Source organism: Pseudomonas sp. MS01C9, assembly GCF_058202755.1.
The window spans coordinates 57672-970567 of record NZ_CM177073.1 but is presented as its reverse complement, the minus strand read 5'-3'; the positions used below and the strand labels follow the sequence as shown (position 1 = coordinate 970567).

The window sequence follows — 912896 nt, the reverse complement described above, 5'->3', positions numbered from 1 at the left end:
CAACAGGTAGATCGCGCAGCTTGTCAGTGACCTTCTGCAACTGTTGAGCCTCATCGCTGAGGTGTACCGACTCCCCATTGCTGACAGTGGTGGCTTGCTCGACCGGCGAGGATTTTTCGGTTTCCTTGCTGGCGTTGGTGCGCGTGGTGCCTGTCAGGGGTGAAGAGCTGTTTAAACGATTGAAATCGATGACCATGGTAAAAAACCTCTGGGTATTTGGACGCTTGCCATGTTCTCGGCCATTCCCAAAAAAACTTTAGGCTCATTTATTCAATGAACGTGCGCACGTCTGCGCTTGCCTTGGCATAAGGCACAGTCTAGGGAACGGCGGGGGCAAGCGCCAGCTTTCTACCCGTCTCTACCGGATCGCTACATAGCCACTTCCACTTGGCCTGGGGCCATCACTTGCGCCTTGATGACGCGTTGGGAGTTGAGGTTTTTCACTCGGATCTGCTCACGCATGCCGCCGTTGGACAGCGCCTCGCCCGGCATTCTTACGGCCAGGGTGCCGCTACGGGCGGTGATGACGACCTGATCGCCCTTGCGAACCACTTCGGCCTGTTCCAGGTGCACGAGGGTTACCACCTGATCGGCTACCATTGGTCGGACAAGTTTCTGACCGATGGCTTCGTCGACGGAGGTCAGGAAGCCTTGGGTGATCTGGCTGACGTCGCGTTCACGCAGCGTCACGTCCTGTGGCTCGACGATGCCGGCCCGCTTGAGTGGGCGGGTCGTGGTGACGATCTCGCGGTACAGGCGCACCTGGGCTGGCACGAACACCGTCCACGGCGCGGCGCTGTCGCAACGAACCTTTACCGTGACCCGCCCCAGGGGCCTGGCCGGGCTCTCCAGCGAGGCAGTCAATTCCTTGTCGCACATTGGCATGCGCAGGCGGGGATCGAGCTGGTTGACTTCGATTTCATAACGACCTTCGGTTTGACTGGAGGCCAGGTAGTCTTCTACGGTGAATTCAAGAAAGCCCTGAGTGACGCCGATAAGGAGATCAGGCAAGGTAACCGGAGCATCGGCGAGGGCACGGCCGCCCGAGGCGAACAGGCAGACAGCCAGCAGCGCACCTAGCCAGTGGCGGCAATGAGTGGTCAAGCGTCGAGAAAATGTCGTTTGTGCGTTCATGCCGGTTGAATAGCAAGCCCCGTGCCGTTTAGTGATGAATGCGCGTCGGACACATTAGCGTTAGGTAGGAGTCAGGGCATGGCGGGAGTGATGGATTCGGTAAACCAGCGCACGCAGCTGGTCGGTCAGAATCGCCTGGAGCTGTTGTTGTTCCGTCTCGATGGCCAACAGTTGTATGGGATTAACGTGTTCAAGGTCCGTGAGGTGCTGCAATGCCCCAAGCTGACGTTGATGCCAAAATCCAGTCCCGTCGTGTGCGGTGTGGCGAATATCCGGGGAGCGACCATCCCGATTCTCGATCTGGCGATGGCCACTGGTGCCGGTGCGCTGCTGGATCAGAGCAATCCGTTTGTGATCATCACCGAGTACAACACCAAGACCCAGGGTTTCCTGGTGCGCTCGGTGGAACGCATCGTCAACATGAACTGGGAGGAGATCCATCCGCCGCCCAAGGGCACGGGCCGTGATCACTACCTGACGGCGGTGACCCGGGTCGACAACCAGTTGGTGGAAATCATCGACGTGGAGAAAATCCTCGCCGAAGTGGCCCCGACGCCGGAGACCATCTCCGTGGGCGTGGTGGATGCCGAAACCCAGCACAAGGCCATCTCGATGCGCGTGCTGACCGTCGATGACTCATCGGTGGCGCGCAAGCAGGTGACCCGTTGCCTGCAGACCGTCGGTGTCGAGGTCGTGGCATTGAACGACGGCCGGCAAGCGCTGGACTACCTGCGCAGCCTGGTCGACGATGGCAAGAAGCCGGAAGAAGAGTTCCTGATGATGATTTCCGACATCGAAATGCCAGAGATGGACGGCTACACGCTGACGTCGGAAATCCGCAGCGATCCGCGCATGCAGAAACTGCACATCATCCTGCATACGTCGTTGTCCGGGGTGTTCAACCAGGCGATGGTCAAGAAAGTCGGCGCCGACGATTTTCTCGCCAAGTTCCGGCCCGATGACCTGGCTTCCAGGGTGGTCGACCGGATCAAGGCCGCGGAATAAAGGTCGGGCGCGTCTTGCGCCCGGCAAATCAACACAATGAAAGAGGCGGTATCTTGTCTACGGGTAATTTGGATTTCGAACAGTTCCGGGTCTTCCTGGAAAAAGCCTGTGGCATCTTGCTTGGTGAAAACAAGCAATACCTGGTGTCGAGCCGTCTCAACAAATTGATGGAGCAACAGGGCCTCAAGTCGTTGGGTGAGCTGGTGCAACGTATCCAGACCCAACCGCGCAGCGGTTTGCGCGAAATGGTGGTGGACGCCATGACCACCAACGAAACCCTGTGGTTTCGCGATACCTATCCCTTCGAGGTGTTGAAGAGCAAGGTCTTGCCGGCGGCCATCAAGGCCAGCCCGGGCCAACGCCTGCGGATCTGGTCGGCGGCCTGTTCGTCGGGCCAGGAGCCGTATTCGATCTCGATGTCCATCGACGAATTCGAGCGGACCAACATCGGCCAGTTGAAGGGCGGCGTGCAAATCGTCGCCACCGATCTGTCCGGGACCATGCTCAACAACTGCAAGACCGGCGAATACGACAGCCTGGCCATCGGCCGCGGCCTGTCGCCGGATCGCCTGCAACGCTATTTCGACACGAAGGGGCCGGGCCGCTGGGTGGTCAAGGCGCCGATCAAGAATCGGGTGGAGTTCCGCTCGTTCAACCTGCTGGACAGCTATGCCAGCCTCGGCAAGTTCGACGTGGTCTTCTGCCGCAACGTGCTGATCTATTTCTCCGCCGAGGTGAAGAAAGACATCCTGCTGCGTATCCACGGTACCCTCAAGCCCGGCGGCTACCTGTTCCTCGGCGCTTCCGAAGCGTTGAATGGCTTGCCGGATCATTACCAGATGGTCCAGTGCAGCCCGGGTATCATCTACCAGGCGAAATGATTGGCTTGGGTTGTCAAAAAAACGGGAGTCCCTAGGGGCTCCCGTTTTTTTTGCCGGCCAGCCGGCGCCATCCCCCTATGGGAGCGAGCTCGCCCCCACATCTTGACTCGCGTCGCCTGATGAAAGCGGCAGAAAAGCGGCAGCCGATTGCCGCTTTTCTGGCATTGCCGCTTTGCCGCTGCCCGCAAAGCCCCGGTTTATGGGCTTTTGGAAAGTGGCACGACGCTTGCTATATCCATTCGTACGTACATTCTGGTCACCCAAAGGTTTCCGACATGAGCATCAGCTTCGATAAAGCGCTCGGTATCCATGAAAAGGCCCTGAGCTTCCGCGCCCAGCGTGCCGAAGTCCTGGCCAACAACATTGCCAACGCCGACACCCCGAACTACAAGGCGCGTGACCTGGACTTCTCCAAGGTGCTCGCCGAGCAGAACGAAAAGGCCAAGAACGGCCACTTCGCCTTGAACATGACCAACAGCCGTCATATCGAAGCCGAAGGCTTGAGCAGCGGCGACGAATCGCTGATGTATCGCACGCCGATGCAGCCTTCGATCGACCAGAACACCGTGGATGCTCAACTGGAACAGTCCAACTACGCGGAGAACTCCGTGAATTTCCAGGCCAGCTTCACCTTGCTCAACAGTAAGTTCAAAGGGCTGGTATCGGCCCTGCGCGGAGAGTAATCCATGTCGATCGCCAGCGTATTCAACATTGCCGGCAGTGCCATGAGTGCCCAGACCACTCGCCTGAACACCGTCGCCAGTAACATCGCCAACGCCGAGACCGTCTCGTCGAGCATCGACCAGACCTACCGTGCCCGTCACCCGGTGTTCGCCACCATGTTCCAGGGCGGCCAGTCCGGCGGCAGCGACTCGCTGTTCCAGGACCAGGACGCAGCGGGCCAGGGCGTACAGGTACTTGGCGTAGTCGAAGACCAGAGCAACCTCGAAGCACGTTATGAGCCAAACCATCCGGCCGCGGACGCCAAGGGTTATGTCTACTACCCGAACGTCAACGTCGTCGAAGAAATGGCCGACATGATTTCCGCCAGTCGTTCGTTCCAGACCAACGCCGAAATGATGAACACCGCCAAAACCATGATGCAGAAGGTCCTGACCCTCGGTCAGTGATAAGGGGCGAGTCACATGAGCGTCACCAACACTACCAGCGGTTTGAGCCTCAACGAGATTCTGGCCAACTCCTCGGTCAAGACCAACAACACCTCCGATGGTCTCGGCGGCGCGACCCAGGCAGCGACCGGCAACAAGGAGCTGGGCAAGGATGCGTTCCTGCAGTTGCTCGTTACCCAGCTGAAGAACCAGAACCCGCTGGAGCCCCAGGACAACGGTGAGTTCGTTGCCCAATTGGCGCAGTTCAGCAGCCTGGAAGGTATCACCACGCTCAACGAAACCGTGAGCGGTATCGCCGGCAACTACAACTCGTCCCAGGCGCTGCAGGCTTCGTCCCTGGTGGGGCGTTCGGTGATCGCGCCCGGTGACAAGGCTGTGGTCGACACCTCCAAGAGCCTCAACGGCACGGTGGTGGTACCGGCGGCAGTGTCCTCCCTCACCGTCAAGATCATGGACAAGGACGGCAAGACTGTCCGCACCATCGACCTGGGCAGCCAGAAGGCCGGCAACTCGGCGTTCATCTGGGATGGCAAGAACGACGCAGGCACGACGGTTGAGTCGGGCACGTACACCTTTGCGGCCTCGACCACCATCGACGGCAAGGCCACGTCGCTGATCACCAACCTGCCGGCCACGGTCAGCAGCGTGACCATCAGCCAGACGGGCGGTGAGCTGATGCTCAACCTGGCCGGGCTGGGCAGCATTGCCCTGTCCAAAGTACAAACTATTGGTATGTAGAGCCGACTAACCGGCAAAAGGAGTCAACATGTCTTTCAACATCGGCCTTAGCGGTCTCTATGCAGCCAACAAACAGCTGGACGTGACCGGCAACAACATCGCCAACGTCGCGACCACCGGTTTCAAATCGTCCCGCGCGGAATTCGAAGACGTCTACTCGGCCACCAAGCTGGGTTCGGGCACCAAGACCGTCGGCAACGGCGTGCGTCTGGCCAACGTCTCCCAGCAGTTCGGCCAGGGTGATGTGAACAACACCGGCAACGTGCTGGACATGGGTATCCAGGGCCAGGGCTTCTTTGTCCTGAGCAACGACGGTTCCCTGAGCTACACCCGTGCCGGTACCTTCAAGACCGACAAGGAAGGCTACATCACCAACAGCGATGGCACTGCACGCCTGCAAGGCTATGGCGTGGACGCCAACGGCAAGATCCTCAACGGTATCCTGACCGACCTGCGCATCGACACCTCGAACCTGCCGCCGCAGGCCACCAGCCTGGTTTCGTCGACGATCAACCTGAATTCGACGGCCACGCCGATTGACCAGACCAACCCGGCCTTGGAGTTCGATCCGACCGATACGGCCACGTTTACGAAACAGTTCACTACACCGGTCTACGACACTCAGGGTAACCAGCACTCCATGGATCAGTACATGGTCAAAACGGGTGCCAATACCTGGGACGTCTATACCCTGATCGATGGTCGTAACCTGAATGGCAGCGCGCCGGTCGCTCCCAACGCTCCGGTTCCTTCGACGATGACCTTCGATTCGAGTGGCAAGCTGGTCCAGGTCAGCACTCCGCCCGCGACCATCAACAGCGATCTGGTACTCACAGGCTGGGTGCCCGGTACCGTGACCAACGGTGTGTGGACCGCGAACGGCGCCGGTTCGTCGACTATTACGGTCTCCATGGCCAACACCACCCAGTTCAACGCCGACACCGCACGGTCGATCCCGACCCAGAACGGCTATGCCACCGGCCAGATCACCAACCTGACCATCGACGGCAGCGGTGTATTGCTGGCCAACTTCAGCAACAACCAGACCAAGCCCATCGGCCAGATCTCCCTTGCCAGCTTCACCAACGAGCAAGGCCTGCAGCCAGTAGGCGGTACCAGCTGGAAGGAAACCTTCGCTTCGGGCATCCCAGGCTACGATGCTCCGCAAACCGGCACCCTGGGTTCGATCGTCTCCAACTCCCTGGAAGAGTCCAACGTCAACCTGACCAACGAACTGGTCGAGCTGATCAAGGCGCAAAGCAACTACCAGGCGAACGCCAAGACCATCTCCACCCAGAGCACCATCATGCAGACCATCATTCAGATGACTTGATGACGCTGGTGGCTTGAAGGCTGCACAAGAAGCCCCTCGCAAGAGGGGCTTTTTCATACCCGCCAGAGCTTGTCCTCATGCCAGGTTCCCTTTGTGGCGAGGGGATAAATCCCCTCGCCACAATGAGTGTCATCCTGAACCTGGATGCAGGTTGGCCCGCAGCTGTCGCGAACGAGTACTGTCGTTTTCCAGGCAAAAGAAAACCCCCGATAAACCGGCGGTCTATCGGGGGCTTCTTTCAGCTGGCGCTTTTACGCGCCCGCTGGCTCAGCTTATTGGCAAGCTTCGCAATCCGGCTCGTCGATGGCGCAGGCCTTTGGCACTGGCGCAGGTCCTGCCGGAGCAGCCAGGACCGAATCGTCACCGTGGTTGCCGCCAGCGGAAACCGCGTTCAGCTTACCGGTGTTGATGGTGGACTTCTCGGTGCTGGTGGCGGCCAGGGCACGGAGGTAGTAGGTGGTCTTCAGACCACGGTACCAGGCCATGCGGTAGGTCACGTCCAGCTTCTTGCCCGAAGCGCCGGCGATGTACAGGTTCAGCGATTGAGCCTGGTCGATCCACTTCTGGCGACGGCTGGCGGCGTCGACGATCCAACGGGCCTCCACTTCGAACGCGGTGGCATAGAGCTCCTTGAGCTCCTGCGGGATGCGCTCGATCTGTTGTACCGAACCGTCGTAGTACTTCAGGTCGTTGATCATCACCGAATCCCACAGGCCGCGGGCCTTGAGGTCGCGGACCAGGTACGGGTTGATCACGGTGAACTCGCCCGACAGGTTCGATTTCACATAGAGGTTCTGGTAGGTCGGTTCGATCGACTGCGACACGCCGGTAATGTTGGCGATGGTGGCGGTCGGTGCGATGGCCATGATGTTGGAGTTGCGGATGCCTTTCTGTACGCGGGCACGAACCGGGGCCCAGTCCAGGCTTTCGGTCAGGTCGACGTCAATGTATTTCTCGCCACGGGACTCGATCAGGATCTGTTGCGAATCCAGCGGCAGGATGCCCTTGGACCACAGCGAGCCCTGGAACGTCTCGTAGGCACCGCGCTCGTCGGCCAGGTCGCAGGAAGCCTGGATCGCGTAGTAGCTGACCGCTTCCATGGACTTGTCGGCGAACTCGACGGCAGCGTCCGAACCATACGGGATGTGCTGCAGGTACAGCGCGTCCTGGAAGCCCATGATTCCCAGGCCCACTGGACGGTGTTTGAAGTTGGAGTTCTTCGCCTGTGGCACCGAGTAGTAGTTGATGTCGATCACGTTGTCGAGCATGCGCACGGCGGTGTTCACGGTGCGCTGCAGCTTGGCGGTGTCCAGCTTGCCGTCGACGATGTGGTTCGGCAGGTTGATCGAGCCCAGGTTGCAGACCGCGATCTCGTCCTTGTTGGTGTTCAGGGTGATCTCGGTGCACAGGTTCGAACTGTGGACCACGCCCACGTGCTGCTGCGGGCTGCGCAGGTTGCACGGGTCCTTGAAGGTCAGCCATGGGTGGCCGGTCTCGAACAGCATCGACAGCATCTTGCGCCACAGGTCCTTGGCCTGGACGACCTTGAACAACTTGATCTTGTTGTACTCGGTCAGGGCTTCGTAGTACTCGTAGCGCTCTTCGAAGGCCTTGCCGGTCAGGTCGTGCAGGTCCGGCACTTCGGATGGCGAGAACAGGGTCCACTTGCCGTCGTCGAAGACACGCTTCATGAACAGGTCGGGGATCCAGTTGGCGGTGTTCATGTCGTGGGTACGACGACGGTCGTCACCGGTGTTCTTGCGCAGCTCGATGAACTCTTCGATGTCCATGTGCCAGGTTTCCAGGTAGGCACAGACCGCGCCCTTGCGCTTGCCGCCCTGGTTGACCGCCACGGCGGTGTCGTTGACCACCTTGAGGAACGGCACGACGCCCTGGGACTTGCCGTTGGTGCCCTTGATGTACGAGCCCAATGCGCGAACCGGGGTCCAGTCGTTGCCCAGGCCGCCGGCGAATTTGGACAGCATGGCGTTGTCGTGGATCGCACCGTAGATGCCCGACAGGTCGTCCGGCACGGTGGTCAGGTAGCAGCTCGACAGCTGTGGCCGCAGGGTACCGGCGTTGAACAGGGTCGGGGTCGAGGCCATGTAGTCGAAGGACGACAGCAGGTTGTAGAACTCGATGGCACGGTCTTCGCGCTGCTTCTCTTCGATCGCCAGGCCCATGGCCACGCGCATGAAGAAGATCTGCGGCAGTTCGAAACGCACGCCGTCCTTGTGGATGAAGTAACGGTCGTACAGGGTCTGCAGGCCCAGGTAGGTGAACTGCTGGTCGCGCTCGTGATCGATCGCCTTGCCGAGTTTTTCCAGGTCGAAGGAAGCCAGGACCGGGTTCAGCAGTTCGTATTCGATACCCTTGGCGATGTAGGCCGGCAACGCCTTGGCGTACAGGTCGACCATTTCATGGTGGGTCGCGCTCTCGGCGACTTCCAGGAAGCTCAGGCCTTCGGCGCGCAGGGTGTCCATCAGCAGGCGGGCGGTGACGAAGGAGTAGTTCGGCTCGCGCTCCACCAGGGTCCGCGCGGTCATCACCAGGGCGGTGTTGACGTCCTTGAGGGCGACGCCGTCATAGAGGTTCTTCAGGGTTTCGCGCTGGATCAGTTCGCCGTCGACTTCTTCCAGGCCTTCGCAGGCTTCGGTGACGATGGTGTTCAGGCGACCCATGTCCAGAGGCGCCAGGGTGCCGTCGGCGCGGGCGATGCGGATCGATGGGTGGGCCTGGACCGGTGCGTCGGCTGGCGCGCGGGTGGCACGCTCCTTGGCACGGGAGTCACGGTAGATCACGTAGTCGCGGGCCACTTTCTGCTCGCCGGCACGCATCAGGGCCAGTTCGACCTGGTCCTGGATCTCTTCGATGTGGATGGTGCCGCCCGAGGGCATGCGACGCTTGAAGGTCGCGGTGACCTGTTCGGTCAGGCGGGCCACGGTGTCGTGGATTCGCGACGAGGCGGCAGCGGTACCGCCCTCAACTGCGAGAAACGCTTTGGTGATGGCGACGGTGATCTTGTCATCGGTGTAAGGAACGACAGTGCCGTTACGCTTGATCACACGCAGTTGGCCGGGCGCGGTGGCAGACAGATCCGGGCTCGAATCGGCGGCCAGCGGCGCGGTGCCCTGCGGGTTCTCGCGAGTTGTGTCGGTGTGCATGGGTGTCTCCACGTTCTCTATGTTTGTTTGGGCTCCCTCGCGGGGCCCACCGTTCCGTCCTGAAGCACTACAACCGACTGGCGTCGGGCATAACCACTTCGGGACAGTAGGAGGCTGGGCCGGGAGGCCGCCTCCATCCGAAGTTCCGGGTTGCGAGCCTGGGCTCGTGACCGAACTGAAGGGGCGCAGCCAAGTACTGCAACACCCGTACCGTTCCGGTCGTTTTCTCAACCTTTGAAGCCATTGCCCTTCGCGCGGCGCGGATGGGTCTTGGGGATGCGATGTTTCAGCTGGACAGAGGCACGAAAAGCGCTTGAATTCTCTGTCCGACTTGTGTTTGGTTTTTGGCCTGAACCCCTACATGTAGGGGTTTTTTCGTGGCGGGCTACAAGATAATGCGTTTTGGGGGATGAATCAACGTACTACCTGTGGATAAGCCTGTGCGTAATTTGTGTGCGAAACGTGGAGCTGCTCTGTAGGCCGCGAGCTTGCTGGAGCGAGCGCTTTTTCAACAATTTCGAGCACTGAAAAACTGTTCGAAAATTTTGCGGGCGCGGACCATACCACAGCCATTCCATCCGGCCGAACGCATTTGTCCGCTTGTTTTCTAGCGGGACGCCGTTTATACAATCGGGCCATGTATCGGTGCGATTGTCCTCGTCCAGGATGACAATAAAGAGAGGACGGCCCCGACGATCCATAAGTGGACATACATGCCCTGTGGCAAGCGTTGTCGCCACGCAAGCGTGCACATCCCTTCCTATTCGCTGCAAGACGAGGCCCCAGTGGAACAAGAAGCCTGGCAGGTATTGATTGTCGAGGATGACCAGCGTCTCGCCGAGCTGACCCGTGACTACCTGGAGAGCAATGGGCTGCGGGTCGCCATCGAGGGCGACGGCGCGGTGGCGGCTCGGCGGATCATCGCCGAGCAACCGGACCTTGTGATCCTCGACCTGATGCTGCCGGGCGAAGATGGCTTGAGCATCTGTCGCAAGGTGCGCGAACAGTACGACGGGCCGATCCTGATGCTCACCGCCCGTACCGACGACACTGATCAGATCCAGGGGCTGGACCTGGGGGCGGACGACTATGTCTGCAAGCCGGTGCGCCCGCGGGTGTTGCTGGCACGCATCCAGGCGCTGTTGCGGCGCAGCGAGCCCGTGGAGCCGAACCCGCAGAAATCGCGGCGCCTGCAGTTCGGTCCGCTGGTGGTGGACAGTGCCTTGCGCGAGGCCTGGTTGCAGGGCAGCGGCATCGAACTGACCAGCGCCGAATTCGATCTGCTGTGGCTGCTGGTGTCCAATGCCGGGCGCATCCTGTCCCGGGAAGAAATCTTCACCGCCTTGCGCGGTATCGGCTATGACGGCCAGGACCGCTCCATTGATGTGCGAATCTCGCGGATCCGCCCCAAGATCGGTGACGATCCGGAGCATCCCCGGCTGATCAAGACCATCCGCAGCAAAGGCTACCTGTTCGTTCCCGAAGCCTGCGTAGACCCGGCGCCGTGAACTCGATTTTCCTGCGCATCTATGGCGGCATGTGCGCGGCGCTGGTGCTGGTGGCGGTGCTCGGGGTGCTGGCCCTGCACCTGCTCAACCAGACCCGCGCCGAACAATATCGCGAGCGCCTGGCCCACGGCACGTTTTCCCTGATGGCCGACAATCTGCGGCCGATGAACGATACCGAACGCCATCGCGCCCTGATGCTGTGGGGGCGCCTGCTGGGTATTCCCCTGGCACTGCGGACCTTCGCCGAGACCGACCTCGACCTTGGCCAGCGCACCCGTGTGTTGCGTGGACAGGTACTGGTGGAACAGACCGGGCCCCATGCGGCTAAGGTCTATCGGCTGGTCAGTGATGGTGAGCAACTGATGCTGATGGGCGAGGTCCGCCAGATCAGCGAGCAACTGGCCCGGGCCACCATTTATCTGCTGGCCGACGAACTGGTGCGCTACCCCGTGGCCGAGCAGCCCGAACGGCTTGCCCAGCTCAAGCAGGACAAGGGGTTCGGTTTCGATCTTCGGCTGATGAGCGTCGACCAGGTGGACATGGACGAAGACCAGCGTCGTCGTGTCACCGAAGGCGATACGGTGATGGCCCTGGGCAAGGACGGCGATTCGATCCGGGTATTCGCCGGCATGGTCGGCACGCCCTGGGTGCTGGAGATCGGTCCGCTGTACCAGATGAACCCGTATCCACCGCAATGGCTGGTCTTGATCGCGGCGTTGGGGTTGAGCCTGATCGGGTTGATTGTCTATCTGCTGGTGCGCCAATTGGAGCGACGCCTGCGGGGCCTGGAGTCGGCCGCCACCCAGATCGCCCAAGGCAGCCTGGAAACCCGAGTGCCGGCCCGGGGCGCCGACTCGGTGGGGCGACTGGCCGCGGCGTTCAACGGCATGGCCGAGCACCTGCAACAGTTGTTGGCAATCCAGCGCGAGCTGGTGCGAGCGGTGTCCCATGAACTGCGTACCCCGGTGGCGCGCCTGCGCTTCGGCCTGGAAATGCTCGGCAGTGCCACCACCGCCCAGGCCCGGGAAAAATACCTGGCGGGCATGGACCACGACATCGAGGACCTGGACCGGTTGGTGGACGAGATGTTGACCTATGCGCGACTGGAGCAGGGTTCGCCGGCACTGAATTTCCAGCGCGTGGACCTCGATGCCCTGGTCAATCAGGTGATCGAGGAACTGGGCCCGCTCAGGCCGGGTGTCACGGTGGAGCGGGGACTCTGCCTCTCTGCCGCCGATTGCGATGGCGCCTGGGTCGAGGCCGAGCCGCGGTTCCTGCACCGCGCCTTGCAGAACCTGGTGAGCAATGCCATGCGCCATGCCCGGTCACGGGTGACGGTGAGTTACCAGGTGGGGCAGTTGCGCTGTCGGGTGGATGTCGAGGACGACGGTCCCGGCGTGCCTGAGGCGGCATGGGAGCGAGTGTTCAAGCCGTTCCTGCGTTTGGACGACAGTCGTGCCCGTGCTTCGGGTGGCCATGGGCTGGGGCTGTCGATCGTGCGGCGGATCATCCATTGGCATGACGGCCGGGCGCTGATCGGCAAGAGCAAGAGCCTGGGTGGCGCCTGTTTCAGCCTGAGCTGGCCGAGGCATCAGGACCGGTCTTGAAGGGTGTGGCTGAGGTGGGCCGCTGTTGTGGACACTGCGCAAGGCTCAGGCCCTGATGCCCACCAGGCTCAACAACTGCGAATCCTTCACCCCAAACTGTGCCTGCAGCTCGCTGCCATGACGCCACTGCTCCGAAAGGTCGGTCAGTAACCGTAGTCGCACCTGCCCATCCTGTGTCCACTCCAGTACCTCGGCATGCTCGAAATAAAAGCGCTTCCCGACGATCGGATACAGCGCCTTGAACAGGCTTTCCTTGACCGAAAAGGTCAGGGTCACCAGCAATGCGCGGTCATCCTGCGAGGTGTTGGCCAGGCGCAGCAGCTCGGGCGGCGTGAGGATTTCGCCGGCCAGGCGCTCGGCGCGCTCGGGGTCGAGGAGGTTTTCCAGGTCCATGCCCAGGCCCTGCCAGTGTTCCTTGCGAGCGACGATGGCCGCCGCCCGGCCGGTGCTGTGGGTGATCGAGCCGCTGACATGGGCCGGCCACACAGGGGCGCGGTCTTCGCCGATGGCCGGCACGCAAGGCTGGCCATCCAGGCGGTGCAGGGCGGCCCGGGCGCAGATTCGCCCGGCAAGGAATTCGGCCTGGCGCTTGGGCACGGAGCGCTGGATGCTCGCGGGTGGCTCGATGGCGCTGCTGCGGAAATCGTCACTAGCGAGCAGCAACGGGTCGAAGCAGGTGCTCAGCAAGAAGGTGTCGGGCAGGATGTCGGGCAGCAGCCACCGGTCATCCAGAGGCGAGCAGCAGGCGGGCAGGGCGGGGAGTCGGTTCATGCCGGGCATTTTGCCGGGTTGGCCGCACGCTGGGTAGTAGGAACAGGGCAGTGTCCTGAGCGGGCAGGGCTTTTGTGGCGAGGGGTAAATCCCCCTCGCCACAAAGTGTGTATGTCAGCCAAAGATTTTCTTGAAGAACGACTGCATGTCCGCCCAGGACTTTTCATCGGCCTCCTTGTTGTAGCCGATATCCGGACCGCCGTGCTCGCCGTGGCTCAGACGGTCGGCGTCCGGGTTGCTGAAGCCATGCTTGGCGCCTTTGAGGCTGACGAATTGGTAGTCGGCACCGGCCTTGTCCATTTCGGTCTTGAACGCGGCGACGTTGTCTTCGGTGACCATGCTGTCCAGGGCGCCGTGCTCCACCAGGACCTTGGCCTTGACGCTGTCGGGCGTGGCCGGGGTGTTGGTCACCAGCGCGCCGTGGAAACTCACCACACCGGCCAGTGGCACGCCTTGGCGCGCCGCATCCAGTACCACCTTGCCGCCGAAGCAGTAGCCGATGGCGGCGAGTTTATCCGGATCGGTCTGGGGTTGTTTCTTCAACAGGTCCAGACCGGCCTGGAAGCGCGCACTGGCCGCCTTGCCGTCCTTGAGCGCCGCCTGCATGAAGGCCATGGCATCCTTGGGATGCTCGGTATTCTTGCCGTCGCCATACATGTCGATGGCCAGGGCGCTGTAGCCCAGGCCCGCCAGGTCACGGGCACGGCGCTTGGCGTAATCGTTCAGCCCCCACCATTCGTGCACCACCACCACTCCCGGGCGCGGCCCCTTGATGGCGTCGTCGTAGGCGTAATAGCCGATCAGCTTCGTGCCGTCGGCACTGGTGTAGGGAATCTCCTGGGTCTGGATGGCGGCGTGGCTCGCCCCGCTGAAAGCCAGAAGTAAGACAGCAAGTAACCTGCGCATGACGGATCTCCATGAAAGGTGGGTTTGCACGACAGTGAGACTGGACACTCTAGCCGATTCGTTCAGCACTGGTTCAGAGAACGTTCAAGGGGTGTTCAGGGACCGTTGGTTAACGTGGCTTCGACTTCACCACACACCACGTTCCAGAGGAACCTGAACATGATCCGGATGAAAAAACTGCTGCTGGCTTTTACCGTCCTGGGCGCCAGCGCCATGGCCCATGCCGACGATAACTTCGCCAGCCTGACCCTCGGCCAGACCAGCGACAAGGTCAAGAAGTCCAGTGCCCTGGACCAGGCCCTGAACAATCCGAACGCCGACGGCGTGATCGGCAAGGACACCACCTATGGCCTGCGCCTGGGCAAGCAGAACGACCAGGGTCGCTACTACGCCACCTATGACAATGTCTCGGGCACCCACAACGGCATCAAATTGCGCCAGGAAAACCTGCTGGGCAGCTACGATGTGTTCTATCCGGTCACCGGCAGTACCAAACTGTTCGGTGGCGGCACGGCGGGCCTGACCAAGCTGACCCAGGATTCTCCCGGTTTCAGCCGCGACAGCGACATCGGCTACGCAGTAGGCTTGCAGGCGGGCGTCTTGCAGCAGGTTTCGAAGAACGCTTCGGTGGAACTGGGTTACCGTTACCTGCGCAGCAACGCCAGCACCGAGATGAGCCCGCACGGTGGCGACAAGGTGGGGTCGCTGGACCTGACCAGCAGCGCCCAGACCTACCTGTCGGCCAACTACACGTTCTAAGCGGGCGAGGATCGTGCGCCGCCGGATCGAGCGAAGACGATCCGGCGCCTCGTCGAGGTGTGTCGCGCTGGATTGTTTGATTCTGCCTGGGGAAAGGCTCCATGAAATTACTGGTCGTCGAAGACGAAGCGTTATTGCGTCACCACCTGCATACCCGCCTGACCGACAGCGGCCATGTGGTGCAGGCCGTGGTCAATGCCGAAGAGGCGCTGTACCAGGTCCGTGAATTCAATCATGACCTGGCGGTGATCGACCTGGGTCTGCCGGGCATCAGCGGCCTGGAGCTGATCCGCCGGTTGCGCGCCCAGGACAAGACATTCCCTGTCCTGATCCTCACGGCTCGCGGTAACTGGCAGGACAAGGTCGAAGGCCTGGCCGCCGGGGCGGATGACTACGTGGTCAAGCCGTTCCAGTTCGAGGAGCTGGAGGCTCGCTTGAACGCCCTGTTGCGTCGTTCCAGCGGCTTTACCCAGTCGACCATCACCGCCGGTCCGCTGTTGCTCGACCTCAATCGCAAGCAGGCGTCCCTGGGGGATGAGCCGCTGGCATTGACCGCCTATGAGTACCGCATCCTGGAATACCTGATGCGCCATCACCAGCAGGTGGTGGCCAAGGATCGCCTGATGGAGCAGCTTTATCCCGATGATGGCGAACGCGATCCCAATGTCATCGAGGTGCTGGTGGGGCGGCTGCGCCGCAAGCTGGAGGCGCCCGCCGGCTTCAAGCCAATCGACACGGTGCGTGGCCTGGGCTACCTGTTCAACGAGCGCTGCCAGTGATTCGTTCGCTTCGACTGCGCTTGATGCTGGCCGCCATGACCCTGGCGGTGCTGTTCATGCTGGCGCTGCTGCCGGCCATGCAAGGCGCGTTCAGCCTGGCCTTGCAGGAGTCCATCGAGCAACGCCTGGCCTCGGACGTGACCACGCTGATTTCCGCCGCCCGAGTGGAAAACAATCGATTGAAGATGCCGGAACAACTGCCGGACGAACGCTTCAACCTCGCCGACGCCCGCCTGCTGGGCTACATCTACGACCGCGACGGGCGGCTGGTCTGGCGGTCGAAGGCCACCCGCGAGGAAAACATCAACTACGCGCCACGCTACGACGGCCAGGGCAACCAGTTCGCGCGTATCCGCGAAAACGACGGCCAGGAGTTCTTCGTCTATGACGTCGAGATCAAGCTGCTCGGTGGCCAGAACGCGGCGTTCAGCATCGTTACCCTGCAACCGGTTCGTGATTACGAGGTGACCCTGCAGGGGCTGCGGGACAACCTTTACCTGGGCTTCGGTGCCGCGCTGCTGGTGCTGCTGGCACTGTTGTGGATCGGCCTGACCTGGGGCCTGCGGGCGCTGCGACGCCTGAGCCAGGAACTGGACGAAATCGAAAGCGGGGCGCGGGAAAGCCTCAGTACCGAACACCCTCGGGAACTGCTGCGCCTGACGGGCTCCCTCAACCGCCTGTTGCACAGCGAACGGGAGCAGCGCAGCCGTTACCGTGACTCCCTCGACGACCTGGCCCACAGCCTCAAGACCCCCCTGGCGGTGTTGCAGGGCGTCAGCGAAGACATGGCCCGGCGCCCGGAAGACCGTGGCCAGGCCTGGGTGCTGCAGACCCAGATCGAGCGCATGAGCCAGCAGATCGGTTACCAGTTGCAGCGCGCCAGCTTGCGCAAGAGCGGGCTGGTACGCCACCAGGTGCGCCTGCGCCCGGTGTTGCAAAGCCTGTGCGACACCCTGGACAAGGTCTACCGCGACAAGCGGGTCAATGTCGCGTTCGACCTGCCGGAACAGTGCCACGTGCCGATCGAGCAGGGAGCCTTGCTGGAGATGCTTGGCAACCTTCTGGAGAACGCTTATCGGCTATGCCTGGAGCAGGTGCGTGTCAGCGTGCACCAGGTCCTCGGCGGCATGGAGCTGTGTGTCGAGGACGACGGACCGGGTGTACCGCCGGATCAACGTGCACGGATTCTCCAGCGTGGCGAGCGGCTGGACCGCCAGCATCCGGGGCAGGGGATCGGTCTGGCGGTGGTCAAGGACATCATCGAAAGCTACAACGCGCGCCTGACCCTGGGGGATTCGGAACTGGGCGGGGCGGCGTTCCGGATTCATTTCCCGGTGGTTTGACTGGGGCTGGGCGTGGTTGCTGCCGCCGCCCATCTGTCCTGTTCAATTGTCCTGTTCCCGATAGGCCCCCGGCGTCACCCCCGTCCACTTCTTGAAAGCCCGGTGAAACGCCGACGGTTCGGAAAAACCCAACTGCTCGGCGATCTGCTGCAACGACAGGTCCGCGCGGCCCAGATGGTAGATGGCGATATCCCGCCGCAGGTGGTCCTTGAGCTCCTGGAAGCTGGTGCCTTCCTCGCGCAAGTGCCGACGCAGTGTCTGGGGGCTGATGTGCAGATGAGCGGCTACGGTGTCCAGGTCCGGCCAGCGAGCGGTGTCGCGGCTGAGCAGGCGACGCAGTTGGCTGCTCAGGCTGTGTCCGTCGTCCGGGCGCGACAGCAGGTCGGCAGGGGAACGTTCGAGAAAGCGTTTGAGAGTCCGTTCATCCTGGAGCAGCGGCATGTCCAGGTAGCGGCTGTGGAACGACAGGCTGCTATGAGGTGCGTCGAACACCACGGGACAAGGGAACAGCAAATCGTACTCGGCTCCATGGGCAGGCCTGGGGTAGCCGAAAGTGGCCTGTTCCAGGCCGATCCGCTGGCCGATCAGCCAACTGCCAAGGCGGTGCCAGACCACCAGCAGGCTCTCGGTGAGGAAGTGGTCCGGGTCCCAAAGGGTCGAGTCGTCCAGCACCAGGCGCACCCGTTCACCTTCCGCCAGCAAGGTCAGGCCCGGCGCATCCGGGAACAGGCTGTAGAACAGCAGGCCGCGCTGCAGGGCGCTGCCCAGGTTACGGCAGTGGATCAACGCATGACACATCATGGCGAAGGTCCCGGGCTTGCTGCGAGCCTTGCCGAAACCCAGGTATTCATCGCCCATCGCCAGCCACAGCGCCTGCAGCAGGCGAGCGAACTGCTCTGGCGCGAGGCGCGCCCGCGGCTCGTCCAGAAGCTCGGGACTGATACCCAGTTGTTGCAGCAGGGGGAAATAGTCGAACCCTTGTCGGCGCGCGCCCCCCAGGGCGGCGCGGGCGAAATGGCTGGCGATCGTGCGTTGGCGCATGGCATCCATCCGTTTGTCAGGCGCTCGATGGTAGCAGGGCGATCCGGCTCGACAAGGCGGATATCCGCCAAATCCCGGAACGTCAGCTGGCCCGTGGGCGGAAATCCGCCACCTTAAACGGCGTCGTTTAGTTTTCGAATATTCATGAAACCCGTCTGCCATGCTGGCTGTAGGGCATTTCGCAAAAATGGCACGCGCCTTGCGATGCATTGAGTAGGTCTGCAGCGTGCAGCCGACAAAACAAATCCCTCCAGTGCAGGAGGGTTCGCAAAGTTGAGGTTTCGTGGGCGACAGGTGGATGTTGTCACGCGGGACGCTTGAGGAAAGTTTGCCATGACGACTCGTCAGCCCTTGTACAAATCCCTGTATTTCCAGGTGATCGTAGCCATTGCCATCGGTATTTTGCTCGGCCACTTCTACCCGCAGACCGGTGTAGCCCTCAAGCCGTTCGGTGACGGGTTCATCAAACTGATCAAAATGGTCATCGCCCCGATCATCTTCTGTACCGTTGTCAGCGGCATCGGCGGCATGCAGAACATGAAGTCGGTCGGCAAGACCGGCGGTTATGCGCTGCTGTACTTTGAAATCGTCTCCACCATCGCCTTGCTGATCGGCCTGGTCGTGGTCAACGTCGTGCAACCGGGCAACGGCATGCACATCGACGTGTCGACCCTGGACACCAGCAAGATCGCCGGTTTCATCAGCGCTGGTAAAGACCAGAGCATCGTTGCCTTCATCCTCAACGTGATCCCGAACACCATCGTCGGTGCGTTCGCCAACGGCGACATCCTGCAAGTGCTGATGTTCTCGGTGCTCTTCGGTTTCGCCCTGCATCGCCTGGGTGCCTACGGCAAGCCGGTGCTGGACTTCATCGATCGTTTCGCCCACGTGATGTTCATCATCATCAACATGATCATGAAACTGGCTCCCATCGGTGCCTTCGGTGCCATGGCGTTCACCATCGGTGCCTACGGTGTCGGCTCGCTGGTGCAACTGGGCCAGCTGATGATCTGCTTCTACATCACTTGCGTCGTGTTCGTCCTGGTGGTGCTGGGCGCCATCTGCCGCGCCCACGGTTTCAGTGTCATCAAGCTGATTCGCTACATCCGTGAAGAGCTGTTGATCGTACTGGGTACTTCCTCCTCGGAATCGGCCCTGCCACGCATGCTGATCAAGATGGAACGCCTGGGCGCCAAGAAATCTGTCGTAGGCCTGGTGATCCCGACTGGCTACTCCTTCAACCTCGACGGTACCTCGATCTACCTGACCATGGCGGCAGTGTTCATCGCCCAGGCCACCGACACCCCGATGGACCTGACCCACCAGATCACCCTGCTGCTGGTATTGCTGTTGTCGTCCAAGGGGGCGGCTGGCGTGACCGGTAGCGGCTTCATCGTACTGGCGGCCACCCTGTCGGCCGTGGGTCACCTGCCGGTGGCCGGCCTGGCGCTGATCCTGGGTATCGACCGCTTCATGTCCGAAGCCCGCGCCCTGACCAACCTGGTGGGCAATGCCGTTGCCACCGTCGTGGTTGCCAAGTGGGTGAAGGAACTGGACGAAGACCAGCTGCAGACCGAACTGGCTTCCGGTGGTCGTGGCATCTCCGAAGTACGTGAAGATGACGAGCAGATCGCGGCGGCGCAGATTGCAGCGGCCGAGTCCTCTGCTCCAGGCGCTGTGAAGTAAGCTTCAACTGCAATAAAAAACCCGCTTCGGCGGGTTTAATGAGATGGTCAGCCTGACCGAGAAGCCCTGCAGGTTTACGCTTGCAGGGCTTTTCTCGTTTTCGGCGGAGGATCTCTCATGAACACGATGACGCTTCTCGGCATCGACATTGGTAAACACAGTTTCCATCTGCACGGCCAGGACGCCAAAGGTCATCAGGTTTTGCGCAAGAAAACCAGCCGCAGCCAATTGCTCGGCACATTGGCCCAACTGCCGGCCTGCACGGTGGTGATGGAGTCGTGTGGCGGTGCCCACTGGCTGGCTCGACAGGTTGAGGCATTGGGCCACGAGGTAAAACTGATTGCCCCGCAATACGTTAAGCCGTTCGTCAAAGGCAACAAAAACGACTTCATTGATGCCGAAGCGATTTGCGAGGCGGCGAGCCGCCCCGCGATGCGCTTCTGCTCGATTAAAACCGCAGAGCAACAAACGCTTTCAGCTTTGCATCGTGTCCGAGATTCCTTGATTGGCCATCGCACCGTCGCGACCAATCAGATTCATGGTTTTTTGCTGGAATTCGGGATCAGCCTGCCCATTGGCGCAACGGCGTTGAACCGCGTGCCAGCGCTGCTGGACGATCCACAACATCCGGTTCCATTGCGCCTAAAGAGCGTGGTGATGCGTCTTCATCGTCAAATCCAACAGCTGAATGATGAAATCAAGGACATCGAGTCCGACCTGAAACAGCAGTTGAAAGAAGACGATGCCGGAAATTGTTTGCAGAGTATTCCTGGCATCGGCCCAATCACCGCCAGTGCGGTATTGGCGGATGTGGGCGATGCGTCGAACTATCGAAGTGGACGCGATTTTGCCGCTTCGCTGGGGCTGGTGCCGAGGCAGTATTCGACGGGTGGGAAGACGGTGCTTCTGGGGATCAGCAAGCGTGGCGACAAGCACATCCGCCAATTGCTGGTACAGGGCGCGCGATCCGTTATTCAGCATATCGATAAGCGAGAGGACGCCTTGGGGCCTTGGGTTCGAGAGCTACTGACGCGTCGCCACTCCAATGTCGTCGCGTGTGCGCTAGCAAACAAACTGGCGCGAATCGTGTGGGCGGTACTGGCCAAAGGCGGCCAGTACGACCCACATCCGAACGCTTGAATGCACAGCGTTACCACCGGCTTTTGCGACGTCACTGACTGATGACAGTAAACGGCAAACGGCCCGACTGAGAACCTGGCAATAAAATCAGCTTTAGAAGCTGAGGGTTTTTTCAGGACAGTCGGGAGCGGCTACTCATCGAGGGCCGAGCGTTGTTGCAGCAACGCTCACAACGAGCCCGGATACATTAGCGCAAGCCAGCTTTACCGAAAACAGCCCATGAGGTTGCAGGAGAAGGGCTGACCATACATTTTATTGCGCTGGATTGTTCGGGCAAGAACTTGTTTTGTGGTGAGCGGATTGGTTCCCTTGCCACAAGAGATCCCTGTCGGCCGTGAGCACAATCGTCATTCAAAGTGACGAATCCAGTGATTGCCCCATCGCCAACCCCTGCCTAGTCTTTCAGCGTTCAGTCACTGGAGGTCACCCATGCAAGGCCCGTTGGCGTCGCTCAAGGTCCTGGATTTCTCGACTCTGTTGCCTGGTCCGTTCGCTTCACTGTTACTGGCGGACATGGGGGCAGAGGTGTTGCGTATCGAATCGCCGACCCGCCCGGATCTGGTGCGCAACCTGCCACCCAATGACCAGGGGGTGTCGGCCAGTCATGCCTACCTCAATCGCAACAAGCGCAGCCTGGCCCTGGACCTCAAGCAGCCCGCGGCACGAGAGATCATCGGGCAACTGCTTGGCGAGTACGACATCGTGCTGGAGCAGTTCCGGCCCGGGGTGATGGAGCGGCTGGGGTTGGGATATGACACCCTTAAAGCGATCAATCCACGGCTGATCTACGTGTCGATTACCGGCTATGGCCAGACCGGGCCCTACAGGGACCGCGCCGGCCATGACATCAACTACCTGGCCCTGACGGGGCTTGCCAGCCATACCGGCCGTGCCGATAGCGGCCCGCTGCCTTTGGGTATCCAGGCGGCGGACATTGCCGGCGGTTCGTTGCATGGGGTGATCGGGCTGCTGGCGGCGGTGATTGCCCGGCAACAGAGCGGACAGGGCCAGCATCTGGATGTAAGCATGAGCGATTGTGTCTTCAGCCTGAACGCGCTGGCAGGCGCCGGTTACCTGGCCTGTGGTGTCGAACCGGGCAGGGAGGACCAATTGCTCAACGGCGGCAGCTTCTACGATTATTACCGCACGCGGGATGGCCGCTGGATGTCGGTGGGCAGCCTGGAACCGGCCTTCATGCAGGCACTGTGCGAGGCCTTGGGGCGACCGGAACTGGCGGCCCAGGGACTGTCGCCCAAGCCTGAAGAGCAATACGCCCTTAAGCAGGCACTGCAGACCGAGTTCCAGAAGCATGATTTTGCCGAGCTGTGCGGCTTGTTTGCCGGGGTCGATGCTTGCGTCGAGCCGGTGCTGAGCCTGGCGGAAGCTGTCCGGCATCCGCAGTTACAGGCTCGGGAGCTGGTGAAACAGGTGCCCCGAGGGGATGGTTCGAGCCAGGCTCAGATGGCCTGTCCGTTGAGGTTTTCAGATGGCCTGCCCGAACCTCGACATGTTGGCGTGGGGCTGGGGGCGCATACGGATCAGGTGTTGGGGGCGTTGGGGTTCAGTGCTGGGCGGATTGCCGAATTGCGCAGGAGCGGGGTGGTTTTGTAGGGCGGCAAGGCCCACACCACAAGAGCATTACTCCACCCGCGTTTCCCCACTGAACACCAGGGTATTGCGGCAGCTGCGGCACAAGTATCGCCGCCCCTGGCGCACCAGGCGATGGCGCTGGGCCGAAAACGGGAAGTCGCTGCCGTCGCAGGGGCATTTGTAGATGTAGCGGGTCACGCTGCGACGCTTGATTTCGTAGGTGTGGCAACGATTGGGCGGCAGTTCGTAGACCCCGCGCATGATCAGTTGCCATTCCTCGCCGTGGGGCTGGATGCGTTCGCCGAACAATTGATGGGCGATCAGGTGCGCGACTTCGTGGGCGACAGTCTGCTTGAGGAAATCCTCGGCGTTTTCCCGGTACAACTGCGGGTTGAAGCGCAGCAGGTTCTCGTGCAGATGCGCGACACCGGCTTTCTGGCCACGCAATTTGAAGCTGACTACGGGGCGTTTGAAGGAACGTTTGAAAAAGGCTTCGGCTTGTTGGTAACACTCTTCGACGCGGGTATTGAGTTGCTCGAGCATGCTTTACGGGTCTCCAGAACCCCGAGTATGCCGCAAGCGCCGGCCATTGCGAATCGCCCGGGCGCCCAATGGTCGTCTTGGCTGTTCCAGGCACAGGAAGGCCGCCTTGCGGCGGCCTGTATTGGCAGATCCTGTTTTTATAGGTGAGCCTTGGAGTTCAGTTGGTGTAGACCGGGCCGACGCCCAGCCCCCAGACAATGACCGTGAATGCCATGATCGCGACCAGCACCACCAGGCCGACGGCGAGCACCGAGCTGGAAAACAGGAACCCTTCGTCCTGGGGAATGTTCATGAAGGTGGGCAGGCCCACGTACAACAGGTAGACCGTGTAGCAGATCGCTGCCGTGCCGACGATCATCCCCAGCCACATGTGCGGGTAGAGCGCCGCCAGCCCGCCGATGAACAACGGTGTCGCGGTATAGGTGGCGAACGCGACGCAACGGGCCAGGCTCGGATTGGCGTCATAGGTACGGGCCATCCAGTGGATGAAGGCACCCATCACAGCCACCCCACCCAACATGGCGAGGTACGACATGATGGTCATCCATAGCGCGCTTTCCTGGGTAAGCATCACCGGTGGGCGATTGCCGATGACCCATCCCACCTGCGTGGTGCCGATAAACGCCGATACTGCGGGGATGGCCGCGAGAATCAGCGTATGGGTGAGGTACATGTGGCTGATGCTTTCCTCCTGATCGCCACGGATTTCCTTCCATTCTTGATCAGGGTGGGTAAAGAGCCCCACGACATGATGGATCATAGTCAGTCACTCCTTTGTTATTGCCATCGCCCCCCAACGGAGCGCCTACGGGCCAAATGGCCAAGTAAGTAAAGGTCTGAATATGTGTGCGACCTTATGACGCAGTATAGAAAGGAGTTATCCCTAGTGGGACTAGGGGCTTAGAGCAAATCGCGCTGTAGAAAAGTCTATTAATCGCCGATGAGTCTTGCGCCGGTGCGGTAGGCGGGGCTTACCCGTGGCCAGGGGACTTATCCCGCTGGACCATGCAACAGCTCCCCTCATCTGCAGTGTCAGGCTGGGAAGCCAGTGGAGCGGGGCGCTTCGCACTCCAGCAGGGAAAATTCCCTCGCCACAATCAGCGTTCATCATGGGTCTTCGCTGAAAGTGGGTTTTTTGCGTAAAATGCCGGCCTTTCGTCACACCTCACGGATTTCGCGTCATGGGCACTCTTACGGTCAACCAGAACAAACTGCAAAAGCGCCTGCGCCGCCAGGCCGGTGAGGCGGTCGCCGATTTCAACATGATCGAGGATGGCGACAAGGTCATGGTCTGCCTGTCCGGCGGCAAGGACAGCTACACCCTGCTGGATGTCCTGATGCATTTGCAGAAGGTTGCGCCGATCAAATTCGACATCGTCGCGGTGAACATGGACCAGAAGCAGCCCGGTTTCCCCGAGCATGTGCTGCCGGCCTACCTGGAGTCCCTCGGCGTGGAATACCACATCGTCGAGAAGGACACCTACTCGGTGGTCAAGGAGCTGGTCCCCGAAGGCAAGACCACCTGCTCGCTGTGTTCACGCCTGCGTCGCGGTACGCTCTACACCTTCGCCGACCAGATCGGTGCAACCAAGATGGCCCTGGGTCATCACCGCGATGACATCGTCGAGACCTTCTTCCTGAACATGTTCTACAACGGAACGCTCAAGGCCATGCCGCCCAAGCTGCGGGCCGACGACGGGCGCAACGTGGTGATCCGTCCGCTGGCCTATTGCAGCGAAAAGGACATCCAGGCCTATTCGGATTTCAAGCAATTCCCCATCATCCCCTGCAACCTGTGCGGCTCCCAGGAGAACCTGCAGCGCCAGGTGGTCAAGGAGATGCTCCAGGAGTGGGAACGCAAGACCCCGGGCCGTACCGAGAGCATTTTCCGCGGCCTGCAGAACGTCGTTCCATCGCAATTGGCCGACCGCAACCTGTTCGATTTCACCAACCTGCGCATCGACGAAAACGCCACGCCGCGGTTCGTCAACGTGGTGAACCTCTGACGGTGCCAACCGCTCTATTCACGGCGCCAGTGGCTATGAAGGCCACTGGCGCCGTTTTCATTTCAGACCCCAGGAGAGGGCATGCGCGACTACAAGTGGCTGCACGAGTATTGTCTGAACCGCTTCGGTTCGACGACTGAACTGGAGGCTCACCTGCCGGTGCCCAAGACCCCGGCGCAACTGCGCAAGATCAGCGACGATCGCTACCTGTCGACCCTGGCGCTGCGGGTCTTTCGCGCCGGGCTCAAGCACAGCCTCGTGGATGCCAAGTGGCCGGCATTCGAAGAGGTGTTCTTCGGGTTCGACCCGGAAAAGGTCGTGCTGATGAGCGCTGAGCACCTGGAGCGGCTGATGCAGGACGCAAGGATCATCCGGCACCTGGGCAAGCTCAAGAGCGTGCCGCGCAATGCGCAGCTGATTCTGGACGTGGCCCATGAAAAGGGCAGCTTTGGCGCGCTGGTTGCCGACTGGCCGGTGACTGACATCGTCGGCCTGTGGACCTACCTGAAAAAACACGGCCATCAGTTGGGCGGCCTGTCGGCGCCGCGCTTCCTGCGGATGATGGGCAAGGACACTTTCGTGCCTAGCTACGACGTGGTGGCCGCCCTCAATGCCCAGGACATCATCGACAAGGTTCCCACCAGCCTGCGGGATCTGGCGACGGTGCAGAATGCCTTCAACCGGTGGCATGAGGAGAGTGGCGGCAGGCCCATGAGCCAGATCTCGATGATGCTGGCCTATACCGTGAATCATTGAGACCGCATGGCGGCCATCGCGAGCAGGCTCGCTCCCACAATGACTCAGTGACACCCTGTGGGAGCGAGCTTGCTCGCGATAGCGGTTCATCAGGCGACGGGGATATCTCCCTCACCAGCCAAGCGCCGGTTCAACTGGAACCGCCAGCGCACATACAGCAAGGCCGAGCAGAACACCGCCACGCTCGCGGCCATTTCCAGCACGCCGAACCACTGCCGGTTCGGGTCATAGGCCGCCAGCGCACCCTTGATGAAATACAGGTTCACCACAAAGCACATCCAGGAGTGGCCACGGGCGCTGCCCATGATCATGCCCGGCGCCAGGATCAGCAGCGGCACCAGCTCGATCAGCAGGATCACCCAGGGCCGGGCGCCGTGCAGGTCGGCGATGAGCAGGTAGTACACGCAGAGCAGCCCCACCAGGCCGAAAAAGCACAGCAGGCTCACGGCGCGGGCGACGCGCACGCGTGGTTCCAGCCACTGGATCGGCGGCAGGGTCTTGGGCTTCTTAGCCACGGCCGTTCTCCAACAGTTGCGCGGTTTTCGCCAGGCGCGAACCCAGGGCCCGGCACAGGGTCACTTCGTGTTCGTTCAAGCCGCTTTTACCGTCGGCGCCCGCATGATGGCTCGGCCCGTAGGGGGTACCGCCGCCCTGGGTGTCGATCAGTGCCGATTCGCTGTAGGGCAGGCCGGTGATCAGCATGCCGTGGTGCAGCAGCGGCAGCATCATCGACAACAGAGTGGTTTCCTGGCCGCCATGCAGACTGGCGGTGGAGGTGAACACCCCGGCCGGTTTGCCCACCAGTGCGCCGGTCAGCCACAGGTTGCTGGTGCCGTCGAGAAAATACTTGAGCGGTGCGGCCATGTTGCCGAAACGGGTCGGACTGCCGAGGGCCAGGCCGGCGCAGTGCTTCAGGTCATCGAGGGTGGCGTACAGTGGGCCCTGGCCGGGAATTTCCGGGGACACCGCTTCGCACTCGGTGGACACTGCCGGCACCGTACGCAGCCTGGCTTCCAGACCGGCCTGCTCGACGCCGCGGGCGATCTGCCGGGCCATTTCGTTGGTGGCGCCACCGCGGCTGTAATACAGCACCAGGATGTACGGCGTGCTCACGGCAGGATCTCCAGGATCTTTTCCGGTGGCCGGCCGATGACGGCCTTGTCACCGACTTCGAGAATCGGGCGCTCCATGAGTTTCGGGTGCGCGGCCATCGCGGCGATCAGCTGGGCTTCGCTCAGGCCTGGATCGGCCAGGTTCAGGGCCGCGTATTGCTCCTCGCCAGTGCGCAGCAGTTGTCGGGCGGTGATACCGAGCTTGCCCAGCAGGCGCTCCAGCTGCGTGGCGTCGAGCGGGGTTTCCAGATAATGAACCACGCTGGGCGCGAGGCCTCGGTCCTCCAGCAGTTGCAGTGCACCACGGGATTTCGAACAGCGCGGGTTGTGATAAAGCGTCAGGTCGGTCATGAGCGGGTCGCATCTTGCGTAAGGTGGCGGCTATTCTACTGTGCCACGAGGTGCCAGGCATCCTGCGCAGGTGCCAGGCATTCACATTCATACAAGGACAGCACATGACAAGGCGACTGACGGCGGCATTGGCATTGATGGGCTCTTTATTGCTCGCCGGTTGCGGCAATGACTATGGTGTGGACCAGAACGGCCAGGCCATTGCCTCGCAGCGGCTGGACAAGCAATGGCTGGTGGTCAACTACTGGGCCGAATGGTGCGCACCGTGCCGCACCGAAATTCCTGAGTTCAACGCCTTGTCCGAGCAGCTCAAGGGGCGCGGCATCGGCGTGTTCGGGGTCAATTTCGATCAGGTGCAGGGCGAGGAACTCAAGAGCGCCAGCGAGAAGATGGGCATCCGTTTCACCGTGCTGGCCCGAGATCCGGCCGAGATCTTCGACCTGCCCCGCAGCGAGGGGCTGCCGGTGACCTACATCATCGACAACCAGGGCAAGGTGCGCGAGCAGTTGCTGGGGGAACAGACGGCGGCGGGGGTGATGGCGAAGCTTGAGGCGTTGCAGGCGTTCAAATAACCCTTGTTTTGACAGGTGGGATCCCCTCGCCACAGGGGATCCATGCCGGATCCGGGAGCTTCGCCTGAAGGACTCAGCCTTCTTCGAGCCACCAGCGCAGCGGCTTGCCCTGGGCCGGCCAGAAACGGATCTGCTCGATGGGGGAAATGTCCCAGCGCTCGACCTTTTCCAATGCCTGCAAGAAGCGCGCTTCCTGCTCCATCAGCGCCGGGCCGCAGAGTTTGCGGGTGCTGCCGATCTTGCCGAAGCTCAGGCGTTCGCCTTCCAGCGTATAAGGCGCGAACCAGTGATTGCAGCCACCGTTGCCATAGGCCCGGCCGTCCTCGCCGAGGGTGATGGTCAGGTGGCTGTAGTCCATCAACGGGCGTTCGCCGATCCATTCCAGGATGTAGCTGCGGTTCTGTTGCAACCGAACCGGCTCGGCGGCACACCCCATCAGGCCGACGCCGATCAGCGCGAGGGCAAGCGGATGTTTCATCAGGCGGCGTCCTGGCATTCGGGGCACAGGTGTTTTTCGCCCAGGGTGGTCCAGCCCAGCTCGGCGATGCGTGCGGTGGCGGCTGGTTTCTGGGCCTTGCTGCCGAGCTTGGCATCCACGGCAAATTCGAAACTCAGTGCCTTGGCGCAGCGATCGCAGTTGACCTGCCAGGTATGGATCGCCAGTTCGCCAAAGACCGGACCGGTGGTCATGGCGGTCCACTGACCCATGGGCTTGAGCAAATGCCGGACGGTGTCCACGGTAAGGCGCATGGACAAGTCCTTGCTGCCCTTGAGCGTGACCAGCAGCACATCGTTGGCCTGGATCGAACCGCCATTGCCGGTCACCTGGTATCGGCCCGGCGCCAGGGCGCGGACTTCAGTCAGGGTGTGGTGCGGATTCATCAGGGTGTAGCGGAAATCGTGTTCGGCCATGGGTCCTCCAAATAGGCGCGACATGCTAGCACGGGGCATGGCCTGGGATGGTCAACCACGAATCCTGCCGACGAAACTCCCACTGGGGGAAGGCCGGTTCAGGTCTAGCGCTCAACCAGGTTTTTCGGCGTGCCGGCCGCCCACGCTGCGATGTTATCCAGGGTGGTCATGGCAATCGCCGCCAGGGCTTCATGGGTGAGAAAGGCCTGGTGAGCAGTGATCACCACGTTGGGGAAGGTCAGCAGGCGTGCCAGCACATCGTCCTGCAAGGGCTGGTCGGAGCGGTCCATGAAGAATAGATCGGCCTCTTCTTCATAGACATCCAACCCCAAATAGCCCAATTGGCCGTTCTTCAGTGCCTCGATCAAGGCCGGTGTGTCCACCAGGCCACCGCGTCCGGTGTTGATCAACATGGCGCCGCGTTGCATCGACGCCAGGGACTGGGCGTTGATCAGATGGCGGCTCTGTTCGTTCAGCGGGCAGTGCAGGCTGACGATCTGGGCTTGGGCCAGCAGCTCGTCCAGGGGCAGGTAGCGAGCCCCCAGGGCTTGCACCTGAGGGTTGGGGTAGGGGTCATGGGCCAGCAACTGGCAGCCGAAGCCGGCCATGATCCGGGCGAAGGTGGCGCCGATCTGCCCGGTGCCGATCACGCCGACGGTCTTGCCCACCAGGTCGAATCCGGTCAGGCCATGCAGGCTGAAGTTGCCGTCTCGGGTCCGGTTGTAGGCGCGGTGCAGGCAGCGATTGAGGGTCAGAATCAACGCCACCGCATGTTCGGCCACAGCATGGGGGGAGTAGGCCGGTACCCGGGCGATGCTCAAGCCCAGGCGTTTGGCGGCGGGCAGGTCGACATGGTTGTAGCCGGCCGAGCGCAGGGCGATCAGCCGGGTGCCGCCGGCCGCCAGTTGTTCCAGTACCGGGGCGCTCAGGTCATCGTTGATGAACGCACAGACCACCTCGTGGCGCTCGGCCAGGGCCACGGTGTCCAGGTTCAGGCGCGCCGGCTGGAACTGCAACTCGATACCCGCCGGCAGCGGGGCGTTGGTGAAACTGTCGCGGTCATAAGTCTGGCTGCTGAAAAAAATTACGCGCATGGCGGCCTCCTGGCACTGGAATGGCATCAGCTTAGCCGCAATCGTCCCGATGGCTATTGCCCTGGGTCAGGCGCTGACACGCGCCTCGCTGGCCAGACGGTCGATGGCATTGTCCAGATCCTGGAGGGCGGCGGCAGCTTTCGGGTCCTGTTGCTTGAGCAGGGTTTCGCTGCGCTGGCAGGCGGCACGCAACTGGGGGACGCCGCAGTAGCGTGTCGCGCCATGCAGGCGATGCACCCGTTCGATCAGGGCGTTGTGGTCGTTGGCTTCGTTGGCCTGGCGAATCGCTTCGCGGTCGGCCTCCAGGGAAGCCAGCAACATGGCCAGCATGTCCGCCGCCAGGTCCGCCTTGCCGGCGGCCAGGCGCAGGCCTTCCTCGTGGTCCAGCACCAGCAGCTCGCCGCTGCCCTGGGCTTCATGGCCCCGCTCCGGCGTCTGGTTGCGCAAGGCCAGGCCAGTCCATTTGAGCACTACCTGGGCCAGCTGGCGCTCGCTGATGGGCTTGGTCAGGTAGTCGTCCATTCCACTTTGCAGCAACGCGCGTTTCTCGTTGGCCATGGCATGGGCGGTGAGGGCGACGATGGGCAGTGGCGTGCAGTGCCGCTCGCTTTCCCACTGACGGATCGCCTCGGTGCTCTGGCGGCCGTCCATGCCGGGCATCTGGACATCCATCAGGACCAGATCGAAAGTCTCCTTCTGCACGGCCTTGACCGCGGCATAGCCACTTTCCACCGCCAGCACCTTGGCCCCCATGTCCTCGAGCAGGGTTTGCACCAGCAGCAGGTTGGCCGGGTTGTCGTCCACGCACAACACCTTGGGGGCGCGGCTGGCCACGGGTTCGCTGGGTTCGCTGCGGGGCGGGCGCGGGTTGATCAGGTCGGACAGAGAGCGACGCAACTTGCGGGTGCAGGCCGGCTTGGCCTGCAGCTGGCTGTGGGGGTTGGGCACCGAGAGGTGGTACAGCGTCTGTTCGGTGGTAGGGCACAGTACCAGGACCTTGCAGCCCAGGTGCTCAAGGTCCCAGACATGCTGGTTGAGGCGTTCCGGCGGCATGTCGTTGCTGGTGATGCCCAGCACGGCCAGGTCGATGGCCTGGTCGGTCTGGTGGGCGATGGTCACGCCGTTGGTCAGGCTCTCCAGGGTATTGAATGGCGTGACTTGCAAGCCACAGTCTTCCAACTGGTGCTGCAGGGCCTGGCGGGCCAGTTCGTGATTTTCCAGCAGGGCCACGCGACGGCTCAGCAACGGTGGGCCGGGCAGGTCCTCGGCGTCGTCACGGGTCTTGGGCAGGCGCAGGCTGATCCAGAACTCCGAGCCCTCGCCCGGTGTGCTGTCGACGCCGATTTCGCCGCCCATCTGTTCCACCAGGCGCTTGGAAATCACCAGGCCCAAGCCGGTACCGCCCGGTTGCCGGGACAATGAGTTATCGGCCTGGCTGAAGGCCTGGAACAGCGCCCGTACGTCCTGGCTCGACAGGCCGATACCGGTGTCCTGGATGCTGATGCGCAGTTGCACGCTGTCTTCATGCTCGTCTTCGAGCATGGCACGGGCGACGATGGTGCCTTCGCGGGTGAACTTGATGGCATTGCTTACCAGGTTCGTGAGGATCTGCTTGAGGCGAAGGGGGTCGCCCACCAGCGACAGCGGGGTGTCCCGGTAGACCAGGCTCACCAGCTCCAGCTGTTTGGCGTGGGCGGCGGGCGCGAGGATGGTCAGGGTGTCCTGCAACAGGTCGCGCAGGTTGAACGGAATGCTGTCGAGCACCAGCTTGCCGGCCTCGATCTTCGAGAAGTCGAGGATCTCGTTGATGATGCCCAGCAGGCTGTCGGCGGATTTCTCGATAGTGCCCAGGTAGTCGAGCTGGCGCGGGGTCAGCTCGCTTTTCTGCAGCAGGTGCGTGAAGCCCAGGATGCCGTTGAGCGGCGTACGGATCTCATGGCTCATGTTCGCCAGGAATTCGGACTTGATCCGGCTCGCCTCCAGGGCTTCCTTGCGGGCCAGGTCCAGCTCGATGTTCTGGATCTCGATGGTCTCCAGGTTCTGGCGCACGTCCTCGGTGGCCTGGTCGATGCTGTGCTGCAATTCCTCCTGGGCATTCTGCAGGGTGCCCGCCATGCGGTTGATGCCCGATGCCAGTTCATCCAGTTCCTGGCTGCCCAAGGGGGGCAGGCGGGTTTCCAGATGACCGTCCTTGAGTTGTGCCACGGCTTGCTTGATCTGGCTCAACGGCCGGTTGATGGTACGGCCCATGCGCAGGGCCAGCAGCGCGGTCAATCCCAGGCCGGCGGCGATCAGCAGCAGGCTGGCGAACAGGCTACGGTAGCCGCGCAACAACATGCCGCTGTGGGACAGCTCCAGTTCGACCCAGCCCAGCAGGCGGTCGGCCTCTTCGGGGATCAGTTCGCCGGCCAGGTTGCGATGCTTGCCGAATACCGGCAACAGATAGCGGGTGGCATCGTTGCCGGTGCGCTGCAGCAACTGGGTGCTGTTGCCTTCCGGCGCACGGTTGAGCATGGTCGGGCCGGCATGGGCCAGCGGTGTGCGGTCGGGCGCGAGGAAGGTCACCGCACGCACGTCCGCCTGTTCCAGGGACTGGGTGGCGATGCGTTCCAGCAGGTCGGTCTCCTGGCGACTCATGGCCGGGGCGACCAATGGTGCAAGCTGTTCTGCGATCATTTCGCCGCGTTGCAGCAACTGGGCGTGCAGGTCAGATTGCTGCATCCAGGTGAAATAGCCCCCCAGGACCAGCGCCATCAGGCTGGTCGGCAGCAGGGTCAGCAACAGTACGCGGCCTTTGATTCCCAGTTTCTTGAGCACACTTGTCTCCTGCATCCAGCGGTCAGATCGAACTTGCACGCATCCGGCATGCAATACCTGCGCAGTGTAGCGATTTGCGGGCGGTCAATCTCCGTAAAATTCATGCGCGTCTCGTATCCGTACTGCCGAGCAATTGTCCACGGCGATAAACGGCGCTGGCGTCTGGGGGCAGGGTCAAACTCGCGATGATCCGTGGGCGGCCAGACCATGTGTCACTTTCGGCTCGCTATTGACCATCGGTCGGGACTGTCGATCTTGACAGGTGTCGGCTTCTTTTCTGTTTTTTAAGCTCGGTGTCGTTGAGTTATTAACTACCTGAGGAGAAAGACATGAACACCCTGAGCGACAAAGAAAGGATGAAAGCTATAAAAGCTGCTCCCAGGCTTGATGCGAAAGGCTCAATAACCATCACGCTTAATGGGCAGGTCACCAAAACTGAGGACGTTTATATTCTGGATCAGCCCGATAACTCCATTGTCGGGGTTATAGGAGAGGATAAAGGTATAGTCATCGTGCAGTTCAGCTCTCTGACGGCGCCGGGTACCTATGAGATCAAAAAACATAATATCTGGATACAGATGTCGTTCCACGGTTTCTCAGGGGCGGCAAACACTGGAGATTTGACCCTTGAGACCATCGAGATAAAAAACAAATACAAAGGTCGTTTTGACGTGAAAACCGTGGATCACCAGAAAGCTGATGGGGTATTTGACGTACAGAAGGTATAGGTCTGGCAGTCGCGGACAGGTGGACTGGTTCCATGGGAGAGGTTCCCAGCCAGACTTGCTTCACCTCCCCGTGTTCGCGAGGTCGGCGATAGCTCGCAGCCCGGCGGGATCAAGCCCTGTCTCTCCATCTCATGACCCGCTTATTCCCATAAGCCATAACCACCACACTTTGCGTGATATGGCCTGGCAACGTTTGCCGGTATGATAGGCGCCCCCGCAGCCCGGATTGCGAATACGCCATGACATTGCAGTACCCCACCATCGCCGATTGCGTCGGCAACACCCCGCTGGTCCGTTTGCAGCGCCTGCCTGGCGCCACCAGCAACACGCTTTTACTCAAGCTTGAAGGGAACAACCCGGCGGGTTCGGTCAAGGATCGGCCGGCGCTGTCGATGATCACCCGGGGTGAACTGCGTGGACAGATCCGGCCCGGCGACACCCTGATCGAGGCGACGTCCGGCAACACCGGTATCGCCTTGGCCATGGCGGCGGCCATCAAGGGCTACAAGATGATCCTGATCATGCCCGACAATTCCAGCGCCGAACGCAAGGCGGCGATGACCGCCTACGGTGCCGAATTGATCCTGGTGTCCAAGGACGAAGGCATGGAAGGCGCCCGGGACCTGGCCGAGCGCATGCAGGCCGAAGGGCGTGGCAAGGTGCTGGATCAATTCGCCAACGGCGACAACCCCGAGGCCCACTACACCAGCACCGGCCCCGAGATCTGGCGCCAGACCGGCGGCACCATTACCCATTTCGTCAGTTCGATGGGCACCACCGGTACCATCATGGGCACTTCGCGCTACCTCAAGGAACAGAATCCGGACGTACAGATCATTGGTCTGCAGCCGATGGAGGGCTCGGCCATTCCGGGCATTCGTCGCTGGCCCGAGGAATATCTGCCGAAGATCTACCAGGCCGATCGCGTGGACCGCATCATCGACATGGCCCAGAGTGAGGCCGAGGACGTGACCCGTCGGCTGGCCCGGGAAGAGGGTATTTTCTGCGGCGTGTCTTCGGGCGGTGCCGTGGCGGGCATGCTGCGCTTGTCCAAGGAAGTTGAAAACGCGGTGATCGTGGCGATCATCTGCGACCGGGGCGACCGTTACCTGTCCACCGGCATTTTCGACGCGCCCAACTGATGGCCAGGCATGAAAGAGGCCTGCGCTTCCAGCCCAGCGGCGGAAGCCGGGCCCCCCAGGTGCCCACCGGCAAAAAGCAGCGCTTGAGCATCGAACGCCTGGCCAACGATGGCCGGGGTATCGGCTTTGTCGATGGCCGTACCTGGTTCGTCATCGGTGCCCTGGCCGGCGAGGAGGTCGAGGCTCGGGTGCTCGGTGCCCATGGCAAGGTGGTCGAGGCGCGCACCGAGCGTGTGTTCCAGACCAGTGAACTGCGCCGCCCGGCAGCCTGTGCCCACGCCGGTCAATGCGGAGGCTGCAGCGTCCAGCATTTGCCCCACGAAGAACAGCTTGCCCTGAAACAGCGCATGCTCGCCGAGCAGTTGTCGCGGGTGGCCGGCGTCGAACCCGAGGAGTGGGCCGCGCCGCTGAGCGGGCCGGAGTTCGCTTATCGACGTCGCGCCCGGGTGGCCGTGCGCTGGGATCAGAAAGCGAAGAAGCTCGAGGTGGGTTTGCGTGCGGCCGGCAGCCAGGACATCGTTGCCATTGGCGATTGCCCCGTGCTGGTACAGCCCTTGCAGCCGATCATGAGCCGCCTGCCGGATATGCTCAGGCGCCTGAGCAAGCCCCAGGCGCTTGGCCATGTGGAGTTGTTCGCCGGCTCGTCCCTGGCGGTGTTGCTAAGGCACATGGCACCACTATCGGAGGCCGACCTGACGATCCTCAAGGATTTCTGCGCGTTCCATGAGGCCCAGTTGTGGCTTCATGGAGAGGGCGAGCCGCAACCGGCGGAGCCCGGCCAGACCCTGGGTTATCGCCTGGATCCCTGGGGCCTGGAGCTGGCCTATCGACCGGGGGATTTCATCCAGGTGAACGCCGGCATCAACGAGGCGATGATTGCCCAGGCCTTGCAATGGCTGGCGCCTCGGCCCGAGGAGCGGGTGCTGGATCTGTTCTGTGGCCTGGGCAATTTCGCCTTGCCACTGGCCAGGCAGGTACGCGAAGTCGTCGCCGTCGAGGGCGTGCAGGTCATGGTGGATCGGGCTGCGGCCAACGCGCTCAGCAACAATTTGCATAACACTGCCTTTTTTCAGGCCGATTTATCCCAGCCGCTGGCGGGTGCCGAATGGATCGGCGAAGGCTTTTCTGCGGTACTCTTGGACCCACCCCGTGACGGAGCTTTCGAGGTGGTGCGCAAGCTGGCCTCCCTGGGCGCCGGACGGTTGGTATATGTATCGTGCAACCCGGCAACTTTGGCCCGGGACACGGTCGAATTGATCAAGCAGGGCTACCGGTTAAAACGTGCCGGGATTCTCGATATGTTTCCTCAGACGGCGCATGTCGAGGCCATGGCGTTATTTGAAGCGAGCCAGGATGGCTTGTCCGACTGACCCGTTCGTGCCAACCCGCTACAGTCCTGGGCGGAAGCACGGACAACGAAGGTCAGCGATGTTGACGCATTGAATCTGCGTCATAGGGAAGGTAAGTAAAGATGGTACAGGTGAGAGCACACCAGCCGATCAACACCGACGGCAGTATCAATCTCGAGGCTTGGCTCGATCACGCGGTCAGCATCGACATGGCGTTGGATCGCGAAGCCTTGAAGCAAGCCTGCGAGTTCGCTCGCGAGGCGGAACAGCAACACAATGCGGCGAAGAACCTCTGGTCCGAAGGCACCTCGAGTTTTCATACGGGCCTGGAGATTGCCGAGATCCTCGCCGACCTCAAGCTCGACCAGGATTCCCTCGTGGCCGCGGTGCTGTACCGCGGCGTTCGCGAAGGGCAGATCCCGCTCCCGGTGGTCAGCCAGCGCTTCGGTGCGGTGGTCGCCAAGCTGATCGACGGCGTGCTGCGCATGGCGGCCATCAGCGCCAGCCTCAGTCCGCGCCATTCCATGGTCCTGGGTACCCAGGGCCAGGTAGAGAACCTGCGCAAGATGCTCGTGGCCATGGTCGACGACGTGCGCGTCGCGTTGATCAAGCTGGCCGAGCGGACCTGTGCGATTCGTGCGGTGAAGTCCGCCGACGACGAGAAGCGCAATCGCGTCGCCCGGGAAGTGTTCGACATCTATGCCCCCCTGGCCCACCGTCTCGGCATCGGTCACATCAAGTGGGAGCTGGAGGATCTGTCCTTCCGCTACCTGGAGCCCGACCAGTACAAGCAGATCGCCAAGCTGCTGCATGAGCGACGCCTGGACCGTGAGCGTTTCATCACCGATGTGATGACCCAGCTGCGCGAAGAATTGCAGGCCACCGGCGTGGAAGCCGATATCAGCGGCCGGGCCAAGCACATCTATTCGATCTGGCGCAAAATGCAGCGCAAAGGGCTGGAATTCAGCCAGATCTACGACGTTCGCGCCGTTCGCGTGCTGGTTCCGGAAATGCGCGATTGCTACACCGCCCTGGGGATCGTCCATACCCTGTGGCGACACATTCCCAAGGAGTTCGACGACTACATCGCCAACCCCAAGGAAAACGGCTATCGCTCGCTGCACACTGCGGTGATCGGTCCCGAAGGCAAGGTACTGGAGGTGCAGATCCGCACCCACGCCATGCACGAGGAAGCCGAGCTGGGTGTCTGCGCGCACTGGAAATACAAGGGCACCGACGTCAAGTCCGGCTCCAACCACTACGAAGAAAAGATTTCCTGGCTGCGCCAGGTCCTGGAGTGGCACGAGGAACTGGGTGATATCGGCGGCCTGGCCGAGCAGTTGCGGGTGGATATCGAGCCGGACCGGGTTTACATCTTCACCCCCGACGGGCATGCCATCGACCTGCCCAAGGGTGCGACGCCCCTGGACTTCGCCTACCGGGTCCACACCGAGATCGGCCATAACTGCCGTGGCGCCAAGATCAACGGGCGGATCGTACCGCTCAACTACAGCCTGCAGACCGGTGAACAGGTCGAGATCATCACCAGCAAGCACGGCACGCCGAGCCGTGACTGGCTGAACCCGAACCTGGGCTATATCACCACGTCGCGGGCTCGGGCGAAAATCGTCCATTGGTTCAAGCTGCAGGCTCGCGACCAGAACGTCGCCGCCGGCAAGACCTTGATCGAGCGCGAGCTCAGTCGCCTTGGCCTGCCGCAGGTGGATTTCGACAAGCTGGCCGAAAAGGCCAACATGAAGACCGCCGACGACATGTTCGCCGCCCTCGGGGCCGGGGACCTGCGCCTGGCGCAACTGGTCAACCTGGCCCAGCAACTGGTGGAGCCGGAGCGTGGCAACGAACAACTGGAGCTGATCCCGCGCAAGGCCACTGGCTACAAGCCGGGCAAGCGCGGCGATATCCAGATCCAGGGGGTCGGCAACCTGATGACCCAGATGGCCGGCTGCTGCCAGCCGTTGCCGGGGGATGCGATCGTCGGCTACATCACCCAGGGGCGCGGCGTGAGCATTCACCGCCAGGACTGTGCCTCGGTGCTGCAACTGGCCGGCCGCGAGCCGGAACGGATCATCCAGGTCAGCTGGGGCCCGGTGCCCGTGCTCACCTATCCGGTGGACATCATCATTCGCGCCTACGATCGCTCCGGGTTGCTGCGTGACGTGTCTCAGGTGCTGCTCAATGAGCGGATCAACGTGTTGGCGGTCAACACCCGTTCGAACAAGGAAGACAACACCGCACTGATGTCCCTGACCATCGAGATTCCGGGGCTGGATGCGCTAGGCCGCCTGTTGGGGCGGATTTCCCAGTTGCCGAACATCATCGAGACCCGGCGTAACCGGACACCAGGTTAAGCGCAGTCCGAAAAAGTGGGAGCGAGCTTGCTCCCACAGGACTTTTTTGTGATGGGATGGATTGATGTACAGCCTCGAAGACCTGCTCCACTTGATGAACCGTCTGCGGGACCCCCAGTACGGTTGCCCGTGGGACATCAAGCAAACCTACGCGACCATCGTTCCCCATACCTTGGAAGAAGCCTACGAAGTCGCCGATGCCATCGAGCGCGGCGACTTCGATCACCTGCAAGGCGAATTGGGCGATCTGTTGTTCCAGGTGGTGTATTACAGCCAGCTGGCCCGGGAAGAAAACCGCTTTGAATTCGCCGGTGTGGTCGACAGCATCACCCGCAAGCTGATCCGGCGCCATCCTCACGTATTTCCCACCGGCGATCTCTACGCGCCGCTGGATGTACCGCGCCTGAGCGAGGAGCAGGTCAAGCATCGCTGGGAGCAGATCAAGGCTGAGGAGCGGGCTGAAAAGGCCTGCGCTCCGGAGCAGTTGTCACTGCTCGACGATGTGCCAGCGGCCCTGCCGGCGTTATCCCGGTCGGCGAAGCTGCAGAAACGGGCGGGCCAGGTCGGTTTCGACTGGCCGGGTCCACTGCCGGTGCTGGACAAGGTTCGCGAGGAGCTGGACGAAGTGCTGCAAGCCATGGCCGACAATGACCCACAAGCCATTGGCGAGGAGGTCGGCGACCTGCTGTTCAGCGTGGTGAACCTGGCCCGTCATCTCAAGGTCGATCCGGAAACCGCACTGCGCGGCGCCAATGGGAAATTCGAGCGGCGTTTTCGATTTATCGAACAGGCATTGCGCGACACCCACCGTCCCATGGAAGATTGCACCCTAGAAGAATTGGACGCCTTGTGGGGCGAAGCCAAACGTCAGGAAAAGAATTTGCCCAGCTGCGGCTGAGGCCGTTGCCTAAGTGAGTAAGCACCATGAGCCTTTCCCTTCGCGACCAGTTGCTCAAAGCAGGGCTGGTCAACCAAAAGCAGGTCAAGCAGGTCGGCAAAGAGAAGCAGAAGCAGCAGCGCCTGGCCCACAAGGGCCAGATCGAACTGGACGACTCCCAGCAGCGCGCGGCCCAGGAGGCCATGGCGGAGAAGGCGCGGCGTGACCAGGAGCTCAATCGCCAGCAACAGGAAAAGGCCGAGCAGAAGGCCCGTGCCGCCCAGATCAAGCAGTTGATCGAAGTCTCGCGCCTGCCGAAGCTGACCACCGATGATTACTACAACTTTGTCGACGACAAGAAGGTCAAGCGTATCTCGGTCAACACCCTGATGCGTAACAAGCTGAGCAGCGGCTCTCTGGCGATCGTCCATCATGCCGGCGGTTATGAAGTGATCCCCCGCGAAGCGGCGTTGAAAATCCAGGAGCGCGATCCCAAGCGTATTGTGCAGCTCAATACCCAGACCGAAGAAGTGGATGCCGACGATCCGTACGCGGCGTATCAGATTCCGGATGATTTGATGTGGTGAGCCGGACGCAATATCGTTGAACTGAAACACAAAACCTGTGGGAGCGAGCGTGCTCGCAATAGTGGTTATCAGTGCCCCATATGGCGACTGACACTCCGCTATCGCGAGCACGCTCGCTCCCACAGGTTTTTCGTTGTTCAGGATTCTGCCGTCTCCCGCGAGCGCAGCATTTCCTCGCGCTCCAGCTCCGCCTTGTAGCTATGGGCGTCTGTCTCCGAATGGAACATCCCCACCAGCAGATCCTGCTGATGCACATCCCAGATCCGGATGCCGGCGGCAATGGCTTCGTGGGACATGTGGGCATCATCGCGTTCAATTACTTTCACAGTCATCTTTGCAAACTCCAATCTCTGTCATCTGCAGCAAAACGTGTGCAGGACTTTGTTATAGGTTTGCGTAGCCTGCTAAGTAAATGCCCCGGTCCGTTAAGAAGTTTTCATGGAAAGCGCAGCGGTCGTACAGCCCAGGCCGGGCGCGGCATTCGGTCGCAGGGAGGCATCATGAAAAAGGTTTCATATTGGCGCGGCAACCATCCAGCGAAGCTGCCTCCCTGGGGAAAGAGGCTGCCCGCGATACCGAGTGCCAGCCCACTTCCATCGTGAGCAGGTGCACGCAAGGCATGTCATCCCGGACAAAAAGAAGCCCCGCATATGCGGGGCTTCCTGATTATCGAGCCGGATCAGCTGCCTTTGACTGGCTTGCCGTTGACCGTGCCGTCCTGGAGCATGATGTTGTACTCCTTGCCGTCGGTCTCGACCTGTTGCAGGCGTACCAGCAGGTAATCCCAGTCCTTGGCGAACCAGAGTACGGTGATGCGCTTGCTTTGTGTCGGGTCGCGCACACGCTCCACTTTGATCGCGTCGATCTGCCCGGCCTTGGTTTCGACTTTTTCGGCGCCCAGTACGCGGAAGTCATAGGTGTCGACTTCGCCGTCATCGACCACCTGATAGCTCATGCTCTTCTTGCCGGCGGCCACGTCGTGCTGCAAGGCCAGCTGGTAGGTGGATTTATCCACCATGCCTCGGTTGAGCGGCAGCTTCACCGCGTCGCCGCGATCGGTGCCGGTGACCATCTTCGTGTTCCAGTCGAAGTCCAGGTCGGCCTTCTTGGCCTTGCCCAGGCCGCTGCGCTCGAAGTGGTAGGACTGAGGCAGCAGGGTGTCCTTGTCCAGGGTCAGGGTGCTTTCTTCCGTCAGGCCGGCAATCATCATCGATGCCTTGAAGCTCAGCTTCCAGGTGCCGTTGGCTTCCTTGGTCAGGCTGCGCTCGGCAGTGCCGCTCATGGGCAATTGTTTCCAGTCGGCGGTGTAGCTGGCGGAGAAAGGTTGAAGCTCCGCGGCCTGTGCCAGAGGCAGGGCAAGCAGGGCGCAGGCGAAGAGCAGGGCGCGACGCATAAAATCTCCTAGTATCGAATCAAATGGCCGCTGGCGGCGAGCAACTGGCCGTCCAGCGAGGCACCACGATCGTCGAGGGTCAGCCGTCCTTCGGCAAACCAACGCACGGCCATCGGGTAGATCTGGTGTTCCCGGGCGTGGACCCGTTGTGCCAGGCTTTGCGGCGTGTCGTACAACTCTACCGGTATTACTGCCTGTACGACCAGTGGTCCGCCATCGAGTTCCTCGGTGACGAAGTGCACCGAGCAGCCATGCTCCGTGTCCCCGGCCTCCAGTGCGCGCTGGTGAGTGTGCAACCCTTTGTATTTGGGTAGCAACGAAGGATGGATATTGAACAGCCGGCCCTGGTAATGACGCACGAAGCCGGCGCTGAGGATGCGCATGAAGCCGGCCAGGACCACCAGTTGGGGACTGAAGGCGTCGATCTGTTCGATCAGTGCGGCGTCGAAGGCTTCGCGGCCATCGAATGCCTTGTGATCCAGGACGCGGGTCTCGATTCCCGCCTCCTTGGCGCGTTGCAGGCCGTAGGCATCGGCGCGGTTGGAAATCACCGCGCGGATGCGGACCGGGTTGTCTCCGGTCCGCGTGCTGTCGATCAGGGCCTGCAAGTTGCTGCCGGTGCCTGACAGCAGCACCACGACGTCACAGGTTGCAGACATCCGTTCGTGCATCAGTGTGCCTTAAGGTTTTTAAGCTCGACCTGGGCGGCGCCTTCGGCTGCCGCAGCGATGTGGCCGATGACCCAAGGCTGCTCGCCGGCTTCACGCAACACGTTCAGGGCGGTCTCGACGTGCTCCTGGGCCACGCAGATGACCATGCCCACGCCGCAGTTCAGCACGCGGTGCATTTCGGTTTCATTGACGTTGCCTTTTTCCTGCAGCCAGTCGAACACTGCGGGGCGGGTCCAGCTCGCCACGTCGACCACCGCCTGGGCGCCTTTTGGCAGGACGCGCGGGATGTTGTCCAGCAGGCCGCCACCGGTGATGTGGGCCATGGCCTTGACGGCGCCGGTGTCCTTGATCAGCTTGAGCAGCGGCTTGACGTAGATGCGGGTCGGGGCCATCAGCAGGTCGGTCAACGGCTTGCCGTCGAGCTGGGTGTTTTCGATGTCGGCGCCGGACACTTCGATGATCTTGCGGATCAGCGAGTAGCCGTTGGAGTGCGGACCGGAGGACGGCAGGGCAAGCAGGGCGTCGCCGGTGGCGACTTTCGAACCGTCGATGATCTCGGCTTTTTCCACGACGCCGACACAGAAGCCGGCCAGGTCGTAGTCCTCGCCTTCGTACATGCCTGGCATCTCGGCGGTTTCACCACCGACCAGGGAGCAGCCGGACAGCTCGCAGCCGGCGCCGATGCCGGTCACTACCTGGGCTGCGGTGTCGACGTTCAGTTTGCCGGTGGCGTAGTAGTCGAGGAAGAACAGTGGCTCGGCGCCGCAGACGACCAGGTCGTTCACGCACATCGCCACCAGGTCGATACCGATGCTGTCGTGCTTGTTCAGGTTCAGTGCCAGGCGCAGCTTGGTGCCCACGCCGTCGGTGCCCGAGACCAGCACCGGTTGCTTGTAGCCGGCCGGGATCTCGCAGAGGGCGCCGAAACCGCCCAGGCCGCCCATGACTTCCGGACGCGCAGTGCGCTTGGCGACGCTCTTGATGCGTTCGACCAATGCTTCACCGGCGTCGATGTCTACACCGGCGTCCTTGTAGCTCAGGGAGGGTTGCTTGCTCATGATCCAGGCCTTTAGGGGGGGGATTTCTGGGTAACGACCGACCGCCGGGGCCATTGAATACTCGTTGTGCGAGTGATTCCGGATGCCCAGCCGTTGCCGGTCTGCGAAGGCGCGCGATTTTATCAGGCTTGTGGGGCAGCGGCCATCCTCGCGCCGACGGGCAGGAACATATCCGCAGAAAAAAACCGATATTTCTTCTATTGGTGCTGCACGATGCGGCTGTATAAGGTGTAGCCGTAACCGGCTATGGTGACGACCGCGCAAAACTTCCATCGGTGTGTGAGTGTTTTGGCGCATGCCGTGGTCACAGCCATGCTTCGTTTTCTTCACACGGCCTGTTCCAGCCGTCATGTCCGGGAATCTTCCATGCGTCTGATCAAATTCTTGTCTGTGGGCTGCCTGGCGTTGATCAGCCTGGCGAGCCAGGCCGAACCCCTCAATGGTCTTTATCAAGTCTACGAGCCCGTCGCGAGCCAGTCGCCGGACGAGCGCAACCAGGCGACATTGCGCGCCCTGGACACGCTGGTGCTGCGTCTGACCGGCGATGCCGGGGCGGCACAGAACCCCGGGCTGGCGGCGCTCCGCAAGGACCCGCAGCAGATCATTCTCCAGTATGGCTACGACGCCGGCCCTCCCGAGAGCCTGAAGGTGGACTTCGATCCGGTGAGCACCGATCGCGCCCTGCGTTCGGCAGGGCTGTCACTGTGGGGCGCGAACCGGCCTTCGATCCTGGGCTGGTGGCTGAACGAGTCGACCGAGGGTTCGAGCCTGGTGGGTGACGGGCAGCCCAGCGCCGCGCCGTTGCGCCGCGCCGCCCAGCATCGGGGCTTGCCACTGCTATTGCCACTGGCTGACCTGAGCGAACAGATCGTCGCTACCGCGCCGAACCTGGAGGGCACTGACCCGGCTCCGTTGCGCGACGCATCGGAGCGCTACGGCGCCGATGCGCTGCTGGCGGTCCATGCCAAGGAAGAGGGCGGTCAGTGGAAGGGCACCTGGCGCCTGTGGCTGGGCAATCAACGGGAACAGGGCAGTGCCCAGGGCGCCGATGCCGCCGCGCTGGCCGATGCGGTGATGCTGGCGGTGAGTCAGCGTCTGGCCCCGCGCTTCGTCGCCAAGCCAGGGGTGGCAACCGAACAGTTGCTGGAAGTGCAGGGCATGAACTTCGAGCGTTATGCCGCCCTGGGGCGTTTGCTGGAGCCGTTCGGCGGGCAATTGCAGCGGGTCGAAGGGGACCGGATCGTCTATCGGGTCAATGGCAGTGCGGAGCAGCTCAAGGCGCAGTTGGCCCTGGCGAAACTGCAGGAAATTCCGGCCGGCGAGAGCATCGCGCCCGTTCCTGCGGCACAACCGCCAGCCGATGGTTCGGCCACGGCCCCCGCTGCGCCCCCCGCACCGACGGCCAACCTGCGGTTTCGCTGGTAGTTTTCCTTCTATATAGCCAGGAGTTGTTCATGGGTGATACGCGGCGTTGGTTCTGGTTGGGCGGGGTCGCCCTGCTGTGCGCGCTAATCTATCTGTTGCATCCGATTCTGACCCCGTTCCTGGTGGCGCTGCTCCTGGCCTATCTGTTCGATCCGGTGGTGGATCGCCTGGAGAAGCTCGGCCTGTCGCGGACCTGGGGCGTGGTGACGGTGTTTGCCCTGTTTACCCTGATCGTCATCGCGCTGTTGCTGGTGTTGATTCCCATGCTGGCCAAGCAACTGCTGCGCCTGTATGAACTGGCACCGCAGATGCTCGATTGGCTACAGCACACAGCAGTGCCCTGGGTACAGTCCAGGCTGGGTCTGGCGGATGGTTTCTGGAAGTTCGACAAGGTCAAGGCTGCCATCAGCGAACATATGGGCCAGACCACCGACATCGTTGGCGTGGTGCTGAGCCAGGCCACAGCCTCGAGCCTGGCCTTGATGGGGTGGCTGGCGAACCTGGTGCTGATTCCGGTGGTGAGTTTCTATCTGTTGCGGGACTGGGACCTGATGATGGCCAAGATCCGCGGCCTGCTGCCGCGTCACCGGGAGGAGCAGATCATGACCCTCACCGGCGAATGCCACGAGGTGCTGGGTGCGTTTGTGCGGGGGCAGTTGCTGGTGATGGTGGCGCTGGGCTTCATCTATGCGGCGGGACTGATGCTGGTTGGGCTGGAGTTGGGTCTGCTGATCGGCATGATCGCCGGCCTGGCGGCCATCGTACCGTACATGGGCTTCGTGATCGGTATCGGCGCGGCGTTGATCGCCGGGCTGTTCCAGTTTGGTGGCGACCTGTATCCCATGGTCGGCATCGTGGCGGTATTCATGGTGGGCCAGGCCCTGGAAGGCATGGTGCTGACTCCGTTGCTGGTGGGCGATCGCATCGGCCTGCACCCGGTGGCGGTGATCTTCGCGATCCTGGCAGGCGGTGAGTTGTTTGGTTTTACCGGGATCCTGCTGGCGCTGCCGGTGGCGGCGGTCATCATGGTGCTGGTGCGCCACGCGCGTGACCTGTACAAGGATTCGGACCTCTACAGTGGCGTCGAAGACCCCGATCTGTAGGGCGCGACCGGCCGGGGCGCCAGGGAAATGGTCGCCATGCCGTGTTGCTGCTGCAAACCTTTGATTTTGCTCGTGGAGCGGCGCATTGTGCGGTCTGCTTCACGAGTATAAACTTTGCGAACTTTACACAGAGGCCACTAACGGTTCCTTGGAACTGTCCAGCCAGCATGAAACCGATTCAGTTGCCCCTAGGTGTGCGTCTGCGTGATGACGCCACCTTCATCAACTACTACCCAGGCGCGAATGCCGCTGCACTCGGCTATGTCGAGCGGCTATGCGAAGCCGACGCCGGCTGGACCGAGAGTCTGATCTACCTGTGGGGCAAGGATGGGGTTGGGCGTACGCACCTGTTGCAGGCGGCCTGCCTGAGATTCGAGCAATTGGGCGAGCCGGCGGTGTACCTGCCATTGGCTGAATTGCTGGACCGTGGCGTTGAAATCCTCGACAACCTCGAACAATACGAACTGGTCTGCCTGGACGATCTCCAGGCCGTGGCCGGCAAGGCCGATTGGGAAGAGGCGCTGTTTCATCTTTTCAACCGGTTGCGGGACAGTGGTCGGCGCCTGCTGATCGCTGCCTCCACGTCTCCCCGGGAGTTGCCGGTAAAGCTGGCGGACCTCAAGTCTCGTCTCACCCTGGCGCTGATCTTCCAGATGCGTCCGCTTTCCGATGAAGACAAGCTGCGTGCCTTGCAGTTGCGCGCTTCCCGGCGCGGACTGCATCTGACCGATGAGGTGGGGCATTTCATTCTTACCCGTGGCACCCGCAGCATGAGTGCACTGTTCGAGTTGCTCGAGCGCCTCGACCAGGCCTCCCTTCAAGCCCAGCGCAAGCTGACCATTCCTTTCTTGAAAGAAACCTTGGGCTGGTAGAGCCTGTCCGACTAGTGGCTCTTGGCCTGCTTTGCGCACGAGCAAACCCGCGGCCCTGCTGGGTTGCAGGCCACGCGACATTCAAAATGGGCTTAAGCGCTTAGATGTGATGGCAAAACCGGGAAGTCACATTTTTATCGATTGAATTTGCAAATGAAGTCGATAGAAGGCATAGTCTCGCCATCTTTACAACTACAGCCACGGTCGTGCCCATGCTAAATCGCTTCGCACCCCTCGTGCCTCTCGCACTCGTTACCCTGTTGTTCGGTTGCGCTGCCCACTCCCCAGTGACCCAGCAAGAGCAGCAACCACAGGTCAAGAATTCCGTTACCGCCCAGTCTTCCTCCGTTGCGTTCCAGGAAGAAGTGGCCTCCGACAAAGAGCTGGCGGCCTTCGCCAGCAACAAGCCCTATCAGCTTCCCGTGCTGGCCGACAGCATCCTGGAGCGTGGCATGTCCCTGATCGGGACCCGCTACCGTTTTGGCGGCACCTCCGAGGCGGGCTTCGATTGCAGCGGTTTCATCGGTTATCTGTTTCGCGAAGAGGCCGGCATGAACCTGCCGCGTTCCACCCGCGAAATGATCAACGTGAATGCCCCGCTGGTGGCTCGCAATCAACTGGAGCCGGGTGACTTGCTGTTTTTCAGCACCAATGGGCGCCGTGGACGTGTCAGCCACGCCGGTATCTACCTGGGTGACAACCAGTTCATCCACTCCAGCAGCCGTCGCAGCGGTGGCGTACGCATCGACAGCCTCGGTGACAGCTACTGGAGCAAGACCTTCATCGAAGCCAAGCGCGCCCTGGCCATGGCGCCGACTGTGGTCACCGCTCGCAAGTAAGCGCACAGTTTGTAAGGCAAACTTAAAGTCTTACTTGAAGTTTGCCTCATAGCCGCTAGAATCCTTGATCATTGATTGATGGCAATCCGCCTGCGTTCCAGCAGGCGGATTTGTTTTCATGCCCCGGCAGGAAAAAGCCGCATCCAGATCAGGATCGTTCTGCATATGTCGACGTCGGCCCGCCTCGCTACCCTTCTCCTGGCCGCGCTGCTCAGCGCATGCGCCAGTCGAACCCCGCCCCCTGCGCCTGTGCGTGCTCCGGTGGTATTCGCTCCCTCGCAACCCGTGTCCCCGGCCGCCGAAGACGTACTCTTCCGGGCGCTTGGCCTGGTGGGCACGCCTTATCGCTGGGGTGGCAACACACCGGATTCGGGTTTCGATTGCAGCGGCCTGATCGGTTATGTCTATCGCGACGCGGCCGGTATTTCCCTGCCACGTTCGACCCGCGAAATGATCGGCATGCGAGCCCCGGAAGTCGGTAAGGATGCGTTGCAGAGCGGGGACCTGGTTTTCTTCGCCACCAATGGCGGTTCCCAGGTCAGCCACGCCGGAATCTACGTCGGAGAGGGCCGTTTCGTGCATGCGCCGGCCACCGGTGGGACGGTCAAGCTCGATAGCCTGTCCAAGGCCTATTGGCAGAAGGCTTACCTGGGCGCCAAGCGTGTATTGCAGCCTGAGCATCTGGCACGCAATCCCTGACGTAGATCTTCAGGCCAGCGAGGACCTGTGGCGAGGGGATTTATCCCCGCTGGGCTGCAAAGCAGCCCCAAAGACAGCGGCTTGGATGCGATCGGCCTGAAAACTCCGCATTTCAAGCTCTAGGGCTGCTGCGCAGCCCCGCGGGGATCAATCCCCTCGCCACAGAAGAGTGCGATCAGCGCTATTGGGCAGACACCCGCCAGATCTTGTTCCCCACATCATCGGCCACCAGCAATCCACCCTGTTTGTCGATCACGACACCTACCGGGCGGCCCTGGGCTTTTTCGTCGGCGTTCAGGAAGCCGCTCAGCACATCGACAGGTTGCCCGACCGGCTTGCCAGCACTGAAGGGGACGAAAATCACTTTGTAGCCACTGTGGGGCTTGCGATTCCATGAGCCGTGCTGCCCGATGAACGCTCCCTCGGTAAATGGCGCGGGCAGGTTGCTGCCCTCGGCGAAGGTCAGGCCCAGCGACGCGGTGTGAGGCCCGACGGCATAGTCCGGGGCGATGGCCTTGGCCACCAGGTCCGGTTTCTGGGGCTCGACCCGAGTATCGACATGCTGCCCGTAATAGCTGTAGGGCCAGCCATAGAAGCCGCCATCCTTGACCGAGGTGATGTAGTCCGGCACCAGGTCGCTGCCGATCTCGTCCCGTTCGTTCACCGCTGTCCACAGCGCTCCGCTGCGCGGCTCCCAGGCCAGGCCGTTGGGGTTGCGCAGGCCCGAGGCAAAGATGCGGTGGTTGCCGCTGGCGCGGTCCACTTCCCAGATGGCCGCACGACCTTCTTCAGCCTCCATGCCGTTCTCCGCGACGTTACTGTTCGAGCCGGTGGTGACGTACAGCTTGCTGCCGTCGCGGCTGGCGATGACGTTTTTGGTCCAGTGGTGGTTGAGCGTGCCGCCCGGCAAGTCGACGACCTTGGTGGGCTGCGCCTTGATTTGCGTGTCGCCGTCCTTGTAGGGAAAACGAATCAACCGGTCAGTGTCGGCCACGTACAGGTCATTGCCCACCAGGGTCATGCCGAACGGCGAGTTGAGGTTCTCCAGGAAAACCGTGCGGGTTTCGGCGATGCCGTCGTGATTGGCGTCACGCAGCAGTGTGATGCGATTGGGGCTTGGCACTCCGGCGCCGGCGCGACCCATGACCTTTTTCATTACCCAGCCGCGCACGCCCTTGGAATCGTCTGGCTTGGGTGGGGCATTGGTTTCGGCTACCAGCACATCGCCGTTGGGCAGCACATAGAGCCAGCGTGGATGATCCAGGCCTTCGGCGAAAGCCTTCACTTGCAGGCCCTGGGCCGGCGTCGGCTTGGCGCCGTCCGGCCAGCCGACAGCTTCGGCGATGTTCACGGTGGGGATCAGGGTCTTGTTCGGTTCCGGCAGCTTCGGCGATGGGCCGGTGCCATCGGACACTTGCAGCGTGGACGATTCGCCGCAAGCGACAAGCCCTGCGGCAAGGACAATGGTCAGGAGATGAGGCGGCTTGAGCATGCTGGCTTCCCTATGAATGCATGTGGTTATTCATAGAGAAGCGTAGACGCGCGATGGTTCCACCCGTCAGCCGTGGGCCTGCTTGAACAGTACGGCGATCCCCGGATGATAATGACCGGCCTCGTTGCGCAACTTGCGGTAGGCGTAAGGGAAATACCAGGCCACGGCGCAGGAGTTTTCCTTCTGCAGTTCATCGACCATGTCCTGCAGCTCTTCGGGCGTGGTGCTTTGCTGGGCTTTTTGCGGCGCGACGAACAGGCAGCCCAGCTTCAGGTCGCTGGCGTAGCTGATGCGCTTGGCGTCGCTGGTGGCTTCGAGCAAGGGCTGGGTCAGGTTGAGGCTCTTGACCTTTGGCCAGCGCTGGGTGGCCTGGATGAAGGCGCGCTCATCCGTACCGGCAATGAACAGGTGGGCCCTGGCGTTGCGTTCGCCTTCTTCATTCTGCTTGCGGGTCGGGGCGTCCTGCAGCGTGACCATCTCGGCCATCCAGGCCGCTGCCGAGAGCAATCCCAGGTTGGCTTTTTCGTCGAACCAGTACGGCGTGTCGTTATCCCCGCGCACGGTGTTGTAGCGATCGATGCAGTCGAACCAGCGTTCGAGCATCGGGCGCAGGAACTCCAGTTTTGGATTGCTGATGATCATGCCTTGCATGCGTTGCCCCCTGTTGTTCTTGTGATATCGGGTGGTAATGTCCATTTGATATCATTTGCCGCATCATGGCACAACATTGACGTCATTTTATTGATCCTGGCCAATAAGCGACGCCCGGCCCGCGGTGGCTTTAATTGACGCTCCTGCCCCAACCCTCTAACCTTCGCGGCTTGTTTCAGGTGCTTTGTGGCCGCAGGCCGACAAAGTGAAACAGGGAAGCCGGTGAGCCCATGCGAGCCCGGCGCTGCCCCCGCAACGGTAAATGAGTCAAGGCTGCCCATGAGCCACTGCGTCCAAGGACGTGGGAAGGCGGGTAGCCCGGCATCACGCCGCTCATGAGCCCGGAGACCGGCCTGATCCATTCAACGGCGTCACGGTGGGCGATGCCAGGCTTGTTGCCGTCTCTTTTTGTGCCCGCCCGCCGTTATCCAGTCCCAACGGAGGCCTCCCCATGACCGGTTCCCCCATTTCCGATGCGTCCGATCGCGACGAACGTCACCTGGCGCGCATGCTGCGCAAGAAAGCCGTGATCGACGAGCGTATTGCCAACGCGCCGAACGAGTGCGGCCTGCTGCTGGTGCTGAGCGGCAACGGCAAGGGCAAGAGCAGCTCTGCGTTCGGCATGCTCGCGCGGGCCATGGGGCATGGCATGCAATGCGGCGTGGTGCAGTTCATCAAGGGGCGCAACAGCACCGGGGAAGAACTGTTTTTCCGTCGCTTCCCGGAGCAGGTGCGTTTTCATGTGATGGGGGAAGGATTTACCTGGGAAACCCAGGACCGCCAGCGCGATATCGCTGCTGCCGAAGCCGCCTGGGCGGTGTCGCGCCAGTTGCTGGGCGATCCGTCCATCGGCCTGGTCGTGCTCGATGAACTCAATATCGCCCTCAAGCATGGATACCTGGACCTGGACCAGGTGCTGAGCGACCTGCAGGCCCGCCCGCCCATGCAGCATGTGGTGGTGACCGGGCGTGGCGCCAAGCCGGAAATGATCGAGTTGGCGGATACCGTCACCGAGATGGGCATGATCAAGCACGCCTTCCAGGCCGGCATCAAGGCGCAGAAGGGTGTCGAGCTGTGAGCGATGCCCGCATGCACAGCCGCCAGTGCCCGGCCGTCCTGATCGCAGCCCCTGCCTCGGGGCAGGGCAAGACCACCGTCACCGCCGCGCTGGCCCGGTTGCATCGCAACCAGGGGCGCAGGGTGCGGGTATTCAAGTGCGGTCCGGATTTTCTCGATCCGATGATCCTGGAGCGCGCCAGCGGCGCGCCGGTCTATCAGCTGGACATGTGGATGGTCGGCGAGCAGGAAAGTCGACGGCTGTTGTGGGAAGCCGCCGGGGAGGCGGACCTGATCCTGATCGAAGGCGTGATGGGGCTGTTCGACGGCACCCCGTCCAGTGCCGACCTGGCGCGGCATTTCGGTGTACCGGTGCTGGCGGTGATCGACGGAACGGCCATGGCCCAGACGTTCGGCGCCCTGGCCCTGGGCCTGGCGCGTTATCAAGCGGACCTGCCGTTTGCCGGGGTGCTGGCCAACCGGGTCGGCACCTTGCGGCATGCGCAACTGCTCGAAGGCAGCCTGACCGAAGGGCTGCGCTGGTACGGCGCGTTGTCCCGGGAAACCGGTATCGAATTGCCCAGCCGTCACCTCGGCCTGGTCCAGGCCAGTGAGCTGAATGACCTGGATCTGCGCCTTGATGCTGCCGCCGAGGCCCTGGCGAGCAGTTGCGAAGTGACGCTGCCGCCGGCCGTGACGTTTGCCGCACCCGAGGTGGTGGCCGTGCAACCCTGGCTCGACGGCGTCCGTATCGCCGTGGCGCGGGACGAAGCGTTTGCGTTCACCTACGGCGCAAGCCTCGACCTGCTGCGGGCCATGGGCGCGCAGTTGAGCTTTTTCTCTCCGATCCATGACACGACGCTGCCCGAAGCGGACAGCCTCTACCTGCCTGGCGGTTACCCGGAGCTGCACCATGTCGCCCTGGCCCGGAACGCGTCGATGCTGGCGGCGATCCGGGCTCACCATGAGGCTGGCAAGCCCTTGCTGGCCGAATGCGGCGGCATGTTGTACCTGCTGGATTCGCTGACCGATGTCGAAGGTACTCGCGCCGAGCTGCTGGGCCTGCTGGCCGGCGAGGCGCAGATGCAGAAACGCCTGGCGGCCCTGGCCCTGCAAGCGGTGGAGCTGCCGGAAGGCACCTTGCGGGGCCATACCTACCATCATTCGCTGACCAGCACCGATGTTGCGCCGATCGCTCGTGGCCAGAGTCCCAATGGCGGGCGTGGAGCCGAGGCGGTTTTCCGGCAGGGGCGGATGACGGCTTCCTATGTTCACTTCTATTTTCCATCAAACCCGAGGGCGATCGCCGCGCTGTTCGCGCCGGTCCCCGAGGCCGCCTTCGCGAACACGTTCGATCACCTGACTCCAGTGGAAGCGGGCTTGCTCGCGAAAAGGCCATGACCGACAACGCTTTCTCCCAGGCCGAACGCGACGCCATCTACCGCGCCATCGCCGAGCGCCGCGACATGCGCCACTTCGCAGGTGGCTCGGTTGAGCCGGCCTTGCTGCGGCGCCTGCTGGAAGCGGCGCATCAGGCTCCCAGCGTGGGCCTGATGCAGCCGTGGCGATTCATTCGCATCAGTGACCGCGCCCTGCGCGGCAATATCCGGCAGTTGGTGGAAGAGGAACGTGTTCGCACTGCCGAGGCCCTGGGCGAGCGTAGCGATGAGTTCATGAAGCTCAAGGTCGAAGGCATCGACGACTGCGCCGAAGTGTTGGTGGCCGCGTTGATGGATGATCGCGAGCGGCATATCTTCGGGCGTCGGACCTTGCCGGAAATGGATCTGGCCTCGCTGTCCTGCGCCATCCAGAACCTGTGGCTGGCCGCCCGTGCCGAAGGGTTGGGGATGGGCTGGGTGTCGTTGTTCGAGCCCCAGGCCCTGGCCGACCTGCTGGGGTTGCCCGTCGGCGCCAAGCCCCTGGCGATTCTGTGCCTGGGGCCGGTGCAGAGCTTTTACCCGGCTCCGATGCTCACCCTGGAGGGCTGGGCGCAATCGAGGCCGCTCAATGAACTGCTTTATGAAAACCGTTGGGGCGTGAGCTCATGAGCGTGGCACTGCTCAGCGCTGCTGCGGTGGCGTTGGATGCGTTGCTGGGCGAACCTCGACGCTGGCATCCGTTGGTGGCGTTCGGCGGATTTGCCGATCGCATCGAACAACGTTTCAACGGGGGCGGGCGCGGCTGGCGCAGCCACGGTGTCACGGCGTGGTTCATCGCCGTGGTGCCGTTGACCTTGCTGGCCACGGCCTTGTCCTGGGCCCCCCTGGTGGGTTGGCTGGTGGACATCCTGGCCTTGTACTGCGCCCTCGGGCTGCGCAGCCTGGGGGAACATGTCGAGCCGGTAGCCCGGGCGTTGCGCAGTGGGGACCTGGACGAAGCGCGTCGGCGGGTGGGCTATCTGGTCAGCCGTGAGACCCGTGAGCTGGACGAAACCGCTGTCGCGCGCGCTGCCACCGAATCGGTGCTGGAGAATGGCAGCGACGCGGTATTCGCCGCCTTGTTCTGGTTCGCCGTGGCCGGCGCGCCCGGCGTGGTGTTGTACCGCTTGAGCAATACCCTCGATGCGATGTGGGGCTACCGCAACGAACGCTTCGAGCGGTTCGGTTGGGCTGCGGCCAGAATCGATGATGGCCTCAATTACATTCCGGCGCGGCTGGTGGCGTTGACCTACGCGTTGCTGGGGAAAACCCGAGTGGCGCTGCGGTGCTGGCGTCGCCAGGGGCCGACCTGGGACAGCCCCAACGCCGGGCCCGTCATGGCGGCCGGTGCCGGGGCGCTTGGGGTCGAGCTGGGAGGCGCGGCGGTTTACCACGGCGAGCTGCACCAGCGTCCGCCTTTGGGCGAGGGCGTTCCGGCGAGCGCCGATTCCATCGATCGCGGCTGGCAACTGGTCCAGCGCGGCGTATGGTTGTGGTTGCTGATCCTCTGCCTGGGAGCCGAGTTTTATGCTTGAGCACGGTGGGCGCCTGCGCAACGCGGCCCGGCAATACGGTATTGCCGAGGCGCAATGGCTCGATCTGTCCAGCGGCCTGGCGCCCTGGCCGTTCGAGGTTCCGGCGATTCCACTGCGCGCCTGGGCCCGGCTGCCTGAGGCGGATGATGGGCTGGAACAGGCGGCCCGCGATTATTACGGCGCTGAGCATGTGCTGCCGGTGGCAGGTTCCCAGATGGCCATCCAGTTGTTGCCCCGCCTGCGCCGCACCGGCAAGGTCGGCGTGCTGTCGCCCTGTTACGCCGAGCACGCCGAGGCCTGGCGCCGAAGTGGCTACATCGTGCGGGAAGTGCTGGAAGCGGAAGTGGATTTCTTCCTCGACAGCCTCGATGTGCTGGTGGTGGTCAACCCGAACAACCCCACGGGCCTGAGCCTGAGCCCGGAGCGTCTGCTCGACTGGCATGCCCGGCTGGCCCAGCGCGGTGGCTGGCTGGTGGTCGATGAAGCGTTCATGGATGTCACGCCGCAACTGAGCCTGGCGGCCCATGCCCATCAGGTCGGTCTGATCGTGCTGCGTTCGTTCGGCAAGTTCTTTGGGCTGGCCGGAGTTCGCCTGGGCTTTGTATTGGCCGAGCGGCACTTGCTCAGGTTGTTGGCCGAACAGGTCGGGCCATGGGCCGTCAGCGGGCCGACGCGGGTGCTGGGGCAGGCCTGTTTGCTGGACCATGCCGCTCAGGTCCGCCAGCGACAGCGCTGTGAAGTCACCAGCCAGCGCCTGGCGCTGACCCTGGAGCGTCATGGCTTCAAGCCCCAGGGCGGCTGCGGGCTGTTCCAGTGGCTGGTGACCGAGCATGCCCAGATGCTTCACGATTTCATGGCCCGCCGCGGCATTCTCCTGCGCTTGTTTTCCCACAACAGCAGCCTGCGGTTCGGGCTTGCAGCCGACGATGCAGAATTCCTGCGCCTCGAACAGGCATTAGAGGCCTACACCAAGGATCTTCCATGACCACTTTGATGGTGCAGGGCACCACATCCGATGCCGGCAAAAGTACCCTGGTGACGGCGCTGTGCCGCTGGGTCCGCCGCCAGGGCGTCAGCGTGGTGCCGTTCAAGCCGCAGAACATGGCGCTCAACAGCGCGGTGACCGCCGATGGCGGCGAAATCGGGCGCGCCCAGGCGGTACAGGCCCAGGCCGCAGGCCTTGAGCCCCATACCGACATGAACCCGGTGCTGCTCAAGCCCAACAGCGACACCGGGGCCCAGGTCATCATCCATGGGCGTGCCGTGACCACCATGAACGCCGTTGCCTATCACGATTACAAAGCCATCGCGATGCAAGCGGTATTGGCCTCTCACCGGCGGTTGAGCGAGGCCTATCCGGTGGTGATGGTGGAAGGTGCGGGATCGCCGGCGGAAATCAATCTGCGGGCCGGCGACATCGCCAACATGGGCTTTGCCGAAGCGGTGGACTGCCCGGTCCTGCTGATCGCCGATATCAATCGCGGCGGGGTCTTCGCCCATCTGGTGGGCACCCTGGAATTGCTGTCGCCCAGCGAGCAGGCGCGGGTGAAAGGCTTCGTCATCAACCGATTTCGCGGCGACATCGCCTTGCTGCAGCCGGGCCTGGATTGGCTTGAGGCGCGTACCGGCAAACCGGTTATTGGCGTGTTGCCCTACGTGACGGATCTGCACCTGGAGGCCGAGGATGGCCTCGACCAGCGCCAGGCCGACAAGGTCGGGCAGGTGCTCAAGGTGGTGGTGCCGGTGTTGCCGCGCATCAGCAACCATACCGATTTCGATCCGTTGCGCCTGCACCCGCAGGTGGACCTGCAATTCATCGGCCCTGGCCAGGCCATTGCGCCGGCCGACCTGATCATCCTGCCCGGTTCGAAAAGCGTGCGCAGCGACCTGGTCTATTTGCGTGCCAACGGCTGGGAGGCGGCTATCCAACGCCACTTGCGCTATGGCGGCAAACTGCTGGGGGTCTGCGGTGGTTTGCAGATGCTCGGCCAGCAGGTCCACGACCCGCTGGGGCTGGAGGGCGCGGCGGGCTCCAGTGCGGGGCTGGGTTTGCTGGCCTTTGAAACGACGCTGGAGCACGAAAAACAACTGCGTAATGTCCGCGGGCGATTGGCCTTGGAAGAGGCTGAGGTCAGCGGCTATGAGATTCACGCGGGGGTGACCACTGGACCGGCCCTGGAAAACGCAGCGGTGTACTTGGAAGACGGCCGTTGCGACGGCGCGAAAAGTCTCGATGGGCAGATTGTCGGCACCTACCTGCATGGACTGTTCGAATCTCCCCAGGCCAGCAGTGCGTTGTTGCGCTGGGCTGGGCTACAGGATGTGCAGGCAGTGGATTACCACGGCTTGCGCGAGCGGGACATCGAGCGGTTGGCGGATCTGGTGGAGCGGCATCTGGACACTGGGTTGTTGCGTGAACTCTGCGGGATCTAGGGTGGCTGTGCCGGCCTCATCGCGGGCAAGCTCGCGCCCACATTGGATTTCTGATGACCACAGAATTCATGAACCCCCAGGATCAACTGTGGGAGCGCGCTTGCTCGCGATGGCGCCAGTCGCCACACCGCCAAATAAAGGTAATGACTCATGCTCCAACTGATCCTCGGCGGCGCCCGCTCCGGCAAGAGTCGCCTGGCGGAAAAACTCGCCACGGACACTCAATTACCCGTGACCTACATCGCCACCAGCCAACCCCTGGACGGCGAGATGAACGCACGGGTCGCCCAGCACCGCGCCCGTCGCCCGGCCGAATGGGCGCTGGTGGAAGAGCCATTGGCCCTGGCCCGGGTGCTACAGGAAAACGCCGCACCCGGGCAATGCCTGCTGGTGGATTGCTTGACCCTGTGGTTGACCAACCTGCTGATGCTCGACGACGCCGAGCGGTTGAATGCAGAACGCGATGCGCTGCTGGACTGCCTTGCTGCGCTGCCCGGCGACATCATTTTTGTCAGCAACGAGACCGGCATGGGTGTCGTGCCGCTGGGTGAGTTGACTCGCCGTTATGTCGATGAAGCCGGTTGGCTGCATCAAGCCTTGGCCGAACGGTGTCAGCGTGTCGTGCTGACCGTCGCCGGCCTGCCCCTGACTCTCAAAGGTACTGCGTCATGACTCACCGCTGGTGGCTGGACCCCTGCAAGCCCCTCGATACCCAGGTCCTGGAACAGGCCGCCGCTCGTCAGCAACAGCTGACCAAACCGGCCGGCTCACTCGGCCGGCTGGAGTCGGTGGCGGTGCAACTGGCGGGGTTGCAAGGGCAGGTCAAGCCGAATCTGGATCAAGTCTGGATCGCGATTTTTGCCGGCGATCATGGAGTCGTGGCCGAGGGCGTATCAGCCTTCCCTCAAGAAGTGACCGGGCAGATGCTGCTCAACTTCGTCAGCGGCGGCGCGGCCATCAGTGTCCTGGCGCGGCAACTGGAGGCCCGGCTGGAAGTGGTGGACCTGGGCACGGTGACGCCGTCGCTCGAATTGGCGGGTGTCAGGCATCTGCGGGTCGGGCCTGGTACCGCGAATTTTCTCCATGGCGCGGCGATGACCCCGAAGCAGGGCGTGCAGGCTTTGCAAGCGGGGCACGACAGCGTGGCGCGCGCGGTCGAGGTCGGCACGCAGTTGTTCATCGGTGGCGAAATGGGCATCGGCAACACCACCGCGGCCAGCGCCCTGGCTTGCGCCTTGCTGGATTGCCCGGTGGCTCACCTGGTGGGGCCGGGTACGGGACTGGACGCGGCGGGTATCAGCCGCAAGGCGCTGGTCATCGAACGCGCCCTGGCGTTGCATGGTGCCCAGGGCAACGACCCGCTGCAGACGCTGTTCAACCTGGGCGGTTTTGAAATCGCAGCGCTGGTCGGTGCCTACCTGGCCTGTGCCCAACAAGGTGTCGCGGTGCTGGTGGACGGTTTCATCTGCAGTGTCGCGGCATTGGTGGCGGTGCGGCTCAATCCGGGCTGCCGGCCATGGCTTCTGTTCGCCCATCGCGGTGCCGAGCCAGGGCATCTCCATGTGCTGGAAACCCTCGGAGCCGAACCGCTGCTCGATCTGGGCCTGCGCCTGGGCGAGGGCAGCGGCGCGGCGCTGGCGGTGCCGCTGTTGCGCCTGGCTTGTGGCCTGCACGGGCAGATGGCGACGTTTGCCGAGGCCGCCGTGGCGGATCGCCCGGCATGACCTTGCGCCTGGACCTGTTGCGTCACGGCGAAACCGAGCTGGGAGGCGGGCTGCGAGGCAGTCTCGACGATGCCCTGACGGCCAAGGGGTGGGAGCAGATGCACACGGCCGTCGCTCAAGGCGGGCCCTGGGATCGGCTGGTGAGTTCACCCTTGCAGCGCTGTGCCCGTTTCGCCGAACAACTCGGCGCCCGGCTCAACGTGCCGGTGCACTTGGAAAAAGACCTGCAAGAGCTGCATTTTGGCGCCTGGGAAGGTCGCAGCGCAGCGGCGTTGATGGACACTGATGCCGAGGCACTGGGCCAGTTCTGGGCCGATCCCTACCGGTTCACCCCGCCCGACGGCGAGCCGGTACTGGCGTTCTCGACACGGGTCCTGGCGGCGGTGGACCGTCTGCATGCGGCCTATGCGGGGCAGCGCGTCCTGCTGGTCAGTCATGGCGGTGTGATGCGCTTGCTGCTGGCTCGTGCCCGGGGGCTGCCACGGGAGCAGTTGCTCAACGTCGAAGTGGCCCATGGCGCGCTGTTTTCACTGCGCGTGTCCTCCGGTCCGGTTCTGGCGGAGATGACCTGACGATGTTGTCGTTCTGGATCGCCTTGCAGTTTCTCAGCAGCCTGCCGGTTCGTCTGCCCGGCATGCCCGAGCCGACGCAGCTCGGTCGGTCGCTGTTGTTCTATCCGTTGGTGGGGGCGTTGTTCGGCGCATTGCTGTGGATCCTCAGCGCTGCGCTGTCCGGAGCGCCGCCACTGCTTCACGGAGCCCTGCTGCTGACGGCGTGGGTGCTGCTCAGTGGCGGCCTTCACCTGGATGGTCTGGCCGACAGCGCCGATGCGTGGCTCGGTGGTTTTGGCGACCGGGAGCGTACGCTGTCGATCATGAAGGACCCCCGCAGCGGCCCCATTGCCGTGATCACGCTGGCACTGGTGTTGCTGCTCAAGTTCACTGCGCTGCTGGCGCTGATCGAGCAAGGCCAGGCCGTTGCCCTGATCATCGCGCCGGTTCTGGGACGTTGTGCGCTGCTGGGCCTGTTCCTGAGTACGCCTTACGTGCGAGCTGGCGGATTGGGCCAGGCACTCGCCGATCACTTGCCACGAGACGCGGGCTGCAAAGTGCTGTCGATCAGTGTGCTGGGCTGTGTTCTGCTGGCGGGGTGGACGGGGATCCTGGCATCGATCATCGCGACTGCTGTGTTTATCGGCCTGCGGCACATGATGCTGCGCAGGCTCGGGGGTTGCACTGGAGACACGGCCGGGGCGTTGCTGGAGCTGCTGGAAATGGCCGTGCTGGTGGGCTTGGCATTGGCCTGATCCGTACTTGGTCTTGATTGACAAGGGATTCATTTCGCTTCGCTGCGCAGGCATCCTCGCCAAATTAAAATTTGCATTCACTTAGTCGCGGGTATATACACGCATCATGCTTCCTTCCCAATGTCTATGCATCAACCTGCGTCGTGCCGCCCGGGGCGTCAGCAGGTACTACGACGGAGCCCTCGACGGTTTCGGCATCAACGTTGCCCAGTATTCGCTGTTGAACAACCTGGCACGCCTGGACCAGCCGAGCATTTCCTCCCTGGCCGAGGCCATGGGCCTGGATCGCAGTACCCTTGGGCGAAACCTGCGAGTACTGGAGGGCGAGGGGCTGGTCCGGCTCGCAGAGGGTGAAGACCTGCGCAACCGCATCGTGATGTTGACGGAGGCCGGGCATGCCCGGCTCGAGGCCGCGTTGCCGGCCTGGGAAGCGGCGCAACAGAAACTGATCGATAAGCTGGGTGCCGAGAAACGCGCCACCTTGCTGGCCTTGCTGGATGAACTGGCGTGAAGCCGGTTCGTTCGACGATAAGTGGGTATATACCCACAACCGGAGAATAAAATGACATCGATGTGGCGTACCTGTGGTTGGGTCCTGGTGGGCAGCGCGCTGATCCTGGCGTTGTCCCTGGGGGTGAGGCATGGCTTCGGGCTGTTCCTGGCGCCCATGAGTGCCGAATTCGGCTGGGGCCGCGAAGTGTTTGCCTTCGCCATTGCCTTGCAGAACCTGATCTGGGGCCTGGCACAACCCTTCACCGGAGCCTTGGCCGATCGCTTCGGTGCGGCCAGGGTCGTGCTGATCGGTGGCGTGCTTTATGCCCTCGGCCTGTTGTTCATGGGGCTCTCGGATTCTGCCTGGTCGCTGTCGTTGAGTGCGGGACTGCTGATCGGGATCGGCCTGTCCGGTACGTCGTTCTCGGTGATCCTGGGGGTGGTCGGTCGCGCGGTGCCGGCGGACAAACGCAGCATGGGCATGGGCATCGCCAGTGCTGCCGGCTCGTTTGGCCAGTTCGCCATGCTGCCGGGCACGCTGGGGTTGATCGGCTGGCTGGGATGGTCCGCCGCGCTGTTGGCGCTGGGCCTGCTGGTGGCGTTGATCGTGCCGTTGGTCAGCATGCTCAAGGACGTGCCGGCGCCGCTGTCCAGTCATGAACAAACCCTGTCTGAAGCCTTGCGCGAGGCGTGCAGTCATTCCGGGTTCTGGCTGCTGGCATTCGGTTTTTTTGTCTGTGGTTTTCAGGTCGTGTTCATCGGCGTGCACCTGCCCGCCTATCTGGTGGACCAGCACCTGCCCGCCAGCGTGGGAACGACCGTGCTGGCGCTGGTGGGGTTGTTCAATATCTTTGGCACTTACACGGCGGGCTGGCTCGGTGGCCGGATGTCCAAGCCGCGCCTGCTGACGGGCTTGTACCTGCTGCGCGCGGTGGTGATCGGCCTGTTCCTGTGGTTACCGGTGACCACCACCACTGCCTACCTGTTTGGCATGGCGATGGGCTTCTTGTGGCTGTCTACGGTGCCGTTGACCAATGGCACGGTGGCGACTCTCTTCGGTGTACGCAATCTTTCGATGCTGGGAGGGATCGTGTTCCTGTTCCACCAGTTGGGGTCATTCCTCGGTGGCTGGTTGGGTGGGGTGGTGTACGACCGCACCGGCAGCTACGACCTGATCTGGCAAGTGGCGGTCCTGCTCAGCCTGCTGGCGGCTGCGCTGAACTGGCCGGTGCGTGAGCGTCCGGTAGCGCGCCTGCAGGTGCAGGCGGGTGCCGCATGAGCCGCGTCGGTCCGTGGTTGCTTGTCCTGGGCGCTGGCGCGCTGCTGGCGTTGGCCTGGTGGGGCTGGCATCAGGGCGGGCTGGCATTGATGCAACTGGGCATGGGCAACTGCTGAACAATGGACGGCACCGTGCGTGCGGAGTAACGTCGTGGTCTGATCGGCTTTCAAGGACATTCGACATGCTGATGCGCTGGCTTGCTGTTTCCGCTCTGCTGCTGGCCGTGGCCGGACAAACCCAGGCCGCTGGCTGCCCGCCGTTGCTGGAGGGTTCGTTGCCCAAGCTGCGGGCCAAGGAAACCATCGATCTTTGCCAGCACTTCGCCGGTAAGCCGTTGGTGGTGGTCAATACCGCCAGTTTCTGTGGGTTCGCCCCGCAGTTCAAAGGCCTTGAGGCTCTCAACCAGCGCTACAAGGGCGAAGGGCTGCAAGTGTTGGGCGTGCCATCCAATGATTTCAAGCAGGAGTCCAAGGATGGCGCTGAAACGGCCAAGGTTTGCTACGTCAATTACGGCGTGACCTTCACCATGACCGAGCCTCAACCGGTACGCGGCGCTGACGCCATCCCATTATTCAAGCATCTGGCCGAGCAATCCAGCGCACCGAAATGGAATTTCTACAAATACGTCGTGGACCGCCAGGGCAAGGTGGTGGGCAGTTTCTCCAGTCGCATCAAGCCCGATGATCCCGAATTCATCAAGGCAGTGGAGGCGGCCATCGCATCCCGACCCTGATTGCTCTCATGAGAAAGCCCCGTCTCTTTGCAGAGGTCGGGGCTTTTTTTGGGCTTTGAAATCTGCCGTGATCCACTCGAGTCTCAGTCATATCCAATACGTTTTATTGCTTGGAATGTTGTGAATGTTGAGTTATCCAGTTTGCAAATAATTCCCTGGTTGTGTGTGGCGGGTTCAATGATTAGTGAGGAAGTTGGATAAGGCAAATAAAGTTGAAAGTTTTATTGTGATTCATGGGAGGAAGAGTCTGTAGCTAGTTGTTGGGAAGAGGGAAGGCCCGGACTGGAAAAAACATTTTTTATCCCACTCGATCGCTCGGGTATTGATCGGGTGCACCAGTGTCGGCTGGCTGTACGGCCATCTAGTGAAGTAGCGCGCAGTCCTGAGAAGTGCCTCAGAAGTCCCGCTCTAGAGGCATCAGAATTTCTCGGTCCTTCTGCTTGGCAACATTCGGTTGCATCGGATGATTTCATATAGCTACCATTTGGCCTGTGGCGCGTCCTATTGGTCGCTATCGGGCTCGGGAAAACGGTCCTGGTCTTGGCCCAAAGTTATCGTGATCGTCGTTGTATCGATGATTCAAGAAGTTCGGAGTTCATACGAATGATCACTGTTGATGCGGCTGTGGAAGAGTTTGTACGCTTACTTGATGTTGCGACTGTCATTGCGCAAGAAATGAAGAATAGTTCCAGGGATGCCTGTGTTATCCAGGCGGCTGAAGTCACGATCAAGAACCTCAAGGGTTTTCGCAGCCTGGCGCTGTCCGGCGGGCTGCCGAGGCCATCGAGAGGTGAGGTTGCCCTAGGGGCAGGTCTCGATTTGCGTCGTGGTGTTGGCGAATGGGCAGGAGCCGGTAAGTTGGTGGAGGCTATTGGTCAGGTCGAACATCACTACGAACATTCGCTGTAAGCTGACCGCCTGGCGGATAGAGCGTTGGATACAAAACGCCCGATGCTGGGCACCGGGCGTCAGGTTGAAGCAAAGCGGCGAGCGTACAGCCTCGCCGTGAGTTGTCAGAAGCGGTAGGTTGCGCCAACGCCGAAGCCGTTTGCGCTGTTTTCGTATTCAGCGTTATAGGACTGGCCCAGTGCGTTGGTTTGATTGACGTTGACTTTCTCTTCCTTCAGGTAGGAATAGGCCACGTCGATGGTCAGGTCTTCGGTTGGGCTCCAGCCGGCACCCAGGCTGAAGATGGTCCGATCGCCGGTTGGAATACGAGGCGAACGGTCCGTGTTGTTGGCCGGCGACTGGTCGAACGTCAAACCGGTGCGCAGCACCCACTGCTTGTTCAATCGATAGGACGTACCGATGGCATAGGCCCAGGTGTCATGCCAGTTCTGCTCTTCGGTGATGGTGCCGAGAACCGGGTTCAGCAGGCCGCCGCCCGTCTCGGTCCCTTTGTTTTCCACAGTGATATCTTTCAGGCGGCTCCAGCGAGTCCAGGTGCTGCCCGCATAGACGGTCCAGGCATCGTTGATTTCCTGGGTAACCGAAAAGTCCACCGACTCTGGCGTGGTAATGTCCAGCGAAGCATCGTAGCGTGCGCCGCTGAGGAAGCCGGCGGGGACGCCAGCGCCCGGGCTCACTTCGGTATGGCCGTCGAGCTTGTACTTGACCTTGGAGTGGTAGGTCAGGCCAACGCGCGTGGTGTCGGTCGCCTGGACCAGCAGGCCGATATTGTAGCCGTAGCCAATGTCGTCGCCCTTGATCTTGACGTTGCCATCAGTACCCGGCAAAGGCGCTGGCAAGGTCAGTGCCGATTCCAGGGAGCCCGAAATGCGGTTGATGGTGGGACCGAAACCGATCGACACCTTGTCATTGAAGGCATAGCTGACAGTTGGCTGGAAGGTGACGACCTTCACTTCGCTCTTGCTGCCGAAATTACGGCCCTGGAAACTGCTTTCATAGTCAGTGATCAGGCCGAACGGTGCGTACACGCCCAGGCCGAAAGCCCACTGGTCATCGATAGGCTTGACGTAATAACCCATCGGAACGCCGGTGAGCGGAACCATGTCGCCCTTGTTGGTGCCCGATTGGGAGCCACTGGCATCGTTGATATCGGTGGAGGCGTCGATGGCAGCAAAACCGCCAGTCACTTGCTGGCGCTTGAGGCGCGACATGCCGGCAGGGTTACCAAATACGGTGCTTGCGTCGTCTGCGGAAGAGGAACGACCAGCGAAACCAGTGCCCATGCCACTGATGCTTTGTTCGTTCAAGGCAAAGCCACTCGCGAAGAGTTGGCTGGATGCCAAGGTAACGGCAAGGCCGAGGGTGGTTTTGAGCATCATTTTTTTCATTGTTAGAACTCCTGGTGATCACCGGCGCAAAAACTACCAATATTTTCGTTCAAGCGCTATAGCCTGTTTCGCTTGATTTAGAGCGGTTTTGTAGGACAATCCGACCAGAATCGCGACCAATACCTGAACTTTTTAAAATCCCGTTCAGCAGGCGACCTGATTCAAGGGTGAAACACATTGTTGCCAGGCGCAGGTGAAATCTCTCAAGCGCCCTTGGGGATGAAAGGTCTGGCGCCAGATCCGGGCCATGCCCAGCAGATCGTCGGCCTCGGGAAGCGGTGTGTTCTGTTCTTCCACCAGTAGCCATGCGATGGCGGTGGCGTAGCGAAGATTGACGGTCAGCTCCAGGTGGGGGCCGCTGAGAAAGGCGTGCTGGCTGGCGAGGCCGCGCACCAGGCTGGCGCGTTCAGGGTCGCGGGCCAGATAGTCGTCCCAGAGCGCGCGATGACGAGGCTCGGGAATGCGATACAGGCCATGTCCGCGGCGGTCATGCAGGGCTGATCCCAGGGCCGACTGGCTGGCGGCGATCCCCAGCAACAGGCATTCCGCCGTGCTGCTGTGGCTCCCCAGGTAAAGGAGCGTAGGGCGGATCACATATCGACACAGTTCGCTGGCAGCGATACCCATAAGACCCTCGAAGCGTAGAAAGGGGCGAAGCCTGAAGATGTGGGCTTGGCAGCGGTGGATCGGTCCAGGCTCCGCCGGAAGCGGATCATGCCGCTTGACTTGAAGTGTAGTGTCATATTTGCGCTGTAAAGGACTGTTTTTAAAACATCTTCAGCGAACGGTTATAACCGTTATATCCCTTGGTACTTAAGCCGTTGCGCTTCTACGGGCTTTTCCAGGCAATAAAAAGCCCCGCTTTTTCAGGGCGGGGCCTTTGGTTTCAGCTTGCTGGCGTTCAGGCAACCAGGGCCTGGCGGGTACGCTCGATCACGGCCTGCAGCGGTTCTGCGCTGGAGTACTGATCGGGATACAGGCGTTCGCTGTGACGGGCGATGCCGTGTTCGTTGACCAGCGTGAAGCTGAAGCAGCCTTTGCGAGCGGCCAGGATCAGGCAGTTCATTGGAGCAAAGGCGTTGGTGAGGGTGCGGATGGCATCCTGTGTCTGGATTTGAGTCGACATGTTATGGGTGTTCCTACAAATGACACGGTTAAGAACCGTGCAACGTTAAAACGTTCCAGTAACGTCGACCACCATTGGTCGAACGAAGAACCCGACTGGAACAAAGCAGCCAGTTTGAGCGCTGTATAAGTGCGCGCTTGGGCCGGCAGGTAGGTACTTAGGAGGGCAGGCGACACATCAAGGCAGAGGTTCTGGGCCCAGGGTGAAGATCCTGATCAATTTGCAGGGTGGTTCGTTCAGAGTAAGGGACTTGGCGACGCCTTTGTATTCTTCCAAAGGCTGTGTTGTCGCGAGTGTTACCTGGAAACCATCGAGGGGTCCGGTCTCTTTCACCGGTGGGCTATCCTTCTGGATGGCTGACCGTAGCGTGAAGAGTTTGACCCGGAATTGATTTTCAGCTTGGTACTAACGGCGCGGATAGTAACGGATCGATCCGGCAAAGGAAAGGCCGTTGATCAAAAAATCTCCAATGCAGCGGTGCCGGTCACAGGCCCCGGATCTCCGGGACACGGGCGAACGGAGCGAGCGATGGATGTCGGGGGCTACCCGGCCGCGGCGGTTGTGCAAACGCACCAAAAAAAAGCAGAGATATAACCGTTTCGTTGTTACTTGTGCACACTTGTGGCGACGGCTGTCACTCAACTGTCATGTCGAAACAATCCCGGGTGGGTGCCTGTATCCAAAATTTAAGTCAATGAAAAACATCGCTTTTTTTTACTGGTGAAAAAATCGTCAGTTTAAGCGCAGGCCCCGTCCTACAGGGCTTGCGACCCATTCAAGGGGGGTTGTCCACTGAGTTATCCACAGCTTCTGTGGATTGTCCCAAGCACTTGCTCTAGGACGGGCGTGCCGGATTTTTTCGACTTTACCGGCACGAAAAAAGGAGTAGAGTGGCGCGCCTTCCGATCTGTCCCGCAGTGCTTTATGAAGTTTCGCTCAGTATCAACGGTTGTTACCTCCACACCCTCTGGTGTTACCTCTCCCAAGCGTATTTCGATGCGAGTTGCCGAGTGGCTGCTCGACAGTCCCCGACTCGCGGCAAGCCCCAGCGTAAAGCACCTGGCTGGCCGTTTGCTCAAGCAGCCGGCTCGCGACGGCGTGGTGGCCGCACAAAGTCGCCTGGGTCAGTTGATGTGCCGTGAATGCGGGAACGCCAGGGACCGGCGCATCGGCCAGGACCTGTTGCGCCAGGCCGCTCGGGCCGGGGACTCGCGGGCACAAAAGGCCCTGACTGAAATAGAAAGGTGAAATCGAAGACGCGACTGGGCAACCTGCAGCGGCTTGGTTAACCTTCGGGCTTTATTCGACCGGCAGGATTTGTCATGGCTATGGATTTGACCAGCCTGTTGTTTGGCCTGGCAGGCGCAGCAGTGCCGCTGCTCGCTTTGGCCTGGCATCTGCAACGCCAGGCCGCTGCCGCGCAGACGGAGTTGGCCTTGCTCGAAGAGCGCCTGGCAATGGCCCATATGGCCCATGATGGCTTGAACGCCCAGCTCGATGCCTGCCGTGACGAAATCAGCGACCTGAGCCAAGCCAATGCCGCCAGGCAAGCCGAGCTCGCTGCTGCCTGCCGTGAAGTCGAGTTGTTGCAGATCGAGCGCGACAACGCCCGGGATGCCGCCCACGCCTGGAGCCTGGAACGTGCCAGCAAGGAGGCGGAACTGCGACGGCTCGATGCCCAGGCCGCGTCCCTGAACGCCGAATTGCGCGAACAGCAGGAAAGCCACCAGCAACGCCTGAACGACCTGCAAGGCTCGCGAGACGAACTGCGCGCGCAATTTGCCGAGCTGGCGGGAAAGATCTTCGACGAACGCGAGCAGCGTTTCGCCGAAACCAGCCAGCAGCGCCTGGGACAATTGCTCGATCCGCTGAAAGAGCGCATCCAGTCCTTCGAGAAACGCGTCGAGGAAAGTTATCAGGCCGAGGCACGGGAACGTTTTTCCCTGGGCAAGGAGCTGGAGCGCCTGCAACAGCTGAACCTGCGCCTGAGCGACGAAGCCACCAACCTCACCCGGGCACTCAAGGGCCAGAAGACCCAGGGCAATTGGGGCGAGTTGATCCTGGAGCGGGTGCTCGAACACGCGGGGCTGGAAAAGGGGCGCGAATACCAGACCCAGGTCAGTCTCAAGGGGCCGGACGGCGAGCGATTCCAGCCCGATGTGTTGATTTACCTGCCCGGCGACAAGCAGGTGGTGGTGGATTCCAAGGTCAGCCTCACGGCTTATCAGCAGTACGTGGGCGCCGAGGACGATGCCGTTGGCCTGCATGCCCTCAAGCAACACGTCGCTTCATTGCGAGCCCACGTCAAAGGCTTGGCCGGCAAGGATTACAAGCGGCTGGAAGGTCTGCACAGCCTGGATTTCGTCCTGCTGTTCGTGCCGATCGAAGCCGCGTTTTCCGCAGCCTTGCAAGCCGAACCTAACCTGTTCCAGGAAGCCTTCGACCGCAACATCGTGATCGTCAGTCCTACCACGTTGTTGGCGACGTTGCGGGTCATCGACAGCCTGTGGAAGCAGGAGCGCCAGAGCCAGAATGCCCGTGAGATCGCCGAGCGGGCCGGATGGCTGTACGACAAGTTCGTCTTGTTCATCCAGGATCTGGACGAAATCGGCAGCCGTCTGCAGCAGTTGGACAAGGCTTACGGTGCGGCGCGTAACAAGCTGACGCAAGGGCGTGGCAACCTCATCAGCCGCAGCGAGCAACTGAAGCTGCTCGGTGCCCGGGCCAGCAAGAGCCTGCCCACTGAACTGCTCGAGCGGGCGATGAGCGATGGGGATGGGTTGCCTGAGTTGCCGGAAGAAACCGCGAAAATCCAGGATTGATGAAATCCTTGGGTCTGGTGCGAAACCTGTGGCGAGGGGATTCATTCCCGTTCGGCTGTGCAGCAGTCGTAAACCGGCTTGCATGGTTCGTCTGCTGCGCCGCAGTGCGCAGGGCAGGGGGCACAACCCAGCGGGGATGAATCCCCGCGCCCACAGCTCGGTGCCCGGCCGGAAAACCCTTGCGCCTACAACGGCAAATGCCGGCTCAATAATGCTCGCAACGCCGCCGGCTTCACCGGTTTGGCCAGGAAGTCCAAGCCCGCGGCGTGCACTTGGGCGACAGTTTCGGGCCGACCGTCTGCGCTGATCACCACTCCCGGCACGGGTTCGCCCATACGCTTGCGCAGCCAGGCCATCAGTTCCGTGCCGGTCTCGCCACCGTCCAGGTGGAAATCCACCAGGGCCAGTTGCGGGCGGCCACCCTGGGCCAGCCAGGACTCGCATTCCTCGCGGTTGCGCGCTGTCCGCACCTGACAGCCCCAGCGCGTCAGCAGACTGTTCATGCCGATCAGGATGCTGTCTTCGTTATCCACGCACAGCACCTGGGCACCGCTTGGCAGGACACCGTTGGGTTCGACGACGGCACTGGGCACGGCGTTCTGGGTGCGGGCCAACGGTACGCTGACGCTGAAAACACTGCCACGCCCAGGCCAGGAGCGTACGCGCAAGGTATGGCCGAGCACGCGGCACAGCCCGTCGGCAATCGCCAGACCCAGGCCGAGGCCTTTTTCGGCCCGGGTCTGATGGCTGTCCAGCCGTTTGAATTCTTCGAAAATCACCTGTTGCTTGTCTTCGGCGATGCCGGGCCCGCGATCCCAGACCTCCAGGCACAGCTCGCCGTTGCGCCGGCGTACGCCCAGCAGTACCGGGCCCTTGGCATAGCGGAAGGCATTGGTGAGGAAGTTCTGCAGGATGCGCCGCAGCAACTTGATATCGCTGTCGACCCGCAGCCGCGAGCCGCGCACCCGGAATTTCAAGCCTTGTTCCTGGGCCAATGCGGTGAATTCGGCGCCGAGGATATCGAACAGCTCGTTCAGGGCGAAGGGCTTGCGATCGGGGTTGATCTTGCCGTTTTCCAGGCGCGAGATGTCCAGCAGGTCGGTGATGAGGTCTTCGGCCGAGCGCAGCGAGCTGTCCAGGTGCTGCACCAGTTGCCGGGCCTCGCTCGGCAGGCTGTCATGCTGGTGGGACAGGGCGGCGGAGAACAGGCGGGCGGCATTGAGCGGCTGCATCAGGTCATGGCTGACCGCCGCCAGGAAACGGGTCTTGGACTGATAGGCCGCCTCGGCGGTACTTTTGGCTTCGGTCAGCGCCTGGTTCAACTGCGACAATTCCCGGGTGCGCTCAGCGACCCGTTGCTCCAGTCCTTCGTTGGCTTCGGTCAAGGCCTGTTCGGCTTCGCGGAACGCGGTAATGTCGGTAAAACTCATGACGAAACCGCCACCCGGCATCGGGTTGCCGATCAGCTCGATCACCCGGCCATTGGGAAACAGTCGTTCGGAGGTATGGGCGCGTCCCTGGCGCATCCAGTGCAGGCGCCGGGCAACGTGGACCTCCGCCTCGCCCGGCCCGCAGAGGCCGCGTTCGGCGTTATAGCGGATGATGTCGGCAATGGGCCGGCCAACGCTGATCAGGCCGTCCGGGTAATTGAACAGCTCCAGGTAACGACGGTTCCAGGCCACCAGCCTGAGGGACTGGTCCACCACGCTGATGCCCTGGGTGATGTTCTCGATGGCCCCCTGCAGCAGGGCCCGGTTGAACTGCAAGACTTCCGAGGCTTCGTCAGCGATCCGTACGACATCTTCCAGTTGCATCTCGCGACCTTCGATCGCCGCCTTGACCACCGCCCGTGTCGAAGAAGCCCCCAGCACACCGGCCAGCAGGCGTTCGGTGTGGGCAATCCATTCGCTGTCGGCATTCTGGTTCGGGTTGAATCCCTTGCCTTGACGGTAGGCGAAGCGGATGAAGCTCTGGCGTGCCCGTTCCTCGCCGACGAACCGGGCGGCCAGTTGCAGCAGATCTTCGATATGCACCGCCAGCATCGAACGGGCATTGGGGCGTGGGCTGATCTCCTGGCCGATGAAGCGTCCGGCCTGCCAGTGTTCCGAGACACGGGTGCGCGACAGCAGGGAGACCCAGGCAAACAGGCTGAAGTTACCGGCCAGGGACAGCACGACACCCTGGGTCAGCGGGGTGATAGGCAGGTCCAGGGGATTGCCATGCAGCCAGGCCAGCCCCGGGAAACTGTCCAGCGACCAGCCCAGGCTGTGGGCCGCGATGGGCAGCACCAGGGTGTAGAACCACAGGAAGATCCCGGCGGCGAGACCGGCGAATACGCCGCGGCGGTTGGCCTGTTTCCAGTACAGCGCGCCCAGCATGGCGGGAGCCAGCTGGGTCACGGCGGCGAAGGCGATCTGGCCGATGGTGGCCAGGCTTGCCGTCGAGCCCAGCAATCGGTAGCTGACGTAGGCCAGCAGCAGGATCACCACGATACTCACCCGACGAACCGAGAGCATCCACTGGCGGAACACTTCGAACGGCCGCTCGGCGTTGTTGCGACGCAGCAGCCAGGGCAACAGCATGTCGTTGGACACCATGGTAGAGAGCGCGACACTCGCCACGATCACCATGCCGGTAGCCGCCGAGGCGCCCCCGATGAACGCCAGGACCGCCAGCGACGGGTGGGCCTGGGCCAGTGGCAGGCTGATGACGAACGAGTCGGGCAGCACCGAGCTGGGCAGCATCATTTGTCCGGCGAGGGCAATGGGCACCACGAACAGCGCGGCCAGGGCCAGGTAGGCGGGGAATACCCATTTGGCCAGGCGCAGGTCCTGGGGATCGATGTTCTCCACCACGGTGACGTGGAACTGTCGCGGCAGGCAGATGATCGCCATCATCGCCACCCCGGTCTGCACCACCATGGAAGGCCAGTTGATGGTTTCCTTCCAGTACTGTTCCAGTCGCGGCGCGAGCATCGCCTGGTTGAACAGGTCATCGAAGCCGTCATAGAGACCGAATGTCACGAAAGCGCCGACCGCTAGGAAAGCGAACAGCTTGACCAGGGATTCGAAGGCGATGGCCAGCACCATGCCGCGGTGGTGCTCGGTGGCGTCCAGGTTGCGGGTGCCGAAGACGATGGTGAACAGGGCCAGGATCAGCGAGACGATCAGCGCGGTGTCCTGGGCGCGAGTGCCCATGGCGTCGGCGCCGGCGCCGATCAGCAGGTTCACGCCGAGCACGATGCCCTTGAGCTGCAAGGCAATGTAGGGCAGCACGCCGACCAGGCAGATCAGGGCGATCACGATGGCCAGGGATTGGGATTTGCCGTAGCGGGCGGCAATGAAGTCGGCAATGGAGGTGATGTTCTCCTGCTTGCTGATCAACACCATTTTCTGCAGGACCCATGGCGCCAGCACTAGCAGCAGGATCGGTCCGAGATAGATCGGCAGGAATGACCAGAGTTGTTCGGCGGCCTGGCCCACGGCGCCAAAGAACGTCCAGCTGGTGCAATACACCGCCAGCGAGAGGCTGTAGACCCAGGCCCGCACCCGCGGCGGCAGCGGTGTGCTGCGCCGGTCGCCATAGAAGGCGATGGCGAACATGATGGCCATATAGGCCAGGGCAACGACGGCGATCAGCCCGCTGGACAACGACATGAAAACTCCCGAACGAAGAACACCGGGACCTGGCCCGGCACGACAGTCTCGCACGCCCGCTCGGGTTCGTCAGTGTCGACCAAGGTCGAGGCGTGGCGAGGTGTCGCGGGCCATAGGGAGAGGGCTTTGCCGGAGCGATTCGCGAGCCGGTCCGTTGCCGTCGCAGGCTACCGAGCCAAGGCCAGATCGATCAATCGATACAACTCTTCGACCTCCAGCGGAGCGGTCGCAAAGAGAATGCGAAACACCGTCGGCGCCACCACCACATTGATCAGCCGCTCGATGCCCGGGTTTGGCGCCTCGGGATAGCGATCCAGGATGATCTGCAACTGAGCGCTGATAATCCCCACGCAATGCCCAGGCGTAGCGCAGGCCTGGATGTCGCGCATCATGTTGCGCCCGGGTTCGGAGCTCATTTCGTCCAGATACTGCTCGGCCCAGGCGCGCAGGTCGCCGCGCAGGCTACCGGTGTTGGCTGGTTCGCTGTCGGGGCGCATGCGGGCGATGGCGACGTCTGCCAGCAAGGCAGCCAGATCGCCCCAGCGCCGGTAAATGGTGGACGGCGTCACGCCGGCACGCGCGGCGATCTGCGGCACGGTGAGGGTGGCGCGGTCCTGCTCCTGGAGCAGGGTGCGGACCGCCGAATGAATCGACTCCTGGACCCGGGCGCTTCGACCGCCGGGGCGTAAACCTTCTTTAATAGCCATGCAGCGGACCTTAACACAAAGAATTTGCTTTAAGCACCCATCGGTAGCACACTGCGCAAAAGCAAAAAATTAGCTTTTGCGGATGATCCCTTGCGGAGTGTGCCCATGTCTCGTCCAGCTTCGACCCGTGCCAGCCTGATTTTCCTGGCCATCACCTTGCTCGGTTTTCTCGCCGCCTCCAGTGCGCCGACGCCGTTGTATCACCTTTATCAGGAACACATGCAATTCTCCCCGGCGATCCTGACGCTGATCTTTGGCGTATATGCGTTCAGTCTGCTCGCCGCCTTGCTGACGGTGGGGTCGCTGTCGGATTACCTGGGGCGCAGGCCGGTGATCTTTGTGGCGTTGTTGCTCAACATATTGGCCATGTCGCTGTTCATCAACGCCGACAGCATCGGCTGGCTGATCTGGGCCCGTCTGATCCAAGGTTTCGCCACCGGCATGGCCACCAGCGTGCTTGGCGCTGCGCTGTTGGATTTCGACCGCCGCCAAGGTCCCTTGATCACCAGTCTCGCACCCTTGCTCGGCATGGCCTTTGGGGCCTTGGGTTCTGGCCTGTTGGCGCAGTACGCCCCATTGCCGCTGGAACTGGCCTACTGGATCCTGCTGGGGTTGTTCCTGCTCCAGGCCGCTTACCTCTGGCGCCTGGCCGAAAGCGTCAGTCCGCAGCCCGGGGCTTGGCAATCCCTGCGTCCGACCTTGCATGTCCCTGTGCAGGCGCGGCGGGCGTTATGGCTGGTATTGCCACTGAACCTGGCGGCCTGGGCAGTGGGTGGTTTCTATCTGTCCTTGGCCCCGTCCCTGGTTCGCGCGGCAACCGGATCGACCTCCAACCTGATGGGGGGCGCGCTGGTGGCGGTGCTGACCCTGACGGGGGCATTGTCCATCTATACGCTGCGCAACCAGGGAGCGGACAAAATACTGCGTCTTGCCGCCGGCTTATTGATGAGCGGCCTGGCCCTGGTGTTGATCGCGGTGCATGGCGGCAGCCTGCCGCTGTTTTTCCTCGGTACGCTGGTGACCGGCAGTGGTTTCGGTGCCGGCTTCCTGGGCGCGTTGCGCAGCATCATGCCGCTGGCTTTGCCCCACGAGCGGGCTGGCTTGATGTCGGCGTTCTATGTCCTCAGTTATCTGGCTTTCAGTCTTCCATCATTGCTGGCCGGAAACCTGACCCGGGTGTTCGGATTGATCGCCACCACCGATGGCTACGGCGCCGTATTGATGTTGCTGGCCGCCGGAGCGTTATGGGGGCTGCTGCGTCAGGCGCAGGGTAGGGCGGTGGAGCAACGCAGTGTGTGACTTATCTATAAAATAGATTAGCTATAGAAAAATTACCCGTTATATAGATATTCAATTCGGATCTAGCATGGCTCCACCTCATTCGAGGACAGGAGTTCGCCATGACATGCTGCACCGAAAGAAATCGCTTGCGCCCATTGAGCCATTTGCCCAGGCCGTTGGAAGCCATTCGCCAGTTCACCCCGAACTGGTTCGCCGTGACCATGGGCACCGGGGTGCTGGCCCTGGCCTTGGCCCAGTGGCCGGGAGGAGGATCCGGGCTGCGCCTGCTGGGTGAAGGACTGTGGCTGTTCAATGCCGCGTTGTTCGTGCTGTTCGCCGGCCTGTACGCCGCCCGTTGGGTGTTGTTCTTCGATGAGGCGCGGCGGATCTTTGGGCATTCCACGGTTTCGATGTTCTTCGGCACCATTCCCATGGGGCTGGCAACCATCATCAACGGTTTGCTGGTGTTCGGCTTGCCTCGCTGGGGGGAGGCAACAGTGCCCATTGCCGAAGTCTTGTGGTGGATCGACGTGGCAATGTCGCTGGCCTGCGGCGTGCTGATTCCATTTCTGATGTTCACCCGTCAGGAGCACCGGATCGACCAGATGACCGCCGTTTGGCTGCTGCCCGTGGTGGCCGCCGAGGTGGCGGCTGCCAGCGGCGGGCTCCTGGCACCGCACCTGGCGGACGTGCATTCGCAATGGGTGATGCTGGTCACCAGCTATGTCCTCTGGGCGTTCTCCCTGCCCGTGGCCTTCAGCATCCTGACGATTCTGCTGTTGCGCATGGCCTTGCACAAACTGCCTCACGAAAACATGGCGGCCTCGAGCTGGCTGGCCCTCGGTCCGATCGGTACCGGTGCCTTGGGCATGTTGCTCCTGGGCAGCGAAGCGCCAGGGATATTTGCCGCCAACGGCTTGCCGGGCGTCGGCGAAATCGCTGCAGGGTTGGGCTTGGTGGCGGGGATTACCCTATGGGGCCTGGGCTTGTGGTGGATGTTGATGGCGGTGCTGATCACCGTCCGCTATCTGCGCGACGGTATCCCGTTCAACCTTGGTTGGTGGGGGTTCACCTTTCCCCTGGGGGTCTACGCCCTGACGACGCTGAAGCTGGCGAGCCTGTTGGGCCTGGCGTTCTTCACCGGGTTCGGTTGCCTGCTGGTGGTATCGCTGTTGCTGATGTGGCTGATCGTCGCCCGTCGTACCCTGCTGGGGGCATGGCACGGTGAGTTGTTCGTGTCGCCCTGCATCGCGGGGCTGGCGAAATAATTGCCCGGCCCCTCCAAAGCGGCGTGTCGTGGGGTAATGTGTGGCCTGGATCGAAAAACGTCATTCCAATAAGCGTCCAAGCCACTCAGGTACATGGAAGATGAGTCACTCGTCACAGTTCACCTTGCTCCGCAAGCGGCGGTTCCTGCCGTTCTTCATCACGCAGTCCCTTGGGGCGTTCAACGACAACGTGTTCAAGCAGTCGCTGATCCTCGCGATCCTCTACCGGCTGACCATCGAGGGTGACCGTTCGATCTGGGTCAACCTCTGCGCGCTACTGTTTATCCTGCCGTTCTTCCTGTTCTCGGCATTGGCGGGGCAGTTCGGGGAAAAATTCGCCAAGGACGCGTTGATTCGTCTGATCAAGCTTGGCGAAATCGTCATCATGGCAGTGGGCGCAGTGGGGTTTCTGTTCGACCACCTATGGCTGATGTTGCTGGCGTTGTTCGCCATGGGGACACATTCCGCGCTGTTCGGGCCGGTAAAGTATTCGATCCTGCCGCAAGCGTTGCACGAAGACGAGTTGGTCGGTGGCAATGGCCTGGTGGAGATGGGCACTTTCCTGGCGATTCTCGCCGGTACCATCGGCGCGGGGATCATGATGTCCTCGACTCATTATGCGTCGGTGGTGTCCTCGGCGATCGTCGGTATTGCCGTGCTTGGCTACCTGGCCAGTCGCAGCATTCCGAGGGCAGCGGCGGCTTCGCCGCAGATGCGCCTGAACTGGAACATCTTCAGCCAATCCTGGGCCACCCTGAAGCTGGGGTTGGGCCAGACCCCATCGGTATCCCGCTCCATCGTCGGTAACTCCTGGTTCTGGTTCGTCGGGGCGATTTACCTGACGCAGATTCCCGCCTATGCCAAGGAGTGGATGCACGGGGACGAGACCGTGGTGACCTTGATCCTGACGGTGTTTTCCGTGGGCATCGCTCTGGGCTCGATGCTCTGTGAGCGCTTGTCCGGGCGCAAGGTCGAGATCGGCCTGGTGCCGTTCGGTTCGTTCGGCCTGACAGTGTTCGGGCTATTGCTATGGTGGCATTCCGGTGCGATCCCCGACAGCGTCGACGGCCACGGTTGGCTCCAGGTACTGGGATTCGGACACGCCTGGCTGGTGCTGATGGACATCCTTGGCCTCGGCATCTTCGGCGGTTTCTACATTGTGCCGCTGTATGCCCTCATTCAATCGCGAACCGTTGAAAATGAACGGGCACGGGTCATCGCCGCCAACAACATCCTCAATGCCTTGTTCATGGTGGTTTCGGCGATTGTATCCATCGTCCTGTTGAGTCTGGCCAAGCTGTCGATACCGCAGCTGTTTCTCGTGGTTTCGCTGCTGAACGTCGGCGTCAACGCCTACATCTTCAAGATTGTCCCCGAGTTCAGCATGCGCTTCCTGATCTGGCTGCTGAGCCATTCCATGTACCGCGTGGAGCATCGCAACCTGGAGGCGATCCCCGATGAGGGGGCGGCGCTGTTGGTCTGCAACCACGTGTCTTTCGTCGATGCGCTGTTGATTGGCGGTGCAGTGCGTCGGCCGATTCGCTTCGTGATGTACTACAAGATCTACAACCTGCCGGTGCTGAACTTTATCTTCCGTACCGCCGGGACGATTCCGATTGCCGGGCGTCAGGAAGATATCCACATCTACGAAAAGGCCTTCACCCGAATCGCGCAGTACCTGAAGGACGGTGAGTTGGTGTGCATTTTCCCTGAAGGAAAACTGACGGCTGACGGTGAGATCAATGAGTTCAAGAGCGGGCTGACACGCATCCTCCAGGAAACCCCGGTGCCGGTGATTCCCTTGGCATTGCAGGGTCTGTGGGGCAGCTTCTTCAGTCGCGACCCGGCCAAAGGGCTGTTTCGTCGGTTCTGGTCGCGGGTGACGCTGGTGGCGGGTTCGGCGGTCGCGGTCGAGGCGGCAACACCTTCGAGTTTGCAGGCGTTGGTGGGCGATTTGCGCGGCACTGTCCGCTAGGGCAGAAAAACTGTGGGAGCGAGCTTGCCCGCGATTGCAATCTGTCTGGCGTTGATGTCACAGGCAAACCGCTATCGCGAGCAAGCTCGCCCCCACGGGTCGATCAGGCGCTGACCTTGAGCCCGATCAACCCCACAACGATCAATGCCACGCTGGCCAGGCGAACCAGCGCCATTGATTCGCCGAACAGAATGATCCCGGCGATCACCGTGCCCACGGCGCCTACGCCCGTCCAGATCGCATAGGCTGTGCCCAGAGGCAACTCCTTCATGGCAAGGCCGAGCAGGCCCAGGCTGATGGCCATGGCGGCAATTGTCAGTGCCGTGGGGAGAGGACGACTGAACCCGTCGGTGTACTTCAGGCCTACGGCCCAGCCAACTTCGAACAGGCCAGCAAAAAATAGAATGATCCAAGACATCAGACACCTCATCGATGGATGGGGTCGTCCCCGGATTCAAGACTCAATCGAGTAGCGGGGTCGTCCCCGCAGTGGAGGGATAGAGTGCCCATGATCGGGCACTCGATCAAGCCTGACTTAATCGGCTGTTTGCCGGGTGCCGAGGGTTTCGCCGTCGCGCTTTTCGCTCATGCGCCGGAAGTACGTCGAGAGCAGCGCTCCGGAAATATTGTGCCAGACGCTGAACAGCGCACTGGGGACCGCCGCCAGTGGCGAGAAATGCGCACTGGCCAGGGCCGCGCCGAGGCCGGAGTTCTGCATGCCCACTTCCAGCGCCAGGGTCTTGCGCTGGGCCAATGGCAGGCCGAACACGCGGGCGGTGAAATAGCCCAGCAGGTAACCGAAGCTGTTGTGCAAGATCACGATAGCCATGATCAGCAGGCCGGATTCGGCAATCTTCGCCTGGCTGGCTGCCACCACCGCCGCCACGATGATCACGATGCTTACCACGGATATCAGCGGCAGCACTTCTACGGCATGGCGAACCCGGGCGCCTAGCAGGCGTTGTGCAACGATGCCCAACGCGATCGGCAACAGCACGATTTGCAGGATCGACCAGAACAACGCCGAGAACGATACCGGCAGCCAGGCCGAGGCAAGCAACCAGATGAGCGCTGGGGTCAACACAGGTGCGAGCAGGGTTGTGATCGCGGAAATCGCCACGGCCAGGGCCAGGTCCCCTCGAGCCAACCAGGTCATGACATTGGACGACGTGCCGCTTGGGCAACATCCCACCAGAATCACGCCGACCGCGATCTCCGGTGGCAGGCTGAACACCTGGCACAGCAGCCAGGCGGTACCCGGCATGATCACGAACTGGGCAATCACCCCCAGGGCCACACGGCCTGGATGACGGGCCACTTCGGCGAAATCCTCCAGCTTCAGGGCCAGGCCCATGCCGAACATCACCAGGCCCAGCAAGGGGACGATGGCAACTTTAAGGTCGACGAACCATTGTGGTTGGAAGAATGCCAGCACCGCGAAAAATAGTACCCAGTAAGCGAAGGTATTGCCGACAAAGCGACTCAATGCAGCCAGTGCGCGCATGACCTGATCCTTATTATCAAGAGCATCGAATACTGATGTGGGAGCAAGCTTGCTCGCGATTGCGGAGTGTCAGTCAACATATCGGTGACTGCCATGTCGCTATCGCGAGCAGGCTCGCTCCCACAAGGGTAAGCCGTTGCGTTTTAGATCCCCTGCGCAATCTCTTCCCCGCCCAGGGCTTCGACCAGGGCCGGCAGGAATTCGCCGAACGTCAGCATCATCAGTGTGAAACTGGCATCCAACTGGCCCAGGGCTTCGTCGCCGCCGTCCTGTTCCGCCTGGTCTTGCAGCAGATCCTCGAACTTCAGGCGCTTGACCACCATCTTGTCGTCGAGCACGAAGGACAGCTTGTCCTGCCAGGCCAGCGACAATTGGGTCACCACCTTGCCAGTGTTCAGGTGCAGCTGGATTTCGTCGCTGGTCAGGTCCTGGCGCTTGCAGCGCACGATGCCACCGTCCTCGTGGGTGTCGCGCAATTCGCATTCGTCCAGCACGAAGAAATCGTCCGCGGCTTTCTGGGTCTTGACCCAGTCGGTCATGATGGCGGTGGGGGCTGTCTTGACCGTCAATGGACGCACTGGCAGCGAGCCGATGACTTCGCGCAGGGTGGAAAGCAGGTCTTCGGCGCGTTTCGGGCTGGCGGAGTTGACCAGGATCAGGCCCTGCTTCGGTGCGATGGCGGCGAAGGTGGACGAACGACGGATAAAGGCGCGAGGCAGGAACGCCTGGATGATCTCGTCCTTGAGCTGGTCCCGCTCTTTCTTGTAGACCTTGCGCATCTGTTCGGCTTCGATCTCCTCGACCTTTTCCTTCAGCGCATCGCGCACGACGCTACCGGGCAGGATGCGCTCTTCCTTGCGCGCGGCGATCAGCAGGAAGTCCTGGCTGACATGCACCAGCGGCGCGTCCTCGCCCTTGCCGAATGGCGCGACGAAACCGTAAGTGGTCAACTCCTGGCTTGCACATGGACGCGCCAGTTTGCTGGCTAGTGCAGTTTCCAACGCCTCGGCATCAAAAGGCAGATCTTGGGTCAGGCGATAGATAAGCAGGTTCTTGAACCACATGGGGTGAATCTCTCCTTTATACAAAGGGGGGCATTATTCTCTTCGCGGCGCCATAGGCCAACCCTTCGCTAAGCCTTTGGAAGGCCTGAGAAAATTAATTTAAAAAGTGCTTGCCAGTCGTGAGGGCGCTCCGTAGAATGCGCGCCACACCGAAAGCGAAGGGTGATTAGCTCAGCCGGGAGAGCGTCTGCCTTACAAGCAGAATGTCGGCGGTTCGATCCCGTCATCACCCACCATTTCGCTTCAAGTGTTACGCGCAGCGGTAGTTCAGTCGGTTAGAATACCGGCCTGTCACGCCGGGGGTCGCGGGTTCGAGTCCCGTCCGCTGCGCCATATTCGGTTACCTGGAACACTGAACGCCAGGTCACCACGAAAAGCCCGCTAACGCGGGCTTTTTGCTGTTTGCAGTTCCTGTGGTGCGCATCGATCGCGGTTTTTATTTTTTGCTAATTAAATCAGCACATTACGAAAAACTGTGAGAGAATGCGCCCCGCATCGAAAGTGCAGGGTGATTAGCTCAGCCGGGAGAGCGTCTGCCTTACAAGCAGAATGTCGGCGGTTCGATCCCGTCATCACCCACCAAGCTTTCAATGTTACGCGCAGCGGTAGTTCAGTCGGTTAGAATACCGGCCTGTCACGCCGGGGGTCGCGGGTTCGAGTCCCGTCCGCTGCGCCATATTCGATTACCTGGAACACTGAACGCCAGGTCATCTGCAAGAAGCCCGCTTAACAAGCGGGCTTTTTGTTGCCTGGCGTTTGGCGCGACCGGCCCTTATTGCTCGGCATTACGGGTGTGACGGTAATCGCTGACCGCCTCGTATACCGCCTTGCGCAGCCGATTGATCCCGCCGATGGGGCGATGGGCCTCGATGCCGAACCAGGGATTGAAGGACAGGTTGTCACAGGCCAGGTTCTGCTTGGGGGTGTCGAAGTCCTGGGCGGGCACCTTGATCCGTGCCACCGTCTCGAACGGGGCGTCGCTCTCCCGCCATTCGATACTGGTGTCTTCGATCGGCATGTATTTGCTTGGGTCCTGGCGCTGGATCTGCAGGACGAAGCACGCTGGCACACGGTCCGTGGACAGTTGCTGGTTCAATGCACTGCGTAGAAAGTTCGGCAGGTCCTGGTTTTGTGGCGGCAGGGTGTATTCCGGGCAGTTGCCTGGATCCGGCGCGACACGGAACTTCGCGTTGGCCTCGCCGAACTTGTAGGGCGATACCGAGAAATACGTTGTCTGGGTCGGGCTGGCGGGCGGTGGCGAGAGGGTTGCCAGGGCGATGAACAGATGGCGAATCTGCCACGTGCGTGGATCGATGCTTGGAAAAAACGCCATGGCCTTTTTGCCGTCGGCCTGGGCGGCTACGTTCTGACGGTATTCGGCGACATCGCTGACGAAGAAGTTCGGATGATTGAACATCACGAAATCCTGTTCAGCCTGGGATTGCCGTTCTGCCAGCAATTGCCTGCCCGGCACGTTCAGCAATTTGATGGCCATTCCGCGGGCATCGCGCAAGCTGTCGAACTGAGGGTAGGCGTTGCCGTTGGACAGCCGCATGGTTGCCTGCCAGACCTTCCCCGGTTCGGCGAATACGCCCTGGCGCAAGGGGGCGGCCAGGTCGGTCGGTACCTGGACTTCGGCCATCACGCAGCCGTGGGCCTTGGCATGGGCGTCCCGCAGATAACGAGTGCCTTCGCGATGCTGATCGACGATGCGAATGGCGGTCTGGATGATGTCCTGGGTCATGGCGGTTTCGCCCGGCGGCATCTGTTCCTTGTCCGGGACCGGTCCGCTGTGTTGCCAGGCGAACCAGGCCGTGGCCAGGGCCCAGCCGAGCAGTCCCATGCCCAGCAGCCACAGGAGCATCTTGCCCAGAAAGGCGCCGAGGCGCAGCCAGAGCGTGATCAGCATGGGTCAATCCTTTTGCCTGAAAAGTTCATCATCACAATTGCGACTCCAGTGGCCCGCCGAGCACCTTGAGGTATTCCAGCAGCGCCCAGCGCTCTTGCGGCTGCAGCAGGCGGCCAATCACACCGTTGCCGCGTTCGCCTGCGCGGAATTCGTGGCCGCTGTTGTGGTTGCCGGTGATCCGGGTATCAAAGACAAAACCGTTGGTGAAGGCCTCGGTGCGATAGCCCAGGTGCCGTGGATCGTATTCGAAGCTGCCTTTATAGAAGGTGGTCGCCCGCTCGGCCTGGGGCGAGAGCAACTGATAGATCGTCGGTACCGAGCCGTTGTGCAGGAAAGGCGGCGTGGCCCACACGCCGGCCAGCGGACGAGCCTTGTAGGCGCGCAGTTCGCGCACGCCAATGGGCAAGCCGAAGCCATCCAGTGCCGGACGCTCCTCTGGAGTCACGCCGGCGTCGCGGTAAGCCCGGTTTTCGACGAATGCCGTGACGTAGGCCAGGCCCTTGGCGACCGAGAGCTGGCTCATGTCCAGCGGTTGCGTCGGGGTAGGGTGCAGTTGCACTTCCAGTTTCGCCAGTTCGGCCGGGTCCCATTGCAGGCTGGTCAGGTCGAAGCGGTGATCGGCGATATTGTTGGCGGTGCCCGGGTCGGTGCCGATGACCTTCACGGGCAGCATGTGCAGTTGCTGGACCGGCCTGTCGGGACCCTGGACCACTTTGGGCACGTGGCAACCGGCGCAGTTTTCGGCGAACAGGGCCCGGCCTTTGGCGGCCAGGGGTTTATCGACCGGGCCCAGCAATGCTTCCGGCCAGACCGGCGGCTTGAGCAGTTGCAGCGTCTCTTCGATGGTATGCAGGTCGCGCACGCGCACGCTGGACGGGTAGCGCGCATCGCCCTGCAGCGGCTTGCCCTGGGCGTCGAAGAAATTCAGCGTGGCACCGACGCCCAGGGCTTCGCCGACGTTGCGGGCCATTGGCTGCTGGGCCGAGCCATTCCACTGCACCCAGTCGAATGTCCACATTTCCCACAGTTGCGGGTAATCCACCGGCGCGTCCGCGACGCGGTAGTTCTTCGCCGAAATGGCATCGCCGAAGCTGGCGTTGGCGATACGGCCAAAGGCGTCGGTACGGCCGGGCCCTTCCTCGGTGGGATAGAGGCCACGATGGGTGTCGTTCCATGCGGTGCGCACGAAAGTGTCCAGGGAGTCCTTGAAGGCCTCGCGTAGTTCGTCCTTGCGGGCATCATAGTCCTGGCCCAGCACCTTTCGGGCGAAGCGTTCGAATTTCCAGGGGTTGTAGTAGGTCGACGCCAGGCTGGCGACCAGGGCCTGTCCAAAACTGCCGCCGCGCAATGTCGGGACGCTGGAGGGCAATACGTGCTGGGCCGAGCCGCCATCGATCCTTATTGCCTGGCCCTTGAAATGCAGTTCACCGGTGTGACACGCGGCGCAGGTGATATCCAGGAACTGCTCGCTGCTGCCAGCGTTCTGGTGCCGGGTGAAGCCCACCGGCAGATTGCCTGGGTTTTGCGGCGAGGGCTTCTGCGCCGGGTCCACCAGAAAGCCGAAGCGCGCCAGGTATTGTGGCGAGGCGAAGCGCTCTTGCGAAAACGGCAGCTCCAGCGCGTTGAACCAGTCGTAGCGCAGGCCTTTGACCTGGGTTCCCTGCGGAGTGAAGTAATACGTCTGGCGCTCGGCGGCGCTCCACTGGTCCAGGTAATGCACCTGTTCGACCGGGGTATAGAAGGGGAGGCGAGGGTTGGCGACGTAATAAAGCACTACGGCCACTGCGACAAAAAGCAGCACGAGGATCAACAATAGGATGCGGGAGAGAAGGCGCACGGTAACGTCCTTGTTTTTTTGATAAGCCCTTATGCCTCAGAGGCGCGTGGCCGGCAAGTGGCCATTATCGTAGGGTTGCGAGTCGCGGTGATTTGTCGCTATGCGCCCTGGATAACGGAGCCTTAATCGGCCCAGGATCAAATTGCGTTTGCACGCCTGAACTTATCACTGGTTTGTGGCTCACATGCCGGTAGCCATTGGTCGTGGCCGCCTGATAAGCTCGCGGCTTTACTCGATTGCCCTTTAGGCGCATGAACAAGGAAATAGCATGAAACAGCATCGGTTGGCGGCGGCGGTTGCCCTGGTTGGCCTGGTCCTCGCAGGTTGCGACTCGCAGACCAGCGTAGAGCTGAAAACCCCGGCGCAGAAAGCTTCCTACGGTATTGGCCTGAACATGGGCAAGAGCCTGGCTCAGGAAGGCATGGATGACCTGGACTCCAAAGCGGTCGCCCAGGGCATCGAAGATGCCGTCGGCAAGAAAGAACAGAAGCTGAAAGACGAAGAACTGGTCGAAGCCTTTGCCGCGCTGCAAAAGCGTGCCGAAGAGCGCATGGCCAAGATGAGTGAAGAGTCGGCGGCCGCCGGCAAGAAATTCCTCGAAGAGAACGGCAAGAAGTCGGGTGTAACCACCACCGCTTCCGGCCTGCAGTACGAAGTGGTCAAGAAGGCCGACGGTCCACAGCCCAAGCCGACTGACGTGGTGACTGTCCACTACACCGGCAAGCTGATCGACGGCAAGGTGTTCGACAGCTCCGTTGAACGTGGCAGCCCGATCGACCTGCCGGTCAGCGGCGTGATCCCGGGTTGGGTCGAAGGCCTGCAACTGATGCATGTCGGCGAGAAGTACAAACTGTACATCCCGAGCGACCTGGCTTACGGTGCCCAGAGCCCGAGTCCGGCCATCCCTGCCAACTCCGTCCTGGTGTTCGACCTGGAACTGCTGGCAATCAAGGATCCGGCAAAAGAAGACGCAGCCAAGTAACCGCGTCTGATCTCAACGAAAACGCCTCGCTCATGCGGGGCGTTTTTGTATGCGGGCGCCGGCAACATCAAAAAAACGAACGCATGCCGCAGGCGGCAGTCATAGGCATTACAGGCGCCGCGCTAGCCCCAGTCGGCCGGTCAAGTCAATGAAATATTGGGTTTTTTTTAGTGAGTAAAAAACGCCCGATCTAAGCCGGGCCCTTGTGCAACGGGGGCTTCAGCGGTGAAATGCAGGTCTGTTCACAAGGTTATCCACAATTTGTGTGGATAACATTTCAGTGGGAAGAAGAAATGAAGGCACCGTGGAATTTTGCCCGATTCCTGCCTTTGGCGGGGCGCTTGCTGGCTCGCGGTCGATTGCCGACGCTGTTGTTTGCCGTGGCCAGCAAGAGTGCCCGGGAGGGCGGTCGCCTGGGTCGGCTCAAGGATGACCTGCGCCTGCTGCAGGCCTTGTGCCTGGCTTACTGGCGTGGTGAGTATCGGGCCGTGAGCGCCAAATCGCTGCTGTCCATCGTGGCAGGCCTGATGTATTTCCTCAGCCCCCTGGACGCCATACCGGACCTGCTGCCTATGTTCGGCATGTTCGATGATATCGCCGTGCTGGCATGGATCATGAAAAACCTCGATGCCGAACTCAGCGCCTTTCGTGCCTGGCGTGATCGACAACTGCCCGAGAAGCTCGTGCGGGTCGAAAGGCTTCCGGACACCCCGGAGCAGCTTCAACTCGAAGGTCAGAAAAAAAACTGATCCTGTTGCATTTTCCTCATGGATTCATCGCCCCGCGACCTTAGCCACTATTTAGGATTACACTTCCTAGGAAAAAAGCTGACTCGCTAAGTGTTGTTGTCCTACGGGGTAGTCATGGATATTCAGATAATCACGCGCGACGGAGAGCCCGAGTATGCGGTTTTACCGTGGGATCAGTACCAATCATTGTTGAAAGCCGCAGGCATCCATCAAGCACCGCCGCACGAAGCCACGGTCCATCCGGCGGCGACACCCGGTCAGGACCTTCCTGGTCTGGATCAATTACGCAGTTTGCGCGAAGGGAAGGGCATCGCCATCGAGGCGCTGGCCCGCACGGTAGGAATCAGCCCGTCTTATCTGGCCATGATCGAAAGCGGCGAGCGTCAGCCCGATGCCGCGATTCGGCGTAGTCTGGCCTGGGAGTTGACGGTGCCAGGTTGGAGGGATGAATCGTGAGTGTACGCATCAGTCGACAGCATTGGGATGGATTGCTGGGGGAACTGGACCAGGCGCGCCGCCAGCGCCATCTGTTGACGTATCGGGCGTTGCTGGAGCGCTTGCAATTGCCCAGTCCGGCCATGCAGACCCTGACCGCGGCCCTCGAGCATCTGGCAGCGCTGGATGCCCGGGCCGAGCAGCCTCTGCGCAGTTCGCTGGTCATCAGCCAGGGCGCCAGCCGGCTGCCACGCACGGGGTTCTTCGAGTGCGTCGAGCGCCTTGGGCGCTTCTCCGGTCCTTCCGATGGCGTGGCCGCTGCCTCATGGCATGCCTCCGAAGTGGTCCGGGTGTTCGAATACGAGTATCCCGAGTCGGCGGAGGCCTGATGTTCTGGCGTATCAAGGCACGGGCCGGTTACTGGCTGGCGCGCCGACTGTTCCACTGGCCATGGTTCGTCCGCCAGCCTCGCGGCTGGGCGTGGCTCGAGGGGCAGTTTTCCCGCATGGCGAACCTGGGCGATGTCGGTGCCCAGAGTTTCTATGGCCATATCCTCACCTTTCGCGGCCAAGGGCTGGGCGCCCGGGCCGAAGGTATTCGCCTGTTGCGGCTGGCGGCCTTGGCCGGGGATGGCAAGGCGGCCTATCAGGTCGGCGTGCTCAGCATGACCGGAACGGTCGGCAAGGCGCCGGACCCGGTCGAAGCGGCACGCTGGTGGGCGCTGGCGGCGAAGGCGGGACATCCATTGGCCGAGGACCGGCTCCAGAAGCTCGAAGGCCACGACCTGTAGACTTATCCACAAGGCAGGCGCAGCGTGCGAGCCTCGGTGGATGGGTTGTTGTGCGCTCTGGTGAATTTAAAGAATCGCCCTACATCCACCGCTTCTTTCGCTGACTTATTTCCCCTGTTATCCACTGCAAAGTCTCGCCCTTCCTGAGTGTTGCGAGACCTTTGCCCATGTTCGACCGGTTTTCCCTGCGGGCCCCTGTTCGAGCCGCGTCCTGATGGAACAGATGCGTCGTATCGAGGAAGCTGTCGACAGTTCCCAAGGCACCCTGACGGTTTGCCACGAGCAGCCCTCGCTGATGGGCATGGAGCGGCTGATCCGTTTCGCTGGACGTCCCCCGATAATCAGCACGGCGGCCTTGCCTTGCACCCGCGGCGGCCAGCTGTCCTTGGTCACGGGCGAAGGATTGCTGAGCCTTGACGACGGTCAGCTCGATGGCCGGCTGCCGTTTGTCTTCACTCGCATGTACCGCAGCGGTGCCGCCGATCAGGACCTGGGCCTGGGGCGTGGCTGGAGCCATGCCCTGGCGCATCGCTTGCGGCTTGAAGACGGGCAAGTCATCTGGATCGACCAGGAAAACCGTCGGACGACCTTTCCCCTGCCCAGCGTCCAGCGCCCGGCGATTCAACATGGCCTGGTCCACGCGGCGATTTACCTGGGGGGCGAACCGGATGAGATGATCATTGCCCAGCCGGGTGGGCAAGCACCTTTCCTGCATTTTCGCGACGGCCAACTGATCGCCCTCAGCGACCGCTACGGCAACCGCCTGACCCTGCAGCGCAACATCCATGGCGATATCAGTCGCCTCGACAACGGTGTCGGACGCTGCCTGCGCCTGCGTTACGAGCAGCGCCACCTGGTGGCCATCGACTACCAGAGCTTCCATCCGGCCCTGACCCTGGACGACGCCTGGCGTACCGAGCAGACCTTGATGTCCTACCGCTATGACGGGCGCCTGCGACTCATCGAAGCGACCAATGCCGCCGGTGAGAGCGAGCGCTACGACTACGACGACCAGCACGTCATCCTCCAGAGGCAACTGGCCGGTGGCGCGAGTTTTTTCTGGGAGTGGGAGGGGGCCGGGAAGTCGGCCCGCTGCGTGCGGTATTGGGCCTCGTTCCCGCAGTTGGACATCCGTTATCGCTGGGGCGAGGGCGGTTGCGTCACGGTCCGACACCTCGACGGCAGCGAAGAGGCGTACATCCACGACGAGCAGGCCCGTCTGGTGCGCAAGGTCGATCCCGATGGCGGCGAGCACCTCAAGGCCTACGACGAACAGGGGCGTTTGATCGCTGAGCAGGATCCCCTGGGCGGCGTCACCGAATACCGTTACGACGAGGACGGACGGCTGGCAGCGCTGATTCCACCGAACGAACTGCCTACGACCTACGAATACCGCAACGGTGTCCTGTACGCCAAGGCGCGCGGTGATGCGAGATGGACCTACCGGTGCAATGCCCAGGGTGACGTGATCGAGGTCATTGACCCGGGTCGACAAAGTACCGGTTATGCCTATGACGCTCACGGACAGTTGTCGGCGATCCGCTATCCGGACGGCGGCGAACACCGCTTCGCTCGCGATGCTCTGGGGCAGTTGGCTGAAGAAACCTTGCCAGATGGCAGTCGACGGGCGTTTACCTACGACCTCCTCGGGCGTTTGCTGACCTGCCAGGACGAACACGGTGGCTTGACCCATTATCAATGGGACGCCGTGGGGCGCCTGCTTCAGGCGACCTCGCCAACCGGTGCCAGCCGCGCCTGGCACTACAACGCCTACGGCAAGATCACCCGTGAACGCGACGAACAGGGCCGCATCACCCATTACGAATATGCCGATGATTGGCCCTTGGTCAGCCGACGCATCAACCCCGATGGCAGCGAGCTGCACTACCGATATGACTCGGCGCGGTTGCTACTGACCGAAATCGAAAATGAATCCGGGGAAAAATACCAGCTGGACTACACCCCCGGCGGCCTGATCCGACGGCAAGTCGGCTTCGACGGCCAGCGTACGGACTACGTCTATGACCTCAACGGAGGCCTGCTGGAAAAAACCGACTTCGGCGTCGATGGCAGCCAGTGGCTGACGACCTACCAGCGCGACGCGGCCGGGCGGCTTCGGGTCAAGACCTTGCCCGACGGACAGTCGATCCAGTACCGCTACGACAGGCTGGGACGGCTGGCGGAGGTCAGCGATGGCAGCGATCACCCGCTGGTCTTCGAGTACGACGCCCAGGACCGGCTGGTCGCCGAACATCAAGGCCAGGGCACCCTGCGTTATCGCTACGATACCTGCGGGCGGCTCGACCACATGGGCTTGCCGGACAACAGCCAGGTCGATTTCCATTACGCCGCAGGGGGGATGCTCACTGCCATCGACCTCAACGGTGAGCGCCTCACCGAACATCGTTACCGGGCCGGTCGCGAATGGCAGCGTCAACAGGGACTGCTGCTCAGCCACTATGACTACGATGACCAGGGCCGTCTCAGGGCTTGTACGGTGCAACAGAACCGGCAGTCCTTGTTCTGGCGCGCTTTTACCTACAGTGCCAAGGGAAACCTTGAGGTCATTTCCGACAGCCATGATGGACAGTGCACTTATCGGTACGATGGCTCGGATCGGCTGATCCGCATCGAGCGTGGCCAGGATGAGCCGCCGCAACCCTTCGGCCACGGCCCGGTTGGCAATCTGCCGCAGGGCCCTTACCCGCCCAGCCTCGAGGACAACCGCCTGCCCAGCGAAGGCGACCACCACGCCGACTACGACGCCTTTGGCAACCTGATCCGCGAGCGTCACGGTGAGGCTCACGTCCTCCTCACTGAATACCGGTATGACACTCAGCATCGCCTGATCGGCGTCACCACGCCGGAAGGTCGCGAAATGTCCTACCGCTACGACGCGTTTGGCCGACGCATCAGCAAGACCGTCGAAGGCCTGACCACTAGGTTTTTCTGGCAGGGGGATTTCCTCGTCGCTGAAAGCAGTCCGCGCCACTACCGCAGCTACCTCTACGAGCCCGGCACCTTCCGCCCACTGGCGATGCTCGACGGCAAAGGCCTGAACAGCTGCCCGTTCTACTACCACCTCGACCATCTGGGGCTGCCCCAGGAACTGACCAACTATGGCGGCCAGATCGTCTGGTCGGCGCGCTACACCGGCTACGGCAGGGCCTGTGCGATCGAGCACGGCGGCGGCGAAGAGCTGGAGCAGCCGCTGCGTTCGCACGGCCAGTACTTCGACCCCGAGACGGGTCTGCACTATGATCGGCACCGCTACTGCGATCCTGAAACCGGCCGCTACCTGACAGCCGATCCGAGCCAACTGGCGGCTGTGTTCGGTGGGGTGTCGCTATACGGTGGCCACGTCCACATCCTTCGCAGGCTCTGCCTCGACCAGGTACACGCTGCCTCCGGCCATGTCCTTGGCATGATGCTTGGCCTGTGAAGCCAGTTCCGCCAGCTGGCTGGCGTCCAGCTCCTCGCACGCCTCCGACCGCAGATACACCACCCCGATGGACAGTGACAACAACGCAAACTCCTGGCGGACCCCTTGCCGGTTCAGTGCGGTAAAGCATCCCGCTTCCAGGTGTTCGGGACGATAGAAGCGCCGGCAGTGGGTCTGGAAGTCGCTCAGAAGCTGGTCCAGGCGCTTGCGCCAGTCTTCCGGGCCGAGGACCAGCAGGAAGTCGTCGCCGCCGATGTGGCCGACGAAGTCGCGGCTGGGGTCGATGCGTTCGTTCAGGCATTGGGCCAGGCACAGCAGGACTTCATCGCCTCGGCCGTAGCCATAGATATCGTTGAAGGGTTTGAAACTGTCGATGTCCACGTAGCAGATCACCGATTCCTGCCGTTGCTGCAGCAGGCGGGTCAGGCATTGCTGGATGGGGACGTTGCCCGGCAGCAGGGTCAGGGGGTTGGCGTAGCGGGCCTGCTGGATTTTCAGCTCGGTGATGAGCTTGAGCACGTCGATCACCCGCCCCAGTCCCAGGTAACCGCCGTTGAGGGTGATGATGAAGTCTTCTTCGATGCGTTGCCGGGCGCGGCTGGTGATGAGGCGGCTGACCTGCTGCAGCGACTGGTTCAGCTCCACGGCCAGGAAGTCATCGCTCATCAGGCGGCTGATGGGTTTGCGGGCGAACAGGTCGGTGGCGAAGGGCTTGAGCAGGGCGTCCGAAAGCGAATGGCGATGGACGATGCCACAGGGGTGGTTCTGGTTGTCCAGTACCGCCAGGGAATTGAGGTTGGCCTGGCGCCGAAAGGCCTCCAGCACTGTGGCCGTGGGAGTGTCGTGAGCCACGGCCGGTTGTTCGTTGAGCAATGCCCCGAGGTCGTTGACCTCATCGTTCAGCGATACTGCGCCGCTGTCCTGCCTGGGCATGAGCGCCCTGGCGTCCCGGGACGGCTGCTCCTGGGGGCGGGCCAGCAGGTAACCCTGGACCAGGTCGACGCCCATCTCGATCAGTACCGCCAGTTCCTCGGGCAGTTCGATGCCTTCGGCGATGACCTGCGACCGTGAGGTGCGGGCGATCTTCAGGATCGAACCGACGAATTCGCGCTTGAGAGCGTCCTGGTGAATGCCATCGATGAAATGCCGATCGATCTTCACATAGTCGGGCCGCAATTCGGACCACAGTCGCAGGCTCGAATAACCAGCCCCCAAGTCGTCCAGGGCGATGGAAAAGCCCATGGCGCGATAATGATGCAAGGCGGTCTGCAGGAGCTGGAAGTCGTCGATGGGGGTTTGCTCGGTCAGTTCGATCACCACCTGGCTGGGTGGAATGCCGAAATCCTGCAACAGCTGCAATGTGCGGCCGGTCTGGTGCGCCGACTCCAGCAGCGATTCGGGCGAGACGTTCAGAAACAGTTTGCCCGGCAGTTTCTGCTCGTTGAAACGCTGGCAGGCGCTGCGCCGGCAGGCCAGTTCCAGTTCACTGAGCCGTCCGGCCTGGCGTGCCACGGAGAGCAGGGCGATGGGGGAGTGCAACGGGCTGTTGGACGGTCCGCGGGTCAGGGCCTCATAACCCACGATGCGTCGTTCGGAAAGGCAGATGATCGGTTGGAACAGGCTGTGCAAACCGCTTTGAGTCAGGATTGAACTCAAGGCACCCAGCTGTTCGGTCGTGGTCATGGCTATCTCTGGCGAAAAAAAAGGACTGGGCGCCTCCCGCTGGGGGCGCCCGGTCCTGTATTTCACGACAGAATGATGTCAGTTTGATGACGCTCCGAGGAGCGGTAGCATTAAATGGCTATCACGTTAATGTTTCGCGACCGCCGTGTTGAGTTTCAGGTAATCCAACAGGATTCGCCCGGTCTCGCTCAGGTAGGCATCGTCTTCCGGCTTGGTTTTTTCCGGCTCGGTGATGAGGTCTTCGTCCTCTTTCTTCAATTCCTTGAGCGGTTCTTCACCCTTGGCCTTGCGGCGCAGGTTTTCCATCGCCAGTTGCTTGGCCTCGATGTCGGTGTGTTGCGCGCGACGCTCGGTTTCGTTGAGGGTGACGGTCTTCTCGGTCATCAGTTTCTGCGCCAGGGCCAGCTTGTCGCGGATGAACACGAATTCCGCGTCCTGGGCCGTGCGGGCGTCATGCTCGGACTTGAGCTGGGCCAGGAACGGCTTGAACGGGTCCACCGCCGGTTTGATCGCCGGCCGGATGGTGTCCCACGGCATGGCTTCGGGCAGGGCGCTTTCGCCGATTTCCTTGGTGTCGATGATCGACGGGTAATCGATATCCGGCAGCACGCCCTGATGCTGGGTGCTCTGCCCGGAAACCCGGTAGAACTTGGCCAGGGTCAGTTTCAGCTCGCCATGGTTGAGCGGCTGGATGGTCTGCACGGTGCCTTTGCCGAAGGTCTGGCCACCGATGATGAGCGCCCGGTGGTAGTCCTGCATGGCGCCAGCGAAGATCTCCGAGGCCGAAGCCGACAGGCGATTGACCAGCAATGCCATTGGGCCCTTGTAGAACGCGCCCGGGTTTTCGTCTTCGAGCACATCCACCCGGCCATCGGCGTTGCGTACCAGCACGGTCGGGCCCTTGTCGATGAACAGGCTGGTCAGCTCGGTTGCTTCCTGCAGGGAACCACCGCCATTGTTGCGCAAGTCGATGACCACGCCGTCGACCTTTTCCTTCTGCAATTCGGTCAGCAGTTTCTTGACGTCGCGAGTGGTGCTCTTGTAGTCCGGGTCACCGGCGCGGAAGGCTTTGAAATCCAGGTAGAAGGCCGGGATCTCGATGATGCCGAGCTTGTAGTCCTTACCGTCCTGCTTGAGTTTGAGGACCGATTTCTTCGCGGCCTGTTCTTCCAGCTTCACCGCTTCACGGGTAATCGACACGACCTTGCTGGTCTGGTCGTTCGGGGCATTGCTGGCCGGGATGACTTCCAGGCGCACCACCGAGCCTTTCGGACCACGGATCAGCTTGACCACTTCGTCCAGGCGCCAGCCGACCACATCGACCATTTCCTTGTCACCCTGGGCGACGCCGATGATCTTGTCCGCCGGGCTTACCTGCTTGGTCTTGTCGGCGGGGCCTGCCGGCACCAGGCGCACGATTTTCACCTGGTCGTTGTCGCTCTGCAGCACCGCACCGATGCCTTCCAGGGACAGACTCATGTTGATGTCGAAGTTTTCCGCGTTATCCGGCGACAGATAATTGGTATGCGGGTCGTAGGACATGGCGAAGGTGTTGATATACGCCTGGAAGATGTCCTCGGCGCGGGTCTGGTCCAGGCGTGCCAGCTGATTCTTGTAGCGCTTGATCAGGGTTTCCTGGATCTGCTTGGGTTCCTTGCCGGCGATCTTCATGCGCAGGACTTCGTCCTTGACTCGTTTGCGCCACAGGTCGTCCAGTTCGGCGGTGTTTTTGAGCCAGGGGGCGTCCTTGCGATCCACCAGCAAGGTTTCCTTGGCATTGAAGTCGATTTTGTCGACGCCTTTGTTCAGTTCGGCAAGGGCGTAGTCCAGACGCGCTTTCACGCGATCCAGGTAGCGTTTGTAGATGATGAACCCTGCGTTCAGGTCGCCGCTCTTGAGGAAGTCGTCGAACTGGGTTTTCCACTTGTCGAATTCGGCGATGTCGCTGGCCAGGAAATAACTGCGCGACGGATCGAGCAGCTTCAGGTAGCTGTCATAGATGATGACGGAGCGTGCATCGTCGAGGGGAGGCTTGCTGTAGTGATGGCGCTTGAGCAACTCGACGACGTTAAGGCTGGCAATGACCTCGTCGCGATCGGGTTGAAGCTTGTCCCAGCTGTTGGCTGCGAACGTATCGCTCGACAGCGGCAACAGACCGAGGCCAATGACAAGCGCAAGGGCGGTGCTGGGGAACAGGTGCTTCATACTGATTCGACGCAGGGACAATTGATAACGCATATTAGGCCGTCTTTGAAGTCGCCGGTTCCATGTGGCCCGGGCGCATAATGCAAGAAAGCCCGGCGTTGCGGCAACGGGCCCAGTCGAGACTCACTATGGAGGCACCGTGAAAGCATTGCAAGGCGTTGAAGGCCAAGTGGTATGGGCTGATGAGCCAAGTCCGGCATGTGATGCCGGCCAAGTTCGCATCCGCGTGGCGGCTGCCGGCCTGAATCGGGCCGATTTGTTACAAAAGGCCGGGCATTACCCGCCGCCGCCCGGTGCCAGTCAGGTGTTGGGGCTGGAGTGTTCCGGAGTGATCAGCGAGGTAGGGCCGGGCTCGTCCTGGCAGGTTGGCGACCGTGTCTGTGCCTTGCTCGCCGGCGGCGGCATGGCGCAGGAAGTGGTGGTCGATGGCCGGCATGTCCTGCCCGTGCCCGAGGGCCTTTCCATGGCTGAAGCCGCCGCGCTGCCTGAGGTCTACAGCACCGCATGGCTGAATCTGTTTCAGCTGGCTGCGCTCAAGCCGGGCGAGAAAGTGCTCCTGCACGCCGGAGCCAGTGGCGTCGGATCGGCGGCTATCCAGCTGTGCAAGGCGTTCGGCAACCCGTGCTGGGTCAGTGTTGGCTCGGCGGATCGGTTGGCCTATTGCGAGGCGTTGGGCGCTCAGGGCGGCGTGGTTCGCACCGATGGCATGGACAGCCTGAACGACTTCGGTCCCTTCGACGTGATTCTCGATCCGGTGGGCGCCAGTTACGCCCCGCTCAACGTGAAACTTTTGTCAGTTGACGGGCGTTGGGTATTGATCGGCCTGATGGGCGGTCGGGAAACCCAGCTGGACCTGGCGCAGGTACTTGCCAAGCGCATCCAGTTGCTGGGCTCGACCCTGCGCAGTCGCGATGGGCAGTTCAAAGCCGATCTGCTGCGAGAGTTGGGCGAGCATGTCTGGCCGCTGTTCAGCGAGAAACGCCTGAGTCCGCAACTGGCCGGGACCTTTGCCATCGGGGATGCCGAAGCGGCGTTTGCAGAGCTGGCGAGCAACAAAGTGTCAGGCAAGTTGGTGCTGGTAATCGATGAAAGCCTGAGCTGATCCCTGGCCCATGGGAAGCAGATTGTCCGATAAGCGGGGTCTGTTTCCCCCCTGCACTGTTCTGACGACACTCCGGCGAGGAAGCGAACCTCCGTCGTGGATCGGTGAACACGCCAGGCTGTTCGCTCCGCTGGAAAGCCCATGCACCTGTCAGGTCTGACAGTAGACACCATGGAGAAAGCCGCCCTAGAGTGGGTTCGAGAGTAATAGTTGTCTCTCTGTTCAGTGTCACTAACAGAAGAGGTGATGTGATGGCTACAAAAGAACTCCGCATGAGCCAAGAGTACGTTGACGACAATAGATCGCCCGACGTTGTCCTGGAGATCTACAAAGGCAGGAAATTGCAGTTCGCGACCTTTGTCACGGCTTCGAAAAAGAACGGACCCTACGACACCGTCAACGTCAAAACCGACATTGATGGCGACGGTGATATGGACAGGCAAGACGAAAAAACAATTCTGGATCTGGCAAAAGCCTTTTCCAAGTTCAAGTAGGGCGCTGTCATGTCAGGCCATGTCGCCTTGCACGCGTCGGTTTGTGCACTCTTGCTGATAGTTGTCGAGGCTGTCTGGGGGCAAGTGCCTTCGGATACATCGGAACAAGGGCCGTGGGGAACTTGGGGAGCGGCTGCCTACTGCCCCCAGGGGCAGTATGTCTGGGGGTTCCGACTCAAGAGTGAGCCCTATCAGGGCAGTGGCGACGACAGTGCATTGAATGCGGTCCAGCTTATCTGCAAGAGCGGCGCCAATGGGGCGGCCACTTACATCCGAAGCCTTGAAGGAAAGTGGGGAAGCTGGGGCAGGGACTACGTTTGTCGCGAGCATCCCGTCATAGCGTTTGCCATTCAGGTGGAGCGGTTTCGGGGGCGAGACAAGGAGAAGGGTTCGAAGGACGATACGGCCGCCGGCAATATCAAAGTCAATTGTGGATCGGAAACCCTGGCAGGTGACCCGCCAGCCTCATGGGGAGAGTGGACCGGGTTCTACAGTTGCCTCGATGGTTTGGGAGCCAAAAAAGTAAGGGGATTCCGGACCAGGGTGGAACCCGATCAGGGCAGTGGGGATGACACGGCCCTGAATGCGATGCAGGTGTATTGCGGGCTGTAGGCTTTTCGTACAAATCCCAGGCTTTGTCTGAACCTTTCGCCACCCAAGCCTGGGAGCTGGCTTCATGTCCAGCTATGGATCGGCCAGCCGGCCGATTCGGCATAGGCCTTCAATTCCGGATCCGGGTTCACCACATGCGGGTGATCGATCTTGAGCAGCAGCGGCAGATCATTTCGCGAATCGGAATAGAAACTCGCGCCTTCGAGATTCTCTTCTTCGGCATCCAGCCAGTCCAGCAGCCGCGTGATCTTGCCTTCGCGGTAGGTCAGGACGCCTACGGTCTTGCCAGTGTATGCCCCATGGGCGACCTCGAGATCGATCGCCAGGATCTCATCGATGCCCAGGCGTTCGGCAATCGGCTTGACCAGGTGCGTGCCCGAGGCGGAGATCACCAGGATCCGGTCGCCGGCCTTGCGGTGTTCGGCGATGGCCTTGGTGGCGTCGCTGAAGATGATCGGTTCGATGAAATCTTCCACCCATGGTGCCACCAGATGCTCGATTTCTTCCGGCGTGCGGCCGATCATCGGCTCCAGGCTGAAGTCCATGTACTCTTCCATGCGTAGCTTGCCGTGACTGTAGGCGTCCATCAGCTCATTGTTGCGACGCATGAACGACTCGGGGTCGACCCACCCCAGTCGGCCCATCTGCTCGCTCCAGAGGGTGGCGCAGTCGCCGTGGATCAGGGTTTCGTCCAGATCAAAAATTGCCAGGGCCATCAGCGCGTTTCCCTTTTCAGTATCAGCTTCAGAATCGACAAAGCCATCAGGCTACCTCACACAGCGCCGACGGATCGATGGAAAGTGCCAATCGAGCGCCATCAGGGTGCAGGTCGGCGGCGGAGCGGTTGAGCACATCCACCACCAGTTCCACGCCACGGGCCTCGACCCGGTAGCGGATGACATTGCCCAACAGGCTGTGGCTGCGGATCAGCGCATCGGCCTCGCCGCTGCGGTTCAGCTCGATGGCTTCCGGACGAATCGCGATGCGGCTGTTCACCGGCCGTTGCAGCAGCCGGGTGGCGCTGTCGGCGTCCAGCAGGTTGTAGTTGCCGATGAAGCCGGCGGCAAAGACATCCACTGGCGCAGTGTAAAGGGTCTCGGCATCGCCGCTTTGTACGATCTTTCCTTGGTTCATCAGGAAAATCCGGTCAGACATGGTCAGGGCTTCTTCCTGATCGTGTGTGACGAAAATCGTGGTCAGGCCCAACTCGCGCTGGATCTGACGGATCTGTTCGCGCAGGTGTTTGCGAATCCGCGCATCCAGGGCCGATAACGGCTCGTCCAGCAGCAACAGGCGTGGCCGGGTCACCAGGGAGCGGGCGAGGGCGACGCGCTGGCACTGGCCGCCGGAGAGTTGATGGGGATAGCGGGCGGCAAAGTCGTGCAGCTCCACCAGGCGCAGGATCTCCGACACACGCTGGTGGCTGTCCGAGGCGTCGACCTTCTGCATGCGCAGCCCGAAGGCCACGTTCTGCTCCACGGTCATGTTGGGAAACAGGGCGTAGCTCTGGAAGACCATGCCGATCCCGCGCTTCTGTGGGCTCAGCGGGACGATGTCCTGGCCGTCCAGCAGGATCTGGCCGGCGTCCACTGCCGTCAGGCCGGCGATGCAACGCAGCAGCGTGGACTTGCCACAACCGGACGGGCCCAGCAGGGTGACGAATTCGCCCTTGTGGATCTCGCAATTGATGTCGCTGAATACAGGGGTGCCGGCGTAGCTTTTCTGCAGGTGTTGGACGCTGACGTAGCTCATTGGCTTTTGTCCTTGTTCAAGATATTGGCCGCCCAGGTCAGGACCAGTACGAAAAAGAAGTAGGAAATCACCAGCGCACTGGTGAAGTGGCCGCTGCTGTTGCGCATGTTGTTCAGGTAGACCTGCAGGGTTTCATAACGGGTGCCCACCAGGATATTGGCGAAGACGAACTCGCCGAACAGGAACGAGAACGACAGCAGCAGTGCCACCATCAGGCCCTTGCGCAGGTTCGGCAGCACTACCAGGAACGCCGCCTGGAAGGTGCTGGCACCGAGCAATTGGGCGGCATCCATCAGGTCGCGCAGGTTGATGGCCTGCAGGTTGTTGGTGATCGCCCGGTACATGAACGGCAGGGCGACCGTGAAATAGCAGCCGATCAGGATCCATGGCGTGCCCACCATCGCCAGTGGCCCGGAGCCGTAGAGCTGAAGCAGCCCCACCGAAGACACCACCGGCGGTACCGCGAAGGGTAGCAGGATGAGGATATTCATCAGCGCGTCGAGCTTCGGGAAGTGGTAATGCACCACGAACAACAGCGGCAGGATCAGCACCACCGAAAGCACCAGCGCTGCGACGCACACCACCAGCGATTGGCCGAACGCGCCGAGAAACCGCGGATCGCTCCACAGTTGCACATACCATTTGAACGTGAAGCCGCTGGGCAGCACGGTGGCCGACCAGCTGCTGGCGATGGAGTAGACCAGGGTGCCGACCAGGGGCAGCAGCAGGATGGCGAACAGCACGTATACCACCACCCGGTGATAGAGCCCGGCAGGGCCCGAGTCAGCGCGCGACATGGTAGCTCCTCTTGAGCAGCAACTGATGGACGATGGTCACCAGGGTCATCAACGCCACCAGGACCACGGCCAGGGCGCTGGCCATGTTCGGGTCGAGGGAGATATCCCCGGACACCATGGCGGCGATGCGGATGGGCAGGACGTTGAAGTTGCCGGTGGTCAGGGCGTAGACCGTTGCGTAGGCCCCCAGGGCGTTGGCCAGCAGGATCACGAACGTGCCCAGCAGCGCCGGGGTCAGCACCGGCAGGCCGATGTGCCGCCAGAACTGCCAGCCACTGGCCCCCAGCAGGGCGGCGGACTCGCGCCAGTCTTCGCGCAGGGCGTCGAAGGCCGGATAGAGCAGCAGCACCCCCAGGGGAATCTGGAAGTAGGTGTAGAGGATGATCAGCCCGGTTTTCGAATACAGGTTGAAATCCTCGATCACGCCGGCCTGTTTGAGCATCAGGGTGATGCTGCCGTTGAACCCCAGCAGGATGATGAACGCGAAGGCCAGGGGCACGCCGGCGAAGTTGCTGGTCATGTTGGCGAAAGCGTTGACGAAATTGCGCAGGCGCGAATCGACCCGGCGCAATGAATAGCTGCCCAATACAGCGATGACGATGCCGAACACGCTGGACCAGAAGCTGATTTCCAGGCTGTGCTGGATCGCCTGGCGATAGAACTTGGAGTTGAAGATCTTGCTGAAATTGGCCAGGCCCCAGCCGAATTCTTCCGATTCCAGGCTATTGACCAGTACCCAGAGCAGCGGGGCGACCTGGAACACGATGAAGAAAATCGCGAAAGGCACCAGGCACAAGGCTGCCAGCCATTTGCCGCGGGTCATGGCATTCACTTGAGCAACTCCTGGCAATAGGGTTTGTCGTGCTCGACACCCAGCAACTGGCAGACGGTGCCGCACAGTTCGACCTGGCGAGGCGTTGCCTCGGGGTCGAGGCTGAAGCTGTCGCCCAGGACAAACAGCGGCACCTCGCGTTCCTCGGCCAGCAGGCCGTTGTGGGAACGGTCGTTGTTCATGCCGTGGTCGGCGGTCACCAGCACCTGGTAACCGGCGTCGAGCCAGGCTTGCAGATAGACCGCCAGGTTGATGTCGGCCGAGCGGGCGCTGTTGCGATATTGCGGGGTGTCGAGGCCGTGCTGGTGACCGGCATCGTCGATGTTCATCGGATGAACCAGGAGGAAATTCGGCTGGTAGCGCTGACGAAGATGTTCGGCGTCGGCGAACAGGTGGGAATCGGGATAGTGGTCGTTCCAGTAGAAATGCCCGTACTGGATGGGCAGGTCGCGATTTTCGGTATGCCGGTCGCGGGCCGATATGAACGGTGAGGCGTTGTAGAGCTCGCTGATCCAGTGATACGCCGCCGCTGCCGTGCTCAACCCGCCGTCGGTGGCGTAGTGGAAGACGCTGCGCTGGTTCGACAGGCGCGAGACGTTGTTGTGCACGATGCCGCTGTCGATGGGCTCGACGCCGGTGAGGATGCATTCATAAAGAGGACGGGACAGGGCCGGCAGTTCACATTCCAGTTTGTAGAGCGCCGCGCGTCCTGCGCCGACATACGCCTGCAGATGTCCCATGGCATGGCGCGCGACTTCGTAGTTGAGGCCGTCGAGCACTACCAGGATGACATTGTGTTTCATAGGGACCGGGACTCCGGATGGAAACCAGAAAGCTCGGATTCAGCGCAGATCAGATGTGGGAGCGAGCTTGCTCGCGATGAGGGCGTGTCAGTCGACATCAATGTTGGCTGATACACCGCTATCGCAAGCGAGCTCGCTCCCACAAGGGGGTCTTCGTTGGATATCCGAGCGGGGCTGACTACCGCCTCACTTCATTTCGACGATGACTTCTTCATTCCACTTCTGCGGCAGTGCCTTGGAGGTTTTTTCCCACGCATCGGCGTCCTTGATTGGCGTCACGCCCTTGTACTGCTCGTTGGGCAGCAGCTTGGTCTTGACCTCTTCCGGCAGTTTCAGGTGCTCGGCGCGGATCGGACGGGCGTTGCCCTTGGCCAGGTTGATCTGGCCGGCGTCGCTGAAGATATATTCACGGGTCAGCTTGGCGGCGTTCGGGTGCTTGGCGTATTTGTTGATGATGGTGGTGTAGCCGGAAATGACCGAGCCATCGGAAGGAATCAGCACGACGTAGTCATCCGGGTTGGCCATCTTGGCCTTGTAGCTCAGGCCGTTGAAGTCCCAGACCACACCGACTTCCACTTCGCCTTTTTCCATGGTGGCGATGGTCGGGTTGGCCATGGACAGGCGCCCTTGCTTGGCGATGTCGGCGAACATCAACAGGGCCGGTTGCAGGTTCTTCTCGTCACCGCCGTTGGCCAGGGCCGCCGCCAGCACGCCATTGGCGGCCTGGGCCGCGGTGCTCACGTCGCCGATGGAGACTTTGTACTTGCCGGTTTTCAGGTCGGCCCATTTGGTCGGCACTTCGGAGCCGTGCAACAGCTTCTTGTTGACGATGAATGCGATGGTGCCGGTGTAGGCCAGTGCCCAGTTGCCGTCCTTGTCCTTGGCCCAGTCCGGAATCTGTTCCCAGGTGCTTGGCTTGTAAGGCTGGACCACGCCCTGCTTGACCGCGATCGGGCCGAAGGCCGCGCCGACGTCGCCGATGTCGGCGCTGGCGTTGTCTTTCTCGGCGGCGAACTTGGCGATTTCCTGTGCCGAGCTCATGTCAGTGTCGATGTGCTTCAAGCCGTAGAGCCTGGCCAGGTCGTCCCAGGTGCCTTTCCAGTTCGCCCAGTCATCAGGCATGCCGACGCTATTGACGGCGCCTTCCGCTTTCGCAGCGGCTTCCAGTGTTTTCAGATCGGTATCAGCGGCCATGGCGGCGGTGCACATGGCGATGGTCGAGCCTAACAGTGATGCCAGGAAAAGCTGTTTCATCCGAAGCTCCTATGGGCGTATTCAACGCTGCGATTGCGGTTGTGTTGGTCTAGGTCAGCAATACCTGAGCCAATTTAAGCGGGCCCTGTGACAATTTGATGTCGATGCGAAAGGGCGCCACGGCTGCGAGACTCGAGCAAAGCGCCTGGGATTTAAGCGTAGACCATGGTTAAACATCTGATCTGAAAGGACTTGGCTATGATTTTGCAGGGGGTGTGAAGTGACCGTTCGGCGGCTCTGTCATCTAGCAGTCATATGCCGTGCCTAGGCTTGCAGGCATGAGAACAGGATCGATGGTCCATCGATTTCTGCCCGGAAACAGTGCTGGTCTAGTCCAGATAGGTAACGTTTGATGCGCATCGATGCAACCAAGGCGGTGACAACCATCGGCCAGGTCCTGCAAGAGCAGCTCGACCACGGATTGCTGGCCCCCGGCAGCCAGCTGCCGGCCGAGCGCAAGCTCAGTGAGTTATTCGGGACAACGCGAATCACCGTGCGTGAGGCCTTGTTGCAGCTCGAGGCCCAGGGACAGATCTATCGCGAGGAGCGCCGGGGCTGGTTCGTCTCGCCGCCACGGCTGGCCTACAACCTGATGCAACGCAGCCATTTCCACGCCATGGTGACGGCCCAGGGGCGGGTGCCTTCCACCCAGGTGATTTCGGCGCGGATGCAGCCGGCTTCGGCGGCGGTGTGCGCATGGCTACAATTGCCGGCGCTGTCGAGGGTGATCCAGATCTGCCGCGTGCGGCGTATCGATGAGCGCCTGGTGCTGTATGTCGAGCATTACCTGAATCCGCAGTATTTTCCCGACATCCTCCAGCTCGACCTGAACCAGTCCATGACCGAGTTGTATGCCCGCCATTACGACTTGCATTACGGCCGGGTGAAATTCGAAATCGTTCCCACGTCCTTGCAGCCGGAGGCTGCGGCAGCGTTGAAGGTGTCAGTGGGCAGCCCCGGGCTGCGCATTGCCCGGGTCAATTACGACCAGCACCAGCGCCTGATCGACTGCGACCTGGAATTCTGGCGGCATGATGCGATCCATGTCGGTGTGGATGTGCCGGAACAGACAACCTGACCCGGCGCTACAGCGACTCGTTGAGCTTGGCGAGAATCCTGAACAGGACCGTGGCCAGGATCAGCAGCATGCCGATCCACATGGCGAAGACCCCGACATTCTTGTCGCGGAAATTGAAGCCGATGCCCAGCAGGACCATGCCGGCCAGAATGGGCACCAGCATGGCGTTCAACGAAGACATGGAAATCATGGCGACAGCCTTGTCCAGGGAGGGATAAGGTCAGTCTAGTTGGGGATTGGCCGGGGTGTGATGATGTACATCACATGAGCCGCGATCCGGAGGCGAACACATTTGTGGCGACGGGATCTATCCCCGCAGGACTGCGAAGCAGTCCCAGGATTCGTCGGTCGCCGCGATCATCCGGTAGGGCATAGGGTTGCTGTGCAACCCAGCGGGGATAAATCCCCTCGCCACAGGAGTCTGCTTGTCTCTGCTGCGGCTCTCCGGTCCGGACAGGTTCGGCGGTTCAGGGCAGCTCACGAGAGGCATAGAACGCGCTCAGCACCTTCACCAGGTGCGCCAGGTCATGGCTGCCGCACAGCTCGCGGATCGAGTGCATGGCGAAGGTCGGCAGGCCGATGTCCACGGTACGCACCCCCAGCTGGCTGGCGGTGATCGGGCCGATGGTCGAACCGCAGCCCATGTCGCTGCGCACCACGAAGCTTTGCACCGGTACTTCTTCGGCCATGCACAGGTGACGGAAGAACCCGGCGGTTTCGCTGTTGGTGGCGTAGCGTTGGTTGGAGTTGACCTTGATCACCGGCCCTGCATTGAGCTTGGGGCCATGGTTGGCGTCGTGCTTGTCGGCATAGTTGGGATGTACGCCGTGGGCGTTGTCGGCGGAGACCAGCAGCGATTTCTGAATGGTCCGTACGAACTCTTCGCCTTCAGGCAGCAGACGGCGCAGGGTCTGCTCCAGCATCGGGCCATCGGCCCCGCAGGCCGAGCAGGAGCCGACTTCCTCGTGATCGTTGCACACCAGTACGCAGGTTTCTTCGGTATCGGCGTTCAGCAAGGCCTGCAGCCCCGCATAGCAGGACAACAGGTTGTCCAGGCGCGCGCCGGCGATGAAATCGCCATGCAGGCCAACGATGGCGGCGCTCTGGGTGTCGTAGAAGCTCAGCTCGTAATCGAGCACCACATCGGCATTCAGGCCGTGTTCGCGGGCCAGTTGGTCGGTGAGCACGGCACGGAAGTCGACGCGTTCGTCACCGGCGAACTGGGCGAGGATCGGCGGCAATTCGTTCTGTGGGTTGATGGCCCAGCCCTGGTTGGCTTCACGATTGAGGTGGATGGCCAGGTTCGGAATGGTGGCGATCGGCGCCTTGAAATCGATCAACTGGCTCTCGACCTTGCCATCGCGGCGGAAGGTCACGCGCCCGGCCAGGGACAGGTCACGGTCGAACCACGGCGCCAGCAACGCGCCGCCGTAGACTTCCACGCCCAACTGCCAGAACCCGTGGCGCTGCAGTTCAGGTTGGGGCTTGACCCGCAGGCAAGGGCTGTCGGTATGGGCACCAACCAGGCGGATGCCGTCGTGCAGAGGGGCGTTGCGGCCCAGTTTGAAGGCGATGATCGAAGAGTCGTTGCGCGTGACGTAGTAGCGACCGTTGGCCTCGGTGGCCCAGGTTTCGCGTTCGTCAAGACGCTGATAACCCGCCGCCTCAAGGCGCTTGGCGAGGCTGGCGGTGGCATGGAACGGGGTAGGAGAGGCCTTGAGGAAATCGATCAGGCCCTGGTTCAACTCTGCGCGCATAAATAACTCCAGACAGCAATGGGCGCGAGTTTACCCCATCGACAGCCTGCATTGCAGATCCAATCCCGTTGCTCAGGGCCTCGCGTCCCCGGTATCGATCAGGCCGAAGGCGTGACCTGCCGGTTCAGTTGCGCCAGTATCAATGACTTGTCTTGAGCTCTGGAGGGCGCAGGCATTTGCTGCGGCCATTGTTCCAATTGGCCGAAGGACTTCTTTCGGCGTTCGGGTTCCAGGCGATTGATCTCTCGCGATGCCGAGTCCCACCAATGGTGTCGGCAAAGGTTGAAGTAGGGGTTCTGCGGCGCCTCGCTGCCATACAGCAGGTCACGACCGATTCTATAAAAGGCGCCGCGTTGATTGCGCAACTGCCATTTTATCTTCAGGCGTCTCCAGATAGGCGGGAGTGGTCGGCTTCGCGGTACGTCGCGGCTGCGTTCTATCAATTGCGCATCGAACGTTTCCCCATGCTGCGCGAAGAAGTGCGCATGCATGGTGTGGAAAAACTGCTTATGCCCAAAATAGTGATAGACGTGTCTGTCGGTTTTCCTGATGGTCTGGTTGCGCAGCGTGAATGAGATCGCGATCTGCTCTATGGTGTGGATGTCAAAGCCACCTTCGGTCCATTCATCGATCCGCTCGATGGCCTGCTCCAGCAACGACGCGTCGTTATCGCTAACGCCGCACAGCCCGCTGTTATAGAGCTTGAAGCCGTTCCCCCGACTGACGCCGTGGGCACGCAGGCAGTTACCCAGGCGGAGGTAGGTCTCGCGTTCGCACACCTGGTCCCAGTGATATTCAAAGCTGTCCATCAGGTTCTGTCCTGGCTGGATCTGTTGGAATAATGACCCCGGGTGGGCGAGGAACAGTGTGTCGGTGTCGACGAACAGGGTCTTGTGTGCCAGCTTCAACCCTGCGGCGATTGCACAGGCCTTGCGTCTGTGAATGTAGCCATTGTTGCCTTGCCATTCGCTCAGCAACTGTGGCGTCAGGGCAAGGGTCTCGACGGGCCAGCCAAGGTAGTCCTCGGGCCTGTCGGTCAGGATTCTGATATGCGGCATCGTCGATGACTGACCATGGCTCAGGGCTGTCAGGATGCTGAACTTGGCTTCGTGCCGGTACACCTGCTTGTCGCCATAAATCAGGTACAGCAGTTGGTGACGGACTTTCTTGACGGGTGTTCCTTGGAAATCAATGACCTGCATTCAGGGGCTTCTCGGTTGAAAACTCATGTCTCGGCCAGGGACGATCAGAAGGGCGCCGGGCACTCGAAACGCAGGCGTTCGCCACTTTGCGGATGAGTGAAACTCAGCATGCTGGCATGCAGGCAGAGGCGGGGCCAGGCAGCCAGGGCCTGAGGGTGGGCATAGAGCCCGTCGCCCAGCAGCGGATGGCCGATGCAGAGCATGTGTACGCGCAACTGGTGCGAGCGCCCGGTGATCGGCGTCAGTTCGACCCGGCACCAGTCACCGCAACGTTCCAGCACTCGCCAGAAGGTCAGGGCGTGCTTGCCGTGCTCATGGTCCACCACGTGACGTGGCTTGGTCGGTGGGTCATAGCGCAAGGGCAGGTCGATGCTGCCGCTGTCCAGTGCTGGCTGGCCCCAGCACAGCGCCGTGTAGGCCTTCTCGGTTTCACGGTCATGGAACTGCCGGGACAACTCGCGATGAGTGTCGGGATCGCGGGCCAGCAGAATGATGCCGGAGGTCTCCCAGTCCAGCCGGTGTACGATCCGGGCTTCCGGATAACCGTTTTCCTGCAGGCGGGTGATCAGGCAGTCCTTGTTGTCATCGGCCCGGCCGGGGACCGACAGCAACAGGGTCGGCTTGTCGACCACCAGGATAGCGGCGTCCTGATGAATGATACGGATGTTGGACAGGGGCATTGAAAACAGTCTCGGTACAAACGCCAACGGCGGCTCGGACCCGGCCCTTGAGGGAGCTGCTTGCTCGCGAAAGCGGTTTTGAAAGCACATCGATGCTGGATGTGCTGCCGTCTTCGCGAGCAAGCTCGCTCCCACAAAGGCAGTGGGGTCCGAGCCGCCGTGGCTCCCGCAGGATCGATCAGCGATCCGGCAGGGTGATATTGAGTTCCAGAATCGAGCAGCTGCCCTGGCTTTCCAGTGCGACATGCACGTCATCGTTGCCGATATTGACGTACTTGCGGATCACTTCGACCAGTTCCTTCTGCAGGGAAGGCAGGTAGTCCGGGGTGCTGCGTTGGCCGCGTTCGTGCGCCACGATGATCTGTAGACGCTCTTTCGCGACCGAGGCGGTACTGGGCTTTTTGTTGGCACGAAAGAAGTCAAAAAGGTTCATTACCTACCTCCAAACAGGCGCTCGAAGAATCCCTTCTTCTCGACGTTGAGGAACCGGTGTTCCAGGTCTTTGCCCAGCAGGCGGTCAACGGTATCGCTGTAGGCCTGGCCGGCGTCGCTCTGGTCGTCGAGGATCACCGGGACGCCCTGGTTGGATGCCTTGAGCACCGCCTGGGATTCAGGGATCACGCCGAGCAGCCGCACGGCGAGGATTTCCTTGACGTCTTCGACGCCGAGCATTTCGCCCTTCTCGACACGCTCCGGGTGGTAGCGGGTGATCAGCAGGTGTTCCTTGATAGGCTCCTCGCCTTTCTCGGCGCGACGGGACTTGCTCGCCAACAGGCCCAGCATGCGGTCGGAGTCACGCACCGAGGAGACTTCCGGGTTGGTCACGACGATCGCTTCGTCAGCGAAGTACATGGCCAGGTGGGCACCTTTTTCGATACCGGCCGGCGAGTCGCAGACGACGAATTCGAACTGCTCCTTGAGCTCCATCAGGACTTTTTCCACGCCTTCCTGGGTCAGCGCGTCCTTGTCACGGGTCTGGCTGGCGGCCAGCACGTAGAGGTTCTCAAGGCGCTTGTCCTTGATCAGGGCCTGTTGCAGGTTCGCTTCACCGTTGACCACGTTGACGAAGTCATAGACCACGCGGCGCTCGCAACCCATGATCAGGTCCAGGTTTCGCAGGCCGACGTCGAAGTCGACGATGACTGTCTTGTGGCCGCGCAGAGCGAGGCCGGTACCGATAGCGGCGCTGGTGGTGGTCTTACCCACACCACCCTTGCCGGATGTAACCACGAGAATCTTGGCCAAGGTGTTTCACCCCTAAGGAAAAAGGACTTTGTCAGCCCCTGAAAAACATCTCTAGAGAACGGCGGCAATTGGACAGGCTTTGCTGGAACAGGGTGCAGGGCCGAGTCTACCTCCGGTAAACACTGCCTGGTCCTGTTTCCTACGTCGTTTCAGCCGTTTTCGCTACGTTTCAGAGATGCTTGGAAAATGCGGCAGTATCCGTTAAAGCCGAATGATGTTCAACACGTCGCCCGACAGGCTGACCTGGACGCCGGCCCCCCATAGCGGATCGCGGCGCAGATCCTCGGAAACCTTGTACTGTCCGGCGATAGAGAGCAGTTCAGCGCTCAATTGCTGACAGAAGATCCTGGCTTTCGTATCGCCCTTGACGCCGGCCAGCGCTCGGCCGCGCATCGGGCCGTATACATGGATGTTGCCATCGGCCAGAAGTTCCGCTCCCGGGCTGACCGAGGACACCACCACCAGATCGCCACCCTGGGCATAGATCTGCTGGCCACCACGTACTGGTGAGGTGATCACGCGGGTCGGCTTGACGGTGGGCTCCGGCGGTTTTTCCGGCTTTTTCGTCGCTTCGGCCGGGCCTGGTTCCAGCAGCCGTTCCCGGGCACCGGATGGTGGCAGCACGGGAATGTCCACGGCGATTGCCGCGGCGATGTCCTCGATGCGGCTGGCACGGATAGCCAGGGTGCGCAGGCCGTGCTGGCGACAGACGCGCATCAGGCCGGGCAGGTCCACCGCACCTTCGCCAGGAGGCAACTTGTCCAGGGCCAGCACCAGTGGAGCGTTGCTGAAGAAGTTCGGGGCTTGCGCGACTTTCGCCGTGAGCTGTCGGTCGAGGCCCTCCAGGTCGTTGCGGGCCAGCTCCAGCACCGTAATGGCGAGCATGCTGCCCTTCAGCTGGAACACGGGATCTTGGTCTAGCGGTTCGGTTTGGCTCATGGTCGGCGTACAACGGCTTGTCACTAAAAGTGCCGAGACTTATAACGAGATCGTCCGCGAGCCGCAAGCCGGGTCGAACGATGTAGAATGCGCGGCCCATGTCTTTATGGAAGCTGTAATGGATCGCCCGCGTTTTCAAACCGCTTTTTTTCATCCGCGTTTCTGGTTGCTCTGGTGCGGCCTGGGGCTGTTGTGGCTGGTCGTCCAGCTGCCTTATCCGTGGCTGCTGCGGGTCGGACGCGCATTGGGGGCGCTGATGTACCGGGCGGCAGGCGACCGGCGGCGCATTGCCCGGCGCAACCTGGAGCTGTGCTTCCCGGAAAAGTCCGCGGCCGAGCGCAAGCGCCTGCTCAAGGAGAACTTCGCTTCCACCGGCATCGCTTTTTTCGAAATGGCCATGAGCTGGTGGTGGTCGCGCTCGCGCCTGGCGAAGCTGGCTCATATCGAAGGCCTGGAGCATCTCAAGCAGGCCCAGCGCGAAAACCAGGGCGTGATCCTGATGGCCTTGCATTTCACCACGCTGGAAATCGGTGCCGCATTGCTTGGCCAGCAGCACACCATCGACGGCATGTACCGCGAGCACAAGAATCCGCTGTTCGATTATATTCAGCGCCAGGGTCGTGAACGGCATAACCTCGACTCGCTGGCGGTGGAGCGCGACGATGTGCGTGGCATGCTCAAGCTGCTGCGCGCCGGTCGGGCGATCTGGTATGCGCCAGACCAGGACTACGGTGCCAAGCAGAGCATCTTCGTGCCGCTGTTCGGCATCCAGGCGGCGACAGTCACGGCCACCACCAAGTTCGCGCGCCTGGGCAAGGCGCGGGTCGTGCCGTTCATCCAGGAGCGCCTGGCCGATGGCAGCGGCTATCGCCTGGTGATCCAGGCGCCCCTGGAGGATTTTCCCGGCGAGACCGAGGAAGCCGATTGCATTCGTATCAACCAATGGGTGGAGCAATCGGTGCGCGCTTGCCCCGAGCAATACCTGTGGGCCCATCGCCGCTTCAAGAGCCGCCCGCCGGGTGAGCCGAAGCTGTACGACAAGCGCGGTTGAACCTGTAGTCCACATTCATGAGCACGGAGCGTTGCGATGACCCCAGCTGAACCGGTGACAGGTTTGATTCTTTCCGGCGGCGGGGCTCGGGCGGCGTATCAGGTAGGTGTATTGGCGGCAATTGCCGAGTTGTTGCCAGACGGCGCGCAGAACCCGTTTCCGGTGATCGTCGGCACCTCGGCCGGAGCGATCAACGCGGTCAGCCTGGCCAGCGGGGCGATGGACTTCAAGGCCGCCATCGAGCGCCTGACCGCGTTCTGGCAGGCGGTGCGCAGCCATCAGGTCATGCGCAGCGACTGGCGCGGAGTGATCGTCCAGGCGACGCGGTTCATCACTCACAGTCTGCTGGGCCTGGGTGTCCGGTTGCCGGTGGCGTTGATCGACAGCTCACCCTTGCGCGAGCTGCTCCAGGCACAATTCCATGCTTCGGGTATCGAGCAGGCCATTGCGCAGCAGCAGTTGCGTGCCGTGGCGGTGACCGCGTTCGGCTATGAATCCGGCCAGGCCGTGACCTTCTACCAGGGCCGCGGCACCATCGAAGCCTGGTTGCGACATCGTCGAGTTGGCGTGCCGGCCTTGTTGTCGGTCGAACACCTGCTGGCCAGTTCGTCGATCCCCTTGCTGTTCGCGCCCGTCAAGATCGGCCCGCAATATTTCGGCGATGGTGCGGTACGCCAGTCGGCGCCCATCAGCCCGGCATTGCACCTGGGGGCGAATCGGGTGCTGGTGATCGGTGTCAGCGGCAACCCCCGTGGCCCCAGCCCCCGGGAATCGGTGGAGCGCAGCTACACCGGGCAACAACCGACGCTGGCCCAGATCGGTGGGCACATGCTCAACAGTACCTTCATTGACAGCCTGGAAAGCGACATCGAGTTGCTCCAGCGTCTCAACGGGTTCAGCCATCTGCTGCCCGATAACGTATCGCCCCATGCGTTGGGCGCCGCGCCGGTAGAGGTGCTGGTGATTTCGCCCAGCCAGCCGATCGACGAAATCGCCGCCCGCCATCGCCAGGAGCTGCCGGCCGCGTTGCGAATGTTCCTGCGCGGGCCGGGCGCGACCAAGACCAGCGGTGCCGGTGTGCTGAGCTATCTGTTGTTCGAGGCGGGGTATTGCAACGAGCTGATCGAGCTGGGACGCCAGGATGCACTGGCGCAGCGCGAGGCGTTGACCCGGTTCCTGGGGCTGGCCCAGGGATGACTCCATGCCGAGCCCCTGTGTGAGCGGGCTCGCTCGCGAATGCGTTGGATCGGCTTGCACCGATGTTGAATGCTCAGCCGCCCTTGCGAGCAAGCCCGTTCCCACAGGGGGGCGTGGCGAGCTCCAGGGGCGGGATCGACCTGTACCGAGTCGGATCAGAAGTGGTACTTGAGCAGGAAGCTGGTGGTGCTCTGGTTGGTCTTGAATGCTTCGCTGTCTTCGATGGCGTACTTGTTCTTCCAGTAATCGTACTCCACGCCCACATACAACTGCTTGGCCCCCAGTTTCAGCGCTTTGCCCAGGTCGTACTTGATCTGCGGGACGATGTGCAGGTTGGCGTGGTAGGTGCCCTTGGCGTTGGTGTCGTTATCCACCACCCAGTCGATGAAACCGTCGATCAGGATATCGGATGAACCCACCGGGAGGGTGTAGGCCCAGACTGGCGTGATCTGCCAGACATCGTCGCCGGGGCGGGAGCCTTCGGTCTGGCGGTTATAGAAATTCAACTGGAAATAATCGAAGCCGGGGACCGCCAGGTCGAAGCCCGGGCCGATCAGGTAGGACTCGTTGTCGCCTTCACCGAACTCATAGGTCATGGCCAGCAGCACGTCCTTGATCGGCCCCAGTGGCAGCTTCTGGTCGAAGAGCTTGCCGAACGACAGGCGCGGACTGAACTCGCCGTAGTAGGTATTCGGGCCGGACTGGCTGTCGTCCTGGCCGTTGTAGAAGATCCGGTCGAGGAAGAAGAAGTTGTCCCCGTATTTCCAGGCATCGGCGTGTTCGAAGGTCACGGTCTGCTGGATACGCGGGTTGATCTGGAAATCCTTGCCGTAGAGGTAGGTCAGGCTGTTGTTCTGCCACTGGAACAGATCGTCGGCCATCGCCTGGCTGCCGGCCAGCAGGGATCCCGCGACAATCAGGCTGGTGCACGTACGTTTCATTCGGTTTGCTCCCAAGGTTGGTGATTTTTTTGAAGTCAGCGCTCTGGTGTGGCGCCTTTTGCCACGGATAAACATCCGTTCGGTCAGCTTTCTGTTCGTGGCAGGGGCTGACAGGATTGAGCCGAAGCCGGCAAGGGCCATCGGCAGGATCAGGCGTTGGAAATTATTGGAGTGGGCCGGATTCGAGCGGCCGCGCAGGATACGGACTTGCCCCGAGGGGCTCAAGTACCCTGCGACGGTGAGTCTGCCGCGCTTCCGAGGCGTAACGGCGAGTCGGGGTCATCTTGCGTTCCTCTAGTTCTTATTGTTTGAGGCGCAGCAGCCCCTGACGGGCCACCGGCGGTGTGTGCCGGTGCCTGTCAGTGGCATGACGGGGGCTGGGGGCTGCGGGGTTGATCGATGGACGAACGTTGGCGTCGGCCAATCAACCCACAGGCCTTAGTTGGTTCGCGCGCCCTGGCTGATCCACGCGCCGATCAGGTCGCGTTCCTGTTGGGTCATCTGGGTGATGTTGCCCAGGGGCATGATCTGGGTGGTCACGGCCTGGGCCTGGATACGCGCGGCCTGTTGCTGGATCTGTTGCGGCGTATCGAACATCACCCCGCCCGGTGCGGCGCTGAAGAGCGGGCTGGTGGGTTTGGCCGAGTGGCAGACCGAGCAGCGTTCCTGGATCACGCTGTGGACCTTCTCGAACGAGGGCCCCTGGGCGTTGCTTGCCTGGGCGGGTTGGGCGGCCGGTGCCGCTGGCGCCGCTTGCGGCTTGGCCCCACCTCCGGCTGCGGTTTCGGGCAAGGGTTGATATTCGATGGCCGCGGGTGCCTTGGTCACTTCCGGTGCGGTGGGAGGGGCCTTGGGACCTGTGACATAGGCCAGGCAAATCATGGCCAGGGCACCGACCGGCAGCGTCCAGGCGAACCGGTTGCTGTCGTGGCGGGTGTTGAAATAGTGACGCACCAGCACCGCGGCTACCGCGATCCCGGCCAGGATCAGCCAGTTGTATGGACTGCCGTAGGTGCTCGGGAAGTGGTTGCTGATCATGATGAACAGCACCGGCAGCGTGAAGTAGTTGTTATGGCGCGAGCGCAGCAAACCCTTGGCCGGCAGGGCCGGGTCGGGGGTGCGGTTCTCGGCGATGGCGGCCACCAGGGCGCGTTGCGCCGGCATGATGATACGGAAGACGTTGCCGACCATGATCGTGCCGATGACGGCCCCGACATGCAGGTAGGCGCCGCGTCCGCTGAACACCTTGCTGAAGCCGTAGGCCGCGGCGATCAGCAGCACGAACAGGATCAGGCCGAGCAGGGTGGGGTATTTGCCCAGGGCCGAGTCGCAGAGGAAGGAATAGACGAACCAGCCGACGAGCAACGAGCCGAGTCCCAGGGCGACGCCTTCGGGCCCGCTCAAGCCGCTGCCGGGAGCCAGCAGGTAGACGGTCGGGTTCCAGTAGAACACCAGGCATAGCAGCACGATGCCCGACATCCAGGTGAAGTAGGCTTCCCACTTGAACCAGTGCAGATTCTCCGGCATGGACGGTGGCGCGAGCTTGTATTTTTCCAGGTGGTAGATACCGCCACCGTGGATGGCCCACAGGTCGCCGGCCAGGCCGCTCCTGGGGTTGACGCGATTGAGGTTGTTTTCCAGCCAGACGAAGTAGAACGACGCGCCGATCCAGGCCACGCCAGTGATCATGTGAACCCAGCGCACGCTCAGGTTCAGCCATTCCAGCATATGTGCTTCCACAGTCGTTACCTCTCGCCCGTCACGCTTGTTCTCGCGTGATCGGACCTTCTCTTATTGGTGGGGGGCGAGGATCAGACAATCATCCTCTTTGAAGAAATGCTCATCGCAGTTATTGCCTGTGCCACTGCGATCAACCACCAGGAAGTCATCCCGCTTTTCGATCGTCAGCACCGGGTGGTGCCAGACGCCGCGATGGTAATTGATGCCCTGCCTGCCGTTGGTGACGAAGGCGCGGACCAAGCCTGATACAGGTACATCGCCAAGTGGCGCGACCACGATCAGAAAGGGGTTGCCGAGCAGCGGAATGAAGGCCTGGCTGCCCAGCGGATGGCGCTCCAGCATGCGTACGGTCAGCGGCATGTCCAGCGCGTCGGCGCGGAAGATGCTGATGATCGCCTGATCGTCCGGCGTGGCGGTTTGCACCGTCGCCAGGCGATGGAAGCGCATGGTCGAGCCGTTGTTGATCATGAAGTGATCGCTGCCGTCGGTTTCGATCACGTCACCGAACGGGGCGAAGGCTTCTTTGGTCAACGGTTCGATCTTGAGTGTGCGCATGCTGGTCTTCTTGTCTTGAATTCTGTGTTGTTTGTCGTGTCGCCATCGCGAGCAAGCTCGCTCCCACAGGGGAATGCATTGCAAATGTGGGAACGGGCTTGCCCGCGATTCGGGGTCACCCTTGTTTCGATACCTTGCCCAACACCCGCAGACGACTCACACCGCCATCCGGGAAGACGTTCAGGCGGATATGGGTGATTGGCCCAAGTGCCTTGATCTGTTCGGCGAAGGTGTGTTCGGCATGCATTTCCAGTTTCTGGCTCGGCAGCAGTTCGCGCCAGAACAGCGATTGGGTTTCGATCTGGCTGTCGGTGCCGCCCTTGACGAACGCGCCCTGGATCGAGCAGCTGTCCGGGTAGTTGCCCTTGAAGTGCAGGGTGTCGACGATGACTTTCTCGACGATGCCGGCATGGCCCAGGGCGACGATGACCCAGTCGTTACCGGGGGTACGGCGGCGGGCGGTTTCCCAGCCATCGCCCATGTTCACGCCACGGCCCGGGTTGAGGATGTTGCTCATGCGGCCGAAGTGCTCGTCGGAGCAGGCCAGGGCGCGCCCGCCATTGAGGGCCGCCGCCAGATCGACCTGCTCGTTGTCGCCCACGGCCGACCAGTCGCGGTAGGGAATGCCGTGGACACGCAGGCGGGCCACGCCACCATCGGGGTAGATGTTGAAACGCAGGTGGCTGAAGGCCTGGTCGTTGGCGATCTCATGGTAGTGGTGGCTGTCGCCCTTCAATTCCACGGCCGCCAGCACTTCGGTCCACTGGGTGTTTTCGTCCGGATCGCCTTCAGCCAGGAAACAGGCTTCCAGGGAGGCCGACGGTGGATAATTGCCGGTGAAGAATGAGGTGTCGATGTCCACGCCCTTGATCGAGCCTGGCACACCCAGGCGGATCACTGCGCTGTCGTAGCCTTCGAAGCGCTTGCGGCGCGACTCCCAGCCATCCATCCACTTGCCGTTGTCGTCGAACACGCCCTCTTTCCACACGGCCGGGGTCGGCTGGAACAGACGGTTGGCGTCGGCGAACCAGTCATCGGTGACCGAGATGATCCTGGTGCCCAGGCGGGCGTCGGCCAGGTTGACGAATTTCTCGAAGGGTACGGCGTAAGCTTTCATTCTTCTTGTCTGCCTTTTGATTGATTGGCTGGGGATGCTTGCTCGGCCCTGGGTCACCAGGGCTGCTCGCTAAAGGGTCAGTAGTCGGAACAACGCGATCTTGTTGATCTCTGCCAGCGCGCATTGGAACTCGGTGTCCACCGGGTTGTGGATGCGCGTTTCGAACGCCGCGAGGATCTGATGCCGGTTGCTGCCTTTTACCGCCATGATGAAGGGAAACCTGAACTTGGCCTTGTAGGCCTCGTTCAGCTCGGTGAAGCGTTGAAACTCTTCGGCCGTGCATTGGTGGATACCGGCGCCGGCCTGTTCGTTCGTGCTGGCTTCGGTCAGTTGGCCCTGGACGGCGGCTTTACCGGCCAGGTCCGGGTGAGCGTTGATCAGCGCCAGTTGGCTGGCGTGATCGGCGCTTAGAAGGATGTCGCTCATGCGCTGGTGCAGGGTCTCGATCTCGTCGATCGAGGGATCCTGGCCCAGGTCGAAGGCTTTTTCGGCCACCCACGGCGAATGTTCGTAGATGTCGGCAAAGGCCCTGACGAAGGCTTCACGGCCCATGGTGGAAGGCTTGAGGGTCTGGAAGACGGTCATTTCGACGCTCCTGGTTTCCAAGCCCCTTGATACGGGTGGGTCTGCTGCCAGTGACGGGCGATGTCGACACGACGGCTGAACCAGACGCGTTCATGGCCCTTGACGTATTCGAGGAAGCGCTTGAGGGAGGCCAGGCGAGCAGGGCGGCCGATCAGCCGGCAATGCAACCCGATGGAGAGCATTTTCGGCGCCTCGGCCCCTTCGGCGTACAACACGTCGAAAGCGTCCTTGAGGTACTGGAAGAAATCGTCACCCTTGTTGAAGCCCTGCACCTGGGTGAAACGCATGTCGTTGGTGTCCAGGGTGTACGGGATCACCAGGTGCGGCTTGCCAGTGGGCGTGTTGGGTTCCCAATAAGGCAGGTCGTCGTCGTAGGTATCGCTGTCATAGAGAAAGCCGCCTTCCTCCATCACCAGCCGACGGGTGTTCGGGCCGGTGCGGCCGGTGTACCAGCCCAGCGGGCGATCGCCGGTGATCTCGGTGAGGATGCGGATCGCTTCGAGCATGTGCTCGCGCTCCTGGGCCTCGTCCATGTACTGGTAGTCGATCCAGCGGTAGCCGTGGCTGCAGATTTCATGGCCGGCGGCGACCATGGCACGGATCACATCCGGATGCCGCTGGGCGGCCATGGCCACGGCGAAGATCGTCAGCGGGATGTCGAATTCCTTGAACAGCTTGAGAATCCGCCAGACCCCGGCGCGGCTGCCATACTCGTACAGCGACTCCATGCTCATGTTGCGTTCGCCCTGCAACGGTTGCGCCGCGACCATTTCCGAGAGGAACGCTTCGGACTCCTTGTCACCGTGCAGGATGTTGCGCTCGCCGCCTTCTTCATAATTGAGCACGAAGGACAGGGCGATACGGGCATCGCCCGGCCAGTGGGGATGGGGAGGGTTACTGCCGTAACCGATCAGGTCGCGTGGGTAGTCAGCGCTCACTGCAGTCTTCCTTCTTGTTCGAACCATGTAGGTGGCGCCCGGGCAATGCATCTCAGGCTGGCGTCACGACGATGAAGTGATTGTATACAACTTTATGCGCGCTTTGTAAGCCTGATTTTTCGCATTTTTCATCGTCGGCACAGCTTGGTCTACGCTGCAAGAAACCTGCCCAGTCGGTCAGTCAGGTGAGGCGAAGTCATTGTATCCATTGCATTGGCTGCAGATTGAGCCATAGCGTGGCTTGGAGGGCGGGTGAAGCAAGAGTGTGATTTTTATTGTGTACAATTTCCATTTAAAGTGTCTTAATTCGCACATTGTCGTAGCGTTTCGTGCTCCGAAACGGTGCGGTCAGTCCTTATCAACCTATCAGGAGGCGCGCGCAATCAATGGGACGCTTGACTACTCACGTTTTGGATGCGGCACATGGTTGCCCGGGCAGCTCGATCAGGATCGAGCTGTACCGAGTGGAAGGTTCGCAATTGCACCTGGTCGCCAGCGCGTTGACCAACAGCGATGGCCGTTGCGATGCGCCGTTGTTGCAGGGGGATGACTACCGTTCCGGGGTCTACCAGATCCAATTCCATGCCGGCGATTACTACCGCGCCCGTGGCGTCCAGCTGTCCGAGCCGGCGTTCCTGGATGTGGTGGTGCTGCGCTTCGGCATCTGCGCCGAGCAGGATCATTACCACGTCCCCCTGCTGATTTCGCCCTACGCCTATTCAACCTATCGAGGCAGCTGATCCCCCAAGCAGCTGCCTTACCCTGGAAGCGACTGCGCATAAAGCTTCTTTGGTTTTTCGCCCGCTCACACTGCGGGCTTTTTTTTGAGTGGCGCCTCTACAGCCGCGCATTGTCGTCCCGGATGATGAAGACCGTATCGGCAATGCCTGGGCGGATTTCGGACCCCCCCTTGAGCCAGATGATCTTGTTGGCACTTTGGGCGTCCCTGACGACTTTCGCGGCAGCCTCGCCCACCTGGTTTTCCAGGAGGACACCGGCTGTGTTCGGGTCCGTATACGATGGCAGGGAGATCTTCGGGATCCTGGTGCGATGCAGGCTCATGTAAAAGACGTGGTCATGACCTGTTCGTTGGAATACCAGTGCCGGGAAGCTACTGAAAGAGCTGGGCTCCATCACCGTATAGCCATTACGGGTCAGGAGGCCGGCCATGAAGCGCTTGAAATCCACTGGCGAGTAGGTGGTGAGGAAGTACAGCCATTGTTGCTGGAACCGCAGGGGATCGAAGTCCAGCCGTTCCAGCGTTCCGGTCGCGGAGGGGATGGGCAGCGCTATGGCGCGGGCAGTGCCCCTGGACGATGAGGAGGTCGGGAGAATCGGAAGCATCAGTAATGGATCGGTCCATTGCGGGTGCGGCGATGGCGTCGCGTTTTTCCAACTGTGGAAAATCTGTCGGAGCGCGGTCAAGCCCGCGCCGTCGGCGAACGATGAGTCATTGGCGAGCTCGAACTGCCTTCTCGCGATGTTTTCCAGGGTGACGGTGGTGACCTCTGGAAAGACTTCCCTTACATAGGCCGTCAGGGGCTTCTCGAAAGGGAGCCTGGGGTCGATTTCCCAGTGATTGCCCGGGGGGATGCGTACCGCGCTTCGGGGTTGTTCGTCAGGCGTATGTCGGAGAATGGCTTCGAGCAAGTCAAAATCGTAGGCGGGATGGGTAGGCGACTGGACATAGGTGATCGGATACTCACGGGCGGCGGTGCTTGACACTACCTTGTAGTGAACGTCGCCCAGGGTGATGAATTCCGACGTCGAGAACCGCGGGTCGAACCCCCAGTTCTTGGTGAATGCCGGCTCGCCCTGGGTCACCGCCTCGCTTTGAGACGCTGTCGTGCGTGGACGCTTGGGCGCGACCGCTTCCGGCGATTCCTCCACCGTTGGCCTGTCGAGTGCAGGAACAGGATCGGGATCACTGCCGTGCGTCACCTCGCCATGGGGGAGCCGACGCCATAGGTGGCTGCCTTCCACTTGTTCCAGGCGGGGGCCGGAGGCGATGAGTTCGGTGCTGGATCGAGCGCGGTAATTCTGCTGGGAATCGCGTCCGAGCAACACCGTTCCCCCTTCCGAAAGCTCCACGTAAGTGCGTGTCCTGAACGTGCGGATGCCAGAGGTTGCGTCTGGCTCCGATAGCATGGTGACCAGCTCGGGAGAGAGGTAATAATCGTCCAGTGACACCGGGACAGACGCGTCGCGGGTGACTGCCCGGGATGCGATTTCGGCTATCTGGACGGCCGGAGGCTGGGCTTCAGGGGCTTGGGTTTGTCGTCCGGGGGACGAGGGGGGCTGGTCGATTCCTTCTCCTGGCTGGGGATTCCTGGGCAGCGCCTGCGGTGTCGTATCGCGACCGGCATGGGGTGTATCAGGGGACGACTTGGGGCTATTGAGCCGGGTGTTTCGTCTTGGACTCATTGCATTCCGCTCTTGGGTTTGAAAGTACCGATATTCATGAAGCCAGGCCTGTCGTAGCTTGCAGACCGACAGGCCAGGTGCTTTCAAGATGCTCGCGGAAAACCGGCAGGCGGGTGCACTACATATGTATGGGACCGTTGAAAAAGGAACTTTCCAAGCCACGTCAAGGCAACGGACACCGGGACTTGGCTTCACCCAGAGAAAGAAGCCAATTGAGTTGGGAAAGCCTGATGCCGAAGACTGCACTCAGTACCAGCACTTGCGCGAACCTCACCGAATTTCCCAATGTGAAGCCCTCCATCATCTCCACGCATTTTTCCCGTAGCAGACGCAGTGCATCGTCTCCCACGGGGGGCGTCTGAGCGAGGCCCTCGCGAGCCAGGCTGCGATAGGTCTTGAGGGCGTGATCGCAGAGCTCCGTTCTTTTGAGTTGCGCCGCCCCGATGATCCGGGACCTGTCGCTGTCGAGCGTCCACCTGCGGGTCTTGAGGTTATAGCTCAGGTTCCCGGCAGCCCCGTCCCTGACGGCGACGTGCAGCACCTTCAGCGCTTCGTGCTTCAGGTTGGCCAGTTCCCCGGGCAATGCTCCGTCGGGGTCGCTGGGAGGTGTGAAATACCGGCCATCGAGTGCTTCCACGTACACCCGTTCAAACAGACTATCGACAGCATGGACGACACCCTGTGCCGTGATGACGCGTATCTGGTCGAGCAGGTCGTCAGCGTCATGGACGGGAAGGTGGATGGTGATTGTGCCGATACGCAGCAGATTGGAGGACAGCCTTATCTCGACTGCGCCCAGGTGCGTGGCGTCGAGTTCCCAGGTGGAGGCATGGGGCAGTCGAGGATTGGCACTGACCAATGCGCCCGGCGTGGACAGGCGTAGGGTCATGTTCGGGCTGAGGTGCACAAGGTAGGTGGCGCCTTCGCCAATCAGGACTTCGATGCCGGTCTGTTCAGTGGGGGCTGTCAACAGGGCGCAAGTTGCCCAACTGCGCATGTAATGAGGTGTGTTATCCAGTGGGCGGAGGTAGGTGTATTTCCTGTTTGTGAGCGGGGCCGGCATTGGGACTTGCGCAGTCCATGCCACCGGATCCTTGCCGACGAAGGTTTCGTCCAGCAACAGGCCATAGTCGGGTGAAGGTTGGACCAGGCGGTAGCATACGTCGTCATTCAGGATGAGGATGACCGTATGGTGGGACGCCAGGGCGGAAAATGCGCGGCGGCCCGTCACCGCGCTTTGCGCGCTGTAGCGTTCGTCGGAACTCGCCAGGTTTTTCAAGGCCACCTGGCGGGTGCCAAAGTGGAGCGTCAGGCCGCATTCGCCATACCGTGCCACCTCCAGTTCATCCTGCCCGGTGGCCTGGGCCTGGTAGTGAGCCTCGATGCGCGTCAGCTCGGGACTGCGATAGTCCAGGTGAAGGGTGGTGCAGAAGGCGCTTTTTTGTTTGAACCTCAGTGTCGTGAGCTCATTAAGCCGCGAAACATGATAGTTCGTGTCTTTGTCATGGGCGACCTGCTGTTCGCTTCGATCGTTCAGGATGGACGGATGTCGCGGTGTGCCTTGCTGCACCACGACGACTTCAATATCGAGAGGATGGTCGTGCTCGATCATATCGGGCAGGTCGGGTATCAGATGGTAGCCGTCCCGGGTGATGAACATCAGCCGATCATTTTGCAGGGCCTTCGGATAATGGCTGTCGGTATAGACATTCCTGACGATCACTTTGCGACGCTCCCGGTCATCTGCATCGAAGCCCGACGTGATGACCAGGTGGCCTTCTTCGACAGTCCAGCTTTCAATCAGGTCGGCACGCCAGTCCAGGGCGATGACACTGTTGTCCGCACCGTCTTCGGTGATGGTGACGCAGCCTGGCTTATGAGCGATGGCATAGACATCGCTGCCAGGCCCTCCGTCGGCGTTGCGGTTGTTTCCAGTGAGAATGAAGATCCGGTCATCTCCCGGGCCGGCCTCTAGGGTGTCATTGCCCCGGGATTTGATGATGTTCGCGCTGGACGTGCCCTTGATGATGTTGGCTCCGCCCTCGGGGATCTCCACGTTTTCGATGCCTTCAAGGGCCGCATGGCGATAATGTCTGCTCCCTGTGCCATGACCTTCCTGGACGATGGTGGATACTTGCCCGGCGTCCAGGTCGACCTGGTAACCCAGCCGCGGCGCTAGGCTATTGCCGGTACGGCCCGATAGGACGAGGGTGTCGTTACCCTGGCCGCCTTCGAGACGGTTCGTCGAAAGTGCCTGCTGCCCTCCGGGGGCCTGTGTCGAGCCTTCGAAAATGAAAACGTCATCCCTGGAACCACCGGTCAGTTTTTTTACGCCGCCTGCGTAGTGAAAGACATTCGGCTTGTCTGCGACGCCGACAACGGTGTCGTTGCCACCGCCGAGGTACCACTGGATGGCTTTATCTTCTCCGGACGTTTCGATGACTGCACCGGGCGTCTCGGCGGTGACGCCTTTGCTTGCGTCTATGCGATCGTCGTTGTCCATGATCCGGGGGCGTACTGTCGTCGCCTGGTACCTTTCACCGGTCCACCAATTCCAGGTGTTGTAAGTCACCGGTTCGAGTTCCACGGTGAACGTGCCGTTCACGATGGCCTCGGTGCTGTCTTTCAACGGGCCCTTGAGGAGGGCCAGGGCATCGGCTTGCAGGCGCTTGGTATGCTCGGCGGTCGCCTTGGCCACGAGATAGCGGTCCTGGATATCCTGATCGGCATCGATCGTCCAGAAGGCGAACCAACCTGTGCGCAGGCGCTCGTTGACGGTGAGGGTGATGTAGTCGTCGATCTCATCGACTTGCCGAATCGCCCCCCAGACCTGTGATCCAACCAGCAAAATCAGGCCCGCTGCCAGGCCCACGGGACCGGCTGAACCAAACCCCGCCAACGCCGCCATGCCGATGGTCAGGGTCATGGCGGCGCTGGTGACGCTCAGGGCGGCACTGACGTAATGGTCGGTGGCCTCTTTGCCAGTGGTGTTGCCCGCGGCCTTGAAGGCATCGATGGCGGCGACGATGTCGAAGGGCAGGGTCAGCACGCTGGCAATCAGGCTGCTTCCACGGGCCAGCCGCGTGGCGAATGTCGTTTTGGAGAAATCCCCGAGGGAGCGCTGGCCGGCCTTGATCATTTGCGTGGCTTGCCTGGTCACGGCCGCCTCGACGCCGATCGACGTGACCTCGGCGGCCACGCTGCTGCCATTGAACACGGCCTGGTAGGCGTCCTTGTTGCGGATGGCGTCCTGCAGGCCCCGCAGGCCGCTATAGATTCCGAAAGCCTGGAGCCCAAGCCCTGTAGGGATGAGGACATTGCTCTTGGTTGTGCTGGCCCAACTGAATGCTTTGTGAGCTGGCCTCTGGATATCGAGCTTTTGGGCACTTGCCAGGAGCCTTTCGAGGGGACCTCGATAACGGGCGGGTGTAGCGGTGGATTCAGGTTTTTCCCTCAGCATTGAAGGTGCGGAGGACGAGCGCTGGCTCGCCATTTCAAACAGCAACGTCGACAGCCGATAGTCATCCGCATCGGCGGACAGTTTCAGACGGGTTTCGATATCAGGCGCGCTGAATTGCAAAGAGTCCACGAAGAAACGATTGGCAATGCGGAAGAACGTATTGTCCCCGTTCAGAGGCTGCCCATCAGTCGTTGCTCCCAGTGCATCGAGGGCTGAGCGGGTCACCGTTACGGAACCGATGTGCAGCGGACCATAAAGCCTATCGACGACTTCAAGTTGAGCCCGCCTGTGCAGGTGGGCCGACAAGAGCGCTACGTTATCCACAGCGTTGAAGTGGAGTGTCTCGACGGTGTGTTCGTTAACGGGAAAGCCCAGGTCCGAAATGACGACGGTAGGCTTGTCGGGAGCGGAGCTGGGCTGGAGAGCCTTGGCCATGGTGAACGTCCTTGTTCAGTGATGATAGCTACCCACCTATGAAAGGCGTTCGCCAGAGAGGTGTACATCGACTGGTTGTTGCTAGGTTTTGCAAACGCTTCAGGTGGAAAAAGAGAGTCGCCAGAGGATTTGAATATTTTCGAATCGCCTCTCATGCCCCAGTTATGTTGGGAGCTGTATTTTTATGAATATTAATCGGCAAGTGCAGTAGCAAAATGTTATAGGTGACTGTAATACCTGACAGTGCCGAGTTCTGTTTGTGTGTATTAGATTTTAGGTGTGGGCTGAATAAGGGCTTTTATTGTGTAAGTTGCTGTCAGCTTAATTCTTGTCGATCAGTCTGGTTATAGTGCTGGATTGAAGGGAGTGTATGTCATGTCTAATGCGCGTGTTGCGGCGTTGAAGGTCGTGGGTCTACTGCTAACTGGTTTTGCGCTATCTGTCGGTGCTACAACTGAAACTTTTACTCAAAGTGGGAGTTTCAATGTTCCCTACGATGTGACGCGTATCAAGTTCACTGTTATAGGCGCAGGTGGTGGCGGTGGTGGCGGTGGAGGAGCTTATGATGGTTATGTGCTCAACGGACGTGGAGCAGGCGGCGGAGGCGGTGGAGGTGGCGCCAATTTGGAGTGTGATTCCTCCGTTCCGGCAGGTGGGCAATTGACAATCGAAATCGGTACCGGGGGGGCGGGAGGAAGCGCTGGCGCTCTGAGTCAGGGCGGCGGATCAGGAGGCAACGGAGAAACCACTAACGTCAATTTTCCGTACGGAGGTGGAGTATGGGCCGGAGGAGGGGCCGGTGGAGGTGGTGGCAGTGCCGGGGGCGTGCCCAGCAATACCCCTGGCAGCGCTGGGTATGGGGCGGATCAACCGAGGGTTACAGGCTGTGTTAATGGCAAGGTAGGATTTCAGGGGAAACCTGGAGGGTCCCAAGGGGGGAGCGAAACCGGTGGTGCAGGCGGGGCGGCCGGAGCGACGATTCCTTCTTCTTGCGGCAATGCTGGTATGGGCGGTTCGGGGGGAACTGGAGGTACTATCAATACGAGCAGCCAAACGGGGCATGGTGGACTTGCGGGCAATAAAGGCTCGGATGGTTGTGTGGTCCTCGAATATTGAATTTCTGGTGCTGTTGACTACCTGGTGTTGTGTGTTAACAAATACCATCCCGTTTTGACTATGGCTGTTGCCGTCATGCTGGGTCTAAGCCTCTCGTTATAATGAGTCACGACCCGTCGTGACACCTTGCCTGGCGGCAATCGCTATTTTTAGGAAAGACACTTTATTTACAGGAGTCGGGCGTTGGAATGAAACTTTAGTTAATGTGAAGAGGGTATTCATTAAGGCGTAAACCAAAGCGAGTACCCGTCGATTGTATGGTGATAAGACGCCCACCGCGTGAGGTTCTCAGAAATATCCTGTTAACGATGGAGGAACAGTGTGCGAGCCCGCTAGGATGCTTTTACTGTTTAACGGCTCAACAACGAAGCCGTCCCTGCACCACCAAACAACCCGGCACTGATGCGATTGAACCAGCTCTGGCCCTTGCCCGTTCGCAAGTACCTCGCCGCACCGTGGGCGCCGAGGCCGTAGGCCAGCTTGCAGAGCAGGTCCAGGAGGGTCCAGGTGACGATCATCACCAGCAGTTGCGGCAGGAACGGTTGTTCGGCGCTGAGGAATTGTGGCAGGAATGCGGCGAAGAACAGGATGTCCTTGGGGTTGCTGGCGCCCAGTACGAACGCTCGGCCGAACAGCGCGCGGAAACGCGGAACGGCAGCAGCCTGGGGAACCTCGGCCCCTTGGGACGGCTGGCGCGATTGCTGCCAGCTCTGCCAGGCCAGGTAGAACAGGTACAGTGCGCCGACGATTTTCAAGGCACTGAACAGTTGTTCCGAAGCCAGCAACAACGCACCGAGTCCCAGCGCCGATGCGCTCAACAGACAGATAGAGGCACTCACCCCGCCCAGGAAGGCGGGGTACGAGCGACGCAGGCCATAGTTCAGGCTGTTGCCGATCATCAACAGCGACAGCGGGCCCGGAATGAGGATCACCACCAGGGCGGCACCGCTGAACAACAGCCAGGTTTCCAGATTCATTGCTTTGCTCCTGATATACAAAAGCCCCACCCGAAGGGGTGAGGCGGGTGGATCGATGTATCGCCTACAGGAAAATGAACTTGGCGATGAAAATCGCGCAGAGCGCCCACAGGCTGACTGAAATGTCCTTGTGTTTACCGGTGCAGGCCTTGAGCACCACATAGGTGATGAAACCCAACGCGATGCCGTCGGCGACCGAAAAGGTCAGGGGCATCATGATGGCGGTCACGATGGCCGGGATGCTGTCGGTCGGTTCGTCCCATTCGATATGGGCCATACCGCCCATCATCAGCATGGCGACATAGATCAACGCTCCGGCGGTGGCGTAGGCAGGAATCATCCCGGCCAGCGGCGCGAAGAACATCGCGGCAATAAATAGCACGCCGACGGTCACCGCGGTAAGCCCCGTCCGGCCACCGGCCGCCACGCCGGCGGCGCTTTCCACGTAGCTGGTCACCGGCGGCACGCCGACCATGGCGCCAAATACACTGGAAGCGCTATCGGCCTTCAGGGCGCGGGACAGGTTCTCGATCCGGCCATCGGCCTTCACCAGGCCGGCGCGTTGGGCGACGCCCATCAAGGTGCCGGCAGTGTCGAACATGTGCACAAACAGGAAGGCCAGCACCACGCTGATCATACTGACGTTGAACACGCCGGCCACGTCCATTGCCATCCAGGTCGGCGCCAGGCTCGGCGGTGTCGACATGACCCCGTTGTACTGCACCAGCCCCAGGCCCCAGCCGGCCAGGGTCACGGCGATGATGCTGATCAGGATCGCGCCGAACACGCGGTGGTAGCTGAGCACGGCGATCATCAGGAAGCACACCGCGGCCAACAACGGACCGGGTTCACGCAACGAGCCGAGCTTGATCAGGGTGGCGGGGCTGTCCACCACGATCCCGGCGGTCTTCAGGCCGATCAGTCCCAGGAACAACCCCACCCCCGCACCCATGGCGAACCGCAGGCTCACTGGAATGCTGTTGAGCAGCCATTCCCGGATGCGTGACAACGTCAGCACCATGAACAGCACACCGGAAATGAACACCGCGCCCAAGGCGGTTTCCCAGTTGTAGCCCATGGTGCCGACCACGGTGTAGGTGAAGAACGCGTTCAAGCCCATGCCCGGGGCCAGGCCCACCGGCCAGTTGGCGTAGAGGCCCATCAGCAGGCATCCCAGGGCGGCGGCGATGCAGGTGGCGACGAAGGCCGCGCCATGGTCGATCCCGGCATCGGCCATGATGTTGGGATTGACGAAGATGATATAGGCCATGGTGATGAAGGTGGTCAGGCCGGCAATCAACTCGGTCTTGACCGTGGTGCCATGCAAGCTGAGTTTGAAGAGGCGATCCAGCCAGCCACTGCGTAGGGGCGGCGAAAGGTCTAGCGTCCGGGCGTCGGGTTTGCGGCTTTCCACAGCGAGTACTCCTCAAGAGTTTTATTTTTATTTCCAGCTCCGCAGGCCCTGGAGGGTGGTTGCGCAGCGTTGAGGCAGGTAAGGCTGGCGACGTTTGTTGACCTGTTGGTCAGGAACTCGCACGAGGCGAATTATGCTTTTGTATACAAATAAAGCAAATAATGTTTTCTATGTTGTCGACGAAAAATCGGACGATAGGGATATATCGCTGGAAAAACAGCAAGCCCGCCCCGCAACGAGAGATGGATATGACGAGAGGCTTGCATGCGCCGCCAAGCCTCTTGGTAGCGGTCTTCGTGCGAAGGCATTGACGCAGGCGATGGGAATTTGCCTCAGTCGCCAGACTTGCCCAACGCCATATTCACCGCCAACCACCCGTCCACCGCCGCCTCCCCAGCCTCGGCAAACACCCGCTCCAGCAGTTTCACCTGTTCACGCCGCAACGCCTGTTCGAACCGCTCACCTTCGGCGGTCAGCTCCAGCAGCCGCTTACGCTTGTCGGTCTGCGAGGCGACGCTGTTCACCAGGTGCATCTCCATCAACTGCCGCAATGGCATGTTCAGGGCCTGTTTGCTCACCCCAAGCAATCCCAGCAGTTCTTTCACGCTCAGTGTCGGGTAGCGGGCGATGAAAAAGACGATCCGCTGATGCACCCGGCTCAAGCCACGTCGTTCGAGCATCTCGTCAGCCTTGGCGGTGAACGCCTGGTAGCCGAAGAAGAACGCTTCCATGGCCATTTGCTGGGAAGTCGGGTTTTTAAGGTCAAGCATATTGACGTATCCAGAAAGGTCGGGGTAATTTCGGTCAAGCAGTTTGACTTATTTCCCTAACACCTCGCTACAGGGTGATCCCATGGCTTTTTCCGAACGTGTCTCGCGCCTCAAAAGTTCGTTGATCCGAGAAATCCTCGCCGCGGCCCAGCGCCCTGAAGTGATGTCGTTCGCCGGTGGCCTGCCGGCCGAAGCCATGTTGCCGAAGGTGGAGTGGGAGGCCATGCCGTCGGCCATGGGTCAATATGGCATGAGCGAAGGGGAGCCGGCCCTGCGTGAGGCCCTGGCGGCCCAGGCGCGGTCGTTGGGCCTGGCCTGTGAAGCGAGCCAGGTGCTGGTGGTCAGCGGTTCCCAGCAGACCCTCGACCTGGCGGCGAAACTGCACATCGATGTCGGTACCGAAGTCATGCTGGAGGCGCCGACCTACCTGGCGGCGTTGCAGATCTTCCAGTTGTTCGGCGCCGATTGCATCACCGTACCGTTGCAGGCCGATGGTCCGGACCTGCAGCAGTTGCGGGCACGGCTGGAGCGGCATCGACCGGCATTCATCTACCTGATTCCCACTTTCCAGAACCCTTCGGCGGTGCGCTACAGCGAGGCCAAGCGCGATGCGGTGGCGGCGCTCCTGGATGAATTCGGCGTGACCTTGATCGAAGACGAACCCTACCGCGAACTGACGTTCGACGGTGCTAGCGCCACGCCGATTGTCAGTCGCCTGAAAAAGGCCAGCTGGATCTACACCGGCACGGTGTCGAAGACCCTGCTTCCCGGGCTGCGGGTGGGCTACCTGATCGCCAGCCCGGACCTGTTCCCGCATCTGCTGCGGCTCAAGCAGTCGGCGGACCTGCACACCAATCGCATCGGACAATGGCAGGCCTTGCAGTGGATCGGCAGCGAGAAGTACCAGCGGCATCTTGGCGTGTTGAGGGATTTCTACCGGGATCGTCGCGACCGTTTCGAAGCGGGCCTGCAAAAACACTTTGGCGACATCGCGGATTGGAACGTGCCCCAGGGCGGGCTGTTTTTCTGGCTGACCCTGAGGCAGCCCCTCGACACCCGCACCTTGCTCGCCGCCGCGCTGGCGGCCGACGTCGCGTTCATGCCGGGGGAGCCGTTCTTTCCCGAGCCGGACAAGCACCCGGGACACTTGCGCTTGAACTTCAGCCACATCGACCCGACCCGCCTGGATGAAGGGCTCAAGCGGCTGGCGGGGGTGCTGCGGCAGGCTCTGGCGGCAAAGGCGGCCTGAGGTGGGAGCATTTGCGCTGATCTTGCTGGCCACTTCGCAGGCAAACCCCACATAGGTTGCATGGGACTCTGTGGGAGCGGGTTGCCCGTCCCCAGGCTAGCGAAAACTCAGACCACCGAGAAGCGCTTGTCCAGGTAATCGATGATCACCTTGGACTCATACATCCAGGTGGTCTCGCCATTTTCTTCAATACGCAGGCACGGCACCTTGATCCTGCCGCCTTGCTCCAGCAGCGTCTGGCGATCCTGGGCGTTGTTCTTCGCATCGCGCAGGGCCACCGGTACGTTGAGGCGGTGCAGGGTACGGCGGGTCTTCACGCAGAACGGGCAAGCATGGAACTGGTACAGCGTCAGGCTGCGTGCCGCCTGGTCCACTTGCGCCTGGGCCTCGGCCGAACGCCGCTTCTTGGCGGGACGGGTGATGAAATCGATGAAGATGATGAGCTGGCCCAGGCCAACCCGAAGCGCTTTGACGATCACGTGACAAGCCTCACGGCAGGGAAGAAGAGGGGGCGCAGCTTACCTGATTTTTCGCGGACGAAAAAAAACCGGCGATCACTGCCGGTTTTTTTCGTGAGACGGATTACTTGATGAGGCTGAGGAATTCGCTGCGGGTCGCGGCGTTTTCCCGGAACTCGCCCAGCATCACTGAGGTGATCATGGAAGAATTCTGCTTTTCCACACCACGCATCATCATGCACATGTGCTTGGCCTCGATCACCACGGCCACGCCCAGGGCACCGGTCACCTGCTGGACCGCGTCGGCGATCTGGCGGCTGAGGTTTTCCTGGATCTGCAGGCGACGCGCATACATGTCGACGATGCGCGCCACCTTCGACAGCCCCAGCACCTTGCCGCTGGGGATGTAGGCGACGTGGGCCTTGCCGATGAATGGCAGCAAGTGATGCTCGCACAGCGAGTACAGCTCGATGTCCTTGACCAGCACCATTTCGCTGTTGTCGGAGCTGAACAAGGCTCCATTGGTGACCTCTTCGAGGGTCTGTCCATAACCGCGGCAGAGGTACTGCATGGCCTTGGCAGCGCGCTTGGGCGTGTCGAGCAGGCCCTCGCGGGAGACGTCCTCGCCCAGTTGGCCGAGAATCGCGGTGTAATTCTGTTCCAGAGACATGAAACTACCTGTGGGATTTTACGCAAAGGGCAAGGGTACGGTGGCGGACACGGCGCTGCAAGCTCGGCAATCGAGGGCTACTCGTCGCGGCCTTCCATCATGGTGCGCTTGAGCATCACGTACACCGCCCCGGCGCCGCCGTGTTTCGCCTGGCAGGACGTGAAGCCCAGTACTTGCGGGTGCTGGCGCAGCCAGGTGTTGACGTGGCTCTTGATCATTGGCCGCTTGCCGTCCAGGCGCACGGCCTTGCCGTGGGTGACGCGTACGCAGCGGATTTCGAACCGGGTGGCCTCGGCCAGGAAGGCCCAGAGGGTTTCCCGAGCTTTTTCGACGCTCATGCCGTGCAGGTCGAGGCTGCCTTCGAAGGGGATCTGGCCGGCCTTCAGCTTGCGCATCTGGCTTTCCTGGACGCCATCGCGGGCCCACATCAATTCGTCTTCCGGCCCGACGTCGATCACGAACTGATCGGACAAACCGTCCACGGTGGTGGCGTCGGCGCGTACGGTGGCGGCCTGGCGCAGCTTGGCGATCTGGGCGCGATCGGTCTTGGGTTTGCCGGTTTCGGCGCGATCGTGCTTGATCGGTTTTACGCCCTGGATCGCACTCTTGAACAGGGAAAAGTCGTCGTCTTGCATGTCAGCCTCCGCGAAGGCCGGCCAGTTTACCCAAGTCCGGCGGGATCGGGCGCGAGAAAAACGTCGGGCGGTGGTTCAGTCGTGTTTTTTCATCAGGTGGGGAGCCATGGCCAGCTCCAGGGATTGGCGGGCGCGACGGCGGCAGCGGCGCCAGAGCCAGATGCCCAGCAGCAGCACCAGCAGGCCGACCGCCAGGATGATCGCCGAGCCCAGGGGGGTGGCGTTCAGCTCGCCCAGTGCGGGCGGGCGTCCCAGCAGGCTGGCGGCACCGGCCATGGCCAGCAGCACACCGAGTGTTGCCAGCAGCGCAGCGATCGCCGCGCCGAAACGAAATCGCCAGTTGCTCGGGCCCTTGGGCCGCAGGCGACGTGCGTCAAAACCATCGGATAACTTCATTCCGACCTTCCTCAATGGGTATCGGCCCTTCGACCGGAAGATGTTCGGGTTGTTCCTGAGGCCTGGCGAGTGAGTGGCTTTTGCGGATGAGCGGCGGAACAGGGCCGCTCATCGAGGCAGGGTCAGATAAGGTCCTGGGTCAGGGCCAGGGTGGCGAAGTTGTCCGCCATGATCGCCATTTCGGTCTGGTGCACGTGTTCGGCGCTGAGGACGGTGCCCTTGTGCGGCAGGTCGCGGGTGGCGCAGGCGTCTTCCACCAGCGTGCAGCGAAAGCCCAGGTTCTTGGCGGCGCGTACCGTGGTGCTGACGCTGGAGTGGCTCATGAATCCGCAGACGATCAGGTCGAGGGGGCCGAGCTCTTCCAGGCGTTTCTTCAGGTCCGTGCCGTGGAATGCGCTGGGCAGCAGCTTGCCGATGACGATCTCGTCACCCTCAGGTTCCAGGCCCGGAATGAACTCGCCGCGTTCGCCCTGGGGGTCGAACAGCCCGCCGTGGGTGCCCAGGTGGCGCACATGCACGATCGGTCGACCGGCGGCACGGGCCGCACCGAGCAATTGCTTGATGTTCGCGACCGCTGCATCCATGCCGCTCAGGGCCAGGGGGCCGGCGAGGTATTCCTTCTGGGCATCGATGATGATCAGGGTCGCTTGACTCAGGTTGGCCGCCGCGTAACCACGGCCACTGAGTTGAAACATCGTTTTTGGAACGGACATTCTGGGGCTCCTTCGAGTGGGGCTTTTGCGACATTCTCCTCTGGCTGAGCGGTTCTGTGAATCGCTTCCATCGCAAGGGCCGCCGTTGCTGGCCTACAGCCTTGTCAAGATGCCTGTATTGTTCAATGGGGGCACTCGAAAAACGGAAGGATCCTACAATCTCTTCGGGAATTTCAGTGGTCCCCGAGGCGGGTTTGGGCTGGGACGTGTTTGGCTGTTAGACTCGCCCGTCGTTTTTTCTGGAGTTTGCCGCCGTGATCACTTCCCGCCTTCGTACCCTGCGCGACCATATCCGTTGGGCCGTCAGCCGTTTCCACGGGGAGGATCTGTTTTTCGGCCATGGCACCGACAACGCCTGGGACGAAGCCCGGCAACTGGTGTTGGGGGCATTGCATCTGCCTTGGGAAATCTCCGACAGCTACCTGGACTGCCGCCTCGAAGACGAAGAGCTGGTCCATGTACAACGCCTGCTGCATCGGCGTATCGCCGAGCGCATCCCGGCGGCCTACCTGCTGGGCGAAGCCTGGTTCTGCGGGATGTCTTTCATTGTCGACGAGCGCGTGCTCATTCCGCGCTCCCCCATCGGCGAGCTGATCGAAAAACGCTTCGAGCCCTGGCTGGGCCAGGAACCGACACGGATTCTCGACCTTTGCACCGGTTCCGGCTGCATCGGCATCGCCTGTGCCCAGGAATTTCCCGAGGCCGAAGTGGTGCTGGCCGACCTGTCGTTCGAGGCGTTGGAAGTGGCCAACCAGAACATCGAGCGCCATGTCGTCGACGAGCGGGTCTTCACGGTCCAGGGCGATGGTTTCGATGGCCTGCCGGGGCAGCGCTTCGACCTGATCGTGTCGAACCCGCCCTATGTCGATGCGCAAGACTTCGCCGACATGCCCCAGGAATACCAGCATGAGCCGGAGCTGGGCCTGGCCTGCGGCGATGATGGCCTGAACCTGGTCCGCCGGATGCTGGCCGAGGCGGCCGATCATCTGACCGAAAAAGGGCTGTTGATCGTCGAGGTGGGCAACAGCCAGGTGCACGTCGAGGCACTCTACCCGGAAGTGGATTTCGCCTGGCTGGAGTTCGAGCGGGGCGGCCATGGCGTGTTCATGCTCAGCGCCGAACAGTGCCGCCAGCATCAGGCGTTGTTTGCTTCGCGGGTTTGACCCGAGTGAGCTGACGGAACTGTCCTTGTGGTGAGGGGATAAATCCCCTCGCCACGGGGTTATGTTTCAAGCGGCCCTCAATCAGTGCCGCGTCGCAATCCAGATCAGCAACCCCGCCTGGAACATGGCGAAAGCCACCAGGCAGGTGATGGTGAAGCGCAGGCCGGTGTCTTCGCGCTTGAACTTGCTGACCCTCTCTTCCTGCTGCTTGATCTTGACTTCCTGTTCCGCCAGGTTCTGCTCGGCTTGCTGCAGCATCTGCGCGGCTTCCAGGATGGTCACGAACTGCAGCTTCTCGGTGTTCCAGTCTCCCACCAGGTCGCCGACCTGGACGGCCTTGACGCTGCCCTTGAGGTGCTGGGCGTCGGCGTAGACCACCTCTAAACCCTGGGCCTTGAGGAAGTGATCGCGGCGCAGGCGGGTGTCTTCGTTCAGCGCGTCCTTGTTGTTCAGGTCGGTGCCTTCCACCCGATAGCTCGACCAGCGCTTCTTGGCCCAGGCAATACCCTGGGCCGCGAGGAAGCGGCCAATGCCACGATTCATCGGCTCGACCTGCAGGCTCTCCGGGGAAAAATGCAGGCGTTTTTCCACGTGGTCGGCCCAGACGTCCAGGTGGTTCTGTTCCTTGCGCACCCGCTGGCCCGGCAACTGGATGCTCATGCGCAGCAGGCTGCGCTCCTTGCTGTGCCGCTCGGCATAGCTGAATTCGACGAACCGCAATGGCCGCGCACCCGTGGCGCGATCGGTCTTGAGCGGTGCCAGCCGGAGCATCTTGTGGTGTTCGGCCTGCACGTCCGCCCAGGGCAGCTCCGCGCTTGGCGGGGCAGCGGTCTCGGCGGTGGTGTCGGGTGAAGTTTCAGTTTCAGTCATAGCGGCAAAATCCTGTCCAGGCCGGCTCCTCGGCAGCCAATGCGCTGTCCGACACCGGTTTATCGGCCGTTTTTGCCAGGACTGGAGCGTTAATCGCTTAACGGGAAGTGATCGAGTCGATAAAACCCACGATCCGGATGCCCAGTTCCGCTGCCAGGGGCAGGTTGGGGTCCTTGTAGGATTGCAGTTGGCGTCTCTCATCGTTGGGCACGATGCGCAGCACATGATTCATGCCATTGACCAGCGCCAGCTCGGCGTCGGGCTTGGCGGCCTTCAACTGCCTGGCGTCATCGACACCGACCTGAATGTCGTGAGTGCCCTGGACGATCAGCGCCGGCATCTTCAGTGCGGCGAAAGCCTGGGCCGGATCCTGGCGGAACAGCGAGATCAGGTACGGCTGGACGCTGGGGCGGAAGATGAACTGCAGTTGTGGCGGCACATTCAGGTCGACTCGACCGCCCTTGAGGCTGTCGAGCAGCTCGTTGCTGCGTAGCATCAGGGGAGGCGGCAGGCGGCTGCCCAGTTGTTGGCGAAGCACCTGGTCGATCGGCCGGGCACTGCCGCCCACTGAAACCACCGCCACCGCGCTGGCCTGGGGAGCGGCGAGACTGGCGATCAAGGCACCCTCGCTGTGCCCAAGCAGGACCAGCGGCCCCAAGCGCGGATCGGCGGCGAGCTTGCGACTCCAGGCCACGGCATCGGCCACGTAGGCTTCGACGCTCAGGTTGCGTTCATCCGCAGTGGCGGCCAGGCTGGCGGCCACCCCGCGCTTGTCGTAGCGCACACTGGCGATATTGTGCCTGGCCAGCACCCAGGCCAGGCGCTTGAGGCTGTCGTTGCGCCCGCCTTCGGGGTTGTTGCCGTCGCGATCCGTGGGGCCGGAGCCGGAGATGATCAGGACAACCGGCACGGGCGTATCGGCCTTGGGCAACAACAAGGTGCCGAACAGCTCACCGTTGCCCGTGTCGAGGCTGATGGGGCGTTGCAGGACCGTGGCCTGGGCCAAGCCGCAAAACAGGCAAGTGAACAGGGTGAGGCTCAGGGCAAGCAGGTTTAACATCATCACGCCATTAGTTGCGAAGGTGCCGGTTGGACTGACGGGCCTCGATAAGGTTCGAGGATGAACTACGCAGGGAGCCTGCGTATACTGGCGTCCATCACGAATCCAAGGTTGAGTCTCTCAGCGATTTCACGGAGCACCCTGCATGTCCGGCAATACCTACGGCAAGCTGTTCACTGTCACCACCGCGGGCGAAAGCCATGGCCCGGCGTTGGTCGCCATTGTCGACGGCTGCCCGCCGGGCCTGGAGATTTCCCTGGAAGACCTGCAGCGTGACCTGGACCGCCGCAAGCCGGGCACCAGCCGCCATACGACCCAACGCCAGGAAGCCGATGAAGTCGAAATCCTCTCCGGGGTGTTCGAAGGTCGCACCACCGGCTGCGCCATCGGCCTGCTGATCCGCAACACCGACCAGAAATCCAAGGACTACTCGGCCATCAAGGACCTGTTCCGGCCGGCCCACGCCGACTACACCTACCACCACAAGTACGGTGAGCGCGACTACCGTGGCGGCGGTCGCAGTTCGGCCCGGGAAACCGCCATGCGCGTGGCGGCCGGGGCGATTGCCAAGAAATACCTGGCCAGCCAGGGCATCGTGATCCGCGGCTACATGAGCCAGCTGGGGCCCATCGAGATTCCGTTCAAGACCTGGGACTCGGTGGAGCAGAACGCCTTCTTCAGCCCTGACCCGGACAAGGTGCCGGAGCTCGAGGCCTACATGGACCAGCTGCGTCGGGACCAGGACTCGGTCGGTGCGAAGATCACCGTGGTGGCCGAAGGCGTGATGCCCGGCCTCGGCGAGCCGATCTTCGACCGTCTCGACGCGGAACTGGCCCATGCGTTGATGAGCATCAACGCGGTGAAAGGGGTGGAGATCGGCGCCGGTTTCGCCTGCATCGCCCAACGTGGCACCGAGCACCGTGACGAGCTGACGCCGCAGGGTTTCCTGAGCAACAATGCGGGTGGCATCCTCGGCGGCATTTCCTCGGGCCAGCCGATCGTGGCGCACCTGGCGCTGAAGCCCACGTCCAGTATCACCACCCCGGGGCGCTCCATCGACATCCACGGCAATCCGGTGGACGTGATCACCAAGGGCCGTCACGACCCCTGTGTCGGCATTCGGGCTACGCCAATCGCCGAGGCGATGATGGCGATCGTGCTGATGGACCACCTGCTGCGTCATCGCGGCCAGAACGCCGGCGTGCGGGTCGCCACGCCGGCGCTGGGTCAGCTTTGATGGCTGGCCTGCCGACCGCCGTGGCCTGACGACCGTGGCGGCACTGCCGTACTGGCGGCTCTCCAGTTTCTATCTGTTCTATTTCGCGCTGCTCGGTTCGACGGCGCCGTTCCTGGCGCTGTATTTCGATCATCTGGGTTTCAATGCGGCGCGCATCGGCGAGCTGGTGGCGATTCCCATGCTGATGCGCTGCGTGGCGCCGAATATCTGGGGCTGGCTGGGGGACTACACCGGCCAGCGCCTGGCAATCGTGCGTTTCGGCGCGATCTGCACGCTGCTGACCTTTTCCCTGATCTTCATCGACAAGAGCTATGCCTGGCTGGCGATGGTGATGGCGCTGCATGCCTTCTTCTGGCATGCGGTGTTGCCCCAGTTCGAGGTCATTACCCTGGCTCATCTGGGGGGCCAGGCCTCGCGCTACAGCCAGGTTCGCCTGTGGGGCTCCATCGGCTTCATCATCGCGGTGGTGGCCCTGGGGCGGCTGCTCGAATGGCTGAGCCTGGACATCTATCCGGTGGCGCTGGTGCTGATCATGGGCGGCATCGTGTTCGCCAGTTTCTGGGTGCCCAACGCCCAGCCGGTGCAGGGGCCCCGGGTGGCGGGGGATGGTTTCCTGCGCCAACTGCGCAACCCGGGCGTCTTGGCGTTCTATGCCTGCGTCGGCCTGATGCAGGTGAGCCATGGGCCGTATTACACCTTCCTGACCCTGCACCTGGAACACCTGGGCTACAGTCGCGGCCTGATCGGCGTGCTCTGGGCCGTGGGCGTGGTAGCCGAAGTCTTGATGTTCCTGTTGATGAGCCGGATCCTCGCGCGCTTTTCCGTGCGTCGTGTGCTGCTGGCGAGTTTCCTGTTGGCGGCATTGCGCTGGGTGCTGCTGGGATCGCTGGCCGAGTTCCTCTGGGTGCTGCTGTTTGCCCAGGTGCTGCATGCCGCCACCTTTGGCAGCTTCCATGCCGCCGCCATCCATTTCGTGCAACGTAGCTTCGGCCCACGCCAGCAAGGCCAGGGTCAGGCGCTGTACGCAGCGCTGGCTGGCACGGGTGGGGCGCTGGGTGCGTTGTATTCCGGCTACAGCTGGAATGCCCTGGGCGCCAGTTGGACATTCAATATCGCCAGCCTCGCGGCCTTTGCGGCAGCAGTCCTCATTGCCATTCGCATGAAAGAGGACAGGCCATGAGCCTTCGAACCGTTAATTTGCTGGAGCCACAGTCATGAGCAGCCTGTCCGTTTATCACCTCTCAAGCCCCGACATCCCGAACAAGGTGCTGACCCACTTCGAAGATATCGCCGCGACCCTGGCCGAAAAGGGCGTTCGCTTCGAGCGTTGGCAAGCCGCCACGAAGATCCAGCCTGACGCGACCCACGACGAGATCATCGCGGCCTACCGGCCCCGGATCGAGCAGTGGATGGGTGAGGAGGGATTGTGTGAGGTCGAGGTCATCAGCTTGGATAACGACCATCCGCAAAAAGACGAAGTCCGCGCCCGGCTCCTCGAAGAGCACCACTACGAACAGGACGAAGTCCGTTTTTTCTTGGCCGGTCGTGGCCTGTTCAGCCTGCACATGGACGATTACATCTACGCCGTGCTGTGTGAAAAGAACGACCTGATCTCGGTGCCCGCCGGCACGTCTCACTGGTTCGACATGGGGGAGCAACCGTATTACGTGACTCTTCGCCTGTTCAAAGATCAGGAAAAGCGCGCCGCCCGGTTCACCGGCAATGACATTGCCAGCCGTTTCCCACGGCTCGAGGACTGACGCGGCGCCTTGAGCGTGCCAGGAAAAACGAAGCGGGCTTGTTGGCAAAAGCGCGGTGTCGGCCAGTATTCAACTGACTGGCACCGCGCTTTTGTCAGCAAGCCCGCTTTTTTTCGACAGGCTCAGGCGCTGTGATAGGTCGGCAGCGCGAAGCGATGTTGGCTCTGCAGCAGGGTAATCTGCGGCAATTCGCTGGCCTGCTCAGCCAGGTCACGACGGATGGCGCTGATGGCCCAGGACAGTTGATCCCCGGCGTGCAACTGGGCGTAGGAAATCGTGCGTTTGAACAGTTTGCCTTCGCTGTTGCGCAAGGTCAGCAGGATGCCGCCGTCCGGGCGTGCCTGAGTGGTGACTTCATAGTTGGAAAACAGGGATGCAAACTTTTCTTGAATCATGTTCATGTGACTGCTCCATGGTGAGGCAAACCGTGGAGGAGCTGTTGCAGTGTCTGTGCCAGCCTTTGAAGTTAAATAAATGCCTTTAAAAACAATAGGTTAAATTTTCAATGGGTTTTTGCGGTCGTGCATTTTGCATGAATGGCCATCGTGCATCCTGCATTTTGCGTGGTGGGTCGATGTTTTACGGAACCAAATCGCTTCGCGATGCTCCCGTTTCGCTCCCAGGGTGGTGGGATACAAAACATTGCAAAAACCGCATGTACAGCCCCGCGATCCCTGGCGTACTTTCGAGCCCATACCACCTTCCGCCCGATAACAAGACACTCGAAGGTCGAACGGGAAATCCATGAGTCCAACACCCAGCGATGCCATTACCTGGGGCATGATGCTGCGCAAGCTGCCCACCCTGGCCAGGGCCGTTCCCCGGATCGTCAAAGGCCTCAAGCTGGCCAACGTCCAGGACCCGACCCAGCCCTGCGGCCTGGGCTGGTGTTTCGAACAGGCCGTCCAGCGCAACCCCCAGGGGCCGGCGCTGCTGTGCGGCGACCTCTGCTTGAGTTATGCACAGGTCAACGAGCAAGCCAATCGCATCGCCCACTACCTTTTGGCGCAAGGGATCGGTAAGGGTGACTGCATCGCCATCTTCCTGGAGAACCGTCCGCAGTTGCTGGTCACGGTATTGGCCGTGGCGAAGGTCGGCGCGGTCAGCGCCATGGTCAACACCTCGCAGACGGGGGATGCACTTGTCCACAGCCTGGCGTTGGTCGCGCCGGTGGCCGTGGTGGTGGGCGACGAGCGGGTCCCGGCGTTCAATGAAGTACGCGGCCGAACCGGATTATCGGACACCCGCACCTGGTGGGTCGCGGATGAACAGAGCGCCGCCATGCCCGAGGGGTTCGTCGACCTGATGGGCAGTACCGCAGACTACCCGCACGATAACCCGGCCAGCAGCCGGCAGGTCTTTTCCAACGACCCCTGCTTTTACCTCTACACCTCGGGCACCACCGGGCTGCCCAAGGCCGGCGTGTTCCGCCATGGCCGCTGGATGCGCACTTCCACCAGCTTCGGGCTGATCGCCCTGGACATGAAGCCCGATGACATTCTCTATTGCACCTTGCCGCTGTACCACGCCACGGGCCTGTGCGTCTGCTGGGGCGCGGCAATCTGCGGAGCCTCGGGATTCGCGATCCGGCGCAAGTTCAGCGCCAGCCATTTCTGGAGCGATGTGCGTCGCTATAGGGCCACTACCCTGGGGTATGTCGGTGAGTTGTGCCGATACCTGATCGACCAGCCAGCCAGTACCGAAGACCGCCGGCACCGGGTGCGCAAGATGATCGGCAACGGCCTGCGACCGGGGGCCTGGTCGGCTTTCAAGACGCGCTTTGGCGTGGAACATATCTGCGAGCTGTACGCCGCCAGCGACGGCAACATCGGCTTTACCAACGTGTTGAATTTCGACAATACCGTCGGTTTCTCCCTGATGGGCTGGGAGCTGGTGCGCTACGACCATGACAGCGGGGCACCGCTGCGCAACCTGCAGGGGCGCATGCAGAAGGTTCCCAAGGGCCAGCCGGGCCTGCTGTTGGCGCGCATTGACGACAAAGCTCCCCTGGACGGCTACACCGATCCGGCCAAGACCGAAAAGACCATCTACCGGGACGTCTTCGTGCCGGGCGACCGCTACTTCAACACCGGCGATCTGCTGCGCAACATCGGCTTCGGTCATGGGCAATTCGTCGATCGCCTGGGTGACACCTATCGTTGGAAAGGTGAAAACGTCTCCACCACCGAGGTCGAGAATGTGTTGTTGCAGCATCCGCAAGTGGCCGAGGCGGTGGCTTACGGTGTGGAGATCAATGGCACCAACGGCCGGGCAGGCATGGCGGCGATCACCCCGTCCGAGTCCCTGGCGACCCTGGATTTCAGCGAGTTGCTCCTGTTCCTCCAGGGCAAGTTGCCGAGCTATGCGGTGCCGTTGTTCTTGCGCATCAAGGTGAAAATGGACACCACCGGCACCTTCAAGTACCAGAAGAACCGCCTCAGGGCCGAGGCCTTCGATCCCTGTGTCACCGGCGACGAACCGGTCTTTGCCTGGCTGCCCGGCACCGAAACCTATGTGCGCATCGACCGGCCATTGGCCGCACGGATTCAGGGCGGGCAATACCGTTATTGACTACGGCTATGGCCGGTACAGAAAAAAAGCGAGTGACAGGGCATGGGGCGCCCCGGAAACTAGCCGCTTCGTGAAGAGCCAAGTGGAGTTGCCCATGTCCGATACAAGCCGCCAGATGACCCCGCAAGAAGCCGCGGAATTTGCCGAGCAGGTATTCAACGTTGCACGCCAGGGCGATGCCGCCATGATGGCGGCCCTGCTCAATAAAGGCCTGCCACCCAACTTGCGCAACCACAAGGGCGATACCCTGCTGATGCTCGCTGCCTATCACGGCCATGTGGACACGGTGAAAGTCCTGCTGGAGCACAAGGCCGACCCGGAAATACGCAACGACAATGGCCAGAGTCCGATTGCCGGCGCGGCATTCAAGGGCGACCTGGCCGTGGTCACGGCGTTGGTGGAAGGGGGCGCACAGGTGGAAGGCGCCTCCTTCGACGGCCGCACGGCGTTAATGATGGCGGCCATGTTCAACCGGGTGCAGATCGTCGATTACCTGATCAGCCAAGGCGCCGACCCGAAAGCCCGGGACGCCAATGGCAGTTCGGCGCTGGACGCGGCCAGGACCATGGGCGCGGCCGACACCACGGCGCAGTTGGAGAAGTTGCTCGGCTGAGAGCCTTGGGTACAAGGCTCGAACCTGCTGCTGGTGGCGAGGCGCTTGCGTTCGCAGGGCTGCCTGGTCACCTGTCAGCCCCATCCTAATCGGTTCGCGGATGCGCTATTCTGCGCGCCCTTGAAATTCCCTCGCCACAGGATTTGCCATGAAACCCGCACTCGTCGAACTCATCAGCAAAATCAGCTCCGGTTGCCTGGGCGATGCCGAGATTGAGCGAATCGCAGATGAAGCGGCCCAGGCCTATGCCGATCCAGCGACATTTCTGGCGGCCAACCCGGACATCAATTACGACGACACTTTCCCGATCCCGCTGGGTGAGTGGGTCGTGGTCGGCAGCCTGCCGGATACCGTGCTGTTCCAGGCCGATACCTATGTGCAGTTGTTCGAGCAGATCCTCGCCTCGTTCGGCCCGGGCGTGGCGTTCAACCTCAAGCCCAAGCAGTTGGCGAAGACCGAGGCACTCACCGCGCTGAACCGTATCCAGGTCCAGATGAGCAGCCTGAACAAGGAAAACGGCGGCTACGTGCTGATGAACTTCAGCCAGTTGCTCGACGATGAATTGCAGATGGTGTTGGTATACGGCAATGACGTGCCGCGGGTGCTGGAACTGTGTGCCGAGGTCGGCATCGCCGCCGCGCCAGCCCTTGAGGCCCTCAGGATCGCCGTGCATATCTGAAGCGATAAACGGAACCCTTGCCGAGGCGCCGCTATCCTAAGAGTGCATGTCACCATTCTGGAGCGACACCATGGGTTCTACCTTCAACGGCCTGATAGGCCTGATCATCCTGGCGCTCGATATCTGGGCGATCATCAATGTGCTCAAGAGCGGCGCGGGAACCGGGGCGAAAGTGCTGTGGGTGCTGCTCATCCTGCTGCTGCCGGTGCTGGGGCTGATCATCTGGGCGATTGCCGGGCCGCGAGGCAACGTGCGGGTCTGACGGCTGCCTGCGATACCCGGCGGTCCCTGACCGCCGGGTTGTCGTTCGTGTCAGGCCGTCGCCACTGAGCGCTCCTGCGAAGCGCCCAGGAAGCGCAGCAAGGCCAGCAACGGGAATACGCTGCCGACGATGACCACCCACGACCAGCCGCCGTGTTCATAGATCGCGCTGGCAATCGACGAGCCGAATGCGCCGCCGATGAAGATGCTGGTCATGTACAGCGCATTGAGGCGACCGCGACTCTTGGCGTCGAGGGCGTAGATGGTGCGCTGGCCCAGGACCATATTCATCTGTACACAGAAATCCAGCAGCACCCCCGTGACGGCCAGGCCGATGACGCTGTAGAGCGGATGCACGAATGCCGGCAGGAAGCTCAGGCTCGCAAAGAGCATGGCCAGCAGCGAAGCGATGCGGGTATGACCGGCGTCCGCCAGGCGCCCGGCGATGGGCGCGGCGATGGCGCCGATGGCCCCGACCAGGGCGAACAAGGCAATTTCGCTCTGGCTCAGGCCATGGTTGCGTGCCAGTTCCAGGGGGACCGCCGTCCAGAACAGGCTGAAGGTGGCGAACAGGCAGGCCTGGTAAAAGGCCCGTTGCCGCAGCAGCGGTTGCTGGCGCAGCAGGGTGCCGAGGGAGGCCAGCAACTGGCCGTAGGAGGCACTGTGGTCAGGCTGGCGCTTGGGCACGGTGAAAGCCAGGATGATACTGATGGCTGCCATCAATCCGGCCGCGCCCATGAACATGGCACGCCAGCCGAAGTGGTCGGCGACGACGCTGGACACCGGCCGCGCCAGCAGGATCCCCAGCAACAGGCCCCCCATGATCCCGCCGACCACCCGTCCCCGGGAGGCTTCCGGCGTCAGGTGCGCGGCCAGGGGAATCAGGACTTGCACCGACACTGAACTGAAGCCCACCAGCAATGAAACCAGCAGGAACACATTGGGCTGATCGGTGAACGCCGCGCCCAGCAGGCTGGCGATCGCCACCAGGCTGGTGAGGATCATCAACCGGCGGTTTTCCAGCAGGTCGCCCAGCGGCACCAGGAAAAACAGGCCCAGGGCGTAGCCGATCTGGGTCAGCGAGACGATCAGGCTGGCCATTGTGCTGGTCAGGCCGATGTCTGGTGCGATCAGTTCGATGATGGGCTGGGCGTAGTAGATGTTGGCGACGATGGCGCCGCAGCAGAAGGCGAACAGCAGCACCATGCCGCGGGTCATGCTTGTACCGGCGGGTGCGGTGGATGGGGGGGCACTCATGGCAATCTCGTCAGTAGCTTGAAAGGATGGCGTGAGGCTAATGAGTTGCGCCGCTCAGGAACAGGCTTTGCGGCTGATATCAGACATGCTTGCCGTTGATGGTGCGGCGAATCCTTTATAGGGCGAGGGCGTTGCCTCTGTGGGAGGGGATTCATCCCCGCTGGGCTGCGCAGCAGCCCTAAAACAGGACACAACGGTATTCAGACAACCCGCGTCGGCTGGATTGGGGCCGCTACGCAGTCCAGCGGGAATAGATCCCCTCGCCACAGGACTGCGCATTACCCATTGGTTTTGTTACTGGCCGCTGTAGATCTGGTCGAAGACCCCACCGTCATTGAAGTGAGTCTTCTGCACCGTGCGCCAGTCACCGAAGGTTTTTTCCACCGACAGGAAATCCACTTTCGGGAAACGATCGGTGTATTTGGCCAGGACAGCCGGGTCTCGTGGACGCAGGTAGTTGGCGGCGGCGATTTCCTGGCCTTCCGGCGACCACAGGTACTTGAGGTATGCCTCGGCGGCCTGGCGGGAGCCTTTCTTCTCGACGACCTTGTCCACCACGCTCACGGGCGGCTCGGCTTCGGCGGACACGCTCGGGTAGACCACTTCGAACTGGTCGCGGCCGAACTCGCGGGCGATCATTTCGGCTTCGTTTTCAAAGGTCACCAGGACATCGCCGATCTGGTTGGTCATGAAGGTCGTGGTCGCCGCGCGGCCGCCGGTGTCCAGGACCGGGGCCTGCTTGAACAGCTTGCCGACGAAGTCCTTGGCCTTGCTTTCATCGCCGCCATTCTTGAGCACGTAGCCCCAGGCCGACAGGTAGGTGTAACGGCCGTTGCCGGAGGTCTTGGGGTTGGGCACGATCACCTGCACGCCGTCCTTGAGCAGGTCGGGCCAGTCTTTCAGGGCCTTGGGGTTGCCCTTGCGCACGATGAACACCGTGGCCGAAGTGAACGGGGCGCTGTTGTTCGGCAGACGGGTGACCCAGTTCTCGGGGACCAGCTTGCCGTTGTCCGCCAGGGCATTGATGTCGGTGGCCATGTTCATGGTGATGACATCCGCCGGTAGCCCGTCGATCACCGAACGCGCCTGCTTGCTGGAACCGCCGAAGGACATTTGCACCGTGATGCTTTCGTTGTGTTCGGCCTGCCAGTGCTTCTGGAAAGCAGCGTTGTAGTCCTTGTAGAAGTCGCGCATCACGTCGTAGGAAACGTTGAGCAGGGTCGGGGCGGCGTGGGCCAGGCTGCCGAAGGTCAGGCCGGCGGCAAGGAGTGAGGCGCCAAAGAGTTTCTTCACTGCGAATTCCTTTTTATTGAAAGGGGTTCCGGACACTAGCTGTAAGCCTAGGGCCCTTCAAGCATCAAAAAGTGCTTTGCTTATTCCAGTTTCTTGAACAGTGCATTACCGCAGCGGGAGCAGAACGCCGCCCCGTGCTCGTGGTTGTTTTTGCTGCACACCGGGCAGTCGTGCTTGAGCTGGTCACCGCGCATGGCCGAGGCCAGTTCAGCCGTGAAGATACCGGTCGGCACCGCGATGATCGAGTAACCGGTGATCATCACCAGGGATGAGACCACCTGGCCCAGCGGTGTCTTGGGCACGATGTCGCCGAAGCCCACGGTGGTCAATGTCACGATAGCCCAGTAGATGCCCTTGGGGATGCTGGTGAAGCCGTGCTCGGGACCTTCGATGACATACATCAGCGTGCCGAATACGGTCACCAGGGTCGAGACGCTGACCAGGAACACGATGATTTTCTGCTTGCTGCCCCGCAGTGCCGACATCAGGTAATTGGCCTGCTTGAGGTAGGGGCTGAGCTTGAGCACGCGGAAAATGCGCAGCATGCGGATGATCCGGACGATCAGCAGGTACTGGGCATCGCTGTAGTACAACGCCAGGATACCCGGCACGATCGCCAGCAGGTCCACCAGGCCGTAGAAGCTGAAGGCGTAGCGCAGGGGCTGGGGCGAGCAGTACAGGCGCAGGCCATATTCCACCAGGAAGATGAAGGTGAAGCCCCATTCGATGTAGGCCAGCAGGGCCGCGTAGTCCTTGTGCACGCTGTCGATGCTGTCGAGCATCACCGTCACGAGGCTGGCGAGGATGATCAATAGCAATGCGCTGTCGAAGCGTCGGCCGGCCACGGTGTCGGTCTGGAAAATCATGATGTAGAGGCGCTGACGCCAATCGTTGCTGTGGTCCATAACCTTCGCCTGAGTCGGAATCAGCGAAGCCTAGGTCGATTGCGTTGCAGAGCGCAAGGCGTGGCGTCGAGACTGGCCTGGCGCCATGTCCGAACCGTGGCGTGGACCAGCCAGCAGGCGAGGATGAACGGGGCCGTCAGCGGCACCAGGCCGAGGGCGGCGAACCCTGGTGCGAGGATCAACGCCAGCACGATGCCAGTCAGTGGCAGCCATGGCCGGTGATGCTGTTGGCTGAGGGCCAGGGCCACCAGCACCGGGTTGTAGCCGCCCAGCCCGGAAAGGGCGGTTGCGTTTTCATGCTGTAGCAACGTGAAGGCCAGGCCGACGGCGGAAGCGAACAATGCCCAAGCGCCAGCGCGCAGGTTGGCCAGCAGCAGACCGGTGGCAATCAGCGCTCCGGCCACCGGATGGCCGAGAAACATGGCCTGGCCCAGTCCGCTCAACTGAGCGGCCAGCAGGTTGGGTAAGGTTATTTCAATCGAGGTGGCCAGAGGCGGCGGCAGGGTGAACCCCATCAGCAGCCAGGCCAACGCGACAAAGGGCGCGGTGTAGGCGGGCAGGCAGCGAGGGTCTCGGGTGCGCTTGAGCCATTGCTGGGTGAGCATCGCGCTGAGGCCACCCGCGGCGATGATCAACGGTGGCAACAGGACGGACCAGGGCAACGTGAGGCTCAGCAGCAAGCCCAGCAGAATGCCGTTGTAGCTGAACAGTCCGGCTTGGCGGTCGGCCTTGGTGTAACCACGTCGCTGGGCCGTCAGCAACCCGGCCACCCCGCCGAGCAACGCGCCGCCGAACAGGGTGGGCGCAGTGAGCAGAATCGCCGACAGGCACAGCAGACCGCACAGCGGATGGCGCTGGAGAAAAACCTGGCTGAAGCCGTTGAGCAGGGCGGTGGCCCAGTCGGGGCAGTGGGTGTTGGGCATGATAGGTATATGTCAGAGGGACGAGTCGACTTCATCGCGAGCAAGCTCGCCCCCACAAGGGCACCGCAGCTCCCTGTGGAAGCGAGCTTGCTCGCGATCAGGCCAGTACCGACGTTCGTGGCCTGTGTGGCTGATTCGTGCGCTCAAATTCGAATCAGCCGTACAGGCCCCTAAATCAACGTCTCGATGCGCAGGGAATTGGTCGACCCCGGTTTCCCGAACGGAACGCCCGCGGTGATCAGCAGCGTATCGCCGCGTTGGGCCATGCCTTGCGCCTGGGCGATTTCCAGGGCGGTGGAGCACACCTCGTCCACCTGCCGCAGTCGATCGTTGACCACCGAGTGCACGCCCCAGGCCACCGTCAGGCGGCGGGCGGCCTGCAGGTTCGGCGTGAGATTGAGGATCGGTACTGTCGGCCGCTCCCGCGCCGCTCGCAGGCTGGAGCTGCCCGACTCGCTGTAGTTCACCAGCACCGCCACCGGCAGGACATTGCTGATCCGGCGGATCGCGCAACTGATGGCGTCCGACACCGTGGCCTCGGCTTTCGGCCGGCTGACATCCAGCTGGGCCTGGTAATCCGGACCGTTTTCCACCTGGCGAATGATCTTGCTCATCATCTGCACGGCTTCCAGGGGGTAATCGCCGGAGGCGGTCTCCGCCGACAGCATCACCGCGTCGGCGCCTTCGGCCACGGCGTTGGCCACATCGGTCACCTCAGCCCGGGTAGGCGCCGGGGAGAAACGCATCGACTCCAGCATCTGGGTCGCCACCACCACCGGTTTGCCGAGGGCGCGACAGGTGCCGATGATGGTCTTCTGGATCTGCGGCACACTCTCGGCAGGCACCTCCACGCCCAGGTCTCCACGAGCGACCATGATCGCGTCGCTCAGTTCGGCGATTTCCCGCAGCCGGGTCACCGCCGATGGCTTTTCGATCTTCGCCATCAGGAAGGCCTTGTCGCCGATCAGAGCGCGAGCTTCGCGGATATCTTCGGGGCGTTGCACGAAGGACAGGGCCACCCAGTCCACACCCAGTGCCAGGCCGAAGCTCAAGTCGCGGCGGTCCTTGGCCGTCAGCGGGCTCAGGTCGAGCAAGGCCTGGGGCACGTTCACGCCTTTGCGGTCCGACAGCTCGCCGCCATTGAGCACTTCGGTGTCGATGGCGTCATCATGCCGGGCCGTCACCCGCAGGCGCAGCTTGCCGTCATCCAGCAACAGGTCCATGCCGGGTTGCAGGGCCGCGATGATTTGCGGGTGGGGCAGGTTGACCCGACGGCGATCGCCCGGTGTCGGGTCCAGGTCCAGCCGCAGGGCCTGGCCTCGCTGCAGCGACACTTTTGCTTCGGCGAAGCGGCCGACCCGCAGTTTCGGGCCTTGCAAGTCCATCAGGATGCCCAATGGGTAGTTGAGCTGTTGTTCGACCTCACGAATCCACTGGTAACGCTGGGCGTGGTCGGCATGCTCGCCGTGGCTGAAGTTGAGGCGAAAGATATTCACGCCGGCCTCCACCAGTTCACGTACATCGTCGAGGCCACGGGTGGCGGGGCCGAGGGTCGCGAGGATCTTGACCTTTTTATCAGGCGTCATGAGTGGGGGTCTCGAGAATCAGGAGGGCGCGAAAGTCGTTGACGTTGGTGCGGGTCGGCTCGGTGACGATCAATGCGTCCAGCGCGGCGAAATAGCCATGGCCGTTGTTGTTATCCAGTTCATCGCTGGCATTGAGGCCCAGCTCGGCGGCGCGGCGGTAACTGTCCGGGGTCATGATGGCGCCGGCGTTGTCTTCGGAACCGTCGATGCCGTCCGTATCGCCGGCCAGTGCGTAGATGCCAGGGTGGCCCTTGAGGCTGTCGGTCAGGCTCAGCAGGAATTCGGCATTGCGCCCGCCACGGCCCTGGCCACGCACGGTCACGGTGGTTTCGCCGCCGGACAGGATCACGCAGGGTGCCGCCAGAGGCTGGCCATACCGGGCGACTTGCCGGGCAATGCCGGCATGGACCTTGGCCACTTCCCGGGACTCGCCTTCCAGGTCGCCCAGGATCAACGGGCTGAAGCCGGCCTGGCGGGCTTTCACCGCGGCCGCCTCCAGGGATTGCTGGGGCCGGGCGATCAACTGGAAGTGACTGCGGGACAGGCTCGGGTCGCCGGGCTTGACGGTTTCCGATTCCGGGCTCAGCAGCCAGTTGCGCACCGAGGCCGGGACCTCGATGTCGTAGCGCTTGAGGATCGCCAGGGCTTCGGCCGATGTACTGGGGTCGGCCACGGTGGGACCGGACGCGATGACCGTGGCCAGGTCGCCCGGTACATCGGAGATGGCATAGGTGTAGACCGTCGCCGGCCAGCAGGCCTTGCCCAGGCGTCCACCCTTGATGGCCGACAGGTGCTTGCGCACGCAGTTCATCTCGCCGATGGTGGCGCCGGACTTGAGCAGGGCTTTGTTGATCGCCTGTTTGTCCGCCAGGGTGATCCCGGCGGCTGGCAGCGCCAGCAACGCCGAGCCGCCGCCGGACAGCAGGAAGATGACCCGGTCGTCTTCGTTCAGGTGGCTGACCAGCTCCAGCACCCGCCCGGCCACCGCCAGGCCGGCCGCGTCGGGCACGGGATGAGCGGCTTCCACCACCTCGATTTTCTGGCACGGCGCGCCGTGGCCGTAGCGGGTCACCACCAGGCCGGTGACTTCGCCCTGCCAGCAAGCCTCGACCACCTGGGCCATTGCCGCGGCCGCCTTGCCGGCACCGATGACGATCACCCGGCCGCTGCGGTCGCTGGGCAGGTACTGTTCGAGGACATGCTGCGGATGGGCCGCTTCGATGGCTGTGGCAAACAGCTCGCGGAGCAATTGTTGCGGATCGACCGACATGGCGGGCTCCCGGTTTTTTATTATTGGTGTTGAAGCGAGCCTTGTGGGCGCGAGCTTGCTCCCACAAGGGGCAGGGTTTATTTGTCGCGAATCGAGAAATTGGCCATATGCTCCAGGCCCTTGATCAGCGCCGAGTGGTCCCAGTTGCTGCCGCCGATGGCCGCGCAGGTGCTGAACACTTGCTGGGCGTTGGCGGTATTGGGCAGGTTGATGTTCAGTTCCCTGGCGCCTTGCAGGGCCAGGTTCAGGTCCTTCTGGTGCAGGCTGATGCGGAAGCCTGGGTCGAAGGTGCCCTTGATCATGCGCTCGCCATGCACTTCGAGGATCTTCGACGAGGCGAAACCGCCCATCAGGGCTTCGCGGACCTTGGCCGGGTCGGCGCCGTTCTTCGAGGCGAACAGCAAGGCTTCGGCCACGGCCTGGATGTTCAGCGCCACGATGATCTGGTTCGCCACTTTCGCGGTCTGGCCGTCGCCGTTGCCGCCCACCAGGGTGATGTTCTTGCCCATGGCCTGGAACAGCGGCAGGGCGCGCTCGAAGGCCGCACTGTCACCGCCGACCATGATGCTCAAGGTCGCGGCCTTGGCGCCGACTTCGCCGCCGGAAACCGGCGCATCGAGGTACTGCGCGCCCTTTTCGTTGATCTTCGCCGCGAACGCCTTGGTGGCGGTGGGGGAGATCGAACTCATGTCGATGACCACCTTGCCCGCACCCACGCCAGCCGCCACGCCGTCGGTGCGTAACAGCACATCCTCGACCTGCGGAGTGTCCGGGACCATGACGATGATGAACTCGGCTTCCTGGGCGACTTCCTTCGGATTGGCCAGGGCCACCGCGCCGCCATCCAGGAGGTCGGCGGGTGCCGGGTCGTGATGCACGGACAGGAACAGGCTGTGCCCGGCCTTTTGCAGGTTCAGTGCCATGGGGTGGCCCATGATGCCGGTGCCGATGAATCCGATTTTAGCCATGGGAAAATCCTCTTGTGGTTATCGCTGCTTCAAGCAAACGAGGGAGTGCTTTCTGTGGGAGCGAGCTTGCTCGCGATGACGGTGTGTCAGCCAGAAAATGAGTGACCGGACTGACGCCATCGCGAGCAAGCTCGCTCCCACAGGGGGAATTGCGTCAGATCGCGTTATGGCTCTTCAGCCACCCCAGACCTGCTTCGGTGCTGGTCAACGGCTTGTATTCACAGCCGACCCAACCCTGGTAGCCGATGCGGTCCAGGTGTTCGAACAGGAAGCGGTAGTTGATTTCGCCGGTGCCCGGCTCGTTGCGTCCCGGGTTGTCCGCCAGCTGCACATGGTTGATCTCGCCCAGGTGCGCCGACAGGGTCCGGGCCAGGTCACCTTCCATGATTTGCATGTGATAGATGTCGTATTGCAGGAACAGGTTGGCGCTGCCCACCTGCTCGCGGATCGACAGGGCCTGGGCGGTGTTGTTCAAGTAGAAGCCTGGAATGTCGCGGGTGTTGATGGCTTCCATCACCAGCTTGATGCCTTTGGCCTGCAGTTTTTCGGCGGCGTACCTGAGGTTGGCGACGAAGGTTTTCTCCGCCAGGGCTTCGTCGCATTTGTGCGGGCGAATCCCGGCCAGGCAGTTGACCTGGGTATTGCCCAGGACCTGGGCGTAGGCGATTGCCAGGTCGACGCCGGCGCGAAACTCCTCGACCCGGTCCGGCAGGCAGGCGATACCACGTTCGCCTTTGGCCCAGTCGCCGGCCGGCAGGTTGAACAGCACCTGGGTCAGGCCGTTGGCGTCCAGCAGGGCCTTGAGTTCGGCGGAGCTGTAGTCGTAGGGGAACAGGTACTCGACACCGCTGAAGCCGGCCTTGGCGGCCGCCTCGAAACGGGCGAGGAAATCCTGCTCGGTAAACAGCATGGACAGGTTGGCTGCGAAACGCGGCATGGTGGTCTCCTGTGAATATTTATCAGGCCCCCTGTGGGAGCGAGCTTGCTCGCGATAGCGGTGTGTCTGCTTGCATCCAGGTTGAATGTTGCGCCGTCATCGCGAGCAAGCTCGCTCCCACTGGGACGCCGGTCGGTCAGTCCAGCAGCGAAATGGCGGTTGGTGCATCGTTGCCCACCAGCGCCAGGTCTTCGAACTCGTTGACCGCGTTGATCTCGGTACCCATGGAAATATTGGTCACCCGCTCCAGGATGATCTCGACGATCACCGGTACCCTGAATTCCTCGATCATGTCCTGGGCCTTGCGCAGCGCCGGCTGGATGCCGGATGGCTCGAATACCCGCAGCGCCTTGCACCCCAGGCCCTCGGCCACGGCGATGTGGTCCACGCCATAGCCGTTGAGCTCCGGCGCGTTGAGGTTGTCGAAGGACAGCTGCACGCAGTAGTCCATATCGAACCCGCGCTGGGCCTGGCGGATCAGTCCGAGGTAGGAGTTGTTCACCACGACATGGATGTAGGGCAGCTTGAACTGCGCCCCCACCGCCAGTTCTTCGATCATGAACTGGAAGTCGTAGTCCCCCGACAGCGCCACGACCTTGCGGCTCGGATCGGCCTTGACCACCCCCAGTGCCGCCGGAATGGTCCAGCCAAGTGGGCCTGCCTGGCCGCAGTTGATCCAGTGGCGCGGCTTGTAGACATGCAGGAACTGCGCACCGGCGATCTGGGAAAGGCCGATGGTGCTCACGTAGCAGGTGTCCTTGTCGAACACCTGGTTCATTTCCTCGTACACCCGTTGCGGCTTGACCGGCACGTTGTCGAAGTGAGTCTTGCGCTGCAGGCTGGCCTTGCGCTGGCGGCAGTCCTGCAACCAGGCGCTGCGGTCCTTCAGCTTGCCTGCGGCCTGCCATTCGCGGGCCACTTCGATGAACGCCGTCAGCGCCGAAGCGGCATCGGAGACGATACCCAGGTCGGGTGTGAAGACCCGGCCGATCTGGGTCGGCTCGATATCCACATGAATGAACGTTCGGCCTTCTGTGTAGACGTCCACCGAGCCGGTGTGACGGTTGGCCCAGCGGTTGCCGATACCCAGCACCAGGTCCGACTTGAGCAGGGTCGCGTTGCCGTAACGATGGGATGTCTGCAAGCCGACCATGCCGACCATCTGGGGATGATCGTCCGGGATGGTTCCCCAGCCCATCAGCGTAGGGATTACCGGAATGCCGGTCAGCTCGGCGAACTCCACCAGCAGGTCGCTGGCATCGGCGTTGATGATGCCGCCACCGGCCACCAGCAGGGGACGCTCGGCCTGATTGAGCATGGCCAGGGCTTTCTCGATCTGCACGCGGTTGGCGGCGGGTTTGGCCAGGGGCAGCGGCTGGTAGGCATCGATGTCGAATTCGATCTCGGCCATCTGCACATCGAAGGGCAAATCGATCAGCACCGGGCCCGGACGGCCGGAGCGCATCTCGAAGAATGCCTTCTGGAAGGCATACGGCACTTGTCCGGGTTCGAGCACGGTGGTCGCCCACTTGGTCACGGGCTTGACGATGCTGGTGATATCCACCGCCTGGAAGTCTTCCTTGTGCAGGCGAGCGCGGGGGGCTTGCCCGGTAATGCACAGGATGGGAATGGAATCGGCCGAGGCGCTGTAGAGCCCGGTCACCATGTCGGTACCGGCCGGACCCGAGGTACCGATGCATACGCCGATATTGCCGGCCTTGGTGCGGGTGTAACCCTCGGCCATGTGCGAGGCGCCTTCAACGTGGCGAGCGAGGACATGATCGATGCCGCCCACCTTTTGCAGGGCCGAGTACAGCGGGTTGATCGCAGCGCCCGGGATACCGAAGGCGGTGTCCACGCCTTCACGGCGCATCACCAGAACAGCGGCTTCGATTGCTCTCATTTTGCTCATCGTTTTGTGCCTCTTGCGTTTTGTAATTGTATACAAGTTGCTGTGTGGCGGAGTTTATTCACGGCAAGTGGCCCAGGTCAATGCCTTTTCTCAAGCGGCTGTTTCATTGTCTCGTCCCCAGGAATGCGCCGGCCTTTCGTCGATAACGAGACGGTGCAGAGCATTTTTGTATACAAAAAATATGTTTGTTGTGTTCTATTTGGTTGGTCCGGTTTTGCTGGAAATTTGATCCGGAAGGCTTCTCCATTACAAAAGAAGGACAGCACCCATGAGCGCTTTAACCTTGAAAACAGCCGTAGACCTGGCAAGACAGGCCCTTGCCGCGGGACGGGAAATCAACGCCGCCCCCTTGACCGTGGCGGTCCTGGACGGCGGCGGGCATCTCATCACCCTGCAGCGCGAGGACGGCGCCAGCCTGCTTCGCCCACAGATCGCCATCGGCAAGGCTTGGGGCGCTATCGCCCTGGGCAAAGGCTCCCGCCTGCTCGCCCAGGACGCCCAACAACGCCCGGCGTTCTTTGCGGCTTTGAATGGGTTGGGACAAGGCAACGTCGTACCGGCCCCGGGTGGGGTGTTGATCAGGGATCAGGATGGCAGGGTGCTGGGGGCGATGGGGGTCAGCGGCGATGTTTCGGATGTGGATGAGCAGGTGGCGATCAAGGCTGTGGAGGCGGTGGGGTTGTGGGCGGATGCGGGGATGGTTGCCTGATTTTGTGGTGAGTGGGCCGGCGCCATCGCGAGCGAGCTCGCTCCCACAGGGTTTGATGCTGGACACATAATGTCTAGACACCGCAAACCAGTGTGGGAGGGGGCTTGCTCGCGATGAAGCCTCGGGCTATCGGTCTGGCTCGCATCCCTTCAACACCAACCGGATAATCGTCTGCGCCGCGGCTTCGTAGTCGGTTTCATCCAGCTTCGCCTTGCCGGTCACGGCGGAGATCTGCCAGTCGAAATCGGCGTAGGTCTGGGTAGCGGCCCAGATGCTGAACATCAGGTGGTTGGGGTCGATGGGGGCGATCTGGCCGCGGTCGATCCAGGTCTGGATGCACTCGATGTTGTGCCGGGCCTGGGCGTTGAGCTGTTCCACCAGGTCGGGGCTCAGGTGCGGGGCGCCGTGCATGATTTCGCTGGCGAAGACTTTCGAGGCAAAGGGCAGGTCGCGGGAGATGCGGATCTTGGAGCGGATGTAGTGACTGAGCACCTCGCCCGGCACGCCATCGGCGTTGAACGGCGTCGAGGCCTGGAGGATGGGTTCGATGATGCTTTCCAGGACTTCCCGATACAGGTTTTCCTTGGATTTGAAGTAGTAGTAGACGTTGGGTTTGGGCAGGCCCGCCTTGGCCGCGATGTCGCTGGTCTTGGTCGCCGCGAAGCCCTTGTCGGCAAATTCCTCGCTGGCGGCACGCAGGATCAATTCTTTGTTGCGCTCGCGGATAGTGCTCATAAACCCAGGGGTTCCTTGCCTGTTCTGGCGGTTGCGCATGGTAGCACCGGCCTCGTGAGGCGCTCAAGAATGCCCCGGATTGACGCATGCGCTATGCTGCGCAGCATTTATGATCAAGGAGCCTTTCCATGGCTGGAAGCAGTTTGCTGGTGCTGATCGATGACATCGCCACCGTGCTCGACGATGTTGCATTGATGACCAAGATGGCCGCCAAGAAAACCGCCGGGGTGCTCGGCGATGACCTGGCACTCAATGCCCAGCAGGTCTCCGGCGTCCGTGCCGAGCGAGAGTTGCCCGTGGTCTGGGCGGTGGCGAAGGGGTCCTTCATCAACAAACTGATCCTGGTGCCTTCGGCCCTGGCCATCAGCGCTTTCGTACCCTGGCTGGTGACGCCGTTGTTGATGGTGGGGGGCGCCTACCTGTGCTTCGAAGGCTTCGAAAAGCTCGCCCACAAGTTTCTTCACAGCCCGGCCGAGGACCAGGCCGAGCATGAGCAGCTGGTGGAGGCGGTGGCTGATCCGGCGGTCGACCTGGTGGCCTTCGAAAAGGACAAGATCAAGGGCGCGGTGCGCACCGACTTCATCCTGTCGGCGGAAATCATCGCCATCACCCTGGGCACCGTGGCCGATGCACCATTGACCCAGCAGGTGATCGTGCTGTCGGGCATCGCTATCGTCATGACGGTGGGTGTCTACGGCCTGGTGGCCGGGATCGTCAAGCTCGATGACCTGGGCCTGTGGTTGACGCAGAAACCAGGCCAGGCCGCCAAAAGCATCGGCGGTGCGATCCTGAGTGCGGCCCCCTACATGATGAAAAGCCTGTCGGTGATCGGCACGGTGGCGATGTTCCTGGTGGGCGGTGGCATCCTGACCCATGGCGTGCCAGTGGTGCATCACTGGATCGAAGGCGTGGCGGCCAGTGCTGGCGGTGCCGGGTTTATCGTGCCGATGCTGCTCAATGCGGTGGCGGGGATCGTGGCAGGGGCGGCGGTGTTGGCGGGGGTGATGGTTGTCGGCAAGGTCTGGAAAGCGCTGAAAGGCTAAGACCTGGCAACCCATGATAACTGTGGGAGCGAGCTCGCTCGCGATAGCGGTCTGTCAGACAACATCAAGGTTGAATGTCAGGCCCTCATCGCGAGCAAGCTCGCTCCCACAGAGGGTTTGGGGCGGCGAAAATTACTCGGCAATCTGCAACTTGCGTGACTCGGTGTACACGTAGCGCACCTTCTCGTATTCGAACGGCGAGTTCAGCTGGCCGTAGCGGAAGCTGGTCTGGTAACGCCGGTCCACGCCACGCAGGAGCAGCAGTTCCGGGTGGTTGGAGCTGACCTCGGAGACGTTCAGGAAGTTGATCGCCGATTCGGCGGTGTAGTCCACCAGCAAGCCCGAAGTATCTCGCAGGTTCGAAGGGCCGAAGATCGGCAGTACGAAGTACGCCCCGGCTGGCACGCCATAGAAGCCCAGTGTCTGGCCGAAGTCCTCGCTCTGGCGCGGCAGGCCCATGGCGGTGGCCGGGTCCCACAGGCCGGCGATGCCGACGGTGGTGTTGAGCAGCAGCCGCGCCGTGGTTTCCATCGAACGCTTGCCCTTGAACTGCAGCAGGCTGTTCATCAGGTTCGGCACATCCCCCAGGTTGTTGAAGAAATTGCTGACCCCTGTGCGCACGAAACTCGGGGTGATGTAGCGATAGCCGTCCACCACCGGCAGGAACACCCATTGGTCGAAGCGGTAGTTGAAGTGATAGACGCGACGGTTCCAGGATTCCAGCGGGTCATAGACGTTCAAGGCGCTGAGGGTCGAGCGCTCGAATTCCCGCTGGTCCAGCCCTGGGTTGAACTTGAGCTTGGTCAAGGGCTCCTTGAAGCCGTCGGCGTCCTCTACCACGGGGTCGTTGGCCTTGCTGTTGTCGGCATGAACAAGGCCTGCGCTCATTAAAGCGGCGATAAGCAGGAGATATTTAGCCACGGAAGAACTCCAGCATGGCGTCGCTGTTGACGCGATAGTTAAGGTTGCCGCAGTGGCCGCCCAGTGGATAAACCGTCAGGCGGTCACCAAAGGTCTTGCGCAGGAAGCCCAGGTCGCCAGGGCCGAGAATGACGTCGTCGGCGTTGTGCATGACGGCGATCTTGGGGCTATCGTGCAGGTAGTCCTTCAGTGCATAGAGGCTGACCTGATCGATCAGCTGCAGCAGGCTGCCGCCATCGGTGCGCGCGCGCCACATTGGAATCACCTGTTCGGTGAGGTAGCAGTCGAAATCGCATTGCAGTGCACGCTTGAGGAACGGCGACAGGCTGGTGCTTTCTGAGATCGGGTATTTGGGTGGGGTGATAAGGCCGCGGCGGTTGATCAGGTCCGAAGTGAACGCGATATCGGCCGCCGAAAAGCGGAACGATGTGCCGATCAGCATTGCCATCTGCTCGTTGCTCAGGTGTTGCTTGGATTGCTGGAAGTCATAGAGCAAGGCGTCGTTGAGGTCGATGTAGCCTTTTTGCTGGAAGTAGCGGGTCAGCTTGTTCAGCACCAGTTCATAGAAGGTGGTGGTGCTGTTGATACCTTTCACCTCGGTCTGGACCAGTTTGTCCAGGTTGGTGATCGAGGTGTAGAGGTTCACCGGGGGATTGAGCAGCAACACTTTCTTGAAATTGAAGCTGCGCCGGGTTTCATCCAGATGGGCGACAAACGCCGCGTCCAGGGCGCCGAGGCTATAGCCGGTGAGGTAGTACTCGGTCACCGGTACGTTGGGGTTCTGCGCACGCACGGCTTGCATCACCCGGTACATGTCCTCGGCGTCTTCCTTGGTGATGCCCGGCGTGGCGAAGCGCGAGGCGGCGCTCATGAAGTCGAAGCTGGTGGGCGAAGACAGCTGCACCACGTGGTACCCGGCCTTGTAGTAGAGGCGCTTGAGGTATTCGTTGAGGGTGCTGTCGTAGCGAGCCCCGGTCCCGGCGATCAGGAAGATCAGCGGCGCCGGCTTGTCCTGGGTGGCCATGCGGTAGGTGAGACTTTTTACCGGCCAGAAATTGTCCGGCAGGATGAACTCGCGTTCCGGGCGCAGAGTGACGCTATGGTCCGCCTGGTTGATGTCTTCGACCAGAGGCAGCTCCGGGCGCAGGTCGGGCGGTGTGGTGGCGATGGTCGCCTCGAACGGGTTGGTCAAAGGGTAGCCATAGCTGGCGGCGTCGATATCCGCCGCCAGCGCGGACGCACTCAGAAGAAGGCCGCCGGCGAGGGCAGCGAAGCGCAAGGAACGGAGCATGACGGTATCCCTTAGAGGAAGGTGCCGAATGAAGGTCGCAGGCTATGACCACCGAAGTGAAGCCTAGTGCCATGACGGACATTAAACAGGTATGAACGTGGCGCAATGGCTACGGGACGATACACGTTGCGGCCGGTTGGTGGCTAGTTGCCTTCGACTTGTCGCTGATGGCGTTCTCATGTCGTTTCCCGCTGTTTCGAGGTCGCTGCCAGAGCAGGTCCCGGATCGGCGCAGGCCGATGATCGACAGGTCAGTACTCCACTGGCGTTCGAGGCAGTTAGGCAGGCGAGCGTGATGGGGGCGCTGGGCACCATAAAAAATACGTTGATGTCGCTCGACATCCGTCGGGCGCAGCACTTTCGGGGAAGTAAACGATGAAGATGCGACGACTCTTGGGCGCAGGTGCCGCACTGGTACTGGCGATCAGCTCCACCCTGGCCAGCGCCGAAACCAAAACCCTGAGCATCGGTTACGTTGACGGCTGGTCCGATAGCGTCGCGACCACTCACGTGGCGGCCGAAGTCATCCAGCAGAAGCTCGGTTATGACGTGAAACTGCAGGCGGTCGCGACCGGGATCATGTGGCAAGGTGTAGCCACCGGCAAGCTCGATGCAATGCTCTCGGCCTGGTTGCCGGTGACCCATGGCGATTACTGGACCAAGAACAAGGATCAGGTCGTCGACTACGGCCCCAACTTCAAGGACGCGAAAATCGGCCTGATCGTGCCTGAGTACGTCAAGGCCCAGACTGTGGCCGACCTCAAGACCGATGACAGCTTCAAGAAACGCATCGTCGGCATCGACGCCGGTTCGGGCGTGATGCTCAAGACGGAACAGGCCATCAAGGATTACGACCTGACCGGCTATCAACTCAAGGCCAGTTCCGGCGCCGGCATGATCGCCGAGCTGACCCGTGCCGAGAAGAAGAACGAATCCATCGCCGTCACCGGTTGGGTGCCGCACTGGATGTTCGCCAAATGGAAACTGCGCTTCCTGGAAGACCCGAAAGGCGTCTATGGCGCGGCTGAAACCGTGAACAGCATCGGCAGCAAGGGCCTGGAGGCCAAGGCACCGGAAGTGGTGGCGTTCCTGAAGAAATTCCAATGGGCTTCGAAGGACGAAATCGGCGAAGTCATGCTGGCGATCCAGGAAGGTGCCAAGCCGGACGCCGCTGCCAAGGATTGGGTTGCCAAGCACCCGGACCGCGTCAAAGAGTGGACCGGCAAATAATTCACCTGGTTCAGCTGTCCCGCAAAACCGCATGACGTTGGGTCATGCGGTTTTTTTGTGCCTGCAGTTTTTCGATTGGCGCCACTCCCCTGTGGGAGCGACTTTGCTCGCGATAGCGATGTGTCTGCTTGCATCCATGTTGAATGTGGCGCCGTCATCGCTAGCAGGCTCGCTCCCGCAGGGGGTAACTGCCGGAATTTGGCTGGAAAATGGCAAAACCGTCATGTCGTTCTAATACTAAGGTCGTCTGGAACCTGGCCTTGAGCCGCATAGAGTAGAGTCGTTCCAATTAAATCTGTGCTGCGAGGATAAAAACAATGAACGACAGCATTTACCTCTCGATTCAAAACAGCCCGCGCTTCAAGGAGCTGGTGAGAAAAAGGGAAAGGTTCGCCTGGATTCTTTCGGCGATCATGCTAGGGCTGTATTCCGGCTTCATTCTTCTGATTGCCTATGGGCCACATATTCTCGGGGCCAAAATCACGCCCGAGTCCACCATCACCTGGGGGATTCCCATCGGTGTCGGCCTGATTCTCTCGGCCTTCGTCCTGACCGGCATCTACGTGCGACGTGCCAACGGCGAGTTCGACGATCTGAACAATGCGATTCTCAAGGAGGCTCAGCAATGATCCGGCGTCTATTGGCTCTCTTGAGCATCGCAGCATTCGCACCGGGCGTCTGGGCGGCTGACGCCGTGGCGGGTGCTGTGCAGAAACAACCCCTCAACATCGCGGCTATCTTGATGTTCGTCGCCTTCGTCGGCGCAACGCTGTACATCACGTACTGGGCTTCCAAGAAAAACAACTCCGCGGCCGACTACTATGCGGCTGGCGGCAAGATCACTGGCTTCCAGAACGGCCTGGCAATCGCTGGCGACTACATGTCGGCGGCGTCTTTCCTGGGTATTTCCGCGCTGGTGTTCGCGTCCGGTTATGACGGCTTGATCTACTCCATCGGCTTCCTGGTGGGCTGGCCGATCATTCTGTTCCTGATCGCCGAGCGCCTGCGTAACCTGGGTAAATACACCTTTGCTGACGTGGCGTCTTATCGCCTCGGGCAGACCCAGATCCGCAGTCTGTCCGCCTGCGGCTCGCTGGTGGTGGTAGCGTTCTACCTGATCGCGCAAATGGTCGGTGCGGGTAAGCTGATCCAGCTGCTGTTCGGCCTGGACTACCACGTTGCGGTGATCCTGGTCGGTATCCTGATGTGCCTCTACGTGTTGTTCGGTGGCATGCTGGCCACCACCTGGGTGCAGATCATCAAGGCGGTGCTGTTGCTGTCGGGTGCTTCGTTCATGGCCCTGATGGTCATGAAACACGTCAACTTCGACTTCAACATGCTGTTTGCCGAAGCGGTCAAGGTTCACCCTAAAGGCGAGGCGATCATGAGTCCCGGTGGCTTGGTGAAGGATCCGGTCTCGGCCTTCTCCCTGGGTCTGGCGCTGATGTTCGGTACCGCTGGCCTGCCGCACATCCTGATGCGCTTCTTCACCGTGAGCGATGCCAAGGAAGCCCGCAAGAGCGTGCTGTATGCCACTGGTTTCATCGGCTACTTCTATATCCTGACCTTCATCATCGGCTTCGGCGCGATCCTGCTGGTCAGCACCAACCCGGCCTTCAAGGACGCGGCAGGTGCCTTGCTGGGCGGCAACAACATGGCGGCGGTGCACCTGTCCAACGCTGTGGGCGGTAGCATCTTCCTGGGCTTCATCTCGGCGGTGGCGTTCGCGACCATCCTGGCGGTGGTGGCGGGCCTGACCCTGGCCGGCGCCTCGGCGGTGTCCCATGACCTGTACGCCAGTGTCATCAAGAAGGGCAAGGCCAACGAGAAGGACGAGATTCGCGTCTCGAAGATCACCACCATCGCCCTGGCGGTTCTGGCGATTGCCTTGGGTATCCTGTTCGAGAAGCAGAACATCGCGTTCATGGTGGGCCTGGCGTTCTCCATCGCGGCGAGCTGCAACTTCCCGGTACTGCTGCTCTCGATGTACTGGAAGAAGCTGACCACCCGTGGCGCCATGATCGGCGGCTGGATGGGGCTGGTCAGTGCCGTGGGCCTGATGGTTCTCGGCCCGACCATCTGGGTACAGATCATGGGGCACGAGAAGCCGATCTACCCGTATGAATATCCGGCGCTGTTCTCGATGATCATCGCGTTCGTCGGCATCTGGTTCTTCTCCATCACTGACAAGTCGGCCGAAGGCGCCAACGAGCGGGCGCTGTTCTTCCCGCAGTTCGTGCGTTCGCAGACTGGCCTGGGGGCGAGCGGGGCGGTCAACCACTGATGCGCTAAGTTGTAAAGGGTGAAGAAGTACCCCGGTCGAGAGACCGGGGTATTTTTTTGTCCCCGTTTCGGGGTGGGCAGGTCTACCGTCATCGCGAGCAAGCTCGCTCCCACAAAGCAGGCGGGTACACGGATCCACTGTGGAGCGAGCTTGCTCGCGATGACACAGGGTCTGGCACTGAAATGCCGGGAGGTAAAGGAGGAGGGCGTAAACAAAACAGCCCCCGCTCTTATATAAGAAGCGGGGGCCGTTTCAGTGCAGCGTCGGACCTGGCATAGAGCAGGTCTTACTTGCGGTCTTCCAGCTTGGTGATGTCACGCGACTCGTAGCCGGTGTACAGCTGGCGTGGACGGCCGATCTTGTACGGGCTGGAGAGCATTTCCTTCCAGTGGGAGATCCAGCCCACGGTGCGCGCCAGGGCGAAGATCACGGTGAACATGCTGGTTGGAATGCCGATTGCCTTGAGGATGATCCCCGAGTAGAAGTCGACGTTCGGGTACAGCGAGCGCTCGATGAAGTACGGATCGGTCAGGGCGATCTCTTCCAGGCGCATGGCCAGTTCGAGTTGCGGGTCGTTCTTGATGCCCAGTTCCTTGAGGACTTCGTCGCAGGTCTGCTTCATGACGGTGGCGCGTGGGTCGCGGTTCTTGTAGACCCGGTGACCGAAGCCCATCAACTTGAACGGATCGTTCTTGTCCTTGGCCTTGGCGATGAACTTGTCGATGTTCGAGACATCGCCGATTTCATCGAGCATGGTCAGTACCGCTTCGTTGGCACCGCCGTGGGCTGGGCCCCAGAGTGCCGCGATGCCGGCGGCGATACAGGCGAACGGGTTGGCACCCGACGAGCCGGCCAGGCGCACGGTGGAGGTAGAGGCGTTCTGCTCGTGGTCGGCATGGAGGATGAAGATCCGGTCCATGGCCTTGGCGAGCACCGGGCTGATCGGTTTGATCTCGCACGGTGTGTTGAACATCATGTGCAGGAAGTTCTCTGCATAGTTCAGGTCGTTGCGTGGGTACATCATGGGCTGGCCCATGGAGTACTTGTAGACCATGGCTGCCAGGGTCGGCATCTTCGCCACCAGGCGGATCGCGGAGATTTCGCGGTGCTGGGGGTTATTGATGTCCAGGGAGTCGTGGTAGAAGGCCGAGAGGGCGCCGACAACGCCGCACATGACGGCCATCGGGTGGGCGTCGCGACGGAAGCCGTTGAAGAAGGACTTCAACTGCTCGTGAACCATGGTGTGGTTCTTCACGGTGCTGACGAACTGGGCCTTTTGCTCTGCGGTTGGCAGCTCGCCGTTGAGCAGCAGGTAGCAGGTTTCCAGGTAGTCCGATTTTTCAGCCAGTTGCTCGATCGGGTAGCCGCGGTGCAGCAGGATGCCGTTGTCGCCGTCGATGTAGGTGATCTTCGACTCGCACGAAGCGGTCGACATGAACCCCGGGTCGAAGGTGAAACGGCCCGTGGCGGTCAGGCCGCGGACGTCGATTACATCGGGACCAACGGTGCCGGTTAAAATGGGCAGCTCGACGGGGGCTGCGCCCTCGATGATCAACTGCGCTTTTTTGTCAGCCATGTGGCCTCCTATTAATGCTTGGAATCATCAGACAGACCCCCCACGCAGGGCCCGCACCACTATAGTGAGATAAATCCGAATGTCAATTTGCCTAAAGTCTTGCTCCAGAAGGCTTTAACCGGACTTTTTCCTCGAAATTACCTGCCGTTTACGCCTTTTGCCGTTGTTGTGCAATGCGCCATCAGTGGAAGGTGAACGCGTTGTCATTAGTAACCTAACTGTCTATACTCGGCAGCCGACCGCCAGGGGCTTTTGGGCCAGCTTTGCTGGGGGTCGTCACTCCCTGGGTGGTGAGTACCTGACCAGTGCGCGCCGCAACAACTTTGCCCTGATTCTTAGGGGCTCTTCAGTGTGAAAAAAGCCGTGAAAAGCCAACGACCTGTAAACCTAGACCTAAGGACCATCAAACTCCCAGTCACTGCTTACACGTCCATTCTTCACCGTATCTCCGGTGTCATCCTCTTCGTCAGCCTGGCCATCATGCTTTATGCATTGGACAAGTCGCTCGACTCGGAAGAAGGCTTCGGTCAGGTGAAAGCGTGTCTGACCAGTCCGCTAGCCAAGCTAGTGATTTGGGGCATCCTGTCCGCCTTGCTGTATCACCTGGTTGCCGGTGTGCGCCACTTGATCATGGACATGGGCATCGGTGAGACGCTGGAAGGCGGCAAGCTGGGCTCGAAAATCGTTATCGCCGTTTCCGTGGTGGTAATCGTTCTGGCAGGAGTCTGGATATGGTAACCAACGTTACGAACCTCTCTCGTTCGGGCCTCTATGACTGGATGGCGCAGCGTGTGTCTGCGGTCGTTCTCGCGGCTTATTTCATTTTCCTGATCGGATATGTGGTCGCCAACCCTGGCCTTGGCTATGCCCAATGGCATGAACTGTTCGCAAGCAACTGGATGCGTATCTTCAGTCTGCTGGCCCTTGTCGCACTGGGCGCTCATGCCTGGGTCGGCATGTGGACCATCGCGACCGACTACCTGACGCAGATGGCGTTCGGCAAGTCGGCGACTGCCGTACGTTTCCTCTTCCAGGCAGTATGCGGCGTTGCGATGTTCGCTTACTTCGTCTGGGGTGTGCAGATTCTCTGGGGTATCTGATCCATGGCTAACATTCCAACTATTTCCTTCGACGCCATCATCATTGGTGGCGGCGGTGCCGGCATGCGCGCAGCGCTGCAACTGGCACAGGGCGGTCACAAGACTGCCGTGATCACCAAGGTTTTCCCGACCCGTTCGCACACCGTTTCCGCCCAGGGTGGCATTACCTGCGCCATCGCTTCGGCCGACCCGAACGATGACTGGCGCTGGCACATGTACGATACCGTCAAGGGTTCCGACTATATCGGCGACCAGGATGCTATCGAATACATGTGTCAGGAAGGTCCGGCCGCGGTCTTCGAACTCGACCACATGGGCCTGCCGTTCTCGCGCACCGAAACCGGCCGTATCTACCAGCGTCCGTTCGGTGGCCAGTCCAAGGACTACGGCAAGGGCGGCCAGGCTGCGCGTACCTGCGCGGCGTCCGACCGTACCGGTCACGCACTGCTGCACACCCTGTACCAGGGCAACCTGAAGGCTGGTACCACGTTCCTGAACGAGTACTACGCCGTTGACCTGGTGAAGAACCAGGACGGCGCCTTTGTCGGTGTGATCGCCATCTGCATCGAAACCGGCGAAACCACCTACATCCGTTCCAAGGCCACCGTGCTGGCGACCGGCGGTGCCGGCCGTATCTATGCCTCCACCACCAACGCCCTGATCAACACCGGTGACGGCGTCGGCATGGCCCTGCGTGCCGGCGTGCCGGTGCAGGACATCGAAATGTGGCAGTTCCACCCGACCGGCATCGCCGGCGCCGGTGTACTGGTTACCGAAGGTTGCCGCGGTGAAGGCGGTTACCTGATCAACAAGCACGGCGAGCGTTTCATGGAGCGTTACGCTCCGAACGCCAAGGACCTTGCCGGTCGTGACGTCGTGGCTCGTTCGATGGTTAAAGAGATCATCGCCGGCAACGGCTGTGGCCCGAATGGCGACCACGTGATGCTCAAGCTCGACCACCTGGGCGAGGAAGTGCTGCACAGCCGCCTGCCAGGCATCTGCGAGCTGTCCAAGACCTTCGCTCACGTCGACCCGGTCGTCGCGCCAGTTCCGGTCGTTCCAACCTGCCACTACATGATGGGCGGCGTTGCCACCAACATCCATGGCCAGGCCATCACCCAGAACGCCGAAGGCGTGGACGAAATCATCCCTGGCCTGTTCGCAGTGGGTGAAGTGGCGTGCGTATCGGTTCACGGTGCCAACCGCCTGGGCGGCAACTCGCTGCTCGACCTGGTGGTCTTCGGCCGCGCGGCCGGCCTGCACCTGGAAAAGGCGCTGACCGACGGCATCGAATACCGCGACGCCAGCGACACCGACATCGACGTGGCCCTCAAGCGCCTGGCCGGTCTGAACGAGCGTACCGAAGGCGAAGACGTCGCCACCCTGCGTCGCGAGCTGCAAAGCTGCATGCAGAACTACTTCGGTGTGTTCCGTACCGGCGAGTACATGCAGAAGGGTATCGCCCAGCTGGCGCAGCTGCGTGAACGAATTGCCAATGTGAAGATCAACGATAAGTCACAGGCGTTCAACACTGCACGTATCGAAGCGCTGGAACTGCAGAACCTGCTGGAAGTGGCCGAAGCCACCGCCATCGCGGCAGAAACCCGTAAAGAGTCCCGTGGTGCCCATGCCCGCGAAGACTATGAAGACCGTGACGACGAAAACTGGCTGTGCCACACCTTGTACTTCCCGGGTGAGAAACGTGTCGCCAAGCGTGCCGTGAATTTCTCGCCGAAGACTGTTCCGACTTTCGAACCTAAAGTCCGGACTTATTAAGGGTGACCGCTATGTTGCAAGTCAGTGTTTATCGCTACAACCCTGATCAGGACGCTGCGCCGTTCATGCAGGATTTCCAGGTCGATACCGGTGGTAAGGACCTGATGGTGCTGGACGTGCTGGCCCTGATCAAGGAACAGGACGAAGGTTTCTCCTATCGTCGCTCCTGCCGCGAGGGCGTGTGCGGCTCCGACGGCATGAACATCAACGGCAAGAACGGCCTGGCCTGCATCACGCCGCTGTCGGCGGTGGTCAAGGGCAACAAGCTGATCGTGCGTCCGCTGCCAGGTTTGCCGGTGATCCGTGACCTGGTCGTCGATATGAGCATCTTCTACAAGCAATACGAGAAGGTGAAGCCATTCCTGCAGAACGACACGCCGGCTCCGGCCATCGAGCGTCTGCAGTCCCCGGAAGAGCGTGAAAAGCTCGACGGTCTGTACGAGTGCATCCTGTGCGCCTGCTGCTCGACCTCGTGCCCATCCTTCTGGTGGAACCCGGACAAGTTCCTGGGCCCGGCCGCCCTGCTGCAAGCGTACCGCTTCCTGGCAGACAGCCGCGACACCAAGACGTCCGAGCGTCTGGCCGCACTGGATGACCCGTTCAGCGTATTCCGCTGCCGCGGGATCATGAACTGCGTCAACGTCTGCCCGAAAGGCCTGAACCCGACTAAGGCCATCGGTCACGTACGTAACATGCTGCTGCAAAACGGCGTGTGATTCAGCTGCTGTACCCGTAGAACCGCTGTACCCGTAGAGGCTAGGGCGCGGGCTTCAACCCGCGTCGTAGCATAACCAGAACAGCCGCTCACAAAGCGGCGGTTCTTATTTTTGAAGAAATGAGACAAGCAGGGGCATCCGGGCTGGTACCCGGACTATCAGCGTGATCCTAAGTGGCTTGTTTTAGTCGCTGCACTCGGACTTCTGCAAGTTTGCTCGGTGTTTTCGCCGGTGGTGTTCCCCTAATCGAGGGTGACCAAGCATGCAAGAAAGCGTGATGCAGCGCATGTGGAACAGTGCCCACCTCTCCGGTGGTAACGCTGCCTATGTGGAAGAGCTCTACGAGCTCTACCTGCACGACCCTAACGCTGTGCCAGAAGAATGGCGCACCTATTTTCAGAAGTTGCCGGCCGACGGTAACTCTGCCACAGATGTTTCGCACTCTACGATTCGCGATCATTTCGTGCTGCTGGCGAAGAACCAGCGCCGCGCTCAACCGGTATCTGCCGGTAGCGTGAGCAGCGAGCACGAGAAGAAGCAAGTCGAAGTGCTGCGATTGATCCAGGCCTACAGGATGCGAGGCCACCAGGCAGCCCAGCTGGACCCGCTGGGGCTGTGGCAGCGTCCTGCACCTGCAGACCTGTCGATCACTCATTACGGCTTGACCAATGCCGATCTCGATACGACCTTCCGTGCCGGCGACCTGTTCATCGGCAAAGAGGAAGCGAGCCTACGCGAAATTCACGAAGCGTTGCAGCAGACATATTGCCGCACCATCGGCGCCGAGTTCACGCACATCACCGATTCCGAGCAGCGCCAGTGGTTCCAGCAGCGTCTGGAAAGCGTGCGCGGGCGTCCGACGTACTCCGCCGACATCAAGACCCATGTGCTGGAGCGCGTGACAGCCGGTGAGGGCCTGGAGAAATACCTGGGCACCAAGTACCCGGGCACCAAGCGTTTCGGCCTGGAAGGCGGCGAAAGCCTGATCCCGATGCTCGACGAGCTGATCCAGCGTTCCGGTTCCTACGGCACCAAGGAAGTCGTCATCGGCATGGCTCACCGTGGTCGTCTGAACGTGCTGGTCAACACCTTCGGCAAGAACCCGCGTGAGCTGTTCGACGAATTCGAAGGCAAGAAGAAGGTCGAACTGGGTTCCGGTGACGTGAAGTATCACCAGGGCTTCTCGTCCAACGTGATGACCACCGGCGGCGAAGTCCACCTGGCCATGGCGTTCAACCCATCCCACCTGGAAATCGTTTCCCCGGTGGTCGAGGGTTCGGTTCGCGCCCGCCAGGATCGTCGCAACGACCCGACCGGTGAGAAGGTCCTGCCGATTTCCATCCACGGTGATGCGGCATTCGCCGGCCAGGGCGTGGTCATGGAAACCTTCCAGATGTCGCAGACCCGCGGTTTCAAGACCGGCGGCACCGTGCACATCGTGATCAACAACCAGGTCGGCTTCACCATCAGCAACCCGCTGGACTCGCGCTCCACCGAATACGCCACCGACGTCGCGAAGATGATCCAGGCGCCGATCCTCCATGTGAATGGTGATGATCCGGAAGCCGTGCTGTTCGTGACCCAGCTGGCCATCGACTACCGCATGCAGTTCAAGCGCGACGTGGTGATCGACCTGGTTTGCTACCGTCGTCGTGGCCACAACGAGGCGGACGAGCCAAGCGGTACCCAGCCTCTGATGTACCAGCAGATCACCAAGCAGCGCACCACCCGCGAGCTGTATGCCGATCGCCTGATCCAGGACGGCGTACTGGATGCCGAGCGCGTCCAGGCCAAGGTCGACGAATACCGCAACGCGCTGGACAACGGTCTGCACGTGGTGAAAAGCCTGGTCAAGGAGCCGAACAAAGAGCTGTTCGTGGACTGGCGCCCATACCTGGGTCACGCCTGGACTGCACGTCACGACACGCGTTTCGACCTCAAGACCTTGCAGGAACTGTCCGCCAAGCTGCTGGAGATCCCGGAAGGCTTCGTGGTTCAGCGCCAGGTCGCGAAGATCTACGAAGACCGTCAGAAGATGCAAGCCGGCGGCCTGCCGATCAACTGGGGCTACGCCGAAACCATGGCGTACGCGACCCTGGCGTTCGAAGGTCACCCGATCCGCATGACCGGCCAGGACATCGGCCGCGGTACGTTCTCGCACCGTCATGCCGTCCTGCACAACCAGAAAGATGCCAGCACCTACATTCCGCTCAAGAACCTGTACAAAGGCCAGCCGCTGTTCGACCTGTACGACTCGTTCCTGTCGGAAGAAGCCGTACTGGCGTTCGAATACGGTTACTCGACCACCACGCCGAACGCGCTGGTGATCTGGGAAGCCCAGTTCGGCGACTTCGCCAACGGTGCGCAGGTCGTGATCGACCAGTTCATCACCAGTGGCGAGCACAAGTGGGGTCGTCTCTGCGGCCTGACCATGTTGCTGCCGCACGGCTACGAAGGGCAGGGTCCCGAGCACTCCTCGGCGCGCCTGGAGCGCTACCTGCAACTGTGTGCCGAGCACAACATCCAGGTGTGCATGCCGACTACCCCGGCACAGATCTACCACTTGCTGCGCCGCCAGGTGATTCGTCCGCTGCGCAAGCCCCTGGTGGTCCTGACGCCGAAGTCGCTGCTGCGCCACAAGCTGGCCGTTTCGACGCTCGAAGAACTGGCCGATGGCTCGTTCCAGACCGTTATCCCGGAAATCGATGCCCTGGACCCGAGCAAGGTCGAACGCGTCGTTCTGTGCAGCGGCAAGGTCTACTACGACCTGCTGGAAAAACGCCGTGCCGAAGGCCGCGAAGACATCGCCATCGTGCGTATCGAGCAGCTGTACCCATTCCCTGAGGACGACCTGAAGGAAGTCCTGGCGCCTTACACCAATGCCAAAGCGGCTGTCTGGTGTCAGGAAGAGCCGATGAACCAGGGCGCATGGTACTGCAGCCAACACCACCTGCGTCGCAGCATCAGCTACCTCAACAAGTCTCTCGTACTCGAGTACGCGGGCCGCGAGGCTTCTGCCGCACCTGCATGTGGTTACGCATCGATGCACGCCGAGCAGCAGGAACAACTGCTGCAAGACGCGTTTACCGTTTAACGCCTTCGAGCACCTGAAACCGAATTTAAGGAACCCAAGATAATGGCTATCGAGATCAAAGCCCCCACTTTCCCAGAATCGGTTGCCGATGGCACCGTTGCCACCTGGCACAAGAAACCGGGCGAGGCCGTCAAGCGTGACGAACTGATCGTCGACATCGAGACCGACAAGGTCGTACTGGAAGTCCTGGCCACCGCCGACGGCGTGCTGGGCGCGATCGTCAAGAACGAAGGCGACACCGTCCTGTCCGACGAAGTGCTGGGCTCGATCGTTGAAGGTGGTGCTGCCGCCGCCGCTCCGGCCGCTGCTGCTGCCGCTGCGCCGGCTGCCGCCCAGGCTGCTGCTCCAGCGGCCGATGGCGAAGACGACCCGGTCGCCGCGCCTGCTGCCCGCAAGATCGCTGAAGAAAACGGCATCAACATCGCTTCCATTGCCGGCACCGGCAAGGGTGGTCGTGTGACCAAGGAAGACGTGGTTGCCGCTGTTGCAGCCAAGAAAGCCGCTCCAGCCGCTGCCCCGGCCAAGCCTGCTGCGCCTGCCGCTGCCGCTCCGGTGTTCGCGGCCGGTGATCGCGTTGAAAAACGCGTTCCGATGACCCGCCTGCGGGCCAAGGTTGCCGAGCGCCTGGTCGAAGCCCAGTCGAACATGGCGATGCTGACCACTTTCAACGAAGTGGACATGACCGAAGTCATGGCGCTGCGTTCGAAGTACAAGGACCTGTTCGAGAAGTCCCACAATGGCGTGCGCCTGGGCTTCATGTCGTTCTTCGTCAAGGCTGCCACCGAAGCGCTGAAACGCTTCCCGGCCGTCAACGCGTCGATCGACGGTTCCGACATCGTCTACCACGGCTATGCCGACATCGGTGTTGCTGTTTCCAGCGACCGTGGCCTGGTGGTTCCGGTGCTGCGCAACGCCGAGCTGATGAGCCTGGCCGAAATCGAAAACGGCATCGCCACCTTCGGCAAGAAGGCCCGTGACGGCAAGCTGTCCATCGAAGAGATGACCGGTGGTACGTTCACCATCACCAACGGTGGTACATTCGGTTCGATGATGTCGACCCCGATCGTCAACCCGCCACAAGCAGCGATCCTGGGGATGCACAACATCATCCAGCGTCCGATGGCAATCAACGGTCAAGTCGTGATTCGTCCGATGATGTACTTGGCACTGTCCTACGATCACCGTCTGATCGATGGTAAAGAAGCCGTGACGTTCCTGGTGACCATCAAGAACCTGCTTGAAGATCCGGCTCGCCTGCTGCTGGATATCTGATTTCGCCGCGAGGGCCGGTCGGTTGACCGGCCTCTTGCTGAAACAACCGGTTTCGTCCCACGACGGTCACCACAAGTGGCCGTCCGGTTTGATTCGAAAAGGAATGACTCATGACTCAGAAATTCGACGTGGTAGTGATTGGTGCTGGCCCTGGTGGCTACGTAGCGGCCATCAAGGCTGCACAACTTGGCCTCACCACTGCCTGCATCGAGAAATACACCGACAGCGAGGGCAAGCAAGCCCTGGGCGGTACTTGCCTGAACGTCGGCTGCATTCCTTCCAAGGCGCTGCTGGACAGCTCCTGGAAATACAAGGAAGCGAAAGAAAGCTTCAACGTCCATGGCATCTCCACCGGCGAAGTCAAGATGGACGTCGCCGCGATGGTTGGCCGCAAGGCCGGCATCGTGAAGAACCTGACCAGCGGTGTCGCCACCCTGTTCAAGGCCAACGGCGTGACCTCGATCCAGGGCCACGGCAAGCTGCTGCTGGGCAAGAAGGTCGAAGTGACCAAGCCCGACGGCTCGGTCGAAGTGATCGAAGCCGAGAACGTCATCCTGGCGCCAGGCTCGCGTCCGATCGACATCCCACCGGCTCCAGTCGATCAGAAAGTGATCGTCGACTCCACCGGCGCCCTGGAATTCCAGAGCGTGCCTAAGCGCCTGGGCGTGATCGGCGCCGGCGTGATCGGCCTCGAGCTGGGTTCGGTCTGGTCGCGCCTGGGTGCGCAAGTGACCGTGCTGGAAGCCCTCGACACCTTCCTGATGGCTGCCGATACCGCGGTGTCCAAGGAAGCGTTCAAGACCCTGACCAAGCAGGGCCTGGACATCAAGCTGGGCGCTCGCGTGACCGGCTCGAAGGTCAACGGTGAAGAAGTCGTGGTGAACTACACCGACGCCAACGGCGAGCAGACCATCACCTTCGACAAGCTGATCGTCGCGGTGGGCCGTCGTCCGGTGACCACCGACCTGCTGGCTGCCGATAGCGGCGTGGAAATCGACGAGCGCGGTTTCATCCATGTTGACGACCACTGCGCTACCAACGTACCGGGCGTCTTCGCCATCGGTGACGTGGTCCGCGGCATGATGCTGGCCCACAAGGCGTCCGAGGAAGGCATCATGGTCGTCGAGCGCATCAAGGGCCACAAGGCCCAGATGAACTACGACCTGATCCCATCGGTTATCTACACCCACCCGGAAATCGCATGGGTCGGTAAAACCGAGCAGGCCTTGAAAGCCGAAGGCGTTGAAGTTAACGTCGGCACCTTCCCGTTCGCCGCCAGTGGCCGTGCCATGGCAGCCAACGATACCGGCGGTTTCGTGAAAGTCATCGCCGATGCCAAGACGGACCGCGTATTGGGCGTTCACGTCATTGGCCCAAGCGCTGCCGAGCTGGTACAGCAAGGCGCGATCGGTATGGAATTCGGCACCAGCGCTGAAGACCTGGGCATGATGGTCTTCTCCCATCCGACCCTGTCCGAAGCCTTGCACGAAGCGGCCCTGGCCGTAAATGGCGGCGCCATCCACGTGGCCAACCGCAAGAAGCGTTAATAGATAATAAGAAACCACGGCGGTTCGGCCCGTCGTGAGCCTTGCGCGCAAGACTCACCGCGGAATGTCCGCTGGACGCAGTCTTGCGTAGCTCTGCCGGTTCACCGGAAGGCTACGCAAGCAGCAGTCACAGGTGGTGCGGCACTAAACTGGTGCAGCACCGAATGCGCAGTACCTAACGAAGACGGTAATAAGCATGAATCTTCACGAGTATCAGGGTAAGCAGCTGTTCGCTGAATACGGCCTGCCAGTATCCACAGGCTACGCGGTAGACACCCCGGAAGCGGCAGCAGAAGCTTGCGACAAAATCGGCGGCAGCGAGTGGGTTGTCAAAGCCCAGGTTCACGCCGGTGGTCGCGGTAAAGCGGGCGGCGTAAAGCTGGTTCGCAGCAAAGAAGACGCCAAAGCCTTCGCACAGCAGTGGCTGGGCAAGCGTCTGGTGACCTACCAGACTGACGCCAACGGTCAGCCGGTCACCAAAATCCTGGTTGAATCGTGCACTGATATCGCTAAAGAGCTGTACCTGGGCGCTGTCGTCGACCGTTCGAGCCGCCGCATCGTGTTCATGGCTTCCACCGAAGGTGGCGTGGACATCGAGAAGATCGCTCACGATACCCCTGAGAAAATCCTCAAGGCCACCATCGATCCACTGGTTGGCGCCCAGCCATTCCAGGGTCGCGAGCTGGCATTCCAGCTGGGCCTGGAAGGCAAGCAGGTCACTCAGTTCGCCAAGATCTTCGTAGGTCTGGCCAAGCTGTTCCAGGATCATGACCTGGCGCTGCTGGAAGTGAACCCGCTGGTGATCAAGGCCGACGGCGACCTGCACTGCCTCGATGCCAAGATCAACATCGACGCCAACGCCATGTACCGTCAGCCGAAGCTGAAGACTTTCCACGATCCATCCCAGGACGATCCGCGCGAAGCGCACGCTGCCAAGTTCGAACTGAACTACGTGGCCCTGGAAGGTAACATCGGCTGCATGGTCAACGGTGCCGGCCTTGCCATGGGTACCATGGACATCGTCAACCTGCATGGCGGCAAGCCAGCCAACTTCCTCGACGTGGGCGGCGGCGCTACCAAGGAGCGCGTAACCGAAGCGTTCAAGATCATCCTGTCCGACACCAACGTCGCCGCAGTACTGGTCAACATCTTCGGCGGCATCGTTCGTTGCGACATGATTGCCGAAGGCATCATCGGCGCCGTGAAAGAAGTCGGCGTGAAAATCCCGGTTGTTGTTCGCCTCGAAGGCAACAACGCTGAGCTGGGCGCTAAAGTACTGGCAGAAAGCGGTTTGAACATCATCGCTGCTACCAGCCTGACCGACGCTGCTCAACAAGTCGTAAAAGCTGCGGAGGGCAAATAATGAGCGTCCTGATCAATAAAGACACCAAGGTTATCTGCCAGGGTATTACCGGTTCGCAAGGTAGTTTCCACACCCAGCAAGCCATCGAGTACGGCACCCAGATGGTTGGCGGCGTAACTCCGGGCAAGGGCGGCACCGAGCACCTGGGCCTGCCTGTCTTCAACACCGTCAAGGACGCTGTTGCTGCCACTGGCGCCACCGCCAGCGTGATCTACGTTCCGGCTCCTTTCTGCAAGGACTCCATCCTTGAGGCGGCGTTCGGCGGCATCAAGCTGATCGTGTGTATCACCGAAGGCATCCCGACCATCGACATGCTGGAAGCCAAGGTCAAGTGCGACGAGCTGGGTATCACCCTGATCGGCCCTAACTGCCCAGGCGTGATCACTCCAGGCGAATGCAAGATCGGCATCATGCCAGGTCACATTCACTTGCCAGGCAAGGTCGGTATCGTGTCCCGTTCCGGCACCCTGACCTATGAAGCCGTGAAGCAGACCACTGACGCCGGTTTCGGCCAGTCCACCTGCGTCGGCATCGGCGGTGATCCGATCCCAGGCTCCAACTTCATCGACATCCTGAAGCTGTTCCAGGAAGACCCGAAGACCGAAGCGATCGTCATGATCGGTGAGATCGGCGGTTCCGCTGAAGAAGAAGCCGCTGCCTTCATCAAGGCCAACGTGACCAAGCCGGTCGTGTCCTACATCGCTGGTGTGACTGCTCCTCCGGGCAAGCGCATGGGCCATGCTGGCGCAATCATCTCCGGCGGCAAGGGCACTGCGGACGAGAAGTTCGCTGCCCTGCAAGACGCCGGCGTGAAAACCGTGCGTTCGCTGGCAGACATCGGCAAGGCCCTGGCCGAGCTGACTGGCTGGGAAATGAAGAAGTAAGCTTCGGCTGACCTTTTCGTTCCAGCAACAAAGGCCACCTCCGGGTGGCCTTTGTCGTTTCTGGCCTTTTGGATCTACGCATTGTTTCTGCGCAGAGGGCCTTAGTCTGTGGTGGAGGATTTATCTGTGGTGGGAGGATTTATCTGTGGCGAGGGGATTTATCCCCGCTGGGCTGCAAAGCAGCCCCCAAGCAATCGAGCGCGGTTTATCTGGAAGAATGCGGCCACCTTGTTGGGGCCGCTTTGCAGCCCAGCGGGATGAATCCCCTCGCCACAGGTCATCCCCTGTCTATCAGGAGTGTGATGAGGGAAAAATAGATACGTAAACGCGACATTGAAATGTCGTGTATCGGATAGTGCGCCCCGTAACAGTGCGTTTTCTGCACGGATTCGTTAGGCTAGCAGCCATTTTTGCGACCGCTCCCCACAAGGAAGCGACGCGCTAAACGGGTCGGTCCCATACGGATCGACAACATTTCCCTCACCCATAAGGGAAATCCCTCTCTAAATTCCGATTCAGCAGTGTGGTTTCCTTAATGAAAGTGTTGAAAGGCCAGGACATCCTGGCACTTGGTTTCATGACATTTGCCCTGTTCGTCGGGGCCGGCAATATCATTTTCCCGCCAATCGTCGGCTTGCAGTCCGGGCCCCATGTCTGGATGGCGGCGCTGGGCTTCCTGATCACCGCGGTCGGCCTTCCGGTTGTCACCGTCGTTGCGCTGGCCAAGGTGGGCGGGGCGATGGATGCCTTGAGCAGCCCCATCGGCAAGGTCGCCAGCGGGTTGCTGGCCGCGGTCTGCTACCTGGCTGTCGGCCCGCTGTTCGCCACGCCGCGCACCGCCACGGTCTCGTTCGAGGTGGGCCTGGCGCCATTGACCGGCGAAAGCCCGCTGGCCCTGTTGATCTACAGTGCCGTGTACTTCCTCCTGGTGTTCTTCATTTCGCTCTACCCGGGCCGTCTGCTGGATACCGTCGGACGGTTCCTCGCACCGCTGAAGATCATTGCCCTGGCCGTGCTGGGGATCGCCGCGTTCGCCCTGCCTGCCGGCGGTATCGGCGTGGCGACACCGGAATACGTGGCGGCGCCGTTTTCCCAGGGCTTCATCAATGGTTACCTGACCATGGACACGTTGGGCGCATTGGTGTTCGGCATCGTCATCGTCAACGCGATCCGTTCCCGGGGTGTCGAATCGCCAGCCTTGATTACCCGCTACGCCATCATCGCCGGGCTGATTGCCGGGGTGGGCCTGGCGCTGGTCTACGTCAGCCTGTTCCGCCTCGGTTCCGGCAGCCATGAAGTGGCCGCAGGGGCGACTAACGGCGCCGCTGTGCTGCATGCCTACGTGCAATACACCTTCGGCAGCCTGGGCAGCGGCTTCCTCGCGGTGCTGATTTCCCTGGCCTGCCTGGTGACCGCCGTTGGCCTGACCTGCGCCTGTGCCGAATACTTCAGCCGTGTCCTGCCGCTGTCCTACAAGACCCTGGTGGTGATCCTGGCAGCGTTTTCACTACTGGTGTCCAACCTGGGCCTGACCAAGCTGATTGCGTTCTCCATCCCGGTCCTGACCGCGATCTACCCGCCATGCATCGCCCTGGTGGCCCTGAGTTTCTGCAAGGACTTCTGGCATGAGCAGAGTCGCATTGTCGGCCCGGTGATGCTGGTGTCGTTCCTGTTTGGCCTGGTCGATGCGCTCAAGGGCGCCGGTCTGGCGGACTGGATGCCGGCGCAACTGGCCCAATTGCCGTTGAGCGAACAAGGCCTGGCCTGGCTGGTGCCTTCGGTGATGACCCTGGTGGTTGCCGTGGTGTGCGATCGCCTGCTGGGCAAACGCAGCGAAGCACTGGCTTAAGCAGCTTCAGGCCGATTCACCGGCCACAACCGAAATGCCCCGTATCAATCGATACGGGGCATTTTTTTTGGGTGCAGTGTCTTTTTTCGTGCGCTAACGTCGAAGCAGTGTCTGAAAGGCGTACACAGCACCTGTGGAGCGAGCTTGCTCGCGATAGCGCCAGATCAGCAGCATCAACGTGTCTGATAGATCGCAATCGCGAGCAAGCTCGCTCCCACAGGTCGGCATTTCAAGGCGCGTCTGGCTTTAGACGTCATGTTTTTAGATATACAGGAAATCGAATGTCATTCATCCAAGCCAACCTGTCCCATCTGCTTGCCGCTGTCTGGTTCATCGTCTGCTGGGGCGGCTATACCCGCTATGCCACCTGGAAAGCCCGTGACACGGCTTGTCTGGCGAGCGTGATGCACTTGTATCGCGAGGACTGGATGCGTCGCATGCTGCTGCGCGAGAACCGCATCGCCGACGCCAGCGTGATCGGTAACCTGGAGCGCAACGCCTCGTTTTTCGCCTCCAGCACGCTGATTATCCTGGCGGGTATCCTGACCGTGCTCGGGGCGTCCGATCGGGCGGTGTCGCTGCTGGCCGACCTGCCGCTGGTGCAGCAGGCTTCCCAGGGGCTGGCGGAGGTCAAGCTGTTGTGCCTGGCATTGGTGTTCGTCTATGCATTCTTCACGTTCAGCTGGTGCATGCGCCAATACAATTTCGCGGCGGTGCTGGTGGGCTCTGCGCCGATGATCGGCGAGCGGCATGTGTCGGAGCAGGAGCGCAAGGCCTTTGCGCTCAGGGCGGCCCGGGTCATTTCGATGGCGGCCAACCAGTTCAACTTCGGCCTGCGCTCTTATTACTTCGGCATGACCATGCTGGCCTGGTTCGTCAGCCCCTGGTTGTTCATGTTGATGAGCGCCGGCGTGGTGTTTGTGCTGTACCGCCGGGAGTTTCATTCCGACGTGCTGGATGTCATGGTCTACACCCCGACCGAAGCGCCACCCAGCGAAGTGAGCCGGGAAGCGGCCTGATTCATTGGTCCCGCCAGAATGCAGACAAAAGAAAACCCGCACCAGGCGGGTTTTCTTTTGTCACTAAAACCGGATCAGTTGGTTTTAGGCGCGGTTGCAGGGGCTTGTTCCTGCGTTGCTGCTTCGTTCGATTCGGCCTGGGCTTTGGCGGCTTCGGCGTTTTCTTTCGCCGCGTCGTTCACTTTATCCTGTGCTTTGTTCATGTCCTGCTGAGCTTGCTCCGAATGTTGGGCGGCATCTTGAGCTTTGTCTTCGGATTTCTTGTCGCAGGCAGCGAGGCCGAGGGAGGCAGCCAACATCAAGGCAATAGTCAAAGTCTTACGCATGGGGTGTTTCTCCTTATGGAAATAACTACTGGCCTTTTGAGCTATACCCCTTGGCTTAAGTTCCTCTTTTGCTACAGATATATAACTTCGTGTCGGCATGGAACTTTATCGGGTTCGTCTATTATCGGACCTGGCCACTAACAAGAGTTTCTAACCAATGGCTGAAAACCCCGTTTTTGAGCGCGCGACCCGGTTTCTATCGGCACTGCGCCATTGCCAGGTGCTGGGCCTGACGCTGAAAAGCGCCAGCGAGGAAGGACTGACACTGGTGCTGCCTTTCAGTCCCCGGATCGTGGGCAACCCCCTCTCGGGCATCATCCATGGTGGCGCGCTGACGTCATTGATGGACACCGCTTGCGGCATGTCGACCCTCTGTGTACTGCCGCAATTCGAGGTCTGTCCGACCCTCGACCTGCGCATCGACTACATGCACGCCGCCCAACCCCACAAGGACGTCTACGGCTTCGCCCAATGCTACCGGGTCACGCCGGACGTGATCTTCACCCGGGGCTTCGCTTATCAGGACGACCCCGATCAACCCATCGCCCATGTGGTGGGCACTTTCATGCGCCTGGGGCAGCATGCCAGGGGTATGGGCAGGCAGGTACCCAAGGCCGGAGCGGACACGCCATGACGGCCATTACCCAGGAACAACTGCGTCAGGCCTGCGAGCAGGGCGACTATGGACTATTGATGGCGTCGATCCCTTACGCACAGTTGATCGGCGCCGAATGCACTCGTCAGGGCAATGACCTGCTGTTTCGCCTGCCGGCGAGCCCGGACAACATTGGCAACCCTTTATTGCCGGCGATCCATGGTGGGGTGATCGCCGGTTTCATGGAACTGTCGGCCGCCGTTCATCTGCTGATTGCCACCCGTACGCCAGGTGTGCCGAAGATCATCGACTTTTCCCTGGATTACCTGCGCGCCGGGCAGTTCCGTGACACGTACGCTCGTTGCCAGGTCTGGCGCCAGGGGCGGCGGGTGGCCAACGTGGCCATCACGGCCTGGCAGGACGACGAGGCCGAACCCATCGCCACCGCGCGGGCGCATTTCAAGATCCAGGAGCCGACGAAGCCGACCCACCCTTGAAATCATCGGCGCCGCCCCCACCTTGAGGTCATCCCGCCGCCGATCTCAGCGAGGCGGACACCACCATCCACTTGGAGTTTGATGACAATGAGCGTGGAAACTCAAAAGGAAACCCTGGGCTTCCAGACCGAGGTGAAGCAACTGCTGCACCTGATGATTCACTCGCTGTATTCGAACAAGGAAATCTTCCTTCGCGAGCTGATCTCGAACGCCTCCGACGCTGTCGACAAATTACGTTTCGAAGCCCTGTCCAAGCCAGAATTGCTGGAAGGCGGCGCTGAACTGAAGATTCGTGTGAGCTTCGACAAGGACGCGAAGACCATCACCCTGGAAGACAACGGCATCGGCATGAGCCGCGAAGAGGTGATCACTCACCTGGGCACCATCGCCAAGTCCGGCACCGCCGACTTCATGAAGAACCTTTCGGGTGACCAGAAGAAGGATTCCCACCTGATCGGTCAATTCGGCGTCGGTTTCTATTCCGCGTTCATCGTGGCCGATCATGTCGAAGTCTTCAGCCGCCGTGCCGGCCTCGCCGCGAGCGAAGGCGTGCACTGGTCGTCCAGGGGCGAAGGGGAATTCGAAGTCGCCACCCTCGACAAGGCCGATCGCGGTACCCGTATCGTGCTGCATCTCAAGTCCGGTGAAGACGAGTTCGCCGATGGCTGGCGCCTGCGCAACATCATCAAGAAATACTCCGACCATATCGCACTGCCGATCGAGCTGCCCAAGGAAGTCACCGCCGCCGAAGGCGAAGAGAAGCCTGAAGTGCAGTGGGAAACCGTCAACCGCGCCAGTGCCCTGTGGACTCGTCCGCGCACCGAGGTGAAAGACGAGGAATACCAGGAGTTCTACAAGCACATCGCCCACGACTACGAGAACCCGCTGAGCTGGAGCCACAACAAGGTCGAAGGCAAGCTGGAATACAACTCCCTGCTGTACGTGCCGGCCCGCGCGCCGTTCGACCTGTACCAGCGCGAAGCACCACGCGGCCTGAAGCTGTACGTGCAACGGGTATTCGTGATGGACCAGGCCGAATCGTTCCTGCCCCTGTACCTGCGCTTCATCAAGGGTGTAGTGGACTCCAACGACCTGTCCCTGAACGTCTCCCGGGAAATCCTGCAGAAAGACCCGATCATCGACTCCATGAAGTCGGCGCTGACCAAGCGCGTGCTGGACATGCTGGAGAAGCTGGCGAAGAACGAGCCCGAGCAGTACAAGAGCTTCTGGAAGAACTTCGGCCAGGTGATGAAAGAAGGCCCGGCCGAAGACTTCGCCAACAAGGAAAAGATCGCCGGCCTGCTGCGCTTTGCCTCCACCCAGGGTGACGATGGCGAGCAGGTGGTCGGCCTGGCCGATTACCTGGCCCGCGCCAAGGAAGGCCAGGACAAGATCTACTACCTCACTGGCGAAACCTATGCCCAGGTCAAGAACAGCCCGCACCTGGAGGTTTTCCGCAAGAAAGGCATCGAAGTGCTGCTGCTGACCGACCGCATCGACGAGTGGCTGATGAGCTACCTCAACGAGTTCGACGGCAAGAGCTTCGTCGACGTGGCGCGTGGCGACCTGGACCTCGGCAACCTGGATTCGGAAGAAGACAAGAAAGCCGCCGAAGAAATCGCCAAGAGCAAGGAAGGCCTGGTGGAGCGGATCAAGACGGCCCTGGGCGACGCGGTCAGCGAAGTGCGGGTGTCCCATCGCCTGACCGATTCTCCGGCGATCCTGGCCATCGGTGAGCAGGACCTCGGCCTGCAGATGCGCCAGATCCTCGAGGCCAGCGGCCAGAAGGTTCCGGATTCCAAGCCGATTTTCGAGTTCAACCCTTCTCACCCGCTGGTGGAGAAGCTGGACAACGAGCAGAGCGAAGAGCGCTTTGGCGATCTGTCGCACATCCTGTTCGACCAGGCGGCCCTGGCCGCTGGCGATAGCTTGAAGGACCCGGCGGCTTATGTTCGCCGCCTGAACAAGCTGTTGGTGGAACTGTCAGCTTAATCAAGTGCAGGAAAAACCCGCTTCGGCGGGTTTTTTCATTTCGGGATGTTCGATTGAAGAGGAGTCCGTCATGAGTCAGATCACGGTTCGTTCACTGGTCTATCAGATCGAAGGTCAAGCCTATGAAGGCCGCCTGGCCTTCGACATCAACCAGCAGGGCCCGCGCCCGGGCCTGTTGATGGCACCGAATTGGATGGGAGTGGGGGCGGGAGCCGAGGAGATCGCCAAGTCCGTGGCAGCCAATGGCTATGTGGTGTTGATCGCCGACCTGTACGGACAGACGGTGCGTCCGAGCAATGCCGATGAGGCGGGGGCGGCGATGATGCCGCTCAAGAATGATCGGGCCCTGTTGCGCAAGCGCATGCAGGCAGCGTTCGAGCAATTGCAGAGCCAGGGCGAGGCACCGGTCGATGTGTCGAAACTCGCCACATTCGGCTTCTGTTTCGGCGGTTGCTGTGCCTTGGAACTGGCTCGCACCGGCGCGCCGCTGAAGGCCGCCATCTCCTTCCACGGCACCCTGGACACGCCGGATCCGACGGATGCGCGAAATATCCAGGGCTCGGTGCTGGTGATGCACGGTGCGTCCGACCCGCTGGTGCCCAAGGAACAGCTACCGGCATTCGAGGAGGAAATGAATGCCGCCGGGGTGGATTGGCAATTGCTGAGCTACGGTGGAGCGGTGCATTCGTTCACCGATCCGCAGGCCAATGTCCCCGGCAAGATGATGTACAACGCCAAGGTCGCCAATCGCGCGTTCCGGTCGATGCATAACTTGCTGGACGAGGTGTTCAGGGGCTGAAGCCGGGTTCTGGATTTGAATCTCCTGTTGCCTGGTATAAAGCCGTCGCGAGCAAGCTCGCTCTCACAATGATCCGCTGTGAACGCACATTCCGTGATCACTCAAATCCGATGTGAGAGCGAGCTTGCTCGCGATGGTGGCCCGACAAGCAATCCTGGAATCAGGGCAACTCGATCCGCTCGCTTTCCCCTGGCACGCTCGGCCAGTCTCCGGCCGCCCAGCGCCGGCGGGCTTCGTCGATGCGGGCGGGGTCGCTGGAGACGAAATTCCAGTTCATCCGTCGCGGCCCGTCCAGCGGTGCTCCGCCGAACAGCACGGCATGGCAGTCGCTTTCGGCGCACAAAGTCATTTCTTCGCCCGTCGGCAGGATCACCAGGGTGTGCGGCTCTACCGGCTCGCCCTCCAGCATTGCCTCGCCGCTCAATACGTACAACGCCCGTTCTTCATGCTCCGTGGGAATCAGCAAGGTCGTCGCGGTTTGCAGGTTCAATTCTGCGTATAGCGTAGGAGACAGCACCGGCACCGGTGATTCCAGGCAAAAGCCTGACCCGGCAATCATGCGGATACTGACCCCCAGGTTTTCGCTGACCGGTAGGGTGCGGGCCGGATGATGGCTGTAGTGTCCCGGTCCTTGTTCGTGGGGCTGGGGCGAGGCCAGCCAGACTTGCAGCCCGTGCAGGGCGAAGGCTTCCCCCAGCAGCGCCTCTGGGGTGCGCTCCACATGGGCAATGGCGCTGCCGGCGGTCATCCAGCTCACATCGCCGGCCTCCACCACCTGATCGGAACCGAGGCTGTCCTTGTGCTGGAGCGTGCCCTCGAACAGGTAGGTGAGGGTGGACAGCCCGATGTGGGGGTGCTGACGGATATTCATCCCCTGGCCGGCCGGGTAGGTGGTTTGCAGCATATGGTCGAAAAACACGAAAGGGCCGACGCTGCGGCACTTGGCGCAGGGCAGTGGACGAAGGATCGGCTGGCCTTCGACATCTTCTGCGCGGGGGCGGACGGTCAGGGGCGTGGGCATGGTGTCTTCCTGGTCGGTAACGGATGTGGCGAGCATAACCCGGCACGGGTACTTGAACCCAGGTGGCAAGGCCAGGGTCTATGTTGCTCACGTTCCTGGGAAGTTATCCGTTGACCCGTCTGATCCTTACCTGGTTGCTGGTCGTTTCGAGCAGCGCGACCATGGCTCGCGAATACACCTACAGCGATGCGCACCTGCATTACGTCGACTTCTTCCAGGAAACCGCCGGGATGCCCAAGCTGCTCAAGGCCATGGACGACAATCGCATCGAGCACGTCATGATCTCCGGTATCCCGGTGGCCAAGAAATGGCATGAAGACGAGCCCAAGCGCCCACGTTACTACGCCGGTGACGATGCCGATGCCTATTGGTACAGCGCCACCGATGTGATCGTCGCGGCGGCGGTGAACAAGCTGACGACCGAGCAGCGCCAGCGTTTCCATCCGTTCCTGTCCGGCTTCAACCCCAATGACAAGAACTCCGCCGCCCACATCCAGCGCATGCTCGATCTGTATCCGGGGCTATGGCAGGGCATCGGCGAAGTCTTCACGCGCCACGATGACCTGACGGCGCTGACCTCGGGTGATACGCCGCGGGCCAACAACGAGGCCATGACGCGGATCTATCACCTGGCGGCGGAGAACGACCTGCCGGTGATGCTGCATTCCAACATCACCTCCAAGCGCGAAAGGAACCCGTTGTACCTGGCGGAAATCGAAGAGCCGCTGCGCAATCATCCCCACACCCGATTCATCTGGGCCCACGCCGGTACCAGCATGGAGATCCATCGGCACCAGACCCAGCTGGATTTCCTCTTGCCGACGCTGAGCCGGATGCTCGAAGCCTATCCCAATCTGTACATCGACCTGTCCTGGAGCCTGCTGACGCCCTACCTGCTGGACGAGGCAGGCAAGCCTCGACCGGAGTGGGTCGAGTTGGTGAAGCGCTTCCCCGACCGCTTCATGGTGGGCTCGGATGTGGTCGGACGGTTCAAGAAGCTCGGTCACGAGCTGCACGGCTTCGATCCGTTCCTGGATGCCTTGCCCGAGGAGGTGGCCAGGAAAGTGGCGCGGGATAATTTCCTGGCGGTGCTGCCTCGTTCGGTCCGACGATAAGGAAAGTGCTTTGTGACGAGGGGATTTATCCCCGCTGACTGTGCAACAGGCCCGAAGCTTCGATGGTGATCGGTCCGGCCACCGAGACATCGGGCTTGAGCCCGCTTGGCGAGCCAATGGGATAAATCCTTTCGCCACAGAGGCTGCTCGGTGATGCTGGTTTGTCATCAACCTGTCACTGCCGCGTCATACCCTCGCGCTCATCTCAATCCAAGGAGCGCACCATGCAATTCACCCGTTCAAGCGCACTGTTCGCGCTGCTGTTGACCTGTGGCCTGGCTCAGGCGCAGGTCCGTGTCGAAGGTCCGGTGGAGTACGGCGTCTTCGAAGGCCCGCAAGCCGAGCTGCAATCGGGGGAGCGGGTCCTGCGTCGCAGTAACGAGCAAATCCGCCAGACCCAGGAGGTTCCGGCGAAGCTGGGCACCAAGTTCGGCATGCGCTACCAGCTGGCGGGCAAGGTCGCCGATGACCAGCCGTTGACCCTGCTGTATTTCACGCCTGGCATCCAGACCCCCGATGGCCTGCGCCACGATAAACTCGAAGTCGTCCAGAAACTGGTACCCGGTGCGCCCCAGGACGTCATGGCCTACGAATTCACCGAGAGCCACGAAGTGGTACCGGGTGAGTGGCGGTTCATGGTGTTCCAGGGGGATCGGCTGCTGGCCCAGCAGCGGTTTGTAGTGCGCTGAGTTCCAATTCACCACAGACCCCATATGGCACCGAGCTTGCTCGCGATTGCGTCAGGCCAGTCAACTTATCGGGTGCATGACACGCTGCAGTCGCGAGCATGCTCGCTTCCACAAAGGGGACTACGGTGTGTTGAGCAGGCGCAAAAAAAACGCCCCGAACCAGTCGGGGCGTTTTCGCGTGCGGCGTGACGGCGAGGCTTACTTGCCTTGCCAGCGCTTCAGGACCAGGGTGGCGTTGGTGCCACCGAAGCCGAAGCTGTTGCTCATCACGGTGTCGATGGTGGCGTTTTCGCGAGTCTTGGTCAGGATCGGCAGGTCGGCCACTTCCGGATCCAGCTCGTCGATGTTGGCCGAACCGGCAATGAAGTTGCCTTCCATCATCAGCATGCAGTAGATCGCTTCGTGGACGCCGGCGGCACCCAGGGAGTGCCCCGACAGGCTCTTGGTGGAGCTGATGGCCGGGGCCTTGTCGCCGAACACTTCACGCACGCCCTTCATTTCCGCGACGTCGCCGACCGGAGTGGAAGTGCCGTGGGTGTTCAGGTAGTCGATCGGCGTGTCGACGGTGGACATTGCCATCTGCATGCAGCGGATAGCACCTTCACCACTCGGGGCCACCATGTCGTAGCCGTCGGAGGTGGCGCCGTAGCCAACGATTTCGGCATAGATCTTCGCGCCACGGGCCAGGGCGTGTTCCAGTTCCTCGACCACCACCATGCCACCGCCACCGGCAATGACGAAACCGTCACGGTCGGCATCGTAGGCGCGAGAGGCTTTTTCGGGGGTGTCGTTGCGCTTGCTGGACAGGGCGCCCATGGCGTCGAACAGGAACGACTGGCTCCAGTGTTCCTCTTCACCGCCGCCGGCGAACACGATGTCCTGCTTGCCCATCTGGATCTGTTCCATGGCGGTACCGATGCAGTGGGCACTGGTGGCGCAGGCGGAGGCGATGGAGTAGTTCAGGCCCTTGATCTTGAAAGGCGTGGCCAGGCAGGCGGAAACGGTGCTGCTCATGGTCCGGGTGACGCGATACGGGCCGACGCGCTTGACGCCTTTTTCCCGCAGGATGTCCAGCGCTTCCATCTGGTTCAGTGTGGAGGCACCACCGGAGCCGGCGATCAGGCCGGTGCGCGGGTTGGAAACCTGCTCTTCGGTGAGTCCGGAATCGGCGATGGCATCTTTCATGGCCAGGTAGGCGTAGGCCGCCGCGTGGCCGACGAAACGGTAGATCTTGCGGTCGATCAGCTCTTCGAGATTGAGGTCAATGGAGCCGGAAACCTGGCTACGCAGACCCATTTCGGCGTATTCCGGGTTGAACCGGATGCCAGGGCGGCTTGCACGCAGGTTAGCGGAGACGGTCTCTTTGTCATTGCCCAGGCAAGAAACGATGCCCAGACCAGTGATAACGACGCGGCGCATGCGGATAACCCTTAGAAGTTGTCAGTGGAGGTGAAAACGCCGACCCGGAGGCCTTCGGCGGTGTAGATCTCGCGTCCGTCGACAGCCACCGAACCATCGGCAATGGCCATGTTCAGCTTGCCCTTGAGGACACGTTTGATATGAATGTTATAGGTAATCTTGCTGGCGGTCGGCAGTACCTGACCGAAGAACTTCACCTCGCCCGAACCCAGGGCGCGACCACGGCCCGGCAGGCCTTGCCAGCCGAGGAAGAAACCGACCAGCTGCCACATGGCATCCAGGCCCAGGCAGCCCGGCATCACCGGATCGCCTTCGAAGTGGCAAGCGAAGAACCACAGGTCCGGCTTGATATCCAGCTCGGCGACCAATTCACCTTTGCCGTACTTGCCACCCTCGTCGCTGATATGGGTGATGCGGTCCACCATCAGCATGTTCGGGGCGGGCAGTTGCGCGTTACCTGGGCCGAACAGCTCACCGCGACTGCAGCGCAGCAGGTCTTCCCGGGTAAAGGCGTTTTGTTTGGTCATGCGAGCTCCTCAATAATCCCATGCGGCAGGGTGGGGCGAATCTTCCCGACCGATCGAAGCGTTCATGCCTCGCATCGGCAGCCTACCCATAGACTATTGCGTTGTAGTGAAAGTCACAGCGCACAGGAAAATGAATGAACAACTGTGCACTGAAATATTAATTCAAGCCCCCAGTCGAGGCTCGTCGGGTGCCTAAGACTGCCGCACTTTCGCTTTTCACGCCAGCCACACAGGCTACTAATGCACCCATCGCTGCAGAATCTGCTGCAGATCAACTCTTTTGAACGGTTTTGCCAGGTAATCGTTCATGCCCGCCGCCAGGCAGGCTTCGCGGTCGCCTTGCAGGGCGTTGGCCGTCAACGCGACGATCGGCAATTGGTCGCACCCCGGCAGCTGGCGAATCTGCCGAGTGGCCTCGTAACCGTCGACGATGGGCAGCCGGCAGTCCATGAGGATCAGGTCGAACTTCAGGCTTTCGGCGCTGCGTATGGCTTGTGCGCCGTCGGAGGCGATGCTGATGGCGAACCCCAGGCTGCGCAACATGGCTTCGATCACGGTCTGGTTCACCGGATTGTCCTCCACCAGCAGCACGTGCCGGCCCTCACCATGCCCGTTGCCGCCGGGCAGGCGAGGTGCCAGGGCAGCCGGGACCTGGGTGGACAGCGCCAGCGGGATTTCCAGGGTGAACACCGACCCCTGGCCTTCCTCGCTCTGGGCCCGCAACGTTCCGCCCATGCGTTCGGCCAGGGTCCTTGCGATCGGCAGGCCCAGGCCGGTGCCGCCGTAGCGTCGGGAGATGGAGCTGTCCGCTTGCTGGAAGGCGTCGAACATGCGCTCCAGGCTCTCGGCCGGGATGCCGATGCCGCTGTCGCGTACCGTGCAGGTGAACCACAGCAGTTCGTGGTCCAGGGCCTGCCACTGGCACTGCACGGTGACGCGGCCCTGCTCGGTGAATTTCAGCGCATTGCCGATCAGGTTCACCAGGATCTGCCGGATCCGTGTCGGATCGCCTTGTACCTGCAGGGCGTGCATGTCGTCCGGGATCTGCAGGTCCAGGCCGAGCCTGCGTTGCGCGGCGCTGTGCTGGAAGGATTGGGCGCAGCTGCCCACCAGTTCCGCCAGGTTGAACGGGATGTGCTCCAGCTCCAGGGCCGAGCGTTCGATGCGCGAGAAGTCGAGGATGTCGTTGATCACCTTCAGCAGGTGCTCGGTGGATTCCGAAGCCAGCGCCGTGTACTCGTGCTGCTCGTCGGTCATCCGGGTGGTTTCCAGCAACTGCAGCATGCCCAGCACACCGTTCATGGGGGTGCGCAGCTCGTGGCTCATCATTGCCAGGAACTCGGATTTGGCACTGTTGGCCTTTTCCGCCTCTTCCCGGGTCTTGATCAACTGGGTCATGGCCTGGTGCTGCTCGCGGCTGGCTTGTTCCAGGCCGTCGGCGAGGTTGTTGATGTGCCGCGACAAGGCCCCCAGCTCGGCATCGTCGACGATGGGCAGGGGCTTGCTGTAGTCACCCTGCTGGATGGCCTTGACCGCATCGCCGATGTCCCGGATCGGCCGGGACAGGTTGGCGGCCAGGCGGCGCGCCACCAGAAAGGTGAACAGCAAGGCGAACAGCGCCAGGATCGCGGCCTTGAACAGGATCTCCTGTTGCCGCTGGCTGAAGGCGTCGTTGGACATGCCGACAATCACCCGGCCCAGGTAGTCTTCGCCGGGCCTCTCGATGGTGGTGCTGTTGCCTTGCAGGAAGTCATTGTTCAGGGCAATGCGTTGCAGGCGCACCGGTGCCTGGAAAACCTCGATCTGTTGGGAGTGGCTGCGGGCCTGGGCGGGTTGTTCGACGTACACCAGGACGCGGTCCGCGCTGTCCTGGACTTCCAGGAAACGCACATGGGGCGTGGCCAGGGTGGCGGTGAGCAGACTTTCCAGCACTTCGTTGTTACCGGAAATCACCCCGTACTCGGTGGCCGGCGCCAGTTGGTTGGCGATCAGTTGCCCGGTGTGATTGAGTTCCTGGCGCAGGTCCTGGATCCGCACGAAGGTAAAGAAACTGATCAACAGCACGGTCAGCAGCAACGCCGGGCCGAGGGCGATGAGCTGGGTGCGGGTATTGATATCCCAACGGCGACGCAAGGTCATGGGCGTGATTCTCCTTCGGCCAACTGCGCGGCGACGGATTCGGTGTCGATCGGTTCGATCCCCAGGGAGCGTGCGACCTGTTGATTGCTCAAGACCTTGAAGCGGGCCGGATACAAGGTGCGCGGCCAGCTGGAAGCGGGGCGGTCGAGCAGCTCGTCGAGGATCGCCAGCCAGTCTTCCTGGTCACTGTAGGTACTGGCCAGGCTGCCGGCCTTGACGAAAGCCGCGCTGGGCCCGATCAGCGCACGTTGCCGGGCATAGCTGCTGAGCAGCAGGTTTTTCACGGTCTTGGGGTTGTACAGGTCGGGGTCATCGAGGCCCAGTAGCACATCGCTGCGACCCAGCAGATTCTGCAGGGGGCGACTGTCGCTGGTGTCGTCCCAGCGTTCGGTCACGATCTCGAGACCCAGCGGCGCGGCGGCCTGGCGGATTTCCCTGAGCAAGAACTCGCTGTGCCCATCGAACAGCACACCGATGCGTCGCACCTGCGGAAGGATCATGCGGATCAAGCGCAATTGCCGCGCCACTGGCGGATCGCTCCACAGCAGGCTCAGATGAGCGGGTGTCGTCTCGCCCAGGCGTTCCATGGCTTGCTGGCGGCTGATGCGCAACACCAGCGTGGCCGGGCCCTGGGAGGCTTGCAGGCGCCAGTCGAGGCTGGGCAGGTCGAGCAGGACCAACCGGGTCGTGGCCGGCAGCTTGTCCGGTGCCGGCAGGCTCGCCACGGGGATGAATCGCACGCTGTCTTCGGGGCGCAGGGCCTTCAGGGCCTGGGTGAAGGACTGCACGCCGGGGCTGTCCTGGGCGCCGGTCAGGAGAATATCGGCGGCCCTGGCCTCGATCACGGACAACCAACCGGCGACCACCAGGCACAGCGCCAGTGGCAGGCGCCAGGCAAAGGGCCTTTTGCGCGATCGGTCCCGGACCATCTAGAAGGACAGCTCCGCGCTGAAGTACAGGACATGACGGGAGTCGTAGCGGTTGTCGACGAAGGTGGTGGGCTGGTTGTCGAGACGTTCCTGCAGGACGCCCGCCAGTTCGAGGTTGGCCTTGCCCAGCGGGATGCGCCGGGCGAGGCGGGTATCGACCCGTTCGAAGCGGTAGCCATTGAGGGCGTCGGCGGCATAGTAGAACACCGAGCTGTTCCAGCCCTGGCCCCAGTCCCGCAGCCACCCGGCCGAACCGCTGTTGCGAGCGGTCAGCGCTTCGTCCAGGGCGTTGCTGGCCAGGGCGTCGACGTAGGCATAGGTCACCCGCAGGCGGTCGGCGCTGGTCATGCGCCAGTCCAGCTGGGTCTCGGCGCCGGAGAACTGCGATTCGTTGGAGTTGCTGGCGATGTACTGGTTGTTGCGCAGCGGTTCGCTGATCATGCCGGTGATTTCGTCATGGAACACCCGCACATCCACCGACAGGCCCAGGTCCATGAAATAACCGTTGTAGCCCAGTTCCCGGGAACGCATGTGTTCCTGGTCGAGGTTCCCCGGGCCACGGGTCTGGACAAAGTAGCGGGCGCTGCTGCGGCCGAAGGCGTTGGGTTGCAGGTTGGTGACCTGGTAGCTCCAGTTGACGTTGTTCTCGAACATGTCCGGTGAGCGCACTGCTTCGGAGTACACCGCCCGCAATCCATGGCGCGGCGTGATCAGGTAGTTCAGTGCCACCCGTGGCGTCAGCGAACTGCCGATCAGGCGGGTGTCCTCGAACATGGCGCCGCCCTGCAATAGCCAATGTTCGGTGGCTCGCCATTCGAACTGGCCGAACAGTCGCCAGGTGGTGTCGTCCAGGGTGCCGTTGAAGTACGTCTCGGAGTCGGCGCGGTCATAGCGATAGTTCGCCCCGGTCACCAGTCGCAGGCTGTCGGACAGGCTCAGGGTGTCCTGGATTTCCAGGTCATAACGCGATTCCCGGGCACTCTGGTCGATGTCGCCGCAGACGGTCCGCGAAGCGCCGTTGCGCCACTGGTCCAGCACCTGGTTGGCCAGCGCCTGCTCCTGGGCCGTTCCGGGGGGCGCGCCGGTGTTGGTGAAGGTGGGCATGTTGCGCGCCAGCTTCTCGGCGTAATTGGGGTTGAGCAGCCAAAGATCGGTCAACTGTGGGCTGAAGGACACCTCGGCATCGCAGGCCCGCCAGGTCTGCTGGCGGTCCCAATGCTGGACCGAGCCTTGTACGTAGAGGCTGTGGTCGGGGTCCAGGTCCAGGTTCCAGCGCAACGAACCGGCATAGTCCTTGGCAATGACGTCGGAGTTATCCCCTGCCGCGGTGATCCCGGCGAAGACTGGCTTGTAGGTGTAGGGCCGCTGGTTGGTGCCATCCTTGGCGTTCAACTGCCAGTCGATGCTCTGTCGTTCGTCCAGGGTCTGGCTGACCGACAGGTTGAAGCGGTTCAAGCGTCGGCCGTCGCGGTAGTCGGCGCCGTTGCGGTTGCTGTCGAAGCCGTCGTCTTCCTGGCCGGACAGGGAAAGCCGCATGTCGCCGCTGTCCCAGGCAGTGCCCTGGCTGGCGTACCAGTCGCTGATGCCGCGTTGGCCGCGGGTCATTTTCAGGCGGGTGCCGTGGCTGTCGGCCGGGGCGCGGGTAATGATGTTGACCACCGCCATCAGGGCGTTGGCGCCGTAGCTGACGGTGTTGGGGCCGCGGAAGACTTCGATCCGTTCGATGTCCTCCATGGCGACCGGAATGTCGCTCCAGTCCACCGTGGCCAGGCCGGCGCGGTACACCGAGCGGCCGTCGATCAGCACCTGCATGCGGCGTGCTTCGCTGGCGTTGGTGCCGTGGTAGTTCACGGTGGGTTGGTTGCCGGTGAGGTTGCCGACCATCATGCCGGGCACCAGGCGCAGCAATTCGCTGATGTCCCGGGCGCCACTGGCCTTGATCAGCTCGCTGTCCAGCACGGTCATGCTGCCGGGCACCGCTGCGGGCGACTGCTTCAATCGCGTGGCGGTCAGGACCTGCGGCAGGGGCTGGCTGTCCACGAACAAGTCGTCAGCCCACACTGGCGAACTGATGAACAGTGCCAATAGCAGCGACGAACCTGAGCGGGAAGAGCCTACGGACACGGCATAGCCTTTAGGTAGCAGAAGGATGGCAGGCATGTTAACTGAGCTGAGAGACTTTTCCAGTTGAGTTGACGGCATTTTCCTGGCAATTGATGGTCAGCTTCCTACGGTTGCGGGTAATTGATGCTGACACTAGTCGCGATCCGGCCGCTCCGTATAATGCCCGGCATCGCCACTTGGTATGGATGAACGGATTGCATATGACTGAACAGCGCCCGATTGCGGTCCTGGGGGGCGGAAGTTTCGGTACCGCCGTGGCTAACCTGCTGGCCGAGAATGGCCATGCGGTGCGTCAATGGATGCGTGACCCGGAGCAGGCGGAGGCCATTCGGGTCAACCGCGAGAATCCGCGCTACCTCAAGGGCATCAAGATCCGCCCGGAAGTGGAACCGGTGACCGACCTGCAGGCGACCCTCGAGGGCTGCGACCTGTTTTTCGTCGCCTTGCCCTCCAGCGCCTTGCGCTCGGTGCTGGCGCCTCACGCCGAACGCTTGAGCGGCAAGCTGCTGGTGAGCCTGACCAAGGGCATCGAGGCCCAGACCTTCAAGCTCATGAGCGAGATTCTCGAGGAGATCGCGCCCAAAGCGCGGATCGGTGTGATTTCCGGGCCGAACCTGGCGCGGGAAATCGCCGAGCACGCCCTCACCGCCACGGTGGTGGCCAGTGAAGACGAGGCGTTGTGCCAGCGGGTCCAGGCTGCACTTCACGGCCGGACTTTCCGGGTCTACGCCAGTGCCGACCGTTTCGGCGTGGAACTGGGCGGGGCGCTGAAGAATGTCTACGCGATCATCGCCGGCATGGCCGTGGCGCTGGGCATGGGCGAGAACACCAAGAGCATGCTGATCACCCGTGCGCTGGCGGAAATGACGCGCTTTGCCGTCAGCCAGGGCGCCAATCCGATGACCTTCCTCGGACTGGCTGGAGTGGGCGACCTGATCGTCACCTGTTCCTCGCCCAAGAGCCGAAACTACCAGGTCGGTTTCGCCCTCGGCCAGGGCCTGAGCCTGGACGAGGCCGTATCGCGCCTGGGAGAAGTGGCCGAAGGGGTGAACACCCTGAAGGTCCTCAAGGCCAAGTCCCAGGAGACCGGGGTCTACATGCCGCTGGTCGCCGGGCTGCACGCGATCCTGTTCGAAGGGCGCACCCTTGAACAGGTCATCGAACTGTTGATGCGTGGCGAACCCAAGACCGATGTCGATTTCATTTCCACCAGTGGCTTCAACTGAGCCTCTGGCGATAGAGAAACAGGAGCGAACCATGAACGATCCGAAAGGGCAGCCCCAATACGAGTCCATTCTGTTGCGTGTGTTGTGGATGGTGATCTACCTGCTGGTCTGGCAGGTGGCGCAATTCATTCTCGGCGCGGTGGTGCTGGTGCAACTGATCTATCGGCTGATCTATGGCGCCCCCAGTGCCAGCCTGATGAATTTCGGCGATAGCCTGAGCCAGTTCCTGGCCCAGATCGGCCGTTTCGGCACCTTCCACAGCGACCAGAAGCCCTGGCCGTTCGCGGACTGGCCAACGCCGCGTGCGCCGGAAGGCGAGGCGCCGCATGCCGTGGCACCCGCCCCACATCCTGTCCGTGATGAGGAGCCCAAACTATGAAAGTATGGGTATTGCGCCATGGCGAGGCCGAGCCTCACGGTGCTCGTCCCGATCCCGAGCGGGCCCTGACCGCTCACGGTCGCGAAGAAGTATTGCGCAGCGCCGCCGAGCTGATGGGGCGGCCGCTGACCGCCATCTATGCCAGCCCCTACGTGCGTGCCCAGCAAACCGCGCAGCTGGTGCGCGAAGCGCTGGGGTTCGAGCCGGAGCTGATCACCGTCGACTGGCTCAAGCCGGAAACCCGGCCGCAGAAAGTCCTGGAGCACCTGGACGACCGGGACCATGTCCTGCTGGTCAGCCATAACCCGCTGGTGGGCAGCCTGCTCGGTCTTGCACAGCACGGCCATCTGCAGCAACCCGAACAGGTGCAAACCGCCGGCCTGGCGGAGCTCGAAGGTGACCTGCCCCTGGCCGGGGCGATGAAGCTCAACGGCATCAAGCACCCATAAGCCGCAAACGGCGCGGCTTGGGCAGGATTGAATGCAACGACAAGCAGAAGGAAAGGGCAACGATGAGTCTGTGGCGCAATACACCCAATATCGAGCAACTGAACGCCGCTGGTAAAAATACCATCAGCGAAATGCTGGACATCCGTTTCGAGTCGTTCGACGACGAGTCCCTGACCGCCAGCATGGTCGTCGATCACCGCACTCACCAGCCGTTCGGCCTGCTGCATGGGGGCGCTTCGGTGGTGCTGGCCGAAACGGTCGGCTCCATGGCGGCCTACCTGTGCGTGGACACGAGCAAATTCTATTGCGTGGGCCTGGAGATCAACGCCAACCATTTGCGTGGCGTGCGCAGCGGGCGTGTGACGGCCACGGCCCGGATGATTCACCTGGGTCGTACCACCCAGGTCTGGGATATTCGCCTGACCGACGATAACGGCAAGCTCAACTGCGTGTCGCGCCTGACCATGGCGGTCGTTCCGTTGGGAGAGCAACCGCCATCGCGCTGATGGCGGCAGGCCGTTTCGTTCACATATGTCCGATGTTCAATTGGCTCCGTGAGTATTTGCGCCGGCCTTCGGGCAATTCGCTGACCATATAGAAATAGGGGTCGACCTGCGATGGGGGAACGGTGCCGATGCTCACTGGCACGTTTTCGCGGGTGATCGCGGTACCCACGGTGCCCTTTTCCACATCCCAGGTGGTCTGCCCCAGCTCCGCGCTCAACCCCGGAGTGGCGGTGGTCACGAACGTCGAGCGCAGGTCACCGATGGCGCTGCTGATCGCTCGGCTTACCAGGGCCCGGGTATTGGCGTCCAGGTCACCGTATCCGGGAATCTGCACGACCGCCAGATTGGCGGCCTGGCCCAGGGAGGCGAAGAAGTGCCGGCTGCTGGCACCCACCACAGCCTTGGCCTTGTCGAATGCAGGGCCTGTTCCTTTCGAGGGCTTGGTGGGGGTGCCCCTCAGTCCCCTGACCCCCGAGGCAGCGGCGGCGCCGAGACCTGTCGCCGCGGCACCGGCGACGATCGATTGCAGGGCACTCCCCGCCGGCCCGGAGCCGAACAGGGCCGCTCCACCATAGCCTGCCGCCGCGCCGGCAAGGCCCACGGCGCCCATGCTGGCCGAGCCTGTGATCAGGTCCGTGCGCCCGACGCTGGGATTGCTCGGGCCGACATCCGCCAAATATTGGGCGCTCATTTCGCGATATACCGTTGCGAAAACCCCGGCGATCTGCGCAACAGCCGCGGAATTGCCCCGGGGGTCGAGGGAACCCAGCAGGGACGGCGCAGCTCCCACCGCGGCTCCCAGGGCGGCGCCACCGATTTTGGCGATCAGGGGAGCCCAACTGGAAGGATCGTCGACCGAGAGCCTGGACTGGGCCCAATTGGCGCTTGCGTACCCGCTGATGCCGCCGGAAATGGCGCCTGCGGTGGCACCGGCAATGGTCACTCCCAGGCTCGCAGGTGCCATGAGCGCCGCGAGCGGGTATTGCATGAACGAGGCGAGCAGGGCGCTGGTGAATTCCCGGGCGCCCGTGGCGCCGACGGCCGAGAGTGTGTCGACGCCCACCAGGCCCTGGAAATCGACGAACCGGACCGGATTGCCATGGACCATGGCGAACAGGTTCAAGCCATCGCCGATCCCGGTCGGATCGGCACTCAGCCAGCGTCCGAGCCAGGGGGCGTAGTAGCGCTTGCCGAAATAATACAGGCCGGTGGCATCGCGCTCCTGGTTCGAATAACGCCGTGTCCTGTAGCTCGCCTGCGTCTTGTCCGGGCCGGCCCACCATGACGTACCGCCATAGGGGTAGTACATTTCCTCGCTGATCATATCGGCATGGGCGTCAAGCTCCAGCGTGCTGGAGCCCAGGTGGTTGGTCAGGGAGTAGCGGTACTGGTCGGCCCGGACACTGCCCGATTGCCAATGCAGCACCTGCACCGAGCAGCGCCCGGCCTGTATCGAGATGACCTGCAGGACTTCTTCGGCCCAGGTGCGGATTTCCAGGTCGGGCAGATACCTCACCTCTCGCGTTCGACTGTTGCGCGCGTCATGGGTCACGCGAACCTTGCGTTTGCGCTGGCCTGATTCGTCATAGACATAGATTTCGCTGTCGTTCGCCGCATCTTCGCGCACGACCTGATGAACCTGTCGCAGCAGGTTGCCCTGGCCCCAGGTCAGGTCCTGACCGGCCAATAATTGTTTCCTGTTGCCATTGGCATCGAACCCGGCAGCGATCTCCTCCTCGCCGGGCAAGCTGCCGTCGGGCTTTTGCGGCAGTCCCCGGTTGCTGTACCTGGAAATCGCCATCTGGTGTGTCCAGCTGCGGCTGGCGGCGCTGTGGATCAGTGTCGTGAGGTTGCCGCTGTGATCGTAATGGTAGGCCTGGCGGTAGTTTTCCAGTTGCCCGGGGTCGGGAGGGGAAACGAAAACCGGTTCCTGGGGGCCGTGCTGGCTGTCGAGCCGTTGCCAGCCGCTTGCCTCGATCAGTTGATAAAGGCTGTCGTAGCTAAAGGTGCGAGTCGGTTCGATTCTCTGGTTGCGGAAATAACGGGTCTGTGCGGTCCCATCCTGAAGGCTGAGAATATTGCCGGCCCGGTCATAGCCATAAATCAGGTGCTGCAGCGGTGGATGACCGGGAACGCCGGCCTTGATGCACAGCAACCGGCCATCCTGTGGGTCGTACCGGGTCTCGCTTACCACGCCGTTGCCGGCGGTCTGGCGCTCGACGTTGCCCGAGGCGTTGTAGTCCATGTCCTTGATCAGCGCCGTGGCCTGTGGCTGCCCGGCGAGCTGCAGGCGGACCTGGTGCAGTTGTCCGGCGACATCCAGCTCCATGAACTGGACGTTGCCCTGCGCATCCTGCTGGCGGACCGGCTCCCCCAGCGCGTCATGGACGGTGTGAGTGACGGCGCCATTCCCTGCTTCGTTCAACCGGTCCCTTTCTGCTTCATCGGCGGGCCAGTCAGGCTCTTGCAGGTCCTTGAGAAAATGCCGGGTCTGGGAGCTGACGCCGCCTGTCAGGGCAAACTCAGTGAAAAGCTGTGTGCCAGCGTTGTCGTCGTGGCGGATCAAGCGGCCGCATCGGTTATGCGAAGCCGATGCCGGGGTGCTGTCGCCGTAGGCATAGAAGGCACGGTTCCTGGCCGGAGCACCTGGCGCCTGCTCGACGATCCTGACGGTGCGCAACCGTGAGTCGTAGTCGTTTCGCACTTGCCCGTACAAGCTGTCCCAGCCGATGAGGTGTTGGCCGGCCACGCCGAACAAGGCCAGGCGGCTTCCCGCGTCGACGCTATCGCTGTAGAGGGGAAGTCCTGAGAGGCTGAAAAGCGTTTTCAGATTGGGACGGGCATCCGGCTCGGTCTCGAGCAGCTTGAACAGACGCGGATCGCGACTGGTCACGGGGCGGTCCGCGACATCGTAGGACTGGCGATGAACCCGCGGCTCAGCGGCCTGGCCGGGGGTATTGCGATAGTAGGACACCGAGGCGACCTCAAGTTTTCGCGGGTCCTTTATGGTGACCGTGGGGGTTCTGGCGTGCATGAAGGTCGACCTCACCAGGGAGCGACGAATCTGTTGCCAGTTATTCGTGGTTAACCGGTGGCGTCAACTGTCAGAAGTAACAGGTGGGCAACCCTGAAGGCTGTTGAAGAGGGCGGGTTTTCATTGGCGAAACGCCGCCGTCATCATTCCTGGCAGTTACGGTCATTGCTGCAAGAGCGCGTCTTGCGGACAATCAGGACCTGTTTCCCCGTCCATGGATCTGCCGCAATGCCGCAACCGATCTTTTTCGCCCACGCCAACGGATTCCCCTCGGGCACCTATGGCAAGTTATTCGCGGCGCTGGCTCCGCAATATCAGGTTGCGCATCTGGAGCAGCACGCCCACGACCCGAGTTTCCCGGCGGATGACAACTGGCACAACCTGGTGGACGAGCTTATCCATCACCTGGAACAACAACCGCAGCCTGTGTGGGGTGTCGGGCATTCCCTCGGCGGGGTGCTGCACCTGCATGCCGCGTTGCGCTGCCCCCGGCTGTATCGCGGGGTCGTCATGCTCGATTCGCCGGTGCTGACCCGCGCCGATCAATGGGTGATCCTGGCGGCCAAGCGCCTGGGCTTCATCGATCGCCTGACGCCGGCCGGCCGCACCCTGGGGCGGCGCGAGGAGTTCGAAGACCTGGAGTCGGCCCGGCAGTATTTTTCCGGCAAGACGCTGTTTCGCGGTTTCGACCCGGATTGCTTCGATGCCTACCTGCAACATGGCTTGCAACAGGTGGGTGATCGCTGGCGACTGCGCTTCGACCCGGCCACGGAAATCAGCATCTACCGCGGCGTGCCTCATACCAGCCCCGGTCGGCCCCGCAAGCTCCAGGTGCCGCTGGCCGTGGTACGCGGTCGCCAGAGTCGTGTGGTGATGCGTCATCACACCCGCACGGTGGGGCGCATGCCCCGGGGCGAGGCCTTGAGCATGCCCGGTGGGCATATGTTTCCACTGGAACGCCCCCTGGACACCGCCAACCTGCTCAAGGACCTGTTCCAGCGCTGGGAAGGACGCCGCGCATGAGCCAGGTCGAGGAAGTCCGCCTGAGCCTGCCCCATATCGAACTGGCGGCGCACCTGTTCGGGCCGGAGGACGGGCACCCGGTGATCGCCTTGCATGGCTGGCTGGACAACGCCAACAGCTTTGCCCGCCTGGCTCCCCGGCTCGAAGGGTTGCGCATCATCGCCCTGGACATGGCCGGCCACGGTCATTCCGGACATCGGCCGCCCGGCGCCGGCTACGCCCTGTGGGACTATGCCCATGATGTGCTGCAGGTCGCCGAGCAGCTGGGGTTGCAGCGTTTTGCGCTGTTGGGGCATTCCCTGGGCGCCATCGTGTCCCTGGTGCTGGCTGGCTCATTGCCGGAACGGGTGACGCACCTGGGGCTGATCGATGGTGTGATCCCGCCCACCGCCCAGGGCGACGACGCCGCCGAACGCATGGGCATGGCCCTGCAGGCGCAACTGGATCTGCGGAAAAAAAGCAAACCGGTCTACAAGACCCTCGACCGGGCTATCGAAGCCCGCATGAAAGGGGTGGTGGCGGTCAGCCGAGAGGCCGCCGGCCTGCTGGCCCAGCGCGGGCTGATGCCGGTGCCGGGCGGTTACACCTGGCGCACCGACAATCGCCTGACCCTGCCATCGCCGCTGCGCCTGACCGAGGAACAGGCCATGGCGTTCGTGGAACGGGTCGGTTGCCCCGCGCATCTGGTGGTGGCGGCCGATGGCATGCTTGCCCGCCACCCGCAGTTGCTGGAGCGTCTACCCTTCAGCCATGAGCTGTTGCCCGGCGGCCACCATCTGCACCTGAACGATGAGTCCGGGGCGACGCTTGTAGCAGACTGTTTCAATCGGTTCTTCAGCCTTTCTTGACTTGCGTCGGGCAACTGTCGAGGCTGGGCGGGTTGAAAGGGAGACAAGCATGACCGATATCCGTGTACCCGCCTTGCGGTCCATGATCGACGCCGATTTCGTCCAGGAACAGCAGGCCCGGTCGATCCGATGAAATTACCTATCCCATCATTCGCATTACTGGCGCTGGGCTGTTTCGCCACGGCGTCCTTCGCCGCCGACGTAGCCGGCAGTCGAGACCTGGAGCGCGTGCCGCGCATGCCCGATGCGCAGATTGTCGACTACCGGCAGGTCAGGGACGCGGAGCGGATCTACCCGTTGGGGTCGATCCGCAAGATCAGTGGCCAGTTGCGCTTCGACGGTCAGGTCGATGCCCGTGGCGACACCACCTCGGTGACCTATGAGCTGCCACCGGAGCATTCGGCGACCCAGGGTTTCACCGCCGCCCGCGAAGCGTTGCAGAAACAGGGCGCCGAACTGCTTTTCTGGTGCCAGGCCCGCGATTGCGGTGAAAGCAGCCTCTGGGCCAACGACGTCTTTGGCAATGCCAAGCTCTACGGCGCGGACAGCGGCCAGGCCTATCTGCTGCTGCGCCTGGCGCCGCCTGTGGATAACACCCTGATCGCGCTGTATGCCATCACTCGCGGCAATCGCAAGGCCTATCTGCACGTCGAGCAATTCGAGGCGAAAGCGCCCCTGGGCGATCTGCTGCCGACATCCGCCACGCTGCTGCGCCAGCTCAAGGACACCGGCGTGCTGGACTTGCCCCGCCTGAGCGGCGAGCCGGACGAAACCTGGTTGCGCCTGCTGGCCCGGGCGCTGAACCTGGATACCGGCCTGCGAGTCAGCCTCGCGGGGCCCCAGGCCGAGGCCTGGCGCCAGGCGCTGACGGGGCAGGGCGTGCGGGCGGCACGAATGGAGGCCGCCGATGGCGACACGACGGGCCTGCACCTTGAATTGTTGCGATAAGCTGTCCCGGGCGACGGGTTTCACGCCGTTGCCCAGGTCCTGTTCTTTTTTCGAGACCCTACATGCTCAATAACGATCGGCTGTTGGTGCAGATCCTGCTCCTGGTGTTGTTCGGCGCAAGCCTCTGGGTGATGGCGCCGTTCTGGTCGGCGCTGTTCTGGGGCGCGGTGCTGGCCTTTGCCAGTTGGCCGCTGATGCGCCTGTTGACTCGCTGGGTCAACGGGCGCGAATCCCTGGCGGCGGGCCTGCTGACGGTCGGCTGGATGTTGCTGGTGGCGGTGCCGCTGGTGTGGCTGGGTTCCAACCTGGCCGATCATGTGCGTGATGCCACGACATTCATCAGGGACGTGCAGGTCGACGGCTTGCCGGATGCCCCGCAATGGCTGGCCGGCTTGCCCCTGGTGGGCGGGCGGCTGGTGGCGATCTGGAACAGCATCGACCAGCAGGGCGCCGCGATGATGGGAGCCGTCAAGCCTTACCTGGGGCAGGTGGGCAACTGGCTGCTGGCACGCAGCAAGCAGATTGGCGGCGGCATCCTCGAACTGACCCTGAGCATCGTATTCGTCTTCTTTTTCTACCGCGACGGCCCGCGCCTGGCTGCGTTCGTCCATGGCTTGCTGGAACGCCTGATCGGCGACCGTGCCGGCTACTACATCGAACTGGTGGCCGGTACGGTGCAACGGGTGGTCAATGGGGTGATCGGTACCGCCGCGGCCCAGGCCGTGCTGGCACTGATCGGCTTCCTGATCGCCGGTGTGCCGGGTGCGCTGGTGCTGGGCATTGTCACCTTCCTGCTCAGCCTGATTCCCATGGGGCCGCCCCTGGTCTGGATCCCCGCCACGGCCTGGCTGGTGTGGCAGGGCGAATACGGCATGGCGGTGTTCCTCGGGATCTGGGGCACGTTCGTCATCAGCGGCGTGGACAACGTGCTCAAGCCATACCTGATCAGCCGGGGTGGCAACCTGCCGTTGGTCATCGTGTTGCTGGGGGTGTTCGGCGGATTGATCGCCTTCGGATTCATCGGCTTGTTCATCGGCCCGACCCTTTTGGCCGTGGCGTACAGCCTGTTGACGGACTGGAGCAAGAGCCAGGCGCGTTGACGGCGGCCCTGGGGCCGGCAAGGTTGGCTCGGTGGGCCGTGAACCTGCTGCAAGGCCAGGCTCACGGCAGGAGTCAGGCCGCCACGTTCAGGTGTTTACCCACGCTGGCGACGTTATCCAGCGAGTATTGACGGTTGAGGTTGGCGATCATCCTGTTCAACGCTTCGTTGGCGTTGGCGTTGGCGTTGGCGTTGGCCTGACCGGCGGGGCGGCCATTGTCGCGGCTGGCCTGCAGGGCGCTGTCGAGTTCGTCGCTGCTGACGCCACCGCTGCTGTCGCTGTCCAGTGCCGCCATCAGCGTAGCGCTGGTTTCGGCGCCGGACGTCGCGTCGCCGGCCTGCAAGGCGCTGGTCAGTTCGGCGGCAGTGACGGTGCCGTCGCCATCGCTGTCGAGCTGGCCGAACAATGTTTCACCGGACGCGTCCTGTGCCGGTGGAGGCGGTGGCGTGAGGGTGGCGGCGAGTTCGTCGCGGCTGACGGTGCCATCTTCATCCTTGTCCAGTGCCGAGAATACCTGCGTGCTGTCGGCGCTGCTGCCGGCGCTGGCCAGGCCGTTGCTCAACTCGTCGCTGCTGACCTTGCCGTCACCGTCTGCATCCAGGACGCTGAGCAGCGCGTCGGCCAGCTCGGTGCCTGGCGCCTGGTCCCGTGGCGGCGGGGGCGGTGGCGCCAAGGCGGCCATTTCCTCGCTGCTCAGGTCACCGCTGCCGTCGCTGTCCAGATCGCCGAACTGCTTGCTCAGGCTGACCAGCAGGCCATCGTCGCTGTGCTGGGACAGGGCCGTGCTCAATTCGTCCTGGTCCACCGTTGCGTTGCCGTCGCTGTCGAGCCGGGTGAGCAGCTCCTTTTGAAACTGCTGGCTGCGGGCACTGCTGGTGGCCGTGCTGCTGGTGTACGTCGAGTAACCGCTACTGCTGACGCTGCCGATCATGGGCATTCTCCTTGGGATGGAATTGCCGGCGGGTGCACCGGCTTATGCAGCCTCGGCGGGGCAGTTGTCGTGGGTATGTGGAATTTGTACCGGGGGACGTACAAATCGTCACGTGGGGGGCGCTCCGGGCGGCGGCCCGACGAAGACGGCAGGAATGACTCAGGTCCGGGGGAGGCGGATGACGGCAGTCAGGCCGCCCCCTGGGGTTTGCTCCAGGTCCAGATGGCCGCCCAGGCGTTCGGCGGCTTCCCTGGCGATGGTCATGCCCAGGCCGACGCCGCCGGAGTTGCGGTTGCGCGAGCCCTCCAGGCGATAAAAGGGTTCGAATACCGCTTCGCGCTTGTCTTGGGCGATACCGGGGCCATGGTCGATGACCCGTATCAGCAACTGGCAGTCCTGGTCTTCGAGGGCGATCAGGGCATGACCGGCATAGCGCAAGGCATTGTCCATGAGGTTGGCGATGCAGGAGCGCAATGCCATTGGCTGCACCTGCAGCGGCGCGCAGGAACCCTCGACCTGGACATCGGCGCCATGGTCCTGGGCGTTTTCGCTCAGGGACTCCGCCAGGGCTTGCACATCCATCCATTGCAGCGCCTCGCTGGTGCGCTGTTCGTGCAGGTAGGTCAGCGTGGCGTCGAGCATGCCGATCATGTCGTCCAGGTCCTGGCGCATCTGGCCTTGCAACCTGGCGTCATCGATCTGCTCCAGGCGCAACTTGAGGCGCGAGAGCGGGGTGCGCAGGTCGTGGGACACCGCCCCAAGCATGCGTGAGCGTTGCTGGACCTGTTCGCGGATTCGCTGCTGCATCAGGTTGAACGTGTGGGCCGCCTGCCGGGCTTCCCGGGGGCCGGTTTCGTCCAGCGGCGGGCTGTCGAGGTCCTCGCTCAGGCGTTCAGCCGCATCGCTCAAGCGCTGGATCGGTCGGGTCAGCAACTTGGCGCCATACCAGGCCGCGATGATCAGGCACACGAACTGGAACGTCAGCGGTACCACCGGGCCGCCGAACCACGGGCGCTGACGGCGTTGGGGCGGCGGGGCAAAAGGGGACGGGGTCAAAGGTGACAGACCCGCGGGCGGTGTTCCTTCGCTCTGCCGGGAAAATTCCGGCGGCGGCCCGGGCGGAGGCGGCTGGTCGTAATGGAAAAACCAGGCGAAGGCCAGCAGATGCGCCAGGACGATCGCCAGCAACAGCATGCCGAACAGGCGACCGAACAGGGAGTCGAGGCGCAATCGCATCAGCCGATGTCCCGGGCGTCGAACAGGTAGCCTTCACCGCGGACGGTCTTGATCAACTGCGGGGCCTTGGGGTCGTCGCCCAGCTTCTGGCGCAGTCGTGACACCAGCAGGTCGATGCTGCGGTCGAAGGCCTCGATGGAGCGTCCACGGGCGGCATCGAGCAGTTGCTCGCGACTGAGTACCCGGCGCGGTCGTTCGATGAAGACCCACAGCAGCCGGAATTCAGCATTGGACAGCGGCACCACCAGCCCATTGGCGGAGATAAGTTGGCGCAGCACGCTGTTGAGCCGCCAGTTGTCGAAACGGATATTGGCCCGTTGCTCGGTGCGGTCGTCACGCACCCGGCGCAGGATCGTCTGGATCCGTGCCACCAGTTCCCTGGGTTCGAACGGCTTGGCCATGTAGTCGTCGGCACCCAGTTCCAGGCCGATGATGCGATCGGTGGGTTCGCAACGGGCGGTGAGCATCAGGATCGGGATGTCCGATTCGGCGCGCAGCCAGCGGCACAGTTGCAGGCCGTCTTCGCCCGGCAGCATCAGGTCGAGCACGATTACATCGAAATGTTCGGATTGCATTGCCTGGCGCATGGCCGCGCCGTCGCTCACGCCACTGGCGCGGATGTTGAAACGGGCCAGGTAATCGATCAGCAGCTCGCGGATCGGCACATCGTCATCGACGATCAGTGCGCGGATGCTCCAGCGCTTGTCATCGCTGGAGGCTTTTTGATCGTCAGAATTGGCAACGGGGGTGTTCTGCATGGATGCTTCATCTGCCTGGTAGGCTGCCAGCCGCAAGGAGCGACGGCAAGGTGGTGGCTTCAGCATAAGCTCCGTGCCGCAAGGCGTGAAGCGCTGAAAGGGCGGGGTGCGGCGTCGAACGGTAGCCTGCGGGCGTGTTGTGCGCATGTCATGAATGTATCGGCTTGGACACAAAGCGTCCTGTCGGCCATGCTGGTTGGGGCACCATGAGGATTTACCGATCATCGGGTCCCGCAGCGCCGCTGGTTCCGCTACAATGCGCGCCGATTTCGACTTGCCTGAGAGCCCGCTCATGTCCGCCTGCCAGACGCCTATCATCGTCGCCCTGGATTTTCCTACCCGTGACGCCGCCCTGAAGCTGGCCGACCAGCTGGACCCCAGCCTTTGCCGGGTCAAGGTTGGCAAGGAGCTGTTCACCAGCTGCGCTTCGGAGATTGTCGGCACCCTGCGCGACAAGGGGTTCGAAGTATTCCTGGACCTGAAATTCCATGACATTCCCAATACCACCGCCATGGCCGTCAAGGCCGCCGCGGAGATGGGCGTGTGGATGGTCAACGTGCACTGCTCCGGCGGTCTGCGCATGATGGCGGCCTGCCGTGAGGTACTGGACCAGCGCAGCGGGCCGAAACCGCTGCTGATCGGCGTGACCGTGCTGACCAGCATGGAGCGTGAGGATCTGGCGGGGATCGGCCTGGACATCGAGCCTCAGGAGCAGGTGCTGCGCCTGGCGGCCCTGGCCCAGAAGGCGGGCATGGACGGCCTGGTATGTTCAGCGCTGGAAGCCAGTGCGTTGAAGTCGGCACACCCGTCGTTGCAACTGGTGACACCGGGGATTCGTCCGGCGGGCAGCGCCCAGGACGACCAGCGCCGCATCCTGACTCCGCGCCAGGCATTGGACGCCGGTTCCGATTACCTGGTGATCGGCCGCCCGATCAGCCAGGCGGCGGACCCGGCCAAGGCGCTGGCGGCGGTGGTGGCCGAGCTGGCCTGATTCGACACGCATGGGCCGTGGTGGGCGCGAGCAAGCTCGCGCCCACCATTATTTCGCTCAGACCTTGAGCACGAGCTTTCCGAAATTCTCCCCGCTGAACAGTTTGGTCAGCGTCTCGGGGAATGTCTCCAGCCCTTCGACGATGTCTTCCTTGCTCTTGAGCTGCCCCTTGGCCATCCAGCCGGCCATTTCCTGCCCGGCGGCGGCGAACTGCGCGGCGTAGTCCATCACCACGAAGCCTTCCATGCGTGCCCGGTTCACCAGCAGCGACAGGTAGTTGGCCGGTCCCTTCACGGCTTCCTTGTTGTTGTACTGGCTGATGGCGCCGCAGATCACGACGCGAGCCTTGAGATTCAGGCGGCTGAGCACCGCATCCAGGATGTCGCCCCCGACATTGTCGAAATACACATCCACTCCCTTGGGGCATTCACGCTTGAGACCGGCGTGGACGTCTTCATTCTTGTAGTCGATGGCGCCATCGAAGCCCAGTTCATCGATCAGGAACCTGCATTTGTCGGCTCCGCCGGCGATGCCCACCACGCGGCAGCCCTTGATCTTGGCGATTTGCCCGGCAATGCTGCCCACGGCGCCGGCTGCGCCCGACAGCACCACGGTTTCACCGGCCTTGGGGGCGCCGACGTCGAGCAAGGCAAAGTAGGCGGTCATGCCGGTCATGCCCAGCGCGGACAGATAACGGGGCAGTGGCGCCAGTTTCGGATCGACCTTGTAGAAACCTCTCGGCTCGCCCAGGAAATAATCCTGCACACCCAAGGCGCCATTGACGTAGTCCCCGACCGCGAATCCAGGATTGTTCGAGGCAATCACCTGGCCCACGCCCAAGGCTCGCATCACCTCACCGATACCCACCGGGGCGATGTAGGACTTGCCTTCGTTCATCCAGCCGCGCATGGCCGGGTCCAGGGACAGATATTCGTTCTTCACCAGAATCTGGCCAGGCCCCGGTTCGCCGACCGGTACTTGCTGATAAGTGAACGTCTCGCGGGTGGCGGCGCCCACCGGGCGTCTGGCGAGCAGGAACTGGCGATTGGTCTGGGCAGTCATGGCTGGCACTCAAGGTAAATGAAGCTTTGTTGATAGACCGTCGAGGCATTTGCCGCAAGGTTTTGCCGACACAGCGAATGCACCTTGATCCAACGCAGTGATAGTGGCTACCGCTGCGTCATCACTGGCACCCATGAATGCCCAACCGGCATCTGGATAGTGCTGCCGTGCCACGGGGGGCTGTGGCTACACTGGCACGACCCCGCATTCTTCGAGGAACAGGACAATGAGCATGACGTTTTCCGGGCAGGTGGCAGTGGTTACGGGCGGCGCCGCAGGCATCGGCCGCGCTACCGCCCAGGCGTTCGCGGCGCAAGGGCTGAAAGTGGTCGTGGCGGATCTGGACGCGGCCGGCGGCGAAGACACGGTGCGCTCGATCCTGGACGCCGGCGGCGAGGCGGTGTTCGTGCGCTGCGACGTGACGCTGGAACCTGACGTGCAGAGCCTGATGAACGCGGTGATCGATACGTATGGCCGCCTCGACTACGCCTTCAACAACGCCGGGATCGAAATCGAGAAGGGCAAGCTGGCCGACGGCACCCTCGATGAGTTCGACGCGATCATGGGCGTCAATGTGAAGGGCGTCTGGCTGTGCATGAAGTATCAGTTGCCGCTGCTGCTGGCCCAGGGCGGTGGCGCCATTGTCAATACTGCCTCGGTGGCCGGCCTTGGGGCGGCGCCGAAGATGAGCATTTATGCGGCCTCCAAGCATGCCGTGATCGGCCTGACCAAGTCCGCCGCCATCGAGTACGCCAAAAAGAAGATCCGCGTGAATGCGGTCTGCCCGGCGGTGATCGATACCGACATGTTCCGCCGTGCCTATGAAGCGGATCCGAAAAAGGGCGAGTTCGCCAACGCCATGCACCCGGTGGGGCGTATCGGCAAAGTGGAAGAGATCGCCAGCGCCGTGTTGTATCTGTGCAGTGACGGCGCGGCATTCACCACCGGCCATTCCCTGGCGGTTGACGGTGGCGTCACGGCTTTTTGAAGAAGCTTGTAGGAAGAAGCCCGCACTGGTTGCGGGCTTTTTCTTTGATGGTAGGAAATTTCTTGAATGAATCCGCCAATGTGTTTCAAAGGGTGAGAATCGGCGATTTTGGCGCCGTTGTCGTACCTCGTTCCTGGACACCCTGTGCTTAACTGTTTTCCTAAAAACAAACTGTTTCCAGAAATAAAACAAACGCTTAGGAGCTTGGTTACTCATGGAATTGAGAATCGACCGACAGGCCCTGGTGCCTGTCGTGCAGCAAATTGTCGACGCGCTGGCCGGCTGGATTCGACAGGATGCGGTGCAACCGGGAACTCGCCTGCCATCCATCCGGCAACTGGCGCGGGATAACCTGCTGAGCCAGTCCAGTGTCAGTGAAGCGTGCGAGCGCCTGGTCGCCCAAGGCATACTGGCGTCCCGTCACGGCTCGAGCTTCTTCGTGGCGCCACCAGCCTTGGCCAGGTGTACGCCCGGCGACTGGCCGGATGACGCGTCCCTCACCCAGGCCGGCCTGGTCGATGATGCCCGGTGGGAACTGCACCTGGGCTGCGGCGGGCTGCCTGAGCGCTGGCGCGAGAGCGATGACCTGGGTTATGCGATCCGCCAGGTGACCCGCACCGACATGGCGGGGTTGTTCAATTACAGCACGCTGTTGGGGCTGCCTGCGCTGCGGGAGCAATTGTCCAGGCGTCTGAAGCAGCTCAATATCAATGCCGGCGCGGACCGGATCCTGACCACGACGGGAGCCACCCATGGGCTGGACCTGATCGTGCGAACCCTGCTTCGGCCGGGGTGTTGCGTGGTGGTGGAGAGCCCCGGCTATCCAAGCCTTTTCGAATTGCTCAGGCTTCACCGGATCGACATGATCGAATTGCCCAGGACTCCACGGGGCCCGGACGTGGAGGCATTGCAGGCGCTATTGGCCAGTCACCGGCCCAGCGCCCTGTTCATCAACAGTGCCTGCCATAACCCGACCGGAAGCAGCCTGGCGCCCGCCGTGGCCCAGCAGTTGCTGCAACTGGCAAAAAAACACGCCCTGCTGGTGGTCGAGGACGATGTCTATGCTGACTTCCAGGGCGCCACACGGACCCGGCTGGCGGCGCTGGATGCCGATGTCCTCTATGTGGGCAGTTTCTCGAAAACCCTCAGCAGCTCGTTACGAGTCGGTTTCGTGGCGGCCGGACCTGGCGTCGTCGAGCGGTTGAGCGCGGTCAAGGGGATCACCAGCATGGGCGGTTCGCGGTTCTGTGAGTCAGTGGTGGCCAGCCTGTTGGCCAACGGCGCCTATCGCAAACTGGCCCAGCGTCAGCGACAGCGATTGGGTGTCGATATGGCGGCGGTGCTGCAGGTGCTGGAGGATGCCGACTGGACGGTCTTCGGCAAGCCGGCCGGCGGGCTGTTCATCTGGGCCCGCCCGCCCCGGTGCGATCACGCTGGGCTGCAGCGCCTGGCCAAGCGGTTCGGCGTGCTGCTGTCCTCACGCACGGCATTCAGTCCTTCAGGCACCGAAAGCGACTGGCTACGGATCAATGTGGCTTATGCACGGGACCCCAGGGCGCTGGCGTTTTTCCGGGCCAGCGCTTTGGATCGACCTCAAGTGTTCTGAAAACGACGGAGCTGTAGCTTTTTGCCATTATTCCGACGCCAGCATCTTGTGTTGGAGGGCATCTCGTTGCGAATCTGCGGATACACAAACTGGCAGAGGACTGAGCGCAATGATTTCGGCCGTGCAAGGACGTTTTGCCAACCTCGGTATGGCGAAGAAATTGGGGATCGGGTTTGTCCTGGTGCTGCTGCTCACCGCTGTGGTGGCAGCCATCGGTGTCTGGTCCCTGCAAACCATCAGCCAGCGCTTCGGTGATCTGAAGCAGATGTCGTCCCTTAACAGCGAGCTGCTCAAGGTCCGGCTGCTGGAGCAGGAATATGCCCTGCGCTCCGATCCCAAGACGGTCGACGCCCTGCGCCAGGGCGTCGACGGGCTGATTGTCCTGGCCAACGACCTCAAGGCGAAATCGACGGCCAACGTGCCGGTGATGAATGACGTCGAACAGGCCCTGTCGGCGTATCGCAAGGCGTTCGATGAATTTGTCGAGTTGAACCAGAGCAAGGAGCTGGCGCTGGAAATGGCCAGTTGGTCGGTCTCCAGCGTTGCCAATAACCTGGATGTGCTGCAGGCGGGGCTGGCGGATGACGGCGCCTATAACCTGAAAGACTCCGAAGGCAAGGAGGGCGCTGAATTCATCGAGCAGGCCAACCAGGTCAGCGAGGTGTCGCGCCTGATGCTGCAGGCCATGAACGAAGCGCGGGTCCGTCTCGACCAGAGCCGCAAGGGCAATGAAGAAGCGGCACAAGGCGACATCGAACAGGCCGAGCAGGCCATGAAACAGGCCGAGGCGCTCAAGACCGCCGTCAAGGACGCGGGTTACCAGACCGTGCTCAACGAAGTGGCCGGGCACATCGCCGGATTCAAGCAGCAGCTTGCCGACTACACCGGCCTGCTGGCCAAGGAAAAGATTGTCTACCGACAATTGCACGAACGCGCGGCCCAGGTCGTGGAACGGGTCAACCAGGCCTATAGCGCCGAAGACGGCGCCATGCAGGCGGAGTTGAAGAAGAACTCGCTGTTGATCATCGGTTCGTCGGCCCTGGCGTTGCTGGTGGGCCTGGTTGCGGCCTGGATCATTACCCGGTTGATCGTTGCACCGTTGCGCACGGTCATCCGCGTGGCCCAGCAGATAGCATCGGGCGATCTGAGGGCCACGGTGGAGGTCACGCGCCGGGATGAGATCGGCCAACTGATGCTTGCGATGCAGCAGATGGGGGCCGGCCTGAGCAGTATCGTCAGCGGTTTGCAGGCCGGTATCGAACAGTTGGCCAATTCTGCCCAGTCCCTGTCGGCCGTGACCGAACAGACCAACCTGGAAGTCAGCAGCCAGAAAGAGGAAACCGAGCAGGTCGCTACGGCCATGAACCAGATGACCGCCACCGTGCACGATGTGGCACGCAATGCCGAAGAAGCGGCCCAGGCGGCCCAGACCGCCGACGACAAGGTCGAAAGCGGCCAGCAGGTGGTGCGCCAGAGCATGGTGCGCATTGAACAGTTGGCCGATTCGGCTACATCGGCCAGCTCCAGCATCGAAAGCCTCAGCGCCGAAATCCAGAACATCGGCACCGTACTGAGTGTGATCAAGAGCGTCGCCGAGCAGACCAACCTGCTGGCGCTCAATGCCGCCATCGAGGCGGCACGGGCCGGCGAGCAGGGCAGGGGCTTCGCGGTGGTGGCCGATGAAGTGCGGGCCCTGGCCCGGCGCACGCAGCAGTCCACCGAGGAAATCGAGCGGCTGGTCAGCGCGTTGCGTTCAGCTGCCCAGACCTCCGTACAGCAGATCCAGAGCAGCGGCGAATTGGTGAAGATGGCGGTCAGCGATGCGCTACAGACCGAAAGCGCCCTGGGCAGCATTGCCGCGGCGGTGTCCCTGATACAGCAGATGAACCAGCAGATCGCCGCCGCGGCGGAGCAGCAGAGCTCCGTCGCCGAGGAGATCAATCGCAGCGTCACCAGCATCCGCGCCAGTGCCGATCAATCTTCCCTGGCGATGCAGGGCAACGCGACGTCCAGCGTCGAGCTGGCGCAGTTGGGCGTTGAGCTGAAGGGGATGGTGGGGCATTTCAGGTTGTGATGCGCTGAGGGGATACTGGCAAGAGGGATATTCCCGTCGGGCTGCCAGGTGCCCTGCATCGATACCGCATCGGGATCGCAAAAGGCTGGGGCTGCCATGCAGCCCCGCAGAGGGTGAGCCCCCCTTGTCCTCGATGATGGTGTCGGGACCTCAGTCGTAGACTTTCTTTTTCTTCCAGTCCGATTCCGCTTCGACTTCCTTGAGCCCTTCGGTCAACTGGTTGACCTCGCCCTCGACGGGCTGGGTGCTGGCCAGGACCATGGCGTTGGCGCGGGCCAAGAGTTTTTCCAGGTAATCCAGCTGTTCGGCGTAGACCTGGGGATCCTGCTGCTTGCGCAGGTACTGCACGCCGCGCTCGAAGGCCAGGCGTGCCTGCCCGGGTTGTTCCTGCTGCAAGGCCTGTTGACCGAGGTTGTTGAAGAATTCGATGTGCAGCAGGACCAGGATATGGCGCACCTCACGAATCCAGCGCTTGGCTTCGTTGGGCGGCAGGAAACCGTCCTGGGCGGCACGGGTGATCTGGCCATGCAAGGCCTCGAGCAGGAAGCGCACGTCCTTGGCCTTGGCTTCGGTCTGGATCGGTGCCGGAGGATTGTTCACCGGGATCGATTCGCCCTGGGCGGCCAATGCATTCAGTTCGTCCAGGCGAGCCTTGACCGCGGCGTTACCCTTGTCGAGATTCAGCAGGCGCTGGCAGACATTGATCTCGAGGCGAGTGATCAACAGCTTCAGGGCCGGTGTCATCAGCTGGCCGGGGAAGGTTTCGGTCAGCTCGCCGCAGCGACGCAGGCGGTCGTTGAGTTCAACCTTGGTACGGGCCTTTTCCAACTTGTTGTTTTCCGCCACATGGTTCATGTAGCCAATGGCGATCAACAGTGCGATCCCGGCTACGACGAGCAGGGTGATCATGAGTGGTGTCACCGGTAAGACCTCTTTTATGGGGTTCGCATACTTCAGTGTAGTGGCTTGGCTTTTAAGCGCATAGGCCCGTGCGGCGTCATTAGACGGGCGTCGTACTGTTCGTGGGGCTTGCAGCGGACTAGATGCACATTGCCACTATTTGCCGAGCGCGACTATAGCGTCTTGGCGGACGACAGAATATAGGCGCCAGAGACCGGACGGGAAAAATCTGCGGATCCGTTCCAAACCGGGGGAAGTCATTGATTTAAATAAATTTATACGTGGGGGTTGACGACCTACCAATCCATCCATAGAATGCGCGCCACTTACAGCGTAAAGCACTCAGCCAAGCGCCATAAGCAGTGAATGTTGTACGTGTGTCCCCTTCGTCTAGTGGCCTAGGACACCGCCCTTTCACGGCGGTAACAGGGGTTCGAGTCCCCTAGGGGACGCCAATGCGGGAATAGCTCAGTTGGTAGAGCACGACCTTGCCAAGGTCGGGGTCGCGAGTTCGAGTCTCGTTTCCCGCTCCAATTTTAAACAGTCTTGCTTCAAGGCAAGATTGAGTGAAACCAGAACCGATACCTTCGGGTCAGGATCTGGGCACTGGAACACACACCATGTGTTCCGGGCAGCGTGTCCCCTTCGTCTAGTGGCCTAGGACACCGCCCTTTCACGGCGGTAACAGGGGTTCGAGTCCCCTAGGGGACGCCATTTGCGGGAATAGCTCAGTTGGTAGAGCACGACCTTGCCAAGGTCGGGGTCGCGAGTTCGAGTCTCGTTTCCCGCTCCAAATTCAAGAAAACGCCGCTCATCGAGCGGCGTTTTTTTATGTCCGCAGAATACCTCAACCCTCCAGGCTATGGACCAGGTTCTCAAGCGCCTCCACGCTGGCGTCGTCCGGCGAAGGCTGGATGACGATCGTCGCGCGCATCTGGCGAGCCAGGCGATATTCGCTGGGTGTGCAGCTAGCGTACTGCTTGAAGGCACGGGCGAAGTAGGACGGGTCCTTGAAACCGGCTTCGTAGCCAATGCTGGTGATGGGCATCTCGCTGTTGTCCAGTAGTTCCTTGGCGAAGCTCATGCGTTTGTTCAGCACGTAGTCGGTGAAGCCCAACCCGTTGGCTTCCTTGAACAGGCGACTGAAGCGAAACGTCGTCATGCCGCAGCGTTTGGCCAGGTCCCGTTGGTCGATGCTGTCGCGAAAGTGCTGGTCGATGTACAGCATGATATGGCTCAAGGCCTGGTGCTTCTGATGCCCCGACGTCAGGCGGATGCTGTCCGGCAGGGTAGGGGCATGGTCGATCTGCGAGGCTTTGCTCCGGCCAAGGGCGTTGCGCCGCAGCTCGCATAATTGCACCAGGGCCGCCAGGTAGCGTTTCCTTTCGGTGGCCGACAGGGGCAGCACCATGTATTCCCAGACGCTGGAGCGCATCGCCCAGACCGCCAGCTCTTCGGAATGCTGCACCGTGAACATGGTAATGGGGATGGCGGGTACCGTGCGCTTGATCTCCAGCAGGCGCCTCAGGCCGGGGGTGTCCGGCCGGTCGAAATGGATGCAGATCATGTCCACCTGCTCTGCGCCGGGCAACATGGCATGTTTGCCCAGTGTGCAGATGCAGGATTCCTCGAACTGAGTGATGAGTTCATTCGTGGACCGATCATGGGTCAGATCGAACCACAACAACTTTGGCTTTCCGGTCAGATTCGACGTCATGTGCCTGTCCAGGTGGTTCTTCCTGCCCTTTAGCCGGAAGTATCGTCAATGTGCCATCATCTCGCCGAATAAATTCTTCTAAGAAATCGATCCCTTATCTCCATCCCCCCTCAGTGTCGGCTGCGGCGCGGGGTGATGTCCTCTGCGCGAACCTGCGCAAAAAAGTCCTAGGGATGTGCAAAATCCTCCTAACGGCTCTCCCGCCCCCCTGACTAGGGTTGCATCAGGCAGTTCGCAATGTACTGCCTTTAAAACAACCCCGATGAGGTGTGCGAAATGACTCTTCAAACAATCAAGGCTTCGGTAGTGAAGTTCGCCAAAGATGAAGACGGCCTGACCATTGTGGAATACGCAGTGGCCGGCGGGTTGATCACGGTACTGGTGGCCGCTGCCTTCGTTCTCCTGGGTGGTGCCGTGAATACCAAGATCCGTGCCCTGTGCCAGGCCGTCAACGGCAACGTTGCCTGCTGATCGTAACCATTACGGCAGGGGACGCGGCAACTTTCATGGAATAGCGCTTGCGACTCTTTAGCAGTGAGTACAACCAACTGATTCGAATGGATCTCGCGCTGTCCCCCGACCCCAGCTTCTTTCCGAAGACGAGGTAAATGAAATGACTCTGCACACAATCAGAACTTCGATCGGCAAGTTCGCCAGAGATGAAGACGGCTTGACCATCGTCGAGTACGCAGTGGCGGGAGGCTTGATCACGGTCGCGGTGGCCGCGGCGTTCGTCCTGTTGGGTGGCGCCGTGGATACCAAGATCCGTGCCCTGTGCCAGGCCGTCAATGGCAACGTTGCCTGCTAACGATCACTGCAACCGGGAGACGCGTCATGTCCATGGAATTGCTGGTATCGACAGTACTGCTGGTGGGACTGCTGGGTGTGGCGGTGGTGAGCGATCTGCTTCGCCACCGCATTCCCAACACGCTGGTCCTGCTGGGGCTCGCCCTGGGAGTGGCCGGTCAGGTCTATGCAGCTGGCATCGCCGGGCTGGGTGACAGCCTGTTGGGCATGCTGATTTGCTTCGGGCTGTTCCTGCCCATGTATGCGGTGGGCGGCATGGCGGCGGGAGACGTCAAGTTGATGGCCATGGTGGGCAGTTTCCTGCCGTTCCATTATGCGTTGTGGGCGGCGCTGTTCAGCCTGATCGCAGGCGGGGTGTGCGGTTTCCTGATTGTCCTGGCCCGCGGTCAACTGCTCCAGACCCTTGGCCGCTACTGGCTGATCCTCAGAGCCCAGGCTTACCTGGCGCCCACGACGGATGAAGTGGCCGGCAAACCTTTTCCTTATTCGATTGCCATCCTGATCGGCACCTTGAACAGCGTCTATTGGCAGCTGGTTGCCGACGGCTGGGGAGTCTAGTCATGCACGTCATCAACGATAGTGATGCCTACCCCAGCGAACGGGAGGCGGTACAGCGCCTGGCACCCCAGCCCTGCACCATTCGCGACACCGGCCTGTCCGACAGCTTCCTGGGCGAACTGGTGTGCAAGCATCTGCATGATGCCGGCGTTCTGGACATGCCGCGGCTGGTGGAGCGCCTGGCGCTGACCGGCGCGGTACTGGAGGAAGTCCTCGCGTTCCTGCGCAAGGACGGGCGTGTCGAAGTGCTTGGCCAGATCGGCCAGGCGAGTGTCCAGGGGCTGCGCTATGGCCTGACCGAGCGCGGTCGCAGCTCGGCCCGTGACGCCTTGTCCCGCAGTGGCTACATCGGTGCGGCCCCATTCCCGGTGAGCACTTACCGGTCGCTGATCAAGATCCAGACCATTCACCATGGCCGAATCACCGCCAACGACATGCAACGGGCCCTGTCCGGGATCGTGTTGACCCAAAGCATGCTCGACCAGTTGGGTGTAGCGCTGAACTCCGGTCGGGCCATCATGATCTACGGCCCTGCGGGCACCGGCAAGACGTATGTCAGTAGCCGCCTGATCCGTCTGTTCGCCGAGGCCATCTGGGTTCCCCACGCCATTGTCATCAACGAGTCGGTGATCGAAATCTACGACCCGCAGGTCCACCAGCGCCTGGACGACAACAGCCAATCGAACAACCTGATGCTCAACGAGGGCATCGACCGCCGTTTGCTGTGCTGCAAGCGCCCCATCGTGATCACTGGCGGCGAGTTGAGCATGGAGCAACTGGATGTGCGCTACGACCCGTTCACCCGCCAATACCAGGCCGCGTTGCAGCTCAAGGCCAGTAACGGCCTGTTCATCATCGACGACATGGGCCGCCAGCGCATGGCGCCGGCCGAGCTGCTCAACCGCTGGATCGTGCCCATGGAAGAGAAGCGCGACTTCATCAACCTGGGCGGCGGTCGTCACTGTGAGCTGCCGTTCGACCTGATCCTGGTGTTTTCCACCAACCTCAACCCCCTGGAACTGGCCGACGAGGCCTTCCTGCGGCGCATTGGCTACAAGGTGCAATTCGGCTACCTCAAGCCTGAGGAATACGAGCGCATCTGGCGCCAGGAATGCGAACGCCTGGGCATTCCCTACGACCCGTTGCTGGTGCGCTACGTGCTGCAGCGGCTCTATGCGGGCGAAGGCATGCCCCTGGTGCCTTGCCATCCACGTGATCTGTTGAACATGGCGCTGGACCGCCAGCGTTACCTGGGCGGCTCCGGGCCGCTGGCGCCCCAGGAGCTGGAATGGGCGTGGCACAACTATTTCGTTCAGCTCGACTTCCTTTGATTCGGAGATACCGACATGAGCTCTCGTACGCTTTCGCTGATAGGCGTTTCCCTGGTAATGGGCCTCGGTGCCGCATGGATGGCCGACTCCTGGCTGAGCGCACGACTCAATGCCACGCCTGACGATCACCTTCGAAGCGTGGTGGTCGCCACGGTGGAGATCCCGTTCGGGCAGATGGTCGAGGCCCAGCAGGTCACGACCGTGCGCATGCCCATGGACACGATTCCGGAAGACGCTTTCGATTCCAGCGAAAAGGCCGTGGGCAAGATCGCCACGTTCGACATCCTGCGCGGTGACATCGTGCGGGGGGCGCGCCTGAGCGAGCATCTGGGAGGCAGCACCCTGGCCTCGCTGATCGCCCCGGACAAGCGCGCCATTTCGGTACGGGTGGACGATGTGGTCGGCGTGGGCGGCTTCCTGTTGCCGGGTAACCGGGTCGATGTGCTGGCGACCAAGACCACCAGTGCCGGCAGCAACAACGCGGTGTCCCGGACCATCCTGGAAAACCTGCGGGTGCTGGCGGTCGACCAGACGGCGGGCACCGACAAGACCCAGCCAGTGGTAGTGCGGGCCGTGACGCTGGAGATGACCGCCGCGGAGGCGGAGGCCCTGGTTACCGCACAGACCGAAGGCAAGTTGCAACTGGCCCTGCGAAATCCGCTGAACCTGGAGAAAAAAGCCGCGGCCGTCGCGCCACCCGCTCCCGCGCCGGTCATGGCGGTGGCGGCTGCCCCGGTACCAAGGCCCGTGGTGCAACGCCGCGCCAAGGCGCCGGACGGCGGGGCGGTCACGGTGATCCGAGGGGTTGAAAGCAGCGTGATCAACGTCCGCTGATTCGCGCGGACGAAACGGCCTGGCTCCCAGGCGATGACGATCCTCAAGCAGTCAGCGAGGGCGTGATGATGAGTTCCAATATTCGGCAGCGCCAGGGAGGGGCAGTGAGTGTACTGATGGTGATCGCCTTGGTGGCGATCTCCATGATGGCGGCATTGGCCCTGGATGGCGGTCACATGCTGCTCAACAAGACCCGCCTGCAGAATGCCGTGGATGCCGCGGCGCTGAGCGGCGCCAAGACCCTCAGCCAGGTCGTGGGCGGCCTGAACATGGCCAGCACGACGCGTGCCGCAGCCCTCGATACCCTGACGAAAAATGCCGATGCCTTGGGTAACGCCGAACTGGCGAGCGCAGTGGCCGGTAACCCGGGGGCATTCGCCGTGGTGGAGTTGGCCAGCAGTGTCTATGGCCCTTTCTCTTACCCGGGGCCGACGGATGCCAAGTATGTACGGGTGTCGGTGTCCAGTTATCAATTGAACGGGTTCTTCTGGAGTTTCGTCCAGACCATGGGCAGCGCCGGTCTCGGCGGCAAGGCCGTGGCGGCGATCGCTACCGCGGGCCCCAGCCCGACTTCGCCCTGTGACCTGGCACCGCTGATGGTCTGCGGCGATCCCAACCAGTACGACCCCTCCGCCGGCAATTTCTGGGGTTACCACTTCGGTGACCTGGAGGTGCTGAAGACGGCGGCGGGCAATACGTCGCCCATCGGTCCCGGCAACTTCCAATTGCTGGATTTCGGCTCCGGCGGCAGTGCGGTCCGGGAAGACCTGGCCGGTGGAGGCTCGGTCTGCCGCAGCGTGGGCGACAACGTCCAGACCGCTCCCGGCAACAAGGCCGGTCCCACCTCCCAGGGCTTGAATACACGCTTCGGCATCTACAACGGCCCCGTCAGTTCGTCCGACTATCCGCCGGACCTGGTGACCTCGTCGAGCAATCCGGCGATGACCTATGACGATGCGCTTGCCCAGGCGAAATACAAGAACCAACCCGTGACCGCGAGCAACGGCGATCTCACGGCGGGTGGCGAGGCGATCCAGGACTATAACGACTGGCGAACCCAGGTCGCCGCCTGTGTGGCCGGCAGCGGCAGTGGCTGTGAAAGCAACGGGGTGTTCGAGCGCCGGATGCTGAAGATCGTGATCGGCAACTGCACCGGCAAGCAGGGCGGCTCCACCTCGATTCCGGTCCTGGGCTTTGGCTGCTACTTCGTCGTGCAACCGGTGGACGGCGGCGGCTCGGACTCCCTGGTCTTCGGCCAGTTCGTGCAGGAGTGCGAAGGGGACGGGGTACCGGGCCCTACGCCATCCACCGATGTCGGCCCGCAGATCATCCAGCTCTACAAGACCTATCTCAACGGCAGCGGCACTCCGAGCACCGACTCGTAGGAGGCTTCATGAGACTTGCCCCGTTCGATCCACCCCAGGCCCAGCGAGGCGTGGCGCTGGTGGAGTTCACCCTGGTGCTGCCGCTGTTGCTGCTGTTGCTGCTGGCCTTCGGCGAATTCGGCCGCATGCTCTTGCAGTACAACGTGCTGCTGCAGGCCAGCCGCGAAGCCGATCGTTTCGTCGCCAGCCAGGCCTGGAACTCCACCTTGGGAGGTGTCGCCCTGACCAGTACATTGCAGACCCAGACCAAGAACGTCGCGGTGTACGGCGTGCCTAACGCGGTCGGCAGCCCTGTGGTGTCGGGTTTGACGACGGCCCATGTGGAAGTCGCCGTCGTGGGCAGCGATCACGTGCGCGTCACCATTACCTACCCCTTCTGCCCGGTGATTGGCGCAGGCAACTGCAGCGGATCGATTCCGGCGTTCTTTGGCAACGCCATGCCGCTGGGCATACCGCTGGTCGCGACAACGGTCATGAGGGTGCTGTGATGAACAGGCAGATAAACATGAAGCACATGCGCGGCACGTACATCGTGGAGTTTTCCTTCGTTGGCCTGCTGGTGTTCATCCTGCTGTTCGGCGTGGTGGAAATGGGCCGGCTGTACTTCGTCGCCAATGCACTGGACGAAGCCGCACGCCGGGGCGCGCGCCTGGCGGCGGTGTGCAACATCAGCGATCCGGTGGTGCTGCGCCGGGCCATCTTCAATGCCGCGACCGATGCCGGGACCAGCCAGCTGATCAGCAGCCTGGCCACCTCGAACCTGGCGCTGACCTATCTGGACGCCAATGGCGCGGTGGTGGCGAACCCCGCCGACACGGTCAGTGCCAGTGGCTTCCGGGCCATCCGCTATGTCCGCCTGAGCGTGCAGAACTACGTTTTCAATCTGTTCATTCCCGGCTTGGGCGTGCCCATTACGTTGCCCCCGTTCCGGGCAACCTTGCCACGCGAAAGCCTTGGGCGTCATTCCGATTCCGGGGAGATCACACCATGCTGAATACCAGGGAAACTCCGCTCTCGTCCGCCACCGGCAAAGCCGGGCTGCGGCTGCTGATCAGCAGTCGCGACGCCACATCCTTGCGCGACCTGCAATGCGTCTGCCAGCGTATGCCGAGCCTGGAGGTGAGCACGCGCCTGGTGAGCAACGGCCATGTCGATCCCCTTTATGGGCTGGACCGCATGCCCGACCTGCTGCTGTTGCGGGTCAGCCATCTGTGGCGCGAGGAATTGGCCGCACTGTTGCAACGTCCGGCCCATGAGCGCCCGCCGATGCTGGTGTGTGGCTTGCTCGGCGACCAGGAAGGCATGCGCCTGGCGATGCAGGCCGGTGCACGGGATGTGTTGCCCGAGCCGTTCGCCGAGACGGAACTGGTGGCAGCCTTGAATCGGTTGGTGGCGGAGGTACGCCTGGGCAATGGCGCCGAGGGCAAGCTGGTGGCCGTTATCAGTGCCAAGGGCGGCTCCGGCGGGACCCTGGTGGCCTGCAATCTGGCCCAACAGCTCAGCATGCGGGCCGGCAACACACTGCTGCTGGACATGGACCTGCAATTCGGCAGCGTGACCCACTACCTCGATGTGGCCCAGTCCCACAGTCATCTGGAGGTGCTGCAGCAGGTCGATGACCTGGACGGTATGGCGTTGCGCGGCTTCTGCAGCCATTTCAGCCCGACCCTTCATGTCCTGGGTGGCCGGGCCGGCGAATTGTGCCTGCCCCAGGATGCCCAGCCCGAACAGCTCGATGCCTTGTTGCAACTGGCCCGTACCAGCTACGACTGGGTGGTGGTGGACCTGCCGCGGCAGATCGACCACCTCACCGGCGCGGTGCTGGAACAGGTGGACCGGGTCTACGTGGTGGTGCAGCAGAGCGTCAGTCACCTGCGCGACGCCTGCGCCCTGGTGCGGATCCTGCGCGAAGACCTGGGCATGCGCGGGGACCAGTTGCAGATCGTGGTCAACCGCTACGACAAAGCCGCCGCCATCAGCCTCAAGGATATCGGCGAGGCCTTGCGCTGCGCGAACCTGTCCAGATTACCCAATGACTTCAACCTGGTCAGCCAGAGTCAGAACACTGGCGTGCCGTTGGGGCTGCATGCGCCGAGGGCGGCTATCACCGTGGCCCTGCGCGATTTGACCGAAGACCTGGTCGGTCACCAGATGGCGGCAGACAAAGGCCTGCTCAAACGTGCCTTCAACCGTTTTTTCGGGGGATGACCCATGATCAGCGATTTCCGCAACCGCTTGCGCAAACAATCCGCCAAGCCCGGTGCCTCGATGGCGGCCCAGAACGGCGACAGCCTGCCGGACCCGACCGATGAACTGATGGCCTGGGAACAGGCTGTCCCGGATGTCATCTATGAAACCCGCAGCCAGGTCTCCCCGGTGGAAGCCGAATGGCGGGAACGGATCTACCAGCAGTTGCTCAAGGTCATGGACCTGTCCTTGCTCGACGCCCTGGAGCAGGCCGAGGCGACGCGGCAGATCCGTGATATCTGCCAGCGCCTGCTGGACGAGCATTCGGCGCCGGTGAGTTCCGCCGGTCGCCAGTTGATCATCAAGCAGATCACCGACGAGGTGCTTGGCCTGGGGCCGCTGGAACCCTTGCTGGCCGACCATAGCGTGTCCGACATCCTGGTCAATGGGCATGCCTCGGTCTATGTCGAGCGCTTCGGCAAGTTGCAACGCACTGACGTTCGCTTCCGTGACGACCAGCACCTGCTCAATATCATCGACCGCATCGTCTCCGGCCTGGGACGGCGTATCGACGAGTCGTCGCCCCTGGTGGACGCCCGGCTCAAGGACGGCTCGCGGGTCAACGCGATCATCCCGCCCCTGGCCATCGACGGTCCGAGCATGTCGATCCGGCGCTTTGCCGTGGACCTGCTCAACACCGACAGCCTGATCCAGGTGGGCAGCATGACCCCGGCCATTGCCCTGTTGCTCAAGGCCATCGTGCGCGGACGCCTGAATGTGCTGATTTCCGGCGGGACCGGCAGCGGCAAGACCACCATGCTCAACGTGCTGTCCAGCTTCATCCCGCATAACGAACGCATTGTCACCATCGAGGACTCGGCCGAACTGCAGCTGCAGCAGCCCCACGTGGTCCGTCTGGAAACCCGGCCTTCGAACATCGAGGGACGCGGCGAGGTGAGCCAGCGCGAACTGGTACGCAACAGCCTGCGGATGCGCCCGGACCGCATCGTCATCGGCGAAGTGCGCGGCGCCGAGGCGCTGGACATGCTGACGGCCATGAACACCGGCCACGATGGCTCCCTGACCACGATCCACGCCAACACCGCCCGCGATGCCCTGGGACGAATCGAGAACATGGTATCGATGACTGGCGCGACTTTTCCTATCAAGGCGATGCGTCAACAAATTGCCTCGGCCATCGATGTGGTGATCCAGCTGGAGCGTCAAGAAGACGGCAAGCGCCGCGTGGTGAGCATGCAGGAGATCAACGGCATGGAAGGAGAAATCATCACCATGACCGAAATCTTCTCTTTCGTGCGCCAGGGTATCGGCGAAAACGGCGAGGTGCTCGGGGAGTATCGACCCAGCGGCATGATCCCGGCCTTTCGCGACGTGCTGGCCAAGCGCGGCATCGAGTTGCCATTGACCATGTTCCGCCCTGAATGGATGGAGGCCCGTTCGTCATGAACAATATCCCTGCTGAGTTCATCCTGATTTTCCTGGGCATGGTGTTCATCGCGGTCTTCCTCTTGTCCCAGGGCGTGGTGGTGCCGGTGTTCGGCGAGGCCGGCAAGATGCGCAAGCGCATTCGCGGACGCTTGCACGTTTTGGAAAAAGCCAATCACCTGCCCAACATGCAGACGGTGTTGCGGCAGAAATACCTGACGCGCCTGTCCCCCCTGGAAGCCAGCCTGGAGCAGTTGCCATTGATGGCCAACCTGACCCAGTTGATCGAGCAGTCCGGTCACGAATATCGCGCCTACCGGGTGATGCTGCTGGGCCTGGCCCTGGGAATGGGAGGCGGGGCCGTGGTCCTGATGATTTCGCAGGTGTGGTGGATGGCCCTGCTGGCGTTGTCGGGATTGTTCTGGTTGCCGGTACTCAAGATCATGCGCGACCGCAGCAAGCGGTTCGCCACGTTCGAGGAAGGCCTGCCGGATGCACTGGACGCCATGTGCCGGGCGTTGCGCGCCGGTCATCCGTTCAACGAAACCCTGCGCCTGGTGGCCGATGAGCACAAGGGCCCGGTCGCCCAGGAGTTCGGCATGACCTTTTCCGACATCAACTACGGTAACGACGTGCGCCGGGCCATGCTGGGCCTGCTGGAGCGCATGCCCAGCATGACCGTGATGATGCTGGTGACCTCGATCCTGATCCACCGCGAGACCGGCGGCAACCTGACCGAAGTGCTGGAACGCCTCAGCCGGCTGATCCGTGGGCGATTCCGGTTTCACCGCAAGATCCGGACCCTCTCGGCGGAAGGACGGATGTCGGCCTGGGTGCTGGTGGCGATCCCCTTCGTGCTGGCGATCGCCATCGTGCTCACCAGCCCCAGCTATATGCCGGTGCTGATCAACGACCCCATCGGCCACAAGCTGATCATCGGTGCGTTCTGCGCCATGTTGATCGGGATTTTCTGGATTCGAAAAATCATTCGGATCCAGGTTTAAGCGCCGTCCTGCCGCGAGGTATCAGTCATGGATTTTTTGCTCGGGTTGTTCAGTCGGTTTACAGGAAGCGAGGAGGTGGCACGGCTGCTGTTCATTGCCGTGATCGGTGTCAGTACGGTACTGGCGGTGGTCGCTGTGCTCTTGCTGCTGCTGGGCCTGCAGGACCCGGTGCAGAGACGCCTGGCCTTGATCAAGCGCGGCTATGGCGGCACGTCGGCGGGACAGCAGGCCCCCGGTAACCTGCAACTGCTGCTGGAGCGGGTAGGCCAGCGCTTTGCCTCGACCGACCAGGCCCAGGCATCCGCCACCCAGACCTTGCTGACCCATGCCGGTTACCGGTCCGCATCGGCGGTGCAGATGTACTGGGCCGTGCGCTTGATGCTGCCGTTGCTGCTGCTCGGTATCGCGTTGGTGTTGCTGCCGCTGATCAAGGTGTCGTTGATTGTCGGGCTGCTGATCGTGACTGTGGTGGCGGGGGTCGGCTGGTTGCTGCCGGCGATCTATGTCGGCAAGCGCAAGCAGGCGCGACAAGGCCGGTTGCGTGCGGCATTTCCGGATGCGTTGGACTTGATGGTGGTGTGTGTCGAATCGGGCCTGGCCCTGCCTACCACCATCGAACGGGTGGCGGAAGAAATGTCGGTCAGCCAGGTCGAGCTGGCCGAAGAGCTGGCCCTGGTCAATGCGCAGATCCGTGCCGGCATCACCAGCACCGAGGCGCTCAGGCAACTGGCCGTGCGCACCGGGCTGGAGGACATCCAGGGCCTGGTCAGCCTGTTGGCGCAGAGCATCCGTTTCGGCACGAGCGTGGCCGATACCCTGCGTATCTATGCCGATGAATTTCGCGACCGGCGGACCCAGGCCGCCGAGGAGATGGGGGCGAAGATCGGCACCAAGCTGATCTTTCCTTTGATCTTCTGCCTCTGGCCAAGCTTCTTCCTGGTCGCCATCGGGCCCGCCATGATTGGCGTGTTCAGGGCCTTCGGCAATATGTAGCCGCGCCTGCGAACGTTGGCTCGCGCTGACGAGAAAGCTTGCTCCCCTCCGGGCCGCCTCGCGGCCCTTGTTGTTTGCGGCGGTTGGGCCCAGGGGCACAACCGCCCTCGCCAGGGTTGTTCCAGCCTATTCTTAAGTCTCGCCTCAGTACCCTGTGACGGGATGCGTGCGCTCTTCGGGTCGCATGGAGGCCTTGGAGTCCACCTTCGTGCTGCATCAGCCGGGGTGGAGTTGTGCCGCTGTCGGGGCGCAGCCCTGCGATGCGCCACAAGGGTGTGTGATTCTGAATGTGACGAGGGCGCGTGCCCCGTTGGGTCGTCTGGCGTCCTACGCGCTGGCCTCGTGATGCATCAGCCAGCTCCGGCAAAGGAATCGAGCCTTGCCAACGGTATAAAAAAGCCCCAGGGCGGTGGGGCCTCGGGGCGATCTGTATTGTTGCCGGATTTCATTTGCTGCTGGTGATCTCTCCACCCGAGTCCTGGTCGAAGTACTCCGGGATCGGATAGTTGAAACTATTGAGCCAGCGCTGCATGGCCAGTTCGCGTTCGGTGGCCGAGGCGGTTTGCAGGTGGGTGGAGGCAACCACTCCGCGAATCTGTAGCTGCATCCAGCTCTCGGTGTCTTGTTGGGCGGCGGAAGAAGGACCGGGCTCGATTGCCCAGGCGGTGGTGCAAAGGCAGGCCATGCACACGATCGACAGTTGTTTGGTTTTCATCTCTTGAACTCCTCGCAATGCTTACTTGACCGTGCCGGATGAGACATCGGCTACCTCGGTCAGACGGTCGGCCTGTGTGATCCCCACCTTGTTGGTCATGCCCCTGATTTTTTCCGCGCGGGCCTGGGCGTCTGCCACCTGGCTGGGACTCAGCCTGGCCATGCTTGCCAGTTCGGCGGCCTGTTTCCAGTTGTCCTGGTAGATCAGCAGCGTCACCATGTTGAGCGCCGCCAGGGAATCCGACTGGCGCAGTTCCATGGCGGTCATGAACTCGAAGCGTGCTTCAGGGATCCGGCGCTGGTTCAGATAGACAACGCCCAGGTCGTTGCGGATCTTTCCTTCGGTGGGAGCCATTTTCACCGCACGTTCGAGGTGTTCGATGGCGGTGGCATTGTCGTTCCTGGCGGCGGCCAGTTGGCCGAGGCCATGTTCGCCATCGGCGGCCAGGCAGGTCCCGAGCAGGCTCTGGTACAACGGCTCCGCTTCGTTACGCCCCATCAGGCGCAGGACCCGGGCCTTGCGCAAGCGGACCTGGACCAGGTCCTCGGGCAGCCCCTCGAGGTTGGCGAGGCTGGCGTACAAGCGACCGTCATTGGCCATGTCGTCGGCCAGGTTCAGGGCCAGCTCCTGGTCGGATCCGGGCTTGACGCAACTGGTCGGGCGAGACGCCACGCCGTTACTGGCACAGCCGGCGAGCACCAGGCTCGCCGTCAACGCGATGATTGCTTTCATTGAATGTCCCCTGGTTACAGGCTCGATCCCTGGACGCCGGCACAGCAGGCGCCGGCTCATTGGGAAAGACCCGTGCGGTTGTCGAACTCGCCGTTTTCGAGAAAGTACATCCGGTAGAAATTAGGGTCGTAGTTGCGCAGCTGTTCGCCCGGCAACGTCGGCAGTTGCGCGTTGGCAGCCAGGGGTTGGACCAGGTGCGGCGTGACGATCATCAACAGTTCCCGTTCTTCGCGGTTGATGGAGTTGTCGCGAAAGAACGCGCCGAGAATCGGAACATCGCCCAATCCCGGAAACTTGTTCACCTGGGAAGCGTTGCGGGTGCTGATCAGGCCGCTGATGACGAAACTTTCGCCGTCGGCCAGGGCAATGCTGGTATCGGTACGGCGCACGGTAAGCGCCGGAACCAGCGTGCCGGCGATGTTCACGGCGTTGGTGAAATCCAGCTCACTGACTTCCGGAGCCACCTTCAAGGCAATGCGGTTTTTCCCGATGACGGTTGGCGTCAGGGTCAGGCGGATACCGAACTCCTTGTATTCGATGGAGACGTTGTCGCTGCCGGCGCTGGGCACCGGGATTGGCACCTCGCCACCGGCCAGGAAGCTCGCGCTCTGGCCACTGAGGGCTACCAGGCTCGGCCGCGCCAGGGTGTAGGCAAAGCCGCTGCCTTCCAGTGCGTTGATCATCAGCAGGGTTTGCCCGGTGGCGAATGACAGGTTGAACATGTCGTTGTTGACCGGCAGCGACGGCCGGACCACGCCACCGATGGTGGGCAAGGTCCGAGGGGAGCCGAACAGGAAGTTGCCACGGCTGCCGAAGATCGAGGTCGAGGCTTCCTTGAGCTTGGTCCGGCTGACCTCGACGAAACGGATATCGGTCTGCACCTGGGCCAGCAGCATCGGATCCTCGGTAGGCACGCTGGCCGCGCTGGTCAACGCCGCGGTGGCCCGGCCTTCGACGAAAATCATGCTTTGGCGGGGCGTTTTCGAGCATTCCGTCCAGACCATCAGACTGGTGGCGCCCGGCGCGATGCCCGTAAGAATGAAAGCGTCGCTGCCACTGGGCTGGACGTCGGCAATTTTCGGGTCGCCCACTGCCAGCTTGGTCACGGGCGCCAGGATACGCAATTCGTCCTGGAGGCCCTGGCCAACCACGAAGGTGGCCGGCAACTTGTCCAGTTGCGCACAGCTGGCAGGTGCGGCCTGCGCCGCATCCAGGCCAAGGCCCATCCAGAACAAGCCATGGATAAGGTGTTTTATAGCGGGCACGGTACGGTAGCTCATAAGATGATCCTCGACAGACTGGCCGTCCATAGGCTTGAACGATGCCTCGGATCATTTATGGGGCCCGGGCAACCCCCTCACTCACCACGCGACTCAATGAGCCGGTACGGAATTCGCCGCTGAACGCCAGCGACGATCACCGGCCCGACTGAACGGCGGGCGGCTTTCGAAAACATCCTCAAGACCCGGAAAGCTCCGGTCGTCGAGCCAATGGCGGATATCCACAGCTCACCCGCAAGGGCGCTCTGCCTGCCATCGTTCTCGCTTCTGTTTGAAGGTAGTCGACCTATGGCAAAGCGCCACGCCTGAAATGAAAAAAACGCCTAAAAAGTGACGGTCGGCGAAATGATGGCAAAACACGTGTCAATAAAATGTCTTTTGCCCTGAGTAGCCCTTGGTCTGCATTCCTTCCAGGAATGCTCCAAGGCCTGGCGCCTGTTTCGGTTTCCCAATAAAAATGTATGGTCAGCCCTTCTCCTGCAACCTCATGGGCTGTTTTCGGTAAAGCTGGCTTGCGCTAATGTATCCGGGCTCGTTGTGAGCGTTGCTGCAACAACGCTCGGCCCTCGATGAGTAGCCGCTCCCGACTGTCCTGAAAAAACCCTCAGCTTCTAAAGCTGATTTTATTGCCAGGTTCTCAGTCGGGCCGTTTGCCGTTTACTGTCATCAGTCAGTGACGTCGCAAAAGCCGGTGGTAACGCTGTGCATTCAAGCGTTCGGATGTGGGTCGTACTGGCCGCCTTTGGCCAGTACCGCCCACACGATTCGCGCCAGTTTGTTTGCTAGCGCACACGCGACGACATTGGAGTGGCGACGCGTCAGTAGCTCTCGAACCCAAGGCCCCAAGGCGTCCTCTCGCTTATCGATATGCTGAATAACGGATCGCGCGCCCTGTACCAGCAATTGGCGGATGTGCTTGTCGCCACGCTTGCTGATCCCCAGAAGCACCGTCTTCCCACCCGTCGAATACTGCCTCGGCACCAGCCCCAGCGAAGCGGCAAAATCGCGTCCACTTCGATAGTTCGACGCATCGCCCACATCCGCCAATACCGCACTGGCGGTGATTGGGCCGATGCCAGGAATACTCTGCAAACGATTTCCGGCATCGTCTTCTTTCAACTGCTGTTTCAGGTCGGACTCGATGTCCTTGATTTCATCATTCAGCTGTTGGATTTGACGATGAAGACGCATCACCACGCTCTTTAGGCGCAATGGAACCGGATGTTGTGGATCGTCCAGCAGCGCTGGCACGCGGTTCAACGCCGTTGCGCCAATGGGCAGGCTGATCCCGAATTCCAGCAAAAAACCATGAATCTGATTGGTCGCGACGGTGCGATGGCCAATCAAGGAATCTCGGACACGATGCAAAGCTGAAAGCGTTTGTTGCTCTGCGGTTTTAATCGAGCAGAAGCGCATCGCGGGGCGGCTCGCCGCCTCGCAAATCGCTTCGGCATCAATGAAGTCGTTTTTGTTGCCTTTGACGAACGGCTTAACGTATTGCGGGGCAATCAGTTTTACCTCGTGGCCCAATGCCTCAACCTGTCGAGCCAGCCAGTGGGCACCGCCACACGACTCCATCACCACCGTGCAGGCCGGCAGTTGGGCCAATGTGCCGAGCAATTGGCTGCGGCTGGTTTTCTTGCGCAAAACCTGATGACCTTTGGCGTCCTGGCCGTGCAGATGGAAACTGTGTTTACCAATGTCGATGCCGAGAAGCGTCATCGTGTTCATGAGAGATCCTCCGCCGAAAACGAGAAAAGCCCTGCAAGCGTAAACCTGCAGGGCTTCTCGGTCAGGCTGACCATCTCATTAGGCCCGCAGGATCAACCGTGCGGGCCTTTGGCGTGACTGGATCGAGATCAGTGCTTGCTGTCCTGGTCCGACATAGCCAGCAATTGTTTTTCCTGGTTCCAGTCGAACGGCTCGTCGTTCTGTTCGGCTTCGAAACGGCGCTCCTCCAGCGCCTGGTACAGGCTGATTTCTTCATCGGGCATGTAGTGCAGGCAGTCACCGCCGAAGTACCACAACAGGTCGCGAGGTACGAGATGGGCGACCTGTGGGTAACGTACGATCACCTGGCACAGCAGATCCTGGCCCAGGTACTGGCTTTCGATCGGGTCGATGGGCAATTGCGCACGCAACTCGTCGAAGCGCTCCAGGAACAAGGCATGGCTTTCTTCGGGAACCTGTTCGGCCTCACCCACGGCGACCAGGATGCTGCGCAAGTGGTCAAGCAGGAGAAGGTGATCGGCAACGACGTTGGACACGAGATAAGTCCTCAAGAGCAAAACGGGCGCGGGAGTATAAAGCCACCGCGCCCGTTTTTACATGGTGGAACCGGTCGGCGGGATCAGCGGACCCTGCCTTCGGCGAGTGTCAGCGCCTCCTTGTCGAAATCATCCACGTCGATGACCTTGCGTCGCGCCGCTTCGGCCTCGCGCAGGGCCTGGGCTTCGCCGGCCTGCAGCACTCCCGCTTCGAGGGCGGCGTCGATGAGGTGTTCCCCCGGGGCCGGGTTGAGCTGGCCTTGCTTGAGTGCCGTATGCAACTTGCGTTGCGTGGGATGCGCAGCGGCCAGCAGGTCGGCGGCGTGCTGCAGGGCGCCCACGGGGTCGTCGACCGATTGTGGGCGATAGCAGCCCTGCAACAACTCCTCGAGGGTCGGATCGCCCTTGGCTCGGCCGATCACCGCGGCCACTTCGGCATCCAGGCGGTCGCTCGGCCCCTTGTGGCGGCGGCCGAAGGGGAATACCACGCAGCGCAGCAGGCCACCCAGCAACCGGTTGGGGAAATTTTCCAGCAGTTCGTCCAGCGCACGCTCCGACTGACCGAGGCTTTCTTCCATGGCCCAGGTGAACAGCGGCGCCATATGGTCCGGTGAATCCAGGTCGTGGTATCGCTTGAGGGCCGCACTGGCCAGGTACAGGTGGCTGAGCACATCGCCCAGGCGTGCCGACAGGCGTTCGCGACGTTTGAGCTCGCCGCCCAGCAACATCATGCTCAGGTCGGCCAGCAGGGCGAATGCCGCTGCCTGTCGGTTGAGCGCTCGGAAATAACCCTGGCTCAAGGTGTCGCCCGGAGCTCTTTCGAAATGCCCCAGCCCCAGGTTCAGCACCAGGGTGCTGGCGGCATTGCTGACGGCGAAGCCGATGTGCTTGAGCAGCAGCCGATCGAATTCCAGCAGCGCCTGGTCCTTGTCCTCGCGAGTGGCCAGGGCCATTTCCTTGAGTACGAAAGGATGGCAGCGGATCGCCCCCTGGCCGAAGATCATCAGGTTGCGCGACAGGATGTTCGCGCCTTCCACGGTGATGAAGATCGGCGCGCCTTGCCAGCTGCGCCCCAGGTAGTTGTTCGGGCCCATGATGATGCCCTTGCCCCCATGCACGTCCATGGCGTGGCTGATGCACTCGCGGCCGCGTTCGGTCAGGTGGTACTTGAGGATCGCCGACAGCACCGAGGGTTTTTCACCCAGGTCCACCGCGTTGGCGGTGAGCATGCGCGCGGCATCCATCAGCCAGGCATTGCCACCGATTCGAGCCATGGCCTCCTGGATGCCTTCGAAGGCCGACAACGGTACGTTGAACTGCTCCCGCACCTGGGCGTACTGGCCGGTTACCAGGCTGGTGAATTTCGCCGCCCCGGTTCCCACCGCCGGCAGGGAGATCGAGCGCCCCACCGACAGGCAGTTCATCAGCATCATCCAGCCCTTGCCGAGCATGGCCTGGCCGCCGATGAGGAAGTCCAGGGGGATGAACACGTCCTTGCCCCAGTTCGGTCCGTTCATGAACGCCGCGCCGAGGGGCAGGTGACGGCGACCGATATTGACCCCGGGTGTATCGGTGGGAATCAGCGCAAGGCTGATGCCCAGGTCTTCTTCGTCGCCCAGCAGGTGGTCGGGGTCGTACGCCTTGAACGCCAGGCCGAGGAGGGTCGCCACCGGGCCGAGGGTGATGTAGCGTTTTTCCCAGTTCAGGCGCAGGCCGAGGGTTTCCTGGCCCTGCCACTCTCCCTTGCAGACGATGCCGGTGTCGGGCATCGCTCCGGCGTCGGAGCCGGCCAGTGGCCCGGTCAGGGCGAAACAGGGGATATCGTCGCCACGTGCCAGCCGTGGCAGGTAATGGTCGCGTTGTTCCTCGGTGCCGTAGTGCAGCAGCAGTTCCGCCGGACCCAGGGAGTTGGGGACCATCACGGTCGACGCCAGGTCGCCGCTGCGGGTCGCCAGTTTCATGGCCACCTGGGAGTGGGCATAGGCGGAGAAACCCTTGCCGCCGTAGGCTTTGGGAATGATCAGCGCGAAGAACCCGTGCTCCTTGATGTGCGCCCAGGCTTCGGGCGGCAGGTCCATGGCCTGGCCGATCTGCCAGTCGCTGACCATGGCGCAGAGTGCTTCGGTGGGCCCGTCGAGGAAGGCCTGTTCTTCTTCGGTCAGTTGCACCTTGAGGTAGGCCAGCAGCGTGTCCCAGTCGGGCCGACCGCTGAACAGCTCGCCGTCCCACCACACCGTGCCGGCGTCGATGGCGTCACGCTCGGTCTCCGACATGGGCGGCAGGGTTTTCTGGAACCACTCGAACATCGGCGCGCTGAAGTATCTGCGGCGCAGGTCCGGCAGCAGCAGGGGGGCCGCGATGGCGGCCAGCACCACCCAGAGGATCGCCATCAGCCAGCCGGGGGCGGGGCTGAAGATGCCCATGGCCAGCAGGTAGACCGCGACGACACCCAGCACGGGTAGCGGGGCGATGCGCCGATGCGCCAGCCAGGCGATCCCGACGACCAGGACCAGTATCCACAACAACAGCATATGTAATCCTCCGTGAACCAAGGCAAGACCGACCCCCAGAGCTTAGACGGCATCGGTCAATCCGGCGGTCAGCGCGATGTGATGGGTTTCGTGGGAAATCTCGCATGCGTTACGCCAGTCTGGTTGGCAACAGCCGTGGGAAATCGTTCGCCGAAAAGGAGAGAAAACGCCATTGTTTGGCCGAAACGCCGTTATCGCTGCATCAGGGCTGTGGATAGACTCAGCGTTTCCCTGATGCCGTAGGCGTTGCGCCGGTGCAGGAGCAAGTTCTGACCCTGCCAGCGGCGTTGCAGTGCGAGAGGTTTCCCCATGCAGCAATACCTGAACCCCGGCCGCTTCATCGACAGCGATCATCCTGCGGTCATCGCGTTCGCCGAAACCCACCGCGGCACCGACCGCGATCCGACGGCGCAGGCGATCAGCCTGTATTACGCCGTGCGCGAAGCAGTGCGCTACAACCCTTATACCTTCAGCCGCGACCCGGCGACTCTGCGTGGCAGTCATGCATTGGCCCTGGGTGAAAGCTATTGCGTGCCCAAGTCAACGTTGCTGGCCGCCTGCGCCCGTCACTGTGCTGTCCCGGCCCGGATCGGCCTGGCGGATGTGCGCAATCACTTGTCCACGCCGCGCCTGCTGGAGCTGCTCAGGAGCGATGTGTTCGCCATGCACGGTTACACCGAGCTGTACCTGAACGACCGCTGGGTCAAGGCCACGCCGGCCTTCAACCAGGGTTTGTGTGAGTTGTTCGACGTCGCGCCCCTGGAGTTCGATGGTCGTCATGACAGCATCTTCCATCCGTTCAATCGCCAGGGTGCCCGGTCGATGGAATACGTCACTGACCACGGTCCTTTCCCCGACGTACCGGAAGGGTTCTTTTTCCAGCACCTGGAAAAATGCTATCCGCACCTGTTCGAGGATCGGCTGGCGCCGGTGCTGGGCGACATGCAGGGCGATTTGAGTCATGGCTGATCCGGCGTATGCTGCTGCGGCACTTATTCATCGAGGATGCCGTGATGCTGAAGATCTGGGGCCGGAAAAACTCATCGAATGTCCGTAAGGCGCTGTGGTGCGCCGAGGAGTTGGGATTGGCCTTCGAGGCCATCGACGCCGGTGGCGCATTCGGCGTGGTGGACACGCCCGAATACCGCGCGAAGAATCCCAATGGCCGGGTTCCGATGCTCGAGGACGATGGTTTCGTGCTCTGGGAGTCCAACACCATCGTGCGTTACCTGATGGCCCGTCACGCATCCGGTTCGGCCTGGTACCCCACCGACCTTCAGGCTCGGGCCCAGGCTGAAAAATGGATGGACTGGACCACTTCCACCTTCGCCGATCCGTTTCGCACCGTGTTCTGGGGCGTCCTGCGCACGCCCGCCGAACAGCAGGACTGGGCTGCCATCAAGTCGGCGATCCAGGTCTGCGACGCGGTGCTGGCAGTGGCGGACCAGGCGCTGGGCGAGCAACCTTTCCTGTCGGGCGATGAAATCGGCATGGGGGACATTCCCCTGGGCAGTTTCATTTATGCCTGGTTCGAGATGCCCATCGAGCGTGCCCCATTGCCTCACCTGCAGGCCTGGTATGCGCGATTGCAGCAGCGTCCGGCTTATCGCAAGGCGGTCATGACCGCGTTGACTTAATACTTACTATCGACACGCTTGACTGTACTTGTGTGGCGCCGCCAAGCACCATGGCACCTCCTGCGCCAGTGGTTGCATTGTTCGCCACTCGCCCTTATCTAGGGTTTGTGCGAAAGGTCGCGCAGGCACTTTTCGTACAAAACCTAATGTTTTCCTCTCCTCTTGGTGCGTAGATCCGTTATGAGTTCCGCTCTGTCCATCCGGCAGCTAACCAAAACCTACGGCAACGGTTTCCAGGCCTTGAGTGGTATCGATCTGGACGTCGCCGAAGGTGATTTCTTCGCCTTGCTCGGCCCCAACGGCGCGGGCAAATCCACCACCATCGGCATCCTGTCCACGCTGGTGAACAAGACCAGCGGCACCGTGAGTGTCTTCGGCCATGACCTGGACCGCGAACCCGCCGCGCTCAAGCGCTCCATCGGCGTGGTCCCCCAGGAATTCAATTTCAACCAGTTCGAAAAGACCTTCGACATCGTCGTGACCCAGGCGGGTTACTACGGCATCCCGCCGAAGATCGCCAACGAGCGCGCCGAGCGCTACCTGACCCAACTGGGGTTGTGGGACAAGCGCGACGTGCCGTCCCGTTCGTTGTCCGGTGGCATGAAGCGGCGATTGATGATTGCCCGGGCCCTGGTGCACGAGCCACGCCTGTTGATCCTCGACGAACCGACCGCGGGCGTGGACATCGAGCTGCGTCGTTCGATGTGGACCTTCCTGACCGAGCTGAACCAGAAAGGCATCACCATCATTCTTACCACCCATTACCTGGAAGAGGCCGAGCAGTTGTGCCGCAACATCGGCATCATTGACCACGGCACCATCGTCGAGAACACCAGCATGCGGCAACTGCTCAGCCAACTGCATGTGGAAACCTTCCTGCTGGACCTCAAGGGCGATCTCGATAGCGCGCCGCAGTTGGTCGGTTATCCGGCCCGGCTGCTGGATCATCGCACCCTGGAAGTGCAGGTGGACAAGTCCGTCGGCATTACCGGACTGTTCACCCAGCTGGCCCTGCAGAACATCGAAGTGCAGAGCCTGCGCAACAAGACCAATCGCCTCGAGGAGCTGTTCGTGTCCCTGGTGGAAAAAAACCTGGCGAAGGTGGCGGTATGAGTTCCGAGTTCCGTCCCAATCTCATTGCCCTCAACACCATCGTTTACCGTGAGGTCCGCCGCTTCATGCGGATCTGGCCACAGACCTTGCTGCCGCCGGCCATCACCATGGTTCTGTACTTCGTGATCTTCGGCAACCTGATCGGTCGGCAGATCGGTGACATGGGTGGCTTCACGTACATGGACTACATCGTGCCCGGGCTGATCATGATGTCGGTGATCACCAACTCCTACGGCAACGTGGTGTCGAGTTTCTTCGGCAGCAAGTTCCAGCGCTCCATCGAAGAACTGATGGTCTCGCCGGTTTCGCCCCATACGATCCTGATCGGCTTTACCCTGGGCGGTGTCTTGCGCGGCCTGGCGGTGGGCTTGATCGTGACCCTGCTGTCGTTGTTCTTCACCGATCTGCAGGTGCACCATCTGGGAGTGACGATACTGGTGGTGGTGCTCACCGCGACGATCTTTTCGCTGCTGGGCTTCATCAATGCCGTGTTCGCGCGCAACTTCGATGACATCTCCATCATTCCCACGTTCGTGCTCACGCCGCTGACTTACCTGGGCGGGGTGTTCTACTCCATCTCGCTGCTGCCACCGTTCTGGCAGACCGTGTCCCTGGCCAACCCGGTGCTGCACATGGTCAACGCCTTCCGCTACGGGATCCTCGGGGTTTCGGACATCAGGATCAGCATCGCGATCACCTTCATGCTGGTGGCGACGGTGGTGCTCTATATCGGTTGCGCCCGGTTGCTGGTGAGCGGACGCGGGATGCGGACATAACGGGCTGCGCATTTACCTTGCACCACTGAAAAGGCCTCCGATCAGGGAGGCCTTTTTGCATTTCACTGCCGTCTTTTCTTGCGCTTTTTCCATTGCCGCGCCACCCACCAGCGCCAGTAGCTCATGGTCACGAAATACGCCAGGACGCCGAGCACCAGGCCAGTCACCACCGAGCCCAGCAGGAACGGTCGCCACAAAGTGGACAGCTGGTCGGTGATCCATGCCCAGGTCAGTTCATCGGGCAGGGTCCGGGCAGGAACGTCCATCAGCCACGCCCCGGTCTGGTAGGTGCAGAAAAACACCGCCGGCATGGTGATGGGATTGGTCAGCCAGACCAGGCTCACCGCAATGGGGATGTTGCCGCGGACCGTGACGGCCAGCGCGGCGGCCAGCAGCATCTGCAGGGGGATGGGGAGAAAGGCGGCGAACAGGCCGACGGCCATTGCCCGGGCCACGGAGTGGCGATTGAGGTGCCAAAGGTTGGGATCGTGCAGCAGGGCGCCGAGAAAGCGTAAGGATTTGTGTTCCCGAATGATCGCTGGGTCTGGCATGTAACGTTTGAATAGGCGCCGGGGCATAAGGCTTCTCGGTCGGTTCAAAGCAATAAAGCCGCAAGTATGTCCGGATTCTAGGAGCGGCAGATTCAGACTTTGTGACAATTGATAACGGCCACGGTGCCGCAGACCGACTATGCCTGAGTGAGGAACTCTCAAGGATGGGGTTATGCGCAGGGGAATGGTCGCGCTTGCACTGGGTCTGTCGGCCCCGGTTTTCTTGTCGGCGCTGCCGTCGCCATGGCTGATGGCGGCCATGCCGGTACTGGCTTTGATGCTGCTACCGTTTCGAGCCTACCCGCTGGGTTTTTTCCTGCTGGGGTTGGCCTGGGCCTGCCTGGGGGCGCAGTGGGCACTGGACGACCGGTTGCCCTTGGCGCTGGACGGCGAGACCCGCTGGGTCGAAGGGCGGGTCGTGGGGTTGCCGCAACAAGGTGATGGCGTGGTGCGCTTCGAGCTGGCCGATGCCCGTTCGCGGCGCACCCGGTTGCCGTCATCGATGCGCCTGGCCTGGTTTGGCGGGCCGCCGGTCAGTAGCGGCGAACGTTGGCGGTTGGCGGTGAAACTCAAGCGGCCCACGGGTCTGCTGAACCCTCATGGTTTCGACTACGACGCCTGGCTGCTGAGCCGGGGGATTGGCGCGACCGGTACGGTCAAGGACGGTCATCGCCTGGCTTCGGCCCAGGGAGCGTGGCGCGATGGGGTCCGCCAGTCGCTGGCACGGGTCGACGTCCAAGGCCGCTCGGGCGCGCTGATCGCCTTGGTCCTGGGCGATGGGGCAGGGTTGAGCCGCGATGAATGGCAGGTGCTGCAAGACACCGGCACGGTTCACTTGCTGGTGATTTCCGGGCAGCACATTGGCCTGCTCGCCGGCCTGATGTACCTGTCAGTGGCCGGGGCGGCGCGTTACGGTTTATGGCCGGCGCACCTGCCATGGCTGCCCTGGGCCTGTTTCCTGGCTTTTGTCGCGGCGTTGGGCTACGGCTTGCTCGCCGGTTTCGAAGTGCCGGTGCGAAGGGCCTGCGCGATGATCGGGCTGGTGTTGCTGTGGCGCCTGCGCTTCCGTCATCCGGACCCGTGGCGGGCGTGGCTGCTGGCGCTGGTCGGGGTGCTGGTGTTCGACCCGCTGGCAAGCCTGAGGCCTGGGTTCTGGCTGTCGTTCGCCGCAGTCGCCATACTGATTTTCATCTTCGGCGGGCGCCTGGGTCCCTGGCGCTGGTGGCAAACCTGGACCCGCCCCCAGTGGCTGGTCGCGGTGGGGCTGTGTCCGCTGCTGCTGATACTGGGTTTGCCGGTCAGCCTCAGCGGGCCGTTGGTGAACCTGGTGGCGGTGCCCTGGATCAGCCTGTTGGTGTTGCCGTCGGCATTGCTCGGAACGGCCTTGCTGCCGGTGCCATACATCGGTGAAGGATTGCTGTGGATCGCCGGTGGGCTGCTCGACCTGCTGTTCCGGGGATTGGCCCTGGTCGGCGCAATATGGCCAGCCTGGGTTCCGGTTGCGCTACCGGTGTGGGCCTGGTGCATTGCAGCGCTTGGCGCTGTCATCATATTGCTGCCGCAAGGCGTGCCGCTGCGCGTGCTGGGCTGGCCGATGCTGTTGCTGTTGGTTTTTCCGCCGCGGGACGAGGTGCCGGCGGGGCACGCCGAGATCTGGCAGCTGGATGTGGGCCAGGGGCTGGCGGTGCTGGTGCGTACCCGACGGCATAACCTTCTATATGACGCTGGGCCGCGTTTCGGCGACGCCGATGCAGGCGAGCGTGTGGTGCTGCCCACCTTGCGCAAACTGGGTGTGGGCAGGTTGGACCTGATGCTGCTCAGCCATGCCGACGCCGATCACGCCGGTGGTGCCAGGGCGGTGCACAACGGCTTGCCCACCGCCCTGGTCATCAGCGGTGATCCGGCCGCCTTACCCGCTGCACTGAAGGCCGATCCTTGCCACAGCGGTACGCAGTGGGAGTGGGACGGCGTCAGGTTTGAGTTGTGGCGATGGGCAGCGGCTCTTGAAAGCAACCAGAAGTCCTGTGTCTTGCTGGTCGAGGCCGGCGGCGAGCGGCTGCTGCTGACCGGCGACATCGATAGCCACGCCGAGCGCGCCTTGCTCGACGGCCCCTTGGCGGTCCCCATCCAGTGGCTGGCGGCGCCTCATCACGGCAGCCGCAGCTCGTCGTCGATGGCACTGCTCTCGCGTCTCACTCCTCATTCGGTCCTGATCTCGAGAGGGCGAGGCAATGCGTTCGGCCACCCTCATCCTCGAGTGATGGCCCGCTATCGACGGTTGGGCATGGCGGTCTACGACAGTGCCGAACACGGTGCCATTCGTCTGCAACTTGGAGCCTTCGCTGCGCCGACGACCCAGGCCGGGCAGCGGCGTTATTGGCGCGACCCGCCGTCCTCCGGGCCATGAATCCGCTTGGCACAGGGGCTGACGCGGGGGGAGGCGGACCTGTCTCCCGAGGCCCGATGCACGGGCTTTTGGCGGGGCGGGCCTGCACGGCCGATTCTGTATGATAAAGTGGCGCACTTTTTCCGAGGGGGCTGTCACTGTGTGGGAATTGGTCAAATCCGGCGGCTGGATGATGTTGCCGATCATTCTGAGTTCCATCGCGGCACTGGGTATCGTTGCCGAACGCCTGTGGACCCTGCGGGCCAGCCGTGTGACCCCGGAGCATCTGCTCGGGCAGGTCTGGGTCTGGATCAAGGACAAGCAACTGAACAAGGACAAGCTCAAGGAGCTGCGGGCCAGTTCACCGTTGGGGGAAATCCTGGCGGCAGGCCTGGCGAACTCCAAGCACGGTCGCGAGATCATGAAGGAGTGCATCGAGGAAGCTGCCGCCCGGGTCATCCATGAGCTGGAGCGCTACATCAATGCCCTGGGCACCATCGCCGCCATGGCTCCTCTTCTGGGGCTGCTGGGTACCGTACTGGGCATGATCGATATTTTCAGCGCCTTTACCGGTTCGGGCATGAGCACCAATGCTTCGGTGCTGGCGGGCGGGATTTCCAAAGCCCTGATCACGACGGCCGCGGGCCTGATGGTGGGTATTCCGTCGGTATTCTTCCATCGATTCCTGCAACGCCGTGTCGATGAGCTGGTGGTGGGCATGGAGCAGGAAGCCATCAAGCTGGTCGAGGTGGTGCAGGGCGACCGAGACGTGGACCTGGCCGGGGGCAAGAAGTGAGATTTCGCCGTAAACCACGGGAGAACATCGAGATCAACCTCGCGTCGCTGATCGACGTGGTGTTCATCCTGCTGCTGTTCTTCGTCGTGACCACGACCTTTACCCGGGAAACCCAGCTCAAGGTCGAACTGCCGCAAGCCGTCAGCGGCTCGCCGGCCGAAGACCAGCAGGTCAAGAACCTGGAAGTCACCATCAACGCGGAGGGGGCCATTTCGGTGAACAACCAATTGCTGCCCAAGAGCGACCTGGCGACACTGATCGAGGTGTTGCAGAAGGAGTCCGGTGGTGACACCAGCCTGCCGTTGTCCATCAGCGCCGACGGCAAGACGCCTCATCAATCGGTCATCACCGCCATGGACGCTGCCGGCAAGCTCGGTTTCAGTCACCTGCGCATGACCACGGTCGAGGCGGCGCCGGCACCCTGATGGCCATGTCCGATCGATTGCTCGCCGCGTGGTACGAAGGTCACCCGGCCTTGTCGCTGTTGCGCCCGCTGGAGTGGCTCTACCGGCGCGTGGTGGTGGGCAAGCGCGAGCGCTTCCTGGCAGGCGAGGGCAACATCTACCAGCCTCCGGTACCGCTGATGGTGGTGGGTAATATCACAGTGGGTGGCACCGGCAAGACACCGATGATCCTGTGGATGATCCAGCATTGCCAGCGCAGCGGCCTGCGTGTTGGCGTGGTCAGCCGTGGCTACGGGGCCAAGCCCCCGCAACTGCCGTGGCGGGTACGGGCCGACCAGCAAGCCGGTGTTGCGGGTGACGAGCCGCTGCTGATCGTCCAGCGCACTGGCGTGCCGTTGATGATCGACCCGGATCGCAGCCGCGCGGTCCGGGCGCTGCTGGCCAGCGAACCGCTGGACCTGATCCTGTCCGACGATGGCCTGCAGCATTACCGGCTGGCCCGGGACCTTGAACTGGTATTGATCGACAACGCCCGTGGCCTGGGCAACCGGCGCTGCTTGCCTGCCGGGCCGCTGCGTGAGCCGGTCGAACGCCTGCAATCGGTCGACGCGGTGCTCTACAACGGCGCCAGCGCCGACCGCGAGGACGGTTTCGCCTTCGAACTGCAGCCCACCGCCCTGGTGAACGTGGCCAGCGGCGAACGACGCTCGCTCGACCATTTTCCGCACGGCCAGGCACTGCATGCCGTGGCCGGGATCGGCAATCCCCAGCGTTTCTTCAAGACCCTCGAAACGCTACACTGGCGTCCTATACCGCACGGGTTTGCCGACCATGCCGAATACAGTGCCCAGGCCTTGAGCTTCACACCGTCGTTGCCGGTGGTCATGACGGAAAAGGACGCGGTCAAGTGCCGTGCCTTTGCCGCTTCCGACTGGTGGTACCTGGCGGTGGACGCCGCGCCGTCACCGGCCTTCGCGGCCTGGTTCGATACGCAGTTGATGCGCCTGTTGCCGGATCGTCTGTTGCCTTAAAAACCTTTATCCAGGGGAATCTCATGGACACCAAACTGCTCGATATCCTGGCCTGCCCGGTCTGCAAGGGGCCGCTCAAGCTCAGCGCCGACAAGACCGAGCTGATCAGCAAGGGCGCCGGCCTTGCGTATCCGATCCGCGACGGTATTCCGGTGATGCTCGAAAGCGAAGCGCGTACCTTGAGCACCGACGAGCGCCTGGACAAATGACAGTTGCCTTTACCGTCGTCATCCCGTCGCGCTTCGCCTCGACGCGCCTGCCCGGCAAACCGTTGCTGACGATCGCCGGCAAGCCCATGATCCAGCACGTCTGGGAACAGGCCTGCAAGAGCAGCGCCCAGCGCGTGGTCGTGGCGACGGACGATGTGCGAATCGTCGAGGCCTGCAACGGTTTCGGCGCCGAAGTGGTCATGACCCGTGAAGACCACAATTCCGGCACCGATCGCCTGGCGGAGGTGGCGCAGAAACTGGGCCTGGAGCCCGACGCCATCGTCGTCAATGTGCAAGGCGACGAGCCGCTGATCCCCTCCAGCGTGATCGACCAGGTGGCGAACAACCTGGCGGCACACCCCCAGGCGCGCATGGCCACCCTGGCCGAGCCGATCGAGGACGTGAAGACGCTGTTCAACCCGAACGTGGTCAAGGTGGTCAGCGACCTTGATGGCCTGGCGCTGACCTTCAGCCGTGCCACGTTGCCCTGGGCCCGGGATGCGTTCGCTCAAGACCGCGACGTCATGCCCGCCGGCGTGCCGTATCGCCGCCATATCGGCATCTATGCCTACCGCGCCGGCTTCCTCCAGGATTTCGTGAGCTGGGGCCCATGCTGGCTGGAAAACACCGAAGCCCTGGAGCAATTGCGCGCCCTCTGGCATGGCGTGCGGATCCACGTCGCCGATGCGCTGATCGCACCGCCGACCGGCGTCGACACTGTCGAAGACCTCGAGCGCGTTCGTCGCCTGCTGGAGGCTTGATGCGGGTTCTGTTCGTTTGCCTCGGCAACATCTGCCGATCCCCCACCGCCGAGGGCATCCTACGGCATAAGCTGCGGGAGGCCGGGTTGGCCGGGCAGGTGGAAGTGACTTCCGCCGGTACCGGGGACTGGCACGTGGGCAAGGCCCCGGACAAGCGCAGCCAGGCTGCCGCCCTGCGACGCGGCTATGACCTGTCGGCCCAGCGTGCCCGGCAGGTCAGCCGGGCCGACTTTGCCGCCTACGATCTGATCCTGGCGATGGACAGCAGCAACCTGCGCAATCTCAAGGCCCTGCAACCGGCCAATGCCAGGGCCGAACTGGACCTGTTCCTGCGCCGCTACGAAGCCGGGCTCGACGATGTACCGGATCCCTACTATGACGGTGAACAAGGCTTCGAGCAGGTGCTTGACCTGATCGAGCACGCCACGGATCGCCTGGTGATCGAACTGAAGGGGCGCTTATGAGCCTGCAAGTACGCAGCGGCGTCAGCCTCAAGCCATTCAACAGCTTCGGGGTGGACGTCACGGCCCGACTGTTCGCCGAAGCCCATTGCGACGAGGATGTTCGCGAGGCGCTGGCGTATGTCGCCGGACATCAGGTGCCATTGTTGGTGATCGGTGGCGGCAGCAATCTGCTGCTGACCGGCGATATCGACGCGCTGGTGCTGCGCATGGCCAGCCAGGGAATCCGCTTGCTCGGTGATGACGGCGAGCGGGTCGTGGTCGAGGCCGAAGCGGGGGAGCCGTGGCACCCTTTCGTCCAGTACACGCTGGCGCAAGGCTGGTCAGGCTTGGAAAACCTCAGCCTGATTCCCGGTACGGTGGGGGCGGCGCCGATGCAGAACATCGGTGCCTATGGCGTCGAGATAAAGGATGTCTTCGCCGGTCTCACTGCCCTGGATCGCCAGACAGGCGAGCTGCGCGATTTCACCCTTGAGCAATGCCAGTTTGCCTACCGCGACAGCCTGTTCAAGCAGCAAGCGGGGCGCTGGTTGATTCTGCGGGTGCGTTTTGCCCTCAGTCGCGCCGCGCACTTGCATCTGGAATACGGCCCGGTTCGCCAGCGGCTGACCGAGCAAGGCGTCGACCGCCCGACGCCCCTCGATGTCAGCCGGGCCATTTGCAGTATCCGCAGTGAAAAGCTTCCAGACCCGGCGGTGCTGGGCAATGCCGGCAGCTTCTTCAAGAACCCGTTGGTACCGGCCGCTCACGTGGCGCGTCTCAAGGCACAATACCCCGACCTGGTGGCTTATCCACAGCCTGAGGGGTACATGAAACTGGCTGCAGGCTGGTTGATCGAGCGAGCCGGCTGGAAGGGCTTTCGCGAAGGCGACGCCGGGGTGCACAAGTTGCAGGCCCTGGTGCTGGTCAACTACGGCGAGGCCACGGGCTCGCAGCTACTGGAACTGGCGTTGCGCATCCAGAAAGACATTGCCGAACGTTTCCAGGTCGAACTGGAAATGGAGCCCAACCGCTACTGAACCCTGCCCGTTGCCGTCATCGCGGATTTTCCGGGGCTGGCGATCCCTGCCGGGCATAGCGCCCCGCGGCGCAATCGCCTGCTTATGGCGAGGGTAAACCAAACGCCCTGCATGATCCTCGCAAGCTTCATTTGTGCAGGATTGTGCAGGGCTTTTTTTCGGGTCCTGGGTTAATTTAGTCCGCTGACGATGCGCCATAGCATCTGTAAAGGCCCGGTGCAGACACCTGCGTGTGCGCATAAGAGAGCCCGATTAGCCTGAGCCAGTCTGCGATAACCAAACCGCTACCCAAGCGGCAGATTGCTCGACCCCATAACTCGATAACTATGCGGGCGTGCCCATGATTACCCTGAAACTCAATGGAAAAGATCATCAACTGGATGTGACCGAGGACATGCCGCTGCTGTGGGCGATCCGCGACGTTGCCGGTTATAACGGTACCAAGTTCGGCTGCGGCATGGGCTTGTGTGGCGCATGCACCATTCATATCGATGGCGCCCCGGCGCGCAGCTGTATCACGCCGATCGGTTCGGTGAAAGGGCAGGACGTCAGCACCATCGACGAGCTCCATGCCGATCCGATCGGGCAAGTCGTCCAGAAGGCCTGGCTCGATACCGCCGTGGCCCAGTGTGGTTACTGCCAGGGCGGGCAGATCATGTCCGCGACGGCCTTGCTCAAGACCAATCCCAACCCGAGCGATGAGCAGATCGAGGAAGCCATGATGGGCAACATCTGCCGCTGCGGTACCTATAACCGGATCAAGACCGCGATCCGGCAGGCTTCCACGCATCTGAAGGAGGCCAAGGCATGAGCCGTTTGCCCGATGATTTCGTACTGAGCAACCTCAGCCGTCGCGGCTTTCTCAAAGGCGCCAGCGCCACGGGTGTGCTGGTACTGGCCGCCAGCTGGGGGCTGCCGGACGCCTTCGCCGAAGAAAAGAAGTTTGGCGCCGAGGGCATGCCGCATGGCGCGGTCGATGACCCCAAGGTGTATGTGAGCATTGCCGCCGATGGCAGTGTGACGGTGATCTGCAACCGCTCGGAAATGGGCCAGGGCGTGCGCACGAGCCTGACCATGGTCGTGGCCGATGAGCTGGAGGCCGATTGGGCTCGGGTGAAGGTGCAGCAGGCTCCGGCCGATGAAGTGCGCTTTGGCAACCAGGATACGGACGGCTCGCGCAGCATGCGTCACTGGTATGAGCCGATGCGTCGTTGCGGTGCGGCCGCCAGGACCATGCTGGAGCAGGCTGCTGCGGCGCAGTGGAAGGTTCCGGTGGGCGAATGTCATGCCCGCCTGCACAGCGTGGTCCACCAGCCTTCCGGTCGAGAGCTGGGTTATGGCGCGTTGGCCGCCGCTGCCAGTGCCTTGCCGGTGCCGGCGCGCGATAGCCTGCGTCTCAAGCAGCCTTCGGAGTTTCGCTACATTGGCAAGGAGGGGAGCCGGGCCATCGACGGCGCGGACATCGTCAACGGTCGTGCCGTATTCGGCGCCGACGTGCATTTCGACGGCATGCTCTACGCCGTGGTAGCCCGCCCGCCGGTCTATGGCGGCAAGGTCAAGTCCGTGGACAGCAGCGCGGCGCTGAAGGTTCCCGGGGTGGTCAAGGTGCTGCAGATCGAGCCTCGTCCCCTGCCTTCGGAATTCCAGCCCCTGGGCGGCGTGGCGGTGGTGGCGAAAAATACCTGGGCGGCCATGAAGGGGCGCGAGGCGCTGAAAATCGAGTGGGACGATGGCCCGAACGCGGGCTATGAGTCCGTCGCCTACCGCAAGGAGCTCGAAGCCGCAGCCCTCAAGCCTGGAAAAGTCGTGCGCAATGCCGGTGACGTCGATGATGCGCTGGCCAAGGCCGACTCGACCCTGGAAGCGACCTATTACTTGCCACACCTGTCCCAGTCGCCCATGGAGCCCATGGTCGCCACCGCGCGCTTCAAGGATGGCCAGTGTGAAGCCTGGGCCCCGAGCCAGGCGCCGCAGGTCACGCGTGAACGCATCGCTGAACGGCTGGGCATTTCTTTCGAAAAGGTCACGGTGAATATCACCTTGCTGGGGGGCGGCTTCGGGCGAAAATCCAAGCCTGACTTCGTCCTTGAGGCGGCGCTGCTGGCCAAGGAGTTCCCAGGGCAGGCGATCCGGGTGCAATGGACCCGCGAGGATGACATCCATAACTCCTATTTCCATACCGTATCGGCCGAATACCTGAAGGCCGGCCTGAATCGGGACGGCCTGCCTTCCGGCTGGTTGCATCGCACCGTCGCGCCCAGTATCACCGCGCTGTTCGCCCCGGGAATGACTCACGAAGCCCCCTTCGAGCTGGGCATGGGCGTTACCAACATGGCCTATGCAATTGCCAACCTGCGCCTGGAGAACCCCGAGGCGACGGCTCATACCCGGGTGGGCTGGTACCGCTCGGTGTCGAATATTCCCCACGGTTTCGCGATCCAGAGTTTCATCGACGAACTGGCCCACAAGGCCGGTCAGGATCCGCTGGACTACCACCTCAAGTTGCTTGGCCCGGACCGCAAGATCGATCCGCGCACCTTGAACGAGGAGTGGAACTACGGCGAATCCCCCGACCGCTATCCCATCGATACGGCACGGATCCGCACCGTGCTGCAAACGGCTGCCAAGGCGGCGGGTTGGGGGCAGCAACTGCCCAAGGGGCGCGGCCTGGGGCTGGCGGTGCACTACAGCTTCGTCACCTACGTGGCGGCGGCGATCGAAGTGGAGGTCAAGGACGATGGCACGGTGATCGTGCACAAGGCTGATATCGCGGTGGACTGCGGCCCGCAGATCAACCCGGAGCGCATCCGTTCCCAATTCGAAGGTGCCTGCGTCATGGGCCTGGGCAACGCGATGGTGGGGGAGATCAGCTTCAAGGATGGCAAGGTGCAGCAGGACAACTTCCACATGTACGAAGTGGCGCGCATGTCCCTGGCGCCCAAGAAAGTGGCCGTACATCTGGTGACGCCGCCGGGCGAGGTTCCGTTGGGAGGGGTCGGGGAGCCGGGAGTGCCGCCGATTGCCCCGGCGCTGTGCAACGCGATTTTCGCCGCCACCGGCAAGCGCATCCGTGATCTGCCTGTGCGCTATCAGCTGCAAGGCTGGCAGCAGGCCAAGGCCTGATGGACAGTGTCGACCTGAACGTCCTGCGCAGCGTGCTTCAATGGCGCCGTGCGGGGCAGCGCGTGGTGCTGTTCACCGTGGTCCAGACCTGGGGCACCGCGCCAAGGCCACCCGGGGCGATGCTGGCCCTGCGCGAAGACGGCGTGGTGATCGGCTCGGTGTCGGGCGGCTGTGTGGAGGACGACCTGATCGCCCGGCTGCATGATGGTCGTATCCCGGCGCAAGGTCCGCCGGTGCAACTCATCACCTATGGCGTCACCCGCGAGGAGGCCGCGCGTTTCGGCCTGCCGTGCGGTGGCACCCTGCGCCTGACCGAAGAGCGGGTCGGCGATCCGCAATGGGTCGCTGAACTGCTGGAGCGTTGCGACGCCCACGAGATTGTCGCCCGGGAGCTGGTGATCGCCACTGGTGCCGTGACGCTGGTACCTGCCAGTAAACACGACGCGCTGGTTTTCGATGGCCAGACGCTGCGAGCCATTTATGGCCCACGCTGGCGGCTGCTGCTGATCGGTGCCGGACAACTGTCGCGTTATGTGGCACAGATGGCTCGGTTGCTGGACTTCGAAGTGCTGATCTGCGATCCGCGCAAGGAGTTTGTCTATGGTTGGGAAGAGCAGCAGGGGCGCTTCGTCTCCGGAATGCCCGACGAAGCGGTGTTGCGCATCCAGACCGATGAGCGCACGGCCATCGTCGCCCTGACCCACGACCCACGGCTGGATGACATGGCGCTGCTGACCGCCCTGGATTCCAAGGCATTCTATGTCGGGGCCCTGGGGTCGCGGGTCAACAGTCAGAAGCGCCGGGACAACCTGGCTCAGCTAGGCTTGTCGGCACAGGCCATCGAGCGGCTGCATGGGCCGATCGGGCTGCACATCGGCAGCCATACCCCGGCGGAGATCGCCTTGTCGCTGCTGGCTGAAATCGTGGCCATCAAGAATGGCGTCGAGCTTCGGCAGAAGAAGCCGTTGTAAGTCGCGGGTGGAGGGCGAGGAGGGCGTATGACTGAATCCATTGGGGCGATTATCGTCGCGGCCGGGGCGGGGAGCCGGTTCCGTCAGGTCGCGGGTCCCGACAAGGACAAATTGCTGGCCGATTGCGCCGGGCGTGACGGTGCTGTCCGTTCGGTGATCGAGCAGGTCCTGGTGAATCTGCCGGTTTCCCTGGCAAAGCGCGTCCTGGTGACTCGCGAAGATCGTCCCCAGGCCATTCGCATGGCCCAGGCCTATGGGTGCGATTTCATCGAGCTGCAGTCCCCGGGGCTGGGGGATAGCATCGCGGCCGGCGTGCAGGCCTCGCCCGATATGGATGGCTGGCTGATCGTGCTGGCAGACATGCCGTTCATCCTGCCATCAAGCATCGAGCGGGTGATGGCGAATATCCGCGAAGACGGCATCTGCGTTCCGGTCTTTGCGGGTGAGTATGGGCATCCGGTGGGATTCGGTCGTGGTCTGGGGGCGAAATTGATGGCCTTGACCGGCGATCGTGGTGCCAGGGTGTTGTTCGCCGAGGCGGAAGTGGTCGAGGTGGCGGTCGATGACCCCGGTGTGCTGTGGGACGTGGATGTGCCTGAGGCTCTGGTCTTCAAGCAATAGCCGCGGGGCGGAGCCCGCCCGAGTGGATGGACAGGAAATAAAAAGCCCCGCCTGGCATTACCAGGCGGGGCTTTTTATCGGGCTATGGAATCAGGCGTGAGGTTTTGGCTCGTGCTCTTTTTCCAGGGCCTGGGGGTGACGCGGGGCGACTTCCTCGGCTTCAGCGGTGTGCTGAGGCTGGGATTCATCGCTTGCCGGCACCGATTCAACCGGTTCAGCCGGAGCAGGTTCGGCAGCGGCCTCAGCGGTTGGGGCAGGGGCTGCCTCGACGGCTTCCACCACCGGAGCCGGTTCGGCGACAGGTGCCTGAGCGGCAGCCAGTTCAGCTTCCTTCTGCAGGCGTTCGGCTTCGCGCTTGCGACGACGCACTTCACGTGGGTCGTTCGGTGCGCGACCGTTCGGAGTCAAGGCGCTCACAGGGGCAGGTGCTTCGACTGGCGCCTGTACCGCAGCCGCTACAGGGGCTTCGACCACCGGAGTCGGCTCGACCGTCTTCACAGGTTCAGCCTCGGGGGCTGGCTCAGGCGCTGGCGCTGGCTCGTCGACCGCAGCCGGTGCGGCAGGCTCCGAATGCCAGTTGAACGCGGTCTGTTCCTCGCGTACCAGCGGCTCCGGTGCATTTTCCTCTGCTGGTGTTTCGACGACAGGTTCGGCTTCAGCAATCACCGGCTGCTCGACGACCGGCGCAGGTTCGGCGACGGTTTCGGCGGCAGGCTGGGCTTCACTGACCGGCGCGACTTCCACTTCCGGCGAAGCGGTGACTTGCACTGCCGTATTGGCTTCGACCACCGGAGCTTCGACCTGTGCTTGTTCCACCGCGGCGGTGGCGCGTTCGGCCTGCTCGTTGGCCTGGGCTTCGGCCGGGGCACTGATGGTGCTGCTGGCAACTGCCGCGGTGACGGCCAGGCCGGCGGCCAGGTCCGCAGCGCTTGGCGCTTCGGTAGTGGCTGACTCTTCCGAGCCCTCGATCACGTTCCCGTTGGCGTCGCGTTGGCGCTCGCGGCGGTTGCTGCGACGACGCTGGCCGCGGGAACGGCGACGTGGACGATCGCCTTCGGCGGCGTCCTGGCCGTCTTCCTGCAATTGTTCCTCGGTGTTCAGCACTTCGTCTTCGCTGGCTGCGGCGGCAGCCTGTTCGGCCCGAGGCTGACGCTCTTCACGCGGTGGACGTGGAGCACGCTCTTCGCGAGGCTGGCGAGCCGGACGCTCTTCAGCGGTGGCGGCAACGGCAGGGGCGGCGTCCAGCGGCTCGCGCAGTTCGCGAACACGTTCTTCACGCTCGCCACGTGGCTTGCGGTCTTCACGCGGGGCACGCGGTTGACGCTCTTCACGTGGTGGACGTGGCGTGCGTTCTTCGCGGGCTACGGCCGGTGCATCCTCGCGGGCTTCGCGCGGCTGGCGTTCTTCACGCGGTGCGCGTTCTTCACGCGGGGCCCGTTCTTCGCGTGGCTTGCGCTCTTCGTCGCGGCGGCCGTTGCGGTTGCGGGTCTGCTGGCGACCGTTGCGACGCTCTTCGTTGCGGGCCGGACGCTCGGTGGCAGGCTTGGCGGTGACCACGGGCGCGGCCGGTTCTTCCTTGGTGGCGAACAGGCTGACCAGGGACTTCACCAGGCCCTTGAACAGGCTAGGTTCAGGCGCGGCGGCCGGTGCAGGTGCGGCAGTGGCAACTTCGGTCGGAACCGGCGCGTTGGCGCGGGCCGGCGCGGTCTTGACGGCGGCTTCCTGGCGAACCAGGGTGCGGGTGGCGGCAGCCGGCTGGACGTCTTCCACTTCGGCTGCGGCGGCAGCGATCTCGTAGCTGGACTGGTTGGTGTGGGCTTCCGGGCTATCGTCGCGCAGGCGCTGCACTTCGAAATGCGGCGTCTCGAGGTGGTCGTTCGGCAGGATGACGATGCGGGCACGGGTGCGCAGTTCGATCTTGGTGATCGAGTTGCGTTTTTCGTTGAGCAGGAACGCGGCCACCGGGATCGGCACCTGGGCGCGGACTTCGGCGGTGCGGTCTTTCAGGGCTTCTTCTTCGATCAGGCGCAGGATCGCCAGGGACAGCGACTCGACGTCACGGATGATGCCGGTGCCGTTGCAGCGTGGGCAGACGATGCCACTGCTCTCGCCCAGGGATGGACGCAGGCGCTGACGGGACATTTCCAGCAAGCCGAAGCGCGAGATGCGGCCAACCTGTACGCGGGCGCGGTCGGCTTCCAGGCATTCACGGACCTTTTCTTCCACGGCGCGCTGGTTCTTGGCCGGGGTCATGTCGATGAAGTCGATGACGATCAGGCCGCCGATGTCGCGCAAGCGCAGCTGGCGGGCGATTTCCTCGGCCGCTTCCAGGTTGGTCTGCAGGGCGGTTTCTTCGATGTCGCTGCCTTTGGTGGCGCGAGCCGAGTTGATGTCGATGGACACCAGGGCTTCGGTGGGATCGATGACGATGGAGCCGCCGGAAGGCAGTTCGACGACGCGCTGGAAGGCGGTTTCGATCTGGCTTTCGATCTGGAAGCGGTTGAACAGTGGGACGCTGTCTTCGTAGAGCTTGATCTTGCTGGCGTACTGCGGCATCACCTGGCGAATGAAGGTCAGGGCTTCGTCCTGGGCTTCGACGCTGTCGATCAGCACTTCGCCGATGTCCTGGCGCAGGTAGTCGCGGATGGCGCGGATGATGACGTTGCTTTCCTGGTAGATCAGGAACGGCGCGGAGCGATCCAGGGACGCTTCCTTGATGGCGGTCCACAGCTGCAGCAGGTAGTCGAGGTCCCACTGCATTTCTTCGCTGCTGCGGCCCAGGCCGGCCGTGCGCACGATCAGGCCCATGTCGGCAGGAGCCACCAGGCCGTTGAGGGCTTCACGCAGTTCGTTGCGCTCTTCGCCTTCGATGCGGCGGGAGATGCCACCGGCACGCGGGTTGTTGGGCATCAGGACCAGGTAACGGCCGGCCAGGCTGATGAAGGTGGTCAGGGCGGCGCCCTTGTTGCCACGCTCTTCTTTTTCGACCTGGACGATGACTTCCTGGCCTTCGCTCAGGACGTCCTTGATATTGACGCGGCCTTCGGGGGCCTTCTTGAAGTATTCGCGGGAGATTTCTTTGAGGGGCAGGAAGCCATGGCGCTCAGAGCCGAAATCGACAAAGGCAGCCTCCAGGCTTGGTTCGATGCGAGTGATCCGGCCTTTGTAGATGTTGGCCTTCTTCTGCTCGCGTGCACCGGATTCGATATCCAGGTCGTAGAGGCGCTGGCCGTCTACCAGTGCAACACGCAACTCTTCGGGTTGAGTTGCGTTAATCAGCATTCTTTTCATGTAGTACCGTCGGTTTCCGGGCTGCCGGAAACGGCGTTCGGCACACACGACTTCTCACGGTCGGTGTCAGGTGCGTCATGGAAGTGGCATTGCCACTCCAGTGTCCAGCGAGTTCGGCCCAATAACGGCGAAGTCGCGACGGACGCGTCCTGCTTGCTGGTACTCAAGCACTCAGTCAGGAGGAGGAATCAACCGGCGCCTGTGGACGAGATGAAGCGTCTAAATATAAGCCTAGTGCTACACAGTCCGACGGTTGTACATCTCCACCCTACACGTATCCCTGATAATTCGGGTGCTGCCGCGCGCAGAATCCGCAGCGGGTTGGCATTTACCGTGAGCTCCGGAAGGGGAGGTCACGCATCATGGCTAATTAGGCGTTGTTTCCGAAGCTCTCGCCCGGGGTCGTCCGCAACTGACTGCACTTTGTGAACTGGCCGTGAATGTGGCGCGCAAGGCGAGCCAAAACTCTGCTTTGCGGCGTATTTCAGGCCTCATGTCACCTGCGCTCGTTACACCTGCAAACTCTGCCGTTACGTAGCAAAAGCCCCGTAGGACGGCCTCTCGTCCTCGTGAATTGCGTTGGTCAGGGCCGGTTTTTGACCGTTAGTCCGCTGTCCAGCCACTTTTGGCGGCGTTCGCGACTATAGCAGCAATGATTAAGTGCTTCAATTCCATAAAAAATTGTTATGATCGCCGCCATGACGACTACTGCCCCTTCGACCCCTGGCGTTCAACTGCTCGAGGTCTCGCCGGAATATGCCGGCCAACGAATCGATAATTTCCTGCTAGCCCGGCTCAAGGGTGTGCCCAAGACCTTGATTTATCGCATTTTGCGCAAGGGCGAAGTGCGGGTGAACAAGGGCCGGATCAAGCCTGAGTACAAGCTCCAGGCGGGCGATATCGTGCGTGTTCCGCCGGTTCGCGTGCCTGAGCGCGACGAACCGGTGCCCGTCGCCCAGGGACTGCTGCAGCGCCTGGAGGCTTCGATTGTCTACGAAGACAAGGCGCTGATTGTGATCAACAAACCCGCGGGCATTGCAGTTCACGGCGGCAGCGGCCTGGATTTCGGCGTGATCGAAGCCTTTCGTCAGTTGCGTCCCGACGCCAAGGAGCTGGAACTGGTCCATCGCCTGGACCGGGACACTTCCGGCCTGCTGATGATCGCCAAGAAACGCAGCATGCTGCGTCATTTGCACGAACAGTTGCGGGGCGATGGTGTCGACAAGCGCTACATGGCCCTGGTCCGTGGCCATTGGGCGACGTCCATCAAGCAGGTCCGCGCACCGTTGCTCAAGAGCAACCTGCGTTCCGGCGAGCGCATGGTCGAGGTCAACGACGAAGGCAAGGAAGCGCTGACCGTATTCAAGGTCCTGCGCCGTTTCGGCGAGTTCGCCACCCTGATCGAAGCCAAGCCGATCACGGGGCGCACCCACCAGATTCGTGTCCATACCCTGCACGCCGGGCACTGCATTGCCGGTGACCCCAAATACGGGGACGACGACTTCAGTCGGGAGATACGCGATCTTGGCGGAAAGCGATTGTTTCTCCATGCTTATATGCTCACGGTGCCGCTGCCCGATGGGGGTGAGCTGAAACTGCAGGCCCCCGTGGATGACATGTGGGCCCGAACCGTGGAGCGGTTGAGTGCATCCTGAATACAAGCTGCTGATATTCGATTGGGACGGCACTCTGGCCGATTCCATCGGTCGGATCGTGGAGTCGATGCATGCCGCATCGGATCGTACGGGTTTTGCCAGGCGTGACGACCTTGCAGTCAAAGGCATTATCGGTCTCGGCTTGCCCGAGGCGATTCGCAGCCTGTATCCGGAGATCGGCGACCAGGAGTTGGTGGTGTTTCGTCAGCACTACGCCGACCATTACATCGCGCTGGAGGCCGAGCCTTCGCCGTTGTTCGATGGCGTCCTGGATACCCTCCAGGCGTTTCGGGCGGAGGGTTACCACCTGGCCGTTGCCACTGGAAAGGCTCGTCGGGGATTGGATCGCGTGCTGAAGGCTCATGGCTGGGAGGACTATTTCGATGTCACTCGTGCTGCCGATGAAACCGCCAGCAAGCCCCATCCCTTGATGCTCGAGCAGATCCTGGCGCACTGCGAGGTGCGTGCGGAGCAGGCGCTGATGGTGGGGGATTCGTCCTTCGACCTGCAGATGGCGCGCAATGCCGGCATGGGCTCGGTGGCTGTCAGCTACGGTGCGCAGACCATCGAGGCGCTGCGGGCATTCGAACCGCGATTGACGATTGACCGTTTTACTGAATTACACGCCTGGCTGAGCCGGCCTACCGATTAGAACCTGTTGGAGATGCATGTATGACCGATGAATGGAAAGCACCGGCCAAGGCAAGCGCTGAAAACGGTGACGATAAAAGCTGGAAGTTGCTGGAAAAAACCCTCCTGGCGGGGGTGCAAGAACAGCGTCGCGCTCGCCGCTGGGGAATTTTCTTCAAGTTCCTGGTCTTCATTTATCTTTTCGTCGGGCTGGGTGTCATCATCCAGGCGATCGATATGAAGAAGAGTCCCGGCAGTGCTTCGGCCTATACGGCGGTGATCGACGTCGAGGGCATGATCGCCGACAAGGAGGCGGCCAGCGCGGACAACATCATTGGCAGTCTGCGGGCTGCGTTCGAGGATGAGAAGGTCAAGGGGGTGGTGCTGCGTATCAACAGTCCGGGCGGCAGTCCGGTGCAGTCCGGCTACGTCTATGACGAGATCGTTCGCTTGCGCGCTGCGCATCCGGACACCAAGGTCTATGCGGTGATCGCCGACCTCGGCGCTTCCGGTGCCTATTACATCGCCAGTGCGGCGGATCAGATCTATGCCGACAAGGCCAGCCTGGTGGGGTCCATCGGTGTCACCGCTGCCGGTTATGGTTTTGTCGAGACCCTCGACAAGCTCGGTATCGAGCGCCGGGTCTACACCGCCGGTGAGCATAAGTCGTTCCTCGACCCCTTCCAGCCGCAGAAGCCGGAAGAGATCGCTTTCTGGCAGGGCGTGCTCGATACGACCCATAAGCAGTTCATCGCCAGCGTCAAGAAAGGTCGGGGCGATCGGCTCAAGGACAAGGATCATCCGGAGCTGTTTTCCGGCCTGGTATGGTCTGGAGAGCAGGCGTTGTCGCTGGGCTTGATCGACGGCCTGGGCAGTGCCAGTTCGGTGGCGCGGGATGTGATCGGCGAGAAGGAGCTGGTGGACTTCACTGTCGAAGAATCGCCGCTCGACCGTTTCTCGAAGAAGCTGGGGGCGAGCATCGCCGAGCGCCTGGCAATGTGGATGGGGTTTCAGGGGCCGGTATTGCGCTGACTCGCTGGCAGGGCTCCGGCCGTTCGGTTGCGGGCGGCGGGTGCTCTGCCATGGATGATGCCGGATTCAGGGTATCTCTACGCCCTCCGCCAGCAACATATCCACAAGGCGAATCAAGGGCAGTCCGATCAGGCTGGTGGCGTCCGGGCCTTCGGTGCTCTGGAACAGGCTCACGCCCAGCCCTTCGGCCTTGAAGCTGCCGGCGCAGTCATAGGGCTGCTCGGCCCGCAGATAGCGCTCCACTCGTTCCGGGTCGAGCACGCGCATATTGACGCTAAAAGCCACGCAATCGACCTGGCAGGCGCCGGTCTGGCTGTTGAGCAGTGCCAGGCCTGTGAGGAACGTGACCTTGGTGCCGCTGGCTGCCAGCAGTTGCTCGCGGGCCCTTTCGAAGGTGTGGGGTTTGCCCAGGATGCGTTCGCCGAGCACGGCGACCTGGTCCGAGCCGATGATCAGGTGTCCCGGGTGACTGTCGGCCAGGGCCAGGGCCTTTTCCCGCGCCAGGCGTTCCACCAGTGTTCGGGCAGCCTCGCCGGGGCGTTGGCTTTCGTCGATATCCGGTGACTGGCAGACGAATGGTAACCCCAGGCGAGCGAGCAATTCCCGGCGATAGACCGAGCTGGAGGCAAGTAATAAGGGCAGCATGGGCATCTCCAAAAGGCAGGGACGAATTCTAGCGGGGCGTGCAAGTGACGGACAGGGCTGAATTTCCTTTGACATGGCTGGGTGCATCCCTATAATGCTGCGCCTATGTTGAATGACCCGATTCCACCTCACGTTGACCCGCGCAAATTGGCTGATCGTGGCACCACCCTTCAAGGTGAACTGCCGCTGGCCGATTTGAAGAGACTCTGCGACCCGCTTTCCGACGATATCGGGACGGTCCAGGCCAAATTCGTTTTTGAACGAGATGAACGTAAATCTGTGGTTATCCACAGCTTTATCGACACTGAAGTCAAAATGGTTTGCCAGCGTTGTCTTGAGCTGGTCACCCTGCCGATCCACAGCGAATGCAGTTACGCCGTGGTGAAGGAGGGTGCGAATACCCAGTCGTTGCCGAAAGGCTATGACGTGCTGGAACTGGGCGAAGATCCATTGGATCTGCAGTCACTGATCGAGGATGAGCTCCTGCTCGCCTTGCCCATTGTGCCTGCTCATCATCCGGAAGAATGCCAGCAGCCGGCGGGAGCAGATGAGCCCGAGCCGAGCGAGGACGAGGTAACGCGGTCCAACCCGTTCAGTGTTTTGGCGCAGTTAAAGCGTGACCCAAACGTTTAGGAGTTAATCAATTATGGCTGTTCAGCAGAACAAAAAATCCCGCTCTGCCCGTGACATGCGCCGTTCGCACGACGCTCTCGAGGCTAGCACCCTGTCTGTAGAAAAAACCACTGGTGAAGTTCACCTGCGTCACCACGTATCGCCAGAAGGCGTATACCGTGGTCGCAAAGTGATCGACAAGGGCGCTGACGAGTAATCCTTGTCCGCTCAAGTCATCGCGATTGACGCAATGGGCGGGGACTTCGGTCCCCGCAGCATTGTTCAGGCCAGTCTTGCTTGCCTGAATGCTACGCCCTCGTTGCACCTGACCCTCGTCGGTCAACCCTCCCTCCTGGAAGAAATGCTCAGCGGCCAGCCTGCTGCGGATCGTGCGCGCCTGACGATTACCCCGGCGTCTGAAGTGATCGCCATGGACGAAAAGCCCGCCCAGGCCCTGCGCGGCAAGCCCGATGCGTCGATGCGGGTGGCTTTGGAGCTGTTGCGCGATGGCAAGGTCCAGGCGTGTGTCAGCGCCGGGAACACTGGCGCGCTGATGGCGCTGTCGCGCTACGTGCTCAAGACGCTGCCAGGCATCGACCGGCCGGCAATGGTCGCGGCGATACCGACCCGGCGCGGTTTCTGCCAGTTGCTGGACCTTGGTGCCAATGTCGATTGCAGTGCCGAGCATTTGCTGCAATTTGCGGTGATGGGCTCGGTGGCCGCTGAAACCCTGGGCATCGCACGTCCTCGCGTGGCACTGCTGAACATCGGTACCGAAGACATCAAGGGCAACCAGCAGGTCAAGCTGGCCGCCACTCTGCTGCAGGGTGCGCGTGGCATCAACTACATCGGCTTTGTCGAGGGCGACGGCTTGTACCGGGGCGAGGCGGATGTGGTCGTGTGCGACGGCTTCGTTGGCAATATCCTGCTCAAGTCCAGCGAAGGCCTGGCCACCATGATCAGCGAGCGAATCGAGACCCTGTTCCGGCAGAGCCTGGCCTCGCGCCTGGTTGGAGCGCTGGCCTTGCCGTTGATGCGTCGCCTGCAGGCAGACCTGGCGCCGGCGCGACATAACGGCGCGAGTTTCCTCGGCTTGCAGGGCATCGTGATCAAGAGCCACGGGTCGGCGGGGGTGCAGGGCTTTCAAAGTGCGATCAATCGTGCGGTGATCGAGATCCAGGAAAACCTGCCGGAACGCCTGCATGGACGCCTCGAAGATTTGTTAACTTAGGCGTTTTCGTCCGACAATGCTTAAATGTGACCGGCTGGTTCAACCCGCCATCCAACTGTCAGTTTCCTAGCGCCCCCAGGGGCGTCAATTTTTGACGACAAGATCATTAGGGGCTTTGTTTTCATGTCTGCTTCCCTCGCATTCGTCTTTCCAGGACAGGGCTCGCAGTCCCTCGGCATGCTGGCCGAGCTGGGCGCGCAATACCCGCTGGTCCTCGAAACATTCAAAGAAGCATCCGATGCGCTCGGCTACGACTTGTGGGCATTGACCCAGCAAGGGCCGGAAGAGCTGCTCAATCAAACCGACAAGACCCAACCGGCCATCCTCACCGCCTCGGTCGCGCTGTGGCGCCTGTGGCTGGCTGAAGGTGGCGCGCGTCCGGCTTTCGTCGCCGGCCATAGCCTGGGTGAATACAGTGCTCTCGTGGCCGCTGGCAGTCTCAGCCTGGGCGATGCCGTGAAACTGGTGGAGCGTCGCGGCCAGTTGATGCAGGAGGCCGTTCCGGCCGGGCAGGGCGGCATGGCCGCTATCCTCGGCCTGGAAGATGCAGATGTGCTGGCTGCCTGTGCCGAAGCGGCGCAAGGCGATGTGGTCAGTGCTGTGAACTTCAACTCGCCTGGCCAGGTGGTGATTGCCGGCGCCAAGGCCGCGGTCGATCGGGCCATCGAGGGCTGCAAGGCGCGTGGAGCCAAGCGCGCCATGCCGCTGCCGGTCAGCGTGCCGTCGCACTGTGAACTGATGCGGCCTGCCGCCGAACGCTTTGCCGAATCCATTGCCGCCATCGATTGGCAGGCTCCGCAGATACCTGTGGTGCAGAACGTCAGCGCCGATGTGGCGCCGGACCTCGAAACCCTCAAGCGCGATCTGCTGGAACAACTCTACAAGCCGGTTCGCTGGGTCGAAACGGTGCAGACCCTGGCGGCCGAGGGTGCGACCGAGCTGGTCGAATGTGGCCCGGGCAAGGTGCTGGCCGGTCTGAACAAACGCTGCGCCGAAGGCGTGTCGACTTCCAACCTCAATACCCCAGACGCTTTCGCTGCCGCTCGTGCAGCGCAGGCCTGAACAGGAGAAGCTTGCATGAGTCTGCAAGGTAAAGTTGCACTGGTGACCGGTGCGAGCCGTGGCATCGGCCAGGCTATTGCCCTGGAATTGGGTCGCCAAGGCGCCACCGTCGTCGGCACCGCGACTTCCGCTTCGGGCGCCGAGCGCATCGCCGCGACCCTGAAGGAAAACGGTATCCAAGGCACCGGCCTTGAACTGAACGTCACCAGCGACGAATCCGTCACGGCGGTGCTGGCAACTATCCAGGAGCAGTTCGGTGTCCCGGCGATCCTGGTCAATAACGCCGGTATCACTCGTGATAATCTGATGATGCGCATGAAAGATGACGAATGGTTCGATGTGATCGATACCAACCTGAACAGTCTGTACCGGCTGTCCAAGGGCGTCCTGCGCGGCATGACCAAGGCTCGCTGGGGTCGTATCATCAATATTGGCTCGGTTGTGGGTGCCATGGGCAACGCAGGCCAAGTAAACTATGCTGCGGCCAAGGCCGGTCTGGAAGGTTTCAGCCGTGCGCTGGCGCGGGAAGTGGGTTCGCGTTCGATTACGGTAAACTCGGTGGCCCCGGGTTTCATCGACACCGACATGACCCGCGAATTGCCAGAGGCGCAGCGTGAGGCCTTGTTGACGCAAATTCCGCTGGGGCGTCTGGGGCAGGCTGAAGAAATCGCATCCGTGGTGGCTTTTCTTGCATCCGACGCTGCGGCATACGTCACGGGGGCTACAATCCCGGTGAACGGCGGGATGTACATGAGTTAAATGTGACGGATTGCTTCAAAAAAATGTCATACGAGCTGTCTAAAATCCGTTATAAAGCTGCAATCTATTTATAGGGGCGGGCCCGAGGGGTTTGAGGAGTGAAGCTTTCGGTTGAAAAACCGAAAAGCCTTTCTATACACTTACCCACCGGCCAGCTGCCTGAATTTGTCCATTAGGAGTGAAAACAAGGTATGAGCACCATCGAAGAGCGCGTCAAGAAAATCGTTGCCGAGCAACTGGGCGTCAAGGAAGAAGAAGTTGTGAACACTGCTTCCTTCGTTGAAGACCTGGGTGCCGACTCCCTTGACACCGTTGAGCTGGTGATGGCTCTGGAAGAGGAATTCGAGACCGAGATTCCTGACGAAGAAGCTGAGAAGATCACTACTGTACAAGCTGCCATCGACTACGTTACTGCCCACCAGGCGTAATCGTTTTTAGTCGTCGCTAGCTGTCATGGAAAAACCGCACTGCCGTTACGGCGTGCGGTTTTTTCTTTAGGCCTGATGCAAAGTCGTCATTAGAAAAAGGAGAGTGCTGTGTCGCGTAGACGCGTCGTAGTCACCGGTATGGGTATGTTGTCGCCACTGGGCACGGATGTGCCGAGCAGCTGGCAGGGCATTCTGGCTGGCCGTAGTGGCATTGGTCTGATCGAACACACCGACCTTTCTGCCTATTCCACCCGTTTTGGCGGCTCGGTAAAGGGCTTCAATGTCGAGGAATACCTGTCGGTCAAGGAAGCCCGCAAGCTAGACCTGTTCATCCAGTATGGTCTGGCAGCCGGATTCCAGGCAGTGCGTAACGCCGGCCTGGAAGTCACCGACGCCAACCGTGAGCGCATCGGCGTTGCCATGGGCTCGGGTATCGGCGGCTTGACCAATATCGAAGAGACCAGCCGTACATTGCACGATTCGGGGCCGCGACGGATTTCCCCGTTCTTCGTGCCGGGCTCGATCATCAACATGATTTCCGGTTTCCTGTCCATCCACCTGGGTGTGCAGGGGCCCAACTACGCCATTGCCACGGCGTGCACCACGGGTACCCACTGCATAGGCATGGCTGCCCGCAACATCATGTACGACGAAGCCGACGTCATGATTGCCGGCGGTGCCGAGATGGCCGCGTGTGGCCTGGGCATGGGTGGCTTCGGTGCGTCCCGTGCGCTGTCGACCCGCAACGATGAACCGACCCGCGCCAGCCGTCCATGGGACAAGGGCCGTGATGGCTTCGTGCTGTCCGATGGTTCCGGTGCGCTGGTACTCGAGGAACTGGAGCATGCCAAGGCCCGCGGCGCTACCATTTATGCCGAGCTCATCGGCTTCGGTACCAGCGGCGATGCCTACCACATGACATCGCCTCCGGCCGATGGCGCCGGTGCGGCCCGTTGCATCGCCAATGCTCTGCGGGATGCGAAGGTCAATGCCGACCAGGTCCAGTACATCAACGCCCATGGCACCTCGACCCCCGCGGGCGACCTGGCCGAAGCCCAGGCGATCAAGACCGTATTCGGTGATCATGCCTACAAGCTGGCCGTCAGCTCCACCAAGTCCATGACCGGTCACCTGCTGGGGGCCGCCGGTGCGGTAGAGGCGATCTTCAGCGTACTGGCGATCAACAGCCAGGTCGCGCCGCCGACCGTCAACCTCGACGAGCCGGATGAAGGCTGCGACCTGGACTTCGTTCCGCATACCGCCCGTGGCATGGATATCGATGTAGTGATATCCAACTCCTTCGGCTTTGGCGGGACCAACGGCTCGCTGGTATTCCGCCGGTTCGCTGGTTGATGGATAGCTGGGTCGACGGTCAGCCGGCCGACGTTCTGTCGCTGAAGGATCGCGGCCTGGCTTATGGCGATGGGTTGTTTGAAACCATCGCCGTGCGTGCCGGCGTACCCGTGCTGCTGGAGCGTCATCTGCAACGTCTTGAACAGGGTTGCCAACGGCTGGCGCTCCATGTCGACTGGGTTGCGTTGAGCGCCGAGCTGGACGCCTACGCGCAAGGCCTGGGGCAGGGGGTGCTGAAACTGATCGTGACCCGAGGCGACGGCCTGCGGGGTTATGCCGCCGTCCCGTCGGCCCCGGCCCGGCGCATCCTGCAAGGCAGTCCGCCGGTCGCGTATCCCGCTGCGCATGCCGAGCAGGGAATTTCCCTCTTTCCTTGTGCCACGCGCCTGTCCGAGCAGCCTTTGCTCGCGGGCCTCAAGCACCTCAATCGCCTTGAGCAGGTGTTGGCCCGCGCCGAATGGGGCGGTGCGGAACATGCCGAAGGCCTGATGCGGGATACCTCCGGGCGAGTGATCGAAGGGGTGTTCAGCAATCTGTTTCTGGTGTGCAATGGTGTGCTGATGACGCCTGACCTGAGCCGTTGCGGTGTGGCCGGGGTGATGCGCGCCGAATTATTGTTTCAAGCCGAGTCCCAGGGCATCGTCACGCAGATTGCCGATATTGGCCTGGAGCAACTGCACCTGGCCGACGAAGTCTTTGTCTGCAACAGCGTATATGGCGTGTGGCCGGTACGCGCATGCGGTTCGGCACGCTGGTCGGCCGGGCCGCTCACCCGTAAACTGCAGACCCTTGCCCGCGCGTTATTGGATGTTTGATTCGTGAGACGTAAATTCTTGCTGTTGCTGGAAACCGGACTGGTTCTGGCAGGGCTGTTGTGGGGCGCTTCGGCCTGGAAGATTCATTCGGCGCTGCAGCAGCCGTTGAACATTACCCAGGAAGAACTGCTGGATATTCCCAGCGGGACCAACCCGACCGGGACCCTCAAGCGTCTCGAGGCCGAAGGTCTGATCAAGGACGCTTTCTGGCTGCGGGTGTATTGGCGTTTCAACCTTGCCGGCCAACCCCTGCACGCCGGCGAGTACCGCATGGTGCCGGGCATGACGATGCAGGACCTGATCGCCGTGTGGAAGCGTGGGGAAGTGGTGCAGTACAGCGTGACGCTGGTGGAGGGCTGGAATTTCCGTCAGGTCCGTGCCGCGCTGGCCAAGGATGAAAAACTCCAGCAGACCCTGACCGGCCTGAGCGACAGCGAGGTCATGGATCGGCTCGGCCACTCCGGCGTCTTTCCCGAGGGGCGGTTTTTCCCCGACACCTATCGTTTCGTACGCGGGACCTCGGACGCCGACGTGCTGAACCAGGCCTACAACCGGCTCGAGGAAGTGCTCGCCAGGGAGTGGGCCGAACGCTCCCCCGATGCCCCTTACACCCAGCCTTATCAGGCGCTGATCATGGCGTCGCTGGTGGAGAAGGAAACCGGCGTGCCACAGGAGCGCGGGCAGATCGCCGGTGTGTTCGTGCGTCGGCTGCGCATGGGCATGTTGCTGCAGACCGACCCTACGGTTATCTACGGCCTGGGCGAGCGCTACACCGGCAAGCTCACCCGAGCCCATTTGAAAGAAGAAAACCCATACAACACCTACATGGTCCCGGGCCTGCCGCCGACGCCAATCGCGATGGTGGGACGAGAGGCGATTCATGCGGCCCTGAATCCGGCGCCGGGAAGCAGCCTTTACTTTGTCGCTCGCGGTGATGGCAGCCATGTCTTCTCCGACAGCCTGGAATCGCACAACAATGCGGTGCGCGAGTACCAGCTCAAGCGACGTGCCGATTATCGTTCCAGTCCTGCGCCAGCTACGCTGGACGACACCGCGCCGATTCCCGCCGCATCGCCCGATACGGCGCCCGAAGCCGTGCCCCAGGTCCCGGCACAGCAGCCGGCTCCCGAACCGAATGCCAGCGAGCCGTCGGGCTCGCAATGACTCTGATTAAGGACCGCCCTTGACTGGCTTGTTTATAACGCTGGAAGGCCCTGAAGGCGCCGGCAAGAGCACTAACCGCGAATACCTGGCCGAACGCTTGCAGGCCGCGGGGGTCGAGGTGGTATTGACCCGCGAGCCTGGCGGTACGCCGCTGGCGGAGCGGATTCGCGAGGTGTTGTTGACACCGGCGGACGAGGTCATGAATCCCGACACCGAGTTGCTGCTGGTGTTTGCCGCCCGGGCACAGCACCTGTCCGAGGTGATTCGTCCGGCCCTGGCTCGTGGCGCCGTGGTGCTCTGTGATCGCTTTACCGATTCGACCTATGCCTACCAGGGGGGCGGCAGGGGATTGTCCCTGGAGCGCATCGCTACACTGGAGAGCTTCGTGCAGCGTGAATTGCGCCCGGACCTGACGCTGGTGTTCGACCTTCCCGTGGAAGTCGGCCTGGCTCGCGCCAGCGCCCGCGGGCGGCTGGACCGTTTCGAACAGGAAGGCGCGGCGTTCTTCAATGCTGTGCGCAGTGCGTTCCTGAGCCGCGCCAAGGCCGATCCGTCGCGTTACCTGCTGATCGATGCCGCGCAGCCCCTGGCGCAGGTCCAGCGGTCTCTGGATGATCTGTTGCCGCGCCTGCTGGAGCGTGTCCGTGGCTGAAGCCTATCCCTGGCAGGACGGTCTCTGGCAGCAGTTGGCCGGACGTACCCAACATGCCCACGCGTATCTGCTGCATGGCCCGGCCGGTATCGGCAAGCGGGCGCTGGCGGAGCGCCTGATGGCCAGCTTGCTGTGCCAGCATCCCGGGCCCTCCAATGCATGCGGTGAGTGCAAGTCCTGCCTGTTGCTCAAGGCCGGGAGCCATCCCGACAACTATGTGCTGGAGCCGGAAGAGGCGGACAAGGCGATCAAGGTCGACCAGGTCCGCGATCTGGTCAGCTTTGTAGTCCAGACCGCGCAACTGGGTGGGCGCAAGGTGGTGCTGATCGAGCCGGTGGAATCAATGAACATCAATGCGGCCAACGCCTTGCTCAAGAGCCTGGAGGAGCCTTCGGGCGACACCGTGCTGTTGCTGGTCAGCCATCAGCCGAGCCGCTTGCTGCCGACCATCAAGAGCCGTTGCGTGCAGCAGGCGTGTCCGTTGCCGAGCGAGGCAATGAGCATGCAATGGCTGGCCCAGGCCTTGCCGGAGAGTACCGAGCAAGAGCGGGGCGAGCTGCTGACCCTGGCCGCCGGTTCCCCCTTGGCCGCCGTCAGCCTCCAGGCCCAGGGTGTGCGTGAACAGCGGGCCCTGGTGGTGGAAGGGGTGAAACAACTGCTCAAGCAGCAGCAATCCCCCACGCAGCTGGCCGAGGGCTGGAATGCTGTCTCGCTGTTGTTGCTGTTCGACTGGTTCTGCGACTGGTCGAACCTGATCCTGCGCTACCAGCTCACCGAGGATGAGTCTGGCCTGGGGCTGGCGGACATGCGCAAGGTGATCCAGTACCTGGCGCAGAAAACCAGCCGGGACAAAATCTTGAACATTCAGGACTGGATACTTGCCCAACGTCAGAAGGTGCTGAGCAAGGCGAACCTCAACCGGGTCTTGTTGCTCGAAGCCCTGTTGGTGCAATGGGCGAGCCTGCCGGGCCGAAACTGACAGGCTGCAACTGAAGAAAAACCGGTGAGAATGTTCCTTGCTCTGTACGAAAAGCCTTGATACTCGTTCAGGCAGCGTTGAAAGCTGCCTCGCCTTGCCTGGCCTTCGTCTCAAGACTTTCATACAGAGCCTAGACTCAGCTCAATCGCAGCGGAGGTCAGCATGAACGAACCTGTCAGTCCCGGTCCACGCAATGGCATCCTGTCCCTGACCATCAAGGACAAATCGGTGCTTTACGCCGCCTACATGCCTTTTATCAAGAATGGTGGCCTGTTCATTCCCACCAACAAGAATTATCGCCTGGGCGATGAAGTGTTCATGCTGTTGAGCCTGATGGAGGAGCCGGAGAAGATCCCGGTCGCCGGCAAGGTGATCTGGCTGACTCCCAAGGGCGCCCAGGGCAATCGCGCCGCTGGCGTCGGCGTGCAGTTCAACGAGGGCGACAACTCCGCCCGCAACCAGATCGAAACCCACTTGGCCGGAACCCTGAAATCCGACCGTCCCACCCATACGATGTAACCTGGTTCCCTATGCTTGTAGATTCCCATTGCCACCTTGACCGCCTCGATCTTGCCGCCCATGGCGGCTCCCTGGATGCTGCGCTGGACGCGGCTCGTCAGCGGGGCGTCGGGCACTTCCTGTGCATCGGCGTCAGCGCCGACAATGCCGCCGACGTCAAGGTCCTGGCCGAACGCTACGAAGATGTCGATTGTTCGGTCGGCATCCATCCCCTCGATGTCCAGCCCGACGCCGCGCCGGCTCTGGACTGGCTGTTGCGCGAACTCGATCATCCGCGGGTGGTGGCGATTGGTGAAACCGGTCTGGACTATCACTATGAGCCCGAAGCCGCCGAAGTCCAGCAGGCGTCGTTCCGACTGCACCTGGAAGCGGCTCGACAAACCGCAAAGCCGGTGATCATCCATACCCGGGGCGCCCGAGCCGATACCCTGGCCTTGTTGCGCGAGGCCGCGTTGCCCCAGGCTGGCGTGCTGCACTGCTTCACCGAGGACTGGGACATGGCCAGGGCTGCGTTGGACATGGGCTATTACATTTCCCTGTCCGGCATTGTCACGTTCCGCAACGCCGATGCCTTGCGCGATGTGGCCAGCAAGGTGCCGGCCGACCGCTTGCTGGTGGAAACCGATTCGCCTTACCTGGCGCCGATTCCGTACCGCGGCAAACCGAACCTGCCGCAATACGTACGGGAAGTGGCGGAGTTTCTGGCGATGTTGCGGAGCGAATCCTACGAGTGTTTTGCAGCCCAGACGACAGAGAACTTCCAACGGCTGTTCCCGCTGGCCCACGTCCGTTCGGCACGGGCTTGAATTTCAAGCAAAAAAAACCCGGGTTCTGGGGGGTGAATCCGGGTTAAGACCATTAGGAGTAAAACAAAGGCACGCGGTCCTTTGGTACCTTTATCGGCGCGTCACTTGGGGGAGATGTCGCACCGACAGTTCAAGTATTGATCAGTATGCGGACGCGTCCAGTTTGGCCGGGGCGGTTTTTAAACAAATTTGGAATACGCTCGCTTCGGATAAGTTCTCATTGTCGCCTATGCCTGCCTCCGGGGCGTGGTGGGGCAAGGGAAGAAGAGCCAGATCTATACGATTTTGTGAAGAACTGAGGCCGGGAACGGATGATCCGTGCATTTTTGCGTAAGTTAGGCATAATACCCGGCTTCGAATTTTGACCCTTCAGACCTTTCTCTTATGCACAAAGAACCTCGTAAGGTCCGTGAGTTTCGTCGCCGCGAGCAGGAAATTCTCGACACCGCGCTCAAGTTGTTCCTCGATCAGGGTGAAGACAGCGTCACCGTCGAGATGATTGCGGATGCCGTGGGTATCGGCAAAGGCACGATTTATAAACATTTCAAATCCAAGGCGGAGATCTACCTGCGCCTGATGCTCGATTACGAGCGTGATTTGAACGAACTGCTGCATTCGGCCGATGTGGACAAGGACAAGGAAGCCCTGTCCCGGGCCTACTTCGAATTCCGCATGCGCGATCCGCAACGTTATCGCTTGTTCGATCGCCTGGAAGAGAAGGTGGTCAAGGGCAACCAGGTACCGGAGATGGTCGAGGAGCTGCACAAGATCCGCGCCTCGAATTTCGATCGCCTGACCTTGTTGATCAAGGGCCGGATCAGCGAAGGCAAGCTTGAAGACGTGCCACCCTATTTCCATTACTGCGCTGCCTGGGCGTTGGTGCATGGCGCGGTGGCGCTGTATCACTCGCCGTTCTGGAGCAACGTGCTGGAAGATCAGGAAGGCTTCTTCCAGTTCCTGATGGACATCGGCGTACGCATGGGCAACAAGCGCAAGCGCGATACCGACGTCCCGAGCAGCTGACATTCACCTGTCTGATTGCGCCATGGCTGCTTACATGGCGCAGTGCCCCAGTAATATACTCAGGCATGAGGCTTGCGAAAACTTGAATTATGGGTCAAGTTTTGCCAGTCCGATTCTTCTTCCGCCGGAGTGATCCATGATCGTTGATCGTCAGGGCAGGCGTTTTCGCAATTTGCGAGTCAGCCTGACTTCCGCCTGCAACTACGCCTGTACCTACTGCGTACCTGATGGCAAGCGTCTGGTCGCCGCACAGGATGAGCTGTCGGCCGAGGCGATGGCCCGAGGCGTGGCTTACCTGATCGAGGCCGCCGGTATCGAGCGTTTGCGCATCACCGGTGGCGAGCCGCTGGTGAGCCCAAAACTCGAGCGTTTCATGACGGCGGTGGGGCAGATGGGGCTGGAAGACATCAGCCTGACCACCAACGGCCAATTGTTGGCGAAGAAACTGCCTTTGCTGGTGGACGCCGGAATCCGTCGCATCAACGTTTCCCTCGACACCCTGGATCCTTCTGCGTTTCGCGGGATCGCACGAGGGGGCGACCTGGCGACCGTGCTAGACGGCATGGACCAGGCCCGGGCGGCGGGCATGAAGATCAAGGTCAACATGGTGCCGTTGCGCGGACAGAACCTGGACCAGGTCATGCCGCTGCTCGAATACTGCCTGGAGCGGGGTTACGAGCTGCGTTTCATCGAGTTGATGCGCATGGGCCACCTGGCCAGCGACTCCAATGCATTCCTGCAGCAGTTCGTCAGCCTCGAACAGCTGTTGAGCCTGATTGGCGACCGGTACGAATACCTCCAGGCCAACGCGCCGGTGGATGCCACGGCGGTACGTTACGAGATTCCGGGCATGGGGCACTTCGGGGTGATCGCCAACGAAAGCGTGCCGTTCTGCCGTACCTGCTCGCGGCTGCGGTTGTCCTCGACGGGCTGGTTGCACGGCTGCCTGTCGTCGAGCAATCGTCACTTCATTGGCGACCTGCTGGATAAACCTCGTCACCAGGCCTTGCCGGCTATCCAGCGGTTGCTGGTCAAGGCCCTGGGAGACAAGCAGGAAGTAGCGTTTTCCGGCGGCGCCACCATCATGAAGATCATCGGCGGCTGATCCGCCTTTGTGGCGAGGGGATCTATCCCCGTCGGGGTGCGAAACAGCCCTCGGCCCTGTCCCCCCTGGGAATCGGATTGACTGCATTACAAGGGGCGCCTCGCACCCCATCGGGGATGAATCCCCTTGCAACAGGAATATGACGGCCCCCTCATCTATCGAACTGGCGCAAAAGCTGCATCCAACGGCCATTCGCCGGTTTTCCGACACCGGTCTCTGGAGGGTAGGATGCGTAGCCTGGTTTTGCTGCTGGCCGTCTTGGTGCTTGGCGGCTGCATGAATGTCAGCGACATGGGGGAGGGCGTGCGTTATCACATGAGCGACGCCGGCCTGCTGGATCACAGCGATAGCCGTCGTGTGAATAACCTGCGTATCCAGCCCGATTCCTTTATCTATATTGCCCAAGGGGCCTTCGCTCCGCCGGGCAGCGCCTATCCGCGACCCAATGTCGTGGCCGAGGAAGCCTTCAACGGCTTCATCGAATATTTCCCCATGGTTCGGCGCGCCCGGGTTCCTGAGGGCCTCGACCAGGCCATGGGCGAAGCCCGTGCCGCCGGTGCCCATTACCTGCTGTATACCCGGTTCGCCAAGGCCGACAACCGCATCGGCAACACCGACGAATGGTTGGACGAGGAAGCCGTGGACCGCCTGGGTGTCGACACCAGCGTGATCCAGATCATGTTGATCGAGACCAGTACCCAGTATTTGATCGATACTGCACGTATCAAGAGTCGTGGCGGTTTGCTGACACTGCACGACAAACAACCACAAGACCTCATCGCCCCACCCTTGCGTGAATATGCCCGCAGCCTGCTGGGGATAAGTGATCAGTAAACACAAGGAGTCGACATGAGCGGACCGCAAAAAGCCAATGACTTGCTGGGGCAGATCCCCAAGACCAGAGGCCTGCCACCGGTCCACCTGTGGAACCCCGACTTCTGCGGCGACATCGACATGCGCATCGCCCGGGACGGTACCTGGTATTACCTGGGGACGCCCATCGGGCGAAAGCCGATGGTCAAGCTGTTTTCCACCATCATCCGCCGTGACGGCGATGACTACTTCCTGATCACCCCCGTGGAAAAAGTCGGCATCCAGGTCGACGATGCGCCGTTCGTGGCCGTGACCCTCGAGGTCGAAGGCGAGGGGGAAGGGCAGTTGCTACGCTTCATGACCAATGTCGACGAAACCACCGAGGCCGGCCTCGAACATCCGATACGGGTGGTGATCGATCCCCACACCCAGGAGCCCGCGCCTTACGTTCATGTGCGCAGCAACCTGGAAGCGCTGATCCATCGCAATGTCTTCTACCAACTGGTCGAGCTGGGGGTGAGCCGCGAAATCGACGGCCAGCGATGGCTGGGCGTCTGGAGCGGCGGTGAGTTCTTTCCCATCGGCCTGGAACCGTAGATCCGGTAGGAAGCTCCGGCCCCCGTTGTGAGGCCAACCGAAATTCAAATTGACACCCAATCATATGATGATTAGCGTGAGCCTCCATCGAGAGTGCTCATGGGGTGTTCATGTCCAGCAGTTATCATGCATCGACCGTCGATTGGCTGGGGGGCTGGATCGCCGCCGGCCAGGTCAAGCCTGGGCAGACCATCAAGGTCGAGGCGGACCTGGGCGAGCAATTGGGTGTCAGCCGTACGGTCATTCGTGAGGCGATCAAGACCCTGGTGGCCAAGGGCATGCTGGAGGTCGGGCCGAAAGTCGGTACGCGGGTATTGCCGGTGCGGCGCTGGAACCTCTTCGATCCACAGGTGGTCGGCTGGCTGTCGCGCAGCGGCCTGCCGGAGAACTTTGTGGACGACTTGCTGGACCTGCGCCGGACCATCGAGCCCATGGCGGTGCGGTGGGCCTGCGAGCGGGCGACCGCCGAACAGGTAGAGGCCATCCGTCTGGCCTACCATGCACTGGAGCGGGCCGTGGACAGCGGCGCGGACTACAATCTGGCCGACCAGTTTTTCCATGAGTGCATCCTCGCCGCCAGTCATAATCAATTCATCGAACAAATGATCCCGGCCCTGGGTGCGTTGCTGGCGGTGTCGTTCGAGGTGTCGGCTGCCGACCCGGACGAACTGCGCCGCACCTTGCCTATCCACAAGGACATCGCTGAAGCCATCGCCGCTCGTGATGCGGCGCGTGGCGTCTGGGCCTGCATGACCTTGATCGACAATGCCGACCTGGCCATCAAGCGGTTTTACCCTGATGTGATGGCCGGTCGTACCGACACCGCCGGGCAAGCCGGAAACAGGAGGATTCAGTGATGTGGAAGGCTGTGACGGAACATAGGGCGAAACTGGGCGAGGGCCCTTTCTGGGACGAGCCGACCCAGGCGCTCTACTGGGTCGATATCGCGGGCAGGCAGGCCTTGCGCTTGATCGGCGCCAATGTGCAGATCTGGCAGATGCCCGAGCACGTATCCGCCTTCATCCCGACCCAGAGAGGTGATGCCCTGGTGACGCTGAGCAGCGGCGTCTACCGTCTCGACCTGGAGTCGCCAGGGCTGGAACCTCGGCTGACGTTGCTGTGCATGGCCGATCCCCAGCCGGGCAACCGGGCCAACGAAGCTCGTTGTGACGCGCTGGGCCGGCTCTGGCTCGGCACGATGCAGAACAACATCGGTGAAGACGGCGAAGACCTGCCCATCGAGCGCCGCTCGGGTGGCCTGTTCCGGGTGGGGGGCGATGGCCGGGTCATGCCGTTGCTGCGGGGGCTGGGCATTCCCAACACCCTGCTATGGAGCCCCGACGGTACCACGGTGTATTTCGGCGAAAGCCTCGATGGCACGCTGTACCGACATTTCATCTACCCCGATGGCAGCCTGGCGCCGGCCGAGGTCTGGTTCGGTCCTCACTCGCGGGGCGGTCCCGACGGTTCGGCGATGGACGCCCGCGGCTATATCTGGAACGCGCGCTGGGACGGCAGTTGCCTGTTGCGGTTGAGTCCGCAGGGACATATCGACCGGGTCATCGAGCTGCCGGTCAGCCGCCCGACCAGTTGCGTATTTGGCGGGGAAGACCTCAAGACCCTGTACATCACCAGTGCGGCAAGCCCGCTGGGTCATCCGCTGGACGGTGCAGTGCTGTCCATGCGGGTGGATGTACCGGGTATACCGTGTACACGGTTTGCGGGTTAAATCCCAAAATATGGGATGTAAATATATATATTGAGATTGATCGGCGGTCGGGTTTATAGTCGGTTCCATCAGCAACATGCACTCACACTAAAAAAACAACACAGGTGAAGTGATGCAACGATCTGCCCTCGCGTGCCTCGGTGGCACAAGCGACTCTCCGTTCCAGCAATGCCAAAGGCCGGTCATCCCTGGATGCCCGGCCTTTGGCACGCCTTCGAACCGGGGGGCCTGAGCGATGGCCCAACCGCTTTGCTTGCCACCGGTGCCCGAGCCACCCAAGGGCGAGCGATTGAAGAACAAGGTGGTGCTGTTGACCGGTGCCGCCCAAGGGATCGGCGAGGCGATCGTCGCCGCGTTCGCTTCGCAGCAGGCGCGGTTGGTGATCAGCGATATCCAGGGCGAAAAGGTCGAGCAGGTCGCCGCTCAGTGGCGGGAGCGCGGGGCGGATGTGCAAGCATTGAAAGTCGATGTGGCGAAACAGCATGACCTGCACGCCATGGCACGCCGCGCCGTGGAACTGCACGGACGCATCGATGTGCTGGTGAATTGCGCTGGCGTCAATGTGTTCCGCGATCCGCTGCAGATGAGCGAAGAAGACTGGCGTCGCTGTTTCGCCATCGACCTGGACGGCGCCTGGTATGGCTGCAAGGCGGTGTTGCCGCAGATGCTGGAACAGGGCGTGGGCAGCATCATCAACATCGCTTCGACCCACTCGTCCCACATCATTCCCGGCTGTTTTCCTTACCCGGTGGCCAAGCACGGCTTGCTCGGCCTGACCCGCGCCCTGGGCATCGAATATGCGCCCACGGGCATACGTGTCAATGCCATCGCACCAGGTTATATCGAGACCCAACTGAACGTCGATTACTGGAACGGCTTTGCCGACCCCCATGCCGAACGCCAGCGGGCGATGGACTTGCATCCGCCCCGGCGCATCGGCCAGCCGATCGAAGTGGCAATGACAGCCGTGTTCCTGGCCAGCGACGAAGCACCTTTCATCAACGCTTCATGCATCACCCTCGATGGTGGACGTTCGGTCATGTATCACGACTGAATGTCCGGGTTGGCAGGTGGTTATGCTGTCTGTCATCCAATCATCATACGATATGACTATTTGGATCTATGCTGTAGCAACACGATTTGACGGCCCGGCCTGCGCAGCACCACCCCGTAGGGGAGCAGAACCGAGGCCTTGGCTTTCAATAAAAAAAACAAGGAGTCAGCTATGAATCATCGTCGTGGGATTCGTTCCCTGTGTCGCGCCGCCCTGGCCGTTACCGCGTTCACTTTCGGCAGCAACCTGCTGGCCGCTGAAGAGGTGAAAATCGGCTTCCTGGTCAAGCAGGCCGAGGAGCCCTGGTTCCAGACCGAATGGGCGTTCGCCGAGAAGGCCGGCAAGGACCGAGGCTTCAAAGTGATCAAGATCGCCGTGCCTGACGGCGAGAAGACCCTCTCGGCCATCGACAGTCTTGCCGCCAATGGTGCCAAGGGCTTCGTCATCTGCCCGCCGGACGTGTCCCTGGGTCCGGCGATCATGGCCAAGGCCAAGCTCAACGATCTGAAAGTCATCGCGGTGGATGACCGTTTCGTCGATGCCAACGGCAAGTTCATGGAGGATGTGCCGTACCTGGGCATGGCCGCATTCGAAGTGGGCCAGAAGCAGGGCGCCGCCATGGCCGCCGAAGCGAAGAAACGCGGGTGGGACTGGAAAGACACCTACGCGGTGATCAACACCTACAACGAACTGGACACTGGCAAGAAACGCACCGACGGTTCGGTCGATGCCCTGAAGAAAGCCGGCATGCCCGAGGACCACATCCTCTTCTCGGCCCTCAAGACCCTCGACGTACCCGGCAGCATGGACTCCACCAACTCCGCGCTGGTGAAACTGCCCAGCGCCGCGAAGAACCTGATCATCGGTGGCATGAACGACAACACGGTGCTGGGTGGCGTACGCGCTACCGAAGCCGCCGGATTCAAGGCCGCCAACGTGATCGGGATCGGCATCAACGGTACCGACGCCATCGGCGAATTGAAGAAACCGGAGAGCGGCTTCTTCGGCTCGATGCTGCCAAGCCCGCACATCGAAGGCTACAAGACCGCCGAGATGATGTTCGAGTGGGTCACCACCGGCAAGGAGCCACCGAAGTACACCGCCATGGATGAGGTGACGCTGATCACTCGGGAGAACTTCAAGCAGGAGCTGGAAAAGATCGGCCTGTGGAATTGATGGCCGGTTGATTCAAAAGCGGCGCAGGTGTCCTGTCCCCAGCTTCGGACAGGACCTCGACGGCGCCGCTTGATCTCTGTGAGTTCGAGGTGGTTATGCAAGCGCAGACAGCGACACAACAACACAACACCGGCGCCAGCCTGCGGTTCAATGGGATCGGCAAGGCCTTTCCTGGCGTGCAGGCGCTGGCCAATATCAGTTTCGTTGCCCATCCGGGGCAGGTCCATGCCTTGATGGGCGAGAACGGCGCGGGCAAGTCCACGTTATTGAAGATTCTCGGTGGCGCCTACATTCCCAGCAGTGGCGAGTTGCAGATCGGCGAGCAGACGATGGCGTTCAAATGCACCGCCGACAGCATCGCCAGCGGTGTGGCGGTGATCCACCAGGAATTGCACCTGGTGCCGGAAATGACCGTGGCGGAAAACCTGTTCCTGGGGCACCTGCCGGCCCGTTTCGGCCTGGTCAATCGCAGCGTGCTGCGCCAGCAGGCGCTATCGTTGCTCAAGGGCCTGGCCGATGAAATCGATCCGCTGGAGAAAGTCGGTCGCCTGTCTCTCGGCCAGCGGCAACTGGTGGAGATCGCCAAGGCCTTGTCCCGGGGCGCCCATGTCATTGCGTTCGACGAGCCCACCAGCAGCCTTTCGGCTCGGGAAATCGATCGTTTGATGACGATCATAGGGCGCCTGCGGGACGAGGGCAAAGTGGTGCTGTACGTCAGCCACCGCATGGAAGAAGTGTTCCGTATCTGTGACGCGGTGACGGTGTTCAAGGACGGTCGCTACGTGCGTACCTTCGAGGACATGAGCGAGTTGACCCATGACCAGTTGGTGACTTGCATGGTCGGTCGCGATATCCAGGACATCTATGACTACCGCCCGCGGGAGCGGGGTGACGTGGCGCTGCAAGTGAAAGAGCTGCTGGGGCCGGGCCTGCGCGAGCCGGTGAGTTTCCAGGTGCACCAGGGCGAGATCCTCGGCCTGTTCGGGTTGGTCGGCGCCGGTCGTACCGAGTTGCTGCGTTTGCTCAGCGGCCTCGAACGCCAGAGCGAGGGGAGCCTCGTCCTGCACGGCCACGACTTGAAATTGCGTTCTCCAAGGGATGCCATCGCCGCCGGCGTGCTGCTCTGTCCGGAAGACCGCAAGAAGGAAGGCATCATTCCGTTGGGCAGCGTGGGCGAGAACATCAACATCAGCGCCCGTGCGTCCCATTCCACCCTCGGCTGCCTGCTGCGGGGCGATTGGGAACGAGGCAATGCCGACAAGCAGATCAAGGCGCTGAAAGTGAAGACGCCGACAGCCGGGCAGAAAATCATGTACCTGTCCGGTGGCAATCAGCAGAAGGCGATCCTCGGTCGCTGGCTGTCGATGCCGATGAAGGTGCTACTGCTGGACGAGCCGACACGTGGCATCGATATCGGGGCCAAGGCCGAGATCTACCAGATCATCCACAACCTGGCGGCCGATGGCATCGCCGTGATCGTGGTGTCCAGCGACCTGATGGAAGTGATGGGTATTTCCGACCGAATCCTGGTGCTCTGCGAAGGGACCTTGCGTGGCGAACTGCCCCGTGACCAGGCCAATGAATCCAACCTGCTGCAACTGGCGCTGCCACGCCAACGCGTTGCCGACGCGGCGAACTGAGAGGTAATCATGACCATTCAAAACAATGCACTGCCGACGGCACGCAAACCCCTGGACCTGCGGCGTTTCCTGGACGACTGGGTCATGCTGCTGGCGGCCATCGGGATCTTCGTGCTCTGCACCCTGATGATCGACAACTTCCTGTCTCCGCTGAACATGCGGGGCTTGGGCCTGGCGATTTCCACCACGGGCATCGCCGCTTGCACCATGCTGTATTGCCTGGCGTCCGGGCACTTCGACCTGTCGGTCGGCTCGGTGATCGCCTGCGCCGGCGTGGTGGCGGCGGTGGTGATGCGTGACACCAACAGCGTTTTCCTGGGCATCGGCGCGGCGTTGGTGATGGGGCTGATCGTCGGCCTCATCAACGGTATCGTCATTGCCAAGCTGCGGGTCAATGCGTTGATCACTACCTTGGCGACCATGCAGATCGTCCGGGGCCTGGCCTACATCTTTGCCAATGGCAAGGCGGTGGGTGTGTCCCAGGAAGCGTTCTTCGTGTACGGCAACGGCCAACTGTTCGGCGTGCCGGTACCGATCCTGATCACCATCGTCTGCTTCCTGTTCTTCGGCTGGCTGCTGAACTACACCACCTATGGGCGCAACACCATGGCCATCGGTGGCAACCAGGAGGCGGCCTTGCTGGCGGGGGTCAATGTCGACCGCACCAAGATCATCATCTTCGCCGTGCATGGCGTGATCGGTGCGCTGGCGGGAGTGATCCTGGCGTCGCGCATGACTTCCGGCCAACCGATGATCGGCCAGGGGTTCGAGCTCACGGTGATTTCCGCCTGCGTCCTGGGTGGGGTGTCGTTGAGCGGTGGCATCGGCATGATTCGCCACGTCATCGCCGGGGTACTGATCCTGGCGATCATCGAGAACGCGATGAACCTGAAGAACATCGACACGTTCTACCAGTACGTCATCCGTGGCTCGATCCTGCTGTTGGCGGTGGTCATCGACCGGATGAAGCAACGCTGAGGTTTGCCAGGCTCCGTACGAAGAGTCTTGAGACAAAGGTCAGGCAACGGGAGAACAGCCGAGCAAGCGCAGAGTGCTGGAGTACATGAGCATGGCGAGGCCGTTTTCAACGCTGCATGGATGAGTATCAAAGGCTTTTCGTAGAGCCTGGGAAAAGGGTGGCTCGACCTCATCGTCAGTTGACCCAACGCCATCGCGAGCCGGCTCGCGATGGCGTGTTGCCGCTTACTAGCCGGCCTTGCGCAGCGCTTGGATCAGCTCCTCCTTGCGCATCTTCGATCGGCCGGGAATGTTCTTCGCCCGGGCCTCCTTCATCAGGCTATCCACGGTCTGGGCCTCATGGGAGGCCTTGCTGGTACGCGGATGTCCTTCGCGGGTCTTGGCGGCGCGTCGGGCCGATTCCTTGCGGTCGGTTTTCTTCTGCTCGGCGGGTTTTTTCTTGCCCGACCCGCCGGAGCGTTCGCCGCCGCCGGACTGCTTGTTCACCGTTGCCCAGGCCCGCGCCTCGGCCTGGCCTTCGGACACACCTTTTTGCTCATAGCTCTCTTCAATGTGTTCGGCCTTGCGTTTCTGCTTGTCGGTGTACTTGTCTTTGCTTCCACGAGGCATGCCAATTCCTCCTCATCTGTCGCTCAGCGGTTATTGGCTGGCGGCGCCACCTTCCGAGCCCGATCCCCCGGTGGTGGTCTTGGAACCCACGCCGGTCTCGGCGTTGTCGGGGGTGTTGGTGTCGGGGGTGTTCAAGCCACCCTGGCGCCCGGTGTCGTTGCCCTGCACGCGTGGATCGGTCCCGGTGGCCGGAGGCTGGCCGTTGTTCAAGGTGCCGCCTGTGCCGTCGGTGTTCAACTTGGGCAGGCCCTGGGTCGCCGGTGAGTTGGGTGCTTGTACCGGGTCGGTGGGGCCGGTTCCGGAGGTGGAAGCCGCCAGGGCCACCGAGGAAAGCAATGCGGCAAATGTGAATGCAGTCAGCCTTGCAGTGATCATGGTGTCGCCTCCATTTTTCGGATACTTGCCTGATCTTGGGCTGCCCGGGATAGGCGTTGGTGCCGTATGGGCGACGAATGGCGTTTTGAAGGGCGGGATCATTGAGGTGTGACGAGCGCTGCGTAGCGGCTTAGTATGGCGCTTTCCATTGGCTACAAGGGCCGTTCATGTCGATCGAGATCCGTCCCGCGCAACCCAGCGATGCGCCTCAAATCCTTGCCTTCATCACCGAGTTGGCCGACTACGAAAAAGCCCGCCACGAAGTCATCGCCAGCGTCGCCGACATCGAGCGCAGCCTGTTCAGCGAAGGCGCGACCGCCCATGGGCTGATCTGCCTGCGCGACGGTGTGCCGATCGGTTTCGCGGTGTTTTTCTTCAGCTATTCGACCTGGCTGGGCAGCAATTGCCTGTACCTGGAAGACTTGTACATCACGCCTGAACAGCGCGGCGGCGGTGCGGGCAAGACCTTGCTGCGCCACCTGGCAAAGATCGCCTGCGACAACGACTGCGGTCGCTTCGAGTGGAGCGTGCTGGAATGGAACACGCCGGCCATCGAGTTCTACAAGTCCCTCGGCGCGCAACCCCAGGAGGAATGGGTGCGCTACCGAATGGACGGCAAGGTGCTGCGGGACTTCGCCCAAGGCAATTGAACGCCTCAGCAATAGGTGTCGCCTGCGTATTCGGCAAACCCCGGTCGCTGTTCCAGCCGCTTGCAATAGGCGGCCACGGCCGGGTAGTCCGGGCGCTCCATGGGCGTCTGGCGCCAGCGGTGCACCGACAGCCCGATGAGCACGTCCGCGAGGGAAAAGTCCTTGCCGGCCACGTAGGCGCCGGTGCGGTTCAACTGCTGTTCAAGCAGCCCCATCTTCTCGTTCCACCCTTTGATACCGGCAGCGATGCGCTGCGGGTCCTGGAAATCCGGGTTCTTGCGTACCAGGGCGTGGAATGCATAACCCCATGACGGGTTGAGTTCCGTCGCCTGCCAATCCATCCATTGCTCGATTCGTGACCGGGCTGCAGGTTCGGCAGGCAGCAAATCATCGCGCCCTTGCTTGCCTGCCAGGTAGCGGCAGATGGTGTTCGATTCCCAGAGCACGCCGTTCTCGTCGATGATCACCGGCACCTGGGCGTTGGGGTTCAGGGCCAGGAATGCAGGGTCGTGGGTGGAATTGAAACCGATGCCCCAATCTTCACGGTCGTAGGGGATCTCAAGTTCCTGACAGGTCCACAGCACTTTTCTGACATTGATCGAGGAGGTGCGACCAAGGATTTTCAGCAGTTGGCCCATAAACGTTTTCCCTGAGTGGCTAAGGCATCCGATCAGGAAACTTAGCAGGGTCGTTGGCGGATAGCGATGGGCTTTAATCAAAGCTTATCCCTATATATGGGATCAATATTTATATATTGAGATTTTGCTGCGCCCAGGTTTATAGTCCGTTCACTCACTGCCAAAAAACAGAACAGGTGAAGCGGATGCAGGCGCAATTGATCGCGCTCGATTGGGGGACCACCTCATTACGGGCATACAAACTCGCCGACGGAGGCGAGGTGCTCGAACAGCGCTCGTTATCCTCGGGAATCATGCAATTGCCTGCCGGGCCGCGAACGGTGGCCGGGCTGGCCTGCACGGACGGTTTCGAACTGGCGTTCGACGAGGCCTGCGGCGACTGGCTCGACGCGCAACCAGGCCTGCCCGTGATCGCCTGCGGCATGGTCGGCAGCGCCCAGGGCTGGCGTGAGGCACCTTACTGCGACACGCCAGCCGATGTCGCCCAGCTCGGGCACTCCCTGCAAACCATCCGCAGCCTGCGTGGTGTCGATGTACACATCGTGCCGGGGGTGATCCAGCGTTCGCGACTGCCCAATGTCATGCGCGGCGAAGAGACCCAGGTGCTGGGCGCCTTGCACAGCCTGCCGAACGAAGCCGTGCTGATCGGCCTGCCTGGCAGCCACTCCAAATGGGTGGAAGTGGCTGACAGCTGCATCGTGCACTTCGACACCTTCATGACCGGCGAGATCTTCGCCGTGCTCAGCGACCACAGCATTCTCGGCCGTACCCAGCAACGAGGCGTGGCTTTCGACGCTCAGGCCTTTGACCGGGGCGTGCACGTGGCCTTGTCGACGGATGGCCAGGCCGGCCCGTTATCCACCGTGTTCAGTGCCCGCAGCCTGGGCCTGACCGGCGAACTTGCCGCCGGTGCCCAGGCGGACTACCTGTCCGGCCTGTTGATCGGCCACGAACTGACGGCACTGGCCGCCGTGCAGCGCCAACGCCGCAACAGCGTCCATCTGCCGACGGTGGTGCTGATTGGCAATTCCCAACTCTGTGCCCGTTACCAACGGGCCCTCGACGCCTGCGGTTTCGCCCGGGTGACCCTGGCCGAACAGGCCACCGAACGTGGTTTGTGGCAGTTGGCCGTGGCGGCCGGGCTGCTTGGCCGCTGAACCTGACTGGAGGTCTGACAATGCTCACACAAGCCCTGGCGCAAAACGGGTTGATCGCGATTCTGCGCGGTCTGCGTCCCCAGGAAGCGACAGCCATCGGCCACGTCCTGTACGAGGCCGGATTCCGAGTTATCGAAGTGCCGCTCAACTCCCCCGAACCGTACGAAAGTATTCGCATCCTGCGCAGTACCTTGCCCGCCGATTGCCTGATCGGTGCCGGTACGGTGCTCACACCGGAGCAGGTGGCCCAGGTGAAAGCCGCTGGCGGCCAGGTGATCGTCATGCCTCACAGCGATCCGAAGGTGCTGCGGGCGGCGAAAGCGGCGGGGCTGTACCTGTCGCCCGGGGTCGCCACCCCGACCGAGGCGTTTGCCGCGTTGGCCGAAGGCGCCCATGTATTGAAGATGTTTCCCGCCGAGCAAATGGGCCCGGCGGTGGTCAAGGCCTGGCTCGCGGTATTGCCGGCCGGGACCGTGCTGGTGCCAGTGGGGGGAATCACACCCGACAACATGACGCCGTTCGTCGAGGCGGGCGTGAAGGGCTTCGGCCTCGGCTCCGGTCTGTTCAAGCCAGGCCTGACGGCCGATGAGGTGGCGGTGCGCGCCAAGGCATACGTGGCCGCGTGGAAAGCCTTGAACTGAAGATTTTTCCGGCGCTCCGTGCGCTGCATCCGACAAGAGAGACAACACGATGAAAATCACCAAATTGACCACGTTTATCGTTCCGCCGCGCTGGTGCTTCCTCAAGGTCGAAACCGACGAAGGCGTCACTGGTTGGGGCGAGCCCGTGGTCGAGGGGCGCGCCCACACGGTGGCGGCTGCCGTCGAGGAATTGTCCGACTACCTGATCGGCAAGGACCCACGCAATATCGAAGACATCTGGACCGTGCTCTATCGCGGCGGCTTCTACCGGGGCGGAGCGGTGCACATGAGTGCCCTGGCCGGTATCGACCAGGCGTTGTGGGATATCAAGGGCAAGGCCCTGGGCGTGTCGGTCAGCGATCTGCTGGGCGGCCAGGTGCGCGACAAGATCCGCGTCTATTCATGGATCGGCGGCGACCGGCCGGCGGACACCGCACGCGCCGCCAAGGAGGCCGTGGGGCGGGGGTTCACCGCGGTGAAGATGAATGGCACCGAAGAACTGCAGTTTCTCGACACGTTCGAAAAGGTCGACCTGGCCCTCGCCAACGTCGCGGCGGTGCGGGACGCGGTAGGGCCGAACGTCGGCATCGGCGTGGATTTCCACGGTCGGGTCCACAAGCCCATGGCCAAGGTGCTGATGAAGGAACTCGACCCCTACAAGCTGATGTTCATCGAGGAGCCGGTGCTCAGCGAAAACTACGAAGCGTTGAAGGAACTGGCGCCGCTGACCAGCACGCCGATCGCCTTGGGCGAGCGGCTGTTTTCCCGCTGGGATTTCAAGAGGGTACTCAGCGAAGGCTACGTGGACATCATCCAGCCGGATGCCTCCCATGCCGGCGGCATCACCGAAACCCGCAAGATCGCCAACATGGCCGAAGCCTACGACGTGGCGCTGGCGCTGCACTGCCCGCTGGGCCCCATCGCCCTGGCGGCGTGCCTGCAACTGGATGCGGCCTGCTACAACGCGTTCATCCAGGAACAGAGCCTGGGTATCCACTACAACGAGAGCAACGACCTGCTGGACTACATCAAGGATCCGCGGGTGTTCGACTACGAGAAAGGCTTCGTGAAAATCCCCAATGGCCCGGGCCTGGGTATCGAGATCAACGAGGAATACGTAATCGAGCGTGCGGCCATCGGCCATCGCTGGCGCAATCCGATCTGGCGTCATGCCGACGGCAGTTTCGCCGAATGGTAAGTCAGGCCTGACCCTGTGGGAGCGAGCTTGCTCGCGATGGCGATGTATCAGTTACACATGTACCAACTGACACGCCCTCATCGCGAGCAGGCTCGCTCCCACAATTTGATCTTCGCAAGCAGGGAGATCTTCTTCGATACGCCCGTTTCCTCAATAAACATAAAAAAGAGGCACCTCACATGCAAGCGCACACCCTGAGCGCGCAAGCGTCGTTGGTGACGCCCAGCCGCAAGCGTTTTTTCATCATGGTCCTGCTGTTCATCACGGTGGTGATCAACTATCTGGACCGCAGCAACCTGTCCATTGCCGCCCCCGCACTGACCAGTGACCTGGGCATCGACCCGATCCATGTCGGGCTGATCTTCTCGGCGTTCGGCTGGACCTACGCCGCCATGCAGATCCCGGGTGGCTGGCTGGTGGACCGGGTGCCGCCGCGCATTCTCTACAGCGTCGCGCTGCTGCTATGGTCGGTGGCCACGGTCATGCTGGGGTTTGCCGCCAGCTTCATCGCCTTGTTCGTGCTGCGCATGGCCGTCGGCGCCCTGGAAGCGCCGGCCTATCCGATCAACAGTCGTGTCGTCACTACCTGGTTCCCTGAGCGCGAGCGGGCCACGGCCATCGGTTTCTATACCTCCGGACAGTTCGTCGGCCTGGCATTCCTGACGCCGGTACTGGCCTGGCTGCAGCACACGTTCGGCTGGCACATGGTGTTCGTGGTGACCGGCGCGGTGGGGATTCTCTGGGCGGTGATCTGGTACGCGGTGTATCGCGAACCACGTGACTTCAAAGGCGCCAACGCCGCAGAGATCGAGCTGATTCGCGAAGGCGGCGGGTTGGTGGATATCCAGGCCGAGACTGCCCGAGTGAAGGCGAAATTCAGCTGGGCCGACCTGGGGATCGTCCTGACCCAACGCAAGTTGTGGGGCATTTACCTGGGGCAGTTCTGCCTCAACTCCACGCTGTGGTTTTTCCTCACCTGGTTCCCCACTTACCTGGTGAAATACCGTGGCATGGATTTCATCAAGTCCGGCCTACTGGCGTCGTTGCCGTTCCTTGCGGCATTTGTCGGCGTGCTGTGCTCCGGTTTCTTCTCCGACTGGCTGATTCGTCGCGGCGCCACGGTAGGATTCGCACGCAAGTTGCCGATCATCGGTGGGTTGCTGATTTCCACTTCGATCATCGGCGCCAACTTTGTCGAGTCGACGCCGCTGGTGATCGCGTTCCTGGCCCTGGCATTCTTCGGCAATGGCCTGGCGTCGATCACCTGGTCGCTGGTTTCCACCCTGGCGCCGGCGCGATTGCTCGGGTTGACCGGAGGGGTGTTCAACTTCATCGGTAACCTGGCGGCCATCGCGACGCCGATCGTCATTGGCTTCCTCGCCAGCGGCGATTCGTTTGCCCCGGCCATCACCTATATCTCTGTCCTGGCCCTGGCTGGCGCGCTGTCCTACATCCTGCTGGTGGGGAAGGTCGAGCGCATCGAGTTGTAGTCCGACGGGGCGGGCGACCATAATGCCGCCCGTTCCCCGCTCACAGTCGAAGGCCGGATATGCAGCAAGACGATCCAAAAATCACCAAGGACGCCGCGCCTACTGGCACGCAAACCCTGCTGCGCGGCCTGGGTGTGGTCCATGCGGTTGCCAGTGGCGCCCGGGATCTGAAGGAAATCGCCCGGCTGATCGGTACCACCCGCAGCACGACCCATCGCCTGGCCAGTTGCCTGGTGGACGAGCGGTACCTGCGAGTGGTGCCGCAGGTGGGTTATCTGCTGGGACCGAAACTGATCGAGCTGGGTTTCCAGGCCCGGGAGGAATTGCCCCTGGTGAGCCTGGCGGGACCGTATCTGGACGAGCTGTCGGCGTTGACCGGTGACACCGTGCACCTGGCGATTCGCGAGGGCGACGAGGTCTTGTACCTGCTGAAGAATCCGGGACGCAATGGTCCGGAGATGCGCTCGCGGGTGGGGCATCGCATGCCGTTGGCGCGTACGGGGATCGGCAAGGCGCTGATGCTGGACGACACTGAGGAGCAATGGCAGCGCTTGTATGAAATCAGCTTGCCGGCAGTAGGAAAAAATCAGTTCTGGCCGCAGCATCAGGAGCAATCCTGGGAGCAGTTCCAGCAGCGGATGCGGGAGTACGTGGCGGGGGGCTACGCGTTCGACCTGGAGGACAACGAACCGTCGATTCGTTGTGTGGCGGCACCGATTCGCGACGCCGGCAAGCGTATCGTCGCCGGTATCAGCATCGCCAGCACCGTGCCGTACATGCCATTGGAAAAAATGGCCGAGCTGATTCCCCTGGTCAAAGGGGTCACAGCCCGGCTGTCGGCGGAGCTGGGCGCCAAGGTCTGAGGAAAATCAGGCCTTGAGCGTCGCCATGTCGATGACGAAGCGGTACTTCACGTCACCGGCGATCATGCGGCTGTAGGCCTCGTTGATCTGGCGGATGTCGAGCATTTCGATGTCGCAGCTGATGTTGTGTTCGGCGCAGAAGTCCAGCACTTCCTGGGTCTCTGCGATGCCGCCGATCAACGAGCCGGCCAGGACGCGACGACCCATGATCAGTTTCGCGGCATGGACCGGCGGATCGATCGGTTCCACCAGGCCTACCAGGATGTGCACGCCGTCGAAACGCAACGTGTCGAGGTAGGGGTTGAGGTCGTGCTGTACCGGAATGGTGTCCAGCAGGAAGTTGAAGCGTCCGGCGGCAGCGGCCATCTGCGCAGGGTCGGTGGATACGATCACATGGTCGGCGCCCTGGCGACGGGCCTCTTCAGCCTTGCCGGCCGAGCGGGTGAACAGGGTCACTTCCGCACCCATGGCCTTGGCGAACTTGATGCCCATATGGCCCAGCCCACCCATGCCCAGCACGCCGACCTTGTCGCCGGCCTTCACACCGTGGTGCTTGAGGGGCGAGTAGGTGGTGATGCCGGCGCAGAGGATCGGCGCGGCAGCGGCCGGGTCGAGTGTCTGCGGTATGCGCAGCACGAAATGCTCGCTGACCACGATGCTGTTGGAGTATCCCCCCATGGTGTGGCCGCCGCTGATGCGATCCGGGCTGGCGTAGGTCTGCGTCATGCCCTGGTAGCAGTATTGTTCCAGGTCGGCGCGACAGGCCTCGCATTCGCGGCAGGAGTCGACCATGCAGCCAACGCCCACCAGGTCACCGACCTTATAGCGGGTCACATTCGCACCGACCGCGGTAACTTTGCCTACGATCTCATGACCGGGCATCAGTGGGTAGACGGCGATGCCCCATTCATTGCGGGCCTGGTGGATATCGGAGTGGCAGACGCCACAGTAGAGGATGTCGATGGCCACGTCGTCAGCCTGCGGGCTACGGCGCTGGAATTTCATCGGGGCGAGGGGAGTGGTGGGCGATTGGGCGGCATATCCGATGGCGGTATACATAATGAACCTCGCTAGGCTGTGAACAGAGGCGATCTATTCTGGGTGCCGTGGCGGCATGGGGCGATGGCGATTCCTACGGGTGTCATGCCTAATCCTCCGACCTTGGCCGTGGATCAGTCTTATGTGACGCCAGACCTGCGATGATGTTCCCATCCCTTTTTGCGTGAAGTTCCTACCATGTTGTTGACCCGCCATCTCGATGCCAATGCGGCGCTGGTTTCACTGATCGAACCCCTGGCGACCCGTGACGGTTTCATCCCTACATCGCTGCCGGGTGTGCAAGTGCTGCGGTGCAGCCAGGACATCGCCCGGGGGCCGCAGCTCTATGAGCCAAGCCTTGTGATCATTGCCCAAGGCAGCAAACTGGCTTACCTGGGACCTCGCACAATGGAGTATGGCGCCGGGCACTACCTGATCCAGGCGTTGCCGGTGCCGTTCGAGTGCGAAACCTATGCCATGCCCGATGCTCCGTTGCTCGGGATTTCCGTGGCGATCGATCGGGCGATGCTGGGGGAACTGGTGCTGGCCATGGGGTTGACGCCGGGGCGAAGCCTGGCGGCGCAGACACCGGAATCCATGACCAGCGCCGCGCTCGATGGTGCGATGCGAGGGTGTGTCGAACGGCTGTTGCACTGTTTGCACGATCCGCTGGAGTGCCAGGTCATGGGCCAGGCGCGACTGCGGGAATTGCTGTTCGTCGCCTTGCGCGGGCCTCAGGCCGACGTATTGCGAGCGCTGGTGGAGCAGCATGGGCAATTCGCTCGGATTGCCGCGGCCCTGAGTCATTTGCATGCGCATTTCACCGAACCGCTGAACGTCGAGACACTGGCCAGTTGCGCCAACATGAGCGCTTCGACGTTTCATGAACATTTCAAGCGCAGCACCTTGCTCTCACCCGTGCAGTACCTCAAGCGTTTGCGTTTGCTGAAGGCGCAGCGGTTGCTACTGGTCGAGGGCATGGGCGTGGCGCAGGTCGCGCATCAGGTGGGCTATCAGAGCTCTTCGCAGTTCAGCCGGGAGTACAAGCGCTACTTCGAACACAGTCCCGCAGATGAGCGCGCCGCCTGAGCCAGTGATGTTCCCCTGTGGGAGCGAGCTTGCTCGCGATAGCGGCGGTTCAGTTTGCATCAAGGTTGAATGGGCTGCCGTCATCGCGAGCAAGCCCGCTCCCACATTGGGTTGTGGTGTTCCTTGGATGGCAGGCAACAAAAAGGCCCCCATTGCGGGAGCCTCGATGTCTTGCGTGCCAGCTTACATGTTCGGGTAAGTCGGACCGCCGGCGCCTTCCGGCGAGACCCAGGTGATGTTCTGCGCAGGATCCTTGATGTCACAGGTCTTGCAGTGCACGCAGTTCTGGGCGTTGATCTGGAAGCGCTTCTCGCCGTCCTCCTTGGTCACCACTTCGTACACACCAGCCGGGCAGTAACGCTGCGCCGGTTCGTCGTACAGCGGCAGGTTCTTGCTGATCGGGATGCTCGGGTCGGTCAGCTTGAGGTGGCAGGGTTGTTCTTCCTCATGGTTGGTACCGGAGATGAACACCGAGCTGAGTTTATCGAAGCTGATCTTGCCGTCCGGTTTCGGATAGTCGATCTTCTTGCACTCTGCCGCCAGTTTCAGGCAGGCGTAGTCGGGCTTGTTGTCATGCAGGGTGAACGGCAGCTTGCCGCCGAAGATGTTCTGGTCGAGCCAGTTGAAGCCGCCGCCGATGATGGCGCCGTACTTGTGGATCGCCGCGCCGAAATTGCGGCTGGCGAACAGTTCTTCGTACAGCCAGCTGTTCTTGAAGCTGTCGACGTAGGCGGTCAGTTCATCACCGCCTTCGGACTCGGCGAACAGGCGATCGGCCACCGCCTCGGCAGCGAGCATGCCGGATTTCATGGCGGTATGGCTGCCCTTGATCTTGGCGAAGTTCAGGGTGCCGAGGTCGCAACCGATCAAAGCGCCGCCCTTGAAGACCATTTTCGGCAGCGAATTCAGGCCGCCCTTGCAGATGGCACGGGCACCGTAGCTGACACGCTTGCCGCCTTCCAGGTATTGCTTGAGCACGGGATGGTGCTTGAGGCGCTGGAACTCGTCGAACGGCGACAGGAACGTGTTGCTGTAGGACAGGTCGACGATCAGGCCCACCACCACCTGGTTGTTTTCCAGGTGATAAAGGAACGAACCACCGGTGTTTTCGGTACCCATGATGTCCAGCGGCCAGCCGGCGGTGTGTACCACCAGGCCGGGTTGATGCTTGGCCGGGTCGATTTCCCAGATTTCCTTCAAGCCGATGCCGTAGTGCTGCGCATCGGCGTCGCTGTCCAGGTTGAAGCGCTTGATCAGTTGCTTGCCGATATGACCACGGCAGCCTTCGGCGAACAGTGTGTACTTGCCGCGCAGTTCCATGCCGGGCGTGTAGAGGCCTTCCTTCGGATGGCCTTCGCGGTCGACACCTAGGTCACCGGTGATGATCCCGCGCACCACGCCGTTCTCGTCGAACAATGCTTCCTGGGCGGCGAAGCCTGGATAGATTTCCACGCCCAGGTTCTCGGCCTGCTGGGCCAGCCAGCGGCACAGGTTGCCCAGGGAAATAATATAGTTGCCTTCGTTGTGCATGGTCTTGGGCACAAAGAAGTCAGGGATTTTGCTCGCGGTGTCGGCGTTTCTCAGGACATAAATGTCATCGCGCTTGACGGGCGTGTTCAATGGCGCGCCCAGCTCTTTCCAATCCGGGAACAGCTCGTTCAGGGCGCGGGGCTCGAACACCGCACCGGAGAGGATGTGCGCGCCAACTTCAGAGCCTTTTTCCACCACGCAGACGCTGATTTCCTTACTGGCTTCGGTGGCCTTCTGTTTCAGTCGGCAAGCGGCAGACAGGCCAGCGGGGCCGGCACCGACGATGACCACGTCGAATTCCATGTATTCGCGTTCCACAGGCTATCTCCTACTCAAGGCTCAGCGGTTTTTTCTAATTGGAGGTTGGCGTTGCATCCATTGTTTCCTTCATCGGTATGACGAAAGCGACAATGGATGAATCGCGGCGCTCTCTTTGAGCGGCGCATTATATCTACACCACTCTCAGCGTCCAATACAAACGTTTGTTTGAAATCGCTGGAAGCCAGATAAATCACTGACGTGCGGCTTATGGCTGGACATTTTGCCGTATTGACCGGAATAGGCGTTCCGGTCAAGATACGGTCGGTTTTGCGCTCGCCGTAGGCTGACTGTTGGTTTCAAGAGCACCTCTAAAGACAGGGCGAAGGCAGCACAAAGTGACTGGATTGCGTGTTCGGATGCGCAGTTTACACGCCGCGATAATGAATGACTTATCGGTCACCACTGACGAACGGTCATCACTCCCGTGAGCAAGGTCATGTGTGGTTCATGCCGGCGTTTTTAGAGGTGCCCTTGCGCCCATGAGCATCAACCGCCAGGTTCGCCTAGGCGACTTTCTTTTCACCGGAGAGTAACGAGGAATCCATGAAGGTTCTTGTAGCTGTCAAACGAGTGGTCGACTATAACGTCAAGGTTCGCGTCAAGGCGGACAACTCCGGCGTCGACCTCGCCAACGTCAAGATGTCGATGAACCCTTTCTGCGAAATCGCCGTAGAAGAAGCCGTGCGCCTGAAAGAAAAAGGCGTGGCGACTGAGATCGTCGTTGTCTCCATCGGTCCGACCACTGCCCAGGAGCAACTGCGCACCGCGCTGGCGCTGGGTGCCGATCGCGCCATCCTCGTCGAATCCGCCGAAGACCTGACCTCCCTGGCCGTGGCCAAGCTGCTCAAGGCCGTCGTCGATAAGGAACAGCCACAGCTGGTGATCCTCGGCAAGCAGGCCATCGACAGCGACAACAACCAGACCGGCCAGATGCTTGCTGCACTGAGCGGCTACGGTCAGGGCACCTTCGCGTCGAAAGTCGAAGTGTCCGGCGACAGCGTTGCCGTGACCCGTGAAATCGATGGCGGTGCGCAGACCGTTTCCCTGAAGCTGCCGGCCATCGTCACCACCGACCTGCGTTTGAACGAGCCGCGTTATGCGTCCCTGCCAAACATCATGAAAGCCAAGAAGAAGCCTCTCGAGACGCTGACTCCGGACGCTTTGGGCGTTTCCACCGCCTCCACCAACAAGACCCTGAAAGTCGAAGCGCCGGCTGCACGCAGCGCGGGCATCAAGGTCAAGTCGGTGGCTGAACTGGTCGAGAAACTGAAAAACGAAGCGAAGGTAATCTAACGATGACTATCTTGGTAATCGCCGAACACGACAACAAAGCGCTGGCTCCTGCCACGCTGAACACCGTTGCTGCCGCTGCCAAAATCGGTGGCGATGTGCACGTCCTGGTGGCCGGTCAGGGCGCAGGCGCCGTTGCCGAAGCCGCTGCGAAAATCGCTGGCGTAAGCAAGGTCCTGAACGCTGACAATGCCGCTTACGCGCACCAGCTGCCGGAAAACGTCGCTCCGCTGGTGACCGAGTTGGGCAAGGGCTACAGCCACATCCTGGCAGCCGCGACCTCCAACGGTAAAAACATCTTGCCGCGCGTCGCCGCTGCCCTGGATGTCGACCAGATCTCCGAGATCATCTCGGTAGAAAGCGCCGATACCTTCAAGCGTCCGATCTACGCCGGTAACGCCATTGCCACCGTGCAATCGAACGCCTCGGTCAAGGTCATTACCGTTCGCGCCACCGGTTTCGACCCGGTTGCCGCCGAAGGTGGCTCGGCTGCCATCGAAGCCGTGGGCGCCGCCCATGACGCCGGTATCTCCAGCTTCGTCAACGAAGAGCTGGCCAAGTCCGATCGTCCGGAACTGACCGCTGCCAAGATCGTCGTTTCCGGCGGCCGTGGCATGCAGAACGGCGACAACTTCAAGCACCTGTACGCCCTGGCCGACAAGCTGGGCGCTGCCGTCGGCGCTTCCCGCGCGGCGGTCGACGCAGGTTTCGTACCCAACGACATGCAGGTCGGCCAGACCGGCAAGATCGTTGCGCCACAGCTGTACATCGCCGTCGGTATTTCCGGCGCGATCCAGCACCTGGCCGGCATGAAGGACTCCAAGGTGATCGTTGCGATCAACAAGGACGAAGAGGCGCCGATCTTCCAGGTGGCCGATTATGGCCTGGTGGCGGACCTGTTCGAGGCCGTTCCAGAGTTGGAGAAGCTGGTCTGATCCGGCATCTTCACTTATAAAGAACCCGGCCGGTTGGCCGGGTTTTTTATTTCTGCATCGTGTGTTTGCAAGGGGAGCGTATCGTCATGGAGCTTCATCGTCTGGCTGGCTGGTCGCTGGCATGGTTGCTGGCAGGTGCGCCGGCCCTGTCCGTTGCGGCCGGCAAGTGTGAGCGACTGATCGCCACCGGCAGCCCGGATGCGCCACCCTACCTCTGGCAGGACCCTCAGGACCCCAAGCACCTCATCGGTGCCGGCGCCGACCTGCTGACGAAAGTGGCGGGTGAGTTGGGTATCAAGGTCGAACTGCTCTACGCCGGCAAGCGGGCCCAGGCGCTGGAGGAAGTGCGCAGCGGCCGCATGGACCTGCTCACCGATGCCCCGCTGACCACCGCCGGGCTCGATTCGCTCGATTACATCCACCCGCCGTTGCTGGAGAACGATTACCTGGTCTGGACCCGCAAGGATTCGCCCCTTATCGCCGAGCGCCCCGAAGACCTCCACGGCCACACCGGGGCGTTGTCGGAAAAGGCGCGCATGACCCAGGCATTCGGTATGTTCGCCGAGCAGCAATTGTCCCTGGTACGCACCTCCAACTTGACCCAGGCCTTTCAGAAATTGCTGCTTGGAGAGGTCGAGTATGTCCTGGCGGGGCGCTATTCGGGCCTGGCGATGGCGCAGACGTTGGGCATGGCTCAAGACCTCCAGGCCATGCCGCAACCGGTGGATAAACCGGGGCTGTTCCTGGCGGTTTCCCATGACTCGGCCTGCAATGACCCATGGCTACGCGGACAGCTGGCGCAAAAGATGACAGAATTGGCCGCGTCCGGCCTGGCGGAGTCTGTATTGCAACGCAATCTCGAGCGCTGGAACACACAGTTGCAGTCATCTGCCAGCGCCTCAAAACAGTAGGGAACATTAGTGACTATTCGACCTCTTTTCGCTGCCCTGGCCGTTCTGGCTCTGGCGGGCTGCGCAGCCGATCCGGCGCCGAATGAACAGATCCGCCTGACCGAACAGGCGCTGGAGCAAGCCCGGGCAGTGGGTGCCACCGCCGACGAAGTGCCAGAGCTGAAACTTGCCGAAGAAAAGTTCGCCCGGGCCAAGAGCAACATGGCTGACGAATCGTACAAGAAGGCGCGCATGCGCGCCGAGCAGGCCGAGCTGGATGCGCGCCTGGCGGAAGCGAAGGTGCTGACGCTCAAGAGCCAGGAGCAATTGAACGTGCTCAACACCCGCATTGCACGCCTGCGCAAGCAATTGAGGGAGGATGCCCAATGAAGCTCTCCCATGTGATGGGCAGCCTGGTCCTGCTGGGGCTGGCCAGTCTGTATGGCTGCGCGGGGCAGCGCAGCGAGGCAGCACTGGAAAAAGCCAGTGACGACTTTCAGAAGGTCAAGGAAGACTCCAACGTGCTGCGTGCCGCGCCCAAGGACGTGATACGCGCCGGTGAATCACTAGCCCGTGCCGATCGGCTGTCCACATACTGGGGCAGTGGCGAGGACGTCTTGCATTACGCCTACCTCAGCCAGCGCTACAGCGAAATTGCCCGGGAACACACCAACCAGGTGCTCAACGAAGAGCGCGCGGCGAAACTCGAACTGGAGCGCCAGCGCCTGCAGTTGGCCTTGCGAGAGTCCAAGTTGCTCAGCGTCCAGCAGCAAGGCAAATGGCTCGAAGAGCAGATCAAGGAAATGGCGACCACCCAGACCGATCGCGGCCTGGTGATGACCCTCGGTGATGTCTTGTTCGACACCGGCGAAGCTGAACTCAAGAGCTCGGCCAACCGGGTAGTGCTCAAGATCGTGCAGTTCCTGCAGCTCAATCCCAAGCGCGTGGTGCGCATCGAAGGGTATACCGACAGCACCGGAGGCAAGCAGGAGAACCTCAAGCTCTCCCGCGACCGCGCGCAGTCGGTGGCGGACGTGCTGGTGGATCTGGGTATCGATGAAAAACGCATCCAGGTCGAGGGCTACGGCGATCAGTTTCCGGTGGATGTGAATGCTACCGAACGAGGGCGGGCGCAGAACCGTCGTGTTGAAATCGTCTTTTCCGACGAAAAGGGCCAGCTCGGCGCCGCCCGCTGAAACTTGCCTGATCCAAAAACCCGGCCCCCTGCAAAGGCGCCGGGTTTTTGCTTTCTGAACCTGCCATCATGAGTACAGTTGGGGCTATCAACCCACTGTACTGTCGAGTAATCTGGCAACTGTCCCAGTACACTTCTAAACTGTTCCGGTATCGTTTCCGACAAGAATAAAATGCCCGTGAAATCGAGTGCTGCGCCATGACCAATCTCTTGCTCTATCAACGTATTGCACAGCAACTGGCTGAAGACATCCGGCGTGGTGTGTATCAGCCCGGTGAACGCGTGCCTTCGGTGCGCAAGATGAGCTCACAGCTCAACGTCAGCCACGCGACGGTGTTGCAGGCCTACGCGAACCTCGAGGACCAGGGGCTGATTCGGGCGCGGCCGCAATCGGGCTATTACGTGCACCAGACCCCTGCGCTCACGGCGTCGACCCCGGATATCGCCCGGGTGGAGCGCCCGGGCCTGGTGACCCGCAGCAGCATCATCCAGCAGGTGCTGGTGGAGTCGCGACGCGAAGGAGTGTTTCCCCTGGGGGCGGCGGTGCCGAGCGTCGATTACCTGCCAGTCCGAGCGCTGCATCAGCAGTTGGCCAAGGTCACGCGCTTCCACAGTCCGCGGGCGTTCAGCTACATGTTCAGCCCGGGTTTCGAGCCGTTGCGGCGTCAGGTGGCGATCCGCATGCGCGATGCCGGCGTGGTGGTGGATCCCTCCGAAGTCGTGATCACCCACGGCTGTGTCGATGCGCTGCAGATGTCCTTGCGAGTACTGACCCGCCCGGGAGACCTGATTGCCGCCGAGTCACCCACCTACTATGGCTTGTTGCAACTGGCGGATCTGTTGGGGCTCAAGGTCATCGAGATTCCCAGCGATCCGGTGACCGGCATGAGCCTGGAAGCCCTTCAACTGGCGGCCAACCAATGGTCGATCAAGGCATTGGTACTGACCACGCGCTTGAGCAACCCTCTTGGCGGGACCATGCCGGAAGAGCGGCAGAAACAGCTGTTGCGCCTGGCATCGGACTTCGACATCCAGATCGTCGAGGACGATATCTATGGCGAGTTGATGTTCGAGCAGGGCCGTACCAAGGCGCTCAAGGCCTATGATCGGCTGGACCGAGTCATCTACTGTTCGAGCTTCTCCAAGACATTGTCACCGGGCGTGCGCATTGGCTGGATGATCGCCGGTAAATTCCAGCAGGAAATCCAGCGGCTCCAGACCTTCAGTACCCACTCGGCCTGCAGCGTCACCCAGATGGGCATTGCGGCCTATCTGGAAAATGGCGGCTATGACCGGCACCTGCGCTATATCCGCCAGGAATACCGCAAGAATCTCAGCGCCTTCCAATTGGCGGTGCAGCAGCATTTCCCCGAGGGTACGCAGATGAGCCGCCCCACCGGGGGCTTCATCCTGTGGGTCAGCCTTCCGGGGCGGGTCAATACCCAGGAACTGCATGTCCGTGCGCTGCAACAGGGCATCAGCATCGCACCGGGGTTGATCTTCAGTAATACCGAGCAGTTCAACCACTGCATCCGCCTGAACTGTGGCATCCCCTGGAATCGCGAGGCGGAACGGGCCTTGATGACGCTGGGGCTGCTGGCCACTCAGTTGTGCCAGGAGACGGCCGGCGGGTTCTTTTAGAAAATCCGCTTGAAGATCAGTACCTTGGATTGATGTGCTTGTCAGCGCCCCATTATCGGGCGAGCATGGGTACCTCTGTCGTAGCTGCCATTGTATTTATGAAAGTCATTGCTCCTGCCGCCTGGGTTCTGATCGGCCTGCTGACCGCCTTCCATGCCGAAGGCGTTCTGGCTGCGCCAGCGCAGGAGAAACCGGCCGCCAGCGCCACGAACAACGTGTCCAAAAAAACAGTGGCGGCGAAAAAGGCTCCTGCCAAAAAAGCGGTCTCCCCGAAGAAGAAACGACCGCCCATTGCCTCCAAGACCAAGTCGGCCCGGGAAATCGCCAAGACTCCCCTGCCTGCGGCCAGACTGGACCTGAGCCTGCCTCATGAAATGGTCGAGGAGCTGGAGCCGCCGGGAAAAGCCCCTTTGCCCAAACGTGAGCCGCTGCTGCCGTCGATGTTTGGAGAGAAGCCTGGTCCGTTCCAGCTCAACGGTCGTCTGCTGAGCAACGAAATGCAGCTTCCGCTGCGTAATCAGGAACGCAACGAGGTTGAAGGGGCCGCGTTGGACTTCGAATTCAAACAGTGAAACCTGATGGCCATCGAGCCGTCGCTGACTGTCCGGTCGTCTGCATTGAGCGAAAAAACGCGTTCACGGCAATTTAAAACGAGCGTTTTAGCCGTTACTCTGTGTTGCGTTATGAATCCGTTACCTGTCGTGAGGATGTCGACGTCATGAAATGCCGTGAAGGCTGTGGCGCCTGTTGCATTGCCCCTTCCATCAGTTCGTCGATCCCTGGCATGCCCCATGGCAAGCCTGCCGGCGAACGTTGCGTGCAGCTGTCAGTCGATAACCTGTGCCAGATCTTCGGGCAGCCGGAACGTCCGGCGGTCTGCTCGGGATTCGCGGCCGACATCGAGGTTTGCGGCAGCAGTCGTGAAGAAGCCATTCGATTGCTCGGATGGTGGGAACAAGTCACCGCAGCGTAACGGGTCGACGGACGGGTCCTGGCGATTCGTTCCGATGACAAAACTCAATGAACGGACTTCGACAATAAGGAAAACACTATGGGTTCGCTGCATCGTATGGCTGTGTCGTGTGGTCTGGTCGTTCTGTTGGCGACGGCAAGCGCCCAGGCCGAAGACTGGAAAGTCGCCAAGGAGCAGGACGGCATCAAGGTTTCCCTCAGTGAAGTGGCCGGCTCCAAATACAAGGCCTACCGTGGCGTCACCGTCATGAACACCACGGTGGACAAACTACGGGCCCTGCAGGAAGACGTTCCCGGGGCCTGTGCCTGGATCCACGAGTGCAAGAAGCAGGAACTGATCAAGCACGAAGGCGACAAGAGCTGGACCTACACCCAGTTCAACACGCCGTGGCCTGTCACGTCACGGGACTCGGTGCTGGAAGTCACCACTGTAAACGGTGCCGATGGAAGCCTGACCCGTAACCTCAAGGGTGTGCCAACCTATCGGCCAGAAGAAAAGGGGTTCGTGCGGGTGACCCAGGTCGACGGGTTCTGGAAGTTGACGCCCAAGGGCCCGGGCCAGGTCGAAGTGGTCTATCAGGTCCATACCGAGCCAGGTGGGGATGTACCGTCCTGGCTGGCCAACAAGTTCGTGGTGGATGCGCCATTCAATACGTTGAAAGCCCTGAAAAAGCTTGCCGAAGAGAAGTAATCGGCGAGATTGTCTGCAAACAGCATCGACAGACCGCCGCGAGGCGGTCTTTTCATCTGTACCGCCCACTACCCGGCGGAACGATCGTTCAGCCTTCAAGGTCGAGATAGAGGTAAGCCCGACGATGAATTGATCGAGGAGACACCAATGCGCAAGTGGGAGATCACTTTCGTTGATGATCACGGCGAAGCCATCGCCGAGCAGTTCGACCATGACCAGGAACCCACTATGGAGCAGGCAGCTCAGCTGATTCGTGAAAGATTGCTCCCGGTGTCCGCCAAGCTGGATCTCAATGACCTGGAAGGAAGGACAGAAGATCCCACTGTGAAGAATCTCAAGTCCCAGCACAGCATCGAAATCATCAGTATTAAACCGATTTCATGAAATCGTGGCCTGGCCCCGCTTGGCAGTGGCCATGACTTGCGACTACTCTGCAAACGAGATCAGCGAAGAGATCGCTAAGGTCTGGTCTTGTCAGCTACATGCTTGTGTCCCGACGGTCAGTTGATGCCGTGTTGCACGCAATCCCCGGATTGCCTGCGCGGGAAGACGGAAAGTCTATCCATCGATTTGAGGAGGACGTTTCATGAGCACAGCCTATCAAGAAGACATCAGCACCCGTGTGTTGCGCCGCATGAAAGAAGGCGGGTTCGATTTTTCACAATTCCATCCCATCGAGTTCTACGCCATCTTCCCGGATGAGGAGCGGGCGCGCAGGGCGGCGGGTCAATTTCGGGGTGAGTCCCTGAATGCACAGATCAGTCCACGGGATGACGGTGGCTGGTCACTGGAACTGAGTCGGGTGATGTACGCCACCTACGATGACATCGGGGACTTCGAGCAAGACTTCGAAGCGGTTGTGGAGCCCTTGGGCGGTGTCATCGAGGGTTGGGGCGTCAAGCAGGAAATCCGGCGCTTCCAGGCCTGAGGATTCATCCGCGACAACTGACAACGGCTGGCCTTTGGGCCGGCCGTTTTTCGTTTTGTACCCAACTGTATCCGGGACGGGCCGGGTTCTTTTTCCATGTCTATGCTCAGGGGAGCGAAGCTCCTGCGCCGCAACGAACCAGCGGCGCAGGAGAGGGCCGCGATGCCTTGATGTCGGATGACAGGGAGAACGGCATGAGCCGCGCCGGTTTTGATGAAATGTACGATGCCGAGGGTCAGGTTCGCCCGCATTACCGGGCGTTTGCCCATTGGCTGGCGTCAGCGCCGGAGGAGCTCCTGGCCCAGCGGCGGCGCGAAGCCGATCTGTTGTTTCATCGTGCGGGAATTACCTTCACGCTCTACGGCGATGAGCAGGGAACGGAGCGCCTGATTCCCTTCGACACGATCCCGCGCAGCATTCCCGCCAGCGAATGGCGAGTCGTCGAGCGTGGCTGCGTCCAACGGGTCCGGGCGCTGAACATGTTCCTGGCCGACCTCTACCATGAGCAACGGATCATCCGTGCCGGCATCATCCCGGCCGAACAGGTGTTGGCCAACGAACAATATCAGCTGGCGATGCAAGGCCTGGATCTGCATCGTGACGTCTATGCCCACATCTGCGGTATCGATCTCGTACGCGATGGGGATGGCACGTACTACGTACTCGAGGACAATCTTCGTACGCCCAGTGGCGTGAGCTATATGCTGGAAGACCGCAAGATGATGATGCGGCTGTTCCCCGAACTGTTCGCGGCCCAGCGCATCGCCCCCATCGACCATTATCCCAACCTGCTGCTCGATACCCTGAGAAGCGCCAGCGCGCTGGAAGATCCCAGCGTCGTGGTGCTCACGCCGGGGCGTTTCAACAGTGCATTCTTCGAACATGCATTCCTGGCCCGGGAAATGGGCGTGGAGCTGGTGGAAGGCGCGGACCTGTTCGTACGCGATGACAAGGTGTTCATGCGTACCACCGACGGGCCGAAAGCGGTGGATGTGATCTACCGGCGCCTTGACGATGCGTACCTCGATCCGCTGGCCTTCAATCCGGAATCGATGCTCGGCGTGCCGGGGATCCTGTCCTCCTACCGCTCCGGCAACGTGGTGCTGGCCAATGCCATCGGTACCGGCGTGGCGGACGACAAGTCGGTGTACCCGTTCGTCACCGATATGATCCGTTTCTACCTGGATGAAGAACCGGTCCTGAAGAACGTTCCCACCTGGCAGTGTCGTGATCCTGTCCATCTGTCCCATGTACTGGCGCACCTTCCAGACCTGGTGGTCAAGGAAACCCAAGGTTCCGGTGGGTATGGAATGCTGGTGGGGCCTACTTCGACGAAGGCCCAGATCGACGCATTCCGGGAGCGGATCAAGGCCAGGCCGCATGCGTATATCGCCCAGCCGACGCTATCGCTTTCCACCTGCCCGACTTTCGTCGAGAACGGTATCGCACCGCGACACATCGATTTGCGACCGTTCGTGTTGTCCGGCCACGAAACCCGGGTAGTGCCCGGTGGCCTGACCCGCGTAGCGCTTCGCGAAGGATCGCTGGTGGTCAATTCGTCCCAGGGTGGTGGCACCAAGGACACCTGGGTGGTCGAGCAATGAGGGAGCTACGATGCCAGGAAGTCTGCCATGTTGAGTAGAACCGCCTCGGACCTTTACTGGATGTCACGTTACCTGGAGCGGGCGGAAAATCTCGCCCGGATGCTCGACGTCAGTTATTCGCTGTCCTTGATGCCCCAGGACGGTCATGGCGATGGCCTGCACGAGTTGGCCATGCCCTTGCTGATCACCGGTACGCTGGATGACTACCGGGAGCGACACGGCGATCTGCATGCCGAGCGATTGCTGCATTTCTTCGCCCTGGAGGCCGCCAACCCCGCCAGTATCTACAGTTGCCTCGGGGCGGCTCGGGCCAGCGCCCATGCGGTGCGTGGGCGAATTACCGCCGACATGTGGGAAAACATCAATGCCACCTGGCTGGATATCCGCGATATTGCCGGGCAGGGCCTGGGGCGTTACGGGCTGAGCCGTTTCTGTGAATGGATCAAGGAGAGGTCCCACCTGTTTCGGGGGGCAACCTATGGCACCGTCATGCGCAACGATGCGTTCAGGTTCATCCGCCTGGGAACGTTTATCGAAAGGGCCGACAACACCCTGCGTCTGCTCGATGCCCGCTATGAGATGGCCGGCGACCAGGCTGACGCCGTCAGCGACGGCACGGCCCATGCGTATTATCAATGGAGCGCGCTGTTGCGTGCCCTGTCTTCCTTCGAAGCCTATACCGAGATCTACCGCGATGCCCCCGGAGCCCGCCATGTGGCCGAGTTGCTGCTGTTGCGTGCCGATGTGCCGCGCTCGCTGCGCGCCTGCACCGAGGAAATCGACCAGATCCTGGCCAGCCTGCCAGGGACCAATGGGCGGCCGGCGCAACGCCTGGCGGCGCAGATGGATGCACGCCTGCGCTATACCGGTATCCATGAAATCCTTGATGGAGGTCTGCATGCCTGGCTCACGGAGTTCATCCCGAGGGTCCGCGAGCTGGGCGACGCGATCCACCGTTCCTACCTGGAGGTCATATGAGACTCTCGATCAGCCACGAAACGGCCTACCACTATGAACATCAGGTTCGCGCCAGCATCCAGTACCTGCGCCTCACACCCCACGACAGCGAACGCCAGCACGTGCTGAGCTGGAAGCTCGACTTGCCTCGACCGGTGCGTTCCCAGCTGGATCCGTTCGGCAATATTCTCCATGTGCTCACCCTGGACGAGCCCCACGAAACCATCATCATTGGTGCACGCGGCCAGGTCGATATCGATCCCTCGCATGAGGCCGAGCATGAGCAACGCTCGGCGCTACCGTTCCTGCGGTTCACCCGGCTGACCGAAGCGGACGAGGCCTTGCGTGACTTCGCCCATGAGCAGTGCGGGCAACGGCGTGACCGCGTGGCACTGATCGACCTGATGCACGGGCTGAACCGGCACATCGCGTATACCCCGGGCTCGACCCAGGTCGAGACCCGCGCGGCACAGGCGTTCGCCGGCCGCAGCGGGGTGTGCCAGGATCATACCCACGCCTTCCTGGCCTGCGCCCGCAGTCTGGGCGTGCCGGCGCGCTATGTGTCTGGCTATGTGTACAGCGACGGCTGCGAGCACCTGGCCAGTCATGCCTGGGCCGAAGCCTGGCTCGACGACGCCTGGTACAGCTTCGATGTCACGCACCAACTGGCCCGCCCGGAGCGACACTTGAAACTGGCCGTAGGCCTGGATTACCTCGACGCCTGCCCGGTACGGGGCATGCGTCGCGATGGCGGTTGCGAGCAGATGCGGGCCCGGGTGGTCGTGACGCCGGCTACGGTGGTTGCCTGGCAGGAACAATGATGCCTCATGGACTCGGCAGCTGTTTGCGTCCGGCCATGTGCTTCAGATAACCCACCAACAGGTCCAGTTCCGAATCCGGCAACACCGCTGCGGAGAACCCTGGCATCTTCCCTTGGGGCCAGCGGCGCAGGCTCTGGGGGTCGCGGATGTAGCGTTTGAGGAAGTCCCCCGAGAAGTATTCGGTGGGATTGAAGGGAATATTCAGGTCCGGACCGAACTGTGCGTCGCCCGCGCCATTGAGGCGGTGACACGCCAGGCAGTTTTTCTGGAACAGCTCGAAGCCTTTGTTGACCGGATCGTCCTTGGCCAGGGTAGGCGCCGGCAGCAGGGCAGGGAAGCGTTCGGCTACCGCTGGCAGGCGCTTGATGCTCGCCACCGCGTAGGGCCATTGCTCGGGGCTGATATGGCCCGCCTGCGGATCGGTCCAGACCAGGTAGAAAGGCCCGGCGCTGTGCTTGCCTTCACCCAGTGGAGGCCATGGCGCGGCCGGATCCTCTATCGCCAGCCAGGCGCGTGCGCCGCTCTTGTTCAACAAGGGCGCAGCGGGCAATTCGGCGGCGAAGCCATCCAGTGCCACGGCTTGCAGATGATCGTCCGGCTGGATGCCGGTCAACAACTCCGTCAGCGGCACGGCGCGGTAGGTCATCGGTTTCTTGTAGGAGACGTCCTCGGCGATTTGTACGGTCCGGGCTTGCGGATGCTTGAGCAGTTCTTCTGTTTGCCAGGTGCGTGTATTCGCGCCCAGTTCCAGCGTCAGCTGGGCGGCGTACAGGGGCGTGCCGAGCAGCAACGCCCCGAGCATGATGAGAGCCTTCAATGGATCGCCTTCCATGTCGAGTGGGGTGCCGCAAAGGTTGGCACAGCCACTGCGGCCCGAACAACGAGCCTGTCGCTTTTTTTAGCGAGAAACACAGTATCGAGGCAACTGCCCGCGTACGGATTCAGCCGATCATCTTGGGGATATTCGGCAGAATCAACAGCAGCGTCGTGGCGAAGAGAATGAGTCCGGCTTGACGAACTTTCGTATGTTTGAACATGGCTGACCCGCCTTTTTTGTTATTTCCTGAGCCAGCCTGCATAACTCCATGACGGCTGGCGTTGCACTTCCTGTCTGACAAGCGCCTCGGCAAAACCCGACGACTCTCTTGTACAAGGATTACATTAGGGGCCGCAGCCGGCTTGGCTTAGATCCAATTAGTATCAGTTTTTAACCAGTGGTTATCAAAACGCTATGAGGCCTATTGCCATCTACCTGAAGGACCTTTTGCTAGACAGTTCGCTCTCCTGAAACGGTTAACCCGATAGCACGCTACCGTTCGTCTGACCGTGGTCGTCAACGCTGTTGAGCGCTGTGGTCATTGAATCCCCTGCCGCTGGGCTTATGGTTGGAGGCCTTGCATACAACTGCGGTTCGAGGGTGTCATGACCGAGGCTTTGATTTTCGACGCGTTGCGCACGCCCCGTGGCAAGGGCAAGGCTGACGGTGCCTTGTACAGCGTCAAGCCAGTGAGTTTGGTGAGTGGGCTGCTCAATGCCCTGCAGCAGCGCATGGACCTGGATACCGGCCAGGTGGATGACATCGTGCTCGGGTGTGTGACACCGGTGGGCGACCAGGGCGCCGACATCGCCAAGACCGCCGCCGTGGTGGCAGGCTGGGATATCAGTGTCGCGGGCATGCAGCTCAACCGGTTCTGTGCCTCGGGCCTGGAAGCGGTGAACCTGGCGGCGATGAAAGTGCGCTCCGGGTTCGAAGACCTGGTGGTGGCCGGTGGCGTCGAATCCATGTCCCGGGTGCCCATGGGCAGCGACGGCGGGGCCTGGGCGCTGGATCCGCAGTCCAACCTGTCGGGGCATTTCATACCCCAGGGCATCGGCGCCGACCTGATTGCCACCCTGGAAGGTTTCAGCCGGGAGGATGTCGACCGCTATGCACTGCATTCCCAGCACAAGGCTGCGCGAGCCAGGGCGGACGGTTCGTTCGATCGATCCCTGGTGACGGTGCGGGACCAGAACGGCCTGGCGCTGCTGGATCAGGATGAATTCATTCGCGCCGACTCGACCCTTGAGGGTCTTGGCAAGCTCAAGCCGAGTTTCGAGGCCATGGGCCAGATGGGATTTGATGCCACCGCACTCAGGGTCTACAGCCATGTCGAGCGGATCGATCATGTGCATACGCCGGGCAACAGCTCCGGGATCGTCGATGGCGCGGCGCTGATGCTGGTCGGCTCCGAAGCCAAGGGACGGGCCCTGGGCTTGCAACCCCGTGCACGGATCGTCGCCACGGCCATCACCAGCACCGACCCGACCATCATGCTCACCGGACCCGCGCCGGCTACCCGCAAGGCCTTGGCCAAGGCCGGCTTGCGGGTGCAGGACATCGACCTTTTCGAGGTCAACGAAGCGTTTGCCTCGGTGGTGCTCAAATTCATCAAGGACATGGCCATCGATCCGACGAAGGTCAACGTCAACGGCGGTTCCATTGCCCTGGGCCATCCCTTGGGGGCGACGGGGTGCGCGATCCTCGGCACCTTGCTCGACGAACTGGAGGCGCGTCGCCTGCGTTATGGCCTGGCGACCCTGTGCGTCGGTGGTGGCATGGGCATCGCCACGGTGATCGAGCGTCTCTGAGCCCGTCTTCAAGGAACCGTATTTTTTAAGGAACGCTGTCGATGACCGATGCCATACGTTACGAAGCAGGCCCCGACCGGATTGTCGTCCTGACCCTGGATATGCCGGGCCAGAGTGCCAATACCATGAATGCGGTGTACCGCGAGGCCATGGCCGCCTGCATCGCCCGACTGAATGCTGAAAAGGACCGCATAGCCGGGGTGGTCATCACGTCCGCCAAGAAAACCTTCTTCGCTGGCGGCGATCTCAACGAACTGGTCAAGGTCGGCAAGGACCAGGCCAAGGCGTTCTACGACATGATCCTGGCTCTCAAGGCGCAACTGCGCGCCCTGGAAACGTTGGGCAGGCCGGTGGTGGCCGCTATCAACGGCGCGGCCCTGGGCGGTGGCTGGGAGCTCTGCCTGGCCTGTCATCACCGTGTGGCGCTGGACGATCCATCCGTGCAGATCGGTCTGCCGGAGGTCACCCTCGGCCTGCTGCCGGGCGGTGGCGGGGTGGTGCGGATGGTGCGTCTGCTTGGCTTGGAGAAAGCCTTACCGTATCTGTTGGAGGGTAAGAGGGTCACCGCTCGGCAAGCCTTGCAGGTTGGGTTGATCGATGAGCTGGCAGGCGACCGTGACGAGTTGCTGGCCAAGGCTCGCGCCTGGATACTCGCCAATCCGAATGTGCTCCAGCCCTGGGATTTGAAGGGGTATCGGATTCCGGGGGGCACGCCATCCGACCCGGGCATGGCGCAGATGCTGGCGATTGCGCCTTCGATCCTGCGCAACAAGACCCAGGGTTGCCTGCCGGCGCCGGAGAAAATCCTTTGTGCAGCGGTGGAGGGCGCACAGGTGAGCTTCGACGCTGCGCACTTGATCGAAACCCGCTATTTCACCGAACTGACCACCGGCCAGGTGGCAAAGAACCTGATCGGTACCTTCTGGTTCCAGCTCAACGAGATCAAGGCCGGACGCTCCCGTCCGCAGGCTTTTGCGCCGTTCTCGACAAAAAAAGTCGGCGTGCTGGGAGCCGGTATGATGGGCGCCGGTATTGCCGGTGTCTGCGCCCAGGCCAACATCGAGGTGGTCCTCAAGGACATCGACCTGGCCGCGGCAGAGAAGGGCAAGGCTCGTCTGGCGGCTTTGCTCGACAGCAAGGTCGACCGCGGGCAGATCAGCGCGCAACAACACGAAGCCACGCTGGCGCGGATTCATGCCACTGACCGCGATGCCGACCTCGCCGGCTGCGACCTGATCATTGAAGCGGTGTTCGAAGATCGCGCCCTGAAGGCCAGGGTCTCGGCCGCCGCCCAGGCTCTGGCAGGGCACGACGCCGTGATTGCCTCCAACACTTCGACATTGCCTATCACCGGCCTGGCGACGGCGGTACCGGACCCGACGAAGTTCATCGGCCTGCACTTTTTCAGCCCGGTGGAAAAAATGCCCCTGGTGGAAATCATCAAGGGCGCCGGTACCAGTGATGAAACCCTGGCGCGCAGTTTCGATTTCGTCCTGCAGATCCACAAGACGCCGATTGTGGTCAACGACAGTCGCGGCTTCTTCACATCACGGGTCTTCGGTACCTTCGCCCAGGAAGGCATCGCCATGCTCGGCGAGGGCGTGAGTGCGCCCACGATCGAGACCGAAGCACGCAAGGCCGGCATGCCGGTCGGCCCCTTGGCGGTTTCTGATGAAGTTTCCCTCAGCCTGATGAGTCATATTCACGCCCAGACCCTTCAGGATCTGGAGGCGGAAGGGAAAGCCCCCATCGAGCATCCCGCGTTCGCGGTAATCGATTGGCTGCTCAATGAATGCAAGCGCCCAGGCAAGGCCGCTGGAGCGGGTTTCTACGAATACCCGGCCAGCGGGCCGAAGCACTTGTGGCCGGGACTCAAGATGCATTTCGAGGAGGCGGGCAGGCGGATTTCAGCGCAGGATATCCGTGACCGCTTGCTGTTCATCCAGGCCCTGGAGACGGTGCGTTGTGTGGAAGAGGGCGTGCTCACTTCGACGGCCGATGCCAACGTCGGCTCGATTTTTGGCATCGGCTTCGCGCCATGGACCGGCGGCGCGTTGCAGTTCATCAACCAGTACGGCCTGAAGGATTTCATTGCTCGCGCCCAGTATCTGTCCGAGCAATATGGCGAGCGTTTCGCTCCGCCGGCCCTGTTGCTGGAGAAGGCCGCGAAGCAGGAGCTGTTCTGACGACGAGGAAGGGCTTGCCTTGGAACAGTGTTTCGAGGCAGGCTCTTGGGTGTGCAATATTCCCATCACCGTGTCAGGTATTTTTTATGTCGCTACGCATCTGCATCTTGGAGACCGATATCCTGCGTCCGGAATTGGCCGATCAATATCAGGGCTACGGGCAGATGTTCCAGCGCCTGTTCTCGCAGCAGCCCATCGAGGCGCAATTCGTCGTCTACAACGTGATGCAAGGCCATTACCCCAGCGATGACGAGCGTTTCGATGCCTATCTCGTGACGGGCAGCAAGGCTGACTCCTTTGGCACCGATCCGTGGATTCAAACCCTCAAGGCCTTCCTGCTGGATCGCTACAAGCGGGGCGACAAATTGCTGGGCGTCTGTTTCGGGCATCAGTTGCTGGCGCTGTTGCTTGGCGGCAAGACCGAGCGCGCGACCCAGGGCTGGGGCGTAGGCACCCATCGCTACAAATTGGCAGCCAAGGCGCCATGGATGAGCCCGGTGATGGAAGAGCTGACCTTGCTGATCAGCCACCAGGACCAGGTCACCCAGCTTCCGGAAAACGCCACGGTCATTGCCTCCAGCGATTTCTGCCCGTTCGCCGCCTACCACATCGACGATCAGGTGTTGTGTTTCCAGGGCCATCCTGAATTCATCCACGACTATTCCCGGGCGTTGTTGGATATTCGCCAGGAACACCTGGGCGAAAAGGTCTACAGCCAGGGTGTGGCAAGCCTCGAACAGGAGCACCACGGCACGACCGTGGCGGAATGGATGATGCGTTTTGTCGCCCATAAGCCGCAGGCGGAAACGCCCCAGGGGTAAGCGCCGCAGGAAGGGTAGTCGGAGGGCGGGCTTGTCTGGAGAAGGGGCGGCCTGTCCGTTATCGATGCCGACTGACCGGGCAGCATTGCGCAACGCCCTGCACCATGGCTTCGGGCGTCATCCAGGACATCCTGCCTTTGGACCGCTCTATAACCACCCCGATCGCTTGAAGCTCGCCCAGAGCCCGGTGCACCCCACCGCGATCACTCCCAGCACCATGAAGTAGCCGTAATGCCAGGTCAGCTCTGGCATGTTCTCGAAGTTCATCCCGTAGATACCGGCCACCGCCGTGGGAAATGCGAGGATCGCGGCCCACGCTGCGAATTTGCGCTGCACCACGCTCTGGCGCGACGCTTCGAGCAATACCCCGACCTCGATGGTCTGGCTGGCGATATCCGCCAGGGTGGTCAGGTCTTCCATCTGCCGCGTGACATGGATCTGCACATCGCGGAAGTAAGGACGCATGTTCTTGTCGATGAAAGGAAAGCTCAGTCTCTGCAGTTCTTCACTGATTTCCACCATCGGCGCCGCGTAGCGACGCAGCCGTAAGACGTCCCGTCGCAAGCCATGGAGTTTCTGGATGTCCCGTTCGTTCAGGGCGCTGCACAGGACATGTTGTTCCAGCTCATCGATCTCGGCATGAATGGCTTCGCCCACTGGCTGGTAGTTCTCGATCACGAAGTCGAGGATGGCATAAAGAACGAAGTCTTCCCCATGCTCCAGCAGCAGAGGACGGGCCTCGCAGCGTTGTCGCACGTAGGCGTAGGACGCCGAGTGGCCGTTACGGGCGGTGATGATGTATCCATTGCCAGCGAAGATATGGGTCTCGATGAACTGCAGCTTGCCGTCCTTGCGTACCGGCGAATACGTCACAATGAACAGCGCATCGCCGAAGGTCTCCAGCTTCGGGCGGCTGTGCTTCTCCATGGCGTCTTCGATCGCCAGTTCATGCAGGTTGAACTGGCGCTGCAGGTTGGTCAGTTCCTCGTTATTGGGCTCCTCGAGGCCGATCCATACGAAATGATCGGGTTTGGCGGCCCACGTGCTGCCTTCATCGAGGGTGATATTGGTGACTTTCTTACCGGCGCTGTAGACCGCAGCGGCAACGACTCTACCCATGGTGGTGGTTCACTTTTCTTGGAAATGGCAGTGACAGGCTATGCGATGCGCAGCTTAGCGCGCCCTGATGCTTGAGAGTCAGCAAAATCCGCCAAGTTCGCCGGCAAAAGAAAACCCGCCGTGGGGCGGGTTTCGTTCAGGATTTGCGGATCTGTCGATCCATCGACTCGATGCATTCATGCATCTGCTCACGGCATTGGTTCATGAGCCGGGGCATGTCTTCCATGCTCAGCCCGGCTGTAGGAATTGCTGGCAATGAGCGTATGAGAATGTCACCGCTGCGCCAGCGATTGAGGCGCATGTGGTTGACGTAGTTGCTGACGCACACCGGGACAATCGGTACCCCGGCGGCGATCGCCATCTGGAAGGCGCCTTTCTTGAATGGCAGCAACTCATGGCCAAGATTGCGCGTACCCTCCGGGAATACCCAGATGGACGTATCTTCATGCTGCAACGTGTGGGTGGTGGTCAGCATCGCCCGGCGTGCCTTGATCGCGTTGCCCCGGTCGATCAGCACGTTACCCGCCAGCCAGAACAGTTGCCCGAACAACGGCACCCATTTCAGACTCTTCTTGCCGATGCACACGGTGCGCCGCGGCACCACGCTGCCGAAGACGAACAGGTCATAGTTGGACTGATGATTGGCAATGATCACGCAGCTCCGAGGCTTGTTCGCCAGCGTATCCACCCCGGCCTTGAGCCGCAGGCCCAGGATCCACATCGCGGGCCAGGCATACAGCCGGGCGCATAAACGGCTGTTGTCCGGATTGAACGGTCGGCAGACGCCAAGGATCAGGCCGAGCACACCCGCGAGGATAAAGTGCAGGCCCAGCAACAACATACGCAGTACGAACAACATCTACAGGCCCATCGGGACAAAGGTGGCGCAGTGTACGGATGTGCACTGTTTTCGGCAATTACTGCCCTGCAGGAAGGAGATGGGCGATGTTCGACGGCGTGCCCACGGATGGACGCGTCAGAAGCAGGCTAGAGCGGCCGGGGATTTTTAAACGCAACATGAAAAAGCCCGACACGTGGGCCGGGCTTCGATTCGCGGGTGTAGATGTCAAACCTGGAAATCCTGGTCCAGTAGAATGGCGCTGTCCAACGTGTCCAGCAGAGCCTTGCGCACTTTCAACTTGGTCTGCTTGTGGGCGTTCATGTTGATTTTCTTCAACTGACGTGCCGCTTCCAGCGCAGCCCCTTGCAGCTCTTCGGCCGATACCACCTTGTCGAGGAAGCCGGCATCCACCGCTGTCTGTGGATTGAACATCTCGCCATTGATCACCGAGCGATGGAAGGCGGACTTGCGCAGGCGATCACGAGCCAGTTCGATTCCGGCGTGGTGCATGGTCATGCCGATCTGCACCTCGTTCAGGCCGATGCTGAAAGGCCCGTCCACGCCGATGCGGTAGTCCACCGAAAGCAGCAGGAAAGCGCCCTTGGCCACTGCATGGCCCGGGCACGCGACGATGACGGGGAAGGGGTGTGACAACAGGCGACGGGCAAGGGTCGAGCCCGCCGTGACCAGGCTCACCGCTTCCTTGGGGCCGGCAGTCATCACCTTCAAGTCGTAGCCGCCCGACAGAATGCCCGGTTGGCCGGTAATGATCACCACCGCCCGATCCGCCACTGCCCGATCCAGCGCAACGTTGAACGCGGTAATCACATCCGGCGAAATGGCGTTGACCTTGCCGTTGTTCAAGGTCAGGGTCGCGATACCGTCTTCGAGATGGTAGGCAATCAGATCGCTCATGACGCTATTCCTTGTAAGAGAAGTGATGCAGACGTTACCCACCACCGCAGGTCAGGTAAAGCGCCGTGACTGACTCACCGGTCAGTGCCGGACCTCCTAAACAGCCTGCTCCACCCAATCGGCCGCGCTGGGGGCCATCACATCGCGTACAGACCGACCCAAAGATTGTCCGGTTTGCCATGTCCGCTGGATTTCAAATCCTCGTCCATCTTAAGCGCATGAAAATTCTCAAAAAAACCTTTGCCATCAGGGAAGCTTTCGACTACATTAGCGCGCCTCGACAGACTGAACAGTTTGCCGAGACACGGTGAAGTGTCCGAGTGGCTTAAGGAGCACGCCTGGAAAGTGTGTATACAGGAAACTGTATCGAGAGTTCGAATCTCTCCTTCACCGCCAAATTCGTTGAACACAAACCCCCGATTTTCAAGAGAAAATCGGGGGTTTGTGTTTTCTGGTGCCTGCAAAAAAGTAGCGATAGGGGCCCCGATCGATGCCGACGGTCCGCAGTTGCGTCGAGTTGGCCGGCTGGGGTGGGTATGGAGGTCGGATGCTGGCGTGCCGATGATGGTTGAATGGCCCGTCGCCGTCATTGGATAGTCGTTTTTGATTTGCTACTGTCCAGGCGTGGAATGGATTTGCTAACCAGACGGTACATTTTCGGTGGCAGCCCCTTCACGCTCGAACTACGCTCAAAACATCGTTTGTCGATTGGAAATGGAAAAATGAAAAGGATGTCGCCTGCTGTCATTGCGCTGACAATGTTCGTCGCATGCTCGAATACCGTGCTGGCCGATGCCGCTTCGCTCAATGACGCTCGTACCCTCGTTGCCCGGTCCGGAATGGGCAATAAACTCTCCTCCCTGGCGCTTTTGACGGCCAAGAGCAGTACGACCTACGCGGTTATCGCCGACAAGCTGGGAAACGCGAGTGCGAACAGCGCACTGTCCGATGAGATCAATGCACTGTTGCCGCAATACCAGCCCAAGTGGGATGAAAACCTGGCGGCTGCCTATGAACAGTCGTTTACCGGAGAAGAGTTGGCGTCCCTTGCCACCGAAGGCCGCGCCTCGAAGTACGCGCCGAAGGTCAGGGAGCGGCAAGACGGGATTGGTCGCTACATGGCGGTGAATGCCGAGCCTATCCTGGCGGCCCTGGCCTCCGATGCACTCAAGGCGACCTTGTCCAAATACGTTTCTCCACAGTAGGAAGCAGGTTTCGTCTGAAGAGCGCCAGGTTCAATTGCGTTTCGCCAGTCAGTGCCCGTTCCCAGCATCAGGCAACTTCGCAGCAGTATCGGGCAAAAGTTTTTGAGTGCGTGCCGTTAAGGTTTTCCCGGAGAGAAAATTCATCAACCGGGAGAAACCGCCATGACTCTATGGACAAGTTCGATCGTGCGTCTTCAGTTCTTTTTGCTGTGCCTGATACTGCCGGGAGCCGTTTGGGCTTCGCAAGCCTACGGCCAGGATGCCAACGCGCATCGGGTCCACCAGTCCTTCGTGAATTGGCAGCAGGGCAAAGGCAGTGTGTTCGATCTGCTGGCGCCCAATGCCAGATGGACAGTCGCCGGCTCCAGTCCCGTCTCCGGAGTGTACGAGAGCAAGGCAGATTTGATGGACCGGGCCGTACGCCCCATTACAGCCCGGCTGGCAACGCCTATTTTCCCTACGGTCCAGAGCATTGTTGCCGAAAATGACATCGTGGTCGTTCTCTGGAGCGGCAAGGCAACGGCGCTGGACCAGCAGCCCTATAACAATACTTACCTGTGGCACATGAAGTTCAAGGACGGGAAAGTGATCGAGGTAACCGCCTTACTCGACACTTATGTGCTGAACGACCTCCTGCACCGTGTGAAGCCAGCCGGTTGAGTCGGCCTTGGCGCATTGGCGCTCCAGAACAAAAGCAGCTATGCATGGTCTTTGAGAACCGAAACTCAACGCCTGAGGTTGCATAATGAGTCTGATCGATTGTCCTGAATGCGCTTCCCGAATTTCCGACAAGGCTTACGCTTGCCCGCATTGCGGCAACCCGTTCAGGGAGCCAAGTTTCCGATTGACGGAAAAAAACGTCGGCCAGATCGCCGGAGTGACCGGCGTCTGGCTTACCGCGCCCTGGATCGCCCGCATGGTATTCGGTGTGACGGCCGTGATCGCGGTCGCTGCCGTGCTGATCCTGCGTTGAGGCAAGCGGGGGGACGCGACGCTGGTGCTGGTGACTACCGCGAGGTTGCGGCTGAACTCGAATACTCCACAACGCCGGTGTGTCTTGCCGTGAACGAGATGGTATCGCCTGTCTTCATCTCCAATCGCTCGCCGGTGTCGAGGGAAATGGCGATATGGCCTTCGATCAGCACGAAGGCTTCGTCGTTATCGAAGCACCAGCGAATTCAGACGGATGTGAAGTCAAAACACCCTGGAGGAAGGCAGGCCTGATGGCGGCTGCCTTGTTTGCACCACGCTCTCAGCCGGACGGGCTGCTGGCAGGTTCCAGCTGACGCATGCCGCGTTCGATCACGGCATCGATGTAACTTGAGTCGTCGTAGATGCGCGCCAACAGAATCGCACCTTCGAAATCGGCCACCAATTGTCGCGCCAGGCCATGCGCCTCAGCCTGGCCGTGGGCGGCGCGATAAAGCTCGGCGAAGGCCTGGGCCCAGTCATCCAGAAAGCGCCGGATCGGCGCCATGAGTTCCACCTTTCCATAAGTGGCATCGACTGCCACGACGCCCATCAGGCAACCGATCGAATCGTCCTGGAAGAGTCGCTTGGCCTTGCGTCCCATGCTGGCGAGGCGTTCGTGCACCGGCAGGTTTTCATCGAAGGCAATGGCGAACAACGATTGCTTCAATCGCTCGTGCGTCCAGTCCAGCACATCCCGCAGCAGCGCTTCCTTGTTGGGGTAATGGTGATAGAAGGAGGCCTTGGTCAGGCCGCAGGCGGATGACAGTTCATCCATGGTCGTGCCGTGGTAGCCGAGACGCTTGAAGGTATTGGCACAGCGTTGCAGAAGCACATCGCGTGGGATTTTCGGTGGACGCACGGGTAACTCCTGCGAACGATCATGCAAATTGATTCTACGGCATAAGCCTGACCGTCACAATTTGACGGTTACCGAATGTTTGTTTAGTTTTCTTGAACCGAACGTTCGGTAAGTAATGGGTTGGTACGGACCCTTACGTTCCTCCATGAAGCCAGGAGACTTTTTCCATGAGCGAAGCAAACAGTGGACCGGGTCGAGTGACCCGGGAGCAGCGCGGTCATCTGATCCTGATCGGCCTCGATCGGGCCGGTAAGCGCAATGCATTCGATAGTGCCATGCTGAACGACCTTGCCCTGGCCCTGGGCGAGTACGAGCGCAATGACGAGCTGCGTTGCGCCGTCGTATTCGCCCATGGCGAGCACTTCACCGCGGGTCTCGATCTGATGGAGTTGACCCCCAAACTGGCTTCGGGAGGCTTCAGGTACCCGGATGAAGGCATCGACCCGTGGGGTGTGTCGAAACCGCGCCGCAGCAAACCGGTGGTGGTGGCCATCCAAGGCACTTGCTGGACCGCCGGTATCGAACTGATGCTCAACGCCGACATCGCGATTGCCGCCAGCAATGCCCGCTTCGCGCACTTGGAAGTGCTGCGTGGCATCTCGCCGTCCGGCGGGTCCACCGTGCGTTTCACCCAGGCTGCCGGCTGGACTGACGCCATGCGCTACATGCTGACCGGCGAGCCATTCAATGCCGCCGATGCGCTGCGCATGCGCCTGTTGACCGAGGTCGTTGAGCCCGGGCAGGAGCTGGCGCGTGCCATCGAGTACGCCGAACGCATCGCCAAGGCTGCGCCCCTGGCGATCAAGGCCACCCTGCAATCAGCCTTCCAGGCTCGCGACGAAGGCGCCGATGCGGCCCTCGGCAAGCTCAACGATCTGCTGTTCACCCTGATCAAGAGCGAAGACGTGCGCGAAGGCGTCATGGCGATGATGCAAAAGCGCGAACCGGTGTTCAGAGGTCGTTGATTCCTCAGGGCAGGGGTAAGCGATGCAGCAGCACCAGACACCGATGGCAGCGCGCGGTATAGCGCGTCTGTCTGAAGCCCAGCGGCCTGTTAAGGCGGATTCTTTGATGATCGAACAACTGACGCTGGTGGCGGACGATGGCTACCGCCTGGCCGCCAACCGATACTCGGCCCAAGGGCCATTGAAAGGCAATCTCATCATGGCGGGCGCGACGGGTGTGCAACAACGCTTCTACCGCCGCTTCGCCGAACATGCCAGCAGACAGGGCTTCAATGTCCTGACGATGGATTACCGGGGTGTCGGTGCGTCCGCCCCCGACTCCTTGAAAGGCTTCGAGATGTCCTACCTCGATTGGGGGCTGCGCGACCTGGCGGCGGCCGTCGAGTACATGGATGACGCAGAGACGGGGTTGTACTGGGTCGGTCACTCTTTCGGAGGGCATGCATTGGGATTGCTGCCCAACCACCGCAAGATCGCGGCGGCCTATTGTTTTGGCACAGGGGCCGGATGGGCCGGGTGGATGCCCAGGCTGGAGGCCATCAAGGTGCGTCTGTTGTGGCGATGCGTCCTGCCACTGATCGTGACGTACAAGGGCTACATGGCCTGGAGCCTGCTGGGAATGGGCGACGACCTGCCGCTGGGGGTCTACAAGGATTGGCGGCGCTGGTGTGTCTATCCCCATTACTTCTTCGATGACCCATCGATGGCGGCTGTCGCCGACCGCTACGCGCAGGTCCGTTCGCCTTGTGTGTTCGCCAACGCGGTGGATGATCCATGGGCGCCGCCTCGGTCGAGAGACGCCTTCATCAAGGGCTATCGCAATGTGCCGTTACGGGTCCGGGACCTGTATCCTGAAACGAAAAAGCAACCCATCGGCCATATGGGCTATTTCCGTCCAGACGCCGCGCCCCTCTGGGATGAGGTTCTCGGCTGGTTCATTGACCAAAAAGCCTGGCAGACGAGCCAACGGCCAATGAGCGATGCCTGAACGTCAATCCGCAATCTATCCCATGGGGATCATCGTCCGATGGGATAGTGCTTGATACGGCACGGGTGGCTATTGCCGTCGCCTTTGCAGATGCCGTCCAGATAGCGATAGTCGACCTGCATGGATTGCCCTTTTCGAGGCCATTGCCGGCGAGGAAGCGTGGCCTGGTAATCGGCGGTTTCCGGCGTGAAGGTCAATGTTGACCCTTGCTCCGGACATTCCACCGAGGCTGACGCGGGGTTTGCCTTCAGGATCTTGGCTTGTAGTTGGGGGAATGGACGTTTCAATACGTCAGTAATCTCCAGGTCCATCTTGCAAATCTGCCAGGTTCCTGCCTGTGCGTGGCCACAGCACACCAGCAGTGCAAGAACCGATAACCCGTAGCGTGTTGCGTGAGATTTCATGATGGCTTGCCTGGGTTTCAGGTGTGTCGATGATGAAGCGATCAGACCTAGGATGCCCTGCGCGTTGAAATGCATCAAATCGTCGATCAGCGTAGAGACAGCGAAATGTCGGGCTATTATCGAGCCGACAACAGGAAGAAGGACCTTCACCGTGCAAATCTTCCCTGAGCTGCAGACCCGACGCCTTTTACTCTCGCCCCTGCAACTGAGCGACGCAGCGGCCATCCAGCAGCTGTTCCCTCATTGGGACGTGGTGCGTTATCTCGACAGTCGCGTGCCATGGCCATATCCCGATGACGGCGCGCTGGCGTACGTTCGCGACCAGGCACTTCCCGCCATGGCGGCGGGGCACGAATGGCACTGGATGATTCGCCTGCGCGAGGAGCCGTCCCCTTGCATCGGCAGCATCAGTCTGTATGACCAGCCCGGCAATAACCGAGGTTTCTGGCTGGCACCCCAATGGCAGGGGAAAGGCTATATGCGCGAAGCCTGCGAAGTCATCAATGTCTTTTGGTTCGAAACCCTGGGACGTCCCACGATGCGAGTCCCCAAGGCCGTCGGCAATCACGCCTCGCGCCGGATTTCGGAGCACGAGGGCATGCGTCTGGTGGCAACGGCTCAAGGGGATTTCGTTTGCGGGACTTTGCCCAAGGACATCTGGGAAATGACGCGGGAGAACTGGCTGGCAAGCACTGCTTCGCCCGACCCACAGCGCCCAGGGGGGCTGCAATAAATCCTTGAGGTTTCAGGACAATCAGAAACGCGAGCTCCCCCCAGCCGGACTGATCTACAATGCCGCACCTTCGCAGAGGCTGGCATTTCGTGGATGCTTTTTCCCTTGTCTATCAACAACTGATCGAGTGGGTCGTCGAGCCCGTCTGCGAACAGTTCTTCAGCCTCTTCAACCTGAACGGTCGTCTCGGGGCCTTGTTCCTCTGCGCTTCCTACGGGGTTGCCTATGGTCTTTATCGTTCGCGCAAGCACCGCGGCCTGACCCAGGCCCGTTCGTTCTGGCAATTCATCGGCGGCAGTCGGGTGTATTGGCATCCCTCGGCATTGCTCGATTACCGGTATTACTTCGTGCGGGCGATTCTCAAGGTTGCCCTGGTATTGCCCATCGTCCATCTGGTGGATCCTTACATCCTGCGTTCAGGAGACTACCTGGCTTTCTTCATCAATCTCTGGGGCGCGCGACCGCGCCTGGGGGAGAGTCTATCGCTGGCCTTGCTCTATGGGCTTGGGGTGTTCCTGGTGAAGGACTTTATCCACTACTGGGCGCACCGGGCGTTCCACTCGCGCTGGCTCTGGGCATTCCATAAGGTTCATCACTCGGCCCCGGTACTGGTGCCGGCCACGGCGAGTCGGGTGCATTTTTTGGAAAAGATTGTCGAGAAGCTCGCCGTCGGCGCTGGTCTTGGGCTGTACGTCGGAGGGTTCTGGTATGTCTGCGGCGGCGAGGTCAGTCGCTACACATTGTTTGGGGTGACCTATCTGGTGTTCATCTTCAATGGTCTTGCGGCGAACCTGCGCCACACCCATGTCTGGCTGTCATTCGGCCCGGTGATGGAGCATCTGCTCAATAGCCCCGCCCAGCATCAGATCCACCACAGTGACGCGCCGCGCCATTTCAACCGGAATTTCGGTACTAATCTGTCACTCTGGGACTGGATGTTCGGCACGCTCCATGTCACCCGTTCTCAACCCGAAAGCCTGCGCTTCGGCACCGGCGAGCCGGAGCATGACCGTTACCAGACGGTCTATGGCTTGATTGTCACGCCGTTTGTCGAAACCGTGGGCAAAATCAGGGGAAGGCGAGGGCAGCGGATCGAGCCGCAAGCGCCAAGTCCATGAGAGCGCCACTGATCCTTTGGAACTGATTGGCAGGCAAATTCCTTATTACGTGTAGGACGCGTCTGTAGTTTTATCGCCATTTTTTACCGTTCAGCACTCGGTCGCAGCGCTATACGCCTCACATTCCAATCGCACATTCCCGTCCGGCACGGGATAATACGGCGCGGCTTGAGGACGCAAGCACTTCGCTTCGATGATAAGGCAGTTGGGAAGGATCGAACGCATGACAGACTGGCTGCAGAGCGATGGTGAAATGGCCGCCCAGGTAAGGCGTCATGATTGGGCCGGCACGGCCATCGGACCGCTGGAGCAATGGCCGGATGTGCTCAAGACGACCGTGGCGCTGAGCCTTGCTTCGCAGTTTCCCCAGGCCATTGTGTGGGGACCGGAGCTGATCACCCTGTACAACGACGCATTCATGGCCATTCTCGGCAACAAGCCCGACGCATTGGGTCGCGGATTCGACGAGATATGGCAGGAGGCATGGAGCGAGATCGGCCCCATCGTGCAGGGGGCCTTCGACGGGCAAGCGACCTATATCGAGAACTTCCCCTTGGTCATCGAGCGGGGCGGTGGCCCTGAACAGGCCTATTTCACCTTCTGCTACAGCCCTATCCGCGACCAGTTCGGCAAGGTGGTGGGCATGCTCGACACCGTCACCGAGACCACGTCCACCGTCTTCATGACCCAGCGCCTGGCCGTTCTCGATGCCATTGGCAGCGCGGTGGCCAACGCCACCGATCCACAGACCATCATGGCAACCACCACGCGCATCCTGGCGGCGCATCTGAACCTGTCCAACTGCGCATACGCGGACATGGAAGAAGACGAGGACGCCTTCACGATTCGTGGCGATTGGGCCAGGGTGGGGTCTGCGAGTATTGTCGGTCGCTATCGACTGGCGGATTTCGGTCGGCTGGCGGTCGCCAACCTGCGGGCCGGCAAGCCCCTGGTGATCAATGACAACCTGGCGGAGCTGGCGCCGGAAGAAGCCGCGACATTCCAGGCGATCGGCATCGCCGCCACCATCTGCGTCCCGCTGATCAAGAACGGGCGTTTGACCGCCTTGATGGCGATCCACGATAAAACGCCTCGGGTCTGGTCTTCCAACGATCTGGCGCTGCTGCTGGAGGTCACCGAGCGCTCCTGGGCCCACATCGAGCGCGCCCGTGCCGATGCGGCGGTGCGCGAGGGGCTCGCGGCCCTGGCCGAACTGAACGCGACGCTGGAGGAGCGGGTCGAGGAGCGCACTACCCGGCTGCAGCAGACCGAAGCGGCACTGCGCCAGTCGCAGAAGCTCGAAGCCATTGGCCAGCTTACCGGGGGCGTGGCCCATGATTTCAATAACCTGCTGACCATTATCCGCTCCTCCATGGATTTCCTGCGCCTGCCCAACCTCAGCGATGAGCGCCGCCAGCGCTACATGACGGCGGTGTCCGAAACGGTAGAGCGTGCCGCCAAGCTGACCAGCCAGTTGCTGGCCTTCGCTCGGCGTCAGCCTTTGAAGCCGAAAGTCATCGATGTGGGCAAGCAGGTGCAGAGCCTGGGGGACATGCTGGAGACCATCACCGGGGCACGCATGCAGGTCAAGGTGCAGTTGTGCGAGCGTCCCTGCTTCGTCCGCGCGGACTTGAGCCAGTTCGAAACAGCCCTGATCAACATGGCGTTGAACGCTCGGGATGCCATGAGCGGGCAGGGCACGCTGTGGCTGCGACTCAAATGCGGTAAAGGCATGCCGCCGATCCGTGGCCACGCCGGGTCCGGGCAGGCTTTTGTCGCCGTCGCCCTGGCAGACACCGGCACGGGGATCGCGCCTGAGGTCCTCGAACACATTTTCGAGCCGTTCTTCACCACCAAGGAGGTGGGCAAGGGCACGGGATTGGGCTTGTCCCAAGTGTTTGGCTTTGCCAAGCAATCCGGTGGCAATGTCGATGTCTCGACTGTGGTCGGCGAGGGTACGGTGTTTACCCTGTACCTTCCCGAAGTGAAAGCCGAAAAGACAAAGGAGCCCGCGAAGGAAGAAGCAGTCGATCTGATCCTGGAGAAGGGCAAGCGGCGCGTGCTGGTGGTGGAGGACAACCTGGAGGTAGGCAAGTTTGCCAACCAGATCCTGCAGGACCTGGGTTACGAAACCGTCTGGGCTACCAATGCCGAGGAGGCGCTGGACCTGGCCGGCCCGGACGCCATGGCCTTCGATGCGGTGTTTTCCGACGTGGTCATGCCGGGTATCAGCGGTATCGCCCTGGCCAAGGAGCTGCGCCGGCGCCGCGAGAACCTGCCGGTGGTGCTGACGTCCGGCTACAGCGAGGAACTGGCCCACAGTGGCCATGAGGGCTTCGAGTTCTTGTCCAAGCCTTATTCGGCCGATCAGGTTTCCCGGGTGCTTAGCCGGGCAATCGTGCGTACAGGTTGACTGTTTCCCTTCTGAAACAGTGGGTTCCATTCGTCGGTCAAGCGAGCATCGAATGAGCGGTCTGTTGATGACCGGCTAGTCTCAAGACTTGAAGATCGATATTTTCCAGGCAACGGTTGTTGCCGGTATCGGTCCCGACGAAAGGGGAAGGCGATGGGAGCATCTTACAGCGAGGACATCGGAGCCACTTATCCGATTAACGAAGGGTTGCAATGCGGTCAATCGGCTTATCGATCTGACTTCGGCGATGAGCCGATCAAGTCCATCAGGACCAGGGTGCCCAAAGTGCAACGTGGGGAGAAGGCCAAGTTCCTGCCCAGGGTCCCGGCCAGAAGGTAGCGACAGTCGCAGCCCCGTCAGTGGACGGGGCTTTTTGTTGGGGGACCGGATGCGCGCGCGTGCAGCATCGACCGGCGTGTAGATTTTTCTTCATCTTTTTTGTCGACGTTTCTTTCACGTTTCTTTCACACTCGGCCGCGTAGTCTCAGCTCATCCGTTAGAAAGCAGTACCTGCCCGTTTCCCCAGCGGGCTTTTTTTTGCCTGTCATAAAACAACTCCTGCATTCGCTGTCCAACCGGCATGGTTGAGCCGTTTGGCGTAAACTCGCGCCCGCGCGCAGCGGCCATTTTTCCCGATGCGGCATTTTCGAGGTTTTTATCATGCGTTTGACTTTGTCCACCCTGGTGCTTGGGCTTGTGATTGCCCAAGGTGCGATGGCGGCTGGCGATGGAACCGCTGCAATCGGCGGTGGCCTTGGCGGTGTCTTGGGTAATGTGGTTGGCCAGCAGATGGGCGGTAGCACAGGTGCCGCCATCGGTGCCGGTGTCGGCGGTGCGGCCGGCAGCGCGGTGGGGGCTCGCAAGGGCAGTCGTACAGAAGCAGCCATCGGCGGCGGCCTGGGGTCGGCCGGTGGTTCGATCGTCGGCAATCGCTTGGGTGGCTCAACGGGTTCCACCATTGGCGCGGGCATTGGCGGCGCAGCAGGCGGAGCCCTGGGCAGCAACCTGTCCAACGACAACGACGGGCACTCCGGCAAGAAACACAAGCACAAGAAAAAGCATCGCTGAGGTGATGCCTGAATGAGAAAACCCGGCCCCCGTGCCGGGTTTTTCTTTCTCGGGGATTTGTCCGGAACGTTTACCTTCCTCTCGCCTCGAATCCATACATCCATCTGCAATTGCGAGGTGTGCCATGACGCCGGAAACAGAAGGCAAGGAAGAGAAAGGTCCGTCGGGCCTTCCTTTCGTCAATGATCCGGGCAATGAGGATCCCGGCTCCCTGATGGACGACGCCCAGGTCCCCCTGATCGACGATGAAGACGCCGAGCTTGAGGAAGAATCCTACGATTGAGGTCGGTTCATCCGCCTCTGGAGGTTGCCATGACTGCCAATTCACCTGCCCCCGACGAAGATGAAACGCCGGAATACCCACTGCCATCACCCACGGACTCCCTGAGCCGGGACCAGCGTCCGCCGGATGACGAGGCCGGCATCGAGCAGGTGCCCGAAGAGGATGACAGCGTCGAAGCGACCCCGGATGACCCGGACATCGCCGGTGACGATGCTTCCGGTAAACCCAGCTGAACGCCGCAAGAGCGGCCGCCTGTCGATTTCGGGGCACCATCGGCGTCTCCTGGCGGCCACACATCAGGTAGGTACCTTGAAAAGGAGACTCACCATGATGAAATCACACCTGGCGGCGATGACACTCGCCGGCATTCTTTCGACCAGTTCGCTGGCGGCTTTCGCACAGACCACGGGCGATAATCCACCCGTGGACAAAGGTGGAATGCCACCTTCCACCCAGATGGATGCCGGTTCCACGACCGACACCAGCGGTAACGCCTTGCCCCCTGGCTCTGTCAGTGGTGGTAACGGCGGCGACGCCAGCGGCAGCAGCACCAGCCCTGGCACAGGGACCGGTTCGACCAGTGGGGGCAGTTCCATGGGTGGCGATGCCTCCAGCAGCGGGACCGGAGCCGGCACCACCGACAGTGGTGGTAGCTCAGGCGGATCCAGCGGGTCGAGCCAATAAGATAGATGAGCATTGACGGTGGGCACTGTAGGAGCTGGCGAGGGAAAGCTCGCCAGCTCCTACAGATTGCGCATGTACCTGTCGTAAGATTTTTCGTTGCCTGTTCCAACTCCCCCTCGTTATCCTGCTGAATCCTTTAAGGCGCACACCTCATCCTGGACGTACCTGAGCCATTTTCCGGAATGTAGTGTTGATAACGGATCCGCTGCGATGAAAGCACCGCACAAAGAGTTTGGCCCGATCAAGGCTGTGATATTCGACATGGATGGTCTGTTGCTGGATACCGAGGGCATCTACACCGAAGTCACCTCCATCATTGCCGAGCGTTACGGACGTACGTTCGATTGGAGTGTGAAGCAGAATATCATCGGCCGTGGCGCCGGGGACCTGGCTCGCTACGTGGTCGAGGCGCTGGAGCTGCCGATCACCCCCGAGGAGTTCCTGGTGATCCGCGAACCGCTCATGCGCGAGCGGTTTCCTCATGCCCTGGGGATGCCCGGTGCCGAGGAGCTGGTGCGGCATCTGAAGGCCCATGATGTGCCGATCGCGGTGGGCACCAGCTCGTCGAGCCATACGTTCAAGCTCAAGACCACTTTGCACCGAGACTGGTTCGCCCTGTTCGATTTCATCGTCACGGCGGACGATCCCGAGGTGGGAGCGGCAAAACCGGCGCCGGATATCTTCCTCACCGCGGCGCGGCGCCTGGGCGTGGCGCCGCGAGATTGCCTGGTGTTCGAAGACTCGCCATTCGGTGTCACCGCAGCCAAGGCGGCCGGCATGACAGCCATCGCGGTGCCGGACTCGGCCATGGCCGATGAGAAATACGCCCATGCCGACGCGATCATCCGTTCTTTGAAGCTGTTCCAGCCGGCCTTGTGCGGTCTGCCGCAGCTTGAGTGGGCCTGAGAAAACAAAGCAAAACGCCGGTCATGGTCGAGCCATGGCCGGCGTTTTCCGCATGGGCCGGGTCAGGCGCCGAAACCACCGTCGATGGTCAGGCTGGCCCCCGTGATATACGCCGCTTCCGGACCGGCCAGATACGCAACGAAACTGGCGATTTCATCCACATTGCCATAGCGACCGATGGCCATCAGTGACATCAGGCTGCCAGCGAACTCGCTGTCGGCCGGGTTCATGTCGGTGTCCACCGGGCCGGGTTGCACGTTATTGACCGTAATGCCCCGTGGGCCGAGATCGCGGGCCATGCCTTTGGTCAGGCCCACCAGCGCCGCTTTGCTCATGGCGTAGGGTGCACCTCCGGCGAAGGGCATGCGATCGGCGTTGGTGCTACCGATGTTGATCACCCGACCTCCTTCCTTCATATGCCGCGCAGCCTCCTGGGTCGCGATGAACACGCTGCGCACGTTGACGGCCAGGGTCTGGTCGAAATCCTCCAGCTTGAATTCTTCCAGCGGTGCCATTGCCAGGATCCCGGCGTTATTGACCAGGATGTCCAGCCCGCCGAAGGCTTCGACAGTGGCGTTGACAGCATTGCGGATCGCCTCGGCGTCGGCGCTGTCGGCCTTGATTGCCAGGGCCTTGCCGCCGGCGGCGATGAGGCTGTTCTGCAGTTCCTCGGATTTGGCCGCGGAGCTGACGTAGGTGAAGGCCACCGCGGCGCCTTCGGCGACCAGGCGTTTGACGATGGCGGCGCCGATGCCGCGGGAACCGCCCTGGATCAAGGCGACTTTACCGTTCAGTGTTTGAGTGCTCATGGTGTTTCTCCAAAGTATGCCGGGGCGAGAGGCCACGGGGATGGAGCGAGTATCGGGATCGGATCGCCGGCTGTGTAGACCGCCATTGATATAGTCTGTGTAAACCAGAAGTTTAGAGTGGCGCTTATGGAGACCTTCAGCAGTATCGAATGCTTTGTGCGCAGTGCCGAAGTCGGCAGCTTTGCCGAAGCCGCCCGGCGACTGAGTATTACCCCGGCGGCGGTGGGCAAGAATGTCGCCAGGCTCGAAGCACGGCTGGGGGTGCGCCTGTTCCAGCGCAGTACCCGCAGGCTGACCCTGACCGAGGCCGGTCATTTGTTTTTGAGCGAAGTGAGCGGCAGCCTCAATACCATCCAGAACGCGGTCGCCAACCTGGCCAGCGCCGGTGGGCAGCCGGCAGGTACGTTGAAGGTGAGCATGGGCACGGCATTCGGACGACTGTATGTGGTGCCATTGCTGGGGCAGTTTCTACGACGCTTCCCGGCGATCAGCCCGGACTGGCACTTCGATAACCGACAGGTCGACCTGATCGGCCAGGGTTTCGATGCGGCCATCGGGGGTGGTTTCGAGTTGCCCCAAGGCGTGGTGGCACGCAAGCTGGCGGTGGCCCATCGGGTACTGGTGGCCTCACCGGGTTACCTGCAGGAGCACGCCGCGGTGCTGGAGCCGGACGACCTGGCGAACCATCAGGGCATCCTGATCCGTTCGCCCCAGACCGGGCGCATTCGCTCCTGGCAACTGACCAGTCATACCGGGCAGCACAGTCCGCTGATGCTCAAGGCGCGCATGACCATGAGTGACTCGGAAGCCGACTGTGCGGCCGCGGCCCAGGGGCTGGGCATTGGACTGGTGAGCATGCCGGTGGCCGTTCCGTTCCTGGAGTCCGGCGAACTGCAGCGGGTATTGCCGGACTGGTATGTGGATGATGGCAACATTTCCATCTATTACGCCGAGCACAAGTTGCTGCCGGGCAAGACCCGAGCCTTCGTGGATTTCATCATCGAACAGTTTGCCGAGCAGGAATGGGCGCAGCGGTTCAGGGCCGTTTGAGACCACTCGCCCATCGCAGCACGATCGCGATGGGCACGACGTGTCTCAGCGCCCGAACCGCCCCGGCCAGCCGATGATGGTCTTGGGCCGAGGTGTCGCGTAGGTGCGGACCTTGGAAGTGGATAACCCCAGTCGCACCAGGGATTCGGCGATGGTCACCGCCGCGGTCACCCCATCCACCACCGGCACCCCGGTGCATTGGCGGATCCGTTCATCGAGCCCGGCCATGCCGCCGCATCCCAAGCAGATCACCTCGGCCTTGTCCTGGCTCACCGCCAGTTCCGCCTGCTGCACAATGGCTTCGACGGCCCGTTGCGGGTCCTGCTCCAGCTCCAGCACCGCCAGGCCACTGGCCCTGACCGATGCACACCGGTCGTACAGGCCGGAGAGCTTGAGCCGGTCTTCGATCAGCGGCACGGTGCGGTCCAGGGTGGTGACCACTGAATACGCATGGCCCAGGAACATCGCGGTGCTGGCGGCGGCGTCGGTGATATCCACCACCGGCACGTCGAGCAGCTCCTGCAGGCCTTCGCGGCCATGCTCGCCATAACCGGCCTGGATCACGGCGTCGAACGGCTGATCGTAGGACATCACTCGGTCCATCACTGCGATGGCGGCCAGGTAACTTTCGAAGTTGCCTTCGACCGAGTCGGCCCCGAAATGCGGCGTGAGCCCGACAATCTCCGTACCTGGGGCGGCCACGGCCTGCGCCTGGCGGGCAATGGCCTGGGTGATGGACTCGGTGGTGTTGACGTTGACTACGAGAATTCGCATGGGCTTTCCTTGAGGTGAGATAAGCGGCCCGAGCCGGGCAGGCCGCGTTGAAATCGGGCTTCAGTGGCTGACGTTATCCACGGCGATGGATTCACCGCTGACATCTTCGTAAAACGGCTGCCGCTTGGCGATCGCCAGGTAGAGCAGCCCGGCGATCCCGGCGCCGATCAACCAGGAGAACGGTGAAACGCTGTCGAAGCCGGGCACCAGCGCCAGGACGATGGCAATCAGGGCCGCCGGAATGAATGCCGCCACCGCACGCAGGTTGACCCCCTTGCTATAGAAATAGGCGCCATCGGGGTCTTCGCTGTAGAGCTGTGGCACATTGATCCGGCCTTTTCTGATCAACCAGTAGTCGACCATGATCACGCCATACAGCGGCCCGAGCAGCGCACCGAGGCCGGACAGGAAATACACGATCACCAGCGGGCTGTTATAGAGATTCCACGGCAGGATCAGCACGGCGATGGCGGCGCTGATCAGTCCGGCCCGGCGGAACGTCAGGTATCTGGGGGCCAGGTTGCTGAGCACGAAGGCCGGTGCGACGAAATTGGCCATGATGTTCACGGCCACGGTGACGATGAGGAACGCCAGGCAGCCAAGCACCAGTAAAAAGGTGTTGGGGATCGAGGCGATGACCTGGGTCGGGCTTTCGATGATCTGCCCGTTGATCTGGAACTGCGCACCGCACAGCAGGATCGTGATTGCGGCGAAAACCAGGATATTGACCGGCAGGCCCCAGAAGTTGCCGACGACGATGGTTCGGCGGCAGGGCGAAGAACGCGCGAAGTCGCAGAAGTTGAGTACCAGGGTGCCGTAGATCGCCAGCCACAACGCGCCGCCGGCGAAAATGTTGCGCCACATCTCGGCACCGCTCAGCGGTTCACGGATCGACCAGGCAATGGTGGCGCCGGCCTGGGTGTACATCCAACCGGCCAGGGCGGCGACGGTGACGAGAATCACCGGCCCGGCAAAGCCTTCGTAGCGGCGTACCATTTCCATGCCATAGGCCAGGATCAACAACTGCACGAACCAGATCACCACGAAACACACCCAGCCCAGGCTCGACAGGCCCAGGATCGAGTCCTGGTCGTAGTCGGCGAAGCCCGGGTGGATGGCGGTCAGCAATACCCGAAAGACCACCGACGCAAGGTAGGTCTGGATACCGAACCAGGCGATGGCGATAACCGCCCTGATCAACGCAGGAATCTGCGCGCCGTGGATGCCGAAACTGATCCGGCTGATGACGGGAAACGGCACTCCGGTCTTCTGCCCCATGTAGCCGGACAGGTTCATGAAGCCATAGACCAGCGCGGCACCGATCCCCAGGGACAGCAGGATCTGCCAGCCGCCCAGGCCCAGCGCATACAGGCCGATGGCGAAGGAATAGTTGGCGATGTTGTGTACGTCGTTGGTCCACAGGGCAAAGATGCTGTATCGACCCCAGCGCCGGCCCTCGGCCTTGGTCGGCGCCAGGTCCTTGTTGTGCAGCCTGGGGCTCAGGATCAGGGGGGCTGTGGTTCGGGTATCCGCGGCAGTGGTGGAGGAGGGTAGATCCAGTGCGATGTCATTGGAGAGGCTAGTACGCATTCCGGCAGGCTCCTGATCCTCGATGCCGCGATGACTGTGCATGAGCGCATGGCTCGACAAATCTTCGTCGCGGCGGGCGAGCATCCTTGGTCAAGGGGCATCTGCAGCCTGTACGGGATAGGGCGCTTCAGGCTTGCGGAGCTAAAGTGTGTGTAGGTTTTATTTGATTTGTATACAAAACACATGTCGACTCAAGCCATATCTATGCCAGCTTCGGATCTAAAGCTTTCTGCCTTGATTTCGTTTCGTTATTTGTTTCGTATAAGTCACTGAAAAAAGGTCGTTATAAATTGACCAATCGAACAGGTATTTATTTTCAGGACGCGAGCTTTCGCCAGGAAGGAAAAATGCGATGGGGAGGGCAGGTGTAACTTTTCGGGGCATTACGGGAATAAGTGCACACAAAAATGGCACCTGAGGTGACATTTTTGTGTACAGGTTGCCGGCGCGTCACGCCATGGCCAGCAGGTCATCCCTACCGCTTCCTTCAAAGTTCGAAGCGGTCGCGGGTTGAGGGATCAGGCCTTGGATTTGCTGATGATGTTACCGGCATGCAGGCCACATTCTTTCTGCGTGGCTTCTTCCCACCACCAGCGACCTTCGCGCTCATGCTGGTTCGGCAGCACCGGGCGGGTGCAGGGTTCGCAGCCGATGCTGATGAACCCCCGTTCATGCAAGCTGTTGTAAGGCAGCTCAAGCATGCGGATATAGCCCCAGACTTCCTCGCTGGTCATCTGCGACAGCGGATTGAATTTGTACAGGGTGCGTTCCGGGGTCGAGAATGCTGTGTCGATCTCCAGCACGGCCACCTGGCTGCGGGTCCCGGGGCTCTGGTCGCGACGCTGGCCGGTGGCCCATGCGCGGACATCGGCCAGTTTGCGTCGCAATGGTTCGATCTTGCGGATGCCGCAGCACTCGCCATGACCGTCCTTATAGAAACTGAACAGGCCTTTTTCCTTCACGAACGGCTCCAGTTTCGTATGGTCCGGCGAAATCACCTCGATATCGATCTTGTAGTGTTCGCGCACCTGATCGATGAACCGGTAGGTTTCCGGGTGCAGGCGACCGGTGTCGAGGCTGAACACCTTGACGTTCTTGTTCAGCTTCCAGGCCATGTCCACCAGCACCACGTCCTCGGCGCCGCTGAAAGATATCCACAGGTCGTCGCCGAACTCGGCGAAGGCCAGCTTGAGGATGTCTTGTGGAGACTTGTTGGCATAGGTCGTGGCGAGTTCCACGACGTCAAACGATGGGCTCATCAGGGCGGTTTCCTACAGGTCGGTGGCGCTGAGCGCTCTATAGGAGGCCGATGGTAACAAAAGCGGCCGGGACTGGCGCGCTCCTGTGCGAATGGCTAGAGTCGGCAAGCCTTTTGTTCGCTCAACCGACAGACATCAATAATGGGAGTGTCCTGTGGAAATTGCCTGCCTCGACCTGGAGGGTGTATTGGTCCCGGAAATCTGGATCGCCTTCGCTGAAAAAACCGGGATTCAATCCCTCAGGGCAACCACTCGGGACATTCCCGACTACGACGTGCTGATGAAACAGCGGTTGCGCATCCTCGACGAACACGGGCTCAAGCTTTCCGATATCCAGGAGGTGATCGCCACCCTCCAGCCGCTGGACGGCGCCATCGAGTTCGTCGACTGGCTGCGGGAACGCTTCCAGGTGGTGATTCTTTCGGACACGTTCTACGAGTTTTCCCAACCCTTGATGCGGCAGCTGGGTTTTCCCACCTTGTTGTGCCATCGCCTGATCACGGATGAGAGCGGGCGGGTCACCGGGTATCAACTGCGTCAGAAAGATCCCAAGCGGCAGTCGGTCCTGGCATTCAAGAGTTTGTACTACCGGGTGATTGCCGCGGGAGATTCCTACAATGACACCACAATGCTCGGCGAAGCCGACGCCGGCATCCTGTTCCATGCCCCGGATAATGTGATCCGTGAGTTCCCGCAGTTCCCGGCGGTGCACAGCTTCGCCGAGTTGAAGCAGGAATTCATCAAGGCGTCGAACCGCAATCTCAGCCTGTAGGTAAAAAACCTGTGGGAGCGACGCTTGTTCGCGATAGCGGTGTGCCAGTCGGCTCCAGTGCTGCTGACCCAACGCAATCGCGAGCAAGCTCGCTCCCACAGGAGATGGTGTGGTCACTAAAGGTTCTGCAAGGTTTCCAGCAAGACCCTGACCTTGGTAATCGACTCCTGATACTCCGCCTGCCAGTCCGAGTCCGCGACAATCCCGCCGCCGCCCCAGCAGCACACCTGTCCATCCTTGACCAGCAGGCTGCGGATGGCGATGGAGCTGTCCATCTCCCCACGTACGTCCAGGTACAGCAACGAACCGCAATAGAGGCCGCGCCGGGTCGGTTCGAGCTCGTCGATGATCTGCATGGCGCGGATCTTCGGTGCGCCCGTGATGGAGCCGCCGGGGAAACTGCCGGCGATCAGGTCCAGGGCGTCTTTGCGCTCGGCCAGTTCGCCGGTCACGCTGCTGACCAGATGGTGTACGTTCGGGTAGCTTTCCAGGCTGAAGAGTTCCGGTACCCGCACCGAGCCGATGCGGCAGGTACGGCCCAGATCGTTGCGCAGCAAGTCGACGATCATCAGGTTCTCCGCCCGGTCCTTGGGGCTGGCAAGCAGCTCGGCGGCATGGGCGGCGTCTTCGCCAGGCGTGCTGCCACGGGGGCGGGTGCCCTTGATGGGACGGGTTTCGACGTGGCCCTCGCTGACCCTGACGAAACGCTCGGGCGACAGGCTCAGCACCGCGCCGCCATCCGGCAGGCTCTGGAAGCCCGAGAACGGTGTCGGGCAAGCCGCTCGCAGTGCCTGGTACGCAACCCAGGCATCACCCTGGCAAGGCGCCCGGAAGCGCTGGGCAAAATTCACCTGGTAACAGTCACCAGCCTGGATATAGGCCTGGATCCGGTCGATTGCCTGTCGATAGGTTTCGGCGCTGAGGTCCGGCGCCATAGGTCCTTCGAGCCTGAAAGCGCTGGCGGGCATCGGGGTGGTCCGGCTGAACAGCTCGATCAGACGCTGGCGTTCGCTTTCGCCACAATGAGGGTGGAACACCAATTGGCTGGTGCCGGCCTGATGGTCGCTGACAAGCGCCCAGTCATAGACGCCGAAGCAGGCATCGGGCAGTTGCAGGTCGTCCTGGGCCTGGGAAGGCAGGGTTTCCAGGTGTCGGCCGAAGTCATAGCTCAAGTAGCCGATCAAGCCGCCCGCGAAGGGCAATTGCACCGTGGCCGGCAGCGCCGCGTCGCCCAGTTGGGTCAGCTGAATGCGCAGGCGTTGCAGGAAGTCACTGCCGCTCTCGTTCGGCATCACCGCCAATTGTGTCAGCGGCCATGCGCTGAGCAGGTCATAACGTCCGCGTTCGGCACTCGGCCGGCCACTGTCGAGCAGCACGCTGCCCGGGGCATGACGAATCGCCGCGAAATACTCGGCAGGGTTGGCGCGGTAAGGTAACGGGTGTACGGAGCAGGTTGGCATGGGCGGGGCGGGTCAGCCATTCAGGCGGGGGAGCGATTGTAATCCCCCGTAGGATTTGCTCCTAGGGGGATGTCGGAGATGAGCACGTCTGTGGCTGTCGAAGATGACTGCGGGGAACATTTGTGATGAGAACATCCTGTGGCGAGGGAATTTATCCCCATTGGGTTGCGAAGCGACCCCAGACAGGTAGTGCAACCACCCTGATGTATTGGGGTGGCAGCTTTTGGGGATACCACGCAACCCAGCAGGGATAAATCCCCTCGGCACAAGTTCACAATGTCCCGGTCCAGACAATTGGCATTGTTCAGGATTAGAGGGATCAGCCCTCAACCGGCGGGATATGCCCGAACAGCTCCTGGGCAAACGCCACGCGCTCTTCCACGGTTTCCACGACGCCCCGTGCCTGGAGCTCCTCCAGGTGCGCTTCCACCGCATGGGTACGCAGGGTCAGGCCGCAGTCGTTGGCGATCTGGATGTTCAGCCCTGGTCGGGCGTTCAGTTCCAGGATCAACGGCCCTTTCTCCTGGTCCAGCACCATGTCGACGCCGATGTAGCCCAGTCCGCACAGTTCATAGCAACCGGCGGCCAGTTTCATGAAACCGTCCCAGTAGGGCAGTTGCACGCCGTCCACCGCGTTGGTGGTGTCAGGGTGTTTGGTGATGATGTTGTTCAGCCAGGTGCCGCGCAGGGTCAGGCCAGTGGCGAGGTCCACGCCGACGCCGATGGCGCCCTGGTGCAGGTTGGCCTTGCCACCGGACTGCCGGGTCGGCAGCCGTAACATGGCCATCACCGGATAACCCATCAGTACGATGATGCGAATGTCCGGCACGCCCTCGTAGCTGATGCTCTTGAAGATCTGGTCCGGGGTCACGCGGTACTCGATCAGCGCCCGGTCACGGTGCCCGCCCAGGGAATACAAGCCGGTGAGGATACTGGAAATGTGATGCTCGATTTCCTCGTGGCTGATGATCTTGCCGGACACGGTGCGGTAGCGGCCCTCGAAACGGTCGGCGATGACGATGATCCCGTCGCCGCCGGCGCCCTGGGCCGGCTTGATGACGAAGTCGGTGCGCCCGCCGATGATGCCATCGAGCTTGTCGATTTCCTTCTCGGTGGAAATGATCCCGTACAGCTCCGGCACATGGATGCCGGCGGCGATGGCCCGTTCCTTGGTGATGATCTTGTCATCGACGATGGGGTACAGGCTGCGCTTGTTGTATTTGAGCACGTAGTCGGCATTGCGCCGGTTGATGCCCATGATGCCCCGGGCTTCCAGGGCCTTCCAGGTTTTCCAGAGGCCGAACATTACGAGTCAGCCTTGACGAAGGCCTTGAACCGTACCAGCTCGGTCAGGCGGTAGCCGCGGTAGCGACCCATGGCCAGCATGAAGCCCACCAGGATCAGCAGGATGGCCGGGAAGGTGAACACGAAGTAGACCAGCTCCGGCACGCTCATGATCAGGTGCGCCAGGGACGCGGCGAACAGCGTGCCGATGGCCACCTTCATGGCATGGCCGGCGCCGCGCTCTTCCCAGGTGATGGACAGGCGTTCGATGGTCATGGTCAGGATCACCATCGGGAACAACGCCACCGACAGGCCGCGCTCCAGGCCCAGCTTATGGCTGAGCAGGCTGATGGCGGCGATCAGCACCACCACGAATGTCAAGACCACCGAGAGTCTTGGCAGCATCTGCAGCTTGAGGTGCTCCAGGTACGAGCGCAGCGACAGGCCCAGGGTGGTGATCACCGTGAACAGGATGATCCCGAAGCCCAGTTGGGTTTCACGGAAGGCCAGTGCGATCAGCACCGGGGTGAAGGTGCCGAGGGTCTGCAGGCCGATCAGGTTGCGCAGCACGAGGATCACCAGCACGCCGATCGGGATCATGACCATGATCATGAAGGTCTGCTGGGTCTGCAGGGGCAGGCCGTAGAGCGAGTATTCGAGGAAGTTGGCGTCGGTGTTCTCGTCCGTCAGCTTGGCCAGGCGAATGGCGTTCATTTCGCTGTTGTTCATGCTGAACGTGACGGTGGCTTTCTTGCCGCCATCGACGGTGATCAGGTTTTCATCGCCAGTCCACCACAGCAGGCGGTCGGTGGGCAGCCCCTGCTCGCCGGTGTCCGGGTTGAAGTACAGCCAGTCGGTGCCGTTGAAACTGCGCAGCCACAGTTCGGGCGTCTGCGGCTGGTCGGCCACCAGGCGGATGGTGTGGACCTTTTCCACCGGCACATGGGCGATGGACAGCACCAGCTCGACGATCCTTGCCTTGTTGCCCGAGGAGACGTCGCCGGCCAGCAGCAGCTTGACGTTGTCGTCGTTGAGGTTGTTGACCCGCTTGATGGCTTCGCTGATGAAGGTCTCGACGTCGGCAGAGTGCTGGCGGATCGGCGCGAGCAGTGCTTCGGCGGCGATCTTCTCCGGGCCTTCGACGGCGATGCTGTCGCGGAAGGTCGGGCCCTTGACCTTGGTTTTCTCGGCGCTGTAGCGCTTGGTCAGCACCAGGCGGTAATACAGGGTCTGGTTGCCCTTGGCCCGGCGGGCCGACCAGGTCACCTTGCGGTTACCGTCGATCCGGTTCACCGCCACGCCATAGTTGTTGGAAATGAAGCTCTCGTTGAGGCTCACATAGTCGCGGCTCAGGGGCGGCACGAACATCTGGACCTTCACCGGATCCTTGGCGTTGGGCACGAACTCGACCTTGGCGTCGATGTTCCACAGGTCGTCGGTGGCATCTTCGGTCACCGGGATGCCGAGCACGAAAATCTGATAGGCCGTCACCGACAGGCCCAGCACCACCAGGATGGCGATCAGCATTTTCAGATGGAGGGTAAGGGAGCGCATTGGGATTACTCTGCGGTTTGAGCGGCATTGGCGCAGGCGGGTTTGCCGGCAGCGTATTTGAGACTGGGGTCGACCAGCGCGTCGAAGCGTTTGAGCGCCTCGGAGCCGATCAGCAACGGGTATTGGAATGCACTGCGGTCGGTCAGGTTCACTTCGATGCTGCGCAGGGCCGAGCCCATGCAGATATCCAGTTCGATGACCGGCCGGGCCGTGTATTTCTTGCCTTCCTCCGGGTCGTAGTCACCGGCGCGGCGCTTGATCTTGCTGACCCGGGCCAGCGGGCGTTCGATAGGGTGCGAATGGGCCGCGTCGATGGCGAGGTAAAAGCGGACCCAGGATTCGCCGTTGCGCTTGAAGCGCTTGATGTCTCGGGCGCTGAGGGACGCGGTCTTGGCCCCCGTGTCCAGCTTGGCGGCGACTTCCAGGTCGATGCCCTGGAGCGCCGCATATTCGTTCAGGCCGTACACGGTCTTTTCACCCGCCGCGGCAAAGCCAGGCAGGCAAATGAAACACAGGACAGCGGAGAAGGGCTTGAATGTCATAGATCCTGGTGCGCAGCGGTCCGTTTATCGGTTCAGGCCCTGGCATTACTGCACAAGCTCCCTGGCGGCCTTCTTTAATAAGAAGAGAGTGGCGAATAGCGGCGGCATTCTAGCACGGTGGTTTTCTGACGCCACCGCTGGCAGGACGCTACGAGCCCGCCCAGCGGCCGGTTATGGCAAGGCACCTTGTTAGACGATTGTCGACAATATATATATTTGCTTTGACCTTTATCCTGCTCTTGGCTATTTTTCGGCGTATTGATTTTCAAGGTGTCGACAATATGCTCGATCAGCTCGAAACCGCGGTCGTCGCCCAGGACGACTCGGAAACCCTTTCCGAGAACGTCTTCCGGCGCATCCAGGCGGCCATCGTCAAAGGTGAGATCGCCCCCGGCAGCAAGATCTCCGAGCCCGAGCTGGCCCGCACGTACGGCATCAGCCGCGGTCCCTTGCGCGAAGCGATCCATCGCCTGGAAGGCCAGCGCCTGCTGGTGCGTGTGCCTCACGTCGGTGCCCGAGTGGTGTCCTTGAACCATGCCGAACTGCTGGAGCTCTACGAAATACGAGAGTCCCTGGAGGGCATGGCCTGCCGCCTGGCGGCCGAACGCATGACCCTGGAAGAGATCGACGAATTGCGCCGCGTACTGGAAACCCATGAGCGCGACGCGGCGTTCCAGGCCGGTGTCGGCTACTACCAGCAGGAAGGGGATTTCGACTTCCACTACCGGATCATCCAGGGCAGCGGCAACCGCACCCTCACGCAGATGCTCTGCGGCGAGCTGTACCAGTTGGTGCGCATGTACCGCATCCAGTTTTCCACCACCCCCAATCGTCCGCGCCAGGCCTTTGCCGAGCACCACCGGATACTCGATGCCATCGCCGACCGTGACGGCGAGCTGGCTGAATTATTGATGCGACGGCACATCGGCGCATCCAAACGCAACATCGCGCGTCATTACCAGGACAGCGCCGCCACTGAACGAGGTGAGTCATGAGTTCCAGCAAGAGCACGCCAGGCCAGCGTTTTCGCGAGGCGGTCGCCACCGAGCACCCGCTGCAAGTGGTGGGTACCATCAACGCCAACCATGCGCTGCTGGCCAAACGCGCCGGTTTCAAGGCCATCTACCTGTCCGGTGGCGGCGTGGCCGCAGGTTCCCTCGGCGTGCCGGACCTGGGCATCACCGGCCTGGATGACGTGCTGACCGATGTGCGTCGGATCACCGATGTCTGCGACCTGCCGCTGCTGGTGGATGTGGACACCGGTTTTGGTTCCTCGGCGTTCAACGTGGCCCGTACCGTCAAGTCGATGATCAAGTTCGGCGCGGCGGCGATCCACATCGAAGACCAGGTGGGAGCCAAGCGCTGCGGCCATCGTCCGAACAAGGAGATCGTCTCGCAGCAGGAAATGGTCGACCGCATCAAGGCCGCGGTGGATGCCCGCACCGACGACAGTTTCGTGATCATGGCCCGCACCGACGCCCTTGCGGTGGAAGGGCTGGAGTCGGCCCTCGATCGCGCTGCCGCCTGCATCGAGGCCGGGGCCGACATGGTCTTTCCCGAAGCCATCACCGAACTTGAAATGTACAAGCTGTTCGCCAGCCGCGTGAAAGCGCCGATCCTGGCGAACATCACCGAATTCGGCGCGACACCGCTGTACACCACCGAGCAACTGAAGGCGGCCGACGTCTCCCTGGTGCTGTACCCGCTGTCGGCCTTCCGGGCCATGAACAAGGCGGCCGAGAACGTCTACACCGCGATTCGCCGAGACGGCACGCAGCAGAACGTCATCGATACCATGCAGACACGCATGGAGCTTTACGATCGCATCGACTACCACACCTTCGAGCAGAAGCTCGATGCGTTGTTCGCTGCGAAGAAGTAAGGCGCCCATTCCCTGCAACTTGCCGATTCCCTACAAATTCAAAAATTGGAGAAAGCAAATGGCCGAAGCAAAAGTACTCAGTGGCGCCGGGCTCCGTGGCCAGGTGGCCGGGCAAACCGCATTGTCCACCGTGGGCCAGTCGGGCGCCGGCCTGACCTATCGTGGCTATGACGTGCGCGACCTGGCGGCCGATGCGCAATTCGAAGAGGTGGCCTACCTGCTGCTTTATGGCGAACTGCCGACCCAGGCCCAGCTGGATGCCTATATCAGCAAGCTGCGCCAGTTGCGGGACTTGCCCCAGGCCTTGAAGGAAGTGCTGGAGCGTATTCCCGCCGACACTCATCCGATGGATGTGATGCGCACTGGCTGTTCGTTCCTGGGCAACCTGGAGCCGGAGAAGGATTTCTCCGAGCAGCATGACAAGACTGACCGCCTGCTGGCCGCGTTCCCGGCGATCATGTGCTACTGGTATCGCTTCAGCCATGAAGGCCAGCGCATCGAATGCGTGACCGACGAAACCTCCATCGGTGGCCATTTCCTGCACCTGCTGCATGGTCGCAAGCCCAGCGAGTTGCACGTCAAGGTGATGAACGTGTCGCTGATCCTGTACGCCGAGCATGAGTTCAACGCCTCGACCTTCACCGCCCGGGTGTGCGCCTCCACGCTCTCGGACCTGTTTTCCTGCATCACGGCAGCCATCGGCTCGCTGCGCGGCCCGCTGCATGGCGGCGCGAATGAAGCGGCGATGGAAATGATCGAGCGCTTCCAGTCGCCGGAGGAAGCGATCAAGGGCACCCTGGCGATGCTCGAGCGCAAGGACAAGATCATGGGCTTTGGCCACGCCATCTATAAGGACAACGACCCGCGCAACGAGGTCATCAAGGGCTGGTCCAGAAAACTTGCCGATGAGGTGGGCGACACAGTGCTGTTCCCGGTTTCCGAAGCCATCGACAAGACCATGTGGGAACAGAAGAAGCTGTTTCCCAACGCCGATTTCTACCACGCTTCGGCTTATCACTTCATGGGCATCCCCACCAAGCTCTTCACGCCGATCTTCGTCTGCTCGCGCCTGACCGGCTGGGCCGCCCACGTATTCGAACAACGCGCCAACAACCGCATCATCCGCCCGAGCGCCGAATACACCGGCGTCGAACAGCGCAAGTTCGTGCCAATCGAACAACGCTGAGCTGGAGGGTTTTAGCCGCCGGAACTGAATGACCCCGAAACCCTGTGGAAGCGAGCTTGTTCGCGATTGCGCACTGACATTCAACGTCGATGTCGACGGATGCACCGCTATCGCAAGCAAGCTCGCTCCCAGTGGCCGGAGGGTGACTTCAAATCCTTCGCCAACCCCTTCTGAAACCACCGTGACCGAGTCCTGACGATGAACACAGAATTTCGTAAACCGCTGCCCGGCACCGCCCTGGATTATTTCGACGTTCGCGCCGCGGTGGATGCCTTCTGCCCTGGCGCCTACGATGGGCTGCCGTACACCGCCCGCGTGCTGGCGGAAAACCTGGTGCGTCGCTGCGAGCCGGCCACGCTGCGTGAATCGCTGCTGCAATTGATCGAGCGCAAGCGCGACCTGGACTTCCCGTGGTTTCCGGCCCGGGTGGTGTGCCATGACATCCTTGGCCAGACGGCCCTGGTGGACCTGGCCGGCCTGCGCGACGCCATCGCCCAGCAAGGCGGCGATCCGGCGCAGGTCAACCCGGTGGTGCCGACCCAACTGATCGTCGACCACTCCCTGGCGGTGGAAAGCGGCGGTGCCGATCCCCAGGCATTCGCCAAGAACCGCGCCATCGAAGACCGGCGCAACGAAGACCGTTTCCACTTTATCAACTGGACCAAGAAGGCCTTCAAGAACGTCGATGTGATTCCGCCCGGCAACGGGATCATGCACCAGATCAACCTGGAGAAAATGTCTCCGGTGATCCAGCAGCGTGACGGCGTCGCGTTCCCCGATACCTGCGTGGGCACCGACAGCCACACTCCCCATGTCGATGCGCTGGGCGTGATCGCCATCGGAGTCGGTGGGCTGGAAGCCGAAAGCGTCATGCTCGGTCGCGCCTCGTGGATGCGCCTGCCGGAAATCGTCGGCGTCGAGCTGACCGGCAAGCTGCAACCGGGCATCACCGCCACCGACATGGTGCTGGCGCTGACCGAATTCCTGCGCAAGCAGAAAGTCGTTGGTGCCTGGCTGGAGTTTTTCGGTGAAGGCGCCAGCGCCTTGACCCTGGGCGACCGTGCGACCATTTCCAACATGGCGCCGGAATATGGCGCCACGGCGGCCATGTTCTATATCGACCAGCAGACCATCGATTACCTGAAGCTCACCGGACGCGAAGACACGCAGGTGCAGTTGGTGGAAACCTATGCCAGGCACGTGGGGCTATGGGCCGATAGCCTCAAGGGCGCGCAATACGAGCGTGGCCTGACCTTCGACCTGTCCTCGGTGGTGCGCAACATGGCCGGTCCGAGCAATCCGCACGCCCGCGTCGCGGTGTCGGACCTGGCCGCCAAAGGCATCGCCGGGCAATGGACCGAAGTGCCGGGGCAGATGCCCGACGGTGCTGTGATCATCGCCGCCATCACCAGTTGCACCAATACCAGCAACCCACGCAACGTCATCGCAGCCGGTCTGCTGGCGCGCAATGCCAATCGCCTGGGCCTGACCCGCAAGCCATGGGTCAAGTCGTCCCTGGCGCCCGGCTCGAAGACCGTGGCGCTGTACCTGGACGAAGCCGGCCTCACCCCTGAACTCGAAAAGCTGGGCTTTGGCGTGGTGGCGTTCGCCTGCACCACCTGCAACGGTATGTCCGGCGCGCTGGATCCGGCGATCCAGCAGGAAATCATCGACCGCGACCTGTATGCCACCGCAGTCCTGTCGGGTAACCGCAACTTCGATGGGCGAATCCATCCGTATGCCAAGCAGGCTTTTCTCGCCTCGCCGCCGCTGGTGGTGGCCTACGCCATCGCCGGGACCATCCGCTTCGACATCGAGAAGGATGTGCTGGGTGTGGTGGACGGTCGGGAAATCCGTCTCAAGGACATCTGGCCGAGCGACGAGGAAGTCGATGCCGTGGTCAAGGCCTCGGTGAAACCGGAGCAGTTCCGCCAGGTGTACATCCCGATGTTTGCCATCCAGGAAGACACCGGGCCGAAAGTGACGCCGCTGTACGACTGGCGTCCACAAAGCACCTACATCCGCCGTCCGCCCTACTGGGAAGGGGCACTGGCCGGCGCGCGGCCGCTCAAGGGCATGCGCCCTTTGGCGGTGCTGCCGGACAACATCACCACCGATCACCTGTCGCCGTCCAACGCCATCATGGCGGACAGTGCGGCCGGGGAATACCTGGCCAAGATGGGCCTGCCCGAAGAGGACTTCAACTCCTACGCAACCCACAGGGGCGACCACCTGACCGCGCAACGCGCCACCTTCGCCAACCCGAAACTGTTCAACGAAATGGTCCAGGAAAATGGCAAGGTCAAGCAGGGCTCCCTGGCCCGGGTGGAGCCGGAAGGCAAGGTCATGCGCATGTGGGAAGCCATCGAGACCTACATGGGGCGCAAGCAGTCGTTGATCATCATCGCCGGTGCCGACTACGGCCAGGGTTCGTCCCGGGACTGGGCGGCCAAGGGGGTGCGCCTGGCCGGTGTCGAAGCGATCGTCGCCGAAGGGTTCGAGCGCATTCACCGCACCAACCTGGTGGGCATGGGCGTATTGCCGCTGGAGTTCAAGCCGGGCACCAACCGCAAGACCCTGGGCATCGATGGCAGTGAAATCTATGACGTGATTGGCGAGCGCACGCCTCGGGCGACCTTGACCCTGGTGATCACCCGCAAGAACGGTGAGCGCCTCGAAGTGCCGGTGACCTGCCGCCTCGATACCGCCGAAGAGGTGTCGATCTACGAAGCCGGTGGCGTGCTGCAGCGTTTCGCCCAGGACTTCCTCGAGTCGGCGGTTGCCGTTTGAGTCTGCTGCGCGGGTGTGGGATTCGAGACCCCTTGCCCGCGGGCTTCAACATTCAGGAGTAGGCGCATCATGGCTCACGCCCCCCAAATTAGAATTCCCGCTACCTATATGCGTGGCGGCACCAGCAAAGGCGTGTTCTTCAGCCTGCAGGACCTGCCCGAAGCCGCCCGTGTCCCGGGTGCCGCCCGGGACGCCTTGCTGCTGCGGGTGATCGGCAGTCCCGATCCGTACGAAAAGCAGATTGATGGCATGGGCGGTGCGACCTCCAGCACCAGCAAGACCGTGATCCTGTCCAAGAGCACCCGGGCCGACCATGACGTCGATTACCTGTTCGGCCAGGTGTCCATCGACAAGCCGTTCGTGGACTGGAGCGGCAACTGCGGCAACCTGTCGGCGGCGGTGGGGTCATTCGCCATCGGCAGCGGCCTGGTGGATGCCGCTCGCCTGCCGGAGAACGGCGTGGCGGTGGTGCGGATCTGGCAGGCCAATATCGGCAAGACCATCATTGCCCATGTGCCGATCACCGATGGCGCGGTGCAGGAAACCGGCGATTTCGAACTCGACGGCGTGACCTTTCCGGCAGCCGAGGTGCAATTGGAATTCATGGAGCCGGCGGCCGAGGAAGAGGGGGGAGGAGGATCGATGTTTCCCACCGGCAACCTGGTGGACGACCTGCAAGTGCCTGGTGTCGGTACGCTCAAGGCAACCCTGATCAACGCCGGCATCCCGACGATCTTCATCAACGCCCGAGACGTCGGTTACACCGGTACCGAACTGCAAGGCGCCATCAATGGCGATCCCAAGGCCCTGGCCATGTTCGAAACCATTCGTGCCCACGGTGCCTTGCGCATGGGCCTGATCAAGCACCTGGACGAAGCCGCCCAGCGTCAGCACACGCCGAAAGTAGCGTTTGTCGCGCCGCCAACGGATTACCTGTCCTCCAGCGGAAAAGCCGTGGCGGCAGGGGATGTCGACTTGCTGGTGCGGGCGTTGTCCATGGGCAAGTTGCATCACGCCATGATGGGCACTGCCGCCGTGGCCATCGGCACTGCGGCGGCTATTTCCGGCACCCTGGTGAACCTGGCCGCCGGCGGCATCGAACGCAACGCCGTGCGCTTCGGCCATCCCTCCGGCACTTTGCGCGTTGGCGCCGAGGCCAGCTTGGTGAACGGCGAATGGACCGTAAAAAAAGCCATCATGAGCCGCAGCGCGCGGGTGTTGATGGAAGGGTTCGTGCGGGTGCCGGGGGATGTTCTGAACTGAGTCGAAAAAGCTGTGGGAGCGAGCTTGCTCGCGATAGCGCTGTATCAGCCGACACCAATCTTGAATGTGCCGGCCTCTTCGCGAGCAAGCTCGCTCCCACAAGGGATGGCCGTCAGCCTTCCGTCAGCGCGGCGACGACCAGCCCCACATTACTCTCCAGCTCCGCTACCGGATCGGCGGCATCGGTGCTGAGCACCAGCAATCGGCTGCCGCCCTCGGCAATGGCTGCCTTCAGCGCATCCGAAGGCTGGCGATGATGGAGCACCAGCGCCACGTCGTTGTCCTTCAACGTCGCACTCAATTGCTTGAGGGTTTCGGCGGTCCATTCGGCATCGGGCCGGGTATCGGTGCTGATGGCGTCCAGGTTGAGCCCGCTGATCAGGTAGCCGAAATGCTCGCTCAGGCTGACCACGCTCGGGTTGTCGGCATTGGCGAGCTGTTTTTCGCTGTCGGCGCTGAGCTTGAGCAGACGCTGCTTGAGGGCCGCCAGGTTGGTATCGATCCTCGGTTTGGCCGTCGGGGCCAGTCGCACCAGATCGGCGGCGATCACATCGGCCATGCGGCCCAGGTTATGACTGGCCATCCACGGCTGGCTCGCCAGGCCGTCGGCCATTCCCGGTTGCACGGCGATACCGGGCAGGGCGCCATCCACCGGGCGCGCGGCGTCGATTTCGACGACGCGGATATTGCTGCGTCGGGCCATGGGATACAGCGGATCGTCCGGCCATAGCGAGCGCAGGCCGATCACCGCGTCGGCGTCACTGGCCAGCTTGCTCAGCGCCGCTGCGCCCCGGCCACTGAAGTAGGCACTCTGGCGGGTGCCGGGCAGGTTGGCGGGGGCGGCTCGCTCCAGGCTGACATCGGTGCCCTTGAGCAAGGCCTCGCTCAATCCATAGGTAACTGGCAGAGATGCCAGCAGACGAACCTTTTCGCTGGCGAATGACGAGGTGGCGGCCACGCCGCACAACGCGAAGGCCAGGGTCAGTTGTCGCAATGAAAAAACCATTTATCCAAGATTCCCTTTGAGGCTGGGGACGACGCCACGGGCGATGGCGCTCAGGGCGAAGGCGATGCCGGCCACCAGGATGATCGCGGCACCGGATGGGATCGGCAGGTCGAAGACAATTGGCGCAAGAATCCCGCACAAGGTACTGAGGGTCGCGATCAGTACCGAACACCAGAAGAAGCCTTTCAACGATTGGCTGAGCAAGCGTGCCGCCGCGGCGGGAATCACCAGCAACGCGCCCACCAGAATGGCCCCGATGACCTTCACTGCCGCTACGGTGATCAAGGTCACCAGGACCACGAACAGGTAATCCAGGGTCTTGACCGCCACACCGCGCACCGCCGCCAACTGCGGGTTGAAGCTGGCGAGCATGATGCGGTTGTACAGCGGCAAGGCCAGCGCCATCACCAGCGAGCCGACCACCGCCAGCACCAGCAGGTCATTGCCGTTGACCGTCAGCACCGAACCGAACAGCACGTTCTCCAGGATATGCACGTTGATCTTGCCGGCCAGGATCAACAGCAGGCTGGCGCCCAGGGCCAGGGAAACCGACAGGAAGACGCCGATCAGCGTGTCGGGGGCCAGGCCGGTGCGGTTGCGCAGGTAATTGAGAAGGATGCCGAACAGCAGGCAGTAGCCGAACAGGCTGCCGTAGGGGCCGGTATAGGGTTCGCCCAGCAGAATGCCGATTGCCACGCCGGTCAGTGCGGCGTGGCCCACGGCCTCGGAGAAGAACGCGAAACGCTTGACCACCACCAGCGTGCCGAGGCCGCCCAGTACCGGGCCGATCAACAGCCCGGCCAACAACGCATTGACCACGAAACCGTAGGCCAGCGCCTCGGGCAGGTAACCGGACGAGGCCCAGGCCTGCACCGTCAGACGAAAGGCTTCATAACTCATCAGGCGGCACTCCCGTTGCTGTGTGGATGAGGGGTGCGCGGATGCGTGGAAAACAGTGACAGCAACCGTTCCGGCGTCAAGGCCTGGCGCGGCGGGCCGTCGAACAGTACCCGGCGATTCAATCCGGTGACACGGTCGGCCAGACGCCCGACGGCTTCCAGGTCATGTTCGATCCACAGCACGGTGATACCTGCCTGGCGCCAGTCCTGCAGCAACCGCTCGAAAACCTGGATGCCAGCCTCGTCCAGGGCCGACATCGGCTCGTCCAGCACCAGCAATTGCGGCGAAGGAATCAACCCTTGGGCCAGCAACACCCGCTGGCGCTCGCCGCCGGACAGCGCGCCCATGCGGCGCTTGCGCTTGTCTTGCATGCCGACCCGCTCCAGGGCCTGGCCGATGGCGTCGGTGTAATGCTTGCTCAAGCCGAGAAAGGCGGGCTTGCGCTGACACATCGCCGCCATGAAGTCATCCACGGTCATGGGCAGGCCCCGATCGAACTCCAGCGCCTGGGGCACATAGCCGATGAGGCCGGGTTCGCCTGGCCATTGCAGGCTCAGCTGTCCCTGGTGGGGCATCTGCCCGAGCAGGGTCTTGATCAATGAGCTCTTGCCGCCGCCGTTGGGGCCGACCAGGGCGTGGACGCTGCCGGCCTGCACCTGGAAAGCCACGCCGTCGAGAATGAGCGTGCGGCCCAGGTTCAGGCTGACGTCGGCGAATTCGACCAGGGGTCCGACGCGTTGCAGGGTGAGGGTTTCCTGGACGGTCATGCGCCGGACTCCTGGATTGCCCGGACCACGGTGTCGAGGTTGCCGGCCATCTCCTTTTCATATTTCTCGGCGCTGTATTCACCGTAGGAAATGTGCGAAAGCGGATACAGCTTCACTCCGGATTCACGTTGGATGGTGTCGACATAGGTGGACGGGAAATCCATCTCCGAGAAGATCACCTTCACGTCCAGCTCCCGGAGTTGATCGATGGTTTTCTTCAACTGGCTGGGGCTCGGCTCGATGCCATGTGCCGGCTCCACCACGGCGGTCACTTCCAGGCCGAATTCACGCAGCAGGTAATCGTAGGCGGCATGTACCGTGGCGACCCGCAGTTCGGCGTTGGGTGCCTGGGTCAGCTTCGCCAGGGCGGCGGCGCGCATCTGCCGCAGGCGCTTGCCATAGGCACGGGCGTTCTGGGTGTAGGCCTGGGCGTTGTCCGGGTCGAGCTTGCCCAGTTCCCGGGCAATGTTGTTGACCTGGGCAATGGAGGCACTGATGGACAGGAAGGTGTGCGGGTTCACCACCTTGCCGGCTCCCCGGGCGGCAGTACCGGTGGCGGCCAGCAGGGGAACGTTCTCGTTGGCCTCGATCACTTTCACGTCCGGGGTTTCGCTGGCGGCGATCATCCGGTCGGCGAAATCGTCATGGCCGACGCCATTGAGCACGACCACATCCAGACCACTGATGCGCTTGATGTCCTCGGCGCGTGGTTCATAGGCATGGGGATTGAAACCGGCGGGGATCAGCGGCACTACTTCAGCCTTGTCGCCGACGATGTTGGCGACGTAACTGTAGTAAGGGTGCAGGGTAATGCCGATGCGCAGGCGCTTGGCGGTTTCGGCGTTGGCCGGGGCGGTGAACAGGCAGGCCAGCAGGCCGATCAGCAGCAGGCGTAGCAAGGGCTGGCGTTGAGATGCAATAGACATGGGCGAGCGGTCTTCTCTGCAGTGAGACGTGGGGTCAGTGCCGGTGCTGGCGCGTTACGCCGGCATCGAACTGCGCGACGATCTGTTGCCAGCCCGCGGCGGACAGGGTGCTGTCGTCCAGCGCGCCGGGGGGCGCGAGCGGGGTACCCCGGTTGAGCCAGATATCAGGGGCTGCGTCGGACGTTTCGCTGATGCGCATCAGAAACGAACCGGCAATGGAGGCATTGGCACTTGCACCGAAGTAGGCGTGGTCCTCCAACCGTTGCCAAGCGTGGCCGCCCCGGCTGACGGAACTCGCGTCCTTGGCGAAAGGGGCAAAGCCTTCATCGGCCAGGACCTGCGGACTGGGCAGCGCCTGTTGCTCCTCGCGCAGCAGGCGGATCTCATCCAGCGTCACCCGCAGGTCGGCATAGATGCCTTGTTCGGCGGCGCTGAGGTCGCGGCGGGCGTCGATCTGGTGAGCGGCGAGGTGGCTGACATCCTGGGTTTCTCCATGCAAGGCCACGACCGAACCGGCCACAAGGACAATGAACAGGCACAGCAGCAATACGTAGAGTGTTTCATGGCCCGCGCCTGCGGGGCGGATGACCTGAGTGGTGGCGTTGCTCATGGGACCTCGATGTCGGCTTGGTCGATTTCCACCACGTGGCCAGGGCCTGCGTCGAAGAGTACGTAGAATTCGGTGTCCGGTTTCTTGAAGGTCAGTTTCGAATCGGCGCCGAGCTTGCCCGGCACCAGGATGGTTTCGTCGTAGCCGATCACGTCCAGCGTCACGCCGGGAGCGCCACTGCCGTCGGAAAAGCCGCCGGTGCACTGGATCTGCTCGGCATCGATGGCCTTGCATTCGCACATGGGGTTGTGGGCCTGGACGCCGGCGCTGAAACCGACGCACAGGAGCAGCGCCAGGCTGCGCAGAGAGGTGTTGTGGGTCATGGTTGGGTTCCGTGGGTCTTCAGCCAGGCAATGGTGGCCGGAGAAGCCTGGCTCAGGGGAATGGAGGCCTGGTGCATCGAACCGTCCCAGCCTTCGAGGGTGAGCCACAGTTCGGCGTCGGGCTGGGTTTTCTTCGGCACCGGCAACCAGGCGCCCATGCGATAGGGCGAACCGAAGAAAATCACTCCGGCGGCTCGCAGGCTGCGAGGCTTGCCGATGCGCAGGTAGGTGGCCTTGACCTGGCTGATGCAGCTTTGGCAAAGCGCGGCGTTGAATTGCTTCATATGCCCGGCCGGGCCGTCGGCACGCGGGGCTTCATCGCGAAATTCGGCCAGTCGCACGCTCCAGGGACCGACCTGGATTTCGCCGACCTCCCGTTCGCCGAGGCCGGCATCGCCCCGGAACAGGGCCGCTTCGGAAAAGTACTTGGGCATGAAGCCCAGGGGAATCAGCAGCAACAGCACGTTGAGATGGAAGCGCCATTTCTGCCAGAACAGGGCCAGGCGAGAGGGAGAGGGTGGTGCCACGGTGGTCTGGCTCACAGGTTGCCCTCCGGTGATTCACGATTGATGGACGGTTGCAGCGGGCGGACGGCCTGAGGCGCGCGCGGGGCTTTATGACTGCGCTTGAAGGCATTGGCGGTGGCCAGGGCGGTGCGTTTGGTCCAGATCAGCAGTCCGCTGAGGACCATCATGCTCAGGACCAGGCCGAAGAAAAACCAGATGAGTTTGATCCAGAGCCCGCCGAAGTCCCCGGTGTGCAACGGGCGCATCGACTCGGTGACGAACTCCAGCGCCGTGCGATCCGACAGCAACCGCGAGGCCGCCACCTCGCCTGTATAGGGATGGATCGTGGCGGTCTGGAACATCAGCGGGTACCAGCCGCGCCCACCGATCTCCAGGTGGCTGTAGGCATTGCCGGGCATGCTGATGAAGCTCGCTTCCAGGCCAGGAATCTGTTGCCGGGCGATCTCGACGGCCCGGTCCAGGCTCAGTTGCGGCGGTGGCAGGCCGTCGGTCGACAAGGGCACGCTTTCACGGGAGACGGCCGGTATTACCGGGGCGCTGGAAATGGAAATGTGGTTATCGCCCAGCACGGCCTGGATCAGGAACCAGGTGCCGGTAATGGAGATGACTGCGATGAACCAGATCGACCAGATGCCGCTGAGGCGGTGGAAATCTCCCCAGAAAATCCGTGCACCGTGGCGCAGGCGCAGGGTCGGATGGAAGAATCCTTTCCAGAACCGCTTGTAGACCACCAGCCCGGTCACCAGGGAGGCCAGCAGCGGCAGCCCCAGGAACGAGACCAGATACCAGCCCCAGCTGTAGCCGTTGGTGAACGGCACCAACCACCATCCATGCAGGGCGCGGGTGAAGGCCCTGAAGTTGAACACCGGCGCCGAGCCCTGGACGATCCCGGTGTACGGGTTGACGTAGACGGTGTCGGGACGGCCGTCGGGGTAGGTCACCTTGGCCTCCAGGGCGAAATGCGACTCGTCCGGACGGGCGATGCTTAGCACCTGGGTCTGCGGCTGGGCGCGCTTGATGGCGGCGACGACCTGGTCGTAGCTGAGCCGTTGGGCATCGTCTGAGGGTTTGCTGGCGCGCATGTCCGGGTTGACCAGCCAGACGATTTCCTGGCTGACCACCGCCAGTGTGCCGGTGACGCAGACGATGAGTACAAAAAACCAGATGGGCAGCGCCAACCAGCTATGCACCAGGAACCAGAGTTTGGAGCGGGACTTCTTTGACATGGCTGAACGTCTTGATCCGATGAAAGGTTCCGTATCGCGGGCTTCGCAACACCGTGAACCATGAAAAACAGGCCGTGGCTTTTGCCGACGCGGCCTGTTGCATCTAATTAAGACGAACGAGCAGAGGAAATCCCGAAGATAAAGATGAAAGAAAATGTTTCGCGTTTACCGAACGCGCCCGGCCTTTGCAGATGAGCCTGTGCGCGAGAGTGACGTGTCGGTTGGCAGCCTCTGTACCGTCGGACCGCAGTGCTCGCGAACAGGCCTGGGTGATTGCAGGGATGAGCAGGGAAATCAGTTTTGCTGGAACATCTCCCTGGCCCGCTGTTCGATCTGCTCCTGGGTCAAATCCTCTTTATGGGTTGCCAGAAACCACACGTGCCCATAGGGATCCTTCAGGGAACCGCTGCGGTCGCCATAGAACTGATCCCTGACTTCGCAAATCACGGTTCCACCGGCGGCGATCGCCTGGGCAAACAGGCTGTCGACGTCCTCGACGTATAGGTGCAGGCCCACCGATGGCGATTGATCGGGATTGCTCAGCGGGCCCTGATCGCATGGCGTGCCGAGCATGATGGGGCTTCCGCCGATCCGCAGTACGGCATGACCGATGCTCCCGTCGGGCATGGCCAGGCGCATGACTTCAGTGGCATTGAAGGCTTTTTTATAGAAATCGATGGCTTGCGCAGCTTCTTTGATGCCCAGGTAAGGCGTGACGCTGTGGAAGCCTTCTGGAATGGCTTTGACGCCCATGACATTTCTCCTTGTTCCCGTACGACGAAGAGACCTTCGTCGATTTGCGCTTCACCACTATAGGGCAGCGACCTGGAGCCGACTCTTGCGCCGACGAACGTTTCAGGTCTGATCCAGCAGATGAGGGCCCGGTCCACGCTTGCCCAATACGTCCCCCTGGTTGCGCAGCGGACACGCTTGCATCGACAGGCACCCGCAGCCGATACAGCCTTCGAGCCGGTCACGCAGTGCCACCAATTGATTGATGCGTTCGTCCAGGTCGCGACTCCATTGTTGCGACAGGCGCTTCCAGTCGGCAGCCGTCGGGGCTTGGTCGGCGGGCAGGGTTTCCAGGGCCCGGCCGATTTCCGCCAGGGGGATACCCAGGCCCTGGGCCGCCTTGATCAGCGCCACGCGCCGTAACACGCCCCTGGGATAGCGTCGTTGGTTGCCCTGGTTGCGGGTACTCCTGATCAGCCCCTTTGCTTCATAGAAATGCAAGGCAGTGACCGCGACGCCGCTGCGGGCGGCCACCTGGCCTACGGTGAGCGCTTTGTGGACATCGATCTGCGTCATGATCATTCACCGCTTGACCTTGAGTTAACTGGAGGTTTTACCCTGCACGCCTTCGGATCGCAAGATTCGCCCCACCTGTATCGAGGAACCGTCATGCACGTGCCTGGGAACAATCGCAGCTTTACTCAACTGATCGAATTCGACATCGAACCGCAATGGCAGCCGACATTGATCCTGGCGCTGTCGGAACGGATCGAACGCCTGGCTCGGGATCAGCAGGGGTTTCTAAGCGCCAGTATCCAGGCCAGCGAGGATGGCAGGCGTGTACTCGGCTACTTGCAGTGGCGAACCCGCGAGGCGGGCCAAGACGCGTTTCGATGCTTTGAAAGCGGTGACGAGGATTTCTGGCAATTGATTCCGGCACACCGGGTCAGGGCGGTGACGTTCGGCTCGTTCCAGGTGGTGCGCAGCATCGAGCGCAGCCCGGACAATGCGCTGCATTGCCAATTGGTCGTCTGAGCGCAGCGACGGGATCCGAAGCGGCGATACCCACTATCGAGAGGGTTGATTTCTGCCCCGCGAGGCTGGCGGGTAGCCTTTGTTCCATCACCTCGGAACACTGGACACTCGCCATGAATCGTATCCTTGCTGTCTTGCTGTTGTCGGCCATCGCCGTATTGAGCGGTTGCGCCAGTTCCTCGCCTGAATTGCGTCCCTACACCGCCGAAGAAACCCGTGAACTGGCGCTTGAAGCCTTGAATCGCCGGGGACTGTCGTTCGATGAATATCATGCGAAAAAAGCCGAGTTGCTCGGTCCATCGCAGAAGAATTCGAGCTTCGATGACCGTGGCGAGATGAGCGCTGAGCAGACCGTACAGAAGCTGCCAGGCAGGCCAAGCTGAGCGACTGTACTGCTTGAAGTTTCACTCAACTGTCCATGGGTTTGGGTCGAAACGTCGGGTAGGGTCATTACCCGACCACCCGATGGATTCCTGCCATGACCCTTTCGCTTGATCTGCTGCTGGGCTTTGCCCTGTTTGCCCTCGTGACCTCGATCACGCCTGGCCCCAACAACACAATGTTGCTGGCTTCGGGTGTCAATTTCGGATTCAACCGCACCATTCCTCACATGCTGGGCATCACCTGCGGGTTCTTTTCCTTGGTGCTGGCGGTGGGCCTTGGCCTGGGGGCGGTGTTCCAGACTTATCCGTTGCTCTATACCGTGCTGCGCTACGCCGGCGCAGCCTACCTGCTGTACCTGGCCTGGAAAATCGCCCACTCCGGTCCGGTCTCGGACAGCCGGACGGGGGAGCAGACACCTATCAGCTATTGGGGCGCGGCGGCCTTCCAATGGGTCAACCCCAAGGCCTGGATCATGGCTATCGGCGCTATCAGTACATACACGCCGCTTCAGGGTTATTTCTTCAATGTGGTGGTGATTGCCGCGGTGTTTGCTCTGATCAACTTGCCCAGCGTGAGCCTGTGGGTGGTGTGCGGCAGTCTCTTGCGCAATCTGCTGCGTGATCGCCGCTGGTTGCGGTTGTTCAACTGGGGCATGGCCCTGTTGCTGGTTGCCTCGCTGTACCCGTTGTTGCTCGAAAGCATCGGTTGAGGGCTGAGCTTCGACCGGATGCCTGCTAAGCTCGCTGTTCAGGAGCGTTCCTACGCACTTTTAAACGAAGTCTCACTTCTTTAAGGTCTTGATCGGGTAACGCCAGTCTCGAACCCAACGAGGGCGCCCGGTCCCGGAACAGGCTCTGCGAGTTTTCCATGAATAAACGTCCTTTGTATTTCGATTATGCCGCCACTACGCCGGTGGATGAGCGGGTCATCCAGGTGATGGTTGAATGCCTGGGCTTCGACGGCAATTTCGGCAATCCGGCCTCCAGCTCCCACGCTTTCGGCCAGCAGGCCCGCCGCTCGGTGGAGCATGCGCGCCGGCAGGTGGCGCAGTTGGTGGGAGCGCAGTCGGAGCAGATCGTCTGGACTTCCGGCGCCACCGAATCCAACAATCTGGCCCTCAAGGGCGTGACCCAGGCGCGCGGGGCGTCCACGGGGCATGTCATCACCAGCCTGATCGAGCACAAGGCGGTTCTCGACACAGTCCGGCAACTGGAAGAGGGCGGCGTTGCGGTGACCCGGCTGGCGCCGGACGCCGATGGCCTGATCGACCCGCAAGCGGTGCGCGAGGCGTTGCGCGAAGACACTTTCCTGGTGTCGCTGATGCTGGTGAACAATGAGTTGGGTACCCTGAACGACGTCGCGGCCATCGGCGAGATCGTGCGTGGCCATGGCGCACTGTTTCATGTGGATGCTGCCCAGGGGGCCGGCAAGGTCAGGATCGACCTGGCCCGGTGGCCGGTGGACCTGATGTCGTTTTCCGCCCACAAGATCTATGGCCCCAAAGGTATCGGCGCGCTTTATGTCGGTGAGCGCGCACGGCCGCGTCTGTCAGCCCAGATCCATGGCGGCGGGCATGAGGGAGGTTTCCGTTCCGGCACGCTCGCAACCCATCAGATCGCAGCCATGGGCGCGGCCTTCGAACTGGCGAATCAGGCGTTCGACGATGAACTCGACAAAATCGCTCGATTGCGCAATCGTTTGCTCGAACCGCTGCTGGCCCTGCCGGGTGTGCGAGTCAATGGCAGTGCGACCCAGCGAATTGCGCATACGCTGAGCCTGACTTTCAATGACGGGGAATTCGACCCGACTGCATTGGGGGCTTCGCTTGCTTTTTCCGCCACGTCTGCCTGCAATTCGGCGAACAATACGCCATCCCACGTGCTGCTGGCCTTGGGGCTCGATGCGCGTGCGGCGGGGCGCACCATCCGCTTGAGTCTGGGACGCTTCACCCGTGAACAGGATATCGACGAGGCGGTACGGTTGATCAAGGCGGCCTGCGCCGCTGCGCCAGCATTCTGGGCCACCACTTCATAAGCCGGATGTCCGGCGCGAACAATAATGATGAACAGGAGAAACGATGAGTACCGAGCCTTTGACCCACGGACTGGTTCCCCAACGCCTGGCCCGAATCCGTGAGCTGATGAGCCGTGAAGGCATCCATTCGCTGCTGGTGCCGTCGGCCGATCCGCATCTTTCGGAGTACCTGCCAGGTTACTGGCAAGGTCGGCAATGGCTGTCGGGGTTCCATGGCTCGGTCGGTACCTTGATCGTGACGGGGGATTTCGCCGGGGTCTGGGCCGACAGTCGTTATTGGGAGCAGGCTACCCATGAGCTGGAGGGGAGTGGGATCGAACTGGTCAAGCTCATTCCGGGCCAACCCGGTCCGTTGGACTGGCTTGCCGAACAAACCCCAGAAGGCGCGGTGGTCGCGGTCGATGGGGCGGTGATGGCCGTGGCGTCGGCGCGGACCCTGAGCGGTAAGCTTCAGGAGCGAGGCGCGCGGCTGCGCACCGATATCGATCTGCTCGACGAGGCCTGGAGCGACCGTCCGGACCTGCCCAACCAGCCGGTCTACCCGCATTTGCCCCCTCACGCGACCGTCAGTCGCGTCGAGAAGCTCGCCAAGCTGCGTGCAACCCTCAAGGAGCGTGGCGCCGACTGGCATTTCATCGCCACCCTGGACGATATCGCCTGGCTGTTCAACCTGCGTGGCGCGGATGTGTCGTTCAATCCTGTGTTCGTTTCGTTTGCCTTGATCAGCCAACAGCAGGCGACCTTGTTCGTCGCCCTGGACAAAATCGACGGTGCGTTGCGCGCGACTCTGGAGCAGGATGGCGTATCCCTGCGCGATTACAGCGAAGCGGCCAGCGCGCTCCGGGAAGTGCCGGGCGGTGCGAGCCTGTTGGTCGATCCGGCCCGAGTCACGGTCGGCTTGCTGGACAATCTGCCCAGCGACGTGAAACTGGTGGAAGGGCTCAACCCCACCACGCTGGCCAAATCTCGCAAAAGCCTGGCCGATGCCGAGCACATCCGTCGGGCCATGGAGCAGGATGGCGCGGCGCTCTGTGAGTTCTTCGCCTGGCTGGAAGGTGCCTGGGGCCGAGAACGCATCACCGAGCTGACCATCGACGAACACCTGACGGCGGCGCGCAGGCGGCGTCCGGATTTCGTTTCCCTGAGCTTCAATACCATTGCCGCGTTCAACGCCAACGGTGCGATGCCTCACTACCGCGCCACGGAAGAATCCCATGCGGTCATCGAAGGCGATGGCTTGCTGTTGATCGACTCAGGCGGCCAGTACCTTGGCGGCACCACCGATATCACCCGCATGGTGCCGGTCGGGACGCCCAGCGCTGAACAGAAGCGTGACTGCACGCGCGTGCTCAAGGGCGTCATTGCCTTGTCCAGGGCTCGGTTTCCGCGGGGCATCCTGTCGCCTCTGCTGGACGCCATCGCGCGGGCGCCGATCTGGGCCGAGCAGGTGGACTACGGGCACGGTACCGGTCACGGCGTCGGATATTTCCTCAACGTCCACGAAGGTCCGCAGGTCATTGCCTACCAGGCGGCTCCCACACCACAGACGGCCATGCAGCCTGGCATGATCACATCCATCGAACCGGGAACGTATCGTCCGGGACGCTGGGGCGTGCGCATCGAGAACCTGGCCATGAACCTTGAGGCGGGCAGCAGCGAGTTCGGCGAATTCCTCGAGTTCGAAACCCTGACCTTGTGCCCGATCGACACGCGTTGCCTGGAGCCATCGTTGCTGACCCAGGATGAAAAGGCCTGGTTCAACGCCTACCACGCCGAGGTGCAGCGGCGCCTGAGCCCGTTGCTGGAGGGCGACGCCCTGCAATGGTTGAACACGCGAACGATGGCAATCTGATCCACAGATCAACCGAGGGCTTCCCGGACGAAGTCCAGCCGATCCTGGCCAAAGAACAACTCTGCGCCAACGAACATGCTGGGGGCACCGAATACGCCCCTGGCAATGGCTTCTTCGGTGGTGGCCTTGAGTGCTTGCTTGATTTGTTCGTCTGCTGTCAGCGCCAGCACCTGGCCAGGGTCGAAGCCGCCTTCATCCAGCACCGTCGCCACGGTTTCCGGTTGGTTGAGATCTCGAGCATCGACCCATAGGGCCTGGAACAGACAATCGAGGAATGCCATGAAACGTTCCGGCTGGCGCATTTGCATGCCAGTCACGGCGCGCATCAATGACAGGGTGTTGATCGGGAAGTAAGGATTGAGCTTGAAGGGCACGCCATAACGCTTGGCGAAGCGCTCCAGGTCCTTGGCCATATGCGCGCCCTTGGCTGGAACGGTCACGGGCGATGCATTGCCTGTCGCCTTGAAGACACCGCCCAGCAGCATGGGGCGATAGATCAGCTCACTGCCGGTATGTGCGCAGAGCAAGGGGAGTTGGGTAAACGCCAGATAAGTCGCGGGGCTGCCAAGATCGAAGAAAAACTCTACCGATTTGCTCATGGTCACAGCTCTCTTGTTGTTATGGGGAGGGACTTACCAGCGTTCGCTCCAGGGGCGCAGGTCCAGCTCGAAGGTCCAGGCGTCACGAGGTTGGGTATGCAGGTACCAATAGTTCTCGGCGATATGTTCAGGATCGAGGATGCCGTCCTCATCCTTGGTCGCGTACTTTTCCGGGAAATTGTCGCGAATGAAGTCGGTGTCGATGGCGCCGTCCACCACTACATGGGCCACATGGATATTCAGGGGGCCCAACTCTCGAGCCATGCTCTGGGCCAGCGCTCGAATGCCGTGTTTGGCACCCGCGAACGCGGCGAACCCCGAGGCGCCCCGTAGGCCTGCTGTGGCTCCGGTAAAAAGAATGGTTCCACGCTGGCGCTTGACCATGCGTTTGGCCACTTCCCGGGCGTTCAGGAAACCGGAGAAACAGGCCATTTCCCAAATCTTGAAATATTTACGGGCGGTTTCTTCGAGAATGCTGCAGGGCACGTTGGCACCGATGTTGAACACGAACGCGTCGATGGGGCCGATCTGGCTTTCGATTTGTTCGATAAGCGCGATCACATCGTCTTCCTTTCGTGCGTCACAGGCAAAGCCGTGGGCTTCGCCGCCCTGGCTGTGTATCGCCTCGATCAATGGTGCGAGTTTATCGGCGCTGCGGCGCGTGACGCAGGCGATGAACCCTTCCCGCGCGAAACGTTTGGCAATTGCGCCACCCGTGGCATCTCCCGCGCCAACAACCAGTACGACCTTCTTGTTATCCATGATCAGCCTCATTGGTAAACGATCGTTAGCTGAACGGACGTTATGCTAAGGTCGGGTATAGGTCAAGGTGAACGATCAGAGGCAGGATTCATGCGTTATTCAGCCAATCACAAAATGGAAACCCGGGAAAAGCTGCTTGCCAGCAGTGCCGTATCCGCCAAGAAATCAGGTTTTTCGACGGTGGGCGTCGATGGGCTGATGAAGGCGATCGGGCTGAGTGGAGGAGCGTTCTATAGCCACTTTTCTTCCAAGGATGAGCTTTTCAAGGCCATCGTAGAGCGGGAATTGACCCACAGCCTGGATCGTTTGAGTGGTGATCATGTTCTGGACGCGGCCAGGTTGGAGCGTTGTCTCAAGCAGTACCTGAGCATGAGTCATGTCGAACAACCTGAAGCGGGTTGCGCACTGCCGGTGCTTGGCGCTGAAATCGCTCGTTCGGATCTACAGGTGCGGGAGACGGCTCAGACTTGGATCTGCCGTTTGCATGAGGGTTGGGCGCAGATACTGGGAAGCGATAGCCTGGCCTGGTCGATCCTGTCGCAATGCGTGGGAGCGCTGGTCGTTGCGCGCATGCTGGTGGCGCCAGAGATCCAGCGTAATGTCCTTCAGGCCAGCCAGGAGGAGATCGGCCGTCGAATGGCCGAGCAACGGATTGACTGAAGACCGTTGCTTATTTGCAGATGACGATCATGCTGCGGCTGGTATAGCCGGCTGGGTTGAGGCCGAAAGGATAGTCACCTGGTTCTTCGACCGCATCGCCCGACTTGGCGATGATTTTGTAATTCTTCGGGGCGCATGAGTTGGCGGCGCTGGCTAGGCATTGATCCCAGGACGAGGACAGGCCGGAGCAGTTGATATGCAAACCTTTCTTGCCACGCTTGACTTCACTTTTCGTGGTCGCCGCGCAACCTGCGATTGCGAGCACGGCGATCAATATCAAAATTCGTTTCATTCCCGTCCTTATGCCGTCGTGCATCTGATGTCCACGTACGGCTGTGTTCGCTTGCGTTTGAAGCGTTCGTGACGTCCTGTATGAAAAAATCCATGACTGACATTGGCTTACGCGCCTAAACATGGCCTAAAAGCGCGGCAAATGCCAGAGCTTCGTGAAGTCCTGCTTCAATCCGCCGCGACGGCGGGCTTTACAGGGTTGTTCATGGTCAAGGTTGCACCCACCGATGCGAGAATGATGCACGCAATGGCGGCCCATTGAGGCAAAGAAAGGTACTCCTGGAGGAATACGAACCCCGACAAGGCCGCGACGGCGGGCTCGATACTCATCAAGGTGCCGAAAGTGCGGGCGGGCAGGCGGGTCAGGGCGACCATTTCGAGGGTGTAGGGCAGGGCTGTAGACAAGATGGCGACGCCGATGGCGACGGGTATCAGGCTTGGCGTCAGCAGCGCGGCCCCCGCATGAACGATACCGAAGGGGGCGACGAACAAGGCGGCGATCACCACGCCCAACGCGGCGGTCTGGACGCCATTGTCTGCTCCGGCCTTTTGACCGAACAGGATATAGAGCGCCCAGCAGACACCTGCTCCCAGGGCATAGCCTGCTCCTATCAGATCGATGCCCGTGCTGGTGGCTCCGGTCGGTATCAACAGGCACAGACCAACCACTGCCAAAGCGATCCAGAGGAAGTCGATTGCCCGTCTCGAGGTGTAGATAGCCACCGCCAGGGGGCCGGTGAACTCCAATGCCACGGCGATGCCCAGCGGTGTCGTGCGAACCGACATATAGAAGAGAAAATTCATACCGCCCAGCGCCATCCCATAGACGATTACGGTACGTAGGGATTGGGCCGTGAGCTTGGCGCGCCAGGGGCGCAGCAGCAACAGCATGATGAGGCTGGCAAATATCAGTCGCAGGGTCGTGGTGCCTTGAGCGCCTATGACCGGAAACATGCTTTTGGCGAGGGAGGCGCCGGACTGGATGGACGCCATGGCGATCAACAGGAGTGCAACGGGGTATAAGGTGGCTGCCAGAGGGCGATGTGGGGGAGTCATTGAAACGCGTCGTCCAGTTAAGAGTGTGGGAATAATGGATTGAGCAATATATTGCGCACTTGTTGTTGCCCCGTCCATATATAGAACTGCTTTCAGGCAGTAATCGTCGCAAGCGGATAGATAAATCAAATTAAAGGTTGACGGCAGATTCTGAGTCTCTATAATTCGCCCCACTTCCGGCGCAGTCGAAACGGAAAACTTCTTGAGATTCAATAAGTTATGAAGTTTTCGGGTGTGCAGGACTTCAAATCATCGAAGTCCGGAAGGGGTCGACAGGGGTTGCAGTCAAGTCCCGTCGGCACTTCGATCTTCGCGATCGAAGACGCTGGAAAAGAGGTGTTGACAGCAGCGGCTAACGCTGTAGAATTCGCCTCCCGCTGACGAGAGATCGAAAGCGCAAGTGGTTGAAGTTGCAAAGGAAACTTTGAAAACTTCTGAAAATAACCACTTGACAGATGTACGGGGCGCTGTAGAATGCGCGCCTCGGTTGAGACGAAAGGCTCAACCCACCGCTCTTTAACAACTGAATCAAGCAATTCGTGTGGGTGCTTGTGGAGTCAGACTGCTAGTCAACAGATTATCAGCATCACAAGTTACTCCGCGAGAAATCAAAGATGTAACCAACGATTGCTGAGCCAAGTTTAGGGTTTTCTCAAAACCCAAAGATGTTTGAACTGAAGAGTTTGATCATGGCTCAGATTGAACGCTGGCGGCAGGCCTAACACATGCAAGTCGAGCGGTAGAGAGGTGCTTGCACCTCTTGAGAGCGGCGGACGGGTGAGTAATGCCTAGGAATCTGCCTGGTAGTGGGGGATAACGCTCGGAAACGGACGCTAATACCGCATACGTCCTACGGGAGAAAGCAGGGGACCTTCGGGCCTTGCGCTATCAGATGAGCCTAGGTCGGATTAGCTAGTTGGTGAGGTAATGGCTCACCAAGGCGACGATCCGTAACTGGTCTGAGAGGATGATCAGTCACACTGGAACTGAGACACGGTCCAGACTCCTACGGGAGGCAGCAGTGGGGAATATTGGACAATGGGCGAAAGCCTGATCCAGCCATGCCGCGTGTGTGAAGAAGGTCTTCGGATTGTAAAGCACTTTAAGTTGGGAGGAAGGGCAGTTACCTAATACGTAATTGTTTTGACGTTACCGACAGAATAAGCACCGGCTAACTCTGTGCCAGCAGCCGCGGTAATACAGAGGGTGCAAGCGTTAATCGGAATTACTGGGCGTAAAGCGCGCGTAGGTGGTTCGTTAAGTTGGATGTGAAAGCCCCGGGCTCAACCTGGGAACTGCATTCAAAACTGTCGAGCTAGAGTATGGTAGAGGGTGGTGGAATTTCCTGTGTAGCGGTGAAATGCGTAGATATAGGAAGGAACACCAGTGGCGAAGGCGACCACCTGGACTGATACTGACACTGAGGTGCGAAAGCGTGGGGAGCAAACAGGATTAGATACCCTGGTAGTCCACGCCGTAAACGATGTCAACTAGCCGTTGGGAGCCTTGAGCTCTTAGTGGCGCAGCTAACGCATTAAGTTGACCGCCTGGGGAGTACGGCCGCAAGGTTAAAACTCAAATGAATTGACGGGGGCCCGCACAAGCGGTGGAGCATGTGGTTTAATTCGAAGCAACGCGAAGAACCTTACCAGGCCTTGACATCCAATGAACTTTCCAGAGATGGATTGGTGCCTTCGGGAGCATTGAGACAGGTGCTGCATGGCTGTCGTCAGCTCGTGTCGTGAGATGTTGGGTTAAGTCCCGTAACGAGCGCAACCCTTGTCCTTAGTTACCAGCACGTAATGGTGGGCACTCTAAGGAGACTGCCGGTGACAAACCGGAGGAAGGTGGGGATGACGTCAAGTCATCATGGCCCTTACGGCCTGGGCTACACACGTGCTACAATGGTCGGTACAGAGGGTTGCCAAGCCGCGAGGTGGAGCTAATCCCACAAAACCGATCGTAGTCCGGATCGCAGTCTGCAACTCGACTGCGTGAAGTCGGAATCGCTAGTAATCGCGAATCAGAATGTCGCGGTGAATACGTTCCCGGGCCTTGTACACACCGCCCGTCACACCATGGGAGTGGGTTGCACCAGAAGTAGCTAGTCTAACCTTCGGGGGGACGGTTACCACGGTGTGATTCATGACTGGGGTGAAGTCGTAACAAGGTAGCCGTAGGGGAACCTGCGGCTGGATCACCTCCTTAATCGACGACAGCAGCTGCTGCATGAGCTCCCACACGAATTGCTTGATTCATTGAAGAAGACGATTGGGTCTGTAGCTCAGTTGGTTAGAGCGCACCCCTGATAAGGGTGAGGTCGGCAGTTCGAATCTGCCCAGACCCACCAATTTCATGGTGTACCCTGTAGCGATACGGGGCCATAGCTCAGCTGGGAGAGCGCCTGCCTTGCACGCAGGAGGTCAGCGGTTCGATCCCGCTTGGCTCCACCATTACCGATTGGCACCAACGTTTAAAGCTTAGAAATGAGCATTCCACCGAACGGTGATGAATGTTGATTTCTAGTCTTTTGATTAGATCGTTCTTTAAAAATTTGGGTATGTGATAGAAAGATAGACTGGACGTTACTTTCACTGGTAACGGTTCAGGCTAAGGTAAAATTTGTGAGTTGCTCGTAGAGCAAGCGTACGAATTTTCGGCGAATGTCGTCTTCACAGTATAACCAGATTGCTTGGGGTTATATGGTCAAGTGAAGAAGCGCATACGGTGGATGCCTTGGCAGTCAGAGGCGATGAAAGACGTGGTAGCCTGCGAAAAGCTTCGGGGAGTCGGCAAACAGACTGTGATCCGGAGATGTCTGAATGGGGGAACCCAGCCATCACAAGATGGTTATCTTGCACTGAATACATAGGTGCAAGAGGCGAACCAGGGGAACTGAAACATCTAAGTACCCTGAGGAAAAGAAATCAACCGAGATTCCCTTAGTAGTGGCGAGCGAACGGGGACTAGCCCTTAAGCTTCTTTGATTTTAGCGGAACGCTCTGGAAAGTGCGGCCATAGTGGGTGATAGCCCTGTACGCGAAAGGATCTTAGAAGTGAAATCGAGTAGGACGGAGCACGAGAAACTTTGTCTGAATATGGGGGGACCATCCTCCAAGGCTAAATACTACTGACTGACCGATAGTGAACTAGTACCGTGAGGGAAAGGCGAAAAGAACCCCGGAGAGGGGAGTGAAATAGATCCTGAAACCGTATGCGTACAAGCAGTGGGAGCCCACTTTGTTGGGTGACTGCGTACCTTTTGTATAATGGGTCAGCGACTTATTTTCAGTGGCGAGCTTAACCGAATAGGGGAGGCGTAGCGAAAGCGAGTCTTAATAGGGCGTCTAGTCGCTGGGAATAGACCCGAAACCGGGCGATCTATCCATGGGCAGGTTGAAGGTTAGGTAACACTGACTGGAGGACCGAACCGACTACCGTTGAAAAGTTAGCGGATGACCTGTGGATCGGAGTGAAAGGCTAATCAAGCTCGGAGATAGCTGGTTCTCCTCGAAAGCTATTTAGGTAGCGCCTCATGTATCACTGTAGGGGGTAGAGCACTGTTTCGGCTAGGGGGTCATCCCGACTTACCAAACCGATGCAAACTCCGAATACCTACAAGTGCCGAGCATGGGAGACACACGGCGGGTGCTAACGTCCGTCGTGAAAAGGGAAACAACCCAGACCGTCAGCTAAGGTCCCAAAGTTATGGTTAAGTGGGAAACGATGTGGGAAGGCTTAGACAGCTAGGAGGTTGGCTTAGAAGCAGCCACCCTTTAAAGAAAGCGTAATAGCTCACTAGTCGAGTCGGCCTGCGCGGAAGATGTAACGGGGCTCAAACCATACACCGAAGCTACGGGTATCACGTAAGTGATGCGGTAGAGGAGCGTTCTGTAAGCCTGTGAAGGTGAGTTGAGAAGCTTGCTGGAGGTATCAGAAGTGCGAATGCTGACATGAGTAACGACAATGGGTGTGAAAAACACCCACGCCGAAAGACCAAGGTTTCCTGCGCAACGTTAATCGACGCAGGGTTAGTCGGTCCCTAAGGCGAGGCTGAAAAGCGTAGTCGATGGAAAACAGGTTAATATTCCTGTACTTCTGGTTATTGCGATGGAGGGACGGAGAAGGCTAGGCCAGCTTGGCGTTGGTTGTCCAAGTTTAAGGTGGTAGGCTGAAATCTTAGGTAAATCCGGGGTTTCAAGGCCGAGAGCTGATGACGAGTTACCCTCTGGGTGACGAAGTGGTTGATGCCATGCTTCCAAGAAAAGCTTCTAAGCTTCAGATAACCAGGAACCGTACCCCAAACCGACACAGGTGGTTGGGTAGAGAATACCAAGGCGCTTGAGAGAACTCGGGTGAAGGAACTAGGCAAAATGGCACCGTAACTTCGGGAGAAGGTGCGCCGGTGAGGGTGAAGCACTTGCTGCGTAAGCCCACGCCGGTCGAAGATACCAGGCCGCTGCGACTGTTTATTAAAAACACAGCACTCTGCAAACACGAAAGTGGACGTATAGGGTGTGACGCCTGCCCGGTGCCGGAAGGTTAATTGATGGGGTTAGCTAACGCGAAGCTCTTGATCGAAGCCCCGGTAAACGGCGGCCGTAACTATAACGGTCCTAAGGTAGCGAAATTCCTTGTCGGGTAAGTTCCGACCTGCACGAATGGCGTAACGATGGCGGCGCTGTCTCCACCCGAGACTCAGTGAAATTGAAATCGCTGTGAAGATGCAGTGTATCCGCGGCTAGACGGAAAGACCCCGTGAACCTTTACTATAGCTTTGCACTGGACTTTGAATTTGCTTGTGTAGGATAGGTGGGAGGCTTTGAAGCGTGGACGCCAGTCTGCGTGGAGCCATCCTTGAAATACCACCCTGGCAACTTTGAGGTTCTAACTCAGGTCCGTTATCCGGATCGAGGACAGTGTATGGTGGGTAGTTTGACTGGGGCGGTCTCCTCCTAAAGAGTAACGGAGGAGTACGAAGGTGCGCTCAGACCGGTCGGAAATCGGTCGTAGAGTATAAAGGCAAAAGCGCGCTTGACTGCGAGACAGACACGTCGAGCAGGTACGAAAGTAGGTCTTAGTGATCCGGTGGTTCTGTATGGAAGGGCCATCGCTCAACGGATAAAAGGTACTCCGGGGATAACAGGCTGATACCGCCCAAGAGTTCATATCGACGGCGGTGTTTGGCACCTCGATGTCGGCTCATCACATCCTGGGGCTGAAGCCGGTCCCAAGGGTATGGCTGTTCGCCATTTAAAGTGGTACGCGAGCTGGGTTTAGAACGTCGTGAGACAGTTCGGTCCCTATCTGCCGTGGACGTTTGAGATTTGAGAGGGGCTGCTCCTAGTACGAGAGGACCGGAGTGGACGAACCTCTGGTGTTCCGGTTGTCACGCCAGTGGCATTGCCGGGTAGCTATGTTCGGAAAAGATAACCGCTGAAAGCATCTAAGCGGGAAACTTGCCTCAAGATGAGATCTCACTGGAGCCTTGAGCTCCCTGAAGGGCCGTCGAAGACTACGACGTTGATAGGCAGGGTGTGTAAGCGCTGTGAGGCGTTGAGCTAACCTGTACTAATTGCCCGTGAGGCTTGACCATATAACACCCAAGCAATCTGTCGACTCGACAGAGGCCAGATTGCGGTGTTGTGAAGACGAAACGAACCGAAAGTTCGAACGTGCTTGCAGGCAACACACAAACTATCGCATACCCATTCGCTGGAACGTGACCGCAAGGCACGCGCTGGCTACCGAATTTCTTGACGACCATAGAGCGTTGGAACCACCTGATCCCATCCCGAACTCAGAAGTGAAACGATGCATCGCCGATGGTAGTGTGGGGTTTCCCCATGTGAGAGTAGGTCATCGTCAAGATTAAATTCCGAAACCCCTATCTGCTGATGCAGGTAGGGGTTTTGTTTTTCTGGTCTGAATCACCTGTGCAGAAAAAGGATGCGCTGAAAGCTCATCCTTTTTGCATCAGGTCAGTCATGCCTCAGGCACGGGGCAGCTCAGATCACCTTCCTTGCATTTGAGGTAGGTCTTGAAGGTCTCGACGCGTGCTTTGGTCAAGGCGGTGACGCAATTGCCGTAAATGAGTGGATAAACACTGCCACCCTCGACCCCGGACGCTGAGAAATTGCATTCAGCATCACGGAAGCCGATCCAGGCCCGTTGTGCCTTGATCAGCAGTTGCTTGGCCTCTGGGTTGTCCTTCAGGCGTGCTGTGATTTGCTTGTACAGGCGATTCAGTTCGTCATCGGCGGCCTTCTTTTCCTGGGCCGCACATTGATTCATTTCACCTTGGGTGATGGCGTTGGTGCAATCATCGGCTTGGGCAACGCTGGCAAGAATCAGCGGTGCCAGGGCCAGCAGCAAGCGTGAGGACATGATCAATCTCTCCTTGAAGGTAAAAAATGCCGGGGGAGTTTACCTCGCCCCAGGCGTTTTAACGCCGTCGCACTGTCAAACCGCAGACAGATACAACTTTCCGGTTGGCCTCGTGGTCTTACAGGCCTACTGTTGAACACAGGAGGTGACCCATGCATCTATCCGATCGCATCGAAAGAAAGATCCTGCTCAAGGCGCCGCGCTCCCAGGTTTGGCGGGCCCTGGCCAATGCCGAAACTTTCGGGCAGTGGTTTGGCGTAGCCCTGGAGGGCAAACGGTTTGTGGCAGGTGAGCGTACCCAAGGAAGGATCACTTATCCCGGTTATGAGCACCTTACCTGGGATGTGGCGGTGGAGCGGGTCGAGCCCGAGCGATTCTTCTCCTTTCGGTGGCACCCCTACGCCATTGAGCCCGAGGTCGATTACTCCCAAGAACCCGAAACGCGTGTTCAATTCGAGCTGGAGGATATGGACGGTGGAACCTTGCTGAAGGTGGTGGAGTCGGGGTTCAGTGGTATTCCCGAAGCTCGTCGACTCAAGGCTTTTCGCATGGACAGCCGTGGCTGGGACGAACAAATGGCCAATATCGAAGAGTTCCTGAACAATACCTGAGTTACCTAAGGGTTTACGGAAGGTGGCTATGGCGAATGTCCTACACGAAATGGTAGTTATGTCGTCTGTTTCGTTTTGGATCCGACGCGTAATCTGTACTCATCCACTGAAGCACAGGGAGTGCTCAGGATCAGGGACGATCGACCATGCCAGGATGGCTATCGACAGGGAGTCGTAATGGTCTTGGAAAAAACCCGCCTAGGCGGGTTTTTTTTTGCCCATAAAAAACTGTGCTGAGCGGTATAGCGAAAGGCTTACACATCGGTGCTACTTTCTCGTCTTTTGCCAAATCAGCGATGGGCCTAATCTGTGTCCATCCACTGAGTACAGGGAGTGCTTGGGGTCATGGATGATGGGACCAGGCATGGAATGCCAGACAAGGAGTCAAATTGGTCCTCAAAAACCCGCTTCGGCGGGTTTTTTTTCGCCTGAGTAAAAGTGGCCCCATCATGCCAGGCGCTGACCCATGGTCCGATCCGCGCCATCAGCGGCGAGGGCCTGGCCGCCGGGGGTCCGATCCGCGCCATCAGCGGCGAGGGCCTGGCCGCCGGGAGTCCGATCCGCGCCATCAGCGGCGAGGGCCTGGCCACCAGGGGTCCGCTCCGCGCCATCAGCGGCCATCGTCTGTTGGTAATCCGAGGCCTGGGTGAAGAAACGGTCTTCTTGCTGGCTCGGCAGGGCAAAGGCACTGGCGCTCAGGACGAAGGTAGTAGCGGCGATCAGGGTGTTGAAAGTTTTCATGGTAAGACTCCGGTCATATCAAAGGTTGAGTGCCGGGTCGTTCAGATATCGTGATCTGCTGAACCCGTTGCAGCGTGACGGTTGTCTTGCTGCATGGGTTCAGATTAGGGGCGCGATGGGTGCGGTCGTTAGACGAATACTGCCCCGGTTTTGCCTGATCCTGTTTGTGTGCAGGATCAGGCAGTGTTGGCTTGCAGCGCCTGGGCACGTAGACGGGCGATGTCCTTGCTCGGAGATGCGCCAAATAGACGGCTGTATTCGCGGCTGAACTGCGAAGGGCTTTCGTAACCCATCTTGTAGCCGATTGACGAAACATCGCTGTTCTCGGAAAGCAGTAACCGTCGGGCTTCCTGCAGGCGCAGCTGCTTTTGATACTGCAATGGACTCATGGCGGTCACGGCCTTGAATCGGTGATGCAACGCAGAAGGGCTGAGGTTGATCATCTGTGCAAGGCTGTCGATGCTCAGCGGCTCGGCATAATGGGTATTGAGCCACTCGATAGCGCGGCTGATGCGGTGGGCCTGGGTGTCTGGTATGGCAATTTCATGCAAGCGCTGGCCTTGGGCACCACGCAGCAGACGGTAGAAGATCTCCTGCTGGGCCAGAGGAGCCAGGGTGGCGATGTCGTCCGGGCTCTCCAGCAGTCGCAACAGTCGCAATACGGCATCGAGCAGCGGCGCGTCGATGCGGTCCAGGAACAATCCACGCCCGCTCCGTTGGGCCGGTACGCCGATGGGGCTGGCGTCGGCGATCAGGCGGCAGATCTGTGCCGGATCGATGTCCAGGCGAATGCACATATAAGGTCGCTCGGGGCTGGCTTCGATGACCTGGCCGGCCAGTGGCAGCGTGACCGAGACCACCAGGTAATTGAGCGGGTCATATACGTAGCATTCATCCGCCAGCCGTACTTCCTTGCGTCCTTCGATGATCACGCAAAGGCCCGGCTTGTGCACGAGATGCAGGGCATCGGTCGGCTGGTCGCTACGAATCAGGTGCAAGGGTTCGATGGCCGTGGGGAAGACCCCATTTTCCGGTGCGTAACGTTTCATCAGCTCCGCCAGCTCTGCGCGGCGCTGGTTGACGCCGTCGTCTGGCGCAATCTGTATGGAGGTGGATACCGACATGCCGATCAATCTCCCTGGCCAAATGAATGGATCGCGCTAGTAAAGCCGATTGCGCGGCCGGCGACCAGAGTCGGTTTTATCGCTACAGGATCGTGCAAGTGCGCAGGAGGATCCGGCTAACCCTGAGATCGGCTGCTTCCCTAATCTGGACCTGTCGAAACGCTCCCACCGGGGGCCAACACATCCAGACGAGGAAACCATCATGTCCGATATCCAGAACAAAGTAGTGGTGATCACAGGTGCCAGCAGCGGGATTGGTGAAGCCGCGGCACGTCTGCTGGCGGCACGAGGCGCCCGCGTAGTACTCGGTGCACGTCGCGTCGACCGTTTGCAGGCGCTGGTCCAGGAGCTCGAAACAAAAGGCCAGCAGGCCGTCTGCAAAGCGGTGGACGTGACCCGCCGCGACGATGTCCAGGATTTGATTGACTTCGCGGTCGAGCGTTTCGGCCGGGTCGACGTGATCATCAACAACGCCGGAGTCATGCCGCTCTCCAAGCTCGAGGCGCTGAAAGTCGAGGAATGGGATCGCATGATCGATGTCAACATCCGTGGCGTGCTCCATGGCATCGCGGCCGGCTTGCCCTTGATGCAGCGTCAGCGCAGCGGCCAGTTCATCAACATCGCATCCATCGGGGCCTACACCGTCAGCCCGACCGCCGCGGTGTATTGCGCCACCAAGTTTGCCGTGCGGGCCATTTCCGAGGGGCTGCGGCAGGAGGTCGGCGGTGATGTGCGAGTCACGGTCATTTCCCCTGGCGTGACCGAGTCGGAATTGGCCGAGAGCATTTCCGATGAAGGTGGACGTGCCGAGATGCGCGAGTTCCGCAGGATCGCGATCCCCGCCGAGGCGATTGCCCGGGCGATCGCCTACGCCATCGAGCAACCGGCAGATGTGGACGTCAGCGAGCTGGTGGTGCGGCCAACCGCCAGTCCGTTCTGAACCGACTCGACCGACAGGAGACGTTCCTATGAGAAAGGCATTTGGAGACCAGGACAAATTCGTCGGCCTGTGGGTGACGGCCGATGGCGTGATCCGCCATCGGCTGCTGCCGGGGGGGCGTTATGACGAAGCACGCGGTACACGTGAAAGCGCCTATCAAGGCGACTACTGGCTGCAGGGCGACCACATCGAATATCACGACGACACCGGTTTCACCGCCGATGGGGATTTTCGCGAAGGTGTGCTCTATCACGCGGGTATGGTCCTGTATCGCCAGGAAGAATGACGTACTCGTTGAAACCGGCGGCGAGCGGGATACCCCCCTCGCCGCCGGTCTCATGCCGACTGGGGATTGACCGTCAAGCCACCGTCATTCGCGCCGCGGCACGTTGGGTGATCTGCGAGCGCACCCGGAACGACTCCGCCGCGCGCCGATTGGCCTCTTCCAGCACTTGCGCGGGTGCGGTGTCCGGGTGGCCTGCGTCGAACGGTGGGGCAGGGGCGTATTCGAGTTGAAGCTGGACCAGCTCGGCGGTGTCCTGGTCGAACAGCTCGGCCGCCAGAGTCAAGGCAAAGTCGATCCCGGCGGTAATACCACCGCCGGTGATGAGCTTGTCGTCTCGTACCACGCGCTCCTTGATCGGGATCGCACCCAGGGGCGACAGCAAGTTGTGGTAGGCCCAGTGGGTGGTAGCCCGCTTCCCTCGCAGCAGTCCCGCCGCACCCAGCACCAGTGCGCCGGTGCACACCGAGGTGATGTACTGCGCTTGGCTGGCCTGGCGCTTGATGAAGGCCAGCGTCTGTTCGTCTTCCATCAACGGGCCGACACCACTGCCACCAGGGACACAGATGACGTCCAGATTCGGGCATTCCTCGAACGTGGTGGTGGGCGACAGTACCAGCCCGGTGCTGGAGGTGACAGGCGCCAGGTCTTTCCAGATCAGATGCACTTTCACATCCGGCAACGAGGCCAGCACGTCATAAGGGCCGGTCAGGTCCAGTTGCTGGACTTGGGGGAACAACAGCAAGCCGATCTGCAGTGTCATGTCGCTTTCTCCTTGTCAGGGTGCCCGGGGGTGGACGGTTCTACTTTAGGTCCGTAGGCTCTGGCGTATACGCCAATCACCCCACGAATTACGCCAATATGTCCCATTCACCGAAAACCGTTCATGTACTGGCCTTCGCCAATGTGCAGGTGCTGGATGTCACCGGGCCCTTGCAAGTGTTCGCCTCGGCCAACGACCTGGCCCGCCAGCGTGGCTTGCCGTTGCCGTATGCGCCGACGGTGGTGGCGGCCGGTGGCGGGGCGGTGGTGTCGTCGGCGGGCCTGGCGTTGCTGGCCGAGCCGTTGCCCGATGAGGGCAGCGACACCCTGCTTATCGCGGGTGGCTGGGGCGTGTACGAGGCGGCGAAGGACCCTGCGCTGGTGGCCTGGGTCAAGAATCATGGCCTGCGTTCGCGGCGGGTGGCGTCGGTATGCACCGGCGCGTTCCTGCTGGCTGCCAGCGGCTGGCTGGACGGCCGGCGGGTGGTCACGCACTGGACACGCTGCGAGCAGTTGGCCGAGCAGCATCCGAAATTGCGGGTCGAACCCAACCCGATTTTCATCAACGACGGTCCGGTCTGGACCTCGGCGGGGGTCACGGCTGGCATCGATCTGGCCCTGGCGCTCGTGGAGGACGACCTGGGACGTGCCGTGGCCCTGGAGGTCGCCCGGCAACTGGTGGTGTTTCTCAAGCGGCCGGGTGGGCAGTCGCAGTTCAGCGTGACCTTGTCGCTACAGAACCAGGGTGGTCGTTTCGATGAATTGCATGCCTGGATCGCCGAAAACCTTTCCTGCGACCTTGGCCTGCCCAACCTGGCCGCTCAGGCAGGCATGAGCGAACGCAGCTTCGTGCGTCACTATCGCGCCGAGACTGGCCAGACACCGGCGCGGGCGGTGGAGCTGATCCGCGTGGAGACCGCCCGCCGGCTACTGGCCGACACCGTCGTGCCGATCAAGCGGGTGGCGGCGCAATGCGGCTTTGGCAGCGAGGAAACCCTGCGACGCGGTTTCCTGCGGGCCATGGGCGTGACGCCCCAGGCGTACCGCGAGCGTTTCGCGGTCAGCCTTCAAGCAGATCCAGCAGCGCCTTGACAGTGGCTTCGGGTGCTTCCTGGGGAATGTTGTGGCCAACGCCGGCCAGCACTCGGCGTTCATAGAAACCGGTGAAGTGTCCGGCGTCCTCGTCCAGCTCGGGGGCCGGCCCCACGCCGTCGTCGGCACCGCACAGGGAAATGCTCGGCACGCGGATGGCCGGTTGCGCCGCCAGCTGTTCCTCGATCCCTTCCAGGGTCGGATCCCCCGGTGCATACATGAAACGATGCCGATAGGAATGGATCACCACGTCGACGAAGTCCGGGTTGTCGAAGGACGGTGCGCTCAGCGGGTACAGCTCGGCGCCGCGCTTCCAGGTTGGCGACCACAGGCGCCAGAGCAACGCGCACAGTTCACGTCGATTCTGCGTCAGGCCTTCGACGCCGCGGGGCGTGTGGAAGTAGTACTGGTACCACAGGCGATGTTCGGTGGCCGGGTCCAGCGGCTGGGTCGATCTAGGGATGTCCTGCAGATTGTAGCCGTCCCCGGTGACCAGGCAGCGCACACGCTCGGGCCACAACGCCGCCACGATACATGCCGCCCGGCCGCCCCAGTCGTAGCCGCACAGTGCCGCTTGGGGAATATGGAGCACGTGCATCAGGTCCAGCAGGTCCTGGGCCAGCGCCGCTTGCTGGCCGGAACGGATGATGGCGGGGTTGTTGAACCGGGTCGGGCCGTAGCCGCGCAGATAGGGCACGATGACCCGGTAACCGCGACCGGCGAGCACCGGGGCGACTTCATCGAAGGCCCTGGGGTCGTAGGGAAAACCGTGCAACAGGATCACCGGCTCCCCAGTGGCTGGGCCATGCTCTTCATAGGCGATGCGCAACAGCGGCGTCACCGCGAAATCGACCTTGGGTTCCTGGTGCATGGTGGCCTCCGGTTGTGTTCAGGCGGGCTCCTGATTCACATATTTGGCCCGATCCGGCGTGAACGTCACGTTCATCTTCGTGCTGGAGCAGGTCAGGGTGCGTTCCTGGGACAGGTCGATGTCCAGGTCTTCACCGCGCAGCCCTTGCCATTGGGCGAGGTATTTGAGGCAGCCGAATTTTTCGTTCTTCTTCAAGCTGCGGCTGACCCCGCCTTTCCAGCCCAGCACCGGCAACTCACCGGCCAGGCAACGTTGCGCCAGTTCCGGAAACTTCGACGCGCGGTCGCGGCCGATTTCCCAGCACTTGATCAAGCCCCGGTCATGGCTTTCCCAGAGATCCTCCCGGGTCAGGCCTGTTCGGAGTGGGGTCGTGATGGGGCGTTTGATATGAGTCATGTCAGGTCCTTGAGTCGGGCTTTTATCGGGCAGCTCCGCTGCACCCGTGAGTGCATCGATCTTAGGAGGGGTTTTCCGGGCTGGCAACTTCTAACGGGCAGTGGCGATAAATGGGAAAGTGGCGGTGATCGCTTTTGTGGCGAGGGGATTTATCCCCTCGCCACAATGGTGTGGTGTTCCTACAAAAAAATAGGTGAACCGGAATTTTCTGACGAGTCGCGGCGGTTGTCGGTTCGGAAGAGGCGGGGATAGGCTTGATCGGTCGCTGCAAAATCAGCGACCGGGCTTGGTCGCCCGGGTTTAGAATGGCGCACAATGCCGCGCGAGCGGCTGCCTGCTTTATGGCCGGCTGTGCGTGGGAGGGCTTCGGGCCCTGCCGGGTTTCCATTCCCTGGTCGACCAACCTGCGCACAGTTCGCCACCCCTCTGCTTGGTCGCGGAATGGCGAACTCCACTTTTGAATGGAGCTTTATGTCATGGTCAAGATCACCCCCAACCCCCCACGCGCCGAAAACCTCTCTTCCTACACCACCCTCGATTCAAGAAAACTCCGCGAAGCGGCCGACCGGGCGCTGAATATCCATCTGTCCACCCCGACGCCAGCCAAGCCCGACACCCAGGACGGCCGCGTCTTTTCGGTGGTTCCAGGCATCAACACCGAATCGGTCCTGACCAGCCTCAGCGAAACCCTGGCCTCGGCCAATGCCATGGTCAGCGACCTGGCGTTCGAGCTGGAGGGCTCTCGGCGGCATGTGGCGCTGGGCATTCAGCAATTGATCGAACTGGGTGCATTGCTGGCCGACCGAGCGCTGGATGACATCGAATTGGCTGAGCCAACAAGCCAGTTGGCGCCGTAGTCTTGTGACAAAGGGGCTTGATCTGTGGCGAGGGGATGAATCCCCTCGCCACAGTGTGCTCACTTTGAAAGTGCTGGCGACCTCGCTCACGGCTGCCAGTGGTGCTTCTCGCCGCTCAACTGGCGATCCAGGAAACTGGCCGCGCTGATCAGCGCCAGGTGGCTCAGGGCCTGGGGTGTGTTGCCCAGGTGATAGCCATGGCTGTCGAACTCCTCGGCGTACAGCCCCAGCGGGTTGGCGTAGCGCAGCAGTTGTTCGAATTCCAGCTGGGCTTTTTCCAGGCGGCCGGCGCGGGCCAGGCATTCGACGTACCAGAACGAGCACGCGACGAATGAACCTTCGCTGCCGCTGAGACCGTCGATCGGCTGGTCGTCGTTGCGGTAGCGATACACCATGCCATCGCGCACCAGGTGTTTTTCGATGGCGTCCAGGGTGGCGAGCCAGCGCGGATCGCGGGCGCTGACGAAACGCACCAGTGGCATCAGCAGCATTGAACCATCGACCGCCGTGCTGCCCAGGCGCTGGACGAAATGCTGGCGCTCGTCGTCCCAGAAATGCGTCCAGATGTCCTGGTAGATGGCTTGGCGAGTCTCGTCCCAGCGGCTGAATGGCGCAGGCAGGGAACGCTTGACCGCCAGGCGGATGCCGCGGTCGACGGCCACCCAGCACATCAGCCGCGAGTGCAGGAAATGCTGCTTGTCGCCGCGCATCTCCCAGATGCCTACGTCCTTTTCCTGCCAGATGCTGCACACCTGGTCGATCACGTCGACGGTGTGTTTCCAACCTTCATGGGAAATGGCCTCGCCGTATTTGTTGACCAGGTACACCGCATCCATCAGCTCGCCAAAGATATCCAATTGCACTTGCTGGTAGGCGAGGTTGCCAATGCGCACCGGTTGCGCCTGGCCGAAGCCGCTCAGGTGCGGCAGTTCGCTTTCCGGCAGTTCCTGCCGGCCGTCGAGGCCGTAGAGGATGTTGAGTTTGGTCGGTTGCTCGCAGCAGTCGCTGACCCGGTTTCGCAGGAAACGCATGTAGGCATTGGCTTCTTCGACGAAGCCCAGGCGCATGAACGCATAGACCGTGAACGAGGCGTCGCGGATCCAGGTGTAACGGTAATCCCAATTGCGCTCGCCGCCCCGGCTTTCCGGCAGCCCGAAAGTGGCGGCGGCCAGGATGGCGCCATGTTTGCGCGAGGTCAGCAACTTGAGGGTGAGGGCCGAGCGGTTGACCATCTCTCGCCAGCGCCCTCGATAGTTGGATTGGCCGATCCAGCTGCGCCAGAACGCCAGGGTCCGTTCCAGGCACAGTGCGCTGACGTCGTCGGTGAGCCTGGGGTCGTCGATGCCCCCCAGCAGGAATTCGGCGCTCTGGCCTTCCTGCAGGGTGAACCCGGCCACCGCTGCGTTGCCATCCAGGGCCATGGCCTGGTCCGAACACAGGCGCAGGCTCGGTTGTCCCGGCGCCTCGAAACAGATATGGGGGCCGTCCTGGCGTGCCTCGGTAGCGGCCCGGGCATAGTCGTGGCGCACCGCGCAGCGCATGCGAAACGTCGCGCGGCCCACCGCCATATGGACCTTGCGCATCAGCACCGGCAGATCGTCTTCGCTGTCTGCGATGGGCAGCACGTCGGTGATCTCCACCACCACGCCGTCGCTCAGCCAACGGGTCTGCAGCACATTGGTGTCGGGCAGGTAGATCTGTTGTCGACGCGCCTGGGGCAGGTCCGGAGCGAGCTGGAAGATGCCGGCCTGGGGCGTGTCCAGCAGCGAGCAGAAGATCGACGGGCTGTCGAATTCCGGCCAACAGAAAAAATCGACGCTGCCTCGGTCATTGACCAGCGCGGCGGTGCGCATGTCGCCGATGATGCCGTGATTCTCGATGGGGCTCTGGGGTTCGTCATACTCAGCCATTGTCACGGAACCCCGGATAAAGGCTCATCCCGCCATCGATGAACAATGTGGTACCCACCACGTAATCGGACAGGTCCGACGCCAGCCAGACCACCGCGTTGGCCACGTCGTCCACTTCGCCGACGCGTCCATAGGGAATCAGCTCCAGCAGCCTTTGCTCCTGTTCACCCTCGGTGGCTTCACGGTTGATGGCCGTGCGGATGGCGCCGGGAGCAATGCCGTTGATGCGGATGCGCTGGTGGCTGGTTTCCTGGGCCAGGGTCTGCATCAATTGATCGATGCCGCCCTTGGAGGCTGCGTAATTGACGTGCCCGGCCCAGGGGATGCGCTGATGCACCGAACTCATGTGGATTATCTTGCCGGCGGCGCGGGACACGCCCTGGCGAATGCCCTGGCGGTTGAAAATCCTCAGGGCGGCGCGGGCGCAGAGGAACTGGCCGGTGAGGTTGACACCGATCACGGTGTTCCAGTCCTCAAGGCTCATGTCGACGGCGGCGGCATCTTTCTGCAGGCCGGAATTGGCGACCAGGATGTCCAGGGCACCGAACGTCTCCAGGGCCTGGGCGAACAGCCGTTCGACCTGGTCCTCTTTCGCCACGTCGGCGCCGAGGGCGATGGCACGACCGCCGCTGTCGTTGATTTCCTCGGCCAGTTCCCTGGCCGCTCCCGCACTGGAATGATAATTGAGCACCACGGCGGCACCGGCCGCCGCCAAGGCCCTGGCCGAACCTGCGCCGATGCCGGAGCTGGCGCCGGTGACGAGGGCGACTTGTCGGGCGAGGGATATCTGCATGGTCTAGCACCTTGAAGTGAGGGCCTTACCTGCTGACTGACGGGAGGAGTGCAGAGTTCACTTGGGTGACGCGATCTTCACGATGACGTGAAACACTGATGAGCGGAAGAATGGGGGGCGAGGGGATTTATTCCCGCTGGGCTTGCGAAGCGGCCCTAAAACCAGCCAACTCGGTGTATCAGCAAGAGTCGGATTGGAGATCCTGGGGCTGCTAGGCAGCCCAACGGGGATAAATCCCCTCGCCACAGGACGGTGTTCAACTTCGGCCTTACCAGCCCCTTCCGGAGTTCACCCAGAAGTTCACCGACAGTGAGGTAGACACCGACTCCACCTGGTGGAACCAGCCCTCGGGCAGGAACAGCAGGTCCCCGGCCTCCAGGGTAATCCGCATGAACGTCACGTCCCGGGCGGCGGGAAAACGTTGGTAGTCTGGCGCATCCGGGTTGAAGTCACAGCCGTCCAGGCCGCCCTGGGGAGCCGTCGACCAGGTGCCCAGGGCCTCGCGATGGTGGGGGGCGGCGAGGACGAAGCGCTTGCGGCCCCAGACCTGGGCGAACAGGTTGTCGGTGTCGTCCCGGTGCAGGGGCGTCAGGGTGCCCTTGGGGCCGATCCAGATGCGCGGCGGGATGAACAGCGACGAATCGAAGTAGGGCGGGTACTTGATCTGCTCCATCAGTTGCGCCGGCAGGATGTTGTTGCCCATGTAGGCCGGCGGTTCGCCGTCGGCGCTCCTGGGGGCCGGGTTGTCCAGGGAGGCAATGAAATCGGCCATGGAGGTGGAGCGAAAGTCCCGTTCGGTGGAAAAGGTTTTCTTCACGTAGTCGCCGTGGCGGGTGATGCCTTGCAGCTCGGCGAAGTGCACCAGGGACTCTTCGCGGCTGAGCTTGAACAGCGGCCAGTCCCGTAACGCATCGCTGATGACCACCGGGATGCCGTGGGGCAGGTAGCGCGACTGGAACTCCTGCACCGACAGATCGCTGCGCGGGCGCCGCTCCACGGTGCGTTGGGTGGGCAGGCTGGCGGTGAGTTTTTCGCTGAAGCGCGGTGGGGTGGGGTAGCGCTTGTTCATGTCGACTTTTTCTACCACGCCACCCCCATGCCGGGCATGGTCGATGATCTGCGGCAGCAGGGTCGCCAGGCCCATGTTGCCGCCGATCTTCAGGCGGCCGCTGGCGAACAGCTCCTCGACATTGGCCATGCCGGCCATGATCCCGAGGAAGTCTTTTTCCGCGACCTCGATGGTCACGTCGGGACTGGCGTGGTGGCCGGCCTGGGTGCGACTGCTGGCCTTGACCTCGGACCAGTACGCCTGATGAGGCCCGAACACGAATTGGAAAACGCCTTCGATACCAACGGCGCCGGCATTGGCGAACAGTTTGCCCAGGATGGTTTGCAGGTCCACGGCGGTCACTCTTGTGGGTTTTGGTCTTGGCAGGTAACGAGGGGCCGGAACAGAAATTTAGCCCCTCACCGCCGACCAGCGCCCAGGGCTTTGTACTTTTCGTACAAGCCCTGGTGGCCCGTGTGGTTCATTTGCCTGCGGGAATCAGCCACACGGTTTTAACGCGTGGCAACCATGAACACCCGGGGGAACGGCAGCAGCACCGTGCCATCTTCCAGGGCGGGGTAGGCCTGTTCGATCGCCTTCAGGTATTGCTCCAGGTATCGGGCGCGCTGGGCTTCGTCCAGGGGATCGAGAAACGGCCGCAAGCCACTGCCCTTGAACCATTCCACCACCCCGGCGGCACCGCCGGCCAACGGATGGTGGTAGGTGGTGCGCCACACATCGACACGGGCGCAGTGGGGCTTGAGGATCGAGTAGTAGGTGCTGGCGTCTTCCACCTCGGTACGGGTATCGGCCGCCCCGGCCAGTTGGCTGGCCCAGGGACCGCTGGCGGCGATTTCGCGCATCAGGCGGTGGGATGGCTGGTGCAGGGTATCGGGCATCTGGACCGCCAGGCTGCCTCCGGGCGCCAGTTTGTCCACCAGCGCGGGGAGCAGGCGGGCATGGTCGGGCAGCCATTGCAGCACGGCATTGGCGAAGATCACGTCGAACGGCCCGGGCTCCTGCCATTGACCGATGTCCGCCACTTCGAACGCCACGTCGGGCAAGCGTTGGCGAGCGGCGGCGATCATGTCGGCGGAACTGTCCAGGCCCCGCACCGTCGCACCGTCGAACTGCTGCACCAGCAGTTCGGTGGAATTGCCGGGGCCGCATCCCAGGTCGATCACCGAGCGGGGCGCCATGCTCGCGATGGCGGCCAGCAGGTCTCGGGCCGGACGGGTGCGTTCCTGTTCGAAGGTGACATATTGCTTGGCGGACCAGCTCATGACGGGCTCCTTTTCGGTGGGCCAGGCTCTGTACGAAAGTTTTGAGACGAGGTCAGGCAAGGCGAAAGCAGCCGGGCAAGCGCAGAATGCATGAGCATTGCGAGGTTGTTCTCAACGCAGCCTGAACGAGTATCAAGGCTTTTCGTACAGAGCCTGGACAGGATGCCCGCCAGTATAAGGGCAGCCGATAGTAAGATGGCGCGTCGACGGCGCATTCGACTAATTCATTGCCTTGCCACTTCGTTATCTTCCATACACCACCGCTCGGAGAAAACCGCTGTGACCCAACTGACCTTGCTGTGCCTGCCTTACTCGGGCGCCAGCGCGATGGTTTACAACCGCTGGCGACGCAAGTTGCCCCAGTGGCTGCAGGTGCGGCCGGTGGAGCTGCCGGGGCGCGGGGCGCGTTTCGACGAGCCGTTGCACACCGACATGGGCCCGTTGGCGCTGCAACTGGCGCGGGAACTGCTGCCGACGCTCCAGGCGCCCTACGCCTTGTTCGGTCACAGCCTGGGGGCGCTGCTGGCTTGTGAAATCGCCCACGCCTTGCGTGAGCTGGGCTGCGCCGAGCCGGTGGCGCTGTTTGCCTCGGGCACTGCCGCGCCAACGATGCGGGCCGATTACGATCGTGGTTTCGCCGAGCCGAAAACCGATGCCGAGCTGATCGAGCAACTGCGCACCCTCAACGGCACCAGCGAAGAGGTGTTGGCCAACGAAGAGCTGATGGCGCTGACGTTGCCGGTCCTGCGCGCGGACTTCCTCATGTGCGGGCATTTCCAGCCCAGGATCCGGCCGCCCCTCAACTGCCCGGTGCATGTGCTGGGAGGCACCACGGACAAAGCCAATACCGAACAACTGATCGGCTGGCGCCGGGAAACCTCGGGCAGTTTTTCGGTGGACATGCTGGCCGGCGGTCACTTCTTCATCCACGAACACGAGGCCCGGGTGCTGCGGCTGATCAAGGATCAGTTGAGCGTGCATCACCGGCGCCATGGCCTGGCGATCAGCGCCTGACGCGCTGATGCACCCATAACCTGCTTTGTGACGAGGGGATTTTCCCGCTGGGCTGCGCAGCCCAGCGGGAAAATCCCCTCGTCACACTGTGGGCGGTCTATTGCACGTCGGGATGCTCTTCCTGACACAAATTCTCAAACGCTAATTTTTCCGGTCTGCATTCGTTTTATAGGGACGACTTGCCTTTGTGCCTTGTGCCCACTGATTCCGGATACCCAGAAATGAATGCTGAAGACGCCTTGAAACTTGCTCGCCGGTTTATCGGGTTGCCCCTGGAAAAGCGCCGGATGTTCCTGGCAGCGTTGGACAAGGAGGGCGTGCAGTTCAGCGGCTTCCCCATCCCCCAGGGCGTCGAGGCCGAAGATCGCCAGGCCTTGTCCTATGCCCAGCAGCGCATGTGGTTTCTCTGGCAGCTGGACCCTCACAGCGGTGCCTACAACCTGCCCGGCGCGGTGCGGCTCAAGGGCGCGTTGAGCCTGTCGGCCCTGGAGCAGGCCTTCGCCAGCCTGATGGCTCGTCATGAAACCCTGCGCACGGTGTTCCAGCGCCAGGCCGACGACAGCCTCCTGCAAGTGCCCATGACCGCGCCACTGGTGATCGAGCAAGAGGATTTCAGCGCGTTGGCGACCGCCGAGCGCGAGCGTGCGGTGGCCGAGGCGGCGCAACGACAGTCGCTGCTGCCGTTCGATCTGGCGGTCGGGCCGCTGTTGCGGGTCAAGCTGCTCAAGCTTGGCGAGCAGGAGCATGTATTGCTGCTGACCTTGCATCACATCGTCTCCGACGGTTGGTCGATGAACGTGCTGATCGATGAATTCATTCGCTGCTATGACGCGCATGAAGCGGGGCAGCCACCGCAACTCGCACCGTTGCCGATCCAGTACAGCGACTATGCCCTGTGGCAGCGCCGCTGGCTCGAAGCGGGCGAACAGGCACGGCAACTGGAATACTGGCAGGCGCAACTGGGGGATGAGCATCCGGTACTGGAATTGCCCACCGATCACTCCCGTCCGGCCATGCCGAGCTACCGTGGCAGCCGTCATGAATTCGCCATCGACGGCGCCTTGGCCGAGCAGCTGCGCAGCACAGCCCAGCAGCATGGCGTGACGTTGTTCATGCTCTTGCTCGGCGCGTTCAATGTGCTGTTGCATCGCTACAGCGGCCAGTGCGATATCCGTGTCGGCGCGCCCATCGCCAATCGCAATCGCGATGAAATCGAAGGCCTGATCGGCTTTTTCGTCAACACCCAGGTGCTGCGTACCGAGCTCGACGGGCAGACACGGGTGGTCGATCTTCTGCGGGCCGTCAAAGAGGCCGCCCTCGGCGCCCAGGCCCATCAGGACCTGCCGTTCGAACGCCTGGTAGAAGCCTTGAAGCTGGAGCGCAGCCTCAGCCATACGCCACTGTTCCAGGTGATGTACAACCATCAGCCGCAGGTGGCCGACGTCACCCGCATCAGCACGGCATCCGGGCTGGAGCTGGGCATGATCGACTGGCAGGGCCGCACCACCCAGTTCGACCTGACCCTGGACACCTTCGAGAAGGCCGGCAAGCTGCACGCCGCGCTGACCTACGCCAATGACCTGTTCGAAGCACCGACCATCGCGCGCATGGCGCGGCACTGGCTGCGTCTGCTGGCGGCGATGGTGGTCGATCCATCGCAGCGCATCGGCGAATTGCCCCTGCTCGATGCCGACGAGCACCAGGTCCTGGTGCACGACTGGAACACCACTGCCCAGCGCTACCCCACCGACCGGTGCATGCATCGGCTGATCGAAGCCCAGGTGGCGCGCACTCCGCAGGCCGTGGCGGTGTCTTGCGGCGAGCACAGCCTGACCTACGCCCAGCTCGACGCCCGTGCCAACCAACTGGCCCACCTGCTGATGGCGCAGGGCGTACAGGCGGACAGCCTGGTGGGGATCTGTGTCGAGCGCTCGGTGGAAATGGTTGTCGGCCTGCTGGCGATCCACAAGGCTGGCGGCGCCTATGTGCCACTGGACCCGGAATACCCGCAGGAGCGCCTGGCCTACATGATCCAGGACAGTGGCATCGCCTTGCTGCTGACCCAGGGTTCGCTGTCGGCGGCACTGCCCACCGATGACGTCAGCGTGATCCTGCTCGATCAGCCGGCCGGCTGGCTCGACGCCTACAGCGAACGCCGCCCCGAGGTGGTGGTCGATCCGTTGAGCCTGGCCTATGTGATCTATACCTCCGGTTCCACCGGCCGGCCCAAGGGCGCGGGTAACAGCCATGCCGCGCTGGTCAACCGTCTGTGCTGGATGCAACAGGCCTACAGCCTGGACGGCAGCGATGCGGTGTTGCAGAAGACACCGTTCAGTTTCGACGTGTCGGTATGGGAATTCTTCTGGCCCCTGATGACCGGCGCCCGGCTGGTGATGGCCGCGCCGGGAGCCCATCGCGACCCGCTGCAACTGATCGACACCATCAACCGTCACGGCATCAGCACGCTGCACTTCGTGCCGTCGATGCTGCAAGCGTTTATCCACGAGCCCGGCGTGGAAACCTGTACCGGGCTCAAGCGCATCGTCTGCAGCGGTGAAGCCTTGCCCCTGGATGCCCAGCATCAGGTCTTCGCCAAGCTGCCGAACGCCGGGCTCTACAATCTGTACGGTCCGACCGAAGCGGCAATCGACGTGACCCACTGGACGTGTGTCGACGAAGGCGCCGATTGTGTGCCGATCGGGCAGCCGATCGCCAACCTGCGCACCCATGTGCTCGACGCCCAGCTGAAACCGGTGCCGTGGGGCGTGTCCGGTGAGTTGTACCTGGGCGGGGCGGGGTTGGCGCGCGGTTATCACCGGCGCCCGGCATTGACCGCCGAGCGCTTTGTACCGTGCCCGTTCCATGCCGGCGAGCGCCTGTACCGTACCGGTGACCGCGTGCGCCAGCGTGCCGACGGCGTGATCGAATACCTTGGCCGCCTCGACCATCAGGTCAAGCTGCGTGGCCTGCGCATCGAGCTGGGTGAAATCGAGACCCGGCTGGTGCAACACCCGCTGGTGCGCGAGGCGGTGGTGCTGGTGCAGGACGGCAAGCACCTGGTGGGCTATGTGGTGCTGGAAAACCCCCAGCCGCCCGAGCAGTGGCAACAGGACGTCAAGGCCTGGCTGCTGGGCAGCCTGCCGGAATACATGGTCCCGACCTACCTGATGCCCCTGGCCAGGCTGCCCGTGACCGCCAACGGCAAACTGGATCGCAAGGCCCTGCCGCAACCGGATGCCGCGCCGCAGCAAGCGTTCGTCGCTCCTCAGGATGCGCTGCAGATTGCGCTGGCCGGCATATGGCAGGACGTGCTGGGGCTGGAGCGGGTCGGCCTGGAAGACAATTTCTTCGAACTGGGCGGTGATTCGATCATCTCCATCCAGGTGGTGAGCCGTGCGCGACAGCTCGGTATCCACCTCAATCCACGCGATCTGTTCCAGCACCAGACCGTGCGCAGCCTGGCGCTGGTGGCCAGCGTCGAGCATCACAATGCCGTGGACCAGGGGCCGGTCACCGGCCAAGCCCTGCTCGGACCGATCCAGCATCGGTTCTTCGCGCAGCCGATGCAGGACCGAGCGCACTGGAACCAGTCGTTGCTGCTCAGCCCGCGCGAGCCCTTGGACGCGCAGCGACTCGACGCGGCGCTGACCTGCGTCATCAATCACCACGACGCCTTGCGCCTGCGCTTCGTCGAAGAAGCGGACGGCTGGCGACAGAACCATGGGCCGCTGCTGCAAGGCGCTGGCCTGTGGCTGCGCGATGCGCAATCGGTCGAACAACTGGGTGCGCTGTGCGACGAAGCGCAGCGCAGTCTTTGCCTGCGGGATGGGCCGCTGATGCGGGCGATGCTGGTCAGCCTGGCCGATGGCAGCCAGCGGCTGGCGCTGGTCATCCATCATTTGGTGGTGGACGGCGTGTCATGGCGTGTATTGCTGGAAGATTTGCAGCAGGCCTACGAGCAGTTGGCGGCGGGTGGCGGTGTGACGTTGCCGGCCAAGACCAGTGCGTTCCAGGGCTGGACCGAGCGCCTGAGCGCCGAAGCGTCGCGTTTCGACGACCAGTTGGCCTATTGGAAAGCCCAGCACCAGGGCGCGCAGAACCTGCCATGCGAGCGTCCGCAAGGCAGCCTGGAAAACGCCCATGGCGCCAGGATCCAATGGCGCCTGGACGCCGGGCTGACCCGGCAATTGCTGCAACAGGCACCAGCGGCGTATCGCACCCAGGTCAACGATCTGCTGCTGACCGCGCTGGCTCGCACCGTCAGCGGTTGGAGCGGGCAGCCGGGTACGCTGGTGGAGCTGGAAGGCCATGGCCGCGAAGACCTGTTCGATGACATCGACCTGACCCGGACGGTCGGTTGGTTCACGAGTCTGTTCGCCGTGAACCTGACCGCCGCCGACGACCTCGGCGCTTCCATCAAGGCGATCAAGGAACAATTGCGCAGCGTTCCCGACAAGGGCCTGGGCTATGGCGTGTTGCGCCATCTGGCTGCGCCCCAGGTGCGAGCCGAGCTGGCGGACCTGCCACCGGCGCGCATCACGTTCAATTACCTGGGCCAGTTCGACCGACAGTTCGACGAATCGGCGCTGTTCGAGCCGTCCAGCGAAGGCAGTGGCATCGCCCAGGACCCCACGGCGCCCCTGGCCAACTGGTTGACCGTGGAAGGGCAGGTGTACGGCGGCGAGCTGACCATGAGCTGGGGGTACAGCCGTGAGATGTTCGACAGCGCCACCGTGCAGCGACTGGTGGATCGATACGCCCTCGAACTCACGACGCTGATCGAACATTGTGCCAACCTGGCCGTGCCGCAAGCCACGCCCTCGGATTTCCCCATGGCCCGCATCACCCAGGCGCAGCTCGATGGGCTGCCCGTGCCGACCGGCCAGCTCGACGACCTGTACCCGCTGTCGCCGATGCAGCAGGGGCTGCTGTTCCACACCCTCTACGAGCAGGCCGCGGGCGAATACGTCAACCAGCTGCGGGTGGATGTGCAAGGCCTGGAGGTGGAGCGCTTCCGCGCGGCATGGCAGGCGTGCATTGATGCCCAGGACATCCTGCGCAGCGGCTTCGTCTGGCAGGGCGACCTGCAGCAGCCGTTGCAAATCGTCCACAGGCACCTGCCGGTGCCGTTCACCGTGCTGGACTGGCGTGAGCGTGCCGACCAGGCGCAGGCCCTTGCCGCGCTGGCCGAAGACGAGCGGGCCAAAGGCTTCGACCTGAGCCAGGCACCGCTGTTACGGCTGGTGCTGGTGCAGACCGGTGCCGGGCAATGGCATTTCATCTACACCCATCACCACATTCTGATGGACGGCTGGAGCAATGCGCAGCTGCTCGGCGAAGTGATGCAACGCTACAACGGCCACGCCTCGGCCAGCGTCACAGGGCGATACCGCGACTACATCGCCTGGCTGCAGCGTCAGGACGAGCAACTCGGCAAGGACTACTGGACGGCGCAACTGGCCACCCTGCAAGAACCGACCCGACTGGCCCGGGCCACCTCTGGCAGCGACAGCCAGCGCGGGCACGGCGACCTGTTCCAGACCCTCGATGCCCCGCGCACCCAGGTGCTGGAGCGCTTTGTCCGCCAGCAGAAAGTCACCCTCAACACCTTGGTGCAAGCGGCGTGGCTGTTGCTGCTGCAACGCTACACCGGCCACGACAGCGTGGCCTTCGGTGCCACCGTGGCCGGGCGTCCGGCGGATCTGCCGGGCATCGAGCAACAGGTCGGGTTGTTCATCAACACCCTGCCGGTGATCGCCGCGCCGCGTCCGGATCAATCCGTCGGGGCCTGGCTGCAAGCGGTACAGGCGCAGAACCTGGGCCTGCGGGAGTTCGAGCACACGCCGCTGGCGGATATCCAGCGCTGGGCCGGGCAAGGCGGCGAGGCGCTGTTCGACAACATCCTGGTGTTCGAAAACTATCCGGTTGCCCAGGCCCTGCAGGACGGCGCCGGACAAGGGCTGGTGTTCGGCGAGGTCGCTCACCTGGAGCAGACCCATTACCCACTGAGCGTCGCCGTGACCCTCGGCCAGACCCTGGCGCTGCACTACAGCTTCGACCAGGCGCATTTCAGCCCGGCGACCATCGACCAGATCAGTCGTCACCTGATGCACCTGTTGGAAACCTTCGCCGAATCGGCGACCCGCAACCTGGGACAGATCGCCCTGGTGGACGCCGGGGAACAGGCCCGGCAACAGGCCGCCAACCATCGGCAGCCATACCCGACCGACATCGCCGTGCATCAGCGCATCGCCCGCTTGGCGGCGCTGAAGCCCCACGCCACGGCGGCGATCTTCAACGGGCAACGGTTCAGCTATGGCGACATCGACCGTCGAGCCAATCAACTGGCCCATGCCCTGATCGCCCGCGGCGTCGGCCCGGAAACCCTCGTCGGCGTGGCCCTGCCGCGCAGCGAAGGGGTGATCGTCGCGTTGCTGGCGGTGCTCAAGGCCGGCGCCGCCTACGTGCCGCTGGATACCAGCTACCCCCGCGAACGCCTGGCATACCTGATCGAGGATTCGGGGCTGGCGCTGTTGCTGACCGATTCGCGGGTGTCGGCGCAGCTGCCGCTTGAGGGGGCCGCCCAGGTGCTGGAACTCGACAGCCTGGACCTGCGTCAGCAACCCCTCGATGCGCCCGATGTCCAGGTCGATCCGCAGAACCTGGCCTACGTGATCTACACCTCCGGTTCCACCGGTAACCCCAAGGGCGTGAGCGTGGCCCATGGCCCGCTGGCGATGCATTGCCAGGCCATCGGCGAGCGCTATGAAATGCGTGACAGCGATTGCGAATTCCACTTCATGTCCTTCGCCTTCGACGGCGCCCATGAGCGCTGGCTCACCAGCCTGACCCATGGCGCTTCGCTGCTGATTCGCGACGACAGCCTGTGGACGCCGGAGCAGACCTATCACGCGATGCGCGAACACGGCGTGACCGTGGTGGCGTTTCCGCCGGTGTACCTGCAACAACTGGCCGAGCATGCCGAGCGCGAGGGCAACCCGCCGACAGTGCGGATCTACTGCTTCGGCGGCGATGCGGTGCCCAACGCCAGTTTCGAACGGGTCAAGCGCGCCCTAGACCCGGACTTCATCATCAATGGCTACGGCCCCACCGAAACCGTGGTCACGCCGCTGATCTGGAAGGCCGGCCGCGACGTGGCCTGCGGTGCGGCCTATGCGCCGATCGGCAGCCGCATCGGTGATCGCAGTGCCTATGTGCTGGACGCCGACCTCAACCTGCTGCCCCAGGGCATGGCCGGTGAGCTGTACCTGGGCGGCACGGGCCTGGCCCGGGGTTACCTGAATCGCCCGGGGCTCACGGCCGAGCGCTTCGTCGCCGATCCGTTCAGCAGCGGCGGCTTGCTCTACCGCACCGGTGACCTGGTGCGCCAGCGCGCCGACGGCACCTTCGATTACCTGGACCGCATCGACAACCAGGTGAAGATTCGCGGGTTCCGCATCGAGCTGGGCGAAGTCGAAGCCAGCCTGCAAGCCCTGGACGGCGTGCGCGAAGCCGTGGTGGTGGCCCAGGAAGGCACCGCCGGCAGCGGCAAGCGCCTGGTGGCCTATGTCGTGGCCGATGAGTCCGCGGCCCGGCGCCCGGCGTTCGCCGAGCAACTGCGCGAGCAGCTCCAGGCCACCTTGCCGGCGCACATGGTCCCGGCCTATCTGCTACTGCTGGAGCGCTTGCCACTGACGCCCAACGGCAAGCTTGACCGCAAGAACCTGCCCAAGCCTGACGTCAGCCAATTGCAGCAGGATTACGTAGCGCCGCGCAGCACCCTGGAACAACACCTGGCGTCCATCTGGCAGGATGTGCTCAAGCTCGGGCAGGTAGGGCTGCGGGATAACTTCTTCGAACTGGGGGGCGATTCCATCGTCTCGATCCAGGTGGTCAGCCGCGCCCGTCAGGCCGGCATCCACTTCACCCCGAAGGATCTGTTCCAGCACCAGACCATCGAGGCGCTGGCGAGCGTGGCGCGCTCGGGCCAGGCTGGCCCGGTCATCGATCAGGGACCGGTGGTCGGCGAACTGCCGCTGTTGCCGGTACAACGGCTGTTCTTCGAACAGGCGATCCCCGAGCGTCAGCACTGGAACCAGGCGGTGATGCTCAAGCCCACAGAAAGCCTCGATCCCCGGTTGCTGGAGCAGGCCCTGGACGCGCTGCGGGTGCATCACGATGGCCTGCGCTTGAGTTTCACCCCCGGGCAGGCGGGATGGACGGCACATTACCGCTCGCCGGCCAGCCCTTGCGCTGACCTGCTCTGGGTCGTGGATGCGCCGGATGCCGATGCATTGCACGACATCGCCAACCAGGCACAGCGCAGCCTCGACCTGCAGGACGGCCCGTTGTTGCGGGCCGTGCTGGCCAATCTGGCCGATGGCAGCCAGCGGCTGTTGCTGGTGATCCACCATTTGGTGGTGGACGGTGTGTCCTGGCGCATCCTCTTCGAAGACCTGCAAGACGCCTATCGCCAGTTGTCCACCGGCCAACAGGTGCGGCTGCCGGCGAAAACCACTTCGGCCCGGGTGTGGGCCGAGCATCTGCAGGACTATGCGCGCAGCGCCGCCTTGCAGGAGGAACTGGCGTATTGGCAGGCCTGTCTGGAGGGTGTCGACGGGCAATTGCCGATGGACAATCCCCTGGGCGGCCAGCAGGAGCGTCTCGCGTTGACGGTGCGCACCCGACTCGACGCGTCGTTGACCCGTCGATTGCTGCAGGAGGCGCCCCAGGCCTATCGCACCCAGGTCAACGACCTGCTGCTCACCGCTCTGGCCCGGGTCATGGTGCGCTGGACCGGCAGCGACAGCGCCCTGGTCCAGCTCGAAGGCCACGGCCGTGAAGCCCTGTTCGACGATGTCGACCTGACCCGCACCGTCGGCTGGTTCACCAGCCTGTACCCGGCCAGGCTCACCCCGACGGCCGACCTGGGCAGTTCCCTCAAGCAGATCAAGGAGCAACTGCGGGCGATCCCGAACAAGGGCATGGGATTCGGTGCCCTGGCCCGACTGGGGGATGACTCGGCGCGGGCGATCCTGGCCGCGCTGCCGACACCGCGCCTGACCTTCAACTACCTGGGCCAGTTCGATGCCAGTTTCGACGAGGCCGACGGTGCCCTGTTCGTACCGGCCAGCGAAGGGGCCGGGGACGAGCTGGACCCGCAAGCGCCGTTGTCCAACCTCCTGGCGCTCAATGGCCAGGTATTCGGCGGTGAACTGAACCTGGGCTGGACCTTCAGCCGCGAGGTGTTCGACCCGGCCACCATCCAGGCCCTGGCGGACGATTACACCCGCGAGCTGCAAGGGCTGATCGAGCATTGCTGTCAGGGCGGGCAGGGCGGCGTGACGCCGTCGGACTTCCCCCTGGCCAGCCTGAGCCAATGGCAACTGGACGGGCTGCCGGTGGCGATGACGCAGATCGCCGACCTCTACCCACTGTCGCCGATGCAGCAGGGGATGCTGTTCCACAGCGTCTATGGCGAGGCCAGCGGCGACTACATCAACCAGTTGCGCCTGGACGTCGAAGGGCTGGACCCGGAGCGCTTCCGGCAGGCCTGGCAGGCGGCGGTGGATGCCCACGACATCCTGCGTACGCGCTTCGTCTGGCAGGGGGACCTGCCGGAGCCGGTGCAACTGGTCAGCAAGCACCTGGAACTGCCCTACCGCCTGCATGACCTGCAAGGCGATCCGCAGCGCGATGAAACCTTGCTGGCGCTGGCCGATGCCGAATGCCGACAACTGGCCCTGGACTCTGCGGCCCTGTTGCGATTGACCATCGCGCGTCTCGATGAGCAGCGCTACCACCTGATCTATACCCATCACCACATCCTGATGGATGGCTGGAGCAACTCGCAGTTGCTCGGCGAGGTGCTGCAACGCTACAGCGGCAATCACGTCGCCTTGCAGGGCAGCCGCTATCGGGACTACATCGCCTGGCTGCAACGCCAGGATGGCGCCGCCAGCCAGGCGTTCTGGATGCCTGCGCTCAAGCGCCTGGAGGCTCCGACGCGCCTGGCCGACGCCATGGCCTGCCCGGCTGAGACCGGCATCGGTTACGGCGACCATGTGCAAGTGCTGGACGAAGGGTTGACCCGACGCCTGGAAACCTTCGCCCGGGCCTCGAAAGTCACCGTCAACACCCTGGTGCAGGCGGCGTGGCTGTTGCTGTTGCAGCGCTACACCGGCAAGGACACCGTGGCCTTTGGCGCGACGGTGGCCGGTCGCCCGGCGGACTTGCCCGGTATCGAGCAGCAGATCGGCCTGTTCATCAACACCTTGCCGGTCATTGCCAGCCCACGGGCCGAACAGTCCCTGGACAGTTGGCTGCAAGCGGTGCAAGGGCAGAACCTGGCGCTGCGGGAATTCGAGCACACCGCATTGCTGGACATCCAGCGCTGGGCCGGCCAGGGCGGTGACGCACTGTTCGACAGCCTGCTGGTGTTCGAGAACTACCCGGTCGCCCAGGCCCTGGAGCAGGGCGCGCCTCAAGGCCTGCGCTTCGGCCCGGCAGCCACCCGGGAGCAGACCAGCTATCCGTTGACCTTGCTGGTGAGCCTGAATCGACAGTTGTCGGTGCACATGAGTTACCAGCGCGCCAGTTTCCAGGCCGACACCGTGGTGCGCCTGGCGGCGCACCTGGCTCAGTTGCTCGGACAGATGACCGGCCAGGGCGAGCGCTGCCTGGGGCAGTTGTCCATGCTCGGCTTCGATGAGCATCAACGCCTGACCCACGACTGGAACCCGGTGGACGCTCCGTTCGAGCAAACCCTGTGCGTCCATCAGGCGATCGCCCGCCAGGCCGAAGCCATGCCGGATGCCCTGGCGGTGACGTTCGCCGAAAACCGTCTCAGCTACAGCGAACTGGACAGCCGCGCCAATCGCCTGGCCCACAAGCTCATCGAACTGGGCGTGGGCCCGGAAGTGCGGGTGGGCGTGGCGATGCCGCGGTCCGAACACTTGCTGGTGGCCTTGCTGGCAGTGCTCAAGGCCGGCGGCGCCTACGTGCCACTGGACCCGGATTATCCGGCCGAGCGCGTGGCCTACATGCTCGACGACAGCCGTGCCCGCGTGCTGCTGACCGAGCAGGCCGTGGCGGTGACCTTGACAGTTCCGGCCGACACCGCCGTGCTGATGCTGGACCGCATCGAGCTTGGGCAATATTCCCTGGATGCGCCGGCGACCGGGGTCACTCCGGACAACCTCGCCTATGTGATCTACACCTCCGGCTCCACCGGCAAGCCCAAGGGCGTGGCGATTGCCCATCGCAACGTGCTGGCGCTGGTCGACTGGTCCAGGTCGGTCTATCGCCGTGACGACATCCAGGGCGTGCTGGCTTGCACTTCGGTGTGCTTCGACCTGTCGGTATGGGAGCTGTTCGTGACCCTGGCCAACGGCGGCTCGCTGATCATCGCCCGCAATGCCCTGGAACTGCCGCAGCTGCCGGCGCGGGATCAGGTACGCCTGGTCAACACCGTGCCATCGGCCATCGCCGCGTTGCAACGCAGCGGCGATATCCCGTCCGGCGTGCGCATCATCAACCTGGCGGGCGAGCCACTGAAGCAGAGCCTGGTGGAGGCACTGTATCAATCGACCCGCGTCGAACACGTCTACGACCTCTACGGCCCTTCGGAAGACACCACCTATTCCACCTGGGCGCGGCGCTGCGTCGACGGCACGGCGAATATCGGCCGTCCCCTCAAGCACACGGCCAGCTACCTGCTGGATGCCGGTCTGCAACCGGTGCCCCAGGGAGTACCGGCGGAGCTGTATCTGAGCGGCGCGGGCATCACCCGTGGCTACCTCGGGCGAGCGGCGATGACCGCCGAAAAGTACGTGCCCAATCCGTTCTCCACCACCGGCGAGCGCCTGTACCGCACTGGTGACTTGTGCCGTTACCGCGCCGATGGCGTGCTCGAATACCAGGGGCGCATCGACCATCAGGTGAAGATCCGTGGCTTTCGCATCGAGCTGGGAGAAATCGAAGCGCGACTGCTGGCTCAACCGGGGGTGCGCGAGGTGGCCGTCCTGGCCCAGGACGCGCCGGGAGGCCCGCAATTGGTGGCCTATGTGGTGGCGCCTGCGCTGGACCGGGAAGCCGACGACCTGCGTGCAGTGCGCGACCGACTCAAGGGCGGGCTCAAGGCGCATCTGCCCGACTACATGGTCCCGGCCCACCTGCTGTTTCTCGACCAACTGCCCATGACCCCGAACGGCAAGCTCGACCGCAAGGCCTTGCCGGCCGTGGAGACCGGCTTGTCCCAAGCCGGCTACGTGGCCCCGGTCAGCGAGCTGGAACGACAGGTCGCGGCGATCTGGGCACAGGTGCTCACCGTGGAACGCGTGGGTCTGAACGATCACTTCTTCGAGCTGGGCGGCCATTCGCTGCTGGCGGTCAACGCCGTCTCGCGCATGGCTCTCGAACTGGGGTTGACCCTGACCCCGCAGCTGATTTTCCAGCACCCCGTCCTGCAGGATTTCGTCGCGCAACTGGACACCGGGGACGGGCCGATCAATGAACAGAAACTGAACAAGCTGGAAGCCCTGCTTGATGAAATGGAGGAAGTCTGATGGACAAGAGTGTTGCTTTGAGGATTGCCAAGCGCTTTATCACTCTGCCCCTGGACAAACGCCGGCTGTACCTGGAAAAGATGCTCGAAGAGGGCGTCTCGCCGGCCAACCTGCCGATTCCCGAGGTGCGTTCCGGGTTCGAGGATATTCCATTGTCCTATGCCCAGGAGCGCCAATGGTTCCTGTGGCAAATGGAGCCCAACAGCTCGGCCTACCACATCCCCAGTGCGCTACGCCTCAAGGGCCCGTTGGATGTACCGGCCCTGGAGCGCAGCTTCAACGCCCTGGTGGAACGCCATGAAAGCCTGCGCACCACCTTCATCGAGCGCGACGAGCGGACAGTGCAGGTGATCCACCGGCAGTTGCCGCTGCGCATCAGCCTCGAGTCGTTGCCCGCGGACTCCACCGCCAGCCTCGAGGACAGCCTCAAGGCCTTCGTCGAGCGCGAGACCGCGCGTCCGTTCGATCTGCGCCTGGGGCCGCTGCTACGGGTTTCCCTGTTGAAAATCGCCGAGGACGACCATGTGCTGGCGCTGATCCAGCACCACATCATTGCCGATGGCTGGTCGATGCAGGTGCTGGTCAATGAACTGGTGAGCCACTACGCGGCGGACACCGTCGGCACGCCGCTGGCCTTGCCGGAATTGCCCGTGCAGTACGCCGACTATGCGATCTGGCAACGCCATTGGCTCGAAGCCGGCGAGCGTGAGCGGCAGTTGGCCTATTGGGTCCGGACCCTGGGCGGCGAGCAACCGGTGCTGGAATTGCCCCTCGATCATCCGCGCCCGCCCGTACAGAGCTTTCGCGGCGCACGGCTGGACCTGGACCTGCCGCCGCAATTGGCGACGGCACTCAAGCAACTGGCCCAGCGCCAAGGGGCCAGCCTGTTCATGGTGTTGCTGGCCTCGTTCCAGGCCTTGCTGCATCGCTACAGTGGCCAACCGCAGATCCGCGTCGGCGTGCCGGTGGCCAACCGCAACCGGGTCGAGACCGAAGGCCTGATCGGCTTCTTCGTCAACACCCAGGTGCTGAACGCCCATGTGGACGGGCAACTGCCGTTCGACCGTCTGCTCGACCAGGTCAAGCAATCGGCCATGGCCGCCCAGGCGCATCAGGACCTGCCGTTCGAGCAGTTGATCGAGGCACTGCAACCGGAGCGCAGCCTCAGCCACAGCCCGATCTTCCAGGTCATGTTCAACCATCAGACCGCAGGCGATGCCCAGGGCCGGCAGTTGCACCTGCCGGGCCTGGGCATCGAAGACCTGGTGTGGGAGGGACGCACAGCCCAATTCGACCTGACCTTGGGCACGTATGAAACCGAGCAGGGAATCGCCGCCGAGCTGACCTATGCCACCGACCTGTTCGAGCCGCAGACCATCGAGCGTCTGGTCCGGCACTGGCAGAACCTGCTGCAGGGTATCGTCGACGCGCCGCAGCGACGCATCGGTGAGCTGCCGCTGCTCGACAGCGACCAGCAACGCCTGATGCAACGGCAATGGCACCGTGTGGTGGAGCAGGGGACACAGGCCACCTGCGTCCACCAGCGCATCGCCGAACAGGCCCGCCAGTCCCCCGATGCGCTGGCCCTGACCATCGATGGCCAAACCCTGACCTACCAGCAACTGGACACCCGGGCCAATCAGCTGGCCCACCGCCTGGTCGCCCTGGGCGTGACGCCTGACCAGCCGGTGGGCATCGCGCTGGAGCGCAGCGCCGAAATGATCGTCGGCCTGCTGGCGATCCTCAAGGCCGGCGGTGCCTACATGCCGTTGGACCCGGCATATCCCGAGGATCGCCTGGCCTACATGATCCAGGACAGCGGCATCCGCCTGCTGTTGACCCAGGCCCGGCTGCAGGCTGTGTTGCCCATTCCGGCGACCCTCCAGACCCTGCTGCTGGACCAGCCCGACATGGCGCTACAGGATGCTCCCGGCACCTGCCCGGCGGTGCCACTGAGTGCCGAACACCTGGCCTACGTGATCTACACCTCCGGCTCCACCGGCAAACCCAAGGGCGTGATGGTGCGCCATGGCGCATTGAGCAACTTCGTCACCAGCATGATTGCCCAACCCGGCCTGACGGCTGGCGACCGCATGCTGTCGCTGACCACGTTCTCCTTCGACATTTTCGGCCTGGAGATCTACGGGCCGATGTCGGCCGGGGCCAGCGTGGTGCTGACCGGCCAGAACGTGCACCAGGACCCGGAGGCGGTGCTGGCGCTGGTGGGGCAGCACGATGTGACCGTGCTGCAAGCCACGCCTTCGAGCTGGCGCATGCTGCTGGACCACGAACAGGCTTCGCGACTGGCGGGGCGCACCTTCCTCTGCGGCGGCGAGGCATTGCCGCTGGAATTGGTGCAGCGGCTGCTGATGCTTTCGCCCAAGGTCTGGAACCTCTACGGCCCGACCGAGACCACCATCTGGTCGGCGGTGCATCCCTTGAGCCATGACAACAGTCGTCCGTTCCTCGGCAAGCCCCTGGACAACACTGCGCTGTACATCGTCGGCAGCGACCTGACGCTCAACCCGCCCGGCGCCCCGGGTGAACTGCTGATCGGTGGCCAAGGCCTGGCCCGTGGCTACCTCCAGCGCCCGGCGTTGACGGCCGAGCGTTTCGTCCCGGACCCGTTCTCCACCACTGGCGAGCGGCTGTACCGCACCGGCGACCTGACCCGCTATCGGGCCGAGGGCGTGGTGGAGTACATCGGCCGCATCGACCATCAGGTCAAGATCCGCGGCCTGCGTATCGAGCTGGGGGAAATCGAAGCGGCGCTGCTGGCCCAGGACAGCGTGCGTGAAACCGTGGTGATCGCCCATGAAGGCCCGACCGGTGCGCAACTGGTGGCCTATGTGGTGCCCACCGCCAGTCCGATGCCCGACCCGCAAGGCGAGGCCGCGGCGCGCACCGCCCTCAAGGCCGCGCTCAAGGCGCAATTGCCCGAGTACATGGTTCCGGCGCACCTGGTGTTCCTGGCCCAGCTGCCGTTGACGCCCAACGGCAAGGTCGATCGCAAGGCGCTGCCGGCCCCGGATGTCAGCGAGGTGCAAAGGGCCTACGTGGCGCCCCGCAGCCTTCGCGAGCAACAGGTGGCGCAGATCTGGCAGCAAGTGCTCAAGCTCGAACGGGTAGGGCTGCAAGACAACTTCTTCGAGTTGGGCGGTCACTCGCTGCTGGTCACCCAGGTGGTGTCCCGGGTCCGTCGGGTGCTGGGCATCGAGGTGCCGCTGCGCAGCCTGTTCGAACACGGCACGTTGCAGGATTTCGTCGGCGCCCTCGACGCAGGCCAAGGCCCGCAGGCGCCCGCGCTGGTGCCGGTGCCACGTGACAAGCCGCTGCCGCTGTCGTTTGCCCAGGAGCGCCAATGGTTCCTGTGGAAAATGGACCCCGACAGCGCCGCCTACAATATCCCGACCGCCCTGCGCCTGCGCGGTACGCTGGACAAGGACGCCTTGCGTCGCAGCTTCGAAGCGCTGGTGGAGCGTCACGAAAGCCTGCGCACCGCTTTCGTCGAAGACGACGGGCGCACCTGCCAGGTGATCCGTCCACAGGGCCAGGTCAGTGTCGTCGAGCGGCGCCTGGACGGGGAGGATGAGGCCGCCATCCAGGCGTTCCTCGAACAGCAGACCCAAGGCCCGTTCGACCTCCTGAACGACGCGTTGCTGCGCGTGGCGCTGCTGGCGCTGGGCGAGCAGGAGCACATCCTGGTGCTGACCCTGCATCACATCGTGGCCGACGCCTGGTCGTTGCAGGTGATGGTCGATGACCTGATGAGCCTGTATTCGGCATTCGTCGAGGAGCGGCCCGCGCAATTGCCTCCCTTGGCGGTGCAGTACGCCGACTATGCGATCTGGCAGCGGCAATGGATGGACGCCGGCGAGCGGGAGCGCCAACTGGCCTACTGGACCGAGCAGTTGGGCGGCGAACAGCCGCTGCTGGAGTTGCCCGCCGACCATCCGCGTCCGGCGCAGCAAAGCCAGCGTGGCGCGCGTTTGCCGATCGTGATCGATCCTTCGTTGAGCGATGCCCTCAAGGCACTGGCCCGACGGGAAAACGTCACCCTGTTCGTGCTCTTGCTCGGCGCTTTCCAGGCGCTGCTGCAACGCTACAGTGGGCAATCCGACATCCGCGTCGGGGTGCCGATCGCCAATCGCCAGCGGCTGGAGACCGAGCGGTTGATCGGGTTCTTCGTCAACACCCAGGTATTGCGAGCCCGGTTCGACAGCCAACTGACCGGCGCCGAGCTGCTGCAGCAGCTCAAGCAGACCGCCATGGCGGCGCAGATGCATCAGGACCTGCCGTTCGAGCAACTGGTCGATGCCTTGCAGCCGCAGCGCAACCTGAGTCACAGCCCGCTGTTCCAGGCCATGTTCAACCATCGCAACGAAACCGATGCAGCCTTTGCCAATGGATTGCCCGGCCTGGCAGTCGAGCCCCTGGGCTGGGCGCAGCGCACCGCCCAGTTCGATCTGAGCCTGGACACCGTCGACAGCCCGCAAGGCTTGCATGCGGCCCTGACCTACGCCACGGATCTGTTCGAGCCGGCCACCATCGAGCGCATGGGCCAGCACTGGCTCAACCTGTTGCAGAGCCTGGTGCAGGACCTGCATCGCCCTGTGGCGCAATGCACCTTGCTGGGGGCTGACGAGCGTCGGCGGATGCTCGTCGACTGGAACGCGACGGCGGTTCGCTACCCCCTCGACCGCACGGTGCAAGGCCTGATCGAGGAGCAGGTGCGCAACCACCCGGACGCTCCGGCGCTGATTTTCGGCGAACAGCGCCTGAGCTACGGCGAACTCAACGCCCGGGCCAATCGACTGGCTCATCGGCTGGTCGATCACGGCGTCGGCCCGGACGTGCTGGTGGGCATCGCCGTGGAGCGCTCCGTGGAAATGGTCCTGGGACTGTTGGCGATCCTCAAGGCCGGCGGTGCCTACGTTCCTCTGGACCCGGAATATCCGCGGGAGCGCCTGGCCTATATGTTCGAGGACAGTGGCATCGACCTGCTGCTGACCCAGGGCCATTTGCTGGACCTGCTGCCGATCCCGGGCGGCATGCACAGCCTGCTGCTGGACGCGCCTGACGACGGCCTGTATGCCGACCGCGACAGCGATCCGCAGGTCGACGTCCACGGCGAGAACCTGGCGTATGTGATCTATACCTCCGGTTCCACCGGCAAGCCCAAGGGCGCGGGCAACCGGCATTCGGCGCTGGTCAACCGGCTGTGCTGGATGCAGCAGGCCTATGGGCTCGATTCCACGGACAGCGTGTTGCAAAAAACGCCGTTCAGTTTCGATGTGTCGGTGTGGGAGTTCTTCTGGCCGCTGATGACCGGTTCGACCCTGGTGGTGGCCGCGCCGGGGGCACATCGCGACCCGACCCAACTGATCGGGCTGATCACCGCGCACCGCATTACCACGCTGCACTTCGTTCCATCGATGTTACAGGCCTTCGTGCAAGATCCCCACGTAGCCGATTGCACCAGCCTCAAGCGCATCGTCTGCAGTGGTGAAGCGTTGCCGGTGGACGCGCAGCAGCAGGTGTTCGCCAAGCTGCCGAATGCCGGCCTGTACAACCTCTACGGCCCCACTGAGGCGGCCATCGACGTGACACACTGGACCTGTGTCGAGGAGGGTCGCGACAGCGTGCCCATCGGCCAGCCGATCGCCAATCTGGGCACCTATATCCTGGACGACGAACTGGCCCCGGTGCCGGTGGGCGTGATGGGCGAGCTGTACCTGGCGGGAGAGGGGCTGGCCCGCGGCTACCATCGCCGCGCCGCACTGACGGCCGAGCGGTTCGTCACCGGGCCCTTCGGCCAGGGACAACGGCTGTATCGCACCGGTGACCTGGCGCGGTACCGCGCCGATGGCGTGATCGAATACGCCGGACGCATGGACCACCAGGTGAAGATCCGTGGCCTGCGCATCGAGCTGGGGGAAATCGAAGCGCGCCTGGCCGAGCACGAAGAGGTGCGCGAAACGGTGGTCATCGCTCAGGACGGTACCTTGCTGGTGGCCTACCTGGTGCCCACCCGTGCCGAGCTGCTGGACGCCGACGACGATGCCCGCCAGGCACTGCAAGCCCGCCTCAGGGATCACCTGGGCCGCGCATTGCCCGACTACATGGTGCCGCAGCGATGGCTGTGGCTGGAAAGGATGCCTGTCAGCCCCAACGGCAAACTGGAGCGCAAGGCACTGCCCCGTGCCGATATCAACGCCAGTCCCAAGGCCTGCATCGCACCGGGCACGGCCCTGGAACAGGCCCTGGCCGACATCTGGCAAAGCGTGCTGGGGGTTGGGCAGGTGGGTATCCACGACAACTTCTTCGAGCTCGGGGGCGATTCCATCATCTCCATCCAGGTGGTCAGCCGGGCTCGCCAGGCGGGCATCCATTTCAGTCCCAAGGACCTGTTCGTCCACCAGACCATCCAGGGCCTGGCCGGCGTGGCGAGCATGGGCGACAGCGGCCCGGTTATCGACCAAGGCCCGGTGACGGGCGATGCGCCGTTGCTGCCGTTCCAGCAACTGTTCTTCGACCTGGACATGGCCGAGCCGCATCACTGGAACCAATCGTTGCTGCTCAAGGGCAGGCGGCCGGTCCACGCCGGGCATCTGGAGCAGGCGCTGCAAGCGCTGGTTGCCCATCACGATGCCTTGCGCCTGGCCTTCGTCCGTGAGGGCGATGGCTGGCTCGCTCGCCATCGCACACTCGCCGAACAGCACGCGGTGTGGCAAGACTCGCCGCTGTTGTGGGCCGCAGAGGTGGCCGATGCCCCGGCGCTCGAACAATTGGCCGAACGGGCCCAGCGCAGCCTCGCACTGGACCATGGCACGCTGTTGCGCGGGGTCTTGGCGAACCTGGCCGACGGCAGCCAGCGGCTGCTGCTGGTGATCCATCACCTGGTGGTGGACGGTGTCTCCTGGCGCATTCTGCTGGAAGACCTGCAACAGGCTTATGCCCAACTGCAAGCCGGACAGCCCCCGGCGCTTGCGGCCAAGACCAGCGCCACCCAGGCCTGGGCGCAACGTTTGCAGGCCCATGCCGGCAGCGCGGCGCTACAGGCCCAGATGGCTTATTGGCAAGGCCAGTTGGCAGGCGCACGCGCCGACCTGCCTTGTGACCGCCCCCAAGGGGGCATGCTCAGGTGCCATGCCGCGCAGGTCCAGACACGCCTGGATAAACAGCAGACCCAGCGCCTCTTGCAGCAAGCGCCGGCGGCGTATCGCACCCAGGTCAACGATCTGCTGCTGACGGCCCTGGCCCGGGTAATCGGCCGCTGGACTGGCGAAGACTCCACCCTGATTCAATTGGAGGGGCATGGCCGCGAGGCGTTGTTCGATGACCTGGACCTGAGCCGCAGCGTGGGCTGGTTCACCAGCCTGTTCCCGGTGCGCCTGACGCCAGCGGCCACTGCGGCGGACTCCATCAAGACCATCAAGGAGCAGTTGCGGGCGATCCCCGACAAGGGGCTCGGATTCGGTGTGCTGCGCTACCTGGGCGACGAGCAGACGCGTCGCACCCTGGCGGCCCTGCCCATGCCTCGCATCACGTTCAACTACCTGGGCCAGTTCGACAGCGGCTTTACCGACGATGCCGACGGCTTGTTTGTCCCGGCCAGTGAATCGGCCGGTGCGCCCCAGAGTCCCCTGGCGCCGCTGGACAACTGGCTGACGCTCAACGGCAGTGTCTATGCCGGTGAACTGAGCATCGACTGGGCGTTCAGCACACAGATGTTCGACCCGGCCGCCGTCCAGGCCCTGGCCCTGGACTACGGCCGGGAATTGCTGGCGCTGATCGAGCATTGCTGCCAGGCGCAGCACCAGGGCTTCACGCCTTCGGACTTCCCCCTGGCCGGCCTGACCCAGGCCCAGCTGGATGCCCTGGCCGTGGCGCCCGGGCAGGTCGAAGACATCTACCCGTTGTCGCCCATGCAGCAGGGCATGCTGTTCCATACCCTCTACGAGCAGCAGGCGGGCAACTACATCAATCAACTGCGCGTGGACGTCGAGGGGCTGCAGGTCGAGCGCTTCCGCCAGGCCTGGCAGGCCGCCATGGATGCCCATGAAGTGCTGCGCAGCAGTTTCGTCTGGGAGGGCGATTTCAAGCGGGCCCTGCAGGTGGTGCACAAACGGGTGGAGGTTGAATTCCTGTTCCACGACGGGCATGCCAACCCCGGGCTGTCCCGGGACCTGGACGCTCTCGCCCTGGCCCAGCGCCAGCAAGGCTTCGCGCTGGACGCCGCGCCGTTGCTGCGCTTGGCCGTGGTGCGGGTGGCGCAGGATCGCTATCACCTGATCTACACCAGCCATCACATCCTGATGGACGGCTGGAGCAATTCGCAGTTGCTCGGTGAAGTGCTGCAGCGCTACAGCGGCCAGGCACCGGCGCGACCGGCTGGACGCTACCGTGACTACATCGACTGGTTGTCGGCCCAGGATCCCCAGGCCAGCGAGCGGTTCTGGCGCGCACAATTGGCCGAGCTGGACGAGCCGACACACCTGGCAGGGGCCTTTGCCCGGGACTCGCGCAGTGAGGCAGTCACCGGCCACGGCGAGTACGAGCAGTGGCTCGATGAGCGCGCCACGGCGCGGCTGCATGCCTTTGCCCGAGAGCAGAAGGTGACAGTCAACACCCTGGTGCAAGCGGCCTGGCAGTTGTTGCTGCAACGCTGCACCGGACAATCGGCGGTGGCCTTCGGCGCCACGGTGGCCGGACGCCCCGCGTCCATTGCCGGCGTGGAGCAGCAGATCGGCCTGTTCATCAACACCTTGCCGGTGATCGGCAGCCCCCGGGCGGAGCACAGCGTCGGCCAATGGTTGCAGGAGGTCCAGGGGCGAAACCTGAGCCTGCGCGAGCATGAGCACACGCCCCTGTTCGACATCCAGCTCTGGGCCGGGCAGGGCGGCGCGGCACTGTTCGACACCTTGCTGGTGTTCGAGAACTATCCGGTTTCCCAGGCGTTGCAAGCGGGCGCGCCGGCCACGTTGCGTTTCGGCGAGGTGGCCAATCACGAACAGACCAACTACCCGCTGACCCTGGCAGTGAACCTGGGCGAGACGCTGTCGTTGCTGCTGAGTTACAGCCGCGACAGTTTCGCCCCGGGAGACGTTGCCCGCATCGGCCAGCACCTGGCGCACCTGCTGGAGCAGATCGCTCTGGGTGGCGAGCGCACGGTGGGGCAATTGTCACTGCTCGATGCCGGACAGCTGGCGGTTCAGCAGGGCTGGAACGCCACCGCCATCGAGTACCCCCTCGACCACAGCGTCCATCGCCTGATCGAAGCGCAGGTGCGGAAGACCCCTGACGCCTGCGCGCTGGTCTTCGGCCAGCAACGGCTCAGCTATGCGTTGCTCAATGCCCAGGCCAACCGCCTGGCTCATCTGCTGATGGAGCACGGTGTCGGTCCGGATGTGCTGGTGGGCATCGCCGTGGAGCGTTCGGTGGAAATGGTGGTGGGCCTGCTGGCGATCCTCAAGGCCGGCGGTGCCTATGTCCCGCTGGACCCGGAATATCCACAGGATCGCCTGGCCTACATGTTCGAAGACAGCGGCATTGGCTTGCTGCTGACCCAGGGGCATCTGCTTGACCAGTTGCCCGTGCCGACGGGCCTGCGCAGCCTGGTGCTTGACCAGCCGGGCGACTGGCTGGCGGGGCGCAGCGATGCCAACCCCGCGGTCGAACTGCAGGGCGAAAACCTCGCTTATGTGATCTATACCTCCGGTTCCACCGGCAAGCCCAAGGGCGCCGGCAACCGTCATTCGGCCCTGGTCAACCGCTTGTGCTGGATGCAGGACGCCTACCGGCTGGAGGCGAGCGACAGCGTGCTGCAAAAGACGCCGTTCAGTTTCGACGTCTCGGTCTGGGAGTTTTTCTGGCCCTTGCTGGCCGGCTCCACATTGGTGATGGCGCCTGCGGGGGCTCATCGCGATCCGGAGCAATTGATCGAGCTGATCACCACCCATCGGATCACCACGTTGCACTTTGTCCCCTCGATGTTGCAGGTGTTCATGCAGGATCCGGCGGTCAGTCGTTGCCAGAGCCTCAAGCGCATCATCTGCAGCGGCGAAGCGCTGCCGGTGGATGCCCAGTTGCAGGTCTTCGCCAAGCTGCCAGGGGCCGGTCTCTACAACCTGTACGGCCCCACCGAGGCCGCCATCGACGTGACCCACTGGACCTGCGTCGATGAAGGTCGCGATGCGGTGCCGATCGGCCAGCCCATCGCCAACCTGGGCACGTTCATCCTCGACCACAACCTGTCGCCATTGCCGGTGGGGGTGACGGGCGAATTGTACCTGGGCGGCGAAGGCCTGGCCCGCGGTTACCATCGTCGTGCGTCGCTGACGGCCGAGCGATTCGTCACCAGCCCGTTCGGCGACGGTGCGCGCCTGTACCGGACCGGCGACCTGGCGCGCTACCGTGCCGATGGTGTCATCGAGTACGCCGGGCGCATGGACCACCAGGTGAAAATCCGTGGCCTGCGCATCGAGCTGGGTGAAATCGAAGCGCGCCTGGCCGAGCACGACGAGGTCCGCGAAAGCGTGGTCATCGCTCAGGACGGCACGGTGCTGGTGGGCTATGTGGTGCCGCAGTCGCCAGCGTGGCTGGGCGGCGACGGCACTAGCAGCCAGGGGCTGGAGCAGGCGTTGAAGGCCCACTTGAGCCAGCACCTGCCCGACTACATGGTTCCACAGCACTGGTTCGTGCTGGAGCGCATGCCGGTCAGCCCTAACGGCAAGCTTGAGCGCAAGGCCCTGCCACGCTTCGATGCCAGCCAGGCGCAGCAAGGCTTCGCGATGCCCGAGGGCGAACTGGAGCAACGGATCGCCGCTGTCTGGCAAGAAGTGCTGGAAGTGGAGCAGGTCGGGCGCAACGACCATTTCTTCGAGCGCGGCGGCCACTCCCTGCTGGCGACCCAGGCCGTTTCCCGTCTGCGCAGGTTGACCCGTTATCCGCTGAGCCTGCGTGATCTGTTCAACCATCCACAGCTCAAGGCATTGGCGACGCTCATGGCAGGCCATGGGGAGGGGCCGGTGCGGGCGGGGGACTCTGGCGGGGTACGGCTCGTGGCCCATGGGCCGCGGCGCTCGGCACCGCTGTCGCTGGTGCAGCGACGCTTGTGGATCGCGGAACAGTTGTCCGGCGGCACCTCCGCGTATGGCATGCCCATGGCGCTGCGCCTGTGCGGCGAATTGTCGGTGGAGCGCCTGCTAGGCAGCTTTGCTGAGGTGATCCGCCGCCACGATGTGCTGCGCACCGCGTACACCCAGGATGACGAAGGCGACCCGGTGGCGCTGATTGCCGATGAGGTCCGGCTGGACTTCCCGGTGATCGATCTGTCCGGTCTCTCGCCCAGCGCCCAACGCGAGCGGGTGGCCCAGGCGACCCTGGAAAATGCCCGTACGCCGATCGATCTGGAGCAGGCGCCGCTGTTGCGCGGGCGGATCCTGCACCTGGGACCGACCGAGCATGTGCTGCTCTACGCCATGCATCACATCATCTCCGATGGCTGGTCCATGGGGCTTTTGATCAACGAACTGGTGCAGGCCTACGAGGCATCCGCCAAGGGCGAGCCGCTGTCGCTGCCGCCCCTGGAGGTCCAGTACCAGGACTTCGCGTTGTGGCAGCAGGCACTGGAAGAGCAAGGGGTGTTGGCGCGTCAGGCCGAGTACTGGAAACAGCGGCTTCGCGGCTACGAGGGACGCCTGGACTTGCCGCTGGACAACCCCCGCGGCCAGACCGCTTCCTATGACGGCGATGCGTTGCAGTTCCAGCTGTCCGCAGCGTTGACCGAGGCCTTGCGCCGGCTGTCCAGCAGCGCTGGCGTCACGCTGTACAGCACCTTGCTGGCGTCGTTCCAGGTATTGCTGCACCGAGTCTGCGCGGCACAAGACGTGGTGATCGGGGCGGACGTGGCCGGACGCGAGCGACCGGAGCTGGAGCGCTTGATCGGCTTCTTCGTCAACGTATTGCCCCTGCGTTCGCGCCTTGACGCCCAAGCCACGTTCTCGCGGTTCCTGGGGCAGACCCAGGACGACCTGCTGGGCGCACTGGAGCACCAGGACCTGCCGTTCGACCAGATCGTCGACGTGTCGGGCGTGCCTCGCCACAAGGGCATGAACCCGCTGCTGCAGGTGCTGTTCGTGATGAACAACGTCCCGGTGCGTACCCGTTCCATGGCCGGTCTGAACGTGGAGTTCCTGCCGGCGCTGCAGACCCATTCTAAATTCGACATGGCGCTGTTCGTTGACGAAGAAGAAGGGCAATTGCGCGGTAATTGGCAATTCGCCACAACCTTGTTCGGACACGAGCGCATCCAGTACCTGATCCAGGCCTGGACAGCCCTGTTGGAACAGATCGTCGCTGATCAGGACATTCAATTGGGAGCTATCAGCATGCCAGTCGACAACTTGGCGGCAGCCGTCACGCCTGCCACCGTCCCGGGGCCCAAGGCCGATAAACTGGGCAAGTTCCTCAAGCGTTCCGTGACGCCGCTGGCCAAGGCCCGCCCGGCACGGGTGCGTGAATCGCTGGTGGCGGCGCCCCAGCGATTCCCGTTGATGCTGGAGCCGGGCGAGCCTCACCTGGATGTCATCGAGTGGATCCAGCAGAACCGGCCGTTGATCGAGCAGAAGCTGGCCGAGCACGCCGGCATTCTCTTCCGCGGTTTCGAGCTGGACGGCATCCAGGGCTTCGAGGCGTTCGCTGAAGCCATACAGCCGGGGCTTTATGGTCAGTACGGCGACCTGCCCAAGAAGGAAGGCGGCAAGAACACCTACCGCTCCACGCCGTACCCGGAGCGCAAGATGATCTTGTTCCATAACGAGAGCTCCCATCAGGACCGCTGGCCACGCAAGCAGATGTTCTATTGCGAACAGGCCGCGCCGGTAGGAGGCGCGACCCCGGTGGTGGACTGCCGGTTGATGTACGAACGGCTGCCGGCGGACATCCGCCAGAAGTTCGAGGAAAAGGGGCTGCTCTACGTGCGCACCTTCACCGACAAGCTCGACGTGTCGTGGCAGCACTTCTTCAAGACCGAAGACCGCAGCGAAGTCGAGGCCCGCTGCCGGGCCGGCGGCATCCAGTGGCGCTGGCTCGACAACGACGAGTTGCAGACCCGCACACCGGGGCCCGCGATCATCACGCACCCGATCACCGGTGAGAAGTCGTTCTTCAACCAGGTGCAGTTGCACCACATCTACTGGCTGGACCCGGACGTGAGGGAGGACCTGCTGTCGATGTTCGGCCTGGAACGGATGCCCCGGCATGTCTACTACGGCGACGGCACCCCGATCGAAGACGAGGTGATGCAGCGCATCGGCCAGCTGTACGAAGCCTGCGCGGTGCGTTTCGACTGGCGCAAAGGCGATGTGATCCTGCTGGACAACATGCTGGTGGCCCACGCCCGGGATCCGTTCGAAGGCCCCCGCAAGATCGTGGTTGCCATGGGCGACATGTACGACCACAGCAGCCTGGAGCGTCCGTCGGTCGCCGGGCAAACCGCCCTGGGCGAACTCAATACCGAGGAAGTCGGAGCATGAACGAGGTCACGATGGACGCGCAGGATCCGGGTTTCGCCCTGGCGCCCGAACAACAGCGGGTACTGGAGCAGTTGCCGAACACGGCGACCTGTGGCGAGGCCATGCGCTGGCTGACGGTGCTCATCGATGGCGAGCTCGATCCACAGCGCCTGCAGCTCGCGCTCGATACGTTACTGGCGCAGCAGCCGATGCTGCTGGCGCGCCTGGTCAAGGTCGCCGGCTTCCACGGTCTGCGTCAGGTCGCCAGCGGTGCCGGGCGCTTCCCGCTCACGGTACGGACGGGTGAGCAAGGGGTCGAGCAAGTCCAGGCACAGATCGAGGAATCGATGGGCCGCGCCTTCGTGGCCGGCGAATCGGAAGGCGTCCAGGCGGCGCTCTATCGCCTGGCGCCGCAGCAATGGCAACTGGTGCTGGGCATCGCCCGCTACGGTGCCGATGCGCAATCCCTGCGCTTGCTGCTCGAGCACCTCCAGCAGGCATACGCTGCGGCTTCGGCACCGGAAGATGGAGCGCCGGGCGACGAAACGCCGGGTGAGTTCGCCCAGTACCTGGAATGGCGCAGCGAAGTGGTGCTCGATGAAGATGCCGCCAGCGCGCGAGCCTACTGGCAGCAACACCTGCAAGGCGTGCAGGCGGACATCGCCACGCCTTGGCTGGCCGATCGGGGCGCCAGTGGCGAGACGGGTGTCGCCGACGCGCGCCTGTCCCTGACCTTGACGCCTGCCCAAGGCGATGCCTTGCAAAGGCTGGCCGAACAGCTCGGTCAGCCCCTCGCCACGTTGCTGCAAGGTGCGTGGTGGCTGCTGCTGGGCCGTCTGGGCGGGCTCGAGCAGACGCTGGTGGGTGTGCGTCACGACAGCCGCGAGGATTACGATTACTTCGCCAACGCCGTGGGGGTGTTCGAAAAAAACTTGCCCCTGTGCGTTTCGTTGCCGGCCACCCAGCCGTTCAACGAGTGGTTGGCGGCGCTGGCGGTGCGCCTCGAAGAACACCGAACCTGGCAGGAATACTGGGCGCCGGAACTGACCCTCGAGGCGGCGCGCCCGGCCTATGGCTTTACGGCAGGGCAGGCGCCGACTGCCGGCCACGCCGGCGGCCTGGCCTGGGTCGTGTCGCAAAGCGCCGGTGTGCAGGCCGATGGGTTCGAGCTGCTGTTGCAGGTTCGATTGCAGGATGATCGGCGACTAGCCTCGATCGACCTGTGTTATGCCCGTTCGCGTTATGCCCCTGCCTCGGCCACAGCCCTGTTGGAGCAGTACGGCGTGCTGCTGGCCTCGATCCTCGCAACGCCGCAAAGCCCATTGGCGCGGCTCAGCCTGCTGGGACACGTCGAGGAGCAGCGCCTGCTGGCGATCAACCCGGCGATGCAGGCATTGCCGGACAACCGTTACCTGCCGCAGCGCATCGCCGACCTGGCCGTTGCAACGCCCCATGCCATGGCCTTGACCGACGCCCACGAGCAATTGAGCTACGAACAGCTGCATGCCCGGGTCGAGCGCTTGGCGGGAGGGCTCAAGGCGCGTGGGCTGGGGGACGGTTCGATGGTCGCCCTGGCATTGCCGCGCTCGGTCGACCTGGTGATTGCGATGCTGGCGGCCTGGCGCGTGGGGGCGGCCTACCTGCCCCTGGATGCGCAGTGGCCCCAGGCGCGCCAGGCATTGATGCTGGAGCAGGCCGGCGCGACGCTGTTACTGACCGACGCGGCGCATCTGTCGGCCTGGCAGGAGGCGCCGCACACGGTACTGACCGTGGCTGAACTCGGTCAGTCGAGCGCGCCATTGGCCAGGCTCGCCACCCGGGGCAACGATGTCGCATACGTATTGTTCACATCCGGCTCCACCGGCGTGCCCAAAGGCGTGGTGATCGAGCATCGACAGTTGCTCAACTACACCGCCCAGGCCAGCAGGGCACTGGGACTGGAGCAGTGCAGGCACGTGGGTTTGAGCTCCACCGTGGCGGCGGACCTGGGCAACACGGCCCTGTTTGGCGCGTTGTTCAACGGGGCGGCCTTGCATGTAGCCAGTGATGAGCAGATGCAGGACGGCGTGTTGTTCGCCGAGTACCTGCAGCGACACGCGATCGACTGCCTGAAGATCGTACCGTCGCATCTGGCGGCGCTGCTCGACACTGAGCGGGCGACGCTGCCGCGAACGTTGATTCTCGGGGGGGAACCGATTGCGGCTCCGTTGATCGAGCGCATTGCGCGGGTGCGTGGCGATTGCCGGGTGTTCAACCACTATGGGCCGACCGAGGCCACGGTTGGCGTGATGATCCATCCGTTGACCCTGGACGGTGGTGCCGACGATTGCTCGGCCCTCAGCCAGGTGCTGGGCAATAACCGGGTCTACGTGCTGGACGCCGACCTGCGCCTGGCGCCGGTGGGCATGCTGGGTGAGTTGTACCTGGGCGGCGCGCAGCTGTGCCGGGGCTATCTGGATGCCGAAGCCGATGGGCAAGCGTTCATCCAGAGTCCTTTCGATCCGGCGCAGCGGTTGTATCGCACCGGCGACCTGGCGCGTTACCGCGCGGACGGTGCGATCCAGTTGCATGGTCGGCGCGATCAGCAGGTCAAGGTGCGCGGGTTCCGTATCGAACTGGCGGAAATCGAGGCCGAGCTGCTGCGCCTGCCAGGGGTGGCTGAAGCACTGGTGCTGCCGGCAGCGTCGGCCGAACAGGGACTGCTGGCCTTCGTCGTGGCGCAGCCGGGGCAATCGGTGGGCTTGCTGGACACCGCGCGTAGCGGGCTGAGCGCTCGCCTGCCCAATGTGATGGTGCCAGCGCACCTGCAACTGATCGAACAATTCCCACGGTTGGCCAACGGCAAGATTGATCGCAAGGCGCTGCAACAGCTGGCCGGCGCGGCGGCGAATAGCCAGGACGCCGCGCCGCGCGATGGACTGGAGCAGTTGCTTGCCACGCGTATGGCGCAGTTGCTGGGGCTGGAGCGAATCGGCATCGACCGCGACTTCTTTGCCGCAGGGGGGCATTCGTTGCTGGTGATCAAGTTGGTGGCCGGTATCCGCAAGCTGTTGCAGTGCGAGATCCATCCAGGGCTGGTCTTCGATCATCCGACGGTGGCGTCCCTGGCGTCGGCCTTGAAGGCGGTGGAAAGCAGCCCGGGGCAACTGGAAAAAATGGCCCAGGTGCGTTTGCGCATGGATGCGATGAGCCCCGAGGAAAAGGCCCGCTTGACCGAACAGGCGCGGCAGCAGCAAGCCGCCAGGGTCGCCCAGGGCAACTGACCCGGCGGCAGACCTGAGCCCGGGCTCATCACGTCGGCCCCAGGCTCTGCGCGGGAATGCCTCGCCGGGCGCCCAGCGTTCGGCGGTTGAAGGGAAAACGGGACGTCCCTTGCTGTGAACCCGCCGCTAGCGCGGGAGCGATCATGGATAAGCAGGAACGAAGGCCGTCGCTTGACTGCGACGGCCTTTTTTTAAACTTTGTTACGTGAATGATAAATAAACTCATTCCGGTTTTTTGCAGGTGCTTCGTCTTACTAAGGTGTGTAGGCAAATCGGGTCGGGCAGGGCAGCCCGAACAGCGGATTTGTCCAGCAAGAAAATTGCCGTCGTCCAGCCGGATGACCGCGCCCGGGGAGGGGCCGGTCAGCGCGCACTGATGCATTGCCAGGGGCAATCGTCAGGGCGGGTTCACCAGTGCTGGCGGACGGCGGGTCATTCGGCCCCATGGACCTTTCACTTCTACCAATAATAGAGAGCACGATGTCATCCATTCATGAGTTGAAACCTCTGTTCAAGGCACTCGTCATGTCCCGCGGCCTGCGCTCGCGTGGCGTGTTGACCGGTCTGGGGCTGGCCTGCGCATTGCCCTTCAGCGCTCAGGTGATGGCGCAGGACGTCAGCATCGACATCCCTGCGCAACCGTTGCCCAAGGCCTTGCAGGCGTTCGGTCAGCAGACCAACCAGCAGGTGATCTACAACGCTGACGACCTGGCCGGCCTGAAGAGCAACCGCGTCAGCGGCAAGATGAGCCCCCAGGCCGCCATCGCCGAACTGCTCAAGGGCACTGGCGTAAGCTACAGCCTGGAGGGCAACACGCTGATGCTGGTGCGGGGTTCCGCGGCGGGAGGCCTGGAGCTGGGCGCCACCACCGTCAAGGCCACGGCACCGGACGCGACGACCGAAGGCAGCAACTCATACACCAGCAACGCCGTGACCATCGGCAAGGGCACCCACACCCTCAAGGAAATTCCCCAGTCGGTCACCGTGATGACGCGTAAGCAGATGGACGACCAGAACCTGGTCAGCCTCAAGGACGCCGTCAACCAGACCACCGGCATCGTTGGCCTGCAGGGTGTTGGCCAGGGCATGATCCTGTCATCGCGCGGTTTTCAGATTGACGATTGGCAGTACGACGGCGTACCGATCCCGCGCAACACCTATTCGTTGGGCAACTGGGCGACCCAGGATCTGATTTTCTTCGACCGTCTGGAGATCCTGCGCGGCGCTTCCGGCCTGCTGCAAGGCACGGGCAGCCCCGGCGGTGCCGTCAATCTGGTACGCAAGCGTGGCCAGAGCGCCCCGACCGTGACCCTGACCGGCAAGGCCGGCTCCTGGGACCACTATGGCCTGCAACTGGACGCTGGCGGCCCCTTGAACGAGGCCGGCACTATCCGCGGTCGTATCGTCGCCGACGAAGACCAGAGCAATTCCTTTATCGATCACGCGTGGAGCAAGACCCACTCGCTGTACGGCGCGCTGGACATCGACCTGAGCGAGGCCACCACCCTGGGCCTGGCGGTCAGCCGGTCCGAAGGCGAATCCCGCGGCAACATCCGCGGCCTGCCACGCTACGCCGACGGCTCGATGCCGGACGTGTCGCGCTCGACCTACACTGGCGCGCGCTGGAATCGCTCCGACATCAACGTCACCACCACCTATGCCGATCTGGAGCACCGCTTCAACGAAGACTGGGCGTTCAAGGTGGGCGCCGTACACATGACCGAGGACAACCAGGCGAAAAACCAGCGAGTCCAGCGTGGCGGTGGTCTCTTGCCTGATGGCAGCGGTGTGCAATATGCCGACTTCGTGACCGATTTCCAGTCCGAGAAGTCCGGTCTGGACATGAACCTGACCGGCAAATTCGAAGCCTTGTCGATGCAGCAGGAGGTCATGCTGGGCGGCAACTACTCTCAGTTGGAGACCGATGACAAGTACGCCCGTACCTTCAACAACACCAACGACTCCATTTTCGATCTGAACAATGACCGTCCGGACATCAGCTATGACAGCCTGATCAACAGTCCGGGTGGCCTGGGCGTCCTCAGCAAGTACGATGTCCGTCAGAAAGGTCTGTACGGCACCTGGCGCGTCAAGCCTGTGGACGACCTGACACTAATCCTGGGCTCCCGGGTCAGCTGGTATGACTTCAGCTACAAGTCGAAAAACCAAAGGTCAACCGGGATCACACGCAACGAGCCCAGCACCTCGACTGAAACCGGAGTGGTCACGCCGTACGCCGGTATCGTCTATGACCTGAGCCGTGAATGGGCGGTGTATACCAGCTACACCGATGTGTTCCAGCCACAGACCAATATCGATGCCAGCGGTTCGGTGCTCAAACCTGTAGTCGGAAAAAACTACGAGGTCGGTCTCAAGGGTGAATTGATGGACGGTCGGGTCAATACTTCCCTTGCGGTCTTCCGCTACGACCATGAAAACCGCGCCGTCAATGACGGTGGCTCGGGGTGTGGAGGCTTCGGTTGCTCTACAGCCTCTGGCAAAGTGCGCAGCCAGGGCATCGACGCCGAAATCAGTGGTGAAGTGATCGACAACCTGGAGCTGTTCGCCGGCTACACCTACAACACCACCAAGTATCTGGAAGACCCGAACAATGAAGGCAGTGTCTTCAGTACCTGGACGCCGAAACACATGCTGCGCGTATGGAGCAACTACCAGTTCACCGGTGATTGGAACCGCGTCAGTGCCGGCCTGGGGTTCACGACCCAAAGCCACACGCTGGTTTACGACCTTGACCGCGACGTACCGGGCTATACCGTCTGGAATGCTCGTGTGGGGTATCAACTGACGCCTGAAATCAATCTGGCGGTCAATGCCAATAACCTGTTTGACAAGACGTACATTACGTCGGCTTACAACCAGCTCAACGGCAATAACAACTTCGGTGATCCGCGTAATCTGATGTTCACCGTGAAGTACACCCCGCAGTTCTGATCCCATCAATAAAAAACCGACCCGCCTGAGTGCGGGTCGGTTTTTTTATGGTTGAAGGGTTAGTGGGCAAAGCGCTGTGGCGATCCTGCCTTATGGGCTGACGGTACTGCCCATGAAGGCCTCGACCAGCGAGTCCAGCAAGGCGTCATCGAAGATCATGCTACGGTGGCGCAACGGCGAGTGCACCGAACCGTTCAGCTCACCGGTCAGGCTGTGCGCCCGGACCAGGGCTTCGCAGAAGGCCAGCTCTTCCGGAGTTTTTTCCGCCTGCGTCCACCAGCAGCTGGGGCGAACCCGTACCGGCTTGAAGGTGAACCCGTCGAAGGCTTCCAGCAATCGGTCATGCACCGAGAACGCCTGGGCGTTCATGACCTCCTCCTTGACGCTTTGCACCACCGACAACAGGTCGCTGCGGCCTGGTTCGATCTGGCTGGCGGCCCAGTCATGGAAGGCCTTGACCGTGCTCTCGGGGTGTTCGCGCCGATAAGCCGCGGTGCGTTCCGTGAGGGTGGGGAACAGCAGGTCGAAATATTCGATGGCTTCTACCAGGTCCTGGGAAGCCAGGTCGGCTTTTTCCTGGCCGGGCACATGCCGACGACGGGGCAACGTCTCCGGGTACAAGTGTTCAGGGATCGTGCTGTCCACCAGGCCCAGGAAACCGACGGTATGGCCCTGGCTTTCCAGCGTCGCGGCGATGTCCAGGGCAATCGTGCCGCCCAGGGACCAGCCCATCAGGTAGTACGGGCCTTGGGGCTGGGCCTTGACGATTTCCCGGCTGTAGTCGGCAATCATCTCGTCCCAGGCTTCGGGACCGACATGGGGTTCGCTGAAGCCGCGGTGCATGACGCCGAAGGTGCGCGCCCGATTCTGCAGTTTGCGCGCCAGGGGTTGGTAGCAGAACACGATGCCTCCGCTGGGGTGCAGGCAAAACAACTGCGGGGCGCTGGCGGGGGCCTGGTTCAAGGTCACCAGGCATTGAGCCTGTTCCCGATGCTTCTGCGAGATGAACAGGGCCAGTTCGGCGATGGTCGGGTTGCTCAGCAGTTCCTGCAGGCGCACCGTGATGTCCAGGCGTGCCTTGAGGCTGGCGATCAGCTCGATTGCCAGGATCGAATGCCCGCCCAGCTCGAAGAAACTGTCGTCGATGCCCACGCGCTCGACCCTGAGGGACTGTTGCCATAGCTGTGCCAGGGCTTGTTCCAACTGGGTGCGAGGCGCCACGTAGCGCGCATGCAGGAGGCTGGCGTCGGGCTCCGGCAAGGCCTTGCGGTCGAGCTTGCCGTTGGCGTTGAGAGGGAACCGGTCGATGAACAGCAGGTGGCTGGGCACCATGTAGTCCGGCAGGTGCGCCTTGAGTTCGGCCAGCAGGCTTTCGCGCAGCTCGTTGCCGGAGGATGGCGTGGCGATGACGTAGGCCACCAGTTGCAGGCCACCCGGACCATCATGGGTCAGCACGACACAATCCTGCACGGGTGGCAGCCCTTGCAGGCGCGCCTGGATTTCCCCCAGTTCAATGCGGAAACCGCGAATCTTGACCTGGTGATCCAGGCGTCCGATGTACTCTATGCTGCCGTCGGCACGGTAGCGGGCCAGGTCGCCGGTGCGGTACAGGCGTCCGCCCGGCAGCGGGTCGAACGGATCGGGAATGAAGCGGCTGGCGGTCAGGTCGGCGCGCCGGTGATAACCCCGGGCCAGGCCGGCCCGGCCGACGTACAGCTCACCGGTGCAGCCCTTGGGCACCGGGTTCAGGTGCGCATCGAGCAAGTACCAGGACAGATCGACGATGGGCTCGCCGATAGGGCTCGCGGCCTCGCTGTCCAGATCTTGCAACGACAGCGGTCGCCAGGTGACATGGACCGTGGTTTCCGTGATGCCATACATGTTGATCAGCTGTGGCGTGCGGTCCCCGAAGCGTTCGAACCAGGGGCGCAAGCTCTGCACATCGATGGCTTCACCGCCGAAGATCACCTGCCGCAGATGCTGATCAAGGGGCTGCCGTGACGCACAGGCGACCTGCGACAACGACTTGAACGCCGACGGCGTCTGGTTCAGCACGGTGACACGTTCGTGGCACAACAGGGCATGAAAATCTTCCGGCGAACGGCTCACGACGTGGGGCACGATGACCAGCCGGCCGCCATGCAGCAGCGCGCCGAAGATCTCCCACACGGAAAAGTCGAAGGCGTAGGAGTGGAACAGGCACCACACGTCCCGGTGGCCGAAGCTGAACCAGCGGTCCGTGGCCTGGAACAGACGGGTGACATTGTGATGCGCCAGCAACGCCCCTTTGGGCTTGCCCGTGGAACCCGAGGTGTAGATCACATAGGCCAGGTTGTCCGGGTGCACCGGCACATCCGGGTTGTGCTCGGGACATCCGTCATCGACGTCCTGCGGATCCAGTGACAGACAGACCGTACCGGCGGGCAACGCCAACGAATCACGCAGATGCGCCTGGGTCAGGACCCGCGTGATGCCGCTGTCCTGGATCATGTAGGCCAGGCGGTCGGCCGGGTACGCCGGGTCCAGCGGCACGTAGGCGCCGCCGGCCTTGAGAATCGCCAGCAGGCCGATGATCATCTGCGGCGTACGCTGCGCAGCGATCCCCACCAGCACATCGGGCCCCACGCCTTCGGCGATCAGCCGATGGGCCAAGCGGTTGGCCTGCCGGTTGAGGTCGGCATAGCTCAGGTGTTGCCCTTCGAAGGTCAGGGCAATCGCGTCGCCCGTGGTGGCCGCGTGGCTTTCGATCACGTGGTGCAGGCATCGCTCGCGGGGCAGTTGGGTCGGTTGCCGGTTCCAGTCGTCCAGGGTCTGTTGGCGCTCCCGGGAACTCAGCAGCTGCAGTTCGCCCAATGCACATTGCGGGGTGTCGATCAGGCCCTGCAACAGGTTTTGCCAATGCTCGGCCATGCGCTCGATGGTCGCCGTCCGGTAGAGATCACGGCTGTACTCAAACGTCGCCAGTAATTGCTGCGGTGAATAATCGACATCCAGCGACAAGTCGAATTTGGCCTGACTGTCGCCAGTGGGCAGAAATTCCAGTGCCAGTCCATCCTGGATCGACATCGATGTCGTGGGCGCGCCGGTGCGCCAGTTGAACAGGACCTGGAACAGCGGGTTGGAACCCTGTGCGCCGGGGCGTTGCAATTGGTCGAGGATCAGTTCCAACGGGTAGTCGGCATGTTCAAGCGCCGCCAGGGATTGCACGCGCAGGTCGCGAAGAAAATCCAACGCGGTGCGCGTCGAATCGAGCTGCGCCCGATAGACTTGGCTGCTGACGAAAAAACCCACCAGCTCCTGGCTTTCAGGGCTGTTGCGGTTGGCGTTGGGGACGCCGACGGTGAAATCGTTCTGGTTGGCGTACCGGCCCAGCAACAGTTGCCAGGCGCCTAGCGCCACCACGAACGGCGTAAGCCCCTGGCGTCGGCAAAACGTCTCCAGGGCCTGGGCCAGGGCCGGTGCAAGTGTCACCTGGACGCGTCCGGCCATGTGCTGCTGGCTCGCGGCGCGAGCGAAATCCTGAGGCAGTTCCAGAACGGGTAGGTCATGGCCCAGGCACTGGCGCCAGTAGTCGCCGCTGCGCTGGCAGGCCGTGCTCTGCAGGTATTCGCCTCGTTGGTGGGCTGCGTAGTCGGCGTATTGCAGGGGCAAGGCCGGCAACGGTGAAGCGTCGCCGAGTAGGGCGCGGGCGTAGGCCTGGGTCAGGTCCTGCATGAGAATCGTGTTGGACCAGGCGTCGGAGACGATGTGATGCATGTTCAGCAGCAGCACGTGTTCATCGCTGTCCAGCCTGAGCAGCGTTGCCCGCATCAGCGGTGCCTGGCTGAGATCGAAGGGGCGCCTGGCGTGCTGTTCGATGCGCCGTGCGAGCTCGATGGTCCGTGCCTGGTGGTCGAGCGCGCCAAGGTCATCGCGCTGCAGGACCAGCCTGGCGTTGCGCTCGACCACCTGGGCCGCCGCGCCATCGATTTCAGTGATCGCGGTGCGCAGAATGTCGTGTCGGTCTATGACCCGGTTGAGCGCCTGTTCCAGGGCGTCGGCATCGAGCTCGCCCGTCAGGCGCAGGGCCCGTGGCAAGTTGTAGGCCGAACGCGTCGGGTCACGCTGTTGCTCCAGCCACAAGCGTTGCTGGGCGAAGGACAAGGGGGCGCGGTCCAGCCGGTCGCGGCCGGGCCCGTCGGGCATGCTGCCTTCGGCCTCTTCGAGCAGTAGCGTCAGCAGGTCATCATCTAGCAGTTCGTTCATGGTGTTCTCGCGGTAAACAGCATTGCGTCGGGTCGGTTCAGGCAAAGGCCTGCGGGGCTTTTTCACTGATGACCCGACCGGCCTGCATCCGGACCAGTTGGTCGGCGATATCGAAATAACGGTCATCGTGGGAAATGACGATGATGGTCTTGCCCAGCGCTTTGAGTTCCGGCAGCAGCTGCGTATAGAAAATCCGGCGGAACACCGGGTCCTGGTCGGCGGCCCATTCGTCGAAGACCAGCACCGGGCGGCCTTCCAGCCAGGCGTTGAGCAGGGCCAGGCGCTTGCGCTGGCCGGTGGAGAGGTCGGTGGTGCTGAACACGCCGTCGTGGATGCTGACCTTGTGGGCGATTTCCAGGCGTTCCAGGTAGCGGTTGGCCTCTTCAGGCACCTGCTGGTCGCCCTGGACCAGTTCGTCGAACAGGTAGTAGTCGGCGAAGATCGTGGTGAACAACTGGCGGTAATCGTCCCGTCCAGCGGCTGTCACCGGTTTGCCGTCAAGCAGGATATCGCCGCGCTGGGGCGGGTAGAGCCCCAGCAAAAGCTTGATCAGCGTGGTCTTGCCGCCGCCGTTCTCGCCGACGATGAAGACGATTTCACCCTGGGTGATGGACAGGTTGACCGGCCCGAGTGCGAAGGGTTGGCTGCCCTCGACTGCCGGGAAGGCATAATGCACATCGCGTAACTCAAGTCGCTGGATCGTTGCCGTGGCTGCGTTCCTGTCATCGAGCAACAGGTGGGACTCGGGAGAGGAAAACTGCTCGGCCAGTTCGGCGATGCGCTTGAAGGCGATGTTGGCCCGGCTGATGACCGGCAAGGTCATCACCAGGTATTCCAGCGGGCCCTTCATGTACAAAAGCACCAGCACGAAGCCGCTGAGCACGGCCTTGTCGGTACCCAGCCAAAGCGATTGCAGGGCCAGGACCAGGCCGATGACCACGAAGAACAGCATCGAGCCGAAGGTCTTGGCGACCACGAAGGTATTGACCGAGCGGATATTGGTATCGCAGATGTGATCGGCGGTCGCTTCGATGCGCTGGCTGAACATGCGCTGGCGGCGTGGACGGTGGATGCGCAGTTCCTTGGCACCGGCGGCGATGGCGCTGTAGTGCTTTTGCAGGGCGTCCTCGGCCTCGCGGGCCGCTTCGAACCCCCTGATGCCCCGGGCCCGGGCCACGTACTGGATGACGGTGCCGATCACCAGCGCCACCAGCAGCACCGCGAACATCGGCAGCGAAAGGTACGCCAGGTAGGCCAGGCAACCGAGGGTGACGGTGAATGCGATGGCCAGTGGAGCGAAGGAAAACGCGAAGTTGCTGACCATGTTGACGTCATGGGTCAGTACCGGGATGAGCCGGTGGCTGCGAAAGCGTTCGATCTGCTCGATGGGGGCCAGCAAGACTTTCTTGCCCAGGGATTTACGCAAGCCGGCGATGATGTTCTGGCCGACATGGTTGGTTCCGATGTCCGAAAGGATCGAGGTCAGCAGGGCCGCCGCGCAGAGTCCCACGAACGTCGCCAGCACCTGCGGCGTGGGCTTGGTCGCGGCATTCAAGGCGTCGTTGATGGTGGCGAGCAGGGCGGTGATGCTCAGGCCACCCAGCATGCCGAGCAGAATCGACGCCACCACAATGAGCCGGAAAGGCTTGAGCAGGCTGAGCACTTCACTGAGGGCTCCGCGGGAGTTCGAGGTCATGGGGTTCCCCTTGTAGGGCCGGTGACGGCAATGGTTCAAGGCGCTGGCGCGAGGCACGGGCAGGGTGGTGTGGGCAGGGCGGTCACGGTTCACATATCCCGGGCCACCCGGAACCCCAGCCAGTCGCCCCGTGCGTCGGGATAGACCGCGTTGCGGTTGCCCGAGCGGGAGAACACCGGCGCTTCGCCCCAGTCATTGCCGCGGATGCGCCGCACCTTGCAGTCGCCGCTGAGCCAGGCGCTGCCGTCGCTCGGGGCGCCGACGTAGTCCGGGTTGTAGCAGTCGGCCGTCCATTCGTAGACGTTGCCGTGCATGTCGTACACCCCGAAGGCGTTAGGCGCGAAGCGTCCGGCGGGGGACGTGAAGTTGTAGCCGTCGGCCGCGCCGTAGGTATTGGCGTGCTGGGCGATGCTATAGTCCTTGCCGTCATCGAAGGGGAAGGGGAACGGGCCGGTGCTGCCGCCGCGGGCCGCGTATTCACGCAACGACTCGCTGACCAGGCGGTATTGTTTCCCGGTCTTTTTCGACAGCCACGCCACGTAGGCATTGGCTTCTTCGAAATTCATGCACACCGCCGGGTGCATGTCGGTGTACTGCTTGCCCGGGTCGCTGCCCTGGTAGTCGGGAACACCGGCCTTGCAGGCACGGCCGGGGCGCTTGTCGGCGTCGGGCATCGTGTAGCCGGTGTCCTGCAGATAAGCGAACCATTCGCCCTTGAGCACCTGGAAGCGGCTGATGGCCACGGGCCTGGCGAATGTCACCGGGTGCATCGGTCCTTCATCGGGTTCGCGGCCGACTTCGTCGTCCGGGGTGCCCATGGTGAAGGTGCCACTGGGCAGCACCACCATTTGCGGGCAGTCCTTGCAGTCCCGGAATACCTGGCCCGGCTGTGCCGCCTGGGCGCCGATGCAGAGCAGGCCGGTGGCGGCGGCGAGGGCCAGCGCGGGCAGTGTCTTCACTGAAAAACTGTGCAACTCACGGTTCATCATCTTTCTCGATAAAGTCAAAGAAGGGAGCGGTTCAGAGCGTCTTGCTCAGCAGCCCCATGAAGTGATCGATCTCGGCTTCGGTATTGAGTAGCCCAGGCGCGGTGCGGACCACTGGGCCGGCGTCGCGATGCACCGCGTCGGCAATCACCCGGTTCTTCATCAGGTAGGCGGCGATCTCGTCGCTCTCGCGGCCCTTGACCCGAAAGAAGGTGAAGCCGGCCGACAGGTCCGGGCTCAAGGGCGTGACCAGCTCGATCTGCGGCTGTGCCAGCAACTGTTTTTTCAAGTAGGTATTGAGGGCATGGATGCGTGCCTGCACGTCGGCCTTGCCCAGTTGCAGGTGCAACTTGAAGGCTTCGTCCGCCGCCCAGCGATGCTCGAAGGCGTGGAAACCCCCTGGCGTCATCACGGTGGAAAACGCGGTGGCTTCGGAGAACGTTGGAATGATCGGCGTGACGTACTTGAGCTCTTCGCTGCGGCTGCATACCAGGCCCGTGCCCCGGGGGCCGAACATCCACTTGTGGGTGCCGGCGATGAAGAAGTCGCAGTTCATCGTCGGGAAATCGAGGTCCTCGACACCGAAGCCGTGCACGCCGTCCACCACGTAGACGATGCGCTGGGCGTCGCTGCGGCCCTGGTTGTGCTTGTCGACGAGCGCGCCGATCTTGTCGATGGGCAGCTTGACGCCGCTACCCGAGTGCACCCAGGTCATGCCCAGCACGCGAGTCTGCGGACGAATGCTGCGGTCGATGGTGGCGAGGATTTGCGCCTCGCTGGCCTCGTGGGCGCTTTCGAACAACTTGATCTTGCGCACCTGTGTGCCGTTGCGCTGGGTACGCAGGCCGAGGATGGTGTGGGTGGAGTAGTGTTCGTGGGCGGTGGTGAGGATCTCCTGGTCGGCGCTCACCTGAACGCCGCCATAGATCATCGCCAGGCCTTCGGTGGTGCTGCCGGTAAGGGCGATCTGTTTGGGGCTCGCTTGCAGGTAGCGACCGGCCCAGGTCCGGACGTTTTCCTCACGTTCTTCGGTGACCCCCAGGTCCCAGTCCATCAACAATCCCGGATTCTTGTCCAGCGCGGCGCGGTGTCGTTCGATGGCTTCGCGTACCGGACGCGGGTGGGTGGTGACCAGGAAGTTGGAAAAATGCAGGTAGTCCGGATCCTGGTCGAACAGCGAGCGCAGCTGTGTCCATTTGTCCCGGGAAATCGGCGGCAACGGATCGGCGATCGCCGGGGCCGGGAGGCTGGCGGCCAGTGGCAGGCCGGCGGCGAGGATGCCGGCCTGCTTCAGGAAAGTACGGCGTTCATTCATGGCTGGACGGCCTTCTGGTTCGAGGCCACGGCGGGCCGGGCGGCTTTCTGCACCTGGTCCCAGACCCGCAGGAAATTGCCGCCCCACAGCTTGGCGATATCGGTTTCGGAGTAGCCACGGGTCAGCAGCTCGGCGGTGACGTTGCGAATGTCGCCCACGTCCTCCCAGCCTTTCACGCCGCCGCCTTCGTTGAAGTCCGAGCTGATGCCGACGTGGTCGATGCCGATCTTGCGCACGGCATAGTCGATGGCATCGCCCAGATCCTTGAGGCTGGCCTTGGGTTCTTCCTCCAGGATGCCGTAGAGCTGGGCGGCGTATTCGCCAAACCGTTGCTCCGGCCAGGCGGCGATGATCGGGTCGCCTGGCATCAGCGCCATCGCCAGGTTGGGCAAAGGCGGCAAATCGAAACGCGCGCGCAGGGCGTTGAGTTTGTCCTGGGTTTTTTGCGTCAGTGGGCGCAGGTATTGGGAAAAACCGACGATCTGCACCACGCCGCCGCTGGCCTTGATCAGTTGCATTTCCTTGTCGCTGAGGTTGCGCGGGATGTCCACCATCGCCCGTGGCGCCGAATGGGAGGCCACCAGTGGTGTGCGGCTCAGTTGTGCGACTTGCTCCAGGGCCTGGGTCGACATCTGCGACACGTCGATGATCACGCCCAGGTCGTTCAGGCGGCCCACGGCTTGCTTGCCGATGTCGGAAAGACCGCCCAGGGCGTCGGCGGAATCGTTGAAGAAGGGCAGCGGCCGCGAAGAGTCTGCCCAGTCGTTGTTGCCGATGTAGCTGAAGCCGAACATGCGCATGCCTCGCGCCGTCCACAGGTCCAGCAGGCTCAGGTCGTGGCCCAGGGGATAGGCATTGAGCATGCTGATGAAAATCGCGAACTTGCCTTCGCCGTGCAGGCGTCGCAAATCATCCGGCGTGTAGGCGATGGCGACCTGGTTGGGAAAATCCCGAACCATGCCGGTGATGATCTTGTAGCGCACCTCCTGCTGGTTGCGCGCCTCTTCGACGAAACCGGCGGTGGGCCTGTGGGGGGCGTTGGGGCCGTTCCACAGCTCGGGCCAGCCGAAGATGGTCAGGGCTGCGCCGGACAGGTGTCCGCGGTTGGCTTTCACCAGGTCGAACTGGCCCTTGCCGTCCTTGTCGGCCTCGTTGCCGGCGGTGCCGAAGTCCAGCGGCACGGTGATGTGACTGTCGAAGGAGAGCAGGCGTTCATGCAGCTCCCGGGCTTGCTTCATCACCTTGACGGGGTAGCCGGGGTTGTCCCGCCACCAGTGGTCCCAGGCCGCGAGGCCACCACCGACCACCAGCGCCAGGGCCAGGGGCACGCCGATGAACAGAGCCTTTTTCGAACGTCGTGTTGTCATTGCCGATCTCAGTCAGGTTCGCCTTGGAAAGACAGGCGCGGGGGCCTTTGCTATCTGGGGGGAACGAGTGATCGGGCGGGAAATTTAGGCGTTCTCGGGCCCGCCATCCCGAGCAAGCTCGCTCCCACCATCTGGAATGCGCTCACCTGTGGGAGCGAGCTTGCTCGCGATGAGGCCCCCCGTTTCCCTATAAATTTGTCAGCCCACCCATCGTTCTAGCTTGGATAAAGCCCGTTCCAGGGCCTGACACAGGTAAGGCAATGACGATTTCTCGACGATGGTTCATGGCAGGCCTGGCGCTGACCGGCGCCGCCGTGCCTGCGGTGTATTACGGGCATCGCGAATTGACCCGGCCGGACCCCACCATCACCCCCGGCGAGGCTTCATTCGATGTGGCGGACGTGGCGGGCCAGCGCCGGGCGGACAAGCTGCGCGGTATCTGGACGATCCGCTTCACGGGACGCGATGCCGGCCTTGACGGTCTGCCGCCCGAGGGGCTGCAGGTATTCCTCGACATCGCCCACAAGGGCCGTGGCCTGGTGGGATGCCTCGATACCGCCGAACGCCTGCGCGCTGGCGACGAGCCTCGTTACCGGCTGCTGGGCGACCTGGCCGGCGCCGACCCCAGGCAATTGAGCTGGCGACTCACCGGTGCCGAGCATGCGGCGCCGGACTACGAATTCATCATGACCCTGGACGAGGTCTGGGCCGGCTTCGGCAATGCCGGCCGCGCCACGCTCAGCGGTCGGGTGTCGCGCCTGGACCGGTCGGCGGCCCTGCCGGAACTCGACAATCAGTTCATCGCCCTCAAGCAAGCGTTCCCCGAAGCCCGCGAACGCACGCCGCTGAGCCCTGCGCTGCTGGCCTGGCTGGTGTCGCCCGAGCATCGTCTGTTCCATCAGCTCTGGCATGCCTCGCGGGATAAATGGCACGCCCTGGACGAAGACAAGCGCGACGCCCTGCGGGGCCTGGGCTGGCAGCCCGGGCCTCGGGACCAGGAGCGTGACGCTCGCGGCCCGCGCAAGGACCGCAACGGCTCGGGCATCGATTTCTTTTTCATGCATCGGCACATGCTGGGGACGGCGCGTTCGTTTCAGCCGCTGCCGTCCTGGCAACGCTTTCCCTTGCCGCAGCCGGAGCTTGACCGTGATCGCCTGGGCTTCGCCCGGTATTTCGACAACCTCGACGGTACGGCCTTGCCGCCGACCTGGCTGGCCGCCGGTGACGAGCAATACGCCCAATGGGTGAGCGACATCAAGACCGCGGAGACCTACCACAGCAATTTCCTGGTCTGGGAGTCGCGCTACCGGGATCCGCGTTACCTGTCGAAACTGACCCTGGGCCAGTTCGGCTCGGAAGTGGAACTGGGCCTGCACGACTGGCTGCACATGCGCTGGGCCTCGGTGCCTCGGGACCCGTCCAACGGCCACCCGGTGCCGTTCGCCCGCGATCAGGCCGACTTTGCCCAGCGCTGGTTCGCCCCGGAGAACGACTTCCTGGGGGATCCGTTTTCGTCCCATGTCAATCCGGTGTTCTGGGCTTTTCATGGCTGGATCGACGACCGCATCGAAGACTGGTTCCGGGCCCATGAGCGTTTCCATCCGGGGGAAGTGAGCCGGCTTGAAGTCAAGGGTGTGCCCTGGTTCGCCCCGGGCCGCTGGGTGGAGATCGCCGACCCCTGGCTGGGCCCGGACACCCATGGCTGCAGTACCACGCCAGGGTTGCAGGTTGGCCGCTCGGTAGAGATGGATCCGGAAACCATGAAGCTGGCCCTGCGCATCACCTTCGGCAGCGATGACAAAAAGCTTTCCAAACTGTTGCGCCGGGTGCCGCAACGGCCCTGGTATGCGCGCAATCTCAAGGCCAGACCTGTGTAGTGCCTGGCGAGGAGACCTGTTAGTTCTTACAGCAGACAGCCTCGTCCTCTCGGCATAGAGTGCCTGCACTGCCATCGGATCATCTGCCAAAGGAGGCTTCGAATGGAAACCAGCAAAGGCATCCTGATTACCTTGACCGAGAAAACCGGGACGACTTTCGGGGCGGTGGAGATTGAATTCGTGACCCGCATGACGGGGTTCATCGATGACGACCCGGACACTGAGTTCATCGACTCGATTGTGTCCGCCTACGGCGTCCGGGTGACCAGGACAAACCCGCAAGGTCCCCTCGACAGGGTTTCGGTACATGGAGACATGGACGGGGATAATGACGTTGACGCGGCCGACAGTCAGGCGCTGATCGATCTCGCCATCGCCGCAACCAGGGTGCCCGAACCGGCAGGATAAACCCAGGCCACAGTGACCGCGGTCCGTCAGATACACCGCCATCGCGGGCAAGCCCAGCTCCCATAATGACAGCAGCTTGTCAGATACACCGCGAACCCCTGTGGGAGCGAGCCTGCTCGCGATAGGGCGGCACATCCAGCATCACCGGTTCAGGTAGACCGCATCGCGAGCAGGGCTCGCTCCCACAAAATGTGGCTCTTTCATATTGGGGGGCTTGATAGGACTTTGCTCAGGGCTACGGCCGTTCGGCGATATCCAGGGCGCGGTTCGCCAGCAGTTCGCCCAACTCGACCATCTGCTGGATCCCCAGCGCAAAATGCCGCCGCGAACCCTCCAGCTCGAACGCCAGTTCACTGGCCATGACATTGACCGAGGCCAGGGTCTCGCTGAGGTTGGCCAGCAGGCATTCCATGTCCACGCCTTCTGCCACGGTGAACAACTGGCCCGGTAATGGATTGGTCTTTTCAGGTTTGGGGTCGAGGTAGAAGGCGAGGGCGCGGTCGGCGGCTTCGTTGAGTTTTTTCGAGTCGTCTTCGGGGGGATTGGGGGTGATCTTGAACATGGTGCAGCTCCTGGTTATTCACGTGGGCTGACATTCATCACTTGCAGATGATGGGTGGCAGCTATGCGCGGGTCTGCAAGACCGGGAAACCAGGCACCCGGCAGACCCGAAGGTCTCCCACACACAGCCGCCATGAAACGAACAAAACCGTCTCGATGGGCTTGCGGCTACGCGCCTGGTTTTCGTCGGGCTTGCAGACCCGATCGCTGAAATCAGCGACCCGGAAACAGTAAAAGCCACGAGCCAGGCACACAAGCCGGCGGATTCTGGCGCAGTTGTAGGTAATGGCGCAAGGCGATGTAGCCTCGCTCGGGAGTCCTACATTGCAGCCTCAACAGCACTGAAGCGAACGCAGTTGTGGCGAGGGGATTTATCCCCGCTGGGCTGCGAAGCGGCCCCAATCAACTACCCACAATACACCTGACACACCGAGGTGCCAGCTCTGAGAGCTGCTGGGCAGCCCAGCGGCGATAAATCCCCTCGCCACAGATGTGTGCGGTTTGGGCTTGAGCATTGGGGGACGTTACATCACCCGCCAACCCCCACCCAATGCCTTGTACAACGCCACGCTAGCCTGCACCCGCGCCAATCGCAATTGCACATTCATGTCCTGGGCGGCGTACAGCGTCCGTTGGGTTTCCAGCACCGTGAGCAGGTCTTCTGCGCCGGCCCGGTAGCGGCTCTGGGCGATGTCGAAGGCGGTCTGGGCCTGGTGCAGTTCTTCGGTCTGCCACTGCCGTTGCTGGTCCAGGCCGTCGATGCCGTTCAGGGCTTTCTCGACATCGGCGAAGCCGTTGACGATGGCGGCGCGGTAGAGCTCCAGCAACTCCTCCTGGCGGGCGGTGGCCCTGTCCCGTTCGGCCTTGAGGCGGCCGTTGTTGAAGATCGGCGCGGCCAGGCCGGCGCTGAGGTTGTAGACGTTGTTGCGCAACAGCTGGTCGGCGATGTCGGCGCCGGTGGCCAGGCCCAGGCCCAGGGTCACGGAGGGCAGCATCGCGGCGCGGGCCACGGTGATGTCGGCCTGGGCCGCCGCGAGGCGCGCTTCGGCGGCGGCAATGTCCGGCCGCCGGCGCAGCAGCTCGCTGGGTACCCCGGCGTCGACGGACGGCCAGTTCAGGCGGTCGAAGGGTTCATCCTCGATCCGGATCGACTGCACCGGTTGTCCCAGTAAGGTGGCCAGGGTAATCAGGGCTTCCCGGGCCTGTTGCTGCACTTGGGGCAACCGGCGCTGTTGGGCCGCCACCAGGCTTTTTTGCTGGGACAGCTCCAGGGCCGTGGCGCTGCCGGCGTCGTAACGGGTCTGGACCAACTGGAGCACGTTGTGGGCGTTGGCCAGGTTCAGCTCGGCGATGCGCTGTTGTTCGCGAAGGGACAACGCCTGGGTGTAGCTATTGGCGACCCCGCTGAGCAGGGTCAGCTCCACGGTCGCCTGGTCGAACCGGCTGGCTTGCAGTGTGTTCAGCGCGCTGTCCCGGGCCGCCCGTTTACCGCCCCAGAAGTCCAGCTCGTAGGTGGCGCTGAGGTGGGCATCGTAGTAATCGATGGTGCGGTTGTTCCGGTCCACGTCCAGCTGGCTGTAACCCTGGCCTCGCAGCAATTCCTGGCGGTTGCCGTTGAGCCCGGCGGTGATCTCGGGCAGCAGTGGGGCACCGGCGATCACCGCGCTGGCCTGTGCCTGGCGAACCCTGGCCATGGCGGCGGCCAGGTCGTGGCTGTCCAGGCGCGCCTGTTCGATCAGGCGGTTCAATTGCGTGCTGCCAAATTGCGTCCACCATTGCTGGTTATCTGCGCGAGCATTGGGCGTATGGAGGCTCTGCCAGGCCGGTGGTGGCTGGATGCCGCTGTCCGGCGCTGGCACCGGGCTGGCGCAGGCCGCCAATAGCAGGCTGGCGGCCAGGAGGGTCAGGTGCGCTTTCATAGATTGGGATTCATTCACTGGTGAGGGCCGTGACCGGGTCGAGGCGGGCGGCCTTGCGAGCCGGCATGAAGCCGAAGACGACGCCGGTGACCAGGGCGCAGCCGAAGGCGCCGAACACCGCCAGCCATTCGAAGGCCACGGCGATCCTGCCCAGCAGCAACGCGCCGCCCACCAGCAGGGCCAGGCCGATGCCAGCGAGCCCACCCACCACCGAGAGCATGACCGCTTCGGTGAGGAACTGGCGCAGGATGTCGCGCTGGCGAGCGCCGGTGGCCATGCGGATGCCGATCTCACGGGTCCGCTCGCGCACGGTCATGAGCATGATGTTCATCACGCCGATGCCTCCCACCAGCAGCGAGATCGCAGCAATGGCCCCGAGCATCAGCGACAGCGTGCCCTGGGTCCGGGCTTCGGCCTGGATCATCGCGGCGTTGTTGGTCAGTTCGAAATCCTGCTTGCCGTCGTGCAGGCGCAGCAGGGTCCGGGAAATGGCCTGCTCGGCCTCCTTGACCTTGCCCGCGTCCCGGGCGGCGATCACCACGTATTCGGGATGACGGGTGCCGAACAGCCTGACGCTGGCGGCGGAGTAGGGCACGGCGATGCGGTTGTCGGCGTCCGAATCCCCGGAACTGGCGCCTTTTTCCGCCAGTACGCCGACCACCTGGAACGGCATGTTCTCGATCAGGATATAGCGGCCGATGGGATCGGCGATGTCCTTGAGCAGTTTCTGCCGGACCTTGTGGCCGATCACCGCCACCGCCGCCGCGCCTTGTTCATCGGCGTCGGTGAAATAGCTGCCCTCGGTCACCGGCCAGTTGAAGATCGTCGGGAAATTCGTGTCGTTGCCGCCCACGTAACTGGTGTGGTCGAGGTTGCCGAAACGCACGCTGGCGTTGGCGCCGTTGACCGGCATGATGCGTTGCACCTCGGGCAGGGCGGCGAGGGCCGCCAGGTCATGCTCGCTGATGATGCCCTTGGCGGCGCGTGGAGTGGGCGCGGAGCCGTTGAGGTACATGATGTTGGAGCCGAACGCTCCCATCTGCGCCATGACCTGGCGCTTGCTGCCTTCGCCCACCGCCAGCATCACCACCACCGAGGCCACGCCGATGACGATGCCGAGCAGGGTCAGGGCGGTGCGGAAGCGGTTGATCCACATCACCCGCCACGCCGCCTGTACCGCGTCCACCAGCTCGCCTTTCCAGGCGCCGTTGTGTTCGCTGCCGGCGCTCAGGCGCTGGCGCAGGTCCACGGCCTGCAGTGCTTTCGGGTTGGCTCGCGGCGGTGGCGTATCGGTGCGGGCGCTGTCGCTGATGATCAGCCCGTCGCGGACCTCGATGATGCGTTTGGCCCGGGCCGCGACTTCGCGGTCATGGGTAATCAGGATCACCACATGGCCCTGGCTTGCCAGTTCGTCGAGCAAGGCCATGACCTCGATGCCGCTCTGGCTGTCGAGGGCGCCGGTGGGCTCGTCGGCGAGGATGATGTGCCCGCCGTTCATCAAGGCCCGGGCAATCGACACCCGCTGCTGCTGGCCACCGGACAATTGATGCGGACGGTTGCCGGTGCGGCTGGCCAGGCCCAGGCGTTCGAGCAGGGCGCTGGCCCGGGCGTGACGCTCGGCGGCAGAGGTACCGGCGTAGATGGCCGGCATCTCGACGTTTTCCTGGGCCGTGCCGGACGGGATCAGGTGATAGCCCTGGAACACGAAGCCGAACGCCTCGCGCCGCAACCAGGCCAGTTCATCGCTGCCCAGGCGAGCGACGTCCTCGCCGGCAAAACGGTATTCACCGCTGGTAGGGCGATCGAGGCAACCGAGGATGTTCATCAAGGTGGACTTGCCGGAGCCGGACGCCCCGACGATCGCCAGGAAATCCCCGGCATGGATCGACAGGTCGATGCCGCGCAGCACCTCCACCCGCGGACTGTCGCCGCCACCATAGGCCTTGCGGATGTCCCGCAGTTCGATCAGGGGCGTGTCCATTCAGCCCCCGTTGCCAGCGGCCGGACCGATGAGCACCCGCTCGCCCTCGCTGAGGCCGTCGAGGATCTGGGTGCGCAGGCGATCGCTGACGCCGGTCCGGACGCTGCGTGCCTGGACATCGCCGTTGGCGGCCAGCACCCGCACCTGGCCGGCGTTGTCCTGCAAGGCCGCGGTGGGCACGGTCAACACATCGTGGGCCTGGGCGGCGACGAAGAACACCTGGGCGGTCATTTCGGTCATCAGGGCGCGGTCGGCGTTATCCACATCCAGCAACACGGTATAGAGCACCACCCGCTCGGTGCCGCTGCGCCCTCCCGTGGGGCTGCCGCCCTGGCTGGCTTCCAGCGGGCGCGGCGGCACGGGGAGAATCTGGCGCACGGTGCTGCTCCAGCGCCGGCCGCCCCCCGCCAGGGTGGTGAAGTAGGCGGTCATGCCCGGCTTGACGTGACCGATGTCCGCCTCCGACACCTCGGCCCAGACCGTCATCGGCGACAGCCGGGCGATGCGCAGGATCAGCGGTGTCTGTTGCTGGGCATTGAGGGTCTGGCCTTCCCGGGCCCCGACAGCCACCACAGTGCCGGCCATGGGCGCATAGATGCGGGTATAGCCCAGCTCGGCCTCGTCACTGCGCAGGCTGGCCTGGGCCTGGCGGATCTGGGCCTGGAACATGTCGATGCGGGCCTGGGTCGCGCGCACTTCGGCCTGGGCCGTCTGCACGTCTTCCTCGCGGGTGGCGCCGCCGGCCTTGAGCTGCTGCTGACGGCGGAATTTCTGCTGCGCCAGGTCGTGCTGGGCCCGTTGTTCCTGGAGCTGGGCCTTGAGGTTTTCGATGGAGAAGCGCCCGGCATCCAGCCTGGCCTGTTGCGTGGAAGGATCGATTTCCACCAGCAACTGCCCCTCGCGAACCTCGTCGCCGGCCTCCACGTGGATCTTCTGGATCTGCCCGGAGGCCTGTGCGCCCACATCCACATAACGTCGTGGCTGCAACGTTCCCAGGGCGGTCACGCTGTTTTCGATATCGCCCCGGGTGACGGCGGCGGTGGCCAGGGGGGCGTTATTCGGTACCACCGCCTGCCAGGCGGCGAAGGCCACGGCTGGGAGCACGGCGAAAGTCAGAAGCCAGGCGCGACGGGTGGGGCGGGGACGTTTCATGCAGGGTTCCGGCCGGTGAAATCGGGCCCGTTCCAGGGAGGGCGGGACGGGGGCTGTTCTGGTAAACGAGCGCTTTGGACGGGAATTTACTGGCTTGAAACACTTGGTAGCAGGTTGAAGGGAAGACAACTCGATCGCCGATCCATGGATGTGGTGGTGGCGGGATTTATCTGTGATACAAACGAATGCTTTAAATCTATATGAGAATTACTATAAATTACGCGATTGAATCTGACACCATCGTGCTACCGCCTTTTCGAGCGGGCCGGGTGGCAGAGGGATAGCTGTCGCAGCCATTGCGCACGGGAGTCATGTTGGAAAACTACTATCGCGAGCTGGTGTGTTTCCTGAACGCCAGGCTAGGCAACCGCCAGGCGGCCGAGGATGTGGTGCATGACGCCTATGTGCGGGTGCTGGAGCGTGCCAGCGATACGCCCATCGAACAGCCCCGGGCGTTCCTTTATCGCACGGCGCTGAACCTGGTGATCGACGGGCATCGACGCAATACCCTGCGCCAGGTCGAATCCCTGGATGTGCTCGACAGCGAAGAACGTTTCTTCACACCATCGCCCCATACCAGCCTCGACCATGGCCAGCGCCTGGACATGCTGCAACGTGCCCTGGCCGAACTGCCGCCGCTGTGCCGGGAAAGCTTTTTGCTGCGCAAGCTCGAAGGCCTGTCTCACCCGCAGATCGCCGAGCGCCTGGGCATTTCCCGGGCACTGGTGGAAAAGCACATCGTCAATGCCATGAAACACTGCCGTATCCGCGTCCGGCAGTGGGACAAGGGCTGAACCTCGTCGCGCGTTAAATTTCCTTTCATCGTCCTCGTTACCACTCAACAGCAACTACTGACGACTTGCCGGCCCGGTTGCATGGGCACCGCCGGCCGGTTTTCCCGGCTTTTCGCGCCCTGTTGAGGGGCTTCTCTCCAGAGGACACTGGACATGACACAGGCAACTGCAACGCCCCACGTTCACGATTTGATCGGCATCGGCTTCGGCCCCTCGAACCTGGCGTTGGCCATCGCGTTGCAGGAGCGCGGCCCGGTCCAGGGCGAGCTGGATGTGCTGTTCCTCGACAAGCAGGCCGACTATCGCTGGCACGGCAATACCCTGGTGACCCAGAGCGAGCTGCAGATCTCCTTCCTCAAGGACCTGGTGACCCTGCGCAACCCCACCAGCCCCTATTCGTTCGTCAACTACCTCAAGCAGCACGGTCGCCTGGTGGACTTCATCAACCTGGGCACCTTCTACCCGTGTCGCATGGAGTACAACGACTACCTGCGCTGGGTCGCCGCACAGTTCGCCGGGCAGAGCCGCTACGGCGAGGAAGTGTTGCGTATCGAACCGGTGCTGCAGCACCAGCAGGTCGAAGCCCTGCGGGTGATCTCCCGGGACGAGCAGGGCAAGGAGCGAGTGCGTACCGCCCGCTCGGTGGTGGTGAGCGCCGGTGGCACGCCGCGTATTCCGGCGGCATTCAAGGCGTTCAAGGACGATCGCCGGGTGTTCCACCATTCCCGCTACCTGGAGTGCATGGCGGCCCAGCCTTGTGTGAAAGGCCAGCCCATGAACATCGCCATCATCGGCGGCGGCCAGAGCGCCGCGGAAGCCTTCATCGACCTCAACGACAGTTTTCCTTCGGCGCGGGTCGACATGATCCTGCGCGGCTCGGCCCTCAAGCCGGCCGACGACAGCCCGTTCGTCAACGAAGTGTTCTCGCCGGAGTTCACCGACCTGGTGTTCCAGCAACCCCACAGCGAGCGCGAGCGCCTGATCAACGAGTACCACAACACCAATTATTCGGTGGTGGACATCGACCTGATCGAACGCATCTACGGCATCTTCTATCGGCAGAAAGTCTCCGGCATCGCCCGCCACGCGTTCCGTACCCTCACCACTGTGGAAAAAGCCACCGCCACCGACGCGGGCGTGGAGCTGGCGGTACGCAACAACGCCACCGGCGAGGTGAGCGTGCGTCTCTACGACGCCGTGGTGCTGGCCACGGGATACGAGCGCCAGACGCACCGCACCTTGCTGGCGCCGCTTGCGCAATACCTGGGCGACTTCGAAGTGGACCGCAACTACAAGCTGGTCACCGACGAGCGCTGCAAGGCTGCGATCTATATGCAGGGTTTCTGCCAGGCCAGTCATGGTCTGAGCGATACCTTGCTGTCGATCCTGCCGGTGCGCGCCGATGAGATCGCCGGCTCGCTGTATGAGCATGCCAAGCACCACGACCAGAGCCGCCCGGTACGCGACCAACTGCTGGCCGCGGTGTAGACGACATCAGCGCGATCCCTGTGGGGGCAGGCGGCACCCACAGGTCTTGTTCACGTCTTTTCGGCGGGCCTGGGCCATAAGTCGTTGGCCTCAGGCAGGCAAATCCTCGGAAATTTCCTACACTCAATCCACGCCTGTCACCGTTCGATAGGCGTATGGACGGTTCGCTGTTCCCTCGCATTGGCAGTCTGAACCTATCAGCCGGTCACTCGGGCTCGACCTGAAGCCAGCGGTGCGCCGGGCCGATTTCGCCAAGCGAAACCCCGATTCAGATGATGCAGCTTCTACGCACGGGCCTGGTGGCACTGTTGCTGGGCTCGTTGAGTGTGATGCCACAGGCTGGCGCGGCTCCCGAATGGCTGGAGGTACTCGGGCGCTCTCACGTGGACGATTATTCGGTGTCCCTGGAGGCGGCGGACCAGGCTTGGTTGCGGCAGAAGGGCACGTTGCGGCTGGGGGCCTCGGCGCCGGATTACGCACCCTTCAGCATCACCGGCAATGGCCGCGACTATGAGGGCCTGACCGCCGACTACGCGCAGTTGCTCGGGCAGTTGCTGCAGGTCCAGGTGCGGGTGCTGCGCTATCCGTCCCGTGCCGAATCGCTGCAGGCGCTGCGCGAGGGTGAAATCGACCTGCTCGGCACGGCCAACGGCTTCGAGGCCGACGATCCGGCGCTGGTGATGTCGCGGGCCTACGCCGATGACCTGCCCACCCTGGTGGCCCGCATCGACGACAGCCAGGATCTGCCCCCGGATCTGGCGGGCAAGCGGCTGGCGATGCTCTACCACTATTTGCCACCGGAACGGGTCGAGGCGTTCTATCCCGACGCGACCTTGCAACTGTACCCCTCGACATTGAGTGCCATCGGCGCCGTGGCGTTCGGCCAGGCCGATGTCTATCTGGGGGATTCCATCAGTTCCAACTACCTGATCAGCAAGAATTACCTGAACAACGTCCAACTGGCGGACTTCTCGCGCCTGGAAGTACAGCCGTTCGCCTTTGCCCTCAGGCGCGACAATGCGCGCCTGCTGCGGCTCGTGAACGCGGCGTTGCAAGCCATTCCCACCGGCGAAAACATGGTGATCCAGCGCCGCTGGAGCGCCGGCGGCGCGAGCATGCCAGGCCAGCAGGCGCTGCATTTCAGCGTCGATGAACAGCGTTGGCTGGAGGCCCATCCGCGGATCAGGGTGGTGATCGACGAGAACTTCCTGCCGCTGACGTTCACTGACGAACAAGGTCATTTGCGGGGCATCAGCGCCGATGTGCTGGCCAGGATCAGCTTGCGCACCGGCCTGAAGTTCGATATCCAGCGTGGCAAATCGGTGTACGACCTGATCGACCAGGTCAGGAGTGGCCGGGCCGATGTGTTGGCGGCAATCACCATCAGCACCGGCGCCGAGGATGACGACACGCTGCGTTTCACCCGGCCGTACCTGACCAACCCCTTCGTGCTGGTGACCTCCCTGAAGGGCAAGGCTCCGTTGACCCTCGACCAGATGGAAGGCAAGCGGCTGGCGCTGGTGCGAGGCAATGTCTTGCAGCCCTACCTGCAGGAAACCTTTGCGAAGGTGCAACTGGTGCCTGCGCAAAACGTGCCCGAGGCCATGGCCATGGTCGCCGCCGGTACCGTGGATGGTGCGGTCAATTCGTTGATCAGCGCCCGCTACATGATCTCGCGCCAATACCGCGACCGGTTGCAGGTCACCAGCACCGTGGGCACCTTGCCGGCACGCATTGCCCTGGCGACCCACCGGGATGCGTCGCAGCTGCATGGCATTCTCGACAAGGCGCTGCTGGGCATCTCTCCCGAGGAAATGGACGAGCTGACCAACCGCTGGCGCAGTGAGGTGGTGATCGATGACAGCTACTGGCTGCGCAACCGCACCACCATCGTCCAGGGATTTGCCATCGCCGCGCTGCTGTTGCTGCTGGCCCTGGGCTGGGTCGCTTATCTGCGGCGGTTGCTGGAGCAATTGCGTGTGGCCAAGGCCAGCGCCGACGACGCCAATCGGGCCAAGACCACGTTCGTGGCAACCATGAGCCATGAAATCCGCACGCCAATGAACGCGGTGATCGGCATGCTGGAGCTGGCGCAGAAAAAAGCCGAACAAGGCGTCGTGGACCGGGAGGCTATCGAGGTCGCTTCCGGGGCGGCCCATGGCTTGCTGGATCTGATCGGCGACATCCTCGACATCGCCCGTATCGAGTCAGGGCGCCTGTCCCTAGCGCCGGAACGGGCCAACCTGCGGCAGTTGGTCGAGTCGGTGGCGCGGATGTTCGAAGGCCTGGCGCGACACAAGCACCTGGACCTGCCCCAGGACCTGGGCGAGGCGGCCAATCGCGATGTGCTGATCGATCCGTTGCGCTTCAAGCAGATCGTCTCGAACCTGCTGGGCAATGCCATCAAGTTCACCGACCGGGGACAGGTGCGCCTGAGCCTGCAGGCCGAGCCAGGGCCTGACGGTGAGCGCCTGGATATTCGCCTGCGGATCGAAGACACCGGTTGCGGGATCGCCCGCCAAGACCAGGAGCAGCTGTTTCGCCCTTTCACCCAGGCCCCTCACTCGCGCCAGTCGGCTCGCAGCGGGGCCGGGCTGGGATTGGTCATCAGCCGCACCTTGTGCGAAATGATGGGCGGTAGCCTGACACTGGAGAGTGCGCCGGGGCAGGGGACTCAGGTGGAGGTGCGCCTGAGCCTGCCCTTGCTCGACGCCCTGGCGCCGGTTCCCAAGCTGGAGGTCGAGCCGGCGACGTCGGCCCGGCGGCTGGACATTCTGGTGGTGGACGACCACCCGGCCAACCGTCTGCTGCTGTCCCGGCAGTTGAGCTACCTGGGGCATCGGGTCGAGGTGGCCGAGGACGGTGTCCAGGGGCTGCGCGCCTGGCGCGACGGACACTTCGACGCGGTCATCAGCGACTGCAACATGCCGTCGATGAACGGCTATGAACTGGCCCGGGCCATTCGCGCCGACGAGCGCATCCGAGGCCAGGCGCCAGCAGTGATCCTGGGGTTCACGGCCAATGCCCAGCGCGAGGAAAAGGACCGCTGCGTCGAAGCCGGGATGGATGATTGCCTGTTCAAGCCCATCGGTCTCACGGCGCTGAGGGCGCGCCTGGAGGACGTCATCGATGCCCGGGCCGGCGGGACGGAGTCCTCCGCGGCCATCGACGACCTCGACTTGAGCAGCCTTGAAGAACTGACGGGGGGCGACACCGCTTCGCTCAGGGAGCTGCTGGGCACCTTGCTGCGCAGCAATACCGACGACGAGGCACATCTGGTGCACCTGGCAGACCGCCGCGATGTGCCTGGGCTCGCGGACCTGGCGCATCGGATCAAGGGCGGGGCGCGGATGATCCAGGCACAACACCTGATCGCCGCCTGCGAAGCCCTGGAGGATGCCTGCCGAAGCGCCGACGCCTCATCGGTGGCCAGTGCGGTGGAGGATGTGCGCCAGGCCATGGAGCAACTGGCCCAACGTCTGCAGGACCATCTGGCGGGAGGAACCGCCCGTGCCGGACCGCGAAGCGATACCGGCGGTTTTTTGCGCGAATGACATGGCAATCCTTGCGTCGGGGATGGCTTTTTCCGACTCTTTTTAGGACTCGTCCTACAGCGCCCCCGAAAAGCTTCCTCTAGCCTGACGCCCCTTAACGTTCACGAGCCGGCTTCTGGCACTTTGTACGAAAGTCGCGCAGGCACTTTCGGTACGAAGCCTAGCCGTCGCGTTGTCATTGGGATGCCTTGTCATGCCGAACAAAGCACTACGTATCATGATTGCCGATACACAACATTCTCATCGGATGAGGCTCGAGTTCCTGTTCAACCAGCAGGGCTATTACCGCATTGCCCCCGTGAGCCACGCGCAGGAACTGATGACACTGGTGGAGTACACCAGCGAGCCGTTCGACCTGCTTGTCGTCGATGCCTGCCTGGCAGACGGCGTGCTGCAACTGCCCGGTCTTTTCCTCGACAACCCCCAGCTGCGTCACGGGCTGATCTACAACACCCGCCAGGCCGGGCTGTTGTCGGTTCCGGTCTCGCGTCGCTCCAGTGTGCAGCTGCATCCTGCGCCACTGCCCGACCTGGCTTCACTGGCGCGCCTGATGGAACAGGTCGATCCCCAGGAACACGGGGTGGGGCAGACCTGGAGAAGCTCCGCCATCCAGGGGCTCGGCGGCTGATCTCGACCATTGGTCGGGACTGTCAGACCTGACAGGTGGCCCGGCCTGCCGCCTGTGCAAGAGTCCGGTGCAGTCATGGCATCGGTGTCGTCAATTCATCTGGGGAATAGCCTTGAAGAACGTGTTGATCGTGGATGACCATCCTGTCATACGGGGGGCGCTGCGGCTGATTTGCCAGAACGAAGGGTTTTCACGCGTCAGAGACGCCAGCGGCGTGGCCGATGCCAGGGCGCTCATCAAGGAAAGTGCGCCGGACCTGGTGATTCTGGACCTGGTGATGAATGGTTTCGATGGCCTGGACCTGCTGGTCTGGATCATGGCCCAGCACCCCGAATGCGCGGTGCTGGTATTCACCTCCCAGGATGCCCAGCACTTCTGTAACCGTTGCATCTCGGCGGGAGCGAGGGGCTTCGTGACCAAGCGAAGCGACCTGAAGGAACTGGCCAAGGCGCTGCACGCCTTGAAGTCCGGTTATTCCTATTTCCCCCAGATGCCTGTCCGGCTCGACCTGCGGCAGCGCACCGAACAGCAGGCCCTGGAAAGCCTTTCCACCCGGGAGCTGTCCATCCTGCGGATGCTCGCCATGGGCATGCGGGGCAAGGATGTGGCCGAATCCCTGTTCCTGAGCCCGAAGACCGTCAGCACCTACAAGACCCGTCTGCTGGAAAAGCTGGGCTTGAAGACCCTGGTGGGGTTGTCGGATTTTGCCAAGCGCAATCACCTGTAAACCGTGATCGTCCTTCAGGTAGAACGCTGAGGCTGGTTTTTGCAGCCTAGCGGATCGACGGTGTGGCTTTTAATCTGTCTCCATGGCTTGGCCCTACCGGATTTGGAGACGCAGCATGAAAAGCATCATCGGCCTTTACACCAGCCCCCGGCCCCATTGGGTCGGCGACGGTTTCCCGGTTCGTACCCTGTTTTCCTACGACAGCCTGGGCGAGCACATCAGCCCGTTTCTGCTGCTGGACCACGCGGCCCCGACCGAATTTTCCCCTACCCGGGAGCGCCGCGGAGTCGGCCAGCATCCGCACCGGGGATTCGAAACCGTGACCATCGTCTATCAGGGCGAACTGGAACACCGGGACTCCACCGGCAGTGGGGGCAGGATCGGCCTGGGTGACGTGCAGTGGATGACCGCCGGATCCGGCATCCTTCATGAGGAGTTTCATTCCCAAGCCTTCGCCCGCCAGGGTGGGACCATGGAAATGGTCCAGCTGTGGGTCAACCTGCCCGCCAAGGACAAGATGGCGCCGGCCGGCTACCAGACCCTCGTCGCCGGCGAGATCCCGGATATCGCCCTCAAAGGCGACGCCGGCCGCCTGCGCCTGATTGCCGGCACCTTCGAAGGGCAGCAGGGGCCGGCGAAGACCTTCACCCCGATCGACGTCTGGGACATCCGCTTGAACGCTGGCAAAAGCCTGGACCTGGACCTACATGAGGGACGCAATGTCGCGCTGGTGGTGCTGCGCGGTGCGGTCTCGCTCAACGGTCGCGAGCGGGCCGAGGCCGGGCAGCTGGCTCTGTTCGACCGGGCGGGAGACCGGATGACCCTGCAAGCCAGCGAGGATGCGGTGGTGCTGTTGCTCAGCGGCGAGCCCATCGACGAACCCATCGTCGGCCATGGTCCGTTCGTGATGAACAGCGAGCAGGAGATTCTCCAGGCCTTCACCGACTTCCACGCCGGGCGCTTCGGCCAGATGGACGACTGACTGGCGCATGCGATGGACGGGGCTGGTGGCTTTGCTCACCCGCCCTGGATCCCTTGTGGGACGGGCTTGCTGGCCAAACCACGACATCGGTGGACTTGCTTGTCGAAATGTTGCCCTCGTCGCGAGCGGGCCCGCTGGCACAAAAGTTTGTGGCGTGTGCAATTTGTGCCAATCTTCGCTCCAATGATTTCCTGGAGCTGTCCCGATGCTGTCTCTGATCACCGATCATCCGATGCTCTGCGCCCTGGTGCTGCTCGTGCTGGACCTGCTGTTGTGGCGGCTGGTCAGTACGCAGCGGACCTACTGGAAAATCGGTGGTCGCCTGGTGATTTTTTCGTTGTTCAGCATGCTGCTGTTCAACGAGGGGCTCAATCCGATGGTGCCGGCGCCCTGGGGCGACGATGTGCCGCGGCATCTGGCGGCCACCGGTCTGCAGATTGCCTGGTGGCTGTTCGCCGCGCGGACCCTGACGGTGATGATCGGCGCGGCGATGATGCAGCGGGTCGGGCACACCGGACGCTTGCTGCAGGATCTGCTGGGTGCGGTGATCTTCCTGATCGCCGTCATCGCGGCCCTGGCCTACGTGCTGGACCTGCCGGTCAAGGGCGTACTGGCGACATCCGGCGCGATGGCGATCATTGTCGGCCTCGCGTTGCAAAGCACCCTCAGCGATGTGTTTTCCGGGATCGTGCTCAATACCACCAAGCCCTATCAGCTCGATGACTGGATCTCCATCGACGGCACCGAAGGCCGCGTCACCGACATCGACTGGCGCGCCACGCGGTTGCAGACGGCCCAGGGCAGCATGGCGGTGATTCCCAACTCCCTGGCGGCCAAGGCCAAGATCGTCAACTTCAGCCGGCCCAGCGATGTGCACGGTCTTTCCATCAGCGTCCCGGTCAGCCCCCACGCCCGACCGCAGAAAGTGATCGAGGCGCTGGAGCGCGCCATGATCGGCTGCCGCGCATTGCTCTCCAGCCCGGCGCCCTGCGTGACCCTCAAGAGCACCGGCAGCGCCGGGGCGGAATATGAGATCAGCGGGTTCGTGGCCTCCATGAGCCAGAAGCGCGAGGTGCGCAATCAACTGTTCGACCTGGCGTTCCGGCATCTTCGGGCTTCGGGCATCAGCCTGCTCTCCACCAGCGAGAACACTGCCGCCGCCGGTACGTCGCGGCCCCGGGCCCTGCTGGACAGTTCGAGCATTTTCGCCACATTGCGCCCGGAGGAAAAAGACACCTTCAGCCAGAACATGACCCTGCAGACCTTCCGCGCCGGGGACATGATCCTGCCCGCCGGGGAGGTCAGCGACCATCTGTTCATCATCGAGTCGGGGGTGGTCAGCGTGACCCTGGTGCGCAATGGCCAGGTACTCGAAGGCGGACGCATGGGGCCAGGGGAGGTGATTGGCGAAGCGGGAATCGTCTCCGACCAGGCCGCCCTGGCCAACTTCACGGCCAAGACGTTCTGCTCCCTGTATCGCATCGAGAAGAGCTACCTCAAGCCGTGCCTCGACGCTCGCCATGACATTGCCGATGCGATGAAGAACCTGCTGGACGTGCGCACCCACCTGGCCCAGAACCTGACGCGGGAGATGCCCAAGCCCGTCGCCAAGAAACGCTTCCTGCAATGGTTGCGCAGCCGCGCCTGAACAGGTCCTGAAGTCGGGGCCCCCTGAGGCGAGGAGATTTATCCCCGCTGGACTGCGAAGCAGGCCCATACGGTTGAGCAGGGCGTCTGCTTCGCAGCCGTGCGGGGATAACTCCCGTCGCCACAGGGACAATCATCTTCGATGCCCATTGGCCACCCGAACTTCCCAATAATTGGCTATTTGTACGGCGCCACCGCAAGGCTAACGTAGCGCCACACCCAATCGTTCTGGAGTTCACCATGCAACCGCGCATCGATTTTTATACCGCTTCCCCGGACGCCTTCAAGGCCATGATGGCCCTGGAAACCGCCGTTTCGAAACTGGGCCTGGAAAAATCCCTGCTGGAACTGGTCAAGCTGCGTTCCTCGCAGATCAATGGCTGCGCCTTCTGCATCGACATGCACACCGCCGATGCCCGCAAGGACGGTGAGACCGAGCGGCGCCTGTACGCCGTGACCGCCTGGCGCGAAGCACCGTTCTTCACCGGCCGCGAACGCGCCGCACTGGCCTGGACCGAAGCCCTGACCCGCCTGAGCGACACCCACGCGCCCGATGCCGACTATGCGCTGCTGAGCGAACACTTCTCCCCCAAGGAAATGGTCGACCTGACGGTGGCGATCAACACCATCAACGGCTGGAACCGCCTGGCGGTGGGCTTTCGCAAGATGCCTGAAGCCTAGTCGAACGCAAAGAGACCGGTGGGAGCGAGCCGGCTCGCGATGGGGTAGGGCATTCAATGTTGAATTGACTGTCAAGCTGCCATCGCGAGCAGGCTCGCTGCCATAGGACATTCTCGATTCTGAAAGCTTCGGACGACAGGCAGTGCAATAGGTTTGCTTCAGCTTAATGGGAAGAATTACTATTCACATCCCGTTTCCGCAGCGCGCCGTAATGACCCCCAAGTTGCCCCGCTTATCCGGTTTTTTCGAGCATTACGAAGAGTTGATCGGAACCTGGACCCGGCGCCTGCGCAATCGCGAGCAGGCCGAGGACCTGGCCCACGATACCTTCGTGCGGGTACTCGAGGCCGATTCGGCGGGGGTCGAGCAACCCCGGGCCTACTTGCACCAGACGGCGCGCAACATTGCAGTGGATGGCTATCGGCGCGAAGATCGACGGGGCGCCATGGAGGAGGCGGCGATCGATTTCAGTCAGTCGCTTTCCAGCGACCCGGAGCATTTCATGCACGCGATCCAGCTGGCGGACTCCATCGAACGGGCGCTTGCCGAGCTGCCAGCCAACTGCCGTACGGTGTTTGTCTGGCAGAAGATCGAAGGCCTGACCCAGGCGGAAATCGCCGAGCGCCTGGGGCTGTCAAAAAACATGGTGGAAAAGTATATGATCCGCACCCTGCGGCATCTGCGCGATCACCTGGACGGGCCTGGGCAATGATCCGCCGTCGTCTTGCACTGCAACCCGCTCACCTGAACCCGAGGACCTTCCATGATGGATAGCCGTGATTGCCCGTGTGGGCAGAACCGGGTTCGCGACGAAGCGGCGCAATGGTTCGTGCGCCTGCAAGCGCCGGTCATGGGGGTGGAGGAGCGTCGGCGCTTCGATGCCTGGCTGGACGAACACCCCAACCACCGAGATGAAATCCAGTTGCTGCAAGGCATCTGGAGCGCCACGGACCTGCTGCCCCGCGAGCGCCTGCAGGCCTTGTGCGCGCCCCCGGCCAAACGTCCCGCGCGCCGGCCGTTGCTGCGCTATGCCGTGGCCGCCGGACTACTGGCGGTGACGATCGGGCTGGGGCTGTTCAGCGGCCTGGGTTCTACCACCGACTACAGCGCAGAGTTTGCCACTGCCCTTGGCGAACGCCGGCACATCGCGCTACCGGACGGCTCGCTGATCGATCTCAATAGTCGCAGCCGAGTACGTATCCAGTTCGTGCATCATCAGCGCCGGGTGGAGTTGATCGAAGGGCAAGCGTTGTTTCGTGTCGAGCATGACGTCGGCCGGCCTTTTACCGTCGAAGCGGGCAACGGCCAGGTGACAGTGACCGGAACACGCTTCGACGTGCGCCGTGATGTCGACAAGACCCGGGTCGCGGTAGAGCAGGGCAGCGTCAAGGTCCAGGGGCGCGATCTGTCCCAGGCCAGCTTTGTCAGCCTGACGGCCGGCCTGGGTACCCAGATCGACGCCCAGGGCAAGGTGGCCACGCCCTATGCGATCGATGCCGATGCGCTCACCGCCTGGCGCAATGGCAAGCTGGTGTTCAACAACGCCTCGTTGAACGAGGTGGCCGAAGAGGTTTCCCGTTATCGCGCCAAACCCTTGCGGGTGGGCAGCGCGGCGGTGGGCAACCTGCGCTTGACCAGCGTGTTCCGTTCCGACAATCCCGAGGCGTTGCTCAAGGCCCTGCCGGACATCCTGCCGGTGGCCGTGCGAACCCTGGACGACGGTAGCCAGGAAATAGTTGCGCGCCAGGTTCTGCCTGAAAAGCCTTGATACTCGTTCATGCCGCGTTGAAAACCGGCTCGTGCGCGAGTCCGATCGCCATGCTCATTTACTCCAGTAAAGTCGAGCGCGACCCTGGCCGTTCCTCGCCGGTTTTCGCCTTGCCTACCTGCCCAAGATTTTTCAAACAGAGCCTGGATTCAGGTTTTTTTCGAGTTCTTCGTCTACTTGTCCAACTGCAACTGGTTTGTATTAACAGACGCGTATTCTTGCGATTCGACAGGACAAGGTTCGACGTGAAAACTTTTGCTAAAAACAACAAACGCCGCCAACCCCGCTGGTTGCCACTGGCCTTGACGTTGGCCGTTAACGCCGCGGTTCCCCAGGTTCTTGCCGATCAGGCGGCCAGTAGCATCCATATCCAGGCCCAGCCGCTGGGCCAGGCCTTGAGCCAGCTGGCCCAGCAGACCTCGTTGCAGGTGTTCTTCAGCCCCGAGCTGGTGGCTGGCAAGCAGGCGCCGGCGGTGGAAGGCAACCTGTCCCCGGAAGCGGCCCTGCGCCAGCTGCTGCAGGGCAGCGGCCTGCAGTACCAGCTCAATGACGGTTCGGTGACGGTGCTGCCGGCGCCTTCGGCCACCAACGGTGGCCCGCTGGAGCTGGGCGCCACGGACATCCAGGTGGTGGGCGACTGGCTCGGCGATGCCAATGCCGAAGTAGTGCAGAACCATCCTGGCGCACGCACGGTGATCCGCCGCGAAGCGATGCAAGAGCAGGGCGCCATGAACGTCGGCGATGTCCTGCGGCGTGTGCCCGGTGTGCAAGTGCAGGACGCCAATGGCACCGGCGGCAGCGATATTTCCCTCAACGTCGGTGTACGAGGCCTGACCTCGCGCCTGTCGCCGCGCTCCACGGTGTTGATCGACGGCGTCCCGGCAGCGTTCGCGCCTTACGGTCAGCCGCAATTGTCCATGGCGCCGATTTCCTCGGGCAACCTGGACAGCATCGATGTGGTACGCGGCGCTGGCTCCGTGCGCTACGGGCCGCAGAACGTCGGCGGGGTCATCAACTTCGTGACCCGGGCGATTCCGGAAAAGGCCACCGGTGAAATCGGCACCACGCTGGAAACTTCCCAGCGCGGCGGCTGGAAACATATCGACACGGCATTCCTCGGCGGTACGGCCGACAATGGCATGGGCGCCGCGCTCCTGTATTCCAGCGTGAACGGCAACGGCTATCGCCGCAGCAATAATGGCAACGACATCGACGACGTGATCCTCAAGACCCACTGGGCGCCTACCGAGGTGGACGATTTCTCCCTGAATTTCCATTACTACGACGCCAAGGCCGATATGCCGGGCGGCCTGAACCAGGCGCAATATGACGCCGACCCGTATCAGTCCGACCGCGACTGGGACACTTTCGCCGGCCGGCGCAAGGACGTTTCCTTCAAGTGGATCCGGGAAATCAGCGAACGCACCCAGGCCGAGGTGCTGACCTATTACTCCGACAGCTACCGTGGCAGCACCATCGCCTCTCGGGATCAACGCAACCTGGTGTCTTACCCGCGCACCTATTACACCTTTGGCATCGAGCCGCGGGTGTCCCATGTGTTCGACCTGGGCCCCACGACCCAGGAGGCCAGCGTGGGGTATCGCTACCTCAAGGAGGGCATGCACGAAGAGGCCAGTCGCCTGGCGTTGCGTGATAACCAGCCAGTGGTGCGTCCGGGGGCCGATGGCCATGTCTATCAGGACCGTACCGGAGGCACCGAGGCCCATGCGGTCTACGTCGATGACAAGATCGATATCGGCAAATGGACCATCACCCCGGGTATCCGCTTCGAAAGCATCAGCACCGAATGGCACGACCGCCCGGTGCTCGACAACGCCGGCCGTCCCGTGCAGGAAAAGCGCCGCAGCATCGACAGCAACGAGCCGCTGCCGGCCCTGAGCGTGATGTATCACCTGTCCGATGCGTGGAAGCTGTTCGCCAACTACGAGACGTCCTTCGGCAGCCTGCAGTATTTCCAGCTCGGCCAGGGCGGCGTGGGCAACGACACGGCCAATGGCCTGAGCCCGGAAAAGGCCAAGACCTACGAGATCGGTACGCGCTACAACGATGAGGTGTGGGGCGGGGAAGTGACGCTGTTCTACATCGACTTCGACGATGAGCTGCAATACATCAGCAACGATGTGGGCTGGACCAACATGGGCGCCACCAAGCACCAGGGCCTGGAAGCTTCGGTGCGCTACGACCTGGCCGCCCTGGACCCGCGTCTCGAGGGCTTGAGCGCCAACGCCGGTTTCACCTACACCCGGGCGACCTATGAAGGCCAGATCCCGAGCTTCAAGGGGCGTGACCTGCCGTTCTACTCGCGCCAGGTGGCAAACGTGGGCTTGCGCTACGACGTCAATCGCTGGACGTACAACCTCGATGCGTTTGCCCAGTCCAAGCAACGCTCGCCCGGAAACAACGTGAACCCCGACGGCAGTTTCAGCGACAACTACATCACCGACGGCACCGCCGACGGGCAGTTTGGCGACATGCCTGGCTACGTGCTGTGGAACGTGCGGGCCGGCTATGACTTTGGCGAGCAGCTGTCGAACCTGAAACTCGGCGCCGGGGTGAAGAACCTCTTCGACCACCAGTACTACACCCGTTCGAGCGACAACAACTCGGGGATCTACGTGGGGGCGCCGCGGACGTTCTTCGTGCAGGCCAGCGTGGGGTTCTGATGAGAACGCCTTGCGCAGGGCTCAGACTTTGAGCACTTTCCCACTGGCCGCCACCGCCACCAGTGACAGCGCAATCAGCCCGAACGCAATGCTCAGGCTGCTGCCATGGGCCACGAACCCGATCAGCGCCGGGCCGGCAAGGATGCCGGCGTAGCCGATGGTGGTGATGGCCGGTACGGCAATCGCTTCAGGCATCAGTGTCTGTTTGCCGACGGCGGTGTACAGCACCGGCACGATGTTCGAACAACCGGCCCCCACCAATCCATATCCCAGCAACGCCGCCTGCCACATTGGTGCCAGGGTCGCCAGCAGGAACCCGGCCGCGGCGGTCGCGCCGCCGTAGATGATCACGCGCCGGGCGCCCAGGCGACGCACCACTGAATCGCCCGTCAACCGGCCGACGGTCATCGTCAGCGCGAACGCGGCATAACCCAGCCCGGCGTAGGCGGTTTCCACCCCGCGCTCGGTGGTCAGGAACACCGCACTCCAGTCCAGCACCGCGCCCTCGGCCAGAAATACGATGAAACAGAGGATGCCGATGAACAACACCACGCCATGGGGAATGGCAAACGCCGGTCCCGAACTCTCACTGCCGTAGGGCAGTAGATGCGGCGCCGCCTTGAACAGCGCCACCAACAGCAAGGCGTTGACCACCAGTGTCGCCCCCAGGGGCGAGAGCCCAATGCCGAGCAAGGCACTGACCCCGGCCGCACCAATGATGCCCCCCAGGCTGAACATGCCGTGGAAGCCCGACATCATGGTCTTGCCACTGGCTCGCTCGACGATCACCGCTTGCAGGTTGACCGTCGAATCCACGGTGCCAAGCCCGGCACCGAACACGAACAGCGCGGCCACCAGCCAGGGTAGCGTCGTCATCGTCGCCAGCAACGGCAGCGCCAGACAGATCAGTATCGTGCCGCCGCTGAGCACCCGACGGCAGCCGAACCGCGCCGCCAGCGCACCGGAAATCGGCATCGCCAGGATCGACCCCACCCCCAGGCACAACAGCAGCAACCCGAGGGTGCCTTCATCGAGATTGGCCCGGACCTTGGCATAAGGCACCAGCGGCGCCCAGGCCGCGATGCCGACACCGGCGATCAGATAGGCAATGCGGGTGGACATCTGTTCCAGGCGTCCGGGGATAAAGGTTGGCGGTGGGGTGATGGCAGTCATGAAACGTCCTTGGTCTGGCGATGCGGTGGTGCGGTAGGGCCCTATGCTTGCATATTCACTGACCGTGCTGCGACTCCAAGGTGCCGACCGCGTTGTCTGCATCGCGAGCAAGTTTTGATCCCACCGTTATGCGTTGACGATTTTGCTCCTGCAGGGGCGCTCGGCATAAAGTACTGCCTCTCGCTGGCGAATACCGGGTTGGGTCCATGACGCAGTTTTATGATGCACGCGGCAATGTTTATGGTGTGGTTTCACCGCAACAGGTCCGTGCCCAGGGCATAGACCTGCCCTCGTCGGCCGGACAGGCGGCAAGGGCGAGGGAAGGTTGGACTTCAGCCGCCATCCATGCCTTCTGCAGTTGGGCGCCGGGCGAAGCCCCGCCGGGGGCCAAGGCCCATCGCTGCGACGGCTTGCTGATCGGGCCATTCCAGAGCGAGCCGCCCTTCGATCTGCTGATCGTCAACACCGATGGCACCCTGGCCGAGCGCAGCGGCAATGGCCTGACGATCTTTTCCCAGGCCCTGAAAGAACGCGGGTTGATAAAGGACGATGGCGATTGCCTGCTGCAGGTCCATCACGACAATCCCCATGGCGTGTCGCCGTTGCGCACATCGGTGCGGGCCGCCATGTTCGAGGGCGTACAGGGTTTCTGGTTGGACCTGGGGCGGCCGTCGTTCGGACCGCAAGCCGTCGGTGCCCGGAACGTGGAGCGCGTGACCTTCCAGCAGCGCGATGTCAGTCGGGTAGCGGCGTTGCACGCCTTGAACCCGGCATGGGGCCACAGCCAGTTCGTGAACATCGGCAATCCGCACTGCGTGACGTTGGTGGACAGGGCCGACGCCCTGCCGGACAACCCACAGATGCGCGCCCCGGCCTTGGCGCAGGGCCTGACCCGCATCGCCTTTGCCGCGCCCGCAGGGTCGGGTTCTCCTTGTCCGGCAGGGGTGAATCTGCAATGGGCGTGGCTCCAGGCCCCGGGACTAATCGTCGCTCGCGTCTTCGAGCGCGGCGAAGGCCCCACGGCTTCCTCGGGCACCAGCGCCAGCGCCGTGGCCAGCGCTGCGTGGCGAGTGGGCTGGGTCGCGGCGGGACCGGTGAGGGTTGTCATGCCCGGTGGCACAGCGCCGATCTTATTGGAACAACAGGATGAGGCGTTGGTGCGAGTTAGGCTGTTCGGCACTGCCAAGGCCATCCCGTGAATCCCTGTGTTCCCGGTAGTGCCGAGGACCCGTCAGGCGCCACCGATGACGCCATCATGATCAGGCTCGTCTCCCAGCGGGGGCAGGTTCAATCCAACACGGGAGCAAACTCCACCACCGGCATCTGCCGCTTCATCAGCACTTCGCCATTGCGAATCGAGTAGAGCGGCAAGCCCTGGCTGCGGATCACTTCGTAGTCGCTGTCCGCCGACAGGATCAGCAGGTTCGCCGGGCGGCCGGGCTCCAGGCCGTAGCGCTCGCCCAGGGCCATGGCCTTGGCACTGTTGTCGGTGACCAGGTCCAGGGCGCTTTGCAGGTTGCGGTAGCCGAGCATATGGCAGATATGCAGGCCGGCTTCCAGTACCCGCAGGATGTTGCCGTTGCCCAGGGGATACCACGGGTCGACGATGGAATCCTGGCCGAAGCACACGTTCATCCCGGCTTCGAGCAATTCGTTGACACGGGTGACGCCGCGGCGTTTGGGGAAGGTATCGAAGCGCCCCTGCAGGTGGATGCTTTCGGTGGGGCAGGACACGAAACTGATGCCCGAATGCCCCAGCAGGCGGAACAGCTTGGCGCAGTAGGCGTTGTCGTAGGAGCCCATGGCCGTGGTGTGGCTGGCTGTCACCCGACTGCCCATGTTGCGGCTGCGGGCTTCTTCGGCAAGCACCTCCAAAAAGCGTGAGTGCGGGTCGTCGGTCTCGTCGCAATGCACATCCACCAGGCAACCGGTGCGTTCGGCCAGGTCCATCAGGAACTTCACCGAGCTGACGCCCTGGTCGCGGGTGTACTCGAAATGCGGGATACCGCCCACCACATCGGCGCCCATGCGAATCGCTTCTTCCATCAGTTCGCGGCCATTGCGGTAGGACTCGATGCCTTCCTGGGGAAACGCGACGATCTGCATGTCCACCAGGTGGCGGCTTTCCTCGCGCACCTGCAGCATGGCCTTGAGGGCCGTCAGTTCAGGGTCGGTCACGTCGACGTGGGTACGCACATGCTGGATGCCGTGGGCGGCGAGGGCCTGGAGGGTCTTCTTGGCGCGGGTCCTGGTGTCTTCCTGGGTGATGGTGGCCTTGCGCTCGCCCCAGCATTCGATGCCTTCGAACAGCGTACCGCTCATGTTCCAGCGCGGTTCGCCGGCCGTGAGGGTAGCGTCCAGGTGGATGTGCGGCTCGACGAAAGGCGGCACCACCAGGTTGCCTCCAGCATCGAGGTCTTCCGGGCCAAGGCTGGGGGCCTCGGTCTGGCGGGCGATATTGGCGATCAGGCCGTTTTCCAGGTGCAGCTCATGCAAGCCTTCACGGTTGCGCAGGCGGGCGTTGATGATGTGCATCGGCGAGTCCTTGTTATAGGTCTTGGAGTGGCGCAACAGCGGTGCGGGTACCCATGACGCCAGTCAATACCACATACGTTAGCGCGCCGGTGGCGATTCCTACCAGTGGCGCGACCCATGGCGAATTGAATGCGGCGACAGTACCCAGCCCATAGGCCAGCAAGCCGGGCCAGTTGAAGGCTGGCAACCGTGCTTCGGCCAGGCGTGGATAACGGCCGCGCCAGCGAAAGAAGAAGTCGGCCATGATCACGCCGCCGATCGGCGGGATGACCGTGCCCAGAAGGATCAGGTAGGGCACCAGCAGGTCGTACATGCCCAGCAGGGCCAGCAGTGTACCGACCAGCGCCCCGCCCAGGGTAACGGCCTTGCGTCGACGGGTTCGCAGCAGGTTGCAGCCGGCCACGGCGAAGTTGTAGATGGTGTTGTCCTGGGTGCTCCAGATGTTGAGCAGCAGCATCGCCATCGCCGCCATGGCGAAGCCCTGCAGCAGCAACACCTCGACCACGTCCGGTTGCTGATAGACGATGGCGCCGTAGGCACCGATCAGCACCATCAGCCCATTGCCGAGGAAAAAGCCGATCAGGCTGGCCAGCACCGCAACCTTCGCCGAGCGGGAGAAGCGCGTCCAGTTGGTGGCCTGGGTCGCGCCGCTGACGAAGGTGCCGAACACCAGCGTGATGGCGGTGGACCAATCGAGGCTGCCTGTGGGAACCACGGCCAGCAAACCCTCGAAACCGCCGATTTTCGTCGTCGCCACCCACATCGACAGCATCAGCAGCAACAGCATGGCCGGTACGGCGATATAGGAAAGGATCTCCAGCCCGCGATAGCCGATGTAGGCGGTGGCGCAGAACCCCAGGCCGAACAGCACCATCAGCCCCAGCACGCTGCCCTGGTCCAGCTCGAAATACTTGCCCAGCACCACGGCCGCGGTGGCCGTGCCCCAGGCGTACCAGCCGATCTGGGTGAAACCCAGGATCAGGTCGCTGAGCTTGCTGCCGACCTCACCGAAACAGAAGCGGCCCATCAGCACCGAGTTGAGCCCGCTCTTGAAGGCGATGTAGCCCAGGCCTGCGGCATACAGGCCCAGCAGCAGGTTGCCGATCACGATCACCGTGAGCATTTCGACAAAACCGAAGGCCACCCCCAGCTTGCCGCCGGCGAACATCGTCGCGGTGAAAAAGGTGAAGCCCAGCAACACCATGGCCGTGGAGGCCAGGCCCTTGCGGGCATGCATCGGCACTTCGCTCAAAGGGTAATCGTTGCCCGGATCGTTCTGAGTCATGTGGCGGACCTTGCAAAAGAGGAAAGACCGCGAGCGTGCAGCGGCCGTGCCAAGCGCGTGATCGCGAGGTTATTTATAGACAATCCTGGGAATTGGGGGGCGCAGGGGGGGCGAAAGCGGTGCGCGAGTGATTCAAGTTGGAACACGGATCCCATTAGCGACGAGCCCTGTGGGAGCGAGCTTGCTCGCGATAGCCTTGTGTCAGATAGCATCAAAGTGACTGCCATGCCGCCATCGCGAGCAAGCTCGCTCCCACAGGAGAATGCGGTGTCTTTCAGGTCGGGGAGGACAGTGGCAAAAACCGCAACATCGCCGCCACGATGGCTTGCGGTGCGTCTTCCTGGACCAGGTGCCCGGCGTTCGGAACGGGATGCAATTGTGCCCCGGGGATCATCCGTTGGAGGGCCTGGCCGCGTTCGATGGGAATCCACTGGTCATCCTCGCCCCAGAGGATCTGGGTCGGGCAGCGCACGCTCGGGTACAGGTCTTGCGCCTCACGGGTATAGCGTTCGTCCATCTGCGCGATCTGCCGGTAGAACGCCGCCTGGCCTGTCTCGCCCAGCCATGGCTTTACGTAGGGCGCCAGTTCCTCGTCCGGGATGTCCCGTTTGATCGCACCACGAATGTACGTCGGCACGATGGCGCGTTGAATGTAGTCGGGCAGGCCGCTGAAGGCGGCTTCATGTTGGCGCACGTGCTGTACGAAGGCGGAGCCCCAGGGCGACAGGGCCACGGGGTCGATCAGGGTCAGGCTGCGGTAGTCCCTGCCGTCGAGCAGATGCGCGCGCAGGGCGGTGGCGCCGCCGAAGTCATGGGCCACCACGTCCGGGCAGTCCAGGCCCCAGTGTTCCAGCAATTGTGCGAGCAACAGGTTTTGCACGCCCAGGGACACGTCGGCATCGGGTTGTGCGGATTGGCCATAACCCAGCAGGTCGAAGTAGTGCACCCGGTGGGTGGCGAAAAACAGCGGGGCGATGCGGTGCCACACGTAGGAAGAGAACGGCGTGCCGTGGACAAATACCAAGGGCGGGCCATCGCCGTGGATGGCGTAGCGGATGGGATGTCCGTTGAAGGTGTATGTCTGATCCAGCGGCCAGTGGGTCATAATCGTGTCCTCTTGGCATGTTCGAGCCAAAGAGCATAGACACAAAAAAGCTGATGTCAGGCAAACAGGGACCTGTGGCGAAGGCAGTTATCCCCGCTGGGCTGCGCAGCAGACCCAAAGCAATGGACTCGATCCGCCTGACACACCGAATGGCGGTTTCAGGACTGCTGCGCGGCCCAGCGGGGGATGAACCCCGCCACAAGGGATTTGGTTATTCGCCGCGATAGATGCAGCCGCTGGTGCATGTCTCATGGATGCGAATGGCACTGAGCTCGGGCAGCAACGGCTTCAATTCATTCCAGATCCACTTGGCCAGGACTTCGCTGGTGGGGTTTTCCAGGCCGGGAATGTCGTTGAGGTAGTTGTGGTCCAGGCGCTCGTACAGCGGCTTGAAGATCGCCTTGATCTCGGAGAAGTCACGAATCCAGCCGGTGTACGGGTCGATATCGCCGTCCAGATGGATCGCCACTTTGAACGAATGGCCATGAAGGCGGCCGCACTTGTGGCCTTGCGGCACGTGGGGCAGGCGGTGGGCGGATTCGAAGGTAAACTCTTTGAAGATTTCCACGGGGTTCGGGCTCTATAGGGTAGCGGTCGCGAGGCAGGCGGCGGAGTTTATCAGTTTGGCTCCGGCGTTGCGCAACCGTGCTGACTAAAGGGTCAGCAATCGCTCGCCCAACCCCCCATTGGCCGTCAGTTCCAGGAACTCGTCGCCCAGCCGTCGGCTTTCGTCCATTGCGGTGCGCCAGTATTTGCGGCGGCTTGGGTCATCGCCCATGAAACGCTTGAAGTCGTTACGATCCGGCAGTTTGCCGAAGGGCAGGCGAGCCAGGTACTCACGGGACGGCGCCAGTAGCAGCACGTCCTGCAGGCGTTCGGCATTGCCCCGGCGCCACGGCAGGCTCTTGTCGAACCAGCCGGGAATGACCCGGTCGGTAAAATGTGGATACAGCACGATGTCATCGCCGCTGTAGGGCAGGTCGAGGTGATAGTCCAGCAGGCCGCCGTCGCGGTAGGTACCGGCACCGGCACCCGGCAGGTCGCGCACGCCTTCCATCACCATGGGAATGGAGCCCGATGCCAGCAAGGCCTGGCGCAGGTTGGCCACCTCCAGCGGGACGAAGCGCGATGGAAAGTCGTTCAGAGGATGCAACGGCGGCGCCAGGCGCGGATCGTGGACGATCAGCCGTTCGAAGTGCCGTGACAGCCGTGCGCGGCCGCGCAGGTTGTCGGCGATCACCGACGACAGGCCCAGGCCCAGCCGCCCACGATGATCCTGCGCGAGCAAGCCATGGCTTTTGACCACCATGATGTTGAGCCGGTAATGCGGGTTGTCGAGGATCGCCGCATCGCGGCCTTCGAGCAGGTCGTCGAGCATGCGCTGCGAACTCTGGCTGACCCCGGCCATGGTCACGCCTTTGGCAAAGCTCTGTTCGTTGTACAAGGTGCCCAGGCGCCGGATCCCTTCGGCGGCATCCGGCAGGCAGGCACTGGCGAAGCGCCAGGAGCCTACCGACGCGCCGATCAGCGAGCGTTCCCGGGGCGCGGCGGGCAGCCATTCACCGAACAGCGCCAGGTCCAGCCCCTGGATCCCCAGGGCCTTGGGCCCCCCGGCGGCGCCGGGCAGGATGCCAACGTCGCGGGCGCTGAGGCCCGCCTCGCGAATGCGCGCGAAAGCACGAGGGCCGGCCTTGAGGGTGAGCGCTGGGATCTTGATGTGGATGGCGGTCATACCGGCCTCGAATGCGTACAGGAGGATGATTATAACGACACAACAACCCGTGGAAGCGAGCCCGCTGGCGATGGCGTCGGCCCATCCCGCGCCGATTCAGGTTCGCACGGCTCTGCCAGCAAGCCCGTCCCTGCAAGCGTTCACAGACGTTGATGTGGGTTCAATGATGGCAATTCAGTTTCAGTTAAGTTCTTCCCGATAGAGTCGTTGCGTGACGATTATAAAAAGGAGACAAACCATGAACCGCCTGACTGCCTTTTTCATCGCGATGTCCATGGCCCTCGGCGCCGGCCTGGCCCAGGCTCGAGACCTTGATGCCGGCGAAGCCCAAAAACTGCAGGACGCTGGTACCATTCAGTCCTTTGAAAAACTCAAGGCCGCAGCCCTGGCCCAGCACCCTGGTGCCACGCTGACGGATGTCGAGCTGGAGGAAGAGTACGGCAAGTACATCTTCCAGGTGGACCTGCGCGATGCCAAGGGCATCGACTGGGACCTTGAATTGGATGCTGTGACCGGCAAGGTGCTCAAGAATCATCAGGATACGTAATGAAGCTTAATCTACGCGCCCGCAGTCCCTGGCTGCTGGCGCTGCTGACGTTTTGTTCGGTGGTCATGGCTCGCGACCTGGACCAGGACGAAGCCCTGCAATTACGCCAGCAGGGCGTGATACTGCCCCTTGAGCATCTGCTGCAACAGGCGCTGGACCGGCATCCCGGCGCCAAGTTGCTGGAAGCCGAGCTGGAGGAAAAGCACGGGGTCTATATTTACGAGGTCGAGCTGCTGGATACCGACGGCGTCGTTCGCGAGCTGGACCTGGAGGCCAAGACCGGCCGTTTACTCAAAGATAAGGAAGATTGATGCGCCTGCTTCTGGTGGAAGATCACGTTCCCCTGGCCGACGAGTTGATGGCCGGGCTTGCACGACAGGGTTATGCCGTCGACTGGCTCGCCGATGGGCGCGATGCGGTGTACCAGGGCAGTACCGAGCCCTATGACCTGATCATCCTCGACCTCGGCCTGCCCGGGGTGCCGGGGCTCGAGGTGCTGGCCCAGTGGCGTGCCGGCGGCCTGAGCACCCCGGTGCTGATTCTCACGGCCCGTGGTTCCTGGGCCGAGCGCATCGAAGGTCTCAAGGCCGGCGCGGACGACTACCTCACCAAGCCGTTTCATCCCGAAGAGCTGCACCTGCGGATCCAGGCGCTGCTGCGTCGCTCCCATGGCCAGGTCAACCAACCGACGCTCCAGGCCGCCGGGCTGCATCTGGACGAAGGGCGTCAATGCGTGGTCCGCGACGGTACGGACATCCAGCTCACGGCTGCCGAATTTCGCCTGTTGCGCTATTTCATGCTTCACCCTGAACAGATCCTCTCCAAGAGCCATCTCTCCGAGCACCTGTATGACGGCGAAACCGAGCGCGATTCCAATGTGCTGGAGGTTCACGTCAATCACCTGCGGCGCAAGCTGGGACGCAGCGTGATCGAGACCCGTCGTGGGCAGGGCTATCTGTTCGGCGGACAGGCGCAATGAGCGCCGGGCAGTGAGGTCCATCCAGCGGCGCCTGAGCCTGGGCCTGATCGGTGTGATGGTGGTGGTCGGCCTGGTCCTGGCGCAGACCAGCCTGTGGTTGTTCGAGCTGGGTTTGCAGCGTTACCTGGAAGCCGGGCTGCGCAACGACAGCGAGAGCCTGCTGGTGGCCCTGGTGCGCGGCCCCCAGGGGTTGCAGCTGGATGAGCGCCGCTTGTCGCCGGCCTATCTGCGCCCGTTTTCCGGGCACTATTTCCGCATCGATTTTGCCGATGTGCATTGGCGCTCCCGCTCCCTTTGGGACCAGGAATTGCCCCGGCTCGAGCATCCGGGCCTGCACAGCAACCTGAAACTGGGGCCCGAAGGGCAGAAGCTGCTGGTGCTGCGTACCGACTACCGGCGCCTGGGCCAGGCGATCTCCATCAGCGTGGCCCAGGACTACACGCCAGTGCGCGACAGTTTCCTGCGCATGCAACAGGTCGGCCTCGGCCTCGGCCTGGCCGGCCTGCTGCTGATCCTGTTTCTGCAACGGATCACGGTGCGCCGGGCCTTGCGTCCATTGGAGGCGGCCCGGGAACAGATCGCCCAGCTACAGCGCGGGCAGCGCTCGCAGCTCGATGAACAAGTGCCCCGGGAGCTGGAGCCGTTGGTGGCGCAGATCAACCACCTGCTGGCCCATACCGAGGACAGCCTCAAGCGTTCGCGCAATGCCCTGGGCAACCTGGGCCATGCCTTGAAGACCCCGCTGGCGGTGCTGCAAAGCCTGGCCTCCAACGAAAAGCTCGATCCCTATCCGGAGCTGCGCAAGCTGTTGCTCGAACAGCTGGAACAGGTGCGGCAGCGCCTCAATCGCGAGCTCAACCGTGCCCGGCTGTCCGGCGATGCGTTGCCCGGCGCGCACCTGGACTGTGACGCTGAGCTGCCCGGGCTGCTGGCGACCCTGAACATGATCCATGGCGAGCACCTGCACCTGGCGTACGTCGCACCGCCCGGGCTGCACTTGCCCTGGGACCGCGAAGACCTGCTGGAACTGCTGGGCAACCTGCTGGACAACGCCTGCAAATGGGCCGACGCCGAAGTGCGCCTGACCGTCACCGAAACCGCCGGGACATTCAGCCTGGCGGTGGAGGACGATGGCCCGGGGATTCCCGAGGACCGGCGTGACCAGGTGTTCAGCCGGGGCACGCGCCTGGACGAACAGACCGACGGCCATGGCCTCGGGCTCGGTATCGTGCGCGACATCGTCGACACCTGGAGCGGTACGCTGGCACTGCATGACAGCGAGTGGGGCGGGCTGAAGGTCGTGATCGAACTGCCCAAGCGCTGAGCTCTATCGCATGACGCCGCCCAACCTGTGGGAGCGGGCTTGCCCGCGATAGCAATCGCTCGGCAGCTATTCATGCGTCCGAACTGACGCCATCGCGAGCAAGCCCGCTCCCACAAGGGGGGCGCTTGGCGCTAGTCAATATCGCGAGATTTGAAAACCCGCCCCACGGCCCTTGCAGCTTGCCGCCGCTTCCTGCAAAGTCGCGGCCTTTTTGTCCGGTGGCCTTCCATCGCTGTGCTTTGAGGTAACGATGATAAATGCAGTAATTGCCGCGGTTGGCGTCATGCTGGTGCTCAGCCTGTCCCGCGTGCATGTGGTGATCGCGCTGATTATCGGCGCATTGGTGGGTGGCCTGACCGGCGGCCTGGGTATCGAGGCCACGCTCAAGGCGTTCAACGCAGGCCTTGGCGGCGGGGCGACAGTGGCATTGTCCTACGCCTTGCTTGGAGCGTTCGCGGTAGCGATTGCCAAGTCCGGCATGGCCCATGCCTTGGCCGACAAGGCCCTGGCCATGGTGGACCGCCAGGACGCCGCTGGTGGCTCCGGTGTGAAATGGGTGCTGATCGGTTTGCTGGGGACGGTCGCGGTCGCTTCCCAGAACATCCTGCCGATCCACATCGCCTTCATCCCGCTGCTGGTGCCGCCGCTGCTCTATGTGCTGACCAAGCTCCAGCTGGATCGTCGGCTGATCGCCTGCGTCATGACCTTCGGCCTGATCACCCCCTACATGTTCCTGCCGGTGGGCTTCGGCAACATCTTCCTCAATGAAATCCTGCTGGCCAACATCGCCCGCAGCGGCGTGGATGTCAGTGGCATCAACGTCACGCACGCCATGGGTATCCCGGCGCTGGGCATGGTCTTCGGCCTGGTGCTGTCGTTCTTCACCTATCGCAGGAAACGCGTCTACGACCTGAAGAAGATCGCCAGGGCCGAACAAGTGGCGGTGCGCTACAACCCGTTGAGCCTGGCGGTGGCCGGGTTGGCAGTGGCTGCGGCGTTCGCCATCCAGCTGCTGCTGGACTCGATGATCATCGGTGCCCTGGTCGGCTTCCTGATTTTCTCCATCTCGGGGGTGGTGCGCTGGCGCGAAACCGACGACTTGTTCACCGAAGGCATGAAGATGATGGCGATGATCGGCTTCATCATGATCGCCGCCTCGGGTTTTGCCGAGGTGATGAAGGCCACCGGTGAAGTCCAGAGCCTGGTGGAGACGTCGGCGGCGTGGATCGACCACAACAAGGGTGTCGGTGCGCTGATGATGTTGCTGGTGGGCTTGCTGGTCACCATGGGCATCGGCTCGTCGTTCTCCACGGTGCCGATCCTGACGACGATTTTCGTGCCGCTGTGCCTGCAGCTGGGCTTCAGCCCCCTGGCCATCGTCTGCATCGTCGGCACGGCCGGCGCCCTGGGCGACGCCGGCTCGCCTGCCTCGGACTCGACCCTGGGCCCGACCTCCGGCCTGAACATCGACGGCCAGCACCACCACATATGGGACACCGTGGTGCCGACCTTCATCCACTACAACCTGCCGCTGCTGGCGTTTGGTTGGGTGGCGGCGATGGTGCTGTAGCCTCGAGACCGAGTCGCCTCAATCGCAAGCAGGCTCGCTCCCACAGGGAATTGCACTCCAATGTGGGAGCGAGCCTGCTCGCGAAGGGGCTGCCCAGATCAACCCTTCCCTGAGCCCCTGCTCACCTTGTCCTACAGTTTTGCCGTGCGATGCCGTTAATACAGCTAACCACGCCAATAACACCTACAAGAGTGAACAGCATGCGCCTGAGCCTGAAGGCTAAAGTCCTGTCCCTGGCAATACTCCCGGTATTGCTGTCCGCTGTGATCATCAGCCTGACCACGGCATTCATCCTGAAGGAACAGGCCGCCAACGAGGTCCGACAGACCCGTGAACGCCTGCTCGCCGAGGCCAAGGCCACGCTGCAGAATTACGTGGCGGTGGGCCTGACCGCCATCAAGCCGCTGTACGATGCCGCCGCGCCCGGCGATAACGCCGCGCGGGCCCAGGCGATCAAGCTGCTGTCGAACGTCAGCTACGGCAAGGACGGCTATTTCTTCGGCTACGACTCTGAAACCGTGCGCCTGTTCAAGGCCAACAGCCCCGATGGCGTGGGCAAGAGCTTCAAGGACAACCGTGACCCGAACGGTGTCTACGTCAACCGTGACCTGGTGAAAGTGGCCAAGGACGGGACGCATTACCTCGAATACAGCTCGCCGCTGCCCAACAGCAACGAACTGGTACCCAAGCTCGGCTACACCGAATACCTGCCCAAGTGGGACATGGCGGTCGGCAGCTCGGTCAACCTGGACGGCATCGAAGGCCAGGTGGCGCTGGTGGAAGCCAAGGTCCACGATCGTGTACAGGGCGTGATATTGAGCATCGTCGGCATCGCCGCCGTCGTGTTGCTGGTGATCGCCGTGGTGGGGTTGCTGCTGGCCAATACCATCCTGCGGCCGCTGCATCTGATGAAGGACAACCTCGACGACATCGCGGCCGGCGAGGGCGACCTGACCCGGCGCCTGCCCATCACCAGCCAGGACGAGCTGGGCCAACTGGCCGGTTCGTTCAACCGCTTCGTCGACAAGATCCATGGCCTGGTGCGCCAGATCACCGACATGACCTCGCAACTGACCGGCTTGGTGACCCAGGTGTCCGAGCAGGCCCAGCGTTCCGAACAGGCCATGGAACGCCAGCGCCACGAAACCGACCAGGTCGCCACGGCGATCAACCAGATGTCTTCGGCCGCCCAGGAAGTGGCTCGCAGCGCCCAGGGTGCCGCCGTCGCGGCCCAGCAGACCGATGAAGAGGGCCAGTCCGCCAAGCGCGTGGTCGCCGGCAGCATCCAGCAGATCCATGCCCTGGTGAACGACATTCGCAGCAGTGGCCTGTCCCTGGACAGCCTGCAGCAGGACGTGGCCTCCATCGTCAGCGTACTGGGGGTGATCCGCTCGATCGCCGAGCAGACCAACCTGCTGGCCCTCAACGCCGCCATCGAGGCCGCGCGGGCGGGGGAAGCGGGGCGAGGTTTTGCCGTGGTGGCCGATGAAGTGCGGGCCCTGGCCAGCCGGACCCAGCAGAGTACCCAGGAGATCCAGGGCATGATCGACCGCCTGCAATCGGGTACCCATGCGGCGGTGGAAGCGATGCGTCGTTCCAGCGAGGCCGGTGACGGCACTTCGGTGCAGGCCAACGAGGCGGGCGCCTCCCTGGATGCCATGGCGCAGTTGATCGGCACCATCAACTCGATGAACGCCCAGATCGCCAGCGCCGCCGAAGAACAGACCGCCGTGGCCGAGGAAATCAACCGCAGCGTGCATCAGATCGCCGTGGCGGTGGACAGCGTCGCCGACGAAACCCAGCGGGGTGCCCAGACTTCCCGCAGCCTCAACGACCTGGGCCAGCGCCTGGGCAAGCTGGTGGGGCAGTTCCGCATCTGATCCCGCCGCAGCAGGAGCTGCCGAAGGCTGCGATCTTTCGCTCTCGATCCAGTTGTTTCGCCTGGGCTACCGGGCCCTATCGAAAGTGGAGGATCGCAGCCTTCGGCAGTTTCTGCCGCGACCAAAGGCCGGGCAGGGCCCTGTGGGTGCGAGCTTGCTCGCGACAGAGGCGGATCGGTCATCGAAGTGTTGCCTGGGCAGCCGCCATCGCGAGCAAGCTCGCTCCCACAGGGGCAACTGTAACCGCTAGGGTGCCTGCACATCCCGCATCAACAACCCGAACCGCAGATCCACCGCGTCCGGGATCGGCACGTACACCACATGTCCATCCCCCGGGGCGACGTCGATGCTCTGGCCCTTGGCGTTCTGCAACTGATGCAGGTCGAAGTGGAAGTTGCCCTTGGGCGTCATCAATTCCATGTGATCGCCCAGGCCGAAGCGGTTCTTGACCCTTACTTCCGCCAGGCGCTCGCGACGCTCGCCGGTCAGTTCGCCGACGAACTGCTGGCGCTCCGACACCGAGCTGCCGTTCTGGTAGTTCTGATATTCATCGTGCACATGCCGCCGCAGAAAGCCTTCGGTGTAGCCGCGCTGGGCCAGTGATTCGAGGTCGGTCATCAGGCTGCGGTCGAATTCCCGGCCGGCCACGGCGTCGTCGATCGCCCGGCGGTAAACCTGGGTGGCACGGGCGCAATAGAAGTGGGACTTGGTCCGGCCTTCGATCTTCAGCGAGTGCACCCCCATGCGGGTGAGCCGCTCCACGTGCTGGACCGCACGCAGGTCCTTGGCGTTCATGATGTAGGTGCCGTGCTCGTCCTCGAAGGCGGGCATGGACTCGTCCGGGCGATTGGCCTCCTGGAGCAGGAATACCTGGTCCGTGGGGGCGCCCAGGCCGAGCGTGGGTTCGGGCTGGTAGCTCTGCACGATTTCGCCGGTCACGTTTTCCATGGCCGGTTGCGCCGAATACTTCCAGCGACAGGCATTGGTGCAACTGCCCTGGTTGGCGTCGCGCCGGTTCAGGTATCCCGACAGCAGGCAGCGCCCGGAATAGGCCATGCACAGCGCGCCATGGACGAACACTTCCAGCTCCATGGCCGGGACCTGCTGGCGAATCTCGGCGATTTCCTCCAGGGACAGCTCCCGGGACAGGATGATCCGGCTCAAGCCCTGTTGCTGCCAGAACTCCACGCTCGCCCAGTTCACCGTGTTGGCCTGGACCGACAGGTGGATGGGCATCTCTGGGAAATGCCGGCGAACCAGCATGATCAGTCCCGGGTCGGACATGATCAGCGCATCCGGCGCCATGGCGATCACAGGTTCCAGATCCTTGAGGAAGGTGCGCAGCTTGGCGTTGTGCGGGGCGATGTTGACCACCACGTAAAACCGCTTGCCCATGGCCTGGGCCTCGCCGATGCCCAGGGCCAGGTTGGCGTGATCGAATTCATTGTTGCGCACCCGCAGGCTGTAGCGCGGCTGGCCGGCGTACACCGCATCGGCTCCGTAGGCGAAGGCATAGCGCATGTTTTTCAGGGTGCCGGCGGGGGCGAGCAGTTCGGGGGCTACGAGGGGCATGGTGGCGTCGGATCGCAAAAAGCGGCGAGGGTAATCCGCGTCCGGTCGAGCAGTATTGATGCAGGTCAATGCGGGGGGGGGCAAACGCGACGGCACTCCGGCGAATCCGGGCTGACTAACGTTTATCCCGCCTCTGGACATGGAAAGCTGATGAATCGAAAGATGCTGCAGAACAAAGCCCAGATGTCGCTGTTGGTGCTGGTCACCGTCGCGTTCATCTGGATCCTGTTACCCTTCTACGGAGCGGTCTTCTGGGCGGTGATCCTGGCCATTGTCTTTGCGCCGATGCAGCGTCGCGTGCAGCTGAAGTTCGGCTGGCAGCGCAACGTCACCTCGCTGTTCACCCTCAGTATCTGCGTGCTGATCGCGATCCTGCCGGTGATCGTCATCAGCATGCTGCTGGTGCAGGAGGGCACGGCCCTCTACAAGAGCCTGGAGAGCGGCGAGCTGGACGTTGCCGATTACCTGGCCCGGTTCAAGGAAGCCTTGCCGCCGTATTTCCAGAACCTGTTCGACCGTTTCGGCCTGGGTAACCTGAACGGGTTGCGCGACAGAATCGTCAAGAGCGCTATGCAGGGCAGCGAGTTCTTCGCCACCCAGGCCTTCAGCTTCGGCCAGGGGACTTTCCAGTTCCTGGTCAGCTTCTTCGTGATGCTCTATCTGCTGTTCTTCTTCCTGCGCGATGGCGCGGAACTGGCGCGCAAGGTGCGCGCCGCCGTACCGCTGGCCGAATACCAGAAGCGTCGGCTGCAATTGAAGTTCAACCGGGTGGTGCGGGCGACCGTCAAGGGCAACCTGCTGGTGGCGATCACCCAAGGGGCGCTGGGTGGGCTGATTTTCTGGATCCTGGGCATCCCGACGGTGTTGCCATGGGCGGTGCTGATGGCGTTCCTGTCCCTGTTGCCTGCCGTTGGCGCGGGGCTGGTGTGGGCGCCGGTGGCGGTGTATTTCCTGCTGTCGGGGGCGATCTGGCAAGGTGTGGTGCTGACGCTGTTCGGCGTGTTCGTGATCGGGCTGGTGGATAACTTCCTGCGTCCGATCCTGGTGGGCAAGGACACCAAGATGCCTGATTACCTGGTGCTGGTGTCGACCCTGGGCGGCCTGGCGGTGTTCGGGCTCAACGGGTTCGTGATCGGCCCCTTGATCGCCGCGCTGTTCATCTCGTGCTGGGCGCTGTTCGTGGAAAGCCAGCCCAAGGTGAAGCTGCCTTAGGCTCTGTACGAAAAGTCTTGAAACCAAGGTCAGGCAAGGCGAAAACAGCCGAACAAGCGCCGTGTACTGGAGTGCATGAGCATTGCGAGGCAGTTTTCAGCGCGACATGAACCCGTATCAAGGCTTTCTTAGGCGGTCAGCACATAGGGGCCGATACGTTGGGACAGGGCCTGGGCGGCGGGCAATGAAGTCAGCGGGCCGCTGATGGTCACGCCATCCTGCACCAGATACCAGCAGGCCAGCAGACCGCGTTCCCTGAGCGGGGCGGGGACGGCACTGCCGATGACAGACATGATTCGAACCTTGGACATTGGGCACCTCCATCAATCGATGGAGCTACCTTACGGTTCAGGCGGCGGGACGAAAAATCAACAGTCTCGATAGTAGGAATCGACGCCGCTCAGTCGACCACCAGATCGAGCATATGCACCACTTCCCGCTCATTGAGTACGCCCTTGCGGACCAGGTTCTCCGTCAGCAACGAAAGAAACTTGGCGCTGCGATGGCCTTCCAGGTGCTTGAGCTCGGTCAACACGTTATACACCTTGCTGGAGGTGCACAGGCCGACGATGCGGTGGGGATTTTGTGTGGGCATACCTTCGTCCTTGTTGTTATGAAGCTGTTGTTGACGGACAGCGCCAGCTTGCGGCAGCGCCATGACACTCGCGTGACAGCTTGGGTTTGAGAAAAAGAAAGCAGGATTCAGACCATAATGCCTTTTTGGCGCCGGATTATTGTTCTGGCAGCGACCTCGGGGAGGCTTATTCGGCCATCCCCCAGGCTGAATGCGACGCCTGGCTCAAGCTTTGCCCCTGTACAGGGCAAAAGCCGCCCACAAAAAAGCCCCTGAACCTTTCGATTCAGGGGCTTCTTGTCTTGCTGTCTGGCTCCACGACCTGGACTCGAACCAGGGACCCAGTGATTAACAGTCACTTGCTCTACCAACTGAGCTATCGCGGAATGACGCGTATGTTACTGATTAGAAAAGAGAAGTCAAGCTTTGGGTGGTGAATCGGGCGCTCGAAGGGAGGTGGGTGCTCGCTCGGTCACTTGTTACTGCTTCACACAGCCTAGACGCCGAGGAAACAGAGGACCTTGTGTGAGCGAGCAAGCCCGCCCCCACAAAATCTTACTTTCCCGTTATTTCGCGGGCCTCATATGACCTGCACGATCGCCTTGGTCACCGCATCGATGTTGTTCTGGTTCAACGCGGCCACGCAGATGCGACCGGTGTCCAGGGCGTAGATACCGAACTCGTTGCGCAGGCGCGCCACTTGTTCAACGGTCAGGCCGGAGTAGGAGAACATACCGCGCTGGCGTGCGACGAAGCTGAAGTCGCGGTGCGGCGCTGCCTTGGCCAGCATGTCCACCATCTGATTGCGCATGCCGCGGATCCGCAGGCGCATTTCAGCCAGTTCCGCTTCCCACTGGGCACGCAGCTCGGGGCTGTTGAGGACGGCGGCCACGATGCTGGCACCGTGGGTCGGCGGGTTGGAGTAGTTGGTGCGGATCACGCGCTTGACCTGGGACAGCACCCGGGCACTTTCTTCTTTCGATTCGCTGACGATCGACAGTGCGCCAACACGTTCGCCGTACAGGGAGAACGACTTGGAGAACGAGCTGGACGCGAAGAAGGTCAGGCCCGATTCGGCGAACAGGCGCACGGCCGCCGCGTCTTCGTCGATACCGTCGCCGAAGCCCTGGTACGCCATGTCCAGGAACGGAACGTGATTCTTGGCCTTGACCACGGCCAGCACGTTTTTCCAGTCTTCGGGGCTCAAGTCCACGCCGGTCGGGTTGTGGCAGCAAGCGTGCAGCACAATGATCGAACGGTCGGGCAGGGCGTTGAGGTCTTCCAGCAGGCCCGAGCGGTTCACGTCGTGGGTGGCGGCGTCATAGTAGCGGTAGTTCTGTACCGGGAAACCGGCGGTCTCGAACAGGGCGCGGTGGTTTTCCCAGCTTGGGTCGCTGATGGCCACGACGGCGTCGGGCAGCAGTTGCTTGAGGAAGTCGGCCCCGATCTTCAGCGCGCCGGTGCCACCCACAGCCTGGGTGGTGATGACGCGACCGGAGGCGATCAGGGGCGAGTCCTTGCCGAACAGCAAGGTCTGCACCGCCTGGTCATAAGCGGCAATACCGTCGATCGGCAGGTAGCCACGGGAAACGTGCTGGGCCACGCGAATCGTCTCGGCTTCGACCACGGCGCGCAGGAGTGGAATACGCCCCTCTTCATTGCAGTACACGCCTACGCCCAGGTTGACCTTGTTGGTACGGGTGTCGGCGTTGAATGCTTCGTTGAGGCCCAGGATGGGGTCGCGGGGTGCCAATTCGACAGCGGAAAACAGGCTCATTATTGCGCGGCTCTGAATGGAGTAAGAGGGGACGTGTCACGCTCCAGCCGAATGCACTAGAGCGGTGCACAAACGGGGAGCTAGTATAGAGGCCATCACCGGGTACCGCGACAGGCGATTCAGCTTTTACGGTAAGTATTTTCGATTTTTTTTCGACCGTTAGTCCTGGTGCGGCGTCAAAGTCCACAAGGCGCGTAGGACGTCCGTCTTGAAAGCGAAGGCATTCAACTCCACATTGGATGCATTCCAGCTTTTTCTTCGGGCGACATCCGTCGTTTCGGTCTTTCTCGTTTCTGTCGCCTGGCCGACAGGAGTGAATCCAGAGGTTATGTCATGTCTGAATTCCAGCTCGTCACCCGATTCAAGCCCGCCGGCGACCAGCCGGAAGCCATCCGCCTGATGGTCGAAGGTATCGAGGCGGGCCTGGCCCATCAGACGCTGCTCGGCGTCACCGGTTCGGGCAAGACCTTCAGCATCGCCAACGTGATCGCCCAGGTGCAGCGTCCGACCCTGGTACTGGCGCCGAACAAGACCCTGGCGGCGCAGCTGTATGGCGAGTTCAAGGCGTTTTTCCCGAACAACGCGGTGGAATACTTCGTTTCCTACTACGACTACTACCAGCCTGAAGCCTATGTGCCTTCGTCGGACACCTTCATCGAGAAGGATGCCTCGATCAACGACCACATCGAGCAGATGCGGCTGTCGGCCACCAAGGCGTTGCTGGAGCGCAAGGATGCGATCATCGTCACCACGGTGTCGTGCATCTACGGCCTGGGTAGCCCGGAGACCTACCTGAAGATGGTGTTGCACGTCGACCGCGGCGACAAACTCGATCAGCGGGCCTTGTTGCGGCGCCTGGCGGACCTGCAATACACCCGCAACGACATGGATTTCGCCCGGGCGACCTTCCGGGTGCGTGGCGATGTGATCGACATCTATCCGGCGGAATCGGACCTGGAGGCGATCCGCATCGAGTTGTTCGACGATGAAGTGGAGAGCATTTCGGCGTTCGACCCGCTGACCGGCGAGGTGATCCGCAAGCTGCCACGCTTTACCTTCTATCCCAAGAGCCACTACGTCACGCCCCGGGAAACCCTGCTGGACGCCATCGAGGGCATCAAGGCCGAGCTGCAGGAACGCCTCGAATACCTGCGTTCGAACAACAAGCTTGTGGAAGCCCAGCGCCTGGAGCAGCGAACCCGTTTCGACCTGGAGATGATCCTGGAGCTGGGCTACTGCAACGGTATCGAAAACTACTCGCGTTACCTGTCGGGTCGCCCGGCGGGCGCACCGCCGCCCACCTTGTACGATTACCTGCCGGCCGACGCCTTGCTGGTGATCGACGAATCCCACGTCAGCGTGCCCCAGGTCGGCGCCATGTACAAAGGCGACCGTTCGCGCAAGGAAACCCTGGTGGAATACGGGTTTCGCCTGCCCTCGGCGCTGGACAACCGACCCATGCGCTTCGATGAATGGGAGAGCGTCAGCCCGCAGACGATCTTTGTCTCGGCCACCCCCGGCAATTACGAGGCCGAGCATGCCGGACGCGTGGTCGAGCAGGTGGTACGTCCCACCGGGCTGGTCGACCCGCAGGTGGAAGTGCGTCCGGCGCTGACCCAGGTAGATGACCTGCTCTCGGAAATCAACAAGCGCGTGGCGGTGGAGGAGCGCGTGCTGGTCACTACGCTGACCAAGCGCATGGCCGAAGACCTTACCGATTACCTGGCCGATCACGGCGTGCGGGTGCGTTACCTGCACTCGGACATCGACACGGTGGAGCGGGTCGAGATTATCCGCGACCTGCGCCTGGGAACCTTCGACGTGCTGGTGGGCATCAACCTGCTGCGTGAGGGCCTGGACATGCCGGAAGTGTCCCTGGTGGCGATTCTCGATGCCGACAAGGAAGGATTCCTGCGCTCCGAGCGTTCGCTGATCCAGACCATCGGCCGCGCCGCCCGTAACCTCAACGGCCGGGCGATTCTCTACGCCGACAACATGACCGGCTCCATGGAGCGGGCCATCGGCGAGACCGAACGCCGCCGCGAGAAACAGATCGCGTTCAACCTGGCCAACGGCATCACGCCAAAGGGGGTTTTCAAGGACGTGGCGGACATCATGGAAGGCGCCACCGTGCCAGGCTCTCGCAGCAAGAAGCGCAAGGGCATGGCCAAGGCCGCCGAAGAGAGCGCACGCTACGAGGCCGAACTGCGCTCGCCCAGCGAAATCACCAAGCGTATCCGCCAGTTGGAAGAGAAGATGTACCAGTTGGCCCGGGACCTGGAATTCGAGGCAGCGGCGCAATTGCGTGACGAAATTGGCAAGTTGCGGGAGCGGTTGCTGACTGTCTGAGGCTGCGTGGCGACCTCAAGGGCTTCATCGCGAGCAAGCTCGCTCCCACAGTTCGATCGAGTCGCCCCATGATCCCTTGTGGGGAGCGAGCTTGCTCGCGATGGGGGCGACTCGGTCTGACGACTGGCCACACAAATCCCGCTCTCACTGGAGCCCGCCCGCCATCGCCTGTTACCATTCGCCCCCTGTTTCATCTTCGCTTTTATATTCTTTCCGAGACATGCCATGACCACCGTCCGCACCCGCATCGCGCCTTCGCCCACTGGCGATCCCCATGTCGGCACCGCTTACATCGCCTTGTTCAACTATTGCTTTGCCAAGCAGCATGGCGGTGAGTTCATCCTGCGGATCGAGGACACCGATCAGTTGCGCTCGACCCGTGAGTCCGAGCAGCAGATTTTCGACGCCTTGCGCTGGTTGGGCATCGACTGGAGCGAAGGTCCGGATGTCGGCGGCCCGCACGGTCCGTACCGCCAGAGCGAGCGTGGTGACATCTACAAGCAGTATTGCCAGCAGTTGGTGGACATGGGGCATGCGTTCCCGTGTTTCTGCACCGCCGAAGAGCTGGACCAGATGCGCGCCGAGCAGATCGCCCGTGGCGAAACCCCGCGCTATGACGGCCGGGCGCTGCTGCTGTCCAAGGAAGAAGTCGCTCGTCGCCTGGCGGCCGGCGAGCCCCATGTGATCCGCATGAAAGTGCCGACCGAAGGCGTCTGCGTGGTGCCGGACATGCTGCGTGGCGATGTCGAGATCCCGTGGGATCGCATGGACATGCAAGTGCTGATGAAGACCGACGGCCTGCCGACGTACTTCCTGGCCAACGTGGTCGACGATCACCTGATGGGCATCACCCACGTATTGCGCGGTGAAGAATGGCTGCCGTCGGCGCCGAAACTGATCCTGCTGTATGAATACTTCGGCTGGGAGCAGCCGCAGCTGTGCTACATGCCGCTGCTGCGTAACCCGGACAAGAGCAAGCTGTCCAAACGCAAGAACCCCACCTCGGTGACCTTCTACGAGCGCATGGGCTTCATGCCCGAGGCAATGCTCAACTACCTGGGCCGCATGGGCTGGTCGATGCCGGACGAGCGCGAGAAGTTCTCGCTGCAGGAAATGGTCGAGCACTTCGACCTGTCGCGCGTCTCCCTGGGCGGGCCGATCTTCGACATCGAGAAGCTGTCGTGGCTCAACGGCCAGTGGTTGCGCGACTTGCCGGTGGAAGAATTTGCCGTTCGCGTGCAGAAATGGGCGCTCAACCCCGAGTACATGATGAAGATCGCGCCCCATGTGCAGGGCAGGGTAGAGACATTCAGCCAGATCGCGCCGCTGGCCGGCTTCTTCTTCGCCGGTGGCGTGACACCGGATGCGAAGCTTTTCGAATCCAAGAAGCTCTCCGGCGACCAGGTGCGCCAACTGATGCAGCTGATCCTCTGGAAGCTCGAAAGCCTGCGCCAGTGGGAAAAGGACACGATCACCGCGACCATCCAGGCCGTGGTCGAGTCCCTGGAGTTGAAACTGCGCGATGCCATGCCGTTGATGTTCGCTGCCATTACCGGCCAGGCCAGCTCGGTATCGGTGCTCGATGCAATGGAAATCCTCGGGCCGGACCTGACCCGTTTCCGCCTACGCCAGGCCATCGATCTGCTCGGTGGCGTGTCGAAGAAGGAAAACAAGGAGTGGGAAAAACTGCTGGGCGCCATCGCCTGAGCAGTCGATGAGGCAGGGCATGCCCCGGTTTTCCGGGGTTTGTCGGTAAGTGATTGTTATCCCGGCAAAAAATTTTCAAATTTGTTGAAAATAAATTTGACAGCCTTCTGATACGCCCTTAAGATTCGCCCCGTCCTCAGCGATGAGGGGCTATAGCTCAGCTGGGAGAGCGCTTGCATGGCATGCAAGAGGTCGACGGTTCGATCCCGTCTAGCTCCACCAATTTACACTTCAAGGCTTGGCCACACCGGCCTTGAAGCGATCAACACTCAGCGTTGATCAGTTGTTAGAAGGGTTTGCGTCCCCTTCGTCTAGTGGCCTAGGACACCGCCCTTTCACGGCGGTAACAGGGGTTCGAGTCCCCTAGGGGACGCCAGTTTTACAGAAGCGATGTTACAAGATGTCGCTCCGCCGCGAGGCGAAAAATCCGGGGCTATAGCTCAGCTGGGAGAGCGCTTGCATGGCATGCAAGAGGTCGACGGTTCGATCCCGTCTAGCTCCACCAATTTGAACTTCAAGGTCTGGCCACACCGGCCTTGAAGCGATCAGTTCTCAGCGCTGATCAAGTCAGAAGGTTTGTGTCCCCTTCGTCTAGTGGCCTAGGACACCGCCCTTTCACGGCGGTAACAGGGGTTCGAGTCCCCTAGGGGACGCCACGATTACCCGCACTGCGGGATTTTTAAGGGTCATTCAATTCTTGAATGGCCCTTTTGTTTGTCTGGCGTTCGGCCAATTCTCCAATACCCCAACTCACGTACCTGACCAACGGTCTCTTTTCTGCTTGCAGAAAATTATTATGCGGATAATATTTCAATCGTAATATTCGGAGGCAGCGATGAGCGATAAAAAGGCACAAACCCGTGAACGCATTATCAAGGCCGCCAGCGACGCGCTGATCCAGCGTGGGCCGGCGGAACCGAGCGTGGGCGAGGTGATGGGAGCGGCCGGGCTGACGGTCGGTGGTTTCTATGCCCATTTTGAAAGCAAGGACGCCCTGATGCTGGAGGCGTTCAAGCAACTGCTGGGCCGGCGTCGCGGCATGATCGCGGATATGAATGCCGAGCTGACCGATGAAGAGCGGCGCGCCCTGGTGGCCGCGTTCTATCTGTCGCGAAAGCATCGTGACTCCACCGAGAACGCCTGCCCGATTCCTGCCTCCATCGGCGAGCTTGGCCGGCTGCCGGATCCGTTTCGTGAAGTGCTCAATGAACATATCGAGTTGATGGCTGCACAACTGGCAGGCAGCCCGGACGACGCCGATAAAGCCCTGGCCGACATCGCATTGATGGTCGGTGGCCTGGCCCTGGCACGGGCATTGGGTCCGGGGGAGCTGTCGGATCGTTTGCTGCGTGCGGCCAAGTCGGCGGTGCGTTGAGCCAACAAGCAAGCCCTGGAGACAAGCAATGGACAGGTTAAGCTGGATTCGTGGTGTGAATGGCACGCTTGGCCGGGTAGCCCCGGGCCTGGTGGCAAAGAAAATGCGGACGCTGTTCATGCGGCCTCGAAATCTGCCACCACGGGACTGGGAGCTGCCATTGCTGGCAAGTTCCGAGCGCATCACCTTGCGCTTCGGTCTCTCTGCCTTGCGCTGGGGCAAGGGGCCGACCGTCCTGCTGATGCACGGCTGGGAAGGGCGACCCACGCAATTCGCCGCGCTGATCACGGCCTTGGTGGACGCCGGGTATACGGTGGTGGCGCTGGATGGACCGGCCCATGGTCGCTCTCCGGGCCACGAGGCGAACGTCCTGCTGTTCGCCAGGGCCATGCTCGAGGCCGCGGCTGAGTTGCCGCCGTTGCAAGCCGTGATCGGGCATTCCATGGGGGGCGCCAGCGCCATGCTTGCGGTGCAACTGGGATTGCGTACCGAAACCCTGGTCAGCATCGCCGCGCCTGCGCGCATCCTGGGGGTGCTGCGCGGTTTTGCCCGGATCATGGGAATGCCGCCCCGGGCGCGGTCCGCGTTCATTCGCCAAGTGGAAAAGGACGTGGGCATGCCGGCCTCGAAGATGGATGTCGCTCACTACCAATTGGATGTGCCGGGGCTGGTGGTCCATGCCGAGGACGACACCTCGGTGTCGGTCAAGGAGTCGCAACTGATCCACGAGGCCTGGTTCGACAGCCGGCTGCTGCGCTTGCCGGCCGGCGGGCATCAACGGGTGCTGGCCGATCCGCGCGTGATCGACGGTGTGTTGTCGCTGTTGGCCGGACGCAGCCTGCAAGCGCGGCAATCGGCCTGAGCGTACCCGCGAACGCTGCGCGATCCGTTACACTGCCCCGATCCATATTCGACCGGGAGAGGGGCATGGGCTGGGATCGGGCAACACCGTTCATCATTGATCTTCAAGTGGCTGGCGAAGACATCGACGGGTTGGGCCACGCCAACAACGCGGTCTACGTCACCTGGCTCGAGCGCTGCGCCTGGCGCCACTCCCAGCGCCTGGGGCTGGATCTGGCAGAGTATCGACGGCTGGACCGGGCCATGGCCGTCGTGCGCCATGAAGTCGACTACCTGGCAGCCGCCTATGAAGGCGATGAACTGCAATTGGCCACCTGGATCGTCGACTGGGACCAGCGCCTGAAGATGACCCGGCATTTCCAGTTGATTCGTCCCAGCGACAACACCACGTTGCTGCGCGCCCAGACCACGTTCGTCTGTATCGAGCTGTCCACCGGCAGGCCCAAGCGCATGCCGCCGGAATTCATCGAAGGCTATGGCCCGGCGATCGGTTCCCGCGACAGCGAGACGGCTCGCGATGGCGCCGATTTTGTAGGCGAAATCCGGTAAACTGCCGCACGTTTTTTCGTTGAGTGTTTTCCATGCAAATTGCCCTGGCGCCCATGGAGGGGTTGGTCGACAACATCCTGCGGGATGTCCTGACCCGTGTTGGCGGGATCGACTGGTGCGTCACCGAGTTCATTCGCATCAATGATCGCCTGCTCACGCCGACCTACTTTCACAAGCTCGCCCCGGAATTGCTGACCGGCGCCCGGACCGCCGCCGGTGTGCCGCTGCGGGTGCAATTGCTGGGTTCCGATCCGGTGTGCCTGGCGGAAAACGCCGCCTTGGCCTGTGAGTTGGGCTCGCAGGTCATCGACCTGAACTTCGGCTGCCCGGCCAAGACCGTGAACAAGTCCCGGGGCGGAGCGGTGCTGCTCAAGGAGCCGGAGCTGCTCAACGAGATCGTCACGCACGTACGGCGTGCGGTGCCTGGGCATATTCCTGTCACCGCCAAGATGCGCCTGGGCTTCGACAGCCCGGACGGCGCGCTGGTCTGTGCCACGGCTCTGGCCGAAGGTGGCGCCGCCCACATCGTGGTGCACGCGCGGACCAAGACCGACGGCTACAAGCCGCCGGCTCACTGGGAGTGGATCCCTCGGGTCCAGGAAGTGGTCAAGGTGCCGGTGTTCGCCAATGGCGATATCTGGAGCGTCGAAGACTGGCGCCGTTGCCGCCAAATCAGCGGCGTCGAGGACATCATGCTCGGTCGCGGCCTCGTTTCCCGCCCCGACCTGGCCCGGCAGATTGCAGCGGCTCGGGCCGGGGAAGAAGTGGTGCCGATGTCCTGGGCCGAGTTGCAACCCATGCTCCAGGATTTCTGGGGGCAAGTGGTCGAGCAACTGACACCGCGCCAGGCTCCCGGCCGGCTCAAGCAATGGTTGGCAATGCTGACGCGCAATTATCCCGAGGCAGCGACGCTGTTCAGCGCGTTGCGGCGGGAAACCGAACTGGATGCGGTAGGGCATCTGCTGGGTGTGAAACGTACCGAAGCGGCCTGAAAAAAATTTCAGAAAAAGCTCTTGAAAAGTATTTGGCGGCCCCTAGATAAGGGGTACGCGATGCCGAATCCGGGTCGCGGAGACAAAAAAACTTGCTGAATTTTCAGGAGATTTGAATCATGAGTACTGCATTTTCGCTGGCCCCTCTGTTCCGTTCCTCGGTAGGCTTCGATCGTTTCAACGATCTTTTCGAAACCGCCCTGCGCAACGAACCGGGCAGCAGCTATCCACCCTACAACGTGGAAAAACATGGCGATGACGAATACCGCATCGTGGTCGCCGCCGCTGGGTTCCGGGAGGAAGACCTGGACCTTCAGGTGGAAAAAGGTGTGCTGACCATCAGCGGCGGCAAGCGCGAGGCCAGCAATGACAGCGTGACCTACCTGCACCAGGGCATCGCCCAGCGTGCGTTCAAGTTGTCCTTCCGGTTGGCTGACCATATCGAGATCAAGTCCGCCGGCCTGAGCAACGGTCTGTTGAGCATCGACCTGTTGCGTGTGGTACCGGAAGAGGCCAAGGCCAAGCGCATCCCGATCAACGGAGCGCAGCAGCAACCCGCGCTGCAGAACTGATGCATCGCAATTGAAGAAGGGCGCCGAAATGGCGCCCTTTTTCATTCTGTAGATCAGGGTCACGGCAACAGCCGCTCGAACGCCTCCAGCGGCAACGGCCGGCTGTGCAGGTAGCCTTGGTACAGGTGGCAATCGAGCCCTTGCAGAAATTGCAGTTGTTCCAGTGTTTCCACCCCTTCGGCGATCATTTCCAGGTTGAGGCTGCGGGCCATGGCGACGATGGCGCGGATGATTTCAGCGTCGTTGGGGTCGCTGGTGGCGTCGCGTACGAACGACTGATCGATTTTCAGGGTGTCCACCGGCAGGCGCTTGAGGTAGGTCAGGGATGAATAGCCGGTGCCGAAATCGTCCATGGCGAAGCTCACCCCCAGTTTCTTCAGGCGGCGCATCTTGGCGATAGTGTCGTCCAGGTTCTGGATCACGATACCTTCGGTGATTTCCAGTTTCAGCATCGTGAAAGGCAGGCCATGGGTCGCCAGGCTGCTTTCGATGCGCTCGACGAAATCGCTCTGGCGGAACTGTCGCGGGCTGATATTCACGCACAGGCTGAAACGCCGGGGATCGATCTTGCCCTTGGCGATCAGTTGCTTGAAACCGTCGCAGGCTTCGTCGAGGATCCAGGTGCCGACCTCCAGGATCAGCCCGCTGTCCTCCAGCACCTTGATGAATTCATTGGGCGATTGGGCGCCCAGTTCGGGATGGTGCCAGCGCACCAGGGTCTCGGCACCGATGATACGGTTGTCCCGGGCGTCGACCTGGGGTTGGAAATGCACGCTGAATTCCCCGCGAGCCAGGGCCTGGCGCAGGTCGGTTTCCATGCGCAAGCGTTCGCTGGCGGCCTTTTGCATGGTGGTGTGGAACATCTGTGACGTGTTGCGTCCCGAATCCTTGGCCCGGTACAGCGCGATATCGGCGCGCTTGAGCAGGTCGGCGGGCGTGGAGCCATGGTCGGGAATCAGCGCCATGCCGATGCTTGGCGTGACTTGCAGCCGCTGGCCATCGAGGGACATCGGCTCCGAGAGCAGTTCTCGCAGGGTATCGGCCAGTTTCTGCACCTGCTCGGTGACTTCGCTGCGGCTACCTTCGAGGCCGCTGAGCAAGACCACGAATTCGTCGCCACCCAGGCGCGCCACCGTGTCCTCCTGGCGCACGCTGGCCTCCAGGCGCGCGGTGATGATCTTCAGCACTGTATCGCCCACCGGATGGCCCAGTGAGTCGTTGATGTGCTTGAAGTGGTCCAGGTCGAGGAACAGCAGCGCACCGCGCAGGTCATGGCGCTTGAGCAAGGCGATCTGCTGGCTCAGGCGGTCCATCAGCAAGGCACGGTTGGGCAGGTTGGTCAGCGGATCGTGATAGGCCAGGTGGCGAATCTGTGCTTCGGCGTTGCGCAGCAGGCTGACATCCCGGGCGGTGAGCAACAGGCAATCGGTTTCGTTGAGGGTGATGGGCTCGACCGACACCTCCACGGTGAGCAACTCCCCGCGCTTGTTGCGCCCGAGCATTTCCTGGTGGTGCACGCGTCCCTTGAGCTGCAGTTCGGCCAGCAGTGCCGTGCGCTGTTTGGCTTCGGCCCAGATGCCCACCTCGAACACGGTATGGCCGAGTACCTCGTCGGCGCGGTAGCCGGTCAGGCGACAGAAGCCATCGTTGACCTCGAGGTAGCGGCCGCTTTCACGTTCGGTGATGGTGATGGCGTCGGGGCTGGAATGGAATGCCTTGGCGAACTTTTCCTCGCTGGCCTTGAGGGCCGCTTCGGAGCGTTGCTGCTGGGTAATGTCCCGCAGCGTGGTCACGATGCAGGGCTGGTTGTCGACGTTGATCTGGCGGCTGGAGATCACGCAGGTCAGCGGATGGCCGGACCTGTGGTGCACGACAATGGCGACATTGCTCAGGGACTGCTCGCGGATCACCCGCTCGATGCGCTGCAGGCTGCTGCCCGAGGCATCCCAGAGGCCGATCTCGTCGGCACTGCGGCCAATCACGTCGCTGGCGGTCCAGCCGAATGTCTGGGTAAAGCTCGAATTGATCTCCAGGAACCGGCCGCTGTCCTGGTGAGTGAGGCAGATCGGGTCGGGACTGACCTGGAACAACGTGGCGAATTTTTCTTCCGATGCCGCCAGGCTCTGTTCGCGCTCCACCTGGTCGGTGATGTCGAGCAGGGTGCCGGCCATGCGCAATGGGCTGCCATCGTCGTTGCGATACAGACGGGCGCGACTTTCCAGGTAGCGGGAGCTGCCGTCCGGCAGTTGCACCCGATAGGTCAACTGGTAATTGCCCGCCGGGCCTTCGCGCAGGCTGCGGTAGGCGTTGCGCATGTTGTTGCGTTCTTCGTCCGGTACGCCTTCGAAGAACGCGTCGAAGGATTCGTGGAACGGCTTGGGTTCCAGGCCATGGAGCTGCGCGGCCCGGGCCGAGCCGTAGAGCATGCCGCTGGGGATGTGCCAGTCCCAGGTGCCCAGTTGCGCCGAGTCGAGGGCCAGGTCCAGGCGTTCCTGGCTGTCCTTGAGGGCCTGCTCGGCCAGCTTGCGTTCGGTGGTGTCGAGAAAGGTGCTCAGCAGATAGGGTTGGCCTTCGAGTTCGACCTTCTGCGCGCTGAGTATGCCGCTGTGGATCTGGCCGTTGCTGGCCCGGAATTCCACTTCCATGCTCACCAGCTCGCCCTTGGCCTTGGTCGCTTCCACCAGCCTGGCCCTTTGGCTGGGGTCGACCCACAAGCCCAGCTCCAGGGTGGTCCGGCCGATCACATCATGCACCGGCCAGCCGAACAGGCTCTCGAAATACTGGTTGGCTTCGCTGATCAGCCCGTCTTCCTGGCGGGTCAGCAGCACCATGTTCGGGCAGAGATGAAAAAGCGTGGCGAAGCGCTTTTCCGAACTGCGCAGGGCCTGTTCGCGCTCGCGTTGATGGGTGATCTCGCGGATCACCCCGATCATGCGCGGACGGCCGTGCTTGTCGGGCAGTACGCTGCCACTGATTTCCAGCCAGTGCAGGCTGCCGTCGGGCCAGACGATGCGGTGGTGCATGGCCTGTTCCAGTGGCGCACCGGCCACGGCCGCGTGGAAGGCCCGGACGGCCTTGGCCCGGTCTTCGGGCAGCAGGAGGTCCAGGTAGTCCACATCGGCCGGCAATGGCTGGCGCGGATCGAAGCCGAACAGCGCCTGGGTGCCCCGGGACCAGCTGATCTTGCCGCTATCGATATCCCACGACCAGGCCCCCAGGCGCGCGCCGTTCAGGGCGGCCAGCAACTGCGGCGCGCTGTCCCAGCTTTGCTCGGACCGCTTGGGGTCGAGTGCCTGGATGCGCGGCAGGGGCGGGATATGGTCGGCAGGGTTGGGCATTATCTAGCGGGCCTTGGGCAGTTGGGCGTTAGGCACGGGCATTCGGCCCTAGAGGAGTCGCACGACTTATGCCTGGGTCCCTGGCAGATCGATTTGTGCGTCCAGTAGGGCCATGAAGGCCCGAGCAGCGTTCGACAGCGTCCGTTCGGTGTGCAAGATATAGCCTAGCTGGCGACTGAGCTGTATGCCCGGCAAAGGTATGCGAGCCACCTGATCGTCGAGCATCGTGCGTGGCAGGACACTCCAGGCCAGGCCGATGGAGACCATCATTTTTATGGTTTCCAGATAATTCGTGCTCATGGCGATGTTCGGCGTCAGGCCCTGGGCCTCGAACAGGCGTTGCACGATGTGGTGGGTAAAGGTGTTGCCCCCCGGGAAGACCGCCGGGTGCAGGGCGATGTCCGCCAGGCTCACGCTGGCGTTGTCCAGCAGTGCGTGCTCCGGCGCTACCACGAAGTCCAGGGGATCGTCCCATACCGGCGTGGCGCGCATCAAGGTGTGGGGTTCGGGGGCGAGGGTGATGACCGCCAACTCCGCCCGGCCATGGAGGATTTCCTCATAGGCCACTTCCGAATCCAGGAACTGGATGTCCAGCGCGACCTGGGGGTAGCGGCGGGTGAATTCCCGCAACAGAGGCGGCAGGCGATGCAGGCCGATGTGGTGGCTGGTGGCAAGGGTCAGCCGCCCGCTGACCTCGCCGGTCAGGTTGGTCAGGGCGCGACGGGTGTCGTCCAGTACGTTGAGGATCTGATAAGCCCGTGGCAGCAGGGCCCGACCGGCTTCGGTCAGGCCTATTTCACGGCCCAGGCGGTCGAACAGGCGTACGTTGAGCTGTTGTTCCAGGCCGGCGATGCGCTTGCTGATGGCCGGCTGGGTCAGGTGCAGGCGCTCGCCGGCACCGGAGAAGCTGCCGGTCTCGGCAATGGCAATAAAGGCATTGAGGTTGGCAAGGTCCATGGCCGTCTCGATTGAATTCCTGTTGGTTATGCAAAGTATGAAAAATATGAATTTGAGTTATTTAATGTAGCCTCATAACATCAGCCTCACAAGCCAGAGGGTTATTGAATTCATTCAAGGCCCGGGGCATAGAAACAAGCTGATGAGGAAACCGTCTGATGGCCGGCAAAACGCTCTACGACAAGCTCTGGGATTCGCACCTGGTCAAGCAGCGCGACGATGGTTCGGCGCTGATCTATATCGACCGTCACATCATCCACGAAGTGACGTCGCCGCAGGCTTTCGAAGGCCTGCGCCTGGCCGGGCGCAAGCCGTGGCGCATCGATGCCAACATCGCGACCCCGGACCACAACGTGCCGACCACTGCGGAGCGCAAGGGCGGCATCGACGCGATTGTCGACCAGGTCTCGCGCCTGCAGGTCCAGACCCTCGATGACAACTGCGACGAATATGGCATCGTCGAATTCAAGATGAACGACGTGCGCCAGGGCATCGTCCACGTCATCGGCCCGGAGCAGGGCGCGACCCTGCCGGGCATGACCGTGGTCTGCGGCGACTCGCACACCTCGACCCACGGTGCCTTTGGCGCCTTGGCCCACGGTATCGGCACCTCCGAGGTGGAGCATGTGCTCGCCACCCAGTGCCTGGTGGCCAAGAAAATGAAGAACATGCTGGTGCGCGTCGAGGGCAAGCTGCCGTTCGGCGTGACCGCCAAGGACATCGTCCTGGCCGTGATCGGCAAGATCGGCACCGCCGGCGGTAACGGCCATGCCATCGAGTTCGCTGGCAGCGCCATCCGTGACCTGTCCGTCGAAGGCCGCATGACCATCTGCAACATGTCCATCGAGGCCGGTGCCCGGGTCGGGCTGGTGGCCGCCGATGAAAAAACCATCGAGTACGTCAAGGGCCGTCCGTTCGCCCCGAAAGGCGTCGAATGGGACAAGGCAGTGCAAGCCTGGAAAGACCTGGTGTCCGATCCCGATGCGACATTCGATACCGTGGTCGAGCTCGACGCCGCGCAGATCAAGCCGCAGGTCAGCTGGGGCACTTCGCCGGAAATGGTGCTGGCCGTCGACCAGAACGTCCCCGATCCGGCCAAGGAAATGGACCTGGTCAAGCGCGACTCCATTGTCCGCGCCTTGAAGTACATGGGCTTGAGCGCCAACCAGGCGATTACCGACATCAAGCTCGACCGCGTGTTCATCGGCTCCTGCACCAACTCGCGGATCGAAGACCTGCGCGCCGCGGCGGTAATCGCCAAGGGCCGCAAGGTGGCCTCGACCATCAAGCAGGCCATCGTCGTACCGGGTTCCGGCCTGGTGAAGGCCCAGGCGGAAGCGGAAGGGCTGGACAAGATCTTCCTCGAGGCCGGTTTCGAGTGGCGCGAGCCAGGGTGCTCCATGTGCCTGGCGATGAACCCTGACCGCCTGGAATCGGGCGAGCATTGCGCTTCCACCTCCAACCGTAACTTCGAAGGCCGTCAGGGCGCCGGTGGCCGTACGCACCTGGTGAGCCCGGCCATGGCCGCTGCGGCGGCCGTCAACGGCCGTTTCGTCGACGTCCGCGAATTGATCTGAAGGAGCGCAGCAATGAAAGCTTTTACCCAGCACACCGGTCTTGTCGCGCCTTTGGATCGTGCCAACGTCGACACCGACCAGATCATTCCCAAGCAATTCCTGAAGTCCATCAAGCGCACCGGTTTCGGCCCGAACCTGTTCGACGAATGGCGCTACCTGGATGTCGGCCAGCCATACCAGGACAACTCCAAGCGGCCGTTGAACAAGGATTTCGTGCTCAACGCCGAGCGCTACCAGGGCGCCAGTGTGTTGCTGGCCCGGGAGAACTTCGGTTGCGGTTCGAGCCGCGAGCACGCGCCGTGGGCTCTTGAAGAGTACGGTTTCCGCAGCATCATCGCGCCGAGCTACGCCGATATCTTCTTCAATAACAGCTTCAAGAACGGCCTGCTGCCGATCATCCTGAGCGACGCTGAAGTGGACGAGCTGTTCCAGCAGGTCGAGGCCAACCCGGGCTACCAGTTGCAGATCGATCTGGCAGCGCAAACCGTGACCCGTCCAGACGGCAAGGTGCTGAGCTTCGAGATCGATGCGTTCCGCAAGCATTGCCTGCTCAACGGCCTGGACGACATCGGCCTGACCTTGCAGGACAGTGACGCGATTGCCGCGTTCGAAGCCAAGCACCGAGCGAGCCAGCCCTGGTTGTTTCGCGATGCTTGATGGATCGATGTAGGCAGTACCGGCTTCATCGCGAGCTTGCTCGCGATGGGGTCCACCCAGGCAAAAAAACATAAGGACATCCCATGACCAGCACCGCCCACAGTCAGGTTGTACAAAAGCAATTCGGTGAGCAGGCTGCGGCCTACCTGAGCAGTGCCGTGCACGCCCAGGGCGCTGAGTTCGCGCTGCTACAGGCCGAACTGAAGGGACGTCCCGAGGCCCGCGTCCTGGACCTGGGCTGCGGTGCCGGTCACGTCAGTTTCCACGTGGCGCCCCTGGCCGGTGAAGTGGTGGCCTACGATCTATCCCAACAGATGTTGGATGTCGTGGCCACAGCAGCGGCCGAGCGTGGCCTGGGCAATATCAGCACGGTGCGGGGCGCCGCCGAGCGCCTGCCGTTCGCCGCCGCTGAGTTCGACTTCGTGTTCAGCCGCTATTCGGCGCATCATTGGAGCGACCTGGGCCTGGCGCTGCGGGAAGTGCGCCGGGTACTCAAGCCGGGCGGGGTGGCGGCCTTCATCGATATCCTTTCGCCGGGTGCGCCGTTGCTGGACACCTACCTGCAGAGCGTTGAAGTGCTGCGCGACACCAGTCATGTGCGCGATTATTCGGCCGGCGAATGGTTGCGCCAGGTCAGTGAAGCGGGGTTGCACACCCGCAGCACCTCGCGCCAGCGCCTGCGCCTGGAGTACCGCTCGTGGGTCGAGCGCATGCGCACCCCCGAGGTGATGCGGGCGGCGATACTCGAGCTGCAGCGTGCCATGGGCGACGAAGTGCGTGAATATTTTGAGATTGAGGCCGATGGTTCGTTCAGTACAGATGTACTGGTGCTGTGGGCCGAGCGATAGCCTTTTTCCCGGCCAGCCCCAGGGGCCTGTGCCGATAGAGCAAACGAGGAATACATGAGCAAGCAGATTCTGATTCTCCCTGGTGATGGCATTGGCCCGGAAATCATGGCCGAAGCGGTCAAGGTCCTGGAGCTGGCGAACGACAAGTACGGCCTGGGCTTCGAGCTCAGCCACGACGTGATCGGCGGCGCTGCCATCGACAAGCACGGCGTGCCCCTGGCCGATGAGACCCTGGATCGTGCCCGTGCCGCCGATGCCGTGCTGCTGGGTGCCGTGGGCGGCCCGAAATGGGACAGGATCGAGCGCGATATCCGTCCGGAACGCGGCCTGCTGAAGATTCGTGCGCAACTGGGCCTGTTCGGCAACCTGCGTCCTGCGATTCTCTACCCGCAACTGGCCGATGCTTCGAGCCTGAAGCCGGAAATCGTCTCGGGCCTGGACATCCTCATCGTCCGCGAGCTGACCGGCGGTATCTACTTCGGCGCCCCGCGTGGCACCCGTGAGCTGGATAATGGCGAGCGCCAGGCCTACGACACCTTGCCGTACAGCGAGAGTGAAATCCGCCGTATCGCCCGGGTCGGTTTCGACATGGCCCGGGTGCGTGGCAGGAAACTGTGTTCGGTGGACAAGGCCAACGTCCTGGCTTCCAGCCAACTGTGGCGCGAAGTGGTAGAGCAGGTGGCCAAGGATTATCCAGACGTCGAGCTGAGCCATATGTACGTGGATAACGCCGCCATGCAACTGGTGCGTGCGCCCAAGCAGTTCGATGTGATCGTCACCGACAATATGTTCGGTGACATCCTGTCCGACGAAGCGTCGATGCTCACCGGTTCCATCGGCATGCTGCCGTCGGCGTCCCTGGATGCCAACAACAAGGGCATGTACGAGCCATGCCACGGCTCGGCGCCGGACATCGCCGGGCAGGGCATCGCCAACCCGTTGGCGACCATCCTGTCGGTGTCGATGATGCTGCGCTACAGCTTCAACCTCCATGACGCGGCGCACGCGATCGAGCAGGCTGTCAGCGTGGTGTTGGACCAGGGCTTGCGCACCGGCGACATCTGGTCGGACGGTTGTACCAAAGTCGGTACCCGGCAAATGGGCGATGCAGTAGTCGCCGCGCTGCGGAATCTGTAATCTTTCGGGCCCACCGCCAAGACGGTGGCCCACTTTTGTATAGGTGTAGTTGCGATGAAACGTGTAGGTCTGATCGGTTGGCGCGGCATGGTCGGTTCCGTGCTCATGCAGCGAATGCTGGAAGAGCAGGATTTCGATCTCATCGAACCGGTGTTTTTCACCACCTCCAATGTCGGTGGCCAAGGCCCGTCCGTGGGCAAGGATACCGGTGCGCTCAAGGATGCCTACAGCATTGAGGAGCTCAAGACCCTCGACGTGATCCTGACGTGTCAGGGCGGCGACTACACCAGCGAAGTCTTCCCCAAGCTGCGCGAAGCCGGCTGGCAGGGCTACTGGATCGACGCCGCTTCGAGCCTGCGCATGCAGGACGATGCCGTCATCATCCTCGACCCGGTGAACCGCAAGGTCATCGACCAGCAACTGGACGCGGGCACCAAGAACTACATCGGCGGCAACTGCACCGTCAGCCTGATGCTGATGGGCCTGGGCGGCCTGTTCGAAGCCGGCCTGGTGGAGTGGATGAGCGCCATGACCTACCAGGCGGCCTCCGGTGCCGGCGCGCAGAACATGCGCGAGCTGATCAAGCAGATGGGCGCGACCCACGCCGCCGTCGCCGATGACCTGGCCAACCCGGCCAGCGCCATCCTCGACATCGACCGCAAGGTTGCCGAGGCGATGCGCAGCGACGCGTACCCGACCGAAAACTTTGGCGTGCCGCTGGCCGGCAGCCTGATCCCATGGATCGACAAGGAACTGCCTAACGGCCAGAGCCGCGAAGAGTGGAAGGCCCAGGCTGAAACCAACAAGATCCTGGGGCGCTTCAAGAGCCCGATCCCGGTGGACGGCATCTGCGTGCGCATCGGTGCCATGCGTTGCCACAGCCAGGCGCTGACCATCAAACTGAACAAGGACGTGCCGATCGCCGACATCGAAGGGCTGATCAGCCAGCACAACCCTTGGGTGAAGCTGGTGCCGAACAACCGCGAAGCCAGCATGCAGGAGCTGAGCCCGACCAAGGTCACCGGCACCCTGAACGTGCCGGTGGGCCGTTTGCGCAAGCTGAACATGGGCTCGCAGTTCGTCGGCGCCTTCACCGTCGGCGACCAGTTGCTCTGGGGCGCGGCCGAGCCGCTGCGCCGCATGCTGCGGATCCTGCTCGAACGTTGATCGGCCGCTGCTGTGAAAGAACCCGTGCCTTGTGAGAGGCGCGGGTTTTTTTGGGAGACGGTTGTGTGTCAGGTCGCCCCATCGCGAGCAAGCCCAGGCACTGCAAGTCCGCCAGCCGATTGCCTGCATACCGGTCACCCGGTAAAGTGCCGCTCCCCCCGTTTTACCTGAGGTAGACCCATGAGCCAGTCCTTTGATATTGCCGTGATCGGCGCCACCGGTACTGTCGGCGAAACCCTCGTCCAGATTCTCGAAGAGCGGGATTTTCCCGTCGGCAACCTGCACCTGCTGGCCAGCAGCGAGTCGGCGGGAAGCTCGGTGATGTTCCGCGGTAAAAACGTGCGGGTGCGTGAGGTCGATGAGTTCGATTTCAGCAAGGTCCAGCTGGCCTTTTTTGCCGCGGGCCCGGCCGTGACCCTGAGCTTCGCCCCGCGGGCCACGGCTGCCGGGTGTGCATTGATCGACCTGTCTGGCGCCTTGCCTGCGGAACAGGCACCGCAGATCGTGCCAGAGGCCAACGCCCATGTCCTGGCCGGGCTGGGCAAGCCGTTGCAGGTCGCCAGCCCCAGCGCTTCGGCTACGGCGCTGGCGGTAGCGCTGGCCCCCTTGCGTGAATGCCTGGACCTGCAGCGCGTCAGCCTGACCGCCAGCCTCGCTGTATCCACCCAGGGACGCGTCGCCGTCACCGAGCTGGCGCGCCAGACCGCCGAGCTGCTCAACGCCCGCCCGCTGGAGCCCACGTTCTTCGATCGGCAGATGGCATTCAACCTGCTGGCCCAGGTCGGCACGCCGGACGAGCAGGGCCATACACCGCTGGAAAAACGCCTGGTGCATGAGCTGCGGCAGGTGCTGAATCAACATTTATTAAAGATTTCCGTTACTTGCATTCAAGCCCCGGTGTTTTTCGGCGATAGCTTTAGCGTGACCTTGCAGTCCACAGCGCCTGTCGACCTGGCGAAGGTCAACGCGGCCCTGGAAGCGGCGCCCGGCATCGAGCTGGTGGAGGCGGGCGATTATCCGACGCCTGTGGGTGACGCCGTGGGCCAGGATGTGGTTTATGTGGGGCGCGTGCGCGGCGGTATCGACGATCCGACGGAGCTCAATCTGTGGCTGACCACGGATAACGTGCGCAAGGGCGCGGCGCTCAACGCGGTGCAGGTGGCGGAGTTGTTGATAAAAGACCTGCTGTAAAAGATACTTGGCAACAATTTGTCGAATGATTCTAGCTGGGCGCTATGCTTGGCCAGAGTGATGAAGGCGAACCTTGCTCCCGGGGCATTCCCGGGCATGCGTGAAACGATCGCGCGCACCGTTGTTTCTGGGGGCAGTGCGCAAAGCCTCGTGGCGGCGACAACAATACCTTCTCGCTGGCCGAGGAATGTTCAAACAAAGGAAGAGGCTATGGTTCAAGTTCGCAAACTGGTGTTAGCAATAGCGGCCGCCTCGGCGCTGTCCTCCGGTATGGCGCAAGCGCTCGGGCTCGGGGAATTGACCCTGAAGTCGACGCCGAACCAGCCTCTGGTCGCCGAGATCGAGCTGCTCGATGTCCAGCAGCTGTCCGCTGCCGAAGTCGTACCGAGCCTGGCCTCGCCCGAAGACTTCGCCAAGGCCGGCATCGACCGCCAGGCTTTTCTCAACGACCTGACCTTCACCCCGGTGATCAACGCCAACGGCAAGAGCGTGCTGCGCGTGACCTCCAGCCGGCCGTTGTCCGAGCCGATGGTCAAGTTCCTGGTGCAGGTGATGTGGCCCAATGGGCGCCTGCTGCGCGACTACAGCGTCCTGCTCGACCCGTCCAAATTCTCGCCCCAGGCTGCCGAGGCGGCCCGACCGAAACCACCCCAGGGCATATCGACACCGGTGACCGGGGCTACCAAGCCATCCCAGTACACCACTACACCGCGCGATACCCTGTGGGAAATCGCCGCCAAGGCCCGTAACGGCGGCTCGATCCAGCAGACCATGCTGGCGATCCAGGCGCTGAACCCGAACGCATTCATCGATGGCAACATCAATCTGCTCAAGACCGGCCAGGTGCTGCGTCTGCCCGACCCTGTGCAAAGTACTGCCTTGCCGCAGCCCCAGGCCATCGCCGAAGTGGCGGCGCAGAATGCCGCCTGGCGCCAGGGCCGCCAAGGACGCCAGGGCGTGGCGGGTACTGGCCAGCAGCAACTGGACGCGACCCGGCGCGGCCGTGGCGAAGATGCGCCGGCCCAGGCTGCCGGTCGCGACAAGCTGAGCCTGGTGTCGGCCGAGTCCGCCAAGGCCGGGGCCAAGGGCAAGGGCGCCGCCGGGGATGCCCAGGCGCTGAGCAACAAACTCGCGATCACCCAGGAAAGCCTCGATTCGGCTCGCCGTGATAACGAAGAATTGAAAAGCCGCATGGCGGATCTGCAAAGCCAGTTGGACAAGCTGCAGCGCCTGATCGAACTGAAGAACGACCAGTTGGCCAAGATGCAGGCCGAAGGCGCCGCTGTGCCACCGGCTCCGGGATCGACCCCGGCGATGTCGGCGCAACTGACTCCGCCGCCGCCCTCGGCGCAAGCACCAGCCACTGTGCCCACACCCGCACCCCAGGCCACGCCGCAAACGCCTCCTGAAGCCTCGCCTGGAAGTACGTCGGAAGCGACGCCAGCGGCGACGTCGACCGAGCAGAAATACAACGACCTGCTGACCAACCCGATCCTGCTGGGGTTGATCGGTGGCGGCGTGGTGCTCCTGCTTTTGCTGCTGTTGCTGCTTGCCCGTCGTCGCAAGGCGCAACAGGAAGCCGAGAAACATTTGCGCATGGCCCGAGCCCTCGAGGAGGAGGCCGACTTCTCCCCGGAGCTCGATCTGCCCCCGAGCAGCTTCGAGGGCATTGAAGTTCCACCACCGAGCGTCAAACTCGAACCCAAGCCAGTACCTGCCCCGGCGCCCAAGCCGGCTCCGGTGGTCGCGCCTGTCGTGGTCACGCCGCCGATCGCCGCGCCACTGGTGGCTCCGGCCGCCGATCGTTTCGACGACGTTCTGCCACAGGCCCAGGCTCATATCGATCGTGGTCGCCTGAACCAGGCGGCCGACCTGCTCGAACAAGGCATCAAGGCCGAACCGCAACGCAGCGATCTGCGCCTGAAGCTGATGGAAGTCTATGGCCAGCAGGGCGACCGTGACGCGTTCGTCGCCCAGGAGCGCCAGTTGGTGGCCAATGGCGATAACTACGCCCAGGTCGAGCAGCTCAAGAGCCGCTTCCCGGCCATGGCGGTCGCCGCCGGTGCCGGCCTGGCCGCCGCCGCAGTGGCTGCGGAACTGGACGCGCAGTACGTCAAGGATCTGCTGGAAGACACGCCGCCCACCGACGAGGAGCTCGACAGCGCCTTCGACCTGAGCCTGGATGATCTTGAAGCCGCACCGGCGGCCACGCCGCAGCCCGAGCCGATTCCGGAGCTGGATGCATTCCCGACCGACGACGACCTGAGTTTCGAGTCGGTGCTCAAGCAGCAGACCGAAGCCGCCGAAAGCCTGGACGACCTGTCGGAGTTCGACCTGGACCTGGGCGCCGATGCCCCGGCGCCAGCCTTGGCCGACGAAGATTTCCTGCTGGACCTGGACAACGATCTCAAGGACCTGGACGTGCCGGCAGCCGAGACGCCGGCCCTGGACGATACCCCGGCCGACGACCTGGAGTTGCCGGCGGATTTCGATCTGTCCCTGGCCGACGAAATGAATGCCGGCGAGGCGCCCAAGGATCCCTTCGAGTCCGAACTGGACGATGTCAACGCGGAGCTGGAACGTCTGTCCGACAGCCTGGGCCAGCCATCCTTCACGGCTGAAGACGCCCTGGCCAGCGCCGACGAGGAGCCGGACTTCGACTTCCTCAGCGGTACCGATGAAGTCGCCACCAAGCTCGACCTGGCCCAGGCCTACATCGATATGGGCGACAACGACGGCGCCCGGGACATCCTCGGTGAAGTCCTCAATGAAGGCGATGCCACCCAGAAGAGCGAAGCGCAGGAAATGTTGTCGCGCTTGGCGTGAGGTGAGCGATAGACAACGACGGCAGCCGGTGAGGCTGCCGTTTTTGTTTGTGGTGGGAATTGGAGTTGGGCGCGATGGCTCCATCCTGCCACCATAGGATCGACGGTGGCACTGGCATCCCGCCCGGCCGGCCTTATAATGCCCGCCTTTGCGTACCTCAGCAGGCTGTAATTCTTGGCAAACATAGATAATCCGGCCGCCGAAATGGCGGCCGACGGCTTTTTCCGGATCGCCCTGGGCGTTGAATACAAAGGTTCGCGCTACCGTGGCTGGCAGCGCCAGGCCTCCGGCGTGCCGACGGTCCAGGAAATCCTGGAAAACGCGCTTTCCAAGGTCGCCGATTCGCCTGTGGCGCTGCATTGCGCCGGTCGAACCGACGCCGGTGTGCACGCCTGTGGCCAGGTGGTGCATTTCGACACCCAGGCCGAGCGATCGATGAAAGCGTGGGTCATGGGCGCCAATATCAACCTGCCGCACGATATCAGCGTCAGTTGGGCCAAGGTGATGCCGGCGCACTTCCATGCGCGCTTCAAGGCCATCGCCCGGCGTTATCGCTACGTGATCTACAACGACCAGATCCGCCCGGCGCACCTGAACGAAGAAATCACCTGGAACCATCGTCCACTGGATGTCGAGCGCATGGCCGAGGCTGCGCAATACCTGGTGGGCGTCCACGATTTCAGCGCCTTCCGCGCCGGCCAGTGCCAGGCCAAATCGCCGATCAAGCAATTGCATCACCTGCGTGTGACCCGTCACGGCAAGATGATCGTACTCGACATCCGCGCCAGTGCGTTCCTGCACCACATGGTGCGCAACATCGCCGGCGTGCTGATGACCATCGGTGCCGGTGAGCGGCCGGTGGAGTGGATCAAGGAAGTGCTGGACAGCCGCATCCGCCGTTCCGGTGGGGTGACGGCGCATCCGTTCGGGCTGTATCTGGTGCAGGTCGAATATCACAGAGAGTTCGAGTTGCCGGAGCGTTACATCGGGCCGCATTTCCTCACGGGCTTCTCGGAACTCGACGGCTGACGCCCTCCGTTGCATTTGCTACCATCCGGAACTTTCACGGGATCTGCCTGAGGTTTTTCACGACATGTCAGCCGTTCGCAGCAAGATTTGCGGGATTACCCGGGTCGAGGACGCGCTGGCGGCGGTCGAGGCCGGCGCCGATGCCATCGGGCTGGTGTTCTACGCCAGGAGTCCCCGGGCGGTGACGGTGCAGCAGGCACGAGCGATCATCCGGGCCTTGCCCCCGTTCGTGACCCCTGTCGGCCTGTTCGTCAACGCCAGCCGTTGCGAACTGGGGGAGATCCTCGACGCGGTGCCGCTGGCGCTGTTGCAATTTCATGGCGACGAGACCCCCGAGGATTGCGAGGGCTGGAATCTTCCCTATATCAAGGCGCTGCGGGTCAAGGCCGGCGACGACATCGCGGCTGGGTGCGAGGCGTTTGCCGGGGCCAGCGGGATCCTGCTGGATACCTACGTGGAAGGCGTTCCCGGCGGTACCGGTGAGGCGTTCGACTGGTCCCTGGTGCCCCGGGGGCTGAGCAAGCCGATCATCCTGGCGGGGGGGCTGACGGCCGAGAACGTGGCCGAAGCCATTCGCCAGGTTCGCCCGTATGCGGTGGATGTGAGTGGCGGAGTGGAGCAGGCCAAGGGCATCAAGGACCCGGCCAGGATCCGGGCGTTCATGGCGGCTGTGCACAGCAGCCAGTCGCCAATGTGACGGCTGGCAGACTGCCGCCGTCCATACCTGCACTGTACAAGCAGGCAGGCGCCGCCTTCGGGTGGGCCGATAGCGTAGTGGCAGCCGCGGTGGAGCGGTTGCCGGAATGGCAGAGGAGGTTGGGCTGCACGCAGGTCATGTTTCGCGCTGACCGTGGTGGCTCCTCGAACCTCGCCGCACAATGAATTTAGCTCAAGGGCATACGCGGGGCCGCGAACCAGAGCGTTCGGGCCGCCGGTACTGGAGAAAGAAAGCATGAGCAACTGGTTGGTAGACAAACTGATCCCTTCGATCATGCGTTCCGAGGTGAAGAAAAGCTCGGTGCCTGAAGGTCTGTGGCACAAATGTCCATCCTGCGAGGCGGTGCTGTACCGCCCCGAGCTGGAAAAGACCCTGGACGTTTGCCCCAAGTGCAACCACCACATGCGCATCGGCGCACGTGCCCGTATCGATATTTTCCTGGATGCCGAAGGCCGTGTTGAGCTGGGCGCCGACCTGGAGCCCGTGGACCGCCTGAAATTCCGCGACGGCAAGAAATACAAGGATCGCCTGACCGCTGCCCAGAAGCAGACCGGCGAAAAGGATGCCCTGGTGTCCATGAGCGGTACCCTGCTGGGCATGCCGGTGGTGGTCTCGGCCTTCGAGTTCTCCTTCATGGGCGGTTCCATGGGCGCCATCGTCGGCGAGCGCTTTGTCCGCGCCGCCAACCATGCCCTGGAAAACCGTTGCCCGATGGTCTGCTTCTCCGCTTCCGGCGGCGCGCGGATGCAGGAAGCGCTGATTTCCCTGATGCAGATGGCCAAGACCTCCGCGGTGCTGGCGCGTCTGCGCGAAGAAGGCATTCCCTTCATCTCGGTGCTGACCGACCCGGTCTACGGCGGCGTTTCCGCCAGCCTGGCGATGCTGGGCGACGTAATCGTCGGCGAGCCGAAGGCCCTCATCGGCTTTGCCGGCCCGCGCGTCATCGAGCAGACCGTGCGTGAAAAACTGCCGGAAGGCTTCCAGCGCAGCGAGTTCCTGCTGGAGCACGGCGCCATCGACATGATCATCCATCGCCAGGAGCTGCGTCCGCGCCTGGGTAACCTGCTGGCGCAACTGATGGGCCTGCCGACGCCTAAGTATGTCGCCACGCCCATCGAGCCGATGGTCGTTCCACCGGCGCCTGCGGGCCTATGATCCAACGTACCCTGGGCGATTGGCTGGCCTATCTCGAGCAGCTGCACCCGTCGGCTATCGACATGGGGCTGGAGCGCTCGCAGGCCGTCATGTCCCGCATGGGGCTGGGCAAGCCGGCCCCCAGGGTCATCACTGTCACCGGTACCAACGGCAAGGGGTCGACCTGCGCCTTCATGGCCTCGCTGTTGCGGGCCCAGGGGCTGAGTGTCGGTGTGTACAGCTCGCCGCACCTGCTGCGTTACAACGAGCGGGTGCAGATCAACGGCGTCGAGGCTGGCGACGCCGAGCTGTGCGAGGCCTTCGTCGCGGTGGAAGCCGGGCGAGGCGAGATATCCCTGACCTATTTCGAGATGGGCACTCTTGCGGCGTTCTGGTTGTTCGCCCGTGCCGGTCTCGATGCCGTTGTGCTGGAAGTGGGCCTGGGAGGTCGCCTGGACGCCGTCAACCTGGTGGATCCAGACGTCGCGCTGGTGACCAGTATCGGCGTGGACCATGCCGATTACCTGGGCGACACCCGCGAATCCGTGGCTTTCGAAAAGGCCGGCATCTTCCGCCAGGGCGCGCCTGCGCTCTGCGGCGACCTCGATCCACCACAGCCATTGCTGGACAAGGCTCGGGAACTGGGCTGTCCGTTTTTTCTGCGTGGGCGCGATTTCGATCTGGCCACGACCGAGCAGCATTGGCAATGGCGTGGCAGCGATGCCCAGGGTAATCCGGTGGAGTTGCATGACCTGCCGCTGCTGGACCTGCCAATGGAGAATGCCGCGCTGGCGCTCCAGGCCTACCGGTTGCTGGGGCTGCCCTGGGATGCCGGCCAGATCGTCAAGGCCTTGCAGGCGACCCGTGTCGTCGGCCGGCTCGATCGCCGCACGTTCGATTGGCAGGGCAAGCGCCTGAGCCTGCTGCTGGATGTCGGCCACAACCCCCATGCGGCACACTACCTGGCCGAGCGCCTGGCTCATCGGCCTGTGGCGGGGCGGCGACTGGCAGTATTCGGGTTGTTGTCCGACAAGGATCTGGATGGCGTGGTCGAGGCGTTGAGTGCTAGTGTCCAGCATTGGGCAGTCGCGCCGCTGGACTCGCCGCGTTCGCGTCCGGCGGCACAATTGCAGGCGGCCTTGCAGGCGCGTGGCGCTTCGGTGGATGCTTATGCAAGCGTGGTCGCCGCGCTGGAAGGGCAGTGCGCCCTGGCGACCGCCGACGACGAAATCCTGGTGTTCGGATCATTTTTTTGTGTCGCCGAGGCCCTTCAATGGCTGAGCCGGCGCTCCACGGAGGAAGCTGCAGATGGCATTGCTGGATAAGGCATACAAGCAGCGCATGGTAGGGGCCCTGGTATTGGTGGCCCTGGCGGTGATTTTCCTGCCGATGCTGTTTTCCCGTCAGGACGAGCAGCGTCAGGTCACGGTCGATGCGCCGGCCGCGCCCCAGGCGCCGGCGATGCCACCGGTGCAGGTCGAGCCGGTGACGGTGCCTGAGCCCCAGGCGCTGCCCCAGGAACCCGTTCCAAGCGATGAAGAACTGGCCGCGCAACCCGCGCCTGTCATGCCGATCACGCCCGCTCCAGCGGCTCCTGCGGCGCCGACCGCTGCACCGGCTGAACCGACTACATCGAGCAAGCCGTCTGTCGCAGCGGCGCCTGCGCCTGCTGCTCCGGCAGCCAAGCCGGCACCGAGCCAGCCGATCACCGCAGCGCCGACCAAGCCGGACACCACCCAAAGTCGCGTGGACGCCAACGGCCTGTCGGTCAGCTGGTCCGTGCAACTGGCCAGCCTGAGCAGTCGCGAGAGCGCCGAGAACCTGCAGAAATCCCTGCGCAGCCAGGGGTACAACGCCTATATCCGTTCCGCCGACGGCAAGAACCGGGTATTTGTCGGGCCGCTGATCGAGCGTGCCGAGGCCGATCGCCTGCGGGACTTGCTTGGCCGTCAGCAGAATCTCAAGGGGTTCGTGGTGCGTTTCCAGCCAGAGCGTGGTTGATCGCGGTTTGCCTGATTTGAATCACACTGACAATCGCAGCTTACCGACAGCCCTGCGCTCTGCTAAAATGCGCCGCCTTATCCGTCTGTAGGCTGCACCGTGCCATTTACCTGGGTTGACTGGGCGATCGTTGCAATCATCGCCATCTCCGCATTGATCAGTCTGAGTCGCGGCTTCGTCAAGGAAGCCCTCTCGCTGCTGACCTGGATCATCGCGGGGGTCGTGGCCTGGATGTTTGGTGGTTCGCTGTCCCAGTACCTTGCCGGATACATCGAAACTCCGTCGGCTCGCGTGATCGCGGGCTGTGCCATCTTGTTTATCGCCACCTTGCTGGTCGGCGCAATGATCAATTATCTGATCGGCGAACTGATTCGTGTCACCGGGCTTTCCGGGACCGACCGGTTCCTGGGCATGGCCTTTGGCGCGGCGCGTGGCGCCTTGCTGGTGGTCGTGGCCGTCGGGCTGCTGAGCCTGGGACCGGTGCAGCAGGATTCGTGGTGGCAGGAGTCCCGGCTCGTGCCACAATTTCTATTGGTCGCAGACTGGTCCAAGAACCTGATCCTGGGTTGGAGCAGTCAGTGGCTTGCCAGCGGTATCAGCGTACCCGCTGAAATACCGTTCAAGGAACAACTGTTGCCGACGGCCAAAACGCCGCAGTGATCGTTGTTCAGTTCAGATCCATTAAGTAGGGGTTGCGTCGCATGTGTGGCATCGTCGGTATCGTCGGTAAGTCGAACGTCAATCAGGCGCTGTATGACGCGCTAACCGTGCTCCAGCACCGCGGCCAGGACGCTGCCGGTATCGTGACCAGCCATGACGGCCGGTTATTCCTGCGCAAGGACAATGGCCTGGTCCGTGACGTGTTCCATCAGCGCCACATGCAACGCCTGGTCGGCCACATGGGCATCGGCCATGTGCGCTATCCGACCGCCGGCAGCTCGACCTCGGCCGAAGCTCAGCCGTTCTACGTCAACTCGCCGTATGGCATCACCCTGGCGCATAACGGCAACCTGACCAACGTCGAGCAGTTGGCCAAGGAAATCTACGAATCGGACCTGCGCCACGTCAACACCAATTCCGACTCGGAAGTGATGCTCAACGTCTTCGCCCATGAGCTGGCCCAGCGTGGCAAGCTGCAGCCTACCGAAGAAGACGTGTTCGCCGCCGTGACCGAAGTGCACAACCGTTGTGTCGGTGGCTACACCGTGGTGGCGATGATCACCGGCTACGGCATCGTCGGCTTCCGCGACCCCCATGGCATCCGTCCGATCGTGTTCGGCCAGCGTCACACCGACGAAGGCGTCGAGTACATGATCGCTTCCGAAAGCGTATCCCTGGACGTGCTGGGCTTCACCCTGATCCGCGACCTGGCTCCGGGCGAGGCGGTCTACATCACCGAAGACGGCAAGTTGTTCACCCGTCAGTGCGCGACCAACCCGACCCTGACGCCGTGCATCTTCGAACACGTCTACCTGGCGCGTCCGGACTCCATCATCGACGGCATCTCGGTCTACAAGGCCCGCCTGCGCATGGGTGAGAAGCTGGCCGAGAAGATCCTGCGCGAGCGCCCGGACCACGACATCGACGTGGTGATCCCTATCCCGGACACCAGCCGCACCGCGGCCCTGGAGCTGGCGAACCACCTGGGCGTCAAGTTCCGCGAAGGCTTCGTGAAGAACCGCTACATCGGTCGCACCTTCATCATGCCGGGCCAGGCCGCGCGGAAAAAATCCGTACGCCAGAAGCTCAACGCCATCGAGCTGGAATTCCGCGGCAAGAACGTCATGCTGGTGGACGACTCCATCGTGCGTGGCACCACTTGCAAGCAGATCATCCAGATGGCCCGCGAAGCCGGCGCCAAGAATGTGTATTTCTGCTCGGCGGCCCCGGCCGTGCGTTACCCGAACGTCTATGGCATCGACATGCCGAGCGCCCATGAGCTGATCGCCCACAACCGCACCACCCAGGAAGTCGCCGACCTGATCGGCGCCGACTGGCTGATCTACCAGGACCTGCCGGACCTGATCGAAGCGGTAGGCGGCGGCAAGATCAAGATCGAGCAGTTCGACTGCGCGGTATTCGATGGCAAGTACGTCACCGGCGATGTCGACGAGGCATACCTGAACAAGATCGAAAGCGCCCGCAACGATGCATCCAAGGCCAAGACCCAGGCGGTCAGCGCGATCATCGATCTGTATAACAACTGAGTGACGAACCGGCCCCGAGGGGCCGGTTTGCGTTTAACCGAGGAGTGGCAGCATGAGTCAGGATTGGGATGCCGGTCGGCTGGACAGCGACCTTGAAGGCGTAGCGTTCGACACCCTGGCGGTTCGCGCCGGTCAGCACCGCACGCCGGAAGCCGAGCACGGCGATCCGATGTTCTTCACCTCCAGCTATGTATTCCGTACCGCTGCCGATGCGGCGGCGCGGTTTGCCGGCGAAGTGCCCGGCAACGTCTATTCACGTTACACCAACCCCACCGTGCGGGCGTTCGAAGAGCGCATCGCCGCCCTCGAAGGCGCCGAGCAAGCGGTTGCCACCGCCACCGGCATGGCGGCGATCATGGCGGTGGTCATGAGCCTGTGCAGCGCCGGCGACCACGTACTGGTGTCGCGCAGCGTCTTTGGCTCCACCATCAGCCTGTTCGAGAAGTACTTCAAGCGCTTCGGCGTGGAAGTCGACTACGTGCCCCTGGCGGACCTGTCCGCCTGGGATGCGGCGATCAAGGCCAACACGAAGCTCTTGTTCGTCGAATCGCCCTCCAACCCATTGGCCGAGCTGGTGGACATTGCCGCCCTGGCGGAGATCGCGCACGCCAAGGGCGCCATGCTGGTGGTGGATAACTGCTTCTGCACCCCGGCGTTGCAACAACCGCTGAAGCTGGGGGCGGACGTGGTGGTGCATTCGGCCACCAAGTTCATCGATGGCCAGGGGCGTTGCATGGGCGGCGTGGTGGCCGGTCGCAGCGAGCAGATGAAGGAAGTCGTGGGCTTCCTACGCACTGCCGGGCCGACCCTCAGCCCGTTCAACGCCTGGATCTTCCTCAAGGGCCTGGAAACCCTCGGCCTGCGCATGAAGGCGCATTGCGCCAACGCCCAGGCCCTGGCCGAGTGGCTGGAGCAGCAGGACGGTATCGAGAAGGTGCATTACGCCGGCCTCAAGAGCCATCCGCAGCACGACCTGGCCGTGCGCCAGCAACGGGGGTTCGGTGCGGTGGTGAGTTTCGAAGTCAAGGGCGGCAAGGAGGGCGCCTGGCGCTTCATCGACGCGACCCGGTTGATTTCCATCACCGCCAACCTGGGCGACAGCAAGACCACCATCACCCATCCGAGCACCACCTCCCACGGTCGCCTCTCGCCCCAGGAGCGTGAGGCGGCGGGCATCCGTGACAGCCTGATCCGCATCGCGGTGGGCCTGGAAGACGTGGCGGACCTGCAAGCCGATCTGGCTCGTGGGTTGGCGGCCTTGTGATCGAAGGCACTCATGGCCGGGTCGCACTCGTAACGGGTGCCGCCCGGGGCATCGGCCTCGGCATTGCGGCCTGGCTGATCTGTGAGGGCTGGCAGGTGGTCCTGACCGACCTGGATCGCGAGCGCGGCTCCCGGGTGGCCAAGGCCCTGGGGGATGGCGCCTGGTTCATTGGCATGGATGTGGCGGACGAGGCGCAAGTGGCGACGGGCATCGCCGAAGTCCTCGGGCAATTCGGACGGCTCGATGCGCTGGTGTGCAACGCAGCCATTGCCGACCCGCACAACATCACCCTGGAAAGCCTCGACCTGGCCTACTGGAACCGGGTCCTGGCGGTGAACCTGGGCGGCCCGATGCTGCTGGCCAAGCACTGTGCGCCTTACCTGCGCGCTCACAACGGCGCCATCGTCAACCTGGCCTCGACCCGCGCCGCGCAATCGGAGCCCGATACCGAGGCCTACGCGGCGAGCAAGGGCGGCTTGCTGGCCCTGACCCACGCTTTGGCGATCAGTCTGGGGCCGGAAATCCGCGTCAATGCCGTCAGCCCTGGCTGGATCGACGCCCGCGACCCGGCCCAGCGCCGCGCGCAGCCGCTGACCGACGCCGATCACGCCCAGCATCCGGCGGGCAGGGTAGGGACGGTCGAGGACGTGGCGGCAATGGTGGCATGGCTGCTGTCGCGTAACGCCGGTTTCGTCACGGGCCAGGAGTTCGTGGTGGACGGCGGCATGACCAAGAAAATGATTTATGAATGAACAGCAGCCACAAGTCGCGAGCTACAAGCGGCAAGTGGTTATGCGGTGTTGGGGCTTGCGAGTTGCCGCTCGAAGCGTGCAGCTCGAAGCTGTTTTTGAAAAAAATCCAACCCTGCTATTGACTTAGCTTCGGCACCTGCGTAAATTTCGCGGCCTCAGCGAAGCAAAGGGTGATTAGCTCAGCCGGGAGAGCGTCTGCCTTACAAGCAGAATGTCGGCGGTTCGATCCCGTCATCACCCACCATGTTCCATGAGAGTCTTGCGAAAGCAAGATGGAAGCCGTCAAAAGCCTCCACCGACGCGCAGCGGTAGTTCAGTCGGTTAGAATACCGGCCTGTCACGCCGGGGGTCGCGGGTTCGAGTCCCGTCCGCTGCGCCATATTTACCGAGTCAGGTCAGCCTGGTTCGAGATCGAGGCTTCAAAGGCCCTGGTCAGACGAGTTAACTGGACGCAAGTCCATAGCGATACGCAGCGGTAGTTCAGTCGGTTAGAATACCGGCCTGTCACGCCGGGGGTCGCGGGTTCGAGTCCCGTCCGCTGCGCCATATCTGCTTCGAGGCCCACTGAACGCCTTGAAGCCAGGAAGAAAGCCGTACAGCGGACTTCTGATCGATAGCAAAGACCCTGGTCGAAAGACCGGGGTTTTTTGTTTCTGGTGTAACGATATTGCGAAGATCGGAACAAGCCCGTGATAAGCGAGCTTGCTCCCGCTGGGCTGCGAAGCAGCCCTTGCTTGCTGAGTTGGCAAGACTCAGGGGGCGAGCCTCAGAACCCCAATCTATCCCGCAGCCCGTAATACCACGCACCCATCGCCGCAAACGGCGTGCGCAACAGCTGGCCGCCAGGGAACGGGTAGTGGGGCAGATCGGCAAATGCATCAAAACGCTCAGCCTGACCACGCAGCGCCTCGGCCAGGACCTTGCCTGCCAGGTGCGTGTACGTCACGCCATGGCCGCTGCAGCCCTGGGAGTAGTAGATGTTGTCGCCCAGACGCCCCACCTGTGGAAGACGCGACAACGTCAGCAGGAAATTTCCGGTCCATGCGTAATCGATCTTCACATCCTTGAGCTGGGGGAAGGCCTTGAGCATCTTCGGACGGATGATCGCTTCGATGTTCGCCGGATCCCTCGCGCCATACACTACGCCGCCGCCGAAGATCAGGCGCTTGTCGCCTGTCAGTCGGTAATAGTCCAACAGGTAGTTGCAGTCCTCGACGCAATAATCCTGGGGCAACAGACTGTGGGCCAACTCTTCCCCCAGAGGCTCGGTGGTGATCACCTGGGTGCCGCAAGGCATCGACTTGGCCGCCAGCTCCGGCACCAGATTGCCCAGATAGGCATTGCCCGCCACGATGATGAACTTGGCCCTGACCTTGCCTTGTGGCGTATGCACCACCGGGCTTGCACCGCGTTCGATGCGCACCGCCGGCGATTGTTCATGAATGACCCCGCCAAGGGACTCCACCGCAGCGGCTTCGCCCAACGCCAGGTTGAGGGGATGGATATGCCCGCCGCTCATGTCCAGCATGCCACCCACGTACTCTTCGCACGCCACCACTTCGCGAATGCGGCGTTGATCCAGCAGCTCCAGCTGGGTATGGCCGAAACGCTCCCATAGACGTTTCTGCGATTCCAGATGCCCCATCTGTTTAGCGGTAAGGGCTGCGAAGACGCCACCGTCCTTCAAGTCGCACTGGATCTGATACTTCGCCACCCGCTCACGAATGATCCGACCGCCCTCGAAGGCCATGTTGCCCAGCAATTGTGCCTGCTGCGGCCCGACACTGCGTTCGATCACATCGATGTCGCGGCTGTAGCTGTTGACGATCTGCCCGCCGTTGCGACCCGATGCGCCAAACCCCACCTTCGCGGCCTCGACAATCGTGACCTTGAAGCCGTTCTCCAGCAAAAACAGGGCAGAGGACAGGCCGGTATAGCCAGCGCCGATCACGCACACATCGGTTTCGACGTCACCTTGCAGGGCCGGGCGCGACGCAGCCGGGTTGGCCGATGCGGCGTAGTAAGACGCTGGATAAGGAGTGTTCGCCATTCTGCAACCTCTGTTTTATATTTTTTACGAATGCGCCGATCCTACCCGAGATAAAAATCCGCCGCCAGCCACCGCAAATACTTCATTGCCCCGGCGAAATTAAATATTTTGCATATTCATAGGGTTAGGTGAAAAAAAGGTGTTGACACCCCTTCGGAATTCCGTAGAATGCCGCCTCACAGCAGGCACGTAGCTCAGTTGGTTAGAGCACCACCTTGACATGGTGGGGGTCGTTGGTTCGAGTCCAATCGCGCCTACCAAACAAAATCCGCTCTGCTGGGCGGTCTAGAAGGGTCAACCGAGAGGTTGGCCCTTTTTTGCGTCTGGGGTTTCATGCAGAACGTTCACAAAATATCGGGATCGTTCACACTGAGCAATGTGAACGCTTCATTAGCCTTCTTCCCGAAGGCTATTTCTCCTTTTACTCCTGTCGAATCACCACCCATCGCCCACAGATTGAAAACCCGCTCTTGTACCGATACTGTTCATTTGTACAGTATTTGGTGCGACGGCAATGCAAGATGGTTTGGTGGACGATTCAGGCTTTGAGCTGGGGATGCCCACCCATGGGGAGCTGCTAAAGCATCAGTGCGACCTCCTCTGTAGCGATCTGGAGTTAACACGCCGCAACCTCAGAGCAGCCCACAGGGAGCTTGCTGGGCTTATCGTGATGTACCGGAGTGTGCTGAAGGAGATTGCAACGCTGAAGATCGAGAACGAGAAGCTGAGGTGGACGCTGAGTGAGATCTACCTCAGAGAGAGCAAGGAAGCGACATCGAAGATGGGGTATTCGTACGGGGATCACGGAAAGAGGTGAGTGGTCTCGCCAATGGCAAAAATTCTTCTTCTATATAGTAGGAGAACCTTAGGCAACCGCCAGATATCCCCAGGATCACCTACCGTACGTCAAAATCTGGAGAAAAGGTTGGATCCAGTCGGATCGCGGCTTTCAGACCCCCATTCTGCTTTAGACCCAAATTATGCACAGGCTTATCCACAACCTGAAGGCATAACCATTCGGCCAAACACACCATCTAGTGGCTCATGAGAGCCGCCACCCCCAAGATATAGTTTTCCAGGCGACTCTAACGCCCACTTTTCACAAAGCGTCCGCACTAGCGCAAATTCTGACGCTATTGAAACGCTAGTCCTGAGTCCCTCATCAGGGCCTATTGAGGGCCTCTTGAGAGCCTGTAGGAGCGTATTTGTGGCCACAAAGAGGAATACGGATACGTATAAAGGAGAAAACGCTCAGAATGCGTTATAGAGGCTTGCAGGGGCACACCGGAACCGCTATGATGGCACCACAAACGCAAAAACCCCAAATTAATGGGGTTTGAGCTGAAGATGTCTACGAGCAGTTACGTTTCTGTCGGGAAAACGTCACGTAACTGCTCGCATCCTCCGACGCATGCGTTTGAGCACGGTTCAAGAGAAGGACGCCATTAAAGCCAATTGATCGCTATCGCGTCAACAGGTGAATGATCGGTGGTCGCTTCTGGACACGTGTGACTAACGAATCACACTGATAGAGGAACGACCAAATGGTCATTAACTGCACCATCAGCGACAAAACCGTCCACGTCCGCCAGTACCAGCGCTTTCGCAATGGGGAATGGGAGGATGTGTGCAAACACACCCGTAGACCGCCACGGTAACTGTTAGCGACAAGCCACCAAGCTTTCGCTGATTTGGTGGCTCATTGCTGACGCGCACGCCCCGTCAGTCGCTCTCCCTCTCGCTTAGCCAGCGCTTCACCGCTTGAATTTCATCTACATCGTAATAGCCCGGCTTGCTATTTGGCTCGAACACCCCAGCGCCGATAGCCTCTTCGAAATGCCCTCGCACCAGGTCGTAATCCGGCACCTGAGTCCTCTTGATCAACTCCAAGCATTGCTCCAGCTCGAAGTATCCCTCGGATATGAATCCCAGAAGAGTGATTAGCCCATCTGCCCCTACAAAATGCGATAAAGGCAAATCACCGACAATATTCCTCCCGTTCGCATGAAGAGCGCGTTCATCATACTGGCAGCCGTTAGGCCGGGGGGACGAAGGGCGGTGATGGACGATTCGTGGCGAATGCTTCACCCAAACCCCATTATTCTCTTCTCGAGCTTGCCACTCCGCCCAGCCATCATTGACGTTGCTAATCTGGGTGCGGCATGTATCACAGATCCACTGCATAAGAAGCTCCTTTTCATCATGCACCACCCGAATCGGGCGAGGCAGGGACAGCATGGTGGCACTAAGACTTCATACCGTCCACTGCGCTTGCCTTTCGCCATATTCATGCCCCCGCGCCGGAAATCAACGCACCTCTGACAGCGACCTCATTTCAGTCTAGAAAAATAAGATTGGCTGATTTTCGTCAGTCTTGTTGGCGGTGCTTAACGGTGTGCAACCCGGGTCAATGGAAGCGTCAGCTTTTCCAAAATAACCCAGCCCCCCCAGGTCGTTCTCTGAGGCTGATTCAGCCTAGCAATTGACTTCGCTTGCATGGGATGCAGGCGCAATCAAGCCCGCTCAGGGCGGGTTTACACGTCGCTACACGCCTACTTCAAGCCTTGTTCCAATGCCTCTTAACGGTGGCAATACCCACACCCAGCTCTGCTGCTGCTTGAGCCTGTGTCAGGTCCTTAGCTTTGAGACGCTGCACTGCCGCCGTCGTGCTGATTGCCTCAGGTCTACCTAGCTTCTTGCCCTCTGCCTTGGCGCGTATCAGGCCCTGTTGAGTACGCTCGATCAGCAAGTCACGCTCAAACTCAGCGACAGCACCCAGCACTTGCATAGTCATCTTGCCCGCTGGTGATGTTAGGTCCACTCCGCCCAATGCTAGACAATGCACACGGATGCCATTAGAGGCTAAGTGCTCAACGGTTTGACGCACATCCATCGCATTACGGCCTAGGCGATCAAGCTTGGTGACGATCAACACGTCTCCGCTCTCCATGCGGTCTAAGAGCTTCTTGAAGCCGGGGCGCTCGCTGGCGGCAATGCTACCTGAGATGGTTTCCTCGACTACCCGACTAGCCTGCACGTCGAAGCCAGCAGCCTTAACCTCCTGGGTCTGGTTCTCGGTGAACTGTGAGGCTGTCGAGCAGCGTGCATAGAGGAATGTGCGGGACATGGCGGATAGCTCCTTGGAATCGTTTAACGTGGTATCAGCTTACCATCGCATCAACAAATCAAGAAGCCTACTTAGATGATACCTAATACCGCCCGTCAGATTGGTATCGTTTAACGGTCGTTTGATGAGACCACTTCCTGCCTAAGCACCCGAATAGCGGAAGCTATCCCATCAGCATTCACACTCAGCACCTGCAAAGCTGCGAAGACATTTCCCTCAATCTCTCTGGACCCCCTTTGCCCCACCCATTTGGCAAGCTCTTCTAAAGCGGCTCCGATTCCGTCTTGATTGATCTGAAGTAGCTCCAGGGCGGTAGCTATGGCTTCGGTCTGGTCTGTCATGTGACGGTATCCATGAAGAGGCGGCATGGATCTTAAGATAGCTCAAGACAGGACGGGGCTGGGTGGTTTTGCTCATGCAGAAATCAGCGATTTAGGGTCAAAACTGCCATTTTGGTGCAGAAACCTCGGATTGAGACGTTCTCACCGAGGCGAGCTTAGTCAAGGGGCGTGAGAAGCCCCTAAAATTCTGGCTTGCAGCGCATCGATTTAGCCAGTGACTAGGTACAGCGAGTCTCGAAAACGTAGTTTTCACAAGGTTTTCGATAGGTATTCGGAGGGCATGCTGGTCGAGTTCTGAAATAGTATAGACGGAAACAGGAAACAAAATGTAGCATTAGGCCACTACAGCTAAACCTACAGGGAAGTGAATTGTGGCTGATGAAAACCGCATAAAAATAGGCACAGTACTACGCAGCGATTGCCGAAAATGCAACAGCAGCACCCGCCACGAGGTGATGGGGGTGGCAACTGAGAAGATCGAAGAATGGCATACCAACGAGCTCGATTCTTGGTGTGTTGTACGATGCTTGGGATGCCATACCTATTCATTTCAGCATAAGCATGAGGATTTTGATCAGATCGAGGAGGATTTCGAGGGTGAACTCCATCACGAAGTAATTACAAATGTTTACCCAAGCGTAATTAAAAACCATAGACCGCTCACTTCAACACATCTGCTTCCTAGATTGATAAATAATATATATCGCCAAACCCTTATGGCGCTGAGTCAAAATGCTAACACCCTAGGCAGCATAGGACTCAGAGCATGTATCGAAGCAGTATGCAACCACTTAGAAATATCAGGAACAAACCTACAGAAACGCATTGATTCGCTATTTAGGGCGGGACACGTTTCAAATGGGGACAAGAAACGCCTTCATGCAATTCGTTTTTTGGGAAATGATGCGGCGCATGAAATCAAGCAGCCATCAGTGGGTGACATTCGCGTAGCACTAGAGATTGTTGAACACTTGTTAAACGCGGTCTTCATTCTGGAGAGTAGAGCGAAAGGCTTGGAAACTACCGTTGAGACCTATCCTGAGTTCATGGCTTTGCTGGAATTATGCGCTGGTAAGCATAAGAGCGGGTTGGCTACCAATCTCATTGGATTACTAGGGAGACAAAAGCGACTTGTCGCTGTCAATCTAGAAACCACTGAAGCACAGCTAATCTCTGATATAGATAATGGCAAGATACCATTCCTAACTAAGGCCAGTGTACAAACAGAAAACGGTAAAACTATTCAACTCTACGATGTCGTAACCGAACACTTTAAGAAAGATGAAGAGTTCCCAGACGACATTCCGTTTTAAAGAGAAAAATATTTCCCTGGAGAGCCCCGCATTAGCGGGGACTTCTTTGTTTAAAGCAAAAAAATTAGATGATGAATGCCACTGTGACTTAAGCTATTTAAAATTTAAAGCGTCGAGACCTAACGGGTACAACGGTGCGTATTTTATGGCTATTGACGGCTCGGGATTGCGGAAGTGAAATTCAATTTTTTCCTGTGAATTTTCGACCATTACAAACTTACTATAGCTGAGCAATGGGTTCACCACATAATGTAGGCTGACACTGATTGCGAATGCCATTGCTACAATCAATCCGCCAGTAATCAATTCAAGGAATTTGAAAGAATGAACCCATTGGAACGAGTTATTTTTTATGACAGTGGATACGACATTATTGCAAATTACACGGTGGGTCACGGTTTAAAAATACATCTAGATAAAAAAGGAAGCTGCCGATTTTGCGGTCTGGAAACACCGACGGTCAAATTCAACAATGAATCACATGCAGCACCAGAGTTTTTAGGCAACCACCAATTGATACTGAACTCCGAATGTGACCGCTGTAACAAGTATTTTTCTGATCACTTAGAGGATAGCTTAGACAAATACACTCGGCACCACCGCACGGTAGGCCAGATCAAAGGAAAAACCAGGAAAATTCCCAGTTACAAGTCTAAGGACCATCGGGCTAGGTTTGATGTAAAAAACGACGAGATGCCCAAAATTCTGGCTCGCCGCGATGAACCTCATTTTTCATTGGATCCAGCTAAAAACACCGCCACATTGAGATTCCAGATACCTGCGTACATTCCTATCGCTGTTTACAAAAGCTTGGTAAAAATCGCGCTTTCAATTATCGACAGAAAAGAAATTCCAAACTTTACTAGTGCCATTAAGTGGATTAGAGAGCCTGATCATACATACTTTAAAGATCGCCCACTCCACCCGCTGCAAATGTTCAGAGCTTATGTACCCGGGCCGCGCCCATTCCCACGCCTTACGCTGATGGTTTACAAGAAAAAAGATCTAGTATCATTGCGATTTAAATGCATGTTTCTCATAGCGTTTGGAAATATTGTTTACCAGATAATAGTTCCCTCAAACGACGATCATGCCTTACCGATAGACGCCATGAAATTTGTTGCAATCCCCATCCCTCAAGAGTTCGGGTCAAAATATGGTCGTGTGGCATGGAAAGTCATTGATTTGGAAAAAACGACTAGAATAAAATACTCCGAAGAGGAAATTAACTTCTCGTTCGAGGGTATTGAAGAAAAGCCGGAGTTTGTTGGAATGAGCCTACAAGATCTTGGATATAAAATCTGACCACACCCACCTTCCAACTCATAATACGCGAGCGCTTGAAACGAAGCCCAATGGTTAAGCGACGGCGAAACTTATCGTCGGGTAAACGACTGATGATGCTGCTCGCAAACTTAAAAGCGGCCAGATATTTGTGCTTTCGGTGATAGCGATTACTCTTGCTTTATTCTACTTTCTAAAATCATAAGACAATCGTAAAAAGTGTAGCTTTAACCGTATGCGCAGTACAGTGCAGCTACGCTGCCTTAATTACACCGAAAGCGGTTAGCTTTCATCTTGACTCAGCTATGGCGTGACCGCCCACGCCCTAACGGGTATACCTCGACACAAATAAAATATAACAAAAATCCAGCTTTTGCTTTTGATCTTGCTTTTTGCTTGGGTGCATAAACGAATGCATTCGCATTCAGTAGTAAACCTGTCAGCGAACGCTGACAGTCATTGCACGTCACCTTTGGTGTAGCGAGATCAAAAGCGAAGAGCCTTGATATGTGTTGATATTATTTGATTTGATGGTGGGCTGATCCAGAATCGGGACGATGCGGCTATTGTCCATCAAGGTGTTGAAACCGTAGTGCTCCGCACTGGCGTTCGCTTCTCTCTTTATCCGACCGTAATTCAAGTGAACAACTGAACCTAGGTAATATTCTACGGACATAAAGTTCACAAGTGAGGACTCGCCCCCCCCTAAGTGAACAACTGAACTCTTGAATAATCTATACAGACAGAAAGTTCAGATGCACAGATGACTGAGTTCTTCATCAATCGGAAAAGAAAACTCCTCCGCTGCGCTCTGCGTCACTCTTCCTTCCATAGTGTCAACTGCGTCCAGCATTCTCTTGCCTTGAACCATAGGGCCAGCGGGATGATTGCCGAGACCTAAAGTAATGATCTCTTGGCGAACATGCCAAGGGCTGGCGGTAGGGTACTTTTCGCAGAACTCAGCAACCATTTCATCGAGTCGATCAAACAGAATGATGGCGTCTTGGAGGATTTCATTCTGACTCGCACGCGCTGCTTCTGGCTCCATCCAGTCCGGGCGGATATATGCGTCTTCGGGCAAAGCACGGCGGGCTTTCTTTTCTATCGCCGAGGGAATCGCTTCATCAAATGGAATGCCATAGGCGACTTTGATTTTAGTGCGAAACTCCATCCGAGAAATTCCTTCCGGGCGAGTCGCCAGCGGAATAAGCTGTTCCATCAAGAAGTAGTGAGTGTCAAACACCCCAACCGCGCCAAGATTCCGCTTGCACCAGTTCTCGGTAACTCCCGCTGTAGAAAGCGTCGCTGCGATATCTTTGTACGATGCGCCTTCGGAGCGCATTTGCACTGCTTGCTTGCGGGTGCTGTCAGTGACCTTGCTTACTGCCATTTATATATCTCCTGTGTTTGTTTATGCCATAGACAAATGCCTCGTTGGGGTTGGGTAGGGTCAAATCTCAGACAGCACAAAACCGACGCCTGACGTTACCTTGCGGGTATGTCGAGAACGTTCGGTGGGGACTTCTGGAAAGAGCGCTTTTATACGCCTCTTGACCCAATTTGTCAAGCTAGTTAGTTACACTATATCAAATTACCGCTACAAGCCCCTACAGTGCGTTCTGGGCGACTTTATCCAGGCTTACCACCCAGACTCGCAGGCCGCGTCTGTTAACTGCGATGTAACGCATCACAGGGCGTCGGAGAAGACAAGATATATCGTGAGCAGCTTTCATTGCCTCCATTGCACTTATATAAACTCGCTGCATTATTAGTTCCATTTGCAGGGCAATAATCTCTTCGCTCATAGGCTACGCCCCTCCCGAAATCCGAGACGGCGAGCATAGAAGTAATCAGCGAGACCTCTAAAGGTTTTATCGCTACGCCCACGATAAATAACTTCATAGCCGTTTGGAAGGTGATGCCGATACTGAGATATATACTCAGCAATGAACGTTAGACTGTTACGACTGCCGTGCATAGCGACAACGGTTGAGTTTTCGTCGTAAACAAACCAGTGATATCCAAAATTACTTTCGCCACGACGCTGGACATACATCGAGACAAGCCTAACGAAGTTTGGCACGTTTGCTGGGTGATGGACACGGAGAAGAAGAAAGTATTCGGGCTCTTTAGTCAGAGCTTGTTGCAGCGTAGCGGGTCTTTCCATTAAATTTCCTCAAATTCTATATAAACCCATGATCCGGCGGGAATGCCTTCATAGGCGCAGGGTAATTGATAACTATTATTCATCGTCTCAGGGTGCATGGCATTAAACTCATTGCAAGCTTTAGTAATTACCCCATCACTATATTTGCTTGAGTCCATCAAAATTGTAACTACTCCAGTTCGACCACTTGCAGACTTATATACAGCCTTCTGAGAGCCTGCAGGAGGCGTTATGTTAGGCTGCTGATGCGTATGTAGCGCCTCGCCACTAGAAGCGCTTACAGAGGCTTGTAGGAGCTTTTTAGTTGGGATACTTGTAGAAAGTGTCTCTTTGGCAAACTGCTGTCTAAGCAACAGCTCCGTACCGGATAGAGTGTTTGGATCGATAAGAGCGGTATCTATCATGGCTTACCACCAAGAGCCGCTAGCACCTCAGCTTCTACTCTGGCGTATTCTTCTGCTTCTTGGGCAGTCTTTGCATCTAACTCAGCCTGGAGTTTCTTACGGCGCTCGTTAGCGAGCAATGATTCCACTTCCTTGGCGACAGCAGCGGCTTTCTCTGCTTCCAAGCGGGAAAGATAATCGGCTTCAACAGAGGCCTTGATGCTGGCGATATCCTCGTCAACTTGCGCTTGAGGCTTACGTAATGACAAGACTCCGAAATCGATGGTAGGCGTTGCTATCAGTTTGGGAAGATGGGTGATTTCGCCGGTTGCTGTATAACCGAGCGAGGTGAGTTCCACATACTTATCGAGGGTTTGTTGAAGCCCTTGCACCTCGAATACTTCCATGATCCCCAACTGCTCACGTCCTTGGATATTGCACTGGGTGTTAGTGTTGTAGCGGTTCACCTCTATTTCCTGTAGGCGTTGCAGGTGCTGCGGGTCTGGCTGGAACAATTGTGATGGCTTACTCATTGTATTTGTTACCTCTACTGGGTTTTGTTGTAGTTTCTTTTGTTGTCTATGATGGATCAGTCGGCAAGCTGATGAACAGTAAGCCGCTCTTGAGGTGGAACTGGGGAACTCCCCTTTAGCACATGACGGATTACGGCATGCACGCATAATGATACGAGCCACGGAGTCTCCTATGGATGAAGTTGTTTGATAGTTAACGGCAGGTGAAACGGAACTGAAAATTATGCAAGAAAAAACCGAGACGATGAAACGCTCGGTTAATGAATGCACAAGTCATTCTAAGTTACATGAGTGAATTGCGAATTAATTGACAGGAATCGGCACATCGCTCCTGTCGGGCGAGCCCTAGGTGATACAACCTCGGCCTAGCAAGTGTTCGGCCCCGGACTTGCTAACCGGTGTGGAAGGCATCCTAAAACCTTCGGCCACACGAAAACCAACCTCAGCGGACTGGGTCGATCTTAATGTTTTGAATTGGGACTTTACGAGGGGAGGAAAGAAGAAATAATTTTTCTATCTCTTGTACCTTATATTACCATGATACCCGCTTACTGTCAAGTGTCTAGCAGGAATTTACTTGTATCGTCAAGCGGATTTTCGATATTTACGCAGATTTGGTAGTTGTAGTTTTCGTCTCAGCCGATTCTCTATTAGTCAGAGCTAGCTACAATCCATCATCAGCCCCTATGAGTGAATCAAATGGACTCAGCTCAAATTATCTCCATATTCGGCGTTGCAGTGCCTGTGTGTACCGCTGTTATTGCTTGGTTCTGGAAAACTCACCACGAACGGAAAGTAGTAAAGGTTGCGTTAGTAGCAGAGGTGCTTGCCCTCAAGGAAATAGCCAGCGCGAGAGAGTACCTAAAAGACCTTCGGAAGACCGCCGATGACCTTGAAGCAATCCCCGAGAACGATAGAGTTACGATTCAGTACCACGTACCCGTACCGGAGCATTATTGCCGCGTCTATGTGGCAAACATTAGCAAGCTCGGATCGCTGAAGCTCAAGGATGCAAATCTGATTGTGAAGTTCTACCAGTACGCCGACAGTGTGATCAGGGATGTATCGCCGGGAGGAGTGCTGCATGAAGGCTCATCAGACCCAGATGACTTCAAAGAAAATGCAAGCATCTTGGCGCTAGCATTAGAAGCCGCTGCCGAGCTTGAGCGTCGTAATCCGATGTAGGCGGCATCGAGGATGCGGAAAGCTGCCAGTAATGGCCGGGACGATTGCTGGCAGCTCTTTCATCAGTCGATCAGGTGTAGCACATCTCTGACGTTCAAGTGAGAGTAACGCGCTACGGATCGAGTATCTCTATGTCCTGAGACGATCATGATCTGAGCGTTGTTGAATCCCTTTTTCGCTACGTTAGTGATTCTGGTATGCCTGAGTTGGTGAAGACGGACGCTACTGTCTAAGCCTGCCTTCACGCGTGCCAAGCGAACAGCCTGAGTTACGGCATGCGGTGTAACCGTAAACACTTGGCCGTTCGGGTGGCGTCCCACAGTGGCCCACAGTTCGGCAAGCTGGAGTATTTCAACGGCACGGTGGGTGAGGGGAACTGATCTTGTGCCGTTCTTCCCATCGATTACATCAGCAATGCGTTCTTTGAGGTGCAGACAGTCCTTCGTCAGCTTCAGGATTTCGGATCGCCGCATGGCAGTTTCGTATGCCAGTTCAACGATAAGCTTCATGGTTGGTGAAAGCTTCGCCAGCAGCCGCTCAAGCTCGCTCGCACGTACCACCTTATCAGAAGACCGGTCAGGCTTTGGGAGTGCGATATCGCTTACAGGGTTGTGAATGTCGATCAGCAAGCCGCGTTTTGCGAATCGGTAGAACCGCGACATGAATGCCAGCTGCGTCCTGCACGTGGATGGCTTCACCTTCTTCAGTCGCATGATCTTGAAATCATTGATCATCTGCGGCGTGATTTCGTGAATAGGCTGGGTGAAGTGCCTGCCTAGATGTTCCACGATCTTCAGTGCATGGTCATAGCTGCCTTTTCCCTTGAGCATCGTTTCGCAGTAGGTCATGCCTAATGTGTAAATGGTGTGATGCTTGCGTTTCACCGTCACGGCTTCGATTTGGTTCGCCCATGACTCTGCTTCAGCTTTGGTGCTGAAGGTTTTGGACTGTGGAGATTTTCCCTTTACTCGTACCTGTGCGTTCCAGTTACCGGACGGAAGTAAGCGGAAATTTGCCATTGTTGACGCCTCATAGATGTGAATGGGCGTTCTGTGAAGTCCAAGAGCACCAGGGCTAGGCGCTTGCTCCTAGCAGACCTTGACATGGTGGGGGTCGTTGGTTCGAGTCCAATCGCGCCTACCAAACAAAATCCGCTCTGCTGGGCGGTCTAGAAGGGTCAACCGAGAGGTTGGCCCTTTTTTGTTTGCCGCTGGCAAAAGTCCAGTCCCATCCAGCCGCTCTGGCTCGGCGCAACAGTCCCAACAAACTCCTCCCTCTGCGAATAGACAGAAAAGTGGCGTAGGCGCTGTTCCGTCATTCTTTAGCCGTGAGCGACTATAGGGGGACCGTGGCACCGTAACGCTGGTTGATAGGTGGCTTCTTTTCGACAGTGGCGTACGTAGAGACTGGAAAGAGCTCATCGAACGGTGCAAGTCACGGAGGGGAACTATCGAGTAGCGATGGTGAAGGCTTGCGTTGAACCTGGATCCCGAGAAAAAGCCCGGCGCACCGGGCCTGATCGGGGCCAATTTTCAGCGGGAAATTTCTTTCTCTGTCACGCCGACGGCTGATCTTTCCCTGCGTCTGCGAAGCCAGCTATAGAGTGCATGCACGGGGTGCAGAAATGCCGCAAGCACGGCCACCAGCATGACGATGAAGATGATGATCAGTGGGACGCTTTCGTGCGAGAACATGGTGGTCACTCCTGTAGTCACTATGTTGGAACCCGCAGGGTAGACGCATCGGACCTTGCTTGCGGTGAACGTATGTTCATCATGGGACGCTTGATTTGTGCTAAGGCAGGGCTCGAAGAGTGATTGGGTCGAGTATGCAGTCCCAGCGTCGTCACGATGGAAAGCTCCGTATCGGCCAGAACCCGTGTAATGTTCGAGCATGAGGCGCTCGTGGGGGAGGGAGTGAAGGTTGGCTGCTTGCCGGCTTGGACATCCGCATGGTGTTCTGTTGTTGTGTATTCGCATTGAAGCGGGTGACGCAACACCCTGGAGATAGGTTGATCAATGCCAAAGAAACATCAGGAAAGCAAAGCAGTGACGGCTGCTGATATCGAGCGCTCTATCCAGGCGCTTAATATCATGGCGGAACGCCTCTGGGGCGATGGGCGGGAAGCGGAGGCGAAAGCTCTGCTCAATGCCCTGGATGCCTTAAACAGGGCACTGGATCGGATCAGGATTGGAGAGAGTCGCAGGGTTCTTCATTGAACGGAAAAGGCAGGGTTCTCCTGTAAAAGACTGACCGCTTCGTCAGCTTCTTGACCCGGCTAGTCCTGGGTAGACTTCGCAGGTCGGCTGGATTGGCCGGTCATCTACATGGATTTGGAAATTATGGATAATCCTGCACCTCTGGTAAGGAATATCTCACGCTCGGTCCCGGCAACCTCGCCGTGATTTACTGCCTTTTTCGTACATTCAAAAATTGCCTGCTGGCTGGTCGGCGAGGGCTGGAGCCAAGCCAGAATGGCCGATATCGCGCTCATTAGTCGGCTCCACCTGCTTGCTGCTGGCAATCGCCGGCCTGTTGCTATGGCGGCGTAGCGCAAAGTCATCCTGGGTCCTGTTGGGGGCATTGCTCCTGGGGGTTTCTTTTCGAGGGCCTCGAAAAATCGAACTGCCAACGCCTTGCATGGCCAAAACCCTTATCCACCCCAGAGGACACTGCAATGGCCGATGAAAAGCAAAAAGACCCGCCCAAGAACGACACCCCTGCGCATTCCACAGAGCAGGAACGTGAGCGTCTGAAGGATTTCAACAAGGACGGTATTCCACCGGGGGCGTGCTGATCTGGTGATCTGGCATGCTTCGTAATGTTTGAGGCGGTCCCTCCAATGGGGTGGCAGACGGTCGAAAATGTCTTGCTTCGATGAAGGAGCGGTGCGCGCGTCCTCAATATTCATCTCAGGTCCTTGGGGGACCGTTAGCAAGTCATGGACGTGCTAAAGGCATTGTCTGGGATACGGCGCAAGGGCGTCTCCCTGCCGCGCGGGTTGCAGTCCTTCGGGCCGAGCTTTTGTTTCCAACCGTATCTCGCTTTGTTACCGTGACGGCCTTTTGCATGCTGGGAAGAACAGAAGAGATGGTTCCATTAAGAATGCTGGCAATTGCCATTTGGGCATTGCTCAGCGCTGAGGCGCGAGCGTGGTATGTCGAAAATCCGGTCGAGAGAGCATTGACCGCTACGACGCTGGTGCCGACTATGATCGTTGGCGCAACGACGGCCTTCACCGTAGATGGGCCGGCCATATTCAAGTCCGCCAAGAGTGATGCGATTGTATTCATCGGATCAGATGGCGAGATCAGAGGGGCGCATTTTGAGCAGGCCTCCCGTTACTATCGAGCGACCCACAGCTTGCCTCTGATGTCAGATCGGCAACTGGCCCGAGTGATCGTAACGTCTTACTGACCGATTCTCACCTCCCATGCTCAAGCGGCTCATGCTTGGCGACGCCTCATACTTTTCGCAGAGCCTGGCTGAAAATGTTCTGGACTCGTTCGACCTGCCGCTCAGCCTCTTCGCCGATACACTGTTCCTACCCCGTACCGTCTTTACTCGTCTTGGTTCATCCGCAACAGTATTCAGCGAATATCAGCGGTGAATTCTTTGGCAGTGGCTTCGGTACGTTCACATTGGCCTGATGCCGTGAAGCAGAAATAATCCCGCTCTCGGGTGGGGAAGCCCTGGCATATCAGCCGGGGCTTTCTTCGCCCGTGCTGGAAGGCTCCGGTTTTTCTCTAGACGCTCGTTAAAGCCGTCAGATACTCCACGGCCTTGCGATATTTCTCTACCCGCTCCAGGTCTTTCGGTCCGGGCCTGTCGATCCGTGACAAATCGCTGTTTTCCGCAAGATCGGCCAGTTTCACTCGACGAGCCAGGGGATTGCGGGCAGCCCGTTCGATGAAGATTTGGTAAGGCTCGCCTTCGTGCCTGGTGAGAGACTCGATGGCGGCGAGGATCGTTTCGCTGAAGCCATCCTTGCGCAGATCGGCGATGCTCACCCGGGTGTCTTCGATCACATCGTGCAATACCGCGACGATCCGTTCGTCCTCATGGGCCAGGCGCCGCATGACGTTCAAAGGATGCAGGATGTAAGGCGCGCCGCCTTTGTCGGTCTGCCCTTCATGGGCCAGAGCGGCAATCGATATAGCCTTTTCAAGTGTGCTCACGACCTTTCCCTCGTCCGCTTTCGATTGTTGCCGGTAAGCGAGAATGTCATGCCTTTTCGACGATTACACCCCGGGACCGTCGGGCTCGTCATTCATCTGAGGTGTCTGCACAGGGACGGCGCCTGATACAGAGGGCGCATTGCACTTGATTGTTGTTCGAGGGAATGAATCCAGGCCGGACGAGACCGAACCACTGCCCAGTCGCCCGCGCAAAAGCGGGCGATGGCTTCCTCAATAGCCAGCCTCGGCAATCAGGCCACGCAGCCAATTCCCTCCGCGAAGCCATGTTCCTGCACCGCGGCCATGAAGTGCAGTGGCATGTCCTGTTTCACTTCGATGGCCGGCATTTCAAAGCCGCCCACGATTTGTCCCTGAAGCCCACTCAGCCGTATCGACTCTTCTTCCTTTGCCTTTGCCATTCTCGCGTGGTTCGCTGCGATTTCGTTGAGAGTTGACACGGTACATCTCCGATGACTGACCAAGCGGTAATTAAAAGGCCGCCGCGTCAGGGTTACGTCGTCCTGAGGCTGCCATGCCAGGTCGGTGCAAGCCTTGAGCCAGACGTGGCGGCTGACGGTGCATGCGGTTCCATTCACGACGAATGGTACGCACGCACAAATTCATACCGGTCACAGATGAATATTTGAAGACGTCAGCCGTCCGTATCGACCCCGTAGCCCTGCGGGCTGCCTTCCCTGTGGCTGAACAACACCAGTACCGCCAGGCCTGTCAGGCTGGTGGCGAGGGCCAGCAGCAGGATCACCTGGCGGGTGCCGAGTGGCGCGGCCAGCAACGCGACCAGCAGGCCCGCCAGGGGTTGCGACAGATTGTTGAGCAGGGTGATGACGCCGACGGTCTTGCCGAAGTCCTGGGGCGGAATGATTTTCTGGCGGACACTGCGCATGTACACGTTGAACATCTTGTCGAAACCGACGATCAGCAGGAAACCAACCACATAGCCCCACGCGGATGGGCTGAGCGCGGTGATGAACGCGCCTGCGGCGATCAGGCTGTAGGACAGGACTCCCAGCAATTTCAGGGGCAAGGTGGCGCGGGCCAGGAAGAACAGGATGAGAATGGTGGTCACGGCTCCGGCGGCTTGCAGTCCGGCATAGTCATCCTTCGTGGCGTCGTATTGACCGATCGCCATGGCGGCGGAAGTGGCGAGGGTGACACCGATGACTAGATTGACCCCGGCTGCCAGGCAGATGAGTTTTTTCAGCTGGGTGAATTTGCCGATGTGGCCCAAAGCAATGCGCAGCGGGCTCAGCCAGGCGTCGTAGCGTTGTTCGAAGATTTGCAGCGTGACCGGGCTGCTCCGCTGCCAGGACAGCATCGCCAGGTCCGCCAGCAGGAACAGGCCGGCAATCGCCAGCACTACCCAATGCCACGCCCATGCCTCGAGCATCAGCGCTGCCACCAGCGGGCCCAGTACCAGCCCGGCCTGGTCGGCGATCTGCGAATAGGACAGGGTCTTGGCATAGGTGTACTGCTTGAAAATGTAGGGCATCACCACTTCGCGGGCCATGATGCCCTGGGTGGTCAGCACGCCGCACAAGGCGGACAGCGCGACGATCCAGTAGATCCCGCCAAAGAGCCCGTAGAGTCCCACGCCGACGATGCACGCCACGGCGCGATAGACCTGGCTGATGTGCAGGATACGAATCGGCGAGAATCTATCGCACAGCGCGCCGCAGATCGGGAACGACAAGTAACGCGGCAAGGCTTCGGCGAAGAAGGCCAGGCCCGCCCAGGACGCACTGCCGGTGGTCTGGAACACCATCAGCGGGACGATGAACAGGAGGATCTGGTCGGCCAGCCGGGAAAGAAACAATGAGACGAAAAAGGCCAGGTAATCCTTGCGCATGAAGCTCCTTGGTGACTGTGACAGCGGTTATCCGGTCCAGGCAAGCGACGCACAGTGTGATATGGAACTAATATCACCGTTAGTCTCTATATCTTTACAGGCAAACCCCCTTCTTGAGAGAACGGCCATGTTCAAATCGCGTTCGTTGATTGCTGCAGTTACCTGTTTCGCCCTGGCGGCGGGCCCTGGCATTGTTGTCGCGGACCCGGGCAACGGCAAGGGAAACGCTCAATTCGATCAAGGTCCCGGTCAAGGGCAGGGAGGCAAAGGCGGGCAGGGCAACAAGGGCGGTCAAGGAAATCCCGGTCACAAGGGCAATCAGGGCGGCAAGGGAAACCAGGGAGGTGGCGGCGATTGGCACAACGGCCCGAGCATCGACCGTAGCGGCATCCTGGGGGTGATTGGCGGTTATCGCGATTATTGGAGCCCCGGCCCGGCGTTGCCACCCGGCATCCAGAAGAACCTGGCCCGGGGCAAGCCGCTGCCGCCGGGTATCGCCAAGAAGCTCGATGGCCGGCTGCTGGGGCATCTGCCGCACTATGACGGATATGAGTGGCAGCAGGTGGGCACTGATCTGATCCTGGTGGCGATCGCCAGCGGCATCATCTATGAAGTGCTCAGCGGCGCGTTCGACTGACCCTTTGCCTCAGCGACATGGCAGCCTCTTCGGAGGCTGCCTTCGTATCAGCCTTCAAGTTGTCGCAGGCGTTTGTACAGGGTGTTGCGGCTGACGCCCAGCCGTCGCGCCAGGTGTGAAATGTTCCCGCCCACCGCCTGCAACTGACGGTTCAGGTCCTCGGCATCGTTCAGGTCCACCGCCAGGGGCTCCGGCTGTTCCACGGGTTCCATTTCCAGGTCGACAAAAAAGTCGTCCGGCAGATGTTCGGGTCGGATCGGCTGTTCCTCGGCCATGGCGAGGGCCACCTGCAATACGCTGCTGACCTGTCGCAGGTTGCCCGGCCACGGATGGCGCTCGAAGAGTTCCAGCACCTCGCGGCTCAGGCCGGCCCACTGGGTCGGTTCGCGATGATGTTCCCAGAGCCGCTTGAACAGGGCCTGCTTGTCGCTGCGCTCCCGCAGGGGCGGCAGCTCCAGGGTCAGGCCGCCGATGCGGTAGTAGAGGTCTTCGCGGAACCGGCCCAGTTGCACCTGTTCGCGCAGGGAGCGGTTGGTGGCGGAAATGATGCGGATGTCCACCGGGAACAGCTCGGCGCTGCCCACCGGTTGCACGCAGCGTTCCTGCAACACCCGCAGCAGCCGGGCCTGGGTTGGGAGCGGCATGTCGCCGATTTCGTCGAGGAACAGCGTGCCGCGGTCGGCCTTGCGGATCAGGCCGATGCTGCCCTTCTGGTTGGCGCCGGTGAAGGCGCCTTTTTCGTAGCCGAACAGCTCCGATTCCACCAGCTCGGCGGGGATCGCCGCGCAGTTGACCGCGATGAACGGTTGCTTGCAACGGGAGCTGGCCTGGTGCAGGGCTTTGACGAAGACTTCCTTGCCCACGCCCGTTTCGCCGTGGATCAGCAGCGGAATGTCTTTTTCCAGCAGGCGCTCGGCCTGGCGCACGGCTTTTTCCACGCGACTGTCACCAAAATGCAGGGTGTTGAGGCTGATGGCGTTGCCGGCGGGCGCCGGCGCAGGTGTCGGCTCGGCAAACACGCGCGGCTTGATCGACAACTGGCTCGGACGCTTGAGCATGCACTGGAAACGATTGCGCCCGGCCGCCTGCAAGGAAAACGGCAGGCCGTCGGGTTGGTTCAGCAGGTCCAGCAGCGACACCTTGAACAGGCTTTCGATGCTGACCCGGGACAGGCTCAGCCCCAGCAGGTTGTCGGCCCGGCGGTTGGCGGAAAGCACCTGGCCGGTCTCATCGAAAATCAGCAGGCCGGCCCACTGGCTGTCGAGGTTGTTCAACCCGGTGTTGAACGTCAGCTGGAAATGTTCACCGCGAAACAGGTTGAGGATCAGCCGGTTCTCCACGGTCTGGCTCATCATCTTGACCATGCCCAGGGTATGGGAGGGCGGCAGGTAGCTGTCGCTGGAGACATCCAGCACCGCGATGACCTTGCGCTCGGCATCGAAGATCGGCGCGGCGGAACCGGTCATGAAACGGTTGGCCTTGAGAAAGTGTTCATCGTGTTCGATGTGCACCGCCTGTTCACAGGCCAGCGCCGTGCCGATGGCGTTGGTGCCGGTGCAGCGTTCCATCCAGCTCGCTCCGGCGCTGAAACCATGGGCCAGTTTCGGCTCGATGAAACGCTGGGTACCCCAGGACGTCAGCACCTGGCCCTGGTTGTCCGCCAGCATGATCAGGCAATTGGAGTTGCTCAGGATGTTCTCGTAGTACGGCAGGACTTCCTGGTGAGTGGTCTGCACCAGGGAATGCTGGCTCTCCAGCAACTGGGCGACGCCCTCGGCGGGCAGCGGGTCGAAGGAGGGCACGCTCTGATGGTCGAGGCCGAAGGCACGGCAACGGGACCAGGAGGCCTGGATGATGGCGTCATGGGACAAGACTGGGGCAGGTGCGGCCATGGGGCACTCTCGCAGGAGCTGTTTATTATTGTTGTGGTAAGTCTCGCACAGACTCCTTGTGCGGGGGCAGGCCTGAATAGCACGTAATACACAGCCCCTTGTGGGAGCGGGCGCCCACAGGGATCGAAGTCAGGCCAACCGAAAGCGTTCATTCAGTGTTGTTCAAAATTGTTCATTGTCAACCGGCGAATTGTTCAGTTGTTCAGTTCTGGTTGTTCATTTCTGTTCATCAACGAACGTATTTTTCCCACGATTTTTGAGAAAAACCCACTACATCAACGTGTTGTGATTCCTGGCACGGCTTTCGCTTTCAAGCTTCGGTCGCTTGACTCCAAAAATAAAAAGGCCGAGCCATGTCATTAACGCTTGAGCACATCTGTCGCACCGTCGAAGGCCAGACCTGGATCGACGATGCCAACCTGAATTTCGAACCCGGATCCTTTAACGTCCTGCTGGGGCGCACCCTGTCCGGCAAGACCAGCCTGATGCGGCTGATGGCCGGCCTGGACAAGCCCGACAGCGGGCGCATCCTGATGAACGGCGTCGACGTGACCCACCGCCCGGTGCGGTTGCGCAATGTGTCGATGGTCTATCAGCAGTTCATCAACTACCCGACCATGACGGTATTCGAAAACATCGCCTCGCCCCTGCGCCAGGCCGGTGTGGCCGACGAGATGATCCAGGACAAGGTGCTGGAAACCGCCCGGATGCTGCGCATCGAAAAATTCCTCAAACGCCATCCGCTGGAGTTGTCCGGGGGCCAGCAGCAGCGCACGGCCATGGCACGGGCCCTGGTCAAGGACGCCGAACTGATCCTGTTCGACGAACCGCTGGTGAACCTGGACTACAAGCTGCGCGAGGAACTGCGCCAGGAGATGCGCGAACTGTTCCAGGCCCGCCACACCATTGCTGTCTATGCCACCACCGAGCCCAACGAGGCCCTGGCCCTGGGTGGCACCACCACGATCCTGCACGAGGGCCGGGTGATCCAGAGCGGCAAGTCGTCGTCGGTCTATCACCAGCCGCAGACTGTCCTGGCCGCCGAATTGTTTTCCGAGCCGCCCATCAACCTCATGCCTGGTCGTATCGCCGGCAATGAAGTGAGCTTCGCCAATTTCGTGCACTTTCCGCTGAACGTCGACCTGCGTCCGGTGGGCGAGGGTGAGTTCCGGTTTGGCGTGCGCCCCAGCCATATCTCCCTGGTGCCGAGCAACGACGATGACCTGGAGTTGGCGGTGACCGTCGAGGTGGCGGAGATCAGCGGCTCGGAAACGTTCCTGCATGTTCGCAACGAGCATTTCCTCCTGGTGCTGCACTTGCCGGGCGTGCATGAGTACGACGTGGACGCGCCGATCCGCATCTACATTCCGACCCACAAACTGTTTGTCTTCGATGCCTCGGGCAAGTTGGTCCAGGCTCCCGGCCAGCGTATCGCGAGGGTTGCCTGATGGCTGAAATACGTTTGCAGAACCTCGCCCACAGCTACACCAGCACACCGGCGGGCCCAGAGGACTACGCGATCCGCGAGATGAACCACATCTGGGAGCAGGGCGGTGCCTATGCGCTGCTCGGCCCGTCAGGGTGCGGCAAGTCCACCTTGCTCAACATCATTTCCGGGTTGCTCAGCCCGTCCGAGGGCCAGGTGCTGTTCGACAGCAAGGTGGTCAACGAGCTGAGCCCGGAGCGGCGCAACATCGCCCAGGTGTTCCAGTTCCCGGTGGTGTACGACACCATGACGGTGTTCGACAACCTGGCGTTCCCCCTGCGTAACCAGGGTATGGCCGAGGCGAAGATCCACACCAAGGTGCAAGAGATCGCCGAGGTCCTGGACCTGCAGAACCTGCTGGACAAAAAGGCCCGCAACCTCACCGCCGACGAGAAGCAGAAAGTCTCCATGGGCCGTGGGCTGGTGCGCGACGACGTGTCGGCGATCCTGTTCGACGAGCCGCTGACGGTGATCGACCCGCACCTGAAATGGAAACTGCGGCGCAAGCTCAAGCAGATCCATGAGCAGTTCAACATCACCATGGTCTACGTCACCCACGATCAGTTGGAGGCGTCCACCTTCGCCGACAAGATCGCGGTGATGTACGGCGGCCAGATCGTGCAGTTCGGCACGCCCCGGGAGTTGTTCGAGCGCCCCGGCCATACCTTCGTCGGCTACTTCATCGGCAGCCCGGGCATGAACCTGATCGAGGTGACCGCCCAACCGGGTGGCGTCGGTTTCGCATCCACCCATCTGCCCCTTTCCGACACCTTGCAGCGTCGGGTCGCCGAAGCGCAGGGCAAGCGCCTGAAAGTCGGTATCCGGCCGGAGTTCGTCCATGTCTGGGACGGCCCCTACGACGATGCGATGCGGGCCGAGGTGGTACACGTCGAAGACCTTGGCACCTACAAGATCATGACCCTCAACCTCGACGGCGCGCCGCTGAAGGTACGCCTGGCCGAAGACAAGCCTGTGCCGGAGGGTACGGCCTATATCAGTTTCCCGGCGCAATGGCTGATGGTCTACGCCGATGAATACCTGCTGGAACCGTTGAGCGAGGTGCAGCGATGAACAAGGTGCAGAACAACAAGGCCTGGTGGCTGGTATTGCCGGTGTTCCTGCTGGTGGCTTTCAGTGCCGTGATCCCGATGATGACCGTGGTCAACTACTCGGTGCAGGACATTTTCGACCAGTCCAGCCGCTACTTCGTCGGTGCCGACTGGTACAGGCAGGTGCTGATGGACCCGCGCCTGCACGACTCGCTGTTGCGCCAGTTCATCTACTCGGCCTGCGTGCTGCTGATCGAGATTCCCCTGGGCATCGCCATCGCGTTGACCATGCCGACCAAGGGCAAGTGGTCGTCCCTGGTGCTGATCATCCTGGCGATTCCGCTGCTGATCCCGTGGAACGTGGTGGGCACCATCTGGCAGATCTTCGGCCGCGCCGACATCGGCCTGCTGGGGTCCGTCCTGAACAATCTGGGGATCAACTATAACTACGCGGCCAACACCATGGATGCCTGGGTCACGGTGCTGGTGATGGATGTCTGGCATTGGACGTCCCTGGTGGCGCTGCTGTGCTATTCGGGGCTGCGGGCGATTCCGGACGTGTATTACCAGGCCGCGCGGATCGACCGGGCGTCCAATTGGGCGGTGTTCCGGCACATCCAGTTGCCGAAGATGAAGAGCGTGCTGCTGATCGCGGTGATGCTGCGCTTCATGGACAGCTTCATGATCTACACCGAACCGTTCGTGCTTACCGGCGGCGGGCCGGGCAACGCCACCACGTTCCTCAGCCAGACCCTGACGCAAATGGCCATCGGCCAGTTCGACCTCGGCCCGGCGGCGGCGTTCTCCCTGGTGTACTTCCTGATCATCCTGTTGGTGTCATGGCTGTTCTATACCGCCATGACTCATTCCGACGCCAACCGTTGAGGCCCGTGCGATGAGCAAGAGAAAGCTGATTCCGTTGCTGATCTACATCCTGTTCCTGCTGGTGCCCATCTACTGGCTGCTGAACATGTCGTTCAAGAGCAATACCGAGATCCTCGGCAGCCTGACCCTGTGGCCCCAGGATTTCACCTTCCACAACTACAAGGTGATCTTCACCGACCCGAGCTGGTACACCGGTTACCTGAACTCGCTGTACTACGTCAGCCTCAACACGGTGATTTCCCTGTGCGTGGCCCTGCCGGCGGCCTATGCGTTTTCCCGCTACCGCTTCCTGGGGGACAAGCACCTGTTCTTCTGGCTGCTCACCAACCGCATGGCACCACCGGCGGTGTTCCTGTTGCCGTTCTTCCAGTTGTACTCGTCCATCGGACTGTTCGACACCCATATCGCCGTGGCCCTGGCCCATTGCCTGTTCAACGTGCCGCTGGCGGTGTGGATCCTCGAAGGCTTCATGTCCGGGGTGCCGAAAGAAATCGACGAGACCGCCTACATTGACGGCTACAGTTTCCCCAAGTTCTTCGCCAAGATCTTCATCCCGTTGATCGGCTCCGGCATCGGCGTCACGGCGTTTTTCTGCTTCATGTTTTCCTGGGTCGAACTGTTGCTGGCCCGCACGCTCACCTCGGTGAATGCCAAGCCGATCGCGGCGGTGATGACCCGCACCGTGTCGGCCTCCGGCATCGACTGGGGCGTGCTGGCGGCGGCGGGGGTATTGACTATCCTGCCGGGCATGCTGGTGATCTGGTTCGTTCGCAACCACGTGGCCAAGGGCTTTGCCCTGGGCCGGGTCTGAGGAGTCGATGATGGAATGGATGAACTGGACCGTCCCTACGGCGGCCTTCTTTGGCGTCATTGCCCTGTTGCTGGCGGGCATGACCACGTGGGAAATGCGTTCGCCGAGTATTCCTCGGCGAGGTTTCCTGCCGATTGCCACCACCCGTGGCGATCGGTTGTTTATCGGTCTTCTCGGTAGCGCCTACCTGCACCTGCTGGTGATCGGCGCGACCGACTGGAGCATCTGGATAGCGTTCGCGTTGTCTTTGGTGTGGCTGTTGGCAGTGATGCGGTGGGGCTAAGTGGCCTGTGTGGCTAATTCGTGCAGTCAGATTAACCGTACAGGCCACGTCGAAGGTTCGACGATCAGGCTCTTAAACCCAAACAGGAGGTCTCTATGTTCGATAAAAACAATAAGCTGCGACATAGCGTTTCATTGGCAGCCATGCTGGCACTCAGCGGGCTGAGCGCTGCGGCCTGGGCCGACGCCTATGAAGACGCCGCGAAAAAATGGATCGGCAGTGAATTCAAGCCGTCAACCCTGACAGCCGAGCAGCAACTTGAAGAGCTCAAGTGGTTCATCAAGGCGTCCGAGCCGTTTCGCGGCATGAAAATCAACGTGGTGTCGGAAACCATCGCCACCCACGAATATGAATCCAAGGTGCTGGCCAAGGCGTTCTCCGAAATCACGGGCATCCAGCTGACCCACGACCTGCTGCAGGAAGGCGACGTGGTGGAGAAGCTGCAGACCCAGATGCAGTCCGACAAGAACATCTACGACGGCTGGGTCAACGACTCCGACCTGATCGGTACGCACTTCCGCTACGGCAAGACCGAGTCGATCACCGACCTGATGGCCAACGAAGGCAAGAACTTCACCTCGCCGACCCTGGACCTCAAGGACTTCATCGGCATCTCCTTCACCACCGCGCCGGACGGCAAGCTCTATCAACTGCCCGACCAGCAGTTCGCCAACCTGTACTGGTTCCGCGCCGACTGGTTCGAGCGTCCGGACCTGAAGGCCAAGTTCAAGGAAAAGTACGGCTATGAGCTGGGCGTACCGGTGAACTGGTCGGCCTATGAGGACATCGCCAAGTTCTTCTCCGAGGACGTCAAGGAGATCGACGGCAAGCGCGTCTACGGCCACATGGACTACGGCAAGAAAGACCCGTCCCTGGGCTGGCGCTTCACCGATGCCTGGTTCTCCATGGCCGGCGGCGGCGACAAGGGACTGCCCAACGGCTTGCCGGTGGACGAGTGGGGCATTCGCGTCGAGAACTGCCATCCGGTGGGCTCCAGCGTGACCCGCGGCGGCGATACCAACGGGCCGGCGGCCGTGTTCGCCACCACCAAGTATGTGGACTGGATGAAGAAGTACGCACCACCGGAAGCGGCGGGCATGACCTTCTCCGAATCCGGCCCGGTGCCCTCCCAGGGCAACATCGCCCAGCAGATCTTCTGGTACACCGCCTTTACCGCCGACATGACCAAGCCGGGCCTGCCGGTGGTGAATGCCGATGGCACGCCGAAATGGCGCATGGCGCCGTCGCCACGCGGTCCGTATTGGGAAGAAGGCATGAAGCTGGGGTATCAGGACGTGGGTTCCTGGACCTTCATGAAGTCCACGCCTGAGAAACAGCGCCTGGCCGCCTGGCTCTATGCGCAGTTCGTGACGTCCAAGACGGTGTCGCTGAAGAAGACCATCGTTGGCCTGACGCCTATTCGCGAATCGGACATCAACTCCCAGGCGATGACCGACCTGGCGCCGAAACTCGGTGGCCTGGTGGAGTTCTACCGCAGCCCGGCCCGCGTGCAATGGTCGCCTACCGGGACCAACGTACCGGACTACCCACGCCTGGCACAGTTGTGGTGGAGCCATATCGCCGAAGCGGCCAGCGGCGAGAAAACCCCGCAACAGGCCCTCGACGGCCTGGCCAAGGACCAGGACGCGATCATGACGCGCCTGGAACGCTCCAAGGCCCAGGCCACCTGCGCACCGAAAATGAACCCCGAGCGCGACGCGCAATACTGGTTCGACCAGCCGGGCGCACCGAAGCCGAAACTGGCGAACGAGAAGCCTAAAGGCGAAACGGTGAGTTACACCGAACTGCTGAAATCCTGGGAGGCGGCACGCAAGTAAAACGGCATCGCCCATGAACGAACGGCACCGAAAGGTGCCGTTTCTGTTTGTGTGCCACAGGTTGGATGCAACGCCACAGACACCCCAAGTGGTCGTGGATCAACCCGCTTTGGCCGGGCTGGCCTGGGCGTTTCCGGCCACGGGCGACGGTGCGCTTTTGAGCAACGCATCCAGCGCCTGCCGGTACGTCCGGCCCGCCAGGCTCATGCTGTTGTTATGCGTGGCGCCCGGTACCAACAGCAGACGCTTGGGTTCGCGGGCGGCGTTGAACAATTGTTCGCTGAAGCGTGGCGGCACGTAGCGGTCGGCAGCGCCGTGGACCACCAGCAGCGGCATATTGATCTCGCCGATCTTGTCGATGGAGTCGAATTTCTGCGACAGCAGCCAGCGCACCGGCAGGGAGGTGTTCGCCATGGCGGTGGCGACATCCCCCAGGGACGTGAAGGTCGATTCGATCACCAGGCCTCGAGCGGGCACCGGTTTGCCATGTCTTGCCGCCTCCTGACCCAGTTCCGCGGCAAGATCCACCGCGACGGCGCCACCCAGGGAATGGCCGTAGATCAGCCGCAGGGCCGGGTCGGGTTGCAACACCTCGAGACGCTCCCAGGCGATTCTTGCATCTTCGTAGACGCTGGCTTCGGAGGGCAGGTCCCCCTGGCTTTTGCCGAAGCCACGGTAGTCGATCGCCAGAACCGAATAGCCCAGCGCCCGCAATTGCTGGATGCGCAACAGCTGCCCGGTCAGGTTCCAGCGCACGCCGTGCAGGTACAGGATCGCCGGTGCGTCCCGGCGCTCGGCCGGCCACCACCAGCCGTGGATATTTTCCCCGGCCTTGAAGTTCCTGGGCTTGAGATCGAATTCCTGGACACCGCTGGGCAGGCCGCTGAACCAGCTCGCCGTGCCCGGTTCGATGCGGAACACCAGTTCGCGCTCCTTGTGCTGCAACACCCCACAGCCCACCGGTAGCCCGACCACCATCGCGGCCATGAAAAACCAGGCCAGCCAGCGTTGCCTGAGGCGAGAGAGTAAGGATGGAGGCATCGGCGCGATTCGCTACTCGGAACGGAAAGTTGCCTTTTAGCAGATTCCTGGAAGGGCCCGCAGGGATTTCGGACGGTTTGCCCATGGTGAGGGAATCTGCCGCGCCAGCCTGTCTCAGGAGGCAACCCGATCGAACTCTCGCCGTTTCGCCCTACTCGAAACTCAATACTCACCCATATCGAGGAACGATGCCATGACGAGCGAGCATTCCAAGGGGCAGGCCCAGGCCGGCAACGCTGCGCCAGCGAAGGACGCTACCGGCGAGCCGGTGGATGTGGTGGAGCGCGATATTCGCCACCCCGATCCGACCACCGACAAGGTGGATAAGACGATCACCCCCAAGTCTATCAAGAGCCACGAGCAGGATGCCGAGAAATTGCGGGACAAAGCCACGGACGTGGAGAAAAAGCTCAACCGATAACCGGGTCGTCAATTTTTTCAATCAGCTTATGAACGACACCGCCTCAGGGTTCGGAACGTGTGCACCGGGTATCTCAACGGCAAGGGCGCGATGCCTGAGAATCTTGTGAGACGGGCGTAGCTCGATCTCACAAGATAAAGGCTTTCATACCAGAGGTGTCATTACGCATCCTCAAGCTGGACGGGTTCGAGCATTCGTTCAGTTTTGCCATACCCCACCTTGGGCACCCCCGCCAGGCGCTGATGCAGTATCTTGCTCAATGAGCAACCAGGAGGCAGGTAGCTATCGCCGAAGTCCCCTTTCAGCTGCGTCGGATGAGTGATCACTTCCAACAAACCGTATTGCGGTGCCGCGGTGTGTTGCAAGTCGGCCGACGTGCAGACGTAGTCAGCCGTCGCGCCGCATAGACGACGCAGGCGGCGGTTGAGCAGGGTCTTGAAGATACGCTTGGCTACATTCAGGTTCGCCCCAACGTTGCGTGCCAGGCGAATGGGCACACCTTGCTGCGCAGCGAAGCGCGCAACCAGTTCGCCGATGGGCCAGATGTTGTGTACATGCTGATGAGAGTCCAGGTGGCTTGGACGCAAACCGTGATCCAGGCAGTGCTGCCATTGCGCCTGAAGTTCGCCCTCGATTGCCGCCAGGTCTTTCGAGCCCAGGCGCAGGCAATAGCGCGACAGGCTGAAATCGAACTGGCCGTGCGCATCGCAAAATGCCCGACGCGATTTTATGGCCTGGCTCAACGGCCACCCATGGCTGAGATTGAAATGCAGGCCGACGCGTCCTTTGAGGCGCGGCCGTCGGGACAGGACACACGCCTGTTTGAAGCCCGGCATATTGGCCATTATGGTGGCGGAACTGATGAGACCTGCTTCGAAGGCTCGAACGATTATCATGTTTTCACTGACGCACAGTCCGAAGTCGTCAGCGTTGATGATCACTTGGCGCGGCATGGGGAATCTCCTTTTCCTTGGGGATAGAAGGTGAATCTGTCGCTTTGGTTTTTTGTGGTGCTTTTTTACGAAGCCAGGGTTTAAGACTTTTCCAGAGACGCAAGGCAAGCCCGAGGACCAGGCCATCGGGTTGCCAGGAATAAAAACTCCAACGCCAATGCTCCAGTTGTCCGGTCATGCGTTCGTGCAATTGATGACTGGAGTTATCGAGACTGACCCGTGACGCATCGATCCACCGCCAGTTTTCCTCCAGTCCCCAGCGGATCCATTCCTCAAGCAATACCCGGCCACTGCCCAAGTCCGAATGCTGCGGCAGGAACGCCAGGTTGTAGTCGTACAGTCGACCTTGATCCAACAGACCGAGGCGATAGCTGATGCACTCGCCATCCAGCTCCAGCATCACTACCCGTACCAGGCCCTGGGCGGCGAGGGCGGTAAAGGCGTGGTTCATCCATTGCCGACGCATGGCGTCAGCGAAGATGCCGACACCTTCCTCGCCTTTCCAGCTGGCGGCCTCGACATCGGCAAGTGCCCGCAGCACCTGTCCCATGCTGATAGCATCCGGGGTCACTCGGCGGATCTGGGCACCGCAGGCGGCGATTCGCTTGCGCGCCCGGCGCAACTTGTAGCGTGGATCACCGGAAATTTCCTGATGATCGCTGTCGCTGATCAGGTGCACCGGCACCCGGCAACTCAGGCGCCGCTCGCCCGTGGAGCTCATGGCCATCCAGGCACTGAGCACGCTTTCTTCCCCGACCGGTTCGGTCAGCTCATTGAATTGCAGCAGTGCGTGGGGCAGGTGCTGGCGAATCTGCGTCAACGCCTGTGCCATGCCTTCGGCATCCAGGCGCACCAGCAGCGCGATGCGGTCGGCCAATGGATAACCCAGGTGGCGCAGTACCCGGAAGCGCAACCCGCCGATACGCTCAAGTCCTGATATCAGGGGCAGGCAAAGGCACAAGGTCTGATCCTGCCAGCCCAGCAGCACATGTAATTGCTGCTCGGGCGACAAGGCGAACTCTGCCGCTTGCAGCCAGGCCAGGGTATTGAACGGTGTCGCGTCGGCCACCCGGGTTCGCAGCTGTTCATAAGCTGTCGCGGGAAAATCCTCTGCGCCCAGGGAGCTACACCATTGGAACCGGATCGCCATGGAAGTCAGGCCGCCGCAGTGGATGCAACCGGCTTGGCCGGCTTGCGAAAAGAGTCGAGGAGCGAGCCGGTGTAGAACGTGTCACGGAAAAACCGCCAGCGGCCGAACAAGCAATACATGTGAGTGATCTGGCCGCGCTCCTGATAGTCCATGCGCAGATGCAGCTTGGCGGCTGGAACGTTGCTCAGTTCGAAGACATCGACCACTTTGTTGCAACCCTGCTCGGCCATGGCTTTCCACAGATCCAGCTGGATATCCACCGATAGCAGGGTCCCCCAGTAAGCGCGGTACAGCTCACCGCCGAACTCGAAGAACTCGCCCGGTCTGACCGGGAACCAGCAGCGAAAGAAATGGCGGTCGAAATAGTCCCGTGTACTGCCCCAGATGAAAGCGACGACGTCGTCCTTGTCGTCCAGGTACATGAGCCCGGTATGGCCTTCGGCAGCCAGTTCGCGCATGGTCTCGACGCGGTCGCCAAAGTACGTGGCGAAGGCATCGGCATTGCCGGTGGTAATGTTCTCCCGGCGCAGCGGCGCATAGGGCCTGAGGTTATTGGGCCGTATCGGACTGACCAGATCGCGTTCCATCCACACCAACTGTTCGTGAAAATACACGTAGTGTCTGCACAGCTGATTCAGAACGGCGCGCAGACCTTTTTTGCGAATGCGATCACGCAGTTTTTGCAGAACGTTCATGGTGCCTCCTGGCGTGGGGCGGGTTGGGGATAAACCCCCTCGCGAGCATGCTCGCGAGGGGAGGTTGAAGCGTCATGGACATCAGGCCGGCGCTGTCGACGCAAGCGGCTGGGCCGGTTTGCGAAAGGCATCCAGTGCCGAGCCGCGGTAGAACGTGTCGCGGAAAAACCGCCAGCGACCGAACAGGCGATACACGTGGGTGATCTTGCCGCGTTCCTGGAAGCCCATGCGCAGGTGCATCTTGATCGCCGGGATATTTTGCAAGTCGCAGACATCGACCATCGTCTGGCAACCTTTGCCTGCCATGACCTTCCACATCTCCAGCTGCATGTCCGCCGACATACTGGAGCCCCAGTAGGCGCGGATCATCTCGCCACCGAACTGAAAGTATTCGCCAGACTTGATCGGGAAGTTGCAGCGATAGAAATGGCGGTCGAAATAGTCTCGCGTACTGCCCCAGGCGAAACCCACGGTGTCGCCCTGAGCATCCAGGTACATCAAGCCCGTATAGCCTTCGGTTGCCAGCTCGCGCATGGTCTCGACGCGGTCGCCGAAGTGCCGGGCAAAAGCATCGGCATTGCTGGTCGTGATGAATTCCAGGCGCATTGGCGGGTAGGGCTTGAGGTGATGCGGGGGCAGTGGGGTTCGCACATCGTGCTCCAGCCACACCAGTCGGGTGTGGAAAAACACGTAGCGCCTGAACAGTTGTTTGAGGACGGCGCGCAGGCCTTTTTTCCGAATGCCATCACGTAATGCTTGCAGAACGCTCATGGTGCCTCCTGACGGGTGGCGGGTTGGGGGAAAGAGAGGGCGGTCCAGCCCAGGGCAAACACCGTTTCTGCTGGCAGGAGAAAACGGGTCTGCCCGGCCTCGCAGTTGAACGGGGCGCTACGGCTTTGGTTGTCGTGGCCGAAATACATCAGTTCGGCTTTCGCCTGGGGACAGGGCCCGCCGTCCAGGCTGACCTGTTGTGGGCGCGTGCTTTTGTTCACGCCCAGCAGGCTGCGCCTCGCGTCGGTGGCCATGGCCAGCACGTCGACTTCGAAGGCGTCGTTATCCAGGCGTAGCACCTGGCTGAGCCAATGCTGTTGGATGAACTGCTGGGCCAGCCCCACCGGCTTGAGTTCGAAGCGCTGGCTGTCCAGCACCCGGACCATGCCCTTGGGGTACTCGGGTTCGTCGGCGAGCATGAACCAGTTGAGCATGTCCAGCCAGCCGTCGGCCGAGGCGTTGACCACCACGGAGGTCCACCACAGGGCGGCGTAATGGGTTTGCTGCTCATAGGGGCTAAGGCTCGAGCCGCTGGACATGTTGGTCTGGTCCAGCAACAAGGCTTTGCGCGGGCGCCCCTGGCTATCCAATCCCACCAGGCGGGCGGCCTGACGAACGCTGTCGCGATAGGCCCGAGTTGCCAGCAGGTCGCGGATCATCCATTCGTGCCAGGCCAGGGCATCTACCTGGTCGCCGTGCTTATCCAGCAAGCGTCGCGCCCAGTCGATGCCACGCTTGTCGGCAGCGTTCTCGGCCAACGGACCGTTGGTGAAACGTGAGCTGGCCGGTATGGCGATACGAACCCCGGCGCGTGCGTTGGCAGGATCGGCGCGGACCTGAGCCGCCATGCTCTGGAAAACCTGCTGGAAGCTGGTGAAGTCCGGGTAGTTCAGGTTCGGCTCATCGGCAAAGCTGACGTAATGGATGCCTTTGCCGCCCAGGGCGCGGGTCGCGGTGAGCCAGGCTTGCAAGCCGCTGTGGCTGGTCCGGTCGGCCTGCAGGTCGGCCCGACGTTGGCTCCCGGCCAACAAGGTGATGTCCCGGTCGATGCCGAAGCGATCCTGATACAGGCGCCGGAATGCGTCTTCATGACTCGCCCTGGCCGCCATGACATCGACCAGGCTGTAGAAGGAAGCCGCTCGGGGTTTGATCGCATCGAGCAGGGGGTAGCTGGACGGCGGCGGCAACACATAGGGCAAATACACGCCCAGCCTCGGGGTTGGGCCGAGCGTCTCGTGGTACAGCATCAGGTGGGTCAGCCCCGGATCCTGGCGCAGCGGCTGCAGGTGCACCGGGTTCTGGGCGAACAGGTTGGCGCTGCCGTCCAGCCAGAATGCCACCTTGCCATTGCCCTCCAGGCGCAGGCGCCAGATCTGCTCGACGTCGGCAACGGGCAGCGCCAGCTGGTCGAACTGCCAATAGGCGGGGTGCGGCTTGAGGTTGAGCTCAAGCTGCTTGCCGTCGGTGACGCGTCGGGCCTGCAGGCTGCGCACGCCATTGTGGTACTTGCCCGCCAGTACGGCCCGCTCGCCGGGCGCGACCTTGAAATACAGCTCATCGCCATCGTGGGTTTCGGCGCTGAAATGCACCTTGGCCGGCGCGAACAACGCCCGGGTGCGCGCATCGTGCTCGACGCTGTAGCGACGGAAACTGTAGCCGGGAATCTCCAGGCGGTAACTGGCGTCGGCGGGCGGCAGTGGCCACGTTTGCTCGCCACGGGTCTGGGCCGGCTCCACCTGGCGTTCACCCACCAGGCGACCCTGGCCATCCAGCAGGAACAGGTGTTCGGTATTGGCGTCGGCCTGCCAGGCCGGTACCCAGCGCACGACCAGCTGGTCCGGCCGGTCGGTCTGCAGGTACAGGCTGCCGTCGCGGATACCGGTCCATTGCATGGATGCGCCCTGGGCCAGAAGAGCCAGGCTCCAGAGGCATGGAGCCAGAGCCATTCTCCAGCAGAGCCGGACCGGTCCCTTCGCGAGCCAGCTCGCGATGGCGGCTGGACTGACGATCACCTTCATGCCGATTTCCCCAGCAGCATCTGCCGCATCGGCAACAGGTCACTGGGCAGGATGATCAGCGTCTGCCACCACGGCACGCCGCTGAGACGGCAATACATCGTCAGCAGGGCCAGGGTCACACCCAGATACGCGATGGAGGAGGCGGCGGCCGCGCCGACAATGCCATAGCGTGGAATCAGCAGCAGGTTCAACGCCAGGTTCAACAGCGCGCCGGCGCCCATCAGCCACGACACCAGGCCGGGGCGGTCCTTGCCCAGCAGGTCCAGGCGCAGGATGCTGGCGTAGCACAACCCGAACAGCCCCGGCAGCAACGCCAGCAAGGCCGGGTAGGCAGGCTGGTAGGCGATGCCGAACAGTGTGACGATCAGCCACTGGCCGATCAGCGCCATGCCCAGGCACGCACCGAGCATGACCGTGGCGGTCAGGCGCAGGGCCAGGGGGGTCAGGCGTTGCATGTCCCTGTCCTGTTGCAACAGGCGTTTCATCAACGGCGTAGTGACCGCTTCCGGCACGATCAGCAACAGTTCGGCGGCGGCGCTGGCCATGGCGTAGTGACCCAGGGCCGTACTGCCCAGCAGGGCACCGATAAACAGGAAGTCCGAGCGTAGGATTATCTGCTGGAACAGCAGGTCCGGGTGACTGCGGGCGCCGTAGCGCAGCAGCTCGCCCTGGCCGCTGCGATCCCAGCGCAACGACAGGTCGTGATCGCGTCGCAGCCACATCCAACCGGCCAGCACCACCAGGCTCAGGCCCGCGAGCCAGCTGATCAGCGCCGCCTCCAGGGCGGCATCCTTCCACAGCCAGAACAGCGCCAGGAACAGCAGCAACGGCGCCAGGGATTCGATCAGCCGCAAGGCATTGAAGGCCCCCACGCCGCCGGAGGCATTGTGCAGGGTCAGCAGGCCGCTCTTGAGCACCGTCAGGGGCACGGCCAGCAACAGCAGCCAGGCCAGCAGCCCCAGCTGCGTAGTGATGTCCAGTTCGCTGCCGAACTCCCGTGCCAATGCCACCACCAGCAACGTCAGCAGCCCGGCCATCAGGCAGCCGAAGATCAGCACCTGGCTGAGCAGCAGCCCCATGGAGCGTTGCTGGGCCGCCTGATAGCCCACGGCACTGTTCAGGCCGCCGCTGGTGACGGCGCTGATCAGGTCCGGCAGGGTGCTGAGCAGGGCGAACAACCCGCGTTCGCTGGGCCCCAGGATCCGGGCCAGCAATACGTTGCGCAGCAGGCGCAGGCCGATCATCGCCAGGCGCGTGCCCATGCTCAGGACTAGGTGCTTGAGGTAATGGGCGCGGCTCATGGGCGTGCTCCGCGGCGGATGCGCCAGGCCAGCAATTCGGGGTGTTGGGCGTTGCGCTGGCTGACACCGAAACGCGGCAGGTTCAGAGGATCGCCGTCGCTGCGATACAGCCCGGTCTCGGTGCCCAGGGCGAACGCAAAGCCATGGGCCGCTACCTGCCGGCGCACGCGTTCGTCGTGATCGCCGTTGGGGTAGCAATACACTGGCAGCGGTTGTGCGCAGCCATTTTCCAGCGCGATGCGGCTGCGGCTGAGCTCCTCATGCAGACGCTGGTCGTCCAGCGCAGTCAGGATCGCATGGCTGGCACCGTGGGGGCCGAAGCGGACCAGGCCGGAGTCTTCGAGCATGCGCACCTGGGTCCAGTCCAGCGCCTGGGGCTGGGCGCCACTGGGACAGGCCTGGTTGAGATCGCTCAACACCTGCGGGTCGAGGGTCTTGAGGCTTTGCAGGTAATGCAGCAGCGACAGGCTGCGACGCTCATCGTCCAGGTCATCGAGCATCACCGGCAACGGTCGGCCAGCCTGTTGCAATTGTTCGATCAACACATGCCGCGCCAACTGGCCATGGCTGCCCCACAGGGTTTCGCCAATGCTTTCCCACCAGAAGTGCTGGCGGCTGCCGATGAAGTCGGTGGACAGGAAAATGCTCGCCGGCACCTGGTACTGGCGCAGCAGGGGAAAGGCGTTCATGGCGTTGTCACGCCAGCCGTCGTCGAAGGTCAGGGCCACTCGCGGGCGGTCCGGGACGCTGGCGGGGTCGGCCAGCAGCAGGGTCATCAGCGGCACGCATTCGAAGTAGCGCTGCAGCCAGATCAGCAGGTGCTCGAAGGCTTCCGGTCCCACGCACAGTTCGTTGCGATGAGGCAGCTCGGCGGCGCGGTCGTTGCTCAGCACACGGTGCAGCATCAGGATGATGCCGGCGCCGCGCAACGGGCCACGTCCCAGGGACGTATTCAGGTACAGCCAGCCGCCGGTGCGCTTGAAGACTTGTTTGATCGACATCGGCCATGCTCCTCAGCGGTTCTGCTCGGGATTCCATTGGCTGTAGCGCTGGCCGCGCAGGAACTGCCACAGGCCCAAGCTCATGCCCGTCATCGTCACCAGCACGAAAGCGGCCAGGCGAAACGGCCGGGGCAAGCGATGACGGCGGTCCAACAGGCCGACCAGCGCCATGGCATAGCCGAACAGTTGCCCGGCCAGGGTCAGGCGATAGAACGGGTGGTCGTCCCACAGCCAGGCGTTGCTGAGCAAGAGCGGCAACAGCAATACCGGCGCCAGGCGGCGGATCAGTTTGTGGCTGATCAGGCCGACGGCGTAGAGCCCGTGACGCAGCGGGTTGAGCAACGCCCGGCGATGGGCCAGGCTCAGCAGGCCGCCGACGGTGACCCGCAGGCGCCGGCGAAACTGCTTGTCGGCCTCGTCCACACCCTGGTCGATCACCCGGGCCTGGGGCACGTAGACGATGGACTTGCCGGCCGCCGGGGCGCAGGTGCTGAGAAAGAAGTCATCGTTGACCTGCGCCGGGATCGGCTGGAACAACTCGCGACGCAGGGCCAGCAGGGCTCCGTCGGCCGACACCATGCAGTCGGTGCGGCTCTCTGCCCGGCGCAGCCAGCCCTCGTAGTGCCGATACAGGCTGTCGCCCAGGCTCAGGCCCTTGCCCGGCACGGGGATCTCCATATGTCCGGCGCAGGCGCCGACTTCCGGATCGCCCAGGGGCGCCAGTAAATGGCCGAGGGTGTCGTGGGCCCATTGATTGTCCGCGTCGGTGAACACCAGGATCTCGCCACGGCTGTGGGCCACTCCGGTATTGAGGGCGGCGGCCTTGCCCAGACGTGGCAGGTCGAGCACGCTGATGCGCGGGTCGACCACCTTGCGCGCGCAGGCCACCGTGTCATCGCTGGAGCCGTCGCTGGCGAGAATGATCTGCAGCGAACGGGCGTTGTAATCCTGGGCCAGCAAGGTGCGCAGTTTATCTTCGATATGCCGCGCCTCGTTATGGGCGGCGATGACGATGCTGATGTCCATCGGCAGGGCCTTGCCGTAGCGCCGGACAGGAAACAAGGGCGACAGCAGGCTCAACATCAGGGGATAACCGAGGTAGGCGTACACCGGCAGCAACAGGCAGGCCCAGTAAATGAATTCAGCCACGGGCAGGTCTCCTGACAGTCCAATGACACAGGTTGAGCAGCAAGGCGGCGCCGGTCAGGTGCAGGCGCACACCATGCAGGGCCCACAATTGCAGGGTCAGTCGCGGGTCGCGTCGGCTCTGGCGCAGGCTGAGGATCAGGGCCGGCAATGACATCGCCAGCAGGATCAGCAGCGCCAGGCGCGGTTGGCCCTGCAGCAGCGCCACCAGGGCCAGGAAGTCCAGCCCCCAGGCGCCGATGGACAGCGCGGGGAAACGCAGCAGGCGCAGGCTCGGGCCATGGCTGCGCAGCAGTTGCAGATGACTGCCCTGGCGCCACAGTTCCTTGCTCATCCATTCGCGCCAACTGCCTTCATAGCCCCAATGCAGGGCCAGGCTATCGTTGACCAGCAACAGTCGCGCGCCGGCCTGGCGCAGGCGCAGGGAGAAATCCTTGTCCTCGCCGGTGCGCAGGGTTTCATCGAAACCACCCACCCGATCGAACCACGAGCGACGCATCAGCAGATTGGCGCTGGGCAGCCATTGCACCCGGTGCAGGGGGCGGGAATCGGCACGCTGGCTACGCCGTTGCCAGGCTTCGGCGAACCAGGGGGCCTGGCGCGGGGTGTCCAGGTCCAGGCCGAGCACATCGCCTTGGCCTTCCAGTTCCAGCATCAACGTGAGCCAGTCGGCCGGCATCTCGATGTCGGCGTCGACGAACGCCAGCCACTGGCCGCTCGCGAGCGCGGCCCCCCGGTTGCGCAGGGCGCCGATATGGACGCCGGGCACGATCAGCACACGCGCCCCCAGTTCGTTGGCGATGCGTGGCCCGTGGTCGTCGGAACCGTTGTCCACCACGATCAGCTCGCATTCCAGCTGTGCCTGGCGAGCGGCTTGCTGCGCCGCCAGCAAGGTGCGGCCGATGTGCCGCGCCTCGTTGTACATCGGGATCACGATGCTCACCAGGCTCATGCGCGAACCTCCTGGGGGGCGGTCTGCTCGGCGTCATGGCGCAGCACACTGGTGAGGGCGAGCATGATCCACAGCAGCTTGTGGTTCGGCGCGCTGAGGAACATCAGGAACAGTGCCAGCGACAGGAAGCTCATGCCCAGGTGGGTCAGCAGGTCCGCCTGCGCCCAATCCCGGCGACGCAACCAGAGCTGGCGGGCGCGCAGCAGGTTGTACAGGCCCAGGCCGAGCATGCCGACGAACATCAGCCCGCCGGGAATACCGATTTCGCTGAAGATCTCCAGATAGGTGTTGTGAGCCCGGCGGTACAGGTCGCTGAGCTTGCGGTTGGCCGAAAACGCCTTGGCGTAGCCGGTGGGGGCGTAGTGCAGGGGGAAGGTCCCGGGACCGGTGCCCAGCACGGGATTGTCCTGGATCATCCGACTGCCGACGACGATGTACGAGGCACGCCGGCCCAGGGATTCGTCCTGGTGGGCACGGGCGCCATTGCTCAGGATGCTCAGGGACTGGATGCGCGCTACATAGCCGTCCGGCATCACGGCAATCGCCACGGGAATCAGAAGGGCCAGCCCGAGCATGGCGAATCCCAGGTGCCGCGGGCGGATGCGCGGCAGTTGGGCGCGATAGTGATACAGGCCGATCATCAGGCTGAGCATCAACACAACCAGTCCGGAGCGTGACTCGGTCTTGGTCATGCCGCCCAGCAACAGGATGAAGCAGCCGCCCCAGAACAGTCGATGCAGCAGGTTCGGGCCGCGCACCACCAGCAGCAACGCCAGGGGGATGGTAAAGGCAATCAGCAGGGCGAAGGAGTTGGGGTCTTCCAGCAGCCCGGAGGCGCGGCCCTGCTCCTGGTACCGGGCGGAAAACATCGCCAGCACGCAGGTGGTGGTCACGCTCAGGGTCACCAGCCGGCAGAACAGGTCGAGGTTCAGTTCGCGACCGATCAGCAAGGTGATCACGAAGAGAATCAGGCCCACCCTCAACTCGCGAAAATGGGTCAGGGACAGGTCCATGTTCTGCGACAGCAACAGGCTCAGGCCATAGAGCATCATGAAGCCCACCAGAGGGCGCCAGATGTTGCTGCGCAGGCGGGTCCCGGGGATCTGGTGCAGGGCCAGCTGCAACATCAGGATCAGGATCAGCGCCACCCCAAGGAACTTGCTGCCGGAAAGGGAGTTTTCCTTGAACAGGCCTTCGAAGGGCACCAGCGCGGCAATGCCCAGCAAGCCCCAGGCGGGCTTGCGGTACAGCATGGCGACCCCCACCAGGCCCAGCACAGCGCCCGGCGCCAGGAACGGGTAGGGGCTGGCCAGCAATGCCAGGCACACCAGGCCCAGCAGGCTGACGAGCGAGAGCGGGACAATCATGGGCGAGCCTCCCTTGCCGTGCGGATATAGAGCTGCGACCAGCGTTCGGCCAGCGTGCGCAGGTCGTAGCGGTCCCGTTGGGTGCGGCGCGCGTTGTCGGCCAGGATCTGCGCCAGGCGCGGTTCGCTGAACAGGGTTTCGATCTGCCTGGCCAGTGCGGCGCTGTCGGCCGGCGTGGCGAGCAGGCCGTTGTGGCGGTCCTGCAACACGTCGGGGATGCCACCGACGCCGAACGCCACCACCGGCACGCCGGCCTGCATGGCTTCGAGCAGGATCATCGGCGTACCTTCGGTGCGCGAACTGATCACCAGGGCATCGAGGCGGCTCCACCAGGCATTCATGTCGGTCTGGTACCCCGGCAGCTCGATGCGCGTAGGCAATCCGGCATCGGTGATGCGCTTGAGCAGGGCCTGGCGTTCCGGGCCGTCGCCGAGCATCACGGCGTGCAACGACCCATGGCGCTGGCACAGCGGGATCATGGCGTCGAGGAACAGGTCCGGGCCTTTCTCACTGCTCAAGCGGCCGACGTAGCCCACTCGCCAGCGCTGCCCGTCGTCTCGGTGGGGCAAAAGCGTGGTGGTGGCCGGCAGGCCGTTGGGGATCACGTCGAGTTTTTCCGCCCGCACGCTGGCCTGGCGGTGCAGCGCGGCGATGCTTTCGGCCACGCAGACCACGCGCTTGACCGAGGCCGTACGGCACAGCTGCAAGCTCAACCAGGTATAGAAGCGCTGCTTGGGGCTGCGCGGCGTGAAGCCATGCTGCGTGATCACCAGCGGCAGGCGCAGCAGCGTGGCGGCCGCCCAGCCGAACAGCAGCCCTTTGAAGTTGTGGGTATTGAGCAGCGGTCGTTCGTGGCGCCGCTGGCGCAGGTGCCGCAACAGCTCGGCCCACGACCCACAGTGGTGGCAATCGACCCCAGCCTGGCGGAAGCGCGTGATCAAGGTCGGCGGCGCCGCCAGGAACAGCACCTGGTGCTGTCCCGGCGTGGCCAGGCAATGATCGAGCAGCATCCGCTCGGCCCCGTAGAAGCCGCCGCTGTCGAGCAAATGAATGATCGGCAGGGGGCTGCTGCGGTGGGACGGGCCGAACGGCGCGTTCAATTGCGCACCCAATGGACAAGGCTGGGCAGGCTCCAGTTGCGATGCGGGTTGACCGGCTCCGCAGATTGCTCGTTGATCACCAGCAGCACCGGTACCTCAAGTTGCTGGCTGATCTGTGCTGGATGCTTGAAGCGATGGTCGAAGAACTCACGCACGTAGACCAGGGCGATGGCCAGCAGCAGGCCGCTGAACAGGCCGAAGACGATGATCAGCATTGGCTTGGGAAAGGCCGCGGCCGTCGGTTCGAAGGGCGGGCTCAGCACCCGGGCGTTGGACAGGTCGTTGTCCAGCGAGCGGGCGGTGCTGGCTTCGGCGAACCGCTGGGCATAGGTGGAGAACGCCGCATGCAGGGCATTGATCTCGGTGTCCATCTGCCGCAGTTTGCTTTGGGCCTCCTGCAGTTGGTGGATACGCTCCTTGAAGGCGCCGATGCGTGCGACCTTCTGATCGATCACCGAACCGACCACCGCCAGGTCGGTGGTGCGTTCCTGGATCCGGTTGTTCACCACCTTGAGGAACTGCTGGCGGGTCCGGACGATCTGTTCGCGGGCCAGCAGCATCGGTTCGCTGCCGGGCTGGAAGATCGCCAGGTCATTCATGTAGCGGCTGACCTGACTGGTCAGTTGCTCGCCCAGTTGCTTGATCTCCCGGTCCTCGAACGCGATGTTGTCCACCGTGGTGGTGAACGTGAACGGGAAGGTGTAGTCGCTGAAGCGCGAACTGTTCGCCGAGGCCAGGCTGGCCTTGAGGTAGTCGAGCCAGCGCTGGCTTTGCAGCAGGCGGTCGCGGTACAGGTTCAAGGCCTGTTCTTCGGTGTTGATGGCATTCAGGCGGAAGGTGATTTCTTCCTTGGGATCGGACGAGCCGACGCCTTCCAGCAGCGCCAGTCGATGGCCTTCCAGGCCGTCGAGCCGCTGCTGGTACTGGGTCTTCTTCTGTTCGTAGAAGGTTTGCGGCAGTTCGATCGATTGCAGTTCCTGGCGCCCGGTGAGGTAGTTCTGCAGCAGCTGCGCCACGAAGCGCGTGCCCTGGGCCGGATCGCCGAAGCTGTAGACGATGGAGATCACGTTGGAGCCGGGCAGGGTCTCGATCTTCAGGTTTTCGATGGCCTCGTCGGTCAGGGTGTCGAGCACGGTATCGCGCACCGGGTCGACTTCCAGTCCCAGGCCATCGCGCAACGGGTTGATCACGTATTCACGCAGCGGCGTGGTGATATAGCGCTTGAGCGGGTCGCTCACCCACTTGTTGAGGATGCCGGGGCTGGGGGTGTACTCGCCCTGTTCGCGCAAGGTGGCGATGGTCTGCCGGATCAGCGCCGGAGAACGCAGGATATTGCTTTCGGTTTCCATGTCCGCCAGGGACGGTGGAATGAAGGTGGCGTTTTCCTGGTTCAGCGACGTGGTGGCGTCGCCCTGGGAGAGCTTTTTCGACTGGACGATCACCTGGGCGGTGATGTCGAAGCTCTGCTTGAGCATCAACGGCAGCACCAGGGCGATCACGGCGAAGATCAGGAAGACGCGCTTCACCCACTGCTTGTTGGCGAAGAAGATCCTGAAGAACTCGTGCAGATAGTTTTCCTTGGGGTTCATGATCGGTCACCTGAGATTCAGTTGTCGCTGCCTTTGTTGTCGACGCGGTAGCCGAAGCTGAACCCCACGCCCTGGAACAGCACCACATCGGCCAGTTGCCGGGCCAGCTCGCCGGCACTGGCAAGCTTGGTCTTGGGCACGAAGAGCATGTCTTCCGGCTGCAGGTAGGCGATCTGCGCCGCGTCGCCGCTCAAGGCTTTTTCCACGTCGTAGTGCCGGGCTTCGACCTGGTTGCCGTTACGGCGCATGATCACCACCGAGTCGAGCCGGGCCTTGACGTTCGTGCCACGGGCCAGGGTCAGCGCCTCGAGTACCGAGATCGGCCGGCGGATCGGATAGGAGCCGGGCTGCGCGACTTCACCCAGCACATAGATTTCGTTGCCGGCGGTGGACTTGAGCAGCACATCGACGGTCATGCGCCCGGGCAGCTTGGCGTAGCGCTCGTTGAGGAAGGCTTCCAGCTGGTTGACGGTCATGCCTTGCAACGGGATGGAGCCGATTTCCGGGAAGCTCGCATACCCGTCGCTGCCCACGGTGATTTCCCGGCTCATGCCGGTGCCCGGGTGCGTCAGGGTGTTCCTGAGGTTCGTCTCGCTGCTCAGTGGGCTGGTCACCAGCACCGTCAACTGGTTGCGGTTGGGCTGGAACAGCATTTTCTGATCATAGGCACGCTGCACCGTCAGGCGGGCTTCGTCGGTGGTCTGGCCGGCGATCTTCACCGAGGTGTTGGCCCCCGGCAGCTCGATGGTGCCGTCGGGCATCACCTGTTGCGTGCCGTTGAGCTGGCTGGCAGCAGTGAAGTTCAGCGCGACCTGGTCGCCGGGTTGCACCCGATAGGACTGGGGGCCGGTGGTGCTGATGTGGAAAATCACATCCAGCACGTCCTGGGGCCGCAGGGTCTTCTCCACCTTGGGCATGTCGGTGGCCTGGGCGTTGGCCGGTGCGGCCGTGAGGATCTGCACCGGCATGGTCATGTTTTCGTTATGGCTGGAGCAACCGGCAAGCGGCAGCAACAGCAGGACAAGCAGTCTGGCGTTCATCTCGTCATCCTTCTGCAGGCTTACAGGTTGTTGTAGAGCCACTTGGGCATGTAGTACTTGCGGCGGTTGAACACGCTGCCCACCACCTTCGCGCCGGCCTGGGCCAGGCGTTGGCGCGCGGCCTGGGCCACTTCCCAACGGGTGTCTTCACCGCGTACCACCAGCACCACGCCGTCTGCCTGGGTGCTCATGACCAGGGTGTCGGAGGCCGAGTACACCGCGTCGGCGTCCACCACCACAAAGCGGTATTGCGCCGCCAGCTGCCTGAACAATGGACGCAGTCGCTCGGGGCTCAGGCGTTCGGCGTTGTGCCCCAGGCGGCCGTTGGGCAGCACGTCGAAAGGCATGCCGGAGGCCTGCACCACGCAATCCTGCAGCAGGGGCGGGGCAAGGCTGTTGAACAGCATGTCGCTGAAGCCACGCTCCTTGTGCAGCAACAGTTGCTGGCTGAGGCTGTGCGGCGACTGGCTGGCATCCACCAGCAATACGCGGCCGCTGCTCATCTGCGCCAGTTGGGCGGCCAGTGCCATGGCACTGGTGGTGGTTCCGGTGCCGGTGTTGGCGGCTGTCAGAAGCAGAATCCGCAAGGAAGGGTCGAGCACGGTCGAGGTCAGGTTGGTCTCGCTCGGGCTTGCGATGGTCAGGATATTCGTTGAACCGTCCATTTAACTCGCTCCGTGGCCGCTGAACACTTTGAAAGGGGTAATCATCAGGATCTTCAAATCCAGCAACAGGCTCTGTTCGGCGATGTAGCTGAGGTCCAGTTCCACACGCTGGTCGAAGTCGATATCGCTGCGCCCGGAGATCTGCCAGAGGCCGGTGAGGCCGGGGTAGATGCTCAGGCGCGCGAGGTGGTTGTCCTTGTAGCGATAGGCGTTGAACGAGGTCGGTCGTGGACCTACCAGGCGCATGTCGCCGGTCACTACATTGATCAGGTTCGGCAGTTCATCGAGGCTGCTGCGGCGCAGGAACCGGCCGATGGGCGTGATGCGCGGGTCGTTGTCGATCTTGAAGTCGATGGCATCGGCGCCGTGTTTGTTGAGGTGGCGCAGCGACTCCTTTAGCGCTTCGGCATTGGCGATCATGGTGCGGAACTTGTACATGCCGAAGACGCGGCCTCGGTAGCCGGTGCGTTTCTGCACGAACAGCACCGGACCGGGGCTGGAGACCTTGACCAGCACCGCCAGGCCCAGCAGCAACGGGCTGAGCAGCACCAGCAGCACCAGCGCGCCGAGGCAGGCCACCACACGATTGGTCCGCGAAACGGTCCAGGGTCGCCCGCCATGGCGCCCGGTCAGCCAGCCACGGCCCTGCCGGTGGATGGCGGCATCCAGGCGCCGGCGATGTTCGGGGTCGACACGCTTGTCGCCGGGGACATTGATGGGAATGTGCTGTTCATGTCGGGTCATAGACTCCTCCGTTGAAGTTCGGCCGCAACGGGCAGGTGGGCAACAGGCAGCGCGTAGTAATCGAGGAACCACCGGGTGAAGCGACCCAGGCCCTCGTCCAGCCCGATGGCGGGCTGGAAACCGGTGGCGCGTGCCAGGTCGCTGGCATCGGCACAGGTGTTGAGCACGTCCCCCGCTTGCAGGGGCAGCAGTTCGATGCGAGCGGTCCGGCCCAGGTGTTTTTCCAGCAGCGCGACATAGGTGCGCAGGGTTATCGGGTGCTGGCCGCCGATGTTGTAGATCCGCCACGGGGCCCGGCTGGTGGCCGGGTCCGGTTGTTCGTGATCCCACAGGGGCGTGACCCGGGGCGCTTGGTCGATCAGCCGGGCGATGCTCTCGATGATGTCGTCGATGTAGGTGAAGTCGCGCTGGTGCTCGCCATGGTTGAACAGCTGCAGCACTCGGTCTTCGGTGATCGCCCGGGCGAACTGGATCGGCGACATGTCCGGCCGGCCCCAGGGACCGTACACGGTGAAGAAGCGCAGGCCCGTGCAAGGAATGCCGAACAGATGGCTGTAGCTGTGGGCCATCAGTTCGTTGGCTTTCTTGCTCGCCGCGTACAGCGACAGTGGGTGGTCGACGCCATCCTGCACGGAGTAGGGCGTGCGCTGGTTGGCGCCGTATACCGAGCTGGAGGAGGCGTAGACCAGGTGCCTGACCGGATAGCGCCGGCAGTTTTCCAGGATGTTGAGAAAGCCCGTGACATTGCTGTCGATGTAGGCTTGGGGGTGCTCCAGGGAATAGCGCACCCCGGCCTGGGCAGCCAGGTGGATCACCACGTCCGGGCGGCGCGACTGGAACAGCGCGTCGATGGCCGTCGCGTCGGTCAGGTCCGCCCGCACCAGGGGAAACTCGCCGGCCTGGTCCTGCACCCAGGCCACGCGGTCATGCTTGAGCTGGGGATCGTAGTAGTCGTTGAAATTGTCCAGCCCGCAGACCCGGTGGCCGTCGCGCAGCAGCCGCAGCACACAGTGGGCACCGATGAAGCCGGCCGCGCCGGTCACCAGGATGTTCATGCTTGCGGCCCTTGGACCGGTACCGTGTGCCGCAGTCCGATCCCGCGGTACAGCAGCCCGGCGGCCGCCAGGTGCTCGGGGTTGTACAGGTTGCGTCCGTCGATGACGAGGCGGGCCCGCAGTTTGCTGGCCAGCAGGTCGAAATCCACCACGCGGAAGTTCTTCCATTCGGTGCAGATCACCAGGGCGTCGGCATCCTCCAGGGTGTCGTCACGGGTGGCGCACAGGTTCAGGTCCTTGCGGTAGCCGTAAATACGCCGGCATTCGGACATGGCCTCGGGGTCGTAGGCCTGGACCCGGGCACCTTCGCGCCACAGTGCCTCCATCAGGTAACGGCTGGGGGCTTCGCGCATGTCGTCGGTGTTGGGCTTGAAGGCCAGGCCCCAGATGGCGATCGATTTGCCCGCCAGGCCGTCGGGGAATTGCCCGGCGAGCTTCTCGAACAGGATATGCCGCTGGCTGTCATTGACATCGGTGACGCTGCGCAACAGGCGCAGCGGCATGCCGCTCTGTTCGGCCGTGTGCAGCAGGGCGCGCAGGTCCTTGGGAAAGCACGAGCCACCGAAACCACAGCCGGGGTAGATGAAGTGATAACCGATGCGCGGGTCCGAACCGATGCCCTTGCGCACGGCCTCGATGTCGGCACCCAGGCGCTCGGTGAGGTTGGCCAGTTCGTTCATGAAACTGATGCGAGTGGCGAGCATGGCGTTGGCGGCGTACTTGGTCAGTTCCGCGCTGCGGTTGTCCATGAACATCAGCTTTTCGTGGTTGCGACAGAAGGGCGCATAGAGTTCGCTCATCTGGTCGCGGGCCAGCGGGTCGGCCGTGCCGATGATGATCCGGTCCGGCCGCATGCAATCGGCCAGGGCGCTGCCTTCCTTGAGAAATTCAGGGTTGGACACCACGCGCACGTTCAAGCGTTTCAGGCCGCGCCGGGCCAGGGCCTGGCGGGCGCATTCGGCGACTTTGTCGGCCGTGCCCACCGGCACCGTGGACTTGATGATCAGGGTGCGGTCGCTGTCCATGAAATCGGCGATCTGCCGGGTGACCGCCAGCACATGGCTCAGGTCCGCCGAGCCGTCTTCATCGGCAGGGGTGCCCACGGCGATGAAGATCAGCTCGCCATGGTTGACCGCGTCGCTGGCCTGGGAGCTGAACGACAGGCGCCCTGTCTTGATGTTGTCTTCAAGCAGACCGGACAGCCCCGGCTCGCTGATTGGCGGTACCGCTTGCTGCAGTTGCCGGATCTTGTTCGGGTCGATATCGATGCACAGGACGCGGTGGCCTACATCGGCCAGCGCTGCTGCCTGGATCAACCCAACATACCCCGTCCCAAATACGCTCACGTCCATTTTGGCGCGCCTCGTAAATCGGTTGATGTAACTCGGATGAAACTGTTAGAGGGGGTATAGCGCAGCTTCAGAAAAGCGTGTCAGCAAAATGACAGTTGTCAGTGTTGGCAAAACTAGAAAGGTTCGGGCCTTTTGATATCAAGTTATTGACTGCCTTGAGAAAGTCCCGGTTTTAAAGGGTGAAAATGGATTTTAAGAAAGCGATGAACGGTATTTATCCATAGGTTTTGACGATTTGTGTCTCAAAAGTGTGTCATTTTTGGGCTAACTTTTTTTTGACGCTTGCGCCGTTCGTCTCTTTTCTTGCGCATTGGAAAGTCGCTGCTACTGTGCAGAAACGAACCGTTTCTCAACGTCGCGATTTCTGCCGAGACAGACATGGGCCGATACATCAAGGAACTGCTGCTGGCGCTGTATCTGATTCGGGGGTACGACTATTACGTCGACCGCCTGGCGACGTTGGGCCTGGGTTTGGCGACGATCCTCTTCGGTGCGATGTTCGTGGCGCTGGTGGTCGCGCTGTGGATGACCGCCCACATTCGCCATGCCTTCATCCGGCATCTGTTTGCGCTGGCGATGTTTGCCTCGGCGGTATTCTTCGAGGTCTACACCCGGGTCACCGATAGCTACCTCACCTACGCACAGTTCGTGTCGCTGGTGTATTCCGGTGGCTTTATCCAGGAGGCCGCCTGGCAGTATCGAGAAGTGATCGTCAGGGCGATGGCGGCCGGTTTGTTGCTGTTGTTGGGAATCGGGCTCAAGCCGCGTCGCCGGGTGCCGTTGCCGGGTTATCTGCCCATCGCCGCGCCCATGCTCGGGGTGCTGTTGCTCAGTGCCGTGCTGTTCCTGCGGGCCGGTGAGGGCGCGCGCGGTTTGCCGGTGATGTACACCCCGCTGGCGTACCTGAACCTGTTTGCCTATGAGGCCCTGCATAACACCGTTGGTCCACGGGAGCCGATCCGCCTGGCGCGGCGAACGTCAGTGATCGGGCATGACCTCGTGCTGATCATCGACGAAAGCATTGCCGGCAACTACCTCGATATCAACACGCCGTACGGGGTGCACAGCGGGCTCAAGGCGCCGGTGCCGGGCGTGGACATATTCAATTATGGTTTTGCCGCCTCTATCGCCAACTGCAGCGCCGATACCAATGTCACGCTGCGCTATGGCGGCACCCGGGCCGATTACATGCGCATCAACAGCACCCAGCCGTCGATCTGGCAGTACGCCAGGGCCGCCGGGTTGCGCACCGTCTACATCGACGCCCAGCGCACCGGAGGCAATCTGCAGAACCTGATGACCGAGCTGGAAAAACAGGACATCGACGAGTTCGTCCAATTCGACCAGACCCGCGTGCGCGACCGGGACATGGCGGTGGCGGACAGGCTCATCGCATTGCTGGGCAACGACCGCGCCGAACTGGTGGTGGTCAACAAGATGGGCGCGCATTTTCCGGTCCATGACAAATACCCCGACGACTTCATGAGCTACCGTCCGGCCCTGCCGCGAGGGCACTTCCAGGAGGTAGCCGATACCGGAAGCCGCGATGGTTTCAACGGCCGACAGGATGACTGGGTGTTGTACCGCAATGCATACCAGAACACCGTGCTGTGGAACGTCGGCGAATTCTTCCAGCGCCTGTTCCGCCAGGGCGACCTGAGCAACGCTGTGCTGATCTACACCTCCGATCACGGCCAGGACTTGCACGAGCGCGGCAACCCGGGACTCAACACGCATTGTGGTGGCGACCCGGTGGAGGAGGAAGGCCTGGTGCCGCTGGTGCTGATCCAGGGCAGCCAGTTGCAGACCCTCGATTGGCACGGAGCCCTGGCGCAGAACAAGGACCGCTCCAGCCACTACAACATCTTCCCGACGCTGTTGCAGTTGATGGGCTACGATCCGGCCGGTGTCGAGTCGGCTTATGGAAAATCCCTGAACCAACCGACCGAGGACGCGTTCACCTTCAACTATCGCTTCAACGCCCGCCTCGGCGCAAAACCGGCCTGGAAGCACATTGACCTGGACAGCATCGTGACACCTCCACCGGCACAGACTGAAATGGCGGCGGGGCATTGACGGCGACCGCGTCGGGCATCAGGCCTCGCATGGGGGTGGTCGCGGTATAGGGCCGTTCGTGGGTGCGATGGTCCACCTTGCGCTCAGTCCGCTATCCTGACGCTCACGATTATCCAGTGAGCCTCTTCATGCTCGAAGTCCGCGATGTCTTCAAAAGCTACGCCACGCCCCAGGGCCCCTTGCCGGTGCTGCAGGGTGTCGACCTGACGCTGGCTCCTGGCAGCAGCATGGCGTTGATGGGGGAGTCCGGAAGTGGCAAAAGTACCTTGCTGCACCTGGTCGCCGGATTGGACAAGGTCGATCGCGGGAGCATTCGCAGCGGCGAATACCGGCTCGATGGCATGAGCGAAAGCCAGCTCGCCCATTGGCGACGCACGGAGATCGGCCTGGTGTTCCAGCAGTTCAACCTCATCAGCAGCTTGTCGGTGGAAGACAACCTGGCGTTCCAGGCGCGCCTGTGCGGTCGCCATGACCCGAGCTGGCACGCGCACCTGGTGCGGCGACTGGGGCTGGGGGAATTGTTGCAGCGCTATCCCGAACAGCTTTCCGGCGGGCAGCAGCAGCGGGTGGCGTTGGGGCGGGCGCTGGCTTCTCGGCCCCCCCTGTTGCTGGCCGACGAACCCACCGGCAGCCTCGACGAGGCGACCAGCGACGAGGTGTTGCGACTGTTGCTGGAACTGCTCGATGACAGTCCCACCAGCCTGCTGATGGTGACCCACAGTCCGCGGGTGGCGGCTCGCCTGGCCCACCGTGTGGTGCTGCAACGCGGGCGGCTGGCGCCGATGCGAGCGCAGTGATGATTTTGCGCCAGACCCTCAAGGCCTTGCTCAGCCACTGGCGCCAGCATCCGGTGCAGTTCTTCAGCGTGCTCACCGGCCTGTGGCTTGCCACCAGCCTGCTCACCGGTGTCCAGGCACTGAACAGCCAGGCTCGGGACAGCTACGCACGTGCCAGCCAGCTCATCGGCGGCGAACCCCAGGCCAGCCTTGATGCGCCCGGCGGTGGCACCTTTGCCCAACAATGGTTCATCGACCTGCGCCGCCAGGGGTGGCCGGTTTCGCCGGTGCTGCAGGCCAGGGTGACCCTGGAAGGGCACGAGGGCCAGCGCCTGCAATTGATGGGCATCGACCCGGTGTCGCTTCCGCCCGGTGGCGCATTGGCAGGGCAGGCGCGGGAGATGAGCGAGGTGGTGGCGTTCTTCACCGAGCCCGGTCGTACCTGGATTGCCCCGCCAACCCTGCAGGCCCTCGGGCTGCGAGAGGGCGACCGGCCCCGGACTGTCGAGGGGCAGACGCTGCCCCCCCTGCATACCCAGCCGGACATGGCGCCGGGCATCCTGCTGATGGACATCGGGTTCGCCCAACAGGTGTTGCGGTTGCCGGACCAGTTGTCGCGGCTGTCGCTGCCCGCCAGTTTCTCCGCCGCGCTACCGGAGGCCTTCAACGGTCGGCTGCAATTGAAGCACGCCAATGAAGAAAACAACCTGTCGCGCCTGACCGAAAGTTTTCATCTGAACCTGGATGCTCTCGGGTTCCTGTCCTTCGTGGTGGGACTGTTTATCGTCCACGCGGCCATCGGCCTGGCCCTGGAACAACGTCGTGGTCTGCTGCGAACCCTGCGTGCCTGCGGCGTCAGTGCCCGCTTGCTGATCGGCAGCCTGGCCCTGGAATTGGGGGCGCTGGCCCTGCTCGGCGGAGTCGCCGGGGTGCTCAGCGGCTATTGGCTGGCCAGTTTGCTGTTGCCCGATGTCGCGGCCAGTCTGCGAGGGCTTTACGGCGCCGAGGTGGCCGGGCACCTGAGCCTCAGCTCGTGGTGGTGGCTCAGTGGTGTGGGCCTGAGCCTGCTCGGCGCAGTGCTGGCCGGGGCTGACAGCCTGTTGCGCGCCGCGCGCCTGCCGTTGCTGGCCCTGGCCAATCCCCAGGCATGGCATCAGGCCCACGCACGTTGGCTGAAACGCCAGGGCTGGATTGCGGCCCTGGCGGCGCTGGTCGCGGTTTCAGCGCTGATGTGGGGCGATAGCCTGGCCAGCGGGTTTGTCCTGATGACGACGTTGCTGCTGGGGGCGGCCCTGGCCTTGCCGGTGTTGCTCAATAGCGCCTTGAACCTGCTGCGTCACCGCACCCACGCCGTACTCGGCCAGTGGTTTCTCGCCGATTGCCGGCAGCAGTTGCCGACATTGAGCCTGGCGCTGATGGCCCTGCTGCTGGCGCTGGCGGCGAATATCGGGGCCGGCAGCATGACCTCCGGCTTCCGCCAGACGTTCAATGACTGGCTCGAACAACGGCTCTCCGCTGAGTTGTACGTCAGCCCGCAGAGCCCGGCCCAGGCCGGCGAGCTGCAGGCCTGGCTGAAGCAGCAACCGGCGGTCACCGCCATCTTGCCCAACTGGCAGGTGTCGATTCCGTTGCAGGGATGGCCGACGGATATCTTCGGCATCGTCGACCATCCCGGCTATCGCCAGCACTGGCCGTTGCTGGAAGCCGCCGGCGATAACCCGTGGGAGCAACTGGCTGGCGCCGACACGCTGATGCTCAGCGAGCAACTGGCCCGGCGCCTCAGGCTCGGTATCGGCGACCGGCTGAGCGTGCCGACGCCGCAGGGGCCGTGGGTTGCGCGCATCGTTGGCATCTATGCCGACTACGGCAACCCCAAGGGGCATGTACTGGTCAATGCCGAGCATTTGCTCAGGCATTGGCCAACGTTGACGCCGTATCGCTTCAACCTGCACATTGAAGCGTCGGCGATTGCCGCATTGGTGACGGACCTGCAAGCGCGATTTGCCCTGGATGACAGTCGTATCGTCGATCAGGCCCGGCTCAAGGGGTGGTCGACCCAGGTCTTCGAGCGCACCTTTGCCGCCACCGCTGCGCTCAACGGCCTGACCCTGGCCGTGGCCGGGGTGGCGCTGTTCATCAGCCTGCTGACCCAGAGCCAGAGTCGTCTCGGCCAGTTGGCGCCGCTGTGGGCGTTGGGGGTGACGCGTCGGCAGCTGATGTTGCTCAACCTGGGGCAGACCTGGCTGTTGGCGCTGTTGACGTTGGTGCTGGCCTTGCCGCTGGGGATCGCCCTGGCCTGGTGCCTGGATGCGGTGATCAACGTGCAGGCCTTTGGCTGGCGGCTGCCGCTACGGGTATTTCCACTGCAACTGGCGCAACTGCTGGCCCTGGCGATGTTCGCCACGCTATTGGCGTCGGCCTGGCCGCTGTACGCGTTGTATCGCACGCAGCCGGCCGATCTGCTGAGGCGCTTTTCCCAGGAAGACAGCCCATGAAGCTTCGAATTGGCTTGATGTTGCTGGCGCTGTGGCTGGGCGGCTGTGATGACGCCTCGTCACCCAAGGGCTTTGCCGGTCTTGGTGGCGAGGCCGTTGCGTTCACGCCGGTGGTGCCGGGGCGGGTGTTCGGTTTTCCCCGGGATCACGGAGCCCATGAGGGGTTTCGCATCGAATGGTGGTACGTCACCGCCAATCTCAAGGATGCACAGGGCCGCGATTTCGGCGTGCAATGGACACTGTTCCGCAGCGCCCTGAGCGCCGCCCCACAGGCCGAGGGCTGGCGCAACCAGACAATCTGGCTCGGCCACGCCGCCGTCACGTCCGCCACCGTCCACCACGCCGCCGAACGCTACGCCCGGGGCGGGATAGGGCAGGCCGGGGTCCAGGCGAGCCCTTTCGATGCCTGGATCGATGACTGGCGGTTCGCTACCCAGGCCTCGGGAAACGATCCCTTGGCAGACATGCAGTTGAAGGCTCACGACCCGCGTTTCAGCTATGAGCTGCGGCTCGTTTCAAGCCGGCCGCTGGTGTTGCAGGGAGAAGCCGGTTTCAGCCAGAAATCCGAACAGGGCCAGGCGTCGTATTACTACAGCCAGCCTTTTTTCCAGGCCAGCGGTCACCTCGATATCGACGGCCAGCGCTATCAGGTCAGTGGTCCGGCCTGGCTCGATCGCGAATGGAGCAGCCAGCCGCTGACCGCCAACCAGACCGGATGGGACTGGTTTTCCCTGCACCTGGACAGCGGTGAGCACGTGATGCTCTATCGCATGCGACACAGCAATGGCGAGCCCTACCTCACGGGCACCTGGATCGATGCCCGGGGCCAGGCGCAGACCCTGCATGCCGGGGAAATCAGCCTGGAGCCACTGGACAGGGCCAAGGTCGCCGGGCGAGCGATGCCGGTGCGCTGGTCCATCAAGATCCCCGGCAAGCAGCTGGACATCACCACCGTCGCCCTGAATCCCGACGCCTGGATGGACCTGCGCATTCCTTATTGGGAAGGGCCGGTGAAAATGAGTGGCAGCCATGGCGGCACCGGTTACCTGGAAATGACCGGCTATTGAGAATCCCGGAACTCCCCGCCGACGCCAGCCCTCATAGCTTATGAAGCACCTCATCAGGAGCCCGTCATGAGCGATGACCTCAAACCTCCGTCAGTGGCCGATTGGCAGCGGCTGTTCGACGACAAGGCCTACTGGCAGCAATCGCCCGATGCGCATTTCGCCGAATTGATGCGGGTGGCCAATGATCTGTTCGGCCAGGGGGCCGTCGATCTGGCGCAATGGCAGGACCTCAAGACCCGGGCCGAGCAGCTTCACCAGCGCTCGCCGGACGCCAACGTTGCCGAAGAAGTCGCCGACCCCGAAGCCTGAGCATCCCAGGAGATACCATGAAACCTACCACCCAGAACCCCGATGAGCCGGCGATGCCCGGCGAAGTGGAGCGCGATAACGACGCCCTGCGTCCCAATGATCCGGCCAAGCGCAAACAACAGCAGGGCGAGCCAGGCGCCGAAGACACCGATGCACAGAAAACCGGACGGCACCCTTCAGGTCATCGCCCGGTGTAGATCGGTCCCGGTAGTGACACTTGCAACTTGCCAGCCGGGGAGTGATAAGTTGTATTTGTACTACCCCGGCTTATTTGTATAACTGTTTGTATAACTCACTGGGATATCTGGAGAAATTGGCATCCAGATTAAATAATTATTTAACTGGGCGGCCGGACATCCTCCTGGAGTTGCTCTATTATTGCTTTCGTTCGCCCAGTGTCTGGCTCTTTACCAGTGCATGGAATGCCGAGGCCGTTGCACTGGGCGAACACCGTTCGAACTTCTCGCCCGTTCTTGTCGGGCCCGCCCATCCCGGCGCAGACAAACCCTAAACCTGAATGCTCAATGCCTCCCTGCATTGATCGATGGAGCGCTGTTGCGTCTCGGCATACAACCGCAGTTCATCGATCGTCGCCCGTCCCAGTGCCTCTTCGAAGGCCTGGCGGTTGGACTGCCCGGCATAATGGCTCTGGGCGTCGTCGCCGAGGTTCGACTGGAAGATCCCCGCGGCACTGACCGGCAGGAAATCCTCGTACACCAGAGGCTCGGCGCGCAGGTAACCCTGTTCCACCAGACGTTCCAGCTCAGTTGATTGCTCCAGTGTGCCCTTGGCGGCCAGGCCTTTTGGCGTGACGAAATAGCGGAAGTACGCCAGTGCCTGTCGACGCAATTCATCCTGGTCGTCAGGGAACTGCAGGAAGTGCTCGGCCATCAGTGTGTTGTAGCGCTGGGCATTGGCCTCGTTGGGAAATTCCCCGAGGGCGTCCCGGGCTGCGTTCAGCAACTGATCGTAGAGCGCGCGCCCCTTGGGCGTGAGGGCGGCGCCTCGTTGTTCGATTTCACCAAAGCGGGCGCTATGGCTGCCCTGGGTGCCGGCCGGGTCGGTGAACGCGACCGGTTCGTCCAGGGCTTTGAAACTGGTCTGGCGCAACAGGATCGGACACCGGCGGCGAGGTGGGCCTTCGACCACCGCTTTGGGTGTGATGCCGTGGACGGGCATCTGGGCCTGGACGATGTCGATGTCCAGGGTGCGTGGCGTCAGGTGGTTGATGTGCGGGCCCTTGAAGGCCACCACGTCAGCGATCAAGCGATGCTGGGCGCTGAGTTGACGGTACTGCTCGGCCGTGACGGTGGCGTGGCTGTGCCAGCGAAACGTCTCCAGGGCCTGCAGGACGAAGTCTTCGGCTTGTGGTTCGCTCAGGCCACCCTGGCGCTCGGCAAGGTCGATGAGCTGAAGGGCCAGGGGCGTGAAAATCTGCCGTTTATCCAGCACCGATTGGGCAAAGGCCCGAAGCTCGCTGTTCTCGATCAGTTCCAGGCGCAGCAACGAGGTGAATACCCGGAACGGACTGACCTGCAGTGCGCTTTCATGCACGGCGCGAAACGCGGTGGAGTGCACCGGCACCCCGGCCGGCGTCAGGTCGTAGTAACCCACCGGTTGCATGCCCATGACCGCGAACAGCCGGGCCAGGGTGGCCAGTTCCGTCGCGGTGCCGACGCGGATCGCCCCATGGCGCTCCATGTCCAGGCGTTGACGTTCGCCAGTGCTGTCCAGGTGCTCGGCCAATTGTGGATCGTTGAGCAACACCTGGGCATTGGTGTGCTCCACCAGGTTCATCAGTGCGCCGTACAACGGCACCTCGTCACGGTACATCTCGGACATCGCCTTGGAGAAGCGTTGGCGGATCAGGTCGGGACTGACGAAGCTCATGGCGGGGATTCCTGGTTCGGGCAATGGAAATCGGCGGGCAAGTACAACGAAAGATCGCAGCCTTCGTCAGCGGCGACAAACGAAGAATCTTCACGACTTCATTCTGTGAGGGACTGATCCACCAGTTCGATCCAGTGTCGCACGGGGGTACGCCCGGCGCCGTCCAGGTGGTTCTGGCAACCGACGTTGGCGGTGACGATCAGTTCCGGATGGCCGCTTTCCAGGGCATTGAGGCGGTTGTCCCGCAGCTGTCGCGCCAGGGTCGGCTGGGTCAGGGAATAGGTGCCGGCCGAGCCGCAGCACAGATGGCCGTCGGGAACCGGGGTGAGGTTGAAGCCCAGCCGTGCCAGCAAGGCCTCGACGCTGCCGCCGAGTTTCTGTGCGTGCTGCAGGGTGCAAGGGCAGTGGACCGCGATGCGACGGTCTTTCGCTGCGCAGATCTGTTCCAGGGGTTCGCTGCCGAGCACTTGCACCAGGTCCAGGGCGCGCGCGCTCACCTGTTTCGCCTTGGCGGCATAGTCGGGATCGTGCGCCAGCAGATGGCCGTAGTCCTTGATGAAGGCACCACAACCGCTGGCGGTCTGGACGATGGCTTCGGCGCCATTGGCCAGGTGCGGCCACCAGGCATCGATGTTGCGTCGGGCGCGGTCCAGCCCGGTGGCCTGAGCGTCGAGGTGATAGTCCAGCGCACCGCAGCAGCCCGCTTCTTCACAGGCGACGACGCTGATGCCCAGGCGGTCCAGCACGCGTGCAGCCGCCGCATTGGTGTTGGGAGACAGGCCCGGTTGCACGCAACCTTCGAGCATCAGCACGGTGCGCGTATGGCGCGCCACCGGGCGCTCGGAGAGGCGCGCGTGCGTACGGGGCAGCTTGGCGCTCAACGTCGTTGGCAACAGCGGACGGAACACGCTGCCCAAACGCAGCAGGGCCTTGAACCGCTCGGGGCTGGGAGCCAGGCCCCGCAAACCCAGGCGCAGCGCACGTTGGCCGGCGGGGCGCGGTACCGCGGCATCGACCACGGCCCGACCGATGTCCAGCAGGTTGTGGTAATCCACGCCCGACGGGCAGGTGGTCTCGCAGTTGCGACACGACAGGCAGCGGTCCAGATGCAGTTGAGTGCTGGTGGTGGCCGGTTGGCCTTCGAGCACTTGCTTGATCAGGTAGATGCGGCCTCGCGGACCGTCCAGTTCGTCCCCCAGCAATTGATAAGTCGGGCAGGTGGCGTTGCAGAAGCCGCAATGCACGCAGCTACGCAGGATCCGTTCGGCTTCTTCGGCGCGGGGAAGTTGTCGGGCTTCGTCGCTGAAACGGGTTTGCATCGCAAGGGACCTCCAGGCTCTGTCTGAAATATATCCGTACACGGCCATACCGCGTTGAAACCGGCCTCGCGCACACAGTCCGATCAGAATGCCCATGTGCTCCAGTACACTGCGTTTACTCGCCGTTTTTTGCCTTGCCTGACCGTCATCTCAAGGCTTTTCAAACAGAGCCTAGAACTGCGGATACATCCGTCCCGGGTTGAACAAACCCAGGGGATCGAGCTGGGCCTTGAGGCTGCGGTGGTAGCGCAGCAGCGCCGGGGCCAACGGTTGAAACGGCGTGTCGGTGGCGCCATGACTGTAGCAGGTGGCATGGCCGCCCACTTCCCGGGCCAGGGCCTGCACCGTATCGGCGTCGGTTTTCAGCCAGCGTTGCGCGCCGGCCCAATCGAGCAGCTGCGGGCCTGGCAGGTCCAGCGGGCCGACGTGGTTGGGCACTGACAGGCGCCACAGGGGAAGTCCTTCATCGAAGAAAACCAGGCGATGTTCATTCAGGTCCGACCAGTACCGGCTGTCGATCACTTCGCCGCCGAACCGCTGGTGAGCCGCGCTGACCGAGCCTTCGCCACCTTCCAGGCGCAGGTGCAGGCAGTCGCCGTCATGGCTGGCGGCACTGATGGGCAAGGGCTGCCGGCCCCATTCGGCGAGGTTCTCCAGCGCTTCGGCGCTGCCCATTTCCAGGCGGATGCTCAGGCTGTGGCGGGGCTTGGGCAGGACCTTCAAGGACACTTCGATGATCACCCCAAGGCAACCCAGGCTGCCTGCCAGCAGGCGTGACAGGTCATAACCGGCAACGTTCTTCATGACCTCGCCGCCAAAGCGCAGCAACGTGCCGTGGCCGCTGATCAGGCGGGTCCCCAGGACGAAGTCGCGTACCGATCCGGCCCAAGGGCGGCGTGGCCCCGACAGCCCGGTGGCGACCATGCCACCCACGGTGGCGTGCTCGCCGAACGCCGGTGGTTCGCACGGCAATTGCTGGCCGGCGTTGTCCAGGGCCGCGAGCAGTTCGCGCAGCGGGGTGCCGGCGCGGACGGTAACGACCAGCTCGGTGGGGTCGTAGTGGACGATGCCCCGATGGACCCGGGTGTCCAGCACCTCGCCGGCCACCTCCCGTCCCAGGAAGGCCTTGCTGTTCGAACCCTGGATGCGCAACGGCGTCGTGTTGGCCCGGGCACGGTTGACCTGTTCGAGCAACAGGTCGCTGGCGTCGCGGTCGACTTCGCCGCTCATCAGAAACGCTCCAGTTCGGGGAAAGGCAGTTGCCCGCCATGGATATGCATCGCTCCGAATTCGGCGCAGCGGTGCAGGGTAGGGATGTTCTTGCCGGGATTGAGCAGGCCGGCAGGATCGAACGCCGCTTTTACGGCATGGAACAGGTTCAGTTCGTCGCTGTTGAACTGGGTGCACATCTGGTTGATCTTTTCCCGTCCCACGCCATGTTCACCCGTGATGCTGCCGCCCACCTGGACACAGAGCTCGAGGATCTTGCCGCCCAGGGTTTCGGCGCGCTCCAGTTCGCCGGGCTGATTGGCATCGAACAGGATCAGCGGATGCATGTTGCCGTCGCCGGCATGAAACACGTTGGCGACCCGCAGCCCGTGTTCGGCGCCGAGGCTGGCGATGCGCTGCAATACTTCGGGCAGGGCGCGCCGGGGAATGGTGCCGTCCATGCAGTAGTAGTCCGGCGCCAGTCGGCCCACCGCCGGGAAGGCGTTCTTGCGTCCGGCCCAGAACCGCAGGCGCTCAGCCTCGTCCCTGGCCTGGCGCACCTCGGTGGCGCCGGCCTGGTGCAATACCTGGCGGACCCGTTCGCAGTCGTCATGGACATCGGCCTCGACCCCGTCCAGTTCGCACAGCAGGATGGCTTCGGCATCCACCGGATAACCGGCGTGGATGAAATCCTCGGCGGCGCGGATCGCCAGGTTGTCCATCATTTCCAGGCCGCCAGGAATGATGCCGGCGGCGATGATATCGGCCACCGCCCGGCCGGCCTTGTCCACCGAGTCGAAACTGGCCAGCAGCACCCTGGCGACCTGGGGACGTGGCAACAGTTTGACCGTGACTTCGGTGATCACTCCCAGCAAGCCTTCTGAGCCGGTGAACAGTGCCAGCAGGTCCAGGCCGGGGGAGTCCAGGGCCTCGCTGCCCAGGGTCAGGTGTTCGCCTTCGATGGTGAGCATTTCCAGCTTCAACAGGTTGTGCACCGTCAGCCCGTACTTCAGGCAATGCACGCCCCCGGCATTTTCAGCGACGTTGCCGCCGATGGAGCAAGCGATCTGGGAGGAGGGGTCCGGTGCGTAATACAGCCCGAAAGGCGCCGCCGCCTGGGAGATCGCCAGGTTGCGCACGCCGGGTTGCAGGCGTGCGGTGCGAGCGTCGGGGTCGATGTGCAGAATCTGGTTGAAGCGGGCCATGACCAGTAGCACGCCGCTTGCCAGGGGCAGGGCGCCGCCGGACAAGCCGGTCCCCGCGCCCCGGGCTACCACCGGAACGTTACGCTCATGGCACACCTTGAGTAGCGCCTGGACCTGTTCGACTCGCCGCGGCAACACCACCAGCATGGGGGTAGTGCGATAGGCCGAGAGGCCGTCGCATTCGTAGGGCTTGAGGTCTTCCTGGCGATGCAGGACTTCCAGGTCCGGAACCTGGGTCTGCAAGGCCTGGAGAAGGGCCTGTCTGTCCACCTTTGGCAGAGTGCCGTCGAGGTGTTCGTCATAGAGAATGTTCATCGCGCGTGTTCCCGTTCAGCGACCGGCCCCGGCATTGGATGACTGTCGTGGCGGGCCAGGCAGTCGGGGAGAAATCCTCCTGCCAGAGCAAGTCGCAAGAGCCTTGAACCATCGTAGGTCATTGCCCTAGTCCCTTGAGAAAATCCCGATACAACGCCGCAGTCCTTGCTGGTTTTTCCATGGGCGGCAAGTGGCCGAGGCCGTCCCAGATTTCCACTCGCAAATCCGCGATGCCCTTGCTCCATACAGGGACGCAGCTGACGTCGATCATCCGGTCTTGCCGACCCCAGACAAGCAACGACGGCGCACGGATATCACCCAGGCGCGGTTCCATCGGCGGGCTGGCGGTAAAGTCCGCGTAGATCTCCGCCAACTCTTCCCGGCGCTGGACATACTGCTCGGCCACCGCCGCCAGTACCACTTTCGGCACCCAGGGCGGCGAGGCCATGGTCAAGGCGTAGAACGGTGGGAAATCATCCCGCGAACCCATGAGGGACGGGTTTCGGCCGGCGGCCACCAGGCGATCCATGTCGCTGGGTTGCGGGGACGTGACGCCGGCTGGATTGAGCAGCGCCAGGGTCAGTACGCGCTCCGGCGAAGTGGCCGCCAGCCATGCGGCGAGATAGCCGCCCATGGAGTTGCCGATCACGTGGACCTTGTCCAGGCCACAAGCGTCGAGCAGTTCGATCACCCGCCTGGCCTGGGTCGGGATGTCGTAGCCACCACCAGCCTTGAAGCCGGTTTCGCCATGGCCGGCCAGGTCGGGAATCACCACCCGGTAGTCATTGACAAAGGACCTGGCCATGCGCAGCCAGAGGTTCTTGTCGGCACTGTAACCGTGCAGCATCAGTATGCTGGCGGACGCTTCGTAAGGTCCGCCTTGCAGCGTCGATACCGTCATCTCGCTGATCGGCACCGTGATCTTGCGCAACCGGGAGAGGCGCGTTTCCAGTGCCATGCTCAAGTCGAACAGTACCTGGCCAATACCCGGATAGGTCAGCCAGCACCAGGCGACAAACACGGCGAGGAGTACCCACAACACCAGCATGTATGACCTCCATGAGTCACGACAGAATTCGATTGCCCAGCCTTGGGCTACCTGTATAGCAGTAGTAAGTGAAGCTCAAAGGCGGGCACACCGCGACGGCAGGGTTGCTTTTGCTTGGGTGGAAGTTGTGAAAGCCATGGCATTCCTGATGGTGCGTTGCTTCTTGTTGTGAGTCATCTGGAGTGGCGCGGCTTCTGGTAGCTGTCGAGCGGGACGTGAGGAGGCGAGAGCAAGGGATGTCCCCGGCTTGTACCGGGGGTATGTCGCTTCTTTAATTGGAGGAGTGGTCACCAGTGACAGTGATGGATCAAGGCATATCTGAGGTCAAATCTAGTTTGATTCCTTTCAATTCTCCGTTTGTTTTGTAATATGCGGTGTTTCTGTATTTGTAGATCGTATCCAGGGTCGTAAGTTTTACTCTTCCTGGCAGAACTGTTCGGACAGCATTGGGGCTTTTGGTTACAAGAAATGGATGGGATGATTTGATTTTATCAAGTGCCTCAACGGGGTCGTTAATTTTTTCCATAAGGAAATATCGATAGATGAAAGGGACGGTCGCTCCGCCTGAATTGTAAAGTACTTCGTAAATAGCGCCTGTTGAGTCAACAGGGGTTACTGAAATTATTTCTGACGGTTCCGGTGTAGCGGGGGACTTCATGTAAATGTATATCGCCTGCATAATGCAGACTGCTGACAGAATCAGGTAGGTTCGTTTAGATGTCCTTGCTTTGAGCATACCTTATCCCTGCTTTTATCCAGATTTGGTCCACTTCGTCATCGCCGTAAGGCGATTCTGCCCACCACTTTCCAAACTATTCCTCTGACGTCCCTGCTATGGATTGAGCCGCTCCTGCCGCTCTTAGTAGGATCTGTTCTGAAATTCCTGCTACTGTGCCGGTAGCGCCATAATTGAAATTTCCAAATTCCTCATATTCCCTGCCGCGCTGTTCGGCCTGGACTCTTTTCTCCAGGCTGGCCTTGTCCAGTTGATATCGATTGATAATGGCATTTCTTTCCTGGTGTATCGGTTGGTCCAAACGGCTATATGTTGTTTCTCTTAGCTCCTGTGGTTGCGATGGTTGAGGCGAGTTGCTTGGATTTTTCCGTAAGAATTTTTATTTTTGCGGCAAACATCCTGGCCGTGTACGTAGCGGTGATGGAGGTAAGCCATCTGTTGTAGGTTGTTAGTGAAGGCTCTCTGCTTGTGTGAAAAATATTTACAAAGTCAACGGCGTTTTGTTTGAAGTCTTTATCGAAAGGGCTTCTTCCATAAAAAGTCTTCGCTGTCGCAGTGATTTTTTGCAGTTCGCTGTTCTTGATCTTAAGAAGTTCATCGACGATAGATTTTTCATGTTTGTATTGCTTTAGTGCACTTGGTTACCAGGAGCTGGTTTTTTGGCAATTTCCTCGTCAAGCTCGGACCTGAAAAACGGAGCGTGTGAATTATAGGCTTTTTCTATTCTGTTTAGTTGAGTGGCAATGGTGGCGAAGATGGTTGTCGATTGATCGGGATGCTTGATGTTTTTCTTGCTGAAGAGTGTGTTTATTTCAGGTTGTTCAACAACTATTCCGCTCCAAGGGAGCGGTTTGGCGGTGTACCCAGGGGGGATTTTCGGCGAACTGGGCAGTGGCGACGGTTGTGGTGGCTCGGGCGTAACAACTATGGGTGGCAGATTTATTGTTTTAGGTGGTTTGTTTGATTTTTTCATAATGCCTCCCTGGCAATGAGTTTGTAGAGCGTTCGCTAATAACTACGCTAAACGTCCGCATTCCGAGCGGCAACCTGAAAGGCGCGTCGGAAAGTTCTGAGGAATTTGTCGTATCGTCCTGCATTTCTTTATTTTGCTTCCCTCGTTCCTACGACTGTTGTCGGTAGAGGACTCGTCCGCGAGGGCTTGTTGGTTGTACGGCTAGAGCCTTGCGTCATTGTCGGGTAGGGTGCCAAGGCACTCACTCGATACGGAACAAGGATGAAATCATGACGATTACCTCGCTTCGCTCCCGTCTGGCCGTCAGTCTCGGCTTGAGCCTGGCCCTCGGCGCCTTCGCCCCCGTTGCCTTCGCGCAGCCTCATCAACCGGTATTGACTCAAGCTGAACAGTACAAGGGCGAGGCCCTGAAATTGCTCGAACGGTTGGTGAACATCGATTCCGGTTCCGGCTATGTGCCGGGGTTGACTCAGGTCGGTGAGATCGCCATCGATGAGCTGAAGAAGCTCGGCTTCAGCTTCGAAAAGGTGCCGAATTCGGATGGCACTCAGCATGTCCTGGCAACCCTCAAGGGCACCGGCAAGGCGAAGATCCTGCTGATGGCTCACATGGACACGGTGTTCAAGGAAGGCTCGGCCGCCGAGCGGCCTTTTCACATCAAGGACGGGCGCGCCTATGGGCCGGGGGTGATGGATGACAAGGGCGGCATCGTCGCCGGGATTTATGCGCTGAAAGTGCTGAAGAATCTCGACTTCAAGAACTACGCGCAGATCACTTTCCTGCTTGATGCCAGCGAAGAGACCGGCTCGGACGCCGCCACCGACCTGATCAAGAAAACCGCCAAGGCCCACGACGTGACGCTGAACCTTGAACCGGGGCGCCCGGCCGATGGCCTGGTGGTATGGCGCAAGGGCAGTGCCACGGCGCTGGTGGAGGTCAAGGGCAAGGCCTCCCATGCCGGTGTCGCGCCGGAACTGGGTCGCAATGCGGCGATGGAAGCGGCACACCAGATCCTGCAACTGGGCAAGCTCGGCGATGCGGAGAAGAAAACCACCATCAACTTCACGGTGCTCAACGCGGGTGACCGGACCAACGTGATTCCCGACCAGGCCAGCGCCAAGGCCGATGTGCGGGCGGCGGTGCCGGAAGAGTTCGACCGCATCGAAAAGGACCTGGCCCGTGTGTCGCAAGACAAGCTGATCCCCGACACCGAGGTTACCACCAGCCTCAAGCGTGGCTTGCCACCCATGCCGCAGACGGCCGAGTCGGATCGCCTGATGGCCATGGCCCAGGGCATCTATGGCGAGCTGGGGCGCAAACTGACCGAAGAAGGCAGCGGCGGGGCGGCGGATGCCAGCCTGTCCGCCGGCGTCGGTACGCCGACGCTGGATGGTTTCGGCGTCGTCGGCGGCAACATTCATACGCCGCAAGAGTACGCGGAAGTTGAGAGCGTGGTACCGCGGATTTATCTGTTGTCGCGGATGATCATGGAGTTGGCTGATCGATAGCCGTCAGCCTGCACAACCTGCCTGCGACAACCCCCTGTGGCGCGGGGATGAATCCCCTCGCCACAAGAGTGGCGTCTGTCTTGATATCGCTAGTAGACCCAAACCTCCACTCGTCGATTCCTGATCCTTCCTTCATCTTCGTTGTTGGCCGCCACCGGCATCAGCGCGCCGAAGCCGCGGACTTCCCGCAGTGTCACGCCGTACTTGACCAGTTCACGCCGCACCGCCATGGCCCGCAACCTGGACAGCAGGTCTGCCCGCGCCGGGTCGTCCTTGGCGTCGCCGAAACCCACCAGCGTCACTCGGCGCTCGGTCTTGCCGTGCCTCTGGATATAGTCGAGCACCCGGCCCAGGTCCTGATGAGCCTTGCTGTCCAGGCTGGCGCTGCCTTCCTCGAAGCGGAAATTCACGCTCAGGCGCTGGGCGTGGCGGCTCAGGGCCTGGTAGCCCTCGGGCATCAGTGCATTAGGGGTAACGGCCATGGCCTGGACTGTCTGGGCAATGAACCCGTTGGCCGCGACGATGGCCTGGCCCTGGTCGCTCTGGGCGAACTCCACCAGCGCCTCGGCCCAGGGGTTGGTCGGCGATGCAGGCAGATAGAAGAACAGGCGCCGGGACAGAGGATAGTCTTCGGTGGCAATCAGGCTGTTGAGTGGCAGCATGGGCTGGGAGTCGCCATCGACGATCGCCACTGCCTTGGCCTGGCGGACATAGGGCAGGCCGATAAACCCGATTCCTTGCGGATCCTGGCTGACGGCGTCAGAGAGCTGTTCGCTGGATTCGTAACGTCGGGCTGTAGGATCCAGCCGTTTACCTTGCCGGCTCAGGACCAGTTCCTTGAAGGTATCGTAGGTGCCGGACTGTTCGTCCCTGGCATACAGATGTATGGCGCCGCCAACGCCGCCCAAGGCTTCCCAGGTTTTTGCCTCGCCGCTGAATATTCGGGCGAGCTGCAAGGTATCAAGCTGACGCAACGGGTTTTGGGGATGAAGAATGATCGCCAGGCCATCGATGGCGATGACTTGCTCGGCGCCGGGACTTTTCAAGTCGCCGAGGGACTTCAGTTCCTGCAGCTCGCTGTCCTTGATCGGTCGGGAAGAGGCCGCCAGATCGGCGCTGGCCTGCTTCAGGGCGGCGAAGCCGGTGCTGGATCCGTGGGCCGCAATGTCGATTTCTACGCGCCGGCCTGCGGCGGTCTGGCCGACGATTCGTTGTTCGTTTTCACGTCCGGTGATTTCGCTGCTGACTTCGAGCAGTCCGCGCTCGATCATCAGGCCCCTGACCAGGGCCGGCCCCAGCGCCGCGCCAATAGTATTCGAACCCTGGATGCGCAGCGCCGGCCCGTGCTCGGGGATTGGCAATGCGCTGGCGCAGGCCGCAAGGGGCAGCCAGAGGCCCACGAGAAAACCAATCCACAGCCGCATGCCGGTACCTTCGGAACCTGGGGAAGTGCTGGAAGATTAAGTCAAACAGGTTGCTGAAATATGACGGGCGTGCGACGCGGCGCGAGTGACAGAGGCGATCCAGTGGGAGCGAGCAGGTTCGCTCCCACCCGGACGGGGTGCGGCCGGTGTCAGCTCAATTCCAGCCAGATCGGCGCGTGGTCCGAAGGTTTCTCCATGCCCCGCAGTTCATAATCCACACCGGCATCCTTGACTCGCGGCAACAGGCCGTGGGAGGCGAGGATCAGGTCGATGCGCAGGCCGCGCTTGGGCTCGTCCTCGAAGCCGCGGCTGCGGTAGTCGAACCAGCTGAATCGGTCGGCGACGTCCGGGTTCAAATGGCGAAAACTGTCCACCAGGCCCCAGTTCTTCAAGCGGGCCATCCATTCGCGTTCTTCCGGCAGGAAGCTGCATTTGCCGGTCTTCAACCAGCGTTTCATGTTGCCCGGGCCGATGCCGATGTCGCAGTCTTCCGGGGAAATGTTCACGTCGCCCATGACCACCAGCGGCTGTTCGTTGCTGAAGCGGCTTTCCAGCAATTGCTGCAGGTCGCTGTAGAAACGCTCCTTGGCCGGGAATTTGGTCGGGTGATCGCGGCTTTCACCTTGTGGGAAGTAACCGTTCATGATGGTCACCGGCACGCCGTTGGCATCGGCGAAGGTGCCCCAGATAAAGCGTCGCTGGGCGTCTTCATCGTCGCCTTCGAAGCCTTTGTACAGGCTCAATGGCGCCTGGCGGGAGAGCAGGGCGACACCGTAGTGGCCTTTTTGCCCGTGGTAGTGAACGTGGTAGCCCAGGGCTTGCACTTCGGCCACTGGAAACTGCTCGTCGTGGACCTTGGTTTCCTGCAGGCCGATCACGTCCGGCTGGTGCTTCTCGATCAGCGCCGCCAGCTGATGGGGGCGGGCGCGTAGCCCATTGATATTGAAGGAGACGATCTTCATGGTCGGCTGTCCTGGCAAAACTGCGATGCTAGCTGACATGTCGGAACGGGGATAGTGGCCTGTGAGGCGAGCCACCGCGTGGCAGTGGGACAAATGCGCTGCTAATGTCCTTGGCGTGTAGGAACGATCGTAACCTTATCGGGTTCGTACTCAATAAGAGCAGGGCCTCACCGAGCCCCGCCCAGGAGATCCAACGCCATGCCTGAGACCGCCACCGCTGATGTCCATATGCTCGACAGCGGCTATTCCCGCGAAGCACGTTCCCTGCTGTACCAGGCCTACCGCCATGAGCCGACCTTCAGCTACCTGTTCGAATCCGAGCGCCCCGGTTATGAGCAGCGGGTACGGGCGACGGTGCGCGAACTGGTCAAGCAGCATTTTCTCCAGGAACTGCCGGCCATCGGCCTGCTGGTCAACGACAGGCTGGTGGGCATTGCCCTGATCGCCCCGCCGCAGCGGCGCCTGGGCATTACCGAAAGCTGGGCCTGGCGCTTGCGCATGGTCCTGAGCACCGGGTTCCGCTGCACCCGGCGCTATCTGGACTACCATGCGGCGGTGCTGGCGTGCCTGCCCTCGGATGCCGTCCATGTACTGCCGTTGCTGGGCGTTCACCCACAGTTCCAGGGCAAGCATCTGGGCGAGCAGTTGCTGGAGGCCGTGCACAATTGGTGCGCGGTGGACCCGAATTCCCAGGGAGTGGTGCTCGATACAGGCAACCCGCGTTACCTGGAATTCTATAAACGTCAGGGCTACGAGGAAATTGGCGAAATTGCTGTAGGACCGATCCGCGAGCATGTGTTTTTCCACGCCAGTCCTCAGGTCGTGCAAAGCGCCACGGGTTGAGTCGGCGAACTTTTGAGACATGTCCGGCTCTATCAGGCTCCCAACCCCGTGATAGCATCCGCGCCATGAAACTCCCAGGAAGAATGACCAGCGGCGCGCTCCTGCTGTCCCTCAGCTGCGCGGCGCTGGCACAAAGTGAATTGGATGTACGGATCAAACCCTCCAATGACGCGCTCAAGGCCAACGTAGAAGGTTATATCGGTGGGTTGGGCGATCGTGACGAGGAGGCATTGCTGCGCTTCAGTCGCGGTGCCGAAGAACAGGCCCGCAAGGCCGCCCAGGCGCTGGGTTACTACCAGCCGCAGATCGACAGCGAGGTCAAGGGCGGCGAGCGCCCGCGCCTGATCCTGACCATCGACCCCGGCGAGCCGGTGCACCTGCGCAATGTCACGGTGCGCATCGATGGGCCAGCGGCTTCCCTCAAGGCTTTCCGTGTACCGGACAACGATGCCCTCAAGCCCGGCGCGGTGCTCGATCATGGGCGCTATGAAGACGCCAAGCGCATGATTCAGAACCAGGCGTCGCGCTATGGTTTCTTCAGCGGGCATTTCGCCAGCCAGCGATTGCTGGTGGACCCCCAGGCCGGCGTCGCCGATATCGAGTTGATCTACGACAGCGGTCCGCGCTATGCCCTGGGGCCGGTGAGTTTCGAAGGCGACACACCGTTCGACGAAGACCTGTTGCGACGCATGGTACCGTTCAAGGCGGGCACGCCCTACGACTCCGAGTTGATCGCCGAGTTGAACCAGGCATTGCAATCGAGCGGCTATTTCGAGGGGGTTCGTGTGGACGCGGCTCCCGCCGCGGCCACCGACAATGTGATCCCGGTGGCGGTCCGCCTCGACACCCGCAAGCCACGCACCATGGGCCTCGGCCTGGGGTTCTCCACCGATGTCGGGCCACGGGCCAAGGCTAACTGGACGCGCCATTGGGTCAACCCCCAGGGCCACAGTTACGGCTGGGAGGCGGAAGTGTCGGCGCCCCGGCAGAACGTCGGCCTGTGGTATGACGTGCCGCTGGATCCGCCGTTGACCGACAAGCTGCGCTACGCCGGGGGGTACCAGTACGAAGAGCTGGCCGGCACCGACAGCCTCAGCAAGCTGCTGACCGTGGGACCTGAATGGCACAGCAAGTTGCCCAGCGGCTGGCAGCGGGTGGTGTCGCTCAAATGGCAGCGCGAGGAATATCGCCTCGGCGACGATGCGGGCCTGAGTACCTTGCTGATGCCCGGCGTCAGTTATTCCTACCTGCGCAGCGACAACCGCATCGACCCGCGCAACGGCTACCGCTTGCAGTTCGACACCAAGGTCGCCAAGGAAGGGTTGGGATCGGACAACAACCTGTTATACGGCACCGCGATGGTCAAGGGCCTGACCACCGTGTTCGACAAGCATCGCCTGCTGGCCCGGGCCCAGATCGGCGGCAGCGCCACCAATGGCTACAAATCCATACCGCCGTCCTTGCGCTTTTTTGCCGGCGGCGACCAGAGCGTGCGTGGCTACGACTACCAGAGCCTGTCGCCGGAAAACTCCGAGGGCGATCGCATCGGTGGCCGCTACATGGTGGCCGGCAGCCTCGAGTATCAATATTCCATCGCCGAAAAATGGCGGGTGGCGACGTTCGTCGACCAGGGCAATTCCTTCAACAGCCTTGAGCTGCCGAGCCTCAAGACCGGGGTCGGGGTCGGCGTGCGCTGGGTATCGCCGGTAGGCCCGATCCGCCTCGACCTGGCCCATGCCATGGACGACGATGGTGGCATTCGATTGCATTTTTCCATGGGGCCCGAGCTGTGAATCGTGGTTTGAAAATAACGCTGCTGGCGCTCGCTGCGTTGCTGGCGGTGTTGACGCTGGCGCTGGGTGTCATCCTCGGTACGCAATCGGGTAGCCGCTGGGCGCTGGCGCGGGTGCCGGGGCTGGCGACGGAAAATTTCCAGGGGCGCCTGGGCGGCCAATGGAGCGCCGATCATGTGTCGTGGCAACAGGACGGCAGCCGGCTCGAAGTCGATGGAGTGCTGTTGGCCTGGTCGCCCCTGTGCCTGATGCGCATGACCCTGTGTATCGAACGACTCAAGGCCGACAGGATCAGCCTGCAATTGCCGGCCTCCACCGATGCGCCAGAAAGCGGCCCGATCACCTTGCCCGACCTGGACCTGCCGGTGGCCATCGAGCTGGGCGATGTGCAGGTCGGCAGCCTGCTGTTCAACGGCAGCGAACAGCTCAAGGGGTTGCAACTGACCGCCCATTGGACCGCCCAGGGTATGCGGATCGAGTCGCTGCGGTTGCAGCGCGACGAACTGAGCCTGCAACTGTCCGGCCTGCTGCAACCGGGGGGCGACTGGCCCCTTCAGGCCCAGGGCCGATTGATCCTGCCGGCGCCGGGCACTACGCCCTGGGCGCTGGATTTGCACGTCGACGGCGACCTGCTCAAGACCCTGCGACTCAACGCCGACAGCAGTGGCTACCTGCAAGGCCGACTGACTGGCGAGCTACAACCGCTGGCGGACAATCTGCCGGCCAAGGTGCGCATGACCGCCGACGGTTTCAGGGCCAGCGCCGATCTGCCGGACACGCTGTTGCTCAACCAGGTGGAGCTGACCGGCGAGGGAGATCTGGAGCATGGTTATCAATTGCTGGGCAGCGCCAAGTTGCCTGCCGAGCAGGGGCCCGTGGCGCTGCGGCTGCAAGGCAAGGTGGACGCCGACGGCGCGCAGATCGCCGGCCTGGACCTGAACGCCAGCGACCAGCAGCACCTGAAGCTGACCGGACAGGTGGATTGGCGCGAAGGCCTGAACGCCGAAGCGAAGATCGCCTGGCTGGATTTCCCCTGGCATCGCCTCTACCCGTTGGTCGAAGAGCCGCAGGTGGCATTGCGCAGCTTCAATGGCGAAATCTCCTACACAGATGGCCAATACCTGGGCAACTTCCAGGCTGCGCTGGACGGACCCGCCGGGGCTTTCAGCCTGGACAGCCCGTTCAGCGGCAACCTGACACAAATCCACTTGCCGCAGCTCAAGCTCGTCGCGGGGCAGGGCAAGGCCGAAGGGCACCTGAACCTGCAATTCGCCGACGGCATCGCCTGGGATACCGCACTGCAATTGTCGGCCATCGACCCGGCTTACTGGCTTGCCGAGCTGCCCGGCACCCTGGCCGGATCGTTGCACAGTCAAGGGGTGATGAAAAACGACAGCCTCGACCTCGACGCGAAGCTCGACCTCAAGGGCAGATTGCGTGGCCAGCCCGCGTTGCTCCAGGCCACGGCCCGCGGTGCCGGCGAGCATTGGGACCTCAGTGCACTGGACATGCGACTGGGGGATAACCGCATCAACGGCAGCGCCAGTCTGCAACAGCAGCTCACCGGGCGAATCGACGTCAAGCTTTCCCGCCTGGCCCAGCTCTGGCCGCAACTGCGCGGCCAGGTCACGGGCCGAGTCGATGTCAACGGGACGCTCAAGGCGCCCCAAGGCAAGCTTGGCCTGCAGGGCACACAGCTGGCGTTTGAGGGCAATCACCTGCAAAGCCTGAACCTGGATGCGACCCTCGACAACGCGCAACGGGGCAAGATCGACCTCAAGGCCAGCGGCATCCGGGCAGGAGAGACTTCGCTGGGCGTCCTGACGGTGAGTGGGCAGGGGGATGTCAGACAGCAGAAACTGAACCTGGATTTGCAAGGCCCTCAGCTGGACACGACCCTGGCATTCGATGGCGCGCTCGACCAGGGCAACTGGCGCGGGCGCCTGGCCAGCGGCGTTGTCCAGGCCGGCGGCCAGGGCTGGCGCCTGCAGGCGCCGGCGAAGCTGGAACGCCTGGCCAACGGCACGCTCAATGTCGGCGCCCATTGCTGGCGTTCCGGGCAGGCCAGCCTGTGCGGCGAAGACCAGCGCCTGATGCCGGAGCCCAAGCTGCGTTATCACCTCAAGCAGTTCCCCATCGAAAGCCTGGCCCAGTGGATGCCCAAGGATTTCGCCTGGCAGGGCCGGCTCAATGCCGACCTGCAACTGGACCTGCCGGCCAGCGGCCCGAACGGTCGCATCCAGGTGGATGCCAGCGCAGGCACCCTGCGTATTCGCGACAAGGCCCGCGATACGGCGCCATGGCTGGACTTCCCCTATCAGACCTTGACCCTCGACAGTCGCCTGACGCCCAAGCGCATCGACACCCAGCTGAATTTCGTCGGTACAAGGCTGGGTGAGCTGATGCTCCAGGCCCAGATCAATCCCTTGCCCGCCAGCAAGCCCCTCAGCGGCTCGTTCCGCCTGACCGGCCTGGACCTGTCGGTAGCCCGGCCGTTCGTGCCGATGGTGGAAACCCTCACCGGGCACCTGAACGGCAGCGGCACGTTGGCAGGTAGCCTGTTGGCGCCCCAGGTCAACGGCAGCCTTGTGCTCAGCGACGGCCAGGTATCGGGCCCGGAGTTGCCGGTCAGCCTCGAAGCCTTGCAGATGCGGGCCATGATCGCAGGCGATACGGTGCGCCTGGACGGCGACTGGAAGAGCGGCAAGAACGGTCGGGGCAGCCTGGTGGGAAGCCTCGGCTGGGGCGAGGCCCTGAGCATGAACCTGGCCCTCAAGGGCTCGCAGTTGCCGGTGACCGTCGAGCCTTATGCACAACTGGACGTGGCTCCGGACCTGGACATCACCCTGCAGGGGGAGCGCCTGTCCATCGCCGGCAAGGTCCTGGTGCCCAAGGGCGACATCACCATCCGCGAATTGCCACCTTCCACCGTCAAGGTGTCGGATGACACGGTGATCGTCGGCCACCAGACCGAAGAGGGCAAGGTGCCCATCGCCATGGCGATGGACATCGATGTCATCGTCGGTCAGGAAAAACTGGCGTTCTCCGGGTTTGGGTTGACCGCCAACGTGCAGGGCCAGGTCCACATCGGCGACAACATGGATACCCGTGGCGAGCTCTGGCTCAACGATGGCCGCTACCGGGCCTATGGGCAGCGGCTGACGGTGCGTCGGGCGCGGTTGCTGTTCGCCGGGCCCATCGACCAGCCTTACCTGGACATCGAAGCAATCCGCCAGACCGATGACGTGATCGCCGGTATCCGCCTGAGCGGCAGCGCCGAGCAGCCGACCACGCAAATCTTTTCCGAGCCGGCCATGAGCCAGGAGCAGGCACTGTCCTACCTGGTGCTGGGGCGACCGCTCAGCACCACCGGCGAGGACAACAACATGCTCGCCCAGGCGGCATTGGGCCTGGGCCTGATGGGCAGTTCGGGGGTGACCACCAGCCTGGCCAATAACCTGGGCATCGACGACTTCCAGCTCGACACCCAGGGCAGCGGCAATACCACCAGCGTGGTGGCCAGCGGCAACCTGTCGGAAAAACTCAGCCTGCGCTACGGCGTCGGTGTGTTCGAGCCGGCCAACACCATCGCCCTGCGCTACAAGCTCAGCAAGAAGGTCTACCTCGAAGCCGCCAGCGGCGTCGCCAGCTCCCTGGACATCTTCTACAAGCGCGATTTCTAGCCTTTCTCCCAAACCCGTGTGGAGCCAATCCCTGTGGGAGCGAGCAAGCTCGCTCCCACAGGGGTGTCTGCGTTTCGTCTGCTAGTTAGTAGCTAGCTATCTATTTGTTTGACATTTGCTGCCTAAGCAGTAATATCTCGACATACATTCACTGCCTAGGCAGCAAACGGTGCCCAGATGAAGCATTTCACTCCAGATGAATTCCACAATTGCCACCTCGGCATGCTGCTCGGACGTGCCGCGCTGCTCAAGGACCGGATCATCGACACCCACATGGAACCCGTCGGCATCACCGCCGCACAGTTCAAGGTGCTGATCATCATGGCCCAGCATGGCATCGACACGCCGGCCGAGCTGTGCCGATACCTGTCCCTGGACAGCGGCTCGATGACACGCATGCTCGATCGCCTGGAACAGAAGGGCTTCCTGGTTCGCCATCGTTCGGCGCAGGACCGCCGCCAGGTGCAGCTGGTCCTGACCGACGCGGGCCAGGCCCTCGCCGATCGCTTGCCGTACATCGGCGCCGACGCCATGAACCAGCTGGCCGGTGCCATCAGCCGCGAGGAGCTGCAAACCCTCGAACAGATCCTCAAGAAAATTCTGCTCGCCGCCGGTGATCCCATCACGGTGCTGCGATTGGGGGACAAATGAAGCGTAGAACCTTGCGTACCCGTTTGAGCCTGGTGCTGCTGGCCATGAGCCTGGCCGGTTGCGCCAGTTACAGCGGCCTTGAAACCCAAGGCGTCAGCCTTGAAGCCCAGAGCCTGAAGGCAGGGCAATCCTTGAATGGCGTCACGCTGTCGCCGGCCTCATGGCCCAAGCGCGACTGGTGGAGCAGCCTCGGCGATCCGCAGCTCGATGGCCTGATCCGTGAAGCCTTGCGCGACAGTCCGGACATGCAGGTCGCCAGTGCCCGCGTCCATCAGGCCAGCGCCGCGGCGTATGCCGCCAATGCGGCGCGCATGCCCACCCTGGATGCCAGTGGCAGCGTCAGCCGTTCTCGGCTGGCCCGGGACCAGGACCCGGCGGGGCAGGGCGGGGCGTACAGCACGCTGCGTTCGCTGAGCGTCGACTTCAATTACAACTTCGACCTCTGGGGCGGCCAGCGTGCCGCCTGGGAAGCTGCTCTGGGCCAGGCCCGCGCGGCCGAGATCGACCGCCAGGCCGCACAGTTGACCCTGGCCGCCGACGTGGCCCGGGCCTATAGCGACCTGGGTCAGGCCCACATCATTTATGACCTGGCTGACGAAGACCTCAAGCGCACCCGGCAGATGCTTGACCTGAGCAAGCGCCGCCTCAGCGCCGGGATCGACAGCGAGTACCAGTTCCAGCAGACCGAAAGCCTGGAAGCCAGTGCCGATGCCTCTCGCATCGACGCGGAAAAACGCCTGCAAAGTGCCCGGATCGCCCTGGCGGTGCTGTTGGGCAAGGGCCCGGACCGTGGCAATGAAATCGCTCGGCCCAACGTGCTGAAAGCCAGCGCGGTCGCCTTGCCATCGAACCTGCCGGCTGAGCTGCTGGGCCGTCGTCCGGACCTGGTGGCGGCGCGCTGGCGGGTCGAGGCGGCGGGCAAGAACATCGAGGCCGGCAAGACCAACTTCTATCCCAACCTCAACCTGAGCGCGGCGGCGGGAGTGCAGTCGCTGTTGGGTGATGCGATGTTCGGCTCGCCCAGCCGCTTCTTCAACGTTGCGCCCACCGTATCGCTGCCGATTTTCGACGGCGGGCGGCTGCGGGCGGACCTGGATGCCCGCGACGCCGATTACGACCTGGCGGTGGCGCAATACAACCAGAGCCTGGTCAGGGCCCTTGGGGATGTCAGCGACACCATCAACCAACTGCGCGACATCGCACGGCAGATCGGTGCCCAACAGCATGCGACCGATATCGCGCAGAGCTCCTACGACACCGTGGTCCAGCGTTACGGCTCCGGTATCGGGAATTATCTGGACGTGCTGAGCGTCGAGCAGCAACTGCTCCAGGCCCAGCGCCAACTGGCGACCCTCAATGCCGAGCAGATCGATCTGTCGATCCAACTGATGCAGGCCCTGGGCGGTGGTTTCGAGACCGACACACTGGCCTCGGCCACGCCGGTCTCCACCACGCCGAATAACTGATTCGAGGTATATGTCATGGCGACTGCCGAAACGACCCCATCCGAAAATGTCCAGGACAACAATCCTCGCAAGCGCAAGGTGATGTTGCTGGCCCTGGCGCTGGTGGTGATCCTGGGCGGCCTGGGTGTCTGGGCCTGGCACGAATTGTACGGGCGCTGGAACGAAAGCACCGACGATGCCTATGTGAACGGCAACGTGGTGGAAATCACACCGCAGGTCAGCGGCACCGTAGTGAGTATTGGCGCCGATGATGGCGACCTGGTTCGCGAGGGCCAGGTGCTGGTGCAATTCGACCCGAACGACGCCGAAGTGGGGCTGCAAAGTGCCCAGGCCAACCTGGCGCGTACCGTGCGCCAGGTGCGGGGGCTGTACAGCAACGTCGACGGCATGCGAGCGCAGGTCAATGCGCAGGAAGCCGAAGTGCAGAAGGCCCAGGAAAACTACAACCGCCGCAAGAACCTGGCGGCGGGCGGCGCGATCTCCCAGGAAGAGCTGTCCCATGCCCGGGACGACCTGACCTCGGCCCAGAACGCCCTCGCCAATGCCCGGCAACAACTCAAGACCACCAGCGCCCTGGTGGACGATACGGTGGTGTCGTCCCATCCCGACGTGCAGTCCGCCGCTGCGCAACTGCGCCAGGCTTACCTGGCCAATGCCCGCAGCACCCTGATCGCGCCGGTCACAGGTTACGTCGCCAAGCGCACCGTGCAACTGGGGCAGCGGGTGCAGCCGGGCACCGCACTGATGGCGGTGATTCCCCTGGACCAGTTGTGGATCGACGCCAACTTCAAGGAAACCCAGTTGCGTGACATGCGCATCGGCCAGCCGGTGGAGATCGAAACCGACCTCTATGGCAGCGATGTGAAGTACAGCGGCACGGTCGACAGCCTCGGTGCGGGAACCGGCAGCGCGTTCGCCCTGCTGCCGGCACAGAACGCCACCGGCAACTGGATCAAGATCGTCCAGCGGGTGCCGGTGCGGATCCATGTCAACGCCGAGGAACTGGCCAGGCATCCGTTGCGGGTCGGCCTGTCCACCGAAGTCAACGTCAACCTGAGGGACCAGAGCGGCCCTGTGTTGGCCCAGCAGCCCCCGCAGAAGGCCACGTTCAGCACCCAGGTCTACGAACGGCAACTGGCTGATGCCGACGCGATGATCACCCGCCTGATCCATGACAACAGTGCGGCTGCCAGCAAGACGGTGCAACGCTGACGAATCTGTGGCGAGGGATTTATCCCCTATGGGCTGCGAAACAGCCCCATCTGATTGAAGCGTTGACCCTGACACTCCGAGCCGCAGGTTCAGGGGCGGCTTCGCAGCCCAGCGGGGATAAATCCCCTCGCCACAGAGGTTAACCATGTTCCTGGTCCAAACAGGGCTGAGTCCGGTCCACTTTGCCCGCGATTTCGCCACCTTCGCTTCATAGGATTTCGTAATGAGCAATAACGCGTCCTTCACGCCGCCCAGCCTGTTGCTCAGCACCATCGGGCTGTCGCTGGCGACGTTCATGCAGGTGCTCGATACCACCATCGCCAACGTCGCCCTGCCGACGATATCCGGCAACCTGGGGGTAAGCTCCGAGCAGGGCACCTGGGTCATCACTTCGTTCGCCGTGAGCAATGCCATCGCCTTGCCGTTGACCGGCTGGCTCAGTCGTCGGTTTGGCGAGGTCAAGCTGTTCTTGTGGGCGACGATGCTGTTCGTGCTCGCTTCATTCTTGTGTGGCGTTTCCACTTCGATGCCGGAGCTGATCGGCTTCCGTGTGCTTCAAGGGCTGGTGGCAGGGCCGTTGTACCCGATGACCCAGACCTTGCTGATCGCGGTGTATCCGCCCGCCAGGCGGGGGATGGCCCTGGCATTGCTGGCGATGGTCACCGTGGTGGCGCCGATTGCCGGGCCGATCCTGGGGGGCTGGATCACCGACAGCTACAGCTGGCCGTGGATCTTCTTCATCAACGTGCCCATCGGGATTTTCGCGGTGATGGTGGTGCGCCAGCAGCTCAAGGCGCGACCGGTGGTCACCAGTCGCCAACCGATGGATTACGTCGGGTTGATCACGTTGGTCATCGGTGTCGGCGCGCTCCAGGTGATTCTCGACAAGGGCAACGACCTGGACTGGTTCGAATCGAATTTCATCATCATCGGCGCCCTGGTCTCGGTGATCGCCCTGGCGGTGTTCGTGATCTGGGAAATGACTGACCGGCATCCGGTGGTCAATCTGCGGTTGTTCGCCTATCGCAACTTTCGCATCGGCACCATCGTGCTGGTGGGCGGTTATGCCGGTTTCTTCGGCATCAACCTGATCCTGCCGCAATGGCTGCAGACGCAGATGGGCTATACCGCCACCTGGGCCGGGCTGGCCGTGGCGCCCATTGGTATCCTGCCGGTGCTGATGTCGCCCTTCGTCGGCAAGTACGCCCACAAGTTCGACCTGCGCCTGTTGGCCGGGCTGGCGTTCCTGGCCATCGGCCTGAGCTGCTTCATGCGCGCCGGGTTCACCAATGAGGTGGATTTCCAGCACATCGCCCTGGTGCAGTTGTTCATGGGCATCGGCGTGGCGCTGTTCTTCATGCCGACGCTGAGCATCCTGATGTCCGACCTGCCGCCCCAACAGATCGCCGACGGCGCGGGCCTGGCGACATTCCTGCGGACCCTGGGCGGCAGCTTCGCCGCGTCCCTGACCACCTGGATCTGGATCCGTCGGGCCGACCAGCACCATGCCTACCTGAGCGAAAGTATCAGCACGTTCGACCCCGCCACCCGCGAGGCGCTCAACCAGCTCGGCGGCGCCAGCACACCGGCCTATGCCCAGCTCGACCAGATTCTCAACAGCCAGGCGTACATGCTCTCCACCGTGGATTACTTCACGCTGCTGGGCTGGGCATTCATGGGGTTGATCATGCTGGTATGGCTGGCCAGGCCGCCGTTCGCGGCGAAGGCGGGGCCGGCGTCGGCGGGGCATTGATCCAACGATTCAATAATCCAGTGTGGGAGCGAGCTTGCTCGCGATGGCGGCATGACAGTCAACTTTTATGCTGACTGAAAACACCGCTATCGCGAGCAATCCCGCCCCCCACAGGGGAATTCAGGTTTGGCTGGGAGGTGTCTCGGGTGCCGATAGCAGCGGCGGTGGGGCGAACCCAAACGAGGCCAGCGCGAAACCCTGTTCATCCACCTGCAATGCCCAGCCTTGCTTGTCCCAGTCCCCTAGCACGATGCGCCGGGCGGCCTGTTCGCCCAGTTGCAGCTTGTGGATGGCGGGGCGGTGGGTATGGCCGTGGACCAGGGTTTTCACGCCGTATTGCTGCATGACCCGCGGGACTTCCTCGGGCGTGACGTCGATGATGTCGTTGGCTTTCATCCGGGTCTGCGTGCGACTTTCGCTGCGCAGCTTGCGCGCCAGTTTCCGGCGGCTGCCCAGGGGCAGGTGGCGCAGGATGAACAGCGTGAGCGGATTGCGCAGCCAGCGTCGCAACTTCATATAGCCTTCGTCGCGGGTGCAGAGACTGTCGCCGTGCATCAGCAGCACCGGCTCGCCGTTGAGCTGCACGACAGTCGGGTCCTTGATCAGGGTGCAGCCGGCCGCTTTGCAGAAGGCCTGTCCCAGCATGAAGTCGCGATTGCCGTGCATCAGGAAAATGGCCGTGCCGCTGTCGCTCAAGGTGCGCAGGGCCTGGCAGATGGAGCGCTGGAAGGGTGTCATGGCATCGTCGCCGATCCAGGCTTCGAAGAAGTCCCCCAGAATGTAAAGCGCTTGCGCCGAACGGGCGCGTGTGGCGAGTAAATCCAGAAACGCCCGGGTAATGTCCGGGCGCTCCTCTTCCAGATGCAGATCTGAAATCAGCAGTATCACTCAATGATCTCGGCTTTCTCGATGATCACGTCGTCTGCCGGGACGTCCTGGTGGCCGGCCTTGGACGTGGTGGAGACGCCTTTGATGCTGTCGACCACATCGGTGCCCTCGATCACTTCACCGAACACGGCGTAGCCCCAGCCCTGGACGGTCTTGGCGCTGTGGTTCAGGAAGCTGTTGTCGGCCACGTTGATGAAGAACTGCGCGGAGGCCGAATGCGGCTCCATGGTACGGGCCATGGCGACGCTGTACTTCTTGTTCGGCAGGCCGTTGTCGGCTTCGTTCTGGATGCTTGGGCGCTTGTCTTTCTTTTCTTTCATGCCCGGTTCGAAACCGCCGCCCTGGATCATGAAGTTGCCGATGACGCGGTGGAAAATGGTGTTGGTGTAGTGACCGGCCTTCACATACTCGAGGAAGTTGGCGACGGTCACGGGGGCTTTTTCGGCGTTCAGTTGCAGAACGATGTCGCCGTGGTTGGTGGTCAGTTTGACTTTGCTCATGATGACTACTCTTTCATGGAATTCGTGGGTTCTGGGGCGCGAACGCCGGCAACCGATCTGGCTTCAATCGGCCAGGCTGGGCAGTTTAGCGTGCCAGGCACGAATTTCGAGGCTGTTTTTCGTCTGGCAGCCGAATAAATTCAATCGTTTGCCGGGCCTGGCGCTGTCAGCGGCTTGACAGCATCGGCTATGATACGGGTTTTGATTTATCAGGCCGCACCCGGCCGCGCACTTGTCTGTTCAAGGATCCTATGAGCAAGCCCACTGTCGACCCTACCTCGAATTCCAAGACCGGCCCGGCCGTTCCGGTCAATTTCCTGCGCCCGATCATCCAGGCGGACCTGGATTCGGGTAAGCACACGCAGATCGTCACCCGTTTTCCGCCTGAGCCCAACGGCTACCTGCACATCGGCCACGCCAAGTCGATCTGCGTGAACTTCGGCCTGGCCCAGGAGTTCGGTGGCGTCACGCACCTGCGTTTCGACGACACCAACCCGGCCAAGGAAGACCAGGAATACATCGACGCGATCGAAAGCGACGTCAAGTGGCTGGGTTTCGAATGGTCCGGTGAGGTGCGCTATGCCTCGCAATATTTCGACCAATTGCACGACTGGGCGGTGGAACTGATCAAGGCCGGCAAGGCCTATGTGTGCGACCTGACCCCGGAGCAGGCCCGGGAATATCGCGGCAGCCTGACCGAGCCCGGCCGCAACAGCCCGTTCCGCGAGCGCAGCGTCGAGGAGAACCTGGACCTGTTCGCCCGCATGCGCGCCGGTGAGTTCCCGGATGGTGCGCGGGTGCTGCGGGCCAAGATCGACATGGCCTCGCCGAACATGAACCTGCGTGACCCGATCATGTACCGCATCCGTCACGCCCATCACCACCAGACCGGCGACAAATGGTGCATCTACCCCAACTATGACTTCACCCACGGTCAGTCGGACGCCATCGAAGGCATCACCCATTCGATCTGCACCCTGGAGTTCGAAAGCCACCGTCCGTTGTACGAGTGGTTCCTCGAGCACCTGCCCGTGCCGGCCAAGCCGCGCCAGTACGAGTTCAGCCGCCTGAACCTGAACTACACCATCACCAGCAAGCGCAAGCTCAAGCAGTTGGTGGACGAGCAACACGTCAACGGCTGGGACGACCCGCGCATGTCGACGCTGTCGGGCTTCCGTCGGCGTGGCTATACGCCGAAATCGATCCGCAACTTCTGCGAGATGGTCGGCACCAACCGTTCCGACGGCGTGGTGGACTTCGGCATGCTGGAATTCAGCATCCGCGAGGACCTGGACCAGAGCGCCCCGCGTGCCATGTGCGTGCTGCGCCCGCTGAAAGTCGTGATCACCAACTACCCGGAAGGCCAGGTCGAGAACCTCGAGCTGCCTTGCCATCCGAAGGAAGACATGGGCGTGCGCGTCCTGCCGTTCGCCCGGGAAATCTACATCGACCGTGAAGACTTCATGGAAGAGCCGCCCAAGGGCTACAAGCGCCTGGAGCCGGCCGGTGAAGTACGGCTGCGCGGCAGTTATGTGATCCGCGCCGACGAAGCCATCAAGGATGCCGACGGCAACATCATCGAGTTGCGTTGCTCCTACGACCCCGACACCCTCGGCAAGAACCCTGAAGGGCGCAAGGTCAAGGGCGTGATCCACTGGGTGCCGGCGGCCGCCAGCGTCGAGTGCGAAGTGCGCCTGTACGATCGCCTGTTCCGTTCGCCGAACCCGGAGAAGGCCGAAGACAGCGCCAGCTTCCTGGACAACATCAACCCTGACTCCCTGCATGTACTCACTGGTTGTCGTGCCGAACCTTCGCTGGGCAACGCACAGCCGGAGGACCGCTTTCAGTTCGAGCGCGAAGGTTACTTCTGCGCGGATATCAAGGACTCGAAACCCGGTGCCCCGGTGTTCAACCGTACCGTGACCTTGCGCGATTCCTGGGGTCAGTGATCAAGTCTTAAGGGAAACCCTGTGCTTACGATCTACAACACGCTCACCAAGAGCAAAGAAGTCTTCAAGCCGCTGGATGGCAACAAGGTCCGCATGTATGTCTGCGGCATGACCGTGTACGACTACTGCCACCTGGGCCACGGTCGCAGCATGGTTGCCTTCGACCTGGTGACCCGCTGGTTGCGTTTCAGCGGCTATGACCTGACTTACGTGCGCAACATCACCGACATCGACGACAAGATCATCAACCGCGCCAACGAGAACGGCGAGTCGTTCGAGGCGCTGACCGAACGCATGATCGCGGCGATGCACGAGGACGAGGCACGTCTCAACATCCTCAAGCCGGACATGGAGCCGCGGGCCACCGACCATATTCCCGGCATGCACGCGATGATCCAGACGCTGATCGACAAGGGCTACGCCTACGCACCGGGCAATGGCGACGTGTACTACCGCGTCGGCAAGTTCATGGGCTATGGCAAGCTGTCGCGCAAGAAGATCGAAGACCTGCGCATCGGCGCGCGTATCGAAGTGGGCGAGTCGAAGCAGGACCCGCTGGACTTCGTGCTGTGGAAAGCCGCCAAGCCGGGCGAGCCGAGCTGGGATTCGCCGTGGGGCAAGGGGCGTCCAGGCTGGCACATCGAGTGCTCGGTGATGTCCACCTGCTGCCTGGGCGAGACCTTCGACATCCATGGCGGCGGCAGCGACCTGGAGTTCCCGCACCACGAGAACGAAATCGCCCAGAGCGAAGCGGCCACCGGCAAGACCTACGCCAATGCGTGGATGCATTGCGGCATGATCCGGATCAACGGCGAGAAGATGTCCAAGTCCTTGAACAACTTCTTCACCATCCGCGACGTGCTCGACAAATACCATCCCGAGGTGGTGCGTTATCTGCTGGTGTCGAGCCACTACCGCAGCGCCATCAACTATTCGGAAGACAACCTCAAGGACGCCAAGGGCGCCCTGGAGCGGTTCTACCATGCGTTGAAGGGCTTGCCCGCCGTGCCGGCCGCCGGTGGCGAAGCGTTCGTGGCGCGATTCACCGAGGTCATGAACGATGACTTCGGCACGCCGGAAGCCTGCGCGGTGCTGTTCGAGATGGTGCGTGAGATCAACCGCCTGCGTGAGAGCGACATCAACGCCGCGGCAGGTTTGGCCGCGCGCCTGAAGGAGCTGGCCAGCGTACTGGGGGTGTTGCAGCTCGAGGCTGACGACTTCCTCCAGGCCGGTGCCGAAGGTCGAGTGGACGCCGCCGAGGTCGACGCGCTGATCCAGGCGCGGCTGACGGCGCGGGCCAACAAGGACTGGGCCGAATCCGACCGTATCCGTGACCAGCTCACCGCCATGGGCGTGGTACTGGAGGACGGCAAGGGCGGCACGACCTGGCGCCTGGCGGACTAAGATCTTCTAAAGCTCGCCGTCCCCCTGTGGGAGCGAGCTTGCTCGCGATAGCGGAATGTCAGGCAACATTGTTGTCGATTGATACGCCGCCATCGCGAGCAAGCTCGCTCCCACTTTTTTTTGTGTCCGGCCTGGCAATCATTTTCTTATGAGCTAGTACTGTCAGGTCGATTCGACGTTCCCTGACAGGATTTTTCCATGTGGGCTCATTGGTCTCTGGCGGCAATTCATCTTCTGGCCTTCGCCCTCGGGCTCTGGGCAGTGCTCACGCGCGGTACGGCCCTGCGGCGCCTGGCCGGTGGCGTGGATGCGGTACGCAATGTGCTGGTGGCCGATAGCGTGTGGGGAGTGTCGGCACTGGTCCTGCTGGTGACCGGTGGGATGCGTGCTTTCGGCGGATTCGAAAAAGGCTCGGACTATTACCTGCACCAGCCTCTGTTCCATCTGAAGATGACCCTGCTTCTGCTGATCCTGCTGCTTGAACTCGTTCCCATGATCACATTGATCAAATGGCGGATGGCCCTGGGCAAGGGGGTGGCCATCGATGCATCCAGGGCAGGCCGACTGGCCCGGATCAGTCATGTCGAAGCGTTGCTGATGATGCTGATGGTGGTCGCTGCCACAGGCATGGCCCGTGGCGTGAGCTTGAGCTGACCGGCACTGATACCCGCTTCGTCGCCATTAAAACGAAATGTCCGACAGCCACGCCAGGGTCATGGCACTAATATCGGTTTCGAGGGTGTGGCGGAAAATCAGAAGCCGGATGGAGCAGGGATGGCGTGGGTGCGCCTGAATCTTTAGCCAGCCATTGCGGCGATGCAAACGGGCTGGCTGCGGACTGCTGCAGGGCTCAGGGAGTTTGCGGCTTGTCGGGGGCGGTAAGGCCGGCCTGAATGCGCTGATAAATCTCTTCGCGATGCACCGCAACGTTTTTCGGGGCATTGATGCCGATCCGGACCTGCTGGCCGCTAACGCCCAGAATGGTGATCGTGATGTCGTCACCAATGTTTATGCTTTCACCGACTTTGCGGGTGAGTATCAGCATGGTGTTCTCCTTGATTGCTTTATAGGGCACCTGATTCAGACAGTGCAGATGTCGGTACTGCTTATAGATTAGTGCTAAGTGTCACAATGTGGGTGCCTCTTTGTGACGCGCAGACGTAGCATTAATTCCCAGGGTGCGACTATACAGAGACGTCGTGCAGGATTCTCGTGTTTTGAGCATTGTTTGCGGGGTTCTTGGTGGGCGCGGGTGCTAAAATCGCCTCCTCATGTCTTCCAGAGGAAATGTTGTGCGCACATTGGCTTGGGTAATCGCGGTATTGATGCTGGCAGGATGTGGCGAGGGACGTGAGGTGGAAGCACCGAAACCGAAGCCATCCGTGGCTTCCTCTCCGGCAGCCGCTGCCGCGCCGCAGTGGGGTGTCGAGGTTCGGGGCGAAACACCTCAAGCAGTCAGTGACCTGACCGGATGGCTCATCGAACACAGCTTCATGTCGACCGTGGTCAAGGAGAACGGCAAGGACCGGGTCCTGGTAGGACCGTTCAACTCCCGGCCCGAAGCCGAAGCCGGGCAGGAGAAAATCAACGCCGCCCTGGTTCGGGCGAAAAAGCGCAACATCGAGACATTGGTGGTGGATTTTCCGGTCACCCGATAACCGGACGCATACCAAAAGGCCCCGGACGCTGGACGTCCGGGGCCTTTTCATTCTCATCAGCCGCAGGCTTTCAGATCCACCGGGCCGACAAACTCGTTCCCGCGACCCATGACACACGCCACGCTCTGGTTTCGTTGGCGCTCCCAGCTTTCCACCGGGTAGGTCTTGTCCCAGGCTTCGTACAGGCGTCGGTCCTGTTTCGAAAGACGCAAGCCGTACTGTTTGCTCATGTAGAAATAGGTCCGGGCGATCATGCCGCGAATGGACGGACGAGGCATGACCTTCTTGGCCTTGAAGTCCACCTGGGTCAGGCAGGAACCATACTGGCCTTTCTGCACCGGCAACCAGCCGAAGCTGAAATTGCTGCGATCACCATTCACTTCCCCGATGCTTGGCACCAGATTGTGAAGGTCGGCTTCGGCCCGCTGGTAGACCGGGTCGTAACGCGTGCAATTCTTGCGGCCGCCTTGCTGCCAGCACTGACGCTGATGACCGATCTGCCACGCCGGGACGATATGTTCCCACTCGATGCGGGCGGCACGGCTGGCGTTCTTGCGCGGTACGTAGCCGCAAGCCGCCAGGTTCACGCGATTGCCGGTGTACTTGCAACCGCAATAGAACTCGGTGGATTGAGGTGCGTAGAGTTTCCAGGCGATTTTCTTGGCTTCGTTGAAAGTCCGGGGCGCCGCGGCCTGGGCGCCCGTGGCGATGAATACGAGCAATAACGCAAAACAGCGAACGATCATCAGGTTCAATCTTCCTTCGGCACTACCCAGAAAACCTGTACGCCACCGTCATCGCGATAGGCGAGGGTGACGTTGTCGTTCTCATCGATCTCTTCCAGCAGGCGTTCCCATTCCTCCACTGGCTCGTCGGGAAGCCGGAAGATCAGCGCGGCCTTGGCTTTCTGGGCGATGGGAGAGTTGATGATTTTCGAGACCCGCAGGCCGATTCGTGTATAGGCGTCCAAGGGGGTCGCTGCAGTGGAGGGCGTGGCCACAGGATTATCCTTATTCAGGCTGTACGTGCATACAGTATTTAACCGTAGGCATTTACGCAACTGCTTAAAATTCAAGAAAATCGTCTGACAGCGCTTTTTTGGTTTTGATGTAGGAAGTGGGATCTTTTTTTGCCAGTCAGGCAACCAGGCGAGATACTCGATGACCTCGAGCGTTGACAAATGACCGAAGCGTTACCATAGTTCACTTCACGCAAACGTTTGCGCGGCATCCGCACGATGCTTTTGCCCACAATAATCATAAGATCGGAGTGAACCCATGAAGCTGCCATTCGCTGGACGCCTTCTCGCCGTCGCCATGCTCGCGACCGCATCCGCCACGCTGCCTTTCTCCTCGGCATTCGCCCAGACCACTGAAAAACCCAAGGTCGCCCTGGTCATGAAATCCCTGGCCAATGAATTCTTCCTGACCATGGAAGACGGCGCCAAGGCCTATCAGAAGGAACACTCCGCCGAATTCGACCTGATCTCCAACGGGATCAAGGATGAAACCGACACCGCCAACCAGATTCGTATCGTCGAGCAGATGATCGTGTCCAAGGTCGATGCCCTCATCATCGCGCCCGCCGACTCCAAGGCGATGGTGCCGGTAATCAAGAAAGCCGTCGACGCCGGCATCACGGTGGTCAACATCGACAACCAGCTCGACCCGGACGTGGTCAAGAGCAAGAACATCACCGTGCCGTTCGTAGGTCCCGACAACCGCAAGGGCGCGCGCCTGGTGGGCGAGTACCTGGCCAAGCAACTCAAGGCCGGCGACGAGGTGGGGATCATCGAGGGCGTGTCCACCACCACCAATGCCCAGGCACGTACCGCAGGCTTCAAGGATGCAATGGAGGCGGCGCAGATCAAGGTCGTGTCCCTGCAGTCCGGTGACTGGGAAATCAACAAGGGCAACCAGGTCGCGGCGTCGATGCTCAGCGAATACCCGAACATCAAGGCGCTGCTGGCCGGTAACGACAGCATGGCGGTCGGCGCAGTGTCGGCGGTGCGTGCAGCGGGCAAGGCGGGCAAGGTGCAGGTGGTCGGCTACGACAACATCAATGCCATCAAGCCCATGCTCAAGGACGGTCGTGTCCTGGCCACGGCTGATCAATTCGCAGCCCGGCAAGCGGTATTCGGTATCGAGACCGCGCTGAAAATCCTCAAGAAAGAAAAAGTCGAAAGCGGCGCCAACGGCGTTATCGAAACTCCAGTCGAGCTGGTTACCAAGTAGCTGTCCTGGCGACACAACGGCGCTCGCTCATCCGGGCGAGCGCATGGAGAGTCTTTTTATGTCCGTTTGCGATCCGAACGCTGTCCTGACCGTCAGCGGTATCGGCAAGACCTATGCCCAACCGGTGTTGACCGACATCGACCTGACGTTGATGCGCGGCGAGGTGCTGGCGCTGACCGGCGAGAATGGTGCCGGTAAAAGCACCCTGTCCAAGATCATCGGCGGGCTGGTGACGCCCACTACCGGGCAGATGCAGTTCCAGGGGCAGGCCTATCGTCCCGGCAGTCGTAGCCAGGCTGAGGAACTGGGCGTGCGCATGGTCATGCAGGAACTCAACCTGCTGCCCACCCTGTCGGTGGCGGAAAACCTGTTTCTCGACAATCTGCCCAATAGTGGCGGCTGGATCAGCCGCAAGCAGTTGCGCAAGGCAGCGATCGAGGCGATGGCCCAGGTCGGGCTCGATGCGATTGACCCCGATACCCTCGTGGGCGAGCTGGGTATCGGCCACCAGCAGATGGTCGAGATCGCGCGCAACCTGATCGGCGATTGCCACGTGCTGATTCTCGACGAACCGACCGCGATGCTGACGGCCCGGGAAGTCGAGATGCTTTTCGAACAGATCACCCGCCTGCAGGCCCGGGGCGTGTCGATCATCTACATTTCCCATCGTCTCGAAGAACTGGCGCGGGTGGCCCAGCGCATCGCAGTGCTGCGCGACGGAAACCTGGTCTGCGTCGAACCGATGGCCAACTACAACAGCGAGCAACTGGTGACGCTGATGGTGGGCCGCGAGTTGGGCGAACACATCGACCTGGGGCCGCGCAAGATCGGCGCGCCAGCCTTGACGGTGACTGGCCTGACCCGCTCCGACAAGGTTCGCGATGTTTCCTTCGAAGTGCGCAGCGGCGAGATATTCGGCATCTCCGGACTGATCGGGGCAGGGCGCACCGAGTTGATGCGCTTGATCTTCGGTGCCGATGCGGCCGACAGCGGTACCGTGGCACTGGGTTCACCGGCCCGGGTCGTCGATATCCGGTCCCCGGCCGATGCGGTGGCCCATGGCATCGCATTGATCACCGAAGATCGCAAGGGCGAAGGGCTGCTGCTGACCCAGTCGATCGCCGCCAACATCGCCCTGGGCAACATGCCGGAAATCTCCAGCGCCGGCATCGTCAATGGCGGCGAGGAACTCTCCTTGGCCCAGCGGCAGATCGACGCCATGCGCATCCGCAGTTCCAGCCCGACACAGTTGGTGTCCGAACTCTCGGGTGGCAATCAACAGAAAGTCGTGATCGGCCGCTGGCTGGAGCGCGACTGCTCGGTGCTGCTGTTCGACGAGCCGACCCGGGGCATCGACGTCGGCGCCAAATTCGATATCTACGCCTTGCTCGGCGAACTGACCCGCCAGGGCAAGGCGCTGGTGGTGGTTTCCAGCGACCTGCGCGAGCTGATGCTGATCTGTGACCGGATCGGTGTGTTGTCCGCCGGGCGCCTGATCGACACCTTCGAGCGCGACAGCTGGACCCAGGATGACTTGCTTGCCGCCGCATTCGCCGGCTATCAGAAACGTGATGCGTTGCTCAACGAAGCAGCGCCTAGGGAAATTTCATGAAAACCGCATCTGCCGTCGGTAAACCGAGTGGTAACTTCTATGGCCTCGGCACCTACCTGGGGCTGGCCGGCGCTCTGTTGGCCATGGTTGCGCTGTTCTCGGTCCTGAGCAGCCATTTCCTGTCCTACGACACCTTCAGCACGCTGGCCAACCAGATCCCGGACCTCATGGTGCTGGCGGTGGGCATGACGTTCATCCTGATCATCGGCGGCATCGACCTGTCGGTAGGGTCGGTGCTGGCGCTGGCGGCATCCACAGTGAGCGTGGCGGTGCTGGGCTGGGGCTGGAGCGTCTGGCCTTCGGCGCTGCTGGGCATGGCCGTGGCTGCGCTGGCGGGGACCGTCACCGGTTCGATCACCGTGGCGTGGCGGATTCCCTCGTTCATCGTGTCCCTGGGTGTGCTGGAGATGGCCCGCGGCCTGGCGTACCAGATGACCGGCTCCCGGACCGCCTATATCGGCGACTCCTTCGCCTGGCTGTCCAATCCCATCGCATTCGGTATCTCGCCGTCATTCATCATTGCCCTGCTGGTGATTTTCATCGCCCAGGCGGTGTTGACCCGTACCGTGTTCGGCCGCTACCTGATCGGCATCGGCACCAATGAAGAGGCGGTGCGCCTGGCCGGTATCAACCCAAAGCCGTACAAGATCCTGGTATTCAGCCTGATGGGGCTGTTGGCCGGTGTCGCGGCGCTGTTCCAGATTTCGCGCCTGGAAGCGGCGGACCCGAACGCCGGTTCGGGCCTCGAATTGCAGGTCATCGCCGCAGTGGTGATCGGCGGCACCAGCCTGATGGGCGGGCGTGGTTCGGTTATCAGCACGTTCTTCGGCGTACTGATCATTTCCGTGTTGGCGGCGGGCCTGGCGCAGATCGGTGCCACCGAACCCACCAAGCGCATCATTACCGGTGCGGTGATCGTGATCGCGGTGGTGCTCGACACCTATCGCAGCCAACGCGCCAATCGGCGGGCCTGAGCCATGGCGACGATCAAGGATGTAGCGGCGCTCGCGGGGATTTCCTATACCACGGTGTCCCATGTGGTGAACAAGACGCGACCGGTCAGCAAGGAAGTACGGCTCAAGGTCGAGGAGGCCATCGCGCGCCTCGACTACGTGCCCAGTGCGGTAGCCCGTTCGCTCAAGGCCAAGACCACGGCCACCATCGGCCTGCTGGTGCCCAACAGCCTGAACCCATACTTCGCTGAACTGGCCCGGGGCATCGAGGATTATTGCGAGCGAAACGGTTACTGCGTGATCCTGTGCAATTCCGACGACAACCCGGACAAACAGCGCAGTTACCTGCGAGTGCTTCTGGAGAAACGCATCGATGGCCTGATCGTCGCTTCCGCTGGCGGCGATGTCGGCCTGGCCGAGGGACTGGCCAGCGTGCGTACGCCCATGGTCATCGTCGACCGTGGCCTGGACGGCCTCGAGGCGGACCTGGTGCGCATCGACCACGAGTATGGCGCTTACCTGGCCACCCGGCACTTGCTGGAGTTGGGCCACCGTGACATCGCCTTCATCGGTGGCCCGGCGGACACCAGCGTGGCTCAGATGCGCCAGGCCGGATACTGCCGGGCCCTGGAGGAGGCGGGGATCGAGCTGGCGACCGGGCGCATGCTCGATAGCGATTTCACCAGCACCGGCGGCTATCGCGCGGCGGCCAGCCTGCTCGAACACCAGCCGCCCAGTGCGATCTTCGCGGCCAACGACATGATCGGCATCGGTGTGCTGCGGGCCGCCGCCGAACGCAATGTGCGGGTGCCCAGCGAACTGTCGGTCATCGGGTTCGATGACATCCAGATGAGCCGGTATGTCTATCCGGCATTGACCACGGTAGGGCAGTCGATCCTGCAGTTGGGCGAGATGGCGGCCGAGGTGCTGCTGCGGCGTATCGCTACGCCCGCGCTCGCCACCGAGCAACGGATCGTCACGCCCAGCATTGTCTTGCGAGAGTCGACCGCGCCGTTGTCCGGTGCGTTCGCCCAATACCGCTGAACCGAATTGATGAGTGATGATGTATGCCAGCAAAAGTAGTGGTGATAGGCAGCCTGAACATGGACCTGGTGACCCGGGCGCCGCGTCTGCCCCGGGGAGGGGAGACGCTGATCGGTGAATCGTTTTCCACCATTGCAGGCGGTAAGGGTGCGAACCAGGCCGTGGCCGCAGCGCGCCTGGGGGCGCAGGTCGCCATGGTCGGTTGCGTGGGCAGCGACGCCTATGGCCAGCAGTTGCGCGGCGCGTTGGTGAACGAAGGCATCGATTGCCAGGCGGTCAGCGTCGTGGAAGGTTCCAGTGGCGTGGCGCTGATCGTGGTCGATGACAACAGCCAGAATGCGATCGTGATCGTCGCCGGAGCCAACGGCGCGCTCACTCCAGCGGTCCTGGACGGTTTCGACGAGGTGCTGCAAAGCGCCGACGTCATCGTCTGCCAGCTGGAAGTCCCGGATGCCACCGTCGCCCATGCGCTCAAGCGCGGCCGTGAGCTGGGCAAGATCGTCATCCTCAACCCGGCACCGGCCTCCCACGCATTGCCGGCCGACTGGTACGCCTGTGTCGACTACCTGATTCCCAACGAAAGCGAAGCCGCCATGCTGAGCGGTTTGGCGGTGGACTCCCTGGAAACCGCCGAAGCCGCCGCGGCGCAATTGATCGGTGCCGGCGCGGGCAAGGTGATCGTGACGCTGGGCGGCCAAGGGTTGATGTTCGCCAACGGTTCGAGTTTCGAGCACTTCCCGGCGCCGCGGGTCAAGGCCGTGGACACCACGGCGGCGGGGGATACCTTTGTCGGCGGGTTCGCTGCCGCCCTGGCCAATGGGAAAAGCGAGGTGGAGGCCATTCGTCTCGGTCAGGTGGCCGCCGCGCTGTCGGTCACTCGCATCGGGGCACAGCCCTCCATTCCCACGTTGCAGGAAGTACAGGCTTTCGAATCATGAAAAAGACTCCGTTATTGAATGTGGCCCTCTCTCGGTTGATCGCTTCCCTCGGTCATGGCGACAAGGTGGTCATTGGTGATGCCGGCCTGCCCGTACCGCCGCAGGTCGAGTTGATCGACCTGGCCCTGACACCTGGAATTCCCGATTTCATCAGCACGCTGAAGGTGGTGCTCAGCGAAATGCAGGTGCAAAGCCATGTGCTGGCCGAGGAGATCTACGATAAGCAGCCGTCGGCCCTGGCGGCGCTCGAGACGCTTCATGTCCAGAATGCGCTGGGGACGCGGGAATTGGTCAGCCATGAGCAATTCAAAGCCCTTAGCCGACAAGCTCGGGCGATCATTCGCACAGGAGAATGCTCTCCGTACTGCAACATCGTGCTGATCGCCGGAGTAACGTTCTAACTGCCGAGTTCTGTCAAACCCTGCACAAGGAGTGCGCCATGCACCGCTATGCTCAGAAAATGCGCCAACTGTTTCGGAGTCTGCTGCTGTTGTCACTGATCACTGCTACAAGCGCCCAGGCGGCGGAAAAGATCGATCTGATCATCGACACCGATCCCGGTGCCGACGATGTGGTTGCCCTGCTGTTCGCCCTGGCCTCTCCCGAAGAGCTGCATATCCGTGCCCTGACCACCGTTGCGGGCAACGTGCGCCTGGACAAGACCTCCCGCAATGCTCGCCTGGCCCGGGAGTGGGCTGGCCGCGAAGACGTTCCGGTCTATGCCGGCGCGCCCAAGCCGATGATGCGTACCCCCATCTATGCGGAAAACATCCACGGCAAGGAAGGCCTGTCGGGAGTCACCGTGCATGAGCCCAGGAAAGGGCTGGCCAAGGGCAATGCGGTCAACTACCTGATCGATACCCTCAAGGCGGCCAAGCCCCACAGCATCACCATCGCCATGCTCGGGCCGCAGACCAACCTGGCCCTGGCGTTGATCCAGGAGCCAGACATCGTTCAGGGCATCAAGGAAGTCGTGATCATGGGGGGTGCCCATTTCAACGGCGGCAACATCACGCCGGTGGCTGAATTCAACCTGTTCGCCGACCCGCAGGCGGCCGAAGTGGTAGCCAAAAGCGGGGTGAAGCTGACCTACCTGCCACTGGACGTTACCCACAAGATCCTCACCAGCGAAGCGCGCCTGAAACAGATCGCCGCAGTGAACAACAATGCCAGCAAACTCGTAGGCGATATTCTCAATGAGTACGTCAAGGGCGACATGGAGCACTACGGCATGAGCGGTGGCCCGGTGCATGACGCCACGGTGATTGCCTACCTGCTCAAGCCTGGGCTGTTTACCGGCCGTGCGGTCAATGTGGTGGTGGACAGTCGCGAAGGCCCGACATTCGGGCAGACCATCGTCGACTGGTACGACGGCCTGAAGGCACCCAAGAACGCATTCTGGGTGGAAAACGGCGATGCCCAGGGTTTCTTTGACCTGTTGACCGAGCGTCTGGCGCGCCTCAAGTAAAGCGTCCTGGCCTACCCGCAGGCTTGTCCCGCGGGAAAGGCCTGCGTCTCAGTCCGTGGCCAGGCTGGCGTCGATGAGAGTCGGGTAGCGTTCGAATGCCTGTTGGATGAAATTTCGCGCGACCTCCGTCCCCAGTTCCCTCACCAACAGCTCGATGCCGATGATCGCCAGCTCCTCGGGACTGCCCGGGCTGTAGGAACTATGGCCCTCCAACCATTTGGCGTTGATGGTGGCTTCGATGCTGACGATGCTCATGATGGCGGCCCGTGACGTGGGAGGTGTGTAGGCTGAGTTAACCATTTTTGCCCCAGCTTTTGCACTGCGACTTAGGCATCAGGATGGGGCTGTGCGACACTTGTTTTTTGATTGCTCAAGGACCTTTTCCGTGCAGATCGATTTGAACGCACCTGACGGGCTGACCCTCGAGGCGGTTCGTCGGTTGCTGGCGTCGGCCAGCGACGACGAGCACACCCAGTTGCGCGTGACCAAGGCCGGGATTGCCTATCTGTCCTCGGGCGTGGTGGGTGGCACCGACATCGACGGCTTGCTGTTTCGGCTCGAGACGTGGGCGAAAGGCTCGGGATACGTCGGGCGGGTCGCGGCCAGTGATGAGGTCTGGGTCATGCAAATCTACAATGCCCTGAAGGAAAACTGGCCGAGTCCGCCCTTCGACTATATCGATGTTTACTGACGCTGTTCATATTCAGTCACGATTCATCCCTGAACAGCGGCCCCGGCTCAGGCAAACTGCCGTTCTCCGATGAAGGCATGCTGATGGCTCCGGTGTGAAACCAAGTTTCGTTTGGGTTGTCGCACGCTCTCTCTAACATCAAGAAAAGGAGGCTTCATGCCTTGGAAGCTCGCGTCATTGAGCACTGTACTGGCTGCCGTCGTGTTGAGCGGTTGCAGCAGCACCGCTGAAACCACCGCTGACCCTGTGGCAGGTGAGGCGGGGAGTGGGCGCTGCGAAGCGAAGGCTGCCGAGTTCGCCATCGGTAAACAGGCTTCGCCGCAGTTGCTGGAGCAGGCCCGCAGCCGTTCCGGCGCGCAGGTCGCCCGGATTCTCAAGCCCAACGACATGATCACGCTCGAGTACCGCTCCGATCGGCTGAATCTCAATACCGATGCCAAGCTGGTAGTCAATCGGGTGAACTGCGGCTGAGCCACAGGTTTCGACCGCCCATAAAAAACCCCGTCACATGGACGGGGTTTTTTTAGCGCGCCGAGAAATTACTCTGGGCGAACCTGTGCAGCTTGCATACCCTTTTGGCCTTTCTCAGCCACGAAGGAAACGGTCTGGCCTTCTTTCAGGCTTTTGAAACCGTCAGCTTCGATAGCTTTGAAGTGTACGAACAGGTCGTCACCGCCACCTTGAGGAGTGATGAAGCCGAAGCCTTTTTCATCGTTGAACCATTTAACGGTGCCGGTTTGGCGATTAGACATGGTGTATCTCCAAGAAACATATATTTTCAGTAGTGCTGTGCTGCTCAGGCCAACTGGGCACACCGGAGTATCATAGTCGAAATGTTCGATTTGGGAGCCCCCCGGACGTGCGGTTTGCCAATCAGTCGTGTTTTCCCTATCCCCTTGATTGGCTGGAGGCCCCGGTTTTAAAGGCTTTCAGTGGAATGTAAAGAGGATAAAAAAAGCTGTAAAAACAGCGAAAAAAGTACGGAAAAGCGATTTTTCGACGGGTTTTATCGCTCCCCATTCGCTGAAATAACCCAGCATTCAATTATTTTTTGGTGTTGCTGCCGGCCTTGCAGGAAGCGATCTGGCCCAGTGCCTTTTGCTGCAGGTCTTTGCTGGCCTTGTTGTCCATCAGCGCCTGGATATCCTTGGCCGGGTAGGATTTGATTGCATCGGCGCCACAGGCGCAGTGGGATTTCGCGGCGGCGGCTCCGATCTGTGGCGCGGCGGCTTCAATGCACTGGGCCATGTATTTTTCACGTTCGCCCTTGGGCCATTCGGCGTGGGCGGCCAGCGGGAGCAGCAGGGCGAGGGGGGCGACTACTGTCAATAGGGTATTCAGACGCATGCTGGGATGCTCCTTTTACGGTCAATGTCTTGTTATCTGAGGCGTCATGGGCGTTTCAGTTCAGCACTCTGGCATAAAATCCGGCACGAGGCTGCGAATAACCCTCGCATCAATCGGACGCGGCGATGACCGTTCATCTGTGCTAGCATGCCGGGCTCGGGTATTTTCAGGCGCCGGACTCCGACAGGTCTCGGTGGCGACAAATGTTCGAAACAACCCTGATTTGAATCCCAGTCACTCTGGTTTGGTTTCCCGGTTGGCCGAAAGGCTCCTGCCGCTGTAAGGCAGGCGTTCATCATTGAATGGCCTGGACTGGATCTTGTACTGGCTCATCCCAACCCACGTGACCTTTGGTAGGGGTCACCACTAGGAGAGGAGGCGCCATGCCAACTATTACTCTTCCCGACGGCAGTCAACGCTCATTCGATCATCCGGTCTCCGTTGCCGAGGTCGCCGCATCCATCGGCGCAGGCCTGGCGAAGGCCACCCTGGCCGGCAAGGTCAACGGCAAGCTCGTCGACGCCAGCGATGTCATCGACAGCGACGCCACGCTGCAAATCATCACGCCCAAGGACGAAGAGGGGCTGGAGATCATTCGCCACTCTTGCGCGCACCTGGTCGGTCACGCCGTCAAGCAGCTATACCCGACCGCGAAAATGGTTATCGGGCCGGTCATCGACGAAGGCTTCTATTACGACATCGCCTTCGAGCGTCCTTTCACGCCGGACGACATGGCGGCCATCGAACAGCGCATGCAACAGCTGATCGACAAGGATTACGACGTCATCAAGAAAGTCACCCCGCGTGCCGAAGTCATCGAAGTCTTCAAGTCCCGTGGCGAGGACTACAAGCTGCGTCTGGTGGAAGATATGCCGGACGAGCAGGCCATGGGCCTGTACTACCACGAAGAATATGTCGACATGTGCCGTGGTCCGCACGTGCCCAACACCCGTTTCCTGAAATCCTTCAAACTGACCAAGCTGTCCGGCGCCTACTGGCGTGGCGACGCGAAGAACGAGCAGTTGCAACGCGTCTATGGCACCGCCTGGGCCGACAAGAAGCAACTGGCGGCCTACATCCAGCGCATCGAGGAAGCCGAGAAGCGCGATCACCGCAAGATCGGCAAGCGCCTGGGCCTGTTCCACACCCAGGAAGAGTCGCCGGGCATGGTGTTCTGGCACCCGAACGGCTGGACGATGTACCAGGTGCTCGAGCAGTACATGCGTCAGGTCCAGCGTGAAAACGGCTACCTGGAAATCAAGACGCCGCAAGTAGTGGACCGCAGCCTGTGGGAGAAATCCGGGCACTGGGCCAACTACGCCGACAACATGTTCACCACCCAGTCGGAAAACCGCGACTACGCCATCAAGCCAATGAACTGCCCATGCCATGTGCAGGTGTTCAACCAGGGCTTGAAGAGCTACCGCGAACTGCCGATGCGTCTGGCCGAGTTCGGTGCCTGCCACCGGAACGAGCCGTCGGGTGCGCTGCACGGCATCATGCGGGTGCGTGCGTTCACCCAGGACGACGCGCACATTTTCTGCACCGAAGAGCAGATGCAGGCCGAATCCGCCGCCTTCATCAAGCTGACCATGGATGTCTACCGTGATTTCGGCTTCACCGAAGTCGAGATGAAGCTGTCCACTCGTCCGGAAAAGCGTGTCGGTTCCGATGAGCTGTGGGATCGCGCCGAAGCGGCACTGGCGGCTGCCCTCGACAGCGCGGGCCTGGCGTACGAAGTGCAGCCGGGCGAAGGGGCGTTCTACGGTCCGAAGATCGAATTCTCGCTTAAAGATTGTCTCGGTCGGGTCTGGCAGTGTGGTACCTTGCAGCTCGATTTCAACCTGCCGATCCGTCTGGGCGCCGAATACGTGTCCGAAGACAACAGCCGCAAGCACCCGGTCATGCTTCATCGCGCGATCCTAGGTTCCTTCGAGCGCTTCGTCGGGATTCTGATCGAACACTACGAGGGTGCGTTCCCCGCGTGGCTGGCGCCGACCCAGGCAGTGATCATGAATATCACTGATAAACAGGCAGATTTTGCCGCCGAGGTCGAAAAAACTCTCAACCAAAGCGGATTTCGTGCCAAGTCTGACTTGAGAAATGAAAAGATCGGCTTTAAAATCCGCGAGCATACCTTGCTCAAGGTTCCCTTTCTTCTGGTTATTGGAGATCGGGAAGTCGAGATGCAGACTGTCGCTGTGCGTACTCGCGAAGGTGCTGACCTGGGCTCTATGCCCGTCGCCGAATTCGCCGAGTTCCTCGCGCAAGCGGTTTCCCGGCGTGGTCGCCCAGATTCGGAGTAATTATTATTAAGCGTGAAATGAGACAAGATAAACGAGCTGCACCGAAAGCCCCGATCAACGAGAATATCTCGGCACGCGAGGTTCGGTTAATTGGCGCTGACGGCGAGCAGATTGGCATCGTCTCGATTGATGAAGCGCTTCGTATTGCTGAAGAAGCCAAGCTTGATCTGGTAGAAATTTCCGCCGATGCAGTCCCACCGGTTTGCCGGGTCATGGACTACGGCAAGTCGATCTTCGAGAAGAAGAAGCAGATTGCCGCGGCGAAGAAGAACCAGAAGCAGATTCAGGTAAAAGAAATCAAGTTTCGTCCAGGGACGGAGGAAGGGGATTACCAGGTAAAACTGCGCAACCTGGTACGTTTCCTGAGTGACGGGGACAGGGCCAAGGTATCCTTGCGATTCCGCGGCCGTGAGATGGCCCACCAGGAGCTGGGGATGGAACTCCTCAAGCGGGTCGAACAAGACCTGCTCGAGTACGGTTCGGTCGAACAGCATCCTAAGATGGAAGGACGCCAGCTGATCATGGTCATCGCCCCGAAAAAGAAGAAGTAATCACCAGGGCACGGCAGGCCTTGCGATTATGTTTATCAACTGAATGCGGAGTATCCGAACATGCCAAAGATGAAAACCAAAAGTGGTGCTGCCAAGCGGTTTCTGAAAACTGCTAACGGCATCAAGCACAAGCACGCTTTCAAGAGCCACATCCTGACCAAAATGTCGACCAAGCGTAAGCGTCAACTGCGCGGTAGCAGCTTGCTGCATCCGTCTGACGTGGCAAAAGTCGAGCGCATGCTGCGCCTTCGTTAATTTTTGGATCAAGAATAGAGGAAGTAACTCATGGCTCGTGTAAAGCGTGGCGTCATTGCCCGTAAGCGTCACAAGAAAATTATGAAACTTGCTAAAGGCTACTACGGTGCGCGTTCCCGCGTATTCCGTGTTGCCAAGCAAGCCGTAATCAAGGCAGGCCAATACGCCTACCGTGACCGTCGTCAGAAAAAACGTCAGTTCCGCGCTCTGTGGATCGCTCGTATCAACGCTGGTGCGCGTATCAACGGTCTGTCCTACAGCCGCCTGATCGCTGGCCTGAAAAAAGCGTCGATCGAAATCGACCGCAAGGTTCTGGCTGATCTGGCAGTGAACGAAAAAGCGGCGTTTGCTGCGATTGTCGAGAAAGCTAAAGCCATCCTGGCTTAAGTACCCCCGACAGTCACCGAGGCCCACCTCTGTGGGCCCAGGTGCCAAACGTCTTAAATAGGGGAAGAGCCTTAAAGCTCTTCCCCTATTTTGTATCTGGAGTCTGTACATGGAAAACCTGGATGCGCTGGTCTCTCAAGCACTAGAGGCTGTGCAAAGCGCTGAAGATATCAATGCCCTGGAGCAAATCCGGGTTCACTACCTTGGCAAGAAGGGCGAGTTGACCCAGGTGATGAAGACCCTGGGGAACCTGCCGGCCGAAGAGCGTCCGCAGGTCGGTGCGCTGATCAACGTTGCCAAGGAGCGTGTCACAGAGGTCCTCAATGCGCGCAAGGCGTTGTTCGAGGAGGCGGATCTGGCCGCCAAGCTCGCCGCCGAGTCCATTGACGTGACCCTGCCTGGCCGTGGCCAGACTTCCGGAGGCTTGCATCCGGTGACCCGGACCCTGGAACGCATCGAGCAGTTCTTCACTCGCATCGGCTACGGCATCGCCGAGGGGCCCGAGGTCGAAGACGATTATCACAACTTCGAAGCGCTCAACATCCCGGGCCATCACCCGGCCCGTTCGATGCACGATACCTTCTATTTCAATGCCAACATGCTGTTGCGCACCCATACCTCGCCGGTACAGGTCCGCACCATGGAGTCCAAGCGTCCGCCGATCCGCATCGTCTGCCCGGGGCGTGTGTACCGTAGCGACTCGGATATCACCCATTCGCCGATGTTCCACCAGGTCGAAGGCCTGCTGGTGGATCGCGATATCAATTTCGCCGACCTGAAAGGCACCATCGAAGAGTTTCTGCGGGTGTTCTTCGAAAAAGAGCTGGCCGTGCGTTTCCGCCCTTCGTACTTCCCGTTCACCGAGCCATCCGCTGAAGTCGACATGGAATGCGTGATGTGCAGCGGCAAGGGTTGCCGGGTGTGCAAGCAGACCGGCTGGCTGGAAGTCATGGGCTGCGGCATGGTTCATCCCAATGTGCTGCGCATGTCCGGGATCGATCCGGAAGAGTTCTCGGGCTTTGCCTTCGGTATGGGGGTCGAGCGCCTGGCCATGCTGCGTTACGGTGTGAATGACTTGCGCCTGTTCTTCGACAACGACTTGCGGTTCCTCGCGCAATTTCGCTAGGGCTTGTACGAAAAGTCGCCGAGCGGCGATCAGGCAAGGCGAAAACAGGCGAGGAGGATGAGTTTACTGGTTGTAAATGAGCATCCGAGCCTGTTTTAAACGCAGCATGGTCGTCGCGCAGACACTTTACGTACAACGCCTAGGTCGCGGTAACGAATCTATTAGGAGAACAGGATGAAATTCAGTGAACAATGGCTGCGTGGCTGGGTTAGCCCGCAGGTAAGCCGGGACGAGCTGGTCGCTCGTCTGTCGATGGCCGGCCTTGAGGTCGATAGCGTGACGCCGGCCGCCGGCGAATTCAGCGGTGTGGTGGTGGGTGAGGTGTTGAGCACCGAACAGCACCCGGACGCCGACAAATTGCGGGTTTGCCAGGTCAGCAATGGCGTGGAGACCTTCCAGGTGGTCTGCGGCGCGCCAAACGTGCGTCCAGGCCTGAAGATTCCGTTTGCGATGATCGGTGCCGAGCTGCCGGGCGACTTCAAGATCAAGAAGGCCAAGCTGCGTGGCGTCGAGTCCAACGGTATGTTGTGCTCTCAGGCCGAGCTGCAGATCGGCGAAGGGAATGATGGCCTGATGGAGCTGCCGGCCGATGCGCCGGTGGGCCAGGACATCCGCGAATACCTGGACCTGGACGATGCCAGCATCGAGGTCGACCTGACTCCGAACCGTGGTGACTGCCTGTCCCTGGCCGGCCTGGCCCGCGAGGTTGGTGCCCTGTATGACGCCCCGGTGACCCGTCCCGTGGTCGCCTCGGTCCCGGCCGTGCACGATGAAGTGCGTTCGGTCGAAGTACTGGCGCCAGCGGCCTGCCCACGTTACCTGGGTCGAGTGATCCGTAACGTCGACCTGTCGAAGCCGACGCCACTCTGGATGGTGGAGCGTCTGCGTCGCGCCGACGTGCGCAGCATCGATGCCGCGGTCGATATCACCAACTACGTGATGCTGGAGTTGGGGCAGCCACTGCACGCCTTCGATCTTGCCGAAATCAACGGCGGCATTCGCGTGCGCATGGCCGAAGAGGGTGAGAAGCTGGTCCTGCTGGACGGTCAGGAAGTCACCCTGCGTAGCGATACCCTGGTGATCGCCGATCATACCCGCGCGTTGGCGATTGCCGGCGTGATGGGCGGCGAACACAGCGGCGTTGGCGAATCGACTCGCGATGTGTTCCTTGAAAGTGCCTTCTTCGACCAGATCGCCGTGGCGGGCAAGGCCCGTTCGTACGGCCTGCATACCGATGCGTCGCACCGCTACGAGCGTGGCGTGGACTGGCAACTGGCCCGTGAAGCCATGGAGCGCGCCACTGGCCTGCTGCTGGATATCACGGGTGGCGAAGCCGGCCCGATCATCGAAACCGTCAGCGAACAGCATCTGCCTCGGATTGCGCCGGTCACCCTGCGCGCCCAGCGCATCTCCCAGATGCTCGGCATGGACATGGATCCGGCCGAAGTCGAGCGCCTGCTGGGAGCCCTGGGCCTGAACATCAGCGCCGACGGGGCAGGGCAATGGCGCGTCGAGGTGCCAAGTCATCGCTTCGATATCAGTCTGGAAGTCGACCTGATCGAAGAGCTGGCCCGCCTGTACGGCTACAACCGCCTGCCGGTTCGTTACCCCCAGGCTCGCCTGGCTCCCCAAGCCAAGTCCGAGGCCCGTAGCGACCTGCCGGAGCTGCGTCGCCTGCTGGTGGCGCGCGGTTATCAGGAAGCGATCACCTACAGCTTCATCGATCCGCGCCAGTTCGAACTGTTCAACCCGGGCGTCGAGCCGCTGCTGTTGGCCAATCCGATCTCCAACGACATGGCGGCCATGCGCTCGTCCCTGTGGCCTGGCCTGGTCAAGGTGCTTCAGCACAACCTGAACCGCCAGCAGGATCGCGTGCGTCTGTTCGAAAGCGGCCTGCGCTTCGTCGGTCAGCTGGAAGGCTTGAAGCAGGAGCCGATGCTGGCCGGCGTCGTTTGTGGCAGTCGCCTGCCGGAAGGTTGGGCCCAAGGTCGCGATGGCGTGGACTTCTTCGACGTCAAGGCTGACGTTGAGGCCGTGCTGGGCTTCGCTGGCGCCCTCGACGCCTTTACTTTCGTACCTGGCAAGCATCCGGCGCTGCACCCTGGACAGACCGCGCGCATCGAGCGGGAAGGGCGCGAAGTCGGTCATATCGGTGCCATTCACCCGGAACTGTCGAAAGCGTTGGGGCTGGATCGCCCTGTCTTTGTCTTCGAACTGGTCCTGAGCGAAGTGGCCCTGGGTAAAATGCCTGAATTCCAGGAGTTATCGCGCTTTCCTGAAGTGCGTCGTGACCTTGCCTTGCTGGCTGATCGCGAGGTTGCCGCCAGTGCCGTACTGGACGTAATCCGTGAAAATGCAGGTGAATGGCTGACGGACCTCAGGCTATTTGACGTGTATCAGGGTAAAGGCATTGATCCGCATAGAAAAAGCCTTGCAGTCGGCTTGACCTGGCAGCATCCATCGCGCACTCTTAACGACGATGAGGTGAATACCGCAACGCAGAACATCCTCACCTCGCTCGAACAAAGGTTGAACGCCACGTTAAGGAAGTGACGTATGGGGGCTCTGACGAAAGCTGAGATGGCGGAACGTTTGTATGAGGAGCTGGGCTTGAACAAACGGGAGGCCAAAGAACTGGTCGAACTGTTTTTCGAGGAAATCCGGCACGCTCTCGAAGACAACGAGCAGGTCAAATTGTCCGGTTTCGGCAATTTCGACCTTCGGGACAAACGCCAGCGGCCTGGCCGCAATCCGAAAACGGGTGAAGAAATCCCGATCACCGCTCGCCGTGTGGTCACCTTTCGTCCAGGGCAGAAGTTGAAGGCCCGAGTTGAGGCTTATGCTGGAACCAAGTCATAACGACGAGCTACCCGTCATCCCGGGCAAACGCTACTTCACCATCGGTGAAGTCAGCGAGCTGTGTGCGGTAAAACCGCACGTGCTGCGCTATTGGGAGCAGGAGTTTCCTCAACTCAACCCGGTCAAGCGCCGCGGAAATCGCCGGTATTATCAGCGCCAGGATGTGCTGATGATCCGGCAGATCCGCGCGCTGCTGTATGACCAGGGTTTCACCATCGGCGGCGCACGCCTGCGTCTCTCCGGTGATGAGGCCAAAGACGATACAACCCAGTACAAACAGATGATCCGCCAGATGATCGCTGAGCTCGAAGATGTGCTTGTGGTGCTCAAGAAATAAAATTCTGCTTTAAATACTTCCAGTTTTCAAAAGCTTGCGTTATATTCCTGAGCGTTCCGCTGAGAAGCGAAACAAGATTCACGCCTAGTCGGGGCGTAGCGCAGTCCGGTAGCGCACTAGCATGGGGTGCTAGGGGTCGAGTGTTCGAATCACTCCGTCCCGACCATATTTTTCAATGACTTAGCCCAATCTGAAAAGGTTGGGCTTTTTCATGCCCGCAAGAAAGCGCTGCCGTTGAAGGGGCCCCAAGGGGATCAATGCAGTGCCCAGGACCTCGGCACCGGAACATGATCAAACTTCGAAATAGTCTTGATCCAGTAACGGCGATAGTCGGTCTGATCGGGTGCCAGCGGTTTTTGGGTTGACCATAGATGCCCAGACTTCAGGCTGGCGCGATAGGCTTCCCATTCTTTCTGCTCGGCGACTTCCTTGGCTTTGTGTCGGTCGTCGAACCAGCCGAGGACGTAGGGTTCGCTTTGGTCTGTGCTGTGTGCTATCAGCAAATAAATTTCTGTCATGACTGCCCGCCTCAATGCTGTAGTCCAATCGCTGCTCTTGTCATGGTATCGGCAGGTGGTTTGAGTTTTTGAGATCAAGATCCTCAATCGTCTGGTCAGGGGCGGATTGCTGGAGCAGAGCCAACGCGATTCAATTTCAGTCCATTCGTTATTCGGCCACCAACAACAATGACTGCGGCACCGCACTTTGCGGATGTTGCGGTTCCTGCAGGCTCGCCAGGCGAAAGCCAGCCATGTCCAGGGCATTGATCCAGCTGGACAGGGTACGCAGATACCACGGCATGGGTTGCCACTGCCCTTTGAATCCCGCGAAGGTTTCCTGGCGCCAGCCATCCTGGTAGTCGCCCACGGCGGCGACCCAGGGGTGCAAGGTCTGGATCACCAGGGCGCCGCCCGGGACAAGCAATGCTTTCATGGCCGCCAGCAGGGGGATGATGTCCTGGTGCAGCAGGGCGAAGTTGGCGCAGATCAGGTCGTAATCACGGCCGATGTCCACCTTCGCCTGTGCCAGAGTGTCATAGCTGGCCAGATGTACGGGCGACGAACCGGCCGTCCGTGCGGCTTCCACCAGCGTTGCATCGCCATCCACGCCGACGGCTTCGATGGCCCGTTTGGCCAGGGCTCGCAACAGCCAGCCTTCACCGCAACCCAGGTCGAGCACTCGCTCGGGTTGACGGCTGAGCACTGCCAGCAGGATGGCCTGGTCGGTGACCTCGCGACGGCTTTCGATGGCGCCGGTGCGGACGGCTTCGATCCAGGCTTGGGCGTTGTGGTGCCAGCTGTGCAGAAGCGTGGATTCGGAGGCAGGCATGTCGGTCTCCAGAGGGGGCTGAAGACAAGCATAGGACAAGTCGCCGGCTATCCTGGCTTGTGCCACGGTTAGGGGGGAAGTACGGCGATACACGGTGGGAATGGTGACGACTTGCGTCGAGAGTCGGATGTATCGACGCCTTCGCAGGCAAGCCCGCCCCTGTGGAGGGGAGGGGGAATGCCGCTGCTTGCTGTGGCGAGCCGTCCCTGGCCCTTGGGGAAGTGCTTAGAACTTGAAGCGTCCCACCAGGTTCTTGAGCTGGCTGGAGATGTCCGTCAGGCGGCCAGAGCCGGTCTGTGCGGTGTGGGCGAATTCCTCGACCAGTTGCGCATCGGCATGGATCTGCGCGATGTGCCGGTTAATGTCCTCGGCGACCTGGTGCTGTTGTTCGGCCGCAGTGGCGATCTGGGTGTTCTGGTCGCGGATGGAGTCCACCGAGTTGCGGATCTTGTCGAAGCTGTCCCGGGCCTGCTGGATGCGCTCGACGCTGGTTTGCGACACTTGCAGGCTGCTCTGCATCTGCTGGGTCACTTCCTGGGTGCGCCGGGCGAGGTTGCCGAGCAGGCTGTCGATCTCGCCAGTGGAGTCGGCGGTGCGTCGGGCAAGTGCTCGCACCTCGTCGGCCACCACGGCGAACCCGCGACCCTGGTCGCCGGCGCGCGCGGCTTCGATGGCGGCGTTGAGGGCCAACAGGTTGGTCTGCTCGGCAATGGAGCGGATGGTGTCGAGAATCGTGTTGATGTTCTTGCTGTCCTGCTCGAGGGCCTGCATGGTCTGGGTCGACTGTTGCAGGTCTTCGCTCAGTTTCATCACGCTGCCGGTGGCCTCGCCGATGTGGTGCTGGCCATCATGCACGTCCCGGTAGCCGGTGTCCGCGCTGGAGGCGGCCTGGCTGCAGGAACGGGCCACTTCGTTGGCGGTCGCGACCATTTCGTTGAAGGCGGTGCTGACCAGCTCCACGGCCTGGCGCTGGCGCCCGGCGGCTTCGTTCATGTTCGAGGCGACTTCGCTGGTGTCGGCGGCGGCGCTCTGCAGATCGGACGATGCGCTGCCGATGCGCTGGACCAGTTGCGCGATCATGCCCAGGAACTGGTTGAACCAGCTCGCCAGGGTGGCTGTTTCGTCCTTGCCTTGCACCTTCAACTGACGGGTGAGGTCGCCTTCGCCTTCGGCGATTTCCTGCAGGCCATCGGCGACGCCGCGAATCGGCCGCACGATCATGCGGGCGAAGCTGGCACCGACGAGGGCGAAGACCCCGGCCAGCACGGCGGCTATAAGCGCGATCAACCAGGTCAGGCTCGAAGCCTGGGCCATCACTTCATCACGCTTGATCAGGCCGATGAAGCGCCAGCCCAGGCTCTTGGATGTGATCATGTTGACCATGTACGGCACGCCATCGATTTCGATCTGTGCCGAGCCATCGCTGCTCTTGGCCAGCGCGGCATAGTTGGGGCCCAGGTCAGCCAGGGGTTTGAAGTTGTGCTTGGCGTCGCTGGCATCCACCAGGACGTTGCCATTGGCCTCTACCAGCATCAGGTAGCCGCTGTCCCCCAGCTTGATGTTCTTGACCAGTTCGGTCAGTTGCTTGAGCGATACGTCGAGCCCGATCACGCCGATCACATTGCCGGTGGCATCGGCCACGGTGTGAACGGTGCCGATCAACGACACATCGTCCGGCGCCCAGTAATAGGCGTCCGTACGCACGGTGGTCCCGGGCGCGGCCAGCGCCGCCTTGTACCAAGGGCGGGCCCGTGGGTCGTAATTCGAGATTTTCGGATCGTCAGGCCAACTGGCATAACCGCCATCGGCCATTCCCAGGGAGAGGTAGGCAGTGCTGGGGTGGGTCTTGGCGAATCCGTCGAAAATCTCCAGAAGCCTTTTATTGTCTTCGGTCAGCGGGATCTGGGCGGCATCGGCACCGGAGTAGTTCTTGAGACCCTTGGAGGCGACGATTCGTGGATCCTTGGCAATGTATTCGACGTTCTGGCTGATGCCGTCGAAGAAAGTCTTCATGCCATTGTCGATCTGCCGGATTTCACGGCTGCTGCTTTCCAGGAAGTTGATTTGCGCCGCGTCGCGCAGGTTCAGCACCACCAGCACCGCTACCAGGATGACCGGGAGGCAGGCAATGGTCGCGAACGCCCATGTCAGCTTCTGTTTGATGTTCATGACTTCTCCCGCGGGTGTTATAGGTTTTTGAACGGCAGAGACAGTGGCGACGCGCGTTGGTGAGTCTTTATAGATAAAGCGCCCATGCCTACCTACAGCGTATCGACCAAAGTCGTAGGCACTTTAGATGCACTGCTTTTTTTCGAGGGGCCGGGTTTGCCCCGTATTCTGGGGATATGTCGCGGGGAGCATCGGAAATGACGCACCCGGATTACCGGGTGATGCATTTTTGCGCATCATCGCGTGAACGTGGCGAGATGATTGCCGCCGGTGTCCCTGATCCGGAAGATAGCGGCGATCGTTTCGCCTGCCTTGCACTCGCCCAGGGCGCAAGAAAAAAGCCCAGCCAGATCGTCTTTCCTTAACGAGGCCCTATGCCAAGCGCATTCGAGAGCGTACTGAAAAACAAGAACATGGCTTATCGGCCTCTCGGTTCGCCAAGTGCCGATCAGGCGCCGATACGTGTCGCGTTCGTGCTGATGGACAATTTCTCGATGATGTCTTTCACCGGCGCGGTGGATGCCCTGGTGACAGCCAACCTGATGAGCGACCGGCCCCTCTACGAGGTACTGACGGTCGGTGTGTCGGGCGCTCAGGTGACCAGCGACCTGGGGATCGTCATTTCCACCGATATCGAACTGGCGCAGCTGCCGGAGGACCAGGATATCCTGATCGTCGCCGGAGGCTTTCGCGTCAAACTGCAAGGCGTGCCCTTGTTACGGCGCAAGTTGCGCGCCAATGCCGCGTCCGGGGCGATCATGGGCGGGCTGTGGAATGGCGTTTTCTTCGTCGCCGACGCCAACCTGCTGGACGGTTTCGAGTGCGCGGTCCATCCGGAAAGCCGCGCCATGATGCTGGAGGTCTTTCCCCATGTGAAAGTCTCCAGCCGGGCGTACGTGGTCGATCGGGAGCGAGTCAGTTGTGCAGGCGCGAACAGTTCCCTGCGCATGATGCTTCAGTTGATTCGCCTGACGGGTGGGCAAGCGTTGGTGGGGGCTATCGAGGAGATCCTGCGCTGCGATGAGTCGGGCGATGAAACCGATTTGCCGCCGGTCTTCGTCGAAACGGATCCGACCCTGCCGGAAAGCCTCAAGCTGGCGCTGGAGCTGATGTGGCAGAACATCGAGGAGCCGTTGACCATCGATGAGCTGGCGGCCTGCGTGAAGATCTCCAAGCGCCAGCTCGAACGACGTTTCTGTCGTTTTCTCGGGGCGACCCCGACGCGTTACTATCTGGAACTGCGCCTGACCCGCGCGCGCCAGTTGATCCAGCAGACCAACCGATCCGTGACGGAAATCGCCGTTGCCACGGGCTTCGTCAGCTCTCCGCATTTCCAGCGGCGTTTTCGGGATTTCTTTGGCGTCCCGCCCGGCAGTTATCGTTCAACCTTCGAGCGGAAACAGGCGATGCGTTAAGCCCTGGGGGCCTGCGTATCTTCATTCGGTCGGAGCACCGGCCTTGCGGCCGGATGATCCCTGGGCGTTCAGGCCTTGCGAGTCTTCTGAACGAGATACAGGGCAATGCAACCTGTGGCGCACATCCAGATGATCGAACCCGTTGCAGCCACGATCAATGAAGTATCGGAATCATATTCGATCATCCCCGGGACCGCGTAACCGAACCAAAGCAATGAAACAAGAATGTAAGCCAACAGCGCCATCAGGATTTCGAAAATCTTTCCTGCATGCATGAGTGTTCCCCGCCCGTCCAGACAAGGACAGGCAATTCAGGTGTCTGGTTGGGTCTTTTTCCTGTCTGCGCAGGAATAAAGGGTCTTTGAGCAGGGGCGAGTTGCCGCAAGGCCTCGCCGTCTGCTTTCAGACATCCATGTCAGGGAGCTTCGCTCTGTATCGACCTTGCAATGGATGCAAGGGCTGGCGCCGCAAGCTAGCGGCGTTGGGATCAGGTCTTGTCGTCCGGTTGCTCGTCAGCGGGCAGTTCGTCCGTTTGCGAGGCTGTGGTGATCTGCTGCATATCCGCTGTCGCGTGACATGCTACGACCATGGTAACGAGGACATACCCTTTTGCCCTGCGGCTTATGGCAGCTGCGGCAGTTCCCTCGGTTGCAGGTCGAACACCAGCACTTCGGCATCTTCGCCGTTGTTGAACGTCAGCACCTGCTCTTCACGAACCCGAACGCCATCGCCTTCCTGCAGTTGCACGCCGTTCAGCTCGACCTTGCCACGAGCCACGTGCACGTAGGCGTAGCGATCGGGCGCCAGTGTCAGGGTGGCGCTTTGCTTGCCATCGAACAGCCCGGCGTACACCCGCGCATCCTGGCGAATCTGCAGCGAGCCGTCGGTTCCTTCCGGTGAAATGATCAATTGGAGCCGGCCGCGTTTCTGCTCGGGGCTGAAATGTTGTTGCTGATAACGCGGCGTGGCGCCAGCGACGTTGGGCACGATCCAGATCTGCAGAAAATGCACCGGCTCGCTATCGCTGTGGTTGAACTCGCTGTGGGCCACGCCACTGCCCGCACTCATCAGTTGCACATCGCCTGGGCGAATGACCGAGCCCGTACCCAGGGTGTCCTTGTGCTCCAGCGCACCTTCGAGCACGTAGGAAAAGATTTCCATGTCCCGGTGTGGATGCTGGCCAAAGCCTTTGGCCGCGGCTACGCGATCGTCATTGATGACAAGCAGGTCAGAGAAGCCCTGTTCGTCGAGGTTGCGGTAGTTGGCGAAGGAAAAGGTGTGGAACGAGTTCAGCCAGCCGTGACGGGCGATACCGCGGTCCGAAGCTTTGCGAAGGGTCAGCATGGTGGTTCTCCTGATTCAGTGGGCGGGGCGGTCGTGGCCGTTCGCCGGGTTCAGGGAAAGATTAATGGTTAGTCGGTGATTCAATAAGTAGATGAAAAACGAAAGACTGTCGCCTTGGAGTGGACAATTGTTCAGGCTCGCCAACGGGCGCTTCGCTTGGCCATAATGCGCAGGGTCTGTTGTTCCTGCTACTGCTGCCGGACGGTGGAACCTATTGTTTCTTTTGATTTTTTTGGCGTCTTTCTGATGAAAACCGTTGCAATGGTGCTGTTCCCGGACTTTCTGCTGCTCGATATGGCCGGGCCGCTTGAAGTGTTTTCCATCGCCAACCGTTATCTTGAACCAGACCAGCGTTACCAATTGCTCACCCTGGGGACCGAGCGCGGTGCGCTGCGGGCGTCAAACGGGGTGACAGTTCAGGCCGATATCCACATCGACCAGGCCTGGGCGGCGTATGACGTGTTGCTGGTACCCGGTGGGCCGGGCGCCTACAACCAGCAGCATCCGGGGTTGCAGACCTGGTTGAAGGCCGCGGCGCAACGGGCCACCCGCTATGGCTCCATTTGCACCGGGGCCTTTGTGCTGGGCGAGGCGGGATTGCTCGACGGCTATCGCGTCACCACCCACTGGCACTACACCGAGCGCCTGGTCCAGCGTTTCCCCAAGGCCCTGGTGGAAACCGACAGGATTTTCCTGCAGGACCGGCGCTTGATGACGTCCGGTGGGGTCACCGCGGGTATCGACCTGGCGTTGTTCATCGTCGCCCAGGACTACGGGCGCAAAGTGGCGCTGGATGTGGCCAAGGTGTTGCTGGTGGTGATGAAGCGACAGGGCGGGCAAGCGCAGTTCAGCCCGTTGGTGGCGGCAGTGGCGACACAGGAGTCGGCCATTACCCGGGTGCAGAACCATGTGATCGAGCACCTGGACGAGCCTTTTACCGTTGAGCGCATGGCCGAGCTGGCCGCCATGAGTCCCCGGCATTTCGCCCGGGTGTTTGCCCGGGACGTGAAGATGACCCCCATGGAGTTCCTGCAGGGCGCGCGCATCGACCGGGCGCGCCAGTTGCTGGAAACCAGCGACTTGCCCCTCAAGACCGTGGCTTTTCGCAGCGGTTTCGGCAGTGTGCGACACATGCGCTCCCAGTTCAGCGAAAAGCTCGGCCTGACCCCGGTGCAGTATCGCCAGCAATTCAGTTGAGCCTGCGGTGTCCGTCCAGGGCATCGTGATGTCCGTGATGCGTCCTGTGCCAGCATTGTCCTGTCGCCCACGGCTGCCAAGATAACCGGCGAACCCTTGGTAAAGGATGCGCTTGAGCCGGGGCAGACGTGTTGTCGAGTCGTAACGCCTGCCTGCACCGGTTGTCTGGCGCTGGATCGCCCATGAACAACTTCGTCAAACCGGATACCGAACCGACGGTGAGCTTCGGCCCGTTCACCTTCCACCCGCAGCAGCGACTGGTCACCTGCGAGGGCAGGTCCCTGGCGCTGGGGGGGCGAGCCTTGGACATCCTCCAGGTCCTGGTGGAGCATGCCGGCACCTATGTCGACAAACAGACCCTCATTGCACGGGTCTGGCCAGACAGTGTCGTGGAAGACATCAACCTGCGGGTGCATATCGCGGCGCTGCGCCGGGCCTTTCGCGATGGGACGGGCGCGTGTCGGTACATCCGCAACGATCCCGGGCAAGGCTATTGCTTTGCTCCCTCGCCGGTTTCAGCGTCACGGATAGAACGGCACAACCTGCCTGCGCGCCTGAGCCCGGTGCTCGGTCGAGACAGGGTGCTGGGGCAGTTGTTGGCCGAAATACCACGCCACGGCCTGACCACCGTGACCGGGCCGGGCGGCGTCGGCAAGACCACCGTGGCATTGCGGGTGGCAGAGCTGTTGCTGGGGCATCTCCATGACGGCGTCTGGTTCGTGGACCTGGACGCGCTTACGGATCCAGGCCAGGTACGAGGGTGTGTCGCCCGAACTCTGGGCCTGGCGCCCGAATCCCTTGAATGGCAATTGAAGCCCTGTCGGATGCTGTTGGTGCTCGACGGCTGCGATCGATTGCTCGATGGCTGCCGGGAACTGGTCTTGAAACTGCGCGCGGTTGCCCCCGATGTGTCGGTGCTGGTGAGCAGTCGCGAATGCCTGGACCTCGCCGATGAACATGTCGTGCAGCTGTCGGGCCTGGCGGTGACCGATGACCGCGAGGTCGAACAGGCGCTATTGGCCTGTCCGGCGGTGCAATTGCTGGTTGACCGGATTGGCGCCCGCCTGCAAGGGTTCAGGCCGAATGACCGGGAACGGAGGAGCCTCGCACGGATAGGCCAACGTCTCGATGGCTTGCCCCTGGCCCTGGAGTTGGCTGCGGCCCAGGTGGGCGTATTGGGCGTAGCGGGGGTGCTGGAACAACTGGACGACGGGCTGGCGCTGCTGAGCCATGGCCGGCGCACCGCGCTGGCTCGCCACCGTAGCCTGGAAGCCTCGCTGGATTGGAGCTTTGAGCGCCTGGGAGCGGCTGGGCAGACAGTGCTTCTGCGCTTGGCGGTGTTCGAAGGCCCCTTCACCCTGGAGGCGGCGCTGGCGGTGATCAGTTGTCCGGAGCTGGAGGCGGCGCAAGTGGTATCACTGTTGTCGCAGTTGGTGAAACAGTCCCTGGTGATGCGCGATCGGTGTGGCGAAGAGGGTCGTTTCTTCCTGCTTCACACCACCCGCGCCTATGCCCTGGAAAAACTGCAGCGCGGCGGGCAGTGGCATCACTACCACCGGCGGTACGTGTTGCAGGAGGCCTGGGCCCCCCATTCAAGGCCCATGCCGCCGAGACATGGCTTTGAGCAACGCATCGGCCTGCACTAGATCCGGTGTCTCGAAACCCTCGCTGAAACGGCGATAAACCGGTTCGAGCAGGTTGCGCGCCGCCTGCTCCTGACCCTGGCGCAGCCATAGCCGGGCCAGGGACATGGCGCTGCGCAGCTCCCAGGCCAGGGCATGCTGCTCGCGAGCCACCTTCAAAGCTGCTTGCAGTTGTACTTCGGCCCGTTTTTCCATCGCAGGGTCCTCCTGCGCCAGCAAGGCCTGCGCGCCGGCCCGCAGGATTTCCGCCGTGCACCAGCCCGCGGTACCGTCATGGGCCCGTTCGACCTGGTCCGGGGATACCTGGTCGGCCCGCAGGGTGACGACGATATCCTGGATCAGACCGGTCGCGGCCAGGCCCGCCTGTACGGGAACACCCTCGAAGGCGTCGGCGTAGCGGTCCGCCCAGCCGTGAAACAGCATCACCGAATGCTTCTTGGCCTGGTGCCGCAACATCTGGAGCCGCTCCCGGGCGCTTGCCGGATCGCCGTTGTAGTGCTCGATCACGCAACCGGCCAGGGCCAGGGTGTAGCAGATCGAGGTGCCATGGTTGATCTGCAAGGCGATTTGCAACGCGAGGCTGGCGGTGCGCCGGGCTTTCTCGGCGAAACCTTGCAACCAGAGAATCCGCGCAAGCATGGTCAACGCGGCGACGCTCTGGTCGTATTGCACGCCGAAGCCGTGGGTGAAGCGGCTGAGGTGGCCGCTCTGGGCCAGGCGCTGGAGCACCTGCTCGGCGTCGTGCCGGGCGGCATCCTGGTTTCCGTCGAAATGCAGCGCCAGCACCCGCAGGCGCTGGGTGCTCAGGGACAGGATAGGGTCATGCATGCCCAGCCGGTCGAAATCCTCGCTCTGCTCCAGGGCTTGCCGATAGTGACCACAGCTGAGGTTGACGGCCATGTGGCCCGACACTGCCCGCAGCTCGCTGGTCAGGTCCTGGCACTGCTGTGCCAGCTGTCGGGCGGTGATGAATGCGTCGATGGTCGCGGGTGTGCCGCCTTCGGTGTGATAGCTGAAACTGCCGCGGGCCAGTTCCAGGGCGAGGGTGAGCCTTGGGCAGGGCATTGGGCTCGCCCGGAGCAATGCCAAGGCCTTGTTGACGTAAAGGCCATGTTCCTTGAGCAGCGACAATTCCTGCCAGAGAGGCAGCGTCCGGGCGGTCAGGCGAATGGCGACCGCGTGTGCGCCCTGGGGGGCCAGGCCACGGTCAAGCGCGGCGCGGATGTCGTCGCGATAGTCGGCGTAGCGGGCGATCCAGAGGCGGGTGGGGGTGTTTTCCCAATCCTTCTCGGCCTGCTCCATCAACGCCAGGCAGCGCTCCGCATGGCGAGCCTGGCTGGCGGAGAGCTCCGCGGCCTCGGCCAGTTTTTCCAAGGCATAACTGCGGGTCGTGTCCAACAGGCGATAGCGCACTTCTTCGTCGCCAAGCTCGACGTTGAGCAGCGACTTGGCGACCAACTGGCTGATGGACACCAGCACCTGATCCGGCGCGACATGGGGGCCAATGATCACGGCGGCAGCCGACGCCAGGTTGAAACTGCCCATGAACACCGCCAGCCGTCGCAGGCAGGTCTGCTCGCAGGGCGTCAGCAGTGCGAAGCTCCAGTCCAGCGTGGCGCGCAGGGTCTGCTGGCGGGGGGCGCCGCTCTCGCGGTCCTGATGGAGGAGGGCGACACTGTCCTGGAGTTGCCTGTGCAGGGCGTCGAGCCCGAAGCGGCCGATCTGGGCGGCGGCCAGCTCGATGGCCAGGGGAATGCCGTCCAGTCGCTGGCAGATATCGACGACGAGGGGAACCTCCCGGTCGGTCAGCTCGAAACTCTCCAGGCTGGCCATCGCTCGCTCGGCGAACAGTTGCAACGCCGGGTATTGCAAGGCGGGGTAGCCCTCGATGGGCATCTCCCGGGGCGGGAAGGCCAGGGCGTCCAGGCGTTGCACATATTCACCTTCGGCACGCAGGTCTTCGCGACTGGTGGCCAGGATATGCAGGTGCGGCGCACCGCGCAGCAGGGTTTCGCAGAACTGCGCGACGGCGTCGATCAGGTGCTCGCAATTGTCGATCACCAGCAGCAGGTGCCGCTCCTTGAACTGGCGCACGATGACATCCAGCGCCTCCCCCCCGTAAGGCGGTAGCTCCAGCAGTGCGCACAGGTTCGGCGCGATCATGGCCGGGTCGTTGAGGGACGCCAGGTCGAGCAGGTACGTGCCGTTGCGGTAGTGACCGATCAACCGTTCGGCGACGCGCAGGGCGACGGTGGTCTTGCCGATGCCCCCCGTGCCCACCAGGGTGATGAAGCGTTTGCGCGGCAGTTGGGCCACCAGGTTTTCCAGGATCGCCTGGCGTCCGATCATCCGGTTGCGCGGCAGTGGCAGGTTATGGGTCGATGACGGATGGGGAATGGGCGCCTGGCGCTCGAACGGTTCGAAGGAGATCGGTGCCACGAAACTGTAGCCACGTTGCGCCACGGTGACGATGTAGCGCTGGCCGGCCTGGCCGTCGCCCAGGGCCTTGCGCAATGCCGCGACGTGCACCCGCAGGTTGGTGTCTTCCACCACGCTCCTGGGCCAGACACGGGCGATCAGCTGTTGTTTGCTGACCACTTGGCCGGCGTGTTCGAGCAACACCAGCAGGATCTCCACCGCCCGCCGCCCCAGGCGCAGCGGCTGGCCGGCCTCCAGCACCAGGCGCTGGCGGGGATGGACGTGGTAGGGGCCGAAATGCACGGTCTGTTCGACGGGCAGGTCGAGGTCGTGGCTCATGTTGCGCTCAATAGGGTGTCTCGGTGCATGGATTTACCCGAGCATATTCCTCAGGTTTGGTTGCAAGTGCAACGGCCAAGAGGCTCTGGCTCCAGCTTTCCAACAGCGGGACCCTTGGCGCGAGAGCGCTCTGGGCGCACCACCAGGCATCGCCATTCGGGCTTTCAACACGCCGTCTTCGGAAAAATTAACAACGTTTAACTCACGCCCATGACGCCGATGGCTGGACCATCTGTCCATCTACCCACCTCAAGGAAGCATGTCATGAGCACCTTCATCACCCGCGATGGCACCGAGATCTACTACAAGGATTGGGGCAGTGGGCAGCCGGTAGTCTTCAGCCACGGCTGGCCGTTGAACTCCGACAGTTGGGAGGCGCAGATGATGTTCCTGGCGTCCAACGGCTATCGGGTGATTGCCCATGACCGCCGTGGACACGGACGCTCCAGCCAGCCCTGGGACGGCAACGACATGGACACCTATGCCGACGACCTGGCCGAGCTGATCGAACGTCTGGACCTCAAGCAAGCCGTGCTGCTCGGTTTCTCCACGGGCGGTGGCGAAGTGGCGCGCTACATCGGCCGTCATGGCGCCGCCCGCGTTGCCAAGGCCGGGCTGATCTCGGCCGTGCCGCCGTTGATGCTCCGTACCCCGGCCAACCCGGGTGGCTTGCCTGTCGAGGTGTTCGACGGTTTCCGCCAGGCCTCCCTGGCCGACCGTTCTCAGCTCTACAAGGATGTGGCCAGCGCATTCTTCGGCGCCAACCGGCCGGGTGCCAAGGTATCCCAGGGCATGATCGACTGGTTCTGGATGCAGGGCATGCTCGCCGGGCACAAGAATGCCTATGACTGCATCAAGGCCTTCTCCGAGACGGATTTCACCGAGGACCTGCGCAAGATCGATGTACCGACGCTGGTGGTCCATGGCGATGACGACCAGGTGGTGCCGATCGAAACCGCCGGTATCGCGGCCGCGAAACTGCTCGCCAACGCGCAACTGCTGGTCTACCCCGGCGCGCCCCACGGCCTGACCGATACCCACAAGGACCGACTGAACGCGGACTTGCTGGCGTTCATCCAGGGCTGATCAAGCCACACACCTGTGGGAGCGAGCTTGCTCCGGGCGGCGTTCCGACGATGGCGGCGCAACAGTCAACATCGCCGCCGACTGACACTCGGCTATCGCGAGCAGGCTCGCTCTCACAGGATCGGTATTCGACAGGACTGATACCCATGAACCGCAACGATTTACGCCGCCTCGACATGAACCTGTTGGTGATCTTCGAGGCGTTGATGTTCGAGAAGAACCTGACCCGCGTCGCCGAAAAGCTGTTCATGGGCCAGCCGGCGGTGAGCGCGGCGCTTGGGCGGCTGCGGGATCTGTTCGACGATCCGCTGTTGATCCGCAACGGTCGCGGCATGGAGCCGACACCCCGGGCCCTGGCCATCCTCAAGGAACTGCAACCGGCCATGGACACCATTTCCGGCGCGGTCAGCCGGGCCAAGGCCTTCGATCCTTCCACCAGTTGCGACGTGTTCCGTATCGGTTTGTCGGACGACGCCGAGTTCGGCCTGTTTCCGCCGCTGCTCAGCCAGCTCCGGGAGGAGGCGCCGGGCATCATCGTGGTGGTCCGGCGCGCCAATTTCCTGTTGATGTCGTCGCTGCTGGCCAGCGGTGAAATCAGCGTCGGTGTCAGCTACACCACCGACCTGCCGGCCAATGCCAAGCGCAAGAAACTGCGGGACATTCCCTGCAAGGTCTTGCGCGGTGACAAGCGCCCCGGGCCGCTGACCCTGGACGAATACTGCTCGCGGCCCCACGCGATGGTGTCGTTCTCGGGGGACCTGAGCGGCAACATCGACCTGGACCTGGCCCGCATCGGCCGGACGCGCAAGGTCGTGCTGGCTGTGCCGCAGTTCAGCGGTCTGCGGGCGTTGCTGGCCGGCACCGAACTGATCGCCACCGTGCCCGACTACGCGGCCTGCGCCTTGGTGGAAGGCTGCGGGCTGCGGGCCGAGGATCCGCCGTTCCAGATCAATGCCGCCGAGCTGTCCATGGTCTGGAGCGGCGTGCATGACAACGATCCGGCCGAGCGCTGGCTGCGCTCGCGCATCGCCACGCACATGTCCCAGTCGCTGCCGGTGGATGCGCCGGCGACCGCACAAGGAACCCAGCGATGAACCTGGCCGACGAACGCTCGCTGCAGGACTGGGGATTGCTGTTCCTGCGCCTGAGCGGGGCGCTGTTCCTGCTGTGGGTCCATGGGCTGCCGAAGCTGCTGCACTACAGCGCCGAGTTGACCCGCATCGAAGACCCGTTCCACCTGGGCGCGGCGCCGACCCTGGTGTTGGCGATCCTGGCCGAAGTGCTGTGTCCGCTGCTGATCGCCATCGGTGTGCTGGTGCGCCTGGCCTGTCTGCCGATCCTGTTTTTGCTGGCTGTTGCGCTGCTGTTGGTGCATCCCCAATGGAGCCTCGAAGAAGGGCAATTCGGCTGGCTCCTGCTGATCATCTTTACCAGCGTGTTCATTGCCGGGCCTGGGCGCCTGGCGCTGAACGCGCGCTTTGCCGGAGTGTTTCGTCATGTCTGAATCCCAAACCGTCGAACCCGTCGCCAGCCACGCCCGGCCCGGCTTCGATGAAATCGTGACCCTGGTGGTCAAGCACCGGATCAAGGCCGGCCAGGAGGCTGCCTATGAGACCTGGCTCAGGCGCATCGTGCGGGTGGCCGGTGGATGGCCGGGGCACCTGGGCGTCGATGTGGTCCGGGGCCGGCAGGGCGGGTTGTCGCTGTTCACCTGCGTGCTGCGTTTCTGCTCCACCGAGGCCATGCAGCGCTGGCTGGAATCGTCCGAGCGCAGTGAGCTGGTGGCGCAAGCCAAGCCCTTGCTGGCCGACGGTGACCAGACCGAAGTGGCGCCTCACAAGGAGTTCTGGTTCGCCCCGTTGGCGGATGCCGCCGCGCCACCGCCCCGTTGGAAACAGGCCGTGGTGACGCTGCTGGTCATCCTGCCGCACACCTTGCTGGTGCCGCTGCTGTGGGGGCCGCTGCTGCAACTCCATGCATTTCTCTCCAACTATGTCGTCGCCACGTTCCTGATCACCCTGACCATCGTGCTCTCGGTGGTGTACGTATGCATGCCCATGGCGACCCGGTTGTTCGCGCCCTGGCTGGAGGCGTCCAACCTCGAACACCTGGAGCCCGACGATGGCCAATAACGACGATCCACAAGATCCACGCGATCCACTGCGCCGCCAGTTGCTGGCCGCCGGATCCCTGCTCAGCGCCGCGGCGGCTTTCTGGCCGGGCCTGTCCTTCGCTTCTTCACATTCAAAAGGAAATCCGATGAGCGCCGATCTGATTCTGTTCAATGGCCAGTTCCATACCGTCGACCGTGAAAAGCCCCGCGCCAGTGCGGTCGCCATCAGCCAGGGCAAATTCGTCGCGGTGGGCACCGACGCCGAGGCCATGGCCCTGCGCGGCAGCGCTACCCAGGTCATCGACCTCAAGGGACGCACGGTCATTCCCGGGCTCAATGACTCGCACCTGCACCTGATCCGCGGTGGCCTGAACTACAACCTGGAACTGCGCTGGGAAGGCGTGCCGTCCCTGGCCGATGCCCTGCGCATGCTCAAGGACCAGGCCGACCGCACACCGACGCCGCAATGGGTGCGGGTCGTGGGGGGCTGGAACGAGTTCCAGTTCGCCGAAAAGCGCATGCCCACCCTGGAAGAGCTCAACCAGGCTGCGCCCGATACCCCGGTGTTCGTCCTGCACCTGTACGATCGTGCCTTGCTCAACCGCGCTGCGCTGCGGGTAGCCGGCTATACCCGTGACACGCCGAACCCCCCGGGCGGCGAGATCGTCCGCGACAGCAAGGGCGAACCCACCGGCATGCTGGTGGCGCGCCCCAACGCGATGATCCTCTATTCGACCCTGGCCAAGGGTCCGAAGCTGCCCCTGGAGTACCAGGTCAACTCCACCCGCCAGTTCATGCGTGAACTCAATCGCCTGGGGCTGACCAGTGCCATCGACGCCGGCGGTGGCTTCCAGAACTACCCGGACGATTACGCGGTCATCGAACAGCTGGCCCGTGAGCAGCAGTTGACGGTGCGCATCGCCTACAACCTGTTCACCCAGAAACCCAAGGAAGAACTCACCGACTTCAAGAACTGGACCGGCAGCGTCAAGCTGCACCAGGGTGATGACTTCCTGCGGCATAACGGCGCCGGCGAAATGCTGGTGTTCTCGGCGGCGGACTTCGAAGACTTCCTGGAGCCGCGCCCGGACCTGCCGCCCGGCATGGAGCAGGACCTGGAACCGGTGGTGCGCCATCTGGTGGAGCAACGCTGGCCGTTCCGCCTGCATGCCACCTATGACGAATCCATCAGCCGCATGCTCGATGTGTTCGAGAAGGTCAACCGCGACATCCCGTTCAACGGCCTGCCGTGGTTCTTCGACCATGCCGAGACCATCACGCCGAAGAACATCGAGCGGGTCCGGGCGCTGGGTGGTGGCATTGCGATCCAGGACCGCATGGCGTTCCAGGGTGAATATTTCGTCGACCGCTACGGTGCCAAGGCCGCCGAAGCCACGCCGCCGATCAAGCGCATGCTGGCCGAGGGCGTGCCGGTAGGCGCAGGCACCGACGCCACGCGCGTCTCCAGCTACAACCCCTGGACCTCGCTGTACTGGATGGTCAGCGGTCGCACGGTGGGCGGCCTGGCCTTGCACGAGCAAGGGCTGCCGCGCCTGACCGCGCTGGAGCTGTTCACCCATGGCAGCGCCTGGTTCTCATCGGAGCAAGGCAAGAAAGGCCAGATCAAGGTCGGCCAACTGGCGGACCTGGCGGCATTGAGCGCGGACTTCTTCAGCGTCGAGGAAGAGGCCATCAAGTGGATCGAGTCGGTGTTGACGGTGGTCGACGGCAAGGTGGTGTATGCCGCCGGCGATTTCGAAAAACTCGGCCCTGCCAGCGTCCCGGTGCTGCCGGACTGGTCGCCGGTGGTCAAGGTGCCCGGCCACTGGCGGCCGACCTCGCCGCTGCAGGCGCAGGTCCACCAGTGCAGTGGCCCTTGCGCGGTGCATTCCCACAGCCATGAACGCGCGCGGCTGTCGAACGTCCCGGTCAGCGATTTCCAAGGCTTCTGGGGCGCGTTCGGCTGCTCCTGCTTCGCCTTTTGACTAACAACCACTTTCCCTGTGAGAGCGAGCCTGCTCGCGAAGACGTCGGATCCTCCGGCATCGCCGCAAGCTGATACACCGCTTTGGCGAGCAGGCTCGCTCCCACAGGTTTTCGTCATCATCCATCCAAAGGAGTCATCCCATGAGCAACGCCCCTGTCTACAACCGCCTGAACAAAGATGATGCAGTCGTCCTGCTGGTCGATCACCAGACCGGCCTGATTTCCCTGGTCCAGGACTTCTCGCCCAACGAGTTCAAGAACAACGTCCTGGCCCTGGGCGACCTGGCGAAGTTCTTCGGCCTGCCGACCATCCTGACCACCAGTTTCGAACAGGGCCCCAACGGTCCGCTGGTGCCGGAACTCAAGGAAATGTTCCCGGATGCGCCGTACATCCCGCGTCCAGGCCAGATCAATGCCTGGGACAACGAAGACTTCGTCAAGGCGATCAAGGCCACCGGTCGCAAGCAGTTGATCATTGCCGGCGTGGTGACCGACGTCTGCGTGGCGTTCCCGACACTGTCGGCCCTGGCCGAAGGCTTCGACGTGTTCGTCGTGACCGATGCTTCGGGCACCTTCAACGAAACCGTGCAGCAAGCCTCCTGGGCCCGCATGAGCGCCGCCGGTGCGCAGTTGATGAACTGGTTCTCGGTCGCCTGTGAGCTGCACCGCGACTGGCGCAACGACATCGAAGGCCTGGGCAACCTGCTGTCCCAGCGCATTCCGAACTACCGTAACCTGATGAACAGCTACGCGGCGCAGACCGCCAGGTAAGTCGTTTCCAGGCTGAACAGGTGCCCGCCAATGTGCGGGCATCTTTTTGTCTGGCTATCTGGCCTATATTGCCTGTGGCCAGAGGATTGATCCCGGTGGGGGTGCGCAGCCGCCCCAAAAGTCGGCCAACCGGTTGTGTCAGAATGTTCCTTGAACCAAATGCGGGGTCTGCTGCGCAGCCCAGCGGGGATAAATTCCCTCGCCACAGTTCGTGTTCGGCAAAAATCTTCCGTCTACTTGGAGAGCAATGAATCCTTTCGAAGAAATGCGCATCTTTGCCCAGGTCATGGAGTCAGGCAGTTTCACGGCAGCGGCGGACAAGCTGGGGCTGTCCAAGCAGTTCGTCAGCCGCAAGCTCATGGCCCTGGAACAGCGGCTCGGTGTCAGGCTGCTCAATCGCTCGACGCGGCGCCTGGATGTCACGCCCCTGGGCCAGCGTTATTACGAAGCGGCCCTGCGCCTGCTCGGTGAAATCGAACAGGTGGAGCAGGGCATCAGCGGCCAGACCAGCGAGCCTCGCGGCACCCTGCGCCTGAGCGCGCCGCTGTCGTTCGCCGTGGCGCACCTGGGCAGCCTGCTGCCGCTGTTTCTGCAGCGTTACGGGGAAGTCAGCGTGGAGGTGGACCTGAGCGATCGTTCCGTGGACCTGTTAGGGGAGGGCTATGACCTCGCGCTGCGGATCGGAGAGCTGGAAGACTCGACCCTGATCGCGCGCCGCATCGCCACCATCGAACGGGTCTATTGCGCCAGCCCGGCGTACCTGGCCCGGCGCGGCACACCCACGCGACCCGAAGACCTGCGCGGGCATGACTGCCTGCCATATGGCCACAGCCGGCAGGTCCAGTGGCGATTCGCGGCGGGCGGCAAGCCGCAGGTGCTGGAGGTGGCTGGGCGCATGCGGGCCAATAACGGCGATCTGCTCAGGGACGCCGCTATCGCCGGCATGGGTATCACCTACCTGCCGACGTTCATTCTGGGGGATGCGCTGAAGGATGGACGATTGGTCCAGGTTCTCGAAGGCTTCGAGACCGCGCCCCTGGCGCTGTCGGCGGTGTATCCGCAACACCGGCAGAGCTCGCGCCCGGTGCAGGCGCTGGTGGACTTCCTGCGCGAATACATGCAGTGATCGAGCGAACGCATTCAGCCGTCCAGGCGACGGCTGAAGCATTCGTGGCCGGTCAGGCAGCGAGGTTGGCGCTGCTCATTTCTTTCTTGTATTGCGCTTTCAGGGTTTCCATCTGCTCACCCAAGGCATCCAGCTTGGCTTTGCCCAGCAGTTTCTTGGCCTGAGGGAACATTTCCTTCTCTTCTTCTTCGATGTGGTGTTCAAGCAGTTCCTTGACCACTTTCACCCGTCCCGCGAATTCCGGCTTGGAAGGATCGGTGGCTTTCAGGTCCGGCAACACCAGGGAGTCGACGGTGCGGTGTTCCTCCTTGGCCTCGTAGTACATCTCCACCTCTTCCTTGCCCCCGGCCTGTTTGTAAGCGGGATACAGGATTTCTTCTTCCAGCCGGGTGTGGATGGTGATTTCCATCTCCAGCTTCGCCAACAGGTCGGTGCGCTTCTTGACGCCGCGTTCGGTGGACTCGCTCAGTTGGGCAAGAATGCCCTTGACGCGCTCATGGTCGGCTTTCAACAGATCGATGGCGTTCATATACAGCTCCTCGGCAATTCACGGTTGCGGGCCGACTTCAAGCGTCGACGCCGCGTTACAGGAGGATTGCATGGGGCGTGCCAGTCGTTGATCTCTTGAAAAGCCTTTAAAAACAGTGGGTTGGATTTGATCTGGATTTCAGCGTCGTGCAGCCTGCATGAAGCGGGGAAAAGCACCTTGCACTTTGCGCTGTCCGCCAATCGCTCCCTGCCTGATCGGGTGGGTGGCCCGATTCGCTAAGGCGTTTCGAGCAGGTGCCGAACCTTGGTGGCAATGGCCAGGCAGGAAGTCAGCCCTGGCGATTCGATACCGAACAGGTTGATCAGGCCCGGTACCCCGTGCTCGGCCTCGCTGCTGATGAGGAAGTCCCGGGCAGGTTCGCCGGGAGCGGAAATTTTCGGGCGGATACCGCTATAGGCCGGTTGCAGGCTCTGGTCCGGCAGGCCTGGCCAGTAATCGCGAATCGCCGGATAAAAAACCTCGGCCCGGACCGGATCGACCCGGTAGTCCTCGTGGTCGACCCATTCCACGTCAGGGCCGAAGCGGGCCTGGCCCGCCATGTCCAGGGTCATGTGGGTACCCAGGCCGGCGGCTTGCGGAGCCGGGTAGATCAAGTGGCGGAACGGCGCGCGCCCGGCAAGGCTGAAGTAGTTGCCCTTGCACAGGTAGTCATCGGGCACCGTCTGCGCTGGCAAGCCTTCCATGCGCCGGGCAAGGGCAGGCGCGTGCAAGCCGGTGGCATTGATCAGCAGGCGACAGGACAGGCTCATCTGTGCCGAGCCGCCCACCTCCAGGGTGAAATGCCCGGCTTCGATGCGAACCCCAAGTAGCGGTGAATGGAACGCAACGTCCGCCCCGGCCGCTTGGGCATCGCCCTGCAACGCCAGCATCAGGCCATGGGAATCCACGATGCCGGTGGAGGGCGAGTACAGCGCGGCGACACAGGCCAGCGCCGGTTCCAGGGCCAGTGCCTGCGTCCGGTCGAGCAGGCGCAAGTCGTCCACCCCATTGGCCAGCCCGCGTTCGAGCAGTGTCTGGAGGCCGGCCAATTGCGCCTGGTCTCTGGCGACGATCAATTTGCCGAGGCGTCGGGTGGCCACGCCATGGCTTTCACAATAAGCGTACAGCCGGTGTCGACCTTCGACACACAACTGCGCCTTGAGGCTGCCCGGCGGGTAGTAGATGCCGGCATGAATGACCTCGGAGTTTCGCGAGCTGATGCCCATGCCGACGGCGGCACCGGATTCGATCACCAGCACTTCATGGCCGGCGCGGGCCATCTCCCGCGCCACGGCCAGGCCGACGACCCCTGCGCCTGCCACTACGCATTGGATATCCACACGCAACCTCGATTCTCCTTCAATAGGGAAAGACCTGAGCGCGTTCAGGGTAGCCTCGCCCGGGGAAGGGGTGAAGCGTGGAGGTGACGAAAACATGGATGTGATTAAACTGGCCGGACTCAACGAGGCGTACGGGCTGCGCATTTGGGCCGCGCGTTCCCTACGTTGCCCGTACGTACCCTAGGCGATCGACTTGCCGATCGGGCCTTTTGTCTGACCTTGTCCACGGAGAATCCCCGATGCCTCGTTTTGCAGCCAACCTCAGCATGCTGTACCCGCAACATGATTTCCTGGAGCGTTTCGCGGCTGCGGCGGCCGATGGTTTTTCGGCTGTCGAGTACCTGTTCCCCTATGACCACACCCCTCAGGTGCTCAAGCAGAGGCTCGATGACAACGGCCTTGTCCAGGTGCTGTTCAACGCGCCACCCGGGGATTGGGCTGCGGGGGAGCGGGGGATCGTGTCGTTGCCGGGACGTGAGCAGGAATTTCGCGAGGGTTTCGAGCGTGCCCTGGATTATGCCGCGGTACTGGGCAACTCCAGGATTCATGTCATGGCCGGCGTGCTCCCGTCCGAAGCCGAGCGGGCGCGATATCACGCGGTGTATCTGGAGAACCTCGCCCATGCCACGGCCCAGGCCGCGAAAGCCGGGATCACTGTGCTGCTCGAACCGATCAATACCCGGGACATGCCTGGCTTTTTCCTGAATCGCCAGGACCAGGCCCAGGCCATCTGCCGGGAAGTGGGGGCCGACAACCTCAAGGTCCAGTTCGACTGCTACCACTGCCAGATTGTCGAAGGTGACCTGGCGAGCAAATTGCGGCGCGACTTCAACCGCATCGGCCATGTCCAGATTGCCGGCGTGCCGGACCGCCACGAGCCGGACCTTGGGGAAGTCAATTATCCCTTTGTGTTCGAGCTGCTGGATGAGTTGGGCTATGACGGCTGGGTCGGATGCGAATATCGGCCGCGCGGCGATACTTCAGTGGGTCTGCGGTGGCTGCGGGACTGGAAGGCACGCTGACGCTTGTGGAGCGTGCCTGCTCGCCATGGCGGACTGATGACCGATCACTGCGCCAGATCACACCTGGAGCAACCTTGGCGGTGGCAGCGGTCTGTGCCCGGTGACTGGAAGGGCAGGGCCGTGGTAGTGGTGCACTTGGCCGCGAAACCGCGGTAGGCGGACGAGGCGTAAAGCCGAACGACGCTTTTCTCGGGCATAAAAAAACCGTATCTCGCGATACGGTTTTTCTTCAAGCGAACAGCATTCGCGATCAGCCCGTCAGGCCCGCCTGCTGAACCAGGGTCAGCAATGGCTGTGGGTAGACGCCGAGGAAGAACGCCAATACGGCGATGGCCAGCAGCATCACGCCGCCTGCCTTCTGTTCCCAGTGCAACTCGGCATCGTGACGACGCAGGTTCGGTTCCATCAGATACAGGGTGACCATGACGCGCAGGTAGTAGAACACGCCGATGGCACTGCCCAGCACCAGGGAGCCGACCAGCCACCATTGGTGAGCCTCGACGCCGGTGGCGATGATGTAGAACTTGCCAATGAAGCCGGCGGTCAGCGGGATACCGGCCAGGGACAGCATCATCACGGTGAGCACGGCGGTCAGGTACGGACGGCGCCAGAACAGGCCGCGGTATTCGTACAGGGCGTCGGCGTCGCGGCCGTTGTACGGCGAGGACATCAGGGTGATCACGCCGAACGCGCCAAGGCTGGTGATCACGTAGGTGACCAGGTACACGCCAATGGCTTCCACGGCCAGGCCCTTGCTGGCGATCAGGGCGATCAGCAGGTAGCCGAAGTGGGCGATGGACGAGTAACCCAGCAGACGCTTGAGGTTGCTCTGGGTCAGGGCCAGCAGGTTACCGAACAGGATCGAGGCGATGGCAATGATGGTCAGCACGTTGCTCATGACGCCACTGCTGGCCACCGGAGAGATCTGGAACAGACGCACCATCACGGCGAACACCGCCACCTTGGAAGCTGTGGCCAGAAACGCCGCCACCGGGGCCGGGGCGCCTTCGTAGACGTCCGGGGTCCAGAGGTGGAAGGGCACCAGCGACAGCTTGAACGCCAGGCCGATCAGCATCATGCCCAGGCCCAGTTGCGCGACCGGGCTGGGCAGGCCGGTGGCCGCCAGGGCCTGGCCGATACCGACGAAGCTCAAGGTGCCGGCTTCGGCGTAGAGCAGGGCCATGCCGAACAACAGGAACGCAGAGCCGGCCGCCGACAGCACCATGTACTTGATGCCGGCTTCCAGGGAGCGCTTGTTGAAGAAGGCATAGGCCACCAGGCCGTACACAGGCACCGACAGCAGCTCCAGGCCGATGAACAGGCTGGCCAGGTGCTGGGCGCTGACCAGGACCAGGCCACCGGCGGCGGCCATGAGGATCAGCAGGTACAGCTCTTCACGATTGCCCGGGTAGCCCGAACCGCCATCGCCCAGGTAGGCGTGGGCGAGGGTGACACAGGCCAGGGTGGCGACCAGGATCAGCGCCATGTACAGGCAGGCGAAGCTGTCGATCTGCAACAGCGGGGTGACCGTCAGCGGGGCGACTTTCAGGGCCGGCAGGATCGACAGCAAGGCCAGGTTCAGCCCCGCCACCGACAGCAGGAAGGTCTGGGAGTGATTGCGGCGCCAGGCGATCGCCAGCATCACCACGAGGATCGTGGCGCTGGTGATCAACAGCGGCGCAAGCGCGATAAAGTGTTGAATCGTGAATTCCATAGCGCTCTTACCGGGCCGAAGCGAGTTGAGAGAAGGCGGTGCCGAGCCACTGCTGCACGCCATGCATCGTGGCGGCAGAGGTGTCGAGGAACGGTTGCGGGTAGACGCCGAGGTAAATCAGCAACACCGCAAGGCCAAGCACCATGATCAGTTCGCGACCGTCCATGCCGCGCAGCACTTCGTCCGACCTGGACGGGCCGAAGTAGGCGCGGTGGATCATGATCAGCGAGTAGACCGAACCGAACACCAGGCCGGAGGTGGCGATGGCGATGATCCACGGCGAACTGACGAAGGTGCCGATCAGGATCAGGAACTCGCCGACGAAGTTGCCGGTACCCGGCAGGCCCAGGGAAGCGGCCGCGAAGAACAGGCTGATGGCCGGCAGGTAGGCGATGCGCGACCACAGGCCACCCATTTCACGCATATCCCGGGTGTGCAGGCGCTCGTACAACTGGCCGCTGAGGATAAACAGCGCCGCCGCGGACAGGCCGTGGGCCAGCATCTGGATCACCGCGCCCTGCAGGGCCAGCTGGCTGCCGGAATAGATACCGATCAGCACGAAGCCCATGTGCGAGACGCTGGAGAAGGCGATCAGGCGCTTGATGTCGGTCTGGGCGAAGGCCAGGAACGCACCGTAGAAGATCCCGATCAGGCCGAGGGTCATCGCGATCGGCGCGAACTCGGCCGAGGCGTTGGGGAACATCGGCAACGCGAAGCGCAGCAGACCATAGGCCGCCGTCTTGAGCAGGATACCCGCCAGGTCCACGGAACCTGCGGTCGGTGCCTGGGCGTGGGCATCCGGCAGCCAGGAGTGCAACGGTACCACCGGCAGCTTCACCGCGAAGGCGATGAAGAAGCCCAGCATCAGCACGTACTCGGTGGTGCGCGACATCTGCACTTTCAACAGGTCGGCGTAGTTGAAGGTGATCACGCCGGTGTTGTTGAAGTTGACCAGCACCAGACCGAGGATCGCCACCAGCATGATCAGGCCGGAAGCCTGGGTGAAGATGAAGAACTTGGTCGCCGCGTAGATCCGGGTTTTCTTGCCGTCCGCCGAGCTATGACCCCAGAGCGCGATGAGGAAGTACATCGGCACCAGCATCATTTCCCAGAAGAAGAAGAACATGAACAGGTCCAGCGCGAGGAACACGCCGACGACGCCGCCCAGGATCCACATCAGGTTCAGGTGGAAGAAGCCCACATGGCGCTGGATCTCTTTCCAGGAGCAGAGCACCGAGAGGATACCCAGCAGGCCGGTCAGCAGGATCATCAGCAGCGACAGGCCGTCGAGGGCCAGATGCACGCTGATGCCGAAGCGCTCGATCCACAGGTGCTTGAATTCAAGCGCCCAGGTCGGATCGGCGCCGGGGGCCGGAGCGAATGAATAGTCGCCGGTCGCCCACAGCCAGAGGCCGAGCGCGAGTTCCAGGGACATGGTCAGCAGCGCGATCCAGCGCGGGAGGGTGGAGCTGGAACGCTCCGCCATCCAGCACAGCAGGCCGCCGATAAAAGGGATCAGGATTAGCCAGGGCAGAATCATGACGGGCTCGTTTCCTTTCGCAAGTTCGCAAGGTTCATATCAGACCGCTACCAGCACGATGGCGCCGATAACCAGCACGGCGCCAGCCGCCATGGAAGCCGCATACCAACGCAGTTGACCGGTCTCGGTACGGCTCAGGGCAGTGTGGCCGCCCTTGGCCATGCGCGGGATCAGGCCAATGGTCTGGTCGAGCGGGTCTTTGCGCAGAATGTGGCTGATCGCAAGGTATGGCTTGACGAACAGTTTGTCGTAGATCCAGTCGAAGCCCCAGGCAGCGAACCACCAGGCCGAAAGGACACGGCCGAGGCCGCTGTTGGCGATCGCGGTCACGAAGCGACGCTTGCCCAGGAACAAGAGGGCGGACAGCAGGATACCCGCCAGGGCGATGGCGCCCGAGGCGATTTCCAGGCTGTGCTTGGCTTCGCCGCCTGCATGGCCGACGCTTTGTGGCAGCACGCCGGCAAGCGGTGGGGTGATCAGGGCGCCGACGAAAGTCGACAGCACGATCAGTACCGACAGCGGCAGCCAGTGGGCGATGCCGTGGCCGGCGTGGGCTTCGGTCTTGGCTTCACCATGGAACGCGATGAAGATCAGGCGGAAGGTGTACAGCGAGGTCATGAACGCACCCACCAGGCCTGCGTAGAGCAGCCCCTGGTTGCCGCTGGCGAACGCTTCCCAGAGGATCTCGTCCTTGGAGTAGAAGCCGGCGGTCACCAGTGGCAGGGCCGCCAGGGCCGCGCCACCGACGATGAAGCTGGCGTAGGCCAGTGGCAGTTTTTTCCACAGGCCGCCCATCTTGAAGATGTTCTGCTCGTGGTGGCAGGCAACGATCACCGCACCGGAGGCCAGGAACAGCAGGGCCTTGAAGAACGCGTGGGTCATCAGGTGGAAGATCGCGCCTTCCCAGGCACCGACACCCAGGGCCAGGAACATGTAGCCGATCTGGCTCATGGTGGAGTAGGCGAGGATCCGCTTGATGTCGGTCTGCACCAGGGCGGCGAAACCGGCCAGCACCAGGGTCACGCCGCCGACGATGCCCACCAGGTGCAGGATGTCCGGCGCCAGGGCGAACAGGCCGTGGGTACGGGCGATCAGGTACACGCCCGCGGTCACCATGGTTGCCGCGTGGATCAGGGCCGAGACCGGGGTAGGGCCGGCCATCGCGTCCGCCAGCCAGGTCTGCAGCGGCAGCTGTGCGGATTTGCCGACGGCACCACCGAGCAGCATCAGGGTCGCCAGGACGATCCAGAAGTCGCCGGCCTTGAAGTGCTCGGGAGCACGGACCAGCAGCTCCTGGATGTTCAGCGTGCCCAGCTGCTGGAACAGGATGAACAGGCCGATGGCCATGAACACGTCGCCGATCCGGGTCACGATGAATGCCTTCAGCGCCGCGTTGCCGTTGTTGCGGTTGCTGTAGTAGAAACCGATCAACAGGTACGAGCACAGGCCCACGCCTTCCCAGCCGAAGTACACGAACAGCAGGTTATCGCCGAGCACCAGGAACAGCATGCTGGCGATGAATAGGTTGGTGTAGGCGAAGAAACGCGAGTAACCGGCTTCACCGCGCATGTACCAGGAAGCGAACAGGTGGATCAGGAAACCCACGCCGACCACCACGCCGAGCATGGTCACCGACAGGCCGTCCAGATACAGGGTGAAGCTTGGCGTGAAGCCTTCCACCGCCATCCACTGCCACAGCACCTGCGCGTACGCGCCACCTTGCGGCGGGGCGACGTTGAACTGCCAGATCACGTAGGCCGTGACGATGGCGGACAGGCCGATGGAACCGACGCCGATCAATGCCGAGAGGTTTTCCGAGAAGCGGCCCCGCGAGAACGACAGCAGCAGGAAGCCGATGAGGGGGAATACGAAAGTCAGGAAGAGTAGGTTCATCCGCGCATCTCGCTGGCAGCGTCGATATCGAGAGTGTGGAAGCGGCGATGCAGCTGCAACAGAATCGCCAGGCCGATACTGGCCTCGGCGGCTGCCAGGCTGATCACCAGGATGAACATGACTTGTCCATCCGGTTGCGCCCAGCGAGCGCCCGCGACGATGAAGGCCAGGGCGGAGGCATTCATCATGACCTCCAGGCTCATCAGCACGAACAGAATGTTGCGGCGGACCATCAGGCCGACCAGACCGAGACAGAACAGGATGCCGGCAACCGCCAGACCATGCTCGAGAGGGATAGCAGGCATGTGATTACTCCTTCGCCTCGTTACGGCCCAAATGGAACGCCGTGACGGCTGCGGCGAGCAGCAGCATCGAGGCGAGTTCGACCACCAGCAGGTACGGGCCGAACAGGCTGATGCCCACGGCCTTGGCGTCCACGGTGGTTTGGCCGATGGCCTGGCCGCTCTGGTGAGCGAACAGCACATACAGCAATTCACCCAGCAGCAGGGCGGCGAGGATCACCGGCCCGGCCCAGATGCCCGGCTTGAGCCAGGAGCGCTCCTGCTGGACCGAGGCAGGGCCCAGGTTCAGCATCATCACCACGAACACGAAAAGCACCATGATGGCGCCGGCGTAGGCGATCACTTCCAGGGCACCGGCGAACGGTGCGCCGAGGCTGAAGAACGTCATGGCCACGGCGATGAGCGAAATGATCAGGTAGAGCAGGGCGTGCACGGGGTTGGTGTTGGTGACCACTCGAAGCGTGGACACCACCGCGATACCCGATGCGAAATAGAAAGCGAATTCCATCTTTCTTCCTTAAGGCAGCAAGCTCTTCACGTTGATCGGCTCGGCTTCGTTCTGCGCGGCACCTTTCGGCTTACCGGCAATGGCCATACCTGCAACACGATAGAAGTTGTAATCAGGGTTTTTACCGGGACCGGAAATCAGCAGGTCTTCTTTCTCGTACACCAGGTCCTGACGTTTGAAGTCGGCCATTTCGAAATCCGGCGTGAGCTGGATCGCGGTGGTCGGGCAGGCTTCTTCGCAAAGGCCGCAGAAGATGCAACGCGAGAAGTTGATGCGGAAGAAGTCCGGGTACCAGCGACCGTCTTCGGTCTCGGCTTTCTGCAGCGAGATGCAGCCTACCGGGCAAGCCACGGCGCACAGGTTGCAGGCCACGCAGCGTTCCTCGCCGTCGGGGTCGCGGGTCAGGACGATGCGGCCACGGTAGCGAGGTGCCAGGTAGACCGCTTCTTCGGGGTATTGCAGGGTGTCGCGCTTGCGGAAGCCATGGCCGAAGATCATGACCAGGCTCCGCAGTTGGGTACCGGTACCCTTAACGATGTCGCCAATATATTTGAACATGGGTCAAATCCTCACTGAACCGCGGCCGCAGGCGTGTTCAACAACACGATCGCAGCGGTCACCAGCAAATTGATCAGGGTCAGTGGCAGGCAGAATTTCCAGCTGAAGTCCATCACCTGGTCGTAGCGTGGGCGCGGGATCGAGGCGCGCAGCAGGACGAACAGCATGATGAAGAACGCGGTCTTCAGGGCGAACCACACGAAGGACAGTTGCGGCAGGATGCCGAACGGACCATGCCAGCCGCCGAAGAACAGCGTGACCAGCAGTGCCGAGATCAGGACGATGCCGATGTATTCACCGACGAAGAACATGCCCCATTTCATGCCGGCGTATTCGATGTGGTAACCATCGGCCAGTTCCTGTTCCGCTTCCGGCTGGTCGAAGGGGTGACGGTGAGTCACGGCCACGCCAGCGACGAAGAACGTACAGAAGCCGAAGAACTGCGGAATGATGAACCACAGGTTCTGCGCCTGGTACTCGACGATGTCGCGCATGTTGAACGAACCGGCCTGGACCACGACGCCCATCAGCGCCAGGCCCATGAACACTTCGTAGGACACGGTCTGGGCCGAAGCACGCAGGCTGCCCAGCAGGGCGAACTTGTTGTTGCTCGACCAACCGGCGAACAGCACCGCATACACCGAAAGGCCGGCCATGGCGAAGAAGAACAGCAGGCCGATGTTCAGGTCCGCCACGCCCCAGGTCGGGGTGATCGGGATGATCGCGAAGGCGATCAGCAAGGCGCTCATGGCCACCACCGGTGCCAGGGTGAAGATCACCTTGTCGGCGAACGGTGGCGTCCAGTCTTCCTTGAAGAACATTTTGACCATGTCGGCGGCGATCTGGAACATGCCGAACGGGCCGACGCGGTTCGGACCGTAGCGGTCCTGCCACCAGCCCAGCAGGCGACGTTCGACGAAGCTCAGCAGTGCCCCGCAGACCACCACGGCCAGCAGGATCACGATGGCCTTGAGGACTGTCAGGATCACTTCGATCACTTCAGGGGTGAACCAGCTCATTGCGCTGCCTCCTGCAGACCATCGACGGTCTTGCCGAACACCGCCGGTGGGATACCCGCCAGGCCGGCCGGCAGGGCCACCAGGCCGGCGCCCAGTTGCTCATTGATACGCAGCGGCAGGCGCAAGGTCTGGCCCGCGACGTTCAGGCTCAGCAGGGCGCCGTCGTTGACGCCCAGGCGATCGGCCTCCGATTTGGCCAGCGACACGTAGGCGGCCGGGATGCGTTCCTGTACCGGAGCGGCCTTGGAAGAGTTCTCTTCGCTGCCGAACAGGTGATGGAACGGTACGACCTGCCAGGTGCCCGGGGCCGGATTGAAAGCGCGCGGTACATTGGCGAACCAGCCCAGGCCATCGCCCTGGCTTTCGATCAGGCGAGTGCCCGGATCGCCGGCACGCAGGTGACCACCGACCTCGTCCTGGAACTTGTTCCAGGCCTGGGGCGAGTTCCAGCCCGGCGACCAGGCGAACGGCACTTGCGAGCGCGGTTCGGCCGAGCCCGAGTAACCTTCCATCGAGAAGGCGAACGCGGTGTCCTTGTCCTGCGGGGTGCGCGGTTCGTGGACGCTGATGTTGGCGCGCATCGCGGTGCGGCCGGAATAACGCAGCGGTTCACGGGCCAGCTTCAAGCCCTTGATGCGGAACGAGGCGGACGGTGCGGCGTCGACGATGCCGGCCAGTTGAGCGGAGCTCGATGCGACTGCAGCCGTGACGTGGTCCAGTTGGGTCCAGTCGATCGGCTGGTTCAGCAGGGTGGCGCGCAGGGCATGCAGCCAGCGCCAGCCCTCGTGGACCAGGATGCTGGCGTCCAGGTATTGCGGGTCGAAGACCTGGAAGAAACGCTGGGCGCGACCTTCCTGGCTGACCAGCGTCCCGTCGCCTTCGGCGAAGCTCGCCGCCGGCAGCACCAGGTGGGCGCGGTCGGTGGTGGCGGTTTTCTGATGGTCGGCGACGATCACCACTTTCGCGGCATTCAACGCGGCGTCCACCTTGGCCTTGTCGGTGCGGGTGAACAGGTCGTTCTCCAGCACCACGATGGCATCGGCGCTGCCGTCGATCACGGCTTGCAGCGCCGCGTCCACCGACTCGCCGCCGAGCATGGCCAGGCCGAGGCTGTTGGCTTCGGGCACCACCAGGCTGATGGAGCCGTTCTTTTCCCGCAGCTTGAGGGCCTTGGCGATGTTGGCGGCCGCTTCGATCAGGGCCTTGGAGCCCAGGGAGGTACCGGCGATGACCAGCGGACGCTTGGCCGCCAGCAGGGCGTCGGCGATGCGCTGTACCAATGCGCCTGCTTCGCTGTCCAGGCCTTCGACGGCCGGGGCGCTGGCGTCCAGGGCGTGGGCCACGGCGAAACCGATGCGCGCCAGGTCGTCCGGAGCTGCGTGGACGCATTCCTCGGCCACGTCATCGAGCTTGGTTTCGGCGAGGCTGGCGATGAACAGCGGGTTCAGCTCATGCTGGCCGATGTTCTTCACGGCAGCGTCGAGCCATGGCTGGACACGCATGGCGTCGGCCATCTCCTCGGCCTTGCCCTTGACCGACTGACGCAAGGCCAGGGCCATGCGGGCCGCGGTCTGGGTCAGGTCTTCACCGAGGACGAACACTGCGTCGTGGTCTTCGATGTCACGCATCGTCGGCACGGGCAGCGGGCTGTCCTTGAGCACTTGCAGCACCAGGCGGATGCGTTCCAGCTCGCCGGCTTCGATACCGCTGTAGAAGTGTTCGGTACCGACCAGCTCACGCAGCGCGTAGTTGCTTTCCAGGCTGGCCCGTGGCGAGCCGATGCCGACGATGTTGCGGCCGCGCAGCAGGTCGGCGGCCTTGTCCAGGGCTTCGTCCAGGCTCAGCTTGGTGCCGTCGGCCAGCAGCGGCTGGCGAGGGCGGTCCTTGCGGTTGACGTAGCCGTAGCCGAAACGGCCGCGGTCGCACAGGAAGTACTGGTTCACCGAACCGTTGTAGCGGTTTTCGATGCGACGCAGTTCGCCGTAGCGTTCGCCCGGGCTGATGTTGCAACCGCTGGAGCAGCCGTGGCAGATGCTTGGCGCGAACTGCATGTCCCACTTGCGGTTGTAGCGCTCGGAGTGGGTCTTGTCGGTGAACACACCGGTCGGGCAGACCTCGGTGAGGTTGCCGGAGAATTCGCTTTCCAGGGTGCCGTCTTCGACGCGACCGAAGTACACGTTGTCGTGGGCGCCGAACACGCCCAGGTCGGTGCCGCCGGCGTAGTCCTTGTAGAAGCGCACGCAGCGGTAGCAGGCGATGCAACGGTTCATCTCATGGGAAATGAACGGGCCCAGCTGCTGGTTCTGGTGGGTGCGCTTCTTGAAGCGATAACGGCGCTCGTTGTGACCGGTCATCACGGTCATGTCCTGCAAGTGGCAGTGACCACCTTCCTCGCAGACCGGGCAGTCGTGCGGGTGGTTGGTCATCAGCCATTCGACGACACTGGCGCGGAACGCCTTGGATTCCTCATCGTCGATGGAGATCCAGGTGTTGTCGGTGGCAGGGGTCATGCAGGACATGACGATGCGACCGCGGGTGTCGTTCTCGTCGGTGTACTGCTTGACTGCGCACTGGCGGCAGGCCCCGACGCTACCAAGCGCGGGGTGCCAGCAGAAATAAGGGATGTCGAGGCCTAGCGACAGACATGCCTGTAACAGGTTGTCTGCCCCATCGACTTCGAGCGCTTTGCCGTCTACGTGGATAGTGGCCATGGTTCAAAGTTCTTCGTTGGCCCGGTGTCAGCGGGCGTGGCTAATGGAATCTTGTCGTTCGTCCGAGTCCAAACAGCCCAGGAGGCGTCATCGGACGAAAAGGCGAAGGGCACGGACCCTTCGCCTTCTTAAGCGTTGTTACGCGCCGACCATGGTCGGCGTGACCACCTGATTGAGATCGCCGGCGCGGGTTGGCGCGATGCCGGCCTCGAATTCAGGGCGGAAGTACTTGATCGCGCTGCCCAGCGGTTCCACGGCACCCGGTGCGTGGGCACAGAAGGTCTTGCCCGGGCCGAGGAAACCCACCAGGCCCAGCAGGGTCTCGATGTCGCCGGCCTGGCCTTCGCCGTTCTCGATGGCCCGCAACAACTTGACGCTCCATGGCAGGCCATCGCGGCAAGGGGTGCAGAAACCGCACGACTCACGAGCGAAGAACTCTTCCATGTTGCGCAGCAGCGAAACCATGCTGACGCTGTCGTCCACCGCCATGGCCAGGCCGGTACCCATGCGGGTCCCGACCTTGGCGATGCCGCCGGCATACATCTGCGCGTCCAGGTGTTCGGGCAGCAGGAAGCCGGTACCGGCACCGCCGGGCTGCCAGCACTTGAGCTTGTAGCCGTCGCGCATGCCGCCGGCGTAGTCCTCGAACAGCTCGCGTCCGGTGATGCCGAAGGGCAGCTCCCACAGGCCGGGGTTCTTGACCTTGCCGGAGAAGCCCATGAGCTTGGTGCCCATGTCTTCGCTGCCGTCGCGGGCCAGGGATTTGTACCAGTCCACGCCGTCGGCGATGATCGCCGGCACGTTGCACAGGGTCTCGACGTTGTTCACGCAGGTCGGCTTGCCCCACACGCCCACGGCGGCAGGGAAGGGCGGTTTGGAGCGCGGGTTGGCGCGGCGTCCTTCCAGGGAGTTGATCAGTGCGGTTTCTTCACCGCAGATATAACGCCCGGCGCCCGTGTGGACGAACAGCTCGAAATCGAAGCCGCTGCCCAGGATGTTCTTGCCCAGCAGGCCCGCGGCCTTGGCTTCTTCCACGGCACGGTTCAGGTGCCTGGCGGCGGTGGTGTATTCGCCGCGCAGGAAGATATAGCCGCGGTAGGTCTTCAGCGCCCGGGCGCTGATGAGCATGCCTTCGATCAGCAGATGGGGCAGTTGCTCCATCAGCATGCGGTCCTTCCAGGTGTTGGGCTCCATCTCATCCGCGTTGCACAGCAGGTAGCGGATATTGATGGATTCGTCCTTGGGCATCAGTCCCCACTTCACGCCGGTAGGGAAGCCCGCGCCGCCGCGGCCCTTGAGGCCCGAGTCCTTCACGGTCTGGACGATGTCGTCCTGGCCCATGTCGGTGAAGGCCTTGCGCGCGGCGGCATAGCCGTTCTTGGCCTGGTATTCGTCCAGCCAGACCGGCTCGCCGTCGTCACGCAGGCGCCAGGTCAGGGGGTGGGTTTCGGCCGAACGCTGGATGCGGTTGGCGGGCCCGAAGGAAGTCAGGGTCATACGTAGCCCTCCAGCAGTTTGGCAACGCCGGCTGGCGTAACGTCACCGAAGGTGTCGTCGTCGATCATCAGTGCCGGGGCCTTGTCGCAGTTGCCCAGGCAGCACACCGGCAGCAGGGTGAAGCGGCCGTCGGCAGTGGTCTGGCCCAGGCCGATGCCCAGTTTGCTCTGCAGCTCGCCGACCACCGACTCGTGGCCGCCGATGTAGCAGACCATGCTGTCGCAGACGCGAATGATGTGGCGGCCCACCGGCTGGCGGAAGATCTGGCTGTAGAAGGTGGCGACGCCTTCGACGTCGCTGGCCGGAATGCCGAGGATCTCGCCGATGGCGTAGAGCGCGCCATCGGGTACCCAGCCACGTTCCTTCTGGACGATCTTGAGGGCTTCGATAGACGCCGCGCGCGGGTCTTCGTAGTGATGCAGCTCGTGCTCGATGGCCGAGCGCTCGGTTTCGCTCAGGGCGAAACGGTCTGTCTGGATAAGCGTGCTGTTCATGCTTAGCGGTCCACGTCGGCCATAACGAAGTCGATACTACCCAGGTACGCGATCAAGTCCGCGACCATGCTGCCTTTGATCACCGAAGGGATCTGCTGCAGGTGCGGATAGCTTGGAGTGCGGATCCGGGTGCGGTAGCTCATGGTGCCGCCATCGCTCGTCAGGTAATAACTGTTGATACCCTTGGTCGCTTCGATCATCTGGAAGGATTCGTTGGCCGGCATGACCGGGCCCCACGAAACCTGCAGGAAGTGCGTGATCAGGGTCTCGATGTGTTGCAGCGTGCGCTCCTTTGGCGGCGGCGTGGTCAGCGGGTGATCCGCCTTGTACGGGCCTTCCGGCATGTTGCGCATGCACTGGTCGATGATCTTGATGCTCTGGCGCATCTCCTCGACGCGAACCATGCAGCGGTCATAGGCATCGCCGTTGACGGCCAGTGGTACTTCGAATTCGAAGTTCTCGTAGCCGGAATAGGGGCGAGCCTTGCGCAGGTCGAAATCGCAGCCGGTGGAACGCAGGCCGGCACCGGTGACGCCCCATTCCAGGGCCTCTTTGGTGTTGTAGGCAGCGACCCCGATGGTACGACCCTTGAGAATGCTGTTCTGCAGGGCGGCCTTGGTGTATTCGTCCAGGCGCTTGGGCATCCACTCGACGAAATCCTTGACCAGCTTTTCCCAGCCCCGGGGCAGGTCGTGGGCGACGCCGCCGATGCGGTACCAGGCCGGGTGCAGGCGGAAGCCGGTGATGGCTTCGATCACCGTGTAGGCCCGCTGGCGGTCGGTGAACGTGAAGAACACCGGAGTCATGGCGCCGACGTCCTGGATATAGGTACCGAGGAACAGCAGGTGGCTGGTGATACGGAAGAACTCGGCCATCATGATGCGAATCACGTTGACCCGGTCCGGTACCGTGATACCGGCCAGTTTCTCGACCGAGAGCACGTACGGCAGGTTGTTCATCACGCCGCCGAGGTAGTCGATGCGGTCGGTGTACGGGATGTAGCTGTGCCAGGACTGGCGCTCGCCCATCTTCTCGGCGCCACGGTGGTGATAGCCGATGTCCGGGACGCAGTCGACGATCTCTTCGCCGTCCAGTTGCAGGATGATGCGGAACGCACCGTGGGCCGAAGGGTGGTTCGGGCCGAGGTTGAGGAACATGTAGTCCTCGTTCGCCCCGGAGCGCTTCATGCCCCAGTCTTCGGGTTTGAAGCGCGCGGCTTCTTCCTCTAGCTGCTGCTTGGCCAGGGACAGGCTGAACGGGTCGAACTCGGTGGCGCGGGCCGGGAAGTCCTTGCGCAGCGGGTGACCTTCCCAGGTCGGCGGCATCATGATGCGTGTCAGGTGCGGGTGACCGCGGAAGTCGATGCCGAACATGTCCCAGACTTCGCGCTCGTACCAGTTGGCGTTCGGCCAGATACCGGTCACGGAGGGCACGCTGAGGTCGTTTTCGGACAAGGCGACCTTGATCATTACGTCACTATTACGTTCCACCGACAGCAGGTGGTAGAACACGGTGAAGTCGACACCGCTCGGCAGCCCTTGGCGCTTGGTACGCAGGCGCTCGTCCACGCCGTGCAGGTCATAGAGCATGACGTAGGGCTTGGGCAGGTTGCGCAGGAAAGTCAGGACTTCGACGAGCTTCTCGCGGGCAACCCACAGCACCGGCATGCCGGTGCGGGTTGCCTGGGCGGTGAACGCCTCGGGGCCAAAACGGTTGTTCAGTTCGACGACCACATCCTGGTCGTCTGCCTTGTAAGGCGGGATGTACAGAGCACTGCCTGTAGTCATGGTTATTTATCGCTTTCGGTCAACGTAAAGAATGAAGCCAGTTTCTCGTTTCTTGTACGGAACAGAGCTGGATCAGACTTCGTCGGGGCTGCGCAGGTTGGTGACTGCGATTCGCTGTTCGCGGCGCTCGGCCTTTTGCGACGGCATGTCGGCGCGGTAGACGCCTTGATCGCCGACGACCCAGGAAAGCGGGCGACGTTCCTGTCCGATGGATTCCTGCAGCAGCATCAGGCCTTGCAGGAACGCTTCGGGACGAGGCGGGCAGCCGGGCACGTAGACATCCACCGGGAGGAACTTGTCGACTCCCTGAACCACGGAATAGATGTCATACATGCCACCGGAGTTGGCACAGGCGCCCATGGAAATGACCCACTTGGGTTCCAGCATCTGCTCATACAGGCGCTGGATGATGGGGGCCATCTTCAGGAACGGCGTACCGGCGATAACCATGAAGTCCGCCTGGCGCGGCGATGCCCGGATTACCTCGGCGCCAAAGCGCGCGATGTCGTGGGGCGCCGTGAAGGCGGTGGTCATTTCCACGTAGCAGCACGAAAGGCCGAAGTTGTACGGCCACAGGGAGTTCTTGCGACCCCAGTTGACCGTGCTGTTCAGCACGTCTTCGAGCTTGCCCATGAAGATATTCTTGTGGACTTGATCTTCTAACGGATCGGCGACGGTTTCCCGCTTGCCGATCGGATACTGCTCGTTAGGAGCATCGGGGTCGATCCTGGTGAGATTGTATTGCATTGCCAAAGCCTCATTGTTTCAGCTTCGCTTGCCGCTTGCGCCGAGCTTCCGGAGCCCAATCAAGTGCCCCCACCCGGTAAAGGTAGACAAGACCTGCCAACAGAATTGCTATGAAAACGAGAGCTTCGACGAATCCGGTCCAGCCGCTTTCGCGGACGGACACAGACCAGGCAAAGAGAAAGAGGGCTTCGATATCGAAGATCACGAAGAGCATCGCGACCAGATAGAATTTGGCTGAGAGCCGCAAGCGGGCGCCACCGGTAGGCAGCATGCCGGACTCGAACGGTTCATTTTTGCTGCGTCCCCAGGCTTTTGACCCGAGGAGGCTGGAGACGCCGAGCATGAAGGCGCACAGGCCGACGACACCCAGAAGGAAAATGGCAAAGCCCCAGTTGTGGGCCATGAGTCCTGTCGCTTCGGGCATGCTGGAAATCCTTAACAGAGAGCAAAGGTCTCTGAGCTTGAAAAGAAATAACGCAGTGACGATATGTCGCAGCAATCAATCGCGGTGATTTTATGGCTAAACACCGGGCAAGTAAAATTCAGATCACGAAATTATTTATTGGAATAAGGACATGGCGCACCTCCAGGGCCGCGCGGCCCCGGCCCGACGGGCATTGGCCGGCTATTGAACAATAATATTTCGTGCGGAATGCAACAATGATAACGACTTCCAAATGATAATTGTTGTTATCTGTATTGCGCCCTCCATGTGCACTTAAAGTCGTGTCGAGGGGAGCTGTCTTAATCGTCGCTACTGCAATTGTCAGCGTCGGACGTTTTACTCCTTTTCCGACCGCCCAATACTGCGTTCGATCAATTTTTCTATCGTTGCGCTGAAGTTTCTGCTGAGGTTTCCGTAAAGGAGGGCCGCTGGCGCTCAAGGCTGCATGAGGCACTGCTCCTGTGGAGGCCAGGCTTGGCCGCGATGCCAGCAAATGAGTCCCGAGGCAGACTGTCTTGCGTCCAGCGCGGCCAAGCCTGGCTCCACAGGGGCAGGCTTGTTCCTAAGCGTAGGCCGCTTCCAGGAAAACGAGTGAAAAAAAGGAGCGACGGATCGATGTCCGGCAATCCAGTCCATCCTGGAGCCTGTGACCCGGGGAGGATGCGCATGAGCGATGCCGCTGCTCGAAAAAATCGGCAGGGGTCGGAGACGGAAGTCTTGAAGGAATGATATCAAATGGCTATCTTTGCGGTTCATTCATCTAATCATCTATATCAATGCTGGTTAGACATGCCTCTTCATAGATAGCTGCGTCAGTTTTCATCGTTCGCGGCTGGGATTACTCAAGGAATGTCATGAAGTCTCCGATCGCGAATATGAGCGTTATGCTCAAGCTGGCTTTGGGTTTTGCCGTTGTGCTGTTTCTGACCGCCATCCTCGCCGCGACCGGCTGGTTCAGCTTGGGCAAGATGATCGAGCGTGCGGACCGGATGTCGAGCATTGCCGAGTTCGGCGACCGTCTGGACCATCTGCGCAGGGCTCGATTCCAATATCAGTTGGACAAGGGCGATGAGCAGAAAGGGGCATTGATCCAGGCGTCGCTGGAGCAGCTTGTCGCCAAGGAGAAAAGCCTGGCAAAAGAGCTGAGAAAACCGGAAAACCTGAAGAAGCTCGCCTTGATCGAGCAGGCCAGCGCGCAGTATCAGCGGGCACTGGATACCATGCGCGAGGCCTATCGCAATGACGCCGCCATGCGCAAGGAGATGGGGACCAACGCGGTCAAAGGCGCCGCGCTGATTGCCAAGGTCATCAGTGATGTGGAAGCCATGCCCGTCTCGGACGAGCGCCGCTTCGACCTGTACAGGGTGATCCTCAAGGTCAAGGAGGACGTGGCCCTGGTGCGTTATGAAGTGCGTGGCTATACCGGCAATCCCAACAGCGCCACCGAACAGGCCGCCACCCGCCAGCTTGAAAATGCGTTCAAGAGCATCGACACCCTCAATAGCGCTTTCGGCCCCGCCTATGCCGATACCATCAAGCAACTGGAAACCGCGCTGATCGCTTACCGCCAATCGGTGCAGAACTTCACCGCCAGCAACCAGGCCATTGGCAAGGCTGTGCAGGAAACCGTCGACCTGGGTGAAACCATCACCCGCCTGACGGATGAAATGTATGCCAGCCAGTTGGCCTACCTGGATGAAGAAAGCACCCGTTCGCGGATCCTGCAGTTGAGCTGTACTGCATTGGCGATACTGTTGGGGATTCTTGCGGCCGTGATCATCACGCGCCAGATTACCCGGCCGTTGCAGGACACGCTGGCAGTGGTTGATCGCATCGCGGCAGGTGACCTCACCCAAGACATGGTCGTGACCCGTGGTGATGAGCTGGGTGCCTTGCAGCAAGGTATCCAGCGCATGGGCGTTACGTTGCGCGACCTGATCGGCGGCATCCGGGATGGCGTCACCCAGATCGCCAGCGCCGCCGAAGAGCTGTCGGCTGTCACTGAGCAGACCAGTGCCGGGGTCAATAGCCAGAAGACCGAGACTGACCAGGTGGCCACTGCCATGCACGAAATGTCGGCGACGGTGCATGAAGTCGCGCGCAATGCCGAACAGGCTTGCGCAGCCGCGTCGGAGGCCGACGCACAGGCCCGTATCGGCGACGAGGTGGTCGCGCAAGCCATCGTCCAGATCGAGCGTTTGGCCGGCGAAGTCGGGCGCTCCGTCGAAGCCATGAACGAGTTGGAGCAGGAAAGCGGGCGCATCGGCAAGATCATGGACGTGATCAGGGCGGTGGCCGAGCAGACCAACCTGCTAGCCCTCAATGCGGCCATCGAGGCCGCTCGCGCCGGTGACGCCGGGCGTGGCTTTGCCGTGGTCGCCGACGAAGTGCGCGGGCTGGCCCAGCGTACCCAGCAGTCCACCGAAGAGATTGAAAGCCTGGTGGCGGGCATGCAGAACGGCACGCGCCAGGTCTCGAATATCATGCGAAACAGCCGTGAACTGACTGACAGCAGTGTGGAATTGGCCGGTAAGGCTGGCACCTCCCTGGGCAATATCACCCAGGCGGTTTCCGGCATCCAGGCCATGAACCAGCAGATTGCCGCCGCCGCGGTGCAACAGAGTTCGGTGGCCGAGGACATCAGTCGCAGTATCTTGAGCGTGCGCGATGTCTCCGAGCAGACCGCCTCGGCCAGCGAGGAAACCGCAGCCTCCAGCATCGAACTGGCGCGCCTGGGGAACCAGTTGCAGCAACTGGTGAGCCATTTCAAAGTGTGAAAACAGCGCAAAGCCGGCGAAAAAAAGCCCCGAACCAGTCGGGGCTTCAGATTGGCGGCCTTGCGGTTAGCTTTGACTCGGTCCGCAAGGGCCGTTTAACGATGGATCAGTGGAACTGTTCTTCTTCGGTGGAGCCGGTCAGTGCGGTTACCGACGAGGTGCCGCCCTGGATCACGGTGGTCATGTCGTCGAAGTAACCGGTGCCCACTTCCTGCTGGTGCGCCACGAAGGTGTAGCCCTTGGCGGCGTCGGCGAACTCCTGCTCCTGCAGTTTCACGTAGGCGGTCATGTCGTTGCGGGCGTAGTCGTGCGCCAGGTTGAACATGCTGTGCCACATGTTGTGAATGCCGGCCAGGGTGATGAACTGGTGCTTGTAGCCCATGGCGGACAGTTCGCGCTGGAACTTGGCGATGGTCGCGTCGTCCAGGTTTTTCTTCCAGTTGAAGGAAGGCGAGCAGTTGTACGACAGGATCTGGTCCGGGTATTCCTTCTTGATCGCTTCGGCGAAGCGACGCGCTTCTTCCAGGTCCGGCTTGGCGGTTTCACACCAGATCAGGTCGGCGTACGGCGCGTAGGCCAGGCCGCGGGCGATTGCCTGGTCCAGGCCGGCGCGGACTTTGTAGAAGCCTTCCTGGGTGCGGGTGCCGGTTACGAACGGCTGGTCGTACGGGTCGCAGTCGGAAGTCAGCAGGTCAGCGGCGTTGGCGTCGGTACGGGCCAGGATGATGGTCGGTACGCCAGCGACGTCGGCGGCCAGGCGGGCAGCGGTCAGCTTCTGTACGGCTTCCTGGGTCGGCACCAGTACCTTGCCGCCCATGTGGCCGCATTTCTTCACCGAGGCCAGCTGGTCTTCGAAGTGAACGCCGGCGGCGCCTGCTTCGATCATGCTCTTCATCAGTTCGTAGGCATTCAGTACGCCGCCGAAACCGGCTTCGGCGTCAGCCACGATTGGCGCGAAGTAGTCGATGTAGCCTTCGTCGCCTGGGTTCTTGCCGGCTTTCCACTGGATCTGGTCGGCGCGACGGAACGAGTTGTTGATGCGCTTGACCACGGTGGGAACCGAATCCACCGGGTACAGCGATTGGTCGGGGTACATCGATTCGGCGGAGTTGTTGTCGGCAGCCACTTGCCAGCCCGACAGGTAGATCGCCTGGATGCCGGCCTTGACTTGCTGTACGGCCTGGCCGCCGGTCAGGGCGCCCATGCAGTTGACGAAATCTTTCTCGGGACGGAAGGATGGCTTGGCGCCCTGGGTCACCAGGTTCCAGAGCTTCTCGGCGCCCATTTTCGCAAAGGTGTGCTCAGGTTGAACCGAGCCACGCAGACGGACGACGTCAGCAGCGGAATAATTGCGCTTCACGCCTTTCCAGCGTGGGTTCTCAGCCCAGTCTTTTTCAAGGGCTGCAATTTGCTGTTCGCGTGTCAGTGCCATGGAAATAAACCTCGTCGCATCGTCGGGTGTGGAAGATTCCTGCTCCTGCCGGTTTCACCAAACATTGGCGAAGAAGGCTGCTCGCTGGCCAGGGGGCCGGGCATACAAGTCGGTTCAGGCGAGGAGGCGACGGGATGAACGATGGGCTCGAGGGGAAAGTGAGCAGGTAGAGGCGAACTGCGGGCGCATTCGGGCGTCGTGGGCCTTCATGTGAACTCAGAGTGATGCCGGGTTACCTAGTTACGCTTCCGTCCCTCGGGACAACTTCGTTCCAGTCGCAACCTCGTCAAACACACCTTGTGGGCGGTACAGACACGAATCGGCTCGCGGGGTAGGTGCAAGCGACGACCCGAAGGCCCTTGCCAGGGCCCCTGATTAGCGGGAGCGAGGCCATCATGCCTTCGGTTTTTTTGCTCGTCAAACGTTTTGTAGTGCTTTTTTTCAGCCACTACATCTTTGGTCTAATACGACTCATCAGTCAGTTTTTGATGCTTCAGTTCAGGGTGTCGACCTTGACCCGCAGAATCATGTCGTCGCGACCTTGTGTCGAGTAGCTGCGGGTCAGGCCTTGTTTGTCGGCTTGTGTCTGGCGATTCACGCCCGCCAGGGTGATCCATTCCCCCAGGCGACCGCTGACTGTTGTGTCGGTACTCTGGACGTTCACTACATCGGGACGTTCCTGGCTCATACGGTCACGGTTGGTACTGATGCTCAGATGAACGGTCTCGCCGGTAACGCTGGCGGTGACATAGAAACCCTGGGTGACATTGCGGTATTCGGTCTGGCTCTGCATGCGGCCATAGGTGTCGGTCTGGGTGCTGGTGAAGGGCACGCTTTGTCCGACCTGGATCAGCGCCGGTTGGCCTTCGCTTGCCTGTACCTGCTGCACCCCACCGTCACGGCTGGCTGTGCTGCGGTTGATGATGCGGGTCTGGCTGGGGGCTGCCCCGTTGATGGAGTAGCCTTGGTCGCCCTGCAGGTTGTTCTCGTTGGTGTCCACGGTAATCAGCAGGCGTTTGGGGGCGGTATCCAACTGGGCGAGGAATTGCCGGAGTTCTTCGATCTTGCCAGGTTCGGCGTTGACGATCAGTTGGTTGCCGTAGGCGCTGACCTGGCCGTCCTTGCCGATGAAGTTCTGCGCCACCGGCAGCAGGTCGGCGCTGGTGCGGTAGTTCAGCGGCACGATTTGTGTGTCGGCCATGGCCGACAGGCTGCAGCCGAGCAGCAGGGTGACCAGGAGGGTGCGTAGAGGCATGTCCATTTCTCCGCGAGACAAAGGCTTGATATTGCCAGTTTGTCGGCCCCGAGTGGGGCAAGTTGAATGGTAGACGGCAAAACGCCCCGGCATCGGGGGATGGCGGGGCGTTTTTCGGTAAGGCTTGAGGGCTTCATCGCGAGCAAGCTCGCGATGGCCGCGCTGCGGATTCAGGCCGAGTGCCGCACCATGTCCACATGAGGGATCCCCGCTTCCAGGAACTCCTCGCTGACCACGGCAAAGCCCAGGCGCTCATAGAACGGCGTGGCATGGACCTGGGCGCTGAGCATCTGCTGCTTGAGCCCGCGTCTCTCGGCTTCGGCGATCACGGCTTGCATCAGCGCATCGCCGACTTTCAGGCCGCGCCAGTCCTTGAGGACCGAGACGCGGCCGATATGACCCTCGGTCAGCAGGCGAGCGGTGCCAATGGGGAAATCGCCTTCGAAGGCCAGGAAATGCACTGCATCCTGGTCATCGCAATCCCATTCCAGCTCGGGTGGAACGGACTGTTCGACAATGAACACGGTCTCACGAATGCGCCGGATCTCGGCGTTGTCCTTTTGCCAGTCTGCGACACGAACGTGAATTCTATTCATCGGCGAACCCCAGGCTGCCTTGCTTGACCAACTCGCAGAGCAGGCCGCGACCATCTTCGTCGGCCAGCCATGGGCCGAGGTTTTCGATATGCAGCGCATCCGCAGCGCAGATCATCTTCAGCAGCTCACGCAACTTGCCCGGCAGGTAGCGGCTCTGGCCGCTGGCGAACAGCAGCAGGTCGTCGTCGACTTCCGACCAGGCCAGGCGTGCGCTCGGGTTGCGAATGATAACCGCGCCTTGCTCCAGGCCGGCCAGCAGGTCGTCCTCTTCCAGCTCGGGCCCGACCACCAGTTCCGGGTAGCGTGGCTCGGTCATGAACTGGCCGAACCAGGTCAGCAGCAGGCGTTCGTCGCTCATGTGTTCGGCCAGCAGGCCCTTGAGGCGATCGAGGGCGTCGTGCTGGATCTGATGCGGGTCGCTCACCGGGCGCGCATCGGCGTCGGTGTAGCGTTCTTCGTCCGGCAGGAACTGGCTGAGGAAATCGGTGAAATGAGTCAGCACCTCGGCGGCGCTCGGCGCGCGGAAACCCACCGAATACGTCATGCAGTCATCCACGGCCACGCCGCAGTGGGCCAGACGGGGCGGCAGGTAGAGCATGTCACCCGGTTCCAGGGTCCACTCGTCGTTCGCCTCGAAGTCGGCGAGGATGCGCAGGTCGGCGTGCTGCAGCAAGGGACTCTCGGAGTCGCACATCTGGCCGATCTTCCAGTTGCGCTTGCCATGCCCTTGCAGCAGGAATACGTCGTAGTTGTCGAAATGCGGGCCAACGCTGCCACCGGGGGCGGCGAAGCTGATCATCACATCGTCGATGCGCCAGCTGGGCAGGAAGCGGAAGTGCTCCAGCAATTCGGCGACTTCCGGTACGAATTGATCGACCGCCTGTACCAGCAGTGTCCACTCGCGCTCTGGCAGTTTACTGAATTCGTCTTCGGCGAACGGGCCGCGACGCAATTCCCAGGGACGCTCGCCGTGCTCGATCACCAGGCGCGACTCGACTTCTTCTTCCAGGGCCAGGCCGGCCAGTTCGTCGGCGTCGATCGGGCTTTCGAAGTCAGGGATGGCCTGGCGGATCAGCAGCGGTTTCTTCTGCCAGTAGTCGCGCAGGAACTCCCGTGCCGTGATGCCGCCCAGGAGTTGCAGAGGAATATCAGGATTCATGTGTAACCTATTGAAAAAAATTACTTTTCAGACGCGAATAAAAACGCCCGGCGCGGCCGGGCGTCTCAGGGCAAGGCAATGGGTCAGATACGCTTGGCTTGTGCCGCCGCATTGCCGATGTAGCGGGCCGGCGTGAGCTTTTTCAGCTCGGTGCGCGCTTCGGCGGGCATGTCCAGACCGTCGATGAAAGTCTGCAACGCTTCAGGGCTGATGCCCTTGCCACGGGTCAGTTCTTTCAGCTTCTCATACGGGTTTTCGATGTTGTAGCGGCGCATCACGGTCTGGATCGGCTCGGCCAGGACTTCCCAGCAGGCGTCCAGGTCGGCGGCGATCTTCTGCTCGTTCAGCTCCAGCTTGCCGATGCCCTTGAGGCTGGCTTCGTAGGCAATGACGCTATGGGCGAAACCCACGCCCAGGTTGCGCAGTACCGTGGAGTCGGTCAGGTCGCGCTGCCAGCGGGAAATCGGCAGCTTGCTCGCCAGGTGCTGGAACAGCGCATTGGCGATGCCCAGGTTGCCTTCGGAGTTCTCGAAGTCGATCGGGTTGACCTTGTGCGGCATGGTCGAGGAACCGATTTCGCCGGCGATGGTGCGCTGCTTGAAGTAGCCCAGGGAGATGTAGCCCCAGATGTCGCGGTCGAAGTCGATCAGGATGGTGTTGAAGCGTGCGATCGCGTCGAACAGCTCGGCGATGTAGTCGTGCGGTTCGATCTGGGTGGTGTATGGGTTGAAGCTCAGGCCCAGCTCGTCTTCGATGAAGGCACGGGCATTGGCTTCCCAGTCGATGTCCGGGTAGGCCGACAGGTGCGCGTTGTAGTTGCCCACGGCGCCGTTGATCTTGCCCAGCAGGGGCACGGCGGCGACTTGAGCGATCTGGCGCTCCAGGCGGTAAACGACGTTCGCCAGTTCCTTGCCCAGGGTGGTCGGCGAAGCCGGCTGGCCGTGGGTGCGCGACAGCATCGGTACGTCGGCGAAACGGATCGCCAGTTCGCGAATGGCCTGGGCGACCTGGCGCATCAGCGGCAGCATCACGTCATCGCGGCCTTCGCGCAGCATCAGGGCGTGGGACAGGTTGTTGATGTCCTCGCTGGTGCAGGCAAAGTGGATGAATTCGCTGACCTTGGCCAGTTCCGGCAGCTGGGCCGCCTGCTCCTTGAGCAGGTATTCGATGGCCTTGACGTCGTGGTTGGTGGTGCGCTCGATCTCTTTGACGCGCTCGGCGTGCTCCAGGGCGAAGTTCTCGGCCAGGGCGTTCAGCACCGCATTGGCTTCGGCGGAGAACGCCGGGACTTCACCGATGGCGGGGTGGGCGGCCAGGCGCTGGAGCCAGCGCACTTCAACCAGGACGCGGGCACGGATCAGGCCGTACTCGCTGAAAATCGGGCGCAGGGCCTGGGTTTTGCCGGCGTAGCGGCCGTCAACAGGGGAAACCGCAGTGAGCGAAGAGAGCTGCATGGGGTGTTCTCGGACAGTCGGGCAACGAAATGGGGCGCGTATCATACATGAAAACCATCGCCGGTCCGTCGCCAACTGACCGGCGTGTTACGCGTGACAAGGTACAAAAGTGGGTCGAGGCGACTTATTCGTTGCGCATCAACGGGTAAAGCTCTTTAAGCAATTTGCGTCGGCTGATCACCAACTGCCAGCGGTGGCCTCCCAACTGCCGCCACAGCCGCGCCGAGCGAATGCCGGCCAACAGCAGGGCGCGGATCTTCGAGGCGTTGCTCGGCTGCTGCAGGTTGCGCATGTCGCCATGCACCTGGATGCGCTGGCGCAAGGTACTCAGGGTGTCCTGGTAGAGCGCACCGCAGGCGGCGATCACGTTTTCGTGGGACGGACCGAAGTGTTCGACCTGGGACTGGATCTGCGGCAGGCGATTGCCGATGGTCTCGAGCAGGTCGTCGCGCTTGGCCAACTGGCGCTCAAGGCCCAGCATCGACAGGGCATAGCGCAACGGCTCGCGTTGCAGGGCGCTGGGCTCGCGCTCCAGGGCGCCGATCAGGGCACGATAACCCTCGCGCAGGTTCAGGTCGTCGCCGCCGTAGACTTCGAGGGTGTCCTTGGGGTCGCGAACCAGCAGGCTGCCGAGCATGCAGCTCAGGCCGGCTTCGCTGGCCTGGCCGGTCTTGGCGATCCTGTCCACCAGTACGGCGGCGAGGAACACCCCGCCCAATGCCGTCAGTTGTTCCTGGATCGGGCTCATGCCTTGCTACTCCACGGCTCTGCGACTTCGATCACGCCGCCGCCCAGGCAGACTTCACCGTCGTAGAACACCACGGACTGGCCGGGAGTCACCGCCCGCTGCGGATCATCGAAGGTGGCGCGATAGCCGGTGGCGGTTTTTTCCAGGGTGCAGGGCTGGTCGCTCTGGCGGTAGCGCACCTTGGCCGTCAGGCGACGAGGTTCGCTCAGGTCGATGGGATTGACCCAATAGATGTCCGAGGCGAGCAGGGCGCGGGAGAACAGCCACGGATGGTCGTTGCCCTGGCCGACGATCAGTTCGTTGTGCTCCAGGTCCTTGACCAGCACGTACCACGGCTCTTCACCGGCGTCCTTCAGGCCGCCGATGCCCAGGCCCTGGCGCTGGCCGATGGTGTGGTACATCAGGCCATGGTGGCGGCCGATGACTTCGCCTTCGGTGGTCTTGATCTCGCCTGGCTGGGCCGGCAGGTATTGCTTGAGGAAGTCGCTGAAGCGCCGCTCGCCGATGAAGCAGATACCGGTGGAGTCCTTCTTCTTGGCGGTCGCCAGGGCATGCTTCTCGGCGATTGCGCGGACTTCGGGCTTCTCCAGCTCGCCTACCGGGAACAGGGTCTTGGCGATCTGCTCGCCACCCACGGCGTGCAGGAAATAGCTCTGGTCCTTGTTCGGGTCCAGGCCCTTGAGCAGTTCGGTGCGACCGTCGATGTCGCGGCGGCGCACATAGTGGCCGGTGGCGATCAGGTCGGCACCCAGCATCATGGCGTAGTCCAGGAACGCCTTGAACTTGATCTCGCGGTTGCAGAGGATGTCGGGGTTCGGCGTGCGGCCGGCCTTGTATTCGGCCAGGAAGTGCTCGAACACGTTGTCCCAGTACTCGGCGGCGAAGTTGGCAGTGTGCAGCTTGATGCCAATCTTGTCGCACACGGCCTGGGCGTCCGCCAGGTCGTCCATGGCGGTGCAGTATTCGGTTCCGTCGTCTTCTTCCCAGTTCTTCATGAACAGGCCTTCCACTTCATAGCCCTGCTCGATCAGCAGGAGAGCGGAAACGGAAGAGTCCACGCCGCCGGACATGCCGACAATGACGCGCTTCTTGGTGGTGTCAGAAGGAGCTGGATCACGCATAGGAATTCAATGAGTGTCTTGAAAAAGGACGCGATTCTATCAGGCCCGGGCGCGCAAGGCTAAAGGGAAGGGCGTATCAGTGCCAGGCTGTGGCGATGACCGGCCAGGTAATCGTCGATGCAGCGGATGATCAGCTCGCTGCGCCAGTGGTCGCGCTGTTCGAGCAGTTCGTCGCGGCTTAGCCATTTAGCGCCGAGGATGCCGTCATCCAGTGGAGAGTCGGGGTTATGGTTCAAGGCCCTGGCGGCGAAACAGACGCGCTGGTAAGTCACGCCGTTGCTGGGCGCGGTGTACAGGTAAATGCCCACCACGTCGGTAGGTTCGACGTCCCAGCCGGTTTCTTCCAGGGTTTCGCGTACAGCGGCTTCGATCAGTGTTTCGTTGGGGTCCAGGTGGCCGGCCGGCTGGTTGAGCACCGCGCGTCCACCCTTGGACTCTTCCACCATCAGGAAACGGCCATTGTCTTCGACGATGGTGGCGACGGTGATGTGGGGTTGCCAGTTCATGGACACTCCTCTGGTTCTTGGACTGGAATGCAGGCCACTGTGGGGGGAGCTTGCTCGCGATAGCGGTGGTGCAGTCAATATCAATGTTGAATGTTATATCGCTATCGCGAGCAAGCTCGCTCCCACAGGGAATATATCTTCAGGGGGAAATGTGTTGAGGTCGCAAACACAAACCCCGGCACAAGGCCGGGGTTTGTGATGTTCCCTTACAACCTTACACCAGCGCAGCGATCGCCGCGTTGAAGGTGGCGCTCGGGCGCATGGCCTTGCTGGTCAGTTCCGGATTGGCGAAGTAATAGCCGCCAATGTCCACTGGCTTGCCTTGGACGGCGTTGAGCTCGGCAACGATCTTCTCTTCGTTGTCGGTCAGGGTCTTGGCCAGGGGCGCGAACTGGGCCTTGAGGGCTGCGTCGTCGTCCTGAGCGGCCAGTGCCTGGGCCCAGAACAGGGTCAGGTAGAAATGGCTGCCGCGGTTGTCGATGCCGCCGACCTTGCGCGAAGGCGACTTGTTGCGGTCCAGGAACTCGCCAGTCGCCTGGTCGAGAGTCTTGGCCAGCACCAGCGCTTTCGGGTTGTTGTAGGTCACGCCCAGGTGTTCCAGGGAAGCGGCCAGGGCCAGGAACTCACCCAGGGAATCCCAGCGCAGGAAGTTCTCTTCCAGCAGCTGTTGAACGTGCTTGGGTGCCGAACCGCCGGCGCCGGTTTCGAACAGGCCGCCGCCATTCATCAGCGGCACGATGGACAGCATCTTGGCGCTGGTGCCCAGCTCCATGATCGGGAACAGGTCGGTGAGGTAGTCGCGCAGTACGTTGCCGGTCACCGAAATGGTGTCCTTGCCTTCGCGGGTGCGGGCCAGGGTGAACTTCATCGCATCGACCGGCGACATGATGCGGATATCCAGGCCCGCGGTGTCGTGATCCTTCAGGTAGGCCTGGACTTTCTCGATCACCACGCCGTCGTGGGCGCGCATCGGGTCCAGCCAGAAGATGGCCGGGGTATTGCTGGCGCGGGCACGGTTGACCGCCAGCTTGACCCAGTCCTGGATCGGTGCGTCCTTGGTCTGGCACATGCGGAAGATGTCGCCGGCTTCCACGTTCTGTTCCAGCAGGGTGCGACCGTTGCTGTCGCTGACGCGGACCACGCCGTCGACCTTGATCTGGAAGGTCTTGTCGTGGGAGCCGTACTCTTCGGCTTTCTTGGCCATCAGGCCGACGTTCGGCACGCTGCCCATGGTGGTCGGGTCGAAGGCGCCGTGCTGCTTGCAGTCTTCGATCACTGCCTGGTAGATGGTGGCGTAGCAACGATCCGGGATCACGGCCTTGGTGTCGTGCAGCTGGCCGTCGGTGCCCCACATCTTGCCGGAGTCACGGATCATGGCTGGCATCGAGGCGTCGACGATGACGTCGCTCGGCACGTGCAGGTTGGTGATGCCCTTGTCGGAGTTGACCATTGCCAGGGATGGGCGCGCCGCGTAGACCGCCTGGATGTCGGCTTCGATCTGGGCCTGCTGCTCGGCCGGCAGGGCCTTGATACGAGCGTACAGATCGCCGATGCCGTTGTTCAGGTTGAAGCCGATCTGCTCCAGTACGTCGGCGTGCTTGGCCAGGGCGTCCTTGTAGAACTCGGCCACGATCTGGCCGAACATGATCGGGTCGGAGACCTTCATCATGGTGGCCTTGAGGTGCACCGACAACAGGACGCCTTTGTGCTTGGCGTCTTCGATTTCGGCGGCGATGAAGTCGCGCAGGGCCTTTTTGCTCATGACGGCGCAGTCGAGGATCTCACCGGCTTGTACGGTGGTCTTTTCCTTCAGGACGGTGGCGGTGCCATCCTGGGCGATCAGCTCGATTTTCACACTGCCGGCGGCGTCGATCAGGGCGGCTTTTTCGCTGCCGTAGAAATCGCCGTTGCTCATGTGGGCCACGTGGGACTTGGAGTCGGCGGTCCAGGCACCCATCTTGTGCGGGTGCTTGCGAGCGTAGTTCTTGACCGACAGCGGCGCGCGGCGGTCGGAGTTGCCTTCGCGCAGGACCGGGTTCACGGCGCTGCCCTTGACCTTGTCGTAACGGGCGCGAGCATCTTTCTCGGCCTCGGTGGTCACGGTTTCCGGGTAGTCCGGCAGTGCGTAGCCCTGGGCCTGCAATTCCTTGATCGCGGCCTGCAGTTGCGGCACCGAGGCGCTGATGTTCGGCAGCTTGATGATGTTGGCTTCAGGCGTGACGGCCAGTTCGCCCAGTTCGGCGAGGTGGTCGGCTACGGCTTTGTCACCCAGTTGCTCGGGGAAGCTGGCCAGGATACGCCCTGCGAGGGAGATATCGCGGGTTTCCACAGCGATATCGGCCGAAGCGGTGAAGGCTTCGACGATCGGCAGCAGCGAATAGGTGGCGAGGGCGGGGGCTTCGTCGGTGAAGGTATAGATGATCTTCGAGCGGGTGGGCATATTCGGATTAACTCTCTTCTTTGCTAAAGCATGCGCAGAAACTCGAGGGCGCCGGGTAAGCGCGTTCGTTCAAAGTCATCCGTGAGCCGAATGTCGAGGTTTCTTCGCGGTGATGTTGGGTGCATCAGTCGAGCGTCAAGCGGTCGGGCCGCGGTAACGGACCGGCTTTTAACGGGCGGAAAGTCCTGTCGCAGAGCAGTCAGCCGTCGTGACCCTGTGGTCAGCGGCGGCATTATACATAGGTAGCTGGCGATCTGCCGATGGTTCATAGACCTTCGTACTCGTCCATTGGTCTAAACGTCGCAGGGACGTGAAGGCGTCTATGCTCATGTTTGGCGCTTTTCCCTTGGTTTTCAGGGTTGTACGCGGCGAACTGTATCTCTTTGGTCTTGGTAGGGTTTGCGCGCCGATTCAACTGGGGTACGCTCGAACGCAGCCAGATGTTCAATCCAAGCAATGGAGTTCAGCATGGGGTATCAAAAGATTCAGGTTCCGGCCGTCGGTGACAAAATTACCGTCAATGCAGACCATTCTCTTAATGTTCCTGACAATCCGATCATCCCCTTCATTGAAGGTGACGGCATTGGCGTCGACATCAGCCCGGTCATGATCAAGGTCGTGGACGCCGCGGTGCAGAAGGCCTACGGCGGCAAGCGCAAGATTTCCTGGATGGAAGTCTATGCCGGTGAGAAAGCGACCCAGGTCTACGACCAGGACACCTGGCTGCCCCAGGAAACCCTGGATGCGGTCAAGGACTACGTGGTTTCCATCAAGGGCCCCCTGACCACGCCGGTCGGTGGCGGTATCCGCTCGCTGAACGTGGCCCTGCGTCAACAGCTGGACCTGTACGTCTGCCTGCGTCCGGTGCGCTGGTTCGAAGGCGTGCCGAGCCCGGTCAAGAAGCCCGGCGACGTGGACATGACGATTTTCCGTGAGAACTCCGAAGACATCTATGCCGGTATCGAGTGGAAAGCCGGGTCGGCCGAAGCCACCAAGGTGATCAAGTTCCTCAAGGAAGAAATGGGCGTGACCAAGATCCGTTTCGACGAGGACTGCGGTATCGGCGTCAAGCCGGTGTCCAAGCAGGGGACCAAGCGTCTGGCGCGCAAGGCATTGCAATACGTGGTCGACAACGACCGCGATTCGCTGACCATCGTGCACAAAGGCAACATCATGAAGTTCACCGAAGGTGCCTTCAAGGAGTGGGCCTACGAAGTGGCCGCCGAGGAGTTCGGCGCGACCCTGCTCGATGGCGGCCCTTGGATGCAGTTCAAGAACCCCAAGACTGGCAAGAACGTCGTGGTCAAGGACGCCATCGCCGATGCCATGCTCCAGCAGATCCTGCTGCGTCCGGCCGAATATGACGTGATCGCCACCCTGAACCTCAACGGCGACTATCTCTCCGACGCCCTGGCGGCGGAAGTGGGGGGTATCGGTATCGCGCCGGGGGCCAACCTGTCCGACACCGTGGCCATGTTCGAAGCCACCCACGGCACCGCACCCAAGTATGCGGGCAAGGACCAGGTCAACCCGGGTTCTTTGATCCTGTCGGCGGAAATGATGCTGCGCCACATGGGTTGGACCGAAGCGGCCGACCTGATCATCAAGGGTACCAACGGTGCGATTTCGGCCAAGACCGTGACCTATGACTTCGAGCGCCTGATGGAGGGCGCCAAGCTGGTGTCCTCCTCGGGCTTCGGTGATGCACTGATCTCCCACATGTAAGAAATTGTCATAAAAAAGCCCGGCTCGATCTCTCGAGCCGGGCTTTTTCGTGCCCGGAAGCTACTGCAGGTCAATGGGTCTCGGTGACCTTGGCTTTGGCGGGAGTGGGGGCGTTTTCGATTTCCTGCAGCGTGATATTGACTGCGTGCAACCCCTTGGGGCCCTGGATGACATTAAATGTAACATCTTGCCCCGCTTTCAAGGTCTTGTAGCCATCCATATTGATTGCCGAGTAGTGCGCGAAAAGGTCTTCTTCCCTGCCAGCCGCGAGAATGAATCCGTAGCCTTTGGCATTGTTGAACCATTTCACCTTGCCACTCATCTTAACGACCGACATAAACCATATCCCTCTGCAACGCACTCCATCACTGGAGTATCATCCGGTTCATCCGCAGTCTAATCTTGTTGTCAGGATCAATGCCGCGGACCTTTTTAACCCGCGATGGGCTCTATTGGTTGTAACACCGTTTTGCCGATAGTCAAGGTGACCCGGCGGTGGCGGTTGAAAACGCCAGCGGGTGCCCCCATTACTGTAAATGCCAACTAAACGAACCTTTCTTTCCATGCATGCAATCAGCCAGATTCGACTAACATTCAATCAGGATCGTCCGGATCTCCACGACGACGATTCCGCAGGCATTGCTGTCCAGGAAGCGAAGCCCGCGTTACAGGCGCCACCGATGTACAAGGTGGTTTTGTTCAACGATGACTACACACCGATGGATTTCGTCGTCGAAGTGCTCGAGGTGTTTTTCAACCTTAATCGCGAGCTGGCGACAAAGGTCATGCTGGCCGTTCATACAGAGGGACGGGCAGTATGCGGAGTGTTTACCCGCGACATCGCCGAGACAAAGGCCATGCAGGTCAACCAGTACGCCCGGGAAAGCCAGCATCCGCTACTCTGTGAAATCGAGAAGGACGGTTAACGCCGACCACTTGGGTATGAGGTGAAGCCATGTTAAACCGCGAGCTCGAAGTCACCCTCAATCTTGCCTTCAAGGAGGCTCGTTCGAAGCGTCATGAATTCATGACCGTCGAGCACCTGCTGTTGGCCCTATTGGATAACGAGGCTGCCGCCACCGTTTTGCGTGCCTGCGGCGCAAACCTCGATAAACTCAAGCATGATCTGCAGGAGTTCATCGACTCCACCACGCCTTTGATCCCCGTCCACGACGAGGATCGCGAAACCCAGCCAACCCTGGGCTTCCAGCGTGTCCTGCAGCGTGCTGTCTTTCATGTACAGAGCTCGGGCAAGCGTGAAGTCACCGGCGCAAACGTGCTGGTTGCCATCTTCAGTGAGCAGGAAAGCCAGGCGGTTTTCCTGCTCAAGCAGCAGAGCGTTGCGCGTATCGATGTCGTCAACTACATCGCCCATGGCATTTCCAAGGTGCCGGGGCATGGCGATCATTCCGAAGGTGAGCAGGATATGCAGGACGACGAGGGCGGTGAGTCTTCTTCCTCGGGCAATCCGCTGGATGCCTATGCCAGCAACCTGAACGAACTGGCGCGCCAGGGGCGGATCGATCCGCTGGTGGGGCGCGAGGCCGAAGTCGAGCGCGTCGCCCAGATCCTGGCCCGGCGCCGCAAGAACAACCCATTGTTGGTGGGCGAGGCGGGCGTGGGCAAGACCGCCATCGCCGAAGGCCTGGCCAAGCGCATCGTCGACAGCCAGGTGCCGGACCTGCTGGCCAACAGCGTGGTCTATTCCCTCGACCTGGGTGCCTTGCTGGCCGGCACCAAGTACCGCGGTGATTTCGAGAAGCGCTTCAAGGCTTTGCTGGGCGAGCTGAAAAAACGTCCCCAGGCGATCCTGTTCATCGATGAGATCCACACCATCATCGGTGCCGGGGCTGCCTCCGGTGGCGTCATGGACGCTTCGAACCTGCTCAAGCCGCTGCTCTCGTCGGGCGACATCCGCTGCATCGGCTCGACCACCTTCCAGGAGTTCCGCGGGATCTTCGAGAAGGATCGTGCCCTGGCGCGGCGTTTCCAGAAGGTCGACGTGTCGGAACCCTCGGTGGAAGACACCATCGGTATCCTGCGCGGCCTGAAAGGGCGTTTCGAGCTGCACCACAGCATCGAATACAGCGATGATGCCTTGCGCGCCGCCGCCGAACTGGCTTCGCGCTACATCAATGACCGGCACATGCCGGACAAGGCCATCGACGTCATCGACGAGGCCGGTGCCTATCAGCGCCTGCAGCCTGCCGAGAGCCGCGTCAAGCGTATCGAGGTGCCACAGGTCGAGGATATCGTGGCGAAGATCGCACGCATTCCGCCCAAGCACGTCACCAGTTCCGACAAGGAACTGCTGCGCAATCTGGAGCGTGACCTGAAGCTGACAGTGTTCGGCCAGGATGCAGCCATCGATTCGCTGTCCACGGCTATCAAACTGTCCCGTGCCGGGCTGAAGTCGCCGGACAAGCCGGTAGGTTCGTTCCTGTTCGCCGGGCCGACCGGCGTGGGCAAGACCGAGGCGGCGCGGCAACTGGCCAAGGCGCTGGGGATCGAGCTGGTTCGCTTCGACATGTCCGAATACATGGAGCGTCATACCGTCTCGCGGCTGATCGGTGCGCCTCCGGGGTATGTCGGTTTCGACCAGGGTGGCTTGCTGACCGAAGCCATTACCAAGCAGCCTCACTGCGTGTTGCTGCTCGATGAGATCGAGAAGGCGCATCCGGAAGTCTTCAACCTGCTGCTGCAGGTGATGGACCACGGTACGCTGACCGACAACAACGGGCGCAAGGCGGATTTCCGCAACGTGATCATCATCATGACCACGAACGCCGGTGCCGAGACCGCGGCTCGCGCTTCGATCGGTTTCACCCATCAGGACCATTCGTCCGATGCGATGGAAGTGATCAAGAAGAGCTTCACGCCTGAGTTCCGCAACCGCCTGGACACCATCATCCAGTTTGGTCGCCTCAGTCATGAAGTCATCAAGAGCGTGGTGGACAAGTTCCTTACCGAACTTCAGGCGCAGCTCGAAGACAAGCGTGTACTGCTGGAAGTCACCGATGCGGCTCGCAGCTGGCTGGCGGAGGGTGGTTACGATGTGACGATGGGGGCCCGGCCGATGGCTCGCCTGATCCAGGACAAGATCAAGCGTCCGCTGGCGGAGGAGATTCTCTTTGGCGAACTGGCCGAGCATGGCGGTGTGGTTCACATCGACATCAAGGACGGCGAGCTGACCTTCGACTTCGAAACCACGGCCGAAATGGCCTGATCGCCACCCGTAACAAGCAAAAAGGCGCCGAAAGGCGCCTTTTTGCAGGCTTCAGGAATACGCCGACCTCCTGTGGGAGCGAACTTGCTCGCGATGGCGGCGGCACGCCCGGCATCCATGCAAGCTGATCCTCTGCTATCGCGAGCAAGCTCGCTCCCACAAGGGGGTATCAAATCCCAGGCAAACAAAAACGCCCGGCATCTAGCCGGGCGTCCTGTATTGACTTGTTAGCGAGCGCGGTAAGTGATGCGCCCTTTGCTCAAGTCATAGGGCGTCAGCTCGACGCGCACTTTGTCACCGGTCAGAATACGAATGTAGTTCTTGCGCATCTTGCCGGAGATATGCGCGGTAACGACGTGCCCATTTTCCAACTCCACGCGAAACATGGTGTTGGGCAGGGTGTCGACGACAGTGCCTTCCATTTCGAAGCTGTCTTCTTTCGACATGCAGTAAAGCCCTCGGTATCCAGTGAATGGCCCGGTGCAACTGCGCCAGGCAAAAGCGGCGTGCATTGTGCCCGAAAAAGGGGGGGCAAGCCAAGGGGTTCTTGGGGGCGTTCTCTGTTGGTTCTTTATCGCGGTAGGGAAGCCCATCGAGAGCGTCCTCTAGTTGAGAACCACCCAACGCTGGTTGATCAGCAATTCGATAGGCCGATATTGGGTCTTGTAGTTCATTTTTTTGCAGTTCTTGATCCAGTAGCCCAGGTATACCGCTTCCAGGCCCAGGCGCCGGGCTTCGGCGATCTGCCAGAGAATGGCAAACCGTCCCAGGCTACGCCGCTCCTCGTTGGGCTCGTAGAAGGTGTACACGGCGGAAAGGCCGTTGGGCAGCAGGTCCGTCACGGCAATGGCCACCAGTCGTCCTTCGAGGCGGAACTCATAAAAACGGGAGAAGGGCAGGTCGCGAACCAGGAAGGTGGAGAACTGATCGCGGCTGGGCGGGTACATGTCGCCGTCTGCATGGCGCTGCTCGATATAGCGTTGGTACAGGTCGAAATATTCTTCGCTGAACTGTGATTTGGCCGGCCGCACCTGGATATCGGCGTTGCGTTTGAAGATGCGCTTCTGCTGGCGATTGGGCGTGAACCGCGCTACGGGTATGCGGGCGGGCACACAGGCGTTGCAATGCTGGCAATGAGGCCTGTAGAGGTGGTCGCCGCTGCGACGGAAACCCATTTCCGACAGGTCAGCGTAGACATGCACGTCCATGGGCTGGCTAGGGTCGAGGAACAGCGTCGTGGCCTGCTCCTCCGGCAGATAACTGCAGGAGTGGGGCTGAGTGGCATAGAACTTCAAACGCGCCAACTCGGTCATGATCAACCCTCGGGCATAAGACGAAAACAAACTCTGGTTAAGTGTAAGCCACCAGCGCCAATGTCGCTCAGCAAACCCAGGTCGCCTGGTTGGGGCGGTCCAGATGGGCCTTGAGATAGCTGGCGAACGCGGTGCGTGGGATCGATCGGGCGCCCAGGCTGTGCAGGTGCTCGGTAGGCATCTGGCAGTCTATCAGCACGAAACCGGCCGTCTTGAGGTGCTGGACCAGGGTCGCGAAGCCGAATTTAGAGGCATTGTCGGCCCGGCTGAACATGGACTCGCCAAAAAACAGCTGCCCCATGGCCAGGCCGTACAGGCCGCCCACCAGCTGGCCCTGGTCCCAGACTTCCACCGAATGGGCGAAGCCGCGTCGATGCAGTTCCAGATAGGCGGTTTGCATGGCCTCGGTGATCCAGGTCCCGTCGGCATAGGCGCGGGGCTCGGCGCAGGCCTTGATTACAGCAGCGAAGTCCTTGTCGAACGTCACTTCATAGCGTTGCTTGCGCAGAAGCTTGCCCAGGCTGCGCGAGACATGCAGTTCGTCGGGAAACAGAACGGTGCGTGGATCGGGTGACCACCACAGGATTGGCTGACCCTCGGAAAACCACGGGAAGCAGCCATGGCGGTAGGCCTGGATCAGCCGGTCGGCGGACAGGTCGCCACCAGCGGCCAGCAGCCCGTTGGGGTCGCGCATGGCTTTTTCCAGTGGTGGAAAATCGAGGGTGTTGCGTTGTAACCAAGTCAGCATGGGTGTCCGGGCTTGCAGAAGGGGAGGGGGCGGGCGCGTTCACATTCTGTTCGGATCGGCGCCCGCCCAAAGGTTAACCGTCAAACGGCAGGAATGTCATCGAGATACTTCTCGGCGTCGAGGGCGGCCATGCAGCCGGCACCGGCCGAGGTAATGGCCTGGCGATACACGTGGTCGGCCACGTCGCCGGCTGCGAACACGCCTTCGATATCGGTGGCGGTGGCATTGCCCTCGCTGCCACCGCGCACCAACAGATAGCCGTCCCGCATGTTCAACTGGCCCTGGAACAGGTCGGTATTGGGTTTGTGGCCGATGGCGATGAACACACCGGCCAGTTGCAAGGTGCTGGTTTCGCCGCTCTGGCTGTTGCGCAGGCGAGCGCCGGTCACGCCGCTGGCGTCGCCCAGCACTTCGTCCAGGTTCTCGTTCCAGTGCAGGCGGATATTGCCGTTGGCGGCCTTTTCGAAGAGTTTGTCCTGGAGTATTTTTTCCGCGCGCAGCTTGTCCCGGCGGTGGATCAGGTGCACCTCCCTGGCGATATTGGACAGATACAGGGCTTCCTCCACGGCGGTGTTGCCGCCGCCGACGACGGCCACCACCTGGTTGCGGTAGAAGAATCCGTCGCAGGTGGCACAGGCGGAAACGCCCTTGCCGGCGAACGTTTCCTCCGAGGGCAGGCCCAGGTACTGGGCCGAGGCGCCAGTGGCGATAATCAGCGCGTCGCAGGTATAAGTGCCGCTGTCGCCGATGAGTTCGAACGGACGCTGCTGCAACTTGGCGGTGTGGATATGGTCGTAGACGATCTGCGTGTCGAAGCGCTCGGCGTGTCGTTGCATGCGCTCCATCAGCACCGGTCCGGTCAGGCCTTCGACATCGCCGGGCCAGTTGTCGACCTCCACCGTGGTGGTGAGCTGGCCACCGGCCTGCAGGCCGGTGATGACAACGGGTTTGAGGTTGGCGCGGGCGGCATAGACAGCAGCGCTGTAGCCGGCGGGGCCAGATCCGAGAATGATCAGGCGCGAATGCTTCACTTCGTTCATAAAAACACCTCATAAGCCTTTGTCACAAAAGAGAATGCGTGCTCAAATTGGCGCTGTTGCCACTTTTTCTGGCTATGCTCCAACCACGCGGGCGGGCAATGCCTCCGGGCTGCTAAACCCGTACAATGCTTGTGTTTTGAACGCCGGACGGGCAAAAGGTCAAATCTTGGGCAACACCTGCGGTTTTCCGGATGCACGTCTCAGTGGTAAAAGTAGTACCGGTTGAGCACTTTCACTTTTTTACCGGCTCCTGCGGGCCGTTTTTTACACGTTCAGTCATTCAACAGAGGAACGCGCCGTCGGCGCAGGAAAAGAAGCGTTTTGAAGAAATCCACCGCAGCACCCAAGACAGTCGTTCCGCTCTGGCGCCAGCAATTGCACTACCGGCTCAAGGAAGGTGCATTGATCGCCATCGGGGCCTTGTGCCTGTTCCTGATGATGGCCTTGCTGACCTACGGCAAGGATGATCCGGGCTGGAGCCACAACAGCAAGATCGACGACGTGCAGAACTTTGGCGGTCCGGCCGGCTCCTACAGCGCCGACATCCTGTTCATGGTGCTGGGCTATTTCGCCTATATTTTCCCGCTGCTGCTGGCGATCAAGGCCTACCAGATCTTTCGCCAGCGCCACGAGCCGTGGCAGTGGAGCGGCTGGTTGTTCTCCTGGCGGCTGATCGGCCTGGTGTTCCTGGTGCTGTCGGGCGCCGCGCTGGCCCATATCCATTTTCATGCGCCCACCGGCCTGCCGGCCGGAGCCGGCGGTGCGCTGGGGGAAAGCCTTGGCGACCTGGCCAGGAATGCCCTGAACATCCAGGGCAGCACATTGCTGTTCATTGCCCTGTTTCTCTTTGGCCTGACCGTATTCACCGATCTTTCCTGGTTCAAGGTCATGGACATCACCGGCAAGATCACCCTCGACCTGATCGAGCTGATCCAGGGGGCGGTGAATCGCTGGTGGGCGGCGCGCACCGAGCGCAAGCAGCTGGTGGCGCAACTGCGTGAGGTCGACGACCGCGTCCACGACGTGGTGGCGCCGACCGTCCCCGACAAGCGCGAGCAGGCCAAGGTCAAGGAGCGCCTGATCGAGCGTGAGCAGGCCTTGAGCAAGCACATGTCCGAGCGCGAGAAACAGGTGCCGCCGGTCATCACCATGGCCCCGGCCAAGGCGCCGGAGCCGAGCAAGCGCGTGCAGAAGGAAAAACAGGTGCCCCTGTTCGTCGACAGCGCGGTGGAAGGCACCTTGCCGCCGATTTCAATCCTCGATCCGGCCGAGAAGAAACAGCTCAACTATTCCCCCGAGTCCCTGGCGGCCGTCGGCCATCTGCTGGAGATCAAGCTCAAGGAGTTCGGGGTCGAGGTTTCGGTGGATTCGATCCACCCGGGGCCGGTCATCACCCGTTACGAAATCCAGCCGGCCGCCGGCGTGAAGGTCAGCCGCATCGCCAACCTCGCGAAGGACCTGGCGCGTTCGCTGGCCGTCACCAGCGTACGGGTGGTGGAAGTGATTCCGGGCAAGACCACCGTGGGTATCGAGATTCCCAACGAAGATCGCCAGATCGTGCGTTTCTCCGAGGTGCTCTCGACTCCCGAGTACGACAACCACAAGTCGCCGGTCACCCTGGCCCTGGGCCACGACATCGGCGGCAAGCCGGTCATCACCGACCTGGCGAAGATGCCCCACCTGCTGGTGGCCGGTACCACCGGTTCGGGTAAGTCGGTGGGTGTGAACGCGATGATCCTGTCGATCCTGTTCAAGTCCGGCCCGGAAGACGCCAAACTGATCATGATCGACCCGAAGATGCTCGAACTGTCGATCTACGAAGGCATTCCGCACCTGCTGTGCCCGGTGGTGACCGACATGAAGGACGCCGCCAACGCCCTGCGCTGGAGCGTTGCCGAGATGGAGCGTCGCTACAAGCTGATGGCCAAGCTGGGCGTGCGCAACCTGTCGGGCTTCAACGCCAAGGTCAAGGAGGCCGAGGAGGCGGGCACGCCATTGACCGACCCGCTGTACCACCGCGAAAGCATTCACGACGAGGCGCCGCTGCTGCACAAGCTGCCGACCATCGTGGTGGTGGTGGACGAATTCGCCGACATGATGATGATCGTCGGCAAGAAGGTCGAAGAACTGATCGCCCGGATCGCCCAGAAGGCCCGTGCGGCCGGTATCCACCTGATCCTCGCTACCCAGCGACCATCCGTGGACGTGATCACCGGCCTGATCAAGGCCAACATCCCGACTCGCATGGCGTTCCAGGTGTCGAGCAAGATCGACTCGCGCACCATCATCGACCAGGGGGGCGCCGAACAACTGCTGGGCCATGGTGACATGTTGTACATGCCACCGGGGACCAGCCTGCCAATCCGGGTGCACGGTGCGTTCGTTTCCGACGACGAAGTGCACCGGGTGGTGGAGGCGTGGAAACTGCGCGGCGCCCCCGAATACAACGACGACATCCTCAACGGCGTCGAAGAGGCTGGCAGCGGCTTCGAAGGCGGTGGTGGCGGTGGCGACGAAGACGCGGAAACCGATGCGCTCTATGACGAAGCGGTGCAGTTCGTCCTGGAAAGCCGTCGGGCGTCGATTTCCGCCGTCCAGCGCAAGCTCAAGATCGGCTATAACCGCGCCGCCCGCATGATCGAGGCCATGGAAATGGCCGGGGTCGTGACGGCCATGAACACCAACGGCTCGCGTGAAGTGCTGGCGCCGGGCCCGATGCGCGACTGACAACGACCTGGGCGGCCTGTCGGTGACACGCCGCCCATCCCCCACGAATTCATGAGGACTCCCATGCGCCTGATTCGCATGTTGCTGTTACCCGTACTGGCCCTGACCACGTTGTCGGCCCATGCCGATGAAAAGGACGTGGCGCGCCTGACCCAGTTGCTGGAGCGCTCCCAGACCCTGACCGCACGCTTTTCCCAGCTGACCCTCGATGGCAGCGGCACCCAACTGCAGGAAACCGCCGGTGAAATGGCCCTGCAGCGTCCTGGCCTGTTCTACTGGCACACCGATGCGCCGGCCGAACAGCTGATGGTGTCCGATGGCAAGAAAGTCTCCCTGTGGGACCCGGACCTGGAGCAGGTCACTATCAAGACCCTCGACCAGCGCCTGACCCAGACCCCGGCCTTGCTGCTGTCCGGCGATATCTCCAAGATCAGCCAGAGCTTCGACATCAGTGCGAAGGAAGCCGGTGGCGTGATCGACTTCACCCTCAAGCCCAAGACCAAGGACAGCCTGTTCGATAGCCTGCGCCTGTCGTTCCGCAATGGCCTGGTCAATGACATGCAACTGATCGACAGCGTCGGCCAGCGCACCAACATCCTGTTCACCGGTGTGAAGGCCAACGAGCCGATCGCCGCGTCCAAGTTCAAGTTCGACATCCCCAAGGGTGCCGATGTGATCCAGGAGTAACCCCGTAGCCGCTGTGGGAGCGAGCTTGCTCGCGATAGCGTCGGATCAGTGGGAGTTGCGGTGACTGGCACACCGCTATCGTCGGATCGCCGCCCGGAGCAAGCTCGCTCGCGCAATCGATTGTGGTGTTCAATTGTTTAACTGATCGGCAACAGGACCCGGCGGAGGTTTTGTAAGTAATCATGGACCTGTTTCGAAGTGCCCCGATCGCCCAGCCACTGGCTGCCCGCCTGCGTGCGACCAACCTGGACGAGTACGTCGGCCAGGAGCATGTGCTCGGTCGCGGCAAGCCTTTGCGCGAAGCCCTGGAGCAGGGTGCGTTGCACTCGATGATTTTCTGGGGGCCGCCGGGGGTGGGCAAGACCACCCTGGCGCGGCTGCTGGCGGAAGTCTCGGACGCGCATTTCGAAACGGTCTCGGCGGTGCTGGCCGGGGTCAAGGAGATCCGCCAGGCGGTGGAAGTGGCCAAGCAGCAGGCCGGCCAGTACGGCAAGCGCACCATCCTGTTTGTGGACGAAGTGCACCGCTTCAACAAGTCGCAGCAGGATGCGTTCCTGCCCTACGTCGAGGACGGCACGCTGATCTTCATCGGCGCGACCACCGAAAACCCCTCGTTCGAACTCAACAACGCCTTGCTGTCCCGGGCGCGGGTCTATGTGCTCAAGAGCCTCGACGAGGCCGCGATGCGCAAGCTGGTGCAACGCGCATTGACCGAAGAACGAGGCCTGGGCAAGCGCAGGCTGAGCCTCAGCGATGAAGGTTTCCAGATGCTGGTGTCCGCCGCCGATGGCGATGGTCGCCGCCTGCTCAATCTGTTGGAGAACGCGTCGGACCTGGCCGAGGATGACAGCGAGATCGGCGTCGAGCTGCTGCAAAGCCTGCTGGGCGATACCCGGCGTCGTTTCGACAAGGGCGGCGAGGCGTTCTATGACCAGATCTCGGCGCTGCACAAATCCATCCGCGGTTCCAATCCCGATGCGGCCTTGTACTGGTTCGCGCGGATGATCGATGGCGGCTGCGATCCGCTGTACCTGGCGCGGCGGGTGGTACGCATGGCCAGCGAAGACATCGGCAATGCCGACCCGCGGGCCCTGAGCCTGTGCCTGGCGGCCTGGGACGTTCAGGAACGCCTCGGCAGCCCCGAAGGCGAGCTCGCCGTGGCCCAGGCCATTACCTACCTGGCCTGCGCGCCGAAAAGCAACGCGGTGTACATGGGCTTCAAGGCAGCGATGCGCAGCGCCACCGAGCACGGTTCCCTCGAAGTGCCACTGCACCTGCGCAACGCACCGACAAAGCTCATGAAGCAATTGGGCTATGGCGAAGAATACCGTTACGCCCACGATGAGCCGGATGCCTATGCCGCCGGCGAAGACTATTTTCCCGAAGAGCTCGAACCCCAGTCGTTCTATCAGCCGGTGCCCCGTGGCCTCGAGTTGAAGATCGGTGAGAAGCTCAATCACCTGGCGCAACTGGACCGCTCGAGTCCACGGCAGCGGAGAAAACCTTGATTCCCCTGATCCTCGCAGTCTCCGCCGGCGGCATTGTCGGCACCTTGTTGCGTTTCGCCACGGGCAACTGGATCAATGCAAATTGGCCCCGACACTTCTATACCGCGACGCTGGCCGTTAATATCGTGGGCTGTCTGCTGATCGGCGTTCTATACGGTCTGTTTTTGATTCGCCCGGAAGTGCCCATCGAGGTGCGTGCGGGGCTGATGGTCGGCTTTCTTGGCGGCCTGACGACTTTTTCATCCTTTTCACTGGATACGGTGCGCCTGCTGGAAAGCGGGCAGGTGCCGCTGGCCCTGGGCTATGCGGCCATCAGCGTATTCGGCGGGCTGCTCGCCACCTGGGCCGGCCTGTCCCTGACCAAACTTTGATAACGAGAGACCGACATGCTCGATTCCAAACTGTTACGTAGCAACCTTCAGGACGTAGCGGATCGCCTGGCCTCCCGCGGCTTCGTCCTGGATGTCGCGCGCATCGAAACGCTGGAAGAACAGCGCAAGAGCGTCCAGACCCAGACCGAAAAACTGCAGGCCGAGCGTAACGCCATCTCCAAGAGTATTGGCCAGGCCAAGCAGCGCGGCGAAGATATCGCGCCGTTGATGGCGAACGTCGAGAGCATGGGAACCGAGCTCGCCAACGGCAAGATCGCCCTGGACAAGATCCAGACCGAGCTGGATTCGATCCTGCTGGGCATCCCGAACCTGCCCCACGAGTCGGTACCGATCGGCGAAGACGAAGAGGGCAATGTCGAGGTGCGTCGCTGGGGCACGCCAAAGAACTTCGATTTCCCGGTGCAGGACCACGTGGCCCTGGGCGAGAAATTCGGCTGGCTGGATTTCGAGACCGCCGCCAAGCTGTCCGGCGCCCGTTTTGCCCTGTTGCGCGGGCCGATCGCCCGTCTGCACCGGGCCCTGGCACAGTTCATGATCAACCTGCACGTCACCGAGCACGGTTACGAGGAAGCCTACACCCCGTACCTGGTCCAGGCGCCGGCCCTGCAAGGCACCGGCCAACTGCCCAAGTTCGAGGAAGACCTGTTCAAGATCGGTCGTGAAGGCGAAGCCGATCTGTACCTGATCCCCACCGCCGAAGTGTCGCTGACCAACATCGTCGCCGGCGAAATCGTCGATGCCAAGCAACTGCCGATCAAATTCGTGGCCCATACGCCATGCTTCCGCAGCGAAGCCGGCGCATCGGGTCGCGATACCCGTGGCATGATCCGCCAGCATCAGTTCGACAAGGTGGAGATGGTGCAGATCGTCGAGCCTTCGAAATCCATGGACGCGCTGGAGAGCCTCACTGCCAACGCCGAGAAGGTCCTGCAGTTGCTGGAGCTGCCGTATCGCACCCTGGCCCTGTGCACGGGTGACATGGGCTTCAGCGCGGTCAAGACCTACGACCTGGAAGTGTGGATCCCGAGCCAGGACAAGTACCGCGAGATTTCCTCGTGCTCCAACTGCGGCGACTTCCAGGCCCGTCGCATGCAGGCCCGTTACCGCAACCCTGAAACCGGCAAGCCGGAACTGGTCCACACCCTCAATGGCTCGGGCCTGGCGGTGGGCCGTACCCTGGTGGCCGTACTGGAGAACTACCAGCAGGCCGACGGTTCGATCCGCGTGCCTGAGGTGTTGAAGCCCTACATGGGCGGCATCGAGGTCATCGGTTAAATGGATTATCTGCCACTGTTCCATAACCTGCGCGGTAACCGCGTGCTGGTGGTGGGCGGCGGGGAAATTGCCTTGCGCAAATCCCGGCTGCTGGCCGATGCCGGCGCGTTGCTGCGGGTAGTCGCACCCGACATCGAACCGCAGTTGCGGGAACTGGTCAGTGGCAGCGGCGGCGAGTGTGTCCAGCGCGGTTACCTGGAGTCGGATCTGGACGGTTGCGGGCTGATCATTGCCGCCACCGACGACGAACCACTCAATGCCCAGGTCTCGGCCGACGCCCACAAGCGTTGCGTTCCGGTCAACGTGGTGGACGCGCCGGCCCTGTGCAGCGTGATCTTCCCGGCGATCGTCGACCGCTCGCCCTTGGTGATCGCGGTGTCCAGTGGCGGCGACGCGCCGGTGCTGGCGCGGCTGATCCGGGCCAAGCTGGAAACCTGGATTCCCTCGACCTATGGGCAGTTGGCCGGGCTGGCGGCGCGTTTTCGCAATCAGGTCAAGCAACTGTTTCCTGATGTCCAGCAGCGCCGGGCGTTCTGGGAAGAGGTGTTCCAAGGCCCTATCGCCGACCGTCAACTGGCCGGGCAAGGCGGCGAAGCCGAGCGCTTGCTGCGGGAAAAGATCGACGGCCAGGCGCCGAACGCGCCGGGCGAAGTCTATCTGGTGGGTGCCGGGCCGGGTGATCCGGACCTGTTGACCTTCCGCGCCTTGCGCTTGATGCAGCAGGCGGACGTGGTGCTGTACGACCGCCTGGTGGCGCCGGCAATCCTCGAACTGTGCCGGCGCGACGCCGAGCGCATCTACGTTGGCAAGCGCCGCGCCGAACACGCCGTGCCTCAGGACCAGATCAACCAGCAATTGGTCGACCTGGCCCGTCAGGGCAAGCGCGTGGTGCGGTTGAAGGGCGGCGATCCGTTCATCTTCGGCCGTGGTGGCGAGGAGATCGAAGAGCTGGCGGCCCATGGCATCCCGTTCCAGGTCGTCCCCGGCATCACCGCCGCCAGTGGTTGCGCGGCCTACGCCGGGATCCCGCTGACCCATCGCGACTACGCCCAATCGGTGCGTTTCATCACGGGCCATCTCAAGGACGGCACCAGCGACCTGCCATGGGCCGACCTGGTTTCACCGGCCCAGACCCTGGTGTTCTACATGGGCTTGGTCGGCCTGCCGATGATCTGCAACGAGCTGATCAAGCACGGTCGCGCGGCGGATACGCCGGCGGCGTTGATCCAGCAAGGCACCACGTCCAACCAGCGGGTCTTTACCGGCACTTTGGCGGACTTGCCACGGCTGGTGGCCGAGCACGAAGTGCATGCGCCGACCCTGGTGATCGTCGGGGAAGTGGTGCAACTGCGCGAGAAGCTGGCCTGGTTCGAAGGGGCTCAGGGGCAGGTCTAGAAGGGCCGAGCTGCCTGCAATCGCGAGCCTGCTCGCGATTGGCCTTCAGAGGCAATAAAAATCCTGGATCAATCCTCAGTCCCACGCCAAATCCCTTTCCCACTCAACCTTCCCCGATCATGGGCAACCCTGAAATCTTGCTGCGGCCCCTTGGGTACGATCCCGTTGGGGTTGATGGTCTTGTGGCTGCCATAGTAATGACGCTGGATGTGGGTGAAGTCCACGGTGTCGGCGATGCCCGGCCACTGGTACAGCTCCCGCAGCCAGTTCGACAGGTTCGGGTAGTCGGCAATGCGGCGCAGGTTGCATTTGAAATGGCCGAAATACACCGCGTCGAAACGGATCATGGTGGTAAACAGGCGGATATCCGCTTCGGTGAGGTATTCGCCGGTCAAGTAGCGTTGCAGGCCCAACAGCGCCTCCAGTCGGTCCAGTTCGGCGAACAGCTGGTCGAATGCCTGCTCATAGGCTTGTTGGGTGGTGGCGAAGCCGGCGCGATAGACCCCGTTGTTTACCGCCGGATAGATGCGCTCGTTCAGCGCGTCGATATCGTTGCGCAAGTGTTCGGGGTAGAGGTCCAGGGTATTGCCGGTCAAGCCATCGAACGCACTGTTGAACATGCGGATGATCTCCGCCGATTCGTTGCTGACGATACGTTGCCGTTGTTTGTCCCACAGAGCTGGAACGGTGACGCGGCCGGTATAGTCCGGCGTATCGGCGGTATAGCGCTGGTGCAGGAAACTCAGGTTGTCGAGTTTGTCGCCGGTCGAGCCGTGGGCCTTGTCGAAGGTCCAGCCGTTCTCCAGCATCAGGTAGCTGACCACCGAGACGTCGATCAGCTCTTGCAGGCCCTTGAGCTTGCGCAAGATCAGCGTGCGATGAGCCCAGGGACAGGCCAGGGACACATACAGATGGTAGCGCCCCGGTTCGGCGGCAAATCCACTATCACCCGTGGGACCGGCGCTGCCGTCGGCGGTGATCCAGTGACGGCGTTGCGCCTGTTCGCGCTGGAACGTGCCGTCCTTGCTTTCATACCACTGATCCTGCCAGCGGCCTTCGACTAACAAACCCATCTCGATCTCCTCGGCCAATACACATTGGAGACGAGTCTATTCCGATAGGTTCGAACAAAAAGCGCAAAGGTTGGGCGTTGATGATCGATTAAATCGATCGATCTCGCGCTTCCCAATAGTGCCGGGCCTTCTCGAACGCTTCTTCGCGAGCCTGGCCCAGGCCGCGCAAGGCCAGGGCCATGGTGGCGATCAACGCGAGTCGGGGGTAGCTGTCTTCCACTTCGCCGCGCCAGACCGCCTTGAGGTGTTCGGGGTCGAGGCTTTCAGGCTTGACGTGGCGCTGCTCGGACAGCCGTGGCCATTCCTCATCCCAGCTCGTGCCGCCAGTGGTGCCATACAGATGATTGTCGGCGTCCGGGTTGATCTCGATCTCGCCGCCGTCGCCCTTGATGACGATGGCCGTGTCTCCCAGCAGGCCACTGGCCTGGCGATGCACCGCCTGGTAACCGGGATGGAAGATGCTCTGCAGCCCGCAACGGGCGCCCAGCGGGTTGAGAAGGCGGGCCAGGGAATGGATCGGCGAGCGCAGGCCCAGGGTATTGCGCAGGTCGATCATATGCTGCATCCGGGGTGCCCAGTCCACCAACGGCATGAAGGCCAGGCCACCGTTGTCCAGCGCGGCACCGACCTGTGGCCAGTCGCGGCACAGTGGAATCTGCAGCGATTGCAGCAACTGTTCGGTGTAAAGCCGGCCCGCCGTATGGGCGCCGCCGCCATGCATGAAGATCCGCACCCCGTTCTGTCCCAGGCATTTGGCCGCCAGCAGGTACCACGGCAGGTGACGTTTCTTGCCGGCGTAGGTCGGCCAGTCCAGGTCCACGGCCAGGGCCGGTACCGCCAGGCGCTCGCGCAAGGCTTCGGTGAAGCCGGCCAGTTCCTCGGCGCTTTCTTCCTTGTGTCGCAACAGCATCAGGAAGGCGCCCAGCTGGGTATCCTCGACCGTTTCGTCCAGCACCATGCCCATGGCTTCCCGGGCTTCTTCGCGGGTCAGGTTGCGGGCACCGCGCTTGCCTTTGCCGAGGATGCGCACGAACTGGGCGAATGGGTGTTCGGCCGGGGTCTGGAGGGTCAGCGATGGGAAGTCGGTCATAGGCAGTTCGTCGGTTTGGGCAGGCCCGCCAGCCTGGCGGCGAGTTTGGCGGGCGTGCCTTTGAACAAGCGGTTCAGGTGCAGGCTGTTGCCTTTTTCCGTCCCCAGTTTCAGCGCGGTGTACTTGATCAGCGGCCGGGTGGCGGGAGAGAGCTGGAACTCATCGTAGAAGCTGCGCAACAGCTCGAGGATTTCCCAGTGTTCGGGGCCCAGCTCCATGCCTTCGGCAGCCGCCAGGGCAGCGGCCACGTCGGCCGACCAATCGTTGCGGTCGGCCAGGTAGCCGTCCTTGTCCAGCGCGATGGCGCGATCGCCCACGTTCAGCACATTCATAGCCAGGTATTGACCTTGTCATGCCGGACCGACAGTTCGACGAAGGCCGGGTAATCGATGGCCACGATCCAGTCCGCAATCGCCAGGCCACGCGCCTGGGCATCTTCCAGAAGCACGAAGCGCTGCTGATGGAGGGCTTGCAGGGCCTGGAACGGCTGGGTGCCGGGCTGCAACGCATAAGTCGCGTCGCCACACAGCAGCAGCGCATCCTGGCTCCCCAGGATCCGCAGGCAACTGCCGAAGCGCTCGTCGCCGAAAGGCGAATGGGATAACACATGCAAAGTCGACATCAGAGCGTGATCACCTGGTCGTAACGGTCAATGAGAGCGGTGATGTCTCGGGCGGTCAGCACCTTCATGTCGTCCAGCGCCAGGGCCGCGGTGTCGATACCGCGCCGGGCGGCACTGTCGGCGCAGACGAAGAGCGCTTCCACGCCGAACATCGGCAAAGCCTGCAGGTTCGCGCTGAGGTCTTTCTGCTGGACGGCCCTGGCATCCTGGCCGGCGAGCAGCTGGAGCACACCGTCATCGAGAAAGAGCAGGCCAATGGGCAGGTCGAACGCACCACCGGCCAGCACGATATCCAGGGCTTCCCGGGCACCGGGACCCGACCACGGGGACTGGCGGCTGATGAGCAGCAGGGACTTGGCCATCACGCGCCTCCAAAGCAGATCAAACGGTCGGCATCCTGGATCGCATCGTGCAACTGGCCCAACCCGGACAAGGCCCAAGGCGCCTCGACGCTGACCGCCGAACGCTGGTAGCGCCGGGCTTCGTCTTCGTCCAGCACGCCACGGCGCAATGCCGCGGCGATGCACACCACGCCGTCGAGTCGGTTATCGCTGACGAAGGCGCGCCATTGCCGGGGCAAGTCCTGTTCGTCCTGTGGCGTGACCACGCCGCTGTCGGCGTTATGGACGCCGTCCTGATAGAAAAACAGCCGCACGATCTCGTGCCCGCCGGCCAGCGCGGCCTGGGCGAACAGCAAGGCGCGGCGCGAGGAGGGGGCGTGGGCGGCGGAAAACAGCGCGATGGCGAACTTCATGACAGACCCGATGAGCAAAACTGCGGCCATGATAAAGCTTTATGGGCGCAGCGGCGATTGCCAGGCGATTCAACACAAGGGACGTGGTTTGAAGGCTGTGTGGCGAGGGAGTTTAGCGAAACGTCGCGCCACCCCGCGCCAGAGATGATACCCAGTCCATTCGGGCTACTGCTCGAGGCCATGCAGCTCGCAATATTCTTCCCAGTCCATTCCTGCCATTTCCGCCACTTCCTTATGCACTTCCAGGCGCTGCACCTGGTAGTCCTGGGGTGAGGCGGCGGTCAGTTGCAGGGTCAGTTCCCAAGCGAACAGGCCCAGGCGCTCGGCCTCGGCTTCGAACGCTTCATGCAGCCGCTCGGCACGGTACTGCGCCGGTGTCTCGCCCTTGGCCTGGGCCAGCAGCGGGTTGAGGTTATCCAGTTCCACACGCAGTTCGGGACGCTCATCGAGGAATCTGTCCAAGGCCCGTTCATGTTGCTGTTCGCTTGCCGCCATGGTCACTCCTTTGGGATTGCGAGAAGTCTCACAGGTTGCGCGAATCGTTGCCCTCTGTCCCGTATAAATTTGAGTAAAGCAGCACGAAGGCAAGGGTCGCAGTGCTACAGTCCGCTTTTTTTCGATGAGTGAACGCAATGCGAATGTTGACGGTGGCCCTGGCCGCGACCCTGCTGGCAGGCTGCGCAGGCTCGGCGATGAACCAGGCCAGGACGCAAGCCCCTTACAAGACCATGACGTCCGACAAGCCGGAACAGGTCGTGGCCCAGTGCGTGCAGTTCTCCTGGCAGGATGAAGCGGTGTTCGGCGAGGACGCCGGCGCCTACCTGCAACCGGGCAAGAAAGGTGGCTCGACGGTGTATACCCGTTCCGCCGAATCCTTTGTCGACCTGCAGACCGACGCCACCGGCACGACATTGAACTATTACGCCCGGCACGACGATTTCGTGGCCAAGCGCCGGTTGGCGGCGCTGGCGACCTGCTTGTAGAGCGCTCGCACCAACGCTGCGGATTCTGCGCAGAGCCCTCAAACGCTGGCCCGTTTCAGCGAATGATCCGAGTCCTGTCATCGCCAGGGCTCAGGATAATTGGCTCGAACAAAAGCAATGCCCGCTCCGCAGCCCGCTTCCATCCGCATCGCGTATCAATCGGCGGGAAGCAGGCGTTTCTGGAAAAAGAAACGCGTGTGACCCGGTGGGTAGTCGTCGATCTGTCCGCAGGCGGTGAAACCGAGCTTGCGATAGAACGTCGGCGCCTGGAAATCGAAGGTGTCCAGCCAGATACCGATGCAATCCTGCTCCCTCGCCAGGGTTTCGGCCAACTGCATCAGTTCACTGCCCAGGCCTTGTCCCCGAGCCTCTTGCGGCACCGACAACAATTCGATGAACAGCCAGCGATAGAACAGGCGCCCGTAGAGGCCGCCCAGGATCTCATCGCTTTGCTCGTCCCGCACCAGCCATGCCACCAGTTGCGATGCGCCGTCGCCGGCCTGGGAGACGTTGTAGCTGCGCAGCGGCGCCAGGATGGCCTCGCGTTCTTCAGCGGTGGGGGTGTCCGTACGTTCGATTCGCAGCGTCATCGGCGATGTCCTTGGGCATGGGGTGGCAAGCCGTACGAGCCTATCCCAAAGGCTTGCGTGACGTCACTCGGTCGACGGCGCACGGGCGGATTTCGTAAACCGGGCCATACTGCCTGATGCCCTTGATGCGATCCTGACCCTTAAAACAAGAAGAGACCGACTCATGAAGTTCCAATCCTTTGCCCGGATCCTTGTCGCCACCTCCCTGACTTTGAGCGGCTTGCCTGCGCAATCCGCGTCCCAGGCCCCCGTCGCCGCCGAAAACGGCATGGTGGTCACCGCCCAGCACCTGGCGACCCATGTCGGCGTCGATGTGCTCAAGAAAGGTGGCAATGCCGTGGATGCGGCGGTGGCGGTGGGGTATGCCCTGGCGGTGGTGTATCCGGCGGCCGGTAACCTGGGCGGCGGTGGGTTCATGACCCTGCAACTGGCCGATGGGCGCAAGACGTTCCTGGATTTTCGCGAGAAAGCCCCGTTGGCCGCCACCGCCGACATGTACCTGGACAAGGACGGTAACGTCATCCCCGAACTCAGCACCCGCGGGCACCTGGCGGTGGGTGTGCCCGGCACGGTTTCCGGCATGGAACTGGCCCTGCAGAAATACGGCAGCATGCCTCGGGCGGAGCTGATGGCGCCGGCCATCCGTCTGGCCGATGAAGGTTTCACCCTGGAGCAGGGCGATGTGGAACTGCTGGAGACCGCCACCGATCTGTTCAGGAAGGACATGCGCGACTCCGGCGCGATCTTCCTGCATAACGGCGAGCCGATGCAGGTCGGCCAGAAGCTGGTGCAAAAGGACCTCGCCAGGACCCTGCGGGAAATCTCGGCCAAGGGCGCCGACGGCTTCTATAAAGGCTGGGTCGCCGACGCCCTCGTGACGTCCAGCCAGGCCAACAAAGGCATCATCACCCAGGCCGACCTGGACAAGTACAAGACCCGAGAACTGGCCCCGGTGGAGTGTGACTATCGCGGCTACCACATCATCTCGGCGCCACCGCCCAGTTCCGGCGGCGTGGTGCTGTGCCAGATCATGAACATCCTCGATGGCTATCCCATGAAGGAGCTGGGCTTCCATTCGGCCCAGGGCATGCATTACCAGATCGAAGCCATGCGTCACGCCTACGTGGACCGCAACAGCTACCTGGGCGACCCGGACTTCGTGCAGAACCCCATCGACCATCTGCTGGACAAGAACTACGCCGCCAAGCTGCGGGCCGCCATCGAACCGCAGAAGGCCGGTGACTCACAGAAGATCAAGCCCGGCGTGGCGCCCCACGAAGGCAGTAACACCACCCACTATTCGATCGTCGATCGGTGGGGCAACGCGGTTTCGGTCACCTATACCCTCAACGACTGGTTCGGTGCCGGAGTCATGGCGAGCAAGACCGGGGTGATCCTCAACGATGAGATGGATGACTTCACCGCCAAGGTCGGGGTACCCAACATGTACGGCCTGGTGCAGGGAGAAGCCAACGCCATCGCACCGGGCAAGGCTCCGCTGTCGTCCATGAGCCCGACCATCGTCACCAAGGACGGCAAGACTGTCATGGTGGTGGGCACGCCCGGTGGCAGCCGTATCATCACCGCGACCTTGCTGACGATCCTCAATGTCATCGACTACGGCATGAATCTGCAGGAAGCGGTGGATGCGCCGCGCTTCCATCAACAGTGGATGCCGGAAGAAACCAACCTGGAAACCTTCGCCGCCAGCCCCGACACGCAGAAGATCCTCGAAAGCTGGGGGCACAAGTTCGCAGGGCCCCAGGACCCGAACCATATCGCCGCGATCCTGGTGGGCGCCCCGTCGCTGGGAGGCAAGCCGGTGGGCAAGAATCGTTTCTACGGCGCCAACGATCCACGCCGCAATACAGGGCTGTCCCTGGGCTATTGACCATTGGAAGAGCAAGACATGAACACGGCATTGCTGATCATCGACGTCCAGAGCGGGTTGTGTGCCGGCCAAGAAGAGTGCTTCGGCAGTGAACGCCTGGTCCGGACCATCAACGAGCTCAGTGCCAGGGCCCGGGCCCTCGGCTTGCCGGTGATCCTGGTCCAGCATGAAGAACTGGACGGCTCACTGACCTACGGCAGTGCCGCCTGGCAACTGGCCGATGGGCTGGTCACCGGCGCGGACGACCTGCGGGTGCGCAAGACCGCTGCGGATGCGTTCTACCAGACCGATCTGCTGGCCCTGTTGCAGGCCCGGGGCATCGATCGCGTGGTGATTTGCGGGCTGCAGACCGACTACTGCATCAATGCCACGGTGCGCCAGGCGCATGCCCTGGGATACGAGGTGGTCCTGGCCGCCGACGCCCATTCGACGGTGGATAACGGCAGCATGGCGGCCGAACAGATCATCGCCGATCACAACCATCGGCTGGGGCGGCTAAGCAGCGCGGTATCGCGGATCGACGTAGTACCGGTCGCTGAGGTGCGCCTGTAGCAGGCCGTCAGGGCGCGCCGAAGACCATGGTCCAGTAGACCCCCGCATCGCTGCGCGAGTTGCTGGCGGAGGCCGCGCCGACCTGGGTGAACATCGGGTTCATCAAGTTGGCGCAATGCCCGGGGCTGGCAAGCCAGTCGCGCATGGCCTGGCTCGGCGTGCGTTGGCCGGCGGCGATGTTCTCGCCGAGTTTGCGCCCACGAAAGCCGGCGCTCTTGGCCCGGTCGGAGGTGGAGCGGCCATCGGGGTCGCGGTGGGAGAAGTAGTTGCCACGCGCCATGGCCCGGCTGTGACCTTCGGCAGCGGTGCCCAGCGCGGCATTCCAGCTCAACGGTCGAGCCGCCGCGAAGCGCTGGCGACCACACATCCGGGGCTTGGCCCTGGCGGCATTGACCTGGGCCAGCAGTGATTTGTCCGCCGGCGCCTCGTCACTCATGCGCGCACCGCCCAAGGGCTGCGCCAATACCACGCGCCATTCATCCCCGATCCGATTGATGCCAATGTCCGCGTACTGGCTGTCCAGTAGCGCCGAGCAATGTTCTTCCGCCAGTATCTCGAACGCTTCGTCGGCATCCCGTGCGTCGGTCAGGCGGATGCTGCGCACGGTCCGGGCCTGGTAGCCTTCGTCCATCAGGGTTTCGCGCAGACCGCCCCGAAAGCCGATCGGCAAGGCCAGCTTGGCACGCAACACCAGGGGCGGGGCGGCGCGCATCGTTCGCCATTCGCATCGATGGGACTGGCTGCGGTAGTCATTGATGGCGTTCACCAGTTGCCCTTCACCCCGGGCATGGGCCGGGCTGGCGGACAGAGGAAGCAGGAACGGGAGACACAGCGAGGCAAAACGGCGAGAGAGAACCGAGTGGCGCATGAATGAACAGCTCTGGAGGACGGGATTGCTGGAACGCCGCGGAGGGCGCCGATCAGCCCGCAAACCTGTGGTTCCGGGCTGGGGTAGGACTGTGGATTTTCAAACTGGTTTCAGAAGGGGCGAGGATTAAATGCATGACGCCTGAATGCCGCCCTGTCGCAAGGGCGCCCAGGGGGGGCGATGCGGGAGCGGGGGACGGGAGAGAATGGCATTCACTTCGCTGCTTCGGCCATCGGCGCCTTGATCCGCTCGGCCTTGCGCCAGGTCAGCAACACGATGCCTGTCACCACGATCGCGCCGCCGAGCACCTGGCCGGGATTGAGCATCTGGTCCAGCACCAGCCAGCCGATGAGCAGGGTCGCCAGCGGTTCGATGTTCATCACCGGCGCATTGCGCGGCATGTCCAGGCGCGGCACGCACATGAACAGCACGATGAACCCTGTGCCATAGAGCACCACCAGCGTGGCCAGGGCCAACCAGCCCACATGGGTCGCGGGCAGGTCGAGGCCGCCGGGCAGGGCGCCCGTCAGGCCGGCCAGGTTGACGCTGCTGAACACGATGAAAATCGTCAGCAGGCTGCGCACCGAGCCGCGCACCTGGGACAGCTTGTGATCGGTGATCCACAACGCACACGCGAAGACGCACGCGGCGCAGAATGCCAGGCCGACGCCCAGCAGCCATTGCGGGCCGACATCCGCCTGGGACGACAATCGCGACGGCACCTCCAGCACGAACACCAGGCCGACCAGGATCATGCCCATCAAGGCCGCCGTCCGGGCGGTGGGGCGGGGGCCGCCGAGGGCCCAGGTCAACAGGGCCAGCAGGATCGGAAACAGGTTGCCCACCAACAGCGCCAGCGCCACCGGCACTCGCGCCACGGCTGAATACAGGCAAAGGCTCTGGGCAGCGATCAACAGGCCGAGGACCAGTTGCCAGCGCCATGCGCCGACCGGCAGGCGCAAGCTCTGCCGTTGCCACAGAACGATGGTTGCCAGTACCAACAGCGTCCCGCCCGAGCGCAGCAGGATCGCCAGCAACACCCCGGCACCGTCATCGAAAGCCGCCCGCGCCGCGACATGGTTGCCGGCGAAGGCGCAGCCCATGCACAACAGGATCAGCACCGCGAGGTGACGGGGAAACGGGGTGGGGGTGTCGGCAGAGGAGCGGGTCATGGCAGATATCTCAAAGGCGGGACGCCGAGGCGGATAGGCTTCGGACAATTTTTAGTTATAGGTTGTCGTATGACTTGGTCTTGTACCGAAACAGACGCAAAGAGACAAGTCTCGAATCCCGAGGGCGTGCACCGTCAACCTCGAGCCGTGGACACCCCGCGTCGTGGGGCAAGGGTGCAGAGGGCCTGACTTTCCGCGGATACCGACGCGTCCATCGGCGATTTGCTGTACAACAACTGACCGCTGCGTTGTTTTCCGCTCCGGTCCATCTGACCTTCTCACGGAGCGACCCATGCGCCTGGCCGATTTCATCGAGCACAATATCGAACCGATCCTCCAGGCTTGGGAAGATTTCGCCAGGACCATAACGCCGGCTTCGATCGGCATGGATTCGGTGGCACTGCGCGACCATGCCGAGCAAATGTTGCGGGCCATCGCCATTGACTTGCGCACCGCCCAGACCACCGAGGAGCAGATCGCCAAATCCCACGGCGACGCCCCGGCGACGGATGTCGAAACCGCGGCCGAAACCCACGCCGTCATTCGCCAGTCCTCCGGTTTCACCGTGGAACAGATGGTCTCGGAATACCGTGCGCTACGCACCAGTGTGTTGATGCTGTGGATGCCGCAGGCCCCGTTGCAGCAAGAGCAGGCGATGTCCGATGTGATTCGCTTCAACGAGGCCGTGGACCAGGCCTTGGCGGAGTCCGTCGTGAGCTACTCGGGGGCGGTGGATGCGGCGCGCAATATGTTTCTCGGGATCCTCGGGCATGATCTGCGCAGCCCGTTGGGTGCCATACTGCTGGGCTCTGAAGTGCTCCTGCGCGCGGGCGACCTGCCTGCCAAGGCCACCAAGATTTCTTCGCGCATCTACACCAGTGTCAAGCGTGCCAACAAGATCGTCGGCGATCTGCTGGATTTCACCCGCACCCAGCTGGGGGCCGGCATACCGGTGCAGCGCTTCAGGGGAGACCTGGTCGCGGCGTGCGAAGGCATGGTGGAGGAGGCGCGCGCCTACCATCCGGAAAGCACCATCCTCTTCGAACCGCGTGGTGCCCTCGACGGGATGTTCGACCCGGCGCGAATGGAGCAGGTGTTCTCCAACCTGATCGGCAATGCCGTGCAGCATGGGACAGAAGGCGCACCGATCACGGTTTCCCTGAGCCGGGAAGGGGATGAAGGGGTCATTGCGATCAATAACCAAGGCAAGATCATTGAAAAAGATGCCCTTGCCAGCATTTTCAATCCCCTGGTCCGTCAACTGCGCAGCGGTGACATGCAATACGGACCCACGGCTGGCCTGGGGCTGGGACTTCACATCGCCTCGGCGATCGTATCGGCCCACCAGGGCATTATCGAGGTACATTCCCAAGCGCGGGCCGGCACTACGTTCACTGTACGCATCCCGCTCAGCCAGGTTTGAGGCGTATGGCGGGACGCAGGATATTAACTTGTACGATGTCTTATCACGCGGTAAAACTGGCGTCCCCGTCCAATAATAATTAACGGAGACGTACGATGGATGCTTCACAACCTTCAATCACCGATCAGCAGCGCCGGCTCTTCCTGAAAAAATCCCTGGTGGTCTCGGCCGCCGCCGCCACCCTGGGGAACCTGCCCGGGCTCACCCAGGCCGAGCCGTTGAGCCAACGGTATCCGGACCCCCTGGTGAATGTCCTAGACCCCAGCTTCATGGACCTGCGCATTTTCAACGCCAGTGTGGAAAAGCTCGCCACCGGCCTGCGCTGGGCGGAAGGGCCGGTATGGATCGGCGATGGTCGCTACCTGCTGGTCAGCGACATCCCCAACAATCGCATCATGCGCTGGGATGAGGTTACGGGCAGCCTGTCGGTGTATCGCGAGAACGCCAACTTCTCCAATGGCATGTGTCGCGATCGCCAGGGACGGCTGCTGGTGTGCGAAGGGTCCACTACATCCAGCGAAGGCCGGCGCGTCACCCGTACCGAGCACAACGGTACGATCACCGTGCTGGCGGACAGTTTCGACGGCAAGCCTTTCAACTCGCCCAACGACATCGTCTGCAAACGCGATGGCTCGGTCTGGTTCACCGACCCACCGTTCCAGACCGGCAATAACTATGAAGGGCACAAGGTCACTCCCGTCCAGCCTCATGCGGTCTATCGCATCGATGGCGAGACCGGCAAGGTCAGCCGGGTGATCGATGACTTGGCGGGCCCCAACGGCCTGTGCTTTTCCCCGGACGAAAAAATCCTCTACGTGGTCGAAGGCCGGGCCAAGCCCAACCGCCTGGTCTGGGCGATCACGGTCAAGGACGATGGCACCCTGGGGGAGCGCCGCAAGCATATCGAGGGCTTGGATTACGCGGCCATCGACGGACTCAAGTGCGACGAGAGCGGCAACCTCTGGTGCGGTTGGGGCGGTAACGGCGACCCCAGGGCCGACCTGGAGAAACTCGACGGCGTGCGGGTGTTCGATCCGCAAGGCAAGGCCATCGGGCATATTTCCCTGCCGGAGCGCTGCCCCAATGTGTGCTTCGGCGGACGTGAGGGCAACCGGCTGTTCATGGCTGGCAGCCACTCGCTGTACTCGCTGTTCGTGAACACCCGGGGTGCGACGTTCGCCTGAAGTCCAGGCATCGCGGATCGGTTGTCGCAGGCGCCACTTGCCGAGCCCGACGGCGACCTCTCGTTCATCGATCGGTCGCCGACTGGAGCGCGCAGCTCCATAGCTCCACAGCCGGTCGAGCCTGGCTAGCCGGTCCCAGCCAATGGCTCATCGGCTGGCAGTGTCCGGCATGACACAGCTGGTAGTCACCGGCTTGGGGCGTGCGCCCCAGCTTCAGCGGTTGCAGCGGTGGCAGTTGGCGATGGAAGCGCCAACTGCCATTTGCCAGCCGGGCACCTTCGGGAATTTCCATGCCGGCCCCATTGCCCTTGACCCTGGCCTCGCCCAAGACCAGGCCTTCTTCGGTGATGTGATAGTCCTCTTCCCAGCGGATCTTTTCGATGGTGTGATCCCAGGCCAGCGTGAAGTCGCGCAGCTCCAGTTGCGCCCAGACTGCGCCGGAGAGTCCCAGGCATAGGCCAATCAAGCCAAGGCCCGCCCGACACGGCGGGCACGCCAGAGGTGTTGGCCGATCAACAGCGCACCCAGGACAAAGCCGATTTCATCGGTCAGCGGCAGCGCCACCACCAGCAGTGCGCCGGCGGCAAAACAGGCCAGCCGTTCCAGGAGGGGCATCTTCTGTTGCAGGAAACCGGTGGATGCCATTCCCCACAGGCCGACGGCGAGCAGTGTCTTGACCAGCATGTAGGCGGTCATCCACAAGTTGTCGCCCTGAAGCATCAGCGCCGGGTTGTAGACCGTCATGAACGGTATGACGAAACCGGCGAGGGCGATACGTACGGCCCAGAAGCTGATCTTCAGGCCGCTTTCCCTGGCAATGGGCGCGGCGGCGAAGCAGGCCAGGGCCACCGGCGGTGTCAGGTCGGCGAGAATGCCGAAGTAGAATACGAACATGTGTGACACGATCAGCGGCACCCCCAGCTCCAGCAAGGCGGGCGCGGCGATCGAGCTGGTGATGATGTAGTTGGGAATGGTCGGGATGCCCATGCCCAGCACCAGGCAGGTGAGCATGGTCAGGATCAGTGACAGCAGGAGGTTGTCCTTGCCGATGGCGAGGATGTAACCCGCAAAAGTGGACGCGACGCCGGTCAGGGAAACCACGGCGATGATGCTGCCGACCAGGGCGCAGGCGATTCCTACCGGCACGGCGTGGCGGGCACCGTCGACCAGGGCATGCAAGCAGATGACCAGGGTTTCCCGGGTGCCTTGCATGAACCAGCAGGCCATCACCAATACAGCGATGACTGCAAAGACGATACCGATCCCCAACTGGAAAAAACCGACGCAGAAAATACCCAGCGCGACCCAGAACGCACAGCGCAGGGCATAGTTCGAGACTTTCAGGATGATCGCCGAGCCGAGGATCACGATAGCCGTCAATGCCAACCCCACCATGCCGGAAAACAGTGGTGTGCGTCCGGAAAAGAGCAGGTAGACCAGCACCGCGAGCGGGATCAGCAGATACCAGTTCTCCTTGACCGCGCTCCAGGCGCTCGGGCATTGGTCCTTGGGCAGGCCTTTGAGATCGGAGCGTTTGGCCTCCAGGTGCACCATCCAGAATACCGAGCCGAAATACAGGCATGCCGGTATCAAGGCCGCCTTGGCAATTTCCACGAAGGGCACGTTGATGGTCTCGGCCATGATGAACGCCACGGCGCCCATCACCGGTGGCATGATCTGGCTGCCCATGCTGGCCGTCGCTTCCACGCCACCGGCGAACGCAGCCTTGTAGCCGAAGCGCTTCATCAACGGGATGGTGAACTGCCCGGTGGTCACCACGTTGGCGATGCCCGAACCGGTGATGGTGCCCATCAATGCCGATGACACCACCGACACCTTCGCCGGGCCGCCCAGCTTGTGGCCGAACAGGCCCATGGAAAAGTCGGTGAACAGTTTGATCATGCCGGCCTTTTCCAGGAAGGCGCCGAACAGGATGAAGAGGAAGATATAGGTGGCCGATACATAGGTCGGCGTGCCGTAGAGCCCTTCGGTACCAAACGCCAACTGGTTGATGATCTGGTCCAGGCCATAACCGCGATGGGCCAGGTCGCCCGGCAGGTATTCGCCGAACAGGCCATAGGCCAGGAACAGGCCGCAGATGATCGGCAGGGCGATGCCCATCACGCGCCGTGCGGCTTCGAACACCAGGATGATCAGGAGACTGCCGATGACCATGTCGGTCGTGGTCAGGTCGCCGGAGCGCTGGATCAGGTCGGCTTCGAATATCCATTGGTATAGCGCCGTCGCCACGCCCGCCAGGCTCAAGGCCCAGGCCAGTGGCTGCCACGGTCGTTGTTTTCCGTAGGTCGGGTAGCTGAGAAATACCACCCACAATAGAAAACCAACATGCACAGCCCGTAATACGATGCTGGACACTGGGGAAAAGGCCGCCGTGATGATCTGGAATACGGAAAACAGCAGTGCCACGCAAAACAGGGCCTTGGGCCAATCCCGAGGGTCTGCGGGGATGCCGTGCTGGTCTTCACTCATAGGTACCTGCCTGTTGTCTGCAGCGGGTGCGGAACGCAATGCTGCAACGGCGCGGTGCCATTGCAGCCCGGGAAACTACAGTGCGCCCACTTCCTTGTAGTAGCGCTCGGCACCGGGGTGCAGGGCGATCGGCAGGTTCTTCGCGGCGTTTTCGAGGGAAATGTCCTTGGCTGCCGAATGGGAGGTGCCCAGGCGATTGAGGTTGTCGAACAGCAGCCTGGTCATTTGATAAGCCACTTCGTCCGGCACGTCCTCGCGAGTCACCAGGATGTTGGTGATGGCAACAGTGGGCACTGCGTCGGCCTGTCCGTCGTAGGTATTGGCGGGGATCTGGGCACTCTGGTAAGCCGGGTTGCCTATTTTTCCTATCACATCGGCCGGAATCGACACGTAGTTCAGCGCCATTGTCGACGCCAGGTCGCGAATGGCCGCCATGCCCAGGCCGGAGGACTGCAGCGTGGCATCCAACTGGCGGTTCTTGATCAGGTCCACCGACTCGGCGAAGGGCAGGTACTGCACCTTCATATCGTCGTACGTCAGGCCCGCAGCCTTGAAGATCGCCCGGGCATTGAGCTCGGTGCCGGATTTCGCCGCGCCGACCGAAACGGTCTTGCCCTTGAGATCGGCCAAGGTCTTGATGCCCGACTCCTGGCTGGCGACGATCTGGATGTAGTTGGGGTAGGCTCCGGCGATGGCCCGCAACTTGGTCAAGGGGGCCTTGAAGCCAGCGTCTTCCACGCCATTGCTGGCGTCCGCCACCGAATCGCCCAGGGCAAAGGCCAATTCCCCGCGTCCGGCTTGGAGCAGGTTCAGGTTCTCCACCGAAGCCTTGGTAGCCTGGACCGAAGTCTTGGAATCCTTGATGCCGCTGCTGTAGATCTGGGAGAGCCCGACCCCGATCGGGTAATAGACACCGCTGGTGCCCCCGGTCAGTATGTTGATGTACACCGGGGCTGCGTAGGCCGTGCTGGCCACCATCAAGGCTGCGGCGGTGGCCAGGGAGATGAAGTGCTTGTTGATTTGCATGGGGAGACTCTCCGTCTTGTTATGGCTTTATGCAGAGTCTTTCCACTGTAGTTGAAACGGGCCTGATGGCGAGTCGATAAAGCCCATGTGCCTGGTCAGGTCATACCGGAACCTGGCGCCGCACTGCTGCCGCGCACCGTCAACTCGAACGGCAGCAGCACATGCCGCTGTGGGATGGGCTTGTTCTCGATCAGGGCGATCAGCATGTCCACGGCCATCTGGCCGAAGGTTTCGGCCGGTTGGGAAATGGTGGTCAGGGGCGGATCGCAATACGCCGCGAAAGGGATGTCGTCGAACCCCACCAGGGAAATGTCCTCGGGCACCCGCAGGCCCGTCTGCTTGATGCGCTTGAGAGCGCCGATGGCCATCTCGTCGTTTTCGCAGAACAGCGCACTGGGGCGCTCGGCCAGTGCGAGCATCGCGCCGGCACCCTCGAATCCGGCCTTGAGGGTGAAGTCGCCATGGCAGATCAGCTCGGGGTCGATGGCGATGCCGGCGTCGTGCAAGGCGTCCTGATAACCGGCCACGCGGTCGAGGGTCAACGGACTGCTGCGCGGTCCCTTGATGATGCCGATGCGGCGGTGGCCGAGCCCGAGCAAGTATTCGGTCATGGCCCGGGCGGCGCTGCGGTTGTCCAGGCTGATGGTGGGGTAGGAAGCGCCCTTGACCACTTCGCAGGCATTGACCAGGGGCAGCGGGTCGGTGCCGGGGGGCAGTGATACGAAAGGGTCGCAGGCGCGCAGTTGTATGACCCCATCGGCCTGATGGGCGTAGACCAGCGCGGCAAAGGCCTGCTCGATGTCTTCCCGGCCCTGGGTGTCGCACAGCAGCAATCGGTAACCCGCCGCCTGCGCCGCCTGTTGGGCGCCGCTGATGACCCGGGCGAAAAAGGTATTGGCAATGGTCGGGACCAGGATCACCAGGTTACCGGTTCGCCGGGACCGAAACTGCACGGCCATCAGGTTCGGTCGATAGCCGGCCTGTTCCACCGCCGCGTTCACCTTGTCCCGCGTCTGGGGCAGCACCCGCTCCGGGGATTTCAGCGCTCTGGACACCGTGGCCACGGAAACGCCAGCCAGCCGGGCCACTTCACGAATATTGGACAAACGCACCTCGACGCAGCGCCAGGAAATAGGGGCACGGCTGCGCAGCTTACCGCAGGTTGGACGGCGCACAAACGTCCGGGGGGCGTCCCTCCTGGATTTGACACGGCACGAAACCGGGCCTAGATTCGGCCATGATGTAACCGGTTACATCCCATATCAATCCTGCATGAGAGCGTCGTGATGAACCCTGTGGCACCCAAAATAAGAATGGGCTTCGTGGGCGGTGGAGAGGGCGCTTTCATCGGCCAGGCCCATCGCCAGGCCGCTGGCCTGGACGGCGGCTTCGAACTGGTGTGCGGTGCGTTCAGCCGCGACCCCCATAACAACCGGCAGACCGGCGCGTCCCTGGGGCTGCCCGCGTCCCGTTGCTATCACGACTGGCAGCAAATGCTCGATGCCGAAGCGCTGCTGCCCCTGGATCAGCGCATGGAACTGCTGGTGATCGTCACCCCCAATCACCTCCATGCCCCCATTGCCAGCCAGGCACTGAAGGCCGGTTTCCATGTGTTCAGCGAAAAACCCGCCGGGCTGGACCTCAAGCAATTGCTGGCGCTCAAGGACGATCTGCGAGGCAGCCGCTGCCTCTACGGTCTGGCCCACACCTACCTGGGCTATCCCATGGTCTGGCAGGCCCGGGAAATGGTGCGCTCGGGTGTCATCGGCAGGGTGCGCAAAGTGTTCGTCGAGTATCCCCAGGGCTGGCTCAGCCAGGACCTCGCCGGGCAAGGCAACAAGCAGGCCGAGTGGCGCGACGACCCAGCCCGGTCCGGGCTGGGCGGTTGCATCGGGGACATAGGCACCCATGCGTTTTCCCTGGCGGAGTTCGTCGCGGACCAGCCGATCCAACATCTGTGCGCCGCGTTGGGCACCCATGTCCCAGGTCGGCAACTCGATGACGATGTCGCCATGTTGTTCCGGATGGAAGGCGGCGCCAGTGGCGTGTTGCTGGCCAGCCAGGTCTGCAGCGGTGAAGAGAATCCGCTGAAGATCCGCGTCTATGGCGACAAGGGCGCCCTGGAATGGCGCCAGGAAGAACCTTCGAGCCTGATTCATCGTGCCGTCGACCAACCCTTGCGCATCCTGCGCAGTGGTGTCGGCCAGCCTTGGCTGAGCGAAGCGGCGACGCGACGCATGCGTTTGCCGGCCGGGCACCCCGAGGGCTACCTGGAAGCCATGGCGAACCTCTATGGCGATTTCGCCCGGGCCATTCGCGAGCGGGTCGAAGGCCCCGACGTGCCTGGCGTACCCGGCATCGAGACCGGCCTGCGCACCATGGCATTCATCGAGGCCGCCATCATCAATCATCGCGGCGAGGCGAAGTGGACCGCGCTGGAAACCGGAGAATCGCTGTTGTGAAAACCACCGAAGAAACACCGATGGGCCTGCGCGGGCCGGCTATTTTCCTGGCCCAGTTCATGTCCGACGAGACACCGTTCGACTCGTTGGCGAACATCGCCCGGTGGGCCGCCTCGCAAGGCTACAAGGCCATTCAGTTGCCGACCCTGGGCACGCGCTACATCGACCTGGCCCGGGCCGCCGAGAGCCAGGATTATTGCGATGAGCTCAAGGCCACCTGCGCCCAGGCCGGGGTCGAAATCAGTGAGTTGTCGACGCACCTGCAGGGGCAACTGGTGGCGGTGCACCCGGCGTTCGACGCGCTGTTCGATGACTTCGCCCCGGCCCACCTGCGCGGCCAGCCCCAGGCGCGGACCGAGTGGGCCATCGAGCAACTGAAGCTGGCCGCCCGGGCCAGCCGGCGCCTGGGACTCAAGGCCCACGCGACCTTTTCCGGTGCGCTGCTGTGGCCCTATATGTACCCGTGGCCACAGCGCCCGTCCGGGCTGGTGGAACAAGGGTTCGCCGAGCTGGCCCGGCGCTGGTTGCCGATCCTCGATCGCTTCGACGAGGCCGGCGTGGACCTGTGCTACGAAATCCATCCCGGCGAAGACCTGCACGATGGCGCCTCCTTCGAACGCTTCCTGGAAGCGGTGGACCATCATCCTCGGGCAGCCATCCTCTACGACCCCAGCCACCTGTTGCTGCAGCAGATGGACTACCTGGGCTTCATCGACCGCTATCACGAACGCATCCGCATGTTCCACGTCAAGGACGCCGAGTTCCGCCCCGACGCTCGTTCCGGTGTCTACGGCGGCTATCAGGGCTGGGTCGATCGTCCCGGCCGATTCCGCTCCCTGGGCGACGGACAGATCGACTTCGGATCGATCTTCAGCAAGTTGACCCAATACGATTTCAACGGCTGGGCGGTGCTGGAGTGGGAGTGCTGCCTGAAGGATTCGCAGCAGGGCGCCGCCGAAGGCGCGGCGTTCATCCAGCGGCACATGATCAGCAAGACCCGCAAGGCGTTCGACGATTTTGCCGGCGTTACGGCGGACGAAGAATCCAATCGGCGGCTGCTGGGCCTATTGAAATAGACCTGCACCCGTGTGGTGAGGGCGCTCACGCCCGCTGGAGCGCGAAGCGGTCCCAGGCCTGACACTTCGGCGTGTCAGGCTCATGGAGTCCATGGCCTCGGGCCCGCTTCGCAGCGCAGCGGGGATAGATCCCCTCGCCATCGGGAGCTTGCCTGGCTCCAGAGGGTTTATGAACTGGATAAACCCATGGCCTGGTTGCTTAACGGTCCTTTTACAAAAACAACAATCAGAACGGTGACGGTCATGACCACGATGAATGCACGCCTGAGCGTGATGATGTTTTTTCAGTTCTTTATCTGGGGAGGCTGGTTCGTCACCCTGGGGACCTTTCTCTCCAACACCCTCGGCGCCAGCGGCGGGCAGGTCGGCATGGCGTTCTCCACCCAGTCCTGGGGGGCGATCATCGCGCCGCTGGTGATCGGCCTGATCGCCGACCGTTATTTCAACGCCGAACGCATCCTCGCGGTGCTGCACCTGATCGGCGCGGTGCTGCTGTACCAGCTGTATGGCGCGGCGCAATTCGGCGAGTTCTATCCGTATGTGCTGGCGTACATGGTGGTCTACATGCCGACGCTGGCCCTGGTCAATTCCGTGGCGTTTCGCCAGATGCGCGACCCGGCGCTGGAGTTCTCGCGCATCCGGGTCTGGGGCACCCTGGGCTGGATCGTCGCGGGGGTGGTGATCAGCTTCGTGTTCGCCTGGGACTCGCGTGAGTCCATCGCCGCGGGCGGACTGCGCAATACTTTCCTGATGGCGGCCATTGCCTCGCTGGTCCTTGGGCTCTACAGCTTCACCCTACCGGCCACGGCGCCGCTGGAGGAGCAGGCCGGCGGTGGCGGCATCAAGCAACTGCTGGGACTGGACGCGCTGGGACTGTTGAAGGACCGCAGCTACCTGGTGTTCTTCATGGCCTCGATCCTGATCTGCATCCCCTTGGCGTTCTACTACCAGAACGCCAACCCGTTCCTGGCCGAAACCGGCATGGCCAACCCCACGGCGAAGATGGCCATCGGGCAGGTGTCCGAAGTGCTGTTCATGCTGCTGCTGCCACTGTTCATCCAGCGCTTCGGCATCAAGCTGGCGCTGTTGGTGGGGATGCTGGCGTGGGCGTTGCGCTATGTGTTGTTCGCCTACGGCAACAACGGGGACCTGGCATTCATGCTGTTCACCGGCATTGCGCTGCACGGCATCTGCTATGACTTCTTTTTCGTCTCGGGGCAGATCTACACCGACGCCAAGGCGCCCAAGCACCTGCGCAGTTCGGCCCAGGGGTTGATCACCCTTGCGACCTATGGGGTGGGGATGCTGATCGGCTTCTGGGTGGCGGGGCAGGTGACCGATCGCTTCGTCGTGGATGCAGGCCACGATTGGAACAGCATCTGGCTGTTCCCGGCCGGTTTCGCGTTGGTGGTGCTGGTGTTCTTCCTGCTGACCTTCAGTGGCCGGCAAGCGCTGGCGGCGACCTCGAAGGCATGAGGCCGGGCGGGACGTCGGTCATTTATGGCTGACGTCCAGCTTGGTGTAGGTCACTTTCCCGCCTTCGCTGGCGTTGCCGACGTTGTCCAGGGTGTAGACACCGGCCTTGAAGTAGAAGTTATAGGGATGCCAGGACGAGTCCAGCTTCACCTGCTTGCCGACGTTGTTGACCAGTACGGTGAGCTTGCCTTGCTTGTCCATCTGCAGCGAGTAGTTGAAGACTTTGTTCAGGGCCACGTTGGGTACGCTGAAGAGCACGGGGCTCTTCTTGTCCTTGGGTTTGACCCGGTACTCCACATCCACATTGCCCTTGCCCTTGGCGTAGCGGTACACCAGTTTCAAGAGCGGCGTAGGGGCATCCTTGGCGTGGATCTGCGCCACCACCACGCGACCTTCGGAAGGCACCTGGTTCACCGCCAGCGTGCCCTTGAGGGTATTGATGCCGCTGTTGTAGCGCCAGTTGCGCAGCTTGCCGTCCTTGCCGGTTTCCCGCAGCTCGGAGCGCGGGAATTCGCTCTTGCCGGTATGGGAACCGGTCACCGGCGCCCAGAACACGATGCGTTCGCCGCTGCGGTTGAAGTACTTGTTCTGCAGGCTCGGCATGGCCTTGGTGTGCACCACTTGCGCCGGGGTCTGCACGGGAAGGGTGATGTTCCAGACAGTCAGGTCAATCATGATCGGGTACTCCCATGGAGTCGGCCGTGGTCTCGGCCGTAATGGCAAATTTGCCTTCCATGGCACAGTGTCCATGTTATCGACCCAGGCCTGTTTCGCTGGAGAGGCACCTGACGGATGGCTCTGCACCGAGCCTTGCCGGCGTTTTTGCGGGTTGGCGTGACTGATGTCAAACTGAAGTCGATGGGGTAGAGTACGCGCCGCCCGAGAGATGGATCCCGGGCGTTATCCCATGGAGTAGTTGATGAAGCATTTCAGCAAAGTTGTCGCCGGCGCATTGTTGGGCCTGGTCCTGGCGGGTTGCACCGGTACCGCGATGAAGACCCAGCAGTACGACAGCAGCCAGTACACCGTTGTCGGTCACAGTGAAGCCAAGGCCACTGGCCTGCTGTTGTTCGGTTTCATCCCGATTCGCCAGAACAACCGCTTCGTGCGTGCCCAGGATGCGGCGATCAAGGCCAAGGGCGGCGACGCCATGATCAACACCCAAGTGCAGGAAAACTGGTTCTGGGCCTGGGTCCTGACCGGCTACACCACTTCGGTGTCCGGCGACGTGGTCAAGCTGAAGAACGTTCAGTAAAGACCCACGCTCGCAAGGTCAGAGCCCTGACCCGTGGCGAGGGAGCCAGCTCTCGCTCTCCCTCGCCACAAAGCGGATTATCTTCCTCCCACCACCATGTGACTGAAAGGCTCCACATACGCCTGCAGCGTCACCAGCCCGCCCACCAGGATCGCCAGCACCACCGAGTGGAAAAACACATACCGCAGGATTTCCCCTTCGTGGCCGTACCAGCGTGTGGCGGTTGAAGCGACCACGATCGACTGGGCGTCCACCATCTTGCCCATGACCCCGCCGGAACTGTTGGCAGCGGCCATCAGCACCGGGCTGATCCCCAGCTGTTCCGCCGTCACCCGCTGCAAGCCCCCGAACAGCACGTTGGACGCCGTGTCCGAACCGGTCAGCGCCACGCCGAGCCAGCCCAGCAAGGTGCCGAACATCGGGTAGAAAATGCCCGTGGCCGCAAAGGCCAGGCCCATGGTGGCGTCCAGCCCGGAATAACGGGTGAGGAATCCCAACGCCAGCATCGCCACGATGGTAATCAGCGAATAGCGCACCACCCACAGCGTTCGCAGGTATTGGCGCACCAGTTGCGGGATGGAATAGCCCATCAGCAGGCCGCCGAGAATGGCCGCCAGGAAGATGCCGCTGCCGGTGGCGGTGAACCAGTTGAACTTGTAGACCGCTTCTTCGGTTTTTGGCTGGGGCACCACCGGCGGGACTTTTTCGATCTGCTGGTGGATGGTGCCGAAGGTCAGCAGGGGCGAGAAGATCGGATTGGCTTCGCGCATCGGCTTGCCCTGGGGGTCGAGCCGGACCGACTGGGTCTGCGGATCGATGGCCGGGCGGGTATCGAACAGGTTCTTGAAACCCTGGGTGCCCCAGGCGAACACGAAGACCGTGAGGATGATCCACGGCATCCAGGCTCGCAGCACGGCGGGGCGGGTGTCGCTGGCGAAAGCGCCGCTGGCCGCCGGTTGCTGTTGCTCGCTGGCGTCGATCTTCGAGTCATCGTGCCGGCCCGACAGCGCCGCCGAGGTGTGCACCGTGGCCGGTTTCCAGACCTTGAGGAAACCGGTCAGGCACGCCATGGAAATCAACGCGGCAATCACATCCACCAGCATCGGCCCATGGTAGTTGGAGACCAGGAACTGCGGGATGGCGAAGCTGACGCCGGCCACCAGGATCGCCGGCCACACCTCAAGCATCTTGCGCCACCCGGCGAACGCCCAGATCAGCCAGAACGGCACGATCACCGAGAAAAACGGCAACTGCCGACCGACCATCATCGACAGCTCCATTTCATCCAGCCCGGTGACCTTGGCAAGGGTGATGATGGGCGTGCCCAGGGCGCCGAACGCCACCGGCGCGGTGTTGGCGATCAAGGCCAGCCCGGAGGCGGCCAATGGCGAAAAACCCAGCCCGATCAGGATCGCACCGGTCACCGCCACCGGCGTGCCGAAGCCCGCCGCGCCCTCGAAGAACGCCCCGAAACAGAAGGCGATCAGCAGCAGTTGCAGGCGTCGGTCATCGGTGATGCGGGCCAGGGAGTCCTGCAGCACCTTGAACGAGCCGTTTTCGGTGGTCAGTCGGTGCAGGAAGATGATGTTGAGCACGATCCAGCCGATGGGCAGCAGGCCGTTGGCGGCACCATAGAGCGCCGCTGAACCGGCCATGTCGGCCGGCATGCCGAAGGCGAAGATCGCGATGAGCAGCGCCGAGGCCAGGGCATACAATGCCGCCAGGTGCGCCTTGATATGAAAGAACGCCAGAGACGCCAGCATCACCACCACCGGAACCGCCGCCAGGATCGTCGACAGCACCGCATTACCGAAGGGATCGTAGACTTGTTGCCAAACCATGTTCCACCTCTGCTTTTTATTGTTGGAAGTGCAGGCCCCGGGGGGATTGGCACAAGAGTATAGGCGGGTATTGGCGGGGGGATTGGCGCGCGGGCGAGGGGCAGGCTCCAAGGGGAGGCCAGCGCCCTTGCCGCAAGTGGTGTGCTGGCCAGCGCAGGTCAGCGCTCACCTTCCTCCTGGCGAAGTCCGAGACTCAAGCCGTCGCAGCTTTGCGACCAGGCGACCAGCCAGTCGGGCATGGCCGGCGACTGTTCGGCCAGGCCCAGCTCGCGGACGAATTCAGTCGGCGCCAGGGTGCCTTTGGCTGAGCGGAACAGGCCTCGCATGATCACCACCCCGACCACACGTCCCCGGCTGATGAAACGGTGCTCCATGAAGGTCCATTTTTCGTCCCAGCCGAGCATGCGGGTGTGTACCTCGAACGCTTCGAACAACTTCAATTCCCGCCTGAATTTACCCCACACATCCCCCACGATCGGCACCGCCCGGTTGCGCAACGCCACCCTGTAGGCGCCGCTGCGCAGCACGTAATCCATGCGTCCCACATCGGCCAGGGTGAAATAACGCCCGTTGGTGACGTGGCGATTGAGGTCCAGGTCCAGCGGCCACACGCGCATGCGCACCACCGTAGTACCCAAGGGCGCCGCGGGCTTGCGCCACGGGCGGCGGAACAGCATCAGCAACAGTCGGAACCAGAGATTCATAAGTACGCCGTGAACAAGGAAAACGGCGCACTTTAGCCTCCGCGCAGGGGGCGGGCTAGGTGCGTAACTGACGAATTGCGTGGGAAACGCGCATTTGAGATATGTTCGGGATATTTGCGGCGAGGGGGCGATGTTTCGCTCAATCCCCTCGCCACAAAGCGTTTTGCAGGTCCACGAACGTTCTTTGCCGCTCAGCCCTTGGCCGCCATCGCCGTCACTTCCACCCGCATTCCCTCGACCGCCAGCGAAGCCACGCCCACTGCCGCCCGGACCGGCCATGGCTTGGCGAAGAAGCGTTTGTAGACTTCGTTGAAAGCCGCGCGATCGGCCATGTCGGTGAGGTAAATGGTCAGGTGCAGCACGCGGTCCATGGAGCTGCCGGCACGTTCCAGCGCGGACTTGAGGGCCTGCAGCGTGCATTCGCTCTGCAGCGTGATGTCCCCCAGTTCAAGGCTGCCGTCGGCGCGGGTCGGGATCTGGGTGGACACCAGCAGGCCGCCGAAGCCGGCGACGTCGGACGAAATGGAATCCGCATCCGGGTCGGGGGTGAAGGTGATGTCTGGGTGGGTCATGCGGCGCCTCATGAGTTAGGAAAAGACGCCGCAGTTTACCGCCCAATGCCGCCTCGTTCCCGGATTCCTTTATCCCGAGGACCGTCAACCGTTCTGCCTGGGTCAAAGATTGCCCTGGACCTGGGCGGTCATCGCCGGTTCAAGGTGCGGTTCCACGCTGTTCAGGCGCTCGGCCAATTGTTGCGCCTGTTCCCAGCCGAACTCCGGATCCAACCAATCGAGCGCGTCTTCGGTGCCCAAGGCCAGTACGCACTGCTGTTGGCTGGCGATATCGCCATAGGTCACCAGGCTCAGGCCGTCACAGCCCAAGGGGGTTTCGCTGGCCTGGGCCAGGGCCGCAAGGAAAATCGGGGCCGAATGCTGGGACGTCGTGTACGTGAGGCGTTGTGCCTGGCTTGAGGAGGGGACCTGCGTCTCGTACCAGCCTTCCACGGGAACCAGTACGCGGCCTTCGCGCTTGATCGCGTCGAAGACCTTGGAACGCATCACCAGATGCAGCGGCAGATGCGTCAGGGGCGGCATCGTTCCCACTGACCAGATGGGTGACCAGCCCCAGCGAACCTTGATGGACTCCAAGTGCCCGCCGCGACGACGAATGGCGCTGACCTGCATGTTCGGCTTGATCAGGCTGTGCCGCTCCGGTGGCCCGACGGGTGTCGTCCGAAACAGGTCCATGCGTGTCAGGTGCGTATCGATACGTTCGCCGGGAGTGTCTCGCTGGGCAAAATACGCCAGGGAGTCCTTTGAGCAAACGTGCTGAACAAAACCGTCACACATAGTGAAAACTCCCTGGAGTGAAGCGCAAAGGACCCTCGATGCGCCTGACGAGTCCCGATTGTCCAAGCGCGCCGTCATTGCTTTCAGTGGGGCCATGTAAGTCCGAGCCGTGGGCCGATGCTTGGTTCGAAAATCCTCGTGACGGGGAGACGAGCGGCGGTCCGTGCCTCCTGGGCCTGCCGCCGTCTCGGTGCGTAACGGCTTGCCCTGGCACGGGCAATGGAAAAATACTGGCAGGTCTCTGCCAACCACCGGGCTGCTCATGACTGACACACCAATTGAAATTTCCCAGCAAATCACCCGTGCTCTCCAGGTGCTGGCGGCTCATCTCGGCGATGGACTGCAAGCCGTCTACCTGTTCGGTTCCGCGGTGGACGGCGGGTTGCAGCCCGGCAGCGACATCGACCTGCTGGTGATCGTCCACCAGCCACTGCCGCAATCGCTGCGGCACGGGTTGATGAGTGATCTGCTATCGGTATCGGCCTGGCCGCCGACCGAGTCATTGCGGCCGCTGGAGGTGACGGTGGTCGCCCAAGCGGCGCTGGTGCCGTGGCGCTATCCGCCGGTGCGCGAGTTGCAGTTCGGCGAATGGCTGCGCGAGGACTTGCAGGCCGGGTATTTCGAACCGCCCATGGCCGATCACGACCTGGCGATCCTGCTGACCAAGGCCAGGCAGCACAGCGTCTGTCTGCTCGGGCCCGCGGCCACCGCGATCATCCAGCCGATACCCGAGGCCGACTTGCTGCGGGCGCTCTATGACACCACCACGCAATGGAATGAAGACGCCGATTGGCAGGATGAACAATGCAATGTGGTGCTGGCCCTGGCTCGCATCTGGCTGACCCTCGCCACGGGCCACATCGTTCCCAAGGACGGGGCAGCGACATGGCTGCTCGAGCGTTTGCCCCTGGCCCATCGGCCTGTACTTGAAACGGCCCGGGCGGTCTACCGGGGGCAGGCCCGGGATGACCTGGCCAGCCGACCCCGGCAGGTTGCGGCGTTCGTGTGTCACGCCCGGTCGGAGATCGACCGGCTCTATTTGCGGTCGCTCAGCGGCCCCGGTTCTGATTGATGAAATCCACGAACGCCCGCAACGGCGAGGGCAGGTAGCGGCGGCCGGGGTAGTAGAGAAACGGTCCGGTAAAGCCCTGCCACCAGGGTTCGAGCACCGGCTCCAGGGCGCCGCTGTCCAGGTAGGGGCGGAGCCAGTCTTCGAACAGATAAACGATGCCCAGCCCGTCCACCGCGGCCTGCACCGACAGGTCCACCGCACCGCCAATGCGAGTGATCAACGGGCCGCTCGGATCGACGCTGACGGTTTCGCCGTCACGCTCGTACTCCCACAACGGCATGGCGCCGCTGGGGAACTTGCCCCGCAGGCAGGCGTGTTCCAGCAAATCCCTTGGGTGCTCGGGACGCCCCCTGGCATCGAGGTATGCCGGCGAGGCGGCGGTCGCGAAGCGCTGCAAGCGTGGGCCAATGGGCAGGGCGATCATGTCCTGCTCCAGGCGCTCGTCGTAGCGAATGCCCGCATCACACCCGGCCGCCAGCATGTCGACGAAGCTTTCTTCGGTGATCACTTCCAGGCGAATGTCAGGGTAGCTCTTCAGAAACGGTGTGATGATGGACGGCAGCACCAGGCGTGCGGCACTGACCGGTACGTTCAGCCTGAGGGTGCCGGAAGGGCGGTCGCGAAAATCGTTGACCACATCCAGGGCGGACTCGACCTCGCCCAAGGCCGGCACGATGCGTTCCATCAAGCGGGCGCCGGCCTCGGTCGGCACCACGCTGCGGGTGGTGCGGTTGAGCAGGCGGACACCGAGCCGGCTTTCCATCCGGCGTACGGCATCGCTGAGGCTGGAAGCGGACTTGCCGCTGGCCCGCGAGCCTTCTCGAAATCCCCCTGCATTGACCACGGCCACGAAGGCCAGCAGGTCCTGAATATCCGTCGCCATTGTTCTCTCCACCGTACAGCCCGTGCGGATTGCACCTGATTATCAGTGGAGTGGTCAACGCCTATAGTCGGCTTCAGGCAATCAATCCAAGGGGTACGAGATGAGCAAGGCAGACAAGGCAGGTCATTTTTCGTTGGGAGACCGTACGGTCAACCGCATGGGCTACGGTGCCATGCAACTGGCGGGGCCTCACGTGTTCGGGCCGCCGAAGGATCCGGCGGCGGCCATCGCCGTGCTGCGCGAGGCGCTCGCATCAGGGGTCAACCATATCGATACCGCTGACTTCTATGGGCCCCACGTCACCAACCGGCTGATCCGTGAGGCGCTGCACCCTTACGCCGAGGACCTGGTGATCGTCACCAAGGTGGGTGCCGTTCGTGGCGCCGACGCTTCCTGGAATCCCGCCGCGAGCCCGGCCGAGTTGACCCAGGCCGTCCACGATAATCTGCGCAACCTGGGTGTGGACGTATTGGACGTGGTCAACCTGCGGGCCTGGGGCGACATGCAGTCGCCCACGGAGGCGTCCATCGAAGAATCGTTCACCGCACTGGCCGAACTGCAGCGTCAAGGCCTGATCCGTCACCTGGGGTTGAGCAACGTCACGGCAGCGCAGGTCAAGCAGGCCCAGGGCATTGCCAGGGTGGTCTGCGTGCAGAACCACTACAACCTGACCCATCGCGGTGACGAGTCACTCATTGCCGACCTGGGCCGGCAGGGTATCGCCTACGTGCCGTTCTTCCCGTTGGGCGGTTTCACACCGCTGCAATCGGGCACCCTTTCGGCCGTAGCGGCGCGCCTGGACGCGTCACCGCTGTGCGTGGCGCTGGCGTGGCTGCTGCAACGTGCGCCGAACATCCTGCTGATTCCCGGTACGTCGTCGGTGGCGCACCTGCAGGAGAACCTCTCGGCGAGCGAGCTGCAGATCCCGGCGCCATTGCTGGCCGAGCTGGATGCCCTGGGCGAGGGCTCGAATTGACCGTACAGAGCCTAGGCAGGCTGGAACTCCAGCGTCTGGCCATCTTCCGGCACATGCAGTCGCGCTCCGAGCCCGGCTGTCATGGCGGCGTCGCGCAGTGCCTTTCGCGTGGTGGGGCAGTGGCTGATCGCTTCGAGGTGATTGGCGAGCACGGCTGCACCCGATAAACGGGTGAACTCGATGGCTTCCTCGATTCCCATGATGATATCGCCGCCCAAATCGAAGCGTGCGCCGCCGGCCGGAATCACACTGACCTGCGGTTGATGGCGCAGGACGAACTCGCGCACGGTGGGGGTGAGCACGGTGTCGCCGGCGAGGTACACACTGGGTTCACCGGGCAGCTCGATCAGGTAGCCGACGCCGTGTTCCATCAGTTTGCCCACCAGGCCACGGCCGTGGGTGCATCTGACGGAGCGAAGAGTGCCGTCCAGGAAGGACACGGGCCGCTCGTGGTCCTCGGCCAGCGGCTGGACATTCAAGCCCCGTTTGGCGAGGTAGCCGGCATCGTGGGGCGTGCAGATGACCGGGATCCGTTTTTCCCTCAGCCAGCGTTTCGCCGTGCGGTCAAGATGATCGAAATGGCCTTTCTGGCAATGCGTGATGAGGCAGTGAGTGACGCGCTCCAGGTCTTTTTCGGCAGAGGCTGGAAGCTCCACCAGCGGATTGCGCTGGGTGGCACCGAACAGGCGAAGCGGCGGCAGGGTGCCTTTGCCGGCCAGCATCGGGTCGACAAGCACGCGATACGGACCGGACTCCAGGATGATCGTGGCGTTGCGGATCTGTTGGATTTTCATGAAGGTTTCCTGTTCAAGGCGAGCGCTTCATGGTGCCGATCCGGGGGGGCGGGCATAATGGCCGAGTCTGACATCATTGATTCATTTCATGCCATGCCCCAGCCAATCCGTGTCGGTCTACTCCTGTTCCCCGGCTGCATGCCTGCCGGCCTGTTCGCATTTGCCGATCTGCTGCACGCGGCCAACCGTCGCAGGGGCCGGGATCTGTTCGAGGCGACGTACGTCGCTCTGCAGGCCGGTCCGGTGGACTGTGCCCATGGCGTCAGCCTCCAGGCGCAGGCGGCCCTGGGCGAGACCGATCTGGACGCGGTCCTGGTTCCCGGCTTCTGGGCCGAATCGGCCGAACAGGTGAATGCGCTCGTTGCCGCCCAGGCCCTGCTAGTGAAGGCGTTGTCCAAAGGTCCCCGGGACCGTCAGCTCTGGGCCTACTGCACCGGCGTCTGCCTGCTGGCAGCCTGTGGCCGTCTGGATGGGCAATGCGCGACGGTGACCTGGTGGCTGGCGCAGGCGATGCAAGCGCGGTATCGCAAGGTGCGTTGGCAAAGCGAACGCAACTGCGTGTTCAACGAGCGCAACGCCACTGCGTCGGGGGTGAACGGCTATTTGCCCTTGGCCGAAAACCTGATCGAGAAAAGTCTCAGCCGTGATGCGCTGCGCGACATCACCCGGCTGATGGTGTTGCCGCGCCCGGCCGTCCCCCACGCGGCATTCCAGGGCATCGCGCTGATCCAGCAGCCCGACGGGTTGCTGCGGCGGTTGCATGGATTGGTGGAGCGAATGCCGGCGGAGCAGATCACGGTCAAGGCGCTGGCGGATCGGCTGGCCATGTCCGAGCGTACCCTGGCTCGCAAGGTCGGCAGCGAAACCGGCCAGACCGTCGCCGCCTACGCCCGTTGCATCAAGTTGAACCAGGTCGGCGAGCGCCTGGTAATGACGTCATTGCCTCTGGCCAGCATCGGCGCCGAACTGGGTTTCAGCAGCAGTTCCAACCTGCAACGGATGTTCAAGGCGCTGACCGGGCTGACGCCGATGGCGTACCGGCGTCAGTTCGCACGTGTGTGAGGAGGGCGGTCTAGCTGCGCGCCTCCTCCGTTTCGTTGCGATGATGTTCAGGCCAGCTGTCGACGGGGTGGGCCCGGTCTTCGTTGAACATCTCGGTGAGCAGGGCATTGGCGCGCCGGTAGGCGTCGTGGCGGAACTTGAGGTCGTCTTCCGGCTGGGCGACGATTTCCTCCAGCATCTGCAGGTTCAGGCGACGGAACTGATCCGCTCGCTCCCGCGCCTCGTAGGCGCCGACACCCATCTGCACCAGCGCCCGGCGACCCAGCGACAATGCGCTCTCGAAGGTTTCCCGCTCGGCCACCTCGACCCCCATCTGGCGCAGGGTGATCAGGTGCCCCATGTCCCGGGCCCGCACGATCAGTTTCAGCGCGGGGAAGTGCTCCTGGACCAGGCGGGTCAGCGTCAGGTTGTCCTGCTGATCGTCAATCGCGTTGATCAGCACAGTGGCCTGGGCCGCGCCGGCGGCGTGCAGCAAGTCCAGGCGCGTGGCGTCGCCGTAGAACACTTTCACGCCGAACTTGCGCAGGGTCTCGATGTTGTCGGGGTCGTGGTCCAGGACCACCACTTCCACGCCGCAAGACATCAGCAGGCGGCCGGCGATCTGCCCGAAACGGCCGAACCCGGCGATGATGATCCGTGGGTTCTGCTGATCCACCAGGTCGGTTTCCTGGCGGCCCTTTTTGCTCGCCGATTCCAGTCGATCCAGCAGCAGGATCAGCAACGGCGTCACGCACATGGACAGGGCCACTGCCAGGGTCAGGCTCTTGCCCCACTGGTCGGTGAGGATACCCGCCAGCGTCGCGGCGCCGAACACCACGAAGGCAAACTCACTGCCCTGGCCGAGCAAGACCGCCTGCCAGGAGCGTTGCCCGGCGGGGACATTCAGGAAGCGGCTGACAGCCTTGATCACCAGCAGCTTGATCAGGATGAAGCCCAGGGTCAGGGTGATGACTTTCAGCGGCGCGTCGATCAGCGTGCCGAAATCGATGGACATGCCCACGCCGATGAAAAACAGCCCAAGCAGCAGCCCCTTGAACGGTTCGATGTCGCTTTCCAGGGCATGGCGGTACTCGGAGCTGGCCAGCAACACCCCGGCGAGAAACGCCCCCATGGCCATGGACAGGCCGGCTTCCTCCAGGAGAAAGCCGAAGCCGAACACCAGGAACAGGGCCACGGCGCTGAAGATCTCCCGCAGGCCCGAGCGCGCGGCGAAGCGCAGCAACGGCCGCGTCACGTAGCGTCCCAGCAGGACAACGGCGCTGATGGCCGCGACGATCTTGACGATGGACAGCACCAGGGCGGTACCGGACGGTGTTTCGCCGTGGGCCGACAGCAAGGGGATCATGGCCACCAGCGGAATGGCCGCGATGTCCTGGAACAGCAGCACCGCGAAGCTGCTGCGCCCGACGGCGGTGGCGGTCAGGTTGCGTTCGCTCATCGCCTGCATGGCGATGGCCGTTGACGACAGGCTCAGGGTCAGCCCCACCAGCAGCGCCGCCGTCCAGCCCAGGCCCAGGGCTGTGCAGAACGCTGCAATGGCGGCACCGCAGGCCAGCATCTGTAAGGCGCCGCCACCGAACACCATCCGTCGCAGCGCCCAGAGACGCTTGGGATCGAGTTCAAGGCCGATGATGAACAGCATCAGCACGACGCCGATCTCGGCGAATTCCAGGATCGCCTTCACGTCAGTGATCAGCTTCAGCCCCCACGGGCCGATCGCGCACCCGGCCAGCAGGTAGCCCAGCACGGGCCCCAGGCCCAACCGGACGGCAATCGGCACGATCAACGCCGCCGAGCCGAGGTAGATGAGCATCTCAATCAGGCTGTGGGTCTCCATATCAATCTTCCTTCCAGGCGGCCAGGCGGGCGGCGTAATGTTCGATTTGTGCGTGTTGCGCAGCGGATTCAGCGGCATAGGCGCCGTGCACCACCACCGGTTCCAGCCAGCGCATGTGGCAATAGAGGGCCGTTGCGTGAAGGGGCTGGGCCAGCACGGAAAAACCCGGATGGGCGCCGATCTGGAAATGCGCCTGGTCGCCACCGGTGGTGACCGCCCACAGCAGGCTCTTGCCCTTGAGGGCCGTGGTGCCCCGGCCATAGGCCCAGCCGTGGGTGAACACCTTGTCGATCCACAGTTTCAGCAGGGGCGGCATGCTGTACCAATACATCGGATGCTGGAGGACGACCAGTTGCGCTTGCTCGACCACACGCTGCTCGGCCTCGACGTCGATGGCAAAGTCCGGGTAGCGATCGTAGAGGGACCGCACGACTACGTCCGGATGACCGGACACCCGCTCGAGCATCTGCTGGTTGACCCGCGATTGGTCGGGGTAGGGGTGGGCATAAACGATCAGGATCATCGGCAATTCCAGGGCGGGTCCAGGCAAAAGGCCGGACATCCTACCGAGGAAGGCGACAGTTGTTTAGGCTTTAGTTCGTCGACCATTGCGGGGATGGTCAGGTCAAGGGCAACGAGACCTTGACCTCCAGGCCGCCATCGGGGCGATTGCCGAGGGTCAGCGTCCCGCCGTGTTCGAGCACCGTGGCCCGCGCCGCCGACAGTCCGAGCCCGACACCGCCGGTGTGCTTGTTGCGCGAGCCTTCGATCCGGAAGAATGGGGTGAAGACCTGCTCGAGGTATTCGGGGGCAATGCCAGGGCCTTGGTCCAGGATGCGGATGTCCACGCGGTTGGCATCGGCCTCCAGCGTGATGGTCGCTTCGCCGCCATATTTGATGGCGTTGTCCATCAGGTTGACCAGGGCGCGCTTGATGCCGATGGGCCGGCCCAGATAGACGAGGCGATGGGAGCCCTGGAAAGACACCTCGGCGCCCGCATCCTTCAAGTCGTCGACGATGGTGTGGAGCAACTCCGCCAGGTCGAACGCGGTGGCGTGTTCGAGCCGCGCGTCGTCGCGGAAGAATTCCAGGGCCGAATTGACCATCGCCTGCATCTCGTCCACATCCCTGAACAGCCGGGATTGCTGCTCGGGGTCTTCGATGAATTCCCCCCGCAGGCGCATGCGGGTCAGGGGCGCCCGCAGGTCATGGGAAATGGCCGCGAGCATCTGCGTGCGATCCTGCAGGTAGTGCTTGAGCTGGGCCTGCATGGCGTTGAAGGCACTGATCGCCTGGCGGATTTCATAGGGGCCGACCGCGGGGATGGGCGGCGCCTGGTGATCCACGCCAAAGCGCCTGGCCCCTTCGGCGAAGCGCTCCAGCGGGGTTGCCAGGTGCCGCGTGGCCACCAGCGCGACGACGAAGGTCGACAGCAGGATCAAGCCGATGATGATCAGGTTGCGCTCCCATTCGTCCAGCCCCCAACTGCGCGAGGGGGCAGACAGCACCAGCCACGTCTGGTCGGCCAGCCCGATGATCACCGCGTAGCGTGCGGCCGGGTCATCGTTCGGCCAGTCGCCGGGTTGGTAGGCTTCCACGGGGGCATCCGGCCGGCCCAACTGCTGGCGCAGGAAGTCCAGCCCCGCGCTGAATTCCGGATCGTCGATCACCGGCAGCCGGGCCTCCTCACGGCGTTGCAACCATTGCACGTTGAAGCCGGCGTCGCTGGCCGCCCTGGCGATGTCGGGCCGTTGTGCAACGGGTGCCGTGTCAATGATGCGGGCCACGGCGGCGACTTTTTCGATCAGGCCGGTCTCCATCAGCGGCGGCCGCGCCCAGGCACCGGCGAGCATGCTGAACAATTCATTCAAGGCCAGCAGGGTCAGCATGGCGAGCAGGGTGGTCAGGGCGATCCAGCGGGCCACCGTGTCCCGTGGCCGGCGGGGGGCCGTGGGTGAAGGTCTCATCGTTTCAGCACCTGGGGGCTGAAGTAGTAGCCGCTGTTGCGTACGGTGCGGATCATGGACGCGCCGCCGATGTCGGTCTCCAGCTTGCGACGCAAGCGGCTGACCTGCACATCGATGCTGCGGTCGAAGGCGTCGAAGGTTTCGCCCCGGGCCAGGTCCAGCAATTGCTGGCGGCTCAGCACCCGGCGCGGGTGTTCGGCGAACACCAGCAACAGTTCGAACTCCCCCGTGGACAGCGGGATCATGACCTTGTCTGGCGAACGTAACTCGCGCCGGGCGACGTCCAGCTGCCATTTCTCGAATTCCAGGACCGGGCGCGACGCGTCGCCCGGCACGCCCCTGGCTTCGCCGGTGCGCCGCAGCACGGCACGTACCCGGGCCAGTAGCTCCCGGGCGTCGAAGGGCTTGGTCAGGTAGTCGTCCGCCCCCATCTCCAGGCCGACGACGCGGTCACTCAACTCGCCCATGGCGGTGAGCATGATGATGCCGACCCGGTGCTCGGCCCGCAGGCGCTGGCACAGTACCAGGCCGTTGTCCCCCGGCAGCATGACGTCGAGGATGATCAGCTCCGGCATCCTGCGTTCCACCGCCTGCCACAGGGCGATACCGTCGGCGGCCACTTCCACGCTGTAGCCGTGTTGTTCGAGGAATTTGCGCAAGAGGGCGAGGACTTCTAGGTCATCGTCCACCAGTAGTAAATGGCTCACGGCGAGTACGCAGGGTGATGGATACAGGGGGCGATACTAGGGTCAATCCATGGCCTGCGTCATATATTTCAATCCGGAAATAAAGTTGCAGGCGGGCAATACTGCGGAAATCTCCAGGCAAGAAAACAGCGGCAGGATCGCGCCGTTGCCAGTCGATCAGCCAACCACGGGTTCGGTTCTGGGCGGGCGTTGGGCGACACCTCTCCATTCCTTGCCGAGATAGCCTCGTATGCCGAAGTTCAAACCCGCGCCGCTACGTGTTGGATTTTCCCTGGTCATTGCACTGGCGGCACTCGCCAGCGGCTGCACCAGTACACCCGCTGCAAAACCCGGCAGTTGCGAAAGCGTTCCGTACACCGTCCACGATCCTGCGCAGCCCATCAACCGTGGGATCTTCGCTTTCAACCGCACGGTGGACGATTATGCGCTGGCCCCGATGGCCCGCGAGTACCGCAAGCTGCCGGAGGCGGTCCAGACAGGCGTGCACAACTTCGTGGCCAACTTCGGCGAGCCCAAGGTGTTCATCAACGACCTGCTGCAAGGCAATGCGCAACGTTCGGTCAATACCCTGGGACGTTTCGTCATCAACTCGACCGCAGGCATCGTCGGGCTGATCGATGTCTCGGGCAAGCTCGGGATCGAGCGCCACAAAGCCGATTTCGGCCAGACATTCGGGGTCTGGAACCTCGCCCCGGGGCCCATCGTCGAGTTGCCGTTGCTGGGCACCGCCAACCTGAGGGACGCCACGGGCAAGATGGTGGGTTTCGTGGTCGATCCGTTCGCAGGCGACAGCGACACCCTGGACACCCTGGGTACGATCAACACCGCAGGCGGCATCGTCGATGGTCGTGCGCAGGCGCTCCCGCAAACCGACCAGTTACGCACCCAACCGGATTACTACGTGGCCCTGCGTGACGCGGTGGCGCAACAGCGCGCCGATTTTGTCGCACAAGGCAAGCTGGGGGCGGTCACCCCGCAATGCGCGCAGGAACAGGCCGATGACTAACCAGGCGCTGGTGTTGCGACGACACACCAAGACCCTCAGCCGGGGCGGGCTGCAGTGTCGTGAGGTGGAGCTGCGGCTGGCCGAGGATGGCCATCATGTGTTGCTCAGTCGTTACGTCGAGCGCTACCACCATGAGCAAGGCGGTGAGTGCATCGTCCAGCATCATCAGGTGTCGATGGCGACCCTGATACGTTGGATGACCGAGCATGGAGAGCGGGTGAGGGCGTAGCCGCCAGCCTTGCCTGGCGGTGGGAACGCTTCGTGCACCGGCGCGGATTTGGCCGTCCGTGTCTAGAAACATTTTTACACACTTCGTCGACAATAAAGGTTGTACGACGTCGTATGTAGTGTGTTCGACTAGCTCCGTTTCTTACAAAAAAAATAAACGGAGACTCCATCTCATGACGAGCATTCCTACCGTCGAGGGTCAGGCCGCAGCGTCTACCCAAAGCCGCTTCGTCCGCATCCTGAAGCTTCTTGGTCCTGGAATCATCGCAGTATTGTCCTGGCTGGGCGCAGGCGACCTGATCACGTCTTCCGTGGCCGGGGCGAACTACGGCTACGCCATGATGTGGGTGTTGGCAGTGTCGCTGCTGTTGCGCTACCTGATCGTCAACATCATCGCGCGTTTCCAGCTCTGCAATAACCAGGGCATGACCATCCTGCAAGGCTATGCCCAGCTCAACCCGTTCTTCGCCTGGTTCCTGCTGGTGTACGCGCTGCTGATGGGGCATCTGATGAATGCCTACATGATCAAGGGCGCCGGCGAATCCCTGGCCATGCTGCTGAAGGTGGATTACCCCCTGGCTTGCTCGATGGCCGTGGTCCTGGCGGTGTGGCTGCTGGTCGGGCGCAATATCTATTCGATGATCGAAGGCGTCATGAAGGCGCTGCTGGCAATCATGACACTGGCCTTCATCGCCCTGGCTGTCATGTCCGGCCCGGATGTCGCCGGTATCGTGCGGGGCACCATCGGCTTCAGCATTCCACCCGATGAAGGCGTACACGGTGCGTTGCTGGTGGCCGTCTCGGTCATCGGTGCGGTCGCCGGCTCCATCGCCAACTTCGTGCACCCCTATGTCATGCGCCAGAAAGGCTGGACAGGTCCCGAGCACAAGCGCATCCAGCGCAACGACCTGCTGTTCGCGGTGTTCGTCGGGATCGTCATCAACCTGGCGATATGGATCGTCGGCGCGGAAATCCTGCGGCCCAACGGCATAGAGGTCAAAACCCTGGGCGACCTGGGCAAGGCCCTGGAACTGTTCTTCGGCCCGATCGGCTGGTATGTGTTCTTCGTCGGCGTGTTCGCCACGCTGTTCGCCAGTATTTCCGGCAAGACCACCGCTTTTCCGATGCTCATCACCGATGCCTTCCAGCACGTGCGGCCCGAGCGCCGGGAGCGGTATGGCAAGGAGTTCCACCGCGATCCGATGCACAAGTGGTTCATGCTGTTCATCCTGGTCACGCCGCTGATCTGGTCGTTCCCCGGCATGCCTGACTTCGTCACGCTGACCATCGGGGTCAGTGCCCTGAACATCATCGGCTTGCCGGTGATTTCCCTCGGACTGCTGATCATGTCCAACCAGAAATCGTTGCTGGGCAAGGAGTACCGCAACAACCTGTTCGAGAACATCGCCCTGGCCTTTGCCACCGGCCTGGCGCTGTGGGTCGCGTTCCAGCTGGGTGTCGACCTGTTCACTTGAGGCCGGGCCGCGCCCATCCGCTTGCCGCAGTGCCATGTCGCTGCGGCAGGCCGGTCATCACACCGACCATGGCGCAACGGGCGCACTGCTAGACTTTGCCGACCCGTGCTATTTCGGAGAATCCGGATGAACAAGAACAGAATCTGCCTGTGGTATGACGGTGCGGCGCTGGACGCCGCGCAGTTCTATGCCGCGACGTTTCCCGACAGCACGGTGGATGCCGTGCATCACGCTCCCGGTGATTATCCGGCCGGCAAGGAAGGCGACGTGCTGACCGTGGAGTTCACGGTGATGGGCATTCCTTGTCTCGGGCTCAACGGCGGCGCCCTGTTCCCCCACAGCGAGGCCTTCTCGTTCCAGGTCGCCACCGATGACCAGGCCGAAACGGACCGGCTGTGGAATGCGATTATCGACAACGGCGGCCAGGCCAGCGCCTGTGGCTGGTGCAAGGACAAGTGGGGGCTGTCGTGGCAGATCACGCCTCGGGTCCTGAGCAACGCGATCGCCAACCCCGATAGAGCCGCCGCCAAGCGCGCGTTCGAAGCCATGATGCAAATGAGCAAGATCGACATCGCGACGATCGAGGCGGCGGTCAAAGGCTGACACGATATCACCGGCGCCGCCGATTCCTTGCGCGAGCGAGCCTGCTCGCGATGGCGCCGCTGGCCTGCGCCGACCCACTTAACCCAAAGCGGCGTCAGGCACTTTGGCGATCACCTTGATCTCGAACTCAAACCCATACAACCAGGTCACGCCCACCGCCGTCACCGTCGGGTGCGGCGCGTTGCCCCAGAACTCAGGCACCACTTCCCATATCTTCTCGAAGGTGGACTGTGGATCGACCATGAAAACGGTCACGTCCACCACATCGTCAAAGGTGCAACCGGCGGCTGCCAGGATCGCGTTCAGGTTGTTGAAGGCGCGCCGGACCTGGGCTTGCAGGTCGGCTTCCGGCGAACCGTCTTCCAGGCTGCCCACTTGTCCCGATACGAACAGAAACCCATTGGAGCGCACGGCTGGAGAGTAGCGGTTGCGCTCGTAAAGCGCCTGGCGTCCAGGGGGGAAAACAACGTCACGCTGTGTCATAGATACCTCCATCAAAAAGGTCGGACCTGACCCGAAATCAACGATGAAGGCACTCTAGGGGCTTGTGCCGAGGCGATAAACGAGCAACCTTGGCGATCACTGTTTGTAAAATCCAAACAATCCGATGAGCCGGGGCAACCATGGACCGTTTCGATGCGATGCAGGCGTTCGTTCGCGTGGTGGAGGCGGGCAGCTTCACCAAGGCGGCTGAAACACTGCACATGAGCAAGACCACCGTGACCCAGCTGGTGCAGCAACTGGAGGCACGGTTGCGGGTCAGGCTGCTCAACCGCACCACGCGCAAAGTCAACGTGACCGCCGACGGCGCCGTCTACTACGAGCGGGTCATCCGCCTGCTGGCCGACATGGACGATGCCGAGACCAGCCTGTCCGGTGCCCAGGCCTTGCCCAGGGGCCGGCTGCGGGTGGACGTGCCGAGCCCGCTGGCCGCCCTGATCCTGGTGCCGGCATTGCCGGCGTTCTACGCGCGATACCCCGACATCCAGATCGACCTGGGGGTGAGCGATCGCATCGTCGACATGATCGACGAGAACGTCGATTGCGTGGTGCGCGGCGGTGAGCTGACGGACCAGTCATTGATCGCCCGCCGCATCGGCGATCTGGCCCTGGGGGTCTTCGCCTCGCCGGACTACCTGGCACGGGTGGGCACGCCTGTGCATCCGCGAGAGCTGGAAGAGGCGCCGCATCGCATCGTCGGCTTCCTGTGGGCGCGCACCGGCAAGGCCGTGCCGTATGCCATGCGCAATCACAGCGAGCAGCTGCATATCAAGGGACGCCATGCCCTGGCCGTCGACGACGGCAACGCCTACCTGGCCGCCGGCCTGGCGGGGCTGGGGGTGCTCTGGTTGCCGGAATACATGTCCAGGCGCCACGAGGCCCAGGGCGAGTTGGTGCGCCTGTTCCACGGCTGGCGCCTGGATCCGATGCCGCTTTACCTGGCCTACCCACCGAACCGGCACATCAGCGCCAAGCTGCGGGTGTTCATCGCCTGGGTGTCGGAGCTGATGGCGGAACATGCGCCTATCATTGAACGTCATCCGTTGTAAGTCGAATCCGATTGCAGAGGAGAACATGATGGAACGATTCACCGGCGGTTGCCTGTGCGGCGATGTGCGCATCGAGGCTTCGGGGCGCCCTTATCGAGTCGGCCTTTGTCACTGCCTGGACTGTCGCAAGCATCACGGCGCGCTGTTTTTCGCAGCGGCCGTGTTCCCCCAGGACGCGGTGACGATCCAGGGCCAGACACGGGAATATGCCGGGCGACATTTCTGCCCCCGCTGCGGTTCGTCGTTGTTCGCTCGCAGCACCGATGAAATCGAAGTGCACCTGGGCATCCTCGACGCTCCCGACCAACTGGCGCCTACCTACGAAAGCTGGACCGTGCGCCGCGAAGGCTGGCTGCCGCCGTTTCCGCTTGCACACCATTACTCACGGGACCGTGACGGCCAGGGGCGGTTCGAGGATTGATCGGCTTCATCGACCGGGCTAGCTAGCTGCGCGAACCTGACGGACGATAGAGCAAGACAGGCTCTGCTACGCCGGGCCCGCGCCGTCATTGCCCGTCTGGATCAGCGAACTCACCCGCTGGCCGAGCTCGTTCAAGCTGAACGGCTTGGTCAATATCCGGGTGTGCGCATCGGCCGTCACCAGCCTTTCGCCCTCGGCGAAACCGGTGATGAACAGCACCTTGAGCCGTGGATGCCTGGCTCTCATTTCCCGGGCCAGGGCGATGCCGTTCATGGCGCCGGGCAGGCCGATGTCGGTCAGTAGCAGATCCACAGGGCCGGTCTTTTCGGCCTGCTTCAAGGCCGAAACGCTGTCCAGCGATTCGATGACGCGGTAGCCGGTTTCAGCCAGGAATTCGGCCACCATCTGCCGGATGGCGGCTTCGTCGTCCACCAGCAGGATGGTTTCGTTGTTGCCCGGCTGCAACGACGTCGTCTCCTCCGAGCCGGGCTGTGGCGTGGTGGCGGACGGCTGGCTGACCACCGGGAAATACATCGTCACGGTGGTACCCACCCCGACGCTGCTCCGGATCCTGACCTGTCCGCCAGACTGCTGGACAAACCCGTAGATCATCGACAGGCCCAGGCCGGATCCTTCGCCAATGGGCTTGGTCGTGAAGAACGGATCGAACACCCGGGACAGGATGTCGGCGCTGATACCGGTGCCTGTGTCCACCACCGAGATGTCGACGTAGGGGCCCGGCGGCAGCATCTTCTCGTTGGCGGACTGTTCATCGATCAGGCAACTGTGCACGTTCAACTTCAGGGCGCCGCCCCCGGGCATGGCATCCCGGGCATTGATCGCCAGGTTCAGCAGCGCGTTTTCCAGCCCGTTGGGATCGCATCGGATCGGGTCGTTGCCACTGAAAGAGCACTCGACCTGGATACTGGGCCCCACGGAGCGCCGGATCATTTCTTCCAGGCCCGCCACGACAATCCGTGGTTCGAAGACTTCGGGCTGGAGCGACTGCTGCCTTGAAAAGGTCAACAGGCGCTGGGTCAATGCCGCCGCGCGGGTGGCCGAGGTCAGGGCGACGGAGTTGTAGCGTGACAGCTCGTCGTACCGGCCCTGGTCGATGTGCCGTTGCATCAGTTCCAGGCTCGACGTGATGCCGGCCAGGAGATTGTTGAAGTCGTGGGCGATACCGCCAGTCAGTTGCCCGACCGCTTCCATTTTCTGGCTCTGGCGCAGCTTGGACTCGGCCAAGGTGCGTTCCCGCTGCTCGCGTTCGAGCTGCTCGGTGCGCTTGGCGATGCGTTCCTCGAGCCGGTCGTTCCAGTCCCTCAGCGCGTTTTCCAGCTGGACGCGTTCATGGATGTCTTCAACGGTGCCATACCACTGCTCGCACTCTCCGGCAGGGCCCAGGCTGCAGAGCGCCCGGATCCTGAACCAGCGGTATTCGCCGTTGCTCTTGCGCAAACGCAGCTGGGTGTCGAAGGGTTGCAAGGTGGTAAGTGACAGCGTCCAGAGCCGGGCAAAGGCGATTCGATCATCGGGGTGGGCGGCGTTCAGCCACTGGCGGCCCAGGGTTTGTGTCGGCGAGCGCCCGGTGTACTCGTACCAGCGCTGATCCAGGGTCAGCACCGCGCCGAGGCTGTCGGCGGTCCAGGGCCACAGGGGATTGAGCTCGGCGGCGATTCGATAGTGTCGCTCGCTTTCGCGCAGTTTTTCTTCAGAGCGGCGCATGGCCTGCAATGCGTTGACCCGCCGCTGTGCCGCGCCGAGCAGGTTGCCGTATCCGCGCAGAAAGTCGATATCGCTTTCGCTGAACAGGCGGGGGCTGCGGCTGTCGACTTCGAAGATGCCGAACGGGTGCTTCTGCCCGGCGTCGTACACCAGCACGTTGACGAAGGCCCGGACCCCGTTGCGTATCTGGAAGTCGTGGTAGCGAAACCGGGTTTCGGTGGCGATGTCCGTGGAGATGACCGGGCTGCTGGTCTGCAGCGAATAGCGCTCCGGTGTCCCCGGCAACGCCTGTACGCGCACCTGGCCGACGACATCCGGTGTCCAGCCCACGCCGTTGCGCACCAGGAACGTCACGCCGTCTTCCTCCAGCCACATGAACTTGGCCAGGTGCGTGTCGAGCGCCTCGCTCACCAGGCGGCACGCCTGGTCAAGGATGTGCTCCAGGTCATCCGAGGCCAGGGCCAGCTCGCCGAACTCGGCCAGTACCTTGCGTTGGCGCAACAACGTGTCTTCGATTGCCATGGGGATCATCCGTGGTACGTCCTCAGTATCCGAGGGCCGGACGGCGGCGAGGTTCACAGCAATCGATGAGCGTTGCTCCGGGCGCTTCCGGCGAGGGTCTGGGTAACGCAAAAGCCCTTCCAGGGAAGGGCTTTTGCGAGGGGCAGGTGGGCGCGAGCCGGCTCGCGCCTACAGGGTTTATTCCTGGAGGAACTTCAGCAGATCCTGGTTGAGGCGATCCTTGTGGGTCTCGGTCAAACCATGGGGCGCACCTGCATAGACGATCAACCGGGCACCTTTGATCAGTGCGGCCGAAGCCCGGCCGGCGGCATCGATGGGCACGATCTGGTCGTCGTCGCCATGGATCACCAGCGTCGGCACGTCGAACTTCTTCAGGTCGGCGCGAAAATCCGTGGCCGAGAAGGCCGCGATCGAGTCATAGGTGTTCTTGCTGCCGCCCATCATGCCCTGCGCCCAGAAAGTCTGGATCAGACCTTGAGATGGCTTGGCGCCCTTGCGGTTGTAGCCGTAGAACGGGCCCGAAGCGATGTCCAGGTAGAGCTGCGAGCGATTTTCCAGGGACGCCTTGCGCAGGCCGTCGAACACGGTGATCGGCAGGCCGCCGGGGTTGGTGTCGGTCTTGAGCATCAGCGGTGGCACGGACGAGACCAGTACGGCTTTCTTCACTCGCGCGGTGCCGTGGCGACCGATGTAGCGCGCCACTTCACCACCGCCGGTGGAGAAGCCCACCAGGGTGACATCCTTCAGGTCCAGCGCTTCGATCACCGCTGCCAGGTCGTCGGCGTAGTGATCCATGTCGTTGCCTTCCCAGGGCTGGCTGGAACGGCCATGGCCGCGGCGGTCGTGGGCGATGACCCGATAGCCCTTCGAGGCGAGGAACATCATCTGCGCTTCCCAGCTGTCGGAGTCCAGCGGCCAGCCGTGGCTGAAGGTCACTACCTGGCCGTTGCGAGGGCCCCAGTCCTTGTAGTAGAGCTGCACGCCATCCCGGGTGGTGATGTAGCTGGCGGACTGGACGACGCTGCCGACGGCGGACACGGTCGTACCGGCCTGGGCAGGCGTCGCGGCATGGGCGCTGAGGGTGGCGAGTGCGAGGGTGGCAATGGCCAGGGTGCGGTTGAAGGTGTTCATCGTTTCTCTCTCCATAAGGGGTGTGGTTCGATCTGCGGCGGTCGTCATCGATCGCGTTGGTGGGCAGATTAGAGAGAGTGGAGGGGGACGAGAACTGCATGCTATCGATAGCGACTATAAGGAAAACGGATAGCTGCGCTGCGCTTGGGTCGAGGGCTCCCCGAGCCCTCACGCATTGCGGCATGCAGACGCTCAATATCGATGGACGATGCCCAGCCGCCCCATGATTTCCAAGGCATCGACCAGGCCCAGGCCATTCATGGGCAGGCAGGCGAAGGCCTGGTATTCATCGAAATGCGTGCCGAGGGCCAGCAACTTCAGATCGTGGGCGTCGAGCCGGGCATTGAAATATTGCAGCACCGCCCGCTCCCAATCGCTGGCACGGTTGACGGCATCGACGGTGTCACGCTCAGGCGCGGGGATTTCGATACCCGACTGCCGTAGCGGGGCCAGGGCATTGACCGCATGGATCCCGCAGGACGACCACGCTTTCCATTCGAACTCGGCCAACTGGTTGGCCGCGGTGAGTGCTGAGGCCACCTGCGTCCACGCCCAGTCCCACTGCGCGGTAGGCGCCGGCAGGTTCTCGACGAGCGCTTGGGCGTGGACCTCGTCGAACAGGCAATGGAACAGGTCGGCCAGCGTATCGGCCACATCGAGCCCGGGGCCTTGCGCCTGGGTGTCCAGGTCGCGGCTCAAGCGCTGCCAGAGGCTGTCCAGCTCCTGCCAGTCCTCTTCGTCCATCTCATCGTCGATCACCTGGGCCTTGTGCCCGCGCTGGTAGTTATCCAGCCGCGTCTTGTGCACGCGAACCTCACCTTCGGCAAGATGGACGGCATAGCTGGTGTGGTCCAGGTAGTTGGTCTGCAAAACGATGCGGTCTGGAAACACATCATGGACGAGGCTTTCCTCGGCATCGAAATACGTCGCGCCCTCGAACGTGCCATGGGCCGTGGTGATACGTTGAAACGACAGCGGATCGATTGGATTCATAGGGCAAGCGCCTGCAGGAGGGCGGGAGCGGATGCGCCGGGGCAGGTGCACCGCTTTTTCAATGGCGCTGATCCTACACCAAGGTACCGGGGTTGCTGAATCCCGGGTTCTGCAAGGAAAAATCCGAAGGCTCGAACCGCTCGCCAGTGTCCATGCGCACGTTGCGCAGCCCCACGGTCTCCAGGTGCGAGGCGTACAACGTCTCGGCAAAATAGCTGATCAGAATGGAGCGCCGGCGCGTGCCCATGGAATTCAGGCTGCCGGCATGCACCAGGTCGACATCGAGCACCAGGATGTCACCGGCGCAGCCCGCCAGCTGCACGGAGCGTGACTCATCGGCGAAGTCGAAGGCCGGTTCCCCCGGCCCGGGGCGATGGCTGCCGGGAACGAGACGGGTCGCACCGTTGCCGGGGCCATAGTCATCGAAGAAAGCCAGGGCAATCGCAACGTCGCCGGGCCGTTTGGCTGACAGGTCCCGATGCAACGGCTGATGGCCGCCACCGGCAAGAGGTTCGCGTCCTTCCACCTGGGACAGAAAGAACCGCTCGGCGATCAACTCGCCTGCTACCGCCAGCACCTGGGGCAAACGACACACTGCCTGCACCGTCTCATTGTCATCCAGCATCGAATAACGCCAGCCCGTGCCACGCGGTACCGGCCATTGATCCGCCGGCCTCACGCCGGAATCGAAAGCCTTGCGCAGCGCCTCCAGCCACCCGGCCGGGATCGCCCGACGAAGCAGCGCGTAGCCATCGCGATGAAGTCGCTCGCGATCCGTCATGTCTTTCCTCGACTTGCGTACAAGGGCATCCGCAAGGCTAGCCGTCAAACCCAACCCAGACCACCCCGCATGGCAAATCGAAGGCGATCACCGGGACAATATCCCGCGCCACCGTTATCATCACGCCACCATCCAGAAAAGGACTTCACCGATGAAGCGTCTGTTCGCCTGTACCTTCCTGGCGCTGGCTGTTGCCGGCTTTGCCAACGCCGAAGAAAGCACCTTCGAAGAAACCAACCAATGCACGCAAGACATCGACTGCCAAGGTGACTTGATCTGCAAGAACGGCCTGTGCGATCTGCCCCAGCCGCAACAAAGCCCCGTGGCAAAAACCACCACCACCCAAAAAGCCGCACCGTCGGCACCGCCCGGCGTAGCCTACCAGGCGCTGCCCATCAATACGGAGCGTGCAGGCCCCTTCACGACCCAGCCCCAGGGCACGGGAACCGCGCTGAACTACCGATCCCGTGCCGGTGTGATCAACGTCATGGAATCGGTCGTCGAACAGGCCGAATACACCGGCTATGTGACCATCGAAAGGGCCTTCACATTTGGCCCGAGCCGGTACGTGGTGGTCGTGTCCACCGGCGAGGGCGGCAATGCCTGCCCGGCGTCCACCTATGTCTTGAGCTTCGACACCGAGGCCGAGCGGGTCGATGGCAAGCAAGAGGTCAAGGGTTGCTCGGAACGGGTGGAGGTTGAGGCGCAGGGGAATAAGTTGCTGGTGAAGAAGGAGGACGGTGAGGTGACGGTTTATAACGGGGTTGTGCAATAGGCACGGACTCGTCCACACAATCATGCAGGCAGGGCCCGATCCCGCTGTAACCCCAACGGAATTTCTCAACATGCATTTGCGTTCAAGCCTGTTTTGCCTGTGTCTTTTCAGTGGCCTGACCCAGGCAGCCGTCGACTGTTCAGCCCTGGCGGAAAAGCTATCGGGGACGGTGCCGGAATTTCATCCGCCGCTACAAGGCAAGGTCATTGGCAGCGGCCGCCTGCATCTCCACGAAGCCCCGGACGAGGCCTGCGCCAACAAGAAAATCTTCGTCATACCCGGCGACTCCCTCACCCTCTACTCCAGCCTTGAAGACGAGTCATGGCTGGAAGTGAACTTCATCGCCAAGAGCGGCGATGACTTTACCGGTTGGGTGAGGGCGGATCGGGTGGAGATCGGCGAGTCTTATGGAGCACCATCGGGTGAGGCTGGGGATTCGGCGGAGGGGGATGACCAGTAAGCGTTGGGTAGCGATGAATACGCTCAGTTGAGGTGTGCTTACAGGTTGGGGAGGTGGTGAGTGAGTCTTGATCTGCGCATAGAGGCTGACCTGTATGTTCCGACGATGATGGCAGTCTTTTACTTCTCCAGAGAGCCAGGCTGTGCAATTTCTGTCAATGTCATTCCGACCTCAGGTGCGGCCTTCCATTGAAATAACTTGCAACCCTTGAGTGATTGAGAAACCGCACGCGCCTCTCTAAATTTTTTCTCACAACGCCGGGCCCCTCTGACAGCGAATCGCTGCCATGTCGGAGTTGCAGTTTGTACAACTTCGACATCAGAGGAGGGGGCTCATGACTGCCCTGGAAGCGTTCTTTCTTGCCGAGTTTCTCGGCACCGCCAGCTGGTTGTGGCTCGTTTTTGTCAGCATCGTCTTGAGCCTGTTGATCTTTGACCTCGGGGTGCTGCACCGTGAGCATCGAGAAATCGGCGTTCGTGAAAGCCTGTTACTGTCTGCCGGCTATGTCACGGCTGGCTTGCTGTTCGGCCTCTGGGTCTGGCAGGTCAAGGGCGGTGATGCCGGGATGGATTTCTACACCGGCTTTCTTATCGAAAAATCGTTGTCGATGGACAACGTTTTCCTCATGGCGATGATCTTCAGCTTTCTCTCAATTCCGCGTAAGTATCAGCACGAGGTGCTGTTCTGGGGCATTCTCGGTGTCATAGTGCTGCGCGCTATCATGATTGGCCTAGGTGCAGCGCTGATCGCCGAGTTCAGTTGGATTCTCTATGTATTCGGCATCTTCCTGCTGTTGACCGGGGTAAAGATGCTGTTCAGCAAGATCGATGCCCACCCGAACCTTAGCGATAACTTGCTGGTGAAGTTCCTGCGCAAACACATGCGGGTCACCGATCGCTTGCATGAAGAGCGCTTCTTCGTCCGCCAGATGGATGCCAATGGCAAGTCCGTGGTCTGGGCGACGCCGTTGTTCCTGGCCTTGGTGCTGATCGAGTGCGCCGACCTGGTATTCGCTGTGGACAGCGTGCCGGCGATCTTTGCCATCACCCAGGACCCCTTCATCGTCTACACCTCGAACATTTTCGCCATCCTCGGCCTACGTGCGCTGTATTTCGCTCTGGCGGCGATGATCCACCGCTTCGCCTACCTCAAGTACGCCTTGGCGCTGGTGCTGGTGTTCATCGGCGGCAAGATCTTCATGGTCGGCATCATCGGCAAGATTCCGGCAGTCCTTTCTCTGGGGGTAACGGTGGCTTTGCTGTTGGGCGGTGTGCTGCTGTCGCTTTGGAAAACCCGCGACCAAACCTCCGCTGGTCCCCAGGTTTAGATCCAGAAAACTGTCGGCTGCCAAACGAAAACAGTAAACCCGGCGCGAGGGCCGGGTTTGGAAAAATATGCCAGTTACGCTTGCAGCGGATATCGTCCGTAGAAGTTGCACTGATAACAAACTAGAACGCCACCTCAGAACCTCTCTTCGCTGCATAACTGGCAACCAGACCGAGCCGTGTCTATTGTTTTGGGCGACAAATTGCTACGGGAGGCATGGACATGAGTCATAGCACTTCGCCCACCGCTGCGGCTGTGGGAAACACGGGCATGGTAGCCACGGCCTTATGGGGCTCGGACAAGATTGGCGGCATCACGGTCGATCCGGACGGTGCCATCTGGCTTGGCGCCTACAGCCGCCTGGGCCTGGGAGGCGAAGAGGATTCGGGCTTCACCGGCAGCCTGGTCCGGTTCAATGCCGACGGTAGCCTGGACCGCAGCTACAGTGCAGACGGCAAATCCCTCCTGCCTGTGTCGCTCGATATCGAGGACGGCGGTAATGCCGCGGTGCAGCCGGGCGGGGGCTACCTGGTGGCTCAGTACGTGAAAGTCGGCGATGCCTGGGTGTCGGGCGTAAGTCGTACCTTGGCTGACGGCCGCCTCGATACGAGTTTCGGCAACGGCGGAACCGCGACCGTGCCGTTCTACTGGAATGAATCTCTAGGCCAGCAAGCGTCGTTCTCCGTGCAGCGCGACGGCAGCTTTTTCGCGAGCGCTGCGTATCCCACTGGGGAAATCTATATCGCCCGCTTCGACGCGACGGGGGCCCTGGTCTCGTCTTTCGCAGAGGGCGGGGTCCTGCACCTGCCAGCATCCGTCGGCATTCAACCCCGCGGTACGATCGACGTTTCCCTGCAGGAAGACGGAAAAGTACTGGTCACGGGGCAGGACACCCTGACCCGCCTTAACCAGGACGGTACCCTGGATAGCAGCTTTGCCAACGGCGGCAGCCTGGCCCTGGATGTTCATGCAAACGCCCTCGTTATCCAGGAGGACGGCAAAATCCTGCTGGCGGGCGCCTCGGGCGGCGTGGCGACGGTCACGCGGCTCAACGCAGATGGCTCGCTCGACACCGGGTTCGGTGATCAGGGGCAGGTGAGCTGGGGCTCGCAAAGTGCGCCTTTCGCAGTCGCCGACATGGTGGTGCTGGCCGACGGCAGGGTGTTGATTGGGGGAAGCCAGGGGACGAAGGCGGACGGTTATCTGGCCGCCCTGGTTCAGTTGAACCCCGACGGTAGCCTGGATCACAGCTTCGGCAATCCCGACGACGGCTATTACCACCTTGACGGTAGCCAGAATGATGACTTCTTGCTGGGTACCGACTCGTTCGACGATGCCATCGTTGGCGGGGCCGGTAACGATCTGCTCGATGGCCAGCAAGGTCGCGACCTGCTGACGGGCGGCGTCGGGGCCGATACGTTCCGTTACGAGTCAGTCGCAGACAGCTACCGAACCGTAACCACGGCCCATAGCGACCGAATCACCGACTTCGACCCCAACACCGATACGATCGATCTCTCATCCCTGGGCTTCCTCGGGCTGGGCAATGGACATGACGGAACGCTGGCGATACGAGTCAATGAAAGCGGAACGCGGACCTACCTCAAGAGTTTCGATGCCAACGCGGAGGGGGAACGCTTCGAATTGGTCTTCGATGGTGACTTGAGCCAAACGCTGAATGAAACCAACATCCTGTTCCAGCAAGCCAGGTTGACGGGCACCGAAGAGGCCGATCGTCTACAGGGCAACGCCCGAGGCGAAATCATCGAAGGGTTCGCGGGGGATGACCGCCTCTATGGCGCACTGGGGAATGATGTGCTGGTAGGCGCAGAGGGCCGGGACCTGCTGGCAGGTGGCGGTAACAACGATGTGTTCCGCTTCGACGCGCTGAGCGACAGCTACCGTACCGCCACCGAAAACCACACGGATCGGCTGCTTGACTATACGGTGGGTGAAGACACCATCGATTTGTCCGCCCTGGGCTTTACCCGGCTGGGAAATGGCTACAACGGCACGTTGGACGTGGTTGTCAATGAAGCCAAGAACCTGACCTACTTGAAGAGCTACGAAGCCGACGCCAATGGAGCTCGATTCGAGTTGAGCCTGGCAGGGGACCACTCCGGGTACCGTAACCTGGACATCATCTTCGCCGAGCCTGCGGGAGATGAAGTCTTCCAATTGATCGGAGCGACTGACCTCTGGGTGTGAACGCCAACCTGGTCATTCCTTGCCTTGGGCCGCTTCCTGAGCGGTCCAAGGCGCTATGCGCGTGGAAGACCTCCATATAGGGCAGCTTTAGGTCGATCGCTGGCCTTGGTCATTGCACCTACCCAGCACTCAACCCCCTCAACACATCCAACACATGTTGCGTAGACCGCTCGACCTCGCCACCCCGGTGGGCAATCCCCAGTTCACGCCACAACAAGGGCTGCAATGGCCTCATGACGATTCGTGTATCGGGCAATGGCGTGGAGGCTTCATGGGGCAGTAACGTTGCGCCATAGCCGGCAGCCACCAGGCTTTTTATCGCATCGTTGTAGTTCAGTTGAATTCGCGGCGTAGGCTGGCGTTCATCATTGGCGAACCATTCCGACGTCAAGCGCGAAAGCCGTGTGGTGCTGTCGTTCAGAATCAAGGGTTGGGCGGCCAGCCAACCGGGTGTCACGATGTCCGGGCAGTCCCAGCGAGCCGGCAAGAAGGCCATGACCGGGTCGCGTCGCCATGGCTCGATCCGCAACCCCTTCACCGGGGGCTGTGGCAGCGCGACCAGGCCGATTTCCAACGAGCCCTCGGCAAGCTTCTTCAACGTCTCCTGGGAGGTAAGCACGGCGACCTGCACATCGATAGCGGGATGGCGTTGGTCTAACGTCTCCAACGCTTGCGGCAGCAACTGGGCGATGGCCCCTGTGGAGGCCCCCAGCCGCACACGACCGGCCAAGCCCTGTACCTGACGCTCGACGTCCTCAAGCGCCTGTTCCGCATCCGCCAACAGGCGCCGCGCGCGGTTCACCAGTGTTTCGCCAATCGTCGTAGGCTGAATGCGTCCACGGGTACGTGACAACAGCTGACCACCAACCCGCGACTCCAGATCGGTGATATGTAAGCTGACGGTGGGGGGCGCAAGGTGCAAGGCACGAGCGGCCTCGGCAAACGAGCCCAGGTCGACAATGGCTACCAAGGTGCGCAGGCGGTCCAGGCTGATTTCACGCATGGGTCATTCCATATTCAGGAAAACTGAATTCAATCGTTTGGAAATTCAACTTTTCCAATCTTAGCCGTTCCCTGAAGATGGAGTCTCCTGATTTCCTGTGTCCGGGAGCTTTCCATGGCGATTCCTCACCTGTTCATCGACGGCGACCAAGGCACCACCGGGTTGCAAATCCATCAGCGTTTAAGCAGGCGGACCGATCTGCGGCTTGTCACGCTCAGCTCCGAACATCGCAAGGATCCGCAACGCCGCGCTGAAATCATCAACGACTGCGACATCGCCATTCTTTGCTTGCCCGACCCGGCTGCACGCGACGCGGTAGCGAGCATCAGAAACCCCGCTGTACGGGTGATCGACGCAAGCTCCGCGCACCGTACCCATCCAGACTGGGTCTACGGTTTCGCGCAGATGAACGCGCAGCAGGCCAGACGAATCGCCACGGCGCGGCGGGTCAGCAACCCCGGTTGCTATCCCACGGGAGCGATAGGGCTGCTGCGTCCATTGCTGGAGGCTGGGCTGCTGCCCACGGACTACCCGATGAGCATTCACGCCGTGTCGGGCTATTCCGGAAAAGGGCGCGTCGGCGTACAAGAGTATGAGGGTGAGGGCGCATCGCAGGCTCCCGCGTTCCAGGTCTACGGTCTGGGGTTGGCGCACAAACATATTCCGGAAATACAGCAGCACAGCGGTTTGACGGAGCGGCCGATGTTCGTACCGGCCTACGGGGTTTTTCGCCAGGGCATCGTGCTGACCATCCCGTTGCAACTTCGCTTGCTGGCGCCAGGCGTGGATGCGATGCGGTTGCATGCCTGCCTGATGCAGCACTACGCCGACGCCCCCTCTGTACAGGTCATGTCGATGCAAGAGGCTAAGGAGCTGACATACCTTGATCCCCAGGCCCTCAACGGGACTGACGGTTTGCGTTTAGTGGTGTGTGAAAATGACGAGACGGGACAGGTTCTGTTGGCGGCGGTATTCGACAATCTCGGGAAGGGGGCCGCTGGCGCGGCGGTGGAGAATCTGGATTTGATGATGGCGTGAGAATTTTTCATCAGCATCTTGATCGCTAGGAGGGAGCTTGGCACCGAAAGCTATTCTGTTCGATCTGGACAACACGTTGACCCATCGTGCGCTCAGCATTGACCGCTACGTTGAGCGATTTCTGGATGAGTTCAAGGGTGAAATCTCGGGAGTGGACCCCCGTCGGATCTCCCATCTGATCGCACGCACCGATAACGGTGGGTATCTGCGACCGGAGTCTGAATACTCTTCCATCCGTGAGGCGGTTGGGTACACGTTGGCTCAGGAGTTGAAGTGGCGCGGGCCAATCGATCCCAAGCGATTGATCACCCATTGGATCAATCACTTTCCGAGCGCTGCGGTTGAAATGCCAGGCGCTGGCGCGATGATTCAAGCGCTTCGTCGCAAGGGAATTGCCATCGGTGTCATCTCCAATGGCGCCGAGCATTCGCGACGGCAGACCCTGAAGGCACTGCCCTTCGGGGATGCCATTGAGACGATGATTTGCTCTGAAACGTGGGGTGTTTCGAAACCGGCGCCTGAAATATTCCATCAGGGAGCGAAGGCATTGGGGGCCCGTCCCGAGCATTGCTGGTTTGTGGGGGATCACCCGCAGAATGATTACCTGGGTGCCGCAGCCGCCGGAATGCTTGCCGTCTGGTTGAGTGGATTCCATCCGTGGCCCGCGAACATAGCACCAGCGGAGCGCTCCATTGAAACATTGAAAGAGCTCTTGGACATGCTTACAACCTGATAGCGGTACCTGACGGCCAATTGGCATATCACCGTCTAATCGACGCAGGTCTGCTGGATCAGATCGTGCACTGCTCGCCCTTTCTGACCAGACTTTGACCGAGTGGCTGCCCTCAGGGCTTGCTCCCCATCCGACCTTGGGTCGCCCCGTTTTTACACCCATCAAGGGGACGGATGCCGCAAGTTCTGACTAATTGAAAGTCATTATCATTTGATATACTCTCGCGATTCTTCCTTGCTAGAGTCGCATGCGTGTCCTGGCCATCCGATCCTCATTCCGCCGACGGCCAGTTCGAGAGCCATTCGAACGAACTGCTGCGCTTTCTCACACGTCAGGTGAAGTGTGAAGAGCTGGCGGCCGACCTGCGCCAGGAAACCTGGTTGCGCTTTCGTCGGCGCGAGTCCGGGACGGAAATCGGCAATCTTCGCGCGTTTCTCTACCGCATCGCGCGCAACCTGATCATCGACTACCGCCGCCAGCAAAAATCCCGCCCGGTCGAGGAGCAGATATCCATCGAATTGGTCAGTGCCCAGCCGGGTCCGGAGCGAGCGGCAAGCGACGCCCAGCGCCTGGAGCGATTGCAGCGCGTGGTCGAGGGTTTGCCCCCGCACCTGCGCCAGGCGTTGTTGTGGAATCGCCTGGACGGGCTGACCCAGCGTGAGATCGGCGAGCGCCTGGGTGTCTCGGAAAGTATGGCCGGACGCTATATCCTGAAGGCCCTCGAACACTGCCAGCAGCAGATGGACCCGCAGCCGTGAATCATCCTTCGCTTATCGACCAGGCCCGACAGTGGCAGGTGCTGCTGCACTCCGGCCGCGCCACCGCTGCCGATCGCGCTGCCGCGCAGGCCTGGCGCCAGGCGGCGCCCGAGCACGAGCAGGCGTTGCGTGAGGTGGAAGGGCTGTGGTCGTTGCTCGGCCAGATAGAACGTCCGGCCGAGCAGCCTCAGGTGCGCGTGCTGCGTCGTCGTCGACTGTGGGCGGCTCCGCTGGCCTGCGCCGCGATGCTGTTGCTCGCCCTGTGGCTGCCGCGCGGCACCTGGATTGGCCTGTATGCCGACATCAGCACCCAGCCGGGCGAGGTGCGCGAGGTGCGTCTGGCCGATGGTTCGCTGTTGACCCTCAACGGCGATTCGGCGCTGGACTGGCAGTTTGTCGACGGTCGTCGCGAGGTCAGGCTGTACCGTGGCGAGGCGGATTTCCAGGTCGCCCATGACCCGGCCCGGCCGTTCATGGTCAGTGCCGGCGAGGCGCGCATCCGCGTCACCGGCACGCGCTTCGATGTGCGTCTGGAGGAGGGCGGTGTCGACCTCGCAGTCAGCGAGGGCCGAGTGCTGGCCTCCAGCGCGGGCGGCGAGCCGCTGCCCGTGGTCGGCGGGCAGCAGGTGCAATGGCGCGGCGGGGCGCTGCAGGCGCCGCAAGCACTGGATGCGCGCCAGCGCCTGGGCTGGCAGCGCGGCAAACTGGTGTTCCGCGACCGGCCCCTGGAGCAAGTGTTCGCCGAACTCGAGCGCAGCCAGTCTGCGCGGGTGCTGTTTGTCGATGACGCCGCTCGCCGCCTACAGGTGACCGGCGTGTTCGCCCTTGACGATCCGCAGGCGGTGTTGAGCGCTGTGGAAACCACCTTGCCTGTGCGCCTGGTGCGCCTGCCGGGGTTGATCCTGGTCGCGTCACGTCGCTGAGACCCGCGCCGCGCCTGTACCTTCAAGAAAAAAGAAAATATTTGGGCGGCGATGGTTCAGAAATCATCGCCGCCTTCGTCTTCCGTTCCTGCAAATGCGACTTCTTCGTATTGATAGCCAAGGACATCAGCATGCGGTCGACTTCCTTCCTCGCGGCGCTAGCCGTTCTCCCCCTGGCCATTACTGCCGCACAGGCGCAGGCCGTCGAGCTCGACGTGCCGGCCCAGCGCCTCGACTCGGCGCTCACCGACTTCGCCGAGCAGGCCAATGTACGGCTGCTCTATGACGCCGGCCTGACCCGTGGCTGCGGCATGGTGCCGGCACTCAAGGGCGATTATTCGGTGGTCGACGGTCTGCAGCGGTTGCTGGAGGGCAGCGGCCTGACCTTCCAGGCCGGCGGCGACGGCACCATCACGCTGGTGCCGCTGCCCGAGCAGGGCGTGTTGGAGCTGGGTTCGACCACCATCAATGGAATCACCGAAGGCCGTGTCGACCTGCCGGCCGAGTACGCCGGCGGGGAGGCGGCGCGGGGTGCGCGCATCGGTGTGCTGGGCAACCAGGACATGCAAGATGTGCCCTTCGCTTTCTCCAGCTACACCTCCGAGTTGATCGAGAAGCGCCAGGCGCAGACCCTGGCCGATGTGCTGGCCAGCGATCCGGGCGTGCGTCAGTCGTTCGGTTTCGGCAACTTCTCCCAGGTGTTCGTCCTGCGCGGGTTCCAGCTGTTCAGCGACGACATTGCCTTCAACGGCCTGTACGGCATTCTGCCGCGCCAGATCATCTCCACCGAGTCGGTCGAGCGGGTCGAGGTATTCAAGGGGGCCAACGCCTTCGTCAATGGCGTATCGCCGTCGGGCAGCGGTGTCGGCGGGGCGATCAACGTGGTCTCCAAGCGTGCCCAGGACACCCCCACGCGCAGCGCCACCCTGGACTATGCCAGCAACAGCCGGGTAGGCGGCCACCTCGACCTGGGCCAGCGCTTCGGCGAGGACAACCGCTTCGGCGTGCGGGTGAACCTGGCCCAGCGCGAGGGCGAGACTGCGGTTGACGATGAACACTCGCGCTTCAGCCTGGCCACCCTCGGTCTGGACTACCGCGGTGACCGTCTGCGCCTGTCTGCGGACTTCGGTTACCAGAAGCAGCGGGTCAACGAAGGGCGCTCGGTGGTCTACCTGACCACGACGGGGCCGACCAGCCGGCTCAATGGCAAGACGCCGTCGGCACCGGACTCCGACCACAACTACGCGCAACCCTGGAGCTGGTCGCAGCTCGAAGACACCTATGGCATGTTCAGCGCCGAGTATGACCTCTCGCCCAGTTGGACGGCCTACCTGAGCGCTGGCGGCAAATACACGCGGGAGAACGGTGTCTACGCCTCCAACTACGTCTATGGCGCGAATGGCGACGCCCGTATCGGCCGCCTCTATTCGCCGCTGGACCAGGAAACCCTCAGCGCTGTCACCGGGCTGCGCGGCGAACTCGCCACCGGGCCGGTCAGCCACCGCATCAACCTGGCCGCCAATGGCATCTGGCAAGAGAAACGCAACGCGTTCGAGTCCACCGCGGCGGGCAGTCGTGGCTTCGGCAACCTGTATGAGGGCCAGCCCGTGGCCGAGCCGCCGGCCACCAGCGTCTCCGGCGATATCCACGACCCGGACACCACCGCCAAGGTGCAGAACCGTAGCCTGGCGGTGTCCGACACCCTGGGCTTGCTCGACGACCGCGTGCTGCTGACCCTGGGCGTACGCCGCCAGTCCATCGGCGCCGATGCCTGGAACGCGGCCAGCGGTGCCCGCACCTCCAACTATCAGGAAAGTATCACCACGCCGGCCTATGGCCTGGTGATCAAACCCACCGAGTACCTGTCGCTCTATGCCAACCGCGTCGAGTCTCTGCAACAGGGCCCGACTGCGCCTGCCGCCGCACTCAACAACGGCGAGATGTTCGCGCCTTATCGCTCCAAGCAGACCGAGGTGGGCGCCAAGCTCGACTGGGGCACCTTCGGCGGCAGCCTCAGCCTGTTCCGCATCGAGCAGCCGCAAGGCGTGCTCGGCGGCGACGGCTACTACCGGGTGGATGCCGAGCAGCGCAATCGCGGCGTGGAATTGAGCCTGTTCGGCGAACCGCTGGACGGCCTGCGCCTGCTGAGCGGCGCCACCTGGACCAAAGCCGAACTGCGCGGCACCGCTGGCGGGCGCGACGATGGCAACCAGGCGGTGGGAGTGCCCAAATTCCAGTTCAATCTGGGCGCCGACTGGGATGTGCCCGGCTTGCCCGGGGTGAGCCTGAACGGCCTGCTACTGCGCACCGGCGGCCAGTTCGTAGACAGCGCCAACGAATACAGCATCCCCGCCTGGACCCGCGTCGACCTGGGCGCACGCTATCGAACAAAGATGGATGGCCGCGCGCTGACCTTCAACGCGATGCTGGAGAACGTCGCCGACGAGAACTACTGGGCCTCGGCCAATGGTGGTTATCTGACCCAAGGGGCGCCGCGTATGCTGAAGGTGTCGGCTACTGTTGATTTCTGAGGTTGCCGGCGATTAACGAGGCGCCGTCGCAAGTTGTGTGATTATGCGAAAGGCGGTTTTGCCAGACGCTCCGAGAGGCTGCATTTGCGGCCTCTGTCGTCGGCTGGAGTCAGCCAGAAACCGCCACTGCAATCGCGGCATCCGAGCCTATCTTCGTGCACACGGCAGCGCTCCGTAAAAAGGGGCAGTCTGTCGTTTTCCACAAGCCTGCTATTACACGCCACAGGCTCGGCTCAGCCCCGTCAAGCTCGACGAGCACAGGTATTACACGTTCAGTTGAACGGCTACCTCTTTAGCCACTTCGATGAAAACTCGCATCGCTGCGCTCTGAAAGGCATCCTTGCGCCGCATCAGGACGGCGGTGCGTTGCAAGCGCTCGGGCTCCAGTGCGATAGCCACCAGATCATCATGGGCCAACGCGATTTTGGCAGGCAATAAAGTCGATAGATTGGTCCTGCGAACAATTTCGATCACGGCGCCGAGGGCATTGGCCTCCATCTGCACGTGAGGGTGAATCGCGTGTGTGCGGAAGTAGCGGTCGATTTGTTCGCGGGTTGCAAACTCTGGACTGAGCAGAATCAGGGACTCAGCATTCAGGTCCTGCAATCCAATGGACGGCTCCTCGGCCAAGCGGTGTTTGCGACTTACCACCAAGGCAAGGGTTTCGTTCAGCAAGGGGATGGCATCAATGCTCGGTGTATTTATTTCATCGAACGCGATTCCGGCGTCCAACTCGCCTGCCAAAAGCAGCTCCTCAATGCGCTCCTGGGAAATCTCCCTCAGATTGAGGGTGATTCCAGGGTACCGGGAGTGAAATGCTTCGATTACCGGCCCTACCAGATAGGTCGTGAACGTCGGCGTCACGGCCAGGCGCAATGAGCCGCGGGTGAGGTCGCTCACATCATGGATGGCGCTTTTGGCCTCCCGCAGTTGCTGATAAGCACGGCGCGCATACAGAAGATAGACGTCCCCCGCGTCAGTCAGACGGGTGCTGCGTCCTGAGCGGTCGAACAACTGGGCTCCAAGGCTTTCTTCCAACTGCCTCACTTGCTGCGAAAGGGCCGGCTGAGAGACGTGCAGCGCAGCCGCGGCCTTCGTAAAACTGAGATGTTCCGCCACCGCGAGGAAATATTGGACATGTCGAGCAAGCATGGATTTGGCCATAAAGTAATCTGATCAATCTCATAATAAATGAGACTTTTACCTTATGTAATGCGTTGCTTAGTCTTTGTTTCACACCCGCGACATTGAGACAGCAACCATGAAAGCGATCATCGACGGTTTTCTGAAATTCCAAAAAAACGCCTTCCCTGAGCGGGCCAAACTGTTCAAGGACCTGGCCACTCAGCAGAACCCGAGAGCGCTGTTCATCTCCTGTTCTGATAGCCGCTTGGTGCCGGAGCTGGTCACCCAGCGCGAGCCAGGCGATCTGTTTGTCATTCGAAATGCCGGCAATATCGTGCCGTCGTATGGGCCGGAGCCGGGCGGCGTTTCGGCCTCCGTTGAATACGCAGTCGCCGCACTTCAGGTCGCAGACATCGTGGTATGCGGCCACTCAGACTGCGGCGCGATGACCGCCGTGGCCACCTGCAAGTGCCTGGATCACATGCCTGCCGTCGCCGGATGGCTCCGTTACGCCGACTCGGCCAAGGTCGTCAACGAAGCCCGCAAACACCCGGATCTGCCGAGCAAAGTAGCCTCAATGGTGCGCGAAAACGTCATCGCGCAGTTGGCCAACATCCAGACACACCCATCCGTTCGCCTGGCTCTCGAAGAAGGCCGCCTGACCCTGCATGGTTGGGTCTATGACATCGAGAGCGGGCGTATCGACGCCTTCGATGGCCGTACCGGGATCTTCGTGTCCCTCGCCGAGAACCCCGAAGTTCACGCCGTTTCCCAACAAGCCAGGCACGTTGCCTGAAGCCTGTACCTGCACCGTTGCCAACCCAGGAGATACGCCATGATCCAGACTCAAGCCACCCGCACCGCTCGCCAGGAGCTGACTGAAACCATCATTCTGGCCAAGGCTCGCAAAGACCTGTCCTTCGCCGAGATCGTTGACGGCACCGGCTTGTCCGAAGCCTTCGTCACTGCTGCCTTGCTCGGCCAGCATCCGCTGCCTGCCAGCGCCGCCAATGTCGTGGGCAGGAAACTCGACCTCGATGCCGATCAGATCGCCTTGCTGCAATCGATGCCAATTCGCGGCAGCTTTTTTGACGGCGTACCGTCCGACCCGACCATCTACCGTTTCTACGAGATGATCTCGGTATACGGCACCACCCTCAAAGCTCTGGTTCACGAAAAGTTCGGCGACGGCATCATCAGTGCCATCAACTTCAAGCTGGACATCAAGAAAGTCGAAGATCCGGAGGGCGGCCATCGCGCCGTGATCACCCTGGACGGCAAGTACCTGCCTACCAAGCCCTTCTGATGCAAGTCAGCCCGGCGTCTGGCGGCGACCGGGCTACACCCGAAACCTTTATCACGACTGAGCACAAATTGAGTGCTTTGGCCTTCTCACGCCCTCATTACAGGTGATTGCTATGAAACGGTTACTCGTCTTATTCCTGGCCTGCCTTGGCTCTGTCGCCATGGCCGATGAACAGGATACTCGGGCTGCGCAAGTTACAGTCGAGCCCTATCAATACGCTCAGAAACTGGATATCGCGCACATTGTGGCGATGACGCCGATACCCAATATCTGCGATGTAGTGCCGGTGCAGATGACTTACGACGACTCCAGAGGCGATCGGCACATCATGGAGTACCAGGTTATAGGGACGGGCTGTACCAATTGACGCCTCTGCCGCCGACTCCCCTGGCGCTCGATCACTCGGCGCCGGGGGAGGGGGGCTCAAACATCCGCCGACCCCTGTGCCTTTTGAGAACAATATCCTTCGCTACCTGCACCTCGCGCCAAGCTTTGCTGCTTCTACTCGGACGGTATTCTGGAAAAAGAAACAGATTTGTTTTTCTGATAAAAAATCTGTTTCCTTTATTGCAGGTGAATTCAAAATCGTGGCCTGTCCCCAGCTTCAGTGCAGTTTCACCCCCGGCTTCACAGTTGAGGTGCTCGGTCGTACGCATTGAGATGGTTATCGGTAGACCAGATATAGACTCGTCTCGCCATATTTAGTGAACAAAGACGTTGCCAGTCATGAATAATGGACAGGTCACCGAGCCCGCTGCCACACATTGCGTGCTGTGGAAACTCCTTCAGCCAAGCGCGCATCTCATCCTCTTGCAAGAAGCTTATGGCCTTGAACGGGGAACGCCCAGCTAGTGCTGCATCGACCTGCTGAATGAATCTTTCTGCGCAGCTACGTCTTGTGCCGCCGTCCCCGTTCTGCCCGATGTGATTACCCGTTTCGAGTATTGTAGCCATCGGCAGAAACAAGGATTCGCCTCCTTGTATGCGTTGCTCTAACTGCCGGAGCGTTTCTATGTGTCGCTGGGCTTTCATGGGCACATTAAGGATCTCTACGAAGATGGAGGTATCGATCAAGCAAACTGCTGCCATTACTCCCTTCCTTGTGTACTCTGGCGAAGCCCGGCCAACCAGTCCAGCGCCAGTGCCTTGCGTTGCTCCTCGGTGGTAGTGTCTTTTAAGAACCGATCAAGGACCCGTCGAGTCATGAGCTGCCCTAGCGGACCCTGTGCTACCAATTCTGGATATCGCTCCAGATCACCTAGACGTACCAAACGACTGTCGCCTTCTTCCGGGTCGCGATAACAGGCAACCACATCAGCCAACGCACTGTCAGGCAATGCATCCATGAGCGCCGGATTGTGTGATGTTAGTAAAACTCGCAGCCCCCTCTCTGCTGCGATGGCTTGAAGTTGCTTTACCAGGGTTTCCGCCCTGCTGGGGTGAACGCCATTGTCGATTTCTTCGATTACCACTAGCGCTCCCGCAGGAGCAGTCAGCAAAGCTGCACCGATAGCCAGAACGCGAAGCGTACCGTCAGAGAGCAGGGGGGCATCTACCTTTCTGCTTTTCTGCCCAAAGGATTCCACCAACCGAACCATTACATCGTTGCGATCAGTCTTGATGAACTCGATATCTGTGATGTCTTGTTCAGGCAATGACTTGATGAATGCAAGCAGCTTTGTCTTCTGCTCCGAAGTCTGAGAAATTTGATAGAGAACAGCAGAAAGATTACTCCCGTCCTCCTTGATGAGATCGTCTTTCACATATGCATAGTCACGCATCAGAGCAGGGCGCGGATCAAGAAACACGACATTGCGCAAAGTCTCGCGTATAGCTTTTGTCACGATTGGAATCACACGCTGTGATTCAAGATGGCCCGACTCGAACCGACCAGGTGTTTCAAGTTGATAAAAAATAGCTTGCCGGTTTGAGCAAGGGATATGGGGCTTATTCTTTCCTCGCTTGAAATTGTTGTATGCCACTCTGATTTCATCAGTATGAGGGTTAGCCAACCCGTCGATTTGATATAGAGGTACTGCTTCGTTCGGCTTCACCACGCTTTCTGCCGTAACGACGAGTTGATCGGCTATCAGGCCAATTGAGATTTCAAAATGGCCCCAGCTTTGAGGAACGCCTTCGAATCGACCCCCAAGACTGAAGCTGGCTAGAGGATCGCGCAGCAGGTCGTTTGCTTGCCCACGGACGACTGCATCCCCACTTTGAATAGATCGAGTGATGTCATCAAGACGGCTCCCCTTGGCCAACCAGTTGAGAAGTCGGATTGCTTCAAGCACATTGCTCTTACCTGAGGCATTGGCGCCGATCAAAAAAGTCATGGCCGACAGCGGCAGGCTAGCCTTCTCGTAGCTCTTAAAGTTTTTCAGTTCAATTGAAGTCAACATACTTTAAATGCTCGTACAAGCGTCATTAATAACTCTCCGCACACTGTCACCCTCGTTTTCGATAAAAAATCGTTGGGCATGCTTCACTCTAGGGGGGGATCAACTACTCATCCTGACATAGTACGTGAGCAAAATGACCTGAGATACCCCGGTCTGGGTACGTCTCTCGTATTCATCGAGAACGAGAGAGTGGTCGCAAAGAGCTATGGCGCCGACGATGGTTTTTGGTTTTCAATCGTGCACCTGAGGGCGCAACCCAGGTAACTGCCACCTGTCCAGCAAAAAAACGGGCGTTCCAAGCGCCCGTTTTCCTATCAAGCCTCAACTTGCTCCTGAAGCCGCCGCCCAATCACCTCCAGCAAATCACACCCATCCCGCAACGGAATCACCAAAAGCTGCGCGAAATCTGAAAGCACCACCGTATCGCTGGCAATCTCGGAGCGAAACGCGATGTTTTCCAATACCTGGGTCACCGTGCGGATACGGTAATCGGCAGTTGCGTGCAGCACGTCAAGCGGTGCCTGGGTATCGATGAGCAGGGCGGCTGGGGTGCAGTCGATGCCGGTGATGGGGATGTATCTCTGCATGGGATTGCTCCATTTGGTTAGAGGGCTTATCCGATACGCAGGTCGCCAAACCTGATCACCATGGTTGGCGACGGAAAGAACTATAGATTTGCGCCCCCAAGACGAACAAGGTGAGAGATTCCGACGCCTTCGTAGGAATCATGAGAATTCTCCAAGGAAACCAATCGACGTGATCCATTTCCGTAGGACCAATTGCTCACGCCGGAGAAAACCCCACCCGACCCCTGAGCCCTCCCGACATCAGGTATTCTCCGCCCCCTGAAACACCATCCCGGCCCGAGGCGTTCCGATCGTCTCCCGGCCCCTCGAACGGTCTGCAAAGCAACGCACCAGGAGGCATGCATGTTGATAGGACATCGGTTCGAGCGCACCGCGCAGGGTGACTTGCACATCCAGTCGCGCAACGTGGTGCAGAGCTTGGTCGTATGGGTGATAGGGGCGTTGGCCTTTATCTTGCCGATGGCGTTTGCCGTGTTCGTAATGGTGGATGGGGCCTCGTCGATGGCTGAGGTGCATCCACTGTCCGCTCTTTTGATGGTGCTGCTGTGGCTGCTGATTCCTGCCCTTGGCCTGCTGCTGGTGGTGTACACCGGCGTCCACGAGACGTTGGTGTTGTCGCGGGTCCACGGCGAAGGCAAGCGCCTGACCCGTAACTTTTTCGGGCGCCGCGAGCGTGTGCAATCGGCCTTCCGGATCGATGCTGCCAAATCCCTTGAACTGCGCCGCCTCCCGCAGGCTGGGCGAGCTCGCACCCAGCTGTGGCTGATACTGCGCGATGGCACCGCGCATCGCCTGACCACCGACAACGTTCCGGTGGTACCGGGCAGTCAGCGCACGGACGTGTGGCTGCGGGAGCTGGCCGACTACCTGGGCGTGGCGTTGCCCACCGAGGTCGTCGAGGGGGCGGCGCCGGTTGTGACGGTGCCCTATAGGCCAACTCCGGCCCCTAGCAGCGGCAAGGCAGTAAGGGCAGCCCGTCAGCGCCGGGAAAAGGGCGACGCTGCTGCGCCTGAGCCAATCGAGAAACTGGGCTTGCCCGCACGAGCCTTGCTCACGCTGTTGGGCGCCTTCTTTGCGGTGCTGGAACTGACTAACGTCATGACCTTGGTGCCGGCCATTTTTACCGGACGGCTGCGCGTCAGTGGTTTTCGAACGGGCTCGACGACGTTCCACTGGGCTGAGCAGCCGTTCAGTTTTTCCTTGAACCTGCTGGTGGGTCTCGTCGAAGGCGTGGTCATTGGCTTCATTGCCTGGGGTTGCCTGTACATGGCGATCCGCGGCCGGATGCGTTCCAAGCCCTGAGGGTCGTCCACCCGGGGCTTGACCCTCACGCAACGTGAGGCCGCAGCATGGGCGTCGTCTAAGGAAACAGGAGTTGAAACGATGTTGCTTCGAGTAGGTGAACTGGCCAGGCGCACGGGATTGACCGTGCGGACCTTTCATTACTACGACAGCATCGGACTGCTGCGTCCTTCGACCCGCACCGACGCCGGCTACCGCCTCTACAACCGTAACGACATCGCTCGCCTGCACCAGATCCAGGCGCTGCGCGAGCTCGGCATGTCGCTGGCAGAGATCGGCGCGGCAATCGACGATCCGGACCTCGCGCTCGTTCCCACCCTCGAGCGGCAGATCAGCGCCATCGACCGCCTGATCGCGCAGCAGACGCATTTGCGCAATCGGCTGAGCTTGCTCAAGACGCGGCTCGTGGCGGGGGAGGCGCCGGAGCTGGACGACTGGCTGACCACGTTGGAGATGATGTTCATGTACGACCGCTATTTCACCCAAGACCAACTCGACCACCTGCCGTTCTATCAGGCCGATGGCGCCCTGCGCACGCAGTGGCTGGAACTGGCCGCCGAGGCCAATGCGCTTCATGAAGCTGGTACCCCGCCCAGCAGCGAAGCCGCCCAGCAGCTTGCCCGACGCTGGATGTGCACCCTGGAGCGTGACACCGACGCCAATCCCGACTGGCTGCTCAGGCTCAGCAGTATGCACGCCCAGGAGCCTCTGTTTCAGCAGCAATTGGGGGTGTCGCCGCAGGTGGTGGCTTATCTGCTGGAGGCCTTCGCCGAGAGCAAGCTTTGCGTGTTCGCCCGTTACCTCTCGGCCGAGGAGTTCGCTTTCATGCGCCAGCACTATGGACGCCAGATGCAGGGGTGGCCGCCGTTGCTGATGGACTTGCGCAATGCTCTGGACGCCGGCGCCATGCCGGATGGAGAGCAGGGGCGGGCACTGGCTGCGCGCTGGCTCGCCCTGTTCCGGGGTTATGCCGGGGACGATCCGAGCACCCACCAGAAGATCCGCGATGCCATGCAACAGGAGCCCAGCCTCGCCGAAGGCACCTGGCTGGATGAGCGCTGCCTGGGCTTTCTGGAGAAAGCGGTGGCCGGGCTGATGGGGGAGGCGCATTGACCACGAGGGTCATTGCGCTGATGCTTGCGCAGGCTGCGCCATCGAATGGGCGCGGCCTGCCAGGCTCTTGATCGGGCCGGTCCATTCACAGAACCGAGGGAACCTATGCCTGTGACTGTTCGTGTCGCCGTTGCGGACGACGCACAACACCTGCCCGCCATCGAGGCGTCCGCCGCCCTGGCGTTCGGAAGCATTGATGAGTTGAGCTGGGTGGCGCAGTCGCCGCCGATGTCCGTCGAGCGACATCGCCAGCTCATTGCGCTATCGACATGCTGGGTCGCCCTCGATGACGAAAGCGCGCCGCAAGGGTTTCTCAGTGCCGAGCGCTACGGCGAGGCTCTTCATATCCATGAGATATCCGTCGCGCGGCCCTGGCAGGGCCGGGGCGTGGGGCGGCGTCTGATAGAGGTTGCCCAGGAGCATGCCCGCTCCAACGGGCTGCATCTGGTCACCCTCACGACATTCATCGACGTGCCCTGGAATGCCCCGTTTTATGCCCGCATGGGTTTCCAGGCTCAAGCCACCCAAGACCTGCAGCCGCGACTGGCGGCCCTGTTGAGCGCCGAATACCAACGCGGATACGCTCCGGGCAGCCGCTGTGCAATGGTCTGGTCAGTCACCTGAAGACGATTTTTCAAATACCTGCAACGGAGACAAGCATGGAACGCGACAACGACAGCAGCGCCTACATCACCACGACACAAGCGCTGGAAAGCCTCTATGGCGCCGTCGCGACGCCCTCGCTGCTCAAGGAAGTCGACCATATCCATCCGGTCTACCAGCCCTTCATCGAAGCGGCTTGCTTCGTGATCCTCGCTTCCTCGGGGCCCGGCGGGCTGGATGCATCCCCGAGGGGCGACGCGCCGGGATTCGTTCATGTCCATGACAGCAAGACGCTGTATCTGCCCGACCGGCGCGGCAACAACCGTATCGATTCGCTGCGAAATATTGTCGAGGATCCCCGGGTCGCGCTGCTTTTCCTGGTGCCGGGCGTGGGGGAAACCTTGCGGGTGAACGGTACGGCCAGGATATCGGTCGAGCCCGGGCTGCTGGCCCGGTTCGAGGTGAAAGGGCAGCGCCCTCGGACCGTTCTGGAAGTCACCGTTTCCAGCGTCTATTTCCAGTGCAGCAGGGCGGTGGTCAGGGCAGGGTTATGGGATAGGGAACGACAGGTCGAGCGCAGCGCCTTGCCCTCGGCAGGCGAAGTGTTCAAACGCATCTGTCCTGCCAAGGTTGATGGCGATGCTTACGACAAGGCCCTGCCGGAGCGTGTCGCCAATACGCTTTATTGAGCGATTGACAATGCACTCGATACCCGGCTCGATAAGGCCTGGGTAGCGCCTGTTGTTTATTCCTGATGACCTTCGGACACTATGACTGTGTAACGACGATGAACGGTTTATGTCGGGCCGATACTTTTGTGTTGGTTGCCGACCAGGTCATCGTGAAAAACTAAATTGACAGGGTGCTGCCGGGGGATTGACGGGCGTAGAAGGCGATCAACTCATCATGCCCAAAGGAGGCTGAACCGCCTCCTTTGGCACCGCCATTCAGACCCCGGCAACTGCCTGGCGCACGAAATCTTCATAGGTGCGCAGCGGGTGGCCGATAAGGGTCTGGAGTCGTTCCACCGTCCCTTCGGCTGCCCGCATGCCGTCTGCCTGGATTCCCTCCATCATCAAGCGCATGTCATAGGCCAGCCAGGCGGGCCCGTGTGACGCCAGTTGCCCTTCGAAAGCGACCACGTCATCCCCTCCATAAGCGACTTCGCGACCCAGCACGGCGCTCCAGATCTTCGCCACGCTAGCACCGGTAAGCGCTTGCGGCCCGATCAATTCCAGCGTGAGCCTATCCAGCGCGGCAGCGGCCTTGTCGCGGCGCAACAGCTCGGCCACGGCGACATCGGCGATATCCCGCGCATCGATCATGCAGACGCCCGCCGCACCGATGGGCATCGGGTACACCGAATAGTCCTGGATCGTCTGTTGGACCATGCGATCGTTCTGCATGAAATACGCCGGTCGCAGGATGGTGGCGGGGATGTCGAGACGCTCGATCATGCGCTCGACCGTATATTTGCCGGTGAAATGCGGGACATTGCTGAACGTGTCGGCGTGAATCACCGACAGGTAGACGATGCGCTCGATGCCGGCCTCGCGAGCGAGGTTCAGTGTCATGAGGGCCTGGGTGACCTCATCGGGCGTCACGGCATTGAGCAGGAACAGCGTACGCACTGACGACAGCGCGGTGCGCATCGATGCGACATCAGTGAGGTCGGCGACGACTTCGGTGACGCCGGCCGGGAACGCCCGTTTGCCCGCTTGGCGCACGAGGGCCTTGACCTCGACGTTCGCGTTGGCCAGGCCCTGGATGACGAGTGAACCGATGGTGCCCGTGGCACCGATGACGAGAATGCTCATTTTGACGCTCCTGTAGTGGGTCAGTGGAGCCGCGTTGACGGCGCTGCTCTGGACGCTTCGAACAAGTTCGATGTGCAGAAGGTATTCCGTTGCACTTGAAAAACGAAGACGGCAGAATCCAGACACCTCGTTTCAAAAACGGAACACCATGAACCTGAATGCGTTGCTGGATTTCTTTCTGGTCGCCACCCATGAGGGGTTGGGGAAGGCCAGCCGCGCGAGCGGTATCCCCAAGGCCACCCTGTCGCGGCGTATTGCGGAGCTTGAAGAGCAACTGGGGGTGCGGCTGATCGAGCGTAGCGCCCGCGGCCTGAAACTCACCGAAGCCGGCCAGGGCCTTATGGCTCGGGCCGAGGGGCCACTGGGTGAAGTGGCCGAAGCCATGACGGCAGCTCGGGAAGGCGTTTCGACACCTCGTGGCCGCTTGCGGGTCGCGGCCCCCGTGCTGTTCTCCCAGCTCGCGATGGGACACATCGGAGCGCAATTCTGTAGGGCCTACCCGCAGGTCGAGATTGAAGTCGTGGCGGAAGATCGGAAGGTGGATCTGGTGGAGGAGCAATTCGATGTCGCTATCCGGATCAACCCGAGTCCGGACAGCAATCTGGTCGGCCGCTGCTTCGCCAGGGACCGGTTGGTGGTCGTGGCCGCGCCGGGCATACCCAAGCCCATGCCCGGGGACGTCAGGGTGGTTCCCGGCATCGTGACCTCGACCTTCCAGCCCACCCAGTGGGTTCTCGATGGCGGGCAGTTGGTCCTGGAGCCGAACCCGAACATGCGATTCTCCTCCTTCTTGATGGTCCGGGATGCCGCTGTGGCCGGTGGCGGTGCAGCGCTCATTCCACAATCCATCGCCTGGAACCAGCTTGCCCGTGGCGAGTTGGTTCAGTGGGGCACGATGGTGGGCGCCGAACCGGCGCTTTGGGTCTTGCATACCTCCAGGCGTCTTGCGCCCCCCAAGGTTCGCGCATTCGTGGACTTCATCTGCGCCCGATACCCGGACCTTTCCCTGACTTTCGAAGGCACCGAGAAGTCTTCAGCCTGACTGTGGCGAGCCGCCGATTCGAGAAACGTCGCCGTCCGCGACTGCATCGACTTGTCGATCACTTGTCCCGCGACCCGGTTTCATGAGGCTTGCCGAAGCACGATGAGCCGATGCGCAGGCTCGACGGTACGCGGTTACTACCTGGGCTGGGCGTACCGGCGCTGGATGCGCTCCAGCTCGCCCGAGCGGCGCAGTTGCTCCAGGGCGCGGGCCCAGGCGGCGACGACGCTGTCATCCGAGTCGCGGCTGAAGGCGATGTACAGCGAGGATCGATAGAGTTCGACAGGCACCTGCCGCAACAGGCCAGGCGGGATTTTCAACTGACGGCTGTAGTAAGCCATGCCCGCCGGGGTATCGCCGACGATGATCTCCGTTCGCCCGGCCAGGAGCATGCGGTAGAGCTGCAGGCTTCCGGTGGCGCTCTTGTCCAGATTCCTGAAGCCGCGTGATTGCAGCACTTCGGGAATCAGGCCGGCATTGCGTGTGGTGATCTGGGGCGCCTGCAACAGTTGCTCCAGTGTATTGACCGGTTGCTGTGCACTGGCCAGTTGATAGGGGTAAATGGATTCCTCGACGATGGGCCCGACCCACTTGTACAGCGGTTCGCGTTCGGCGGTACGGAACATGGAATACAGGATGGTCTTCGGCCGGGTCTTCAAGACCCGTGAACTGCGCATGCTGGGCAGCACTTCGATGGGGAAGTCGTCTGCGGTCAACGTCATGATGGCCCGGACGATTTCCGTGGTCATGCCCGTCAGTTGATTGTTTTCCAGGTAGTTGTACGGCGCCCACTCTTCGGTGACGACCAGGTACGACTCGGCCCTGACCGGCGTGCCGAGCAGTAGGCAGAGCAGCGCAACGGCGAATATGGAATATTTCAAGTGTTCTGCCTGGTGGCCTGGTCGGTATTCAAGAGCGCAGCTGACTGAAGGGACAAACTCAGTATAGACCCTGGAATGTCGCCAGACAGGCGCCCTGCCGCGATGGCGCCTATCCAATCATTCTCCCATCGCCAACCTGGCCGGACTCAGCGCACCCGCTCGCGACTCTGGGCGGCCAGGTCCAATGCCTTTTGCATGTCCAGCCGCGCCGAGCGGCCCACGTCCTTGTCGTTGAGCTGATAACGGCGCTCCGATGGCAGGATGGGCGCGGTGAGATCCTCGCCGTCCATGGCCTCGAAGTCGTGATTATCGCCAATGGTCATGGCGCTGCGGCGCAGCAGCATGCGCAACTGTTCGGGTTGCAGTTGCGGATTGATGGACAGCATCGCCGCCAGCAATCCCGCCACCATGGGGGTGGCATAGGAGGTGCCGCAATGCACCGCGCCTTCCTGGCCGGCCTGGGGCGTCGAGGCGTGGGCGCAGGCGGCGGCTGTGATATCGACACGCATGTCGATGTTGGAGGAGTCGCGCTTGACCGCATAGGCCGGGTCTTGGACGGCGACTCCGGTGCGTTCGCTGCGCTGGTGGCCGCCAACGACCAGCAGTTGCTCAGTGATGAAGGAGGAGGGCAGGCGGTATTCGTCCGTGCCCGAGAACGAAGACCCGTTGCCGGCGGAGTTCACCACCACCACGTCGGGATGAGCCTTGCGTAGCCACAGGAAAAATTCTTCGAACAGTTCCTCGTAGCCTCCCATGGCGATCCCCGAGCGCAGCAGCGAATCCACGTCGTCACCTTTGACATCCTTGGCGCCGACCCGGTGAATGCCCCAACTCCAGTTGAGTACTCGCACGCCGTCTTCCACGAGGTTGACCGAGGCGGCGATGTTGGCGGTGATACCCGCGTCCGAATTGCGTTCGACGATGACCTCGAAACCACCGCTGGTCTTGTCCAGCCCCCTCAGAAAACCGGTATTGCCGCCGTCGTCCCAGCGCGCGGCGAGGATGCCGGCGACGGTGGTGCCATGGTTATCCGGCTTATCGGCATCGCGTGCGTAGACGCACGTGCGCGGCGCCGAGCAGGGACCGAGGTAATCGGCAAAATCCGCGGTGTCGAAGTCCACGTCGCGCTCGATCAGGCCGATGCGCACCGGCTGCGGTCGGATGGGCGCCTGCTGGCCGGGAATGCGCCGCTGGTAATAATTCACCGCATCGAGAAAGCGGTTCGCCGCCCATTCATCGGAGTCCTGGGCCGGTTTCTTCGGTTCTGCCGGGCGGGCGGTAGCCTGCTCGGTTTCTTCTGCGGCGGATTCTTCCACCACCACGGCATCCACGCTGGTCTCGCTGCCCAGGCGCAGCACCAGCGCGTCGCGCTGCACCAGGTCGCTGGCGGGCAAGCGCAGTTGGTACACGTTCAGCGGCGCGATACTGCCGACCACCTTCGCCCCATACTTGCTGGCCAGGCGCTGGGCTTCCGGCAAGCCTTCGCGATCTTCCTCGATCAGCACGCTGACCAGGTTGACGTAGGTGGTCAGGCCGTCCATGTTCTTCGCCACTTCGTCCGCTGTAGCGGCCAGGACGTGACTGTTGCGCAGGGTCAGCCAGGCTGCGTTGCTGGTGCGCGAACCCTCCTGCAGCCAGAGCGGTCCGCTCTGGTAGTCGGCGCTGTCCAGGCTCAACCGGAGGTTGGCCCCGTCGCGCTGGACGGCTTGCGCCGGTATCGCCTTGTCACCCAGCTTCAGTTGTGGGGCGTCCTGGCCCAGGCCGCGCACGGTCAGGCACCAGTCCTGTCGTTGGCTTTGCAGCAGGTCGCCGCAGCGCTTCAGGGCTTCCAGGCGCAGCGGCTCTTGCGCGGCAGCCAGGGTGTGGGTGGCCAGGGTGAGCAAAGCGGCGAGGGCAGCGGATCGTACGGGCATGAACCAGTGTTCTCTGGCAGGGATTTGTTGTTCCGACTGCCGCAGGGTGCGCTTCGTTCAGCGGCGCATCAGCTGGCGTCCTTGAGTCTTTCCGACATCTTCACCAATGTGGCCAACGAATCGGCGCCCATCTTGCGCATCAAGGCGCCGCGTCGCACCTTCACCGTCACTTCGCTCAACCCCAGCCGCCCGGCCACCTGCTTGTTCAGCAGACCGCAGACCACCAGATCCATCACCTCCCGCTCTCCGTCAGTGAGGGTGCGGTGACGACGTTTCAGCTCATCCATCTTTTCTGCGAGCTGACGTCGCTGCCGATCACGACTCAAGCCCAGGCCGATGGCGTCCAGCAGGTCCTGTTCACGAAACGGTTTGGTCAGGAACTCCAGTGCCCCGCCTTTCATGGCCTTCACCGACATGGGAATGTCGCCATGGGCGGTGATGAAGACAACCGGAACCTGGATGTTCAAGCGGGCCATTTCCTGCTGGAAATCCAGGCCGCTCAAGCCCGGCATCCGCACGTCGAGGATCAGGCACGCCGGCGTATCGGCAAGCGTGGCGTCCATGAATTCCCGCGCCGAGCCGAAGGCCATGCTCGGCAGGCCGACGGAAGCCAGGAGGTCCTGCAGCGAGGCGCGCACGGAACTGTCGTCATCGACGATATAGATCATCGATTCGTTGGGGTCATGGGCTGTCATCGGATTCTCGGGTTACGGCCGGCAGAGTGAAGTGGAAGGTGGCGCCTGACTGTGGATCGCTGCTGACCCAGAGGCGACCGTCATGGGCCTCGATGATGGAACGGCTGATGGCCAGGCCCATGCCCATGCCGTCGTGCTTGGTGCTGTAGAACGCGTCGAATACCCGTTCGTGGTCGTTGCCGCTGAGGCCCTTGCCCTGGTCTGACACACAAAAGAGCAAGCGCTGGGCCGATTCCAGTACGACATTGACCTCCAGGCTGCGCTGCTCGACATCGACCTGCCGCATCGCGTCGATCCCGTTCATCGCCAGGTTCAGGATGACCTGCTGGATCTGTACTTCATCCGCCAGCATCGGCGGCAGGCCTTCCTGGACATGCACCCGTAGGCTGATGTTCTGCTCGTTCAGTTCGCCGGCCAGCAGCCGCAGCGCGGCATTCACCGTGTCGGCGACGTTCAGCCACCGCTTGCTGGGGGCCTGGTGCCGGGCCATGCCCCGCAGGCGGGTAATGATTTCGCTGGCCCGATGGGTGTCGGCGATGATGCGTTCCACGGCCTGGCGGGCCTTGGGCAGGTTGGGCGGGTCGTTGGCCATCCAGCGCAGGCACGCGCTGCTGCTGGTGGCCACCGCGGCCAGTGGCTGGTTCACTTCGTGAGCGATGGACGCGGCCAGCTCCCCCAGCATGTTGACGCGAGCGATGTGCGCCAGGTGCGCGCGGGTTTTGTGCACCGTGCCGATGGCGGCGGACAGGCGCAGCGCCAGGTAGGTGGTACCGGCGATGGCGGCGAGGCTGATCAGGACGTTGACCAGCCCGGCCTCCGTATCGCCGAAGCGGGTGAGCCGATAACTGAGGATCGTCAGGAGCATGCAGGCGACCGACAGGCCGGCGACGGCGCGGGTCGGCAGGATTCGTACGGCAATCAGCACCACGACGATCTGGAAGACGCCCACCGCGATTTCAAGGTCGGTGACGGTGTCTATGGCCGCGATGCCGAGGGACAATCCCAGCAACAGCAGCAGGCGAAGGGTCAATTGAGTGCTTCTCACTGGATATTCATCTCGCATCGCGCAAATGGCCGGCCCAGGCACGCAGTGTATATCGCCTCTGTGCCCGTGGCTCAGGAAGGGTTGTCCAGGCTGAACCGGTCGGCCACTTCGTCGTAGGCGAACAGCTCTGCGTAGCGCCCCCATTGCGTGACGCAATCGAGGGTAGTCGCAGCGTCGTGCTCCGACATGAAGTCCTCCAGTTGGTCCCGGAAGCGCCTGGCGGGTGCCGTGCGGGTGGGACGGTCATCCAGCACCTTGCGCACATGGCCCACCAGGGGAACGTGCCTGAGCAGCTGCTGGGCGAACAATTGCTTGCGCTCGTCGACCGTCGATCGGGCATAGCGCCGCCCGGCCGGCAGCAGTGCGAGATGGCCGTCCTGCAGATCGGCCAGGCGCATCAGTTGCAGCACCTCGGCCACCGGGAAGAGATCGCTGGGGCTATAGCGCAAAGTGTCGGCCAGTTCACGCAGGTCCGCCTGACCGTCGTAGGGCTGCTCGTGCACCGCCTCGATCAGGCCGGCCAGGGCGTTCGTTGAAATCGAAGGCAACACCATGCCCACGCCAGTGCCTGCAAATGCACCCGTATGGGCTGAACCGTCCCGGCCACCGCCGGCCATCTGCACATAGATATGCTCCACCAACGCCTGGAACGCCGGGTCGGCGCGATTGCGCGGCTGGCTGAGGTCGACGACGATTTCCTTCATGATCCGCCCCGGATTGGAGGAGAAAATCAGTATCCGGTCGCACATCAGCACGGCTTCTTCGATGTTGTGGGTGACCATCAGGATGGACTTGATCGGCATCCGGCCTTCGCACCACAGATCCAGCAGGTCGGTGCGCAGGGTTTCGGCCGTCAGCACGTCCAGTGCGGAAAACGGCTCGTCCATCAGCAGCACATCCGGAGCGACCACCAGTGCGCGGGCCAGGCCGACGCGCTGGCGCATGCCACCCGACAGTTCCTTGGGAAAGGCGCTTTCGAAACCGTCGAGGCCGATCATGTCGATGGCGGCCAGGGCCCGTCGGCGCCGCTCGGGCGCCGCCACTTCCAGCGCTTCCAGGCCGACTTCCACGTTCTGCAGCACCGTCAGCCAGGGGAACAGGGCGAAGCTCTGGAAGACCATGCGTACCGAGCTGGCCAGCCCGCGGTCATCGGCAGGGAAGTCGACCACGCCGGCCGTGGGCGCGATCAGGCCAGCGATGGACCGCAGCAAGGTGGACTTGCCCGAGCCCGAACGCCCCAGCAGGCCGACGATCTCGCCATCGTTCAAGCGCATGCAGACGTCGTCCAGTACCAGTCGCTCGGCACCGCCAGCGGTACCGTAGACATGCCGAAGCTGTTGCACATCCACCAGGCAGCGTTTGTCCATGAGTGCTTGCATTGGCTCACCTCCCTCAATCAATTCGAAGCCGACGCTCGGCGAACCCGTACAACGGGCGCCACAGCAGGCGGTTGAAACCCACGACGAAAACCGACATGACCGTCACTCCCAGGGCCACCCGTGGCAGGTCCCCTGCGGTCGTGGCCTGGGCAATGAAAGCGCCCAGCCCGCGGGCGTAGAGATGCTCGTCGCCCCAGGACACGGCCTCGGCGACGATGCTGGCGTTCCACGAACCGCCGGCGGCAGTGAGGGCGCCAGTGACGTAATACGGAAAGATCCCGGGCAGTGCGACCACGCGCCACCACTGCCAGCCGCCCACCCGGAAGTTGCGCGCCGCTTCGCGCAGATCGTTGGGCAGCGCGCTGGCACCTGCGATCACGTTGAACAGGATGTACCACTGGGTGCCCAGCACCATCAGCGGCGACAGCCAGATATCCGGGTCGAGCTTCAGGGTGACGATGGCGATCACGGCAAAGGGAAACAGCACGTTGGCCGGAAAGGCCGCCAGCAACTGCGCGACGGGCTGCAGGCGTTCGGCCCAGCGCGGGTGCAGGCCGATCCAGACGCCGATGGGCACCCAGACCAGGCTGGCGAGGACGATGAGCACCGCGACCCGCAGCAGGGTGACCAGCCCCAGGCCGAAGGCCTCGATGACATCTTCCTGGCCCAAGGTGCTGGCGATGAAACCTGCCAATTGCAGCAGACCGGCCAGACAGGCCAGGGCCACCAGGGCGATCCAGGCCCGGTCGGCGACACGATTGAAACCCTCGCTGGCCTTGAAGCGAAACGGGGGGAGCCTGGGCAGCCTGGGCAGGTGCAACGCGGCCTTGATGCCGCCCAGCGCGGTCAACGTCAACGGCACCAGGCGGGTCGAGCGCAACAGGTCGTAGATTCTCGACCGGGGGCGTTTCTGGGCGGCGGTCTGTTCGAAGCGGAACTTGTCCGCCCAGGCCACCACGGGCCGGAAGAACAGCAGGTCGTACAGCATGATCACGGCGACCATGGCCAGCACTGCCCACACGGTCGCAGCGACGTTCTTCTGTTCGATGGCCAGTGCCAGCCAGGAACCGATGCCCGGCAGGCTCACGGTCGTATCGCCGACGGTTATCGCCTCGCATGCCACCACGAAGAACCAGCCGCCGGACATCGACATCATCATGTTCCACACCAGGCCCGGCGTGGCGAATGGCAACTCCAGCCGGATGAAACGTTGCCAGGGCGAAAAGCCGAATTGCCGGCTCACTTCGTAGAGGTCGTGGGGCACGGTCCTGAGCGATTGATAGACGCTGAAGGTCATGTTCCAGACCTGGCTGGTAAAGATGGCGAAGATGGCCGCGCATTCCACGCCGGACTGTTTGCCGGGAAAGATGCCCATGAAGAAGACCACAGTGAAGGTGAGAAAACCCAGTACCGGCACGGATTGCAGGATGTCCAGCGCAGGCAGTATCACCAGGGCCGCCTTGCGACTCTTCGCGGCCAGGCTGGCGATCACCAGCGAAAAGACAAAAGACGCCAGCAGCGCGATGAACATGCGCAAGGTGGTGCGCAGCGTGTATCCCGGCAGATGGGCCAGGTCCAGCGACAGCGGCGACGCATCGAGAACCCCCAGGGGCTGGTCCATTTGTTCGAGGCCATAGGCGATGAACACGGCCAGCGCTATCAACAGGCCCAGCAGGGCGAGATCGGCCCACCAGCAAACCTGTTGGTTGTACTTGAAAGCAAGCCATGCGGGGGTTGGGATTGAAGGGCGCATAGACCACCTCTCTGATGAGCAAGCTGGAGGACCTGGAGGGACTGCGCTGAACGCCCGGCAAGATTAATCGGAGCCCCCGGGCGGGGCCAGAATGACTAGGGACGGGAAAATATACGTTGGTATATCGCTGATCCGCATTTTTCGCCGGCAGGTGCGTCTGTAATGAGCCCGTACCCCTGGCCAAACTACACAGTGGGTCAATGGCGACAGAAACCTGAAATCACCCCCCGTTGGGAGCGAGCCTGCTCGCGATGGCACACTGTCAGACAGTACAGCGTTGCCTGACACACCATCGCGAGCAGGCTCGCTCCCACAAGGGGCGGGTGGCTTGTTTGAACGCAGCATTCTCGTTCAGGAACAACTCATGACAAAGATGGCGATTTTTCTCGGTGGTTTTCTCGCGCTGACGCTTCTGATCGGCGCTCTTGCGACGATTTCACCGGTGTAGGATCACCTGGGCTATTTCCTGCAAGCCCATGACCCGTTGCGCCGCGTTGAGCTTGATGGCTTCCTTGGGCATGCCGAAGACCACGCAGCTGGCTTCGTCCTGGGCCACGGTGGCGCTGCCGGCGTCGAGCATTTCCTTGAGGCCGCGGGCGCCGTCGTCGCCCATGCCGGTCATGATGATGCCGGTGGCGTTGCGGCCGGCGAACTTGGCCACCGAGCGGAACAGCACATCCACCGAAGGACGGTGGCGGTTGACCAGCGGGCCGTCCACTACCTGCACGTGATAGAACGCCCCGCTGCGGGTCACCATCATGTGCTTGCCGCCGGGGGCGATCAGGGCCAGGCCGGGGTGGATGCGGTCGTTGTTGCGGGCTTCGCGCACTTCGATCTGGCACAGGCTGTTGAGCCGGGCGGCGAACGAGGCGGTGAATTTTTCCGGCATGTGCTGGACGATGACGATACCGGGGCATACCCGCGGCAAGGCGGTCAGCACCGCTTCCAGGGCCTGGGTGCCGCCAGTGGAAGTACCCAGGGCGACGATGCGTTCGGTGGTCTGCGCCATGGCATGGCCGTTGGCGGCGGGCAGCATGGCATCGGCGCTGAGCTTGGCGGCCGGCACCAACGGGGCCGGGGCAGGGCGCCGGCCCAGGTTGCGCACATTGACCTGGGCGGCGGCCCGGATCGCCGTCACCAGTTCCGACGCCGACTCCAGCAGGAAGTTCTTCAGGCCACTGGTGGGCTTGGTGATGATTTCCACCGCGCCGGCCGCCATGGCCTGTGCGGTGGTTTCCGCGCCCGTTGGCGTCAGGGACGAGCAGATCACCACCGGCGTGGGGCGCTCGCTCATGATTTTCTTGAGGAAGGTGATGCCGTCCATGCGTGGCATTTCCACGTCCAGCACGATCACGTCGGGCCACTCGCGGGCCAGTTTGTCCATGGCGAAAATCGGATCTGACGCAGCGCCCATCACATGGATATCCGGCGTCTCGCTGAGAATCGCCAGCATCACCTGGCGCACCACGGCGGAGTCGTCCACCAGCAGAACATTGATCTTTTTTGACATGGTTAATGCCGGGTCCTTATCGGTTGGTGTCTGACCCACACATCGCCGCTGCAAAGGTCGAAAATGATGCTGCGGTAGCCGGTGCTGCCCATGTCCTGGGCGATCAGGTCCAGGCGATAAAGAGAGGCTATTTCCAGCGCCGCGTTGACGTTCTGCCGCGCCACATCGCCGAACGGCACATGGCGTTGCAACTCGGGAAACATCTCGCCGCCGCCGAACAGCTTGAGCTGGTAATCCTCGGGCTCGGTGCGGTGGGCCCGGGCCTGGCGCACGAACAGTTCGATGGCTTCGTCGGCGTACATGCCGTTGAGGGCGGTGGAGCAGCGTACGCGGCTGGGCAGCATGAAGTGGCACATGCCGCCGATCCTGCGCTCGGGATGCCACAGCGTGACCGCCACACAGGAACCCAGGATCGTGCGCAGGCGGGTCGGGCAGGTGGCGAAACGGAATTCCCCCGGCCCCAGGTACACTTCGGCCACTTGCTTGGTTGCGGCGTTCATGGCTTGCGATAGATCGAGGGAGCCACCAGCTTCAACGCATCGCAGACGCCATTGAGGCTTTCCGAATGGCTCACGATGAAATACCCGCCGGGCTTGAGCCGGGGGATCAATCGGGCGACCACTTTGCTTTTGGTGGGCTGGTCGAAATAGATCATCACGTTGCGCAGGAAGATCACATCGAACTCCCCCAGCTCCGGCAAGGTGTCGTTGAGGTTGACCTGGATGAAGTTGACCCGGCTGCGCAGCGACCGGTCGATCAGGAACGTGCCCTGTTGGCTGCCGGTGCCCTTGAGGCAGTATTTCACCAGCAAGGGCTGGGGCAGGGTGCGGGCCCGTTCCATCGGGTAGTGCCCGGAGCGCGCCTTGGCCAGGACCTGGCTGCTGATGTCCGAACCGATCACCTCCCACGGCGTGGTGCCCAGCCCCTCGGCCAGGGTCATGGCCAGGCTGTAGGGTTCTTCCCCCGACGAACTGGCCGCGCTCCACAGGCGAAAGGTCTTCCCTGGCGTTGCATGGGGCAATACATGCTGGCGCAGGAAATCGAAATGCTTGGGCTCGCGGAAGAAATAGGTTTCATTGGTGGTGAGCAGGTCCAGCGCCACCTGCAGTTCATCGCGGCGCTGGCCGTTCATGATCAGCTTGAAGTAATCGCCATAGCTGTCCAGCTCATAGTGCTTGAGACGCTTGAACAAGCGCCCGGCCACCAGGGCTTTCTTGGCCGGCGACAGGTTGATGCCGGCGGCCTGGTACAGCCAGGATTGGAACTGGCCGAATTCCCGGTCGCTGAGCGCCAGCCCGTTCGCCGTGCGTTCCGTGCAGGTCTGAGTGTTCACTGTCCTTCGAACTCCAATGCGGGGCCAGCCTGGGCGATCTGGGACATCTCGTCGATAGACAGCACCCGGTCCACTTCCAGCACGATGACGAACTTGCCGTCGACCTTGGCCATGCCGCTGATGAAATCGGCGCGGATCTTCGCGCCGAAACTCGGCGGCGGTTCGATCTGCGAGGCCGGGATTTCCAGCACCGCCGACACGGTGTCCACCAGCAGGCCGATGTCCTGGGCCTGGCCGTCGGCACTGTTGGCCTCGATGATCACCACGCAGGAACGCCGGGTAATCGACGAGTTCTGCCGGCCGAAACGGGCCGACAGATCCACCACCGGCACCACCGCGCCGCGCAGGTTGATCACCCCGCGTACGAACGACGGCATCATCGGCACCACGGTCAGGTTGCCGTACTCGATGATTTCCTTGATGCACAGGATGCCGATGGCGAACATCTCCGTGCCCAACATGAATGTCAGGTATTGCGCTTCTTCCTCGACCGCCATTGCGGTTTGACGAGTGGTCGCGATGGCGCCCATGCCTTTTTCTCCTTTAGCGAGCCAGTGATGACGGCCGTCAGAACCGAGTGAATTCGGATTCGTCCGGTGCGCTGGCCATGTTGTAGGCGAACGACTTGGGCAACACGGTCACCGTGGCCCGGGCCGGCTTGCGGCTGGACGGACTCGGGGTGTTGTCCACCTTCACCGGCAGGACGGCCGACTTGGCCGGCGTGTCCAGGGTGAAGAAACTCATGGCCTGTTGCAGTTGTTCGGCCTGGCTGCTCATTTCTTCGGCAGTGGCGGCCAGCTCTTCGCTGCTGGACGCGTTCTGCTGGGTCACCTGGTTGAGCTGGGTCATGGCGGTGTTGATCTGCGCCACGCCGGCGGCCTGTTCTTCGGAGGCGGCGCTGATTTCCTGCACCAGGTCCGATGTCTTGTTGATCGACGGCACCATCTCGTTGAGCAGGTTGCCCGCCTTCTCGGCCATGTCGACGCTGCTGGAGGACAGCTCGCCGATTTCCTGGGCGGCGATCTGGCTGCGCTCGGCCAGTTTGCGCACTTCGGCGGCGACGACGGCGAAGCCCTTGCCATGCTCGCCGGCGCGGGCGGCTTCGATGGCGGCGTTGAGGGCCAGCAGGTTGGTCTGGTAGGCGATGTCATCGATGATGCTGATGCGCTGGGCGATTTTCTTCATCGCCACTACGGTCTGCTGCACCGACTCGCCGCCGTCGGTGGCTTCCTTGGCGGCTTTGCTGGCCATGCCGTCGGTGACCTTGGCGTTCTCGGTGTTCTGGTTGATGCTGGCGCTCATCTGTTCGATGGAGGCGCTGGTTTCCTCGACGCTGGCCGCCTGTTCGCTGGTAGCCTGGCTCATGGATTGCGCGGTGGCGCTGACTTCTTCCGACGCGCTGGCCAGGTTGTCCGCTGCGTTACGTACCTCGCCGATGATGTGCGAGAGCTTGCCCACCATGTTCTGCATGGCATTGAGCACCATGCCGGTTTCGTCCTTCGAACCCCCTTCGATCTTCGCGTTCAGGTTGCCTTCGGCCAGTTGCTCGGCCACCAGCGCGGCCTGCTTCAACGGACGGGAGATCACCCGGGAAATGAACAGCGCCAGGCCCAGGCCCACCAGCAGGGCGGCGATGAGTACGGCAATGATGGACAGGCGGGATTTTTCGAACAGCGCGGTGCCATGCTCACTGGCCGCGCCGGCGCCGGCGTCGTTGAATTCAACCATTTTCTGCAGGTCGGCGGTGACCAGGTCGAAGTGACGCTTGGACTCGCCCTTGAGCAGCGCCTGGGCTTCCTGGGTCAGGTTCTGCCGGGACAGCGCGAACAGGTCTTTGCTCACCGCCAGGTAAGCGACCCAGTCTGTGCGGGTTGCATCGAGCAGTTGGCGATCCTCGGCACTGGAGAGCAGTTTTTCATAGGTCGCCAGGCGCGTTTCAAAGGCCTTCCTGGCTTCTTCCGCTTCCTGCTCCAGGGTGGTTCGCTCCTGTTCGGAGTCGGCCGCGATGTGCCGGTTTTCCTTGAGGCGATAGCTGGCCGCGAAGAAGCGCATGCCCGAGGCTGCCCGCATGGATGGCATCCAGTTCTCGCGGATCTCGATGGTGGTGCCGTTTACCTGGCCCAGCTGGATGATCGAGAACACTCCCATGATGGCAGTGAGGGCCAACACCACGAGAAATGAAGTGATCAGTTTGGTGGCGATTCTAAGATCGTAGAACCATTTCATTGGGAAGTACCTCTCCATGGAGTTGCTAAAGCGTCAGCGAGCGTTGGCTTGTGATAATTGTGTGGGGGTGTAGCGGTTTTCTATCTGGGCGATCTGGGTGAGCAATGCCGGGACGTCGACGATCAATGCCACGGCGCCGCTGCCCAGGATGGTCGAGCCGCTGATGCCGCGCAGTGCGCCGAACAGCTTGCCCAGGGGCTTGATCACGGTCTGGAATTCCCCCAGCAGGTCATCCACCACCAGCCCGGCCTTGAGGTCGGCGTAACGCACCACCACCACGTTCTGCCGGCGCGCGGCCGGGCCTTCATGGTTGAAGTGATCGCGCAGGTACACCAGCGGCAGCACTTCGCCACGCAGGTCCAGGTAGCCCTGTTCGCGGCTGGCGACACCGTCTTCTTCGCTCAACTCGATGCATTCCTGGACCATGTCCAGGGGAATGACATAGGTGGACTGGCCGATGCCCACCAGGAAGCCATTGATGATCGCCAGGGTCAGCGGCAGGCGGATACGCACCACGGTGCCCTGGCCCGGTTGGCTGTCCAGGTCCACCGTACCGCGCAGCAAGGTGATGTTGCGCTTGACCACGTCCATGCCCACGCCACGTCCCGACAGGTTGGTGACGGACTGGGCCGTGGAAAAGCCGGGCTCGAAGATCAGGTTGTAGATCTCCTGGTCGGTCGGGCTCGCGCCGGGAGCGACCAGGCCGCGTTCCTGGGCTTTTTCCAGGATCCGGTCGCGATTCAGGCCGGCGCCGTCGTCGGCGATTTCCAGGACGATGCTGCCCGAGTCGTGATAGGCATTGAGGTGCAGGTGCCCCTTGGCCGGCTTGCCGGCGGCCAGCCGCGCTTCGGCAGTCTCGATGCCGTGGTCCATGGCGTTGCGCAGCAGGTGCATGAGCGGGTCGCCGATTTTCTCCACCACCGTCTTGTCCAGCTCGGTTTCCGCGCCGCTGATGATCAGGTCGATGTCCTTGCCCAGCTCCTGGCTGACATCACGCACCACCCGACGGAACCGGTTGAAGGTTTCACCGATGGGAATCATGCGCAGGCGCAGGGCGCCGTCGAGGATCTCCTCCACCAGCCCGGACACCGTGGACGTCGATTCCTGCAACGAATCGTTGTGGCAGGTGCGGGCCAGCAGGCTGGCCCCGGCGCTGGCGATGACCAGCTCGCCCACCAGGTTGATCAACTCGTCGAGCTTGTCGGCGTTGACGCGTACATAGGTGCCGTCCCGGGCCTTGCTGTCGCTGGCGACGGATTGTCGCTCGGCAACCGCCTGGGTGGGCACGCGTGGCGTCTTGCGCTGGTCGGGCAGCAAATCGCCACTGGCGACCAGTCCGGTGGACTCGGCGCCTTGCGCGGGAGTGCTTGCCACCAGGTCGGTGTTCGTGGGCGCCTGGGTGTCGGGGCGCTGGTCATCGTCAAGGGCAACGATCTCGATCAGGCAGTCTTCCCGGACGAAATCGAAGACTTCATTGATCGCCCCGTGGCTGGCGGCCGAGCGGAATTCGATGTCGAACCCCAGGTAGCAGGATTCGGCGTCCCAGCTGTCGGCCGCCGGCAGGGTGTCCGTCAGGGTGTCGATGTGGACGATCTCGCCCAGGGTCTGCAAGTAGCGCAGGAACGACAGCGGGTCCATGCCATTGCGGAACACGTCCTGGCCGAAGCGCAGGGAAATGTGCCACAGCCTGGTTTCCGAGGGTTCGTCCGTTGCGGTTCGCGCTTCTGGCCGGGACGTATCGGCGGGCACGGGCGCCTGGTATTCCTGGAGGACCTGGCACAGTTCCATTTCCCGCTTCAGGGCCTGCGGCGCCAGGGTGCCGCCCTGGTTGGCCACCACGTTGATCAATTCCAGCATGTGGTCGCTGGACTTGAGCAGCACGGCGATCAGGCCGGTATCCACCTCGACGCTGCCGTTGCGCAGGCGATCGAGCACGTCTTCGACAATGTGGGTGAAGCTGACGATCGGCTCCAGGCCGAACAGCCCGGCCGAACCCTTGATGGTATGAGCCGCGCGGAAGATGGCACCGATGGCGTCATCGTCGCCCGGGTCGTTTTCCAGTTGCAGCAGGGATTCCTCCATTGCCTGCAACTGTTCCCGTGCCTCGACGATGAACGTCTGTTGTGCCTGGTCGAGATTGATGCTCACGCTCATTTCCTTTGTCGTGTCGGGCCGGTGATGCGGGGCTCAGGCTTTGTATGAAAAATTGCCTTCGCGACTTTTCGTACAAACCCTAGGCCTGCAGGTTGCACAGCTCGAGTGTTTCGGTGACGGCTTTGCTGCGACCGGTCAGGGTCAGTTCGGTGCCGGCCTTGGGTGCTTCGCGCAGCGCCATCAGCAACAGTTGCAGGCCGGCACCGTCCATCTCGGTGATCTGCGACAGGTCCAGGGCCATGCGCGGCGTATTGCCCAGGCTGGGCAGCAACTGCGCGGCCAGCTCGGCGGCGGTGTAGATCGTCAGCTCGCCGTCGATGCGTACCTGGGTGGTGTCATCCTCGGTTTCGAACAGCAACGGCATCACAACCTCCGGCAATCAGGGAAGAATCAGTTTGGACACCGCCGCCAGCATCTGCGCCGGCTGGAACGGCTTGACCACCCAGGCCTTGGCGCCTGCGGCCTGGCCTTCCTGCTTCTTCGCTTCCTGGGATTCGGTGGTCAGCATGATGATCGGCGTGAATTTGTAGCTGGCCAGTTTCTTGACCTCCTTGACGAAGGTGATGCCATCCATGTTCGGCATGTTCACGTCGCTGATGATCAGGTGCACTTTCTGGCCGTTGAGCTTGCCCAGCGCATCCTTGCCATCGCTGGCCTCGATCACGTCGTAGCCGGCACTTTTCAACGCGATGCCGACAACCTGCCGAACGCTCGCGGAGTCGTCGACAACCAATACACTTTTAGCCATGAACGGCTCTCCTAAAAGAAGGTTATTTCCTGTGAAGTCTGTTGCGCGCCGGCGTCGCCGTGGTGATTGCGGCGCTGCTCGTCGGTGGCGTAGGTGGTTTCCATGCGGGCCAGCCATTGGCGGGCATCGATGGGGACAGCCTGGTCGGGCGACTGGGTGGCCTGCTGGATGTGCACATGCAGGTCCTCGATGTTGTCGCGCACGTGGCTGAGGATCTGGCTGACCCGATCCTGGAATTGCAGGCTGACCAGCACTTCGGTGAGCTCGTCGCGGATACCGAAGCTTTCCTGCTGCAGCAGGTCGGCCGATTCGGCGAGTCGTCCGGTCACGCTCTTGAAGCGTTCGAGCACGCGCTGGATGCTGTCCTCGGAAATGGACACCGACTGGCTATCCTGGTCCGCACCGCTGGACGCGGCCTGGACCAACTGGGTGATGGCGGTATTGATGATGTCGACCTTGGCCGACATTTGCTGGCCGGTCTCGCTGGACTTGCTCGACAGGCTGCGCACGGCATCGGCCACCACCGCGAATCCGCGACCGGCTTCCCCGGCACGGGCGGCTTCGATGGCGGCGTTGAGTGCCAGCAGGTTGGTCTGAGCGGCGATCGCGGCAACATCGGCGGCCATGGTCCGCAGTTCGCCGGTGTAGGCAGTGAGGTTGCGCACCTGGGCCAGGGTTTCGTCGCGGCTGGCCTGGGTAGCCTTCAAGGAGTTGATGACCTGGACCAGTTCGCCTTCGCTCTGGGCCAGTACCTGGACGGCGCCGCCACTGCCGTTGCCGGCCAGCTCACCGGCCGCCAGTTGCGAGGCGTGCACGGTTTCTTCCAGGCGTGACGAGATGCCGGTGAAGCGGCTGGTCAGCGAAACGATCGCGGTTTCGGTCTGCTGCCGGGAGCTTTCCACTTGCCTGGCCCAGATAGGCATGGCACCGAGGATGACTTCGTTGAGCTGCGCGCTGGACGCATGGGCATCGTGTTGGGCCGCCTGCAGTTCGCGTCGGGACGCGTCGGCAGCGATGACGGGGGCGAGCTGACGACCCAGGGCTCGCGCGCTCCACACCCCGGCACCGATACCGAGGACCAGGAGGACCGCGCTCAAGCCAATATTCTGTGCGCCCGCACCGTTGATCAGCAGCACGCCGGCGACTGCGGCGATGGCCACGAGCACGGGGCTCCAGAGGATACGAGGCTGGGTTGGAACAGAGGAATGACCGTGTGGGTACGACGTCATGGTTCGGTCCTTGAACAATATTGCTTGCAGGATGTTGGCGACTAACTGGTTATCTGCGAACTCGGATCCAACTTGAAGACCGGTCGTCCGGTTCCGCAGTCGGCAGCCTGCCAAAGGTGTGGCACTGTGCTACTTCAGATTAGACCCAGTCTGCGAAATGTCGAATCGGACTGACGAAGGTGACCACCGAGGTGAGCGAAACCGCTGGCAAGGGGATTCATCCCCGTTGGGGGCAAAGCTGCCCTCAAGTGCGTCAGGCAGTTTGCAGGGGGGCGCTTCGCGACCCAGCGGGGATGAATCCCCTCGCCACGGTCAGGGATTGAGCTAAATTACCGGCACGGAATTTTCGAACCTGCCATTACGAGCCCCCATGCCTGCCCAGCCACTCTGGAAAACCTACCTGCTGTTCCTGACCCCGATGGTCCTCTCCAATTTCCTGCAATCGATGTCCGGTACGTTCAACAGCATCTACATCGGCCAGATGCTCGGGACCCAGGCATTGGCGGCGGTGTCGGGCATGTTCCCCGTGCTGTTTTTCTTCATCGCGCTGGTGATCGGCCTGGGGGCGGGCGCCGGGGTGTTGATCGGGCAGGCCTATGGCGCCCAGGAAACCGGCAAGGTGAAGGCGATCGCCGGCGCGACGTTGCTGCTGGGGGCGATCATCGGGCTGGTGGCGGCGGTGCTTGGCAGCGTCTTCGCCCGCGATGCCTTGCACGGCCTGGGGACACCGGCGGATGTGCTGGACGATGCCGTGTCCTATGCCCGGGTCATGATGTGGATCCTGCCGATACTGCTGGTGTTCGTGCTGTTCACCCAGCTGTTGCGCGGGGTGAGCGATACGCTGTCGCCCCTGTTGGCCCTGCTGGTATCCACGGGTGTCGGCCTGGTGCTGACACCTGCGCTGATCCGCGGGTGGCTGGGGCTGCCGCAGATGGGAATCCAGAGCGCGGCCATGGCGGGCCTGGTGGGCACGACGGCGGCCATGGCAATGCTGGCCTGGCGCCTGACCCGTCGGCAGAACGTCCTGGCACCCGACCGGGCCCTGTTCGCGGCGATGCGCCTGGACAGGGCCATCCTCGCCAAGGTGTTGCGCATCGGCTTGCCCACCGGGTTACAGATGGTGGTGATCTCGTTGTCCGAGCTGGTGATCCTGGCGCTGGTCAATCGCCACGGGTCCGAGGCCACGGCGGCTTATGGCGCGGTGACGCAGATCGTCAATTACGTGCAGTTTCCGGCATTGTCGATTGCCATCACGGCTTCGATCCTCGGTGCCCAGGCCATTGGCGCCGGACGCCTGGAGCGCCTGGGGCCGATCCTGCGCACGGGTCTGATCATCAACCTCTGGCTGACCGGGGGACTGGTGCTGCTTGGCTACCTGCTGTCTCACTGGCTGCTGGGGCTGTTCATCACCGACCCGACGGCGCGGGTCCAGGCCGAACACCTGTTGCATATCATGCTTTGGAGCCTGCTGGTGTTCGGCTTCCAGGCGATCGTCGGCGGCATCATGCGCGCCGGCGGCACGGTGCTGCTGCCGGTGACGATTTCCATCTTCTGCATCGTGGGTGTGCAGGTGCCGGCGGCTTATCTGCTGGACGCATACTTCGGCCTGCAAGGGGTGTGGATGGCGTTTCCCGTGGCTTACCTGAGCATGCTGTTGTTGCAGACGCTGTATTACAAGCTGGTCTGGCTGCATCAGCCGATTGAGCGGTTGGTGTAATCAACCCGCCACCGGATCCCACAAGGGTTCGGTGCCTGGCGATGTTACAGTGGCCGTTACCCGTACCCGACACTCGACACCGAGGATTCGATGCCTGCCAGTCTTCCCTCCCGCGTTGCCTACCGCGCCTTCCTGTTCGACATGGATGGCACACTGCTCAATTCCATCGCCGCCGCCGAGCGGATCTGGACGCGCTGGGCCATGCGCCATGGCGTGGACGTGACCACGTTCCTGCCCACCATCCATGGCGTGCGCGCGGTCGATACCATTGCCCGCCAGCATTTACCGGGCGTGGATGCCGAGGCCGAGGCCGAGCAGATTACCCGGGAAGAAATCGACGATGTGGAAGGGGTGGTGCAAGTGCCCGGCGCGACGGCGTTCCTTCAGAGCCTGCCGCCAGATCGGTGGGCCATCGTCACCTCGGCGCCCATGGCCCTGGCTTTGCGCCGAATGGCGGCGGCTGGCATCCCGCGTCCTGACGTGATGGTCACCGCCGAGGACGTGAGCGATGGCAAGCCCAACCCTGCCTGCTATCGCCTGGCGGCCGAACGCCTGCAGGTGACGCCTCGGGAGTGCCTGGTGTTCGAAGACGCCGAAGCCGGTATCCGGGCAGGCGACGCCGCCGGGGCTGATGTGATGGTGGTGACGGCAACGCACACGCACCCCGTGGTCACCCTTCATCCGCGGATCAAGGATTACCTCGGGCTAGGCATTGAGGTGGATGAGGCCGGCCTGATGCGACTGCCTTCGATTCTGTGACCGCAGCAGCGCTTCGGTGGGAGCGAGTCGTTCACAGACACTGCAGCCCCCTGTGGGAGCGAGCCGGCTCGCTCCCACATTGGATCTGTGGTCCTCAGAGAACTCAGGTCACCACGCGGTAGCAGGGCACGTATTGCGCTCCGCCTGGCAGCTTCATCCGATGCTGGGCGACGAATGCCTTGAGCAGGCGGTCGAGGGGTTCCATGATGGCGGCGTCGCCGTGGATTTCGTAGGGCCCGTGTTCTTCGATCAGGCGAATGCCCTTGTCCTTGACGTTGCCGGCCACGATTCCCGAAAACGCGCGGCGCAGGTTGGCGGCCAGTTCATGCGCAGGCAGGTCGCGGCGCAGGCCCAGGCTGGCCATGTTGGCGTGGGTCGGATCGAAGGGGCGCTGGAAGCCTTCGTCGATCTTCAGCAGCCAGTTGAAGTGAAAGGCGTCGTTGCGCTCGCGACGGAACTGCTTCACGGCCTTGAGGCCCTGGGTCATCTGCCGGGCCACTTCGGCCGGGTCGTCGATGATGATCTGGTAGTGTTTCTGCGCCGCTTCGCCCAGGGTCGCGCCGACGAATGCATGCAGTTGGTCCAGGTAGGGCGCGGCGCTTTTCGGTCCGGTGAGGACCACCGGGAAGGGCAGGTCCTGGTTGGCCGGATGCATCAGGATGCCCAGCAGGTACAGGAACTCTTCCGCGGTACCGGCGCCGCCCGGGAAGATGATGATGCCGTGGCCCACACGTACGAAGGCTTCCAGGCGTTTCTCGATGTCCGGCAGGATCACCAGCTCATTGACGATCGGGTTCGGCGCCTCGGCGGCGATGATGCCCGGCTCCGTCAGGCCCAGGTAGCGGCCGCCATGGATGCGCTGCTTGGCGTGGGCGATGGTGGCGCCCTTCATCGGGCCCTTCATCACACCCGGGCCGCAGCCGGTGCAGATGTCCAGGCTGCGCAGGCCCAGCTCGTGGCCGACCTTCTTGGTGTATTTGTATTCCTCGGTGTTGATCGAGTGACCGCCCCAGCACACGACGATTTTCGGCTCGACGCCGGGACGCAGGGTGCGCGCGTTGCGCAGCAGGTGGAACACGTAGTCGCTGATGCCCTGGGAGGTGCTCAGGTCGATGCGCTGGCTGTCCAGTTCGTTCTCGGTGTAGACGATGTCGCGCAGGGCGCTGAACAGCATTTCCCGGGTGCTGGCGATCATTTCGCCGTCGACGAAGGCGTCGGCCGGGGCGTTCTGCAGTTCCAGGCGCACGCCCCGGTCCTGCTGGTGAATGCGGATCTCGAAGTCCTTGTAGGCTTCCAGGATGGTCTTGGCGTTATCGACATGGGCGCCGGTATTGAGGATGGCCAGGGCGCACTGGCGGAAGAGGGTATAGATACTGCCGGAACCGGCTTCGCTCAGTTGCTGGACTTCGCGCTGGGACAAGGTCTCCAGGCTGCCCTTGGGGCTTACCGAGGCATTGATTACATGTCTTTGAGTCATTCAGCTTTCCTTGAAAACGATGCCATGCACACAACGACGGCATCTTGTAAAAAACGTCCACGCAAGAAGATCGCACGATCCTTGCGCTATCGCCATGGACTTCGATCCGGATCCTTCGGGTCCGTTGCACTGCAAAATGAGCCCCAGCATAGCTAAATCGACCGGGCAGGCGATAATGCGGGACTCTTTTGATGCCGTACAAGGAAATTGCGCCGCGATGTTCGAGATCAAACCGTGGGATGCGGGGCTTTACCGAAAGCAGACCCGCCGCAGCACCCTCATCGTCGCCGTGACGTTCCTGGCGCTGGCGATGTTGCTGTCCAGCCTGGCCGTGATGCTGTTCGGTACCCCCGGGGGGGATAATTTTCGCTTCAATCTCGCAGGGGTCATTGCCGCCATGCTAGCGATGGCAGCGCTGATGCGCCTGTATTTCTGGTCGCAGCCGTGGATGGCCGCCGCGGTGTATGGCTGGCAGCTCAAGCGCAGCCTGATGAGCGTCACCAACATGATGCACCAGGTGACGGCCGGTGTGCAGGCCCGGGACCCGGCGGCCATGAAACTGCTGCGGTTCTATCACCTGGGGCTGGCCCAGATGCATCGGCTGGACGCCAACTCCAGCGCCCAGGGCTCACTGGCCCGGGAGGCCGACGAGCATCTGGCGCAGATGCAGGCGCTGGGCCTGGACACCGAACAGTCGCGCCTGGACCCGGCCTGGATCGAGGCGGTGAAACGCAGCTACAGCGAGCGCTGATTGACCCGCTGCGACAGCGCCTGTGCCGACTCCTTGCGTTCGGAGTAACGGTCCACCAGGTCCGGGCGATCACGCAGCAGCACGGTGAATCTCACCAGTTCCTCCATCACGTCCACCACCCGGTCATACAGGGCCGAGGGCTTCATGCGGTCCTGTTCGTCGAACTCCAGGAATGCCTTGGGCACCGATGACTGGTTGGGGATGGTGAACATGCGCATCCAGCGTCCCAGCACTCGTAGCTGGTTGACCGTATTGAACGACTGCGAGCCACCGGACACTTGCATCACCGCCAGCGTCTTGCCCTGGGTCGGACGCACGGCGCCCATGGCCAGGGGCACCCAGTCGATCTGCGCCTTGAACACCGCCGACATCGAACCATGCCGCTCCGGGGAGCACCACACCTGGCCTTCGGACCAGGTCATCAGCTCCAGCAGTTCCTGAACCTTGGGATGGCTGGTGGGAGCGTCATCGGGCAACGGCAGCCCCGAGGGATTGAAAATGCGTGTTTCGGCGCCGAAATGCTCCAGCAGGCGTGCCGCTTCCTGCACCAGCAGACGGCTGAACGAGCGCGGACGGGTGGAGCCGTAGAGCAGGAGGGTACGGGGCTTGTGAGGGCCATCGCTGGCGCCGGGGATAGGACGGGACAGCGCGGTATCGAGGTTGGGCAGGTGGTCGGTCATGGGAACTCCGGATCAGAAAGGTACCGATGCGAGCCTTCTCGGGCATAGTGAAGAACCCTCATCTGGCGGTCCCGATAGGCTAGAGGGCAGGTCGTGTCGAGTATATATGGATAATCGAATATATGAAGTTTCATATCTTTGGTCCCGTGTAGGACGGCCATGCCAGATGCCACCATTCGTCGGTTGCACAATCAGGAAAATCAAACCCGCGGCACCCAGCGTCTTTCTCATGAACAGTCATGCAAAGGAGAGACGACATGTCAGGACGAATGACGCACGGAACCTGGGCTGTGCTGTGGGCTGCGGCTGTGGGGCTTGTTGGTTGTGCCGGTGGCAACAGCCATTCGCCGGTGGATGTGCCAGGTGCCGCGAAGACACCGACCACCGCGATACTGGAGGCGGGGGCGGACATGCTGCAGGACAAACCTCCACTGCAGGCCCTGAACACCTACCTCGATGGCTTTCATTTCTATAACGGGCGGATGTCCGAGCAGATGGAGGCCCATCACTACTGCTCGGCGTTGAACGAAGAGGTGTTCCAGTGCGCCATCTTCGACGGCAATACGGTCGATGCCAAGCTGATGGGGGTGGAGTACATCATCAGCAAGCGTTTGTTCGAGGGCCTGCCGGCCAGTGAAAAACAGCTGTGGCATAGCCATGTGCACGAGGTGAAATCCGGGCAACTGGTGGCCCCGGGTATTGCTCAGGCAGCGGAGAACCGCCTGATGCAGAACCTGGTGAGTACCTACGGCAAGACCTGGCATACCTGGCATGGCAAGGACCTGCCTTACGGCGTGCCGCAATTGATGATGGGTTTCACCGCCGACGGCCAGATCGATCCGCAGCTCGTGCGCGAGCGTGACAGCCGAATGGGCCTGGACAGCGAGGCGAAAAAGCGCGCCCGGGCGGGCATCGTCGCTCCGGCGATAGACCCCGGCGCGGATGCCTGGCGCAATGGAAAGGTTTGGCAGATCGAGGGTCCCACGGGGGAACATGCCCATTAGATTCCGTAGGGGAAGTGTCGGATGGTCCCTCGGTGACTTTCGTTCAAAGTCTGAGCAGTAGGTTCTGCCTGAATATATTCCAGGCAGAACCTGCTACTTATGAATAGAAGGGACAGTGCCCAGAACGCACCAGCGACGAAAGTAATAAAGTTATATCGGAATTGTTAAGAAAACCGGAAGTTGCTCAGGGTTGTTTGAAATGTCCGGGCACGCCATGTTCTTCTTCGGTCGGCCTGGTTCTTTTCTGAACTTGGATATCACTGAGTTCGGCGCTTTTGAGTTCGCTGAAAGAAATCCGCAGCAGCGCTTCGGCTTCGTCGACGCTCAGGGTTTCGGAATCGGCCTCCAGCACCCGGCTGTCGGGTTGGCCGTTGGCGATGAAGCTGACGATGAATCGTTCGTGGTTGCCCATGCTGACCTCGGTAGTCAAGCGCCAGGGCGCAGCAGGACTGCGCCCCAACGGTTTTCCGGGTTACGATTTCCTGCCGCCGCCATGGCTGCGTTCGCCACCTTTCCTACCGGCTTCAGAGGCTTTTTCCCGGTCGTTGGCAAAGTTGCCGCCCGAAGCATGTCCGCCTTTCTTGCCGGCTTCGGATGCTTTCTCACGGTCGTTTGCGAAGTTACCTGGGTTTTTGTTTCCGCTATTAGCCATTTCGAGATTCCTCATTTTGGTTAAGCGAGTAACTGCCTCGCATAATTGGGAAAGGAAAGCGCCGTGGGAAGTTTAAAAAAAACGTTTCGCTGGCGACGAACGGTTATTAAAGTTATACAGCCGTTGCGCTTGGAAGTTGTACAGGATTGATTGTTTTTATATACGTGGCGATAAACATTGGAGATATCAATGTCCTGCGGCGGTTCAGTCATCGCCGCCACTGACTTTCCAATGCTTGGCCTCCACGGGGAATATCACCTGCTCGACCCGGTGCGCAATGCCGAAGGCCAGGGAGTTCTCTGCCGGAATGACTCGCTCCTCGGCGCACAGGCATTTGAAGATATCCAGTTGGGTGGCGGCGCCGGCGGTTTCCTTGACGTAGATTTCCACGTACCGCGCCACGTCGTTATCCAGGCTGGACAGGTATTCGCGCAGGCGCGAATGGTCCACCGATTTCTGACCGAAATACCAGTTCATGGGGTGGATCAGAAAGCGTGAGTGAGGCGTCGTGGTGCGGTCGCTGGCGGCCAGGTACATGACGATGCCCATCGATTCGATATTGCCGGCATTCACGGCGCGCACCGGCACGGGCAGGGACTTGATAAAGGTGTAGAGGGTAAAGCCGAAGTTGGTGCTGCCGCCGACGGTAGACAGGTTGAGCATCAGCGAGTCGGCGCCTTTTTCGATGGCTTCAAGGCAATTGTCCCGGAAGCGTTCCGTGGTTCCCTGATCGATCTGGCAATGAAAATGGACAATGTGTTCGGACATCTCAAACTCCTGTCGACTTCATTCGTTGAAGTGTCGGCGGATCGTGGCGCCGTACAATTGGGAGTCCGCTGGCTGTCGGATGTTCCTCTTTTTGTAGCGGGCCACTCAAGGCCTTTCCAGGGCTTGGCCGCTTCGGTCAGCAGGCGCTGGCGGCTTGCTGCACGCGCTGCAGATACATTGCCAGGGCGGCTTCCTCTTCGCTCAGGCCCTTGCGAGCACGGGGTCTGGGCAAGTCCCTCAAGGCGCCGAGCAGGAAACCTTCCAGCACGGCAGGGTGGATATAGCATTTACGACAGACGGTCGGCGTGTTGCCCAGTTGCCGGGCGACCTGCCTGACCATCTCGGCGACGTGCCGCTTGGCCTCGGTCTCGGTTTCCCAGCTCAGCGCCCGCAACCCGGCCAGCGCCGCCGCGCTGCCGGCCCAGGTGCGGTAGTCCTTGGCGGTGAAATCGGCGCCGGTGAGGGTCTTGAGCCAGGCGTTGATATCGGAAGAGCTGATGGAGTGGCGCTCGCCGTTTTCGTCCAGGTACTGGAACAGGTTCTGGCCCGGCATTTCCTGGCAGCGCTTGATGATCCGCGCCAGGCGACGGTCCTTTACGGTGATCTGGTGTTCGACGCCGCTTTTGCCTCGGAACTGGAAGGCGATGGCGCTGCCGTTGACCTCGACATGCTTGCTGCGCAGGGTGGTCAGGCCATAGGAACGGTTGTCCCGGGCGTACTGGGTGTTGCCGACGCGGATCAGCGTTACGTCCAGCAGGGTAATGACCGTGGCCATGACCTTGTCGCGGCTGAAGCCGGGTGTCGCCAGGATCGCCTCCAGGCGTTTGCGCAGGCGGGGCAGGGTGCGTCCGAACTCCAGCATCCGGGAATATTTGTCCGCATCGCGCACTTCGCGCCAGCGGGCATGGTAGCGGTACTGCTTGCGCCCGCGAGCATCGCGACCGGTCGCCTGGAGATGGCCGCGCGGGTCGGGGCAGATCCACACATCGGTGTAGGCCGGCGGCACCGCCAGGGCATTGAGACGCTGGATCTCGGCGGCGTCCGTGATGCGTTGGCCCTGGGGATCGAAATAACAGAACTTGCCCCGCAGTTTTCGGCGGGTGATGCCCGGCGTGGTGGTGTCGTCGACATAATGCAGGTCGGCCGGCAAAGCGGGTGGCAGGGTGTCGGGCATGAAGGAAATCCTTGGCGAATCCGGTGGCCTGTGAAGTCATTGACCGCAGCTCGTTGCGGTCGTGCCAGAATTCTGATGCCCCCGCCCCGCTGAAATTCCCGGCCTAGGCCAGTACCGCTACCGCCTTGATCTGGGCCCACAGTTGTTGCCCGGGATGCAGCTGCAACTGGTCGCGAGAGTAACGCGTGATGCGCGCCAGCAATGGCGTGCCGGCGGCTTCCAGGCGAATGAGCACATGGGCGGCGTTGTCGGCGGCCAGTTCGCTGACCACTGTGACCGGCAGGCGGTTGAGGATGCTGGTCTGGGTATCGTTGGCCAGGCTGAGGCTCACATCCCGGGCCTGAACCTTGAAGCGCAGCGCCTGGCCCGGGGCCAGCGGCGTGTGGGCCACGCGAACGTCCAGCTGGCTGTCGGGCAGGGTCAGACTGAGCAGTTGATAGTCGGCATCGTAGCCGCTGACTTCGCCCTGGATCACCACGCCGGCGTCATCCCCCAGGGCCAGAGGCAGGTCGAGCCGCGCCAGGGTTTCGCCGATGGGCCCGCTGGCCAGGGCACGACCGGCGTCCAGCAACACGATATGGTCGGCCAGACGCGCGACTTCGTCCTGGGAATGGCTGACATACAGCAGCGGGATGTCCAGTTCGTCATGAAGCCTTTGCAGATAAGGCAGGATCTCGTTCTTGCGCCGGCTATCGAGCGAGGCCAGAGGCTCATCCATCAGCAACAGGCGTGGGCTGGTCAGCAAGGCCCGGGCGATGCCCACCCGCTGGCGTTCGCCTCCGGACAAGTGCTGCGGGCGCCGATCCAGCAGGTGCCCGATGCCCAGCAGTTCGGTCGCCTGGTCCATGCCCACCTTGCGCTGTGCCGGCGCGATCCGCTTGAGGCCGAACGTCAGGTTGGCCCTTACAGACAGATGGGCGAACAGGCTGGCCTCCTGGAACACATACCCCAGCGCCCGTTGATGGGGCGGCACGAACACGCCGCGATCGGTGTCTTGCCAGACCTGGCCATTGACCTCGATAAAGCCCCGTGCCGGCCGCTCCAGCCCTGCGATGCAACGCAGGCAGGTGGTCTTGCCGGAACCGGACTGACCGTACAGCGCCGTCACGCCACGGCCCGGCAACTGCACATCCAGATCGAAGGAAAAGTCCCCGCGGTCGAGCTGAAAACGCGCTTGAATCATCGATCAGCTCCAGCCGGTCCGGGCTCTGCGACTGGAATACAGCGCCAGCAGCACAACGAAAGAGAACACCAGCATCGCCGCCGCCAGCCAGTGAGCCTGGGCGTACTCCAAGGCTTCGACATGGTCGTAGATCTGCACTGACACCACCCGGGTCTTTTCCGGAATGTTGCCGCCGATCATCAGCACCACGCCGAATTCGCCTACAGTGTGGGCGAAACCGAGAATGGCGGCGGTGATGAAGCCCGGCCGGGCCAGGGGCAGGATGACGCTGAAGAAGGTATCCCAGGGGCCGGCGCGCAGGGTGGCGGCGACCTCCAGCGGACGGCTGCCGATGGCGGCGAAGGCATTTTGTAGCGGTTGCACCACGAACGGCATGGAATAGATCACCGAACCGATCACCAGCCCGGTGAAGCTGAAGGTGAAGGTGCCCAGGCCGAGGGCCTGGGTGAGCTGGCCAAGCCAGCCATTCGGCCCCATCGCCAGCAATAGATAGAAGCCGATGACCGTGGGGGGCAGCACCAGCGGCAGGGCCACCACGGCTCCCACCGGTCCGCGTAGCCAGGAACGGGTACGCGATAGCCACAAAGCGATGGGCGTGCCGATGAGCAGCAGGATCACCGTGGTCACTGAGGCCAGTTGGAGGGTCAGCCAGATGGCGGCGTAGTCGGCATTGTCCAGTGGCATTTAGCGTTGATAACCGTAGGCCTGGAGGATGGCGGCGGCTTGCGGCCCCTTGAGATAGTCCATCAAGGCCGTGGCGGCAGGGTTGTCCCGGCCCTTGCCGAGGATGACCGCGTCCTGCTTGATGGGATCATGCAACCGGGCCGGAACGATCCATGCCGAACCGCTGGTGAGCTTGCCGTCCTTGTAGACCTGGGACAAGGCCACGAAGCCGAGCTCGGCGTTGCCGGTGGACACGAACTGGTAGGCCTGGGTGATGTTCTGGCCTTCGACGATCTTGTCCTTGACCTGCGTGGCCAGCCCCAGCCTGTCCAGCACCTGGGTCGCAGCCAGGCCGTAGGGCGCGGCTTTCGGGTTGGCGATGGACAGGTGCCGGAAAGCGTTGTCCTTGAGGGCCTGGCCGTTGTCATCGACATAGCCGGTCCTGGCCGACCACAGGGCCAGTGTTCCGATGGCGTAGGTGAAGCGCGAGCCCTTGACCGTGTCGCCTTCGGTTTCGAGCCTGGCCGGGGCGCTGTCGTCGGCGGCGAGGAAAACTTCGAACGGTGCGCCGTTCTTGATCTGGGTGTAGAACTGCCCGGTGGCGCCGTAGGCCGCGACCACCTTATGGCCGGTGGCTTTCTCGAAGTCGGCGGCGATGGCCTGGAGCGGCGCGGTGAAATTGGACGCCACCGCCACCTGCACCTCGGCCGCCTCGACGGTAGCAACGGTGCAGAGCGTGGTGAGCAGCAGCGCTGCAAGGTGGTTCAGGTGCATGGAGATGGCTCCGTAGGGGCAGGTTCGCTATTTCGCTATATAGCGGAATATATAGCGAACGGCTGGCAAACGGAACGCGGCATATTGTCGGGATCAGCGGCAGCGAGGATGCAAGGGCTGCCGCTCTCGTGAACAGTCGGCCACCAGCCGCTTCAGGCCCGGCCCCTGGCACTGAGCAACGCTAGTGCTTCCTCGGCCAGGCGCCGGGTCAGTTCGGCGCTTGGCAACTCGCGCCCCATGGGAAACGCCTGGCCGGCCCAGAGGTTGCTGAAGTCTGCTTCATCCTTGGCGCGCAGCGGCATCAACGCGCCGCCCGCCAGGGGAAAGGCCGGTGCCATCGGGCTCATCGGGCCCACTTCACGCATGACCCGGTTGACGATGCCCCGGGCCGGACGACCGGTGAACAGGTTGGTGACGGCGGTCTGGCTTTCCCTGGCCGTGCGCAGCGCACGGTGATGGGAGGCGCTGATCTTGGCCTCGGGTGTGAACAGGTAGGCGCTGCCCAGTTGCACTGCCGAGGCGCCCAGGGCGAACGCCGCGACGATCCCCCGGGCATCGCCGATACCGCCCGTTGCGATCACCGGTACCTTCACCGCATCCACCACCTGGGGCAACAGGGCGAACAGCCCGACCTGGGTATTGAGATCGTCACTGAGGAACATGCCGCGATGGCCGCCGGCCTCGTAGCCCATGGCGATGATTGCGTCACACCCGTGCTGTTCCAGCCAGATGGCTTCCTCGACGGTGGTCGCCGAAGAGAGGATTTTCGCGCCGGTGGCCTTTACCCGGTCCAGCAGGGATTTTTCCGGCAGGCCGAAGTGGAAGCTGACCACCTTGGGCCGCATTTCTTCCAGCACCCGGCAGGCTGCATCATCGAACGGCGTGCGGTTGGAAACAGGCGTCGGCGCCGCGAAATCGGCGCCCAGTTCCTCGTAGTAAGGCTTGAGTCGCTGCTTCCAGGCCTCGGCCCGCTGCTCATCGAACTGCGGTGGCTGGTGACAGAAAAAATTCACGTTGAACGGCTTGTCGGTCTGTTCGCCGATGGTGGTCAAGGCCTGGCGCAGTTGCTCGACATCCAGCATCGCCGCCGGCATCGAACCCAGCCCACCGGCATTGCAGGTGGCGACCACCATGGCCGGTCCGGTCACGCCGGCCAGCGGCCCCTGGATGATGGGCAGCTCGATACCGAGCAGGTCAAGGATGCGCGTGTCTGGCCATGAGTTCATGTGCGGGGCTCCGGTGGCGGAAGGAAACAGCCTTTTAGCAGGTGCGGCCCGGCCAGGGCCAGTCGAGTTTTTCAATCGAAGACGGCCGCTTGATCCTTGGAGAGGGCGGGTTACCATGCCTGCTTCACCGAAAAGGGAGCCTTAACCATGGACGTAAAACTCAAGGTCGTCGAACCGTTCACCGTGGCCGGTTTGCAGGTGCACACCCGCAACGCCGATGAGGAACGACCCGATACGGCGCGGATCGGCCCGATGTGGCAGCAATTTTTCAACGAGGGGTTGTTCGACAGGATCCCGGCCAGGCTGTCGGAGTCGTTCGTCTATGGGGTGTATTCCAACTACGAGTCAGACGCGACCGGGTATTTCGATGTGACGGCCGGCGTACAGGTCGACGCCACGAGTGCCGGTTTTCCCGCCGTGGCGATCGAGGGCGGTGACTACCTGGTGTTTTCCGCCCAGGGACCCATGCCCGACTGCGTGATCCAGACCTGGGGGCTGATCTGGGCGTACTTCGCGGACAATCCGCAGACGCTGCGTCGTTTCGCCACCGATTTCGAGGTGTATAGCGGCCCCGATTCGGTGGCGATCTACATCGGTGTTCAGTCCCCGGCCGAGCGCTCCAGCGCCAGCAACTGACGCTTGCGTTCCACGCCCCAGCGATAGCCCGACAGGTCGCCGTCGCTGCGCACCACCCGGTGGCAAGGGATCGCCACCGCCAGGCTGTTGGCGCCACAGGCCTGGGCCACGGCGCGTACGGCCTTGGGGTGGCCGATGCGCTGGGCGATCTCGGCGTAGCTGGCGGTACTGCCCACCGGGATGTCCCGCAAGGCTTGCCAGACCCGTTCCTGGAACGCCGTACCGCGCAGGTCCAGCGGCAAGTCCAGGCCCAGGGCCGGGGCTTCGACGAAGCCCACCACCTGCGCGACCAACTGCTCGAACGCCCGGTCGGCACCGATGAGGTTGGCGCGGCGGAACTTGTCCTGCAGATCCCGCACCAGCGCGTCGGGGTCGTCCCCCAACAGGATCGCGCACACGCCACGTTCACTTTGCGCCACCAGGATCGAGCCAAGGGAGCATTGGCCGACGGCGAAACGGATGTCGGTGTTCTGCCCGGCGGCGCGGTAGTCGGTGGGCTTCATGCCCAGGACCTTGTCGGCGGCTTCATAAAAGCGGCTGTTGGAATTGAAACCGGCGTCGTACAGCGCTTCGGTGATACTGCCGCCCTCGGCCAGGCGTTCGCGTACCTTGCGTGAACGGTGAGCGGCGGCATACGCCTTGGGGGTCAGGCCGGTCACGGCCTTGAAGACCCGATGAAAGTGAAAGGGGCTCAGGCCTGCGCCGTGTGCCAGTTCGTTCAGGCCAGGCAGTTCTTCGGCCTGCTCGATCTGTCGGCAGGCGGCCGCGACCCTGGCCGCTTGCTGGGCGGCAATCTGGGTCTGGTCCCTGGCCAGGCGCTTGCTGGGACGGTAACCGGCGGCCTGGGCCTGTTCCGGCGTGTCGAAGAATTCTACGTTACGTGGATTGGGCAGGCGCGACAGGCTGCTGGGGTGGCAATAGATGCCGGTGGTTTTCACGCCATAGACAAATTGCCCGTCGGCGCGCGGATCCCGGGCGAGCACGGCGGCCCAGCGTGGGTCCAGTTCAGGGGCGAGGGTATTGGAAGTGTCGTTCATGGTCGGTATGTCCATTGGCCCGTTTTGCCTACGGTAGCGAGCCTGTGATCGGGCGACACTCCGGGTCTTGCGGTTGAATTGCGCACCTTCATCCGGCGGTGCGGAACGTCAGGTTGATGCGCTGGGCGCCCAGGCGCGGATGCTCTCCAGCCTTGAGCGGCAATACGCCGTGGTAACGCAACCGGTCCACGCCACCCCAGACCACGATATCGCCATGGAACAGGGGGATGCGCAGGCTCCTGTCGCTGCGTTCGAACCCGCCGAACTGGAACATCGCCGGCAAGCCCAGGGACATCGAGACGATGGGGGCGGTCAGGGAGCGCTCGTTCTTGTCTTGATGCAACGACATCCGCGCGCCGGGTACGTAGCGGTTGATCAGGCAGGAGTCCGGCTCGAAATGTTCGAACCCTGCCTGCCGGGCGGCGGCCTGGGCCAGTTCGCGAAACGCCGCTGGCATGTCGGGCCAGGGGTGGCCGGTCTGTGGATCAGTGGCGCTGTAGCGGTAGCCGCTGCGGTCGGTGGTCCAGCCCAGGGCGCCACAACTGCTCAAGGCCACTGACATGGTAAAGCCGCCGGGCGTGACCATCTGCCGGAACGGCGCGGCCTGCAGGATCGCTTCCAGGGCCGGCAGCAAGCGGTCGAGCCAGGGCAGGGCAAAGCCACGCAGCACGAACGATTGCTCGCCGATCCGCTCGACCTGACCGGGTGTTGTCGGTGTCTGGCCGGCGAACAGGTCCAGCGTGATCGGGGTATCGTCATTGCGCATCATGAAAAATGATTCCCAAGGTGTGTCGCCTGCCGTCGTTCACGCGGCTGACGCCATGGCGCATGTTCACCCGATAATACCCGCGAACGCCCTTGATGGGCCGCTGATGCACGGCGAACACCACCGCATCGCCCTGTTTCAGATCGATGACCTGGGGGCGCGATTGCATACGCGGGCGTTGTTCGGTCAGCACGAACTCGCCGCCGGTAAAGTCCTGGCCCGGTGCCGACAGCAGGATCGCCACCTGCAACGGGAACACCTGCTCGCCGTACAGGTCCTGGTGCAGGCAGTTGTAGTCCTGCGGGCCGTATTGCAGCAACAGCGGGGTAGGTCGCAGCTGTCCGGCGGCATGGCAGCGCTGGATGAAATCGGCATGCCGGTCGGGGTATCGCGCTTCGATGCCCATGCAGGCATTCCAGCGGTTCGCCAGGGGCACCAGCCTCGGATACAACGCCTCACGCAGTTGCTGGACGAGGTCGGGCAACGGATAGCGGAAATACTGATATTCACCGCGTCCGAAACCGTGGCGGGCCATGATCACTTTTGAGCGAAAGCGCCCGGGTTCAGCATAGAGGCTGCTCAGCAATCGACATTGCGGGACGGATAACAGGTTGCGAATGATTGTGCTGCCGTCCTGGTCGAGACTGCGCTCAAGAGATGGCCAGTCAGCAATGCGCAGAGTGGGGGGCGGCGAGAAGTGGGGGATGGGGGAATCGAACATAATGATTAACCAGAGCGCAAAGGATTGTAAGTCTGGTGGACGATCTTAAGGCGGACACTCCGCAGCTTGCGGTTGAATCTGTGACCGCACCTGTCGTCTCTGACAGTATCCGGCGTGATTGCGCAGTGCTCAAATGTCCAGAGTCAGTGGTCATGATTCTTCATGACCTCCCCGTCCTGAGGCATAACATGATGAGCCGGAAAACCTTCATCCATCCACCAGGTATGCTCAGATTTACCTCTGACTTTCAATTGAAACTGTATGATCTGAGCATTGAAAATCCAACAGCGTCTCTGGAACGGCTTCGTGAGCCCACGATATTCTTGGGCAATAATCCCGCCTCGGTGGAAGAGGTGCGGGATGTGCCACCCTGGGGTACTTATTTGCCCGCAGAGAATATATATTCGGACGCTTACATTGAAATGCAGATAGAAACGGGCGATCTGCCGAAGACCGCACGGGTGAGCGTTCAATGGCGCGCAGTAGATGACCCTGGTGATAATGTTTCTACAACTCCTGTTGGAATCATCTGGCCTGAAAGGCTGCATATCGTTATTCCGAATGAAACGCTCCGTATCTTCGAGGGGCGTCAAGTCAACGTCAGCTATACGGTACATTTGGATAACGCAGACATCACATTCTTACCGTATCGCTTGGTGAATGTGACCAAGCGCCTTGTTTATTCTCATCCGGTTATCGAGGGCGTGACAGATGAAGGCCTGGATGTGTCTGCATATCCACATGGGCTGACAGTCAATCTTGCTGCTATAGAAAATGGCCAGCCTTATCAAAGGATCGGTTGTTCCTGGGGGATCTTTCGAATGGACGGCGATTTATTGATTCCTTTGTACGACCTACAGCAATCTATTCCGTACGAAGCCGGTACCAAGTATCAATACGCCATTCCGCCCGAGGCCTATACCGGGTTTCCCCATGATGCCTTTTGCATGTGTTTTTGCTCATTAAGGCTTGTTCCCTATCTATCCATATACGGATGGGGGCTCGGTGGGCGCACGTTTCCTCTTATCACAGGGAAGGGGTCTATGTAGGACTGATCGAAGGCTTGGTCAATTCTGTGAACTGTTTCTGGGTCATGCCGGTCGTTCTTCTGGCAGGCGTCACCTGGGGGCAGGGAGGTGTTCTCGAAGAAGCGGCGTACGATATCCTGATCGCCAATTATCGGCCTGAAGGCCATTTATCCGATATCTTGGGATGGCCTGATACGTGGTATCGGGCCAGGCGTGGCCATGTCGATGACAAGTATGGATATGTAAAAAATCTGGCTGGCACAACGGGGGTCGAACTTAAGAGTACCCATTACCCTGCCGTACAGCATGTTGCAGCCCGTGCAGATATGCCGGTAAACATTGACGTTGCCGCAGAGCAGGGGAGCAAAAGCGACGGTGCGTGACTAGATAGGACCCTCGTTTCATTCGGACTGATGGGTTCCGTTTCTCGTCAGCCGACCAGGCCGTTCGTCTTGTCCTCTGCTTACCTGTCAGTACTGACAGTAGCCAGCCCTTTTGCATCGGCGCTCTCATATCTCCACGCCTTGACGCGTCATTTATGAGGACCTCGATCATGCCCCCTTCATCGACACCCGCCGACCAGACCGTCCTTCTGGAAAAACCCGACCTGCCGCGCGCCACTCGCCCCGTGGTGGGGGGCGATTTCGGGGTGCCCAAGCATATCTATGACCAGGAGCCCGCGGGCTGCAAGGTTCTGGTGTTGCCCTATACGAATCAGACAGGTGGGGAGAACGTCTCGATCAACCTCAATGGCGAGACGAACATCGACAACCGGGACACGCTGGGCATCGACGACACGGTGGAGCTCTACATACCGAATGGAAAATTGCTGCCCGGCATGGTCAATCGACTGACCTACACCGTGAGGCGCCTCAGCGGTATCCCCGAAACCTCTGACCCTCCCGTGGAGATTCTGTATAACCAGATCCGCCCTGGTAACGAGGATCGCTCCCCCGGCGATGGTGCGCATTCCGAGCTGGAATTGATCCTGCCGGATGAAATCAAGAACGGCATAGGGCCGGGGTTCTCCCGGGCGACGGTGTGCGTGAGCTACCCCTATTGCCGGGCGCACGACCGCATCCGGCTCAATTGCAACGGCAAGGATGTGATGCGTACCGTGCTGGAAAGCGAGGCTCCTGCGCCGCCGGACCACGGCTCGGCAACGCCTACCACGATCTGCTTCGATGTCACCAGCGCCGACCTGGGCGAGGACCATCCCGAGTTCATGTTTTCCTTCACGGTCACCGACCAGTTGGGCAACTCGCCGGACCTTGACTCGCCCTTTTCGGCAGTACAGATCGTGGACGTGGACCAGGCCGGTCTTCGACTGCCGGTGCCGATCCCGCGGGAAATCGCCAGCGACGGAACCGACGATCCCAGCACCATCGACCTCGACAAGCTGGGCACCAACCCGCTGTTGTTGATCATCTTGACCGGTGACTCACGCTTCCTGCCGGGGGATACGATCGAGGCGACCTACGTCGCGAAGGTGGCAGGCCAGCCGAATGTCACCCACAGCGAGACGGGAACGGTCGAGACCGATGGCTTGGGGCAGAAACAGGCCTGTGTGCTGGAGATTCCCAACGACAAGGTTATTTCGGGCAGCACGGTAGAAATGTCCTACAAGCTGTTCAGGGGCACGACGCTGGTCGGTACCTCAAAAACGGCCCATGCGACCGTGATCGGAGCGGCGCAGAACCTGCTACCTCCTTCGGTGAAAGAGGCTATTGGAGGACAGATCCATCTTATTGGTGTGCCCAACGGCGCCACTGTGCAGATTCCGATTGAAGCGGCCCTCAAGGAGGGTGACTCCGGCTTGGTGCGTTGGGTTGGTCTGCCTGGCGCTGGCAGTATTGAGGTGCCCTTCAGCGTCGTGGCTGGCGATGAGGGAAAGATCAAGGAGATAACTGTTCCGCGTTCGGTGGTGGAGGCAAACGTCAATCGGTCCATTACGCTGGACTACCTGCTGCAGCGCCGAGGTAGCGGGTCAGCGGTGCCTTCCGAGTCGGCGGTCTACGATATAAGGCAACAGGCAGGGTCTGGGCGACTGCTGGTCCTGGGTGCGCGCATAAAATCTTCGGAGACGTGGTGGGGAGGAAATTCAGCTTGTCTGACGGCTATGGATGCTACGACGCTGCAGCCTCTGGAAGCGATATGGCAATACGAAGGTGACACCAACGAGACCTCAGGGAACTGCTTCGAGGATACCCAAGCGTGGCGATTGCTGTTGGTTCGCATAGCTGATGACCAGATTAGAATCAATCCGGCCAATTTCTGTGGCAGTGCTCATCTTAATGTGAACTCACCTACCACCGCTTTATCCGCCTTCGCAGCGCGTCGCAATAATGGCAGCGTGGTTGCATGGGGCGCTCTCGAATATGGCGGCGATGTACCAGCTACCATCAGGACGCTTACCGACATCGTCGAAATGGGCCGGACCGCAGCCGCAATCTCGGCCCGACGCGCGAATGGCTCCGTGGTCGCGTGGGGCTATCCTGCCTGGGGAGGCGCGGTATCGCAGGACATCGGAGGTCTGAAAAACATCGTGAGGGTGCATGGAAATGCGTTCGCGTTTGCGGCACTTCTTAATAGCCATCAAGTGGTGGCTTGGGGAGACATGGCCAAGGGAGGTACGGTATCGAGAGAGGTAGCGAGCTTGGACGACATCATTGAGGTGATCGGAGGTCAAGTCGCATTTGCAGCGCGGCGTGCCAATGGACAGGTCGTGGCCTGGGGCCAGGCGGGGCATCCGTCCAGCAAAGTACCAGACGCAATTGCGGGCCTTTCCAACATCGAAAAAGTGGTTGCCAATCAGTTCGCATTTACAGCACGTCTGCGCACAGGAAACATAGTTGCTTGGGGCGACGTGACTCGGGGTGGCGATGTGCCGAGCACGATACAAACCCTCACCGATATCGTTGAAGTTGTCGCTAGCTCCGAAGCATTTGTGGCACGGCGTGCCAATGGCCACGTCGTGGCTTGGGGGAATACCGCTTACGGAAGCTCCGTACCGATACCAATCGCGGACCTCGGCGATATCGTCGAAGTGGCGGGCTCCAACAGCGCATTTGCGGCGAGGCGCGCCAACGGCCGGGTTGTTGCTTGGGGGAACGTAACTTGGGGGGGAAATGTACCCGTAGAAATCAGGGGAATCGACGATATCGTGCAATTGAGTTCAACCGGCGGAGCATTCGCGGCCTTGCGCAGCAATGGCAGTGTGGTTGCTTGGGGACACCAAGCGTGTGGTGGTGATACGCGCGCAGTGGCGGGGCAACTGACCAATGTCCGCGCAGTCTATGCCAATGCCCAGGCATTTGCGGCACTGACAGCGGATGGACGGGTAGTTACCTGGGGACTGGCTGCCGCCGGGGGAAACCTAGGGGCAGCAGCCGGTGAACTACGGGGCCACATTTCCTACCTTGCAACCCCGGCATCGCGCGCCGCTGCGCTGAAGACTCAACAGCAACCGTGACGTATGAGTGAATGAAAGGAGGCAAAAGGAGGTGCGTTTGGAAATGAATCCTGTGGAAGCTAGAAAACAGTCTCTCACAGACTCAGCTTAGCCCGAACCACCTCCAGGCCAACTCTTCACCGTGGTGAACGGCATCGATACCGAATGCCTGCTCGCCAACCTCAGCGAAACCCTGGCCTCGGCCGATGCCATGATCAGCGACCTGGCCTTCGAACTGGAAGGTTCGCGCCGGCATGTGGCGTTGGGCATCCAGCAGTTGATCGAACTGGGCGGGTTGCTGGCGAACCAGGCGCTGGATAACGGCAACCTGCGCTGAACGACCGTCCCACCCATGGCGAGGGAGCTTGCTCCCGCCGGGCTGCGAAGCAGGCCCCCTCGGTGGGGCGGTCGCTGCGCAACCGAGCGGGAGCAGGCTGCCACGAAACCAGCTCGCCGCTCGTCTTAAACCTGCTCTCACCTGTCAGTACTGACAGTAGCCAGCCCTTACACATCGGCGCTCTCATATCTCCACGCCTTGACGCGTCATTTATGAGGACCTCGATCATGCCCCCTTCATCGACACCCGCCGACCAGACCGTGCTTCTGGAGAAACCCGACCTGCCGCGCGCCACTCGCCCTGTGGTGGGTGGAGATTTCGGGGTGCCCAAGCATATCTATGACCAGGAGCCCGCAGGCTGCAAGGTCGCGGTGTTGCCTTATACAAACCAGACAGGCGGGGAGAATGTCTCGATCAACCTCAATGGCGAGACGAACATCGACAACCGGAACACGCTGGGCACCGACGACACGGTGGAGCTGTACATTCCCCATGGAAAACTATTGGCCAACGCAGTCAATCGACTGACCTACACCATAAGGCGCCTCAGCGGTGTCGTTGAAACCTCCGATCCTCCTGCGGAGATTCTGTATAACCAGATCCGCCCTGGTAACGAGGATCGCTCGCCCGGCGATGGTGCGCATTCCGAGCTGGAATTGATCCTGCCGGATGAAATCAAGAACGGCATAGGGCCGGGTTTCACCCGGGCGACGGTGTGTGTGAGTTACCCCTATTGCCGGGCGCACGACCGCATCCGGCTCAATTGCAACGGCAAGGATGTGATTCGTACCGTACTGGAAAGCGAGGCTCCTGCGCCGCCGGACCACGGCTCGGCAACGCCTACCACGATCTGCTTCGATGTCACCAGCGCCGACCTGGGCGAGGACCATCCCGAGTTCATGTTTTCCTTCACGGTCACCGACCAGTTGGGCAACTCGCCGGACCTTGACTCGCCCTTTTCGGCAGTACAGATCGTGGACGTGGACCAGGCCGGTCTTCGACTGCCGGTGCCGATCCCGCGGGAAATGGCCAGCGACGGAACCGACGATCCCAGCACCATCGACCTCGACAAGCTGGGCACCAACCCGCTGCTGTTGATTGTCTTGACCGGTGACTCACGTTTCCTGCCGGGGGATATGATCGAGGCGACCTACGTCGCGAAGGTGGCAGGCCAGCCTAATATCACCTACAGCGACACGGGAACGGTCGAAACCGATGGTTTTGGGCAGAAACAGGCCTGTGTGCTGGAGATTCCCAACGACAAGGTTATTCCGGACAGCACGGTAGAAATGTCCTACAAGCTGTTCAGGGGCGCGACGCTGATAGGTTCCTCAAAAACGGCCCATGCGACCGTGATCGGGCAAGGTGCGCCGGAGATAGAGCCTGTGATCACTCGGATAGAGGACTCCAGGGGTGAGGAGATAGTGGAGGGAGGAATCACCGTCGATACCACGGTCAAACTCTTCGGAACTGCCCTTTAAGCAATCAACCCTGCAAACAGGGGCTGGACGGGCTGCCGTAACCGGGATCGACGGGTCCCCGTCATTGCCCTGCCACGAAAGCCCGAGCCCTTCACAATGCCTTACTGACCTTGACGTCAGTAATCTCATCGTTGGCCTGGCCGTGCTGCGCCTGCAGCACGGCCCGGGCTTCTTCCTCGGTTCCGGTTTCCAGTTGCGCGAATTCGAAACGGCGCTCGCCATTGAGCTTGTACTTGATGACGTATTTGGTCGTCTGGTCCACGGTTTTACCTGCAGTTGAAGTGTGGGCGATATTCAGCTCAGTTTGGAGCTGGAGCGCCGGATGATCTTGATCTTGTGGGTCAGGTTCGGCTTGCGCGTGACGCTGATGGCCCGGCGGCTGACGGTGTCGATGGTGATGTTCCAGAAACCGGTGCTCGGGGCGGTGATTTTCGCGGGGAATTTATCGAACGCGCCGCCATGGTAAGTGTGCCGCCCACCATTCTTGAAACTGCGGAAATTGGCGTCGCTCATCAGGCGGATGTTGCACATTTGGGAGCATTCGATGACAACAATGTCGTCTTCGTTGAGGTGCTCGCGCTGGTGGATGAATTTCATGGGCGCCTCCAGAAGGGCTTTTCTACACGATCAAAACGGCAGGGGGCTGCGATAGGCGGGCAGTTTACCAGCACCGGCGACCAATAACCGACCCACGCCGGGGCTTTGTTCGTATGATGCAGTGGCGTGGAACAAAAAAAGCGTCGTGCGCCGGAGAAAAACACCGTTTGCATTGTCGGAGGGTCTTTATCGGAGGATTGATATGAAGCGTTGCGTGTGGGTGTTGGCATTGGCCTTGGGTGGATGTGCATCGGTATCGGACATCAACCAGACGCCGCCCACCATGAGCTTCATCTCCGGCAAGAAGCCCCATGAGTACGCTCGCTGTGTTGCCGACAGGCTGGCCGACAGCCGCGGGGCACTGCAGATGGAGCCTCACAAGAACGGCGTGCGGTTGATCGTCCCAGGCAAACTGTCGTCTCTTCCGGCTGCGGTGTTCGACATCGAGGAGCGTTCCAGCGGCAGTGGCATCAAGCTGCACGAAAGCCTGTCCAATGTGCCGGTGCGCCCGGGTGATGTTCAGGACGCGGCCAACGCCTGCATTTCCGGTTGAGCCAGACGTTTTTTTCCATCAGCGGCTGATTCGGTCATTTCTTGCGGCGGCTGCGGGCTGGAGCCTGTTCACGTTCCTTGGCCGCCGGGGCAGGGCGTTCGTCCTGGAAAACCGCCGCCACTTCCACCGCCATCGTCTTGCTGGGCAAGGGGCCGGCGACCTGTTCGCCGTGGTAGTTGACTATCCACCATTGCCCGTCCTTGTCCTGGGTGACTGAATAACCGTTTGCGTTTCGTGGTGCCGACATCTGCTGGCCTCGTTGGCGGAATCGAGGACGCATGATACGTCAAATGCACGCAAACGGTGCCCGGGACGCTTAATGGACACCGTTGAACCCCGGAAACGAAAGGCGATTGAACTATCCGCCGGTTTATTTCTCTATGATGGCATCGGTTAGCCAGTGCAGGCATTGTAAGGTGCCTACAGCCTGATTAGACTGCGCCGAATTTCGTCGTACACACCGCCTTTACAAGGATTCATATGATCAAGAAATGCTTGTTCCCAGCAGCCGGTTACGGTACTCGCTTCCTGCCAGCGACTAAAGCCATGCCCAAAGAAATGCTGCCGGTGGTGAACAAGCCACTGATCCAGTACGGTGTCGAAGAAGCCCTCGATGCGGGCCTGAATGAAATCTCCATCGTGACTGGCCGTGGCAAGCGTGCCCTGGAAGACCATTTCGACATCAGCTACGAGCTGGAAAACCAGATCAAGGGCACCGACAAGGAGAAATACCTGGTCGGCATCCGCAAGCTGCTGGACGAGTGTTCGTTCTCCTACACCCGCCAGACCGAAATGAAGGGCCTGGGCCACGCCATCCTGACCGGTCGTCCGCTGATCGGCGACGAACCCTTTGCCGTGGTGCTGGCGGACGACTTGTGCGTCAACCTGGAAGGCGACGGTGTTCTGACCCAGATGGTCAAGCTGTACAAGCAGTTCCGCTGCTCCATCGTGGCGATCCAGGAAGTCGATCCGCAGGAGACCAACAAGTACGGTGTGATCGCCGGCGAGATGATTCGCGACGACATCTACCGCGTCCACAGCATGGTTGAAAAGCCAAAGCCTGAAGATGCCCCGTCGAACCTGGCCATCATCGGTCGCTACATCCTGACCCCGGATATCTTCGACCTGATCGAACAGACCGAGCCAGGCAAGGGCGGCGAAATCCAGATCACCGACGCCCTGATGAAGCAGGCCCAGAACGGCTGCGTCATGGCCTACAAGTTCAAGGGCCGTCGTTTCGACTGTGGTGGCGCCGAAGGCTATATCGACGCGACCAACTTCTGCTTCGAGAACTTCTACAAGACCGGCAAGGCCTACTGATAGCCACCGTGCCTTGAAAAAACGCCCCGACTGGTTCGGGGCGTTTTTATATGTGCAAAAAATATTCTGCTTTCCTCCACAAATTCGCGAGGGGATTTATCCCCGTTGGGCTGCACGGCAGGCCCACTGCTGACCACTCAATCGAGTTCACATGCCGAGTTTCGATGGGGGAGTGCCGCTGCACAGCCCGGCGGTGATAAATCTCCTCGCCACAAGAGCCGCGCTCGGCTTTGTCTTCTTGAGTCAACTCTCACTGGTTTTTTCGTTTTTCGTGCCCATATCCTTTGGCAAAGTTACTCAATGTGGCTGCCCACTGTGGAAGCAGCGGGTATGCTGATGGCCTGCCAAAGGAGATTGAAGATGGCCTATGATTTTGACCTGTATGTGATTGGCGCCGGTTCCGGCGGTGTGCGGGCTGCGCGATTCGCTGCCGGGTTCGGGGCCAGGGTGGCCGTGGCGGAAAGCCGCTACCTGGGCGGTACCTGTGTGAACGTGGGCTGTGTGCCGAAGAAGCTGCTGGTCTACGGGGCCCATTACGCCGATGATTTCGAGCAGGCTTCGGCCTACGGCTGGACCGCCGGCGAGGCGAGTTTCGACTGGGCCACCCTGATCGCCAACAAGAATCAGGAAATCAACCGCCTCAACGGTATCTATCGCAACCTGCTGGTCAACAGCGGGGTGACCCTGCATGAAGGCCACGCGAAGGTCACCGGCCCCCACGAAGTCGAGATCAACGGCCAGCGCCACACCGCCGAGCATATCCTGATCGCCACGGGCGGTTGGCCGGTGATCCCGGACATTCCGGGGCGTGAGCACGCCATCAGCTCCAACGAGGCGTTTTTCCTCAAGGAACTGCCCAAGCGCATCATCGTCGTGGGCGGTGGCTATATCGCAGTGGAGTTCGCGGGTATTTTCCATGGCATGGGGGCGCAGACCTCCCTGCTGTATCGCGGTGAGCTGTTCCTGCGGGGCTTTGACGGCGCAGTGCGCAAGCATTTGGCCCAGGAACTGACCCAGCGCGGCCTGGACCTGCGGTTCAACGCCGATATCCAGCGCATCGACAAGCAGGCGGATGGCAGCCTTGAGGTCACGCTCAAGGACGGCAGCGTCCTGTCCACCGATTGCGTGTTCTATGCCACCGGCCGGCGACCGATGCTCGATAACCTCGGCCTGGAGAACACCGCGGTGACCCTGGATGAGAAAGGCTTTGTCCAGGTCAACGAAAGGTACGAGACCCAGGAACCGTCCATCCTGGCCATCGGCGACGTGATCGGCCGTGTGCAGCTCACGCCCGTGGCCCTGGCCGAAGGCATGGCGGTGGCGCGACGGCTGTTCAAGCCCGAGCAGTACAGGCTGGTGGATTACCGGATGATCCCCACGGCCGTGTTCAGCCTGCCCAACATCGGCACGGTTGGCCTGACCGAGGAGCAGGCGCGGGAAGAGGGGCATGAGGTGCAGGTTTTCGAAAGCCGCTTCCGACCGATGAAGCTGAGCCTCACCGACAGCCAGGAGCGCACGCTGATGAAGCTGGTGGTGGACGCCCGGACCGACAAGGTGCTGGGGTGCCACATGGTCGGGCCGGATGCCGGTGAAATCGTCCAGGGGTTGGCCATCGCCCTCAAGGCCGGGGCTACCAAGCGTGACTTCGACGAAACCATCGGCGTTCACCCGACCGCCGCCGAAGAGTTCGTCACCATGCGTACCCCCACCGCCTGAGCCACTGGCGAGGCCCGACGGCTGGAGGCTGCGTTTTCTTGACCTGCGTCACCCTGACGCAAGATAGGGAAGCGTGGCCTTCGGCAGCTTCTATGCTTGGGTTCTTCTATCTATAGAGATTCCTGATAGCCAAAACCAATTATTCGCATGAGCTTTGCCAATGAGCCAGCATGGGAATGAATGGGTAAGCTTCACTCCATCAACTTTTCAACCCTGACGGAGAAACATCGATGCCTATCATCAACAGCCAAGTCAAACCGTTCACCGCTACCGCTTACAAAAACGGCAATTTCGTTGAAGTCTCGGACGCCGACCTGAAAGGCAAGTGGTCTGTCGTGTTCTTCTACCCAGCCGACTTCACCTTCGTCTGCCCGACCGAACTGGAAGACCTGGCCGACAACTACGCCGAGTTCCAGAAGCTGGGCGTGGAGATCTACAGCGTGTCCACCGACACTCATTTCGCCCACGCTGCCTGGCACAACACTTCGCCAGCCATCGGCAAGATCCAGTACACCATGATCGGCGACCCGACCCACGTGATTTCCCGCAACTTCGACGTACTGATCGAAGAAGTCGGCCTGGCTGACCGTGGCACCTTCGTGATCAACCCTGAAGGTCGGATCAAGATCGTTGAAATCAACGACGGCGGTGTAGGTCGTGACGCTTCCGAGCTGCTGCGCAAGGTCAAGGCCGCTCAGTACGTCGCCGCTCACCCGGGCGAAGTCTGCCCAGCCAAGTGGAAAGAAGGCGAGGCCACCCTGGCTCCGTCCCTGGACCTGGTCGGCAAGATCTAAGACCGTGAGTTCCTTGAGGGCGGTCATCCGCACCTGAGTAAGCCGCACCGCCCACAAAAAACGCCCGGGCGAGATTCGCTCGGGCGTTGTTTTTTCTGAAATTCAAAAAATGGAAATCGCCCGTATGTTGGACGCCAATCTTAAAGCTCAGTTGAAGTCATATCTGGAACGGGTCACCCAACCGATCGAGATCGTTGCATCCCTCGACGACGGTGCGAAATCCCAGGAAATGCTCGCTTTACTCAAAGACGTTGCCAGTCTCTCCGACAAGATTACCTTGCTCGACAACGGTAACGATGCGCGCAAGCCTTCGTTTTCGTTGAATCGCCCGGGAGCCGATATCAGCCTGCGTTTTGCCGGCATCCCCATGGGCCATGAATTCACTTCGCTGGTGCTGGCCCTGCTGCAAGTCGGTGGCCACCCGTCGAAGGCCAGTGTCGAAGTCATTGAACAGATCCGCTCCCTCAAGGGTGAATTCAACTTCGAGACTTATTTCTCGCTGTCGTGCCAGAACTGTCCGGACGTGGTCCAGGCGCTGAACCTGATGGCGGTGCTGAACCCGAACATCCGCCATGTCGCCATCGACGGCGCGCTGTTTCAGGCCGAGGTCGACGAACGCCAGATCATGGCGGTGCCGAGCATCTACTTGAACGGCGTGAACTTCGGCCAGGGCCGCATGGGGCTGGAAGAAATTCTCGCCAAGATCGACACCAGCGGCATCGAACGCCAGGCCGAGAAGATCAGCGCCAAGGATGCCTTCGACGTGCTGGTGGTCGGCGGTGGCCCGGCCGGTGCTTCGGCGGCGATCTACGCGGCTCGCAAAGGCATCCGCACGGGGGTGGCGGCCGAGCGTTTCGGCGGCCAGGTGCTGGACACCATGGCCATCGAGAACTTCATTTCGGTCCAGGAAACCGAAGGGCCGAAACTGGCTGTCGCCCTGGAAGAGCACGTCAAGCAGTACGACGTGGACATCATGAACCTGCAACGTGCCGATGCGCTGGTGCCGGGTAAAGAGGGCGAGCTGCACGAAGTCAGGTTCGCCAGCGGTGCGCGCCTCAAGGCCAGGACCGTGATCCTCGCGACCGGCGCCCGCTGGCGCGAAATGAACGTACCGGGCGAGCAGCAATACCGCAACAAGGGCGTGGCGTACTGCCCGCATTGCGACGGTCCGCTGTTCAAGGGCAAGCGCGTGGCGGTGATCGGCGGAGGCAACTCCGGTGTCGAGGCCGCCATCGACCTGGCGGGCATCGTGGCCCATGTCACCTTGCTGGAGTTCGATGTGCAATTGCGTGCCGACGCCGTGTTGCAGCGCAAGTTGCACAGCCTGCCGAACGTGACGGTGATCACCAACGCCCAGACCACCGAAGTGACCGGTGACGGGCAGAAGGTCAACGGCTTGCGCTACAAGGATCGTCCAAGCGCAGAAGTACACGATGTGGCGCTGGAAGGCATCTTCGTGCAGATCGGCCTGTTGCCCAACACCGATTGGCTCAAGGGTACCGTCGAACTGTCCCCGCGTGGCGAGATCGTGGTCGATGCCCGTGGTGAAACCTCGATCCCAGGCGTGTTCGCCGCCGGTGACGTGACCACGGTGCCGTACAAGCAGATCGTGATCGCCGTAGGCGAGGGCGCCAAGGCTTCGCTGGGAGCCTTCGACCACCTGATCCGCACCTCCGCACCGGCCTGAGCGGCCGATCGCGGGCAAAAGGAAAACCCCATGAGCCTTGGCTCATGGGGTTTTTTTATCGCCCATCATTCTGTGGGAGGGCGCTTGCTCGCGATGGCGGCGGGGCAGCTTGCCTCAATGCTGAATGTGCTGCCCTCATCGCGAGCAAGCTCGCTCCCACAAGAGGCATCAGTGCAGCTTACAGTGGCGCTGGCTGGATGATCTCGACCCAGTAGCCGTCCGGGTCCTTGATGAACGCCAGGCTTTTCATGCGGCCATCGTTCAGGCGCTTCTGGAAGTCACAGCCCAGTGCTTCGAAGCGTTCGCAGGCCGCGACGACATCCGGCACCGAGATGCAGATATGACCGAACCCGCGCGGGTCGGTGTTGCCGTCGTGGTAACTGAACGCCGGGTCGTTTTCGGTGCCGTGGTTATGGGTCAGTTCCAGGATGCCTGGTATCGACTTCATCCATTCGGTGCGTGCCGCGGCATCGGCCGGGATCTGGCGCTTGTCCACCAGGGCCAGGAAATACAGGCTGAATTCGGCTTCCGGGAAGTCGCGTTTTTCCACCAGGGAAAAACCCAGAACCCGAGTGTAGAAGTCCAGCGATTTGGTAATGTCCTTGACCCGCAGCATGGTGTGGTTGAAGACGTAGTGGGTCGTGGCGGCATCGGGTTGGGCGGTGACGCCCGGGAAGTGTTCGAGTTCGTGCAGGCTCATGGGCCCTCCAAAAAGAAGTGAGGCAGACGGCGCCGCAGAGCGGATCGCGACGGTTCTGGGGCTGCGCTGAATGGCTTGCAGCATGATACGCAAGGGACGCGGCAACGCCAAACCGCGAGTGGCTATTGCCTGGGTTTGCGGCCGGCTTCAGACTTGCCGATCCGTCCTTGAGTGCAACCTGATGATTCGACCGCTCCTTTCGCTGTTTGTCCTGTCGTTTGCCTTAGTTGCGAGTATCGAGGCCCAGGCGGCTGAACCGCAGGTCGCATGGCCCGAGGGCTGGGTCGTTGAGTCGTTGCCTTCCGACGCCGCCACGTCAACCCGTCAAGGGACTACACGCCAGCGAGCGACCAAAAACGATGCCGCGGGAAATGCATTGTTGGTCATGGAACTGACTGCGACGCCTGTGGAACCCGATCATCAAGTCAACTTGCAGGGCGTGCTGCTGGAAATGCGCAAGTCAATCCAGAAGGATTTTTTCCAGGGCGGTTATCAAAGTGTCTGCAATAAGATTCATGCTTCGATGTTGGGCGAGGCAACAGCTTTGGAGACCACTTGCACAATCACGCAAAATGGCCGGCACGTGTTGTCCCAGACTCTGGTTGCAGCACTAAATGCCGGGCGGGCGTATGTACTGTCCTATGCCGGGCAGGCGCAGGTGTTTGCCGAAAGCCAGGAGGAAATACAGGCGGTACGAAATAGCCTGAAACTATAAGGTTATCCGCCTGATACTCTGGGTTTAATCCAGAAGTTGAAGTCCATAAAAAAGCCCTGTTGATCAGGGCTTTCCATTCAAGGCTGGATGTCAGGTACGTACCCAGGAGTCAACGGTCCCGGCGCCGTACTGCTCTTTCCAGGCTTTCAGGCCGCGATGGTTGCCGCCCTTGGTTTCGATCAGTTCGCCGGTATGGGGGTTCTGATAGACCTTCACCACCCGTGCGCGGCGCGTTTTAGGCGTCTTGCCGGCCGCTGCCGCGCCTGCCTTGGCCGGGCCCGGATCGAGAATCGCGATGATGTCGCGCAGGCTCTTGCCGTAGGTTTTCATCAGTCCCTGGAGCTTTTCTTCGAATTCGATTTCTTTCTTGAGCCCGGCATCGTTCTTCAGCTTTTCCAGCTGTTTGAGCTGGTCCTGAAGGGCCTTTTCGGCTTTACGAAATTCAGCGAGTCTGGACAATTATCGTTACTCCAATCAAATATGTGGCTGATACCAACCGCAAACAAAGCTATAAGCCAAGCGCCTTGACGCGACTCGGTGATAAATGACTCCCTGCTATCCAGCACAGGTAGAAAAATTGTAGTAGTTAAACCGGGGAGTGTAAATCGTAACTTTTTCGTTATGTAACAATGGCAAACGTTTTCCTACTAGTTGGAGTCCCGACAGGCACGCCGCGTCAGGGCTTTGAGCCAACTACGATGCATTTTATAATTCGACGCAAAGTTGCAGCTCCACTGTCCCTTAATTGCAAAGTGTTATCACATAGTGGCGTCTGTCAGGCTCTGTACGAACAGTCTTGAGCCGAAGGTCAGGCAAGGCGAAAACAGCCAAGCAAGCGCAGTTCATTGGAGTACATGAGTAATCCGAGGCTGTTTTCAGCGCAGCATGAGCGAGTCTCAAGGTTGTTCGTACAGAGCCTGATTCAGGTGGATCTGGCCAAGTCGATGAACGCCTGGGTGGCAGGCGAAACCTGGCGGCTGTCCAGAACTGCCAGGCCGATCCGGCGCGGGACCCGTGGGGCCAAGGGACGGACTACGAAGCCGCAGTGCTCGCCTTCCGGTAGCGAGCCTTCCGAGACCACGGTCACGGCTTCGCCCCGGCTCACCACATTCAACGTGCTGAGCACCTGCGAACAGCGATAGCGTACGTTTGGCGTGAGCCGCTCGGCGTTGAACAGGCGTGTGACCAGCTCCGAGGAGCCGGCCTCGGTGAGCACGAAAGGGTCGTCGCACAGGTCCTTCAGGCCCAGGCTGGATCGGGCGGCGAGGGGATGGGTGGCGGGAAGCAGGGCCACCATCTGGTCCTCCATAAGGGCGACGGTATCGAAACGCTCCTCGGGCAGGACCACGAAGCCAATGTCGATCCGTCGTTCATCCAGCCATTGGATGACCTGGCGGTCCGGTCCTTCGTCGATATGAACTTCGATGCCCGGGTGCAACGCTCGATAGCGTTGCAGGATAGGGGGCAGCAACTTCATGGAGGAGGTCGGACCGAACGACCCGATGCGCAACGTGCCCCGGCGCATGCCCTGGGCGTCGGCGGCTTCCTGGCGCAAGGTGTTGGCCAGCCCGAGCATGGCCCGGGCCCGTGACAGCAGTTGCTGGCCGATGTCGGTGAGTTCCACCAAGGATTGATGGCGCCTGAACAATTCGACGCCCAGCTCCTGCTCCAGCGACTTGATAGCGTGGGATACCGCTGACTGGCTGACCCCCAGCCGCATCGCTGCGGCGGTGAACCCTCGCAGTTCAGCGACCAGGGAGAATATTTCGAGCTGGGTAAGGGTCATGAGTATTTGCTCATTTTACGATGATCAGACATGAGTTCGAGAATACGCCATGGCGGCATTCGATTGAACTGATGTGGTGAACCATGAAGACCCTTGAACAAACTGCTCCAACCTCCTCGGACCTGCCGGTGTACCTGAACCTGTCCATGGTCACCATGATCTGGGGCGGGACCTTCGTGGCCGGCAGGATGTTGTCCAGCACCCTGGAGCCCCTGCTGGCCGCCAGTTTGCGCTTTTCGCTGGCCAGTATCGCGCTGTTGCTGTTTCTCTGCCTGGCCAGGGTCGCGCTGGTCAGACCCACGCTGAAACAGGCGTTGCAACTGGCCGTGCTGGGGTTCTTCGGCATCCTTTTCTACAACCTGTGCTTTTTCCAAGGGTTGCAATATGTCCAGGCGTCGCGCGCTTCGCTGATCGTGGCTTTGAACCCGGCGGTCATCGGCCTGGCGTCCTGGTGGTTGTTCAAGGAGCGGCTGGGCCCCTCGAAGGTCTGGGGAATCGTGTTATGCATCGGCGGGGCGGGACTGGTGATCGTCAGCCGCGATCCGTCCTCGCTGCAGAGCGCCGCACAAGGCTGGATGGGAGACCTGCTGATTTTCGGTTGCGTGTTGGGGTGGGGTATCTATTCGCTGTTTTCCAGGAACCTGAACGACAGCCTTGGTCCGTTGCAGACCGTCACCTGGTCGATTCTGCTGGGCACGGGGATGTTGTGGCTGGCTTGCGTGGCCGGGGGCGAAGCTCGGCTGGAGCCGCTGCGTGGCCTGGAATTGCGCCAGTGGCTGAGTCTGCTGTACCTCGGTGTGTTGGGCTCGGCCCTGGCCTATATTGCCTGGTACGAGGGTATTCGCCGGATCGGCGCCACCCGCTGCGGCGTATTCATTGCGCTCAACCCGCTCACCGCCGTGCTGCTGGGGGCCCTGTTGCTCGATGAACGACTCGGCGCGCTGATGGGCGTGGGCGCAGGATTGATCCTGACGGGCATTTTCCTGTGCAACAAGCCTCTTGCACGATCGGCGCAAAAGACGATTTGATACAGGAGGCGGACAAATCGGGTTACGCTGTGTAGAATCGGTTTACGCATATAAGAATAACGTCTTCTGGCAGCAGAAGCCTCGCCCGCAAGAGCCTTGGGTCGACAATGAAGATACTTGGGTTACAACTGATCTATGGCGATTTCCTCGCCCGCAGCGTTCGCGGTATTTCCTGCGCGCCACCCCGCGTCCTCAGCATCGCCAGCAACTAACGCTCCGTTAATTGACAAGCATGATGAGGCGCCGACATGGCAGATCTATACGAAAACCCAATGGGCCTGATGGGCTTCGAGTTCATCGAGTTCGCATCCCCGACTCCCAATACCCTGGAGCCGATCTTCGAGATCATGGGCTTCACCAAGGTGGCCACGCACCGTTCCAAGGATGTGCACCTGTATCGCCAGGGTGCGATCAACCTGATCCTCAACAACGAACCCCACAGCGTGGCGTCCTACTTCGCCGCCGAGCATGGCCCGTCGGTGTGCGGCATGGCGTTTCGCGTCAAGGATTCGCAGCTGGCCTACAAGCGAGCCCTGGAGCTCGGCGCCCAGCCGATCCACATCGAAACCGGCCCCATGGAGCTGAACCTGCCGGCGATCAAAGGCATCGGCGGTGCGCCGCTGTACCTGATCGATCGTTTTGGCGAGGGTAGCTCGATCTACGATATCGATTTTGTGTTCCTCGAAGGTGTCGACCGTCATCCGGTGGGTGCGGGCCTCAAAATCATCGATCACCTGACCCACAACGTTTATCGCGGCCGCATGGCCTACTGGGCCGGCTTCTACGAGAAGCTGTTCAACTTCCGTGAGATCCGTTATTTCGATATCAAGGGCGAATACACCGGCCTGACATCCAAGGCCATGACCGCTCCGGATGGCATGATCCGCATTCCGTTGAATGAGGAATCGTCCAAGGGCGCCGGGCAGATCGAAGAGTTCCTGATGCAGTTCAACGGCGAAGGCATCCAGCACGTGGCCTTCCTGACCGATGACCTGGTCAAGACCTGGGACAAGCTCAAGAGCATCGGCATGCGCTTCATGACGGCGCCGCCGGACACCTACTACGAAATGCTCGAAGGCCGCCTGCCGAACCACGGCGAGCCGGTGGGCGAGCTGCAATCGCGGGGGATCCTGCTGGACGGTTCCTCCAACCCGGACGACAAGCGCCTGCTGCTGCAGATTTTCTCGGAAACCCTGATGGGGCCGGTGTTCTTCGAGTTCATCCAGCGCAAGGGCGACGACGGCTTCGGCGAAGGCAACTTCAAGGCGCTGTTCGAGTCCATCGAGCGTGACCAGGTGCGTCGGGGTGTGCTGGCGACCGAGTAATACCTGAGCGCAAAAAAAGCCCGCCTGGCAGTGATGCCAGGCGGGCTTTTTATTGAGCGACGCAAACCCTTGTGGGAGCGGTGTGTACGTCAGTCCCGGCGCCGCTGCCGCATCAGGTGTTTGAATCCCTCGAACACCAGCACCGCCACGGCCATCCAGATGGGGATGTAGGTCAGCCATTCAGTGGCCTTGATGCTTTCGCCCAGTAGCAGCGCCACGCCCAGCAATAGCACCGGTTCGACATAGCTCAACAACCCGAACAGGCTGAACGGCAGCAACCGACTGGCGACGATGTAGCACACCAGCGCAGAAACACTGATCACGCCGAGCAGCGGAATCAGCAGCGACAGCCACGGGTATTGATTGAACACCTCGAAACCCTGTTCGCCGCTTTGCACGAACCAGAGGGCCAGCGGCAGCATCAGGGTCATGTCCAGCCAGAGCCCGCCCAGGTTGTCGGTCTTGGTGCGCTTGCGCAGGATGAAGTAGAGCGGATAGCCCAACACCACCAGCAAGGTTGCCCAGGAAAAACCACCCACTTGGTACAACTCATTGAACACGCCAAGGGTGGCGAAGAACACGGCGACTTTTTGCAGGTAAGAAAGGCGTTCGCCATAGACGATGCGGCCGGTCAGGACCATCGACAACGGCAGCAGGAAATACCCCAGCGATACGTCCAGGCTGTAGCCGTTGAGCGGCGCCCACATGAACAGCCACAATTGGGCGCCCATCAGTGCCGACGAGGCTATTGCCGCGATCAACAGGCGTGGCGTGGCAACCAGGCGGCGGATCAGCGCCGTGACCAGGTGCCACTCTCGTGCCACCAGCATGAACACGGTCATGCATGGCATCGTCAGCAGCATGCGCCAGCCGAAAATCTCCAGGCCGGTCAACGGTGAGAGCAACGAGGTGTAGTAGTACATGACGGCGAACAGCGCAGAGGCTGAGACCGATAGAGCGATGCCTTTGGACACTGAGGCCTCTTATTTTGATGGGCAGGAACACCGTTGTGGTGAGAAGGGTAGTTGCGGCGAGGGAGCTCGCTCCCGCAGGGCAGCGTAGCGAACCCTGGATTGCGGTCGCTGCGCAGCCCAGCGGGAGCAAGCTCCCTCGCCAGGTTCTTGTTCGATGAGTGCTTAGGACGTCAGCGGCACGCGTCCCGGCACGAAATGCCCCACATCGTTGAACCCTGGCGTGGAGGCATGCCCCGGCGTCACCAACGAATCGATGAAGGCTTCATCCTCCGCGGTGATTTTCACGGCTTGCGCCTTGGTATAGGAATCCCACTGCTCCTCGGTGCGCGGCCCGACGATGGCCGAGGTCACTGCGCGGTTGTTCAGCACCCAGGCGATGGCGAATTCGACGATCCCCACGCCCCGGCCCTGGGTGTATTGCAGGATCTGCTGGGCAATGCGCAGAGACTCCACCCGCCATTCGGTCTCCAGGATGCGCTTGTCCTGCCGGCCGGCGCGGCTGTTGGCATCCGGCGCCACGTCCGGTGCGTACTTGCCACTGAGCACGCCCCGGGCGAGAGGGCTGAAGGGCACCACGCCGAGACCGTAATGCTGCGCGGCGGTGATCTGCTCGGTCTCGGCCTGGCGATTGACGATGTTGTACAGCGGCTGGCTGATCACCGGGCGGTCGATGCCCAGGCTGTCGGCGATCCGGATCACTTCGGCGATGCGCCAGCCACGGTAGTTCGACAGGCCCCAGTAGCGGATCTTGCCCTGGCGAATCAAGTCGCCGATGGCCGACACCGTCACCTGCAGCGGCGTGTTGTGGTCTTCTCGGTGCAGGTAGTAGATATCCAGGTAATCGGTGCCCAGGCGAGTCAGGCTGGCCTCGATACCGTTGAAGATGTGCTTGCGGCTCAGGCCGCTGCGATTGGGCACGCCGTCCGCCGGGCCGAACCCGACCTTGGTGGCGAGCACCCATTCCTGGCGGCGGCTGGCAATCGCTTCGCCAACGATTTCTTCGGAGCGACCATTGGTGTAGACGTCCGCGGTGTCGATGAAATTGATGCCCTGGTCCCAGGCCTTGTCGATGATCCGCAGCGAATCCTCGGTGCTGGTCTGTTCGCCGAACATCATGGTGCCCAGGGTCAGGGTCGAGACTTGCAACCCGGAATGGCCAAGCGTGCGGTAGCTCATGACAAGATCCTTTCATCCATGGGAAAGGCCCAATCAAACCCCAGAACAGGCGCGCGGATCAAACAGATTTATCGGACCCCCCTGAATCCCTGTGGGAGCGAGCTTGCTCGCGATGGCGTCGGATCAGTCGATATTGATGTTGACTGTTCGACCGCTATCGCGAGCAAGCTCGCTCCCACAGAGGATTGGCGTCAGGCGCGCAGGGTGCGGGTCATGCGCAACGCCAACAGGCTGCCGCAGACGATCACGCCAGCCAGCAGGTACAACGCCGCATCGGTCGATCCGGTGACGTCCTTGACCCAACCCACCAGGTACGGGCTGAGGAAGCCCGCCATCTGTCCCATGGAGTTGATCAATGCCAGCCCACCGGCGGCCGCGCCGGCGCTGAGCAGGGCGGTGGGCACCGGCCAGAACATCGGCAGGCCGGTGAGGGCTCCCATGGTGGCGATGGACAGGCCGACAATGGCGATGGCCGGTGTGCCGGCGAAATTGACCGCGATCAGCAGCCCGACCGCGCCCATGAGCATCGGCACTACCAGGTGCCAGCGACGTTCCTTGCGCAGGTCCGCCGAGCGACCGACCAGCAACATGAACACGGCTGCCAGCAGATAAGGGATCGCGCTCAGCCAGCCGATCACCAGGTTATCGCTGAAGCCCAGGTTCTTGATGATCGACGGCAGCCAGAAGTTGATCGCGTACACCCCGCTCTGGATACAGAAATAGACCAGGCCGAACGCCCAGATCGCCGGATTCTTGAACACGGCGAGCAAGGAGTCGCTGGCGGTCTTCGGCTGGCTCGCCAGGTCTTGCGCATGGTCGGCAGTGAGTACGGCGCGCTCCTCGGCGGTCAGCCAGCGTGCGTTGGCGAAGGTGTCGCTGAGCAGGAAAAATGCCAGCGCTCCCAGGATGACCGTCGGTACCCCTTGCAGCAGGAACATCCACTGCCAGCCTGCCAGGCCACCCTGGCCGGCGGCGAAGTGATTGAGGATCCAACCGGAAAACGGGCTGCCCAGCAGGCCGGACACCGGGATGGCCGACATGAACAGCGCCATGATGCGGCCTCGACGGAACGTCGGGAACCATTGCGAGAGGTACAGCACCACGCCCGGGAAGAAACCGGCTTCAGCCGCGCCGGTGAACAGTCGCAGGGTATAGAACTGGGTGGGGGTGGTGACGAAGAGCAAGCAGGTCGACAGTGTGCCCCAGGTGATCATCATCAGGGCGATCCAGCGCCGCGGGCCGAACCGGGTCAGGGCCAGGTTGCTCGGCACGCCGCACAGCACGTAGCCGATAAAGAAGATCCCGGCACCGAGGCCGTACACGGTTTCGCTGAATTTCAGTGCGTCGAGCATCTGCAGCTTGGCGAAGCCGACGTTGACCCGGTCAAGGTAATTGAACAGGTAGCAGATGAAGATGAAGGGAATCAAACGCAGGGTAATGCGTTTGTAGACGGTATTCTTTTCGTCTGGAGTAGCCAGGACGGCTGCTGCGCTCTGGGACATGGCGAGTCTCTCTTTATTATGATTTTTGCGAGCCAAGGGGTAACGTTGACCGCCCCTTGAGTCTCGGCCAGCCCAAGGCCCCGTGTCTTTGTGCCTGAGCACAGGGTTTGAGTGCCGACCCTGTGCGCCTGACCAATCACCCTTGCAAGGAACACCGTGCATGTTCGAACTCGATCACGACCTGGCGCAGGATATCGTCGACCGGGCGATGGCGATCCTGCCGTACAACGTCAATGTCATGGACAACCAGGGCCTGATACTGGGCAGTGGCGAGCGCGAGCGCATCAACACCCGTCACGAGGGCGCGCAGCTGGTATTGGCCAATGGCCGGGTGGTGGAAATCGATGCCCACACGGCGGTGCATCTCAAGGGCGTACAGCCGGGGATCAACCTGCCGCTGATGCTCGACCAGCGGCTGATCGGTGTGCTGGGCATCACAGGCGAGCCGGAGCAGTTGCGCACCTACGCCGAACTGGTGCGCATGACCGCCGAGATGCTCCTGGGCCAGCGCAACCAGCAGGCCGAACAGCAGTGGCGTCGTCAGCGTTGCGATGACCTGTTGGCGTTGCTGCTGGGCGATAGCGGGGATTCGCCACGCTTGCTGGACGAGGCGCAGCAGATGGGCCTCAAGCCGCAATTGTCGCGGGTGCCTTATCTGTTCGAGCTGGGTCTTGAGCATGGGCCCGGGCAGACCGTCGAGGCCCTGAGTGCCTGGCTGATATCCCGCTATCCCGACAGTTGGTGCCTGACCTCGTCCAAATCGTCGTTGCTCTGGTGCCGGCCGGTCAGCGCGTCGGTGGAGAACGAGCGGCTGCTGGCCAAGCTGGACGGATTGGGCTGGAACATCCTGCGGGTGGCGGTGGGTGGCCAGGCCGAAGGGCTGGCGGGCCTGCGCCGCTGCTACCGACGGGTCGGGGACCTGCTGGCCTATGGACGGGATGTGTTGCCGCAGCATCGCTTGCTGGTTCTCAACCGCTATCGCCTGCCCGTCATGCTCTGGCGCCATCGCAGCGACGATGCCCTGGACGAGCTGCTCACCCCGCTGCGCAAGGTGATGGCCAGGGACAGCAACGGCCAACTGCTCGCCACCTTGCGCAGCTGGTGCGAGCACGACGGCCAGAGCCAGGCCTGCGCCGACGCCCTGGGCATTCATCGCAACAGCCTGCGCTACCGCATGGAGCGGATCGCCGAACTCAGCGGCGTGGACCCGTTGCGGCTGGACGGGATGCTGGCGTTGTACCTGGGCGTGCAACTGCTGCCGCAGAGCGACCTTCCACCGGCATAGGCCCGTGGTGGCAGGCCTGCTCGCGATAAGGCCATCAGCCTCGACCCCACCCCTCGCCAGGTCGATATTGTGGAATTGAACAATAATGCCGGGTGTCTTTTGTGCGGCGGACCGGCGTCACGGCTGCGGTCAGCTGGCAGCATGCTGGGCATCGGAACCGGAGAACACTATGAAAATAATCATCGCCCCCGACTCGTTCAAGGACAGCCTCAGCGCCCAGGGCGTCGCCGATGCCATTGCGCTCGGGCTGGCCCAGGTCTGGCCGGATGCCCAATTGGTCAAGTGCCCTATGGCCGATGGCGGCGAGGGGACGGTGGAGTCGGTACTGGCCGCCTGCAACGGCGAGTGGCGTCGTAGCCCGGTCCGTGGCCCCTTGGGCGCTGCCGTCGAGGCGCGTTGGGGGTGGTTGGCCGACAGCCGCACCGCGATCATCGAGATGGCCGAGGCCAGCGGCTTGCAACTCGTGCCGCCGGGGCAGCGCGATGCCTGCTCCAGCAGCACCTACGGCACCGGCCAATTGATCCGCGCGGCGCTGGATGAGGGGGCCGAACGGGTCATCCTGGCCATCGGCGGCAGCGCCACCAACGATGGCGGTGCCGGTGCGATGCAGGCGCTGGGGGTGGCATTGCTGGACCGACGAAGCCAACCTCTGGGCCCCGGAGGCCTGGCCTTGGCGAACCTCTCGCGCATCGACCTCGCCGGCCTGGACCCGCGCCTGGCCCGGGTCAGTTTCGAAATCGCCGCCGATGTCGATAACCCGTTATGCGGTCCCCAGGGGGCTTCCGCCATTTTCGGTCCGCAGAAGGGCGCCTCGGCCTCGCAGGTGCAGAGCCTGGACCGCGCACTGGGTCATTACGCTGACCATTGCGCCGAGGCATTGGGCCGCGATGTTCGCGACGAACCGGGCAGTGGCGCCGCTGGCGGCCTGGGATTCGCGGCCAAGGCATTCCTGCAGGCGCAGTTCCGGACCGGTGTGGACGTCGTGGCCCAGTTGACCGGGCTGGCCGCAGCGCTCGAAGGCGCCGACCTGGTCATCACCGGCGAAGGCCGTTTCGACGCCCAGACCCTGCGCGGCAAGACCCCGTTTGGCGTGGCCCGCATGGCCCGCCAGCATGGCGTGCCGGTGCTGGTCATCGCCGGCACGTTGGGGCAGGGGTACGAGGCGCTGTATGAACACGGCGTCGATGCCGCCTTTGCCCTGGTCGCAGGCCCTACGACCTTGCAGGACGCCTGCGCTGATGCCCCGCGGCTGTTGACTGAGCGAGCCCGGGATATCGCGCGCCTCTGGCGAGTGGCGGGTCGATAGGGTGGCGCGGTTCCTGATTTGCGATAGGGTTGAACCGGACCGCGCAAATTCAGGAGAAGTGCATGCGTTATTCAGCCTTGACCCAACGGATCGCCGGCGACGGCGCCGCTGCCTGGGAAATCCATGATCGGGCGCTGGCCATGCAAGGGCAGGGCATGGAAGTGTTGTTGCTATCGGTGGGCGATCCGGACTTCGATACACCGCAAGCCATCGTCACCGCCGCCATTGACAGCCTGCGGGCCGGGGAGACGCACTATTCGGATGTGCGCGGGCTGCACGGGCTGCGTCAGAGCATTGCCCGTCGCCACCGTCAACGCTGCGGCCAGCCCGTGGAGGCGCAGCACGTCACGGTGCTGCCTGGAGCGCAATGCGGGGTCTACGCGGTCGCGCAATGCCTGCTCGACCCTGGTGACGAGGTGATCGTCGCCGAACCGATGTATGTCACCTACGAAGCCGTCTTTGGCGCCTGCGGGGCGAAGGTAGTGCCCGCGCCGGTGCGTCCGGAAAACGGTTTCCGGGTCGAGCCGGCCGAGGTGGCCCGGCTGATCACGCCGCGAACCCGCGCGTTGCTGCTCAACAGCCCGAACAATCCATCCGGCGCCAGCCTGCCGTTGGCGACCTGGCAGGCGCTGGCGCAGGTGTGCATTGAACACGACCTGTGGCTGATCAGCGACGAGGTCTACAGCGACCTGCTGTACGAGGGCGAGCACATCAGTCCGGCCAGCCTGCCGGGCATGGCCGAGCGCACCGCGACCATCAACAGCCTGTCCAAATCCCACGCCATGACCGGTTGGCGCATCGGTTGGGTCATCGGGCCTGAGCCCTTGGCCGAGCATCTGGCGAACCTGTCCCTGTGCATGCTGTTCGGCCTGCCTGACTTCGTCCAGCGCGCCGCCCAGGTCGCGCTGGAGGCGGATCTGCCGCAAGTGATGCAGATGCGTGAAGAGTATCGGCGGCGCCGGGACCTGGTGTGCGCCATGCTCGATGACTGTCCGGGCCTCAGGCCGGTGCGGCCCGACGGTGGCATGTTCGTAATGGTCGATGTGCGCGGCACCGGGCTCGCTGCCCAGGCATTCGCCGAGCATCTGCTGGATGGATATGGCGTGTCGGTGCTACCCGGCGAGGCATTCGGGCGAAGTGCGACGGGGCATATTCGCGTTGGCCTGGTGGTGGATCAATCGAGGCTGGCCGATGCCTGTCGGCGTATTGCCTTGTGCGCGGCGCGGTTGTAGCAGGTGCGCGAGGCCGAACGTTTGCCTTCAAGTCGAGGACTCATCGCCGCCCGGGCGTCTGCGTGAGGAATTAAACCTGGATAATCTTCCGACCAGCGGTATTTCACACTGTCAGATATGACAGTTGGCAGCTCCGCAGGCCCGGCGCCTAATGAATTCAACAGCCGGGCTAAAACGAAAGGTGTTTCGGACGCACCTTTTTCGGAGAGCGAAATTCAATGTCACAGTCCCCTGAATACATGACAGCGGTCGCGTTGCGGATAGATGGCGTGAGCGACTCGAGTCCGGCCCGGATACCCAGAGATGTGTTGATCAATGGCACGACGGGAAGAGTTACGAGGCCATTGGGTTTTCCTCAAATTCCTAATGAACAAATAACGTTGACTGTTTACTGGGAACAAACCAATTACCCCTCCCAAACGGTAATTTTCCAGAGAACTTACACTGAAAGTGAGGATCAGCCGGAATTCACCTTTCCTATTACGCCTCAACATATGAGTGTTGATGGGACGGCCATCATTCGGTATGTCTGGATGATGTTCAATCCTGATCCTTCACCCAGACGTACCCTGATCATCGATCACACGTTGGCGCCAACGCTCCAGGAGCCGCACTATCCCGATAAGAACCCGCTGAATGGGTTTATCAACTGTGACACGGTGCCGCCCATCTGGGAAAAGATCAGGATCCAGATCAAGCCCGAATCCATCTTCGAGGAATTCGATGTATGCGTGCTTGAATGGCAGGGTTTCGAAACCTTGAATGGTCAGCCTCCGGCGCTCACACCGGTCCATGAGTTTCGCAAGACGTTGAGCAGGGATGAGGCGTTGAATGGATTCATCATCGAGATTCCCTTCGATCCCTATATAAGGCCCATGAAGGATTACGATTCGGGTGCCGCCCAATATACGATTTTTAGAAACACCATAGCCATTGCCAAATCCGAACGGGGAGTGGTGAGGTTGGACCGTATGATTCCCGGACAGGACGAGCCATGCGGGGGATTTGCCTGACCAACATGAGGGTCGGGTGTCGCCGTCAGTCTTTGACAGGTTTTCGAAGACAGTAAGAGTTGTATCGAATTTTTGCTCGACGGGCTGACCTCATTCATTTCTCAAGGAGAAACAAAAATGACTGTCAAAAGTAATGTCGTGAACTTGGATGGTGAGGAACTGACGTTGAACGAAGTCGCTGAACGCTCGCGATCGGCACTGCGTACAACCGGGGCCGAGTCGGGTGTCTTGGTTGATCCTCCTAGCATCGATGGCCAGATTGTCGACGATCTTATTCCTTTATCGGTGCTGGATCCGGGGCCCATGATTTTTCGATTTCCAATCAGTAAGATTGTGAACCCCCATGATGGCGATGCATATATATTGCAGCACAGGGACAAGAGTGGAGTAGTCACTACAATCGCAAGCGACTCGTTCGGCGCCATAGGAAACCGTCCACTGGAGATTGAAATACCCGTGGCTACGACATCCCTTGTCGATGACGATCTGCTTCGTGGATCAACCGCCTACGAGTATCGATTCTCTATTGTCCAAGGAGGTACTGGTAATCCGGACCGATCACCGTGGTTCAAGGCCGAAGTTGACCGGACTGCACCAGAGCAGGACAAGGCTTCAGGGCAGAAATTTCAGCCGGACCCTCCCGACCTGTTGAATTTGCCCGCCAGCACTATCGATGATGACTGGCTTGACAATAATTCAGCGCTTGAACTCAGCATTCATATTGGTTACCCGTTCTATCGCCCGGATGACAATATCGATGTCTACGCGGAAACCAACTATGGCACCGGAACGCCGATACACTCACAGTTTTTGACCTCCGGGACGGTTTCCGTTCCCAAGGATAAACTGCCTAAAATCGATGGCACTTATTTCATCTGGTATGTGTTGACCGATATCGTGGGGAATGCCAGTGAGGACTCTTTCTCGACGCGTGTAGCCGTTGTACGTCTTCCGCCACCTGGACTTTTTGAATGCGTCATCCCCAAAGGGGTTCCGCCGGACGCAATCGATCTCAAAGATATTGAAACGCCCGTCTACATCAACGTTGATCGTGCAACGAATGGGCTGGACGACGACAGGGTTTCGATGATTATCGGCAAAACCGGTAGGGCTTTCGAGTTGGGTTCGCTGCCGTTAGGTACGGCGCCGATGCTCCAGTTCGTAGCGACCAAAAGCAGAATTCTGGCGCTTTGGGATAACGCTACGGCACCCGTGGATATCTTTGCCAGGTATAACTACCTGAGGGGAACGGATTCGCCGATTCCTTCCGCCGTATTCGACACCCAGCTAGATTTCACCTATCGGGGCCCGGTGAATCCAGATTTCCCCAGTCTGGAAAACAAAGACATGGACGTCGTGACAGTCGTAGACTTCGAGGGCAATGTAGACCGTATAACTTCGAAGAATCGCGACAAAATCGCGACCATCAGCACACCCATGATTTCCGGCCCTACGACCTGGACAGCGCTGGGTGATGAAAAAGCCAAGCTCTGGTATGACGGTAACGAGATCTACAGCGAGGACATACCTGCCGGGCCCGTTACAGGCATATTGTCTTATGATATGGACCCTAATAATGGATTTGATTTTAAAGTCGGCTCCATCACTGTCTACTGGACAATTGAAGAGGACGGCGGTCGTAATAGAATGAAATCACCGGACAAGACGATCACGGTCGATCCAGTTCTTGTCACAATGCCAGCGCCTACCGTTTATCTCTTTGATGGCACATTTGTGACATGCCTCTCTTTGAAGGAAGAATCTTTTTTTGAGCTGCCCGTGACTGTTCAAATCGACTCGGCTTATATGCCGGCCGGTACTGTCGTCACAGTAAAGTCCGTCGGGACCACTGATGCAACGGGAAACACAGAAGTCCCGGGCACACAATTCAGCGATACCTATAGAGTGACAGGTATGGAGCCCAATGGAGAGTTCGTTCTGGATGTCCAACCCTATCTGGAAAAATTAAAGCCGATCCAGCCTCCGAATGGCAGCAGTCAGCCCAACGGTTGGATAAAGATATGGTATGAGGTTCCAGGCGTCCCAGACCCTTCGACTGCACTGTTCAACGAAGTCAGGTTTCTCAATACCAGTTTCAACTACTGCGATGAGGCCGATGGCTAATTTTCGATACGGCGATGTCGGAGGGAGGAATTGCTCTTTCCTCCGACATTCGAATCTATTGAAGATAAATCCTAGATCGTCACCAGACTATTCCTACATACCGCCTTTGTATAGATCTGTAGTTTACCGGCCGTCTTGGGTGGAGGGCTTTCGTCCGCCCACTAGCTAGGTCTTCCGTCGGAAGGACTTGTGAGGGTAATTCTATATGTGGTCAATAAAATACAATGGGACACGGCCAAGGACGGCAATCTGGCTTGGCGGTTCATCGCTGTGTTTTTCTTTATTACTCCCTGAATCCGTGCTCGGCGGGACACTGGTGGGTGGCAGCCAGACCATTACCGACGGCTATGCCGTGGAGTCGTGGGGGCTCACACAAGAGGCCACATTGAACGTGAATGGGGCGCAGACCCTGGACATCCTTGCTTTTGAGTCCACGTTGAATGCCAATGGTGCCGCCACCTTGGACATTTCAGCTTCCGACGGCTCGACGGTGAACCTGATCAACTCGACGGTCACCGGCGGCGATGCGCTTGCGGGCCTCGAACTGGTCAACAGCACCGCTACCATCACTGGCAGCACCGTCACCAGCAACAATATAGGCCTACAGGCAGCTCACGTGGTCGGTACTCCCACCGGTTCGACGGTCACGGCGGTCAATAGTCGTTTCACCGGCGCGACCGGTGGGGCTCGTGCGACGGCCTTCAGTGCCCTGACGTTTTCAAACTCAGTGGTCGAAGGGACGAACGCCGACAGTTTTGGCCTGGCGCTGCTGGGCGGGTCGGCTTCCGCAAGCGATGGAACCCGCATCATCGGTGGTCAGAACGGCGCGGTACTGCGCCTTGAAGGGGGGGTGGCAGCAGGCAATCAGTTGACCCTCGATGGATCGAGCGTCGAGGGCAGGAACGGTTCGGCCATTGTCGTGGATTACGCGGGCGCCACCGCACCGGCTTCCCGGATCGATGTGCTCAACGGCTCGACGTTGACCGGCAGCAACGGCACCATTCTCGAAGTGAAGGAGGCAGGCGATGCGGTGATGAACGTCGGGCTCAGCAACCTGACGGGTAATGTCCAGGTCGCTGGCGACAGCAGGGCCGCGTTGAACCTCACCCAGGCTACCTTGACCGGGGATGTACGGGCCGAGGCGGGTGGCACTGCAACGGTGGCCCTGCAGCAGGGTTCGCAGATGACCGGCATCATGGATAACGTGGCCACGGCCAGTATCGATGAGCAATCGGGTTGGACCATGACGGGCGACAGCCAGGTCGGCGACCTGGTGCTCAATGGCGGCACCGTGCGGTTCGGCGCCGATAATGCGTTCTATCGATTGAACGTAGACACCTTGTCCGGCAGTGGCCTGTTTGCAATCGGTACTGACTTCTCGACCAACCAGACCGATTTCCTCAATGTCACGGGCACGGCCACGGGTAATCATCAACTCATGATCGCCAGCAGCGGCGTCGATCCGGCCAGCGGCCAACCCATCCAGGTGGTCCATACCGGAGGCGGGGACGCCTCGTTCTCCCTGGCCAATGCCGGTGGTGAGGTTGACCTGGGCGCCTACTCCTACGGCTTGAAGCAGAGCGATACGGGCAACGATTGGTTCCTGGATCCTACCGCCCGCACCGTCAGCCCTTCCACCCGGGCGGTCATGGCACTGTTCAACACTGCGCCGACCGTCTGGTACGGTGAAATGATGTCGTTGCGCAGCCGGATGGGGGAGTTGCGCTTCAACTCGCAGAAATCCGGTGCCTGGATCAGGGCCTATGGCAACAAATACAACGTTTCCGACAGTTATGGCGCGGGCTATCGCCAGGCCCAGCACGGCTTCACCCTGGGTGCCGACGCACCGTTGCCGATGGGCGATGGACAATGGCTGCTGGGGGTCATGGCCGGTCACAGCACTTCTGACCTGGACCTGCATCGTGGTACTTCCGGTACGATCAAAAGTTACTACGTCGGTACCTACCTGACCTGGATGGATGATGTCAGTGGCTACTACGTCGACAGCGTACTGAAACTCAACCGTTTCCAGAACGATGCCAAGGTCGGCATGAGCGATGGCAAGCGTTCCAAGGGTGATTACGACAACAATGGTCTCGGTGGTTCGGTGGAGGTCGGTCGTAACATCAAACTGGACGACGGTTACTTCATCGAGCCATTCACCCAATGGTCTGCCGTGGCTATCCAGGGCAAGGATTACCATCTGGACAATGGTCTTCAGGCCGAAGGTGATCGTACCTATTCGTTCCTTGGCAAGGCCGGTGTCACGGCGGGTCGGGACATGCAAATGGACAATGGCGCGACGGTACAACCTTATGTACGCGCGGCATTCGCCCACGAGTTTTCCAAGAACAATGAAGTGAAAGTCAATAACAACGTATTCAATAACGATCTTTCGGGGTCGCGGGTCGAGTTGGGCGCGGGCATTGCCGTGAACCTGTCGGAGCGCTGGCAGGCCCATGCGGAAGTCGAATACATGAATGGCAAGGGCATCGAAATGCCGATAGGTGGAACCGTCGGCGTGCAATTCAAGTGGTGATACGCAGCCGGCACCTGTCCTGCCCATAAAAGGTAATGCGTGCAAAAAGAGCCCTGGTTAAAACAGCCAGGGCTCTTTTTTTGACTCTTTCCAGACCATGACTACCAACTGAGTGCCGTATCGAAGTTGCCGGTGCACAGGTAAGTGCCACCTCCTTGAGCTTTATCGATTTGCGCTTCGAACGATCCGCTGAAACACATGCCCGGCCCAACCTGGTAGGTGATCTTGCCTGAGCGTGCCCGTTGCAATGTCGGCGCATCCGGATCGTCATAGTTGTTGTAGAGCAGGTTGACGTGCGCATCATCGACCGTGATGACAGCGTCCGTTTCTTCCTTGATGTCTTTGGAAAAGATGATCGTGAAGGTTCTTGGCCGGTTGTTTTTCCATTCGGTTGCCACCACGATCCACACTTCACCCCGTTTAGGGGTGGTAGAACCTTTCAATGTGGTCATGACTGCGCTGAAGTTTGAATTGTCCTCCAGGTTGGCCGTGAAGTTGACTTCCGACCCGAGAGGGTCCAGGGCTGGTTTCGTACTTGCGTTGCTCATGGATATAAGCTCCGTAATGTTCGGCGGGAGATCCAGCGGGCATCCTGCGATGTCATTGGCATGGAATGTTCATCTAAGACCCATCTTTCCCGCCTGTATACTGTCAGACATGACAACTGTACAAAGCCGTATTTTTATGGTTGATCTTTCAGATTTTCAAAGTCTTCCAGAATCCCCTTGCTGCGCTGTCTCGCCAGCTTCATCACCCCCACGAAAAACACCGGCACGAACACCACCGCCAATGTCGCGGTGATCATCCCACCAATCACCCCGGTGCCGATGGCCTGCTGGCTCGCCGAACTGGCGCCGGTAGCGATGGCCAGGGGTACCACGCCGAGGATGAAGGCCAGGGAGGTCATGATGATCGGACGCAGGCGCAAGCGCGCGGCCTGGAGCGTGGCATCGACCAGGTCATGGCCTTCGTCGTAGAGGCTCTTGGCGAACTCGATGATCAGGATGGCGTTCTTGGCCGACAGGCCGATGATGGTGACCAGCCCCACCTTGAAGAACACATCGTTGGGCATCCCGCGCAACGACACCGCCAGCACCGCGCCAAGCACGCCCAGTGGCACCACCAACAGGACCGAGGTGGGGATCGACCAGCTCTCGTACAGGGCTGCCAGGCACAGGAACACTACCAGCAGCGACAGGCCCAGCAGGATCGGCGCCTGGCTGCCGGACAGGCGCTCCTGCAACGACAGCCCGGTCCATTCCTGGCCCAGTCCCGCCGGACCTCGGGCCACCAGGCGTTCGATTTCCGCCATGGCTTCGCCGGTGCTGTGGCCAGGCGCCGGTTCGCCGGAAATGCTGATGGCCGGGTAGCCGTTGTAGCGGGTCAGTTGCGTCGGGCCCTGGGTCCATCGGGCCTGGACAAAGGCCGACAGCGGCACCATTTTCCCGCTGTCGTTGCGCACATGGATCTTCAACAGATCGGCGACCTGGCTGCGTTGATCGCCTTCGGCCTGGACCACCACCCGCTGCATCCGCCCCTGGTTGGGGAAGTCGTTGATGTAGCTTGAGCCCACGGCAGTCGCCAGCACGTTGCCGACGTCGGCGAAAGACACCCCCAAGGCATTGGCTTGCTTACGGTCCACTTCCAATTGCACTTGCGGCGCTTCGGCCAGGGCACTCTCGCGCACGTTCATCAGCACCGGGCTTTTTTCAGCGGCGGCGAGCAATTCGCTGCGAGCCTGCATGAGGGTGGCGTGGCCGAGCCCACCGCGATCCTGCAAGCGGAACTCGAAACCGCTGGAAGTCCCCAGGCCATCCACTGGCGGCGGGAGAACAGCGAAGGCCACGGCATCCTTGATCCGGCCGAAGGCCTGGTTGGCGCGCTCGGCAATGGAGCTTGCCGAGTCGTCGCTGCCACGGTCCGACCAGTCCTTGAGGGTGGTGAACGCCAGCGCGGCATTCTGCCCGCTGCCGGAAAAGCTGAAGCCGAGGATCACCGTGCTGTCGCCCACCCCCGGCTCGCCGGCGTTGTGCGACTCGATCTGCTCGACCACCTGCACCGTGCGGTTCTTGCTCGCGCCGGGCGGCAGCTGGATATCGGTGATGGTATAGCCCTGGTCTTCCACCGGCAGGAAGGAGGAGGGCAAGCGACTGAACAGCAGGCCCAGGCTCACCAGCAATACGCCGTAGATCAGCAGATAGCGCCCGGTGCGTTTCAATGCATAGGCCACCCAACCTTGATAACGATCACTCAATTGATCGAAACGCCGATTGAACCAGCCGAAGAATCCGCCTTTGGCGTGGTGTTCGCCCTGGGCGATGGGTTTTAACAAGGTCGCGCAAAGCGCCGGGGTCAACGTCAAGGCGAGGAAGGCTGAAAACAGAATCGACGTGGCCATGGACAGCGAGAACTGCCGATAGATGACCCCCACCGAGCCTTGCATGAACGCCATCGGAATGAACACCGCCACCAGCACCAGGGTGATGCCGACGATCGCGCCGGTGATCTGCCGCATCGCCTTGCGCGTCGCCTCCCTGGGGGACAAGCCCTCGCTGACCATGATCCGTTCGACGTTCTCCACCACCACGATGGCGTCGTCCACCAGGATGCCGATGGCCAGCACCATGCCGAACATGGTCAGCACGTTGATGGAAAAACCCAGGGCAAGCATGGTGGCGAACGTCCCCATCAGGGCCACGGGCACCACCAGGGTCGGGATCAAGGTGTAGCGGATGTTCTGCAGGAACAGGAACATCACGGCGAACACCAGCAGCATGGCCTCGCCGAGGGTATAGACCACTTTGGTGATAGAGACTTTGACGAAAGGCGAGGTGTCGTAGGGGATCTTGTATTCCACGCCGGCCGGAAAATAGCGCGCCAGTTCGTCCATTTTTTCCCGTACCAGGGTCGCCGTGCTCAGGGCGTTGGCCCCGGGTGACAACTGCACGCTGACGGCGGTGGACGGCTTGCCGTTCAAGCGCGTGGAAAATTGATATTCCTGGCTGCCGACCTCGACCCGGGCCACATCGGCGATGCGCACGGTGGAGCCGTCGGGATTGGCCTTGAGCACGATGTCGGCGAATTCTTCAGGCGTCGACAGTTGGCCCTTGACCAGGACGGTCGCGGTGATTTCCTGGGTGGTACGGGTCGGCAGATCACCGATGCTGCCCGCCGACACCTGGGCATTCTGCGCCACGATGGCGGCGTTGACGTCGGCCGGCGTCAGGTTGAAGCTCAGCAGCTTCTGTGGGTCGATCCAGATCCGCATCGCCCGTTCGGCGCCGTACAACTGCGCCTTGCCGACACCGTCCAGGCGCTTGATCTCGTTCATCACGTTGCGCGCCAGGTAATCGCTGAGGGCCACATCGTCGAGCTTGCCGTCACTGGAGGTCAGGGTGATCAGCAACAGGAACCCGGCCGAGACCTTGTCCACCTGCAGGCCTTGCTGAGTGACCGCCTGAGGCAGGCGCGACTCCACGGCCTTGAGGCGATTCTGTACGTCGACCTGGGCCAGTTCGGGGTTGGTCCCGGGCTGGAACGTCGCGGTGATGGTGGCGCTGCCCAGGCTGCTCTGGGAACCGAAGTACAACAGGTTGTCGGCGCCGTTGAGCTCTTCTTCGATCAGGCTGACCACGCTTTCGTCCACGGTCTGCGCCGAGGCGCCCGGGTATACCGCATAGATCTCGATCTGCGGTGGCGCGACGTCCGGGTACTGCGCCACCGGCAGCTTCGGGATGGCCAGCGCACCGGCCAGCAGGATGAACAACGCCACCACCCAGGCGAACACCGGGCGGTCGATAAAGAACTGCGGCATAGGAAACGTCCTGCTTACTGCCCAGGGACCTGGGCAAGGGGAAGAGGGGAGTCGTCGATCCGGACTTTTTCACCGGGGCGGGCGTGTTGCAGGCCTTGCACCACGATGCGGTCGCCGGGCTTCAGGCCGTGGGTGACGATCCAGCGGTCGTTTTGCACGGCGCCCAGTTCCACCGGTTGCAGGCTGACCTGTTGCTGCGCGTCGAGCAGCAACACCTGGGCCACGCCGGCGCTGTCTCGCTGGATGGCCTGTTGCGGCACGCTGATGCCTTGCCGATCGAAGGCTTGCTCCAGGCGTACGCGCACGAAGCTGCCCGGCAACAGGTCGAGGTCAGGGTTGGGAAATTCGCTGCGCAGGGTGATCTGGCCGGTGCCCGGGTCGACGGCGATGTCGGTGAACAGCAGCTTGCCCGGCAACGGGTAGAGGCTGCCGTCGTCCTGGATCAACGTGGCCTTGGCCTGGTCCTGGCCGACCTGCTGCAACTGGCCGGAGCGCAAGGCCCGGCGCAGCTCGTTGAGCTCGCGGGTCGATTGCGTAAGGTCGGCGTGGATCGGGTTCAATTGCTGGATGAGGGCCAGCGGCGTGGTTTCGTTCTGGCCCACCAGCGCGCCTTCGGTCACCAGTGCCCGGCCGATGCGTCCGGCAATCGGCGCGGTGACCGTGGCATAGTCCAGGTTCAGCCTGGCCCGCTCCACGGCGGCCTTGTTGGCGGCGACATCGGCGGCAGTCTGGCGGACGGCCGCGCGGGCATTGTCGTAGTCCTGGCCGCTGATGGCATTGTCGGCGATCAACTGCGAATAACGTTGCTCTTGCAGGCGGGCCTGGAACGCGTTGGCCTCTGCCTTGCGCAACGCGGCTTCGGCGCTGTCCAGGTCGGCCTTGAACGGGGCCGGGTCGATGCGGAACAGCACATCGCCTTTCTTCACATCAGTGCCTTCGCGATACACCCGTTGCAACACCACGCCGGGAACGCGTGCACGGACTTCGGCGGTTCGCGGCGCGGCGATGCGCCCGCTCAGTTCACTGCTGATGGACAGCGGCCGGGCCTGGATCGTTTCGATGGTTACGGTGGCCAGCGGCGCTTCGTCGGCCGGGGGCAAGGCGCTGTCGCAGGCGCTCAACAGCAGCGCCCCGAGCAACAGGCCCAGGGTGGCGAAGGTGTTCGTTGACATGGTGCTTCCCCAATAATGAACGCTGCCATGCTACGGGGGGCGGTCGCGAACATCGGTAAAGCTTTGTAGGGGGTGTGTGAAATTGTGTAAGGGTTTTGTTCGCGGGTGGGTGAGGGCGTATATCCTTGGCTGCTTGAGATTTCCGCGCTTGTCCTATCGCCATCGCGAGCAAGCTCGCCCCCACAATGATTACGCGAACCCTGTGGGGGCGAGCTTGCTCGCGATGAGGCCCTGCAGGCGCCCCAGCACTTTCTGGAAACACGATGCCCAACATCCTTCTGGTGGAAGACGACACCGCCCTCTGCGAACTGATCGCCAGTTACCTGGAGCGCAACGGCTATCAGGTCAGCGTGCTCAGCCGTGGCGATCATGTGCGTGAGCGGGCGCGGGTCGACCCGCCGGACCTGGTGATCCTCGACCTCATGCTGCCAGGGCTGGACGGCTTGCAGGTCTGCCGTCTGCTGCGGGCCGACTCGGCGACGTTGCCGATCCTGATGCTCACCGCCCGGGACGACAGTCACGACCAGGTGCTCGGCCTGGAGATGGGCGCCGACGACTACGTCACCAAGCCCTGCGAGCCACGGGTATTGCTGGCCCGGGTCCGCACCTTGCTGCGGCGCAGCAGCCTCACCGAACCCCAGGCGGCCAACGACCGCATCCTGATGGGCAACCTGTGCATCGACTTGTCCGAGCGCACCGTGATCTGGCGCGGCCAGCCGGTGGAACTGTCCAGTGGCGAATACAACCTGCTGGTGGTGCTGGCACGGCATTCGGGGGAAGTGCTGAGCCGCGACCAGATCCTGCAACGCCTGCGGGGCATCGAGTTCAACGGCACCGACCGTTCGGTGGACGTGGCGATATCCAAGCTGCGCCGCAAGTTCGACGACAACGCCGGCGAGGCGCGCAAGATCAAGACCGTGTGGGGCAAGGGTTACCTGTTCAGCCGTTCCGAGTGGGAATGCTGAGCCCATGTGGAAACTGCTGATCCGTCTTTACCTGATGACCATCGTCTCCTACAGCGCGGCGATCTACCTGATGCCCGAACTGGTGATCCGCCTGTTCCACGAGCGCTTCCTGACCTATAACCTCGACTATTCACGTGGCCTGCAAACCCTGATGGTCAAGCAGTTCCATGCAGCGCCCGTGGCGCAGTGGCCGGCGCTGGCGGCGCAGATGGACAAGGAATTCGACCCGCTGCGCATCGAGCTGGCGTCCATCGACGACAGCGGTTTCAGCCCCGACGAGCAGGCGCGCCTCAAGCGCGGTGAGAACGTGGTGCGCCTCGGCGAATGGGGCTGGCGGACCCTGGCGGTGTCGCCCCTGGACGGGCAGGTGGCGGTCAAGATGGTCGTGCCGCCGGATCCGGCCGATGTCAGCTGGTTGTACTGGAGCATCAACGTGTTGATCGGCGCGACGCTGCTCGCCTGCCTGTTGCTCTGGCTGCGCCCCCACTGGCGCGATCTGGAGCGCCTCAAGCGCACCGCCGAACGTTTCGGCAAGGGGCATTTGAGCGAACGAACCCTCATCGCCTCCAGCTCCAACATCGGCAGCCTGGCCCATGTGTTCGATACCATGGCCGGCGACATCGAGAACCTGCTCAACCAGCAGCGCGACTTGCTCAACGCCGTCTCCCACGAACTGCGCACACCCTTGACCCGGCTCGACTTCGGCCTGGCCCTGGCACTGTCCGATGACCTGCCACCGGCCAGCCGCGAACGCCTGCAAGGGTTGGTGGCGCACATTCGCGAGCTGGACGAACTGGTGCTGGAGTTGCTGTCCTACAGTCGCCTGCAGAACCCCGAGCGCCTGCCCGAGCGGGTCGAGGTGCCGCTGGACGAGTTCATCGACAGCATCCTGGGCAGTGTCGATGAAGACCTGGCAGCGCCGGACGTGGTGATCGACGTGCTGTTGCACGGCACCCTGGAGCGTTTCGTGCTGGATCCGCGCCTGACCGCCCGGGCGCTGCAGAATCTGTTGCGCAACGCCATGCGCTATTGCGAAAAGCGCATCCAGGTCGGGGTGCTGGTCAGCGACCAGGGCTGCGAGATCTGGGTGGACGACGATGGCATCGGCATTCCCGACGACGAGCGCGAGCGGGTGTTCGAGCCGTTCTACCGCCTGGATCGCAGCCGTGACCGTGCCACCGGCGGCTTCGGCCTCGGCCTGGCCATCAGTCGCCGCGCCCTGGATGCCCAGGGCGGCACGTTGACGGTCGAGCCCTCGCCCCTGGGCGGCGCGCGGTTCAGGCTGTGGCTGGCGACGCCCCAGTCATAGGCTACGGTTTCCCGTGGCGAGGGGATTTATCCCCGCAGGAGCGCGAAGCGGTCCCTTTCACCCGAACAACCCCGCCGCGATATTGATCGAGAACCCCAGGATCGCGGTGTTGAACACGAAGCCGATCAACGATTGTGCCAGCACGATCTTGCGCAACTGCCGGGTGGCGACGCCCACGTCCGAGGTCTGCACCGCCACGCCGATGGTGAACGAGAAATAAAGGAAGTCCCAATAGTTGGGCGTGGTCAGGCCTTCGGCGAAGCGCAAGGCCGGCTCCTTGCCGTCCCAGGTGTAATACAGTCGTGCATAGTGGACACTGAAGATCACGCCGATCAGCAACCATGAACCCAGCACCGTGAGTGCGGTGAAGCCATAGTGCAGCAGCTTGCCGGATACCTGCAGGTCACGGCTGCCGGCCAGTTCCAGGGTGATGGTCGCCAGGCTGGCCAGTGCCGCGATGCAGACCATCAGCAGGACCAGCCCGGCGTTCTCGTCTTCGATTTCGGCGATGCGCCGGACATCGGGTGCCTTGGCCTTCACGGTCAGCCAGAACATCAATGCCAGGTACGTCCAGACCCCGACATTCCAGCCGATCAGGATCCTGCCGATGACCGAGTCGGCGGGCGCCAGCACACCCGCCGTCATCCCCAACAGTGCGGCGGCGCAGAGACGTGGGTGGGTACGGGGCAGGAAGGACATGGACACCAGAGCCTAGCCTGTCAGGACGCTGGACTGGATCAGCTCTACGTTCGCTTCCTGCATCCGCCGGATTGCCGATTCCATCGAGCCCTCGGTGTCGATACCCCGGCAGGCGTCGAGCAGCACGAAGGCATTGAACCCCGCCGCCCGGGCATCCAGGGCCGAGAACATCACGCAGAAATCCAGGGCCAGGCCCACCAGGTATACGGTGTCGATGCCGCGTTCCTTGAGGTAGCCGGTCAGGCCGGTGGGAGTCTGGCGGTCAGCTTCCATGAAGGCCGAATAACTGTCGATGCCCGGGTTGCACCCCTTGCGAATGATCAGCTGTGCGTGGGGCAGGTCCAGTGCCGGGTGCAGCTCGGCGCCCTGGGTACCCTGGATGCAGTGGTCGGGCCAGAGCTTCTGCTCGCCGTAGGGCAGTTCGATCAGGTCGAAAGGTTGTCTGCCCGGATGACTGGAGGCAAACGAGGCATGCCCGGCAGGGTGCCAGTCCTGCGCGAGAATGACCTGCCTGAATGAGCGGCCCAGCCGGTTGATCAACGGCACGATTTCATCGCCCCCTGGAACGGCCAGTTGGCCACCTGGGATGAAATCGTTCTGTACGTCGATCACCAGCAGCGCGGTGTTCGTGGTTCGGGTGTCGTGCACTGGCATGGCTGCAATCTCCTTATAAGGCCTCCCCAGCTTAGCCAAACAGGCTTTGGATCAGGGTGTTTTTTTGCAAGACCAATGAGTCGGCACCAGACCCGATCGGCAACGTGCATATCGGCAGGCACTTCTTGAATGCGAGTCAGCCAGCGCTCGCCATCAGGGGCTGGGGCGCGAAGTGTCTTTCGTCGCAAATAATGGCTTTTTGATATTTGTGGCGATGCGTCTGCGGCGCGCTTGTGTACAATCGCAACCTAAACCGGGCATGGAGGCAGTTCGGCTTCAGTACGAGAAAACATCCATGCTTATCGGCAGTTATTCCCCCGCCCTTGTTTTGATTTCCCTCCTGGTCGCTGTCCTGGCATCTTATACCGCGCTGGACCTGGCCGGCCGTATCGCCACCACCCAGGGGCGCGCCGCCCGGTTGTGGATGACCGGTGGCGCGCTGGCGATGGGGGTGGGTGTCTGGTCCATGCATTTCATCGGCATGCTGGCGTTCACCCTGCCCATAGAGCTTGGCTACGACGTCTCGATCACCGCGCTGTCGTTGCTGATCGCCATCCTTTCCTGCGGTTTCGCCCTGTGGCTGGTCAGCCAGCCCCGGCTGCCTGCCTGGCAGTTGGCTTTCGGCGCGCTGTTCATGGGGGCCGGCATCAGTGCCATGCACTACACCGGCATGGCAGCGCTGCAGATGCAGCCGGGGATCGACTACGACCCGACGCTGTTCGGCGCCTCGCTGGTGATCGCGGTGGGGGCTTCGGCGGCTGCCTTGTGGATCGCCTTTCGCCTGCGCCAGAACACGCCGCACGTACGACTGGCACGTGCCGGCGCGGCGGTGATCATGGGCATTGCCATTGTCGGCATGCACTACACCGGCATGGCCGGGGCACGGTTCAGCGAGGGCAGTTTCTGCGGCGCCCTTGGCGGATTGAGCGGCAAGGGCCTGGACAACCTGGTGCTGATCACGACCCTGGCGGTGCTGTCCATTGCCTTGCTGACATCGATACTCGACGCTCGCCTGGAAGCCCGCACCGCGGAGCTGGCGCAATCCTTGACCCTGGCCAACCGGGAATTGACCCAGCTGGCCTTGCACGACCCCCTGACCGGGTTGCCCAACCGCGTGTTGCTGGCCGACCGCATCGGCCAGGCCATGTACCGGGTGCGGGAGCAGGGTGGTTGCTTTGCCTTGATGTTCATCGACCTGGACGGCTTCAAGCCGGTCAACGACGCTTTCGGTCATCACATGGGTGACCTGTTGTTGCGCGAGGTGGCCCTGCGCCTGCGCGAAGACCTGCGCAGCCAGGACACCCTGGCGCGAATTGGCGGTGACGAATTCGTGTTGCTGGTGCAATTGGCCGAAGCGGATGACGCCTTGCGGCTGGCGGCGCGCCAGGTGGGGTTGATCGGTCGTACGTTCCGGGTCGCCGAGCATGAGCTGCAGATTTCCGCCAGCGTCGGCATTGCGCTGTATCCGGGCAACGGCCATAGCGCCGAAGAGTTGCTGATGAATGCCGATGCGGCGATGTATCACGCCAAAGGCACTGGCAAGAACGGCTACAGTTTTTTCGACGCGTCGATGAACAGCAATGCCCGCCGCCAGCTGCAACTGCTTCAGGATCTGCGTATCGCCGTCGAACAGCGGCAGTTCAGCCTGCATTACCAGCCCAAGTTCGACGCCGCCAACGGTCGTCCGGTCGGTGCCGAGGCCTTGTTGCGCTGGGTTCATCCGACCCAGGGCCTGTTGATGCCCGATACCTTCATCGACCTGGCGGAAAAGACCGGCCTGATCATCGCCATCGGCGAATGGGTGCTCAACGAGGCCTGCCGCCAGATGCGCGAATGGTACGTGCTCGGCTATACCGACTGGCGCATCGCGGTGAACCTGTCGGCGTTGCAGTTCTGCCACGCGGGCCTGGTGCAAAGCGTGGCCACGGCGCTGGCGACGCACTGCCTGCCGGCCAACAGCCTGACCCTGGAAATCACTGAAACCACGGCCATGAGCGACGCGGATGCGAGCATGACGGTGTTGCAACAGCTATCGGACATGGGCGTGGACTTGTCCATCGACGACTTCGGTACCGGCTATTCGAGCCTGATGTACCTCAAGCGCCTTCCGGCCAATGAATTGAAGATCGATCGCGGTTTCGTGCGTGACCTGGAGCATGACAGCGACGATGCGGCCATCGTCTCGGCCATTGTCGCCCTCGGCCAGGCCCTGGGCCTGCGCATTGTCGCCGAAGGTGTGGAGACCGATGTGCAGCAGAGCTTCCTGACCCGGTTGGGCTGCGATTCGTTGCAAGGCTACCTGCTGGGCCATCCGTTGCCGGCGGAGCGTTTCCTGCAGAATATCCGCCAGGCGCCACGGATGGTGGCGGTCTGACTGGGCGTCACCCAAGGATATCGAACGCCGTGCTGCCCAATCGCTCGCCATTGACCAGCAGGTGCACCGCATGCCGGCCCGCGTAGTGCCGGCGAGTGGTCAGCTCGCGGATGAATTGGGAGCGACTCAGGGCGACGCAGCCGTGGGCCGGCAGATCGAAGGTCTTTAGCTTGAAGACCTTGGCCGAGGTGCCGCCCGAGGCTTTCACATAATCGATGGCATAGTCGATCACCAGGCGCTGGGGCTTTTCCAGGGTGGATTGCACCTTGAAGGACAGCGTGATCTGGTCTCCGAGGCGAATCACCCCAGGCGTCACCTTCAATTCCGAAACCTGGACCTGGGCCTTGCCGCCGACCCCGATGACGGCCAGCGCCCTGGGATCGCCCTGCTTGATCAGGCTGCGCAGCGCATGTCGGGCGATCCAGGCGGTATGGCGGTCTTGCAGCGGCCAGCCTTCGATCCGGTCGAGCACCCAGTCGGGATGCTGCTTGGTCACATCGTTGAGATGATTGGCCACGGACTTGCGCACATAGAGGCTGCTATCGGCCTTGAGGGTCTCCAGGATAGCGGCGGTGAGCTCGGGGTTGGCCTGGATCGGCTCCAGGTGAAACGACCACGGCAGCCGCGGACGGCTGCCTTCGCTGGCCAGGCGTCGTACGTGCTCGTTGGGATCCAGCGCCCAGGTGTGCATGACCTTGAGGCAGCGTTCCAGATCATCGCGCAGGAAGTGCCGCACCGCGAATTCCGAAGAGCCGAACCGGGTGAAATACTTGAGCGCGTCCAGGGACAGCTCGAAGGCGTGCCGGCCATGGCAGGCGACATAGTGCGGCAGGAACATGCTGACGAACATGCTGTTCAGGCGCGGGGCCAGGTCCCGCAGCACGTCCAGCGAGGCTTCATAGCTCAGGGGCAGCACCGCATGCAGGCATTCGCTGACCCGGGCCATGCGTTGCATCACCGACAACTCGGCCAGCCCGTCGTTGGCCATGCGCAGGAAGGCCTTGGCATCGAATGCCGGGTACACCGCGCTCATTTGGCTGGCGATGTGTTCCAGGCGCGCGGCGTTGAAGATTTCCTTGAGGGCAGGGGAGGCAGTGGTCGGGGTCGTCATGGTGAGGGCCGATGTCCAAGGGGTGGTCACTATATCCCGTGGCGAGGGCACAAGCTTCCCTCGCCACGGCTACAGCCAATGGAATGATTCGTCGCTGGCGAAGTCCCAGCTTCAGTCCCTCGCAAAACTGGAGTTTTTTCTATGCGTAAACCAACCCTGACCGCCAGCCTGCTCCTGATCGCCGGCCTCGCCGCCCTCGGGCCTGCCGCCCAGGCAGTCGAGAAGACCGGCGATGCCCTGGAGCATTCGCCAAGCAATGGTCGCAGGCTGGTGGAGAACGACCGCGTGCCGGCGGACTACCAGCGCGCCGACAGGGCCGTGAAGGATTGGAAGCAGAAGCAGCTCGAGCAGCCGACAAGCGAGCAGCAATGGGTGCATATCGACGACAAATACCTGCTGATCGAAACCGTCTCGGGCGCCATCGTCAAGATCGTTCCGGCCACGCGTTAGGCTTTGTACGAAAAGTGCCCTGGGCAACTCTTCGTACAACCCCGGGGTCATCAGATAACTTCGCCCTTGTCCCACAACTGGATCAATTCGCCGGGTGCCCGGTCCTCGGGCACCTGCAGCACCATTTCGTCGTCCTGGTCGTTGGTGCGGTAGCGCACCTCGATCTGGAAGAAACGCTGGTCGCCGCGCCCGGGCGTGGAAGAGGTCAGCGGCAGGCAGCCCTCCAGGACCGAGCAGATGCGCGTTCGCTGGTCGAGGTCGCATTGGGCGAACTCGATCTCCCGGGGCCGGGTCAGGGCATGGATGGCCGCCACGCCGCCCTGGCGTGACAGCCGCACCACGGCCTTGTCGTCGAGGTCTGGAAGGTTCTTCATCAGCTCTCCTCAGTCAGGTCGACGCCCACCTGGGCCCAGCCATCCTGCACCGCTTGCACTTCCCGCTCGCCAAACCGCTGGCGGGCGTGCTCGACGGTCAGGCGGGCGAAAGCACTGAAGGACGCGTCGTTGGCCAGTTTTCGGTCGCACAAGGTGTCATACCAGATTCGGCCGGCCTTTTCCCAGGCAAATCCGCCCAGCGCGGTGGCCACCAGATAAAAGGCGCGGTTGGGAATGCCGGAATTGATGTGCACGCCGCCATTGTCCTCGCGGGTGATGACGAACTGACGCATATGCGCCGGCTGCGGGTCCTTGCCCAGCAACGGATCGTCGTAGGCCGTGCCGGGGTTGGACATGCTGCGCAGGCCGTCGCCGTTGATCCTGTCGGTGAGCAGGTCGGCGCCGATGAGCCAGTCTGCCTGGTCGGCGGTCTGTTCGAGCACGAACTGCTTGACCAGCACGCCGAACACGTCGGAGACGGATTCGTTCAGGGCGCCGGACTGGTTGGCATAGATCAGGCCCGCTTCGCTTTCGGTGACGCCGTGGGCCAGCTCGTGGGCCACCACATCGAGGGAGCGGGTGAAGCGTTGGAAGATTTCCCCGTCGCCGTCGCCGAACACCATCTGCGCGCCGTTCCAGAAGGCGTTTTCGTAGCCCTGGCCGTAATGCACGGTGCCTACCAGGGCGAAGCCCTTGTTGTCGATGGAGTCACGGCCCAGGACTTTCCAGAAGAAATCGTAGGTGGCGCCCAGGGCATCGTAGGCTTCGTCCACGGCCGGGTCGCCGCTGGCCGGTTGGCCTTCGAGGCGCACGGGCTGTCCGGGCAGTTCCATGCTGTTCTGTGCGTCGTGCACGCTGCGCTGAGGATGGCCGGGCTTGCCCGGCCTTGCCAGTGCTGCAGCGACGGGAGGGGTGTGGGGCGGGCCGGGATTGTGCCGCAGGCTGCGCACATGGGTCAGGGTGCCCAGGGCGCTGGAGCGCTGCTGTTCGGAGCCGTGAGCGATGATGCGGTTGAGGATATAGGGCGGAATGAAGCCATGAAGAGGGCGAGATTCGATCATCAGAACATCCTTATCTGAAATGCAGGGTCGATACCCATGTGAACCAGGGCGGCCGCTGCGGTTCCCTCCCGCAGCGAAGCCGCTGGCCATAAAAGTTTGCCAGGCGCGTGGATTTCTGCGAAAAACCGCGCCTCGAACCCAACGGAAAATGGCCATGAGCGAAGAATTGCAAATCATCGACCTGGAGCAGGGCGACGGTAAAAGCGTAGTCAAAGGGGCGCTGATCACCACTCAATACCGCGGCACGCTGGAAGACGGTACCGAATTCGATTCGTCCTACAGCCGTGGCAAACCCTTCCAGTGCGTCATTGGCACCGGTCGTGTCATCAAGGGCTGGGACCAGGGCTTGATGGGCATGAAGGTCGGTGGCAAGCGCAAGCTGCTGGTGCCGGCCCACCTGGCCTATGGCGAGCGGTCCATGGGTGCCCACATCAAGCCCAACAGCAACCTCATCTTTGAAATCGAACTGCTGGAAGTACTGACCCGCGACGATTGAGCGCCTTTGTGGGGCGCCTTTCAGGGGCGGTCGCTGAACACCGGGATGCGACCGTTGACCGAAGGGAGGTAGCGCCAGTCCAGCCGGTCCGGCTGGGGGGCTCGCTCGAGGATCGTCGCCAGGGAGGCCGCGGCGATATCCATTGCCAGGGTTTGCCCCGGGCATTCATGGCGCCCGGCACCGAAGCTGAAGCTGCGGCGATTGGGGCGGTCCGTCAGCAAGAGGTCCGGCTGTGGGTTGAGGGCCGGATCGCGATTGGCCGAGGCGAGCAACACCACGATTGCCTCCCCCGGTTCCAGGGACACGCCGAGGATGTCGCAGCGGGCGACAACGAAGCGACGGGTGTTCTGTACGGGAGGGTCGAAGCGCTGGACTTCGGCCAGTAACGGGCCGATTAGCGTCGGCTCCTCCCTGATCCTGTGCAGCAACGCCGGATCGCGTATCAGCGCCAGCAGGGCATTGCCGATCAGGCCGGCGGTGGCTTCGTGGGTTTGCGCGAGCAGCCCGATCAGGTTGGCGACCAGGTCGTTCGGCGCGACGCCTGCGAAGCCTTGGCAGATGCCTGTGAGCCAGGCGCTGGCCGAATCGTTGGCCTCGATTCGCTTGCGAAACAGAACCTGCAATTGACCGGTGGCGCGGTGCGCGGCGTGCAGTTGCGCAGCGTCGCTCAGGGGCGACAAGCACGCGACGAAATCCCTCGTCAGTGCACTGAGCAGTCGGCTGTCCGCCGGGCTGAAGCCCAACAGCGCCGCCACCACGGCGACCGGTCCGATGAACTGTGCGTGATGCAGGCCCGCGGCCCCATCCTCGAAAAAACCGGCCCTAACCCATGCCCTGACCTGCTGTCGATCGATGTCCTGCAAACCCGGGGCGATCGCCGACCTGGGGCAGCGCTGGCGTTCGCCTTCGTTCATGCGCATCAGGTGCCCGAATACCTGGCCGGCGGGCCTGCCGGCGATGGCCTTCGGCACAGGTTCCTGGGGCGGGCGAACATGGCAATCGGCGTGACGCAGCACGGCGCATACGGCTTCGGCGCTGCTGGCGATCCACGACTGCACCTGCTGATCGAAGGTCAGCCCGCCTTTGGCGCGCAGGCTTGCGTAATAAGGATAGGGGTCGGGATGAGTCGCGGCGGTGATGGGGTCCATGAAGCGCTGCCTCGTTGAGGATGAAGAAAGAGTTGCTACTATCTCCAGTCGATGCATGGCTTGATTCGTCCAGGAGCGAAATATGAATGCGCAGCACCACGATCTCGGTGTTTCCCAGGTGGCGGCGGCGATTGCCGAACCGGCACGCACCCGCATGCTCTGTTCGTTGATGGACGGTCACGCCCGGACCAGCACAGAGCTGGCGAGCATTGCCGAGGTCAGTGCTTCCACCGCCAGCGCCCATCTGGCGAAACTCAAGGAGCTGGCCCTGGTGCGCTTGCATGTCCAGGGGCGTCATCGCTACTACAGCCTTGCGGACAAACGCGTGGCCCAGGCCCTTGAAGCGCTGATGGTGATCGGTCAGAACGCCGCGCCGGCCTTCGTCCCACGAACCCCGGACCGCCTGCAATTCGCCCGTACCTGCTACGACCACATGGCTGGCACGTTGGCGGTGCGGCTGCATGACCGCATGCTCGAAGCCGGATGGCTGGTGGACGTGGAAGGGCAGGCTTATCGGCTGAGCGAGTCGGGTGAAGCGTTGTTCCAGGCGCTGGGCATCGATGCCCAGGCCCTTGCCACCCAGCGACGGCGATTCGCCTGCCCTTGCCTGGACTGGAGCATGCGTCGGCCTCACCTGGGAGGTGCCTTGGGGGCGGCGTTGTTGCAAATGGCGCTCAAGCGCCAGTGGCTGAGCCAGGATCTGGACAGCCGGGCGTTGGGGTTGACCGCCATTGGGCGCAAGGAGATGGCGAGGCGGTTCGGTATCAATGCGCACGTGGAGGTGGGTGAGAGCAGCGAGAACAGGCTCGCCCCTACGCTGGGTCTGCGCTGATCGACAGGCAATGAAAAGCCCACTCGTGCTGATGCAGGAGTGGGCTTTGAGGATGTCGCTTACACAGCCTGGTGTGTTACCGATGGCCTGGGATCAGACCTTGACGATCCAGCCTGCCGGCGCTTCGATGTCGCCGGTCTGCACGCCGGTCAGCTCTTTGTAGAGCTTCTGAGTGATCGGACCGACCTCGGTTTCGCTGTGGAAGACGTGCAGCTTGTCCTTGTAGCTGATGCCGCCGATCGGGGTGATCACCGCTGCGGTACCGCAGGCACCGGCCTCCTTGAAGTCCGAGAGCTTGTCGATGAACACGTCGCCTTCGACCACTTCCAGGCCCAGGCGCGATTTGGCCAGCTCGATCAGCGACAGACGGGTGATTCCCGGCAGCACGGACGGCGAGTTGGGGGTGACGAACTTGTTGTCGTGGGTGATACCGAAGAAGTTGGCCGAGCCGACTTCTTCGATTTTGGAGTGGGTCAGCGGGTCCAGGTAGATACAGTCGGCGAAGCTCGCCTTCTTGGCCTGCGAGCCGGGCATCAGGCTGGCCGCGTAGTTGCCACCGACCTTGGCCGCGCCGGTGCCTTGTGGCGCGGCACGGTCGAAGCTGGAGATGAGGAAGTTGTGTGGCGTCAGGCCGCCCTTGAAATAGGCGCCCACCGGAATGCAGAAGACCGAGAAGATGAACTCGGGCGCGGTACGCACGCCGATATTGTCACCCACGCCGATCACGAAGGGACGCAGGTACAGCGCGCCACCGGTGCCGTAGGGCGGGATGAAGCGCTCGTTGGCGCGGACCACCTGCTTGCAGGCTTCGATGAACTGCTCGGTGTCCACGTGGGGCATCAGCAGGCGGGCGCAACTGCGCTGCATGCGGGCGGCGTTCTGGTCAGGACGGAACAGGTTGATCGAGCCGTCCTTGCAGCGGTAGGCCTTCAGGCCCTCGAAGCATTGCTGACCGTAGTGCAGGGCGGTGGAGCCCTCGCTGATGTGCAGCACATTGTCGTCGGTCAGGGTGCCGGCGTCCCAGGCGCCATTGCGCCAGTGCGACAGGTAGCGTTTGTCGGTCTTGATGTAGTCAAAGCCCAGTTTGTCCCAATTGATGCTCTCGTTACCCATGACACCCTCTATATCTTGACGACCGTCGAAACGGTTAAAGGCTTCTGACGTTTTTTGGATGGGCACAACAATACTTCATTCCGGGGCTGTTTCGCAGCCCGTAACACCAATCCCCGGGGTGAAAACCTGTCCCCGGATTAAACAAAACCCTGTGGCGAAGGGATTAATCTCCGCTCAGGTGCGAAGCAGCCCTAAATCCGACAAGCCGGTGTGTCGGGCACACCGATATCGCTGTCTTGGGACTGCTTAGCAGTCCAGCGAGGGTAAATCCCCTCGCCACAAGCTCATTGACCTGCAACTGATCGGCTACAGATGCAACGCATGCCCCAACGCCCGCAGCGCGGCTTCCTGCACCGCTTCGCCCAGGGTCGGATGGGCGTGGATGGTGCCGGCGATATCTTCCAGTCGTGCGCCCATTTCAAGGGACTGGCCGAATGCGGTGGACAGCTCCGAGACGCCGACGCCCACCGCCTGCCAGCCGACGACCAGGTGGTTGTCCCGCCGAGCCACGACCCGGACAAAGCCGCTTTTCGATTCCAGGGTCATGGCCCGGCCGTTGGCGGCGAACGGGAAGCTCGACACCAGGCAGTCCAGGCCGTCGGCCTTGGCTTCGTCCGGGGTCTTGCCCACGACCACCACTTCCGGATCGGTGAAGCACACCGCGGGAATGGCTGCCGGATTGAACTCCCGAGCCTTGCCGGCGATGAGTTCGGCAACCATTTCGCCCTGGGCCATGGCCCGGTGGGCAAGCATCGGTTCGCCGCTCAGGTCGCCGATGGCCCAGACGTTGCGCATGCTGGTCTGGCAGCGGTGGTCGACTTTCACGGCGGCGCCGTTCATCGTCAGGTTCAACGCTTCGAGGTTCCAGCCTTGGGTGTTGGGTTTGCGTCCGACCGCCACCAGCACCCGGTCCGTCTGCAGGTCCAGCGTGCCGCCTTCGGGGTCGCGCACTTGCAGGGCGCTGGCCTGGGCATCGAAACCTTCGACGCTGTGCTTGAGGTACAGCTTCACGCCCAGCTGCTTGAGCGCTTCGTGCACCGGTTGGGTCAGTTCCCCGTCATAGGCGGGCAGGATCCGCTCCCGGGCTTCAACGACGCTGACCTCGGCGCCCAGCTTGCGGTAGGCGATGCCCAGTTCCAGGCCGATGTAACCGCCTCCGACCACGACCAGGTGCCGGGGTATCGAGGTCGGTGCAAGGGCTTCGGTGGAGGAGACGATCGGCCCGCCAATGGGCAGCATCGGCAGGTCGACGCTTTTCGAGCCGGTGGCCAGCACCAGGTGTTCGCACTGGATACGGGTGTCGCCGACTTCGACGGTCTTGCCATCGACCACTTTCGCCCAGCCATGGATGACCTGGACCTTTTGTTTCTTCAGCAATGCCGCGACGCCGGTGGTCAGGCGGTCGACGATGCCGTCCTTCCATTCCACGCTCTTGCCGATGTCCAGGGAGGGCGGCGATACGCTGATGCCCAGGGCCGATCCCTGGCTGTGGTGACATGTCTGGTGGAACTGCTCGGCGACATGGATCAACGCCTTGGACGGAATGCAGCCGATGTTCAGGCACGTTCCGCCCAACGCCTGGCCTTCCACCAGGAGGGTCGGGATGCCCAACTGGCCGGCGCGGATGGCCGTCACGTAGCCGCCGGGACCGCCGCCGATGATCAGCAGCGTGGTGTTCAGAGTCTGTTGCATGCCTGCTCCCATTATTGATCCACGAACAGCGTTGCCGGTTGTTCGAGCAGGCCACGCAAGGCCTGGATGAATTGCGCCGCGTCCATGCCATCGACCACCCGGTGGTCGAAGGAGCTGGAGAGGTTCATCATCTTGCGGATCACGATCTGGCCCTTGATCACTACGGGCCGCTCGACGATTTTGTTGACGCCGACGATTGCCACTTCCGGCAGGTTCAGCACCGGGGTGCTGACGATCCCGCCGAGGGCTCCGAGGCTGGTCAGGGTGATGGTGGAACCGGACAACTCATCGCGGCTGGCCTTGCCGTTGCGGGCGGCCGTGGCCAGGCGCGCGATTTCCGTCGCGCTGTCCCACAGGCTGCGGGATTCGGCATGGCGCATCACCGGTACCATCAGGCCCACGTCGCTCTGGGTGGCGACCCCTACATGCACCGCACCGAAGCGCTGGATGACCTGGGCTTCGTCATCGTAGCGGGCGTTCATCTGCGGGAAATCCCGCAGGGCCACCACCAGGGCCCGCACCAGGAACGGCAGCAGGGTCAGCTTGCCGCGGCTGGCGCCGTGTTTTTCGTTCAGGTGGATGCGCAACTCTTCCAGGGCGGTGACGTCGATTTCCTCGACATAGCTGAAATGCGCGGCGCGCTGGGTTGCTTCCTGCATGCGCTGGGCGATCTTGCGGCGCATGCCGATCACCGGGATCTGCTGTTCGTCGTGGCGTTCGGCGTAGCTCGAACCGCCCTTGGCCGGGGGTGTCGAGCCCTGGGCCAGGTAGGCTTCCAGGTCTTCGTGCAGGATACGCCCGGCGGGGCCGCTGCCCTGCACCAGGCGCAACTGGATACCCAGGTCCAGGGCATGTTTGCGCACGGCCGGAGACGCCAGCGGCCGTTCGGCGGGCTCACGGGCCACAGGGGCCTGGGGCGCCGGGCGCGGTGCTGCGGCAGGTTTTTCCAGCGACGGTTCAGGTGCCGCCACCGGGGCAGGTTTCGCCGCCTGGGGCTGTGCCGGCGCAGCGAATGGCGCTGCCGACTCCTTGAGGTTGCCAGCGCCTTCCACTTCGATGCGGATCAGCTCGCTGCCCACCGCCATCACTTCACCCGGTTCACCGCCCAGGGCGATGACCCGGCCATGGACGGGCGAGGGGATGTCCACCATGGCCTTGTCCGTCATGACATCGGCCAGCACCTGGTCTTCGACCACCATGTCGCCGACCTTGACGTGCCACACCGACAATTCCACTTCCGCGATGCCTTCGCCGATGTCCGGCATCTTGATAACGTGCGTGCCCATTCAGACCTCCATGACCCGTTTCAATGCCGCGCCCACTCGGGACGGCCCTGGGAAATACGCCCACTCCTGCGCATGGGGATAGGGGGTGTCCCAGCCGGTGACGCGCTCGATGGGCGCTTCCAGGGAGTGGAAGCAGTGTTCCTGGACCAACGACACCAGCTCGGCGCCGAAGCCGCAGGTGCGGGTGGCTTCATGGACGATTACGCAGCGTCCGGTCTTTTTCACGGACTTGACGATGGTCTCCAGATCCAGCGGCCAGAGGCTGCGCAGGTCGATGACTTCGGCATCGATGCCGGTCTCTTCGGCCGCCACTTGGGAAACGTAGACCGTGGTGCCGTAGGTGAGCACAGTCACGTCCTTGCCCGGACGGGTGACGGCGGCCACGTCCAGCGGCACGGTGTAGTAACCGTCCGGAACCTGGGCCGAGGGGTGTTTCGACCACGGGGTTACCGGGCGGTCGTGGTGGCCGTCGAACGGACCGTTATACAGGCGCTTGGGTTCGAGGAAGATCACCGGGTCATCGTTTTCGATGGAGGCGATCAGCAGGCCCTTGGCGTCGTAGGGGTTGGACGGCATCACGGTGCGCAGGCCGCAGACCTGGGTGAACATCGCCTCGATGCTCTGGCTGTGGGTCTGGCCGCCGTAGATGCCGCCGCCGCAGGGCATGCGCAGGGTCATGGGCGCAGTGAACTCACCCGCCGAGCGATAGCGCAGGCGCGCCGCCTCGGAAATGATCTGGTCCGAGGCCGGGTAGACGTAGTCGGCGAACTGGATCTCGGCCACCGGCCGCAGCCCGTAGGCGCCCATGCCCACCGCCACGCCGACGATACCGCTTTCGGAAATCGGCGCATCGAACACCCGGGAGGTGCCGTACTTGCTCTGCAGGCCTTCGGTGCAGCGGAACACGCCGCCGAAGTAACCCACGTCCTGGCCGAACACCACGACGTTGTCGTCGCGTTCGAGCATCACGTCCATGGCCGAGCGCAGGGCCTGGATCATGGTCATGGTGGTAGTGGTCATGGCGGTGTCCAACGCAATATTGTTGTTGTGATCGTTCATGTCAGATCCCCAACTGCTGACGCTGGCGCTTCAAGTGCTCCGGCATCTCTTTGTAGACGTCCTCGAACATGGTGGCAGCGCTTGGAATCTGCCCGCCGGCAAGGGTGCCGTACTGCTCGGCTTCCTTCTGCGCGGCGATCACTTCGGCTTCCAGTTCGGCGGTAACCGCCGCATGTTCCTCTTCGGACCACTGGCCGATCTTCACCATGTGCTGCTTGAGGCGGGCAATCGGATCGCCCAGCGGGAAGTGGCTCCAGTCGTCGGCGGGGCGGTACTTGGAGGGATCGTCGGAAGTGGAGTGCGGGCCGGCGCGGTAGGTGACCCATTCGATCAGCGCCGGGCCGAGGTTGCGCCGGGCGCGTTCGGCGGCCCAGCGGGAGGCGGCATAGACAGCCATGAAATCGTTGCCATCGACCCGCAGCGAGGCGATGCCGCAACCGACGCCGCGTCCGGCGAATGTGGTGGCTTCACCCCCGGCGATGGCCTGGAAAGTGGAAATCGCCCACTGGTTGTTCACCACGTTGAGGATCACCGGGGCCCGATAGACATGGGCGAAGGTGAGGGCGGTATGAAAGTCCGACTCGGCGGTGGCGCCGTCGCCGATCCAGGCCGATGCGATCTTGGTATCGCCCTTGATCGCCGAGGCCATGCCCCAGCCCACGCCCTGGATGAACTGGGTGGCGAGGTTACCGGAAATGGTGAAGAAACCGGCGTCCTTGACCGAGTACATGATCGGCAGCTGCCGGCCCTTGAGCGGATCGCGCTCGTTGGACAGCAACTGGCAGATCAGGTCCACCAGAGGGACCTCCCGGGCCATCAGGATGCTTTGCTGGCGGTAGGTGGGGAAGCACATGTCGTCGATGTTCAGCGCCAGGGCCTGGGCACTGCCGATGGCTTCCTCGCCGAGGCTCTGCATGTAGAACGACATTTTTTTCTGGCGCTGGGCGACCACCATGCGGTTGTCGTAGATCCGCGTCTTGAGCATGGCACGCATGCCCTTGCGCAGGATCTCGAGGGGGATGTCTTCGGCCCATGGACCGTGGGCATTGCCCTGGTCGTCGAGTACGCGGATCAGGCTGCGGGCCAGGTCGGCGGTATCGGAGGGCTCAACGTCGATGGACGGTTTGCGCACCGTGCCGGCATCGCTCAGGTGCAGGTAGGAGAAGTCGGTCTTGCAGCCGGGACGGCCCGTGGGTTCGGGGACGTGCAGGCGTAGCGGTTCATACGCTGGGTTCATGGCTTTCTACGCTCGATCTTGTGAATTTCTTGTAGTGGGCGCGCTAGCTGACAGCTCTCCTGGATAAGGAAAATTGTCCTACAACAATCATAGGCTCGACGCAGAAGAATATTTTTCTCTGTTGGCTTGCTGTTCAGGTTATTTGCAGATAAAAAATCTGCACAACGATAAAAATCAGGAATATCTGTCTCATGCGTAAACTGGATCGCACCGACATCGGCATCCTGAACAGCCTTCAGGAAAACGCCCGTATCACCAACGCCGACCTGGCCCGTTCGGTCAACCTTTCACCGACGCCGTGCTTCAATCGGGTCCGGGCCATGGAGGAGCTGGGGGTCATCCGCGAGCAGGTCACGCTGCTGGATGCCGACCTGCTGGGCCTGCATGTCAACGTGTTCATCCATGTCAGTCTGGAGAAGCAGGTGGAGGAGGCGTTGCAGCATTTCGAGGAGGCCATTTCCGACCGGCCCGAGGTGATGGAATGCTACCTGATGGCGGGCGACCCGGATTACCTCATCCGCGTACTGGTGCCGACGATCCAGGCCCTGGAGCGGTTCATGATGGACTTCCTGACGAAGGTCCCGGGGGTGGCGAATATCCGCTCCAGTTTTGCCCTCAAGCAGGTGCGCTACAAGACGGCGCTGCCGTTGCCGGCCAATGGCTTGACCTTGGGAACCTGAAAGTCGAAGGATCGCTGCCTTCGGCAGTTCCTGCTGGGGAGGTTTGCTTGTCTGATGGATCATTGTTGCTGACCCACTGCCATCGCGTTCAGTACAAGCTTCTAAAGCTGATTGAGCGGAATCTTCAGGTACGTCACGCCATTGTCCTCGGCCGGCGGCAGGTTGCCGGCCCGCACGTTCACCTGGATCGCCGGCAATAGCAGCGTCGGCATGCCCAGCGTTGCATCCCGCTGGGTACGCATGGCGACGAACGTGGCCTCGTCGATGCCGTCGTGGACGTGAATATTGTGCTGGCGCTGCTCACCCACGGTGCTCATGCAGTGCGGTTCGCGGGTGTCCGGAGGGTAGTCGTGGCATACGTACAGCCGCACGCTGGCGGGGAAGGCCAGCAGTTTGCGAATCGAGGCATAGAGGTGGTGGGCGTTGCCTCCGGGAAAGTCGCAACGGGCGGTGCCCACGTCCGGCATGAACAGCGTGTCGCCCACCAGGATCGCATCGCCGTCGATCAGGTAGGCCATGTCCGCCGGCGTATGGCCGGGCACGTGCAGGGCCGTGGCCTTGAGATTGCCAATGAAAAACCCTTCGTCGGCGGCGAACAGGTGATCGAACTGGGAGCCGTCGACGGCAAACTGCGGTTCAAGGTTGAACAGCTTCTTGAAGACCTGCTGGACCTCGCCGATGGCCTGGCCGATGGCGATCTTCCCTCCCAGCACCTTGCGCAGGTAAGGCGCGGCGGACAAGTGATCGGCGTGGGCGTGGGTCTCCAGCAGCCATTGCACCGTCAACCGGTGTTCGCGCACGAAAGCGATCACCCGCTCGGCCTGAACGGTGCCGCTGCGGCCCGAGGCCGGGTCATAGTCCAGCACCGGGTCCACCACCGCGCATTGCCCTCCCTCGTGTTCATAGACGACGTAGGTATAGGTCTTCGAGGCGGGGTCGAGAAAGCTCTGGATCTGCGCGGGCATGACAGCGAACCTGTACGGGAAGAAGCGGTTGCAACGCTTGAGGTTTACAACATATGGTCCGCAGCTTAGTGAGGGCCGAGGCGTCCTGCAAATGCGATCGCACCTGACAACAGGTGTGCGTGGCTTGAGAGAGTTTTATGGTTCTGGCAGGTTTTTCTGGCGTGCTCATGGGGGTGATCCTCGGACTGACGGGGGCCGGTGGTGGAATCCTGGCGGTCCCGGCACTGGTGCTCGGGTTGGGCTGGAGCATGACCCAGGCCGCGCCGGTGGCGTTGCTGGCGGTGGGCAGCGCCGCGGCGGTGGGGGCCATCGACGGGCTGCGCCATGGCCTGGTGCGTTACCGGGCGGCGATGCTGATCGCCTTGCTCGGCGCGGTGTTTTCGCCGCTGGGGATCCATATGGCCCACCGGCTGCCGGAAAAAGTCCTGATGATCCTGTTCGGCCTGCTGATGGTGCTGGTGGCTGCGCGCATGTTGCGTGGAGAAACCGCGCAACCGGGGCCCAGCGATCACGGCGCGGCCAGTTGGGGCCAGAAGAACTGCATGCTCGATCGCCAGACCGGGCGCCTGGCCTGGACGCCTCGCTGCACCGTTACGCTGTCGGCTTTGGGGGCGGTGACGGGCCTGGTATCGGGGTTGCTGGGCGTGGGCGGTGGTTTCCTGATCGTACCGGCGTTCAAGCAACTGACCGACGTGCAGATGCGCGGCATCGTCGCGACGTCCTTGATGGTCATCAGCCTGATTTCACTGATTGGCGTGGTGGGGGCGTTTCATGCCGGGGTGAGCATCGACCGGGTCGGCGCGGTGTTCATCGCGGCAAGCATCGTCGGGATGATGCTGGGGCGGCGCCTGGCGGCGAGGGTCCCGGCCCGGGTGCTGCAGGTGGGGTTCGCCGGGGTTTGCCTGGGGGTGGCGGTGTTCATGTGGGTACGGGCGTAGCGGTCACGCACCAGATCCTCGGCCCCAATCGGGGAATGGGGTTATAGCAACCTGCACTGCATCGAGAACTGCATCGCCATCGATTGCCCCTGCTCCAGCAGGCGCAACCCGGGACGTCCGGGCAGGTGATGGGCGTTGACCGGATGGCTGACCGGTTCGAAGCAAAAGAAGTCCAGGCCCACCGGGCAGTAGAGCAGGAAGTAATCGCTGCCGCTGGCCCGGCACTCCAGCGTGTAGCCCAGGTCTGGCTGCTGGATCAGGCAATGCCCGTCCCAGCCACCGAAGCCATTGTCCACCAGGGTGTCCGGCAGCAAGCGGGCCTCGCCAAAATCCCAGTGTGCGGGGAGGTCGATCAGTTCCGTCGGCAGTTTCGTGGCGTCGCACAGCCAGGCTTGGGTTGCGCGGGTTTTCAGGCGGGTGGCGGCGGTGCGCGGGAAGTACGGGTGCAGGCCCAGTCCATGCCACGCCGGCTGTTTCGCTGTGTGGGTGACCAGCATCGCGATCTGCAACTGGCCGCCGTTCAGGCCGATGCGCAGACTGGCCCGGTAACCGAACGGATGTCGGGAGTCGAGTTGCAGCAGGGCTTCGTGGGCGCTGTGTTCGATCACCTGCCACGGTTGCTGCCAAGCACTGCCATGGATCGGAAACGGGTCGTTGGGGCTGTTGGCATCCAGGGCGAGCCAGCCGCCGGGGCAATCGAAGCCGCCCTTGGCGATCCGGTTCGACCAGGGGATCAGTGGGAAGCCCCCCAGTTTGCCTGGCAGGCCATTTTCCAGCGCCTGGGGCGCGGGAGGGCGCAGCAGGGGCGCACCGGTGCCACGCACGGTCCACTCAACGAGACTGGCACCCAGATGTGGGGCCAGGGTGAGGCGGGTCAGTTCGTCTTCGAGGTGCAGAAGAGGTGGGGTCATGGTGGTGTTGGTCTGCTGAACTGGAATGGGTGTTACAGAGTTTTTTGTGCGAACGCTGGTGTGGTGAGGGGATAAATCCCCTCGCCACAACATTCTCTGCCCCAGGTGAATCCCCTGATCACCAGGGATTTGTCATTCTTACAACACCAGATGCGGCAACCACAGCGACAGCGCTGGAACGTAGGTCACCAGCATCAGCACCAGGAACAGGACGGCATAGAACGGCAGCAGCGCCTTGACGGTGCTTTCGATACTGACTTTGCCGATGGCGGAGCCGACGAACAGCACCGCACCCACTGGCGGCGTTATCAGCCCGATACCCAGGTTCACCAGCATGATCATGCCGAACTGCACCGGATCGACGCCGATGCCTACGATCACTGGCATCAGGATGGGTGTCAGGATCAGGATCAGCGGCGCCATGTCCATCACAGTGCCCAGCAGCAGCAACATTACGTTGATGCACATCAGGATCACGTAGCGGTTGTCCGACAGGGTCAGAAACATCGTGGTGATCTTCGCCGGAATCTGCATCAGCGTCATGATGTAGCCGAAGCTGGCGGCGAAGCCGATCAGGATCATCACGATGGAGATGGTGCGCACCGTGCGATGCATCAGTTTCGGCAGTTCACGCCACTTGTAGTCGCGGTAGATGAACATGGTCACGAAGAATGACCACAGCACTGCGATGGCCGCCGATTCGGTGGCGGTGAAGATGCCCGACAGGATGCCGCCGAGGATGATCACCATCGCCATCAGGCCCCACAGGGCTTCGCCGACGATTTTCAACGCCTGGCGCATCGGGATCACTTCGCCCTTGGGGTAGTTGCGCTTTTTCGCGAAGATCAGGCACAACACCATCAGGCACGCGCTCATCAGCAAGCCCGGTACGATGCCCGCCATGAACAGTGAGGCAATCGAGACCGTGCCGCCTGCGGCCAGGGAGTAGAGCACCGAATTATGGCTTGGCGGGGTGAGCAGGGCTTGTACCGAACCGCTGACCGTAACGGCGGTGGAGAAGTCCCGCGGATAGCCCTTGCGTTCCATTTCCGGAATCAGCACCGAGCCCACCGACGCGGTGTCGGCCACCGACGAACCGGAGATCGCGCCGAAGAAGGTCGAAGCGACGATGTTGACCAGAGACAGGCCGCCGCGCACGAAACCCACCAGCACACCGGCGCAGGCCACCAACCTACGGGACATGCCGCCTTCGGCCATGATCGCGCCGGCCAGGACGAAGAATGGAATGGCCAACAAGGAGAACTTGTTCACCCCGCCCGCCACCTGGATCATCACGGCCTGGAACGGGATGTCGATCCACCATGCGCCGATCAGTGCGGCCGCGCCCAACGCATAGGCGACCGGCATGCCGATCAGGATCAATACGATAAAACTGCCCAGCAGAATCAGAGCGTCCATTAAGCGGCACCTTCACTTTCTTCAACTAGATCGAATTGCACGACCCGACGTTTGCTCTGGTCACCGAGTATGAGTTTTTCCAGAACGAAAATCAGCGTCAGCAAGCCGCCCAGGGGAATCGGCAAGTACGTGATGCCAACCCGCAGGCCGGGCAGGGAAGCCATGAACTGGTTCCAGGTGGACATGCACAGCTTGAAGCCCCAGACCGTCATGAAGATGCAGATCAGACCCATGAGCACCTGGGAAAAAACCGACGCCGCGGATTTCAGGTGCGGTGGCATACGGTCGGTGAGCATGGCCACGGCCATGTGCGCACCGGCGCGATAACTGGCGGCGGCGCCAATGAAGGTGAACACCATCATCAGCAGGATCGCCGTGGGTTCCGGCCAGCTTGAGCCGGAACCCAGCACGTAGCGGGCGAACACACCCCAGGGAATCATCAGGGAAATCGCCAGAACGGAAAGGCCGGCGACCCAGATGCACGTCATGTAGATCTTATCGTTGATACGCAGCAGCAAATTCTTCATCGGGTTCCACCGTAACCGGGCACGCCTTGGACATCAGGCGCGCCGGGCCTTTTCATGAGTACAGAATGGGAGGCGTTACTGGACGGCTTCGATACGCTTGATCAGGTCGGCATAGGGCGCGCCGTACTTGGCCCGAACGGGTCCGGTGGCGTCGTAGAAAGGTTTCTTGTCGACAGTGATGAACTCGACACCCGCGGTCTTGAGTTTTTCTTCGCTGGCGGCGGATTTCTGGTCCCACAATGCGCGCTCTTCGGCCTGGGCAGCCTTGGCGGCTTTTCTGACCATCGCCTGTTGATCCGGGGTCAGTTTTTCCCAAGTGATTTTCGACATCACGATCGGTTCTGGCAGGATCAGGTGACCGGTGAGGCTGTAGTACTTGGCGTTCTGGTAGTGGTTGTGTTCGAGCAGGGTCGGCGGGTTGTTTTCCGCGCCGTCGATCACGCCGGTCTGCAGAGCGCTGAAGATTTCACCGGTGTCCATCGCGATGCCGTTGGCGCCCATGGCGTTCATCATCTCGATGAACATCGGGTTGCCTTGCACACGAATCTTCATGCCCTTGAGATCTTCCAGCTTGCGCACCGGCTTCTTGGTGTAGATGTTGCGCGTACCGCCGTCCATCCAGGCCAGGGCTACCAGGCCGAACTCTGAATTGGTGATTCGATCCAGAATTGCGTCCCCCACTTCTCCATCGATGACGGCGCGCATGTGAGCCTGGTCTCGGAAAATGAATGGCATGTTGAACACGTTCACATCTGGCACCACAGGACCGACGATGCCCAGGCTGACTCGAGACATCTGGATCGCGCCGACTTGCATCTGCTCGATGACTTCTTTCTCGGAACCCAGTACACCCCCCGGGAAGTATTTGAAGGTCAGTTCGCCGTTGGTCTCCTTGGTCAGCGTCTTGCCCATGTTTTCCTCGGCCACCACGGTCGGGTAACCCTTGGGATGGATGTCGGCGATCTTGAGTTCAAGGGCATGCGCCGCCTGGGCCAGGAAGGCCAGGGGCAGGGCCGCGATCAGAAGCGTGCGTTTGAAATTCATGGTCAGTCTCCAGTGTTGTTGTTTTTATGGCTCATCCAGTAAAGCGGTGCAGCAAGTCAGTTCGCGGCGTGTTTCAACCCTCCGAATGCGGGTTCGGCCAGGCCCTTGACGCCAGGGTTCAACGCGAACACACCCCCGGCGAGGGATTGGGGATCGCTGTCGTCGCCAGGGCGGATCGAGGTGACGAAGAGGGTGTCGAGGCGGCTGCCGCCGAAGGCGCACATGGTCGGTTTCTTGACCGGCACTTCCAGCGAGCGGTCGAGGCGCCCATCCGGGGTGAAACGATGGATCAGGCCGGCATCGTTGGCGCAGATCCAATAGCAACCCTCGGCGTCCACTGCCGCGCCGTCCGGGCGACCGGCCAAGGGCATCATGTCGACGAACAGGCGCCGGTTGGTAGGCGTGCCGCTGTCGATGTCGTAGTCGAAGGCCCAGATCTGCTGGATCAGCGGATGCGAGTCTGAGAGATACATCGTGCGCCCGTCCGGGCTGAAGCCCAGGCCGTTGGGTACGATGAAACCGCTCAGTTGCGCCTCGACCGGGCTGCGTTGCCCGGCTTCAAAGCGGTACATCCTGCCTTCGGCGACGTTGGCGCCCATGTTCAGCACCATGCTGCCGGCCCAGAAGCGACCCTGGCGGTCGCAGCGGCCATCGTTGAGGCGCATGTCGGGGCGGCTGTGTTCGACGTTGGCGCACAACTCGCTGTCCAGCGTGTCGTCGTCATTGGGGTGCAGGCGAAAGAAGCCGCTTTCCATGCCGGCCACCCAGCCGCCGTCCTGGTGGCGGGCGATACAGGCAAGCATTTCCGGAGTGTTCCAGCCCTTGAGCTGGCCAGTCCCGGCGTTCCAGCACTGCAGGCCGCCGCTGGGGATGTCCACCCAGTACAGGGCGTTTTCCTCGGGGACCCAGACCGGGCTTTCCCCGACGGCGTTGCGTGCATCGACAATCAATTCGGCTTGCATGGTGATTCCCTTGTGGCGTTCGTATCCCATGGAAAAACAGACGAATCAGTCATCGAACGGGCCGGCCGCCACGAAGGCGCCGCCCTGATAGATCCTGGCCGGATCGTCGGCGGCCGGCATGGGTTGCGCCTCGACCTTGGCCCGGAAGATTTCAGAGCTGTCCTTGGGTTGATAGCCCAGGTGTGCGGCGTGGCTGTTGTCCCACCAGACATCACGGTTGGCGGACATGCCATACACCACGGTATGGCGTACGCTCGGGGTGTAGAGCGAGCATTCGATCAGTTGGGTCAGGTCGTCGTAGCTCAGCCAGGTGCTCAGCATCCGGCGATTCTGCGGCTCCGGGAACGACGAGCCGATGCGGATGCTCACGGTCTCGATGCCGTAGCGATCGAAGTAGAAACTGGCCATGTCTTCGCCGTAGGACTTGGACAGGCCGTAGTAGCCATCCGGGCGGCGAGGGGAGAGGGCGTCGAGGGGCTCGTCCTGCTTGTAGAAACCGATGACATGGTTGGAGCTGGCGAAGATGACTCGCTTGACGCCGTGCTTGCGGGCCGCTTCGTAGATATGGAACACGCCGCTGATGTTGGCGCCGAGGATTTCTTCAAAGGGGCGCTCGACCGATACGCCGCCGAAATGCAGGATGGCGTCGACGCCTTCCACCAGTCGGTGCACTGCCTGCTTATCGGACAGGTCGCAGAGCACCACTTCTTCGCTTTCGTCGATGGCCGGCGCCATGTTGGCGATATCCGACAGGCGAATATGCCGCGCGAAAGGCTTGAGGCGCTCGCGCAGCACTTTGCCCAGGCCGCCGGCGGCACCGGTGAGCAACAGGCGATTGAAGGGATGGCGAATGGTTGTCGTAGTCATGAAGTTACCTGAGCAAACAGTGAGAGGTATCAGTTGTTATAAGTTGTCGTACGACCTAGGGCGAATATCCTTATCCTGGCGCTACCTTGTCAACGTCTGATCGACGAATCGCTCTAAACCGGCCTCCTTGCCGAGCGTTACGCCAGCGTCATGACCGCTATGTGACAGGTCACGACGCCAGCTCCTTTGCTCAGAGAAGCGAAATCGGGTAGCTGATGAAAATGCGGTTCTCATCGAACTCGTTGGTGCTGAAGTCCCGACGCAGCGACGAGTTGCGCCATTTCACGTTGAGGTTCTTCAGCGCGCCGCTCTGTACGGTATAGGCCAGCTCGCTTTCGCGACCCCATTCCTTGCCATCGTCCACCGTGGCGGTGTGCACGTTGTCGCCGCTGATGTAGCGGTTCATCAGGGTCAGGCCCGGCACGCCGACGGCGGCGAAGTTGAAGTCGTGGCGCACTTGCCAGGACCTTTCCTTGGCGTTGTCGTAGCTGGAGTTGTAGCTGTCGTTGGCCAGGGTGCCGCCGCTGGTGCCGTTGACCCGCATCCAGGCATCGTCGCCGCCGACTTTCTGCAGGCCGACATAGAAGGTGTTGCCACCATACTTGGCCGAGAGCATGGCGAAGGCGGTCTTGTTGTCCAGGTCACCGGCCAGGGCGCTGCCGTTTTCCTTGCCGATGAAATAGCCGAGGTTGGCGCCCAGGGTCCAGTCGCCCATGGGCTGGCTGTGGGTCAGGTTGAAATATTGCTGCTGGTAGATGTCGGACAGTTCCGCGTACCACACGCCCACCTGGGTGCGTTTTTCGTTGAAGGCGTATTCGCCGCCGCCGAAGTTGAAGCGGTCGGAGGTGGCGGCGGGGCGGCCGTTCATGAACATGTCTTCCATGCTCGCATCGTTGCGCGGGCTGTTGCCGCGGAACTGGCCGCCATAGAGGCTCAGGCCGGCGATCTCGGTGGAAGTGACCTGGCCGCCGCGGAAGGTCTGCGGCAGGGAGCGACCGTCGTCGGAACGCAGGATCGGCAGCACCGGCATCCATTCGCCGACCTTCAGCTCGGTCTTGGAGACCTTGGCCTTGAGCGCGACGCCCAGGCGGCCGAAGTCATCGGCGGGGCGACCGTCGTCGTGCACCGGCAGCAACTGCGTTCCTGCCGTGCCACGGCCACCATCGAGCTTGACCGAGTACAGGCCCAGCACGTCCACGCCGAACCCCACCGTGCCCTGGGTGAAACCGGACTTGGCGTCGAGGATGAAACTCTGGGTCCATTCCTCGGCCTTGCCCTGGGCATTGTTCGGGTTGGTGAAGTTGCGGTTGAAGTAAGCGTTGCGCAGGTTCAGCGTGGCCTTGGCATCCTCGACGAAGCCTTCGGCCTGGGCGACGGTGGGCAGCAAGGCTGCCAGACTGCTGCAGCCGAGCAGGGTCAGGGCATGGCTGGTGCTGGAAAGGGTATGGCGAGAAGGACGGCTGGGGGAAAAACGGACACGTGTGCTCACAGTAACGCTCCCTACTTTTTTGTTGTTTTTATTTTTGTCATACGTCGTCGTACAACATGACGAGATTATTTGTGGCCGCCGACTCCTTGTCAACTGGCCATTATTTGATTTCTACCAGTGGATGCACCTTGTGAATGGGGCTCTCGTCAAGGGCAGAGCGAGTGATAGCCGTGACGATAAGGACATCGTGCGTGGCGAAAGGGGCGATGGTTGCGTTTACGGTTGTGCGATGACTAGTCTAAGACATTAGTCGAAGGCCGGCATCTTGATGATTTGCCTGGCACCCGAACGAACATCATCGGCATCGTCCCTGTCGGGCACCTTTCTCCAGGGAACGCGTCACCCTCGGGAAGGGTCGTACCACCATGCCTTGTCGATCACATGGAGACCCAATGAACCAAGACGTCCCCAATGCCGATACCAACCGTCGCCAGTTGCTGCAGATCATCGCCGGGCTGTCGGACGGGGTGATGCTGATCGAAGTCGACCAGACGATCGCGTGGGCCAATGAGGCCGCATTGACCATGCACGGCGTCAGCGATCTGAATGACCTGGGTGGCAACGCCAAGGGGTACGCCCAGCGTTTCAACCTGCGCTATCGCAACAATCACGCGCTGCCCGAGGACAACTACCCCATCGCCCGGGTGGCCCGTGGCGATGAGTTCAGCGACGTGCTGGTGGAAGTCACCCCCAAGGCCGATCCCGATCGCACCTGGGTCCATCGGATCCGCAGCATGGTGCTGACCGACCGTGGCGGTGAACCGGAATACCTGGTGTTGATCCTCAGTGATGCCACCGAATGGGCCAGCGCCGAGCAGCGTTTCGAAAAAACCTTTGCCGCGAACCCGGCGCCGGCGGTGATCTGCCGTCTCAGTGACCTGCGCTATATCAAGGTCAATCCGGGTTTCCTGGAGATGACCGGCTACAGTCGCGACCAGGTGATCGGTCGTTCAGTCTATGAACTGGACGTGCTGGAAGCCGCGGAAAAACGTGACCTGGCCGTCGAGCGCCTGGGGCAGGGCGCGACCATTCCGCAGATGCAGGCCGAGCTGAGACTGCCCGATGGCGGCAGCAAACAGGTGATCGTCGCCGGCCAGCCACTGGACCTGCAGGACGAAGACTGCATGCTGTTTTCCTTCATGGACATGGAGCCGCGCCGCAAGGCCGAGACTGCGTTGCGCCAGAGCGAAGAGCGCTTCGCCAAGTCGTTCCGACTGTCTCCCGTGCCTACCCTGGTATGCAGCGCCGAGCAACAGTTGCTGGAAATCAACGAAGCGTTCCTGGAAACCACCGGTTATGCCAGCGAAGAGCTGCTGGGCAAGACCGTTGAAGAAATCGGCTTTATCGACAGCGAAGCCAGCGCCGCCCTGTTCGCCAAGCTGGAGAAGGCCGCCACGGTTTCAAGGATCGACGTCAAGGTGCAGAAAAAAGGTGGTGAGCTCATCGATTGTGAAGTGGCCGCCGATACGGTGCTGATACAGGACAAACCTTGCTACCTGTTGGTGCTGATGAACATCACCGAACGCAAGCGCTCGGAGCTGGAGCTGGTGGCTGCCATCGAAGAGGTGATGAAGGATGCTTCCTGGTTCAGCCGGACCCTGATTGAAAAACTGGCCAATGTGAAAAGCATCAACGCACCGGTTCCCAGCGTGTCGTTCACCGAGCTGACCGCCCGGGAACGTGATGTGCTGGGGCTGATCTGCCAGGGACTGGCCGACAAGGAAATCGCCGCACGCTTGAAACTGGCCCCCAATACCGTGCGCAATCATGTGGCGACGCTGTATTCGAAGCTGGACGTCCATAGCCGTAGCGAGGCGATAGTGTGGGCGCGGGAACGGGGTCTGTTCGCCAATGAGTGGCGCATGAAGGCACCATGATAGCCAGTGCAAATGTACCTGGCCCGTTGGTGCAAATTCGGGTTTTGCCTGTAGCCAGGCTTCCTTACGCTGTCGGGGTGCGACGTCGTCGGTGATGTCGCGTCCCCCACGAAACAGTCAAGGAATACGCCACATGTGCAGCAAGCCAATCGAATGCGGGATTGACAGGACGTCTACGCGGGTCCGGAAGCCGGAGCTGTCCGCCATTCATTCGAACCCGTGGACCTGAGGTGCAGCGCATGACTCACCTGGCTCCCTTGCGTGCTCGTCTCGAAGAGAATTTTACGCCCCTGGCCTGCGAATGCAGCCTCAATGGCGACGGCACCCTGACCGTGCGCCTCTATCACCGTGAAAGCGGTGAAGTCGATCTGGTAGTAAGCGGCATGAGCATCGACAGCGTCCGGTCGGAAGAAAGCATTGCAAAGCTGATCGAAGAACTGCGTTATGAGCTGGGCAACACTCCGCTGTATCGCGGTGATCCCGCCTGAAACTCCCTTCACCACCCCCTTCATTGCAAAGCCACGTCCTGGTTGATCGCTACAGCAGCGTCGCTCGGCAATCGAGCGCCAGGCGGGCTCCGCCCTGTTCGCTGCTATCCACCTCAAGCGTAAATCCGTGCAGATTGACAATCGCCGCCACGATGGACAGGCCCAGGCCGAATCCACCGTGCTGGCTGCTGCCCTCTGCGCGATAGAAACGCCGGAACACGGCCTTGCGTTCCGCCTCCGGGATGCCGGGGCCGGAGTCGAGTACTTCGATGCGCGTGCTGTCGCCCTGGTCCACGCCCCGCAGGACGACCTCGCCTCCCGGCGGTGTGAACTTGATGGAATTGCTCAGCAGGTTCGACACGGCTTCGAACAGCAGCGCCCGGTCGCCATTGAGCAGGGGCAAGGTCTCGGGCACGTCGAGGCGGAAGGTCAGTTCGCGTTCTTCGGCCAGGGGCAGGTAGAAGTCGTGCAGTTCCTGCAAGAGTTGCAACGGGTCCAGGCGCACGAAACCCGAACGGCGCTGCTGGTCTTCCAGTTCGGAGATCCGCAGCAGCCCGCGAAACCGAGCCATCAGGGTATCCGTCTCGGCAATCACCTGATCCATCTGCAAGGCTTCGGGCGAGCCCTCTGCCGCTTCCTGCTGGATCCGGTAAAGCTGGGCGCGCAAGCGGGTGAGGGGCGTGCGCAGGTCGTGGGCGATGTTGTCGCACACGCCCTTGACCTCGTTCATCAGGCGCTCGATGCGATCGAGCATGGCGTTGACGATCGCCGCCAGCATGTCCAGTTCGTCGCGGCGGCTCGACAGTGGCAGGCGATGGGTGAGGTCGCCGGCCACAATGGCCTCGGCGCTGGCCTGCAGTTTGCGGATGCGCTGCAGTGGTCGGCGGCGCAGCAGATGCCAGCCGGCGAGGCCCGGCAGGATGGTCAGCGACACGCCCCAGAACAATGCCCGCAGGATGATGTGCGTGACGGCGAAGAGCGAACCGTTGTCCCGTGCCAACACCAGCCAGCGTCCGTCCTGGGTCCGGGTCGCCACCGCATCGCAACTGTCCGAGGGCACGCCGGGGGCGTCGGAGTCGACGCAGCCGCCCAGCATGTGGATCTTGCCGTCCAGCGGCAGGTCGGCCGGAATCCGCTGGATCGGCCCGCTCAGGTGCCGCAGTTGCGGATCGAACAGGCCGTAGGCATCGACCCCGCGCTCGTCCAGGGTCAGGCTGGCCATGAGCGCGTCCTCCAGCTGGTCGGCATGGATGCGGGCAAACAGGTGCTGGCGCTGCATCAGGGAGTGTTTGGCCAGGCTGTCGAGGTAGCCGAACACTTCGTAATACATCACCCCCATCAACAGAGCGCTCCAGATCACGAACAGCGCGCTGTACAGCGCCAGCAGGCGGCTGCTGGAGGAGCGCCAGCCCTTAGCGGGGTTCAGCAATGACATAGCCGGAACCTCGCACGGTGCGAATCAGGGGTTCCAGGCCCGGCGGGTCGATCTTCTTGCGCAGACGACCAATGTGCACGTCGATCAGGTTGGTGCCGGGGTCGAAGTGATAGCCCCAGACTTCCTCGAAAATCATCATGCGCGAAAGGATCTGTCCGCTGTTGCGCATCAGGAATTCCAGCAACTTGTACTCGGTGGGCAACAGGCTGAGCAGTTGCCCGTTGCGGCTGGCCTCGCGGCTGATCAGGTTCAGTTCCAGGTCGGCGACCCGAAGGGCGGTTTGCGTTTCCTGGGCGCCGTTGTTGCGGCGCAGCAACACTTCGACACGAGCCGCCATCTCGTCGGTAGCGAAGGGCTTGGTCAGGTAGTCGTCGCCGCCGGCCCGGAGACCGCGTACCCGTTCATCCACATCGGACAGGGCGCTGATCATCAGGATCGGCGTCGCCACGCCCATGTTGCGCAGCGTGGTGACGATCACCAGGCCGTCGAGCTCGGGCAGCATGCGGTCGAGGGTAATCAAGTCGTAGTCGCCGCTCACCGCGCGTTCCAGACCTTCGCGGCCATTGTCGACCCAGTCGACGCTCAGGCCGTTGCGGGTCAGCTCGGCGACGATCTCACGGGCGGTCACGGCGTCGTCTTCGATGGTCAGGATGCGGTTCATGGGCGGTACCGGGTTGAGAAATTGATGCCATTGCGCAGCATTCTGCCAAAGATTACCTGTCGGCTTTCTGAAAAAAAGTTCATCGAAGCCGCCAGCGATTTCCCTGGCCTGGATCAACACTTGGTCACAAATTATCCCTAACATGCGTTTCGCCCGCACTATCATGTGGCATCGATTGCCCCGCCTTGGCGCGCTCGCGCTGACGCAGGCACCGACGCAACCGGTGATGGTGTGCTGCAAGGAGCCGAGACCTCACTGGTCCTTCAATAAAAGCATCAAGGAAGAGCAGCATCATGCAGTCTCAAGACCTTCTACGCCGAAAATTCGACATCCAGCCCCTGGCCAGGGCCGACATGACGGTGTGCCTGGACGGGCGGATCGTCGACGCCGCCCACGGCGAAACCGTTCTTACCGTCATCCAGTCCCTGGGCCAGCGCCAGGTGGCCCGCAACGATCACCAGCAGATCAGCGGCGCGTATTGCGGCATGGGCGTGTGCCATTGCTGCCTCGTCAAGATCGATGGGCGTCACAAGCGCCGCGCCTGCCAGACCCGGGTGCGTCCCGGCATGCAGATCGAGACCCGGGCCAACCGCATCGCCGAAACGGAGGCGCCATGAGCCTCGATCCGGTGATTGTCGGCGGTGGGCCGGCGGGCATGGCCGCAGCCATCGAGCTGGCGGCCCATGGGGTGCGCAGCACTTTGCTCGAAGAGGCGCCGCGCCTGGGTGGCGTGGTCTATCGTGGGCCGTTGCGCGACGGTGTGAGCCTGGACTACCTGGGTTCCCGCTATAGCCAGGCCCTGAACAGGCTTCACGGTGAGTTTCGCCAGTACGCCGGGCTGATCGACGTTCGGCTCGACAGCCGCGTCGTCGGAGCCGAAGGGGTCCGGGCGCTGATGCTGCTGGATGCCGACGAGCGTTTGCGGGAAGTCGCCTATTCCCATCTGGTATTGGCGGCCGGTTGCCATGAGCGCAGCGTGCCGTTTCCCGGCTGGACGCTTGCCGGGGTGATGATGTTGGGTGGGTTGCAGCTACAGATCAAGAGCGGGGTGGTCAAGCCGCCCAGTCCGGTGGTGATCGCGGGCACCGGCCCGCTGCTGCCCCTGGTGGCCTGCCAGCTGCATGCTTCAGGCGTGGCCGTGGCCGGCGTGTACGAGGCGTGCGCATTGGGCAGGATCGCCAAGGAAAGCCTGGCCTTGCTGAACAAGCCACAGCTGTTTCTCGACGGCCTGAGCATGCTGGGCTATCTCAAGCTGCACGGCATTGCGGTGCGTTATGGCTGGGGCGTGGTGCGGGCCGATGGCGACGGTGAGCTGAGCTGTGTCACCGTCGCGCCTTATTCCAGCGACTGGGAGCCCGACCTGGCCCGTGCCGAACAAGTGCCGGCCCAGACCCTGGCGGTCGGCTACGGCTTCATTCCACGCACCCAGTTGAGCCAGCAGATGGGCCTGGAGCATGGCTTCAGCGATGACGGCTACCTCAGGGCGGTGTCCGATGCCTGGCAGCAAAGCAGCGAGGCCCATATCCACCTGGCTGGCGACATGGGCGGGATCCGTGGCGGTGAAGCGGCCATGCTGAGCGGGCGCATCGCCGCGCTATCGATTCTGATGCAAGGCAATGTGCTCGATCCTCGTACCGCCCTTGAGCGCCGCGAGCGCTACCAGGCGCAACTGGACCGCATCGTGCGCTTCCGCGCCGCCGTGGACCGATACACTCGCCGCGGTGCCGGGCAAACCGCGCTGCCCGCCGCCGATACGGTGATCTGCCGCTGCGAGCACGCCACCCGCGCTGATATCGACCGGGCCCTGGAGCAGGGCGTGCAGGACATGGCCAGCCTGAAAATGCGCACCCGGGTGAGCATGGGCGACTGCCAGGGGCGGATGTGCGTCGGCTATTGCAGCGACCGGCTGCGCGAAGCCACCGGACGTGGGGATGTGGGCTGGTTGCGACCGCGCTTCCCCATCGACCCGGTGCCCTTTTCAGCGTTCCAGAACGTAGGCCAGGAGGGCGTACGGCATGACTGAGTATCAGAGCCTGAAGGATTACGACGTGGTCATCGCCGGTGGCGGTGTGATCGGGGCTTCGTGTGCCTATCAGTTGTCCAAGCGCAAGCACTTGAAGATCGCGCTGATCGATGCCAAGCGCCCGGGCAATGCCACCCGGGCTTCCGCGGGAGGCCTGTGGGCCATCGGCGAGTCCGTGGGGCTGGGGTGCGGGGTGATTTTCTTTCGCATGATGTCGGCCAACCGCAAGCGCCAGGCCCAGGGCGCCGCCGTGGCGGTGGACGCCAGTACGCCGCACATCCTGCCGCAATCGTTCTTCGACTTCGCCTTGCAGTCCAACGCCTTGTATCCGCAATTGCACCGGGAGTTGATGGACAACCACGGCATGGATTTCAAGTTCGAGGAGACCGGGCTCAAATTCGTGATCTATGACGATGAGGACCGCTTGTACGCCGAGCATATCGTCGCCTGCATCCCGCACCTGGCGGACCAGGTCCGCTGGCTCGACCAGGCCGCCCTGCGCGAGGCCGAGCCGAATGTCAGCCACGAGGCCCGGGGAGCGCTGGAGTTCCTGTGCGATCATCAGGTCAGTCCGTTCCGCCTGGCGGACGCCTATACCGAAGGCGCTCGACAGAACGGCGTCGACCTGTTCTTCAACACCAACGTCACCGAGGTCCTGCGCAAGGGCACGCGGGTCACCGGGGTGAAGACCGCCGAGGCGGGCACCTTCAATTGCCGGACCCTGATCAACGCCGCCGGTGCCTGGGCGGCGGACCTGAGTGAGCAGGCCACCGGCGTGCGGATTCCGGTCAAGCCGGTCAAGGGCCAGATCCTGTTGACCGAACGCATGCCGAAGATCCTCAAGGGCTGCCTGACCACCAGCGATTGTTATGTGGCCCAGAAGGACAACGGCGAAATCCTGATTGGCAGCACCACCGAAGACAAAGGCTTTGACGTGACCACCACGTACCCGGAAATCGAGGGGTTGGTCCAGGGTGCAGTGCGGTGCATCCCGCAATTGGCCGACATCAACCTGAAGCGGACCTGGGCCGGCCTGCGCCCTGGATCTCCCGACGAGTTGCCGATCCTGGGGCCGATGCGGGGCGTGGAAGGCTACCTCAATGCCTGCGGGCATTTCCGCACCGGCATCCTGACCTCGGCCATCACCGGGGTATTGCTGGACAAATTGGTGAACGACGAGCCGTTGCCACTGGACATCACGCCGTTCCTGGCGGATCGGTTCGAGGTGGCACCAGCGTTCGTGGAGCCGAAGGAAGTGGAACCGGCCTGAGCAAATCCTGTTTGGGATCTGTGGCGAATACATATCCCGCCGTCACCCGAAAACAAACTGTGGGAGCGAGCTTGCTCGCGATAGCGTAAGGTCAGTCAGCATCCATGTTGGCTGGTACCCCGCCATCGCGAGCAAGCTCGTTCCCACAGGGATCCGGGGTGAATCAGAATCCTGCGCTCGACCGCCATCGCCGGTTATTCCATCGGCGTGCTGACAAACGCCTCCAACCCTTCGGCATAGGCGGTGAACGCGCTGATCGAAGGAAAGGACTTGCCCTGCACCTGATCCGGTACCACCAGGTTGGTGAAGCTCCAGGCCACTGCCAGGGTGATGCCTGCCTGATCGAGTGAGCCGTCGGTGACCAGGGGCTGTTTCACCAGTTCCTGTTCGAGCATGCCATAGGCCGCCGCCAGTTGGCCTTCAACCCGTTCGACCCAGGGGGCGTGTTGGATTTCTGTCGGCCGCAGGTTGCGTTCATAGTAGATCTGCACCGACTTCTCGCACGCCGCCAGGGCCAGGCCGATAAGGCGCAGGGTGCGCAGCCGTTGCACGCTGTCGACCGGCATCAGGCTTTTGCCCGGTGTGGCCAAGACCTCGAGGTGGTCGATGATCAACGTGGAGTCCATCAGCACCGCGCCATCGTCGAGCACCAGGGTCGGCGCCTTGACCACCGGGTTGATGCGCTGGAACTGTTCGAACTGCCTGAACACCGAAATCGATTGATGTTCCAGGGCAATGTCCAGGCATTTGGCGGAAATGGCGACGCGTCGTACGAATGGCGAGTCCAGCATGCCGATCAGTTTCATGGTGCTTCCTTCTGTGGTTGGACGGTCCGGGTTTCTAGTCCTCGAATCCTGCCTGTTCGTGGATTTCATCGACCTTGAGCTCCAGCCGGTAGGCCACGGCAATGAACAATGCCTGGCACAGGCAAAGGGTAGCGCTCAGGGAGCGAAACGCGAACGAGCTGCCTTCGTTTACCAGCAACACCGTATTGGCCCGTTTGGCCAGGGGCGACAGGTTGCTGTCGGTGATGATCAAGGTCTTGGCCTGGTGATGCTGGGCGATGCGCAGGCAATGCTGGGTTTCCTTGCCGTACGGGGTGAAGCTGATGGCGATCACCAGGTCGTTGGCCCGGACGCTGCGCATCTGCTCGCGATAGCTGCCACCGAGCCCGGACACCAGGTGAATGCGCTTGTTGGTGTGTTGCAGGTTGTACACCAGGTAATCGGCTACCGCGAAGGAACGCCGGACGCCCACCACATAGATATTGTCGGCATTGACCACCAGGTCCACGGCCTTGTCGAACGCCTGGTCGTCCAGTTCCAGCCCCAATCGCTCGATGCCCGAGAGTGTGGCGTTGATGCATTCGCGCGCCAGGTCGCCGCCGCAGGCCTTCTGGGATTTGTTGGCGATCATGCTGCGAATGCGCTGCTGGTAGTTCTGTACCGGCGTGGTCTTGTGGGTGTAGGCCTCCCGGAACAGCGCCTGCATTTCACTGAACCCGCTGAAACCGAAGCGTTGGGAAAAACGCACGATGGCCGACGGATGCACTTCGCATTCGCGAGCGATATCACTGATACGGTCGACCATGATGCGGTCGCTTTGCTGGCTCATGTAGCTGGCGATGCGTTTGAGCTGGCGCGGCAGGCTTTCATATTCCTCGGTGATCAGTTGCAACAGGCGTTCGGCATTGATCGGTGGGGTTGCGAGGGCGGACGCGCGCTCGGACGGCTCCGGCAGATCGGGGCGGGTCATAGAAAATCCTTCTGGCTTGTTCTTATAGGGCGGTCCGATAACGTCCCGGCCCTCGACAACAGGTTGGCTGGTCGCAGTCTACAGCGTAGGCGCAAGGAAAATAATGAGCGCGGCAGGCGACGTGACCTGCTGAAACGATGCACTGCGCCTGTCGCGGTTCCGAGCACAGGGTATTGGAAAAAATATTCCACGTAAAAAATTTATAGAATAATTATTGATATTTGCCCGTGGCTCGTTTTAGTCTGCATCCACCAACGCGTTGGCACCGCTCCGGCGGCGAACGCAGGCTGATAAAAATAACAGGAGCCAGCATGGGCCAGACTCGTTTTGCCAGTGGGCGTCAATTGGATGTGATCTGCCTGGGACGCCTGGGTGTCGACCTGTATGCGCAACAAGTCGGGGCGCGGCTGGAAGATGTCACAAGCTTCGCCAAATACCTGGGTGGCTCATCGGCCAACATCGCTTTCGGCACCGCTCGGCTCGGGCTCAGGTCCGCCATGCTGAGCCGGGTAGGGGACGACCACATGGGACGCTTCCTGGTGGAGTCCCTGGCCCGTGAGGGCTGCGATGTCAGCGGCATCAAGGTCGATCCGCAACGCCTGACCGCCCTGGTGCTGCTGGGTATCAAGGACCGGGAAACCTTCCCCCTGGTGTTCTACCGGGAAAACTGCGCCGACATGGCGTTGCGCGCCGAAGACATAGACGAGGCCTTTATCGCCTCCAGCAAGGCCCTGTTGATCACCGGCACTCATTTCTCCACCGACAGCGTCTACAAGGCCAGTATCCAGGCGCTGGACCATGCCCAGAAGCACAACGTCAGGCGGATCCTGGACATCGATTATCGCCCGGTGCTCTGGGGCTTGGCCGGCAAGGCCGATGGCGAGACCCGTTTCGTGGCCGACCAGACCGTCAGCCGGCATGTGCAAGGCATCCTTCCGCGTTTTGACCTGATCGTCGGCACCGAGGAGGAATTCCTGATCGCCGGTGGCAGCACGGATCTGCTGGCCGCGCTGCGCACCGTGCGTTCGCTGACGGCGGCGACCCTGGTGGTCAAGCTCGGCCCGCAGGGTTGCACGGTGATCCACGGCGCCATCCCCGACCGGCTTGAAGACGGTGCGATCTATCCGGGCGTCAAGGTGGAGGTCCTGAATGTCCTGGGGGCCGGCGATGCCTTCATGTCGGGCTTTCTCGCCGGCTGGCTGGAGGAAGCCGACGATGCGCGCTGCTGCCAGTTGGCCAATGCCTGTGGCGGCCTGGTGGTGTCGCGCCATGCCTGTGCCCCGGCGATGCCGACCCGGGCCGAACTCGATTACCTGTTCGACAGCCCGGTGCCCATCACCCGGCCGGACCAGGATGTCGCATTGCAACGGCTTCATCAGGTCAGTGTGCCTCGCAGGGCCTGGAAACAACTGTTCATCTTTGCCTTCGATCACCGTTGGCAACTGGTGGAACTGGCTCAAAAAGGCGACCGGGACCTGAGCAGCATCGGCGCGCTCAAGCAACTGTTCATCCAGGCGGTGGAGCGAGTCGAAGTCGATCTGCGTCGCCAGGGCATCGAGGCGGACGTCGGGTTGCTGGCCGATCAACGTTTCGGCCAGGATTCCCTCAATGCCGCCACCGGACGCGGCTGGTGGGTGGCGCGCCCGGTGGAGGTGCAAGGCTCGCGGCCGCTGGCTTTCGAGCATGGCCGCTCCATCGGCAGCAACCTGATCGCCTGGCCAGGCGAGCAGATCATCAAGTGTCTGGTGCAATTTCATCCCGATGACGAGCCGCTGCTGCGCCTGGAGCAGGAGGCGCAGTTGATGGGGTTGTACAAGGCATCCCAGGTCAGTGGCCATGAACTGCTGCTGGAAGTCATCCCGCCCAAGGATCATCCATCGCCGCATCCGGACGTGCTCTATCGCGCCTTGAAGCGCCTCTACAACCTGGGGATCTTTCCGGCCTGGTGGAAGATCGAAGCCCAGACCGCAGAGCAGTGGAAGCAACTCGATGAGTTGATCCAGCAGCGCGATCCGTACTGCCGTGGTGTGGTGCTGCTGGGCCTCAATGCTCCGGCCTCGGCCCTGGCCGAAGGTTTTCGCCAGGCCAGCCAGAGCGCTACCTGCCGGGGTTTTGCCGTGGGGCGCACGATCTTCCAGGAACCGAGCCGAGCCTGGCTGGCGGGGGAGATCGATGACGAAACGCTGATCAGGCAGGTACAGGGCACGTTCGTGGAACTGATCGACGCGTGGCGAGCGGCCCGGGCGTGACCGATGGAACAAGCATCCGTGGCGAGGGGATAACCCCCCTTGCCACAGTAGTGTTGCGTTCACCCATGCATTCAGTTTGAAAACAATAAAAGGTGCAGCCATGCCCGCGATTCGAATTGGCATCAACCCGATTTCCTGGAGCAACGACGACTTGCCCTCGTTGGGCGGCGAGACACCGTTGAGCACCGCGCTGAGCGAGGGCAAGGCCATCGGCTATGAAGGTTTCGAGCTCAACGGCAAGTTTCCCAAGGACGCCAAGGGTGTGGGCGATGTGCTGCGCCCCTATGACCTGGCACTGGTCTCGGGTTGGTATTCCAGTCGTCTGGCCCGACGCTCGGCAGCCGAGGAAATCGACGCCATTGCCAGCCATGTCGAGTTGCTGGCGCAGAATGGCGCCACGGTGCTGGTCTACGGGGAAGTCGCCGACTCCATCCAAGGCCAGCGGATTCCCCTGATCGAGCGGCCGCGCTTTCACACCGACGAGGCCTGGCAGGCCTATGCCGACAAGCTGACCGAACTGGCCCGCTTCACGTTGTCCCAGGGGGTGCGTCTGGCCTATCACCATCACATGGGCGCTTATGTCGAGTCGCCTTCGGACATCGACAAGTTGATGGCTCTGACCGGTAGCGAAGTCGGCCTGCTGTTCGACTCAGGACACTGCTACATGGGCGGCGGCGAACCGCTGCAAGTCTTGCGCAAGCACATCGAGCGGATCTGCCACGTGCATTTCAAGGATGTGCGCAAGCCGGTGGTGCAGCTGGCGCGCAACAACCTGTGGAGCTTTCCCGACTGCATCATCAACGGCACCTTCACCGTGCCGGGGGATGGCGACATCGATTTCGCCGCGTTGCTCGACGTCCTGTTGGCCGCCGACTACCAGGGATGGCTGGTGGTGGAGGCCGAGCAGGATCCCGCCGTGGCGCCGAGCTATGTGTATGCCAAGAAGGGCTACGACACCCTGCGCGCCTTGCTGCAAGAGAGGATCCCGGCATGAGCCTGTTGATCAAGAGTCAAGCCAGCGGCCGGACCGTGGTGGCGTTGCCCCCGGGCGAGCTGGAATACGTCGGCTTCACGGCCTGTCGCCTGAGCCTCGGCGAAACCCTGCCGGTGGCCGCGGCCGACAAGGAGCTGTGCCTGGTGCTGCTCAGCGGGCGTATCGGTCTGAAGGGCGAGGCGCCGGGGCAGGGCGTTTTCGATTGGGACAACCTGGGTGATCGCCAGTCGGTGTTCGAGGACAAGTCGCCCTATGCCGCCTACCTGCCCCCCGGCAGCCAGGCGCTGGTGACCGCCTTGAGCGACGTGCAACTGGCGGTATGTGCCGCCCCGGGTTCGGCCGGAAACGAGTACGGCCCGCGCCTGATCCTGCCCGACAGCATGAAGCGCAGCGTTCGCGGCAAGGGTGCCAACACCCGGTATGTCTGCGACATCCTGCCGGACAGCGAGCCAGCCCATTCGCTGCTGGTGGTGGAGGTGCGCACGCCTTCGGGCCATTCGTCCAGCTACCCGCCCCACAAGCACGACACCGACGACCTGCCGCACCAGAGCTTCCTGGAAGAAACCTATTACCACCAGATCAGTCCGCCCCAGGGCTTCGTGTTCCAACGGGTCTATACCGACGATCGCAGCATCGACCAGGCCATGGCCGTGGAAAACAGCGACCTGGTCGTGGTGCCCAAGGGGTACCACCCGGTCAGCGTGCCCTACGGGTACGAGTCGTACTACCTGAATGTCATGGCCGGCCCGAAGCGGGTCTGGCAGTTCCATAACGACCCGCAGCACAGTTGGCTGCTGGACCTCTGAACGTCCCATCGCCCGTTTTGCACGAATGCCGGAGGAATAACAATGAACAAGCCCCTGCGTTTTGCCTTGAACCGAATGGTTGCGCCACGCCTGTCACTGCCTGAGTTCATCGACCTGGCCCTGGCCTTGAAAACCGATGCCATTGAAATCCGCAACGATCTGCAGGGCGTCGAGATCGAGAACGGCATGGCACCGGCCAGCGTGCGCCAGTTATGCGAGGCGCGGGGCATCAAGGTGCTGTCGATCAATGCCCTTTACCCTTTCGATGTGTGGAACGAAGAGCGCCGTGTCCAGGCCGTGAGGCTGGCCGACTACGCCCGCGAATGTGGTGCCCAGGGGCTGGTGATGTGTCCATTGAACGATCGCGCCGACCCGCGCAGCGAGGCCGAACGTTCGGCGGGGCTGCGTACCGCCCTCGGTGAGCTGGCGCCGATCCTGCGGGCCTTCGGTGTCTACGGCTATATCGAGCCCCTGGGGTTCGAGGAGTGCTCGCTGCGCCTCAAGCGCACGGCGGTGGAAGCGATCGCGGACACCGATACCCAGGATGTGTTTCGCCTGGTGCATGACACCTTTCACCATCATCTGGCGGGGGAGCGGGAGTGCTTTGCCGAGTTGACCGGCCTGGTGCACATCTCCGGCGTCGAAGATGCCCTGGCGCCCCTGGCGACGATCCGGGACGGTCACCGGGTGCTGGTGGGCGAGGGCGATATCCTCGGCAATGCCGCGCAGATCGAAGCGTTGCGGGCCGGCGGGTATGACGGCTACCTGTCCTTCGAACCGTTCGCCGAAAGCGTCCATCAGTTGGCTGACCTGCGCCAGCCGCTGGGAGCAAGCATGAATCACCTGCAGAACTCCCAGGCCTGACTGCCGTGTCGGGAAACTTTTCATGTGGGAGCGGGCTCGCCCGTCCAGGCGTCGGCATCGCATCGATGTCGCTGGCACGGCGCCTGCCCGGGGCAGGCCGGCTTCCACGCTCGATCGAGTTGCGTTTGAAAAAGGTGCAAGCATGTCCACAACACGACTGACCATGGCCCAGGCCCTGGTGAAATTCCTCGATAACCAGTATGTCGAGGTCGACGGCGTCCAGAGCAAGTTCATCGCCGGCGTCTTTACCATATTCGGTCACGGCAACGTGCTGGGCCTGGGCCAGGCGCTGGAGCAGGACAGCGGCGACCTGGTGGTGCACCAGGGGCGTAACGAGCAGGGCATGGCCCACGCCGCCATCGGCTTCGCCAAGCAGCACCTGCGTCGGAAAATCTATGCCTGCACCTCATCGGTCGGCCCCGGCGCGGCGAACATGCTGACCGCTGCCGCCACGGCCACCGCCAACCGTATCCCGTTGCTGCTGTTGCCCGGCGATGTCTATGCCAGCCGCCAGCCGGACCCGGTCCTGCAACAGATCGAGCAGTTCCACGACCTGAGCATCAGCACCAACGATGCGTTCAAGGCCGTGAGCAAATACTGGGACCGGATCAATCGCCCCGAACAATTGATGACCGCCGCGATCCACGCCATGCGCGTGCTCACCGACCCTGCCGAGACCGGTGCGGTGACCCTGGCGCTGCCCCAGGACGTACAAGCCGAGGCCTACGACTACCCGGACTATTTCCTGCAAAAACGCGTGCATCGGATCGACCGCCGGCCGGCCACCGAGGCGATGCTGGGGGATGCCCTGGCATTGCTCAAGGGCAAGCGCAAGCCGCTGATCATCGCGGGCGGGGGCGTGAAGTATGCCGGCGCCAACGCCGCCCTCCAGGGGTTCGCCGAACGCTTCGAGATCCCCTTCGCCGAGACCCAGGCCGGCAAGAGCGCGGTGGTGTCCAGCCATCGTCTGAACGTGGGCGGTATCGGCGAAACCGGCTGCCTGGCGGCGAACCTGCTGGCCAAGGAAGCGGACCTGATCATCGGTATCGGTACTCGCTACAGCGATTTCACCACTGCCTCGAAATGGCTGTTCCAGCACCCGGAGGTGCAGTTCCTCAATCTCAACATCAGCCCATGCGACGCGTTGAAGCTCGATGGCGTGCAACTGGTGGCCGATGCCCGTTCGGGACTCGAGGCCTTGTCGTGCACCCTGGGCGGCTATCGCGCCGAATGGGGCGGGCGCATCGCCGAAGCCAGGGCTCGACTGGATGCCGAGGTGGACCGGGTCTACCAGGCCGACTATCGAACCGAGGATTTCGTCCCGGAAATCAACGACCGCACGGACCCGGCGGTGTTGCGCGAATTCATCGAACTCACCGGCTCCTGCCTGACCCAGAGTCGTGTACTGGGTACCCTCAACGAAACCCTGGACGACGACGCCATCATCGTGGCCGCCGCTGGCAGCCTGCCTGGCGACTTGCAGCGCAGCTGGCGCAGCAAGGGCGTGAACACCTACCACGTCGAGTACGCGTATTCCTGCATGGGGTATGAGGTGAATGCGGCGTTGGGCGTGAAGCTCGCCGAGCCTGGAAAAGAGGTATATGCCCTGGTGGGCGATGGCTCCTACATGATGTTGCATTCGGAGCTGGCGACCTCGATCCAGGAACGGCGCAAGATCAATGTGGTGCTGCTGGACAACATGACCTTCGGCTGCATCAACAACCTGCAGATGGAACATGGCATGGACAGCTTCGGCACTGAATTCCGCTTCCGCAACCCGGACACCGGCAAGCTCGACGGCGGCTTCGTACCGGTGGATTTCGCCATGAGCGCGGCGGCCTATGGCTGCAAGACCTACAGGGTCAAGACCCTCGAGGAACTGCACGCGGCCCTGGCCGATGCGCGACGGCAGACCGTCTCGACCCTGATCGACATCAAGGTCCTGCCCAAGACCATGATCCACAAGTACTTGTCATGGTGGCGTGTCGGCGTGGCGCAGGTCTCCACCAGCACCCGTACCGATGAGGTCGCCCGCACCCTCAATGAACGACTGGCCCAGGCCCGTCAGTACTGATTGCCCCACCCAAACAACACAAGGAGTTGCAAATGTCTTTGAAGCTGGGCGTCATCGGCACCGGGGCCATCGGCCAGGATCATATCCGTCGTTGCAGCCAGACCTTGCTCAACAGCCAGGTGGTGGCGGTGACTGACATCAACCTCTCCCAAGCGGCAAAGGTCGTGGCCGACCTGAACCTCACCGCCGAGGTGTACCCCGATGGACATGCATTGATCAAGGCCCCGGAAGTGGAGGCGATCCTGGTCACCTCCTGGGGACCGAGCCACGAGGAATTCGTGCTGGCGGCCGTCGCGGCCGGCAAGCCGGTGTTCTGCGAAAAACCCCTGGCGGTGACGGCCGAAGGCTGCCGCAGGATCGTCGACGCCGAGGTGGCCCATGGCAAGCGCCTGGTGCAGGTGGGTTTCATGCGGCCTTACGACCAGGGGTACCGGGCGCTCAAGGCGGTGATCGACAGCGGACAGATCGGCGAGCCGCTGATGCTGCACTGCGCTCACCGCAACCCGAGGGTGGGAGAGAATTACAAGACCGACATGGCCATCACCGACACCCTGATCCATGAGCTGGATGTGCTGCGCTGGTTGCTGGCCGACGACTACGTCTCGGTGCAGGTGGTGTTTCCACGCAAGACCAGCAAGGCCCTGGCTCACTTGCGTGACCCGCAGGTGGTGCTGCTGGAGACCGCCAGGGGCACTCGCATCGACGTAGAGGTGTTCGTCAATTGCCAGTACGGCTACGACATCCAGTGCGAAGTAGTGGGGGAGACCGGCATCGCCCGGCTTGCGGAACCGTCCCAGGTCCAGCTGCGCAGTGAGGCCAAACTGTCCAATGCCATCCTGATGGACTGGAAGGACCGTTTCATCGCCGCCTATGACGTCGAGCTGCAGGCATTCATCGATGGCGTGCGCGCCGGCCAGGTGGGTGGACCGTCGGCCTGGGATGGGTTTGCGGCGGCGGTGGCGGCGGATGCCTGTATTGAGGCGCAGCAGAGTGGGCAGATCGTCAAGGTCAGCTTGCCCGAGCGTCCGCCCTTCTACGGTTAACCCCAATCCCCTGTGGGAACGGGCTTGCTCGCGATAGCGGTGGGTCAGGCAACATTAATACTGGCTGATCCGACGCCATGGCGAGCAAGCTCGCTCCCACAGAGGACAGTGTCATATCCAGACAAGGAGCTTTCATGCGAATCGGACTAGTCGGCTACGGCAAGGGTGGGCGGTTTTTTCACGCGCCGCTGATCAGCAGCCTGCCGGGGGCTACGTTCGTCGGCGTGGTGACCCGGTCCGTCGAGCGACGCCAGCAGTTGGCGAGTGATTACCCACACGTCCAGGCTTTTGACACCCTCGCCGAACTGGTGGCGGCGGGCATCGACGCGGTGGTGGTGTCCACGCCTTTGGACGGCCGCCCGGCGGTGGTGATGGAGGCGATTGAACTCGGTGTGGCGGTGGTCAGCGACAAACCTTTTGCCCGGGACGCCGCGCAGGCCGAGGCAATGGTGGTGGCGGCCGAGCGGTGCAATGTGCCGCTCTGTGTTTACCAGAACCGTCGCTGGGATTCGGATTACCTGACCCTGCGCAAACTGCTGGCGTCCGGAGCCTTGGGGCAGGTCATTCGTTTCGAGTCCAGTGTCGAGCGCTATTCACCGACATCGGTTGGCAAAGGCAGCGGTGGTGGTTTCCTGCGCGATCTGGGCAGCCATCTGGTGGACCAGGCGCTGCAATTGTTCGGGCCGGTGACCAGGGTCTACGCCGAGCTGGACTACCGCCAGCCAGGCCAGGTATTCGACAACGGCTTCTTTGTGTCCCTGACCCATGCCAACGGCGTGGTTTCCCACCTGAGCGGCAACTGCCTGCAAAACGCACCGCGGCCGCGCTTTCGGGTCAGCGGCAGCGAGGGCAGTTATACCGTCGAAGGCCTCGATGGCCAGGAAGCCCTGGCGCTTGCCGGGTTGAGCCCGGCGACGGAGGGGGAACGCTGGGGTACCGAGGAACATCGACGCTGGGGGTGGTTCGAACAGGGTGGCGAGCGCGAGCGCGTGGCATCGGAGCGGGGTTGCTGGATCGAGTTCTACCAACGCCTGCAGCTCGCCTTGCAGGGCGCTGGCCCGCTGCCGGTCCAGGCCCGTGACGCCTGGGCGACGACCTCTATCCTGGACGCTGCCCGGCAGAGCGCCGAGGGGGGCGAAGTGCAGGTATTGCCCACGCCTGTCGGCCATGGAATAAAAGACGAATAAAATTCTAAAATAAGTTGATGTGGAAAATATTTTCCAATAAAGTCGTTTCCAGGTTACCGACACCCTGTTCCCATCCGTTGCCTGTCCTGAACGGATGACGAACTCAACAAAAACAAGAAACACAGCCAGGTACCGTCGATGAAAACCTTCAAGCGTTCTGCGTTTCACCTGCCCCGTCCGTTGCGCCTGTCCGCAATTCTTCCTCTGTTCGAATCCCTGTGCATCCAGCGCCAAGGCGCCGTGGTGTGTTGCGTGCCGGGGGCGCCCATCGTGCGCCTGCCCCGTTCCTGAGAGCCGTCTCGCCTTATCCATAAAATCAACAAGAATGTGGAGAAAGACCGTTCATGAAGATCAAGACCCGTATCGCCTCGCTGGCCCTGTCGTTGATGTTCGCCAGCGGTGCTGCCCTGGCGGACCTGAAGATCGGCGTCAGCATGTCGCAGTTCGATGACACCTGGCTGACCTACCTGCGCGAATCCATGGACAAGAAAGCCAAGTCCATGCCGGACGGCGTCACGTTGCAATTCGAGGACGCCCGCAGCGATGTGGTCAAGCAACTGAGCCAGGTGGAAAGCTTCATCAGCCAGAAGGTCGACGCCATCATCGTCAACCCGGTGGACACCGCCGCGACCCAGCGCATCACCAAGGCCGCCGTGGCCGCGGGCATTCCCCTGGTCTACGTCAATCGTCGGCCCGATGACCTGAAATTGCCGGCGGGCGTGGTGACCGTCGCCTCCGACGACCTGGAAGCCGGGCGGATGCAGATGCAGTACCTGGCGCAAAAGATGGGCGGCAAGGGCAATATCGTGATCCTGCTGGGAGACCTGGCCAACAACTCCACCACCAACCGCACCAAGGGCGTCAAGGAAGTACTGGCCAAATACCCCGATATCAAGATCGAGCAGGAACAGACCGGGACCTGGTTGCGCGACAAGGGCATGACCCTGGTCAACGACTGGCTGACCCAGGGGCGCGAGTTCCAGGCGGTGGTGGCCAACAACGATGAGATGGCCATTGGCGCCTCGATGGCCCTGAAACAGGCCGGCCAGAAAAAAGGCAGCGTTTTGATCGCCGGGGTCGATGGCACGCCGGACGGCTTGAACGCCATCAAGAAGGGCGACATGGCGGTCTCGGTGTTCCAGGACGCCAAGGGCCAGGCGGATGGCTCCATCGATACAGCCGTGAAAATGGTCAAGAAACAAGCGGTGGAGCCGGCGGTGTGGGTGCCGTATCGCCTGATCACCCCGGAAAACGTCGCCCAGTTCAAGTGACGTCCAGCGCAGCCTCGGTCCGACCACACTAATCAGCAGGCAAGGTCGCCACGCCGATCTTGCCGAGGGAGTACCTGATCATGTTCGCCTCAGCGACTGCTTCGAGCGCCCCGGCAATGACTGTCCAGCCGGGCACACTACCTGACGAGCCCTACCTGTTGGAGGTCGTCAATGTCAGCAAGGGGTTCCCTGGCGTGGTGGCCCTGTCCGACGTGCAATTGCGGGTACGTCCCGGTTCCGTGCTGGCCCTGATGGGGGAAAACGGCGCGGGCAAGTCCACCCTGATGAAGATCATCGCCGGCATCTACCAGCCGGATGCCGGTGAATTGCGCCTGCGAGGCAAGCCGGTGGCGTTCGACACGCCCCTGGCCGCGTTGCAGGCCGGCATCGCGATGATCCACCAGGAGTTGAACCTGATGCCCCACATGAGCATCGCCGAAAACATCTGGATCGGCCGCGAACAGCTCAACGGCCTGCACATGATCGATCACGGGGAAATGCACCGCTGCACCGCCAGGTTGCTGGAGCGCCTGCGCATCAACCTCGATCCCGAGGAACAGGTAGGCAACCTCAGCATTGCCGAGCGGCAGATGGTGGAAATCGCCAAGGCCGTGTCCTACGACTCCGACATTCTCATCATGGATGAACCGACCTCGGCCATCACCGAAACGGAAGTCGCCCATCTGTTTTCCATCATTGCCGACCTCAAGTCCCAGGGCAAAGGCATCATCTACATCACCCACAAGATGAACGAAGTGTTTGCCATCGCCGACGAGGTGGCGGTGTTCCGCGATGGTGCCTACATCGGCCTGCAACGGGCCGACAGCATGGATGGCGACAGCCTGATTTCGATGATGGTCGGGCGTGAGTTGAGCCAGCTTTTCCCGGAGCGGGAAACGCCCATTGGCGAACAGGTCCTGGCGGTACGCGACCTGAGCCTGGACGGTGTCTTCAAGGGGGTGTCCTTCGACCTGCATGCCGGGGAGATCCTGGGGATCGCCGGGTTGATGGGGTCGGGGCGGACCAATGTGGCCGAGGCGATCTTTGGCGTGACCCCGGCGACCGGCGGCCAGATTCTGCTGGACGGCCAACCGGTGCGCATCAGTGACCCGCACATGGCCATCGAGAAAGGTTTTGCGCTGTTGACCGAGGACCGCAAGCTCAGTGGGCTGTTCCCGTGCCTGTCGGTACTGGAAAACATGGAAATGGCGGTGTTGCCCCATTACGTCGGCAACGGCTTCATCCAGCAGAAGGCCCTGCGAGCCCTGTGCGAAGACATGTGCAAGAAACTCAGGGTCAAGACCCCGTCCCTGGAGCAGTGCATCGACACCCTGTCCGGCGGCAACCAGCAGAAAGCGCTGCTGGCCCGCTGGCTGATGACCAACCCACGCATCCTGATCCTCGATGAGCCGACCCGGGGCATCGACGTCGGCGCCAAGGCCGAGATCTACCGGCTGATTGCCTTCCTCGCCAGCGAGGGCATGGCGGTGATCATGATTTCTTCGGAGCTGCCTGAGGTGCTGGGCATGAGCGACCGGGTGCTGGTCATGCACGAGGGCGACCAGATGGGCATCCTCGACCGCAGCGAAGCGACCCAGGAACGGGTCATGCAACTGGCCTCGGGTTTGTCCGCGGTCCACTAGGTTTTGTACAAAAAGTGCCTGCGCAACGATCAGGCTGCATTGAAAACAGGCTCGTGCGAGTCCGCTCGAAATGATCATAGACAGCTCGCCAAGTCGAGCGCGTTCCTCGCCTGTTTTCGCCTTGCCTGATCGCCACTCGGCGACTTTTCGTACAAACCCTTGCGATCAAACGGTTCGACAGCGATCCCCATGCCGTCGACATGTCATGAAAAAGGTGAATGGCTATGAACGCGATACTGGAAAACAAACCCGCGGCGGCGCCGGCCAGGACGCGTCGGCGGTTGCCAACGGAGCTGAGTATCTTCCTGGTGCTGATCGGCATCGGCCTGGTGTTCGAACTGTTTGGCTGGATCATGCGCGACCAGAGTTTCCTGATGAACTCCCAGCGCCTGGTGTTGATGATCCTGCAAGTGTCGATCATTGGCCTCTTGGCCATCGGGGTGACCCAGGTCATCATCACCACCGGTATCGACCTATCGTCCGGCTCAGTGCTGGCGCTGTCGGCGATGATCGCCGCGAGCCTGGCCCAGACCTCGGATTTCGCCCGGGCGGTGTTTCCTTCCCTGACTGACCTGCCGGCCTGGATCCCCGTAGTGGCGGGGTTGGGGGTAGGCCTGCTGGCCGGTGCGATCAACGGCAGCATCATCGCCATCACCGGCATCCCGCCTTTTATCGCCACCCTCGGCATGATGGTGTCGGCCCGTGGGCTGGCGCGTTACTACACGGAAGGCCAGCCGGTGAGCATGCTGTCGGATTCCTACACCGCCATCGGCCACGGGGCCATGCCGGTGATCATTTTCCTGGTGGTGGCGGTGATCTTTCAGATTGCCCTGCGCTACACCAAGTACGGCAAATACACCTACGCCATCGGTGGCAACATGCAGGCGGCACGGACCTCGGGGATCAACGTCAAGCGTCACCTGGTGATCGTCTACAGCATCGCCGGGTTGCTGGCGGGGCTGGCCGGCGTGGTCGCCTCGGCACGGGCCGCAACCGGCCAGGCGGGCATGGGCATGTCCTACGAGCTGGATGCGATTGCCGCAGCGGTCATTGGCGGCACGAGCCTGGCGGGTGGGGTGGGGCGCATCACCGGGACGGTGATCGGAGCGCTGATCCTCGGTGTCATGGCCAGCGGCTTCACCTTCGTGGGGGTCGATGCCTACATCCAGGACATCATCAAGGGCGTGATCATCGTGGTGGCGGTGGTCATCGACCAGTACCGCAACAAGCGCAAGCTCAAGCGCTGAGGCCAGGGAACGGGCCCGCCTCCGTCCCGGGCCCTGCGACAAAGCGCCATGCCTGACCGCGTGGCGTTGCCATTTGTCTTCTCAATACAGCCACGGCACCGAATTTCTTGTTATAAACGCATTCCGATAACCGCCTGGCGCCTGTCAGACGGCTTTTAAAGGGGGTGTCGGATATTTTCCCTATGTTTTCAGTTGCTGAGGCTTCGACTCGGCCTTAGACTGCCGCCCCTCGTAAATTGAGTGCCGGGTGGCGCTTGGAATAAACGGCGCCTTCCCGATGAGCGTGGCAGCTTAGTGCGGGACGCTCCATAATTCGCCTTAATGCACGTTTTTTTATAGAGAAATCAATGACAAAGGAAAAGTTGCTGGCCATGCCGGCGGATGACTACATGAATGCCGAGCAGCTGGCTTTCTTCACCAAGCTGTTGCAGAACATGAAAGTCGAAACCCACGAGCGCATCGAACAGAACCGAATCGCCATTGAAAGTCTGGATTCCCCGGCTGACCCCGCAGACGCTGCTTCCGTAGAAGAAGAGCGTACCTGGCTGGTCAACGCCATCGACCGTGACCAGCGCATGCTGCCCCAGCTGGAGCAAGCCCTGGACCGTATCAACGACGACAGCTTCGGCTGGTGTGATGACAGCGGCGAGCCGATCGGCCTCAAGCGCCTGCTGATCAGCCCGACCACCAAATACTGCATCGAAGCCCAGGAACGTCACGAGCAGATCGACAAGCACCAGCGTCAGGCCTGATTTTTCTTCCGAGAGATCGCCGTCCACGGCCGTAGAGGCCCCCGGGCGGCGATCTTTTGCTTTTTCTCATCCTCCTTTCCGTTGACCTGCTGCAAGAACCCTACTAATGGACCATGGATAATGGCTCTGTAGTGGCGTTTAATGCAGGCATAACAATGAGAAGTGTGGGTGACGAACATGGCGACAGACGGATCTCTGGCGGGTGCTGTGCCTGCCTCGGTATCGGATACCAAGGGCCCGGCGCGCTGGCTGATGCCGACCCTGCAGAGCCTCGCCCTGAGTGCACTGCTGTGTGGCATGGCGCTGGGCGGGTGGTCCTTGTACCTGGTCCTGCCCCTGGCAATGGTGATTGTCTGGTTACCGCGCCTGCGTTCGCGGCTGGCCACCACGCCTGCGGCCGACACCGATGCCGACGCCCTGGCCGGGCTGACCCGCGACCTGTCCTATACCACCAGCCATAACGCCTTGTCGGCGGCGGGCGTAGCCTATTCGGTCAAGCAACTGGCCGGTAGAGTCCAGTCGCAACTCGATGCCGCGGCACAGATCGTCAGCAATGCCGAAGCGATGATCGCCACCGAACAAGCCACCTCGCAACTCAGCCAGCAGGCCCTGGGAGCCGCCAGCGAGGCCCATCGCAGCAGCGTGGCCGGGCGCAGCGAACTGGTGGAATCCATCAGCCGCATGCACCAGCTCAGCCAGCGCGCGAACGACAGTCGCGAGCTGATCGAGGCCTTGAGCGTACGCAGCGATGAAATCCAACGGGTCACCCTGGTGATCCAGTCCATCGCCAGCCAGACCAACCTGCTGGCACTGAACGCGGCCATCGAGGCGGCACGGGCCGGTGAGCATGGCCGTGGCTTCGCGGTGGTCGCCGACGAAGTCCGTGGCCTGGCTGGCCGCACTGCCGCCGCGACTGGCGAGGTCGGGGTCATGGTGGCGGATATCCAGCAACGCACGGCCCAGGTGGTCGAGCAGATCCGCCAGTTGGCCGGTGACCTGGACAGCGGCGTCCAGCAGGTCGAGCACACCGGACAGCACTTGGAGAACATCGCCCGGCTGGCCGCCGGTGTCGAGAATCAGGTCAGTGCCATCGCCCAAGGCACCGACACCAACCGCGAGCAGCTCGACAGCCTGTTCCATGCCATCGAGCAGATGCGCAGCGACCTGTCCGTCAGCGACCAGCAGACCCAGCGTCTGGCCGAGGCGGCCGTGCAGATGGAAGGCCAGGCCGAGACCATCAGCGAGCGTCTGGCCGAGGTTGGCCTGGACGATTATCACCAGCGCATCTACGACCTGGCCCGGGAAGGGGCGCGCCAGATCGCCGCGCAGTTCGAGGAGGATGTCGACCAGGGACGGATCAGCCTGGACGACCTGTTCGACCGCAGCTACCAGCCCATCCCCAATACCCAACCGGCCAAGTACCTGACCCGTTTCGACCGTTACACCGACCAGGTCCTGCCGGCCATCCAGGAACCCTTGCTGGCCCGGCACGAGGGCCTGGTCTTCGCAATCGCCTGCACCCAACAGGGTTATGTGCCGACCCATAACAAGGTCTTCAGCCAGCCGCTGACCGGGGATCCCCAGGTGGACACGCTGAACAACCGCACCAAACGCAAGTTTTCCGATCGTACCGGGATCCGCTGCGGCAGCCACCAGCAGCCGGTACTGTTGCAGACCTACACCCGTGATACCGGCGAACTGATGCACGACTTGTCCGTGCCGATCATGATCAAGGGGCGTCACTGGGGTGGACTGCGACTGGGGTATAAACCCGAGAAGCCGCGCTAGGCGCTGTACGAAAGCCTTGATACTCGTTCATGCTGCGTTGAAAGCAGCCGCGCCTGGCCTTCGTTTCAGGACTCTGGTACAGAGCCCGGGCGGAGTAAGGAAGTGGGAGCACGTTCGCTCCCACGGGGCGCTTCATTCAGTTGGCGTCGTGATTATTTGCCGTCATGCAGGCGCACGTTCAGTTGGTCCACCAGCACGGCCTCTTCGCCATCGGCCAGCAACCACTCCCTGAGCAGGTCTTTCTGTTGATCCGACCAGAAGTCGGCTTCCACCAGCTTGGTCTCCGGCGCCAGCGGATGCGCCATGATGAAATCGTCGATGGCTTTGCCGTCCGAGGGCAGGCCCAGTTGATCGAACAGGGTCGAAAGTTCGTGAGAGGGCTGTTCCATGGGATTCTCCTTTGGGCGTGCGCCGGGATGGCGCTGGGTTGCACTCCTTTATCTGAGGCAAGCGGGCGCCAGGAGTTCTATCGCTTGTGTCCCGATGTTCAAGCGCTCTGTTCGAGGTGCCTGGCCAGGTAGCAGGCTTCGTTATGATCAGCGCGGAAACCTCTTACACGTCCGGTTGATGTTTCTTCAATATGGAAAAAACACTTGCCGGCCAGGACGACCCGATAACGCGGTTGAAACAGGCCAACCTTGAGGTCATCGGCCCCGCCGAGGGGCTCATGGGGGGCGAGGTTGCGAGGCGTGGCGGGTTGGATCGGGGTTGTGAAGGCGTCCATGTGAATTCCTTTTCTATGGCTTACCGACGAATTGCCGGGTATTTCAAGTAGTCTCCGTGCCCACGGCTGCTCTAGAATCGGCAGCACCGTATGGACGGTGGTGCCTATCTAAAGCAATTTTTTTCAGGCTCGATGTCAGAAAAATGCTTTTTTAAGTCTGAAATTTCCCTAAAGTTAGTAGTCCGACCTTTTCCGATGTGCAGAGTGGAGATTTCCTTCAGCCCCTGACGCTCCTTGGGAAAGGCGGCGAGAGTGGCAATCCTTTAGTCTTCTCTCGCCCTGGGACAGGGTACGCCGTTCACTTCGAATTTCAGTGACAGGTCCATTGCGACGATACAGTCGGCACGGGTTCTTGTGGTCCGTCCGTTGTGTGGAACGGACCATTTTCAAAGATGGGGATGTTTCCTTGGCAGTAAGTAATCTCGACATGCATGCGTTATTTGTACTGGGTGACCTTCGGGCAAAACTGGTCAAACTCTTTCAGTCGCGTTTCGTCTACATCACCGAGCAGACCGCCGAAGGTATCTATGTCGCCGAAATCGATACCGAATCGGCCCTGGTGGTCGATGACAAGCAAAGGCTCGAGCTCAAGGTCGGTGACCATTTTCGCGCGGCGGTGTTGCCAAGTCGTGAAGGCGGCAAGTTTGAAATCAGGTTTCGCGAGATCAAGCTCACGGTCTATGGACTTGGCGACTATGCGTTTGTAACGACGCCGGGGGGCGAGGCGATCCTGTTCAAGGAAGGCCATAGCGTGGTCACCGTGTTCGCGGCGCGCGAACAATTGCAGGAAGGCTTGACCAAGACCCTGAAGGCCGTCACCGCCAAAGCCGCGAAGTGGCGCAAGGGTGAACTCGTGACATTCAAGGCCAGTGAATGACAGATGCAAGGCCGGTGAAAAAATGTAGGAAGCGGGGCTGCGCAAGTTCCCAACTTCCACGCCGGTAACAGTTTTCACAAGATCTCGCTGGAACCTCGGCTACAGTCAGTTGACTGAACTATTCACACGCTTGCGTTCGGTTACGCAGGATCGTTCAGCTATCGCTGTGTCTGGCATGAGGTGCAATGCATGAAACGAGTTCGACAGTGGCTGGCTGCCTGGGCCACCTTCGCTGTGTTGGTTTCACCACTCCCGGCATCGGCCGCATCCGCGCCGATCCACTTCGCCGACTTGAACTGGGAAAGTGGCAGCCTGATCACCGATATCCTGCGGATCATCGTGGAGAAGGGCTACGGCCTGAAAACCGATACATTGCCGGGCACCACCATTACCCTGGAAACCGCCCTGGCCAACAACGACATCCAGGTGATCGGGGAAGAATGGGCCGGACGCAGTCCGGTGTGGGTCAAGGCCGAGGCCGAAGGCAAGGTGGTCGCCTTGGGCGATACGGTCAAAGGCGCGACCGAAGGCTGGTGGGTACCCGAGTACGTCATCAAGGGCGACCCGGCCAAGGGTATCAAGCCCCTGGCGCCGGACCTGCGCAGCGTCAGCGACCTGGCGCGATACAAACATGTGTTCAAGGATCCGGAGAGTCCGGACAAGGGGCGTTTCCTCAACAGCCCCATCGGCTGGACTTCCGAGGTGGTCAACAAACAGAAGCTCAAGGCCTATGGCCTGGCCGACAGTTTCGTCAACTTCCGCAGCGGTTCCGGTGCGGCGCTGGATGCGGAGATCACGTCCTCGATTCGCCGAGGCAAGCCGATCCTGTTCTATTACTGGTCGCCCACGCCCCTGCTTGGAAAATTCAAGCTGGTGCAGCTGGAGGAGCCGCCATTCGATGCCGAGGCCTGGAAAACCCTGACCGATGCCGACAACCCCAATCCCAGGCCGACCCGCTCCCTGGCCTCGAAACTGTCCATCGGCGTATCGACCCCGTTCCAGAAACAGTATCCGGACATCGCCGAGTTCTTCAGCAAGGTCGACCTGCCCATCGATCCGTTGAACAAGGCCCTGGCGGACATGAGCGAAAAACGCATGCCCCCGCGCGAAGCCGCCGAGGCTTTCCTCAAGGCCCATCCACAGGTCTGGCAGGCCTGGCTGCCCAAGGACGTGGCGGACAAGGTGGCGGCGGGGCTGTAGGCATTCGCCTGGCGGCGGGTTGAACTCTTGATCCTGAGCAATGAGGGTTTCGCGTGAAGCTGGCAATCTGCGCCGGTCCAGCGAAATATCAAATTCGAGCTAGGATGAATGTTCAACCTTTTCCAGGAGACTGGCGAATGACGCTGTTATTGGCTCGGTCGCTGGTCGCGGTTTTCGCGGCCATCAGCTTGATCCATATGTATTGGGCCCTGGGCGGACGCTGGGCCGCCCTGGCGGTGGTGCCCCAGGTGCCGGTGCAGCACGGACAGGCGCTGCGCCCGGCGTTCGATCCATCGGGCTGGTTGACGCTGCTGGTCGCCCTGGGGCTGCTGTTGATCGCGCTGCTGGTAAGCCTGCGGGTCGGTCTGCTGGCGCCGCCGGTCACTCATCGGGCGCTCCAGTGGCTGATCAGCGCGATCGCCTTGCTGATGTTCGCCCGGGCCATTGGCGAGTCGAACCTGGTGGGCTTCTTCAAGGAGGTCAAGGATTCGACGTTCGCCAGGCTCGACACCTGGATCTACTCGCCCTTGTGCGTCGTGCTCGGGGCCGGGTTGTTGACGGTGGCCTGGGCCTGAGTCGGGTCACCGGCTAACTGTCGGATCCTGTCCGCCTGCTGCTCACTTCCGCCGGCACATCATCCCCGGCCATGCGCTTGCGGAACAACGCCGCCCGGGCCAGCAGCAGGGTGGTCACCGGTACGGTGATCGACAGCAGGATCGGGATCAGCCAGGCATGCAGCACCGGCCCGGACTTGAGCGCCGAGAAATACAGGATCGAGGCCAGTGCCACGCACCAGGCGCCCAGGGTCGAAGCCAGCGCCGGAGGATGCATGCGCTGGAAATAATCCTTGAGCCGCACCAGGCCAACGGCTCCGACCAGGGCGAACAGGCTGCTGAGCACCAGCAGGATCGCCACTGCGGCTTCGACCCACATCGACAATTGGCCATTCATTCGATCACCTCCCCACGCAGCAGGAACTTGGCCAGGGCGAACGAACCGACAAAGCCGAACAGGGCGATCAGCAACGCCGCTTCGAAGTAGGTGTCGCTGGCATAACGAATGCCCAGCACCAGCATCATCAGCATCGCAATGATGTAGAGATAATCCAGGGCCAGTACCCGATCCTGTGCCGATGGGCCCTTGAACAGTCGCACCAGGGTCAGCACCATCGCCAGGGAGAACAGGAAAAGACTCAACAGGATCGAGTTGGACAGGAACGGGCTCATTGGAAAATCTCCATCAAGGGTCGCTCATAGGTGGCCTTGAAGTGGGCGATGAACGACGCTTCGTCTTGCAGATCGAACACGTGCATCAGCAGGATGCTGCGGTCCAGTGCCAGTTCCGACCAGACTGTCCCGGGGATGACCGTGGTGATCATCGACAGCGCGGCCAGGCCATTGGCGTCATGCAGATCCAGCGGCACCTTGACGAAGCACGAGCGAGGTGGGCGCCGTCCGGCGTTCAGCACGCTCCAGGCCACTGCCAGGTTGGACAGCAGCACGTCGCGGCCCACCAGCAGGAACAGCCGAAGCACCGTGCCGGGGCGTCGGATACGAATGGGCCGCGGGCGCAGCGGACGCATCATCAGCGGCGCGAGAAAGCCCAGCGCCGCCCCCAGCAGCAGATGGCCGGGGCTGACCGACAGGTTCAACGCCAGCCACAGTCCCCAGAGTGCCAGGGACAGCCAGGGTGCGGGAAACAGGCGTTTCATGGCTGCACCTCCCGTGACGCCGTGCTGGCGTCGGGGCCGGGAATGGCGCGGGTGGAAAGCACCGACATCACATAATGTTCCGGATTGTTCAGTGCCTGGGCAGCCTCCTGGGTGTAGCGCAACAGCGCCTCGGCCTTGAAGGTCAGTCCGATTCCCAGGCCCAGCAGCACGATGATCGGCAGGCATTCGAACGGCCTCAGCAACGGCGATGGCCGCTCCTTGGGCGTCCAGAAGCGCTGGATCCCCAGGCGCGAGAAGGCCACCAGCGAGGCCAGGCCGGACAGGATCAGCAAGGCCAGCAGCCCCCATGCCTGATACGAGATGGGGCCGCCACTGGTTCCAAGACCCTGGGGATTGAGCAGTGCGTTCAACAGGCCCAGCTTGCCGATGAAGCCCGACAGCGGCGGCATGCCCACCACCAGCAAGGTACACGCGATGAAACTCAAACCGAGGAACGCCAGGGTCCAGGGTATCACTTGCCCGACCACGGCCTTCTGTTCGTCATCGAGGTTGGTGCCCTTGGGCGGTTGCAGGGATTCCAGCGGCCGAGGCAACGTATCGAACTCGTCTTCCAGGGGCAGTTCGTTGGCCGAACGCGAGCGTTCGATCAGTTCGGCCAGCAGGAACAGCGCACAAAGCGCCAGGGTCGAGCTCACCAGGTAGAACAGCGCCGCGCCCACCAGGTTGGGCTGGGCGAACCCGATGGCCGACAGCAGGATGCCGGCCGATACCAGGATGCTCAGGCTGGCCATGCGCTCCAGCCGCTGGGCCGCGAGGATGGCGATGGCCGCGCAAACGATGGTGGCCATGCCTGCGTAGATCAGCCAGTCGCCGCCGAAATAGGCCGAGGCACCGGCCTGGCCGGAGAACAGCAGTGTCCACAGGCGAAGCAGGGTGTAGATGCCCACCTTGGTCATGATCGCGAACAGTGCCGCCACCGGAGCGCTGGCGGCACTGTAGGCCGGCACCAGCCAGAAGTTCAGCGGCCACATGCCGGCCTTGGCCAGGAACGCCACGGCCAGGATCGCCGCGCCGGCATGCAGCAGGCCTCGATCGGCTTCCGGTACCAGCGGTACTTTCAGGGCCAGGTCGGCCATGTTCAGGGTGCCGGTGACGCCATAGATCAGCGCCGCACCGATCAGGAACAGCGAGGAGGCCAGCAGGTTGATGGAAATGTAATGCAGCCCCGACGACACCCGTGCCCGTCCCGAGCCGTGCAGGAGCAAACCGTAGGACGCGGCCAGCAGCACTTCGAAGAACACGAACAGGTTGAACAGGTCCGCCGTGAGGAAGGCGCCGTAGAGGCCCATCAGCTGGATCTGGAACAGCGCGTGGAAGCTTGCGCCAGCGCCGTGCCAGCGGGCCGTGGCGAACAGCAGGGTGCATACGCCGATGATGCCGGTCAGCACCAGCATCAGGGCCGACAGCCGATCGACCACCAACACGATACCGAAGGGCGCCTGCCAGTTGCCCGGCAGGTACACGCCGATGGAGGCGGGCAGGGCCTGGTCCTGGGTCCAGCCCAGCAACAGCACGGCGATACCCAGGCCCAGGAGGCTGGAGAACAGGTTGATCCGGGCCTTGAGCGGGCGATGCTTCTCGCCCAGCATCAGCATCAATGCGGCGGTCAGCAGCGGCAGCAGGATGGGGGCGGCGATCAGGTGAGGCGTCAACATCATTCCCTGGGCTCCCGGCCGTCCACATGGTCGGTGCCGGTCAGGCCCCGGGAAGCCAGCAACACCACCAGGAACAGCGCAGTCATGGCGAAACTGATCACGATGGCGGTCAGCACCAGGGCCTGGGGCAACGGGTCGGTGTAGTGCAACAGGTTCTGGGGCACGCCGTCCTTGATGATCGGCTCCTTGCCGATGAACAGGCTGCCCATGCTGAAGATGAACAGGTTGACGCCATAGGAGAGCAGGCACAGCCCCATGACCACCTGGAAGGTCCGGGGCCGCAATACCAGCCAGACTCCGGAGGCGGCCAATACGCCGATTGCGATTGCGATGACTTCTTCCATCAGGCGGCTCCTGTTCCGGTGTGTGCCACGGGCTTGGGCTGCAGGCCCGGTTTATGGGCCCGCACCGACTGGTGGGCCAGGGCAGTGAGAATCAACAGGGTCGAACCGACCACCACGGCATACACGCCGATGTCGAAGAACAGGGCACTGGCCAGGTGGATATCCCCCAGCAGCGGCAGTTCGAAGTGCCAGGTGTGGGTGGTCAGGAAGGGGTAGCCGACCAGCATCGCCCCAAGGCCGGTGGTCGTGGCGAACAGCAGCCCGGTGCCCATCCAGCGCAATGGCCGCAGGCTCATCTGGGCCTCGACCCACTGGGTGCCGGCCACCATGTACTGCAGGATGAACGCCACCGACATCACCAACCCGGCGACGAAGCCACCTCCCGGCTGGTTGTGGCCGCGCATGAACAGGTAGAACGACACCACCAGGGCAATCGGCAGCAGCAGGCGCACCAGCACCGACGGCACCATCATGAAGCCCAGCGCGGTGTCGCTGGCATGCCGTGGGTTGACCAGGTCGGTGACCACGTCCGGCGCCAGCAGGCGCTGTTGCGCCGGCAACTGCATGCTTTCCTTCGGTGGTCGGAACCGCCGTAGCAGCGCGAATACGGCCAGGGCGACCGCCACCAGTACGGTGATTTCGCCCAGGGTATCGAAGCCGCGGAAATCCACCAGCATCACGTTCACCACATTGCTGCCGCCACCTTCAGGCAAGGCCCGGCTGAGGTAGAACGAGGAAATGTCGTTGGGGGTCTGGCGCGTCAGCATCGCATAGGACAGCAAGGCCATGCCGCCGCCTACCGCGATGGACAGCAACAGGTCGCGCAAACGGCGCACCCGCGCGCGTCGTTCGCTGTTGGGCAGGGGCGATGCGTCCTCGATCCGCCGGGGCAGCCAACGCAGGCCGAGCAGGATCAGCACCGTGGTCACCACCTCGACCACCAGTTGAGTCAAGGCCAGGTCGGGCGCCGAGAACCAGACAAAGGTAACGCAGGTCATCAGGCCGCAGACGCTGACCATGGTCAGGGCCGCGAGCCGGTGGTACTTGGCTTGCCAGGCCGCGCCCAAGGCGCAGGCGATTGCCAGCAACCACAGGGTGACGAAGACGATGGAGCCGGGAATCTTCGGCCGGTCGCCCCAGACCAGCGTGCCGTGCGACATCGGAATCAGTCCGGCCAACACCGCGACCAGCACCAGCAGGAACAGTTGCGCCTGCAGCCTCCGGGTACTGATTTTCCGTTCCAGCCGACGGCTCTGGCGCATCATCAGCACCAGGCTGCGTTCGAACAAGCGCTTGCCGCTGAGCCGGCCGATGAGGGGCGGTCGCTTGATCTGCCCGCGCTTGAGTTGCTGGCGCAGCAGCAGGTACAGCACGATGCCGCCGGACATTGCCACCAGGCTCATGATCATCGGCGCGTTCAGGCCATGCCAGATCGCCAGGCTGTACGAGGGCAGCGGGCCACCGAGCACCGGCAACGCGGCCGCGGCAAGCAGCGAACCGACCACCTGGGCCGGGAAGATTCCCACCAGCAGGCAGGTGAATACCAACAGCTCCACTGGCGCCCGCATCCAGCGCGGCGGTTCGTGGGGGGTATGGGGCAGGTCGGTGGCGGTGGGCCCGAAGAACACGTCCACGGTAAAGCGCAAGGAATAGGCGACGCTGAAGGTACCGGCAATGGTGGCGATGATTGGCAGCGACAGTTCGATCCAGGCCGTGGCGGAAATGAACACCGTCTCGGCGAAGAACATCTCCTTGGACAGGAAGCCGTTGAGCAATGGCACCCCGGCCATTGCCGCGCTGGCCACCATGGCCAGGGTGGCGGTGAACGGAATCAGCCGGACCAGGCCGCTGAGCTTGCGGATATCCCGGGTGCCGCTTTCGTGGTCGATGATCCCGGCGGCCATGAACAACGAGGCCTTGAAGGTGGCGTGGTTGAGGATATGGAAGACCGCCGCCACGGCGGCCAGCGGACTGTTCAGGCCCAGCAGCAGGGTGATCAGCCCCAGGTGGCTGATGGTGGAATAGGCCAGCAGTCCCTTGAGGTCGTTCTGGAACATCGCGCAATAGGCGCCCAGCAGCAAGGTGCAGGCCCCCGCGCCGCCGACGATGTAGAACCACTCTTCGCTGCCCGACAACGACGGCCACAACCGTGCCAGCAGGAAAACCCCGGCCTTGACCATGGTCGCCGAGTGCAGGTAGGCCGATACCGGCGTGGGCGCGGCCATGGCGTGGGGCAGCCAGAAATGGAAGGGAAACTGAGCGCTTTTGCTCAGGGCGCCGATCAGGATCAGCGGCAAGAGAATGGGGTAGAGAGCGTGGTCACGGATGATATTGCCGGCGGCCAGGACCTTGTCCAGGTCGTAGCTGCCGACCACATGGCCGAGCAGCATCACTCCCGCCAGCAGGCACAGCCCGCCGGCCCCTGTCACCATCAAGGCCATGTAGGCGCCGCGCCGGGCATCGGCGCGGTGGTGCCAGTAGCCGATCAGCAGGAACGAGAACAGGCTGGTCAACTCCCAGAAAAACACGATCTGGATCAGGTTGCCGGAGATCACCAGTCCGAGCATGGCGCCCATGAACGCCAACAGGAATGCGAAGAAGCGCGGCACCGGATCATCCGGCGACATGTAATAGCGGGCATACAGCGAAACCAGCGTGCCGATACCCAGTACCAGCAGGGAAAACAGCCAGGCGAAACCGTCCAGGCGCAGCACGAAGTCCAGGCCCAGGCTGGGCAGCCATGAATAATGCTCACGGATCACGCCACCGTCGACGATCTGCGGATACAGCAGTGCCACCTGGACAGTACCGACCAGGGCCACCAGGCCAGCCAGCACCGATTCGGCGTTACGGGCGTTGTGCGGCAGCAGCGCCGCGACACAGCTGCCGATGAAGGGCAAAAGTAATAGAACTATCAGAGACATAGGCTTCTATTCGGCGGGTTCAGGTTGGGATCATACGTGGCGCATCCCGGATCACCAACCGCGAGGGTGTCGCAGAATCCTACAAGGTAGACGGAGTTTTCCTGTTTTGTGGTGTTTCAGCCTGGAAGCGGTGAGCGTTGCCAGGGCAGGCGCCTTGAAAAGAATCCGCACTCCGGCCCCGGAGTGCCTCATCCCCGTTCAATGATCGCCGGGGATGGTCCGAGCCTGGCGTAGAAGACGCTTGCGCCTTGGACAGGTCTTTCCGACGTTCGGGCGATGCCTCAACTCTCGCCCTCGGGCACCTCATCCACCACGACGGCATCCTTGTTCCGGGTCTTCAGTTCGCTGACGATCACCGCCGCCACGATCAGCCCGGCACCCACCAGCGCAATCGCCGGCAACCGCTCGCCCGCCAGGCGCCCGGCGATGCCGGCCCACACCGGTTCACCGGCGTAGATCAATGTGGCACGGGTAGGCGAGACGCTTCTCTGCGCCCAGTTCATCGCCACCTGGATCGCCGCGCTGGCCGCGCCCAACCCTGCTGCACTGAACAGCAGGAACCAGGAAAAGTCCGGGATCGTTTCCTGGGTCGGTACTACCATCGAAAATGCCAGCACCGCCGTGCTCGCCAGTTGCACCACGGTAACGCGACGCACATCGACCTGGCCGGCGTAAGTGCTGATCAGGATGATTTCGGCGGCAATCGCGATGGCGCTGATGAGCGTGGCGATCTCTCCGGGGCTGAAGTTCAGCGAGGCACCGGCGGGGCCCGATACCAGCAAAAGCCCCGTGAACGCCAGCATGATGCCGATGCTGGGCATCAAGCCTGGCCTGCGGCCCAGCACCAGCCACTGCAACAGCGGCACGAAGGGAACATAGAGCGCGGTGATGAACGCCGACTGGCTGCTGGGAATGCTTTGCAGGCCCACGGTCTGCAAGCCGTAGCCGAGCATGATCGCCACGCCGATGAAAGCGCCGGCCTTGAGTTCGAACAGAGTCAGGTCGCGCAGGTGACGCCAGGAGAACAAGGCGACGAATGCCGCCGCGGCGGCGAATCGCAGGCCGACGAAGAACATCGGGCCGCTGACCGTCATGGCGTGCTGGACCAGCAGGAAGGTCCCACCCCAGATCATGGTGATCAGCACCAGCACGCATTCAGCCTTGCTGAGCTGCAGGAAACGGGAGGGAGCCTGTGGGGAATTCACCGATGTCATGACCTTGCGCGCCAATGGAGGCGGACGCACAATGCGTCCGAAAGTTGAGCAGTATAGTGCGCAACCCCATGGATCGAGCAATCCCAGTGCATAAAGATCACGGCCAGCGGGCATCCGTCCTGCAACACGTCAGCCAGAATGTCCGGCGCTTGCGCCATGCCGCGCAACTCAGCCAGACCGCGCTGGCGCAACTGTCCGGGGTGAGCCGGCGGATGCTGGTCGCCATCGAGGCCGGGGAAAAGAACGTCAGCCTGACCACTCTGGACCGGGTCGCCGAAGCCCTGGACGTCGCCTTCAGCGATCTGATCCAGGCCCCCGATGCCCGGGATCCCAGCCGGATCGATGAGTTGGCCTGGGCCGGCGCGATCCCCGGCAGCAAGGCCGTGCTCCTGGCCAAGGCCACGGCCACCCGTGAGGTGGAACTGTGGGAGTGGCGCCTGGAGCCCGGCGAGTCTTATCAGTCCGAGCCCGACAACGATGGCTGGAGCGAGCAACTCTACGTATTCGAGGGATGCCTGACGCTGCTGTTGGGCAGTGATGAACGCCGGATCGGTGCCGGTGAGTTTTTCATGTTCGCCAGCAACCAGCCCCATGCCTATCGAAACGATGGCCCGGTGGCGGCGAGATTCGTACGCAACGTGGTGATTTGACCCTGGAGATCGGTATGCACACAACGTTGGAGCGACAGGGGCGCGACCTCATCCGCGATGCCGAGATCCTGATCATTGGCGGCGGCCTGAGCGGTGCCATGCTGGCCGCGCAGTTACTGCGCCTGCCGGGCCGGCGCGAGGTGCTGATCGTCGAGCCGCGCAGTGAACTGGGCCGGGGCGAAGCCTACAGTGCCGTGGAACCGGGCCATACCTTGAACGGCAACGCGGCGCGCATGAGTGTCGACCCGGACAACGCCGATGACCTGACCCAATGGCTCACCGCGTTCATCGAAGCCGGCGGCTGGCCCGAGTCGGGCCTACAGCATGTGCCGATCAGCGAATTGTTCCCACCCCGGGGGATATTCGGCCTCTATGTGCAGCAGCGCCTGGCCGAGGCTCGCCAGTTGGGCGCACAAAACGGTTCGACTGCCGAGCACGTGCGCGGGGAGGCCGTGGACCTGCGGCTTGCCGACGATACCGTGATGGTGACGCTGGACGACGGCCAACTCTTGCGTGGCCGTTTCGCCGTGCTCGCCACCGGCATGTTCCCGGCGGCGCGCACTCCGCAGACCGAATCCAGCGGCTTGAATGCCGCGGCCCTGGATCCCTGGGATGTGGCCGCGATGCGCCAGCTCGACCCGCAGTCCACGGTGTTGATCATCGGCTCGGGACTGACCATGGTCGACGCCGTGGTCTCCCTGGAGCAGGCCGGGCACCGGGGGCCGATCGAAGTGTTTTCCCGGCATGGCCTGCTGCCCCACGTGCGCCGCCAGCCACCGGCCTGGGTGGATTTCCTCGCTGAAGATCACAGCCTGCGTTCGCCCCGCCAACTGATGCGGGCCCTGCGCGAGCAATGCCGTCAGGCCCAGGCCCTGGGGATCGATTGGCAAGCGCCGCTGGACACGGTGCGTGCGCATATCGGGCGTTTGTGGAACCAGGCCAGTGACGTGCAGCGCCGGCAGTTCGTGCGGCATGTCCGGCCATGGTGGGAGAGTCATCACCATCGTTCGCCGCCGTTGAGCGCGGAGCTGGTGGCGCGTTTGCATGGGGAAGGGCGGTTGCGGATCCAGGCGGCGTCGTTCAAGGGGCTGGCGTCGTCTCCCGAGGGCACAGTGGGTATTCACATCCGCCACCGGGGACAAGCCGGCCTGACAGTGGTGCAGGGCGCGGCATTGATCAACTCCAGCGGTATTGAATATGACTGGCGCCGCGTGGCGCGACCGTTGCCGCAGCAGCTGCTGGCTCGCGGACTGATCCAGCCGGGGCCGTTGGCCCTGGGCATTGCCGCCCGGCCTGACGGTGCGGTGCTGGACGCCCAAGGAGCGCCCGCCCGGCGGCTGTTCGCCATGGGGCCGCCGTTGCGGGGGATGTGGTGGGAAAGCACTGCCGTGACCGACGTGGCGAGCCAGGCCAAGGCGCTGGCGGCGCGGTTGGTTGAGTTGCAAACCCAGGTTTGAGTTGAACACGGTCCCTTGTGGCGAGGGGATTTATTCCCGTTGGGTCGCGCAGCGGCCCCAAATTTAGCCTGACACACCAAGGACGCATTTTTAGGAGCGCTTTGCACCCCAACGGGGATAAATCCCCTCGCCACACGGTTAACCATGTCTCCGGACCAAACAGGGGGGACTGAAGTCAGGGGTTATAGCTCGCTGACCTTCACCCAACGCTGCTCCCGCGCCGCCACCCGAATCGCCGCCGCCAGCCGCTCCACTTCCCAGGCCTCGTCGAAGTCAGTGCCGCTGCCGCCTTCGCCGGCCAGCGTCATGATCAGTTCCTGCACTTCCAGCGTCTTCAATTCGTTGTAGCCCAACTGGTGTCCGGCGGCCGGGCTGAATGCGGCATAGCCGGGCAAGTCCGGGCCGGCCAGCAGGCGCTGGAAGCCTGGCTGGCCGACGCGACACAGGCGCAGTTCATTGAGTCGCTCCTGATCGAATGCCAGCGTGCCGAGGGTGCCGCTGATCTCGAAGCTCAGGTGGTTCTTGTAGCCATGTTTGAGCCAACTGCTGCTCACCGTGCCTCGGGCGCCATTGGCGAAGCGCAGCAGTGCGTGGACGTGGTCGTCCACCGCGATGGCCCGTTGTTCGGCATTGCCGGCGCTGGCAGGGCGCTGGTGGTGCACGGTCTGGCTGTCGGCGCACACGGCCTCGACATTGCCCAACAAGTGCCGGGCCATGGCCAGCAAGTGGCTGCCCAGGTCTGCCAGTGCGCCACCGGCGTGGGCCGCTTCGCAACGCCATGACCACGGCGAGGTCGGGTCGGCCATGAAGTCTTCGCTGAACTCACCCTGGAAGCTGATGATCTGTCCCAGCTCGCCGCGCTGGATCATGTCCCGGGCCAGCCCGATGATCGGATTGTGCTGGTAGTTGTAGCCGACCCGCGTCACCACCCCTGCGGCCTTGGCCGCCTGGCGCATCTGCTCGGCCTGTTCCAGGGACACCGCCAGGGGCTTTTCACAATAGACCGGCTTGCCCGCCGCCAACGTCGCCATGGCCATCGGGAAGTGCAGGTGGTTGGGTGTGGTAATGGCGATCAGGTGAACCTTCGGGTCGTCGATCAGCCGCTGCCAGTGGCTGTGGGCCGTCTCGAACCCCCAACTCTGGGCGCACTGCCGGGCACGCTGTGGATCGGCGTCGGCCAGGGCCGCGAGTGTCAGGTTCAGGGGGAGGTCGAACACTGCCTTGGCATTGTGGAACGCCAAGGCATGGGCACGGCCCATGAAGCCGGTGCCAATCAGACCGATGCCGAGTTCGCGCATGAGAAAGAGCCCTTTGAATTGTTATTTTCAGAAGGGTTCTTTATGGAATAAATATTCTCAAATTGCAAATACTGGAATAAATATTCATTTGTGCGATTGCAGAGGACTCCTTGTGGGAGCGAGCTTGCTCGCGATAGCGGTGGGTCAGCAGTACTGGTGTGACTGATGCGACGCCATCGCGAGCATGCTCGCTCCCACAGGGTTTCTCACAGGTCTTGCATGGCGCTCGCTATTCAGGACAGGAACCCACCATCCACATTCAACGCCACACCTGTGGTGTAGCTCGACGCATCGCTGGCCAGGTACAGCACCGCGCCGGCCATTTCGCTCGGGTCGGCCACGCGCTTGAGGGGGATCTGCGCCAGGGCGGTTTTCAGGATGGCGTCGTTCTTGACCAGTGCCGAGGCGAACTTGGTGTCGGTCAGGCCCGGCAGCAGGGCGTTGCAACGGATGCCGAATTGCGCGCATTCCTTGGCGAAGACCTTGGTCATGTTGATCACCGCCGCCTTGGTCACCGAATAGATGCCCTGGAAGATGCCCGGGGAAATGCCATTGATCGACGCGACGTTGATGATGCTGCCGCCACCGTTCTCGCGCATCAGCTTGCCGGCTTCCACCGACATGAAGAAATAGCCGCGGATATTCACATCGACGGTTTTCTGGAACGCACCCAGGTCGGTGTCCAGCACGTTGCAGAACTGCGGGTTGGTGGCCGCGTTGTTCACCAGGATGTCCAGGCGCCCGAACTGTTCGCGGATGCCGGCGAACACCTGGCTGATCTGTTCCATTTCACCGATGTGGCAGGCGATGGCGGTGGCCTTGCCGCCAGCGGCGATGATCGCATCGGCGACGTGCTGGCAACCGTCGAGCTTGCGGCTGGAAACGATCACGTGGGCGCCTTGCTGGGCCAGCAGTTTGGCGATGGCTTCGCCGATGCCACGGCTGGCGCCGGAAACGAAGGCGATTTTACCGTCGAGGTCGAACAACTGGGTCTTGGACATGCTGTTTCCTTGTTATAGGTGCGCTCAGAGCGTGGATTTTTTGATGACTTGCAGGCTCATCTGCTCCAGCAGCGCGTTCATCTGAACGAACTGCGCGAAGCGTTTGTCCTGGGTCTGGCCGTGGAAATAGCGGTAGTAGATCTGCTGGACGATGCCGGCCAGGCGGAACAGGCCGTAGGTGTAGTAGAAGTCGAAGTTGTCGATGCGCATCCCGGCGCGCTCGGCGTAGTAATCGACGAATTCGCGGCGGGTCAGCATGCCTGGGGCGTGGCTGGGCTGGCGGCGCATCAGTTGCACGGGCGCCGGGTCGCCGGCTTCGATCCAGTAGGCCAGGCTGTTGCCCAAGTCCATCAACGGGTCGCCGATGGTAGTCAGCTCCCAATCCAGTACACCGATGATCTGCATCGGGTTGTCCGGATCGAGGATGACGTTGTCGAAGCGGTAATCGTTGTGGACGATGCTCGACGTCGGATGGTCGGCGGGCATCTTGTCGTTGAGCCAGGCCTTGACCGCCTCCCATTTCGGCGCGTCGGGCGTCAGGGCTTTTTCATAACGATCGCTCCAGCCCCGGATCTGCCGCGCCACGTAGCCTTCGGGCTTGCCCAGGTCCGCCAGGCCGCAGGCCTGATAGTCGACCCGATGCAGTTCCACCAGCCGATCGATGAAGCTTTTGCACAGCGCCTCGGTCCGGGCGGCGTCGAAACCCAGTTCCGGCGGCAGGTCGGAACGCAGGATGATGCCCTTGACCCGTTCCATCACATAGAACTCGGCGCCTATTACCGATTCGTCGGTGCAATGCACGTAGGCTTTCGGGCAATACGGGAAGCCGTCGCGCAATTGATTGAGGATACGGAACTCACGGCCCATGTCATGGGCGGATTTGGCCTTGTGGCCGAACGGCGGGCGACGCAGGACGAATTCCTGTTCGGGGTATTCCAGCAGGTAGGTCAGGTTCGATGCGCCACCGGGAAACTGGCTGATCCGTGGCAGGCCGGTGAGGCCGGGAATGTGGGCCTTGAGGTACGGGTCGATCAGATTGGCATCGAGTTCTTCACCGTCGCGCACGCGGGTGGACTGATCTGTAAACGCCATGCTTATCCCTTCTGCTTATTTTGGAGGCCATCGATCATTGGCTAATCTAATGGCGCGTGGGAGGCGTCACAAGCACGCCAGGGTCTTATAGGTTAGCGTGTTGCCGGATAATCAGCGGGCTTGATGCATGGCGGCGTGCGCCTCGGAAGCTGGCGAGCTATGGTTTCGGGACAGTCGCTGTCAAAGGAGCCACCGCGATGGGATGTCCGCAAGTCTGTGCGACCGCAACCCTGCAATGCAGCTTCGGCGCAGCCCCGGCGGTGCTCAATGTGCTGCCGGTCAATCGCCTGCTGACCGGCGGGATGCCGGCGGCCAATATCATGGACCACATCCCGCTGGTGAATATCACCACGTTTGGCATGTGCATGAGCCTGGCGAACCCGACCGTGGCCGCCGCCACCGCGGCGGCACTCGGCGTACTGACCCCCATGCCGTGCATTCCCGCCACTGCCACCCCGTGGATCCCTGGCGGCGCCCCGACCCTGTTGCTGGGCAACATGCCGGCCATCGATGCCAATAGCACCTTGATGTGCACCTGGGCCGGGGTGATCAAGATCGTTGTACCAGGGCAGGTGCAGATGTTGATTCCCTGATGGGCAATCCAGCAGGCATTGCACCGCCCCTGTGGAAGCGAGCTTGCTCGCGATAGCGGTGGGTCAGTGGGTGGTGAGGTTGATTGTGAGGCCGTCATCGCGAGCAAGCTCGCGCTCACTGGGGGTAAGACAATCGTCACGCCTGGGCCGGATCGTTCCAGCGCCTGAACCACCAGCGCAGCCGGGAGATCGGCTTGCCGTCGGCATCCAGCGGCCGGCCATCCTCGGCATAGGCTTGCGCCGGCTCCAACAGTTGGCCATTAAGGTAGCGGGCCTCGACTGCCGGATTGCCATTGGGGTGCATTCGCCGATAACGACCGTCACGCACCCCGTCGCGATAGAACTCGGCTTCGGCCAGTTGCCCATCGGGAAAGTAATTGTTCGCTTCGCCGTGCAGCAACCCGCGACGGTAGCTGGCCTGGCGCTGCAACCCGCCTTCGGCGGCGTAGAAGCTCGCCACGCCTTGCAACCTGCCATTCACGAAGGGCAGCACCGCCGACACCTTGCCATTGGGGTGATACAGCGTGCTGCTGCCTTGCAGTTCACCCTGGCTGTAGTTGAGCCTGGCCTGCGGACGTTGGGCTTCTTCGATCTTGAGCATGCCGTCGAGGCGGCCATCGACCAGTTGCCCCTGCAGTTGGCTGTCGTCTCGCTCCAGGTCCAGTTTTCTCGAAGCCATCGACACTCCTGTCAGTTGACCTTCACCAGGCCACCCTTGATCGTCAGCATGCCACCGCCATCCACGGTCTGTTCGGCCGCCGCCTTGTTCACCAGGCTGATGCCGGCATCGTTGGTCAGGGTGGTGCCGGCCTTGTTTTCCAGCGACGTACCGGCCTGATTGCTCAAGGCCGTGCCGGCCTTCTGGCTGATGGAGGTGCTGGCCTGGGCGGCCAGGTCGGCGCCGCTCTTGATGGCGAAACTGCCGCCGCTTTGCAGGGTCAGGGTGCCGCTGACCTTGATGGTCAGGTTACCGTCCACCGTCAGGTCGTAGTTGCCGCTGACCTTGTGCGCGTAGTTGCCCCCGGTGCTGTGGTTCTGGTCCGAGCCCACGGTCACGGTGCGGGTGTCCTTCACATCCAGGCTGTCGCTGCCGGTCTGGATGGTCACGCTGCGCTTGCCTTTCTCCAGGGTGACGGTCTCGTCGCCATCCTTGACGGTGCGGGTACGGGCGTTCTGTACCGTGAGGGTTTCGTCATGGCCGACGGTGGCGGTGGTGTCGTTGAGCACGTTGATGTTGAAGTCTTTCTGGGCCTGGAGAAATACCTCTTCGGCGTCCTTCTTGTCTTCGAAACGCAGCTCGTTGAAACCGCCGCCGCCCTTGGAGGAATTGGTCTTGATTCCGGACTGGGTCTGGTTCGCCGGCAATGCGTAGGGCAGGGCGTTGTCGCCGTTGTAGACGCAGCCGGTCACCAGCGGACGGTCCGGGTCGCCGTCGATGAAGGTCACGATCACTTCCTGGCCGATGCGCGGCACGAACTGCATGCCGAACCCCTTGCCGCTCCAGGGCAGCACGACGCGCACCCAGCAGGACGAGGTTTCGTCGTTCTTGCCGGTGCGGTCCCAGGGGAATTGCAACTTGATCCGCCCGTATTCGTCGGTCCAGATTTCCTCGCCGGCCTTGCCCACCACCAGCGCCGTCTGGGTATGCATGCGCGGTTTTGGCGTGATGCGGGCCGGCCGATACGCCGTGGCCTTGGGAATCGCTTCGAAGCGGTTGCGATAGCTGTCGTGGCTGCCTTCGTGGCTGACCGAGGTCACGACCCAGTCGATGTTCAATGTCGAGTCATCATGGCCGGCGAGGGTGAACCAATACCCCGGCACCAGCCAACGGCAATCGCTTTCACCGACAAAACGCTTCTCCTGGCTGCGCAGGCCGTCCACCCGCTGCTTGGTCAGGGCATCGCCCTGGGCCTTGGCGGTATAGCCGCCCGGATGTTCATACATCGAGTTCGGCCCAGCCACGGCTTCGGCCTGGCTGAAGAGCGACGTTGTCGGCGTGGTGAACTCGTAATCGGTCGCCTGGTAAACCCCGGCCACTGCCTGCAGGCACACTTGCCCCGAGCGAATGCCATGCAGTTCCCGAGCGCCCATTTTCTGCCCGAGATAGTTCACCGTTGGTCCATTGGGAATCGGCGCGAAGGCGTCGTTGCTGTCGGCCAGTACCAGGGTGTGCTTGCTGTCCTCGTGGCTGAAGAACCAGAAGATCCCGTCTTCCTCCATCAAGCGTGAAACGAAGGCCAGATCGGTTTCGCCGTATTGCACGCAGTACTCACGCGGGGTGTAGCTGCCGGTGAGCTTGAGCTGGAAGTCGGTGAAACCATGGGCCTTGAAAATCGTGGTGACGATGTCCGAGGTAGCCAGGTTCTGGAACACGCGGTTGTTGCTGGCCAGGCCCAGCCACCAGAGCCATGGGCGCAGCAGGAGTTGATAACGCTCTGCGGTGGCGTCGGCGGGGAGCTGGCGGATCTCGGCGACCAGCCAATCCATCGGGCGCAACAGCGCGTCCTTGTGCAGGGTGGTGGTGACGTGGCTGGCGACCGCGCTGGCGAGTGTCAGCGGGGCGCCATCGACGACGCCATTGAGGATATGCAAGCCCAGGGCATTGAGGCTTTCTTCGCCGGACAGTGATTCAGGGTACAGCGCCGAGAGCGAGGCGGCGGTGAGGGATAGGGTCGTGTTGCTGTCGGTGGAGCGGGCCATTGGACATCCTCAGGTAAAAGTCGAGGTCACACTTACCATTTGAATGTTCCACCTTTTGAATGGATCGCTGCCTGATTGTCACTGACCCATCCTCCCATCTCGTTATCGTTTCCATAGGTGTAGCTGTACATCAATACCGAGTTTTCAACATAGGGCGACAATTGCGGACCACAGAGTGGGCAGGGACTGAGTTCGATATAAATGCGGGTAACGAAATTACTGTAATCACCGTCGGGAAGCGTGACGCTATTTATTGCTTGGACCAACGCGCTGATCTCCGCGTGTCCTCGTAATGTCGTGACAACTTTTTTGGTTGTCGTAGTGTAGTTTCCAAGCAAATCCAGTTTTAACGCGCTGTCGCCGAACTTGTACATCAACAGGCCTCGAGCGGCATCGAAATGTTCGATTAGCGCGAAGCAGGTTCCATGAGATGCTCCCGAACCAGCCAAGGCCCGGCGATTGGAGGAGGATTCGTGACAGATACTGGCCAAGTCGGGAATGGTGCCGCCATTAGTAGCCTGATTGGCTGCCAGCCATGAGGCATATAAAGGGTTTGCCCCAGTCATCGCAATATTGCCGCCAGAGTAGCGACCCACTTTATGCACTTCCGTCATGTAAATCTCCTTTTCGAACAGCCCATTCAGAGATGCGAGGCCAAGCGCGCCCCATGCCAACGACGCATGACTCAAAGATTCTTCGTGTTGTACATGACACTTGAATGCCAACCGGTGACGCCGAAGGATAGGCTGTACGCCCACGGCGTAAGCCAGCTCCAGGGTCGTCCGCTCCAGCCTGACAGACCTCCCGCATTCAAGATGTCGTCGACGATGGTGTGGCAGTTGTAGGCGTCGTTATAACGATTTCCATCAAATTCTTTATACGTCAGTGTCTTTGACGAAAGAGCCGTGATCCTATTGGTCATTTTTTCGATATTGCTTTTTCTGACTTTTTTTGTGAAGAACCACAAATCCAGCGTTTTTGATTCGCTTAAATCTGTCGTCAATACACCTTCAGGGTCCAGTTCGCCCTCCATCACAATTCCGACTGAGTAAAATTGCGTTTTAGGCCCAGAGGTATGCCAAAGTATCAAGCCCGCATGGCCCGGATAGTACTTTCCACCGGATATCGGATTGAGGCGCGAAACCAGATCAATCATCACTGTTGTCCTCCAGCCATCGTCGGAAGCCAAAGTGATGAGTTTTTCCGTCGTGACTGACTTCCCGCTGGTCACCAGTTTTTTTACTTCGTTATGAACGGTATTGTCTGTCCAGCGCGGCTCCAGCTTTTTTGCCTGACCCGATGAACCACCAGAAAGGAATTTACCCACGATCTGCTCCAATCGCTTCTGTTTAATATTTTTTGGTGTACAGCATCACTCCAGCACCCACTCCGCCAGCTTCCCCGTCACCTGTGTCATCAATACATTCTCGACATCCCGTGCCCCGGCCGCGCTGCACTTGGCGAGTACGGCCTTGACGATCCCCGCGTCGAACTCGAACTGCTTGCCGGTCGCGGCCTTGTAGCGCCCGCGCAATTTCTCCAGCTTCGCCAGCACAATCCCCTCCAGCGTCGCCTCATCCAGGGGCCGGTACGCCACCACCGTCATGCGCGCCAGGAATGCCGGGCGAAACGCTTGCAGCAGGACTTTGTGCAGGGCTTCGTTGAAGGCATCGGTGCCCAGTTGCGCGGCGGGCGTATCCAGCAGCAGTTCGGCGCCGACGTTGCTGGTGGCGAGCATCACGGTGTTCTTGAAATCCACCACCAGCCCGGTGCCGTCTTCCATCAGGCCTTTGTCGAAGACGTTGTAGAAGGCTTCGAGCACATCGGGGTGGGCTTTTTCGATTTCATCCAGCAACACCACGGAATAGGGTTTGCGTCGCACCGCTTCGGTAAGCACGCCGCCGCTGCCGTATCCGACATAGCCGGGCGGGGCGCCCTTGAGCTGGCTGACGGTGTGGGCTTCCTGGTATTCCGAGAGGTTGATGCTGATCAGGTTGCGTTCGCCGCCATACAAGGCATCGGCCAGGGCGTAGGCGGTTTCGGTCTTGCCCACGCCGGTGGGGCCGACGAGCAGGAACACGCCGACTGGTTTTTGCGGGTCGGTGAGGCCGGCGCGGTAGGCTTGCAGGCGTTGGGCGATGGTATCGAGCGCGGTGCCCTGGCCCATCACTCGCAGCCCCATGCGCTGGCCGAGGGTGCGCACGGCATGGGCTTCGTCGGCGAGCATCTTGCCCACCGGGATGCCGGTCCAGCCGGCGATCACGGCGGCGACGGTCTTGCTGTCCACTTGCTCCGGCACCAGGGGATCGTCCTGGCGGATGGCATCGAGACCGGCCTCCAGGCGCAGCAGTTCGGCGGCCAGGTGGTCGATGCGATTGTCGACTTCGATGTCGGGCTTTTCGCTGTCGGCGCGTTCGCTCAAGGCCAGCAGTTCGCGGCGGGTGTCGAGCAGTTCGCGCACCGCTTCGCGCTCTTCGCCCCAACGGGTCTCCAGCTCGCGGATGGCCTGCACGTTGCTGGCGGATTCATCTTCCAGCAGGGTGATGCGTTCGCGGTGATCCAGGCCGGTGGCCTGTTCCCGGCGCAGGCGTTCGAGCTCGTCCTTGAGGCTGTTTTGGCGGTGGCGCAGGCTTTCCAGGGGCGGCGGCACGTCGTGTTGGCCGAGGGCGACCCGGGCGCAGGCGGTGTCGAGCACGCTGATGGCCTTGTCCGGTAGTTGACGGCCGGAGATGTAGCGGTGCGACAGCTTCACCGCTTCATGAATGGCGGCATCGAGCACTTGCACGCCATGGTGCTGTTCCAGCTTGGCGGCCACGCCACGGAGCATTTCCACGGCGGTCACTTCGTCCGGCTCCTCGACTTGCACCAGCTGGAAGCGACGGGCCAGGGCCGGGTCTTTCTCGAAATATTTCTTGTATTCCAGCCAGGTGGTGGCGGCCAGGGTGCGCAGTTCGCCCCGGGCCAGGGCTGGTTTGAGCAGGTTGGCGGCGTCGCTGCCGCCCTCTGCGCCGCCAGCGCCGATCAGGGTGTGGGCTTCGTCGATGAACAGGATGATGGGTTTTTCCGCGCTGCGGACCGCGTCGATCACCCCCTTGAGGCGCTGCTCGAACTCACCCTTGACGCCGGCGCCGGCCTGCAGCAGACCGAGGTCGAGGACCCGCAGCGTGACCTCCTGCAAGGATGGCGGCACATCCCCCGCAGCGATGCGCAAGGCCAGGCCCTCCACCACGGCGGTCTTGCCCACGCCCGGCGCGCCCACCAGGATCGGGTTGTTCTGCCGACGTCGCAGCAGAATGTCGATGCACTGGCGAATCTCGCCGTCGCGCCCGACGATGGGGTCGATGCGTCCATCGCGGGCGTCGGCAGTCAGGTCCTGGGTGTACTGGTCCAGTACAGGGTCCTGTTTGCGGGACGCCTCACCGGGTTTGGCCGGGCGTGCGCCGCCGGTATGCTCCCGGGAGTTCTCGGTCCATTCCAGCCAGTGCGTACGCAAGGCTTCCTTGGGAATGCGCAGCAACGACGAGGCGCTGTTGAGCAGCAGGCTGCGGCGCTCGTCGCGGTCCAGCAGGGCCAGCAGCAACAGCCCGGAGCGGATGCCGTCCAGGCCCAACACGCTGGCCTGGACCACGGCGTCCTCCAGCAGCCCGATGGTTTGCGCCGACAGGGCAGGAGTGCGGGTGCTGCCGGATTTGAACAGGTCCAGGGCCTTGTTGATTTCCGCCGCCACCGCATCGCGCTCCAGGCCGAAGCGCGGCAACAGGCAAGCGAAATCGCCCCCTTCGATGTCGAGCAGTTCCAGAAGCAGGTGTTCGATTTCCACGTAATGATGGCTGCGCTGCAGACAGCGTTGCGCGGCCCGTTCCAGGGCGCGACGGTTGTCCGGGTTGAGGCGTCCGATCAGGCTGGCCAGTTCCATTTCAGGCGATCTCCGGCTGGCGAAGGCGGGTTTCGATCCGTTGTACGGTCAGGCTGGGCCTGCGTTGCAGGCCGCCATTCCAGCTCAGGCGTGGCGGTACCTGATGGCCCAGTTGCAGTGGGCTGGCGCCACGGACCAGCAACACCAGCGTGCAGTCCAGGTCGGGACCGAAATACAGGGCATAGAGGCTGGCGAGCAGCGGATGGGTTTCGCCGTCGGGCAGCAAGCCGTTGGCCTGGGTCGTGCTCAGCGGTCCGAGGGTCAGGCGCACGCCGGCATGTTCATCCCAGACCCGCGTACCGGCCACTGCGCTGCGTCCCAGGCACAGGTTGCGGCCACCTGCTTGCAGGCGGCTGCGACTGGCGGCCGGGATTTGCCGCCAGCCACCTTCATACGCGCTCAGTTCCACCGGCAACCCCAACTGCTCGCGGACGATCGCCGCGAAGCCGGCCAGGGAGCGTCGGCCATCGGCGTACAGGGCTGTGCAGGCCAGCACGGCAGAGTCGGGCGCAGCCTGGCGTTCCTGCAGGGCCTTGGGCAGCAGGCCGGTCAGTGCCCGCAGTTGTGCCTGGACGGCGGACGCCCCCGGGGCGGTGAAGCCCAGGGCGATGCGGTGCTTGCGCATGACCTTGTAGAGCAGGCTGAGCAAGCGATGCTGGAACAGGTCGAGAAATTGCGCTGGTGCGTGATCCCGGGCACGCGCCCGTTGTTGCAGCCATTCCTGATAGGCATAGGGTAATGGACCGTCGGGACCGCCGAGACCGAAGATCGGCGTGCTCAGCACTGGCGCCTGGCCGGATTCCTGGCTCAGGCTTTCGACCTCACTGGCGGCGAACAGTGGCGTCAATGGGCCGCGCAGGCGCAGGGCTTCGGCGTGGGGCGCGGTGCCGCTGCCCAGGGATTCGGCCTGGGGGTGCTCGCGCTCGAGCAACAGCAATGCCTGGAGCCATTCGAAGCGCTGCGGATCGCGCCGCAGTCGCTGGCTGAGGTTCAGAGACTCAGGGGTTTGCCGGCCTGGGGTTGCCATGTCTTCACCTCCCTGTCGGACTGGACCAAGACCGTGCGCACGAAGCGGTTGGCGGTGGCATAGAGTGAGAAGAACTGCGCCAGTACGCCGGAAAACAGTACGGCGCTGCTGCCGACGAAATACTGCGGATCCAGTTGCAGGCGTACCTCCAGGCCGTTGCGCCAGCCACGCCAGGCATCTTCGCCCACATGGGCGATCACCCGCTCGCAGGCCAGCCCCAGCACGCCTTCGATCTGGCGCCGGGCGCTGGCTTCGTCCCGCAGGTTGTGCAGTTCGAGAATCTCGCGCAGCGCATCCAGCGCCTGGGGACCTTCCACCAGTGAAAGATGATTGAGGGTCAGTTGGGACACCAGCCGCCAGCGCGACTCACCGTCCAGGCGCGGCAGGCTCTGGGGGCTGGGCGGGTTGCGCAGGCGGGCCCAGGCCACCGGGCCGGGACGCTCGAAACCCAGCGGCGTGCCGGCCGGCAGGCTCTGGGCCAGGTGCCGGTTGGTGCACAGCAATTCGGCAGTCAGGCTGTAGTCCCGGGGATCGCTCAGGGGATCGAGCTGGGTGTCCACCAGGCTGACCATCAGGTCGGTGCCCAGCCGGTTCGGGCTCATGCCACTGACCCGACGCGCATGCCAGTAACAGGTCTGGTCGTTGCCGTGCTGGCTGCCGTAATAGGCCGGCACCCTGCGCACGCCCTGGCTGGAACTGGCCCGCATGGCGCGGATGCTGTGGATCTCGACGCTGTTTTCGCGATGACTGTCGGCCACCAGCCGGTATTCGCTGCGGGTGCCGTCCGGGCGCAATGGTTCGCTGGTCCTGGGAAACAGGTTGATCACCGGCGCGCAGCCCAGGGCGATGTCGCTGGCCTGGAGCGGCAGGCGACTGACGGGGGCGCGGTCGAAAACGATATAGAGATACAGGGACGGTTGGTCGCTGGTGGCGCCCGCCAATGGCAGGTCGAAGAAGCCGAACTTGTCGGGGAAGGCGAAATATTCGGCCAGCAATCGCATGCCCGGGTGCACACCGTCCTCGTCCGGCAGCAGGGCTTCGTCGCTGGCGAAACCGACGATCCGGGGCAAGCCCGCCAGCGGTTCCGGCACGCTGCCCGGAGCGCCGGCCAGGACCTTGACCGCATGGGCGCCGAGCAGGTCGTACAGCCAGGCGTTGATCATCGGTGAAGCCGCCAGGTGCACCCGCAGTTCATCGATCCCCAGCGTCGCCCATGAGCGTTCCCCCAGGCACCGCAGCTCCAGGCGCAAGGCCGAGCGTGCCTGTACCACACCGGTCAGCGCCTGGGCCTCATCGCTGCCCAGCAGCACGGCTTCGCAGATTTGCAGCGGCCACAGGTGCACTGCGGCGGTGGTACGCAAGTGAATGCTCTGGCCTTTGTCCGTGGTCACGAACAGGGGCGTATCCCGGGGCAGGGGATAGCCCTCGTCGAGGTTGCCTTTGCTCGGGTCGGGCTCGAACTGCACGATCGCGCAGGACGGCAGCGGGCGCATGGCCAGGGGGTACAACTGTTCGAGCAAGGCATCGCTGAACTCGGCATAGTCGTCATCCAGCCTGCGTTGCAACCGTGCAGCGAGCAATGCGAAACCTTCCAGCAGCCGTTCGACGTGGGGGTCCGGGCATTCACCGGGAGACAGCTCCAGGCGCCGGGCAACCTTGGGGTAGCGTTCGGCGAACAGGCTGCCGGCATGTCGCAGCCAGGTCAGTTCACGCTGGTAATAGTCCAGCAGTTGCGGGTCAATCGAGTCGCTCATGTCGTACCTCAAGGCCGTCGTCGGCGTGCTCGATGACAAAGGCTACGGGCCAGGAGCGCGAGTCGCCGCGCAGTTCCCCCAGCAGCCGGATGCTCAATTGCTGCGGATGGCCGGGTACGGGGATGACCTGGACCTCTCCCAGTTGCAGGCGAGGCTCGAAGCAGGTGATGGCCTGGCGGATTTCCCGGGTCAACAGGCGGCGGTCATCGCTGCGCTGCTGCTGCAACGCGGTCCAGTCGGCGATGCCGTAGTCCAGGATGCTCGGCGGTTCGGTCAGGGCCCGGGGGCCGCGGCGGGTGTTGAACAGACGGTGCAGTTCGGCGTGGACCGACTCTTGCAACGCCTGGCGGTCGAACACCCGGCCATGTTCCTCCGGCAGGTTGGCCAGGCGTTCGAACAACGGCGGGCGAAATCCCTGGCCAGCCATGGCGCGGCTCCGTCACTTGCTCATCTTGTTGGCGGCCAGGTCCCAGGTGGTGCCCGCCGTGCCTTCCTTGGTGCCGTCGTCTTTCTGGGCGGTGAGCTCCCATTTGATCTTGGTGAAGTTCAGCGACAGGGTCTCCACTGGCTTGCCGCCCGTGCCGCCGCTGACACTGACGTTGGACAGTACGACGTTGGACAGGGTGTAGACGATGAAGGGCATGATCTGGCCGCTGCCTTCGGCGGCGTTGCGGCCAATGGTGATGACGGCTTGCGGGATCGGTTTGCCGGCGCAGCAATACTCGTTGAGCGAGGGGGTGGAGCTGTCGATGAACTTGGTCAGGGTGAATTCCCCGACATGGGGTCTGCCGGAGGTCCGCTCCGAGTTGCTGACGTCGTTGGTGACTTGCATCGCCACGTTGTGGCTGTAGGACATGACTTCGATCTTGTCCGTGAAACCCTCCAGCAGGCTGTCGCCCTTGATGTCGCCGCCGAGGTCGAGAATGATCGCATCCATTGTGTTGAACTCCTGAAAAAGACAAAGGGGTGGTGGTGCCCGATACCGTTAGAACGACCGCCGAAGCTGTGGCGAGGGGATAAATCCCCTCGCCACAAAAGCTCGCTCGCCACAGGATTCCCGGGTCAGGCAGCGACCGGCGGCGGCAGGGTCGCGACCAGGCGGATCGAGGCGGTCAGCTCCTCGAGCTGGAAGTGCGGCCGCAGGAACACCGTGGCCTTGTAGGCCCCGGGCTTGCCGGCCACCTCGGTCACGTCCACCCGTGCTTCGCGCAGGGGGTACTGCGCCTTGATCTCTTGCGGCGCGTTGTCGTTGATCAGCACATAGTCGGCGATCCAGTTGTTGAGGTAGGTCTGCACGTTGTCGCGGGTCATGAAGCTGCCGACCTTGTCGCGCATGATGACCTTCAGGTAATGGGCAAAACGCGAGGCCGCGAGGACGTACGGCAACATCGCCGAGATCCGCGCGTTGGCGTTGGCTTCGTTGGTGTTGTAGACCTTGGCCTTGTTGGTGGTCTGGCCACCGAAGAACACCGCGATGTCGCTGTTTTTCTTGTGGCACAGGGCAATGAAACCGAGGTCGTTGAGCTCTTTCTCGCGACGGTCGGTAATCGCCACTTCGGTCGGGCACTTGAGGGAAAGGTCCCCGGAACTGGTGCGGAAGGTATGGGCCGGCAGGCCTTCGACCGCGCCACCGCCCTCGGCGCCGCGAATCGCCGCGCACCAGCCGTACTTGGCGAAGGCTTCGGTGATGCGTTGCGACAGCGCCCAGGCGGCATTGCCCCACAGGTATTTGCTGTGGTCGGTGCCATTGACGTCCTCGACGTAGTTGATGCCTTCCACCGGCAGGGTGTCCGGGCCGTAGGGCAGGCGCAGCAGGAAGTGCGGCAGCACCAGGGACACGTAGCGCGAGTCTTCGCTTTCACGGAAGGCGCGCCATTTGATCAGTTCCTGGCTCTCGAAGATCTTCGACAGGTCCCTGGGTACCGCCAGTTCGGTGAAGCTGCTCATGTCGAACAGGCGCGGGCTGGCCGCGGCAATGAACGGTGCGTGCGCCGCGGCGGCGACGTTCGACAGTTTTTCCAGCAGGCCGATGTCCTGCGGGTGCCGGCCAAAGGTGTAGTCGCCCACCAGCAGGCTGAACGGGTGCCCGCCGAAGGTACCGTATTCTTCCTCGTAGATTTTCTTGAACAGGGCGCTCTGGTCGAATTCGACGGCTTTTTCCAGGTCGTTCTGCAGCTCTTTCTGGGTCACGTTGAGCAGGCGCAACTTGAGGCGGGTGCTGGTCTCGGTGTTCTGCACCAGCATGTGCAGGCCACGCCAGGATGCCTCGAGTTTCTGAAGTTCCGGGTGGTGCAGCACTTCGTTGAGCTGGGCGCTGATCAACTGGTCTATCTGGCTGATGCGGTCGTTGATCATGGCCACGGTGTCCTTGTCGATGGCCATGCCTTCGTCGAGGACCTGGGTGGCGAATTCGGCCAGCATGTCGCGGGCGTAGTCCTGCTGGCTGTCATCGTGGGCCATGCGGCCTTCGGCGATGATCTTGTCCAGCAGCGACAGGGTCTGGGTCGTGCTCTCGCTGGTTTGAGCGCTGGATGAAGCGGGCATGGCGTTATCTCCCTTGAGTGATGGGCACGATCAGGCCTTGGGTTCGTCGGCCGGGGCCGGGTCATCGTTGGCGGCCACGGTGGGCAGCTCCTGCGGTGCTGCGTCCTGGGGCCGGGCCGACTTGATCTCTTGCAGGCCCTCGGTGTTGGCGATGACGTCGCGCAGCAGCTTGTCCAGGTCATCGTTGCCATCGAGCTTGGTCAGCAGGTCGCGCAGGCGCTGGCGGGCTTCGAACAGCCGGCGCAGAGGCGTGATCTGCTCCACGACCTTGACCGGGTCGAAATCGTCGATGTGGCGGAACTTGAGTTCGATGTTCAGCTTGCTGTCGTCGCCGCTCAGGGTGTTGTTCACCTGGAGCGTGGCGCGGGGGCCGATGGAGGCGAGCACCTCGTTGAAGTTGTCGCGATCGATTTCGGTGAAGCGCCGTTCGTTGAGCTTGGGCAGCGGCTCCAGCGGCTTGCCCGAAAGGTCGGCCAGGATGCCGACGACCAGTGGCAACTCTTTCTTTTCGATGGCATTGCCGATTTCCACGTCATAGGTGATCTGGACGCGGGGAGGGCGGACTCTGTCGAGCTTGTGCTGGGTACTTTCTGCCATGGCGGCCGACTCCGATGCATGAGTGGAAGCAATGCATCGGGAGGCCCGCTCATCGCATTCCCTTGCTGATCCACAGGTTGCAAATGGGGGGCAGTAGACCTGTCATTCCCTTGACGAACCTGGCGCATTCGACCGTGCTGGCCGAACTATCCAAGACGCTAGAACAGGTCTATAAAAATGCAAGCAAAAACAATTTTTGACCGCTGTGAGAAGGAAGATTCATTTTGCGTGAGTTTTTTTTCGGATTTTTCTTGAGCCTGGCCCTCACCGGTTGCTCGCTCTTTGCCCCCAGCGTCGACCTGGACAGCCTCACTCTGGACGTCGCGCCCCGGGCCAATGACGACACGCCGATCGCCGTGGATTTCATTGCCGTGAACGACCCGGACCTGCTCAAGCAGCTGTCGGGGATCACCGCCAGGCAGTGGTTCGCCGAGCGCGAGCAGTTCCAGCGCGACTATCGTCAGCTGATGTCGGTGTGGGGGCTGGAGCTGGTCCCCGGCCAGTTCATCGACCGCCAGCCGTTCCCGCTGGAGGGCCGCCGGGCCGCTGGACTTTTGGTCTTCGCCAGCTATAACACTCCCGGAGCCCACCGGCTCCGGCTGGACGATCAGCGCGAGGCCTGGCTCAGGTTCGACAGCCGGGAGATGACCCTCGTGAACGATGGGAAGGTCGATGCCAGTCAGCCTTGAATGACCGCGGGCCGCCTGGCGCGGCGACACTGGGATGTCGAAGGGAGTCGTATGAGTCTGTTACCTGACGCGGTGTGCTGGCACGAGGGCATGCAGTTGCTGCCCCAGCATTTCCAATTGCAAGGGTTGCGCGCCGAGGCCCTGGCCGCGCATGTCGCCACTGCCTGCAACCCCTGGTTCTGGGGTGTCAGCCAACTGGAAGTCGACCCTTCGGCCCTCGCCGCCGGCCAGGTGCGGCTGCTGCAGTTGCAAGGCACCTTGCCGGACGGGTTGCCCGTCAACCTGCAGGCCGGTGTCGGCCCGACCCTGGAGCTGGATATCACCGAGGCGGTCAACAAGACCGACGACGCCACGGTGACCGTGTACCTGGCCATCAGTCCGCTCTGGCGCGCCGGGCAATTGCTGCCTCTCAAGGGACGCCTGCAATCGGTGGTCGGCGATGCGCTGCCGGACCTCACCAGTGGCGAGTTCCCGGAATCCATCACCGTCTGGCGGCCGAACCCGCGGTTGTGCACGCAGCTGAGCAAGGCCGATTCGATCTGCCTGCCGTTGTTGCGTATCCGCAAGGAAGGCGGCGGGTTCCTGCGCGTGCCCTACACCCCACCCACGCCCGTGCTGTTGCCCGAGTCGATGCTGGGGCGGCGGGTCGCCGGGCTGTGCGCCCGGGCGCGGGAGAAATGCATGTTTCTCGCCGGCCGGTTGCGTCAGGCCCAGGCTGCCGGTAACCAGGACGACGCGGCGGAAATCCGCCGGCAGATGACGGCGTTGTGGGCGCGCTTGCCGGAAGTGGAAGGCGCGTTGAACACCCGCGTGACGACGCCCCAGGCGATGCACGGCTTGTTGCTGGGATTGGCCGGTGCCTGGTCGGCCCTCGATCCGCTGGCCGGTGTTCCGGCTTTCGCCCCGCTGGATTTCGTCGAACTGCAACGCGGCTACGAACCCTTGCTCGACTGGCTGGAAGACACCCTGGAACGGGTCCGTGCCGGCTATCGCAGCCTGGCTTTCGAACGCAACGACCAGGTCTTTTCCATTCAGTTGCCCGACGACCAGCCGAGCCAGCGCCTGGTCATCGGCCTGCGCATGCCCAACGGTGCCAGCGAGCAGGCCGCGGCCGACTGGTTGCGCGGGGCGATCATCGCATCCGCACCGCATATTCCATTGCTGAGCCGCCAGCGCATGAGCGGTCTGCCTCACCAGGCCATGAGTCGCAACGAACAGGTGGCCTACAGCGTGGGCGACGATACCCGGTTGTTTGTGGTGAACGCCGGCGGCCAACGGTTCGACGGGCAGTTGCCGTTGCACATCGTCGCCCCGGCATCGGCCCAGGTCAGCAGCCCGTGGCAAGTGGTGCTGTTCGTGGCGCAAGTCGGTGAAAGTGCCTGATCGCAGAAGGGGAGTGGTATGCCTGACGGAAGTGGCGGGGCGGTTCGGAGTCTGCATGAGGCGCCGCTGAGCAGCGCTTTCCGGCAGGCCTGGCTGAAATGGTCCCAGCAATGGCAGGACCTGCCCAAGGACAGCGACTCCGCGGCCCTGGTCAGTCGTGTGGTGGAGTTTTCCGGACGCAGTGCCCAGCGCCTGTGGCGGACGGCCTTCGCCAGCGTCGGTGACTCCGCCACCGAGCAGGTCAAGGCGCTGGTCTATGCCTTCGTCGCACTGGTGGACGAAACCCTGCTGTTCAGCCCCTGGCCGGGGCAGCTCGCCTGGCAACAGCATCCGTTGGAATCGCGCATGTATTCCAGCCGCCAGGCCGGCGAGCGTTTGCCTTCGGCCATCAAGAAGCTGCTGGACGAGCAGATGCCCGGTACCCGGGACCTGGCGAATGTCTACCTGCAATGCCTGATCCTCGGTTTCCAGGGGCGCCTGCGTGGCGAACCCGGTCAGGTCCAGCATGAAAAATGGCGCCTGGCACTCTTCGCGTTTGCCTGGCAGTACGATGCGGACTACGAGGAGGTCAGCGAACGCCTGGCGATGTCCGCGGCGGCGCCACCGATGCGCATGCCGGCGCAGACATCGTTGCCGGACGGCTTTCGCCTGGGGCTGGCGATCCTGGCGATGGTCCTGCTGCTGACCGGGCTGGGGCAGGTGTTCTGGCGTGACATCCGTTCGGAGCTCGAACCGGTGCTGCAACTGAACGAGTCGGTGGTCCAGGAGCAGGATTCATGAGCCCCCTGAGCATCGTCGCGCTGGTGTTGCTGACCATTGTCCTGGTGGTGCTGGTCGCGGCGCTGGTCTGGTGGCTGCGGACCCAGGGCGGAGCCGCCATCCGCAGCTTCTATGGCTCGGTGCGCCACATGGAGCAGGAGCAAGGCACCCGCGACCGCTACCAGATGCCCTGGCTGATGATGCTGGGCAACGAAACCGATGCAGCCCGGTTGTGCAGCCAGTGGCGCTTGCAACCGACGGACAGGGTGGCGTGGTTCGGGCGTTGGTGGTCGGATGCCGAAGGCGCGGTGCTGGTGGTGCCCCAGGCGCTGTTCCTGCCCGACGAAGGCATGAACCGGCAACGGGGCAACTGGTGGCGTTTGCTGGGACTGATCCTGCGCTTGCGCAGTCGGCGCCCGCTGGACGCGGTGATCTGGACGGTGCCGTTCGACAAGCTCGACGATATCGAGCACACCACCGAGCTGAGCCTCAAGGTCCGGCGAGGTTTCATCGACCTGTTGCAGCGCTTCGGCCTGAGCCTTCCGGTGTATGTGGTGATCACCGGCATGGAAGAAATGCCCGGCTTCCAGGAATTGGTCAGCGCGCTGCCGGGCGACGCCCGTGAATCGATAGTGGGCTGGTCCTCGCCGTACTCGCCGGAGGCGGCGTGGCAGTCGCACTGGAGCGACCAGGCCCTGGATCAGGTCCATGCCGCGTTGTCGCAGTCGATCATTGAAATCGGCGCCCTGTCGGGGCAGTTGAGTGGCGACCTGTATGCTCTGCCGGAGCGCTTCGAAGGCTTGCGCCGGGCCTTGCAGGTGCTGTTGGAGCCGGTGTTCCAGGGCAATGTCCAGGGTGAAGCCCCACGCTTTCGCGGCGTGTATTTCACCGCCAGCCAGGCACCGGCTGCCATCGGGGACGGCTTTCCTGCCGACGACAAAGTCTTGCGGCAAACGGTGTTCGCCCGGCAGCTGTGGACCCGCCGGCTGGTGGCTGAGCGCGGCCTGGCCCAGCCGGTGCCGCGGCTGCTGCGCTTGCGCCAGCGCTGGCATCGGCTGGCCGGCGCGGTCGCGCTGGTGGTCGGGCTGGTCTGGTTGGGGGGCATGCTCTGGGTCTGGCACGATTCGGTGGAGCAAGCCGAGGGCTTGTCGCAGTTGGTGCTGCGCGCCCATAAGAACCACATGGTGGTCGATCCTGACGAACCGCAACTGGAGCCGACCCGGTTCAATGTACTGAACTACTGGAACGTGCTGGAAACAGCCCCGCGCTGGCGCTTCGTCTCGGTGGTCTTTCCCACCTCGTGGTTTTCCTCCGTGGACATGCAACTGGAACAGGGTCTGCGCCAGACCGCGCGGCACCACTGGATCCTGCCGTTGCGTGACCTGCTGGTATCGGACCTGGAGAAACTCAAGTCCATCCGCAACACCGAGCGTCGCGGCAACGTGCAGAGCGATGACCCGGCCCAGTGGCAGAGCTATGTGAAGGCCAGGGACCTGGTGGAGCGCGCGGTCCGCCTCGAACAGCACAACCAGTTGTTCAACCAGGTCATCAGTAACCCCAAAGCGCCGCTGGACGAGTTGGTGCAACTGAGCAACAACGCCCTGTCGTTGAACCTCAACCCTGGCACCCTGGGCCGGGCGCGGTTCTACAACCGGGTGCTGTTCGATGCACAGAACTCCGACCTCAAGGGCCTGGACCTGAACGCCGCGCGCCCGGTGGTCTCCGACAATTTCACCGGCCTGATGCAACGCTGGCTCGATCATTATTTTCTCGCCGACAACTTCGTGCGCCAGGCCGGTTACCTCAAGCTGCACCTGCAACGGCTGGAGGCGGGCGGTGGCAACTCGTTGAGCGAGCTGGAAGACCTGATGGCGCTGATCGATGACCTGCAGACCCTGGTCAGCCTGACCAATGCGGCCTGGAGCCGGGGCAAGGGCCAGGACCTGGTGCCCGGCTACAGCCAGTTGATGGACAAGGTCAGCCACAGCGCGCTGCTTGGGCCGCAGTTGGAACAGGATCTGCAAAGCCAGGCGGCGAAGTTGCAGCAGAGCTTTCGCGACCAGTGGATCGTGCAGAGCGGGTCCCGGGACAACCTGCTGGTCCAGCAGGGCAGCGGCCTGCTGGTGCTGCAAGAACATGTCACGGCCCTGGACGACGCGGTGCAGGCCCTGTTCAAGCGTGACTTCGTCGCCCTGGCCTTGCAGAAGGCCCCGTCCGTCGGCACCGCCGATGGCATGGGCAGCGGCAGCGACGACTTCAGCGTGGCCCTGAACTACTTCGCCAGCTACAAGAGCTACGCCAATGACGAGCTGCCACGCATTCCGCCGGCGTACCGCGACGCGCTGATCCAGGCCGCCGAAGGCGCGGCGGCGCGGGCCATGTGGCTGAGCCTGGATGAGAGCGACGAGCAATGGCCGGGCATGGGCTTCAATGTGCAGGCTTCCCAGGCCGTCGCACTGCAGAAAGCCTTCATGGACGTCAATCGTGGCGACCTGGCGGTGCGTTTCCAGCGCCTGCTCAATCGCCGTGCATTGGCCCAGATCAACAGCGGCCTGCAGGAAATCGATGCCCAGCCGCTGTTCAGCCAGCGGGCCGATATCCAGCGCTGGGACGGCTCGAAGAACTTCGGCCTGCAGCTGTATGGTGCCAGCGATCCGCAAGGGCTGAAGCTGAGCCTGAACCAGCAGTTCGACGCCATGCTGCAGATTGCCGAGCAACGCATGCCGGCCCTGGAATGGCTGATTGTCCAGCAGGACAACCTGTCGGCCTCGGAGCATGACCAGGTGTCGCGCTTCATGGCGATGAACGACGAGTTGCTCAAATACAAGAACCAGAATCCGGCCAGTTCGGCGGCGCAACTGACGCAATTGGTGAGCCGGGATTTCATCGAAATGGATACGGCGTCCTGCGGGCAGATCCTGCAGACCACCCAACTGTCCGGCGGGCGCGGCGACCTGGCCCGGCGTGCCGTGGCGTTGCAGCAGAGCGCCCTGCAGCGCTGCCTGTATCTGCAGCAAAGCCAGGCGGCGGCCGCCTGGAACGATGTGGCCGATTACTTCAACCAGTACCTGGCCGGGCGTTTTCCGTTTTCCCAGGATGCGCGGGCCAGTGACGCCGATCCGGCGCGGGTGCAGCGTTTGCTGGAGCTGATCGACACGCGCCTGCCCCTGGCCCAGGCCGGGTTGGCGCTGAGCCAGACGCCGGAGCGGCTGGCCGCGGAGGATTTCCTCAACCGGCTGAAACAGGCCGGGACCTGGTTGGGACCGCTGTTCGTGCGGGACAAGAGCGGGATCCTCGGTGTGGAGATGGATGTACGCTGGCGCACCGATCGCGACGAAGAGCGCGGTGCCGACCAGGTGATCGCCTGGGGGCTGAACACTGGCAACCAGCAGATCGGCTACCCCGGCGAACCCCAGCAGAACCTGCGCTGGATGGTCGGGCAACCCGTGCGGCTGACCCTGCGCTGGGCCCGCAACGGTTACCAGCGGCCGGCCAATGACCCGTTGCAGCCCAACCTGGTGGTACGCGACCTGGAAGCCGGTTGGGAATACCAGGGGCCGTGGTCGTTGCTGCGCCTGATGCGTGCGCAGGTGTCGGCCCAGCGCCAGCCGAACGTCGATTACACCGATTTCCCGCTGACCCTGCAGTTGCCGGTGACCGCCCAGCTCCAGACCCAGGCCCGCACCACACAGCAGACCCTGATGTTCCTGCGCCTGTCGTTGATGAGCCAGGGGTCGAAGCTGCCCCTGTCGATTGTGCCACCGCCGACCCGGGCACCCCGTTCACCTTTCATGGCGACCTCGTCGAGCCCCGCCGTCGCCACCCGTGAGGAGGGCCTGTGAGCGTACCGATATCCCCTCTGCCTGATCTGATCGCTCGCTTGCTCGAGCCCATTGGCGCCGAATCGCCTTGCGGCCAGGACCTGCGCTACGAAGCGGAATACGACCAACTGCGGGAGTTGCGCCGTGAGGACGACACCAGCCTGCCCACTGGCGTCTGGCAAGCCTCGGTCAAGCGCGCCCACTGGCCGGAGCTGGAAAGACTCGCCACGGCGCTGCTGCTCGAGCGCAGCAAGGACTTGATGATCAGCGCCTGGCTGGGGGAGGCCTGGCTGCACCTGAGCGGGCTGGACGGCCTGCCGGGCAGCCTGGCCCTGGTGGCGGGCCTGTGCGAGCGGTATCCCGAGCAACTGCACCCCATGGCCGATGAGGGCGACCAGTCATGGCGGGTGATTCCGCTGGAGTGGTTGGCTCGTCGTTATGGCGAGGTGCTGTTGACCCGGGTGGCCTTGTTCGATGGCCGGGACCCGTCCTTCGACCGCTTCTGCCTGGATGACTGGCAACGCCTGCAGCGCCAGCAAGTGCAGGTCAACGACAGCAAGAACGCCAAGGCATCGGCGGAAGCCGCCCGCAGCGACCAGAAGAAACTCAGTGAGTTGATTCGCAGCACGCCGTTGTCGTTCTGGTTGCATCGCCAGGGCACCCTGATGTTGAGCCTGCAACACCTGCAGCGGCTCGAAGCCTGGAGCGATACTTACCTGGGCTCACTGGCGCCGGGCTACAAATCCTTGCAGGACGTGATCCAGGCCCTGCTGGCACTGGTAGAGGAGTTCATTGCGATGCATCCACAACAACCCTCCACGGTACCGGTGCAGGCGCCGCCGACGCTTGCGCCGTCGACGTCCGATGCGCAAAGCCCTGTGCTCCAGGCTTTCCAGGAACCGGCCAGCCGCGAGGAAGCCTATCGACAATTGCTGGTCATCGCTGCCTACCTGGCGCGTACCGAGCCCCACAGCCCGGTGCCATACCTGATCCGGCGCGGCGTGGAATGGGGCAACAAGCCGCTGAGCGAGCTGTTGGGGGAATTGATCAGCGCCGATGCCGAGTCCCGGCGGGTGTGGACCCTGCTGGGAGTACTCTAAGGTAGCGGCTCGGGCAACGGCACCGGCGTCAGTACCGGCTTGCCGGCGAAGAATGCGTTCAGGTTCTGGCCCACCAGTTCCACGGTGCCCCGGGTCGCCTCCGGTGAAAGGCCGGCGACATGGGGCGTCAGGACGACGTTGGGCAGGTGCTTCAAGGCGTCGGGCACTTCAGGCTCGTGGTCGAACACGTCCAGGGCCGCTCCGGCGATGCGTCGATGTTCCAGGGCGCTGATCAGGTCGGCGGTCGAGACCACGCTGGCCCGGGCGATGTTCACCAGGAAACCGTTGGGCCCCAGGGCATCGAGGGCCTGTTTGTTGATCAACTGCCGGGTGTCGAGGCCACCGGGTGTGGCGACCACCAGGAAATCCGAAACCCTGGCCAGTTCCGTAGGCGTGGCGCAGTAGGCGTAGGGCACGTCGTTGCGCACCCGGCGGCTGTGGTAGCTGACGCTCATGTCGAAACCGAGGGCGCCCCGCTTGGCGATCGCCATCCCTACCGCGCCGAGGCCCAGCACCCCCAGCCGTTTGCCGGCCAGGGAGGGGCGCATGACCTTCGCCCATTCGCCCCGGCGCACGCAGGCGTCGGCGCGAGGAATATCGCGCACCAGCGCCAGCAGCAGCGCCATGGCATGGTCGGCCACCGATGAAGCGTTGACCCCGGCACCATTGGTTACCACGATGCCGCGCTCCCGGGCGGCCTGCAGGTCCACCTGCTCGTAGCCGGCGCCGATCACGCAAATGATCTGCAGGTTGGGCAGTGCGGCAATCTCCTGCGCCGTCAGGCCCAGGGGACCGCGCGTCAGCACCGCGTTGAACCGCTCGCCATGCTCGAAGATCGCCGCCCTGCGTTCGGCAGGCGTCGGCGCCAGTTCCAGGTGATAGCCCTGGCGCTCGAGAATCGGCAGGTATTCATTGACGGTTTCAACCAGTACCAGGACGGTTGCGGGCATGCTGTGCTCCTGTGGGCAATCGGACTGAGAAAAAAGTGTGGGCGAGCCTGCGGCGACGGGGTTTTGTGCAGTATGGCTCATGGTGCTCTGGAATCGTTTCAATCTGTCCTGAGTGTAGGAGCTGGCGCAATGCGGCGATAGGGCCGCCAGCCTGCTCACGGGCATTACCCACAACCCATGTGCTGATCCGCACCACCGCTCCTCAGCTAAGTCTTTGCTTCTGCTCGCTAATCCCGGACAATCGCGCCCCTGTTTCGGCCAGGGCGCTGCCTGTCGGGCTTTTCCGACTCGTCCTGGCCGGGTGCACGTGACCGGACAGCGGAGATCCGACCGGATGAATGATCAGGCCAATAGCGTCGAAGAGCGCTTTGAAGCGACAGCCCCAGCCACCCTCAGTCAATGGAGTCGCCACGACACCACCTGGATGCTGGGCCTGTTTGGCACCGCCATCGGAGCAGGCACTCTGTTCCTCCCCATCAATGCCGGACTGGGCGGTTTCTGGCCACTGCTGATCCTGGCATTGCTGGCGTTCCCCATGACGTTCTATGCGCACCGGGGCCTGACCCGTTTCGTGTTGTCCGGTCGAGACGGCGCGGATATCACCGAGGTGGTGGAAGAGCACTTCGGGATCAAGGCGGGCGCGCTGATCACCTTGCTGTACTTCTTTGCGATCTTCCCGATCCTGCTGATCTACAGTGTGGCGCTGACCAATACGGTGGGCAGTTTCCTGGAGCACCAGCTGCACATCCAGCCGCCGCCGCGGGCGGTGTTGTCCCTGGTGTTGATCCTGGGCCTGCTGGCGGTGGTGCGGTGTGGCGAGCAGGCCATCGTCAAGGCCATGAGCCTGATGGTCTATCCCTTCATCGTTGCGTTGCTGTTTTTGGCAGTGTTCCTGATCCCCCACTGGAACGGTGGCATCCTGACCACGGCGTCCACGTTGCCCGAGCCGTCGGCTTTGCTGCACACGCTGTGGCTGGCGATCCCGGTGATGGTGTTCTCGTTCAACCACTCGCCGATCATCTCGGCGTTTGCGGTGGACCAGAAGCGTCGCTACGGTGTGAACGCCCAGGCGCGCAGCTCGCAGATCCTGTCTCGCGCCCATGTGCTGATGGTGGTGATGGTGCTGTTCTTTGTATTCAGTTGCGTGCTGACCCTGTCGCCGGCGCAACTGGCCGAAGCCAAGGCGCAGAATCTGTCGATCCTGTCGTACCTGGCCAATCACTTCAGCAATCGGACCATTGCCTTCGCCGCGCCGTTGATCGCGTTCGTGGCGATTTCCAAATCGTTCCTGGGGCATTACATCGGTGCCAGCGAGGGGCTCAAGGGCCTGATCGTCAAGAGCGGCCGCCGTCCGGCGCCCAAGACCCTGGATCGCCTGACGGCGATGTTCATGCTGGTGGTGTGCTGGATCGTCGCCACGCTCAACCCGAGCATCCTGGGCATGATCGAAACCCTGGGCGGCCCGGTAATTGCGGCGATCCTGTTCCTGATGCCGATGTACGCCATCCAAAAGGTCCCGGCCATGGCCCGTTACCGCGGCCAGGCGTCCAATGTGTTCGTGACGCTGGTAGGGGTCGTGGCAATTACCGCGCTGGTCTATTCCCTGACATCCTGACTGGATTCCCCGTGGGAGCGAGCCTGCTCGCGATGGCGTCAGTTCAGGTTGCATCGAAATTACAGGCATAAAAAAACGCCGCCCCTCGCAAGAAGGGCGGCGTTTTAGTCGAGCGTTGAAGCCTTAGGCTTGAACGACCGGGATGTTGGCGTTTGCAGCCGCTTCACGGAACTCGGCGATCTGGTCGAAGCTCAGGTAGCGGTATACGTCCGCCGCCATGCTGTCGATCTTGCCGGCGTATTCCATGTACTCCTCGACGGTCGGCAGGCGACCCAGGATGGATGCCACGGATGCCAGCTCGGCCGAAGCCAGGTAGACATTCGCGCCGTCACCCAGACGGTTCGGGAAGTTACGGGTCGAGGTGGACACCACGGTGGAGTTCGGCTCGACGCGTGCCTGGTTACCCATGCACAGCGAGCAGCCTGGCATTTCCATGCGTGCACCGGCCTTGCCGTAGATGCCGTAGTAGCCTTCCTCGGTGAGCTGGTGAGCGTCCATCTTGGTCGGCGGCGACAGCCACAGACGGGTCGGCAGCTGGCCCTTGACCTGATCCAGCAGCTTGCCGGCCGCGCGGAAGTGGCCGATGTTGGTCATGCACGAACCGATGAAGACTTCGTCGATCTTCTCGCCAGCGACGCTGGAGAGCAGGCGGGCGTCGTCCGGGTCGTTCGGCGCGCAGAGCACAGGCTCCTTGATCTCGGCCAGGTCGATCTCGATGACTTCGGCGTACTCGGCGTCCTTGTCGGCTTCCAGCAGTTCCGGGTTGGCCAGCCAGGCTTCCATCGCCTGGGCACGACGCTCCAGGGTGCGGGCATCGCCGTAGCCTTCGCCGATCATCCAGCGCAGCAGGGTGATGTTCGACTTCAGGTATTCGGCGATGGATTCCTTGGACAGCTTGATGGTGCAACCGGCTGCCGAACGTTCTGCCGAAGCGTCGGACAGTTCGAAGGCTTGCTCGACGGTCAGGGTTTCCAGGCCTTCGATCTCCAGGATACGGCCGGAGAAGGCGTTCTTCTTGCCTTTCTTCTCGACGGTCAGCAGGCCTTTCTGGATCGCGTAGTAAGGGATGGCATGAACCAGGTCACGCAGGGTGACGCCTGGCTGCAGCTTGCCCTTGAAGCGAACCAGGATCGACTCCGGCATGTCCAGCGGCATGACGCCGGTGGCGGCAGCGAAGGCTACCAGGCCGGAACCGGCCGGGAAGGAGATGCCGATCGGGAAGCGGGTGTGGGAGTCGCCACCGGTGCCGACGGTGTCCGGCAGCAGCATGCGGTTCAGCCAGCTGTGGATGATGCCGTCGCCTGGACGCAGGGACACGCCGCCACGGGTCATGATGAAGTCAGGCAGGGTGTGGTGGGTGGTGACGTCGATCGGCTTTGGATAGGCCGCGGTGTGGCAGAACGACTGCATGACCAGGTCGGCGGAAAAGCCCAGGCAAGCCAGGTCTTTGAGCTCGTCACGGGTCATCGGGCCAGTGGTGTCCTGGGAACCGACGGTGGTCATCTTCGGCTCGCAGTAGGTGCCAGGGCGAACGCCCTTCACGCCGCAGGCCTTGCCGACCATTTTCTGCGCCAGGGTGTAGCCCTTGGTGCTTTCGGCCGGTGCTTCAGGCTTCTTGAACAGGTCCGAAGGTGGCAGGCCGAGTTCGGCGCGGGCCTTCTCGGTCAGGCCGCGGCCGATGATCAGCGGGATGCGGCCACCGGCGCGGACTTCGTCCAGCAGGACCGGAGTCTTCATTTCGAAGGTGGTCAGGACTTCATCGGTGCCGTGCTTGCAGACCTTGCCAGCATGAGGGTACAGGTCGATCACGTCGCCCATGTTCATGTTGGACACGTCGAATTCGATCGGCAGGGCGCCGGCGTCTTCCATGGTGTTGTAGAAGATCGGGGCGATCTTGCTGCCGAAGCAGAAACCGCCGGCACGCTTGTTCGGCACGTACGGGATATCGTCGCCGAAGAACCACAGGACCGAGTTGGTCGCCGACTTACGCGACGAACCGGTACCGACCACGTCGCCAACGTAGGCGATCGGGAAGCCGCCGTTGCGCATTTCCTCGATCTGCTTCATCGGGCCGGTCTTGCCTTGCTCGTCGGGCACGATGCCGTCGCGGGCCATTTTCAGCATGGCCAGGGCGTGCAGCGGGATGTCCGGGCGGGACCAGGCATCAGGGGCAGGGGACAGGTCGTCGGTGTTGGTCTCGCCGGTGACCTTGAAGACCCGCAGGCTGATCTTGTCGGCCAGTACGGGACGCTTCTTGAACCACTCGCCGTCGGCCCAGGATTGCAGGACGGCCTTGGCGTGGACGTTGCCATTGCGGGCTTTTTCAGCCACGTCGTGGAAGGCGTCGAACATCAGCAGGGTGTGCTTGAGCTCTTCGGCGGCTACCGGGGCCAGTTCGGCGTCGTCCAGCAGCTCTACCAGGGTCACGATGTTGTAGCCACCCTGCATGGTGCCGAGCAGTTCGACGGCACGTTTCTTGTCCAGCAGGGGGGATTGGGCCTGGCCCTTGGCCAGGGCGGACAGGAAGCCGGCCTTGACGTAGGCGGCTTCGTCGACTCCTGGTGGAACGCGATTGGTGATCAGGTCAACGAGGAAAGCTTCTTCGCCAGCCGGGGGATTCTTCAGCAGCTCGACCAGGCCTGCGGTTTGTTCGGCGTTAAGCGGCTGGGGAACGATACCCAGTGCTGCGCGCTCTTCGATATGTTTGCGGTAGGCTTCAAGCACAGTATTACCCTCATCAGTGGTCCCAAATGGGTGTCCGGGACGCTCATCCAGGAGCCCGCGGTACGCATGCGCGTCGGAGGCTTTTTGAGCCACCACGCCAGCGTTACCGGGGTTCCTCACAGAAGCTGCTTTCAAAGTTTTACGCCTGCAGAACGGGGAGCTGATGAGGGTTGGCGTCGGGCTTTCCCCGCTGGAAAGACCCTTCGCCAACACCGTTCTGAAGGAACGACTGTGCTCGTGACGCTTTGAAAACAGCTTCTAACGGACATTTGGCGCCTTAAAAGGCTGGCTGATTCTACGGGAAAAAAAGATTAAAGGTAAGTTGGGCCAGCAAGTTTGAAGGGGTGATCAATCTTAGACAAAGGGCTAACATGCCGGCCTGTCCTGCTTTTGCGTGTGCGTGTCCTATGCCCAACCAGCTCATCAAGACCCCCTGCGTCGGCCTCTGCTCCACTGTCTACGGTGACCTGGTGTGCCGTGGCTGCAAGCGGTTCCACCATGAAGTGATCCACTGGAACGGCTATAACGAGGATGAGAAACGGGCGGTGTGGCTGCGGTTGGAAAAGCTGCTGGTGCAGGTGATGGTGGCCAAGCTGGAGGTCTTCGACCCCGAGCTGCTGCGCCAGCAACTGGTGACACGGCAGATCCGCTTCGTGCCGCAGCAGTCGGAGTACTGCTGGGCTTATCAACTGATCGCCCGGGGCGCGCGGGTGATCAACAACCTGGAAGCCTACGGCATGGTGCTGTTGCCGGAGTTTCGCGACTGGGAACTGCCCGACTTGCGCGATGCCATCGATCGGGAATTCTTCCTGCTGTCCGAAGCCCACTACCAGCGCTACATCGCGCCGGGTTTCCTCAAGGATGCAATGGGCGGTTGATCCCCCATTTGTGAAAAAAAGCATTTGGCCAGGGAGCTGTGGCGAGGGGATAAATCCCCTCACCACAGCTATTCATTCCTTGACCGCCAGCTCCACCAGGTGATCCTCCACCTCCTGGGGCTTGAGCACCAGCACATCGCTTTCCAGCGTGTCGAGCACCGCTTCGGCGGTGTTGCCGATCAGGACCCCTGACAATCCCGAGCGCGCCACGGTGCCGATCACCGTCACGGCAGCTTCGAGCCGGCGTGCCATGTAAGGGATCAGGACGTCCGCCGGGCCCTCTTCGATGTGCAGGTGCTGATCGTCGATATCGAATTCGGCCTGGAATGCCCGGCATTGTTCGCGATAACGGGCTTCGATGGTTTCCTTGAGCTGGAACGTCGGGTCGGCGGACGACAGCATCGGGGTGGGATGGGCGCTGATCACGTGAAGGTGCGCCTTGGCCAGGAGTGCAATGTCATAGCCATGATCGATGATGGTGTTGTGCAGGTGCCGATGTTCCTCGTCGGCATTGCCCACGTCGACGGCGGCCAGGATCACTCTGTCCTTCCAGGAACCTGCGGTTTTCACCAGCAGTACCGGGGTCGGGCAGTGGCGCAGCAGTTTCCAGTCCGCCGGGGTGAGCAGGGCTTTTTTCAGCGGGCTGTCGGCAAAGTGCTGCTTGATGACCAGGCCGCAACCTTCGGCCTGTTGCACATCGATGATGGTCTCGTGAAGGCTCTCGTTCCAGGCCTGTTCCGTGGTGACGCTGTAGCCATCGGCTGCCAGGCCGGCCTTGAGCACGCTGAGCATGCCGCCGTGGTCATGCTTTTTATCGCAGACCAGCAGATGCAGGTGGGCCTGGGTCACTCCGGCGATCAGCTTGGCGCGCTTGAGCGCCAGGCTTTCCGAGTGTTCGGGGTCGATGACCACCAGAATGCTGCGAATGGCTTGCATGATCGGCGTCTCCAGCAATGAAAAGGCAGGGTGTTGCTCAACTATAGTTGTTGCCGGTCAGTCGTGGACTTGATGCATATCAACGGCAATGGCTGGTGGTCTGGGAGCAGGCCGGTATAATCGGCGCCCTTTGCTGGTCTACCTTTTTTCCGTGAGCCCCATGACCCTTCCCGACATTCATGAATTCCTCGGCTGCCGCACGCCCGATGCCTGGGTCCAGGCCGCGCTGGCGGATCAGGAAACCTTGCTGATCGATCACAAGAATTGTGAGTTCAAGGCCGCCAGTACCGCCCTGAGCCTGATCGCCAAGTACCATTCCCATGTCGACCTGATCAACATGATGTCGCGCCTGGCCCGGGAAGAGTTGGTGCACCACGAGCAGGTCATGCGCCTGATGAAGAAGCGCAAGGTCGGCCTGCGCCAGCTCTCCGCCGGGCGCTATGCCTCGGGGCTGCGCAAGGTGGTGCGCAGCCACGAGCCGGTCAAGCTGGTGGACACCCTGGTGGTCGGTGCCTTCATCGAAGCCCGCAGCTGCGAGCGTTTCGAGGCCCTGGTTCCGCATCTGGACGAGGAACTGGGCAAGTTCTATTTCGGCCTGCTGAAAAGCGAGGCCCGGCATTTCCAGGGCTACCTGAAGCTGGCCTACCAGTACGGTGATGCCGATGACGTTGCCCGGGTGATCGACAGGGTGCGTGAGGCGGAGCGGGAACTGATCGAATCGCCGGACGTGGAATTGCGCTTCCACAGTGGTGTGCCGACGCTATAGACGCAGCCCCTGCACACCATCAGCCATCGGTCAGGCCCAGGCGTTCATGCCACTGGGCAATCGATTCCTCGGGGTAGACATCGAACCGCTGGTCGCCCGGATGCGCTTCGACTTCCACCCAAGGCGCCCTGGACCCCAGCATCAGATGAGTGTGCTCCGGCGGGACCGGCAGCGGGGTGTCGATGGCCGAGGCGAAGGGATGGATCAGTTCCGGCCATTCGGGGCTGAACAACCACAGCCCCGAGCCGCACAGGGAGCAGAAATGCCGTTCGGCACTGCTGCGGTGGGCGCGCTTGTCGCCTTCTTCCTTGAGTCGTGCATGGTAGATCGTGATGTGCTGGCGGCCACGCACCTTGAGACTTTGCGCGTCGCCGCCCAGGTTGATGGCAAAGCCACCGCCGCCCTGGGTCTTGCGGCAGATCGAGCAATAGCAGCGCTGGTAAGGGTAGGGGTGGGCGCAGGTCAGGCTGAATGACACCGCGCCGCAGTGGCAGGAACCTTCGAGCTGCATGGGGACCTCCGTCGGCTGGCTTGAGACGTCGGGGTTTTTGACAGCCGATCGAGGCTGGACGTTCGAACGCTTTCGCCAGCAGGCCTCCCTTTGCAGTGGCCGGCAGTCCCGGGCGTGAGCGGACGGGGTGGGAAAAAGCATCAGGCGCTCCCGCGGCCGGGCACTCGCCACAAGTACCATGCCGCCACGGTCCGATACGGGCTCCAGGCCAGGCCGATGTCGATCATCTGCCGACGACCGGGTTGTCGCTCCAGTCCTTTCATCCGCCGATACCCCTCGCGAACGCCAAAGTCGTCGGCTGGCAGGATGTCCGGCCGCTCCAGGCTGTAGATCAGCAGCATCTCCACGGTCCAGCGGCCGACGCCGCGCAGCGTGACCAGGCGCTCGATCAGGTTTTCATCGTCCATGGCCAATGCCGTCGGGTAATCCGGTACCACGCCGTCCAGCGCCGCTTGGGCGATGCCCTGGAGGGTGGCGATCTTGCCGGCGGAAAAACCGCAGGCCCGCAGCCGTTCGAAGTCGGTGGCCAGGATCTGTTCGGGACGAGGGAAGGCCTGCGTCGGAAACAGGGCCAGCAACCGGCCGAGAATGGCATCGCCGGCCTTGGCGTGCAGCTGCTGGTAGGCGATGGCTCGCATCAGCGCCTCGTAAGGATCGCGAGCCGGCTTGGGTTGCAGCAGGCAGGGGCCCACCGTTTCGACGTGCTGTCGCCAGTCTTCGTCGAGGTTTGCCAGAAAGGCGCTGGCTTCGTGGTAGGGCACGGGCATCGGCTGTTCACTGTTCGGGCTGATCAGAAGGCCAGGGGCAACGAGACCTGTACCGCGGCTTGTTCCAGCCGCAGCAGAAAGGCCTTGCGTGGCTGCCCGCCACCATAGCCGGTCAGCGAGCCGTCCGCACCGATCACCCGATGGCAGGGAATGACAATGGCCAGGCGATTCTGTCCGTTCGCCAGGCCCACGGCGCGGCTGGCGCCAGGGCTGCCGAGCCGGGCGGCGATGGTGCCATAGCTGCGGGTTTCGCCATAGGGGATGTCTTGCAACGCGGCCCAGACCCGTACAGCGAAAGCACTGCCGGGCATGTGCAGTGTGACAGTGAAGGTGGTGAGCTTGCCGGCGAAATAGTCGGCCAGTTCGGTTTCGATCTGCCGCAGGTGCGGGTTGTGCCCCGGCGCGACGGTATAGCCGTAGCGCTGTTGCAGCTCTTCGATTTCCCGGGTCAGGGCCGGGCGGTCGAGAAATTCCAGCAGCACCAGGCCGCGTCGTTCGGCCATGGCCAGCATGGGACCCAATGGCGTGGTCAGGCGGGTGAACAGCAGCGGTTCGCTGAGGGCGGCGCGACCTGGTGTGATGTGGAAAGACTTGACGAAGGCATCGCGAAATCCGCTCAGGGACTCGTAGCCTGAATCGAACGCGGCATTGTCGATGGAGGCTCCCTCCTTTATGCCTCCCAGCGCCATGCCCAGGCGTCGGGTGCGCAGGTAGGCGTGGAAGGTCATGCCGAAATGCTGCTTGAACCAGCGCCGGAGCTTCAGCGGCTCGATGCCACGCTCCAACAGCAGGGCGTCGGTCCAGCGCAGGTCGGGTTCGGCGTCCACGGCCTTGAGCAGGCCCTGGATCCAGTCCGGTGCGATGGCGGCGGCGTCCAGCGGCTTGCAGCGCAGGCAGGCGCGGTAGCCGGCGGACATGGCTTCGTCGGCATGGGCGAAGAATTCCACGTTCTCCGGCTTCGGCTTGCGCGCCGTGCAAGCGGGGCGACAGAAAATGCCGGTGGTCTTGACGGCCGTGAAGAACACCCCCTCGTAGGCGGTGTCTCGTTCGAGCATGGCGCGGACCATCTCGGCGTGGGGTGGGAGCAGCGAGTCTTGTCGGTTCATGGGGCTGAGCATAGATCCGCGCCCGGGTCGGCTCCACCGAAAAATCGACAGTGAATTTCCGGTCGCCGGTCGGATTTGCGCGAACAAAAAATGAACCTTTGAGTCTTAAAGGCTCAACCGTTGATTTTGTCTTTCGGAGACATCATGTCCAAACATAATAAATCCCTTATCGCCGTTGCGGTCTGCACCCTGATGCTGGGTGCTTCGGCCTTGCTGCCAGCGGATCTGTCGCCCATTGGCGCCAGTTATGCCGCAGGTGGCGGCAATGGTGGTGGCGGTGGCGGCGGTAACGGGGGAGGTAATGGCGGCGGCAACGGAGGAGGCAATGGGGCCGGCAATGGCGGCGGTCATGCCGGCGGCAAGGGCAATGGCAAGTCCGGCGACTCCAGCGGCCATGGTTTCGGCTTGAGCAGCGACCATGCCGGCAAGGCCACCCGTACCCGTGACCATGGCCTGAGCGGCAATCACACCGGTACCACCCGCACCGACCGTGCCGGCAAGACACACGCTTCGGTGACCTCGAGCGTCGCGCAGGATCGTGACACCCGTGGCCTGACCAAGGCCTCGGCAATCTCCGCCACCACCCCTGGCACCCACAACACCAAAGGCCTGACCAACGCGACCAGCTCTTCGATCAAGAACGATCGCTGATCGCCAATGAAAAGCCGCGGCGCCTCTATCGAGGTGTCGCGGTTTTTTATTGGTCGGTTACCCAGCAGCAAACGAAGCGTTCAGTACTTCCAGAACACGGGCGTGAACAGTACCAGGACGGTCAGGATCTCCAGTCGGCCCAGCAGCATGCCCAGGGTCAAGAGCCATTTGGCCGCGTCCGGCAACGTCGAGAAATTGCCCACCGGCCCGATGATCGGCCCCAGTCCCGGTCCCACGTTGCACACGGCAGTGGCTGCGCCGGTCAAGGCCGTTGTCCAGTCCAGGCCGATCAGCGCCAGGCCCAGGGCGATGCCACTGATGGTGATGGTGAAGAAAAACGAGAAGGTCAGCAGCGAGCGGACGATCTCTTCGTCGATGGGATGGTCGTTGTACTTTTTCTGGATCACCGCCCGTGGGTGGATCAGCTGTTTCAGGCTGCCCATCAGCAAGGCCCCGGCCACCTGGAAGCGAAAGATCTTCAACCCGCCGGCCGTTGAGCCCGAACAACCGCCGACGAAGGTCAGGTAGAAGAACAGCAACAGGGCAAAACTGCCCCAGAGGGTGTAGTCGCCCAGCGCAACGCCTGTGGTGGTGACCACTGAAGTCACGTTGACCGCCACGATACGCACCGCATCCCACCACGAATGATCGCTGTTCAGGCTCAGCCAGGTGCCGACCAGCAGCCAGGTAATGACCAGGAAACCGACGAATCCCCTGACTTGCTGGTCCTTGAGCAATGCTCGCCTGTGGCCGCGCAACGTGGCCACGTAGAGGGTAAAGGGCAAGGAGCCGGCCATCATCACGACGACCGAGACCCAATGGACGGCCGGTTGAGGCCAATGAGCCAGGGAAGAATCCGAGGTGGAAAACCCGCCCGTGGAAATCAGCGACATCGCATGATTGATCGCTTCGAAGGGCGTCATGCCGGCTCCCCACAAGGCCAGGGCCGCCAGGGCAGTCAATCCGGTGTAGATCCACAGGATGTAGTTCGCCGCGACGTGGGAGCGCGGCGTGACTTTTTCCGACCAGTCCGACGACTCGGTCTGGAACAGACGCATGCCGCCGACCCGCAGCAGCGGCAGGATCGCCACGGCCATGCCGATAAAGCCGATGCCGCCGAGCCAGTGCAGCATCGAACGCCAGACCAGCAGGCCCGGGGACGCATTGTCGAGGCCGGTCAGGATGGTCGAGCCAGTGGTCGTGATGCCCGACATCGTCTCGAAAAAGGCGTCGGTGTAGCTGATGTGCTGGATGAGCACCATGGGCAGGGCGGCGAACGCGCAGACAACGACCCAACTGGCGGTGGTGAGCAGGTACATGTCCCTGGGGCGTATCTGCGTATGGGCCGGGCGGCCACGGGCCACCAGGGCAATGCCGCAGACAAAGGTGATCAGGCTCGACCACAGGAAGGCCGACAGGTCATCGTTTCGCTCATACCACATCAGCGTCAGGAGCGGGATCACCATGCTGGCGGCCAGGGTGATCAGGAAAATGCCGAGGATGAAACCAATGAACCGCAGTACCGCAAAAGACATGGCGCGCGCCCGGTTGAGTGAGCCGCCGAGTATCGATTTCTCCGTAGAGGTTCGGCGTAAAGTTTGCGTAAAAAATCAACAGTGATGGGCCTGTTCCAAGGCTGGCGGCTGGCCGCGTCGCACTTGGGCAGTTTTGTTCAATACCCCGCCCAACGCGGCATTTACCCTGGTCGCCACCCCACAGACATGAAGAAGGTATGCGATGAATCTGATTATTTCCATGGCGGCTTTTGCCCTGGTGGCTTCCATTACGCCGGGGCCGGTCAATATCGTGGCCCTCAGTTCCGGGGCCCGTTATGGGTTTCGGGCCACCTTGCGCCATGTGGCCGGTGCCACCCTGGGGTTCGTGTTGCTGCTGGTGCTGATGGGCCTGGGATTGCACGAAGTGTTGCAGCGCTGGCCCGGCCTTACGCGGGTGGTTCAGCTGGGGGGCGTGGGATTTCTGTTGTTCATGGCCTGGAAGCTGGCGATGGATGATGGAGAGCTCGGCGCAGCGCAGGAGGGGCGTGCGCCCTCGATGTTCCATGGCGCGTTGATGCAATGGCTCAATCCCAAGGCCTGGCTGGCCTGCGTGGCGGGCATGGGTGCCTTCGTGGCCGATGGCGAAGCGCGGCTGGTGTGGCAGTTCGCAGCCATCTACCTGGTGATCTGCTACGTTTCGGTGGGTTGCTGGGCCTATGCCGGCAGTTTCCTGCGGGCCTGGCTGGGCAACCCGGCCGCCATGCGTCTGTTCAATCGGTCGATGGCGGCGCTGCTGGTGGCCAGCGCGGTGTACCTGCTGCTGCCTTGAACCGGCCTGGCCGTCAGCCGCGATACTGGCCGGGTGTCGCCGCCAGGTGCTGCTTGAAGGCTCGCTGGAAATGCGCCTGGTCGGCGAACCCGCTGTCCAGCGCCACATCGGCGATCAGCCGGCCTTCGCGCAGTTGGCGGCGGGCGAACTGGATCCGGCGATTGACCAGGAATGCATGGGGCGTCATCCCGTAATGGCGCTTGAAGGCCCGGCTCAGGTAGGACGGCGAAAGCTGCGCGGCGCTGCAGATGTCTTCCAGTCTCAGGGCTTCGGTGCAGTGATCGTGGATGAATTGCGCCGCCCGCATCAGGCCCGGATGGCTGCCCCGGTCCGGACGACCCGCCGGGTTGAGGCGCTGTTGCAGGTCGGTGAAGAACGCCTCGGCGGCGGCCTGTTTGTGCCGGATGTCGATCCGTTCATCCACCAGCAGCCCATATAGCGCCTGCAAAGCGGCGAACAGCTCGGCATCGCGGCTATGGGTGGTGGCGAAACCCTGGAAATCCGTGGTTTGGTCAAAGCCGATACGCTGTTGCAAGTCCCTCAGCCACTGGGTATCGACGTAGAGCATCACATAGGACCAGGGTTGATCGTCGATCGGGTTGCAGGCATGGACGTCGCCGGGGTTCATCAGCACCACCGTGCCGCTTTCCACCCGCAAGGCCGACTGTTCGTGAAGATAGGTGCTGCACCCGGCGGTAATCGCCCCGATGGAGAAATGATCGTGGGAATGACGCGAATAACAGACCTTGCGTCCGTCGGCGATGGCCCGGGCTTCGATGAAAGGCAGCGCCGCGTCACGCCAGAAGTGCGGGGCGTCATCTTGGGGGGCGGGCTTCATCGGCTGGCATCCTCGTGTTGGGCCTGCGTCGCAGTGTACTGGAGTACATGCGCATTGCGAGGCGGTTTTCGATGCAACCTGCACTGGTATCAAGATTATTCGTACAGGGCCAGGGCTTGGCCCGTAGATATCCGCGGGATTTACCGTTCGGCTGGGTCGGCAGTGGAAGGGGCGACGGGCTGGACTAGACTGCTCCTGGACCAGACTGCGAAAAGTCCCGCCAATGGAGTTTCCAATGCTCGCGCCAGGTAAACCTGACAACGAAGCTACCCGCCTCAAGAATCTGCAAGCGCTCAAGCTGCTCGACACCGCGCCCGAGGAGCGGTTCGACCGGTTGACCCGACTGGCCCGACGCCTGTTCGACGTGCCCATTGCGCTGGTGTCCCTGGTGGACGCCAATCGCCAGTGGTTCAAGTCCAACGCCGGGCTGGATGCGAGCCAATCACCGCGGGAGATTTCTTTCTGCGGGCACGCGATTCTGCAGGACCAGATCCTGGAGATCTGCGATGCGGAGCAGGATGAGCGGTTCAGCGACAATCCGCTGGTCGTAAGTGAGCCGGGCATTCGCTTTTATGCCGGGCAACCGTTGGGGCTGGAAGATGGAAGCAAGCTGGGCACGTTGTGCCTGATCGACACCCGGCCGCGCAAGCTCGATGGCGAGGAGCGCCAATTACTGCGCGACCTGGCTCGCATGGCCGAGCAGGAATTGATCGCCGTGCAGATGGCGAGCATGGACGAACTGACCTTGCTGTCCAACCGACGCGGGTTCAAGACCCTGGCCCAGCATGCCTTGAGTGTGTGTGATCGCTTGGGGCGCCCGGCGACATTGCTGTTCTTCGATCTCAACGAGTTCAAGGCCGTCAACGACCGTTTCGGCCATGCCGAGGGCGACCATGCCCTGAAGACCTTCGCCGACGTGCTGCGCATCGCCTTTCGCGAAAGCGACGTGATCGGCCGTTTGGGCGGGGATGAGTTCGTGGCGTTGCTCACCGGGGCTTCTCATGTGGAAATCACGTCGATCATGGCGCGGCTCCAGGAAATCCTGGATGAGCGCAATGCGATGCTGCAGCGCGGCTATGACATCCGCTTCAGCGTGGGCCAGATCGAGTATCAGCCGCAGCGCCATGGGTCCATCGACACCCTGCTGGCCGATGCGGACGCGGCCATGTATGCCCATAAGCAGGCCCAGCGCCGCTAGGCTCTGTACGAAAAGCCTTGATGCTCGTTCAGGCAGCGTTGAAAACTGCCTGACCTTCGTCTCAATACGTTCGTACAGAGCCTGGCACGACGGTCGCCTGTAGGGAGCGGGCTTGCCCGCTCTCACAAAGCATCCCGGCCAAATGACAGCCCACCCCCAGACAGAACGGGCTTGCCCGCGAAGGCGGTTCAACCATTGAGCAAGCTCATCGTCTGGGCACCGTACCGCTCACCCGCGACCACGCCTTCGGCGCCGAAAATCTCATCGAGCTGGCCCAGTTCGGCAGCACTCAATGCGACCGCTGCCGCCGCCACGTTGCTTTCCAGGTATTTGCGTTGCTTGGTGCCCGGGATAGGGATCACATGTTCGCCCTGGGCCAGTACCCAGGCCAGGGCCAGTTGCGAAGCGCTGATGCCCTTGCTCGCGGCCATGGACTTGACCCGATCCACCAGCGCCAGGTTGCGATTGAAATTGTCTGCCTGGAACCGTGGGCTGAAGCGGCGATAGTCATCGGCGGCGAAGTCGTCCGGGCTCTTCAATTCCCCTGTCAGGAAACCACGGCCCAAAGGGCTGTAGGCAACGAACGCGATGCCCAGGCGTCGGCATGTCTCCAGCACGTCGTTGTGTTGCGGGTCGCGGGACCATAACGAGTATTCGCTCTGGACCGCCGCCAGGGGATGCACCCCATGGGCCCTGCGGATGGTTTCGGCGCTGGCTTCGCAAATGCCGATGTGGCGCACCTTGCCGGCCCTGACCAGTTCGGCCATGGCGCCGACCGTCTCCTCGACCGGGACCTGAGGGTCAATGCGGTGCTGGTAGTACAGGTCGAGATAATCGGTGCCGAGGCGCCTGAGGCTGCCTTCGACCGATTGCCTGACGTATTCGGGGCGACCATTGACGCCCCGGGCATGGGGATCGTCGCTGCGCACCAGGCCGAACTTGCTCGCCAGGCAGATGCCCTCGCGCTTGCCGCGCAGGGCACGACCGAGCAACTCCTCATTGGTGTACGGCCCATACATGTCAGCCGTGTCGAACAGCGTCACTCCCAGTTCCAGCGCACGATGCAGGGTGGCGATGGCCTCTGGTTCGTCCACGCCCGTGGTGTAGAAATCCGACATGCCCATGCAGCCCAGGCCGATGGCGGAAACGAAGGGGCCTTGCTGGCCTAATTGGCGGGTCTTCATAAGATTGACTCCTGGTTCATGGATGACCCGTTCAGTTTCCGGCGAACAGTGAAGTGGATAAAGTGGCGATATTTGGTTTAACTATTCGTGAATCACGAATAATGAGGCGCGAAGATGGACCGGTTACAGGCAATGCAAGTGTTCCGACGTATCGTCGAGCTGGGCGGTTTTGGCAAGGCTGCGGACGATCTGGGATTGCCACGGGCCACGGTCAGCCTGTTGATCCAGCAACTGGAAGCGCACCTGGGGGTGCAATTGCTCCAGCGCACCACCCGGCAGGTGCGGGCGACACTCGACGGCGAGGCCTACTATCAGCGTTGCGGCCAGCTGTTGGACGATCTGGACGATCTGGAAGGCTCGATGTCGGCGCAACGCAGTCAGCCTCGCGGCACGTTGAAAGTGGACATGCCGATTGCCTTTGGCTGCACCTGGATCCTGCCGCACCTGCAAGACTTCTATCAGCGATACCCGCTGTTGCGATTGGACCTGGGCTTTCATGACCACCAGGTGCACCTGCAGCGCGAAGGGGTGGATTGTGCTATCCGGGCCGGCAATATCACGGACCAGGCGCTGGTGGCGCGGCCGGTCGTACGCTTGAGCCAGTTGACGTGCGCCAGCCCGGACTATCTCGCCCGTTCCGGCACGCCGCGCCGGCTGGAGGATCTGGCGGAACATCGCGCTGTCAGCTTCGGGGCGGGCAATGGACGGTATTTCCCGTTCGAATTCGAGATGGCAGGGCAGGTGCGTGAGTGGCAAGTGCCGGGTGAGCTGACGGTCAACAATGCCGATGCCTACGTGACGGCGTGTGAAGCCGGCTTTGGCCTGATCCAGGCCCCGCGGTACCACGTGCAACGGCAACTGGCCGAGGGGCGTCTGGTGGAGGTGCTGCAGGCCTTTGCCGTACCGGCCTGGCCGATTTCGGTGGTGTACCCGCCGCACCGCCAGCTCTCGCCCCGGGTACGGGTATTCATCGACTGGGTGATCGAGCTGCTGCACGGGATCGCGCAGGCGCGGCGAGAACTGATGGTCAAGGCTTGATGATCGGTCTTGAGGCCACAGCCCGCACCGCTGGGCGTTGTCGTGCCGCGTTCCCTCAGGGGGCTTTCGAAATGAAACGGGCATCGACGCCGTCGTGTTGCCAGCCTCCACCCAGTGCCTTGAAGGTGGCGATCGCGGCGCGAGCCGATTCGGTTTGCGCCTGGGCCCTGCCATCCGCCGCCGCCAGGAGGTGCTCGTCGGCGTCCAGCACTTCGATCAGGCTGACCACGCCTTTCTCATAGGCTGCGAATGAGGTCGAGCGAGCCTTGGCATAGGCGGATTCGCCCTGGACCAGGTGAATCGACTGTTGCTGTCGATTGATCAAGGCCGAGAGGGAGGTTTCGACATCTTCGCAAGCCCGCAGGACGGACTGCCGATAGGCCGCCAGGGCTTCGGCTTCCTGGCCTTTCGCCAAGTCGATCTGGGCATCGATGCGGGCGAAGTCGAACAGTCTCCAGCGCAATCCCAGCACCGCCGAAGCCTGGCTGGCGTCATTGCTGAACAGGTTGCCACTGGACACCGCCGTGGCAGTGCCCAGCAACGCACCCAGGGAGAGTTTCGGGTAGTACTCGGAAGTGGCTTGCCCGATGCGTGCGTTGGCTGCCGCAAGGCGACGCTCGGCGACGATCAGGTCCGGGCGTCGCCGCAAGAGATCGGCCACGGCGCCCATGTCCGCCAGGTTCGGCACGCCCGGAATGGCGCCAGGTTCGGTGAACTGTCCGCGGTAGGTGCCCGGTGGCTTGCCCAGCAGGACGTCCAGTGCGTTCATGGCTGCATCGAGGCCCGCTTGCAGGACCGGTACGCTGGCCTGGGCCTGGGTCAGCGATCCTTGGGTCTGGTGCAACTGCAATTCGGGCGCCAGGCCCTTTGCATACAAGTGCTCGATGGTGGAAAGAAGCTGTTCCCGGGTCTTGACTTGCTGCCGGGCGATGTCCAGGCGTGTCTGCAGGCCGCGGATGCTGACATAGAGGTCCGCCGTTTGCGCCACGACCGCCAGGCGGGTCGCCACTGCTGCGGCCTGGGAGGCCTGGTACTCGGCCAGGGCGGCCTCTTTGCCGCGGCGCAGCCCACCGGAGATGTCGAGTTCCCAGCCCGCGTTCAAGTTTGCCTCATAGGCGTTGCCATAACGGTTGTAGGAGGGGGTTGAATTCAACACCTGGCCCAGCGGCGTCTCCAAAGATTGGCGAGACCGGACGGCCTGGGCATCGACGGTGGCCGACGGCAGCAGCGCTGCGTTGGCGGCGCCCAGTCCGGCGCGAGCCTGTTCGATCCTTGCGCTGGCCTGGGCCAGGTCCAGGTTCTGCTCGAGTGCCTGGCGAACCAGCTGGTTCAGGAGCGGGTCGTTGAACGCGCCCCACCAACGGGCGAGGTCGGTTCTTGCAACGCTATCCGGCCCCGGTGCGGGCGCCTGGGTGGAAAAATGCGCCGGCAATTGCAGGTCGGGCTCGGAGTAGTCGGGACCTGCCGCGCAGCCCGCGACCATACCGAAGCACAGCATGACGGCAAAACGGGGAGTAGGGGGCATGCAATACCTTCGCAAAGGGGAGGGGTTTGTGACGATATTACGATTTGGTCACAAGTTGTCAAGCTGGCCCGGGATGAGTAAGCTGGCCCCCATGAACCAGCCATCCCCCCCATCGCCCAGCGTTCGCGGACCTGCCGATCACGACATTCGAGACCAGATCGTCGCGGCGGCCAACGAGCACTTCAGCCAGTATGGCTACGGCAAGACCACGGTGTCCGACCTGGCCAAGGCCATCGGCTTTTCCAAGGCCTATATCTACAAATTCTTCGACTCCAAGCAGGCGATCGGCGAAGCCATCTGCTCCAACTGCCTGGGGAAGATCGTCGACGCGGTGGAACAGGCCATCGAGGTTGAAGGCCTGTCCAGCACCGAACGTCTGCGGCGCCTGGTCAAGGCCCTGGTCGAGACGGGCGTGAGCCTGTTTTTCAATGAGCGCAAGCTCTACGACATCGCGGCGTTTTCCGCGATGGAGCGCTGGCCCAGCTCGCAGGTCTATAGCGCCCGGATCAGGCGCTTCGTGCTGGATATCGTGCGCGAAGGGCGGGAATCGGGTGAGTTCGAGCGCAAGACCCCCCTGGACGAAACCGTCGAGGCGATCCATCTGTCGCTGCGTCCGTTCACCAACCCGCTGTTATTGCAGTACAACCTCGACTACGTCGAGCAAGCCCCCACCCTGATCTCCAACCTGATCCTGCGCAGCCTGATGCCATAAGGCGCGGCGGTGGGTGCGCTGGCATCCATCGCCCGTTCCAGTCCCATTCATGAACCTTCGCCTTTGCTGACGGGCAGGAAGCTCTTCCTTGTCGATGTTTTGTGACCATTGACAGAATTGGTCACTTGAATGAGCATAACGCATCCGCTATCGAGAGGTCGTTATGATCCCGCGCCATTCCCTGTCATTCATGCTGCTTGGTTTGTTGTCATGTGCCCTGGTGGCCTGCAGTGAGACCGCGCCGCCCGATCCGCGCCTGCAAACGCCTCTCGTACGGGTCGAAGTGGTGCAGCCGGCCGATCCCGCGAAACGGGTATTCACCGGTATCGTCGCGGCACGGGTGCAGAGTGACCTCGGTTTCCGGGTCTCCGGCAAAGTGCTGGAGCGGCTGGTGGATACCGGCCAGAGCGTCAAGCGCGGGCAGCCGCTGATGCGCATCGATGCCAATGACTTGAGGCTGGCCGCCCGTGCACAGCAGCAGGCAGTGCTGGCAGCCACGGCACGGGCCCGCCAGGCCGCTGACGATGAACTTCGCTACCGTGACCTGGTGTCGATCGGAGCGGTGTCCGCTTCAGCCTATGCAGCGATCAAGGCGACCGCCGATTCGGCCAAGGCCCAGCTCAACGCGGCCCAGGCCGAGGCCGATGTGGCAGCCAATGCGACGAGCTATTCGACCTTGGTGGCCGATGCCGATGGGGTGGTGGTCGACACCCTGGCCGAGCCCGGGCAGGTCGTCAGTGCGGGCCAGGTGGTGGTGCGCGTCGCCCATTCGGGCCAGCGCGAGGCGGTGATCCAGTTGCCCGAAACGCTGCGCCCGGCGCTGGGCTCGCCGGCGACGGTCGAGCGTTATGGCCAGCACCGCAGCGGTGCCAGCGCCTACCTGCGCCAGTTGTCCGATTCGGCGGACCGGCAGACCCGGACATTCGAGGCGCGCTACGTATTGGACGGCGCGCTGGCCAACGCAACCCTGGGTTCGACCATCACGGTGGCGATCGCCGATGGCCAGGCGGCCAACGGCAATGACGTGCAAGTACCCATCGCCGCCCTCCATGATGCCGGAAAAGGCCCGGGTGTCTGGGTCGTGGCCGGCGACCCGGGGCAGGTGACCTGGCGACCCGTCACGATCCAGGCCTTGAACAATGCCGAGACCGCTCGGGTGACAGGCGCGCTGCAGGCCGGTGAGCGCATCGTTGCGCTGGGTGCCCATCTTCTGAGCGAGGGGCAGCAGGTCAGGTCCGAGTCGCCCGTCAGCCTTCGCACGCCTGTGGCTGAGGTGGCTCGATGAGTGGCTTCAATCTGTCGGCACTGGCGGTGCGGGAGCGCTCGATCACGCTGTTCCTGATCCTGCTGATTTCCATCGGCGGGCTCTACGCTTTCTTCAAGCTTGGGCGTGCGGAAGACCCGGCATTCACCATCAAGCAGATGACCGTGATCACTGCCTGGCCCGGTGCGACGGCCCAGGAGATGCAGGATCAAGTCGTCGAGAAGCTGGAAAAGCGCATGCAGGAACTGCGCTGGTACGACCGCACCGAAACCTTCACCCGTCCGGGGCTGGCTTTCACCACCGTCTACCTGCTCGATAGCACACCGCCTTCGGCTGTCGCGGACGAGTTCTACCAGGCGCGCAAGAAGATTCATGATGAAGAGAACGGCTTGCCGCCGGGTGTGATCGGCCCGATGGTCAACGACGAGTATGCCGACGTCACCTTCGCCCTTTATGCCCTGAAGGCCAAGGGCGAACCGCAGCGCAGGCTGGTGCGGGAGGCCGAAGGCCTGCGCCAGCGCCTGCTGCATGTGGCGGGTGTCAAGAAGGTCAATATCATTGGCGAGCAGGCCGAGCGGATCTATGTCGAACTGTCGTACGAGCACCTGGCGACACTGGGTATCTCCGCCCGGGACATTTTCAACGCGCTCAATGCCCAGAACCTGATGACGCCGGCCGGTTCGGTGGAAGCGAAGGGGCCCCAGGTCTTCATCCGCCTGGACGGCGCATTCGATGACTTGCAGAAGATCCGCGATACGCCGCTGGTGGTGCAGGGCAGGACCCTGAAGCTGTCCGATGTGGCCGAAGTCCGGCGCGGTTATGAAGACCCCGCCACCTTGCTGGTACGCAATAACGGCGAGCCGGCCCTGCTGCTGGGCGTGGTCATGCGCGACGGCTGGAACGGCCTCGACCTGGGGAAGGCGCTCGATGCCGAGGCGACGGCCATCAATGAGCAGATGCCCTTGGGCCTGACGCTGACCAAGGTCACGGATCAGGCGGTCAACATCAGCGCGTCCGTCAATGAATTCATGGTCAAGTTCTTCGCCGCCCTGGGCGTGGTGCTGCTGGTGTGCTTCCTGAGCATGGGCTGGCGCGTGGGCATTGTCGTCGCGGCGGCGGTGCCGTTGACCCTCGCCGCGGTCTTCATCGTGATGGCTGCGACGGGCAAGGATTTCGACCGGATCACCCTGGGCTCGCTGATCCTGGCGTTGGGGCTGCTGGTGGACGACGCCATCATCGCCATCGAGATGATGGTGGTGAAAATGGAGGAGGGCTATGACCGGATCAAGGCCAGCGCCTATGCCTGGAGCCATACCGCGGCGCCCATGTTGTCGGGCACGCTGGTCACGGCGATCGGCTTCATGCCCAACGGTTTTGCCAAGTCCACGGCGGGTGAGTACACCGCCAACATGTTCTGGATCGTCGGCATTGCCCTGATCACCTCGTGGGTCGTCGCGGTGGTGTTCACGCCGTACCTGGGGGTCAGGCTGTTGCCTTCGATCAAGGCCCCGGAGGGCGGCCACGCCGCTATCTACGGTACGCCTCGTTACCAGCGTTTCAGGCGCCTGCTGGGTGGTGTCATTCGCCGCAAGGGGCTGGTCGCGTTATCCGTCGTCGGCCTGTTCGTCGTGGCGGTGCTGGGCATGGGGGTGGTGAAGAAGCAGTTCTTCCCGACCTCGGACCGGCCCGAGGTACTGGTGGAGGTGCAGATGCCCTACGGCACCTCGATCGAACAGACCGATGCGGCCACGGCCAAGGTGGAGGCCTGGCTGGCGAAACAGCCGGAAGCACGCATCGTCACGGCCTACATAGGACAGGGCGCACCGCGTTTCTATCTGGCGATGGCACCGGAACTGCCTGATCCTTCGTTCGCCAAAATCGTTGTCCTGACCGCCAGCCAGGAAGAGCGTGACGCGCTGAAGCTACGGCTTCGACAAGCGGCGGCCGACGGCCTGGCCCCTGAAGCCCGGGTTCGTGTGACCCAGTTGGTGTTCGGTCCTTATTCGCCGTTCCCGGTGGCCTTCCGGGTCATGGGCCCGGACCGCGCTGTGCTGCGCGATATCGCCGCGCAAGTGCGCGAAGTAATGGCCGCCAGCCCGATGATGAGAACCGTCAATACGGACATGGGCGAACGTGTCCCGACGTTGCACCTCACCCTGGACCAGGATCGCCTGCAGGCTTTCGGCCTGACTTCCACGGACGTTGCCCAGCAACTTCAGTTCCTGCTCACTGGCGCCCCCGTCACGCAGGTTCGCGAGGATATCCGTTCGGTCCAGGTGATCGCGCGTTCGGCAGGCGACACGCGCCTGGATCCGTCGCAGATCGGTGCCTTCACCTTGACCGGTGCCCAGGGCCAGCGAGTCTCGCTATTGCAGGTCGGCACGGTGGGGACGCGCATGGAGGATTCGCTCCTGCGCCGCCGTGACCGTACGCCCACCATCACTGTGCGCGGCGACGTCGCCGAAGGGCTCCAGCCGCCGGATGTGTCCAATGCGGTCATGGCTCAGCTGCAACCGATCATCGAACGACTGCCGGCAGGCTACCGGATCCAGATGGCCGGGGCTGTCGAGGAGTCGGGAAAGGCGAACAAGGCATTGCTGCCCCTGTTCCCGATCATGATCGCGCTGATGCTGCTGACCATCATCGTCCAGGTACGCTCGATGTCGGCCATGCTGATGGTGTTCGCCACCGCGCCCCTGGGGTTGATCGGCGTGGTGCCGATCCTGCTGCTGTTCCAGCAGCCGTTCGGCATCAACGCCCTGGTGGGCCTGATTGCGCTGTCGGGCATCCTGATGCGCAACACCCTGATCCTCATCGGCCAGATCCACGTTAACGAACAGGCCGGCCTGTCGCCTTACGACGCGGTGGTCGAAGCCACGGTGCAACGTGCGCGACCGGTGATCCTCACCGCGCTGGCGGCGATGCTGGCATTCATTCCGCTGACCCATTCGGTGTTCTGGGGAACGCTGGCCTACACGCTGATCGGCGGAACCTTCGCCGGTACCGTGCTGACCCTGATATTCCTGCCTGCGATGTATTCGCTCTGGTTCAAGATCAAGCCCGGGCCTGCCCACCAACCCGTCCTGGAGGCGCACGCCGTATCGCGCTGAACGGTCCGTGTGCGTGAAAAGAGGAGATCCGCATGAGTTCGTTGGCCGGGGTCATCCAGCGGTTCGATCCCGCTGCACCGTTCGTGGCAGCGGATAACTGGCGCCAGGGCCGAACGGTCTTCGGCGGTTTGCCCGCGGCCTTGTCGTTGCAGACAGTGTTGCTCGAGACCGGCGCGGACCTGCCGCCCTTCAAATCGGCGCAGGTTTCCTTCATCGGCCCGGTGACGGATGCCCAGACATTCAACACCAGCGTCTTGCGCCGTGGTCGCTCGATGACCTCGGTCGCGGTGGATTGCATGTCGGGCAATGACCTGGCGCTGCGCACAACGCTGTCGTTCGCCTTGCCTCGCACCAGCCGGATCGTCCATGAGGCATGGGGACGCCCGGCCGTCGCGGGGCCAACCCGATACCCGGTGTTGCAGCTGGACAGGCAGATTGCCCCGGCATGTGCCTTCAATTTCGAAATGCGCCCGGCGGGAGGCTCCCTTCCGATGACCGGAGCCGACCATCCCGAGTTGCTGATGTGGGTGCGCCACCTGGATGCGCAAGGCGTGGATCCGGCTGTCGCCTTGATTGCATTGGCTGACAGCCTGCCACCTGCGGCCATGACCTGCTTCACCGAGCCGGCTGCCATCAGTTCCGCGTCATGGATGATCGACTTGCCCCAGCCTGCGACCGCTGGCCGTTGGTTCCTGATCAATGCCTTCAGCCGACAGGCCCTGGAAGGTTATTCCCTGCAAGACATGGAAATCTGGGACGAGAGCGGCCGCAGGGTGCTTTGGGCACGCCAGACCGTGGCGGTCTTTATCTAGGCTCTGTACGAGAGGCCTTGATACTCGCTCATGTTGCGTTGAAAACAGCCTCGCCTGACCTTCGTCTCAAGGCTTTTCTTACAGAACCCAGGATTTTTATCCGGCAAGTCGAGCGTGGGGATCCAGCGCTCGAGTTCCCCGCACAATCCACCCGCCTTGCTCGAGGAGGCCGAACGTCATCCGTATCGTTCTTTTTCGAGCAAGGGCACGGGTGAGCGGTGATTGCCGCTCAGGTGCGATGGGTGAAGAGAAACAGGATGATCGCCACCAGGCAGACGCTGGCCTGTATGACACCCAGGGTGGTGACGGGGGCGAAGTCCGATGCGGACCCCAGCCAGGTGGTTGCCGCCGACGCCCCCATGGTCAGGAAGCCAAGCAGCGCTGACGCCAGCCCGGCCTCTTTACCGAAAGGGTTCAGGGTGATGGCTGTTCCCAGAGGGTTGGCGAGGCCCATGCCCCACAGGAAAATCACCATCGACAGGGAATACCAGGCCAGGCCCGGATCGGCGGGACCGACGATGAGCACCAGTCCGCCCGTCAGGGCCGTGGCGAAGCCCAGGGCTGTGATCTTCCGGCTGCCGTAGCGTCGAGCCAGGTGCGGGGCCGCCATGCCCGCCGCGAACACGACGAACACAGTGGCCGCGAAGTACAGCCCGGCTTCCAGGGATGTCAGGCCGATCCCGCTCATCAGGATCGCCGGGGCGGCGCCGAACGAGGCGAACAGCCCGCTCATCAACAGGCTCACCGACACGGCGGGAAGCACGAACCGGCGGTCGCGCAGCAAGCCGCCATAGGCCCGCAGGACACTCAGCGGCGAATGCGGGGCCCGGCGCTCGGGCGGGTGTGTCTCCCCCAGGCCACGGGCATAGAAGATCGCAATGGCGATGGCCGCCAGAGCGACCAGGGCGAAGATCGCCCGCCAGCCCAGCGTCGAGGTCAGCAGGCTACCGATCAGCGGCGAGAACCCTGGCGCGGCTGCCGTGGCGATCATCGTCAGCGACAAGGCCCGGGCCAGGTTCTCGCCTTCGAACAGATCGCGGGCGATGGCACGGGAAAGCACCGCCGCCGCGCAAACGCCCAGGGCCTGGATAATACGTCCGAGCAGGAGCGTTTCCAGGGTGGTGGCGAAACCCGCGACAGCCGTGCCCGCCACGAACAGGGACAAACCGCCCAGTACCAGTTTCTTGCGTCCGTACCGATCCGCCAGCGGCCCGACGATGAGTTGGGCCAAGGCGAAGGTGATGAAGAAACTGGAGAGGGTCAGGCCCAGCGCCCGGGTCGGCACGCCGAGTTCCTGCCCGATGTCGGCAAAGGCCGGGAGGATGATGTTGGTGGACAGGATGCTGATGGCGGCAAGGCCGGCCAGCAGCACCACGATCCTGGCGCTCAGTATCGGCTGCCCGGGGGCGGAAGCCGCGACGAGGGTTCCCGCAGTCCCGCCCTCGACTGGTTGCAGCGAAGGCGTTCGCGGTTCGGCCATCATGGTGTGGCTTCCCAGCGGCGGAACAATACGCTGGCATTCACCCCGCCGAATCCAAAGCCATTGGACAAGGCATAGGTCAGGGGCATTTTCCGCGCATCGAGGCCAACCAGGTCCAGCCCTTCGGCAGCCTCGTCGGGGCTGACCAGGTTCAGGGTGGGTGGCACGACCTGGTCGCGTAGCGCCAATACCGTGAAGATCGCTTCGATGCCTCCGGCGGCGCCAAGCAGGTGACCGGTGGCGGATTTCGTGGAAGTGATCGCCACGCCTGAGCCGGTGCCGAACACCGACCTGATCGCGGCCAGCTCGCCCTTGTCGCCCACCTGGGTCGACGTGGCATGGGCGTTGATATGCTGGACTTCGCTTGCGCTCACATCGGCCTGGCGCAAGGCTTGCTCCATGGCCCGTCTTGCACCGTTGCCATCCTCGGGGCCGGCGGTGAGGTGATAGGCGTCGGCGCTGGTGCCATAGCCCACCAGTTCCGCCAAGGGTGTCGCGCCCCGGGCGAGGGCATGTTCCAGCGACTCGA

Annotated in this window: 816 protein-coding genes, 21 tRNA genes, 3 rRNA genes, 11 pseudogenes and 1 riboswitch (2 of these 852 cut by a window edge); of the genes and pseudogenes, 465 read left to right on the top strand and 386 right to left on the bottom strand. The window is 62.0% G+C overall.

Going from position 1 to position 912896, the window contains the following annotated elements; all coding sequences use genetic code 11:
- Both flgM and flgA read right to left on the bottom strand, forming a co-directional pair.
- On the bottom strand, window positions 1-196 hold the 5' portion of the coding sequence (gene flgM / locus AC1M7R_RS04515) for a flagellar biosynthesis anti-sigma factor FlgM (RefSeq protein WP_072394852.1). Its footprint begins 110 nt before the window's first position; 196 of the gene's 306 nt are visible here — the first part of the coding sequence; its start codon is at window positions 194-196; its stop codon lies beyond the left edge, outside the window.
- Window positions 197-369: 173 nt separating this feature from the next.
- A complete protein-coding gene (gene flgA, locus AC1M7R_RS04510) occupies window positions 370-1134 on the bottom strand; it encodes a flagellar basal body P-ring formation chaperone FlgA (protein ID WP_072394850.1) in 765 nt (254 codons plus the stop codon).
- A 78-nt stretch (window positions 1135-1212) separates the two neighbouring features.
- On the opposite strand from flgA, the gene AC1M7R_RS04505 reads away from it, so the two are divergent.
- From AC1M7R_RS04505 to flgE, 6 genes are all read left to right on the top strand, one after another.
- Window positions 1213-2139 (top strand): chemotaxis protein CheV, encoded by a 927-nt coding sequence (locus tag AC1M7R_RS04505; RefSeq protein WP_072394848.1) that lies wholly within the window; start codon window positions 1213-1215, stop codon window positions 2137-2139.
- A gap of 53 nt (window positions 2140-2192) precedes the next feature.
- Window positions 2193-3020, top strand: coding sequence for a protein-glutamate O-methyltransferase CheR (cheR, locus tag AC1M7R_RS04500; RefSeq protein WP_072394846.1), 828 nt, complete (start codon window positions 2193-2195; stop codon window positions 3018-3020).
- A gap of 275 nt (window positions 3021-3295) precedes the next feature.
- Window positions 3296-3703, top strand: a complete 408-nt coding sequence (gene flgB, locus AC1M7R_RS04495; RefSeq protein WP_072394844.1) for a flagellar basal body rod protein FlgB — start codon at window positions 3296-3298, stop codon at window positions 3701-3703.
- 3 nt (window positions 3704-3706) lie between these two features.
- Window positions 3707-4150 (top strand): flagellar basal body rod protein FlgC, encoded by a 444-nt coding sequence (flgC, locus tag AC1M7R_RS04490; RefSeq protein WP_053124368.1) that lies wholly within the window; start codon window positions 3707-3709, stop codon window positions 4148-4150.
- A gap of 15 nt (window positions 4151-4165) precedes the next feature.
- Window positions 4166-4888 carry a flagellar hook assembly protein FlgD gene (gene flgD, locus AC1M7R_RS04485; RefSeq protein WP_072394842.1) on the top strand — a complete coding sequence of 241 codons (723 nt, stop codon included), beginning with the start codon at window positions 4166-4168 and terminating at the stop codon, window positions 4886-4888.
- Between the two features lie 28 nt (window positions 4889-4916).
- Window positions 4917-6221 (top strand): flagellar hook protein FlgE, encoded by a 1305-nt coding sequence (gene flgE / locus AC1M7R_RS04480; protein WP_072394840.1) that lies wholly within the window; start codon window positions 4917-4919, stop codon window positions 6219-6221.
- Between the two features lie 272 nt (window positions 6222-6493).
- Here the strand turns inward: flgE and AC1M7R_RS04475 are convergent, their stop codons facing one another.
- Window positions 6494-9385 carry a ribonucleoside-diphosphate reductase subunit alpha gene (locus AC1M7R_RS04475; protein ID WP_072394838.1) on the bottom strand — a complete coding sequence of 964 codons (2892 nt, stop codon included), beginning with the start codon at window positions 9383-9385 and terminating at the stop codon, window positions 6494-6496.
- A gap of 785 nt (window positions 9386-10170) precedes the next feature.
- Here AC1M7R_RS04475 and AC1M7R_RS04470 point away from each other — a divergent pair.
- Window positions 10171-10893, top strand: a complete 723-nt coding sequence (locus AC1M7R_RS04470; RefSeq protein ID WP_072394836.1) for a response regulator — start codon at window positions 10171-10173, stop codon at window positions 10891-10893.
- A complete protein-coding gene (locus AC1M7R_RS04465; RefSeq protein ID WP_072394834.1) occupies window positions 10890-12500 on the top strand; it encodes an ATP-binding protein in 1611 nt (536 codons plus the stop codon). The genes AC1M7R_RS04470 and AC1M7R_RS04465 overlap by 4 nt, the downstream gene beginning before the upstream one ends.
- A 45-nt stretch (window positions 12501-12545) precedes the next feature.
- Here AC1M7R_RS04465 and AC1M7R_RS04460 read toward each other — a convergent pair whose 3' ends face one another.
- On the bottom strand, window positions 12546-13271 hold the full coding sequence (locus AC1M7R_RS04460) for a 4'-phosphopantetheinyl transferase family protein (protein ID WP_072394832.1): 726 nt from the start codon (window positions 13269-13271) through the stop codon (window positions 12546-12548).
- 114 nt (window positions 13272-13385) lie between these two features.
- Complete coding sequence (locus AC1M7R_RS04455; RefSeq protein ID WP_490610267.1) at window positions 13386-14177, bottom strand: dienelactone hydrolase family protein; 792 nt, start codon at window positions 14175-14177, stop codon at window positions 13386-13388.
- Window positions 14178-14336: 159 nt separating this feature from the next.
- Between AC1M7R_RS04455 and AC1M7R_RS04450 the strand changes: the two genes are divergently transcribed.
- The 3 genes from AC1M7R_RS04450 (at window position 14337) to AC1M7R_RS04440 (ending at window position 17058) form a co-directional block, all read left to right on the top strand.
- Window positions 14337-14936, top strand: a complete 600-nt coding sequence (locus tag AC1M7R_RS04450) for a hypothetical protein (RefSeq protein ID WP_072394829.1) — start codon at window positions 14337-14339, stop codon at window positions 14934-14936.
- A gap of 101 nt (window positions 14937-15037) precedes the next feature.
- Window positions 15038-15715, top strand: coding sequence for a response regulator (locus AC1M7R_RS04445; protein ID WP_072394828.1), 678 nt, complete (start codon window positions 15038-15040; stop codon window positions 15713-15715).
- Entirely contained in the window at window positions 15712-17058 is a 1347-nt protein-coding gene (locus AC1M7R_RS04440) for an ATP-binding protein (RefSeq protein WP_072394826.1), read from the top strand. Before AC1M7R_RS04445 ends, AC1M7R_RS04440 begins: the two co-directional genes overlap by 4 nt.
- A 42-nt stretch (window positions 17059-17100) precedes the next feature.
- Here AC1M7R_RS04440 and AC1M7R_RS04435 read toward each other — a convergent pair whose 3' ends face one another.
- Window positions 17101-18099, bottom strand: coding sequence for an AraC family transcriptional regulator (locus AC1M7R_RS04435; RefSeq protein ID WP_072395410.1), 999 nt, complete (start codon window positions 18097-18099; stop codon window positions 17101-17103).
- A gap of 333 nt (window positions 18100-18432) precedes the next feature.
- Here AC1M7R_RS04435 and AC1M7R_RS04430 point away from each other — a divergent pair, with 333 nt between their 5' ends.
- From AC1M7R_RS04430 to AC1M7R_RS04420, 3 genes are all read left to right on the top strand, one after another.
- Entirely contained in the window at window positions 18433-19785 is a 1353-nt protein-coding gene (locus AC1M7R_RS04430; protein WP_072394824.1) for a dicarboxylate/amino acid:cation symporter, read from the top strand.
- Window positions 19786-19902: 117 nt separating this feature from the next.
- Window positions 19903-20925 (top strand): IS110 family RNA-guided transposase, encoded by a 1023-nt coding sequence (locus AC1M7R_RS04425; protein WP_490610266.1) that lies wholly within the window; start codon window positions 19903-19905, stop codon window positions 20923-20925.
- Window positions 20926-21354: 429 nt separating this feature from the next.
- Complete coding sequence (locus tag AC1M7R_RS04420; protein ID WP_490610265.1) at window positions 21355-22536, top strand: CaiB/BaiF CoA transferase family protein; 1182 nt, start codon at window positions 21355-21357, stop codon at window positions 22534-22536.
- A 27-nt stretch (window positions 22537-22563) separates the two neighbouring features.
- On the opposite strand, the gene AC1M7R_RS04415 is transcribed toward AC1M7R_RS04420, so the two are convergent.
- Both AC1M7R_RS04415 and AC1M7R_RS04410 read right to left on the bottom strand, forming a co-directional pair.
- Window positions 22564-23058, bottom strand: a complete 495-nt coding sequence (locus AC1M7R_RS04415) for a SprT family zinc-dependent metalloprotease (RefSeq protein WP_072394093.1) — start codon at window positions 23056-23058, stop codon at window positions 22564-22566.
- Between the two features lie 157 nt (window positions 23059-23215).
- Window positions 23216-23818: a Yip1 family protein gene (locus AC1M7R_RS04410; protein WP_039591896.1), complete on the bottom strand. Its 603-nt coding sequence runs from the start codon at window positions 23816-23818 to the stop codon at window positions 23216-23218.
- 421 nt (window positions 23819-24239) lie between these two features.
- Here AC1M7R_RS04410 and ttcA point away from each other — a divergent pair, with 421 nt between their 5' ends.
- Window positions 24240-25064: a tRNA 2-thiocytidine(32) synthetase TtcA gene (gene ttcA, locus AC1M7R_RS04405; RefSeq protein ID WP_072394090.1), complete on the top strand. Its 825-nt coding sequence runs from the start codon at window positions 24240-24242 to the stop codon at window positions 25062-25064.
- Window positions 25065-25145: 81 nt separating this feature from the next.
- Window positions 25146-25820: a DNA-3-methyladenine glycosylase I gene (locus AC1M7R_RS04400; protein WP_072394088.1), complete on the top strand. Its 675-nt coding sequence runs from the start codon at window positions 25146-25148 to the stop codon at window positions 25818-25820.
- Window positions 25821-25909: 89 nt separating this feature from the next.
- Here the strand turns inward: AC1M7R_RS04400 and AC1M7R_RS04395 are convergent, their stop codons facing one another.
- Genes AC1M7R_RS04395 through arsC form a run of 3 tightly spaced genes read right to left on the bottom strand, consistent with a single transcriptional unit; the run spans window position 25910 to window position 27283 of the window.
- A complete protein-coding gene (locus AC1M7R_RS04395) occupies window positions 25910-26335 on the bottom strand; it encodes a DUF2069 domain-containing protein (RefSeq protein ID WP_072394085.1) in 426 nt (141 codons plus the stop codon).
- Complete coding sequence (gene wrbA / locus AC1M7R_RS04390; protein ID WP_072394082.1) at window positions 26328-26933, bottom strand: NAD(P)H:quinone oxidoreductase; 606 nt, start codon at window positions 26931-26933, stop codon at window positions 26328-26330. The genes AC1M7R_RS04395 and wrbA overlap by 8 nt, the downstream gene beginning before the upstream one ends.
- Window positions 26930-27283 (bottom strand): arsenate reductase (glutaredoxin), encoded by a 354-nt coding sequence (gene arsC, locus AC1M7R_RS04385; protein WP_072394079.1) that lies wholly within the window; start codon window positions 27281-27283, stop codon window positions 26930-26932. The genes wrbA and arsC overlap by 4 nt, the downstream gene beginning before the upstream one ends.
- Before the next feature lie 104 nt (window positions 27284-27387).
- On the opposite strand from arsC, the gene AC1M7R_RS04380 reads away from it, so the two are divergent.
- Window positions 27388-27855, top strand: a complete 468-nt coding sequence (locus AC1M7R_RS04380) for a TlpA disulfide reductase family protein (protein ID WP_072394076.1) — start codon at window positions 27388-27390, stop codon at window positions 27853-27855.
- A 73-nt stretch (window positions 27856-27928) separates the two neighbouring features.
- Here AC1M7R_RS04380 and AC1M7R_RS04375 read toward each other — a convergent pair whose 3' ends face one another.
- The 4 genes from AC1M7R_RS04375 to AC1M7R_RS04360 all read right to left on the bottom strand — a co-directional run bounded on the left by AC1M7R_RS04375 (window position 27929) and on the right by AC1M7R_RS04360 (window position 32678).
- Entirely contained in the window at window positions 27929-28333 is a 405-nt protein-coding gene (locus tag AC1M7R_RS04375; RefSeq protein ID WP_072394073.1) for an META domain-containing protein, read from the bottom strand.
- On the bottom strand, window positions 28333-28767 hold the full coding sequence (locus tag AC1M7R_RS04370) for a hypothetical protein (protein WP_490610264.1): 435 nt from the start codon (window positions 28765-28767) through the stop codon (window positions 28333-28335). Before AC1M7R_RS04370 ends, AC1M7R_RS04375 begins: the two co-directional genes overlap by 1 nt.
- A 104-nt stretch (window positions 28768-28871) precedes the next feature.
- Entirely contained in the window at window positions 28872-29861 is a 990-nt protein-coding gene (locus AC1M7R_RS04365; protein WP_072459618.1) for a 2-hydroxyacid dehydrogenase, read from the bottom strand.
- A 66-nt stretch (window positions 29862-29927) separates the two neighbouring features.
- Window positions 29928-32678, bottom strand: a complete 2751-nt coding sequence (locus AC1M7R_RS04360) for a response regulator (protein ID WP_072394063.1) — start codon at window positions 32676-32678, stop codon at window positions 29928-29930.
- Between the two features lie 329 nt (window positions 32679-33007).
- On the opposite strand from AC1M7R_RS04360, the gene AC1M7R_RS04355 reads away from it, so the two are divergent.
- The 6 genes from AC1M7R_RS04355 (at window position 33008) to AC1M7R_RS04330 (ending at window position 39730) form a co-directional block, all read left to right on the top strand.
- Entirely contained in the window at window positions 33008-33406 is a 399-nt protein-coding gene (locus AC1M7R_RS04355; RefSeq protein ID WP_072394059.1) for a hypothetical protein, read from the top strand.
- Between the two features lie 239 nt (window positions 33407-33645).
- Window positions 33646-34548 carry a cysteine synthase CysM gene (cysM, locus tag AC1M7R_RS04350; RefSeq protein WP_490610263.1) on the top strand — a complete coding sequence of 301 codons (903 nt, stop codon included), beginning with the start codon at window positions 33646-33648 and terminating at the stop codon, window positions 34546-34548.
- Window positions 34548-35918 carry a 23S rRNA (uracil(1939)-C(5))-methyltransferase RlmD gene (rlmD, locus tag AC1M7R_RS04345; RefSeq protein WP_072394053.1) on the top strand — a complete coding sequence of 457 codons (1371 nt, stop codon included), beginning with the start codon at window positions 34548-34550 and terminating at the stop codon, window positions 35916-35918. The genes cysM and rlmD overlap by 1 nt, the downstream gene beginning before the upstream one ends.
- A gap of 101 nt (window positions 35919-36019) precedes the next feature.
- Window positions 36020-38266, top strand: a complete 2247-nt coding sequence (gene relA, locus AC1M7R_RS04340; RefSeq protein ID WP_072394050.1) for a GTP diphosphokinase — start codon at window positions 36020-36022, stop codon at window positions 38264-38266.
- A 64-nt stretch (window positions 38267-38330) separates the two neighbouring features.
- Window positions 38331-39164 carry a nucleoside triphosphate pyrophosphohydrolase gene (mazG, locus tag AC1M7R_RS04335; protein WP_072394047.1) on the top strand — a complete coding sequence of 278 codons (834 nt, stop codon included), beginning with the start codon at window positions 38331-38333 and terminating at the stop codon, window positions 39162-39164.
- Between the two features lie 26 nt (window positions 39165-39190).
- Window positions 39191-39730, top strand: a complete 540-nt coding sequence (locus tag AC1M7R_RS04330; RefSeq protein WP_072394044.1) for a DUF2058 domain-containing protein — start codon at window positions 39191-39193, stop codon at window positions 39728-39730.
- Window positions 39731-39867: 137 nt separating this feature from the next.
- On the opposite strand, the gene AC1M7R_RS04325 is transcribed toward AC1M7R_RS04330, so the two are convergent.
- From AC1M7R_RS04325 to purM, 4 genes are all read right to left on the bottom strand, one after another.
- Window positions 39868-40062, bottom strand: coding sequence for a hypothetical protein (locus AC1M7R_RS04325; protein WP_072394041.1), 195 nt, complete (start codon window positions 40060-40062; stop codon window positions 39868-39870).
- 347 nt (window positions 40063-40409) lie between these two features.
- Window positions 40410-41123: a DUF3108 domain-containing protein gene (locus AC1M7R_RS04320; RefSeq protein ID WP_072394038.1), complete on the bottom strand. Its 714-nt coding sequence runs from the start codon at window positions 41121-41123 to the stop codon at window positions 40410-40412.
- An 8-nt stretch (window positions 41124-41131) separates the two neighbouring features.
- Window positions 41132-41782, bottom strand: coding sequence for a phosphoribosylglycinamide formyltransferase (gene purN, locus AC1M7R_RS04315; RefSeq protein ID WP_490610262.1), 651 nt, complete (start codon window positions 41780-41782; stop codon window positions 41132-41134).
- An 11-nt stretch (window positions 41783-41793) separates the two neighbouring features.
- Window positions 41794-42852 (bottom strand): phosphoribosylformylglycinamidine cyclo-ligase, encoded by a 1059-nt coding sequence (purM, locus tag AC1M7R_RS04310; protein ID WP_072394035.1) that lies wholly within the window; start codon window positions 42850-42852, stop codon window positions 41794-41796.
- Between the two features lie 366 nt (window positions 42853-43218).
- Here purM and AC1M7R_RS04305 point away from each other — a divergent pair, with 366 nt between their 5' ends.
- From AC1M7R_RS04305 to AC1M7R_RS04285, 5 genes are all read left to right on the top strand, one after another.
- Window positions 43219-44277, top strand: a complete 1059-nt coding sequence (locus tag AC1M7R_RS04305) for a DUF2066 domain-containing protein (RefSeq protein WP_072431641.1) — start codon at window positions 43219-43221, stop codon at window positions 44275-44277.
- Window positions 44278-44306: 29 nt separating this feature from the next.
- Window positions 44307-45380, top strand: a complete 1074-nt coding sequence (locus AC1M7R_RS04300; RefSeq protein WP_072394029.1) for an AI-2E family transporter — start codon at window positions 44307-44309, stop codon at window positions 45378-45380.
- A 167-nt stretch (window positions 45381-45547) separates the two neighbouring features.
- Window positions 45548-46252 carry a DnaA regulatory inactivator Hda gene (gene hda, locus AC1M7R_RS04295; RefSeq protein WP_003178999.1) on the top strand — a complete coding sequence of 235 codons (705 nt, stop codon included), beginning with the start codon at window positions 45548-45550 and terminating at the stop codon, window positions 46250-46252.
- A gap of 212 nt (window positions 46253-46464) precedes the next feature.
- Entirely contained in the window at window positions 46465-47091 is a 627-nt protein-coding gene (locus AC1M7R_RS04290; RefSeq protein ID WP_072394026.1) for a C40 family peptidase, read from the top strand.
- A gap of 165 nt (window positions 47092-47256) precedes the next feature.
- The gene (locus tag AC1M7R_RS04285; RefSeq protein WP_072431640.1) at window positions 47257-47790 is read left to right on the top strand and encodes a C40 family peptidase; all 534 of its coding nucleotides are present in this window, start codon (window positions 47257-47259) and stop codon (window positions 47788-47790) included.
- Window positions 47791-47971: 181 nt separating this feature from the next.
- Here the strand turns inward: AC1M7R_RS04285 and AC1M7R_RS04280 are convergent, their stop codons facing one another.
- A complete protein-coding gene (locus AC1M7R_RS04280; protein ID WP_072394020.1) occupies window positions 47972-49282 on the bottom strand; it encodes a PQQ-dependent sugar dehydrogenase in 1311 nt (436 codons plus the stop codon).
- Between the two features lie 66 nt (window positions 49283-49348).
- Complete coding sequence (locus AC1M7R_RS04275; RefSeq protein WP_490610473.1) at window positions 49349-49933, bottom strand: hypothetical protein; 585 nt, start codon at window positions 49931-49933, stop codon at window positions 49349-49351.
- A 160-nt stretch (window positions 49934-50093) separates the two neighbouring features.
- Window positions 50094-50304, top strand: a riboswitch (cobalamin riboswitch).
- An 80-nt stretch (window positions 50305-50384) separates the two neighbouring features.
- Here AC1M7R_RS04275 and cobO point away from each other — a divergent pair.
- The 14 genes from cobO to AC1M7R_RS04205 all read left to right on the top strand — a co-directional run bounded on the left by cobO (window position 50385) and on the right by AC1M7R_RS04205 (window position 62818).
- Window positions 50385-51011, top strand: coding sequence for a cob(I)yrinic acid a,c-diamide adenosyltransferase (cobO, locus tag AC1M7R_RS04270; RefSeq protein WP_207956415.1), 627 nt, complete (start codon window positions 50385-50387; stop codon window positions 51009-51011).
- Between the two features lie 11 nt (window positions 51012-51022).
- Window positions 51023-52390, top strand: a complete 1368-nt coding sequence (locus tag AC1M7R_RS04265; RefSeq protein ID WP_072431648.1) for a cobyrinic acid a,c-diamide synthase CobB — start codon at window positions 51023-51025, stop codon at window positions 52388-52390.
- Window positions 52387-53037 (top strand): 5,6-dimethylbenzimidazole synthase, encoded by a 651-nt coding sequence (bluB, locus tag AC1M7R_RS04260; protein ID WP_490610261.1) that lies wholly within the window; start codon window positions 52387-52389, stop codon window positions 53035-53037. The genes AC1M7R_RS04265 and bluB overlap by 4 nt, the downstream gene beginning before the upstream one ends.
- Complete coding sequence (gene cbiB, locus AC1M7R_RS04255) at window positions 53034-53942, top strand: adenosylcobinamide-phosphate synthase CbiB (RefSeq protein WP_490610260.1); 909 nt, start codon at window positions 53034-53036, stop codon at window positions 53940-53942. The genes bluB and cbiB overlap by 4 nt, the downstream gene beginning before the upstream one ends.
- Window positions 53935-54927 (top strand): threonine-phosphate decarboxylase CobD, encoded by a 993-nt coding sequence (gene cobD, locus AC1M7R_RS04250; protein ID WP_490610259.1) that lies wholly within the window; start codon window positions 53935-53937, stop codon window positions 54925-54927. Before cbiB ends, cobD begins: the two co-directional genes overlap by 8 nt.
- A complete protein-coding gene (locus AC1M7R_RS04245; RefSeq protein ID WP_490610258.1) occupies window positions 54924-56375 on the top strand; it encodes a cobyric acid synthase in 1452 nt (483 codons plus the stop codon). The genes cobD and AC1M7R_RS04245 overlap by 4 nt, the downstream gene beginning before the upstream one ends.
- Window positions 56376-56525: 150 nt before the next feature.
- Window positions 56526-57047 (top strand): bifunctional adenosylcobinamide kinase/adenosylcobinamide-phosphate guanylyltransferase, encoded by a 522-nt coding sequence (gene cobU / locus AC1M7R_RS04240; RefSeq protein ID WP_072394005.1) that lies wholly within the window; start codon window positions 56526-56528, stop codon window positions 57045-57047.
- A complete protein-coding gene (gene cobT / locus AC1M7R_RS04235) occupies window positions 57044-58099 on the top strand; it encodes a nicotinate-nucleotide--dimethylbenzimidazole phosphoribosyltransferase (RefSeq protein WP_072431635.1) in 1056 nt (351 codons plus the stop codon). The genes cobU and cobT overlap by 4 nt, the downstream gene beginning before the upstream one ends.
- Window positions 58096-58671: an alpha-ribazole phosphatase family protein gene (gene cobC, locus AC1M7R_RS04230; protein WP_490610257.1), complete on the top strand. Its 576-nt coding sequence runs from the start codon at window positions 58096-58098 to the stop codon at window positions 58669-58671. Before cobT ends, cobC begins: the two co-directional genes overlap by 4 nt.
- Before the next feature lie 2 nt (window positions 58672-58673).
- Window positions 58674-59405, top strand: a complete 732-nt coding sequence (locus AC1M7R_RS04225; RefSeq protein ID WP_072431633.1) for an adenosylcobinamide-GDP ribazoletransferase — start codon at window positions 58674-58676, stop codon at window positions 59403-59405.
- Window positions 59406-59511: 106 nt separating this feature from the next.
- Window positions 59512-59916, top strand: coding sequence for a MarR family winged helix-turn-helix transcriptional regulator (locus AC1M7R_RS04220; RefSeq protein ID WP_072393992.1), 405 nt, complete (start codon window positions 59512-59514; stop codon window positions 59914-59916).
- 51 nt (window positions 59917-59967) lie between these two features.
- Window positions 59968-61176, top strand: coding sequence for an MFS transporter (locus tag AC1M7R_RS04215; RefSeq protein WP_072393989.1), 1209 nt, complete (start codon window positions 59968-59970; stop codon window positions 61174-61176).
- Window positions 61177-61357: 181 nt separating this feature from the next.
- On the top strand, window positions 61358-61909 hold the full coding sequence (locus AC1M7R_RS04210) for a glutathione peroxidase (RefSeq protein WP_072393986.1): 552 nt from the start codon (window positions 61358-61360) through the stop codon (window positions 61907-61909).
- 603 nt (window positions 61910-62512) lie between these two features.
- Window positions 62513-62818, top strand: a complete 306-nt coding sequence (locus AC1M7R_RS04205; RefSeq protein ID WP_072431632.1) for a hypothetical protein — start codon at window positions 62513-62515, stop codon at window positions 62816-62818.
- A 104-nt stretch (window positions 62819-62922) separates the two neighbouring features.
- Here the strand turns inward: AC1M7R_RS04205 and AC1M7R_RS04200 are convergent, their stop codons facing one another.
- The 3 genes from AC1M7R_RS04200 to AC1M7R_RS04190 all read right to left on the bottom strand — a co-directional run bounded on the left by AC1M7R_RS04200 (window position 62923) and on the right by AC1M7R_RS04190 (window position 65332).
- Window positions 62923-64206, bottom strand: a complete 1284-nt coding sequence (locus tag AC1M7R_RS04200) for an OmpP1/FadL family transporter (RefSeq protein ID WP_072393980.1) — start codon at window positions 64204-64206, stop codon at window positions 62923-62925.
- Between the two features lie 144 nt (window positions 64207-64350).
- A complete protein-coding gene (locus AC1M7R_RS04195) occupies window positions 64351-64833 on the bottom strand; it encodes a hypothetical protein (protein WP_072431631.1) in 483 nt (160 codons plus the stop codon).
- Window positions 64834-65107: 274 nt separating this feature from the next.
- Window positions 65108-65332: a hypothetical protein gene (locus tag AC1M7R_RS04190; protein WP_053147385.1), complete on the bottom strand. Its 225-nt coding sequence runs from the start codon at window positions 65330-65332 to the stop codon at window positions 65108-65110.
- A 924-nt stretch (window positions 65333-66256) separates the two neighbouring features.
- On the opposite strand from AC1M7R_RS04190, the gene AC1M7R_RS04185 reads away from it, so the two are divergent.
- Together AC1M7R_RS04185 and AC1M7R_RS04180 are read left to right on the top strand one after the other, a co-directional pair.
- Window positions 66257-66580, top strand: a complete 324-nt coding sequence (locus AC1M7R_RS04185) for an SEL1-like repeat protein (protein ID WP_072393974.1) — start codon at window positions 66257-66259, stop codon at window positions 66578-66580.
- 188 nt (window positions 66581-66768) lie between these two features.
- Entirely contained in the window at window positions 66769-68154 is a 1386-nt protein-coding gene (locus tag AC1M7R_RS04180) for a DNA recombination protein RmuC (protein WP_177305116.1), read from the top strand.
- 185 nt (window positions 68155-68339) lie between these two features.
- Here the strand turns inward: AC1M7R_RS04180 and AC1M7R_RS04175 are convergent, their stop codons facing one another.
- Both AC1M7R_RS04175 and AC1M7R_RS04170 read right to left on the bottom strand, forming a co-directional pair.
- Window positions 68340-71810: a hybrid sensor histidine kinase/response regulator gene (locus tag AC1M7R_RS04175; protein ID WP_072393967.1), complete on the bottom strand. Its 3471-nt coding sequence runs from the start codon at window positions 71808-71810 to the stop codon at window positions 68340-68342.
- Between the two features lie 167 nt (window positions 71811-71977).
- The gene (locus AC1M7R_RS04170) at window positions 71978-72517 is read right to left on the bottom strand and encodes a TetR/AcrR family transcriptional regulator (protein WP_072393964.1); all 540 of its coding nucleotides are present in this window, start codon (window positions 72515-72517) and stop codon (window positions 71978-71980) included.
- A 105-nt stretch (window positions 72518-72622) separates the two neighbouring features.
- Here AC1M7R_RS04170 and AC1M7R_RS04165 point away from each other — a divergent pair, with 105 nt between their 5' ends.
- From AC1M7R_RS04165 to AC1M7R_RS04155, 3 genes are all read left to right on the top strand, one after another.
- Window positions 72623-73816: an MFS transporter gene (locus tag AC1M7R_RS04165; RefSeq protein ID WP_490610256.1), complete on the top strand. Its 1194-nt coding sequence runs from the start codon at window positions 72623-72625 to the stop codon at window positions 73814-73816.
- Between the two features lie 101 nt (window positions 73817-73917).
- Window positions 73918-75066 (top strand): TDT family transporter, encoded by a 1149-nt coding sequence (locus AC1M7R_RS04160; protein ID WP_072431626.1) that lies wholly within the window; start codon window positions 73918-73920, stop codon window positions 75064-75066.
- Window positions 75067-75166: 100 nt separating this feature from the next.
- Complete coding sequence (locus AC1M7R_RS04155; RefSeq protein WP_490610255.1) at window positions 75167-77041, top strand: MFS transporter; 1875 nt, start codon at window positions 75167-75169, stop codon at window positions 77039-77041.
- Between the two features lie 103 nt (window positions 77042-77144).
- On the opposite strand, the gene sugE is transcribed toward AC1M7R_RS04155, so the two are convergent.
- The 3 genes from sugE to rdgC all read right to left on the bottom strand — a co-directional run bounded on the left by sugE (window position 77145) and on the right by rdgC (window position 79609).
- Entirely contained in the window at window positions 77145-77459 is a 315-nt protein-coding gene (gene sugE / locus AC1M7R_RS04150; protein WP_411385366.1) for a quaternary ammonium compound efflux SMR transporter SugE, read from the bottom strand.
- A gap of 117 nt (window positions 77460-77576) precedes the next feature.
- Window positions 77577-78545: a bile acid:sodium symporter family protein gene (locus AC1M7R_RS04145; RefSeq protein ID WP_072393952.1), complete on the bottom strand. Its 969-nt coding sequence runs from the start codon at window positions 78543-78545 to the stop codon at window positions 77577-77579.
- 143 nt (window positions 78546-78688) lie between these two features.
- Window positions 78689-79609 carry a recombination-associated protein RdgC gene (gene rdgC, locus AC1M7R_RS04140; protein ID WP_072393949.1) on the bottom strand — a complete coding sequence of 307 codons (921 nt, stop codon included), beginning with the start codon at window positions 79607-79609 and terminating at the stop codon, window positions 78689-78691.
- A gap of 160 nt (window positions 79610-79769) precedes the next feature.
- Here rdgC and AC1M7R_RS04135 point away from each other — a divergent pair.
- The 4 genes from AC1M7R_RS04135 to AC1M7R_RS04120 all read left to right on the top strand — a co-directional run bounded on the left by AC1M7R_RS04135 (window position 79770) and on the right by AC1M7R_RS04120 (window position 80285).
- A tRNA-Val gene (locus AC1M7R_RS04135) sits at window positions 79770-79845 on the top strand.
- Between the two features lie 20 nt (window positions 79846-79865).
- Window positions 79866-79942, top strand: a tRNA-Asp gene (locus AC1M7R_RS04130).
- Between the two features lie 173 nt (window positions 79943-80115).
- Window positions 80116-80191: transfer RNA gene (locus tag AC1M7R_RS04125), tRNA-Val, on the top strand.
- Between the two features lie 17 nt (window positions 80192-80208).
- Window positions 80209-80285 (top strand) — tRNA-Asp (locus tag AC1M7R_RS04120).
- Window positions 80286-80381: 96 nt separating this feature from the next.
- On the opposite strand, the gene AC1M7R_RS04115 is transcribed toward AC1M7R_RS04120, so the two are convergent.
- Both AC1M7R_RS04115 and AC1M7R_RS04110 read right to left on the bottom strand, forming a co-directional pair.
- A complete protein-coding gene (locus AC1M7R_RS04115) occupies window positions 80382-81518 on the bottom strand; it encodes a catalase family protein (RefSeq protein ID WP_076406444.1) in 1137 nt (378 codons plus the stop codon).
- A 31-nt stretch (window positions 81519-81549) separates the two neighbouring features.
- Window positions 81550-83355, bottom strand: a complete 1806-nt coding sequence (locus AC1M7R_RS04110) for a di-heme-cytochrome C peroxidase (protein WP_072393943.1) — start codon at window positions 83353-83355, stop codon at window positions 81550-81552.
- A 268-nt stretch (window positions 83356-83623) separates the two neighbouring features.
- Here AC1M7R_RS04110 and bamJ point away from each other — a divergent pair, with 268 nt between their 5' ends.
- From bamJ to AC1M7R_RS04080, 6 genes and pseudogenes are all read left to right on the top strand, one after another.
- Window positions 83624-84337: a BamJ family beta-barrel-assembly machinery protein gene (gene bamJ / locus AC1M7R_RS04105; protein ID WP_072393940.1), complete on the top strand. Its 714-nt coding sequence runs from the start codon at window positions 83624-83626 to the stop codon at window positions 84335-84337.
- A 293-nt stretch (window positions 84338-84630) separates the two neighbouring features.
- The gene (locus AC1M7R_RS04100) at window positions 84631-85086 is read left to right on the top strand and encodes a YkvA family protein (RefSeq protein ID WP_072393937.1); all 456 of its coding nucleotides are present in this window, start codon (window positions 84631-84633) and stop codon (window positions 85084-85086) included.
- A gap of 114 nt (window positions 85087-85200) precedes the next feature.
- The gene (locus tag AC1M7R_RS04095) at window positions 85201-85542 is read left to right on the top strand and encodes a helix-turn-helix domain-containing protein (protein ID WP_072431647.1); all 342 of its coding nucleotides are present in this window, start codon (window positions 85201-85203) and stop codon (window positions 85540-85542) included.
- A complete protein-coding gene (locus tag AC1M7R_RS04090; RefSeq protein ID WP_003179080.1) occupies window positions 85539-85910 on the top strand; it encodes a hypothetical protein in 372 nt (123 codons plus the stop codon). Before AC1M7R_RS04095 ends, AC1M7R_RS04090 begins: the two co-directional genes overlap by 4 nt.
- Window positions 85910-86311 (top strand): SEL1-like repeat protein, encoded by a 402-nt coding sequence (locus AC1M7R_RS04085; protein WP_072393934.1) that lies wholly within the window; start codon window positions 85910-85912, stop codon window positions 86309-86311. Before AC1M7R_RS04090 ends, AC1M7R_RS04085 begins: the two co-directional genes overlap by 1 nt.
- A 379-nt stretch (window positions 86312-86690) precedes the next feature.
- Window positions 86691-89651: pseudogene (locus AC1M7R_RS04080) on the top strand (DUF6531 domain-containing protein); the annotation flags it as partial.
- Window positions 89652-89657: 6 nt separating this feature from the next.
- Here AC1M7R_RS04080 and AC1M7R_RS04075 read toward each other — a convergent pair.
- Both AC1M7R_RS04075 and AC1M7R_RS04070 read right to left on the bottom strand, forming a co-directional pair.
- Entirely contained in the window at window positions 89658-91436 is a 1779-nt protein-coding gene (locus AC1M7R_RS04075; RefSeq protein WP_072393931.1) for a bifunctional diguanylate cyclase/phosphodiesterase, read from the bottom strand.
- A gap of 126 nt (window positions 91437-91562) precedes the next feature.
- Window positions 91563-93641, bottom strand: coding sequence for a carboxy terminal-processing peptidase (locus tag AC1M7R_RS04070; protein WP_165887868.1), 2079 nt, complete (start codon window positions 93639-93641; stop codon window positions 91563-91565).
- Between the two features lie 139 nt (window positions 93642-93780).
- On the opposite strand from AC1M7R_RS04070, the gene AC1M7R_RS04065 reads away from it, so the two are divergent.
- The 3 genes from AC1M7R_RS04065 (at window position 93781) to AC1M7R_RS04055 (ending at window position 95849) form a co-directional block, all read left to right on the top strand.
- A complete protein-coding gene (locus AC1M7R_RS04065) occupies window positions 93781-94743 on the top strand; it encodes a zinc-binding dehydrogenase (protein WP_076406448.1) in 963 nt (320 codons plus the stop codon).
- Window positions 94744-95015: 272 nt separating this feature from the next.
- The gene (locus AC1M7R_RS04060; protein WP_072393922.1) at window positions 95016-95237 is read left to right on the top strand and encodes a hypothetical protein; all 222 of its coding nucleotides are present in this window, start codon (window positions 95016-95018) and stop codon (window positions 95235-95237) included.
- A gap of 9 nt (window positions 95238-95246) precedes the next feature.
- Entirely contained in the window at window positions 95247-95849 is a 603-nt protein-coding gene (locus AC1M7R_RS04055; RefSeq protein ID WP_490610254.1) for a hypothetical protein, read from the top strand.
- 62 nt (window positions 95850-95911) lie between these two features.
- Here AC1M7R_RS04055 and AC1M7R_RS04050 read toward each other — a convergent pair whose 3' ends face one another.
- From AC1M7R_RS04050 to AC1M7R_RS04025, 6 genes are all read right to left on the bottom strand, one after another.
- Window positions 95912-96565 carry an HAD family hydrolase gene (locus AC1M7R_RS04050; RefSeq protein WP_072393919.1) on the bottom strand — a complete coding sequence of 218 codons (654 nt, stop codon included), beginning with the start codon at window positions 96563-96565 and terminating at the stop codon, window positions 95912-95914.
- Window positions 96566-96611: 46 nt separating this feature from the next.
- Window positions 96612-97601, bottom strand: a complete 990-nt coding sequence (locus AC1M7R_RS04045) for an ABC transporter ATP-binding protein (RefSeq protein WP_072393916.1) — start codon at window positions 97599-97601, stop codon at window positions 96612-96614.
- Window positions 97598-98398: an ABC transporter permease gene (locus AC1M7R_RS04040; RefSeq protein WP_092180264.1), complete on the bottom strand. Its 801-nt coding sequence runs from the start codon at window positions 98396-98398 to the stop codon at window positions 97598-97600. The genes AC1M7R_RS04045 and AC1M7R_RS04040 overlap by 4 nt, the downstream gene beginning before the upstream one ends.
- Window positions 98385-99221: an ABC transporter permease gene (locus AC1M7R_RS04035; protein WP_165887869.1), complete on the bottom strand. Its 837-nt coding sequence runs from the start codon at window positions 99219-99221 to the stop codon at window positions 98385-98387. The genes AC1M7R_RS04040 and AC1M7R_RS04035 overlap by 14 nt, the downstream gene beginning before the upstream one ends.
- Before the next feature lie 5 nt (window positions 99222-99226).
- Window positions 99227-100033, bottom strand: coding sequence for an alkaline phosphatase family protein (locus AC1M7R_RS04030; RefSeq protein ID WP_490610253.1), 807 nt, complete (start codon window positions 100031-100033; stop codon window positions 99227-99229).
- A gap of 186 nt (window positions 100034-100219) precedes the next feature.
- Complete coding sequence (locus AC1M7R_RS04025; protein WP_072393904.1) at window positions 100220-101287, bottom strand: ABC transporter substrate-binding protein; 1068 nt, start codon at window positions 101285-101287, stop codon at window positions 100220-100222.
- Window positions 101288-101639: 352 nt separating this feature from the next.
- On the opposite strand from AC1M7R_RS04025, the gene AC1M7R_RS04020 reads away from it, so the two are divergent.
- Window positions 101640-102365, top strand: coding sequence for a UTRA domain-containing protein (locus AC1M7R_RS04020; protein WP_072393901.1), 726 nt, complete (start codon window positions 101640-101642; stop codon window positions 102363-102365).
- Window positions 102366-102372: 7 nt separating this feature from the next.
- Here the strand turns inward: AC1M7R_RS04020 and AC1M7R_RS04015 are convergent, their stop codons facing one another.
- The 7 genes from AC1M7R_RS04015 to minC form a co-directional block, all read right to left on the bottom strand.
- Window positions 102373-102555: a hypothetical protein gene (locus AC1M7R_RS04015; RefSeq protein ID WP_072393898.1), complete on the bottom strand. Its 183-nt coding sequence runs from the start codon at window positions 102553-102555 to the stop codon at window positions 102373-102375.
- A 277-nt stretch (window positions 102556-102832) separates the two neighbouring features.
- Window positions 102833-104122 carry a M18 family aminopeptidase gene (locus tag AC1M7R_RS04010; RefSeq protein ID WP_072393895.1) on the bottom strand — a complete coding sequence of 430 codons (1290 nt, stop codon included), beginning with the start codon at window positions 104120-104122 and terminating at the stop codon, window positions 102833-102835.
- Between the two features lie 98 nt (window positions 104123-104220).
- Window positions 104221-105324 (bottom strand): hypothetical protein, encoded by a 1104-nt coding sequence (locus AC1M7R_RS04005; RefSeq protein WP_072393892.1) that lies wholly within the window; start codon window positions 105322-105324, stop codon window positions 104221-104223.
- Between the two features lie 44 nt (window positions 105325-105368).
- The gene (locus AC1M7R_RS04000; protein WP_072393889.1) at window positions 105369-106004 is read right to left on the bottom strand and encodes an RluA family pseudouridine synthase; all 636 of its coding nucleotides are present in this window, start codon (window positions 106002-106004) and stop codon (window positions 105369-105371) included.
- Window positions 106005-106182: 178 nt separating this feature from the next.
- Window positions 106183-106437 carry a cell division topological specificity factor MinE gene (gene minE / locus AC1M7R_RS03995; RefSeq protein ID WP_007960071.1) on the bottom strand — a complete coding sequence of 85 codons (255 nt, stop codon included), beginning with the start codon at window positions 106435-106437 and terminating at the stop codon, window positions 106183-106185.
- Window positions 106437-107249, bottom strand: coding sequence for a septum site-determining protein MinD (minD, locus tag AC1M7R_RS03990; RefSeq protein WP_024779631.1), 813 nt, complete (start codon window positions 107247-107249; stop codon window positions 106437-106439). The genes minE and minD overlap by 1 nt, the downstream gene beginning before the upstream one ends.
- 201 nt (window positions 107250-107450) lie before the next feature.
- On the bottom strand, window positions 107451-108188 hold the full coding sequence (gene minC, locus AC1M7R_RS03985; protein WP_072393886.1) for a septum site-determining protein MinC: 738 nt from the start codon (window positions 108186-108188) through the stop codon (window positions 107451-107453).
- A gap of 118 nt (window positions 108189-108306) precedes the next feature.
- Here minC and AC1M7R_RS03980 point away from each other — a divergent pair, with 118 nt between their 5' ends.
- Together AC1M7R_RS03980 and AC1M7R_RS03975 are read left to right on the top strand one after the other, a co-directional pair.
- Window positions 108307-109239: a lipid A biosynthesis lauroyl acyltransferase gene (locus AC1M7R_RS03980; RefSeq protein WP_072459323.1), complete on the top strand. Its 933-nt coding sequence runs from the start codon at window positions 108307-108309 to the stop codon at window positions 109237-109239.
- Window positions 109240-109275: 36 nt separating this feature from the next.
- Window positions 109276-110436 (top strand): patatin-like phospholipase family protein, encoded by a 1161-nt coding sequence (locus AC1M7R_RS03975; protein WP_490610252.1) that lies wholly within the window; start codon window positions 109276-109278, stop codon window positions 110434-110436.
- Between the two features lie 155 nt (window positions 110437-110591).
- Here AC1M7R_RS03975 and AC1M7R_RS03970 read toward each other — a convergent pair whose 3' ends face one another.
- From AC1M7R_RS03970 to puuE, 6 genes are all read right to left on the bottom strand, one after another.
- Window positions 110592-111377, bottom strand: a complete 786-nt coding sequence (locus AC1M7R_RS03970; protein WP_490610251.1) for an outer membrane protein OmpK — start codon at window positions 111375-111377, stop codon at window positions 110592-110594.
- Window positions 111378-111815: 438 nt separating this feature from the next.
- Complete coding sequence (locus tag AC1M7R_RS03965) at window positions 111816-113117, bottom strand: urate hydroxylase PuuD (RefSeq protein WP_072393874.1); 1302 nt, start codon at window positions 113115-113117, stop codon at window positions 111816-111818.
- A gap of 51 nt (window positions 113118-113168) precedes the next feature.
- Window positions 113169-113672 (bottom strand): ureidoglycolate lyase, encoded by a 504-nt coding sequence (locus tag AC1M7R_RS03960; protein WP_072393871.1) that lies wholly within the window; start codon window positions 113670-113672, stop codon window positions 113169-113171.
- A 115-nt stretch (window positions 113673-113787) separates the two neighbouring features.
- A complete protein-coding gene (gene alc / locus AC1M7R_RS03955) occupies window positions 113788-114789 on the bottom strand; it encodes an allantoicase (protein WP_072393867.1) in 1002 nt (333 codons plus the stop codon).
- A gap of 69 nt (window positions 114790-114858) precedes the next feature.
- Window positions 114859-115374, bottom strand: a complete 516-nt coding sequence (gene uraD / locus AC1M7R_RS03950; protein WP_072393863.1) for a 2-oxo-4-hydroxy-4-carboxy-5-ureidoimidazoline decarboxylase — start codon at window positions 115372-115374, stop codon at window positions 114859-114861.
- Window positions 115371-116312 carry an allantoinase PuuE gene (puuE, locus tag AC1M7R_RS03945; protein WP_072393859.1) on the bottom strand — a complete coding sequence of 314 codons (942 nt, stop codon included), beginning with the start codon at window positions 116310-116312 and terminating at the stop codon, window positions 115371-115373. Before puuE ends, uraD begins: the two co-directional genes overlap by 4 nt.
- Window positions 116313-116698: 386 nt before the next feature.
- On the opposite strand from puuE, the gene uraH reads away from it, so the two are divergent.
- Window positions 116699-117052, top strand: coding sequence for a hydroxyisourate hydrolase (uraH, locus tag AC1M7R_RS03940; RefSeq protein WP_072393856.1), 354 nt, complete (start codon window positions 116699-116701; stop codon window positions 117050-117052).
- Window positions 117053-117149: 97 nt separating this feature from the next.
- Here uraH and AC1M7R_RS03935 read toward each other — a convergent pair whose 3' ends face one another.
- The 5 genes from AC1M7R_RS03935 to AC1M7R_RS03915 form a co-directional block, all read right to left on the bottom strand.
- Window positions 117150-118502, bottom strand: coding sequence for a hypothetical protein (locus AC1M7R_RS03935; RefSeq protein ID WP_271903314.1), 1353 nt, complete (start codon window positions 118500-118502; stop codon window positions 117150-117152).
- Window positions 118503-118899: 397 nt separating this feature from the next.
- Entirely contained in the window at window positions 118900-122631 is a 3732-nt protein-coding gene (locus AC1M7R_RS03930) for a calcium-binding protein (RefSeq protein WP_490610250.1), read from the bottom strand.
- Between the two features lie 1466 nt (window positions 122632-124097).
- Window positions 124098-124724 carry a LysE family translocator gene (locus tag AC1M7R_RS03925; RefSeq protein WP_072393850.1) on the bottom strand — a complete coding sequence of 209 codons (627 nt, stop codon included), beginning with the start codon at window positions 124722-124724 and terminating at the stop codon, window positions 124098-124100.
- 64 nt (window positions 124725-124788) lie between these two features.
- Window positions 124789-126138: an NCS2 family permease gene (locus AC1M7R_RS03920; RefSeq protein ID WP_072393848.1), complete on the bottom strand. Its 1350-nt coding sequence runs from the start codon at window positions 126136-126138 to the stop codon at window positions 124789-124791.
- A gap of 332 nt (window positions 126139-126470) precedes the next feature.
- On the bottom strand, window positions 126471-126908 hold the full coding sequence (locus AC1M7R_RS03915; RefSeq protein ID WP_072393846.1) for a MarR family winged helix-turn-helix transcriptional regulator: 438 nt from the start codon (window positions 126906-126908) through the stop codon (window positions 126471-126473).
- Window positions 126909-126990: 82 nt separating this feature from the next.
- On the opposite strand from AC1M7R_RS03915, the gene AC1M7R_RS03910 reads away from it, so the two are divergent.
- On the top strand, window positions 126991-128157 hold the full coding sequence (locus tag AC1M7R_RS03910; RefSeq protein ID WP_490610249.1) for an aminotransferase-like domain-containing protein: 1167 nt from the start codon (window positions 126991-126993) through the stop codon (window positions 128155-128157).
- Window positions 128158-128264: 107 nt separating this feature from the next.
- On the opposite strand, the gene AC1M7R_RS03905 is transcribed toward AC1M7R_RS03910, so the two are convergent.
- The 5 genes from AC1M7R_RS03905 to AC1M7R_RS03885 all read right to left on the bottom strand — a co-directional run bounded on the left by AC1M7R_RS03905 (window position 128265) and on the right by AC1M7R_RS03885 (window position 131029).
- The gene (locus tag AC1M7R_RS03905; protein ID WP_072393841.1) at window positions 128265-128636 is read right to left on the bottom strand and encodes a glutathione S-transferase N-terminal domain-containing protein; all 372 of its coding nucleotides are present in this window, start codon (window positions 128634-128636) and stop codon (window positions 128265-128267) included.
- 103 nt (window positions 128637-128739) lie between these two features.
- The gene (gene folE, locus AC1M7R_RS03900; RefSeq protein WP_072431607.1) at window positions 128740-129285 is read right to left on the bottom strand and encodes a GTP cyclohydrolase I FolE; all 546 of its coding nucleotides are present in this window, start codon (window positions 129283-129285) and stop codon (window positions 128740-128742) included.
- Between the two features lie 77 nt (window positions 129286-129362).
- Window positions 129363-129920 (bottom strand): Smr/MutS family protein, encoded by a 558-nt coding sequence (locus tag AC1M7R_RS03895; RefSeq protein WP_072393683.1) that lies wholly within the window; start codon window positions 129918-129920, stop codon window positions 129363-129365.
- A 75-nt stretch (window positions 129921-129995) separates the two neighbouring features.
- Window positions 129996-130316 carry a hypothetical protein gene (locus tag AC1M7R_RS03890; RefSeq protein WP_072393681.1) on the bottom strand — a complete coding sequence of 107 codons (321 nt, stop codon included), beginning with the start codon at window positions 130314-130316 and terminating at the stop codon, window positions 129996-129998.
- Between the two features lie 122 nt (window positions 130317-130438).
- Window positions 130439-131029, bottom strand: a complete 591-nt coding sequence (locus AC1M7R_RS03885; RefSeq protein ID WP_072393679.1) for a cysteine hydrolase family protein — start codon at window positions 131027-131029, stop codon at window positions 130439-130441.
- Between the two features lie 254 nt (window positions 131030-131283).
- On the opposite strand from AC1M7R_RS03885, the gene prmB reads away from it, so the two are divergent.
- Window positions 131284-132192, top strand: coding sequence for a 50S ribosomal protein L3 N(5)-glutamine methyltransferase (gene prmB / locus AC1M7R_RS03880; RefSeq protein WP_072393677.1), 909 nt, complete (start codon window positions 131284-131286; stop codon window positions 132190-132192).
- Window positions 132193-132273: 81 nt separating this feature from the next.
- Here the strand turns inward: prmB and AC1M7R_RS03875 are convergent, their stop codons facing one another.
- Entirely contained in the window at window positions 132274-133062 is a 789-nt protein-coding gene (locus AC1M7R_RS03875) for a hypothetical protein (RefSeq protein ID WP_165887335.1), read from the bottom strand.
- 97 nt (window positions 133063-133159) lie between these two features.
- Window positions 133160-134125, bottom strand: coding sequence for an alpha/beta hydrolase (locus tag AC1M7R_RS03870; protein WP_072459317.1), 966 nt, complete (start codon window positions 134123-134125; stop codon window positions 133160-133162).
- Window positions 134126-134267: 142 nt separating this feature from the next.
- Here AC1M7R_RS03870 and aroC point away from each other — a divergent pair, with 142 nt between their 5' ends.
- From aroC to AC1M7R_RS03855, 3 genes are read left to right on the top strand one after another with little or no spacing between them, the layout of a single operon-like run.
- Window positions 134268-135359, top strand: a complete 1092-nt coding sequence (gene aroC, locus AC1M7R_RS03865; protein WP_072431604.1) for a chorismate synthase — start codon at window positions 134268-134270, stop codon at window positions 135357-135359.
- A gap of 34 nt (window positions 135360-135393) precedes the next feature.
- Window positions 135394-136539, top strand: a complete 1146-nt coding sequence (locus AC1M7R_RS03860) for an MFS transporter (protein ID WP_072431603.1) — start codon at window positions 135394-135396, stop codon at window positions 136537-136539.
- 34 nt (window positions 136540-136573) lie between these two features.
- Complete coding sequence (locus AC1M7R_RS03855) at window positions 136574-137119, top strand: 1,2-dihydroxy-3-keto-5-methylthiopentene dioxygenase (protein ID WP_072431602.1); 546 nt, start codon at window positions 136574-136576, stop codon at window positions 137117-137119.
- A 122-nt stretch (window positions 137120-137241) separates the two neighbouring features.
- On the opposite strand, the gene AC1M7R_RS03850 is transcribed toward AC1M7R_RS03855, so the two are convergent.
- On the bottom strand, window positions 137242-137520 hold the full coding sequence (locus AC1M7R_RS03850; RefSeq protein WP_053149889.1) for a DUF3509 domain-containing protein: 279 nt from the start codon (window positions 137518-137520) through the stop codon (window positions 137242-137244).
- A gap of 343 nt (window positions 137521-137863) precedes the next feature.
- Between AC1M7R_RS03850 and AC1M7R_RS03845 the strand changes: the two genes are divergently transcribed.
- From AC1M7R_RS03845 to AC1M7R_RS03830, 4 genes are all read left to right on the top strand, one after another.
- A complete protein-coding gene (locus tag AC1M7R_RS03845) occupies window positions 137864-139690 on the top strand; it encodes a long-chain-acyl-CoA synthetase (protein ID WP_072431601.1) in 1827 nt (608 codons plus the stop codon).
- A 94-nt stretch (window positions 139691-139784) separates the two neighbouring features.
- Entirely contained in the window at window positions 139785-140303 is a 519-nt protein-coding gene (locus AC1M7R_RS03840) for an ankyrin repeat domain-containing protein (protein ID WP_072393656.1), read from the top strand.
- A 148-nt stretch (window positions 140304-140451) separates the two neighbouring features.
- The gene (locus AC1M7R_RS03835) at window positions 140452-140982 is read left to right on the top strand and encodes a hypothetical protein (protein ID WP_072393653.1); all 531 of its coding nucleotides are present in this window, start codon (window positions 140452-140454) and stop codon (window positions 140980-140982) included.
- Window positions 140983-141052: 70 nt separating this feature from the next.
- Window positions 141053-141244 (top strand): PLDc N-terminal domain-containing protein, encoded by a 192-nt coding sequence (locus AC1M7R_RS03830; RefSeq protein ID WP_053149901.1) that lies wholly within the window; start codon window positions 141053-141055, stop codon window positions 141242-141244.
- A 50-nt stretch (window positions 141245-141294) separates the two neighbouring features.
- Here AC1M7R_RS03830 and AC1M7R_RS03825 read toward each other — a convergent pair whose 3' ends face one another.
- From AC1M7R_RS03825 to gcl, 9 genes are all read right to left on the bottom strand, one after another.
- The gene (locus tag AC1M7R_RS03825) at window positions 141295-142500 is read right to left on the bottom strand and encodes an MFS transporter (protein WP_072393650.1); all 1206 of its coding nucleotides are present in this window, start codon (window positions 142498-142500) and stop codon (window positions 141295-141297) included.
- A 294-nt stretch (window positions 142501-142794) separates the two neighbouring features.
- Entirely contained in the window at window positions 142795-143793 is a 999-nt protein-coding gene (locus AC1M7R_RS03820; protein WP_072393647.1) for a sulfate ABC transporter substrate-binding protein, read from the bottom strand.
- An 80-nt stretch (window positions 143794-143873) separates the two neighbouring features.
- Complete coding sequence (locus AC1M7R_RS03815) at window positions 143874-144698, bottom strand: ion transporter (RefSeq protein WP_072393644.1); 825 nt, start codon at window positions 144696-144698, stop codon at window positions 143874-143876.
- Window positions 144699-144718: 20 nt separating this feature from the next.
- The gene (locus AC1M7R_RS03810; RefSeq protein ID WP_490610248.1) at window positions 144719-145621 is read right to left on the bottom strand and encodes an urea transporter; all 903 of its coding nucleotides are present in this window, start codon (window positions 145619-145621) and stop codon (window positions 144719-144721) included.
- A 170-nt stretch (window positions 145622-145791) separates the two neighbouring features.
- Window positions 145792-147207: a pyruvate kinase gene (gene pyk / locus AC1M7R_RS03805; RefSeq protein WP_490610247.1), complete on the bottom strand. Its 1416-nt coding sequence runs from the start codon at window positions 147205-147207 to the stop codon at window positions 145792-145794.
- Window positions 147197-148477 (bottom strand): glycerate kinase type-2 family protein, encoded by a 1281-nt coding sequence (locus AC1M7R_RS03800; protein ID WP_076406462.1) that lies wholly within the window; start codon window positions 148475-148477, stop codon window positions 147197-147199. Before AC1M7R_RS03800 ends, pyk begins: the two co-directional genes overlap by 11 nt.
- Before the next feature lie 77 nt (window positions 148478-148554).
- Entirely contained in the window at window positions 148555-149445 is an 891-nt protein-coding gene (locus tag AC1M7R_RS03795) for a 2-hydroxy-3-oxopropionate reductase (RefSeq protein WP_072393631.1), read from the bottom strand.
- A gap of 154 nt (window positions 149446-149599) precedes the next feature.
- A complete protein-coding gene (gene hyi, locus AC1M7R_RS03790) occupies window positions 149600-150382 on the bottom strand; it encodes a hydroxypyruvate isomerase (protein ID WP_072393627.1) in 783 nt (260 codons plus the stop codon).
- Window positions 150383-150518: 136 nt separating this feature from the next.
- The gene (gene gcl, locus AC1M7R_RS03785; protein WP_072393624.1) at window positions 150519-152294 is read right to left on the bottom strand and encodes a glyoxylate carboligase; all 1776 of its coding nucleotides are present in this window, start codon (window positions 152292-152294) and stop codon (window positions 150519-150521) included.
- Window positions 152295-152562: 268 nt separating this feature from the next.
- Between gcl and AC1M7R_RS03780 the strand changes: the two genes are divergently transcribed.
- Entirely contained in the window at window positions 152563-153003 is a 441-nt protein-coding gene (locus tag AC1M7R_RS03780) for a GlcG/HbpS family heme-binding protein (protein WP_072393622.1), read from the top strand.
- Between the two features lie 126 nt (window positions 153004-153129).
- On the opposite strand, the gene AC1M7R_RS03775 is transcribed toward AC1M7R_RS03780, so the two are convergent.
- A complete protein-coding gene (locus AC1M7R_RS03775) occupies window positions 153130-153738 on the bottom strand; it encodes a TetR/AcrR family transcriptional regulator (RefSeq protein ID WP_072431596.1) in 609 nt (202 codons plus the stop codon).
- A 128-nt stretch (window positions 153739-153866) separates the two neighbouring features.
- Here AC1M7R_RS03775 and AC1M7R_RS03770 point away from each other — a divergent pair, with 128 nt between their 5' ends.
- A complete protein-coding gene (locus tag AC1M7R_RS03770) occupies window positions 153867-154781 on the top strand; it encodes a DUF808 domain-containing protein (RefSeq protein WP_490610246.1) in 915 nt (304 codons plus the stop codon).
- 132 nt (window positions 154782-154913) lie between these two features.
- Here AC1M7R_RS03770 and AC1M7R_RS03765 read toward each other — a convergent pair whose 3' ends face one another.
- Together AC1M7R_RS03765 and AC1M7R_RS03760 are read right to left on the bottom strand one after the other, a co-directional pair.
- A complete protein-coding gene (locus tag AC1M7R_RS03765; RefSeq protein ID WP_072393617.1) occupies window positions 154914-155702 on the bottom strand; it encodes an MlaA family lipoprotein in 789 nt (262 codons plus the stop codon).
- Window positions 155695-156993, bottom strand: a complete 1299-nt coding sequence (locus AC1M7R_RS03760; protein ID WP_072393615.1) for a serine/threonine protein kinase — start codon at window positions 156991-156993, stop codon at window positions 155695-155697. Before AC1M7R_RS03760 ends, AC1M7R_RS03765 begins: the two co-directional genes overlap by 8 nt.
- A 374-nt stretch (window positions 156994-157367) precedes the next feature.
- On the opposite strand from AC1M7R_RS03760, the gene AC1M7R_RS03755 reads away from it, so the two are divergent.
- The 3 genes from AC1M7R_RS03755 (at window position 157368) to AC1M7R_RS03745 (ending at window position 160506) form a co-directional block, all read left to right on the top strand.
- Window positions 157368-158222 carry a glycine betaine ABC transporter substrate-binding protein gene (locus AC1M7R_RS03755; RefSeq protein ID WP_072393612.1) on the top strand — a complete coding sequence of 285 codons (855 nt, stop codon included), beginning with the start codon at window positions 157368-157370 and terminating at the stop codon, window positions 158220-158222.
- A 317-nt stretch (window positions 158223-158539) separates the two neighbouring features.
- Complete coding sequence (locus tag AC1M7R_RS03750) at window positions 158540-158851, top strand: DUF485 domain-containing protein (protein ID WP_072393609.1); 312 nt, start codon at window positions 158540-158542, stop codon at window positions 158849-158851.
- On the top strand, window positions 158848-160506 hold the full coding sequence (locus tag AC1M7R_RS03745) for a cation acetate symporter (RefSeq protein ID WP_072393601.1): 1659 nt from the start codon (window positions 158848-158850) through the stop codon (window positions 160504-160506). Before AC1M7R_RS03750 ends, AC1M7R_RS03745 begins: the two co-directional genes overlap by 4 nt.
- A gap of 286 nt (window positions 160507-160792) precedes the next feature.
- Here the strand turns inward: AC1M7R_RS03745 and gltA are convergent, their stop codons facing one another.
- Window positions 160793-162082, bottom strand: a complete 1290-nt coding sequence (gene gltA, locus AC1M7R_RS03740; RefSeq protein WP_053149956.1) for a citrate synthase — start codon at window positions 162080-162082, stop codon at window positions 160793-160795.
- 351 nt (window positions 162083-162433) lie between these two features.
- Here gltA and sdhC point away from each other — a divergent pair, with 351 nt between their 5' ends.
- The 11 genes from sdhC (at window position 162434) to AC1M7R_RS03685 (ending at window position 176702) form a co-directional block, all read left to right on the top strand.
- Window positions 162434-162820: a succinate dehydrogenase, cytochrome b556 subunit gene (sdhC, locus tag AC1M7R_RS03735; RefSeq protein WP_172679607.1), complete on the top strand. Its 387-nt coding sequence runs from the start codon at window positions 162434-162436 to the stop codon at window positions 162818-162820.
- The gene (sdhD, locus tag AC1M7R_RS03730) at window positions 162814-163182 is read left to right on the top strand and encodes a succinate dehydrogenase, hydrophobic membrane anchor protein (protein ID WP_047698960.1); all 369 of its coding nucleotides are present in this window, start codon (window positions 162814-162816) and stop codon (window positions 163180-163182) included. Before sdhC ends, sdhD begins: the two co-directional genes overlap by 7 nt.
- A 3-nt stretch (window positions 163183-163185) precedes the next feature.
- On the top strand, window positions 163186-164958 hold the full coding sequence (gene sdhA / locus AC1M7R_RS03725) for a succinate dehydrogenase flavoprotein subunit (RefSeq protein ID WP_072393598.1): 1773 nt from the start codon (window positions 163186-163188) through the stop codon (window positions 164956-164958).
- An 11-nt stretch (window positions 164959-164969) separates the two neighbouring features.
- Window positions 164970-165674, top strand: coding sequence for a succinate dehydrogenase iron-sulfur subunit (locus AC1M7R_RS03720; RefSeq protein WP_039594133.1), 705 nt, complete (start codon window positions 164970-164972; stop codon window positions 165672-165674).
- Window positions 165675-165936: 262 nt separating this feature from the next.
- A complete protein-coding gene (locus AC1M7R_RS03715; RefSeq protein ID WP_072393595.1) occupies window positions 165937-168768 on the top strand; it encodes a 2-oxoglutarate dehydrogenase E1 component in 2832 nt (943 codons plus the stop codon).
- A gap of 42 nt (window positions 168769-168810) precedes the next feature.
- A complete protein-coding gene (gene odhB, locus AC1M7R_RS03710) occupies window positions 168811-170040 on the top strand; it encodes a 2-oxoglutarate dehydrogenase complex dihydrolipoyllysine-residue succinyltransferase (protein WP_072431594.1) in 1230 nt (409 codons plus the stop codon).
- A gap of 110 nt (window positions 170041-170150) precedes the next feature.
- Entirely contained in the window at window positions 170151-171587 is a 1437-nt protein-coding gene (lpdA, locus tag AC1M7R_RS03705; protein WP_165887339.1) for a dihydrolipoyl dehydrogenase, read from the top strand.
- Between the two features lie 196 nt (window positions 171588-171783).
- Entirely contained in the window at window positions 171784-172950 is a 1167-nt protein-coding gene (gene sucC, locus AC1M7R_RS03700; RefSeq protein WP_003179235.1) for an ADP-forming succinate--CoA ligase subunit beta, read from the top strand.
- Window positions 172950-173834, top strand: a complete 885-nt coding sequence (gene sucD / locus AC1M7R_RS03695; RefSeq protein WP_053149972.1) for a succinate--CoA ligase subunit alpha — start codon at window positions 172950-172952, stop codon at window positions 173832-173834. The genes sucC and sucD overlap by 1 nt, the downstream gene beginning before the upstream one ends.
- Window positions 173835-174369: 535 nt before the next feature.
- A complete protein-coding gene (gene brnQ / locus AC1M7R_RS03690; protein ID WP_490610245.1) occupies window positions 174370-175683 on the top strand; it encodes a branched-chain amino acid transport system II carrier protein in 1314 nt (437 codons plus the stop codon).
- 281 nt (window positions 175684-175964) lie between these two features.
- Window positions 175965-176702 carry a DUF599 domain-containing protein gene (locus AC1M7R_RS03685; RefSeq protein ID WP_072393583.1) on the top strand — a complete coding sequence of 246 codons (738 nt, stop codon included), beginning with the start codon at window positions 175965-175967 and terminating at the stop codon, window positions 176700-176702.
- A 74-nt stretch (window positions 176703-176776) separates the two neighbouring features.
- On the opposite strand, the gene AC1M7R_RS03680 is transcribed toward AC1M7R_RS03685, so the two are convergent.
- On the bottom strand, window positions 176777-177028 hold the full coding sequence (locus tag AC1M7R_RS03680) for a hypothetical protein (protein WP_072393580.1): 252 nt from the start codon (window positions 177026-177028) through the stop codon (window positions 176777-176779).
- 157 nt (window positions 177029-177185) lie between these two features.
- Between AC1M7R_RS03680 and AC1M7R_RS03675 the strand changes: the two genes are divergently transcribed.
- The 4 genes from AC1M7R_RS03675 (at window position 177186) to AC1M7R_RS03660 (ending at window position 180911) form a co-directional block, all read left to right on the top strand.
- The gene (locus AC1M7R_RS03675; protein WP_072393577.1) at window positions 177186-177662 is read left to right on the top strand and encodes a PaaI family thioesterase; all 477 of its coding nucleotides are present in this window, start codon (window positions 177186-177188) and stop codon (window positions 177660-177662) included.
- Window positions 177659-178120, top strand: coding sequence for a PaaI family thioesterase (locus AC1M7R_RS03670; RefSeq protein WP_072393574.1), 462 nt, complete (start codon window positions 177659-177661; stop codon window positions 178118-178120). Before AC1M7R_RS03675 ends, AC1M7R_RS03670 begins: the two co-directional genes overlap by 4 nt.
- Window positions 178121-178207: 87 nt before the next feature.
- Complete coding sequence (gene htpG, locus AC1M7R_RS03665) at window positions 178208-180112, top strand: molecular chaperone HtpG (protein WP_072393571.1); 1905 nt, start codon at window positions 178208-178210, stop codon at window positions 180110-180112.
- Between the two features lie 70 nt (window positions 180113-180182).
- Window positions 180183-180911, top strand: a complete 729-nt coding sequence (locus tag AC1M7R_RS03660; protein ID WP_072459309.1) for a dienelactone hydrolase family protein — start codon at window positions 180183-180185, stop codon at window positions 180909-180911.
- A 160-nt stretch (window positions 180912-181071) separates the two neighbouring features.
- Here AC1M7R_RS03660 and AC1M7R_RS03655 read toward each other — a convergent pair whose 3' ends face one another.
- Window positions 181072-181932, bottom strand: a complete 861-nt coding sequence (locus AC1M7R_RS03655) for a pirin family protein (protein WP_076406468.1) — start codon at window positions 181930-181932, stop codon at window positions 181072-181074.
- Between the two features lie 161 nt (window positions 181933-182093).
- On the opposite strand from AC1M7R_RS03655, the gene AC1M7R_RS03650 reads away from it, so the two are divergent.
- Both AC1M7R_RS03650 and AC1M7R_RS03645 read left to right on the top strand, forming a co-directional pair.
- On the top strand, window positions 182094-183047 hold the full coding sequence (locus tag AC1M7R_RS03650) for an amidohydrolase family protein (RefSeq protein WP_410000441.1): 954 nt from the start codon (window positions 182094-182096) through the stop codon (window positions 183045-183047).
- A 224-nt stretch (window positions 183048-183271) separates the two neighbouring features.
- Window positions 183272-183736, top strand: coding sequence for a DUF3859 domain-containing protein (locus AC1M7R_RS03645; RefSeq protein WP_072393559.1), 465 nt, complete (start codon window positions 183272-183274; stop codon window positions 183734-183736).
- Window positions 183737-183934: 198 nt separating this feature from the next.
- On the opposite strand, the gene fabB is transcribed toward AC1M7R_RS03645, so the two are convergent.
- The 5 genes from fabB to AC1M7R_RS03620 form a co-directional block, all read right to left on the bottom strand.
- Window positions 183935-185155 carry a beta-ketoacyl-ACP synthase I gene (gene fabB / locus AC1M7R_RS03640; RefSeq protein ID WP_072393556.1) on the bottom strand — a complete coding sequence of 407 codons (1221 nt, stop codon included), beginning with the start codon at window positions 185153-185155 and terminating at the stop codon, window positions 183935-183937.
- Between the two features lie 11 nt (window positions 185156-185166).
- Entirely contained in the window at window positions 185167-185682 is a 516-nt protein-coding gene (gene fabA / locus AC1M7R_RS03635; RefSeq protein WP_072393552.1) for a 3-hydroxyacyl-[acyl-carrier-protein] dehydratase FabA, read from the bottom strand.
- Window positions 185683-185919: 237 nt separating this feature from the next.
- Window positions 185920-187821: an ATP-binding protein gene (locus tag AC1M7R_RS03630; RefSeq protein WP_440776482.1), complete on the bottom strand. Its 1902-nt coding sequence runs from the start codon at window positions 187819-187821 to the stop codon at window positions 185920-185922.
- Entirely contained in the window at window positions 187818-188750 is a 933-nt protein-coding gene (locus tag AC1M7R_RS03625; protein WP_072393546.1) for an ABC transporter substrate-binding protein, read from the bottom strand. The genes AC1M7R_RS03630 and AC1M7R_RS03625 overlap by 4 nt, the downstream gene beginning before the upstream one ends.
- Window positions 188751-190910 (bottom strand): TonB-dependent receptor plug domain-containing protein, encoded by a 2160-nt coding sequence (locus AC1M7R_RS03620; protein WP_231991055.1) that lies wholly within the window; start codon window positions 190908-190910, stop codon window positions 188751-188753. It abuts the gene before it with no gap.
- Between the two features lie 164 nt (window positions 190911-191074).
- Between AC1M7R_RS03620 and AC1M7R_RS03615 the strand changes: the two genes are divergently transcribed.
- The 4 genes from AC1M7R_RS03615 (at window position 191075) to AC1M7R_RS03600 (ending at window position 193434) form a co-directional block, all read left to right on the top strand.
- Window positions 191075-192100, top strand: coding sequence for an NAD(P)H-dependent glycerol-3-phosphate dehydrogenase (locus AC1M7R_RS03615; RefSeq protein ID WP_072393543.1), 1026 nt, complete (start codon window positions 191075-191077; stop codon window positions 192098-192100).
- Window positions 192101-192131: 31 nt separating this feature from the next.
- On the top strand, window positions 192132-192479 hold the full coding sequence (locus tag AC1M7R_RS03610; protein WP_072393540.1) for a DUF4389 domain-containing protein: 348 nt from the start codon (window positions 192132-192134) through the stop codon (window positions 192477-192479).
- A complete protein-coding gene (sixA, locus tag AC1M7R_RS03605) occupies window positions 192476-192928 on the top strand; it encodes a phosphohistidine phosphatase SixA (RefSeq protein WP_072393537.1) in 453 nt (150 codons plus the stop codon). Before AC1M7R_RS03610 ends, sixA begins: the two co-directional genes overlap by 4 nt.
- A gap of 62 nt (window positions 192929-192990) precedes the next feature.
- Window positions 192991-193434 carry a hotdog fold thioesterase gene (locus tag AC1M7R_RS03600; protein ID WP_072393534.1) on the top strand — a complete coding sequence of 148 codons (444 nt, stop codon included), beginning with the start codon at window positions 192991-192993 and terminating at the stop codon, window positions 193432-193434.
- 19 nt (window positions 193435-193453) lie between these two features.
- On the opposite strand, the gene AC1M7R_RS03595 is transcribed toward AC1M7R_RS03600, so the two are convergent.
- Window positions 193454-196468 carry an RHS repeat-associated core domain-containing protein gene (locus AC1M7R_RS03595; protein WP_092180293.1) on the bottom strand — a complete coding sequence of 1005 codons (3015 nt, stop codon included), beginning with the start codon at window positions 196466-196468 and terminating at the stop codon, window positions 193454-193456.
- A 228-nt stretch (window positions 196469-196696) separates the two neighbouring features.
- Here AC1M7R_RS03595 and AC1M7R_RS03590 point away from each other — a divergent pair, with 228 nt between their 5' ends.
- The 4 genes from AC1M7R_RS03590 (at window position 196697) to AC1M7R_RS03575 (ending at window position 200387) form a co-directional block, all read left to right on the top strand.
- Window positions 196697-197491, top strand: coding sequence for an alpha/beta fold hydrolase (locus AC1M7R_RS03590; protein ID WP_072393528.1), 795 nt, complete (start codon window positions 196697-196699; stop codon window positions 197489-197491).
- Window positions 197488-198339: an alpha/beta hydrolase gene (locus AC1M7R_RS03585; protein ID WP_165887341.1), complete on the top strand. Its 852-nt coding sequence runs from the start codon at window positions 197488-197490 to the stop codon at window positions 198337-198339. The genes AC1M7R_RS03590 and AC1M7R_RS03585 overlap by 4 nt, the downstream gene beginning before the upstream one ends.
- Window positions 198340-198480: 141 nt before the next feature.
- Entirely contained in the window at window positions 198481-199287 is an 807-nt protein-coding gene (locus AC1M7R_RS03580) for a DUF4892 domain-containing protein (protein WP_165887871.1), read from the top strand.
- A 62-nt stretch (window positions 199288-199349) separates the two neighbouring features.
- Window positions 199350-200387, top strand: coding sequence for an AI-2E family transporter (locus AC1M7R_RS03575; RefSeq protein WP_072393522.1), 1038 nt, complete (start codon window positions 199350-199352; stop codon window positions 200385-200387).
- A 73-nt stretch (window positions 200388-200460) separates the two neighbouring features.
- On the opposite strand, the gene xopAW is transcribed toward AC1M7R_RS03575, so the two are convergent.
- From xopAW to AC1M7R_RS03560, 3 genes are all read right to left on the bottom strand, one after another.
- On the bottom strand, window positions 200461-201318 hold the full coding sequence (gene xopAW / locus AC1M7R_RS03570) for a XopAW family type III secretion system calcium-binding effector (RefSeq protein WP_072393519.1): 858 nt from the start codon (window positions 201316-201318) through the stop codon (window positions 200461-200463).
- A 159-nt stretch (window positions 201319-201477) separates the two neighbouring features.
- Window positions 201478-202554, bottom strand: coding sequence for a sensor histidine kinase (locus AC1M7R_RS03565; RefSeq protein ID WP_072393516.1), 1077 nt, complete (start codon window positions 202552-202554; stop codon window positions 201478-201480).
- Window positions 202554-203312 carry a response regulator gene (locus AC1M7R_RS03560; protein WP_072394128.1) on the bottom strand — a complete coding sequence of 253 codons (759 nt, stop codon included), beginning with the start codon at window positions 203310-203312 and terminating at the stop codon, window positions 202554-202556. Before AC1M7R_RS03560 ends, AC1M7R_RS03565 begins: the two co-directional genes overlap by 1 nt.
- A 292-nt stretch (window positions 203313-203604) precedes the next feature.
- On the opposite strand from AC1M7R_RS03560, the gene pyrF reads away from it, so the two are divergent.
- Entirely contained in the window at window positions 203605-204303 is a 699-nt protein-coding gene (gene pyrF, locus AC1M7R_RS03555; RefSeq protein ID WP_072394123.1) for an orotidine-5'-phosphate decarboxylase, read from the top strand.
- A gap of 57 nt (window positions 204304-204360) precedes the next feature.
- Here the strand turns inward: pyrF and AC1M7R_RS03550 are convergent, their stop codons facing one another.
- Window positions 204361-205365 (bottom strand): NADP-dependent oxidoreductase, encoded by a 1005-nt coding sequence (locus tag AC1M7R_RS03550; protein WP_072393513.1) that lies wholly within the window; start codon window positions 205363-205365, stop codon window positions 204361-204363.
- A gap of 226 nt (window positions 205366-205591) precedes the next feature.
- Between AC1M7R_RS03550 and AC1M7R_RS03545 the strand changes: the two genes are divergently transcribed.
- The 4 genes and pseudogenes from AC1M7R_RS03545 (at window position 205592) to AC1M7R_RS03530 (ending at window position 210033) form a co-directional block, all read left to right on the top strand.
- Window positions 205592-206353 carry an SDR family oxidoreductase gene (locus AC1M7R_RS03545; protein WP_103894465.1) on the top strand — a complete coding sequence of 254 codons (762 nt, stop codon included), beginning with the start codon at window positions 205592-205594 and terminating at the stop codon, window positions 206351-206353.
- Window positions 206354-206567: 214 nt separating this feature from the next.
- Window positions 206568-207959 carry an aminotransferase-like domain-containing protein gene (locus tag AC1M7R_RS03540; protein WP_123596437.1) on the top strand — a complete coding sequence of 464 codons (1392 nt, stop codon included), beginning with the start codon at window positions 206568-206570 and terminating at the stop codon, window positions 207957-207959.
- Window positions 207883-209124, top strand: a pseudogene (locus AC1M7R_RS03535) (methyl-accepting chemotaxis protein); the annotation flags it as partial. The gene AC1M7R_RS03540 and the pseudogene AC1M7R_RS03535, both read left to right, overlap by 77 nt.
- Before the next feature lie 27 nt (window positions 209125-209151).
- Entirely contained in the window at window positions 209152-210033 is an 882-nt protein-coding gene (locus AC1M7R_RS03530) for a methyl-accepting chemotaxis protein (protein WP_371304275.1), read from the top strand.
- A 150-nt stretch (window positions 210034-210183) separates the two neighbouring features.
- Here the strand turns inward: AC1M7R_RS03530 and AC1M7R_RS03525 are convergent, their stop codons facing one another.
- Window positions 210184-210942, bottom strand: a complete 759-nt coding sequence (locus tag AC1M7R_RS03525) for a VHS/ENTH/ANTH domain-containing protein (RefSeq protein WP_072393500.1) — start codon at window positions 210940-210942, stop codon at window positions 210184-210186.
- A 370-nt stretch (window positions 210943-211312) separates the two neighbouring features.
- Between AC1M7R_RS03525 and AC1M7R_RS03520 the strand changes: the two genes are divergently transcribed.
- From AC1M7R_RS03520 to AC1M7R_RS03505, 4 genes are all read left to right on the top strand, one after another.
- Window positions 211313-211388: transfer RNA gene (locus AC1M7R_RS03520), tRNA-Glu, on the top strand.
- Between the two features lie 2 nt (window positions 211389-211390).
- Window positions 211391-211466: transfer RNA gene (locus tag AC1M7R_RS03515), tRNA-Gly, on the top strand.
- Between the two features lie 105 nt (window positions 211467-211571).
- Window positions 211572-211647, top strand: a tRNA-Glu gene (locus AC1M7R_RS03510).
- A gap of 3 nt (window positions 211648-211650) precedes the next feature.
- Window positions 211651-211726, top strand: a tRNA-Gly gene (locus AC1M7R_RS03505).
- A 54-nt stretch (window positions 211727-211780) separates the two neighbouring features.
- Here AC1M7R_RS03505 and AC1M7R_RS03500 read toward each other — a convergent pair.
- Window positions 211781-212650 (bottom strand): helix-turn-helix transcriptional regulator, encoded by an 870-nt coding sequence (locus AC1M7R_RS03500; RefSeq protein ID WP_072393494.1) that lies wholly within the window; start codon window positions 212648-212650, stop codon window positions 211781-211783.
- 276 nt (window positions 212651-212926) lie between these two features.
- Between AC1M7R_RS03500 and AC1M7R_RS03495 the strand changes: the two genes are divergently transcribed.
- The 12 genes from AC1M7R_RS03495 to AC1M7R_RS03440 all read left to right on the top strand — a co-directional run bounded on the left by AC1M7R_RS03495 (window position 212927) and on the right by AC1M7R_RS03440 (window position 223195).
- Window positions 212927-213121, top strand: coding sequence for a Flp family type IVb pilin (locus AC1M7R_RS03495; protein ID WP_072393491.1), 195 nt, complete (start codon window positions 212927-212929; stop codon window positions 213119-213121).
- A gap of 142 nt (window positions 213122-213263) precedes the next feature.
- Entirely contained in the window at window positions 213264-213458 is a 195-nt protein-coding gene (locus tag AC1M7R_RS03490; protein WP_072393488.1) for a Flp family type IVb pilin, read from the top strand.
- Window positions 213459-213484: 26 nt separating this feature from the next.
- Window positions 213485-214015 carry an A24 family peptidase gene (locus tag AC1M7R_RS03485; RefSeq protein ID WP_072393485.1) on the top strand — a complete coding sequence of 177 codons (531 nt, stop codon included), beginning with the start codon at window positions 213485-213487 and terminating at the stop codon, window positions 214013-214015.
- Between the two features lie 2 nt (window positions 214016-214017).
- On the top strand, window positions 214018-215346 hold the full coding sequence (locus tag AC1M7R_RS03480) for a DUF8689 domain-containing protein (protein ID WP_072393482.1): 1329 nt from the start codon (window positions 214018-214020) through the stop codon (window positions 215344-215346).
- Between the two features lie 15 nt (window positions 215347-215361).
- Window positions 215362-216180, top strand: coding sequence for a Flp pilus assembly protein CpaB (gene cpaB, locus AC1M7R_RS03475; RefSeq protein ID WP_072393479.1), 819 nt, complete (start codon window positions 215362-215364; stop codon window positions 216178-216180).
- Between the two features lie 65 nt (window positions 216181-216245).
- Entirely contained in the window at window positions 216246-217565 is a 1320-nt protein-coding gene (locus AC1M7R_RS03470; RefSeq protein WP_072393476.1) for a TadE/TadG family type IV pilus assembly protein, read from the top strand.
- A gap of 8 nt (window positions 217566-217573) precedes the next feature.
- Window positions 217574-218053: a TadE/TadG family type IV pilus assembly protein gene (locus AC1M7R_RS03465; protein ID WP_072393473.1), complete on the top strand. Its 480-nt coding sequence runs from the start codon at window positions 217574-217576 to the stop codon at window positions 218051-218053.
- Between the two features lie 11 nt (window positions 218054-218064).
- A complete protein-coding gene (locus tag AC1M7R_RS03460; RefSeq protein ID WP_072394120.1) occupies window positions 218065-218559 on the top strand; it encodes a TadE family protein in 495 nt (164 codons plus the stop codon).
- On the top strand, window positions 218553-219773 hold the full coding sequence (locus tag AC1M7R_RS03455; RefSeq protein WP_072393470.1) for an AAA family ATPase: 1221 nt from the start codon (window positions 218553-218555) through the stop codon (window positions 219771-219773). Before AC1M7R_RS03460 ends, AC1M7R_RS03455 begins: the two co-directional genes overlap by 7 nt.
- 3 nt (window positions 219774-219776) lie before the next feature.
- A complete protein-coding gene (locus AC1M7R_RS03450) occupies window positions 219777-221219 on the top strand; it encodes a TadA family conjugal transfer-associated ATPase (RefSeq protein WP_072393467.1) in 1443 nt (480 codons plus the stop codon).
- Window positions 221216-222202, top strand: a complete 987-nt coding sequence (locus AC1M7R_RS03445; RefSeq protein WP_072393464.1) for a type II secretion system F family protein — start codon at window positions 221216-221218, stop codon at window positions 222200-222202. Before AC1M7R_RS03450 ends, AC1M7R_RS03445 begins: the two co-directional genes overlap by 4 nt.
- A gap of 27 nt (window positions 222203-222229) precedes the next feature.
- A complete protein-coding gene (locus AC1M7R_RS03440) occupies window positions 222230-223195 on the top strand; it encodes a type II secretion system F family protein (protein WP_072393461.1) in 966 nt (321 codons plus the stop codon).
- A gap of 445 nt (window positions 223196-223640) precedes the next feature.
- Here AC1M7R_RS03440 and AC1M7R_RS03435 read toward each other — a convergent pair whose 3' ends face one another.
- The 6 genes from AC1M7R_RS03435 to AC1M7R_RS03410 form a co-directional block, all read right to left on the bottom strand.
- Window positions 223641-223910: a DUF3613 domain-containing protein gene (locus AC1M7R_RS03435; RefSeq protein ID WP_490610244.1), complete on the bottom strand. Its 270-nt coding sequence runs from the start codon at window positions 223908-223910 to the stop codon at window positions 223641-223643.
- Window positions 223911-223931: 21 nt separating this feature from the next.
- Window positions 223932-224642 carry a tetratricopeptide repeat protein gene (locus AC1M7R_RS03430; protein WP_072393455.1) on the bottom strand — a complete coding sequence of 237 codons (711 nt, stop codon included), beginning with the start codon at window positions 224640-224642 and terminating at the stop codon, window positions 223932-223934.
- A 56-nt stretch (window positions 224643-224698) separates the two neighbouring features.
- Window positions 224699-225922, bottom strand: a complete 1224-nt coding sequence (locus AC1M7R_RS03425; RefSeq protein WP_072393452.1) for a type II and III secretion system protein family protein — start codon at window positions 225920-225922, stop codon at window positions 224699-224701.
- A 708-nt stretch (window positions 225923-226630) separates the two neighbouring features.
- A complete protein-coding gene (locus AC1M7R_RS03420) occupies window positions 226631-227653 on the bottom strand; it encodes an IS110 family RNA-guided transposase (protein WP_165887294.1) in 1023 nt (340 codons plus the stop codon).
- Between the two features lie 128 nt (window positions 227654-227781).
- Window positions 227782-228189 (bottom strand): PA2817 family protein, encoded by a 408-nt coding sequence (locus AC1M7R_RS03415; protein WP_072393448.1) that lies wholly within the window; start codon window positions 228187-228189, stop codon window positions 227782-227784.
- Window positions 228190-228272: 83 nt separating this feature from the next.
- Window positions 228273-230720, bottom strand: a complete 2448-nt coding sequence (locus AC1M7R_RS03410; protein ID WP_490610243.1) for an acyl-CoA dehydrogenase — start codon at window positions 230718-230720, stop codon at window positions 228273-228275.
- A gap of 309 nt (window positions 230721-231029) precedes the next feature.
- On the opposite strand from AC1M7R_RS03410, the gene AC1M7R_RS03405 reads away from it, so the two are divergent.
- From AC1M7R_RS03405 to AC1M7R_RS03390, 4 genes are all read left to right on the top strand, one after another.
- Window positions 231030-231689 carry a transglutaminase-like domain-containing protein gene (locus AC1M7R_RS03405; protein ID WP_490610242.1) on the top strand — a complete coding sequence of 220 codons (660 nt, stop codon included), beginning with the start codon at window positions 231030-231032 and terminating at the stop codon, window positions 231687-231689.
- A gap of 44 nt (window positions 231690-231733) precedes the next feature.
- Window positions 231734-232357, top strand: a complete 624-nt coding sequence (locus AC1M7R_RS03400; RefSeq protein ID WP_072394117.1) for a glutathione S-transferase family protein — start codon at window positions 231734-231736, stop codon at window positions 232355-232357.
- Between the two features lie 180 nt (window positions 232358-232537).
- A complete protein-coding gene (locus tag AC1M7R_RS03395) occupies window positions 232538-233470 on the top strand; it encodes an ABC transporter ATP-binding protein (protein WP_072431800.1) in 933 nt (310 codons plus the stop codon).
- Complete coding sequence (locus AC1M7R_RS03390) at window positions 233467-234246, top strand: ABC transporter permease (protein ID WP_053150099.1); 780 nt, start codon at window positions 233467-233469, stop codon at window positions 234244-234246. The genes AC1M7R_RS03395 and AC1M7R_RS03390 overlap by 4 nt, the downstream gene beginning before the upstream one ends.
- A gap of 62 nt (window positions 234247-234308) precedes the next feature.
- Here the strand turns inward: AC1M7R_RS03390 and AC1M7R_RS03385 are convergent, their stop codons facing one another.
- Window positions 234309-234824 carry a DUF2062 domain-containing protein gene (locus AC1M7R_RS03385; protein WP_072393434.1) on the bottom strand — a complete coding sequence of 172 codons (516 nt, stop codon included), beginning with the start codon at window positions 234822-234824 and terminating at the stop codon, window positions 234309-234311.
- A gap of 145 nt (window positions 234825-234969) precedes the next feature.
- On the opposite strand from AC1M7R_RS03385, the gene AC1M7R_RS03380 reads away from it, so the two are divergent.
- From AC1M7R_RS03380 to AC1M7R_RS03325, 12 genes are all read left to right on the top strand, one after another.
- Window positions 234970-237204, top strand: a complete 2235-nt coding sequence (locus AC1M7R_RS03380) for a DNA internalization-related competence protein ComEC/Rec2 (protein ID WP_490610241.1) — start codon at window positions 234970-234972, stop codon at window positions 237202-237204.
- A gap of 139 nt (window positions 237205-237343) precedes the next feature.
- Window positions 237344-237979 carry a MotA/TolQ/ExbB proton channel family protein gene (locus AC1M7R_RS03375; protein ID WP_165887346.1) on the top strand — a complete coding sequence of 212 codons (636 nt, stop codon included), beginning with the start codon at window positions 237344-237346 and terminating at the stop codon, window positions 237977-237979.
- The gene (locus tag AC1M7R_RS03370) at window positions 237976-238404 is read left to right on the top strand and encodes an ExbD/TolR family protein (protein WP_072393427.1); all 429 of its coding nucleotides are present in this window, start codon (window positions 237976-237978) and stop codon (window positions 238402-238404) included. Before AC1M7R_RS03375 ends, AC1M7R_RS03370 begins: the two co-directional genes overlap by 4 nt.
- Window positions 238404-239414, top strand: a complete 1011-nt coding sequence (lpxK, locus tag AC1M7R_RS03365; protein ID WP_490610240.1) for a tetraacyldisaccharide 4'-kinase — start codon at window positions 238404-238406, stop codon at window positions 239412-239414. Before AC1M7R_RS03370 ends, lpxK begins: the two co-directional genes overlap by 1 nt.
- 23 nt (window positions 239415-239437) lie before the next feature.
- A complete protein-coding gene (locus AC1M7R_RS03360) occupies window positions 239438-239623 on the top strand; it encodes a Trm112 family protein (RefSeq protein ID WP_042728811.1) in 186 nt (61 codons plus the stop codon).
- Window positions 239620-240384, top strand: coding sequence for a 3-deoxy-manno-octulosonate cytidylyltransferase (gene kdsB / locus AC1M7R_RS03355; RefSeq protein WP_072431802.1), 765 nt, complete (start codon window positions 239620-239622; stop codon window positions 240382-240384). The genes AC1M7R_RS03360 and kdsB overlap by 4 nt, the downstream gene beginning before the upstream one ends.
- Window positions 240384-240848, top strand: coding sequence for a low molecular weight protein-tyrosine-phosphatase (locus tag AC1M7R_RS03350; RefSeq protein ID WP_092180306.1), 465 nt, complete (start codon window positions 240384-240386; stop codon window positions 240846-240848). Before kdsB ends, AC1M7R_RS03350 begins: the two co-directional genes overlap by 1 nt.
- Window positions 240845-241864 (top strand): UDP-N-acetylmuramate dehydrogenase, encoded by a 1020-nt coding sequence (gene murB / locus AC1M7R_RS03345; RefSeq protein ID WP_072393415.1) that lies wholly within the window; start codon window positions 240845-240847, stop codon window positions 241862-241864. The genes AC1M7R_RS03350 and murB overlap by 4 nt, the downstream gene beginning before the upstream one ends.
- 340 nt (window positions 241865-242204) lie before the next feature.
- Window positions 242205-242675 carry a (2Fe-2S)-binding protein gene (locus tag AC1M7R_RS03340; RefSeq protein ID WP_072459176.1) on the top strand — a complete coding sequence of 157 codons (471 nt, stop codon included), beginning with the start codon at window positions 242205-242207 and terminating at the stop codon, window positions 242673-242675.
- Window positions 242672-244987, top strand: a complete 2316-nt coding sequence (locus tag AC1M7R_RS03335) for a xanthine dehydrogenase family protein molybdopterin-binding subunit (RefSeq protein WP_490610239.1) — start codon at window positions 242672-242674, stop codon at window positions 244985-244987. Before AC1M7R_RS03340 ends, AC1M7R_RS03335 begins: the two co-directional genes overlap by 4 nt.
- Window positions 244987-245958, top strand: a complete 972-nt coding sequence (locus AC1M7R_RS03330) for an XdhC family protein (protein WP_337349801.1) — start codon at window positions 244987-244989, stop codon at window positions 245956-245958. Before AC1M7R_RS03335 ends, AC1M7R_RS03330 begins: the two co-directional genes overlap by 1 nt.
- Before the next feature lie 27 nt (window positions 245959-245985).
- Entirely contained in the window at window positions 245986-246579 is a 594-nt protein-coding gene (locus tag AC1M7R_RS03325; protein ID WP_072459178.1) for a nucleotidyltransferase family protein, read from the top strand.
- 90 nt (window positions 246580-246669) lie between these two features.
- On the opposite strand, the gene rne is transcribed toward AC1M7R_RS03325, so the two are convergent.
- Window positions 246670-249870 (bottom strand): ribonuclease E, encoded by a 3201-nt coding sequence (rne, locus tag AC1M7R_RS03320; RefSeq protein ID WP_337349802.1) that lies wholly within the window; start codon window positions 249868-249870, stop codon window positions 246670-246672.
- A 698-nt stretch (window positions 249871-250568) separates the two neighbouring features.
- Between rne and rluC the strand changes: the two genes are divergently transcribed.
- The 3 genes from rluC to sppA are packed head-to-tail and all read left to right on the top strand — an operon-like array spanning window position 250569 to window position 253187.
- A complete protein-coding gene (gene rluC, locus AC1M7R_RS03315) occupies window positions 250569-251525 on the top strand; it encodes a 23S rRNA pseudouridine(955/2504/2580) synthase RluC (RefSeq protein WP_072394114.1) in 957 nt (318 codons plus the stop codon).
- On the top strand, window positions 251515-252177 hold the full coding sequence (locus AC1M7R_RS03310; RefSeq protein WP_092180311.1) for an HAD-IA family hydrolase: 663 nt from the start codon (window positions 251515-251517) through the stop codon (window positions 252175-252177). Before rluC ends, AC1M7R_RS03310 begins: the two co-directional genes overlap by 11 nt.
- Window positions 252178-252197: 20 nt before the next feature.
- Window positions 252198-253187 carry a signal peptide peptidase SppA gene (gene sppA, locus AC1M7R_RS03305; protein WP_072459181.1) on the top strand — a complete coding sequence of 330 codons (990 nt, stop codon included), beginning with the start codon at window positions 252198-252200 and terminating at the stop codon, window positions 253185-253187.
- A 66-nt stretch (window positions 253188-253253) separates the two neighbouring features.
- Here the strand turns inward: sppA and AC1M7R_RS03300 are convergent, their stop codons facing one another.
- Window positions 253254-253832 carry a Maf family protein gene (locus AC1M7R_RS03300; protein WP_337349804.1) on the bottom strand — a complete coding sequence of 193 codons (579 nt, stop codon included), beginning with the start codon at window positions 253830-253832 and terminating at the stop codon, window positions 253254-253256.
- Between the two features lie 105 nt (window positions 253833-253937).
- On the opposite strand from AC1M7R_RS03300, the gene AC1M7R_RS03295 reads away from it, so the two are divergent.
- From AC1M7R_RS03295 to araH, 23 genes are all read left to right on the top strand, one after another.
- The gene (locus AC1M7R_RS03295; protein ID WP_072393389.1) at window positions 253938-254465 is read left to right on the top strand and encodes a YceD family protein; all 528 of its coding nucleotides are present in this window, start codon (window positions 253938-253940) and stop codon (window positions 254463-254465) included.
- 13 nt (window positions 254466-254478) lie between these two features.
- Window positions 254479-254661: a 50S ribosomal protein L32 gene (gene rpmF, locus AC1M7R_RS03290; RefSeq protein WP_003179396.1), complete on the top strand. Its 183-nt coding sequence runs from the start codon at window positions 254479-254481 to the stop codon at window positions 254659-254661.
- A gap of 3 nt (window positions 254662-254664) precedes the next feature.
- Window positions 254665-255675: a phosphate acyltransferase PlsX gene (gene plsX / locus AC1M7R_RS03285; protein ID WP_072393385.1), complete on the top strand. Its 1011-nt coding sequence runs from the start codon at window positions 254665-254667 to the stop codon at window positions 255673-255675.
- Between the two features lie 123 nt (window positions 255676-255798).
- A complete protein-coding gene (fabD, locus tag AC1M7R_RS03280; RefSeq protein WP_490610238.1) occupies window positions 255799-256737 on the top strand; it encodes an ACP S-malonyltransferase in 939 nt (312 codons plus the stop codon).
- Window positions 256738-256752: 15 nt separating this feature from the next.
- Window positions 256753-257496: a 3-oxoacyl-ACP reductase FabG gene (gene fabG / locus AC1M7R_RS03275; RefSeq protein WP_072393379.1), complete on the top strand. Its 744-nt coding sequence runs from the start codon at window positions 256753-256755 to the stop codon at window positions 257494-257496.
- Between the two features lie 191 nt (window positions 257497-257687).
- Window positions 257688-257924 carry an acyl carrier protein gene (acpP, locus tag AC1M7R_RS03270; RefSeq protein WP_007987170.1) on the top strand — a complete coding sequence of 79 codons (237 nt, stop codon included), beginning with the start codon at window positions 257688-257690 and terminating at the stop codon, window positions 257922-257924.
- 108 nt (window positions 257925-258032) lie between these two features.
- Complete coding sequence (gene fabF / locus AC1M7R_RS03265; protein ID WP_490610237.1) at window positions 258033-259277, top strand: beta-ketoacyl-ACP synthase II; 1245 nt, start codon at window positions 258033-258035, stop codon at window positions 259275-259277.
- Window positions 259277-260092, top strand: coding sequence for an aminodeoxychorismate lyase (gene pabC / locus AC1M7R_RS03260; RefSeq protein ID WP_092180315.1), 816 nt, complete (start codon window positions 259277-259279; stop codon window positions 260090-260092). The genes fabF (AC1M7R_RS03265) and pabC overlap by 1 nt, the downstream gene beginning before the upstream one ends.
- A gap of 3 nt (window positions 260093-260095) precedes the next feature.
- Entirely contained in the window at window positions 260096-261256 is a 1161-nt protein-coding gene (gene mltG / locus AC1M7R_RS03255; protein WP_072393370.1) for an endolytic transglycosylase MltG, read from the top strand.
- Window positions 261257-261275: 19 nt separating this feature from the next.
- Complete coding sequence (gene tmk / locus AC1M7R_RS03250) at window positions 261276-261908, top strand: dTMP kinase (RefSeq protein ID WP_072393367.1); 633 nt, start codon at window positions 261276-261278, stop codon at window positions 261906-261908.
- Window positions 261901-262887, top strand: coding sequence for a DNA polymerase III subunit delta' (locus AC1M7R_RS03245; protein WP_072393364.1), 987 nt, complete (start codon window positions 261901-261903; stop codon window positions 262885-262887). Before tmk ends, AC1M7R_RS03245 begins: the two co-directional genes overlap by 8 nt.
- Before the next feature lie 162 nt (window positions 262888-263049).
- Window positions 263050-263406, top strand: coding sequence for a PilZ domain-containing protein (locus AC1M7R_RS03240; protein ID WP_072393361.1), 357 nt, complete (start codon window positions 263050-263052; stop codon window positions 263404-263406).
- 11 nt (window positions 263407-263417) lie between these two features.
- Window positions 263418-264212 (top strand): TatD family hydrolase, encoded by a 795-nt coding sequence (locus AC1M7R_RS03235; protein ID WP_271904548.1) that lies wholly within the window; start codon window positions 263418-263420, stop codon window positions 264210-264212.
- 384 nt (window positions 264213-264596) lie between these two features.
- Window positions 264597-265235 carry a TetR/AcrR family transcriptional regulator gene (locus AC1M7R_RS03230; protein WP_072393355.1) on the top strand — a complete coding sequence of 213 codons (639 nt, stop codon included), beginning with the start codon at window positions 264597-264599 and terminating at the stop codon, window positions 265233-265235.
- Between the two features lie 136 nt (window positions 265236-265371).
- Complete coding sequence (locus AC1M7R_RS03225; protein ID WP_072431813.1) at window positions 265372-266340, top strand: GTP 3',8-cyclase MoaA; 969 nt, start codon at window positions 265372-265374, stop codon at window positions 266338-266340.
- Window positions 266341-266568: 228 nt separating this feature from the next.
- Window positions 266569-267174, top strand: a complete 606-nt coding sequence (locus tag AC1M7R_RS03220) for a DUF4823 domain-containing protein (protein ID WP_490610236.1) — start codon at window positions 266569-266571, stop codon at window positions 267172-267174.
- 15 nt (window positions 267175-267189) lie between these two features.
- Window positions 267190-267750 (top strand): DUF1285 domain-containing protein, encoded by a 561-nt coding sequence (locus AC1M7R_RS03215; RefSeq protein WP_490610235.1) that lies wholly within the window; start codon window positions 267190-267192, stop codon window positions 267748-267750.
- A 110-nt stretch (window positions 267751-267860) separates the two neighbouring features.
- Complete coding sequence (locus AC1M7R_RS03210; RefSeq protein WP_072393343.1) at window positions 267861-268607, top strand: FadR/GntR family transcriptional regulator; 747 nt, start codon at window positions 267861-267863, stop codon at window positions 268605-268607.
- A complete protein-coding gene (locus AC1M7R_RS03205) occupies window positions 268604-269479 on the top strand; it encodes an SMP-30/gluconolactonase/LRE family protein (protein WP_072431815.1) in 876 nt (291 codons plus the stop codon). Before AC1M7R_RS03210 ends, AC1M7R_RS03205 begins: the two co-directional genes overlap by 4 nt.
- Window positions 269480-269714: 235 nt before the next feature.
- Window positions 269715-270533: an SDR family oxidoreductase gene (locus AC1M7R_RS03200; RefSeq protein ID WP_490610234.1), complete on the top strand. Its 819-nt coding sequence runs from the start codon at window positions 269715-269717 to the stop codon at window positions 270531-270533.
- 171 nt (window positions 270534-270704) lie between these two features.
- The gene (locus AC1M7R_RS03195; protein WP_072393334.1) at window positions 270705-271709 is read left to right on the top strand and encodes a substrate-binding domain-containing protein; all 1005 of its coding nucleotides are present in this window, start codon (window positions 270705-270707) and stop codon (window positions 271707-271709) included.
- A 95-nt stretch (window positions 271710-271804) separates the two neighbouring features.
- The gene (gene araG, locus AC1M7R_RS03190; protein ID WP_072431816.1) at window positions 271805-273349 is read left to right on the top strand and encodes an L-arabinose ABC transporter ATP-binding protein AraG; all 1545 of its coding nucleotides are present in this window, start codon (window positions 271805-271807) and stop codon (window positions 273347-273349) included.
- A gap of 9 nt (window positions 273350-273358) precedes the next feature.
- Window positions 273359-274327, top strand: a complete 969-nt coding sequence (gene araH / locus AC1M7R_RS03185) for an L-arabinose ABC transporter permease AraH (protein WP_072393328.1) — start codon at window positions 273359-273361, stop codon at window positions 274325-274327.
- Between the two features lie 228 nt (window positions 274328-274555).
- Here araH and AC1M7R_RS03180 read toward each other — a convergent pair whose 3' ends face one another.
- Entirely contained in the window at window positions 274556-274936 is a 381-nt protein-coding gene (locus tag AC1M7R_RS03180) for a Rho termination factor N-terminal domain-containing protein (RefSeq protein ID WP_072393324.1), read from the bottom strand.
- A 30-nt stretch (window positions 274937-274966) separates the two neighbouring features.
- Entirely contained in the window at window positions 274967-275311 is a 345-nt protein-coding gene (locus AC1M7R_RS03175; protein WP_072393321.1) for a hypothetical protein, read from the bottom strand.
- Window positions 275312-275478: 167 nt separating this feature from the next.
- On the opposite strand from AC1M7R_RS03175, the gene AC1M7R_RS03170 reads away from it, so the two are divergent.
- Complete coding sequence (locus AC1M7R_RS03170; protein WP_072393318.1) at window positions 275479-275961, top strand: GNAT family N-acetyltransferase; 483 nt, start codon at window positions 275479-275481, stop codon at window positions 275959-275961.
- A 5-nt stretch (window positions 275962-275966) separates the two neighbouring features.
- Here the strand turns inward: AC1M7R_RS03170 and AC1M7R_RS03165 are convergent, their stop codons facing one another.
- Window positions 275967-276599, bottom strand: coding sequence for a glutathione S-transferase family protein (locus AC1M7R_RS03165; RefSeq protein WP_072393315.1), 633 nt, complete (start codon window positions 276597-276599; stop codon window positions 275967-275969).
- Window positions 276600-276784: 185 nt separating this feature from the next.
- On the opposite strand from AC1M7R_RS03165, the gene AC1M7R_RS03160 reads away from it, so the two are divergent.
- The 5 genes from AC1M7R_RS03160 (at window position 276785) to AC1M7R_RS03140 (ending at window position 281948) form a co-directional block, all read left to right on the top strand.
- Complete coding sequence (locus AC1M7R_RS03160; protein ID WP_072393312.1) at window positions 276785-277756, top strand: 2-dehydro-3-deoxygalactonokinase; 972 nt, start codon at window positions 276785-276787, stop codon at window positions 277754-277756.
- Between the two features lie 20 nt (window positions 277757-277776).
- Entirely contained in the window at window positions 277777-278397 is a 621-nt protein-coding gene (locus AC1M7R_RS03155) for a 2-dehydro-3-deoxy-6-phosphogalactonate aldolase (RefSeq protein WP_072459184.1), read from the top strand.
- A 49-nt stretch (window positions 278398-278446) separates the two neighbouring features.
- Window positions 278447-279595 carry a galactonate dehydratase gene (dgoD, locus tag AC1M7R_RS03150; RefSeq protein WP_072393306.1) on the top strand — a complete coding sequence of 383 codons (1149 nt, stop codon included), beginning with the start codon at window positions 278447-278449 and terminating at the stop codon, window positions 279593-279595.
- Window positions 279596-279774: 179 nt separating this feature from the next.
- Window positions 279775-281085, top strand: a complete 1311-nt coding sequence (locus AC1M7R_RS03145) for an MFS transporter (protein WP_072393303.1) — start codon at window positions 279775-279777, stop codon at window positions 281083-281085.
- Between the two features lie 59 nt (window positions 281086-281144).
- The gene (locus AC1M7R_RS03140; RefSeq protein WP_072393299.1) at window positions 281145-281948 is read left to right on the top strand and encodes an IclR family transcriptional regulator; all 804 of its coding nucleotides are present in this window, start codon (window positions 281145-281147) and stop codon (window positions 281946-281948) included.
- 6 nt (window positions 281949-281954) lie between these two features.
- Here AC1M7R_RS03140 and AC1M7R_RS03135 read toward each other — a convergent pair whose 3' ends face one another.
- A complete protein-coding gene (locus AC1M7R_RS03135) occupies window positions 281955-283007 on the bottom strand; it encodes an NAD(P)-dependent alcohol dehydrogenase (protein WP_072393296.1) in 1053 nt (350 codons plus the stop codon).
- A 177-nt stretch (window positions 283008-283184) separates the two neighbouring features.
- Between AC1M7R_RS03135 and AC1M7R_RS03130 the strand changes: the two genes are divergently transcribed.
- Complete coding sequence (locus AC1M7R_RS03130) at window positions 283185-284075, top strand: AraC family transcriptional regulator (RefSeq protein ID WP_072393292.1); 891 nt, start codon at window positions 283185-283187, stop codon at window positions 284073-284075.
- A gap of 183 nt (window positions 284076-284258) precedes the next feature.
- On the opposite strand, the gene AC1M7R_RS03125 is transcribed toward AC1M7R_RS03130, so the two are convergent.
- Complete coding sequence (locus tag AC1M7R_RS03125) at window positions 284259-285923, bottom strand: electron transfer flavoprotein-ubiquinone oxidoreductase (protein ID WP_490610233.1); 1665 nt, start codon at window positions 285921-285923, stop codon at window positions 284259-284261.
- Between the two features lie 546 nt (window positions 285924-286469).
- Between AC1M7R_RS03125 and AC1M7R_RS03120 the strand changes: the two genes are divergently transcribed.
- From AC1M7R_RS03120 to AC1M7R_RS03055, 14 genes are all read left to right on the top strand, one after another.
- On the top strand, window positions 286470-287219 hold the full coding sequence (locus tag AC1M7R_RS03120) for an electron transfer flavoprotein subunit beta/FixA family protein (RefSeq protein ID WP_039760104.1): 750 nt from the start codon (window positions 286470-286472) through the stop codon (window positions 287217-287219).
- A gap of 2 nt (window positions 287220-287221) precedes the next feature.
- Window positions 287222-288151: an electron transfer flavoprotein subunit alpha/FixB family protein gene (locus AC1M7R_RS03115; protein ID WP_072393286.1), complete on the top strand. Its 930-nt coding sequence runs from the start codon at window positions 287222-287224 to the stop codon at window positions 288149-288151.
- Between the two features lie 86 nt (window positions 288152-288237).
- Window positions 288238-289062, top strand: coding sequence for a substrate-binding periplasmic protein (locus AC1M7R_RS03110; protein WP_072393283.1), 825 nt, complete (start codon window positions 288238-288240; stop codon window positions 289060-289062).
- Between the two features lie 9 nt (window positions 289063-289071).
- Window positions 289072-289431, top strand: a complete 360-nt coding sequence (locus tag AC1M7R_RS03105; protein ID WP_072393279.1) for a DUF4398 domain-containing protein — start codon at window positions 289072-289074, stop codon at window positions 289429-289431.
- A complete protein-coding gene (locus tag AC1M7R_RS03100; RefSeq protein ID WP_072459188.1) occupies window positions 289428-290237 on the top strand; it encodes an OmpA family protein in 810 nt (269 codons plus the stop codon). The genes AC1M7R_RS03105 and AC1M7R_RS03100 overlap by 4 nt, the downstream gene beginning before the upstream one ends.
- 197 nt (window positions 290238-290434) lie before the next feature.
- Window positions 290435-291877: an aminotransferase-like domain-containing protein gene (locus tag AC1M7R_RS03095; protein ID WP_072393273.1), complete on the top strand. Its 1443-nt coding sequence runs from the start codon at window positions 290435-290437 to the stop codon at window positions 291875-291877.
- 98 nt (window positions 291878-291975) lie between these two features.
- Window positions 291976-292449 carry a translation initiation factor 2 gene (locus AC1M7R_RS03090; protein ID WP_072393271.1) on the top strand — a complete coding sequence of 158 codons (474 nt, stop codon included), beginning with the start codon at window positions 291976-291978 and terminating at the stop codon, window positions 292447-292449.
- A 146-nt stretch (window positions 292450-292595) separates the two neighbouring features.
- Window positions 292596-292850: a YkgJ family cysteine cluster protein gene (locus AC1M7R_RS03085; RefSeq protein ID WP_072393268.1), complete on the top strand. Its 255-nt coding sequence runs from the start codon at window positions 292596-292598 to the stop codon at window positions 292848-292850.
- Window positions 292851-292928: 78 nt separating this feature from the next.
- Window positions 292929-293540 carry an START domain-containing protein gene (locus tag AC1M7R_RS03080; RefSeq protein WP_072393265.1) on the top strand — a complete coding sequence of 204 codons (612 nt, stop codon included), beginning with the start codon at window positions 292929-292931 and terminating at the stop codon, window positions 293538-293540.
- A 147-nt stretch (window positions 293541-293687) separates the two neighbouring features.
- Window positions 293688-293924 carry a hypothetical protein gene (locus AC1M7R_RS03075; RefSeq protein WP_072393262.1) on the top strand — a complete coding sequence of 79 codons (237 nt, stop codon included), beginning with the start codon at window positions 293688-293690 and terminating at the stop codon, window positions 293922-293924.
- A gap of 202 nt (window positions 293925-294126) precedes the next feature.
- The gene (locus AC1M7R_RS03070; protein WP_072393259.1) at window positions 294127-294468 is read left to right on the top strand and encodes a ribonuclease E inhibitor RraB; all 342 of its coding nucleotides are present in this window, start codon (window positions 294127-294129) and stop codon (window positions 294466-294468) included.
- 194 nt (window positions 294469-294662) lie between these two features.
- Entirely contained in the window at window positions 294663-296072 is a 1410-nt protein-coding gene (locus tag AC1M7R_RS03065) for a circularly permuted type 2 ATP-grasp protein (RefSeq protein ID WP_072431823.1), read from the top strand.
- Between the two features lie 27 nt (window positions 296073-296099).
- Window positions 296100-297050, top strand: coding sequence for an alpha-E domain-containing protein (locus AC1M7R_RS03060; protein ID WP_072431824.1), 951 nt, complete (start codon window positions 296100-296102; stop codon window positions 297048-297050).
- A complete protein-coding gene (locus AC1M7R_RS03055) occupies window positions 297047-297850 on the top strand; it encodes a transglutaminase family protein (RefSeq protein WP_490610232.1) in 804 nt (267 codons plus the stop codon). The genes AC1M7R_RS03060 and AC1M7R_RS03055 overlap by 4 nt, the downstream gene beginning before the upstream one ends.
- Window positions 297851-297854: 4 nt before the next feature.
- On the opposite strand, the gene AC1M7R_RS03050 is transcribed toward AC1M7R_RS03055, so the two are convergent.
- On the bottom strand, window positions 297855-298682 hold the full coding sequence (locus AC1M7R_RS03050) for a c-type cytochrome (RefSeq protein ID WP_072393246.1): 828 nt from the start codon (window positions 298680-298682) through the stop codon (window positions 297855-297857).
- Window positions 298683-299272: 590 nt separating this feature from the next.
- Between AC1M7R_RS03050 and AC1M7R_RS03045 the strand changes: the two genes are divergently transcribed.
- From AC1M7R_RS03045 to AC1M7R_RS03035, 3 genes are all read left to right on the top strand, one after another.
- Window positions 299273-300478: an acetyl-CoA C-acetyltransferase gene (locus AC1M7R_RS03045; RefSeq protein WP_072431826.1), complete on the top strand. Its 1206-nt coding sequence runs from the start codon at window positions 299273-299275 to the stop codon at window positions 300476-300478.
- 41 nt (window positions 300479-300519) lie between these two features.
- Window positions 300520-302664 (top strand): 3-hydroxyacyl-CoA dehydrogenase NAD-binding domain-containing protein, encoded by a 2145-nt coding sequence (locus AC1M7R_RS03040; RefSeq protein WP_072393240.1) that lies wholly within the window; start codon window positions 300520-300522, stop codon window positions 302662-302664.
- Window positions 302665-302750: 86 nt separating this feature from the next.
- The gene (locus AC1M7R_RS03035; RefSeq protein WP_072393237.1) at window positions 302751-303485 is read left to right on the top strand and encodes an amidotransferase; all 735 of its coding nucleotides are present in this window, start codon (window positions 302751-302753) and stop codon (window positions 303483-303485) included.
- Window positions 303486-303632: 147 nt separating this feature from the next.
- Here AC1M7R_RS03035 and AC1M7R_RS03030 read toward each other — a convergent pair whose 3' ends face one another.
- The 3 genes from AC1M7R_RS03030 to AC1M7R_RS03020 all read right to left on the bottom strand — a co-directional run bounded on the left by AC1M7R_RS03030 (window position 303633) and on the right by AC1M7R_RS03020 (window position 306360).
- On the bottom strand, window positions 303633-304604 hold the full coding sequence (locus tag AC1M7R_RS03030; RefSeq protein WP_072393234.1) for a magnesium and cobalt transport protein CorA: 972 nt from the start codon (window positions 304602-304604) through the stop codon (window positions 303633-303635).
- A gap of 136 nt (window positions 304605-304740) precedes the next feature.
- Window positions 304741-305463, bottom strand: coding sequence for a lysophospholipid acyltransferase family protein (locus AC1M7R_RS03025; protein WP_072393231.1), 723 nt, complete (start codon window positions 305461-305463; stop codon window positions 304741-304743).
- Window positions 305464-305670: 207 nt separating this feature from the next.
- Entirely contained in the window at window positions 305671-306360 is a 690-nt protein-coding gene (locus AC1M7R_RS03020) for a crotonase/enoyl-CoA hydratase family protein (protein ID WP_072393228.1), read from the bottom strand.
- Window positions 306361-306666: 306 nt separating this feature from the next.
- On the opposite strand from AC1M7R_RS03020, the gene AC1M7R_RS03015 reads away from it, so the two are divergent.
- The 4 genes from AC1M7R_RS03015 to AC1M7R_RS03000 all read left to right on the top strand — a co-directional run bounded on the left by AC1M7R_RS03015 (window position 306667) and on the right by AC1M7R_RS03000 (window position 308538).
- Window positions 306667-306756: transfer RNA gene (locus AC1M7R_RS03015), tRNA-Ser, on the top strand.
- A 176-nt stretch (window positions 306757-306932) separates the two neighbouring features.
- On the top strand, window positions 306933-307565 hold the full coding sequence (locus AC1M7R_RS03010; RefSeq protein WP_143147045.1) for a hypothetical protein: 633 nt from the start codon (window positions 306933-306935) through the stop codon (window positions 307563-307565).
- 162 nt (window positions 307566-307727) lie between these two features.
- Entirely contained in the window at window positions 307728-308225 is a 498-nt protein-coding gene (locus AC1M7R_RS03005) for a nuclear transport factor 2 family protein (RefSeq protein WP_231991056.1), read from the top strand.
- 85 nt (window positions 308226-308310) lie between these two features.
- Entirely contained in the window at window positions 308311-308538 is a 228-nt protein-coding gene (locus AC1M7R_RS03000) for an integrase (RefSeq protein ID WP_072393222.1), read from the top strand.
- A gap of 34 nt (window positions 308539-308572) precedes the next feature.
- Here the strand turns inward: AC1M7R_RS03000 and AC1M7R_RS02995 are convergent, their stop codons facing one another.
- Window positions 308573-308710, bottom strand: coding sequence for a hypothetical protein (locus AC1M7R_RS02995; protein WP_371856268.1), 138 nt, complete (start codon window positions 308708-308710; stop codon window positions 308573-308575).
- 107 nt (window positions 308711-308817) lie between these two features.
- Window positions 308818-309396, bottom strand: a complete 579-nt coding sequence (locus AC1M7R_RS02990) for a TetR/AcrR family transcriptional regulator (RefSeq protein WP_072393219.1) — start codon at window positions 309394-309396, stop codon at window positions 308818-308820.
- 167 nt (window positions 309397-309563) lie between these two features.
- On the opposite strand from AC1M7R_RS02990, the gene AC1M7R_RS02985 reads away from it, so the two are divergent.
- Both AC1M7R_RS02985 and AC1M7R_RS02980 read left to right on the top strand, forming a co-directional pair.
- Window positions 309564-310361, top strand: coding sequence for a crotonase/enoyl-CoA hydratase family protein (locus tag AC1M7R_RS02985; RefSeq protein ID WP_072393216.1), 798 nt, complete (start codon window positions 309564-309566; stop codon window positions 310359-310361).
- 106 nt (window positions 310362-310467) lie between these two features.
- Window positions 310468-311349 (top strand): alpha/beta hydrolase family protein, encoded by an 882-nt coding sequence (locus AC1M7R_RS02980; protein WP_072393213.1) that lies wholly within the window; start codon window positions 310468-310470, stop codon window positions 311347-311349.
- A gap of 29 nt (window positions 311350-311378) precedes the next feature.
- On the opposite strand, the gene AC1M7R_RS02975 is transcribed toward AC1M7R_RS02980, so the two are convergent.
- Window positions 311379-311903, bottom strand: a complete 525-nt coding sequence (locus AC1M7R_RS02975) for a hypothetical protein (RefSeq protein WP_371128593.1) — start codon at window positions 311901-311903, stop codon at window positions 311379-311381.
- 1 nt (window position 311904) lies between these two features.
- Here AC1M7R_RS02975 and AC1M7R_RS02970 point away from each other — a divergent pair, with 1 nt between their 5' ends.
- The 8 genes from AC1M7R_RS02970 (at window position 311905) to AC1M7R_RS02935 (ending at window position 318958) form a co-directional block, all read left to right on the top strand.
- A complete protein-coding gene (locus tag AC1M7R_RS02970) occupies window positions 311905-312486 on the top strand; it encodes a GNAT family N-acetyltransferase (RefSeq protein WP_072393210.1) in 582 nt (193 codons plus the stop codon).
- Between the two features lie 89 nt (window positions 312487-312575).
- Window positions 312576-313604: a sterol desaturase family protein gene (locus AC1M7R_RS02965; protein WP_072394105.1), complete on the top strand. Its 1029-nt coding sequence runs from the start codon at window positions 312576-312578 to the stop codon at window positions 313602-313604.
- A gap of 223 nt (window positions 313605-313827) precedes the next feature.
- The gene (locus tag AC1M7R_RS02960) at window positions 313828-316017 is read left to right on the top strand and encodes a GAF domain-containing hybrid sensor histidine kinase/response regulator (protein ID WP_072431833.1); all 2190 of its coding nucleotides are present in this window, start codon (window positions 313828-313830) and stop codon (window positions 316015-316017) included.
- 660 nt (window positions 316018-316677) lie between these two features.
- Entirely contained in the window at window positions 316678-317085 is a 408-nt protein-coding gene (locus tag AC1M7R_RS02955) for a glycine zipper domain-containing protein (RefSeq protein ID WP_072393204.1), read from the top strand.
- A gap of 124 nt (window positions 317086-317209) precedes the next feature.
- On the top strand, window positions 317210-317368 hold the full coding sequence (locus tag AC1M7R_RS02950) for a hypothetical protein (RefSeq protein ID WP_165887350.1): 159 nt from the start codon (window positions 317210-317212) through the stop codon (window positions 317366-317368).
- 29 nt (window positions 317369-317397) lie between these two features.
- Window positions 317398-317601 carry a hypothetical protein gene (locus AC1M7R_RS02945; RefSeq protein ID WP_072393201.1) on the top strand — a complete coding sequence of 68 codons (204 nt, stop codon included), beginning with the start codon at window positions 317398-317400 and terminating at the stop codon, window positions 317599-317601.
- 94 nt (window positions 317602-317695) lie between these two features.
- Window positions 317696-318052 (top strand): hypothetical protein, encoded by a 357-nt coding sequence (locus AC1M7R_RS02940; protein ID WP_072393198.1) that lies wholly within the window; start codon window positions 317696-317698, stop codon window positions 318050-318052.
- Window positions 318053-318262: 210 nt separating this feature from the next.
- Window positions 318263-318958 carry an HAD-IA family hydrolase gene (locus tag AC1M7R_RS02935; RefSeq protein WP_072393195.1) on the top strand — a complete coding sequence of 232 codons (696 nt, stop codon included), beginning with the start codon at window positions 318263-318265 and terminating at the stop codon, window positions 318956-318958.
- Between the two features lie 62 nt (window positions 318959-319020).
- Here the strand turns inward: AC1M7R_RS02935 and AC1M7R_RS02930 are convergent, their stop codons facing one another.
- Window positions 319021-319767, bottom strand: coding sequence for a 3-oxoacyl-ACP reductase family protein (locus tag AC1M7R_RS02930; protein ID WP_072393192.1), 747 nt, complete (start codon window positions 319765-319767; stop codon window positions 319021-319023).
- A gap of 126 nt (window positions 319768-319893) precedes the next feature.
- Between AC1M7R_RS02930 and AC1M7R_RS02925 the strand changes: the two genes are divergently transcribed.
- Window positions 319894-320817, top strand: coding sequence for a LysR family transcriptional regulator (locus tag AC1M7R_RS02925; RefSeq protein WP_072393188.1), 924 nt, complete (start codon window positions 319894-319896; stop codon window positions 320815-320817).
- Between the two features lie 45 nt (window positions 320818-320862).
- Here AC1M7R_RS02925 and AC1M7R_RS02920 read toward each other — a convergent pair whose 3' ends face one another.
- From AC1M7R_RS02920 to AC1M7R_RS02910, 3 genes are all read right to left on the bottom strand, one after another.
- Entirely contained in the window at window positions 320863-321591 is a 729-nt protein-coding gene (locus AC1M7R_RS02920) for an aspartate/glutamate racemase family protein (protein WP_072393184.1), read from the bottom strand.
- A gap of 60 nt (window positions 321592-321651) precedes the next feature.
- Complete coding sequence (locus tag AC1M7R_RS02915; protein ID WP_072394102.1) at window positions 321652-323181, bottom strand: NCS1 family nucleobase:cation symporter-1; 1530 nt, start codon at window positions 323179-323181, stop codon at window positions 321652-321654.
- A gap of 518 nt (window positions 323182-323699) precedes the next feature.
- Window positions 323700-324440, bottom strand: coding sequence for a phosphoadenylyl-sulfate reductase (locus tag AC1M7R_RS02910; protein WP_072393181.1), 741 nt, complete (start codon window positions 324438-324440; stop codon window positions 323700-323702).
- 154 nt (window positions 324441-324594) lie between these two features.
- On the opposite strand from AC1M7R_RS02910, the gene thrH reads away from it, so the two are divergent.
- The gene (gene thrH / locus AC1M7R_RS02905; protein WP_072431836.1) at window positions 324595-325212 is read left to right on the top strand and encodes a bifunctional phosphoserine phosphatase/homoserine phosphotransferase ThrH; all 618 of its coding nucleotides are present in this window, start codon (window positions 324595-324597) and stop codon (window positions 325210-325212) included.
- 116 nt (window positions 325213-325328) lie between these two features.
- Here the strand turns inward: thrH and pabB are convergent, their stop codons facing one another.
- The 4 genes from pabB to rloA form a co-directional block, all read right to left on the bottom strand.
- Entirely contained in the window at window positions 325329-326672 is a 1344-nt protein-coding gene (gene pabB, locus AC1M7R_RS02900) for an aminodeoxychorismate synthase component I (protein WP_072393175.1), read from the bottom strand.
- A gap of 319 nt (window positions 326673-326991) precedes the next feature.
- Window positions 326992-327978 (bottom strand): alpha-L-glutamate ligase-like protein, encoded by a 987-nt coding sequence (locus tag AC1M7R_RS02895; protein ID WP_072393172.1) that lies wholly within the window; start codon window positions 327976-327978, stop codon window positions 326992-326994.
- Window positions 327978-329510 (bottom strand): osmotic stress tolerance membrane protein RloB, encoded by a 1533-nt coding sequence (gene rloB, locus AC1M7R_RS02890; protein WP_072393169.1) that lies wholly within the window; start codon window positions 329508-329510, stop codon window positions 327978-327980. The genes AC1M7R_RS02895 and rloB overlap by 1 nt, the downstream gene beginning before the upstream one ends.
- Window positions 329511-329515: 5 nt before the next feature.
- Window positions 329516-330052 (bottom strand): retropepsin-like aspartic peptidase RloA, encoded by a 537-nt coding sequence (rloA, locus tag AC1M7R_RS02885; RefSeq protein WP_072393166.1) that lies wholly within the window; start codon window positions 330050-330052, stop codon window positions 329516-329518.
- A 281-nt stretch (window positions 330053-330333) separates the two neighbouring features.
- Between rloA and AC1M7R_RS02880 the strand changes: the two genes are divergently transcribed.
- From AC1M7R_RS02880 to prpF, 5 genes are all read left to right on the top strand, one after another.
- Window positions 330334-331047 (top strand): GntR family transcriptional regulator, encoded by a 714-nt coding sequence (locus AC1M7R_RS02880; RefSeq protein WP_072393163.1) that lies wholly within the window; start codon window positions 330334-330336, stop codon window positions 331045-331047.
- The gene (prpB, locus tag AC1M7R_RS02875; RefSeq protein WP_072393160.1) at window positions 331044-331934 is read left to right on the top strand and encodes a methylisocitrate lyase; all 891 of its coding nucleotides are present in this window, start codon (window positions 331044-331046) and stop codon (window positions 331932-331934) included. The genes AC1M7R_RS02880 and prpB overlap by 4 nt, the downstream gene beginning before the upstream one ends.
- Window positions 331935-331992: 58 nt before the next feature.
- On the top strand, window positions 331993-333120 hold the full coding sequence (gene prpC / locus AC1M7R_RS02870; RefSeq protein WP_072393157.1) for a bifunctional 2-methylcitrate synthase/citrate synthase: 1128 nt from the start codon (window positions 331993-331995) through the stop codon (window positions 333118-333120).
- 198 nt (window positions 333121-333318) lie between these two features.
- Complete coding sequence (gene acnD / locus AC1M7R_RS02865; RefSeq protein ID WP_490610231.1) at window positions 333319-335910, top strand: Fe/S-dependent 2-methylisocitrate dehydratase AcnD; 2592 nt, start codon at window positions 333319-333321, stop codon at window positions 335908-335910.
- A 69-nt stretch (window positions 335911-335979) separates the two neighbouring features.
- On the top strand, window positions 335980-337173 hold the full coding sequence (prpF, locus tag AC1M7R_RS02860) for a 2-methylaconitate cis-trans isomerase PrpF (protein ID WP_341965547.1): 1194 nt from the start codon (window positions 335980-335982) through the stop codon (window positions 337171-337173).
- A 112-nt stretch (window positions 337174-337285) separates the two neighbouring features.
- On the opposite strand, the gene AC1M7R_RS02855 is transcribed toward prpF, so the two are convergent.
- The 10 genes from AC1M7R_RS02855 to soxR form a co-directional block, all read right to left on the bottom strand.
- Window positions 337286-338179: a metal ABC transporter solute-binding protein, Zn/Mn family gene (locus tag AC1M7R_RS02855; RefSeq protein WP_092180335.1), complete on the bottom strand. Its 894-nt coding sequence runs from the start codon at window positions 338177-338179 to the stop codon at window positions 337286-337288.
- Window positions 338180-339079 (bottom strand): metal ABC transporter permease, encoded by a 900-nt coding sequence (locus AC1M7R_RS02850; protein ID WP_072393143.1) that lies wholly within the window; start codon window positions 339077-339079, stop codon window positions 338180-338182.
- Window positions 339079-339846 (bottom strand): metal ABC transporter ATP-binding protein, encoded by a 768-nt coding sequence (locus tag AC1M7R_RS02845; protein ID WP_341965549.1) that lies wholly within the window; start codon window positions 339844-339846, stop codon window positions 339079-339081. Before AC1M7R_RS02845 ends, AC1M7R_RS02850 begins: the two co-directional genes overlap by 1 nt.
- Window positions 339843-340772 carry a metal ABC transporter solute-binding protein, Zn/Mn family gene (locus AC1M7R_RS02840; protein ID WP_072393137.1) on the bottom strand — a complete coding sequence of 310 codons (930 nt, stop codon included), beginning with the start codon at window positions 340770-340772 and terminating at the stop codon, window positions 339843-339845. The genes AC1M7R_RS02845 and AC1M7R_RS02840 overlap by 4 nt, the downstream gene beginning before the upstream one ends.
- A 34-nt stretch (window positions 340773-340806) precedes the next feature.
- Window positions 340807-341382: a DUF6162 family protein gene (locus AC1M7R_RS02835; protein ID WP_072393134.1), complete on the bottom strand. Its 576-nt coding sequence runs from the start codon at window positions 341380-341382 to the stop codon at window positions 340807-340809.
- On the bottom strand, window positions 341379-341705 hold the full coding sequence (locus tag AC1M7R_RS02830) for a hypothetical protein (RefSeq protein ID WP_490610230.1): 327 nt from the start codon (window positions 341703-341705) through the stop codon (window positions 341379-341381). Before AC1M7R_RS02830 ends, AC1M7R_RS02835 begins: the two co-directional genes overlap by 4 nt.
- Complete coding sequence (locus AC1M7R_RS02825; protein ID WP_072393128.1) at window positions 341702-342247, bottom strand: thiamine pyrophosphate-binding protein; 546 nt, start codon at window positions 342245-342247, stop codon at window positions 341702-341704. The genes AC1M7R_RS02830 and AC1M7R_RS02825 overlap by 4 nt, the downstream gene beginning before the upstream one ends.
- Window positions 342244-343458: a PepSY-associated TM helix domain-containing protein gene (locus AC1M7R_RS02820; RefSeq protein WP_072459201.1), complete on the bottom strand. Its 1215-nt coding sequence runs from the start codon at window positions 343456-343458 to the stop codon at window positions 342244-342246. The genes AC1M7R_RS02825 and AC1M7R_RS02820 overlap by 4 nt, the downstream gene beginning before the upstream one ends.
- Before the next feature lie 294 nt (window positions 343459-343752).
- On the bottom strand, window positions 343753-344211 hold the full coding sequence (locus tag AC1M7R_RS02815; protein ID WP_490610229.1) for a VOC family protein: 459 nt from the start codon (window positions 344209-344211) through the stop codon (window positions 343753-343755).
- A 102-nt stretch (window positions 344212-344313) separates the two neighbouring features.
- Window positions 344314-344766, bottom strand: a complete 453-nt coding sequence (soxR, locus tag AC1M7R_RS02810; protein WP_072394099.1) for a redox-sensitive transcriptional activator SoxR — start codon at window positions 344764-344766, stop codon at window positions 344314-344316.
- A gap of 93 nt (window positions 344767-344859) precedes the next feature.
- Here soxR and AC1M7R_RS02805 point away from each other — a divergent pair, with 93 nt between their 5' ends.
- The 5 genes from AC1M7R_RS02805 to AC1M7R_RS02785 all read left to right on the top strand — a co-directional run bounded on the left by AC1M7R_RS02805 (window position 344860) and on the right by AC1M7R_RS02785 (window position 349495).
- Window positions 344860-345225, top strand: coding sequence for an antibiotic biosynthesis monooxygenase (locus tag AC1M7R_RS02805; protein WP_072393118.1), 366 nt, complete (start codon window positions 344860-344862; stop codon window positions 345223-345225).
- Window positions 345226-345338: 113 nt separating this feature from the next.
- Window positions 345339-345608, top strand: a complete 270-nt coding sequence (locus AC1M7R_RS02800; protein ID WP_072393115.1) for a hypothetical protein — start codon at window positions 345339-345341, stop codon at window positions 345606-345608.
- Between the two features lie 95 nt (window positions 345609-345703).
- On the top strand, window positions 345704-346318 hold the full coding sequence (locus AC1M7R_RS02795; RefSeq protein ID WP_072393113.1) for a LysE family translocator: 615 nt from the start codon (window positions 345704-345706) through the stop codon (window positions 346316-346318).
- A gap of 158 nt (window positions 346319-346476) precedes the next feature.
- On the top strand, window positions 346477-347643 hold the full coding sequence (locus AC1M7R_RS02790) for a cysteine desulfurase family protein (protein ID WP_072393110.1): 1167 nt from the start codon (window positions 346477-346479) through the stop codon (window positions 347641-347643).
- Window positions 347644-347686: 43 nt separating this feature from the next.
- On the top strand, window positions 347687-349495 hold the full coding sequence (locus AC1M7R_RS02785) for an aminopeptidase P family protein (protein WP_072393107.1): 1809 nt from the start codon (window positions 347687-347689) through the stop codon (window positions 349493-349495).
- An 8-nt stretch (window positions 349496-349503) separates the two neighbouring features.
- Here AC1M7R_RS02785 and AC1M7R_RS02780 read toward each other — a convergent pair whose 3' ends face one another.
- Window positions 349504-350094, bottom strand: a complete 591-nt coding sequence (locus tag AC1M7R_RS02780) for a 2-hydroxychromene-2-carboxylate isomerase (protein ID WP_072393104.1) — start codon at window positions 350092-350094, stop codon at window positions 349504-349506.
- Between the two features lie 33 nt (window positions 350095-350127).
- Entirely contained in the window at window positions 350128-350856 is a 729-nt protein-coding gene (locus AC1M7R_RS02775) for an SDR family oxidoreductase (protein WP_072394096.1), read from the bottom strand.
- Window positions 350857-350946: 90 nt separating this feature from the next.
- On the opposite strand from AC1M7R_RS02775, the gene AC1M7R_RS02770 reads away from it, so the two are divergent.
- A complete protein-coding gene (locus AC1M7R_RS02770) occupies window positions 350947-351516 on the top strand; it encodes a TetR/AcrR family transcriptional regulator (protein WP_072459204.1) in 570 nt (189 codons plus the stop codon).
- A gap of 10 nt (window positions 351517-351526) precedes the next feature.
- Here the strand turns inward: AC1M7R_RS02770 and AC1M7R_RS02765 are convergent, their stop codons facing one another.
- Both AC1M7R_RS02765 and rhtA read right to left on the bottom strand, forming a co-directional pair.
- Window positions 351527-351808: a hypothetical protein gene (locus tag AC1M7R_RS02765; protein WP_072393098.1), complete on the bottom strand. Its 282-nt coding sequence runs from the start codon at window positions 351806-351808 to the stop codon at window positions 351527-351529.
- A gap of 167 nt (window positions 351809-351975) precedes the next feature.
- Window positions 351976-352863, bottom strand: coding sequence for a threonine/homoserine exporter RhtA (rhtA, locus tag AC1M7R_RS02760; protein ID WP_072459205.1), 888 nt, complete (start codon window positions 352861-352863; stop codon window positions 351976-351978).
- A gap of 671 nt (window positions 352864-353534) precedes the next feature.
- Between rhtA and AC1M7R_RS02755 the strand changes: the two genes are divergently transcribed.
- The 5 genes from AC1M7R_RS02755 to rrf all read left to right on the top strand — a co-directional run bounded on the left by AC1M7R_RS02755 (window position 353535) and on the right by rrf (window position 358734).
- Window positions 353535-355071, top strand: a 16S ribosomal RNA gene (locus AC1M7R_RS02755).
- Window positions 355072-355136: 65 nt separating this feature from the next.
- Window positions 355137-355213 (top strand) — tRNA-Ile (locus AC1M7R_RS02750).
- 27 nt (window positions 355214-355240) lie between these two features.
- Window positions 355241-355316: transfer RNA gene (locus AC1M7R_RS02745), tRNA-Ala, on the top strand.
- A 251-nt stretch (window positions 355317-355567) separates the two neighbouring features.
- Window positions 355568-358459 (top strand): 23S ribosomal RNA (locus tag AC1M7R_RS02740).
- A gap of 159 nt (window positions 358460-358618) precedes the next feature.
- Window positions 358619-358734: ribosomal RNA gene (gene rrf, locus AC1M7R_RS02735) — 5S ribosomal RNA — on the top strand.
- The 16S, 23S and 5S rRNA genes sit together here with 2 tRNA genes alongside, the layout of an rRNA operon.
- A gap of 114 nt (window positions 358735-358848) precedes the next feature.
- Here rrf and AC1M7R_RS02730 read toward each other — a convergent pair.
- Window positions 358849-359250, bottom strand: a complete 402-nt coding sequence (locus tag AC1M7R_RS02730) for a lysozyme inhibitor LprI family protein (RefSeq protein ID WP_490610228.1) — start codon at window positions 359248-359250, stop codon at window positions 358849-358851.
- Window positions 359251-359402: 152 nt separating this feature from the next.
- Here AC1M7R_RS02730 and AC1M7R_RS02725 point away from each other — a divergent pair, with 152 nt between their 5' ends.
- The gene (locus AC1M7R_RS02725; protein ID WP_490610227.1) at window positions 359403-359861 is read left to right on the top strand and encodes an SRPBCC family protein; all 459 of its coding nucleotides are present in this window, start codon (window positions 359403-359405) and stop codon (window positions 359859-359861) included.
- Between the two features lie 447 nt (window positions 359862-360308).
- Here AC1M7R_RS02725 and AC1M7R_RS02720 read toward each other — a convergent pair.
- Both AC1M7R_RS02720 and AC1M7R_RS02715 read right to left on the bottom strand, forming a co-directional pair.
- Window positions 360309-360488, bottom strand: a pseudogene (locus AC1M7R_RS02720) (hypothetical protein); the annotation flags it as partial.
- A 290-nt stretch (window positions 360489-360778) separates the two neighbouring features.
- Window positions 360779-361726, bottom strand: coding sequence for an AraC family transcriptional regulator (locus AC1M7R_RS02715; protein WP_072392043.1), 948 nt, complete (start codon window positions 361724-361726; stop codon window positions 360779-360781).
- Between the two features lie 202 nt (window positions 361727-361928).
- On the opposite strand from AC1M7R_RS02715, the gene AC1M7R_RS02710 reads away from it, so the two are divergent.
- Together AC1M7R_RS02710 and AC1M7R_RS02705 are read left to right on the top strand one after the other, a co-directional pair.
- Window positions 361929-362666, top strand: a complete 738-nt coding sequence (locus AC1M7R_RS02710) for an SDR family oxidoreductase (protein ID WP_072392046.1) — start codon at window positions 361929-361931, stop codon at window positions 362664-362666.
- Between the two features lie 28 nt (window positions 362667-362694).
- Window positions 362695-362952 (top strand): Atu4866 domain-containing protein, encoded by a 258-nt coding sequence (locus AC1M7R_RS02705; protein WP_072392049.1) that lies wholly within the window; start codon window positions 362695-362697, stop codon window positions 362950-362952.
- 73 nt (window positions 362953-363025) lie between these two features.
- Here the strand turns inward: AC1M7R_RS02705 and inhA are convergent, their stop codons facing one another.
- Window positions 363026-363712 (bottom strand): isonitrile hydratase, encoded by a 687-nt coding sequence (inhA, locus tag AC1M7R_RS02700; protein ID WP_490610226.1) that lies wholly within the window; start codon window positions 363710-363712, stop codon window positions 363026-363028.
- 98 nt (window positions 363713-363810) lie between these two features.
- Here inhA and AC1M7R_RS02695 point away from each other — a divergent pair, with 98 nt between their 5' ends.
- Window positions 363811-364803: a GlxA family transcriptional regulator gene (locus tag AC1M7R_RS02695; RefSeq protein ID WP_072392055.1), complete on the top strand. Its 993-nt coding sequence runs from the start codon at window positions 363811-363813 to the stop codon at window positions 364801-364803.
- Here the strand turns inward: AC1M7R_RS02695 and AC1M7R_RS02690 are convergent.
- Together AC1M7R_RS02690 and AC1M7R_RS02685 are read right to left on the bottom strand one after the other, a co-directional pair.
- Window positions 364772-365674, bottom strand: coding sequence for an alpha/beta fold hydrolase (locus AC1M7R_RS02690; protein ID WP_072392059.1), 903 nt, complete (start codon window positions 365672-365674; stop codon window positions 364772-364774). The two genes, AC1M7R_RS02695 and AC1M7R_RS02690, sit on opposite strands and share 32 nt — an antisense overlap.
- Before the next feature lie 18 nt (window positions 365675-365692).
- Window positions 365693-366070 (bottom strand): hypothetical protein, encoded by a 378-nt coding sequence (locus AC1M7R_RS02685; RefSeq protein WP_072392062.1) that lies wholly within the window; start codon window positions 366068-366070, stop codon window positions 365693-365695.
- Window positions 366071-366546: 476 nt separating this feature from the next.
- Between AC1M7R_RS02685 and AC1M7R_RS02680 the strand changes: the two genes are divergently transcribed.
- Entirely contained in the window at window positions 366547-366927 is a 381-nt protein-coding gene (locus AC1M7R_RS02680) for a DUF6124 family protein (RefSeq protein ID WP_072392065.1), read from the top strand.
- Between the two features lie 86 nt (window positions 366928-367013).
- On the opposite strand, the gene AC1M7R_RS02675 is transcribed toward AC1M7R_RS02680, so the two are convergent.
- From AC1M7R_RS02675 to tam, 4 genes are all read right to left on the bottom strand, one after another.
- Window positions 367014-368837 (bottom strand): glycoside hydrolase family 15 protein, encoded by a 1824-nt coding sequence (locus AC1M7R_RS02675; protein ID WP_490610225.1) that lies wholly within the window; start codon window positions 368835-368837, stop codon window positions 367014-367016.
- Complete coding sequence (locus AC1M7R_RS02670) at window positions 368830-369630, bottom strand: SDR family oxidoreductase (RefSeq protein WP_490610224.1); 801 nt, start codon at window positions 369628-369630, stop codon at window positions 368830-368832. Before AC1M7R_RS02670 ends, AC1M7R_RS02675 begins: the two co-directional genes overlap by 8 nt.
- A gap of 268 nt (window positions 369631-369898) precedes the next feature.
- Window positions 369899-371032: a cupin-like domain-containing protein gene (locus AC1M7R_RS02665; RefSeq protein WP_271905233.1), complete on the bottom strand. Its 1134-nt coding sequence runs from the start codon at window positions 371030-371032 to the stop codon at window positions 369899-369901.
- A 158-nt stretch (window positions 371033-371190) separates the two neighbouring features.
- Entirely contained in the window at window positions 371191-371961 is a 771-nt protein-coding gene (gene tam / locus AC1M7R_RS02660; protein ID WP_072392078.1) for a trans-aconitate 2-methyltransferase, read from the bottom strand.
- A 279-nt stretch (window positions 371962-372240) separates the two neighbouring features.
- On the opposite strand from tam, the gene AC1M7R_RS02655 reads away from it, so the two are divergent.
- The 5 genes from AC1M7R_RS02655 (at window position 372241) to AC1M7R_RS02635 (ending at window position 405273) form a co-directional block, all read left to right on the top strand.
- Window positions 372241-372975 carry a thioesterase II family protein gene (locus AC1M7R_RS02655; RefSeq protein ID WP_072392081.1) on the top strand — a complete coding sequence of 245 codons (735 nt, stop codon included), beginning with the start codon at window positions 372241-372243 and terminating at the stop codon, window positions 372973-372975.
- 221 nt (window positions 372976-373196) lie between these two features.
- Window positions 373197-385541: a non-ribosomal peptide synthetase gene (locus tag AC1M7R_RS02650; RefSeq protein WP_490610223.1), complete on the top strand. Its 12345-nt coding sequence runs from the start codon at window positions 373197-373199 to the stop codon at window positions 385539-385541.
- A complete protein-coding gene (locus AC1M7R_RS02645) occupies window positions 385541-399079 on the top strand; it encodes a non-ribosomal peptide synthase/polyketide synthase (protein ID WP_490610222.1) in 13539 nt (4512 codons plus the stop codon). Before AC1M7R_RS02650 ends, AC1M7R_RS02645 begins: the two co-directional genes overlap by 1 nt.
- Window positions 399076-402321, top strand: a complete 3246-nt coding sequence (locus AC1M7R_RS02640; RefSeq protein ID WP_490610221.1) for a non-ribosomal peptide synthetase — start codon at window positions 399076-399078, stop codon at window positions 402319-402321. The genes AC1M7R_RS02645 and AC1M7R_RS02640 overlap by 4 nt, the downstream gene beginning before the upstream one ends.
- A gap of 480 nt (window positions 402322-402801) precedes the next feature.
- A complete protein-coding gene (locus AC1M7R_RS02635; protein ID WP_490610220.1) occupies window positions 402802-405273 on the top strand; it encodes a TonB-dependent siderophore receptor in 2472 nt (823 codons plus the stop codon).
- 90 nt (window positions 405274-405363) lie between these two features.
- Here the strand turns inward: AC1M7R_RS02635 and AC1M7R_RS02630 are convergent, their stop codons facing one another.
- The 5 genes from AC1M7R_RS02630 to pvdM form a co-directional block, all read right to left on the bottom strand.
- Window positions 405364-409518 (bottom strand): non-ribosomal peptide synthetase, encoded by a 4155-nt coding sequence (locus AC1M7R_RS02630; protein WP_072392097.1) that lies wholly within the window; start codon window positions 409516-409518, stop codon window positions 405364-405366.
- A gap of 37 nt (window positions 409519-409555) precedes the next feature.
- Window positions 409556-411214 carry a cyclic peptide export ABC transporter gene (locus AC1M7R_RS02625; protein WP_165887362.1) on the bottom strand — a complete coding sequence of 553 codons (1659 nt, stop codon included), beginning with the start codon at window positions 411212-411214 and terminating at the stop codon, window positions 409556-409558.
- 89 nt (window positions 411215-411303) lie between these two features.
- On the bottom strand, window positions 411304-412200 hold the full coding sequence (gene pvdO / locus AC1M7R_RS02620) for a dihydropyoverdine dehydrogenase (protein WP_072430708.1): 897 nt from the start codon (window positions 412198-412200) through the stop codon (window positions 411304-411306).
- A 34-nt stretch (window positions 412201-412234) separates the two neighbouring features.
- Window positions 412235-413515, bottom strand: a complete 1281-nt coding sequence (pvdN, locus tag AC1M7R_RS02615) for a pyoverdine-tailoring periplasmic protein PvdN (RefSeq protein ID WP_072430707.1) — start codon at window positions 413513-413515, stop codon at window positions 412235-412237.
- Window positions 413512-414882 (bottom strand): pyoverdine-tailoring dipeptidase-like protein PvdM, encoded by a 1371-nt coding sequence (pvdM, locus tag AC1M7R_RS02610; protein ID WP_072392109.1) that lies wholly within the window; start codon window positions 414880-414882, stop codon window positions 413512-413514. The genes pvdN and pvdM overlap by 4 nt, the downstream gene beginning before the upstream one ends.
- Before the next feature lie 260 nt (window positions 414883-415142).
- On the opposite strand from pvdM, the gene pvdP reads away from it, so the two are divergent.
- Both pvdP and AC1M7R_RS02600 read left to right on the top strand, forming a co-directional pair.
- On the top strand, window positions 415143-416759 hold the full coding sequence (gene pvdP / locus AC1M7R_RS02605; RefSeq protein WP_072430706.1) for a pyoverdine maturation tyrosinase PvdP: 1617 nt from the start codon (window positions 415143-415145) through the stop codon (window positions 416757-416759).
- A 102-nt stretch (window positions 416760-416861) separates the two neighbouring features.
- Window positions 416862-417167, top strand: a complete 306-nt coding sequence (locus AC1M7R_RS02600) for a hypothetical protein (RefSeq protein ID WP_076406549.1) — start codon at window positions 416862-416864, stop codon at window positions 417165-417167.
- A gap of 235 nt (window positions 417168-417402) precedes the next feature.
- On the opposite strand, the gene AC1M7R_RS02595 is transcribed toward AC1M7R_RS02600, so the two are convergent.
- From AC1M7R_RS02595 to AC1M7R_RS02580, 4 genes are all read right to left on the bottom strand, one after another.
- A complete protein-coding gene (locus tag AC1M7R_RS02595; RefSeq protein WP_072392118.1) occupies window positions 417403-417729 on the bottom strand; it encodes a DUF6124 family protein in 327 nt (108 codons plus the stop codon).
- 523 nt (window positions 417730-418252) lie between these two features.
- Entirely contained in the window at window positions 418253-419647 is a 1395-nt protein-coding gene (locus tag AC1M7R_RS02590) for an efflux transporter outer membrane subunit (protein WP_092180095.1), read from the bottom strand.
- A gap of 10 nt (window positions 419648-419657) precedes the next feature.
- Window positions 419658-421628, bottom strand: coding sequence for a MacB family efflux pump subunit (locus tag AC1M7R_RS02585; protein ID WP_092180093.1), 1971 nt, complete (start codon window positions 421626-421628; stop codon window positions 419658-419660).
- Window positions 421629-422780, bottom strand: coding sequence for an efflux RND transporter periplasmic adaptor subunit (locus AC1M7R_RS02580; RefSeq protein WP_490610219.1), 1152 nt, complete (start codon window positions 422778-422780; stop codon window positions 421629-421631).
- Window positions 422781-423091: 311 nt separating this feature from the next.
- Between AC1M7R_RS02580 and AC1M7R_RS02575 the strand changes: the two genes are divergently transcribed.
- The 11 genes from AC1M7R_RS02575 (at window position 423092) to AC1M7R_RS02525 (ending at window position 437733) form a co-directional block, all read left to right on the top strand.
- The gene (locus AC1M7R_RS02575; protein WP_072392130.1) at window positions 423092-423574 is read left to right on the top strand and encodes a sigma-70 family RNA polymerase sigma factor; all 483 of its coding nucleotides are present in this window, start codon (window positions 423092-423094) and stop codon (window positions 423572-423574) included.
- Window positions 423575-423727: 153 nt separating this feature from the next.
- The gene (locus AC1M7R_RS02570) at window positions 423728-425062 is read left to right on the top strand and encodes a lysine N(6)-hydroxylase/L-ornithine N(5)-oxygenase family protein (protein WP_072392133.1); all 1335 of its coding nucleotides are present in this window, start codon (window positions 423728-423730) and stop codon (window positions 425060-425062) included.
- Window positions 425063-425334: 272 nt separating this feature from the next.
- Window positions 425335-428616: an ATP-binding protein gene (locus AC1M7R_RS02565; protein WP_341965486.1), complete on the top strand. Its 3282-nt coding sequence runs from the start codon at window positions 425335-425337 to the stop codon at window positions 428614-428616.
- A gap of 193 nt (window positions 428617-428809) precedes the next feature.
- Window positions 428810-429244, top strand: a complete 435-nt coding sequence (locus tag AC1M7R_RS02560) for an ANTAR domain-containing protein (RefSeq protein WP_072392139.1) — start codon at window positions 428810-428812, stop codon at window positions 429242-429244.
- Between the two features lie 112 nt (window positions 429245-429356).
- A complete protein-coding gene (locus AC1M7R_RS02555) occupies window positions 429357-429971 on the top strand; it encodes a response regulator transcription factor (protein ID WP_072392142.1) in 615 nt (204 codons plus the stop codon).
- 115 nt (window positions 429972-430086) lie between these two features.
- The gene (locus tag AC1M7R_RS02550) at window positions 430087-430953 is read left to right on the top strand and encodes a pirin family protein (protein WP_165887365.1); all 867 of its coding nucleotides are present in this window, start codon (window positions 430087-430089) and stop codon (window positions 430951-430953) included.
- Between the two features lie 205 nt (window positions 430954-431158).
- On the top strand, window positions 431159-432601 hold the full coding sequence (locus AC1M7R_RS02545; RefSeq protein WP_072392149.1) for a mechanosensitive ion channel family protein: 1443 nt from the start codon (window positions 431159-431161) through the stop codon (window positions 432599-432601).
- 239 nt (window positions 432602-432840) lie between these two features.
- Complete coding sequence (locus AC1M7R_RS02540; RefSeq protein WP_072459415.1) at window positions 432841-433281, top strand: carboxymuconolactone decarboxylase family protein; 441 nt, start codon at window positions 432841-432843, stop codon at window positions 433279-433281.
- Between the two features lie 211 nt (window positions 433282-433492).
- Entirely contained in the window at window positions 433493-433993 is a 501-nt protein-coding gene (locus AC1M7R_RS02535; RefSeq protein WP_072392155.1) for a sigma-70 family RNA polymerase sigma factor, read from the top strand.
- Window positions 433994-434044: 51 nt separating this feature from the next.
- A complete protein-coding gene (locus AC1M7R_RS02530; RefSeq protein ID WP_072392158.1) occupies window positions 434045-435049 on the top strand; it encodes a FecR family protein in 1005 nt (334 codons plus the stop codon).
- A 245-nt stretch (window positions 435050-435294) separates the two neighbouring features.
- Entirely contained in the window at window positions 435295-437733 is a 2439-nt protein-coding gene (locus AC1M7R_RS02525) for a TonB-dependent siderophore receptor (protein WP_072392161.1), read from the top strand.
- 21 nt (window positions 437734-437754) lie between these two features.
- Here the strand turns inward: AC1M7R_RS02525 and AC1M7R_RS02520 are convergent, their stop codons facing one another.
- Window positions 437755-438906 (bottom strand): MFS transporter, encoded by a 1152-nt coding sequence (locus tag AC1M7R_RS02520; protein ID WP_092180086.1) that lies wholly within the window; start codon window positions 438904-438906, stop codon window positions 437755-437757.
- Window positions 438907-439112: 206 nt separating this feature from the next.
- Between AC1M7R_RS02520 and AC1M7R_RS02515 the strand changes: the two genes are divergently transcribed.
- Window positions 439113-440105: a diaminopimelate epimerase gene (locus tag AC1M7R_RS02515; protein ID WP_072392168.1), complete on the top strand. Its 993-nt coding sequence runs from the start codon at window positions 439113-439115 to the stop codon at window positions 440103-440105.
- Between the two features lie 88 nt (window positions 440106-440193).
- Here AC1M7R_RS02515 and codA read toward each other — a convergent pair whose 3' ends face one another.
- From codA to AC1M7R_RS02490, 5 genes are all read right to left on the bottom strand, one after another.
- Entirely contained in the window at window positions 440194-441441 is a 1248-nt protein-coding gene (codA, locus tag AC1M7R_RS02510; RefSeq protein WP_076406569.1) for a cytosine deaminase, read from the bottom strand.
- Between the two features lie 13 nt (window positions 441442-441454).
- Entirely contained in the window at window positions 441455-442726 is a 1272-nt protein-coding gene (gene codB / locus AC1M7R_RS02505) for a cytosine permease (RefSeq protein ID WP_072392174.1), read from the bottom strand.
- Between the two features lie 274 nt (window positions 442727-443000).
- Window positions 443001-443831 (bottom strand): alpha/beta fold hydrolase, encoded by an 831-nt coding sequence (locus tag AC1M7R_RS02500; RefSeq protein ID WP_072392177.1) that lies wholly within the window; start codon window positions 443829-443831, stop codon window positions 443001-443003.
- Between the two features lie 211 nt (window positions 443832-444042).
- Window positions 444043-444399, bottom strand: a complete 357-nt coding sequence (queD, locus tag AC1M7R_RS02495; RefSeq protein ID WP_092180080.1) for a 6-carboxytetrahydropterin synthase QueD — start codon at window positions 444397-444399, stop codon at window positions 444043-444045.
- An 84-nt stretch (window positions 444400-444483) separates the two neighbouring features.
- Window positions 444484-445563, bottom strand: coding sequence for a hypothetical protein (locus tag AC1M7R_RS02490; RefSeq protein WP_072392184.1), 1080 nt, complete (start codon window positions 445561-445563; stop codon window positions 444484-444486).
- Between the two features lie 238 nt (window positions 445564-445801).
- Between AC1M7R_RS02490 and AC1M7R_RS02485 the strand changes: the two genes are divergently transcribed.
- From AC1M7R_RS02485 to AC1M7R_RS02455, 7 genes and pseudogenes are all read left to right on the top strand, one after another.
- Window positions 445802-446110, top strand: a complete 309-nt coding sequence (locus AC1M7R_RS02485; RefSeq protein WP_072392188.1) for a PepSY domain-containing protein — start codon at window positions 445802-445804, stop codon at window positions 446108-446110.
- On the top strand, window positions 446110-446421 hold the full coding sequence (locus tag AC1M7R_RS02480) for a PepSY domain-containing protein (RefSeq protein WP_072392191.1): 312 nt from the start codon (window positions 446110-446112) through the stop codon (window positions 446419-446421). The genes AC1M7R_RS02485 and AC1M7R_RS02480 overlap by 1 nt, the downstream gene beginning before the upstream one ends.
- A complete protein-coding gene (locus AC1M7R_RS02475) occupies window positions 446421-447089 on the top strand; it encodes a response regulator transcription factor (protein WP_072392196.1) in 669 nt (222 codons plus the stop codon). The genes AC1M7R_RS02480 and AC1M7R_RS02475 overlap by 1 nt, the downstream gene beginning before the upstream one ends.
- Window positions 447090-447099: 10 nt before the next feature.
- Window positions 447100-448413 (top strand): ATP-binding protein, encoded by a 1314-nt coding sequence (locus tag AC1M7R_RS02470; RefSeq protein ID WP_072392199.1) that lies wholly within the window; start codon window positions 447100-447102, stop codon window positions 448411-448413.
- A 253-nt stretch (window positions 448414-448666) separates the two neighbouring features.
- The gene (locus tag AC1M7R_RS02465) at window positions 448667-449983 is read left to right on the top strand and encodes a Na+/H+ antiporter family protein (protein WP_165887874.1); all 1317 of its coding nucleotides are present in this window, start codon (window positions 448667-448669) and stop codon (window positions 449981-449983) included.
- Window positions 449984-450132: 149 nt separating this feature from the next.
- Window positions 450133-450957, top strand: a pseudogene (locus tag AC1M7R_RS02460) (cache domain-containing protein); the annotation flags it as partial.
- Window positions 450958-451041: 84 nt separating this feature from the next.
- A complete protein-coding gene (locus AC1M7R_RS02455) occupies window positions 451042-451863 on the top strand; it encodes a methyl-accepting chemotaxis protein (protein ID WP_371128591.1) in 822 nt (273 codons plus the stop codon).
- Window positions 451864-452109: 246 nt separating this feature from the next.
- On the opposite strand, the gene trhP is transcribed toward AC1M7R_RS02455, so the two are convergent.
- Entirely contained in the window at window positions 452110-453435 is a 1326-nt protein-coding gene (gene trhP, locus AC1M7R_RS02450; protein WP_072430691.1) for a prephenate-dependent tRNA uridine(34) hydroxylase TrhP, read from the bottom strand.
- A 150-nt stretch (window positions 453436-453585) separates the two neighbouring features.
- On the opposite strand from trhP, the gene AC1M7R_RS02445 reads away from it, so the two are divergent.
- On the top strand, window positions 453586-454647 hold the full coding sequence (locus AC1M7R_RS02445; RefSeq protein WP_072392211.1) for an AI-2E family transporter: 1062 nt from the start codon (window positions 453586-453588) through the stop codon (window positions 454645-454647).
- 128 nt (window positions 454648-454775) lie between these two features.
- On the opposite strand, the gene AC1M7R_RS02440 is transcribed toward AC1M7R_RS02445, so the two are convergent.
- The 4 genes from AC1M7R_RS02440 to AC1M7R_RS02425 all read right to left on the bottom strand — a co-directional run bounded on the left by AC1M7R_RS02440 (window position 454776) and on the right by AC1M7R_RS02425 (window position 456998).
- Window positions 454776-454958, bottom strand: coding sequence for a hypothetical protein (locus tag AC1M7R_RS02440; RefSeq protein ID WP_072392214.1), 183 nt, complete (start codon window positions 454956-454958; stop codon window positions 454776-454778).
- A gap of 89 nt (window positions 454959-455047) precedes the next feature.
- Window positions 455048-455242 (bottom strand): hypothetical protein, encoded by a 195-nt coding sequence (locus tag AC1M7R_RS02435; protein ID WP_072393063.1) that lies wholly within the window; start codon window positions 455240-455242, stop codon window positions 455048-455050.
- A 289-nt stretch (window positions 455243-455531) separates the two neighbouring features.
- Window positions 455532-455607: transfer RNA gene (locus AC1M7R_RS02430), tRNA-Asn, on the bottom strand.
- Window positions 455608-455801: 194 nt separating this feature from the next.
- Window positions 455802-456998 (bottom strand): amino acid aminotransferase, encoded by a 1197-nt coding sequence (locus AC1M7R_RS02425; protein WP_072392217.1) that lies wholly within the window; start codon window positions 456996-456998, stop codon window positions 455802-455804.
- Between the two features lie 333 nt (window positions 456999-457331).
- On the opposite strand from AC1M7R_RS02425, the gene uvrB reads away from it, so the two are divergent.
- The 11 genes from uvrB to AC1M7R_RS02370 all read left to right on the top strand — a co-directional run bounded on the left by uvrB (window position 457332) and on the right by AC1M7R_RS02370 (window position 465403).
- On the top strand, window positions 457332-459347 hold the full coding sequence (gene uvrB, locus AC1M7R_RS02420) for an excinuclease ABC subunit UvrB (RefSeq protein ID WP_072392220.1): 2016 nt from the start codon (window positions 457332-457334) through the stop codon (window positions 459345-459347).
- A gap of 225 nt (window positions 459348-459572) precedes the next feature.
- A complete protein-coding gene (gene gltX, locus AC1M7R_RS02415) occupies window positions 459573-461054 on the top strand; it encodes a glutamate--tRNA ligase (protein ID WP_490610218.1) in 1482 nt (493 codons plus the stop codon).
- Between the two features lie 146 nt (window positions 461055-461200).
- Window positions 461201-461276, top strand: a tRNA-Ala gene (locus AC1M7R_RS02410).
- 78 nt (window positions 461277-461354) lie between these two features.
- Window positions 461355-461430, top strand: a tRNA-Glu gene (locus AC1M7R_RS02405).
- 53 nt (window positions 461431-461483) lie between these two features.
- Window positions 461484-461559 (top strand) — tRNA-Ala (locus AC1M7R_RS02400).
- A gap of 75 nt (window positions 461560-461634) precedes the next feature.
- A tRNA-Glu gene (locus tag AC1M7R_RS02395) sits at window positions 461635-461710 on the top strand.
- 179 nt (window positions 461711-461889) lie between these two features.
- The gene (locus AC1M7R_RS02390; protein WP_072392227.1) at window positions 461890-462429 is read left to right on the top strand and encodes a TetR/AcrR family transcriptional regulator; all 540 of its coding nucleotides are present in this window, start codon (window positions 461890-461892) and stop codon (window positions 462427-462429) included.
- Window positions 462430-462457: 28 nt separating this feature from the next.
- A complete protein-coding gene (locus AC1M7R_RS02385; RefSeq protein ID WP_072392230.1) occupies window positions 462458-463291 on the top strand; it encodes an alpha/beta fold hydrolase in 834 nt (277 codons plus the stop codon).
- A gap of 65 nt (window positions 463292-463356) precedes the next feature.
- Complete coding sequence (locus tag AC1M7R_RS02380; protein ID WP_072392233.1) at window positions 463357-463839, top strand: acyl-CoA thioesterase; 483 nt, start codon at window positions 463357-463359, stop codon at window positions 463837-463839.
- Between the two features lie 32 nt (window positions 463840-463871).
- Complete coding sequence (locus AC1M7R_RS02375; RefSeq protein WP_072392236.1) at window positions 463872-464831, top strand: tRNA dihydrouridine synthase; 960 nt, start codon at window positions 463872-463874, stop codon at window positions 464829-464831.
- A gap of 119 nt (window positions 464832-464950) precedes the next feature.
- Entirely contained in the window at window positions 464951-465403 is a 453-nt protein-coding gene (locus AC1M7R_RS02370) for an Hsp20 family protein (protein ID WP_072392239.1), read from the top strand.
- 59 nt (window positions 465404-465462) lie between these two features.
- On the opposite strand, the gene AC1M7R_RS02365 is transcribed toward AC1M7R_RS02370, so the two are convergent.
- Together AC1M7R_RS02365 and AC1M7R_RS02360 are read right to left on the bottom strand one after the other, a co-directional pair.
- Window positions 465463-468741, bottom strand: a complete 3279-nt coding sequence (locus AC1M7R_RS02365; RefSeq protein ID WP_072392242.1) for an EAL domain-containing protein — start codon at window positions 468739-468741, stop codon at window positions 465463-465465.
- A gap of 66 nt (window positions 468742-468807) precedes the next feature.
- Complete coding sequence (locus AC1M7R_RS02360; RefSeq protein ID WP_072392245.1) at window positions 468808-469698, bottom strand: LysR family transcriptional regulator; 891 nt, start codon at window positions 469696-469698, stop codon at window positions 468808-468810.
- Window positions 469699-469856: 158 nt separating this feature from the next.
- On the opposite strand from AC1M7R_RS02360, the gene leuC reads away from it, so the two are divergent.
- The 19 genes from leuC (at window position 469857) to AC1M7R_RS02265 (ending at window position 488752) form a co-directional block, all read left to right on the top strand.
- The gene (leuC, locus tag AC1M7R_RS02355; RefSeq protein ID WP_072392249.1) at window positions 469857-471275 is read left to right on the top strand and encodes a 3-isopropylmalate dehydratase large subunit; all 1419 of its coding nucleotides are present in this window, start codon (window positions 469857-469859) and stop codon (window positions 471273-471275) included.
- A 12-nt stretch (window positions 471276-471287) separates the two neighbouring features.
- A complete protein-coding gene (gene leuD / locus AC1M7R_RS02350; protein WP_072392252.1) occupies window positions 471288-471932 on the top strand; it encodes a 3-isopropylmalate dehydratase small subunit in 645 nt (214 codons plus the stop codon).
- An 83-nt stretch (window positions 471933-472015) separates the two neighbouring features.
- A complete protein-coding gene (locus AC1M7R_RS02345; RefSeq protein WP_072392256.1) occupies window positions 472016-472780 on the top strand; it encodes a class I SAM-dependent methyltransferase in 765 nt (254 codons plus the stop codon).
- A gap of 54 nt (window positions 472781-472834) precedes the next feature.
- On the top strand, window positions 472835-473917 hold the full coding sequence (gene leuB / locus AC1M7R_RS02340) for a 3-isopropylmalate dehydrogenase (protein ID WP_072392260.1): 1083 nt from the start codon (window positions 472835-472837) through the stop codon (window positions 473915-473917).
- A gap of 54 nt (window positions 473918-473971) precedes the next feature.
- Window positions 473972-475084, top strand: a complete 1113-nt coding sequence (asd, locus tag AC1M7R_RS02335; protein WP_072392264.1) for an aspartate-semialdehyde dehydrogenase — start codon at window positions 473972-473974, stop codon at window positions 475082-475084.
- 180 nt (window positions 475085-475264) lie between these two features.
- On the top strand, window positions 475265-476275 hold the full coding sequence (locus AC1M7R_RS02330; RefSeq protein WP_490610217.1) for an aspartate-semialdehyde dehydrogenase: 1011 nt from the start codon (window positions 475265-475267) through the stop codon (window positions 476273-476275).
- Window positions 476276-476485: 210 nt separating this feature from the next.
- Window positions 476486-479101, top strand: coding sequence for a FimV/HubP family polar landmark protein (locus tag AC1M7R_RS02325; RefSeq protein ID WP_490610216.1), 2616 nt, complete (start codon window positions 476486-476488; stop codon window positions 479099-479101).
- A gap of 204 nt (window positions 479102-479305) precedes the next feature.
- Complete coding sequence (gene truA / locus AC1M7R_RS02320; protein ID WP_072392273.1) at window positions 479306-480130, top strand: tRNA pseudouridine(38-40) synthase TruA; 825 nt, start codon at window positions 479306-479308, stop codon at window positions 480128-480130.
- Between the two features lie 64 nt (window positions 480131-480194).
- On the top strand, window positions 480195-480827 hold the full coding sequence (locus AC1M7R_RS02315) for a phosphoribosylanthranilate isomerase (RefSeq protein WP_072430684.1): 633 nt from the start codon (window positions 480195-480197) through the stop codon (window positions 480825-480827).
- Window positions 480828-481082: 255 nt separating this feature from the next.
- Window positions 481083-482003, top strand: coding sequence for an acetyl-CoA carboxylase, carboxyltransferase subunit beta (accD, locus tag AC1M7R_RS02310; protein ID WP_053154736.1), 921 nt, complete (start codon window positions 481083-481085; stop codon window positions 482001-482003).
- Window positions 482000-483307: a bifunctional tetrahydrofolate synthase/dihydrofolate synthase gene (folC, locus tag AC1M7R_RS02305; protein ID WP_490610215.1), complete on the top strand. Its 1308-nt coding sequence runs from the start codon at window positions 482000-482002 to the stop codon at window positions 483305-483307. Before accD ends, folC begins: the two co-directional genes overlap by 4 nt.
- Window positions 483291-483983, top strand: coding sequence for an SPOR domain-containing protein (locus AC1M7R_RS02300; RefSeq protein ID WP_490610214.1), 693 nt, complete (start codon window positions 483291-483293; stop codon window positions 483981-483983). Before folC ends, AC1M7R_RS02300 begins: the two co-directional genes overlap by 17 nt.
- 99 nt (window positions 483984-484082) lie before the next feature.
- A complete protein-coding gene (locus tag AC1M7R_RS02295; RefSeq protein WP_072392287.1) occupies window positions 484083-484643 on the top strand; it encodes a CvpA family protein in 561 nt (186 codons plus the stop codon).
- 41 nt (window positions 484644-484684) lie between these two features.
- Window positions 484685-486190 (top strand): amidophosphoribosyltransferase, encoded by a 1506-nt coding sequence (gene purF / locus AC1M7R_RS02290; protein WP_072392290.1) that lies wholly within the window; start codon window positions 484685-484687, stop codon window positions 486188-486190.
- A 52-nt stretch (window positions 486191-486242) separates the two neighbouring features.
- Window positions 486243-487454, top strand: a complete 1212-nt coding sequence (locus AC1M7R_RS02285) for an O-succinylhomoserine sulfhydrylase (protein ID WP_072430681.1) — start codon at window positions 486243-486245, stop codon at window positions 487452-487454.
- On the top strand, window positions 487451-488206 hold the full coding sequence (locus AC1M7R_RS02280; RefSeq protein ID WP_092180064.1) for an SDR family oxidoreductase: 756 nt from the start codon (window positions 487451-487453) through the stop codon (window positions 488204-488206). The genes AC1M7R_RS02285 and AC1M7R_RS02280 overlap by 4 nt, the downstream gene beginning before the upstream one ends.
- A gap of 168 nt (window positions 488207-488374) precedes the next feature.
- A tRNA-Val gene (locus AC1M7R_RS02275) sits at window positions 488375-488450 on the top strand.
- A gap of 58 nt (window positions 488451-488508) precedes the next feature.
- A tRNA-Asp gene (locus tag AC1M7R_RS02270) sits at window positions 488509-488585 on the top strand.
- Between the two features lie 90 nt (window positions 488586-488675).
- A tRNA-Asp gene (locus AC1M7R_RS02265) sits at window positions 488676-488752 on the top strand.
- Window positions 488753-488972: 220 nt separating this feature from the next.
- Here AC1M7R_RS02265 and AC1M7R_RS02260 read toward each other — a convergent pair.
- Window positions 488973-490256: an NAD(P)/FAD-dependent oxidoreductase gene (locus AC1M7R_RS02260; RefSeq protein ID WP_072430680.1), complete on the bottom strand. Its 1284-nt coding sequence runs from the start codon at window positions 490254-490256 to the stop codon at window positions 488973-488975.
- Between the two features lie 183 nt (window positions 490257-490439).
- On the opposite strand from AC1M7R_RS02260, the gene AC1M7R_RS02255 reads away from it, so the two are divergent.
- Window positions 490440-490516, top strand: a tRNA-Val gene (locus AC1M7R_RS02255).
- 254 nt (window positions 490517-490770) lie between these two features.
- Complete coding sequence (locus AC1M7R_RS02250) at window positions 490771-491073, top strand: hypothetical protein (protein WP_490610213.1); 303 nt, start codon at window positions 490771-490773, stop codon at window positions 491071-491073.
- Window positions 491074-491978: 905 nt separating this feature from the next.
- On the opposite strand, the gene AC1M7R_RS02245 is transcribed toward AC1M7R_RS02250, so the two are convergent.
- The 3 genes from AC1M7R_RS02245 to AC1M7R_RS02235 form a co-directional block, all read right to left on the bottom strand.
- Window positions 491979-492440: a hypothetical protein gene (locus AC1M7R_RS02245; protein WP_490610212.1), complete on the bottom strand. Its 462-nt coding sequence runs from the start codon at window positions 492438-492440 to the stop codon at window positions 491979-491981.
- A 373-nt stretch (window positions 492441-492813) separates the two neighbouring features.
- Window positions 492814-493383, bottom strand: a complete 570-nt coding sequence (locus AC1M7R_RS02240) for a recombinase family protein (RefSeq protein ID WP_490610211.1) — start codon at window positions 493381-493383, stop codon at window positions 492814-492816.
- 110 nt (window positions 493384-493493) lie between these two features.
- Window positions 493494-493724 (bottom strand): hypothetical protein, encoded by a 231-nt coding sequence (locus AC1M7R_RS02235; RefSeq protein WP_490610210.1) that lies wholly within the window; start codon window positions 493722-493724, stop codon window positions 493494-493496.
- A gap of 371 nt (window positions 493725-494095) precedes the next feature.
- Here AC1M7R_RS02235 and AC1M7R_RS02230 point away from each other — a divergent pair, with 371 nt between their 5' ends.
- Together AC1M7R_RS02230 and AC1M7R_RS02225 are read left to right on the top strand one after the other, a co-directional pair.
- Window positions 494096-495037 (top strand): DUF4145 domain-containing protein, encoded by a 942-nt coding sequence (locus tag AC1M7R_RS02230; protein ID WP_490610209.1) that lies wholly within the window; start codon window positions 494096-494098, stop codon window positions 495035-495037.
- A gap of 324 nt (window positions 495038-495361) precedes the next feature.
- Window positions 495362-496342, top strand: a complete 981-nt coding sequence (locus AC1M7R_RS02225) for an HNH endonuclease (RefSeq protein WP_490610208.1) — start codon at window positions 495362-495364, stop codon at window positions 496340-496342.
- 730 nt (window positions 496343-497072) lie between these two features.
- On the opposite strand, the gene AC1M7R_RS02220 is transcribed toward AC1M7R_RS02225, so the two are convergent.
- The 3 genes from AC1M7R_RS02220 to AC1M7R_RS02210 form a co-directional block, all read right to left on the bottom strand.
- Window positions 497073-497711 carry a hypothetical protein gene (locus AC1M7R_RS02220; protein WP_490610207.1) on the bottom strand — a complete coding sequence of 213 codons (639 nt, stop codon included), beginning with the start codon at window positions 497709-497711 and terminating at the stop codon, window positions 497073-497075.
- Window positions 497712-498487: 776 nt separating this feature from the next.
- Window positions 498488-498892 (bottom strand): hypothetical protein, encoded by a 405-nt coding sequence (locus AC1M7R_RS02215; RefSeq protein ID WP_490610206.1) that lies wholly within the window; start codon window positions 498890-498892, stop codon window positions 498488-498490.
- Window positions 498889-499404: a hypothetical protein gene (locus AC1M7R_RS02210; protein ID WP_490610205.1), complete on the bottom strand. Its 516-nt coding sequence runs from the start codon at window positions 499402-499404 to the stop codon at window positions 498889-498891. Before AC1M7R_RS02210 ends, AC1M7R_RS02215 begins: the two co-directional genes overlap by 4 nt.
- Window positions 499405-500103: 699 nt before the next feature.
- Here AC1M7R_RS02210 and AC1M7R_RS02205 point away from each other — a divergent pair.
- Window positions 500104-500589 (top strand): hypothetical protein, encoded by a 486-nt coding sequence (locus tag AC1M7R_RS02205; RefSeq protein WP_490610204.1) that lies wholly within the window; start codon window positions 500104-500106, stop codon window positions 500587-500589.
- 62 nt (window positions 500590-500651) lie between these two features.
- Here AC1M7R_RS02205 and AC1M7R_RS02200 read toward each other — a convergent pair whose 3' ends face one another.
- A complete protein-coding gene (locus AC1M7R_RS02200; protein ID WP_490610203.1) occupies window positions 500652-501608 on the bottom strand; it encodes a tyrosine-type recombinase/integrase in 957 nt (318 codons plus the stop codon).
- A gap of 513 nt (window positions 501609-502121) precedes the next feature.
- Window positions 502122-502283: a hypothetical protein gene (locus AC1M7R_RS02195; RefSeq protein WP_165887429.1), complete on the bottom strand. Its 162-nt coding sequence runs from the start codon at window positions 502281-502283 to the stop codon at window positions 502122-502124.
- Between the two features lie 324 nt (window positions 502284-502607).
- Between AC1M7R_RS02195 and AC1M7R_RS02190 the strand changes: the two genes are divergently transcribed.
- Window positions 502608-502808: a hypothetical protein gene (locus AC1M7R_RS02190; RefSeq protein WP_072392303.1), complete on the top strand. Its 201-nt coding sequence runs from the start codon at window positions 502608-502610 to the stop codon at window positions 502806-502808.
- An 850-nt stretch (window positions 502809-503658) separates the two neighbouring features.
- Entirely contained in the window at window positions 503659-504006 is a 348-nt protein-coding gene (locus AC1M7R_RS02185) for a DUF2388 domain-containing protein (protein ID WP_490610202.1), read from the top strand.
- Window positions 504007-504335: 329 nt separating this feature from the next.
- Here the strand turns inward: AC1M7R_RS02185 and AC1M7R_RS02180 are convergent, their stop codons facing one another.
- The 3 genes from AC1M7R_RS02180 to AC1M7R_RS02170 form a co-directional block, all read right to left on the bottom strand.
- A complete protein-coding gene (locus AC1M7R_RS02180; protein WP_072392314.1) occupies window positions 504336-504767 on the bottom strand; it encodes an HD domain-containing protein in 432 nt (143 codons plus the stop codon).
- 251 nt (window positions 504768-505018) lie between these two features.
- Complete coding sequence (locus tag AC1M7R_RS02175) at window positions 505019-505225, bottom strand: hypothetical protein (RefSeq protein WP_072392317.1); 207 nt, start codon at window positions 505223-505225, stop codon at window positions 505019-505021.
- 194 nt (window positions 505226-505419) lie between these two features.
- Window positions 505420-506634 (bottom strand): MFS transporter, encoded by a 1215-nt coding sequence (locus AC1M7R_RS02170; protein ID WP_072392320.1) that lies wholly within the window; start codon window positions 506632-506634, stop codon window positions 505420-505422.
- 127 nt (window positions 506635-506761) lie between these two features.
- Here AC1M7R_RS02170 and AC1M7R_RS02165 point away from each other — a divergent pair, with 127 nt between their 5' ends.
- A complete protein-coding gene (locus tag AC1M7R_RS02165; RefSeq protein ID WP_072430676.1) occupies window positions 506762-507271 on the top strand; it encodes an anti-virulence regulator CigR family protein in 510 nt (169 codons plus the stop codon).
- Between the two features lie 47 nt (window positions 507272-507318).
- Here the strand turns inward: AC1M7R_RS02165 and AC1M7R_RS02160 are convergent, their stop codons facing one another.
- A complete protein-coding gene (locus tag AC1M7R_RS02160) occupies window positions 507319-509163 on the bottom strand; it encodes a sigma-54-dependent Fis family transcriptional regulator (protein WP_072392325.1) in 1845 nt (614 codons plus the stop codon).
- A 353-nt stretch (window positions 509164-509516) separates the two neighbouring features.
- On the opposite strand from AC1M7R_RS02160, the gene AC1M7R_RS02155 reads away from it, so the two are divergent.
- The 6 genes from AC1M7R_RS02155 (at window position 509517) to AC1M7R_RS02130 (ending at window position 515515) form a co-directional block, all read left to right on the top strand.
- Entirely contained in the window at window positions 509517-510611 is a 1095-nt protein-coding gene (locus AC1M7R_RS02155; protein ID WP_490610201.1) for an ABC transporter ATP-binding protein, read from the top strand.
- A complete protein-coding gene (locus AC1M7R_RS02150) occupies window positions 510611-511720 on the top strand; it encodes an ABC transporter ATP-binding protein (protein WP_072392331.1) in 1110 nt (369 codons plus the stop codon). Before AC1M7R_RS02155 ends, AC1M7R_RS02150 begins: the two co-directional genes overlap by 1 nt.
- Window positions 511717-512583: a carbohydrate ABC transporter permease gene (locus AC1M7R_RS02145; RefSeq protein ID WP_072392335.1), complete on the top strand. Its 867-nt coding sequence runs from the start codon at window positions 511717-511719 to the stop codon at window positions 512581-512583. The genes AC1M7R_RS02150 and AC1M7R_RS02145 overlap by 4 nt, the downstream gene beginning before the upstream one ends.
- 10 nt (window positions 512584-512593) lie before the next feature.
- Window positions 512594-513394 carry a carbohydrate ABC transporter permease gene (locus tag AC1M7R_RS02140; RefSeq protein WP_072392338.1) on the top strand — a complete coding sequence of 267 codons (801 nt, stop codon included), beginning with the start codon at window positions 512594-512596 and terminating at the stop codon, window positions 513392-513394.
- Window positions 513395-513404: 10 nt separating this feature from the next.
- The gene (locus AC1M7R_RS02135; RefSeq protein ID WP_072392341.1) at window positions 513405-513677 is read left to right on the top strand and encodes a DUF2160 domain-containing protein; all 273 of its coding nucleotides are present in this window, start codon (window positions 513405-513407) and stop codon (window positions 513675-513677) included.
- 95 nt (window positions 513678-513772) lie between these two features.
- The gene (locus AC1M7R_RS02130) at window positions 513773-515515 is read left to right on the top strand and encodes an ABC transporter substrate-binding protein (protein WP_072392344.1); all 1743 of its coding nucleotides are present in this window, start codon (window positions 513773-513775) and stop codon (window positions 515513-515515) included.
- 99 nt (window positions 515516-515614) lie between these two features.
- On the opposite strand, the gene AC1M7R_RS02125 is transcribed toward AC1M7R_RS02130, so the two are convergent.
- Window positions 515615-516556 (bottom strand): alpha/beta hydrolase, encoded by a 942-nt coding sequence (locus AC1M7R_RS02125; protein WP_490610200.1) that lies wholly within the window; start codon window positions 516554-516556, stop codon window positions 515615-515617.
- A gap of 193 nt (window positions 516557-516749) precedes the next feature.
- On the opposite strand from AC1M7R_RS02125, the gene AC1M7R_RS02120 reads away from it, so the two are divergent.
- Window positions 516750-516977 (top strand): hypothetical protein, encoded by a 228-nt coding sequence (locus AC1M7R_RS02120; RefSeq protein ID WP_072392350.1) that lies wholly within the window; start codon window positions 516750-516752, stop codon window positions 516975-516977.
- Between the two features lie 161 nt (window positions 516978-517138).
- Here AC1M7R_RS02120 and AC1M7R_RS02115 read toward each other — a convergent pair whose 3' ends face one another.
- The 17 genes from AC1M7R_RS02115 to AC1M7R_RS02035 form a co-directional block, all read right to left on the bottom strand.
- On the bottom strand, window positions 517139-517930 hold the full coding sequence (locus AC1M7R_RS02115) for a carbohydrate deacetylase (RefSeq protein WP_072430674.1): 792 nt from the start codon (window positions 517928-517930) through the stop codon (window positions 517139-517141).
- A complete protein-coding gene (locus AC1M7R_RS02110) occupies window positions 517902-519080 on the bottom strand; it encodes a GNAT family N-acetyltransferase (protein ID WP_072392356.1) in 1179 nt (392 codons plus the stop codon). The genes AC1M7R_RS02115 and AC1M7R_RS02110 overlap by 29 nt, the downstream gene beginning before the upstream one ends.
- A gap of 5 nt (window positions 519081-519085) precedes the next feature.
- Window positions 519086-519775, bottom strand: coding sequence for an N-acetyltransferase (locus AC1M7R_RS02105; RefSeq protein ID WP_072392359.1), 690 nt, complete (start codon window positions 519773-519775; stop codon window positions 519086-519088).
- An 81-nt stretch (window positions 519776-519856) separates the two neighbouring features.
- Complete coding sequence (locus tag AC1M7R_RS02100; RefSeq protein WP_165887430.1) at window positions 519857-520546, bottom strand: GNAT family N-acetyltransferase; 690 nt, start codon at window positions 520544-520546, stop codon at window positions 519857-519859.
- A complete protein-coding gene (locus tag AC1M7R_RS02095) occupies window positions 520543-522492 on the bottom strand; it encodes a hypothetical protein (protein WP_490610199.1) in 1950 nt (649 codons plus the stop codon). The genes AC1M7R_RS02100 and AC1M7R_RS02095 overlap by 4 nt, the downstream gene beginning before the upstream one ends.
- 68 nt (window positions 522493-522560) lie before the next feature.
- A complete protein-coding gene (locus AC1M7R_RS02090; RefSeq protein WP_072458171.1) occupies window positions 522561-523865 on the bottom strand; it encodes a lipopolysaccharide biosynthesis protein in 1305 nt (434 codons plus the stop codon).
- On the bottom strand, window positions 523862-524866 hold the full coding sequence (locus AC1M7R_RS02085; RefSeq protein ID WP_072392371.1) for a polysaccharide deacetylase family protein: 1005 nt from the start codon (window positions 524864-524866) through the stop codon (window positions 523862-523864). Before AC1M7R_RS02085 ends, AC1M7R_RS02090 begins: the two co-directional genes overlap by 4 nt.
- Before the next feature lie 12 nt (window positions 524867-524878).
- Window positions 524879-526015, bottom strand: a complete 1137-nt coding sequence (locus tag AC1M7R_RS02080; RefSeq protein WP_076406594.1) for a glycosyltransferase — start codon at window positions 526013-526015, stop codon at window positions 524879-524881.
- Window positions 526008-526964, bottom strand: coding sequence for a glycosyltransferase (locus AC1M7R_RS02075; RefSeq protein WP_072392378.1), 957 nt, complete (start codon window positions 526962-526964; stop codon window positions 526008-526010). Before AC1M7R_RS02075 ends, AC1M7R_RS02080 begins: the two co-directional genes overlap by 8 nt.
- Window positions 526961-528331 (bottom strand): O-antigen ligase family protein, encoded by a 1371-nt coding sequence (locus tag AC1M7R_RS02070; protein WP_072392382.1) that lies wholly within the window; start codon window positions 528329-528331, stop codon window positions 526961-526963. The genes AC1M7R_RS02075 and AC1M7R_RS02070 overlap by 4 nt, the downstream gene beginning before the upstream one ends.
- Window positions 528328-529431 carry a glycosyltransferase family 4 protein gene (locus AC1M7R_RS02065; protein ID WP_072392385.1) on the bottom strand — a complete coding sequence of 368 codons (1104 nt, stop codon included), beginning with the start codon at window positions 529429-529431 and terminating at the stop codon, window positions 528328-528330. The genes AC1M7R_RS02070 and AC1M7R_RS02065 overlap by 4 nt, the downstream gene beginning before the upstream one ends.
- Complete coding sequence (locus tag AC1M7R_RS02060) at window positions 529428-531020, bottom strand: GumC family protein (RefSeq protein WP_072392389.1); 1593 nt, start codon at window positions 531018-531020, stop codon at window positions 529428-529430. The genes AC1M7R_RS02065 and AC1M7R_RS02060 overlap by 4 nt, the downstream gene beginning before the upstream one ends.
- A gap of 17 nt (window positions 531021-531037) precedes the next feature.
- Window positions 531038-532060, bottom strand: a complete 1023-nt coding sequence (locus tag AC1M7R_RS02055; protein WP_072392392.1) for a polysaccharide biosynthesis/export family protein — start codon at window positions 532058-532060, stop codon at window positions 531038-531040.
- A gap of 20 nt (window positions 532061-532080) precedes the next feature.
- Window positions 532081-532725 (bottom strand): CpsD/CapB family tyrosine-protein kinase, encoded by a 645-nt coding sequence (locus AC1M7R_RS02050; protein ID WP_072392395.1) that lies wholly within the window; start codon window positions 532723-532725, stop codon window positions 532081-532083.
- Window positions 532726-533469, bottom strand: a complete 744-nt coding sequence (locus tag AC1M7R_RS02045) for a sugar transferase (protein WP_072430671.1) — start codon at window positions 533467-533469, stop codon at window positions 532726-532728.
- Window positions 533466-534524 (bottom strand): NAD-dependent epimerase, encoded by a 1059-nt coding sequence (locus AC1M7R_RS02040; protein WP_072392401.1) that lies wholly within the window; start codon window positions 534522-534524, stop codon window positions 533466-533468. The genes AC1M7R_RS02045 and AC1M7R_RS02040 overlap by 4 nt, the downstream gene beginning before the upstream one ends.
- Entirely contained in the window at window positions 534521-535876 is a 1356-nt protein-coding gene (locus tag AC1M7R_RS02035) for a UDP-glucose dehydrogenase family protein (protein ID WP_072392405.1), read from the bottom strand. The genes AC1M7R_RS02040 and AC1M7R_RS02035 overlap by 4 nt, the downstream gene beginning before the upstream one ends.
- A 378-nt stretch (window positions 535877-536254) precedes the next feature.
- Between AC1M7R_RS02035 and AC1M7R_RS02030 the strand changes: the two genes are divergently transcribed.
- The 6 genes from AC1M7R_RS02030 (at window position 536255) to AC1M7R_RS02005 (ending at window position 542796) form a co-directional block, all read left to right on the top strand.
- Window positions 536255-537952, top strand: a complete 1698-nt coding sequence (locus AC1M7R_RS02030; RefSeq protein ID WP_341965479.1) for a sulfatase-like hydrolase/transferase — start codon at window positions 536255-536257, stop codon at window positions 537950-537952.
- 128 nt (window positions 537953-538080) lie between these two features.
- Window positions 538081-538749 carry an ABC transporter ATP-binding protein gene (locus tag AC1M7R_RS02025; protein ID WP_440776415.1) on the top strand — a complete coding sequence of 223 codons (669 nt, stop codon included), beginning with the start codon at window positions 538081-538083 and terminating at the stop codon, window positions 538747-538749.
- A complete protein-coding gene (locus AC1M7R_RS02020) occupies window positions 538749-541223 on the top strand; it encodes an ABC transporter permease (RefSeq protein ID WP_372239198.1) in 2475 nt (824 codons plus the stop codon). Before AC1M7R_RS02025 ends, AC1M7R_RS02020 begins: the two co-directional genes overlap by 1 nt.
- The gene (locus AC1M7R_RS02015) at window positions 541220-542290 is read left to right on the top strand and encodes a lipocalin-like domain-containing protein (RefSeq protein ID WP_072458185.1); all 1071 of its coding nucleotides are present in this window, start codon (window positions 541220-541222) and stop codon (window positions 542288-542290) included. Before AC1M7R_RS02020 ends, AC1M7R_RS02015 begins: the two co-directional genes overlap by 4 nt.
- A gap of 66 nt (window positions 542291-542356) precedes the next feature.
- Window positions 542357-542599: a hypothetical protein gene (locus AC1M7R_RS02010; protein WP_072392423.1), complete on the top strand. Its 243-nt coding sequence runs from the start codon at window positions 542357-542359 to the stop codon at window positions 542597-542599.
- 17 nt (window positions 542600-542616) lie between these two features.
- The gene (locus tag AC1M7R_RS02005; protein WP_072458186.1) at window positions 542617-542796 is read left to right on the top strand and encodes a hypothetical protein; all 180 of its coding nucleotides are present in this window, start codon (window positions 542617-542619) and stop codon (window positions 542794-542796) included.
- A gap of 310 nt (window positions 542797-543106) precedes the next feature.
- On the opposite strand, the gene hglS is transcribed toward AC1M7R_RS02005, so the two are convergent.
- The 8 genes from hglS to AC1M7R_RS01965 form a co-directional block, all read right to left on the bottom strand.
- Window positions 543107-544489: a 2-oxoadipate dioxygenase/decarboxylase HglS gene (hglS, locus tag AC1M7R_RS02000; protein ID WP_076406614.1), complete on the bottom strand. Its 1383-nt coding sequence runs from the start codon at window positions 544487-544489 to the stop codon at window positions 543107-543109.
- Between the two features lie 98 nt (window positions 544490-544587).
- Complete coding sequence (gene glcF, locus AC1M7R_RS01995) at window positions 544588-545808, bottom strand: glycolate oxidase subunit GlcF (protein WP_092180038.1); 1221 nt, start codon at window positions 545806-545808, stop codon at window positions 544588-544590.
- 171 nt (window positions 545809-545979) lie between these two features.
- On the bottom strand, window positions 545980-547038 hold the full coding sequence (gene glcE / locus AC1M7R_RS01990; protein WP_072430664.1) for a glycolate oxidase subunit GlcE: 1059 nt from the start codon (window positions 547036-547038) through the stop codon (window positions 545980-545982).
- Window positions 547038-548537 (bottom strand): glycolate oxidase subunit GlcD, encoded by a 1500-nt coding sequence (glcD, locus tag AC1M7R_RS01985; protein ID WP_123596067.1) that lies wholly within the window; start codon window positions 548535-548537, stop codon window positions 547038-547040. The genes glcE and glcD overlap by 1 nt, the downstream gene beginning before the upstream one ends.
- A 118-nt stretch (window positions 548538-548655) precedes the next feature.
- The gene (locus AC1M7R_RS01980) at window positions 548656-549585 is read right to left on the bottom strand and encodes an alpha/beta fold hydrolase (protein ID WP_072392441.1); all 930 of its coding nucleotides are present in this window, start codon (window positions 549583-549585) and stop codon (window positions 548656-548658) included.
- Window positions 549586-549892: 307 nt separating this feature from the next.
- Window positions 549893-550321, bottom strand: coding sequence for a hypothetical protein (locus tag AC1M7R_RS01975; RefSeq protein WP_490610198.1), 429 nt, complete (start codon window positions 550319-550321; stop codon window positions 549893-549895).
- Between the two features lie 76 nt (window positions 550322-550397).
- Window positions 550398-550622: a polymorphic toxin type 44 domain-containing protein gene (locus AC1M7R_RS01970; protein WP_256681448.1), complete on the bottom strand. Its 225-nt coding sequence runs from the start codon at window positions 550620-550622 to the stop codon at window positions 550398-550400.
- Between the two features lie 327 nt (window positions 550623-550949).
- A complete protein-coding gene (locus AC1M7R_RS01965; RefSeq protein WP_490610197.1) occupies window positions 550950-551294 on the bottom strand; it encodes a hypothetical protein in 345 nt (114 codons plus the stop codon).
- Window positions 551295-551563: 269 nt separating this feature from the next.
- Between AC1M7R_RS01965 and AC1M7R_RS01960 the strand changes: the two genes are divergently transcribed.
- Window positions 551564-552802, top strand: a complete 1239-nt coding sequence (locus AC1M7R_RS01960; protein WP_072392447.1) for a M20/M25/M40 family metallo-hydrolase — start codon at window positions 551564-551566, stop codon at window positions 552800-552802.
- Window positions 552803-552891: 89 nt separating this feature from the next.
- Here the strand turns inward: AC1M7R_RS01960 and AC1M7R_RS01955 are convergent, their stop codons facing one another.
- On the bottom strand, window positions 552892-554226 hold the full coding sequence (locus tag AC1M7R_RS01955; RefSeq protein ID WP_072392467.1) for a substrate-binding domain-containing protein: 1335 nt from the start codon (window positions 554224-554226) through the stop codon (window positions 552892-552894).
- A gap of 149 nt (window positions 554227-554375) precedes the next feature.
- Complete coding sequence (xthA, locus tag AC1M7R_RS01950) at window positions 554376-555188, bottom strand: exodeoxyribonuclease III (protein ID WP_490610196.1); 813 nt, start codon at window positions 555186-555188, stop codon at window positions 554376-554378.
- 198 nt (window positions 555189-555386) lie between these two features.
- On the opposite strand from xthA, the gene AC1M7R_RS01945 reads away from it, so the two are divergent.
- From AC1M7R_RS01945 to AC1M7R_RS01915, 7 genes are all read left to right on the top strand, one after another.
- Window positions 555387-556031, top strand: a complete 645-nt coding sequence (locus tag AC1M7R_RS01945) for a GNAT family N-acetyltransferase (protein WP_072392473.1) — start codon at window positions 555387-555389, stop codon at window positions 556029-556031.
- A 65-nt stretch (window positions 556032-556096) separates the two neighbouring features.
- Complete coding sequence (locus tag AC1M7R_RS01940; RefSeq protein ID WP_072392476.1) at window positions 556097-557824, top strand: autotransporter assembly complex protein TamA; 1728 nt, start codon at window positions 556097-556099, stop codon at window positions 557822-557824.
- Window positions 557821-561507, top strand: coding sequence for a translocation/assembly module TamB domain-containing protein (locus AC1M7R_RS01935; RefSeq protein ID WP_490610195.1), 3687 nt, complete (start codon window positions 557821-557823; stop codon window positions 561505-561507). Before AC1M7R_RS01940 ends, AC1M7R_RS01935 begins: the two co-directional genes overlap by 4 nt.
- Before the next feature lie 177 nt (window positions 561508-561684).
- Window positions 561685-562158 (top strand): MarR family winged helix-turn-helix transcriptional regulator, encoded by a 474-nt coding sequence (locus AC1M7R_RS01930; protein ID WP_072392482.1) that lies wholly within the window; start codon window positions 561685-561687, stop codon window positions 562156-562158.
- On the top strand, window positions 562155-563624 hold the full coding sequence (locus AC1M7R_RS01925) for an efflux transporter outer membrane subunit (RefSeq protein ID WP_072392485.1): 1470 nt from the start codon (window positions 562155-562157) through the stop codon (window positions 563622-563624). The genes AC1M7R_RS01930 and AC1M7R_RS01925 overlap by 4 nt, the downstream gene beginning before the upstream one ends.
- Window positions 563625-563639: 15 nt before the next feature.
- Entirely contained in the window at window positions 563640-564836 is a 1197-nt protein-coding gene (locus tag AC1M7R_RS01920) for an HlyD/EmrA/EmrK family protein (protein WP_072430660.1), read from the top strand.
- A gap of 223 nt (window positions 564837-565059) precedes the next feature.
- Window positions 565060-566589: a DHA2 family efflux MFS transporter permease subunit gene (locus tag AC1M7R_RS01915; protein WP_072430659.1), complete on the top strand. Its 1530-nt coding sequence runs from the start codon at window positions 565060-565062 to the stop codon at window positions 566587-566589.
- 120 nt (window positions 566590-566709) lie between these two features.
- Here the strand turns inward: AC1M7R_RS01915 and lpxH are convergent, their stop codons facing one another.
- Both lpxH and AC1M7R_RS01905 read right to left on the bottom strand, forming a co-directional pair.
- The gene (lpxH, locus tag AC1M7R_RS01910; protein ID WP_072392494.1) at window positions 566710-567477 is read right to left on the bottom strand and encodes a UDP-2,3-diacylglucosamine diphosphatase; all 768 of its coding nucleotides are present in this window, start codon (window positions 567475-567477) and stop codon (window positions 566710-566712) included.
- Entirely contained in the window at window positions 567474-567977 is a 504-nt protein-coding gene (locus tag AC1M7R_RS01905) for a peptidylprolyl isomerase (RefSeq protein ID WP_072392497.1), read from the bottom strand. Before AC1M7R_RS01905 ends, lpxH begins: the two co-directional genes overlap by 4 nt.
- A gap of 251 nt (window positions 567978-568228) precedes the next feature.
- Between AC1M7R_RS01905 and AC1M7R_RS01900 the strand changes: the two genes are divergently transcribed.
- The 3 genes from AC1M7R_RS01900 to AC1M7R_RS01890 all read left to right on the top strand — a co-directional run bounded on the left by AC1M7R_RS01900 (window position 568229) and on the right by AC1M7R_RS01890 (window position 571984).
- Window positions 568229-569926 carry a glutamine--tRNA ligase/YqeY domain fusion protein gene (locus AC1M7R_RS01900; RefSeq protein WP_072392500.1) on the top strand — a complete coding sequence of 566 codons (1698 nt, stop codon included), beginning with the start codon at window positions 568229-568231 and terminating at the stop codon, window positions 569924-569926.
- A gap of 21 nt (window positions 569927-569947) precedes the next feature.
- Entirely contained in the window at window positions 569948-571330 is a 1383-nt protein-coding gene (gene cysS / locus AC1M7R_RS01895; RefSeq protein WP_072392503.1) for a cysteine--tRNA ligase, read from the top strand.
- Window positions 571331-571528: 198 nt separating this feature from the next.
- Entirely contained in the window at window positions 571529-571984 is a 456-nt protein-coding gene (locus AC1M7R_RS01890; RefSeq protein WP_092180027.1) for a DUF2214 family protein, read from the top strand.
- 196 nt (window positions 571985-572180) lie between these two features.
- On the opposite strand, the gene csrA is transcribed toward AC1M7R_RS01890, so the two are convergent.
- Entirely contained in the window at window positions 572181-572375 is a 195-nt protein-coding gene (gene csrA / locus AC1M7R_RS01885) for a carbon storage regulator CsrA (protein WP_003179932.1), read from the bottom strand.
- 247 nt (window positions 572376-572622) lie between these two features.
- On the opposite strand from csrA, the gene AC1M7R_RS01880 reads away from it, so the two are divergent.
- The gene (locus AC1M7R_RS01880; RefSeq protein WP_072430658.1) at window positions 572623-572988 is read left to right on the top strand and encodes an SPOR domain-containing protein; all 366 of its coding nucleotides are present in this window, start codon (window positions 572623-572625) and stop codon (window positions 572986-572988) included.
- Window positions 572989-573044: 56 nt separating this feature from the next.
- Here the strand turns inward: AC1M7R_RS01880 and AC1M7R_RS01875 are convergent, their stop codons facing one another.
- Window positions 573045-573734 carry an endonuclease gene (locus AC1M7R_RS01875; RefSeq protein WP_072392513.1) on the bottom strand — a complete coding sequence of 230 codons (690 nt, stop codon included), beginning with the start codon at window positions 573732-573734 and terminating at the stop codon, window positions 573045-573047.
- Window positions 573735-573739: 5 nt separating this feature from the next.
- The gene (locus tag AC1M7R_RS01870; protein ID WP_076406630.1) at window positions 573740-573988 is read right to left on the bottom strand and encodes a DUF1654 domain-containing protein; all 249 of its coding nucleotides are present in this window, start codon (window positions 573986-573988) and stop codon (window positions 573740-573742) included.
- A gap of 277 nt (window positions 573989-574265) precedes the next feature.
- Here AC1M7R_RS01870 and AC1M7R_RS01865 point away from each other — a divergent pair, with 277 nt between their 5' ends.
- From AC1M7R_RS01865 to AC1M7R_RS01835, 7 genes are read left to right on the top strand one after another with little or no spacing between them, the layout of a single operon-like run.
- A complete protein-coding gene (locus tag AC1M7R_RS01865; protein ID WP_072392519.1) occupies window positions 574266-575222 on the top strand; it encodes a sugar ABC transporter substrate-binding protein in 957 nt (318 codons plus the stop codon).
- A 58-nt stretch (window positions 575223-575280) separates the two neighbouring features.
- Window positions 575281-576834: a sugar ABC transporter ATP-binding protein gene (locus AC1M7R_RS01860; protein WP_072392523.1), complete on the top strand. Its 1554-nt coding sequence runs from the start codon at window positions 575281-575283 to the stop codon at window positions 576832-576834.
- Window positions 576831-577808 carry an ABC transporter permease gene (locus tag AC1M7R_RS01855; protein ID WP_072392526.1) on the top strand — a complete coding sequence of 326 codons (978 nt, stop codon included), beginning with the start codon at window positions 576831-576833 and terminating at the stop codon, window positions 577806-577808. The genes AC1M7R_RS01860 and AC1M7R_RS01855 overlap by 4 nt, the downstream gene beginning before the upstream one ends.
- Before the next feature lie 3 nt (window positions 577809-577811).
- Window positions 577812-578831 carry a LacI family DNA-binding transcriptional regulator gene (locus AC1M7R_RS01850; RefSeq protein ID WP_072392529.1) on the top strand — a complete coding sequence of 340 codons (1020 nt, stop codon included), beginning with the start codon at window positions 577812-577814 and terminating at the stop codon, window positions 578829-578831.
- A 23-nt stretch (window positions 578832-578854) separates the two neighbouring features.
- Entirely contained in the window at window positions 578855-579769 is a 915-nt protein-coding gene (gene rbsK, locus AC1M7R_RS01845; protein ID WP_072392532.1) for a ribokinase, read from the top strand.
- Window positions 579766-580170 (top strand): D-ribose pyranase, encoded by a 405-nt coding sequence (rbsD, locus tag AC1M7R_RS01840; RefSeq protein WP_123596078.1) that lies wholly within the window; start codon window positions 579766-579768, stop codon window positions 580168-580170. The genes rbsK and rbsD overlap by 4 nt, the downstream gene beginning before the upstream one ends.
- Window positions 580171-580208: 38 nt before the next feature.
- Window positions 580209-581237 carry a nucleoside hydrolase gene (locus tag AC1M7R_RS01835; RefSeq protein WP_072430655.1) on the top strand — a complete coding sequence of 343 codons (1029 nt, stop codon included), beginning with the start codon at window positions 580209-580211 and terminating at the stop codon, window positions 581235-581237.
- A 48-nt stretch (window positions 581238-581285) separates the two neighbouring features.
- Here AC1M7R_RS01835 and AC1M7R_RS01830 read toward each other — a convergent pair whose 3' ends face one another.
- Window positions 581286-581492: a hypothetical protein gene (locus AC1M7R_RS01830; protein ID WP_072392541.1), complete on the bottom strand. Its 207-nt coding sequence runs from the start codon at window positions 581490-581492 to the stop codon at window positions 581286-581288.
- Window positions 581493-581622: 130 nt separating this feature from the next.
- On the opposite strand from AC1M7R_RS01830, the gene AC1M7R_RS01825 reads away from it, so the two are divergent.
- Together AC1M7R_RS01825 and AC1M7R_RS01820 are read left to right on the top strand one after the other, a co-directional pair.
- Complete coding sequence (locus AC1M7R_RS01825) at window positions 581623-581928, top strand: hypothetical protein (protein ID WP_072392544.1); 306 nt, start codon at window positions 581623-581625, stop codon at window positions 581926-581928.
- 156 nt (window positions 581929-582084) lie between these two features.
- Entirely contained in the window at window positions 582085-582399 is a 315-nt protein-coding gene (locus AC1M7R_RS01820; protein ID WP_072392547.1) for an I78 family peptidase inhibitor, read from the top strand.
- Window positions 582400-582467: 68 nt separating this feature from the next.
- Here the strand turns inward: AC1M7R_RS01820 and AC1M7R_RS01815 are convergent, their stop codons facing one another.
- On the bottom strand, window positions 582468-582680 hold the full coding sequence (locus tag AC1M7R_RS01815; RefSeq protein ID WP_017904083.1) for a cold-shock protein: 213 nt from the start codon (window positions 582678-582680) through the stop codon (window positions 582468-582470).
- Between the two features lie 292 nt (window positions 582681-582972).
- The gene (locus AC1M7R_RS01810) at window positions 582973-583275 is read right to left on the bottom strand and encodes a hypothetical protein (RefSeq protein ID WP_072392549.1); all 303 of its coding nucleotides are present in this window, start codon (window positions 583273-583275) and stop codon (window positions 582973-582975) included.
- 383 nt (window positions 583276-583658) lie between these two features.
- Here AC1M7R_RS01810 and thrS point away from each other — a divergent pair, with 383 nt between their 5' ends.
- The 9 genes from thrS to AC1M7R_RS01765 all read left to right on the top strand — a co-directional run bounded on the left by thrS (window position 583659) and on the right by AC1M7R_RS01765 (window position 591262).
- Window positions 583659-585581 carry a threonine--tRNA ligase gene (gene thrS / locus AC1M7R_RS01805; protein WP_072392551.1) on the top strand — a complete coding sequence of 641 codons (1923 nt, stop codon included), beginning with the start codon at window positions 583659-583661 and terminating at the stop codon, window positions 585579-585581.
- Window positions 585581-586132: a translation initiation factor IF-3 gene (gene infC / locus AC1M7R_RS01800; RefSeq protein ID WP_169432615.1), complete on the top strand. Its 552-nt coding sequence runs from the start codon at window positions 585581-585583 to the stop codon at window positions 586130-586132. The genes thrS and infC overlap by 1 nt, the downstream gene beginning before the upstream one ends.
- Before the next feature lie 60 nt (window positions 586133-586192).
- The gene (gene rpmI, locus AC1M7R_RS01795; protein ID WP_002553160.1) at window positions 586193-586387 is read left to right on the top strand and encodes a 50S ribosomal protein L35; all 195 of its coding nucleotides are present in this window, start codon (window positions 586193-586195) and stop codon (window positions 586385-586387) included.
- A gap of 30 nt (window positions 586388-586417) precedes the next feature.
- Window positions 586418-586774 (top strand): 50S ribosomal protein L20, encoded by a 357-nt coding sequence (gene rplT, locus AC1M7R_RS01790; RefSeq protein ID WP_072392553.1) that lies wholly within the window; start codon window positions 586418-586420, stop codon window positions 586772-586774.
- A gap of 109 nt (window positions 586775-586883) precedes the next feature.
- Complete coding sequence (gene pheS, locus AC1M7R_RS01785; RefSeq protein WP_072392557.1) at window positions 586884-587900, top strand: phenylalanine--tRNA ligase subunit alpha; 1017 nt, start codon at window positions 586884-586886, stop codon at window positions 587898-587900.
- 174 nt (window positions 587901-588074) lie between these two features.
- Window positions 588075-590453 carry a phenylalanine--tRNA ligase subunit beta gene (pheT, locus tag AC1M7R_RS01780; RefSeq protein WP_490610194.1) on the top strand — a complete coding sequence of 793 codons (2379 nt, stop codon included), beginning with the start codon at window positions 588075-588077 and terminating at the stop codon, window positions 590451-590453.
- 3 nt (window positions 590454-590456) lie between these two features.
- Window positions 590457-590759 carry an integration host factor subunit alpha gene (gene ihfA / locus AC1M7R_RS01775; protein ID WP_002553164.1) on the top strand — a complete coding sequence of 101 codons (303 nt, stop codon included), beginning with the start codon at window positions 590457-590459 and terminating at the stop codon, window positions 590757-590759.
- Window positions 590740-591096, top strand: a complete 357-nt coding sequence (locus tag AC1M7R_RS01770) for a MerR family transcriptional regulator (RefSeq protein WP_003179985.1) — start codon at window positions 590740-590742, stop codon at window positions 591094-591096. Before ihfA ends, AC1M7R_RS01770 begins: the two co-directional genes overlap by 20 nt.
- Window positions 591097-591185: 89 nt before the next feature.
- A tRNA-Pro gene (locus tag AC1M7R_RS01765) sits at window positions 591186-591262 on the top strand.
- Between the two features lie 88 nt (window positions 591263-591350).
- On the opposite strand, the gene AC1M7R_RS01760 is transcribed toward AC1M7R_RS01765, so the two are convergent.
- The 4 genes and pseudogenes from AC1M7R_RS01760 to AC1M7R_RS01745 all read right to left on the bottom strand — a co-directional run.
- Window positions 591351-591614, bottom strand: coding sequence for a hypothetical protein (locus AC1M7R_RS01760; protein ID WP_072392739.1), 264 nt, complete (start codon window positions 591612-591614; stop codon window positions 591351-591353).
- Window positions 591615-591762: 148 nt separating this feature from the next.
- The gene (locus AC1M7R_RS01755; protein WP_490610193.1) at window positions 591763-592425 is read right to left on the bottom strand and encodes a class I SAM-dependent methyltransferase; all 663 of its coding nucleotides are present in this window, start codon (window positions 592423-592425) and stop codon (window positions 591763-591765) included.
- A 225-nt stretch (window positions 592426-592650) separates the two neighbouring features.
- A complete protein-coding gene (locus tag AC1M7R_RS01750) occupies window positions 592651-593355 on the bottom strand; it encodes a methyl-accepting chemotaxis protein (RefSeq protein WP_490610504.1) in 705 nt (234 codons plus the stop codon).
- 204 nt (window positions 593356-593559) lie between these two features.
- Window positions 593560-594438, bottom strand: a pseudogene (locus AC1M7R_RS01745) (cache domain-containing protein); the annotation flags it as partial.
- 353 nt (window positions 594439-594791) lie between these two features.
- On the opposite strand from AC1M7R_RS01745, the gene AC1M7R_RS01740 reads away from it, so the two are divergent.
- Window positions 594792-594959 carry a hypothetical protein gene (locus tag AC1M7R_RS01740; RefSeq protein WP_156682193.1) on the top strand — a complete coding sequence of 56 codons (168 nt, stop codon included), beginning with the start codon at window positions 594792-594794 and terminating at the stop codon, window positions 594957-594959.
- A gap of 9 nt (window positions 594960-594968) precedes the next feature.
- Window positions 594969-596009, top strand: a complete 1041-nt coding sequence (locus AC1M7R_RS01735; RefSeq protein WP_072392749.1) for a GlxA family transcriptional regulator — start codon at window positions 594969-594971, stop codon at window positions 596007-596009.
- A gap of 68 nt (window positions 596010-596077) precedes the next feature.
- On the opposite strand, the gene AC1M7R_RS01730 is transcribed toward AC1M7R_RS01735, so the two are convergent.
- On the bottom strand, window positions 596078-596284 hold the full coding sequence (locus AC1M7R_RS01730) for a hypothetical protein (protein WP_072430649.1): 207 nt from the start codon (window positions 596282-596284) through the stop codon (window positions 596078-596080).
- A 346-nt stretch (window positions 596285-596630) separates the two neighbouring features.
- A complete protein-coding gene (locus tag AC1M7R_RS01725) occupies window positions 596631-597353 on the bottom strand; it encodes a pirin family protein (RefSeq protein ID WP_072430648.1) in 723 nt (240 codons plus the stop codon).
- 246 nt (window positions 597354-597599) lie between these two features.
- Between AC1M7R_RS01725 and AC1M7R_RS01720 the strand changes: the two genes are divergently transcribed.
- Together AC1M7R_RS01720 and AC1M7R_RS01715 are read left to right on the top strand one after the other, a co-directional pair.
- Window positions 597600-598550: a GlxA family transcriptional regulator gene (locus AC1M7R_RS01720; RefSeq protein WP_072392763.1), complete on the top strand. Its 951-nt coding sequence runs from the start codon at window positions 597600-597602 to the stop codon at window positions 598548-598550.
- A 182-nt stretch (window positions 598551-598732) separates the two neighbouring features.
- Window positions 598733-600196, top strand: coding sequence for an ATP-binding protein (locus AC1M7R_RS01715; RefSeq protein ID WP_490610192.1), 1464 nt, complete (start codon window positions 598733-598735; stop codon window positions 600194-600196).
- Here the strand turns inward: AC1M7R_RS01715 and AC1M7R_RS01710 are convergent.
- The gene (locus AC1M7R_RS01710; RefSeq protein ID WP_490610191.1) at window positions 600143-602950 is read right to left on the bottom strand and encodes an ATP-binding protein; all 2808 of its coding nucleotides are present in this window, start codon (window positions 602948-602950) and stop codon (window positions 600143-600145) included. The two genes, AC1M7R_RS01715 and AC1M7R_RS01710, sit on opposite strands and share 54 nt — an antisense overlap.
- Before the next feature lie 264 nt (window positions 602951-603214).
- On the opposite strand from AC1M7R_RS01710, the gene AC1M7R_RS01705 reads away from it, so the two are divergent.
- The 7 genes from AC1M7R_RS01705 (at window position 603215) to AC1M7R_RS01675 (ending at window position 610032) form a co-directional block, all read left to right on the top strand.
- Complete coding sequence (locus AC1M7R_RS01705) at window positions 603215-604036, top strand: alpha/beta fold hydrolase (protein ID WP_490610190.1); 822 nt, start codon at window positions 603215-603217, stop codon at window positions 604034-604036.
- 146 nt (window positions 604037-604182) lie between these two features.
- Complete coding sequence (locus AC1M7R_RS01700) at window positions 604183-605130, top strand: LysR family transcriptional regulator (RefSeq protein ID WP_072392775.1); 948 nt, start codon at window positions 604183-604185, stop codon at window positions 605128-605130.
- Window positions 605127-605540 (top strand): DoxX family protein, encoded by a 414-nt coding sequence (locus AC1M7R_RS01695; protein ID WP_072392778.1) that lies wholly within the window; start codon window positions 605127-605129, stop codon window positions 605538-605540. The genes AC1M7R_RS01700 and AC1M7R_RS01695 overlap by 4 nt, the downstream gene beginning before the upstream one ends.
- Window positions 605533-606168, top strand: a complete 636-nt coding sequence (locus AC1M7R_RS01690) for an antibiotic biosynthesis monooxygenase (protein ID WP_072430644.1) — start codon at window positions 605533-605535, stop codon at window positions 606166-606168. Before AC1M7R_RS01695 ends, AC1M7R_RS01690 begins: the two co-directional genes overlap by 8 nt.
- A 127-nt stretch (window positions 606169-606295) precedes the next feature.
- Window positions 606296-608134, top strand: coding sequence for an amidohydrolase (locus tag AC1M7R_RS01685; RefSeq protein WP_072393070.1), 1839 nt, complete (start codon window positions 606296-606298; stop codon window positions 608132-608134).
- 142 nt (window positions 608135-608276) lie between these two features.
- Window positions 608277-608906 (top strand): isochorismate family cysteine hydrolase YcaC, encoded by a 630-nt coding sequence (ycaC, locus tag AC1M7R_RS01680; RefSeq protein ID WP_072392785.1) that lies wholly within the window; start codon window positions 608277-608279, stop codon window positions 608904-608906.
- A 247-nt stretch (window positions 608907-609153) separates the two neighbouring features.
- Window positions 609154-610032 carry a LysR family transcriptional regulator gene (locus AC1M7R_RS01675; RefSeq protein ID WP_072392788.1) on the top strand — a complete coding sequence of 293 codons (879 nt, stop codon included), beginning with the start codon at window positions 609154-609156 and terminating at the stop codon, window positions 610030-610032.
- Between the two features lie 52 nt (window positions 610033-610084).
- Here AC1M7R_RS01675 and AC1M7R_RS01670 read toward each other — a convergent pair whose 3' ends face one another.
- Together AC1M7R_RS01670 and AC1M7R_RS01665 are read right to left on the bottom strand one after the other, a co-directional pair.
- Window positions 610085-610561, bottom strand: coding sequence for a PA2171 family ribosome-binding persister protein (locus AC1M7R_RS01670; protein WP_072430643.1), 477 nt, complete (start codon window positions 610559-610561; stop codon window positions 610085-610087).
- 236 nt (window positions 610562-610797) lie between these two features.
- Entirely contained in the window at window positions 610798-611907 is a 1110-nt protein-coding gene (locus AC1M7R_RS01665) for an NAD(P)/FAD-dependent oxidoreductase (protein ID WP_490610189.1), read from the bottom strand.
- Window positions 611908-612140: 233 nt separating this feature from the next.
- Between AC1M7R_RS01665 and otnI the strand changes: the two genes are divergently transcribed.
- A complete protein-coding gene (otnI, locus tag AC1M7R_RS01660) occupies window positions 612141-612923 on the top strand; it encodes a 2-oxo-tetronate isomerase (protein ID WP_072392798.1) in 783 nt (260 codons plus the stop codon).
- 250 nt (window positions 612924-613173) lie between these two features.
- Here the strand turns inward: otnI and nuoN are convergent, their stop codons facing one another.
- From nuoN to AC1M7R_RS01595, 13 genes are all read right to left on the bottom strand, one after another.
- Window positions 613174-614637: an NADH-quinone oxidoreductase subunit NuoN gene (gene nuoN / locus AC1M7R_RS01655; protein ID WP_072392801.1), complete on the bottom strand. Its 1464-nt coding sequence runs from the start codon at window positions 614635-614637 to the stop codon at window positions 613174-613176.
- A gap of 7 nt (window positions 614638-614644) precedes the next feature.
- Window positions 614645-616177 carry an NADH-quinone oxidoreductase subunit M gene (gene nuoM, locus AC1M7R_RS01650; RefSeq protein ID WP_072392804.1) on the bottom strand — a complete coding sequence of 511 codons (1533 nt, stop codon included), beginning with the start codon at window positions 616175-616177 and terminating at the stop codon, window positions 614645-614647.
- A gap of 39 nt (window positions 616178-616216) precedes the next feature.
- Entirely contained in the window at window positions 616217-618070 is a 1854-nt protein-coding gene (nuoL, locus tag AC1M7R_RS01645) for an NADH-quinone oxidoreductase subunit L (RefSeq protein WP_072392807.1), read from the bottom strand.
- Window positions 618067-618375 (bottom strand): NADH-quinone oxidoreductase subunit NuoK, encoded by a 309-nt coding sequence (nuoK, locus tag AC1M7R_RS01640; RefSeq protein WP_072392810.1) that lies wholly within the window; start codon window positions 618373-618375, stop codon window positions 618067-618069. Before nuoK ends, nuoL begins: the two co-directional genes overlap by 4 nt.
- A gap of 4 nt (window positions 618376-618379) precedes the next feature.
- Window positions 618380-618880 carry an NADH-quinone oxidoreductase subunit J gene (nuoJ, locus tag AC1M7R_RS01635; RefSeq protein ID WP_072392813.1) on the bottom strand — a complete coding sequence of 167 codons (501 nt, stop codon included), beginning with the start codon at window positions 618878-618880 and terminating at the stop codon, window positions 618380-618382.
- A gap of 9 nt (window positions 618881-618889) precedes the next feature.
- Complete coding sequence (gene nuoI / locus AC1M7R_RS01630) at window positions 618890-619438, bottom strand: NADH-quinone oxidoreductase subunit NuoI (RefSeq protein ID WP_072392816.1); 549 nt, start codon at window positions 619436-619438, stop codon at window positions 618890-618892.
- Window positions 619439-619449: 11 nt separating this feature from the next.
- Window positions 619450-620457: an NADH-quinone oxidoreductase subunit NuoH gene (nuoH, locus tag AC1M7R_RS01625; protein WP_072392820.1), complete on the bottom strand. Its 1008-nt coding sequence runs from the start codon at window positions 620455-620457 to the stop codon at window positions 619450-619452.
- On the bottom strand, window positions 620454-623168 hold the full coding sequence (nuoG, locus tag AC1M7R_RS01620; protein ID WP_072430640.1) for an NADH-quinone oxidoreductase subunit NuoG: 2715 nt from the start codon (window positions 623166-623168) through the stop codon (window positions 620454-620456). Before nuoG ends, nuoH begins: the two co-directional genes overlap by 4 nt.
- Before the next feature lie 138 nt (window positions 623169-623306).
- Window positions 623307-624665, bottom strand: coding sequence for an NADH-quinone oxidoreductase subunit NuoF (gene nuoF, locus AC1M7R_RS01615; RefSeq protein WP_072392826.1), 1359 nt, complete (start codon window positions 624663-624665; stop codon window positions 623307-623309).
- Window positions 624662-625159, bottom strand: a complete 498-nt coding sequence (gene nuoE, locus AC1M7R_RS01610; protein WP_072392829.1) for an NADH-quinone oxidoreductase subunit NuoE — start codon at window positions 625157-625159, stop codon at window positions 624662-624664. The genes nuoF and nuoE overlap by 4 nt, the downstream gene beginning before the upstream one ends.
- A 2-nt stretch (window positions 625160-625161) precedes the next feature.
- Window positions 625162-626946 carry an NADH-quinone oxidoreductase subunit C/D gene (nuoC, locus tag AC1M7R_RS01605; RefSeq protein ID WP_072392832.1) on the bottom strand — a complete coding sequence of 595 codons (1785 nt, stop codon included), beginning with the start codon at window positions 626944-626946 and terminating at the stop codon, window positions 625162-625164.
- A 72-nt stretch (window positions 626947-627018) separates the two neighbouring features.
- Window positions 627019-627693, bottom strand: a complete 675-nt coding sequence (locus AC1M7R_RS01600; protein ID WP_072392835.1) for a NuoB/complex I 20 kDa subunit family protein — start codon at window positions 627691-627693, stop codon at window positions 627019-627021.
- Between the two features lie 10 nt (window positions 627694-627703).
- Complete coding sequence (locus AC1M7R_RS01595) at window positions 627704-628117, bottom strand: NADH-quinone oxidoreductase subunit A (protein WP_030141323.1); 414 nt, start codon at window positions 628115-628117, stop codon at window positions 627704-627706.
- Between the two features lie 875 nt (window positions 628118-628992).
- Between AC1M7R_RS01595 and AC1M7R_RS01590 the strand changes: the two are divergent.
- Window positions 628993-630009: pseudogene (locus tag AC1M7R_RS01590) on the top strand (methyl-accepting chemotaxis protein); the annotation flags it as partial.
- A 369-nt stretch (window positions 630010-630378) separates the two neighbouring features.
- Window positions 630379-630915 (top strand): annotated as a pseudogene (locus tag AC1M7R_RS01585) (methyl-accepting chemotaxis protein); the annotation flags it as partial.
- 106 nt (window positions 630916-631021) lie between these two features.
- On the opposite strand, the gene aceA reads toward AC1M7R_RS01585, so the two are convergent.
- The 9 genes from aceA to AC1M7R_RS01540 all read right to left on the bottom strand — a co-directional run bounded on the left by aceA (window position 631022) and on the right by AC1M7R_RS01540 (window position 641626).
- On the bottom strand, window positions 631022-632347 hold the full coding sequence (gene aceA, locus AC1M7R_RS01580) for an isocitrate lyase (protein WP_072392842.1): 1326 nt from the start codon (window positions 632345-632347) through the stop codon (window positions 631022-631024).
- 493 nt (window positions 632348-632840) lie between these two features.
- Window positions 632841-633602: a secretin N-terminal domain-containing protein gene (locus AC1M7R_RS01575; RefSeq protein WP_072392845.1), complete on the bottom strand. Its 762-nt coding sequence runs from the start codon at window positions 633600-633602 to the stop codon at window positions 632841-632843.
- A gap of 170 nt (window positions 633603-633772) precedes the next feature.
- Entirely contained in the window at window positions 633773-634198 is a 426-nt protein-coding gene (locus AC1M7R_RS01570; RefSeq protein ID WP_072392848.1) for a GNAT family N-acetyltransferase, read from the bottom strand.
- Window positions 634191-635357 carry a ribosomal protein uL16 3-hydroxylase gene (locus tag AC1M7R_RS01565; RefSeq protein WP_072392851.1) on the bottom strand — a complete coding sequence of 389 codons (1167 nt, stop codon included), beginning with the start codon at window positions 635355-635357 and terminating at the stop codon, window positions 634191-634193. Before AC1M7R_RS01565 ends, AC1M7R_RS01570 begins: the two co-directional genes overlap by 8 nt.
- 83 nt (window positions 635358-635440) lie before the next feature.
- Entirely contained in the window at window positions 635441-636811 is a 1371-nt protein-coding gene (gene purB / locus AC1M7R_RS01560; RefSeq protein WP_490610188.1) for an adenylosuccinate lyase, read from the bottom strand.
- Window positions 636812-636935: 124 nt separating this feature from the next.
- Window positions 636936-637559, bottom strand: a complete 624-nt coding sequence (gene hflD / locus AC1M7R_RS01555) for a high frequency lysogenization protein HflD (protein WP_072392857.1) — start codon at window positions 637557-637559, stop codon at window positions 636936-636938.
- A complete protein-coding gene (gene mnmA, locus AC1M7R_RS01550; protein WP_072392860.1) occupies window positions 637556-638680 on the bottom strand; it encodes a tRNA 2-thiouridine(34) synthase MnmA in 1125 nt (374 codons plus the stop codon). Before mnmA ends, hflD begins: the two co-directional genes overlap by 4 nt.
- Before the next feature lie 59 nt (window positions 638681-638739).
- Window positions 638740-639186 (bottom strand): NUDIX hydrolase, encoded by a 447-nt coding sequence (locus AC1M7R_RS01545; RefSeq protein WP_072392863.1) that lies wholly within the window; start codon window positions 639184-639186, stop codon window positions 638740-638742.
- Between the two features lie 214 nt (window positions 639187-639400).
- Window positions 639401-641626 carry an NADP-dependent isocitrate dehydrogenase gene (locus AC1M7R_RS01540; protein WP_072392866.1) on the bottom strand — a complete coding sequence of 742 codons (2226 nt, stop codon included), beginning with the start codon at window positions 641624-641626 and terminating at the stop codon, window positions 639401-639403.
- 468 nt (window positions 641627-642094) lie between these two features.
- Here AC1M7R_RS01540 and icd point away from each other — a divergent pair, with 468 nt between their 5' ends.
- Window positions 642095-643351 carry an NADP-dependent isocitrate dehydrogenase gene (gene icd, locus AC1M7R_RS01535; protein WP_024779303.1) on the top strand — a complete coding sequence of 419 codons (1257 nt, stop codon included), beginning with the start codon at window positions 642095-642097 and terminating at the stop codon, window positions 643349-643351.
- A gap of 70 nt (window positions 643352-643421) precedes the next feature.
- Here the strand turns inward: icd and cspD are convergent, their stop codons facing one another.
- Entirely contained in the window at window positions 643422-643688 is a 267-nt protein-coding gene (gene cspD / locus AC1M7R_RS01530; RefSeq protein ID WP_072392869.1) for a cold shock domain-containing protein CspD, read from the bottom strand.
- 226 nt (window positions 643689-643914) lie between these two features.
- On the opposite strand from cspD, the gene clpS reads away from it, so the two are divergent.
- Window positions 643915-644277, top strand: coding sequence for an ATP-dependent Clp protease adapter ClpS (gene clpS, locus AC1M7R_RS01525; RefSeq protein ID WP_015094394.1), 363 nt, complete (start codon window positions 643915-643917; stop codon window positions 644275-644277).
- 29 nt (window positions 644278-644306) lie between these two features.
- The gene (gene clpA, locus AC1M7R_RS01520; RefSeq protein WP_072392872.1) at window positions 644307-646577 is read left to right on the top strand and encodes an ATP-dependent Clp protease ATP-binding subunit ClpA; all 2271 of its coding nucleotides are present in this window, start codon (window positions 644307-644309) and stop codon (window positions 646575-646577) included.
- Window positions 646578-646804: 227 nt separating this feature from the next.
- On the opposite strand, the gene infA is transcribed toward clpA, so the two are convergent.
- From infA to trxB, 4 genes are all read right to left on the bottom strand, one after another.
- Window positions 646805-647023 (bottom strand): translation initiation factor IF-1, encoded by a 219-nt coding sequence (gene infA, locus AC1M7R_RS01515; protein WP_002553999.1) that lies wholly within the window; start codon window positions 647021-647023, stop codon window positions 646805-646807.
- A 159-nt stretch (window positions 647024-647182) separates the two neighbouring features.
- Window positions 647183-647890: an arginyltransferase gene (locus AC1M7R_RS01510; RefSeq protein WP_490610187.1), complete on the bottom strand. Its 708-nt coding sequence runs from the start codon at window positions 647888-647890 to the stop codon at window positions 647183-647185.
- Between the two features lie 67 nt (window positions 647891-647957).
- Window positions 647958-648638: a leucyl/phenylalanyl-tRNA--protein transferase gene (gene aat, locus AC1M7R_RS01505; RefSeq protein ID WP_076406811.1), complete on the bottom strand. Its 681-nt coding sequence runs from the start codon at window positions 648636-648638 to the stop codon at window positions 647958-647960.
- A gap of 80 nt (window positions 648639-648718) precedes the next feature.
- Window positions 648719-649678 (bottom strand): thioredoxin-disulfide reductase, encoded by a 960-nt coding sequence (gene trxB, locus AC1M7R_RS01500; protein ID WP_072392881.1) that lies wholly within the window; start codon window positions 649676-649678, stop codon window positions 648719-648721.
- 321 nt (window positions 649679-649999) lie between these two features.
- Here trxB and ftsK point away from each other — a divergent pair, with 321 nt between their 5' ends.
- The 6 genes from ftsK (at window position 650000) to cysG (ending at window position 657662) form a co-directional block, all read left to right on the top strand.
- A complete protein-coding gene (gene ftsK, locus AC1M7R_RS01495) occupies window positions 650000-652405 on the top strand; it encodes a DNA translocase FtsK (protein WP_072392885.1) in 2406 nt (801 codons plus the stop codon).
- 63 nt (window positions 652406-652468) lie between these two features.
- Entirely contained in the window at window positions 652469-653092 is a 624-nt protein-coding gene (gene lolA, locus AC1M7R_RS01490) for an outer membrane lipoprotein periplasmic chaperone LolA (RefSeq protein WP_072392887.1), read from the top strand.
- Between the two features lie 182 nt (window positions 653093-653274).
- The gene (locus tag AC1M7R_RS01485) at window positions 653275-654600 is read left to right on the top strand and encodes a replication-associated recombination protein A (RefSeq protein ID WP_123596089.1); all 1326 of its coding nucleotides are present in this window, start codon (window positions 653275-653277) and stop codon (window positions 654598-654600) included.
- The gene (gene crcB / locus AC1M7R_RS01480; RefSeq protein WP_072392893.1) at window positions 654597-654971 is read left to right on the top strand and encodes a fluoride efflux transporter CrcB; all 375 of its coding nucleotides are present in this window, start codon (window positions 654597-654599) and stop codon (window positions 654969-654971) included. Before AC1M7R_RS01485 ends, crcB begins: the two co-directional genes overlap by 4 nt.
- Window positions 654972-654986: 15 nt before the next feature.
- Window positions 654987-656267, top strand: coding sequence for a serine--tRNA ligase (serS, locus tag AC1M7R_RS01475; protein WP_072458335.1), 1281 nt, complete (start codon window positions 654987-654989; stop codon window positions 656265-656267).
- Window positions 656268-657662 (top strand): siroheme synthase CysG, encoded by a 1395-nt coding sequence (gene cysG / locus AC1M7R_RS01470; RefSeq protein WP_072430638.1) that lies wholly within the window; start codon window positions 656268-656270, stop codon window positions 657660-657662.
- Between the two features lie 68 nt (window positions 657663-657730).
- Here cysG and AC1M7R_RS01465 read toward each other — a convergent pair whose 3' ends face one another.
- The 7 genes from AC1M7R_RS01465 to AC1M7R_RS01435 all read right to left on the bottom strand — a co-directional run bounded on the left by AC1M7R_RS01465 (window position 657731) and on the right by AC1M7R_RS01435 (window position 661696).
- On the bottom strand, window positions 657731-658735 hold the full coding sequence (locus AC1M7R_RS01465; protein ID WP_072458336.1) for a glutathione S-transferase family protein: 1005 nt from the start codon (window positions 658733-658735) through the stop codon (window positions 657731-657733).
- Between the two features lie 88 nt (window positions 658736-658823).
- Window positions 658824-659825: a glycosyl transferase family protein gene (locus AC1M7R_RS01460; protein WP_072392905.1), complete on the bottom strand. Its 1002-nt coding sequence runs from the start codon at window positions 659823-659825 to the stop codon at window positions 658824-658826.
- Window positions 659822-660157 carry a TusE/DsrC/DsvC family sulfur relay protein gene (locus tag AC1M7R_RS01455; RefSeq protein WP_072392908.1) on the bottom strand — a complete coding sequence of 112 codons (336 nt, stop codon included), beginning with the start codon at window positions 660155-660157 and terminating at the stop codon, window positions 659822-659824. Before AC1M7R_RS01455 ends, AC1M7R_RS01460 begins: the two co-directional genes overlap by 4 nt.
- Window positions 660154-660447: a sulfurtransferase complex subunit TusB gene (tusB, locus tag AC1M7R_RS01450; RefSeq protein WP_072458337.1), complete on the bottom strand. Its 294-nt coding sequence runs from the start codon at window positions 660445-660447 to the stop codon at window positions 660154-660156. The genes AC1M7R_RS01455 and tusB overlap by 4 nt, the downstream gene beginning before the upstream one ends.
- Window positions 660447-660809: a sulfurtransferase complex subunit TusC gene (tusC, locus tag AC1M7R_RS01445; protein WP_072430634.1), complete on the bottom strand. Its 363-nt coding sequence runs from the start codon at window positions 660807-660809 to the stop codon at window positions 660447-660449. Before tusC ends, tusB begins: the two co-directional genes overlap by 1 nt.
- Window positions 660809-661201, bottom strand: coding sequence for a sulfurtransferase complex subunit TusD (gene tusD / locus AC1M7R_RS01440; protein ID WP_072393073.1), 393 nt, complete (start codon window positions 661199-661201; stop codon window positions 660809-660811). Before tusD ends, tusC begins: the two co-directional genes overlap by 1 nt.
- A gap of 165 nt (window positions 661202-661366) precedes the next feature.
- Window positions 661367-661696: a DUF6388 family protein gene (locus AC1M7R_RS01435; protein ID WP_072392917.1), complete on the bottom strand. Its 330-nt coding sequence runs from the start codon at window positions 661694-661696 to the stop codon at window positions 661367-661369.
- A gap of 137 nt (window positions 661697-661833) precedes the next feature.
- Between AC1M7R_RS01435 and AC1M7R_RS01430 the strand changes: the two genes are divergently transcribed.
- Window positions 661834-662184, top strand: a complete 351-nt coding sequence (locus AC1M7R_RS01430; protein ID WP_072458339.1) for a hypothetical protein — start codon at window positions 661834-661836, stop codon at window positions 662182-662184.
- 155 nt (window positions 662185-662339) lie between these two features.
- On the opposite strand, the gene AC1M7R_RS01425 is transcribed toward AC1M7R_RS01430, so the two are convergent.
- Window positions 662340-662774, bottom strand: coding sequence for a GNAT family N-acetyltransferase (locus tag AC1M7R_RS01425; protein WP_072392923.1), 435 nt, complete (start codon window positions 662772-662774; stop codon window positions 662340-662342).
- 163 nt (window positions 662775-662937) lie between these two features.
- On the opposite strand from AC1M7R_RS01425, the gene ggt reads away from it, so the two are divergent.
- Window positions 662938-664665, top strand: a complete 1728-nt coding sequence (gene ggt / locus AC1M7R_RS01420) for a gamma-glutamyltransferase (protein ID WP_072392926.1) — start codon at window positions 662938-662940, stop codon at window positions 664663-664665.
- An 18-nt stretch (window positions 664666-664683) separates the two neighbouring features.
- A complete protein-coding gene (locus AC1M7R_RS01415; RefSeq protein WP_072392929.1) occupies window positions 664684-665217 on the top strand; it encodes a cysteine hydrolase family protein in 534 nt (177 codons plus the stop codon).
- 7 nt (window positions 665218-665224) lie between these two features.
- Here AC1M7R_RS01415 and AC1M7R_RS01410 read toward each other — a convergent pair whose 3' ends face one another.
- Window positions 665225-666085, bottom strand: coding sequence for a CAP domain-containing protein (locus AC1M7R_RS01410; protein ID WP_072392932.1), 861 nt, complete (start codon window positions 666083-666085; stop codon window positions 665225-665227).
- A 212-nt stretch (window positions 666086-666297) separates the two neighbouring features.
- Window positions 666298-667188: an EamA family transporter gene (locus AC1M7R_RS01405; protein WP_231991134.1), complete on the bottom strand. Its 891-nt coding sequence runs from the start codon at window positions 667186-667188 to the stop codon at window positions 666298-666300.
- 361 nt (window positions 667189-667549) lie between these two features.
- Here AC1M7R_RS01405 and AC1M7R_RS01400 point away from each other — a divergent pair, with 361 nt between their 5' ends.
- Both AC1M7R_RS01400 and AC1M7R_RS01395 read left to right on the top strand, forming a co-directional pair.
- Entirely contained in the window at window positions 667550-668680 is a 1131-nt protein-coding gene (locus AC1M7R_RS01400; protein ID WP_490610186.1) for an ATP-binding protein, read from the top strand.
- Between the two features lie 95 nt (window positions 668681-668775).
- Window positions 668776-669864 carry an SMP-30/gluconolactonase/LRE family protein gene (locus AC1M7R_RS01395; protein ID WP_072392941.1) on the top strand — a complete coding sequence of 363 codons (1089 nt, stop codon included), beginning with the start codon at window positions 668776-668778 and terminating at the stop codon, window positions 669862-669864.
- A 64-nt stretch (window positions 669865-669928) separates the two neighbouring features.
- Here the strand turns inward: AC1M7R_RS01395 and AC1M7R_RS01390 are convergent, their stop codons facing one another.
- From AC1M7R_RS01390 to AC1M7R_RS01375, 4 genes are all read right to left on the bottom strand, one after another.
- The gene (locus AC1M7R_RS01390; protein WP_072430631.1) at window positions 669929-670330 is read right to left on the bottom strand and encodes a DUF1850 domain-containing protein; all 402 of its coding nucleotides are present in this window, start codon (window positions 670328-670330) and stop codon (window positions 669929-669931) included.
- On the bottom strand, window positions 670327-672354 hold the full coding sequence (locus AC1M7R_RS01385) for a TRAP transporter permease (RefSeq protein WP_490610185.1): 2028 nt from the start codon (window positions 672352-672354) through the stop codon (window positions 670327-670329). The genes AC1M7R_RS01390 and AC1M7R_RS01385 overlap by 4 nt, the downstream gene beginning before the upstream one ends.
- Before the next feature lie 75 nt (window positions 672355-672429).
- Window positions 672430-673332, bottom strand: coding sequence for a TAXI family TRAP transporter solute-binding subunit (locus tag AC1M7R_RS01380; RefSeq protein WP_490610503.1), 903 nt, complete (start codon window positions 673330-673332; stop codon window positions 672430-672432).
- A 143-nt stretch (window positions 673333-673475) separates the two neighbouring features.
- Window positions 673476-674486 carry a LacI family DNA-binding transcriptional regulator gene (locus tag AC1M7R_RS01375; protein ID WP_072393079.1) on the bottom strand — a complete coding sequence of 337 codons (1011 nt, stop codon included), beginning with the start codon at window positions 674484-674486 and terminating at the stop codon, window positions 673476-673478.
- Between the two features lie 180 nt (window positions 674487-674666).
- On the opposite strand from AC1M7R_RS01375, the gene AC1M7R_RS01370 reads away from it, so the two are divergent.
- The 3 genes from AC1M7R_RS01370 (at window position 674667) to AC1M7R_RS01360 (ending at window position 678394) form a co-directional block, all read left to right on the top strand.
- Window positions 674667-675842: a Gfo/Idh/MocA family protein gene (locus tag AC1M7R_RS01370; RefSeq protein ID WP_490610184.1), complete on the top strand. Its 1176-nt coding sequence runs from the start codon at window positions 674667-674669 to the stop codon at window positions 675840-675842.
- Window positions 675843-675862: 20 nt separating this feature from the next.
- Window positions 675863-676918, top strand: coding sequence for a sugar phosphate isomerase/epimerase family protein (locus AC1M7R_RS01365; protein WP_072393082.1), 1056 nt, complete (start codon window positions 675863-675865; stop codon window positions 676916-676918).
- A 243-nt stretch (window positions 676919-677161) separates the two neighbouring features.
- Entirely contained in the window at window positions 677162-678394 is a 1233-nt protein-coding gene (locus AC1M7R_RS01360; RefSeq protein ID WP_072430627.1) for a nucleoside permease, read from the top strand.
- A gap of 18 nt (window positions 678395-678412) precedes the next feature.
- Here the strand turns inward: AC1M7R_RS01360 and AC1M7R_RS01355 are convergent, their stop codons facing one another.
- Entirely contained in the window at window positions 678413-679069 is a 657-nt protein-coding gene (locus tag AC1M7R_RS01355; RefSeq protein WP_072392959.1) for a polysaccharide lyase family 7 protein, read from the bottom strand.
- 244 nt (window positions 679070-679313) lie between these two features.
- On the opposite strand from AC1M7R_RS01355, the gene AC1M7R_RS01350 reads away from it, so the two are divergent.
- On the top strand, window positions 679314-679649 hold the full coding sequence (locus AC1M7R_RS01350) for a hypothetical protein (protein ID WP_072392963.1): 336 nt from the start codon (window positions 679314-679316) through the stop codon (window positions 679647-679649).
- 77 nt (window positions 679650-679726) lie between these two features.
- Here the strand turns inward: AC1M7R_RS01350 and AC1M7R_RS01345 are convergent, their stop codons facing one another.
- From AC1M7R_RS01345 to AC1M7R_RS01330, 4 genes are all read right to left on the bottom strand, one after another.
- Window positions 679727-681490 carry an L-lactate permease gene (locus AC1M7R_RS01345; protein ID WP_490610183.1) on the bottom strand — a complete coding sequence of 588 codons (1764 nt, stop codon included), beginning with the start codon at window positions 681488-681490 and terminating at the stop codon, window positions 679727-679729.
- 158 nt (window positions 681491-681648) lie between these two features.
- Window positions 681649-682194, bottom strand: coding sequence for a thioesterase family protein (locus AC1M7R_RS01340; RefSeq protein ID WP_072392969.1), 546 nt, complete (start codon window positions 682192-682194; stop codon window positions 681649-681651).
- Between the two features lie 191 nt (window positions 682195-682385).
- Window positions 682386-682766, bottom strand: a complete 381-nt coding sequence (locus AC1M7R_RS01335; protein WP_072392972.1) for a RidA family protein — start codon at window positions 682764-682766, stop codon at window positions 682386-682388.
- 102 nt (window positions 682767-682868) lie between these two features.
- On the bottom strand, window positions 682869-683543 hold the full coding sequence (locus tag AC1M7R_RS01330) for an SOS response-associated peptidase family protein (RefSeq protein WP_490610182.1): 675 nt from the start codon (window positions 683541-683543) through the stop codon (window positions 682869-682871).
- A 262-nt stretch (window positions 683544-683805) separates the two neighbouring features.
- Between AC1M7R_RS01330 and AC1M7R_RS01325 the strand changes: the two genes are divergently transcribed.
- Window positions 683806-684615, top strand: a complete 810-nt coding sequence (locus tag AC1M7R_RS01325; protein ID WP_165887452.1) for an aminoglycoside adenylyltransferase family protein — start codon at window positions 683806-683808, stop codon at window positions 684613-684615.
- Here the strand turns inward: AC1M7R_RS01325 and AC1M7R_RS01320 are convergent.
- A complete protein-coding gene (locus AC1M7R_RS01320; protein ID WP_072392982.1) occupies window positions 684593-685498 on the bottom strand; it encodes a LysR family transcriptional regulator in 906 nt (301 codons plus the stop codon). The genes AC1M7R_RS01325 and AC1M7R_RS01320 overlap by 23 nt on opposite strands.
- A gap of 100 nt (window positions 685499-685598) precedes the next feature.
- Between AC1M7R_RS01320 and AC1M7R_RS01315 the strand changes: the two genes are divergently transcribed.
- Complete coding sequence (locus AC1M7R_RS01315) at window positions 685599-686474, top strand: aldo/keto reductase family oxidoreductase (RefSeq protein ID WP_072430623.1); 876 nt, start codon at window positions 685599-685601, stop codon at window positions 686472-686474.
- 11 nt (window positions 686475-686485) lie between these two features.
- On the opposite strand, the gene AC1M7R_RS01310 is transcribed toward AC1M7R_RS01315, so the two are convergent.
- Window positions 686486-687268, bottom strand: coding sequence for an MBL fold metallo-hydrolase (locus tag AC1M7R_RS01310; RefSeq protein WP_072392987.1), 783 nt, complete (start codon window positions 687266-687268; stop codon window positions 686486-686488).
- A 93-nt stretch (window positions 687269-687361) separates the two neighbouring features.
- Here AC1M7R_RS01310 and AC1M7R_RS01305 point away from each other — a divergent pair, with 93 nt between their 5' ends.
- Window positions 687362-688330 (top strand): GlxA family transcriptional regulator, encoded by a 969-nt coding sequence (locus tag AC1M7R_RS01305; protein WP_083714634.1) that lies wholly within the window; start codon window positions 687362-687364, stop codon window positions 688328-688330.
- Between the two features lie 10 nt (window positions 688331-688340).
- Here the strand turns inward: AC1M7R_RS01305 and kefC are convergent, their stop codons facing one another.
- The 4 genes from kefC to AC1M7R_RS01285 form a co-directional block, all read right to left on the bottom strand.
- On the bottom strand, window positions 688341-690167 hold the full coding sequence (kefC, locus tag AC1M7R_RS01300; RefSeq protein ID WP_072392990.1) for a glutathione-regulated potassium-efflux system protein KefC: 1827 nt from the start codon (window positions 690165-690167) through the stop codon (window positions 688341-688343).
- A gap of 1 nt (window position 690168) precedes the next feature.
- Complete coding sequence (gene kefF, locus AC1M7R_RS01295) at window positions 690169-690690, bottom strand: glutathione-regulated potassium-efflux system oxidoreductase KefF (RefSeq protein ID WP_072392992.1); 522 nt, start codon at window positions 690688-690690, stop codon at window positions 690169-690171.
- 97 nt (window positions 690691-690787) lie between these two features.
- Window positions 690788-692134, bottom strand: coding sequence for a sensor histidine kinase (locus tag AC1M7R_RS01290; protein ID WP_072392995.1), 1347 nt, complete (start codon window positions 692132-692134; stop codon window positions 690788-690790).
- Complete coding sequence (locus tag AC1M7R_RS01285; RefSeq protein WP_072392998.1) at window positions 692131-692841, bottom strand: response regulator; 711 nt, start codon at window positions 692839-692841, stop codon at window positions 692131-692133. Before AC1M7R_RS01285 ends, AC1M7R_RS01290 begins: the two co-directional genes overlap by 4 nt.
- A gap of 229 nt (window positions 692842-693070) precedes the next feature.
- On the opposite strand from AC1M7R_RS01285, the gene AC1M7R_RS01280 reads away from it, so the two are divergent.
- From AC1M7R_RS01280 to AC1M7R_RS01265, 4 genes are all read left to right on the top strand, one after another.
- Window positions 693071-693847: an MlaA family lipoprotein gene (locus AC1M7R_RS01280; protein ID WP_490610181.1), complete on the top strand. Its 777-nt coding sequence runs from the start codon at window positions 693071-693073 to the stop codon at window positions 693845-693847.
- Window positions 693840-694076: a hypothetical protein gene (locus AC1M7R_RS01275; protein WP_072393005.1), complete on the top strand. Its 237-nt coding sequence runs from the start codon at window positions 693840-693842 to the stop codon at window positions 694074-694076. Before AC1M7R_RS01280 ends, AC1M7R_RS01275 begins: the two co-directional genes overlap by 8 nt.
- Before the next feature lie 172 nt (window positions 694077-694248).
- A complete protein-coding gene (locus tag AC1M7R_RS01270) occupies window positions 694249-695550 on the top strand; it encodes an Nramp family divalent metal transporter (protein WP_072393008.1) in 1302 nt (433 codons plus the stop codon).
- Between the two features lie 126 nt (window positions 695551-695676).
- Window positions 695677-696153 (top strand): VOC family protein, encoded by a 477-nt coding sequence (locus tag AC1M7R_RS01265; protein WP_072393012.1) that lies wholly within the window; start codon window positions 695677-695679, stop codon window positions 696151-696153.
- A 78-nt stretch (window positions 696154-696231) separates the two neighbouring features.
- Here AC1M7R_RS01265 and AC1M7R_RS01260 read toward each other — a convergent pair whose 3' ends face one another.
- On the bottom strand, window positions 696232-696636 hold the full coding sequence (locus AC1M7R_RS01260) for a RidA family protein (RefSeq protein ID WP_072393015.1): 405 nt from the start codon (window positions 696634-696636) through the stop codon (window positions 696232-696234).
- A 140-nt stretch (window positions 696637-696776) separates the two neighbouring features.
- On the opposite strand from AC1M7R_RS01260, the gene AC1M7R_RS01255 reads away from it, so the two are divergent.
- Both AC1M7R_RS01255 and AC1M7R_RS01250 read left to right on the top strand, forming a co-directional pair.
- The gene (locus AC1M7R_RS01255) at window positions 696777-697703 is read left to right on the top strand and encodes a LysR family transcriptional regulator (protein ID WP_072393018.1); all 927 of its coding nucleotides are present in this window, start codon (window positions 696777-696779) and stop codon (window positions 697701-697703) included.
- Between the two features lie 28 nt (window positions 697704-697731).
- Window positions 697732-698124 (top strand): GFA family protein, encoded by a 393-nt coding sequence (locus tag AC1M7R_RS01250; protein ID WP_072458351.1) that lies wholly within the window; start codon window positions 697732-697734, stop codon window positions 698122-698124.
- A 66-nt stretch (window positions 698125-698190) separates the two neighbouring features.
- On the opposite strand, the gene AC1M7R_RS01245 is transcribed toward AC1M7R_RS01250, so the two are convergent.
- The 4 genes from AC1M7R_RS01245 to AC1M7R_RS01230 all read right to left on the bottom strand — a co-directional run bounded on the left by AC1M7R_RS01245 (window position 698191) and on the right by AC1M7R_RS01230 (window position 703276).
- Window positions 698191-700371: an ATP-binding protein gene (locus AC1M7R_RS01245; protein ID WP_490610180.1), complete on the bottom strand. Its 2181-nt coding sequence runs from the start codon at window positions 700369-700371 to the stop codon at window positions 698191-698193.
- 177 nt (window positions 700372-700548) lie between these two features.
- Complete coding sequence (locus AC1M7R_RS01240; protein ID WP_076406825.1) at window positions 700549-701502, bottom strand: alpha/beta fold hydrolase; 954 nt, start codon at window positions 701500-701502, stop codon at window positions 700549-700551.
- A 192-nt stretch (window positions 701503-701694) separates the two neighbouring features.
- Window positions 701695-702495: a DUF6630 family protein gene (locus tag AC1M7R_RS01235; RefSeq protein WP_490610179.1), complete on the bottom strand. Its 801-nt coding sequence runs from the start codon at window positions 702493-702495 to the stop codon at window positions 701695-701697.
- A 73-nt stretch (window positions 702496-702568) separates the two neighbouring features.
- A complete protein-coding gene (locus tag AC1M7R_RS01230) occupies window positions 702569-703276 on the bottom strand; it encodes a phytanoyl-CoA dioxygenase family protein (protein ID WP_337349773.1) in 708 nt (235 codons plus the stop codon).
- Between AC1M7R_RS01230 and AC1M7R_RS01225 the strand changes: the two genes are divergently transcribed.
- The 4 genes from AC1M7R_RS01225 to AC1M7R_RS01210 all read left to right on the top strand — a co-directional run bounded on the left by AC1M7R_RS01225 (window position 703275) and on the right by AC1M7R_RS01210 (window position 708045).
- A complete protein-coding gene (locus AC1M7R_RS01225; RefSeq protein WP_172834637.1) occupies window positions 703275-704051 on the top strand; it encodes a hypothetical protein in 777 nt (258 codons plus the stop codon). The genes AC1M7R_RS01230 and AC1M7R_RS01225 overlap by 2 nt on opposite strands.
- Window positions 704052-704121: 70 nt before the next feature.
- Window positions 704122-704511, top strand: coding sequence for a hypothetical protein (locus tag AC1M7R_RS01220; protein ID WP_337349774.1), 390 nt, complete (start codon window positions 704122-704124; stop codon window positions 704509-704511).
- A gap of 334 nt (window positions 704512-704845) precedes the next feature.
- Window positions 704846-705838 (top strand): TerC family protein, encoded by a 993-nt coding sequence (locus tag AC1M7R_RS01215; RefSeq protein ID WP_076406827.1) that lies wholly within the window; start codon window positions 704846-704848, stop codon window positions 705836-705838.
- Window positions 705839-706107: 269 nt separating this feature from the next.
- Window positions 706108-708045, top strand: a complete 1938-nt coding sequence (locus tag AC1M7R_RS01210; RefSeq protein ID WP_490610178.1) for a M10 family metallopeptidase C-terminal domain-containing protein — start codon at window positions 706108-706110, stop codon at window positions 708043-708045.
- A 118-nt stretch (window positions 708046-708163) separates the two neighbouring features.
- Here AC1M7R_RS01210 and AC1M7R_RS01205 read toward each other — a convergent pair whose 3' ends face one another.
- Entirely contained in the window at window positions 708164-709048 is an 885-nt protein-coding gene (locus AC1M7R_RS01205; RefSeq protein ID WP_490610177.1) for a LysR family transcriptional regulator, read from the bottom strand.
- Between the two features lie 114 nt (window positions 709049-709162).
- Here AC1M7R_RS01205 and argC point away from each other — a divergent pair, with 114 nt between their 5' ends.
- The 5 genes from argC to AC1M7R_RS01180 all read left to right on the top strand — a co-directional run bounded on the left by argC (window position 709163) and on the right by AC1M7R_RS01180 (window position 715031).
- Window positions 709163-710086, top strand: coding sequence for an N-acetyl-gamma-glutamyl-phosphate reductase (gene argC / locus AC1M7R_RS01200; protein ID WP_490610176.1), 924 nt, complete (start codon window positions 709163-709165; stop codon window positions 710084-710086).
- A 37-nt stretch (window positions 710087-710123) separates the two neighbouring features.
- On the top strand, window positions 710124-710819 hold the full coding sequence (locus tag AC1M7R_RS01195) for an HAD family hydrolase (RefSeq protein ID WP_490610175.1): 696 nt from the start codon (window positions 710124-710126) through the stop codon (window positions 710817-710819).
- A 251-nt stretch (window positions 710820-711070) separates the two neighbouring features.
- Entirely contained in the window at window positions 711071-711577 is a 507-nt protein-coding gene (locus tag AC1M7R_RS01190) for an RNA polymerase sigma factor (protein ID WP_072399132.1), read from the top strand.
- Window positions 711574-712500, top strand: coding sequence for a FecR family protein (locus tag AC1M7R_RS01185; protein WP_490610174.1), 927 nt, complete (start codon window positions 711574-711576; stop codon window positions 712498-712500). The genes AC1M7R_RS01190 and AC1M7R_RS01185 overlap by 4 nt, the downstream gene beginning before the upstream one ends.
- Window positions 712501-712631: 131 nt before the next feature.
- The gene (locus tag AC1M7R_RS01180) at window positions 712632-715031 is read left to right on the top strand and encodes a TonB-dependent siderophore receptor (protein ID WP_490610173.1); all 2400 of its coding nucleotides are present in this window, start codon (window positions 712632-712634) and stop codon (window positions 715029-715031) included.
- A gap of 264 nt (window positions 715032-715295) precedes the next feature.
- Here the strand turns inward: AC1M7R_RS01180 and cynR are convergent, their stop codons facing one another.
- Window positions 715296-716183, bottom strand: coding sequence for a transcriptional regulator CynR (gene cynR / locus AC1M7R_RS01175; RefSeq protein WP_076407355.1), 888 nt, complete (start codon window positions 716181-716183; stop codon window positions 715296-715298).
- 109 nt (window positions 716184-716292) lie between these two features.
- On the opposite strand from cynR, the gene AC1M7R_RS01170 reads away from it, so the two are divergent.
- The 3 genes from AC1M7R_RS01170 to AC1M7R_RS01160 all read left to right on the top strand — a co-directional run bounded on the left by AC1M7R_RS01170 (window position 716293) and on the right by AC1M7R_RS01160 (window position 717829).
- Window positions 716293-716952, top strand: coding sequence for a carbonic anhydrase (locus tag AC1M7R_RS01170; RefSeq protein WP_076406831.1), 660 nt, complete (start codon window positions 716293-716295; stop codon window positions 716950-716952).
- Window positions 716953-716991: 39 nt separating this feature from the next.
- Entirely contained in the window at window positions 716992-717462 is a 471-nt protein-coding gene (cynS, locus tag AC1M7R_RS01165) for a cyanase (RefSeq protein ID WP_063320589.1), read from the top strand.
- A 112-nt stretch (window positions 717463-717574) separates the two neighbouring features.
- The gene (locus AC1M7R_RS01160; protein WP_072399126.1) at window positions 717575-717829 is read left to right on the top strand and encodes a DUF2790 domain-containing protein; all 255 of its coding nucleotides are present in this window, start codon (window positions 717575-717577) and stop codon (window positions 717827-717829) included.
- A 260-nt stretch (window positions 717830-718089) separates the two neighbouring features.
- Here the strand turns inward: AC1M7R_RS01160 and AC1M7R_RS01155 are convergent, their stop codons facing one another.
- From AC1M7R_RS01155 to AC1M7R_RS01145, 3 genes are all read right to left on the bottom strand, one after another.
- On the bottom strand, window positions 718090-718551 hold the full coding sequence (locus AC1M7R_RS01155) for a hypothetical protein (RefSeq protein WP_490610172.1): 462 nt from the start codon (window positions 718549-718551) through the stop codon (window positions 718090-718092).
- A complete protein-coding gene (locus AC1M7R_RS01150; RefSeq protein WP_490610171.1) occupies window positions 718551-719864 on the bottom strand; it encodes an AAA family ATPase in 1314 nt (437 codons plus the stop codon). Before AC1M7R_RS01150 ends, AC1M7R_RS01155 begins: the two co-directional genes overlap by 1 nt.
- A 314-nt stretch (window positions 719865-720178) precedes the next feature.
- Window positions 720179-720451 carry a hypothetical protein gene (locus AC1M7R_RS01145; RefSeq protein ID WP_490610170.1) on the bottom strand — a complete coding sequence of 91 codons (273 nt, stop codon included), beginning with the start codon at window positions 720449-720451 and terminating at the stop codon, window positions 720179-720181.
- Window positions 720452-720793: 342 nt separating this feature from the next.
- On the opposite strand from AC1M7R_RS01145, the gene AC1M7R_RS01140 reads away from it, so the two are divergent.
- The 4 genes from AC1M7R_RS01140 to AC1M7R_RS01125 all read left to right on the top strand — a co-directional run bounded on the left by AC1M7R_RS01140 (window position 720794) and on the right by AC1M7R_RS01125 (window position 724158).
- On the top strand, window positions 720794-721753 hold the full coding sequence (locus tag AC1M7R_RS01140) for a hypothetical protein (RefSeq protein WP_490610169.1): 960 nt from the start codon (window positions 720794-720796) through the stop codon (window positions 721751-721753).
- Between the two features lie 81 nt (window positions 721754-721834).
- The gene (locus AC1M7R_RS01135) at window positions 721835-722866 is read left to right on the top strand and encodes a MerR family transcriptional regulator (protein ID WP_490610168.1); all 1032 of its coding nucleotides are present in this window, start codon (window positions 721835-721837) and stop codon (window positions 722864-722866) included.
- A gap of 105 nt (window positions 722867-722971) precedes the next feature.
- On the top strand, window positions 722972-723490 hold the full coding sequence (locus AC1M7R_RS01130; RefSeq protein ID WP_072430603.1) for a GNAT family N-acetyltransferase: 519 nt from the start codon (window positions 722972-722974) through the stop codon (window positions 723488-723490).
- 35 nt (window positions 723491-723525) lie between these two features.
- Window positions 723526-724158: a pyridoxamine 5'-phosphate oxidase family protein gene (locus AC1M7R_RS01125; protein ID WP_072399113.1), complete on the top strand. Its 633-nt coding sequence runs from the start codon at window positions 723526-723528 to the stop codon at window positions 724156-724158.
- Between the two features lie 258 nt (window positions 724159-724416).
- On the opposite strand, the gene AC1M7R_RS01120 is transcribed toward AC1M7R_RS01125, so the two are convergent.
- The gene (locus tag AC1M7R_RS01120) at window positions 724417-725286 is read right to left on the bottom strand and encodes an NmrA/HSCARG family protein (protein WP_072399109.1); all 870 of its coding nucleotides are present in this window, start codon (window positions 725284-725286) and stop codon (window positions 724417-724419) included.
- A gap of 148 nt (window positions 725287-725434) precedes the next feature.
- Between AC1M7R_RS01120 and AC1M7R_RS01115 the strand changes: the two genes are divergently transcribed.
- Window positions 725435-726328 (top strand): LysR family transcriptional regulator, encoded by an 894-nt coding sequence (locus AC1M7R_RS01115; RefSeq protein ID WP_072458382.1) that lies wholly within the window; start codon window positions 725435-725437, stop codon window positions 726326-726328.
- A gap of 137 nt (window positions 726329-726465) precedes the next feature.
- On the opposite strand, the gene AC1M7R_RS01110 is transcribed toward AC1M7R_RS01115, so the two are convergent.
- The 15 genes and pseudogenes from AC1M7R_RS01110 to AC1M7R_RS01040 all read right to left on the bottom strand — a co-directional run.
- Entirely contained in the window at window positions 726466-727209 is a 744-nt protein-coding gene (locus AC1M7R_RS01110; RefSeq protein WP_072399105.1) for a substrate-binding periplasmic protein, read from the bottom strand.
- A 146-nt stretch (window positions 727210-727355) separates the two neighbouring features.
- A complete protein-coding gene (locus tag AC1M7R_RS01105; RefSeq protein WP_490610167.1) occupies window positions 727356-729122 on the bottom strand; it encodes a S8/S53 family peptidase in 1767 nt (588 codons plus the stop codon).
- A gap of 68 nt (window positions 729123-729190) precedes the next feature.
- Window positions 729191-729817 carry a response regulator transcription factor gene (locus AC1M7R_RS01100; protein ID WP_072399101.1) on the bottom strand — a complete coding sequence of 209 codons (627 nt, stop codon included), beginning with the start codon at window positions 729815-729817 and terminating at the stop codon, window positions 729191-729193.
- Window positions 729804-730880, bottom strand: coding sequence for a sensor histidine kinase (locus AC1M7R_RS01095; RefSeq protein WP_072399099.1), 1077 nt, complete (start codon window positions 730878-730880; stop codon window positions 729804-729806). The genes AC1M7R_RS01100 and AC1M7R_RS01095 overlap by 14 nt, the downstream gene beginning before the upstream one ends.
- 53 nt (window positions 730881-730933) lie before the next feature.
- Window positions 730934-732241, bottom strand: coding sequence for an ABC transporter ATP-binding protein (locus AC1M7R_RS01090; RefSeq protein WP_072399097.1), 1308 nt, complete (start codon window positions 732239-732241; stop codon window positions 730934-730936).
- 13 nt (window positions 732242-732254) lie between these two features.
- Window positions 732255-733994 (bottom strand): ABC transporter permease, encoded by a 1740-nt coding sequence (locus AC1M7R_RS01085; protein WP_490610166.1) that lies wholly within the window; start codon window positions 733992-733994, stop codon window positions 732255-732257.
- 436 nt (window positions 733995-734430) lie between these two features.
- A complete protein-coding gene (locus AC1M7R_RS01080; protein WP_072399093.1) occupies window positions 734431-735504 on the bottom strand; it encodes a protein-glutamate methylesterase/protein-glutamine glutaminase in 1074 nt (357 codons plus the stop codon).
- 2 nt (window positions 735505-735506) lie between these two features.
- Window positions 735507-736004 carry a chemoreceptor glutamine deamidase CheD gene (gene cheD / locus AC1M7R_RS01075; protein WP_072399091.1) on the bottom strand — a complete coding sequence of 166 codons (498 nt, stop codon included), beginning with the start codon at window positions 736002-736004 and terminating at the stop codon, window positions 735507-735509.
- The gene (locus tag AC1M7R_RS01070; RefSeq protein WP_072399089.1) at window positions 736001-736837 is read right to left on the bottom strand and encodes a CheR family methyltransferase; all 837 of its coding nucleotides are present in this window, start codon (window positions 736835-736837) and stop codon (window positions 736001-736003) included. The genes cheD and AC1M7R_RS01070 overlap by 4 nt, the downstream gene beginning before the upstream one ends.
- On the bottom strand, window positions 736834-737367 hold the full coding sequence (locus AC1M7R_RS01065) for a chemotaxis protein CheW (RefSeq protein ID WP_072399087.1): 534 nt from the start codon (window positions 737365-737367) through the stop codon (window positions 736834-736836). Before AC1M7R_RS01065 ends, AC1M7R_RS01070 begins: the two co-directional genes overlap by 4 nt.
- A gap of 37 nt (window positions 737368-737404) precedes the next feature.
- A complete protein-coding gene (locus AC1M7R_RS01060; RefSeq protein WP_072399086.1) occupies window positions 737405-739063 on the bottom strand; it encodes a methyl-accepting chemotaxis protein in 1659 nt (552 codons plus the stop codon).
- A gap of 33 nt (window positions 739064-739096) precedes the next feature.
- Window positions 739097-741211 carry a chemotaxis protein CheA gene (locus tag AC1M7R_RS01055; protein WP_072399137.1) on the bottom strand — a complete coding sequence of 705 codons (2115 nt, stop codon included), beginning with the start codon at window positions 741209-741211 and terminating at the stop codon, window positions 739097-739099.
- Window positions 741212-741296: 85 nt separating this feature from the next.
- The gene (locus AC1M7R_RS01050; RefSeq protein ID WP_072399084.1) at window positions 741297-741581 is read right to left on the bottom strand and encodes an STAS domain-containing protein; all 285 of its coding nucleotides are present in this window, start codon (window positions 741579-741581) and stop codon (window positions 741297-741299) included.
- A 15-nt stretch (window positions 741582-741596) separates the two neighbouring features.
- Window positions 741597-741965, bottom strand: coding sequence for a response regulator (locus AC1M7R_RS01045; RefSeq protein WP_072399083.1), 369 nt, complete (start codon window positions 741963-741965; stop codon window positions 741597-741599).
- An 11-nt stretch (window positions 741966-741976) separates the two neighbouring features.
- Window positions 741977-742927 (bottom strand): annotated as a pseudogene (locus AC1M7R_RS01040) (methyl-accepting chemotaxis protein); the annotation flags it as partial.
- A gap of 637 nt (window positions 742928-743564) precedes the next feature.
- On the opposite strand from AC1M7R_RS01040, the gene AC1M7R_RS01035 reads away from it, so the two are divergent.
- Both AC1M7R_RS01035 and AC1M7R_RS01030 read left to right on the top strand, forming a co-directional pair.
- Window positions 743565-744911, top strand: a complete 1347-nt coding sequence (locus AC1M7R_RS01035; protein WP_072399078.1) for an MATE family efflux transporter — start codon at window positions 743565-743567, stop codon at window positions 744909-744911.
- 90 nt (window positions 744912-745001) lie between these two features.
- On the top strand, window positions 745002-745670 hold the full coding sequence (locus tag AC1M7R_RS01030; protein WP_490610165.1) for an HAD-IA family hydrolase: 669 nt from the start codon (window positions 745002-745004) through the stop codon (window positions 745668-745670).
- 103 nt (window positions 745671-745773) lie between these two features.
- Here AC1M7R_RS01030 and ppnN read toward each other — a convergent pair whose 3' ends face one another.
- The gene (ppnN, locus tag AC1M7R_RS01025; protein ID WP_072399074.1) at window positions 745774-747147 is read right to left on the bottom strand and encodes a nucleotide 5'-monophosphate nucleosidase PpnN; all 1374 of its coding nucleotides are present in this window, start codon (window positions 747145-747147) and stop codon (window positions 745774-745776) included.
- Window positions 747148-747364: 217 nt separating this feature from the next.
- Here ppnN and AC1M7R_RS01020 point away from each other — a divergent pair, with 217 nt between their 5' ends.
- The gene (locus AC1M7R_RS01020) at window positions 747365-747898 is read left to right on the top strand and encodes a DUF3087 family protein (protein ID WP_072399072.1); all 534 of its coding nucleotides are present in this window, start codon (window positions 747365-747367) and stop codon (window positions 747896-747898) included.
- Here the strand turns inward: AC1M7R_RS01020 and arsH are convergent.
- Window positions 747883-748578, bottom strand: coding sequence for an arsenical resistance protein ArsH (arsH, locus tag AC1M7R_RS01015; protein WP_490610164.1), 696 nt, complete (start codon window positions 748576-748578; stop codon window positions 747883-747885). The two genes, AC1M7R_RS01020 and arsH, sit on opposite strands and share 16 nt — an antisense overlap.
- A gap of 257 nt (window positions 748579-748835) precedes the next feature.
- Here arsH and AC1M7R_RS01010 point away from each other — a divergent pair, with 257 nt between their 5' ends.
- Complete coding sequence (locus AC1M7R_RS01010) at window positions 748836-749582, top strand: OBAP family protein (protein WP_072399068.1); 747 nt, start codon at window positions 748836-748838, stop codon at window positions 749580-749582.
- A 184-nt stretch (window positions 749583-749766) separates the two neighbouring features.
- Here AC1M7R_RS01010 and AC1M7R_RS01005 read toward each other — a convergent pair whose 3' ends face one another.
- The 8 genes from AC1M7R_RS01005 to AC1M7R_RS00970 form a co-directional block, all read right to left on the bottom strand.
- Window positions 749767-749994, bottom strand: a complete 228-nt coding sequence (locus AC1M7R_RS01005; protein ID WP_072399066.1) for a hypothetical protein — start codon at window positions 749992-749994, stop codon at window positions 749767-749769.
- A 60-nt stretch (window positions 749995-750054) separates the two neighbouring features.
- Window positions 750055-750234 (bottom strand): con-10 family general stress protein, encoded by a 180-nt coding sequence (locus AC1M7R_RS01000; protein WP_003182983.1) that lies wholly within the window; start codon window positions 750232-750234, stop codon window positions 750055-750057.
- Between the two features lie 204 nt (window positions 750235-750438).
- A complete protein-coding gene (locus AC1M7R_RS00995) occupies window positions 750439-751002 on the bottom strand; it encodes an ATP-dependent Clp protease proteolytic subunit (RefSeq protein ID WP_072399064.1) in 564 nt (187 codons plus the stop codon).
- A 136-nt stretch (window positions 751003-751138) separates the two neighbouring features.
- The gene (locus tag AC1M7R_RS00990) at window positions 751139-752176 is read right to left on the bottom strand and encodes a DNA topoisomerase IB (RefSeq protein ID WP_072399062.1); all 1038 of its coding nucleotides are present in this window, start codon (window positions 752174-752176) and stop codon (window positions 751139-751141) included.
- Between the two features lie 103 nt (window positions 752177-752279).
- The gene (modC, locus tag AC1M7R_RS00985; protein ID WP_076406840.1) at window positions 752280-753359 is read right to left on the bottom strand and encodes a molybdenum ABC transporter ATP-binding protein; all 1080 of its coding nucleotides are present in this window, start codon (window positions 753357-753359) and stop codon (window positions 752280-752282) included.
- A gap of 3 nt (window positions 753360-753362) precedes the next feature.
- Window positions 753363-754043 (bottom strand): molybdate ABC transporter permease subunit, encoded by a 681-nt coding sequence (gene modB, locus AC1M7R_RS00980; RefSeq protein WP_072399059.1) that lies wholly within the window; start codon window positions 754041-754043, stop codon window positions 753363-753365.
- A complete protein-coding gene (modA, locus tag AC1M7R_RS00975; RefSeq protein WP_092179961.1) occupies window positions 754044-754796 on the bottom strand; it encodes a molybdate ABC transporter substrate-binding protein in 753 nt (250 codons plus the stop codon). It lies immediately after the preceding gene.
- Between the two features lie 152 nt (window positions 754797-754948).
- Complete coding sequence (locus AC1M7R_RS00970; protein WP_072399055.1) at window positions 754949-756022, bottom strand: NAD(P)H-dependent flavin oxidoreductase; 1074 nt, start codon at window positions 756020-756022, stop codon at window positions 754949-754951.
- Window positions 756023-756169: 147 nt separating this feature from the next.
- Between AC1M7R_RS00970 and AC1M7R_RS00965 the strand changes: the two genes are divergently transcribed.
- Window positions 756170-756658: a GyrI-like domain-containing protein gene (locus AC1M7R_RS00965; RefSeq protein WP_072399053.1), complete on the top strand. Its 489-nt coding sequence runs from the start codon at window positions 756170-756172 to the stop codon at window positions 756656-756658.
- On the opposite strand, the gene ada is transcribed toward AC1M7R_RS00965, so the two are convergent.
- The 3 genes from ada to AC1M7R_RS00950 all read right to left on the bottom strand — a co-directional run bounded on the left by ada (window position 756622) and on the right by AC1M7R_RS00950 (window position 759182).
- Window positions 756622-757695 (bottom strand): bifunctional DNA-binding transcriptional regulator/O6-methylguanine-DNA methyltransferase Ada, encoded by a 1074-nt coding sequence (gene ada, locus AC1M7R_RS00960; protein WP_072430592.1) that lies wholly within the window; start codon window positions 757693-757695, stop codon window positions 756622-756624. The genes AC1M7R_RS00965 and ada overlap by 37 nt on opposite strands.
- An 88-nt stretch (window positions 757696-757783) precedes the next feature.
- Window positions 757784-758464 carry a DNA oxidative demethylase AlkB gene (gene alkB, locus AC1M7R_RS00955; protein WP_371128584.1) on the bottom strand — a complete coding sequence of 227 codons (681 nt, stop codon included), beginning with the start codon at window positions 758462-758464 and terminating at the stop codon, window positions 757784-757786.
- A complete protein-coding gene (locus tag AC1M7R_RS00950) occupies window positions 758451-759182 on the bottom strand; it encodes a 2OG-Fe(II) oxygenase (protein WP_076406843.1) in 732 nt (243 codons plus the stop codon). Before AC1M7R_RS00950 ends, alkB begins: the two co-directional genes overlap by 14 nt.
- Before the next feature lie 35 nt (window positions 759183-759217).
- Between AC1M7R_RS00950 and AC1M7R_RS00945 the strand changes: the two genes are divergently transcribed.
- From AC1M7R_RS00945 to AC1M7R_RS00925, 5 genes and pseudogenes are all read left to right on the top strand, one after another.
- Complete coding sequence (locus AC1M7R_RS00945; protein WP_076406844.1) at window positions 759218-760231, top strand: hypothetical protein; 1014 nt, start codon at window positions 759218-759220, stop codon at window positions 760229-760231.
- A gap of 44 nt (window positions 760232-760275) precedes the next feature.
- Window positions 760276-760593 (top strand): hypothetical protein, encoded by a 318-nt coding sequence (locus AC1M7R_RS00940; protein WP_072430589.1) that lies wholly within the window; start codon window positions 760276-760278, stop codon window positions 760591-760593.
- A gap of 170 nt (window positions 760594-760763) precedes the next feature.
- Complete coding sequence (locus AC1M7R_RS00935; protein WP_490610163.1) at window positions 760764-763682, top strand: RCC1 domain-containing protein; 2919 nt, start codon at window positions 760764-760766, stop codon at window positions 763680-763682.
- 100 nt (window positions 763683-763782) lie between these two features.
- Window positions 763783-763998, top strand: a pseudogene (locus tag AC1M7R_RS00930) (DUF6124 family protein); the annotation flags it as partial.
- A 227-nt stretch (window positions 763999-764225) separates the two neighbouring features.
- Complete coding sequence (locus AC1M7R_RS00925; protein ID WP_490610162.1) at window positions 764226-765479, top strand: hypothetical protein; 1254 nt, start codon at window positions 764226-764228, stop codon at window positions 765477-765479.
- A 91-nt stretch (window positions 765480-765570) separates the two neighbouring features.
- Here AC1M7R_RS00925 and AC1M7R_RS00920 read toward each other — a convergent pair whose 3' ends face one another.
- Both AC1M7R_RS00920 and AC1M7R_RS00915 read right to left on the bottom strand, forming a co-directional pair.
- Entirely contained in the window at window positions 765571-765741 is a 171-nt protein-coding gene (locus AC1M7R_RS00920; RefSeq protein ID WP_092182102.1) for a hypothetical protein, read from the bottom strand.
- 32 nt (window positions 765742-765773) lie between these two features.
- Window positions 765774-766076 carry a DUF1883 domain-containing protein gene (locus AC1M7R_RS00915; protein WP_072459631.1) on the bottom strand — a complete coding sequence of 101 codons (303 nt, stop codon included), beginning with the start codon at window positions 766074-766076 and terminating at the stop codon, window positions 765774-765776.
- A 202-nt stretch (window positions 766077-766278) separates the two neighbouring features.
- Here AC1M7R_RS00915 and AC1M7R_RS00910 point away from each other — a divergent pair, with 202 nt between their 5' ends.
- Window positions 766279-766629, top strand: a complete 351-nt coding sequence (locus AC1M7R_RS00910; RefSeq protein WP_072399039.1) for a hypothetical protein — start codon at window positions 766279-766281, stop codon at window positions 766627-766629.
- A 34-nt stretch (window positions 766630-766663) separates the two neighbouring features.
- Here the strand turns inward: AC1M7R_RS00910 and AC1M7R_RS00905 are convergent, their stop codons facing one another.
- Window positions 766664-766876 (bottom strand): hypothetical protein, encoded by a 213-nt coding sequence (locus tag AC1M7R_RS00905; protein ID WP_072399038.1) that lies wholly within the window; start codon window positions 766874-766876, stop codon window positions 766664-766666.
- Window positions 766877-767109: 233 nt separating this feature from the next.
- Here AC1M7R_RS00905 and galU point away from each other — a divergent pair, with 233 nt between their 5' ends.
- The 4 genes from galU (at window position 767110) to ahpF (ending at window position 772146) form a co-directional block, all read left to right on the top strand.
- Complete coding sequence (gene galU, locus AC1M7R_RS00900; RefSeq protein WP_072399037.1) at window positions 767110-767949, top strand: UTP--glucose-1-phosphate uridylyltransferase GalU; 840 nt, start codon at window positions 767110-767112, stop codon at window positions 767947-767949.
- A gap of 360 nt (window positions 767950-768309) precedes the next feature.
- Window positions 768310-769665 carry a glutathione-disulfide reductase gene (gorA, locus tag AC1M7R_RS00895; RefSeq protein WP_072399036.1) on the top strand — a complete coding sequence of 452 codons (1356 nt, stop codon included), beginning with the start codon at window positions 768310-768312 and terminating at the stop codon, window positions 769663-769665.
- Window positions 769666-769895: 230 nt separating this feature from the next.
- On the top strand, window positions 769896-770459 hold the full coding sequence (ahpC, locus tag AC1M7R_RS00890; RefSeq protein WP_490610161.1) for an alkyl hydroperoxide reductase subunit C: 564 nt from the start codon (window positions 769896-769898) through the stop codon (window positions 770457-770459).
- A 124-nt stretch (window positions 770460-770583) separates the two neighbouring features.
- Entirely contained in the window at window positions 770584-772146 is a 1563-nt protein-coding gene (gene ahpF / locus AC1M7R_RS00885) for an alkyl hydroperoxide reductase subunit F (protein WP_072430587.1), read from the top strand.
- A gap of 178 nt (window positions 772147-772324) precedes the next feature.
- Here ahpF and gloA read toward each other — a convergent pair whose 3' ends face one another.
- Complete coding sequence (gloA, locus tag AC1M7R_RS00880; RefSeq protein WP_072430586.1) at window positions 772325-772846, bottom strand: lactoylglutathione lyase; 522 nt, start codon at window positions 772844-772846, stop codon at window positions 772325-772327.
- A gap of 181 nt (window positions 772847-773027) precedes the next feature.
- Here gloA and AC1M7R_RS00875 point away from each other — a divergent pair, with 181 nt between their 5' ends.
- Window positions 773028-773561: a DUF4946 domain-containing protein gene (locus AC1M7R_RS00875; protein WP_490610160.1), complete on the top strand. Its 534-nt coding sequence runs from the start codon at window positions 773028-773030 to the stop codon at window positions 773559-773561.
- Window positions 773562-773651: 90 nt separating this feature from the next.
- Here the strand turns inward: AC1M7R_RS00875 and AC1M7R_RS00870 are convergent, their stop codons facing one another.
- Together AC1M7R_RS00870 and AC1M7R_RS00865 are read right to left on the bottom strand one after the other, a co-directional pair.
- Window positions 773652-774020, bottom strand: a complete 369-nt coding sequence (locus AC1M7R_RS00870; RefSeq protein ID WP_490610159.1) for a histone-like nucleoid-structuring protein, MvaT/MvaU family — start codon at window positions 774018-774020, stop codon at window positions 773652-773654.
- A 463-nt stretch (window positions 774021-774483) separates the two neighbouring features.
- Complete coding sequence (locus tag AC1M7R_RS00865) at window positions 774484-775347, bottom strand: LysR family transcriptional regulator (protein WP_072430584.1); 864 nt, start codon at window positions 775345-775347, stop codon at window positions 774484-774486.
- An 83-nt stretch (window positions 775348-775430) separates the two neighbouring features.
- Between AC1M7R_RS00865 and AC1M7R_RS00860 the strand changes: the two genes are divergently transcribed.
- A complete protein-coding gene (locus tag AC1M7R_RS00860; RefSeq protein WP_490610158.1) occupies window positions 775431-776375 on the top strand; it encodes a DMT family transporter in 945 nt (314 codons plus the stop codon).
- 248 nt (window positions 776376-776623) lie between these two features.
- Window positions 776624-777700 carry a 4-hydroxyphenylpyruvate dioxygenase gene (gene hppD / locus AC1M7R_RS00855; RefSeq protein ID WP_072399029.1) on the top strand — a complete coding sequence of 359 codons (1077 nt, stop codon included), beginning with the start codon at window positions 776624-776626 and terminating at the stop codon, window positions 777698-777700.
- Between the two features lie 89 nt (window positions 777701-777789).
- Here the strand turns inward: hppD and rarD are convergent, their stop codons facing one another.
- The 3 genes from rarD to AC1M7R_RS00840 all read right to left on the bottom strand — a co-directional run bounded on the left by rarD (window position 777790) and on the right by AC1M7R_RS00840 (window position 781352).
- Window positions 777790-778674 carry an EamA family transporter RarD gene (gene rarD / locus AC1M7R_RS00850; RefSeq protein ID WP_072399028.1) on the bottom strand — a complete coding sequence of 295 codons (885 nt, stop codon included), beginning with the start codon at window positions 778672-778674 and terminating at the stop codon, window positions 777790-777792.
- A gap of 162 nt (window positions 778675-778836) precedes the next feature.
- The gene (locus AC1M7R_RS00845) at window positions 778837-779850 is read right to left on the bottom strand and encodes an aldo/keto reductase (protein ID WP_072399027.1); all 1014 of its coding nucleotides are present in this window, start codon (window positions 779848-779850) and stop codon (window positions 778837-778839) included.
- Window positions 779851-780041: 191 nt separating this feature from the next.
- A complete protein-coding gene (locus AC1M7R_RS00840; RefSeq protein WP_072432293.1) occupies window positions 780042-781352 on the bottom strand; it encodes an MFS transporter in 1311 nt (436 codons plus the stop codon).
- A 160-nt stretch (window positions 781353-781512) separates the two neighbouring features.
- Here AC1M7R_RS00840 and AC1M7R_RS00835 point away from each other — a divergent pair, with 160 nt between their 5' ends.
- The 6 genes from AC1M7R_RS00835 to AC1M7R_RS00810 all read left to right on the top strand — a co-directional run bounded on the left by AC1M7R_RS00835 (window position 781513) and on the right by AC1M7R_RS00810 (window position 790851).
- Window positions 781513-782637 (top strand): sugar diacid recognition domain-containing protein, encoded by a 1125-nt coding sequence (locus AC1M7R_RS00835; RefSeq protein ID WP_076406851.1) that lies wholly within the window; start codon window positions 781513-781515, stop codon window positions 782635-782637.
- A 169-nt stretch (window positions 782638-782806) separates the two neighbouring features.
- Window positions 782807-783943 carry a glycerate kinase gene (locus tag AC1M7R_RS00830; protein ID WP_072432295.1) on the top strand — a complete coding sequence of 379 codons (1137 nt, stop codon included), beginning with the start codon at window positions 782807-782809 and terminating at the stop codon, window positions 783941-783943.
- Window positions 783944-784005: 62 nt separating this feature from the next.
- Window positions 784006-785175 (top strand): pyridoxal phosphate-dependent aminotransferase, encoded by a 1170-nt coding sequence (locus AC1M7R_RS00825; RefSeq protein WP_072399023.1) that lies wholly within the window; start codon window positions 784006-784008, stop codon window positions 785173-785175.
- Between the two features lie 269 nt (window positions 785176-785444).
- Window positions 785445-786188, top strand: a complete 744-nt coding sequence (locus AC1M7R_RS00820) for a hypothetical protein (RefSeq protein WP_148049153.1) — start codon at window positions 785445-785447, stop codon at window positions 786186-786188.
- A 117-nt stretch (window positions 786189-786305) separates the two neighbouring features.
- A complete protein-coding gene (locus AC1M7R_RS00815; protein ID WP_076406853.1) occupies window positions 786306-788312 on the top strand; it encodes a hypothetical protein in 2007 nt (668 codons plus the stop codon).
- Between the two features lie 316 nt (window positions 788313-788628).
- A complete protein-coding gene (locus AC1M7R_RS00810; RefSeq protein ID WP_256573067.1) occupies window positions 788629-790851 on the top strand; it encodes an autotransporter outer membrane beta-barrel domain-containing protein in 2223 nt (740 codons plus the stop codon).
- A gap of 101 nt (window positions 790852-790952) precedes the next feature.
- Here the strand turns inward: AC1M7R_RS00810 and AC1M7R_RS00805 are convergent, their stop codons facing one another.
- The 3 genes from AC1M7R_RS00805 to AC1M7R_RS00795 all read right to left on the bottom strand — a co-directional run bounded on the left by AC1M7R_RS00805 (window position 790953) and on the right by AC1M7R_RS00795 (window position 795837).
- Window positions 790953-791399 carry a hypothetical protein gene (locus AC1M7R_RS00805; RefSeq protein WP_072399020.1) on the bottom strand — a complete coding sequence of 149 codons (447 nt, stop codon included), beginning with the start codon at window positions 791397-791399 and terminating at the stop codon, window positions 790953-790955.
- Window positions 791400-791533: 134 nt separating this feature from the next.
- Complete coding sequence (locus AC1M7R_RS00800) at window positions 791534-794665, bottom strand: efflux RND transporter permease subunit (RefSeq protein WP_072432300.1); 3132 nt, start codon at window positions 794663-794665, stop codon at window positions 791534-791536.
- 14 nt (window positions 794666-794679) lie between these two features.
- A complete protein-coding gene (locus AC1M7R_RS00795) occupies window positions 794680-795837 on the bottom strand; it encodes an efflux RND transporter periplasmic adaptor subunit (RefSeq protein ID WP_440776442.1) in 1158 nt (385 codons plus the stop codon).
- A gap of 263 nt (window positions 795838-796100) precedes the next feature.
- On the opposite strand from AC1M7R_RS00795, the gene AC1M7R_RS00790 reads away from it, so the two are divergent.
- Both AC1M7R_RS00790 and AC1M7R_RS00785 read left to right on the top strand, forming a co-directional pair.
- Window positions 796101-796802, top strand: coding sequence for a response regulator transcription factor (locus AC1M7R_RS00790; protein ID WP_490610157.1), 702 nt, complete (start codon window positions 796101-796103; stop codon window positions 796800-796802).
- Between the two features lie 4 nt (window positions 796803-796806).
- A complete protein-coding gene (locus AC1M7R_RS00785) occupies window positions 796807-798111 on the top strand; it encodes an ATP-binding protein (RefSeq protein ID WP_490610156.1) in 1305 nt (434 codons plus the stop codon).
- Between the two features lie 57 nt (window positions 798112-798168).
- On the opposite strand, the gene AC1M7R_RS00780 is transcribed toward AC1M7R_RS00785, so the two are convergent.
- Together AC1M7R_RS00780 and pncA are read right to left on the bottom strand one after the other, a co-directional pair.
- On the bottom strand, window positions 798169-798810 hold the full coding sequence (locus tag AC1M7R_RS00780) for a DUF1345 domain-containing protein (protein WP_490610155.1): 642 nt from the start codon (window positions 798808-798810) through the stop codon (window positions 798169-798171).
- A gap of 12 nt (window positions 798811-798822) precedes the next feature.
- Entirely contained in the window at window positions 798823-799464 is a 642-nt protein-coding gene (gene pncA, locus AC1M7R_RS00775; RefSeq protein WP_072399014.1) for a bifunctional nicotinamidase/pyrazinamidase, read from the bottom strand.
- Window positions 799465-799759: 295 nt separating this feature from the next.
- On the opposite strand from pncA, the gene AC1M7R_RS00770 reads away from it, so the two are divergent.
- Window positions 799760-801838 (top strand): putative bifunctional diguanylate cyclase/phosphodiesterase, encoded by a 2079-nt coding sequence (locus tag AC1M7R_RS00770; RefSeq protein WP_083526399.1) that lies wholly within the window; start codon window positions 799760-799762, stop codon window positions 801836-801838.
- A gap of 7 nt (window positions 801839-801845) precedes the next feature.
- Here the strand turns inward: AC1M7R_RS00770 and AC1M7R_RS00765 are convergent, their stop codons facing one another.
- Entirely contained in the window at window positions 801846-802949 is a 1104-nt protein-coding gene (locus tag AC1M7R_RS00765; RefSeq protein WP_490610154.1) for a DNA alkylation repair protein, read from the bottom strand.
- A 141-nt stretch (window positions 802950-803090) separates the two neighbouring features.
- Here AC1M7R_RS00765 and AC1M7R_RS00760 point away from each other — a divergent pair, with 141 nt between their 5' ends.
- On the top strand, window positions 803091-803399 hold the full coding sequence (locus AC1M7R_RS00760) for an RcnB family protein (protein ID WP_072432301.1): 309 nt from the start codon (window positions 803091-803093) through the stop codon (window positions 803397-803399).
- Between the two features lie 50 nt (window positions 803400-803449).
- On the opposite strand, the gene AC1M7R_RS00755 is transcribed toward AC1M7R_RS00760, so the two are convergent.
- Both AC1M7R_RS00755 and AC1M7R_RS00750 read right to left on the bottom strand, forming a co-directional pair.
- Window positions 803450-803773: a protealysin inhibitor emfourin gene (locus AC1M7R_RS00755; protein ID WP_072432302.1), complete on the bottom strand. Its 324-nt coding sequence runs from the start codon at window positions 803771-803773 to the stop codon at window positions 803450-803452.
- On the bottom strand, window positions 803773-804834 hold the full coding sequence (locus tag AC1M7R_RS00750; RefSeq protein ID WP_490610153.1) for a M4 family metallopeptidase: 1062 nt from the start codon (window positions 804832-804834) through the stop codon (window positions 803773-803775). The genes AC1M7R_RS00755 and AC1M7R_RS00750 overlap by 1 nt, the downstream gene beginning before the upstream one ends.
- A 154-nt stretch (window positions 804835-804988) precedes the next feature.
- Here AC1M7R_RS00750 and AC1M7R_RS00745 point away from each other — a divergent pair, with 154 nt between their 5' ends.
- Window positions 804989-805330 carry an FKBP-type peptidyl-prolyl cis-trans isomerase gene (locus AC1M7R_RS00745; protein ID WP_072399009.1) on the top strand — a complete coding sequence of 114 codons (342 nt, stop codon included), beginning with the start codon at window positions 804989-804991 and terminating at the stop codon, window positions 805328-805330.
- A gap of 20 nt (window positions 805331-805350) precedes the next feature.
- Here AC1M7R_RS00745 and AC1M7R_RS00740 read toward each other — a convergent pair whose 3' ends face one another.
- The gene (locus AC1M7R_RS00740; protein WP_490610152.1) at window positions 805351-806478 is read right to left on the bottom strand and encodes a cytochrome P450; all 1128 of its coding nucleotides are present in this window, start codon (window positions 806476-806478) and stop codon (window positions 805351-805353) included.
- An 82-nt stretch (window positions 806479-806560) separates the two neighbouring features.
- On the opposite strand from AC1M7R_RS00740, the gene AC1M7R_RS00735 reads away from it, so the two are divergent.
- Window positions 806561-807310, top strand: coding sequence for an ArsR/SmtB family transcription factor (locus AC1M7R_RS00735; RefSeq protein WP_072459641.1), 750 nt, complete (start codon window positions 806561-806563; stop codon window positions 807308-807310).
- Window positions 807311-807403: 93 nt separating this feature from the next.
- On the opposite strand, the gene AC1M7R_RS00730 is transcribed toward AC1M7R_RS00735, so the two are convergent.
- From AC1M7R_RS00730 to AC1M7R_RS00710, 5 genes are all read right to left on the bottom strand, one after another.
- The gene (locus AC1M7R_RS00730; RefSeq protein ID WP_072399006.1) at window positions 807404-808423 is read right to left on the bottom strand and encodes a branched-chain amino acid aminotransferase; all 1020 of its coding nucleotides are present in this window, start codon (window positions 808421-808423) and stop codon (window positions 807404-807406) included.
- 306 nt (window positions 808424-808729) lie between these two features.
- Complete coding sequence (lpdA, locus tag AC1M7R_RS00725) at window positions 808730-810115, bottom strand: dihydrolipoyl dehydrogenase (protein WP_490610151.1); 1386 nt, start codon at window positions 810113-810115, stop codon at window positions 808730-808732.
- 11 nt (window positions 810116-810126) lie between these two features.
- Window positions 810127-811401 carry a dihydrolipoamide acetyltransferase family protein gene (locus AC1M7R_RS00720; RefSeq protein ID WP_123595952.1) on the bottom strand — a complete coding sequence of 425 codons (1275 nt, stop codon included), beginning with the start codon at window positions 811399-811401 and terminating at the stop codon, window positions 810127-810129.
- Entirely contained in the window at window positions 811402-812460 is a 1059-nt protein-coding gene (locus AC1M7R_RS00715) for an alpha-ketoacid dehydrogenase subunit beta (RefSeq protein WP_490610150.1), read from the bottom strand. It lies immediately after the preceding gene.
- 1 nt (window position 812461) lies between these two features.
- Entirely contained in the window at window positions 812462-813697 is a 1236-nt protein-coding gene (locus AC1M7R_RS00710) for a 3-methyl-2-oxobutanoate dehydrogenase (2-methylpropanoyl-transferring) subunit alpha (protein WP_072399003.1), read from the bottom strand.
- Between the two features lie 191 nt (window positions 813698-813888).
- Between AC1M7R_RS00710 and bkdR the strand changes: the two genes are divergently transcribed.
- Window positions 813889-814377, top strand: coding sequence for a Bkd operon transcriptional regulator BkdR (bkdR, locus tag AC1M7R_RS00705; RefSeq protein WP_053157366.1), 489 nt, complete (start codon window positions 813889-813891; stop codon window positions 814375-814377).
- A 101-nt stretch (window positions 814378-814478) separates the two neighbouring features.
- Here bkdR and AC1M7R_RS00700 read toward each other — a convergent pair whose 3' ends face one another.
- Entirely contained in the window at window positions 814479-815342 is an 864-nt protein-coding gene (locus AC1M7R_RS00700; protein ID WP_072399002.1) for an MBL fold metallo-hydrolase, read from the bottom strand.
- Between the two features lie 137 nt (window positions 815343-815479).
- On the opposite strand from AC1M7R_RS00700, the gene AC1M7R_RS00695 reads away from it, so the two are divergent.
- Complete coding sequence (locus AC1M7R_RS00695) at window positions 815480-816280, top strand: sulfite exporter TauE/SafE family protein (RefSeq protein WP_490610149.1); 801 nt, start codon at window positions 815480-815482, stop codon at window positions 816278-816280.
- A gap of 41 nt (window positions 816281-816321) precedes the next feature.
- Here AC1M7R_RS00695 and AC1M7R_RS00690 read toward each other — a convergent pair whose 3' ends face one another.
- The 7 genes from AC1M7R_RS00690 to AC1M7R_RS00660 form a co-directional block, all read right to left on the bottom strand.
- A complete protein-coding gene (locus AC1M7R_RS00690) occupies window positions 816322-817191 on the bottom strand; it encodes an aldose 1-epimerase (RefSeq protein WP_440776444.1) in 870 nt (289 codons plus the stop codon).
- A gap of 138 nt (window positions 817192-817329) precedes the next feature.
- Entirely contained in the window at window positions 817330-818610 is a 1281-nt protein-coding gene (locus tag AC1M7R_RS00685; protein WP_060741712.1) for a TRAP transporter large permease, read from the bottom strand.
- Window positions 818610-819137: a TRAP transporter small permease gene (locus AC1M7R_RS00680; protein ID WP_440776445.1), complete on the bottom strand. Its 528-nt coding sequence runs from the start codon at window positions 819135-819137 to the stop codon at window positions 818610-818612. The genes AC1M7R_RS00685 and AC1M7R_RS00680 overlap by 1 nt, the downstream gene beginning before the upstream one ends.
- 75 nt (window positions 819138-819212) lie before the next feature.
- Complete coding sequence (locus tag AC1M7R_RS00675) at window positions 819213-820181, bottom strand: TRAP transporter substrate-binding protein (protein ID WP_440776446.1); 969 nt, start codon at window positions 820179-820181, stop codon at window positions 819213-819215.
- Window positions 820182-820237: 56 nt separating this feature from the next.
- Window positions 820238-821143 carry an SMP-30/gluconolactonase/LRE family protein gene (locus tag AC1M7R_RS00670; protein WP_072398996.1) on the bottom strand — a complete coding sequence of 302 codons (906 nt, stop codon included), beginning with the start codon at window positions 821141-821143 and terminating at the stop codon, window positions 820238-820240.
- Between the two features lie 45 nt (window positions 821144-821188).
- Complete coding sequence (locus AC1M7R_RS00665) at window positions 821189-822010, bottom strand: NAD-dependent epimerase/dehydratase family protein (RefSeq protein ID WP_072398995.1); 822 nt, start codon at window positions 822008-822010, stop codon at window positions 821189-821191.
- A 190-nt stretch (window positions 822011-822200) separates the two neighbouring features.
- Window positions 822201-823430, bottom strand: coding sequence for an OprD family porin (locus AC1M7R_RS00660; protein ID WP_490610502.1), 1230 nt, complete (start codon window positions 823428-823430; stop codon window positions 822201-822203).
- 461 nt (window positions 823431-823891) lie between these two features.
- Here AC1M7R_RS00660 and AC1M7R_RS00655 point away from each other — a divergent pair, with 461 nt between their 5' ends.
- Together AC1M7R_RS00655 and AC1M7R_RS00650 are read left to right on the top strand one after the other, a co-directional pair.
- Window positions 823892-825376 (top strand): helix-turn-helix transcriptional regulator, encoded by a 1485-nt coding sequence (locus AC1M7R_RS00655; RefSeq protein WP_072396106.1) that lies wholly within the window; start codon window positions 823892-823894, stop codon window positions 825374-825376.
- A gap of 239 nt (window positions 825377-825615) precedes the next feature.
- Entirely contained in the window at window positions 825616-825864 is a 249-nt protein-coding gene (locus AC1M7R_RS00650; protein WP_072396108.1) for a DUF1652 domain-containing protein, read from the top strand.
- Window positions 825865-825913: 49 nt separating this feature from the next.
- Here AC1M7R_RS00650 and AC1M7R_RS00645 read toward each other — a convergent pair whose 3' ends face one another.
- Window positions 825914-827299 (bottom strand): sensor histidine kinase, encoded by a 1386-nt coding sequence (locus tag AC1M7R_RS00645; RefSeq protein ID WP_072396111.1) that lies wholly within the window; start codon window positions 827297-827299, stop codon window positions 825914-825916.
- Window positions 827277-827960: a response regulator transcription factor gene (locus AC1M7R_RS00640; RefSeq protein ID WP_072396113.1), complete on the bottom strand. Its 684-nt coding sequence runs from the start codon at window positions 827958-827960 to the stop codon at window positions 827277-827279. The genes AC1M7R_RS00645 and AC1M7R_RS00640 overlap by 23 nt, the downstream gene beginning before the upstream one ends.
- A 293-nt stretch (window positions 827961-828253) precedes the next feature.
- On the opposite strand from AC1M7R_RS00640, the gene hcnA reads away from it, so the two are divergent.
- The 3 genes from hcnA to hcnC are packed head-to-tail and all read left to right on the top strand — an operon-like array spanning window position 828254 to window position 831253.
- Window positions 828254-828577, top strand: coding sequence for a cyanide-forming glycine dehydrogenase subunit HcnA (gene hcnA, locus AC1M7R_RS00635; RefSeq protein WP_072396115.1), 324 nt, complete (start codon window positions 828254-828256; stop codon window positions 828575-828577).
- Window positions 828574-829983: a cyanide-forming glycine dehydrogenase subunit HcnB gene (gene hcnB / locus AC1M7R_RS00630; RefSeq protein WP_490610148.1), complete on the top strand. Its 1410-nt coding sequence runs from the start codon at window positions 828574-828576 to the stop codon at window positions 829981-829983. The genes hcnA and hcnB overlap by 4 nt, the downstream gene beginning before the upstream one ends.
- Window positions 829976-831253: a cyanide-forming glycine dehydrogenase subunit HcnC gene (gene hcnC, locus AC1M7R_RS00625; RefSeq protein WP_072459019.1), complete on the top strand. Its 1278-nt coding sequence runs from the start codon at window positions 829976-829978 to the stop codon at window positions 831251-831253. Before hcnB ends, hcnC begins: the two co-directional genes overlap by 8 nt.
- A gap of 557 nt (window positions 831254-831810) precedes the next feature.
- On the opposite strand, the pseudogene AC1M7R_RS00620 reads toward hcnC, so the two are convergent.
- Both AC1M7R_RS00620 and AC1M7R_RS00615 read right to left on the bottom strand, forming a co-directional pair.
- Window positions 831811-832044: pseudogene (locus AC1M7R_RS00620) on the bottom strand (glutathione S-transferase N-terminal domain-containing protein); the annotation flags it as partial.
- A 49-nt stretch (window positions 832045-832093) separates the two neighbouring features.
- Entirely contained in the window at window positions 832094-833008 is a 915-nt protein-coding gene (locus tag AC1M7R_RS00615; protein ID WP_072396142.1) for a MurR/RpiR family transcriptional regulator, read from the bottom strand.
- Window positions 833009-833319: 311 nt separating this feature from the next.
- Between AC1M7R_RS00615 and AC1M7R_RS00610 the strand changes: the two genes are divergently transcribed.
- The 13 genes from AC1M7R_RS00610 to AC1M7R_RS00550 all read left to right on the top strand — a co-directional run bounded on the left by AC1M7R_RS00610 (window position 833320) and on the right by AC1M7R_RS00550 (window position 848926).
- A complete protein-coding gene (locus tag AC1M7R_RS00610) occupies window positions 833320-835257 on the top strand; it encodes a bifunctional 5-dehydro-2-deoxygluconokinase/5-dehydro-2-deoxyphosphogluconate aldolase (RefSeq protein ID WP_072396144.1) in 1938 nt (645 codons plus the stop codon).
- Window positions 835258-835357: 100 nt separating this feature from the next.
- Window positions 835358-836251 (top strand): myo-inosose-2 dehydratase, encoded by an 894-nt coding sequence (gene iolE / locus AC1M7R_RS00605; RefSeq protein WP_072396146.1) that lies wholly within the window; start codon window positions 835358-835360, stop codon window positions 836249-836251.
- Window positions 836248-837057, top strand: a complete 810-nt coding sequence (gene iolB, locus AC1M7R_RS00600) for a 5-deoxy-glucuronate isomerase (RefSeq protein WP_072396148.1) — start codon at window positions 836248-836250, stop codon at window positions 837055-837057. The genes iolE and iolB overlap by 4 nt, the downstream gene beginning before the upstream one ends.
- 42 nt (window positions 837058-837099) lie before the next feature.
- Window positions 837100-837921, top strand: coding sequence for a TIM barrel protein (locus tag AC1M7R_RS00595; RefSeq protein ID WP_490610147.1), 822 nt, complete (start codon window positions 837100-837102; stop codon window positions 837919-837921).
- 142 nt (window positions 837922-838063) lie between these two features.
- Window positions 838064-839995 (top strand): 3D-(3,5/4)-trihydroxycyclohexane-1,2-dione acylhydrolase (decyclizing), encoded by a 1932-nt coding sequence (gene iolD, locus AC1M7R_RS00590; protein ID WP_165887477.1) that lies wholly within the window; start codon window positions 838064-838066, stop codon window positions 839993-839995.
- A 32-nt stretch (window positions 839996-840027) separates the two neighbouring features.
- A complete protein-coding gene (iolG, locus tag AC1M7R_RS00585) occupies window positions 840028-841038 on the top strand; it encodes a bifunctional inositol 2-dehydrogenase/D-chiro-inositol 1-dehydrogenase (RefSeq protein ID WP_072396154.1) in 1011 nt (336 codons plus the stop codon).
- A 134-nt stretch (window positions 841039-841172) separates the two neighbouring features.
- Entirely contained in the window at window positions 841173-842225 is a 1053-nt protein-coding gene (locus AC1M7R_RS00580; protein WP_072396156.1) for a Gfo/Idh/MocA family protein, read from the top strand.
- A 138-nt stretch (window positions 842226-842363) separates the two neighbouring features.
- Window positions 842364-842516 (top strand): hypothetical protein, encoded by a 153-nt coding sequence (locus tag AC1M7R_RS00575; protein WP_440776449.1) that lies wholly within the window; start codon window positions 842364-842366, stop codon window positions 842514-842516.
- 53 nt (window positions 842517-842569) lie between these two features.
- Window positions 842570-843496 (top strand): sugar ABC transporter substrate-binding protein, encoded by a 927-nt coding sequence (locus AC1M7R_RS00570; RefSeq protein WP_072396167.1) that lies wholly within the window; start codon window positions 842570-842572, stop codon window positions 843494-843496.
- 80 nt (window positions 843497-843576) lie between these two features.
- Entirely contained in the window at window positions 843577-845139 is a 1563-nt protein-coding gene (locus AC1M7R_RS00565) for a sugar ABC transporter ATP-binding protein (RefSeq protein ID WP_072431458.1), read from the top strand.
- Between the two features lie 224 nt (window positions 845140-845363).
- Window positions 845364-846386, top strand: a complete 1023-nt coding sequence (locus AC1M7R_RS00560) for an ABC transporter permease (protein ID WP_490610146.1) — start codon at window positions 845364-845366, stop codon at window positions 846384-846386.
- A gap of 347 nt (window positions 846387-846733) precedes the next feature.
- Window positions 846734-847138, top strand: a complete 405-nt coding sequence (locus AC1M7R_RS00555) for a TraR/DksA family transcriptional regulator (RefSeq protein WP_072396172.1) — start codon at window positions 846734-846736, stop codon at window positions 847136-847138.
- A gap of 177 nt (window positions 847139-847315) precedes the next feature.
- A complete protein-coding gene (locus AC1M7R_RS00550) occupies window positions 847316-848926 on the top strand; it encodes a methyl-accepting chemotaxis protein (RefSeq protein WP_165887480.1) in 1611 nt (536 codons plus the stop codon).
- 152 nt (window positions 848927-849078) lie between these two features.
- Here AC1M7R_RS00550 and AC1M7R_RS00545 read toward each other — a convergent pair whose 3' ends face one another.
- Together AC1M7R_RS00545 and AC1M7R_RS00540 are read right to left on the bottom strand one after the other, a co-directional pair.
- Window positions 849079-849315 (bottom strand): DUF2789 family protein, encoded by a 237-nt coding sequence (locus AC1M7R_RS00545; protein ID WP_072396176.1) that lies wholly within the window; start codon window positions 849313-849315, stop codon window positions 849079-849081.
- Window positions 849316-849413: 98 nt separating this feature from the next.
- Window positions 849414-849650, bottom strand: coding sequence for a hypothetical protein (locus tag AC1M7R_RS00540; protein ID WP_072396178.1), 237 nt, complete (start codon window positions 849648-849650; stop codon window positions 849414-849416).
- Between the two features lie 427 nt (window positions 849651-850077).
- Here AC1M7R_RS00540 and AC1M7R_RS00535 point away from each other — a divergent pair, with 427 nt between their 5' ends.
- From AC1M7R_RS00535 to AC1M7R_RS00525, 3 genes are all read left to right on the top strand, one after another.
- Entirely contained in the window at window positions 850078-850527 is a 450-nt protein-coding gene (locus AC1M7R_RS00535) for a hypothetical protein (protein ID WP_072431459.1), read from the top strand.
- A 189-nt stretch (window positions 850528-850716) separates the two neighbouring features.
- Window positions 850717-851727, top strand: coding sequence for an ABC transporter substrate-binding protein (locus tag AC1M7R_RS00530; protein ID WP_072431460.1), 1011 nt, complete (start codon window positions 850717-850719; stop codon window positions 851725-851727).
- Between the two features lie 137 nt (window positions 851728-851864).
- Window positions 851865-852302, top strand: coding sequence for a DUF3995 domain-containing protein (locus AC1M7R_RS00525; protein ID WP_072396184.1), 438 nt, complete (start codon window positions 851865-851867; stop codon window positions 852300-852302).
- 13 nt (window positions 852303-852315) lie between these two features.
- Here the strand turns inward: AC1M7R_RS00525 and AC1M7R_RS00520 are convergent, their stop codons facing one another.
- The 7 genes and pseudogenes from AC1M7R_RS00520 to AC1M7R_RS00490 form a co-directional block, all read right to left on the bottom strand.
- Window positions 852316-852678, bottom strand: a complete 363-nt coding sequence (locus tag AC1M7R_RS00520) for a Na+/H+ antiporter subunit G (protein WP_072396186.1) — start codon at window positions 852676-852678, stop codon at window positions 852316-852318.
- Window positions 852675-852953 (bottom strand): K+/H+ antiporter subunit F, encoded by a 279-nt coding sequence (locus AC1M7R_RS00515; RefSeq protein WP_072396188.1) that lies wholly within the window; start codon window positions 852951-852953, stop codon window positions 852675-852677. The genes AC1M7R_RS00520 and AC1M7R_RS00515 overlap by 4 nt, the downstream gene beginning before the upstream one ends.
- Entirely contained in the window at window positions 852950-853438 is a 489-nt protein-coding gene (locus AC1M7R_RS00510) for a Na+/H+ antiporter subunit E (protein ID WP_072396190.1), read from the bottom strand. Before AC1M7R_RS00510 ends, AC1M7R_RS00515 begins: the two co-directional genes overlap by 4 nt.
- Complete coding sequence (locus AC1M7R_RS00505; protein ID WP_072396192.1) at window positions 853435-855117, bottom strand: monovalent cation/H+ antiporter subunit D; 1683 nt, start codon at window positions 855115-855117, stop codon at window positions 853435-853437. Before AC1M7R_RS00505 ends, AC1M7R_RS00510 begins: the two co-directional genes overlap by 4 nt.
- Complete coding sequence (locus AC1M7R_RS00500) at window positions 855114-855458, bottom strand: Na+/H+ antiporter subunit C (protein ID WP_030141296.1); 345 nt, start codon at window positions 855456-855458, stop codon at window positions 855114-855116. The genes AC1M7R_RS00505 and AC1M7R_RS00500 overlap by 4 nt, the downstream gene beginning before the upstream one ends.
- A complete protein-coding gene (locus AC1M7R_RS00495) occupies window positions 855458-858382 on the bottom strand; it encodes a monovalent cation/H+ antiporter subunit A (protein WP_072396203.1) in 2925 nt (974 codons plus the stop codon). The genes AC1M7R_RS00500 and AC1M7R_RS00495 overlap by 1 nt, the downstream gene beginning before the upstream one ends.
- Window positions 858383-858663: 281 nt before the next feature.
- Window positions 858664-859666, bottom strand: a pseudogene (locus AC1M7R_RS00490) (DMT family transporter).
- A gap of 16 nt (window positions 859667-859682) precedes the next feature.
- Here AC1M7R_RS00490 and AC1M7R_RS00485 point away from each other — a divergent pair.
- Window positions 859683-860246, top strand: a complete 564-nt coding sequence (locus AC1M7R_RS00485; protein ID WP_072396247.1) for a helix-turn-helix domain-containing protein — start codon at window positions 859683-859685, stop codon at window positions 860244-860246.
- A 14-nt stretch (window positions 860247-860260) separates the two neighbouring features.
- Window positions 860261-861703, top strand: a complete 1443-nt coding sequence (locus tag AC1M7R_RS00480) for an FAD/NAD(P)-binding protein (protein ID WP_092181249.1) — start codon at window positions 860261-860263, stop codon at window positions 861701-861703.
- Window positions 861704-861885: 182 nt separating this feature from the next.
- On the opposite strand, the gene AC1M7R_RS00475 is transcribed toward AC1M7R_RS00480, so the two are convergent.
- The 3 genes from AC1M7R_RS00475 to AC1M7R_RS00465 all read right to left on the bottom strand — a co-directional run bounded on the left by AC1M7R_RS00475 (window position 861886) and on the right by AC1M7R_RS00465 (window position 865094).
- Window positions 861886-863001, bottom strand: coding sequence for a Gfo/Idh/MocA family protein (locus AC1M7R_RS00475; protein ID WP_490610145.1), 1116 nt, complete (start codon window positions 862999-863001; stop codon window positions 861886-861888).
- Between the two features lie 233 nt (window positions 863002-863234).
- Complete coding sequence (locus tag AC1M7R_RS00470; protein WP_003180553.1) at window positions 863235-864002, bottom strand: SDR family oxidoreductase; 768 nt, start codon at window positions 864000-864002, stop codon at window positions 863235-863237.
- A gap of 24 nt (window positions 864003-864026) precedes the next feature.
- Entirely contained in the window at window positions 864027-865094 is a 1068-nt protein-coding gene (locus AC1M7R_RS00465) for a phosphotransferase family protein (RefSeq protein WP_072431467.1), read from the bottom strand.
- 197 nt (window positions 865095-865291) lie between these two features.
- On the opposite strand from AC1M7R_RS00465, the gene AC1M7R_RS00460 reads away from it, so the two are divergent.
- Entirely contained in the window at window positions 865292-865687 is a 396-nt protein-coding gene (locus AC1M7R_RS00460) for a DUF4280 domain-containing protein (RefSeq protein WP_072396255.1), read from the top strand.
- 136 nt (window positions 865688-865823) lie between these two features.
- Here the strand turns inward: AC1M7R_RS00460 and AC1M7R_RS00455 are convergent, their stop codons facing one another.
- The 11 genes from AC1M7R_RS00455 to tssB all read right to left on the bottom strand — a co-directional run bounded on the left by AC1M7R_RS00455 (window position 865824) and on the right by tssB (window position 878225).
- Window positions 865824-866366, bottom strand: coding sequence for a toxin-antitoxin system YwqK family antitoxin (locus AC1M7R_RS00455; protein ID WP_440776450.1), 543 nt, complete (start codon window positions 866364-866366; stop codon window positions 865824-865826).
- An 11-nt stretch (window positions 866367-866377) separates the two neighbouring features.
- Window positions 866378-868387 (bottom strand): type VI secretion system Vgr family protein, encoded by a 2010-nt coding sequence (locus AC1M7R_RS00450; RefSeq protein ID WP_072396259.1) that lies wholly within the window; start codon window positions 868385-868387, stop codon window positions 866378-866380.
- Between the two features lie 32 nt (window positions 868388-868419).
- Entirely contained in the window at window positions 868420-869001 is a 582-nt protein-coding gene (locus AC1M7R_RS00445; protein WP_072396261.1) for a hypothetical protein, read from the bottom strand.
- A gap of 71 nt (window positions 869002-869072) precedes the next feature.
- Complete coding sequence (locus tag AC1M7R_RS00440; protein WP_143147060.1) at window positions 869073-869714, bottom strand: hypothetical protein; 642 nt, start codon at window positions 869712-869714, stop codon at window positions 869073-869075.
- A gap of 45 nt (window positions 869715-869759) precedes the next feature.
- Entirely contained in the window at window positions 869760-872303 is a 2544-nt protein-coding gene (gene tssH / locus AC1M7R_RS00435) for a type VI secretion system ATPase TssH (RefSeq protein WP_072396291.1), read from the bottom strand.
- Between the two features lies 1 nt (window position 872304).
- Complete coding sequence (gene tssG, locus AC1M7R_RS00430; protein WP_072396292.1) at window positions 872305-873330, bottom strand: type VI secretion system baseplate subunit TssG; 1026 nt, start codon at window positions 873328-873330, stop codon at window positions 872305-872307.
- Window positions 873294-875084 carry a type VI secretion system baseplate subunit TssF gene (tssF, locus tag AC1M7R_RS00425; RefSeq protein WP_490610144.1) on the bottom strand — a complete coding sequence of 597 codons (1791 nt, stop codon included), beginning with the start codon at window positions 875082-875084 and terminating at the stop codon, window positions 873294-873296. The genes tssG and tssF overlap by 37 nt, the downstream gene beginning before the upstream one ends.
- Window positions 875068-875511, bottom strand: a complete 444-nt coding sequence (gene tssE, locus AC1M7R_RS00420; RefSeq protein ID WP_072396305.1) for a type VI secretion system baseplate subunit TssE — start codon at window positions 875509-875511, stop codon at window positions 875068-875070. The genes tssF and tssE overlap by 17 nt, the downstream gene beginning before the upstream one ends.
- Before the next feature lie 12 nt (window positions 875512-875523).
- Complete coding sequence (locus AC1M7R_RS00415; RefSeq protein WP_072396307.1) at window positions 875524-876021, bottom strand: Hcp family type VI secretion system effector; 498 nt, start codon at window positions 876019-876021, stop codon at window positions 875524-875526.
- A 125-nt stretch (window positions 876022-876146) separates the two neighbouring features.
- Window positions 876147-877628: a type VI secretion system contractile sheath large subunit gene (gene tssC, locus AC1M7R_RS00410; protein WP_072396328.1), complete on the bottom strand. Its 1482-nt coding sequence runs from the start codon at window positions 877626-877628 to the stop codon at window positions 876147-876149.
- Window positions 877629-877658: 30 nt separating this feature from the next.
- The gene (tssB, locus tag AC1M7R_RS00405; RefSeq protein ID WP_072396330.1) at window positions 877659-878225 is read right to left on the bottom strand and encodes a type VI secretion system contractile sheath small subunit; all 567 of its coding nucleotides are present in this window, start codon (window positions 878223-878225) and stop codon (window positions 877659-877661) included.
- A gap of 224 nt (window positions 878226-878449) precedes the next feature.
- Here tssB and AC1M7R_RS00400 point away from each other — a divergent pair, with 224 nt between their 5' ends.
- The 5 genes from AC1M7R_RS00400 to tssA are packed head-to-tail and all read left to right on the top strand — an operon-like array spanning window position 878450 to window position 885977.
- Window positions 878450-878914 (top strand): type VI secretion protein, encoded by a 465-nt coding sequence (locus AC1M7R_RS00400; RefSeq protein ID WP_072396334.1) that lies wholly within the window; start codon window positions 878450-878452, stop codon window positions 878912-878914.
- A 51-nt stretch (window positions 878915-878965) separates the two neighbouring features.
- Window positions 878966-880297 (top strand): type VI secretion system baseplate subunit TssK, encoded by a 1332-nt coding sequence (tssK, locus tag AC1M7R_RS00395; protein WP_490610143.1) that lies wholly within the window; start codon window positions 878966-878968, stop codon window positions 880295-880297.
- An 18-nt stretch (window positions 880298-880315) separates the two neighbouring features.
- Window positions 880316-881077 carry a DotU family type IV/VI secretion system protein gene (locus tag AC1M7R_RS00390; RefSeq protein ID WP_072396357.1) on the top strand — a complete coding sequence of 254 codons (762 nt, stop codon included), beginning with the start codon at window positions 880316-880318 and terminating at the stop codon, window positions 881075-881077.
- On the top strand, window positions 881074-884898 hold the full coding sequence (locus AC1M7R_RS00385) for a type VI secretion system protein (protein WP_490610142.1): 3825 nt from the start codon (window positions 881074-881076) through the stop codon (window positions 884896-884898). Before AC1M7R_RS00390 ends, AC1M7R_RS00385 begins: the two co-directional genes overlap by 4 nt.
- The gene (gene tssA, locus AC1M7R_RS00380; protein ID WP_072396361.1) at window positions 884895-885977 is read left to right on the top strand and encodes a type VI secretion system protein TssA; all 1083 of its coding nucleotides are present in this window, start codon (window positions 884895-884897) and stop codon (window positions 885975-885977) included. The genes AC1M7R_RS00385 and tssA overlap by 4 nt, the downstream gene beginning before the upstream one ends.
- Here tssA and AC1M7R_RS00375 read toward each other — a convergent pair.
- Window positions 885974-886927, bottom strand: a complete 954-nt coding sequence (locus AC1M7R_RS00375) for a 2-hydroxyacid dehydrogenase (protein WP_072396363.1) — start codon at window positions 886925-886927, stop codon at window positions 885974-885976. The two genes, tssA and AC1M7R_RS00375, sit on opposite strands and share 4 nt — an antisense overlap.
- A gap of 334 nt (window positions 886928-887261) precedes the next feature.
- Between AC1M7R_RS00375 and AC1M7R_RS00370 the strand changes: the two genes are divergently transcribed.
- Window positions 887262-888542: a serine/threonine transporter gene (locus AC1M7R_RS00370; protein WP_072396365.1), complete on the top strand. Its 1281-nt coding sequence runs from the start codon at window positions 887262-887264 to the stop codon at window positions 888540-888542.
- A 123-nt stretch (window positions 888543-888665) separates the two neighbouring features.
- Here the strand turns inward: AC1M7R_RS00370 and acnB are convergent, their stop codons facing one another.
- The gene (acnB, locus tag AC1M7R_RS00365) at window positions 888666-891266 is read right to left on the bottom strand and encodes a bifunctional aconitate hydratase 2/2-methylisocitrate dehydratase (protein WP_072396367.1); all 2601 of its coding nucleotides are present in this window, start codon (window positions 891264-891266) and stop codon (window positions 888666-888668) included.
- Window positions 891267-891673: 407 nt separating this feature from the next.
- Between acnB and AC1M7R_RS00360 the strand changes: the two genes are divergently transcribed.
- Window positions 891674-892144 (top strand): DUF1289 domain-containing protein, encoded by a 471-nt coding sequence (locus tag AC1M7R_RS00360; RefSeq protein WP_072396369.1) that lies wholly within the window; start codon window positions 891674-891676, stop codon window positions 892142-892144.
- A 72-nt stretch (window positions 892145-892216) separates the two neighbouring features.
- Here the strand turns inward: AC1M7R_RS00360 and AC1M7R_RS00355 are convergent, their stop codons facing one another.
- Complete coding sequence (locus AC1M7R_RS00355) at window positions 892217-893080, bottom strand: universal stress protein (RefSeq protein WP_072396371.1); 864 nt, start codon at window positions 893078-893080, stop codon at window positions 892217-892219.
- Between the two features lie 160 nt (window positions 893081-893240).
- Here AC1M7R_RS00355 and AC1M7R_RS00350 point away from each other — a divergent pair, with 160 nt between their 5' ends.
- Window positions 893241-893846 (top strand): MiaE family protein, encoded by a 606-nt coding sequence (locus AC1M7R_RS00350; RefSeq protein WP_072396382.1) that lies wholly within the window; start codon window positions 893241-893243, stop codon window positions 893844-893846.
- Between the two features lie 19 nt (window positions 893847-893865).
- Here AC1M7R_RS00350 and AC1M7R_RS00345 read toward each other — a convergent pair whose 3' ends face one another.
- From AC1M7R_RS00345 to AC1M7R_RS00335, 3 genes are all read right to left on the bottom strand, one after another.
- Window positions 893866-894357, bottom strand: a complete 492-nt coding sequence (locus AC1M7R_RS00345) for a GFA family protein (protein ID WP_072396393.1) — start codon at window positions 894355-894357, stop codon at window positions 893866-893868.
- 140 nt (window positions 894358-894497) lie between these two features.
- Window positions 894498-895124 (bottom strand): DNA-3-methyladenine glycosylase family protein, encoded by a 627-nt coding sequence (locus AC1M7R_RS00340; protein WP_072396395.1) that lies wholly within the window; start codon window positions 895122-895124, stop codon window positions 894498-894500.
- Between the two features lie 23 nt (window positions 895125-895147).
- On the bottom strand, window positions 895148-896230 hold the full coding sequence (locus AC1M7R_RS00335; protein ID WP_072431479.1) for a bifunctional transcriptional activator/DNA repair enzyme AdaA: 1083 nt from the start codon (window positions 896228-896230) through the stop codon (window positions 895148-895150).
- Between the two features lie 144 nt (window positions 896231-896374).
- On the opposite strand from AC1M7R_RS00335, the gene AC1M7R_RS00330 reads away from it, so the two are divergent.
- Window positions 896375-896881 (top strand): hypothetical protein, encoded by a 507-nt coding sequence (locus AC1M7R_RS00330; RefSeq protein WP_072431480.1) that lies wholly within the window; start codon window positions 896375-896377, stop codon window positions 896879-896881.
- Between the two features lie 80 nt (window positions 896882-896961).
- Here the strand turns inward: AC1M7R_RS00330 and AC1M7R_RS00325 are convergent, their stop codons facing one another.
- Complete coding sequence (locus AC1M7R_RS00325; protein ID WP_490610141.1) at window positions 896962-898416, bottom strand: TrkH family potassium uptake protein; 1455 nt, start codon at window positions 898414-898416, stop codon at window positions 896962-896964.
- Between the two features lie 202 nt (window positions 898417-898618).
- On the opposite strand from AC1M7R_RS00325, the gene AC1M7R_RS00320 reads away from it, so the two are divergent.
- On the top strand, window positions 898619-899206 hold the full coding sequence (locus AC1M7R_RS00320; RefSeq protein ID WP_072396404.1) for a LysE family translocator: 588 nt from the start codon (window positions 898619-898621) through the stop codon (window positions 899204-899206).
- Window positions 899207-899219: 13 nt separating this feature from the next.
- Here the strand turns inward: AC1M7R_RS00320 and AC1M7R_RS00315 are convergent, their stop codons facing one another.
- Complete coding sequence (locus AC1M7R_RS00315) at window positions 899220-900044, bottom strand: helix-turn-helix transcriptional regulator (RefSeq protein ID WP_072458998.1); 825 nt, start codon at window positions 900042-900044, stop codon at window positions 899220-899222.
- Between the two features lie 235 nt (window positions 900045-900279).
- Here AC1M7R_RS00315 and AC1M7R_RS00310 point away from each other — a divergent pair, with 235 nt between their 5' ends.
- Window positions 900280-901242: a sensor domain-containing diguanylate cyclase gene (locus AC1M7R_RS00310; RefSeq protein ID WP_072396408.1), complete on the top strand. Its 963-nt coding sequence runs from the start codon at window positions 900280-900282 to the stop codon at window positions 901240-901242.
- Window positions 901243-901430: 188 nt separating this feature from the next.
- Here the strand turns inward: AC1M7R_RS00310 and AC1M7R_RS00305 are convergent, their stop codons facing one another.
- Window positions 901431-902426, bottom strand: a complete 996-nt coding sequence (locus AC1M7R_RS00305) for an aldo/keto reductase (protein ID WP_072396419.1) — start codon at window positions 902424-902426, stop codon at window positions 901431-901433.
- Between the two features lie 114 nt (window positions 902427-902540).
- On the opposite strand from AC1M7R_RS00305, the gene AC1M7R_RS00300 reads away from it, so the two are divergent.
- Window positions 902541-903464 carry a LysR family transcriptional regulator gene (locus tag AC1M7R_RS00300; protein ID WP_072396421.1) on the top strand — a complete coding sequence of 308 codons (924 nt, stop codon included), beginning with the start codon at window positions 902541-902543 and terminating at the stop codon, window positions 903462-903464.
- 55 nt (window positions 903465-903519) lie between these two features.
- On the opposite strand, the gene AC1M7R_RS00295 is transcribed toward AC1M7R_RS00300, so the two are convergent.
- Window positions 903520-904989 (bottom strand): efflux transporter outer membrane subunit, encoded by a 1470-nt coding sequence (locus AC1M7R_RS00295; RefSeq protein WP_072396423.1) that lies wholly within the window; start codon window positions 904987-904989, stop codon window positions 903520-903522.
- 91 nt (window positions 904990-905080) lie between these two features.
- Between AC1M7R_RS00295 and AC1M7R_RS00290 the strand changes: the two genes are divergently transcribed.
- The 4 genes from AC1M7R_RS00290 (at window position 905081) to AC1M7R_RS00275 (ending at window position 910887) form a co-directional block, all read left to right on the top strand.
- Entirely contained in the window at window positions 905081-905701 is a 621-nt protein-coding gene (locus tag AC1M7R_RS00290) for a TetR/AcrR family transcriptional regulator (RefSeq protein WP_072396434.1), read from the top strand.
- Window positions 905702-905864: 163 nt separating this feature from the next.
- Window positions 905865-906986: an efflux RND transporter periplasmic adaptor subunit gene (locus tag AC1M7R_RS00285; RefSeq protein ID WP_072396436.1), complete on the top strand. Its 1122-nt coding sequence runs from the start codon at window positions 905865-905867 to the stop codon at window positions 906984-906986.
- On the top strand, window positions 906983-910075 hold the full coding sequence (locus AC1M7R_RS00280; RefSeq protein WP_490610140.1) for an efflux RND transporter permease subunit: 3093 nt from the start codon (window positions 906983-906985) through the stop codon (window positions 910073-910075). Before AC1M7R_RS00285 ends, AC1M7R_RS00280 begins: the two co-directional genes overlap by 4 nt.
- A 32-nt stretch (window positions 910076-910107) precedes the next feature.
- On the top strand, window positions 910108-910887 hold the full coding sequence (locus AC1M7R_RS00275; protein WP_490610139.1) for a thioesterase family protein: 780 nt from the start codon (window positions 910108-910110) through the stop codon (window positions 910885-910887).
- A 229-nt stretch (window positions 910888-911116) separates the two neighbouring features.
- Here the strand turns inward: AC1M7R_RS00275 and AC1M7R_RS00270 are convergent, their stop codons facing one another.
- Together AC1M7R_RS00270 and fabF (AC1M7R_RS00265) are read right to left on the bottom strand one after the other, a co-directional pair.
- Complete coding sequence (locus AC1M7R_RS00270; RefSeq protein WP_440776467.1) at window positions 911117-912367, bottom strand: multidrug effflux MFS transporter; 1251 nt, start codon at window positions 912365-912367, stop codon at window positions 911117-911119.
- A protein-coding gene (gene fabF, locus AC1M7R_RS00265) for a beta-ketoacyl-ACP synthase II (protein ID WP_072396442.1) crosses the window boundary here: on the bottom strand, window positions 912367-912896 show its 3' end. The gene runs 763 nt beyond the window's last position; only the last 530 of its 1293 coding nucleotides appear in the window; the start codon falls outside the window, past its right edge; its stop codon occupies window positions 912367-912369. The genes AC1M7R_RS00270 and fabF (AC1M7R_RS00265) overlap by 1 nt, the downstream gene beginning before the upstream one ends.

Excerpts from the sequence above, each read along its gene's own strand:
- flgA (WP_072394850.1), bottom strand. The coding sequence starts at position 1,134 with ATGAACGCACAAACGACATTTTCTCGACGCTTGACCACTCATTGCCGC.
- AC1M7R_RS04505 (WP_072394848.1), top strand. The coding sequence starts at position 1,213 with ATGGCGGGAGTGATGGATTCGGTAAACCAGCGCACGCAGCTGGTCGGT.
- flgB (WP_072394844.1), top strand. The coding sequence starts at position 3,296 with ATGAGCATCAGCTTCGATAAAGCGCTCGGTATCCATGAAAAGGCCCTG.
- flgC (WP_053124368.1), top strand. The coding sequence starts at position 3,707 with ATGTCGATCGCCAGCGTATTCAACATTGCCGGCAGTGCCATGAGTGCC.
- flgD (WP_072394842.1), top strand. The coding sequence starts at position 4,166 with ATGAGCGTCACCAACACTACCAGCGGTTTGAGCCTCAACGAGATTCTG.
- flgE (WP_072394840.1), top strand. The coding sequence starts at position 4,917 with ATGTCTTTCAACATCGGCCTTAGCGGTCTCTATGCAGCCAACAAACAG.
- AC1M7R_RS04475 (WP_072394838.1), bottom strand. The coding sequence starts at position 9,385 with ATGCACACCGACACAACTCGCGAGAACCCGCAGGGCACCGCGCCGCTG.
- AC1M7R_RS04460 (WP_072394832.1), bottom strand. The coding sequence starts at position 13,271 with ATGAACCGACTCCCCGCCCTGCCCGCCTGCTGCTCGCCTCTGGATGAC.
- AC1M7R_RS04455 (WP_490610267.1), bottom strand. The coding sequence starts at position 14,177 with ATGCGCAGGTTACTTGCTGTCTTACTTCTGGCTTTCAGCGGGGCGAGC.
- AC1M7R_RS04450 (WP_072394829.1), top strand. The coding sequence starts at position 14,337 with ATGATCCGGATGAAAAAACTGCTGCTGGCTTTTACCGTCCTGGGCGCC.
- AC1M7R_RS04445 (WP_072394828.1), top strand. The coding sequence starts at position 15,038 with ATGAAATTACTGGTCGTCGAAGACGAAGCGTTATTGCGTCACCACCTG.
- AC1M7R_RS04435 (WP_072395410.1), bottom strand. The coding sequence starts at position 18,099 with ATGCGCCAACGCACGATCGCCAGCCATTTCGCCCGCGCCGCCCTGGGG.
- AC1M7R_RS04430 (WP_072394824.1), top strand. The coding sequence starts at position 18,433 with ATGACGACTCGTCAGCCCTTGTACAAATCCCTGTATTTCCAGGTGATC.
- AC1M7R_RS04425 (WP_490610266.1), top strand. The coding sequence starts at position 19,903 with ATGAACACGATGACGCTTCTCGGCATCGACATTGGTAAACACAGTTTC.
- AC1M7R_RS04420 (WP_490610265.1), top strand. The coding sequence starts at position 21,355 with ATGCAAGGCCCGTTGGCGTCGCTCAAGGTCCTGGATTTCTCGACTCTG.
- AC1M7R_RS04415 (WP_072394093.1), bottom strand. The coding sequence starts at position 23,058 with ATGCTCGAGCAACTCAATACCCGCGTCGAAGAGTGTTACCAACAAGCC.
- AC1M7R_RS04410 (WP_039591896.1), bottom strand. The coding sequence starts at position 23,818 with ATGATCCATCATGTCGTGGGGCTCTTTACCCACCCTGATCAAGAATGG.
- ttcA (WP_072394090.1), top strand. The coding sequence starts at position 24,240 with ATGGGCACTCTTACGGTCAACCAGAACAAACTGCAAAAGCGCCTGCGC.
- AC1M7R_RS04400 (WP_072394088.1), top strand. The coding sequence starts at position 25,146 with ATGCGCGACTACAAGTGGCTGCACGAGTATTGTCTGAACCGCTTCGGT.
- arsC (WP_072394079.1), bottom strand. The coding sequence starts at position 27,283 with ATGACCGACCTGACGCTTTATCACAACCCGCGCTGTTCGAAATCCCGT.
- AC1M7R_RS04380 (WP_072394076.1), top strand. The coding sequence starts at position 27,388 with ATGACAAGGCGACTGACGGCGGCATTGGCATTGATGGGCTCTTTATTG.
- AC1M7R_RS04375 (WP_072394073.1), bottom strand. The coding sequence starts at position 28,333 with ATGAAACATCCGCTTGCCCTCGCGCTGATCGGCGTCGGCCTGATGGGG.
- AC1M7R_RS04370 (WP_490610264.1), bottom strand. The coding sequence starts at position 28,767 with ATGGCCGAACACGATTTCCGCTACACCCTGATGAATCCGCACCACACC.
- AC1M7R_RS04365 (WP_072459618.1), bottom strand. The coding sequence starts at position 29,861 with ATGCGCGTAATTTTTTTCAGCAGCCAGACTTATGACCGCGACAGTTTC.
- AC1M7R_RS04355 (WP_072394059.1), top strand. The coding sequence starts at position 33,008 with ATGAACACCCTGAGCGACAAAGAAAGGATGAAAGCTATAAAAGCTGCT.
- cysM (WP_490610263.1), top strand. The coding sequence starts at position 33,646 with ATGACATTGCAGTACCCCACCATCGCCGATTGCGTCGGCAACACCCCG.
- rlmD (WP_072394053.1), top strand. The coding sequence starts at position 34,548 with ATGGCCAGGCATGAAAGAGGCCTGCGCTTCCAGCCCAGCGGCGGAAGC.
- relA (WP_072394050.1), top strand. The coding sequence starts at position 36,020 with ATGGTACAGGTGAGAGCACACCAGCCGATCAACACCGACGGCAGTATC.
- mazG (WP_072394047.1), top strand. The coding sequence starts at position 38,331 with ATGTACAGCCTCGAAGACCTGCTCCACTTGATGAACCGTCTGCGGGAC.
- AC1M7R_RS04330 (WP_072394044.1), top strand. The coding sequence starts at position 39,191 with ATGAGCCTTTCCCTTCGCGACCAGTTGCTCAAAGCAGGGCTGGTCAAC.
- AC1M7R_RS04325 (WP_072394041.1), bottom strand. The coding sequence starts at position 40,062 with ATGACTGTGAAAGTAATTGAACGCGATGATGCCCACATGTCCCACGAA.
- AC1M7R_RS04320 (WP_072394038.1), bottom strand. The coding sequence starts at position 41,123 with ATGCGTCGCGCCCTGCTCTTCGCCTGCGCCCTGCTTGCCCTGCCTCTG.
- purN (WP_490610262.1), bottom strand. The coding sequence starts at position 41,782 with ATGTCTGCAACCTGTGACGTCGTGGTGCTGCTGTCAGGCACCGGCAGC.
- purM (WP_072394035.1), bottom strand. The coding sequence starts at position 42,852 with ATGAGCAAGCAACCCTCCCTGAGCTACAAGGACGCCGGTGTAGACATC.
- AC1M7R_RS04305 (WP_072431641.1), top strand. The coding sequence starts at position 43,219 with ATGCGTCTGATCAAATTCTTGTCTGTGGGCTGCCTGGCGTTGATCAGC.
- AC1M7R_RS04300 (WP_072394029.1), top strand. The coding sequence starts at position 44,307 with ATGGGTGATACGCGGCGTTGGTTCTGGTTGGGCGGGGTCGCCCTGCTG.
- hda (WP_003178999.1), top strand. The coding sequence starts at position 45,548 with ATGAAACCGATTCAGTTGCCCCTAGGTGTGCGTCTGCGTGATGACGCC.
- AC1M7R_RS04290 (WP_072394026.1), top strand. The coding sequence starts at position 46,465 with ATGCTAAATCGCTTCGCACCCCTCGTGCCTCTCGCACTCGTTACCCTG.
- AC1M7R_RS04285 (WP_072431640.1), top strand. The coding sequence starts at position 47,257 with ATGTCGACGTCGGCCCGCCTCGCTACCCTTCTCCTGGCCGCGCTGCTC.
- AC1M7R_RS04280 (WP_072394020.1), bottom strand. The coding sequence starts at position 49,282 with ATGCTCAAGCCGCCTCATCTCCTGACCATTGTCCTTGCCGCAGGGCTT.
- AC1M7R_RS04275 (WP_490610473.1), bottom strand. The coding sequence starts at position 49,933 with ATGCAAGGCATGATCATCAGCAATCCAAAACTGGAGTTCCTGCGCCCG.
- cobO (WP_207956415.1), top strand. The coding sequence starts at position 50,385 with ATGACCGGTTCCCCCATTTCCGATGCGTCCGATCGCGACGAACGTCAC.
- AC1M7R_RS04265 (WP_072431648.1), top strand. The coding sequence starts at position 51,023 with ATGCACAGCCGCCAGTGCCCGGCCGTCCTGATCGCAGCCCCTGCCTCG.
- bluB (WP_490610261.1), top strand. The coding sequence starts at position 52,387 with ATGACCGACAACGCTTTCTCCCAGGCCGAACGCGACGCCATCTACCGC.
- cbiB (WP_490610260.1), top strand. The coding sequence starts at position 53,034 with ATGAGCGTGGCACTGCTCAGCGCTGCTGCGGTGGCGTTGGATGCGTTG.
- cobD (WP_490610259.1), top strand. The coding sequence starts at position 53,935 with ATGCTTGAGCACGGTGGGCGCCTGCGCAACGCGGCCCGGCAATACGGT.
- AC1M7R_RS04245 (WP_490610258.1), top strand. The coding sequence starts at position 54,924 with ATGACCACTTTGATGGTGCAGGGCACCACATCCGATGCCGGCAAAAGT.
- cobU (WP_072394005.1), top strand. The coding sequence starts at position 56,526 with ATGCTCCAACTGATCCTCGGCGGCGCCCGCTCCGGCAAGAGTCGCCTG.
- cobT (WP_072431635.1), top strand. The coding sequence starts at position 57,044 with ATGACTCACCGCTGGTGGCTGGACCCCTGCAAGCCCCTCGATACCCAG.
- cobC (WP_490610257.1), top strand. The coding sequence starts at position 58,096 with ATGACCTTGCGCCTGGACCTGTTGCGTCACGGCGAAACCGAGCTGGGA.
- AC1M7R_RS04225 (WP_072431633.1), top strand. The coding sequence starts at position 58,674 with ATGTTGTCGTTCTGGATCGCCTTGCAGTTTCTCAGCAGCCTGCCGGTT.
- AC1M7R_RS04220 (WP_072393992.1), top strand. The coding sequence starts at position 59,512 with ATGCTTCCTTCCCAATGTCTATGCATCAACCTGCGTCGTGCCGCCCGG.
- AC1M7R_RS04215 (WP_072393989.1), top strand. The coding sequence starts at position 59,968 with ATGACATCGATGTGGCGTACCTGTGGTTGGGTCCTGGTGGGCAGCGCG.
- AC1M7R_RS04210 (WP_072393986.1), top strand. The coding sequence starts at position 61,358 with ATGCTGATGCGCTGGCTTGCTGTTTCCGCTCTGCTGCTGGCCGTGGCC.
- AC1M7R_RS04205 (WP_072431632.1), top strand. The coding sequence starts at position 62,513 with ATGATCACTGTTGATGCGGCTGTGGAAGAGTTTGTACGCTTACTTGAT.
- AC1M7R_RS04200 (WP_072393980.1), bottom strand. The coding sequence starts at position 64,206 with ATGAAAAAAATGATGCTCAAAACCACCCTCGGCCTTGCCGTTACCTTG.
- AC1M7R_RS04195 (WP_072431631.1), bottom strand. The coding sequence starts at position 64,833 with ATGGGTATCGCTGCCAGCGAACTGTGTCGATATGTGATCCGCCCTACG.
- AC1M7R_RS04190 (WP_053147385.1), bottom strand. The coding sequence starts at position 65,332 with ATGTCGACTCAAATCCAGACACAGGATGCCATCCGCACCCTCACCAAC.
- AC1M7R_RS04185 (WP_072393974.1), top strand. The coding sequence starts at position 66,257 with ATGAAGTTTCGCTCAGTATCAACGGTTGTTACCTCCACACCCTCTGGT.
- AC1M7R_RS04175 (WP_072393967.1), bottom strand. The coding sequence starts at position 71,810 with ATGTCGTTGTCCAGCGGGCTGATCGCCGTCGTTGCCCTGGCCTATATG.
- AC1M7R_RS04170 (WP_072393964.1), bottom strand. The coding sequence starts at position 72,517 with ATGGCTATTAAAGAAGGTTTACGCCCCGGCGGTCGAAGCGCCCGGGTC.
- AC1M7R_RS04165 (WP_490610256.1), top strand. The coding sequence starts at position 72,623 with ATGTCTCGTCCAGCTTCGACCCGTGCCAGCCTGATTTTCCTGGCCATC.
- AC1M7R_RS04160 (WP_072431626.1), top strand. The coding sequence starts at position 73,918 with ATGACATGCTGCACCGAAAGAAATCGCTTGCGCCCATTGAGCCATTTG.
- AC1M7R_RS04155 (WP_490610255.1), top strand. The coding sequence starts at position 75,167 with ATGAGTCACTCGTCACAGTTCACCTTGCTCCGCAAGCGGCGGTTCCTG.
- sugE (WP_411385366.1), bottom strand. The coding sequence starts at position 77,459 with ATGTCTTGGATCATTCTATTTTTTGCTGGCCTGTTCGAAGTTGGCTGG.
- AC1M7R_RS04145 (WP_072393952.1), bottom strand. The coding sequence starts at position 78,545 with ATGCGCGCACTGGCTGCATTGAGTCGCTTTGTCGGCAATACCTTCGCT.
- rdgC (WP_072393949.1), bottom strand. The coding sequence starts at position 79,609 with ATGTGGTTCAAGAACCTGCTTATCTATCGCCTGACCCAAGATCTGCCT.
- AC1M7R_RS04115 (WP_076406444.1), bottom strand. The coding sequence starts at position 81,518 with ATGCTGATCACGCTCTGGCTGCGCCTCGGCGCCTTTCTGGGCAAGATG.
- bamJ (WP_072393940.1), top strand. The coding sequence starts at position 83,624 with ATGAAACAGCATCGGTTGGCGGCGGCGGTTGCCCTGGTTGGCCTGGTC.
- AC1M7R_RS04100 (WP_072393937.1), top strand. The coding sequence starts at position 84,631 with ATGAAGGCACCGTGGAATTTTGCCCGATTCCTGCCTTTGGCGGGGCGC.
- AC1M7R_RS04095 (WP_072431647.1), top strand. The coding sequence starts at position 85,201 with ATGGATATTCAGATAATCACGCGCGACGGAGAGCCCGAGTATGCGGTT.
- AC1M7R_RS04085 (WP_072393934.1), top strand. The coding sequence starts at position 85,910 with ATGTTCTGGCGTATCAAGGCACGGGCCGGTTACTGGCTGGCGCGCCGA.
- AC1M7R_RS04075 (WP_072393931.1), bottom strand. The coding sequence starts at position 91,436 with ATGACCACGACCGAACAGCTGGGTGCCTTGAGTTCAATCCTGACTCAA.
- AC1M7R_RS04070 (WP_165887868.1), bottom strand. The coding sequence starts at position 93,641 with ATGAAGCACCTGTTCCCCAGCACCGCCCTTGCGCTTGTCATTGGCCTC.
- AC1M7R_RS04060 (WP_072393922.1), top strand. The coding sequence starts at position 95,016 with ATGAGCCAAGAGTACGTTGACGACAATAGATCGCCCGACGTTGTCCTG.
- AC1M7R_RS04055 (WP_490610254.1), top strand. The coding sequence starts at position 95,247 with ATGTCAGGCCATGTCGCCTTGCACGCGTCGGTTTGTGCACTCTTGCTG.
- AC1M7R_RS04050 (WP_072393919.1), bottom strand. The coding sequence starts at position 96,565 with ATGGCCCTGGCAATTTTTGATCTGGACGAAACCCTGATCCACGGCGAC.
- AC1M7R_RS04045 (WP_072393916.1), bottom strand. The coding sequence starts at position 97,601 with ATGAGCTACGTCAGCGTCCAACACCTGCAGAAAAGCTACGCCGGCACC.
- AC1M7R_RS04040 (WP_092180264.1), bottom strand. The coding sequence starts at position 98,398 with ATGTCGCGCGCTGACTCGGGCCCTGCCGGGCTCTATCACCGGGTGGTG.
- AC1M7R_RS04035 (WP_165887869.1), bottom strand. The coding sequence starts at position 99,221 with ATGACCCGCGGCAAATGGCTGGCAGCCTTGTGCCTGGTGCCTTTCGCG.
- AC1M7R_RS04030 (WP_490610253.1), bottom strand. The coding sequence starts at position 100,033 with ATGAAACACAATGTCATCCTGGTAGTGCTCGACGGCCTCAACTACGAA.
- AC1M7R_RS04025 (WP_072393904.1), bottom strand. The coding sequence starts at position 101,287 with ATGAAACAGCTTTTCCTGGCATCACTGTTAGGCTCGACCATCGCCATG.
- AC1M7R_RS04020 (WP_072393901.1), top strand. The coding sequence starts at position 101,640 with ATGCGCATCGATGCAACCAAGGCGGTGACAACCATCGGCCAGGTCCTG.
- AC1M7R_RS04015 (WP_072393898.1), bottom strand. The coding sequence starts at position 102,555 with ATGATTTCCATGTCTTCGTTGAACGCCATGCTGGTGCCCATTCTGGCC.
- AC1M7R_RS04010 (WP_072393895.1), bottom strand. The coding sequence starts at position 104,122 with ATGCGCGCAGAGTTGAACCAGGGCCTGATCGATTTCCTCAAGGCCTCT.
- AC1M7R_RS04005 (WP_072393892.1), bottom strand. The coding sequence starts at position 105,324 with ATGCAGGTCATTGATTTCCAAGGAACACCCGTCAAGAAAGTCCGTCAC.
- AC1M7R_RS04000 (WP_072393889.1), bottom strand. The coding sequence starts at position 106,004 with ATGCCCCTGTCCAACATCCGTATCATTCATCAGGACGCCGCTATCCTG.
- minE (WP_007960071.1), bottom strand. The coding sequence starts at position 106,437 with ATGAACCTTTTTGACTTCTTTCGTGCCAACAAAAAGCCCAGTACCGCC.
- minC (WP_072393886.1), bottom strand. The coding sequence starts at position 108,188 with ATGAGCCAAACCGAACCGCTAGACCAAGATCCCGTGTTCCAGCTGAAG.
- AC1M7R_RS03980 (WP_072459323.1), top strand. The coding sequence starts at position 108,307 with ATGGATCGCCCGCGTTTTCAAACCGCTTTTTTTCATCCGCGTTTCTGG.
- AC1M7R_RS03975 (WP_490610252.1), top strand. The coding sequence starts at position 109,276 with ATGACCCCAGCTGAACCGGTGACAGGTTTGATTCTTTCCGGCGGCGGG.
- AC1M7R_RS03970 (WP_490610251.1), bottom strand. The coding sequence starts at position 111,377 with ATGAAACGTACGTGCACCAGCCTGATTGTCGCGGGATCCCTGCTGGCC.
- AC1M7R_RS03960 (WP_072393871.1), bottom strand. The coding sequence starts at position 113,672 with ATGCGCACACTCAAGATCGAACCGTTGACCAAAGAAGCCTTCGCCCCG.
- alc (WP_072393867.1), bottom strand. The coding sequence starts at position 114,789 with ATGAAAGCTTACGCCGTACCCTTCGAGAAATTCGTCAACCTGGCCGAC.
- uraD (WP_072393863.1), bottom strand. The coding sequence starts at position 115,374 with ATGACCGTCTTCCAGACCCTCAAGCCTTCCACCATGGGCCGTGAAGCC.
- uraH (WP_072393856.1), top strand. The coding sequence starts at position 116,699 with ATGGGACGCTTGACTACTCACGTTTTGGATGCGGCACATGGTTGCCCG.
- AC1M7R_RS03930 (WP_490610250.1), bottom strand. The coding sequence starts at position 122,631 with ATGGCCAAGGCTCTCCAGCCCAGCTCCGCTCCCGACAAGCCTACCGTC.
- AC1M7R_RS03925 (WP_072393850.1), bottom strand. The coding sequence starts at position 124,724 with ATGAATCTGGAAACCTGGCTGTTGTTCAGCGGTGCCGCCCTGGTGGTG.
- AC1M7R_RS03915 (WP_072393846.1), bottom strand. The coding sequence starts at position 126,908 with ATGCTTGACCTTAAAAACCCGACTTCCCAGCAAATGGCCATGGAAGCG.
- AC1M7R_RS03910 (WP_490610249.1), top strand. The coding sequence starts at position 126,991 with ATGGCTTTTTCCGAACGTGTCTCGCGCCTCAAAAGTTCGTTGATCCGA.
- folE (WP_072431607.1), bottom strand. The coding sequence starts at position 129,285 with ATGTCTCTGGAACAGAATTACACCGCGATTCTCGGCCAACTGGGCGAG.
- AC1M7R_RS03895 (WP_072393683.1), bottom strand. The coding sequence starts at position 129,920 with ATGCAAGACGACGACTTTTCCCTGTTCAAGAGTGCGATCCAGGGCGTA.
- AC1M7R_RS03890 (WP_072393681.1), bottom strand. The coding sequence starts at position 130,316 with ATGAAGTTATCCGATGGTTTTGACGCACGTCGCCTGCGGCCCAAGGGC.
- AC1M7R_RS03885 (WP_072393679.1), bottom strand. The coding sequence starts at position 131,029 with ATGTCCGTTCCAAAAACGATGTTTCAACTCAGTGGCCGTGGTTACGCG.
- AC1M7R_RS03875 (WP_165887335.1), bottom strand. The coding sequence starts at position 133,062 with ATGACTGAAACTGAAACTTCACCCGACACCACCGCCGAGACCGCTGCC.
- AC1M7R_RS03870 (WP_072459317.1), bottom strand. The coding sequence starts at position 134,125 with ATGATGTTAAACCTGCTTGCCCTGAGCCTCACCCTGTTCACTTGCCTG.
- aroC (WP_072431604.1), top strand. The coding sequence starts at position 134,268 with ATGTCCGGCAATACCTACGGCAAGCTGTTCACTGTCACCACCGCGGGC.
- AC1M7R_RS03855 (WP_072431602.1), top strand. The coding sequence starts at position 136,574 with ATGAGCAGCCTGTCCGTTTATCACCTCTCAAGCCCCGACATCCCGAAC.
- AC1M7R_RS03850 (WP_053149889.1), bottom strand. The coding sequence starts at position 137,520 with ATGAACATGATTCAAGAAAAGTTTGCATCCCTGTTTTCCAACTATGAA.
- AC1M7R_RS03845 (WP_072431601.1), top strand. The coding sequence starts at position 137,864 with ATGAGTCCAACACCCAGCGATGCCATTACCTGGGGCATGATGCTGCGC.
- AC1M7R_RS03840 (WP_072393656.1), top strand. The coding sequence starts at position 139,785 with ATGTCCGATACAAGCCGCCAGATGACCCCGCAAGAAGCCGCGGAATTT.
- AC1M7R_RS03835 (WP_072393653.1), top strand. The coding sequence starts at position 140,452 with ATGAAACCCGCACTCGTCGAACTCATCAGCAAAATCAGCTCCGGTTGC.
- AC1M7R_RS03830 (WP_053149901.1), top strand. The coding sequence starts at position 141,053 with ATGGGTTCTACCTTCAACGGCCTGATAGGCCTGATCATCCTGGCGCTC.
- AC1M7R_RS03825 (WP_072393650.1), bottom strand. The coding sequence starts at position 142,500 with ATGAGTGCCCCCCCATCCACCGCACCCGCCGGTACAAGCATGACCCGC.
- AC1M7R_RS03815 (WP_072393644.1), bottom strand. The coding sequence starts at position 144,698 with ATGGACCACAGCAACGATTGGCGTCAGCGCCTCTACATCATGATTTTC.
- AC1M7R_RS03810 (WP_490610248.1), bottom strand. The coding sequence starts at position 145,621 with ATGCCCAACACCCACTGCCCCGACTGGGCCACCGCCCTGCTCAACGGC.
- pyk (WP_490610247.1), bottom strand. The coding sequence starts at position 147,207 with ATGACGCCTGATAAAAAGGTCAAGATCCTCGCGACCCTCGGCCCCGCC.
- AC1M7R_RS03800 (WP_076406462.1), bottom strand. The coding sequence starts at position 148,477 with ATGTCGGTCGATCCGCAACAATTGCTCCGCGAGCTGTTTGCCACAGCC.
- AC1M7R_RS03795 (WP_072393631.1), bottom strand. The coding sequence starts at position 149,445 with ATGGCTAAAATCGGATTCATCGGCACCGGCATCATGGGCCACCCCATG.
- hyi (WP_072393627.1), bottom strand. The coding sequence starts at position 150,382 with ATGCCGCGTTTCGCAGCCAACCTGTCCATGCTGTTTACCGAGCAGGAT.
- gcl (WP_072393624.1), bottom strand. The coding sequence starts at position 152,294 with ATGAGCAAAATGAGAGCAATCGAAGCCGCTGTTCTGGTGATGCGCCGT.
- AC1M7R_RS03780 (WP_072393622.1), top strand. The coding sequence starts at position 152,563 with ATGAGCGCTTTAACCTTGAAAACAGCCGTAGACCTGGCAAGACAGGCC.
- AC1M7R_RS03775 (WP_072431596.1), bottom strand. The coding sequence starts at position 153,738 with ATGAGCACTATCCGCGAGCGCAACAAAGAATTGATCCTGCGTGCCGCC.
- AC1M7R_RS03770 (WP_490610246.1), top strand. The coding sequence starts at position 153,867 with ATGGCTGGAAGCAGTTTGCTGGTGCTGATCGATGACATCGCCACCGTG.
- AC1M7R_RS03760 (WP_072393615.1), bottom strand. The coding sequence starts at position 156,993 with ATGCTCCGTTCCTTGCGCTTCGCTGCCCTCGCCGGCGGCCTTCTTCTG.
- AC1M7R_RS03755 (WP_072393612.1), top strand. The coding sequence starts at position 157,368 with ATGAAGATGCGACGACTCTTGGGCGCAGGTGCCGCACTGGTACTGGCG.
- AC1M7R_RS03750 (WP_072393609.1), top strand. The coding sequence starts at position 158,540 with ATGAACGACAGCATTTACCTCTCGATTCAAAACAGCCCGCGCTTCAAG.
- AC1M7R_RS03745 (WP_072393601.1), top strand. The coding sequence starts at position 158,848 with ATGATCCGGCGTCTATTGGCTCTCTTGAGCATCGCAGCATTCGCACCG.
- gltA (WP_053149956.1), bottom strand. The coding sequence starts at position 162,082 with ATGGCTGACAAAAAAGCGCAGTTGATCATCGAGGGCGCAGCCCCCGTC.
- sdhD (WP_047698960.1), top strand. The coding sequence starts at position 162,814 with ATGGTAACCAACGTTACGAACCTCTCTCGTTCGGGCCTCTATGACTGG.
- sdhA (WP_072393598.1), top strand. The coding sequence starts at position 163,186 with ATGGCTAACATTCCAACTATTTCCTTCGACGCCATCATCATTGGTGGC.
- AC1M7R_RS03720 (WP_039594133.1), top strand. The coding sequence starts at position 164,970 with ATGTTGCAAGTCAGTGTTTATCGCTACAACCCTGATCAGGACGCTGCG.
- AC1M7R_RS03715 (WP_072393595.1), top strand. The coding sequence starts at position 165,937 with ATGCAAGAAAGCGTGATGCAGCGCATGTGGAACAGTGCCCACCTCTCC.
- odhB (WP_072431594.1), top strand. The coding sequence starts at position 168,811 with ATGGCTATCGAGATCAAAGCCCCCACTTTCCCAGAATCGGTTGCCGAT.
- lpdA (WP_165887339.1), top strand. The coding sequence starts at position 170,151 with ATGACTCAGAAATTCGACGTGGTAGTGATTGGTGCTGGCCCTGGTGGC.
- sucC (WP_003179235.1), top strand. The coding sequence starts at position 171,784 with ATGAATCTTCACGAGTATCAGGGTAAGCAGCTGTTCGCTGAATACGGC.
- sucD (WP_053149972.1), top strand. The coding sequence starts at position 172,950 with ATGAGCGTCCTGATCAATAAAGACACCAAGGTTATCTGCCAGGGTATT.
- brnQ (WP_490610245.1), top strand. The coding sequence starts at position 174,370 with ATGAAAGTGTTGAAAGGCCAGGACATCCTGGCACTTGGTTTCATGACA.
- AC1M7R_RS03685 (WP_072393583.1), top strand. The coding sequence starts at position 175,965 with ATGTCATTCATCCAAGCCAACCTGTCCCATCTGCTTGCCGCTGTCTGG.
- AC1M7R_RS03680 (WP_072393580.1), bottom strand. The coding sequence starts at position 177,028 with ATGCGTAAGACTTTGACTATTGCCTTGATGTTGGCTGCCTCCCTCGGC.
- AC1M7R_RS03675 (WP_072393577.1), top strand. The coding sequence starts at position 177,186 with ATGGCTGAAAACCCCGTTTTTGAGCGCGCGACCCGGTTTCTATCGGCA.
- AC1M7R_RS03670 (WP_072393574.1), top strand. The coding sequence starts at position 177,659 with ATGACGGCCATTACCCAGGAACAACTGCGTCAGGCCTGCGAGCAGGGC.
- htpG (WP_072393571.1), top strand. The coding sequence starts at position 178,208 with ATGAGCGTGGAAACTCAAAAGGAAACCCTGGGCTTCCAGACCGAGGTG.
- AC1M7R_RS03660 (WP_072459309.1), top strand. The coding sequence starts at position 180,183 with ATGAGTCAGATCACGGTTCGTTCACTGGTCTATCAGATCGAAGGTCAA.
- AC1M7R_RS03655 (WP_076406468.1), bottom strand. The coding sequence starts at position 181,932 with ATGCCCACGCCCCTGACCGTCCGCCCCCGCGCAGAAGATGTCGAAGGC.
- AC1M7R_RS03650 (WP_410000441.1), top strand. The coding sequence starts at position 182,094 with ATGGCTCGCGAATACACCTACAGCGATGCGCACCTGCATTACGTCGAC.
- AC1M7R_RS03645 (WP_072393559.1), top strand. The coding sequence starts at position 183,272 with ATGCAATTCACCCGTTCAAGCGCACTGTTCGCGCTGCTGTTGACCTGT.
- fabB (WP_072393556.1), bottom strand. The coding sequence starts at position 185,155 with ATGCGCCGCGTCGTTATCACTGGTCTGGGCATCGTTTCTTGCCTGGGC.
- fabA (WP_072393552.1), bottom strand. The coding sequence starts at position 185,682 with ATGACCAAACAAAACGCCTTTACCCGGGAAGACCTGCTGCGCTGCAGT.
- AC1M7R_RS03630 (WP_440776482.1), bottom strand. The coding sequence starts at position 187,821 with ATGACCTTGCGTCGCCGTTGGGATATCAATACCCGCACCCAGCTCATC.
- AC1M7R_RS03625 (WP_072393546.1), bottom strand. The coding sequence starts at position 188,750 with ATGGTCCGGGACCGATCGCGCAAAAGGCCCTTTGCCTGGCGCCTGCCA.
- AC1M7R_RS03620 (WP_231991055.1), bottom strand. The coding sequence starts at position 190,910 with ATGCCTGCCATCCTTCTGCTACCTAAAGGCTATGCCGTGTCCGTAGGC.
- AC1M7R_RS03615 (WP_072393543.1), top strand. The coding sequence starts at position 191,075 with ATGACTGAACAGCGCCCGATTGCGGTCCTGGGGGGCGGAAGTTTCGGT.
- AC1M7R_RS03610 (WP_072393540.1), top strand. The coding sequence starts at position 192,132 with ATGAACGATCCGAAAGGGCAGCCCCAATACGAGTCCATTCTGTTGCGT.
- sixA (WP_072393537.1), top strand. The coding sequence starts at position 192,476 with ATGAAAGTATGGGTATTGCGCCATGGCGAGGCCGAGCCTCACGGTGCT.
- AC1M7R_RS03600 (WP_072393534.1), top strand. The coding sequence starts at position 192,991 with ATGAGTCTGTGGCGCAATACACCCAATATCGAGCAACTGAACGCCGCT.
- AC1M7R_RS03595 (WP_092180293.1), bottom strand. The coding sequence starts at position 196,468 with ATGCACGCCAGAACCCCCACGGTCACCATAAAGGACCCGCGAAAACTT.
- AC1M7R_RS03590 (WP_072393528.1), top strand. The coding sequence starts at position 196,697 with ATGCCGCAACCGATCTTTTTCGCCCACGCCAACGGATTCCCCTCGGGC.
- AC1M7R_RS03585 (WP_165887341.1), top strand. The coding sequence starts at position 197,488 with ATGAGCCAGGTCGAGGAAGTCCGCCTGAGCCTGCCCCATATCGAACTG.
- AC1M7R_RS03575 (WP_072393522.1), top strand. The coding sequence starts at position 199,350 with ATGCTCAATAACGATCGGCTGTTGGTGCAGATCCTGCTCCTGGTGTTG.
- xopAW (WP_072393519.1), bottom strand. The coding sequence starts at position 201,318 with ATGATCGGCAGCGTCAGCAGTAGCGGTTACTCGACGTACACCAGCAGC.
- AC1M7R_RS03565 (WP_072393516.1), bottom strand. The coding sequence starts at position 202,554 with ATGCGATTGCGCCTCGACTCCCTGTTCGGTCGCCTGTTCGGCATGCTG.
- AC1M7R_RS03560 (WP_072394128.1), bottom strand. The coding sequence starts at position 203,312 with ATGCAGAACACCCCCGTTGCCAATTCTGACGATCAAAAAGCCTCCAGC.
- pyrF (WP_072394123.1), top strand. The coding sequence starts at position 203,605 with ATGTCCGCCTGCCAGACGCCTATCATCGTCGCCCTGGATTTTCCTACC.
- AC1M7R_RS03550 (WP_072393513.1), bottom strand. The coding sequence starts at position 205,365 with ATGACTGCCCAGACCAATCGCCAGTTCCTGCTCGCCAGACGCCCGGTG.
- AC1M7R_RS03545 (WP_103894465.1), top strand. The coding sequence starts at position 205,592 with ATGAGCATGACGTTTTCCGGGCAGGTGGCAGTGGTTACGGGCGGCGCC.
- AC1M7R_RS03540 (WP_123596437.1), top strand. The coding sequence starts at position 206,568 with ATGGAATTGAGAATCGACCGACAGGCCCTGGTGCCTGTCGTGCAGCAA.
- AC1M7R_RS03530 (WP_371304275.1), top strand. The coding sequence starts at position 209,152 with ATGCTTGCGATGCAGCAGATGGGGGCCGGCCTGAGCAGTATCGTCAGC.
- AC1M7R_RS03525 (WP_072393500.1), bottom strand. The coding sequence starts at position 210,942 with ATGATCACCCTGCTCGTCGTAGCCGGGATCGCACTGTTGATCGCCATT.
- AC1M7R_RS03500 (WP_072393494.1), bottom strand. The coding sequence starts at position 212,650 with ATGACGTCGAATCTGACCGGAAAGCCAAAGTTGTTGTGGTTCGATCTG.
- AC1M7R_RS03495 (WP_072393491.1), top strand. The coding sequence starts at position 212,927 with ATGACTCTTCAAACAATCAAGGCTTCGGTAGTGAAGTTCGCCAAAGAT.
- AC1M7R_RS03490 (WP_072393488.1), top strand. The coding sequence starts at position 213,264 with ATGACTCTGCACACAATCAGAACTTCGATCGGCAAGTTCGCCAGAGAT.
- AC1M7R_RS03485 (WP_072393485.1), top strand. The coding sequence starts at position 213,485 with ATGTCCATGGAATTGCTGGTATCGACAGTACTGCTGGTGGGACTGCTG.
- AC1M7R_RS03480 (WP_072393482.1), top strand. The coding sequence starts at position 214,018 with ATGCACGTCATCAACGATAGTGATGCCTACCCCAGCGAACGGGAGGCG.
- cpaB (WP_072393479.1), top strand. The coding sequence starts at position 215,362 with ATGAGCTCTCGTACGCTTTCGCTGATAGGCGTTTCCCTGGTAATGGGC.
- AC1M7R_RS03470 (WP_072393476.1), top strand. The coding sequence starts at position 216,246 with ATGATGAGTTCCAATATTCGGCAGCGCCAGGGAGGGGCAGTGAGTGTA.
- AC1M7R_RS03465 (WP_072393473.1), top strand. The coding sequence starts at position 217,574 with ATGAGACTTGCCCCGTTCGATCCACCCCAGGCCCAGCGAGGCGTGGCG.
- AC1M7R_RS03455 (WP_072393470.1), top strand. The coding sequence starts at position 218,553 with ATGCTGAATACCAGGGAAACTCCGCTCTCGTCCGCCACCGGCAAAGCC.
- AC1M7R_RS03450 (WP_072393467.1), top strand. The coding sequence starts at position 219,777 with ATGATCAGCGATTTCCGCAACCGCTTGCGCAAACAATCCGCCAAGCCC.
- AC1M7R_RS03445 (WP_072393464.1), top strand. The coding sequence starts at position 221,216 with ATGAACAATATCCCTGCTGAGTTCATCCTGATTTTCCTGGGCATGGTG.
- AC1M7R_RS03440 (WP_072393461.1), top strand. The coding sequence starts at position 222,230 with ATGGATTTTTTGCTCGGGTTGTTCAGTCGGTTTACAGGAAGCGAGGAG.
- AC1M7R_RS03435 (WP_490610244.1), bottom strand. The coding sequence starts at position 223,910 with ATGAAAACCAAACAACTGTCGATCGTGTGCATGGCCTGCCTTTGCACC.
- AC1M7R_RS03430 (WP_072393455.1), bottom strand. The coding sequence starts at position 224,642 with ATGAAAGCAATCATCGCGTTGACGGCGAGCCTGGTGCTCGCCGGCTGT.
- AC1M7R_RS03425 (WP_072393452.1), bottom strand. The coding sequence starts at position 225,922 with ATGAGCTACCGTACCGTGCCCGCTATAAAACACCTTATCCATGGCTTG.
- AC1M7R_RS03420 (WP_165887294.1), bottom strand. The coding sequence starts at position 227,653 with ATGAACACGATGACGCTTCTCGGCATCGACATTGGTAAACACAGTTTC.
- AC1M7R_RS03410 (WP_490610243.1), bottom strand. The coding sequence starts at position 230,720 with ATGCTGTTGTTGTGGATACTGGTCCTGGTCGTCGGGATCGCCTGGCTG.
- AC1M7R_RS03405 (WP_490610242.1), top strand. The coding sequence starts at position 231,030 with ATGCAGCAATACCTGAACCCCGGCCGCTTCATCGACAGCGATCATCCT.
- AC1M7R_RS03400 (WP_072394117.1), top strand. The coding sequence starts at position 231,734 with ATGCTGAAGATCTGGGGCCGGAAAAACTCATCGAATGTCCGTAAGGCG.
- AC1M7R_RS03395 (WP_072431800.1), top strand. The coding sequence starts at position 232,538 with ATGAGTTCCGCTCTGTCCATCCGGCAGCTAACCAAAACCTACGGCAAC.
- AC1M7R_RS03390 (WP_053150099.1), top strand. The coding sequence starts at position 233,467 with ATGAGTTCCGAGTTCCGTCCCAATCTCATTGCCCTCAACACCATCGTT.
- AC1M7R_RS03385 (WP_072393434.1), bottom strand. The coding sequence starts at position 234,824 with ATGCCCCGGCGCCTATTCAAACGTTACATGCCAGACCCAGCGATCATT.
- AC1M7R_RS03380 (WP_490610241.1), top strand. The coding sequence starts at position 234,970 with ATGCGCAGGGGAATGGTCGCGCTTGCACTGGGTCTGTCGGCCCCGGTT.
- lpxK (WP_490610240.1), top strand. The coding sequence starts at position 238,404 with ATGGCCATGTCCGATCGATTGCTCGCCGCGTGGTACGAAGGTCACCCG.
- AC1M7R_RS03360 (WP_042728811.1), top strand. The coding sequence starts at position 239,438 with ATGGACACCAAACTGCTCGATATCCTGGCCTGCCCGGTCTGCAAGGGG.
- kdsB (WP_072431802.1), top strand. The coding sequence starts at position 239,620 with ATGACAGTTGCCTTTACCGTCGTCATCCCGTCGCGCTTCGCCTCGACG.
- AC1M7R_RS03350 (WP_092180306.1), top strand. The coding sequence starts at position 240,384 with ATGCGGGTTCTGTTCGTTTGCCTCGGCAACATCTGCCGATCCCCCACC.
- murB (WP_072393415.1), top strand. The coding sequence starts at position 240,845 with ATGAGCCTGCAAGTACGCAGCGGCGTCAGCCTCAAGCCATTCAACAGC.
- AC1M7R_RS03340 (WP_072459176.1), top strand. The coding sequence starts at position 242,205 with ATGATTACCCTGAAACTCAATGGAAAAGATCATCAACTGGATGTGACC.
- AC1M7R_RS03335 (WP_490610239.1), top strand. The coding sequence starts at position 242,672 with ATGAGCCGTTTGCCCGATGATTTCGTACTGAGCAACCTCAGCCGTCGC.
- AC1M7R_RS03330 (WP_337349801.1), top strand. The coding sequence starts at position 244,987 with ATGGACAGTGTCGACCTGAACGTCCTGCGCAGCGTGCTTCAATGGCGC.
- AC1M7R_RS03325 (WP_072459178.1), top strand. The coding sequence starts at position 245,986 with ATGACTGAATCCATTGGGGCGATTATCGTCGCGGCCGGGGCGGGGAGC.
- rne (WP_337349802.1), bottom strand. The coding sequence starts at position 249,870 with ATGAAAAGAATGCTGATTAACGCAACTCAACCCGAAGAGTTGCGTGTT.
- rluC (WP_072394114.1), top strand. The coding sequence starts at position 250,569 with ATGACGACTACTGCCCCTTCGACCCCTGGCGTTCAACTGCTCGAGGTC.
- sppA (WP_072459181.1), top strand. The coding sequence starts at position 252,198 with ATGACCGATGAATGGAAAGCACCGGCCAAGGCAAGCGCTGAAAACGGT.
- AC1M7R_RS03300 (WP_337349804.1), bottom strand. The coding sequence starts at position 253,832 with ATGCTGCCCTTATTACTTGCCTCCAGCTCGGTCTATCGCCGGGAATTG.
- AC1M7R_RS03295 (WP_072393389.1), top strand. The coding sequence starts at position 253,938 with ATGTTGAATGACCCGATTCCACCTCACGTTGACCCGCGCAAATTGGCT.
- rpmF (WP_003179396.1), top strand. The coding sequence starts at position 254,479 with ATGGCTGTTCAGCAGAACAAAAAATCCCGCTCTGCCCGTGACATGCGC.
- fabD (WP_490610238.1), top strand. The coding sequence starts at position 255,799 with ATGTCTGCTTCCCTCGCATTCGTCTTTCCAGGACAGGGCTCGCAGTCC.
- fabG (WP_072393379.1), top strand. The coding sequence starts at position 256,753 with ATGAGTCTGCAAGGTAAAGTTGCACTGGTGACCGGTGCGAGCCGTGGC.
- acpP (WP_007987170.1), top strand. The coding sequence starts at position 257,688 with ATGAGCACCATCGAAGAGCGCGTCAAGAAAATCGTTGCCGAGCAACTG.
- pabC (WP_092180315.1), top strand. The coding sequence starts at position 259,277 with ATGGATAGCTGGGTCGACGGTCAGCCGGCCGACGTTCTGTCGCTGAAG.
- AC1M7R_RS03240 (WP_072393361.1), top strand. The coding sequence starts at position 263,050 with ATGAACGAACCTGTCAGTCCCGGTCCACGCAATGGCATCCTGTCCCTG.
- AC1M7R_RS03235 (WP_271904548.1), top strand. The coding sequence starts at position 263,418 with ATGCTTGTAGATTCCCATTGCCACCTTGACCGCCTCGATCTTGCCGCC.
- AC1M7R_RS03230 (WP_072393355.1), top strand. The coding sequence starts at position 264,597 with ATGCACAAAGAACCTCGTAAGGTCCGTGAGTTTCGTCGCCGCGAGCAG.
- AC1M7R_RS03225 (WP_072431813.1), top strand. The coding sequence starts at position 265,372 with ATGATCGTTGATCGTCAGGGCAGGCGTTTTCGCAATTTGCGAGTCAGC.
- AC1M7R_RS03220 (WP_490610236.1), top strand. The coding sequence starts at position 266,569 with ATGCGTAGCCTGGTTTTGCTGCTGGCCGTCTTGGTGCTTGGCGGCTGC.
- AC1M7R_RS03215 (WP_490610235.1), top strand. The coding sequence starts at position 267,190 with ATGAGCGGACCGCAAAAAGCCAATGACTTGCTGGGGCAGATCCCCAAG.
- AC1M7R_RS03210 (WP_072393343.1), top strand. The coding sequence starts at position 267,861 with ATGTCCAGCAGTTATCATGCATCGACCGTCGATTGGCTGGGGGGCTGG.
- AC1M7R_RS03200 (WP_490610234.1), top strand. The coding sequence starts at position 269,715 with ATGGCCCAACCGCTTTGCTTGCCACCGGTGCCCGAGCCACCCAAGGGC.
- AC1M7R_RS03195 (WP_072393334.1), top strand. The coding sequence starts at position 270,705 with ATGAATCATCGTCGTGGGATTCGTTCCCTGTGTCGCGCCGCCCTGGCC.
- araG (WP_072431816.1), top strand. The coding sequence starts at position 271,805 with ATGCAAGCGCAGACAGCGACACAACAACACAACACCGGCGCCAGCCTG.
- araH (WP_072393328.1), top strand. The coding sequence starts at position 273,359 with ATGACCATTCAAAACAATGCACTGCCGACGGCACGCAAACCCCTGGAC.
- AC1M7R_RS03180 (WP_072393324.1), bottom strand. The coding sequence starts at position 274,936 with ATGCCTCGTGGAAGCAAAGACAAGTACACCGACAAGCAGAAACGCAAG.
- AC1M7R_RS03175 (WP_072393321.1), bottom strand. The coding sequence starts at position 275,311 with ATGATCACTGCAAGGCTGACTGCATTCACATTTGCCGCATTGCTTTCC.
- AC1M7R_RS03170 (WP_072393318.1), top strand. The coding sequence starts at position 275,479 with ATGTCGATCGAGATCCGTCCCGCGCAACCCAGCGATGCGCCTCAAATC.
- AC1M7R_RS03165 (WP_072393315.1), bottom strand. The coding sequence starts at position 276,599 with ATGGGCCAACTGCTGAAAATCCTTGGTCGCACCTCCTCGATCAATGTC.
- AC1M7R_RS03160 (WP_072393312.1), top strand. The coding sequence starts at position 276,785 with ATGCAGGCGCAATTGATCGCGCTCGATTGGGGGACCACCTCATTACGG.
- AC1M7R_RS03155 (WP_072459184.1), top strand. The coding sequence starts at position 277,777 with ATGCTCACACAAGCCCTGGCGCAAAACGGGTTGATCGCGATTCTGCGC.
- dgoD (WP_072393306.1), top strand. The coding sequence starts at position 278,447 with ATGAAAATCACCAAATTGACCACGTTTATCGTTCCGCCGCGCTGGTGC.
- AC1M7R_RS03145 (WP_072393303.1), top strand. The coding sequence starts at position 279,775 with ATGCAAGCGCACACCCTGAGCGCGCAAGCGTCGTTGGTGACGCCCAGC.
- AC1M7R_RS03140 (WP_072393299.1), top strand. The coding sequence starts at position 281,145 with ATGCAGCAAGACGATCCAAAAATCACCAAGGACGCCGCGCCTACTGGC.
- AC1M7R_RS03135 (WP_072393296.1), bottom strand. The coding sequence starts at position 283,007 with ATGTATACCGCCATCGGATATGCCGCCCAATCGCCCACCACTCCCCTC.
- AC1M7R_RS03130 (WP_072393292.1), top strand. The coding sequence starts at position 283,185 with ATGTTGTTGACCCGCCATCTCGATGCCAATGCGGCGCTGGTTTCACTG.
- AC1M7R_RS03120 (WP_039760104.1), top strand. The coding sequence starts at position 286,470 with ATGAAGGTTCTTGTAGCTGTCAAACGAGTGGTCGACTATAACGTCAAG.
- AC1M7R_RS03115 (WP_072393286.1), top strand. The coding sequence starts at position 287,222 with ATGACTATCTTGGTAATCGCCGAACACGACAACAAAGCGCTGGCTCCT.
- AC1M7R_RS03110 (WP_072393283.1), top strand. The coding sequence starts at position 288,238 with ATGGAGCTTCATCGTCTGGCTGGCTGGTCGCTGGCATGGTTGCTGGCA.
- AC1M7R_RS03100 (WP_072459188.1), top strand. The coding sequence starts at position 289,428 with ATGAAGCTCTCCCATGTGATGGGCAGCCTGGTCCTGCTGGGGCTGGCC.
- AC1M7R_RS03095 (WP_072393273.1), top strand. The coding sequence starts at position 290,435 with ATGACCAATCTCTTGCTCTATCAACGTATTGCACAGCAACTGGCTGAA.
- AC1M7R_RS03090 (WP_072393271.1), top strand. The coding sequence starts at position 291,976 with ATGAAAGTCATTGCTCCTGCCGCCTGGGTTCTGATCGGCCTGCTGACC.
- AC1M7R_RS03085 (WP_072393268.1), top strand. The coding sequence starts at position 292,596 with ATGAAATGCCGTGAAGGCTGTGGCGCCTGTTGCATTGCCCCTTCCATC.
- AC1M7R_RS03080 (WP_072393265.1), top strand. The coding sequence starts at position 292,929 with ATGGGTTCGCTGCATCGTATGGCTGTGTCGTGTGGTCTGGTCGTTCTG.
- AC1M7R_RS03075 (WP_072393262.1), top strand. The coding sequence starts at position 293,688 with ATGCGCAAGTGGGAGATCACTTTCGTTGATGATCACGGCGAAGCCATC.
- AC1M7R_RS03070 (WP_072393259.1), top strand. The coding sequence starts at position 294,127 with ATGAGCACAGCCTATCAAGAAGACATCAGCACCCGTGTGTTGCGCCGC.
- AC1M7R_RS03065 (WP_072431823.1), top strand. The coding sequence starts at position 294,663 with ATGAGCCGCGCCGGTTTTGATGAAATGTACGATGCCGAGGGTCAGGTT.
- AC1M7R_RS03060 (WP_072431824.1), top strand. The coding sequence starts at position 296,100 with ATGTTGAGTAGAACCGCCTCGGACCTTTACTGGATGTCACGTTACCTG.
- AC1M7R_RS03055 (WP_490610232.1), top strand. The coding sequence starts at position 297,047 with ATGAGACTCTCGATCAGCCACGAAACGGCCTACCACTATGAACATCAG.
- AC1M7R_RS03050 (WP_072393246.1), bottom strand. The coding sequence starts at position 298,682 with ATGGAAGGCGATCCATTGAAGGCTCTCATCATGCTCGGGGCGTTGCTG.
- AC1M7R_RS03045 (WP_072431826.1), top strand. The coding sequence starts at position 299,273 with ATGACCGAGGCTTTGATTTTCGACGCGTTGCGCACGCCCCGTGGCAAG.
- AC1M7R_RS03040 (WP_072393240.1), top strand. The coding sequence starts at position 300,520 with ATGACCGATGCCATACGTTACGAAGCAGGCCCCGACCGGATTGTCGTC.
- AC1M7R_RS03035 (WP_072393237.1), top strand. The coding sequence starts at position 302,751 with ATGTCGCTACGCATCTGCATCTTGGAGACCGATATCCTGCGTCCGGAA.
- AC1M7R_RS03030 (WP_072393234.1), bottom strand. The coding sequence starts at position 304,604 with ATGGGTAGAGTCGTTGCCGCTGCGGTCTACAGCGCCGGTAAGAAAGTC.
- AC1M7R_RS03025 (WP_072393231.1), bottom strand. The coding sequence starts at position 305,463 with ATGTTGTTCGTACTGCGTATGTTGTTGCTGGGCCTGCACTTTATCCTC.
- AC1M7R_RS03020 (WP_072393228.1), bottom strand. The coding sequence starts at position 306,360 with ATGAGCGATCTGATTGCCTACCATCTCGAAGACGGTATCGCGACCCTG.
- AC1M7R_RS03010 (WP_143147045.1), top strand. The coding sequence starts at position 306,933 with ATGGCCCGTCGCCGTCATTGGATAGTCGTTTTTGATTTGCTACTGTCC.
- AC1M7R_RS03005 (WP_231991056.1), top strand. The coding sequence starts at position 307,728 with ATGACTCTATGGACAAGTTCGATCGTGCGTCTTCAGTTCTTTTTGCTG.
- AC1M7R_RS03000 (WP_072393222.1), top strand. The coding sequence starts at position 308,311 with ATGAGTCTGATCGATTGTCCTGAATGCGCTTCCCGAATTTCCGACAAG.
- AC1M7R_RS02985 (WP_072393216.1), top strand. The coding sequence starts at position 309,564 with ATGAGCGAAGCAAACAGTGGACCGGGTCGAGTGACCCGGGAGCAGCGC.
- AC1M7R_RS02980 (WP_072393213.1), top strand. The coding sequence starts at position 310,468 with ATGATCGAACAACTGACGCTGGTGGCGGACGATGGCTACCGCCTGGCC.
- AC1M7R_RS02960 (WP_072431833.1), top strand. The coding sequence starts at position 313,828 with ATGACAGACTGGCTGCAGAGCGATGGTGAAATGGCCGCCCAGGTAAGG.
- AC1M7R_RS02955 (WP_072393204.1), top strand. The coding sequence starts at position 316,678 with ATGCGTTTGACTTTGTCCACCCTGGTGCTTGGGCTTGTGATTGCCCAA.
- AC1M7R_RS02950 (WP_165887350.1), top strand. The coding sequence starts at position 317,210 with ATGACGCCGGAAACAGAAGGCAAGGAAGAGAAAGGTCCGTCGGGCCTT.
- AC1M7R_RS02945 (WP_072393201.1), top strand. The coding sequence starts at position 317,398 with ATGACTGCCAATTCACCTGCCCCCGACGAAGATGAAACGCCGGAATAC.
- AC1M7R_RS02940 (WP_072393198.1), top strand. The coding sequence starts at position 317,696 with ATGATGAAATCACACCTGGCGGCGATGACACTCGCCGGCATTCTTTCG.
- AC1M7R_RS02935 (WP_072393195.1), top strand. The coding sequence starts at position 318,263 with ATGAAAGCACCGCACAAAGAGTTTGGCCCGATCAAGGCTGTGATATTC.
- AC1M7R_RS02930 (WP_072393192.1), bottom strand. The coding sequence starts at position 319,767 with ATGAGCACTCAAACACTGAACGGTAAAGTCGCCTTGATCCAGGGCGGT.
- AC1M7R_RS02925 (WP_072393188.1), top strand. The coding sequence starts at position 319,894 with ATGGAGACCTTCAGCAGTATCGAATGCTTTGTGCGCAGTGCCGAAGTC.
- AC1M7R_RS02920 (WP_072393184.1), bottom strand. The coding sequence starts at position 321,591 with ATGCGAATTCTCGTAGTCAACGTCAACACCACCGAGTCCATCACCCAG.
- AC1M7R_RS02915 (WP_072394102.1), bottom strand. The coding sequence starts at position 323,181 with ATGCGTACTAGCCTCTCCAATGACATCGCACTGGATCTACCCTCCTCC.
- AC1M7R_RS02910 (WP_072393181.1), bottom strand. The coding sequence starts at position 324,440 with ATGAGCCCATCGTTTGACGTCGTGGAACTCGCCACGACCTATGCCAAC.
- pabB (WP_072393175.1), bottom strand. The coding sequence starts at position 326,672 with ATGCCAACCTGCTCCGTACACCCGTTACCTTACCGCGCCAACCCTGCC.
- AC1M7R_RS02895 (WP_072393172.1), bottom strand. The coding sequence starts at position 327,978 with ATGTTCGGCCTCTGGAAAACCTGGAAGGCCCTGGAAGCCCGGGGCATC.
- rloB (WP_072393169.1), bottom strand. The coding sequence starts at position 329,510 with ATGCGCTCCCTTACCCTCCATCTGAAAATGCTGATCGCCATCCTGGTG.
- rloA (WP_072393166.1), bottom strand. The coding sequence starts at position 330,052 with ATGACATTCAAGCCCTTCTCCGCTGTCCTGTGTTTCATTTGCCTGCCT.
- AC1M7R_RS02880 (WP_072393163.1), top strand. The coding sequence starts at position 330,334 with ATGCTCGATCAGCTCGAAACCGCGGTCGTCGCCCAGGACGACTCGGAA.
- prpB (WP_072393160.1), top strand. The coding sequence starts at position 331,044 with ATGAGTTCCAGCAAGAGCACGCCAGGCCAGCGTTTTCGCGAGGCGGTC.
- prpC (WP_072393157.1), top strand. The coding sequence starts at position 331,993 with ATGGCCGAAGCAAAAGTACTCAGTGGCGCCGGGCTCCGTGGCCAGGTG.
- acnD (WP_490610231.1), top strand. The coding sequence starts at position 333,319 with ATGAACACAGAATTTCGTAAACCGCTGCCCGGCACCGCCCTGGATTAT.
- prpF (WP_341965547.1), top strand. The coding sequence starts at position 335,980 with ATGGCTCACGCCCCCCAAATTAGAATTCCCGCTACCTATATGCGTGGC.
- AC1M7R_RS02855 (WP_092180335.1), bottom strand. The coding sequence starts at position 338,179 with ATGGTTTTTTCATTGCGACAACTGACCCTGGCCTTCGCGTTGTGCGGC.
- AC1M7R_RS02850 (WP_072393143.1), bottom strand. The coding sequence starts at position 339,079 with ATGAGTTATGAAGCCTTTCGTCTGACGGTGCAGGCCTGGGCCTCGTCC.
- AC1M7R_RS02845 (WP_341965549.1), bottom strand. The coding sequence starts at position 339,846 with ATGACCGTCCAGGAAACCCTCACCCTGCAACGCGTCGGACCCCTGGTC.
- AC1M7R_RS02840 (WP_072393137.1), bottom strand. The coding sequence starts at position 340,772 with ATGTCTATTGCATCTCAACGCCAGCCCTTGCTACGCCTGCTGCTGATC.
- AC1M7R_RS02835 (WP_072393134.1), bottom strand. The coding sequence starts at position 341,382 with ATGAGCAACGCCACCACTCAGGTCATCCGCCCCGCAGGCGCGGGCCAT.
- AC1M7R_RS02830 (WP_490610230.1), bottom strand. The coding sequence starts at position 341,705 with ATGACCCACAACACCTCTCTGCGCAGCCTGGCGCTGCTCCTGTGCGTC.
- AC1M7R_RS02820 (WP_072459201.1), bottom strand. The coding sequence starts at position 343,458 with ATGTCAAAGAAGTCCCGCTCCAAACTCTGGTTCCTGGTGCATAGCTGG.
- AC1M7R_RS02815 (WP_490610229.1), bottom strand. The coding sequence starts at position 344,211 with ATGGGCGTCAAAGCCATTCCAGAAGGCTTCCACAGCGTCACGCCTTAC.
- soxR (WP_072394099.1), bottom strand. The coding sequence starts at position 344,766 with ATGACGCAGATCGATGTCCACAAAGCGCTCACCGTAGGCCAGGTGGCC.
- AC1M7R_RS02805 (WP_072393118.1), top strand. The coding sequence starts at position 344,860 with ATGCACGTGCCTGGGAACAATCGCAGCTTTACTCAACTGATCGAATTC.
- AC1M7R_RS02800 (WP_072393115.1), top strand. The coding sequence starts at position 345,339 with ATGAATCGTATCCTTGCTGTCTTGCTGTTGTCGGCCATCGCCGTATTG.
- AC1M7R_RS02795 (WP_072393113.1), top strand. The coding sequence starts at position 345,704 with ATGACCCTTTCGCTTGATCTGCTGCTGGGCTTTGCCCTGTTTGCCCTC.
- AC1M7R_RS02790 (WP_072393110.1), top strand. The coding sequence starts at position 346,477 with ATGAATAAACGTCCTTTGTATTTCGATTATGCCGCCACTACGCCGGTG.
- AC1M7R_RS02785 (WP_072393107.1), top strand. The coding sequence starts at position 347,687 with ATGAGTACCGAGCCTTTGACCCACGGACTGGTTCCCCAACGCCTGGCC.
- AC1M7R_RS02780 (WP_072393104.1), bottom strand. The coding sequence starts at position 350,094 with ATGAGCAAATCGGTAGAGTTTTTCTTCGATCTTGGCAGCCCCGCGACT.
- AC1M7R_RS02775 (WP_072394096.1), bottom strand. The coding sequence starts at position 350,856 with ATGGATAACAAGAAGGTCGTACTGGTTGTTGGCGCGGGAGATGCCACG.
- AC1M7R_RS02770 (WP_072459204.1), top strand. The coding sequence starts at position 350,947 with ATGCGTTATTCAGCCAATCACAAAATGGAAACCCGGGAAAAGCTGCTT.
- AC1M7R_RS02765 (WP_072393098.1), bottom strand. The coding sequence starts at position 351,808 with ATGAAACGAATTTTGATATTGATCGCCGTGCTCGCAATCGCAGGTTGC.
- rhtA (WP_072459205.1), bottom strand. The coding sequence starts at position 352,863 with ATGACTCCCCCACATCGCCCTCTGGCAGCCACCTTATACCCCGTTGCA.
- AC1M7R_RS02730 (WP_490610228.1), bottom strand. The coding sequence starts at position 359,250 with ATGTCCTCACGCTTGCTGCTGGCCCTGGCACCGCTGATTCTTGCCAGC.
- AC1M7R_RS02725 (WP_490610227.1), top strand. The coding sequence starts at position 359,403 with ATGCATCTATCCGATCGCATCGAAAGAAAGATCCTGCTCAAGGCGCCG.
- AC1M7R_RS02715 (WP_072392043.1), bottom strand. The coding sequence starts at position 361,726 with ATGTCGGTATCCACCTCCATACAGATTGCGCCAGACGACGGCGTCAAC.
- AC1M7R_RS02710 (WP_072392046.1), top strand. The coding sequence starts at position 361,929 with ATGTCCGATATCCAGAACAAAGTAGTGGTGATCACAGGTGCCAGCAGC.
- AC1M7R_RS02705 (WP_072392049.1), top strand. The coding sequence starts at position 362,695 with ATGAGAAAGGCATTTGGAGACCAGGACAAATTCGTCGGCCTGTGGGTG.
- inhA (WP_490610226.1), bottom strand. The coding sequence starts at position 363,712 with ATGACACTGCAGATCGGCTTGCTGTTGTTCCCCCAAGTCCAGCAACTG.
- AC1M7R_RS02695 (WP_072392055.1), top strand. The coding sequence starts at position 363,811 with ATGTCCCATTCACCGAAAACCGTTCATGTACTGGCCTTCGCCAATGTG.
- AC1M7R_RS02690 (WP_072392059.1), bottom strand. The coding sequence starts at position 365,674 with ATGCACCAGGAACCCAAGGTCGATTTCGCGGTGACGCCGCTGTTGCGC.
- AC1M7R_RS02685 (WP_072392062.1), bottom strand. The coding sequence starts at position 366,070 with ATGACTCATATCAAACGCCCCATCACGACCCCACTCCGAACAGGCCTG.
- AC1M7R_RS02680 (WP_072392065.1), top strand. The coding sequence starts at position 366,547 with ATGGTCAAGATCACCCCCAACCCCCCACGCGCCGAAAACCTCTCTTCC.
- AC1M7R_RS02675 (WP_490610225.1), bottom strand. The coding sequence starts at position 368,837 with ATGGCTGAGTATGACGAACCCCAGAGCCCCATCGAGAATCACGGCATC.
- AC1M7R_RS02670 (WP_490610224.1), bottom strand. The coding sequence starts at position 369,630 with ATGCAGATATCCCTCGCCCGACAAGTCGCCCTCGTCACCGGCGCCAGC.
- tam (WP_072392078.1), bottom strand. The coding sequence starts at position 371,961 with ATGAGCTGGTCCGCCAAGCAATATGTCACCTTCGAACAGGAACGCACC.
- AC1M7R_RS02650 (WP_490610223.1), top strand. The coding sequence starts at position 373,197 with ATGAATGCTGAAGACGCCTTGAAACTTGCTCGCCGGTTTATCGGGTTG.
- AC1M7R_RS02645 (WP_490610222.1), top strand. The coding sequence starts at position 385,541 with ATGGACAAGAGTGTTGCTTTGAGGATTGCCAAGCGCTTTATCACTCTG.
- AC1M7R_RS02640 (WP_490610221.1), top strand. The coding sequence starts at position 399,076 with ATGAACGAGGTCACGATGGACGCGCAGGATCCGGGTTTCGCCCTGGCG.
- AC1M7R_RS02635 (WP_490610220.1), top strand. The coding sequence starts at position 402,802 with ATGTCATCCATTCATGAGTTGAAACCTCTGTTCAAGGCACTCGTCATG.
- AC1M7R_RS02630 (WP_072392097.1), bottom strand. The coding sequence starts at position 409,518 with ATGAACGAACTGCTAGATGATGACCTGCTGACGCTACTGCTCGAAGAG.
- AC1M7R_RS02625 (WP_165887362.1), bottom strand. The coding sequence starts at position 411,214 with ATGACCTCGAACTCCCGCGGAGCCCTCAGTGAAGTGCTCAGCCTGCTC.
- pvdO (WP_072430708.1), bottom strand. The coding sequence starts at position 412,200 with ATGAACCGTGAGTTGCACAGTTTTTCAGTGAAGACACTGCCCGCGCTG.
- pvdN (WP_072430707.1), bottom strand. The coding sequence starts at position 413,515 with ATGAATGAACGCCGTACTTTCCTGAAGCAGGCCGGCATCCTCGCCGCC.
- pvdM (WP_072392109.1), bottom strand. The coding sequence starts at position 414,882 with ATGACAACACGACGTTCGAAAAAGGCTCTGTTCATCGGCGTGCCCCTG.
- pvdP (WP_072430706.1), top strand. The coding sequence starts at position 415,143 with ATGACGATTTCTCGACGATGGTTCATGGCAGGCCTGGCGCTGACCGGC.
- AC1M7R_RS02600 (WP_076406549.1), top strand. The coding sequence starts at position 416,862 with ATGGAAACCAGCAAAGGCATCCTGATTACCTTGACCGAGAAAACCGGG.
- AC1M7R_RS02595 (WP_072392118.1), bottom strand. The coding sequence starts at position 417,729 with ATGTTCAAGATCACCCCCAATCCCCCCGAAGACGACTCGAAAAAACTC.
- AC1M7R_RS02590 (WP_092180095.1), bottom strand. The coding sequence starts at position 419,647 with ATGAAAGCGCACCTGACCCTCCTGGCCGCCAGCCTGCTATTGGCGGCC.
- AC1M7R_RS02585 (WP_092180093.1), bottom strand. The coding sequence starts at position 421,628 with ATGGACACGCCCCTGATCGAACTGCGGGACATCCGCAAGGCCTATGGT.
- AC1M7R_RS02580 (WP_490610219.1), bottom strand. The coding sequence starts at position 422,780 with ATGAAACGTCCCCGCCCCACCCGTCGCGCCTGGCTTCTGACTTTCGCC.
- AC1M7R_RS02575 (WP_072392130.1), top strand. The coding sequence starts at position 423,092 with ATGTTGGAAAACTACTATCGCGAGCTGGTGTGTTTCCTGAACGCCAGG.
- AC1M7R_RS02570 (WP_072392133.1), top strand. The coding sequence starts at position 423,728 with ATGACACAGGCAACTGCAACGCCCCACGTTCACGATTTGATCGGCATC.
- AC1M7R_RS02565 (WP_341965486.1), top strand. The coding sequence starts at position 425,335 with ATGATGCAGCTTCTACGCACGGGCCTGGTGGCACTGTTGCTGGGCTCG.
- AC1M7R_RS02560 (WP_072392139.1), top strand. The coding sequence starts at position 428,810 with ATGCCGAACAAAGCACTACGTATCATGATTGCCGATACACAACATTCT.
- AC1M7R_RS02550 (WP_165887365.1), top strand. The coding sequence starts at position 430,087 with ATGAAAAGCATCATCGGCCTTTACACCAGCCCCCGGCCCCATTGGGTC.
- AC1M7R_RS02545 (WP_072392149.1), top strand. The coding sequence starts at position 431,159 with ATGCTGTCTCTGATCACCGATCATCCGATGCTCTGCGCCCTGGTGCTG.
- AC1M7R_RS02540 (WP_072459415.1), top strand. The coding sequence starts at position 432,841 with ATGCAACCGCGCATCGATTTTTATACCGCTTCCCCGGACGCCTTCAAG.
- AC1M7R_RS02535 (WP_072392155.1), top strand. The coding sequence starts at position 433,493 with ATGACCCCCAAGTTGCCCCGCTTATCCGGTTTTTTCGAGCATTACGAA.
- AC1M7R_RS02530 (WP_072392158.1), top strand. The coding sequence starts at position 434,045 with ATGATGGATAGCCGTGATTGCCCGTGTGGGCAGAACCGGGTTCGCGAC.
- AC1M7R_RS02520 (WP_092180086.1), bottom strand. The coding sequence starts at position 438,906 with ATGACTGCCATCACCCCACCGCCAACCTTTATCCCCGGACGCCTGGAA.
- AC1M7R_RS02515 (WP_072392168.1), top strand. The coding sequence starts at position 439,113 with ATGACGCAGTTTTATGATGCACGCGGCAATGTTTATGGTGTGGTTTCA.
- codA (WP_076406569.1), bottom strand. The coding sequence starts at position 441,441 with ATGCACATCATCAACGCCCGCCTGCGCAACCGTGAAGGCTTGCATGAG.
- codB (WP_072392174.1), bottom strand. The coding sequence starts at position 442,726 with ATGACTCAGAACGATCCGGGCAACGATTACCCTTTGAGCGAAGTGCCG.
- AC1M7R_RS02500 (WP_072392177.1), bottom strand. The coding sequence starts at position 443,831 with ATGACCCACTGGCCGCTGGATCAGACATACACCTTCAACGGACATCCC.
- AC1M7R_RS02490 (WP_072392184.1), bottom strand. The coding sequence starts at position 445,563 with ATGACCGCCATCCACATCAAGATCCCAGCGCTCACCCTCAAGGCCGGC.
- AC1M7R_RS02485 (WP_072392188.1), top strand. The coding sequence starts at position 445,802 with ATGAACCGCCTGACTGCCTTTTTCATCGCGATGTCCATGGCCCTCGGC.
- AC1M7R_RS02480 (WP_072392191.1), top strand. The coding sequence starts at position 446,110 with ATGAAGCTTAATCTACGCGCCCGCAGTCCCTGGCTGCTGGCGCTGCTG.
- AC1M7R_RS02475 (WP_072392196.1), top strand. The coding sequence starts at position 446,421 with ATGCGCCTGCTTCTGGTGGAAGATCACGTTCCCCTGGCCGACGAGTTG.
- AC1M7R_RS02455 (WP_371128591.1), top strand. The coding sequence starts at position 451,042 with ATGACCTCGCAACTGACCGGCTTGGTGACCCAGGTGTCCGAGCAGGCC.
- trhP (WP_072430691.1), bottom strand. The coding sequence starts at position 453,435 with ATGCCCCTCGTAGCCCCCGAACTGCTCGCCCCCGCCGGCACCCTGAAA.
- AC1M7R_RS02445 (WP_072392211.1), top strand. The coding sequence starts at position 453,586 with ATGAATCGAAAGATGCTGCAGAACAAAGCCCAGATGTCGCTGTTGGTG.
- AC1M7R_RS02440 (WP_072392214.1), bottom strand. The coding sequence starts at position 454,958 with ATGTCCAAGGTTCGAATCATGTCTGTCATCGGCAGTGCCGTCCCCGCC.
- AC1M7R_RS02435 (WP_072393063.1), bottom strand. The coding sequence starts at position 455,242 with ATGCCCACACAAAATCCCCACCGCATCGTCGGCCTGTGCACCTCCAGC.
- AC1M7R_RS02425 (WP_072392217.1), bottom strand. The coding sequence starts at position 456,998 with ATGAGCCTGTTTTCCGCTGTCGAATTGGCACCCCGCGACCCCATCCTG.
- uvrB (WP_072392220.1), top strand. The coding sequence starts at position 457,332 with ATGTCTGAATTCCAGCTCGTCACCCGATTCAAGCCCGCCGGCGACCAG.
- gltX (WP_490610218.1), top strand. The coding sequence starts at position 459,573 with ATGACCACCGTCCGCACCCGCATCGCGCCTTCGCCCACTGGCGATCCC.
- AC1M7R_RS02390 (WP_072392227.1), top strand. The coding sequence starts at position 461,890 with ATGAGCGATAAAAAGGCACAAACCCGTGAACGCATTATCAAGGCCGCC.
- AC1M7R_RS02385 (WP_072392230.1), top strand. The coding sequence starts at position 462,458 with ATGGACAGGTTAAGCTGGATTCGTGGTGTGAATGGCACGCTTGGCCGG.
- AC1M7R_RS02380 (WP_072392233.1), top strand. The coding sequence starts at position 463,357 with ATGGGCTGGGATCGGGCAACACCGTTCATCATTGATCTTCAAGTGGCT.
- AC1M7R_RS02375 (WP_072392236.1), top strand. The coding sequence starts at position 463,872 with ATGCAAATTGCCCTGGCGCCCATGGAGGGGTTGGTCGACAACATCCTG.
- AC1M7R_RS02370 (WP_072392239.1), top strand. The coding sequence starts at position 464,951 with ATGAGTACTGCATTTTCGCTGGCCCCTCTGTTCCGTTCCTCGGTAGGC.
- AC1M7R_RS02365 (WP_072392242.1), bottom strand. The coding sequence starts at position 468,741 with ATGCCCAACCCTGCCGACCATATCCCGCCCCTGCCGCGCATCCAGGCA.
- AC1M7R_RS02360 (WP_072392245.1), bottom strand. The coding sequence starts at position 469,698 with ATGGACCTTGCCAACCTCAATGCCTTTATTGCCATTGCCGAGACCGGC.
- leuC (WP_072392249.1), top strand. The coding sequence starts at position 469,857 with ATGGCCGGCAAAACGCTCTACGACAAGCTCTGGGATTCGCACCTGGTC.
- leuD (WP_072392252.1), top strand. The coding sequence starts at position 471,288 with ATGAAAGCTTTTACCCAGCACACCGGTCTTGTCGCGCCTTTGGATCGT.
- AC1M7R_RS02345 (WP_072392256.1), top strand. The coding sequence starts at position 472,016 with ATGACCAGCACCGCCCACAGTCAGGTTGTACAAAAGCAATTCGGTGAG.
- leuB (WP_072392260.1), top strand. The coding sequence starts at position 472,835 with ATGAGCAAGCAGATTCTGATTCTCCCTGGTGATGGCATTGGCCCGGAA.
- asd (WP_072392264.1), top strand. The coding sequence starts at position 473,972 with ATGAAACGTGTAGGTCTGATCGGTTGGCGCGGCATGGTCGGTTCCGTG.
- AC1M7R_RS02330 (WP_490610217.1), top strand. The coding sequence starts at position 475,265 with ATGAGCCAGTCCTTTGATATTGCCGTGATCGGCGCCACCGGTACTGTC.
- AC1M7R_RS02325 (WP_490610216.1), top strand. The coding sequence starts at position 476,486 with ATGGTTCAAGTTCGCAAACTGGTGTTAGCAATAGCGGCCGCCTCGGCG.
- truA (WP_072392273.1), top strand. The coding sequence starts at position 479,306 with ATGGCGGCCGACGGCTTTTTCCGGATCGCCCTGGGCGTTGAATACAAA.
- AC1M7R_RS02315 (WP_072430684.1), top strand. The coding sequence starts at position 480,195 with ATGTCAGCCGTTCGCAGCAAGATTTGCGGGATTACCCGGGTCGAGGAC.
- accD (WP_053154736.1), top strand. The coding sequence starts at position 481,083 with ATGAGCAACTGGTTGGTAGACAAACTGATCCCTTCGATCATGCGTTCC.
- folC (WP_490610215.1), top strand. The coding sequence starts at position 482,000 with ATGATCCAACGTACCCTGGGCGATTGGCTGGCCTATCTCGAGCAGCTG.
- AC1M7R_RS02300 (WP_490610214.1), top strand. The coding sequence starts at position 483,291 with ATGGCATTGCTGGATAAGGCATACAAGCAGCGCATGGTAGGGGCCCTG.
- purF (WP_072392290.1), top strand. The coding sequence starts at position 484,685 with ATGTGTGGCATCGTCGGTATCGTCGGTAAGTCGAACGTCAATCAGGCG.
- AC1M7R_RS02285 (WP_072430681.1), top strand. The coding sequence starts at position 486,243 with ATGAGTCAGGATTGGGATGCCGGTCGGCTGGACAGCGACCTTGAAGGC.
- AC1M7R_RS02260 (WP_072430680.1), bottom strand. The coding sequence starts at position 490,256 with ATGGCGAACACTCCTTATCCAGCGTCTTACTACGCCGCATCGGCCAAC.
- AC1M7R_RS02250 (WP_490610213.1), top strand. The coding sequence starts at position 490,771 with ATGCAAGATGGTTTGGTGGACGATTCAGGCTTTGAGCTGGGGATGCCC.
- AC1M7R_RS02245 (WP_490610212.1), bottom strand. The coding sequence starts at position 492,440 with ATGCAGTGGATCTGTGATACATGCCGCACCCAGATTAGCAACGTCAAT.
- AC1M7R_RS02240 (WP_490610211.1), bottom strand. The coding sequence starts at position 493,383 with ATGTCCCGCACATTCCTCTATGCACGCTGCTCGACAGCCTCACAGTTC.
- AC1M7R_RS02235 (WP_490610210.1), bottom strand. The coding sequence starts at position 493,724 with ATGACAGACCAGACCGAAGCCATAGCTACCGCCCTGGAGCTACTTCAG.
- AC1M7R_RS02225 (WP_490610208.1), top strand. The coding sequence starts at position 495,362 with ATGAACCCATTGGAACGAGTTATTTTTTATGACAGTGGATACGACATT.
- AC1M7R_RS02220 (WP_490610207.1), bottom strand. The coding sequence starts at position 497,711 with ATGGCAGTAAGCAAGGTCACTGACAGCACCCGCAAGCAAGCAGTGCAA.
- AC1M7R_RS02215 (WP_490610206.1), bottom strand. The coding sequence starts at position 498,892 with ATGATAGATACCGCTCTTATCGATCCAAACACTCTATCCGGTACGGAG.
- AC1M7R_RS02210 (WP_490610205.1), bottom strand. The coding sequence starts at position 499,404 with ATGAGTAAGCCATCACAATTGTTCCAGCCAGACCCGCAGCACCTGCAA.
- AC1M7R_RS02205 (WP_490610204.1), top strand. The coding sequence starts at position 500,104 with ATGGACTCAGCTCAAATTATCTCCATATTCGGCGTTGCAGTGCCTGTG.
- AC1M7R_RS02200 (WP_490610203.1), bottom strand. The coding sequence starts at position 501,608 with ATGGCAAATTTCCGCTTACTTCCGTCCGGTAACTGGAACGCACAGGTA.
- AC1M7R_RS02195 (WP_165887429.1), bottom strand. The coding sequence starts at position 502,283 with ATGTTCTCGCACGAAAGCGTCCCACTGATCATCATCTTCATCGTCATG.
- AC1M7R_RS02190 (WP_072392303.1), top strand. The coding sequence starts at position 502,608 with ATGCCAAAGAAACATCAGGAAAGCAAAGCAGTGACGGCTGCTGATATC.
- AC1M7R_RS02185 (WP_490610202.1), top strand. The coding sequence starts at position 503,659 with ATGCTGGGAAGAACAGAAGAGATGGTTCCATTAAGAATGCTGGCAATT.
- AC1M7R_RS02170 (WP_072392320.1), bottom strand. The coding sequence starts at position 506,634 with ATGCGCAAGGATTACCTGGCCTTTTTCGTCTCATTGTTTCTTTCCCGG.
- AC1M7R_RS02165 (WP_072430676.1), top strand. The coding sequence starts at position 506,762 with ATGTTCAAATCGCGTTCGTTGATTGCTGCAGTTACCTGTTTCGCCCTG.
- AC1M7R_RS02160 (WP_072392325.1), bottom strand. The coding sequence starts at position 509,163 with ATGGCCGCACCTGCCCCAGTCTTGTCCCATGACGCCATCATCCAGGCC.
- AC1M7R_RS02155 (WP_490610201.1), top strand. The coding sequence starts at position 509,517 with ATGTCATTAACGCTTGAGCACATCTGTCGCACCGTCGAAGGCCAGACC.
- AC1M7R_RS02150 (WP_072392331.1), top strand. The coding sequence starts at position 510,611 with ATGGCTGAAATACGTTTGCAGAACCTCGCCCACAGCTACACCAGCACA.
- AC1M7R_RS02145 (WP_072392335.1), top strand. The coding sequence starts at position 511,717 with ATGAACAAGGTGCAGAACAACAAGGCCTGGTGGCTGGTATTGCCGGTG.
- AC1M7R_RS02140 (WP_072392338.1), top strand. The coding sequence starts at position 512,594 with ATGAGCAAGAGAAAGCTGATTCCGTTGCTGATCTACATCCTGTTCCTG.
- AC1M7R_RS02135 (WP_072392341.1), top strand. The coding sequence starts at position 513,405 with ATGGAATGGATGAACTGGACCGTCCCTACGGCGGCCTTCTTTGGCGTC.
- AC1M7R_RS02130 (WP_072392344.1), top strand. The coding sequence starts at position 513,773 with ATGTTCGATAAAAACAATAAGCTGCGACATAGCGTTTCATTGGCAGCC.
- AC1M7R_RS02125 (WP_490610200.1), bottom strand. The coding sequence starts at position 516,556 with ATGCCTCCATCCTTACTCTCTCGCCTCAGGCAACGCTGGCTGGCCTGG.
- AC1M7R_RS02120 (WP_072392350.1), top strand. The coding sequence starts at position 516,750 with ATGACGAGCGAGCATTCCAAGGGGCAGGCCCAGGCCGGCAACGCTGCG.
- AC1M7R_RS02115 (WP_072430674.1), bottom strand. The coding sequence starts at position 517,930 with ATGCCGCGCCAAGTGATCATCAACGCTGACGACTTCGGACTGTGCGTC.
- AC1M7R_RS02110 (WP_072392356.1), bottom strand. The coding sequence starts at position 519,080 with ATGGCGATCCGGTTCCAATGGTGTAGCTCCCTGGGCGCAGAGGATTTT.
- AC1M7R_RS02105 (WP_072392359.1), bottom strand. The coding sequence starts at position 519,775 with ATGAACGTTCTGCAAAAACTGCGTGATCGCATTCGCAAAAAAGGTCTG.
- AC1M7R_RS02100 (WP_165887430.1), bottom strand. The coding sequence starts at position 520,546 with ATGAGCGTTCTGCAAGCATTACGTGATGGCATTCGGAAAAAAGGCCTG.
- AC1M7R_RS02095 (WP_490610199.1), bottom strand. The coding sequence starts at position 522,492 with ATGGCTCTGGCTCCATGCCTCTGGAGCCTGGCTCTTCTGGCCCAGGGC.
- AC1M7R_RS02090 (WP_072458171.1), bottom strand. The coding sequence starts at position 523,865 with ATGAGCCGCGCCCATTACCTCAAGCACCTAGTCCTGAGCATGGGCACG.
- AC1M7R_RS02085 (WP_072392371.1), bottom strand. The coding sequence starts at position 524,866 with ATGTCGATCAAACAAGTCTTCAAGCGCACCGGCGGCTGGCTGTACCTG.
- AC1M7R_RS02075 (WP_072392378.1), bottom strand. The coding sequence starts at position 526,964 with ATGAGCCTGGTGAGCATCGTGATCCCGATGTACAACGAGGCGCGGCAC.
- AC1M7R_RS02070 (WP_072392382.1), bottom strand. The coding sequence starts at position 528,331 with ATGATTGTCCCGCTCTCGCTCGTCAGCCTGCTGGGCCTGGTGTGCCTG.
- AC1M7R_RS02060 (WP_072392389.1), bottom strand. The coding sequence starts at position 531,020 with ATGAACCCCAAGGAAAACTATCTGCACGAGTTCTTCAGGATCTTCTTC.
- AC1M7R_RS02055 (WP_072392392.1), bottom strand. The coding sequence starts at position 532,060 with ATGAACGCCAGACTGCTTGTCCTGCTGTTGCTGCCGCTTGCCGGTTGC.
- AC1M7R_RS02050 (WP_072392395.1), bottom strand. The coding sequence starts at position 532,725 with ATGGACGGTTCAACGAATATCCTGACCATCGCAAGCCCGAGCGAGACC.
- AC1M7R_RS02045 (WP_072430671.1), bottom strand. The coding sequence starts at position 533,469 with ATGACCCGACATGAACAGCACATTCCCATCAATGTCCCCGGCGACAAG.
- AC1M7R_RS02040 (WP_072392401.1), bottom strand. The coding sequence starts at position 534,524 with ATGAACATCCTGGTGACCGGCGCGGCCGGCTTCATCGGTGCCCACTGT.
- AC1M7R_RS02035 (WP_072392405.1), bottom strand. The coding sequence starts at position 535,876 with ATGGACGTGAGCGTATTTGGGACGGGGTATGTTGGGTTGATCCAGGCA.
- AC1M7R_RS02030 (WP_341965479.1), top strand. The coding sequence starts at position 536,255 with ATGGGCCGATACATCAAGGAACTGCTGCTGGCGCTGTATCTGATTCGG.
- AC1M7R_RS02025 (WP_440776415.1), top strand. The coding sequence starts at position 538,081 with ATGCTCGAAGTCCGCGATGTCTTCAAAAGCTACGCCACGCCCCAGGGC.
- AC1M7R_RS02020 (WP_372239198.1), top strand. The coding sequence starts at position 538,749 with ATGATTTTGCGCCAGACCCTCAAGGCCTTGCTCAGCCACTGGCGCCAG.
- AC1M7R_RS02015 (WP_072458185.1), top strand. The coding sequence starts at position 541,220 with ATGAAGCTTCGAATTGGCTTGATGTTGCTGGCGCTGTGGCTGGGCGGC.
- AC1M7R_RS02010 (WP_072392423.1), top strand. The coding sequence starts at position 542,357 with ATGAGCGATGACCTCAAACCTCCGTCAGTGGCCGATTGGCAGCGGCTG.
- AC1M7R_RS02005 (WP_072458186.1), top strand. The coding sequence starts at position 542,617 with ATGAAACCTACCACCCAGAACCCCGATGAGCCGGCGATGCCCGGCGAA.
- hglS (WP_076406614.1), bottom strand. The coding sequence starts at position 544,489 with ATGAGCTTCGTCAGTCCCGACCTGATCCGCCAACGCTTCTCCAAGGCG.
- glcF (WP_092180038.1), bottom strand. The coding sequence starts at position 545,808 with ATGCAAACCCGTTTCAGCGACGAAGCCCGACAACTTCCCCGCGCCGAA.
- glcE (WP_072430664.1), bottom strand. The coding sequence starts at position 547,038 with ATGAGCGGCGAAGTCGACCGCGACGCCAGCGACCTGTTGCTCGAACAG.
- glcD (WP_123596067.1), bottom strand. The coding sequence starts at position 548,537 with ATGAACATTCTCTATGACGAACACCTCGACGGCACTCTGCCAAAGGTG.
- AC1M7R_RS01980 (WP_072392441.1), bottom strand. The coding sequence starts at position 549,585 with ATGCTGGTGTTGTGGGTACTCCTCGCCGTGTTTGTCGCCTGGTGCTGG.
- AC1M7R_RS01975 (WP_490610198.1), bottom strand. The coding sequence starts at position 550,321 with ATGCTCAAAGCAAGGACATCTAAACGAACCTACCTGATTCTGTCAGCA.
- AC1M7R_RS01965 (WP_490610197.1), bottom strand. The coding sequence starts at position 551,294 with ATGAAAAAATCAAACAAACCACCTAAAACAATAAATCTGCCACCCATA.
- AC1M7R_RS01960 (WP_072392447.1), top strand. The coding sequence starts at position 551,564 with ATGACGATTACCTCGCTTCGCTCCCGTCTGGCCGTCAGTCTCGGCTTG.
- AC1M7R_RS01955 (WP_072392467.1), bottom strand. The coding sequence starts at position 554,226 with ATGCGGCTGTGGATTGGTTTTCTCGTGGGCCTCTGGCTGCCCCTTGCG.
- xthA (WP_490610196.1), bottom strand. The coding sequence starts at position 555,188 with ATGAAGATCGTCTCCTTCAATATCAATGGGCTACGCGCCCGCCCCCAT.
- AC1M7R_RS01945 (WP_072392473.1), top strand. The coding sequence starts at position 555,387 with ATGCCTGAGACCGCCACCGCTGATGTCCATATGCTCGACAGCGGCTAT.
- AC1M7R_RS01940 (WP_072392476.1), top strand. The coding sequence starts at position 556,097 with ATGAAACTCCCAGGAAGAATGACCAGCGGCGCGCTCCTGCTGTCCCTC.
- AC1M7R_RS01930 (WP_072392482.1), top strand. The coding sequence starts at position 561,685 with ATGAAGCATTTCACTCCAGATGAATTCCACAATTGCCACCTCGGCATG.
- AC1M7R_RS01925 (WP_072392485.1), top strand. The coding sequence starts at position 562,155 with ATGAAGCGTAGAACCTTGCGTACCCGTTTGAGCCTGGTGCTGCTGGCC.
- AC1M7R_RS01920 (WP_072430660.1), top strand. The coding sequence starts at position 563,640 with ATGGCGACTGCCGAAACGACCCCATCCGAAAATGTCCAGGACAACAAT.
- AC1M7R_RS01915 (WP_072430659.1), top strand. The coding sequence starts at position 565,060 with ATGAGCAATAACGCGTCCTTCACGCCGCCCAGCCTGTTGCTCAGCACC.
- AC1M7R_RS01905 (WP_072392497.1), bottom strand. The coding sequence starts at position 567,977 with ATGAGCAAAGTCAAACTGACCACCAACCACGGCGACATCGTTCTGCAA.
- AC1M7R_RS01900 (WP_072392500.1), top strand. The coding sequence starts at position 568,229 with ATGAGCAAGCCCACTGTCGACCCTACCTCGAATTCCAAGACCGGCCCG.
- AC1M7R_RS01890 (WP_092180027.1), top strand. The coding sequence starts at position 571,529 with ATGTGGGCTCATTGGTCTCTGGCGGCAATTCATCTTCTGGCCTTCGCC.
- csrA (WP_003179932.1), bottom strand. The coding sequence starts at position 572,375 with ATGCTGATACTCACCCGCAAAGTCGGTGAAAGCATAAACATTGGTGAC.
- AC1M7R_RS01875 (WP_072392513.1), bottom strand. The coding sequence starts at position 573,734 with ATGATCGTTCGCTGTTTTGCGTTATTGCTCGTATTCATCGCCACGGGC.
- AC1M7R_RS01865 (WP_072392519.1), top strand. The coding sequence starts at position 574,266 with ATGAAGCTGCCATTCGCTGGACGCCTTCTCGCCGTCGCCATGCTCGCG.
- AC1M7R_RS01860 (WP_072392523.1), top strand. The coding sequence starts at position 575,281 with ATGTCCGTTTGCGATCCGAACGCTGTCCTGACCGTCAGCGGTATCGGC.
- AC1M7R_RS01855 (WP_072392526.1), top strand. The coding sequence starts at position 576,831 with ATGAAAACCGCATCTGCCGTCGGTAAACCGAGTGGTAACTTCTATGGC.
- AC1M7R_RS01850 (WP_072392529.1), top strand. The coding sequence starts at position 577,812 with ATGGCGACGATCAAGGATGTAGCGGCGCTCGCGGGGATTTCCTATACC.
- rbsK (WP_072392532.1), top strand. The coding sequence starts at position 578,855 with ATGCCAGCAAAAGTAGTGGTGATAGGCAGCCTGAACATGGACCTGGTG.
- rbsD (WP_123596078.1), top strand. The coding sequence starts at position 579,766 with ATGAAAAAGACTCCGTTATTGAATGTGGCCCTCTCTCGGTTGATCGCT.
- AC1M7R_RS01835 (WP_072430655.1), top strand. The coding sequence starts at position 580,209 with ATGCACCGCTATGCTCAGAAAATGCGCCAACTGTTTCGGAGTCTGCTG.
- AC1M7R_RS01830 (WP_072392541.1), bottom strand. The coding sequence starts at position 581,492 with ATGAGCATCGTCAGCATCGAAGCCACCATCAACGCCAAATGGTTGGAG.
- AC1M7R_RS01820 (WP_072392547.1), top strand. The coding sequence starts at position 582,085 with ATGCCTTGGAAGCTCGCGTCATTGAGCACTGTACTGGCTGCCGTCGTG.
- AC1M7R_RS01815 (WP_017904083.1), bottom strand. The coding sequence starts at position 582,680 with ATGTCTAATCGCCAAACCGGCACCGTTAAATGGTTCAACGATGAAAAA.
- AC1M7R_RS01810 (WP_072392549.1), bottom strand. The coding sequence starts at position 583,275 with ATGCGTCTGAATACCCTATTGACAGTAGTCGCCCCCCTCGCCCTGCTG.
- thrS (WP_072392551.1), top strand. The coding sequence starts at position 583,659 with ATGCCAACTATTACTCTTCCCGACGGCAGTCAACGCTCATTCGATCAT.
- rpmI (WP_002553160.1), top strand. The coding sequence starts at position 586,193 with ATGCCAAAGATGAAAACCAAAAGTGGTGCTGCCAAGCGGTTTCTGAAA.
- rplT (WP_072392553.1), top strand. The coding sequence starts at position 586,418 with ATGGCTCGTGTAAAGCGTGGCGTCATTGCCCGTAAGCGTCACAAGAAA.
- pheS (WP_072392557.1), top strand. The coding sequence starts at position 586,884 with ATGGAAAACCTGGATGCGCTGGTCTCTCAAGCACTAGAGGCTGTGCAA.
- pheT (WP_490610194.1), top strand. The coding sequence starts at position 588,075 with ATGAAATTCAGTGAACAATGGCTGCGTGGCTGGGTTAGCCCGCAGGTA.
- ihfA (WP_002553164.1), top strand. The coding sequence starts at position 590,457 with ATGGGGGCTCTGACGAAAGCTGAGATGGCGGAACGTTTGTATGAGGAG.
- AC1M7R_RS01770 (WP_003179985.1), top strand. The coding sequence starts at position 590,740 with ATGCTGGAACCAAGTCATAACGACGAGCTACCCGTCATCCCGGGCAAA.
- AC1M7R_RS01760 (WP_072392739.1), bottom strand. The coding sequence starts at position 591,614 with ATGACAGAAATTTATTTGCTGATAGCACACAGCACAGACCAAAGCGAA.
- AC1M7R_RS01755 (WP_490610193.1), bottom strand. The coding sequence starts at position 592,425 with ATGCCTGCCTCCGAATCCACGCTTCTGCACAGCTGGCACCACAACGCC.
- AC1M7R_RS01750 (WP_490610504.1), bottom strand. The coding sequence starts at position 593,355 with ATGGTCGCGACCGCCAACGAAGTGGCCCGTTCCTGCAGCCAGGCCGCC.
- AC1M7R_RS01740 (WP_156682193.1), top strand. The coding sequence starts at position 594,792 with ATGACGCACCCGGATTACCGGGTGATGCATTTTTGCGCATCATCGCGT.
- AC1M7R_RS01735 (WP_072392749.1), top strand. The coding sequence starts at position 594,969 with ATGCCAAGCGCATTCGAGAGCGTACTGAAAAACAAGAACATGGCTTAT.
- AC1M7R_RS01730 (WP_072430649.1), bottom strand. The coding sequence starts at position 596,284 with ATGCATGCAGGAAAGATTTTCGAAATCCTGATGGCGCTGTTGGCTTAC.
- AC1M7R_RS01725 (WP_072430648.1), bottom strand. The coding sequence starts at position 597,353 with ATGCTGACCCTTCGCAAAGCTTCGGACCGCGGTATCGCCCGTCACGGC.
- AC1M7R_RS01720 (WP_072392763.1), top strand. The coding sequence starts at position 597,600 with ATGAAAACCGTTGCAATGGTGCTGTTCCCGGACTTTCTGCTGCTCGAT.
- AC1M7R_RS01715 (WP_490610192.1), top strand. The coding sequence starts at position 598,733 with ATGAACAACTTCGTCAAACCGGATACCGAACCGACGGTGAGCTTCGGC.
- AC1M7R_RS01710 (WP_490610191.1), bottom strand. The coding sequence starts at position 602,950 with ATGAGCCACGACCTCGACCTGCCCGTCGAACAGACCGTGCATTTCGGC.
- AC1M7R_RS01705 (WP_490610190.1), top strand. The coding sequence starts at position 603,215 with ATGAGCACCTTCATCACCCGCGATGGCACCGAGATCTACTACAAGGAT.
- AC1M7R_RS01700 (WP_072392775.1), top strand. The coding sequence starts at position 604,183 with ATGAACCGCAACGATTTACGCCGCCTCGACATGAACCTGTTGGTGATC.
- AC1M7R_RS01695 (WP_072392778.1), top strand. The coding sequence starts at position 605,127 with ATGAACCTGGCCGACGAACGCTCGCTGCAGGACTGGGGATTGCTGTTC.
- AC1M7R_RS01690 (WP_072430644.1), top strand. The coding sequence starts at position 605,533 with ATGTCTGAATCCCAAACCGTCGAACCCGTCGCCAGCCACGCCCGGCCC.
- AC1M7R_RS01685 (WP_072393070.1), top strand. The coding sequence starts at position 606,296 with ATGAGCGCCGATCTGATTCTGTTCAATGGCCAGTTCCATACCGTCGAC.
- ycaC (WP_072392785.1), top strand. The coding sequence starts at position 608,277 with ATGAGCAACGCCCCTGTCTACAACCGCCTGAACAAAGATGATGCAGTC.
- AC1M7R_RS01675 (WP_072392788.1), top strand. The coding sequence starts at position 609,154 with ATGAATCCTTTCGAAGAAATGCGCATCTTTGCCCAGGTCATGGAGTCA.
- AC1M7R_RS01670 (WP_072430643.1), bottom strand. The coding sequence starts at position 610,561 with ATGAACGCCATCGATCTGTTGAAAGCCGACCATGAGCGCGTCAAGGGC.
- otnI (WP_072392798.1), top strand. The coding sequence starts at position 612,141 with ATGCCTCGTTTTGCAGCCAACCTCAGCATGCTGTACCCGCAACATGAT.
- nuoN (WP_072392801.1), bottom strand. The coding sequence starts at position 614,637 with ATGGAATTCACGATTCAACACTTTATCGCGCTTGCGCCGCTGTTGATC.
- nuoM (WP_072392804.1), bottom strand. The coding sequence starts at position 616,177 with ATGATTCTGCCCTGGCTAATCCTGATCCCTTTTATCGGCGGCCTGCTG.
- nuoL (WP_072392807.1), bottom strand. The coding sequence starts at position 618,070 with ATGAACCTACTCTTCCTGACTTTCGTATTCCCCCTCATCGGCTTCCTG.
- nuoK (WP_072392810.1), bottom strand. The coding sequence starts at position 618,375 with ATGCCTGCTATCCCTCTCGAGCATGGTCTGGCGGTTGCCGGCATCCTG.
- nuoJ (WP_072392813.1), bottom strand. The coding sequence starts at position 618,880 with ATGGAATTCGCTTTCTATTTCGCATCGGGTATCGCGGTGGTGTCCACG.
- nuoI (WP_072392816.1), bottom strand. The coding sequence starts at position 619,438 with ATGTTCAAATATATTGGCGACATCGTTAAGGGTACCGGTACCCAACTG.
- nuoH (WP_072392820.1), bottom strand. The coding sequence starts at position 620,457 with ATGAGCTGGTTCACCCCTGAAGTGATCGAAGTGATCCTGACAGTCCTC.
- nuoG (WP_072430640.1), bottom strand. The coding sequence starts at position 623,168 with ATGGCCACTATCCACGTAGACGGCAAAGCGCTCGAAGTCGATGGGGCA.
- nuoF (WP_072392826.1), bottom strand. The coding sequence starts at position 624,665 with ATGACCCTGACTTCCTTCGGGCCCGCCAACCGCATCCAGCGTTCGGCC.
- nuoE (WP_072392829.1), bottom strand. The coding sequence starts at position 625,159 with ATGAACAGCACGCTTATCCAGACAGACCGTTTCGCCCTGAGCGAAACC.
- nuoC (WP_072392832.1), bottom strand. The coding sequence starts at position 626,946 with ATGACTACAGGCAGTGCTCTGTACATCCCGCCTTACAAGGCAGACGAC.
- AC1M7R_RS01600 (WP_072392835.1), bottom strand. The coding sequence starts at position 627,693 with ATGCAATACAATCTCACCAGGATCGACCCCGATGCTCCTAACGAGCAG.
- AC1M7R_RS01595 (WP_030141323.1), bottom strand. The coding sequence starts at position 628,117 with ATGCCCGAAGCGACAGGACTCATGGCCCACAACTGGGGCTTTGCCATT.
- aceA (WP_072392842.1), bottom strand. The coding sequence starts at position 632,347 with ATGGCACTGACACGCGAACAGCAAATTGCAGCCCTTGAAAAAGACTGG.
- AC1M7R_RS01575 (WP_072392845.1), bottom strand. The coding sequence starts at position 633,602 with ATGCCTCTACGCACCCTCCTGGTCACCCTGCTGCTCGGCTGCAGCCTG.
- AC1M7R_RS01570 (WP_072392848.1), bottom strand. The coding sequence starts at position 634,198 with ATGAATAGAATTCACGTTCGTGTCGCAGACTGGCAAAAGGACAACGCC.
- AC1M7R_RS01565 (WP_072392851.1), bottom strand. The coding sequence starts at position 635,357 with ATGAATCCTGATATTCCTCTGCAACTCCTGGGCGGCATCACGGCACGG.
- purB (WP_490610188.1), bottom strand. The coding sequence starts at position 636,811 with ATGCAGCTCTCTTCGCTCACTGCGGTTTCCCCTGTTGACGGCCGCTAC.
- hflD (WP_072392857.1), bottom strand. The coding sequence starts at position 637,559 with ATGAGCCCGATCCAGGAACAACTGACGGCATTGGGCGGGGTGTTCCTC.
- mnmA (WP_072392860.1), bottom strand. The coding sequence starts at position 638,680 with ATGCGTGATCCAGCTCCTTCTGACACCACCAAGAAGCGCGTCATTGTC.
- AC1M7R_RS01545 (WP_072392863.1), bottom strand. The coding sequence starts at position 639,186 with ATGAACTGGCAACCCCACATCACCGTCGCCACCATCGTCGAAGACAAT.
- AC1M7R_RS01540 (WP_072392866.1), bottom strand. The coding sequence starts at position 641,626 with ATGCCCACCCGCTCGAAGATCATCTATACCTTCACCGACGAAGCCCCC.
- icd (WP_024779303.1), top strand. The coding sequence starts at position 642,095 with ATGGGGTATCAAAAGATTCAGGTTCCGGCCGTCGGTGACAAAATTACC.
- cspD (WP_072392869.1), bottom strand. The coding sequence starts at position 643,688 with ATGTCGGTCGTTAAGATGAGTGGCAAGGTGAAATGGTTCAACAATGCC.
- clpS (WP_015094394.1), top strand. The coding sequence starts at position 643,915 with ATGCATGCAATCAGCCAGATTCGACTAACATTCAATCAGGATCGTCCG.
- clpA (WP_072392872.1), top strand. The coding sequence starts at position 644,307 with ATGTTAAACCGCGAGCTCGAAGTCACCCTCAATCTTGCCTTCAAGGAG.
- infA (WP_002553999.1), bottom strand. The coding sequence starts at position 647,023 with ATGTCGAAAGAAGACAGCTTCGAAATGGAAGGCACTGTCGTCGACACC.
- AC1M7R_RS01510 (WP_490610187.1), bottom strand. The coding sequence starts at position 647,890 with ATGACCGAGTTGGCGCGTTTGAAGTTCTATGCCACTCAGCCCCACTCC.
- aat (WP_076406811.1), bottom strand. The coding sequence starts at position 648,638 with ATGCTGACTTGGTTACAACGCAACACCCTCGATTTTCCACCACTGGAA.
- trxB (WP_072392881.1), bottom strand. The coding sequence starts at position 649,678 with ATGAACGAAGTGAAGCATTCGCGCCTGATCATTCTCGGATCTGGCCCC.
- lolA (WP_072392887.1), top strand. The coding sequence starts at position 652,469 with ATGCGCCTGATTCGCATGTTGCTGTTACCCGTACTGGCCCTGACCACG.
- AC1M7R_RS01485 (WP_123596089.1), top strand. The coding sequence starts at position 653,275 with ATGGACCTGTTTCGAAGTGCCCCGATCGCCCAGCCACTGGCTGCCCGC.
- serS (WP_072458335.1), top strand. The coding sequence starts at position 654,987 with ATGCTCGATTCCAAACTGTTACGTAGCAACCTTCAGGACGTAGCGGAT.
- cysG (WP_072430638.1), top strand. The coding sequence starts at position 656,268 with ATGGATTATCTGCCACTGTTCCATAACCTGCGCGGTAACCGCGTGCTG.
- AC1M7R_RS01465 (WP_072458336.1), bottom strand. The coding sequence starts at position 658,735 with ATGGGTTTGTTAGTCGAAGGCCGCTGGCAGGATCAGTGGTATGAAAGC.
- AC1M7R_RS01460 (WP_072392905.1), bottom strand. The coding sequence starts at position 659,825 with ATGACCGACTTCCCATCGCTGACCCTCCAGACCCCGGCCGAACACCCA.
- AC1M7R_RS01455 (WP_072392908.1), bottom strand. The coding sequence starts at position 660,157 with ATGAATGTGCTGAACGTGGGCGATCGCGCCATCGCGCTGGACAAGGAC.
- tusB (WP_072458337.1), bottom strand. The coding sequence starts at position 660,447 with ATGTCGACTTTGCATGTGTTATCCCATTCGCCTTTCGGCGACGAGCGC.
- tusC (WP_072430634.1), bottom strand. The coding sequence starts at position 660,809 with ATGGCCAAGTCCCTGCTGCTCATCAGCCGCCAGTCCCCGTGGTCGGGT.
- tusD (WP_072393073.1), bottom strand. The coding sequence starts at position 661,201 with ATGAAGTTCGCCATCGCGCTGTTTTCCGCCGCCCACGCCCCCTCCTCG.
- AC1M7R_RS01435 (WP_072392917.1), bottom strand. The coding sequence starts at position 661,696 with ATGGCGGCAAGCGAACAGCAACATGAACGGGCCTTGGACAGATTCCTC.
- AC1M7R_RS01430 (WP_072458339.1), top strand. The coding sequence starts at position 661,834 with ATGCGAATGTTGACGGTGGCCCTGGCCGCGACCCTGCTGGCAGGCTGC.
- AC1M7R_RS01425 (WP_072392923.1), bottom strand. The coding sequence starts at position 662,774 with ATGACGCTGCGAATCGAACGTACGGACACCCCCACCGCTGAAGAACGC.
- ggt (WP_072392926.1), top strand. The coding sequence starts at position 662,938 with ATGAAGTTCCAATCCTTTGCCCGGATCCTTGTCGCCACCTCCCTGACT.
- AC1M7R_RS01415 (WP_072392929.1), top strand. The coding sequence starts at position 664,684 with ATGAACACGGCATTGCTGATCATCGACGTCCAGAGCGGGTTGTGTGCC.
- AC1M7R_RS01410 (WP_072392932.1), bottom strand. The coding sequence starts at position 666,085 with ATGCGCCACTCGGTTCTCTCTCGCCGTTTTGCCTCGCTGTGTCTCCCG.
- AC1M7R_RS01405 (WP_231991134.1), bottom strand. The coding sequence starts at position 667,188 with ATGGGCTGCGCCTTCGCCGGCAACCATGTCGCGGCGCGGGCGGCTTTC.
- AC1M7R_RS01400 (WP_490610186.1), top strand. The coding sequence starts at position 667,550 with ATGCGCCTGGCCGATTTCATCGAGCACAATATCGAACCGATCCTCCAG.
- AC1M7R_RS01395 (WP_072392941.1), top strand. The coding sequence starts at position 668,776 with ATGGATGCTTCACAACCTTCAATCACCGATCAGCAGCGCCGGCTCTTC.
- AC1M7R_RS01385 (WP_490610185.1), bottom strand. The coding sequence starts at position 672,354 with ATGAGTGAAGACCAGCACGGCATCCCCGCAGACCCTCGGGATTGGCCC.
- AC1M7R_RS01380 (WP_490610503.1), bottom strand. The coding sequence starts at position 673,332 with ATGGTGGCCAGCACGGCCTACGCAGCCCCGGTGTACATCAACATACTG.
- AC1M7R_RS01370 (WP_490610184.1), top strand. The coding sequence starts at position 674,667 with ATGAACCCTGTGGCACCCAAAATAAGAATGGGCTTCGTGGGCGGTGGA.
- AC1M7R_RS01365 (WP_072393082.1), top strand. The coding sequence starts at position 675,863 with ATGGGCCTGCGCGGGCCGGCTATTTTCCTGGCCCAGTTCATGTCCGAC.
- AC1M7R_RS01360 (WP_072430627.1), top strand. The coding sequence starts at position 677,162 with ATGACCACGATGAATGCACGCCTGAGCGTGATGATGTTTTTTCAGTTC.
- AC1M7R_RS01355 (WP_072392959.1), bottom strand. The coding sequence starts at position 679,069 with ATGATTGACCTGACTGTCTGGAACATCACCCTTCCCGTGCAGACCCCG.
- AC1M7R_RS01350 (WP_072392963.1), top strand. The coding sequence starts at position 679,314 with ATGAAGCATTTCAGCAAAGTTGTCGCCGGCGCATTGTTGGGCCTGGTC.
- AC1M7R_RS01345 (WP_490610183.1), bottom strand. The coding sequence starts at position 681,490 with ATGGTTTGGCAACAAGTCTACGATCCCTTCGGTAATGCGGTGCTGTCG.
- AC1M7R_RS01340 (WP_072392969.1), bottom strand. The coding sequence starts at position 682,194 with ATGAATCTCTGGTTCCGACTGTTGCTGATGCTGTTCCGCCGCCCGTGG.
- AC1M7R_RS01335 (WP_072392972.1), bottom strand. The coding sequence starts at position 682,766 with ATGACCCACCCAGACATCACCTTCACCCCCGACCCGGATGCGGATTCC.
- AC1M7R_RS01330 (WP_490610182.1), bottom strand. The coding sequence starts at position 683,543 with ATGTGTGACGGTTTTGTTCAGCACGTTTGCTCAAAGGACTCCCTGGCG.
- AC1M7R_RS01325 (WP_165887452.1), top strand. The coding sequence starts at position 683,806 with ATGACTGACACACCAATTGAAATTTCCCAGCAAATCACCCGTGCTCTC.
- AC1M7R_RS01320 (WP_072392982.1), bottom strand. The coding sequence starts at position 685,498 with ATGGCGACGGATATTCAGGACCTGCTGGCCTTCGTGGCCGTGGTCAAT.
- AC1M7R_RS01315 (WP_072430623.1), top strand. The coding sequence starts at position 685,599 with ATGAGCAAGGCAGACAAGGCAGGTCATTTTTCGTTGGGAGACCGTACG.
- AC1M7R_RS01310 (WP_072392987.1), bottom strand. The coding sequence starts at position 687,268 with ATGAAAATCCAACAGATCCGCAACGCCACGATCATCCTGGAGTCCGGT.
- AC1M7R_RS01305 (WP_083714634.1), top strand. The coding sequence starts at position 687,362 with ATGCCCCAGCCAATCCGTGTCGGTCTACTCCTGTTCCCCGGCTGCATG.
- kefC (WP_072392990.1), bottom strand. The coding sequence starts at position 690,167 with ATGGAGACCCACAGCCTGATTGAGATGCTCATCTACCTCGGCTCGGCG.
- kefF (WP_072392992.1), bottom strand. The coding sequence starts at position 690,690 with ATGATCCTGATCGTTTATGCCCACCCCTACCCCGACCAATCGCGGGTC.
- AC1M7R_RS01290 (WP_072392995.1), bottom strand. The coding sequence starts at position 692,134 with ATGAGACCTTCACCCACGGCCCCCCGCCGGCCACGGGACACGGTGGCC.
- AC1M7R_RS01280 (WP_490610181.1), top strand. The coding sequence starts at position 693,071 with ATGCCGAAGTTCAAACCCGCGCCGCTACGTGTTGGATTTTCCCTGGTC.
- AC1M7R_RS01275 (WP_072393005.1), top strand. The coding sequence starts at position 693,840 with ATGACTAACCAGGCGCTGGTGTTGCGACGACACACCAAGACCCTCAGC.
- AC1M7R_RS01270 (WP_072393008.1), top strand. The coding sequence starts at position 694,249 with ATGACGAGCATTCCTACCGTCGAGGGTCAGGCCGCAGCGTCTACCCAA.
- AC1M7R_RS01265 (WP_072393012.1), top strand. The coding sequence starts at position 695,677 with ATGAACAAGAACAGAATCTGCCTGTGGTATGACGGTGCGGCGCTGGAC.
- AC1M7R_RS01260 (WP_072393015.1), bottom strand. The coding sequence starts at position 696,636 with ATGACACAGCGTGACGTTGTTTTCCCCCCTGGACGCCAGGCGCTTTAC.
- AC1M7R_RS01255 (WP_072393018.1), top strand. The coding sequence starts at position 696,777 with ATGGACCGTTTCGATGCGATGCAGGCGTTCGTTCGCGTGGTGGAGGCG.
- AC1M7R_RS01250 (WP_072458351.1), top strand. The coding sequence starts at position 697,732 with ATGGAACGATTCACCGGCGGTTGCCTGTGCGGCGATGTGCGCATCGAG.
- AC1M7R_RS01245 (WP_490610180.1), bottom strand. The coding sequence starts at position 700,371 with ATGGCAATCGAAGACACGTTGTTGCGCCAACGCAAGGTACTGGCCGAG.
- AC1M7R_RS01240 (WP_076406825.1), bottom strand. The coding sequence starts at position 701,502 with ATGAACACCTTCAACCGCACCCTGGCCATTGCCACCCTCGCACTCGCC.
- AC1M7R_RS01235 (WP_490610179.1), bottom strand. The coding sequence starts at position 702,495 with ATGAATCCAATCGATCCGCTGTCGTTTCAACGTATCACCACGGCCCAT.
- AC1M7R_RS01225 (WP_172834637.1), top strand. The coding sequence starts at position 703,275 with ATGTCTTTCCTCGACTTGCGTACAAGGGCATCCGCAAGGCTAGCCGTC.
- AC1M7R_RS01230 (WP_337349773.1), bottom strand. The coding sequence starts at position 703,276 with ATGACGGATCGCGAGCGACTTCATCGCGATGGCTACGCGCTGCTTCGT.
- AC1M7R_RS01220 (WP_337349774.1), top strand. The coding sequence starts at position 704,122 with ATGCATTTGCGTTCAAGCCTGTTTTGCCTGTGTCTTTTCAGTGGCCTG.
- AC1M7R_RS01215 (WP_076406827.1), top strand. The coding sequence starts at position 704,846 with ATGACTGCCCTGGAAGCGTTCTTTCTTGCCGAGTTTCTCGGCACCGCC.
- AC1M7R_RS01210 (WP_490610178.1), top strand. The coding sequence starts at position 706,108 with ATGGTAGCCACGGCCTTATGGGGCTCGGACAAGATTGGCGGCATCACG.
- AC1M7R_RS01205 (WP_490610177.1), bottom strand. The coding sequence starts at position 709,048 with ATGCGTGAAATCAGCCTGGACCGCCTGCGCACCTTGGTAGCCATTGTC.
- argC (WP_490610176.1), top strand. The coding sequence starts at position 709,163 with ATGGCGATTCCTCACCTGTTCATCGACGGCGACCAAGGCACCACCGGG.
- AC1M7R_RS01180 (WP_490610173.1), top strand. The coding sequence starts at position 712,632 with ATGCGGTCGACTTCCTTCCTCGCGGCGCTAGCCGTTCTCCCCCTGGCC.
- cynR (WP_076407355.1), bottom strand. The coding sequence starts at position 716,183 with ATGCTTGCTCGACATGTCCAATATTTCCTCGCGGTGGCGGAACATCTC.
- AC1M7R_RS01170 (WP_076406831.1), top strand. The coding sequence starts at position 716,293 with ATGAAAGCGATCATCGACGGTTTTCTGAAATTCCAAAAAAACGCCTTC.
- cynS (WP_063320589.1), top strand. The coding sequence starts at position 716,992 with ATGATCCAGACTCAAGCCACCCGCACCGCTCGCCAGGAGCTGACTGAA.
- AC1M7R_RS01160 (WP_072399126.1), top strand. The coding sequence starts at position 717,575 with ATGAAACGGTTACTCGTCTTATTCCTGGCCTGCCTTGGCTCTGTCGCC.
- AC1M7R_RS01155 (WP_490610172.1), bottom strand. The coding sequence starts at position 718,551 with ATGGCAGCAGTTTGCTTGATCGATACCTCCATCTTCGTAGAGATCCTT.
- AC1M7R_RS01150 (WP_490610171.1), bottom strand. The coding sequence starts at position 719,864 with ATGTTGACTTCAATTGAACTGAAAAACTTTAAGAGCTACGAGAAGGCT.
- AC1M7R_RS01145 (WP_490610170.1), bottom strand. The coding sequence starts at position 720,451 with ATGCAGAGATACATCCCCATCACCGGCATCGACTGCACCCCAGCCGCC.
- AC1M7R_RS01140 (WP_490610169.1), top strand. The coding sequence starts at position 720,794 with ATGTTGATAGGACATCGGTTCGAGCGCACCGCGCAGGGTGACTTGCAC.
- AC1M7R_RS01135 (WP_490610168.1), top strand. The coding sequence starts at position 721,835 with ATGTTGCTTCGAGTAGGTGAACTGGCCAGGCGCACGGGATTGACCGTG.
- AC1M7R_RS01130 (WP_072430603.1), top strand. The coding sequence starts at position 722,972 with ATGCCTGTGACTGTTCGTGTCGCCGTTGCGGACGACGCACAACACCTG.
- AC1M7R_RS01125 (WP_072399113.1), top strand. The coding sequence starts at position 723,526 with ATGGAACGCGACAACGACAGCAGCGCCTACATCACCACGACACAAGCG.
- AC1M7R_RS01120 (WP_072399109.1), bottom strand. The coding sequence starts at position 725,286 with ATGAGCATTCTCGTCATCGGTGCCACGGGCACCATCGGTTCACTCGTC.
- AC1M7R_RS01115 (WP_072458382.1), top strand. The coding sequence starts at position 725,435 with ATGAACCTGAATGCGTTGCTGGATTTCTTTCTGGTCGCCACCCATGAG.
- AC1M7R_RS01105 (WP_490610167.1), bottom strand. The coding sequence starts at position 729,122 with ATGCCCGTACGATCCGCTGCCCTCGCCGCTTTGCTCACCCTGGCCACC.
- AC1M7R_RS01100 (WP_072399101.1), bottom strand. The coding sequence starts at position 729,817 with ATGACAGCCCATGACCCCAACGAATCGATGATCTATATCGTCGATGAC.
- AC1M7R_RS01095 (WP_072399099.1), bottom strand. The coding sequence starts at position 730,880 with ATGCGAGATGAATATCCAGTGAGAAGCACTCAATTGACCCTTCGCCTG.
- AC1M7R_RS01090 (WP_072399097.1), bottom strand. The coding sequence starts at position 732,241 with ATGCAAGCACTCATGGACAAACGCTGCCTGGTGGATGTGCAACAGCTT.
- AC1M7R_RS01085 (WP_490610166.1), bottom strand. The coding sequence starts at position 733,994 with ATGCGCCCTTCAATCCCAACCCCCGCATGGCTTGCTTTCAAGTACAAC.
- AC1M7R_RS01080 (WP_072399093.1), bottom strand. The coding sequence starts at position 735,504 with ATGTCAAAAAAGATCAATGTTCTGCTGGTGGACGACTCCGCCGTGGTG.
- cheD (WP_072399091.1), bottom strand. The coding sequence starts at position 736,004 with ATGAACGCCGCAACCAAGCAAGTGGCCGAAGTGTACCTGGGGCCGGGG.
- AC1M7R_RS01065 (WP_072399087.1), bottom strand. The coding sequence starts at position 737,367 with ATGGGCGCCATCGCGACCACTCGTCAAACCGCAATGGCGGTCGAGGAA.
- AC1M7R_RS01060 (WP_072399086.1), bottom strand. The coding sequence starts at position 739,063 with ATGAAATGGTTCTACGATCTTAGAATCGCCACCAAACTGATCACTTCA.
- AC1M7R_RS01050 (WP_072399084.1), bottom strand. The coding sequence starts at position 741,581 with ATGCCGTTGCTGTTCGAAACCGAGGATGACACCACCCAGGTACGCATC.
- AC1M7R_RS01045 (WP_072399083.1), bottom strand. The coding sequence starts at position 741,965 with ATGGCTAAAAGTGTATTGGTTGTCGACGACTCCGCGAGCGTTCGGCAG.
- AC1M7R_RS01035 (WP_072399078.1), top strand. The coding sequence starts at position 743,565 with ATGCCTGCCCAGCCACTCTGGAAAACCTACCTGCTGTTCCTGACCCCG.
- AC1M7R_RS01030 (WP_490610165.1), top strand. The coding sequence starts at position 745,002 with ATGCCTGCCAGTCTTCCCTCCCGCGTTGCCTACCGCGCCTTCCTGTTC.
- ppnN (WP_072399074.1), bottom strand. The coding sequence starts at position 747,147 with ATGACTCAAAGACATGTAATCAATGCCTCGGTAAGCCCCAAGGGCAGC.
- AC1M7R_RS01020 (WP_072399072.1), top strand. The coding sequence starts at position 747,365 with ATGTTCGAGATCAAACCGTGGGATGCGGGGCTTTACCGAAAGCAGACC.
- arsH (WP_490610164.1), bottom strand. The coding sequence starts at position 748,578 with ATGACCGACCACCTGCCCAACCTCGATACCGCGCTGTCCCGTCCTATC.
- AC1M7R_RS01010 (WP_072399068.1), top strand. The coding sequence starts at position 748,836 with ATGTCAGGACGAATGACGCACGGAACCTGGGCTGTGCTGTGGGCTGCG.
- AC1M7R_RS01005 (WP_072399066.1), bottom strand. The coding sequence starts at position 749,994 with ATGGGCAACCACGAACGATTCATCGTCAGCTTCATCGCCAACGGCCAA.
- AC1M7R_RS01000 (WP_003182983.1), bottom strand. The coding sequence starts at position 750,234 with ATGGCTAATAGCGGAAACAAAAACCCAGGTAACTTCGCAAACGACCGT.
- AC1M7R_RS00995 (WP_072399064.1), bottom strand. The coding sequence starts at position 751,002 with ATGTCCGAACACATTGTCCATTTTCATTGCCAGATCGATCAGGGAACC.
- AC1M7R_RS00990 (WP_072399062.1), bottom strand. The coding sequence starts at position 752,176 with ATGCCCGACACCCTGCCACCCGCTTTGCCGGCCGACCTGCATTATGTC.
- modC (WP_076406840.1), bottom strand. The coding sequence starts at position 753,359 with ATGATTCAAGCGCGTTTTCAGCTCGACCGCGGGGACTTTTCCTTCGAT.
- modB (WP_072399059.1), bottom strand. The coding sequence starts at position 754,043 with ATGCCACTGGACAATGCCGACTACGCCGCCATCTGGCTGACCCTCCAA.
- modA (WP_092179961.1), bottom strand. The coding sequence starts at position 754,796 with ATGCACCTGAACCACCTTGCAGCGCTGCTGCTCACCACGCTCTGCACC.
- AC1M7R_RS00970 (WP_072399055.1), bottom strand. The coding sequence starts at position 756,022 with ATGAACTCATGGCCAGACACGCGCATCCTTGACCTGCTCGGTATCGAG.
- AC1M7R_RS00965 (WP_072399053.1), top strand. The coding sequence starts at position 756,170 with ATGGACGTAAAACTCAAGGTCGTCGAACCGTTCACCGTGGCCGGTTTG.
- ada (WP_072430592.1), bottom strand. The coding sequence starts at position 757,695 with ATGAACGACACTTCCAATACCCTCGCCCCTGAACTGGACCCACGCTGG.
- alkB (WP_371128584.1), bottom strand. The coding sequence starts at position 758,464 with ATGATGCGCAATGACGATACCCCGATCACGCTGGACCTGTTCGCCGGC.
- AC1M7R_RS00950 (WP_076406843.1), bottom strand. The coding sequence starts at position 759,182 with ATGTTCGATTCCCCCATCCCCCACTTCTCGCCGCCCCCCACTCTGCGC.
- AC1M7R_RS00940 (WP_072430589.1), top strand. The coding sequence starts at position 760,276 with ATGCCGGTCGTTCTTCTGGCAGGCGTCACCTGGGGGCAGGGAGGTGTT.
- AC1M7R_RS00935 (WP_490610163.1), top strand. The coding sequence starts at position 760,764 with ATGCCCCCTTCATCGACACCCGCCGACCAGACCGTCCTTCTGGAAAAA.
- AC1M7R_RS00925 (WP_490610162.1), top strand. The coding sequence starts at position 764,226 with ATGCCCCCTTCATCGACACCCGCCGACCAGACCGTGCTTCTGGAGAAA.
- AC1M7R_RS00915 (WP_072459631.1), bottom strand. The coding sequence starts at position 766,076 with ATGAAATTCATCCACCAGCGCGAGCACCTCAACGAAGACGACATTGTT.
- AC1M7R_RS00910 (WP_072399039.1), top strand. The coding sequence starts at position 766,279 with ATGAAGCGTTGCGTGTGGGTGTTGGCATTGGCCTTGGGTGGATGTGCA.
- AC1M7R_RS00905 (WP_072399038.1), bottom strand. The coding sequence starts at position 766,876 with ATGTCGGCACCACGAAACGCAAACGGTTATTCAGTCACCCAGGACAAG.
- galU (WP_072399037.1), top strand. The coding sequence starts at position 767,110 with ATGATCAAGAAATGCTTGTTCCCAGCAGCCGGTTACGGTACTCGCTTC.
- gorA (WP_072399036.1), top strand. The coding sequence starts at position 768,310 with ATGGCCTATGATTTTGACCTGTATGTGATTGGCGCCGGTTCCGGCGGT.
- ahpC (WP_490610161.1), top strand. The coding sequence starts at position 769,896 with ATGCCTATCATCAACAGCCAAGTCAAACCGTTCACCGCTACCGCTTAC.
- ahpF (WP_072430587.1), top strand. The coding sequence starts at position 770,584 with ATGTTGGACGCCAATCTTAAAGCTCAGTTGAAGTCATATCTGGAACGG.
- gloA (WP_072430586.1), bottom strand. The coding sequence starts at position 772,846 with ATGAGCCTGCACGAACTCGAACACTTCCCGGGCGTCACCGCCCAACCC.
- AC1M7R_RS00875 (WP_490610160.1), top strand. The coding sequence starts at position 773,028 with ATGATTCGACCGCTCCTTTCGCTGTTTGTCCTGTCGTTTGCCTTAGTT.
- AC1M7R_RS00865 (WP_072430584.1), bottom strand. The coding sequence starts at position 775,347 with ATGACCCTTACCCAGCTCGAAATATTCTCCCTGGTCGCTGAACTGCGA.
- AC1M7R_RS00860 (WP_490610158.1), top strand. The coding sequence starts at position 775,431 with ATGAAGACCCTTGAACAAACTGCTCCAACCTCCTCGGACCTGCCGGTG.
- hppD (WP_072399029.1), top strand. The coding sequence starts at position 776,624 with ATGGCAGATCTATACGAAAACCCAATGGGCCTGATGGGCTTCGAGTTC.
- AC1M7R_RS00845 (WP_072399027.1), bottom strand. The coding sequence starts at position 779,850 with ATGAGCTACCGCACGCTTGGCCATTCCGGGTTGCAAGTCTCGACCCTG.
- AC1M7R_RS00840 (WP_072432293.1), bottom strand. The coding sequence starts at position 781,352 with ATGTCCCAGAGCGCAGCAGCCGTCCTGGCTACTCCAGACGAAAAGAAT.
- AC1M7R_RS00835 (WP_076406851.1), top strand. The coding sequence starts at position 781,513 with ATGTTCGAACTCGATCACGACCTGGCGCAGGATATCGTCGACCGGGCG.
- AC1M7R_RS00830 (WP_072432295.1), top strand. The coding sequence starts at position 782,807 with ATGAAAATAATCATCGCCCCCGACTCGTTCAAGGACAGCCTCAGCGCC.
- AC1M7R_RS00825 (WP_072399023.1), top strand. The coding sequence starts at position 784,006 with ATGCGTTATTCAGCCTTGACCCAACGGATCGCCGGCGACGGCGCCGCT.
- AC1M7R_RS00815 (WP_076406853.1), top strand. The coding sequence starts at position 786,306 with ATGACTGTCAAAAGTAATGTCGTGAACTTGGATGGTGAGGAACTGACG.
- AC1M7R_RS00805 (WP_072399020.1), bottom strand. The coding sequence starts at position 791,399 with ATGAGCAACGCAAGTACGAAACCAGCCCTGGACCCTCTCGGGTCGGAA.
- AC1M7R_RS00800 (WP_072432300.1), bottom strand. The coding sequence starts at position 794,665 with ATGCCGCAGTTCTTTATCGACCGCCCGGTGTTCGCCTGGGTGGTGGCG.
- AC1M7R_RS00795 (WP_440776442.1), bottom strand. The coding sequence starts at position 795,837 with ATGTCAACGAACACCTTCGCCACCCTGGGCCTGTTGCTCGGGGCGCTG.
- AC1M7R_RS00790 (WP_490610157.1), top strand. The coding sequence starts at position 796,101 with ATGCCCAACATCCTTCTGGTGGAAGACGACACCGCCCTCTGCGAACTG.
- AC1M7R_RS00785 (WP_490610156.1), top strand. The coding sequence starts at position 796,807 with ATGTGGAAACTGCTGATCCGTCTTTACCTGATGACCATCGTCTCCTAC.
- AC1M7R_RS00780 (WP_490610155.1), bottom strand. The coding sequence starts at position 798,810 with ATGTCCTTCCTGCCCCGTACCCACCCACGTCTCTGCGCCGCCGCACTG.
- pncA (WP_072399014.1), bottom strand. The coding sequence starts at position 799,464 with ATGCCAGTGCACGACACCCGAACCACGAACACCGCGCTGCTGGTGATC.
- AC1M7R_RS00770 (WP_083526399.1), top strand. The coding sequence starts at position 799,760 with ATGCTTATCGGCAGTTATTCCCCCGCCCTTGTTTTGATTTCCCTCCTG.
- AC1M7R_RS00765 (WP_490610154.1), bottom strand. The coding sequence starts at position 802,949 with ATGACGACCCCGACCACTGCCTCCCCTGCCCTCAAGGAAATCTTCAAC.
- AC1M7R_RS00760 (WP_072432301.1), top strand. The coding sequence starts at position 803,091 with ATGCGTAAACCAACCCTGACCGCCAGCCTGCTCCTGATCGCCGGCCTC.
- AC1M7R_RS00755 (WP_072432302.1), bottom strand. The coding sequence starts at position 803,773 with ATGAAGAACCTTCCAGACCTCGACGACAAGGCCGTGGTGCGGCTGTCA.
- AC1M7R_RS00750 (WP_490610153.1), bottom strand. The coding sequence starts at position 804,834 with ATGATCGAATCTCGCCCTCTTCATGGCTTCATTCCGCCCTATATCCTC.
- AC1M7R_RS00745 (WP_072399009.1), top strand. The coding sequence starts at position 804,989 with ATGAGCGAAGAATTGCAAATCATCGACCTGGAGCAGGGCGACGGTAAA.
- AC1M7R_RS00740 (WP_490610152.1), bottom strand. The coding sequence starts at position 806,478 with ATGGACCCCATCACCGCCGCGACTCATCCCGACCCCTATCCTTATTAC.
- AC1M7R_RS00735 (WP_072459641.1), top strand. The coding sequence starts at position 806,561 with ATGAATGCGCAGCACCACGATCTCGGTGTTTCCCAGGTGGCGGCGGCG.
- AC1M7R_RS00730 (WP_072399006.1), bottom strand. The coding sequence starts at position 808,423 with ATGGGTAACGAGAGCATCAATTGGGACAAACTGGGCTTTGACTACATC.
- lpdA (WP_490610151.1), bottom strand. The coding sequence starts at position 810,115 with ATGCAACAGACTCTGAACACCACGCTGCTGATCATCGGCGGCGGTCCC.
- AC1M7R_RS00720 (WP_123595952.1), bottom strand. The coding sequence starts at position 811,401 with ATGGGCACGCACGTTATCAAGATGCCGGACATCGGCGAAGGCATCGCG.
- AC1M7R_RS00715 (WP_490610150.1), bottom strand. The coding sequence starts at position 812,460 with ATGAACGATCACAACAACAATATTGCGTTGGACACCGCCATGACCACT.
- AC1M7R_RS00710 (WP_072399003.1), bottom strand. The coding sequence starts at position 813,697 with ATGAACCCAGCGTATGAACCGCTACGCCTGCACGTCCCCGAACCCACG.
- bkdR (WP_053157366.1), top strand. The coding sequence starts at position 813,889 with ATGCGTAAACTGGATCGCACCGACATCGGCATCCTGAACAGCCTTCAG.
- AC1M7R_RS00700 (WP_072399002.1), bottom strand. The coding sequence starts at position 815,342 with ATGCCCGCGCAGATCCAGAGCTTTCTCGACCCCGCCTCGAAGACCTAT.
- AC1M7R_RS00695 (WP_490610149.1), top strand. The coding sequence starts at position 815,480 with ATGGTTCTGGCAGGTTTTTCTGGCGTGCTCATGGGGGTGATCCTCGGA.
- AC1M7R_RS00690 (WP_440776444.1), bottom strand. The coding sequence starts at position 817,191 with ATGACCCCACCTCTTCTGCACCTCGAAGACGAACTGACCCGCCTCACC.
- AC1M7R_RS00685 (WP_060741712.1), bottom strand. The coding sequence starts at position 818,610 with ATGGACGCTCTGATTCTGCTGGGCAGTTTTATCGTATTGATCCTGATC.
- AC1M7R_RS00680 (WP_440776445.1), bottom strand. The coding sequence starts at position 819,137 with ATGAAGAATTTGCTGCTGCGTATCAACGATAAGATCTACATGACGTGC.
- AC1M7R_RS00675 (WP_440776446.1), bottom strand. The coding sequence starts at position 820,181 with ATGAATTTCAAACGCACGCTTCTGATCGCGGCCCTGCCCCTGGCCTTC.
- AC1M7R_RS00670 (WP_072398996.1), bottom strand. The coding sequence starts at position 821,143 with ATGCAAGCCGAATTGATTGTCGATGCACGCAACGCCGTCGGGGAAAGC.
- AC1M7R_RS00665 (WP_072398995.1), bottom strand. The coding sequence starts at position 822,010 with ATGACTACGACAACCATTCGCCATCCCTTCAATCGCCTGTTGCTCACC.
- AC1M7R_RS00655 (WP_072396106.1), top strand. The coding sequence starts at position 823,892 with ATGAACCAAGACGTCCCCAATGCCGATACCAACCGTCGCCAGTTGCTG.
- AC1M7R_RS00650 (WP_072396108.1), top strand. The coding sequence starts at position 825,616 with ATGACTCACCTGGCTCCCTTGCGTGCTCGTCTCGAAGAGAATTTTACG.
- AC1M7R_RS00645 (WP_072396111.1), bottom strand. The coding sequence starts at position 827,299 with ATGTCATTGCTGAACCCCGCTAAGGGCTGGCGCTCCTCCAGCAGCCGC.
- AC1M7R_RS00640 (WP_072396113.1), bottom strand. The coding sequence starts at position 827,960 with ATGAACCGCATCCTGACCATCGAAGACGACGCCGTGACCGCCCGTGAG.
- hcnA (WP_072396115.1), top strand. The coding sequence starts at position 828,254 with ATGCAGTCTCAAGACCTTCTACGCCGAAAATTCGACATCCAGCCCCTG.
- hcnB (WP_490610148.1), top strand. The coding sequence starts at position 828,574 with ATGAGCCTCGATCCGGTGATTGTCGGCGGTGGGCCGGCGGGCATGGCC.
- hcnC (WP_072459019.1), top strand. The coding sequence starts at position 829,976 with ATGACTGAGTATCAGAGCCTGAAGGATTACGACGTGGTCATCGCCGGT.
- AC1M7R_RS00615 (WP_072396142.1), bottom strand. The coding sequence starts at position 833,008 with ATGACCCGCCCCGATCTGCCGGAGCCGTCCGAGCGCGCGTCCGCCCTC.
- AC1M7R_RS00610 (WP_072396144.1), top strand. The coding sequence starts at position 833,320 with ATGGGCCAGACTCGTTTTGCCAGTGGGCGTCAATTGGATGTGATCTGC.
- iolE (WP_072396146.1), top strand. The coding sequence starts at position 835,358 with ATGCCCGCGATTCGAATTGGCATCAACCCGATTTCCTGGAGCAACGAC.
- iolB (WP_072396148.1), top strand. The coding sequence starts at position 836,248 with ATGAGCCTGTTGATCAAGAGTCAAGCCAGCGGCCGGACCGTGGTGGCG.
- AC1M7R_RS00595 (WP_490610147.1), top strand. The coding sequence starts at position 837,100 with ATGAACAAGCCCCTGCGTTTTGCCTTGAACCGAATGGTTGCGCCACGC.
- iolD (WP_165887477.1), top strand. The coding sequence starts at position 838,064 with ATGTCCACAACACGACTGACCATGGCCCAGGCCCTGGTGAAATTCCTC.
- iolG (WP_072396154.1), top strand. The coding sequence starts at position 840,028 with ATGTCTTTGAAGCTGGGCGTCATCGGCACCGGGGCCATCGGCCAGGAT.
- AC1M7R_RS00580 (WP_072396156.1), top strand. The coding sequence starts at position 841,173 with ATGCGAATCGGACTAGTCGGCTACGGCAAGGGTGGGCGGTTTTTTCAC.
- AC1M7R_RS00575 (WP_440776449.1), top strand. The coding sequence starts at position 842,364 with ATGAAAACCTTCAAGCGTTCTGCGTTTCACCTGCCCCGTCCGTTGCGC.
- AC1M7R_RS00570 (WP_072396167.1), top strand. The coding sequence starts at position 842,570 with ATGAAGATCAAGACCCGTATCGCCTCGCTGGCCCTGTCGTTGATGTTC.
- AC1M7R_RS00565 (WP_072431458.1), top strand. The coding sequence starts at position 843,577 with ATGTTCGCCTCAGCGACTGCTTCGAGCGCCCCGGCAATGACTGTCCAG.
- AC1M7R_RS00560 (WP_490610146.1), top strand. The coding sequence starts at position 845,364 with ATGAACGCGATACTGGAAAACAAACCCGCGGCGGCGCCGGCCAGGACG.
- AC1M7R_RS00555 (WP_072396172.1), top strand. The coding sequence starts at position 846,734 with ATGACAAAGGAAAAGTTGCTGGCCATGCCGGCGGATGACTACATGAAT.
- AC1M7R_RS00550 (WP_165887480.1), top strand. The coding sequence starts at position 847,316 with ATGGCGACAGACGGATCTCTGGCGGGTGCTGTGCCTGCCTCGGTATCG.
- AC1M7R_RS00545 (WP_072396176.1), bottom strand. The coding sequence starts at position 849,315 with ATGGAACAGCCCTCTCACGAACTTTCGACCCTGTTCGATCAACTGGGC.
- AC1M7R_RS00540 (WP_072396178.1), bottom strand. The coding sequence starts at position 849,650 with ATGGACGCCTTCACAACCCCGATCCAACCCGCCACGCCTCGCAACCTC.
- AC1M7R_RS00535 (WP_072431459.1), top strand. The coding sequence starts at position 850,078 with ATGCATGCGTTATTTGTACTGGGTGACCTTCGGGCAAAACTGGTCAAA.
- AC1M7R_RS00530 (WP_072431460.1), top strand. The coding sequence starts at position 850,717 with ATGAAACGAGTTCGACAGTGGCTGGCTGCCTGGGCCACCTTCGCTGTG.
- AC1M7R_RS00525 (WP_072396184.1), top strand. The coding sequence starts at position 851,865 with ATGACGCTGTTATTGGCTCGGTCGCTGGTCGCGGTTTTCGCGGCCATC.
- AC1M7R_RS00520 (WP_072396186.1), bottom strand. The coding sequence starts at position 852,678 with ATGAATGGCCAATTGTCGATGTGGGTCGAAGCCGCAGTGGCGATCCTG.
- AC1M7R_RS00515 (WP_072396188.1), bottom strand. The coding sequence starts at position 852,953 with ATGAGCCCGTTCCTGTCCAACTCGATCCTGTTGAGTCTTTTCCTGTTC.
- AC1M7R_RS00510 (WP_072396190.1), bottom strand. The coding sequence starts at position 853,438 with ATGAAACGCCTGTTTCCCGCACCCTGGCTGTCCCTGGCACTCTGGGGA.
- AC1M7R_RS00505 (WP_072396192.1), bottom strand. The coding sequence starts at position 855,117 with ATGATGTTGACGCCTCACCTGATCGCCGCCCCCATCCTGCTGCCGCTG.
- AC1M7R_RS00500 (WP_030141296.1), bottom strand. The coding sequence starts at position 855,458 with ATGGAAGAAGTCATCGCAATCGCAATCGGCGTATTGGCCGCCTCCGGA.
- AC1M7R_RS00495 (WP_072396203.1), bottom strand. The coding sequence starts at position 858,382 with ATGTCTCTGATAGTTCTATTACTTTTGCCCTTCATCGGCAGCTGTGTC.
- AC1M7R_RS00480 (WP_092181249.1), top strand. The coding sequence starts at position 860,261 with ATGCACACAACGTTGGAGCGACAGGGGCGCGACCTCATCCGCGATGCC.
- AC1M7R_RS00475 (WP_490610145.1), bottom strand. The coding sequence starts at position 863,001 with ATGCGCGAACTCGGCATCGGTCTGATTGGCACCGGCTTCATGGGCCGT.
- AC1M7R_RS00470 (WP_003180553.1), bottom strand. The coding sequence starts at position 864,002 with ATGTCCAAGACCCAGTTGTTCGACCTCGACGGTAAAATCGCCTTCGTT.
- AC1M7R_RS00465 (WP_072431467.1), bottom strand. The coding sequence starts at position 865,094 with ATGGCGTTTACAGATCAGTCCACCCGCGTGCGCGACGGTGAAGAACTC.
- AC1M7R_RS00460 (WP_072396255.1), top strand. The coding sequence starts at position 865,292 with ATGGGATGTCCGCAAGTCTGTGCGACCGCAACCCTGCAATGCAGCTTC.
- AC1M7R_RS00455 (WP_440776450.1), bottom strand. The coding sequence starts at position 866,366 with ATGGCTTCGAGAAAACTGGACCTGGAGCGAGACGACAGCCAACTGCAG.
- AC1M7R_RS00450 (WP_072396259.1), bottom strand. The coding sequence starts at position 868,387 with ATGGCCCGCTCCACCGACAGCAACACGACCCTATCCCTCACCGCCGCC.
- AC1M7R_RS00445 (WP_072396261.1), bottom strand. The coding sequence starts at position 869,001 with ATGACGGAAGTGCATAAAGTGGGTCGCTACTCTGGCGGCAATATTGCG.
- tssH (WP_072396291.1), bottom strand. The coding sequence starts at position 872,303 with ATGGAACTGGCCAGCCTGATCGGACGCCTCAACCCGGACAACCGTCGC.
- tssG (WP_072396292.1), bottom strand. The coding sequence starts at position 873,330 with ATGGCAACCCCAGGCCGGCAAACCCCTGAGTCTCTGAACCTCAGCCAG.
- tssF (WP_490610144.1), bottom strand. The coding sequence starts at position 875,084 with ATGAGCGACTCGATTGACCCGCAACTGCTGGACTATTACCAGCGTGAA.
- tssE (WP_072396305.1), bottom strand. The coding sequence starts at position 875,511 with ATGGCTGGCCAGGGATTTCGCCCGCCGTTGTTCGAACGCCTGGCCAAC.
- AC1M7R_RS00415 (WP_072396307.1), bottom strand. The coding sequence starts at position 876,021 with ATGGATGCGATCATTCTCGACCTCGGCGGCGACATCAAGGGCGACAGC.
- tssC (WP_072396328.1), bottom strand. The coding sequence starts at position 877,628 with ATGCCCGCTTCATCCAGCGCTCAAACCAGCGAGAGCACGACCCAGACC.
- tssB (WP_072396330.1), bottom strand. The coding sequence starts at position 878,225 with ATGGCAGAAAGTACCCAGCACAAGCTCGACAGAGTCCGCCCTCCCCGC.
- tssK (WP_490610143.1), top strand. The coding sequence starts at position 878,966 with ATGAGTCTGTTACCTGACGCGGTGTGCTGGCACGAGGGCATGCAGTTG.
- AC1M7R_RS00390 (WP_072396357.1), top strand. The coding sequence starts at position 880,316 with ATGCCTGACGGAAGTGGCGGGGCGGTTCGGAGTCTGCATGAGGCGCCG.
- AC1M7R_RS00385 (WP_490610142.1), top strand. The coding sequence starts at position 881,074 with ATGAGCCCCCTGAGCATCGTCGCGCTGGTGTTGCTGACCATTGTCCTG.
- AC1M7R_RS00375 (WP_072396363.1), bottom strand. The coding sequence starts at position 886,927 with ATGCCCGCAACCGTCCTGGTACTGGTTGAAACCGTCAATGAATACCTG.
- AC1M7R_RS00370 (WP_072396365.1), top strand. The coding sequence starts at position 887,262 with ATGAATGATCAGGCCAATAGCGTCGAAGAGCGCTTTGAAGCGACAGCC.
- AC1M7R_RS00360 (WP_072396369.1), top strand. The coding sequence starts at position 891,674 with ATGCCCAACCAGCTCATCAAGACCCCCTGCGTCGGCCTCTGCTCCACT.
- AC1M7R_RS00355 (WP_072396371.1), bottom strand. The coding sequence starts at position 893,080 with ATGCAAGCCATTCGCAGCATTCTGGTGGTCATCGACCCCGAACACTCG.
- AC1M7R_RS00350 (WP_072396382.1), top strand. The coding sequence starts at position 893,241 with ATGACCCTTCCCGACATTCATGAATTCCTCGGCTGCCGCACGCCCGAT.
- AC1M7R_RS00345 (WP_072396393.1), bottom strand. The coding sequence starts at position 894,357 with ATGCAGCTCGAAGGTTCCTGCCACTGCGGCGCGGTGTCATTCAGCCTG.
- AC1M7R_RS00340 (WP_072396395.1), bottom strand. The coding sequence starts at position 895,124 with ATGCCCGTGCCCTACCACGAAGCCAGCGCCTTTCTGGCAAACCTCGAC.
- AC1M7R_RS00335 (WP_072431479.1), bottom strand. The coding sequence starts at position 896,230 with ATGAACCGACAAGACTCGCTGCTCCCACCCCACGCCGAGATGGTCCGC.
- AC1M7R_RS00330 (WP_072431480.1), top strand. The coding sequence starts at position 896,375 with ATGTCCAAACATAATAAATCCCTTATCGCCGTTGCGGTCTGCACCCTG.
- AC1M7R_RS00325 (WP_490610141.1), bottom strand. The coding sequence starts at position 898,416 with ATGTCTTTTGCGGTACTGCGGTTCATTGGTTTCATCCTCGGCATTTTC.
- AC1M7R_RS00320 (WP_072396404.1), top strand. The coding sequence starts at position 898,619 with ATGAATCTGATTATTTCCATGGCGGCTTTTGCCCTGGTGGCTTCCATT.
- AC1M7R_RS00315 (WP_072458998.1), bottom strand. The coding sequence starts at position 900,044 with ATGAAGCCCGCCCCCCAAGATGACGCCCCGCACTTCTGGCGTGACGCG.
- AC1M7R_RS00310 (WP_072396408.1), top strand. The coding sequence starts at position 900,280 with ATGCTCGCGCCAGGTAAACCTGACAACGAAGCTACCCGCCTCAAGAAT.
- AC1M7R_RS00305 (WP_072396419.1), bottom strand. The coding sequence starts at position 902,426 with ATGAAGACCCGCCAATTAGGCCAGCAAGGCCCCTTCGTTTCCGCCATC.
- AC1M7R_RS00300 (WP_072396421.1), top strand. The coding sequence starts at position 902,541 with ATGGACCGGTTACAGGCAATGCAAGTGTTCCGACGTATCGTCGAGCTG.
- AC1M7R_RS00295 (WP_072396423.1), bottom strand. The coding sequence starts at position 904,989 with ATGCCCCCTACTCCCCGTTTTGCCGTCATGCTGTGCTTCGGTATGGTC.
- AC1M7R_RS00290 (WP_072396434.1), top strand. The coding sequence starts at position 905,081 with ATGAACCAGCCATCCCCCCCATCGCCCAGCGTTCGCGGACCTGCCGAT.
- AC1M7R_RS00285 (WP_072396436.1), top strand. The coding sequence starts at position 905,865 with ATGATCCCGCGCCATTCCCTGTCATTCATGCTGCTTGGTTTGTTGTCA.
- AC1M7R_RS00280 (WP_490610140.1), top strand. The coding sequence starts at position 906,983 with ATGAGTGGCTTCAATCTGTCGGCACTGGCGGTGCGGGAGCGCTCGATC.
- AC1M7R_RS00275 (WP_490610139.1), top strand. The coding sequence starts at position 910,108 with ATGAGTTCGTTGGCCGGGGTCATCCAGCGGTTCGATCCCGCTGCACCG.
- AC1M7R_RS00270 (WP_440776467.1), bottom strand. The coding sequence starts at position 912,367 with ATGGCCGAACCGCGAACGCCTTCGCTGCAACCAGTCGAGGGCGGGACT.